The sequence below is a fragment of the Tahibacter aquaticus genome (assembly GCF_004363655.1).
GTDB lineage: Bacteria > Pseudomonadota > Gammaproteobacteria > Xanthomonadales > Rhodanobacteraceae > Tahibacter > Tahibacter aquaticus.
In genome coordinates this window covers 1-674,872 of sequence record NZ_SNZH01000002.1, presented here as the reverse complement: position 1 = coordinate 674,872, position 674,872 = coordinate 1, and the positions used below count along the sequence as shown (strand labels likewise).

The window sequence follows — 674,872 nt, the reverse complement described above, 5'->3', positions numbered from 1 at the left end:
GCCGAGCGGAAGTGCACGCATTGGCCGTTCAGGTAGCGCCGGGCACCGCCGTCCAGTTCGAAATCGACGGTCACCGGCTGGCCCAGCATGGCCTGCGGCGATAGCCCTTTTTCTTCGCTTTTCAGCGTCAGCTGGAAGTCGAACAGCTGCGACAGCGCTTCACGCCCTTCCAGGCTGTCGAAACGCAGCACTTCCGGACCCAGCGGCGTCGTTACGTTCAGGGTGCGATTCATACGGAATCCTCGGACAGACGGGCAATCGGGAAACAGCGCACGGCAGCAGGCAGGCACGCGTGGCGGCGGCCGGGGAATACGAGATCGACGGCGGCACGACGCCTGGTTGGCGTGTGCGAGCGGCAGATAGGACAGCAATCAGGCCCGCACTGGACAGCTGCCGCTGCATCAAAGAAATCTGTCAGACCGTCCATGGCTGTATCGTTTCTCCTGCTTATGGTGAGGATAGTGCCAGTTTTTTTCATCGCTGGACTTAGAAGCAGCGGCTATTTGCAGGAGCTTTACGGCAATCGGCTCCGCCCGCAGGATTGATTTTCATGTTTTTAACGAACCTGCTGGCGAGTAGCGGGTCGATGCGCAAAAAAGCTACTGCAGTCTGGGCAAGAAACATCGCAGGCCTTGCGACAAAAAAGGCTACGGCAGGAGACTGAGGCAAATTCGCGGGGGCAGCGTCTGCGGCGCCGCAGGCGTTTGGCTAAAAGATTCCGGATTGCCGGATCGGCGGCAGTATGTCCAGCTGCGGCTGCAAGGCGACCGGACGGACTCGCGCCCGTGACGGTTCGATACCGCTACCGCCGCTGGCGAGAACGAGGACGAGCCCGACCGAATGCGCAGACTTCACGGTATAGCGCAAACCAACCGCCAATGCAGAAGTAACGCTATGCAGAATTGCACTGCGCTGCGTTGCCACAATCGTCGCCGGCGCCAGGCGCAACAGCAACGCACTGGTCGACTGCCGCACCGCCCCCTCGATGCGCCGCAAATTCCACATGGATTTTTTTCAGATCGAGCAGCCCTGCCCTTCGTCGCTGCGTTCGCGTTCGCGTGCGCTGCCGCGCGACCGCGGGCAAGGCCCGCAAAGCCGCCGCAATGATGCTGCCGCGCCGCGGGGCCGCGGCCTAGGTCGCCGCGACGGAGCGCCGCTGCATCAAGGACGGAAGATTTCGTACTCGGGCTTGTCCTTGCGGTAGGCCGCACCCGGATAGATTTCCGCTTTCTGGCGAAAATCGGAAACCCAGATCGTGCCGTTGAACATCTGCATATGTCCCGCACTGCTGCCCTTGGGCGGCTGGATAACGGCGATGTCGCCACGCTGCGGCGTATAGCTGCCGTTGGGAATGCGACCGAATCCAAGCTTGCTCAGTACCGGGCCGTAGTCCTTGGCATAGGTCGGCCGCGGCATCGGGATCTTGGCACCGCCTTTCTCGATCGCTTCGCGCACGTAGCGGGCGCACTTGCCCTGGGAGTCGGCATGCGCATTCGAGTCGATATGCTTGACCGCCGCATCGACGCTGTAGCCCGTCACCCCGGCCTGCGGTACGGGCGTGGCCTGGGCCGGTTGCAGCGGCTCGGGCAGCAGGGTCGGCACTGGCGTGGCAACGCGCATCAAGGTGCCGAAATCGATCTGGAAATTGTTGCTGTCGACCCCTAGCGGTCCGGGACGAACGGGGGATGGCATGGCGTCTCCTTGGGCAGCGGCGAACGGGGAGAAATCAGGAAGCTTTCGGACAGCGCAACTGCGTGTGCTGCAGCACACGCTGGAACAGCAGGCCCGCGCTGGCATCGGCCGCGTCGTTCTGCTGTACGCGCACCAGCAGCGGCGTATCGCCGTCGCAGCGCAGGATATGCAGGGCGATGCGCGTGCCGTCGGCATTGGCGCACAGATTCCAGCGACGGCCGGCAAAGTCGCTGGCCGTCACACTGCCGCTGCAGCCGTCTTCACGCAGGCGGTCGGCAGCGACGGTATCGGCCTCGCTGTCGCTCATGTCGAACTCGGTATACAACACTACCGGCGCGGCAGCAGAGCCGGTGCAGTCGCCGCGCGCAGGCATCAGGCGAAAGCCTCGGTTCGGTGCCGGTGCCTTGTCGCTGCACGCCTTCCAGCCGCGCGGCAGTTCGAAGCGCGCCTGGTAGTAGTCGCCGCTGCGCTCGAACGGCTTGGCCGCCGGCGCCGCCGCAAGAGCCAGGCTCGCGAACAGTACGAGCATCATGTTTTCTTCTTGACCCGCTGGGCCAGCCAGATCGGCTTGCGCTTGACGATGGTCGCGTACTGGGCCTGTACGTTGGAGGCCCATTTCGGATTGACCGAATTGTATACATGTGGCTTACCGAGCAGGCCGTCGGTGAACGACTTGATCGACGTGACGCCGCGCACCTGTGGGCCGAACTGCGTCTTCCAGTAGTCGGCCGCGGCCTTGGGACTGGCATAGGCCAGGTTGTTGCCGCCGGCCTTGGTCAGGCCGAACGGATTGCACAAACCGCTGTTGTGCGGGTTGTACCAGCCGCTTTCATAAGACGACAGCGCGAGGATGTAGTCTTCGTTGATACCCAGTTCGTCGGCCAGCTTCTTCAGCACGTCATACAGCGCATCGAAGAACTTGGTCACGTGGGGCGGGTTGACGGCGGTTGGCTTGACCTGCGGCGGCGGCGCGTTCGCCGCCAGCTGGGTAGGCTGCGGCGTGGCGACGCGGGCCAGGGTGCCGCGATCGATGCGGCCGCGCGACTCGGTCGAATCCTGTCCCAACGGTCCTGGTGCAAAGTTCGCGGGCATGGCGGCCTTCTCCGGTCAGTCGGCGGCGACGGTGTCGCTGTCGTAGGTGTAGTGGAAATCGTCGGCGGCGACGCTCAGGCGTATCGTGTGCAGCGGCTTGCCCTCGGCCAGGCGGCTGAGGAATTCGCGGCTCACGGTCGGCAATACCGTATGCGTGAGGATGGCGTCGATCATGCGTCCGCCAGATTCCACTTCGGTACAGCGCTTGATCACCAGCTGCACCGCATCGTCGCTGTAGGCGAAATCGATACCGTGCTGCTCGGCGATGCGCTTCTGGATGCGGCCCAGCTGCAGCTTGACGATGCGCGCCAACGTGTCGTTGGACAGCGGGTAGTAGGGAATCGTGACCAGGCGGCCGAGGAAGGCCGGCGGAAACTTCTGCAGCAGCGGCTCGCGCAGGGCCGTGGCCAATGCTTCGGGTTCGGGCGCGAGTTCCGGATCGGCAGTGAGCTTCATCACCAGGTCGGTGCCGACGTTGGAGGTCAGCAGGATGATGGTGTTGCGGAAGTCGATGTCGCGGCCTTCGCCGTCTTCCATCCAGCCCTTGTCGAATACCTGGAAGAACAGTTCGTGCACGTCGGAGTGGGCTTTTTCCACTTCGTCCAGAAGTACCACGGAATACGGCTTGCGCCGCACCGCCTCGGTCAGAACGCCGCCTTCGCCGTAGCCGACATAGCCCGGCGGGGCGCCCTTGAGCGTGGAGACGGTATGCGCCTCCTGGAACTCGCTCATGTTGATGGTGATGAGGTTCTGCTCGCCGCCGTAGAGGCTTTCGGCCAGGGCCAGGGCGGTCTCGGTCTTGCCCACGCCGGACGGGCCGACCAGCATGAACACGCCGATCGGCTTGTTCGGGTTGTCCAGGCGCGCGCGCGAGGTCTGGATGCGCTTGGTGATCAGTTCCAGCGCGTGGCGCTGGCCGACGACGCGGCGGTCCAGTGTATCGACCAGCTGCAGCACGGCGGTGATTTCGTTGCGCACCATGCGGCCTACCGGGATGCCGGTCCAGTCGGCCACGACCGAGGCGACGGCGGTTTCGTCCACAGCCGGCAGGATCAGCGGCGATTCGCCCTGCAATGCTTCGAGTTCGGCCTGTACCGCAGCGTGTTCGGCCAGCAGGGAGGCGCGGTCGCGCTTGCCTTCGCTGCCTTCGGCGCTGGCTACGGCCGTCGCGTCGGCGCCGTCAGCCGATGGCGCTGCGGCCACGGCCGCGGTTTCGGCAGCGCCGCCGTCGGCTTCGGCCTTTTGCTTGGCGGCCTTGGCCGCAGCAGCAAGTTCACGCAGGCGCGCGCGCAGGTCGAGCAGGCGCGTGGCGAGTTCGTTTTCCTGTTCCCAGCGCAGATGCAGGCCTTCCTGGCGCTTGAGTTCCTGCGCCAGGCGTGTATCGCAGCGTTCGCGCCGCTCGGTCACGTCCTGGCCGACGGCGTCTTCGCGCTCGATGATGCCCTGTTCGGTGCGCAGGATCTCGATCAGACGGTTGCAGTCTTCCAGTTCCGCCGGCGAGGTGTGCTGGCTGACGGCGACGCGGGCGCAGGCGGTGTCGAGCAGGCTGATCGCCTTGTCCGGCAGCTGGCGCGCGGGGATGTAGCGGTGCGACAGGCGCACGGCCGCGGTCACCGCTTCATCGAGCAAGGTGATTTTGTGGTGCTTTTCCAGAATGCCGACAATGCCGCGGACCATGTTGATGGCCTTGTCCTCGTCGGGCTCGCCGACCTGCACCACCTGGAAGCGGCGGGTCAGGGCCGGGTCTTTCTCGATGTGCTTCTTGTATTCGCTCCAGGTCGTCGCGCCGATGGTGCGCAAGGTGCCGCGCGCCAGCGCGGGCTTGAGCAGGTTGGCCGCGTCGCCGGTACCGGCGGTGCCGCCGGCGCCGATCAGGGTATGCACTTCGTCGATGAACAGGATGATGGGCTTGGGGCTGGCCTGTACTTCGTCGATGATCTGGCGCAGGCGCTGCTCGAATTCGCCCTTCATGCTGGCGCCGGCCTGCAGCAGGCCGATGTCGAGCATGAGCAGCGACACTTCCTGCAGCTGCGGCGGCACGTCGCCGCTGGCGATGCGCAGGGCGAAGCCTTCCACCACGGCGGTCTTGCCGACGCCGGCTTCGCCGGTCAGCAGCGGGTTGTTCTGCCGCCGGCGCATAAGGATGTCGACGATCTGGCGGATTTCGTCTTCGCGCCCAGTGATCGGGTCGATCTCGCCGTTGCGCGCACGTTCGGTCAGGTCGACTGCGAACTTGCGCAGCGCTTCCTGCTTGCCCATGGTCGCCGGCGACATCGCACCGCTGACTTCGCCCGGGCCGCCGCTGGCGTCCAGGCCGCTGCCGTCGGTGGCGCCCTGGGCGTCTTCGGGCGAGCCGGCCACCACCTTGACCAGCTCGGCAGAGAACTTGTCCGGGTCGATGTTGGCGAATTCCTTCGACATCGCATGCAGCACGGTACGCAGGCTGGTGGTCTTCAGAATGCCCAGCAGCAGCGTGGCGCCGCGTACCTGGTTCTGGTTGAACATCAGCGTGGCGTAGACCCAGCCGCGCTCGACCGCGTTCTGCAGATGGTCGGACAGGTCGCTGATGGTGGTGGCGCCGTTGGGCAGGCGATCCAGCGCACGCACCATGTCCGCCGCCAGCTTGGCCGCATCCAGCTTGTAATGGCGGATGATGCGGTGCAGGTCGCTGTCGTTGTTCTGCAGCAGCTGGTGCAGCCAGTGCACCAGTTCCACATAGGGATTACCGCGCAATTTGCAGAATACGGCTGCGCCCTCGACCGCCTTGTACAGGATGGGGTTGAGTTTGCCGAACAGCGCGGTACGACTGATTTCACTCATGGGACGGGCGTTCCTTCACCGGATGGAGGGAATGGCTTTCTTGGCGGCTTCCGAGGCGGCTTCGGAAGCCGCGTCCTTGGCGGCGTCCTTGGCAATCTCGCTGGCCGCGTCTTTGACTTCTTTCTTGCGCTGGTCGTTCTTGTCCTTGCGCGCCTTCTTCTTCGCCGCGGCCGGGTCGCTGGCCGGATCGGTGGCAGCCTGGGCCTGGCCGCTGGTGGCGGCCGGCGCGGCGGTTGCCGCCGCGGCCGTGCCGCCGCTGCTGGCCGGTACGGGCGTTTGCGGCAGTGCGTTTTTCATTGGCGGTGCGCTGAAGGCGCGGTTGGCATCGTCGCGCACGTTGGCGATCGGCGTGGCCGGCGTACGTGCCAGCACCCAGGGGGCGTTGGCGTCGTCGCGGGTCAGGGTATAGGCCAGCGGACGGGCGTCGTCGCCGATGACGCGCTCCGGCCCGCGCGGCTGCAGCGAGTACAGCAGCACTTCGTAACCATTGACCTGGGTGTTGTTGGCCCAGCGCGACGGCACCAGGCGGGCGAAGTTGAGCACAGCCGAATTGGGCAGGCGGCCGAGCACCTTGTCGCGCATGCCGGCTTCGGCAAACAGCGGGTAGTACACCGGCGTGCCGCGGTTGCTCACGTCGATGACGTGGAGGAAACCGAAGCGCTGCCAATCGCCGATGCCGTAGAGACCGGCGCCGATGGCCGAAATGACCACGTAGCGCTTCCTGGCGAAGTTGATTTCCAGCAGTTCCGCATCGTCGGTATTGATCAGCGGGAACGGCCCCCAGGGCGATTCGTTGGCGACGAAGCGCTTCTTGCCCAGTTCGATCTCGCTGTGTTCCGCATCCAGCGCGACGTATTCCGGAGCGTCCTTGACCGGCACGGTATAGCGCGGCGGGTCGACCGAGGGGTCGCGCGTATAGTCTTCGCTCAGGCGAGTGACGGCCGGGCGCTGGCCTTGCCAGATACCTTCCAGCGCCTGTACCAGGGAAGCGTCCGGCGGCGGCGCCGCCTGGGCCGCAGCCGTGGCGAGGGCGAAGACCAGGACGGCCGCGGTACGGACGGGGGTGAGGAAATTGCGCAGTTCTGGCCTGATCATGATCGGATTCCGTGTTGCTGTAGCAAAGTTCAAAAGGCGTTTCTTGTACAACGCCGCCTAGGCGGCCACCGCGGCCGGTTCGCCGCGCTCGGCGCGGATGCGTTCCGGGTCCAAGACCAGGTCGCCACGGTCGCGCTCGGCAGCGCCGGGGCCCAGCCAGGTGGTCCAGCCCAGACGAGTATCGCCCCCCAGGCGGGCCTGTGGCACGTCGATGCGGCGCAGCACCAGGCGTACGTCCCAGTCCAGCTCGATACCGATGTAGCTGCGCACCCAGTCCAGCAGCTGGCGATGGCTGGTGCCCGGCGGCAGCAGGTCGTCGTAGGCCGGCCGCGGCATCGGCCCCAGGCGCACGCGGAAGCGGTGCTGCCGGTCCCATACCGCCGCACCGGCGACCGCGTCCACGCCCAGCTGGGCGCCGCGATTGGCATTCAGGCGGGTGCGCTGGTCGCGCGGCAAGGGCAGCCAGCGACCGACGAATTCCTCGATCGCCGCCGGCACGCGGAAGAAGTTCGCCAGGATGCGCGCCAGGCCCTCGGCATTGCGCGTCTGCCGCACCAGGTGGCCGGCGTGGTTGAGACGGGCATGGTCGGGCACGGCGTCGCGGCCGCGCGTCGCCGCCAGGCCGTAGGCGATGGTGCTGGCCGCATGGCGGGTGAATTTCTCGTCGCCCGGCCGGTCCAGGCTGACGGTGGACTGGGCGTCGGCCCAGGCGCGGTAGAACAGCAAGGTGAGCCGGTGGTGGAACAGGTCGGCGAACTCGATCAGGGTGCGGTCGCCGTGGTGGATCGCGCGTTCGCGGGCGTGTTCGGTCAGCACCAGCGGCAGCGGGCCGTTCGGGCCGAACAGGCCGAAGCTGTGGATGACCAGCTTGCGTCCGCCGCGACGCTTGGGTGGATCGAGCCGCAGGATGGTCGATGGCGCGAACATGGACGAAGGCTCCTGCCCCAGCCGCAGCGGTTCCTGCGACGGCCTCTTGGCCCGGCCCAGCCGCGGCAGGTGCGGGTGCAGCGATTCGATGCGCCGCAGCAGGGCGAACAGGTCGTACTCGTAGGGCTTTTCTTCCAGCGCCTGCCATAGCGCAGCCAGCGCCTCGGCCTGTTTCTGCGTCGGAAGGTCCTGTGCGGCGCCATCGGCCGCAGCATTGGCGGCCTTGTCGATGGCTGCGCCGGCATCGAGGTTGACGCTGCCGCTGGTGAACAGGTTCTGTTCCGGCGTGCTCATGCGACCGGTCTCTTGCCGAAGCGCGGCGCCCATTGGCCCAGCTGGCCGCGCTGAGCGCTGACCAGGCGCGTTTCGGTAAAGGTGTTCAGGGCAACATGGCGGGCCAGGAACTGTTCCAGCACGGCACCGAACAGGTAGGGGCTGGTGCCGGCGAAATGGCTTTCGTCGATGATCACGTCGATGCCGACGCCGCGGCCGAAGGTGATCGGCCCGCCGCCGGGCAGGCGCCGGGTGATCGGCGCGAGCTTGGTCTTGAGCACGGCATTCGCATGGCGTGCCACGGCAGGGTCGCCAAGCACGGTATACAAGGCCAGAAGTTCACGCAGCGCCAGCGCGCCCTGCTCGGGGCTGTGGTCGGTCAGGGTCTGGTAGTTCAGGCCCAGGTGGCTGATCAGGCGCCAGGTGATTTCGCCTTCGGGCGCAGCCGATACCGGCCGTGTCGGCCCCTGCAGCACGCGCACGCCGGTTACCGGCACCGAATCCACGGGTACCAGGTCGTGCTGGCTGCCGACGCTCATCAGCAGGGCGAGGTCGCGGTTGGTCACCGTCATGTCCACGCCGAGCTGGCGCAGGCTTGAGCCGTACGGCGCCTCGTGCTGGTTGACCAGCGACAGGAACACTTCCGAGCCCAGGTAGGTCGAGCGCGCGCCGTGGCGCGTGACCGAGGCCGAAGTCAGGCGCGGTTCGCGCCGCACGGTGAAATAGGCACCGTGGTTGCCGCGGTCGCCGACCTGGCTGGCATAGAACGGGCGGAATTTCGCTTCCACCGCGTTGTCGCGGCCGAAGCCTTCCACCTGTTCTATCGAGTAGACCTCGTAGTTGAGCGGATGCGCGCGATCGGGCACGACATGGAATTCGTAGCGGCTGTCGCCGACCTGGATGCGGTCCGAGCGCATCGAGATGAGGTTGATCGCCGGCGTGCAGAACAGGGCGAAATGGCTGGCATCGACCACGGTTTCCAGGTCGCTCACGTCCTGGTCGAGCAGGATGCTGACTTCGAAGCCGTCCAGCGCCTCGATACCCTGCAGCGCCGCACGCAGGCCTTCCAGCGCGATGAAGTGGTAGCGCGCCGGAAAGGCGAAGTATTCGTGCAGCAGGCGATAGCCCTGGAACCCGCGGCTCTTGTACGGCAGCAGGGATTGCTCGTCGTCGAAGCCCTCGGGCTGTACCGCGCCTGGCGAGAGCTGGCGCCACTGGCCGCCGTTGCGTCCGCGCGGACGCACCGACACGCCGAGCACATGGCCGCACAGCAGCTCGTGCAGGCGCGAGGTGATATGCGCGCTGCCCGTGAGGTGCAGCGACAGGCGGTCCGGCGGCGGGCTCTTGCCGCTGAGCGGCGCATTGAAGGCGAAGTTCAGCCGCAGCGACGACTTGACCGGCATGTCCTGGCGCAGGCGCAGGATGCGCACGTCGGTCGGCACGCCTTCGAAGCGCGCCTGGCTGACGCGCAAAGGCCACAAATCCACATCGTGTGCGGTGCGGAATTCGCAGCCAGCCTGGCCTTCGACCAGGCTGGGCGCGCGCATGCGTTCGCCGCGCGCGATGCGGAAGCAGTCGCCCTGGTTGCCGGTCATCTCGCCCGGGGTGAACTGGACGATGCACATGGCCGGCGTCGGCGCCAGGTAGTTCGGGTAGATCACCTCGAGCAGGCGCTGGGAAAAACGCGGGAATTCCGCGTCCATCTTCAGCTGGATGCGCGCCGTGAGGAAGCTGAAGCCTTCCAGCAGCCGCTCCACGTAGGGATCAGCCACTTCGATGTCGTGCATGCCCAGGCGCGCGGCGATCTTGGGATAGTTCGCGGCGAATTCCGCGCCCAGCTCCCGTAGATAGTTCAGTTCGCTGTTGTAGTAGCCGAGCAGGCGCGGATCCATCGGTCGCCCCTAGCGCAGCAAGTCTTCGAGCACGATCTGGCCGCTTTCCAGATCGACGCGCGAACGCAGCAGCAGGTCGATCGGATACGGCTCGGACCAGAGCTGGCCGCGGATTTCCATGGTCAGCTGGTTGTGCGTATGCGTACCGCTTTCCGACGGCAATACGCGCACCTGCAGCGATTCGGGCAGTACGCGCGGCTCGAACATCTTGATCGCGCCGCTGATCCTCTTCTGCACTTCGTCCAGGTCTTCGTCGACGAGCTGCTTGCCGGACAGGGCCAGTACGCCGAAATTGACCACCGAACGGCGCACCTCGTCGATACCGGCCATGCTGGTCTCGGATTCGGCATTGGTGGTGTTGAGCAGCCAGGAAATGTCGCGCAGCACGCACTGGCGGAATTCCGCCTTGGTCATGGTGCGCTCGTGCAGGGCTTCCTTGCGGCTTTCCGGGTTGTGGTCGGTCAACCGGTCCAGCAGCACCGGCAACAGCCGTGTCGAGCGTGCTCCCTGCAGCGGATTGGCCTTACTCATCGGTCGTGCTTTCGTCCGTGCCCGGTGCGTCTTCCGCGCCGTCTTCGTCGGCGCGCTGCAGTGCGCGCACGGCGAGGAAAGCGTGGTCGTCCACATTGCTGACCCAGCTGCGCTGGCCATGGCCGGCATAGGCGTCGGCGCCGATTTCTTCCCAGCGGGTGAGCGAGGCCAGCGCCAGGCGCTCGTCGTCGAGGCCGTAGCTGCGCGGATAGCGGCTAGGTATCAGCACCACGTGCTGGCCGCCGTTGCGCAGGGTCAGGCGGCCGGGCAGCCAGACCAGGTCGCGCAGATCGTTTGGCGCTTCCAGTTCCAGCCGCTGGATATGATCGAAAGGCAGCCAGTAGTACTGGCCCTTGAGAATGATTTCGCAGATCGGGCCCAGGCGCGAATCGGCGTCGGCGAGCCAGTCGACCGGTGTTTCGTCGAGCACGAAAGCCGTTGCAGGCGCGGCTTCGAAAGCCTGCTGCATGAGTTCGTCGGCAAGCGCATTGTCCTTGCCGCGGCTGGCCAGGGACTGGCTCAGCGTGGCGAACCAGGGCTCGGGCTGGCCTATGGTCTGCGGCGCGAGTTCGCCGGCGAAGATCTTCTCGCGCTGGATCTCGCAGCGGATCGCCTCGCGGTACATCTGCGCCATCGGAATGGCCGACGCAGCCAGGGTTGCCGCCGTCTGCAGCTGGGCCACGGCGCGCGTCCAGTTGCCCGTGAGCATGCTCAGCTGGGCCAGGTGTACGCGCAACTCCACCACATTGGGCTTGGCCTTGATCGCCGCAACGAGTCCGGCCTGCTGTTCGGCCAGCGACTGGTCGCGACGCAGGATATTGGTGGAAGCGGCATCGTCCTTGCGCATCGGTTTCCCTTTTGCAACGAAAAAAACACCGGTGACGGAGAGCAGCTTGCGCCGGTCTCCGCACCGGGGACGGAAAATGACGCCGGCGCAGATGCGCTGGCGCCTTAGGGCCGATTAGCCCTTCTTGTTTTCCTTGACCATCCAGGTACCCGTGACGGCAGCGCCCAGCGAACCATCGCTGTTCTGTTCCTTCACTTCCATCTTGATCTTGCCGTAGGACATGCCTACTTCTTCGATCAGACGCGGGCTGTTGGTGGCACCGACCGGGCGAACGTGGGTGATGAGGACGTCGCTCAGGGTGATCTTGCAGTATTCCTGCTGGCCGTCACCGACCTTGCAGCAGGACAGCTCGACGCTCGAGATGTGCTTGCCGCCGGCGCAGTAGGTGAGGAGGTTCGGCGAGGACTTGTCCACATAGTGCGTGAACACGAGTTCGCTGAAGTTGGCCTTGCCGACGCCGCCGCCACCGCCCGTGTGGGTGGAGGAGGACTGGCTGACGGCGTAAGCCCAGCTCAGTACGTCGATCTGGCCGGAGTGCTTGGAGTCTTTCGACTCGCCGCTGATGCCGTCGATTTTTGCGAAGAAGTCTTGCAGCGAATCTTTGGGCGCCGTGTCGACGGAAACCGACGGAGCTGCGAGAACGCTACCCATTCCGAGAGATGCCATACGTTTAGTCCTTAACTACGATGGATAAAGAGAACCGGACGGTTATTTACCAGGGGGCCGGTTCGGTCCTGTCGCGGCTGGCTGTACGGGCCAGCCCGACCTTCATTGCCCGCCAGATTTGACGGACGGAAGCTTGGATACCAGACGCAGCGACACGGTCAGCCCTTCGAGCTGATAGTGCGGGCGCAGGAAGAATTTCGAGGTGTAATAGCCGGGGTTGCCTTCCACTTCCGCAACCTGGACTTCGGCGGCCGCGAGCGGCTTCATTGCCTTGGTCTCCTGCGAGGAATTGGCCGGGTCGCCGTCGACGTAGTTCATGATCCAGTCGTTGAGCCAGCGCTCCATGTCGTCGCGTTCCATGAACGAACCGACCTTGTCGCGCACGATGCACTTGAGGTAGTGCGCGAAACGGCAGCAGGCGAACAGGTACGGCAGGCGTGCCGACAGGTTGGCGTTGGCGGTTGCATCCGGATCGTAGTACTCGGCCGGCTTCTGCAGCGACTGCGCGCCGATGAACGCGGCAATGTCGGTGTTCTTGCGGTGGATCAACGGCATGAAACCGTTCTTGGCCAGTTCCGCTTCGCGCCGGTCGGAGATCGCGATTTCCGTGGGGCACTTCATGTCCACGCCGCCGTCGTCGGACGGGAAGGTGTGGGTGGGCAGGCCTTCCACCGCACCGCCGGATTCGACGCCGCGGATCGAGGTACACCAGCCGTAGTACTTGAACGAACGGTTGATGTTCACCGCCATCGCATAGGCCGAGTTGGCCCAGCAATACGCGCTGTGGGTGGAACCGTCGGTAGATTCCTCGAAATCGAATTCGTCGATCGGGTTGGTGCGCACGCCGTAGGGCAGGCGCGCGAGGAAGCGCGGCATGGCCAGGCCGAGGTAGCGCGAGTCTTCCGAGTTGCGCAGGCTGCGCCAGGCGACGTATTCAGTGTTCTCGAAGATCTTGGTCAGGTCACGCGGGTTGGCCAGCTCCTGCCAGGTTTCCATCTGCATCGTGGTCGGCGCGGCGCCCGTAATGAACGGACAGTGCGAGGCGGCGCAGATCTTGGCCATTTCGGTCAGCAGCTCGACGTCGGGCGGCGAGTGGTCGAAATGGTAGTCGCCGACGAGGCAGCCGTAGGGCACGCCGCCGAGCTGGTCGTATTCGGCTTCGTATACTTTCTTGAAAATGGGACTCTGATCCCAGCCGATGCCCTTGTGCCGGCGCAGGGTGCGATGCAGGTCGCGCTTGGAGATCGGCAGGAACTTGATCTTCAGCAGCTCATCCACCTCGGTGTTGTTGACCAGGTAGTGCAGGCCGCGCCAGGCGCTTTCCAGCTGCTGGTACTCGGCGTGGTGGATGATGAGGTTGATCTGCTCGGACATCTTGCGGTCGATCTCGGCGATGATCGCCTCGATCGCCTTGTACGAATCCGCACCGATGGTGACCGTATTGGCGAGCGCCTGTTCGGCCAGGGTGCGCACGGCAACCTGCACCGCCTCCTTGGCCTCGTCGGTCTTGGGCTTGAATTCCTTCTGCAGCAGGCTGGAGAAGTCGGTGTTCTCCGCGTACTGGGTTTGTTTGTCGAGTAGTGCTTGATTCTGCGCCATGAGTGGATTCCCGATGTCTTATGCGCGCGGCGCTCAGGCGTCGCTGTTTTCGGTGTCTGCGGGCTTGCTGGCATTCGGCGCAGCGGCGATCGACTTCAGCAGGGCCGGGTCGTTGAGCACCTTGCCGATCAGTTCTTCCGCACCGGTCTTGCCATCCATGTAGGTCAGCAGGTTGTTGAGCTGGGTGCGGGCATCGAGCAGCTTGGACAGGGCATCGACCTTCTTGGCGATCGCGCCGGGAGAGAAGTCGTCCATACTTTCGAAGGTGATGTCCACCGCCATGTTGCCGTCGCCGGTCAGCGTATTGGGCACGGCGAAGGCGACGCGCGGCTTGATCGCCTTCATGCGCTCGTCGAAATTGTCGATGTCGATTTCGAGGAACTTGCGATCGGCGACGGCCGGCAGGTCTTCCACGGGCTTGCCGGCCAGATCGGCCATGACGCCCATGACAAAGGGAATCTGTACCTTTTTCTCAGAGCCGTAGACTTCGACGTCGTACTCGATCTGCACGCGCGGCGCCCGGTTGCGGCCGATGAACTTCTGCGCGCTGCTCTTGTTGGTTCGGGTGAATTTGGAACCGCTCATTTGCGCAATCTCCTGAAAATCGCCACTGGACTACCGGGTGTTCGTGCGAAGCGTGGCAGGCGTCGAACGGCCTGGGGACGGGCCTGCCGGCGGCCCCGGGGCAGCCAGGTCAAGCGGGTAAAAATACATATTGCCAAAGTGCAGGGTCATCGGCTCAGTTCCTGTTGCTGCCGGCGAGCAGTTCGGCCTGGGCCAGGCCATCGGGCGCGAGCTCGCGCAGGATGGAAAGGAAGTCCAGCCCGATCAGCCCGCGTGCGCGGCGGATCAGCAGCGGCGCCGGATTGGCCGGCTCGGTCGCTTCGAGGAACTCGCAGACAGAGTCGAGCATGCGTACCGCGTCCTGGCGCGTCAGCGCCTGGCGCGGCACGCCGGCGGCCGCCGCGGCAACCGGAACTGCATCGTAGTCGCTGCCCGTGTCAGCCGTTGCGACATCGCCGCCACCGCCACCGTCGGCCTTGCGCTGCAGATGCAGCGGATAGACCTGGTCGATGAAGGCGATCAGCGGCTGCAGTTCCGGCGCCTCGCTCGCGCCCATCTGCTCGCGGCCGATGCGGTCGAGTTCCTGCATCACGCCGCGCAGTTCGCGCAATGCCGCCAGGCCCTTGTTGCCGGCGCCGATCTCCTCGGTGAGGAAGGCTTCGATCTGGTGCCGTGCAATCGGCGCGGTATTGTTCGGATCGCGGCCGGCAGCAACTTTTTCCAGAATTCCCAGATCCAGCGGACCGAGCTGGCGGGTCGGCAGCGGCGTGGCGCGCAGATCGCCGAGCAGCCCGCTCACCGCGGCCAGGCCGCTGAGGGCATTGCTGCGCGGCAGCGGATCTTCCTCGCCGTCGACGCTGAGCGCCGGATAGGCTTCGGTCCAATGACGCTGGGCCAGTTCCAGCACCAGTCTCGCACCGGTGAGCGCGCCTTCCAGGCCGTGCTTGTGCGCCAGCGCACGGGTAATGAAGACGGTAAGGCGGAAGTCCTTGCTGCGGCCGAGCAGGCTGATGGCCTGCGCGAGTACGCGTGACCAGTCCGGTCCTTCGGCGGCAATGACGGTGTCGCCGTACTGGCGCTCCGGCGTACCTTCGACGCTGCGCTCCAGCGCGAGGTAGTCAGCGTCGTAGTCGAGCTCAACCCCGCAGATGCGTTCGGCATCCACTGGAGCCAGCAGCGAATCGACATCGATCAAACTCATTTTAGCCCCTGTTGCTTGGGTAGCCGCCGGCCTGTGCCGGCGGCTACCGCGACGATTGCGTCACTGCCTGTTTTTTGCGTTCTTGAATTCCGGACCCCACAAGGGGTGATTGTGCTCCGCCGGTGTAAGGTCGAAGTTCGGATCGAGCTGCAATGCGCGTTCGAACGATTGCCGGCAGAGCACCGGGCGCTCGCTCACGCAGTACGTGAACGCCAGGTTCTTGAGCGCGGCAATCTTGATGGTGTCGCTGGCGGCCCAGATGTCCGGCGACATGAAGGTGGCCTCAGCCTGTGGATAGGAGCCTGCCTCGTATTCGGCGATGCCCTTGGCCAGGATTTCCTTGCCGCGCACTTCCGCCTGCTGGCGCGCCACTTCGGCCGGATCCGGCGGCGGCGGCGGCGGTTGCTTGGGCTGGTTGCTGACGCAGGCGCCGAGAAATGCGCTGCACAGCAGCACCAGCAGCGGCTTGGCGGCAATACGGACTTTCCGGGTGGACGTGGTACTCACGAATTGATTGGCCCCTGTTCGATGAAATGGCAGATCGCGCAGTCCTGGCAAAGGGCCGCGACGCACCGGCAATATTGCCGGCGGATCCATCTGACAGGCCGCCCCCCGACGACCTCGTACCGCGTCTCGCGGCACACTGCAACTACTTTGCGGCGCTTTCCCCTGCGGGTTGGAACCGGTGTTCCAGCGTCGTGGGCTGTCCGGCTACCACGGTCAGCTGCCGGCGAACCGACTGCAGGCCTGGATTGCGCAACTCCACGTTGTACGTACCCGGCTCCAGCTGCAGGAAGCGCATCGGCGGACTGACACCCTTGAGGCTGCCATTGATCCACACTTCGCCCCAAGGCTGAATGCCAAGTTTGACATTTCCCGTTGTAGCCATTGCGGGCTTTACGTCGCGTTTGTTGCGCGTCGTCGACGCCGTATCCCGCTGCCTGTTGATCGGATCCTCGCTGCGCGGTGCTGTGGTCGGGGTGAGATCGACGGTCTTTACCGTATCGCCCGGCGGTGGCGTTGTCGCGGCAGCCGGCGGCGCAGCAGCCGGCGGTGGCGTGGCGGCAATCGGCTGGGCGTGTTCGGGCGGCGTCAGCGGCAGCGTCTGGCCCTGGCCTTCCAGCGCGGTCGAGGTCGCTTCGCTGGGCTGGCTGATCGGCGCGAGCACCTGGCCCGAATCGGCGGGCGTCGCAGCCAGCGTATTCGGATCGGCCACGGCCGCACCGTCGACAGGCGGGACGACCGGGTTGGCCGCATCGGTCGAAGCCGGCAAGGCAGCGACTTCACCGCCTGTTGCCGGTGTGTCGCCCGGATTGGCCGCCACGACGGGATTTTCCGCGCCCGGCGTGACGACCGGCGCGGTAGCGGTTTCGGACACCGGCGGCGTAACCGCCGGCGTCTCCGCCACCAGCGGCGGCGGCGGGGGCACTTCACTCGGGCCGGACAGCAGCCACCACGCGGCAACACCGACCGTCAGCACGGCGCCAACGATGGCGACGGGAACCAGCCAGGGCTTGCCCGCACCGCCCTGCTGCGCCGCTGCGGCCACGACGGACGGTGCCGGCACATCGCCGCGGGACGACCTGGGCTGCTGCGCGGGCACGGAAACCGGCCGCGTCTCGCTGGTCAGGCGGCCGGACAGCAGATCTTCCATTTCGGGAAAACTATTCGTCTCCACCTTTTCGCGCTTGACCGGCGCGGCCAGCGGATCGAGATCGACGGCGTTGGCCACCGGGGGTGCTGCCGGCAGCGGCATCACCAGCGTGGCGTCGTTGGCATTGGCCGCAGCCGGCGGCGGCGTGGCCGCGCTCAGGCTGCGCGCCAGGGCCAGCGCATCCGGCGCAGCCATGACGACGGTGGCATCGTTGGCCGGAGCCGGCTTGGCTGCAACCGGCCTGGGCGGTTCGGCCCGCGGCGGCGTGCGCGCCGCAGGAACTTCACGCGGTGGCGGGCTGGACGGCCGCGTGTCGCGCGGCGGCGTCTGCGCGGCCTGGGCAGCATCGAGCAGCGCACGCGGCGCCGTCATCACGACGGTGGCATCGCTGTCGGCCGTGCTGGGTGCGGGCGGCAACACCGCGGCAGGTGCCGCCGCAGGCGGCGCGACCGGCGGCGGCGCGACGATGACTTCGGGCGGCAGACGGAATTCGGAAACGACGACAGGTTCGGCCGCTGCCGGCGGCGGCTCGCGCACGACCATCGGTTCCAGCGCAAGCTCGAACGGCGGCGGGACGGATAGGCCGACACCGCTGGACGCGGCCGCTGGCAATTCGAAAGACGGCGGCACCTGTTGCGGCGCGGTGAGCGTGGCAGCGACCGTTGGCACGCCGGCGAGCGGCGCAGCGAACGAGGCTTCGGCTGGCACCGGCTGGATGGCAGGCTCGGCAAACAGCGGCGCACCAGCAGTAGGGGCAGCAAGCATCGGCTCGGCGAAAGCGGGCGGCAACAAGGCGGCTGTGGCGGACTCGGCGAAAGCGGGCGGCAACGATGCGGCCGCGACGGGCTCGGCATATGCGGTTGCCACCGGTTCGGCAAACGCCGGCGACACGGACGCGACGGGTTCGGCAAACGCCGGCGGCTGAGGTACGGCAACAGCAGGCGTGGCGAATGCTGGCGACGCGGGTATGGCAGGAGCCAGTTCGGCAAATTCGCGCGGCAGCTCCGCTGCCGGCGCGAACGGCGGCGGCGCGGACGGTGCAGGGGTGGCGAACAGCGGTACCGCTACAGGCGCCGCGGCAAGCGCAGGCTGTTGCAGCGGCTCGGCGGGAGCCGGCTCCACCGGCGCCGTGGCCGCAGGTACCGCCAGCATCTCGGCAACGGCCGGCACTTCGGCTACCACGGCAACCACAGCGGCTTCGGCTTTGGATTGAGCCGCCGCTGCAGCCGCCGCCGCCGCGGCGGCCTTGGCGCCGGCCAGTTGCTGCACGAGTGCAGCGACTTCCTGCGCCGAGACGATCACCGTACGCTCATCTTCGCCATCGGCACGCGCCGCCGGTATCGGCAGCATGGCCGGTGCGGCTGGCAACGGGGCACTGGCCGGATCGGGCGGCATCGCATCGAGAATGCTGTCCAGCGCCAGCGGCTCGGGTTCGGCCTCGGACACCAGCGAAATGATGGTCCTGTCGTTCTCGGTAACGCGCAGCAATTCGCGCAGTTCGCCGATCGACTGTGGCCGGTCGCCGGGCTGCAGCATCAGCGCCTTGTCCACCGCGGTAAGGAATTCGCGGGAATAGCCGCTGAGGCCGGCGGCCGCGAGCGGCTGCAGGTTGTCCTTCATGATGCGCGAGATCGACGCCGGCGGCGGGCTGCCGATCAGCGCGAAGTGCAGCAGCGCGCCTACCGCGTAGACATCGGTCCATGGACCTTGCGGCAGGGCGAAATCGCTGGAGTACTGTTCGATCGGCGCATAGCCCGGCTTGACCACGACCGTGATCGCCTTCTGCAGCCCCGTCACGACTTCGCGCGCCGAGCCCAGGTCGAGCAGCACCGGCGTGCCGTCGTTCTTGATCAGGATGTTGTCGGGTGCGATGTCGCGATGGAACACGTTGCGCGAATGCAGCAGCTCCAGCACGTCGAGCACCGGAGCGACGATGCCGCGCAACCAGGGTTCGTCGCCACGCCCACCCATTTCCTTCAATACGGAGCGCAGCGTCTTGCCGGTATAGCGCGGCATGACCATGTAGGCCGTGCCGTTCTCTTCCCAGAACTGCAGCACCTCGACCAGGCCCGGATGCTTGAACTGGGCGAGCAGGCGCGCTTCGTTGATGAAACCGACGAGGCCGGCTTCGAACGTCTCGCGATTGTGTTCCGAGCGAATGCGCACCGTGGTGGTGGCAACGCGGCCGGCCAGCGAGATCGGAATGTATTCCTTGATCGCCACTTCGCGCATGAGCTGAAGATCGCGCGCGCCGTAGACAATGCTGAACCCGCCTTCGCCCAGTGTCTCGACGATTTCGAATTCCCTGAGCCGCATGCCCGCAACGAGTGCATTGCCGGGAGCGAGATCCGCTAGCGGATTCTTGCCGGAAATGATCGGAGCGACGCGCGAATTACCAGTTGCGTCCATGCCTGCATATCGGAGAGGGAGGGCGTCGTATGCAATTTAGGCTAAATGAAAGCGCAGTGCAAAGAGCAGGTTTGTCCTTTGTGATCACCATCCGTATTTGCCGATGGACGGCGCTGCGCGCAAGGTAAACTTTTTGTGATGTAGTCGTTGTTTCAAGGTTGCGCATTCTTGCAGCTGTCGGCGCGTTGCGTTAGCGCGCGTGTCGCCTCTCGTATTGCGATGCGGCAAAGGATCACGCACTGCGGCTTCACGATGCCGTCGCGAAGCTACCGCGCGATGACAACACGATCACGTCGCAGACACTGCTATAGCCTTGAAGCAAGCTGTTTTGCACGCCCGTCGCAGCCGTGATCTGCTGCGTTTGCGTAGCTGGGTGGGTTTTGATAGCTTCAAAATTTTCAGGGCTTGGCCTGTACATACGGGCCGGTTCCGCAGCGGCGCGTGCACGCAACCCATCGGCGCAGCAGTTGGGGAATGCCGCTGCATCCGCCCTAGCGCGGACGCGCACGAGGGAGCGTGAATGTCGGTCAGGCTGGAACTGGTGGTGCTGTCTTACAACGGTCAGGCCCTGGCCGCGCCGTTGTGCCGTGCGCTGGATGCGCCGGTCAGTGTCGGGCGCGGCAGCGACAACGATCTTCCGCTCAACGATCCCGAGCGTCTGATCTCACGGCATCAGGCGCGCTTGAGCATGGGCCTGGGCGGCGCAGTCGATATCAGCAATCTCAGCAGCAGCAGTTCGCTGTTCATCAACGGCAACGAACTCGCGCCCGGCCGCACCTGCACCCTGAGTCCGTCGGACCAGCTGCTGATCGGCCGCTACGTGCTCGGCCTGCGCGCTGCGACACTGGCACCTGCGCCGTTCGCAGCACCGGTGCAGGCCACAGCGGCGATTCCCGACGATCCGCTGTTCGGACCGATGTCACCGGTGTCTACACCCGCGGCCGCAGCATCGGCGCAGGCAATGCCCGCCGCGATGCCGAAGCCGCCTGCAGCGCAGACCATACCGCCGCCGCTCGCACAGCCCGTGGCGCAAGCCGCTGCACGCCCTGCGCCCGCACGCCCGGTACCGGTGCCGCCAGCCATGCCGATGGCGACCAAGCCCAAGCCGGTGCAGCAGATCCCAGACGATTTCGACGTGTTCTCGCCGCCTGCACCGCCACCGCTGGCGTCCTTCAGCATGCCGGCTGGCGAGGTCACTATCGAAGATTCGAGCGAGAAGGCGCGCGTCAACGAAGTGTTCGCGGAACTGCAGGTGCTGCAGCCCGACGTGCTGGGCGAATCGCCCGAGGACGCACGCCAGCGCAACCGCATGCTGGACGTGGAAAACCGCAACAAGATCGATCCGATGCAACTGTTCGACGCCGGCATCGACATGGGCGGCGCCAGCGTCTCGCTGGACCACGGCCTGGAAATCGACTCGCTGTTCGTCGTGCCTTCGCTGGTTGGCGGCAGCGCCGCGCCCGCACCCGCACCGGCCATGCCGCCGATCCAGGGCATACCGCCGGCGGCGAGCTTCCCGGCCAACGCCCAGACCATGCAGACCATGGCACCGGTGCAGCCCATGCCGAGCGCCGCGCCGGCGGCGCTCAGTTCCGCCGCAGCGGCCGAACAGATGATGGCCGACCTGCTCGGCTCCGGCCCTGCGCTCGACCCGGCCACGGCCATCACCACCTTCGATAACCTGCCGATACTGGAAGCGCCGCCCGCGGCGCTGGACCTGGCACCGCCACCACATTATCCACAAGTGCAGCCAGCCGCCGCAGCGCCGCGGCCCGCGCCGGCAGCGCCGCCGGCAGCAGCTCCGGCCAGACCCCTGCCAGCCGCTGCAGCGCCTGCCGCCGCGCGGCCGATACCGCCCAGCGCTGCGCGGCCGGCAAGCGCACCGGTACCGGCCAATGTGGCTGCCGTGCCGGCTGCCGCCGCTGCACCGGTTGCGGCGAATGCCGCCGCGCTCGACGCCGATGCCGCCGCCATCCTGCGCGCAGCGTTCGCCCGCGGCTGCGGCGTCGACGTCAACTGCATCGCCGATTTCACCCCGCAGGCGCTGGAAGTGCTGGGCCGCATCGTCGCGGCCATGACTTCGGGCACCATCCGGCTCATGCACGGACGCTCCTCGACCAAACACGAAATGCGCGCCAACGTCACCATCATCGCCACCGACGGCAACAACCCGCTGAAGTTCGCGCCCGACGGCGCGGCCGCCCTGACCCAGCTGCTGGGCCGCGGCTCGCCCGGCTTCATGCCGCCGCTGCGGGCGATCGACGATGCCTTCGACGATCTGTCTGCACACCAGGTCGGCCTGCTCGCCGGCTCGCGCGCGGCCATGTACGACGTGGCACAGATGCTCGGACCCGACCGATTCCTGGCCCGCGCCGGGGAAAAGAGCGGGCTGGAAACCATGATGCCGGCCAAGCACAAGGCGCGCCTGTGGGATCTGTACGAAAGCGGCTACCAGGAAATGGTCGGCGAGGCGCGGGAGGAATTCGAAAACCTGTTCCAGCGCGCCTTCGCCCGCGCCTACGAGCAAGAGATCGATCGCATCAATACGGGGAAAAGCCGGTGAATACCTATCTCGCTGGCAGCGGCGTACGCATCGAGTTCGCCACCTTGTCGGGCCAGGGCGGCCGCGAGTACAACGAAGACGCCTGCGGCTACTGGACCGCGGAAGGCGGCGCCTGCTTCATCGTCTGCGACGGTGCCGGCGGCCATGGCGGCGGCGACGTGGCCTCGGAAACCGCCGTGCGCACGCTACTGTCGGCCTATTCCAGCGCACCGGACCTGAGCCAGCAGAACATCGAGCGCATCCTGGTGCAGACCGACGTGGCCATCCGCTACGGCCAGCAGCTGGCCGGCGGCCTGCGCAAGATGAGCGCAACCGTGGCCGCGCTGTTCTTCGACGGCAATGCGCAGAAGGCGCAGTGGTCCAACCTCGGCGACACGCGCCTGTACCTGTTCCGCAAGCGCAACTGCAGCCAGCTGACCAAGGACCACAGCGTCGTGCAGACCTTCGTCGACGCCGGCGTCATCGCCGAAAGCGAAATCCGCAACCATGCCAAGCGCAATCTGCTGTTCGCCGCGCTGGGCATGGGCGACGGCGTACCGCCGACGGCGCTGGAAGCGGCCTTCGACGTGGACGACGGCGATGCCTTCCTGCTCTGCACCGATGGTTTCTGGGAAGTGGTGCTGGAAGCCGAAATGGTGGAAACGCTGGTACGCGCCGATTCGGCCGAGGAATGGCTGCTGCTGATGGAACAGCTGATCAGCGCGCGCGGCACGCCATTGCAGGACAACTACAGTGCGCTGGCGGTCTGGGTGGGCAGGCCCAACGAAGTGACCATGCCCTGGCCGGATCAGAACGAGGCCGTCGGCCTGGTCGCCGAGGCAAGTCCGGATGCGGCCTGAGCAACGCCGATCCCTCGCCGCGGCCGGAAACGCGTAATGTCATTACCAGGTTTTGTCGAACGGGCAAGCTCCCTGGCCAGCCCACCACCTCCCACCTCACTCGCCGCGACCCCCATGACCGCCAAACGCTCGCTGTTCCGTCTCGTCTGTCTCCTGTCCGGCCTGGCACTGCTGGCTACGCTGGGTGCCTGCTCCTCGGCGCCGAAGAAGCGCAACCCGGTCACGGTCGAGGTCACCCTCACCGCCAGCCCCAAGCTCAACCCCGACATGAACCTGCGCCCGTCGCCGGCCCAGGTCACCATGGTCAAGCTCAAGCGCGCCGCACCGTTCATGCAGGCCGACTACTTCACCCTGGCCGACGAGGACAAGGGCGATCTCGACGGCGTGGTCGTGCTGAAGGACCGCTTCCCGGTGCAGCCCGGCGCCACGGTCAAGAAGAGCTATACCTTCGATGCCGACGAAGACGCCATTGGCGTGATGGTCGGCTTCCGCGACATGGAAAACAGCGTCTGGCGCGCCGCGCTCGACCTGCCGCCGCAGCGCAAGAAGTGGATCAAGCTGCCCGAGTTCCTCAAGAGCGGCAAGCCGACGGTCGAGTACACGGTCGACCTGCAGGAACGCAAGGTCATCATGACCGGCCCGCCGCAGAAGAAGAAGTAAGCGCAATGACCGCGATGAGCCGACGCCGCGCCAGCCAGGGAAGGTGAGATGGATCCGTTCAAGAAAGTCGTCTGGGCCGAAGGCATGTTCCTTCGCCCGCAGCATTTCCAGCAGCAGGAACGCTATTTCGAGTTCCACGCGCACCAGCGCAGCCTGGCCGCGGAACCCTTCTTCTGGGGCTTCCGCGACCTGCGCCTGGACGTGGCAGCGCTGTCGGTAGGCAAGGTCGCGATCCAGAGCGCCACCGGCCTGCTGCCCGACGGCACCTCGTTCTCGTTCCCGCTGCAGAGCAGCGCGCCCGATCCGCTGCATTTCGGCGAAGGCGTGGTCAACCAGACGGTTTATCTCGCCCTGCCGCTGAAGCGGCCGGGCACCGAACATGTGGTGTTCGAGGACAACCCGGCCTCGCTGGCACGCTATACCGTCAGCGACGCGGTAGTGCGCGACGAGAATTCCATCGCCGGCGAGCCCGCCGATCTGCAGCTGGGCACGCCGCGGCTGCGCCTGGTGCTGGAAAAGGACCTGGCCGACGGCTGGCTCGGTGTCGGCGTAGCCCGCGTGGTCGAATGCCGCAGCGACCGCCAGCTGCTGCTGGACAGCGAATACATTCCGCCGGTGGTCTGCTGTTCGGCCTTTGCCTATCTGATGTCGCTGCTCAACGAGCTGCACGGCTTGGTCAACCAGCGCGCCGACGTGCTCGCCGACCGCCTGAGCCAGCCCGGCCGCGGCGGCGTGTCTGAAGTGGGCGAGTTCCTGCTGCTGCAGATGCTCAACCGCTGGCAGCCGTTCCTGACCCACCTGCTCAATCCGTCGGTGCTGCATCCCGAGCGCTTCTACGGCGCGCTGGTGCAGATCGCCGGCGAGCTGGCCACCTTCATGGAGGCTTCGCGCCGTCCCGGCAGCTGGCCGCACTACGACCACGACGACCTGTACGGCTGCATCATGCCGCTGATGTTCCTGCTGCGCCGCGGCCTGTCGACGGTGCTGGAACAGAATGCCGTGCAGATCGACCTGCAGATCCGCAACTACGGCGTGCGCGTCGGTCATGTCAACGACACCGAATTGCTGCGTACCGCCCAGTTCATCCTGGCCGTCCACGCCAGCACGCCGCCGGAAACCCTGCGCACGCACTTCCCCACCCAGGTCAAGATCGGCCCCGCGGACAAGATCCGCGACCTGGTCAACCTGCACCTGCCGGGCGTGGGCCTGCGCCTGCTGCCGGTGGCGCCGCGCCAGATCCCGTATCACGCCGGCTACCATTATTTCGAGATGGATACGTCGGTAGAATTGTGGAAACAGCTGCAGACTACGGGAACGCTGGCGCTGCATGTCGCCGGCGAATTCCCCGACCTCGAGCTGGAATGCTGGGCTGTGCGCCGCTAGCCCTGGTCTGCGTCCCCTGAAAGAATCGCCATGACCAACCCTTCGTTCAACGCCGGCAACAACCGTACCTTCGTGATGCCCAGCCCGGGCGGCGCCGCAACGCCGCTGTCGGGCAGCGCACAGCCGGTATGGCAATCGCACGAACCGGAAATTCCGTCCGGCAATTCGCCGCTGATCGCGGTGGCCAATCCCATCCTCAACCTGGTCTACCAGATCCGCACGCTGGTGCATAACGCGGACCCGGACCGGCTCAAGACCTATCTTGCCGACGAGATCCGCCGCTTCGACGCCAACGCCAAGGCACAGGGCATTCCGGCCGAGCACATCGTCGCGGCGCGCTACTGCCTGTGCACGGTGCTCGACGAAGCCGCGGCGCAGACGCCCTGGGGCGGTTCCGGCGCCTGGTCGAAGAATTCATTGTTGGTCACTTTCCACAATGAAACCTGGGGCGGCGAGAAGTTCTACCAGCTGCTGGCCAAACTGGCGCAAACGCCGTCGCAGCACCTCGACGTGCTGGAGCTGATGTACTACTGCATCGCGCTCGGCTTCGAAGGCCGCTATCGCATCGTCTCCAACGGCCAGAGCCAGCTCGAAACGCTCAAGCGCCGCCTCGCCGACATCATCAAGACCGGCCGCGGCGTGCCCGACCGGGCGCTGTCCATTCACTGGGCCGGCGTGCAGGCCGAGATGCAGCGCATCTGGGGCATGATTCCGGTCTGGGTAACCGGCATCCTCGCCGTGGTGCTCGGCGTCGGCATTTTCATGCTGCTGGCGTTCTGGCTGGCGGCGCGGTCGGACAAGAGTTTCATCGCCATCAGTTCGCTCAAGCTCCCCACGCCCGCGCCGGTCGTGCGCGCCGAGCCGCCGCCGCTGCGCTTCTCCAAGTTCCTCGAACCGGAAATCAAGCAGGGCCTGGTGTCGGTGCAGGAGAACTACGAGAAGAGCACCGTCACCATCCGCGGCGACGGCCTGTTCGAATCCGGCAGCGCGACCATGCGGCCGCAGTTCCGCGACATCGTCGACCGCATCGCCGCGGCGATCAACGAAGTGCCCGGCCGCGTCCTGGTCAGCGGCCATACCGACGACCGGCCGATCCGCAGCGTGCGCTTCCCGTCCAACTGGGAACTCTCGCAGGAACGTGCCCGCGCCGTCGCCGGCCAGCTCAACCAGTCGGTGCGCACGCCCGAGCGCATCAGCACCGAAGGCCGCGGCGAAGCCGATCCGCTGGCCGACAACGCCACGCCAGCCGGACGCGCGCAGAACCGCCGCGTCGAGATCACTGTGTTCGCCACGCCGGCCGAGCTGAACAAGGAGGTTCGCTAGTGTTGCGCCGTCTGTTCTCGCTGATCTTCAGCCGCTACCTCTTCATCACCCTGGGCCTGATCGCCCTGGGCCTGGCCATCTGGTATCTCGGCCCGCTGTTCGCCTTCGCCAACTACCGGCCGCTGGAGCCGGTGAAGGTGCGCGTGTGGATCATGATCGGCATCCTCGTGCTGTTGCTGCTGCGCCTGTTGCTGCGGGTGTGGAAGAAGCAGCGCATGAATGCGCGCCTGATCGATGCCGTCATGGGCATGCGCGAAGCCAAGCCCGCCAGCCCGAACGATCCTTCCCGCGCTGCCATCGACGAGTTGCGCAGCAACTTCGAACGCGCCCTCACGCAGCTGAAGAAGACACGCTTCGGCGGCAAGAAGGAAAGCGGACTGATGGCCCAGTTCGGCCAGAAGTTCCTCTACCAGATTCCCTGGTACGTTTTCATCGGCGCGCCCGGCTCGGGCAAGACCACGGCCCTGCTCAACAGCGGCCTGCGCTTCCCCCTGGCCGAGGAAATGGGCAAGGAAAGCATCCGCGGCGTCGGCGGCACGCGCAGCTGCGACTGGTGGTTCGCCGACGAAACCGTGCTGCTGGACACGGCCGGCCGCTACACCATGCAGGAAAGCGACGCCGTCGCGGACAAGGCGGAATGGGAAGGCTTTCTCAAGCTGCTGAAGAAATTCCGCCCGCGCCAGCCGCTCAACGGCGCCATCCTGACCGTCTCGGTAGCCGACCTGCTCAGCTCGAGCGAGGATGAGCGTGACCGCCACGCCGCACGCATCCGTGCGCGCCTGAACGAGCTGACAGACAACCTCAACATCGCGTTTCCGATCTACGTGCTGGTGAGCAAGGTCGATCTGCTTGGCGGCTTCAACGAATACTTCAACAACCTGAGCAAGGAAGAGCGCGCCCAGGTCTGGGGCTTCACCCTGCCCCTGCAGCTGGGCGGCGAAGTGAACCGCGAGCTGCTCGGCCGGCAGATGGAAACCGAGATGGACCTGCTCGCCCGCCGCCTGTTCGACAAGCTGCCCGAGCTGATGCTGAGCGAAAGCGACACGGCCCGGCGTGCCCGCGCCTATACCTTGCCGCAGCATTTCGCCAACCTCACGCCGCTGGTGCGCCAGCTGCTGCAGAACGTGTTCGCCGATTCGAAGTTCGCGCCGCAGGCCATGCTGCGCGGCGTCTACTTCACGTCGGGCACGCAGGAAGGCACGCCGTTCGATCGCCTGCTCGGCAGCCTCAATCGCAGCCTCGGCTTCGACGGCCGCGTCTCGCTGCAGCAGACACCCAAGAGCGGCAAGAGCTACTTCCTGCAGGATCTCCTGCACAAAGTCATTTTTCCAGAAGCGCACCTGGCCGGGCGCAACCGCCGCGCCGAGCGGCGCGAGCGCTGGCTCAGCATCGCCGGACACACCGCAGTACTCGGCCTGCTCGCCCTGGCCGTGGTCGGCTGGGCGGTCAGCTACAAGCGCAACAACAACTACATCGACTTCGTCGACTCCAAGACGGCCCTGGTCGACGGCCATCTGAAGACCATGCAGAAAGGCGAAGGCGCCACCCTGCTGGAGCTGCTGCCCGGCCTGAACGCCCTGGTCAAGCTGGCCGACGGCCCGGATTTCCCGGTCGGCGACCCACCGATCAACCTGACCTACGGCCTCTACCAGGGCGGCAAGCTCGATGCGGCGGCACAGGATTCCTACCGCAAGGCGATCGAGCGCGCGCTGCTGCCGCAGATCGTGCGCCGGCTGGAAGAAATGCTTCGCACCACACCGGAAGACAACCTCGAGCTGACCTACGAAACGCTCAAGGTCTATCTGATGCTGGCCGAACCCAAGCACTACGACCCATCGACGGTGGAAGCCTTCCTGCGCCTGGACTGGGAACGCAGCCTGCCCACCTCGGCCACGCAGGAACAGCGCGACCAGCTGTTCACTCATCTGTCGCGCCTGCTCAATGCCGATGCAGTCACCTCGCCGTTCCCGGCCGATGTCGACCTGGTCAAGCAGAAGCGCGAGCAGCTGGCGCGCTATTCCCTCGCCCAGCGTGCCTACAGCCGGCTGAAGAACCGCCTCAACAACGGCAGCCTGGGCGACTTCACCATCGCCGAAGCGGGCGGCCCGCAGGCGACCCTGGTATTCCGCCGCGCCAGCGGCGAGCCGCTGACCAAGGGCATCCCGGGCCTGTTCACCTTCCACGGTTACCACAACGTGTTCCTGCCCGAGGCCGGCTCCATCCTCGGCCTGCTGGAAAACGAGGAAGGCTGGGTGCTCGACCGCGTCGCCCAGCGTCCGCAGCAGCAGCTCGACGCGCTGGGCGAAGGTTCGCTGCAGCGCGACCTCAAGCGTCTGTACCTGCACGAATACGTCGGCCTGTGGGAGGCCTACCTGTCCGACGTGCGCCTGGTCAGCTCCGGCTCGATGTCACAAAGTATAGAAACTGCCAGAATACTGTCGGCGCCGGATTCGCCGATCGCCCAGTTCCTGCGTGCAGTGGCGCGGGAAACCACGCTGATCAAGCCGGAAAACCCCACCGACAGCTCGCTGCTGAGCCAGGCCAAGCGCCAGGTCAGCTCGGCCAAGGACGACCTGGCCCGCACGCTGGGGCCATCCATCGTGCCGGCTGTGGCACGCAAGGAAGAGCGCCTGGAACGCATCGTCGACGACCGCTTCGAACCGATCCGCCGGCTGGTGCGTACCGACAGCGGCGCGCCGCAGATCGACCAGGTGATGAAGCTGTTCAACGAGCTGTACATGAACCTGTCCGGCACCGAGGCCGCACTGGCCACGCGCACCACGCTCAGCGTGCCCTCGGGCGAAGTGCTGACGCGCGTGCGCGCCGAGGCGGCGCAGCTGCCGATGCCGCTGCGCGGCATGCTGGAAAACCTCGCCGACAGCGGCAGCCGCCAGGCCGACGGCAGCATCCGCAGCACCCTGGGCGGAGAACTGGACTCCTCGCTCGGCGAGTTCTGCCGCCGTGCCATCCAGGGTCGCTATCCGTTCCAGCGCGCAGCGCAGCAGGACGTGACCCTGGCCGATTTCTCGCGCATGTTCTCCCAGGGCGGCCTGATGGATCAGTTCTTCACCAGCCGCCTGGCCCCGATGGCCGACATTTCCGGCCCGAACTGGGTGCTGCGCCAGCCCGGCGGCGCCACCGTGCCGCTGGGTTCGTTCCAGAAGGCCGCGCGCATCCGCGACGTGTTCTTCCCCTCCGGCGGCAAGGCCATGGACCTGTCGTTCGAGTTCAAGGTGCTGGAGATGGACGCGACCATCGAGCAGATGACGCTGGACGTGGACGGCCAGGTCTTCCGCTACGCCCACGGCCCGCAGGTACCGAATCGGGCCACCTGGCCCGGGCCGCGCGCCACCAACCAGGTGCGCATCGTCACGACCAGCGCCAAGGACGGCGAGAAGTACATGGTCATGACCGGCCCCTGGGCGCTGTTCCGCCTGTTCGACGAAGGCGAAATCCGTCCCGGCGCCGGGCCCGAACGGTTTGTCGCCGCGCTGCTGATCCACGGCAAGCGCATCGTCATCGAAGTGACCGCGAGCAGCGTGCAGAACCCGTTCCGCCTGCGCGAGCTGGTCAGCTTCTCCTGCCCGGGCCGCATCTGATGTTTGCGGCCTCGGTCGTCGGCGAGTTCGGCTTCTTCGGCAAGATCCCCGCGCTGGGCGACTTCGTCACGCGCTCGCTGCCGCGCGACCAGGTCGGCCTGGCCGACGAATGGATGCAGCATGGCCTGTTCACGCTACGCTCCATCTCGGAAACCTGGCTGGACAGTTACCTGGTGGCGCCGGTATGGCAGTTCATCCTGCCCGCCGGCATCTGGAGCCCGGCACCGCTGTGCGGCGCGCTGATGCCCAGCGTCGACCGGGTCGGCCGCTATTTCCCGGTGATTGCGTTTGCGCCCATCGGCATCGACCCGATGGCGGAAGCCGCGATGCTGTGGCGGCGCATGTCGCGCCTGGCCCAGGTACTGCCCAGCGTGCTGCACCAGCAGCTCGATGCGGAAACCACGCTGGGCCTGCTGCAAGACCCACACATCAACGATGCCGAGGATTGGCGCCGCATCCTGAGCCTGGACGACTTCAACGCCTACGGCGACAAATCGATCTGGTGGTCCGAACGCACCCAGTATTCGCCGCTGCGGGAAATCAACCACCGCGGCAAGCCCGACGCCGACCTGTTCCTGCGCCTGTTCGGGCATTGAGCGGCCGGGCCGGCGCAGAGCCGGCCGAACATCGCTAGAACGCCATGCCCGGCAAGGCCGGGCTCAAGTCAGGCCACGCTCGCCCTGTGCCCGCAAGGCGCCGCCTTCGCTCACCGCAGGCGGCGCAACTCCTGCTCCACATCAGCCAGCATCGGCTCCAGCGCTTCTTCCGCTTTCTCGCGTGCATTCATCGCGGAGAAGCTCACCGATGTCGCCGGACCGCTCCACAGCAGTTCGCCATTGCTGGGCCGGTAGGCGCTCAGGCTGACTTCGGCGGTATAGAGCGTCGACAGATTGCCGTAATACTCCACTTCGGTCGTGCCGATGGGATTGGCATCGACGAAGAACACCGCGTCGGCCTTGCGCGCATAAGGCCGCGTATCGGTTTCGGCCAGGCGGCCGCGGCCTTCGATCACGCGGAAGCCCTGCTGCTGCGCTACCGCGCCGATGGCGGCACGCGCTGGTCCCGCGATGGCCGCATCGCCGCTGACCACGATGGCTACCGTCGGCGCGCGCCGTGACGCGGGCGCGGCCTCGCGCGCCTGTACGCCAGGGACTGCCGACAGCAACAACACTACCGCCGTCGCGCCGAATGCGCGGCGCATGGTTCGAATCCTGTTCCCTGATCGCATGACGTGCTCCCTCTGTGCGCCCCCGCCCGCGCATCATAGGCGCCGGCATCGGCCGGGTAAGGCGACCATTTGGCACTTTGCCGCGTTTGGCGCGCGCGGCCCTGCTTTGCTTGGGGCGCGATGAGCAACGCGAATTGCGCCGCGCCGCCCGGCGACGAAGCCCGGCTGCAGGTCCTTGCCGTGCAATTCGCGTTGGTCATCGCACCCTACGGCAGCGCAGCCGTTCGACAGCCTGCTATCGCCGACCTATATTGCAAAATACTCCGCATACCGATTACGCATGGACGCCGTCTATTCCCCGAGCAATCCCGCGCCCGCGACCATCCTGTTCGAATGCATCGCCGGCAGCCGCGCCTACGGCACGCATACCGCCGACAGCGACGAAGACATCCGCGGCATCTTCGCACTGCCGGCGCAGGACTATCTGCTGCTGCAGCAACCGCCCAACCAGATCAGCGACGCACGCAACAACGTTGTCTACTTCAGCCTGCGCCGCACCATCGAGCTGCTCAGCGCCGCCAATCCCAGCCTGATGGAACTGCTCTACATGCCGGCCGACTGCGTACGCCAGTGCGCGCCGGAAATGCAGGAACTGCTGCGCCGGCGCGCGCTGTTCGTCACGCGCCGCTGCGCCGATACGCATCTGGGCTATGCGTTCAGTCAGATCAAGAAGGCGCGCGGGCAGAACAAATGGATCAACCAGCCCAAGCCGGCAGAGCCGCCGCAGAAAGAAGACTACTGCCACGTCGTCACGCGCGCGCGTCTGGCGCCCGACGGTGCCGCGCCGTTCCGGCCCGAGCCTCTGGGCCGCAGCGGCATCGATCTGGCGCGCCACCATGCCGCGCGGGTCGAACATGCGCGCGACCTCTACCGCCTGTACGACTACGGCAGCGATGCCCGCGGCGTATTCCGCGGCGACGTCATCGCCTGCGAATCCATTGCGCTGGACGACGAACAGACGCGTTTCGCCGGCCTGCTGATCTACAACGAACAGGCCTGGAAACAGGCCCTGGTCGACCACCAGAACTATTGGACCTGGCGGCGCGAACGCAACGAATCGCGCTGGCAGCAGCAGGAAAGCGGCGAACTCGATTTCGACGCCAAGAACCTCATGCATACGCTGCGCCTGCTGCTGTCGGGCAAGTCCATCCTTGAACGCGGCGAACCGCTGGTACGTGTCGGCGGCGAAGCGCTGCAACTGCTGCGCGACGTACGCGCCGGCCGCTACAGCTATGACCAGATCATCGACATGGCCAATGCCATCGTCGCCGACTGCGAACGCCTCAAGGCAGGCTGCGACCTGCCGCCGGAAACCGATGCCCGCGCCGCCAGCCAACTGCTGCAAGAACTCACCCGCGCCTGGGAGGCGCGCAACGCATGACACCGGAAATTCTCGCCGCACTGGCCGACCTCGAACACGAACGCGGCATCCGCGTGCTGTTTGCCGCCGAATCCGGCAGCCGCGCCTGGGGCTTTGCCTCGCCCGACAGCGACTACGACGTGCGCTTCGTCTATGCCCATCCGCGCCAGTGGTATCTGCGCGTCTTCGAGGCGCGCGACGTGATCGAACGCATGCTGCCGAACGATCTCGACGTCAGCGGCTGGGATCTGCGCAAGGCGCTGCGCCTGTTTGCCGGCTGCAACCTCGCCTTGAACGAATGGCTGCTGTCGCCCATCGTCTACCGCGAAGACGCGCTATTCGCCACGACGCTGCGTTCGCTGATACCGGCCTATTTCCAGCCCGCCGCCGCGCTTTTCCATTATCTGGGCATCGCTCGCACCTCGTATGCCGATCACCTTGGTGGCGACGCCGTGCGCCTGAAGAAGGTGTTCTATTTCCTGCGCCCCATCCTCGCCTGCCGCTGGATAGAACACGCGCGCAGCCAGCCACCCACCGAGTTCGGCAAGCTCGTCGCCGCCGACTGGGTCAGTCACGACGAACGCGAACGCATTGCCGATCTGCAACAACGCAAACTGCTCGCCTCGGAACGCGACAGCGAGCCGCTGCAACCTTCGCTGCGCGAGTGGATGCAGCAGCAGCTCGTCCATTTCGAGCGCATAGGCCCGACATTGGCGAGAAAGCGCGATGTGGACAATGCTGACCTGGATGCCTTGCTCGCACGCGCGGTTGGCGACGGCGACGCGGCCTAGCCGCCGCCGGCGCGCCGGCTGCCCTGGGCAGGCCTGCCCTGCCTCTTCGACTAAAGTCGCTTGCTATTAAATAGCTCACTATGTATTGTCACACCCCATGAAGACCCGAACCGCCACCCGACCCGACGCCACCTCTGCCCTGCTGCTGGACCAGCAGCTGTGCTTTGCGCTGTATTCGGCCAACCTGGCCATGCACAAGGTATACAGGCCGCTGCTGAACAAGCTGGGCCTGACCTATCCGCAATACCTGGTCATGCTGGTGCTGTGGGAAACCGACGCGCAGACGGTCTCGGCGATTGGTGAGCGCCTGTTTCTCGATTCGGCCACCTTGACGCCGCTGCTGAAGCGGCTCGAAGCGGCCGGCCTGCTAAGCCGCACCCGCTCGGCCGAGGACGAGCGCCAGGTCGTGATCGAGCTGAGCAGCACGGGCCGCGCACTGCGCCAGCCGGCCCAGGCCATACCGCAGTCGGTGTTCTGCGCCGCGCAGTGTTCCGGCGCCGAGCTGCGCGCGATCAAGAGCGAGCTGGAGCGCCTGCGGCAGAACCTGTCGAGGAGCAGCGAATGAGCAAGACGTCGGCCGTCCATGCAAGCCCGGGCGGGCACGGCGCAATTCGCCTTGCCCATCGCACCATCGGACATGGCAGCGCGTCCCGAACCCAGCACAGCCTATGAAATAGCACACGATTTAATAGCACGAAATTTCCAACGCAAAAACGGCGCTTCCGCGTCGGCCGTAGAACCACCACCTCTGCACACCACCCCACAGGAGTATCGCCATGTCCATTGCCACTGTTCTCTACCGCGCCCAGGCCAAGGCCACCGGCGGCCGTGACGGCCAGGCCAGTTCCGACAACAATGTATTGAATGTCAAATTGTCCACGCCGCGCGAGCTTGGCGGCGCGGGCGGCGACGGCACCAATCCGGAACAGCTGTTCGCGGCCGGCTATTCCGCCTGCTTCATCGGCGCGCTGAAGTTCGTCGCCGGCCAGCAGAAGATTGCCCTGCCGGCCGATACCAGCATCGACGGCGTGGTCGGCATCGGCCAGATTCCCGCCGGCTTCGGCATCGAAGTGGAACTGAAGATTTCCATCCCCGGCCTGCCGCGCGAGCAGGTACAGGCCCTGGTCGAGAAAGCCCACCAGGTCTGCCCGTATTCGAATGCGACGCGGGGCAATATCGACGTGACCCTGACCATCGTCTGATGCGCCCAGCGGTCCACGCTGTTCTGCGGTATCGCAGCAGCGCCGGACCTGTCGCTATCGCCGAACACGTAGCCGGCCGCAAAGCCGGCTACGCCGCCTCTGCCGCGACCATGGCCTGGGCGCGGCATTCGCGGTTCAGTGCAGGAACTTCCTGTCCGGTACGGGCTCATCGTCGGCTATCTCGCGACGGGCCAGCCGGGCGCGCCGGACAATGCCGTTGAGTTTCTCTTCGGGCACGATTTCGTCCACCGTCACTTCCCTGCCCAGCGCCTCCGACACATTGGCAGCCGTCTGGGCCATCAGTGCCGGCGCGTCCTCGCCCTTTTCTTCCAGCGCCGCATAGAATTTCTGCTGCAGGTCGGCCGCGGTCCGGCAGGCTTCTTCCTCGGCCATGCCGCCCGACATCAGCGCCGCTGCGATGTTCAGCGCTTCGTCGTCCAGCTCAAGATCGTCTTCGTACATACGCTCACCCCGCTACATGTCGGTCCAGGCGCCGACGCCAGGCCTAGCGTAAAACGGGCGGATGCCACCTGTCTGGCACTTTTCCATGCCAGGGCGCATCGACACGCCAGCGTAGCCTCTTCACCAAAGCCCGCGCCGGAACCACCGCTCAGCCGGATTCAGGCGTGCGGCCGGTCTTGGTGCAAAGCGTACAAAGCAATTTCGCCGCGTTCTGCATAACCCAGCCGCTCGTAGACAGACTTCGCTCGGCGGTTGTCGGTATTCACATGCAGGAACGGCGACACGCCCTGGTCGAACACGCTGCGGGTGATCAGGGCGACCAGGCGCTGCGCATAACCGCGGCCGGTATGCTCGGGATGGGTGCAGACCGCACTGATCTCGCGGTAGCCCGGCATATTCATGCGCTCGCCCGCCATCGCAGCCAGGCGGCCGTCGAGGTAGATACCGAGGTAGTGCCCCATGCGCAAGGTGTTCTGGCGGAAATAGCCCGGAAAAACCAGCGCGGTGAGTTCCAGCATGTCGGCCACATGGGCCGGGCCCAGCACCGTGACCCTGGGACCGTCGGGCACCTCGGGCGGACTGCTGCACAGCATCTGCGTGATGCTGCCGTGGCTGTCCACCTGCCAGCCCGGCACGACAGGCGGAGCGATGCCGACCAGATAGTACGGTTCATGCTCACCGAGCAGGCCGGCCAGTTCGGCACCAGCGGCGGCGCTGGCCTCGGCTACGCCGGCGAACGGTGCCACCGCCGGCGCATAGCAGGCCGCCAGCCGCGTGGCTGCGCCCAGCGGCGCGTGATGGCTGCGCAAGGAATGCCAGATCGGGTTTTCCAGGAACAACAGGCTCATCGGCGCGACTCCGTGCCCGGGCGCGCCAGATCCAGAATCTGCCAGCGCCGGCTGTTGTCGCCGTCGTTGCGTTCGCGCCGGCGGCGCAGGGCGGAATCGCGGCTGCGCGTGCGCGCGGCGATTTCGCGCTGGCGCTGGTTCTTGGTTCGCTTGCGCATGATCGTGAACAGTCCGGCGGTGCGGCGCCGAGCATATGCCAGCGTCCGCGCCAGGAACAACGGCCGCTGGTCACCGCTTTGCGCAGGCGGCACGCTCAACGTGAAGCAGGCAACAGGCGCGGCTGCTGCTCGAACCATTCGCGCGCCTTGAGCAGATGGAACTTGCGTTCGCCTTCTTTGAGTTCGAGCCCCAGCCCGAGCTTGGCCCAGCGCAGATACAGATCGCCCTGCGCCTTGCGCTGGGCCAGGCGCAGACGCGCGCGCACATCGAAGCGGTCATTGCTGACAGCGAGGTCTTCCAGCACGATCGCCGCGTCTTTCATCTGCGCCCGCGTGGACGCATTCACTTCGCCGGCATCGAGTGCACGCAGCACCCATTTGGGATAGTCCTTGTGCCGCGTGAACAGGGCCAGCAGCAGGCTGATATCGGGCATGCGCACGCTGGCACTGGTGTCGATGCGCAGTGGCGAACCCCATTGCAGACGGCCGCGATCGAAACGGATTTCAGCCCACCAGTCGCCCGGCGAGGCGCGTTCCGGGTCGCTCACCTTGACCTTGCGCAGGGCCAGGGTGCTGCCGTCGAGCACGAACTCCTCGTTCTTCAGATCCGCACGGCTGAGCTGTGCGTTCACGTCCACGTCGCCGCTGAATTCCAGATCGTTCACCGCCAGCCTGGCCTGGCGCGCCTGGATCTTCAGATTGCCCTTGCCGACCTTGCCCACGGCATCGAGCGCAATGTCGCCGCCGAGCTGGCCGCGTCCGCCGAGAAAGCGCAGGGCCTGGCCCGGCAGATAGCTGTTGAACGCGCGCAGGTCGGGCACGTCGGCGCGATCGAACAGCAGGCGCGCGCGCAGCGAATCGCGGAATTCGATCACGCGGCCGGTGGAGCGCAATTCCAGCTTGAGGTTCTTGCCGCGCAGGAAAACCGCGTTGGGATCGCCGACCGGCGCACCCTGGAAGTTCTCTACCGCAATGTCCACGCGGGGTGCGAGCTCACCGTTCCTGCTATCGACCAGGCCATCCGCCCGCGCCCGCCCGCTGAAACGCTGGCCTTGCACATCTGCCTGCACGTTCACGGCCGGAATGGACAAGGTACTGCCGGCGTCGATGCGTCCCTTGCTCAGCTTGATCGCAGCGGCCAGCTCGCCCGCGCCGTCCAGCTGCAGCCATGGCGTCTTCGCCAGCAAGGGGCCGAGCCAGGCCAGCGAATCGAAGCGCCATTGCAGATCGACCAGGCCGGAGACGCGCGGCAGCAGCGGCGGCGCCTTGTCGTGCGGCAGCACGTCGAGGCCGTCGAGCTGCAGGTCGGCGTTGATGCGGCCGCTGCCGTCGGGCGGCGGCGGCAGGTCGAGCTTCAGGTCGATGCTGCGGGTTACCGCAAGATTCAGTCGCGCCTGCTGGGTCCAGTGCTTACCGGACGAATCGCTCGCTTCCAGCGGCACGCTCAGTTCAAGCGTGCCGCCGGGCACCAACGCACCCTTGCTCAACTGCAGATCGGCCTGTATCCGGCCGCCACCGCTGTTGCGCAGGGCACCGCGCCAGCGCGGTTCCTGGTCCATGTGCACGGCGAACGCCGGCGTCTGCGCGTCGAGGGCAAGCGCAAACCGCCCCAGCGCCAGCCTGTGCCAGCCCTGCGCGTCGCTGCGCGAGTGGCGTGGCAGTTCGAAGGCAAGGCTTGCGCTGCCGTCCTTGAGCCACTCCGTATCGCCTTGGCGCAGCTGCAGCTGGTGCAGCCTGGCCGAGGATGGAAAGATTTCCAGTGCGCCGCCGCGCAGCTGTTTCCACATGCCGAATTCGGCCGCGCCGTGCGTGGTCAGGGTGTGCGCACCCCAGCGCACTTCGCGCAAGGTCCCGGTGTCGATCAGGCTGAAGCGCAGCACCCAGCCGCCAGGCCGCGGTTCGGCCGACGCCAGCTCTTCGGCCAGGTCCAGGCCACCGCGTACCTCGTCGCAGTGCGCCGTCGTCACATGGAACTCGCGGCGCAGCAGCGGCAGCAGCGCGATATGACCGCCGATTTTCTGCGCCGATGCCTGCCAGCGCACGCGCCGGGCATGGCCGCCCAGTTTCACATTCCACAAGGCGACCTGGCCCGGATACAGGCTGAGCCCGTTTTGCCAATGCATGCTGAAGCGTTCGGGCTTGCGGTTGATCACGTCCGGACCGAAGCCCGCATTGAGAAAGACATTCGCCGCGATCAGATAGAGCGCATACAGGATCGCCACCAGCCAGGCCAGGCGACGCAACAGTGTGATCGAGATCCGTCCCAGACGACGCACTACAGTGGCCACGGCAAGCTCCGGCGATGGTCGCCCGCAGCATGCCAGGGTCGGGCAGGCAACGAAAGCTAGCGTCGGCCGCGGGCCCGCGGCATCGGCTCCGCGGGCCTGATATTCGAATGCACCCTGAGCTCATTTTTTTTACTTACGTATATTTAACACACTATACCTTTCAGCAAAACACCACGAACGAACAGGCTCACGAACCCGAAGCGGCCTGACGCGCCACAGCAGCGGCAACCTTGCGCCCTTCCTGCTGCGCCTTGTACGCCGCAAGCAGGGCTTCGTAGCGCTGCTGGCCGACGCTCTGAGTGAACTTGCGCTTGACCTGCACATAGGAAGCCTTGAATTCCGGATAGGCACCGTGCGCGCCGAACAGCATGCCGACCTGGCGCACGCTCAGGCCCGACTCGGCGGCGAGCACATCCAGGTTGATCGTGGTTTCTGCCATGGCCGTAGTGCCGAACAGGGCCAGCGCCAGCGCGAGCATCGAAGCTTTCATGATGACCTCCACCGCAAAAAGTGCGTCGGACTGCGGGCCGACACCGCGCGATCGTCGATCGCTTGCCGGCGGCGTCTTGCGCATCCGGCATGATCATCAGATGCCGCTGGCGGCCGTTGCGCTGCAAAACCCGCGCATGCGCACAACAACCGCATCATCGCGTGGCGACTTTCGGCAGGGATGCAACGCGAAAATCGCGTGTTGCAGGAATCGCCACGCAGATTTCGCAACGTCGGCGGCGGGCGTTGCGCGCAGATCCGGCAACGGCAACGAAAAAGCGGCGTAGGTTGGCTTAAGCCGCAGGCGCACCCCAACGTCGAGGTGGCTCACCAGCAAAGAACCCCTGCCGAAGGCATGTTCGTTCCGCCCGGATACAGGCAAAAGCGCTCCTTCGGCACAGGCTTTTTGTTGCGGAAATAACGTGATGTTGGGGTACGCCTGCGGCTTACCCCGACCGACCAACGCGTTTCGCGTTCGCCTGGAAATACGCCGGAAAAGTCGGCCGCGGCAGGTATCTGCCGGCGCCGCGCTCGGCACGCAGATCGCCGTCGCTCCAGACCAGCTTGCCCGCGGCCACGGTATGCCGTGCCAGGCCCTGGACGGTACGGCCTTCGAAGATATTGAAGTCGACGTTCTGGTGATGCGTCTTCGCCGAGATGGTGCGCGAGGCGTTCGGATCCCACACCACCAGATCCGCATCGGCGCCAACTTCGACGGCACCCTTGCGCGGATACAGGTTGAAAATGCGCGCCGCGTTGGTCGATGTGACCTGGACGAATTCGCTGGGCGTGAGCCGGCCCGAATTCACGCCGTAATGCCACAGCACGCCCATGCGGTCTTCCACGCCGCCGCAGCCGTTGGGGATGCGGGTGAAGTCGTCCTTGCCGGCCGCCTTCTGCGGTGCGCAGAAGGTGCAGTGGTCGGTGGCCGTGGTGTGCAGATGGCCAGCCTGCAAGGCCTGCCACAGCGCTTCCTGGTGCTCCTTGGGCCGGAACGGCGGACTCATGACATGGGCGGCGGCGCGGGTGAAGTCGCTGTCCAGATAGACCGAATCGTCCAGCAGCAGGTGCCCGCCCAGCACCTCGCCGAACACGCGCTGGCCTTCGCCGCGGGCGCGGGCGATTTCCTGCACCGCTTCGCGCGCCGAAACGTGCACGATGTACAGCGGCACGCCGATCACTTCGGCAATGCGGATGGCGCGGTTGGCCGCCTCGCCTTCCACCGCACTGGGACGCGACAGCGGATGCGACGACGGACCGGTCTTGCCTTCCGCCAGCAGTTGCTTTTGCAACTGATATACCAGTTCACCGTTTTCCGCGTGCACCGTCGGCAGCGCGCCCAGTTCCAGCGCCCGGCGGAAACTGTTCACGAGGATTTCGTCGTCGGCCATGATGGCGCCTTTGTACGCCATGAAATGCTTGAAGCTGGCCACGCCGTGCTCGTTCGCCAGCACGCCCATTTCCCGGTGTACCGATTCGTCCCACCAGGTCACGGCGACATGGAAGGCATAGTCCGATGCGGCCTTTTCCGCCCAGCCGCGCCAGGTATTGAACGCTTCCAGCAGCGACTGGCGCGGATTGGGAATGACGAAGTCGATGATGCTGGTAGTGCCGCCGGCCAGGCCCGCGGCAGTACCGGAGAAGAAATCGTCGCTGGCGACCGTGCCCATGAAGGGCAGCTCCATATGCGTATGCGGATCGATGCCGCCGGGCATGACCAGCTGCTCGCCGGCTTCGACGATCACCGCGCCGGCGGGCGCGTCCAGGCCGGTACCGATCTGCACGATCTTGCCGTCGGCGCAGAGCACGTCGGCGCGGTAGCTATGGATGGAATCGACGACAGTGCCGCCGCGGATCAACAAGGTCATGGCTTAGCTCCAGCGGGTGACGGCGCGCGATGGGACACGCGCGAAGTGATTGCAATGGCGAGTGTGCGTACCGGCAGGCGCGCGCACCACCTGTCGAGTGCTCAGGGGCAGTCGCGCGCGAAACCCGCGCCGCCGTGACATGCACTGCGACCGCGCATCTGCGGCGACGCGGCCGGAGGAAAGGGAGCAATGTCGCTCCGTGTATGACGCGCGCCACATGCTTGCGTCAGGCCTTGCCCATATCCATCGACCCGACCTTCGACGCATTCACGCGCATCAGCAACGCGTACACCAGCGCAGAAATACCCAGGCCGGCAAACCAGGCATAGGTGTACAAGGTCTTGAAGAATTCCGGCACGCCGGCGAACGACTGCGGGAATGCCGCGTGCAGGAAGCCCGGCAGGTTGGGCAGCACGCCGGCCAGCAGCGCGATGATCGCGGCCGGGTTCCAGCCGCGGCGATAGGCGTAGATGCCGCGTTCGTCGAACAACTGCTTCAGGTCCAGCCGTGTATTGCGCAGGAAATAGTAGTCGACCAGCATGATGCCGGCGACCGGCCCCAGCAGCGCGGAATAGCCGACAAGCCATGTGAAAATATAGCCTTGGGTACTTTCCAGAATTTTCCACGGCATCGCCAGCAAGGCGATGCCAGCGGTGATCAGGCCGCCGCTGCGGTAAGAAATGCGCCGCGGATTGAGGCTGGCGAAATCGTAGGCCGGGCCGACCAGGTTGGCGGCGAGGTTGCAGCACATGGTGTCCAGGGTCAGCACTAGCAGCGCCAGGCCGACACCGATGCCGGTGAAGCGGCTGGACAGGTCGACCGGATCCCAGATCGCCTTGCCATAGATCACCACCGTGGCCGAGGTGACGATGACCGACATCAGCGCGAGCAGGCCCATGGGCAGCGGCAGGCCTATGCTCTGGCCGATGAACTGGTCGCGCTGCGAGCGGGCAAAGCGGGTGAAGTCGGGGATGTTCAGCGCCAGCGTGGCCCAGAAGCCGACCATCGCCGTCAGCGACGGCCAGAACACGATCCAGAACTGGCCGGCCTTCTCGCCGCCGTCGACGAATTTCGACGGCATCGCCATCATGCTGCCGAAACCGCCAGCGTGGGTCAGCGCCCACCACACCAGTACCAGGCACATGACGATCTTGATCGGCGCGGAGAAGGTTTCCAGCCAGCGGATCGAATCGGTTCCGTGCACGACGAAGTACAGCTGCAGCGCCCAGAACGCGAGGAAGCAGACCAGCTGGCCGAGATTGATGCCCAGCAGCGGCAGCGCCTCGGCATGCAGGGCGTTGCCGGTGATGATATTGAGCAAGGTATACATGGCCAGGCCGCCGAACCAGGTCTGGATGCCGTACCAGCCACAGGCGACGATGGCACGCAGCATGGCCGGCAGCTTGGCGCCCTGGGTGCCGAAGCTGGAGCGCACCAGCACCGCATACGGAATGCCGTATTTCGCCCCTGCATGACCAATCAGCAGCATCGGCACCAGCACGATGGCATTGCCCAGCAGCACCGTCGTCACCGCCTGCCAGGGCGACATGCCCTGGTCGATCAGGCCGGCGGCCAGGGTATACGACGGAATGCACATCACCATGCCTACCCACAGCGCAGCGAAGTGATACCAGGTCCAGGTGCGCTGGGCCGCGGTAGTCGGGGCGAGATCGGCGTTGTATAACGCGCCCTGGGGCACACCTTCGCTGCTTTGCGCTGTTGCCGTCATCGATCTCTCCCCCGCGGTTGCGTAGCGCGACGAATGTAAGGCTTGCGCCCGCGCCGCGCTACGCCGGTTCCTTTACCGCAGCGGGGTTGTTCGGGTGCGTCGTCCAGTTGGCATAGCCGCCCTCGTCCACCCGCACCATGCTGATACAGCTGTCCACCGGACAGACGTGCATGCACAGGTTGCAGCCGACGCATTCGCCGTTGACCACTTCGAAATGGCGTTTGCCGTCTTTCTCCCGCGTGATGGCCTGATGCGCGGTGTCTTCGCAGGCGATATGGCACAGGCCGCACTTGATGCATTTGTCCTGGTCGATCAGCGCCTTGATGTCGTACTTGAGGTTGAGGAATTTCCAGTCGGTGACATTCGGCACGGCGCGGCCGCGGAAGTCCTCCAACGTGCGATAGCCCTTCTCGTCCATCCAGTTCGACAGGCCGGCGATCATGTCGTCGACGATGCGGAAGCCGTAGTGCATGGCCGCGGTGCAGACCTGCACGTTGCCGGCACCCAGGGCCATGAACTCGGCCGCATCGCGCCAAGTGCCGATGCCGCCGATGGCGGAGATCGGCAGGTTGCGCGTTTCCGCGTCGCGCGCAATCTCGGCCACCATGTTCAGCGCGATCGGCTTTACCGCCGGCCCGCAGTAGCCGCCGTGAGTGCCCTTGCCGTCGACGGTCGGTGTCGGCGCCATCAGGTCGAGGTCGACCGAGACGATGGAGTTGATGGTATTGATCAGCGATACCGCGTCGGCGCCGCCGCGGAATGCGGCACGGGCGGAATGGCGGATATCGGTGATGTTCGGCGTGAGCTTGACGATGCAGGGCAGGCGCGAATGCTGCTTGACCCAGCGCGCGACCTGTTCCACGTATTCGGGCACCTGGCCGACGGCCGAACCCATGCCCCGCTCGGACATGCCGTGGGGGCAGCCGAAGTTGAGTTCCACCGCATCGCAACCGGTGTCTTCCACCATGGGAAGAATATACTTCCACGACTCCTCGTCGCAGGGCACCATCAGCGAGACGATCATGGCGCGGTCGGGCCAGTCGCGCTTGACCTGGCGGATCTCGGCCAGGTTGACCTGCAGCGGCCGGTCGGTGATCAGTTCGATGTTGTTCAGGCCGGCGATGCGCTGACCGTTCCACTGCACCGCGCCGTAGCGCGAGCTGACATTGACCACGTGCGGGTCCAGGCCCAGGGTTTTCCAGACCACGCCGCCCCAGCCCGCCTCGAAGGCGCGGATCACGTTATAGGCCTTGTCCGTCGGTGGCGCCGAGGCCAGCCAGAACGGATTTGGCGAACGAATGCCGACGAAATTGTTGCGCAGATCAGCCATTGCCCTGTCCTCCGTTGCCCAGGCGCGCGTGCATGGAGCGCGCGGCCTGCTTGCCGTCTTCCACTGCCTGCACGGTCAGGTCGACCTTGCCGCCGACGCAGTCTCCGCCGGCCCAGACGCCGCGCACAGAAGTCTCGAATTCTGCATTGACCACAATGCGGCCTTTGTCAACCTCCAGCAGCGCGCTGGCGTCGCCGTCGGCGCGCGGCGCCAGCAGCACCTGGCCGATGGCCTTGAGCACCGTGTCGGCGGCCAAGCGCAATACATCGCCGCTGCCAAGCAGGCGGCCGTCCGCGTCGAGCTGGGTATATTCGAATTCGATCGCCTCGACGGCACCGGCCGAGCCGAGGATGCGGCGCGGCTGCGCCCATTCGATCACGTTGACGCCCTGGGTCTTGGCGAATTCCTGCTCGGCCCAGGTGGCGCTCATGCTGGCGCTGCCGCGGCGGTATACCAGGGTGACCGATTCGGCGCCGAGCTTCCTGCTTTGCACCGCGGCATCGATGGCGGTGTTGCCGCCGCCGATCACCACGACGCGGCGGCCTACCGGCATCTGGCTGAAATCGTCGCACTGGCGCAGGTCGGCGATGAAATCGACGGCGTTGCGCACGCCGGCGAGGTTTTCGCCGTCGATGCCCAGCGCGTTGACACCCGCCAGGCCCAGGCCGAGGAATACTGCGTCGTAGTCATTGCACAATGAGGAAAGGTGCAGATTTTCGCCCAATGCCTGGCCGCCCTGCCAGGCGATGCCGCCGATCGACAGCAGCCATTCGATTTCCCGCGCGGCGAATTCCAGCACTTTGTATTCGGCGATGCCGTATTCGTTCAGTCCGCCCGGCTTGGGCTTGGCGTCGAAGAGGGTCACGTCGTGGCCCAGCCGCGCCAGTGTGTGTGCGCAGGACAGCCCGGCCGGTCCGGCGCCGACGATGGCGACGCGCTTGCCCGTGGCCGGTGCGCGGTCGAACAGCGTGACATTGGTGTCGAATACCCAGTCGGTGGCATAGCGCTGCAGGGCGCCGATCTCAACCGGCTGCGATTCGCCGGTATTACGCACGCAGCTGCCCTCGCAGAGGATTTCCGTCGGGCAGACCCGCGCGCACATGCCGCCGAGCACGTTCGCGCCGAGGATATCCTGCGCCGCACCACGCAGGTTGTCGGTGGTGATGCGGCGGATGAAGCTCGGAATGTCGATGCCGGTAGGACAGGCCTGGATGCAGGGCGCGTCGTAGCAGTAGTAGCAGCGTTGCGCGGCGATCAGCGCGCTCTGCCGGTCCAGCGGCGGGGATACGTCGTCGAAATTCTGCGCGAGCTGCTGTGCGGACAGTCGTCCGGAAGCAATGTCGGCAAGGTCCTTGCGGCTCATTCGGTCTCCTGGGGGCGCCTTGGAGTAAACCGCGCCGGCCCCAGGCCGTCCGCCCGAAAACGGCGGACGAGACGCGGGCGCGGTCGTCGGAAGGAACGGGGGCAAGACCTGCAGGCGGCCCTTGCGCCTGCGCAACGCGCCCTGGCCGGACGGGTCAGCACCCCACCTGTGTTTTTTAGTCGGATTGCGGCGGCGGCGCAAGCGGGATGGGCATGGCTCGGCTCGACGGCTGACCGGACTTCCCGGTATCGACGAGCAAAAACGCGGCTCCCTCGCGCAACCGGCAGGGAACGGGGCCTGGCGAACTGGCGGCGCGCCGCCGGGCCGGCCAGCGAGACCCGCTCAACGGTCCAGCTCTCCCCCGCGTTCCGAATGCGCCGGGTCATGAACGCGAAAGCCGCCCGGGCGACAGTGATCCGGAGCAACCGGTCAAGCGGCGCCGAGACCAGCTGCCTCTTGATCGTGTATTCGGTAGTCTGCCATGGTAAAGGTCTTGTCGTGTCCCGAAAGGGCCATTCTGGTGTTCCCACTGAGGGCACCGTGTGGCTCGGAACTTCCAGGTGTCCGTCGCGCAATCGCACCGGACCAAAGCGCGCTCCACTCCCCGTCTCTGCGAAAACCCATGGAAACTTCCCCGCCGTCCGCCCATGCGAAGTCGCGCATCGTCTTTCTCGACTACCTGCGCATATTCGCGTTCGTTTCCGTGCTGGTCGGGCACAAGTTCGGCACCTATCTGGTGCCCTTGTCGAACGACCCGACGGTACACAGTTCGGTGCGGACGTTGGCCAGCTGGGTGCTTCCGCTCGTCACGGGCGGCGGCGTGGGGGTCGTCGTCTTCTTCCTGGTCTCCGGCTACATCATCACGCACGTACTGCAAAGCGAAGCTACGACAGAGTTCCTGGTAAAACGCGCGTTTCGCATCTACCCGCTGTACTTTGTCGCGGTATTGATGGAGTACACCATCATCGCGCTCTACGGCAGCCCGGTCTCCGTCGGCGCCCTGATCGCACAGCTGTTGCTGATCGGCGACCTGTTCAATACGCCGCCAGCACTGGCCGGTGTCGAGTGGACGCTGCGCGTGGAAGTCGTGTTCTATCTGATCATGGCGGCCGCTCGCGCCGGCGGCCTGATGACGCATGCGCGTCGCTGGCTGCCGCTGGCTTTCACGCTGCTGATCGTGCTTGCTGCGGTAACCGATCCGGTTCCGAACACCGGCAGTTTCACGCACGGATACCTGACGATCTACGGGCCGTTTCTGTTCGTAGGCGCAATGTTCTACCTGTACCAGACGCGTACTACGACGCTTTCCTGGCTGCTGCTGATCAGCGCAATCGCACTGGTGCAGTATTACCGCCTCATTCCCCCGCTTCATCCGGTCTGGGCAGCGGCTGATTTCGTAGCGCCGGCCCTGGCGATCTTCTGGGCCGCGTGGTTCTTCCGGGACTACCTCGGGGACGCGCGCATCGTCAGGCTGCTATCGGACCTCACCTACTCCGTCTACCTGTTTCACAACTGGTTTTTTGAGTCCATCAAAGTGTGGCTGTCCGCCTTCGGCGTGAACGTGCTGCCTCCCGACGTCCAGGCACTCATCGTGTTGCTGCTGTTCTGCTACGCCGTTGTCAGGCTGGTCGAAAGACCCGCGATACGGTTGGGCCGCAAGGCCTACTCCGCACTCTCCAGGAGAAGGGCAGGACGGCAGGAGTCCAGTCCCGTCTCGCCGAAGCCGGACCGGGCCGCCAACGCGTCCTTGCAAACTCCCTAGCGGCCGATTTACCGACGGCCGATTGAGCCGCACGTCCGGCGCGGCCAGGGCGCTCCCGTCACTACCGGTTAGTGCGTGCCAGGCCATTCGCCGCGCGCCCGATACCCGGGGCAGGCTTGACTGTCCCCACCCGGGTTGGACGCCAGGCACGCGGCACCGCCGGGTCACTGCGCCTGCAGGGCGGCGCGTGCGATCAACTCTGCGCCCGCTCCAGCATTGCATGCAGCAGCACATTGGCGCCGGCCTCGATCCACTCCGGCGTCGCGTCCTCGATCTCGTTGTGGCTGATGCCACCGATGCAGGGCACGAACACCATGCTAGTCGGCGCGACTTTCGCGAGATAGCAGGCGTCGTGTCCGGCGCCGGACACGATGTCGCGATGCGAGTAGCCGAATTTCTCCGCACCGCCGCGGACCGAGGCGACGCAGTCGGCGTCGAAGGCGACAGGGGCGTAATAGAAGATCTGCTCCAGTTTCGACACGTCTACCGCCGCTTCGCTGGCCGCCTGGGCAATGCCGGCGCGCAGGTCCGCATCCATCTGTGCCAGCACCGCATCTTCCGGATGGCGAATGTCGACGGTGAAGAACACGCGGCCGGGAATGACGTTGCGCGAGTTCGGATGCACCTGCAGCATGCCGACCGTCGCGCAGGCGTACGGCGCATACTTGTGCCCGATCGCGTTGACCAGCTGCACCACCTTGGCCGCGCCGAGCAGCGCGTCGCGGCGCCGCGGCATGGGTGTGGGGCCGGCATGCGATTCCTGGCCCGTGAACACGACCTCATACCAGCGCTGGCCCTGGGCCGCATGCACGACACCGATGGTGATGCCTTCGGTTTCGAGGATGGGCCCCTGCTCGATATGCAGTTCGAACGCGGCGTGGATATCGCGGCCGCCGACCGGCAGGTCGCCGGCATAGCCGATGCGCGCCAGTTCCTCGCCCATGGTCTTGCCGTCGACGTCGGCGCGGGAAAGGCCGTATTCCAGCGAGAACACCCCGGCGAACACACCCGAGGACACCATCGCCGGCGCGAAACGCGAGCCTTCCTCGTTGGTCCAGATCACCACTTCGATGGGCCGGCGCGTGACGATGCCGCGGTCGTTGAGGCTGCGTATCACCTCCAGCCCGCCGAGCACGCCGTAGATGCCGTCGAAGCGGCCGCCGGTAGGCTGCGAGTCGGCGTGCGAGCCGGTGATCACTGGCGCCAGGCTGTCGTCGCTGCCAGCACGGCGCGCGAACACATTGCCCATCTTGTCCACGGCAATGCTGCAGCCGGCTTCCCTGGCCCAGCGCACGAACAGGTCGCGGCCCTGCTTGTCCAGGTCGGTCAGGGCCAGGCGGCAGACGCCGCCCTTGGGCGTGGCGCCGATCTGCGCCATTTCCATCAGGCTGTCCCACAGGCGCCGGCCGTCGACCTGCAGCAGATCGCCCGGAGCGGATTTCAGTGCGGCATTCATGGCTTCACCTCGCGCATCAGGTATGCGGCATCACGAACTGCGCACCGGCGCGGATGCTGGTCGGCCAGCGCGTGGTGACAGTCTTGAGCCGGGTGTAGAAACGCACGCCTTCGGGACCGTAGACATGATGGTCGCCGAACAGCGAAGCCTTCCATCCACCGAAGCTGTGGAAGGCCATGGGCACGGGAATCGGCACATTGATGCCGACCATGCCAATTTGTATACGTTGGGCAAAATCTCGCGCGGCATCACCGTCGCGGGTGAACAGGGCGACGCCGTTGCCGTATTCGTGCGCATTGACCAGGCCGACGGCCTCGTCGTAGCTGGCCACGCGCATCAGCGACAGCACCGGACCGAAGATCTCTTCGCGGTAGATGCGCATGTCCGGACGCACATGGTCGAACAGGCAGCCGCCGAGGAAGAAGCCGTCTTCGCAGCCAGCGACCGTGTGGCCGCGGCCGTCGACGACGAGTTGCGCGCCTTCGGCTACGCCGGTGTCGACATAGCCGCGCACCTTGTCGCGATGCGCTGCGGTGATGAGCGGGCCCATGTCCATGTCGGGCGCATCGCCGCGGCCGATCTTCAGCGCCGCCACGCGCGGCGCGAGCTTGGCGATCAGCTTGTCGGCGGTGTCGTCACCGACAGCGACGGCGACCGAGATCGCCATGCAGCGCTCGCCGGCCGAGCCGTAGCCGGCGCCCATCAGCGCATCGGCAGCCTGGTCGAGATCGGCATCGGGCAGCACGACCATGTGATTCTTCGCCCCGCCCAGCGCCTGCACGCGCTTGCCCGCGGCGCAGCCGGTGGCATAGATGTAGCGCGCAATCGGCGTGGAGCCGACGAAACTGACCGCGGCGATGTCGGGATGGGCGAGGATGGCGTCGACGGCTTCCTTGTCGCCGTGCACGACGTTGAACACGCCGGGTGGCAGGCCCGCTTCGGCCAGCCAGTCGGCCAGCAGCAGCGACGGCGACGGGTCGCGTTCGGACGGCTTGAGCACGAAGCAGTTGCCGCAGGCGATCGCGATGGGAAACATCCACAAGGGAACCATGGCCGGGAAATTGAACGGCGTGATGCCGGCCACGACGCCCAGCGGCTGGCGCAGCGAGTGCGAGTCCACCGCGCTGCCGACGTTCTCGGTCACTTCGCCCTTGAGCAGTTGCGGAATGCCGCAGGCGAATTCCACCACTTCGATGCCGCGCTGCACTTCGCCCAAAGCGTCGCTGTGCGTCTTGCCGTGTTCGGCGGTGATCGCGGCAGCGAGTTCGTCGGCGCGCTGTTCGAGGATTTCGCGCAGCTTGAACAGCACGCGGGCGCGTTTCAGCGGCGGCGTTACCGACCAGGCCGGGAATGCCGCCCTGGCCGCCTGCACCGCCGCATCGACCTGGGCCGGCGTGGCCAGCGGCAGGCGGCCGCTCTGCTCGCCGGTGGCCGGGTTGTAGACGGCCGTGCTGCGCCCGCCTTCTGGGCTATGCCGTTCGCCGGCGATGTAATGGGGAATGACGACGGGGGCTAGCATGGGCTTCTCCTGGGCCGGCGCGGCCATGGTTGCCGCGCCGCCGTTTCGACTCAAGCGCAAATAAGCGGCATCGCCTTCAGGCGACGGCGCGGATGCAGGCGCGCACGCCTTCGATCATTTTTTCCAGTTCCGCATCGGTGGTGATCACCGGCGGCGCCATGGCGATGGTGTCGCCGGTATAGCGCAGCAGCAGGCCGCGCTTGAGGCCTTCCTCGAACAGGCGCAGCCCGCGCAGGCCGACCTGGCCCGGCAACGGTGCCAGTTCCACTGCTGCGGCGGCACCGCAGTTGCGGATGTCGATGACGTTCGGCTCGCCCTTGAGCGTATGCACGGCGTCTTCGATCTTGCGCCCGAGTTCGCCGAAGCGCTGCGGCACGCCTTCGTCGTGCAGGATGTCCAGCGTGGCATGGGCCGCGGCCACGGCCAGGGCATGGGCGGAATAGGTATACCCGTGGAACAGTTCCACCAGGTAGTCCGGCCCCTGCATGAAGGTGTCGTAGATGCCCTGGCGCGCGATCACGCCGCCCATGGGCACGGTGCCGTTGTTGACGCACTTGGCGAAGGTGATGAGGTCGGGCGTGACGCCGAAGGCCTGCGCGCCGAACCAGTCGCCCATGCGGCCGAAGCCGCAGATCACTTCGTCGAAGATGAGCAGGATGCCGTGCTTGTCGCAGATCTCGCGCAGGCGCTGCAGATAGCCCTGCGGCGGCACGACCACGCCGACCGAGCCCTGCATGGGCTCGACGATCACCGCGGCAATGGTCGACGCGTCGTGCAGCGCGACCAGGCGTTCCAGCTCGTCGGCCAGGTGCGCGCCCCAGCTTGGCTGGCCGCGGGAATAGGCCATTTCCTTGAGGGTGTGGGTATGCGGCAGGTGGTCGACGCCAGGCAGCATCAGCGGCGCGAACATCTTGCGGTTGGCCACCATGCCGCCGGCGGAAATGCCGGCGATGCCCACGCCGTGATAGCCCTTCTCGCGGCCGATGATGCGTGTGCGCGAGGCTTCGCCGCGCAGGCGGTGATAGGCGATGGCGATCTTGACCGAGGTATCCACCGCTTCGGAACCGGAGTTGGTGAAGAACACGCGGTTCAGATCGCCCGGCGCAACCGCGGCGATGCGCTCGGCCAGGCGGAAGGTGTCGGGACTGGCGACCTGGAACGCAGGAATGTAGTCGGCCTTGTCCAGCTGTGCCTTGACCGCCTCGACGATGCGCGCCGGGCGATGACCGAGCGAGCTGCACCACAGGCCGGACAGGCAGTCGAACAATTGCTGGCCTTCGACGGTGGTGTAGTAGGCGCCCTGCGCGCCGACCAGCAGGCGGTCCAGCGGGCGATGCTGCTTGAAATAGCGGTTGTGGGTAAACGGCATCCAGTACGGATCGAGATTCAGATCCGTAGCGGTCTGCGACGCCGAGGCGGCGGCTGCGTCATTCATGGTGGGCTCGGTCCTGGTTGATGCTGGCATGGCCGGTGGGCGCTGGCTTGCACCCGGCAAGTCGCGCAACGCTTCCACGCAGAGCTTGCCGCAGTTCTTGTACGCTGAACAGGGACAGGGGGCCGGATAGCTGGTTGCTTCCTGCCCTTGTCCTGCCGCGCAGGGCGCGGCGAATTCCTTGCGCACCGCGGACTACCTGCCGCGGCGCAACCGGCGAGACCGTTTCGCCGACCGAACGCCGAGCGTTGCACTACCCGCGCACGGATGCAAGCGGCGGCGCACGATGGCGGCTACGTGCTAGTTTTTTGCTTTCCCCACGCCACCAAGCCTGCCATGGACCTGATCCTGCGCCACGCCAACCTGCCCGACGGACGCCGCGATATCGACATCGGCATCCGCGACGGGCGCATCGTCGCGGTCGAAACCGCTCTCGCCGCCACCGCTGCCGAAGAGATCGATGCCAGCGGTCGGCTGGTGTCGCCGCCGTTCGTCGATGCACATTTCCATCTCGATTCGGCGCTGTCGCTGGGCCTGCCGCGGCTGAACCGCTCGGGCACCTTGCTCGAAGGCATTGCGCTGTGGGGCGAGCTAAAGCCCGACCTGACCCGCGAAGCCATCGCCCGCCGCGCCCTGGACTATTGCGACATGGCCGTGGCGCAAGGCCTGCTCGCCATCCGTAGCCATGTGGACATTTGCGACGACCGCCTGCTGGCCGTCGACGCGCTGCTTGAAGTGCGGCGCCAGGTGGCGCCGTATCTCGATCTGCAACTGGTCGCCTTTCCCCAGGACGGACTGCTGCGCTCGGCCACGGCGCAGGACAACCTCGCGCGCGCACTGGACCGCGGCGTGGACGTGGTCGGCGGCATTCCGCATTTCGAGCGGACCATGGCCGACGGTGCCGAATCGGTACGCATCCTGTGCGAACTGGCGGCTGCGCGCGGCCTGCTGGTCGACATGCATTGCGACGAATCCGACGATCCGCATTCGCGCCATATCGAGACCCTGGCGGCACAATCGCAGCGGCTGGGCCTGCACGGCCGCGTCGCCGGCTCGCACCTCACGTCCATGCACTCGATGGACAATTACTACGTTTCCAAATTGCTACCGCTGATCGCCGAAAGCGGCGTGGCGGCGATCGCCAATCCGCTGATCAACATCACCCTGCAGGGCCGCCACGATACCTATCCCAAACGGCGCGGCATGACCCGTGTGCCGGAACTGCTGGCCGCCGGCGTCGATGTCGCCTTCGGCCACGACTGCGTGATGGACCCGTGGTATTCCTTCGGCAGCGCCGACATGCTGGAAGTCGCGCACATGGGCATCCATGTGGCGCAGATGACTTCGCAGGAAGCCATCCGCCAGGCCTTCGATGCGGTGACGACGAACGCCGCGCGCATCCTGCATCTGGATGGCTACGGCCTCGCGGTCGGCTGCCGCGCCAACCTGGTCGTGCTGCAGGCGGCAGACCCGTTCGAGGCCATACGCCTGAAGGCAACGCGGCTGTACGTACTGCGCGGCGGCCGGGTGATAGCGCGCAGCCCGGCGCGCCTCAGCGAGCTGGATCTACCGGGGCGGCCGGCACGCGTGACGCTGCAGTCCGGCCACGGCGCCTGAGCGCAAGCCAGCAGCCGATGCGCCCCGCTCAGGATGCCGCGACGGGCAGACCGGAACACCCGGCTGGCGCCTGCGGAGCCCGGCCGCTGTGTCTAGCGCGCTTGGCCCGGTACATCTCGTGATCGGCTGCTTCGCTCCATTCGCGCAGGCTGAGCCCTTGTGGCGGCAGCTCCGACAAGCCGATGCTGATCGAGCAGCGCAGGGCGGGAAACCGCGGGAATTCGAGTGACTCCACGGCTGCGTCGATGCGCGCCGCCACGGCGGCGGCATCTGCCAGAGCCAGTGGCAGGATGATGGCAATCTCGTCGCCGCCCAGTCTGCCGGCATGGCTGTGCAGCGGTATCAGGTGATGGATCGCGTCGGCAATCGCGCGCAGTACATCGTCGCCGGTGGCATGGCCGTAGCGGTCGTTGATGTCCTTGAAGTGGTCGACGTCGATCAGTATCAGCGTAGCGGGCAGCGCATCCGATTTATGCCGTCGCAATGTCGCCTCGGCCTGGCTCAGCCAATGCGCGCGGCTTTCCAGCCGGGTCAGCCCATCGAGGCGATAGAGCTCGTCCAGGCGCAGGTTCTGCCGCTGCACGCGCCGCACCAGCCGGTAGCCGTAGAGACTGACAGCCAGGGTGTGGATGACCAGGATGGGCAGGCTCGCCACCAGTACCGGCATGCTGGTTTCCGGATCCCAGACGAAGCCGGTGACCAGGCCGGTGGCCAGCAGACCTAGCACCATCGCCGGCGCGGCGCGCAGCCATAGTCCGCGTATACCGGTGCTGATCTTGTCCGCGGTCGCAACGGTCAGCAGCAACACCGACGGCAACAGGCAGAAATGCATGATCGGCACCATGCTGCCCGCGATGATCGAATCGACGACGAGATTGCCCCGCTCGACGCGGAACGGCGTGGCGCTCCCGTGCGCGCGCAGATAGGCCGCGTGCGGCCAGACCAGGCAGCACAGCGCAGCCCAGGCCCAGTAGTGCCAGGGCGCGTGCATTTCCTGCAGCAGCAGGCCGACGGGAAGCGCGCCCAGCCCCATGCCGAGCACGCGCAGACCGTATACATGGGAAGGCAACGCGGTCAGCCGCGCCGATTGGCCAGGCCGGTCCAACGTTCGGCGCCCGACTGTTTTTCCTGCCGCCTGATCGCGTTCCATGCCTGCATTGAGCCGCATCGCGCTGTAAGACTCAATTGGCGATCTGGCTGCTTTGGTAAAATGTTACAAGGCGCCACCGTACATACTCGACTGTCCGGCGACAGGGCGATGCATGCACAGACGCAACCATCAGCCTGCATCGCACACACGGCTACTGTACGCGCCAATGATCCACCGGCTGGCGAATCCGAGCGTGCCGCTCCAGGCAGCAATGCGCCGGGCAGCAGCGCGCGTGAATCAACCCACACGGGTAGCCGGGGTAACCGACAGCTAGTTCGTCAGCCACAGGTTGGTGGGGTTCGCGGCGATCCGCTCCAGAATTGCCGCGCCATTGCGCTGGATTTCACGCAGGAAACCGATCAATGGCTGAAGCTCAGGATCGCGGCGGCGCGACAGGTTCTGAATCCAGGATTCGGCACAACGCCTGGCCTCGTCATCGCGTCCTTCGCTGAGCAACAGCATCACTTCCAGATGGGACAGGGATACCGATGTCGGGTCGGGTCGGCGCGCTGCGCCTGGTCGAACCAGTCCCAGGCACTGGCAAAGTGATTCTTGTCCGATGCCATGGTCGCCAGACGCTGGAAAGCGCCCGAACGCAATGTCGCGTCGCCGAGCAATGCTGCGCGACGTAACAATTGGGATTTTTTTCGCGGCTTGCGCATGTCGCAGTACAGGTTGAGCAGCATGTCGAACAGCAATTCGCGCCGCGCGACGAAACTGCCATCTTCGACGAACCACGGCTCCAGCAGCGCAAGTGCCAACTTCGGGTCGCCGTCGTCGAGCCACTGCCCGGCGGTATGCGCAACGAGATCGATATCGACGCGAGTGCCCGGCAGCGTCGTCCATTCGCTGCGCGGCACGCGTTTCAATACTTCTGGCAACAGATTGAGTTCCTGCATTGGCGCTGTGCGCGTCAATGGTTCGCAGCAGAGCTTGAACTTCCGGCCCGACCCGCAATAGCAGGGACTATTGCGTTCCGGCGATGGCAACGTCGGGCAGACATAGCCTAGCGATGGTAGCGGCAGGCGCCGCCATACCGCGCGGGCCAACACCAGCCCCAGGCGTTGGCGCAGCTCATCGTCATGTTGCAGATTCCCCTGTTGCCGGCGGAGGAAACAGATCGCGCTCGACGGCCAGATAGGTCGCCTGGCAGTGCACCAGATTCCCGCTCGTCAGTGCCAGCTGCACGCAGCCGCCGATGAAATATTCAAAGTCGAAGGTTTCGTTGCTGAGAACATTCATGACGCAAGCCTTTGCCGCTCATAACCGCTTCCCATCAGCCTTGCACGTCCTTCACCTGAAACCTCGCAGCCAGGGATCGGCAACGCCATAGCGCGGGGCAGACGGGGATGAGATGAGGGGCGCGGCCGACAGGGATTCGATCAGTATGCCCAGCGACTGCCACTTCGCCAACAGAACAGCGGGAGCGGTGCTTGCAGAAAAAAGAAGCCCCGCAATCGCGGGGCTTCTGACTAGCTGGGTCGAGCCAGGGCAGGGATCAGAAATCCATACCGCCCATGCCGCCCATGCCGCCGCCACCGTGGTCATGACCGCCGCCGGCCGGCGCGTCCTTCTTCGGTGCTTCGGCGACCATGGCTTCGGTCGTGATCATCAGGCCGGCGATGGAAGCCGCGTTCTGCAGGGCCGAACGGGTGACCTTGGTCGGATCCAGGATGCCGAAAGCGATCATGTCGCCGTATTCGCCATTGGCCGCGTTGTAGCCGAAGTTGCCGGTGCCTTCCTTGACGCGGTTGAGCACGACCGACGGCTCTTCGCCGCAGTTGGCGACGATTTCGCGCAGCGGCGCTTCCATCGCACGCTTGGCGATGTTGATGCCGTGGTTCTGGTCTTCGTTGTCGCCCTTGACGGCACCGATGGCCTGCAGCGCACGGATCAGCGCAACGCCGCCGCCCGGGACCACGCCCTCTTCCACTGCAGCGCGGGTCGCGTGCAGGGCGTCTTCGACGCGGGCCTTCTTTTCTTTCATTTCGATTTCGGTCGAGGCGCCGACCTTGATCACGGCAACGCCGCCGGCCAGCTTGGCCACGCGTTCCTGCAGCTTTTCGCGGTCGTAGTCGGAGCTGGTTTCTTCGATCTGCGCCTTGATCTGCTTGATGCGCGACTGGATCGCCTCACCGTCGCCGGCACCGTCGATGATGGTCGAATTTTCCTTCGACACGACGATCTTCTTGGCGCGGCCTAGATCCTTGATCGTGGCCTTTTCCAGCTGCAGGCCGACTTCTTCGGAGATCACGGTGCCGCCGGTCAGGACGGCCATGTCTTCCAGCATCGCCTTGCGACGGTCGCCGAAGCCCGGCGCCTTCACGGCGCAGACCTTGACGATGCCGCGGATGGTGTTGACGACCAGGGTCGCCAGCGCTTCGCCTTCCACTTCTTCGGCAACGATCAGCAGCGGCTTGCCGGCCTTGGCCACGCCTTCGAGCACGGGCAGCAGCTCGCGCACGTTGGAGATCTTCTTGTCGTGCAGCAGGATGTACGGATCTTCCAGCTCAGCCTGCATCGACTGCTGGTTGTTGATGAAGTACGGGCTGAGGTAGCCGCGGTCGAACTGCATGCCTTCGACCACATCGAGTTCATTTTCCAGACCCGAGCCTTCCTCGACCGTGATGACGCCTTCCTTGCCGACCTTCTTCATCGCTTCGGCGATGATGTCGCCGATGTTGGCGTCGGAGTTGGCCGAGATCGTGCCGACCTGTGCGATCGCCTTGTCGTCGGTGGTGGGCTTGGACAGGGCCTTCAGTTCGCCGACGGCGGCGGTGACCGCCTTGTCGATGCCGCGCTTGAGATCCATCGGGTTCATGCCGGCGGCAACGGCCTTCATGCCTTCGCGGATCAGCGCCTGGGCCAGCACGGTGGCGGTGGTGGTGCCGTCGCCGGCGACGTCGGAGGTCTTGGAAGCGACTTCCTTGACCATCTGCGCGCCCATGTTCTCGAACTTGTCAGCGAGTTCGATTTCCTTGGCGACGGAGACGCCGTCCTTGGTGATGGTCGGCGCGCCGAAGCTCTTTTCGAGCACGACGTTGCGGCCCTTCGGACCCAGCGTGGCCTTGACGGCATTGGCGAGGATATTCACGCCGCGGACCATGCGGGCGCGGGCGTCTTCACTGAAGCGGATTTCTTTGGCTGCCATGGGATGAAACTCCAGAAATTAGTAAGGGGAAGTGGCGAACGGGTAGATCGGTGCAGAGGGATCGCAGAACTCGGGCGGGCTGCGGAACGACCGCGAGGGGTTCGCGCCCGGCCCGGGCGATATCTCAGCCTTCGATCACGGCCAGCAGATCTTCTTCGCGCATGACCAGCAGCTCTTCGCCGTCGATCTTCACTTCGGTGCCGCTGTACTTGCCGAACAGAACCTTGTCGCCGGCCTTGACCGCGATCGGACGGACCTTGCCGTCTTCCAGGATCTTGCCGCTGCCGGCAGCGACGACTTCGCCGCGAACGGGCTTTTCGGTGGCGCTGTCGGGGATGACGATGCCGCCGGCGGACTTGGTCTCGGCTTCCAGGCGCTTGATGATGACGCGGTCGTGCAGGGGACGAAGCTTCATGGGCTGTTCCTTCAATAGGTGGACAAGGAATTGATTCAAAAAGGTTTTCTGACGAACTGTTAGCACTCGTCGTCGGTGAGTGCCAATTTTAGCCGTTCAGTGTGACATGGCAACTGCCTGTCAGCGTGGCGCCACATATTTAGGAGCAAGGCCGCGCTTTCAAGGGGGGCAGGCACAACGCGTAAATTCGACGCAGTGCTGAGCCGTTCCGGCCGGGACGGGTTATCGTGCGCGCCCCTGGACGACCGCGGCACCGCCATGTCTGCGCTGATTGTGTATTGCACCGTGCCGGCCGCGGATGTGGCCGGGCGCCTGGCCACAGCCCTGGTCGACGAAGGCCTGGCCGCCTGCGTCAATCGCCTGCCCGGCGTGGAATCGACCTATCGCTGGGAAGGCCGCACCCAGGTCGATACGGAATACCTGTTGCTTATCAAGACCAGTCGGGCACGCTTCGAGGCGTTGCGCCGGCGCATTGTCGAGCTGCATCCGTATGAACTCCCCGAGGTGATCGCGGTCGATGTCGCCCTGGGGCATGCGCCGTACCTGGCCTGGATCGCCGAATCCACGGCCGACGCGCACTGAAGTTGCCGTACCGGATCTCGCGACCTGCAAGAACTACGCTGCGGTGCCGGTCTGTCATCGAATCGAATGCTTGTGGAGCTGCGATGAGTCGTTTCGCCCGCTGTGCCCTGCTGGCCGCCGGCCTGCTGGGACTGAACCTGGCCCAGGCCCAGTCCGAAACCGATCTGCTGCGGGTTGAGGAAGCCTTCGCGCTCACCAGCACGGTGCTGGGACGCGACGCGGTCCAGCTGGAATGGAAGATCGCCGACGGCTACTACCTGTACCGCTCGCGCATCAAGACGGCCAAGCCCGGCGAGGGCCTCAGCCTGGGCACGCTGGAACTGCCAGCGGGCGAGCAGAAACACGACGAGTTCCTCGGCGATGTCGAGGTCTATCACGGCAAGGCCACGGCACGGCAGCCGCTCAGCCTGGGTAGCACGGGCAATACGGCGGAATTCAGCGTGAGCATCCAGGGCTGCCACGAGCGCGAGCCGAAGATCTGCTATCCGCCGCATATCACCAAGCTTAGCTTCACGCTCCCGCCCGCTGCGGCGGCGCCGGCAGCGAATCCGCTGGCTGCGGCGCTGGCTCCGCCCGCGGCCGACAGCGGCCTGACCGGTTCCCCCCCCGCTGGCAATCTCAAGTCGGCCCTGGGCCAGCTGGGCAAGCCGGCCCTGGACGCGCCCATGGACACCGGCACGGCGAATACCGCCGAGGGTACGGAAAAACTGCCGCTGCCGCCGGAACAGGCCTTCGTGTTCGAAACCATCGCCACCAGTCCGACCGAGCTGCTGGCGCGCTGGACCATGCCCAAGGGCTATTACCTGTACCGGGACAAGACCGTGCTGAGCCTGCCCGACGGCAGCAGCGCGCGCCTGGGCCAGGGCAAATGGCCGGCGGGCAAGCTTCACAAGGACGAGCATTTCGGCGAGGTGACCGTCTATTTCGATCAGGTCGAGCTACCGATTCCGCTGCAGCGCGACGACGGCAAGGCCGGCAAGCTGAATATTCAGGCCGAGTTCCAGGGCTGCGAAGACGGCGGCCTGTGCTATCCGGTGATGAAGCGCAGTGCCAGCGTCGACCTGCCCGCGGCGACGGCCGAACAGCTCAAGGCCGGCAACGCGCGCTATGCGGCTTCGGTAGCGGACAAACCCGCCGCAGCCGCAGGCGACGGCGGCCAGTCGGAAGAACAGGTGCTGGCTTCGCGCCTGTCCGGCGACCGCCTGTTTGCGCTGCTGTCGTTCTTCGGCTTCGGCCTGCTGCTGGCATTCACGCCCTGCGTATTCCCGATGCTGCCCATCCTGTCCGGCATCATCGCCGGCGCCGGCGACAACGTATCGACGCGGCGCGCCTTTGTGCTGTCGGCGGTCTATGTACTCGCTTCGACCGTGGTGTTCACCATTGCCGGTGTCGCGGCCGGGCTGGTTGGCGCGAATCTGCAGGCGCTGTTCCAGCAGCCCTGGATACTGATCAGTTTTGCGGCCTTGTTCGTGCTGCTGTCGCTGTCGATGTTCGGCTTCTACGAACTGCAGCTACCCAGCGCACTGCAGAACCGCATTGCCGGCGTGAGCAATCGCCAGCAGGGCGGTTCGCTGACCGGCGTGGCCGTCATGGGCGTGCTGTCGGCACTGATCGTCGGCCCCTGTGTGGCGCCGCCGCTGGCCGCGGCCGTGCTGTATATCAGCCAGACCCGCGACCCGGTATTCGGCGGCCTGGCCCTGTTCGTGCTGTCGCTGGGCATGGGCGCGCCGCTGGTCGTTGCCGGCACGGCTGCGGGCAAGCTGCTGCCCCGCGCCGGCGCCTGGATGGACGCGGTCAAGGCTGTGTTCGGCGTGAGCTTCCTGGCGCTGGCGATCTGGATGCTGTCGCGCATCCTCGATCCGGTCTGGACCATGCTGCTGATCGGCGTGCTGGCGATCGCCTGCGGCGTCTATCTCGGTGCACTGGAACGGCTGGCCGAGGGCGCTTCCGGCTGGAGCCGGCTGTGGAAGGCGCTGGGCGTGATCCTGCTGATTGCCGGCGCAGCGCAGCTGATCGGCGCGCTGGCCGGCTCGAACGACCCGCTGCAGCCACTGAAAGGCATGCGCGGCGGCGGCACGGCCGCCGGCAACAGCGAACATCTGCCGTTCCGCAGCATCAAGAGCGTGGCCGACCTAGAGCGCGAACTGGGCCAGGGCAAGCCGGTCATGCTGGATTTCTATGCCGACTGGTGCGTGTCCTGCAAGGAAATGGAGAAGTTCACCTTTACCAAGCCGGAAGTGCACGCGGCACTGAGCGGCTATACCCTGCTCAAGGCCGACGTGACCGCCAATGACGACACCGATCAGGCCCTGCTCAAGCACTTCACCCTGTTCGGGCCACCGGCGACGATCTTCTTCGCCAGCGACGGGCGCGAAATCCGCGGCCAGCGCCTGATCGGCTTCGAAGCCGCCGACAAGTTCGCCGCCCGCGTCGCCAAGGCGGGCCGCTGATGGGCTGGCGCCAGACCGCCGCAGTCGGTGCGCTCGCGCTGGCCGCCGGCGTGGCCGGGCTGGTCGTCGGCAGCATCGTCACGGGCAAAGGGGCGCCACGCGGAATTACCGACCTGATGAGCCGGTCTGCGCTGACGCGCGGACTGGCCGAGGCCTGGACAGACGCTGCGCGGCCGAAGGCGCCAAGCGGCGTGCCTGTCGCCGGCAAGGGCGATCCGGCCCCGGCACTGGCCTTGCTGGACCGGCAAGGCCAGCGCGCAACGCTGGCGCAGTGGCCGGACAAGCTCGTCGTGCTGAATTTCTGGGCCACCTGGTGTGCGCCCTGCCGCAAGGAAATGCCGGAGCTCGACCGCTTCCAGCAAAAGCACGCCGGCCACGGCGTACAGGTGGTCGGCATTGCGCTGGACGAAGCGGGTGATGTGGAAAGCTTCCTGCGCGAAACGCCGGTCGGCTACCCGATACTGTTTCCGGCGCAGCCTGCATTGAACCCGGCGCTACGTTTCGGCAATACCTATGGCGCCCTGCCGTTCAGCGTGTTGCTCAGCCGCGACGGGCGCATCCTCGATACGCGCCTGGGCGAAATCACCGAAGCCACGCTGGAAGGCTGGCTGGCGCCGCATTACGCCAACGCACCGTAAGAGCGGCCGCAACCGACAGGCGCCAGCAGCAGAAAGATTTGCAGCGCGTGGGACGCTTGACCGACCATGCCAGCCCGCACTTTTCCGAACCCCTGCAATGACCGAGCTTCCGCCCTGCCCGCACTGCCAGTCGGCCTATACCTACGAAGACGGCGGCCAGTACGTCTGTCCGGAATGCGCACACGAATGGTCGGCCGTTGCACTGGCTGCGGAAGAAACCCGCGTCGTGCGCGATGCCCACGGCACTGTGCTGCAGGACGGCGACAGCGTCACCGTGATCAAGGATCTGAAAATCCGTGGCTCGTCGTCGGTGGTGAAGGTCGGCACCAAGGTCAAAGCCATACGCCTGGTCGACGACGGCGACCACGACATCGACTGCAAGATCGACGGTTTCGGCGCCATGCAACTGAAATCGGCGTTCGTCAAGAAGGCCTGAAAGCGCAAGGCTTTTCCAATGACCCGGTTAAACATCGGCGATTGTCGCCGAACTGGACAAGATTGGCGGCCAAGCGCAGACTTGCGCGCCCCAGCCGGTCCCATGCCGGCAACGGAGAGCCGGCTTGGCCAAGATCCTGCTGCTGCATGGCCCCAATCTGAACCTGCTCGGCACACGCGAGCCGGATACCTACGGGCATGCGACGCTGGCGGACATCGTCAGCGATCTTGCCGCTATCGCGCAAGGCAGCGGCCATGAACTACACAGTTTCCAGTCGAATGCCGAGCATGCGCTGATCGAGCGCATCCACGCCGCACGCGACGACGGCAGCGCGTTCATCCTGATCAACCCGGCCGCTTTCACGCATACCAGCATTGCCCTGCGCGACGCGCTGCTGGCTGTCGCCCTGCCGTTTATCGAGTTGCACCTGTCGAACGTGCATGCGCGCGAACCGTTCCGCAGGCATTCGTATTTTTCCGACATTGCCGTCGGTGTCATCTGTGGATTCGGCGCCGACAGCTACCGTCTGGCGCTGCACGCCGCGATGCGCCGCCTGTCCTAGTCCCTAGTTAGCCAACGCACCTGAGGATCCGTCCGTGGACCTGCGCAAAATCAAGAAGCTGATCGACATACTGGAAGAGTCGAATCTGGCCGAACTGGAAATCAAGGAAGGCGAGGAAGTCGTTCGCCTGAGCCGCCTGCCGCGCGGCATGACCCTGCCGATGATGACGGCGGCGGCCGTGCCCGCTCCGGTCACTCATGTGCATGTTGAACAGCATCGCGCCCAGGGCGGTGCGGCACCGGCTCAGGCGCCGGCACCGGAAACCCCCGGTACCGCGACGACCAAGGCGCTGCCCGACGGCCATGTGGTGCGCTCGCCGATGGTCGGCACCTACTACGCCTCGCCCAATCCGGAAGCGCCGCCGTTCGTCAAGCTGGGCCAGCAGGTCAAGCCCGGCGATACCCTGGCCATCATCGAAGCGATGAAGATGTTCAATCAGATCGAAGCCGATGTCGGCGGAACCGTGCTGGCCATCCTCGCCAGCAGCGGCCGGCCGATCGAGTTCGATGAACCCCTCTTCGTGATCGGCTGAGCGGACCACACCCATGCTCGACAAAGTTGTCATCGCCAATCGCGGCGAGATTGCGCTGCGCGTGCTGCGCGCCTGCCACACCCTCGGCATCAAGACCGTGGCCGTGCATTCCACGGTCGACCGCAATCTGAAGCACGTCGGCATGGCGGACGAGTCGGTCTGCATCGGCCCGGCGCCGGCCTCGGAAAGCTATCTGAACGTACCGGCCATCATCGCCGCGGCTGAAGTCACCGATGCCCAGGCCATCCACCCGGGCTACGGTTTCCTGTCGGAAAACGCCGATTTTGCCGAGCGCTGCGAAAAATCCGGCTTCATTTTCATCGGGCCTACCGCCAACGTCATTCGCCTGATGGGCGACAAGGTCGAGGCCATCAAGGCAATGAAGGCCGCCGGCGTGCCCTGCGTGCCGGGTTCCGGCGGACCGCTGGGCGACGACCCGGTGGAAAACGGCCGCATCGCGCGCGACATCGGCTATCCGATCATCATCAAGGCGGCCGGCGGCGGCGGCGGCCGCGGCATGCGCGTCGTGCACACCGAAGCGCACCTGCACAACGCCATCACCATGACCAAGTCGGAGGCCAAGGCGGCCTTCAGCAACGACATGGTGTACATGGAAAAATTCCTGGAGAACCCACGCCACGTGGAAATCCAGGTGCTGGCCGACGGCCAGGGCAATGCCATCCACCTGGGCGAGCGCGACTGCTCCATGCAGCGGCGCCACCAGAAAGTGGTGGAAGAAGCGCCGGCACCGGGCATCAGCGCGGAACAGCGCGCCGAAATCGGCCAGGTCTGCGTCGAGGCCTGCCTGCGCATCGGCTATCGCGGCGCCGGCACGTTCGAATTCCTCTACGAGAATGGCCGCTTCTACTTCATCGAGATGAACACCCGCATCCAGGTGGAACATCCGGTGACGGAACTGATCACCGGTGTTGACCTGGTACGCGAGCAGCTGCTGATCGCCTCCGGCGAAAAGCTGTCGCTGCGCCAGGAAGACGTGACCTTCACCGGCCACGCCGTTGAATGCCGCATCAACGCGGAAGACCCAGACACCTTCATGCCCTCGCCCGGCACGGTCAAGCGCTTCCTCGGCGCCGGCGGCCCCGGCGTACGCCTGGACACGCACATCTACGACGGCTACCGCATTCCGCCGAACTACGATTCGATGATCGGCAAGCTGATCGTGCACGGCCGCGACCGCGCCACCGCCATCGCGCGCATGCGCCTGGCCCTGGCGGAAATGGTCATCGACGGGGTGAAGACCAATATCCCGCTGCAGCAGCGCATCATGAGCGACGTCGGCTTCCAGGCCGGCGGGCAGAACATCCATTACCTGGAGAAGCGCATTGCCGAGCAGAAAGAGAAAGGCATTGCGCTGGGCTGAGGCCGGCCGCGCCGCCGCGCTGGCCCTTTTGCTGGGCAGCGCGACGGCCGTTGCGGCCGATGCCCCGCCTGGCGAGCCGCAGGCGAGCATTGCCATCGGCGAGCAGCCGGCCGATTCGCTGCGCATCGGCGTGGCGCCGAAGCAGACTTTCGTGGTCGGGGAAAAGCGCACGAACTGCCGCGATCTGCCGCAATTGCTCCAGCCGTATACCCAGAAGAATTTCATTGTCGTCGGCGTGGAAGGCAGCAGTGTTCGCGTCAGCGACCTTATCTGCATTGCACGCATCGCCAAGCAGCGCGGCGGCCTTACCTATGTACCCCACGAAGACGGCACGCTGCGCACGGCCACCGTCGACGAAAACTGAAGCGTAGCGGCCATGGCCTGGATAGAACTCTCCCTCACCATTCACTCCAACGAACAGGAACGCATCGAACTCGCGCTGGAAGATCTCGGCGCGCTGTCGGTGACACTACTGGATGCGGAAGACCATCCCATCTTCGAGCCCGCACCGGGCGAAACGCCGGTGTGGCCGACGATCAAGCTGGCCGCGCTGTTCGATGTCGCGGTCGACCGCATCGGCCTGGTCCATGCACTGACCGACCTGGTGCCGGAAATTGCGCCGGACCAGATCGACATCCGCGACGTCGCCGATGCGGACTGGGTGCGCGCCTGGATGGATACCTTCCAGCCCATGCAGTTCGGCCAGCGCCTGTGGATCTACCCCTGGAATATCGAACCGCCGGCCGACGACACCGACAGCATCATCGTGCGCCTGGACCCAGGCCTGGCCTTCGGCACCGGCACGCATCCGACCACGGCGCTGTGCCTGGAATGGCTGGATGGGCTGGATCTGCACGGCAGGCAGGTGCTCGATTATGGCTGCGGCTCGGGCGTGCTGGCGATCGCGGCACTGAAGCTCGGCGCGGCACGGGTCGTCGGCGTCGATCTCGATCCGCAGGCACTGGAAGCCAGCCGCGACAATGCCGACCGCAACGGCGTGGCAGCGCAGCTCAGCCTGTGCCTTCCGGCCGATCACGACAACCTGCCGCAGGACATTCTGGTGGCGAATATTCTGGCCGGCCCCCTGGGCGAGCTGGCGCCGTTGTTCGCCGCAGCGTGCAAGCCCGCTGCGCCGTTCGCACTGTCGGGCATCCTGGCCGGACAAGAGCCGGAACTGCTGCAGCGTTATGCGGAATGGTTCGACGATCTGCAGGTCGCCCAGCGCGAAGACTGGGTGCGCATCAGCGGCCGGCGCAAAGCCTGAGCGCGCTTGCTCAGGCCAGCACCCCGATGTTCAGACTGAACAGGATCTGCGCCATCGCCAGCGTGACCGCAGCGCTGCCCTGGCGCGGGCTTCGGCGGCGCGGCAAGCCAGCCGCTTGAAAAGCCGCTGCGCCCAGTCCACCCTCTGCGCGCTCTACCCGTTTCCTCCTTCGGCCTGTCCCGCCTCGCATGTATACGCAATGCCCGGAATGCGCGACCGTCTATAACGCCGACGCGGCGACGATCGCGCGCGGCCACGGCATGGTCGTGTGCAGCCATTGCAGTGCGCTGTTCGATGCCCTGCGCACCCTGGCCGACCATTTGCCGCCGGAGCCGTTCGAACGCCTGGACCTACATACGCCCGAAGCCGATCCGCCGCGCCTGGGCGTACCCGTCTACCGGCCGAACACCCAGGCCACCACCTTTACTTTCGACCCTGACGAACGACCGCGCCCGCGCGAATCGCGCAAGCAACTGGGCACGCCAGCGTTCGCGCGGCATGCGCGCCGCAGTGGCGGACGGCGCTGGCCGTGGGTGGCCGGCACGGTGCTGTTGTCGCTGAGCCTGGCGGCCCAGCTCGCCTATGCGGAACGCGACGCCCTGCTCAACAACGATACCGTACGCCCCTGGCTGGACCAGGGCTGCCAAACGCTGGAATGCCGCCTGCCGCTGCGCCGTGCGAATCACCAGCTGGAACTGCTGTCGCGCGATATCCGGCCGCATCCGTCGGTGCCGGGCGCCTTGATCGTCTCCGCTACGGTGCGCAATGCCGCAGTTTTCGACCAGGCCTTTCCGGTGGTCGAAATCACCTTGTCCGACCTCGACGAAAATCGCGTCGCGATGCGCCGTTTCCAGCCGCGCGACTATCTGGGCGACACGCGTGCGATCGAACGCGGCCTCGCTGCAGGCGCCAGCACGGCTCTGGTCTTCGAAGTGCGCGATCCGGGCAAGAACGCGGTCGCATTCGAGTTCAAGTTCCTCTGATCGGAACTCCGTGATTCTTTGCCTTTCGCGATGAGAGTTGCATGCCTTTTGCGACAGTTGGTACTTACCAAGGCGCGGTAGCCGCGCTAACATCCCGTCCCCGTCGGCACTCGCATCCGGCGGTCATGGAAGAACAGACCCCAGGTTGCTTGCCGCCGTGAATGCCGTCTCCGTCCTGCGCCCCGAACAGGGGCTTGATACCGCCGTGTCCCAACCCGCCTTGCGCGAGTGTGTAGCGCGTGCGGTACGTCGTTATCTGATCGATCTGGACACGCAACAGGCCGAAGGCTTGTTCGATTTCGTCATGCACGAAGTCGAAGCCCCGATGCTGCACGAGGTCATGTCGTGGTACGGCGGCAACCAGAGCAAGGCCGCCATGGCGCTGGGCATCAATCGCGCCACCTTGCGCAAGAAACTGGCCCAGCACGGCCTGCTCTGATCCGGTTGCCACGCTTGCGCCGGCGCATCCGTTCGCCGGCCGGCGCCGCGCAGTTGCAAGTCGCGGGCTATAATCTGCGACCCTTTTCGCAATCGGCGAACTCGCATGTTTGACGCCACTCTCGTGCCGGTAAGGCGCGCTCTCATCAGTGTGTCCGACAAGACCGGCCTGCTCGACCTGGCGCGGGGACTCGATGCGCTGGGCGTCAGCCTGCTTTCCACCGGCGGCACCGCGCGCACCTTGCGCGATGCCGGGCTGCCGGTCACCGACGTCAGCAACGTTACCGGTTTTCCGGAAATCATGGACGGCCGCGTCAAGACCTTGCATCCGAAGATCCATGGCGGCCTGCTCGGCCGGCGCGGTATCGACGACGCAGTAATGGCCCAGCACGGTATCGCGCCGATCGATCTGCTGGTGGTGAACCTGTATCCGTTCGAGCAGGCCACGGCGCGGCCCGACTGCACCCTGGACGAAGCCATCGAGAACATCGACATCGGCGGGCCGGCCATGCTGCGCGCCGCGGCCAAGAATCACGAACACGTCGTCGTCGTGACCGATCCGTCCGACTATGCCGAGCTGCTGCAATCCCTGCATGCAGGCCACGGCACGACGATGGAACTGCGCCGCCGCCTTGCCGCCAAGAGCTACGCGCATACCGCGCGCTATGACGGCCTCATCGCCAACTGGCTAGGCGTTCGCACCGGCGAGCGCGAAGACAACTACCCGCCCAGCTTGCACCTGAGCTTCCGCCGCGCGCAGACCTTGCGCTACGGCGAAAACCCGCACCAGTCCGCCGCGCTGTATATCGAAAGCGACCCGCCTGCGGGCATCGTTGCGACGGCGCGCGTGCTCGCCGGCAAGGAGCTGTCGTTCAACAACATCGCCGATGCGGATTCGGCGCTGGAATGCGTGAAGGCCTTCGGCAGTGCGCCGGCCTGCGTCATCGTCAAGCATGCCAACCCCTGCGGTGTCGCCCTGGGCGACACCCCCATGCTTGCCTACGAACGCGCCTACGCCTGCGACCCCACCTCAGCCTTCGGCGGCATCATTGCGCTGAACCGCTCGCTCGACGTGGTTACTGCCCGCGCCATCCTCGACCGCCAGTTCGTCGAAGTGGTGATTGCGCCGGAAGTGGATGAAGCGGCATTGGCGATTTTTTCCAGGAAGCCCAATGTGCGCGTCCTGGCTACCGGGCACTGGCCCGAACAGGCCGCCCACACCAACGACTACAAGCGCATCGCCGGCGGGCTGCTGATGCAGGATGCCGACCGCGATACCTTGCTGCTCAGCGACCTGCAAGTCGTATCCAAGCGCGTGCCCAACGCGGAAGAACTGCGCGATCTGCTGTTCGCCTGGCACGTGGCCATGTACGTCAAGTCCAATGCCATCGTCTACGCCAAGGGTGGCCAGACCATCGGCGTCGGCGCCGGCCAGATGAGCCGTGTGATCAGCGCCCGCATCGCCGCCATGAAAGCCGAGGAAGCCGGGCTGGAAGTGCGAGGCAGCGTGATGGCATCGGATGCGTTCTTCCCGTTCCGCGACGGCATCGATGCAGCGGCCAGGGCCGGTATCCGTGCGGTAATCCAGCCAGGCGGCTCGATGCGCGACGACGAAGCTATCGTGGCAGCCGACGAGAACGATATGGCGATGGTGTTTACCGGGGTTCGTCACTTCCGGCATTGAGGTGCACCGCAGACCGTGTGCCTCGGCCCGGCTTACCGGGTGACGGAACACCGCGATGCCGGGGTCGCCTCGTGGCCGAACCCGGCGCCTCGGCAATGGCATTGTTCTCGCGACTTTCGCAAGGGCGGCACCCCGATATTGGGGTTCGCCTGGCGGCTCACCCCAATCTACGCTTTAATTAATTCCACTCGTACAGTTTGTAGTAGACCGGTGCGATGGGGCCGTCTTTCGGATTGCCTTCCAGGCGGCCGTCGCCGTCCGTATCGATATAGGTCTGCGTGACGCCGCTCTTGCCGGTGATGCGGATCATGCTGATCTTGCCGCTGGTGCGGTATTCCTCGATGGTGTCGTCGCCCTGTTTGCGGATGCCGACGTCCGGCGGCGGAATGCCGTTGGCATCGGACTGGGCATCTTTTTTCGCCTTGTCCAGTTCGGCCTGGGTTGGCGGGGTCTTGACGCCCGGATCGGTCATGGCCGGCGGCGGTACGTCGACCAGGCCCGGCGGGTTGGCGGGTTTCGGCGCCTCTTTGGCGGCGAAGGCCAGGCCGCAACTGGCGATTAGAACGGCGGCGAGCAGCGGATTCCGTTTCATGACTGCCTCCCAGCGGTGAGTAAAAGACAGTACGCGCCAACGTGGCTGGTTCGGCGCGCACTGGAACGTCGCCAGAATACCAAACCGGCATGAACGGACCGTTGTCGCCGGCGCGTGACGATGCGGCGAATCCGGCAAGCCGCCGGACAGGCTCGTGTCCGCATTGAAAGGCAGGGCGCGCTGCGCCAAGCTCCCGCGTCCGCAAGGAGAAACCTATGCCCACCCTGGTGCTGATCGACGGATCCAGCTATCTCTACCGCGCGTTTCACGCGCTGCCGCCACTGAGCAATGCGGCCGGCGAACCCACCGGCGCGCTGTTCGGCGTGGTCAACATGCTGCGCACCACGCTCAAGGCCAAACCCGACTACGTCGCCTTTGTCTGCGATGCCTCGGGCCCCACGTTTCGCGACGAGCTCTACCCCGCATACAAAGCGAACCGGCCGCCCATGCCGGACGAACTGCGCGCGCAGATCGAGCCGATGATGCAGATCGTGCAGGCGCTGGGCATGCCGATACTGCGCGAATCCGGCGTCGAGGCCGATGACGTGATCGGCACGCTGGCGCTGCAGGCCGCCGCGCAGGGCATCGATGTGATTGTCTCCACCAGCGACAAGGACATGGCGCAGCTGGTCGGCCCGCACGTGACCCTGAGCAACACCATGACCAACACCACGCTGGACCCGGCCGGCGTGTTCGAAAAATTCGGCGTGCATCCGGCACAGATCGTCGATTTCCTTGCCTTGATGGGCGATAGCGTCGACAACATTCCCGGCGTGGAGAAATGCGGTCCCAAGACGGCGGCGAAATGGCTGGCCGAATACCAGACGCTGGACAATGTCATGCACAGCGCCGACAAGATCGGCGGCAAGATCGGCGAGAACCTGCGCAAGGCGCTGCAGCAGTTGCCGCTGTCGCGCCAGCTGGCAACGATCAAGACTGACGTTTCCCTGCCGCAGGCCGTAACCGACCTCGGCCTGCGCGAGCGCGACGACGAAACGCTGCGCACTTTGTATGCGCGCTACGGCTTCAATGCCGCACTGAAAGACCTCGACAGCAAAGGCGCCGGCGACGAACTGCGCGGCGCCAATGTACCGGCGCAGTACCGCAAGCCGGTCGCCGGCGAGTCCTCGCTCGACCCGGCCCTGGCCGCCGCAGGCGTCTACGACTGCGTGACGGAAATGGAGCAGCTGGAGCAGTGGCTAAGCCTGCTGCGCTCGGCCGACATCATCGCGTTCGATACGGAAACCACCTCGCTGGACCCGCTGCAGGCGGAAATCGTCGGCCTGTCGTTTGCGGTGAACAGCGGCGCCGCCGCGTACGTGCCACTGGCGCACGATTATCCCGGTGCACCGGCGCAGTTGCCGCGCGATACGGTGCTGGCCGCACTCAAGCCGTTGTTCGAAGATGCCAGCAAGGCCAAGCTCGGCCAGCACGCCAAGTACGACATGAACGTGCTGTCGCGCTACGGCATCGAGGTGCGCGGCGTGAAGTTCGATTCCATGCTGGAGTCCTACGTGTGGAACTCCACCGCGACGCGGCACGACATGGACTCGTTGGCCAAGCGCTATCTCGGCTACACCCCGATTCCCTACGAAAGCGTCGCCGGCAAGGGGGCCAAGCAGATTCCGTTCGGCCAGGTGGCGCTGCAGGACGCCACCCGCTACGCCGCCGAGGACGCCGACATCACCTTGCGCCTGCATCAGGTGCTGTGGTCCAAGCTCGAGACCGAACCGTCCTTGCGCAAAGTCTACGAAGAGATCGAAGCACCGCTGATTCCGGTACTGGCGCGCATGGAACAGCGCGGCGTGCTGATCGACACTCAGGCACTACGTGTGCAGAGTCACGAGCTGGCCAAGCGCATGCACGAAATCTCGCAGACCGCGTTCGGCATCGCCGGCCGCAGTTTCAGCCTGGATTCGCCCAAGCAGCTACAGGCCATACTGTTCGACGAGCTGAAGCTGCCGGTGGTGGTGAAGACGCCGACCGGGCAGCCCTCGACCAACGAAGAGGCGCTGGAAGCCATCGCCGACCAGCACGAATTGCCGCGCCTGATCCTGGACTACCGCGGCCTGGCCAAGTTGCGTTCGACCTATACCGACAAACTGGCCGACAACGTCAATCCGCATACCGGCCGCGTACATACCAGCTACGGCCAGGCGATAGCTGCGACCGGGCGGCTGTCTTCGTCCGATCCGAACCTGCAGAACATTCCGATCCGCACCGAGGAAGGCCGGCGCATCCGCCAGGCCTTCGTCGCCCCCGCGGGCTTTCGCATCCTCGCGGCAGACTATTCGCAGATCGAGCTGCGCATCATGGCGCACCTCTCCGGCGATGCCGGCCTGCTCAGCGCCTTCGTCGGCGGCCAGGACGTGCACCGCGCCACGGCGGCGGAGGTGTTCGGCCTGCCGCCGGACCAGGTCGACGGCAACCAGCGCCGCGCCGCCAAGGCGATCAACTTCGGCCTGATGTACGGCATGGGCGCGTTCGGCCTGGCACGCCAACTCGGCATTGCGCGCAACGAGGCCAACGATTACATCACACGCTATTTCGCCCGCTACCCGGGCGTGCGCCAGTACATGGACAACATCCGCGAGCAGGCGCACCGCGACGGCTATGTGGAAACCGTATTCGGCCGGCGCCTGTACCTGGACGACATCCGGGCACGCAATCCCAACCTGCGCGCCGGCGCCGAGCGCGCCGCCATCAATGCGCCCATGCAAGGCACCGCGGCCGACATCATCAAGCGCGCCATGATCACCGTCGACGCCTGGCTGGGCGAGCGCAGCGACGCACGCATGCTGATGCAGGTGCACGACGAACTGGTGCTGGAAGTGCGCGAGGAAGTAATCGACGAAATCGGCGATGGCCTGCGCCAGCGCATGAGCGCTGCGGCGGAACTTGCCGTGCCGCTGGTCGTCGATATCGGCACCGGCGCCAATTGGGATCAGGCGCATTGAATTCCAACCCATTGATTAATAAGTCAATGAACGAAGCCTGAATCGAGCCGGCAGGCACTGCGAACCTTTGCCCTGCCAACCCGTCTTAGTCATCAGGTGCACGCAACGGCACCTCCGGTTCATCCCCCTCCCTGGATGAACCACCGGTACCAGGTTCCTCCCCAGACCTGTTACCGCACCCCAGACCTCGAAGGTCCTCCCCTGGCCTTCGGGGTCTATCTTTTTTGGCCCCGCGCTTCTGGCACAGTTAGCGCCCACGACAGGGCGGGGAACCCCATGCACAAACAGCGAGTGCTGATCACCGGCGGCGGCAGCGGTCTGGGCCGCGCCCTGGCGCTGCGCTACGCGCGGGCGGGCTGGCGCGCAGGTCTGGCGGACATTTCGCTGGAGCGGGCCGAGTCGGTCGCCGCCGAAATTCGTGCGCTGGGTGGCGAAGCCGACAGCTTCAGCGTCGATGTGGCCAGCGACGAGGCCGTGCTCGCCCTGCGTGACGAAGTCATGGCGCGTTGGGGCGGACTGGAACATCTGTACAACAACGCTGGCGTGTCGTCGGCGGGCAATCTGCTGCAGACGCCCATGACCGACTGGCGCTGGATGCTCGAAATCAACCTGCTCAGCGTCGTGCGCGGCTGCCAGGCCTTCCTGCCGGAAATGCTGCGCCAGGGCAGCGGCCATGTGGTCAACACCGCGTCGTTCGCCGGCCTTGCCGGTGCCGGTGGCCTGAGTTCGTATTCGGTGGCCAAGGCGGCCGTGGTGACCCTGTCGGAAACCCTGCGTGCGGAACTGGCCCTGGCCGACAGCCGCGTCGGCGTTTCGGTGGTCTGTCCGTCGTTCTTTCGCACCAACCTGCTGCAGAACTTCCGCGGCCCGGATGCCTCGCGCCAGATGGCGCAGAAGCTCATGGAAAACGCTGCGGAGAACGCCGACGACATCGCCGCGGCCATTTTTGACGCTGTGATGGCCGGCCGCTTCCTGATCGTTCCCACGGCACTCGAACGCATGCGCTATCGCCTCAAGCGCTGGCTGCCCGAGTTCTATTTCGGCCGCCTGGTGGCTGCGCTGAAAGCCGCAGGGCGCAGCGCATGAGCCGCTTCCTGATTTACGGCGCCAATGGCTATACCGGCCGCCTGATCGTGCAGGAAGCCCTGCGGCAAAACCTGCAGCCGGTGCTGGCCGGGCGCAATCGCGCCGCGCTGGAGGCCATGGCGCAGGAATTCAATCTGGCCGCGCGCGTGTTCGACCTTGCCGACGCGGCGCAGCTGCAACGCCACATCGAAGACCTGCCACTGGTGCTCAACTGCGCCGGACCTTTCAGCGAAACCGCACAGCCCATGCTCGACGCCTGCCTCGCGGCCAAGGTGCATTACCTCGACATCACCGGCGAAATCGACGTGTTCGCCCTGTGCCATCGCGCCGATGCGCGCGCCCGCGAATGCGGCATCGTCGTCGCGCCGGGTACGGGTTTCGACGTGGTGCCAACCGATTGCGTGGCTGCGCAACTGAAACAGCGCCTGCCGGACGCGACGCATCTGGTGCTGGCCTTCGAAGCCGGCGGCGGCCCCAGCCCCGGTACCGCCAAGACCAGCGTCGAAGGCCTGGCCAAAGGCGGTCGCGCGCGCCGCGACGGCCAGCTGGTGGAAGTACCGCTGGGCTGGAAAGCACGGGAATTCCGCCGCGGCGACCAAGTGCGCAGCGCCATGACCATACCCTGGGGAGATGTATACACCGCCTACATTTCCACCGGAATTCCGAATATAGAAACCTATATGGCCGTGTCGCCGGCGACAATACGCCGCGTACGCCGGCTGCGCTGGCTCAAGCCGCTGCTGGGCCTGGGCCCGGTACAGGCCTGGCTGAAGCACCGCGCCGGCAGCACGGCCGGACCGGACGCCGGAAAACGCGAGCGCAGCGGCTGTACCGTCTGGGGCGAGGTGCGCAATGCCGCCGGCGCGCAGGCGCAATTGATGCTGAGCGCGCCCAACGGCTACGAACTCACGGCCACGGCCTCGATCGGCATGGTGCGCCGGCTGCTCGGCCAGCCGGTGGCCGGCGGTTTCTACACGCCGTCGCTGCTGATGGGTGCGGACTATGTCCTGAGCCTGCCCGGCGTGAGCCAGGCCTAGGCGAATAGCTGTGGCCGCCGTTGAAATCGGCCACGGCTACCTCCATTGAGCGAAGCTGCCGGTTTTCTGCGCGGTTCGCGTCGCTTTGCACTGTGCACCGCGCCAGGACCGAATCCTCATCAGGATTTGTACCGGCCGTTGCTAGACTCCGCGCCCTCCCGCCGCCTGTGAATCCCATGAGTATCGACAAACAGAACCTCGGGCCCTTGCCGGCCTTGATCTTCTCCTCGCGCTGGCTGCAGCTGCCGCTCTATCTCGGCCTGATCGTGGCCCAGGGCGTCTACGTGGTGCAGTTCCTGCGCGAACTGTGGCACCTGCTCGCCACCACGCTGTTTCCTGCCGACCTCACCGCCAAGGCGGCCGAAGCCGTCGCCCATGGCGCTGATGCGGGACATAGCCCGGAAACCACGATCATGCTGGCCGTGCTGGGCCTCATCGACGTGGTGATGATTTCCAACCTGCTCGTCATGGTCATCGTCGGCGGCTACGAAACCTTCGTCTCGCGCCTGGGCCTGGAAGGCCATCCGGACCAGCCCGAGTGGCTGTCGCACGTGAATGCAGCCGTGCTCAAGGTGAAGCTGGCAACGGCGATCATCGGCATCTCGTCCATCCACCTGCTGGCCACCTTCATCAAGGCCGACGAGCTGGATACCAAGACCATGCTGTGGCAGACCCTGCTGCACCTGACCTTCGTCGTATCCGCGGTGGCCATCGCCCTGATCGATCGCATCATGTCGCCGAAAATCGCCCACTGAGATCGCCCTGCCCGGCCGGCAGCTATGGCTCGTCGGCCCGGCCGGGCTTGCGCATGATTGCCCTGCGGATGGCCACGTCCGCCGCATCGTCGCGCAGCTGCACGGCACCGTCGGCACTGCGCTGCAGACCCAGCTGCGCATAGATCGTCTGCAGCGGCGGGAAACCACGCCGTGCGGAATACGCGTCGTAGCGGCGCAGGAACAGATCGCTGTGCATCAGGCTGTCCAGCTTGGCGACGAATTCCCGCGGCGCCCAGGCCCGCCGCTGCAGCAGGCAGCAGGCGCGAAAACGCCGCAGCGCTTCTTCGATACCGAAGCGGCCGCCACTGGTCTTGCGCAAATCCACATCCAGCTGCAGCCAGTAGGCCGCACCCGACCAATACACGGCGTAATAGGCGCGCTCGCGCTGCATCGCACTGCTCAGCTGGGCCAGGCTGAGCTGGTCGTTGCTGGCACCGCGGCCGCGGGCAAAACCTGCATCCAGCTGCTGCCACGCCGCCAGCGGCGTGAGCAGGCCGGCACGCGCGCGCAAGGTGTTCTGCCAGTAGCTCGCCAGGCCTTCGGCCAGCCAGGCGCCATCGTCGCCGAGATACGGATGCGCCCAGTGGGCAAATTCGTGCACGGCCGTCCAGTCGGCGTCGAGCTGGTCCGGCGTTGCCTTGGGATCGACCTGGATATGCACCGCATTGCCCTGCCCGCGCAGCGACTGGCCGAAACCCACGGCCCGCCCGCCGCGCAACGCCACGGGACGCAACACCACCTGCGCCTGCGGCAGCGGCAACTCGCCATGCGCACTGCTGGCCGCGGCGAGGGCGTGTTGCATCCAGCGCAGCAGCTTGGCCCGGTTCGCGGTATCGATGCCGCCGAGCATCGCCACGCGCACCGTACCGCCGGGCAGTTGCAGCGTGCTTTCCTCGAAGCTGCCGACAGCGACCAGGCTGGACCAGGCCGGCGGTGTGGACGGAATGCGAAACCTCCCCTGTTGCGCCGTACTGCCGTCCAGTGCCTGCCACGGTGGCGAAAACGCATAGCCGTCGGGCATGGATACAGTCGCCTCGGCCGCCTCGTCGCCGTCGCTGCGCAGCAGCCAGTACTGCGGCGCGACCAGCATGTCGACGCCGACTTCGACACCGATGTCGTAGTCGTTGCGCCGTGCGATCGGCGCCAGCGCGACGCGATAGCTGAGGCATTCGCCGCTCTTCCAGCGGTCGGCGCGCCAGCGCGTGTCACCCAGGCGCTGCAGTCCGCCGTGCTCGCGTGCGAGTCCGGCGATATTCGCCGCGGCATCGCGCGCGATGACGAACTCGCGCTGGGCCGCGGCATCGGCACACAAACGCACGTGCATTTCCTGCGTGGCGGGCAGGTAGTCCAGCGCATAACGCACAGCCGCAGCGGCCTGGGTACTCGCACCGAGCAGGCCCAGCCACGCCAGGCAGCGCGCAATCGCGGGTAAAATCGCCGGATGGACGTCTCTCATCTGCTCGATCATCTCAATCCTGCCCAACGTGAAGCGGTTTCCGCACCTGCCGGCCACTACCTGGTACTGGCCGGTGCCGGCTCCGGCAAGACCCGCGTACTGATCCATCGTATCGCCTGGCTACTGGAAGTTGAGCGTGTCTCGCCGTATTCGATACTCGCGGTCACTTTCACCAACAAGGCTGCCGGCGAAATGCGCGGCCGCTGCGAAAGCATGATCGAGCACGGCACGCGCGGCCTGTCCATCGGCACCTTCCACGGCATTGCCCATCGCCTGCTGCGCCGCCACTGGCGCGAGGCGAAGCTGCCGGAAACCTTCCAGATTCTCGATGCGGACGACCAGCAGCGCCTGATCAAACGCGTCATCCAGGGGCTGGATCTGGACGAATCGCGCTGGCCGGCGCGCCAGGCCGCCTGGTTCATCAACAGCTGCAAGGACGAAGGCAAGCGGCCCGACGCGATCCAGCACGGCGACAATCCGACCACGCGCACGCTACTGGATATTTATACAAACTACGAAGCGCAATGCCGCCGCGGCGGCCTGGTCGATTTCGCCGAACTGCTGCTGCGCTCGCACGAACTGTGGCTGCAGGATGCAGCCCTGCTTGCCCACTACCAGGAACGCTGGCGCCATCTGCTGATCGACGAATTCCAGGACACCAACAGCCTGCAGTATGCCTGGGTGCGCGTACTTGCCGGCCAGGCCGGCAAGGTGTTCGTGGTCGGCGACGACGACCAGGCCATCTACGGCTGGCGCGGTGCCAAAGTGGAAAATGTGCAGCAGTTCCTGCGCGACTACCCCAGTGCCAAGACCATCCGGCTGGAACAGAACTACCGCTCCACCGCGACCATTCTCAAGGCGGCCAACGCCGTCATCGCCAACAACCCGGGCCGGCTCGGCAAGCAGTTGTGGACTTCCGGAGAAAGCGGCAACCCGATCGATCTGTACGCTGCCTATAACGAGCAGGACGAGGCGCGCTACGTGGTCGAGCGCATCCGCGAATGGGTCGCCGGCGGCGGTGCCGCGTCCGATGTCGCCATCCTGTACCGCTCGAATGCGCAGTCGCGCGTGTTCGAAGAGCAGTTCAACCAGCACCGCGTCCTGTATCGCGTCTACGGCGGCCAGCGTTTCTTCGACCGCGCCGAAATCAAGGATGCCCTGGCCTATCTGCGCCTGACCGCCAACCGCCACGACGATGCCGCGTTCGAGCGCACCGTGAACACGCCGCCGCGGGGCATCGGCGAACGCACCCTGGAGCTGGTACGCCAGCTCGCGCGGCGCGATGCCAGCTCGCTGTGGGAAGCCTCGCTGAGCGTGATCGGCGGCAGCGAACTGGCACCGCGCAGCCGCAGCGCACTGCGCGCCTATATCGAGCTGATCGAGCAGCTGGCGCGGGAAATCTCGCCGCAGCCCGAACCCGCCGAGGCACCGCCTGCCGGCCTGTTCGCCGCCGAGGAACAAGGCGACGCACTGGACGAGATCGAAGTCGGCCTGACCCTGGCCGAGCAGATGGAAACCGTGATCGCGCGCTCGCAACTGCGCGAGTACTACGAAAAGGACACGCGCGGCAGCGCCGAGACGCGGGTGGAAAACCTGGACGAACTGATCAACGTCGCCAGCCGGTTCCGCCTCGGCGCCGACGACGAGGAAGCCGGCCTGAGCGAGCTGGCCGCGTTCCTGTCCAATGCCGCGCTGGAAGCGGGCGAAGGCCAGGGCGAACCCGGCCAGGACTGCGTCCAGCTGATGACCTTGCACACGGCCAAGGGCCTGGAGTTTCCGCTGGTCTTCCTGGTCGGCCTGGAAGACGGCCTGTTTCCCAGCCAGAAATCGCTGGACGAATCCGGCCGGCTGGAAGAAGAGCGCCGCCTGGCCTATGTCGGCATCACTCGTGCCCGCGAACGCCTGACCGTGAGCTATGCGGAACAGCGCCGCCTGCACGGCATGGAAACCTATGCGCGGCCGTCGCGCTTCCTCAACGAAATTCCGCGCGAGCTGCTGCACGAAGTGCGGCCTCGCGTACAGGTCAGCCGGCCGGCCTACAACAGCCGCTACCACCATGCCGTGCTGGAAGAGGCGCCGGCGCTGAAGCTCGGCCAGCGCGTGCTGCATGCGAGCTTCGGCGACGGCGTAGTGACGGATTACGAAGGTGTCGGCGAGCACACGCGGGTGCAGGTCAATTTCGAGACTGCCGGCGCCAAATGGCTGGTGCTGGCCTATGCCAACCTGCAGCCGGCCTGAGCGCGCGCCGCCGGCGATAGCGGTCTAGGCAACGCCAGGAGCGATTGGCGCAGCAGTGCCGCCGGATCGCAGCCGACCGCTGCCTGGCTGCACTGCCGACGCCGCACCATGGCGTGAGCCATGCCCTGCCGCGCATCCCGATCGTGGGCCGCGTATCCGCCGGGCGCCCTCCAGGCAGCTTGCTGCAGCCGTTCGCGCCGCCTCAGTGCGAGCGGCGTGGCGAGCTGCGCCGCTTGGACGGCTCGGCCGCAGGCGCCTTGCTGCTGGCCGCCTTTTTGCCGGGCTTGCCCCGGGTGCTCGCGGCTTTTGCCGCCGCCTGGGGCGCCGGCGGTGTTTCCGGCTTGTAGTCGCCGATCACGGACTTGACCGGACAGACCGCGAATACCGGGCACTTGCGGCAACCCACCGCCAAAGCGACAGGACAGATGACCATGGCTTTCCCCTACGTGGCACCGGGACGCGCCCGGATCGCTGCGTGTGCTCCACCCGCCCCTGCGGCGCGGGCTACTCGGCCAGGCCGCTGTACAGCAGCCGGTCCGGTACGTGGAAGCCATCCGACGATAGCGCGAAAACCCTGCGGCTGGCAGACCTGGCGCAATGCCCTGGCCGAACCGCAAAAACCCCTTGTCGCCGCGCCCATGGCCGCTGGCGCCGGCCGCTCCGATACGAGCGCGTATAGTTTTGCTGTTGTCATTCTAAAATAATTACTAAATAATTATTACGAAATCCCCGCCAGGCGAGGCAGCCCCCGTGACACGAGAGTGGAATGACTTGGCCCAGGGAAGAAGTCGGCGCCTGGCGCGGGCTGCCGGCTTCGCACAAGCCAGGCAGGTACGCGCCGAGGATGCCGTCGCCCTGCTCGAAGCGGTGATAGAACCGGGCGACCGGGTCTGCCTGGAAGGCAACAACCAGAAGCAGGCCGATTTTCTCGCCCAGTGCCTGGCCCAGGCCGACCCGCAACGCCTGCACGACCTGCACATGGTGCAGTCGGTGCTGTCGCTGCCGGCGCACCTGGATGTGTTCGAACGCGGCATCGCACGCCGGCTCGACTTTTCCTTCTCCGGGCCGCAGGCGACGCGCCTGGCCGGCCTGGTTGCCGAAAACCGCATCGAAATCGGCGCCATCCATACCTACCTGGAACTGTTCGGCCGCTACTTCGTCGACCTCACCCCGCGCGTCGCCCTGGTCACCGCCCAGGCCGCCGACCGCGACGGCAATCTCTATACCGGCCCGAATACCGAGGACACGCCGGTTATCGTCGAGGCCACCGCCTTCCGCAGCGGCATCGTCATTGCCCAGGTCAACGAGATCGTCGAGCGCCTGCCGCGCGTGGACATTCCCGCCGGCTGGGTCGACTTCGTCATTGCGGCGCCGCGGCCCAACCATATCGAGCCGCTGTTTACCCGCGACCCGGCGCAGATCTCCGAGATCCAGGTGCTGATGGCGATGCTGGCGATCAAGGGCATCTACGCCGAATACGGCGTCGACCGGCTCAATCACGGCATCGGCTTCGATACTGCGGCCATCGAACTGCTGCTGCCGACCTATGCGGAATCGCTCGGCCTCAAGGGCAAGATCTGCCGCCACTGGGCGCTCAACCCGCATCCGGCGCTGATCCCCGCGATCGAGTCGGGCTTTGTGCAGTCGGTGCATTCGTTCGGCTCGGAACTCGGCATGGAACGCTACGTGGCGGCCCGGTCCGACGTGTTCTTCACCGGTGCTGATGGTTCGATGCGGTCCAACCGCGCGCTGTCACAGACTGCCGGCCTGTACGCCTGCGACCTGTTCATCGGCTCTACCCTGCAGATCGACCTGCAGGGCAACAGCTCCACCGCGACCCGCGACCGCATCGCCGGCTTCGGCGGCGCACCCAACATGGGTTCGGACGCACGCGGACGCCGCCATGCCAGCGCGGCCTGGCTCAAGGCTGGTGCCGAGGCAGCCCGCCCGGGCGAGATGCCGCGCGGACGCAAGCTCGTGGTGCAGATGGTCGAGACCTTCCGCGAACACATGGCGCCAGCCTTCGTCGACCGCCTCGACGCCTGGGAACTGGCCGAACGGGCCAAGCTGCCACTGCCGCCGGTGATGATCTATGGCGACGACGTCAGCCATGTGCTGACCGAGGAAGGCATCGCCAACCTGCTGCTGTGCCGCACTGCGGAAGAGCGCGAACAGGCGATCCGCGGCGTCGCCGGCTATACCGCGGTAGGCCTGCAGCGCGACCGGCGCATGGTCGAGAACCTGCGCGACCGCGGCGTGATCCGGCGTCCAGACGATCTGGGCATCCGCACCCGCGACGCCAGCCGCGACCTGCTGGCGGCGCGCACGGTGAAGGATCTGGTGCGCTGGTCCGGCGGGCTGTACGACCCGCCCAAACGCTTCCGCCATTGGTGAGGGCCAACAACATGGAAACGCTTCGCTTTCGTTTCGACGGCCGTCAGGCGCTGCCCGCCGGCGAGCACCACGCCCTGGTCGGCGTCGTCGCCTCGGGCAACCTCGAAGTCCTGCTGGAACGCCTGCCGCTGGACGGGGCGATGGAAATCCACATCGTCACCGCCGCGCGTGGCTTCGGCGAGATCTGGCAGGCCGTGCTGGGCGATTTCGCCGCGCGCCATCCGCTGCGCGACCTGCGCATCTCGATCAACGACGTCGGCGCCACGCCAGCGGTCGTCAGCCTGCGCCTGAGCCAGGCACTGGAAGCCTTGCAGGAGAGCGCACCGTGAAGCCTCCCCACGCCAAGGCAACCGCCGCCGAACCCTCTGCGGTCAACGCGGTACACGACAGCAGCACGCGCAGCTTCTACGAGGCGGATGCGCGTGCGCGCATCGCCGGCCTGCTCGACCGCGCTTCATTCCGCGAATTCGTCGGCCCCTGCCGGCGCATGGCCAGCCCGCACCTGACTCCGCTCGATCAGCCCGGTGCCTTCGACGACGGCGTGGTCGTCGGCGAAGGACTGCTGCGCGGACGGCGCGTGCTGATTGCCGCGCAACAAGGGGCCTTCCTGGGCGGCGGTGTCGGTGAGGTGCACGGCGCCAAGCTCACCGGACTGCTGGAACGCGCCGTCACCGAGCGGCCGGCGGCCGTGTTGCTGCTGCTGGATACCGGCGGCGTACGCCTGCACGAGGCCAATGCCGGGCTGATCGCCATCTCCGAGATCCTGCGCGCAACCCTGGCCGCGCGCGCCGCCGGTGTCGCCGTGCTGGCCCTGATCGGCAGCGGAAACGGCGCGTTCGGCGGCATGGGCATCGTCGCGCGCTGCTGCAGCGCGGTGCTGATGTCCGAGGAAGGACGCCTGTCGCTGTCGGGCCCGGAAGTGATCGAGACGGTACGCGGCGTCGAGGAATTCGACGCGCGCGACCGCGCCCTGGTATGGCGTGTCACCGGCGGCAAGCACCGGTTCCTGCTGGGCGAGGCCAACCTGCTCGTCGCCGACCGCATCGACGCCTTTGCCGACGCCGTGCTGGCCGCACTGGACGGGTTGCACGAAAGCGGCGACAGCCTGGTCGCGCTGGAGCGCGAACAAACCCGCCTGTCGCAGCGCATCGCCGACTACGGCGACTGCCGCGACGGCCTGGAAATCTGGCGCCGCCAGGGCATTGCCGAACCTGAGCGTCTGCCATTGCTGGACACCGCGGAATTCCTCGCCGCCGCCGCCACACGGGGAACGCCATGCAACTGATGCCCTTGCTCGAACGCCTTTTCCCGCTCGGCCACTCCATCCTGCGCCGCGACGATGTGTTCAGCGGCAGCGCCCGCACGGCTGCGGGCGAGGTCACGCTGATCGGCACGGCCAACCGGCGCGAAGTCGGCATCGACGACGCGCTGCAGCTGGCCGCGGCCGTACTGGCCAGCACGCGCGAGCATCCGCAGCGGCCGATTCTGATGCTGGTCGATACCGCCGGACAGCGCCTGTCGCGGCGCGACGAACTGCTGGGCATCAATGCCTACTTCGCCCATCTGGCGCGCACGCTGGAGCTGGCCCGCCGGCGCGGCGCGCGGCTGGTGACGCTGGTCTACGGCGAAGCGGTCAGCGGCGGTTTCCTTTCCTTCGGCCTGATGGCCGACCAGATATACGCCCTGGCCGGTGCCCAGATCCGCGTGATGGACCTGCGCGCGATGGCACGCGTGACCAAGCAGCCGCTGGACAAGCTGGAGGCGCTGAGCCGCAGCTCGCCCGTATTCGCCCCCGGCGTGGACAACTATGTGCGCATGGGCGCGGTGGAATCGGTGTGGCAGGACGACCTGGCCGCGGCCCTGCTGGCAGCCCTGGCCAGGCCGGCCGAGGGCGACCGGCGCCGTGAGCGGGGCGCCGAGCGCGGTGGCCGCACGCTGGCCTGCGACGTGGCCGCCGCCGTTCGTGCAGGCGAGGCCTGACATGCTGCCCCGCCACAGCCTCGTATGGCTGAAGGACGACGCCACCTGGCAGGCATTGACGCCGGCCGCCGGGCCGCGCCTGCGCGACTGGTTGCGGGCCGGCCATCCTGCCGTGGTGGCGCGCCGGGACGGCAGCGAGCCGGCCGGCCAGCTGCGTCTGGGCGTGCCGCTGCCGCCTGCCGAAGCCAAGCTGCGCCTGTCGCTGAGTACGGCGATGACGCAGCTGCAGCGGCACAGCCCGCCGCCGCTGCTCGATGCCGCCATCGCTGCTGCTCCGCCGCACCGCCATGCCGCTTTGCAGGCGCTGTGCGACGGCGCGCGCGCCGCCGCCGCGATGCCACGCGTATTCGGCAGCTTCGCCTGGCAGGCGCTGACCGGCCTGGCCTATGTGCAGGACAGTTCCGATCTCGACCTGTTGTGGCCGGTGGACGGTTGTGCCCAGACCGACGCCATAGCTGCCCTGGTGCAGACCTGGGAACAGCGCCACGGCCTGCGCGCCGACGGCGAGCTGCTGCTGCCGGGTGGACAGGCCGTGAACTGGCGCGAATACGCCAGCGGCGCCCGCCAGTTGCTGGTCAAGTCGCACGCGGGCTGCGCACTGCTGCCGCGCACAGCGCTGTTTGCGGCACGGAGCGCGGCATGAACTGCCGCGCCGCCGCCCTGCCGCCGATGCCCGCCGCCTCGCCGCTTGCGCACCGCATCGGCCGCCTGGCCGTGGCCAGCCTGCATGCGGAACTCGCCTGCGCGCCCAAGCCCGGCCTGGTCACTCCGTTTGATCGCGGCAGCCATGCCGACATGGACGCGGCCACCTTCCTGCGCAGCCTGTTCGCCCTGCGCGGCTACTTTGTCGCCATCGCCGACGCAGCATTGCAGCGCGCCGGCTTCGATGCCCTGCGCCGGCTCGGCATCGCTGCCGAGACAGCCATGCTGCGCGCCACCGGCGGGGTCAATACCCACCGTGGCGCCATCTTCAACCTGGGACTGCTCGCCGCACAGGCGGCGCGCTTGCGCCAGCAGCACGGCCGCGTGCCCAGCGGCGAAGCGGTATGCCACGCCGTCCGCGACTGGAGCAGCGAGCTGCTGGCCGCGCCGCTGGACCGTGCCAGCCATGGCCAGCTGGCCTGTGCGCGCTACGGCGTGGCCGGTGCGCGCGAGCTGGCCGCCGCAGGCTATCCGCTGCTGCGCGAGGTCGCCCTGCCGGCACTGCGCCAGGCCCTCGCCGCCGGAATGCCGCGCAACACCGCGCTCGCCCATACGCTGCTTTGCCTGATCGGCCAGACCGATGACCTCAACCTGCTGCACCGCGGCGGCTGGGCCGGGCTGCGCCAGGCCCAGCGCCTGGCCCGCGGCTTTATCGCTGCCGGCGGCGCCTGGCAGCCGGACTGGCAACAGCAACTGCAGCAGATCGGTGAGGTCTTCGTCAGCCGCCGGCTGAGTCCAGGCGGCAGCGCCGACCTGCTCGCCTGCACCTGGTTCCTGCATTGCCAGGAGCGGCAGGCATGAGCCTGGCCGTGCTCTGCCCGGGCCAAGGCGCCCAGCACCCGGCGATGTTCGCCCGTGTGCGCAATGACGCGCAGGCAATGCGCGTGATCGAGGCCGCCACAACCGCCGCCGGCTGCAACATCGTCGAACTGGCCGGCCGGCCCGAGCGCTATACCAACCGGTTCGCCCAGCCGCTGGTCTGCGCTGGAGCGCTGGCCCATTGGCAGGCACTGAAGGCCAACCTGCCCGAGCCGCTCGTCGCCCTCGGCTACAGCGTCGGCGAACTGGCGGCTCATGCCGTTGCCGGCAGCTTCGATGCGACTGGCTGCGTGTCGCTGGCCGCCGTGCGCGCCGGACTGATGGATGCGGCGAGTCCGCCCGGCGCCGGCCTGCTTGCAGTCACCGGCCTGCGCCGGGACGCGGTCGCCTCGCTCTGCGAGCGGCATGGCCTCGCGATCGCCATCGTCAACGGCGAAGACCACTACGTCCTCGGCGGCCTTTGCAGCGGACTGCAGGCGGCGGCCGAAACCAGTGCTCAGGCCGGCGGCCGCGCCACGCTGCTGCCCGTTTCGCTGCCGGCCCATACGCACTGGTTGCAGCCCGCCGCCGATACCTTCGCCCGCCTGCTGCACGACGCCGGCGTGCAGGCACCGCGGCTGCCGGTACTGGCCGGCCTCGACGGACTGCCGGTGACGACGGCGCGGCGCGCCATAGACACGCTGGCCGGCCAGATCGCCCGTCCGCTGCAATGGCAGCGCGCGCTGGCGCAGGCGGTGGAGCGCGGCGCGCGCGTGTTTCTGGAACTGGGCCCGGGCGGGGCACTGGCAAAAATGCTGCGCGACGCATTTCCCCGCTGCGAGGCACGTGCGGTCGAGGATTTCAGCACGCTGGACGGCGTGTCGCGGTGGGTCGAGGCGGCATGCGCCCGCGCGGCCTGAAACAGATTCCGGATCGGTAACCCTGTAGCCCTCGAATGGCGGGTGGCCATTCATCGCATTACGCGAACCCAGCGTCACGGGAGGACGCATGAGCCCGCAAATCGCAACCATCATCGGTCTGGTCATCCTGTTCGTCGTTGCCACCGCCCTGCCCATCAACATGGGCGCGGTCGCCTTCGCGCTGGCCTTCATCATCGGCGGGGTCTGGGTCGGCATGGACGGCAAGCAGGTGCTCGCGGGCTTCCCCGGCGATCTGTTTCTGACCCTGGTCGGCATTACCTACCTGTTCGCGATCGCACAGAAGAACGGCACCATCGACCTGCTCGTGCATTGGGCGGTCAGGGCCGTACGCGGCCATATCGGCGCCATTCCCTGGGTGATGTTCATCGTCAGCGCCCTGCTTACCGCCTTCGGTGCGCTGGGTCCGGCCGCCGTGGCGATCATCGGTCCGGTGGCGCTGCGCTTCGCCCGGCAGTACCGCATCAATCCGCTGCTGATGGGCTTGCTGGTGATCCACGGCGCGCAAGCCGGCGGTTTCTCGCCCATCAGTGTCTACGGCGGCATCACCAACAACGTCGTCGAAAAAGCCGGCCTGCAGGTCAGCGAGACCGCCGTATTCCTCAGCAGCCTGGGCTTCAACCTGATGCTGGCGACACTCTGTTTCTTCGCTTTCGGCGGCCTGGCGCTGCTGCGGCGCGAGGCGCGTTCCGCGCCTGCCGCCGAGCGTGCCGTGGTCGGCGACCAGTCCTCGCACCAGGCCTTTGCCATCGAAGGTCATGGCGCGCTGCTGTCCGCTGGCGCCGGTACGCTGTCCACCGACCCGGTAGCGCTGGAACGCGTCGCTTTCACCCGCGACCGCCTGGTTACCCTGGCCGGCCTGCTCTGCCTGGGCGTAGCGGCGCTGTTCTACAACCTCAACGTCGGCCTGGTCTCGATCACTGTTGCGGTCGCGCTGGCACTGGTGGCACCGAACGCGCAGAAAGGCGCGGTCGACGGCATCAGTTGGTCGACCGTACTGCTGATCAGCGGCGTCGTTACCTATGTCGGCGTGCTGGAGAAAGCCGGTGCCGTCGACTATATCGGCCACGGCGTTTCCGGCATCGGCCTACCGCTGCTTGGCGCTCTCCTGGTGTGCTACGTCGGCGGCATCGTTTCTGCCTTCGCCTCGTCGGCCGCGGTGCTCGGCGCGACGATTCCGCTGGCCGTGCCGTTCCTGCTGCATGGCCACCTCAGCGAGGCCGGCATGATCTGCGCGCTGGCCGTGGCGTCGACCATCGTCGACGTCAGCCCGTTCTCGACCAATGGCGCCCTGGTCGTGGCCTCGGCGGCCGAGGACGAGCGCGAATCGCTGTTCCGCCGGTTCCTGATCTACAGCGGGCTGGTGGTCGCGCTGGGGCCGTTGCTGGCCTGGCTGGTGTTTGTCGTGCCGGGCTGGATGTGAGCGCTCCGGCCCCTGCGCAGCAGCGCAGTAGAATGACCATCGTCTTGAATATTGCGTCACGTGAGCGCCAATGAATCCGACAACAGTCCCGGGCCGTAGCAAGAAGCGGGTGCCGCTCTACGAAGAAGTCGCCGAGCGGCTGCGCCAGAAGATCTACGACTATGAGCTGCCGCCCGGCGAATGGATCGACGAGCCGGAGCTGGCGGCGCAACTGGGCATCAGCCGCACGCCCTTGCGCGAAAGCCTCAAGCTGCTGGCCGCGGAAGGGCTGGTGCAGCTCGACGCCGGCCGCGGCAGCCGGGTCACGCGGCTTTCGCTGGAAGACCTGAACCAGCTGTTCCCGGTGATGGCGATGCTGGAGGGCCGCTGCGCCTACGAATGCGTGCGCCGAATCGACGACGCCGGCGTGGCCCGCGCCGAGGCGCTGCACGATGCCATGGAGCGGGCCGCGGCGGCCGGCAATGTGGCCGAATACTATCAGTACAATTATCTAATTCATGAACTTGTACAGGAATACGCCGGCAACCCCTGGCTGATCCGCGTCACCCACGACCTGCACCGTATCCTGAAGATGCACCGCGGACGGCAGCTGCTCGCGCCGGGACGCATGGCGCAGTCGCTGGCCGAGCACCGGGATCTGATGGCCTGCCTGCGCACGCGCGACGCAGCCATAGCCGAGCGCACCATGAACCAGCATCTGCTGCGCCAGGGCGAGGCCCTGGCCGCCTACGTCGCCGCCGGCGGCATGCTCAACGTGCCGGCGCCGCTGCCCACCTCCGAGCAAGCCTGAGTCGGCGGCTGCGCCTCGCCAGGCCGACCGGCGGCGCATGACGGCGAGCGAAAAAAAACCGCCCTGACGAGCGGTTTTTTCCTGCAGCCGGTTTTGCGCCAATCTCAGCCGCGGCCACCGCGGCCGCGGAACTCGCCCAGGGCCTGGGCAATGTCGTCGGCCATGGGCTCGACCATTTCCCGTGCCTTCTCGGTCGCATTGAGCGAGGTGAAGCTGACCTGTTCGGTCCAGCCCGCACCGAGCGAGCGGCGGCCCTTGAGGGCGAAGGCACGCATGGATACCTGTGCCGTGTACAAGGTCGAGGCCTGGCCGTAATAGGTCAGCACCTGCGAACCCACCGGCCGCACGAACACGACGACTGCGGCATTCGCGCGACCGGCCAGGCGACCGATGTCGCCGTCGCTGTCGTCACGGGTACGGCCACCGTCGATCACGTTGAAGCCGGCGCGCTGCAAGGCCCGGGTGATTTCCTGGCGCGCTGGACCGGCGATCGCGGCATCGCCGCCGACCAGCACGGCCACGGTCGGCACGCGCGGCTCGCTGGGTTCTACCGGCGAATCCTGCGGCGGATTGGCCCGCGCAACACGCGGCCCCGGCGGTGCGCCTTCGCTGGCACGGGCGGCGGCGAGTTCGCGCAGCGCGTCGACGCGCGAGGCACGCGGTTCCGGCGCGCTGTTGTCGCCAGACGCCGGCTCGGCAGCCGCGACAAACTGGGGGTTCGCGTTCGCTGCAGGTTCGCTGGCCGCCGCATAGGTATTCGCTGCCGGCGCATTGGACCCGCTTGCCGCAACGGCTTCGCTACCCGTCGGCGCCGCTGCCTGGGTCAGGGGCGAGGCCGAGATGCCGCTGTCGCCGACCGTAGCGGGTGCCGATGCCGTCGGGTCCGGCGTCGGCGCCGCCTGCACTGCCGCGGTCTGCGCCGTCGTGGCAGCAGTCGCCGGTGGCGGTGTGGCCGTCGCGGGCTGAGTCGCCGGCGGCGAGGTCAGCGCTGCTGCCGCAACCGGCTGCGCTGTGGATTTGAGGAACGGAATCTGGTCGCGGAAGGCATACACGCTGCCGGCCACAGCAAGCAAAGCCGCGGCGGCGATCGCCCAGGGCAACGGCGACGCGCGGCGCGGGGCAGGGGCGGCCTGCTGCGGCACCCGGCTTGGACGCGTGGCCGGGCCGGCGCCCTGCTGCAGCGGCGGCGGTGTCGGCATCGATGCCGCCGCAGTGCCGGCGTTGAAGCCGGGGCGCGGCGTCGGCGCGGTCTGCGGCAACGGACGCTGCGCCGAGACCGGCGTCTTCATGCCGAATACCGTCGCTGCGGCGGTCGAGACCATCGGACGCAGGCTGACCGTCGGTGCGCCGCTCAGGGCCGGATGCCGGCTGAGGTCTTCGGCCAGTTCGTGGCAGTTGTTGTACCGCTCGTTCGGATCCTTCGCGATCATGCGCGACAGGATGCGCGACAGTTCCGCGTCGACATCGCCGTTGAGCTGGCGCACATCGGGAATTTCCGCGCGCACGACTTCCAGCATCAGGCCCAGCGGAGATTCGTCGGTGAACGGCATGCGTCCGGTGAGCATCTCGAACAGCACGATGCCGAGGGAGAAGATGTCGGAACGCGAATCCACCGGCTTGCCCAGGCAGACCTCGGGCGAGAGATAGCCCGGCGTGCCGACGAATTCGCCGGTGGACGTGAGCTTCTTGGAGAAATCCTGGGTGACCAGGGCGATACCGAAGTCGGCGATCTTGATCGCGCCACGGCTGTTCACCATCAGATTGCCGGGCTTGATGTCGCGGTGGACCACGCCCTTGTCGTGCGCCGTGGCCAGGCCGACCGCGGTCTGGTAGATCACGCGCGCCGCCTGTGCCGGACTGACCTTGTTTTCGCGCTTGAGCAGCGAACCCAGCGATTCGCCTTCGACGAATTCCATCACGAAGAAGGTCTGGCCTTCGTGCTCGCCGATGAAATAGATCTGGATGATGTGCGGGTCGTTGAGCGAGGCCATGCTGCGGGCTTCGCGCAGGAATCGCTCTTTCACGCTTTCGTCGTGGGCCAGCGATTCCGCCAGCACCTTGATCGCGACATAGCGGTTGAGCGAAGACTCGTAACCCTTGTAGACCACGCCCATTCCGCCGCGACCGAGTTCGGCAACGATGTCGTAGTGGCCCAGCTGCGTTTTCATGACGGCTCCGGTAGGCGATGACGCCTGTTGAATCTTGTTGACAAGCTTAGCACCGTATGATCTTGGTGCCGTGGCGGGATTGGCGCGTGTGGGGGTGTACGCCTCACGCAGGGATCGTGATCGGCTTCGCACTTGCCCGGCATTTTCCCGCCCTGCCCTGGCCAATACGCAAAACGGCGCGCGACCCACACAGCGAACACGGCCTGCAGCGGGCGACGGTTCGCCAGCGTTCACGTTGGCGGCGCGAATTCCGGGCCGTCACAGCGAGCCCGGCCGTGACAGCAGCCGGGTAGACTGCGGCCATGCTGCTTTCCCGTCTGTTGCCGCGTCCGCGCTGGCCTGCCCTGCTGGTGTCTGCCTTGCTGCTGCTCGCGGCCGCGCGCGGCATCGCCATGCTGCTGGCGACGCCGCTGGTCGCGCTGGCCAACAACTACGACCAGGTGCGCTATACCGCCTGCCTGGATCTGTTTGCCGACCGGCCCGGGCAGGCCGTGGACGCACCCAGTTTCCTTGCGCCCTTGCCGGTGTATGCGTTCCAGCCTACGCCGGGTGCCGGCTGCTACCTCACCTCGGACCTGCTGTTCCAGGGCAGCGCCGTCGCGCTGTATCGCGCGTCCGAAGCCGCCGGCGGCGCACCGCAGCATTCGGTGCGCACGCTCGGCGCCCTGCGTCTTGCTGCCTGGCTGCTGGCCGGACTGCTGCTGTGCCGCGCTTTCTGGCGCGAAGGCACGCCGGCCTTGGCCGTGGCGAACGCGGCCTGGCTGGCCCTGCTCGGCGTCGATCCGCTCAATTCGCTGTACCTGAATACCTTTTATGCGGAAGCCGGTGCGCTGTACTTCGCCTATCTCTGCGTAACGCTGGCCCTGCTGTGCGCGCTGCGCGCCACGCCGCTGCGCCTGTTGCTGCTGGGCCTAAGCGGCGTACTGCTGGGCAGCAGCAAGATCCAGCACCTGGCCCTGCCGCTGTTCATCGCCATCGCCCTCGGCCTGGGCAGCCTGCGCCAGCCGCAGCTGCGCCGTCCGGCGCTGGCCCTGTTTGGCGCCGGCCTCGTGTCACTGCTGCTGCAATGGGCAAACCTGCAGCGCGACGTGCCGATGTTCCGCCAGATCGCCCTGACCAATGCGGTCAATATCGTTTTAAGCGCTGCCCTGCCCGCCTCCGACGACGCCGCGCTCACCGCACAGCGGCTGGCCCTGGACCCGCTTTGCGCGGCCAGCAGTGGCAAATCGATCTACCAGCTGGCGCAGCCGCCGGAACAGGCTTGCCCGGGCATAGACCGCTTTACGCGCAGCCGCTTCGTACACCTGCTGGCCGAACCTGCCACGCTGCTGCGCATGCTGGCCAGTATTCCCGCACTGATGCTGCCGGCCATACCGGACTATCTGGGCAAGGTTGCCGGCGGCGACAACGCGCCGCTGCCGGCGCACTTCGTCAGTATCGACCGTGTACTCGCGCCGCTGCTGCTGTGGCCGGCACTGCTGGCACCGCTGCTGTCCTGGCTGGTGCTGCTATGGCGCACCACGCCTTCGCCTGTCGCGACGGCGTTTGCCGCGGCCAGCACGGCCATTGCGCTCAGCGTTCCCGTCGTCAGCCTGTTCGGCGACGGCAAGGTCGAGCTCGCCCGGCATGCCCATTTGGGAACAAATGCAGTATTGGCTTTTTTACCATTACTGCTGACAGCCTGGCTGGTGCGGCGGTTCAGTCACTAGCCAGCCGGCAACCGGCAGCCTGCGCGGCCGCAACCTGACTTTCATATTCGTTACGCACAATTGCCATAACGCCTGTGCCTGGGGCGCAATCTGGCCTGTGCCGAACCTTAGCCGATGAACTCGACACCCCGCTCCGTACTGGTCCTGATTCTGCTCGGCTTTGCGCTGGCGCTGCTGCGCGCGGTGCCGTTGCTGTCGCATGCGCCCCTGCTGGCCATTGCCAACAGTTTCGACCAGGCGCGCTATACCGGCTGCTTCGAGCTGTTCCCCGACCGTGCCGCGGCCATCCGCCCAGACGAGAACAGCCCGAACGCGCCGTTCGAGTTCTACCGCTACCAGACCAATCCGGTGCGCCTGTGCTACGGCTCCAGCGAGCTGATCCAGCAGGCAGGCGCCAACATCGTATACAAGCTAGAAGAATCCCAAGGTATCCAACGCCATTCGGTACGCTGGCTGGGCGCGCTGCGCCTGCTGCTGCTGACCGTGCTTGTGGCAGCCTTCTGCCGCGCCTGGCTGCGCCGCGGCGAATGGCCGGCGGCCCTGGCCAACGCCGCCGTGTTCGGCCTGGTCCTGAGCGACCCGGGCAATACGATGTACTTCAACACCTTCTACGCGGAAGGCACGGCACTGGTGGCGGCCTATGCGCTGATCAACCTGGTGCTGCTGGCCTGGGGCCGCGCCCGCAGTGCTGGCGGCATGGCCTTGCTCGCCCTGGGCGCCTTCCTGCTCGCCACCAGCAAGATCCAGCACCTGGCACTGCCGCTGGCATTGGCCGTGGTCGTGCTGGCCTGGGGCCGCTGGCATGCCGGGCGCTGGCCCTGGCAAGGTTTTGCCCTGCTCTCCGGCGCCGTGCTCGGCTGTGTACTGCAGTTCGCCCAGCTCGGCCGCAACGACCCGATGATGGCCTCGATCCGTTCCTTCAACCGCGCCAACATCGTCTTTACCGGCATGCTGCCGGCGGCGAGCGACGCCATCGCGACCACGCGCCGCCTTGGCCTGCCGGATGCCTGCGCCGCGCACAGTGGCAAGTCGGCCTGGCAATTGCCTGGCCTGGCCGAAGAGGTCTGCCCCGGCATGGAAAAACTCGGCCGGGTGGATTTCCTGCGTGAATTCGCCCGCGACCCGCTGGCGCTGCTGCGCTATCTACGCAACGGCATCGCCGTGCTGAATCCGTTCGTGCCGCGCAACCTGGGCCATGTGGAAGGCCAGATCCTCGGCAAGCTGCCTGCCGGTTTCGTCAGCGCGAACGGCCTGCTCGACCGCAATGACTGGCTGCGCAACCTGCTGTTTGCCTTGCCGCTGCTCAGCGCGCTGGCACTCCTGCGCCGCGGCAATCGCGCCAGCCTGCTGGCCGCACTGCTGGCGACGCTGATGCTGGCCACCTTCGGCATCACCTTGATGGGCGACGGCCTGGCCGACGTCGCCAAGCAAGGTCATCTCGTGTTCAACGCCGCGCTGTGCTGGCCGCTGGTCGCGCTGATTGCGGCCCTTGGCTACCGCCGGCGCACCGCGGCAGCGGCGCTAGTCCGCGGCAGTGTGGATACCGTCGATCTCGACCAGCAGCTCCACCCGGCAAATGTCGCCCAGCAGCACCAGCCGCTTCGCCGCGTCGGGTAGGCGCCGGGCCAGGGCGGCGGCAATCGGCGGCATGTCGGCGGCGTGACGCACATAGGCCTTGAGCACGCTGCTGGCGCCGAAGGCGGGCATATCGGCACTGGCCAGCAGGCTGGACAGGTTGGCAAAGGTCTCGTCCAGCTGCGCATCAATGTCTCCGTCGTGGCGCGACTGGTGTCCGACCACGGCAGCCGTGCCTGAGATATGCAGCTGGGCCTGGGCACAGGGGCCGCGCATGGCGCGGGCGAAGGTCGGCGCGGTCGGGCCATATTCGCGCGGATAGCGCCAGGCGCTGACCTGGCGCGGGTTTTCCACCGCCAGGCCGGGCTCGCGCGCGGCCAGCCAATACACTTGCACGCCGTATTCGCCGTCGCTGCGGCCGATTGCGCTGGCCGCAGGAAAACCCTGGCCGTGCACGCTGCGCATGCCGGCGGAACGGCCGGTACAGAAATGCTTGTAGCGCTCGGCGTCGCCGCTGCCTTCGTTGATCGCTGCCAGATAGTTCCAGATACGCAGCAGCTGCGGCCAGTTGTGGCTCAGGGCGAAAGCGGACAGTGCCGCATAAGCCGCTTCGGTCGCTGCGGCCAGGTCGGCATAGTCGGACTCGGCCACTTCGATCGCGCCGAAGCAGTAGTCCGGCGAAGCAGCCCAGCGCACCAGGCCGTCGCGGCCGTGCCGAATGTCGCCCTGGGCGCGCCAGACTTCCAGCGGCGCCTGTCCGCCCAGCGGTTCAAGGCCGATGCGCAGATAGCGCGGATCGTCGCTGCGCGGCGCCTGGCTGCCGAAACCGAGCACGGCCAGCACGTCCCCCTGGGCAAGAAGGCTGCCGAGGTCGGCCTGGACATAGTCGACGTCCAGCGCCGGCAGTACGGTAGCGCGGTTCATGCGGGCTCAACCCCGCAGCGGCGCGCCGATGGGCGCGGCATCGATGACAATGGCATAGCTGAAACGGGGTCCCTGAGCCTGCCGGAACGGCCAGGCAAACCCGTATGATACACTCGCGCGCCGCGGCGGCTGCCCTTGTGCCGCTGCTCTGATCCCAGTGGAAATCCGATGGCGCAACTCTCTCCCGCCGAGCGCGAGCTCGCCGAGCTCCTGGTCGACAGCCTGAATCTGGAAGGTGTCGGCCCCGACCAGATCGAGCCCGAAGCTCCCCTTTTCGGCGGAGATCTAGGCCTGGACTCGATCGATGCCCTGGAAATCGCCCTGGCGGTGTCCAAGCGCTACGGCTTCCAGCTGCGTTCGGACAACGACGAAAACAAGCGCATCTTCAGTTCCCTGCGCGCCCTGTCGGCGCATATCGAACAAAACCGCGTCAATTGACCGCAGGCCCCTGCGGGCCTTGCCGGCGCAGACGCACACTTCAATCGATGAGCGGCACCCGTCCGGCATGGACCAGGCCGTCCATGCCGAAGGCCATGCCTGTCGCCAGCCGCGTCAGAGCGGATCGACCGGGGTATTGCCGCCGGTGAACTGGGTGGCCGATTGTTTGCGGCGCTCGCGCAGATCGGCCCACCAGCGGCGCAACTGGGCCAGGCCAGTGGCGGCGTAGATCGCCTTGAACAGGTGCAGGCGGCGCATCACCGGACCGCTGTCGAACACATCGCCGGCCAGCATCGAAATCACCCCCTGCTCCACTTTCAGCACATTGCGCGGCGAGGCGAACAGGCTGCGCATGACCGGCGAGTTGAAGCGGTAGATGAACCAGGAGAACACACGCACGCCGCGGCGTATGCGTTTCTCGAAATCCTGCTGCAGCGCGAACTCCTGCTGCGGGTTTTTCAGGATCGCATCGACCAGCGCCGCCGCGTGCTTGCCGCTGTGCATGGCCAGGTAGACGCCGGAGGAGAACACCGGATCGACGAAGGCGAACGCATCGCCGACCATGATGTAGCCCGGCCCGCTCATGCGGCTGCAGGTATAGGAATAATTGCCGGTGACGCGCACCTCGCCGACGATTTCCGCCTCGGCCATGCGCTCTACCGCGCCGGGCATCAGCTTGAGCGTCTCCAGCAGAAATTCGCCGGTACGGCCCTTGCGCTGCTTGAGGTATTCCGGAAAGCAGACACAGCCGATGCTCATCAGGCCGTCGCTGAGCGGGATGAACCAGCTCCAGCCGTAGTCGAAGCGGTAGATGCTGATATTGCCGGCTTCCTCGCCCGGACGCCGGGTCACATTCTTGAAATGTGCAAAAATGGCGGCGCTCTGGTGCTGCTGGTTCTTCACCTTGAGCTTGAGCGCGTTGCCCAGCAGCGTGTCGCGGCCGCTCGCATCGACCAGGTAGCGTGCCCTGATCGCCAGCTTTTCGCCGTTTTCCGCCGTGGCGAAGGCATGGCAGCTGCGGTCCGGCTGTATCTCCACCTTGTCCACTTTGACGCCTTCGCGCGCATCCACGCCGTTGCGCTGGGCGTTGCGGAACAGGATCTGGTCGTAATCCTCGCGCTTGACCTGGAACGCGAACGGCGGCGTTTTGCCCAGGCTGCGGGCGAAATGGTAGGTGCGGTAGTTGTCGCCGTCCTCGGGGAAGTCGGCGCCGAGCTTGAGCATGCCGATGCCACGCACCTCGTCCATCACGCCCAGCTCGTCCAGGATGGGCATATTCGCCGGCAGCAGCGATTCGCCGATATGGAAGCGCGGGTGGTGGTCCTTTTCCAGCTGCAGCACCTTGAGGCCGCGCCGCTGCATCAGCGTCGCCACCGTCGATCCGGCCGGGCCGCCGCCGACCACCAGGACATCGCACGTGATCGTGCCGTCTGCGTTGTTGTCCATGCTGCACCGCCCCCAAGCTGAATTCAGCCCCGTATCATAGCCGTCTTGCACGCCGCTCCGACCCGTCCGTTTTATACGTATTCGCGCATGAATTCCGCTCATCCCTCCCTGCTCGCGCGGCCGCAGCGCCTGGCCCTGCTGCTGCTGCTCGCCTATCCGCTGCTGCTGCTGGCAGCGCTGTGGACACAGCGCAGCTGGCTGTCCGCCGTGGCGGCGCTGGACCTGATCAGCCTGTTGCTGCTGGGCGGTCTGCTGCGCGGCAATGTGCTGGCCTGGAGCGGCTGGCTGGCAGCCGTGATCGGCACGAGCCTGCTGCTGCGCCAGGGCCACGCCGCCATCGTGCTGCTGCTGGTGCCGGTCTGCATCAATGCCGGCATGGCCGGCTTCTTCGGCCGCACGCTGGCCGCCGGACAGCGTCCGCTGGTGGCACGGGCAATCCTCGCCTTCGAAGGCCCGCAGCGGCTGCAGCAGCCCGGCGTGGCGCGCTATGCGCGCAGCCTCACCTGGGCCTGGACCCTGCTGCTGGCCACGCAAAGCCTGCTGATGCTGTATTGCGCCAGCAGCGCGCAGCCGAACGGCATTCTCGACCGGCTCGGCCTGGCCAATCACTGGCCACTGCCGGAAAGCGCGGCAAACTGGTATCTGCACCTCGGCGGCTTCGTCGTCATCGGCGTGTTCTCCGTGGCCGAATTCGCCTGGCGCAACTGGCACCTGCGTCATCTGCCCCACGACGGCCCGCGCGAATACTTCGCCAAGATGATGCAGAACTGGCGCCGGATACTGCACGACGGCGCCGGCAACGAGTGAGCCGGCAGCAGCAGCAACGCCTTGCGCCGCGGCACAGCTTGATGCAGACAGGCAAACCCGCGATCCTTGCGCGCCGCAAGCACGAACTTTGCATCGCCGCACTGCCATGGCGCCCGCTACGATTCCGCACACTTTCCGCATCCGCGCCGACCACCCCTGCCTGGACGGTCATTTCCCGGGCAATCCTGTCGTTCCCGGCGTCGTCGTGCTCGACCAGGTCGCCCAGTTCCTGCAGCAACACTACGGTCTGCGCCTGACCGGCCTGGCCCAGGTCAAGTTCGCCAGCCCGTTGCTGCCGGAACAGGACGCCACGCTGGAACTGGATTTCGCGCCGACCCGCCTGCGTTTTCGCGTACTGCACGACAGCGCCGTCATCGCCAGCGGCGAGGCCGCTACCGCATGAGCAATCCGCACTGGACCGATCGCCCCGAAGGCGGCGGCCATTTCGCCATCTGGCTGATCCGCAATATCGCCCTGTACGGTGGCCGGCCGTTTGCACGGCTGTTCCTCTACCCGATCACGCTGTATTTCTATTTCCGCCGCGCGCCCGAGCGCCAGGCGTCGCGCGCCTTCCTCGCCCGCACCCTGGGCCGCCCGCCCCGCATGGGCGAGGTGATGCGGCATATCCACCGCTTTGCCGGCGTGATCCTCGACCGCGTGTTCCTGCTCGCCCGCGACGACGTGCGCCAGTTCCAGCTGAGCATCCACGGCCTGGACATGCTGTTCGATACCTACCGTCAGGGCCGCGGCATGCTGCTGCTGGGCTCGCACCTGGGCAGCTTCGAGATCCTGCGTGTGCTGGCGCGGGAAAAACCCGAGGTGAAGCTCAAGGTCGTACTGGACAAGTCGCAGACGCCGGCTATCACCGAGCTGCTGCACGCCCTCAATCCAGCCATCGGCGACAGCGTGATCGACGCCTCCGGCGGCGGCACGGCCATCGTGCTGGGCATCAAGGACGCGGTCGAGCAGGGCGCTGTGGTCGCCCTGCTCGGCGATCGCGCGCGACAGCAGGAACCGACCCGGCGCGTGCCATTCCTGAACGAGTCGGCGCCGTTTCCGGTCGCGCCCTATCTGATCGCCTCGGTACTGGATACACCGGTACTGCTCTGCTTCGGCCTGTATCGCGGCGGCAACCGCTACGAACTGCATTTCGAGCATTTCGCCGAACGCATCGAAATTCCGCGCAGCCAGCGCACGGCGCGCCTGGATGAGTGGGTGGCGCGCTACGCGGCGCGAGTAGAGCATCATGCGCGACTGGATCCCTACAACTGGTTCAATTTCTATGATTTCTGGCAAAGCGATCGCATTGAGCCTGCTGTCATCGATCCTGCTGTTGCCGACGGCGAGCCACGCCGCGCCTGAGGCCAGCGCCTGCAGCGGCAAGGACTGTCCGACGGCAGACGTCGTGCAACTGGTGGAAAAGCTCAAGCGCCCGCTGCCGGCGACCACCGAATACACCGAAGTGCGCTATGTGCAGATGCTGGGCGAACCACTGAAGCTGCGCGGCGACCTGGAATACAAAGGCGCCTCCGAACTGGGCAAGCGCGTGGTCTGGCCGTACGAGGAAACCACCACCATCGCCAACGGCCAGGTGCAGATCCAGCGCCCGGGCAAGCCGGCAAAGAAATTCAGCCTCAAGCGCGCGCCGGCCCTGGCCGGCTTTCTGGAAAGTTTCACCGCCACCCTGAGCGGCGACGCCCAGCGCCTGGCGAAAAGTTATACCTTGCACAGCGAGACCAGCGGCAGGCACTGGCAGCTGCAGCTGGTGCCGCGCGATCCCGCCCTGGCCCGGCACATCGCCCGCGTGCTGATCAGCGGACGCGATACCACGCCGCTGTGCTTTGAGGTCGAGGAAACCGGCGGCGACGCCAGCGTGCTGCTCGTAGCCGACCTGGCCGGTGCGCCGCTGGGCGGCGCCCCGCAGCGGGAAGAACTGCAGCAACTCTGCGCGCACGCACCGTGAGCCTGCGCGCACGGCTGGGACTGCTCGTCGTCTGGCTGGCTGTGCTGGCCGGATTGCTCTGGTATGTGATGACCGCACTCAAGGTCAGCACCGACCTGCGCAGCTTCATGCCGCCGGCGCGCACGCCGGAACAGCGCCTGCTGCTGGACGAAATCGGCGAAGGGCCGGGCTCGCGCCTGCTGCTGCTGGCGATCGACGGCGACGAAGCGGACACGCTGGCCGAACTGAGCAAGCAGCTCGCTGCCCGCGTGCGCGAGGACCGCCGCTTCGTACGCGTGCTCAATGGCGAAAACGACATGGCGGCGCTGGCGCAGGACCTGCTGCCGTATCGCTACCTGCTGGCGCCGACCCTGGACAGCCAGGCACTGGACACCGGCTACCTGCGCGACGAATTGCAGCAGCGCATGCAGGACCTGGGCTCGCCCGCGGCGGCCTGGCTCAAGCCGCTGCTGGGGCGCGATCCCACCTTGCAGATGCTCGCCCTGGCCGAAGCCTGGGCGCCGCCGAACGAACCGGAACGCTATGCGGAAGTCTGGTTCAGCCGCGATACGTCCAAGGCGCTGCTGCTGGTCGAGACCGTCGCCGGCGGCTTCGACCCTGCTGCGCAAGGCGAGGCGCTGCAGGCCCTCGATACCTATTTCCACGATGTTGCAAAAGACACAAAAGCGCAATTGACCGTGAGCGGCCCGGGCGCCTTCACCGTGCGCATCAATGCCACAACCAGCGCCGAAGCCAACCGCATCGGACTGGTCGATTCGATCGGCTTCGTCACCTTGCTGCTGATCGCCTATCGCCGCTTCGGCACCGTGCTGGCCGGCGCGCTGCCCCTGCTCAGCGGCGGCCTCGCCGGCATGGCCGCGCTGGCCGTGGTCTTCGGCGGCGCACACGGCATCACGCTCGCGTTCGGCTTCACCCTGATCGGCGTGGCGCAGGACTATCCCATTCACCTGTTCAGCCATTTGAGCCGCCAGCGCACGCCGGTCGAAGTGGCCCGGCTGCTCTGGCCTACCCTGGCGACCGGCGTGGCGTCGACCTGCATCGCCTATCTGGCCTTCTTCGCCTCCGGCGTCGATGGGCTGGAACAGCTGGCCGTGTTCACCATCGTCGGCCTGGCCACGGCGGCGTTGACCACACGTTTCGGCCTGGTCCACCTGCTGGGCGCCGAACCACACGATGCAGCCGATTCGGCCTGGATCGCCGCGCTCTGGCGCCGCCTCGCCGCACTGCCGCGGCCGCGCTGGCTGGCGCCGCTGCTGTCGGCCGCGGCTCTCGCCGCCATCGTGTTCGCGCCGGGCGCGTTCTGGGAAAACAACCTCGCCGCGCTGACACCGGCGCCGCCGGACCTGGTCGCCCGCGATACGGCCCTGCGCCAGGAACTGGGCGCACCCGACGTGCGCCATCTGCTGGTGATCGAGGGCGCCGACGCCGATGCGGTGCTCGCGGCCAGCGAGAAACTCGACCCGCTGCTGGCGAAACTGCAGGCCGACGGCGCCATCGCCGGCTACGAACTGCCTTCGCGCTACCTGCCCAGCGCGGCGACCCAGCGCGCGCGCCAGCAGAAACTGCCCACGGCGGACACGCTGGCCGCAGCCTTGTCCGCTGCGCAGCAGGGACTGCCGTTCAAGCCCGGCGCCTTCGCCGATTTCCTCACCGATGTGGAAGCCGCGCGCCAGCTGCCCTTGCTGGATGCGGCCACCTTCGGCGCCGGACCGCTGGGCCTGCGCCTGAAAGCACAATTGCAGCCGCGCGACGGCCACTGGATAGGCCTGGTCAGCCTGGTCGGCGTGAGCGATCCCGCCGCCCTCGTCGCATTGGCGGCCAGGCCGGATGTGCCGGCGCATCTGCTCGATCTGAAGCACGCCTCGGAATCCCTGGTCGCGGCCTATCGCACGCGCGTGCTGTATTCGCTGGCCGCAGCCGCGTTGTTGCTCGCCGCCGTGGTCAGCTTCGCGCTGCGCCGGCGCAGCCGCGTGCTGCGCGTCCTGCTGCCGATGGCGGTGACCACGCTGCTGATCCTCGCCGCGCTGCGCCTGGGCGGCGTATCGCTATCGCTGTTCCACCTGATCGCGCTGGTGCTGGCGGCCGGACTGGGCCTCGACTACGCGCTGTTCTTCGAACACGTCGAAGACGACGAGCACGAACAGCGCCGCACCTTGCACGCCATCCTGGTCTGCAGCGCCAGCACCTTCCTGGTCTTCCTGCTGCTGGCGCTGTCCTCGCTGCCGGTACTGCGCGCCATCGGCGTTACCGTCAGCCTGGGTGTCGCGTTCAATTTCGTGCTGGCGCTGCTGCTGGCGCGGCCTCGCCGGGAAATCTCCCATGCTGGATAAATCCCAATGGGAACACCTGATTCCACACCGCGGCAGCATGTGCCTGCTCGACAATGTGGTCGCCTGGGACGAACAGCGCATCCACGCACGCAGCGCCGGCCAGGCGCGGCACACCAACCCGCTGCGCCTGGACGGCCGCCTGCGCGCGCTGCATGGCTGCGAATACGGCGCCCAGGCCATGGCGGTGCACGGCGGCCTGCTGGCCCAGGCTGCTGGCGGCACGGCCGCGCCGGGTTTCCTGGTTTCGCTGCGCGCGGTGGAACTGCTGCGCGACTACCTCGACGACCTGCCCGGCAGCATCGATGTATACGCCGAAAAGCTGCTCGCCAGCGCACAGAGCTGGCAGTACGCGTTCCGCGTCGAACATGCGGGCGAGCTGATTGTGCAGGGCCGCGCCGCCGTGATGGCGCAGCCGGGCTGATCACCCTGGACGCACCCTGCTGCCCGCGCGACGGGGCCGACGCCCGGCGCCGCCACGGCGAGAGCATCCGCCGTTTCCTTTTCCCCCTGCACTGCGCGCTATCCCGCGGCGCAGCGCACTTCGAGCGAGCAAAGCGATGAATGCATCAAAGCCCCGCGCCCTGGTCACCGGCGGCAGTGGCGACATCGGCGGCGCCATCTGCCGCCAGCTGGCACAGCAAGGCGCCCACGTCGTGGTGCATGCGCACAGCGGCCTGGCCCGCGCCGAGGCCGTCGCCGCCGCGATCCGCACCGACGGCGGTTCGGCCGAGGCGGTCGCGTTCGACCTGTGCAATGCGGCAGCCACGCGCAATGCCGTGGAGAAGCTGCTGGCCGATGGAACTATTTCCACATTGGTTCACAATGCAGGAATTCACGATGACGCACCGATGGCCGGCATGAGCGAAGTGCAATGGCGCCGCGTCATCGACGTGTCCCTGCATGGCTTCTTCCACGTGACCCAGCCGCTGCTGCTGGCCATGGCGCGCCAGCGCCGCGGCCGCATCGTGGCCATTTCCTCGGTCGCCGCGGTATTGGGCAACCGCGGCCAGACCAACTACGCCGCCGCCAAGGCCGGCCTGCACGGTGCGGTCAAGTCGCTGGCGCGGGAAATGGCCAGCCGCAACATCACGGCCAATGTGGTGGCACCGGGCGTGGTCGCCGGGCGCGTGAGCGAGGAAACCTTCACCGCCGAGCAGATTCGCCAGATCGTGCCCATGGGACGCGCCGGCAGGCCCGAGGAAGTGGCCGCCCTGGTCGCCTTCCTCGCCAGCGACGCGGCCAGCTATGTATCGGGCCAGGTGATCGGTGTCGACGGCGGCATGAGCTGAAACCGCCGCCGGCGTATCACGGCAGCACGCGCTGCTCTGCCGCCTGCATCTGCACGCGCACCAGGCCCGCATCGCGGTAGGGCAGTTCGCGCCGGCTTTCGTAGCCATTGCTGTAGTGAGCGATGACCAGCGGCGTGATGATCGGCGTGGCGTAGCGGTTGCCGCTGACCAATTTGCCGCTGCCGCCGGCATTGGCCGGATCGTTGCCGATCAGCAGGTAACCATCGCGCGCCGCGTCGTCATTGAGAAACAGCGTATGCGCGAAATCGGCCCCGCGCTGGCGGAATGCATCGAAGCCATGACGGGCGATTTCCTCGCCGTTGCGATCGAACACCCGCACCTCCGGCGCCAGCACGCCTTCGCGCCGCGCGACTGCTTCGATGGTCAGCGCCACCGGCGGCAGGAATTCGCCGAGGCTGACGCGCAGCAGGCGGCGCGTAGCGCCGTCCTGGCGCAGGCAGCCCGCCAGCTTGGCGAAATCGAACTCGCGCCGCAGCGACCTGGCCGAACCGGCACGTGGCCCTTCCCAGCTGGCCAGTTCGCCGGCGCTGTCGACACAGACGGGTTCCGCGGCCTGTACGCTGGCGCCGAACAGCAATAGCAGCCCGGCCGCGCGGCGCTTCACAGCTGCCTGGCCAGTTCGGTCGCCACGGCGCGGAAAGCGATGTCCAGGCCCTCGACGACGACGGGGCCGGCCGCTTTCAGATCGTCGAAATCCGGATAGCGGAAGCGCTCGTCGGGATTGAGGGTGACCGCGTTCTGCACCAGCGGAAAAACCGAGTTGTAGACGATCTGGTCCTCGAACAGCACGCGCTTGCCGTCGGCACTGACCAGCCGCGCCGTCAGCACCACGCTGGGACGGTACGGCGCACTGTCGCTGCTGCCGGCCGCGGCGTAGCCGATGAAACCGAAATTGATGTCCAGCTGTGCATCGGCCGATGCCGCCGCCGTCACGTACTGCTTGCGCGTACCCCAGGCCTCGCGCCTGGTCTTGGCGCTCTCGGCTTCAGCCATGGGCTCGGAGAACTGCAAGGTGTAGCCGCGCTCGGCCATGGCCTGTTCCAGCGCGCTGCGGAATACCGCCAGGTGGTCGAACTCGCGCTGCCTGACCTGGCTGCGCAGCCACTCGGCCTTGGGCTTGCGATTGCCCTCGGCGATGGCCAGGCCGATCAGGCCGAAGTTGTAGCCGGGGTTGTTGACGATGAACAGGTCGATCTGCGAATGCCGCAGCGGCAAAACCTGCAGGGTTTTGGGATTGCCGCTGACCTCGGCGTTGAACGCCTGGCGCTTGGGCGCGCTGACGCAAGCCGTCATCAACAGACAGGTGGCGGCTGCAGCCAGCAGTCGGACAATTCGTTTCATGAAACAGAACTCCTGCAAGGTCGGATCGATTCGCCGGCAGCGCTGCCGGCGTGAACCGGTAGACGTCCCGGTGGCCGCATGCGCAGAGCGCAGGAATGTTCGTGCAGTCCCTGTTCCCCCACAGCGTTCCCGATGACGCACAGCGATACCAACTCCCCCAGTACCGCTACGCAGGTTTGCGTCGCTGTCCATTGCGGCAAAACCCGATCGCAACGATCCGGACTTTTGTTCAATCGCAGAACGGCGGCGCAGTTGATCAAACACGCAGCGGCAGACCAGACTGAAACAAGAACCCAGCCAGCGAGGCCGCCATGGACCCCATCCACTTCTATTCCACCAGCGACGACTACGGCGAGTTCTCCAATTTCTCGCCGCACAGCATTTTGCTCGACGGCAAGCGCTGGCCGACCTCGGAGCACTACTTCCAGGCGCAGAAATTCCACGATGAATCCCATCGCGAGGAAATCCGCCGGGCCAGCACGCCGATGCTGGCCGCCCAGCTGGGCCGCGACCGCAAGAAGAAACTCCGGCCCGATTGGGAACGCATCAAGGACGGCGTGATGAAAGACGCAGTGCTGGCCAAATTCAGCCAGCACGCGGAACTGGCCGCACTCCTGCTCGCCACCGGCGAGGCGATGCTGGTCGAACATACGGCCAACGACGCGTACTGGGGCGACGGCGGCCACGGGCGAGGCCGCAACAGGCTTGGCCAGATATTGATGCAGGTGCGTGAAGTACTGCGTGTAAAAAGCAGCGGTGCCTGAAAGCACCGCTGCCGGATGGAAAGTGGGCGAAGGAGGAATCGAACCCCTTTACTGCAAAACGCCTGCAGGGCAGGCCCGTTACCACTTACGGAATATTCGCCCGGTTGGAACCCCAGAAACAAAAAACCCCCGGTCTGTGCCGGGGGTTTTTTGTCGAAAGCTGTAGAACTCAGCTCACACGCAAACGACTCCGCAGCACCCGGTTGGGCAGAGTCGGCTAAACAGATTGGCGTGGCGAGCGTTCATGGGCGCGGACTGTAGTGACGGACACGCATGCCGTCAATAGCCTAGTGTCCTGTCTCGCCACCATTGAATAATTCCGGAGTCTTTCGCCGCGATACGTCGTTGCGATACGTCGCCGTAGCGCTGCTACGCCTCCTCATCGCGCCGGGCCTCCCGGCAAAATCCATCCGGAATTTCTTTGACGTATCGACGAGACAGGACACTAGCAAGGCTATTTCTGGGCGTGAACACGCTGCATGAGCGTATGGTAGAACTGCAGCTCCGGGTCATCTTCGAGGCTGACCTGCAGGCTGACTAGGCCCTTGTTGCCAAAAATAGTTTCCACTTCTTCACGAGTGACATCGGCGGCACTGTAGAAAAACCAGTCGTGCTGCTGGCGCCAGTCCAGCACGGCGACGAGTTCGGCGCGCGCTTTCAGGCCCTCGTGCAGGGTTTTTTCCTGCGCGTCCTGCGCGGCCTGCACCGCGGGGGAAATACTGCCGTCGAAATTGTCCTCGTGCCCCAGCGATACCACGATCAGGCGCGGCAGCGGGCGCGGCGCCGCGGCGGTATAGCCCTCGCGGAAATCCCAGGCAATCGGCATGCCGTCCTTCATCGCCTCGGCATGCAGCCAGGTGCCCTTGCGCATGCCGCCGCGCGCCGGGTCGACCAGCGGCGCCGCAGCAGACTTCTCGCCCGCCGCGGCCGGTGGCGCAGGCGCCGGTGTACACGCGGCGAGCAGAACCAGTACAGCCAGCAGTAGTCGTTTCATGCGGCGATTGGGCAATGGCCGGGCCGGCGCGTCAAGCCGCCAGCTCGAACAGCAGCGGCGACGCCGCGGCGTCGCCGGTACCGGCCACTCCTTCCAGGCCGGGACAGTCGGACTGCGCCTGGGCCACGATGCCCGCGGCAAGATTGCGTAACAGCTCGATATAGCCGCGCATGCGCTCGCGCACCTGGGCATCGTCCAGCGGTTCGTGCAGGCGGCTGTTGAGTTCGTAGAACCACGGCAGCTGGCCCTGGTCGAGAAAGGTCGCCGGATTGACCGGCGGATTGAGCGGCAGCCAGCGGCGGAAAAACGCCTGCATCTGCACGTTCAGTTCGCGCACCGATTCCAGTTCGGTCTTCAGGTCGGAGAACAGGCGCAGGTCGGTCAGGCGCTGCTGGAACACGACCTGGCACAGCACGCCCCAGTAATAGGCGTAGTCCCAGATCACCTTGGTCGACATGATTTCCGCATCACCGAACAGCGGGTACTGGTCGCGGTACAGGGTCAGGGTCGACTCGTAGAACGAGAAATACAGCTGTTGGTAGATCTTCGCGTACGGCCCCAGCGGGTCGCCCTTGCGATCGTGTTCGATCAGCGCGCAGACGTAGGTATTCGACATGCCGATGAAATCGCTGCCGGGCGAATAGAACGGATCGAGGAATACGCCGGCCTCGCCGGTAATCGCCCAGCGGTCGCCGGAGAACACCTGCTTGCAGCCGTGGGAGAAGCTGCGCAGGAATTTGAAATCCAGCAGCTTGTCGCGGCGCGTATCGCATTCGCGCCAGACCAGCGGCTGGAATTTCTTCAGCCACTCCATCGCCTTCTCGAAGGTGTTCATGGTTTCCAGCGGGTGCATCTTGGCATCGCAGACGATGCCGACCGAATGCGCCCCCGAGCCCAGCGGAATCAGCCAGACCCAATACCCCGGCCCGCACAGATGGTTGGTCGAACGCCAGCGTTCCGGCGGCGTGCATTGCAGGCGCCAGTCTTCGTCGTTGCACCACTGGTCGATTTCCAGCTTGTCGTCGATGCGGAACCAGACCGAGTTCGCATCATGGCCGTTGGCTTCGGCCAGGTTGAACTTGCGCTTGAGGATATTGGCGCGGCCGGCTGCGTCGATGACCCAGCGCGCCCTGGCCACGTGCGCCTGGCCTTCATGCTCGTAGGCCACCGTATGATCGTCGTTGCCACTGTCGATGCTGACCGTGCGCACCACCGCGCCGTCGAGAAAATCGATGCCGGCACGGCGCACTTCCTCGCCCAGGTGATTTTCCAGGATGCCGCGGTCGAGCTGATACGTGGTGCGCGGCAATACCTCGCGCACGCCCAGCTCGGTCACCGCGGGCAGGTCTTCGCGGCCTTCGGAATAGAAGAAGCGAAAACCGAACTTATGGATATGTTTCTCGTCCAGGTGTTCGCGCAGGCCGATCACCGTGTCGAAGTAGTGCGCGCCGATCTCGACGCTGGATTCGCCGACCTTGTGCGCCGCTGGCGGCAGCGGATGGTTGCGCCGTTCCAGCACGCACACCGACATATCCGGGAAGCGCTTGTGCAGCTGCAGTGCGAGGCAAAGCCCGGCCAGGCCGCCGCCCATGATCAGTACATCGTGTCGGGTCTCGCTCATGGCTTCATCCTTGTCGTGGATTGCGGCGCAGACGCTGCCGCAACGGTCGAATTCAGTGCCGCGCAGCAGGCAGCGGCGCGGTGGGCAAGCACCGGCGTCATACCGACTGCACCTTGTGCTGGCTGTTGTCGCTGCGATCGGCGCGGCCGCGCAGCAGCAGCTGGAGCAGCGGCGAGGTCATCAGCGTGGTGACCACCGCCATCAGCATCAGCATGGTGAAGATCTCCTGGCCGATCACGCCCACGTCCAGGCCTACCTTGAGCACGATCAGCTCCATCAGGCCGCGCGTATTCATCAGCGTGCCCAGCGCAAACGCGTCGCGCCAGCCCAGGCCGGCCAGGCGCGCACCGGCTGCGCCGCCGAGCACCTTGCCGACGATGGCCAGCAGCAGGATCAGCAGCAAGGCCACGCCGCCCATGCCGGCAAAGGCGTCGGCGCTGGTGTTCAGCCCGGCCAGGGCGAAGAACACCGGCATCAGCACCAGCACAGCGACATATTCCAGCCGCTCCACCAGGGTGTCGAGCAGTTTGTCGTCGCGCGGCAGGCAGACGCCGAACAGGAAGGCGCCGAAGACTTCGTGCAGCTGCAGCCACTGGGTCAGCGCGGCGAAGGCAAACGTGACGATCAGCAGGCTGGCCAGCACCATGCCGTCGGGCTTGCCGTCGGTGGCATGCCGGCGCAGCAGTGCGGCCAGTGCCGGACGCACGATGGCAAACGCGACGAAAGCCAGCGCGGCCAGGCCGAACAGCATGCGCGCAAAACCGCTCCAGCCCGAGCCCGCGGCGACCAGGGCGACGACCAGGGCGAGCAGTATCCAGGCCAGCAGGTCGGCGAACGCGGCCGAGGTCAGGCCAAGCTGGCCGATCGGCGTGGCCGCCAGGCCCGTGTCCTTGAGAATGCGCGCCAGCACCGGAAACGCCGTGATGGCCATGGCCGTGGCGACGAACAGCGCGAACGGCACGAAGCCCACGCCCGCCGGCGCCAGCTGCGGATGCAGCCAGGGCGCCATGCCCAGGCCGAACAGGAACGGCAGCAGCATGGCACAGCCGCCGATCCAGGCCGAGGCGAGCATCTGCGAGCGCAGCCCCGTCGGCATGCGCAGTTCCGCGCCGACAATGAACATGAACAGCACCAGCCCGATCTGGCTGATGCCGCGCAATGCCGACAGGCTGTCCGGCGCGAACAGCTGCGCGTGGAAATCCGGCGCCAGCGCGCCCAGCACCATCGGCCCCAGCATCAGGCCGGCGATCATCTCGCCGATCACGGCAGGCTGGCCGATGAAGCGCAATGCCAGCGCCAGCACCCGCGCCGTGCACAGGATGACGACCAGCTGCAGCAGAAGTGGAGAATGTGACATGTCAGTCAATCCGGTGAAGAGGCAACGGCCAGTGCGGCCTGCGCTGCCGGCAGGTCGGGATCGACAAGCTGGATCGGCGTATTGCGCGCAATGGCATAAGTACGGATTACCGAGCCGGCTTCCACCACGCGGCCGAACACGTGCGAGGTGATGCGGCAGAAATCGCCCAGCGGCTTGAAATGGCTGCGGCGGAATTCGCCGGCGTAGCGCACCTCGATCGGCACCGCGGCGACACGCGTGCGCAGCTGACGCGCCGCCTCGATCAGAATGTCGGCTTCGAAGACGAAGCCCTGCGGCGCCACATCCACTGCCAGGCGCACCACGTCCAGCGGATACCAGCGCTGGCCGCTCTGCGAATCGATCAGGCGCTGGCCTACCGCCCAGGCAATGCCCCAGTCGGCAATCTCGTTGGCCAGGCGGCGCAGCTTGGGCTGGCACTCGCGCCCGATCAGGCGCGCACCGACGACGATATGTCCCGGCAGCTGCTGCGCCACGTGCAGCAGGCGCGGAATGTCGCCGTAGAAATGCTGGCCGTCGCCATCCATCGTGAGCACGCCGTCGACCGGCAGCTCCAGCGCACGGCGAAAACCCGCCCGCAGTGCATTGCCCTTGCCGCCCGGGCGCTCGTGCCGGATCAGCTGTATCGGCAGGTCTTGCAGCGCCGCCACGGTGCCGTCGCTGGAGCCATCGTCCACAACAATTACGTGTTCACAATGCGACAATGCGCCCTGCACGATGGCGCGGATCGCGCGCTCCTCGTTGAGGCAGGGAATCAGCACCGCCGCGCGCACGCTGCCGCTCATGGCTGCACCTGCGCGGAAAGAGCGAATTCGCCGCCGGCGGCGATGCGCAGCTGTACCGGCTGCGCACCGGCCAGGGCCTGCAGCAAGGCCAGCGCATCGGCGCAGGCGTTGCGCGCGATCAGGGCCTGCGCCCAGTCTGCCCGCGGCAGGCTGGCGGGGCCGGGCTCGGCGGGCGTCAGGCTCAGTTGCGGCCCGCTGCCCTGCCCGGCCGGTGCCAGCACCAGCGCCACGGCAAAGCCGCAGTCGAACGGAATGGCCGAACGCAGTGCTCCGGCCGCCGCGGCGTCATACGCCACCAGCAGCACCGGTGCTTGCGTATCGGCCACCTGCAGCGCAGCTTCGAGCAAGCCGGCGCCGAAACTGTGAATCCAGCAGCTGACCGCCGTGGACGCCTGCTCGCAGCCGGTGGCGATACTCCAGTAGCCGACCGCGGCATTGTGTACGGAATTGTGGAATTTGGTCGGCGACAGCTCCAGCGGCGCACTGGCCAGGGTCGCGCACATGTAGTCGGTGATCGCAATATCGCCCTGGGTGGAGCTGAACACACAGGGCAGGCCGGCCGGTTCGCACTGCGCCATGGCGCAGGCCTCGGCCGCCGCCTGGGCGGCGTAGAGCACCGTTTCCGGTGCACGCCGCCGTTCCGCCGCCGGCAGCAGCGGCGGTGCCGGCCGCGCCAGGCTGGACGTATCCGGCACGCTTTCGCCGCGCAGTGCGCGCCCCGCCTGCGGCCAGTCGGGCAGGCCCGGCGCATACACGCCGATGCCGGCGATGCGCAGCTGCAGCGCGCTCATGCGCGGCCTCCGCGGCCGAAGATCAGCGCCGCATTGTTGCCGCCGAAGCCGAACGAGGAAGACAGCGCCACTTGCGGCGCAGCGGCTTCGTTGTCCAGCGCCAGCTGCGGTCCGCACAGCGGATCGGGCTCGCTGCAGTTCAAGGTGCCGGGAATGAAGCCTTGCTCCAGCGCGATCAGGCAGGCCACGGCTTCGACGATGCCGGCGGCGCCCAGGGTGTGGCCGGTCCAGCCCTTGGTCGAGCTGGCCCGGGTCTGCGCCGGAAACAGGTCGGCCACGACGGCGGCTTCCACCGCGTCGTTGGCCGGCGTGGCAGTGCCGTGCAGGTTGATGTAGCCGATGTCTGCGGCGTCCAGGCCGGCGCGCTGCAGCGCACCGGCGATGGCCTGGCGCGCGCCGCGGCCCTGCGGATGCGGCGACGACATATGGTGGGCATCGCTGGATTCGCCCCAGCCCAGCAGCTGTGCCGCGCCAGCAGCGTTGCCGCCGCGTTCGAGCAGGGCGAAACCCGCCGCCTCACCGATGGAAATGCCGTTGCGGCCGGCGTCGAACGGACGGCACGGCTGCGGCGACACCAGTTGCAGCGCGTTGAAGCCGAACAGCACGCTGTCGCACAAGGTATCCACGCCACCGACCACGGCCGCATCGGCCCAGCCCAGGCGGATCAGCCGCTCGGCCTGGGCAAATACCTTGGCGCTGGACGAACAAGCCGTGGCCACGGTGCAGGCCGGGCCGCGCGCGCCCAGCACGCGTTGTACGAAGGTGACCAGGGAATGCGGCGTATGCAGCACGAAATCGCGGTAGGCCGGCAGGAAAACGCCGTCGTCGGCGAGTTCCCGATAGCCCTCCTCGGTCGCGCCTATGCTCGCCGTAGACGTGCCCAGCACGATGGCAACGCGGCCGGCGCCGTAGCGCTGCACGGCGGCGAGGGCCTGTTCGAGGAAGCCGTCCTGGGTCAGCCCAGCCCAGGCCAGGCGGTTGTTGCGGCAATCCAGCGACGCGTATCCGGCCGGCAGCGGCGCCTGTTCCAGGCCGTCTACCCGGCCTATCCAGCACTCCAGCGCGGTGCGGGTGAAATCATTGCGGCGCAGGCCGCTGCGGCGTTCGCGCAGGGCGGCGCTCAGCGCTGCCACGCCGCGGCCGGCGGCCGAGGTGGCGGTATGGGCCGTCACGGCCAACGGTGGAATCGGAGATGGCAAGCGCAAAACACCCTGTCGGAATTGAGACGGCGAAAACCCCGGCGCGGACACAGTCCGGCTTGCGGCGCGGGGCGGCCGACTATACAACGGCGCCTGCGTTCATGAATCCCTGTGTTGCGACCCGGCCATGCCTCCCACCTATTCGCCGTTTCGCGACGGTCCCTGGCGTCACCTGGCCGATCGCGACGTCTGGCATTCGCTGCTCGTGAGCGCCCTGGCCGTGCTGCTCAGCGGCGGCCTGCTGTGGCTTTTCTACTACGCCCGCACGCTGCAGGTGGCACGCACCGCCGCGCTGGCGCCGCGCCGGGCACGGGTACTGCTGCTGTTCGGCAAGCGCCTGGGCGAGGACGGCGCCGTCGACGCGGACTACGCCGCACGCATCGCCCGCGTCCATGCTCTGCTGCAGCAGGATCCCGCGCGGGAAACACTGCTGCTCGGCGGCCGCACCGGCGCCGGCCTGAGCGAAGCCGCGGCGGCGCTGGCGCAACTGCAGCAGCGCGGCCTGCCGGCCGGCGCGCAGCTGCGCTGCGAAGACGCTTCTACCGATACGCTGGAAAACCTGCGCAACGCGCGCGAACTGCTGGGCACGGACAGCGGCCCGGTCGCGCTGGTCAGCAGCCGCTACCACCTGCCGCGCTGCCTGCTGCTGGCGCAGTCGCTGGGCCTGCAGGCCGAGGGCGTCGCTGCCGAGGCGCGCTGGCGCTGGCGCGCGCCCTTGCTGGGCCGGCTGGCGCTGGAAGCCAGCTACTGCCTGTGGCTGGACGTGGGCCGGCGCTGGGCCCGGCTGATCGGACACGAGCGCATGGTCGGCAAGGTCACCTGAGCGCCGTACACCGGGCCACGGCAGGCCAGCGCACGTCCGATTGCCGCGTCCGGCACCACCGCCTACCATTCGCTCCGGGCCGCCCGGCCCGCTGTCCCGGCTAGTATCATCAAGGAGCGATCATGCTGCGTAATAAATTTTTATTGTTGTTGCTTCTTCCCTTATTGCTGCTTCTCGCCGGCTGGCGCGAAACGCCGCTGGTCAACCCCGACCCCATCGCCATCCCGGCCAAGACCAGCAGCGCCGAAGTCGGCAAGATCGTCAAGCGCGCACTGGTCGAGCGCAAATGGATCGTGTCGGAAGACAAGCCCGGCTCGGTCAAGGCCACCTTGCTGGTGCGCGACCACAAGGCGCGCATCGCGATCGACTGGAACGCCAAGGACATCCGCATCAGCTACATCGATTCGGAAAACCTCAACTACACCGAAAAGAAAGGCCAGAAGCTGATCCACGCCAACTACATCAGCTGGATCAACAACCTGGTAGTCGACATCAGCGGCGCACTGACCATGCGCGGCAGCTGAAACCGTCGCGGCGCCGCCCTGGCGGCGCCGCGACAGCAGCACGACGGCGCGAGGCAGGCCGCGCCCGTTCCCGCCCACCACCAAGCCCGCGGCGCGCGTTTCCCGGCCCAGGCACGCCAGCCTGATTCGCCGTCGCAGATGCCGCCGGCTGCCTTCCCACTTCGACCGGCGCGCCCATGTCCGACGATCGCATCACCCGCATGCAAACCTTCCTGCACGGCCTGCAGGACCATATCTGCACCAGCCTGCAGCAGCTCGACGGCCAGGCCGGATTTGCCGAGGATTCCTGGCAGCGCGCCGAAGGCGGCGGCGGCCGTTCGCGCGTGCTCAAGGACGGCGCCGTGTTCGAGCAGGCCGGCGTGGGCTTTTCCCGTGTCCACGGCGAACGCATGCCGCCATCGGCAACGGCGCACCGGCCCGAACTGGCCGGCCGCAGCTGGAGCGCGCTGGGTGTATCGCTGGTACTGCATCCGCGCAATCCGCACGTACCGACCACGCACATGAACGTGCGCTACTTCGAGGCGCACAAGCCCGATGCCGAAGCGGTCTGGTGGTTCGGCGGCGGTTTCGACCTGACGCCGTTCTATCCGGCCGACGAAGACGTCCGCCATTGGCACCGCACCGCCGCCGCCGCCTGCGCGCCCTACGGCGACGAGGTCTATGCGCGCTACAAGCGCTGGTGCGACGAGTATTTCTACCTCAAGCACCGCAACGAGACCCGCGGCGTGGGCGGCATCTTCTTCGACGACCTCAACGACGGCGGCTTCGAACGCTGCTTCGGCCTGACCCAGGCCGTCGGCAATGCCTTCCTCGATGCATACCTGCCCATCGTGCAGCGCCGCCACGCCACGCCATATACCGAGCGCGAACGCGAGTTCCAGCTCTACCGGCGCGGCCGCTATGTGGAATTCAACCTGGTCTGGGACCGCGGCACCTTGTTCGGCCTGCAATCAGGCGGGCGCACCGAATCCATCCTCATGAGCCTGCCGCCGCGCGTGCGCTTCGAATACGGCTACCAGCCCGAGGCCGGCAGTGCCGAGGCAAAACTGGCCGACTACCTGGTGCCACGCGACTGGCTTTAGGCCTGCCGCGGCCGCGCTCGCCGCGATGCGGCACTTGCCGGCATGGAATCTGCAACCGTCACGCGCATCGGCTAGGCTAGCCGGTCACCGACGGGCCGCCATGACAGCAGCCCGACTGCAGCGCCTGGCCACGGCAACGGATGCCGGCCGCCGGCACAGCGAGCGTCTTCCACTTGCCGATCAAATCCCGACTCGACTTGCTGCGCGGTACCGCCCAACTGGCCGGAGAAGGCTTTCTCGGCGCACTGGATGTGGTCGAAGGCGTACATCAGGCCGTGCTTGATCCGTTCGCCCGGCTGCTGCCGTTTGGCCAACTGATCACGCGCACCACCGATTTCGTCTACGCGCGGCTGCGTGACGTAGGCCAGGTCGCCAGCACCGCCGCGCTGGGCTCGCTGGGCCTGTACGAACGCTACGCCCTGCCGCGCGACTTCGACACGGCCGATGCCGGCGCCTCCAACGCCTGGGTCAGCGCCCTCAACGGCGCCATCGGCGATCACCTGCAAGAAACGCGTAACCCCCTGGCCCTGGGCCTGGAGTTCTGCCGCAACGGCCAGCCGCTGGCCCTGGATCCGGCAACGCTGGCGCGCGAACTGCCCTGCAGCAATGGCCGCCTGTACGTACTGGTACACGGCCTGGGCATGAACGACAGCCAGTGGCAGGACAGCGAAGGCGATCACTTCGGCGCACGGCTCGAACGCGACACCGGCGGCAGCGCCCTCTATCTGCGCTACAACAGCGGCCTGCGCATTTCCGCCAACGGACGCGAACTGGCGCGGCGGCTGCAGCAGCTGGTCGATACCCATCCCAACCCAATCGAGCACATCGTGCTGATCGGCCACAGCATGGGCGGACTGGTCTGCCGCAGCGCCTGCAGCTATGCCGGGCGGGAAGCACTCGGCTGGCTGGCCGCGCTGGACGCGGCCATCTGCCTGGGCTCGCCGCACCTGGGCGCACCGCTGGAGCGCATGGGCGGCAAACTCAGTGCGGCGCTGGAGTCGCTGCCGTATACGCGCGCCCTGGCCAAGCTGACCGAACGGCGCAGTGCCGGCGTGAAAGACCTGCGCCACGGCTGGTGCAGCGACCGCGACCGGCCGCGGCGCGAACGCCTGGAAAGCGGCATAGAACCGCTGGCCGACATCGGCCGCGGGCGCTGGTATCTCGCTGCGGCCACCCTGGCCGGCAGCACCGACGGCACCCGCGCGCGCTGGATCGGCGACGGCTTGGTACCGGTGCCTAGCGCGCTGGGCCAGCACCCCGACCCGCTGCAGTCGCTGCAGTTGCCGGCGAGCCAACGCCACGTGTTCCGCGGCATTGGACATATGGATTTGTTGATAAATTCGCTGGTGTACGCGAAGTTGAAGGAATGGCTGGATTGAGGGCTGCGCTTTACTTCGACACGGTAAGGCGCAATACGCGTTGCTCATCGCGCCCTGCGGAATCGATCGCGTAGAGTGCGATGAGCAACGCGAATGGCACCGTCGCACCCCAACCGCCGCCGCAGTCCCTCAGAGTTGGCGAATATCGTGCAAGGCACGCACTTCGTCGATACGCGCCTGCACCGCTTCGGGCACATGGCCTTTTTCCGCCTGGGCGAAGATCGACGCCAGCACGCGCTTCTCGTCCTCGTCGATGGCGCTGTCGCGCAAGGCCAGGCCGAGCAGGAAGTTGATCTCGCCGATATCGAGCTGGCCGTCGTTGCTGAACACGGGAATCGACTGGAACGCGATTTCGATATGGCTCTTGGGCTTGGTCATGACGGCCTCCGTAGGGAGCGGGGATTATGCCGCGATCGGCACCGCACCGGCGCAACGGTTGCGTACGCGGCCCTGCCCGCCGCAACTGCGCCGGCGGGGTTGCGGCCGACCGCCTGCATAGCGCGGCCAGCAAGCAGCGCAACGGCGGCAGCCTCAGGAAAACCGGTTGCGTTCGTGCATGAGCAGCCCCGCCGCGCGTCGTGTGCTGGGGAGCAGGCGCGTCCGGCGAGCGCTCCCCCAACCACGGCGCCGCAGGCTGCCGGCTCTGGCAACGCGCCGCTGTACCACCCCGCTCATGGCGTCGCCGCCGCGCATGCCTGGTTCTGGCTATTTACACAATGCGCGACCGAACTCATGGGCCCCGCCGAGGAATAATTGGCCAGCACGCCGGGATTCGCCTCGGCATTGATGTAGCTGATGAAGCGCGTACCGAGCACGGGCAGGCCGCGCAGGCGATAGCCTTCCAGCGATGCGCGCAAGGCCGGCGCAATACCACCGCCCCGCGCCTGTTCCAGGTCGATCAGCAGCCAGCCGCTGCCGCGCTGCGGAATCGGCAGGCGGCTGCCGCTGCTCGCACCGATATCGCCGTGCAGGTGCGAATCGAGCAGTACATCGGCGACGCCGCCGGGCGCGATCACCTCCACCGCCGTCTCCGTGCTGCGCAACAGCGGCGACTGCGCGCAACCGGCGCTGCAGCCTTCCGCCGGCACGCTGCGCGATACGATCATGCCTTCGCGATTGCGCAGCTGGAAAGCGCGGCCGGCGCTGTGCTGCAGCGGGACGGCGCCAGCGAACAGTGCATCGAACGGTTCCAGCGCCACGGGCTGGCCGGACACAGCCGGATCGACATAGAACGCCCGCGTCGGATAAGTCAGCACGAAGGAACTGGTGGCGCCGAGTGCCGGCGTGGTGTCGAACGCCGCCGCCAGTTGCGCCGCGCTCAGCACGGCGCTGACCGCATCGATGGCGCGCGACGGCGCCGGATAAGTAGCCTTGAGCGCGCGACCATCGGCAATCAGATCGGCAATGGCGGTACCGGCCTGCGGATTGCTCAAGGCATGTACCAGCAGCGAGCCCGAGCCCGGTGCGAAAACGCCGTTCATTGCCACGCTGGCCGAACTGCCGCGCGGCTGGTCCTGCGGATCGACGCGGAAATCTTCCAGCGCAATCGCAGCCGCACCGAAGATCGTGCCGGCAGCAACATTGACGATGGCTGCCTCGCCGCTAAGGCCGCCGGTAGGGTTGGCCAGATCGCGCAGCGGTTCGGCCAGCCAGTAACCGCTGTGTGCTTCCCAGGCCGCCGCGATCGTGCCGCAGTCGCGTGCGCCGCTGGCATTGCGCGAGATCGCCGCGAAGGTCGCGGTATCGGGCCTGATCGTGGCCATTTCCACCGCCTCGATATAGCCCTCGCGCAGGCGTTCGACACCGAGGCTGCCCGCATCGTCGACCTCGAAGCCCAGCGGCAAGTAGCGCCGCCCGTCCGGCAGCTGCGGCAAAGCGAGGCTGTTGTCGAACGGAAACGTGCAGGAACTGTCCTGGGTCAGCAGTCCTGGGGCCTCGCTGCCGCCGCGGTCGAACAGCGTGGCCGTCCAGCTGTCGCCTGGCGAAAGATATACATTGATAGAAGCGGCAGAGCGGCCGTTCTCGCCGTCGGCCACCCGCAGCAGTATCGCCTTGGCCTGGGCGCTGTGGTTGGTCAGCGTGACCAGCGTGGTATTGCCTGCGGCGACGTTGTAATACGGATAGATCAGCACCTGGCCCTGGCCGCGCGCATTCACCGACACGGCCTGGGCCGAGCCCAGCACCACGCAGCCGGCGGCGAGCACAGCGAAACGCCTGCGTATATTCATCGCATTGTGTCCTTTGGGAGATTGGCGAGCGCTTCAGAACCGTGCTCGCGTGGCGAGTTCCCAAAGGTTCACCGCCAGTGCAGAAATCGCGAAACCCGCGCTGGCGGCGGAACTTTCCTGCAATCGCGCGGCTCACCGCGCGGCATTGCACGCTGCATCACCGCTCCGCCACGGCGAGCCTGCGCAGGCTCATGGCTGGCAGGCCGTTGCATCGGTCTTGATGCAGGCCGCACTGCTGCTGATCGCTATCGCCGTGGAATAGTTCGCCAGCATGCCCGGAGCGGCATGCGCATTGACGTAGGTGAGCAGGCGCGTGCCAATCACCGGCAGGCCACGCAGGCGGTAGCCTTCCAGCGACGGGCGCAGCAGCGGTCCGATCAGCTGGGGATTGCCCGGCGCCAGGGTCAACTGCAGCCAGCCGGCCCGGTTCTGCTGCGGCAGCGACGACCCGCCGATGAAGCCGATGTCGCCGTGCAGGCGCGTTCCCAGCAAGGGATCAGGCGTGCCGCCGGGAGCCAGCACCTCGACCGACGTACCCGGCAGGCGCGCCAGCGTAGTTGGCGGACAGATGGTGAAACCGCAGCCTTCGCCCGGCTGTGGAAATGTCGATTCCAGATAGAACGCTTCGCGGTCGACGACGCGATAGGCCAGTCCACCGGCCTCCGGCAGCGGCAGCACGCCGGCAAAAGCCCGGACGAACGGCGCCAGCGGCACCTGCGCACCCGGCTGCTGCGTATCAGTATAAAAAGCGCGCGTCGGATAGGTCAGCACCAACGAGCTGCGCGCGCCGGATTCGGCCGATTCCTCGAACGGCGCGCCCATCTGCGCCGTCATCAATACCGCGCTGACCGCATCGACGGCCTGGGCCGGCACTGGATACGTGAGCTGCAAGGCCCTGCCGTCGGCGATCAGATTGGCCTTGGCCGTCATCGCCGCCGGGTCGCTGAGCGCGTGGCTCAGCAGCGAAGGCATGCTCGCACTGGCCTGGCTGTGCCGCGCGACGCTGGCCAGCGTGCCGCGCGGGTTGTCCAGCGGATCGGCGCGGTAGTCGTCCAGCGCCAGCGCCGGCACGGCGAAGATGCTGCCGTTGGCCACATTGACGACGGCGACTTCGCCGCCCAGGCCGCCGGTGGGATTGGCCAGGTCCTGCAGCGGATCGCGCAACCAGATGCCGTCGGGAGCGGTCCAGCGGGCGGCGACGGCAGCGCAATTGCGCACGCCGCTGCTCGGCGTGATGGCCACGCCGGTGGCGGAGTCGCGGCGGATCGTCGCCACTTCCACCGCTTCGACAAAACCTTCGCGCAGGCGCTGCAGCGAGGTGCTGCCCGCATCGGCCGGCAATGGCCCCAGCGGCATATAGCGGCGGCCGTCGGGCAGCTGCGGCAGCGTGGTCGAGTCGGTCAGCTCCGGCCAGGTGCAGGTGTGGTCCGTGCTCAGCAGCGCTGGCGCCTGGCCTTCGCCACGATCGAACACCGCGCCAGTCCAGCTGTCTTTCTGGCTCAGGTAGATAGTGAGCGCCGCGGCACCGCGGCCGTTCTCGCCTTCGGCAATGCGCAGCTGCACCACTTTGGCATCGTTGCCGAAATTGGTCAGCGTGATCAGCGTGGCATTGCCCGCTGCCGTGGTGTAGTACGGGAAGATCAGGGCCTGGCCCTGGCCGCGGGGATTCAGGCTTACCGCCCCAGCCGTACCCACCAGCAGCAGCGCCGCGACCGTTGCGACAACTAGTGAATTTTTCGACAAGGCAAGCATGGGACACTCCGGACAACGCAGCCAAGATGTATCTGCGTTGACGCGGGCGGCCGCCGCTTCCCCCCAAGCAACCAGGAATGTCCTCGCCTGCGACAGCGGCCAGTACATCGCCCGGCGGCCGCACCGCGGCAAGCCCGGCCTGCCGTCGGCGGGCTAGCCCGACACTGCCAGTTTTTCTGATTTATATACTTGCGCAGTAATCCACGCTACCGCGGCGGCAGCCAGGAAGCCGCTGCCCAGGCACAGCGCCAGCTGCTGCAGGCTTACCGCTTCGGCGCGCACCAGCCGCGTCACGATCAGGTGCTGGCTCAGCAATGGCACGGCGAACATCCAGGCCTGCGCCTTCAGCGGCAATACCGCCAGTAAAGCCGATGGCAGCATCGGCACCAGCATCAGCAGCGACAGATAGGTCTGCGCTTCGCGATAGCTCTTGGCAAATGCCGAGATCAGCGTCTGCAGGCAGGTGGCCAGCAGAACCAGCGGCAGCATGCAGAGCAGGGCCACCGCGGCGAAATGCGGGCCGAAATCCAGCACCATGCCAATTTTCTCGGTGGGGATAAAGCCGCCGGCATAGCCGAATGCGAGCAGCGACAGCGACAGGCTGGCCATGGCGAAGGCGAACGTCGCCGCCAGCTTGCCGGCGAGAATGCGCGAACGCGCCACCGGATTGGCGAACAAGGGCTCCAGCGACTGCCGCTCGCGCTCGCCGGCGGTGGTGTCGATGGCCAGGTACATGCCGCCCATGAAGGCCGACAGGATGAGGAAATACGGCAGCATCGCAAACAGCAGCGCGCTGCGGCTCTGCGGCGTGGACTGGTCGCGCGAGGCCACCGCCAGCGGCGAGGCCAGCGCCGGCGACAGCCCGCGTGCCATCAGGCGCAGGGCGCCGGCCTGGCCCGAGTACGCCTGCAGCGTGGCGCGCAGGCGTTCGACCGACGAAGCCGCGTCGCGCTGGGACGAGTCGTACAACAATTCCACTTGTGCGGTCTTGCCGGATTTCCAGGCTTCGCCGTAGTCGGCCGGAATGCGCAGCACCAGGTCCTGTTCCTGCGCGCGCACAGCGGCCTCGGGCTGGTCCGGCGCCGGCTTGATGCGTACGCCGTTCTGCTGCAGGAAGGCGACCAGGTTGGGCGCGTACTCGGCGCCGGCCACCGGTACGTCGATCGGTTTTTCGTTGCGGTCCAGCTCGCGCGAGATCAGCAGCGAAGTCAGCCCGACGAACAGCAAGGGCCCCAGCAGCGGACCGACGATCAGCGCGTTGACGATGGTGCGCCGGTCGCGCAGGTTTTCCACGATTTCCTTGAGAAACACCACGAAGACGGCGTTCATGCGGCAAGCCCTTCGTCACTGCCGATGATGCGCACGAAGGCTTCCTCCAGATTGGCTTCGCCGGTCTGCGCGCGCAGATCGTCGGCCGTGCCCGCCGCGACGACACGGCCCTTGGCGATGACAACGATGCGGTCGCACAGCGCCGCCACCTCCTGCATGATGTGGCTGGAAAACAGCACGCAGCGGCCTTCCTCGCGCAGCTGCAGCAGAAAGCGCCGCATCGCGCGCGTGGCCATCACGTCCAGGCCGTTGGTCGGCTCGTCCAGGATGATGTTGCGCGGATCGTGCACCAGCGCGCGCGCAATCGCGGTCTTCACGCGCTGGCCCTGGGAAAAGCCTTCGCTGCGCCGCTCGGCGATATCGGCCATCTCCAGCGCCGCGATCAGCGCATCGCAGCGCGTGCGTGTCGTCGCCGCATCCAGCCCCTGCAGGCGGGCGAAGTATTCGATGTTTTCCCGCGCGCTGAGGCGCTTGTACAGGCCGCGCGCGTCCGGCAGCACACCGAGGCGGCGGCGCACCGCATTGGCGTCGGTGGCCGCGTCGATACCGTCGACGCGCACGCTGCCGCGGTCCGGCGTCATCAGCGTATACAGCATGCGCAAGGTAGTGGTCTTGCCGGCACCGTTGGGGCCGAGCAGGCCGGTGATTTCGCCGTCGCGCGCGGCGAAGCTCACGCCGGCCACGGCCTGGACCTTGCCGAAGGCCTTGTGCAGATCGTCGACCTCGATCATGGGCTGGCTCCGTTGTAGTCGAGGAAGAACGGCGTCGCGCCCAGGCTGGCGATGCAGCCCGCGTCCAGCTCGGTGGTCTGCAGGCTGTCGACGAATTTGCCCAGCAGGCGCGGCAGGCAGCCGCGCCCCATCACGTTATGACCCTGGCCCGGCGCCACCAGATGGCGCGCGCGGGACAGGTTCTTCGCCACCTGTTCGCCGTAGCGCGGCGGCGTGACCGGATCGAATTCGCCCGACAGCAGCAAGGTGGGCAGGTCGCTCCGGAACGGCTGGTGGAAATCGGCCGGACGCGTGCCGCGCGGCCACACCGCGCACTGCGCCTGCATGCTCGCGACGAAGTCGCCGCCGAGGATCAGGCCCGCATCTTCGGGCCGCGCGGCCAGCAGGTCGGCGTCTTCGGCACAGATCACCGACAAGCCCATGCCCGAGGTCAGGCTGGCGCCCAGATCGTCGGTGATCAGGCTGGCCTGGCCCATCAGCGGCGCGGCATTGCCCGCGGCGGCCTCGTGGATGGCCAGCGGCAGCAGGGCCGCGGTTTCCGGCGCGTAGGCATACAGGCGCACCAGGCCGGAGAAGGTGTCCGCGTCGAGCGCATGACTCAGCGGCGCGAAGGTGAGCGGATCGCGCAGGCTGACCGGTAGCGGCTGTTTCTGCAATTGTTCGCGAAATTCATACAGTTCCTTGTATACATCGCCGAAACGGGCCTTGCAGGCTTCCTCCTGGCTGCAGGCGGCAAAGCGTGCGCGCAGGGAATCGTCGAGCACGCGGGCAAATTCGCTGCCCAGCACCAGCTCGTTCGGCGCCACGCCGTCCAGCACCAGGCTGCGCACGCCATCGGCATGGCGCTGCGCGTACTGCTGCGCCACGCGCGTGCCGTAGGAAATGCCGACCAGGTTGAACTTCACGCCGCCCAGCGCCTGGCGCAGCGCTTCCAGATCGGCCACGGCCTCGGTCGTCGTATACAAGGCAGGATCGGCCTTGGCCTGCAAGGCCTTGAGGCAGTCCTGCGCCGCGGTCCTGGCCGCTGCGTTGTCCAATGCCTGGGCCTGGGCCGCCTCGACCACGCCCTTGTCCGCGTCGCAGCGCAGCGCATTGGAACCGCCGGTACCGCGCTGGTCGAGCAGGATCACATGCCGGTTGCGCCGCGCCGGCCCGAGTGCGCCGGCAACCTGCGACCAGGACTCGGTCGCCGCCTGGCCCGGCCCGCCGGCCAGCAACACCAGCGGATCGGCCTGCACATGCGCTGCTTCGCTCTTGATCAGGGCGAGGCGAAAACCGATCTGCCGGCCCTGCGGCTGCTGCCGGTTTTCCGGCTGGCGGAATTCGGCGCACCAGGCTGCCGTGGTGACGGCGGAACGCGGCTGGCTCAGTTCGCAGCGGTGGAAATCCAGGCTGCCCAGGCGCAGGGAATCGTCGGCCGCACTCAGCGCCAGCAGGGCCGCGCCAATACTCGCAAGCATAGGGTTTCCTCGACAGATGTCCGGCCGAGTGTAGCCGCTGCGCCGCAGCCGCGGACAGGCGTGCGGACCTGCTTCAGCAGGGCACGGCGCTGGCCGCCGAACCGATCAGCTGCAGCAGCAGATTGACGATGCGCGTGCTGATGCGCGCGCGGTTGAGCAGGATGTCGGCGAGAAAGCCGCCGACCAGGCCGAGATAGACGAAATAGCCCAGGCCGACGTAGTCGCCGAACACGATCGCATGCAGCCAGTCCTGCCGGAACAAATAGAAAAATCCCACCAGCACGGTTGTGGCCAGCAACACCGCCGCCGGCAGCAGCAGTTGCAGCCGCGCGGCTCGGCGCAGCCGCAGGCACAGGCCCAGCAGCAGGAACATCAACGCGTTGGCCACGCAGAAGATGCGCCACTCGCGCGTCAGCGCAGCGGCGACTTCACGGTATTTGCTGCGAACCAGGCCGGTCAGGCGTTCGTTCTGCTGCAGCAACTCGCTCAGGCGGCCGCGCAGCTGTTCGGTGTTTTCGCCGAACACGATCTTGCGGCAGGGACAGGCGGGATCGCTCATCTCGATCGCGACCGAATCGATCAGCGCCGCCAGGCGCGGACGCAGGCGGTGCCGGATCGCGGCGATTTCCGCCGCGTACTTTTCCGAGGCACGCGCCGCCAGTTGCAGCACCGCGCTGTCGTCCAGCGCGGCGAGCTTGTCACCGACACGCTGCTGTATTTCCTGCTTGATCAGCTCGCGCGCCAGCGCTTCGACCAGCAATGGATTGGCATACGACGCCAGCAGACCCGCACCGAACAACAGCAGGCCCAGGGCGGCAATCCAGGCGATGGCGATACGCATGCGGGTTCCTTGGCGTGGCGGTTGCGGCGCTACGGGCTGCCGCTGCCGACAGGTTGATGCGAACCGCGGCTCAAGGGTTGCGCGCGCGCCCGTGCGGGTCGTGACTGGAGTCTGCTGCGTCCTGCACCGCCGCGGTTTCCTCCACGGCATGGCCGGCATGCGCGGGTGCCGCAGCGGGGCCGGGGCCGGCCAGGGCTTCTGCCGGCATATCGTCGGTGCGCGCCGGGGCCGGCGCTACTTCCTGCAGCTGACGGCCCACGCGCACGCGCAGCACCATCAGCACCAGCAAGGCCAGATTCAAGGCCAGCGGTATCGCCGCGAAACCCAGGCCGGCGGCCCAGCACACCAGGATCAGCAGCAGCGACAGCCCCGCCGGCAGGGCCACCACCCACCAGCGCCGGTCGTCCCTGGCCCAGACCCGGTAGACCGCAAACACATACAGCCCGCCGAATACGCCGTTGACCAGCGCGTCGAGAAGCCCGCCGCGCAGCAGCACGCCGGCAAACGTCATCAGATAGCCAAAAGCCGAATACGCCAGGATGCCGATGGTCACCAGCATCAGGTTGTAGTCCTGCGACTGCAGAGCACGGCGCCGGTCGCGCGCGGCAATGTCGCGGCGGAAATCGGGCGAGGCCTGGGGTGCGTCGTTCATCGGCATGGCTCCGGGGCTGACAGGTTGGCTGCCCGCGCGCCGCCGCGACCGGCAGCACGGTCGGCGTAGCGCTATGCAGGAGCCAAGCATAGAACGCGCTGTCGCGTACCGGCCATCCTTCGTCGACCGGCGCCACCTACCGATAACCGGCGCTCCCTGCCGTGCCGGGACGGCCGGCAGCGCCGCCGCCTCAGCACAGACGCTGCTCGTTCTGCCAGCGTGCCAGATCGCCCAGCGTGACCACCTGTCCGCCGCAGACCACGCCGACCACCTGGCGCATTCCCGCCAGCGCCGCATGCTGTGCATACAGCGGCGCCAAGGCGGTGCCGCAGGCGGGCTCGATCATCTGGCCGTGTTCTTCGGCCAGGCGCACGCAGGCATCGGTGGCAGCGGCATCGCTGACTGTCACCGGCACTACGTCGAATTCGCGACAGGCGGCTATCAGTGCCGGCGCGATGCGCTTGACGCAAAGACTGGTCGCCAGGCTGCGCGGCGCCGTGAGTTCGACCACGCTGCCACGGGCCAGGCTGACAGCCAGCGACGCCGAACCCTCGGGCTCTACCGCGAGCACGCGCGTATCGCGCCAGCCGACCCGGCGCAGGCCTTCGAGCACGCCCAGCAGCAGGCCGCCGCCACCGACAGCGACGGCGATCGCATCGGGCTGGCTGTCGCATTGCTGCACGAGTTCCTCCACCAGCGAGGCATGGCCTTGCCACAGCAGCGGATCGTCGAACGGCGGGATAAACGCCGTTTCCGGCTGCTGCGCCAGCTGCAGCGCAACGGTATTGGCTTCGTCCCAGACAGCACCTTCGCAGCGCAGTTCGGCGCCGAGTGCGCGGATGCGCGCGCGCATGAATTCCGGCGTGCAGTGCGGAATGACGACAGTGACGGCGATGCCCAGGGCGCGGCCGGCCCAGGCCACCGCATAGCCTGCATTGCCGGCGGAAGAACAGACGAAGCGGCGGACGCCGCGCGCGGCATGGTGCTGGCACAGATGGCCGATGCCACGCAGCTTGAACGAACGCGCCGGCTGCAGGTTGTCCAGCTTCAGCCCGACGCGCAAAGAACCGATGCGCGTATCCAGCAGCGGCGTAACGATATGCAGCGGCGCGGCGCCGATGGCGCTGGCCGCGGGTACGGCAGGTTTCGGATCAGCGCGGTACGGCAGTACTGAGGCGGCGTAGGCGGTCATGGTGGCGTTCGCAAGGTTTGACGGGGGCGGCAACGGCGGACGACACGCGGCTAATTCGAATGCTCTGCTGGTACATGATGTTCTCCGATGAACCGATAAGTGTAATTAGTAAAAAAGAACCATTGCCGCAACCCTCGCCTGCCGGCACGGCAGACGAGGGTTGGGCGAGGGGGCGCTGCCGATGGCTTGTGACAGTCTGGCCTCGCCACAGCATGCGTTCTGCGGCCAGGCCCGAATGGATCACCCACGTCACCACCGTCCCCCTCACCCCAACCCTGCACGCCGCCGTTCCATGGCCACGCCCAGAGCGCCCTCGACCGTCATTCCCGCCGCGCCACCGGCGGCGGGGAAACCGGCGCCTGTCTCAAGCGCCGCTCAAACCGCTTCGACCACTTTCACTTGCTGCACATCCACCAGCCGCTCCAGTTGGCGGCAGAGGATCTGCGGATCGCGACTTCCGTCCAGGGTCAGGCTGACCGTAAAGCGCAGCGCGTCGCTGGCGGCGTTTACCGCCAGCACATTCCAGCCGCGCCGTTCTATCGTGCCCAGCACGCGCAGTAGCGCCCCTTCGGCCCGATCCAGCGCGAGCTCCAGGCTGCAACTCATGCGGCGCACCCCATCATTTCTCCGTTCGACTTGCCCGGCGGCACCAGCGGCCAGACGTTCTCGCGCGCGTCGATCTTGACGTGCAGGAACAGCGGGCCTGGCTCGCGCAGCAGGCGCTGCACCGCGCCATCGATCTGGTCGCGCCGCTCGATGGCGAAGGACGGAATGCCGAACGCCTTGGCCAGTTCGGCAAAATCGGGATTATCGGAAAGATCCACTTCGCTATAACGCTCGGCGAAGAACAGCTCCTGCCACTGCCGCACCATGCCCAGGCTGGCGTTGTCCAGCAGCACGATCTTGACCGGGATGTTGTAGCGCTTGAGCGTGGCCAGCTCCTGGATGTTCATCATGATGGAGCCATCGCCGGAGACGCAGATCACCGTCGCACCCGGCCGCGCCAGCTGCGCGCCTATCGCCGCAGGCAGGCCGAAACCCATGGTGCCCAGGCCACCCGAGGACAAATGCGCCGCGGTGTAGGGCACGCGCCAGTGCTGCGCCACCCACATCTGGTGCTGGCCTACGTCGCTGGCGACGATCAGGCGATTGCCGCCGGCTTCGGACAATTGCTTGAGCAGGGCCGGCGCATAGATGCCCTCGCCCGGCGCATCGTAGCGCCACGCATGCTGCTGCTTGAGCACGCGGCAGCGGCGCTGCCACGGCCGTATCGCCACCGGATGCACCAGTCGCGGCAGCAGTTCGCGCAGGTCGCCGACCAGGCCGACATCGCAGGCGCGCAGCTTGCCCAGTTCGGCCACGTCCGCGTCCATATGGATGACGCGGGCATCCGGCGCGAAGGTTTTCAGCGCGCCGGTGGCGCGGTCGTCGAAACGCGCACCGACCACCACCAGCAGATCGCATTCCTGCACGGCGTAGTTCGCCGCCGGATTACCGTGCATGCCGAGCATGCCCAGGTAATGCGTCTCGTCCGGATCGCAGGCGCCCAGGCCTTTCAGCGTGGACACCGCCGGTATGCCGGTCAGGCGCGCGAACTCGCGCAGTTCGCGCTCGGCATTGGCGATGCCGACACCGCCGCCGACGTACAGCAGCGGTTTCTTCGACCGTGCCAGCAGCGCATGCGCTTCGGCCAGGCGCGCCTCGGTCACGTTCGGCAGGCGCGTGGCGACCTGGCGCACGCTGCGCGCGACGGCCCTGGCCACGGCCACATCCTTGGGCAGGTCGATCAGCACCGGGCCGGGCCGCCCGCTGGTGGCGATGGCGATGGCCTCGCGCACCACGGCATAGACGTCTTCGGCGCGGCGCACGATGTAACTGTGCTTGACCACCGGCAGGCTCATGCCGAACACGTCCACTTCCTGGAACGCGTCGGTGCCCATCAGAAAACTCGGCACCTGGCCGGTGATGGCCAGCAGCGGCACCGAATCCAGGTAGGCATTGGCCAGGCCGGTCAGCAGGTTGGTCGCGCCCGGGCCGGACGTGGCCAGGCAGACGCCGACGCGGCCGCTGGCCCGCGCATAGCCGTCGGCGGCAAGTGCCGCACCCTGCTCGTGCCGCACAAGAATGTGCTTGAGCGGCGAATCCACCAGCGCGTCGTAGACCGGCATGATGGCGCCGCCGGGATAGCCGAAGATGGTGTCGACGCCTTCGGCTTCCAGCGCATCCAGCAGATGCTGCGCGCCGCTGCGCAAGGTACCGGCACTGGCGCCGGCCGCGGCGGGCGCCATGCCCGCCGCGGTGTTTCTCGAGTCGCGCCCCCCGTCCATGGTCAGGCACTCCGTTTCAGTGGGGCGTCGGCAGCGGGCGCGACCGTGGTCACCGCCGGCTGCGCCGGATTCAGCCAGGGCATGCGTGCGCGCAGCGAGGCGCCGACCTGTTCGATCGGATGATTCAGGTCTTTCTGCTTCAGCGCACGGTAGTTGCCATTTCCGGCTTTATATTCTTCCACCCATTCCTTGGCGAAGCGGCCGTCGCGGATCTCGTCGAGGATCTGCTTCATGCGTGCCTTGGCACCGGCATCGACCACGCGCGGACCGCGGGTCAGGTCGCCGTATTGCGCCGTCTCGGAAATGAACTGGTGCATCTTCGCCAGGCCGCCTTCGTGCAGCAGATCGACGATCAGCTTCAGCTCGTGCAGCACTTCGTAGTAGGCGATTTCCGGCTGGTAGCCGGCTTCGGTCAGGGTTTCGAAACCGGCCAGCACGAGTTCGGTCGCGCCGCCGCAGAGCACGGCCTGTTCACCGAACAGGTCAGTCTCGGTTTCCTCGGCAAAGCTGGTTTCGATCAGCATGGCGCGCGCACCACCGATGCCGGCGGCATAGGCCAGCACCTTGTCGCGGGCCTGGTCGCTGGCATCCTGGTGGATGGCGTAGATACACGGCACGCCGTGGCCTTTCTCGTATTCGCGCCGCACCAGCGCGCCCGGGCCCTTGGGTGCCACCAGCACCACGTCGATGTCGGTGCGCGGCGCAATCTGGCCGAAATGCACATTGAAGCCGTGGGCGAACAGCAGCGCGGCGTTGGGCTTGAGGTTGGGCGCGATGGCATCGGTATACAGCGCGGCCTGCACCATGTCGGGCGTCAGCACGGCGACGAGGTCGGCGCCTTTCACGGCTTCGGCCGGCTCGGCCGTCTTCAGCCCGTCGGCGCGGGCCTTCTCCCAGGACGGTCCGTTGCGGCGCACGCCGACGGTGACATCGAGGCCCGAATCCTTGAGGTTCAGCGCATGGGCGCGACCCTGGCTACCGTAGCCAAGTACAGCGATGCGGGCGGACTGCAGGGCGGCGGTGGTCGGTACGGTCGTGCTCATGCGGATTCTCCGGAAAGTTGTGGAACGATGGATTTGTTGGCAGCGACGGCAGCGAGGTGCGTCGGTGCGAGACGATGAGTGAGGAAGCTGGAGATTTGCGGCGCTGACAAGACAGCGCCGGAAACTCCCTCTCCCTCGACTGCGTCAGGGAAGAGGGCCAAGGCGGCGCGCCGCTCGGAAGGGAGTGGCGTCGCAAGCACACATCGGCTAGCCATGCGTCACCGCCCCTTCCGCCGCCGAGCCGACCAGGCGGGCGTATTTGGCCAGCACACCGCCGACGACTTTGGCTGCCGGTGGCTGCCAGTCGGCACGGCGCGCTTCCAGCGGCGCATCGGTGGACAAGGTGCGTGTTTCCGCGTCGATGACCAGATGATCGCCTTCGCGCAACAGGCCGATCGGTCCACCGCGCGCCGCTTCCGGCGCGATATGGCCGACCATGAATCCATGCGTGGCGCCGCTGAAACGTCCGTCGGTGATCAGGGCCACGTCGTTGCCCAGGCCGCGGCCGACCAGGGCCGCGGTCACCGCCAGCATCTCGCGCATGCCGGGGCCGCCGGCTGGGCCTTCGTTGCGGATGACGACGACGTCGCCGGCCTTGATCGCCCCAGCCTGCACCGCGGCAAAAGCCTGTTCTTCGCTGTCGAATACGCGCGCCGGACCTTCGTGGCGCAGACGGCCCTGGCCAGCCAGCTTCAGCACGCAGCCCTGCGGCGCGACATTGCCGTAGAGGATGGAATAGCCGCCGCGCGGCTTCAGCGGCGCACTGGCCGGAAGCACCACGTCCTGGCCCTGCATCTGCGGCGCCGCCGCATCGAGTTCGGCAAACAGCGATCTGCCCGTGACCGTCGGTGCATCGTCGATCAGGCCGCCGGCGCGCATCGCCGCGGCCACCAGGCCGGCACCGCCGACATTGGTCAGCTCGATCGCGGTATAGCGGCCGCCGGGCTTCAGATCGGCCAGCACCGGCGTATCGCGCGAGGCCGCTTCGAAATCTTCCAGGCTCAATGCCACGCCGGCTTCGTGGGCAATCGCGAGCAGGTGCAGCACCGCATTGGTGGAACCCGCGGTCGCCGCCACCAGACGCGCGGCGTTGCGGAACGCGACCGGCGTCAGCAGGTCGCGCGGCAGGCGCTTTGCCTGCAGGCACTCCATCACCAGCTCGCCGCAGCGGAAGGCCGCGTCGCGCTTGGCCGGGTCGGTCGCGGCAATGTCGTTCAGGCCCAGCGGCGACAGGCCCAGCGCAGTCAGCACCATCGCCATGGTGTTGGCGGTGAACTGGCCGCCGCAGGCACCGGCGCCGGGGCATGCACTTTTTTCCACTTGGCAAAGCTTTTCTTTGGATAACTTACCGGCACCGTGGGCGCCGACAGCCTCGAACACGTCCTGCACGGTGATCGAGCGGCCGTCCAGGCGGCCATGGGCGATGCTGCCGCCGTACAGCGCCACGCCCGGAATGTTCAGCCGCGCCAGCGCCATGGCCGCAGCCGGAATGGTCTTGTCGCAGCCGCACAGCACCACCATGGCATCGAGGCAATGGCCGTCGACAGCCAGTTCGATCGAGTCGGTGATGATTTCCCGGCTGACCAGCGAGGCGCGCATGCCCGAAGTGCCCATGGCAATGCCGTCGGTCACGGCAATGGTGTTGAACTCGATCGGCGTGCCGCCGGCGGCACGGATGCCGTCGCAGGCCGCGGCGGCGAGGTCGCGCAGGTTCAGATTGCACGGGCTTACGTTGGACCAAGTGTGCACCACCGCGATCAGCGGCTTGGCGATGGCCTCGTCGTCCAGCCCGGTGGCGCGCAGCATGGCGCGCGCCGGCGCGCGGTCGGGGCCGTTTTTGATCGCGTTACTGCGCATGAGAAGGTGCTTCCGTTGCGGACTGGGCGGCGTGCGGGGACGCGCACTGCGCGTCCGGCCTGGCGGCGGTGTGGAGAGGGCGACAAGTTGCCTTGTGCGCACCGGTACTGTCTTGCGCCGGAAGCGCGCGGGCGCGCCGCAATGCGTCGAATGCGCTCATGCGGCCTCCTGCGCCGTTGCGCGTTCGCTCAGTGCGGCCAGCACCGCGGCAGTGGCTTCGCGCGTGCCGGCGCTGCCGCCCAGGTCGCGCGTGAACACGCCGGCATCGATGACGCGGTCCACCGCCTGCTCGACCGCCGCTGCTTCACCGGCCAGGCCCAGCGAATGCCGCAGCAGCAGCGCCGCCGACAGGATTGCGCCCAGCGGGTTGGCCACGCCGCGACCGGCGATGTCCGGCGCGGAACCGTGGATGGGTTCGTACAGGCCGCGGGTACCCTCGCCCAGCGAGGCCGACGGCAGCAGGCCGAGCGAACCGGCCAGCGCCGCGGCTTCGTCGGTGAGGATGTCGCCAAACAGGTTCTCGGTGACGATCACGTCGTAGGCGGCCGGGCGCGTCAGCAGCAGCATGGCCATGGAATCGACCAGCTGGTGTTCCAGCGCCACGTCGGGGAATTCGTGCGCCACGCGCTGCGCGGTCTCGCGCCACAGGCGCGAGGTTTCCAGTACGTTGGCCTTGTCCACCGAGGTGACGCGGCGGCCGCGCGTGCGCGCCAGCTGGAAGGCGCGGCGGAGCACGCGTTCGATTTCCGCCGTGGTGTAGCGCGTTTCGTCGGTGGCGGTGTCGGCCGTACGCGTCTTGGCGCCGAAATACGCACCGCCGGTGAGTTCGCGCACGAACATCAGGTCGACGCCGCTCAGGCGTTCGGTTTTCAGCGGCGACAGTTCAGCCAGGCGCGCATGCACGCGCACCGGGCGCAGGTTGGCGAACACGCCGAGTTCCGCACGCAGGCGCAGCAGGCCCTGCTCCGGCCGCAGCTTGGCCTTGGGATCGGACCATTGCGGCCCGCCGACCGCGCCCAGCAGCACGGCATCGGCCTGCTTGCACACGATCAGCGTTTCCGCCGGCAGCGGATCGCCGTGGGCGTCGATGGCGCAGCCGCCAATGGCGTGCTCGCTGAACTCGAAATCGTGATCGCCGTGCGCGGCCACGTGGCGCAGCACGCTCACGGCCGCGGCGGTGACTTCGGGGCCGATGCCGTCACCCGGCAGTACGGCGATGCGCGCCTTCATGCGGCCTCCTGGCGCAGCCGTTCGAAGTGTTCGATCTGCGGCGCCTGGGACAGCAGAAAGCCGAGCTGGTCGACACCGGTCAGCAGGCAGTGCTTGGCGAACGCATCGAGCTGGAAGCTGAAGCGGCCACCATCGGGCAGTTCGATGGTCTGCGCGGCCACGTCGATGGCCAGTTCGATGCCCGGATGGGCCAGCAGATAGCGGTGTTCGGATTCGCTCAGCACCACGGCGAGCAGGCCGTTCTTCAGCGCGTTGTTGCGGAAGATGTCGGCAATCTCGCTGCTCAGCACCGCGCGCAGGCCGAAATCCAGCAGCGCCCAGGGCGCGTGTTCGCGCGAGGAGCCACAGCCGAAATTGCGTCCGGCGACGAGGATTTCGCAGCCGCGTGCAGCGGGCTTGTTCAATTCGAATGCCGCATTCGCGCTGCCGTCGGCGTTGTAGCGCCAGTCGTTGAAGGCATAGCGGCCCAGGCCGGCGCGTTCGGTGGTGGTGAGAAAACGCGCGGGGATGATGCGGTCGGTATCGATGTTCTCGTGCGCCAGCACCGCAGTGTGCGAACGCAGATGGGTAACGGGTTTCATGCGGCTTGTTCCTGCAGCAGGGATTGCGGATCGGCGATGCAGCCGGCCACGGCAGACGCCGCGGCCACGGCGGGGCTGGCCAGCACGGTGCGTGCGCCCGGGCCCTGGCGGCCTTCGAAATTGCGGTTGGAGGTGCTGACCACGAGCTGGCCAGGCTTGGCCAGGTCGCCGTTCATGGCGATGCACATGGAGCAGCCGGGTTCGCGCCATTCGGCGCCGGCGGCACGGAACACCTGGTCCAGCCCTTCGCTCTCGGCTTCGCGCTTGATGGCCAGCGAACCGGGTACCACCAGCATGCGCACGCGCGCATCGAGTGTGCGTCCGCGCAGCACGTCGGCTGCGTCGCGCAGATCGCTCAGGCGCGAATTGGTGCAGCTGCCGATGAACACCACGTCGACCGACATGCCGATCAGCGACTTGCCCGCTTCGACTTTCATGTAGTCCAGCGCACGGCGTTCCTGCAGCGAAGCCGGCGTCGGCACCGGCGCATGCAGCGCCACCACCATGCCCGGATGCGTGCCGTAGGTGACGGTCGGTGCGACGCGGCTCGCATCGACGCGCACTTCGCGGTCGTAGCGCGCATCCGCATCGCTGGCCAGGGTGTTCCAGTAGGCGACGGCCTTGTCCCAGTCTTCCCCCTGCGGCGCATACGGCTTGTTGCGCAGATAGGCGTAGGTCGTTTCGTCCGGCGCAATCAGGCCGGCGCGAGCGCCGGCTTCGATGGCCATGTTGCACACGGTCATGCGCTGTTCCATCGACAGCGCCTGGATGGCGCTGCCGCGGTATTCGATGACATGGCCGGTGCCGCCGTTGACGCCGATCTGGCCGATGATGTGCAGCACCAGGTCTTTCGCGCTGCTGCCCGCGGGCAGAGCGCCGTCGACGTGGATGGCCAGGGTCTTCGGCTTTTGCTGCAGCAGGCATTGCGTGGCCAGCACATGGCCGACTTCGGTGGTGCCGATGCCGAAGGCCAGCGCGCCGAAGGCGCCGTGGGTCGAGGTGTGGCTGTCGCCGCAGACGATGGTCATGCCCGGCTGGGTGGCACCGAGTTCCGGACCGATCACATGCACGATGCCGCGATGTTCGCTGCTCCAGCCGTTCAGGCGGATGCCGAACTGGGCGCAGTTCTTTTCCAGTTCGCCGACCTGGGCGGCGGCTTCCTCGCTCGCATACACCGGCTGGCCCAGATCGTCGAACGGCGTGGTCGGCGTGGAATGGTCCAGGGTTGCCAGGGTGCGCTCGGGACAGCGCACCGGCAGGCCCCGCGTGCGCAATTCGGCGAAGGCCTGCGGCGAGGTCACTTCATGGATCAGGTGAAGGTCGATATACAGCACCGCCGGCGTGGCCGCGGTCTGCGGCTTGACCAGGTGGGCATCCCACAGCTTGTCGAACAGGGTACGCGCGGCCATTACGCAGCCTCCTGCGCATAGCGGCGGGCCTGTACCGGCGTGAGCCAGCCCCAGTGGTCTTCGGTGCTGCCGTCGAACAGGCCGAAGAAGGCGCGCTGCAAGGCCTTGGTCACAGGGCCGGGCTTGCCCTCGCCGACCGGCTTGCGGTCGACCGAACGCACCGGCGTGAGTTCCGCCGCGGTGCCGGTCATGAACACTTCGTCGGCGAAATACAGCATTTCCCGCGGCATGGGCTGCTCGTGCACGGCATAGCCCATTTCCTGTGCCAGCGTCATCACCGTATCGCGCGTGATGCCGCAGAGGATGCTGGCGCCGGCCGGCGGTGTATAGATCTTGCCATTGCGCACAATGAACAGGTTTTCCCCCGCGCCTTCGCTGAGCAGGCCGCCCGGTGCCAGTGCGATGCCTTCGACAAAGCCGCCGTTGACCGCTTCGCGCGCTATCAGCTGGCTGTTGAGGTAGTTGCCGCCAGCCTTGGCGCCGCTGGGATAGGTATTCGGCGCAGCGCGGTTCCAGGAACTGACGCAGACGTCGACGCCTTGCTCCAGCGCCGCGGCGCCGTGCATGCTGCCCCATTCGATCGCGATCACCGCCACGTCGACCTGGGTTTCCAGCGGCGGCGCCAAGCTGAAGGTGAAGCCCGAGCGGTAGACGATGGGACGCAGATACGCGCTGCCCAGCTTGTTCGCGAGCACGACTTCGGCGCAGGCCTGGTCGATCTCATCGGCGCTGTAGCCGACATTCAGATCGTAGACGCGAGCGGAATGGAACAGCCGCTCGGTGTGGTCGCGCAGACGGAAGAACATCGGGCCTTGCGGCGTGGCATAGACGCGCTCGCCCTCGAATACCGACGAACCGTAGTGCAGTGCATGCGCGCCAACCCCGACCGAGGCCTCCGCGAAAGGTTTGATGCGACCGTTGTGCCAGACATAAGCAGGCGTTTTCATGCACTTTCCTCAAGCCAGGTTGGCGGCCGCCGGGGCGGCCGTGTCGGTTTTGCTGCGTTCTATACGATTGGCAATTTCCAGCGCTGCCAGCGCGGCCGCCTCGACGATGTCGGTGGAGATGCCGCGGCCGCGCAGTTCGCGCCCGCCGTGGCGCACGCCCAGCGTGGCCTGGCCCTGGGCGTCGCCGCCTTCGGACAGGGCACGGATGTTGAAATCGATCAGTTCGAACTCCTGCGCCACAGCGCGGCCGATGGCGCGCAAGGTGGCGTCGACCGGGCCGTCGCCGATGGCGGCTTCGCTGGCCTGGCTGCCGTCTTCGTGCAGCAGCCGCACCGAGGCCGAGGCACTGCCGCCCAGGTGCGAAGCCGCATGCAGATGCACGATGCGCCAGGGCCCCAGCGCTTCGGCGTCGCGGCCCAGGGCCAGCGCTTCCAGGTCGCTGTCGAACACTTCGCGCTTCTTGTCGGCCAGGGTCTTGAAGCGCGTGAAGATCTGGTCCAGCTCAGCGTCGTCTGGCGTATGCCCCAGCGCGGCCAGGCGCTCGCGCAGGGCATGGCGGCCGCTGTGCTTGCCCAGCACCAGCTGCGAGCGGGCAAAGCCGACGTCTTCCGGCCGCATGATTTCGTAGGTGCCGCGGTGCTTGAGCATGCCGTGCTGGTGGATGCCCGATTCGTGCGCGAAGGCGTTCTCGCCGACCACCGCCTTGTTGCGCGCAATCGCATGGCCGGTGATCTGCGCCAGCAGACGCGCGGCGGGATACAGCCGCGGCGTGCGCAGGCCGGTTTCCACGCCGAACAGCTCGGCGCGCGTCTTCAGCGCCATCGCGATCTCTTCCAGCGCCGCATTGCCGGCGCGCTCGCCGATGCCGGTCAGGGTGCACTCGACCTGGCGCGCACCGGCCGACACCGCCGCCAGGCTGTTCGCCACCGCCATGCCCAGGTCGTCGTGGCAATGCACCGACAGCACGGCGCGTTCGATGCCGCGCACTTCGCGGCGCAGATAGCTGATGCGCTCGTGCATTTCCGCCGGCGTGGTATAGCCGACCGTATCCGGCACGTTCAGCGTGCCGGCGCCGGCCTCGATCACCGCGGCGAACACGTCGGCCAGGTAGTCGGCCTCGGTACGCATGGCGTCTTCGGCGGAAAATTCCACATCGGCGCACAGTTCCCTGGCGCGGCGCACCGCGGCGACAGCGGCGTCGATCACCTGGGCGCGGCTCATGCCCAGCTTGTGCTCGCGGTGCAGCGGACTGGTCGCGATGAACACGTGGATGCGGCCGCGCGCCGCCGGCTCCAGCGCCCGCGCCGCAGTTTCGATATCGCCGCGCTGGCAGCGCGCCAGCGCGCAGATGCTGCTGGAACGCACTTCCTGGGCAATCGCCTGCACCGAGGCGAAATCGCCATCGGAAGCCTGCGGAAAGCCCGCTTCGATGATGTCGACGCCGAGCTCGGCCAGTGCATGGGCGATTCGCAGCTTCTGCGCCCGGGTCATGGAAAAGCCGGGCGCCTGCTCGCCGTCGCGCAAGGTGGTGTCGAACACGCGTACGCGTTCGCGCTGCGCTACGGGGAATGGGATTACGGGGGAATCTGTCGGTGTCATGGTCTGCTCTTGGCAGGCCAGGGCAACAAAAAACCCCGCACTCGTTGCCGGGTGCGGGGTTTTTTAGTGTTCGTGTCGAGTTGTTTATCGACGCGCGCCCTAACCCGCACCTCCGGAGGTAATAAGAAGTACGAGTACAAGTACGAGCGAAATTCGCGCGGCGAAGACGCACAGATCCACCGGCACGAGCGTGGGCTCGGCGGAGGCGATCTGGCGGTGGTTGGTGCGCTGCGTCATGGGGACCGACGCTATTCGCCGGGCTGAAGAGGTGTCAAATGGCTTCGGTTTTTTTGATTGATTACGGCGCTAACGCGTAGTTATTCGACAAATTTAGACACTTATGCCCTCTGGATCGACCCGGAATGTGTCCGGACAACAAAACCGGGCACAGGCTGGGGTAAGCCACAGGTGCACCCCAACCTGGATGGTCTCGCGATGGGTTCGTGCCGAATTGCCTGTACGAACTCAGTCGCCCGACTTCATGCTGGTTTTTTCCACTTTCCACTTGCCGTCTTCCTTGACCAGTTTGCAGGTGCCGCTGGATTTCTCGCCGGACTGGCCGACTGCATCGAGGGTCAGCTCGGCGTGATCGCCGAAATCCTGTCCACCGGTGACCGTCGCGCTCTTGGGTGCGAACGATTTCATCATCTGCAGCATCATGGGGAACTTCGGATCGTTCTTCTGCGCGCGCATCTTGTCGGCCTGGGCCTTGCTCACGGTCGCCAGCATCGCGTCGATATCGCCCTTCTGCATGGCGGCGAGATTGGCCTGGAATACCTTGCCCGCCTCGCCGCCGCCGGGCGGCAGCGGCTTGCCGCCGGCCGCAGGCGCTGCCGCGCTGCCAGCCGCTTTGCCGCCGGCGGCGAGCGACGCGGTGCTGGCATAGGCCAGGTTGAAGCTGAGCTGGCAGCGCAGCTCGTCCGCATCGCCTTCCAGCACGAAGCTGGCCTCGACATGACTGGCGTCGCTGGCCTTGGGCGTGAGCGTGCCCACGCCGGTACCCGAGGTCGAATAGCTGATGCCGCCGCCGTTGTAGTTCAGCGCGGTGACGGTAGTGCCCTCCAGCGTGAGCTTGATCAGTCGCGCCTCGCGGCTGCCCATCAGCTGGCGGCGCAGGGACGACTCTTTCATGCTGCCGTCGCTGATCCTGGCCAGCGCGGCCTTGTCCAGCGCAAGCGTACTCAGCGCCACCACCACATCGGTCTTCGTCTTGTCGAAGCTGTTGGGCTGCTTGAACACCAGGCCGTCGACGATGGTGCTGGTTTCTTCCTTGTAGCGGCAGTCGCCGCTGACGCTTTCGGCCTGGGCCAGGCCGCAACCGGACAACAGCAGGGACAGCAGGGCGAGACGGCGGCTATACGCGAACAGGGGATGCATGAGCGGAACTCCGATGCGGTAGTGACAGCAGCACAAACGCGCCGCGGCGGCAGAACGAACAGAGCGGCACCAGCAGCGTCCACATGGGCGTAACCGCTGCACCATCTTCGCAGTAACATTCGCCTCAGCGCGGCCTATGGCATGTCAGCATCACTTGGGGTGCGATTGGCGCAGGGAATTGCAACGCGGCACATTCATTTTTCGCTGATCCTGCGATCCTGGTGAGCGCACGCTACGCAAAACACACAACACGGCTGGTAGCTCGAAACTCTCCGCGATGATCTCGATCACATCGCCAGACTGCATCTCGATTTGCAGCCTCTGCTTGCCAAGTGAATCTTCAGGACCTCTCACAACGTTGATGCTTACGCTTGGCCCCCAACCAAATTCTCTGGGCATCGTAAAGCGCTGAAGGCCAGAAAATCGCAGCTCATAGTCAAAGCCATCCCACCGAACGTCCAAACGCCCGACACCAAGCGCCCAATCAACAGATGTGGAAACAAGCGTCCAATCGTGCATATCGGCAGATGGCATGCGGGAGACTTTCTACTGCTGCCACCAATCTCTCTGCGATAAGAAGCTCCTTTTCGGCCGCGACGTAGCGAAGGCGCAAGTCACTGCTAGAAATGTCAGCGCGCCAAGCAGACTCGGCCTCTCTCATGACTTGCTGTGCATGGCGAAGCTGTTCGGGCGAATTCATTCGATTCAAGGCGTGCAAATTCGTATTCCTGATTCGGCCAGATTCCTATCGACAATCCTCGTGATTTGTACTCACGCCAAACCCAGAAGAACAAATCTTTGCAAGTCTATTTAATGCAAATTTTTTTACCTGTTTTGCAATCGATGGCATATCGTGCGCCGCCCTCTATCATAAAAACGAGGCTACTTTCCTCGATACCGAGAAATATGTCATCCCAATATTTTTCTATGTGCCACATGATCTCTCCGCTAGGAGAAATACAAACAGAACCACCTTCGTAAATTCCCATCAAAAGTTCTTCGTAAGCCTGGAATTCGGTTGCATAGAAACCTGTGTCATCGCTGGCGGCGCGATGAAGATCTAGAGTCTGGCACTGCTTAATCGGAGCATTTTTAAAGATCAGCCATCGCCTGATCCCTAAAACTAGAAAGAGAGATTGCCACTGAACAACTTCCACCGATGGAACTAGGCTGCCCTTGACATTATCGAAGATAAGGCCTGCAAAGCTCTCTTCGACCACCTCCTGTCCATTCAAGTTGAACACAATGGTTGCCGGTCGATCACCTTTGTTTAGGCGTGCTGCAGCGAGCAAGGGCGTTCCGTGAACAGAAGCAGCCTCGCTACCAATGGTTGCGTCATTAACTGCAATCACCGCGTCGTTCCTCCTAGGGTTTCAACCGCTTTTTCAGGGCCTTATCGTCTGTGACGAGAGGCAAGTTGTTCTCTAGTGCTTGCGCTCCTGTAATCCCATCTCCGAATCGTCCTGGGCGATCAGTCAGCATACCCCGGATGTTGATTCGCGTATTTATCGATGCTGCGCGGTAAACGTAGATAGATCATAGGCAGCACCTGGAACACCACGGAGAGCTGGCCGTAGTGCTTGCAATACGCCGCACCTGGATATGCTCATCCGCATCGCCGACGCCTTGCAGGTCACGCTGGATGAACTAGTCGGCCGCAGCGAGCCCGAGAACGAACCGCTCGTGCGCAATGCGCAACTGCATGCGTTGATCCAGCAAGCCGATGGCCTGCCCGACGCCGATCAACAAGCCTTGATTCAGGTCATGGACGGTTTGATCAAGAAGACACAGCTCAATCGCGTCCTCACTGGGCGCACACCACGCCCCGCCAAGACCCGCAGCACACGCCTCACCGCCAGTCGATAAAGCCTAGAACGACGAAGCCCCGCGCAAGGGCAGGGCTTCGTTCGATGCATCGGCGGGACAGGCAGTGCCGCAAAAGTAACTTTGCTGTGTTTGTAATTATCTTGCCGCCTTCCTTCCAGGAGTGGGCTGAACATGTCGGCACCACGATTCTGCCAACCCACAGCACTCCTGCATTGTGGGTGGCACCGTTCTCCGATCACACCATGTGGTGTTGCATCGACCAGTTGAAACCGCCGCGCTAGAACGACAAAGCCCCGCGCAAGGGCGGGGCTTTGTCGTTCTTCTTCTCGCTACCGCACTTACTTCAGCTTGACAGTGATCAGTTCGTAGAACGGCGCAACGGGAGGTGCCGGATAGCGCTTCCCTACCATTGCCTTGGTAAAGCAGGCCAGACTCAGAGCATCTGGCATCGTAAGGAACTCAACGACTGCTCCTTCCGCATCAACGACCGCGACGGCTGAAAACTTTGCCACACCAGCTCGCAGCGCCTTGGCTTCGCACTTGTCGTACACACCACGCCAGAACCGATTGTGGGCTTTGACGAATTCCGCCTCATACGACTTCCCAGGCTCGCTCTTGACCATGGAGAGGTGTTCATTGGCTAGACGAGCCCACCGATCGACATAGTCTTCGCCGCTAGCGCTTGAAGATAGGGCGAGAAGAACTAAAGAAATTAGTGACCAATTCGTCATTTTTTGTTCCTCTACAAGGCAACGCAATTTCCTTGAAGCAGAGCACTGCCCTGCAAGCAACTCACCCTATCAGATTGCTTAGCTGCGCAATTCCACGCCGAACTTGCGGCCCGCTTAGCCGGGTCTATCGCGCTCGCGGGAGAATCTAGCGTACAAGTCGGCACCATACCAGTCATCGTCAAAGCTCATCAGAAGCTTGCGCAACACGTGGCGCACTCGTTCGCTACCATCGGAGTCCAACCAATCGGATAGACGCTGTCGGACCTCGACCCAACGAAGGACATGCATGCAATACTGAACAAGCTCGGGCGGCCCCAAGTTTGGATGAGAAACTACTTGAACAAAGGCGTTGGCTAGATCGACTCTCGACTCCGGATGCGCAAGCACATGAGATAGTACGGCTTCGAAGGCGGGCTCCACTGGTTCTTCAAGGCACTGTGAATCAATGCGCTCTGCCTCTAAAGCAAGTTCGAAGAACCTTCGAACTACATCAGTCGTTGCGTATTCCAACATTTAAAATGCCCTTTCAGTGTATATGCCCTCAACTTCGAAGCCATTCCTTCGGAAAGCATCCTCTGCAGCGTATTGCGCTCCGGGTCCTGAGGGACGGTAGTGGCCTGATGAATTGTCGAGAAGTTTGATGCGGCCTGCGTGGATGCTGACCTCGCCCGCGGCTAGAACAGGTTCTCCCCCAGCCAAGTCGATATGACCTTGGGAAGTATTGTTCCGCCCAACGACGAGCGTTCCATCAGTCTTGACAACGTAGGCCAGTCCCTTTTGACTAATTGTGCGCAGCTTTTCGTTGGGAATGATATTGGCTGCCCGGGGCTGGTCCTCAGGGAAGAGGTTTGGAAATTGTTGAGCATTGGGCATCTGCCGCAGCTCGCCCGAACTGACACTTGGCACTCCCGCTAGCTCTGCGACCAATTCAGTCACACATCGAGCCCCTCCGGTGATCGCGCACCCCGCTGCGAACTCATTTAGTTTCTGAAGTCCGGAGAGGTATTCCACGCCGTGCCGGTTACTCTGCTCACGGATGAAGTCTTTCGCGACAAATCCGGTGTCCTTCCCGAACAGGCTGCGCCGAGAGTTAAGTTCCTTGATAGATGCGTTTCCGGATTTTGACGCGTTATATACTTCGGTACTAGTTACATCTGCGCCATTACTCTCAGTCACGTTTATAGATTCGATCCGGTAGAGCCCCCCATCGCCGGTGCTAGCAACGGCGAAGCGCTCCCCCGTTTCAGTGTCCTCATACACTGAGATGTTGTTGACGTCCTTGCCGTCGAAGGAACAACCGTCCCAGCCTTCGCACTCAACTGCGTAGCCGCTCGGATCTGTCCCCGACAGTGGATTGTTCAAGATGTAGCTATACGGATTCAGGCTCTGACTATTCGTCGGGAACTGGATGATCGGGTCTACGCTAAGGAACCGCCCCGACCGATAGTCATAGCCGCGTCCATTCATATGGATCAGCTTCACCGTATCGATATGCTCGTGGTCGGTGAAACCCCGCCGCGTAGCCGGCCCAAGCTGCAGAGTCGGCAATGTATAGTTATTCGGTCTGGTGACGCCGCCGAGGCCAGGCTCCCGCGGCATGCCGAACGGATCGTAGGAGCGCCGCATCAGGCCATCGACATACGCCGGAGTGCCGGTGTTGACGCCGTTGAAGTGGCCCCAGCGATCGGCCACGGCAATGGTCGAGCCGAGACGGTCACGCAGCTGGTAGTTCGTTATCGAGGGCGATACGACAACGGTGCCTGGCGGCGTGCCGGTGACGCTGCGGGTGTATACAACCGGCCCCAGCTCGATGCGATGTAGCGCAGTCTGACCGCCGTTGGTGACCTCTCGCTCGTAGCCGTCCGCACCGTAAAACAGGGTGACGTTCTCGCCGGTGCGCTTGAAGCGCGCATTGTCCGGTCCGTAGTGATAGTCGATCTGGGAGTTGGCTATCCAGGTATCGCGATGATCGATCCGCGTCGGCAGGTTGGCGCCGTCATAGACGATAGTGCGGTTCTGCGTACCGGTACCGCTGCCGACTTCGCTGGTCTGATTGCCGTTGGCGTCGCATTGGTAGACGCTGGTATGCGTGGGGCTGCTGGCGGGATCGCTAGTCGACTTGAGCGCGTTCGGCCCGCAGCTGTCGCCGGGCAGTCCGCCATAGGTATAGCTGGCGGCAAAATCCGACTTGGCGGTGATATTGCCGACAGCGTCGTAGCCGTAGCTGACAGTCGTCGGAACGACCGGCATATCCACCCAGGACGAGCCGCTCCCCTGGCCCCGCGTGCGATTGACGCTGGTTAGACGCTGCAGCTTGTCGTAGGCGTACGTCTCGACCGTGCGCCCTTGCGGGTCGGCGGCGAGACTACTGATAAACGTATTGGCGTAGCCGCTCTCATAACGCCGCCATATGCGCTCCTGGCTGGCCAGATTGCCCAGCGAATCGTAGCTGTAGGCGAATTCGTCCACATTGCCGGTGACGGTCGGCACTTCGTAAAGGCGCCAGGCCTGGCTGCGCATCTGGCCGGTGGCGCGGCTGTAGCTCGCATTGCCGTACAGCGCGTAGCCAAACTGTTCCTTGGTCGGCTTGCCGTAGGCATCGGCTTCGGTCATCGACCACATCGGCGTCATCAGGCGCGCGTCGACGATACCGCTCAGCGAACCATAGCGCGTGTAGCGCTTCCACACGGTCAACGGTTGCGGATTGTCGAGGTAGCTGACCGAACTCAGATAGCCGTAATACGGATCGTAGTGGTACTCGTGGGTCAGCTGTACCGCACCGGGCGTGGTCGGCTCTATGGCCGTCACGCGCTGGAATAGTTGCGTGGTATCGGCCCAGTAGGAATAGCTTTCCGTCCAGATGGGCGTGCTGCCGTCGGGACTGCCGACGGTGAGGCTGCGCTGGCGCTGCTGCTGGGCGAGCTGTCCTTTGGCGCCCGGCGGATCGTATTGCCAGGTATCGAGGATCTTCTGGTCGGCGAGCGTTGCCGGCACGCCCAGTACGGGCTCGCGACGCTGCTGCAGCACGCGCCCCAGACTGTCTCGCTGAGTGACCGTGGTCTGCACGCCACGCGCATCGGTCTGAGTCAGCATCTCGCCGAGGGCGTTGTAGGTGAAGCTCCAGTTGCCCTGGTTGGGATCATGGGAGCTCAGGCGATGACCGAGCGCGCTATACACGGCGCTGATCACGCTGCCTTTGCCGTCGCGTATCGCCGCCACGGCGCCGCCCGGGTTCAGCCAGTAGTCGGTAATGCCTTGCAACGAACCCGCAGGATAGCTACCGGCCAGCGCGTCCTCGGTACGCATCAACTGGCCCAGCGAATTGCTATGACGCTTCACCGCAATGCATAGCGTCGGCGTGGCCGTGCAGTTGACGTTCAACGGGGCAACAGCTATGTCGGTGCGCAGCCCAACATAGCTGTAGTTGCTCACTGTGTCGCCCTGCGTCGCATTGAGCTCGGCCGTCGGTACGCGTTTGCTGCGTACCCGATTGAAGCGATCGTAGGTGAACTGGGTCAGCAGCGGCGATTCTCCCGTGTAGTAGGGCGCCGAACTGCTGATCACCGTCGTCATGTTGTCGTACTTGGTGGTGACGTTGACCCAGCGACCATCGAATCCGCGACTGGCGCGCTTGACCTCGCGTCCAAGCATATCGAACCAGGTCCGCTGGCTCGGGGCGCCATCCTTCACCGTGGTCGCGTAGTAGACGGCCATTTCCTCGCCGCTGCCGACGCCACCACAAGGCAAACATTTCTGCAATGCCACCCTTGCCGTCGGTGCCGCAGGCGTCACGCCATCGGTGCGGAAAAACAGCTGAGCGGTAGGACGGCCGAATTGGTCGTATTCATTCGTCGTCTTAAGGCCGTTGGGATCGGTCGTCGACGTCGGCTGACCGTCGCTGGCCCTGGTCGTGGTAGTCGTAACGTGGTTGAGCGAAGGCGATACGGTACTCAGAACTGCCGTCACGCTCGCCGGGAAATAGCCGTCGTTGCTGTATGCGGTTTGCACCTCGCGTGGCGCACTGATGCCGCTGCCCGTAACGCTTGCGCTGGTCGGCGAACCGAGATTCGGTGTCGGATACGCATAGCTGGTTGTGAACGACTGGCCTGCTACCGAATCGGTAATCGTCTTGCTCGACAGGGTGCGGTTTGCCGTGTTCCAGGAGTAGCTGGTGACCAGCGTCTTCTGCGACAGATCCATCGAAGGCGCAGTGCCGCTGCGCGGGTGATAGCTCACAGTGGTCGAAGTGGTCGAACTCAAAAGCTTGTTGAACCACCACTGGCCGAGCGGGCCAATCGACGTGTCGTAATTATTGACTGTGATCGTCTCGTGCGCGGCAACGAAGTATTTGTCGCCATTGGCATTGCCGTTGCCGTCTTTGCTGACTGTGCGCGTGTAACGCAGATTGCCGTACTGGCTCCAGCCGGATGCGGTCGAATTCGGCTCGTAGTTGAAGGTGTTGGACTGGCCAAGAGGGAATTGCGTACCGGCTTCCGCGGCGGCCAGGTCGTAGCTGAACTTGCTGCTGGCATTGAGGAAAGGCCAGTAAATCGTGGTGTGGGCCGGCGCATTGCCGTCCTGGCCAGGGCATGCGTTCGTGATATTGGACAGATTGCAGCGCCAATCGAAGGTCTCCAGCGAAAGCAGGCCAGTCGAAGTGCTGACACCGGGCAGACGGGTCTCGATACTTTCGATACGCCCCGTCAACGGAAATTTCTGATGGAAGGTCGTTGCCGTACGCACGATGCGGCTGGTAGGCCCGGCGCCTTCGGCGCTGATCTTGCGGAAACCCTGGAAGCCGCGGCCGCCGGAGTTGTACATCGCACCTTCGTAGGCGTAGCGCTGGCTGCGACCACCGAAGATCGCGAGGCTGCCGGTCACGGCACCGTTGGACCGACCGAGCACCGCAACAACCGGCATGGACGACTGGAACAGGAAATGCCGGCTGTCGACGTAGTCTGCGTCGATCTTGTACAGCGGGAAATCGCTGCCGCGTCCCGCACTGCTGGATAACGGAAAATAGTCCCAGGACGCCTGGTCGCCGAGGGCATCGGTCGCCTTCACCATCATGTCCGGGAACATCGGTGCAAGGTTGGTACGTACGCCATCGCCCCGATTTTCGTTGAGTACCAGGTTCACGACATCGGGATTGACCAGACTGCCGAGCTGGATGGTCTGGGCCGTATCGAGATAGCTGGTGGAGCTACCCGGCCCAGCCGTACCGCCCGCGGCCAGTTCGCAGGTGTTTTCCGGATAGTGCAGGGTGCGCTTGAACGGACAACCGGCATCGCCGACGACATCGGCCAGCCCGTCGCCGAAATAGTCGTCGGCGCGGCCACGCTGCGAACCCAGCACCGAATTGCCAGCGATGATCGGCGTTTCGTCGACCTGCAGGCGGAAGGTATTGGCACCGGTCTGCACGAAGCGGATGACGTTGTACTTGTAGCTGCTCGGATCGAACTCGCCCAGGCCCGAGCTGAAGGCATCGGCCCTGGATGGGATGGTGCCGGGATGTTCGCTATAGGTAGAACCGTCTTCGGGTGGCGGCGCAGCACAGACATCGGCCAGGCAAGTGCTGCCGTGGTAAACCTGCTCCGGGCAATCCTCGGCCGGTCGCGCTGGCAAGAACAGATTCGGCGCCAGATAGGCCTTGAAGCACATGCGCGCGGCAAAGTGCGCCGGGTAGAGCAGATCCGCGCGGCCATCCGAATCGATGTCGGTCTGGATCATCTTGCTGAAATAGCGAAACTGCGGCCTTGTCGCGGCTACGCCGCCCTGACTGCCGCTGTAGCGAAGACCGGGGCTGGGGTTGCCAGACGGGCCGACCGGATAGGCGACCGCTGCCATGGTGCCGCCCTTGTTGAGCTGGATCTTCCACGCACCGAAGGGACAAGGCTGGCCTTCGCAGGAACCGCCCGCGCCGGGCAGGTGTGCTATGACGGCATCATCGAGGCCGTCGCCGTTGATATCCATCCAGCGCAGATAGCGTGTGGACGGGTCGAGATTGAGTTGCGCCGACGTCTGCGCCGCGAAGCTCAGCGCCGTGCCATTGAGCTGGCTGAAAACCGCACGCACCACGGCACCATTGCTGTCGGCGACGATGACGTCGGCGGTGCCGTCGCCGTTGAAGTCGGTGACGTGCTGCACGGCCTCGCCGTCTATACCGGCGTATAGCAAGTCGACCTGCTTTGGCGTACCAAAATTGAACGTTGTCGTCGACGTGCTGATGGTACCGGGCTTGAGGTTAAGCAGCACACAAAGTACGGCATAGTCGTTCGGCACGGTTCCCTTGGGGGCATTGCCGACACGTTCGTTGTCGCCGCCACCGCTGCCCGCGTCACAGATACTCAGTGGCGGCAAGCGCACAAGCACATCGGGCGCGCCGTCGGCATTGAAGTCGGCGATGCCTTGCGGGGCAATGGTGCCGCCCGACGGTATGTTGGTCGTAACCACCGAGAAGTAGCTGTTGGCCGATGCGGTGCAGCTCGCCGCCCCACCGCCGCAAGCGTCCGCACCACGACCACCTTTCCATTTATAGATTTTGTTTCCGCTGACGATTTCTGCAATGCCGTCGCCGTCGATGTCGCTGACTTCGCCGACGGGGAAATCGGTAAAGGTCACTGTTCCCTTCGTGACCCGATCGGCAGTCACTTTGGACAGCTGATATTCGCTGCGCCAGACGCCATCGAACCACCTGATGGTGGTCAGCATTTCACGCGTGCCGTCGCCATCGAGATCACCCGTCGGCACGGTGCTCTGGCGACGGTATTCCGGCGTCGCCGCGCTGCTGCCGTCTTCTTGCCACACCGGGTCGGGCATCGGCGCAGGCTGAGGCGCTGAACGGCCAGGGCTGGCACTGACCGCAAACTTACGGCTGGCGAATTCCCAATTACCGTCCGACCAAGTGAATTCAGTCGGATTGCTGCAGGTTTCCGCACCACTGCCGGCTTGTTGACCGCATTCAGTGATACGGCGCAGCAAACTGCGTCCGCTGTAGTTGCTGTAGTCCTTGCCCGAGAAGAAAGTATCGCTGTAACCAAGCATATAGCTGCGCGCCGGGGCACTCGAATCGGGCGAGTAGGTCGAGATTTTCGTGAGCCGCCGCGTCTGCTGCACCGTGCCGCCGGCAAGAGAGGACGAACTGCGATCGTTCGCCTCGTCCCAGGTTGGACGCGGCTCGTAGTCAAACTTGATCTTGCGAGTCGGGATGCTTTGTGCCGATGTCGTGCCCGCCAGCGTGGATCCTGTGTAGCGAATCTGATCCAGCAGTACCTCGCCGCTACCGGCTTCGCCACTCACATAGCAATAGTCCATGAAGTTGCCAGTACGGTCTTCGACGCGGCTCAGCAACCATGCCTGCTCGCGCAGCGGCGAAAGACCAGCCGGCTGCACACGTGGCGCGACACCCGCGCAACTGCTGCCGGAAGGCGCGCAGCCATAACTCGATTTGCGGCCGTCCTTGTATTCCACGGTAAAACAGACATTGCCGCTGGCCAGGCCCGCTCCGCTTTGTACCACCTTGGCGAAACTGTCGATCTCCGTGCGATACCCCGTGCCGGCCGCGCCATAGGCACCGGTGCCAACAATGGCAACGAGGCGCTGGCCATCCAGACAGAGCCGGTCATCCCCATCCATGCGCACGCCGCGCGCCGTGCTGTCCTGATCGAGCGTGCGCGGACAACGCGTGACAGCGCCGCCAGCATCGAGGCTCCAACCCAGGCCGGCGACGCCGTTGCCGCCTCGGCTGTTGTAAGACAGGCCTACGCTGGGCGCCATGCCGTTGCGGCCCGGCGGCACTGCGATCGGCACGCTGTACGTGCCAGCACCGCCGCTGACACCGGCTTCGCCGGCCAGCGCACCGACACTGGCGTCATGTCCGAGTGACAAGTCGTCGAGGTTGGAGATGACCGGTGCTGCCGGCACCTGAATAAAGCCATTTTCACCGGGCGTGGGGCCGACCGCGCGCACTTCGGGCGCTTTGTCGAGCAGCACCGCGCCGGCCTGGCCCGGTATGCCCTGCCACAGCTCGAACTGCACACGATCGCCGTGGTTGAGTATCTGTTCGACGTAACCGAAATCGGCGGAGTCGATCGGCGCCGCGCCATAAGTCAGCGTACCGAGATTGCGGCGCCAGGCCTTGCCGATGCCATTGCCTGCCCAGCTGACGCAGATCGAGCAAGTCGTCGCCGGCGGCAATACCTGGCACACGTATTGGTTGACCGAGATTTCCTGCAGACGATTCGTTCGGGTCACCTCACCGAGAATGGTTTGCGAGGGCGGATCCGCCGATGTCGACGAAGGAGTCAGCAGATACGCCGGCGTGGCGACACCGTTTATCGTTGGCGCACCCGGCACCTTGCCGTTGTTCAGCTTGGTTGTATCGATGAAGAATTCGGTGTGCGCCGACCGGTAATTGGTTTCCGGCTTGAAGCTGCGCGTATACGTTCCGACCAGGATATTGTCGTTGCATTCGGTCGAGGTGGAGCAGTCGTTGAGCGGATAGCCGTTCGGGTAGCCCACGCCGTAGTGAAAGTAGAGGTTGAACGTATCCTGCGACAGCGGCAGATTGCTGAGCAGGCTGACGCGTTGTGCCTGCACGAAAATCGGTTTGCGATTGCCTCCGGCCGCAGGCGGCACTTTGTTGAACAGCAGCCGGACCGCTGCCTCGCCGAATTTGCCGCGTTCGCCGCCAAGGGAAGCCTGCATCACCGTCATGACGACGCCGGGAACCTCGTCCACATCCGGCGCGGGGTTACCAGGGTCCGGCTTGTTCCAGTAGCCGGAAAAGACCTGGCTGACGCTGGGATCGACCGTCAGTTCCTTGTCGAAGACTTCCTGTGTCTCGATCGCGCCGTTGGTCCACGCGTAGTAGGTCGGGTTGAGGCGCGTCATGTCACTGAGGCATTCGTCGACATAGCCAGCTGGCATCAGGCCTGCGGTCTGCACTTCCAGCCAACGCCAGCGCAACCCGACGCGGGATGGATCGTCGCGAAAGAACACCAGCCCGACTTCGCCGACCGGCATCGACGAAATGACACCCGTTGACGACTCGGTGTACTCGTACAGTTGGGCCTTCCAGCGATCGCCGGTCTCGGCAATATCGACCATCTTCGTCGCGAGCCAGGTTGAATGACCATTCGCATTGAAGGTGTACATAAACGCCTTGAGCTTGGTCCGCTCGTCGTTGTAGACCAAGTCCCAACCCGAGCCATAACGCTTGGGGTTCCACCAGCGTCCCGGCTGTGCCAGCGCAACGCCGGACAACCAGGAATCGGTATTTACGCTCGGACTACAGAGCAGCTGCGCCTCGGGCAAGCTGAGGTCGTCCATCGCCTTGGTAGGCGCTGCCGCCAGCAAGGCAAACAGCGCAACTAACCATATGGCGGCACCCGTAAGGCGCGGCCAGCTTCTATCAATACCGTTCATACATTCCCCTGATAATTCGCGGTCTTACGCCAACGCAGTCAGGCGCGCAAAAATGATCCATGCGCTTCTTCAAACCTATCTATCGTCGAACAACGCAGAAGATGATCACCTGCTGCTGCTTTTCATGTCGCTCACCAGAAAACGAACCGGGGAGCCCGGCGCGAGCGTGAGCTGATGTACGTGCCGGGGGGCTAGCATTGCGTGCAGCAGTCGCATCATTCGCGACGGGGAACACAGGCAACAATTCGCACGAACCCAGACTGGCATCACTCCTACTGGCGCGTATTGCGCAAGTCGCGCCGGTACGATTTTTCCTGGATTGGCCTCAGCGGGCCGCCTTGCCAGACTGAAATCGCAGCGCGCGTCGGCACATCCAACGCACCAGTTTTCGCCTATGGATGCACGCTACGGGCTAACGGCGACGGCGACGTACATACTTGCAATATGTTGGGCGACATATGCAGCCCAGCAGCGCAGGTGCCTGCGGGAATACACAGTCGCCGCAGACTCAGTACGCCCGTATTGGCGGAGCCCTTGCTCCCTCACATCAACGGCTGCACCAGGTTGATCAGGTTGCCGCAGGTGTCGTCGAATACCACGGCAATGATCGGTCCCATCGTCATAGGCTCGCTGCGAAAGCTGACCCCGGCGGCCTTCAGTCGCGCCGTCTCCGCGGCAATGTCGCGCGTGATGAACGCAGTGGCAGGAATACCCGCATCGAACAGCGCTTTCTGGTAAACGCGAGCCGGTGGAAAGGCCATGGGTTCCAGCACCAGTTCCACACCGTCGATGCCGTCGGGCGACATCACCGTCAGCCAGCGGTATTCGCCCATGGGGATATCGGCCTGGCGAACAAAGCCCAGTGTGCGTGTATAGAACTCAAGGGCGTGTTCCTGATCCTGTACCGGGATGCTGGTCAGCTTGATCTGCATGGCGTTCACCTGGCCTCTGGTATCCCGACGATAGCCCTGCCGCATGCAATTTAGTAGCTACGAAAATGTAATCATTTCCAAAGCTGGAGTTTGGATTTGCACAGATCGATGCGGCAGTGCGGCAATTGCACAAAGCTGCCGACGGGGAAACCGGTTCACCGGCGTATGCCAGAAGTCATGCCAACAGCGGTCGCAATTGCAAGGACCAGCGCCTGCCCCACGCAGCACGCAGACGACACTGTCGCTACTGCCGCGCCCCGCGTGGATTGTCGATGCGCCACTCCGCCGCGCTGCTGCGAAACGGATTGATGTCGAGTCCGCCGCGCCGGGTATAGCGCGCGTAGACGCTCAGTTCCACCGGCATGCAGCAGCGCAGCAGATCGGTAAAGATGCGCTCCACGCATTGCTCGTGGAAATCGCTGTGCCGGCGGAACGACACCAGATAGCGCAGCAGGCCGGCGCGATCGATGCGCGGGCCGCGGTAGCGGACCTGCACGCTGGCCCAGTCGGGCTGGCCAGTGACCGGGCAGTTGGATTTGAGCAGGTGCGAAACCAGGGTTTCCTCGGCGATCCAGGCGGACTCGGCGACGAGGTAGTCGGGACGCGGCGCATCATAGTCGGCGATGTCCAGCTCCAGCTCGTCCAGGCATTCGCCGTCCAGCTCGGCCAGGCCTTGCGCCGCGACCTGCCCGCCGCTGCGCAGGCTTACCGTCACTTGAGCGCCGGCCGCGGCAGACAGATCGCGCTGCAGCAGGTCGGCAACGGCTGCGGCATCGGCCATGCGCGTTTGTGCAAACGTGTTCAAATATAATTTGAACGATTTTGATTCGATGATATTCGGCGAGGTAGCCGGCACGCGGAATTCCGCCATTGCCACGCGCGGCTTGCCGCGGAGGTCCAGCCAGGACAGTTCGTAGGCATTCCACACGTCGACGCCATGGAACGGCAGGTCGGCCGTCAGGCCCAGCTCGATGCGCTTGGCCTGACGTGGAATCGGAAACAGCAGCGAGGCATCGTAGTCGTCGCGGTAGGCAACGGATTTGCCCAGGGAGGAGTGTTCGGCAGTATTCATGCCGCGCAGTTTAGCGGCTTTGCGCCTGGCTACTCGCTTGCCGGGCAGACTGTCGCCGGAACCGGCCCCCCGGGTTTTGGCCGGGTTGTATCTCCGGCAATCGCCTGCGCCGATGCGACGGCGGTCGAGAACAGAACGCTTTGGCGGGGCACCGATGAGCACGGCGAATTGCGCCGCATGACATGCGACGCAGGCCGGCAGTGGCAGCTTGCGGTGCAATTCGCATTCGCTCATCGCTCCCTACGAATGCGAGTACCCGGCGGATCAGGCCGGCTCGATGGCTGCCGGCAACGGCGTGATCGCGGTCGGCGTGCCGTGCGCGTCGAGCGCGATCATGGTGAAGCGGCCGCGCGTGCACAGGCGCGAATCGCCGGTCAGCGGGTCTTCCGCAATCAGATCCACTTCCACCTGCATGGAGCTGCGCCCGGTCGCAACGATGCGCGCAATCAGCTCCACCAGCTGGCCCTGGCGCACCGGCAGGCGGAAATCCACTTGTTCCGAACGCGCCGTGACCACGGTGCGGCGCGCATAGCGCGTGGCCACGACGAAGGCCGCCTTGTCCATCCAGGCCAGGGCCTGGCCACCGAACAAGGTGCCCAGGTGGTTGGTATGGTCGGGAAACACGATCTCGATCAGGCGTGCCTGGGTTGCACCAGTCGGACTCGCTTCCACGGCCACGTTCATCGGACGCTCCCGCCCCATCAGAACGCCGCGTCGAAGGTGACTTCGCCTTCGACGGCAACCTGGTAGGACGACACGCGCCGCTCGAAGAAGTTGGTCAGTTCCTGCACGTCCTGCAGGTCCATGAAGGCGAACGGATTGCGCGCGTGGTAGCGCTTGGCCATGCCGAGCTGGGCCAGGCGCTGGTCGGCGACGTATTCCAGATACTGGCGCATATCCTTCAGCGACAAGCCGGCAACGCCGCCGGACAGCACGTCTTCGGCAAACAGCTGTTCGCAGGCGATGGCTTCGTCGAGCATCTGCGCAATATCGGCCTTCAGCGATTCGTCGAACAGGTCCGGCTCTTCCTCGCGGGCCACGCGGATCACTTCGAAGGCGAACGCCATATGGCCGGATTCGTCGCGGAACACCCAATTGGTACCGGCGGCCAGGCCGTGCAGCAGGCCGCGCGAACGCAGGTAGTAGACGTAGGCGAACGCGGCGAAGAAGAACAGTCCTTCGATGCAGGCGGCGAAGCAGATCAGGTTGAGCAGAAACTGGCGGCGCTGTTCGCGCGTTTCGATGCGGTCGAGCTTGTCGATCGAGTCCATCCACTTGAAGCAGAACTCGGCCTTGTGCCGGATCGCGGGAATCTTCTCGATCGCGTCGAAGGCCTTGGCACGCGCCTCCGGCTCGGGCAGGTAGGTGTCGAGCAGGGTGAGGTAGAACTGCACGTGCAGCGCTTCCTCGTACAGCTGGCGCGACAGGTACATGCGCGCCTCGGGCGCGTTGATGTGCTTGTACAGGTTCAGCACGAGGTTGTTCGCCACGATGGAATCGCCAGTGGCGAAGAACGCGACCAGGCGTTCGATCAGGTGGCGCTCGGCCGGCCCGAACTTGTTGCGCAGGTCGTTCACATCGAGGGAAAAATCCACTTCTTCCACAGTCCAGGTATTGCGGATCGCATCGCGATACATGTCGTAGAACTGCGCATAGCGCATGGGCCGCAGGGTCAGATTGAAACCCGGATCGAGCAGGCGCGACTGCGGCGGAGTGGACGCGGCGCTGATGCCGATGGCGTGGGACTGATCGAAGGCGGACATGGGCATGGGCTACCGGTTGGTGTGGTGCTTTGGCTTTGGAGCTTTGGCTAGTGAGCTCCCTCTCCCCCAGGCTCGCTTGCGAGCCTGGGGGAGAGGGCTGGGGTGAGGGGGCGGCGCGAAGGATCGCCTCGCCGGCAGGTTTTCGCCAGGCTTGCACCCGATGGTCGACGCGACAAGCAAGCGCTGAGCCTTGCTGGCATTTCCGCCCCCTCGCCTAACCTCTCCCCAAGCAGGCTTGGGGAGAGGGACAAGGAGCAGATCGCCCCGGCCAACGCCTTTACTGGCACGCCTCGCAATACTCCGGATTCTCCAGCGAACAGAACACCGCCGCTTCTGCCTGTTCCTGCGTCGCCACCGGCGCGAGCGCCGGAGCTGCCGCCGCGGTCACCGTGGTCTTGGTGATCTTGGTGGCCGGACGCGAACGCATGTAGTACGTCGTCTTCAGGCCGGCCTTCCAGGCATACATGTACATGGACGACAGCTGGCCGATGTTCGGGCTTTCCATGAACAGGTTGAGCGAGGCCGACTGGTCGATGTAGGCGCCGCGTGCGGCCATCATGTCGATCAGCGAGCGCATGGGGATTTCCCAGGCGGTGCGGTAGATATGGCGCAGGCGCTCGGGGATTTCCTTGATGTCCTGTACCGAGCCTTCGGCCAGCTTGATGCGGTCGCGGATTTCCGCGGTCCACTGGCCCAGCTGCTTGAGTTCCTCGACCAGGTATTTGTTCACCTGCAGGAAATCGCCGGACAGGGTCTCGCGCTTGAACAGGTTGGACACCATCGGCTCTATGCACTCGTAGCAGCCGGCGATGGACGCAATGGTCGCCGTCGGCGCGATCGCGATCAGCAGCGAGTTGCGCAGGCCGCCCTTGCGGATGTTCTCGCGCAGCGCATCCCAGCGCGCCATGTCCGACGGCGTGACGCCCCAGGCATCGAACTGCAGTTCGCCCTGGGCCGCGCGCGTGTCGGCGAACGACGGATGCGCACCGCGCTCCAGCGCCAGTTCGTGCGAAGTGACCAGCGCGTTGTAGTAGATCTCTTCGGCAATGCGCGTGGACAGGTCGCGCGCCTCTACCGAATCGAACGGCAGGCGCAGCTTGAAGAACACGTCCTGCAGGCCCATCACGCCCAGGCCGACCGGACGCCATTTCAGGTTGGAACTGCGCGTGGATTCGATCGGATAGAAGTTCAGGTCGATCACGCGGTCGAGCTGGCGCACGGCGACGCGCACGGTGTCGGCCAGTTTGCCGAAATCGAAGCCGTCGGCATGCATGTGCTGGCCGAGGTTGATCGAACCCAGGTTGCACACGGCGGTTTCGCCCTGCGAGCTGACTTCGATGATCTCGGTGCACAAGTTGGACAAGTGGACGACGTTGCCTTCCTTCGCGGTCTGGTTGCAGGCGCGGTTGGACTTGTCCTTGAAGGTCATCCAGCCGTTGCCGGTCTGGGCCAGCGTGCGCATCATGCGGGCGTACAGTTCGCGCGCCTTGACCTGCTTGCTGGCCAGGCCGGCCGCTTCGGCCTGCTCGTAGGCGGCGTTGAACGAATCGCCCCAGCGGTCGACCAGGTGCGGCACGGCCTTGGGATCGAACAGCGACCACTGCGCGTCGGCCTCGACGCGGCGCATGAACAGATCCGGGATCCAGTTGGCCAGGTTCAGGTTATGCGTGCGGCGCGCTTCGTCGCCGGTGTTGTCGCGCAGTTCGAGGAATTCTTCCACGTCGGCATGCCAGGGCTCGAGGTAGACACAGGCCGCGCCCTTGCGCTTGCCACCCTGGTTCACCGCCGACACGGACGCATCCAGCGTCTTCAGCCAGGGGACGATGCCGTTGGACAGGCCGTTGGTGGACTTGATCAGCGAGCCGCGCGCGCGGACGCGCGTATAGGCCAGGCCGATGCCGCCGGAGAATTTCGACAGCATGGCCACGTCGGCATAGCGCTTGTAGATCGATTCCAGCGAATCGTCGGGCGAATCGAGCAGGAAGCACGAGGACAGCTGTTCGTGCGTGGTGCCGGAATTGAACAGGGTCGGCGAGCTGGGCAGGTAGTCCAGGCTGCCCATCAGACGGTACAGCTCCAGCGATTCGTTGACGTCTTCGCACAGGGCACAGGCGATGCGCAGGAAGAACTGCTGCGGCGTCTCGATCACCTTGCGCGTCTTCGGATGGCGCAGCAGGTAACGGTCGTACACCGTGCGCAGGCCGAAGTAGTCGAAGCGGCGGTCCAGTTCCATGTCCAGCGCGCTGTTGAGCTTGCGCGCATTGGCCTGGACGAATTCGAGCAGGCGCGCATTGATCAGGCCCAGCTCGTGGCCGCGCGTGACCGACTGCGAGAACGCGTGGATTTCCTGGCCGGCCACTTCCTTGGCGATGTATTCCGACAGCAGGCGCGCGGCAAGGCGGCCGTATTCGGGCTCTTCGGTCGTCAGCATCGCGGCGGTGCGGATGGACAGTTCGTCCAGCTCGCGCGTCGTTGCGCCGTCGTAGAGACCGGAAATGGTGCGCGTGGCGACGCGCATCGGATCGATGGAAAACAGGCCGTCGGCGGCGCGGGTGACGGCGCGCACGATCTTGTTCAGGTCGACCGGTTCGCGCTTGCCGTTGCGCTTGGTCACGGCCATGGTGCCGCTGGAATGCGGCGGGGTCAGCGCGAACTGCGGCGCGCGGCTGTCGGATTGGTTGGCGGTGCTGCGAGCGGTGCTGGCGGCGATTTCTTGTTCTGTGGTGCTCATTGGACTCCCTCCGGTGCGAATGGGGCACGGTTGCCGCCCTGCCCGGGGACGGCAAAAACGAAGGGACGGCTACGCCGCGGTCAGGGCCGCAGGCGAGCCACGCCCCCTCGGGCGTGCGGAGTTTTGCAAGGTGGGGGCCGGGCATCGCAAAACCTGAGACAGGCTGCGATTACCGACGACCCGCCTCCCCGCGGAGACTCCCTGGCCGTGACTGCGCGGTGTGCAACGCGCAGTTGTCGGCAGGTATTCGGGCTTGCGGACCTTGAGCCTTGGCAGGCTCAGCCTAGTGGCCATCGCTTCCCAGCTCCCATGGAGCCAGTGCTTTTGATGGCGTTCGTTTCCGCTTACCGCTGCGGGGCAGCTCCGGATTTGCACCGGATTCCCGTTTAATCCCGGCCGTGACCGGGAACCGACCAAACACAAGATATAGAGGTTGACAGCGTGGGGTCAACACAATTGGCTGTGAGTTGAGACCTGGATACGCACTTTCACACGGCGTCGACGCAGGTGCAGTTTTCGGGCTTGACAGCGGTCGCAGGACGGCCAGGCAAGCGGCTCTGCGGCCCTGCACGGACCGCACAAAGGCGGGGCAGCGCGGGGGCCGGATTTCAGCCGCTGCGGCGATGCCACACGCTGCGCAGGCGCCGCACCAACCACCGCCCCGTAAGCACTACCGCCCGTACCACCATGCCCAGCAACAGAAGTATCGCGAGCTGCACCGGCACCCGCCGCCATTCGAATGGCGGCCGATAGCTGGGGCGCCAGGGCTTGTGCGTATCGCCCAGCACGATGTCGTCGGCCGTGCCAGGCCTGCGATCGGCACCGATGGAAAGCAGGCGAAACTCGTGGCCTGCCGACGTGACTGCATAAACGAATGGCTGGCCCCAGTAATCGCGCAAAGCGGATGGGGTCATACGCTGCGGACCATGGCAGCCTGTACTGTCCCGGCTAGGCAGAAGGTCTTCCAGCTGGACCGGCAGCTGCCCACAACGGGCATGGAATGCCTCGATCGCGGACTGCAGCCGCGGCAGGTGGGCTTCCATGACCAGATCGGGGCGACGCGGGCAGTGGATCGTGCTGCCGGCGGCGCCGATCACGCACAGGCTGAGCACGGTAAGGAAGAGTCCGGCCCTGCGCCAGAAATGCTGATTCGGCCGTGGCGGCGACCGTGTCACTGGCTATTGGCCCGAAGCCTCACGCCGCTGGCGCATACGTCCCGCGCCGTGCTTCGGCACGCAATGCGCCAACGAGGCACGACTGCGCGGCTGCAATCAGCAGCAGAGCTATCCAATGCGGTCCGGCCACGGCGACGTTCGCTCCTGCTGCAGGCTTGCCCGTCGACACGCACGCGCATCCTGCCGGCGGCGCAAAGCTGCACGGTGAGCGAATGTGTGGGTATCGAGTGAGACGAAAGGTTGCGGAACTGCGCCGCCGCGACGCAACGCATCGGCGGCGGCGAGCGCATCACAGACCGGAGCCTGCGCGGCAGAGTTCCGCGCAGCTGGGACGGGTTATTTCGCCGGCGTGGCCAAGTAATCGACCGCCGCCTGCAACATCGCCCGAGTGCCCACATCCAGCGATTTTTCGTCGAGGAAGAACCGCGGCGAGTGATTCGGCGCGGCGGTGGCCAGGTCCTGCCCCGGCGGCACCACGCCGACGAAGAAATACAGGCCGGGCACTTCGTCGGCGAAATAGCTGAAGTCCTCGGCGACCATGTTCGGCGGCACGTCGATTACGTTTTCCGCACCGACCGCGCGCTCCAGGCTGGGGCGCATGCGCCGGGTCAGCGCGGCGTCGTTGCGCGTGACCGGGTTCATCGCAGCCGGCATCGGCACTTCCAGCTCCACCTTGGCGCCCTGCGCTGCGGCCACCCCTTCGGCGGTGCGGCGCAGACGGTGGAACAGGTCTTCGCGCATGCCGGCGTCGAAAGTGCGGATGGTGCCTTCCAGCTCGACCTTCTCCGGAATGATGTTGTAGCGCACGCCGCCCTGGAACATGCCGAAGGTCAGCACGGCCGGTAATTTGGAAATATCCATTTGTCGACTGACGATGGTCTGCGCCTGCGACACGATCGCCGCCGCCGTGACGATGGGGTCTACGCCGCGCCAGGGCTGCGCGCCGTGGGTCTGCGCGCCGAGCACGCGGATCTTGAAGCGGTCGGAGCCGGCCAGCAGCGGCCCTTCGCGCACGCCGAGCTGGCCGGCATGCAGGGTATAGAACACGTGCAGGCCGAATACCGCGTCGGGTTTCCAGTCGCGGAACAGGCCTTCCTTGAGCATCAGCTTGGCACCGCCCTCTTCGCCCGGCGGCGAGCCTTCCTCGGCCGGCTGGAAGATGAACATCACTTCGCCGGCCAGGTCTTTCTTCATGCCCGCCAGTGCCGTGGCCACGCCGAGCGCGATCGCCGTATGCGCATCGTGACCGCAGGCGTGCATGACGCCGACGTCCTGGCCGCCGTAGGTGCTGCGCACCTTGGAGGCGAACGGCAGGTCGACTTCCTCGGTCACCGGCAGTGCGTCGATGTCGGCGCGGATGGCCAGGCGCGGACCGGGCTTGCCGCCCTTGAGCCAGCCGATCACGCCCGTATGCGCCACGCCGGTCTTCACCTCGAAACCGAGCTTTTTCAGCTCGGCAGCGATGATCTTGGCCGTGCGTGTCTCGCGGTTGCCCAGCTCCGGATGCTGATGAAAATCGCGCCGCCATTTCAACACCTGATCGCTTACTGCAGCAGCGGCCGTGGCGGTGGTATCGCCGGCCAGTGCCGGAGCGGCGGCCAGGGCAAGCAGCAGGGCGGTACAGATTCGGCGCATGGCTTCAGGTCTCCGCGAAAAATTCGATAGTAGGGCAAGGAATGGCGCGATCCAGCTGGACTTTGGTCATGCGCAAATGCCCGCCCGCAGGTACAGGATGCAGCTGTTGCGGTTCATAACAGGTGCTCGCTCGCGAGATAGTCCTCGCTCTGCATTTCGATCAGGCGCGATTCGGTGCGGCTGAATTCCGCGCGCAGCTTGTAGCCGTCGTAAAGATCGATGATGGGTACCGCGGCGGACAGGATCAGCTTGACGTGGCGGTCGTAGAACTCGTCCACCATCTCGATGAAGCGGCGTGCGGCGTCTTCCATGCCGGGGGTGAACTGGGGCACGCCCGAGACGATGACGGTACCGAAATCCTTGCCGATCTCGATGTAGTCGGCCACCGCGCGCGGGCCTTCGCACAACGGGCCGAAGCCGAACCAGACCACGTCCTCGGCCAGGCGCCGCACCGCGATGTCGCGGTCGTGGACGCGGATCTGCGTTTCGCTGCGCGCGCTGCCATGGCTGATGCGCTGGAAACAGTCGTTCAGGGCGCGCTCCGACTCCGGCCCCAGCGGCGTGTGGAATACGCGTGCCTGGGTCAGCGTGCGCAGGCGCCAGTCCTGAGTTGATACAATTTCCACAACCGAACAATACTGCTGAATCAGCGCAATCGCCGGCAGGAAGCGCTCGCGCTGCAGACCGTTGGCGTAGAGATTCGGCGGCGCCGTGTTCGACGTGGTGACCAGGCTGACTCCGCGCGCGAACAGTTGCTTGAGCAGGCCGCCGAGAATCATCGCGTCGCCGATGTCGCTGACGAAGAACTCGTCCAGGCACAACACGCGCGTCTGCGCGGCGATGCGTTCGGCCACTTCCTCCAGCGGGTTTTCGCGGCCCTGCAGGTCTCGCAGCTGGGCCTGCACCTCGCGCATGAAACGGTGGTAGTGCACGCGTTTTTTCTGCGCCAGCGGCAGGTTTTCGTAGAACAGGTCGATCAGGAAGGTCTTGCCGCGGCCTACGCCGCCCCAGAGATACAGGCCGCGCACCGGCTCGGGCGGGCGCAGGCGCGCACGCAGACGGGCGAACAGGCCGGCCGATTCCTGTTCCAGCAGTTGCGCGGCAATGCGGTCGAGTTCCGCCAGTACGGCACGCTGGGCGGCATCGTCCTGCCAGTCGCGGCGGCTTACGCCGGCGAGGTAGTGCTCGGTCGGACTGGGCATCAGCGCAGCGGTGGCAGGTTGTCGCGCACGCCGTTCTTGACCGCACCACGCAAGTCCATCAGGCGGCGGTGGAAGAAATGGCTGGTGTCGGGCATGCGGACCAGTTGCACCGTCTTGGGCAAGGTCGCCGCCCAGGCGAATACGGCGGCGGGATCGACCACTTCGTCGGCCTCGCCCTGCACGACCAGCCAGGGGCAGTCGGGCAGCTCGATCTCCTGGAAAGCCCAGCGCCCTACCGGCGGCGCAATCTGGATCAGCTGCTGCGGCGCCAGCGACCGGGCACTGCGCAACGCAACGAAGCTGCCGAAGGAAAACCCGGCCAGCCATAATGCGTCTTGCGGCCGTTCGCGGCGCACCCAGGCGGCGAGTGCGGCGAGATCGGCGCTTTCGCCGATACCGTCGTCGTACTCGCCGGCGGAATTGCCCACGCCGCGGAAATTGAAGCGCACCGTGTTCAGGCCTAGCTCCTGCAACGAACGCGCAACCATGGTCACAACTTTGTTGTGCATGGTGCCGCCGTGCAGCGGATGCGGATGGCAGACGATAGCGGTGCCGGCGCGTGCTTCATCAGCGGCTACGTCGATCAGGCACTCCAGCGCGCCGGACGGTCCGGGCAAGGTCAGCGCGGCGGACGCGGCAGGAAAAGCGGGAAAGGTCGAAGAGGATTCGGTCATCGGCCGATTGTATCCAAGCGCCGCTACCGCGGCAGCGCAGCCGAGAGTGGCGCGCAGGCGCGAATGGAGGTATGGGCGATATCTTCTGACACAGTTGCGCACACTCTTGCGTCTCTGAAGGAAATTGACCGCCGCACTCCGCCAGCGGGCGGATGCGACGAGCCGCGCCCATCGGCACAGTCGCCGCCTTCCGTACCGGTTTGCTGTTGGAGATAGCGCATGACGCGACCGCTTTTCACACCCGTGCTGGCCGCCGTGCTGCTGGGTGCTGCTGCCCTGCCCGCCGGTGCCGCCGAACTCTGGACCGATGCGCAGAGCCCAGTCGCGCTGGAGGCGAACGGACCGCAACCGCGCAGCTTCCGCAGCCTTCAGCTGGATACAGCGAGCGTGCGCGCCGCGCTCGACGCGGCAGTCGCGCAGGCCAGGCCGTTTGCATTGCCGCGCCCCGGGGGCGGCTATGCGCTGTTCGTGCTGGAAGATTCCGGCACCCTGCCCGCCGCGCTGGCCGCCAAGTTTCCGCAGCTGCGCAGCCTGCGCGGCAGCGACGGCAGCGGCAATCGCATACGCCTGGATCTGTCCGAACTGGGCCTGCAGGCCATGGTGTTCGATCACGACGGCAGCTGGGTGGTGGAACCGGCGCGCCTGGGCCAGGGCCGCGACTACCTGAGCTTCCAGCGCACCGACACACCGGCGGTGAAAAGCTTCCGCTGCGCCGTGCACGACCGCGACGAAACCCCGGAAGAATTCCGCAGCACCCACCCGCAGCCGGACACCGTCACCGGCACATCGCGCCGCGTGCTGCGCGCCGCCGTCGCCGCCACCGGCGAATACACCGCGTTCTTCGGCGGCACGGTCAGCGCCGGCATGGCTGCCGTCACGGCCACGGTGAACCGCGTCAACGAAGTCTACGGCAACGAGTTCAGCGTCACGCTGCAGCTGGTCGCCAACAACAACCTCCTCATCTATACCAACGGCACCACCGATCCGTATACCAACAACAACGGCTCGACCATGCTGGGGCAGAACCAGACCAACCTGACCTCGGTGATCGGCACGGCCAACTACGACATAGGCCATGTGCTGAGCACCAACGGCGGCGGCGTGGCCACGCTGAACTCGGTCTGCAACGACGGCAGCAAGGCGCGCGGCGTGACCGGCACCAGCAGCCCCACGGGCGATCCGTTCTGGATCGACTACGTCGCCCATGAAATGGGTCATCAGTTCGGCGGCTCGCATACCTTCAACAGCACCATCGACGCCTGCGGCGGCAACCGCACCGCCAGCTCCGCCTACGAGACCGGCAGCGGCTCGACCATCCAGGCCTATGCCGGCATCTGCGGCAGCGATGACCTGCAGCCCAATTCCGATCCCTACTTCCATGCCCGCAGCCTGGACCAGATGCAGACGCGCCTGAATGCCGTGCCCAGCTGCGGCACCAGCACCACCCAGCCCAGCGCTGCGCCGGTGATTCCGCCGATGACGACGAGCTATGCGATTCCCGCGCGCACGCCGTTCGAACTGGTCGCGCCGCAGGCCACCGACGCCGACAACGACACGCTGACCTACACCTGGGAGGAATACGACCTGGGTGCCTCGACAGCAATCAATGTGGATAACGGAACAAGTCCGATCATTCGCTCTTACACGCCGGTGAGCGGCCGCTCGCGCATCGTGCCGCGCCTGTCCAACCTGCTGGCCAACACCACGGCACCGGGCGAAATTCTGCCGACGCAGGATCGTACATCCATGGTGTTCCGCCTGACCGTGCGCGACAACCATGCGGGCGGCGGCCGCAGCAGCAGCGCCGACATGCCCGGCATCCGCGTTGTCGGTGCCGCTGGCCCGTTTGCGGTGACCGCACCGAATACCGCGCTGAGCTGGAATACCGGCGTCCCCAACAGCGTGACCTGGGACGTGGCCGGCACCACCGCCGCGCCGATCTCCTGCGCCAACGTCAGCATCAGCCTGTCCGCCAACGGCGGCCTTAGTTATCCGCTGGCCCTGCTCACCTCGACGCCGAACGACGGTCAGGCCAATGTGGTGATTCCCGCCGGTACGGCCACCGCCCAGGCGCGCGTACGGGTCAGCTGCCTGGGCAATATCTTTTTCGATATTTCCAATGTGAACTTTACCGTGGTCAATTCCAGCGACGCGATATTCAACGACGACTTCGAATAGGCATGCAGATTCGCGGCGGCACAACCGTTGCGCCGCCGTGCGTGCGGGTCGCGGCGAATTTTCCGCATGGATTCTGCGTAACACCGAATCCGAACGGGCCGGCAGATATGCTGCACGCATGAACATCCTGGCCCATGCCCTGCTGGCCGGCAGCAACGACGATGTCATCGTCGGCAGCCTGCTCGGCGATTTCGTTCACGGCCCCGTGCCGACCAGCCTCGCGCCGCACGTCGAACTCGGCGTGCGCCTGCATCGCGCCGTCGACAGCTATACCGACCGCCATGCGCAGGTCGCTGCCTTGCGCGTTCGCTTCGAACCGCCGTTCCGGCGCTATGCCGGCATCCTGCTCGACATCTGGTTCGATCATCTGCTGGCGCAGCACTTTGCGCACTGGAGCCGCGTGCCGCTGCACGACTATTCGACCCGGCTGCGCATGCTGCTGCATAGCCGCGAAGCCGAGTTGCCGGCGGAGATGCGGCGCTTTCTCGCCTATATGGACCTCAACGACCTGCCCGCAGGCTATGCGCAGCCCGCCACGATCGAACGCGCCATCCGGGGCGTAGGCACGCGCCTGAGCCGGGCCAACCCGCTGGACCAGTCCATGCCGGTGCTGCAGGCGCAGGCACCGGAACTGCAGCGCGGTTTCGAGGCCTTCTTTCCCGAGCTGTTGGCGTTTGCCCAGGACTGGCGCAGGGCTCAGGGCCTGGCGGAATAGCCAGCGGGCAAAAACGACGACACCGCCCGGAGGCGGTGTCGTGGCTAGCGGATCGATCCAACCTGGCAGCGCCGCACGCGCTGACCCTGCTGGCCGGGTCGCCGTATCCGCGCAAGATGCTTTACTGCATCTCGCGTTGCGGACCAGTTATTTGGTTTGTTCGATCATCCAGTGGACGGTGGCCTTGATCTGCTCGTCATTCAGCGAGGGATTGCCACCGCGGGCAGGCATCACACCCTTCTTGCCGGTAAAGCCCTCAGTCGCATGCTTGATCAGGGTATCGACGCCTTGGGCCAGGCGCGGCGCCCAGTCGGCCTTGTCGTCCAGCTTCGGTGCGCCGCTGATGCCGGCCTTGTGGCAGGCACCGCAGAGCTGGTCGTAGATCACCTTGCCGTCGGTCGTGCCGCCATAGGCAACCTGGGCGGCGGCGGCCTTCTTGCGGGCTTCCTCGGCCGCCAGCATGGCAGCACGGCCGGTGTCGCCGGCATAGGAATCGCCGACCGGGGCAATGCGCTCGGTCACCGCCTTGCCTGCATCCGGGCTTTTTGCCGCCGGGTGCTTGGCGTAGATATAGAGAGCCAGCAGGATGAAGGCCAGGGCCATCAGCGCCAGGACGCCAATCAGCATCGAGAAGCGCTTGAGAAATTCGAGGTCGGTCTTGGTAATCGGGCTGCTCACGGAACACCTTTCCTAGCGGCGGCTTGGCCGGAGAAGCTCCCGGCGCGGAAAAAAGACGGGCAAGTATAACGGCCGCCCCCCGCCCCTGGAAGCGCGGGGCTAGCCCGCTGCCCGGCCGGGCAGCTATGATGCGCGCCGGTCCTGCCCTTTGCGGCCAGCGGCCAGGCCTTGTGCCAGGCCGTTCCGCAGCCGTCGCCAGTGCCGGTACCAAGCCCCCTCGGGCCGTACCACCGCCTCACCCAACGCGCCCGTAGCTCAGCTGGATAGAGTACCGCCCTCCGAAGGCGGTGGTCGGGGGTTCGAATCCCTCCGGGCGCGCCATGAAATCAATGCCTTATCGAGCGCAGCCCTGGCCTTTTATTGGCTAGGCAGCAGCTAGGCAGCAGCATTTGAAGCCAACCAACGCGCGGCGCTTGTTCTGAGCGCAAGCCCGCTCCGGCGACAGCGCCTAGCAACCACGGAGCGGAATCGTTGCCTCCAGTTGCACCGTTTTGCCACGCCAGGCGACACGGTTGCACGGGAATTGAAATCTGATTTTGTGGAGAGATCCACAAACAGCGGGCATCTGACGATCCGCCGGCGGACGGGCAGCCGAGTCCGCGGCGAGCGTTTCCGTCATCGCGCCCAATCTGGCGCCTGTATCGACTGCAATACCCCGTCCTTGAAGTACAGGCGCAGCGGTGCCTAGAACGTGCCAGATCGGACGGGGAACAGTCTGCTGACGTCGAGCCCCTTGTCGCTTATGTAGCCCTGATAGAGCCTGAGCTCGTCAGCCGAGACACCGCGGCCTTCTATCGCGGGAGGTGCTACAACCGGCTTCGATACTTCCCAGACTTCATCATGCGCCAGGTTTACCTGGATCTGCAGGCCGATAGACAAGATTCTCAGCGCCGACACTGCCGACTGCAGCGTCGCTGCGTCGAGGTTCGCCAAATCGCCCCACCCGTCGACCAGCACCTTCATCTGTTCCGTCATTGCCAGCGTATCGCATGTAGATTTGACCGCAGCCGGATCAAGCTCGAGCGCTTTGTCGATGAGTCGTTCCGCAACAGGGAGCCCGAGCAGACGAACCGTACTAACGATGGTGGGCCAGTTCGCAGCCTGGTGCGCACCTCCAGCCCGGGCGATGCTCGCAAGCAAATGCCTGAGTCCAATTGTCCGCGCTTGCACGGTACTAATTTCCGCTCGAACCAGAACCGCAAAAATCCGCGAACGGTCAGCTCGCTGCGCATCCTGCTCTGTTCGGGCTTTACGAGCGAGCCACAGGGCGATACCGCACGCCGTGATCGTGCCTAGTGCGGCAAACCCGTCCGCCAAGCTACCCCAATCGAAACCTGCCATACCGCCCCCAACGGTAGTTGCTGTCGAGCAATGTATACCATGAGCGGGCGCAGACGGTGCCTGGCGGGCGCCGGCGCTAGTGCGGCGCTTAGCGATATCGCTCCGGCAGCGCGCGTTTCGCCAACCTCACAAGCATCATAGCGCGGAGGGTGTGCGAAAGTTTCATTGTGGAAGGAGTGGCGCGGTGGGAGGATTCGGTCTTGAGCAACAGAGCGTTTGCGAGAGAGAGAACCCCAGATAACAAACCACAGCGAGGGCATTGCCATGCGCATAGAGATTATGCGTTTTTCGGGAAGTCGCAGGGGAGGGACAGCCACGTTGCGAGTGTCAGGAGAAAAGCCAGATTCTCGACTTGTCCCGCATCCGCTCTTCGTGTGCGAAGTAGGCTTTACTATCTCAAAACAGGGCTCTTCCAAGGTTTCCGAAGACGCCGAGGCGCTCCAGGTATACGATGCTGGGAACAACGTCGTGGGCTATGCAGTTTTCCACTTTGGGCCGTACACGATTCCGGAAGGAATGACGGATCTTCCACATCCTAGCGAGTATCGGCCCGCGGCGGCTCGCGCCATGGCGCACATGGCATACCTAAGCGAGATCGGTGGCGACCCTAGCAAGGTGCCAGCGCTGATGATTTTCCCCGAGTAGCAGCAAGTGCGCGAAAGGCCATCCCCTACTGCCTGGCCCGGGCGATCCAGCTCGTTATGTGAGGCTAGGCCCCATCGCGGCCCTGGCCACAGCGCCGCAACCCCAATACATTCCAGCGCACACCCGCTGTCACCAGGACACGCCATGAATGCACGTATCCAGGCAAACGAACGGCCGCCAAGATTCAGCAACGCAGTCGTGCACGTGACCGATGGAGAAGTTTGGTCGATCGAGCACCAGCAGGCCCCGAGGTTTGAAGTCGGGCGCGCAACGCCTGACCTGGCTCAGCGCATATACGAGGCCGAGGAGCGTCTTTTCGTTGCTGCGAACTCCGGCGATGCCGCGCGCGCAGCGGCGGCCCAAGCGGCGTACGAGGAGCTTTGCGCGCAAGCCGTGTGGCTCATCACCAGCGACCCCATGGCGGCCGTTGCACACCTTGCCGATGGAAGGATGGAGCCGATTAGCTGGATGGCAGAGCAAGCAATTTATAGCGTTTTGACAGCCGACGAACGCGAGGCTTGGACGGGCAAAAAGGACGAATAGCCAGCGCAAGGGGGTGGTGTTTCACCCCCCCCCTTTTGCCGATATGGGAATTCCCGTATCGGCCTGGCCAAGGGGTCGGCGGATAACCGCCCCCTCCCCGACATCGGAATTCCGATATCGGTGCAGCTAGCGTTGTCCGGTTTGTAACCGAAAAACCCCCACAGGAGTCGCGACGCTGAATTGCGTTACGAAACAGCGGGCTCAGTTTTGAGCCAAGCGATGCGTCGCCGGGCCGGCCGCGCTGCAGCGGATCGGTGCATCAGCGCGGGCACTGCGCGCGCCGGAATCTTATTCAAGTTACGTCCACTGCCGCCCGGCGTGGTGGGAGTCCGATCCACGCAGCCGGGCAATGCCTTCACGGAAGCCAGCGCAAGACCGACGGTCGTCGAACGATCCATCGAAAGATCCATGGCAGTAAACCTGCTCGTTCGTCGTTCAAGTGAGCAGGCGCCCTTTCTGCAGAACAGGGCAACATATCTACCGATCGCCAGTCCGCCAGGTGCTTGCCTATGAAACGTCTGCTGTTGGGAATGCTGTTTTTGTGCGGTTCTGCCAGAGCTGATCTCGTTGTGTCGCCCGAGGAGCTGGACTTCCAGGTCCAGGCCATCCTGTCGGTGAGCGAGCCGAGGACGACGACAGTCACGAATACTGGTAACGAGGCAGTGACGATTGTCGCCATCGCGACTGTCCTGCCGCCCATCAACGTCTTCCGGCGCACCGGCGGCAGCTGTGGAGCAGCGCCCTTTACCCTTGCGCCACAGGCAACCTGCACGATCTTGTACACGTTCTCGCCAAGCAGCACCCGTATCTACTACGAGAGGATCAGAATGACGCTGGCCGGAGGTGGCAGCGTCGAGTTTGCGCTGCGGGGTGAAGGGGACACTGGACGTCTGGAAATGACACCGACAACGCTTGATTTCGGTCCGACACCCGTCGGCACGGTGGGTCTGCAGATGTCGGTCCTCATCGAGAACGTTCGGCGCGTCCCTCTCCGCATCAGGTCCTTCGTGCCGACCAATGTGCCGGCCGCCAGCGCCTTCGTCATTACCGCCGGCAGCTGTGCCGTGCCACCTTTCCTGTTCCCTGCCAATTCCTCCTGCACGCTGTCGTACACCTTCGTCCCGACCCGGGAAGGTCAGTTGACGACGGACATCGAGATTCGCACCGAGGGTTTCGGGGGGGGCTTCTTCTCCTACACGCTCACTGGCACCGGCACGCCGGAGCTTGCCCTGTTTGAAGACGGATTCGAGGAACCAGAGCCCGCACCGTTCGAGTAAGCGCGTGTAGGTCGGGCGGCGTGTCGGGTCGAGCTGCGGAACTGTTGCTGGTCGGCCCTGACCGCCAGCCGGCCTCAGTGTCGAGCTCCGGCGCAATTTTGCGCACGCTGATTCGCAACGCAATTTTGCGCCGTGAAACCTTCTGCAAATTTGCAGAAGGTGCGTCGGCTTGGCCGAGACTGGTCGGAATAATTTCCGGAATAATTTTCGCGTTTTTTGTCGTGGCGGCCGACACGGAGAAGTCGCATTTCAAATGCCGGTTTTTCTGGTATTTGGCCGCGGGCGAAAACTACCGGGTTTCCGGTAGTTCGATTCCTCAGATCTGAGGAACGGCGGGCGCAATTTTGTGCCCCCACGGGATCAACGACTTGCGCTGCACGCTGGCCGTCCTGCTGCGGCAGAGCGCTGCTCAACGCGACGGGCTTGCTCGGCTGTTGGGAGCAGATAGGATTGGATTTCGTCGGCGGTCATGGATAGCTACGTTCGCCCGAAGCGGCTGGCGATGAAGCGGTCTGCTGCGGCAAATGTCCGGGCCGGGCGCCATCGAGTTGGAGAAGGATGGACTCGTCGCCTTCGACGATATCGAACACGCCGGTGGCGCGGTCGTATACCTCGGCAGCGAGCAGCCGGATCTCGTGCCGTCCAACGCGGATACAAGCCTCGATGACGGCATTCGGACCATTCTGGCGAAGGATGGCTGTGGTGGCCGGGCCCACGGGCAGCTCGGCGAGTTCGCGCGTTCGGAAGATGCTGCCGGGTTCTTCGTTACCGGGTTCTGCTGCTTTGTCGATCTCCACCAGATACAGGCCGTAGTACCCGCTGCCGTCGTCCAGCTGCGACAGCAAGCGTGCCTGCGCTCCGTTGCGCAGCTGAACCTCGATGTGGGTCAGCTGAAGGAATGGGACGGAGGGATGTGTCCAGACGGCCGGTCCGCACTCGACTTGCCACCTGGCTTCTGCTTCGTTCCAGATACGGGCTTGCTGACCTTCGCTCAGCGCCATTTCGGTGCCGAACCAGCGGACGATGTCCTGGCTGTCGAGGTAGGACAGCGCGTGGATTGCGGATGGTTTCATGCCCAGTTCTATCGCATAAGCGCCTTGTTCTTGTCGACCCCGATCTTGTCGATACCGGCAATAGTGGTCGGCTGCCACAATTGGCCGGCAACGGTTCGGTTGACAGAACCCGCGCAGGCGATGGCAACTGTGGACAAAGTTTCTGTCAACAGAAACCGACCTATCCCGCGACTTCGTCAACTCGGCTAGGCCTCACGGATTTCCGTGACGCCAAGGGTCGCGTTTCAAACGCGAACCTTTCCAGCACCAGGGCCGGCCTGCTGCCAATAGTGGCTTTCTGCCACAGTTGAATCGGATCAGCGACTTGGGCCGCGCATCGGCTGGCCTGCTGAGGCCTCTGCGAATTCGCAGACCCCGCCTATGCCGGCGTAGTGGCGATGGGGTCCACCGGCTGGACGTCATCGGATTGGCCTGCCGCGGGCGCCGTGTCGGTACCGCCCACCACAGCGAACTTCGGGCGCGACAGCTCTGGCGGCGCCGGGTTGCTGCGGGCAGCTATGGCCCTGAGGATCGCCGAGTCCGGGAAGTCATGCTTTGCCATGTCCGCGGCGAAGGTCAGCAGCTGAAACCTCTGCCCACCGTGTAATACGGAAACAGCAATACCTGGCCGGTGCCGCGCGGGTTGAGGTACATCGCCTGGGCCGGCAGCGCGGTCGCCTGGGCCAGCAGCAAGGGACGCAGCAGGCACTTCATTCACGGCACTCCCATTTCGCAACGGCGACGACGGCCCGCATCTTCGCCCGAACTCGCTCATCCGCAGGTTCAAGCCGGCATCCGCATCACGGGCAGGAAAGAAGATCATTCTGTTCATTGATGCATTTTGTTGTCGGCATCAAAGGCAGGGCGTAGGCATAGTTGGCCAGCACGCCGGGCAACACGTTGCCGTTGACGTATTTGATGGCCTCGAAACCGATCAGCGGCAAACCGCGCACGCGGGTGCCGTGCAGATCGGGGCGCGGCAGGCGCGGCGTGCCGTCGTTGCGTTTGGCGAAGCTCAGGATCGCGCGGCCGCTGTCGAGGGCAGGCTGCGGATTCCACACTTTCACGCCCAGGTGCGAACCGAGTACCGGCGTCGCGCCGCTTGCCGGTGTCGGACCGAAATACACGACGTCGGTGCTGCGGCATAGCGAGAATTCCGGCAACTCACCCGGATTGTTGCCGCCAGCGAGCGGCGTATCCGGCGCAAACGCGACGGGATTGCCTTCCCGGTCATAGGCGGAGGCCTCGAAACGCGAGCAGGAACCGCCCGGCCGCGCAGCGCCGAAGATTTCCTCGTAGGGTTCGTCGCCGGGCCGGGTCGTGTTCAAGGGTTCGCCCAGGGGCTGGTTGTCGGTGTATAGCCACTTGCTCGGCGCGGTCAGCACCCATTCGCTGAAACTTCCGGTGCTGGCATCGCGGGTGATGTCGGCCTGCAGGGAGTCGGCCGCGAGCAATGCCGAGAATGCGTCGTAGCCATTGTTCGGCGAAAAATTTCTGTAGCGCAGGTTCAGTAAGCGTCCGCCGCTGAATACGTCGGCGTGCACGACACCCGGCGTGCCGCTGTTACCCCACATCAGATACCTCGGCAGCGACGTGGTGTCGGAATAGAGAGCTCTCTTGGAAAAGTCATCGACCGCCGTGGCGCTGCCACCAAACAAAGTACCTTGCGCCACGTCGACGATGGCGAAATGACCGGCAAGGCCGCCACCAGGAACGGTAAGGCTCGGATTCGACGGATCGATAGCGCGCACGACATGGCATTGGCGCGGCCCGTCGGTATCGACGGCCGCTGCCAGAGCACCACTGAGCTGAGCCAGCTCGAACACGGCGACATAGCCTTCCCGCGTGCGCGCCAGATCGGTGGGACCGGTGTCCTCGTTGTCGTCGACATAGGCGAAGTCGCGCATGCTGACCCGCCAGGCGTCAGCACCCGCCGGATCCCACTCTTGCCGGCTCGGCGCGGTACAGCTGTCGTCGCGCGTCAGCACGAAGGCGGCCGAGCTGTCGCTGTCGCTGCCCACCACGCCGCTCCAACTGTCGTACGGGCCGAGAAAAATGAAGAAGTCCATTACTTCGCGCCCCGCGTGGCCTTCGCGGAATTCGATCTTCAACGACTTTGCTCGCGCCGTCGTATTCACCAGGTTGACCAGCGTGGTCTGCCCCGCGTTAGCGGTGTAGTAAGGAAACATCAGCACCTGGCCGGTGCCTTTCGGATTGAGGTACATGGCCTGGACCGGCAACGCGGCCACGAATGCGAGCAACAGCGACGAATGCAACAACGGTTTCATTTCGGTACTTCCAGATCGCCGGAACACGCGTTGCGATCGTCGTGACGAAAAGCGTGTGCCGCGGGCCGGCCGCGGCACCGATGAATCAAGGGCAGGCAATCGCCGTTCCCTGCGCATTCGTACACACGGTGCGCTTGTCGCTGAGCGGCAGCAGATAGGCCTGGCCCGACAGGCTGCCAGGCAGCACGTTGTCGCTGGTGTACTTGTAGGCAGCAAAGCCGATCAATGGCATGCCACGTAGCGTGAGGTTGCTGTCCATCGACGGGCGCAGCAGCCGCGGCGTACCGTCGTTGCGGCGCGAGAAATCCAGCTGCACGCGGCCAGCGCTGAACGAGGGCTGCGGATTCCACACTTTCACACCCAGGCGCGAATGCAGCAGCGGTGTGGCGCCGGCTGTCAGCGTGTCGCCGAAATGCAGCACGTTGGTGACCCGGCACAGCGAGAACGGCGGCAAGGCCTGCGCCGCACTGCGCGCGGGCGCCGCGGCCGGGTCCGGATTCAGCACGATAGGCCGGCCTTCCTCGTCCCGCGCACTGGCGGCAAAGCGCGAGCAGGAGCCGCCGCTATGCGTCTCGCCGAAGGTCTCCTCGAACGGGGATATAGCCCCCGGATCGCCCAGGCCGACGCCAACGATCTGGTTGTCGGTATAGAACGGCTTGGTCGGCAGCGTGACCACCCATTCGGTGAAACTTCCCGCAGCAGCATCGGATGCGATATCGGCCTGCAGCGAATCGGCGGCCAGCAGCGCAGAAACCGCATCGATGGCGTTGTTCGGCGCTACGGTCGAGTAAGCGAGCCGGCTCGTGCGGCCTTCGACGGGAATATCGGCAAAGACGACACCGGGCTCGCTGTTGCCCTGCTGCAGCGTGGCCGACACGCCAAGATCGTTCACGAGGACGAAGCTGCTGAAATCTTCGATCGCCGTGGCGCTGCCGCCGAGCAGGGTTCCCGCGGCGACATCGGCGATCGCGAAGTGTCCGGAAAGCCCGCCTCCGGGCGGCAACAGATCGGGACTGGACGGATCGATGAAGGTCAGCACGGCGCATTGGCGCGTCACCGCGGCCGTTGCGAGACTGCCGCTCAGCTCGGCCATCTCGATCACCTCGACATAGCCTTCGCGTGTGCGCGCAGGCAGTCGCGGGCCACTATCGTTGTTGTCGTCGATGAAGGCATAAGGCCGCATATCGACAGACCAGCCACCACCGGGCAGCGGACGATCCCAGTCCGGCTTGTCCGGTGCCGTACAGGTGGTGTCGCGTGTCGACAGTGTCGCCGGCAGCTTGTCGCCCGTACCGCCGATGGACCCGACCCAGCTGTCGTGCGGACTGAGCGAAATCCAGAAGTCCAGCACTTCGCGTGCATTGTTCGCTTCGTGGATGGAAATGCGCATCAGCTTGCTGGTGTTTTTCGTATTCGTGACGCTGATCAGCGTGGTCTGACCGTCCTGGGCGGTGTAGTACGGAAACAGCAGTACCTGGCCCGTGCCCTGTGGGTTGATATACATGGCCTGTGCCGGCAGCAGCGCAGAAAGGCCCAGCAAGGCGAGCGCACAAATTCCTTTTTTCATCGCAGTACTCCGTTGGGGTTCTGCCTTAGAAGACGGCGCGTGCGCCGCTTTCCCCCAAGCGAAAAGCGCAGTCGCGCAATGCGTTAAGAAGATGCAAATCCACACCGCGTCCGGCATGCCGCACTGGTGCGGCATATTCCGGCGACGCAGGAACAGGCCGCCGCCAAAGCGGTCGGCCGGAAACATGAAGACCGCGTTTACCGACGGCCGCGCCTTCTTCAGTGCTGCAGATGGATCATCGACGCCCAGTAGAACGGATGCCGGAACAGCCGGCTTTGCATCAGGCGCAGTTGCGCCGCGCGCAGAGCGACGGCCGGGCCGGCCGCAGGCGCGCGCGCCAGTTCGCTGTAGAACACGGGCACCCACAACGCGCCGGCACCGTCGCTGACTTTCCACAGGCCGGCGACGACGTGGGCCAGCCCGGCACTGGACAGGGCTGCGGCAAAGCTCGCGCTGCTGCCGGAACTGCCGCCCAGCTCGCAGGCATTCAGCACCAGCAGCTCGGCCTGCAGCGGCCGGCCGACCAGGTCGATCCAGCCGATGAACTCGGGCGCAGCGCCGAACCAGAGGCCGGAATAGCCCTGCCGGCCGGAGCGCAAAGTTCCATGTGCTGCAATGTGTACCCATTGCCCCGCGCCGTCCAGCGCCTGGCGCAGGCTGTGGCGGTCCAGTGGCGCCTCGGAGAAACGGGGCGACAAGGCCGGCGGCAGGGATAGCTGCAGCAGTCGCGGCTCCTGCTCGGCACCGGCGAGCATCGGCAGCTCCTTACGCGCGGCTTCGCCCAGCGATGCGGTCAGCACACGTATGCGCTCGGGCTCGGCCAGGCCGGACCTGCCCGCCGCGGAACTGAGGAAACTGCTGGCGGCCTGCTCGACCAGGAAGAAATCGTCGCCGGGCCAGCGCAGCGCCGCCAGCGGAATGGCGGCGAGGGATTCGTCAGCCATCAGCAGCAGGCGGCTGGCCGGCCGCGGCAGCTGGCTGGGCAGGAAAGCCTGGCTGAACGTCGCCGCATCGCGCTCGATCCGGTTCAGCGGCGTGTGCGGGTCGCCGATGCTCGCCTGCAGTGCCGTCAGGCTGCTGCGGATCTGCGCCGTCGCGGCCAGCTCGTGGCTGGCCACCTGACCGCGCGAGATGCTCAGCGCAATTGCCTGCTGCGAGCCCAGCGCCACGGCCAGCAGCAGCTCGCCATCGGCCAGTGTGGCCTGCGCCTGCGCCAGGTCGATCACCGCAGCCTGCAGCGGCGGCGGCTGGTTTGCACCGGATGCATACAAAGTCAACAGTGCTTTTTGTGCCAATAGTTCCGCCGGCGGCTGCTCGCTGTCGGGCAGCAGTTCGGCGGCCAGCGCGCGATCGGCCTGCAGCACGGCGTCTTCGTTGGCCTGGCCGGTAGTACCGGTTCCACGCAGCAGCGGTGCCGACTGGGTCGACTGCAGCATCTGCCACAGCGCCGCCGGCGCAGGCCGCTGCGCCGGCGGCAGGGCGGCATAGGCATCGACCCAGGCGCGGCGCAAGTCCAGCAGGCGTCGCGCCGCAATCTGGCGCAAGGCCGGCGCACGGCTGGCCGTGGCGATCTGGCGCAGTTCGGCCACGGCATTGTCGAGCAGGGCCAGCGCCTGCGGCGCGCGCTGCGTGGCGACAAGCAGGCTCGCGCGCAGGCGGTCGCGCTGCAGCTGGGCGGCAACGCCCATGCCCTGGGCCGGCAGGCGTGCCAGGGCCTGTTCCGTTGCGGTCCAGTCCTGCTGGGCCAGGGCACGTTGCGCAGCGGCCAGGTCGAGCATCTGGCGCAGATAGGCCGGTACGCTGCCGTGCTGCCGCAGACGCTCGTCCAGCAGTGACTGGGCCGCCGGCCTGAGGTCTACCGTGCTGGCAAAGGCAGCTGCCTCGATTTCCGCCAGCGGGCGCTCGGCCTTGGTCAGCAGGCGCTGCGACTCGGCCAGCGCCGATTGGCGCAGATCTACTTCGCCACGCGCGTCAGCCAGGCGCGCCTGCAGCAGATAGGCAATGCCCAGCCTGTCGCGGGCCTGTGCCTCGGTCAGGCGGCGAATGGCCGAGGCGACGAAATCGCTGGCCTCGTCCAGGCTGCCCATCTGGAAATACAGTTCGGCCGCGCGCAGATAGGCGTTGCCCTGCCAGCGCTTGTCGCTGACCTGGTCGAATACGGCAATGGCCTGGCGCAGTGCAGCGACAGCGTCGTCGATCTGTCCGGCCTCGGTGGACAGGCGCGCGCGCAGGTAGAACAGGCGTCCCCGCACCAGCGGCGACAGCCGGGCGGGATCGATCGCATCTACCGCACGCAGGGCAGACGCGACTTCCCGCTGCTTGCCGTTTTCGGCGGCGAAGGCAGCGATGAGATACCAGGCATTGGCCGCTTCGTTGGTTTCGCCCAGGCTCTGATACAGGGCCGGCAATTCCTGCATGCAGCGCCAGGCCTGGTCGATACGCCCCAGGTATTGCAGGGCCAGGCAGATCTGGCCGCCGGCACGCGCCAGGTAGTAGCCGCTGCTGCTGGCCAGCGCCAGTTCGCGCGATTGCTGGCTCACCCGCAGTGCTTCGCGGTACTTCGCGCGCCGCATCGACTGCTCGCCCAGGCCGAGCAACGCAGCCGCCTGGCGAGGACCGTCCTGCAGCCGCCGCCACAGTTCGGCTGCCTCGCGGTAGAGCGGTGCCGAGTCTTCCGGCTTGTTGTCGCGCGACGCGGCGTAGGCGCGGGCGTGCGTGGCCAGTGCCCGGCACAGCAGGCTGGAAGCCATGGCGGGCGAGGCGCTGCCGGCGGCGTTCGCCGCAGCCACGCAGGCAGGCAGGGCGACAGCGGCAGCGTCCGGCGCGCAGTCCAGTTGCACGGCGGCAGTGGCGCTGACATTACCGCCGACTGCCTTGAGCTGCAGCGTGCGGGTACCGTCCAGTGCCAGCGCCAGCAGGCCCAGTCGCGGCGGCCGCGCCGCGATGGACTGGAACGCCTCGTCGCCGAGCCAGCGCCATTCCAGATCGCGGCCCTGTTCGTCGATGCGCAGCAGGGCCGGCGTGCCCGCTGCCGGCTGCAGCTCCAGGGCCACGCTGGCGCCGGCGGCCAGCGTCACGCGATTGCGCAGCGGCATGGCGTCGACGCAGCGCAAGCCTATCGACGCCGTTGCTGCCGTTGCCGGCAGCAGCGCCACCAGGCCGAGGATAAAGTGCACAACGCGGCGCATGCTCGGTCCTCGCAATCTTCCGGTTTGTCGCTCTGGTCGTCGCCAGGATACGGCAATAAACCGATCGCCAGCACGGCGATCGGCAAACGCATCTGTCGCGTTTCCGGGCAGCTTGACCCGCGCTGCGCAGGCTCAGTTTTCGTAGCCGTCCGATTCGTCGTCCTGGTCGTCGTCGCCGGGATAGGGCAAGGGTTCCTCGACCAGTTCGGAGCACTGCCGACTGTTCCATTCCATTGCGTCGCAGCCGCCACTGACTTCGCCGATCGCCTCTATGCTGGGCTTGGCGTGCGAGCTGGTGGGCAGGAATACCTCGATATGCAGGAAACTGTCCGCGCTGATGGTGCTGCCGGTATCGGCGCGCTGGAACACGTAGAACTCCGTGCCGTTATAGGCCGCGTCGGCATGGCTGGACCCGGCCGCCACGGTGCCGACCAGGCAATGGGTCACGCCGGGCAGGATCGGGTACGGCGTCAGCGCGACGCGCCAGCGGATACGCTCGGCGCCGCAGCGGCGGATCTCCAGCCAGCGCGTACCGCTGCCGTCGAGCACGATGTCGGCCCGGTCGTTGACCCGCAGCACAGTGCCGGTGCCGCTGGCATTGCCCATGGTGTAGCTCTTTCCATCGAGATCACTGGCAGCAACGTAGCTGAGGCAGCAATGCTGGTTGCGCAGGCAGAACAGGCGCGGATCGACGGTCGTCGTCTGCATCTGCACGCGTGCGGCCGCTTCCTGCATGGTGTGTGTGCCCATGACCTTGCGAATCCACTCGTGGTCGGCCGCGCCGATGCGGATATAGCGCGCCACTTCCTGGTTCGGCCCTACGCCGTCGAGCTGGGTGCTGTGCCCGCGCCAGCGCGACGAGTGGATGCCGACGACAACCCGCACCAGGCTGGGCGTCGTGCGGATCATGTACACCGGCGCGCCGCTGTCGTCCTTGCGCGCCATGCCGTCGGGCGGCTGTGCCGCCGCATTGCTGATCGCGGCGCCGCGACCTGCGCTGTCGCCCTTGTAGGACAGGCTGGCATAGCGCACATGACGGTCTTCACGGCCGTGGTCGTCGGCGCCGAAGCCAGCCATGAACAGTTCGCTGTCCGGCACTTCCTGCTGGCCGTCATCGTTGAGTACTGCAGCCTGGTAGCCGGCGTTCATATCGCTGTGCAGCTCCACCAGCAGCAGCTCGTCGGCAGCACCGCCGCGGCTGCCGGCCTGGCTGGGCCAGGGCTGCTGGCCCAGTTCGCAGGATTCGCCGCTGCGCCAGTACACCGCCTTGGCTCGCACGGTCTGGCGGCTGCCGGAATCCTGCACACGCACGATGTCCTGCCGCAGCCGGAACAGATGGCTCGCCGTCAGCGCCCAGCGCGGCGACAGCAGCACGGCGCTGCCGAGTACCACGCTGGTTCCCGCCAGCAGGCGCACGGCGGACGGAAAAAAACCATAGCGGTCGACCACTCCGTTCGAGACCGCCATCTCGATGGTGAGAGGAAATGTCTTTGCAGCCACGGCTAACCCCCTTGGATTCCCAGACGAGTTCCCGCCGGCCGGTACGGCGGCGGGCTTCAGGCAGCGCCGGCCCGGGCCTGCCGATGACCGGCAGGACCACGACAGCGCCACTCCATACCGACCGGGACAGCGCCCCGGCCGTTACGAACGCAGGCAGCAACGTGCGAGGATGCCTCCGCCACGACAAGTGCCGCAGCCGTCCCCAGGCGTATCGTTGTGCTGTGCAACCCAGGCAGTGTGGTGCCGGCGCTCGCAGCGATCCAGAGTGTCGCCAGCGGCGTCGCTATCTCACCTGTCCACCGCCACTGTTGCGACCGCCCGTGGCGGACCGGCGCATTTCATTTTGCACAAATAAAACTTGTAAAACTTTCAGAAAAGCTCGAACTGGTCCGGCGGCGCCGGGCCGTCGCGCAGTTTCGCCGCCAGGCCGCCGGCGCGGCGTATCGGCCTGGCCAGCGCCGCCGCCAGCACCGACGGCAATGCCCAGATCTGCAGACGCTGTTTGGCCCGCGACACACCGGTATACAGCAGCTGGCGCGACAGGATGCGCTGCTCGGGATCGGGCGGCAGCAGCACGGCGGCCTCGGCGTACTCGGAACCCTGGCTCTTGTGTACGGTGACTGCGAATGCGCCCTCGTGCAGGGGCAGGCGGTCGGGCGCGAGCCAGCGCGCCGTGGCCTGGCCCGCCGCGTCGACGGTTTCGAACCAGACGCGCAGGCTGCCGTCCGCATCGGCCAGGCACAGGCCGATGTCGCCGTTGAACAGGCGCAGGGCGTAGTCGTTGCGCGTGATCATCACCGCGCGGCCGGGATACCACAGCGCCTCGGCTGCCACCTGCCAGTGCCGGCGCAGCTGCGCTTCGATCGCCGCATTGGCGGCCAGCGCACCGAAGGCATCTTCGCGCAGTGCGCACAGCAGCTGGCGCTGGGACAGCCGGCGCAGCGCGGCCAGCGCCGCCGACGCCGCATCGCCCGCATCGGCATCGTCGCCGGCAATGCCGCTGCCGGCCAGTTGCAGCGCCCACTGCTGCAGCGCCGCCGCCAGCACCGCCGCATCGCCGACAGGCCGCAGCAGGGCACGCTGCGGCGCGGCGGCCAGGGCGGCGTCCAGCTCCGCCGCGTCACCGCTGCGCACCGCTTCGTTGACCCGTACCAGTTCGCGCTCGGCGCGAAAACTGTGCTGCAGCCGCACCAGCTCGGCCGCCCGCTGCGGCTCCAGCGCGGCAACCAGATCCATCAGGGTAGAACCCGCCGCGACCGAGGTCAGCTGGTCGGCATCGCCCACCAGGATCAGCCGCGCCTGCGGCCGCAGGGCGTCGAGCAGGGCGCGCAGCAGGGCCAGGTCGACCATCGAGGCTTCGTCGACCACGACGATGTCGGCCGCCAGCGGCCGGCGCCGGTTGCGCGTGAATACATTGCGGCGAGGATCGTAGCCCAGCAGCCGGTGCAGGGTCGGTGCCTCGGCGTCGGCAATGCCGGCCAGCGCCGCACTCCATTCCTCGCCCAGGGCGTGCTCGCCTTGGGACAATTGCATTTTTCCCTGACGCAGCGATTGCAGCAGGCGCTGGGCCGCCTTGCCGGTAGGCGCGGCAACCTGTATCAGCAGGCGCTGCGGCTGCACGCGCTGCAGCAGCAACAGCATGCGCAGCACGGTAGTGGTCTTGCCCGTGCCCGGCCCACCGGTGAGCACGAACAGCCGGCGCCCGGCCACGCCGGCGACGGCCATGCGCTGGGCCTGTACGCGGCGTGTGCGATCGCCGCCGAACAGTGCGTCGACGGCGGCCTTGACCGCGGCGCCGTCGACCGGGTCGGCCGCACTGCGGCGCTGGCGCAGGCAGGCCGCGATCGCGGTCTCGTCGGCGTGGTTGCGCCACAGCGCGAAGCGGTCGTCCGCATCCAGCACGAACGGCGTGCGCCGGCTGCCGTCGCCAACCAGCGGCTGCTGGCGCAAAGCCGCCAGTGCCGCGTCGGACAGCCGCGCCATGCCGTGCCGGCCCGCGTCTTCGCCGCGCAGCGGCAGCGCCGCATCGCCCAGGCCATCGGCCAGGCTGGCCCAGGCAGCGACGGCGGCCAGTTCGGCCGAACCGCCGTGGGCACGTACCCAGTGCGCCAGCGCGCGGTCCAGCGGCCGCCAGACTTCGGCGGCGCTGTCGTCAAGGTCGCGGCGGAAGCGGTAGCTGCTCATGCGGAAACATCCCTGTCGGCAAATACCGCATCGACTGCGTCGAGCAGGGCCGGCGCGAAACGATGCCGCCAGATACCGGCCTGCGGCCCCAGGCCGACAGCGCGCACGAACAGATAGATGCTTTCGCCCAGATGCTGCTCGCGCCGGTAGTGCGGCAGGCGCTGGCGCAGGTAGCGTTCCAGCGCGACCGTATACAGCAGGGCCTGGAACGGATAGTGGTGCTCGTGCATCGCTGCCTGCAGCGCGGCCGGGGCATAGTCGGCAATACGGTCGCCGAGGTAGTTGGTCTTGTAGTCGAGTACGTGGAAGCGCTGATCGTGCTCGACGATCAGATCGATCTTGCCGCTCATCAGGCCGCTGACAACCGTGGCCGGCAACTGCGGCGGCAGCAGTTCGGCCGCGCCCAGGCGCGTGCAGGCCTCGCGCAGGCGGCGCAGCGACACGCCGTCGAGGCTGAACTGGAAACCCATTTCCGCACGCTGGCGCCGCGCTGGCAGCGCGCCCAGCCGCAGCCCCGGCAGGATCGGCGTATCCAGCGTGCGCTGCACCAGCTCGGCCAGTTCAGCGACCACGACCGGCGCCGGCATGGCCTCATGCCGCACGGCGTATTCGCGCAGGCTGCGTTCGATCAGTGCGGCCTGGGCTGCCAGCGGCTCGTCCGCGTGACGCTGCTCGAACAGCATATGTACGGCGTTGCCGAACTGCGGCCCGCGCAGCGCTGCCAGCGCCAGGATGCGCGCGTCCGCCGGCTGTTCCGCGGCACTGTCCACATCGCTGATTTCTACATTCTGTTCCAGCAACGGACCTTCATCGTCGGCCGCCGCGGCTTCCTGGTCCTCGCGCCGGGCCGCGACCAGGGAAGTGAAGCTGTAGGTGTGTTCGAACAGTGGTTTCGGCGGCTCGCGCCGGGCGCTCAGCGTGGCCGGGCCGAGCAATGCCGCGGCGTAATGCGCCGGGGCGAAGTTCCAGTCGTCGTCCAGCCAGCCCAGTTGCGCCAGCTGCGGCGGGCCGCCGTGCTGCTGCAGGCGCGCGACCGTGGCATCCAGCGCCGAGCGGTCCGGATCGGCCAGCGGCGCCGCGCCGCTGCGCCCATCACGCGGCCGGTCCGGCGGCAGCAGGTAGACATGGCAGGCATGCTCGGCCCGGGTCAGCGCGACGTACAGCACGCGGAAGCGTTCTTCCTGGTCTTCGGCGCGTACTTCGCGCAGGGCATGCTCGCGCCCTTCGCGCAGCAGCTCGGCCAGGCGCCGGCCGCTGGACGGATCGAATACCAGCGGCAGATCGGGTTCGCGCCCGCCGTGGTCCCACATCAGCGGCAGGAACACGAGGGGGAATTCCAGCCCCTTGCTCGCATGCAGGGTCAGCAGGCGCACGCGCTGCGCATCGGATTCCAGGCGCAGCTGCTGTTCGTCGGCGGCCTCGCCCTGGTCCGGCGATTCACGCTGCGCGTGCAGCCACGCCAGCAGCTGTTCGCTGCCGGCCAGCTGGTCGGCCTGCTGCTGCAGCAGTTCGCCCAGGTGACGCAGGTCGGTCAGGGCGCGTTCGCGCTGGTCGGTCTGCGGCAGGCGCGCGACCAGCGCATCGGCCAGTGCCAGCACCACCGCCAGCACGCCGTGCCGCTGCCACTCGCGCCTCAGCGTTTCGAAGCGCAGGCGTTCGCGCTGCCAGGCTTCCGCATCGTTGTGCAGCGCGCGCAGCTGCTGGAAATCCTGCGCGCCGAAGCGCGTGGCCAGCGCCGCCAGCACCGCGCCATCGTCCTGGTAGCGGTCTACCGCGTACAGCACGATCTGCAGCTCGCGCGCGAGCTCGCCCTGGAACACGCTGCGCTTGCCCGCGCCGACGCAGGGCACGCCGTGCGCCCGCAGCAGCTGGCGCAACTGTTCCACTTGTGAATTCTTCGGCAGCAGCACGGCGATGTCGCCCGGCTGCAGCAGACGCTCGCCAATGCGCCGGCCGGATTGCAGCAGCCCGGCAATCTGCGCCGCACAGGCATCCAGCGCACGTGCCCGGCGCGCGTCGGCCTTGAGCGGAGCGTCGCTGCAATAGTGGAAGGCCAGCGCCGCCTGCTCGATCTCGCCGTCGGCGCGGCGGTACGGCGTGGCGTCGCGGCCGGCGGCCTTGACCGGTACATAGGCGATCGGATGCGCCTCGTCCACGCTCAGGGCCGGGCCGGCCGCGGCATACCAGGCATTCATCGCCGCGACATAGGCCTGCGAAGAACGCCGGTTGGTATCCAGTCGCAGCGTTTCCTGCGCCGTTGCCGCAGCCTGCAGATAGGTGTGGATGTCGCCGCCGCGGAAGCGATAGATCGCCTGCTTGGGGTCGCCGATCATGACCAGACGGCCGCGCGGACTGCCGTCGCCCTGGCGGTAGATCGCATCGAGAATGCCGTATTGCTGCGCGTCGGTATCCTGGAACTCGTCCACCAGCGCCACCGGCCATTGCTGCGCCAGGCGCCGCGCCAGGTTCGATTCCGCATCACGCAGTGCCGCCGCGGCGCCTTCGATCAGCATATTGAAGGTCAGCCGCGCCTGCGCCAGCAGGCGTTCGCGGCGGCGCTGCAGCAGGCGTTCGCGATAGCGCTCCAGCGCCGCAGCCTTGCTCGCGGCGCCACGGCTGTCGCGGCGCTGCAAGGCCTCGAACAACTGTTGCAGCTGCTGCACAGCCTGTTCGCGGCCGGGATGCTTGGCCTTGAGCTGCGAGTCCAGCGCAAGCGCGTGCATGCCGATCGAATCGGCATCGAACGCGTGCTGCTGGCCGGCTTCGCAGGCGGCGACGAACCTGCCCAGCGCAGTGAGCAATTTCGAATTGCTCAATCTGAACAGGCCCGGCTCCGCCACGAGCTGCTGTGCCAGTACGTACAGCTGCTGCCATTCCTGCGCCGACAGCGGCTGGGCCGGCGTCACCGTGCGCACGCCGACGCCCGGTGCCAGCACGCTGCGCAAGGCATCGCGCAGTGCATCGCGCGTACCCGCTGCCCACAGCGCATCGCCTTCGGCCAGCGGCTCGCTGCCCTGCATCAGCTCGCGCCAGAGATCGTCGACCAGCAGTTCCAGCACCGGCCCTTCGGCGATCACTTCGCCGGCCGCGAAAGCACTGCCGCTCTCGACCGGGAAGTCCGCCAGGATTCGCCGGCACAAGCTGTGCAACGTGCCTATCGGCGCCAGGTCCAGTTCGGCCTGGGCCAGGCGCAGGCGCAGCAGGTCGGCACGCGCCTGCACCGTGCCCGGCCAGCGTTGCCGCAGCCAGGCCAGGTCGTCGGCCGCGTCCGCGGCCAGTTCCACCAGGGGATTTTGCAAATAAGCCTCGGCCACCTGCTGCGCCCAGGCCAGGCGCGCGCGCACGCGTTCGCGCAATTCCTGCGCCGCCGCCTCGGTAAACGTGCTGACCACGATCTCCCGCGGCCCCCGCGGCGTTTCGCCTTCCAGCAGCAGGCGCAGGTAGAGCACGGCAATGGTCCAGGTCTTGCCGGTGCCAGCGCTGGCCTCGATCAGGCTGCGGCCGGCGCTGTGCAGAGCGAGTTCGCGCCAGTGCGCGACGCGGCGCGCTTCAGTCATGGCCGCTAGCCAGGTCGATCAGCGCCCAGATCTGCTGCGCCGTGGCCTTCAGGCTATACAGCGCGTCCGAGCCGGGTTCCAGCACATGGCCCTCGGCCAGCAGGCGCGCATAGCCCGGCGCGTAGTCGCGTTCGCCCGTATGCCGCTCGCCGCCCTGCCAGACCGAAACAATCCGCTCGTCGGCGGCCTCGCCGACCGCGGCCCAGCTGGTGCGCGGGAAATACCACGACGGCTGCTGCTGTGCGGTTACATACAATTCCACTAGTCCACCCACGCGCCGGCGCAGCGCGGCTTCCAGCGGCTGCAGCGCTGCCGCATCGCCGTGTTCGACTGCTGCGGCAATACGCTGCGCAAAGGCGTTCAGGCCAGCCTGCCAGGGTGCCGTCTCGCTGCCCAGCAACAGCAGCAGTTGCAGCGGTCGCGGCTGCGGCCACTGCTGCAGCAAATGCAGCGCCCATTCCAGGAACAGCGGCACGCGCACGCCGAAATCCAGTTCCGCCTCTTTTTTCTGCGGCAACAGATCGAACAGCCAGTCGCACCGGCCGCTGCGGTACAGGCGCGTCAGCTCGCCCTGTACGCGCACGCCGTCCAGCACCAGGTCCACGGCCTGGGCCAGGCGCCGGGGCGTACCGGCGCGGAACAGTTCCGCCTGCGCGGCGGCAGCCAGCAATTCGTCGACCTGGGCATGCTGCATTTTCCAGGCGCGCTCGCCGGCACGCCCCGGTGGCCACAGCCCGCCATGGCGCAGCCAGTCCGGCGGCTGCGGCGACAAGTGGAAATGTTCCGCCGCGATGCTGTCGTGGAACAGCCGCGGCGCAATCCGGTCCAGGCGCTGGAACTGCGGCTGCAGCGGTTCGCTTTCGGCCAGGCGGTCGTCTTCCAGCGCGTCCAGGCGCAGGCCCAGCTGGTGTACCAGAATCTGTTCGGCCGGACGGCGGAAATACGCCAGCAGGCTGGCCAGGGAAACACTGCCGATGGCTGCCGGCGCCACGGCCGCCGCAGCGCCGAGGAAGGGCGGCGGCGGCGTGCCGCCTTCGCCCAGCAGGCCGATCAGATCGGCACGATACGAGAACAGCGCCGCATCGCTGCCGTCGAAATAGCGCGCATCGAACGGCTGCAGGGGATGCCGCACCAGCCAGGGACGCAGCGGTTCGCCCTCGCCCGTGGCCGCGGCCTGGTCCAGCACAGCCATCAGCTCGGCCAGGGTCGCGCCGGGATTGCGCGGCTTGCCGTCGCGCACGCCTTCGCCAATGAAACTCAGGTGCAGCTGTTCGCGCGCCGCCATGATGGTTTCGAGGAACAGATAGCGATCGTCGCTGCGCACGTCGCGGTCGCCCAGGCGCCGGTGCAGCGCCATCAGGTCCAGCCCCGCATCGGCGCCGGCGCGGGGGAATTCGCCGTCGTTGAGGCCCAGCACGGCCACCACGCGGAACGGGATCGCGCGTTGCGGCACCATGCCGCAGACCGTCATGCCGCCCATCAGGAAACGCTGCCGCTCCGACAGTGCCAGCAGGCGTTCGCGCAGCACTTCGCGCACGACGCTGAAATCGATGTCCGCATCGACCTGGGCATCGGCCGCTTCGCCGGCCAGGCTGCGCAGCAGGCGGCGCAGCTCGTCCAGCGCCGCGGCCGCGTCGTGGTCGCCGTAAGCGGCGCGGAACAGCGTGTCGACGATGGCTTCGAAGCGCCGCGACCAGGCACTCAGGCTGCGCGAGCGCTGCGCGTCGCGGTAGATCAGCGCCAGCATCTGCAGCAGGCGGTCCAGCGCGCCCAGCACTTCGGCCTGCACGCCGTGCACGCCTTCCACCGGTACGACAACGCTGCCGTCGGGCAAGACCAGCGAACTGGCTTCTTCCTCGTCGCCGGCACCGAGTACATAACCGGCGAGCAGCCGGTCCATGCCCCAGGCGAAGGTGTGTTCGTCGATGGCCGGTACGCCCACGTCGGCGCGGAACTGCGCGTCCAGCGCCCAGGCGATGCGGCTGCGTGCTATCCAGTTTTCCAGCAGGCGCACGCCGCTGCCGTCCAGGCCCAGCGCGACGGCGATTTCCGGCACGCCGAGCAGGTCCAGCACCTGCGGCGCGCTCAGCCGCGTCTGCGGCAGTTCCAGCAAGGTGGCAAACGCCGCCAGCAGCGGATGCGCCTTGACCACCGGCACGTCGGCCAGGTGATAAGGCAATAGACCCTGCTGCCGCCCGGCTTCGCCGAAAACCGCGGCCAGCAGCGGCACATAGGCCTGGATGTCCGGCGCCATCACCACGATGTCGGACGGCTTCAGCGCGGGGTTTTCCTCGCGCGCGCGCAGCAGCGCATCGCGCAGCACTTCCAGTTCGCGCAGGCGGGTATGGCAGGCATGTACGCGCAGGCTGCGGTCGGCGCGCGCATCGTCGGATGCAGCGAGCAGGGCCGGACTGAGCTGGCGGATGCTTTCCTGCAGCCGCGCCAGCCGCGGTGCCTGCGGCGGCAGCACGGTTTCCTCGTCTTCGCCGTGGCGGATGTCCACCGCTACGCCGTCGGCATTGGCCAGCTCCAGCATGAAGTGCTGGCCCTGGCGGCCCCAGTCGGCCAGCAGCGGATGGCCCAGCTCGAAGAACTGCTGCTCGGATTCGGCCGAGAACGCGCCGTGCTGCACCAGTTCGCGCAGGTAGTGCCGCTCGGGCTTGAGCCCGGCCCAGTACTCGCGGCACGGGTCGGGTACGTACAGCACCACCGGCCGCTGCCGCGCCACGGCGCACAAGGTGGCGAATTCGCTCGGCGCCAGATGCGAGACGCCGAACACATGCAGCGGCTCGTGCGGCAAAGTTCCTTCAGATACTTTGTCCAATTGCAGCATCAGCGCGTTCAGGCGTTCGCCGCGATGGGGCTGGCCGATCTGCTGGCGCAGGCGCCGCCACAGCGGGGCGAGAAAGCTGGGCTGCGGAATCTTGTCCTGGCCGGCCGCCCAGGCCGCCAGCCAGTCGGGCCGGTAGGCGATGTAGCGCGCATAGATCGCCGCCAAGCGGTCGGCCAGCTGGAAGCGCCGGCGCGGCACGTCCAGCCCTTCCAGGTAATGGCGCACCTGGGCATCGTCGACCTCGGGCAGCAGTTCGTAGAGGCGCCAGCGCAAGGCTTCGCGCCGATACGGCTTCAATGCGACGGCGGTCTCGCCCAGGACGGCCTGGGCCAGCTGGTCCAGCCAGGCGCTGGGCAGCTGGATGTCCAGGTTCGCCGCCACGCCGCCCGCACCGCGCGCCCGCGCCACGGCGCGCGACAGCCACTGGCGGATGCCCGGGTGCGCGGCGATCACGCTATACGGCGCCAGTGCGTCCTGCGGCGGCGCGGCATCCATCAGACCCAGCAGCGGCGGCAGCAGGGCCTCCAGGCGGCTGGCACGATAGACGACGATTCCCTGCTGCATGTGGCGGCGCTGCTCCAGTTGCGGCGCCAGAGCCTAGCGCATGCGCCGCGGCGATGGCGCATAAGTGCCGGCGGCGACGCGGCAAAGACGCCCCGGCGCAGCCGCCCGGACACCTGGCGGCGGCAACCGGCAGCAGGCGACGGCCGCGTCATCGCAGGCACCGGTCAATCGCCCGCCGCAACCGCGGCAACTGCTCGCGGCAGGCAGTGCGCCGGATCGGGCGAATCATCCAGCGCGCCGGCCGCCGCACTGGCACAATGCCCGCATCGACATGGGCTTAACCGCGATACGCCGCCACAGGGCCAACCTGGAGCGGCGTCAAGGCGCCCGGGAATCCGGCAACGATGAGGCAATACCCGCTGCACTCAAGTCGAATGCTGCGTCCGCACCGCGGCCTGACGCTGACTGCGCTGCTATGCCTGGCGGCGTGGCCCAGCCTGAGCGGCGCCGACGACGGCATCCCGCGCCACGACCTGGAAACCCGCGCGCTGCTGCAGCCCGAAGCCGCCATGGACGAAATCGCCGGCGAGATCGAGCGAGCCCAGCAGCGCGGCGACATGCAGCAGCTGGCCCTGCTCTACCTGGCCCGCGCCAATGCCTGCCGCGTCATCGCCGACTGGAATTGCCAGCGCGAAGCCGGCAGCCGCGCACGCGATGCGGCAGTCGCCAGCGGCAACGGCATCCTGACCATCCGCGGCCTGATCGCCGACAGCCGCGGCAGCATCGCCCTGCAGGATTTCTCCCGCGGCGAGCACCTGCTCGGCGAAGCCCAGCGCCTGCTGCAGGAACACCCGCAGCCGGTGCTGGCGGCCGATGTCTACCTGGCTTATTCCTCGCTGAGCTACTCCCTGGGCAAGCATGCGCTGGGCGTGGAATACGCCGAACGCGGCCTGGCCGCGCTGGGCAGCGCCGACGAACCGGCCATGCGTGTGCGCCTGCTGCGCAACCGCGCCCGCGCCGAGGCCCAGCTGGGCGAGGCAGAAAAGGCCCAGGCCACGCTGCAACAGGCACAACAGGCACTGGGCACGCTCAACGATCCCAAGCTGCGCGCCGAGCTGTATCTGGAAACCGCACGCATGGCACGCAGCAAGAACGATGTCGCCATACAGCGCCGCTCCGGCAACCAGGTGCTGGAACTGGCGGTACAGCTGAAGAACGCGCAACTGGCCGGCCTCGGCCACGAAGTACTCGGCCTGGCCGCCATCGGCAGCAACGAGGACGACGCCGCGCAGGAACTGCGCCTGGCGCTGGATTCGTTCCGCCGCCTGAACCAGAACCGCGACGAGCTGCGCGTACTGCGCGAACTGATTCCGCTGGAAATCCGCCGCCGCGCACCGCGCGGCGATGTGGAATTATTGATAGTGCGAGAAGTGGACCTCGGCCGCGAGATCGACAGTGCCGACCGGGCCAAGTCCTCGGCCGACTTCGATTCGCGCCTGAAATACGCCCAGAGCGAGATCGAACTGGCGCGGCTGAAGCAGGAAGCCATCCTCGCCACCGAACGTGCCGCCGCACTGGCCCAGACCAGCCGCCTGACCACCGCGCTGATCGTCACCGCCGCCATCATGCTGCTGGTGCTGGCCGCATTCTTCATCCAGCAATGGCGCGCCAAGCGCCGCCTGCAGCTTGCCTACGAGGCCTACCGCGAAAGCGAAGGCCGCTATCGCATGCTGGCCGACAATTCCCGCGACCTGGTCGTGCGCATGCGCGTCGACGGCCGCCGCCTGTACGTCTCGCCCTCGGCGCGGGAAATGCTCGGCTGGGCGCCGGAAGACCTGCACGAAGCGCGCTGGGAACTGGTCCACCCCGACGACCTCGACCCACTGCGCGAGGCCATAGGCCGGCTCGCCCGCCACGGCGGCAGCGCCAGCATCACCTACCGCGCCCAGCATCGCGACGGCCACTACGTCTGGATCGAGGCACTGGGCCAGCTGGTACGCGCCGACGGCGACAGCGACGCGCAGGAAATCGTCTATTCCGGCCGCGACATCAGCGCCCGCGTCGAAGCCGAGCAAGCCCTGGCCGAAAGCCAGCGCCGCCTGCTCGCCGTGACCGACAATATCCCGGCCCTGATCGCCCAGTTCGACACACAGGAACGCTACCGCTTCACCAACGCGTTCTACCGCCGCGCCTTCGACGAAAACCCCGAATCGATGATCGGCCGCACCTTGCGTGAAGTGCGCGGCGAGGAGACATATGCCGTCCTGCGCGACTATGCCGCTGCTGCGCTGCGCGGAGAGAGCGTGCGCTTCGAAGGCGAAATCAAGCGCAACGGCCTGGATTTCCAGTTCCAGGCCCACTACGTGCCCGACCGCGCCGCCGACGGCAACGTGCAAGGCTTCTTTGCCCTGACCTTCGACATCAGCGCCCTCAAGCAGGCCCAGCACGAACTGGCCCGGCTTGCGCGCCACGACAGCATGACCGGCGTGGCCAACCGCCGCCATTTCGACGAACGCCTGGGCGCCGCGCTGGCGCGCAGCCGGCGCAACGGCCAGCCATTGGCCTTGCTTTACCTCGACATCGACTATTTCAAGCGCATCAACGACAGCCGGGGCCATCGCGTCGGCGACGAAGTCATCGTCGAATTCGCCCGCCGCCTCAACGCCAGCGTGCGTGGCGAAGACCTGGTCGCACGCCTGGGCGGCGACGAATTCGTCATCCTGATCGACGCCGCAGCCAACCCCGCCGCCGCCGAAGCCATTGCCGCCAAACTCGTCGCAACCATGCGCGACGCCATCGTCACCAGCGCCGGCAGCGTCCACGTCACCACCAGCATCGGCATTGCCTACAGCACCGGCGGTCTCGATGCGATCGGCCTGGTAGCCCTGGCCGACCAGGCGCTCTATGCCGCGAAGACAGCGGGACGGGATACCTACCGCCTGCGCACCAGCGACGGTACAGCCGGCGATGAAGAAAAACCGGTGGCGGCCGGCCAAGGGTAGGCAGGGGCAAGCTTCAGGCGCGTGCCGCAACTGCGGCGTTCCAGCACCGGCGAAATCGATTCAATTTATTTACATTGATAAAACGCGCCCACGGCACGCGAAACGCGCCGCCAGGCGCACAAACGACCAAGGCTGCCAGTGGCGGACTCCTTCGCGAAAACCAAGCAGCAAAGCAGAGTCCGGCACCGCCCCCTCACCCCAACCCTCTCCCCCACGCAAGCGTGGAGGAGACGGATCAACACCCAGCCAGCCAAGCCCGCCCCAGCACATCGGACGGGGCCGACACATCGGGCTGACCGCACACGTCGGGCCGACTCCACATGTTGGGATCACCGCACAAATCCGGTTGTAGCAGGCAGGCACCCAACAAAACCCGCAATCCCCTATTGCAGACACTTATGCTCCCAAGTAGCATAACTCCCGCGCCCCGCCCGGACAGACCGCCAGCAAAGCGCAAACCCAGCTGAGGGAACCTCATGCGCCACGACTACCTCGTTTTCATCGGCCGTTTCGAACCACTGCATAACGGCCATCTCGCTGTACTGCGCCACGCCCTGGTCCTCGCCGACAAAGTCATCGTCCTGATCGGTTCGGCCGGCAAACCCCGTAGCACCCGCAACCCCTGGAATGCGAACGAGCGCGAAGTGATGATTCGCGCCGCCGCCGGCGCCGACAGCGAGCGGCTGCTGATCCAGCCGCTTTCCGATCATCTCTACAATGAAGCCGCCTGGATCGGCGCTGTGCAGCGCCAGGTCGCCGCGGCCATCGCCGCCGACGGCGGCAGCGGCGAAGCCCGCGTCGGCCTGATCGGCCGCGACAAGGACGCATCGAGCTACTACCTGCGCGAATTCCCGCAATGGGAATTATGCAATGTGCAACATTGCGAAGTATTGTCGGCAACCGAAATCCGCGAACACCTGTTCAGCGCCGACGAAGGCGGCCAGCTGCTGATCAAGGCCAACGTGCCCGCGCCGGTTGCCGCCATGCTGGAAGCGTTCCGCCGCACGCCGGGTTATGCCCAGCTGGCACGCGAGTTCACCTTCCTGCGCAACTACCGCAAGGCCTGGGAAAACGCGCCCTACCCGCCTACTTTCGTCACTGTCGACGCCGTGGTGGTGCACAGCGGCCATGTGCTGCTGGTGCGCCGCGGCGCGGAGCCCGGCAAGGGCCTGTGGGCGCTGCCTGGCGGCTTTCTCGACCAGAACGAAATGCTGATCGACGCCTGCCTGCGCGAACTGCGCGAGGAAACCCGGCTGAAGATTCCCGCGCCGGTGCTGAAGGGTTCGCTCAAGGGCCAGCGCGTCTTCGATCATCCGGATCGTTCGCAGCGCGGCCGCACCATCACCCACGCCTACCATTTCGAATTCGTCAGCGGCGAGCTGCCGCCGGTGCGCGGCGCCGACGATGCGGCCAAGGCGCAGTGGATTCCCATCGTCGACGCGCTGAACCTGGAAGAGCAGTTCTACGACGATCATTGCCATATCCTGCAGCACTTCCTCGGCATGAGCTGAAGGCTGTACACGTCGCGCGAACGTAGCCTCGCGCCGCAGCCGGACAGACCGCCTGCGCCAATCTGCGGAAGGAGATTCCGTATGCGTCACCTGGAAAACCTGGTCCTCAATACCGACAGCTACAAGGCCAGCCATTGGCTGCAGTACCCGCCCGGTACGCAAGCGTCGTTCTTCTATGTGGAATCGCGCGGCGGCGTCTACGAACGCACGCTGTTCTTTGGCCTGCAGGCCATCCTCAAGGAATACCTGACGCGGCCGGTCAGCCATGCCGACGTGGACGAGGCGCGCGATTTCTTCGCCGCACACGGCGAGCCGTTCAACGACGCCGGCTGGCGCCGCATCGTCGATGTGCACGGCGGGCGCCTGCCGATCCGCATCCGCGCCGTGCCCGAAGGCAGCGTGGTGCCGACACACCAGGCACTGGTCACGATCGAGTCGACCGACGACGACTGCTACTGGCTGCCGTCGTATCTGGAAACCCTGCTGCTGCGCCTGTGGTATCCGGTGACGGTGGCCACGCAGAGCTGGCACCTGAAGCAGACGATCCGCTATTACCTCGACCAGTCCTGCGACGATCCGGCCGCGCAGATCGGCTTCAAGCTGCACGACTTCGGCGCGCGCGGCGTATCCAGCGCCGAATCGGCCGGCCTCGGCGCCGCTTCGCATCTGGTGAATTTCTTCGGCACCGATACGGTAGCCGGCGTGCTGACCGCCAAGGCGTATTACCACGAGCCCATGGCCGGCTATTCGATTCCTGCCGCCGAGCACTCGACCATCACCAGCTGGGGCCGCGAGCACGAGGTCGACGCCTACCGCAACATGCTGCGCCAGTTCGGCAAGCCCGGCGCCATCGTCGCCGTGGTGTCGGACAGCTACGACATCTACCACGCCATCCGCGAGCTGTGGGGCAAGGCCCTGCGCGAGGAAGTCATCGCCAGCGGCGCCACCGTAGTGGTGCGGCCCGATTCGGGCGAACCCGTCGACGTGGTGCATCAATGCCTGGTGCTGCTCGACCAGGCCTTCGGCCACACGCTCAACGGCAAGGGCTACAAGGTGCTCAGGCATGTGCGCGTGATCCAGGGCGACGGCATCAACCCCAACAGCATCCGCGCCATCCTGGAACGCGTGACCAAGGCCGGCTACAGCGCGGAAAACCTCACCTTCGGCATGGGCGGCGCGCTATTGCAGGGCATCAACCGCGACACGCAGAAGTTCGCCCTGAAATGTTCGGCGGCGAAGATCGACGGCCGCTGGATCGACGTGTTCAAGGCGCCGGTCACCGACCCGGGCAAGCAGTCCAAGCGCGGCCGCCTGGCCCTGCTGCATCACCGCGAATTCGGCAGCTGGCGCACCGTGCCGGTGGACGACACGCTGGAACGCATCGAAGACCACGTGCCCGAACCCGGCTGGCAGCACGCCATGCTCACGGTGTGGGAGAACGGCGAACTGCTCAAGGACTGGACCTTCGCCGAGGTGCGCGAGCGCAGCAACGCGTAAGGCGTGGCGCAAACGCAGCGGCGGGCGCACCCGGCGCCCGCCGCATGTATCAATCGAAATCGCGCGTGGTGCCGGTGATCTCGCGCACGCCGCTGTCGCCGTCGCCGAAGCCATCGCCTTCGTCGCGGGCCGCCTCGTCGCCACCATCGGCCGAGGACGTGCCGTCGCGCGCCGCACTGCGCGCCGCGGCCTTTTCCCAGCGGTTCTTGATCGGGTTGTCTTTCTCGGCCAGTTCAGCGGCCTGTACCAGGCCGGCCTTGGTGGTATCGGGCAGGTCGGCCCAATGGCAATCGTCCAGCGCGCCCTGCATTGCATAGAGCAGGTTCAGGCTGGGCCGGAAGCCGGCACGCTTGACCTTCAGAAAGGTTTCGATGACGCCGACCGCACGCAAGTCCTCGATGGTGCGCACGCCGACCTGGCGCAGCCAGGCAGCGGATTTCGGGCCGACGTTACGGATTTTGTCGTTGCTCGCCATGTACTTCCCCAACCCCTGTGTCGGTGCCGGGCTTGCCCGGCGTGAATCGGTGTGCGCTACGGCCTCAGAGCGAGGCCAGGAAAATCGCGCAGAGTTTTTCCATGCCGACGCGATCCTCCTCATCGAAGCGGCCCGGTAGCGGACTGTCCACGTCCCAGACGCCGACCAGCCGGCCGCCAGCATCGAACAAGGGCACGACGATTTCCGAGCGCGAGGCCGCATCGCAGGCGATATGGCCCGGAAAGGCATGTACATCGGCGACGACCTGGGTCTCGCGCGTTGCAGCGGCGGTGCCACAGACGCCCTTGCCCAGCGCGATGCGCACACAGGCCGGCTTGCCCTGGAACGGGCCGACCACGAGTTCGTGGCCATCGTAGAAATAGAAACCGCTCCAGTTCACGCCATCGAGGGCGTTGAACACCAGGGCGGAGAAATTCGCCGCGTTGGCGATGCGGTCGCGCTCGCCGTGCAGCAGACCACGCAGTTGTTCGGCCAGGCCATCGTAGAGCTCGGTCTTGTTGCTGGCTTCGATGGCGACAGCGTCGAACATGGGCGGATCCGGACAAGGGCAGACGCCTAGTGTAGCCGACGTCCGCCCCGCCCGGTCCGCGCAGGGCTCAGCGCGCGTTGACGACCCGCGTGCCAGCGATCAGGTCATGCAGGCAGCGGCGATCGGCGCGGAAGATGAACAACGCGTCGATGATGCCGAACAGCGGGCCGATGATCGGAACCAGGCTGGCCAGACTCACCGGCAGATAACGCAGCGCGATCAGTCTCGCAAACGCCGGCTTGTCGCCGTTGAGATCGACGATGCGGATTTTCAGCAGGCGCTTGCCCCAGGTCTGGCCGGTCTGGTTCAGCGGCATGCCCTGCACCAGCAGGAACAGCACGAAACCGATCAGCGTCCACAGCAGCATCAGGCCGAAGGGCGGCCGCAAGCCCGCCTGCGAGGCCGCCATCACCGTGCTCAGATAGCCGCCGAACCACATCACCGGCAGATTGATCGCCAGCATCAGCAGGCCATCGAGAATGGCCGCCCCCAGGCGAGTACCGCGGTCGGCCAGGGCCAGCGAATCGCCGTCGGCAATGACATCGGCGACCTGGCGGGTGGGATTGCGATACGGGTTTTGCTCTTCCATTGCAGCTCCTTGGTGCAGCGGGGAAATCCCGGCGCGCAGTGTGTACCTTGACGCAGGCGACCGCCAAATCCCTACCAGGCCCGCTGTCGATCAGAACGAAGCGGGCCGCGCCCAACGAACACGCCCGCGTCATCGCCGGCAGCGCGTGTCATCCGGCAGCGCGCCGCAGTCAGGGCCGTGCCCGCCGCCCGCGTGCGCCGACGGCAAGCATCCAGACCCGGCGCGAAAAGACGGCGCATCCGCGCCGATTTCCTGTGCCATGCACCGCCGGCCAGTGCAACAGCGATAATCGCCGCCGGCCACGGCAGGACCCCGCATGAGCGTCAGCGTCTTCATCAGCGGCACCGATACCGAAGTGGGCAAGACCTGGGCCAGCGTCGCCCTGTTGCGCGCACTCAACCACACCGGCCTGCGCGCGGTGGGCATGAAGCCGGTCGCCAGCGGATGCGAGGAAATCGACGGCGCGCTGCGCAACAGCGACGCACTGGCCCTGATCGGCGCCAGCCATGCCGCGCCCGACTATGCCGTCTGCAATCCCTACGCGCTGCGCGACGCCGTTGCGCCGCACCTGGCCGCGGCGCACAGCGGCGTGCGCATCGACATCGGGCGCATCCGCGCCTGCCATGCCGCCTTGTGTACGAATGCCGATGTGGTTGTGGTCGAAGGCGCCGGCGGCTGGGCCGTGCCCCTGGGGCCGCAGCTGATGCAGGCCGCCATTGCGCAGACGCTGGAGCTGCCGGTCATCCTCGTCGTCGGCCTGCGCCTGGGCTGCATCAACCATGCCCTGCTCAGCGCCCGCGCCATCGCCGCCGACGGCTGCCACCTGCTCGGCTGGATCGGCAATGCGATCGATGCGCAGCAGCCCCTGCAGCAGGAAAACATCGACACCTTGCACGCGCTGATGCCGGCGCCCTGCCTGGGCTTGCTGACGCACGGCGGCGCGGCGCAGCCGCCGCACGCGGCACTGGCACCGGCCGTGGCAGCACTGCAGGCACTGGCCGGCCATTGAGCAAGCGGGAATAAGCAAACCGGCTGCCGGCGTGATAGACCGTCAGGCAGATGGCGCCACCGCACACCAACCCGTATTCCGCGCTTGAGCGGTGTTGGCCGCGACGCAGCGCCGCCGCACAGCAACGCCGCCAGGCATGCAGACAGGACGCCGATGTCCACCTCCACGAAACTGAACGTCGATGCCTGCCGGCAGCGTTTGCCAACGCCCCGTGCGGGCAAAAACGTGCACTTGAATTTTTTGATGTTTTCATTGCTCGCGCAGCAGAAACGTGCGCTGTGCGTGCTTCCACAAGGCCACAACGCACGACTTCTGGCATGCGCAGAAACCCGCCTAAGCAGCGAGACTGCGGCATCACTGTCTGCTGCACCCATTGGCGTCTCGGGGACGCCACCACGGAAGATTTCAACTCGCCGGAGCATCGAATGCTGCGCACCCAAAACCCTGTCCGTCATTCCCTGTCGCTGCTGGCGCTGTCCGCTGCCATCGCAATCGGCCTGAGCACCACCGCGCATACCCAGGGCCCGCCCGGCGGCGAAATGCCGCCGACCATCGTCGAGGCAGCCAGGCCCAAGGTCGAAGCAGTCAGCGAGACACTGTCGGCCGTCGGCACCTTGCGCGCCGACGAAGCCATCACCGTGCGGCCGGAACTGGCCGGCCGGGTCGAGGCCGTGCTGTTCGAGGAAGGCCAGAAAGTGGCCAAGGGTGCGCCGCTGTTCCGCCTCGATGCCAGCCTGGTACAGGCTGACGTAGCCGAAGCCGAAGCCAATGCCGCCAACAGCGGACGCGAGCTCAAGCGCGCGCAGGACCTGGCCGGACGCAAACTGATCGCACCGGCCGATGTCGACACCAAGCGCGCCCAGTCCAAGGTGGACGAAGCCAAGCTCGCCTCCAGCCGCACGCGCCTGGGCAAGACCGACCTGCGCGCGCCGTTTGCCGGCACCGCCGGCCTGCGCAAGGTCAGCCCGGGCGAATACGTCAACATCGGCGATGCCCTGGTCGACCTGGTCGCCACCGATACGCTCAAGCTCGATTTCAGCCTGCCCGAGGTCTACCTGGGCCGCTTCCGGCCGGGCCAGAAGATCGCCGTCAGCATCGATGCCCAGCGCGACCGGCAGGACACCCGGCCGAACGTGTTCTCCGAAGGCGAAGTCTATGCGGTCGCCCCGCAGGTCGACCTCGCCACGCGCTCGGTCACCTTGCGTGCCCGCGTACCGAATGCCGACGGCAAGCTGTTCCCCGGCCAGTTCGCCCGTGTCAGCCTGGTGCTGGGTTCGCGCGAGAACGCGCTGCTGGTGCCCGAACAGGCGCTGTGGCCGCAGGGCGGCAAGCAAAATGTCTACATCATCAAAGATGGAAAAGCGGAACTGGTGGAAGTCACCACCGGCCAGCGCAAACCCGGCCTGGTCGAAATCATCAGCGGCATCGGCGCCGACGACGAGGTCATCAGCGCCGGCCAGATGAAGATAGGCCCCGGCGCCAAGGTACAGGTCCAGGGCGCGAAGCCCGCGGCACAGCAACCCGCCGCGCCGGCGCACTGACGGGAGACAGCCATGGTCTTGTCCGATATTTCCATCCACCGGCCGGTATTCGCCACGGTGGTGAACCTGGTCATCCTGCTGGTCGGCTTCATCTGCTACGACCGCCTCGCCGTGCGCCTGATTCCCAAGGTCGACACGCCCGTGGTCACCGTGGCCACGACCTATCCCGGCGCCAGCGCCCAGGTAGTCGAGTCGCAGATCACCACGCCGATCGAGGAACAGCTCTCCGGCATCGAGGGCATCGACTACATCGGCTCGGTCTCGCGCGAGGAATCCTCGCAGATCACCGTGCGTTTCCGCCTCGACCGCGATCCCGACTCCGCCGCCGCCGATGTGCGCGACCGCGTTGCCCTGGCGCGCGATTTCCTGCCACAGGAAGCGCGCGAACCGGTGGTGCAGAAGCAGGAAGCCGACGCCCAGCCCATCATCTACCTGGCGTTCTCTTCAGACCGGCACTCGGAACTGGAAATCGCCGACGTGGCCGAGCGCCTGGTCAAGGACCGCGTACAGAACATCGCCGGCGTGGCCCAGGCCCAGGTCTACGGCAACAAGTACGCCATGCGCGTGTGGCTGGACCCGGCGCGCCTGGCCGCGTACTCCATGACCCCGGCCGATGTGGAAGCCGCGCTGCGCCGGCAGAACGTGGAAATTCCCGCCGGCCGCATCGAAAGCACCCAGCGCGAATTCTCGGTGCTGTCGGAAACCGACCTGAAGACGCCGGAGCAGTTCGGCGCCATCGTGCTGCGCAGCGGCGCCGACGGCTACGCCGTGCGCATCAGCGACGTGGCCCGGGTGGAACTGGGTGCCGACCAGGCCCGCTTCCGCGCCCGCTACAACGGCCGCAACGCCGTACCGCTGGGCGTGGTCAAGCAGGCCACCGCCAACCCGCTGGCCATTTCCGAAGGGCTGCAGAAACTGCTGCCGGAAATCACCCGCACCCTGCCGGCCGGCATGAAAGTGGAAATTGCGTACGATTCCACCATTTTCATCGAGCGCTCGATCGGCGAGGTCTATACCACCATCGCCGAGGCGATGGTGCTGGTCGTCATCGTGATCTTCCTGTTCCTGCGCTCGGGCCGCGCCACGCTGATTCCCATCGTCACCATTCCGGTGTCGCTGATCGGCGCATTCGCGGTGATGTACATGTTCGGCTTCTCCATCAACACGCTGACCCTGCTCGCCATGGTGCTTGCCATCGGCCTGGTGGTGGACGATGCCATCGTGATGCTGGAGAACATCTACCGGCATATCGAGCAAGGCATGCCGCCGATGCAGGCGGCGCTGAAAGGCTCGAAGGAAATCGGCTTCGCCATTGTCGCGATGACCCTGACCCTGGCCGCCGTCTACGTGCCGCTGGCTTTCTCCACCGGCCGCACCGGGCGCCTGTTCATCGAGTTCGCGCTGACCCTGGCGGGCGCGGTGATCGTGTCCGGCTTCACCGCGCTGACCCTGTCGCCGATGATGTGCTCGCGCCTGCTCAAGCACAGCGAAAAGCACGGCAAGGCCTATGAATTCGGCGAGAAAGTACTCAACGGCCTGCAGCACGGCTACGAACGCGGGCTGAAATGGAGCATGCGCCAGCGCGTACTCGTGCTCGGTGCGGCGGCCGTGGTGTTTGCCGGCCTGCTCGGCATCTTCATGCTCAAGCTGCTGCCGAACGAACTGGCGCCGCAGGAAGACCAGGGCCTGGTCATCGGCTTCGGCATGGCGCCCGAAGGTGCCACGCCGGAATACACCGACGGCTATGCCAAGCAGATGGAAGCGACCTTCGCCCAGCTGCCTGGCGTCGACCGCTATTTCCAGATCGTCGGCTTTCCCTCGGTCACCCAGACCATCGGCTTCGTCGGCCTGAAGGACTGGAGCGAACGCGACATGCCGTCCAGCGCCCTGCAGGGCATGCTGTTTCCGCAGTTCATGGCCATTCCCGGCCTGCTCGCGTTTCCGGTACTGCCACCGCCGCTGGGCGCCGACGATTTCGGCCAGCCGATTTCCTTCATCGTGCAGACCACGGGCACCTGGGAAGACCTGGAAAAAATCAGCGACGGACTATTGGCGAAAATTCGCGAAAATCCACAACTGACCAATGCCGACACCGACCTGAAACTCAACAAGCCGCAGCTCAAGATCGACATGGACCGCGACAAGGTGGCCACCGTCGGCGCCAGCGTGGACGAAGTCGGCCGCACCCTGGAAAGCCTGCTCGGCGGCCGCCAGGTCACGCGCTTCAAGCGCGGCTCGGAGCAGTACGACGTCATCGTGCAGGTGGACAGCGAAGGCCGCCGCGTACCCGACCAGCTCAGCAGCATCTACGTGCGCAACGCCAGCGGCGGCATGGTGCAGATGGCCAACCTGGTCAGCGCCAACGAGTCGGTCGCGGCGAAGGAACTGAACCACTTCAACCGCCTGCGCTCGGCCACCATCAGCGCCGGCCTCGCACCCGGCTACAGCATGGGCGAAGCGCTGGACTGGCTGGCGGTTGCGGTGAAGGACGTCGCCGCCGACGCGCAGTACGACTTCAGCGGCCAGTCGCGCGAATTCCGCGAATCTTCCAGTGCCTTCGCCCTGCTGTTCGCCCTTGCCCTGGTGTTCATCTACCTGGTGCTGGCGGCGCAGTTCGAAAGCTGGATCGATCCCTTCATCATCCTGTTCTCCGTGCCGCTGGCGGCCTTCGGCGGCCTGGCCTGCCTGGTCATCGTCAACTGGGTGGCGTCGACCGGCTTCACCCACCAGGCCGGCAGCTGGAACATCTATACCCAGATCGGCCTGATCACCCTCGTCGGCCTGATCGCCAAGCACGGCATCATGATCGTGGAATTCGCCAACCAGCTGCAGGAACAGGGCCGCAGCAAGGCCGAAGCGGCCTTCGAAGCCGCGCGCCTGCGCCTGCGCCCCATCCTGATGACGACCGGCGCCATGGTGCTGGGTGCCCTGCCGCTGGCCATTGCCTCCGGCGCCGGTGCCGAGGCGCGCCACCAGATCGGCTGGGTCATCGTCGGCGGCATGGGCTTCGGCACGTTGCTGACCCTGTTCGTCGTACCGGTCGTCTACGTGCTGCTGGCACGCAAGCACGTGCCGCAGGAAGACTTCGACGGCACTACCGCCGCAGCGCATTAAAAAACTGGGTTGCAGGTTGGGTTAGGTCGCAGGCGCCGCCCAACATCGAGGTGGAACACCCGCCAGGAACCCCTGCCGAAGGAATTCTCCGCCCCGCGGAAACCTCCTTCGGCAGGCCGCTTCGAACAAGCGACAGCGGCAAAACGTCCTCGCCACGAGTCTTTTGTTGCGCAGACATCTCCATGCCGAAGCGTGCCTGCCGCTTGCCCCAGCCTAGATGTGCGTCAGCGCATAAACCGCCTGCACCACCTTGCCCACGCGCACATAATCCAGTTTTTCAAACGTATCACTGTCGCGATGGTAGTGCGGATTACGCATGAACGCCGTGTCGGTGATCATCAGCGCCGGATAGCCTTCGCGCCAGTAGTTCAGGTGATCGGAAAAATCGATGCCCTGCAGAAGCGGCGGCGCGTTGATCGAATGCACCGGCAGATCGCTGGCGCCGGCCATCACCGCCTTGACGTGCCGTATCGCTCCGAAATCGCCCATTCGGCCGGCAAGCAGGATGAAATCGCCGCGATCCGAATACAGCGAAGCCATGCCCGGCGCCGGATAGTGCTGGCTGCCGGGCTGGTCGCTGAAATAGCCGATCATCTCCAGCGACAGCATCAGCTCGACCTCGCGGCCAGCGGCCTTGAGTGCCCGCGCATGCCAGGCACTGCCCATGTCTTCGGTGCGGAAGAACGGCGGCTCCTCCAGCGTATACGCCACCAGTTCCACCGGACGCCGGGGCGGATTGCGGCCCAGCAGCCGCGCCAGTTCCAGCAGGCCGGCCGTGCCGCTGGCATTGTCGTCGGCGCCCGGCGTATGCGTGTAGGGCGAGACGCCACCGGCATTGCGTCGGGCCAGCTGCACATCGCCGTGGGAATCGTAGTGCGCGCCGATGACCAGCAGCGGCCCCAGTTCCGGACCGAAACGCAGCACGATATTGCGATACGTCACGCCTTGTACCGCCACCGGCTGTTCCGACACCGTGCCACCGGTCCTGGCGAATTCGTCGCGGATGAACTGCGCGGCCCGGTCGATGTTCTCGAAATGGTCATAGCTGCGCGGATACAGGTCCACCGACAGATGCTTCACGTCGGCCTGCAGCCTGGCCACATCGACCGCCGGCGGCTGCGACGGCAGCGGCACCACCCGCGGCTGTACCACCGTGGCGACGGCCGCCACGACCAGCCCGGCGAACAGGCTCCACACCACCAGCCGATGACGCAGTCGCATGCTTCGTTCCTTGCCTATTTCAGGCCGCACTAGAGTGGTGGCACTGCAGCAGAGTTCAAAATCGCCAGCGTTCGTCGCTGCTGCACGCCGTAGCGGCACCGCTGTCGCAGCACCCGCCGTTGGCTTGCCGAAGCGCACTGCACGCGCAAGGCTGCCGTCACGCTGCGCTTAAACCATTCTGCGGAGCGCCGCATCGAAGCCCGCGCCTACCCCGCCGATCGGCGTGGACCTTGGCTCACCACGACCACCTGCGCAAATCCCGCCAGGGTCCGGCGACCTGCCGCACCCTTTGTTGCCTTGTAGAAATATTCCAAGAGCTACCACCCATGCCAAACGCAGAACACGGACGCCCCGTCCCCGCGGCAGCCCAGCGCGCCTTGCGGTCGGGCACCTTGCTGACTTCATTCGCCTTGCTCGGCGCCATGGCGGCGAGCGCGCCCGCACTGGCCGACAGAAAGACGCCGACGGCGCCGGCTTTTGCGCGGGTAATCGAGAGCGAAGTGCCCGAAATCATGCGGACCGCGAATATCAAAGGTGCAGCGGTCGGCCTTGTCGTCGACGGCGAACTGGTCTACGCAAAGGGTTTCGGCTTTGCCGACCATGCCGGCAAGATTCCCGTGACGCCCGACACGGTCTTCGTCGCCGCCTCGCTGTCCAAGCCCATTGCCGCCTGGGTCACCCTGCGCCTGGCGAAACAAGGCGCCATCACGCTCGACCAGCACGCCGCCGACCTCGTCTCGCCCTGGCCGCTGGCGGCCAGCACCTTCGACCATCGCGCCATCACCGTGCGCCATCTGCTGTCGCATACCGCCGGCACCAGCCTGGGCGGCTATCAAGGCTGGCTGGACTACAAGGAATTGCCGACGCTGGAAGAATCCCTCGCCGGCAAAACCAACGGACGCGGCGCCGTGGAACTGTTCGCGCCGGCCGGCAGCAAATTCCAGTATTCCGGCGGCGGCTACACCCTGCTGCAGCTCGCCATCGAACGCACCACCCGGCGGCAGTATTCCGATCTTGCGCGCGAACTGCTGTTCCAGCCACTGGGCATGAAACACAGCAGTATCGCCATGACACCGCAGATCATCGCCAGCGCCGCCGAAGGCCATGGCGACGACGGCAGCCCCGTCCCCATGCGCTACTACGTCGAACAAGCCCCATCGACCCTGACCACGACAGTGAACGACTTCGCCCTGTGGATGCGCGCCAGCATGGCCGCCGCCAACGGCGAGCGCAAAAGCCTGCTGTCCCGCGAGGATGTTGTCGATATGTATACACCCGCCGCGCTGACCACCGCGGGCGCCGCCGGCGATGCCGTCTATGGCCTGGGCCACTTCATCGAAAAACAAAGCGACGGCAGCATCGCCGTCGGCCACGACGGCCGCAACCAGGCCGGTTTCCGCGCCAAATTCCTCCTGCGCCCGCAATCCCGCGACGGCATTGTGTTCTTCAGCAACTCACGCAGCGGGCTGGCACTGGATCGCGTTGTCTGCCTGTGGGCGGCGGATGCGAGCAAGGCCGATGCGGAGGCGAGTTGCAAGAAGTAGTGAGCTTCAGCCTTTAATCTGGCGCCAGTGGCAGGTACTTCTGCCGCCGTAGCGCAGTTGTTTTGGGGTTTCTGGGCTGCCTGCGCGGCAGTGAATGCAGCGCGACGAGGCGCGGGAGTGTGTGGGGATTTCTGAGCTGCCTACGCGGCAGTGAACAAGTCGTAGTGCGTGCGGTTGATGATCTCGCTTTTCTGATCTGCCTACGCGGCAGTGAACCAGTACTTCACGCCGGCCATGGCCTGCGCTGATTTCTGAGCTGCCTACGCGGCAGTGAACACCAGCCAGCGCGATCTTGCGCTGATCACAGATTTCTGAGCTGCCTACGCGGCAGTGAACCAGGTGCAGGCCGCTCCTGAGTTCGGCCTGATTTTCTGAGCTGCCTACGCGGCAGTGAACGCACGATTGGCCATGTTGATGGTGAGGTCGTTTTTCTGAGCTGCCTACGCGGCAGTGAACGGCTACCGCTGCATCCGCGTCAAAGTGACGGATTTCTGAGCTGCCTACGCGGCAGTGAACCCCAGGGCGCCGTGATGGCGCGGAACTGGTTCTTTTCTGAGCTGCCTACGCGGCAGTGAACGGCGCGGAACTCGTCGGCGCGAACATTCGGCACTTTCTGAGCTGCCTACGCGGCAGTGAACGTCGACGGCGTGATCGCGAGTGCATCGCAGATTTTCTGAGCTGCCTACGCGGCAGTGAACCTCGAAACTCCGCTATGCGATGGGTTGAGGGATTTCTGAGCTGCCTACGCGGCAGTGAACCGCAAGACCAACGACAAGTTCGACCCGCGCGATTTCTGAGCTGCCTACGCGGCAGTGAACCGCCCAGCTGCCGCATCAGCAGCTGATCGTTTTTCTGAGCTGCCTACGCGGCAGTGAACACTACGCGCCCGCAAGGTTTGGCTCTCGGAATTTTCTGAGCTGCCTACGCGGCAGTGAACTGAGTTCAGCGGCGGCCACAGAGCACTTCCTTTTTCTGAGCTGCCTACGCGGCAGTGAACACCTTCGCCGACCTGTACCCGCGTCGCGAGCGTTTCTGAGCTGCCTACGCGGCAGTGAACGACATTGCGGCGCTCGATGCGCAGATCGACAATTTCTGAGCTGCCTACGCGGCAGTGAACCGCGAGATGTCCCGCCTGCATGCGCTGGACCTTTTCTGAGCTGCCTACGCGGCAGTGAACCCTTGCGGATTGAATTCGATTTCCTGTTTGTATTTCTGAGCTGCCTACGCGGCAGTGAACCGGCAAACCACGCCTTCACGCCTAGGCGGATCGTTTCTGAGCTGCCTACGCGGCAGTGAACTCGGACGCCGGCTTTCCGAACTCCGTCACCGATTTCTGAGCTGCCTACGCGGCAGTGAACCTCCCAAAGCCGCCTGCTCCGGAACCGGCTGATTTCTGAGCTGCCTACGCGGCAGTGAACTCCTCGTGGCGCCGGTGTGCAACCGTGCCCGTTTTCTGAGCTGCCTACGCGGCAGTGAACCGGGATTCTTAGCAGCGAGGAAGAAGCTGCTTTTTCTGAGCTGCCTACGCGGCAGTGAACTGTCCATCACCCTCCCCCTGCAACGCCGACCATTTCTGAGCTGCCTACGCGGCAGTGAACTCAGCCCCTCCCGCACAGATAGCCCGGATGCTTTTCTGAGCTGCCTACGCGGCAGTGAACCGTGCGGAGGTTGCGCAGGGCGTTCGCGTAATTTTCTGAGCTGCCTACGCGGCAGTGAACGTACTGAATCTGCGTTGCACTCAGCCCGGCCATTTCTGAGCTGCCTACGCGGCAGTGAACCAGATCCCGCGCGAAGCCAACCGCCATCTGCATTTCTGAGCTGCCTGCCTACGCGGCAGTGAACAGACGATAAAAGCCGTCATAACGGTGGAGTCATTTCTGAGCTGCCTACGCGGCAGTGAACCTGGTCAGCTATTCCAACGGCACGCCTGGCATTTTCTGAGCTGCCTACGCGGCAGTGAACCGGCGACCGCTTGTGGATCCACTCGTATTCGGTTTCTGAGCTGCCTACGCGGCAGTGAACCACGACTGGATCATGGCGCCGACGGACAGCAATTTCTGAGCTGCCTACGCGGCAGTGAACCGGACGGGGGAAGCGCCGCGGCGAGTTTGGACTTTCTGAGCTGCCTACGCGGCAGTGAACGACAGCATCACGGAAGCGCCGCAGAGCTACGTTTTCTGAGCTGCCTACGCGGCAGTGAACAACGAGCAGGGCGAGCCGCATGCCGATTTCATTTTCTGAGCTGCCTACGCGGCAGTGAACGCCGGGACAACGCGCGTAGACGGGTTTCGAGTTTTCTGAGCTGCCTACGCGGCAGTGAACAACATCATCGAGCGGCACCGCGCGAAGTTCGATTTCTGAGCTGCCTACGCGGCAGTGAACGCCGGCTAAAGGGCTTGCTCGCCTGTGGAATATTTCTGAGCTGCCTACGCGGCAGTGAACTCGGATCGAGCTGCTCGGAGTTCAGCCGGGTCATTTCTGAGCTGCCTACGCGGCAGTGAACGGACTCACTGAGCAATGCTGGCGGCAAGGATTTTTCTGAGCTGCCTACGCGGCAGTGAACGACGGTAGCGGCGTAGCGGTACGAACCGGCCTTTTCTGAGCTGCCTACGCGGCAGTGAACGAGGATTACGCCAAGTACCGGCCGAACTACCTTTTCTGAGCTGCCTACGCGGCAGTGAACGTCACGAAAGGCCGTCTTGAGTGGGACGAATGTTTCTGAGCTGCCTACGCGGCAGTGAACCGTTCATCGAGTTCAGCAGCCCGCCGGCCGAGTTTCTGAGCTGCCTACGCGGCAGTGAACCAACACGCCAGCTTCGTTGGTCCGAACAGAAATTTCTGAGCTGCCTACGCGGCAGTGAACTACCGCTCCCCGCATCAATGAGTTTTTTCAGTTTTCTGAGCTGCCTACGCGGCAGTGAACCGTCTGTTTCCACTTTACCGACATTGCGCGGCTTTCTGAGCTGCCTACGCGGCAGTGAACGCGGATAATCGCTGCTACTTCATCCCGTTTCATTTCTGAGCTGCCTACGCGGCAGTGAACATGGTGTGTGCGCCGACAGCCAGGCTCGGCGTTTTCTGAGCTGCCTACGCGGCAGTGAACCGATGCGTCCGCCTGCCCGCGTGATCGCGTATTTTCTGAGCTGCCTACGCGGCAGTGAACTCCAGCCCCTTCCGCGCTTCTGTCACGATGCCTTTCTGAGCTGCCTACGCGGCAGTGAACAGACGGAGAGATTCGTGCCAAAGGAAATTGTATTTCTGAGCTGCCTACGCGGCAGTGAACGAATACCCCGTGGTCTGCCCGCGCTGGGACGTTTTCTGAGCTGCCTACGCGGCAGTGAACGCGCATGAATCTCGGCGGTCGCCCCAGCAAATTTTCTGAGCTGCCTACGCGGCAGTGAACTCGTGCTCATTCGCTGAACTCCGTGGTAGCTATTTCTGAGCTGCCTACGCGGCAGTGAACAACACCCGTATCTGAATCTCGTGCGCCGGGATTTTCTGAGCTGCCTACGCGGCAGTGAACGAGCGCTTCATCTGCCTTGGCCTGCGATACATTTTCTGAGCTGCCTACGCGGCAGTGAACTTCAAGCGCTGTGGCCGCCCAGCTACGCAGCGTTTCTGAGCTGCCTACGCGGCAGTGAACGCCGGAACCGTTACCGAAACGGTTACACAAACTTTCTGAGCTGCCTACGCGGCAGTGAACCTAGCGCGGCGACGCGGGCGCTACTAACCCATTTTCTGAGCTGCCTACGCGGCAGTGAACGATGGCCTGGCCTTGGTTGGTAGCCTGTACGATTTCTGAGCTGCCTACGCGGCAGTGAACGCGTCCCAGCACTTCGATTCGGCGGCGTGACGTTTCTGAGCTGCCTACGCGGCAGTGAACCCTGACCTCCAGCCAAGCCCAGGAAACCGGGCTTTTCTGAGCTGCCTACGCGGCAGTGAACCGGTCATGTCAGCCATGGGCGGCCTTCCTGTCTTTCTGAGCTGCCTACGCGGCAGTGAACCTGCGTACGCGATACCAGATTCATCGCGGCCATTTCTGAGCTGCCTACGCGGCAGTGAACCACGTGTCGGTGGCGTCGCCGTAGACCGCATCTTTCTGAGCTGCCTACGCGGCAGTGAACCAGTTTTCCGACGCGTTCTACCTGGCCCTTTCTTTCTGAGCTGCCTACGCGGCAGTGAACACAGGGCGGTCTGTGGTGCTCCCGCAGGCAGTTTTCTGAGCTGCCTACGCGGCAGTGAACGCATCAACTGCCACCGGTGACGGACGCGATATTTTCTGAGCTGCCTACGCGGCAGTGAACCCGCCCGGAGAGCCCGGCGATACAGGCGAGGTTTTCTGAGCTGCCTACGCGGCAGTGAACTCTTAAGCCCGGCAATCTGCCGCAGAACGAATTTTCTGAGCTGCCTACGCGGCAGTGAACCCGTCGGCCCGGCGCTGACACTGACCGTCCCTTTTCTGAGCTGCCTACGCGGCAGTGAACCACCAATAACGCCTCCCGTCTTTATCCGTCGTTTTCTGAGCTGCCTACGCGGCAGTGAACCCGAAGTTGACGCGATGCAGGTGCGGTTTCATTTTCTGAGCTGCCTACGCGGCAGTGAACGACAAGATCCAGTCCGGCCTACTCATCCATAATTTCTGAGCTGCCTACGCGGCAGTGAACCTGCCCGAGGACGGGCTAATGCAGCGGTTCATTTTCTGAGCTGCCTACGCGGCAGTGAACTTGGGAGCGTCCGCCGCATTGGGCGTTGACGTTTTCTGAGTTGCCTACGCGGCAGTGAACTTCGTCGCTGTTGTCGGCCAGGTCGGTCACCATTTCTGAGCTGCCTACGCGGCAGTGAACCGAAGCAGAATTTGCAGCTCGCATGGCTGAATTTTCTGAGCTGCCTACGCGGCAGTGAACAGACCGTGCTTCCGCTGGCGTAACTATGATGTTTTCTGAGCTGCCTACGCGGCAGTGAACCATGAACACACGCGTGCCAATGCACGCCGACATTTCTGAGCTGCCTACGCGGCAGTGAACCTGATGCGGGAAGCGGCGCAGGATCTCGTCGATTTCTGAGCTGCCTACGCGGCAGTGAACCGCGGCACGGGTTCGTGTGGGCTGTGTTCGCATTTCTGAGCTGCCTACGCGGCAGTGAACCAGGGTACCCGCTCTTGCAATTCGCCATGTACTTTCTGAGCTGCCTACGCGGCAGTGAACGCAGCTGGAGCCTGTCCCATGATCCGTTGGCTTTTCTGAGCTGCCTACGCGGCAGTGAACTTCAAAGACGCGCCGGGTATCGGGCAGATGCTTTTCTGAGCTGCCTACGCGGCAGTGAACGGCAATGTGGCGCGGCGTGTCCAGATCCTGGCTTTCTGAGCTGCCTACGCGGCAGTGAACCCTTGTGCCGGCGGCCCCTGTGAACCGTCGTCTTTCTGAGCTGCCTACGCGGCAGTGAACGACGTACGTGCCGTGGGCGCGGGACCAGTACGTTTCTGAGCTGCCTACGCGGCAGTGAACTCGCAAGCACGGCGACCGTGCGGTTAAGCAAATTTCTGAGCTGCCTACGCGGCAGTGAACCTGCTGGTCAGTCTCGGGCGCTGGCTCGATTGTTTCTGAGCTGCCTACGCGGCAGTGAACTGCTGTGCGCTGCCGGCTACTGGCTGGCGTATTTTCTGAGCTGCCTACGCGGCAGTGAACGCTCAGTCCGGCCAGAGCGTTCCACTCGTAATTTTCTGAGCTGCCTACGCGGCAGTGAACCGAAAGCTACATGCGCGAGCGCGACGAGGCGCTTTCTGAGCTGCCTACGCGGCAGTGAACCTGAGGCCTCGGGCGTCAACGTCACCAAGAGTTTTCTGAGCTGCCTACGCGGCAGTGAACCCGACGATTGCGTCGGCGCGGAATCTGAGACATTTCTGAGCTGCCTACGCGGCAGTGAACATGCATCGTTCGGCGGTGGCTGGGCGCAGTCCTTTCTGAGCTGCCTACGCGGCAGTGAACCTTAGGAGGATCAGCAGCGCGTATCGCATTGATTTCTGAGCTGCCTACGCGGCAGTGAACTTCACTTCCGGCCCGGTGTGTCCCACGCAGATTTTCTGAGCTGCCTACGCGGCAGTGAACATGAAAAGGGCGGCTATCCCGGCCGCCATCCCATTTCTGAGCTGCCTACGCGGCAGTGAACCCGAAGTAACACGCGAGCCGGATCGAGATAAATTTCTGAGCTGCCTACGCGGCAGTGAACTCGATGCGGTGCAAGCCGAATTGTCGGCCGTATTTCTGAGCTGCCTACGCGGCAGTGAACACGGACTTCTACCATGCGACGCTCGGCAACGTTTTCTGAGCTGCCTACGCGGCAGTGAACCGTGCTTGCCGGCGCTGGTGCGTTCACGACCTTTTCTGAGCTGCCTACGCGGCAGTGAACCGGCAAAGGCACGTTCCGGCACCGGTCCCATTTTTCTGAGCTGCCTACGCGGCAGTGAACCTGGCGTTCGCCCGCGCAGCGTTGGCGGCGGTTTTCTGAGCTGCCTACGCGGCAGTGAACGCCCTGGAAAGACTCGTTATCGACCTTGGAATTTTCTGAGCTGCCTACGCGGCAGTGAACGTCCACGATGTTGCTGAGGTCGTCCGTGGTCTTTTCTGAGCTGCCTACGCGGCAGTGAACAATCCGTAATCGAAACATCCGCAATCGGAACATTTCTGAGCTGCCTACGCGGCAGTGAACGGTCATGGCCTGCTGCCGCCCCGTCGATCCGATTTCTGAGCTGCCTACGCGGCAGTGAACAACAGCCAAAACCTCCAACCTCCCCAGGTTCCAATCACTTACCTCAACAAAACCACAACCACCCAAACAATCCGGGCAGCTGCAAGTCATTGATTCAACAGCATCACATCAGCGGTCCGAGAAAAAGGGTCGAAACCAGGGAATGGTCGCCCCCTGGCCAAGCCCATAGCTGTTGAAGCGTCCGTGAGTGGCTTTGTCCTGCAATGGACCGTGGTCGATGAAGATCAGGAATGGCTGCCCCGTGCTGGCGCTGGCAAGGCGGATGAACGGCAGGTCGAGGGTTTCCCGCGCGGTATCGGGAATTCGTTCGGCGGCGGCGGCGGCATCGATGCCGTGGCGCTTCATCAGGCGGCGACGCAGGCGTTCGGGATTGCTCTTGGCTTGTACGCGTCTTACGCCACGGTAGCGGCACGATTCCGGCACTGCCTGTAGGTCGCTATTGGCAACGTGATCGCGCATGGTGTTCAGCCATGCCGTTGCCTGCAACGCATGCACTGCGTGCGTAGTGCCGTGAATGCGCAAGGTGGTGCCCAGGCCATTGCGCGCGTTGTCCACAGACGGAAAGCTCACGCCAATATCGTCGCGCTGCAAGTACGCCAGTGCGCGGTGAAGTTTGCTGTACAACGCACCCAGCAGCACGTTGGCGGCAATCTCGGGATCGGGGCGTAGCATCAGGTCGAGATAATGGTCCATCTCAACCCCCTTCGCCGAATACACCGCCACGAACGAGTACGGCAATCACGTAGTGCTGGTCACCCGCACCTGGTGCCTTGCCCTTGAGCACCCAGTTGTCCAGCAGCGAATAGAAGTCGGCGCCGCCGTCTTTCTTGGGTTTGCGATAGGCCTTGCCCAGTGTCGTCACGGAACCGTAGGGCTCCACGGCGATGGGTCCGAGATCGCCCTGCTCCGGATACCAGGTATCGATGGTGCGCAAGGCATTGCCGATTTTCTGCGAGTGGATGCCGGCAATATCGTTGACGGCATAGAGCGTCTTGCTCTTGTTGCCTTTGGCGCGGTCGTCGAGGATCAACTCCTGCGAAGGAAATACTTCCTGGCCGACACCGATGCGCACGCAGGCCCGGATGCGCAGCAGCACGTGACGATCGCCGTTCAGACCTTCTGCGATCAGCGTGCCGATTTCGGCGATGGCCTTCAGATCGTCCCCGGTGGCATCGAAGTTGCGTAGCGACAGCGACAAGGCGTCGGCGAAGGTCCAGCTTTTTGCCGCCTTGCCATCGACCAGATGGTCGATGCGAATCTCGACCTGTTCGGCACCGATGCGGTTGCGCCAAAGAAAGCGGCCGTTGGCCAGATTGCCGGCGTAGCGACGCGCCAGTTCGCCAAAGCCATTGGCCTTGATATAGCCGTCGACGGTCTGCAGCAGGCGTTGCTGATACGCCGCGTCGTTGCAGGCGGATGGCTTGCCGGTGCCGGCCAGCACGCGCAAGGTAAAGCTGACGCACAGGGTATCGGCATCGCCGGGCAGTGCCGCAACGTCGACCGTCTGCAGATTGGGTTTTTCAACCATAGCGTCGAGTTTGGCCGGATCCTGTTCTTTGGTTTTCAGGCGATTGGAAATGGTGCCACGCACGGATTTCGTGCGGATAGCTATCGGCTTGCACGTGGCTTCGTCGTTCCGGCTGGCCCAGCTTGCCGAGTGAAACAGTGCGTCGGACGGATCGAGCTTGCGTTCGAAGGCGAGCACGGATGCGGTCTTGATGGCGGTATCGGACATGGCATGACTCCTCGAATTCAGTGCGGATGAGTGGACGTGGCAGCGATGTAGTCGTTGCAGGCGCGATAGCGGCCTGTCTCGATGTCGCTATGTCCGTACCAGAGCAATTGACGCCAGGAATCGAGCCGATGCGGCGCTATCCACTGGCCGATGGAGTAAAGGCTTTCGACGAAACGGAACGGTGTTGTCGCATCGCGCGCGTTGCGCACGCTGCCGGCAGTCTGCAGCGGTGTCAGCGCACCGTAGCCGACCGGAATCGGCACTATCCAGCCAGGCTTCTTTTCGTAGATCCACTCGACGGCAGATGTTTTCTTCTCGGTCGCCGCGGTCTCGTCCTGCGGTGGTGGCATGCAGTTGAGACGCACCAGATCCAGCCATGCATCCAGCGTTGTCGCGGTCGCATCTTTCCTACGCAACTGCGCCAGCCTGTCGGCCAGCAGGTCGTCGCGCGCGACCAGGGCAAAGCCGGGCAGCCAGCGCCGGCGCAAGTTGCTGAACCATTTCGGCCGGTCGTTGGCGGCGTCCGGAAAAGCTTCGAGGTGCGGCCTTGTGGCATGAATTCCTGCCGCTGCGCCGGGCAATACCGTGCCGCCAGCGATACGCATCTGTGCAAGCTCTGCGGCTACCTGATCGGCACATTCGCGGCGAATAGCCCAATCCGCTTCGAGCACCGTGCCGCTGACGCCGAACACCAGCGTAATGTCCAGATGTATACGACCCTCCTCGACGATGGCGGCGGTGCTACCGTCCTTGTCGATCGGGTTGCGGGTAAGCCGGAATGCGCGTGTGAAGCCAGCGGTGGCAACCTGTTCCTCGTGGTGATGGCAGATCACACCGACACCGGTGAAGAACAGCGGATAGCGCCCAGCCAGTTTTCGCTCCAGCGCCCACATCAGCCCGAGAAAGGCGGTGATGGCAGGAAAGCCGTGAGTGAATGGGCTGGAAATGGCGTTGGCGTTCTGTACCCGCAGGCGCGGCAGGATCAGCAGGCCCCTGCTTTCGGCCAAGGTATCGCTCATGCGGCATCTCCTTTGGCGGCACGTCGGTCTCGCGCCATCTGGCGGCCCAGGTTCTTCAGGTGCGCCATCCAGATTTCGTCGCCCAGCAGTTCCTTGGCCCACTCGCGCAGCTCGACCAGGCCAACGGGCAGGCGGCCCTTCAGCTCGCTGTTGAGCCAGTAGCCGAAGCTGCGGCCGATTTCCTCGGGCCAGTCCAGCCGTTGCCAGTGGCGATGGAACTCGTCGTCGTGGGTAGCGCGGCCGGGGTCGAGCCAGAGTTGTTCGGCCATGGGCAGCTGACAGGCAGGTGCAGTACTCCAGCCTGGGCTCAGCGCATCGTGGAGTTCGCTGGCGAACCAGGCCAGTTCATCGACGAGGCGGTCGAACAGGTCTTCGCGAAAATCCCGCGTCGGCTTGATGCTGGTGGGATCGCCTTCGAGAAACTCGCGCAGTTCCGCCACCAATGTGTGCACGAGGTCGCGCGCACCGAACCGGCTGAATACCGAATCGATATTCAACGGCGGACGAACTTTCGATTTCCACTGCGGCGGCAATGAAGCCAGCAGGTAGTTCGCGCCGCCACGCTCGCTATTGAGCTGGCTGATGTTCTGCGGCTTGGTACCACCGAGCTTCTGCACGGCCAGATGGGGATATTCCGCAAAGCCAGCCGGATGATCGCGTTTTTCCCGCCGCGCTTCGCGGGCGGCTTTTGCCGCATCGCTGAAGCGATCGTCGTTGATGGTCGTATGCACACGCTGGGTGAGCGACGATGCGTAGAGCGGCGCCAGCAAATGGTAGGCGCTGTCTTCGGTTGGCATCTCGTCGACCAGCCAGTAGACCTGCTTGGCATGGGTATGCGAGGCCAGTTCACCACGTGGCTGCACCAGATTGGCGAAGGCCTTGCACCAGGCGCCGGCCTGGTCGGGATCGCTGCTGAAAGCGGCCAGCAGATCGGGATCGTCGGCCAGCAGCGCATCGAGCAAGGTCATGCCGTTGGCCTGCAGACGCAGGAATTTGTATACATCCAGCGCGGCAGCATTGCCGACAACGTCGCCGGCGAAATCGCCACCGAGTACATGACTGCCCAATTCGGCATGACCGGGCAATAGCGCCGGCGGACAGTAGAGGTTGGTGCCGCGTGCATCCGGGTGGATGGCTTTGAGGGAGTGGGTTACGGCCTGGATCTGGCTGACACGCCGTGCGGCGTCTTCGATCCAGCTGGCCGCCTGGAACTGGGCCAGCAGTGCTTCGCGGTTTTGAGCGTCTTCGGGCAGTTTTTCGAGCTTGGCGTCGCGGCGTTCTTGCAGGAACCGTTCGATGGCGGCACGAAACGCAGCACGTCGAGTACTGTCGGGTTGATCGATCATGGGAATTCCTAGTCGTCAGCTTGCTGAAAACGTAGAATTCCCCGGAGTCTGTACTCCGGGGATTCCGGCTGTTCGCCTAGTTCATCGAAATGCTCTCCTGAGCGTGCGATAGCTAATCACACAGCCTCCTGTATGCAACGAAACCCTGCAGTTGGGCTCACGCCGCGAAGCGTTGATGTTTGCGAAATACCCTCGGGTGTTTGCCCACCCGAGGGTGCGCCGAGTATAGGCTGTCACAGGTGCTTGTCAAATCCACTACGTCGGCACTTTCCACTACGTCGGCACTTATCCGCTACAATGCCCTGGCGCGCCCCGGAACGTGTGTTTCTAACAATCGGTTCGCGCTCTCGATCTGCTGCCAAGCCAGTTTCATGCTCACTGCCGGATAGGCAGCTCAGAAAACTACTTCGGCACGATCAACTTAAACTGCCGCACAGGCAGTAGGGTCTCCAGGCGCCAATTCACCGGCGCCTGAAAACCCCCAACACCGGATGAAACCACCACCCCCGCTCGCTCGGCCGTACACTCACCTGGCCCAGCTGCAGCGCGCATTCGCTCAGTGGCATGTCCCAGGCCGCGGCAACTTCGGTCAGTAGTTCCAGATAGTCATCCCTGCCCCACGCGCAGATGCCCTCGCCGACAACCTCTGCCTCGGGAACGAGGTTCCTCTCGCACAGCACATACACCGCCTCGCCACGGCGCCCGCCGATCACCTGGCCACCGTCGCGGATTTCGTAGATCGCGTAGTCGTCGCCCTCGTCGTTGGGCATCAGCACCAGCTCGATATCGGGTGCACTCAGGCGAAACGGCTGCTGCTGCGGCAGCGCACCGGTCAGGTGCATACCGGGCCTGTCCCAGATGCTGCTGGCATTGAGTTCGCGCGGCAGCTGCGCATAGCCGGCGGCCATCTCCCGGCGCGACGGCTTCACGACGGCCGGCGGTAGCATCGTGTGACGCAGGCGCGCGTGCTCCAGATCGCTGAGACGGTGTTGCGCCAGCAACGGCTCCGGCTCGGCGATGCGTGGCCGTGCATCGATGATGCTTTGCCCGTCCGGGTCCAGCAGTTCGCCCAGCAGATCGCCGAGCTGGTGCGAATGCAGCTTGAATCGCTCGTCGTCCTGCTCGAAGCCAGGCCGGCAGAATGCGATGGCGCTAGGGTTTTCCAGGTGCTTCAGATTGGTGCTGAGCAGGGCAATGTTCGGACTGACACAGGCACCGGAGCGATGCCGGCGTACGCGGCCCGCCAACTGGATCAGCGAACGCAGCGACGACGGCTCGGCTACGGCCCAGTCATAGCAGTGGTCGCGTCCCACCTCGATCACCGGACTGCCCAGCACGATGAATAGGTGATGCGAAGCCGCGTGCGCGTCGATCGCCTGTCGAATAGCGGCCAGCTCGAACACAGCGTTTTCCGCGTGCCGGTCCAGGGCCGCGTCCAGCCGCCGCTCTATCGCCGAGCGCAATAGCAGTGGAAAGCGCGCGTGATAGACACACAGGTGAATCTGGTAGTCGGCCGGGGAACCGAGCCGATACAGCTCGCGCGCCACGTCGATCAGCGGCTCGATATTCGCCATTCGCACCACGCCGAAACTCACGCGCTTGCCGCTACGCGGATCGGTGCTGCAATGCTGGCCATGTAACGCCAATGCTTCGCGCCGCACGCAGGCAGCGAATTCGCGACGTATCTCTTCGCGCTTCGTCGCCACCGGGCGCAGTTCGACCAGTCGCGCGCGGCGCCGGACACTATCGTCGGCCAACCGTTGCTGCCGCCGCTGTGCGAAACCCTGGTGCTGTTGCTGGAAGGCGTGTTCGTCCGCGCAGTCCTGCGTCTGCTGGTTAAATTCGTCGAACCAGGCGCAGCAGACCGGCGCAGCCTCGCCCGGCCTTTCGCCGCGATTGGCCTGAAAACAACGACGCCCGGCTTGGTAGGCGAGAAACATGCCCTGCACCAGCGCGGGCGGTAACGTCGCCGACGACAGCAACAGACGTGCGCCGAGCATGCCGGCCCAGTAGACCAGCCGCGTCAGCGCGGGCAGATCGTCGACGTCGTAGTCGTCCAGTTCGTCTAGGATCAGATCGCTGCTCATCAGCCGCAACATCGGCATGATCTGATGGCCGCCACGGCAGCTCTCGGTCGCCGGCACTAGATGATCGACCGTGCAGACCAGGACGGGCGCCGCCAGCAAGGCGCGCGCGCGCGCATCGTGCACGGTGCGCGCCAGCACGGGATGATCGATATTGCCTTCGTAGAGCACGCGGCTGTCTTCGTCGAGCAAGCCTTGCACAGAAGCCGAGCCGCTGGCCTCGGCACTTCGCGCATAGAAGCGCTGTAGCTTGCGATTTGCCGCGCCGCCGACGCGCACGGCGATTTCGTCATCGGACAGGCCCAGGCGTTTCGACAATGCTTGGCCAGTCTGCAGCGTCAACGTGCGTAACCCGAGCGCGATGGAACAGCGCACGCCGTGCTGCGGATCGGCCAGCGCATTCATGATGCGCAAGTTGGCCAAGGTCTTGCCGCAACCCGTCGACGCCATGTTGACGATGAACGCGCCTTGCCGCGCAGCGCGTTCGCGCAAAGCAGCTGCTGTATCCGAGGCCCGGTCCTGCCAGCGAAAAGCGTCGTTGTCGCTACGCCGGCGCAGGCCTTTGTGCCGGGCAAGGCGCGGCAGCGCACGGGCCAGCTCTGGTAGCGCGCTGGCGATGATGCCGGCGTGCTTTTCCACGCCCAGGAGATGTTCGTCGAGGCGCTGGCAAGGCTGGCCGCTTTGGCGATCCGTGTTGGCGTAGAGCGGATAGTCTTTCTCTCCCTTCACGCGCACGGATGGCTCGCGCAGGCTGGAATAGTGGTGATCGGCCAGCATCAGGCTCAAGCGAGCCAGGTGCATGACATAAACGTTGTCGAGCCAGCCCTGGCTGTGCCGCGTCGATTGCCGCTCCAGCAGACGCCGGGCAATGCGCGCCGCACGCTTGCGCCAGAGCGGCGTCAACGTAGGCAATGGGCCACAGGCCCAGTAGGGTTCGATCTTCTTTCTTTCGCTGCTGCCCGGTGTTTCGTTCCAGCCCGCTTCGATCTGCAGCAGCAGGTTGTCGGCATCGCCGAACGCCTTGAGTTTTTCGCCCCAGCGCCGGGCGGAAAGCGGCTTTTCCCTGTCCGGCTTCATCGGCAATCGATGATGTGTAAGCACCAGCCAACCAACGGCCTGTGCCAGCGAGGGCATGGTCGAAAACGGCCTGGTATCGACAGCATCGATGCCGTCACGCTGCAAGCGGCCGATCCAGCTTGCATCGTCGGCGGCGCTGGGTTCGACCAGCCGCTGCAACCACTCGGCATCGGTGCTATCGCCGACGAACGCCTGGAACAGACGAAGCGAGACCCATTCGTGGCGGTAGTCGTTGCGCCCGACTACGCCCTTGGCGAACAGGCGGTCCTGAAATGCCTGACTTGCCTTGCCCAGGTCATGCAGCAGTGCTGCCAGCGATGCGATCAGGCGAATGTCCTCGCCGGTATGCCAGTCGTTCTCGCTGTCGCTCTTCAGCACGTTGCGCGTCGTCGTATCGGTGGGTACGGCGCCCTGTGCATTGAAACGGCTCGCGTCGCCGACGATCCAGAGCAATTCGCTGTGGTCGAGGCCGCGTATCCAGTGACAAGCGACAGCCGTGTTCTTGCGCGCCGTCTTGCGCAGCAGGCGGCGCAAGGTATCCAGGCCCACCTGGGTAATCGGCGTCTGCCAGGTACGCTCGCCGCGGCGCTCGGCAAACTGGTCGAGGATGCGGCGGCTTTCGACCAGCGCACGCTTGTCGCACTGCGACACCAGAAGAATGTTCATGGCGAAATTTTCGCGGCCGTCGACAAGGCGATCTGCTGTAGCGTTTCGATCATGAAATCAAGCGACTCGGTACGTGTCAGCGCTTCGATGCACGCCTGGCGGAAGGCCTGCTCGTCATCGCCGCGCACAGCCGAAAGAAAAGCCTGCGGCAGGATAATGGCGTCTTTGACCAGGTCGGCGGCATCGAATACCAGGCCGCCGCGCCGCGTTTTGCCATGCAGTACCGCCAGGCCATGCGGCAGGCCCAATACCCAGCACGCGCTCGCGGCGAGGCCGTAGGCCAGGTAGTTGCCGTGGTCGAGAAAGCGATTGGCCGGATCGGCACCGCTGCCGCGCTTGGCACGCGTGAACTCGCCGTAGCGCGTTGCCTGGGCGCATAGTTTGAACAGGGCTTTGCTCAGGCGCGCTTCGTCGGTCAGCAAAGACGCATTGTCCGCGGCGCTTTCTATCCCCTCGCGACTTCGCTGCAGCAGTTCGTTCAGGCTGTCGGCGGCAATAACGAAACCGCCCTGTTTCAGCTCGCGGCTGGTAGTCCAGTGCTTTTCGATGCGCTGCAGGCGGGCCTGCTGCAATGCCCTGGCTGCCGCCAAGCGAGACGGTTCGTCGAACCAGAAGCGTACCCACGCCTGCAGATACTGCGTGGGCCGGTATTCACTTTGTGGACAAAACCACGCGATATCGAAATCGACCTCGTTGGCACTGAACAAGGGCGTACCGCCGCCACCGCAGAACCCGACCAGCACGCCGGCCTTGGCCAGCTCGCGCATGGCGGCCTGGGTGACCGAGGTGCCCGTGCCCAGCAGCAGGGTCGTCGTATTGGCAATGGGAATATTCCAGTAAAGCGAACGCTTGCCCTCGTCGGTGACGTATTCGACGCGGCCGCCGTTGACGAGGACGCGGCAATGTTCGAGGTAGTAGAGGTTTGCCCGCTTCGAATGCAGAATGCTCTTGAGATCGGTCGGCGACAGGTCTGACATACGCGGCCCCGGCGACAAAGGGAACATATGCGCAGAGTCTGCCATGTCACGTCATGACCGTCGCCGGTCGACGCATTACAGGCGACTCAATTGCTCCACGCTTTGAACTGCGCATTGCTCCGCAACGGCGCATAGATCTCGTCCTGCATTTCGCGGCGCGCCCACGCGGGGTTGAGCGACAGAAATACACCGAGGTAGTCCAACGCGCGGCCGCTGTCGTCCATGCTCATGGCCAGGCGCGCCGCGCGGCGCCAGATGCGATCCCAACCATGGCTGCGGCGCAATGCCTCGGCGATGGACAGGCGCGCTTCGTCGCGATTGCCTTTGCCGGCCTGGCGTTCGGCACGGATGATGGCTTGATGCGCGTAGTGCTGATCGAGCAATCGGCGCAGATCGGGAATCGGTTCGGCAGCCGCATCGATACGCAAGTCGATATCTTGCCAGCCACCGTCGACCGTGCGGACGAGCAAGGCGGCCGAGCGTTTTCCGCTGCTCTGGCCGCCGGCATCCTGGCCCGCTTCGAGGCCGGCCATCAGCCGCTCGGCCAAGCTGCCGGATGTCGATTGATACGCACGGCGCATCGCCGCCAGCACCGCTTCGCCGGCAAGGCCGTTACCCTGCACGGAGTAGCCTTCGTCGTGGTGCGCGCCGGCCCAGGCCGATGCCAGCGCATCGGTACCGGTATAGGCGAAGGAATGGCCCTTGGCATCGACGATGGCGACCTGGCGTTCTTCGATGCCTGTGCCGTCGAAATGGCCGTCGCCGTCGAGCAGGGCCTTGATGGCCGCTTCCGGCGATTTGCCGGCCGACAGCAAGGCCAGTCCCTTGGGGCCGTAATTCGGATTCGTCTCGAACTGGCTGACCAGTGCGCCGACGCGCGCTTGTGCATACGGCACGCTGGCGCCGACCGCCAGGTTGTTGGTCGCCACGGCAACACCGCAGTTGCCGGCCTTGTCGCAGGCGACGATGGAGAAGGTCGCGGCGGCCAGTGACGGCACCAGCAGCAGTGAAAGCGAAGCGGTCAAGCGCAACCAGCGGGCAATGGGTGAAGACCTGTGTGCGGGGGACTGCATGGCGACTCCTGGGCAGGTGGTGCGGCATCGGTCCGCCGCGGGCGTGGCTTCGATGCGCGATGCTGTGTCGGGGTTGCAGATAGCAATGCGCTGGTTTTGCCACTTCGCCAAAGTGAGTGCTGCAGCGCGTCGGCGGCGCAGTTTGCTGCGCTCATCGGCGCGCTACCCAGGCAGATCGGGGTGGAAGGGCACTGACCAAACGCGCACCGGATGACCCGGCACACGACGGATTTCCCGCGCAGCGCGCCGCGTTTCACACGCGGCAGCAAAACCACGACACGCCACCCTTCAGGCGCGGAATGCCGCGCTCGCAGCTCGGCGTTCCGCGCTGAAAGGGCGCAATGCCACGACCAACGCGCCGTCTTCCGCGCCCAAAGCGCGAAACGCCGCGGTCAAATCGCGGCATTCCGCGTGAAAAGGGTGGAGCGCCGCCGTCAAAGCGTCGTGTTCCGCGCAACACGGGCGAAGTGCGACCGTCAAAGCGCGGCATTCCGCGGTCGCAGCGCGGAGCGCCGCGAAAAAAGCGTCGCGCTTCGGGCTTTTTGCCCGAAAGCGAGGTCGAGCAACCGGCTCAGGGTGCCAGGCCGGGCAGGACGTAAGCACGCGGCGCAGCGCACCCGCTGATCCGTGGCCGCGGGTGGCGGCGGCGGCTTAGCGGCAAATCCTGGCGAAGATAGACGCTTCGCAGCGTGGCTGTCCTCGACGCCGCCTGCCCGCTTCTTTTCCGTACAACCCGCAAAGGGAAGTCACTGTTCGTACTTGTTCCCTGCCGATACCCGGATCGGATGCGTGTCGTAGATAAGGTCGAGATAGCTCACCAGAGGGGTACCCGGTTCGAACGAGAAAAGATCCATCACCTTGAACGTGATCACGCTGCCGTCGCGCACGGTCCAGTCGTACTGGAAATACGCCGTCGCGTGCTGCTGGTCTGTGGTGCTGAGGAAGATGTCGATTGGGGTAATGACATTGCGCGTGGACGCGTCCGCAAGCCGGTCAAAGAAAGGACCGGCCGGCATTTCGCCGAGGAATGGCGACCGCACCTTGCCGCCAGTGGCGAACAGGCTTTTCACGGTGGCGTAGTCACTCTCGCCCAGGGCGCGCATATAGGTCTGCAGGATGGATACATATGCGTGCACAAGTACACTCCCAGGGGTGATGAACGGCGGGCCGGTCAGCGTCAGTCTTCGACATTCAGCTCATGGGCCAGCACTGGCGTTACCCGCTGCGCGTAGCTGCTGACATTGGCCAGTGTGACGGTGTGATGCGCCGAGATCTGCGCGGCGGTGAGCACGCCGTTGTCGACGGTGGAATGCGCGTCGGTGACGAGGCTGACCGCGTAACCCAGGGCGAGCGCGCCGCGCACGCTGGAGTCGACACAGAACTCGCTCTGCAGGCCGCAGACGATCAGATGCTCGATACCGCGCTGCTGCAATAGCGCATGCAGTTCGGTTGCGTGGAAGGAATCCGTCGCCGTCTTGCGCACGCGCAGGTCGTCGGCATGGGTGACGAGGCCGTCGGCAAGCTGCCAGCCTTCGCTGTCGAACTGCAGCGGTCCTTCGCTCTCTTCGTGCTGGATCAGCACCACCGGCAGGCCAGCGGCTCTCGCCTTGGCGCTGACGCCGTTGATGCGTTGGATGACGCGGTCGATATCGAAGGCAGCCCATTCGCCGCTGCACAGGGCGCGCTGGATATCGATGATCAGAAGTGCGCTTTTCATGCTTGCCCACCAGGTGTTCGGTTGCGTGGATGGAAGAAGGCCGATTGCAGAAAGCGCAGGCCGGCCAGTACCTGCTCGACGCGTGCGTCGGACAACGCGCCGATGCGCTCGCCCAGTCGTGTCTTGTACAGCGACGACACCTGCGACACCACGACAACACTTTGCCGGCTCAAGCCACCTTCGCCGGGATCGAGCAACACATTGCCCGGCTCGCTGGCGCGATTCATGTTCGTGCTCAGGGCGCAGACCACCACGGTGCTGATGCGCGAGTGGTTGAACACATCGTCTTGCACGACCAGATGCGGATGCGGATGACCGGGAATGGAACCGCGAGATTCGTCCGCAGCAATCCAGAACAGATCGCCGCGATTCACCACACCGGCATGGACGTTTTGCTGTGCGTGTTCCTGTCTGTCCATGGCGCGAATGGGGCTTGCCGGAGTGAAGCGGATGGGTCCGATGCGTTCTGCCGCGGAGCGCACGCCAAGGCGCAAACGCCTATTCGGTCTTGTATACCGGTATCGGTTTCGCCGGCAAGGAATAAAGCCCGACAACGCTGCGCGCTTCCGCCGCGCTGAGCACGTGCAAGGTCATCCTGGCCACGGCCTGCTCGGACGGAAACATCGTGCGCAACAGCAGCAGCTGATACACCTCGACCTTCTCGTTCTTCGCCGCACAGCGCGCCGCGCAGAATTGCCGGTAGGCGCGTGCCATTTCCTCGTACAGGACAAGCCCATCCTCGGGATTGACGTCGCGACGATACAGGTCGATGGCCTGCTCGTAGGAAATGCCGTCGACGGACTCGAAAGTGTCCGTCAGCGCACGGATGCGGGTCAGCAGGGCTGGCGGCAAGGTCTTGTGCCGGTACGGCGCTATCTCGACCTGGTTCGTGTCCACCGTTGTCGGTGCCTGCGCACACAATGCGGTGGATAGGGCCAGCAATACGATGGCGAGCAGTATCTTCACGATCATTCCTGTATTCGCGGCGAGTTGGCCCGAGTAAGTCAGGAGCCGCCTCATTCGTAGATCTTGCCGCAATAAAGTAACGCGGCAAAGCAGCGATTGCCGATGGATTGCATCGCCTCGATCACCGCTGCAGAAACCACGTCAGTCAGAAATCGACGACACCTCCGGCACGACAACAATTTCGATGCAGCCAGCTTGGACAGGCCGGACTACAGCAGTTTCCTGAGCCGCTTGATCATGCCGAGATTGACACCTCTGCGGTATCTGGCCGCCGCAACCAGCACAAGAAGCCATTCCTCCACAAATACCCGGTCATGCCTGAGCGTGGCTCGCTCAGCCAACCAGCGGCGCTGCATTTCCCGGTCGCGCAAGCGCAAGCGGTAATGTTCGCCATTGCAGGCGGGGCATAGCGTTCGCCGCCGGTTGATATGCTGCTTTCTTACCTCATAGGTATGCTTCTGCTCGGTCGCGGAAAATACCGCCTGCTGACCGCAGGCATTGCAGCGGTAATGTATGTCGATGTAGTGCGTCGGAGGATCATGGTAGTCGCGCACGCCTTTGCAGTTCGATGCCCACTGGGTTGGATCGACAACCGAAAGGCCGCGTGTCACGACACCCCACCAAACCTGATCAGGCTCCCGACAAAACCCGAACCGTCGGTGACCAGGACTGTACTCATCGTCGACTCCTGCAGGTCGGGCCAAGATGCGGCAGTGTGCCGCGATTTGAAGGTCGCCGGTATGGCGCAGCCAACGCGGCTGCGTACGGCAGTGGCGGCGGCTTCGGCCGGGCGAGTAGTGAAAAGCAGAACGCCCCGCAAAGGCGGGGCGTTCTGCTTCAGGCAACACGCGTACGGCTATCGGGTCTTCAATGCGCCACGGCCGGCTTCGCCACGCGTGGCACTGCCGGTTTTCCGCGCGTGGCCAGCTTGCGGATGATCACGTAGAACACCGGCGTGAGGAACAGGCCGAACACGGTCACGCCGAGCATGCCGGCGAATACCGTGACGCCCATGGCGTGACGGATTTCCGCGCCGGCGCCGTGGGCGAATACCAGCGGCAGCACGCCCATGATGAAGGCCAGGCTGGTCATCAGGATGGGACGCAGGCGCAGGCGGCAGGCTTCCAGTGCCGCATCGACAATCGTCATGCCCTGTTTCATTTCCAGCTCGCGCGCGAATTCCACGATCAGGATGGCGTTCTTGCAGGCCAGGCCCATCAGCACCACCAGGCCGATCTGGGTGAAGATGTTGTTGTCGCCGCCGGTCAGCCAGACGCCGGCAATCGCCGACAGCATGCACATCGGCACGATCAGGATCACCGACAGCGGCAGCGACCAGGATTCGTACAGCGCCGCCAGCACCAGGAAGACCAGCAGCACGCACAGCGGGAAGACCAGCAGCGCGGCCTTGCCCTGGGTCACCTGCTGGTAGGTCAGGCCGGTCCATTCGAAGCTCATGCCGTTGGGCAGCATCTGCTGCGCCAGCGCACCGGCCACCTGCACCGACTGGGCCGAGGACATCAGGTGCGGATTGATGCCGCCCTGCAGGTCGGCGGCCGGATAGCCGTTGTAGCGGATCACCGGATCGGGGCCGTAGGTCTGGCCCACCTTCACCACGCTGCCGATCGGCACCATGTCGCCGGCGGCGTTGCGCGTCTTCAGGTTGGCAATGTCGCTGACTTCGTCGCGGAAGCTTGCATCGGCCTGGGCGATCACCTGGTAGGTGCGGCCGAAACGGTTGAAGTCGTTGACGTAGCGCGAACCCAGGTATACCTGTAGCGTTTCGAACAAATCTGTCAGCGCCACGCCCTGTTCCTTGGCTTTGGTGCGGTCGACGTCGGCGGTGAGCTGGGGCACGTTGGACTGGAACGAGCTGATCGGACGCTCGAAGCCCGGCGTCTGCATCAAGGTGTGGCTGAGTGCCTCGATCTGCCGGGTCAGTTCGCCATAGCCCTGGCCGGAGCGGTCCTGCACGTACATCTCGTAGCCGGCCGCATTGCCCAGACCGAGCACCGGCGGCGGCATCAGGGCGAACACCAGGCCTTCCTTGATCTCGCCGAAGAAGCGGCCGTTGAGCTGCTGCACGATCTGCTCGGCGCTGAGGCCGTCGCGCTCGTGGAACGGTTTCAGCGGCAGGAATACCGTGCCCATGTTCGGCGTGTTGGTGAACTGCAGGCCGTTGAGGCCCGGAAACGCCACCGCGTTGGCCACGCCGGGGTTTTCCAGCGCGATCGCGCTCATGCGCCGGATCACCGCTTCGGTGCGGTCCAGCGAAGCACCTTCGGGCAGCTTCACGCCGGCGAACAAGTACAACTTGTCCTGGGTGGGAATAAATCCACCCGGCACGGCGCGGAAGCCGACCACGGTCAGGCCGATCAGCAGGGCGTAGACGATGAGCATCAGCGGCGCACGCTTGAGCGCCGGACGCCCGCCGCGGGCATACGATTCGCTGGCGCTGCGGAAGAAGCGGTTGAACGGCCGGAACAGCCAGCCGAAGGCGCCATCAATGGCCCGCGTGAGCAGATCCTTGGGCGCACCGTGCGGCCTGAGCAGGGCGGCGGCCAGGGCCGGCGACAGGGTCAGCGAGTTGATCGCCGAGATCACGGTGGAAATGGCGATGGTCACCGCGAACTGGCGATAGAACTGGCCGGTGACGCCGTCGATGAAGGCAATCGGCACGAATACCGCACACAGCACCAGGGCGATGGCGACGATGGGGCCGCTCACTTCCGACATGGCACGGTGGGCCGCTTCCAGCGGCGCATGGCCTTCCTCGATATTGCGCTCGACGTTTTCCACCACGACGATGGCGTCGTCAACCACGATGCCGATGGCCAGCACCAGTCCGAACAGGGTCAGCACGTTGACCGAGAAACCGAGCATCCACAGCACGGCGAAGGTACCGACGACGGAGACCGGCACGGCCAGCAGCGGAATGATCGAGGCACGCCAGGTCTGCAGGAACAGGATCACCACGATCACGACCAGGGCGATGGCTTCGAACAAGGTGGTGATGACGGCCTTGATCGAATCGCGCACGAACACGGTCGGGTCGTAGACCACGTCCCAGGTGACGCCTTCGGGGAACTGCTTGGCCAGCTCGGTCATCTTGGCGCGCACCGAATCGGACATGGCGATGGCATTGCTGCCCGGCGCCTGGAAGATCGGAATGGCTACGGCCTGCTGGTTGCTCAGCAGCGAACGCAGGGCGTATTCCGAAGCACCCAACTCGATCCGCGCGATGTCCTTGAGGCGGGTGATATTGCCGGCGGAATCGCTTTTCACCACGACGTCGCCGAATTCCTCTTCGGTGACAAGGCGGCCTTGGGTATTGATGGACAACTGCACTTCCGCGGCGGATTTCTGCGGCGGCGCGCCGATGGAGCCGGCCGACACCTGCAGGTTCTGGTCCTGGATCGCCCGCACCACGTCGCCGGCGGTCAGGCCCAGCGCAGCGGCGCGGTCGGGATAGAGCCAGATGCGCATGGAATAGTCGCCGGCGCCGAAGATCAGGGCCTGGCCGACACCGGAAATGCGCGCCAGCTCGTCCTTGATATGCAGCACGGCGTAGTTGCGCAGGTAGGTGATGTCGTAGTTGCCCTTGGGCGACAGCAGATGCACGACCATGGTCAGGTTGGGCGACTGCTTGAGCGTGGTCACGCCGAGGCGGCGCACGTCCTCGGGCAGGCGCGGCGTGGCCTGGCTGACGCGGTTCTGCACCTGCACCTGGGCCAGGTCGATGTCAGTGCCGATCTTGAACGTGACGGTGAGGCTCATCACGCCGTCGGAACCGGCGACCGACTTCATGTAGATCATGTTTTCCACGCCGGTGATCGCTTCTTCCAGCGGAGCGGCCACGGTTTCGGCAATGGTCTTGGGGTTGGCGCCGGGATAGACGGCACGCACCTGTACCGACGGCGGCACCACGTCGGGGTATTCGCTGATCGGCAGCATCGGGATGGCGATGAGGCCGGCGACGAAGATGATGATGGACAGCACCGCGGCGAAAATCGGCCTGTCGACGAAAAAACGGGAAAAGTCCACGGTTGTACTCCTGTACCGGGAATGCTTCGAAATGCGGGATGCGGACTAGCTAAGGCCGGCAGAACGGCAGCGCCGGCAAGCACGGCGCCTGCTGACGGCGAGGTGGCCGGCGGCCGGGCGGACGCGCAGTCCGGCCGGCGGCATCTGGCCCTCGCCCGTCACGGCGCGGCGGCAGCGCTGCAGAACGCGCAGCCGGACTAATGCGCGCTGCCGCCCGCGGCGCCCGGGGCCGGCGCGGGCGGCGCGGTCTCGGGCTTGTCCATGGGCACCTCGAAGGGCTGCACCGGCATGCCGGGGAAGAACACCTTCTGCACGCCGTTGACCACGACGCGGTCGTTGGCGGCCAGTCCGTCGCTGACGATGCGCAGCCCGTCGACCTGGCGGCCGAGCTTGACGTCGCGGCGCAATGCCTTGTTTTCCGGGCCGAGGATGTAGACGAACTTGCGGTCCTGGTCGGTCTGCACGGCACGGTCGTTGATCAGCAGCGCCGTATGCTTGCCGCTGCCCAGCAGCTGGATGCGCGCGAACAGGCCCGGCGTGAACTGGCCGTTCTTGTTGGCGAACACGGCGCGCGCGCGGATGGTGCCGGTGCCGGCGTCCAGTTCGTTGTCGACGAAGTTCATCACGCCTTCGTGCGGATAGCCGTCTTCGTCGGCCAGGCCCATGCGCACCGGGTTGCTGGCGATGCGCGAGCTGGCGCGTTCGCCCTGGCGGTCCAGGCCCTGGTAGCGCAGGTAGGTGTTCTCGTCGCCTTCGAAGGTCACGTAGACCGGGTCGACCGACACCACCGTGGTGAGCAGGCTGACGCCCGGATTGACCAGGTTGCCCGGCGTCACCATGGCGCGGCTGACGCGGCCGTCGATGGGTGCCAGCACGCGGGTGAAATCGAGGTTCAGCTTGGTCTGTTCGGTGGCGGCCTGGGTGGCCTTCAGATCGGCCTGGGCCTGGGCCAGGTCGTCTTCGCGCTGGTCAAGATCGTTGCGTGCCACGAGTTTGCTGGCGACCAGCTGGCGCGAGCGCTCCAGCTGGCGCTGGGCCAGTGCGACGCGGGAATGGGCGCGGTCGACCTCGGCCACGGCGCGGGCATGCGCCGCGCGGTATTCGCGGGCGTCGATCTCGAACAGCACGTCGCCTTTTTTCACATCGCGACCTTCCTCGAAGTTCACTTTTTCCAGGTAGCCGGCTACGCGCGGACGGATTTCGACCTTGTCCACCGCCTCGATGCGGCCGGTGAATTCGTCCCACAGGGCAATTTCCTGCTGCACGACGGCGGCGACACTGACCTGCGGCGGCGGCGGCATCTGCGGCGTGGCACCGGTCTGGCTGCAACCGCTCAGGGCCAGGCCCAGCAGCACCAGCAGGCCGGCATTGGCCAGTGCAGGCCAGACGGGAAGCGTGTTCGTTTTCATACCCACTCCTTCGGACTTCAGTTTCAATTCGGTTTTTCGAAAACGGGGTGCATTACGCCGCCGGCATCCAGGCGCACTACGGCAGCCGTGCCATCGGAGTTCTGCAGCAATTCGCTGACTGCCTGGCCGACCCGGCCGACATCGATCCACTCGCTGTCGGCGTAGTCGCCGTTGCGATGCGTATGCACGGGGCCATCCAGCGCGAGCTGCTGCACGCGTACCGGCAGCGCCTGGCTTTCCGCATGGATGACCTTGCCCAGCATGCGCAGCGCAGCGCTGGCGATGGAGAAGTGGCCCAGCTCGGGCCAGGGCTTTTCCGTCGCACCGCTGGCAATGCTGAGGAACAGCGCGTTGGGCGAGCCCTGCGCCAGGAACGGCACCAGGTGGCGCGCGGCAGTGAACTGGGAAACGACGTGGGCGTGCAGACGGTCTTCGAGAAACACTTCGTCGCGGTCCATCAGCCGGCCACAGTCGCGGTTCGGCCCGATGGCGACGACGGCGCCGGCGTAGCGGCGGCGCAAGGCGACCAGCTGCTGTACCAGGTCGCGGCCGTTGCTTTCGCTTTCCACGCTGGCCGGCAGCAGGGTCAGCTCGGCCGGCTGCTTGAGCCGGTCGGCCAGCCCGAGCAAGGTGTCGCGATGACGGCCGACGGCAACCACGGCGTAGCCGTCGGCGAGCAGGCGGGCGACGACGCCGCTGCCGATACCACCGCTGGCACCGATGACGATGACACTGGATTTCATGACAACCCGACCTTAGGCATGACGGGATCGGCGGCGGGCGCATTCCGTACCGGCTCCGGCGGGAGCGGTGCGGACCCCAAGGCGCGGGCCGGGATCGAAGACGACAGATTTGGGAATGCGAAAGCGATTTGATTAGTGGGTCGATTCGGGAAGGATTGTCCCAAATCTGGCCCAATGCCCTGTTTGACGGCCGGGAAACGTTGGAACCGTGGCTTCCCTGCCCTGCTGCTGGTCTCTACAACCCCGCCCAATCCTGGCTTTGCGGGGATTCGGCCGCCCCGCTTGACCCAGTGGGTTCCATCGAGCGGCCGAGGGGGTATTCGCCGTGCGCGACACGTATCCGCCGTGCTTCAGGCGCTCCACTCGCCGCCAATGTAATACCAATGTCCGTCTTCGCGCTTGAAGCGGCTGAGTTCGCGCAGGCGCTGCATGCTGCCGCCGCCGACTTTGAACTTTGCGACAAATTCTACAAATGCGTTGTTTGCATCGACGCTGTGGTAGCGCAGCACCTTCAGGCCATGCCAGCGCGTGGCGGGCTTTTGCTGCCCCAGGTTCAGGGCCGCGGGCCGCGTGCTGCGGTGCCAGCTGGCCAGCAGGTAGGCCTCCAGGCCGAGTACATAGGCGCTGTAGCGCGAACGCATCAGTGCTTCGGCGGTGGCCGCCGGCTCGCCGGCATGCAGCGGCCCGCAGCAGCCGGCATAGGGGCAATCGGAACCGCAGGGGCAGTCGACAGGTTCAGACATGGGCGGATTATGGCCAAAGCGGCGCGCATTCTGCCGCATCCGATGGACTTCACGCATGCCCGACCGGGCCTGCGTTTATGATCCGGTTCATGCGAAAGGGGGGCTTTCGACACACTCTGCTCTGCGGCAGCGGCCTTGTGCTGCTGTTGTGGAGCGTTATTGCCTGCGCGCTGGAACCGTTCGTGCTGGGCAAGGACAGCGGCTTTCGCGTTGACCTGCGTCCCGGCCTGGGCCTGCTGCGCGATCCGGCCCATGCGCTGGATGTCGACAGCGCCTGGCAGGCGTGGCGCGACGGCCGCTTCGAACCGGTCGCCGATGCGGCCAGCTACGGTTTCAGCCACGATGCGTTCTGGTTTGCGCTGAGCCTGAACAACCGCGACAACCCGGCGCGGCGCTGGCTGCTGACGGTGGAACAGCCGCGGCTGGACCGCATCGACCTGTGGTGGCGCGACGGCAAGGGCGAGCTGCATGCGGCCCGGCTTGGCGACGCATTGCCGTTTTCTGCACGCAGCGAACCGCACCGTTATCCGAACCAGGCGCTGGAACTGGGCGCGGGCGAGACGCTGCAGATCCTGCTGCGGGTGGAGTCCAGCTCCTCCGTGCAGCTGCCGCTGCGCCTGTACACGCCGAACGAGCTGTACCGCAGCAGCTACGACGCCCAGGCCGGCGCGGGCCTGTACTACGGCCTGCTGCTGGCGTTGCTGCTGTACAACCTGGCGGTGCTGATTTCGATCCGCGATGCGACCTATCTGTACTACGTCGCCTATGTCGCCGCCTTCGGCCTGCTGATGCTGGCGTTCAACGGCGTGGGCTTCCAGTACCTGTGGCCAGACTCGCCGCAGTGGCAGAACAGTTCGCTGCCCTTTGCCATCGGCGCGGTGCTGTGCACGACGGTGATGTTCGCGGCGAGCTTTCTCGACCTGCCGCGCCACCTGCCGCGCCTGGCCCAGACGCTGCGTTATCTGGTGGCAGGCTTTGCCCTGCTACTGGTATTCGCCTTCACGCGCTGGCGCTACGACATCACCATCGTGTTCAACCTGGGCGTGATCGCGCTGGGCCTGGTGGTGACTGCAGCGGCGGTGGTCTGCGCACGGCGCGGCTATCGGCCGGCCTGGTACTACCTGGTAGCCTGGACCTTGCTGATCGCCGGCGGCATCGCCCTGCCGCTGTCGTCCTTCGGCGTGATCGCGCGCACTGTGCTGACCGAATACAGCGTGCAGTTCGGCTCGGCCGCAGAAATGCTGCTGCTGTCGTTCTCGCTGGCCTACCGCATTCACCTGCTGCGCGATGCCAACGAACGCATGGCCGGCGAGGCGCGCGAACTGCTGGAACAGCGCGTCAGCGAACGCACACAGGAACTGGCCAGCACGGCGCAGCGGCTGGAACAGGCCAACCGCCAGCTGCGCGAAGCCTCGCTGCGCGACGGCCTTACCGGCGCCTACAACCGGCGCTACCTGGACCAGTCGCTGGATACGATCTGGCAGGCAGCGCAATCGGGCTCGCCGCTGTTCAGTCTGCTGATGATCGACATCGACCACTTCAAGGCGATCAACGACAACCACGGCCATATTGCCGGCGACGATTGCCTGCGCGTGGTGGCGCAGCGGCTGCGCGATGCCTGCGGCACACCCGGCGCGTTCGTGGCGCGCTACGGCGGCGAGGAATTCATGGCCGTGCTGCCCGGCCTGGGCGCCAGCGACGCGGCCAGCCAGGCGCAACAGCTGCGCCTGGCCGTGTCGGCCGAACCGGTGGCGCTGGAAGGCACGCTGCTGCAGGTCACGGTGAGCATCGGCGTGGCCAGCTTCGATTCGCGCCATGCCAGCAGCCTGCCGGATCTGCTGCGCCTGACCGACCAGGCGCTGTACCGGGCCAAGCGCAGCGGACGCGACCGCGTCGTCTGCGCACTGGACTGATCAGGCCGGCCGCGCGCCGAGAAGGCGGGCAGGCAGGAACAGCACGGCACGCAGGAATTCGAACACCGCCGACAAGGTGATGCCGACCAGGCGGAACGGCAGGCTGATCAGCCAGACCAGCGGATACAGCAGCAAGGCCAGCAAAGCCAGCGGCCAGCACACCACCAGCAGCAACAGCCAGAGCAGGAAAGTCAGCATGGTTTCGTTACCTCCTGGCCGCATGCTCTCAAATCTGGGCGGGCGCGGCAGTGCCGGAAGTCGCGGGCGCTCTGCCGCCGCCGGACCGGCCGCGGCCTGACCAGCGCCGCTTTTTCCCGCTATGCGCAGAGTGAATCTGTGACCGCCACCCACCGCGGTCGCAGCGGCAGAGACGCCACGCCGGCACGCTGCACGCCTCAGCGCGGAGGACACGTTTATGCACAAGCGCACTCCCTATACGGATTCACTTTTGGAACTTCTGGACTGCATCGAGGATGCGGTACAGCTGCTCGCCTTCGACTATCTGGCCGCGGCGACGGACGAACTGCGCCGCGCCCGCGCACTGATCGACGGCGCACTGGCAGACTGGTGCGACGACGACGGCGAGCTGGCCCGGCAATGGCTGCAGCAGGCCGAGCAGACCCAGCGCGTCGGCCAGCTGCGCGAACGCCGCAGCCAATGCGCCGGCGCGCTGTGGCGGGCGCGCCGTGCGGTGCGGCGGCATTGGCTGGCCGGCCTGGGCGTGGCCTGGGATCCCTACGAGGTGCCGCTGTCGGCGCCGGGCCAGCCGGCGTCCCTGCGCCTGGTCGACGGCGACGGTCCGCACTGACGGCACTGCGGCGAACCCGCCGGGGTATGCCCGCCACCGGCGGGTTCAGCGCGGCGGCGCGCCGAGTTCGCGCATGTCGAGATAGCCGTCGCGGTTGACGTCCTGGCGGCGGAATACCTCGGCCAGGCGGGCGCGATGGCGGGCCAGGGAAATCGGCCGCGTATTCGGTCCGACCACGGCCGGATCGAACTCGTCCAGGTCGACGATGCCGTTGCCGTTGCGGTCCATCTGGCGAAACACGTCGCTGAGCTTGTCCTGGTATTCGCCCAGGCTGACGCGGCCGTCGCCGTCGCGGTCGTATTCGCGCAGGTAGTCGCGCGTGGTGTCGGCGAACTGCGCCGCCAGCGGCGCGGACAGCAGCAGCGCAACGGCAGCGACCAGGCAGCGCTTCACGCGGCGTGGTCCGGCCCGGCCGCCGCTGCCGGCGGCGTGTAGCCGCGCAGGTTGAGCGTGGCGCGCCAGGCCACTACCACGGCGACGGCGAGCAATACCGCCGCCAGCAGGAACGCCGCGCCGGGCAGGTGCCAGCCCTTGTCGGTGCTGATGCCCCAGGCGAATATCGTTGTATACAAACCCGGACCGATGATGCCGGAGAAACTGACCAGGCCGGACAGGGAACCCTGCAGGCGGCCCTGTTCGTGCGGATCGACCTGCCGCGTCATCAGCACCTGGCTGGCCGGGCCGGCACAGCCCCACAGGGCCAGGAACGGCAGCGCCAGCAGCGACAGCAGGCCGGTAGTCGCCAGCCCCTGCCAGGCGAAGCCGATCGCGCCGAAGCACAGGCCGGCCAGGATCGCCTTGCGCTCGCCGTAGCGGCGCACGATTTTTGCCACCAGCACGGCCTGCACGATGCTGTTGCAGATGCCGACCACGCCCAGGGTATAGCCGACTTCCTGCGGCCCCCAGCCGTAGCGGTAGTCCGCATACAGTACAAAAGTGGTATTCAGCACATAGTGCGCAAGTTGCGAAAGGAATACGACGACGGCCAGGGCGTATACCTGCGGATACTGCAGCAACAGCAGCACGGCGCCGACAGGATTGGCGCGGCGCCAGTCGATGCGCGGCGTGCGCCGTTCTTTCGGCAGCGATTCGGGCAGTACGAAAAAGCCGTAGCAGAAATTCAGCAAGGCCATGCCCGCGGCCACCCAGAACGGCAGGCGCAGGTCAATTTCGCCGAGCAGGCCGCCCAGCGCCGGGCCCAGCACGAAACCGATGCCGAACGCCGCGCCGATCATGCCGAAGGCCCCGGCGCGCTTGTCCGGCGGCGTCACGTCGGCGATGTAGGCATTGGCGGTGCTGAAGCTGGCCGAGGTCATGCCCGAGATCACGCGCGCCAGCAGCAGCCAGGGCAGGGTCTGCACCAGGGCCATGAGCACGAAATCCAGGCCCAGGCCGAGATTGGAGATCAGCACGACCGGGCGACGGCCGAAGCGGTCGGACAAGGCGCCCTGGATCGGATTGAAGACGAACTGGACGACGGCGAACACGGTGCCGAGCAGCCCTACCCAGTGTGCCGCGTCGCCCGTGTCGCCGCCCGCCATCTGCTTGATCAGCTGCGGCAGCACCGGAATGATGATGCCGAAGGACAGCACATCGATCAGCACGGTCACGAAAATAAACACCAGTGCGGCCTGGCGCACGGGCGTGGAAGCGGCGGGGGAAGACACGGCAGTTCCTGCGATTTACGGCGGCGCGCAGTCTAGCAGAGCAGCCGGGACCAACCGCGGCGGGCGCCGGCGCTGATGCGGCGGGGATTTGCACGGCAAAATAAGGCGTGCGATTGGCACACAGGTCCGCTTCCGCCAATGGCGCAGCCAATTGCGGCATCGCTAAGGCGCGGCTGCCATTCGGCGACGTCCATTCCGGCGCTGCGGGGCTCGCGAATACGACGCCAAGGCGGCAGACTCCGGTTGGCGTCTATCCGCCAGGAAATGGCTGCCACACCCGGTGCCGTTGGCCGCCAGCGCGACGCCCTCGCTACCCTCGCTGCATTGCCGGAATCTCCCATGCTGCACCGCCGCATCGACAAGACCCCGCTGGAATGGCTGCTGCACGCCTGGACGGCCGTCAACCTGGTCGTCGGCATCTTCGTCATCGTGCCCATGCTGGCGAACGAACAGGTACGCGCAACAGGCTATCTGTTCGTTGCCGTGTCGCTGCTGGCGGTGTTGCTGATGCTGGCGGCCGTGCTGGTCTGGAAACTGTTCCGGCCGACGTTTGCCGTGCTGCTGGCCGGCACCGTGTTCTGGGGGCTGCAGATTTTCAGCCTGAGGCAGCCGGATGCGCTTTACCTGCTGCGCCTGGGCCTGTCCATGGATTTCCGCCTGACCAGCAACCCGGACTTCATCCTGGCCGTGAATGTGCTGGCCGTGATGGTCGCACTGCTGTTCGCCGTAGCGGCAAAAGAGCGCTGGGATGCGAACGCCGCCAGCACCGCTGCGCGGGGCCGGAATTGAACCTGCGCGCGGCGGCCGCGCTGTCGCCGTCACATCGAAACAGGCCACCGGTGCGGCCATAGCGCCGCCGGACGGATACGCCTCAGCTGCCCGCGCTCGCACTACCGCAGCTGCTGGATGACTTGGGGGTTGCCGCGCCGCGCTGCATCGAGCCCTATACATCGCTACGAGATCGCAGCTGCCCGATACGCTCCTCGCAGCGTCGCTGGCCACCCGCGCCGGGTGCGGCGCGTGTCATGACGACGACCCCACCCGAGCGCAGCAGATACGGCAGGTCTGGTCTGGCGCACCCCTGCTCGCCGCCTGGAAAAAGCTCCGCGTAAACACGGGCGCCGGGAAGGGCGGAATTCGACGCCGCCGCAGCGGCAGTCTCAGGATCTGAACTACTGCTTCGCCTCAATGGCACACCGCCGGTGTTCTCCCGGCGCACGGCAGAAGAGCGCCGGTATCGCGCCGCGTCCGCACCCACCGACCTTCCGATGCAGCCTGACCCGGCGTCCTTGCGTATTGGCCGGGTTGCACTGCCGCCGCTGTTTCACCCCCACGACAAGGAGTACTTATGAAACGTATGTCCCCTCTGTGTCTTGCGCTGATCGCCGCGGGCTTCGCCGCTACCGCTGCGCAGGCCCAGGTCACGATCGACTCGAGCGCCGTCCTCGCCGGCGGCATCACGCCCGGCGATGCGCCGGGCTATCCCGCCACGCTGAGCGTAGCGGGCGCGTACAAACTGACCGGCAACCTGATGGGGCCGCTCTCCGAGCAGCCGCACACGGCTATCCATATCACCGCCGCGAACGTCGATCTCGACCTCAACGGCTTCAGCGTCATGGCGACAAACGTCTGCGATTTCCTTGGTCCAAACGATCAGGGCAATACCTGCGTGGGCGCGCCGACCGCTCCACTGATCCTGATCGAGGCGCCGTTTTCTCATGTACACGACGGCTATGTCGAAGGCAGCTTCGGTGACGGCATCCAGGTTGCCAGTTCGCCGCTGGAACCCGGCGGCACGGTGTTGGAGGATCTGCAGATCGTCAACAACCTCGGCTACGGTATCCGCTCGTCCGACGACGGCACGGTCGTGCGCAACGTCCTGGCGACCTTCAACGGCAAGGGCGGCATATTGCTCGCCAAGGAAGGCTCGATCGAAAGCGTGCGCGCTTCGCGCAACAACGGCATGGGCATCGAAACCGGTAGCTCCAGTGTCGCCAGGCAGGTCATCAGCACTTACAACGGTCGCGTAGGCCTCGTCATGGAAAGCGGATCGGCCACGCAGATCGAAGCCTCGCTCAACGGCGCCGACGGCTTCTACGGTCTGGCGGCTGTCAGCTTCAGCCGCGCCTCTGCCAACCGCGGAGCGGGCTTTTACTACCCGCGGATGCTCACCCAGAGCAGCGCGACGTTCAACACCGACGCCGGCTACGTCGCCCCGCCCAGCGGCGGCTGTTACGCGAATCTGCACGTACTCGTCGGAAACACGAATCCCCCTCCTCCCGCCATCTCCGCCGGCACCGGCTTCGTCGGTACGCTGGCTGTGTGTCCGTAAGCGACCGTATGCCTTCGCCTCGCCACTTTTTTAAGGAGTACACAATGTCTGCATGCAAGCACACCGTCGCCGCGTCGCTGGCCGCGATCGGCCTGGCGTTCGCCGCTGCCGCACCGGCCCAGGTCGTCATCACCCAGGCATCCGTCATGGCCGGTGGCATCACCGCCGGCGATACACCCGGCTTTCCGGCGACGCTAGACACGACGGGTTCGTACATTCTCGGCAGCAATCTGAATTCCGCCGGACTCAGCGCCATCACGATCAGCGGCAGGAATGTGTCGCTGAACCTCAACGGTTTCACCGTCGACGGCGGCAACCGCTGTGAAGCGAACTTCGGCCTGCCATCGACCGGCAACGACTGCCACTTTACAAAAGCGGACGAACTCGCGCTGATCGACATCGTCGGTCCCCATGCGCGCGTGCGCAACGGCTCGGTGATCGGCAGCACGGGCAAGGGCATCAGCGTCTGGGGCGAAAATGCCAATCCCGAACACATTTTCTCGGGCCACCAGCTGAGCGATCTGGTCATCGCGCACAACCGCGACTACGGCCTGTACGTGGTCGACCAGGGCGGCCAGGTCAGTAACGTCAAGGCTTATCTCAACGGTTCGGTCGGCCTGTTCCTGTCGCTGGAAACAGGGGTCGAGAATCTGTCGGTATCGCGCAATGGCGAATACGGCATCTACAGCAATGGCCGTCTCAATGGCCGGCAGATCGTCTCGACGCTCAACGGCGTCGACGGCGTCTTCTCCGACAGCGGTTTGCTGTCGCTGGCCGAATCCAGCTTCAACGCCAACGACGGCTTCTACGGCTCGACCATCCTGGCCAACAGCGGTGCCTACGGCAATGGCATGAACGGTGTCGAGTTCTCGAACCTGACCCACGAAACGGTGCTTGTCGACAACGTCGCGCGTTCCTACATCGCAGGAATAGGGGGTTGTTACGCGCGGTTGTACCGTGAGACGTCGAGCACCGTGTCGCCGCAGGTGCAGGGTGGCACGCCACTGCATGGCAGCGTGACGACCTGTCCGTAATCTCTCGCGAGATCGTGCAGTGCATCGGCCGCCCAAGTGGCGGCCGATGCCGGCCGCAACCCATCCCTCGCACAGCCGCCTGCCTCGACGATGCGGTGCACGTTCGCTCGTTGCAGCCTATGGCCCGCTCATGAAGCCCAGGTCGCGCTGGGCAAAATTGCGCAGATTGGGGAAGCAGTCGTCGAGCAAAGCGGCATCCTCGATACCGAACCAGCGCGCCAGGGTCGCGCCGTATTGGTCGACGCCGATTTTCGGAATGAGATTGCCGTCGGCCGCAAAATCCTCGCTGCTGGCGGCCAGATCCGGAATCGCGCCGTACACGCGCCGGCCCGCGACCGCGCCGCCGAGCACGAACAAGTGATTGCCCCAGCCATGGTCGGAACCGTCGCCATTGCTGGTCATGGAGCGGCCGAATTCGCTGGCCGCAAAAGTGGTCACCTGCGATTCCACGGCCAGCTCCTGCGTGGCGCGGTGGAATGCTGCCAATGCCTGCGACAGGCCGGCCAGCAGCTGCGGCTGGTCGGCGCTTTGCGCATCGTGGGTGTCGAAGCCGCCGAGCGAGCAGAAGAAGATCTGCCGCCTATGCCCCAGCGCCTGGCGTACCGAAATCAGTTCCGCCGCACGACGCAGCTGGTTGCCCAGAGTGAAGGCGAAGCGCGCCGAGGCCGGATCGCCTTCGCCCGGCGGCGGCGGAAACGGCGTGGCCAGCGGCGCGGCGGCGGCGAGCGCGCTGCGCAGCACGGCGTAGTCGTCGATGGCACGGCGCGTGGCGCGGCGATATTCCTCGGCCAGTAGATTGCTCTGCACATCGCCGTAGACTGCTTCCAGCACGGCGGCGGCGGTCGGATCGCGGTCGGTTTCGATGGCGCTGATCTGGCCGCTGTCCACGCTCAGCGCCTCGCTGCCGCGGCCGACCTGGAATGGGTTGGCGCCGGCCAGGGACAGGTTCATGGCCAGGCTGGCGCAGGCGTTGTAGCGCGGCTGGGCCAGGTCGGCCAGGCGGCCGGCCCAGCCGCTGGCCGGCGTGGTGTCGGTGGCCGAGCGCGCCTGCAGCGACTGCCAGAACGCCTGCTGGTCGTTATGGGAAAACAGCTGCGGCGGCAGGCGTGCGCTGCGGTCGTCGTACTGCTGCCGCGTCACCGGCTGCAACAGGGCGCCGACGTTGCCGACGATGGCCAGTTTTCCCGTTTCGAACAACTGCGCCAGTTCCGGCACAGCTGGATGCAGGCCGAGCGGAAACGCCGCGCCCGCCTGCGGCGTTATCGGCAGCAGCTGGTTCTGCGCGATGGCCAGGCCGCGGCGGCGCGTTGCATAGTGCGCATATTCCACACTGCCGCGCGGCACCACCAGGTTGTGGCCGTCGTTGCCGCCGAGCAGGAAGACGCAGACCAGTGCCTTGTAGTCGCCGCTGCAGGACGGCTGCTGCGCCCAGGCCGCATTCAGCAGGGACAGGCTTTGCGGCGCGGCGAAGAAACCGGCGCCGCCGGCCAGCGCGGCGAGGCTCTGGCGCAGGAAGCGGCGGCGCGATGACGCGGGGTTGTGCGGGCTCATGCGCTACTCCTCAACGTTGCACGGCAAATTCGGGCGAGGTGGCGATCAGGTAGATCGCGTTCTGCACGCGGCGCAGCGGTTCGTCCGGCGGCAGCGCGAGTACGCGGCTGCGGATGCGCTGGCGCAATGCCGGCGTCAGTTCGCCGCCGAGCAGCAGATCGGCGCAGCGGTCGATCAGGCGGTCTACCGCGCCGGGCGGCGCTTCGTTGCCACCGGCAACGGGCTGTAGCAGCTGCACCCAGCGGTCCAGCAGGACCAGGCGCACGCGGTCGTCGAACTCGTCCATCGGCCCGCCGCGGTAGCCCCAGAACACGCGGTTGGACACGTCGTTGGCCAGGCGGATGGCGAAGTTCGCCGTGACGATCTGCATTTCCGGCGCGACCAGCGCGTTCTGCACCAGCGCGCCACCGGGCGAATACGTGGGCGAGAAGAAATTGAATACCGACGGCGACAGCAACGGCGACTGGTTGTGGCTTTCGTGGATTTCCCGGTCGTCGGGAAACAGTTCGTCGTTTTCCCATTCCACGTCGAAGGCGCGCCACAGCGCGGTCAGGCGCAGCAGCGGCTCGCGTACTTTTCCAAAGGTGGACGGCAGGCTGCGCGGTCCGCGGCGCGCCTCGTCGTCGAGCAGGATGGCCTGTACCGTCGCGCCGAGATCGCCGCGCACACCCTGGCCGTTGTTGTCGAAGACCGCGGCGACGCGGGCGATGTAAGCCGGTGACGGATTGCTGCTGACCAGGCGCTGGATCAGCTGGCGTGCGATGAACGGCGCCACGTTGGGATGGTTGAACAACAGGTCCAGCGCCTGTTCCAGCTCGGGCCGCGCATCGCGCCCCGCCGGCAGCACGGCGCCGTCGAGCAGGCGTTTTTCGTTGCGGTCGTGATAGGCCTCGTACGGCACCATTTCGTGTTCGGTGCTGCAGGTGAACGGTTCCACCGGGAACGGATCGGCCGGACAGGGCTGGCCCGCGCCGCAATGGCAGGCCCAGCCGGTGAAGACGCGGGCGAAGCCGCGCACCACGTCGCCGTCGTAGGTCGGCACGGCCTGGCCGCCGGCCAGCACCGGCGAACCGTCGCGGTTGAGCTTGACCAGGCCGATGGAGAACAGCTGCATGACCTCCCGCGCGTAGTTCTCGTCCGACTGGATATTGTTGGCCGGGTCAGGCTTGCGGTTGCGGTACATGCTGAGATACCGGCCCATGGCCGGGCTCAGGGTCACCTCTTCCAGCAACTGGCGGTAGTTGCCCAGCGCATTGCGCAGCAGGATGTCGTAGTAGGCGCCCAGGGCCAGGCCATCGTTATCCAGCCCGTTGCCGCGCTCGGACACGACCAGGATTTCGCTCAGCGCAAACGCCACGCGCTGGCGCAGCTGGTCGGGCGCGCCAAGCACGCGCACGAACCAGGCCTGCCTGTACACGTGGAAAGGTATTGCCTGCAGCGGATCGGTGGTGCCGGATTGCGCGCGCATGTATGGCAGCACCAGGCTGGGCGGCAAGGCGCGCTGCTGCGCCAGCCAGCCGGCATAGCTGCCGGCGGCGAGGCTGTCGATCTGCGGGTCGGACGGGCCGAACGTCGCCTGGGTCAGGAAGCGCGCGGCCTCGCCGCGGGTGGCGGGACGGTCGCTGGCGTCGAAGCGGTCGCGGAAGACCAGATCCTGGCTTTGCGCCTGCAGCAGCGGCGGCAGCAGGACGGCCAGGCTGGCCAGGGCGAGGCGATACAACAGTGCGCGCATGGATGTTCCCGGGTCCGCTTCGATAGCAGCAGGGACGGAAAAGGCCGTTGCACGCTGTCGCCCGCGCGCGCTGTGGCGCAATCGCGGCAACGCCGGTTCGGCTCGGCGCGCCAGGGCCACGCCTGGTCGCGAGCGGGCGCACGGCGCCGGTAATCGTCGCGCTAACGTGCGGTCTGCTTCACTGGCAACTTACTCCGGCCCGCGGGACATTCCATGGTGCGGCTTCTCGCAAGACTACTGGCGCTGCTGGGCCTGGCCATTGGCGCCAGCGCCGCTGCACGCGCCGAGGCGACGAGCGCCGACCACCTGGCGCTGGAACTGGTGGCCGAACATACGGCCCTAGTTGCCGGCGCGCCGAACTGGCTGGGCCTGCGCCTGGCGCACGAACCGGAATGGCATACCTACTGGATCAACGCCGGCGATACGGGCCTGGCCACCAAGCTGGAATGGACCTTGCCCGCGGGCTGGCAGGCGGGCGCAATCGACTGGCCCGCGCCGCAACGGCTGCAAATTGGCGACCTATACAATTTCGGGTATTCCGGCGAGATCGTGCTGCCGGTCGCCGTCGAGGTTCCCGCCGCCGCGGCCGGCAGCACGGCCAGCTTGCGCGTGCTGGCGAACTGGCTGGTGTGCAAGGAAGAGTGCATTCCGGGCAAGGCCGAGCTGAGCCTGAGCCTGCCGGTCGTCGCCGGCGGCAGCGCAACCGGCGATGCCGCCGCTGCCGGGCTGCTGCGCCGCGCCCTGGCACAACGGCCGCAGAGACTGGACGCAGCCAACGCGCACTACCGCATGGACGGCGACAGCGTCGTGGTCGAGATCAGCGGCGCCGGCCTTCCTGCCGCCGCCGGACTCGACGTGTTTGCACGCCAGCCGCAGGTGCTGGCGAATGCGCCCGCGCGCATCGAGGCCGCGGACGGCGGGCTGCGCATCGTCGCGCCGCGCAGCGAGTATTTCACCGCCGCACCGGCGCAACTGGACCTGGCCCTGGTGCGCCGCGACGGCGATTCGGTCACGGCCTGGCAGGTCACGGCCAAGCCGCAGTCCGCGGCGGCCGCCACACCTGCCGCGGCAGGGACCGGCCTGACCGCCACCGGTGTGGCCGGCGGCAGCGACATCGGCACCTGGTTCGCCCTGCTGCTCGCCCTGCTCGGCGGCGCGGCGCTGAACCTGATGCCCTGCGTGTTCCCGGTGCTGTCGCTGAAGGCCTTGAACCTGGTCGAGAGCCTGCACTCGCCCGCCGCGGCGCGGCGCGACGGCCTGGCCTACCTGGCCGGCACGGTCGCCGGCTTCGTCGCCCTGGCAGCGGCGCTGCTCGCCCTGCGCGGCGCCGGGCAGAACCTGGGCTGGGGCTTCCAGATGCAGTCGCCGGTACTGGTGGCGGCGCTGGCCTATCTGATGGTGGCACTGGGGCTGAACCTGTCCGGCGCGTTCGTGCTCGGCGCACGCCTGGGCGGCGTCGGCCAGTCGCTGACCGAAGGCTCCGGCGCCCGCGCGGCGTTCTTTACCGGCCTGCTCGCCTGCATTGTCGCCACGCCGTGTACCGCACCGTTCATGGGCCCGGCAGTTGGGTATGCATTGACCCAGCCGCCCGCGCTTGCGCTGGCCATCTTTGCCGCGCTGGGCCTGGGCCTGGCCTTGCCCATCGTCGCGTTGAGCTTCCTGCCGCTGCTGGCGCGCTTCCTGCCGCGGCCCGGCGCGTGGATGAATACCTTCAAGCAACTGATGGCCTGGCCGCTCTACCTCACCGCGGTCTGGCTGGTCTGGGTGCTGATGCGCCAGGCCGGCGCCGACGGCACGGCACTGGTGCTGCTGGGCCTGGTCGTGTTGATCGGCGCGCTGCTGCTGCACGGCAGTTTCCAGCTGCGCGCGCCGAGCTGGCCGCGGCGCCTGGCCACGGCGCTGTTGCTGCTGCTGGCACTGAGTCCGCTGGCGGTGCTGCAGCCGCAGGCAGAATCCACGTCTGCACAAGGCAAGCTGTGGACGGCGTGGTCGGCGCAGGGCCTGGACGCGCTGCGCCGCGAGGGCAAGCCGGTGCTGGTGAACATGACCGCGGCCTGGTGCATCACCTGCCTGGCCAACGAGCGCGTGGCACTGTCCTCGGAGGCGTTCGCACGGCAGCTGCAGCGCGACGGCATTGCCTATCTGAAAGGCGACTGGACCAGCCAGGACGCTGCCATCACGACTTACCTGGCCGGTTTCGGGCGCAACAGCGTGCCGCTGTATGTGCTCTATCCCCGCGGCGGCGGCGCGCCGGAAGTGCTGCCGCAATTGCTGACTCCCCACCTGGTCGCCGACGCGCTGGCGCGTGCGGCGGCCGGCTCATCCGCCCCACCTGTCCAACGGAGCTCGCCATGAAACTTATCCCGACCTTGTTTGCCGCAGCCGTATTGAGTGTGTCCACCTTCCCCGTGCTGGCCAAGGTCGCCATCGGCGAAGCCGCGCCGGCCTTCAGCGTAAGCGACAGCAATGGCAAGCCGCGTTCGCTGGCCGAATTCAAGGGCAAGACCGTGGTGCTGGAATGGACCAATGCCGAATGCCCGTTCGTGAAGAAGCACTACGGCAGCGGCAATATGCAGGCGCAGCAGAAAGAAGCCACCGCTGCCGGCGTGGTCTGGCTGTCGATCAACTCGGGCGCACCGGGCAAGCAGGGTGCGGTCAGCGGTGCCGACGCGGACAGCATCGTCAAGGCGGGCAATGCAGGGCCGACGGCTTATCTGCTCGATCCCGAGGGTACCGTCGGCAAGACCTACGGCGCCAAGACCACGCCGCACATGTACGTGATCGACGGGCAGGGCGTGCTGCGCTACATGGGCGGCATCGACTCGATCCAGAGCGACGACACCGCCGACATTCCCAAGGCCACGCAATACGTGAAGCAGGCACTGGCCGAACTGGCCAGTGGCAAGCCGGTCAGCGTGCCGGTATCGCAGCCCTACGGCTGCTCGGTGAAATACGGGTCGTAATTTCAATATAAAACGGCGAGCCTCGCGGCCCGCCGTTTTTTGTATCGCTGTCAGGAAATTCGGAATACGCGAAATTTGCTTTTGCTGTGGAGCCCCCTTGATTCGAGGGGGCTCCACAGCCTTGAATTGCAAGCGCGTGGTCGGGTTGTGGAGACAAGCGGCCGGGCACAAGAGCCGCGCGCTGCACACTCGACCAGTCCTTCCTTAAGGCTGCAGGCCGTCGGCAAAGATGAACTCCGACACCAGGCGGTGGATCTGCCCGTTGGAGCGCACGATGTAGATATAGCCGGCCTCGTCTTCGCCGAAGCCGTAGATGGAACCGCTGCCCAGGGTGGTGATCACGTTCTCGCCGCCGGCATCCCAGGTGGCGCCGCTGCTTTCCGACCACCACAGGTTGCTGCTGCAGGAATCGCCGTAGAAATACGTGCCCTGCATGCGCCGCACCGGGCCGCGGAAGACATAGCCGCCGCTGACCGCGCAACGGCTGGTGTGGTCGTATTCGATGACCGGAGCGACCGTGCCGGTCGTGGCCGGACAGGTCGTACCGCTGCCGGAAACGTCGTCGTAATGACGGCCTTCGCAACGGCTCCAGCCGTGATCCAGCCCACCGGCGCCGGCGGCGCTGACGGTGATTTCCTCGTAGTTGCCCTGGCCGACGTCGCCGATGATCATGCGGTCGTCGGCGCGGTCGAAGCTGAAGCGCCAGGGATTGCGGAAGCCGCGCGACCAGATTTCGTCGCAGGTATTGCTGGTGGCCACGTGCGGATTGCTGGCCGGGATGGAATATTCCGCCGGGCTGATGCCGGACGAGCCGCACATGTCGGCGCTGACCGTGCCGCCGCGGTTGTCCACGTCGATGCGCAGCATCTTGCCGAGCAGGAAATACTGCGCACCGTTCGGATTGGTGCCACAGCTGTTCTTGTTGCTGTCGGCCGGCTTCTTCCACAGGCATTCGGCAAAGCCGTGCGGGTTGCCCTGCGCGCCGCTGTCGCCGGAAGAAATGTACAGATATCCATCACTGCCGAAATGGATATCGCCGCCGTTGTGGTTATCCTGCAGGTCGGGCAGGCGCATGATGATGGTGCCGGTGGCCGTGGCCACGTCGGAGGTGGGCGTCGGCACGGTGAAGCGCGCGATGGCTTCGTCTTCGTAGTTGCCCAGCTGCGGATCGGCCGAGGGGCGGGTATAGAACACGTAGAACTCGGTGTTGTGCGCCAGGTTGGCCTTGCCGAAATTCGGATGGAAGGCCAGGCCGAGCAGGCCGCTTTCGCTGCCCACGCTGGTCGGCACGGTGAGAAAGGGCGTGGGCAGCAGCGTGCCGTTCTTGATCACGCGGATGGTGCCGTTGCGCTGCACCACGAACAGGCGGTTGCTGCCGTCGCGTGGCGCGCGTACCGCTACAGCGCTCGAAAACGTGGTCGAGGCGTCGGGCACACGTACGACGGCGAGGTCCGGCGGCGGCGCCGCCAGCGCCGGCAGCGTGCCGGCGGCGAGCAGCGCGGCGGCGATAAAGCCTGGATAGCGAAGCATGAGGATCTCCCTTGCGGCAAAGATCCCCGTTTTACGCCTCGCCTGCGACCCGCGCCAGCACGCTTAGGTACGGCCGTGACACAGCGCACAAGGCTTCAGACCTGCGGTCGTTTCAAACGGATCAGCGCGGAGATGTCGTCGTCGCCGTGGCCCAGTGCCATCAGCTGCGCATAATCGGCCAGCGAGCGCTCTATCGTGCTGCGGTCGGTACCGGCAGCCTCGGCCAGACCCTGCACGATGCGCAGGTCTTTGTGCAGCAGAGCCAGCTTGAAGCCGACGCTGAATTCGTTGCGCAGCATCGTCGCGCCGCGTTTTTCCAGGAACCAGTTGCCGGCGGCTCCGGCGCCCAGGGTCGGCAGCAGGGTGGCCGGGTCCAGGCCCAGCGCCTCGCCCAGGGCCAGGCCTTCCGTGACGGCCTGGGCAATGCCGGCAATCAGCACCTGGTTGACCGCCTTGGTGTTCTGCCCCGCGCCGACCGGGCCCATGTGGCCGATGCGCGCGCCGTAGGCATCCAGTACGGGACGCGCGCGCTGCAGCGTTACCGCCTCGCCGCCGAGCATGATCGACAGCTTGCCGTTCTTCGCCCCTTCGACGCCGCCGGAGACCGGCGCATCGAGAAAATCGCCGCCGGCGGCACGCAGGATCTCAGCCGCCTGCACCGCCGTGGTCGAGGACACGGTGGAATGATCGATCACGACCGTGCCCGCCTGCGCGTTCGCGGCGATGGCGCGGCTGACACCGAGCACATCGTCGTCGGCGCTCACGCACAGCACGATCACATTGCACAGCGGCGCGATGCGGTCGGCCGTGACCGCCGCGACGCCGGCATGCTGCGCGGCGAAGTCCTGTGCCTTGGCCGCGCTGCGATTGGCGACGGCGGCGAGCAGGCCGAGGCGATGCAGATGCGCCGCCATCGACCAGCCCATGGCACCTAGGCCGACGAAGCCGGCGCGGATTTGCTCAGACATCGGAACTCCTGACTGGACTGCGTGAATACGACAAGGGAGCGGCCTGCCACACGCTCAGCGCGCGATCTGCCGCGCGGCCCAGAGCGCCAGCTTCTCGCGGCCGATCTTGGCGTTGTGGCGAATATCGACCGGGAATTTCGGGTGGAACAGAAAATGTTCGATCAGCCGAGTGTGGGCGAAACGGGCAGCCAGGTTGCGTGCCTCGGCTTCGATGCGCTCGGCCGCGTCACGCGCCTGGGGTTCCAGTTCGAGACACAGCACGGCGCGCTGGCTGCCGGGCGCGCCGATACCGACCAGGGCACTGCGATACACGCCGGCAATGGCGTTGAAGATGGGCTCGGCCTGTTCCGTATAGCGCTCGCCCTGGGCCGTGCGCAGGCGCTGCGACTTGCGCCCGCAGAACCACAGCCGGCCCTGCGCATCGAAATAACCGACGTCGCCCATGCGGTGCACGATGCGTTCGCCGTCGCGGATCTTGGCCAGCGCCGTGGCCTGCGGCCGCGCGTGATAGGCCTCGGTGGTGGTCGGTCCGGCCACGGTGATTTCGCCGACCACGCCGCTGGCCACTTCGCGCACCTCGCTCCACTGCGCAATCGGTTCGTCGCCGATCTCGATGATGCGCACGCAGTTCGCCGCCAGCGGCCGGCCGACACAGGTGCCGGCACCCTGCTCGGTCTGGGCGCGCGTGTCCTGCAGCAGCTCGCGGCTTTCGATGATGGCCAGCGGCAGGCATTCGGTGGCGCCGTAGGGCGTGAACACCTGGGCATCTTCGTCGAGGCAGCCGCGCAGCCGCGCCAGCACCGCGGTTGCCACCGGCGCACCGGCGGAAATCACCCGGCGCAGCCCAGCCAGCTGCACGCCTTCGCGTTCGCAATGGCGCGACAAGGTATCCAGCAGCGCCGGCGAACCGAACAGCATGTCCACGCCGTAGCGCTGGATGGTCGCGACCAGCTTGCGCGGATCGGCGCTGGCCGGCCGCGTCGGGTCCATGTCGGGAATGACCGAAGTCGAGCCCAACGCCGGATCGAACAAGGCAAAAGGTGGAAAGGTAGGCATGTTCACAAGACCTGGCGCCAGGGCGAAGCCTTCGCGCAGCAGGTCGACCTGGGCGAGGAAATGCCGGTGCAGGTATTCCACGCCCTTGGGCACACCGGTAGAGCCGGAGGTGAACAGGATTGCCGCCAGCTCGTCGCCCTGCGTGGCCGCGGGCACGAAGGCGCTTTCGGCGACGCGGGCACGCAAGTCGTCCAGGCGCTGGCCGCCCCAGCCCAGACGGCCGCCGACAGTCACCGTGATGCGCAGCGAACACCGCGCCCAGCCCAGCACGATGCGCGCAATCTGCGCCAGCGGAATGCCGATGAAGGCGGCCGGCGCGGCTTCGTCCAGGCATTCGCGCAGGGCACGCCGGTCTATGCCCGGATCGATCAGCACCGGCACCGCGCCCAGCTTGAACAGGGCAAACATCAGCACGAACAGTTCGCGCCCGGGCCGCACCATCAGTGCCGTCTTCATGCCGCGGACGATGCCGGCCAGGGCCAGCGCCGCGGCACTGCGATCGCTGGCCGCATCCAGCTCGGCATAGGAAATTTCGGCGTAGACAGGCAGCGCGCTGCCGCGGCCGGGCGCCTGCGGCACGCGCAGCGCGATCGCTTCGGGACGCGACCGCGCCATCGCGACCAGGGCATCGGCGATATTCACGCTCGCGCTCATGCGCCCCGCTCCACTGCAGCTGCCGGCTTACGCACCGGCGGCGGGCGCGGCGCGCTTGCGATAGGCCGCGCGCAGGGCGAACAGCAGCATGGCGGCGGAAATGGCTGCCCAGATCAGGGTCCAGATCAGCGCCGGGATGCCGGTGGCCTGGGCCATGCTCATCGCATCGGTCTGCACGTTGCTGCCGGCGGACAGGCGCAACAGGGTGAACAGACTGTTGAAACCGTCCAGCACCAGCTGCAGCGCCAGCACCAGCAGCAGCAGGTCGCTCCAGGGCGGGCGCAGGCGATAGCCGGCCAGCAGCATCAGCGCGGCCAGGCCCAGGCCGGTGCCGATGCCGAAGAGGTTGCGCACGAACAGCAGGCACATCGCCGCCAGCAGCAGGCCCAGCGCGATGAGCAGGCCGCGCGAGGTGAAACCGCGCGCGGCGAGCAGGATCAGCAGGCCGCCGAACACGGCACTGCCGATATAGCCCGCACTGGAAATGACCCAGCCCCAGCCGCCGGACGACCAGGCCAGGCCAGACAGGTCGGGACTGACGGTGAACCGATGGAAATTCCCGCCGGTGGCCAGGGCCGCCAGGCCATGGCTGATCTCGTGCACGAAGGTGCCGAACAGGCGGAACGGATAGACCACCAGGCCGACGCCGGGTATCTGCCACAGCACCAGCAGCACCAGGGCCAGCACGGCCAGTCCTGCGAGTTCGGTCCAGCGCCAGCCATCGGAAAAACCGCTCATGCCCGTGCCCTCGTCAGTGCTCTCAGCCGGTGCGCTGCAGGAAGTTGCGGATCGCCGGCACCAGCCGCTCGTGCGCGTCTTCCAGCACGTAATGGCCGGCATCGGCGTATTCGTGCGCCTCGGCGCCGGGGAAGCGGCGGCGGAATTCAGCCAGGAAGGCGCGATCGAACACGAAATCACCCAGGCCCCAGCCGATGAACATGGGCCGGTCGCCGAACTGCGCCAGCTGCGCGCCGGTCGACTCGACCAGCGCCCAGGCGCGATCGGCCGGCCCCAGCGGAATATCCTGCACAAAGCGCAGCGTGGACAAACGGTTCTGCGGCGTGTCGTACGGCGACAGCAGCGCTTCGCGCACGTCCGGCGCCAGCGGCCGCTTCACGCCCCAGCGCGCCGCGCCGCGGGCAAACGCGTTGTGCTGCAGGATCAGCCATTCGCCCAGGCGCGAATCGCGCCCCAGGCGCAGCGTCGCCGGCAGGCGCTGGCCCTTGGGATTGGGAAACGCGGCGGTATTGGTGATGACCAGGCGCGCCACGCGCTCGGGCCGGCGGCAGGCCCAGGCGCTGCCGATCATGCCGCCCCAGTCGTGCACGACGACGGTCCAGCCGCGCTCGGGCGCGCCGTCGCGGACCAGCTGTTCGATCAGCGCGTCGAGATCGTCCACGCGCGATTGCAAGGTATAGGCGTAGCGGCTGTCGTCGGGCTTGTCCGACAGGCCCATGCCGATATGGTCGGGCACGATGCAGCGGTAGTTGTCGCGCAGGCCCAGCACCAGGCGGCGCCAGTAGTACGACCAGGAAGGATTGCCGTGCAGCATCAGCACCGGCGGCGCATCGCGGGCGCCTTCGTCCAGGTAGTGCTGGACCAGGCCGTTGCCGTGGGTATGGCGCAGCCCGCGGAACGGGTAGTCAGGAAGTACGCGCATGCGCGGCGTCGTCATTCGTCAGGCGGCCAGGCCGCGGCGGGCGCGATGATAGCCGACGCGACGGTTTTGCCGCGCGCTGCAGCGGCAGCGCGCGGGCCAGGCATTACCAGACGACTTCGGCCATCGAGCAGTTCAGGCCCGAGCCTATGCCCAGCAGCGCAATGCGCTTGCCCTTCTGCAGACGGCCCATTTCCTTGAGCTTGGACAGCACGATGGGCACCGAGGCCGGGCCGATGTTGCCGTGTTCCGGGAAGATCGCATGCACCTTCTTCGGATCGATGCCGAGCAGGCGGCAGAATTCTTCCGTGTGCACGCGGCTGATCTGGTGGATGACGAATTCGTCCAGCTCGTCGATGACCCAGCCCAGCGCGGCGCGGGCGGCCTGGAAGGTCTTGCCGGCCAGCTTCAGGCCTTCGATCAGCAGGCTGCGCGTGTCGGTGATCATGCGGTCGAGATTGCCGCGGCACAGGTGCGAGAACTCGGTCGCCGCACGCGTGACCGAACCGAGGAACTGGTGGCCATCGGGCAGCAGTTCGGACCGGCCCATGACCATCGCCGCCGCGCCGGAACCCAGCGTCAGCGAGGCGAATTCGCTGCGGAATTCCTTCTCGTCGATATCCGGCGAGAGCATGCGCTCGATGGTCTTCTCGGTGATGAGGTTGGAGGTTTCGCCGTCGACGATCAGCGCGTATTCGATGTCGCCGCGCTCGATCATGCGGGCGGCGATGTCCATGCCGCTGAGGAAGGCGAGGCAGGCATTGCCGACGTCGAAGTTCTGGCAGGTATCGGCCAGACCCAGGTTGCCGTGCACGATGCTGGCCGTGGACGGCTCCAGGTAATCGCGGCAGACCGAGGTGTTGATCAGGATGCCGATCTTCTCGTGCGGCACGCCCGACTCGGCCAGCGCTTTCTGCGCCGCGGCGGTGGCTGCTTCCGACGGCATGGTGTCCTTGGCCCAGATGCGCCGCGCATGGATGCCGGCGACGTCCTCAAGCATGTTGTCGCGAATGCCAAGGCGCTGGATGGTCGGTTTCAACCGCTCGTTGAGTTCAGCCGAAGTCAGGCGGACGGGCGCGTCGATATGAGCAACGCTGGCGATGGCGACGTGCTTGAAGAGCATGGGATGGACCGGCATGAGGTGACCGCGAAGGCTAAAGCCTTGTTAAGGAGGCCGCAACCGACCCTGCGCCGGTGCCGCCCTGCTCCCTGGCTTGCAAGCTGCAAGCCAGCCCTACGGCAGCGTCGGGCGCTCTGCCCGGATGCTGCCTGCGAAGGGTTTCGACGGCAGCGAGGCTTTGAAATAAACCTCTACGAATTCAATTGCCTGCCTGATGACTCCGGCAGTGCAGCCAGAACCGGCTGCTGGCACGTTCGCTGCGTTGCCGAGTGAGGCTACCGCGGCAAAACGCGGGGTTCAGTTTGCGCGGGCTAAGTTCAGCGCGTTTTTGTGCGACGAGGGATAGCGATGAAACTGGGGATGCGAAGCATTTTTGCGGGACTGGCGGCGCTGCTGATGGCGCTGCCGGCGATGGCCGTGCGGGAACTGCAGGGCCAGGCGCCGTCGGGCGCCTACTACTCGATAGCCGTGCCGGATGGCTGGAAGGCCGGCGACGGCCTGGTCATGTACCAGCACGGACTCAACTTTGCCGCCGACGACGACCCGGGCCTGGGCCCGCTGCGCGACATCGCGCTGCAGCAGGGCTTTGCCATCGCCGGCTCGGGCTTTACCTCGCGCGGCTGGGCACTGTTGCGTGCCGTCGACGAGAACAAGGAACTGCTGCAGATCTTCCGCCGCGACGTCGGCGATCCGGGCGAGCTGATTCCGTTCGGCGGCTCCATGGGCGGCCTGGTCGCCCTGAAGATGGCCGAGGACACCAGCCTCAATCCGCTGATCAAGGGTGTGCTCGCGCTGTGCCCGCCGGTAGCCGCCTCGCGCGCCTGGGACTCGGGCCTGGACGTGCGCCTGGCCTATGACACGGTCTGCGCCGACGTGAACAACGGCCGCCTCAAGACCGGTGCCGAGCCCTACCCCTGGGCCTACAACCTCAACGACATTCCCGACGACCTGGACAACCTGGAACTCGATCCGGACGTGCGCAGCGCCCTGCTCAGCGTCACGGTCTGTACCGGCATCACCTTGCCGCAGAGCATCCGCACCAACGGCATGCGCGAGCGCCTGGCCCGGCTGCAGCGCATCACCGGCATCCAGGACGAGAAGTTCCTGCTGACCAATATCGCCTATTCCACCTTTGTACTCAGCGACGTGCTGCGCGCCGCCGACAAGATGGACGGGCGCAATCCGTTCGGCAATATCGGCGCGATGTACGCCGACGCCGACCTGGACAGCCGCATCCGCCGCGTCACGCCGCAGCCGGCGGCACGGGTGGAATTCAACTGGCAGTCCGACTACCGCGGCGACATCGGCGACATCAAGGTGCTGTCTGTGCATACCAGCGGCGACGAGCTGGTGATTCCGCAGCACCAGTACGTGCTGCGCCAGCTCACCCCGGCCAACCAGCTGGTCAGCGCCGTGGTGCGCGAAACCGCGCCCAGCCACTGCGGCTTTTCCGAGCGCGAAGGACTGGTCGCCTGGGAGGCGCTCAAGCGCTGGAAGGACGGCGGTGCCAAGCCGACCGTGGCGCAGCTGCAGCAGGGCTGCCTCAGCGTCAGCGGCGACGGCGAATGCCGCTTCGACGACACCTACGTGCCGACCTCGTTCGATGCGCGTGTGCCGCCCCGCGCCGCACCGCTCACGGTCGACGGCCGCTTCAACGGCAGCTGGTTCGATCCCTCGCGCAGCGGCGAAGGCATTGCACTGGAAGTACTGCCCGGCGGGCGTGCCATTGTCTACTTCTTTACCTTTTCCCCTGCCGGCACGCCGCAGCGCCAGGCCTGGATGATCGGCGACGGCAAGGTCGTGCCCGGCGGCATCGCGTTCGATACGGCGTATTACCGGCCCAGCAATGCCGACGGCACGCCAGCCGCCAATGCGACTACACCCTGGGGCCGCTTCTGGATCGGCTTCAGCGACTGCAACAACGGCGAGCTGCGCTGGGAAGGCCCGCAGGGCTGGGGCCGCAAGACCGTGCCGCTGTCGCGCCTGACCGCGCTCAAAGGCCTGGGCTGCGGCAGCAGCGGTACCGTACCGGCCCAGGCCAGCGGCTCCTGGTACGACCCGGCGCATGCAGGTTCGGGCTTCCATATCGAGCAGTTCGACGGCAACCGCGCCCTGGTCATGTACTACGGTGCGCCGGGCTCCAGCGATTTCGTCGGCTGGGCCAGTGGCGTGGTCGAAGGCGACCTGGCTGCGGGTACCACGGTCAGCCTGGCCAGCGTCACCGGCCCGGTATTCGGCGACAACTACGATCCGGCCGCGGTGGTGAACCAGCCCGGCGCGCTGAGCCTGACCCTGAAGCTGGGCTGCAACAGCGGCGAAGCCACCTTGACCAAGGCCGGCGGACCCGCAGTGCCGCTAGCGCTCGCACGGCTGACGACGGCGGCAAATACCGCACCCTGCCCGTAACACGCCAGCGGCGGCGCGCCGTGAGACGCGCCGCCGCTGCTTCATGCTTCGTATCGCCCGTGCAAGGTGCGGGACATCCGTTCACCGCACCGGATAGGTCTGCGCTTCTTCCTTGGGTGCCGGAGCCGGTGCGGCTTCGCGCCGGATTGCCGTGCTGCGCGTGCCGCAGCGATAGGCTGTGAACGACTGCTTGCCTTCGCGCGGCTCGCCCTGGGCGACCACGGTATCGGCCGGCAGGCTGGCCGCTTCGTTGCGCGCCAGGGTTTCCAGTTCGTCCTTCACCTTGAGCGAGTTGCGCTCGTACACCGACACCTTGCTCTTGACCGACACGCCGATGTCGCCGGCCTTCTCGCAACCATCGACGCGACCGTCATAGGCGACGCGCACACGACCGCCGCCCTCTTCCAGCTTTACCCAGGTACAGCCGGCCAGCAGGGCCAGCGTTGCAGCCATCAGCAGCGAAGTCTTCATGAGTCTTGTTCTCTCGGGGCGGGGATGACACGCAGCGGCGTCACGGCAGCAGGTTTACCGCCGCGAGCTGAAGCCTGCATTTACCGCAGCACCTTGCCTTCGCCGTCGACCACTTTCACCTCGCCGATGTTCAAGGCCCGTACCGGGGCTTCGATCTTGGACAGATCGCCGACGACGATCCAGGTCAGCGCGTCGGGCCGTATCACTTCCTTGGCCGCGGCACGCACGGCCTCGTCCTTCTGCCCTTCGATGCGCGCCTTCAAGGTCTGCACGTAGTCGTCGGGGCGACCGTTGCGCACGATGTCGACCACGGCGCCGAGCACGGCCGCCGTGGTTTCGAAGCGGCCCGGCAGCTCGCGCACGTCACCGGCGCGGATCTGCTCGATTTCCAGCGCGGTCAGCGGCCGCGCACCGTTCACGTCGCGCGTTTCCTTGAGCATTTCGCCGATCGACTCGGCGGTCTTGTCGGTCTGCACCGGCGCGAACATCAGGAACATGCGCGGGCCTTCGGCCGCCGGCAGCACGCTTTGCACGCCGTAGGACCAGTGCTTGTCTTCGCGCAGGTTCATGTTCAGGCGCGAGGAGAAATTGCCGCCCATGACCGCGTTCATGGTGCGGATTTCCAGATAGTTCGGCACGCGCGATGACGGCGCTGTTGCGCCGGCCAGAATCAGCGACTGCGGCGAACCGGGCCGGTCCATCAGGAATACGCGCGGCTTGGCCTGCGCGGCCACTGCCTCCACCACCGGCTTGCGCAGCGGCGTGGACGGCGCCTTCCAGTCGCCCAGCACGGCATCGAGTTCGCGCGTGATTTCCTCCAGCGTGGTATCGCCGGCAACCATGATGCGGGCGTTGTCCGGGCGGATGAAGTCGCGGTGATAGTCGGCCAGATCCTGCGTGGTCAGCGACTGGATCGACTCGATGGTGCCAGTACCGGTCAGCGGAATCGCGTAGGGGTGGCCCTGGCCGTAGACCAGCGGCGGCAACAGACGCAGCGCGATCGCCGTGGGCTGGGTGCGCTCCTGCGCAATCGTCGCCAGCCACTGGCCGCGCAGGCGCTGCATGTCCTTGTCGGCGAAAGCCGGGTTGCGCACGATGTCGGCGAACAGCGCCAGCGACGGCTTGAGCTGGGCCTTCAGTGCGTCCATCGACACGGCGGCCGAATCCAGGCCGGCGCCGGCGCTGATGCCGACGCCGAGTTCTTCCTGGCGCTTGGCGATCTGCAATGCATCCAGCGTGCGCGTGCCTTCGTCGAGCATGGCCATGGAGAACGACGAGGTACCCAGCTTGCGGCCCTGGTCCGAGGCATAGCCGCCTTCGAACTGCAGACTGAGCTGCACCACCGGCAGCGAACTGCGCCGCGCCAGCACCACTTCGATGCCATTGCGCAGTTTGCCGCGCTCCAGCGCGGGGAAGCTCAGCGCCGGGAAACTGTCGACCTTGGGTGCGCCCTTGCTGCGGTCGGCATCCTGCTTGGCCGCGCTATAGCCAGGGAACGGCTCGACCACCAGGGTGTAGTCGCCGCGGGCAATCCAGGTTTTTGCGGCATTTTGTACATCGGCAACTGTGGCCGCATCCATGCGCTGCAGGCCTTTCTTGTAGGAGGCCGGATCGTTGTTGTAGACCTGTCCTTCGGCCAGTACGCGTGCCTTGCCGCGGCCGCCGACCTTTTCCAGGCTGCGCACCATGCCGGCCAGGGCCAGGGTCTTGACCCGCTTGAGTTCTTCCTCGGTCGGCCCCTTGTCGAGGAAGCGCTGCCATTCCTCGGCGATGATCTGTTCCACCCGCGCCGGATCGACGCCCTGCTTCACGTCGACTTCCAGGCCGAACTGGCTGGACAGTTCCTGCACATCGACACTGACGTCGACCGAATCGGCCAGCGGTTCGCGATACACCAGGCGTTCGTACAGGCGCGATGTCTTGCCGCCGCCCAGTACCGCCGCGGCCAGCTGCAGGTGGGTGAGATCGGCGGTATTGCGCGGCGGCACGTTCCAGGAGCGGTAGATGCGCACCTGGGCGACGCGGTCCTGCATCACGTCGCGGGTCGATTCGCTGCGCGGCGCGATCCACGATTCCAGCCGCGCCACCGGCGGACCGGATTCGATCGCGCCGAAGTATTTCTGCATTTTTTCCCTGGCCGTGGCGGCGTCGATGTCGCCGGCCAGCACCACCGTGGTATTCGCCGCGCCGTAGTAGTCGCGGAACCACTGCTTCACGTCGTCGAGGCTGGCGGCGTTGAGATCTTCCATCGAGCCTATGGTTTCCCAGCGGTAGGGATGACCTTCCGGGTAGCTCGCCCGCAGGATGCGCTCGTAGACAAGGCCATACGGCTCGTTGTCGCCCTGGCGCTTTTCGTTCTGCACCACGCCGCGCTGTTCGTCCAGGCGTGCCTGATCGATCGCGCCGAGCAGGTGACCCATGCGGTCGGACTCCAGCCACAGCGCCATGTCCAGTGCCGTGGTCGGCACGGTTTCGAAATAGTTGGTGCGGTCAGACGCGGTGGTACCGTTCACATCAGTGGCGCCGACCAGCTCCATTTCCTTGATGAATTCTTCCTTGTTGTTCTCCGAGCCCTGGAACATCAGGTGCTCGAACAGATGGGCAAAACCGGTCTTGCCCGGTTTCTCGTCCTTGGAACCGACGTGGTACCAGATGCTCAGCGCAACCACGGGCGCCTTGCGGTCTTCGTGCACGATCACGGTAAGCCCGTTGGACAATTGGAATTTTTCGTAGGGAATGTCGATCGTGTCGGCGGCAAAGGCATGGCCGGCGGCAAACAGGGCGGTGACGGCCAGGGCGAGCGTCTTGCGCATGAAAAGGCTCCAGGAATGGTGCAGCGAACCGCGCGAGGCTAACGAGGCCGGCCGCGGCATGCAATTGCATGCCGACCCCGCCGCAGGCGCGAAGTTCGCCATCGCTGCACGGAACAGGTTGCCTGTGCAGCGGCGCATGCCTCAGCATGAGCGCGATTCCTCTGCAGGAGTGCGCCATGTCCGTCGCCATCGTCACCGGTGCCAACCGCGGCCTCGGCCTGGAACTGGTGCAGCAATTGCTACAACGCGACTGGCGCGTGATCGCCGGCTGCCGCAAGACCGATGTCTTGCGCATGACCGAACTGGCCGGCGCGCATCCCGGCCATCTGCACGTGATGCCGCTGGACGTGAGCAGCGAACGTTCGATCGCTGCCTTCGTCAACGAGGCGCAGATGGTGACGCGGACGCTGGACCTGCTGGTCAACAACGCCGGCGTGCTGATTGCTGGCGAGCGCTACGGCGAGGTCGCCGCCAAGTCGCTGGCGCAGAGCTTCGCCGTGAATGCCAGTGGCGCGCTGCTGCTCACCCAGGCCTGCAGCGAGCTGCTGCGCGCTGCAGGCAGCGCCCGCGTGGCGAATATCTCCACCGTGATGGCGTCGCTGGCGCTGACCGATACCTTCCGCACGCCCAGCTATGCCATGAGCAAGGCCGCATTGAACATGGCCACGCGCCTGCTCGCCGCCGAACTCGCGCCGCACGGCATCGTGGTGACCAGCTTCCACCCGGGCTGGGTGCAGACCGACATGGGCGGCAGCCAGGCGCCGCTGGCCATCGCCGACGCCGTCACGCGCCTGCTCGAGCGCATCCTGCGCATGGACGCTGCCGATGCGGGCCGCTTCATCGGCAGCGACGAGGACCAGGAACTGCCCTGGTAGCGCTGCACTGCAGGCGTTTCAGCGCGCAGCCTTGACCACCTGCGGCGGCGGCGGAAAACGCACCACCGGACCCTGCGGCGATACGCCCGGCGGCAGCGCGGCCGGTGCCGGCGTACCCGCCTTGCCCAGCGCGCGCACGGCGAGCCAGATGGCGCCGAGATCGGCATCGCTCATGCGGTTGAGTGCCCAGTACGGCATCGGCGGTCTTGCCTTCATCGCCTTGGCGAACGCCAGCCATTGCGCGCGGCTCATGTCGTTGAGGCGCAGACGCAGATTGGTCGGATAGGTCGTGCCCCAGGGGCCGTTCCAGCCGAGCTGGTCGCCGACCAGCCAGGCCGCTTCCGGCGCCTCGCCACCGTTGGCGGCAAAGCCCGGCGTATGGCAATCGTGGCAGCCGGACTGGAAAAGAATCTCGCGACCGCGGGCGCGCTGCGCCTCGTCGTCGGCATGGGCAATGCCGCTGGCGGCGCCGAGCGCCAGCGCGAACAACGTACAAACAGTGCGAAACAACATGAAGGGCATTTCCTCGATGGCACGATGCAATCGCTTGCCACCGAGGACGCAAGCAAGGCGGCGGAACTGTCATCGCATCGGCAATTTGGCGCGGCGGCGTGGGCGCGGCGATAATCCGCACATGCTCCATGTCGTTCTGCATCAGCCGGAAATTCCGCCCAATACCGGCAACGTGATCCGCTTGTGCGCCAATACCGGCGCACGCCTGCATCTGGTGCGGCCGCTGGGTTTCGATCTCGACGATGCGCGTCTGCGCCGCGCCGGACTGGACTATCACGAATTCGCCAGCCTGAACGTGCACGACGATTTCGCCGCGTTTCTGGCCGCCGCAGCACCGGCGCGCGTCTTCGCCTTGTCCACGCGCGGAAAGACCAGTCCGTATGACATCCGCTTTGCCGCCGACGATGCCATCGTCTTCGGGTCGGAGACACGCGGACTGCCGCAGTCCCTGCTCGACCAGCTGCCGCCGCAGCACTGCCTGCGCCTGCCGATGCGGCCGGACAACCGCAGCCTGAACCTCTCCAACGCCGTGGCCGTCGTCGTATTCGAAGCCTGGCGCCAGATGGCTTTTGAAGGTTCGCTCTAAATTTCAACGCATCGATTCAGCGTGATGAATCCGGCGTAAACCCTTCCGGCCGCTGCACTTGGTTTCGCTTTTCGCCTGCCCCAGTTTGCTTGCCACGGCAATCGAGCCGTCAGTTTGAAAGAACAGGAATACGACTATGAAACGCACTGCCCTCGTGCTTGCTTCCCTGCTTGCCCTGCCCTTCGCTTCGCAGGCGGCCGACTTGAGCTACTCCTGGCTGGAAGCGGACTACGTCCACGTCAATCCCGACAATTTCGACAATGCCAACGGCCTCGCCGTGCGCGGCTCCGGCGAACTGGGCGCGAACTTCAACGTGATCGCCGGCTGGAACAAGCTCAATGTGGATACCCCGCTGGTCGACGACCTGAAGTCCTGGTACCTCGGCGTCGGCTATCACACACCGGTCAGCGACAGCACCGATCTGTTCACCGATGTGTCCTACCTGAAGAACACCAGCCTGGATACCGATGGCTATGGCGCCCGCGTCGGCGTGCGTTCGGCGCTGTCGCCCAAGTTCGAAGGCGCCGCCTGGGTCGGTTACGAAAAGCTCGACCATGTCGACGGCAACGGCTCGCTCGGCGTTTCCGGCCAGTACAAGTTCACGCAGAACTTCGGCTTGGTTGCCGAAGCACGCGTGGCACAGAACGACAAATCGTTCCTGATCGGTCCGCGCCTGAGCTTCTGATCATCGCTGCGCGCAAGCGCAACACTCCGAGCCCGGCCCCAGTGCCGGGCCTTTTTTGCGCGCGGCTAGACGGCGCAATTCGCTTGCGCTCATCGCGCCCTACGCGGGCACGGAGCTTTCGTTGGGTGTGGTGGCAACGGCGAATCGTACTTGTCGCGGCAAAGCCGTCGGCGCGATGAAGTACAAGACACTGGGCAGGTTGCGTAGGGTGCGATGAGCGAAGCGCGAATTGCCCCGTCATCAAGTGTCGTGACGCTGCGCGTCGTGCAGCACCATTCGCATGGCCTCATCAGGCCTTGCGCAGCGTGTCTATCGACGGGGATTGCAGCGGCACCTCGGAGGAGGTGCCTGGCCCGGTACCGGTGATCGGGGGGGGGGAGGAGGGAGTCAGCCGGTACCGGGGCAGGCGGGGAACCCGGTTGTTGCAGTGATGGGTGCAGGGCGATCCGTTTCAAGCCCGCTACGCACATCGTGTTGCTGGTCTGGTTTCCCTGGCCTGTCCACCAGCAACGGAGGGCAGGAAGGAGCATGACGGACAGCCAGGGAGTCCTGTGGCGGGCTTCCCTGCGCCGCTTTGTATCAAGGTGGCAGTTGTTGCGCTTGCATACCATGCAGCAGGAGATCGAGCAACTGTCGCTGCAGTTCCGGTCGCATCGCCAACGCACCGCTCACCGCCAATTTTTCGTTCAATCGCTCGGTCTGGAAACCGAACAGGTTGAGCGACAACACCACTTTTGCAACAACTGCAGGACTGATACCGGGACGCATTTCGTCCGATACTTCCGACAGCAACGCCACCACGCGATCGAAATTGTGCTGTATCAACGGAAACACCGGGCTAGATTCAAGCACCGTCGGCGAACCGGTCAACTCGCGCAAGATCAGCCGTGTGCCATGCGGCCGCTGATACAGAAAGGCGTTATGCCAATCCATCAGCCGACGCAGGCGTGCCGCCAGGCCCTGCTCCTTGAGTTCCAGCGCATCGAGCGACCTGGCAAAGGCTTCGCAAGACTGGCTGAGCACACGCTCGTACAGTTCCTGCTTGGTCGCAAAATGATGAAACACATTCGCTTTGCAAACACCGGCAGCCAGTGCGACCTCGTTGATCGAGACCCCATCGAAACCACGTTGCGCAAACAGCGCCTCGGCTTCGAGCAGAATCCGCGTCAGGGCCGATTTCTCGGAAATTTCGTACGCGGATGCCAGCAGGGTCGGGACCACAGAATCTAACTGACCGATCGGTTGGTAGGCATTATCCAGTCGCCCTCGGCTTCGTAGAATAGGACAAAAGTCGTATTACTTTGGGCACGGTCTGCCGCTGTTTTTATCGTTTTCAGCGTGTTTGCGCGGGTTTTTGCCAACTAGGGCGGCGCCGGCAAAACCCCGACTGCGGCCGATGCAAATGCCGCCATTTTGCTCACGGTGAGGATAAGTCCGCGATGCGGCCGCCGATGTCGCCGGGCGTGTCTACATCGAATTGCAGACCTTCGTTGGCAATGGTATCGACCTGGTCCTGCCGCGCCCGCAGCAGCTGGCGTGCACCGGCGTCGCCGCGCAGCACAGCCGGCAGCAGCCAGTGCCGCGGCAACAGCGCCGGCACACCGACGACACCGGCATAGGCGCTGGCCACGGCACGCTGCGGCGCCTGCCGCCAGCGCGCAAGCAGCGCCTGCAAATGGACCAGGTCCAGCGCGGGCTGATCGCACAGCATTACCAGCACGCCATCGCAATCGGCTGGCAGCGCGGCGACCCCGGCTGCCAGCGTCGCGCCCATGCCGTGATGCCAGTCCGCAGCGACAACGCTGCGCAGTGCCAGGCCATGCAGTGCCGCCTGCAGCAGCTCCGGCTCATGGCCCAGTACCACGATCAGTTCCAGCGGCACCGTCGCTGCCGCCAGGCGCGCCGCGCGATGCAGCAGGGTTTCGCCGTCGATCTGCAGCAACTGCTTTGGCCTGCCCAGCCGGCGCGATGCGCCAGCTGCCAGCACGATGGCGCCATGGCGCGGCATCAGCCCAGGCCCGCTGCGTGCTGCTGCAAGGCGGCGGCTATGGCCAGCGCAATGGCCTCAGGACCTTCGCCACCCAGGCGCAGGCCGACCGGCGCGTGCAGCCGCGGTGCCAGCTGCGCATGCACAGCGCCCGCCAGATCCGCCAGCAATGCGTCGCGCCGCGCGGGTGGGCCAAGCAGGCCGATCCAGGCAATAGCGCTTTGTGCACAAAATTGCAGATATTCACTGTCGCGCGAATAGTGATGGCTCATGACCACGGCTGCGTCGAATACGACGGCGTCGCCGTTCAGATCGGCCAGGCGCTCGACATGAGCATCCGCCGCCGCCAGCGGTGCAAACCAGCGCGCACGCTGTTCCACCACGTCGACGCGCCAGCCGAGCAAGTGCATCAGGCGCAGCAGCGGCGCGGTTTCCGGACCGGCCCCGAGCAGCAGCAGCCGCGGCGGCGCACGCAGGCGCAAGGACCAGCGCGGCACCGCGGCGACGCCGGCACCGGGCCAGTGCCACTGCTGCGCGGCATGGCGCGCAATGCCACCGCCGTCCGCCGCAATATCCAGTTGCAAGACTCCGCCCGCATCCAGCGTGCGCAAGGCGGCCAGCAGCGGCGCCTGCTCGTGCAGGGGAAACAGCATCAGCTCGACCACGCCGCGGCAGCCCGATGCCGAGCCAAACACCAGATCGTCGTCACTACGCGTATCGATACGCAGATGCCGCGCCTGCGCCGCGGCGATGACATCGCCCGCCGCCTGCTCCAGCTCGGCTTCCAGACAGCCGCCCGACAGCCAGCCCCGGCGCGCGCCGTTGGCAGGCAGATAGACCAGCGCGCCCGGCTTGCGGTAGGTCGATCCCTGCGTCGCCACGACCAGGCCCAGTGCCGCCGGCGGCGACGGCTGCAAGCGCAGCGCCTGCAGCAGGCTGCGCAGGCTGCCACCGTCATCGGCGCGGGAAACACAGGGCTGGCTGGACATGAATTATCCGCTGGCGACTCGTTGGCCGATTCTATGCGCAGCACGCCGCCGGCTTGCACGCCGCTGCCGCCAGACCTGGCTGCGCATCGGCTCGGCGACCCCTAGGCCTGGCGCTGCGCCAGCAGTACCGGCCGCGCATGGCCGAACAGCGCGATCGGCGGCCGCACGATGCGCGCCTGCGCAAAACCCGCGGCAGCAAGCCGTTCGACAATGTCCCTGCCGTAGTCGCGCTGGACCAGAATCACCGCGCCACGATAGCGATCGGCGTGATACTGCGCCGGCAGCAGTTCCACGCGCCGGCCTTCCTGCCAGCCCATGCGCTCGACAGTCGCGGCGCTGTCGAACAGCGGTACGCTGAAGACGAAATGACCGCCTGGGCGCAATACGCGGAACACTTCGCGGAAGCCGGCAGCATCGTCTTCCACATGTTCGAACACTTCGGTCGACGTGCACAGATCGAAACTGGCGTCGGCGAAGGTCAGCTGTTCGATGTTCTGGCACAGCACGCCGTCGCGCGTCTGGCCGGGTGCAACACCATCGAGCAGCTCGCTGGTGACCAGGCTGGCGCAATGCCGGCGCAGGCAGTCGACCAGCGGCCCGCCCGCCGACATCTCATAGGCAGCACAGCGGGCCAGTTCGGGCACTTCACTACGCACCACCGCCGCCAGCGACTGCGTCACCGCACTGGCGCCGCAACGCGGACAGCGCACACCTGACTCGCTGCGCGCCAAGCGCAGACACCAGCCGAAACTGCAGGCGGCGCAAGGCGCACGGGCCAACCCCAGTTCGAAAGGACGTACGGTGTGCAGCAGGCGGAGTAGCCGGGACCGGCGCATGGCAGTGGTGGGCAACGACAGGGGTGCGCAGTCTAGCGCCGGCCGCCGCCGCGTGGCGGAGTTTCCTGGCCCCAGCCTGCGCCCGGGACGCCGCGGTCAGTCCGAAAAGTTCCCCGGATTTTCATTCACTTATTCACCCTTACACTCCTATCCAAATAGTGTGTGAACTTGCGCAGCAGCGCCCGGTCCGAACTCGCTCGCCGCCATGCCTGCCCGCACGATCGCTGCCGAATGCCGATTACAGCAGGGCAGCCGAAAAACCACACCGGAGACCCGACCATGCGTCCAACGATTGCGGCAAGCCTGTTCTTGCTGATCGCCAGCCTGCCCGCCGTGGCAGAGCCACCAGCACCGCTGGCACTGCAAGCCTGGGTCTCCATCGGCATGAACACGAATTTTGCGCTGGACGCCAGCGGCGATGTGCAGTCCGCCGCAGGCGCAAACATCGTCATACGCGCGCGCCACGTCGACGCGCGGCAGTTTGGCGGTGCGCTCAATGGCGCCGATGCGCAAACACTGCAGGGCCGCCAGGTCGTGTTGTCGGCACATTTGAGCGCCGACACCGGCACCCGCGGCACCAGCCTGTGGCTGCGCGCCGACGACAGCAATGGCCGGTCGCTGGCCTTTGCCAGCTCCGGCGACAAACCGATTGTCGGCGGGGAGGAACCGGCATTGCGCCAGCTGTCGCTGCGTATTCCTGCCGCTGCGCAAAGAATCGTTTTCGGCGTGGGCATGAACGGCAATGGCCGTGCCCAGGCGCAGCAGCTGCGCCTGGACATCCAGGCCTCGACAGCAACCGACAGCAGCACGCCAGCGCGCAGCACGACCACGCCACGCGAAGTCGCCGATGCCGCCATAGCGATCGTGCGCGCCAATGCGCTGAAGTCCGGCACGGTAGATTGGGACAAGGCAAGCACCAGCCTGCTCGCCGCTGCCGATCGCGCCAGCACCACAGCTGAGATCCACGCGCCCATCCGCCAGCTGCTCGGCATGCTCGGCGACGGTCACAGCGCCCTGATTTCACCCGACGCAGCGCAGGAGCATTCGCGCACGGCAAAGACCGCATCCGCCGCTGAGGTCAAATCGCTGGGCAGCGGCATCGGCTATGTGCAGATGCCCGCCTTCGTTGGCCGCGAAGCCCAGGCATCGCTGGCTTTTGCCAACGCCATCGCCACACACATCGAACACCTTGCACCGCAGGCCTCCGTCGGCTGGGTGCTGGACCTGCGCAGCAACGGCGGCGGCAACATGTGGCCGATGCTGGCCGCGCTGAAACCGCTGCTCGGCAGCGGTATCGTCGGCGGTGCCCGCTTCGCGGACGGCAAAAGTATCGACTGGCGCGCGGGAGACCGTATCGACGATACGGCCGCCGCCCCGCGCAAAGACCTCAGCTCAGCCCGCGTTGCCGTGCTGCTGGGCTCTCGCACGGCCAGTTCCGGCGAAGCCGTTGCCGTGGCTTTCCACGGCCGGCCGCAGTCGCGTTCGTTCGGCCAGGCCAGTGCCGGCCGCTCCAGCATCAACAGCAGCTACCCGCTGCCCGACGGCAGCCTGCTGTTGTTGACCACCGCCCTGGACATCGACCGCAACGGTGTCGTCTTCGGCGGTCCGCTGCAGCCTGACGAAGCGACAGCCGCCGCCGATGCCAATGCCGATCCCGCGCTGGCCGCCGCAACAGCCTGGCTGACACGGCAACACAGCCAGTCCGGCGACTGACCACATCGCCCTGCGGCCGTGGCGCGGAAGAATCTGCGCTGCGGCCACACAACGCGCGGCGAATTACCAGGCGTAGCGCGCCACCAGCTGATACACCGGCCCTGCCTGTTCGGATTCCAGTTCGTATTCGTCGTAGTCGCGTTCTATCTGCTCGCCCAGCGTATTGAACTTGTGGAATGTTTCGTCCTTGGACGAATCCAGCAGGTTGGTGCCGGTCAGGCGGATCGACCATTGTGTGCCAAAGCGCTTTTCGACAAACGCTTCGAGATCAGCGCCATAGCGGGTTTCCACTTCCTCGGCCAGCAGGCGCGAATAGGCACGGCCCTGGCGCCGGTAGCTCACGCCGAAATTCGCCTGCAGCGAGGGCAGATCCTGGATAAAGCCGACATTGAGCACTGAATGCGCCTGGTCGTTGAAACGGCGCTTGCCCAATGCATCCTTCACCTCGCTGTCTAGCCAGGAGTAGTTGAGGAATACGCCGGTATCCGGCAGACCCAGCGCGGTCAGCGGCGTGGACAGATCGAACTCGACGCCGTAGACGCTGCCGTCGCCGACATTGGCCGCGGAATAGACGAAGCTGTCCGCATCAAGCTGCGGATAGCCCGGCGTCGATGGCGTGGCGCCCGGATGGCCTTCCAGGAAATCGGCGATCTCGTCTTCGAAATCCTCCAGCGCGGTTTCGCTCGGAGCGCCGGTATTGACGATCTCGATCAGGTCACGCACGTCGCGGTAGAAAAGGTTCACGCCGACTACGCCACGCTTGCCCAGGCGATGTTCGAAGCCCAGGTCCAGGCCCCAGGCTTTTTCCTGCGCCAGCGCCGGATTGCCGAAGAAATCGTTGTCGCCGTACTCGCCTTCGCGCAGATTGGGCAGCAGGAAATTGAAATTCGGCCGGCGTACGCTGCGGGCGACGGAGAAATTCACGCGGTTGGCCGCATCCAGATCCCAGCGAAGATGCGCCGAGGGCAGCGGTACCGAATAGTCCTTGCTCCAGCGTTCGCCGTCGCTTTCGACACGGCTGCGCGTGGTTTCCACGCGCAGGCCGGCTTCCCAGCTCAACGCCGTGCCCTTGCCGGAAAACATCAGGTAAGGGTCGACGCGGCGCTCTTCGATGGTGCTGCGCTCGGCATCGAATTCGAGATACGGCGGCAGCGGTGCGCCTTCCTCGTCGGTTTCCACTTCGCTGGTGCGCAGGCCGAAATCGCGGTCCTTGGCGCTGTAGTCCAGGCCGAATTCCATCTGCGTCGCACCCAGTGCGCGTGCATGCGACAGAGTGAAACCGTATTCGCTGTCTTTGAGGTCGGTGATTTCCAGCGTGCCCTCGTAACCGTCGAAGCTGGGCGGCGTGTCGTCATCGTCGTAGCCGATTTCCTGCTCGACATTGCGCGTGTCGTCTTTCATGCGCGCGAGATTGAACGCCAGCTCGGTCTTGCCCTCGCCGTGGGCAATGACGTAGTCACCCTTCAGGGCGTAGTTGTCCTGGCGAATTTTCGCCACTTGGTCATTGACCGACAGCAGGTTGTCGCGCGACACGCTATACCGGTCGTTGTATTCCAGCGAATGCTCGGTCTCGGTGCGATCAGTGCGCACGTACAGGCCCGACAGCGACAGCTTGCCCGCGCCAATGTCGCGCACATAGGAGAAATTCAGCGAGTCGTCGGTGCCGTCGCGGGTATCGCTCTGCTCTTCGCGATTGTCCAGATCGCCGCCCGGTCCGTCGTAGCGCAGGCTCAGTTTCTGCTTGGGGTTGTAGCGGCCCTGGTGGCTGACGCCGGCCAGTACGCGACCGCCAGCGAATTCGCCGCTGGCCACGACGGCGGCGGTCGGCTTGTTCTCGCCGTCGTCGAAATGCGAGATGCCGGCGCGCACATAGCCGCCATCGAACTCATAGGCATCGCGCAGCACGATATTGATCGCACCGGCCATGGCATCGCCAGAGCGGTTGGCGCTGGCACTGCGCACGATCTCGATGCGCTCGACCACCTCGGCCGGAATGCGGTCGACAAAGAAGGAACGGTCGTCGCCGCCGCCCGGCACTTTCTTGCCGTTGATCAGAATCTGCGTATAGCCCGGATCGAGGCCGCGCAGGCGCGCACCGTCGTATTCCAGCACATCGGAGACAAATGCCACACTGGGCACGCGCTTGAGCATGTCGCCGACGGTGCGTGGCTCGAAACGCTGGAAATAGTCGAGGTCATACACCAGCACCGGCGCGGTCGCATCGGCGCGATCGCGGTAGGCGATCTCGCCGGTGACCAGTACGCGATCCAACTCGGTAGTGCCGGCGGCGACCGCCGCCTCGGTTTCCGCCTGCGCGCATACACTCATGGCCTGCAACAACGCCGCTACCAGCAGCTGCTTCTTCATCGCCGCGATCCCCCGGAAAAAGGGGCTTTGTAGGGTCGTGGTGTGGCGTTGCCGTGACAGTTCGATGGCAGGGCCGATGTCACCTCGCTGCCAAGCGACTGTCATGCAGCGATGCTACAAGCGCCGTCTTTCGTCGCCATCAGGGGAATTCCGATGCATTTTTCCATCGTCCGCAGCGTACTTGCTGCAGGCCTAGCCGCCCTGCTCGGCAGCGGTTGCGCGCACCAGCCGCAAGCACGCGAACCCGACCAGCGCAGCGGCGTGGAACCACTGCTCGCCACGTCTGGCATCGCCCATGTGCGCGTGCACGAAGCATTCGTCAGCGCAGCCACGCCGGACGACAATGTGGATTCTCCCGCCGCGTGGACTGCCGCCGACGGCACTACGCTGCTGCTGGCCACGGCCAAGGCCAGCGGCCGCCTGTTGCGCTACGACGGCGACAGCGGCCAGGCCCAGGGCAGCGTTGGCACGCCTGGCGCTGCAGCCGGCCAGTTCGACCGTCCCAACGGCATCTTCCGCATCGACGACCTGGTTTTCGTGGTGGAGCGCGACAACCGCCGCGTGCAGGTATTGCGCCTGCCGCAATTGACCAGCCTGGGCAGCTTCGGCACTGCCGAGCTGCAGCAGCCCTACGGCCTGTGGCTGCGCAAACTGCCCGACGGCGGCTACGACGTGCTGGTCAGCGATGCGTACATGGCCGGCAAGGACGCCGCCGGTGACGACATCGTGCCGCCACTGGCGCAACTGGACCGGCGCCTGCGCCGCTACGACGTGCGCGTGCTGGCCGATGGCGTGCAGGCAAGCTTGCGCGCCTCGCTGGGCGATACCGGTAGCGCCGGCGCAATCCGCATCCCCGAGTCGCTGTGGGGCGATCCGGCCTACGACCGCCTGCTGGTCGCCGAGGAAGACACACTCACCGGCACGGCCCTGCGCGACTACGATCTGGCCGGCACATTCCGCGGCAAAACCCTGGGACTTGGCCTGTTCAAAGCCCAGGCCGAAGGCATAGCGCTATGGCAATGCGCCGACGGCAGCGGCTACTGGATCGCCACCGACCAGTTCAAGGACCGATCGCTGTTCCATGTCTTCGACCGCCGCAGCCTGGCCCATCTCGGCGCTTTCGCCGGCGACACCGTGGCCAATACCGATGGCATCTGGCTGCACCAGGCCGCCACGCGCCGCTTCGCCCAGGGCGTGTTCTATGCGGTTCACGACGACCAGGCCGTCGGCGCCTTCGACTGGCGCGATATTGCCAAAGCGCTGAACCTCAAATCTGCCTGCGACTGAAATTTGCATTGATTGCGAAAGCCTAGGTTGGGGTAAGCCGCAGGCGCACCCCGACATCGAGGTATTCCCGCAACAAAAGGCCAATGCCGAAGGAACCCATTTTGCTTGCATTACGTTGCGACGGGCATTCCTTCGGCATGGGTTCTTTGATGGTGCAGCACCGTGATGCGGGGGTGCGCCTGCGGCTTACCCCTGCCTACGTTGGCTTTCGCGCCATCCACGCATCCAGCCGCTCTGCCGCATCCGGTGGCAAATGCAAGCCGAGCTTGCTGCGCCGCCAGAGCAGGTCCTCGGCACAGGTCACCCATTCCTCGCGCCGCAGATAGTCGATCTCGACCTGATACAGGCCTGGCAACACTTCCTCGCCCAGATCGACCGCACTGCGTACCTGCTCCAGCAGCCGGCTCACGCGCGAGCCATAGGCCCGGGCATAGCGCCGGCGCAGCGCGGCCTCCAGCCACGGATAGTGCTGCGCCAGGCCGTATTCGAAATGGTCGAAGTCGGCTCCGGCCATATCGCCGCCCGGCAGGCAGGCATGTGCCGTCCATGCCGGATAAGAGATATTTAGTCTTGTGCACAACAGATCGACCGCCTCTTCGGCCAGGCGCCGGAACGTGGTGATCTTGCCGCCGAACACCGACAGCAGCGGCACCTCGCTATCCAGTTCCAGCACGTAGTCGCGCGTGACGGCCGACGCGCTGGCCGCGTCGTCGCGCAACAGCGGCCGCACGCCGCTATAGCTGGATACGACGTCGGCCGCTGTCAGCTGGCGCTGGAAATAGCGATTGGCCAAGGCGCAGAGATAGTCCACTTCCGCCGCAGCGATATGCACGTCGGCCGGATCGCCGGCAACATCGACTTCGGTAGTGCCGATCAGGCTGAACTCGCCTTCGTAAGGCAGGGCGAACACGATGCGCCGGTCTTCGCCCTGGAATACGTAGGCGAAGTCGTGCGCGAACAGGCGCGGCACCACGATATGGCTGCCGCGCACCAGACGGATTTCGTGCGCGGCCGGGCGCTGCGCGACCTGCTGCAGGAACTGCGCTACCCAGGGACCGCTCGCGTTGACCACGGCATGCGCCGTGAGCGTGCGCGCATGCGCTCCTTGCAGCTGCGCGCGCCAGCCGCCTCTTTCGCGCTGGAGTTCGCAGCAACGCGTGCGCGTCAGCACCGTGGCACCGCGCTCGGCCGCATCCTTGGCGACGAGCGCGACCAGGCGCGCATCGTCGACCCAGCCATCGGAATAGGCGAAGCCGCGGCGGAATCCCGGCTGCAGCGCCTCGCCGGCGACATGCCGGCGCAGATCCAGCGTGGCCGACCCGGCCAGATGGCGCCGCCGCGCGAGATGGTCGTACAGATACAGCCCCAGCCGGATCATCCACACCGGCCGCAGATGCGGTGCATGCGGCATCACGAAACGCAGCGGATGGATCAGGTGCGGCGCCGACTCCAGCAATACTTCGCGCTCGCGCAGCGATTTGCGCACCAGGGCGAACTGGTAGTACTCCAGATAGCGCAGGCCGCCGTGGATCAGCTTGGTGCTGGCCGAAGAGGTATGCGAAGCCAGGTCGTCCTGCTCGCACAGCAGTACGCGCAGGCCACGCCCGGCCGCGTCTCGGGCGATGCCGGCACCGTTGATGCCACCGCCGACGACAAGCAGGTCGACATCGAATTCGGCAGGAACCGGCAGGCGGTCGTGGACAAGGCTGGTGTTCATCCCGGCATCCGTGGCGCTGACGCTGGCTATCCTACCGTTGTGCACCGCCGGGTGCGGCGGTGGTTTTGCGCGCAGGCGCGAAGCGCCGTGGAAGCCTCCGGCGGCGTTGCGATGCCACGCGCGTCGGGGCGATGGTGTGTATCTTGCGTCGAGGTCAAGGCATCTTGCGGCGCAATTCGCGGTGCTCATCGCGCCCTACGTTGGCGCTTTGGCAGAACGCGATGAACGTAACGAACCGCGCCGTTCGAAAACACGCCTCAACCAATCCACCACGCGCAGGCGGCAATTCCCACGGCCGCTTTCGCGCAGCGCGGCAAACCGGCCTCAACCCCGTCGCTCCAGCCGCCGGTACTGGATCGCTTCGCTCATGTGTACCGCGCCGATCTGCGTTTCCTGGGCCAGATCGGCGATCGTGCGCGCCACGCGCAACAGGCGGTGATAGGCCCGCGCCGACAGGCCCAGTGCATCCACGGCGCGTTCCAGCAACGCGCGTTCGCGCGCCTGCAGCGGGCAATCGCGCTCCACCTCGCTCGCGGCCAATGTGGCATTGCTCTTGCCGGCTCGCGCCAGCTGCAGCGCCCGCGCCGCGGCCACGCGCGCTGCCACGCTGGCCGTGGCCTCGCCCGCTGCCGTCATTGCATTGAGTTCGGCCAGCGGCACGCGCGGCACTTCCAGCTGCAGATCCAGCCGGTCCAGCAACGGCCCGGATACGCGCGCGCGGTAGCGCTGCACCTGGTCCGGCGTACAGCTGCAATTGCCGCGCGGATCGCCGGCATAGCCGCAGGCGCAGGGGTTCATTGCCGCCACCAGTTGAAAATTCGCCGGAAATTCCGCCCGGCGCGCAGCGCGGGAAATCAGTATCCGGCCGGTTTCCAGCGGCTCGCGCAGTACGTCGAGCACATGCCGGTCGAACTCGGTCAGCTCGTCCAGGAACAGCACGCCGTGATGGGCCAGGCTGATCTCGCCGGGCCGCGGCACCGAGCCGCCGCCGACCAGCGCCACCGCCGATGCCGTGTGATGCGGTGCGCGGAACGGCCGCTCGCGCCAGCGCGCCACATCCACGCCCTGCCCTGCCACTGAGCGAACTGCGCAGGATTCCAGGGCTTCGCGGTCCGACAGCGGCGGCAGCAGGCCCGGCAGGCGGCTGGCCAGCATGGTCTTGCCCGTGCCCGGCGGACCGACAAACAGCAGATGGTGCGCGCCAGCCGCCGCTATCTCCAGCGCACGTCGCGCCTGTGCCTGGCCGCGCACGTCGGCCAGGTCGGCCAGCGATACCGGCGCGGCAACCGCCTCGCCCTTCTGCGCCCGGGGCAATGGCGCCGCGCCGCGCAGATGCGCGCAGACTTCCAGCAAACTCGTCGCCACGCGCACGTCGGCGTCTTCCACCAGCGCTGCCTCGGCCATGTTCGCCAGCGGCACCACCACCTGGCGCCCGATCGACTGAGCCTGCAGCAAGGCCGGCAGCACGCCGCTGACCGGCCGCAGTTCGCCGGACAGGGCCAGTTCGCCCAAAAATTCACAACGCAACAATGCATCGCGCGGCACATGTCCCGAAGCCGCCATGATGCCCAGCGCAATGGGCAGATCGAAACGGCCACCGTCCTTGGGCAGGTCCGCCGGCGCCAGGTTCACGGTCACGCGCTGGCGTGGATATTCCAGCCGCGTATTGAGTATCGCCACGCGTACGCGGTCGCGCGCTTCCTTCACGGCGGTTTCCGGCAGCCCGACGATCGAGGTGCCGGGCAAGCCGCCGGACAGGTGCACCTCGACGGTCACCGGCGGCGCACCGACGCCTTCCTGGGCGCGGGTATGGACGACGGCGAGGCTCATGCAGCGGCTGCGCTGACTGATGTGCAACGCGTTGCGTCGGGCAGGGATCGATGGATCGCGGGCTGGCTCATGCCGCGATGGTGGCGCGCGTACGTTCAGCGCGCTTCGTCGGATGGCCTGCTACCGCGTCGGAAAGTTCTGAATGCGCTGGAACCCGCAGGGTTGCCTTGGTGCCACCGGCCAGCTCGCCGCAGCCTGGGCGGGCACGCCACGCCCAGGCTTGCAGCAGTCGCGCAGCCGCTCAGCTGCCGCCGGCTACCGGCGGACGCGGGATATTGATCACCTGCGGATCGCAGATAAAGCTCTCGCCGGTCTTCTCGTCATAGGCCAGCACGGCGACCTGGATCAGGTATTCGACGGTGTTCTTGTTGGTCACACTGACCGAGCGGCCGTCGGCATTCACCCGGACGTTGACCAGCTGGCTGAAGGAGTCGCTGCTGACCATGCCGGTGACGATGATGGTACTGGCGGTGTCGGCACCAAGCTCGAACGTCATCTCCGTGTCGGGCTCGTCGATGGTGATGATGTTGTCGTTGAAGGAATAGAAATACTTGCCGGCGCCGGTGTTGCCGCCGTTGTCGACGCGCGCGACGTTGAGCGTGACGGTTTTGGTCGGCGGTGGGTTCGTGCTCATGGCGTGGATGCTCCCAAGGGGTGATCGGAAAGAAACCGGACATGGTCCGGATGGCGAAACCCTGCGGTCTCGAGTTGCTTAGCGAGCTTCTGTGCCTCGGCAGATCGTCCGAGCAGGACCAGGGTGCGCATGCGCGCATCCAGTGCCGTTGCCTCGTCGTTCGGACCCGCCTTCTGCAGCAATGCCAGCGCCTGTTCCGCGTCGCTGCGCGCGGCCTCGGCGTGGCCCTGGCGCAGCTTGGTTTCGGCGCGTGCGGTGAGCACCGCGACATGCAGCGTGGTATCGGCGGACTCGCCGCCGAGGTCGCGCAGCAGGTTGTCGAGGTCTTCCGCCGCGGTCGCGTCGCCGCCGGCCTGGCGCAGCAGGGCCAGGCGGAAACGCGCGGTGAGTTGCAGGCGTTTGGCATCGCTGCTCGGCGTGGCCTGTTCGCTGCCGCTGGCCAGTTCACTCAGGCCGGCGCGCTGCAGGCTGGCGGCATGGACACGATCGCCGGCCAGCTCTACCGCAGTGCCGGTATGAATCGCGGCAAGGGCGGCGTTCTCGCGCCATAGCGCATTGCTAGGGTCGGCCTGGGACAGGTCGAGCAGGCTCTTGCGTGCCTGCTCGTAGCCGGCGACCGCCTCGGCAACCTGGCCCTGGGCCAGGGCCAGCCGCGCCACATGCATGCGCGCAACCGCTTCGCGATGGCGCCAGCGCTGGTCGTCGGGATGACGCTGGCGCAGCGCCTGCAGGGCATCGAGTGCTTCGCGATGGTGCTGTGTGGCAGCAGCGATGGCGGTTTCGGCTTCTTCCACGCTGCCGATCCAGGTCAAGGTGTCGGCCAGGTCGGCGGACACGCCTTCGTCGTCGGGCCGTTGCGCCAGCACGCGCCGCTTCAGTGCAGCCGATTCGCCAAAGCGGTCGCGCGCCGCATCCAGGCGGCGGCCGCGGAAGTCCAGCGTGGCGAGGTTGTTCTGCGCATAGGAAAGTTCCAGCAGCGCCTGCGCGTCGTCAGGCTTGAGCTCGACCAGGCGGCGCGCGGCTTCGGCATAGCGCTGCCACTGCGCGCCGGCACCGGCGTAGTCGTCGCTCTGGAACGGAATCTGGCCCAGCCAGAACGCCGCATTGCCCAGCTCCAGCCAGGCATCGGCATTGTCCGGTTCCAGCGCAGCGAGTTTCTCGGCCAGGTCGCGCGCATGCGCGAACGCCTCGTTCGCGGTGGTTTCGCCGCGGGCCAGGCGGATCTCGCCAATCTGGCGCGAAGCGCGGATGCGCAGCAGCTGGGTGGTGGCATTGCCGTCGTCGCGGGGCAGCGACACCAGATAGCGCATGGCTTCGTTGCCGACCGAGTCGAGTACGTCGAGCTTGCCCAGCGCGCGCAGGCGCTCGGTCAGTTCGCCCAGCATGAAACCGACCAGGCCTTCCGCCTGTACCCGGCGCTGGTCGGCTTCGGCCCGCGCCAGAGCTGCCAGCATGCCGGCAATGCCGGCAGCCAGGCCGAACACGACGACGCTGGCGATCGCGGCGAAACGCAGACGGCGCTGGCGCTGGGCGCGCAGGGACGATTCGCCGACATAAGCCCGCGTATCCGCATCCAGCGGCGTATCGGCATCAGCCAGCAGCTGGCGCGCGTCGTCGAGCTGGGTACCCGGCGGCAGCAGGAAATCGCGCCGGCGGCCTTCGTCGCGCCAGCGCCGGCATGCGGCCGCGACACGGGCACGCGACAGCAGCAGGCGGCGGTTCTCGGCGACCCAGTCGCGCGCGCGCGGCCAGTTGCGAAACAGCGATTCGTGCGCGGCGGCAAAGCCGGCGACGCCGCCGGTCAGGTCGGACACGAACAGGCGCTGTTCGACGAAACCCTGCGCCAGGGCGCGCGTATCCGCGTCGTCGATGGCAGCCCAGGCGACGCGCCGGCCGACCGGCTGCGCATCGTCCGGACCCAGCGCCACCATGGTGCGCAGCAGGGCCGGCAGGCGCCGCTGTGCGGCCGGGAGCAGGCTGGCGAAAGTTGCCTCGGCGCGCTGCGCCAGGGCACCTTCCAACCCGCCGATGGCGCGGTAGGCCTCGAAGCTGAGCACGCCGGCGTCGTTGCGCCGCTGGTAGATCTCGAACAAGGCATGCTGCAGTAGCGGCAGCGGCTGCGGCTGGCGCACGGCGTCGTCGCGCAGCACATCGTCCAGGCGCAGCGCCGTGGCCTCGTCCACTTCGAAGCGCAGGCCGGCCGCCGCGGCCGGCGCCCGCACGATCTGCGCCAGTTCGCCCGCGTTGAGCAAGGCCAGATCGAAAACGCCGCTGCCGGTTTTCAACGCAACCAGGGCCGGCACCTCGGCAATGCGCGGATAGAAATCATTGCGGCACAGGGCCAGTGCAGTGACACGGCCGCCGGCAAGCAGGTCGGTCAGCGCGGCGAACAGCCGCTGCAGGCCCTGCAGCGGCACCGGCCCGGCGGCGAATACGCGTTCCAGCTGGTCGACCAGGATCACCAGCATGCCGTGCTGGTCGCCGCCGTAGGGAATCCGCCGGCGCTGCAGGCGTTCCTCGATCAGCGCGGCCAGCGCGCTGCTGCCGCTGGCCAGGGCATCGATGAGGAAATCGCGCTCGCCCGGCAGGAACAGCGCTTCGCCCCCGACCTGCCAGGCCAGCATCGCATCGGCCAGGGCGGCGTCGGCGTCGTTGCCGACGCGCATGGCGTCGACTTCGCTGATGGCCACCGCCTGGAAGCCGTCGAAGCCGCCGGGCTGGGTCAGCAGCGGCAGCACGCCGGCGTGGATCAGCGAACTCTTGCCGCTGCCGCTGGGGCCGAGCATGAGCAGGAAGCCGTGCCCCAGCCGGGTGCGTTCGCGCAGCCGTGCCAGCACGTCGGCCTGGGCGCCGCTGCGGCCGAAAAACACGGCGGCATGGTCGGCACCGAACGCGCCGAGACCGACGTACGGGCTGCCGCTGGTCCAGCGCGGCACGGCGGCGACGTTGCCGCTATAGCGTTCCGGAAAGCTGACGGTGGCAACGATGCGGTAGCCGCGCTTGCGGATGGTGGCGATGTAGCGCGGCTCGGTTGCGCTGTCGCCGAGCGCCCGGCGCAGCTGGGCAATCGACTTGTGCACCGGGTTGTCGCCATAGAAGGTGCCGCGCCAGCATTCGATCAGCAGCTGTTCGGCGCTGACGGTTTCCTCGGCGCGCTCGCACAGCACCACCAGCACGCTCATCAGCTTGGGTTCCAGCGTCACCTTGCCGGCGGGTCCCTCCAGCACGCACTCGTCCGGCAGGACGATCCAGTCGCCCAGACGGAAACGCGACACGATGGAATGGCCGGTGGCAGTCATTAAGCCAATGCGCTGAATCCCAAAGGCGCGAACGTATAACAGAGCGCGCCGTTGAAAAGTACCTTGTCGTATCGCGAACCGCTCCAGCGGCTTCGCGCGAGGCGGCGGCGCACGGCTTGGCCGGCCGGCCGGACTTCGCCCGCCGCCGTGAAGCGATTCGCGCCAGGCTGCTGCAGCGGCGGGCAAACCCTCGCTCACCCCACCTGCCGCGAACCTTACGCCAACCTGCCCGCCGTCGCGCCGGCCCAATGCTGGCGCGGTTTTCAACCGTAAGGTTTCCGTAAGGCAGGCCAGCGCTGCGACGGCGCAGATTCGCTTCACCGGGGCTCCGAAGGCACCGGTACCGCGAACGGAACTCCCGCACTCCGAGCGCGGTTGCGCTGCCCAGCGGGACTGGCGGTCCCGACCCGCCCGTCCCGCCGGACAGCGCCACCACCCAACTGCCTGGGGAAAACACATGGACCGGCTTACCCGTACCGCGACCAACGAACGCTCCACCGGCCCGGCCGACCGTAACAACTACGCGCCGGCAGCGATGACCGCGCCGCGCGAGGAACATGGCTTCAGCGATCGCCTGGCCGCACCGCGCTATCGCGCCGACCGTGGCGACCTGGCCGCACTGATGCTGCTCTACGGCGCCGCCCTGGCCTGCTTCCTCGTGGTTGCCTCGGCGTCCGGCGCGCCGACGGCGCAGCAGCCGGCGCTGGCGCCGGCCCACCTGGCGGTGTCGCTGGATTCGACCGACCGGTCCTAAACGCTACCCGTTCTGCCGGCCGGGACGGCTCAGCCCCGTATTTGCCGGCGACCGCCGGTCACGCTGCCCGCGGCCCCAACAGCATCAGGGCGGCGCCGATCAGGCAGATGACTGCGCCGATGCAATCCCAGCGGTCCGGCCGCACACCTTCCACGGCCCAGAGCCAGGCCAGCGACGCCGCGATATAGACGCCGCCGTAGGCCGCATAGGCGCGGCCGGCGGCGGCACTGTCGACCAGGGTCAGCAGCCAGGCGAACAGGGCCAGCGACAGCAGGGCCGGCAGCAGCCATAGCGCAGACCTGCCCTGGCGCAGCCATAGCCAGAAGCCGAAGCAGCCGGCGATCTCGGCCAGCGCTGCGGCCACATAGACAAGCCCGGTCTTTGCCATGCAGCGCTCGCGCGGACGATAAGGGCGGAATGTACAACGGCCGTTGCCTGGCGAACTCCATCGCACTGCGGTCCGGCGCAATTCGCTGCTCCATCGCCCCGCTGCAGGGGCAGTGCGGCTTATTGCTGGGTGCGGAACAGGAAGATCTGATAGGCCGCCGCCGCGAGCAGCGCGGCATCGGGCGAAGCGTCGATCGTCGCGCCGCCGGCATCGGCGATCCGGCTCATGCCGGTCGGCAGCAGCTTGCCGGCGCGAACCTCGCCGCGCCACAGCAAGCCTTCCTCGGTGCTGGCGAAAAAAAGCACGCCGGCGCTGCCGGCGATCAGTTCGATGTCGAAATTGAAGACCTGGGCTCGCTGCCGGTCCAGCGCCAGGTTGATTGCGTCGCTGAGCACCGGCTGGCCGCTGGACAAGTCGAACAGCCACAGATTGCGGTCTGTCCCGCCGACGGCGCAGTTGGCCACCAGCAGCCAGTCGCCGGCGATGGCCAGGTCGTTGATGCCGCGCTGGGCGCCGGGGTTGTAGCGCCAGCGGAATACTTCGCGGCCGGCGGCCACGTCGATGCCGACAATATCGCCGTCCTCGGACGCAGCAACCAGCCGGCCCTCGCGCCAGGGCACCAGGTCGCGGATGTTGCGCAGAGGGTGCGGCGCCGCGATCGGTACCGGCGAATGCAGGTCCAGGCTATGGCGCAGCGTGTAGCTGCCCAAGCGCCGCTGCCACAGCAGCAGGTAGCCGCTTTCGTGGCCGCTGGCGAACCAGCCTCCAGGCCCCTGGCCCAGCGCCAGGCCACTGTTCGCGCTGCCAAACGACGCCGCATAGGACAGGCGCCGCCACGGATGGAAAATTCCCTTCCGATCGGTTTTCCATAATGCGATGGCCGCCGCACCGTCGGACATGGCCAAGGTGCGCGCATCAAGGGCGCTCAGCATTTCGATGCCACGGCCGCCGGGCAGGGTCCAGGCCTGTTCCGCCATCGGCCCGAACTCCCCGGCGGCGGGCGTGCGGAACACCGATACCGTGCCGTCCCAGCGCCCTACGGCAAAGCGCCCGGGGGAAATCCAGTCCAGTACCTGGGCACGGTTGTAGGTCGTGGCGGCGGGCGCGAGCGGCGGCAGCGGCAGCTCCTCGGCTGATGCGATGCCTGCGCCTACCATGAGCAGCAGGCTGGCCAGTCGGCCGGCAAGGCGGTACAGCTGGCGTAATGACACAGACGTACTCCGGCAGGGACACGCTCACGGGAGGCCGAACTATAGCGGCGCGGAAAATCCCCGTGTGCCCGATGGCGGCCGCACGCGGCGAGGGCAAAGCGCGCGCGTCGCAACCCGCCGGTACGCGGAATGGCGCAATCACGTAGGCGCGATGAGCAGCGCGAATTGCGCCGCGAGGGTCCGGGACGGGGCAGCAGGCGGATGGACGGCGATGGTGCAATTCACGTTGCTCATCGCACCCTACGAATCACACCCGAGGAATTGCAGTCAGCGGCAGGCCTTGGCCCGGAGGTGGAGGTGGAGATAGAGGTGGCCATCCCTGGCCATTTTCCACGCGGCCAGACGAATCTGGAGCCGGCGGAGTCCGTGACTGATGGCGATTGCAGTCCTTTACGGGCGCGCCTGCCCTGACCGGTGCATCCTGCGCCGGGTCCATCGGGGGTTCGGTAGTGAATCGGTGCCGCGCAGAGCACAACCTGGGCTGCCTGCGGCTACCCGCGACGACGATGCCGTCGCTGCAAGCGCTCAGGTCTTGCCGGACTGCAGCTGCTGTTCCAGCTGCGCCACGCGCGCTTCCAGGGCTTCGACTTTTTCGCGGGTACGCAGCAGCACGCTGCGCTGCACGTCGAATTCGTCGCGGGTTACCAGATCGAGCTTGCGCAGGCCGCTGCGCAGCACGTCCTTGAAATTGTCGGCGAGATCGGAACCAACGCTGCTGACACCCGGAGGAATCAACTCGGTAAGGCGGCGGGTGAGTTCGTCCAGGGTACGTGCATCGATCATCGGGTTCTCCACCAGCGGTTGCTTTGCGCATCGACGCGCGAACCCATCACGGCCGGGTACGCTGGCGCTGCGAATCGGGGTCGACCTCCGATATGCCCTTAGTCTAGCGGCTGAACGCGGATTTGGCCTCAGGAAAGCGCTGACGCGCATCTCGGAAAATTCCGAGTAGCGTTTTGCTGGCTGCAAGCGCCGCCGTGCTCAGGCACTCGCGGCAATGGGTTCGGGTTTCACCCGCACGGCCCAGACCACGCCGGCAATCAGCAGGGCAATGCCGGCCACGGTCAGCGGTTCGGGCAGGCGGCCGCGCAGCAGGAAGGCATAGCCCAGTGCAGCCAGGGTTTCGAACACGATCAGCTGGCCGGCCAGCAGGGTCGGCAGGCGCTGGCTGGCCTGGTTCCAGCACAAGGTGCCCAGCCACGAAGCGAACAGGCCGATCGCAAGCATCAGGCCGATGAACACGCCGGGACGCGGCCCGAACGGCAGGGCAAAGGAACTGTTTCCAATGTGCATTATTAACCAAAGCAGCAGATACCCGGCCAATGCCAGCGGCAGCGTGACCAGGCCCTGCGCGGTGGCCCAGGCACGCGGGCTGCGGCCCGGGTGGTCGCGCAGCCAGTCGGCATTGCGCAGCGGATACCAGGTCCAGCAGACGACGGCGACCAGGGCCAGCGCCGCGCCACCGAGATAACGCCAGGGATCGGCCGCCGGATCGTGGCGCAGCGCCTGCAGTTCCACCTGGTTGACGCAGGCCACGCCCAGCGCGATGAGCAGCAGCGACGGCGCCAGCCGGCGCCAGGGCAGGCGCCCATCGCGTCCGGCATTGCGCCGGTTGGCGCTGATCGCAATCAGTACCGGCAAGGTGCCGATCAGCATGGTCGGCAGCGGAGCGCCGGCACGCTGGATCGCCGCGGCCAGGCAGACGTAGTACAGCAGGTTGCCGACCGCCGAGAGTTTCAGCGCCTCGATCCAGTCGGCGCGGCGCAGGCGGCGCAATTCGGCCCGGTCCAGCCAGGCCAGCGGCAGCGCGATCAGGCCGAAGGCGAGATAGCGGCCGACCGACTGCAAGGCCGCCGGATATTCCGGCAGCAGCAGCGGACCGATGAAGACCAGGCCCCACATCAGGCCGGCGATGAGTGCGTACAAGGTTCCGATCAACATGCGGCGAGCATGGGCTGCCGCGGCCTGGGCTGTCTTGCAGCAGATTGCTCAGCCGCGCAACTGGCGCTGGTAGCGCGCCGGCGTGACGCCGTAACGCCAGGCAAAGGCGCGTGTCAGATGGGCCTGGTCGGCCAGGCCGGTAGCCGCAGCCACCTCGGCTGGCGCCCGCCCCTGGCCGAGCAGGCGCTTGGCCTTTTCCAGGCGCAGCGCCATCAGCATCTGCTGCGGCGTAGCGTGGTGGCAGGCGCGGAACTGGCGCAGGAAATGGAACGGGCTCAACTTCGCCACGGCGGCCAGCTGCTCCAGTGTCACGCGCTCGGCAAGATGGGCATGCAGGTAGTCGATGACCGCAGCGAAGCGCGGCATGGCCTGGGCTGCCGGCGGGCGAGGCACCTGGGCATGGGGCCGCAGCAGCGCCAGCAGCTCCACCAGCAGGCTGTCGAAAGCCAGCGGCGATTCGGCCTGCCACAGCCGTTGCAGCAGCCGGCCGGTCTGGCGTGCGCGCGCCGGATCGCAGACCACCGCCGCGTCGAACCACCAGTCGCGCTCGCCGCTGACGGCGTCGAGCACAGGTGCGTCGATATAGATCATGCGATAGCGCCAGCCGCCTTCGGTTTCGGCGCGGCCGGTGTGCAGGGCGTCAGGGTTCATCAGCACCAGCGAGTCCGGCGGCGCCAGGTGATCGGCACCGGCGTAGCGGAAGCGCTCGACGCCGGCGTCGATCGCGCCCAGGCCGAAGGCGGCGTGGGTATGTGGCTCGAACGCGTGGCGCACGATATGCGCGCGATACAGCTCGATGCCGCTGCGATGCGGTGCATGGCGGAACTCGGCCGCGTCGCTGGGACAATCGAAATGGGCGGGGACGCCGTGCATGCGCACACCATAGTGGCTGCGCGGCGCAATTACACCGTTGCGCTCAACTCAGCGGCGTGACGCTACCCAGCAGACGGTCGCGCTGCGCATGCAGCGGCGTCGCAGCGACGGTGGCAGGCGAGCCGTCGAAGGTTGCCACGCGGTCGCGCCCGTCGAGCTTGGCCTGGTACAGCGCCGCGTCGGCGCAGGCCAGCAGCTGGCGCAGCTCGTGGCCGGCCTTGCGCGTGGAAGTGACGCCGAAACTGGCCGATACGCTGAATTCGCCGAACGCGCCGTCGGCATTGGCTGCAGTCACGGCACGGCGCAACTGTTCGGCCAGGGCCACGGCCCTGGCCTCGTCGTAGCCGATCAGCAGAATGGCGAATTCCTCGCCGCCGATGCGGCCGAAGTACTGCTCCGGCCTGAGGTAGGTGCGGCAGGCAGCCGTCACCTTGCGCAGCACGTGGTCGCCGGCCGCATGGCCGTGGCGATCGTTGATCACCTTGAAGTGATCCAGGTCGAACAGGATTACGGCAGCTTCGCCGCCGGCCCGGCGGCATTCGTCCAGCGCACGGGCCGAGGCTTCGAGGAAATGCGGCCGGTTGGCGATCTGGGTCAGGCCATCGCGCTGCGACAGCCGGCGGAAATACAGCTGGCGGCGCTTGGTATAGAACGCCCACAACACGAGCATCAGCAGCACGGCGATGAGCAGGGCGATGTACAGGCGGCTGGTTTCCACGGCCTTGGCGCCGAGCTGCTGTTCCAGCTGCAGCACCTGGTTCTGCTTGTTCAGCGCCTCGATCTGCAGCTTGGTCGCGGTGGCCTGGTGGCGCGCCATCTGGTAGGCGAGCGAACGCGCGCTGATGTCGTCGAAATTCTGCTTGTCCGCCTCGGCGTATTTTTCGTGGTAGGCCAGTGCGGACTTGGTGTCGTTCTGCTGCAGCGAGATGCGGTAGAGCAGGCGGTAGGCCGCCACCAGCGAATCGGTCACTTCCTTGGGCAGGCGCTTGTCGATCGCACGCAGGGCGTAGTTGCGCGCGCGCGGCAGGTCGCCCAGCTGCCAGTACGATTCGGCCAGCAGCACGTCGAACTCGGAAATGATGCGCAGATAGCGGGTTTTCTGCACTTCCTCGTAGTTGCTCTCCAGCACATCCCTGGCTTCGCGGTAACGTGCCTTGTCGATGAAGGCATGCGCCTGGAAGCTGCGCACGATGCTGGCGAACACCGCCTCGCCGTGGCGTTGGCAGGCTTCGATGGCGAAGCTGACGTCTTCGCCATCCGGTTCCAGCCGCTTGGACTTGTACAGCGATTCCACGCGCAGCTCGCGCGCGATGCATTCGCCGCGCAGGCCCATGCGTTCGTGCAGCAGGCGCGTGCTGAAATCCAGCCCCAGTTCGTACTGGCCGGCCTGGTTGTTGAGCAGGGCCGCGGCGTGCAGGCCTTGTTCGCGCGCCAGCAGGTCGGTGGTCTGCGGCATGCGCTCGACCAGCAGGTCCAGGTAGGTATAGGCCTCCAGGTAGCGCCGCGCGATGGTTAGGTTGCTGACCAGACTGGCGGTGGCGCGAAACTGCAGCACCGAGTCGTCGGATTCGGCGATGACCGATTTGTACAGCGGAATCGCGGCCTCGTAGTCGCCGGCATAGCCGCGCTCCCAGGCCTTCAGATAGTTCAGGTATTGGCGCTGGGCCGGACTGAGCGGCTGGTCCGCGGCGTCCATCTCGCCCAGCATGGCGGCGAAGCGCGCGTAGTTGGAACTCTTCAGCGCGTCGGCTTCGCGCAGGCGGTTATCCAGCTCGCCGGGTTGCAAGGCGATGACTGCAGTGGCCAGCAGCAATGCCACCAAGGCCGCGACGCCGACCCGGATCCGCGACCGCAAGCGGCCGGCGACCGTGTCGGCGTCGCGGCGCTGCTCAGGCTGCGGCAACACGGCCAGCCGGCGCGGCGAAACGGATTTCTTCCTCGTCCTTGTCGCCGCCGAACGCAGCGGCGAGGCGGATTTCTTCCTCGTCCTTGTCACCGCCAAGCGTGGCGACGCAACGGATTTCTTCTTCATCCTTGTCGCCGCCAGACACGGCGGCGAAGCGGATTTCTTCCTCTTCCTTGTCCTTGTCCTTGCTCGGCGCTTCTTCTTCGGCCGGCGCCATGCCGCAGACCACGTTGGTGCGTGCGCCCAGCACGGCTTCCAGGCGGCGCTGGTCGCCGGCCAGGATGGCGGCGTGAAGCTCGGGGTCCACGGCCTGCTGGCTCAGCGCGGCTGCCAGTTCGGCAGTCGAGGCATGCCGCAGTTTCGCTTCGCGACCCATCTTTTCCAGGAACTCGATGACGTTGGACATCACTACTCCTTTGACTGGCTGGTGCTGCTACGGTTACGGGAAACTGGCCTGTTGAACAGGAACATGCAAGACGATGCCGCGGCCCCTCCGGTATCGCCTCCCGCTTGCGCAGAAAAACCCGCCCGCCGCGCCGCACGACAGGCGGCGAGGTTGGCAGAATCGGTCTGCCCATACAGCTGATCGATAGGCAGTTCGCGAAAGCTCCAGGCCATCACCGCCTGCAGTCCTTCGCGCGCGATGCCGCTGGCATGCGCTTCGCGCCGCAGCATGAGCCCTATTTCCGCGCGCTTGTGTTCCAGGTCGATGTCACGCACGGCGCAGACACCGAGCGCGTGGTCGTGCTGCCGGTCGTACAGGCTGAAATACACGTGTCGCGGCGGCTGCCGCGCCGCGGCCGACACGGCAGCGCGGAAACTGCGCCGCGCCTGCGGCGCATCCAGCGGCGGACCGATATGGCGCATCAGCCGCGCATCGGTATACAGGCTGCAATACAGCGCTTCGTCGGCCGCGCAGAGGCTGCGCACGCGCAGGCGCTCGGTCTCGAACGCAGCGCTGGCAGCAACGGCATTCATGCGTAGCCGATGTCGCGATCGAGCTGGCGCAGGCGCTCGCGCACCTCGCGGTTGGGTTCCAGCTCGCGTGCCGGCGGCAGCACCACGGTGGCGTGCAGATCGATCTCGGCCGCTACCAGCCCCTGCAGCGTGGTGTGCTCGATGCGCGGAGTGTGGATAGGCAGCGTGGCCACCTTGTAGATGACAGCCGGATGCGTGCGCGGGTAATCCTGCGCCAGCACATCGACCAGAATCTCGCGGTATACCGCCGGCGTGGAAAAGCGCGCCAGCGACTGGTCGCCGGCAATGCCGACCTGCCACAGCACCAGATAGGCCGAGGTATCCAGGCGGCGGCGGTAGAACATCAGCTGGCTGGCTTCGAAATGCTGGCAGCCGACGCGGCCGGGGTCGATGCCCAGATCGGCGTAGAGGCAGTCCTCGGCGGAAATGCCCGGCTCCATGTGCGCGGCAAACCCTTCCGCTCGCGCCCGTTCGATGGCGCGATGCGGCGGCAGCGCGAACACGCCGGGATGGCCGTAGAAGGCACCGACCACACGCTTGCCCTGGCGCACTTCGGCCAGCATCGCCTCGACCATCTGCTCGTAGGTGTGCAGGCGCGACTGGCCTTCGCGGTAATACGGCTGCAGGCTGCGCACATCCGCATGCAGTCGCTGCAGCCACAGCTCGACGACGCCGTCGGAAACGCCGGCAAACACCACGTCGGCCTGTTCGATATGACTGCGCGCGAGCGGGCTCAGGTGCGAGCCCAGCGTCATGCCCAGGCCCACACATACCAGGCTGCCCAATTGCGCCATGAATTCCTCCGTCCGGTCCGTTCCCCTGCCCCCAGGGCAAGCGCTGCCGCGCGCTGCCACGAACCGCTGAAGACAGAACTTATGCGCAATCGCCGCGCAACGGCAAGTGCGCTGTTGCGGCGCGAATTCGCCGGCGGCCGCAGCCGCGTTAGGCGGGCGTGAAGAACGCCGCGGCGCTGGGCGTGGCGTTTGGGACTTTTGCTACTTTCTCACTCTTGCTCCTGCCGGCCGGCCAGGCTTCCCAGGCGGGCTATCGCCTGTTGCGCCTGGCTCATCAGCCGCGCGATGTAGTCCGCCGCCGCCAGGGGTTCGCCGCGGCTGAGCAGGGGTGCGGACTGTCCGCTCCACAGCGACATCAGGTCACCGCGGCCCTGGGCGATGGCGGCGGCGCGCAGGCGGCCGCTGAGCCAGCCCTGGATTGGATAGGGCGCAGTCGCCGCTGCGCCGATCTCGTGCATGAAGCGATTGCGCAGGCCACGCGCAAGCCGGCCGCTGAAGGCGCGGGTGAGCGCGGTATCGCCAGCGTCTTCGCCGAGCAGGCGGCGCCTGTGCAGATCATGCGTGCCCGACTCGCGGCAAGCCAGGAAGCCCGTGCCGATCTGCACTGCCTGCGCGCCCAGTGCCAGCGCGGCAGCGATACCGCGGCCGTCGGCAATGCCGCCGGCGGCCACGACCGGCGCGGCCACTGCGTCGGCGACCTGGGGCAGCAGGGCCAGGGTGCCGGTCAGGCAATCCTCGGCCGGACGCAGGAACGACACGCGGTGGCCGCCGGCCTCGAAGCCCGTGGCGACGACGCCGTCGACACCGGCCTGGACCAGGGCCAGCGCCTCGGCCGGTGTCGTCGCCGCACCCAGCGTGAAAATGTCCAGCTCGCGGCAGCGCGCCAGCACATCGGCGGCCGGTATGCCGTAGACGAAACTGAAAACCGCCGGCCGCGCCGCCAGCACCGCGTCGATCTGCTGCGCATAGGGCGGCGCATAGCGCGCCGGCGGCGTGGGCAGGGGCAGGCCCAGTTCGGCGAAATACGGCGCCAGCGGCGCGAGGTAGGCGGCAAATTGCGCCGCATCGGCGTGAGCCTCGTCGCTGCCGTCGTGGGGAATCCACAGATTCAGGGCAAACGGCCGCGCGCTGCGGGCGCGGATATCGGCGGCTACCGCAGTGATCGCCGCGGCTTCCAGATGATGCACGCCGAAGGAGCCCAGGCCACCCGCCTCGCTGACCGCCACGGCCAGATCCACCGACGACAGCCCGCCGCCGAACGGCCCCTGGACCAGCGGCAGGGACAGATCCAGCCGACGCATCAGTTCGCTACGTTTCCACATGTTCATGGGCTTGCTCCTGCTAGGACAGATTCGGAAAACCCACCTGGACCGCCAAACAATCCCACGCCCGACAGCACGCCGGCGGTGGCAATCGCTGGCCTGCCGCACGACCCGTGCTGCATCGCTGCAGGCGGTGCACAAGGCTAGCTGCCGCTGCCGAGTGCGTACACGACAGTAATTGCATGCGCCCGGCGAAGTAATCCCGCATCATTCAATTCATTCATTACCTGATGTAAGCAATGAGCCGGCAATTCGACGATCTCATGCTCGGCAGCATCGAGCTGTTCTGCCTGACTGCTGAGCAATCCAGCTTTACCGCCGCCGCAGCCAGGGCGGGCCTCACGCCAGCGGCGGTCAGCCGCGCCATCAGCCGGCTGGAACAGCGCCTGGGTGTGCGCCTGTTTTCCCGCACCACGCGCCAGGTGCGCCTGACCGACGACGGCCGGGCCTATTTCCTGCAGTGCCGCCAGGCGCTCAACCAGCTGGCCGAGGCCGAGCGCGAACTCAGCGGCCAGCAGCAAAAGGCGTCCGGCACCTTGCGCATCAGCCTGCCCACGCCGCTGGGCCACTACCGCATCCTGCCGCTGCTGCCGCAGTTCCGCGCCCAGCATCCGGAGGTGCAGCTGGATCTGCAGCTCAGCGACCGCAACGTGGATCTGCTGGCCGAAGGCTACGACCTGGCCGTGCGCGGCCGCGCCCAGCCCGACTCCAGCCTGGTGGCGCGCAAGTTGATCGACGCGGAACTGGTGGTCGTGGCCACGCCCGGCTACTTCGCCCGCGCCGGCACGCCGCTATCGCCGGACGCGCTGGCCGGCCACGACTGCCTGCAGTTCCTGCTGCCGCGCAGCGGCCAGCCGGTACCCTGGCTGTTCCGCCGCGACGGCGTCGATGTGGAAGTAGAAACTTCGGGACAAATCCATACACGCGAACAGCTGCTCAGCGCCGTCACGCTGGTGCGCCACGGCGCCGGGCTGCTGCAGACCTACCGCTTCATCGTCGAGGACGACCTGGCCCGCGGCAGCCTGCACGAAGTGCTGCAGGACTACGGCGGCCGCTCGCGCCCGTTCTCGCTGCTGTACGCCGGCGCGCGCCACATGCCGCTGCGCCTGCGCGTGTTCATCGACTTCCTGCTGCGCGCGTTTGGACAGGCGGTGTAGACCGGCTCAGTCCAGGCCGTCGGCAAACAGGTAATCCGGGCGGATGCGGGCGACCAGGTAATCGTCGCCGGCGGTAGCGCACGTCTGGTTGACGCTGCCGACCAGCACCGGCATGCCCAGCCACAGGGTCAGGCGCGAGACCTTGTGGGCAACGCCGGAGCCGAAGCAGGACGGCGATGGCGCCTCGAACGCAGCGGGCAACGCGGCGGCGCCGACGAAGCCAGGTTCGACCCGGTTGCCGCCGGTCGTCCTGCCGATGCGAGCCATGCCCAGGTAGATGCCGTCATCCACCCTCGCACCGGGGGATTTCGCCGAGGCCGCCACCAGCACGCGCCGTCCCGGCAGCACGGTCACAGTCTGGTGTCCCGGCGTTAGCGCCAGCTCCAGGATGTCGCCCGCCATCGTGGCCGACGGGAGTGCCACGAACGTACCCTGATCGCGGTGGAACACGAACAGCAGCGCACTCGGCCGCACGCCAGGGACGGGGCTTTGCACCGCCGCAGGCATCACCACCGTCTCGGCGTCGACCGCGCGGCCGCTGCCCAGTGCCACCACGCTGCTGGGATTGTAGGTGGCCTTGGCAACCGGGCCGACAGGTTGCAGGGTCTGCCGGTCGAGCGTGACGCGGTAGGCGCCGGCGTAGTCGAACTCCTTGCCAAATACCCAGATTTTCCCGTTGGGCGAGCCGTCGGCGGGCGCGTCGACGGCGGTATTCGCACTTTCAAACGCGCCCGACTCCAACACGCGCACACCGCGGACAGCGCCAGTGGATGCGAGCAGGACGACGAAACCGCGGCGACTGCCGTCGGTGAGCCGGGTCTGGCCCGTCACGGCGATATCGCCATTGGACAGCGCATTGACGCCCAGCGGCATTTCCTGGGAGCCAAGCTGGCCGGGGAAGTAGGTGTCGAGGTCGATGTGGACCAGACCGCTGTTGCCAAAACCGGCCACGTCGAGCTGACCCGTGTGCTTGAGCACGCGCAGGATCTGCAGATCCTGCTCGCCGCCGTTGCCGGTGGTGGCGCGCGCCATGACCATGTGTCCGTCGGGCTGGCACAGGCCGGGCACGAAATCGTTGTAGCTGCCTGACAACGACACGCTGACGCGACCTTCGAAGCCGAAGCTCTTGTCGTATTCGCCGTTGGGCAGCAGCCGCAGGGTGACGATGCGGTTCTGGCCCGAGGCGATGCCGGTGGCGGTGAACGTACCGTCTGCGGCCGCGCAGCCCACCGAGGCGTAGTCTTGCTGCGTGCTGCTGTTGACCGGCTGGAAGCCGTAGTTGCGCATGCCCGCATCGCCGAAGGACGGATCGACCGGACCTACGTGGGCGGAGGCGGTGCCGAACAGCGATACCAGGGTTAGCGCCAGGGGCAATCCGATCTTGTGCATGGTGGGCCTATTCATAGTGGAAGTTAGCGAGGGCGCGGTGGCGCGCAGTTCGCAGTACGCGCTGCAGCGGCGTTTTCTTCGCGGCGGTGGCGTGCAGGCCATTTCGCACATTTACCATTTATTAACTTATTACAGATTGTCGTGAATGTGGCCGCTTCGGGTGACCGACCGCCCCGGCTGCGGCGCTACGCGCAGGCGCGGCAGCGATGCAGGCCGCCGCCGAAGCCGGGGCGGGCACGCAGGTATCGGCCGGGTGCGGCGCGCGGCAACAGCGGCGCCAAGGCCGTGGGGTGTAGTGCAGTCTGGACATGGCGGCGGCACGCGGCGCGCAGGAGTGCGCTCCCCGCAGTACGCGTTCGCGCGGCGTTTCCTCCGCGCGGCGGCGCTTTCGCACCCGCGTGCCTGCCCTGATCGCGCCGCGCGGCCTCGGCTCGGCTAGCGCTCGGACGCCACGCGCAGGCTGCAGTCACCAAGCCAGCCCTCGGCCAGGGCCAGCCAGGCGTGCGGCAGCGGCGGCCGTTCGCGCAGTGCAACGACGGCCTGAGCCAGCACGTCCTGCGCCGCTGCTGCCGGCTGCAGCCGGCAGCGCGCATAGGCCAGGGCGGTGCGTTCCGCATCGACGCTGGAATGCTCCACCGCGAACGCATTGCCGCGCGCGGCAACGACAGCCGCCAGCAGGGCTTCGGCTTCAGCCCATTGCTCGTGCGCCAGATGGATGCGCGCGCGGTCGGCCTGCAGTGACAGCAGGCGCGGATTGTTCTGCGCGAGCAGGCGCGTCTCCAGCGCCCGGATTTCGTCGATCAGCGCCAGCGCCCGCGGCCAGTCCTGGCGCAACAGGTGCAGCTGCAATTGCGAATGCTGGATGCGCGCGACTTCCACGTGCGTATCGCCGTAGAACGCGCGCGCATCGGCCAGCACCTGCGCATAGGCCGCCTCGGCCTCGGCGTCGCGGCGCAGTTCGCGCAGGCCGGCGGCGATGCCGCGGTCGATCTGCAGCCGCCCCGGCAACCGCTTCGGCACCAGCTCGGCGTCCTGCGCGCGCGCCTCCAGCAGGTGAATGCGGCCCTGTTCGGCATTGCCCAGGTACAGCTCGGTCATGCCCAGGCTGCTCAGCGTGACGGAGTAGTTGGCGCGCGAACCGGGCAGGTTGGCCTTGAGCACGGCCGCGGCGCGTCGCAGGTCGGCGCGCGAGCCCTTGCGGTCGCCCAACATCAATCGGTAGACGGCCGCATTGCTCAGCAGCACACCGAGCACGTAGCTGTCCGCATCGCCCATGGCCTCGCGCCGCGCGATCGCCTGCTGTTCCAGTACCAGCGCGCCGGCATAGTCACCGCGACCGTACTGGATTGCGCCCAGTTCGTGCAGCCCGTCGGAAATGTCGTCCTCGGGTGGGGCTGGATTCTTCAGCCACAGTGCCAACGCGCGGCGGTACAGCGGTTCGGCCTCGTCCACCAGGCCCTGTTTGCTCATCACGCGCGCGGCGGCATTGAGCATGTGGCCGCGGGCGGCGTCGCCCATGCCGTGGATCGTGTCGCCCTGCTCCAGCAGGCGCTTGCTGCTGCGCCGCAGCAGCTCCTGCGCGCTCAGCGTGCCGGCCTTGGTTTCAGACGGACTGGCAGCGTCGAACAGCTGCCCGAGATAAGCCGCCGCCGCCTTCGCCTTGTCGCGCTCGCGCTGGGTCTGCTGCAGCTGCTGCTCGACGCGGTACAGGTGGAAAACAAGAAACGCCGCCGCCGCCGCCATCGCCGTCAGCCAGGGCCAGTATTGGCGCAGGGTGCTGCGCAGGCGGTAGCCGCGCTCGCCGCGGCGCGCCTCCACCGCTTCGCCGCGCAGCCAGCGCTGCAGGTCGCCGAGCAGGGCCTCGGCACTGAGGTAACGCTGCTGCGGCTCCTTGCGCAGCGCCTTGAGGCAGATCGCGTCGAGGTCGCGATTGAGGCCGCGCAGCGTGCCTACGCGCGAGGGCGGCAGCGGGCTGTGGCTCAGGATGGCCGCCACCAGCGCCTTGCCGTCGGTCAACTCGCCATAGGGCGAGCGCCCGGTCAGCAGCTCATACAGCACCGCGCCGAGCGAATAGATGTCACTGCCGACACCGGCGTCGCTACGTCCCTGCAGCTGTTCCGGCGCGGCGTAGCGCAAGGTCAGCTGGCTGCAGCCGCTGGCGGTGATGGCGTCTTCGCCCAGCAGCCGGGCAATGCCGAAATCGAGCAGCCGCACGTTGCCGTCGCTGCTGACCAGAATGTTCGACGGCTTGATGTCGCGATGCACTACCCACTGCCTGTGCGCATACGCCACCGCATCAGCAAGCTGGCAGGCCAGCTGCACGCGCGCGACCAGATTGAGGCCGTGCAGCTCGCAGTGCCGGTCCAGGCGTTCACCCTCGACGTAGGCCGTGGCCAGGAACGGCGCGCCGCGTTCGTCGCTGCCGGCGTCGACCAGCGGTGCTATGTGCGGATGGTCCAGCGCGGCAAGGATGCGCATTTCGCGCTCGAAGCGGCGCCGGTCTTCCTCCGTCCAATGGCCGTGCAGGATCTGCTTGAGCGCCACCCGCTGCGCCGCCTCGCCCAGGCGGCGCTCGGCCAGCCAGACCTGGCCCATGCCGCCGCGGCCGAGTTCGCGCAGCAGGCGGTAGTGGGCCAGCTGCGGCGGCGTAGCCAGGCTTTGCGGCGTGCTGTCGAGCAGCGGAACGCTGACCTCGCCGGCGGCGAGCTGGCGCCGCAGCACCGCGGCCAGGACGGGATCATCGGCGCCCAGCGCGTCCAGCGCGCGTTCGCGCGCGGCCGGATCGAGTTCCAGCAGTTCGATGAAATGCTGCTTGCGGCGCAGGTATTCGGCAGCGTCCATGGGGGCGGCTCAGTCCGGCGCGAACACGTCGCTCTTGAGCCAGGCGCAGGCATGTGCCCATTCGCGGTTGACCGAAGAAGGACTGATGTCCAGCGCCTGCGCCGCCTCGTCGATGGTCAGGCCGGCGAATACGCGCAGCTCGACCACGGCAGCGGCGCGCGGATCAAGCTCGGCCAGCGTGGCCAGGGCGTCGTCCAGGGCGACCAGCTCGGCCGGATTGGCCATGAGCGGAATCTCCAGGCCCGCATCCAGCGATTCCGGCACTACGCCGGCGCCGCGCTTGTCGGCGAGCTTGCGCCGTGCGCGGTCGACCAGGATCTGGCGCATGGCGCGGGCGACGATGCGCACGAAGTGGCTGCGATCTTCCGCCGCCGGCGCCTTGCGCGCCTCGATCAGCTTGATCAACGCATCGTTGAGCAGGGCGGTGGGCTGCAAGGTGTCGTGGCCGGACTCGCTGCGCAGCACGACGGCCGCCAGACGTCTGAGCTCGCCGTACAACTGGGCAAATACGCGATCGCGCGCCTGCGCGTCGCCTTCCTGCCAATGCCTTATCCAGCCGGTGATGTCTGCGCGTTCGTCCATAGGGGCCAAGCATAAGCCGGCAGCGGGCTGGCGTACCCGCAGACAGGGGCGCGGGCGCGGTGCCGGGTCGTGCGGTGTGCCGGCGTGGTGGCGAAGCCGGACGGCGATGCGGCGGATTTCGGCGTGCATGGCAGGGAACTCGACAGAGCGCACAGGGATACCCGGCGATACGCAAAACCGCGCCGGATTCTCCGCCACGGCCCGCGCGGAGAAATCGCCGGCTTTCCGCGTACTGCGCAGCAGGACGGCATGGTGCCGTCACCGGAGGTTCCCATGCATATCCGCACACTTGCCCTCGCCCTCAGCCTGGCCACGGCCGCCCTGCCCGCCTTCGCCGCCGAGATCCTGCGCGACGATTTCTCCAGCCGCGCCAGCGGCTGGATGAACAAGGCCGCCACGCGCTCCAGCGACCTGGGTTTCGCCGTCTATACGGATAGCGGGAAATACCAGATGACGCCGGTCAGCGACAACACGCTGGGCTTTGTGCCGGCACCGCGCCAGGCCGGGGACGGCGATGTGCGCATCGAGGCCGACCTGTTCGTCTATGCCGGCATCGGCGCCGGTTCCGGCGGCCTGGCCTGCCGCTTTCAGGATCACCAGAATTTCTATGCCTTCGTGGCGCGCGGCGATGCGGTACTCGCGATCGTGAAGGTGAAGAACGGCCAGACCAGCCTGCTTGCCCAGGGCAAGATCAGCAGCATCATGGCAGGCAGTGTCGATACCCGGCTCACGGTACAGTGCCGCGGCGACAGCCTGAGCCTGTCGGCCAGGGGCGGAGCCAGCATCCAGGCGCGCGATACCGAGTTCGCCAGCGGCCGTAGCGGCCTGGTCGTGGCCGGCCAGAAACTGGCCGGCACCAGCGCCACGTTCGACAATTTCGTGCTGTCGACTGCGCGCTGAAACGCGCGCAGCCGCTCGGCCATTGTGGGCGGCAGGCCGCAGGTGTCCTGGCTCGCAAATTCCGTCGAATAATTCCGGTGTCTTTCGCCGCGACCCGTTGGTGCGATTCGTCGCCGTAATGCTGCTGCGCCGGGTCTCGCGGCCGAAGGCACCGGGGTTTCTTCAACGCCCGGCTATCCGCCGGATAGCACAACGCCCTCTCAGCCTGCCCACAGCCACTGCCTCGACCATCGGCTTCTGCCTCGAACGCCGCATCCGCAGGCCAGACCGCCAGCGGCATCGACCTGCGCGTCCACAGCGGCCTGATCCTTGTCCGCGGTTTCGAACGGGCGTGGCGGCGCACAGCGAGGCGCAATGCTGGCAACATGGGTGGCTGTAGCGGCGCTGCCGCGGCAGGCGTTCGCTACGGCAACGGCCGGCGCGCGACACTCGCCGCGGTAGCATGCGACGCGGGCCTGCGGTCATGACGCCGGTGCGCGCCGCAACGCACGGCGGCATGCCGCCGGCAACCTGGGAGCAAGGCGTGATACGGCGAACCTGTCTGATTCTGGCCCTGCTGGCCGCCGCGATGGCCCAGGCCCAGCCGGCCGAACATGGCGGCGCCATCACGGCGCTGGGCAAGCGTTACGAAGACCAGCCGCATGCGCATTACCTCGCCTATATGCTGGCGCGCTTCAATGCCGATGCAGGCCGCGACGATGTCGCGCTGGAATGGCTGGACAAGCTGGCCCGGCGCGGCTGGGAACTGGGCATCAATCCGCGCGATTTCGCTGGCCTGCAGGCCAGCGAGGAATTCCGCAACATCAAGCTCAGGCTGCAGCGCCAGCAGCAGCGGCGCGAACGCGGCCAGCGCGAGGTGCTGGTCAATATCGACGGGCAGATTCCCGAAGGACTGGCCTACGACGGCATGCGCCAGCGCTACGTGATCGGCAGCTACAACGCCGCACAGATCCATACCGTCGACCCGCGCGGCAAGATGACCCGGCTGTGGTCCAGCGACGAGCCGCTGATCGTGCTGGGCCTGACCGTCGCGGCCGACGGCGAAACGCTGTACGCCGCGGTCAACCCGACCGCCAACCGGCGCGACGCCGGCGACAAGTCCTTCGTGCTCAAGCTCAACCTGGCCGACGGGCGCGAACAGGCGCGCCTGCCGGCACCGGATGCAGGCTATCTCAACGACCTGTGCCTGCTTGGCGACGGCCGCCTCGTCGCCAGCGACAGCCAGGAAAGCCGGCTGCTGTATGCCAAGCCCGGCGCCACCGCGCTGAGCCTGTGGGACGAACCCGGCCACGTCATCGCCGCCAACGGCGTGGCCTGCGACAGCGAGCGCAATACGGTCTATGTCGCGGTCTACAACGGCATCAGCCGCGTCGATGCGGCCAGCGGCCAGGCCGGCCTGCTGGACGCGCCGCGCAGCGCCGCGATCGGCGGCATCGACGGGCTCTACCTGCAGGGCAACGACCTCGTCGGCGTGCAGAACGGCTTCGGCGCCGGCCGCGTGTTGCGAGCCCACCTGAGCGGCGACGGCCGCAGCATCAGCCGCGTGGAGACGCTGGAATCGGCCATCGTCGATCTGAACGAACCGACCACCGGCGCGCTGACGCCGAACGGCTTTGTCTACATTGCCAACAGCCAGATCTGGAAATGGGACGAAACCAAGCTGCGCCTGCGCGAGGGCCAGCGTGCCGCGCCGATCATGCTGCGGCGCATTCCGCTGGATTGAGGCGATAGGCTTGTCTTCACCAAAACGATGCTGCCGTCGCCAGCGGTGCAATTCGCTGCGCTCATCGCACCCTACGGGAAGCCTTCGTAGGGCGCGATGAGCAACGCGAGTTGCGCCGAATCAGCGGTCGTAAGCCGACTCGTCGTGCGAGGTGATGTCCAGGCCTTCGCGCTCTTCGTCCGCCGGCACGCGCAGGCCCAGGGCGAGGTCGGCCAGCTTGAAGGCAATGAACGCGACCACGCCCGACCAGACCAGCGTCACCAGCACGCTGGTGCCCTGCACCAGCAGCTGGCCGCCGATGGAATAGCCGTCGGCGACCTTGTTCGCCACATAGTCGTAGATGCCGCTGCCGCCCAGCGACGGCGCGGCGAACACCCCGGTGAGCAGGGCGCCGACGATGCCGCCGACGCCGTGCACGCCGAATACGTCCAGCGCATCGTCGGCCTTGAGCAGGCGCTTGAGACCGGTCACGCCCCACAGGCAGGCCAGGCCGGCAATAAAGCCGATCGCAATCGCCCCGCCCAGGCCGACGAAGCCTGCCGCCGGCGTAATGCCGACCAGGCCGGCGACGGCACCCGATGCTGCACCCAGCATCGACGGCTTGCCCTTGCCGATCCATTCGCCCAGGGTCCAGGCCAGGATCGCCGCGCAGGGCGCGATCAGCGTGTTGGCAAAGGCCAGCGCCGCCGTGCCGTTGGCCTCCAGCGCCGAGCCCGCGTTGAAGCCGAACCAGCCCACCCAGAGAATGGACGCGCCGGTCATGGTCAGCGGCAGATTGTGCGGCCGCATCGCCTCGTGGCCGTGGCCCAGGCGCTTGCCCACCATCCAGGCACCAACCAGGCCGGCCACGGCGGCATTGATATGCACCACCGTGCCGCCGGCGAAATCCAGTGCGCCACGCTTGAACAGGAAGCCCGAAGCGGCCGTCGCCGCATCCGCTGCGGCCTGGTCGGTGAACGCATCCGGGCCGGGCCAGAACCAGACCATGTGCGCCATAGGCACATAGCTGAAGGTGAACCAGATCGTGGTGAACAGCAGCACCGCGGAGAAGCGCATGCGTTCGGCGAACGCGCCGACGATCAGTGCGCAGGTAATGCAGGCAAACGCGCACTGGAACGCGAAATAGCCCAGTTCCGGCACTACCACGCCCTTGGAAAACGTCGCCGCATTCGCCTCGGCCGTCAGCCCTTTCATCAGCAGCCGGTCCCAGCCGCCGAAGAACGCATTGCCCGGCGTGAAGGCCAGGCTGTAGCCGTACAACGTCCACAATATGGCAACCAGCGCAAATACCAGCACGCATTGCATCAGCACCGACAGCATGTTCTTGGAGCGCACCAGGCCACCGTAGAACAAGCCCAGTCCGGGCAGGGTCATGAAGATGACGATGGCGGCGCAGACCAGCAGCCACGCCGTATCGCCCTTGTTCGGCACGGGCGCGGCCTGGGCCAGCAGTTCCGGCGCAAACAGGCCGCAGAGCAGGGCCGCCGCAGAGCACAGCCCTAGGCGCAGATGCAGTTCATTCGTAGCAGTCATGGTTCCCCCTCACAACGCGTCGTCGTCGGATTCGCCGGTGCGGATGCGCACGGCGTGCTGCAGTTCGAGTACGAAGATCTTGCCGTCGCCGATCTTGTCGGTACGCGCGGCTTGCACGATGGCTTCGATCGCGATGTCTTCCAGGCTGTCGGGCACGGCCGCCTCGATGCGGATCTTGGGCACGAAATCGACCACGTATTCGGCGCCGCGATAGAGTTCGGTATGGCCTTTCTGCCGGCCGTAGCCTTTGACTTCGGTCACGGTGATGCCGCTGACCCCGGCTTCGGACAGGGCTTCGCGCACATCGTCGAGCTTGAACGGCCGGATGATGGCGATGATGAGTTTCATGCGCGGCTCCTTCGCCTAGAAGGCTTTGGTGAGGGTCAGGGTGCCGGTGGACCGGCCGAGGAAATTGCCGAAGGCATTGGTATAGGCGGCGCGTTCGGCATTCGTATCCAGATAGGCCGCAGCGAGCGACCAGCCGCCGTCGAAATTGCGCGTAAGTCCCAATTTCCAGTCGGTATACGAGGCGATGGAAGTGCCTTTCACGCGCTGCCGGCCGGCGTGTCCGTTGAACACCCAGCCCGGGCTGAATTCGTAGTTGACGCTGAGATCGAGATAGCCCGAGCCGTCCGACTCGGCGAAGCCGAACAGGTTGCTGACGGCGTGGTAGTACTTCAGCGAAGCCGGTCCGGCGCTGATGCCGAAATACACTTCCGTCGTATACGGCCGCACGAAACCCTGCGGATAGTCGCCGGGGTAGTAGTAGGTATAGACACCGGCGTCGAGCTTGACCGTGTCGCCGGCGGCACCGCGCCAGCCGGCATAGCCGTCGAGTTCCACGCTGCTGGAAACCGGCGTGGACGCGCTGGAAAGATCCGACAGCCAGCTGATGTTGCTGCCCCAGACGCCGGCATAGAAGCCGCTGTCGTGGGCGTATTCGACGCCGCCTTGCAGGGCGGGTTTCTGGTTGGTCTGGGACAGGCCGCGGAACAGATAGTCGCTGGTCAGGGCCAGCGTGCCGCTGGTCGCTGCCTGGACATTGCCGGCGGCAAGTGCTGCGGACGCAAGAATAGCGCCCACGCTGAACGTGGCTGGTAGGCGAGGCATGAAGGTGATCCCGTTCGATGAGTTGGGTAGCCGCCCGCGCCATGGGCACGCTGCGGTGGCAGTCCCTGCCGGTCCACTCCGGGTGTCACGGAGCTGTTACCGCCCCTTGGTTCCGTCCCCGCTGCTGCTGGCGTGGACAGACCTCGATCGCCGCATCCTGCGGCCGGCACTCCGGCTTCGCGTAGCCGCTGCACCGCCCTTCCCGAACGGCCGCGTTGCGAACGCGGCCTTCATGTTTCTAGTTGTGGTTTTCTATCGTTGTTTCCTTTGCTGCAGGCGCGACTCCCGCGGCCCTGCCTTTTCGATTATCGATTTTTCAGTTTCGACCGGCTTGTTCGCCGATCTGGTCCGGCAATAGAGCCCGAAGCGGCTGTACTTTCTCCCCCAAGCGAGCCTGGGGGAGGGCTTCAAGCCTCTGCGCCCTTTCCTGCCGGCAGGCAGGAAAGGGCTTAAAGCACTACGTCAGATCGCGTAATACATCTGGTATTCCAGCGGATGCGTCGATGCACGGAACTTGGTCACTTCCTGCATCTTCAGCTCGATGTAGGCATCGATGAAGTCGTCGGAGAACACGCCGCCGGCCTTGAGGAAGTCGCGGTCCTTGTCCAGCGCTTCCAGTGCCTGGTCCAGGCTGTGGCAGACGGTGGGGATGTTCTTCTCTTCTTCCGGCGGCAGGTCGTACAGATCCTTGTCCATCGGTGCGCCCGGGTCGATCTTGTTCAGGATGCCGTCGAGGCCAGCCATCATCAGCGCGGTGAAAGCCAGGTAACCGGAGTTCATCGGATCGGGGAAACGGATCTCGATGCGGCGGCCCTTGGGATTGGTGACGAACGGGATGCGGCAGCTGGCCGAGCGGTTGCGGGCCGAATAGGCCAGCATCACCGGTGCCTCGAAACCCGGCACCAGGCGCTTGTAGCTGTTGGTGGTGGAGTTGGTGAAGGCATTGATCGCGCGGGCATGCTTGAAGATGCCGCCGATGTAGTACAGCGCCGTCTGCGACAGGCCGCCGTACAGATCGCCCGAGAACAGGTTCTGGCCGCCTTTGGCCAGCGACTGGTGCACGTGCATGCCCGAGCCGTTGTCGCCGACGATGGGCTTGGGCATGAAGGTGACGGTCTTGCCGTTCTTGTGCGCGACATTGCGGATCACGTACTTGAGCAGGGCCAGCTCGTCGGCCTTCTTCACCAGGGTGTTGAAGCGCGTGCCGATTTCGCACTGGCCGGCATTCGCCACTTCATGGTGATGCACTTCGACCACCTGGCCGAGGGCTTCCAGCGCGAGGCACATCTCGCCACGCAGATCCTGGAACGAATCCACCGGCGGCAGCGGGAAATAGCCGCCCTTCACGCCGGGGCGCAGGCCCGAGTTGCCTTCTTCGTAGCGGTACTTGGAACTCCAGGCGGCTTCCTGCGATTCGATCTCGTAGAAAACCTTGCCCATGTCGTTCTGCCAGCGCACCGAGTCGAAGATGAAGAACTCGGGCTCGGGGCCGAAGAAGGCCGTGTCGGCCAGGCCGGTGGACTTGAGGAAGGCTTCGCCGCGCTTGGCGATGGAGCGCGGGCAGCGCGAATAGGCCTGCATGGTGCTCGGTTCCAGCACGTCGCAGTTGATAGCCAGGGTCTTGTGGGCGAAGAACGGATCGACCACGGCCGAATCGGCGTCCGGCAGCAGCACCATGTCGGACTCGTTGATGCCTTTCCAGCCGGCGATCGAGGAACCGTCGAACATCTTGCCGTCTTCGAACGTGCCTGCGTCGATCGCATGGGCCGGGAAGGTGACGTGATGCTGGGTGCCGCGCATGTCGGCAAAACGCAGATCGACGAATTCGATGCCTTCGTCCTTGATGAGCTGGAGAACCTTGTCGGCGGACATTGCGGGTAGAGCCTCTGTGGGGTGGAGTACACGGAATGCATGGCAAGGGTTGTGCCACTGCAGCAAATCATTCGATTTCAATATCTTGCGAATATTCGATTCATTTTGAGCGCATCAAATTGCCCCATGATCGAGCAAATTTACGCTCGAAAGCACCAGAATGGGGCAACATTTCCGCCGCCGGCGCTGCGTGCAGACCCGCTGTGCTTTTCCGGCAACCGGGGGCAAGACTCGCGGATCCGGCAAGCCGACAGCCGTCCAATCCCGGTGCTGCCGATGGACGGCTGTGGAATCAGCGCGCCCGTTTGCTGCCCAGGGCATCCGGCGCCTGGCGTTTCATTGGCGGCAGACCGACGGCAAGAGGCTTTCGTCCACGGTGGTCTTGTCCTCGCCTACGGCTTCCATGCCTTTGGGCACCGGCGCATGGCCGCAAATCCACGAGACCGGACTCAACGGGCTGCCCGTCACGACGATGGGCCGCAAAGTCACGACCTTGCCGACGAAGCGGCTGTTGATGCGGTTACCCAGGCGCGCATGCAGGGCACCGCCTTCCACCTCGATGCGGTCCACATAATTGCCGAGCAGCTGTTCGGGCCTGGGCATGCCGCCTTCCGCATTGCTGGCCGGAAAGCGGCCGCGATCCCGGTAGTGTTCGAGGATGCGCGCTTTCAGCTCCGAGGTCAGGGTTATGGCCTCGGTGACCTGCGCGCGCAGGATGTAGGCCTGGTACGACGGCAAGGCGATGGAGGCGAGGATGCCGATGATGGCCACGACGATCATGAGTTCGATCAGCGTGAAACCCGGCTGCGGGCGAGTAACGGTCTTCATGCGGTTCATCCGACGACGGCGCCAAGTTTGAGTATGGGCAGGTAGAACGCGATGACGAGCATGCCGATCGCGACGCCCACCAGGATATTGACCAGCAGGGAAAACAGCTCCGCCCGCGCCACGGCCCGCTGCGGCATCGTTCGCCAGCGATCTTCGATGAGATAAGCCAGCTCGGCATCGAGCGTGCCCAGCTGCTGGGCAGCCAGCAGCGCTGCGCGCTGGGCAGCCACGGGCGCAGCGACGATACGTGCAAAGCCGGTCCAGCGGGCCACGATGCGTTGCGCCGCCGGCAGCGCCGCGTCGGCAGACATGCCGGAACGGGTGGCTCCGCGCACCAGGGCAAGCACCAGCACCAGCCAGAAATCCCGCAGGCCGAGATCGCTGGCCAGCCGCACGAACAGCGAACCGACTTCGCGTCCGCTCAGTTCGGCGCCCTTGCGCAGGCGGCGCAACACCCAGAACAGGGACAGCACGCCGCCTGCCATGGTCCACAGCAGAATGTTGCGGTAGGGCGGCGCCGTCATGACAACGGTAAGCACCGGCAGATCGGCGTCGAAAGATTCGTATACAGAACTAAATTGAGCAAAATTAGCAGAGAAGCCAATCAGCAGCGCAGCTACCGCGGTAATCACCGCGGCATAGACCGCGGTTCCGCGCAGCGAACGCCAGATCGGCTGGAAAGCGCTGACCGACTCGCTGCGGAACTCGCGCGCCGCCAGCTCGACGGCGTCGAAATGCGGGCCGAGCTCGTCGCGAAACGCCTGCAGGAACTCGGCAAAGGGCTCTGGCCTGGCGGCTGCGGCGACGGCCGTTGCGCTTTCCGGCAGCACCTGCTGCAGACGCGCCTGCGCTTCCGCCCGGCCCAGGCCGCTGCGCTGCAGGAAAAATAATTGGCGCTCAAGAAACTCGGCTCGCAAACTCATGGCGTATCCCGGCAGACCGACGGCAGCCATAGCGGCGGCACATCGGTGAGATTGGTCAGTGTGGACGCGGCGACGCCGGCCGGCGGCCGCGCATAGCCACATATCCAGAACAATGTCGCATCGCCGTCGGCCTCGACCAGTCGCCAGGTCAGGTTTCCGCGGGTACGCGTTGTTTCGAGGTGCAGGTCAAACGAACCGTTGCGCACCTGAAGTTCTGACAATTCGGCCTGCATCGCCTGGGAGCTGCCATCTGACAACAACGCTTTTTGCCGCAGCGCCTGCAGGTCGCTTTCCTCAGGGCCGCGGCCATGCAGGGCACGGTGCAGACCTATCTCGATCTGCGCGGTGCGCCCGGGCGCATGCCAGGCTCCCAGGAAATACACGCGTTCGACGCAGATCATCATGGCCTGCACGGCAAAGCTGGAAAGCAGCAGCACGATGATCCAGGGCATGACCTGTCGCCCCCTGCGGGAATCCAGGCTTGTCCGGCGGTATGGATTGCGCCGGCCAGCCGGCAACGCTTCCCCTTGCATGGCGGCGATGCTGCCACAGCAGCCACAGCCCGACCAGACAGCGGCCGAGCAACAAGCGCCGCTGGTCTTTCGCACACCAACCCAGTCCGGAATGGCGGGGAATCGCAGGCGCCTGATAGTCCGCGCACGCCTGTTCCGCTAGGCACGCGTATCGCAGTACCGACACGTACGCCGTAGCAACGTCTACAACGCCGCACTTTGGAAAGCCGATGCGTCGGCACCTGGTCTGCGTTACCGACGTGAGCCGCGCGACAGCACGCCGGTACCGCGCCAGGGAACGGCCCGGCCTGGCCGCGCAAGCGCGCGGCCGGCCGGCCCACCCGCAACGAACAAAGGGGGATCTGCGCGCCGCCGCTGGCGGCGCGGCGGCGACGTGCTGCAGTGGCTGCGAAGGCGCTGGGAGCGCGGCCGTCCCCCGTCTCGACAGAGTCACTACCGGGGAAAGCACATGAACGCCGCGCAGGAATCACGTCCCACTGAAAAACACCTGCTGAATTTCATCCAGCCGCAGGTGGCCGCCGACAGCGAGCTGGTCTTGCATGTAGGCCTGCGTTCGTTCGCCGTGCGCCCGCACGATGCGCATACGCGGCGCGAGGCGCGCGCGGAGCAGCGTTTCCTGCGCCATATACCCGACAGCGACCTGACCCACTATCTGGAAGCCGGCCTGCCCAGCGACGCGGTGTCCATGCTCGAACTGGCACGGCCCATCGAGATTGACGGCCGCCCGGCCGAGCAGACCCTGCAGCTGGCCTTCCATGTGCCGCATAGCGGCGTGCAGTCGGCGGCACGGCTGTCGCGCGCGAGCGCGCAGAAACTCTGGGATGTGCATCCGAAGCTGCTGCCGTATGCGGCGCAGCTTGCCGCCGAGGGCGACAGCGACTGGATGCCCGAAGGCATCAGCAACCTGCACGGCAGTTTCGAATCGGCCCAGGCCCTGCTGCTGGCCCATCCGGAGCTGATCAACCTCGGCACCAAGGGCGATTTCGACATACCGGCCTACATCAAGAACCAGTGCGTCGCCGTCGCCCTGAGCCGCAGCGGCGCGCTGACCGAAATCATCGGCAGCCTGGGCGAGCGCTGGATGAAGACCGAGGTGGCAGTCGGTCCCGACGGCCAGCCGCTGCGCGATGCGCAGGGCAACCTGGTGTACACGCGCATCCTGCACACGCGCGTTGCCGCGGCGCTGCCCGGACCGCTCGGCCTGGCCATCCGCCTGGCCAAGGACGACGAGCGTCTGCGCGGCCAGCAATGGAACGTGCAATACGGCGTGACCACGGCGACCTATGCGGCGCGCGCCAGCGACGGCAGCGCCCCGGCGCAGGAAGGCCTGCTCGCGGCCGAAGCGGTAAGCGCCGCCGGCCCGTACAAATGGGCGCTGGCCAACCGCACGCCAGGCAGCGGCCTGGTGATGGACCCCAACCTCAGCTACGCCCCGGCACCGGCAAACAAGGAATACAACACCAGCGATATCTGGCTGAACAACGACAAGGATGCCGCACTCAGCCCGGCCGTGGTGCAGGATCTGCTGGCCGGACGCGTCCACGTGACCCTGTCCACACCGGCCTATCCGGAAGGCCTGCTACGAGCGCACCTCAAGCCCGAAGGCACGGTGGAAGCCGGCAAGCCAGTCACGCTGAAAGCCGAATTCGCCGGCCTGGTCGCCGGCACCAAGGCCAGCGCCAGCGGCAGCTTCCGTCTCAACGACCTGCGCACGGCGCTGACCTTCGCCATCAAGGCCAACAAGGAGCTTGGCGCCTCGCCCAGCGGCGCCTTCGGCATCGGCGAGAAAGGCGAAGGCGGCAAGACCTTGCGCGCGTTTTCCATCGTCGACGACAGCGCCAACGGCAACCTGGTCATGCATTGCACCAACGAGTGGCTGCGCCACCTGTCGGCCTGCGTGCAATACCGCGATGCCAAGGGCCAGGTGCTGGCACCGAAGGACTGGTCGGACAAGATTCCCAGCGGCCTGCGCCCGATCTTCCAGCAAGACCCGAATACCAAGTTCCTCGAACTGGTACCGCCGGTGCGCACCGTGTTCGGCGTGCCGCTGCCGGCCGACCCGACCCGCATCGTGATTCCGGTGCCACCGGATGCACAATCGATACAACTGTACTTCGGCGGCCTTGGCCGCGGCGGCAGCTACGACAGCGCCGTATGCCCGGTCGGCGTCGCCGTCACCGTGGTCGCGGAAATGGCCTTGCCGATGATCATCCTGTTTGCCGGCATCGCCATCACCAATTCCCAGCCGGTGGTGAAGCTGATGGCGGACAAGGAAGTACTGTTCGCGGTCTGTACCGTGGCCGGCTTCCTGGTCGCGGGCGGCTCGGCCACGTATATCGGCGTAGCACAGGATTCGACCAAGGCGATCAAGGATCTGGCCATCACCCTGGGGCCGATGCTGCTGTCACCGGCCACGGCGCTGGGCCAGTACCTCATGCAGAAGTTCGCCGAAGGCACGGCCGCGCGCTGTGCGCCGTTCTTCAACGTGTTCAGCACCATCGTCAGCGCCGCGGTGACCGCCGCCCAGCTGAGCCAGACCATCTGCGAGGTGATGAGCTCGCCCTGGGTATTCAATGCGGAAATCACCCGTGCCATCGACCTGGACATCACCCTCAAGGCCGACGAACGCTGGCACAAGTTCCCCGACCTGGCTACCAGCTACGCCGTCAGCGTGGTCTACGACAAGGGCGCTACTTTGCCGCGCCAGGTATTCCGCCTGTCCGCGCCGCCGCACAGCAAGCCGCTCAACGTGAAATTCAGCGACGTACCCGCCGGCGGCCGGCTGAAAATATACGTGTTCTTTTATGCAGAAAATGGCTGGCAGGCCGGCCAGGGCGAATCGGCCTGGATCGATGCCAAGGGCACGTCCGGCTCCACCCTGAGCATCGCCGGTCTGGAAATCACCACCAACGAAGTGCCGCTGAGCGGCGCCTCGATCTATACTCATGCCTCGAAGATCGCCTATACCAAGGCGCGCGGGCATTTCTGGCAGGGCAGCAAAGACCCGCCCACGGCCACCGCGACTTCGCCGCAGCCGTATCGCGACCATCAGATCCAGCGCCTGCTGTCGATCACCACGGCGCAGCGCCCGGCCATGGTCGCCTATGCCTGGCAGGCCACCGGCCTGAACCAGCCCATGGACGATGCGGCCACGCCGCGCAGCAACCAGTCCATGTATACCTTGCAGAATCTGTCCACATTGGAAGATCCCGACAGCGCCTACGCCACGCCGCCGGTCGGTTTCAACCTGCCCGGCGCAGTTTTCTACGACGTGACCAGTGCGCAGGATGGCAGCGGGCGCAATTTCTTCGTCGATGCCAGCCGCGGCGATTTCGACGCCGAGAAAAACCCGGCCGGCGGCATGCATCTGCGCCGGGTCGAGCTGAAATACCTGGGCAAGCCCGATTTCGCCACGCGCAGCAACAAGAGCTGGGGCCGTTTCCCGGTCGGCATCGACCGCTATGTACTGCATCCGCAGGGCGTGGTGCTGGGCGTCAGCTACAAATCGCACAAGCTGTGGATGCTCAAGCTGCCGGCCGTGGCGAGCAGCGACGATCTGGCCGCGCAGGCCACCATGGCCGGCGGCGAAGGCAAGCGCGAAGGACTGCTCGACGGACCGCGCGCCCTGGCCGTCGGCCTGGACGGCCGCGTGCTGGTGCTCGAAGGCGGCAACGACCGCATCCAGGCCTTCGACCTGGAAGGCAAGCCCGTGCGCTATTTCAAAAACCCCAAGGGCGGCGAGAACATTTCCACGCTGGCGCTGAAAGATCCGGCCAACTCGTCGTATCTGGACCTGGCCGTGGAAGCGAAAGGCTATCTGTACGTACTGCGCCGGCGCAACGGCACCGGACCGGAGAACTACCAGGTCGACCTGTACGAACCCGACGGCACTTTCCTCGTCTCCACGCCAAAGGTCGCCGCGGACAAGATCACCGTCGACCTGTTGCGCAACATGTATACGCTGAACTACGAAGTCATCCTGGGCAAGGACGACAGGACCGAGCCGTCCATCAGTCTGTGGATTCCGCCGGCGCCGCCGAAATGAGCGAGGTTCCCATGCATGACAGCAAAGGCCAGTCCGAGCTCAAGGGCCGCATGCCCGAGCTGGAGTTCGAGCGCAAATTCCTCATGTCGATCGTGATCGGCAGGGAGCGCCAGTATCTGGCGAAGTTCAGTGACGGCGTCTTCGAACTGGAGTTCACCACCGACCGCAATCGCGCCCAGCCCATGGCTATGTACCGGGTGAGGAATGCCGCGGTAGCGAATACCTACATGCTGCAGGCCGCGCCAACCGACGATGCGCGCAGCGGCTGGGCAGGGTCTTTCCTCGCACCCTGGGGTTCCCAGGGACTTTTCCCCACCATGTTCACCTATGTAGCCGATGCGCGCCGCTTCGTCGCTCATCAGAACGGCGAAACGCTGCGCCTGCAGGATCCGGACAATCGGCGCTTCTATGTCGCGGCGCGGAGTGAGGACGGCAAGATCCGCCTGTGGGCGCCCTCACCGGGCGAGCTTTTCGAAAACGCCACCTGGCAGACCGAGACTACGCTTCGCTGGAACCGCGCCAGCATGGCCAATGCTGACCTGCGCTACGTACTGCAACTGCGCAATATCTGTTTCGGCTCCACCTCGTTCGCCGGCGCCAACCTGCGCTGGGCGGATTTCTCCGGTGCCAACCTGTACAAGTCGGATTTCCGCGGCGCAGGCTTCGACTACACGCTCTTTGCCGGTGCCACCCTGAGCGAAGCCGATTTCAGCGGGGTGACGGCCAAGGAATGCGGTTTCCAGGACGCGATCATGTTCGACACGGACTTTCGGAAGACCGACTTGCGCACCGCGGTCTTTGGCAATTCCACGTTTCAGCGCGCCAAGCTCGGCGAGGCGAAGTTCGGCGACAAGAACCTGGTCGGTTGCGACTTCCGCAACGCCAAGATGGCTGCCACCGACCTGCGCAAGGCAACGCTGACCGGCGTCGATTTCTCTGGTGCGGACATGCCTGGCGTGCTGCTGGACGAAGCCAATGCCCAGCGCGCCGTGTTCCGCAAAGCCACCCTGACTGGCGCCCAGCTGTACAAGGCGCAGCTGCAGGGCGCGGACTTCGGCGAGGCGGTGCTGACCGGGGCCAGGCTGTTCCAGGCCGACCTGACCAGCGCCAAATTCGTCAAGGCCGTGCTGACCAAGGCCAATATCGGCTCGGCCGTGTTCGGCACCTTTAGCGATGCCGAGGCGGCCAAGCGCACCACGTTCAGCGAGGCAACGCTGTACGAGATCGATTTCAGCGGCTGCGACCTGAGCAAGGTCACCATCGCCAGGCCGGCGACGTTCGTCGAAGCCACCACCCTGGTGCCCGATGCCCAGCACCGCCGCGCCATCCTGGCAAATGCCACCGTGCCGCTGGCCGTGCTGGGCAGCAACTGGCGCATGCTTGACCTGAGCGGCGCCACCATCCAGGGCAAACCCGTCATGCGCAGCTTTATTGCGCATTACTGCAATTTTCCCGATAACTACAACCTGGAAAAAGCCGACCTCACCTACGCCTCGTTCCGCTACGCGCGCATGACCGGCGTGATACTGACCGGCGCCACCTCGGAAGACGACAAGCCCGAGATGAGCCCGGACTTCAGCCACGCCGACCTGACCAGCGCCAAGTTCAACAACGCCGACCTTTACGCCGCGAAATTCACCGGCGCCAGGCTGCACGGCGCCAAGTTCACCTTTGCCCGGCTCGAAGCGGCCAATTTCGATGCGGCGCGGCTGGAATCGCTGGCGCAGGCCAGTACCAAGCTGATCACCGACCTGAGCAACGCATACCTGCTCAACGCGGTGTTCAGCAACGCCTACCTGGGCCGCGGCACTACGGACGGCAACGGCGCGAATTTTTCCAATGCCGTTTTCTTCGGCGAGAACGCCAGCCTGGCCAAGGCCACCATGGACCATACCCAGTTCGGCGGCGCCTACCTGGCCGGACTGGATTTCACCGGCGTGGACGCAAAAGCCATGCTGGAGGCGAATTTCGTCAATGCCTGCCTGGCCAACTGCAAGTTCAAGGGCGCCGCCCTGAGCGGCGTGAACCTGAGTGGCGCCTGCCTGCTCGGCACCGACTTCACCGACTGCAACCTGTCCGGTGCACAGCTGGGCAATGCGAATATCTCGTTCCAGCCAGTACCCGCGCTCAACGTGCGCCGTCCCGATGGCGTATCGGACACATTGCGCTGCGGCCCAACCATCATCAGCACCAACGCCACCGACCGCACGACGACCTGTCCGATCGGCGGCGAGGGCCCCTGCGACTCGGTGGAAAAATGGACGCGCCGCGGCGGCGTGATCACGCAATGGCCAGCAGCAACGCCCAGCGGAAGCTGAGGTGCCGAAGTTCATGACGGCGGCGGCCGCAGGCTGCTGGCGTAGCGGATGACGAATTCGCGCGCCTGCGCCAGCGTCGCCGGATAACTCACGCGACGGCAGCTGCCGTCGTCGTGCGGCGCATACAGCGTGCGGAAGCGGAAACCACGCTGCAGCAGGAAGGCAACCGTGTTCCATTGGTCGGTATCGGAGCGGGCCGGCGCGCAGAAATTGCGCCCGAGTTCGATCAGCGTCGCGGCGCAGTGCGGGCAGCGGTATGCCTGCGCGGCCGGCGGTTTGCGGAATGCCTTGCGGCATTGCAGGCAGGCATGCGGCAGCAGGTAGCGGCGCTGGTGGCGCGGCTTGGGATAAGCCTTGTGATTGCGGAACTTGCCTACGGTCATTGGTGTTTACCGGTTCCAACGGCGGCGCACCACACAGCGGAAACTGCGCGAACGCTGTACTCGGGACAGCTTGAGCGGCAGGGTCAATGCAACGCCGCCAGCACCTGTGCCGTGAACGCGGCAATGTCGAAACGCGCGGCGCCGGGATCTTCGCCACGCCGCACGATAACGACCTTGCGGCTGGGCACGATCACCAGGAACTGGCCGCGGTTGCCGATCGCGGCAAAGGTATCGGCGGGTATGCCGGGCGACTTGCTCATCAGCCAGAACGTGGCGCCGTAGCCGAACGGCCCCTGCGCCGGCTGCGGACCTGAGGCTTGCGTGACGTAGTCGCGCCAGCCCTGCGGCAGCACGCGCTGGCCGAGGAACAGGCCGTCGTCCTGGTACAGCAGGCCCAGCCGCGCCAGGTCGCGCGCGGTAGTCCAGACCTGGCTGGACATCATGAAATTTCCCTTCCAGTCGGTTTCCGGCACGGTGCGGGTCATGCCGATTTTCCAGAGCAGGGCGGTGAACGGAAACGCCAGTGCCTTGGCCTCGTCGCCGCTGGCCGTGCGCAGGCCGAGCATGGCCAGCACGGTGTCGTTGTTGGCATAGCGGTAACGCGTGCCGGGTGGTGCCAGCAGCGGCCAGGCCACGGTTTCCTCGCTGACGGCGGCGCCGCCGAAATACAGCGCGTCGGTGCGATTGCCGGCGGTGCTGCTGTGCAGCCCGCTGGCCATGCGCAGCAGATTGTCGGTGGTGATGGCGGCACGCGGATCGCCGGGGCTCATCCACTGCGCGATCGGCGCGGGCCGGGCGGGATCGATGCGGCCTTCGCCGGCCGCCACACCGATCAGCGTGCCGGCCAGGCTCTTGGCCACCGACCAGGTGCGCTGGGACACGTGCGGGCCGAAGCCGTCGCGATACTGCTCGGCAACGATGCGGCCGTTCTGCACGACGAGGACGGCGGTCGTTGCTATGCCTTCGCCGAAGGACGTGCCGGCGAAGGCAGCATCGATGCCGCGGCGCAGCTGCTTGCGGTCGCCCTTGAGACGGCCCGTCGCAGCGCGTTCGCCCAGCGGCCAGGGCTTGCTGTCCAGCGCGGGCGCCGGTGCATCCAGGCGCGGCAGCGCGGCCAAGGCCGGGTGCCCTGCTCCGACGGGAATCTGGGCACAGCCCAGGTTGGGCCGCCATGCCGCCATGCGCGGCGGCAGGCGGTCGTCAAAGGCAACCGAGACCACCCGGGCTTCGCTGTCCACGCTGGCGGCCAGGGTCGGCACGATCGCATCGTATTCCGCATAGATGCCCTTCAGTTCCAGCGTCGCGGCCTGGGCCTCGCTGCGGCCGGCGTTGAACAGGACACTGCACAAGGTCAGCGCCTTGTAGCCCGCCGCAATCGCACGCTCGTAGCCCTCGGGCGCTTTCTGCTGCGCCGCCAGGGGCGTGGCGACGAACCCCATGCACAGTGCCAGCCCGATTGCCTGTTTCATCGCAGCATTCCTTCCCGTCGGCCGATTCGCCGGGCATCTTCACATACCGCTGCTCATCCTCGCCGCCGGGCGCAAGGCGGAGTCGCGGTGGCACGCGCGCCGGGGGCAGCCTGCCCGGCGCCGGACGGTGAAGAACCACCGCCGAAACGCTTAAGCTAGCGCGCTGCCCCCGGCGCTATCCGCTACGCATGAACGAAATCCTCAACGTCATCCTGCTCGGCCTTATCGAAGGCATCACCGAGTTCCTGCCCATTTCCAGCACCGGGCACCTGCTGATTGCCGAACACTGGCTGGGCGCGCGCTCGGACCTGTTCAATATCGCGATCCAGGCCGGCGCCATCCTCGCGGTCTGCCTGATCTACCGCGAACGGCTATGGCAGCTGGCCACCGGCTTGAACAATAAGGAACAAAGGGATTACGCCGCAAAATTGCTGCTGGCCTTCGGCATTACCGCGGTGCTGGGGCTGGCCGTGTCCAAGCTCGGCTTCAAGCTGCCGACCACGCTGACACCGATTGCCTGGGCGCTGGTGATCGGCGGCGCCTGGATACTGCTGGCGGAAAAACTCGTGGCGAACAAGGCCGAAGTGACCGCGATTGCCTGGCATACGGCCGCCCTGGTCGGCTTGCTGCAGGTGCTGGCCGGCGTATTCCCCGGCACCTCGCGTTCCGCCGCGACCATCTTCGTCGCCCTGCTCGCCGGCACCACCAGCCGTGCCGCGGCGACTGAATTCGCCTTCCTGGTCGGCATCCCTACCATGTTCGCCGCCTCGGCCTACGAGCTGCTGAAAACACTGAAGCAAGGCCAGGTACACGAAGACTGGAACCTGCTCGGCATCGCCTTCGCCGTGTCCTGCGTCACCGCCTTCGTCGTGGTGAAGTGGCTGCTGGGCTATATCCGCACGCATACCTTCACCGCCTTCGCCTGGTATCGCATTGCGCTGGGGCTGGCCCTGCTGATCGGCATGGCCGCAACGTAGGTTGGGGTAAGCCGCAGGCGCACCCCAACATCGCGGCATATCCGCAGCCAAAAGCCCGTGCCGGAGGAATTCCGTCATTTGGCGGGTTCCTTCGGTGCTGGCTTCTCGTCGATTCGTGCATCACGGTGCTGGAGAGCGCCTGCGGCTTACCCCAGCCTAGACAGGGCGGCTACCCCGACCTTCCGATCGCACGAGCTAACTTCCCGCCGCCTCGCCACATCCATCCAGCCTCTCACTGGAGGTCGTCATGGATGCTTGCGCGCACTGCCCACGATGGATTTTCGCGCTGCTGCTGGCATTGTTTTCCACTGCTGCAGCAGCACACGCATCGATTTCGCCGCAGCAATGGCGCGCCGACGTAGCCGCAATCCGCAGCGGCATTGCGCAGACGCATCCCGACGTCGGGTTTTCAGTCGATCCACAACAGCTCGACCGCAAGCTGGACGAGCTGGCCACCTCGGTGCGCAGCCCCATCGATCGCGACCAGGCCTGGCGCCGGCTGGCCACGCTCAATCCGCTGCTGGCCGACGCCCATTTCTGCGTCTGTTTCGACGACTGGCGCGCCGAAGCCGCGGCCCTGGCCAGTCGCGGGGGCGGCCTGTTCCCGTTCGAGGTTCAGGTCGATGACAGCGGCCAGATCGTCGTACGCGCGACTGTGGCCGGCCGCGCCACGCCGCTGGCCGGCGCCCGCATCGTCGCCATCGACGGCAGGCCGGCGCGGCGCATCGCGGCCGATCTGCTGGCGCGCATGCATGGCGATACGCCGGCCTTCCGCGCCGCATTGCTGTCGCGGCGGTTTGGTTTCTATTTCTGGAAAATGTACGGGCAGCGCGCGCAGTTCGACGTCGATATCGACATTGAACGGGCAGGCCGGCAACGGCTGCGCGTTGCCGCGGCACGGCCCGCCAGCGCGCCACGCTTCGACGACGAATTCGGCCTGACCCTGCTGCCCGGCAATACGGCCGTGCTGCGCGTGAATACTTTCGCCTGGCCGGAAAAACAGCAGGTGCTGGACTTCACCGCGGCCAGCTTCCGCCGCCTGGGCCAAGCCGCGGTGCACACGCTGATCATCGACATTCGCGCCAACGGCGGCGGCAATGACGACCAGTGGCTGGACGGCCTGATGCCCTATCTCGCCGACAAGCCGTTTCGTTTCGCTTCCGGCTATCGCAAGAAGATCATCGAAAAATACCGCGACGCGGGCGAAACACCCGGCGCGGTGGTGGATGGCCCGATTGACCGCTGGATTGCGCCGCAAAGCGGCGATCCGCTGTTCTTCCGCGGCCAGACCTATGTGCTGGTCGGCCGCGGCACGTACTCCTCGGCCATACTTTTCAGCAACGTGCTGCAGGATTTCGCGTTCGCCACGATAGCCGGCAGCGGCGGGCTGGCGCGCGCGCAGCAAAGCGGCGGCGTGCAAAACCTGGCACTGGCGCATACAGGCCTGGTGCTGGCGGTGCCCCGCTTTATCCTGCGGCGCCCGTCGGGAGCGCTGGCGCCGGCGCTGCTGACGCCCGACCTGCCGCTGGCCGACGACCCGCTGCGACCGCAGGCCGTCATCGATGCACTGCTGCAGACCATCGAGGCCCAGCCCTAGACAACAACGCAATTTGCAGTAAGGTCGCGGCCGATCTTGCAAGTTGCCCTGCACGCTGCTCGCGCTCGCTGTGTAGATCGTTGTTTTGACGCCGGATACCGTTGGTGTCGCAGTTGGCAACACCCTTGCTCCAGTCCTCCCGCCGGCCATTCGGGCCGCCATCCGGTTTCGGGAGTACACGCATGAACGCGATCAAGCCGCTTGCCCTCGCCATCCTGCTCGTCTTCGGCGGCAGCCTTGCGCTGCCGGCCGCGGCAGCGGAGAAATCGGCCGAGAAGTCGCTGGAACAGAATCTCAGCGACGCCAACAAGGAAGGCCGCATCTGGGCCAGCTTTGCGCTGAACCGCCATCTGAATCCGTTCGAATTCGACGTGAAGGTCAACGGCGAAACCGTCACTCTGGGCGGCACTGTCGACGAATCCATCGATAAGGAGCTGGCCGAACAGGTGGCCCTGGGCGTCAGCGGCGTGAAGAAGGTGGTCAACAACGTCAAGGTCGATCCGGACTGGGCGCCCAAGCCGCGACCGGCCGGCGAGCGCAGCTTCGGCCAAGCGGCCGAAGACGCCACCATCACCGCTACCGTAAAGAGCAAGCTGCTCTGGAGCGAACACACCGACGGCCTGGATATCAATGTCGACACGGCCAGCGGCGTGGTCACGCTGCGCGGCAAGGTGCCGACCGCCGAAGGCAAGGATCTGGCTGCGCGCTATGCCGCCAATACCGGCGGCGTGCGCAAAGTGAACAATGAGCTAGTTGTCGCCAGCGATGCCAAGCGCGCAGCCGCCAGTTCGGAACAGCCGGTCACCGATACCTGGGTGACGGCCAAGGTGAAGTCGTCGCTGACCCTTTCACGGCCACTGATGGACGACGATATCGACGTGAAGACGGTCAACGGCGTGGTCAGTCTGGACGGGCTGGTCGAGACCGCAGCGGAGAAATCGCTGGCGATCGAGATTGCGGACAATATCCGCGGCGCCAAGAAGGTCGACGCCGGCGGCCTGAAAACCCGCCGCTGAATCCCCGGCCGGCCCAGTGACGGGTTATCCGGTCGTCGTGTAAATAGTCATTTATATATCTTTACTGCCACGCCCGATGGGGCGTGGCTTTTTGCGTGGATCGCTGCGCTGACGCGGCCGCAGCACCGCAGCTACGCAGGCATCGGCGTAAGTGGTCCGGTATCCCTACTCGCAGGAGCCTCGCATGTCGCAGTCCCGGAACAACGACCCCTCGAACCCGATGCCGCAGCTCAAGCGCGGCAAGCGCCATTCTTGGTTCGACCGCGCCGCCGGTGCGATGACCCATGCCGTCGGCACGCCGGCGGCGTTCGGTATCGCGCTGGGCTCCATCGTGGTCTGGGCCGCTACCGGGCCGCTGTTCGGCTACTCGGAGACCTGGCAGCTGATCGTCAACACCGCGACCACCATCATCACCTTCCTGATGGTGTTCCTGATCCAGCAGGCGCAGAACAAGGACAGTCTGGCCTTGCATCTGAAGTTGAATGAGTTGCTGGCCTCGCACCGCAGCGCCAGCAATCGCCTGGTGGCGATCGAAGACCTGGACGAGGTCGAACTGGCCACGCTGCGCAAGTTTTATTGCCGCCTGGCAGAACTGGCACAGAAACGCGGCGTGCACGAAACCCATTCGCTGGACGAGGCGATCGAGGCCGACGAGGAAAAGCGCCAGGGGCGCGAACGCAGTCTTTGAGGCATCCGGCGCAGCACAAAGCCACATCACACCCGAACACCATCACGTCAGGCGGCGTCCTTGTAGGGTGCGGAGCGAAGCGAATTGCACCGTCGCTACCTGGCCGCCTGCTGGCCAGGGTCGAAGCCCTCGCGGCGCAATTCGCGTTGCTCATCGCGCCCTACGTGATTGACGCCGCGCTGCATCTTCGTACGGTGCGATGAGCGAAGCGAATTGCAAGGTCGCGACCTGGACGTCTGCTGGCCAAGGTCAAGCTGCTCGCGGCGCAGTAGGCGATGCGCCAAAAGAAAAACCCCGGCCATTGCTGGCCGGGGTTTCGCCATCGCACCGCGAGGTGGCGCGGTGGATTCGGATGGACGCGGCGCTTACTTGCGCACGTCGTCGGACGCCTTCTGGATTTCCTCGCCAGCGCGCTCGATGTCCTTGCCCGCCCCCTTGACTGTGTGGCAGGCGCTGAGCGAAGCGGCGCTCAGCACCAGGGCCAGCAGCAGCGAAATCGTCTTCAGGCTGGTCTTCATGGCATTTCTCCCTTTATTTATTTAGTTGGAAAGTAGCTATCTGCCCAGGGCTCAGCGCGCGTTTGCGGCCAGCGCATCGGCCTCGCGCAGCTGCTGCTCGCGGCGCGACTCGGCGGCGGTAATCGCCACTTGGTAGTCAGCCTTGGCCTTGTTCTGGCAAGCATCGCGGGTTTCGCCGGTTACGGCGTCGCAGCGCTGGTTGGCTACTTTCTGCACCTGCTCGGCTTCGGTCTTGGCGACTTCGTAGTCGGCCTTGGCACGAGTGCGCAGGACTTCGGCCTGTTCCTTGTCGACCTTGCCAGCAGCGTCGTGCGCGGCCGAGCTGAGCTGAGCATTGCTGTCGACACGTTCTTCGCCAGCCTTGCGTTCGGCCGAATTCATGTCCTTGTTCGCATCGGCCTGCACCTTGGCCAGGTCGGACTGGGCGGCGGCGACGTCCTTGCTCGCGTCGGCGCGGGCGTCCTGCACCTTCTGATTGGCTTCGGCCTGGGCCTTGGCTACGTCGGCGCGATTCTTGGCCGGATCTTCCGCACGGTCGCAGGCGCTCAGCATCAGGGCGGCGGCGAGGCCGGCACACAACAGCAGGGGCTTGGTATTCATGGCAACTCCATCGGGTTGGTAGCGTGGTGATTACCTGCATCACGCTTCGTGCCAGCCGCGACAGAAAACTAAAATATTGATTTATATATCATTTCTGCAATCACGGGGCTTGCACTAATCCCGCCGTACGCTCTGTCTATCGTGCAGATCGCAAGACGGCCCCAGCCAAGCCTGGGCTGTCTGTCGTTGCCAGCCCGGAGCACCGCCTTTGGCCGAGGACCAAAACGCATTGCAGGCGCCGCCGCAGTCGCCGGACTGGGACGGCTGGCAGCGCTATCTGCTGCTGTTTGTCCTCGCCTTGCTGTTGCTGCTGGGCGTGGGCTGGGCGGCGCTGAGCACCGGCGACCAGCTCAGCGTGACTCTGCGCCAGGTGACTCAGCTGCAGGAAGCGACCAAACGCCTGTCGGCCCTGCTCGCGCGCGTGGTCGATCTGGAAACCGGCCAGCGCGGCTTTCTGCTCACCGGCGAAGAGATCTATCTCAAGCCGTACGTGGAGGCCGAACGCAATATCAGCAGCGAGTTCCGCCGCGTCGACGAAGCCCTCGGCGATTATCCCGAAGCGCGCGAGGAACTCGCCGCGATCGAGCTGGCACTGGCGCAAAAGCGCGGCGAGATCGCCACCTCGCTGGCGGCCTACCAGCAGCAGGGGCCGCAGCAGGCGCTGGCCCTGGTGCGCAGTGGCGAGGGCAATCGCGTGATGGAAGACATCCGCGGCGCCATCGCGCGCCTGACCGTCGACGGTCGCGGCCTGATTGCGGACAAGCAGGCCTATCTGGAAAAAGTCATCGCGCAGCGCAATGTGTCGATTTTCAGCGCGCTGGGACTGGCTATCGTGGCCAGCCTGGCCGGCGTTGTGCTGCTGCGGCGCCACCTGCTGGCGCTGCGCCAGGAGCAGAAGCTGCGCGCCGTGGCAGAACGCTCGGACAAGGCCAGCCGGGAAAAAAGCGCCTTCCTCGCCAATATGAGTCACGAAATCCGCACACCCATGAACGCCATCTTCGGTTTCAGCCAGCTGCTGTCCGAACGCGTGACCGACCCGCAGGACAAGCGCTATGTCGATGCCATCGTGACCAGCGGCCGCTCGCTGCTGGCGCTGATCAACGACGTGCTCGACCTGTCGCGCATCGAGGCCGGCAAGCTGGATGTGCGGCCGGCCCCCATGAGCGTGCGCGAACTGATCGACAGCGCCCAGCTGGTGTTCTCGCAACTGGCCGCCGACAAGGGCCTGCAGCTGGACACGCGCGTCGATGCCTCGCTGCCCGATGTGCTGGAACTGGATCAGGCGCGCCTGCGCCAGATGCTGTTCAACCTGGTCGGCAATGCCATCAAGTACACCGCGAAGGGCCATGTACACATTCGCGCCAGCGCCACCGCAGACGCGGACGAGCTGCATGCGACCGTGGTGATCGAGGTAGAGGACAGCGGCGTAGGCATTGCCGCCGAGGCACACGAACGCATCTTCGAACCGTTTACCCAGGCGGTCGGCGAGTCGGCCCAGGAAGGCACCGGCCTGGGTCTGTCGATCACGCGCAGCCTGGTCCATCTGATGGGCGGCGCGGTGACCCTGGAAAGCGCACCGGGGCGCGGCTCGCGCTTCCAGATCCGCCTGCCGCACGTGGCGCTGGCGGTATTCGCCGACGACATCCAGCCGCCGGCGATCGAGATCGCGGCGCTGGCGCCGCTGACCATCCTCGTCGCCGACGACGTCAGCCTCAACCGCCAGCTGATCGAAGCCATGTTCCGCGGCAGCGCCCACCGCCTGCTGCTGGCCGAGGACGGCGTGCAGGCCGTCGCGCTGACCCGCGCCCACAAACCGGCCGTGGTGCTGATGGACATTCGCATGCCGCAGCTCGACGGCTTGGGCGCGCTGGCGCAGATCCGCGCCGATGCGGCCATTGCGGCGACCCCGGTGATTGCCGTGACCGCGTCGAGCCTGAGCGGTGACGATGCGCAATTGCGCGAACGCTTCGACGGCTACCTGCGCAAGCCGATCACGCGCGAGCGCCTGCTGGCCGAGCTGCTGCGCGTGCTGCCGCCGCCGCCCGCGCCGGTCGAAGCCGGCGACGACACGCCAAGCCGGCCACAGGCCTTGCCCGAGGTACTGCGCCAGCTGCAGCACATAGAGAAGGAACGCTGGCCCGGCCTGTCTGCTTCGCTGGCTGTGCGCGAAAGCGCGCGCCTGGCCGAGCAGCTGCTGCAGCTGGCGCAGCAGCTGGGTGCGCCCTCGCTGCAGCGCTACGCCCTGCGCCTGCAACAGGCCGCTGCGTTGTTCGACCCCGCCGCGCTGGAATCCACTTTGCGCGATTTTCCCCAGCAGCGGGCCGAACTCGCTGCGTATCTGCAGGATCCCTCGTAATGTCGCTCTCTGCTCCACCGCGCGAACCGCTGGTACTCATCGTCGACGACCAACCGGCCAATGTGCAGTTGCTCGGCCAGATGCTGTCCGATGCTGGCTATGAAGTGATGCCGGCCACCTCGGGCGAGCAGGCGCTGGTACGCGCCCAGGCGCGCCGGCCCGACCTGGTGCTGATGGACATGATGATGCCGGGCATGGACGGCTTCGAACTGTGCCGCCGGCTCAAGGCCGATGCGACCCTGGTCGAGGTGCCGGCGATTTTTCTCACCGCCGCGACCGAGCGTGAATACCTGGTGCGCGCGTTCGAACTGGGCGCGGTCGACTACATCACCAAGCCCTTCGTCGCCGAGGAACTGCTGGCGCGCGTGCGCACCCACGTCAACCTCAAGCGTGCGACCGAGCACCTGCGCCTGATCGTGCGCGAACGCGACGATGTCACTGCCATCGTCGCGCACGATCTGAAGAACCCGATCTCGAATATCCGCTTCGCCGCGCAGATGCTGCGCCGGCCCAACCTGACCGCCGAGCGCCAGGCCAGCCTGGTCGACGACATCGTCAGCTGCTGCGACGAGGCGATCGAATTCGTGCAGCGCTTCCTGCAGCGCCGCGCCACGATCGAGCGCGTACGCGCACTGGAATCGGCAACGGTAGACCTGAGCCAGCTGGTGGATCGCGCCATCGCGCGCCACCAGGCCGCCGCCGAGGCGCGCGGCGTCAGCCTGCTGCGCAGCGGCCAGCCGCTGGCGGCGCAGGGCGATGCGGCAGCGCTGCGCAATGTGCTGCAGAACCTGCTGTCGAATGCGATCCGCTATGCGCCGCGCGATTCGGTGATCGAAGTGCAGCTGGACGCCGACCGGCCCGGCTTCGCCCGCGTCTTCGTCCTCGACCGCGGCCCTGGCATTGCCGAAACCGAACGCACCAAGCTGTTCCAGCGTTTCGCGCGTATTGCGCAAGCGCCCAGCGACGCCGACGAAAGCCTGTCCACCGGCCTGGGCCTGGCTATCGCCAAGGACGATATCGAGCAGATGGGCGGTTTTCTCTGGTTCGAACCGCGCACCGGCGGCGGCAGTGTGTTTGCCTTCGAATTGCCGCTGGCGGCAGCGTGAATCGCCGCGCCCGGGTTCAGGCCGCCGGCCACAGCCACAGTGCGACAAATGCCGTGATCAGGCCGAACAGCACCGTCAACGGCGCGCCGACGCGGAAGAAATCGCCGAAGCGATAGCCGCCGGGCACGTAGACCAGCAAGTTGCCGTGGTGGCCCAGCGGCGTGAGAAACGCTGCCACTGCGCCTATGGCCAGCGATGCGACCAGCGCTTCGGGCGCCAGGCCCAGCGGCTCGGCCATGCGCGCGGCAATCGGCGCCAGCAGCACGACGGTGGCGGCATCGGACAGGATCTGGGTAAGGATGGCGCCGGCACTGAATACCAGCACCAGGATCCAGAACGGCGAAAATTCCTGCAGCAGCGGCGCGAAGTGCGTGGCCGCGAGCGTGGTCAGGCCGGTCTGCTCCAGCGCGGCGCCCAGGGCCAGCGCGCCGGCGATGAAGGCGATCACGCGCAGTTCCAGCGCGGCATAGGCTTCTTCAGCGCTGAGGCAGCGCGCAACCACCACGCCGAGGGCACCGGCCAGGAAGGCCACGTGTACCGGCAGCAGTTCGGTTGCCGCCAGCACCACGCTGCTGCCGAGAATGCCCAGCGCCCACCAGGCACGCGAACGGCGCAGGCGCCGCGCGCGGAACGGCAAGGCCATGAGGAATTCGCGCTGCAGGCCCAGGCTGTCGAGCCTCTGCGGCTCGCCCCAGACCACCAGGGTGTCGCCGGGCTGCAGGCGTATGCCGGACAGCTCGCCACCGACCCAGCCCTCGCGCCGCCACAGGCCGACCACGATGACGCCGTAGCGCTGGCGGAAATCCACTTCGCCGACGGCACGGCCGGACAGGTACGAGCGCGGCGCGATGACCAGCTGGGCCAGGCGCTCCTCGCCGAACTGCTCTTCGGCCTCGGCGTCGGTGGCCTCGCCGTACTTGGCGACGGCGTGCAGGGCCAGGCCTTTTTCGTCGGCAATGTCGGCCAGTCCTTCGGGCGTGGAGCGCACCAGCAGCACGTCGCCGGCCTGGATCTTGCGCTCGTCGCGGCCATGCCGGATCGGATCGCCGCCGCGCAGCCAGTCAATCACTTCAAAGCGGCCTTTGTAGCGCTCGCTCAGTGCCGCCAGCCCCAGGCCGACCTGCGGGCCGCCCTCGACGATGAGGATTTCGGTGTAGTAGTCGTCCAGCGCAAAGCGCACCGTGCTGCTGTCGCTGCCGACGCGGTCGGGCAACAGCCAGCGCCCCGGCAGCAGCATGTAGAACAGGCTGCAGGCAACCAGGGCCATGCCGATGGGCGTCAGCGAGAAGATGCCGAAACCTTCGCGTCCGGCCTCCTGCAGCACATGGTCGGCGACGAGGAAGGCCGGCGCGCCGATCAGGGTCAGGGTGGTGCCTATCGAAGCCGACAGCGAGACTGGCATCAACAGGCGCGATGCCGGGAAGTTGCCGCGCGCCGCGACCGTACCGGCAATCGGCACCATCAGCGCGGTAATCAGCAGGTGATGCGTCAGCGCCGACAACAGCGCCGCCGCCAGCATCAATACCAGCAGCCCCCAGACCAGGCGCGTGCCGGCGATGCGCGTGACCCATTGTCCCAGGCGTTCGGCCAGGCCGGTATTCACGACCGCCGCCGACAGAACGAAGGCGCCGATGACGGCAATCACCGGCTCGCTGCCGAAACCTTTCAGAGCCTGCTCGGGAACGAGCACGCCAGTGGCGACCAGGGCTACCACGGCGCCCAGGGCGACCACATCCGCGCGCAGCCACTCGGTGACCAGCAACAGCAAGGTAAGGCCGAGGATCAGCAGGCAGACAATCTGGGGTTGGCTCATGCGCGCGACGACTCCCTTCGAGGACGGTCCAGTGTGGCGATAGCGTGTTGCGGCGGCCAGCCCCGCCTGCCGCAACGCCGGGCCCAGCATTACCGGTATGCCGTTGTGCGGGCGTGAGTGCCTCGCAGTGCAGCATCGGCGCTGGGCCATTCGTGCAGCAATTTCTGCCGCGTCGCAATACCTACGTATCCGCATTGTTGCTTGCGCTACATCGCAGCAAAAACACGTTCAACTTCGTACGAAGGCTTTCATATGTGACAACGGCTTCGCTACCATCGCCGAACGCGCAATTGCAGTCACACCAACGGGGAGTCGGTATCGTGGCGAATCTAGGCAAGGCGGCCTGCACACTTTCATTGCTCGCACTGGCTTGCGGCCAGGCATTGGCCCAGCAGATCAAGGTCGACAACGAGGCGATCAAACTGGAAAAAGTCGAAGTTGTCGGCTCGCACCTGCGGCGGGTCGACATGGAGACGCAGCATCCGGTGCTGGTGATCGAGCGCGAAGCCTTGCTCAAGACCGGCCTCAGCGACATCGCCGACATTCTGCAGACCATCAGCAGCAACGGCCAGTCGCTGAACCGCAATATCAACAACGGCGGCACCGGCGAAGCCCGCATCAACCTGCGCTCGCTCGGCGAGAACCGCAGCCTGGTACTGGTCGACGGCCATCGCCTGGTATCGGCGCTCGACGGCGGCGTGGACCTCACCGCGATTCCGCTGGCCCTGGTGCAGCGCGTGGAAGTGCTGCGCGACGGCGCCTCGGCGATCTACGGTTCGGACGCGATCGCTGGCGTGGTCAATATTGTGACCCGGCGCGACTACAACGGCGGCGAGGCCAGCGCCTATTTCGGCGAAAACGCCTACAACGACGGCCAGCGCCGCGCCTACGACCTGACCTGGGGCAAGACCGGCGAAGGCTGGAGCGTGGCCGGCGGCGCCGCCTACAGCAAGGACGAGGCGACGTATGCACGCGACCGCGCCATTTCGCGCGTGCCCTACTTCGGCCTGCCGCTGCAGGGGACCGGTTCGCTCACCACCGGCTATTCGCGCCTGTTGCCCGATTCTTACGAGGACTACGTGCGGCTGATCGAAGGCCGCGGTGGCACCTCGCCCGAGGATTTCCGCCCGATCGACCCGGTCACCGATAGCTACAACTACACATTGCAGAATTATCTGCAGACCCCGCAGGAACGCCGCGCCCTGTTCGCCCAGGCGCGCTACGACTTCAGCACGCGCCTGGGCGTGCATATCAACGTGCTGCACAACGAACGCCGCTCGGCCCAGCAGCTGGCCGAACCGGTGGTCAGCTTCAATCCGTTCCAGGACGGCCCGGCCGGCCTGATCTCGATCAGCCCCGACAATATCTACAACCCGTTCGGCGAGGCTATCTCGGTTGCAAACCGCCGCTTCGTCGAAGCCGGACCGCGCCGCCTGCGCCAGGAAGTCGACACCACCCGCATCGACCTGGGACTCGACGGCCTGTTCGCGCTGGGCTCGCGCGAATTCAGCTGGGGCCTGAACTACACCGCCACGCGCGCCGACCAGCGCGAGTCGGTATCGCCGTATGCGGATAACAGCCGCCTCGCGCTGGCCCTGGGCCCGTCCTTCCGCGACGCCGCCGGCGTGGCGCATTGCGGCCGGCCCGGCGCAGTCATCGCCGGCTGCGTGCCGTTGAACCTGATCGGCCCGCCCGGCTCGATCACGCCGGACATGCTGGCCTATGTCGGCATCGACGCGCACAACCGCAAGCGTTCCGAATCGCGCGACCTGGTACTGCACGCCGAAGGCAGCGTGCTCGACCTGCCTGCGGGCGAACTCGGCATCGCCGTCGGCGTGGAGCGGCGCGAGGAAGAAGGCTACAACCGGCCCGATGCCGCCATCGCGCGCGGCGATGCCAACGGCACCGGCGTCACCTACGACGCCACCCAGGGCAGCTATTCGGTCAACGAAGCGTTCGTCGAACTGAACCTGCCGCTGCTCAAGGACCTGCCGCTGGCACGCCAGCTCGACGTATCGCTGGCTTCGCGCTATTCCGACTACTCCGAGTTCGGCGGTACCACCAACTCCCAGTTCGGCCTGCGCTGGAAGCCGGCCGAAGACGTACTGGTACGCGGCAATATCGCCCAGGGCTTCCACGCGCCCAGCCTGCTCGACCTGTATTCCGGCTCGGTCGATTACATCGGCCTGCTGCAAGACCCCTGTTCGGCCGAGCACTCGCCTTCGCCGTCGACCCTGGCACGCTGCCAGGCCCAGGGTGTTCCGGCCGGCGTGCAGGACAGCGAACTGGTCAACATCACTACCGGCGGCAACCGCCAGCTGCAACCCGAGCGTGCCCTCTCGCGTTCGCTCGGCCTGGTCTATTCGCCACAGTGGCTGGAAGGGCTGGAAGCCAACATCGACTGGTATCGCGTGCAGATCCGCGACGCGATCGGCGACCGCGATTCGCAGGCGGTGGTCGACGACTGCTATGTGCGCGCCGATCCGAACGCCTGTGCGCGCATCCAGCGCCTGGCCAGCGACGGCAGCCTGGCGCGCGTGCTGGCCACGGCACAGAACCTGCCCGGCGGACTGGAAACCGAAGGCTTCGATTTCGGCCTGAGCTTCCGCCGCAGCACCAGTGCCGGCGACTTCCACATCAGCTGGGACAATGCCTACGTCAGCTACTACGGCGAACTGCACCAGCCCACGCGCGCCAGCATCCTGCCCGACGGCTCGCCGGCGCAGGGCAATGTCGTGAGCGACAACCGCAACCCCGGCAGCTTCTACGGCATGGTCTGGCGCCTGCGCTCCACCATGCGCGTGGACTGGCAGCACGAGGCCTGGAACCACTCCGTTGGCGTGCGCTATTTCTCGCCCAGCGACGAAGACTGCAGCAACCCGGTCGACTATGCCGAATACCTGGGCCAGCCGCAGTTGGCGAACCTGTGCTCCAACCCCAACCGCATCATTTCGGTCGGCAACGGCGGCGAACCCTACAACGCGCCGGAAAACCGCATGGCCAGCGTGACCTATTTCGACCTGGAAACCAGCTGGGACGCACCGTGGAAGGCGCGCGTCACGCTGGGCGTCCGCAACGCCTTCGATCGCGATCCGCCGGTGTCGTACTCCGCCTTCATGAACTCCTCCCAGCCCGACTACGACATACCCGGGCGGTTCTGGTATGCGAGCTACCGGCAGAGTTTCTGAGCCTGCCAGGGCAGCAACAAAAAAGCCGCTCAAGAGCGGCTTTTTTGTTTTCCCGCAGCAACCGCCTGCACTACATATCGTAATTGGTGCAATACAGCTCGTCTGAAGCGCTGCCAATTGGATTGTTGTTGGCATCGGTCACGGTGATGCTGACGGTAAGGAAGGTATCGCCGTTAGGGCAGCGGAAGATGCAGAAGTAGTCGTCTTCGCAGTTGGCGGGAATGACCACGCTGACATGTGGCGAGCCCGGCGAATAGTTGTAGCCCCAGTAGACATTGAACGGCGTGGGTGAACCCGGGCTGCTGGCACTGGCGTAGCAGAAATTGCTGCCGCCGCTACAGCTCAGGCTGACGCTGGCGAAGGCAGTGCAGGGGAGGAGTGCAACAGCGGCGAACAAGGCAGAACGAACCAGACGCATAGATATTCTCCGTGGTTTTTCCTAGAACTTGTTGCAGACAGGTGTGCACGACGGTCGAGAGTCACTTTTCAGTAATTCTCTTTGTGCACCTTGTGAGCGTAGGCCAGTCGCCACGGCGAAGATGTATGTTTAACGTTAAGCTCGCTTGCCTGCCCAGAGACCGCGAATATGTCGCGGCAACGTCGCGGCGAAATTTACGCCACAAGTGCCGTTAGTCTATTTCGTGGGGTTTTACACTGATGCCCGCCACGCGGCAGACGCAGGCGGATGGGCGAATAACCAAAAAAAAAGCGGCGACGCAGGGGTACGTCGCCGCCGTTGGCTTGCACTTGGCCCCCTTGGGGTGGGGCGGGTGCTGCTCCGCTTCACAGCGGTGCGGGACCGGTCGGTCGGGGGAAGGGTATTACGGTGACCGATCCACTTGGGGAAATTGACATCCTTGTCACATTGTCAACTTCCTGTCGGACCACCGGGGCGGTCCGTATTTCGTTTCATCCTGCGCCACAGATTGCGGCAGCAAAGATGAATACAAGGTGTTTCTACAGCGAGTTTTCGAACTTTTTCACTTCGCCTTCGGCCTCGTCCTTGGCCCAGCCGTAGCGTTCCTGCAACTTGCCGACCAGGTATTCACGATGGCCGTCGGCAACGCCGAGGTCGTCGTCGGTGAGCTTGTTCCACTGCACCTTGGCCTGGCCGCTGAGCTGCTTCCATTTGCCCTTGATGATGTCCTGGTTCATGACAGCTCCTTGTGGGTTTGGTTCACGGTTCAGGCCGCCAGGCGGCGCTTGAGGTCGCGCATTTCGTCGTGCGTGCGCTTGAGGTCCGGATAGTGGCGTTCGGCGATGCGGCGCAGTTCCAGGTCGTCGCTCTGGGTCAGCTCGTCGCGAAACGCTTCGAGGATGCGGTCTTCGGTCTGTTCCAGCTGGGCGACGTAGACGCTCTCGCTGTCCTTGCTCATGCTGGCGCGAACGTCGGCATAGAACTGGCGCAGCGAACCCATCACGGTACCGCCTTCGGGTGCGGCCTCGCCGTGGGCAGCCAGGCGTGCCGACAGGTCGCTGGCGATGGCCTGTTTCTGCTGGGCCATGCGCTGGAACAGGTTGGCATAGGCCGGCACCTTCACCTTGGTGGCGGCTTCGCTATAGAACTTCTCGCCATCGTTGAGCAGTTCGATCAGGTCTTTCAGATTGCTGCTGGTGCTCATGTGTTGCTCCTTGTCTTCAGGGGTTTGCCAGGCCGCCTTCCGTGGCGGCTATATGCGGGCGTCAAAACCGATCTTCCTTGGGAGGGTCGCGCCTATACGCGGCGACGACCGGTGATCAGGGAGATTACGAACAGCACCAGGAACACGAAGAACAGAATCTTGGCGATGCCGGCTGCCGCGCCGGCGATTCCGCCGAAGCCCAGCACTGCGGCGATCAAGGCGACCACGAAAAACACAACGGCGTAATGCAACATGGGACTCTCCTTTGATTTCGGTATCCGCGTCGCATCCGATGCCGCCGCGGTCGAAGTAATAGAGTCAATCGGCGTGCCAGCCGGCCGGCTGGATATTTCCTGATATTTTTCATAGTGTTGAGATGTTCCCCTCGGTTCGCCCTAGCCGCGGATTGCAGGGAACGATGAACACCTCTTGCAGACTGCACGAGCTGCCCCGATGGAGATTCGATGAACGAACCGACCACCCCGCCGCGGGAACGCGTACTCCTCGTCGACGACGACGCGACGGTATTGCGCAATTTCCGCCTCTGCCTGGAAGACGAGGGCTATCAGGTCAATACCGCGCCCAATTCGGGCTCGGCCCTGTCCGCGGTGTCGCGCAGCGTGTTCGATGTCTGCGTACTGGACCTGCATATCGGCGAGGAATACGGCCTGGACCTGCTGCCGCAGCTGCGCGCCGCGGCGCCGTGGATGCGCGTGATCATGGCTACCGCCGAATCCGACGCGGCGATCGCCGTCAGCGCGATGCGTGCAGGCGCGGCGGACTACCTGATCAAGCCCTGCGAGCCGGAACAACTGTTGCGCTCGGTAGCGCAGCAGGCGCAGGCACGGCGGCTGGAACGACGCATCGACGAACTGGAATCCAGCCGCGGCGAATCGCTGCCGGATTCGCTCGACAGCCTCAACCCGGCCATGAGCCGCCTGCTGGAAATGGCGCGCCAGGCCTCGGAAACCGACGCGACGGTGCTGATCCTCGGCGAGAGCGGTACCGGCAAGAATGTACTGGCGCGCAATATTCACTTGTGGAGCATGCGGCGCAAGGCCGGCTTCGCTACGGTCAACTGCCCTTCGCTGTCGGCCGAGCTGCTGGAAAGCGAACTGTTCGGCCATGTGAAGGGCGCTTTCACCGGCGCGCACGATCACCGCCAGGGCCGCGTACAGGTGGCCGAAGGCGGCACCTTGTTCCTCGACGAGATCGGCGAGTTCCCGCTGTCGCTGCAGCCCAAGTTCCTGCGCTTCCTGCAGGATCGCGAGTACGAGCGCGTCGGCGACCCGCGCACGCGCACCGCCGACGTGCGCATCATTGCCGCAACCAACCGCGACCTCGCCACGGCCGTCGCCGACGGCACCTTCCGCAACGATCTGTACTACCGCCTCAACGTGATTTCGCTGACCGTGCCGCCCCTGCGCGAACGGCCGGAGGACGTGCTCAGCATCGCCGACAAGCTGCTGGCCAACCTGGTGGCGCGCTACCGGCGTCCGGCACGGCGCTTCGCGGCCAATGCGCGCAATGCGCTGCTGGCCTATTCCTGGCCCGGCAATGTGCGCGAGCTGGCCAATGCGATCGAGCGCGCAGTGATTCTTTGCGCCGGCGAGGAAATCGCCTACGAACACCTGCCGTTCGCCGCATCGGGCCTGAGTGCCGCCAGTCTCGCCAGCGCCACGCCGCGGGCCGGCGACCCGGTCACCATCGAGCAGCTGGAACGCGCGCATATCGAAGCCGTATTGGGCGCGACGCCGACGCTGGATGTGGCGGCGAAGCATCTGGGCATCGATGCGTCGACCTTGTATCGCAAGCGCAAGTCGTATGGCCTGGGTTGAGCGGCGCCTGCGCGGGACGGCCGGAGCGCAAGCCCCGGCCTATTTCAATCCGGCACGCTGATTGAACCCGCCGATCGCGCCGACCAGGTCGGTCACGGCGGCACGCTCGGCCTCGCTGAGGTCGGGATGCCAGGTGTCGAGGATCAGCACCACGCGGGTCTGCTCGCTGCGGTTCCAGGCTTCGTGCTCGTAGGTATCGTCGAATACGACGCAGCGGCCTTCCTGCCAGACGTGATCGACGCCGCCGACACGCAGTGCGCAGTGGTCCGGCACGATCAGCGGCAGATGGGTCACCAGGCGGGTATTGGTCACGCCGCGGTGCGGCAGGATGTGCGCGCCCGGCGTCAGCAGGGAGTACAGCACTTCCGGCGCATGCTCGCGGATACGCACGATAGGCAGCGCATCGAGCACCTGGCTGGTCAGCGGGCAGCGCGCGCAATTCTCTTCGCGGCGCTCGCCGTGGCGGTAGAAAAAGAAACCGGTCCAGCCGGCCTGGCCGCTGGGGCCGCGCAAGTAGTCTTCCACGCGCTTGAGCGAATCGAAGCGCAGGAACGGCTCAAACCCGTGCTCGGCGGCGAGCAGGTTGAGCAGTTCCAGGCGGATCGCGTCGGTGTGTTGTTCCAGCGTCTCCAGCCAGGGGAAGCGCTCGCGCTCGTAGTAGCCCTGCGAGGCAATGCCGGGAAAGAACAGGAACAGCGGCCGTTGCGCCGGATCGGCGTACTGGGCCGGCGCGTCGCCCAGGTAGATCGCCAGTGCCTGTTCCACCCGGCCCAGCTCCTGCGCGCCGTAGCGCTGGCGCAGCGGCGCCAGCACGCCGTCGAACAGGCGATGGCGGCCCTCGTCGACATAGCGCATGGCTGCCACCACGGCCTGGCGCAGGCCAGGCGGCGTAGACTGCTGGTCGCGCCAGTGGCCACGATCCTGCGCATCGCGCAGGGCACGGAAAAACACCGGCAAGGCCTCGTCGTCGCGACCGAGCTGCTGCAGCAAAGTAGCCAGGTGGAAACGTGCAAGAAAATAATCCGGCGCCTGCTCCACCGCGGCGCCAAGGCTGGCCACGGCTTCGTCCGTGCGGCCGGCCTGGCGATAGGCAAGGCCCAGGCTCTTGAGGGTCTCCGCATCGGCGGGCACCAGCGCGCGGGCGCGTTCGAGCAGGGCGATGGCCTGGGCCGGCTGCTGCCGGGCCAGCGCACACATGGCAAGGAAGTTAAGCGCCTCGGCCGAATCGGGCAGTAACGCAAGCAGGCGCTGGTAGTGCGCCTCGGCTTCGGCGATGCGCCCCTGCGTCGCGGCGTTGCGCGCCTGTTCCAACTGGGCAGCCAGCGCAGCCGGCGGCGCGGGAGCGGTCATGGACTAGGCCACCCCGCCACAGGCAGGAATCCGGCGTTGATGGCGCCAATTGCCGTATGCCCGGCCCTTGCAGGACAAGGACCGGCTGCCGTCGCGGCGCCGAGCCGCCGGGTAGCAAAGCCACAAATTCGACACGTCTCCAGACCCTCCCCAGTGTCCTGCAGCGCGTAGGCCAAGCCGAGGTTACAGTTCGGCGAACGCGGCGCCCAGCACTTCGGCATAGGCCTCCCAACGCCCGGCCGGCAGGCCGATGGGAAGTCCGCCCAGGCCGCGCTGCGGCGCACCGGGCAGCAGGGACTCCAGGCCCAGGACGGCAGCCAGCGGCTGGCCCTGCCCGATCGGATCGACCAGCACGGCATCGGCATTGATTCGCAGCGTGCGCAGGCCGTCGACCTGGTCGCAGCGCGCCATATGCACCTGCGCAGCCTTGAGCCAGCGCGCCGCGGCGACGGGTTCGTGCAGGGCAAAGCCGGCCATCCAGCCGAAGGCGAGCCAGTTCAGCAGCAGATCGCGCGGGTCGCGCTCGACCACGATCAGGGTGGCGCCGGGAAAGGCCTGGCGCAGCAGCGGCAGCAGGCGCGCGTCCCAGCGCACCAGCCAGTCCACCAGCGGCGCATCCGGATCGGCGCCGATGCGGCGCACTTCCGCTTCCCATTGCTGGCGCACGGACTGCGCGGCAGCCGCGTCGACGCCCGTGGCCCAGGCCGCGAAATCAGGCTGGCTGAAGGCGTCGTTGCGCGTCGGCGCAAAGGCGCGGTCGCGCAACAACTGCAGACCCGGCTGCTGATGCAGCAAGGCCGCAACGCGCTCGACCATGCTGCCCGGCAGGCCGAGCAGGAAGATCGGCGCGCGGCCTTGTGCGGCAGCTGCCGGCGCGGCCAGCGCGCTATCGAGTTCCGCGCCCAGGCTGGGCTGTTCGTGCACGGCCACCGGCAGCGCGGCCTGCGATTCCAGCCAGGCCGGCACGGCGGACTGCGCGGCATTGCTGCGGTCGGCGAGCACACCGTACTGGTGTGCCGCCTGCATCACGCCGAACGGCGACAGCGGCAGCGAGCGCAGGCTTTCGAGCAGGGCCAGCGAGTCCCCGTCGCGGCCTTCGCGCTGGGCCGAGCGCGAACGCAGCAGCACCAGGTCCACGTCTTCCGGCAGGGCGCTGGCGACGCGGGCGGCCAGCGCATCGGCGCCGGCGAAATCGCCGCCACGCTCGTGCAGCACGGCCAGGCGGGCCAGCGGGATGGGGTCGTTCGGCCGGCGCTGCGCCAGCTGCTGCCAGATCGCCAGCGCGCCGGCGTCGTTGCCGGCCTGGGCCAGCAGTTCGGCCTGGGCCGCCTCGATGGCGACTACCTGCGGATTGCGCGCGAGGAAATCCTGGTACAGCGCCAGCGCTTCGTCGCTGCGGCCGCCGCCGATCAGGCAGGAGCCCAGCAACTGCACCGCGCGCACGTGATCGGGCTCCAGCGCAAGGCCTTCGCGGTACAGCTCCGCGGCACGGTCCAGGCGCAGCTGCTGGCGCGCCACGTCGGCCAGGCCGAACAAGGCAACCGCCTTGAAACCCGGCGCCTCGCTGAGCACGGCGAAGGTGGCCAGGGCCTCATCGAAATTGCGCGCGTCCAGCATCAGCTGGCCGAGCAGATGGCGCGCCGCGTGCAATTCCGGCTGCAGCGCCAGCGCATTGCGCGCGGCCTGTTCGCCGAACGCACGATTGCCGTTGAGTACCAGCGCCCGCGCCAGCGCATAGGCGAGGTTCGCGTCCTTGGGCACCAGCTCCACCGCGCGGCTCAGATAGGCCAGCGAACGCTCGGCTTCGCCGCGGTCGAGCAGCAGGCGCCCCAGGCCGGCAATGGCATAAGCGTCGTTTTCGTTGGTGCGCAGGGCGGTGCGGAACAGCGTCTCGGCCCGGGGCAGGTCGTCCTGGATCACCGCGATGCGTCCCAGCAAGGTATGCGCACCCGGCTGGTTGGGATTGTGCTTGAGGGTTTCCTCGATCAGCACGCGCGCGCCGATCGGGTCTTGTTCCAGGAAATACAGCCCGGCCAGTTCCAGCGCCACGTCGCCGCGTTCGGGGGCCAGGCGGCGCGCCTTGTCCAGCAGCTGGCGCGCTTCGAGCAGATCCTGGCGCTGGCGGCGCAACAGGCCCAGCAGATGCAGCACGTCGACATTGTCGGGCTCGGCCGCGAGCAGTTCGCGGTAGCCGCTTTCGGCCTGGTCAAGATGGCCTTGGGAATGCAGTCGGGTCAGTTCTTCCAGCATGGGCTTCACAACAGGACGGGGCGGCCTGGCCGCAAGCCGGCCATTATGCCGCAGCTGCCCGTGCTGCGCCTTTGCCAGCGCCACGCGTCGGCGTGCGCACAATTGCCGGCAGCGGGCGCGGCCGCAAACGCGGGCTGCCTGCTACGATCCGGACCTATGCCCACCACCCATAATGACCTGGTCACCCTGCTGCGGGCGGCCACACCGCTGATCGCAATCGAGTCGCCGGAAGAAGACCGCGTCATCGAAAGTTTTCGCCACGCCATCGCCGACGCGCTGCTGCCGCTGCACCGCTGGAGCATCACCGAAGGGCTGCGCCGCATCGACCTGGACCTGTCCGACAGCGGCGGCGACAGCGTCGACTCGCTGGCGCCGGATGCGTCCTACACCTTGCAGTACATGCGCCAGCAGGCCGCACGCGGCATCTATCTGATGCTGGATTTCAATCCCTACCTGCGCTATCCGATGATCCTGCGCCTGCTGCGCGAAATCGTGCAGCGCCAGGGCGGCGTCGCGCATACCGTCGTACTGGTGGCGACCAAGCTGGAAATTCCCGAGGAGCTGGAGCCCTACGTCACCCGCTTCAGCCTCAGCCTGCCCGACGCCAAGGCCATCGCCGACCTGCTGCGCGCCGAGGCGTTCGCCTATTCGCGCGAAACCGGCAAGCGCGTCGAAGTCGACGCCGATGCGGCGCGCACCATGGTGCGCAACCTGATCGGACTTACCCTCAACGATGCGCGGCAGATCGTGCGCCAGCTGATCTGGCGCGACGGCGCACTCGGCCAGGACGACCTGCCCGAGCTGGCCAAGGCCAAGTTCGCCCTGCTCAACCGCGACGGCCTGCTGCATTTCGAATACCACACCGCGCAATTTGCCGACGTGGCCGGACTGAGCCGGCTGAAGACCTGGGTCAACCAGCGCCGCGGCGCATTCATCGGCGCGAAGACCGCGATCAAGCTCGATCCGCCCAAGGGCGTGCTGCTGCTCGGCGTGCAAGGCTGCGGCAAGAGCCTGGCCGCCAAGGCCATCGCCGGCGGTTTCGGCGTGCCGCTGGCGCGGCTGGATTTCGGTTCGCTGTACAACAAATTCCACGGCGAAACCGAACGCAACCTGCGCGCCGCGCTGAAAAACGCCGAACTGCTGGCGCCCTGCGTACTGTGGATCGACGAAATCGAAAAAGGTCTGGCCGCTGGCAGTTCCGACGACGGCGTGTCGCGCCGGGTACTGGGTTATCTGCTGACCTGGATGGCCGAGCGCAAGGCCAACGTATTCCTCGTCGCCACCGCCAACCAGGTACAGGAGTTGCCGGCCGAACTGCTGCGCAAAGGCCGCTTCGACGAAATCTTCTTCGTCGACCTGCCGGACGAAGCCATCCGCACAGAAATCTTCCGCCTGCACCTGCACAAGCGCGAACTGGACAAACTCGGCTTCGAGCCCACGACACTCGCGACGGCCGCCGCGGGTTTCTCCGGTGCCGAGATCGAACAGGCCATCGTTGCGGCCTTGTATACCGCCGCCGGCGCACAGCGCGGTTTGATCCAGCAGGACATCCTCGACGAAATCCGCCGCACCCGGCCGTTGTCGGTGCTGATGGCCGAACAGGTCGAAGACCTGCGCAGCTGGGCGAAAGAACGCACGGTGGCAGCGGACTAGCCGCTTTGTTTATGCGCTCACATAGGGCGCGATGAGCGCAGCGAATTGCGCCGCAAGGTGTCGTCATTGCCCCGCGACAGCTATCGCGAAAACCCGCTGAAATCGCCAGTGTGACGGCCTGCCCCCGCCCCCAAGCCTCTCTCCCAAGCCAGCTTGGGGGAGAGGGGCCAAAAGCAAGAAGTCGCCAGCTACAGGCTTGGCGTTGGCGTGATTTTGCTTTGGTAGTTGCTGTTGCTTCTTCGCGCAGGAAGCGCGCTTCTTACCGGGGCCCCCGTATGCCGCGGTGAGGCCGCGGAGGGAAAAGCCCGGAGGGTCGCGGCCAGGGATGGCCGCGAGTCGGAGCAGGGGGACAGGACATCCCGTGCGCCGACCGCCGTAGCGGCCTCACGCGGTTTTGGGCCATGGATGGCCCAAAACCGTGGCATCCGGGGTGTCCTTGGAGGATCGCGCCGAAAGGTGCACAAACAACCATCCGCCAACGGCGGACTCCTTCGCCAAAAACCCGATAACGAAGCAAGGTCCGACACCGCCCCTCACCCCAGCCCTGTCCCCAAGCAAGCTTGGGGGACAGGGAATTCTTGCGGCCCTCGCGCCAACAAAAACGAGACATTGGATCAGGCGCCAAATGCACAAGCCCATCATCCGAGGCACCCCAACCCTCAGGCCGCCAGCCTCCCCAACCGATCCGCGATAAAATCCTCGGTCCAGCTACGCAAACTGAAATCCCGTATAAATCCACAATGCCCACCCGACGGCGCAATCTCCAGCTCGGTGCAGGACGAAAGCTTCATCTGGTGGAACCCGTGGACGGGAATGATCGGATCGTCCGACGCCGTGAGAATGGTCGCCGGAACCGCCAGATCGGCCAGCCTGTCGCCGGCGATGGAATAGCCGTCGAGGTAGGCGTCGAGGCTGCCGAAGTCGGTATGCCGCGCAACCATGGTGGCGGTCAGCTCGCGCATGGACGTGCCCAGTTCGGCCGCACTGAAGCGCGCTGCATCGGGGAACAGGCGCTGTTTGCGGCGCAGCGATTCGCGCCATTTGCGCATGAAATAGGCGTGGTAGAACCAGGGTGCGTTTTCGATCGCATCGAGAATCGACGGTGGATGCACGGCGGGGCAGACCGCCAGTGCATAGCTCAGCGGCAGGCCCGCCGCCGGGGCGCGCAGCGCCACGCGCAGGGCGAAATTGCCGCCCAGGGAAAAACCGACCACGGCGAGCGGACGCGCCGGAAAGCGCCGCGCCAGTTCCTGCAGCGCGCCGACCACTTCGTCCAGGCGGCAGGAATGAAACATTTCCGGATTCAGATGATGGGTCTGGCCGTGGTCGCGGAAATTCAGGCGGAATACGTCCCAGCCTTCGCTTAGCAGCCGCGCGCCGGTATGCAGCAGGTAGCTCGACTGCACGCTGCCTTCCCAGCCATGCAGCAGCACGACAAGGCCGCGGGCCGCGGCGCGTACGTGCTGGGCGGAGTGGAAGCCCTGCAGGCGCACGCCGTCGCCGCAATCGAGGATCAGCTCGCTGGACTCGGCTTCCAGCGCTTGGCGCCGGCCGCGGAACAGCCAGCGGCGCATGCCGCTGGAAGCCAATACGGACTGCAGGTGCGCATTGCGCAGCAGACGATGAGGACGGAAATCGGTGGCACGCATGGGCTGGCATCGAAGAGTGAAGGAGGGAAACCGCTCAGTCTTCGCCGGCGCTGACGGCGGAGGTGCGTGATTTTAGCCGGCCGCGGCACCGGCCTCAGTCGTCACCGGCAGCCGCGGCATTGCGTTCGTTGCCCAGCGGCAGGCCCAGCGTCTCGCAGATCGCGCTGCGGGCGTTCTCGGCGATGCGGCGGCGGCCTTCGCCGTCCAATGGTACCGGTGTACAGAAATGCACTTCAGCGTTCATGCCCGGCCCGCCCAGCACACGCAGGAAATTGCCGAGGAAACTCTCGCCGGGCGCGAAGGCAACGGCCGGATCCTGCTTGCCGTCGTTACCGTAGCGCAGGGCCACCGGCTGCACCGGCACGCCCGCATCCAGCGCCACCTGGAAGATGCGCGCGTGAAAGGTGCGCACGCGATCGCCGGCGCCGGTGCCGCCTTCGGGAAACACGCCGACCGGCAGGCCCTGCTGCAGGCGTTCCACCACGACGGCCATTACCGCGGCCAGGGAATGGCCGCTGCCGCGCTGGTGGTAGATGGTGCCGGCGCGGCTGGCCAGCCAGCCGACCAGCGGCCAGCGGCCGATTTCGGCCTTGGCCACGAAGCACATGAAGGCCTGGCTGTGCAGCAGTTCGATGTCCAGCCAGGACAGGTGATTGGCGACGAACAAGGTGGCGCCGGGCAGCGGCTCGCCGTAGCGGCGCAGGCGGAAACCGAAGCAGCGCACCAGCCAGCGCGACCACCAGCAGGTCATCCAGTGGTCCAGGCGCATCTCGCCGATGCGCAGGCGCGCACCCAGCGGGTTGATCACCAGCATCGCCAGGGGCAGCGCAATTAGCAGGTGTACAAGCAGCAGCGGCGTGCGCCAGATATAGCGCAAGGGACGCAGGCGGTCCGGGCGGCTGGCGGTCACGGCGGTGTCGGCGGCGGCATTCATCCGCGCAAGGGTAACCAAGCGCGCGGGCGCCGCCAAATAAATGCCGCGGCGGCATTCATGCGCGGCGAAGCCGTTCGATTCAAACCGCAGGGACTTTTTTGCATGGCCTTATTCCTGCAGGCGCTGCGCCGCTTCGGCGAGGTCGCCGACATGCTGTTCCCACCAGCGCGCTTCGCCGGCAAACGGAAAGCCCTGCGGGAAAGCCGGATCGTTCCAGCGTTGCGCAATCCAGCCAGCCCAATGCACCTGGCGCAGCGCGCGCAGCGGTTCGACCAGGCTCAGCTCGGCGTAGTCGAAATCGCGAAACTCGGCATAGCCTTCCAGCAGCTGGTTGAGCGCGATGCTGTCCGTCGCGAGCATCCACAGATCCTGCACCGCAGGACCAAGGCGCGCATCGTCCAGATCGACGAAATGCGGACCGTGGTCGGTCCACAGCACGTTGCCGGGATGGCAGTCGCCGTGCAGGCGCAGGCTGCGCGCCTGCACCTGGTCGAAACGCTGGCGCAGGACGGGTTCGAGCTGGTCGACCGCCGCGGCATAGCGCGACTGCAGCTGCACCGGCAGCAACGACGAAGCCAGCACCGCGGCGCGCGGTGCATGCAGGAAGGTATCCAGGTCGATCGCACCGCGCCGCTGGAAGCGTTCGCGGGCGCCAATCAGATGGATGCGCGCGATCAGCCTGCCCATCCATTGCAGGTGATCGGCCGATTCCAGCGACGGCGCGCGGCCACCGCGGCGCGGATACAGCGCCAGGCGGTGACTGCCGCTGTGGTGCAGGCTGCGCCCGTGCAGCAGCAGCGGCGCCACCACTGGCAACTCGGCCGCGGCCAGTTCGGCGGCAAACGCGTGTTCCTCGGCAATGGCGGCATCGGACCAGCGTCCGGGCCGATAGAACTTGGCGACGACCGGCGCCGCGTCTTCCAGGCCGATCTGGTAGACACGGTTTTCGTAGCTGTTGAGGGCGAGCATGCGGCCGTCGGTGGGCAGGTCCAGCGCTTCGACGGCGGCGAGTACGCGTTCGGGAGTCAGGTCGGCATAGGGCGCAGCGCTCATGCGCGGCGGTCGCGCCGCGGCACCACAGCCATGGTCAGGCGCGAGATGCAGCACAGCTCGCCGGCGTCGGTGACGATGCGGATTTCCCACACCTGGGTGGTGCGGCCGATATGCAGCGGCCGCGCCGTGCCGGTGACCTGGCCCGAATGCACGGCGCGCAGGTGATTGGCATTGATGTCCAGGCCGACCGCCACTTCGCTCTGCCCCTCCAGGCACAGATTGGCCGCCAGGCTGCCCAGCGTTTCAGCCAGCAGCACCGAGGCGCCGCCGTGCAGCAGGCCGAAGGGCTGGCGCGTGCGTTCGTCCACCGGCATGGTGCCGCAGAGGTAGTCGTCGCCGATTTCGCTGATGCGAATGCCCAGGGCCGTGGCGGCCGTGCCTTCGCTCCAGCTGTTGATGCGGTCGAGGTCGGGCTGGGATTTCCAGATGCTCATCGGTGGGTTCTCGCCTGTGATCGAAAGCGGATTAGACCGGCTGGGCCGGCGCGGCGGAAGGGCGCGGGACGCCAATGGCGGATATGACCCTTGCGACGCCATTGTGCATGCGACAATGCGGCGTCGTTCCAGCGGATCCCCGAGTGAGTCACACCGTCACCTTGCAGGCCAGCGGAAAGTCTTTTTCCGTCGAGCCGGGCGAAAGCGTACTGGAAGCGGCCCAACGCGCCGGCCTGGCCCTGCCCTATTCCTGTCTTGCCGGCGTCTGCGGCAGTTGCAAGGCCAGCCTGGTGCGGGGCGAAGTGAACTATCCGCGCAATCCGCCCGCCGCACTGAATGCCAGCGAGCAGGCACGCCACCAGATTCTGCTGTGCCAGGCGGTGCCGGCCAGCGACCTGGTTCTGCTGGCCCGGGAAGTGGCTTCGGTAGCCGACCTGCCGCGCCGGGTATTGGCGCTGACCCTGACCGGCAAGGCGCGGCTGGCGCCGGATGTGATGCAGCTGATCCTGCAGCCGCCGCCCGGCGAGCGGCTCAATCGCCTGGCCGGGCAATACCTCGACGTGCTGCTGCCGGAAGGCAAGCGCCGCGCGTTTTCCATCGCCAACGCGCCCGAGGGCGACGAGCAGATCGAACTGCATATCCGCCACGTCGCCGGCGGCGGTTTTACCGGCCATGTGTTCGATGGCCTGCAATTGGGTGCAGTACTGCAGGTGGAGGGCCCGCTGGGCACTTTCGTGCCGCGGGAAGATTCCGAGCGACCGATGATCTTCGTCGCCGGTGGCACCGGCTTCGCGCCGGTCAAGGCGCTGATCGAGCATTTCCTGCACCTGGGCACGCGACGCGGGCTGCAGCTCTACTGGGGCGCGCGCCGCGCCGATGATCTGTACCAGGCGGCGCTGCCGCAGCAGTGGATGCAGCAATGGCCGAACTTCCATTACGCGCCAGTTGTCTCGGATGCGGAATTCGCCCAGGGGCTGCGCTGCGGGCTGGTGCACGAGGCAGTGATCGAAGACCATGCAGACCTGTCCGGTTTCGACATCTACATGAGCGGCCCGCCGGCAATGATCGATGCGGGACGGCGCAGTTTTGTCGCGGCGGGCTTGAGTGAAGACCGGCTTTACTACGACAGTTTCGACTATGCGCCGGATGTACTGGCGCAAATCTTGCGCAACCGCGCCGGGATACATGGCCTATGAACCGCTTGAGCCTGTTGTGCCTGTTGTTGCTCGTCGCGGCGCCCGCCCAGGCGCTGCGCTGCGGTACCCGTGTCATCAGCGACGGCGACCGCGATTTCGCCGTGCGCGACCGCTGCGGCGTGCCTTTCTATACCGAGGAATTTGCCAGCTACGACGTGCGCGGAGCCGACGGGCCGTTCGAGACCCAGGTCGAGAACCGCTACGACGCCTGGTACTACAACTTCGGTCCACGCAAGCTGATGGTGCGCCTGCTGTTCCGCAACGGCCTGCTGGAGCGCGAGGAAACCCTGGGCTACGGCGTCAACGAGATCGGCGACAGCTGCAATCTCGACTCCTTTCCCAGCGGCACCAGCGCCGGCGAAATCGTTGCCTATTGCGGCGAACCGGCAACGCGCCGGCTGCAGCGCGAAGCGAATGTGCGCCGCGACGGCCGCGGCAACGAGCGCTATACGCCGGTGAAACGCGAGGAGTGGATCTACGACCTGGGCGACAACCGCCTGCTGCGTATTCTCACTTTCCACAATGGACGATTGCAGAGCGTCAGCGCCGAAGGGCGTTGAGGCGGCTAACGGCCGATGCGGATGCCGGTCGTCGGAGTAGTACCTTGCGAGCGGCCCGGCGGCTTGAGCGATGCAGGCCGCTGCCGGCACCTTGCGGTGCAATTTGCTTTCGCTCGTCGCACCTTACGCGACGCCGCGCCGACGTTGCTTCAGCGCGACAGGTCGGGCAGCCGCGGCACGCCGTGTTCGCTGCGTTCCTCGACCACTACGGCCTTGGTATCCAGGCCCAGGCGCGGCAGGCCCTGGCCGGGTAGCGCTTCGCTGGCCTCGCCCCGATGCAGCCGTAGCGCGTTGCGATAGCACTGCTCGGCCGTGTCGTGGCTGCCTTCGCCGCTGTGGCAGTCGCCCAGGGCTTCCCAGTTGGCCGCGGTTTCGCTGATGGCGAGTGCGCGTTCCAGGTATTCGCGCGCCTTGCCCCATAGCTTGCCGGCGACGCACAGCCGGCCCAGGGCGGTCAGCAGGGCCACGCTGTTCGGATGCGGCTTGAGCCAGCCCTCGGCCTGACGCAGGCGCGCACCGGTGTCGGCGCCCTGCAGGCCGGCATAGGCCAGCACGGCGACATCCGACCAGTCCTTGCGCAGATGCGCTTCGATCTCGCTCATGCCGGGCAGCGGCTGGCCGAGCTGGGCCATGCGCGTGGCATAGGCTGCCAGCGCCTCGGGCACGCGTCGCTGGCCGCGGCTCAGGCTGGCCCAGAGGGCATTGAGGCCGTCGGCACTGCGCTGCTGCGCCAGCGCCGCCGCCAGTACACGCGTTTCCAGCGCGTCAAAGGTCGATGCCGACAAGGCCTGGCCACGTGCCAGCGGCGCCAGCGCCGCGAGCGCCGCATCGCCTTCGCCGGTCGCCAGTGCGGCCTCGATGTATTCGACCCAGGCCGACGGCGCCAGGCTGGTGGTCTTGGCTTCGGCGGCGAGCAGGCGGAACGCTTCGGCCGATTCGCCACGCTCGCGCCTGAGCCGCGCGCGCAGGGCCAGCGCAGCGGCCGGGGCGGTCTGGGCGGCTTCATCCAGCGCTGCTTCGGCGCGCGCGGTTTCGCCCAGGGCCAGGGCCGCACGCGCGGTGGCGAGCATGGCCGGAGCGCGCAGTTCGCGGTATTGGGTGGCGCGCGCCAGTTCCTTCTCGGCGCGCAGATAGCGCCCTTCCGCCAGTGCGACCAGGCCATTGGCCAGGCGCTCGCGGCTCTTGCGGCGTACGCGGCGGAACCATAGCCGCAACGGCCAGCGGCCAAGGCGCCAGAGCACGCCGATCAGCGCCCACAGCACGACCAGCAGGACGAACGCGACCACGGCGGTGCTTTCGTAACTGGTCTGGCCCAGCCGCAGCAATACATAGCCCGGATCGCTGGCGAGCCAGTGATAGCCGAAGGCCGCGGCCAGCATCGCCGCGACCAGGAGCAAACCACCCAGCCAGTACCTCATGGAGTACCCGCCCCGGCGGCGCGCGTTGCCGACTGCAGGCCCTGCGCGGTACGCAGGTTGCGCAATTCCTTCAAGGTAGCGCCCAGCACGGGCGCCGGCGGCGGTGCGCCGGCACCGGCGAGTTTGTCCAGGCCGGCCAGGGCGCTGGCGACGGCGGCATCGCTCGCGTCAAAGCCGTCCTTCAGCTGTTGCGCGGCGCGGGCCAGCGCAGCGCGCAGCGCCGCATCGTTGCGTTCGAGCAGGGCCAGTTCGGCAGCACGCAGTTCCAGCCCGACGAAATTGCGCGACAGCGCGGGATCGGCCATGCCGATGCCGCCCGGGCCGCTGCGGCTGATGCGCACGAACTGCCCCAGCGCACGCCACAGGCGCGTATCGGATTCGGCCCTGGGCCGGGCAAACGCCGCGGCCAGCGGCAATTGCGCCACTTGCTGGCGCAGCGCAGCCAGCTCGGCCAGGGCCGCGCCCTGGGCCGGCTGGTTCAGCTGTTCCAGGCTGCGCTGTTCCACCGCCAGGGTTTCGCGTGCGGTGGCGTAGAGCGGATCCTGCAACGCGGCCAGGGCCTCGTCGGCGATGCGATAGGCGCGCAGCGCTGCTGCCGCATCGTGGAAAAGTTCAAAACGCTGCTGCGCGAGCAGCAGCACCATCTCGGCCTCGTTCAGCAGCAGCGCGTCGTGGCCGGACAGGCGCTTGTCCGCCAGGTTGGCGATGGCGTCTTCGAGTACGCGGGCACGCTCGGATACGCCGAGGACTTCCTCGCGCAGGGTCTTGTTGATGCTGTCGGCGTCGCCGAGGCGCTGGCGCAGCTGTTCGCGTTCGCGTCGCTCCTGCTCGACCTGGCGGCGCAGGCCGTCGATGTCGGTACGGGCCAGGGCAATTTCGGTGGCGGTGGCGGCATTGCCGCGCGACTCGGCGGCAGCCTGCCACAGGGCGACGGCACCGAGGCCCAGGCCCAGCAATGCCGCAACGAGGGCGAGGCCGGCGAGCTTGCTTCGCGCTGCCGGCGGCGGTGAATGGGGCTGCGTCACAGGCTCGGGCGAAAGTGACGACGCCGGCGGTGCGGAATCGGGCGTATCCATGTCCATGCGTCAATCCTACCGAAGAACCGGGTTCAGGGTCGAAACGACCAAAGGCTAGACTTGCCTCAAAGGAGCAAAAAACCCACTCCGGCGCAAAAGTTTTCTGTCCTCTGTGCAGACTTTTCCGCTGCCGGTGCCTATAGCCTGTGCCGCGCCAACGCCTGCACCGCGGCCGCGGCGAGCGCCGGCGACAGCGCCGATTCCGCCACATGTATACGTGTAAACCCATGCTCCCGCGCCAGCCCGGCCAGGCGCGCGCTGCTGACCACCAGCTCTGCCGCCCGCAGGGCCAGTACCAGCCCGGCCGGCAGACCGGTGGCGAGATTGGCCAGCGCCTGGGCGCTGGATACCAGCAGGATCAGCGGCTTGGGCGCCGTTTCCAGGCGCGCGAAATGCAGCCGGCTCCAGCGCGGCGCGGCGCGGCGGTAGACCTCGATCAAGCGCACCCGCGCGCCACGCCGGCGCAGCCCCTGTGCCAGCACATCGCGGCCGCCGGCGGCGCCGACGATGCACCAGTCCTGGCCGCGCACACCGCGCAGCGCGTCCATCGCCAGCAGTCCTTCGCTGTCCTGGCTGGAATCGGGCACGACCACATCGTTGCGCCTGCCGGCGCGCGCCAGCGCCAGAGCCGTTCCCTGTCCCACGGCGCAGAGCGCGCTGCGCTTGAGCAGGCGCAGCGATGGCAGCAGCTTCCAGGCAAATTTCACCGCGGCGGGGCTGATGAAGATCAGCCCGTCGGCACGCGCGGCGACACCGAGTTCGCGCCGGGCGACATCCGCCGCTTCGATCGCACGCAGGCTGATGCCGGGCAGCAGCACCACTTCGGCGCCCTGCCGCTGCAGCAGCCGCTGCAAGGCCGCAGCAGTGCCGGGCGGGCGTGTGACGATGACGCCGGCGCCGCTCAGTGGCAGGCTCAGCCGTACGACCATACGGCTAGGAACTGTTGTTGGGGCAGATCCCGTCTTGTCCCTTTCATCGCGCCGTGGCACCGTGCGCGCCCTTACTGGTTTGTCTGCTCTACTGTCCATGACGCTAACCCTGGTCCACGCGCTCGAGCGCGAAATCCTTGCCGATATTCCGCTGGCCCAGGCCATGCAGTTGCGTATCGATGCGCATTCGGCCGACCGCCTGGCCCTGCTGGCGCCGCTGGCGCCGAATATCAATGACAAAGGCTGCGCCTTCGGTGGCAGTTTGGCCAGCCTGCTGACGCTGTCGTGCTGGGCTCTGGTCGTACTGCGTCTGCGTACCGCGGGCGAGGACTGCGACGTCTATGTGCAAGATTCGCAGTTGAAATACCTGGCGCCGGTATGGGGCGAGATCCGTGCCGAATCGCGCCTGGCCGCCGACGAAGGATGGGAAGGTTTCTTCGGCATGCTCAGCGCACGCGGCAAGGGCCGCCTGCGTGTGAATGCCTGCGTGCTTGACCAGAATGGCAAGCCAGCAACCACGCTGGAGGCGCGCTTCGTCGCCCTGCGCCGCGAGGCGCGTTCCAGCGCCGCCTGAAGACCGGGCCGCGCTTCGCAGCGCAACCTGCGGCACAATCGGCCGGTACGCCCAAACGGAGCTGTCTATGCGTCGCTGGCTGTTGCTCCCGCTGCTGTTGCTGTGCCTGTGCTTCGGCACGGCGCAAGCCCGCAGCAAGAAAGACAAGCTGATGGACCAGGTACTGCTGGACTACGCCGCCACTCTGCGCTGGGGCGGTTTCGAGCAGGCGCTGTCCTTCATCGATCCGGCCGTGCGCGAGGCCAGTCCGATACCGGCCGTCGATCTCAGCCGCTACCGCCAGGTGCGCGTGAGCTACTACCACGCACAATCGCCGGTTACGGTCAGCAAGACCGAAATCCAGGTACTGGCCGAGATCGGCGTCGTCAACAACCACAGCCAGTCGGAACGCGTCGTGGTCGATCGCCAGACCTGGCGCTACGACGAGAAGGAAAAGCGCTGGTGGCTGATGTCCGGGCTGCCGCGCATTACCACCAAGGAATAGCCGCGGCTTCGTGCCGCGACCCGGTTGCCGCCGCACACGCAGTGGGGCCGCGGGCGCGCTTGCGGCCGCTGTCATACGGCTGCGCTACCTTGGGGCGAGGATTTTGCCGATAATCCCCGCCCCTTCTGCGCACCGGCCCCCGGCCCCATGTCTGAAATACTGCAGCGCCTGCCCGAATTCCTGGGCAACCATCCCATCCTGTCCGTCGCTTTTTTCGGCTTGCTGTTTGCCGTGATTGCCAGCGAGGCCGGCCGTCTGTTCCGCGGTTACAAGGAAGTGACGCCGGCGGAACTGACCAAGCTGATCAATACCGAAAATGCGCTGGTCGTCGATGTCTCGTCCCAGGCCGATTTCGAGAAAGGCCATATCACCGGCTCGCGCCATGTCGCCATGTCGCAGTTCGATCCGGAAAACAAGGAACTGGCCAAGGTCAAGGAACGTCCCGTCGCCGTGGTCTGCCGCAACGGCCAGACCTCGGCCGGCGCGGCGGCCCGCCTGGTCAAGGCCGGCTTTACCAAGGTGCATACCCTGGGCGGCGGTACCGGCGCCTGGGTCGCCGCCGACCTACCCCTGGTCAAAGGCAAGAAATAGGCTGCTGACGCCGGCCCGCCAGCGCGGGCCGGTGCGGGCTGCGGGCCCGGCTGCAACGCCACCGCGACGGGAGAGAGCATCGTGATCTATCCGTTCGTCGTGAGGCATCGCTGGCGCCTGGCCGCGGCGTATGCGCTGGCCATCGGCGGCTGCATCGCCGGCCAGCTGTATCCGCTGGCTACCGCTGTCGCCATCAACGGCGTGCTGCGCAAGGACTATCTCGCCATCGGCTGGCTGGTGGCCTGCCATGGCCTGGCCCTGGTACTGGAAGTGAGCGCCAAGATGCTCGACACGCGCGTGTTCACGCGCCTGTATGCGGACATGGCCAGCAACTTCGTGCAGCGCGCGCACGCCGACGGCATCGAACCGTCGACCATTGCCGCCCGCAGTGCGCTTTCGCGCGAATACATCACTTTCCTCGAACGCGACATACCGGCGTTGATGTTCGCCATTATCGGCCTGGTCATCTCGCTGAGCGCGCTGTTCTGGCTGGATACGGCCATCGGCGCGGCCTGCCTGGTGCTGATCTTTCCGCTGGTGCTGATCAACCGCTGGCTGGCGCGGCGCTCCTTGCGCCTCAACCGCGGCCTCAATGACCGGCTCGAACGCGAGATCGAAGTACTGCGGCGCGGCCGTGCCAGCGCGGTGCAGCGCCATTTCCGCGCCTTGAGCGGCTGGCGCGTGCGCTTGTCCGACAGCGAGGCGAAAGCTTTCGGTGCGATGGAAATCACCGTGGTATTGCTGTTCGTGGTCGCTCTGGCACGCCTGGCCCAGGGCGATACCAGCCGCGCCGGCGATATCTATGCGACGTTTTCCTACGTCTGGCGCTATGTAACCTCGCTGGACCAGGTGCCGCTGCTGGTACAGCAGCTGTCCAAGCTGAAAGACCTGAACAAGCGGCTGGGCACGTCGGTCTGATTGCACCGCGGTGGCAGACCTTGCGGCGCAATTCGCTGGCGCTCATCGCGCCCTACCGCTATGACGCCCTACCGCAGCGACGCCCGGCCGACGCGGCTCCCGCAGGCTGCGACAAGCGCCGGCGAATTGCGCCCTCGCACCGCCCATAGCCTGCGGCTAGGGTTTCGCGGCATACGCCGAGCACCAGCCCTTGTCGCTGACACGCTTGCCCGGAAACAGCTGGCAGGCGCCGGCCTGATAGAAATTGCAATTACCACAATGCTGTCCGTCCTTGCGCTGCGGAAACTTGGCTGCGTCGACCTGCGCCGCGTCCGCCCGGTAGCCCAGGGCCTGTGCGGTAGGATCGGTTTCCGTCAACGGCGGCAGCTCGGCAGCGGCGCGCTGCGCCAGTAGCAGCGCAACCCCGCTGCCGGCGGCCAGCTGCAGGAAATGCCGGCGCGACAGGCCGGGAAAAGTCGGCGGAGCATTGCCAGTCGTACGCATCGGTAGTCTCCGTGGGATGGGCGGCGGGTTCAGCGCGGCATTGCAGCCAGCCAGTCGGCCAGGCTGCGGATTGCCGCGTCGTCGAGGTTGTGGGCGACGCCGCGCATGATCAGCGCGTTGCTGGAATCGGCCAGCTTGCCGTCGCGGTACTGGGCCAGTCGCGCCACCAGATAGGCCGACTGCTGCTGCGCCAGCGCCGGATAGTAGTCGTAGCGCGGGGCGCTGCCGCGCAAGGGATGGCCCTGCCCGGCAACGCCGTGGCAACCCTGGCAGGGCGGAATGCCGCGCCGGGCATCGCCCTGGCGGAACAGCCGTGCCCCGGCCTCGCCGGCAACCGCCGTCGCCGCCGCGCTGCGCGGCTGGGCGGCGAAATAGGCGGCGATGTTGCGCAGATCGGTGTCGCTCAGGTCTTTCACCTGCGCCGTCATCGGCGAGGCCGGATCGGCCCGGCGCTGGAAGCCGGCCAAGCTCTGGTAGAGATAGCCTGCATGCTGCGCCGCCAGAGCCGGGAACGCCGGCACCACGGCATTGCCGCCAGGACCGTGGCAGGCAACGCAGACCGCGACCTTGGCCGCCCCCGCCGCCGCATCGCCGCCGACGGCATCGGCCGCGCGCAAGTCGACCATCTGCGCGCCGGCTTGCGCGGCGAACAACAGGCTGGCCAGTGCAATTGTCCACTTCATCGCAAGACTCCGGCGCAGGCGCTGGCAGGTTTCAGTCGATCTCGAACTTCTGCAGCGTCACCGGCACCGGATTGACGACGATGCTGCCGCTCATCACCTGGCCGTGCACATCGCAGAGGTAGTCGATGGTGCCCATGGTCGGAAACGCCACGGTCTGCGACCACACGCCGCCGCCGGGTTCACCGTTGCCGCTGCCCACCCCGTCGCAGCCGTTCGGCCCGCAGCGGAATGCCGTCACTGCACCGGCCAGGGTCGCCACATTGTGGAATCCGGCGACCTGGCGGAACGTCACCGTGTCGCCAGCGCGAATTTCGAGAAAATTCGGCTGGAAGGTATTGCCGCCCTGGCCGACCAGCACTTCATGATCGGCCGCAGCCGCCGCGAACGGCAGCGCCGCCAGCAAAACGAGGCACACAGAGTTGGGGATGCGCATGTCAGTCTCCTTGTTTACTTATTTACAACGTGTTACGGCGGGCTTTCGGCAGCCCGCCGGATGTCCCCTGTACTGCCTTACAGCCTGATGTCCAGCAGCAGGCCGATCAGGTTGCTGGTATAGCTTTGCGGGCCACCGTCGCTGTAGACGCGATGATCGATCACGCGCGCCTGCTCCAGCCCGAGGTAGTGCCAGTCCTGGATGCGGCCGCGCTCGAAATTGTCGAAAACGCGCAGCGAAAAACGCGACGACAGCGGAAAACTCAGTCCCACGGTAAGGCTGTCGACGCGATAGCGCATGAGCGGGAAGGCGCCCTCGCGCGCGCCATCCAGGCCGTCGGCGAAATAGGCCAGCGCATCGGGTGCATTGAAGCGGTAGCTGGTCAGGCCGCGCGTATCGGTGAGGTTCCAGTTCGCGTCCAGGCGCAGTGGGCCGAAGTCGTGGTCGAGGCTGGCGCCGGCGCTGCGGCTGCGCTGCTTGTCGTACGCCCACCAGCGCGCCTGGGTGGGATAGTCGGGGCCGCCCAGCGAACCGTCCGGGCCGAACGCCACGTCGGCCACGTTCGCGATGCGCAGGCGCGCGCGTTCGAAACCGTAGTAGATGCTGCCGCGCGTAGCGGCCGACGGCTGCCATTCCCATTGCAGGTCGATGCCGTTGCGGTCGTAGGCCTGGCGGCCGATCTCCGCGCCATAGTCGTTCCAGTCGCCGCGCAGGCCGGCGCTGAGGCTGGTCTGCGCGCCGAGGGCCAGCGTGGTCTTCAGATCAAACTTGTGCTCGCGCCGGTCGCTCAGGTCGTACTTGCGCAACGCATCCACGGTGAACGCAGGCACGCCGCCGGCAGGCGGCACGAAGCCCGGCAAACTGGAGGAATACAGAAATTCGTAGGGATTGGATTCATAGCGGCTGCCGCCCTGCTCTATCCAGCTGTAGTTGGCACGCACGGTCAGCCAGTCCAGGCTGCGGTCGACGAAACTGAGCCTGACGCTGTCGCGGTCGACACGGCGCCGCTCGCGATTGCTCTGTTCCTGCTGCTCGCGCTGCACAGTGAGGCCCAGCGTAGTCCTTGCGGCCAGGCGCCAGTCGGCACCGGCATTGGCCGTCGCGGTCTGTTCGTCCAGCGGCAGGCTGCGCACGCGCGTGATGGCCGACGGCGAGGTCAGCGGGTTCCAGGTACCGACCACGCCAGGCAGGATGCTTGCCATCGCGCCGTTTTCGGCGATATAGCCGTAATCGCCGGTCAGCGGGTTGTAAGCGAGATAGGTATTGCGATAGTCCTCGCGCTCGAACTTCAGTCCGCCGCGCAGCAGCCAGGCACTGCTGGGCTGTACGCTGAAGCGGCCATCGAACAGCGCGGTATCGATGCGCAGGTCGGCGCTGCGGCGCGACAAGGCGGCCGGCGTATTCCAGTCTGCGCAGTTGTACAGGAATGGATTGTTCGGCCCCGACACGCCGGTACCCGCGGTATCCACGCCGAAAGTGCCCTGGCAGTCGATCGGCGCGATCAGCTCGTCGTCCTGGCTCATGCGGCCGGCCGAGGCGGTGAGCGACAGCTCGCCGTTCCAAGGCAGGCGCCGGGTCAGGCTGCCGCGCAGGTTGTGGTAGTCGTTGTCGGGCTCCAGCGCGAACTGGCCCTGGTAGATCGGCGCAGAGCGCGCCCCAGGCCGCGTCGGCGTCAGGGCGAACGGGCTTTCGAAGCGGAAGCTGCGGTCGCTGTCGCGATAGAACGAGCCGGTGTAGGCGAAATCCATGCGCCAGCGCGCACCGGCGAAGCGCAGGCCGGCGTCGAGGTTGATGGTGCTGTCGTTGACGGGCTTGAGCGTTTCCAGCGCGCCGGCATTGCCCGGAAAGAGGAAATTGTAGAAAAAGGCGCCACCGAACGGCCGCGCACCGCGGCGCTGTTCCTCGCTGACATGGCCGTATACGCTCCAGCGGCTGTCGAGGTAGGCATCGACGCCCAGCCCGGTCTTGCTGCGAACTACGCTGAGGCGGCGGTTCGGCAGACCCGAGGCGACGGCGGCCACGTCTGCGCTGCTGCTGCCACCCGGTGTCAGCCCCGGCAGCAGGGTCAGTTCATTGCTGCCGACGCCGTTCCAGATCGAGCGCGTATTGCTGCTGACCACGTTGGGCAGCTCGCGCAGGAAGGCCTGCACCTTGTAGCTGCCGGCGCGGCCGAAGGCAGCATCGAAGAAGGCGTCGTCGCTGCTGATGCGGCTGGCCCGCACGTCGGCATAGCTGCCATCGGCCGGGCGGCGCAGGGCGATTTCCAGCAGCCCCAGTACCAGGCCGCTGTCCCAGGCGACGTAGCGGTTCCACAAGGCGTTGTCGTCGTCGCCGAAGGCGGACAGATAGCCGACCTGCACATGGCCGTCGTATTCCCATTCGCCAGCCTGCTGCAGCGACGGCGGCAGCAACGGGCATTCGTACAGGTTGCCGCTGGGTGAACGGCTTTGGCCCGGCCGCAGCCAGCTGGTGCCGCGCGCATCGGCCGGCGCGCCGGCAACGCCCGCACTGGGGTCGAGCTTGTTGGCGCGCACGCTGTCCACGCCGACGCCACTGTCGGCGCGCACCGCCATGGGCAGGGCCAGCAGCAGGGCCAGGGTCAGCGGTGCTAGCGGCAATGTCGGCATGGCCTGGCTCCCTGGCTATTCATGGAATTTCGGGCCCGAAGGCGCGTTGGACCCGTGGATCTGCGCATGACAGGTAAGGCAGGCGCGGCCCATCAGGCGTTCGTCCGGGTGCGCGCCATTGGCCAGCGAGGCCGGTGTGTGCAGATCGTTCGGATGGCCGAGCTGGCTGTGGCACTGCTGGCACAGCAAGGGCAGCGGCGCGACCAGCAGCGCGTGCTGATTCGAACCGTGCGGCGTGTGGCAGTTGAGGCAGCTGTCGCGCACCGGCGCATGCTCGAACAGGAAAGGCCCGCGTTTCTCCGCGTGGCACTGGTAGCAGGTTTCGTTGACGGTTGCGGTCTTGAGCAGCGGCGCCGTCAGCGAGCCGTGTGGATTGTGGCAGTCGACACAGCTCATCTGCCCTTCCTGCAGCGGCATGTGCGAACGGCGGCCGAACTGCTGCTTCACATCATTGTGACATTGTGCACAGGTATCGTTGATCGAGCGGCGCGCGAGCAGGCCGTCGGCGGAAAACTTCGCCATCGGGTTGTGGCAGTCGCTGCAGGAAAGATCGTTGCGCTGGTGGATGGAACCCAGCCAGTGATCGCGGGCGCCGCCTTCGTGGCAGGTCAGGCAGGTGCGCGTCTGCAGCGCAATCGGCGTGGCCGACTTGCGCGTATAGCCGATGATCAGGCCTTTCCCGGCCGGCTCCTGCGCATGCGCCGAACCCGGTCCGTGGCAGGTTTCGCACACCGGAATTGCCGGATCGGCCTTGGCCGCCGCATGCAGGCCCAGTGCGTGCAGGGTGTGGGTGAAGTGATCGCTCTCCAGCTGGTGGCAGGCGATACAGGTTTTCTCGCCGACCGGCGTAGCTCCCGGCGCCAGCGGATTTTCCGCCACGCGGGCACGGGCAAAGCCCGGCGCCGCCAGGAAACGGCGTGTGCTCGCGGCCACGTCGCTGCCGGAAAAATCCGACGACGGCAGGCTCTGTGCGAAGGCGGCGCGGTCCTGTTGCGCCCAGGCCCACTGGCTCAGCAGCATCAGCAGGCACAGGGCTACGACACGCGTGCCGATCGGGGTGGGCGTGTGCAGGGGAACGGTCATGGCTTCAGTGGTCCGGCTTGCGGTCGAGCGTGGCCGGGGCGCAAAACCCGCCATCCGGATCTATGCGCGCAACAGCGGCGCAGATGTCGATCGGCGCGCCGGCGCTTTTCTGGGTACTGCTCAACAAGGCGTACAGCCCCGCAGCATCCTGGCCAGGCTTGAGCGCCAGCAGCAGGGCGATGGCGCCGGTGACCTGCGCCGTCGCAAGCGAGCTGCCCGAGGCATAGTCGAAGCTGCCGCCCGGTTCCAGCGTGAGAATGTCGCGCCCCGGCGCAGCCAGGGCTGGTGCGTCGGGCCTGGGATCTTCCGCCGACGCCACGGCGATCACGCCGGGCACGCCGACCGGAAAGCCGTCCATGCGCCGGTCCGGCGGCACCGCGCCGACGACGATGGCGCCGTGGCGCACCGCATGCTGCAGCAGTTGCTGCAGCAGCGGATCGGCCGGTCCGCCCAGGCTCAGGTTGATGATGCGCGCGTTCGACGCAATCGCCGCACCCAGTGCCAGGGCCAGCGTATAGGAGTTGCAGCGTGCGCCGGCCGCCTGTCCCGGCAGCGACCAGCAGGCGCGATAGGCGAACAATTTTGCATTCGGTGCAATGCCTACAATGCCCAATTTGTTGTCCGCCACGGCGGAGATGACACCCGCGACTTCGGTGCCGTGGCGTTCCGCCGCCGATACGGCTACGTTGCCGACGAAATTGCGCTGGCCGGCGATGCGCCCGGCCAGGTCCGGGTGATCGGCATCCAGGCCGGTGTCGATCAGGGCGATCTCGACGCCCTCGCCGCGCGTCCAGCGCTGTGCGTCCGCCGCGGCAATGGTGGAAAAATTGTGCTGCAGCGAAAGATAGGGGTCGTTGTACTGCGCGCCCGGCGGCGCCGCGGTGGGCAGGCTCAGGGTGTCGAACTCCTGCAGCGGCTGGGCCAGGCGTACGCGGCGGTCGCGGTTGAGCCGCGCCAGGGTCTCGTCGCGATCGGCCGACGGCGGCAACAGATAGACCAGGCAGCGCAGGCGCAGCGGCTCTATGGTCCAGGCCGAGATTTCCTGCAGGCCGTATTCCGCAGCGATCTTGGCCGCCAGGCCGTTCGCCCGCTCGCTGCCGGCATAGCTGGGCAGGGCATCGTAGCCGCGCGGCGTGGCGCCGGCCGCAGGCGAAGGTTCGGGCTTGTTCGCCACCGCGATCACGATCATGCGCGTAGCGTCATAGCCAGCCGACCAGTCCGGTGCTGCACCCTGGGCGCCTGCCAGCAGCGGCAACAGCAGCAGCCACAGGCCCAGCCAGCGGACCAGGGCATAGCGCGAGCGCAGAGTGATGGTCATGGCCGGCCTCAGTGCAGTGCCGCCGTGCCGGCGGCCGGCTCGGCCAGCAGCACGCCGGGTTCGCGGCGCAGGCGCGCAATCGCTTCGGCGACATCCACGGCCGGCGCAGTGCGTGCCGGTGCCAGGCCGAAGATGCTGTTGTCGGCATTGCTCTGCACGATATGCAGGCCGGTTTCGCCAAGCACCCGGCGCAGGCTGGCCAGATCCATTTCCGGCGCGGCAACCAGGCGTACGGCGGCGCGCTCGCTGGCCGGCGCCTGGCTCAGGGTGACGTAGTCGGCGCGGGTTGCCGGCGGGCGCTGCACCAGCGCGCTGCCGAGCAGGGCCAGGCCGATGGCCTGTACCACCACGGCGGCAGCCAGCCAGGGCACCGCACGTGCGGCCAAACGCGCCGGCGCAGACGGCGCCGGCAGGATGGCGGGTTCGGCCGCATCGATGCGCTGCATCAGCCGGCGCAGCGCTGGTTCGGCTGCCGGCGGCGCGTCATCGTCGAGCTGCATGCCGGCCAGGAAACGGCATTGCTGGGCGTATTCGTCGCGGCAGTCGCTGCAGTCGCGCAGGTGTTCCTGCACACGCTGCTGCTGTGCCGGCGTGGCAGTGCCGTTGGCAACCCAGGGAATCAGTTCCCAGATCTGGCTGTGCGGAGTGGTGTCGTGATTCATGCTGTCATTTCCGCGCGAAGTGATGGGCCGCGTCGCCGCCGAGGGCCGGCAGCGAATTGCGCAGGCGCAGGCGCGCATGGAACATGCGTGCCTTCACCGTGCCGCTGGCGCAATTCATGATGGCGGCAATTTCGTCGCAGGACTGGCCGAGGAAATAGGCCAGCTCCATGGTCATGCGCTGCTCCGGCGCCAGCAGGGACAGGCCACGCCTTACCCAGTCGCGCAGTTCGCGCTGCTCGGCTTCGCTGCTGAAATCGGCCAGTGCTTCGTCCAGCACGGTTTCGCTCTCGGCTTCGGCCGGCAGGTTGTTGCTGCGCAGCGCCTTGAGCATGCAGCGGTAAGCGATGCCGATGATCCAGGTGGCCACTTTGGAGTCGCCACGGAATTCCGCCGCCTTGCGCCATACCACCCAGAATGCATCGTTGATGATTTCGTCGATCAGGTCGCGGCGCGAGGAATGGCGCGCGATGAAACGCGCCAGCGCCGGCTGGTGCGCCAGGTACAGACGCTCGAAAGCCGCCCGGTCGCCCCGCGCTACCGCACCGAGCCAGGCACGGTCGCGCAGGTCTGTCTCGTTGTCGGGACGGACCTCGCTGCGTACTGGCTGGTCGTCAGGCGTCGGCTTCATCGGCTAGGCTTGCGCAGGGGTTCGATGCTGTGAGTGCCCGCCCAGCGGGAAATGGTTGCGCCCCGTCCGTATTTCCTCCCCGGCGTGATTGTCAGCGCAATCGCCGCGGCGAAATCGGTATAACTTCCTTCTTCGAATTCGCTCAATGCAGGCAGATTCTGCGCTATGCCAGGTCCTGGGGTACGGTTGATTGCACTGTTGTTCGCCGCCGTACCTTCACTGGTCCTTGCCCAGGGCTGGGGGGGAGCACTGGGCTATGGCAGCGACAATGTATACCGCGGCGTATCGTTGAGTTCCGGCGAGCCCGCCTGGCTGGCCGACCTGCACTACAGCGTCGATGGGCGCTGGACCGCCGGTATCGGCGCATCGCGGGAGAAGCCGCGCTTCCAGGACGCCGGCGTGCAGTACACCGTATATCTGGACCGGCGCTGGCAGCTGGACGAGGACTGGTCGGCCAAGCTGGGGCTGATGCATTACGAGTCACCGTCGAATATCTGGCGCGACGAACTCAACTACAACGAACTCACTGCCGCGGTCGGCTGGCGCGGCCGCTGGCGCCTTTCGCTGGCTCTGTCGCCCGATACCCCGGGCATCTTTACCTACCGCGGCGCCGCCACCGGCTTCGCGGCCGCCGCAGAACTCAGCTACAACCAGCCGATTCGTGGCCGTCTGGCCGCCCATTTCGGCCTGGGCCTTGCCCGCGTGCACAAGGCCGATCTGAACTATTCCTACGGCAGTGCCGGCCTGAGCTACGGCATCGGCGATGTACACATTTACTCTTCGCTGCTGCTGGCCACGCGGGGAGCGCTGCGTTACAACACCGGATCGAGCGAACGCAACCGCTGGGTCACCACGCTGGTCTGGAACTTCTGAGGCGCCGACGCCAGCGGCTCTGCCCTGTCCGCCGCCGCATTCATGCAACCGTTTCTCCCGTTGCCGGTACTCACGTCCTGCAACCAGCGCCATTGCGCGCCGGTTGACCATGACCTGATCGCGACTGAAGGCCGCGCCGCTGCGCGCGCCGCAACTACGGAGATTTCCACGATGAACCGGCGAATCGTTCAATACCTGGCAGGCACTTGCCTGCTGCTAAGCACCTGGCTGGCCTCGGCCGCCAATCACGTGGTCACCGTCGGTGGCGCAGCGGGCAATGGCTACTCGCCGTCGTCGCTGACGATCAAGGCCGGCGATACGGTCACATTTCGCAATGCAGGCGGTTTCCACAATGTTGCTGCCGACGACGGCAGCTTCCGCTGTGCCACCGACTGCTATCGCGAAGGCTATACCAGCGGCGGCGCGCCCGCTTCCGGCGAATGGAGCCAGACCCTGACCTTCGATACGGTCGGCACGGTCGGCTACTACTGCACCGCCCACGGCGGTCCCGGCGGAGCGGGCATGTCCGGCAAGATCATCGTGCAGCCGAACGACACGCCGACGTTCTCCATCGGTACCGGCGTCAGCGGCAACTGGTTCAACCCGGCCCAGAGCGGCCATGGCTTCCAGCTGGAAAAGGTCAACGACACCACCGTCACCGCGTTCTGGTTCACCTTCGACAACGCCGGCAACCAGGTCTGGATACTCGGCGTCGGCACCATCGCCAACAACCGCATCGAAATGCAGGCCGTGAAGAGCCGCGGCGGCCGCTTCCCGCCGAACTTCGACCCGGCCCAGATCACCAACCCGCCCTGGGGCACGCTGACCTTCACCTTCACCAGCTGCAGCGCCGGCCAGGTGCAATGGACCTCGACCGACCCGGCCTTCAGTGCCTCGGGCACGCTGGCACTGGAACGCGTGACGACGGTGCAGGGCACCACCTGTCCGTAACGCCAGGACAGACAAGCGACTGCTGAAGCAAAGCCACGCGCCTACGCGCGTGGCTTTTTCGTTTGCGGCCAACCAGGCAAAGACACGCTTCATGCGGGGCGCGATGAGCAAAGCGAATTGCGCCGTGTCTGCCGGCGATGGAAGCCGGCGGAAAGGCCTTGCTGTGCAATTCGCATTCGCTCATCGCACCTTACGCTGTCGATGGCATTTTCGTGGCCAGCTGGGCTATGCCGCGTTTTGCGCAGAGCGCGACAAGCACGTCGATTTGCGCCGCAGCCCCGAACCGCTTCAGTAGCCCAGCCACCAGCGCCACAGCGGCAGGGTCAGCATCGACAGCACCACGCCGTAACCGACCAGGGCCGAGCCCAGTTCCGGCGACAGCCGCGCCATGGCCGCCAGCGCCGCGGCCGTGATCATCGGCGGCATGGCCGATTCCAGCACCACTGCCGCACGCGCATCCGGATGCAGGCCCAGCAGCAGGCTCAAGGCCCAGGCCAGTGCCGGCACAACCAGCAGCTTGCCGCACAAGCCCAGCCCCAGCGGCAGCAGCTGCGCCCGCGGCAGGCGCAGGCGCAACTGCATGCCCAGGGCCAGGCCGACCATGGGCAACATGGCATTGGCCAGCTGCTGCAGCACCTTGACGATTTCTTCCGGCGGCTGCGCCGGCATCAGGGTCAGCGCGAACACCAGGGCGAGGAAGGGCGGAAAGCGCATCACCCGTCCCAGCACCACGGCCGGCGATGGCCGCGCACCGCCGGAATACACCGCGATGACACTGAGGCCGAAGGTGGAAAGGATCAGGAAACTGCCGAACTGGTCGTACAGCACGGCAAACGGCATGGCCGCATGGCTGGCCAGTACCGGCACCAGCGCATAGCCGAGGAACGAGGTATTACCCAGGGGCACTTCCAGCAGCAGCACGGCCGTGTCGGCGCGCTGCAGGCGCCACAAGCGCGCTGCGCCAAGCACCAGCAGCGTGCTGAACCCCAACAGCAGCCATGGCACCAGCACCACGCTCAGGGTCGTGCTGCTGAACTGCAGCTTGGGCACCTGCAGCAGGATCGAGGCCGGCATGCAGATGTACAGCACCACGATGTTCAGGGCGTCGGGCGCGCTGTCGGGAACCAGCCGCCGCCAGGACAGGGTACGGCCCAGGGCCAGCAGCAGCAGTACGAAGGCGAAGGAGGCGAAGACACTCATCGGGCGCCGAGTATTCGCGCGCCGGCCTCATGCTGCAATGCGGCGATGGTCGGTGCCGGCGCCAGGCCGGGCGGCCGCGCCGGCGCAGCGAAGCTGCCGGCGCGGCGAAACGTTCTACTCGCCCAGGGCCTCGCGCACGAACTCCGGCATGGCCAGCGCAGCGCGGTGCATGTCGACGTTGTAGTAGCGCGTGGGGAACTGCTTGCTCGCGGCGCCGCGTTCTCGGAAGCCGGCCAGATCGGCACCCTTGCGCACCATGGTGCAGCTCCACCAGCCGGTGGGATAGCACGGCTGCGGGAAATTCAGTGTCTTGGCCGACTGGAAGCCGGCGCTCTTCATCGCCACGCGCATCGATTTGATCAGATCCAGATGCACCAGCGGCGACTCGGATTGCTGCACCAGGATGCCGCCATGGCGCAGCGCCTTGTAGCAGCTGGTATAGAACGCGGCATTGAACAGGCCTTCGGCCGGACCGACCGGATCGGTGGAATCGACGATGATCAGATCCAGCGATTCCGGCTCGCACTCGGCCATGTACTTGATGCCGTCGATGAACAGCAGTTCAGCGCGCGGATCGTCGTTGGCTTCGCACAGCTCGGGGAAATATTTTTCGGCCAGGCGCGTCACGCGCTCGTCGATCTCGACCTGGACGGCCTTTTCCACTTCGTCGTGCCGCAGCACTTCACGCAGCGTGCCGCAGTCGCCGCCGCCGATGATGACGACACGCTTGGCGCGCGCATGGGTGAACAGCGCCGGGTGCGACATCATCTCGTGATACAGGAAGTTGTCGCGGCTGCTCACCATCATGCAGCCATCGATGACCATCAGCTTGCCCCAGTCCGTCGTGTCGTAGATCTCGATGGTCTGGAACGGCGTCTTTTCCGAGTGCAGTTTCTGTTTCACGCGAAAACCGATGGACGAGCCGGAATGCTCGTGCTGCTCGGTGAACCAGGTGGAATCGGACATGGCGCTGTTCTCGGCAGGTTGCGGTCGGTTCGGGGCGCGCGATTGTACCCATTCCCCAGGCGCTTTGGGCCGTAGCACAACCGTCATCGACGCTAGACCTTGGGCCAGTACAATAGCCGGCCCGATGGCCCCGCGGCGTGCGAGGCTTCCGGCCTTCGGGAGGGTGGCTTGCGCCACTGGCTTTTCGTCCAGGCCCGCCGCTGCGACGCACCTTCTCCATTGCACAGGACTATCGTCAATGACGAATGCGTGGAACGTGGAACAGGCGCGCCAGCGCTACGCCGTGCCCTATTGGGGCGAAAGCTATTTCGACATCGATGCGCAGGGCCGCATCACCGCCCAGCCGCGCGGACCCGACGGCGCCGCCCTGGCCCTGGACGAGATCGTCGCCGCGGCACAGGCACAGGGCTCGCGCCTGCCGCTGCTGGTGCGCTTCTCCGACATCCTGCACCACCGCCGCGCCCGGCTGCAGGCGGCGTTCGCCACGGTCATGGCCGACTGGGACTATGCCGGCGGCTATACCGCGGTATTTCCCATCAAGACCAACCAGCAGCGCGGCGTTGCCGGCGAACTGGCCGCCGGCGGCGACGCCGGTTTCGGCCTGGAAGCCGGCTCCAAGCCGGAACTGATGGCCGTGCTGGCCCTGGCCAAGCCCGGCAGCACGGTGATCTGCAACGGCTACAAGGACCGCGAATACATCCGCCTGGCCCTGATCGGCCGTCGCCTCGGGCTGGAGATCTACATCGTCATCGAAAAGCCGTCCGAACTGGCGCACGTGATCGAGGAATCGCGCGAGCTCGGCGTCGAACCCCTGCTCGGCGTGCGCATGCGCCTGGCCACGCTGGGTGCCGGCAAGTGGCAGAACACCGGCGGCGACAAGGCCAAGTTCGGCCTGACGCCGCGCCAGGTGCTCGACCTGGTCGAGGAGCTGCGCGCGCGCAAGCTCGACCACACCTTGAAACTGCTGCACTTCCACATGGGCTCGCAGCTGTCCAATGTGCGCGACATCGCCGCGGGCATGCGCGAGGCAGTTCGCTACTTTGTGGAACTGTCCAAGATGGGACTGCCGATCGCGACCATGGACGTCGGCGGCGGCCTGGGCGTGGACTACGAAGGCTCGCGCTCGCGCTCGTTCTGTTCGATCAACTACGGCCTGGAACAATACGCCGCCACCATCGTGCAGCCGCTGGCCGAAGCCTGTGCCGAGCACGGGCTGAAGGCACCGCGGGTGATCACCGAGGCCGGCCGCGCCATGACGGCGCATCATGCCGTGCTGATCGTCAACGTCAGCGAAGTGGAACAGGCGCCGGTCGGCGCGATTCCGCCCGAACGGGCCAACGAACCCGCCGTGCTGCGCCATCTGCGCGAGATCCACGCCGAGCTGGACGAACGCCCGCTGCTGGAGCTGTACCAGGAAGCCCTGCACCACGTCGCCGAAGGCCAGACCCTGTACGCGCTGGGCCAGCTGTCACTGGCCGACCGCGCGCGCCTGGACGACTTGTTCTACGCCATCGTCAATGTCGTACGCATGCGCCTGAAGCCCGAGGAACGGGCGCACCGCCAGGCCATCGACGAACTCGACCTGCGCCTGGTCGACAAGTACTTCGTCAATTTCTCGGTCTTCGAATCGATTCCCGACGTCTGGGCCATCGACCAGGTCTTCCCCATCGTGCCGCTGACGCGGCTGGACGAAGAACCGACGCGGCGCGGCGTGATCGGCGACCTGACCTGCGATTCCGACGGACGCATCGACCAGTACGTGGAAGAAGACGGCCTCGATGTCAGCCTGCCGCTGCACGAACTGCGTGCCGGCGAGTCGTACCGGCTCGGCATCTTCATGGTCGGCGCCTACCAGGAGACCCTGGGCGACATCCACAACCTGTTCGGCGACACCGACGCGGTCAGCGTGCATGTCGGTGCCGACGGCACGGCACAGTTGTCGCAGTTCAAGCGCGGCGACTCCTGCGACGTGATGCTCGACTATGTCGGCTACGACCTCGGCGTGCTGCGCCAGTCCTATCGCGACAAGATCGCCGCAGCCGGCCTGAGCGAGCAGACCGCGCAGGCGTTCGAAGCGGTGCTGGAGACGGGCCTGACCGGCTATACCTATCTGGCCGAGGCGCCGTAGGCATAGCGCTGCAACAGCGTAAAACCGGCGGTGCGGACGGCTTTTTGCCCCGCACCGCCCTGCTCCATCGCCGACAGCCGCGCGCGCAAAACGACCCGCCCCTGAATATCGACGTTCAGGCCGCTATGATCGAGTCGCTGCGCACTCGCCACAGGAAACCCTTCGATGAAAATTCTCGTAACCGGTGGCGGCGGCTTTCTCGGCAAGGCCATCTGCAAGCAGCTGGTCGCCCGGGGTCACGAAGTGCGCGCACTGAACCGGCACGACTATCCCGAACTGAAGACGCTGGGCGTGGAACAGCGCCTCGGCGACCTGCGCAGCCTGGACCAGGTCGCGACCGCGGCCGCCGGCTGCGATGCAATCGTGCATACCGCAGCCAAGGCCGGTGCCTGGGGCTCGCTGCTGGACTACTACGAAACCAATGTGCGCGGCACCGACGTGGTGCTGGCCGCCTGTGAAATCCACAATATCCGGCGCCTGGTGTATACCTCCAGCCCCAGCGTTGTGCACAACGGTAAGGACCTGAATGGCGTCAACGAATCGACGCCGTACGCGACGCATTTCCTGGCGCCGTATCCGCAGACCAAGGCACTGGCCGAGCAGCGCGTACTCGCCGCCAATTCGCCGCAGCTGGCCACGGTCGCTCTGCGCCCGCACCTGATCTGGGGCCCAGGCGATCCGCACCTGCTGCCGCGCATCCTGCAGCGCTCGGAAAAAGGCCGCCTGCGCCATATCGGCGATACGCCGAAAAAGATCGATACGGTCTATGTGGACAATGCGGCAGAAGCGCATGTGCTGGCGCTGGACAAACTGCAGCCCGGCTCGCCCATCGCCGGCAAGGCCTATTTCATCACCCAGGGCGAGCCGGTCAACCAGGACGCGATGATCAACGCCCTGCTCAAAGCCGCCGGCCTGCCGCCGGAAACGCGGCGCATCTCGCTGGATTTCGCCCGTTTCGCCGGCACCTACATGGAGCGCATCTGGAAACTGCTGCGCATCAAATCCGAGCCGCCGCTGACGCGCTTCATCGTCGAACAGCTGTCGACGGCGCACTGGTTCAGCATTGCCGCGGCACGGCGCGATCTGGGCTATTCGCCGCGGGTTACGACGAACGAGGGTTTGGCGCGGGTGGGAGAGTATCTGGCGCGGCAGAGGATGCAGCAGCGGAAGGGGTGAAAAAACAATCGGGCGTTTTATCAGGGGTTCCATGCCTTGAACCATGTCGAACCAGTTCCCGCATGGCCTATCAAAACAAAACAAGCCCGCCAATAGCGGGCTTGTTTTGTTTATCCCACAGATTCAGTCGAATTTCTTGGCTATCGACAAAACCAGTTCGTTGTGATGTGTATCAAAGATCAAAACCGAGCAGTCCATTGTCGAGATGAAATACTCGAAAAAAGGCATATCAGCGAGGACACCTCTGACATCATGCCTGCAACATACGAACACTGGCCAAGGAGCAAGCTGATCATCCGTTGCAACAAGATAAATCTCTTCACTATCCAGCTTTTCTAGCTGTTCCGACAGGAGATCGAGCCCATCGGTGGAAGCCGTTCCATAGCTCAGACGTGCCTGAACATTATGTAGCCCTTGCCACCAGTATACGAGAGCCCTATCCGATACATGCAACACCGCAATTTTTTCGAGCACCTTGTAGGCGTCATTTGTCTGCAACAAGCAAAGCCTTGCGTGCTTTGCCAGATCCTCGAGCACACTATTTGATGGCATCGTCGACGCTGATTCCGTCATTGGTCTTTCCTATCCGGGCGGGACGGATGGCGCTCTCCCGAGTAGGGTTCGTTGCCGCGTTTTGCGCCGCCATCGCCTCGCTTTCCAGCTGACTGCCAGCTGATGTGCTGAGTGTCGTGGTGAGGGCCCGGACTCGCGTGGGGTCCATCATAACCAACCTTTGCTCCACCTTCACCCTTGAACTCCACAACAGTACCGGTTGCTTCGTCCATCTTGGAAAACTCCACTTTGGATGCATCCGTCATTCCTGCGTTCTCGAATGCGGTGCGTCGAGCGGTATCAAAATCGGGGGCTGCCTTGCCGAGCGCGGCAACCTCGTCCCCATGTTTGAGCGCCGCTTTGGCAATGTCTCCGCCTACTGGAAATAGACCGATCACGGCACCGGCGATATTGATTGGCGTTGGATCTGCAATCGCTTCCACAATGCCCTTCACGTCACCAACTACCGGAATGAAATCGACGACTATCCCGATCGCTTTGCCTCCATCGTCGGTCGCGAGCGGAATTCCAGAGTCAGCCTTGAAAATGGTGGCATATGCAGCGCCGTATTCGCGACCGTCAGGATCCGTGAACGTGTAGGGGTTGTTGCCCGCATACGCAAATCTGTTGAAGCTGGCGCCAGTCTGCTTGTTGACTTCTACCGGATCCACACTCAAAAACCGCCCCAGCATCGGATCGTAGTAACGCTGCTGCATGTAGTTCAGCTGCGTGGTCGAATCCGCGACATGGCCGGTATAGCCGGGCTTGTCGCTGTAGATGCCGTCCAGCGGCCCGCCGTAGGGCTCGTAGTACAAGCGCTTGATCGTCGAGATGGTGCCTACGGCGTCGGTTTCGGCGGCTGGGCTGCCGAGTGCATCCGTGTGGTAGTAGACCGGCTGCAGTGCTTCGATCGCGTTCGGACCATTGCCGCCACCGCCACCCGGTGCATCGACTTCCACTCGCGCAATGGACGACCACTGCGAGCAGTTGCTGCCGATGCAGGCCTTGACCTGGAACTCGTACGCCGTCGGTGCCTGGGAATGGCCGCCACAGATGTACGGCACGGCCTGGTTCGCCAGGATGGCGAGCGGCGGCGAACCGGTTACGGTCTGCTCGCCGTCGCCACCAGCGCACTGGGTATGGTCGGTGACACGCTTGACCACATAGCTGGTGGCGTTGGCTACGGCGTCCCACAGCACATCGACGCGCCTGGTGTTGCCGGTGAGATGGATGATCGGCCCCGTGACGACGCCGGTGCTGGCCAGGCGCACATTGGCCGGAATCGGCGGATCGACTGACACAGAAACCACGATGGACTTCGACGTGCTGTAGGCGCTGAACGGCACCGGTGTGTTGCCCGGCCGGCTGGCGCGCACGCGGTAGTAGTAGGTGCCATTGGCGCGGCCGGTAAACACCGCCTCGGCCAGATTGATCGGCGCCGCATAGCCCGGTGCCGCTGTCCAGTTCACGTCGTTGGTCGACTCCTCCACGGTATAGGCCGTTGCGCAATTCGGCTCGGTCCAGCGCACCGTATAGCCGTTCGGGCTATCCAGGGTGATCGGCGTAATGACCGGCGTGGCCAGCGTCGTGACCGTGTCGCAGGTGTTCGGCGGTACCACCGTGACCGGGCCGGAAACCGTGCCGCCGCGATCGCCCCAGCTGTTGAAGGCGGTGACCTTGTAGACGTAAGTGCCCGCGACCGTGCCCGGCAACTGGACCGACGTGTTCGCCGTGCTGGCCGTTACTAGTGAGTAGTTCACGCCGTTGTCGGCCGACTGTTCGACGCGATAGCTCGCATCGACGGAGGCCTGCCAGCTGATGCTGTAGGGGCCCGACTGCTGCACCTGCGGCACGCTGACCGAGGCCACTTTCTTCGGTGTCACGCCATAGCTCAGCGGGTTTGCGTCGCTGCACGCTCCGACCGCAGGGCAAGCCTGCAGGCCGATGGTGTAGGTGCCGCCGTCGGGGCTGGAATACAGCTTGTTGAGCGTGGTCCATGGCAGGGTCGTTACCTGGGGCGCGCTGGTGCCGCGGCGTACCGACAGCTTGTAGCTGCCGTTGCTCAGCACATTGGTCCAGCTCACGGTGAAATCGCCGCTGGTCTTGTTCGGCGGATTGACCGACAGCACCGGTGCGTTGGTCACCACGCCGTTCTGCAGGCGCGCCAGCAGGCTGCCGGCCAGATAGATGTAATGGGTCGGCGCACCCGTCGCATCCAGTTCGTGCAGCAGTTTTCCTTCCTTGCTGTAGACCGTGTATTTCTTGGTGCTTTGACCATTTTTAAGAATGGATACGCGGCGGCCATGGCCGTCGTAGACATAGCTTTCGCCACCGCTGCCGCCCGGGCCGGTGGCCGAGGTCATGCGGTTGGCCAGGTCGAATACGAAACTCTGGCTGCCCTTGCCGACCAGATTGCCCTGGTTGTTGTAACTGAGGTTCAGCGTGGGGCCGAGATTGGAGACCAGCTGGCTGACGCGGTTGCGTGCCGTATCGATGGTGTAGGTGTGGATGCGGTTGTTGACCTGCATGCGGCGCAGGTTCTCCAGCGCGTCGTACTCGAACGTGGCCGTGCCGGCCCACAGCCCCGAGGTGGCGGCGATCAGGCGATTGAGCCCGTCATAGGCCAGCGTCTTGCTTTCCAGTCCGCCCTGGGCGAAGTCGTCGATCTGCGCGACATTGCCGTTGTTGTCGTAGTCGTATTCGTAATCGAGGATGGCCGTGCTGCCGATGCTGTCCTTGCTGCGCAGCGGCAGCTGGCGTGCGTTCTGCGTCAGCGTGTGCTGTACGCCGTTGCCGTAGGTGAATTGCGCCGTGGCATTGTTCGGGTAGTAGCTGATGCCGCTGGCATAGCTGCCGACCTGGGTCGGGCGGCCGAACGCATCGGGTGCGTAGTCGACCATGCTGCCATCGGGATAGGTCAGCGACTGCGCCGAACCCAGGCTGTCATAGGCCCAGTCCAGTACGAAGGTCTTGCCGTCGTACTGCAGCGTTTCTTTTTCCAGCAGGCGGCGTTTGTTGTATTCGTAGGTCCAGGTGCTATTGCCGGCCGACGTGGTCTGCAGCGAACCGTCCGGATAGTAGGTCTGGAAGACGCTGCTCGTGCCGGCCGGATAGACCGTGTCGCGCAGGCGGTTGCGTGCGTCGTAGGTATACGTGGTCTTCGGCGTGGTGCCAAATTCGGCGTAGTCGCACTGGCTCGACGAGATCGACGACGGGAAGCCGCGGATGGTCCAGGCCACATTGTCGGCCGCGTCATAGCCGAAATAGTTCGCCTGGGTTTCGTTTTCCCACAGCTTGCACAGGCGGCGGTTGGCGTCGTAGACGTAGTTGCGGCTGACCGTCAGGGTGGAGCCGTTGACGACTGCCGCGCGGCGCACGCGCTTGGTCAGGCCGAAGATGTCGCGCTGAATCGTCATGTTCAGGCCTTCGGGCGCAAGCACTTCGACCGGCAGATCGTAGCTGGGCTCGTCCATGCCCCAGAACGCGGTAGTGGATTCCTTCAGGCGCGGATCGGTCACCTTGCGCTTGAAGCCGGCGAGGTATTCGGTCTTGGTTTCCAGCACGCCGTTTTCCGAGTTCTGGTAAACGAAGCGCGTGCGGTCCAGCGCGTCGTAGACGGTCTGCGTGCCCGGCAGCGTATTGGTGAAGCTGCTCGGCATGGCCGACTGCGGATAGGCAGCGAAGACTTCGCGGCCACGCTCGTCGAAACGGCGCACGGTAACGCGGTCCTGGCCAGGGCGGGCCGAGTCGCGCTCGCGCGCCAAAACCGGCCGCAGCAGCGCATCGAAATAGGTGACCTTGCTCAGGTTGCCCGTCGTCGTGGTGTGGCGCCAGTGAGCCGTGTTCAGGCCGTGTTCGGCGGTGTTGATCTTCTCGAACAGCATATTGGTCGGCGACCAGGCGACAACGTCGGATGCCGGCGGCGTGATGCTGGTCAGGCGGCCCGAGGTCGGGTGGTAACCGAACGTGGTCCGGTAGCCCTGCTCGTCCTGGACCCAGAGGATATTGCCGATGTTGCCGACTTCAGCCTGTTCGCTGTTGCTGTCGGGATAGCCGATATAGCGCGGCACGCCACGGAAATAGTTGGCGAACGTCGTCGTCTGCGCGGCGCCGTCGGCGACGCTGGCGAGCATGCCGGTAACGTAGTAGCTGTAGCTCTTGCGCACCTTGCCCCAGCTCGATTCGCTGAGCAGCTGCGCTTTGCTCACGTCGTACACATTTTCGCTGATGGTCTGGATCGGCGTGCCGTCGGCGATGTGCTCGACCTTGGCCACCTGGCCGAGTACCCAATGTGCATAGTTGTCGTGGTAGCTGGTGCGTTCCACGCGCGGCGCACCCACCAGGGTGCTGGAACGGCTCACGTCGGTGGTGCGCGCGAACAGGTCGAAACCCAGGGCCTGCCAGCGGAAGGTGGCGCCGTCCTGCACGGTGATGCGCTCTTTCTGCGGACGCAGCTGCACCGACGACATGTTGTCGCTGCGCGGGTTGAGCACTTCGCCCATGGCCTGCGGGAACGGGTGGCTCGGCGCCTCGGCATTGGTGACGTAGGCAAAGGTCTGCTCGCGCAGCAAGGCCGCCGCCGGCGAATAGACCTTCATGCCCAGCAGCTGGCCTTCGTTCTCGCCGTAACGCACACCGTAGGTATTCACCGTGCGCGAGCCGTCCGGCTCGATCAGCGTGACGGCCTTGCTTTGCGGGCCAATGTTGCAGTTACCCGACTGATCGCAGCGGTTGGCGCCGGGCAGGATTTCGTACTCGTACTGCCAGGCCTGTCCGGCCGCAGGCAGGCCCGCGCCGGTGATGGTCTTTTTCGTCAGCGAGTTGATCTCGAACTGCACCGGATACATGCCGGCGAAATACTGCGGATCGACCGATATCGTGGACTGGCCCTCGTCGCAGAGCAGATCGACGTTGTAGCGGCCGTGGCGCAGGATTTCGAACTGGAATACACCGGTCGCACCCGACGGATGCGTCATGCTGCCGGTATGTACGTTGATTCCGCCCGCCGGCGCCATTTCGCGCCGCTTGTTGCATTGGGGGCCGACAAAGTTCACCGGACCACTAATGGGATATTTGGTGCGGCCGTCGGCCAGATCGACCAGGTCGTAGGTCCAGTTGCTGCCGTCGGGCAGCACCACCGACGTCAGCGACCGGTATGTGGGATTGGCATAGCCGTAAGTCCAGGTACGCGTACCATCGCTGAGCGAGCCGATGCGATTGCCGCTATACGTCAGCGTCAGTGCACGGCCGTCGCCGCTGGTGATCGTGCGCAGCTGGTTGCCGTCCCAGGTGTACTTGACGTAGTTGTTGGGGAACTTGAGCGTCACGCCGCCTTCGTTCTGGAAACGATCCTCCACCATCGTGGCGTAAAGGCGCACCTCTTCGCGGTTGACCACGGTATTGCGCTGCACGCCGTTGGCGTCCTTGCGCTCGCGCAGGATCGGCGGATACGTCAGCTTCACCATATGGTTGAAGGTGTATTTCACGCCGCTCGGCGACCGCGCGATGAAACCCTCGCCCAGGCCATTGCCCACGTTGCCGCCGGTGATGCACGACAGGAACCAGTTGTCCTTGGTGACCCAGCGATACGTCGCCCCGTCGGTCGGCTTGGGCATGTTCTGGTTGGTCAGGAACAGCAACGGCTGCCTGCCGGTGCCGGGGATGTACATCGACGGCGCCTGCCAGAATTGCGAGGCGAGTACGTTATCGCCGTTGGATGCCACGTCTGGCGGCTGCGCCTGGTCGGCATTGGCCGGTCCCGAACAGCGGGCAAGCGTATTGCCGATGCTGACCGTCCAGCCCTGGCCTTCGGCATAGACGCCGCTGAGATACGGCACTTCGATGTCCCAGTCGCCCAGGTCGTAGCGGTTGCTGGTAAGGCCGGCAGCGCCGCGGTTCTCCACCGCGAAGCGGCGGCCGAAGGACACCGGCAAGGCATTGTTGCCGGGCAGGCTGACGTCGGTCTGGATGAACTCGGTTGAGCCGTTGTAGAGGCTGGTCTTGTCGCCGAACAGATCGCTCTTGAGCGGCGCCATGGTCTGGGCCGACTCGATCAGTTTGGCGTACTCCTCCTGATAGGAGACCTGGCTGGCGGCCTGCTGCGTAGGCAGAAAGGCGGCGAGCAGCAGCAGCGCAAGGCGCTGCCGGTGGGAAAACGGGTGCATGAGCATTGAACTCCCAATGAAATCGAACGGCCGGAGGTCGATGTCGTCGCGAGCAGTTCCTCGGTGCGAACCGGCGCCAATGGCGGCCGGACGCGGCGAGGAAGCGCCCTCGCGCCATCGCCGGCCAGCACTAACGGGAAAGAACAGAAAACATGATCCGGACCGGTTTCGGCGCACCGGGCGCACCGCCGGTCGTTCCTCGGCCTGTGCAAACGGTCCGATGCGGGGCGGGGACGGAGTCGGCGCCGCGCACAGGAACCCGCCTGGCCTGGCGGACGCCGCCTCGACGCCCTCTGGCGCTGCCGCAGCAGCATCGTTTCGTGGGTGAGCTGGTGGCCCTGAGGGGATTTTCGCCAGGGCGTCTTTGCCTACGTGCGCGCCGGACGCTTCACGGTCGCGACAAAATATTTTTTGCGCAAAATGCTACTACTTGCCATGGCCGCGGCCAGCGGCGTCGCCGTGACATCGCCCCTGCGAAACCATGGCCGGGCTCACTGCCCGCGCCAGCCCGCCCAGCCTGTCCACACCGCCACCAGCACCAGCATCAGGCCCACGCCCTGGTGGATGCGAAGACCTGCCTGCGGCCGCAGCTGCAGCCAGCCGCGCGCCTGCGCCACACCCAGCGCCAGCGCGCCGTAAACACCGGTCTGGGTCAGCGCAATGATCAGCCAAAGCAGCAGCACCTGCAGCCCTAGCGCGCCGCGCTGCGGATCGATGAACTGCGGAAAGATGGCCAGCATGAACAGATACGCCTTGGGATTGAGCAGCGAGGTCAGCGCGCCGCGCACGACAGCGGCGCGATCCGACAGGCGCGGTGCATCGGCGTGCAGTGCCGACGCAGTCCGGCTGCGCAGCAGCGACCAGCCAATCCAGGCCAGGTACAGCGCGCCGGCCAGCAACAGTGCATTGAACAGGCCGGGCACGAGCTTGATCAGCAGCCCTATGCCCAGGGCCGCAGCCAGTACGTGGCAGATGCTGCCGAGCACGATGCCGCCGAGCGCGAGCAGGCCCTGGCGGCGCCCGCCGACCAGCGAACTGCCGGCTACGTAGGCCATGTCCATGCCGGGCAATACCACGACGGCGAGCACGACGACAAAGAACAGCCAGAGTTGTGCGGCGGATTGCATGGAAGCTCCGGGGGCTGGAGAAACGACGGGATCGGATGGCAGGCCGTGCAGCGGTGTGGGACGTTCGATCTGCGCGGCGGCCTGGGTGGCGCCATTGACGGTTTGAATGAGGGCGGTATCCGCCCTGATTCGAACTATGCTAGGTCGCCATGAGCCATCCCGCCTCCCGTGTATTGACCGTGCTTGAACTGCTGCAGGCGCATGGCCGCCTCAGCGGCACCGACCTGGCGCAGCGCCTGGACGTGGATGTGCGCACTTTGCGCCGCTATATCCGCGTGCTGGAAGACATCGGCATTCCGATCATGGCCGAGCGCGGCCGCTACGGCGCCTATTCCCTGGTGCCGGGCTTCAAGCTGCCGCCGCTGGTGTTCGGCGACGATGAAGCCCTGGCTCTGTCGCTGGGCCTGCTCGCGGCGCGCCGCCTGGGTCTGGCCGATGCGGCGCCGGCCGTGGCCAGTGCACTGGCCAAGCTGGAGCGCGTGATGCCCGCGGCGCTGCAGAAGCGCATACGCGCAGTGGCCGAGACCGTGACGCTGGACCTCAGCCACACGCCGGCGGCCACCGACAGCGCAGCCCTGCTCGAACTCAGTGCCGCGGCGCAAAGCCAGCGCCGCGTCCGGCTGGACTACCGCGCCGCCGACGGCGCCGGCAGCCGGCGCGACTTCGACGCCTACGGCCTGGCCTTCCGCAGCGGCCGCTGGTATGCCGTCGGCCATTGCCACCTGCGCCGCGAGCTGCGTTCGTTCCGGCTCGACCGCATCGTCACGGTCATACCGCTGGACCAGAGCTTCGGCCGACCGGCCAATTTCGATGCGGCCGCGCAACTGGAACTGGCCATGGCCACCCTGCCCCGGGCCATCGCCGTGGAAGTACTGCTGCACACCGACCTGGCCCGGGTGCAGGCCGAATCATTGGGCAGCATCGGCGTGTTCGAGGCACGCGACGACGGCGTGCTGCTGCGCACCCGTACCGACAGCCTGGAGTGGTTTGCACGCCAGCTCGCCCGCCTGCCCTTCGATTTCGAGATCCTGCTGCCGGACGAGTTGCGCGATGCACTGGCCACGCAGGCACAGCGGCTGGTGCGCGCGGCGCGACAAAACGCCTGACGTGGCAGGCCACGCGTCCCGTAGAATCGGCGCCCAATGAATATTCCGCGCCCGCCCAATCCTGTGCTTGCCGTGCTCGGCAGGCTGTTGCAAGCCATCCTCAACCGCGCCCTTGCGCTGGATGCGGAAACCCGCCACGAACTGCGCCGCCTCGACGGCCGCGCGCTCAGCATCGACTTCAGCAATACACCGTTCAAGCTGCGCCTGGCCGTTGCGGGCGAGCGGCTGGAAGTCGGCCCGGTCTCTGCCGGCGACAGCGACCTGCGCGTCGCCGCCTCGCCCGGCAGCCTGCTCGGCATGGCACTGCGCCGCGGCGATACCGCGATGGCGCCGGGCAAGGTGGAAATTGCCGGCGATGCGGAACTGGCGCGGCGCCTGGAAAAACTCGTGCGCGGCTTCCGACCCGATATCGAAGAAGCCTTCACGCGCCTGTTCGGCGACGTGCTCGGCGTGAAGATCGCCCAGGCCTTCGCCAGCGCGCTGCAGTTTGCCCGCGAGCGCGGCGAGGCGCTGCTGCACGACGGCGCCGACTACCTGCGCGAAGAAAGCGGCGATCTGGTCGCGGCGGCACACATGGAAGAATTCCTCGACGAGGTCGACACCCTGCGCGAACGCAGCGAACGCCTGGAAGCCCGCCTGGCCCGGCTTGCCGCCGCCGCGGAAAAACGCGCATGACGCCACTGACCAGCGTGCCGCGCCTGATCGGCATTGCCCGCGTACTGTTGCGCTACCGCCTGGACGATCTGGTCGAAGCCGTTCACCTGTACCGGCCGCTGATCTGGGTACGCGGCCTGTTCGGCCGGCCCGCGGCCAACATCGAGGAACTCAGCCGCGGCGCGCGCCTGCGCATGGCCCTGGCCGAGCTGGGGCCGATCTTCGTCAAGTTCGGCCAGATTCTTTCCACCCGGCGCGACCTGCTGCCCGGCGACATCGCCGACGAACTCACCCAGCTGCAAGACCAGGTGCCGCCGTTCCCCGGCGCCGAAGCACGCGCCATTGTGGAAAAAGCCCTCGGCGCCGACGTCGCCGAACTGTTCGCCTTCTTCAGCGAGGAACCGCTCGCTTCCGCCTCGATCGCGCAGGTGCATGCGGCCCAGCTCAAGGACGGCCGCGAAGTGGTGGTCAAGGTCGTGCGGCCGGGCATCGCCCAGCGCATCGCCGGCGACATGTCCCTGCTGCGCGATTTCGCCCGCCTGGCCGAACGCTTCCATCCGAATGCCGACAAGATCCGCCCGCGCGACGTCGTCGCCGAGATCGAGCTGACCCTGCGCAACGAACTCGACCTGCAGCGCGAAGGCGCCAACGCCTGCCTGCTGCGGCGCAATTTCAAGGACTCGCCCGATCTCTACGTACCGGAAGTATTCTGGAGCCATTCGCGCGAAAACGTGCTCACGCTGGAACGCGTACGCGGCATTCCCGCCGACGACATCGCCGCGCTGGATGCGGCCGGCATCGACCGCACCAAGGTGGCGCAGAAAGGCATACAGCTGTTCTATACCCAGGTTTTCCGCGACAACTTTTTCCACGCCGACGCGCATGCGGGCAATATCTGGGTCGATCCCAGCCGCCCGGTCGAGCCGCGTTTCATCGCGATCGATTTCGGCATCATGGGTTCGCTGGCCGAAGCCGACCAGTTCTGGCTGGCGGAGAATTTCATCGCCCTGTTCAACCAGGACTACCGCCGCATCGCCCAGCTGCACGTACAGGCAGGCTGGATGCCGGCGACAACGCGGCTGGACGAACTCGAAGCCGCGGTGCGCTCGGTCTGCGAGCCGTACTTCACCCGGCCGCTCAGCGAAATTTCCCTGGCCGAAGTGCTGGTCAAGCTGTTCCAGACCGCGCGCCGCTACGAGCTGACCGTGCAGCCGCAATTGATACTTCTGCAGAAAACCCTGCTGAACATCGAAGGCATAGGCCGCCAGCTCGATCCCAAGATCGACATCTGGGCCGTGGCCAAGCCGGTGCTGGAACGGCTCTGGCGCGACCGCCACGGCCCGGCAGCGATGTGGAAGGCCCTGCGCCGGCGCGTGCCGGAATGGCTGACCGCCGCGCCGGACATGCCGCAGCTGCTGCACGACTATCTGAAGAAAGCCAGCAGCGGCGGCATCGAGATGCGCGTGCATTCGGAAGACCTGCGCAACCTGCATGCCGACGCCAGCGCCGGCCGCGCGCAGATCGTGCCGCTGGCACTGGGCGCCACGCTGATCCTGTCCTCGGTGCTGCTGTATGCGCTCGACGGTGGCGCCACGCGCGTGCTTGGCGTGCCGCTGACGGCCTGGGCGACGGCGATAGCCGGTACCTTGTGCTTCTGGACAGCGAACCGTCGTTCCTGAACTGACGATGCCGCTCGGGGTACGCCATGCGGCTTACCCCAGCCTGACCTTTCCCTAGCGCCGCCCGAGGTTTCCATGGATTTCCAGCGACTGGACCAGACCTTGCGCGCAAGCGCCGCCGATTTGCGCCTCGACAACGAAGAGAAATTCCAGCTGCGCGAAATCGGCACGCAGCTGTCCGGCGAGCAGATCCGCCGCCTGCGCAATACGGCATTCGATATTGCCCGCACGCAGATCGAAGCCCAGCCGGCGCAGGCCGTAGCCTTGCTGCGCTGGCTGGAACAGGTGGTGAAAACCCTGGACCTGTCGGTCAATGTCGCCGCCGCCGTGCACAGCGCCTATTTCACGCCTGGCGATGCCTGTCTGCGCAAACTGCGCGAACTGTGTGCCGCGGCGCGGCAGCAATTGGATATCTGCGTATTCACCCTGGCCGATGACCGGCTCAGCGAGGAAGTCGTCGCGGCGCACCGGCGCGGCGTCAAGGTGCGCATCGTCAGCGACAACGACAAGCGCTGGGACAGCGGCAGCGACATCGCGCAGCTGGCCGCCAGCGGCATCGAGATACGGCTCGATCCGGGGCCGGCGCATATGCATCACAAGTTCGCCCTGTTCGACGGCCGCCTGCTCGCCAACGGCAGTTTCAACTGGACGCGCAGCGCCAGCAGCAGCAACGACGAAAACCTGGTCGTGAGCAGCGACACCTATCTGCTGCGCTGTTTCGCCGGCCAGTTCGAGAGCTTGTGGCAGCGCTACCCGGCTCTGGCGTGAAGACGAACACTCGCCGCGCGGCAACGCGGCACGGCGGCTCACGTCGGCCGGGGTAAATTGCAGGCGCACCCAGCGAGCGTAGGTTGGAGTAAGCCGCCAGGCGCACCCCAACATCGAGGTGGTTCACTATCCAAAGAACCCATGCCGAATAGGTTTTCTTCCTCTCGACAGGAAGCAAAAGCGCCTTGGGCACAGGCTTTTTGTGGCGGATATACCGCGATGACGGGGCGCGCCTGCGGCTTACTCCAGCCGACGTTTTTGCGCCCTGCAGGCAGGCCTCAGTGCGCCGCGTGTTTGCGTTCGCCGCGCCAGGCTGCGACCAGGCTGTCGGCCAGGCGCACGCGGAAGTCCTGCTCGCCGCGCGGCAAGGCAGCGACCAGGCTCGCCCGTGCAGCATCGGCCTGTTGCGGCATACCGCTACCGCACAGGCTTTGTAGAAAAGTTGCGAAATGTGCATCGGCGCTTTTTTGCGCCGCCGCCGCGAAGCCCGTCGCGATCGCTGCTGCCTCGGCACACGACTCCGGCGTGGCCGCCGCGCGGCCCTGCGCCTGCCAGCGCGTCGCCAGGGCTACGCTGCGGATACGCAGCATCAGGTCGCTGTCGGGTTTGTAGGTCGGCGCCAGCACCTCCGCAGCGCGGTGCGCGTCGGCACCCGCCTGGGCCTGGCGCCCGGCCAGCAGATGCAGGCTGGCGCGCCAGAGCAGGCTGCGGCCCAGCTCCATGACGATGTCCGAACGCGCGGCCACGCTGACGGCTTCGTCCAGTGCCACCAGCGCAGCCGCTTCCTGGCCGAGCTGCAGGCGCAGCACGCCGAGGTTGCACAGGCCGCTGGCCAGTTCCGGGTTCACGTCCTGGCCGCGGCTGCGGTCCAGCGCCACCGTGCGTTCCATCAGTGGCAGCGCTTCGGCGCTGCGTCCGGCGCCGTTGAGCGCGCGGGCCAGGCCGTTGAGCTGCTGCGAGATGGCCGGATTGTCCTTGCCGTAGAGGCTTTCCATCACCGCCACGGCTTCGCGCTGCAGCGCGATGCTTTCCTCGCTGCGGCCCTGCGCCGCGACGATGCCGGCCAGGGTGCCCAGGGTGTCGGGCAGCAGCACGCGTTCGGCTGCATTGTCCTTGCGCAGCTGGGCCAGCAAGGGCCGTAGCACGGCTTCGGCCTCGGCCGGACGATCGAGCGCGTTCAGGGCAAAAGCCAGATGACCGCTCAGCTCCACCCGCAGGAAACGGTGCTCGGGCGAGTCGTCGAGCAGGGCCAGGCCACGGCGCATTGCCGCCGCCATGTCGGCGTAGCGATTTTCCAATTGCAAACCGTATACACGCAGGGCCAGGCCGTAGGCGATCAGCCTGGCCTGGTCGGCCTCGTGCGGATCGAGCAGGCTTTCGGCGCGGTCGAGCAAGGCCGGGCATTTTTCCGATTCGTTGCCCAGGTCGAGCAGGCGGCATTGCTGGGTCAGCGCGCCGGCTTCCAGCACGTTGTCGCCACGGCGCCGCGCAATGGCCAGGGTTTCCTCGATCAGCGGCGCGGCAGGTGCCAGTTGCTGCAGGCCCAGATAGGCCGAGGCCATGGTCAGCAGCAGCTGCGCCCGCGCATTTTCCTGCCGCGGCAGCGCCGTGCGTATGTCGCGCACGCCCGCGTCGAGCAGGTCGCGCACGCTGAGCGCTTCGCCTTTCTGCTTGGCAGGGTCGGCGTTGTCGAACAAGGTCGTCATGAAGCCCAGGGCCTGGCGCGCGGTATCGCGTTCACTGCGTGCCAGCTGCGCCTGCCACAGCGCCACGCCCAGGCCGGCCAGCAGGGCCGCAGCCGCCACCACCGCCAACAGCACGGCGACAGCGTTGCGCTGCAGGAAGCGCGCGGCGTGGTAGCGCCAGTTGCCGCGCCGCGCCAGCACCGGCTGCTGGGCCAGGTGACGTTCGACATCGGCCATCAGCTCGCCGACGCTGGCATAGCGCTGCGCCGGCTGCTTGCGCAACGCCTTCAGCACGATGGCATCCAGGTCGCCGCGCAGCTCGCGCTTGAGCCGTGCCGGCGTCAGATGCCGGTTGGCGGCAATCTGCACCGCCTGGGCGCTGTCGCGCGTAGCGATCAGGCTGGGCCGGGTCGGTTCCTGGTCGAGCACGGCACGCTCGTACGCAGCCGGCGTGGAATTTTCTACTTTGTATGGGCGCTGGCCGCTGAGCAGTTCGTACAGCACCAGGCCCAGCGCGTAGATGTCGACCGCCGTCGTGACGGTTTCGCCGCGAACCTGTTCCGGCGCGGCGTATTCGGGCGTGAACAGGCGCGTGGCGCTGACCGCGGCAGATTGCGTATCCAGCAGCTTGGCAATACCGAAATCCAGCAGCTTCACCACGCCGCTGTCGCTGACCAGGATATTCGACGGTTTCAGATCGCGGTGCACCACCAGGCGCTGATGGGCGTGCTGTACCGCTTCGCACACGGTGAGGAACAGGGCCAGGCGCTGGCGCAGGTCCAGCTGCTGCGTGTCGCACCACTGGCGCAGATCCTTGCCGGCGACGTATTCCAGCGCCAGCCAGGGCCGGCCGTCGTCGCCGACGCCGCCGTCGACCAGGTAGGCAATGTTCGGATGCTGCAGGCTGGCCAGGATCTGCCGCTCGGCCAGGAAGCGCGCCTGGGTTTCGGCCGCATCCCAGCCGCCGCGGATCAGCTTGATCGCCACCTGCTGCTGGAATTGGCCGTCGGCACGCTCGGCCAGCCAGACCGCACCCATGCCGCCCTTGCCGATTTCCCGCAGCAGGCGGAACGCGCCCAGGCGCTGGCCCGACGCGACGCCGGCCGCGCCTGGCGCTGCCATGGCCGGGCCGGTCAGCTGCTGCGCCAGTTCCGCCACGATGTCGGGCGCGCGCTCGATCATGCCGGTGCCGCGCGTGGCCGCGGCATCGGCCTGCAGCAGTTGCAGTACTTCCTCGCGCAGGCTGGCGTCGTGCGGGCATTGCAGCAGCAATTCGGCCTGCCACTGCGCCGGCGGAAAATCGACCACCACCTCGAACAGTTCGCGCGCAAGGCGCCAGCGTTGTGCATCCATGGAATAAGCCTGTCAGCGCGATGGCTGGGTGTCCGCGCGTGTCTGGCCTTATACGGCAGATCGTGGCCGCAGGGATCAGCAACCCCGGCGAAATCGCTCAGCCGGCGCGCGCCAGGGCCGTCCGGCTCGGATCCAGCGCAGCCGCATCCACGCCCGCGGCCAGCAGGTGCGGCGGCAGCGGCTGGCGCAGAATCAGCGCCGCCGCCAGTTGCGCCAGGGCCGGCGCGGTCTGCAGGCCATAGCCGCCCTGTCCGGCCAGCCAGAAAAAACCCGGTGCAGTTTCTTCGAAGCCCACGACCGGCGTGCGATCCGGCGCAAAGCTGCGCAGGCCGGCCCAGCTGCGTACGCGGCGGCGCACGTCCAGCAGCGTGGCGCGTTCGATGCGGTCGACCGCGACGGCCAGATCCCAGTCGTCGGGCTGTGCATCGCAGGCCGGACTGGCGGTTTCATCCGCTGGCGAGAGCAGCAATTTGCCCGCGTCGGGCTTGAAGTAGAACTGCTCGGCAATGTCGATGGTCAGCGGCGAGGCACTGCAATCTGGAGCGGGCGGCGGATCGACCAGCAGCACCGTGCGCCGCAGCGGCACGACAGGCGCGGGCGCGATGCCTGCCAGTGCGGCCACGGCGTCGGCCCACGCACCGGCCGCGTTCACCACCACGCCGGCGCGCAGCACGCGCTCGCCGCACTGTACCGACCAGCCTTGCCCGTCGGGCCGCAGCGCCTGTACCGCCATATCGCAGAAGATGCGGCCACCGGCCAGGCGCAGCTGGCGCAGATAGCCCTGGTGCAGGCCGTGCACGTCGATGTCGACGGCGCCGGCTTCATACAGCGCGGCCTGTACATAGCCGGGCCGCAGCAATGGCGAGAGCGAGCGTGCCTCGGCAGGCGTGAGGCGTTCTGCCGCGGCTGCCACGTCAGGCAGGCCGGCATAGTCGTGCAGCAGCGCCAGTTGGTCGCGCCGTGCCACGTACAAGGTGCCGCGCGCCTGCACCAGCGGCGCGGTGGCGAACTCCGCCGGCGGTGCGAACAGGAACTCGCGGCTGGCGCGCGTCAGCGCGCGGATCGCCGCATTGCCGTAGATCTCGCTGAACAGTGCCGCCGAGCGTCCGGTGGCGTGGTAGCCCGGCTGGCTTTCCCGCTCCAGCACCGCAACGCGGCCATGCGCAGCCAGCAACGCCGCGACCGAGCTGCCGGCAATGCCGGCGCCGATCACCAGCACATCGAAATACTCATCCGGCATGCACGGCATTCCGGCGCGTGTGGCGCAGCGCCAGCAGCAGCAAGGCCAGCGCGGCCAGCGCGGCCGGCAGGGTTACCGTGGTGATGGACCAGCCGACCGCCGCCGCGTCCGCGTAGACGCGATCGGTGAACACCGCTGTGAGGCTGGCGCCGACACCCAGGCCAAGGATGATGTTGCCGAACGCCATCAAGGCCGTGCCGAAACCGCGCAACTCGTTCGGCAGCACCTGCTGCAACACGCCGATACCGATGCAGCCGGCCGCGCTGGACAACAGCGACCACAGGCCGAAGCAGGCCAGCACCACGGCCGCGCTGGGGCCGGCCAGTCCGATCAGGCTGCCCGGCACGGCCAGGGCCGCGGCCAGGCAGGCCAGTTGCAGGCGCAGCGAAACACCGCCGCGGCGCGCATACCAGTCGGCCAGCCAGCCGCCGCCGACCGTCGCGACCACGCCGGTGACCATGGCGATGCCGCCGAGCAGCAGGCCGATCTGGTCGGCCGCATAGCCGTAGCGCCGCGACAGCAGTGCCGGGCTCCAGCTGAGCAGGGAAAAATCGCCGACGGCGAGCAAGGCCATGGCGAAATACAGCGGCAGCAGCAGCGATTTCTGCGCCGCCAGTTTCTGCATCGACTCGCGCCAGCCCGGTGCCGCCACGCCGCTGCGCTCGCGCCGCGCCGGTTCGTGCAGGCTCAGCAACAGCAGGCCCAGCACCAGGCCGGGCAAGCCCAGCAGCACCAGAACCGCACGCCAGGGCGCCAGCGTACCGACCACGGGCCAGCTGGCGAACCAGCCGTTGCCGGCCAGCTGGAGCAGGAATCCACCGATGGCCAGCGCCGCGCCGCCACCGACCACCATGCCCATCAGAAAAGTACCCGTCGCCGTGCCGCGGCGCTGCGGCGGGAAATAGTCGGCAATCAGCGACATCGCCGCCGGCGCCAGCGCCGCCTCGCCGATGCCGACGAACACGCGCGCCGCAAACAGCTGGGCAAACGACTGCGCATAGCCGCAGGCCACGGTCGCCGCACTCCACAGCAGCACGCCGGCCAGAATCAGATTGCGCCGCGAATGCCGGTCGGCGATGCGCCCCAGCGGCAGTCCGGCGAACGAATAGATCAGGGCAAAGGCAACGCCCTGCAGCAGGCTGACTTCGGTGTCGCCGATCTGCAGGTCGGCGCGGATCGGATCGACCAGCAGCCCCAGGATCAGGCGGTCGGTATACGACAGCAGTGCCGCGACACAGCACAGCGATACCGCCCACCAGGCGCGCGACGGAGCCGGCCACGCCGTCCCGGCCGTATTCATGCGCTGCGGCGCCGCGCGATCAGCTCGATCTCGACCAGGGCGGCGGCAATCACCAGCGCACTGACCACGGTGGAACGCGCCGGCCTGTGCTCACCGAATACCTCGGCATAGGCGGCATTGAACGCAGCAAAGTCATCCGCGTGGCGCAGCCAGACCGTGGCCTTGACCACGTCATGCAGATCCAGCGCCAGCCCCTGCAGCACGGCCCGGCAGCGCTGCAGGCACAGCCGGGTCTGCGCAGCGACATCGCCTTCGATCTGGCCGTGGGCGTCGAAGGCCAGCTGGCCGGAAAGGAAAATCAGCGGGTCCGCATCGGCGAACGGAGCCAGGTGCGCAGTCATGCAGAAGTCCGGCAGCAGCAGGTCGGCCTGTTCTAGCACGAGTTCGCCGGATTTTCAGTATCAGAAAATTATTTTCGCTTCGGCCGCGCCGCTGCGGTGCGTGCCTTGGCTGGCTTCGTCATCTTGGTCGGCTTCGCCGGCCGGGACGCTTTGACCGGCTTGGCCGCCTTGGCGACCGGCCGCGGGGCTTTATCGCCGCTGCTGACGGTGTTGCGCGTACCGGCAATCACCGATTCCCGCACCTGCGCTTCGCTGGCCGAGCAGATCGACAGTACCCGCGCCGGTCCCGTGCCGACGCTCAGGTAGGCATGGCCCATGCTGCTGTCGAAATAGATGGAATCGCCGGTTTCCAACCGTGTCGGCGCGTACAGGTCGGTGTGCAGGTCGACCGTGCCGGCGATGATGTAGGTGTACTCCTCGCCGTTATGCCGCACCAGCGGGCCGAACTCTTCCAGCGTGCGCGCATGCAGCTCGGCGATGATGGGGACGAAGCGTTTGTTCAGCAGGTCGGAAGCCGGATACAGGTGACCGTAGGTGTCGCTTTCGATCGCATAGCCCTGCCCCGCCCGGGTAATGCTGCGGCGGCCGCCGAAACGGCCCGGCTCGTCGCTGCCCTTGCTGCTGGCGAACAGCTCGGCAATATCGATGTCCAGCGCGTGGCTGATGCGCGTGAGCTTGTCGAAGGTCAGCGCCATCTTGCCGTTTTCGAGCTTGGACAAGGTCGATACCGGCAAGCCGCAGCGGCCACCAAGTTCGACCAGGGTAAGCCCCTGGCGCCGGCGCGCCGCATTCAAGGCGGCGCCAGGATTGGCCATCGCGCTGTCCTTGGCTTTTGCCTTGCCCGGGCTGTGTCGATTCTTCGGATTCATTGGCTCGCCACTCCTGTGGGTGCAGATTATCGGCTCTGTACGCTCGCGTACACATGCCAGCGGAGCAGCCGGGCCACGGCAAGTACTGCGGCGAATGCGCCAAGGTGCCGAAGCGCAGTTTTCCGCCCCGACTCCGCACTGTATTGCCGCGATCGGGCGGCAGTCTTGTAGAAAATACCCGCGTGGCCGCGCACCAAATGGCCAACTATTCATATGGAGAACTATTTTCTGTATGAGAAACTTTTGCCCGAACCGACAGCAAAGCGGCGCCGCTTCATAGAAGTCCACAAAGCAGACATATTTCTTATGCAACATTGCAGGCTTCGTCCACCGGCAGGCGACAAGATCTGCACGCGTCAAACAGCGTTGCACGTGCTCGTTCATCGTGCGACGCAGAGCGCCGCCCGACCGGCGGGCGTTTCAGGCCGCAAGCCGCGGCCGCCAAGGCCGCTTCCAGCGATCTCGGCATTGGTTGGTTGCACTACAGGATCGGCACCGTCCCCCTGGGCCCGCGCGAGCACCCCCACCAGGCAAGCGCGGGAACACCGCTTCGCCCTGCAGCCCTACGGCTGCAGGGCGAAGCACTACGGCCTCCGCCCCAGCTTCCCTTCCACAAATTCCAGATACCCATACCGCAACGGCTGCACCGGCGCAGCCCGCACATTCGCTGCATTCGCCTGCACCAGTGCCGCGGCTTCGTCGCGCTGCCCCGCATCGACCAGGCAGCCCGCCACGACGATTTCGATAAACGCGCGCTCCGCCGCGTTGATACGGCTCGCGCTGGCCGCCAAGGTCTGCGCCTCGCGTGCCTGGGCACAGTCGCTGCGCGTAGCGCCGCTCTGCGCATCGAGCATTTCGCGCTCGGCCAGGGTGCGCGCTATCTCGCCCGCATCGGGTTTGGGCAGCGCACGAAAACGCTGCAAGGCAACATCGAGTTCCGCCCGCGCATCGGCCCAGCGCTGCTGGCGTCGCGCGATGCTGCCGAGTTCGCGCCGTATCGCGGTTTCGTCGCGGCCCTTGTCCGCATCGGTGGCAACCAGGATGGCCTTGGCTTCTTCCAGCGAGGCGCGCGCGCCGGCGAGGTCGCCGCTGCGGTCCTGGGCACGGCCGTAGTTGAACAAGCTTTGTGCGATCCAGCCGTGGTCGGGGCGCAGCTGTTCGCGGCGCAATTGCAGCGAGCGGCGCAATTGCGGCAGCGCTTCTTCGATGCGGTCGGCGCGCATCAGCATCACGCCGTAGTTGTTGATCGAGGTGGTGAGTCCGCCGTGCGGGCGTTTGCCGTAGACCTGGGCTTTCAGCTCCAGCGCGCGCCGGCTCCACTCCAGCGCTTCGCTCAGGTCGGGCCGGTTTTGCAGGCTCATGCCCAGCACTTCGCTGATGCGTGCCTGGCGCAGCAGATGCGGCCGGGGCTTAGCCTGTTCGGCAGCCAGGGCCTTGCGCAGCAGGGCTTCGGCTTCGGCCGCGCGCTCGGTGCGGATCAGGCGGAAAGACAGCGGTACGACGGCATCGGCACGCCAGGTCTGCGCGTCGTCGGGCAATTGCTGCTGCAGCGCATAGGCTTCGCGCAGGTAGCGTTCGGTGTCCTCGTCGCGGGCCAGGCCGCTGGCGGTATTGGCCATGTCGATGCTGGCGCGCAGGCGCAGGCGCAGGAAGCGCGGATCGTCGCCCGGCAGGGACGCACGTAGCTGTTCCAGCTGCTCCATGGCGGGCTTGAGCTGCGAATCGGAGGCGAGCATCGCGGCCTTGAGTTCGCGGGTTTCCAGCACGAGCAGTTCATCGTTGCTGCGTTCGGCCTGGCGCAGGGCTTCGTCGATCAGGCCGTCTTTCAGGTCGTTCACGCCCAGTGCGCGGCGCGCCTGGGCCAGTACCAGCAGCAGGCCGGCCTTGGCGTGCGGTTCTTCGTCGAGTTCGCCGTTGAGCAGCTGGTCGGCGCCGGCGTCGAGCAGCTGGCTGGCGCTGGCTTCCTTGCCCTGGTTGACGTTGGGATCGGCCTGGGTGAACAGGTCGGCGAGGAAATCGGCGGTGCGTTGGGCACGGGCCGATTCGTGCCGCGCCAGGTCGCGCTGCTGGCGTGCCTGTTCGGCCTGCCATAGCGCCACGCCCAGGCCTATGCACAAGGCCAGTACCGCCGCCGTGGCCAGCGCCGTGGCCAGGGCATGCCGCGCCACGAAACGCTGGGCGCGATAGCGCCAGGTGCCGCGGCGTGCGGCGACGGGGCGGTGCTGCTCGTGCGCGAGCAGATCGGCAATCAGCTCGCCGACCGTGGCGTAGCGCTGGGCCGGGTCTTTGCGCAGGGCCTTCAGCACGATGGCGTCCAGATCGCCGCGCAGTTCCTCGCGCAGGCGCTGCGGGCTGAGGTCGCGGCATTCGGCCAGGCGCTGCGGATCGACACCGTCGTCGCGGGTCAGCACCGCCAGGCTGGGCCGGGTCGGTTCGCGGTCGAGGATGGCGCGCTCGTAGGCGGCCGGCGTGGAATTCTCGGCGCGGTAGGGGCGCCGGCCGGTCAGCAGTTCGTACAGCAGCAGGCCCAGCGCGTAGATGTCGACCGAAGTCGTGGCCACTTCGCCGCGCAGTTGTTCCGGCGCGGCGTATTCAGGCGTGAACATGCGGCTGGCGCTGGCTTGCAGCGAGGCCGGATCGACCAGCTTGGCGATGCCGAAATCCAGCAGCTTTACGCTGCCGTCGCGGCTGACCAGTATGTTCGACGGCTTCAGGTCGCGGTGCACGACCAGGCGCGCATGCGCATGCGCCACCGCTTCGCAGACCGTAGTGAACACGGCCTGGCGCTGGCGCAGGCTCAGGCGTTCGCGGTCGCAGTAACTGGCGATATCGCTGCCGTCGACGTATTCGAGTGCCAGCCACGGCTTGCCGTCGGCGGTTACGCCGCCGTCGAGCAGATGGGCGATGTTCGGGTGCTGCAGGCTGGCGAGGATCTGGCGTTCGTCGCGGAAACGCGCCATCACGGCTTCCGCATCCCAGCCGCTGCGGATCAGCTTGATCGCCACCTGCTGCGCGAACGCCCCGTCGGCACGCTCGGCCAGCCAGACCGCGCCCATGCCGCCGCGGCCGATGGGCTCGACCAGGCGGAACGCGCCGACACGCTGGCCGCGCAGGCGTTCGTGCTCGGCGGCTTCCTCCTGCGCCGCGATATCGGCCAGCACGGCCGGTGCCTGCGCGCCGAGGCCGGCGTCGGTGGTCGCGCCACGGTCGGCATCGAGCAGCTCGCGCACCTCGCGCTCCAGCGCCGCATCGCCGGCGCAATGCTGCGCCAGCTCGGCCGGCCACTGCTCGCGCGGCAGGTCGATCAGGCGGTCGAACAGTTCGCGCGCACGCCGCCAACGCTCAGCATCCATAGCAGAAGTCCCCCAGGTGACGCCGGAATTCTGTACCGCGCACGCTGCCGGCGTCGTGCGGGAAACCCCTCAGCGCGAGCGATTGAACAGCAAAGCGCCGGCCTTGGCCGCCGAGGCTTCGTCGCAGCGCTGGCCCAGCGCGTCTTTCAGGCGCGGGCAGCGTTGCGCCAGTTCGTCCAGTTCGATGTTTTGCGCAATGCGCGGGTGATGGACGCAGACCGCACCGCCCGGCGCCCAGCCGGCCTCGAAGCGGAAATCCGGCCCGCTGGCCGGCTGCTGCACGCCGTGTCTGTCGTAGATGTCGATGGCCGTGCCGTCGCGCGTCGTGGCGACGCCGTCGCCGCAGTAGTCGGCACGCACCATGTGCACGCAGGCTTCGTACATGTCGGCCATGGGCGTGCCGTCGGGCGCATCGGCCCAGGGCCTGTAGCCCCAGCGTACGCACTTGGCCTGGGCGCCGCCGGTACAGGTCAGGGCGAAGTGCTCGCGGTCGTGGGCATAGCGGCCGGCGACCCAGCGCCCCGGCACCGGAAAGCCTTCGTGATGACCTTCGCGATCGGCTTCGCAAGCCTGAATCCACGCGCCGTCGCCCTGGCGCTGGCTGAAGCGGTGCAGCAGCACGGTACCGCTGGCGTCAGCGGGATCGGGCCGCACCGCATCGATGCGCAGCTGGCGGCCGCCGCCGAGATCGAGTTCGGCGCCGACCAGTTCGGCGCTGCGCAGCACGCGTCCGTCGAGCTGGTACAGCACGAACTCGGTACCGTCGACGCCGAGGCGCGAGGCTGGCGCCGCCGTCGCGGCGGGCAGCGCGGCCAGGCCCAGCAGCAGCGCGAACAGGCGCATCATGGCTTAGCGCGCCGGCGGCAGGCGCACCTGCACCTGGCTCAGCGGCACGGCGGACCAGTCGGCGGACTGCCCATTCGCTGCTTCCGACGCGCTGCCTTGCTGCGCCTGGCCGTTGAGCAGTATGCCGTTGAGGTTGAAGCCGTTCAGGCTGATGCCGTTGAGATTCCGGCCATTGAGCTGGATTCCGTTGAGCAGAATGCCGTTTTCGGCCTGGCCGTTCAGTCGGGCGCCGTTGAGCAGAATTCCATTGAGCAGGATGCCGTTCTCGCTGGTGCCGTTTAATTTGATATTGCAGCCGGCGCAGGCGCTGGCCGAACCGGCGGCGGTGGCGGCAGCGATCAGGGCAAGGGCGATCAGGTAACGCTTCATTGCATACTCCCGTTAGAGGATGCCCCAGCGGCATCTGACTACACGTACGGCATTGCAGTCGCCCAGGGATCATGGTTCGCTACACACCGGTCCAGGGAGGGCCGAACGGGTCGTTACCGGCGAGGGGGAAAGCATGAGCGAGAACGAGATCACGGCCCGCATTGCGGCAGCCAACCTGGGCTCGGCCGAACGCGACAAGGCGCTGAACCTGGTCTACGACGACCTGTTGCGCATCGCCCGTGCCGAACTGGCGCGGCATCGCCGCGGCGACACCTTGAACACACGCGCCCTGGTCAACGAGGCGTATCTGAAACTGTTCGACCGCGGCGACGGACAATACGAAAACCGCAAGCATTTCTTCGCCACCGCGGCGCGCGCCATGCGCCAGGTGGTGATCGACTACGCCCGCTCGCGCCTGGCCGAACGCCGCGGCGCCGGTGCCGAGCATGTCGAGCTGGAAGCGCTGGAAGGCGTGCCCTTGCCCGTGGACGAACAGGCCGAGCAGCTGGTCGGCATGGACCGGGCGCTGCAAAAGCTCGCCCAGCTCGACGAGCGCCTGGTGACGGTAGTGGAGATGCGTTTCTTCGCCGGCCTGGAAGTGAAGGACATTGCCGAATTGCTCGGCGTATCCGAACCGACCATCAAGCGCGACACGCGCGCAGCAAAAGCATTTCTGCAGAAAGAGCTGGCGCTGGGCAGCTGAGCCGCCGTTTGCGGGGTGCCCTGCAGGGCGCCGCTGAGCGCAGCGGATTGCGCCGAACGATCGAGCGATGCTGGCCGGCATCGGCACAGCGCGGTGCAATTCGCTGCGCTCATCGCACCCTACGAAAGCGCCGCCTGCCAAAGGCTTCCTTGCTCGCCGGAAGAGCAACGAACACGCTACGCCGATACAGCACGTAGCGCTTCCTTCGCTTCCCTCGCATTCCTTGCTTCCTTCGCCTCCTTTGCTTCCTGCCTGCCCGCCGCCGGTATTGCGCGTGACGGACTTCCTGTCCGGGGCGCAATGCCGGCACGCTTCCTTGCGTTGGTATCAGCAAGACGCGCGAGCGTCGCGAAAAGCGACATGGTCTGTTACTGGGGTTTTCAGTCAGCTTGGTGAAGACGAACGCGGCGTTTCTGCCGCTTTTGTGAAGCGGTCGACAGGCATGTCGCGCGGTGTTGCACAAATTTCTCTTTTGCCTGAATCGATGTTCAACAGAATCGAAAAACCGTGTTCGTCTTTGTACACATCATCCGTTCGTATAACCGTTGCGTTTTCCCGCCAAGGACGGGACAGGCAACACGGCGAGCCGGCGCAGTTGTTCGGTACGGACTGCACAGCGCGTTCTGGACGCTCGTCAATCATCGACATGGAGCATCAAATGAAAGCGACACGCAAAGCTTTGCTATGCGCAGGCCTCGCCCTGACCGCGCTCGGCGCCGGCGGCAACGCCATGGCGGATTCGGTCTGGAGCTCGGCCATCACCAAATGGGACGGCGACTGTTCTGGTTCGCAACGCGACTGGTGGGACGACATGTGCATGGCCTGGCGCCATGAAATGGACGACCGTGGTTTCGTGCCGGTCTGGCAGAATTTCTCGCTGGTCCGCGTCAGCAAGTATACCGATCCGTCCATCGCCGCCTGGGGCATCGACAACAGCCGCCTGGACGGGCAGGACGCCGGCCTGATCTGCACCCACGGTTCGGTCGACTCCGTCGGCTGGGCCGGCAGCATGCACACCAAGGACCAGGGCGAGTGCAAGCTCAACGTCAACCAGATGAAGCTGGGCAAGGCCTCGGGTGGACGTTTGCGCTTTTTCCACATGTCATCCTGCCAGAGCATGCAGTGGGACAAGCGCCAGGCCTGGTACGGCGTGGCCAACGGCGGCGTGCACGTGATCGCCGGCTTCCACGGCCTGATGTACATCGGTTCGCAGTACGTCGACGAGTACGAAGACCTGGCCGCCGACGGTACCGCGTCCAAGGGCGTGGGCAAGGCCTGGGTCGACAACATGCATCACGTCGACCATTGGTACAACAGCTACAAGACCATCTGCCCGGTGTCACTGGGCTTTGGCAACACCGCCGCGCGTTCCGCCGACGTATTGAACGAACGCTACGCCAGCAAGTGGTCGGACACGGCTGCAAGCTGGGTAACCGCACGCTACATCAGCGGTTGCGATCCCTCCACCGGCGGCGGCGCGCTGCCGAACTGAACGGACTCATGAACATGAAAACTTCCACATTTCGCATACGCGCCGGCTTCTTCGGCCTGGTTGGCCTGCTGCTGCTGGCGCCGCTGGCGTCCAGCCAGGCTGCGGACAGCAATGAACTGGGTTCGCCGGCGGATACGGCACAGCTGTACTCCGAAGACTATGCCCGCCTGATCGAAGCAGCCTTGCCGCCGTTCCGCGCCGAGCTGCTGGCGCGCCGGCTGGAAAGCGTGCGCCTCAAATATCCGGACGGCTACGCTCCGCTCAAGCTGCGCAAGATTTCCGACCTCGAAGCCTTGCTCGGCCTGCCGCATGCCGACCTGACCGGTTCGGACTATGTCGCCAACAAGACCGCGACCTACGGCATCGCCAAGGCCTCGGGCCGCGTGCATTTCGCACGCAATATCGAAGGCGAGCCGCCGATGGCGTTCGCCGACGCACAGCGTTCGCAGCGCGAGATCGAAGCACGCCATCTCGACCTGCTGGAACGCGCCGGCATCGATGCGCAGCAGGTACTGTTCAAGAACACGGGCGTGATGGCGCTGCGCACCCAGGGCACGGACAAGCCCGAAGACACCGCGATCCTCACCGCCGACTCGGTCTTCACCTATGCACTGCGCAACATCGACGGCATGCAGGTCGAAGGCAGCGAAGCCAAGCTGGCCTCGCGCAAGGGTGGCGACGTGGTTGGCCTGAGCCTGCGCTGGCCCTCGCTGCTGCTGCATCCGCAGCTGACCAGCTTCAAGCTCAAGAGCACGGACGAACTAAAGCGCGAACTGCTGGCAGAAGTGAGGAAAGCGGCCAACGGTGCCGTAGTCAACGTGCAGATGGCCGTGGTACTGCGGCCGGTGAAGCTCGATGGCCGCCAGGTATTCGTGCCGTCGCTGAAAGTCGGCGTGCTGCCAAAGGAAGAAGAAGGCGCGATGTTCTACATCGACCTGCCGCAGCAGAAGCTGGTCTACCAGGAAGGCGAGATCAGCGACAGCTGATACGTTGAAGTGAAACTGGGAAAGAGAGGCCGCCCTTCGGCGGCCTCTCCTTTTGTGGCACGCCCCGCCGATGCGATCGCGCTTACGCGTCCAGCGTCGCATCCATGCTGATTTCCGCATTCAGCACGCGCGACACCGGGCAGCCGGCCTTGGCCTTGGCGGCGAGTTCGGCAAACGTAGCTGCGTCAGTACCGGGCACCTTCGCGTTCACCACCAGGTGCACAGCATTGATGGTGAAACCGGCATCGGTCTTGATCAGGCTGACTTCGGCGCGGGTCTTGATGTAGTCGGGCGTGAGATTGCTCTGGCCGAGGATATTCGACAGGGCCATGGAGAAGCAGCCCGCATGCGCCGCACCGATCAGTTCTTCCGGATTGGTGCCCGGGCCGTCCTCGAAGCGCGACTTGAAACCGTAGGGCGCGTTGCTCAGCACGCCGGTTTCCGTCGAGATGGTGCCGCCGCCTTCCTTGATACTGCCTTTCCACTCTGCCGATCCGATCTTCTTCATGCGCGTCTCTCCAGGTTTGGGACGATCATTTAGTACGAATAGCCGTTATGGCCGTGTGGATGTTTCCATTCGGACTCAAGGCGTATTCAGTTCTTTCTGCACTTCCTGCAGCGCTTCCACGTTGCTGATACGCGAGATCTGCTGCAGCAGGTGGTCGGCGACGCTTTCTTCCAGCTGTTCCAGCTCGCCGGCGGATACACCCAGTGCATCGGCGAAGCCCAGTACCTTGGCGCGCTCGGTGGCGGAGTAGCTGCCGTCGGCATGCGCCAGCAGCAGGCAGGAATGCAGCAGGGCAGCCTTCTGACCCGGCTGCTTGAAGTCGTCGACGATGGCGGCGAGGTCGAACGGCATGGCGATCAGGTCGTCGAACGACGCCAGTGCAGCGGCTTCCTGCTGGCAGGTGTCGTAGAAGCCGCGCAGCATCACGCGCTCGGCATCGTGTACGCCGTCGGTCAGGGCGACATCGTGCATGGCGCGCACGATGGCCTGCAGGTGGTGCAGTTCGAGGGTGGTGGGGGTGGTCATGGATGGCTCCTGCTTGAGAGCTGGCGGGAATGGGGACGGGTGACGTAAGAGTTAATTGGCTATAAAGATATTTTGCGGATTTTTCCGGATTGGCCAAAAACCTGGTATTTGGGCAATTCTTGGCGGCGCCCCCTCCCCCCAACCCTGTCCGGCTCGTTGGGTGTTCGGAGGAGACAGAGCCGATAGCTCTGTGCGTCCCCTCCTCACGCCCCACGCGAGCGTGGAGGAGAGGGGGCCAAGGCATTGGCCTCGTGTCTTCATACACCACTGCGCCGTGTGCGGGCGTGAGGGGCGAAGCTTCGGCAGCTTGCACCGCGCGGCATCGGCTAAAGCCGCAGTTCGCGCTTGAGTTCGCGCAGGCGCAGGTTGAAATCCTCCTGGCTCATGTCGCGGTAGCGCGCCGGCAGCATGCTACGGCGCGAGGCTTCGAACACGGCGAGCATTTCCATGTATTCCAGCATGCCCGCGTCGCGCGCCGGCACGTAGTCGGCGATGGCGGCTTCGAAGCAGGCCTGGTCGATGCTGCTGCCTTCGCCGGCCATGTTCAGCGCAAGCAGGCAGACCGCTTCGAGGTCGGCATTGGAATAGCCCACCAGCTTGGCGCTGGTGCTGGGCCGCGCTGCCGCCCAGTCGATGGCCTCGCCGAGCTTGTAGCGCGCGAAGATGGCCTTGAGCACGGCTTCGACGTCTTCGGCGGTATCGGGATAGAAAAAGGGAATCTTGCGGTCGATGCGGCCGGCGCGCTTGATGTCGATGTCGAGCTTGTCGGGCCGGTTGGTCATGAGGATGAACAGCACCTGGCCACGGTTGTCCGGGTCGCTCATGAATTCCTTCAGCCGCGCGATCACCCGGGACGAGGTGCCGCCGTCGGTGTCTTCGGACTGGCCGCCGAAGCTGCGGTCGCCTTCGTCGATGATCAGGATGATCGGCCCCAGGGCCTTGACCATGCCCAGCACTTTTTCCAGGTTGGCCTCGGTCGAACCCACCCATTTCGAGCGGAAGTTCTTCAGCGTGACAGCACTGAGGCCCGAGGCCTTGACGAAGGCCTTGGCGATGAAGGTCTTGCCCGTGCCCATGGGACCGACGAAGAGCAGGCCCATCGGCACGCGGTGCTTGTCGCCGCTCTTGATGGCTGCGGCAATCTGCATCAGTTCGGCCTTGATGCCTTCGGCGCCGCCGACCGCTTCCAGGCCGTGGCGCGCATCGACGAACTCGATCAGGCCGGCGCATTCCTTCTCGATGATCTCGCGCTTGCGCCGGTGCACCAGCTCGATCACTTCCGCATACGGATCGCCTGCGTCGGTTTCCGGCAGCGGCAGGTCGGGATTGATCAGGTGGCGGATTTCTTCCGTGTCCATGCCGCGCGTGATGCCGGCCAGCTTGGCGGCGCGCTGTTCCGCGTCGGCACTGCTGCCGAGCAGGGAGCGGATCAGCTCCAGCCGGTCCTTGTCGCCCAGGGCGTTGTCGGCCGAGCGCGGCGTCAGCACCTGGGCAATCTGCACCGCGCGCAGGCCGGCGCTGTGCTCGGCCAGGCGCTCGACATTGTCCTCGTGCATGCCGGTATCGACCTTGCGGATCACCGCGGCGCGCTCGTCCAGGTCGGGCAGCGGAATTTCCACCGCAGCCACGCGCGGGTTGGCAACGATCTTGGCATTCAGCTCGGCCAGCGATTCGCTCAGCAGGAAGACGACGTTGTCCTTGCTTTCCAGCTCCGGGCTCATCGACCAGCGGTGCAGGCGGATCGCCGCCATGCGGTCGGCCTGGGAGAGGAAGTTTTCCTCGCCCGGCGGGGCGATGCTGCCCGCATAGCTGATGATCAGCGCTGCGCTGTGGCGCAGCAGGATTTCGTGCTCGATGTCGGCCAGTGCCTCTTCCGGCGGCTTGTTCGGCCGCACCGGCTCGGTGCCCAGGGCGCTGGTGCGCTTGGCATAGCGCACGCCGGCCGAGGGGTCGTAGACGAGGATGGTGTCCTTGTTGTCCTTGAGCAGCACCTCGGCGAGGAAATCCACCAGCGAATAGAACTCGCCGCCGTGCAGGATTTCATCGAACACGTTGTGATGCAGGATGAACATCGACGCCTCACCGCCGATGTATTTGCGCCGGACCGTTTCGGCCCAGCGCGGCAGGGGTACCGCAGGACGCGACGCGGCCATGTGTTATCTCCTTTTACATCTGTTTACCGGCGGCCGCCTGGGCGGCGCGCTGGCGCTTGAGTTCGTCGAGCTGGGCACGCGCCGTGATGGAACCGGACTGCTGGCGCAGCTTGTCCAGGCGCACGTCGAGATCGGAATCGCGCAGTTCCTTGCCCAGGTTGGCCTCGGAAATGGTGTTCTTGATGTGGTCGCGCACCTTGTCCAGCGCCTGTACGTCGGCTTCGACGCTGAGGCCGTCGAGCTGCGACTGGATCTGGATGCGCGCCTGCGCGCTCTGCATCTTGGCCAGCATGCGGTCGCGTTCGCCCTTGAGCTTGTCGATCTCGCTCTTCACCGACAGCAGCGCGTTCTTGGCGTCGTCGGCGTCGACCTTGGACTGCTCGGCTTCCGCCGCCAGTCCGCTCAGTTCGGCTTCGACCGCGCTTTTCTTCTGCAGCAGTACCAGGGCCAGGTCGTCCTGGTTGGTGGCGAGGGCGGCTTCCAGATCGCGATTCACCGCTGCCAGGCTTTGCCGCTCGGCTTCGACGCGATGATCGATCTCGTCGCGGCGGCGGATGATCGCAGCGGTCGCGCTTTTCAGCTTGGTGTATTTGCCGATCAGGCTGTTGATCGCGTTTTCGTAGGCGATCTCCGGGTGTTTTTTCTCCACGTCGGCAATCCACAGCGACACGAAGCCGCGCCAGAGATTGCCGAGTCGGTCGAAGAAATTGATGCTGGCCATGATGCACTGGTCTCCGTTGCAAGAAGGACGTGCGCCGCTGCAGCGCAGCGGTGCTGGTTACTTGTTCACCGATTCAAAGAACTGGCGATGGTCGTTGGCGAAGGCGATGAAGCCCTGGATCAGCTGCTGCTTCAGCGCCAGATGATCGGCTTCGGGCGTGAAGCGCAGGGCCAGGCGTGCGCCCTGGGTGGCCCAGTCGAAATGATCGGCCTCGGCCGCGCCGCCATGGCCGGAATGGATCGCGATCCAGTGGTAAGCCACGTGCTCCTGGCCGGCGATGGCGATGCGCGTGGTCAGCAGCTGCTGCACCAGCTCGGGCGCGGACTGGCGCAGGGTTTCGTCGATGATGGAAAACTCGCGGTCGGCCAGCAGTTCCGAACCCAGGTGGTAGCCGATCGCGGCGAAGATCGACGGCAGGTCGTCGGCGCTGTGCGCGCCGTAGCCGCGCGCCACGCGCAGGTTGAGTTCGATGAGCCAGTCCGGATCGGCCAGCAGCTGGTTCACGCCGCGCGCGTCGGCCAGCGCCGGCACCTGCACGGCCTCGATCTGCAGCAGCCCCTTCAGCGTGGCCTGGGCCAGGCAGCGGTGGCTGTCGCGGTGCACGCTGTCGTGGTCGTCGAATTCGTCGCGCGCCGCATCGAAGAAGAAACTGCCGACATAGACGCTGCGGTCGGCCAGTGCGGCGATGGGCTCGTCGCGGTCGAGAAACAGGCGGCGCGAGCGGCCGATCTTGCCGGCCAGCGCGGCCACGCCGGAACCGAACAGGCCGTTCCAGCTGGTATAGCGGCCGAGGAAGCGCAGCCGTTGCAGCGGATCGTACAGCGCGGCGCGGATGGCCTCGTGCACCAGGCGCTCCTGCGCACTGAAGTTCACCAGGCTTTCCAGTTCTCCACGACTGATCTTGTTCACATTCACGGTTTTACTCCCTGGCGCGCCGCGCCGATGACGCGCGCCGCCGCCGGTTGCACCAGTTTTTCGATTTCGGCGCCGTAGCTGGATTCCAGCTCTTCTTCCAGCCGCAGGCGTTCTATCGCCTCGGTCAGGCGCACACCGCCTTCGGCCGCGGCGGAATTGGTGATGATGGCCTGGTAGATTTCTTCCACCGCATCGGGCAGCGACAGCAGCGCGGCTTCCACCGCCGACTTGCGGCTGGCCAGGCGGCGATGGCGCAAAAGCAGCTCTTCCAGATCGCTGCGCGCCTTGCGCAGGCTGCGCTCGTCCTCGGCGCCTTTTTCGATGCGTGCGGTGATTTCGGCAATGCGCCGCTCCACGTCGCGTTCCTTGACCGAATCCTGGCGTTCTTCCATGGACAGCTCGGCCAGCCACAGGCCGAGGAAGTCGATGCCGGTGTCCTCGATGCGCTCCAGGTCTTTCTCGCTCAGCGCGCTGCGCCGGTGGCTGCCCATTTCGCGCAGGCTGCGCACGCGTTCCTGCAGGTTGCGGTAGATGTCCCAGCGCGGATCGTGCTCGGTGCAGCGGCGGGCGATTTCGCCGCGCAGGTGCATGGCCGCGGCTTCGCGCCGTTTCAGCTTGAGCTTGAGGTCGACCTTGGCGCGGAAGGTCGACGAGGACGGCACGAACATCGCCGCGATCGCCTCGCCCGCGGCAAACGCGAGCAGCGGCAGGATGGCACCGGGTGCGCCGTAGGGAATCGACAGGAAGGTGCTGCTGGCCAGGGTGGCCAGGAACAGGTTCACGTTGAGCGGCGTGGTCAGCATCGCCCAGAGGTAGGACGGCTGTTCTTCCTCGCTGCCGCGGTTCCAGGCCGGATCCATCGTCACGATGCCGCCCTCTTACACCGACACGCGCAGGCTGGCGCGGCCGGTGCTGGCCGCATGCAGCTGCGACAGGATGCGTTCTTCCATGCGCACGGCTTCAGTGGAGCGCTGCCAGGTGACCGAACGCGGCCGCGGTTCGAGGATGGCGAAGTCATCGGCGATCTTGGCCGGCTGGGTCGACAGCACGACGACACGGTCGCCCAGGGTCAGCGCCTCGGTCACGTCGTGGGTGACGAAGACCACCAGGCAGGGATTCTGTTCGTAGATCTGCACCAGCAGCTGCTGCATCTCGGCGCGGGTCTGCGCATCCAGCGCACCGAAGGGTTCGTCCATCAGCAGGATGCGCGGCCGCAGCACCAGGGCGCGGGCCAGGGCAACGCGCTGGTTCTGTCCGCCGGAAAGCTGCGACGGCAGGTGCTTGCGATGGCCGCTCAGGCCTACTGCAGCCAGGGTCTCGTCGAGCCGGCGCCGGGCTTCGGCGGCGTCGATGCGCGCGCGCCAGTGCTTGAGGCGGAACGGAAAGGCGACGTTTTCCTCGACCGTCAGGTCGGGCCGGTTGGCGTAGCGCTGGAACACCATCACCGCGTCGTCGTGCGCTTCGGTGCAGGGCACGCCGTCGATCAGCACCGTGCCCGAGGTCGGCGTGGCCACGCCGATCGGCCGCACGCCACCCATCATGTGCAGGATGGTCGATTTGCCGCAGCCGGACGGCCCCAGCAGCATGTTGATGCCGGGGCTCAAGGTCAGCGAAATGCCGTCGACCACGCGCAGCACGCCGCTGCCGTCCTTGGTCGGGTATTCCTGCACGATGTCCTTGAGTTCGATGCTGACCGGGTTGGCGGGCGCGCTCACAGCTTGGTCTCCCAGGGGTACATTTTTTTCTTTATATACTGCATCAGCTGGTAGCTCAGCAGGGCGAACGCGACGATGACAATGATGCCGGCGAACACCTGGTCCATGGCGGAGAAGCGGCGTGCGTTCTGGATCAGCTGGCCCAGCCCTTCGCGCGCGTTGACGTATTCGGCCACGGTGATATAGGTCCACATCACCGACACGCCGACGATGACTGCATCGGCGATACGCGGCATGGCCAGCGGCAGCACCGCATGGCGTACCGCTTCCATGGGCGTGGCGCCGAGATCGCGCGCCGAGATCCAGTACGCCTGCGGCACGGCGCGTACCGCGTCGCGCACCATCGGAATCAGGTAGACCACGGCACCGACGAACAGGAACAGGATCTTCATCCACTCGCCGATGCCGAACCACATCACCATGATCGGCAGCAGCGCCACGACCGGTGCGGAGCGGAACGGATCGATCAGCGGCGACAAGGTTGCATTGAGCTTGGGCGACGCGCCCATCAGCACGCCGATGGGAATGCCGATCGCGATGACCAGGGCGCCGGCGGCGAGCACGCGACCGACCGACCATAGCGTCGCATTGAGCAGCAGGCTGCGCTGGTTTTCGCCGTCCCAGGCCAGGTAGACGAAGGCCTTGGCCACCTGCCACGGCGCCGGCAGCTTGTTCGGGCTGACCAGGCCGGTGCCGCTGACGATGGCCCAGAGCAGCAGCACGGCAACCACGGCGCCGATGCCCAGCGTGCGCGTGGTCTGGGCGCTCAGCGGCGCGTAGGGGTTCCAGGTTGTGGGTTCGCTCATGTCGCTACCTTGCGCGTGGAAATTTGCGGTATGGCGGTTCAGGCCAAGCCGCGACCGTTGGATGCGACCGCCATCGGCGCTGCAGATTCGCTACGACGATCCAGCGGTACGCCGTGCGGCAATGCCTGCCCCCTCACCCAACCCTCTCCCCCAAGCGAGCTTGGGGAGAGGGCTTTGAATCGTCGATACCGTCGCACCGCTGTAGCTCCCTCTCTTCCAAGCTCGCTTGGGGGAGAGGGCTGGGGTGAGGGGGCAGGCGCTCAGGCTTGCGACACCGTTGGATCGTGTTGCCGCACGCCGAGCGAACCGAACTGACAATCCCGCTCCGCGTTCCGCTCGCGTAGCGGGCTACCCGCCGAACCTCAGCGCCGCAATACCGCCGCGCGCGTCGTGCGGTTTATCGCGCGGCAGTCTTCCAGGCTGAGGTTTTCGTTCTGCGGTGCGCTCTCGTTGCACAAGGGCTTGTCCGGCCCGTTGCCGGTCACGGCGAAGCGGGCGCGGTCGAATTCCCACTGGCTGACCAGGTAATCGACCACGGCCTGGGCGCGGGCGCGGGAAATGCGCATGTTGGCTTCGCGCGCACCGGTGGAATCGCTGTTGCCCGAGATGTCGAAATAGGCCGAACCGTTGTTCTCGATGAACGGCACCATTTCCTCATCGATGATTTTCTGCGACCGCTTGGTCAGCTCGGCCGAGCCGCTGGCGAAACTCACCATCACCGGCTTGGTCACGGCCGGTTCCTGCTTGGCCACCTGCTGGCGTTCCTGCTCGGTGAAGGTGAACTCCGGCTTGGCCGCAGCGGTTTGCGCCGCCTGGCTCTTGGCCAGCAGGTTGCGGATATAGCGCAGGTCGATCGAATCCTGCGGCGCGATCACCGGCGAATTCGGATTGGCCAGCGCGCCGGCCTTGCGGTAGATGCCGTCGAAGCGGCGATAGACGCGGTCGTAGTGGTTGGTGCCGCCGGCCAGGCCGAAGATGCGCGCATTGTCTTCCAGGCCGGTCCAGACCAGGTTTTCGAACAGGCTCTTGACGAACGGGCGGCCCTGGTCCTTGGCCAGCAGGGAGAAGAACTCCTCCGTGCGCACCAGCGCATCGACCGCTTCGTCCGGCGTCTTCTTGGCCGCATCCACGCCGCTCATCCAGCCGCTGACGAAGGCCTGCAGCGTGGCTTCGTTGGCCGGTTCGGACAGCACGCGGTTGTCGCAGACGATCACGTCGTAGATCAGGTTGGTGGCTGTGCGCGTGGAATACACCACGTGCGCGCCGGGTACGTTCTTCAGCGCGAGGGAGAGGTCGGGATCCCACAGCGCGACCGCATCGACGCTGCCGGCTTCCAGCGCCGCGCGCACGCCGGCAGTGCCTTCCTCGGCATTGATGTAGACGTAGCGCACCGAGGATTTCTTGCGTGCGGTAAGGCTGGAGTTTTCCAGCGCGTCGATGGTCATGCCGTCGGACGGGGTGAACTGCAGCAGGGCGATGCTGTGGTCGGCCAGGTCTTCGACGCGGGTGATGGCCGGGTTGCGCGAGATGATCGCGTCGGCGCCCTGGGTATTGTCCACCGCCATGATGGCGCGGCCGTCCAGGCCGGCGTTGCGCAGATTGGGCTGTTCCTGCGCCCAGAAATCGGATGTGCGCCAGGCGCAGTGGGCGGCCTTGGATTCGAAGATGGTCGACAAGGTGGGAATGTCGTCCTGGATGACGAATTCCACGTTCACGCCGGCCTGGGCGAACAGCGAGCCGGCCTGGGTCTTGAGCGACTTGCCGTTGGCCAGCAGCGCCGGCGCATAGCCGTGGAAGCTGACCAGGCTGACCTTCAGCGGGTTGCCGGCCGAGCCCAGCGCGCCGCCGGCCGGCGCAGCACTAGCCGGCTTGGCCGTGCTGGCGGGCGTCGCGGCAGGCGTGGCCGCGGTCGTGCTGCCCGTGGCCGGCGTGTTCGGTGTCGCCGCCGGGCTGGCCGGACTGGCGGCCTTGCCCTGGACGATTTCCTTCAGGCCCAGGTGCCAGGCGGCAGCGGCAGTACCGCCGAGGATGATGAGGGTGACCAGACCTTTGGCGAGCGGGGTCATCTTGGCCATGGTGGCTCCGTTGGCAGGGGGGTTCGATCAGGTGCCCGGGTGAGCGCCGCCGCCAAAGGTGGCGGCCAGGCGTTTCAGGCGTTCGCTTTCCGCATCCAGCCGCGCGACTTCGCGCAGGCAGGCTTCCTTGGTTGCCCGGGCAGCATTTTCCAGGGCACTTTTTTCTTCGGTGGCGCGCGTGACTTCGCGCTCCAGCAGCGCTTCCAGGTCGGCGATCTGGCTGCGGATGCGGCCTACCGCGTCCTGCTGGCGCTGGTCGCGTTCGGTGACGGCGGCGCGCGCCTGTTCCAGCGCGGCGCGGGCATGTTGCTCCAGCTGGCTGCGCGCACCGAGCAGGGCGCGGCTTTTGCGCTCGGCGTCGAGCAGGGCATCGTCGATGGTCCAGGCATCGTCGGCGGCGTCCAGCGCACGCACCGCGGCGATGCGTGCCGGCGGCTCCAGCGCGGCCAGGCCGTCGAGGATCTTGAGCAGTTTTTCCGCACTGAACGGTGCGGCAGCGACCGCCTGGTCGGCATAGATCTGCTCGAACGGCCGCTGTTCAACCAGTTCGCCCAGGGGTTGCTGCGGTGCTGCCTCGGCGACGGGTGCGGGCGGCGTGTCGGCGCTTGCCGTGTCCATCACGACATCGCTGACGCTGGCCGGTACTGCAGCCTCGTCCACGGGTTGTTCCGCCTCGTCCAGTTGAACAAGACCGGCTTTTTGCAACGCACGCATGAATCGGCTCAACGCGATCTCCCCATCGCCCCACGGCTTTACCGCTGGAGTGTAGGCGATCCCGCCACGGCTATGCGCGCCGCAACGCCGGAACTGCCGTCTCCTGATCAGCCCAATAAGGTCAGGTTGCAAGGTCTGCAAGGGTGACGAACGGGACAGACGCCTGCGCGGGCAACGGTGCGCAGGGTCCGGCCGTAACACATTCTTTGCATAACGTCGCAAGGCGCGGTGGCGAACACATGACTGTCGTGCGGCGGCAGGACGCGACCGCCGACGCCCGGGCAGCAGCCCGGGCCTGGCGCAGCGCCCTGAACGACGATCGACCCGGCACCTGGCCCGCGCAGCGTCGGCAACGCCCGGACATTGCCGCTGGCGCAGCGCTGTGTTTGACTGCCGGCGTCAGCAGCGGCGGGCGCGGCGTCCGCTGCCGCACGAAAAAACGGGGCTACCGATGGACCTGGGCAAAACCTTCCGGCAACCGCTGGAAGCAACGCTTTCGTATACCTTGTGGCCGCTGTTGTACGGGCTGGGCCTGTACGGCTGCTACTTTGCCTTGTCCAGCCCGCATCCGCTGGCCTGGTTCAACCTGGTGTATCTGTCCCTGGTCGGCGCCATCGCAGCGCTGGAACGCTACATGCCGCACGAACCGCTGTGGCTGCAGGACGACGGCGAGACCGGCGCCAATCTCGCTCATACATTGTTCACAAAGGGACTGGTGCAGATCGGCGCCGGCCTGGCCGCCACACTGGGCATGGCCACGGCCAGCGCAGTGCAGCCCGCAACCCACCCCGCCGCCGGCCTGTGGCCGTCGGACTGGCCGCTGTTCCTGCAAGTGGTGCTGGGCCTGGTCGTGGCCGAGCTGGGCCTGTATGTGGCGCATCGCATCGCCCACGAATGGCCGGCGTTCTGGCGCTTCCATGCCTTGCACCACAGCGTGGAACGGCTGTGGGTGATCAACACCGGCCGTTTCCATATCGTCGATACCTGTTTCAAGGCGCTGCTGGGCCAGGTGCCGCTGTATCTGCTGGGCGCGCCGCTGGCGGTGTTTCTCTGGATCAGCGCCGTCACCGCGATCACCGGCCTGCTCACCCATTGCAACATCGTGCTGCGCACCGGGCCGCTGGACTGGATCTTCTCCACCCCGGCACTGCATCGCTGGCATCATTCCAAGGTATTGGCCGAGGGCAACCGCAACTACGGCGAAAACCTGGTGCTGTGGGACCAGCTGTTCGGTACGTATTTCAATCCGCCGCGGCGTCCGCCAGCCGACATCGGTATCCACGGCCGCATTGCCAGGGGTTTCCTGGCCCAGCTGGTGCAGCCGTTCCGCGCCGACGGCGTGCGCGAGATCATGAGCGAAACACCCGAACACAAGACCTGAGGGTTTTGTTGCCGCGATTGCGTACTGGTACCTGTCCGCGGCGTTAGCCGCTCACGTGCCGATTGCCATGTCCCGATTCCTGCTTCGCTGCGCCGCCGCCGGCGCCTTCCTGATTGCCGCCTGCGCCCAGGCCGATGTGCTGGTCGGCGAGTTCCGCGGCAGCAACCCGACCGATGTCGGGCCGCTGCTGCGCTTTGCGCCGGGCCAGAACGGCAACGTGGCGCCGCTGTCGGCGCTGACCACCAACCTCGGCGGCCAGGTGCTGGTGACGCCGGTCTATGCCACCTACGAGCCCAGCGAACGGGTGATCTACGTGGCGGATTTCTACGGCAAGGCCATCCGCGTCTATCCGGCCAACGCCAGCGGCAATGTCGCGCCGCTGCGCACGATCACGACCGAATACCTGGGACAGCCGCGCCAGCTTGCCGTCGACGTCGCCCACAACGAAATCCTGGTGCCGGTGATGGGCTGCTGCATAGGCACGTTCGCGCGCAACGCTTCGGGCAATGTCGGCTTTCCGTCGCGCCTGATTTCCTGGGGCGGCATTGCCGGCAATGTGACGCGGCTGAATTCGCCGATCAGCGTGGCGCTGCTGCCAAATGACGAAATCGCCGTGATCGACAGGGCGGTTATCAGCGGGGTCTCGCACACGGTAGTGCTGATCTTCGCCCGCACTGCCACCGGCAACACCGCACCGCTGCGCACGATAGAAGGGCCGAATACGCGGCTGGGCGAGTTTCCGGGCGGCATCGCCTATATTCCGCAGACCAACGAAATCGCCGTCGCCGTGCAGCAGAGTTCCGCCTGGCAGATCGTCACCCTGCCCGCGTCGGCCAGCGGCGATGTGTCGCCCACGCGCGTCATCGCCGGCAGCAACACCACGCTGGAATCGGTGACCGCGGTTGCCTACGAACCCTCGAACGACCTGCTCTACGTCGCGACCGGCGCGTACAGCTCGAACAATCCCAAGGTGATCGCATTCCCGCGCACCGCCAATGGCAATCTCGCGCCGGTGCGCACCCTGGCCGGCAGCAACACCGGCATCAGCCAGCCCTACGGCCTCGTCGCAGTACCCAACGACGCGCTGTTCGCCAACGGTTTCCAGTGACGCTGCTGCCGGTGCTGATAGCCGGCGGCACTGCTGCGCGCTAGCTGTCTGGGCCGGCGACGAACACACAAAGTATCCAACTAGCCTTTGTCGTTGCCGGCCATTGTCCAGTTGCCGACTTCGCACAGGTGCTCGTCATGTCCCTGACTTTATCGTGTAGAACTTTCAACACGCTGCTGGTGGCGGCTGCCACACTGCTCTGCGCCAACGCCCAGGCGCGCCTGCCGCTGGTAGCCGAAGCGGCGCAGGCCGGCGACCGCCTCGACCAGGTCTACTACGCCCAGCCGCACAACACCTACCAGCACAGCAGCAAGCTGACCAACTGGCTGGACGCGGGCTATCGCACGGTCGAGCTGGACGTGATCGACCGCGGCGACTGGGAGAAAGAGGCGAAAGGCCCGTATGTCAGCCACGGCGCCAGTCCCGGCAATGCCAATTGCAGCGCCGCCAGCGACGACCGCCTCGGCAACTGTCTCGATGACGTCGTGGGCTGGCTGGACCGCAACACGGCCAACGTCAGCGTGCCCATCCTGGTATTCGTCGACATGAAGGCCAGCTGGGATCCGGCCAGTGCCTGGAAATCCGACGAAGTGGCCACGCTCGACGACTTTGTCCGCAAATACCTCGGCAATCGCCTGTTCACCTACCGCGACCTGCTCGCCACGCTGGGCGCCAATCCGAACCGCACCGGCCTCAAAGCGACCGGCTGGCCTACCCTGGCCACGCTCAAGGGCAAGATCATCGTCGTGTTCACCGGCGGCCATCTGGGCGACGTGAATGCACGCATGAATTCGGCGCGCAAGATTCTGAACGGGCAAAACCCGGCCGGCCCGGTTTCTTTCCTTTGTCCCGATGTGGACAGCAGCGATCCGGACGAGATTTCCGGCGCGATCGACAGCATCGGCGCTACCGACTCGGCGTTCTTTTTCTGCGCCAACATGAAGGGCGGCAAGCATGATCAGCTGGTGCTCAACCGCTCGGCTGAATACCGCCAGCTGATTCACCAGTGGAGCACCGCCGGCGATTTCGCCAAGACGCCGGAAGCGGCCAGTGATTCCGCCAGCTATCCGTCCAGTTACATCGCCGTCGCCCACGGCGCCAGCGCGATCGGCTGGGACGTCACGCAAGGCCTGAGCGACAACAGCGTATTCCAGCCGAGCTGGCTCAGCAGCATTCCGCTGGTGGCGCGCCGGCGCAGCCTGCCCGGCTATTTCCAGCTGCACACGCCGACGGCCGGCGGCGGCAAATGCGTCGACGTGAAGGGTGCCAGCTACAAGAACGGCACGGCGCTGATTCAGTACACCTGCAATGCCAGCGCCGCGAACCAGCAGTTCGTCTACACCGCCGAAGGCCAGCTGCGGCCCAAGGGCGATAACCGCTACTGCGCCGACATCGACGGCGGCAAAGGCAAGCAGGGCGCCAAGCTGCATATCTGGGGCTGCGACGGCGGCGAGTCGGAGCGCTGGGCCGTAACGCCCGACGGCCGCTTCGCCAACCGACACGGCGACTGGCGTTTCTGCATGGATTTGCTGAATGCCGATCCTGCCGACGGCGCGCCGCTGGTGCTATGGCCGTGCAATGCGGCCGATGCGGCGCAGAAGTTCGATCCGCAGGCTGTGCCGGAGTGGAACCAGACCGTTTTCTGAGCAGACTGCTCGGCGCAACACGGCCGCCGCAGTTTTGGCGGCGGCCGTGGACATGACACAATTGTCCGCACGATCAATAGCCTGCGATACCGCTCCAGCAGACCATAGACTGCGCCGCTGCACACAGGAGCGGCTCGCGTGACCATCCAGAATCAATCCGATATCGAAGGTCTGCAACGCATAGGCCGCGTGGTGGCGCAGGTGCTGGAGCACATGCTGTCGGCGATGCAGCCGGGCATGACCACGGCCGAGCTGGATGCCATCGGCGCGAAGCTGCTGGCGGCACAGGGCGCGCGTCCCGCACCCGCCCTGACCTACGGCTTTCCCGGCACGACCTGCATCAGCATCAACGAGGAAGTGGCCCACGGCATTCCCGGCGCACGCGCGATCTGCGCAGGCGACCTGGTCAATGTCGACGTATCGGCCGAGCTGGATGGCTATTTCGCCGATACCGGCGGCAGCCGTTGCGTGCCGCCGGCGACGGCGCAGAAATTGAACCTGTGCCATGCCACGCGCCAGGCGCTGGACGCAGCGCTGCAGCAGGCTCGCGCCGGCGCGCCGCTGAACCGCATCGGCCGTGCGATTGAGCAGGTGGCGCGGCGGCACCGCCTGCGCATCATCGAAAACCTCGGCAGCCATGGCGTCGGCCGCGCCCTGCACGAGGAACCCGAGCATATTCCCGGCTATTACGACGCCAGCGACCGGCGCGTGCTGAGCGAGGGCATGGTCATCACCATCGAACCGTTCCTGTCCACGCGCAGTACCTTTGTGGAAGAAGCCGCCGACGGCTGGACCCTGTGCGCCGCGCACGGCAACCTGGCCGCGCAGTACGAACACACGCTGATCGTTACCCGTGGCGCGCCGCTGGTGGTCACGCGGGTCTGAAATACCGGCGGGAATTTCGCCACTGCAGGCCGAACCGCACTACCGGCGAACGCGGTGGCATTGCTATTGTGTGCGCCGTTTTGTCCACCGGAAAACCTGCATGCCGTGCATTCGCCGCCTAGTCCTTGCGCTCAGCCTCAGCCTGGCCTTGCCCGCCCTGGCGGACGAAGGCATGTGGATGGCCAACCAGCTGCCGGAACTCGCGCCGCAGCTGCGCGCCGCCGGTTTCAGCGGCGATCCGGCCGCCCTGGCCGACCTGACCGCGGCGCCGCTGAATGCGGTGGTCAAGTCCGGTGGCGGTACCGGTGCCTTCGTCTCCGGCCAGGGGCTGCTGATCACCAACCACCATGTCGCCTACGGCGTCATCCAGTACAACAGCAAGCCCGAGCGCAACCTGCTGGAACAGGGTTTCGTCGCCGACAGCCAGGCGCAGGAATTGCGCGGCAGCCCGGATTTCCGCGTGCTGGTGACCGAGCGCTTCGATGCAGTGACCGAGCGCGTGCTCAAGGCCGCCGCCGGCAAGAAAGGCCTGGACTATTTCGATGCGATCGACGCGGCCAGCAAGGCCATCGTGGCCGAATGCGAAGCCCTGCGCGGCCGCCGCTGCAGCGTGGCGAGCATGGACTACGGCAGCGCGTTCTATCGCATCCAGCAACTGGAATTGCGCGATGTGCGCCTGGTCTACGCGCCGCCCGGCGCGATCGGCAAATACGGCGACGAAATCGACAATTTCATGTGGCCGCGGCATAGCGGCGATTTCACCCTGCTGCGCGCCTATGTCGGCGCCGACGGCCAGCCGGCCGACTACGATCCGGCCAACAAGCCCTACGCGGCGCCGGCGCATCTGCAGATTGCCCGCGACGGCCCCAGGACCGGCGATTTCGCCATGCTGGCCGGCTATCCGGGCATCACCTACCGGCATCGCCTGGCGCAGGAATTCGCCGAGCGCATCGGCTGGGGCCTGGGCGCCAGCGTCGATGCGCTGGACGCACTGATCGCCATCGTCGAACGCGAAGGCGGCAAAGATGCCGATGCAGCCGTGAAATACGCCAGCCAGCTGGCCAGCCTGAAAAACAGCAGCAAGCGTTTCAGCGGCGAACGCAGCGGCCTCTTGCGCAGCGACGCGCAGCGCAAGCGCGCCGACAACGAAGCCGCCATGCTGCAATGGCTGCAGCAGGAAGGTAAAAATCCCGATTGCGCAAAAGGCCAGGACTGCCTTTCCAGTGCCGAAACCCTGCGCCGCATCGAGCAGGTGCAGGCGCTGCTGAACGCGGCCAGCGCCACGCGCGAGCGTGACCTGGTACTGGGCCTGATCCAGTCGCAGACCCAGCTGCTGCGCGCGTCGATCACCCTGCAGCGCCTGGCGCTGGAACGCGGCAAGCCCGATGCCCGGCGCGAAGCCGGCTACCAGCGCCGCGACGAGAACCTGATCGAGGCGCAGTTGCGCCAGGTGCAACGGCGCTATGCCAGCGGCATGGAACAGGCCTTGCTGCTGGAATTGCTGCGCCGCTATCGCGCGCTGCCACCGGCGCAGCACGTGGCTGCCTTCGATACCGCATTCGGCAGCGACGAAGCCAGCGCCAAGGCGGCGCTGGAACGCCTGTACGGCGCTACGCGCCTGGGCGACGAAAACTTCCGTCTGGAACAGCTCAAGGCCGAGCCCGCGGCAGTACGTGCATCCGACGACGCCTTGCTGGCGCTGGCGGCCACGCTGCAGCCGGCATTGCTGCGGCTGGAGCAGGAGCGCAAGCAGCGCGAGGGCGAGCTGATGCGCCTGCGCCCGGCCTACATGTCCGCGCTCAAGCGCTGGTATCGCAGCCAGCAGCGGCCGCTGTTCCCCGATGCCAACGCCACCTTGCGCGTTTCCTACGGCCGCGTCGCCGGCTTCAGTCCCCGCGACGGCGTGGTCTACGAACCGGTAACCACGGTCGCCGGCATTGTGGAAAAACATACTGGCAAGGAACCGTTCAACGCACCCGAGCCACTGCTGGCGGCCATTGCGCGCGGCGATTTCGGCGACACGCGCGACCCGGCGCTGAACACGCAGACGGTGAATTTCCTCACCAACCTGGACACCACCGGTGGCAATTCCGGCTCGCCCGTACTCAACGCGCGCGGCGAACTGATCGGCCTGAACTTCGACAGCAACTGGGAATCGGTCAGCGCCAGCTGGTGGTTCGACCCACGCTACAAGCGTGCCGTACATGTCGACATGCGCTATATGCGCTGGCTGATGGAAAAGGTATACCCGGCACCGGTGCTGCTGGGCGAGATGGGCCTGGGCCCGGCGCGATGAGCGCGGCGCCACTGCCGCTGCTGTACCAGGACGATGCGCTGGTCGTGGTGGACAAGCCCGCCGGCATCGCCGTGCACCGCAGCAACCTGGTCGGCGCCGACGACGACTACGTGATCGACCGCCTGCGCGCCCAGGTGGAAGGCCCGCTGTACCTGGCGCATAGACTCGACCGCGCCACCAGTGGCGTGCTGCTGGTCGCGCGCTCGCGCGAGATCGCCGCCGACCTGGGCCGGCAACTGATGGAACGGCGCGTGCACAAGCATTACTTGGCGGTGGTGCGCGGCTGGCCCGAGGAAAGCGGCAGCATCGATCATCCGCTCAGCGGCGCCAGCCTGAAGGGGCCGGCGAAAGAGGCACGCACGCATTGGCAGCGGCTGGCCACGACCGAGATCGCCATCGCCATGGGCCGCTACGAACAGCAGCGCTATGCCTTGCTGCAGGTGGAACCGGAAACCGGCCGCTATCAGCAGATCCGCCGCCATTTCGCCCATGCCTCGCATCACCTGGTCGGCGACACCACGCACGGCCGCGGCGATCACAACCGCCTGTTCCGCATCCACTGGTCCATGCACCGGCTGCTGCTGCATGCCTGGCGCCTGGGCTTTGCCCATCCGCTCACGCTGCAGCCGCTGTGGATAGAAGCGCCGCTGGATGCGAGCTGGCAGCGCATCGTCGCGGCGTTTGGCTGGCAGGCCGCGCTGGATGCGGTTTCAGTCGCTAGCACGCCGGGAACATAAGCCGGCCGCCGGGCTGAGCGGATCGCCAAGGAAAGCCAGATCCAGCATACAGACCGGCGCTTGGCCGGGGTCGGTGCCGTAGCGGCAGTAACGCCCCGTCTGCAGCAATACCTGACGCAACTGCACGGCGCTGCAGTCGGCATAGCGCGGATCGCGCCAGACCAGCGCCGCCGCGCCGGAGACGATGGCCGCCGCCGCGGAAGTGCGGTCGAAATGGGCGTAGTCGCCGGCGCAGCCGGCGCTGCCCGCATGCGCGCTCGCCACGCTGGTACTGCATACGGGCGGACCTTCGTCGCGCTCGGGCGCCGGCGCACCGATGTCGACCGTGCCGAAGCCACTATTGGAATTTTTGGACAACGCACCGTCGTAGCGGCGCGCCTCGACCGTGAGCATGGCCTCGGCGTTGAACGAGGCCGGCCAGCGCGGCAGGCGCGCGATGTCGGCGCCGCTGTTGCCGGCGCTGGCGACCAGCAGCAGTCCGGCATCGCTGGCCGCCTGCAGGGCTTCGCGCAAGGCATTGCTGCGCGGCGGCACCTGGGTGCCCAGGCTCATGTTGACTACGCGCAGCGGCGCTCCGTCGGCGCCGCGATAGGCGATGGCACAGTGCAGCGCCGCCGCCAGGCGCAAGTCGCCGCCGGCACCGTCGATGCGCGTGTCGATGGAGACCAGCTCGCCGACCTCGGCCAGCCCGGCCAGGCCGATGCCGTTCTCGCGCACGGCTGCGATCAGGCCGGCCACGCGCGTCGCATGCCAGCTCGCGGCTGCCGGCAGCGCGCGCGGACAGCAGTCCTCGCCGCCGCAGCTGCCGTCGGCCGGGCGCTCGCGCGGCGCGATATGCACCACAGGCGGCAGGTCGGGATGATCGTCACGCACCGGTCCGTCGAGAATGGCCACATGCACGCGCGGCGCACGCTGCGGCACATGGATCGCCCGCCAGAGATTCTCGTTGTAGGTATGCAGCGGATCGCTGCCGATGCGGTTGGCCGGGACGACCGGCGCCGCAGCGGCCGGCTCATCGCTGGAGTCGGCGGAATCCACGCCGGGCTCGTCCTCGTAGCCGGCCTCGGGCGGCTCGCTCTGCGTGCAGGGCAAGGCCGCGACCGTCGCGGTCGAGTGATGCGCCGCCAGCGCCGGTACCCCGCGCGGCGGCACGACGACTGCGGCCTCGTAGCCAACCGGCAGCCGCGCCAGCAGCCACACCAGCGACAGCAGCAGTACCAGCAGGCGGCCAGGATCGACGGCACGAGATTGCGGCATGCGAGCCCCCCGACACGCGATGCGGAAACTGCCGGCGACCTTGCCGGCCGGATGCCGCCGCAGCCCGCGGACTGCGGCGGTACCGTCAGGGCTTACGGCGTATCGCCGGTCCAGCTGCCGTCGTCCGGATCGCCGCCGCCGCCGCTGACCGACGCGCCGACATACACGTGCAGATGATGGCTGCGCTCGCCCGGCGTGCCCTGCAGGCTCATGCAGAAATGCCGCTGGATATAGGTCTGTACGTTGTTTTCCAGCGGGCCGGGCGCGTACAGCAGGCCGGTGATCTGGTCGTAGACCGGGCTGTAGGCCACATTCGTCGCGTTCTTCCAGGCCGATACGTACGCGGCATTGGGGGAAGTCAGCGCGAGTTTCTTGAGAATTTTCTGGCTGGTGACCGGATGCAGATCCAGCTCGACCACCATGGTGTCGCCCTCGAGGACGCAGACGATGTCGGGAAAGTCGATCGCGTGATTGACGACGTAGTTGTTGGATTCGAATGCAGTAAGTGCCATGGCCCCTTCCATTGCAGTGGGTTGCCAGTGTCCTGTCCGCTGACTGCGCGCGAGGGAAGCGCGTGTTGCGATACGTCCGTTGCGAAGTCTGGTCGCACCGGGTGGCGGGGAAATCCGCCGCACCGGGCGTGCTGCAGGCAGGGGACAGGGCACTGGGCGGGCCACATGCCCGCAACCTACTCAGTGCCTGCGCGGCGGATAAAGTCTCAGCGCAGCGGCGTCACCAGCCCCACACGGCCAGCCCCGCCCATAGCGCCGGGCTTGCCTGCGGATAGGTTTGCAGCATCTGCAACTGGCTGCGCCGCAGGGCTTGCGCCGGGCGCAACGCGGCAGCCTGCGGATCGGCATAGAACGCGTCCATGAGTTCGGGCATCACGCCGTCCTGCACCGGCCACAGCGTGGCCACTACATGGCGTGCGCCGGCCTGCAGGAACGCATAGGCGACGCCGAGCGTGCCCTCGCCGGCGATCGCACGCCCGTTCGCGCTGTCGCAGGCGGCCAGCACGACCAGGCTGGCGCGCAGGCGCTGGGCGCCGATGCGCCGGGTCGACAGGAATCCGTCTATCGCCGTGCCGCGGGCATCGAACAGCGACAGCACCAGGCCGGAACCGCCAAAGCTGCTGCCGCCGTCCACGCCGTGTGTCGTAAAATGCACAATATCAAAAGAGTTTAAAGAAACCTTTTCTACATTATCCAGGCGGGCCGACAAGCCCAGCAGCAGCGTGCTGTGCTGTGCGCCCAGGCGCTGCTCGATCCGCTGCAGTTCCTGCGCACTGCCGTACAGGCGCCTGTCGTCGTTGCGCAAGGCCGGCGTGGCAGATTCCGCCGCAGGGGCCAGGCCGCCCAGGCGCGCATCGTCGCGGCTATACACCGGATCGCCGACCAGCAGCGCGCTGTAGTCGGCACGCAGCCCTGCCGCGGCTGGCCGCAGCAACAGCCAGGCGGCCGGCAGGCGGCTCAGCTCGTGCCGCTGCACCAGATAGCCGGGCTGGTCGCCGCAGCGCAAGGCGGCGAACGGCAGAGCTTCGAGTTCGCCATCGGCAACGATCAGCACGCGCGGCGTGACGATGCGGGCAGCCAGGGGTTGCCAGACCAGGGCACACGCCTGTGCCAGCGCCGCCTGCCAGCGCGGCGGCTGGCCGCCGCTGGCACCGTCGCCGGCGGCCAGGCTGGCGCGTACCTCGCGCACCGCCGCGGCAATGACGGCGGCTTCGGCCAGGGGCTGCGAATGCAGTGCATCGCGCTGCACGACCCAGGCATGGCTGCCCTGGGCTTGCTGGCGATACACCAGCAGCGTGGTATCGGCCGGCAAGGCTTGTTGCAGATCGGCGATGCGCAATTGCGCGCGCTGTGGCCGCGGCAAGGCGCCGTGCCGCAGGCGGTCGTCGAGCTGGCGCAAGGCCGCGCCCGCAGCGCGGATCTCGCGGTCGAGCTGGCGCAGGGCATCGCGGTCGCTGCTGCGCGCCTCGCTGAGCTTCCAGCGCGCCAGCGCCAGCGCGGCCAGCTGGGTCAGCAGCGGCTCGCGTTCGGCCACGGCCGCAGACGACAGGTTGCTGCCCGCTGTATCGAGACTGTCGCGCAGGCTGCGCGCGCGAAAGTCTTCGCTCAAGACCAGCGCTTCGGCGGCGCGCGCGGCACCGCCCTGGCTGTCGCGGGCCTCCAGCAACAGCGCGATCAGGCCCTCCTGTGCTTCACGCTGGACTGCGAAGAAACTCGCCCGCAGCTCCGGGTCGTACAGCGTGGTGGCGGCCTGCTCGGTCGCGGCGATGGCGCGGCGGTAGGCTGCTTCGGCCGCCGCCGGCTGGCCTTCGGCACGCAGCGCCGCGGCAATGACGGTATACGCGTCCAGTTGCGGCAATACCGCCAGGCGCCGGCTTTTCAGCGCGGCCGCGGCCAGCGTGCGGGCCTGCGCCGGCTGGCCTTGCAACAGCGCGAGCTGGGCCAGCTCTACCCGGGCGCTGTCGGCCAATGCACTTTGTTTCAGCGGCGCGGCCGCGGCCAGCGCCTGTTCGGCCAGGTTTGCCGCAGCAGGCAGGTCGCCGCCGCGGCGATAGATGCGCGCCGCACGCAGGCTGGTGTCGGCCTGCAGCAGCGGGCTGGCATCGACCGCCGCCGCCGCGACGGCCTCGTCGGCAGAAGCGCGCGCCTCCACGGTATCGCCCTGCGCCAGCTGTGCTTCGGCCAGGCGCGCCAGGGTCGCCACCACGGCGTCGCGGCGGCCACCGCCGCGCTGCAGAACCAGCGCCTGCTGCATCAGGTCGACCGCCAGTGCGGGTTCTCCCAGCAGCAGCTGCACGTAGCCGCGACTGCGCAGCGCCAGCGCCTCGCCGGCACTGTTGCTGCCGCTGCGGTAGGCCACGCTGGCCTGTTCCAGCTCCTGCAGGGCATTGGCCAGCTGGCCCTGGGCAATACGCACCAGGGCCAGGTTGTAGCGCGCGTCGCCGCTGCCGGGCAGGTCGCCCAGCTGCCGGCGCAAGGCCAGGGCGCGCTCGAAATGCGCGGCGGCAAGGCCGCTGTCGCCCAGCAGGAACCAGGCACCGCCGAGATTGTTCTGCGCGGTCGCGATGCGCTGCAGGTCGCCGCTGGCCTCGGACAGGGCCAGCGCTCGTTCGTAGCAGGTGCGCGCCTGCTGCAGGCTGTTGCGCAATGCACCGCTAAGGCAGAGGTTGTTCTGGATCACCGCGCGCAGCAGGTCGTCGTCGACCCCATCCAATGCCGCCAGCGCCTGCTGCAATGGCCTGGCGGCCAGACGCCCGTCGCCCAGCCAGTAGTGATTCATGCCCAGATTGTTCAAGGCCGATGCCTGGCCACGCGGATCGGCCGCGGCACGCCAGACCGGCAGTGCCTGTTCCAGCACCGCAATCGCCTCGGGCCGGCGCGACTGGCGCGCGAGTATGCGTTCCTGCATACCGCTGCAGCGCAGATAGCCGGCGCTGTCGCCGCTGTCGCGGCGGGCCTGGCACAGCGACTGCACCAGCACGGCGGTCTGCGGTTCGCGCAGGCGTTGCGCATCGGCCATGCGCTGGGCGACTTCGGCCGCGCCCAGGTCCAGGCCGAAGGCAGCGCTGCGCGCGCTGTCGGCCAGCTCTACGGCTTCCAGGCTCAGCTGCACCCGGCCAGGTGGCGAGCCCAGCCGCGGTGCGCGCAGTTCCAGGCGCAGGCCGGTTTCGTTGCGGGCCAGGGCGAAGCGCTGTTCGCCCCAGCGCAGGATGTCGTCGTCTTCGGCACGCCAGCGCTGCGTGGCACCGACCAGTTGCGCCTCCACGTCGATACCCTGTTCGACGACGCGCAGGCGCAGCGCCTGCGCCGCCGGCAGATCCAGGACCAGCTGCAGGCTCTGGCCCGCCTGCAACACCCGTTCCTGCGGCTGGCCCGGCTGCAACCGTGGCAGCGCCGCAGGATCGGCCGCCGGCAGCGCTACGGGCAACAAGGCCAGCAGCACGCCCAGGCAACTGCCGCGGCGGAAAAAGCGGAAGCAGCGGCGGCGATCCGGCGGCATGCGGCGTCCTGGCGTGAATTTCTGCTCAAAGTGTAGCGCCACGGCTGCCGCTGCAGCCGTCGCGGAATGCGGCCGGTCCGGTCCGGCGCAAGGCACGAAAGTGCCTGGCAACCGTCGCACGGGCCACGGCTGCCCCCCGCAGGCTGGCCGCCGCGGCCGTGTGCCGGGCTACAATCCGGCGCATGCCATCCTTCGATATCGTCTCCAAGCTCGACCAGCACGAAGTCGCCAACGCCGTCGACCAGGCCAACCGCGAACTCGACAAGCGCTTCGACTTCCGCGGCGCCGAGGCCAGCTTCGAGCTGGCCGACGGCGTCGTCACGCTCAAGGCGGACGCCGAATTCCGCCTCAAGCAGATGCAGGAAATCCTGTTCCAGCGCCTGGTCGCCCGCAGCATCGACATCCGCTGCGCCGACGCGGCAGATCCGGAAACCAACCTGTCCTCGGCGCGGCAGAAAATCACCCTCAAGCAAGGCATCGACCAGCCCCTGGGCAAGCAGATCGTCAAGTTCCTCAAGGACGGCAGCTTCAAGGTGCAGGCACAGATCCAGGGCGATCAGCTGCGCGTCACCGCCAAGAAACGCGACGACCTGCAGCTGGCCATCGCCGCGCTGCGCCACAACAGCGACATCGAGATGCCGCTGCAGTACGAAAATTTCCGCGACTGACCCGGCCATGCTCGAAGTCACGCCGCAGATTCATATCCACGACGACGAACTGAGCGAAAGCTTCGTGCGTTCGTCCGGCCCGGGCGGGCAGAACGTCAACAAGGTCGCCAGCGCGGTGGAATTGCGCTTCGACGTGGCCAACTCGCCCTCCCTGCCCGACGCTGTGCGCACACGCCTGCTGGCGCGGCGCGACCGCCGCATCACCGCCGATGGCGTACTGGTGATTTCCGCCAACCGTTTCCGCGACCAGGGCCGCAACCGCGAAGACGCGCGCGAACGCCTGGCCGAAGTCGTGCGCGCCGCCACGGTCGTGGCGAAGAAGCGCATCGCGACCAAGCCGACCAAGGGTTCGCAGGAACGCCGGCTGCAGGAAAAGAAATCCCGCTCGGCACACAAGGCCGGCCGCTCCAAGAGCTGGAAAGACGAGTGAAGCCGCCTTACCTGCCCGACAGCGCAGGCCAGCCGCTGCAGATACCGTTGTCGCGGCAGAACACGTACCGGCGGTTTTTCGCCTGGCTGCTGCGCGCCTGCGGCTGGAAGCTGGCTGGCCAGTTTCCCGACCTGCCCAAGCTGGTCTTCGTCGCCGCGCCGCATTCGTCCTGGTGGGACGGGGTGTGGGGCCTGATGTTCAAGGTTGCGGTCGGCCTGGACGCCTCGTTCATGGCGAAGAAGGAACTGTTCGCCGGACCGCTGGGCTGGCTGCTGCGGCGCATGGGCGGCATACCGATCGAGCGCAGTGCCTCGCACGGCGTGGTCGAGCAAATGGTGGAGCGTTTCGCCGAACGCGAACGCCTATGGCTGGGCATCGCCCCGGAAGGCACGCGCAAGACGGTGACAAAGTGGAAATCGGGATTCTGGCAGATTGCCCACGAAGCCGGCATACCCGTGATGGCGCTGTATTTCCACTATCCGGAAAAGATCATCGGCATAGGCCCGGTGTTCGAACTCAGCGGCGACAAGGATGCCGACATCGCGCGCATCCGCGCGTTCTATCGCCCCTGGCGCGGCAAGAATCGCGGCGCCTGAACGCAGCGCGGGCTTGCGGCGCAATTCGCTGCGCTCATCGCGCCCTACCGGCACGCCGCGCCTTCGTAGGGTGCGATGAGCGCAGCGAATTGCGCCGCGCGGCACCACGCAGGGGTCAGGCGCTCAACGCAAGCCCATACGCAGGCGGCGCGCGCCGATGCGTAGATTGCCGGCCGCGCCAGCGGCGAGGTTCAACACGGCGGCGCCGATCACCAGGGCCACCGACGGCAGCTGCGAGGTGCTCCAGCTCAGTGCGGCCGGACCACCGAAGGTAAGCAGGCCCGATATCAGCAAGGCCGTGCCCGGCACCAGCTGCAGCAGCCAGCGCCGCCAGGTCCACAGCTGGCGGCCGTGACGGCTGCGCCACCAGAACGGCCCTACCAGCATGGGCAGGGGCAGGCCGAGCAGTGCTACCACCGGAAACAGCAGAGCCAGCGGCGAAGCGAGCAGGACCAGCTCCGTCGCCGCCAGGCCAACGACCAGGGCAAACGCCGCGTCCCAGCGCCGCGCATGCGTAGGCTCGCCGCTGCTCCAGGCCGCCGCACAGGCAAACCCGGCGAGAGCGAGGCAGAGCAGCGCGATAAGCAGGAGATTGGCCATGTGCCGCAGTCTGTACTTTGTTCATGACAGCGCGGCTACAGCGCCTGTCTGTTCGTTTTTTCGGCCGCCCCGCGTTTTTCAGGCTGGAAGCGACTCGCCGCTTCCGCTTCGCCCTGCCCTGTGGGAGCGTCACCATGCCTGGTTTTTCCTGTACTCGCCTTGCCTCCGCCCTGCTCGCCCTGACCGCGCTGCCGGCGGGCGCCGCCACTTTCAACGTGATCACCGACGGCTCGGCCGGCGACAGCAACCTGGCCGACAACGCCTGCGGCATTTCCGGCGGCGGCTGCACCTTGCATGCCGCCATCCAGCAGGCCAATGCGACGGCTGGTTTCGACCGCATCACCATGGGCCGCAACAAGGTCACGCTGACACAAAGCCTGCCGACTGCGTCGGAACGCGTCGTCATCGACGGCACCCGGCCGGGCAACGGCCGCGCCGAGATCGACGGCAACAACACGAATGGCTGCATCTCGTTTTCCTCGCCCGGCGGCGGCGGCCAGGCGGCCAATCCGCTGGTGCCGCAGGCGAACAATTCGCGCGTGGAAAACTTCGTCATCCACAACTGCTCGGGCAACGGCGTCAATCTCGACGGCCACGGCTACGTGGTCTACAACAACTACATCGGCCTGCTGCCCAACGGCAGCACTGCCGACGGCAACTCCGGCGACGGCGTGTCGATTTCCGCCGACATCACCGACGGTGCCATTCCGAACCTGTCGGGCATACCGCTGCCCGAGGAACTGGCCGACCTGCCCGCCATCCTCACCTTCATCGCCGCGGCCGCGCCGGCGCTGGCGCCCAACGGCATCGTCACCAACGTGATTTCCGGCAACGATGGCGACGGCATCGAGATTTTCGGCCAGTACACAGCTACCAATGTCATTTTCGATAACATTATCGGCTTGAACGCAACCGGCACGGCGGCCGTGCCCAACGGCCAGAACAGCACCAGCCACGGCATTCTGCTCACCGCGTCAACCTATCTGAACTTCATCGGCATCGACAATCGCGTCGCTGGCAACAGCGCCTCGCCGCTGTCCGACGGCATCAATATCTCCACCGGCAAGGTGCCGTTCCCCAACTTCGTCGCAGGCAATTTCGTCGGTTTCGCGCCGACCAATCCGCTGACAGACCTGGGCAATGCGCAGTCGGGCATCCGCGTCGCCGACGCGCGCATCACGGTATCCGGCGATCCAGTGCCCAATCCGGTGCAGCTGTCGGCGGTGATAGGCCCGGGCAATATCGTCGGCTACAACCGCGGCGGCAGCGGCGTGGCGGCGACCGATCCGAACAACGACAAGGGCGGCATCGTCGTCAGCGGCGGCAATTCCGACCATGTGCGTATCTGGGCCAATATCGTCGGCCTGTCCACGCCCGACGGCAGTGCCGTGGACATCGGCAACGCCGCCGACGGCATCAATATCGCCGGCAGCGACCACGAAGTCGGCGGCGCCACCGCCGTGGAAGGCAATATCGTCGGTGCCAACGGCCGCCATGGCGTGGTCGTGCGCGGGGTGCGCAATCGCGTGCGTGGCAATGCCATCGGCACCTTGCCGCCGCCGCTGGACGGCGCCGACCAGGGCAATGCCGGCATCGGCCTGTGGGTGCTGTCGGGCGGTACGCGCATCGGCGGCGACAACGATGCCGAGAAGAACGCCATCGCCTTCAACGATTCCCACGGCGTGAAGTTCACCGGTACGGCTGCCTGGTCCAACCTGCTGCGCAAGAACTCGATCTATGGTGTGCCGACGGGCAGTCTCGGCATCGACCTGGACGTGGTCGACAACGGCGTCGACCCGACCGACGACAGCAACGGCGGCGACCGCAATGTGAACTATGCACAATGGCAGCAGAACACCGTCGTGCTCGGCGCGGCCGGCTATACGCCGGGCGGCGGCGGCAGTTCCGCCGGCTGGAGCCTGCAGTCGGCACCGAACGGCCAATACCGCATCGAGTTCTTCGTCAACGATGATAACGCTTCCGGCGGCAAGACCTTCCTCGGCGAAACCACTGCGGCCACCAATGCGGCCGGCCTGTCTTCCGGCAGTGCGGCACTGAGCCCGGCCACGCCGATGGATACGCGCGGCAAGTTCATCACCGCTACCGTGACTGACCTCAAGCCGACCAGCCCCGGCGCCGGCGAACCCAACCCGCCGGGCCTCGGCGCACCCGGCCCGGCCAATAACACCTCGGAGTTTTCCGCACCGGTGCGCGTACCGATTCCCGGTTCGGTGCGCGTGATGGCAGGCTCGGTCGCGTTCACCATTGCGGAAAACGCCGGCAATGCGGTGATCAACGTGGAACGTTTCAATTCCGCCGAAGGCGCGATCGACGTCGACTACAGCACCGCCGTCATTCCCGGCGGCGCGACCACACCCGGCGATTTCGCCCAGACCAGCGGAACGCTGCATTGGAACGACGGCGAATCCGGCAGCAAGAGCATCCTGGTGCCTATCGTCGCCGACCTGGTGACCGAGCCGGCGGAAAGCTTCTCGGTCCAGCTGTCCAATCCGCAGGGCGGCGTGGAACTGGTGTCGCCGCAATCCGCGACGGTGACGATCGACGTTTCCACGCCGGTGACCTTGCAGTCATTCGAGGTGGAATAGTCGTCTTGGTGGATAACGTTCATTTTGCCTTCGCCGCCGGCGGCAACCACGTCGGCGGCGAAGTCGTGCAAAGCGTGCTCAGACGTCGCCGTCGTTGAGCCAGCCCTCGCCGCTGCCGCGCTGGAATACCGTGTCGCTGTCGAGCACGCTGCCGGCCGGTACCGACGCCTGGTCGGCCAGGCGCGCGTACAGCGGGGTGAAATCGGGGCGCGTCGCTTCCATCAGCTGCTCGTAGCTGTCGATGACGAAATAGGTCTTCTGGTAGGTGTCGATGCGGTAGCGCGTGCACATCACGCGTTCCAGGTCGAAGCCGATGCGGTTGGGCGCGGCGGAATCGAGGCTGTAGATCGACTCGCCCTTGGAGCTGACGATGCCGGCGCCGTAGATGCGCAGGCCTTCCGGCGTGTTGATCAGGCCGAATTCCACCGTATACCAGTACAGCCGGGTCAGATTGACCAGCGCCTCGGGCGCGATCGCCGCGGCTTTCACGCCGCCCGCGCCGTAAGCCTGCATGTAGTCGGCGAACACTGGATTGAGCAGCAGCGGTACGTGGCCGAACAGGTCGTGGAACAGATCGGGCTCGGACAAATAGTCCAGTTGTTCCGGCTTGCGTATCCACCAGGTCACCGGGAAGCGCCGCGCGGCCAGGTGTTCGAAGAACGTGAGTTCGGGCAGCAGGCCTTCCACGGCGATGAGTTCCCAGCCGGTGCTGTCCTTCAGCACGCGATTGAGATCGCTGAATTTCGGGATGGCGTCGGCCGACATGCCGAAGCGCTCCTGGTTCTCGACGAATTCCTTGGCCGCGCGCCCCACCAGCAGCTCGCGCTGGCGCTGGAACAGGGTGGACCAGGTCTGGTGGTCGGTGGCGCTGTAGCCGTCCCAGGGTTGCTCGATCACGCGAGTGGTATAGACCGGCACATAGCCCTTGTCGGTCAGCTGGTGTTCGACTCTTTGGGCGGCAGTCTGCATGGCGCTCTCCGGAACAGCTGCGCAGGACGCGCAGCGACCTACAGTCTAGAGGCGAAAGCGCGCAACAGGCTTGCTTTGTTGCGCCAGATTACTGGTCTGTCGCAATATACGGCCACAATTTCGACATATTGCGCAATATTATGACTGATACCGAGCTCGACCGCATCGATCGTCACATTCTCGACGTATTGCAATGCAACGGCCGCATCACCAATAGCGAGCTGGCCGAGCAGGTCAGCCTGTCTGCGTCAGCCTGCCTGCGCCGGGTGCAGCGTCTGGAACACAACGGCGTCATCAGCGGCTATGCCGCGCGGGTAGACCCGCGCGCGGTCGGCCTGGGTCTGCAGGCCTTCGTGCGCGTGCAGCTGGCGCGGCACGACGCTCAGTCGATCGCGCATTTCGTGCGGCGCGTGGGCGAATCGGCCGAGGTCGTGGCCTGCCATGCGCTGACCGGCGACATGGACTATCTGCTGCACGTCGTGGTGGAAGACCTGGATCACTTCTCGCGCTTCCTGCTCGACCGCCTGCTCAACGAATCGGGGGTGGCCGACGTGAATTCCAGTTTCGTGCTGCGCACGGTGAAGCAGACCGCTGCACTGCCGATGGCCTAGGCCGTACGGATTCAGCGCACTCGCCTCAATCGGACTGCGTCAGCACCGGTGCCCCGCCACGGCAGCGCAGCCAGCCCAGCGGGCGGCGGCCGCCGGCGCGCAGGTCGTCCGCATCGGCAAGGCGGAACACCGCGCCAGCGCCGTCGCGCTCGAACACGTAACCGCTGGCGGCATCGCCGGCCGGACAGTCGCCCTGTACCCGCCAGTAGCGCGGCAGCGGTGCATCCAGGCTGCCTTCGTTGTCCAGCACCAGATCGATCGCGCCGTCCGCCTGGGCCTGCTGCTGCAGACGCAGTCGCGGCCGCAGCGGCTGCGCATGGATGACTGCCTGCAAGGTGGGCAGCGACCAGGCACGGCGATCGCCCGCGCGCGGCAGGCGGAACCAGATGACGCCGGCCAGCTGCGCCGGCCGCTGCGTCTGCAGCTGGCGCAGCAAGCCGGCCACCGCCGCCGGGTCGACCTTCAATTCGCGTTCGCCCACGCTGCGCCGCGGCAGGCTCTGTTCGCTTTCCACGGCTTCGACCGCCCCGTCCGCCGCCAGCTTCAGGCGCGCACCGTAGGCCGGCAAGGCGAGCAGGAACGGCTTGCGGCTGCGCTGCGCCCAGGCCTGGCTCCAGCGCAATGCCTGGGCCGCATCGAACAGGCCGGCAGCGGGACTGGCCACCGCATGCACCTGCAGCACGCTTTCGTCGACTGCAGCGAGCAGGGCCGGCAGATCGCTCGCAGCGGTCCAGGCCGGCAGCGCCGTGATCGACAGCCGGGTCTGCGCGGGCAACTGTCGCCGCAGCGCGGTCAGCTGCTGCGCATACCCGGCCAGGCGCGCGCTGGCACAGTCGTGATCGATTTCCACCGCCGCGGCAAGGCCAGCCTCGTGCCAGCGCTGCAGCAAGGCGTTCAGGCGCGCGGCCAGTTCTACGCCAGGCCAGTCCGGCGCGCTGCCGTCCAGGCGTGCGACCAATACCAGGGCGCGGCCGTCGGCACGCAGCGCGGCGAGATCCGGCGCAGTCTCGATCCAATTGCCGCGGGCGTCGCGCTGCAGCGCCAGTACGCGCAGGCCAGCGAAATCGGCGCGCGAATCGCGCAGAGCCGCGCGCAGGGCGTCGTCCCATTGGCGCTGCCAGACATAGGCACTGTGCGGCAGCGGCGGCGGCGGCGGCGGCGCAGCACAACCGCCGAGCAGGACGAGCGCCAGGCCGGCCAGCACGCCGCGGCAGCGCCGGGCGGGAATCCACCGCTGGTCTGCTGGCGTCATGCCTGCCTCAATGCAGCGTCGGCGGCTCTTCCTCGCGGCGCCGGCGCGGAAATTCCAGGATGGTGCCGCGCTCCTCCGGCATCCGGTGCCAGAGTATCGGCACCTGGTTCGGCCGGGGCATTTCGAAGGTTTCCGCCTCGGCCGCAGCAGCGGCGGCAGCAGCTTCTTCTTCCAGCTCCCAGCTGGGCTTGGGCAGCGCTGCCGGCGGATCGAGCTTCTGCCAGAGGAAGGCCGCCACCGCGCCGGCCAGGGCACCGCACAGGTGGGCTTCCCAGGACACGCCGATCTCCCGCGGCAGCACGGTCATCACCATGCCGCCGTAGAGAAAGAACACGATCATCGCGATCACGGTCGCATTGCGGTCGCGCCGCAGCAGGCCGAGCAGGAACAGATAGAACATCAGGCCGTGGGTCACGCCGCTGGCGCCGATATGCCAGGACGGCCGTCCGATCAGCCAGATACCCAGGCCGCCGGCGATCCAGATCAGCGCCAGCGCGCGCACCGAGCCGCGCGGATAGTTGAACAAGGCCAGGGTCAGCAGCACTGCCAGCGGCAGGCTGTTCATGATCAGGTGTTCGAACGAGCCGTGGATCAGCGGAGCAGTCAGCACGCCGGGCAGACCGAACCACTCGTGCGGGTAGACGCCGAAATCGCTGAAGTCCAGGCGCCCCAGGTCTTCCACCAGCTTGATCAGCCAGAGCACGGCAACCAGGGCCAGGGCGATCAGGCCGGCGCGCTTGAGCTGGGGTGTATCGCGGCGGGGAATGGCAGCAGAGGTATCCATCGCGGCGAGGTTGGGGCATAGGCGGGGCACTCAAGTGGCGGCGCGGGGTCGCCGAAAAGGGCACCAGCCACGCCCTGGCCGCCGGATTGCGCAAGCCGCGGCCGGACCGTCTGGCCAACAATCGGCTACGACCTTTTGCAGGGGCGGCGCGCAGGCGGCATGGGCTAGCCTTGGCGGGTTGCCCAGGAGAAAAACCATGTCGCCATACCGTCTTGCCACCTCCCTGCTCGCCCTGGCGCTGGCCTTGCCGGCCATTGCCCAGGATTCCGCCGCCGACCGCTTCAAGAACCTGTACGAACGCGAGTGGGCCTGGCGCCAGCAGGAAAGCCCGCAGCTGGCGAGCTACCTTGGCGATCATTCCCGCGGCGGCGAACTCGGCCATGTGGACGAGAAGTCGCAGTTGCGCCGATTGAAAGATTTGCAGGCGTTTCAACGCGAGCTGGAAGCCATTTCGCCCGACCAGCTCAGCGCCGCGGACAAGATCAACTACGCCATCTACCGCGCCCAGCTGGCCAACCGCATCGGCGGCATCCAGGTGAAAGACTACCTGCTGCCGATGACCTCGGATTCGAGCTTCTACGCCGATCTGATGCAGATGCCCGAATCGCAGCCGCTGAAGACCGCGGCCGACTACCGCACCTATATCGCCAAGCTGAAAGCGATACCGGCCTATTTCGACGAACACATCGTGCTGCTCAAGCAGGGCGTGAAGATTGGCATGACCCTGCCCCAGGTCGTACTGCAGGGCCGCGACGGTCCGCTGCGCGAAGTGGCCGAGAACAAGGATCTGGCCAAGAACCCGTTCTACCAGCCGTTTGCCAAGCTTCCCGCGACGATCAATGCCGACGAAGCCGCCGCACTGCGCCGCGACGGCGAGGAAGCGGTCAGAAAGCATGTGGTTCCGGCCTACGCCAGGCTGCTCAAGTATTTCGTCGACGACTACGTGCCGCATGCGCGCAAGACCCTCGGCGCCTACCAGCTGCCCAACGGCCAGGCCTACTACCAGCAGCAGATCCGCGAATACACCACGCTGGAATCCACGCCGGAGGAAATCCACCAGATCGGCCTGAAAGAAGTCGCGCGAATTCGTGCAGAAATGGAAAAGGTAATGAAGGATGCGAAGTTCGACGGCGACTTCGCCGCGTTCCTCACCTTCCTGCGCACCGATCCGCAGTTCTACGCCAAGACCCCGCGCGAGCTGCTGATGATCGCGCGCGACATTGCCAAGCGCATCGATGCCGAGCTGCCGAAATACTTCGGCAAGCTGCCGCGCCTGCCCTACGGCGTGGCGCCGGTGCCTGCGGCGATCGCGCCCTACTACACCACTGGCCGCTACAGCGGCGCGCCGGCCGACGGCAAGACGGCCGGATTCTATTGGGTGAATACCTGGAAGCTGGAAGCACGGCCGCTGTACGCACTGCCCGCGCTGACCCTGCACGAAGCCGTGCCCGGCCATCACCTGCAGGGCGCACTGGCCAACGAACAGGGCGAGCAGCCGCCGTTCCGCCGCTACAGCTATATCTCGGCCTTCGGCGAAGGCTGGGCCTTGTATGCGGAACACCTCGGCGTGGAAATGGGCATTTACGAAACGCCGTACGAACAGTTCGGCCGCCTTACCTATGAAATGTGGCGCGCCTGCCGCCTGGTGATCGACACCGGCATCCACGCCAAGGGCTGGTCGCGGGAACAGGCACTGGCCCTGCTGCGCGACAACTCGGCCCTGTCCGAGCATGAAATCACCACCGAAGTGGACCGCTACATTTCCTGGCCGGGCCAGGCGCTGAGCTACAAACTGGGCGAACTGCGTATCCGCGAATTGCGTGCCGATGCCGAGCGCGAGATGGGCGACAAGTTCGACCTGCGCGCTTTCCACGACGCGATCCTGTCATTGGGTTCGGTGCCACTGCCACTGCTGGATCAGCGTGTGAAGGCGTTCATTCACGAAGGTAAATAAATGCTTTCGTAATTTTTGCTCGTTGCGGAACGGCCTGCATTGCAGTTAGATCGCAGCAGGCCGCGCCGGCAAATGCGTTTGCACGTCGCGCAGAGGGGGTTATTTGCTGCTCGACGTGCGCACGGCAATGCTGCTGACTTCGGCCATTACGCTGGTGTTGTCGCTGTGTCTCGCCTTCACCGTGCGCCAGAGCCGTCGGCCGGCCGCCCTTGCCAGCCGGCTATGGGCACTGGGCACCGCGCTGCAACCGCTGGGCTGGCTACTGCTGGGCCTGCGCGGCCATATCCCCGATCTGTTCTCCGTCGTCTGCGGCAACGGCCTGATCTGCCTGGCCTATGCGCAGTATCCGCGCGCACTGGCCGCCTTCAACAGCGACCAGCGTCCGTCGCAACTGCCCAACCTGCTCGCCGCCAGCACACTGGTGCCGGTGGCGTTCTATACCTGGCTGGAATACAACGTCCAGATGCGCACGGTCATCACGTCCGGGCTGCTGCTGGCACTGTTCGTACTCACCCTGCGCGAAATCCATCGCGGCGCAGTACGCGCTCTGGCCGGCCAGCACATTCTCGCGGCAACCTTCGCCATCGGCGCCGGCCTTCTGCTGGTACGAATGGTGTTCGAGACGGTCAATCCCGCGCCGCTGACCAGCGCCCTGGCCGCCACGCCGATGCAGAGCGCGCTGTTCGGCTATGCCGCACTGGCCCCGGTCGTGGCCACGTTTGCATTCTTCCAGATTTCCAGCGACCGCCAGCGGCTGGAACTGGAAACCCTGGCTGCCACCGATCCGCTGACCGGCGTACTGAACCGGCGCATGCTCGACCAGCTCGTCGCGGGCCTGCTGGCAGAATCGCGCCGCCATGGCCGGCCGCTGTCGGTATTGCTGCTCGACGCCGACCGCTTCAAGGACATCAACGATGCCCACGGCCACCACGTCGGCGATTTCGCCCTGCGCGCGCTGGTGCACGCGGTGCGCGAGCTGCTGCGTCCGGGCGATCTGATCGGGCGCCTCGGCGGCGAAGAATTCCTGGTCGTGCTCAATGCCACGGCGGAAAGCGAAGCCGTGCTGGTGGCCGAGCGCCTGCGCGCCTCGGTGGCCGCGCTTGACCTGCGGCAGGACGACGCGCGCCTCGCCCTCTCCGTCAGCATCGGCGTGGCGACGCTGTCGCCAGAATGCAGCGATTTCAACGAGCTGGTGCGCAGCGCCGACCACGCCATGTATGCGGCCAAGCGTGGCGGCAGGAATCGCGTGGTCTCCGGCGAATTCAAGATGCGGCAGGCGATGCTGGATTCCACCACTGCGGACTAGGGCCCTGTCTCGTCAATACGCTAACGAAATTCCGGATGGATATCGCCAGGAGACCAGGCGCGATGAGGAAGCGTAGCAGCGCTACGGCGACCAATCGCAACGACCTATGCGGCGAAAGCCACCAGAATTATTTGAGGGTATTGGCGAGACAGGACACCAGCAAAGCACGCGTAGCGAGCCACCAATACCTGTCCACGCATGAGCATCCGCAAAACAAAGGCGGCCTTGCGGCCGCCTTTGTCGTTACCTTGTTTCCACAATCGTCTTATTTGGAAATATCGACATCTTTGGTTTCGCGCAGGAACAGGCTGCCGACAACAAAGGTGAACAGGGCGATCACGATCGGATACCACAGGCCCTGGTAGATATTGCCAGTCGCCGCAACCAGGGCGAATGCCGTCGTCGGCAGGAAGCCGCCGAACCAGCCGTTGCCGATGTGGTAGGGCAGGCTCATCGAGGTATAGCGGATGCGGGTCGGGAACAATTCCACCAGCCAGGCGGCGATCGGTCCGTAGACCATGGTCACGTAGAAGACCAGGATGGTGAGCAGGATGAACACCATGAAACGGTTGATCTGGGTGGGATCGGCCTTGTCCGGGTAGCCTGCGGCCTTGGTCGCCGCCGCCATCGCGTCGGTGAACGTCGTGCTTTGCGCCTTGAACTGGTCGGCATTCAAACCGGCACCGTCGAAGCTCGGTATCGTCGTCGTGCCGATCTTGACGCTGGCCAAGGTGCCGGCCGGCGCCGCTTCGTTCACGTAGGGAATGTTCTTGCCGGCCAGGTAGCCCTTGACGATGTCGCAGGAGCTGCGAAAGGTCACGTGCGACTTCAGCTCGCCGGGAACGAACTGGAAGGCGCACTGGGCCGGATCGGCCAGGACCGTGACGGGCGAGGTCTGGCTGGCTGCCTCCAGTGCCGGATTGCCGTAATGCGTCAGCGCCTTGAAGATCGGGAAATAGGTCAGCGCGGCAATCAGGCAGCCGGCCATGATGATCGGCTTGCGCCCTATTTTGTCGGACAGCCAGCCGAACACGACGAAGAACGGCGTGGCTGCAGCCAGCGCCCCGGCCATCAGCAGGTTTGCCGTCGTCGCGTCGATCTTCAGGGTCTGCGTGAGGAAGAACAGCGCATAGAACTGGCCTGCATACCAGACCACGGCCTGGCCGGCGGTGGCGCCGAGCAGGGCCAGCAGGGCGATCTTGCCGTTACTGGAGAAAAAGCTCTCCGTGATCGGCGCCTTCGAACCCTTGCCTTCGGCCTTCATCTGCTGGAACAGCGGCGATTCGTTCAGCTGCAGGCGAATCCACACGGAAATGCCCAGCAGCACCACCGACAGCAGGAACGGAATGCGCCAGCCCCACTTGTCGAATTCCTCGGTGCCCAGCCAGGTACGGCAGCCCAGGATCACCAGCAGCGACAGGAACAGGCCCAATGTCGCCGTAGTCTGGATGAAGCTCGTATACAGGCCACGTTTGCCCGGCGGTGCATGTTCGGCGACATACGTCGCCGCACCACCGTATTCGCCGCCCAGGGCCAGCCCCTGCAACAGGCGCAAGGTGATCAGGATCACCGGCGCGGCAATACCGATGCTGGCGTAACTGGGCAGGATGCCGACCAGGAAGGTCGACAGGCCCATGATCACGATGGTCACCAGGAAGGTGTACTTGCGCCCGATCAGATCGCCCAGGCGGCCGAATACCAGCGCGCCGAACGGCCGTACCGCGAAACCTGCGGCAAAAGCCAGAAGTGCAAAGATGAAACCACTGGTCGGGCTCAGCGCGGTGAAGAACTGCTTGGCGATGATCGCCGCGAGCGAGCCGTACAGATAGAAGTCATACCATTCGAACACGGTGCCGAGGCTGGACGCGAAGATCACGCGCTTATGGCCCTGGGTGAGCGGCGCACTGCCGGGAACGGCGGTGCCTTGGGGAACGCTAGCCATGAAGATCCTCCTCAGAACGAATACTTGGCCATGAATTGCAGGCGGTCGATGTCACCGTTGGCACCACTTTCCAGCTCGCGCCGGCCGATCATGTATTCCACGCCCACGTCGAGCTTGGGCAGCGGCGAATAGATCAGGTTGAGACGGAAGCTGGACGAGCTCTTGGTGACGCCGGTGCCGGTAAAGGCCAGCGGATTGTCGTAGTCGCTGCGTGCGTACATCAGGTTGCTGCGCAGTTTCTTGCTGAAGAGGTGGCGCCAGGCGACGTAGCCGGCCCAGCCGTCGATCGCTTCGAGATCGTTGCTCGCATCGAGCACGCTGTCGGCGGTTATGCCCAGGCCGATGTAGCGGCTGATCGAACCGCCGGTGAACTGGTAGCGGATATCGTTGCTTTCGCCGAGGTTCCATTTGCCGCCGACGCTCAGCGCACCGCCGAACTGGCTGTCGGTGATCGCCGGCGTCGTGCCGGCAGCCGGACGGTCTACCCGCAGATCGCGCAGCAGTCCCGCTACGCCGAAATGACCCCAGCTGCCTTTCCAGGTGTAGCGCGCCGCCAGGTCAGGCAAGGCGCCGCGGTCGGAACTGGCCGCCGCGCCGCCGCCGCGGGGCAGTACCGTGGTCTGCGGGTCTTCCAGCGAAATCTGGAAATTTCCCGTGGTATAGCGAATCTGCGGCTGGCGCACGAAGATCACGCCGTCGGTCGGGCCGATGAAGTCGACCGCTTCGGGCAGTGCCGCAGTATCCATGAAGGTGGACCAGGTCTGACCGGCCGTCCACTTGTTCCAGTAGACGTAGGCATGGCGCAGGGTGAGGCCGTAGGTATTGGTGGCGTTCTCGTTGCCGAGCGCGCCGCCGAAGAAGTCCCATTCGACGAAGGCACCGAGCTTGTCGTTGTTCTCGGTCACCGTATCGATGCCGATGCCCAGGCGGGAGAATTTCGCCCCGGCGTCGTAATCGGTATTCGAACCGGCGCCGCCGACCGGCGTCTGGCCGGGCACGTACAGGTCGCGGCCTGAGGCGGAATCGGCGAGCTGGCCGCCGTCCGTACGGGTGAGCATGAAATCGCTCTTGATGAAACCGCCGATCTTCACCGTGGTACCAGGATTGGCACTGGGCGTCAGGGTGGTGCTCTGGATCGGCAGCTTGACCCCTGTAGCCGCCGGGCCGCTCGCCGCGGGTGCGGCGGCGGGTGCGGCAGCCGTGGCTTTCTTCTGCGCTTCGACGGCCGCCTTGAGCTCGGCCAGTTGTTGTTCGAGTTGATTGATGCGGGCTTCCAGTGCGGCCTCGCTGCGGCTGTCGGCGTGAACCGCTCCGCTCAGGCCAAGCAGCAGGGCGCCCGCGAGTGCGGTGCGGCGAAATGAAAAATGACGCGAGATAGCCATTGGACGACCCCTCCCAAGGTGTGTGGCGGGCTGAGGTTGCGCCGCTGTCATTTGGACGCCTATTCGCCATTGGTCGAAGCGCCCGCACGAATCGACTAAAGTCGGATTGGTTGCGCCTGCCGCCGGGTTACTGTGATGCGCTGCAGCAGGGGAGGGCCGCCGGGTGCGGAAACTTGCTGAAATTGGCAATGTATAAAAGGACAAATCATGTCGAACAAGATCTATCCGGTAGACGCGGATTACGCCGCCACTACGCGCGTGACGCGCGCGCAATATGAGGCGCTGTACCAGGAATCGGTAACCGATCCGGAAGGTTTCTGGGCGCGTACGGCGCAACGGATCGACTGGATCAAGCCGTTCAGCCAGGTCAAGGATGTGTCCTTCGCCGCCGACGACCTGCATATCCGCTGGTTCGCCGACGGCGAGTTGAACGTCTCGGCCAATTGCCTGGACCGCCATCTGGCCACGCGCGGGGACAAGACCGCCATCGTGTTCGAGGGCGACGACCCGGCCGATTCGCGGCACATCAGCTATCGCCAGCTGTACGAAGACGTTTGCCGGGCGGCCAACCTGCTGCGCAACCTCGGCATACGCAAAGGCGACCGCGTCGCGATCTACCTGCCGATGATTCCCGAAGCGGCCGTGGCCATGCTCGCCTGTGCCCGTATCGGCGCTGTGCATTCGGTGGTGTTTGGCGGTTTTTCGCCGGATTCGCTCGCCGGCCGCATCGCCGATTCCCAATGCAAGCTGGTGATCACCGCCGACGAAGGCCTGCGCGGCGGCAAGAAAGTGGCGCTGAAGGCGAACGTCGACGAAGCGCTGACCCGGCCCGGCACCACGTCGGTGGAAACCGTACTGGTGGTACGCCGCACCGGCGCGCCGATCGCGATGCAGACGCCGCGCGACCGCTGGTGGGCCGGCCTGGTCGAGGAACAATCGGCCGAATGCGCGCCGGAGCCGGTCAATGCCGAAGATCCATTATTCATCTTGTACACTTCTGGATCGACCGGCATGCCCAAGGGCGTGCTGCATACCAGCGGCGGCTACCTGACCTACGTCAGCTATACGCACGAGTGCGTATTCGACCTGCGCGAAGACGATGTCTACTGGTGCACCGCCGACGTCGGCTGGGTGACCGGGCATTCCTACGTGGTCTACGGCCCGCTGGCCAACGGCGCCACCACGGTGATGTTCGAAGGCGTACCGAACTGGCCCGACATCAGCCGCTTCTGGCGCGTGGTGGACAAGCACAAGGTGACGATTTTCTACACCGCGCCGACGGCCATCCGCGCGCTGATGCGCGAAGGCGAAGAACCGGTCAGGCGCACCTCGCGCGCCTCGATCCGCCTGCTCGGTACCGTGGGCGAACCGATCAACCCCGAGGCCTGGGAGTGGTATCACCGCGTCGTCGGCGACGGCCGTTGCCCCATCGTCGATACCTGGTGGCAGACCGAAACCGGCGGCGCGCTGATCACTCCGCTGCCCGGCGCGACTGACACCAAGCCCGGTTCGGCGACCAAGCCGTTCTTCGGTGTGATACCGGCCATCGTCGATACCAACGGCGTGGTGCAGGAAGGCGCCTGCGAGGGCAACCTGATCCTCACCGACTCCTGGCCCGGCCAGATGCGCACGGTCTACGGCGATCACAAGCGTTTCGTCGATACCTATTTCCGCACCTATCCCGGCGCCTATTTCACCGGCGACGGCGCACGGCGCGATGCGGACGGCTATTACTGGATCACCGGCCGCGTCGACGACGTGATCAACGTATCGGGCCATCGCATCGGCACGGCCGAGGTGGAAAGCGCGCTGGTGTCGCATCCCAAGGTCGCCGAGGCGGCCGTGGTCGGCTGCCCGCACGACATCAAGGGCCAGGGCATCTACGCCTATGTCACCTTGAAGGCCGGCGAAAACGGCAGCGACGAGCTGCGCAAGGAACTGGTGCACTGGGTGCGCAAGGAAATCGGACCGATTGCCTCGCCCGATTACCTGCAGTGGGCGCCGGGCCTGCCCAAGACGCGCTCGGGCAAGATCATGCGCCGCATCCTGCGCAAGATTGCCGAGAACGCGACCGACCAGCTCGGCGATACCTCGACCCTGGCCGATCCGGGCGTGGTGCAGAACCTGGTCGACCAGCGCCTGATTCGCAGCTGAGTCTCCTGGCCAGCGCCGCGCGGGCCGTGGACGGCGCCCGTGCGGCGCCGTCTCAGTGCACTGCCATTGCCGCGGCGGCGCGCCGATGCCATGCTCGGATGCATGTCCGAGATCCTCATCGCCGACGACCACCCGCTGTATCGTGACGCCCTGCGCCGTGCCCTCAACCAGGCGACGCCGGGCGCCAACCTGTATGAAGCCTCGACCGTGCCGGAACTGCTGACCCTGGTCGAAGCCCATCCCGAAGCCGAACTGCTGCTGGACCTGCACATGCCCGGCGCGCGCGGCTTTTCCGCCCTGGCCCATCTGCGCGGCCAGTACCCCGGCCTGCCGGTGATCGTGGTGTCGGCGCACGAGGAAGGCAGCGTCGTGCGGCGCGCCCTGGCGCATGGCGCCGCAGGCTATATCCCCAAGTCCAGTTCGGCCGAGACCATCGTCGAGGCGATACGCCACGTCCGCGAAGGCGAGATCTGGCTGCCGCAGGCACATGGCAGCACTCCCGCCGCGCTGCGCGACGACGAGGCACAGATCGCCGCCCGCGTGGCCGAGCTCACGCCGCAGCAATTCCGCGTGCTGGCCATGATCGCCGAAGGTCTGTTGAACAAGCAGATCGCCTACGAACTCGGCGTGTCCGAGGCCACGGTCAAGGCGCATATGACCGCGATCATGCGCAAGCTCGGCTGCAACAACCGCACCCAGGTGGCACTGGCGGCAAGCCAGCTGGCGCTGGAACCCAACCCGATCCTGCCGACCAGCGACCTCGACGAGGCCTGAGCGCCGCGCGGCGCGATTGCGGCCCTTGGGGCACCCTGTGCGTTCCGGCCACTTGCCATCGTTGTTACTGGAAGCCGCGGCGCAGTCCTGGCAGGCTAGCGTATGCAGTCGCCAGCAGATGGCCGGTGCCGGGGGGCGCCGTAGCGGGCTGATGCCGAGGCAAGCGTCGCCAGCGTCGTGGTTGGCGACAGGGATTGGTGGCCTGTAGCGGATGAATCGGAGAGGGATCGCGAAGGACTGGTCGTGCAGGACGCCGCTGCGGAGCGAGTCCAATAGCCCACGCTATTGACCGAGTGAGCAGCAAGTACTGCGCGGCCAGGACGAACGAGCTGCTTTCGATTCATCCGTTACAGGCCACTGGAAACACCGGCGGGGGCGCCCATGGCAGACAACGAATACGACATCACCCGCTTGCTGCGCGCCGCCCAGGACGGCGACGCGCAGGCGCTGGACCGTGTGCTGGCCCAGGTCTACGAGCGCCTGCGCCAGTTGGCCCGGCGCCAGCTTGCGTCCGACCGCGGCGCGCAGACTTTGTGCACTACCGCACTTGTACATGAAGCCTTCGTCGGCCTGATCGAGCGCGGCCAGCTCGAATTCGAGGACCGCGGCCGCTTCTTCGCCTATGCCGCCACTGCCATGCGCAATGCCCTGATCGACCGCGTGCGCCGCCGCGGCACGCGCGAACGCCATGCAGGTGCCGTCGCCGCGGCCGAAGCCGGCGACGACAATGCCCTGGACCTGGCCGCACTGGACCAGGCCTTCGCCCGCCTGCAGACGCTGGACCCGCGCCTGGCGCGCATCGCCGAACTGCGCCTCGCCGCCGGTTTCAGTTCGCCGGAAATCGGCGCCATGCTCGGCATCACCGACCGCACGGTGGAACGCGACTGGCTGAAGGCACGCGCGTTCCTGAGCGCCTGCCTGGGCTGAAATGGCCGCCGCCCTCGACCGGCGCTGGGCCGAGCTCGTTCCGCTGCTGGACGAGCTGCTGCCGCTGTCCGCCGCGGCGCGCAGCACGCGCCTGAGCCAGCTTGCATTGGATGCCGAACTGCAGCGCCTGCTGCAGGAACTGCTGCAGGCCGACGCCCGCGGCGCCGCGCTGGAGGCCGGCTGCGAGGCCGCGCGCGAGGACGAGTTGGTGCCGGTCCAGGCCAGCCTGCCGAGCATCGAGGGCTATCGCCTGGGCGAATTCCTCGGTGCCGGCGGCATGGCCAGCGTATTTCTGGCCGAGCGCCAGCTGGCCGGCGGCGCCAGCCAGCGCGTGGCACTGAAGCTGTTGCGCCTGAACGTGCACGACCCGCAGGAGCGGCGCCTGTTCCAGCGCGAACAGGCCGCATTGGCGCGTTTGGAACATGTCAACATTGCGCGTTTTATCGACAGCGGCTTTGCTGCCGACGGCACGCCCTGGCTGGCGGTGGAATACGTCGAAGGCGAATCGCTGCTGACCTGGTGCGATGCGCGCCGGCTGCCACCGCGGGCGCGGGCGCGGCTGTTCCTCGACATCTGCACCGCCGTCGCCGCGGCGCACCAGGCGCTGATCGTGCATCGCGACCTCAAGCCCGGCAACGTACTGGTGCGGGCCGACGGCCTGGTCAAGCTGGTCGACTTCGGCATCGCCAAGCTGCTCGAAGTCGACGTGGAATCCACCCGCACCGAACTGCGCCGGCTCACGCCCGCCTACGCCGCACCGGAACAATTCCGCGGCGAAGCCGCCGGTACCGGCGCCGATGTCTACGCCCTCGGGGTGATGCTGGCCGAATTGCTCAGCGGCGTGCGCCCGCAGATCCTGCGCGACGGCAGCGCCGCCGGCCTGGACACGCGCGCGATCGAAGACCGCCATGCCAGCGCGCGCAATCTCGACGGCGCCAGCCTGCGCCGCCTGCTGCGCGGCGACATCGACGCGATCGTCGCGCGTGCGCTGCGCGCCGAACCGGCGCAGCGCTATGCCTCGGTCGATGCGCTTGCCGCCGATGTGCAGGCCTGGCTGGAATTCCGTCCGGTGGCCGCGCGTCGCGGCAGCCGCCGCTACCACGTCGGCCGCTTCCTGCGCCGGCATCGGCTGGGCCTGCTGCTGGGCGGGCTGGCGGTGACGGCGCTGCTCGGCTTCAGCCTGGTCAGCCTGCGCCTGGCCCAGCGCGCCGAACTCGCCGCCGAGCAAAGCCGCGCCGACGCGCAGCGCGCGCGGCATGTGCAGGACTTTGTACTGAGCCTGTTCCGCAGCGGCGAACAAGGCCTGCCCGAGGGCCGTGCCACCTCAGCCGAAGAACTGGTCGAACGGGCACTGCGGGCGGCGCGGGAGAATTTCCGCGACCAGCCCGAATCGCTGGTACCGCTGCTCAGCGCCGTCGGCGATCTGGAACGCGGCCTGGGCCGCTATGCACGTTCGCTGGAAATTCTGCTGGAATCGGCCGAGCTGTCGGCGCGCGCGTTCGGGCCAGCGCATGCGCTGACCCTGCAGGCCGAGGCCGAACTGGGCTATACGCGTTTCCGCAACGGCGAATACGCCCTGGGCGCGGCGCGGCTGGACGCCGCACTGCAGCAGTACCGCGCCGGCGGCGGCGGCGACAACGAAGCGGTGATGTCGGCGTTGCTGCGCCTGGGCATGCTGCAGGTGCAGCTCAATCGCGACGACCCGGCGCTGCGCTGCATGGACGAAGCGGTACAGCTGGGACAGCGTCTCTACCACGGCGATCATCCCGCCCTGCAGCGTGCGATGGAAAGCTACGGCAGCGTGCTGGCCGATGTCGGCGAACTGGATCGCGCCGCTGCCGTGCTGGCCGACAACCTGGCGATCGCGCGCCGCCTGTACGGCAGCTCGCACATGGTCGTCGCCAGCGCGCTGGAGTCGCTGGCGGTAGTGCAGATGAGCCGCGCGCGGCTGGAACCGGCCGCGCAGAACATCGCCGAGGCAGCGGCCATCCTGCGCGACAAGGCACCGGCAGTGCACACCATGACGGCCTACGTGGCCAATACCGAGGGCGTGATCGCGCTGCGGCGCGGCCAGACCGAGGCGGCGCAGCAGTCGTTCGAGCGCGCTTTGCACATCTATACGTTGCTCAATCCTGATCCGCACCCGATGACGGCGGCTACACACGCCAACCTGGGCCGCGCGGCCGAGGAGCTGGCTGACGCCCAGGCCGCCGCGCAGCAGTTCGGCGAAGCCCTGCGCATCAGCATCGCGGTGCGCCTGCCCGGCGACCTGCGCATCGCCGATTTCCGCTGCCACTGGGCGGCGGCACTGGCGGAGCAGAACAATCCGCGTGCCGCAGCCGAGTTCGACGCCGCGCTGCCGCCCTTTTTTGCCGCTGCCATGCCCGCCAGCGGCCACCTGCAGGCGGAATGCCTGGCCCGCGCCGCCCTGGCCCAGTTGCAGCGTGGCGATGCACTGACCGCACTGGCTTCGGCCGAACGCGCCCTGGCCTTGCCGGTACAGGCCAGCGCCAGTGTGCTGGCACGCCTGATCGCCCATCGCAGCGCGGCCCAGGCCTTGCTGCTGCTGCAGCGCCGCGACGAGGCCGTGGCGCAGTTGCGCGCCGCACTGCAACTGACCGAACCGTCCTTCGCGCCGCGCCAGTCGGCGCGGCACTGGCAGGTGCTCGCCAGCATCGCCGACGACCTCGGCGAGCGCGAGCTGGCCCGGCTGCTGAAACTACATCTGGACAGTTAGCTTTTTTCAGCAGACTTCCGCTGCACCGCACTGCGCCGCAGCGCCAGCAAAGGCGCCGCGGCCTTGCTGCCCGGCCTCAGCGCGCGCCGCCGCCGAACTTGTGCGTGTACTGCAGATAGACCTGGCGGCCGACCGCGTCGAACCAGGAAATGTCGTAGTACGGATAGCCGGTCGAGCTGGCATCCCGCGGCGGCATCTTGTCGAACAGATTGGTCACCGCCAGCGACAGCTGGGCGCGCTCGTTGAAGCGGTACTGCAGCGTGGCGTTGTAGCGGTAGGTCGCGCCGACCCAGGGACTGCCGCCGTCTTCCGGATCGTAGACTTCCGCGTACGAATCGGAATTCGGCAGCCGGCCCAGGCGCTCGCCGTGCAGGGTGGTGGTCCAGTGGCCGGTTTCCCAGCTCACGCTGGCGCTGGCCTTGTTGCGCGGAATATCGAAGCCGCTGTTGACGGCGAACTGGTCTTCGACCAGATCGCCGGTGTACTGCTGGCTTTCGTGCGCACGCACCCAGGTGTAGTTGCCGCTGAAGCGAAACAGGCCGATGCGGGTATCCAGCTTGTAGTGGCTGCTGAAATCCAGGCCGCTGGTGCGTTCCCGCGCGATATTGATCGGGTTGACCGACACGCCGTACAGATTGCCGTCGGCCAGGCGGCGCACGCGGGCACGCGCATCGACGCAGGTCGGCGAGTTCGGATCCACCAAAGTGCCGTCGACGCGCTGGCCGAGACGGCAGCTGGCCTCGTCCTGCAGGATGCCGTCGATACGCAGGTCCTGTACCTGGTTGCGCAGGTCGATGCTGAAGTAGTCGAGTGAGAAATCCAGGTTTTCCATCGGCGAGAACACGAAGCCGGCGGTATACGCCTTGCTGGTTTCCGGATTAAGGCGGCGGTTGCCGCTGCGCGTGACGATCACGCCTTCGTCGGAATACGAGCAGTCGCCGATGTCGCTGTCGGGTTCTTCCACGCGGCAGCGGTAGTAGTCGGTGCCGGAAGATTCCACATTGCCTTCGCCGGCGAACACGTAATGCAGATCCGGCGCACGAAATGCCGTGCCGTAGGAGCCGCGCACCAGCAGCGAATCCAGCGGCCGCCATTCCAGGCCCAGGCTGTGGGTGAACTTGTCGATGCTGCTGCCGCCGTAGCGGTAGGCGTCATAGCGGCCGGCGACGCTGGCGCTGAGGGTTTCCAGCAGCGGTATGCGCAACTCGCCGGCCGTGGCCCAGCGGTCGCGGCTGCCGTGACCGTCGGAATCGCGCCAGCTGTAGTAGTAGTACTGCGTGGCCAGCGGATCGGGATTGAGGTCGTAGCTCTGGTCGCCCACTTCCAGCGTGCCGGCGAAACCAGCAGCGCCTGCGGGCATTTCGAACAGTTCCGTATTGGTCAGGGTGAGCGACAGCGTATCGGTGCGCGAGCGCGGGTTGTAGGTGGTGCGCGCGGCGATCGAATCGTATTCGCTGCGCGACAGCGGCCGGTACAGCCGTGCTGGATCGGCGTCGTAGATCGGAAAGCCGTCTTCGTCCACGCCCAGTTGCGGCCCGAGGAACAGGTCGTTGGCCTTGGCCGCGACGATCTGCGGCCAGCTGATTTCCGAGCGGTACTGGGAATGGCTCAGTGCCGCTTCCCACGACCAGGCCTGGCCGAACTGGCCTTTCAGGCCAGTAGACAGGCTGAAGGTCTTCTGCCGGTTCTTGATCATGCTGTTCTGCAGGCCGCCCATTTCCTCGGGCGAAAACTGGCGTTGCCAGTATTCGACCTGTTCGGTGGCCTGGTTGTAGAAATAGCCTTCTTCGTTGCCGTCGGGCGCCTGGAAGCTCCACTGGGTCACGTCGCGGAACATCGACAGCTCGTGAAAGCCCAGCTGCAGGTCGGCAAACCATTCCACGCCACTGTCGAAGGCGTAGGAGAACGAGGCATAGCTGTTGATGCCGCGGCGTTTGCTGATCATCGTGCCGTAGCCGATGGAGGAGTCGCTGCCGCAGAAATAACCGTCCTCGCCGTCCACGCCCCAGCCCGGCCGTGCCGCGTGATAGGTGCTGCCGTTGTTCAGGGCGGCCAGCGAGGTACAGGTGTCCGCGCCCGGATCGAGGTATTCGTCATACCAGTTGGTGCGCAGGAAAGCGCGACGGGCAACCCGGCTGCGTTCGGTCGGCGCGTCCTGGGTGGAGTCCTGGATCTTGCGGTCGTAGGCCCACAGCGGCCGCTGCGAAATCAGCTCGGCGCCGTAGATCGCCTTGAAACGCTCGTTGGAAAAGCCGCTGGACAGGCTCAGGTTGAACGATTCGCCGCCGCCGCGCGTGGTGTCGCCGACGCGTACGTCAACGGTGGTGCCGTCGGCCTTGTCCTTGAGGATGAAATTGACCACGCCGGAAATCGCGTCCGAACCGTAGATGGCCGAGGCGCTGCCGGTGAGGATCTCGATCCGGTCGACCATGCCGAGTGGAATATTGGAAATGTCAGTAAAGTTGCTGCGGCCCTTGAACGGCATGGGGAAGTCGGCGATACGGCGGCCGTTGACCAGTACCAGGGTATGGTTGGGCCCCAGCCCGCGCAGATCGACCTGCTGCGCACCGGGCGAGAAATCGGCGCCGCTGGCCGACTGCTGGCTTTGCGTCTCGCCGCCGTTCTGGGTCATGGCGCGCAATACATCGGGCACGGTGGTGAAGCCGTTGGCCTTGATTTCCTGCGCCGTCATCACGGTGACCGGCGCCGGGCCTTCGATCTGCGCACGTGGAATGCGCGAGCCGGTCACCTGCACACTTTCCAGCTCGATCACCGGTTTGCCGTCGGCCGGTGCTTCGCTCGCTGCCGCATTCGGCCGCGCGGCACGCGGCGCCGCGCTTTCCTTGACGATGACGATGGCGCCCGAGGCATCGCGCCTGGCCTGGTAGCCGCTGCCGCGCAGCAGGCGGTCCAGCGCATCGCCGGCCTTCATGCTGCCCTGGGCGCCGCCTGTGCGCAGGCCCTTGAGCTGGTCGGCCGAATAGACGAACTGCACGCCGGACTGGCGCGCCAGGGTTTCCAGCGCGGTGACCAGGTCGCCGGCGGGAATATCGATCGCTTCGGGTGTTTCCGGCGTCTGCGCCTGCGCAGCCAGTGCCGCACTACAGGCCAGAGTCAACAACAGTCTTCGCATGCCACGCAGCATCGTCTTCCCCCCATGGTCGGCGCACGTCAGGGCGCCTGTGCGATACCAGGACGAACGACGCCAGGAAATCCCGCCTAGCGCGGCGGGTAATGATTGCGCCTATTCCGCGGTACGGCTGCGCAGCACGATGCGCTCGGCCTCGCGTTCGGCACGCAGCGGCAAGGCCTGTTCCAGCAGGTTCACGAATACGTCGGCATTCGACCAGCGGAAACTGCCGCCGATGCGCAGCTGCGCCGCGGATACGTCGGCAATCACCAGCGGCCGCGTGTTGTAGCGGTTGAACTCGGCCACGGCCGTGGCCAGCGGGGTATCGCGGAAGACCACGAAGCCGCGGCGCCAGTCCACATCGCTTTCCGCATCGGCGACCGAGCCGGCGCGCACCAGCACGCCGTGGCGATTGGCCAGTGCCACGCTGCCGGCCGGCAGCAGGGTTTCCGGCTGCGCCATGCCGGCTACCGCATCGGACTGCAGCCGTACGCTGCCTTCGGTCACGACCACGCGCAGGTCGTCGCCGTCGTGGCGTACGGCAAAGCGCGTGCCGACGGCGACGACGCGATAGTTGCCGGCTTCCACCGCGAACGGCCGCTGCGCATCCTTGGCCACGTCGAAATAGGCTTCGCCGCGCTGCAGTTCCACATGCCGCTCGCGCCGCGACAAGGTCACCTCGATGCGGCTGTCGCTGCTCAAGGTCGCTGCCGAGCCGTCAGCCAGGGCCAGCGTGCGCAGGTCGCCGATGCCGGTACGGTAGGCAACCGCTTCAGCCGTGTCGTAGCGCTGCCAGCTCCAGGCCAGGGCCAGCGCGAGCAATAGCAGCGCCGCCACCTGGGTGGGACGGAACAGCCTGCGCGGCGGCGTCCGCGTGCGCGCCCCCGGCAACACCTCCGTGGCGGCTGCCTTGCCCTGCATGTGCGGATCGAACGAAATACCGGACCAGCGGCCGCGCGCCGGCATATCGCCGGCCGCGACTCCGGCGCCCAGCGCCTTGAGCCGGCCGCTTTCGTTCCAGGCAGCCTCCAGGCGCAGAAAGGCGACGCGGTGCGCGGTCGACGCGGCAAGCCAGGCCGCCAGTTCGGCCTGCTCCTGCGCGGACCAGCGGCCGCTGTCGCGCCGGGCCAGCCAGCCCGACGCGTCGCGCTCAATCTGTCGGCTTGCATCCATCTGCTCTTCCTACTCGCTGCGCTCGGCCGCGGTCTGCGCCGCCTGGGGCGCGCGCCGGCCGATCTCGTCTGCACCGTGGAAGTGATCGGCAATCAGGCGCATGCCCTTGGCGATCTGCTTTTCCACGGCTTTCTCGGTGATTCCCAGACGCCGGGCCACTTCTTTCTGCGGCAGTTCCTCCACCCGGCGCAGCCACACCACTTCGCGGCAACGGTCGGGCAGCCGGTCGAAGGCTTCGGCCAGGCGCTTGAGGATCTGCCGCGCGCCGAAACGGCGCTCGGGCGAAACCTCGTCTACCAAGACGTTCAAGGACTCGAAATCACCCGCCGGCTCGATCGAAACCACGCGGCCGCGGCGCAGGCGGTCGGTGATCAGGTGCCGCGCCGTGGCAAACAGGAACGATTTGGGCTGGTGCGGCCGCAGCTTGCCGGCCGCTTCGTAGACGCGCACATAAACTTCCTGGCGCAAGTCGAGCAGCTCGTCGGAATGCGACCAGCAACGCCGCAAATACTGTTCGAGTGCCGCTTCGTGCACCAGGATCTCGCGGACGAACCAGGCATCGAGCGTCGTGTCCATCTGCCGACAATAGCCCAAATCGGCCACAGCGCCATCCACGCCCGGCCGGAGGGATCTGCGCTGCTCGTTCGTCTTGGAGCCCATCCATCCGCAGGAGAAAGCGATGCGCGCTGCAACCGTTCCATCCGGCGCCACGCGCCTGGCCGCCATCCTGCTCGCCGCCGGACTGGCGCTGGGCCTGGCCCATGCCGCAACACCGGACGCCTCGCGCCGCGACGGCTACCACTATTACGAGATCGGCGACATCAAGGCCGCCGCACCCGGCAAGACCCAGGCCGGGCTGATGCTGGGCGGCGGCGGCGACTGGCCCTACGACGCCTATCGCTGGATGATCGAGCGGGCCGGTCATGGCCGTATCGTGATTCTGCGCGCGTCCGGCGCGACCGAGGCCCAGGACGAATTCTTCAAGGACATCGGCGGCATCACCGCGGCCCAGACCCTGGTGTTCGATCACCGCCGCGCCGCCAGCGATCCCACCGTGCTGGAGATCGTGCGCAAGGCCGACGGCATCTTCCTCGCTGGCGGCGACCAGTCCAACTACGTGCGCTTCTGGAAAGGCACGCCGCTGAACCAGGCCCTGGACGAACACCTGCGCCAGGGCAAGCCGATCGGCGGCACCAGCGCCGGCCTGGCCATACTCGGTGCGTATGCCTACGGCGCCATGGACGGCGGCAGCCTGGTCTCGGCCGATGCGCTGAAAGACCCGGCAGGGCCGCAGCTGACCCTGGTCGCCGACTTCCTGCACATGCCGTTCCTGAGCACCGTCATCACCGACAGCCACTTCGGCAAGCGCGAACGCCTGGGTCGGCTGATCGCCATGGTCGCCCGGCTGATCCACGAAACCGGCCGCGACGACATCACCGGCATTGGCATCGACGAATACACCGCACTGTGCATCGACGGAAACGGCATCGGCAAGGTCTACAGCGGCAACGGCGGCTACGCCTGGCTGGTGCGGCCGCGGCGCGCGGCCGAGGTGTATGCCGCCGGCAAGCCACTGGAGTTCCGCGGCGTGCCAGTCATCGGCATAGGCAGCGGCAGCGTGCTGCGCCTGCAGGACTTCCGGGTCGAGCGCCCGGCCTTCAGCGCGGTTTACGATGCAGCAGGCGGCGAGCTGCACAAGCGCGGCGATGCACCCGCTGCTGCAGCTGCCCCCCTTCATTAATCAGCGAATGGACAACTCCATGAATAGCGTATTGCTTGCAGGCGCCATGGCCGGACTGATCGGCTCGGGTGTGCTGGGCGCGGCCGAGCCGAACGCCGCGGCGGCCAAACCCATGCTGGTCATCCATGGCGGCGCCGGTGTCGAACGCGCCGACCTGAATGCCGACGAGGAAAAAGCCGCCCGCGCCGCGCTGGAACAGGCACTGCGCGCCGGCCATGCCCAGCTCAGCGCCGGCAAGCCGGCACTGGAAGCCGTCACCGCCGCCATCGTCGTGCTGGAGGACGCGCCCATGTTCAACGCCGGGCGCGGCGCCGTCTTCACCCACGACGGCAAGAACGAACTCGATGCTGCCGTGATGGACGGCGCCAGTCTGCGTGCCGGTGCCGTGGCCGGCGTGCATACGGTGAAAAACCCGATCGCGCTCGCCCGCGCCGTGATGGAGAAATCCAAGCACGTGATGATGGTCGGCGCCGGTGCCGAAGCGTTTGCCAAGGAAAGCGGCACTACGCTGGTCGACCCGTCCTACTTCCGCACGGAAAAGCGCTGGCAGCAATTGCAGAAAGCGTTGAAGGAAGAAGCTGCGAAGCAGGCCCATAGCGATATCGAAACGGCCAAGCATTTCGGCACCGTCGGCGCCGTGGCACTGGACAAGCAAGGCCATCTTGCCGCCGGCACCTCCACCGGCGGCATGACCAACAAACGCTACGGCCGCGTCGGCGATGCGCCCATCATTGGTGCCGGCACCTATGCCAACGCCCACTGTGCCGTGTCGGGCACGGGCTGGGGCGAGTACTACATCCGCGCCGTCGCCGCACACGATATTTGTGCCCGCGTGCAATACGGCGGGCAACCGCTGCGCGAAGCGGCGGAAGGCGTGATCAATCGCGATATTCCCAAGGCCGGCGGCGACGGTGGTGCCATCGCCCTGGACGCCAAAGGCAATATCGCCCTGCCATTCAACACCGAAGGCATGTACCGCGGCTGGATCGGCGCCGACGGCGTGCCGCATGTGGCGATCTACAAGGACGACAAGCTGCCCGAGCCGGCTGCCGCGGTCAACTGAGCGCAACACCCTGGCTGGGAAATATTTTTTAATTGCTTTGTAGATAAATAGACAGCAATCGGAGAACCCGCAAACTTTCCAGGCCCGTACCGTAAGGTGCGGGCTTTTTGCTGTCTGCGGCTGCGATCTTGCTTGCAACTCTGCCAGGGTAAGAAGCACCCTGCCTGGTCTCAGGCAACGAAATACCGGCCTGGCACCCTGCCAGGCCGTCGCAAGACGCGATTACCTGGCCGGCCTTCGATTTGCCCCGTGCAGCCGAGCGGGTGACGGCACACAAGGTCCGCCCTGCCCAATTTCCAGTTACCAGGATGCCGCTGTGACCTGCAGCCCGCAGGTCGACTATCCCGGACGCGAGGGTTACACCAGATGGTGCGGCAGCTGTGCCCGCACGCTCACCGTACTCTGGAGGATACAAATTCCTGTAGGGAATAATGTGTCGTCGCCGACGGCTTGCTCGACCGCAACCGGCCGCGTTGCGGCAATACACCGCTCGCGGACTGCGCCGCCGCTGCTTTGATTCCCTCCACAGCGCTTCTACGTAGGTATGCACCATGAATCGAACCCTCAGTGTCACCGCGCTCCTGGGTCCGCAAGTGCTGCGTTTCGACAGTCTGCAAGGCGCCAAGCCTTGTCTCAGCTGATCGACGACATCGCCGCTGGCGTGATCGGAAATGCCGGCGACGGTGTGCAATCGCTGCTCTCGCGGGCTGACGGCAACGTCAGAATCACACTTGGTTCCTATACCGTCTTCGTCGAAAGCCGCAAGGCCGCTCGCCACGGCGACACGTGCGAAATGAACGGAGCGGTGTGATGGCCGACGAGTCTGCGCCCGGAGACTCGACAGTACCGCCATCCGTGCTCGGCAGCTTCCGCGGCAACAAGGTCTATGGCCGATTGCTGACCGGTGAACTGCCCTCGCCGCCGCCGAAGATGCTGGCCCGGAAACCCGGTCGATGTGGCGAACCGCTGGAAAGAGCGCAAAAGGCATACGAGGAAAAGCGTCTGCTCGACAGTCTGCTGGCGCCCAAGGACGCCTGGGGCAATCCCAAGGACCAGCTCGCCCCCAAGCTGTTCAAGCAGCAGTGCGAACAATGGCCGGATCAACTGCCTGAGTCCTTCGTCGTCGACCAGCAGCAACGCCTCAACGATCATTTGAGCGGCAAGATCTCTCTACCACCGGAAGAGTCGCTGCGCCTGCGCCGCGACCTGGCGCTGATCAACGACATCTACCGCCCTGGGCCGCGCTACGAAGCCTCGCTGTCCTCAGCCGAACAGGCTTGGCTGGACGAGCGCCACCTGCGCTTCGGCAACAGCCTGTCCATGGCGTTGCTCGGTCCGATCTTCGGCGGACCGGCCGCGGTGACGCGAGCGCTGGGTGGAACTGAGCAACAGGTGGCGGCGGCGAATCAGATGGGGGCGATCGTTCTCGATCTGGCGACGACGCAGATGGCGATGGGAGGGCGTCAAGCCATTGAGCCGGTGCCGATTCGGCAAACCTATGGCCTCTACATCGGGCCAAAACGGGTCTTCAATTTCAATCCCCCACTCAAGTCGCGACACAGCATCCGGAACATCAAGCAAGGCGGATACAAAAGGGAAAAGAATACAGTGGCCGAACCTGATGTCGACATGCGGGCCGAAGTCGAGGCTATCAATAATGGGCACGGGCGAAGGGATGGAGATTTTTATACGCTCGGTGAGCGAACATACCAACGTATCGAGGACCATCTGGTGCCGCATTCAGGGCCAGGTTTTCATCCCCTCAGTCGCGGCGAGTTCGACGCGCTGGGGATTTTCAACAAATTTGGCGATACCCCGCGAGCGATGGAAATCGCGGTGCGCGTCGCAGGATCCGATGGTGCTTCCAGAGCACTTGGCGTATGGAGACTAGGAAAATGATCTGGTTCGACTCGATAGTAGAAAGCAAGGTGAGCGGCGACCAGATTCGCCGGGCCATCTCGGCTATGACTGGCGATGCTTACCATGACATCTCGATAATTCGGGACATCTTGGATTTGAGTGAACAGCCAGTAACCTGTTTGGTACAAGAGTTACCTGTTGGGGGGTTCGCGCAACAGCTGACGTTTTACGTCGAAGATCGGTTCTCTTCGGTTCGAAGTCGCCTTTCTATAGACGAAGCGGCTCAGCTATTGTCTATGGGGCTGGGTGTTAACGTAATGATTGCAAACGACGCTTCCGCAAGCCCATATGCAATGATCTTGCTTGATAGAAAGGGCGGGAGCACCAGCGTGAATGTCAACAGTACGTTGTTGGACGAACAGGGGATCTATCGACTTGACCAAGGAGGTTTTCCTTCTGTTCCACCAGTGAGCGAAACACTTCCGTGAGGTTGTAACTTAGCCTCACTTAAAACGGCCAACGTGGACATTTCGGGGCAAGAATTGCGCGGTGCAGCCAATCTGAATACCTCTGATTTGAGCACTCGCACGCTGTTTGGCGAATTCTTTCGCTGCTCAAGGCCAGTGTTTATATAGCGTAATTGTGGATAATCAGTGATTCTGCTGACTCCCCGGCAAAGGCGATAGGCCCCTGGCTTATTTCGAAGTAACAGCCCCGACTCCCGACCAGATCTCTCACCCAGCCCCGATCCTCACACTCGACAACCTAGCCATCGCCGAAAGCAACGCCCGCAACGCCGCCGGCTTCACCGGCTTGTGCAACAGCGCATACCCTCGCAAACGTGCCCGCTGTTTCAGCTCGGGGCTGCGATCTGCGGTGAGCAATGCCGCCGGCGGTGCCGGTACCAGGCTGCTCTGCAGTTCGGCCAAGGCGTCCATGCCGTCCTGCACGGTGCCCAGGTGGAAGTCGGCAATGATCAGGTCGGGCCGGCGCGCGGTAAGCAGGGTACGGGCTTCGTCGAGGTTGGCGGCGAGGTCGCAGCTCATGCCCCAGCGGGTGAGCAGGGCGGACATGCCTTCCAGGATGGCCGGTTCGTTGTCGAGGCACAGTACGTGCAGCGGGCTCAGTTCGCCGACCACGGCTTCGCGTTCGGGGGTGCGGCTGGCCTGGCGGCCGCGGCGCGCCACCAGTGGTACGCGCACGGCGAAACAGCTGCCTTTGCCCGGTTGCGAATGCAGGCTCAGGCGATGGCCGAGGATGCGGGCCATGCGCTCGCAGATCGACAGGCCCAGGCCCAGACCCTGTTCGCCCCAGGGCGATCCGTTATCGAAGCGCTGGAATTCGTCGAAGATGCGTTTCTGTTGCGCCGGCGCGATGCCGGGGCCAGTGTCCCAGACCTGGATCGTCACGTCCTTGCCCTGTGGCCTCAGTCCGACGACGACACGGCCGCTGCGCGTATAGCGCAAGGCGTTCGAGATGAAGTTCTGCAGGATGCGGCTGAGCAGGTGGGCGTCGGTGCGCACGATCACGCGGCTGGAGTGGATGCGCAGCTGCAGGCCGCGGCGTTCGGCGATCATGGCGAATTGCTGTTGCAGCGGCTCGATCACGTCGGCGTAGGCGACGCTGGCGACATCGGGTCGGTATTTTCCAGCGTCCAGGCGCGAGGCTTCGAGCAGGGCGTCGAGCAGGTTTTCCGCCGCGCGGAAAGCGGTGTCGATGCGTTCGGCCAGTTGCGCCGATTCGGCATCGAGGTTGGGCTGGTGGCGCAGCGCCGAGGTGAACAGCTTGGCTGCATTCAAGGGCTGCAGCAGGTCGTGGCTGGCCGCGGCGAGGAAACGGGTCTTGGATTGATTGGCGGCTTCGGCCTCGAACTTGGCGCGTTCCTGGGCGGCCAGGGCCGTGGACAGCTGTGCGGTGCGTTGCGATACGCGCTGCTCCAGCGTTTCGTTCGCTTCGCGCAGAGCCTGTTCGGCGCGCTTGTAGTCGGTGACGTCGGTAAACGTGGTGACGAAGCCGCCGCCGGGCAGGGACTGGCCGCGCATTTCCAGCACGCTGCCATCGGCGCGCACGCGCTGATAGACGTGCGCGGTACCGGCACGCATGTGCTGCAGGCGCTTGCTCACGTGGGTTTCCACATTGCCCGGGCCGCATTCGCCACGCTCGGCGTTGTAGCGGATCAGGTCGGCGATGGGCCGGCCGACGTAGACCGAGTCGCCGGGATAATCGAACATTTCCATATAGCGACGATTCCACGCCACCAGGCGCATGTCGGCGTCGACCACACTGATGCCCTGGGAGATGTTTTCCATCGTGGTGGACAGCAGTTCGCGGTTGTAGCGCAGTTCCTGCGAGGCTTCGTCGAGCAGTGCGACGGCTTCGCTGAAATCCAGGCCCGTGCCGCGCAGGGCGCTGGTCAGCATGCGCCGCGCCGAAGCGGCACCGATCGAGGCGGCCAATATGCGCTCGGTGTGCTGCAGCAGCGGACGGTCGGCGGCGAGTGCGTCCTGCAGGGGTTTGCCGGTGGTGGCGGCGTAGTCGTCGAAGGCGCGCCGCGCGCCGCGCTCACCGATGATGCGGCCAACGATGGCGCGCAGGTCGGTCACGCTGACGCGGCCGCGCCATTCGCCGACGGCGCTGCTGCCGCGGTCGGCGGAGAGATCGAGGAAACTCGCCGCGCGCAGGCGTTCTTCCATGCTGGGACGGAAGCGCAGGGACAGGATCAGACAACAGCCCGCATTCGCCAGCAGCGACCAGAAGGTGCCGTGGGTGATCGGATGCCAGCCGCTGAGCTGGAACAGCGCCTGCGGCTTGAGCCAGTTCAGGCCGAACGGGCCGGCATGCAGCCATTGCGTATCGAACCAGCCGGCGCTGCCCAGGCTAGGCAGCATCAGGGTATAGCCCCAGACCAGGAAGCCGACGGCCAGGCCGGTCTGTACGCCGACACGGCTGGCACTGCGCCAGTACAGGCCGGCGATGATGGCGGGCGCGAACTGGGCGACGGCAGCAAAAGAGAGCAGGCCGATCGACGCGAGTTGTTCGCCCTGGGGCATGGCGCGGTAGTAGGCGACGGCCAGCAGTGCGAGCACGACGATGGCGATGCGGCGCACGCCGAGTACGATGCTGGACAGATCGTGGCGCTGGTCCAGCTTGAACGCGCGGATACGCAGCAGCAGCGGCATGACCAGGTCGTTGGAAATCATTGTCGCCAGCGCAACCGATGCGACGATGACCATGCCGGTCGCGGCGGAGAAGCCGCCGATATAGGCCAGCAGGGCCAGTGCGTTGTTGTCGTTGGCCAGCGGCAACCACAGCAGCCAGACGTCGGGACTCAGATTGGTACCCGCCGCCGCGCTGCGCCCGGCGGCGACGATGACCGGCACGAGGGCGCAGATCAGCAGCAGATACAACGGAAACAGCCAGCGCGCCCGGCGCACGTCGTGCGGGTCTTCGCATTCCACCACGCCGACATGGAACTGGCGCGGCAGGCAGAACATGGCGGTGAAGGCAAGCAGGGTCTGCGCCATGAAGCCCGGCGGCAGCTGGCTGTCCACGACGAGTTCGTTGCTCAGGCTGGGCAGGTCGGTCAGGTGTTGCTGCGCGTACAGGCCGATGACGAGGAAGGCAACGAGCTTGACCAGCGATTCCACCGCCACGGCCAGCACCATGCCGTGATGGTGCTCGGTGGCGTCGACCCGGCGCGTGCCGAACAGGATGGCGAACAGGGCCAGCATCAGCGCGGTGTACAGGGCCGAGTCCTGCAACAGGTCGCCGCCGCCGCTGCCGACACTGCCCTTGCCCAGCACGCTGATGCTCAGCGCCACGGCTTTGTATTGCAGGGCGATGTACGGGATGGCGGCGATCATGGCGATCAGGGTCACCAGCGCGCCCAGGGAATGCGATTTGCCGAACCGTGTGGCGATGAAGTCGGCGATGGAGGTGATGTTGTTGGCCTTGGCCACGCGGGTCAGGCGTTCCGGCAGGCCGCTGCCGAACAGATACAGCAGCATCGGGCCCAGGTAGATGGGCAGGTAGGCCAGAGTGGAATTGGCCGCACTGCCGACCGCGCCGTAGAAGGTCCAGGACGAGCAGTACACAGCCAGGGCAAGGCTGTAGATCCACGGCCGCAGGCCGGGCCGGCCCGGATAGAGCGGGCGCGTGTCGCCCCAGTAGGCGACGCCGAACAGCAGCGCCACATAGGCCAGCGATACCAGCAGCAACACCCAGCCTGCGATCATTCCGCTCATCCAGTATCGGTTGCGCGCCGATGCGCGGCGCCGCCGCACATTCCTAAGCTCGCGCATAGTAGCGAGTCTGCCGGCATACCAGGCTGGCCGGTCGCTGCAGGCCCGCGGCCTTGACCGTTGCAACCGCCGGGGCCAAGGTGCCGCCATGTCCTGTCCGCCGACCTTTGCCAGCGCCATCCCGCCCCAGCCATTGCCTGGCGATGAAATACATTTATGGTTTTGTGAATTTTCGCCGGGTGCGGGCACACGCCAGGCGATCCAGGCACTGTTGCGGCAACTGCTGTCAGCCTACTGCGGCCGGCCGGTCGACGACGCCGCACTGCAGCTCGGCGCGCACGGCAAACCATACCTGCGCGACGGCAGCCTGTCGTTCAATCTCAGCCACAGTGGCGATGCGGCGCTGGTGGCGCTGGCACGCTACGGCGATCTCGGCGTGGACCTGGAGCGTCCCGGTCGCCGGCGCCACCACCTGGCCCTGGCCGAGCGCTACTTCTGCGCGGCGGAAAGCCAGGCCATCGCCGCCTGCGAGGCCGAGGCACGCGAAGCGCTGTTTCTGCAGCTGTGGACCGCCAAGGAAGCGGTGCTCAAGGCGTTGGGACGAGGCCTTGCCTTCGGCCTGGACAGGCTTGAGTTCGCGCTGGACCCGCTGCCGCCACGGCTGTTGCATATCGATGACAGCGGCGGCGCTGTCGCCAGCTGGCAGTTGCAGGCATTGGCGCTGCCGGGCGGGCGTGTCGGTCATCTTGCCTGGCGCGGAGAACCACGGCAGCTGCGCCGTTTTTGCCATTCCCTACAACCTGGGCAGGCAGATGTGAAATAGCGACACAGCCCAGTTGTGGGCGCTGGCTTAACGGGCTAAGTTCTGGTTAAACACTGACTGCTTCGGGAACGCGCGTCACATGTGGAAGCTGTTGCGCAATCTGCTGCTGTCGGCGCTGGTACTGGGCATCGGGCTCAAGCTCGCGCTATGGACGGCTGCACAACAGCAGGCGAAATGGCTGGCTGAGGCGCTGGCCGACTGGGGCACGCTGAGCTGGTCCAGCGCCAATGGCAGCTTCGGCGGCGAGATCCGTATCAGCGGCATCCATTTCCAGCCCAAGCCCGGCTTCGAACTGGCGGCGCTGGATGCCTCGGCACTGACCTTGCGTGCGCCCAGCGTGTTCTGGCTGCTCAAGCGGGCCGTCACTCGCGACAGCAGCGTGCCCGAGCAGCTGGGCGTCGCGCTGGAAGACGCCAGCGTGCCGGCGCTGAAGAAACTTGCCGGCGCGGTCGAGCCAGGCTGGTTCGGTGCGCAGAGCCTGGTGCCGTTCGAAACCTTTGCCTGCGGCGCCTCGGAACAGATGTCGCCCGGCGACTACCAGTCCATGCACCTGCGCGCAGCGCTGCCACGGCTGGACCTGGATTACACGCACGACCGCGCCGCGGAAACCCTGCAACTGCGCCTGCAGGTGCACAATGTTCCGTTTGCAAGCTTTAGTGCAAATGCGGAGCTGCAGCATTTTTCGCCGCGCCTGCTCGGCGACAAGAGCGCGCGCGAAGCGCTGCGCATTGCCTCGGCAGAGCTTGACTACACCGACGAAGGCAACTATCTCGACCGGCGCAACAAGTTCTGCGCCAAGCAGACCGGCCTGGACGTCGACGGTTTCGTGCAGCGGCACCTCGACCTGGTGCAGGAGCGCCTGAAGGAACAACACATGGTGCCGGCCGAGGGCGTGGTGGAACTCTACCGCCAGCTGCTGCTGCACGGCGGTGCGTTCAAGCTGCTGAGCCTGCCCCGCAGCGACATCGCCCCGGCCCAGTACGACACCTACGATCCGGAAGAGGTGATGCGCTGGCTCAACCTCACGGCACGGCACAACAACGCGCCACCGGTACTCTTCAAGGTGTTCTTCCTGGCCGAACCGGTGGAGGCACTGGCCGGCATCGATCGCGCCCTGGTGCACGATCCGCTGGCAGAGCCGGAACCAGAACCGGAAACGGTCGTCGTACGGCCGGAGGAAAACCCGGTCTTGGCCACAACCAGGCGCGAACCGCCGGTCAAGGCGCCACCGTTGCAGCCACCGGTTGCGGCTAGCACACCGGTCACGCCCCTGCCCGCGGCACCACCGGTTGTCCCGCTTGCGCCGGCGCGGACGGATGCAGCGCCGCGCAACGTCGCCATGGAACCGCTCAAACCGGCGCGGTCCGACCAAACGCCGGCCTATCGCACATCGCCACTGCGCAGCGACGATCCACGCATTTCCGGCCTGCCCTCGGCGCCGCCGCCACCGCCTGGTACCACTGCCGCGCTGGTCTATCAGGGGCCACGCATCGATCGCTTGCCTGAGGCCAGTCTGCAACCACGCCCACGGCCGTTCTCCGTGGTGGCGTTCGACTCGCTTGCCGGCCAGCTCGGCAGTCGCGTCACATTGATCACCAGCGGTGGCAAGGAGATCGAAGGCAAGATCGTCGCCGTCAGCAAGGACGGCGTGACCATCCAGATGAATCGCGAAGGTGGCCAGGCACGCCTGGTGGTCGAGCGCCGGCGTATTCTGGAGATCCGCGTGATTGGCCGCGGTTGAGCCGCGCGGCTATTTCGCCGCCGGTTGCGACGCTAGCCGATGCTGTCGCGTCCTCCGCTCGCATGAATATGAATCCGACAGAACCCAAAACCGGATTTGCCCAGGAAATCGATGCCGTCACCCTGGCGCGAGCCCGGCGTGGCGACGTTTCCGCCCATGCCCAGCTGTACCGTACGTGTTCGCGGCCGTGCTACACCCTGGCCATGCGCGTACTCGGCAGCTCGGCGGCAGCAGAAGACATTGTCCAGGACGTATTCCTGAAGATGATGGATGCGATCCGGCAATACCGTGGCGACGCGCCGTTCGGCGCCTGGCTCAAGCGCATGACGGTGAATGCGGCAATCGACCAGTTGCGCAGTCAGCGCCATTTCAATGGCGAGGATCCGGAACAGCTGTTTGCCAATACCGCCGATTTCAGCAACAGCGTCGCCGCCGACGTGCACGATGCGATGGGGCTGCTGCAACGACTGCCGCCGCGGGCACGTCTGATTCTCGTGTTGCACGAGATCGAAGGCTATACGCACAAGGAGCTGGCCGAGTTGTTCGGCCAGACCGAAAGTTATTCCAAGTCCATCCTGTCGCGTTCGTTGAAGCGCCTGCAGGACTGGTTGAACACGACACGCGTTGATGTGGAGCTGCAAGCATGGCCGAGCCGGAACTGAATCTGAGGTCGCTGCGCCTGGGTGCGCTGCCCGAGTTCGATCCGCCCGCAGATCTCTGGGCACGGATCGAAAGCGCGCACCAGCGACGCCGACGCCAGCGCGGCCTGCTGCGCTGGGGCGGCGCACTTGCCGCATGCCTCGCCCTGGCGGCAGTGTTTTCGCTGGCGCCGACGTCGCCGCAGACCGACCCGCTGCTGCACGCCGAACAGCGCTCGCACGAACTGGAACAGCTGTATGCCGGGTTGGCCCAGCCCCTGTCGCCACTGGAGAGCGAGGCCGAGTTGCGCGCGCTGGAACTGGCGCTGCAGCAGGCCTACGACCGCGGCGCAGCGCCGACCGAATTGCTGCCGCTGTGGCAGCAGCGCAATGAATTGTTGTCCAGCCTGATCGCCCTGTCCGCGGACGGCGCCCAGCTGACACGTATATGAGTGGAGAAATAGCCATGAACCTGCAGAAACCAACCCTTACACTGCTGCTGGCGCTGCTGCTTCCGGCCGCGGCTATGGCCCAGAACGCCGAAGTCGAGCAGCGCCTGAGCGAAGAAGTGCAGCTGGCACTGGTGCGGCTGATCGAAGCTGGCGCCTTTGCCGGCCAGAGCACCGACCAGATTGCGTTCACCCTGGACGAGCCGGCTCGGCGCATCACCAACCTCGGCCTGCTCGTAGACAGTGCCACGGCGGACAAGGCGCGCGACGGTCTGCGCGTTCTGGCGGTAACACCGCGCAGCACCGCGCAACGCATGGGCATCAAGGCGGGCGACCGTGTCGTCGCGATCAACGGCACCAGCCTGGCCGGCCTCGGCGCCGACCCGGCCGGTCATGCCCAAGCCGCGACGACGATGCGCACCCTGGTCGACGCCCTGCCCGACGGCGCCAAGCTGGAATTTTCGCTGCAACGCGAAGGCAAGGCGCTGGCAGTGGCCGGCGAGCTCAACAGCATCACCTTGCCGCCGATTCATTTGAAGGTAGGGCGTGATGAGCTGATGGCGGATACGCGCATCGCCAGCCGCCGCGCCGAAGAGTCTGCCGCTGGTGGCTGCGGCCGCGTCACCGACTACGACGTGGCACCGCGGCAAGAGGATCTCTACGGCGTGAAGCTGCTGAATATCGACGGCGTTTCGGCTGGTCCTTCCAGTGCCACGCGGTTCCGCCTCAGCGCCGGCACGCATGAGCTGCGCATTGCCGAGCGCATCGATTCCAAGGTATTCCGTCGCCAGATGGCCATCCGTCCGATGGACGATCCCGCCGTCAAGACCCTGACGGTCGTCATCAAGGACGACACGACGTATTACCTGGCCGCGAAATTCAACAAGGACAAGGCAAACAGCCGGGTCCGCGGCGAGTATTGGGAACCGGTCGTCTGGAAGGAAGTGCCCGACGAATGCGGCTGAGCGGAACTCCTGCCGTCGGCTGGGTTCGAAATCTCCGTAACTCCCCTCCCACAGGGTGCAAAGCTCCGCCACACGGATGTGGTCTTCATCATCATCACCTCCCTCTGGCCGCGAATGATTTCGCGGCTTTTTTTTGCCCCGCATCGCCATCGATGTGATCGCCGGCCGGGCCGGTTGCAGGCAACAGCGGCTATGCTTGCGCGTCATGCGTATTGCCAAGCGACTACTGACTATCACCTTGCTGGGGTGCAGCCTCGGCGCAGCCGCTCAGGACGGTGCCGAACTGGCAGCGCAGTTTGCCGCCTATCTCAAGCGCGCCACGGACAACGGCAGCTGGCCCGTGGTCGTCGCCGGCCATGTTTCGCAAACCGCCAGCAGCACAGCGGTCTTCACTGCTGCTGGCGACGCCAGCAGCGACAGTCGTTTCGCTCTGGGCAATTCCGCCAGCATCTACGCCGGCCTGCTGCTCGCCGACCTCGCCAGCAGCGGCCGGCTGCGCCTGGATGACCCGATCTCGCGCTACCTGCCGGCAGACTTTCGCTGCGCGGACACGCGCGTCTGTGCCATCACCTTGCAGCAGCTGGCCGCACAGGATTCGGGCCTGCCGCCGCTGCCGGCCAACCTGTTCCCGCGCAATCCGCAACAGCCGTGGCGCGAGTTCGGCGAAGCCGAACTGCTGGATTTCCTCGTCAACTACCGCCTGCCGGCCGATCCACCGTCGCGCGAATCGGCGTTGGGCCTGGTGTTGCTCGGCTGGATTCTCAGCAATATAGAAAGCGAAGATTATACAAACATACTGTCCCGGCGTATCGCCACGCCGCTGGGTCTGAGCGCGACCGGCAACAGCAACACCGACCTGCTGCCCGGTCATCGCGACGGCATCGAGCTGCTACCGGCTTCGGCCAGCGGCTTAGGCGCAAGCCTGGCGCTGCGCAGTACAGTCGGCGATCAGCTCAAGCTGCTGCAGGCAATGCTGCGCCCGGTGGATTCGCCGTTGCGCGCGGCACTGCTGTTGTCGCGCCAGCCGCGCAACGCGCGTTCCAGCTTCGGCCTGGGCTGGCGCATCAATATGGCGCGGGAAGAAAACGAGGAATGGCCGGTGGTATGGCAGGCGGCCAGCGGCAACGGCTATGCCTCGTTCGTCGGCTTTCGCACCGACCGCCAGCAGGCCGTCGTGCTGTTGGCCAATGCCGACACCAGCCTGATGCCACTGGGACTCTCCATCCTTGGCGCAACCAGTCCGCAACGGCCGCCGCAGGTCGAGGTTGCGCTGGCCAACCCGGGCGAATTCGCCGGCCTGTACGAATTTTCGCCCGGCGTGCAACTCCTGGTTCGCGACAGCGCCGGCGTGCTGACTGCCCAACCCAGCGGCCGTCTTGCCGCCCGCATGAAGCCCCTGGGCGACGACCTTTTCGAGTTGGCCGGAAGCGCGGTGCAGCTGAGTTTCCAGCGTGACGTGCTGGGGCGTATCGAGACACTGCGCTGGGCCGAGAACGGCATCATCGTACCGGTGCGGCGCCTGAGCGCGCGCGCGCCGCAGCTGGCGCGCGCGGCGGTGGAGATGCCACGAGAGGCACTGGCAGCATTCTGCGGCGATTACGTCGTCGACGAGGATGTGCTTGCCCGTTTCCACTGCAGCCCGCGCCCTGCCCTGCAATTTTCCGCCGGCGCGCTGCGCGAGCTGAGCGCGTATGCACCCGATCGTTTTGTCAGCGACGACAGCGAATTCGAGGTGATCGCCGAGCGCGGCAGCGCCGGCGAGGTCCAGGCATTGCGCCTGGTGATGCTGGGCAGCGAAACCCGGCTGCCGCGAACCCAATGGCAGCAGGCGCCGGCCGATGCGCAGCGATGGCTGCAGCAGCAGCGCGCCGAAAATGCCGCGGCCAGGACATTGGCAGCGAGACAGGCCGAAGCAAAAACCGAAACACCGGCGACGGCAGCATCTGTCGATCCGTCGCATATTCCCTGGCTGCGCGAGCTGCCGGCGCCTGTTGCCGCCGCCGCGGTTGCACCGGCTGAAAAGGCGGCCACCGCGGCGTCTGCGCCCGATGCGCAGATGCCGCCGAAAAGCCCGGTTTCTACGCGACGCGGCGAGTTGCCGGCCAAGGCGAATCCGGTAAAGTCGCCGATTCCCGCCAAGGTCGAAACCCTGCCCGAGCGCGAGCCGCGCCATCGCTTTGTGCCGCAGCGCACCGAGGATAAAAAGCAATGACGGTACTTAGCGTCAATTTGAATAAAATTGCGGTGCTGCGCAATTCGCGCGGCGAACACGAACCGGACATCGGCCGCGCCTGCGACTGCGTGCTCGGCGCCGGCGCCGGCGGTATTACCGTGCATCCGCGGCCGGACCAGCGCCATGTACGGCCTGACGACGTGCGCGCACTGGCCCAGCGCATCGGTCGCAGGGTCGAATTCAATATCGAAGGCAATGCCTTCGCGCCGACACGGGGCAGCTATCCGGGCTTGCTTGCTCTGGTCGAGGAAGTGCGACCGCAGCAGGTGACCCTGGTGCCCGACGGCGATGCGCAGATCACCTCGGATCACGGCTTCGACCTACGCGGCGATGGCGCCAGGCTGCAGCCGTTGATTGCCCAGCTGAAGTCGCTGGGCGCGCGGGTCAGCCTGTTCGTCGATGCCGGCTGCGCCCACGTGGAACAGGCCGCCGAGATCGGTGCCGACCGTGTGGAACTTTATACTGGCCCGTATGCCAAGGCACACGCAGCCGGTGCGTCGGCGCAAGAACTGGCGCGGTGCGTGGAAACAGCGGAACGCGCGCGCGCAGCCGGCCTTGGGGTCAACGCCGGCCATGACCTCAGCCAGGCAAATCTCGCCGACCTTGTTCGCGCGGTTCCTTTCCTGGCCGAGGTGTCGATCGGCCACGCCCTGATCGGCGAAGCGCTGTACGACGGCCTGGACACTACGGTGCGCAATTACCTGCGCATCTTGCAGCCCCATCGAGTGCAGTGAATCGACAGCGAATGCATGCATGGCATGCATTCGCTGTGGGCCTGGCGGCTATCGCCGTGGCGTCTCGATCGAGATGCTCGCAACGCCGGCGTTGCGCGCCTGCGCCAGCAATTGCACCACGGCCTGGTGCGGCGTGGCACCGTCCGGACGCAGCTGCAATGTCGGCTTCTCGCTCTGGCCGCCCCAGTTCAGCAGTTGGGCTTCCACTTCCACGTTTTGCAGAACGACGTCGTTGAGCAGTACCTGACCGTCGGCGGCCAGGCGCAGCTCGACCGTGCGCGGCTGTCCATCGGTGCCCCCGCCCATGGGCAAATCGATCTTCCTGGTCAACAGCGGTGCGGAGATCATGAAGATCAGCAGCAGCGCCAGCATGACGTCGATCAGCGGCGTGATGTTGATGTCGACCATCGGGTTTTCGTTGTTGCGCAGCGTGCTGAAGGACATGCGTGGCTCCCTGATGCCGTTGCTGGCAAGTCCAGCATAGGTGCAACGCATGTGCTGTTGGTATGGGCTGTGGCTGGCGCATGTTGCGTCGCCTGCGCGTTTGGCCGGTGGATTGAGCCGGGCCAGCCGCGGCGCGTCGGAGGCAAAAAAAAGCGCCCCGGTTTCCCGAGGCGCTTATCCGGCTCGCACCGGCAGGGTAGCGTTAGCGAGCTTTGCTTACTGCTGTGAACCCTTCGCACCGGGTGTGGTGACGAAGCCGATCTTTACCATGCCCTGGTTCTTCGCGTCGGCCATCACCTTCGCCACGATTTCGTAGCGAGTGTTCTTTTCGGCGCGGATCTGCAGTTCCGGCTGGATGGTCTTCTGCGCACTGACCGCGAGCTGGGCCTTGAGCTCCAGATCGCTGATCTGGCTGTCGTTCCAGTACAGGGTGCCGTCTTCCTTGATCGCGAGATCGATGGGATCGGGCGTTGGTTCCTGGGTCTGGTTGATCGACGCCTGCGGCAGATCGATGCGGATTTTGTGCTGCATCATCGGTGCCGTGATCATGAAGATGATCAGCAGTACCAGCATCACGTCAACCAGCGGCGTGACGTTGATTTCTGCCATCGGCGCGCCGCCGCTGCCGCCACCACCTGAACTGAATGCCATGGCTTACTTCCTCGCAGCAGGCGCCGCCGGGGTTGCGGGACGGGCCGGTGCGGGACCCGCACCTGCTTCAACGCGCGAACCGGTAGCAAAGAAATCGTGCAGGTCGTGAGCAAATTCGTCGAAGCGCGCCAGGATTACGCGGTTGGAGCGGACGAAGAAGTTGTACGCCAACACGGCCGGGATGGCGACGAACAGACCGAACGCGGTCATGATCAGCGCTTCACCCACCGGACCTGCCACCGCCGACATCGAGGCGTCGCCCGAAGCGGAGATGCGGATCAGGGCGTGGTAGATGCCCCACACGGTACCGAGCAGACCGACGAACGGGCCGGTCGAACCGACCGTAGCGAGCACGGTCAGGCCGTTTTCCAGTCGGCCGCTCTCGCGAGCAACAGCCTGGCGCAGGGCGCGATCGATGAACTCGGAACGGTTCAGCGCTTCGACCAGGCGGCTGCCTTCGTGGCGCTGGTGGTGGGCTGCCGCCGAAGCGCAGTCCAGGGCGATCTTGGAGAACGGCTCCGAAGCGGGCTGTTCTTCCATGAAGCGAATTGCTTCCTGGGCAGACGGCGTTTCCCAGAACGTCTTCATGACGTTGTTCATGCGGCTGCGGATCGACGTGTTTCGGATCAGGTTCAGCACGATCCAGTAGATCGACATCACCGAGAACAGGCAAAGCGTCACGAAGACGATGGCGCCAACCAGATCGAAATTGGGATTCGTCGGGTTGTAGTTCTGGATCAGATGGCTGAAGCCCATTTCCTTCAGGGCTGCGGCATTGCTATTGGAACCGAGGGGCGCTGCGGGCGCTGCGGCCGCAGCCGCAGCGGCGTCAGCCGCCGGAGGAACGGACCCCGCCGGGGTCGAGGTGTCTTGGAACATGACGCTACCCTTGAATTAAGTGGAACAGGTGGAAGTTACAGTTCGTTGAGGCTGAAGCGGAACGGAACCAGTGCCCAGCCCTCAACCGCAGCACCGTTTTTCTGACCCGGATTGAACACCCAAGTCTGCGCGGCATCAATCGCCGCACGATCGAGTTCGCGGAATCCGGAAGATTTCTCCACCTGGATGTCCTTGGGCTTGCCGTCTACACCGACCAGGACGCGCAACACGACTTCGCCTTCATGGCGCTGGCGTACGGCCTGCGGCGGGTAGCGAGGCGGACGCGCCTTGCGATAGCTGATGTTTTCGCTCGGGGCGATATCCGACGGCGGTGCCGGTGGTGCCGGCGGTGCTGGCGGCGGCGCCGGGATCGACATCGGAGTTGCCTCTTCGGTCACGATCGCCGGCGGCGGCTCCGGTGGCGGAGTCGGCGGCGGCTTGACCTTTTCGATGATTTTCGGCGGCGGCTTCTTCGGCGGCTCCGGCGGCGGCGGCGGTGGAGGCGGCGGCGGCGGCGGCGGCTCGACGAACTCGACCGAGACGATGGTGTCTTTCTTCTTTTCTTTCGCCTGCGGCGGTGCTACCGGCGCAAGCATCATGATGAAGGCGAGTGCATGCACGGCCATGGCGGCGGCCAGCGCAGAGGTGCGCCTCCAACTGTAGGTTTCGCGCTGGTCTTCTGTCGTCAACGCCATTTGCTTTGAACCAAGGTTCGCTGTGTGAGATGGGCTTTGTTGCAGTGATTAACGCGCTACCCGTAAGCAGCGGGCCTGGCACCGTACACGAGGCCGGCCCGACGCTCAATACTTGCGATCGGGGCGGCTATCTTAACCCGGCCTGAAGGTAACCCGACACTACGCTGATATTGCGTAGCGTGCGGAATGACTTACTTTTTCTTGGGCACCCCTCCGCCCTTGATCATCTTGAGCCAGGTGCCCGCCATCTCGCGAGTCTCATCGTAGCCCTTGGCTTTTTCCATCGCGGCGATGGCAGCGGCCTTGTTGCCCAGTTCGTTCTCCGCGTTTCCAAGCAGCACATAGGCAGCACCCTGGCGCTTCACGCCGCGGGAGATTGCCTTGGTCAGCGATTCTTTGGCCGGCGCCCACTGCTGGTTGTTCACCTGCAGCTGTCCGCGCAGCAGGTCGGCTTCGCCGTCCTTGGCCAGCGGCGACGCCTTGCCGTAGGCGTCGATCGCCTTGGCTTCGTTGTCGGCCAGGCTATAGGAGTCGCCAAGCAGCTTGTACATCTCGTAGCTGGGTGGAATGGCGCCCTTGCCGAAACCTTCTTCGAGCAGTGCGGCGCCCTCGGCCGGCTTCTCGGCCTGGCCGTAGAGCTGGGCCAGCAGCTTGTAGTCATCGGCCGTGGTGATCAGCCCCTTCGCCTTGGCGTCGCTGAGCAGCTTGAGCGCCTTGTCATTCTGTTCGTTGTTGACGTAGATCGAGGCGAGCTGCTGGATAAGCTTTTTATCGGTCGGGTTCTTCGCCAGCTGGGCCTCGGACAGTTTGGCCGCTTCGCCATACTGGTTCAGTTCGAAATAGCTGGCCATCAGGATCTGGTTCCAGCTTTCCTGCGGCTTGTCGCTGGTGGCGATCGCCAGCTTGAGCGTGTCGATGGCTTCCTGGAAACGATCGGCGCGGTAGAGGGCATTGCCCTTGATCGCGATCGCCTCGGGCTTCTTGTCGCCGCTGAGTTCGATGTACTGGTCTACGCTCTTGATCGAGTCGGTGTACTGCTCTTCCTGCAGCTGGAACTGCGCCAGCGTATACAGCGCCGGGAACTGGTTGGAATTCGGCAGCGCATCGATGGCGATGGCTTCCTTCAGGTCGGCAATGGCGCCGGCACCGTCTTCCTTTTCCCACTTGGCATTGGAGCGCAGGTAAAGCGCGAATGCCTTGGCGTATGGAGTGACCTTCTTGTCGCCGATCACTTCTTCGATCAGGCCGATCGCCTTGTCGGCGTCGCCATCGGCGGCAGCTTCCTGCGCCTTGTTCAGCTTGGTACCCAGCGAACCGGGCATGTCGGTCTTGGGATCGACGCGCTTGGAGTTCGGATAGGCGTTTTTCTCTTCCTTGCTGCTGCTCTTGCTGGGGCGCTGCTCGGAAGAACGTTCACCGGGAACACGCGACGCGGAAGCGACACCAGCGGCCAGCAGGCCGACAGCACCGATACAAAGGACGAGTTTCTTGACGTTGGGTGCATGCATTGAATTGCGCCTCGACTGGAATGCTCGCCGCTTGCGTTTTGCGCATGCGGTAAAGGGGCCGCAGAGGGTAATCCGCGAATGTTCAAACTACAAGCACATGACCTGCTGCGCTTGTTACAGCGGCGTTAAAAAGAATCTGTGCGAATCCATAAGCTTGCAACGAGTTGTTACGTCTCGCTCTGGCACCTGGGAACATAGTCGAATCCGCGGGAATTACGCAGTTTTTCGTAGATGCCTGGGAAATATTTACTTGGATAATTGAGTATAAAATCCATTTAATGAAATGTTCGGACATTTCGAAACGCTCGTTTGCACTGCTGTCCGGACAATCTGCGCGCGCTTTGCGCAGTTGCTGTTCGGCGGCACGAGCAGAAGCAACGGCTGGCGGGACTCGCCGGGGTGGCCCATCGTTGCGCTTTTGTTGCAATTCTTGCGCAATTGCCCTGCCCTCAAACACAAACGCCCTGGTCCGCGAAGGCCAGGGCGTCCGAGCGTGGCAGATGCTGTGCGAATCAGACGTCGAGATTCGCTACGCGCAGCGCGTTGGATTCGATGAACTCGCGCCGCGGCTCAACCACGTCGCCCATCAGGGTCGAGAAGATCTGGTCTGCCGCTACCGCGTCCTCGACACTGACCTGGAGCAGACGCCGCGTCTCTGGATTGACCGTCGTTTCCCATAGCTGCTCCGGGTTCATTTCGCCCAGGCCCTTGAAGCGCTGGATGGTGCGGCCCTTCTTGGCTTCATCCATCAGCCAGCTGCGCGCGCGCGCGAACGCCTCGATCGGCGTCACGGCATTGCCGCGACGGATCTCTGCGCCCGGCTGGACCAGATCGGCCAGCTGACGCGCAACATCGAGAATGGGCTTCATTTCCGGGCTGGCGATGAAGCTGGCCGGCAGCATCTGGGTATGCGTCAGGCCATGCTGGTCGCGTTCGATGATGAGCGCAGCCGGATGATCGGGACTCGCCGACTGCACGCGCAGACGGTACTGGGCGCGTCCCAGTCCGACGTTGTTGAGACGCGCCGAGATACGCGCCAGCCACTGGGCTACCGCCTGCTCGCTATGCCAGATGCTGTCGTCCAGCGCGGGTAGCTCCAGCATGGCGGTCAGTACCGTCGCGTCGCAGCGATGGCTGAGTCGATCGATCTGGTCCAATGCGAGCTGGTAGTCGGCCAGCAGCTTTTCCAGCGCCACGCCGCTGATCGGCGGAGCGTCGGCGCTGTAGCGCAGTTCGGCATTGTCGACGGCGTTGCCGATCAGATACTGGTTGAGTGCGCCGTCGTCCTTGAGATAGAGCTCGGTCTTGCCCTGCTTCAGCTTGTACAGCGGCGGCAAGCCGATATAGACGTAGCCACGGTCGATCAGCTCGGGCATCTGGCGGTAGAAGAAGGTAAGCAGCAAGGTGCGGATATGCGAGCCGTCGACGTCCGCGTCGGTCATGATGATGATGCGGTGGTAGCGCAGCTTGTCCGGGTTGTATTCGTCCTTGCCGATGCCGCAGCCGAGCGCAGTGATCAAGGTGCCGACTTCGGCCGAGGACAGCATCTTGTCGAAGCGGGCGCGTTCGACATTGAGGATCTTGCCCTTCAGCGGCAGGATGGCCTGGGTCTTGCGGTTGCGGCCTTGCTTGGCCGAGCCGCCGGCCGAGTCACCCTCGACGATGAACAGTTCGGACAGGGCCGGGTCTTTTTCCTGGCAGTCAGCCAGTTTGCCGGGCAGGCCGGCGATATCCAGTGCGCCCTTGCGCCGGGTCATTTCGCGCGCCTTGCGCGCCGCTTCGCGTGCCCGCGCCGCGTCGACAACCTTGCCGGCGATGGCACGCGCCTCGGCGGGGTTTTCCAGCAGGAACTCTTCGAGCTTGGCGTTGACCAGCTGCTCGACGATACCCTTGACCTCCGACGAGACCAGCTTGTCCTTGGTCTGCGACGAGAACTTGGGGTCAGGCACCTTGACGGAGAGGACGGCAATCATGCCTTCGCGCATATCGTCGCCAGCGAAGGCAACCTTGGCGTTCTTGCCGATGCCCGACGACTCGATGTAGTTGCTGATGCAGCGGGTCAGCGCAGCGCGGAAACCGGTCAGGTGAGTGCCGCCATCGCGCTGGGGAATATTGTTGGTGAAGCAGAAACAGGTTTCCTGGTAAGCGTCGGTCCACTGCAGCGCCGCTTCGACGGTGACGCCGTCCTGCTGTGCGTTGAAGGTGATGACCGTGGAATGCAGCGGCGTCTTGAGCAGGGCCAGATGCTGTACGAACGACTTGATGCCGCCCTCGTAGGCGAAGATGTCGTGCTTGTCGTGGCGCTCGTCGATGACCTCGATCTTGACGCCGGAATTCAGGAACGACAGCTCCCGCAGACGCTTGGCCAGGATGTCGTAGTGAAACTCGACATTGGTGAAGGTCAGCGTGCTCGGCAGGAAGCGTACCGTAGTACCGCGCCGGTTGGAGACCGCGCCCTGCTTGATTGGGTACAGGGGCTCGCCGTGGGCGTACTCCTGGATGTATTCGTGGCCGTCGCGAAAGATGTTCAGCCACAAATGCGCCGACAGCGCATTGACGACCGAAACACCGACGCCGTGGAGGCCACCTGAAACCTTGTAGGAGTTGTCGTCGAATTTGCCGCCGGCGTGCAGGACGGTCATGACCACTTCGGCGGTAGACCTGCCCTCTTCCGGATGGATGCCTACCGGAATGCCGCGGCCGTTGTCGGTAACGCTGACGGAGCCATCCTGATGGATCGACACGACAACATGGTCGCAGAAGCCCGCCAGCGCCTCGTCGATGGCATTGTCCACGACCTCGAACACCATGTGATGCAGACCGGTTCCATCGTCTGTATCGCCGATGTACATACCCGGGCGCTTGCGCACAGCCTCGAGGCCTTTGAGGACTTTGATGTTACTGCTGTCGTACTGATCGCTCATGCGTTTCGCCAGGCATAGCCGTGCCGAAGTATTCGGCGCAGCAAAGGTAGGAAAGTTGCGGAATTATAGCAGTCGCTCGACCCTGCCCTGTTCCACGTGGAACCTTGCGTGTTGTCGCAACGGGCTGGGAGTAACAGCCAACGGTGCTGTGCCGGTAAGCAGAACCTGGGCATCGATGGCGCTCAGCCACCCGAAAACTCGCTGCTGGTGATCGAGATCGAGCTCGGATGCCAGATCATCCAGGCAAAGGATTGGCCAATCGCCGCATTGCTTATGGAACAACTCCGCCTGCCCCAACAGACAGACAAGAGCCGTCAATTTTTCCTGTCCCCGGGAAAGGTGTTCGCGTTCTGGCGCGGCCGGAAACGAGAGGCGCCAGTCAGCGCGATGGGGGCCGCTACCGGTATGCGCGCGTTCGAGGTCCCGCTCACGGCGCTGACTCAATGCCTCCTCGAAGGTCAGCTCGACGGGCCAGCCGCGTTGGTACTTCAAGGTGGGGACGCCAAGCTCCGGAAGCAAGCGCTTGGCCAATTCCTCGACGCCGGGGAGCAGCGCCGCCAGGTATTTCTGGCGCCACTCATCCAGCACGGTACCCGAACGAACCAGCTCAGCATCCCACGCATCTAGCCCCTCGGTGCTCACGCCACTGCGAAGCAGTGCGTTTCGCTGTTTCAGTGCTCGACGAAAGCGGCGCGCAATTTCGACGTAGTCACGTTCCACGTGGAACAACGCCCAGTCCACGAAATGACGACGCTCGTCCGCAGCTCCGGAAATCAGCTCGTGAGAACCAGGTTCGAAACACACTACCGCGATCTCGCTAAGCAACTGCGCCAACGAAACCACTTCCGCGCCGTCTACCCTCGCCGACCAATCACCTTTGCGACGCGATAAACCCAAGCGTCGCAGCGAACTGTTGCGCTGAACCAGAGCAAACACTTCCAGTGACTCGCAGCCGAACCGAATCAAGCTCTCTCGTCTGACTGCGCGAAACGAGCGGCCGTGGGAAAGCATGAAAACCGCTTCCAGCACCGATGTCTTACCGGCGCCATTGGCACCAACGAATTCATTCAGGCCAACGACCAGGCCGATCTCGCTCTGCGCGAGATTCCGCACGTTGCCTAAGCGCAGCTCTGTAATTTCCATTCGTCTTCAGCCAATAAAAAAGCCCGCGGCACTAACGCGCCGCAGGCTTTCGGCATTTCGCCAGGGCAGAACGTCAGAGGCGCAAAGGCATCACGACATGGCGAGACTCGTCCGAGTCAACCGCGCGCAGCAAACAACTGGACTGCCCATCACGCAGGCAAAGCAGCACCATTTCACCACTCAACGCGCCCAGCGCATCCAGCAGGTAATTCACGTTGAAACCAACGCTCAAGTCGCTGACCGACGTATCGGCCTCCAGCTCTTCGTGCGCCTCTTCCTGCTCCGGGTTGTGAGCAATGATGCCCAGCCGCGAAGGCGCGACATCGAGCTTCACGCCACGATATTTCTCGTTCGACAAAATAGCCGCACGCTGCAGTGCGGTGCGCAGCTCATCGCGGCTGATACGAACTTCCTTGTCGGCGCCGATGGGAATCACGGCCTCATAGTCCGGGAAGCGTCCGTCGATCAGCTTCGAGGTGAACTGCACGTCGCCACGGCGAACGCGCAGATGGTTCTTGCCGAATTCGAGCTCCACCAGACCGTCGCCGTTCTCGAACAGCCCTTGCAGCTCAAGTACGCCCTTGCGCGGGATGATGATCTGGCGCCGCTGCGAAACCTTGGCCTGTACAGCGGTCTCGCCCAACGCAAGGCGATGGCCGTCCGTCGCTACACAACGCAACGCATTTTCGCGCAAGTCGACCAGCATACCGTTGAGGTAATACCGCACGTCCTGATGCGCCATCGCGAAAGCAGTGCGATCCATCAGGTTCTTCAACGTAGCCTCGGGCAATTCAACGCGCTCGACGACTTCAATGTTATCCACTACCGGAAACTCGCTGGCAGGTAGCGTCGCGAGCGTGAAGCGGCTGCGACCTGCAGTGACGACTACGCGATCGCCATTCAGCTTCACATCGACATTCACGCCATCGGGCAGTGCACGGCAGATATCGAACAGCTTGCGCGCCGGAATCGTGATTTCGCCGGCTTCGCTCGTGCTGGTTGCAGCAGCGGCAACCATCTCGACTTCAAGGTCGGTCCCGGTAAACGAGACGCGTCCGTCGGAAACGTTCACCAGCAGATTGGCTAGCACCGGCAAGGTCTGGCGACGTTCCACAACGCCTACGACTTGTTGCAGCGGCTTTAGCAGGGCTTCGCGTTGGAGGCTGAATCGCATGATCGAGGTATCCCGGTTTGCTAACAAACGCTTTTGTTCTTTTAGGAAGGTTTTGGTAGTAGTAGAGCAGCGAAAATCTGGGGACTACCCACTTTTTCACTTAGAAAACAATTGCTTGAACACTCGCAAACCTGGCCGGAAGCAAGCCCGGCGCCTGTCGATGGATTGTGGATAACTCAAGCGGCCTGTTCTACCCCCTGTTTATCCACAGGCAATCACCCGGTCAAGATGCGCACCAGCTTTTCGTAGTCCTGGCGCAGCTTTCCGTCGGTTTCCGTAAGGTCGCGAATGGTCCGGCAGGCATGCAGAACGGTCGTATGGTCACGCCCGCCGAAGGCCTCGCCGATTTCCGGCAGGCTGTGCTCGGTCAACTCCTTGGACAAGGTCATCGCCACCTGGCGCGGCCGCGCCAACGAGCGCGAACGGCGCTTGGACAACAGATCCTGCAGCCGCAGTTGGTAGAAGTCGGCCACCGTCTTCTGGATATTCGGCACGGTGATCGCCTGGGCGTGCACCGTAAGCAGGTCGCGCAGGGTTTCCTGGGCAAACTCCAACGTGATCACCCGATTGAGGAAGTTGGCGCGGGCGGCCAAGGTATTGAGCGCCCCTTCCAGGTCGCGCACGTTGGAGCGCATGCGCTTGGCAATCAGCAGGGCCACCTCTTCGGGCAGGTTCATGCCCTTGGCCTGTGCCTTGGACAGCAGAATCGCTGCGCGCGTCTCGAAATCCGGCGGCTCGATCGCCACCGACAAGCCCCATCCCAGACGCGACTTCAGGCGCGGCTCCAGGTTTTCGACTTCCTTGGGATATTTGTCGCAGGTCAGGATGATCTGCTGCTTGCCTTCGAACAACGCGTTGAAGGTGTGGAAAAACTCTTCCTGCGTGGTGTTCTTGCCGGCGAAGAACTGGATATCGTCGATGAGCAGCGCGTCCACTTCGCGGAAGCGGCGCTTGAATTCGTCCATGTTCTTGTTGCGCAGCGCATCGATCATGGCCGAGACGAACTGTTCCGAGCGCAGGTACATCACCTTGGTGCGCGGGTTGTTCTCGCGGATAAGATTACCCGCCGCGTGCATCAGGTGGGTTTTGCCCAGGCCGGTACCGCCATACAGCAGCAGCGGGTTGTAGGCCCGGCCCGGATTGGTGGCGACCTGGATGGCCGCTGCCTTGCCCAGCTGGTTCGACTTGCCCTCGACGAAACTGTCGAAGGTGTAGTTGGGGTCCAGGTTTCCGTCGAATTCGACAACGGCAGGTTCAGGTGCACTTGCTGCAGGAGCCGTGGGCCGGCCGACGCGCGCCGCCGGCGCGCGTCGCGAATTCAAGGTTCCTACCTCAAGCCGCACCAGTACCGGACGACCGGCAAGATGGCCAAGTATGGCGCGGATGCGCGGCAGGAATTCGGACTCGATCCGCTCCAATGTGTAGGCGTTGGGTGCCAACAGGCGCAAACCGTCATCGCCTTCCGCAGGCTGTAGCGGTTTGAGATAAGTGTGTATATCTTCGGCGCCGAACTCGCCTTCCAGGCGTTCCAGACAGCGCCGCCAGAGTTCGCTCATTACTTCCTCGTCGACTGGCGGGGATGCCGGGGCAAGCCCGGCAAAGCGCGGAAGTCTACGCCGACGCCCGTTTTTCCGCCACGCGCGGCTTGACACTGCGTCGTTTCGACAACTATTCTCCCGCCCCTTTTCCCACTATTTCCGACCGGAGACGACGCCATGAAGCGTACGTATCAGCCTAGCCGCCTCAAGCGCGCTCGCGATCATGGCTTCCGCAGCCGCATGAAGACCAAGAATGGCCGCAAGATCATCAACGCTCGCCGCGCCAAGGGCCGCAAGCGTCTGGCCGTCTGAAGCGTCCATCGCGCGGCATAATGGGAGCGTTCTGCTTCCCGCGCGCCGCGCGGTTGCTCAAGAAGGGCGACTTCGCCCGCTTGCGCCAAAGTAGTCGCCGCATCGGCAGCCGCTACTTCTCCGCCGAATACCGCAGCAACGAAGACACCGTCGCCCGTCTGGGCCAGGCGGTGTCTCGTCGTGTCTCCAAGCTGGCGGTGCAGCGCAACCGGCTCAAGCGTCTGGTGCGCGAGAGCTTCCGTCGCCAGCGTCTGCAATTGCCCGGCCTCGACATTCTGGTGATTCCCCGTACGGCAGCGGTGAGCCTGCCCGGTCCAGAGCTGTTAGCCGACCTGGAGCTGCTCTGGAGCAAATTGCCGCGCCCGCAGCGTTGAAGCTGTCGCAGAGGCCCGGCACAATGCGCGGTCGATTGGTGCCCCAGCGGGCGCCCCGTCTTGATCGCATTCCGCATCGTCCCCATCGCGGTCGGGCCCCGTCCGGCAGCCAGCACTCGCGTACCCTATGAATAATCCGCGTTCCTTCCTGTTGATCGCCCTGCTGCTGGTCTCGTATCTGATCTGGAACCAATGGCAGACGGACTATGCGAAACCGGCCGTGCCTGCCGTCGCAGCTCCTGCCGACGGCACCGCGGCTACGCCGGCAACCACGCCACCGAACGACGTACCGGCGGCCAGCGCCGCCACCGCGGCAGACACGCCCAGCGCCCCGGCCGCCGCCGTGCCGGCTGCTGCCGGTGCCGCCCAGGGCGATCTGATCGAAATCAGCAATGATGTGCTCAAGCTGTGGATAGATACCCGCGGTGCCAGCGTGGTGCGCGCGGATCTGCTGGCCTATCCGGAGCAGCCCAAGGACTACACCCATCCCGTACGCCTGCTCGACAACAGTAACGAGCACTACTTTGTCGCCCAGGGCGGCCTGGTCAGCGCGGCCGGTTCGGCCAAAGCTGCGACTCACCAGGATCTGTTCGCGGCCGAACAGAAAAGCTACGCCCTCGCGCCGGACCAGAAGACCCTGGAAGTGCCATTCACCTGGACCGACCCGGCCAGCGGCCTGACCGTGCGCAAAGTCTTCGTGCTGGAGCGCGGCAGCTACGTGCTTGGCACGCGCCAGGAAATCAAGAACGAAGGCACGGCGGCCTGGACCGGCAACGCCTACCGTCAGCTGCAGCGCGTATCGCCGCCGGGTGCCCACCGCGGCTTCTTCGGTGCGATCACCAACCCGCAGACCTACAGCTTCACCGGCGCGGCCTGGTATTCGCCGGAAGAAAAATTCCAGAAGCTCGCCTTCGACAAGTATGCCAAGGAGCCGCTGCAGAACCGCGCCGTGACCGGCGGCTGGATCGCGATGCTGCAGCACTACTTCTTCGCCAGCTGGCTGCCGACCGACAAGTCGCCGGAAACCTTCAGTACCGACACCATCGTCAGCGGCAATCAGACGCGTTACCTGATCCGCAGCCTGGGCCCGTCGATCAACATTCCCGCCGGCACCAGCGCCAGCAGCGACGCGCGCCTGTACGTCGGCCCCAAGCTGCAGAGCAGCCTAAACGACGTGGCGCCGGGCCTGGGCCTGACCATCGACTACGGCATCTTTACCTTCCTGTCCGAACCGCTGCACTGGGTACTGGCCAAGCTGCACGGCCTCACCGGCAACTGGGGCTTCGCCATCATCCTGCTGGTGCTGCTGATCAAGGCCGTGTTCTACAAGCTCAGCGAAGCGCAGTACCGTTCCATGGCCAAGATGCGCAAGCTGCAGCCGCGCATCCAGGCGCTGAAGGACCGCTATGGCGACGACCGCCAGAAGATGGGCCAGGCACAAATGGAACTGTTCCAGAAGGAAAAAATAAACCCGCTCGGCAGCTGCCTGCCGATGCTGGTGCAGATTCCGGTGTTCTTCTCGCTGTACTGGGTACTGGTGGAAAGCGTGGAGCTGCGCCAGGCGCCATTCTTCCTGTGGATCCAGAACCTGACCGCGCCGGACCCGTACTTCGTGCTGCCGATACTCAACGCGGCGACCATGATCGCGACGCAGTACCTCACCCCGACCACGGGCATGGACCCGGTACAGGCCAAGATGATGAAGGCCATGCCGGTGGTGTTCTCGGTGCTGTTCGCATTCTTCCCCGCCGGTCTGGTGCTGTACTGGACCGTCAACGGCATGACTTCGCTGCTGCAGCAGTGGTTCATCACGCGCCGTATCGAAGCGCAGGACAGCGCCAAGAGCTGATGCATTGCCCACGCGCCCGGCCTGGTGCCGGGCGCGTGTCTTTCCGCTTCCCTTCCGCTTGTCGCCGCTGCGGCAGCCGCAGTCCGCGCAGGCCCAGCCGCGCAGGCCTGCCATGATCCAAAACGCCGAAACCATCGCTGCCGTCGCCACCGCACCCGGCGCCGGCGGTGTCGGCATGCTGCGCGTATCCGGCGAAAACGCTGGCCGCATCGCGCAGACCCTGCTCGGCAAACCGCCGCGCCCGCGCCACGCGCACTACTGTGCTTTCCGCGACGCCGCCGGCGAACTGATCGACCGCGGCATTCTGCTGCATTTTCCACTAGCGAACTCGTTCACCGGCGAAGACGTGGTCGAACTGCATACGCACGGCTCGCCCGTGGTATTGAACCTGCTGCTGCAGCGAGTCTGCGCGCTGGGCGCGCGTCCGGCCCGGCCCGGCGAGTTCTCCGAGCGCGCCTTCCTCAACGGCAAGCTCGACCTGGCCCAGGCCGAGGCGATCGCCGACCTGATCGCCAGCCAGTCCGAGACGGCGGCGCGCGCGGCGCTGCGTTCGCTCGACGGCGCTTTCTCGACGCGCGTCCGCTGCCTGCTGGCCAACCTGGTCGACCTGCGCGTCTATATCGAAGCCGCGATCGATTTCCCCGAAGAAGAAATCGACTTCCTGGCGACGCCGGAGCTGCGTGCGCGGCTGGCGGCGGTCAGCGAGGAACTCTCGCGTCTCCTGGTCGAAACCCGCCGCGGCGTGCGTCTGTCCGACGGACTGCACGTTGTCATCGTCGGCCGGCCGAATGCGGGCAAGTCCAGCCTGCTCAATGCGCTGGCCGCACAGGACAGGGCCATCGTCACATCCCAGGCCGGTACCACACGCGATCTGTTGCGCGAAAACATCCAGCTCGATGGGGTGCTGCTGACTCTGGTCGATACCGCCGGACTGCGCGAGTCGGCCGACCTGATCGAGCGCGAAGGCATGCGCCGCGCGCGCCAGGAACTCGAACGCGCCGACGTCGCCCTGCTCGTCAGCGACGAGGCGCATCTGGCAGAAGACCTGCACCTGCTCGGCCCGGCCCAGTCCGGCCAGACCCGCTTGCTGATCGGCAACAAGATCGATCTCAGCGACGCGCCGCCGCAGCGCCGGCAGGACAGTGCCGGCATTCGCATCGACATCTCCGCGCGTACCGGCGCCGGCCTGGATCTGCTGCGGCGCGAGCTGAAGTCGCTCGCCGCCGGCGGCGACAGCAGCGGTGGCGGTTTCAGCGCGCGCACGCGACATGTGCTCGCGCTGGAAAAAGTCGCGGCGCACCTGGCCGCGACCGAATTCGCGTTGCTGCAGCAACAGGCTGGCGAGCTGGCGGCCGAAGAACTGCGCCATGCCCAGCGCGACCTGGGCGAGCTGACCGGCGAGTTCAGCAGTGACGATCTGCTCGGCGCGATTTTCTCCAGTTTTTGCATCGGCAAATAACCGGCCCAGCACTGGCAGCGTCGCTCGCGATGCGATTCTGGCCGCCGCTGGTTCGCGCTATCCTGGGGCAGTGCGGCGCGCGAACACGCGTACCGTTGTTGCCAGGGAGAGGCGATGAATCCGGCCAGTCGCGCAATATGCCGTAGTCCAGCAACAGCCCTCGTACCTTGCGGCCCAGGCTGGCGATGTGGCGCAGAGTCCGTATTGCGCACGGCCTTGTGGATGTTTGCATGACCGAGGCCGTCACGCCTGTTGCCCACGCCTGCGCCGTGCACCTGGGAATTGCCGCTGCGCGCGACCTGTTCCCAGGCATTGCCGACGCGCAGCGCCGGGCGAAATTCGCCGCCGAGCTGACGCGCCAGGTAACCGACAAGTTGCGCCAGTTGCACACACATCCACGCCTGCCGCTGCACGCTGGCCATTTCCTTGTCGGCGTCACTCAGTTGAGCAGCGCCGGCGAAGGCATCATGGCCGATGCCTGCGACGCCGCCGCCATCGCCTTGCGGGTATTCCTGCCGCAGCCACGCGACGCGTTACTGGCCGCCAGAAGTTCCCGCCCGCCGTACGCAGACGATTTTTCCCCGGCACAGCGCGAACACCTGCTGTGTCGGCTGCAACGAGCCGGCGTATGGCAGGAAAAGGTCGCCAGTGTTGCGCCGGAGCGAGCGGCGCGCTTTGCGCAGACCAGTGCGGAAGTCCTCGCGCTGGCTGACATTGCGGTGATCCTGCAACCCAAACACCGCGACGGGCTGGCCAAGCCCGGCGGCGTCAACGCTTTCGCCGGGCAGGCGCTGCGCAGCGCCAAGCCGGTCTATGCACTGACTTTCTGGATCGACGAAAAGCAGCAGCTGCATCTCTATGACGAGCTGCGCTACCCGCGCGACAAGACCTGGATCGCGCCGTGCCTGCCGGCCGTGTTGCCTGCGCCAGAGTTGGCGCTGGACGATATGGCGCAGCGTGTCGCCGCGGAATGTGCCGCCAGGGCGCAGCACTGCCGCGAGCAGGCCACGCGGGCAAGTGCCGCCGTCGTACGCAACTGCCTGGGGCTGGCCGCACTCGGCCTGCTGGCTTTGCTACTTGTCTGTTTGTACAGAAATACGATTCCGCCCAGCATGAGCTGGCTGTTGCTGGCGCCGTGCCTGCTGCTGCTGCCGGGCGGCCTGCTGCTATGGCGCGCATCTGGCGGCGCAGCGGCGACGCCGGCCCGGCTGCGGCAGCGCTGGACCGACCTGCAGCTGGCCGCCGAAATCGCCCACAGCACCCGGCTGTTCGCCCCTGGCGCATCCACTGACGACACTGCCGACAGCGCGTTTGCCGGTCAGGCGCACGACTTCGCCTTCCTGTTCGCACTAGCCCTGCCCGCCGACCAGCGCGTGCTGGCGCAGACCCTGACCGTCGCGCATCTGCGCCGCATGCGCGGCATCGGCCAGGCGGACTGGCAGGTGCTGTGCGACCGCTATCGGCACGAACGCCTGGACCAGCCGGTCAGTGGTCAGCGTGCCGTCTTTGCCGAAAAACTGGCCCAGGTGCAGCAGCACATCCGCGCGATCGGCCTGCAGTCGGCCGGGCTGGCGGTGTTCGCTGTCGCTGTGCTGCTGGTGGCGCTGGCAGTGCCGGCGACGGCCGTTCATCCGGTCGGTGTCATTGCGCTGGTGGTGTCGTTGCTTGCCGTGCAGCTGCCGCTGGCTGCACTTCTGCTGCAGGCCAGGCGCTGCCGGCAAAAGCACCGGATGCGCGCGCAGGCCTGCGCCGCTCTGCTGCAAGACCTGCAGCATCTGTCGCAACAGCTGCAGCAGGCGGCCAGCGAAGAAGCGTTTCTTGCCCTGCAGGCGCAGAGCGAAACGCGTCTGCTCAGTGCTGCGCTGGACTGGTATCGCTGGCGGCGCAGCGGCGACTGAAGCGTCGCTACGCGCGCCAGGTGCTCGTCAATACCACTCCAGCAGCGAAAGCCCCACGCCGACATACGTCGCACGGTGGTTATAGTCGATCAGGCTTTCGCCGTAACCGTCGAACAACTGCACATGTCCACGAAGCTGGTTGTGGATGGGGAAGGCCCAGTCGAACTGCACTGCGCCGCCTTCCGCGCTGGGACGCAGCATCAGGGCGAATTCGTGGCCGTTCCAGACGCGCACCAGCTGCACGTCGCCATGACCGACGTAGTCGCCGATGTCCGGGTTGTCCGACTTGTCGAAATCTTCCTCGAAGATGTACCAGGGCCGCACCATCAGGGTCCAGTCGCCGCGCTCCCAGCCGACCTGGCCGATGACGCGGTTCCAGCTGCGCGACAGCGGCAGGCTGCGGCCGTTGGACTGGTGGTTCACGCCGATGCCGAGCAGGCGCCCGTCCCAGCCGAACACGTTGTAGTTGCTGCGCAGCACCAGCATCACTTCGGGTTCATAGTTGGTTTCGCGGAACGGGCGCGAGATCTGCGGATTGGCTACCTGCCAGTGCGAAGCCTGGGTATAGCCCAGCCATATGTCACCGTTGTCGCCGAACAGGTTCTCCGCGATCTTGCCCTTGAAGCTGAGCTGGAACTTCATTTCCGCGGCTTTCAGGCGTTCGGGCAGTTCCACGTTGTGGTTCGGCGAGGGGCTGCTTGGCGAGGCGTTGATGTTCGAGGTGTGGAAGAACGGCAGCACGTACAGCGGCTTGTAGCCACGGATATTGAAGGCGCCGAGCTTGGAATCGGGGTCCAGCTCCCAGCGGCTGTCCAGCAGCGAGCGGTCCGGCGTTCGCGTGGCACTGCGGCCTTCGTACGCGTACAGCTCTTGCTGGTCGGCCGTAAGCGCTACTGCCGGCGCGACCGGGCGCGGATACAGCGAGTCGTAGCAGGACAGGCGTTCGGGGTCGGAAGCGATCGCAGCACAGGCGCTCGGGTCGGCAGGCGTGGCGGCCTGGGCCGCGCACAGCGGCAACAGCAGGGCGGCGGCGAGTGGTCGCAGGTCCATCATGGGGAACTCCTTCAGGTGACCACGCATGCTAGCAGCCGCGCCGGCAGGTCTTTGTGTACGGTGGCGGCTGGTACAACCCGTCCAATGCGCCAGGGACGCGACGTTTTCGCACATGACTCGCCCGCGGCGAAACGCTTTAATCAGAACCTGCTCGCCTGGAGTCCCACATGCGCGTTCTCGCTTTTGCCCTGCTCAGCCTGGTTGCCCTGCCTGCCATGTCGGAAAAACTCAGTATCGAACGCATTTACGACGACCCTGCCCTGCTTGGCGCGACGCCGCGCGGCGTGAAGATTTCCCCTGACGGCAGCCGCGTGACTTTTCTGCGCGGCAAGGCCGACGACCAGAACGCGCTGGACCTGTGGGAATACAACCTCAGCGACAACGCCACGCGCCTGCTGGTCGATTCCAAGCAGCTGCAACCCGAGGCGGAACAGCTGTCGGATGCGGAAAAGGCCACGCGCGAGCGCCAACGCATCGCCGGGCTCAAGGGCATCGTCAGCTACCGTTGGGCGCCGGACAGCCGCCACCTGCTGTTTCCGCTGGCCGGCCAGCTGTTTCTCTACGACCTGGGCGCAGCCACCGCCGATGCGGTGCGCTCGCTCACGCCCAAGGATGCGGAAGTCATCGATGCCCAGGTCGGTCCGGTCGGGCGCTATGTGTCCTTCGTCAGCCGGCAGAATCTGTGGGTGGTCGATCTCAAGACCAACCTCAAGCATCGCCTGACCGACGACGGCAAGGACACCGTGCACAACGGCGAGGCCGAATTCATTGCCCAGGAGGAGATGGATCGCTTCAGCGGCTACTGGTGGTCGCCGACCGGCGAATGGATTGCCTTCGAGCGCTACGACGAAGCCGCGGTACCTGCGGTGCAGCGCTTCGAGATCCAGCCTGACCGCACCGACGTGACCGAGCAGCGCTATCCCGCCGCGGGCCAGCCCAATGCCAAGGTACAGCTGGGCCTGATCCGCCCGTCTGGCGGCCGTACGCGCTGGATCGACCTGGGCCAGGACAGCAACATCTACCTCAACCGCGTCAACTGGACGCCGGACGGCAAATTCCTGGCCTTTCAGCGCCAGACGCGGGACCAGAAGCGCCTGGATCTGGTACTGGTCGACGTCGACAGCAACAAGCAGCGCGTGCTGCTGAGCGAAACCAGCCCGACCTGGGTCAATCTGCACGACGACCTGCATTTCCTCGAACAGCAGCCGGCCTTCCTGTGGGCATCGGAACGCAGCGGCCAGAAGCACCTGTACTTGTATGGAATGGACGGAAAGGAAAAAGTCCAGCTTTCCATCGGTGACTGGGGCATAGACCGCGTACTGGCCGTGGACGAGGGCGCCGGCCTGGTCTACGTTGCCGCGAACAAGGATCACCCGCTGGACAAGCAGGTCTACTCGCTCAAGCTCGACGGCAGCAATGCCGCCTCGCCGCAGCGCATCACCACCGAAGACGGCTGGCATGAAGCCAGCTTTGCCGCTGACAACAGCGCCGGCGTGAAGGTGTTCGTGGACAGCTTCAGCGATCCGCAGACGCCGACCCGGGTCGGCGTGCGCCGCGCCGACGGCACGCGCGTGGCCTGGCTGGCGGAGAACCGCGTCGACGATACGCATCCCTACGCGCCGTATCGCGCCGCGCATATCCAGCCCGAGTTCAGTTCGATCAAGGCGGTGGACGGACAGGACTTGTGGTATCGCCTGTACAAGCCGGCCGGTTTCGATGCAGCGAAGAAATACCCGGTGATCTCGCATTTCTACGGCGGCCCCACGGCCCAGCTGGCCAAGCGCGATTTCGGCGACCTGATCGACCAGTACCTGGCCCAGCAGGGCTATGTCGTGATCACCGTCGACAATCGCGGCATGGCCCGGCGCGGCCGAGCGTTTTCCGATCCGATCTACCGCCAGCTCGGCGAAGTCGAAGTGCAGGACCAGCGCAGTGCACTGAAATGGCTGGCCGGACAGCCCTGGGTCGACGGCAAACGCATGGGCGTGTTCGGCTGGAGCTACGGCGGCTATCTGACGCTGATGATGCTGGCCAAGTCGTCCGACCTGGTTGCGGCCGGCGTCTCGGTCGCGCCGGTCACCGACTGGACGCTGTACGACACGCACTACACCGAACGCTATCTGGGCCAGCCCAAGGAGAACGCCGAGGGCTATCGCAAGAGCGGCGTGCTGGCCTGGCTGGACGGCATGACCTCGCCGCTGCTGCTGATCCACGGCATGGCCGACGACAACGTGCTGTTCACCAACTCCACCCAGCTGATGGCCGAGCTGCAGAACCGCGGCCGGAGTTTCGACCTGATGACCTACCCGGGCGGCAAGCACGGCATGTCCACGCCGGCGATGAAGAAGCATGTGTTCAATACGCTCAAGCGCTGGTTCGACAGGCAGCTCAAGCCGGCGGAAAACACGGCGGCGAAATCGTGAAACAGAAAAGGGGCACGCAAGTGCCCCTTTCTTGTTTTCGGTAGCGGAATTTCGGGGCTTGCGGCGTTGCGCTGCAATGGGTGCTGCACAATGATCGTCGGTTGGCGGTGAGCCACTGGCGAACCCCGACATCACGGTCTATCCGCAACAAAGAACGCGTGCCGAAGCCACTTTTGTTTCGCGTTGCTGCAATGTGGATAAAGTACTTCGGCGCGCGTTCTTCGATGGTGGCACACCTTGATGTCGGGTGTGTGCCTGCGGCTTACCCCAACCTGCGTTCGTGCTGGCGCAGCGCGCGGCTCAATGTACCCAGCGCCCGCCGCGGCGCCTCGGCGGATCGCGGAACTCGCTCGATGCGGCGCCGCTACCGGCCTTTTCGCGCTCGCTGGCCGGGTGAACGCGCCAGTACTGCGCGACACTGGAAACCACTTGTGGAATATGTGCGAGGCAGTCGTCGTATTCCTGCTCGGTGAGGCGTTCGAACTCCGCTTCGGCGGTGAGCACGCCTTCGTCCACGGCCAGGGCCATGACGGGACCGAGCATTTCCATCAGTTGGGCGTCTTCGGCCAGGCGCGATTCCCAGGCGCTGGCGCGCAGGTCGATCGCGCGGCTGACGCCTTCGCACCAGCCCGCCGCCGACAAGGCCACGCCGCCGTCTTCGAGATCGACCTCGCCGAGGATGGGTTCGTAGGTTTCGGCGTCGATCTCGACCAGGATCGAATCGTTGAGCTTGGCCAGCAGCGACAGCACGCGTTCGCCCTGCTCTTCGTCCTCGAACGGCGCATGCAGCACTTCCGGCAGCCATTCGTCGGGCAGGGCCGGGTCCGGGCCTATGGCCAGCACGGTGAGCAGGCCATGGACGCCGTCGAGCAGCAGGTCGTTCTCGTTCTCCCGCGCATGGGCGCGCAGGAACTGGTCGAGTTCTTCCAGCTCGTGGTCTTCCAGGATCACCGGCGTTTCGCGTTCGCTCATGCAGTCAGTTCCAGCAGGGCCGGCGCATGGTCGGACGGGCGGTCCCAGCGGCGCGGTTCCAGGTCGATGCTCGCGCCGGCAAGACGCGGGCGCAGGGCGTGGCTGGCCAGCACCAGATCGATGCGCAGGCCAAGGTTGCGACGGAACGCCGCCTGGCGGTAATCCCACCAGCTGAAGGCGCCGTCGTTCTGGTGAAAATCGCGGAAGGTGTCGCTGAGGCCGATGCTCTGCAGCTTTTGCAGGGCTTCGCGCTCGGGCACGGAGCAGAGAATCTGGTCTTTCCAGGCCGCCGGATCGTGTACGTCGCGGTCTTCCGGCGCGATATTGAAATCGCCCAGCACGATCAGGTTCTTGTGCCGGGCCGCTTCATTGGCCAGGTGTTCGGTCACGCGGGCCAGCCAGTTCAGCTTGTAGGCGTACTTGTCGCTGCCCACGGCCTGGCCGTTGACCACGTAGAGATTGGCAATGCGCAAGTCGCCGACGCTGGCGACCAGGATGCGTCGCTGCGGGTCATCCAGGCCGGCCACGTCGGTGACGATGTCCACCGGCATGTCGTTGCGCGCCAGCAGCGCGACGCCGTTGTAGGTCTTCTGCCCGGAGAACACGCAGCGATAGCCAAGTGCTGCAATATCTGTATCTGGAAATTTTGCATCTTCCAGTTTTGTTTCCTGCAGCGCGACGATGTCGGGCTGGGCGGCGGCTAGCCACTGCTTCAGGTGCGGCAGGCGCACGTTGAGCGAATTGACGTTCCAGGTCGCTATCTTCATGGCGGAAGTCTACCAGCAGGCCCGGCCCGGCGGTTTCGCCGGGCCGGGCGGTGGCTCAGGTCAGGCCGTAGCTGTGCAGCAGGGCGGCCGGTTCGGGTTCGCGTCCGCGGAACGCGACGAAGCTTTCCAATGCCGGGCGCGAGCCGCCGACAGCCAGCACCTCGCGGCGGAACGAGGCGCCGGTGTCCGCATTGAATATGCCTTCGGCCTCAAAGCGCGAGAAGGCATCGGCGGACAGCACCTCGGCCCACAGGTAGCTGTAGTAGCCCGCGCCGTAGCCGCCGGCGAAGATATGCGTGAAGCTGTGCGGGAAGCGCTGCCAGGCCGGCGGCTGTATCACGGCCACTTCGTCGCGCACCTGCTGCAGTATCTCCAGCACGCGGCCGCCGCGGCCGGGCTCGAACTCGCTGTGGATGCGGAAATCGAACAGGCCGAACTCCAGCTGGCGCACCAGGAACATGCCGGCCTGGAAATGGCGTGCCGCCAGCATGCGCTGGAACAGCGCGTCGGGCAGTGCCGCGCCGGTTTCGTAATGGCGAGCGAACAGATCCAGCGTCTCGCGCTGCCAGCCGAAGTTTTCCAGGAACTGGCTGGGCAGCTCGACCGCGTCCCATTCCACGCCGCTGATGCCGGAAATGCCCGGATAGTCGATTTCGGTCAGCAGGTGATGCAGACCGTGGCCGAACTCGTGGAACAGGGTCAGCACGTCGTCATGTGTCAGCAGCGACGGGGTCGTCGCGGTCGGCGGAGCGAAATTGCAGGTCAGGTAGGCGATGGGCCTGTGCAGGCCGCCACCCTCGCGAAAGCGCGAGCGGCAGACGTCCATCCAGGCGCCGCCGCGCTTGCCGCTGCGCGCGTAGACGTCGACATAGGCGCCGGCGATAGGCTGTTCGTCCGCATCGAATACGTCGTAATAGCGCACGTCCTCATGCCACACGTCGACTCCGTCGCGGCGGTGGAAACGGATGCCGAAGACGCGCTGGCAGATCGCGAACAGGCCTTCCAGCACGGACGGCAGCGGGAAATACGGCTTGAGCTCTTCTTCGTTCAATTCGAAGCGGCGTTCGCGCAGCTTTTCCGACGCAAAGCTCACGTCCCAGGGCTGCAGGTCGGCGATACCGAGTTCGCTCGCGGCAAATTCGCGCAGCTCGGCAATATCGCGTTCGGCATTCGGCTTGGCGCGTGCGGCCAGGTCGTGCAGGAAGTCCATCACCTTGGCCGGCGAGGTCGCCATCTTGGTGGCCAGCGACTCTTCCGCCGCATTGGCGAAACCGAGCAACTGGGCGGCTTCGTGGCGCAGGGCGAGGATCTGCTCCATGCGTTCGGAATTGTCGAACTCGCCCGCGTTCGGGCCCTGGTCGGAAGCACGCGTGCCGTTGGCGGTATAGACGCGCTGGCGCAGGGCGCGGTCGGTCGCATACGTCATTACGGCTTGCACGCTGGGTTGCTTCAAGGTCACCAGCCAGCCGCCGAGTTCCTTCTCCTGGGCATAGGCGGCGAGCACGGCACGGCCGGATTCGGGAATGCCGTCCAGCGCGGCGGCATCGGTGAGGTGTTCGGTCCAGGCTTCGGAAGCATCCAGCACGGCTTCCTCGAACTCGGTGTCCAGGCGCGACAGCTCGTTCGCAATCGCCTTGAAGCGCGAACGCGCCGGTTCTTCCAGCGCCACGCCGGACAGGCGGAAATCGCGCAGCGCATGCTCGGTCAGGGTACGTGCCGGGCGATCCAGCGCGGCGAAATCGCCGCGCCGGGCAACCGCGTCGACGGCGGCATAAAGCTCGCGGTTCTGGCCCAGCTCGGTCGAATGCTCGGTTATCGCTTCCAGCGCGGTAGCGTAGGCCTTGCGCAGTTCTTCGCTGTCCTTGACCGAATGAAGATGCGATACCGGCGACCAGGCGCGCCCCAGCCGCTCGTCCCAGGCTTCCTGCGGCAGCAGCGTATTGGCGAAATCGCGTGGGCCGCTGTCGGCCGTCAGTGCGTCGATCGCGGCGCGGTACTCGGCCAGGATGCTCTCCACCGCCGGCACTACGTGTTCGGGCCTGATCGCTGCAAACGGCGGCAGTTCGCTGTCGCGCAGCAGGGGATTGGTCGCATCCATGGTCGGTTTTCCGGCTCAGACAAAGCGCCAAGGTGTAGCGCTGGCGCCGGAAAATCAAGCGCACCGCGCGTTTGCGCTGCGTTGCGGGAACGCCGGCGCCCGGCCTGGGCGTAGCATAGGCGCATGAGCGAAACCGAAAGCCTGCCCACGCCCGGCCTGTGCGAACTGCTGCGCCAGTCCAGCCTGTTCAAGCACCTCGACGAAACCGAGCTGGCCGCACTGGAACAGGTGCTGGAATGGTTTGTCCTGCCCGGCGGCGCCACCTTGTTCGAAACCGGCGACGCGTCGGATGCTTTGTATATTTTGCGTTCCGGCAGCCTGGGCGCGTTTCGCCGGCGCCCGGACGAGGAAATCGAGCACCGCATCGGCCTGATTGCCGCGGGCGAATCGGTGGGCGAACTCGGCCTTATTGTCGACCAGCCGCGCTCGGCCACGGTGCGCGCCCTGCGCGATTCGGAATTGCTGCGTCTGTCGCGCGCTGCTTTCAACGACCTGGTACAGCGCCAGCCGCGGGCAATGCTGGAAGCCTCCCGCGTGGCGGTCGAGCGCCTGCTGATGCGGCGCAGCGGCGATCTGGCCTCGGCGCCGCGCACCCTCGCGGTGCTGCCGCACGATGCCGGCATCGATGCGCGCGAGTTCGCGCTGGCGCTGCAGCAAGCCCTGTCCGACTACGGCAGCTGCCGCCTGCTCGATGCGACCGAGGCAGCGGACAAGACCAGCAGCTGGTTTGCCGAACAGGAAACCGCCTCGCATTTCGTCATCTACCTGGCCGGCAACGACAACCGCGACTGGCGCGAACTGTGCGTGCGCCAGGCCGACGCCCTGCTGCAGCTGGCACACGCACGCGGCGCGCCGTCGCCCTGGGCCGAACGCGCCTGCCAGGGCGCGCAACAGGCGCTGCACCGGCCGCGACACCTGGTGCTGTTTCATGCGCGTGGCGAAATCGAATGGGGCCGCGGCGCCGCCTGGCTGGCGGCCGCACCCGATGCGCGCCTGCATCACTGGTGCCGGCGCGGCGACATCGAGCGCATCGCGCGCCTGGTCGCCGGGCGCAGCCTGGGCCTGGTGCTGTCCGGTGGCGGCGCGCGTGGCTTCGCCCATATCGGCGTGGTGCGTGCCTTGCGCGAAGCGGGTGTGCGCATCGATTCGGTCGGCGGCACCAGTATTGGCGCGATCATCGCCGCCGGCGTGGCAGCAGGCTGGAGCGACGAGGAAATGGTCGAGCGCTACCGCCGCGCCTTCGTCGCCGGGCGGCCGCTGTCGGACTACACCTTTCCCTTTGTCGCCATGACCAGCGGCCGGCGCGTGTCCGAGCTGCTGCAGCAGGCCTTTGGCGAACGCCATATCGAAGACCTGATGCTGCCGTTCTTCGCCGTCTCGGCCAACCTGACCAGCGGCGACGCAATGACCCACCGCAACGGTCTGCTGTGGTACTGGCTGCGCGCCAGCTCGGCCATTCCCGGCGTGCTGCCGCCGCTGTTCCACGACAGCCAGGTACTGGTCGACGGTGCCGTGATCAACAACCTGCCCACCGACGTGATGCGCGAGCAGGCCGTCGGCGACGTGGTTGCCGTCGATATTGGCGCCGACGACGTATTGCATGCCGGCGTCGAAGAATATGCCTCGCCGCACAGCTGGCGCCTGTTGCTGGACAAGCTGCGCAAGCCGCGCCGGCCCGGCGTGGTCGACATCCTGCTGCGCGCCGGCATGGTCAATTCCAAGGCTGCCAACGCCGACCGCCGCGCCAAGGCCAGCCTGCTGCTGGCGCCGCCGGTCACCGGTGTAGGCCTGCTCGACTGGACCGCCTACGAACGCGCGATCGAGCTGGGCTACCAATATGCGCTGCGGGAAATCGGCGGACAGAAAGACGCGCTGGCTGACGATACGCCGCTGCTCTAAGCGATCGTCGCGCGTGGTTGGCTGGCTTTTCGGTACTGCTCTATCCGAACCGATGCAGTTCACGCGAGCGCCAGCGGCCCAGCGCAAACCCGCGCCACTGCTCGCCTTCAGAAATCTTCAGACGGCTTTCATGCGCTTCAGCCGCACCGGTGCCAGGCTGGCTCCTCGCTACCGACGGAGGATTCCATGCTGCGTTCTGCCCTAGTTCTTGCCTGCCTGCTGTACGGCGCCAGCGCCGCTGCCTATACCCCGCCTGCGCCGCAGGACGACGGCTGGGCCGTAGCCGATGCGCGCCAGCGCGGCTGGAATACCGCCCTGTTCGACGAGCTGGAAAACCAGGTCGCGGCCAAGCCCGGGCCCGGCATCACCAGCGTGCTGGTCGTGCAGCGCGGCGAACTGGTCTACGAGAACTATTTCAACGGCGGCGCGCGCGACACGCTCAACGACATGCGCTCGGCCACCAAGACCGTCACCGCCCTGCTGCTCGGCCAGGCCATCGACCGTGGCCTGATCAAGAACGAGCAGGCTAGCGCCTACGCCTTCTTTCGCGACAAGCGGCCCGCACGCAAGCTCGACCCGCGCAAGGCCGCCATCACCCTGCAGGATCTGCTGAGCATGAGTTCGGCCTGGGAATGCGACGACGAAAACCCGTTCTCTGCCGGCAACGAAGAACGCATGTACCTCAGCGAAGACTGGGTCGCGTTTGCGCTGGATATTCCCCTGCGCGGCTTTGCGCCATGGCAGCCGCGTCCGGCCGACAGCCCCTACGGCCGCGCGTTTTCCTACTGCACGGCCGGCTCGTTCCTGCTGGGCGCCGTGGTCGAGCGGGCGAGCAAACAGCGCCTGCAGGACTTTGCCGCGACCGCGCTGGAGCAGCCGCTCGGCATTGCCAAAGTGCAATGGAACCGCAGTTCCGAAGGCACCGGCATGGGCGGCGGCGGCACGCGCTACCGCAGCCGCGATATCGCCAAGATCGGCGACCTGCTGCGCAGCGGCGGTATCTGGAAGGAACGCCGCGTCGTGAGCCAGGCCTGGATAGAAGCGATGCTGACGCCGCGCGCGGTGCCGCGCGAGAACACCGAGTACGGCTACCAGACCTGGCGCTTCCGCTTTCCCGCGCAAGGCCGCGACCAGTGGTTCTGGGCCATGTCAGGCAATGGTGGCAACTACGTATTCGTCTCGCCCGAGCTCGGCCTCGTCGCCGTGATCACCAGCACGGCCTACAACAACCGCGAATCCCATCCACGTTCGCAAGGCCTGTTCCGCGACTACGTCCTGAAAGCCCTGCCGCAACCGTAGGGCGCCGATGAGCGCAGCGAATTGCGCCGCAGATCGTGCGACGGAGGTTGTCTGTCATGCCTCGTGGTGCAATTCGCTGGCGCTCATCACACCCTCCGCAGGGCCGGCTACGGTCGCGGGTTATCTGTTTCGAGCGCGGCAATCGTGGCGGCTGCGCCCTCGCGCTCGCGGCTTGCCCGCCGCGCGATATCGTCGAGCAGGGCGGCGAACCCGGGTTCGGCGGACAGCGGTTTATACAATGCCGAAACCTGCAAATAACTACGGTCGCGGAAACCTGCTTCGACCGCATCGTGCAGCGATGCCAAGGCTGCGACCTTGTCGCCGTGGGCCAGCTGCAACAGCGCCAGTTCCAGCTGGTCTTCCGGCCAGTCGTCCTTGCCGCGCCGCGGACCGGGGTCGAGCGCGTCTATGCGCTGGGCGATCCAGGCGTCATCGCCCGGCGGCGCGGCATATAGCCTGGCCAGGGTCTGCGCCAGTTGCGCATGCGGCCGCAGCCGCGCCGCGGCAGCGAAGGCCGTCGCGGCAGTGGCACGCTCGCCACGCAACAGGGCCAATTCGGCCTGCAGCAGATACAACTCGGGATGCTCGGAACGGCGTTGCGCCTCGTCCAGCGCCGTCTGTGCCTCGCCCAGGCGCGATTGCAGCAGCAGGCAGCGTGGCCAGGCGGCATTGGAATAGACGTTGTCGGGATAGAGCCGGAAACTGCGCGCGTAGCGCTGTTCCGCACGCCGGGTTTCGCCGAGCAGTTCCAGGTTGCGCGCAATCTGTATCTGCAGATAGCGCGGCGAACTGCCGCTGCGCTGTACATCCAGGTTGCGTGCCAGCGCGTCGGCCAGGCGGCCCTTGACCATGTACAGATAGGCCAGCGAAGCGGCACTGTCGATGCGCGCCCGCGGATCCAGCGCGACGGCCCTCTCGTAGTGCGCAATTGCTGCGGCCATATGGCCGCGGCAATCGTGCGAGTAAGCCAGCGCCGCCTCGGCCAGGCTGTCGCGCGGCTCGGCAGCCAGTGCGGATTCGGCCAGGTCCTGCGCCCGCCCGGCCCACTCCGGCGCCTGGTTGTACAGGCAGACACGCGTGCTGTAGGCGAAGCTCAGGCCAACCTGGGCGGCACGGTCGGTGGCATCGCGCTGCAGCAGGGTTTCGTACAGACCGATGGCATGTTCGATATCGTCTTTCTGGCCGATGCCGGCGTAGTAGCGGGCGCGCTGCAGCATTTCCTCGCGCTCGCTGCGCACGGGTGCCGCCGTGTCGGGGCGGCGCAGAAGCAACAGCACGGCCAGGGCCAGAAGCGGCAACGACAGCAACAGCATCACCCAGCGCAGTCCGCGCGCAGGCGCCACGACGTTCGGGATCGCGGTGCCGGCGGTGTCGGCCAGCTGTTGCGGCGTGCTGCACAACTGATAGCCCTTGCCGCGCACCGAACGCAGGTAGCGCGGATTGCGTCCGTCGTCGTCCAGCGCCTGGCGCAGCAGCTTGACGCGCTGGGTCACGGTTTCTTCGCCGACGACGGACGGCGTCCACACCGCTGCGATCAGTTCGTCGAAACTGACCACGCGATCGCCCTGGCTGAGCAGATAGGCGAGCAGGTCGAAGCTGAGCCCGGCCACCTCCAGCGCCGCATCGCCGCGCTGCACGCTGCGCCGGCGCGTGTCGACGCGCAGGTCGTCCAGGCGATAGATGCCGCTCATGCCCGTCGCCTGCCGTGCTGCAAACGGCGGCGGTCAGCGCGTCAAAAAGCGCGTGACGAAACTGGCCAGGCCCTTGTACGGCGGCCGCAGCAGCGACAGGGAACTGAAGCGAGCCTGGCGGAATACCGGCAATTGCTTGGAAAACGTCAGGAAGCCGTGGTGGCCGTGGTAATGGCCCATGCCCGAGGGGCCGACGCCGCCGAACGGCAGCTCGGCCTGGGCATTGTGGTAAATGCAATCGTTCACGCTGACGCCGCCGGCCACGCAGCTTTCCAGCACCTGGCGCGTACGGCTGCGGTCGTGGTCGAAGTGATACAGCGCCAGCGGCCGCGGCCGCGCATTGATATAGGCGATGGCCGCATCGACCGAGTCAACCGTGACCAGGGGCAGGATGGGCCCGAAGATTTCCTCCTGCATCACGCGGCTGTCGGCCGGTGCATTCAGCACCAGGGTCGGCGCGAACACGCGCGCGTCGATGTCGTGGGCCTGGTCGTCGGGCAGGGTGACGATCTCGGCGCCACGGGCGCGCGCCTCGTCCACCAAGCCCTGCAGGCGCACGTACTGGCGCGGGTTGATGATGCTGGTGTAATCGGCGTTTTGGCGCAAATTGGGATAATGCTGCGTCACGTAGGCGCGCAGCGCGGCGATGAAGGCAGCCTTGTCCTGTTCGCGCAGCAGTACGTAGTCGGGGGCGATGCAGGTCTGGCCCGCATTCAGCAGCTTGCCGGCGGCGATGCGGCCGGCGGCGGTGGCGATGGAATAGCCCGGTGCGACGATGGCCGGCGACTTGCCGCCGAGTTCCAGCGTGACCGGGGTGAGGTTCGGAGCGGCGGCAGCCATCACCTTGCGCCCTACCGGCGTGGAGCCGGTGAACAGCAGGTGGTCCAGCGGCAAGGCGGCGAATTCGGCGGCGACGTCCGCATCACCGAGTATCGTCGCGACACGGTCGGCCGGAAACACCTCGGCCAGCAGTTCCGCCATCGCTTGCGAGGTGCGCGGCGTGAATTCCGACGGCTTGAGCATCACGTGGTTGCCGGCGCCGATCGCGCTGACCAGCGGAATCAGCGCGAGGTTCACCGGGTAGTTCCACGGCGAGATGATGCCGATCACGCCCAGCGCCTGGTAGCGGATCTCGGCACTGGCCGGCAGGAAGGTCCACTCCACCGAGCGTGCCTGCGGCCGCATCCAGCGGCGCAGCCGGCTGCGCACCAGGTCGATCTCGTGCAGCACGGTCATACCGTCGGTGAGCAGCGATTCGTGGCGCGAACGGCGGCCGAAGTCGGCACTCATCGCATCGACCAGCCCGTCCAGCCGGCGCTTGAACGCCGCGCGCAGCCGCGCCAGGTCGTCCATGCGCTGGCCGTAGTCCGGGCGCTGCGCGTTCCAGGCTTCGCGCAGCTGCGCAAGCGTGGCGTGAAGAGGGGCCGTGCGGGTCGGAGTGTCCATCCGCGCATGGTAGACAAGAATGCGCCACAAGTGGGCTGCGGGCCGGCGGCCGGCGCCGGCGGCGCGCCGCTCAATCCTCCTGGCGCGGCACCACGACGAAATGCCTGTCGTCGAGCACCGCTTCGCCGCTCCAGCGATAGGCCGCGAGTACTCCGTCGGGCGCGGCCACGCTGTAGTCGAGGCAGGCCACGTTCGGCGCCAGTGCCGTGGGCTGCCCGTCCAGCCAGTAGTGGCCGAAGAACACCGGCGGCTGGTCTTCGCCGTAGCCGACCCAGTGCGCCGTTGCCAATGCGATGTCCGGCACCAGGCGGCGGCTGGCGCGAGGGCCCAGGTGGGCCTCGCGCAGGCTGGCGGCGCGGCTGCCCCACCAGCGGATGCGCACGGACTGCCGCTGGATACCGAAGCGGTCGGCCACGCTGACGCCCTCGTTCAGCGACACCTGCTCGCCCTGCAACAGGCAGTCGATGGCCTGCGACTGCCAGCTACCCGGGACGAAGGCGTCGTGCAGCAACCCCTCGCCGAATGCCGGCGCGCCGTAGACTCGCTGCAGCCGCTGCATCGCCGTCGCGTCCCAGGTTGCGTGCACGACGCGCAAGACGCCGAGGTCCAGCCATAGCGGCAGGCGGCGGAACCAGGCCAGCGCATCGCGGCGCCCGGCCTCGTCGTGCCGATAGGCGTCGAGGAACGCCTGGTGGTGATAGCGGTATTTGGCCGAGTGCTCGCGCAGGTAGCCGCTGCCGTCGGCGCGGGGTGTCGCGTAGGCAATGGCATTCCATTCGTGGTTGCCCATGATGCACAGCGCGGCGCCTTCGTCGCTCATGCGCCTGACCAGGTCGACCGTCTCGCGCTGGCGCGGACCGCGGTCGATCAGGTCGCCGACGAAGATGGCGCGCCGTTCGGGATGGCGCCAGGTGCCGGCACGGCTGCGGTAGCCCAGTTCGTGCAGCAGAATGCGCAAGGTGCCGGCGCAGCCGTGCACGTCGCCGATCAGGTCGTAGTACGCCACGCCTTCTCCTGTGGAAAACCTGCGGCCCCGGCTACAGACACTATCCGAGCATCGCCAGGAAATCCCTGCGCACCTGCTCGCGCAGCGTGGTAGCGCCGCGGACGCGTTCCACCATCGCCGTCGGGGCCACGTCGAAGTGACCCAGTTTCAGGCGCTGATACAGGTCGATCAGCTCCGACGGGCTCGGATCCGGCTGGTTCAGCTGCTGCTCGACGATGTCGAAGCCGGATTCCCGGTACAGGCGCCGCAGCTGCTCGCCGGGCAGGCGCAGCGCGGCACGGGTGTCTGCCTGCAGCTGTTCGAGCTGGGCCTGGCCGAGGCTGCCGTCGGCGAGATAGTCCTGTATCACCCGCAGCGACACGTACAGGCGCAGGCGGGCCTCGGCAAACATGCGGCGGTTGAGAAAGGTGGCCGAGCCTATCGATTTGGCCCGGCGCAGGGAAAGCGGGTCTACCTCCGCCACCAGCGCCTCGATGTACGGGGCCGTGTGATCCAGCGCGCCGAGCTGGATCACGTCGCCGAGCACGCTGTGGCGAACCGCGGCGAAATCGTGGCTGCGCACATTGGCCACGTTGTCGGCTGGCGCGGTATTCCAGAGTTCCACATCGCCGTCTTCGTGGATCAGGAAGCACAGGCCCAGGTCGAGGTTGTCGTCGATGAAGGCGCCCGGCGTCGGATCGCGCACCTCGTCGAAGACATCCAGCGCATGGCGGGTTTCCTCCAGATTGAACAGGTCCGGCCTGGCCTGCGACATCATCCGTGGCGCATGGCCTATGGCGCAGGCGGTGCCGTCGTGGAAGACCACCTCGGTGGGTTCCAGGCGCAGCACCTCGTCCGCCAGCGGTTGCAGCAGCCACTCCACCGCGCGGTCGCCGGCCAGGGTATGCAGCTTCAGCGTGAAGTTCGCGGCTTCGTAGCGCTGGAAGTTGCGGCGGAAGTGCGACACCACGTTGAGCAGCTTGGCAGGCTTGACGGTCTCCAGGTGGAACTCGTCCACCGACAGCCGGAAGATGAATTTGCCGCAGTATGGATTGGCGGCGAAGGCGCTGAAGATCCGCTCTATCGTGTCGGCAGCGCGCGCGGGAGAGCTGGCGAAAAGCCCGCTGGTATTGAGCAGCATGCGGCGCGCGCGGCCCTGCCCGATCAGCTCCAGCACCGACTGCATCTGCAGCAGCGGCTCGCCGCCACCGGTGATCTGCAGCAGTTCGGTATCGGCATCGAACACGAATTGCTTGACCCTTTCGATGTCCGCCGCGCCCAGCGAGCCGCCCTCGTCGTTGCGGCCCGGCATGCTCGAGGCGAAGTAGCAATGCTTGCAGGCCACCGGACAGTACTTGGTCGGAAACACCACGACATACGAGCGGCCACGCCAGCCGGTACGCGGCAACAGCAGATTCGCCAGTATGTCGTCGCGGAAAAACTGCGGCTTCAGGAAGACGTTCACCGGGCTCTCCTACGGGCGCCTTTTCGCGGCGATCCTAACGTAAACGTAAAACAAAACGGAACATGATCAAAAAATTCCTCGGGAACTAAATTGCCACGATTGCCATATTCGGCATCAATGGAAAACGTTCGGAATATTTTTTCCGTGGCCGCAGGCGTGCATCCATATGCCGGCAGAAAAACGTCTTTCTAACGAAACTTTGCTGCGACACGACGATGTCGAAAACATCGTATTCAAAGGCCTGTCCGCAGTTTTCTGTGGCGGCGCAACATATATGCCCCGTTGCGGGCGTCGCCGCGCAGGGTCCGGTGCCGGATGCGGGTGTTCGATAGACAATGTCAATGTAAGGAATACTAACTATCTTTACCAACTTGTTAATCTTTGACATCTTTACATTCACTGCATATTCTCCGGCCGGCCGTGCGGTTCGCACTGCCATAGTCCTGTAATTCCTGCAAGACCTATCCAACGTTAAGTAAGGAGTGTCTATGGAAACGGCTAGTAATTTCGTTTCGACGCTTGCGGCTCAGAACGAGGCGCTGTTCCAGGCGTCCGAAATGCAGGTGGAGGCGTATTTCAAGGCCAACCCGTCGAAAGAGGCGATGGTCGAGCACTTCCGCGGCCGCTGCATGAACGAGTACCGCAACATGGAAGAGGTGGCGAGCCGGCTGTTGCGGCTTTCCAGTACGCTGCCGCGCGGCATGGTGCGCAATCTCGCCAAGCAGGTGCTCGACGAAGCCACCCATTTCGATCTGGTGGCCAATGTCATCGAACACCTGACCGGCGAAGAAGTGAACATGCAGTCCCTCGCCGACGAACGCGACGCCGGCCAGGCCAAGGGCGTGCGCTGCCTGGAAGAGTTCGACGAGAACGACCTGCTCGCGCTCTACACCTATCAGTTCATCGCCGAAGGCCGCGCTCACCGCGTGTGGCAGAAGATGTCCGAGATCATCGAGGACGACTACATCGCCCGCGCCTATTCCAGGATCGCGAAGGACGAACTGTTCCACAGCAACATCGGCCGCAAGGGCCTGGAAGATCTGGCCCAGGATGCGGAAAGCCAGGCACGCGTGCTGGAACTGGCCGACCAGATGCGCAAGCAGCTGTATGACGTGAGCTGCAGCAACACGGTGGAAGTACCTGCCGCCCGCGCGATCTGCGTCGAGGCGTATGGCTCGAACTACCTGCAGTAACCGCTTCGGAAACCGTTTGGGATCGCCCGGCCCGAACTGTTCCGGCCGGGTCGATCTCGCCTCGCGCTGACTGAAACCCGTTGTCGGGAGACCGTATGAGCCTGGGATTGGATGACGCAGGGACCCCGGCAGTGGCCGACGGCGCCGCCGGGGCGACACCGCATCCCCGCGACAGGCCGGTCTTCATCGTCGGCACCGAGCGCTCGGGCTCGAACCTGCTTCGCCTTGCGCTCAATGCGCACTCCGCTATCAGCGTGCCGCATCCGCCGCATCTGCTGCGCTATTTCCTGCCGCTGCTGCCGCGCTACGGCGATCTGGCCCAGCTGCACAGACGGCAACGGCTGGTGCGCGACGCGCTGCGCCTGGTGCGTTGGCATATCCATCCGTGGCAGACCCTGCCCGACGCCGCCTGGATACTGCGGGAAATGCGCACGCCCGATCTCCTCGGGCTTTACGACGCCATCCAGTACTGGCACGCACAGCAGCAGCGCAAGCCGCGCTGGGGCTGCAAGAGCACCTTCGCCATCCACCAGATCGACGCGCTGGCGGACTACTACCCGGCCGCGCGGTTTCTCTGGCTGATCCGCGATCCGCGCGATGTGGCCGCGTCGTCGAAACAGTCGGTGTTCAATCCCAACGTTGCACTGAATACCGCCGTACTGTGGCAGCAACAGCAGCAGCTCGGCCTGGCGGCCTGGCAGCGCTACGGTGCGCAACGCATCCTGCGCCTGCACTACGAGGCGCTGGTCGGCGATCCCGCGCCGGCATTCGTACAGATCTGTGCCTTCCTCGGCCTGCCTTTCGAGGCGTCGATGCTGAGCGCATTTTCCGGCGACGAGGCGCGCATCGCGGCGCGACTGTCTTCGTCCTGGGCCAACGTGGCCAAGCCGATTTCCACCACCAGCGTGCAGGCCTATCGCCGGCGCCTCACGCTGCGCGAGGCGCAGGACGTCGAAGGCCACACCGCCGAACTGCTGCAGACACTGGGCTATGCGTTGCCGCTGCGGCCACCGCGGCCCAGCCGCTGGCGCTATGCGCGAGCAAGGCTGGTCGAGCCGCTGCATGCGCTGAAGACCGAGCTGCGCGCCGTCCTGCGCGATCGCAACGTGCTGTTGCGCTGGCGCAGGGCGTTGCTGCTGCGCTACCTGGGCCTGTGCCGATGAGCAGCGGCGCCGCATCCAGTCTCGCGCCGCCGCCGGCGCCTGCCGCCGCCGCGTGCTTCGACGATGTGCGCCAGGTCGTGCTCATCGCATCGGCCTCGCGCAGCGGATCCAGCGCGCTGGCGGAATGGCTGCGGGCGCAACCGGGCCTGCTGCACCTGGGCGGCGAGCTGAAATCCATACTGCGCCTGGTCGGCGTCGCCAGCTTCTGTGGCGACGACTGCTCCGACGTGCTCCGCGAGATCCCGCCGGCGCTGATGCCGGCCTTCGAGCGTGAATTCTTCCGCCGCCTGGGCGAGCTGCCGCCGCCGGATGCCGGCATCCGCCTGCGGCAGCTGACCGACAACGTGCTGTTCAACCTGTGCTGCCAATGGCCGGACGAGGTGTTCTGCGCCGACCAGGTCCTGGCCTGGGTGACGGCGACGCTGGGCGGACTGGGCTGGCGCCGCGCCGACGAATTCGACCCGGTCGAATTCCTGCTGGCCCTGCTGCCGCGCATTCACCAGCAGCATCCCGGCGTATGCCCGTATCGCTACGACCTGCCGACGGAGAAAGTCCGCCAGCATTTTCCGCATCGTCCGCTGCCGGTGGGGCCGCTGCCCGGACGCCTGATCGAAGAGACGCCGTTCGTGCTGCCGCGGCTGTGGCGCCAGCCTGCCGCCGAGGAGCTGCGCCGTCGCGCCGTCGTCATCAAGGATCCCAGCAACATCTATCGGATGGGCTTGCTGCGCAAGGTATTCGCCAAGGCGGAGATTCGCGTCGTCCATCTGGTGCGCAATCCGGCGGCGAGCATCAACGGCCTGCTCGACGGCTGGGAGCACCGCAATTTCTTTTCCCACCGTACCGCCGAGCCGCTGCAGATCGCCGGCTATTCGGAACGCCATCCCTGGGCCACGCACTGGTGGAAGTTCGATCTTCCGCCGGGCTGGCAAGCCGTGCGCAACGCCAGCGTCGGCGACGTCTGCGCGTTCCAGTGGGCGACCACGAACCGGCGCATCCTGGCCGAAACCGTGGCGTCGGCGCGATCGACCTGGCGCATCAAGTTCGAGGACTTCATCGATGCCGGACCGCGCGGCCACGAGGCGCGCTGCGCGCTGCTGCACTGGCTCGGCATCGCCGCCGCCGCGCGGCTGCTGGAGCGGCCACGGCCGGTCATGGTGACCGAGCGGCCGGCGCCGTACCGCTGGCGTTCGCGCGAGAACCTGGTCATGAATTTCGTGCGCAACGCAGCCCTGCTGCTGCGTCCCGAAGAACTGGGCTACGAGGGCAAGACCGATGCCTGGAGCTGAGCCGCGCCTGCCGGCAACCCTGGGCGGAGAGGGCTGGCTGGGCCGCACGGCCAGCCATGGCGAAGACCTGGCCGCGGGCCAGCTCTGGCGCGCCTGTGGCAATCGCAGCGAAACCGGGCGGTTGCGCCGCGTCGCGCTGGCCAGGCCTCCCGCGTCGCTGGCCGCCATCGCAGATCCCCAGGTCCAGCTACTGCTGCGCTGCCCTGACCTGCAACGCCTGCAGGCGCAATTCTTCGCGCTCAAGCAGTATTTCGAATCCGCCGGCGTGGCGGTCGACGTGCTGGACGACGCAGCGGCGCCGCCGAACATCCTGTTCATGCGTGACCTCTTCTTCATGACGCCCGAAGGCGCGATCGTGGCGCGGCCGGCGTCGCGGCAGCGGGCGGGCGAGGCGCGGCTGGTGTCGCGCTTCCTCGCCGACCTGGGCATACCGATTCTGCTCACCGTGCATGCGGACGGCCTGTTCGAAGGCGCCGATGCGCTGTGGATTGCCCCCGACCATGTGCTGATCGGCATCGGCCGGCGCAGCAATGCCAGCGGCGCGGCGCAGGTGAGCGAAACCCTGGCGCGCATCGGCGTGAAGTGCTCGCTGGTGGATTTGCCGCCCGGCGTGCAGCACCTGCTCGGCAGCGTCAATTTCCTGTCGCCCGGCAAGGCCGTGTACAACGGCGCCGCCCGCTCGCCGGCGATCGAGGCGGCGCTGTCGGCGCAGGGCATCGCCTGCGTGATCTGCACCGAGCGCGAGGAGATCGAGCGCGACCGCGTGCTGAATTTCGTTGCCATCGACGCCGGCCACGTGATTGCTCCGGCCGGCGGCGCCCGCACGCGCGCGCAGCTGCAGCGCGAATCGGTGCGCGTGGACTCGCTCGACGTGAGCGAATACCTGGCTTGCGCCGGCGGCATCGGTTGCAGCGTCGGCATCCTGGCGCGCGATCCCCCTGCGGTTGCGGAGGCTGCTGTGGACTAGACCGCGCAATGCCGGCCGTGCCGGCCACCTCACGCTGCTTCGTCGCCCGTCAGTGCCTGTCGTCGCGTCGCCTCGGAGACCTTGCCATGTACGACCATGTCGTCCTGATTTCCATCGATACCCTGCGCAGCGATGCCATAGCCGCGAACCCGCTCAAGCTGTGGCCGGAAAAATATCCCGGCGTCGCCGCACCGCGCACGGCGATACTCGACCAGCTCATCGGAAAAGGTTTCTTTTTCGCCAATTGCCTTTCTGCCGCTCCGTATACGTCGGCCTCGCATGCCTCGCTGCTGACCGGGAAATGGCCGCTGCGGCATGGCGTATACGAGTTCTACAATCGCAAGCTGCAATACGAAACGCTGATGACGCGAGCCAAGCGCAGCGGCTATACGACCGTTCTCAAGAGCGATTTTCCGGTCATCCTCGGACCGACCCTGGGCTTCGATCGCGGCGTCGACCACTTCATCGTCGAGGACGACGCGCGTTGCCTGGAACTGATCGGCGCGAGCGAGCGCTCGTTCAGCCTGGTCCACTTCGGCGGCGTACATGTACCGTACGGTTTCCATAACCTCAGCTACGGCGGCCAGGCCTACCGCGCCAAGGTCGAGCAGCTGGAGGCTGAGCTTGGCCGTGCGGTGGAGTTGCCCAAGGACCAGCTGTTCGAGACCTATCGCGATCAGGAAGACCTGCACTATCTGATGCGCTACAAACGCATCATCCAGGAGTTGTGGCATGCCGGTCGCGGGCAGGACATCTTCGCGCTGTACCTGGAGGGCATAGAACACTTCCTGACGACGCGCTTCGAGCGCTTCATCGAACGCCTGTCCGCCCTGCTGCAGCACAAGAACGTATTGCTGGTGCTGTTCGGCGATCACGGCGAGGAATACGACGCCGACAGCTTCGGCCATTTCAACAGCGTGGCCGAAGGCGTGATCCGCGTGCCCTTGCTGTTCATCGCGCGCGACATCGAGCCGGGCATGCATCTGGACAGGGTGCGTACCGTGGATGCATTCGCGACCATCGAAGCCTTGTCGCGGCCCGGCGCGCGCAGCCGCTTTTCCACCGACGGCACCTCACTCGCCGGCCTGATGCAACGGCGCGAGACGCTGCCGGCGCTGACCAACTTTGCCCAGACCTACGTCGCCGATACCTCGGGTTTCATCCGCTTCCAGCGCAATGTCATGGCGAAAGGGCGCAAACACGGCTCGCTGCCGCACCTGCTCTACAAGGAAGCCGTCTGGGAAGGCAATCACCGCCTGACCCGCTACGTGGCGGAATTCAGCGAATACCTCGGCGGACTGCATGCCATCGAGCCGATATGCAAGCTGGAGGTGTTCGATCCGGGCCAGGTCCCCCGCGCCTGCGCCGACGCCGCCCTGCAAAGCCGTCTTGTCGGCAGCCTGGATGCCTACAACGCCTCCCACTCCCCGCAAAGGAAGCGCGCGTGATCGACCCCAGCGGAAAAGGCCTGATCTTCGTCACCGGTGCGCCGGGCTCCAAATGGAGCGCCATCTCCCATGCCGTGATGTACGCGCAGGGAATCAACACCTCCGACCTGTCGATGCAGCGTGCGCAGAGCAACACGCCGCTGCACTTCGGCAACTACTTCGGCCCGGGCATGGAATACGGCGATCGTTTCGCCGATCTGCCGTCGATGTCGCGCGAAGACCTGTTGCAGGAATTCGCCCGGCCGTACGAGCATGTCGAAGGCACGCTGCTGCTGAAGAGCCACCTGTTCAGCCGCCACCTGCCGGCCCTGCAGAATTTCTTTCCCGCGGCCCGCTTCCTGCTGGTACACCGCTCCGACCAGCAATGCCTGTCGTGGTGGCAGCAGTCCGGCGGTTTCCGCATCTCGTTTCCCGACTACACCTGGTACGAGGACAGCGCCAACATGGCGCTGCAGATCGCGCTCGACAATGCGGGCATCGCCGCCTTCGCCCAGGCCAACGGTAAGCCGCTCAAGCGGCACCGCTCGCTGGCGCCGGTGCTGGCGCAACTCGGCCTGAGCTACGCCACGGCGCGCACGAACGAGCTCGGCGCGACACCGTTCGAAGTGAAGTACGGCTTCGGCGGCCGGCCGGCCGCCGAAATCGAGGCGGATTGCCATGCCACGGCGCGTCTTGCGTCGCTCTGCGTCGTCTGAGGAGCCGAGTCATGCTCGACATGCCCGCACTGAAGAAGTTCTTCCACGCCGACACCTGGCGCCAGTCCATCGACCGTTTTCCGCTCAGCGGCATGGCCCTGGTCGATACGGTGAACCAGCTGCAGCCGCGCGTCGTGGTCGATGTCGGCTGCGGTTTCAATCCGTTCAAGGGCAAGATCCGCAACCTGGTCGGCATCGATATCGTCAATGAACACGCCGATATCGTCTGCGACCTGCACGACGCGCCGTTCAAGGCCGAATCGGTCGATGTCGCCCTGGCCCTGGGCAGCATCAACTTCGGCACCGAGCAACATATCCTCGATGCGCTCGCCGTCGTTTCGCGCTGGCTGGTGCCCGGCGGACGCCTGTTCATGCGCGGCAATCCGGGCCAGAGCGTCGACCCTAGCGTGCCGATCTTCCCGTGGTCGGCGCAGCGGGTGCAGGACTATGGCAGCCGCGTCGGTCTCGCCCTCGGCGGCGAGGTGCGCGAGGAGACGCTGATCGATGCCTGGGACAAGCCGATCCGGCGCCTGTTCTGGTCGTATGCCAAGGTCGGGGCCTGAGCCATGCACGCCGCAGCCTTGCTACTGCAGCGAAGTCCGGTGCGTACGCACGGCGCGGCGGGCACGGCGTACATACAGCGTGGCGAGGCAGACCACCATCAGCACGAATACGCCGAACGACAGCAGTGCTGGCAGGCCGAGCCAACGGATCGCGACGACCTGGATGCCGAGCATCAGCCAGTGCACCAGGCCCGACACCAGCAGGATCCAGCGTGTGTCGCCCAGGCCGCGCAGTACGCCAGCGGCGAGCACGGCCAGCGCGTCGGCGGCCAGGTAGCCGATCACGCCGAGCATCATCCAGCGCGCCAGCGCCATCACGGCCGAATGGTCGGTGCCGTCGGCGAGGAACAGCCGGATCATCGGTTCTTGCCAGAGCAGCATCGTGGCGCCGACGGCGGCGGTATAGCCGATGGCCAGCATCGCGCCGGCACCGACCGTGCGGCGCACCGCCTGCCAGTCGCCGGCGCCGGCATGACGCGCGACCAGGCTGGACAAGGCGACGGCCAGGCCGAGCATGGGAACCCGCAGCACCGAGTCCCAGCCGAGCACGATCGCCGCCGCGGTGCTTTCGGCGACGCCATAGGACTGGAACAGCAGCAGAAACAGATTGAACGCCGAAATGCTCAGGAAGCGCTCGAAACCGGCGGACGATCCCAGCGCGAGATACGGTCCGGCGATAGCCGCGTCGAATCGCAGCGAGTGGCCGATATGGAAGGTGCGCCGGTTGGCCGGCGCCAGGTAGGCCGCCAGCAGCAACAGCAGCGAGAACGCCGTCGCGACGATGGTGGCGATGGCCGCGCCGGCAATGCCGAGGGCAGGAAATCCCCATTTGCCGAAAATCAGCAGATAGGCCAGCGGCGCGTTCAGCAAGGTGCCGAGCAGCTCGATGACCATCACCTGGCGGGTTCTGTCCGTGCCGATGAAGAAGGCGCCGATGCAGGTCTTGGGCAGCGACAGCGTCGCCGCGACCATGAGCAGGAAAAAATAGTCCCGCTCCAGCGCCACCTGTTCCGGCGCGTGTCCCAGCGGCTGGAAGATGCCGCCGACGGCCCAGGCGAACAGGGCGATCAGCGGTGTCAGCGCCAGGCACAGGATCAGGCCCTGGGTCGTGACTTTTGCGCACTGCGCATACCTGCCGGTGCCGAAATGATGCGCCACGAGAACGGTCGCATAGGAGATCAGCCCGACGAACAGCGCAATGCACAGGTACGACGCCAGCGCACCGCCGTGCGCCGCGGCAATGTGCAGGCCGTCCAGGCGGGACATGAAATAGCGGTCGGTGAAATACATCGCCGCCAGCGAACCTTGCGACACCGCCACCGGCACGGCGGTCTGCAGCAGCGCCTCGAGCGCGCGACGGTCAGCGCCGAACGCGTTCATGCGGCGCCGGTCTTTCGCGACAAGGACTCACGCGCCTGCAGCGCGGTCGCCGGCGCGCTTCCACATCAGGGCGAATTTCTCCACATTGCCGCGCCAGGACGGGCAGCGCACGCGCGCAGCGACAGCCGACTCAGCCTGGGCGCGGGGCAGCGCAATGCCGTCAAAAAGGCTGATATGCGGCCGATAGCGCTCGCGCACGAACGGCGTGTCGGCTTTTTCGCCGATCGTGGCGAGCAGGTCGAGGCAGCGTACGTGCTGCCGCGCCAGCGCCGTCGGTTCGAGGCGGCAATGAAGATTGCCGACCACGCTGTCGTCGCCGAAGTAGCCGAAGCCCTCGACGGCGGTCGCAGCGGCGGCAGGGCCGGCCTGCAGCAGCAGGCCGGCGCACCGCAGCAACTGCGCGCCTGTGCGCCGGCCCAGGTAGACGACGGTCGCATGCGGCGTCAGCTGGGTCTCGCGGGCACCGAAATCCGCCAGTGCGTGGCGCAGCGCGGCAATGGCTCGGGCCAGCTCGTCCGGCAGCAGATAGACGAAAGCGGCGTCGTAGACGCTGCCGGCCTCGAGATCGTCGGCGCAAAGCCGCTCCAGTTCGCGTTCCTGCACTGCCGTATTCAACGCATCGTGCCTGCTGTCCATCAGAGTTCGAACCTGCCATGACTACACGCGTGCGACCCAAGGTCGAAACCGACGGCGAAGGCCGCTACCCGGGCGGCGGCCGGGAACAGGTGGCAATGTTGCCAATACGGCAAACTCCCGACCCGGACGCGCCTGGCGACAGGCTGCGCGGCATCATAGAGCAGTGCGGCGCGGGAATCGACGTAGACCTCGCGCCCGTTTGCGCGCATGCCCTGCGCGCATGCCTGGCGGGCGAATCGCTGTACGGCGCCGTCGAGGAAGCCATCCGCAGCTGCATGGCGCTGGTCGAGGTGCAGCCGGAATATTCGTTGCTGGCGGCGGCGCTGCAGCGTTACCTGGTCGACCTCGAACTCGCGGCCGAAGGCGTGGCATCGTTCGTCGGCTTTGTACACAAGGCCGCATCGCTGCAGCTGCTGAATGCGCGCACGCGCGCGCTACTCGACGCGCACTGCGAACAGTTCGCCGGCTGTTGCGGCGAAACGGCCGTGTGGCCTGCGGAGTACGCCGGCCTGGTCCTGCTGTGCGAGCGCTATCTCCTGCGCAATCCGGCCAGCGGCCGCTTGATCGAATCGCCGTCCTTCTTCCTCGTCCGTGCCGCCGCGGGTTTGTCCGATACGCTGGAACAGGCGCTGGAACTGCATGCACTGCTGCGGCGCGGCGAATACCTCACCTCGAACCTGTTCAACGCCGGCAGCGCGAACGAGCAGCTGTGCTCCTGCTTCATCCTGGGCCCGCCGCCGGATTCCCTCGACGGCATCTACGACCAGCTCAAGGACACTGCGCGTATCGCGCAGCGTTCCGGCGGCATAGGCCTGGCCTATCACAGCGTGCGCAGCGACGGCTCGCGCGTGAACTCGACCAACGGCACGGCCAGCGGTGTCGTGCCGTGGCTCAAGCTGCTGGATTCGTCCACCGCCGCGGTCAACCAGGGCGGCCGGCGCAAAGGCGCTACCTGCGTCTACCTGGAAACCTGGCACGCCGACATCGAGGATTTCCTCGCCCTGCGCGACGGCACCGGCGCGGCCGAGCGCCGCACCTACCATCTGCAACTGGCGAACTGGATACCGGACCGGTTCATGCGTTGCGTCGAGGCCGATGCGGAGTGGTCGCTGTTCGATCCGGTCGATGTGCCGCACCTGTCCGGCCTGTGGGGCGAGCGTTTCGACCGGGCCTACGAGGCTGCCGTCCATGCCGGCAAGGCGAAAAAGACCCTGCGCGCCCGCGTCCTGTATGCGGCCATGCTGCGCACCCTGGGTGAAACCGGCAGCGGTTGGCTCACCTTCAAGGACGCCTGCAATCGCAAATGCAACCAGACCGCGCGGCCGCAAAACGTGGTCCAGCTATCCAACTTGTGTACCGAGATCACCGAAGTCACCCGTCCCGGCGAATACGCGGTCTGCACGCTGGGCTCGGTCAATCTGTCGCGCCATCTCGCCGACGGCACATTCGATTACTGCCGCCTGGCGCGGACGATACGAACGGCCGTGCAGCAGCTCGACCGGGTGATCGACCGCAACGCCTATCCGCTGCCGGCGACGCGCCGGTCCAACCTGAAATGGCGGCCGGTCGGCCTGGGCATGATGGGCCTGCAGGACCTGTTCTTCGCCCTGCGCCTGCCGTTCGACAGCGAGGCGGCATTGCAGCTGTCGACGCGTCTGGCCGAGCACCTGTACTTCCATGCCCTTGCCGCATCGTGCGAACTGGCGCGGCTGCACGGGCCGCATCCGGCGTTTGCGCAGACCCGGGCCAGCGACGGGTTGCTGCAGTTCGATCTGTGGCAGGCGCGGCCCGGCAGTGAACTGGATTGGGACGGCCTGCGCCGGGACATCGCCCGCCACGGCCTGCGCAATTCGCTGCTGATTGCCGTCGCGCCGACGGTGACCATTGCCGCGCTGGCCGGCTGCCACGAGTCGATAGAACCGCAATTTTCCAATCTGTACCGGCGCGAGACCTCATCCGGCGAATTCGTCGTGCTGAACCGCTATCTGGTCAAGGATCTGCGCCGCGCCGGCTTGTGGACCCCGGCGATCCGTGCGGCGCTCAAGCGGGCCAACGGCTCGGTACAGGACATCGGCGAAATTCCGGCCGAATGGCGCCGGCTCTATCGCACCGTGTGGGAACTGCCGCAAAAAGCGCTGATCGACCTGGCTGCGGCGCGCGGTCCGTTTGTCGATCAAAGCCAGTCGCTCAACCTGTTCCTGGAAAGCCCGACCCTGGACACACTGTCGTCGATGTACATGTACGCCTGGAAAGCCGGGCTGAAGACCACTTACTACCTGCGTTCGCGGCCCGCGACCCGCGTCTGCGCGGCCGTGGCCGGTGTCGAAACGCCTGTCTGCGAGGCCTGCCAATGAGCGCACCGAAGATTCTCGACCCTGGCCTGGAACTGACTCTGAGGCCGATGCGCTATCCGATATTTTTCGATTTCTACAAAAAAAGCATACGCAATACCTGGACCGTCGAAGAGGTGGACTTCAGCGACGACCGGCGCGACCTGCGCACGCAGCTGTCGCCGGGCGAACTGCATCTGGTCGAGCGGCTGGTGGCCTTCTTCGCGACCGGCGACATGATTGTCTCCAACAACGTCGTCCTCAACCTGTACCGGCACATCAACTCGCCGGAGGCTCGCCTGTACCTGTCGCGGCAGATCTTCGAGGAAGCGCAGCACGTCGAGTTCTACCTGACCCTGCTCGACACCTACCTGGACGATCCCGAACGGCGCAGCGCGGCATTCCGTGCGATCGACGACGTCGCCTCGATCCGCCGCAAAGGCGAGTTCTGCCTGAAGTGGATGGGTTCGGTCGATGCCCTGGGACCGCTGCACGGCCGCCGCGAGCGGCAGGCCTTCCTGCTCAACCTGATCTGTTTCGCCGCCTGCATCGAAGGGCTGTTTTTCTTCGGCGCGTTTGCCTACGTCTACTACCTGCGTTCGCGTGGCCTGCTCAACGGACTGGCCACCGGCACCAACTGGGTATTCCGCGACGAGTCCATGCACATCGCCTTTGCGTTCAAGGTCATCGACCAGATCCGCACAGAAGAGCCGGAACTGTTCGATGCCGCGCTGCAGGCCCAGGTCGAGGCCATGATCGACGAAGCCCTCGCGTGCGAGATCGGCTTCGCCCAGGATGTGATCGGCGACGGGATCGCCGGCCTGCCGCTGGCCGACATGATCGAGTACCTGCGCTGCATCGCCGACGAACGCCTCGTCGCGCTGGGCATGCCGCGCCGTTTCGGCGCACGCAACCCACTGTCCTTCCTGGTGCTGCAGGATGCGCAGGAACTGACCAACTTCTTCGAGCGGCGCGTGTCGTCCTACCAGGTAGGCATCGGCGGCAACATTCGTTTCGACCAGGCGTTCTGAACGCGGCCGCGGCGTTTCAGCCGGTTTCGCCCTGTGCCGGAAAATCGCCGCAGTGCGCCGCGACACTACCCAGGTCGACGCCGTCGAGCAGTGCGGCATCGTAGCGGATGTCTTCCAGCGCGACGGACTCTGCGCTGGAACCGATCGCGATTTCGTACAGGCTGTGTGCCCGCACCGGCAGCAGATAGCCCATCACAGCCAGGCGCAGGGAAACCTCGTCGCCGATGTTCGCCAGCCGGCCGCAGTACATCAGCTGCATCGATGCGCGCGAAACGCCGGTGCGCATCGGTATGCGTCGCCGGGCCGCATCCGTGACCAGCGCATGCGATGCGTCCGGACCGCAATAGCGGCGCGCATCGAGCCACGGCACCTTGTCCTTGCCGGCCGGGCTGGAATAGGTTTTCTCCGGCTCGCTGAAGACGCCGCCGTGGCGCACGAACTCGGCCCGCGTCTGCTGGCTCCAGAAGCGCGAGGTCGGCGGCGGCCACGAGGCGATCACGCAGGTTTCCTGGTGCAGCCGGTTAGCGCGATGCCAGGGCATGCGGAAAAGATCCATTTTGGAATCCAGCAGCGGCAGTGCCGATACGCCGCGCTCGGCCTGGGCGTGTGCGACGGCATTGGCGGTCCACTGGCCCAGCAGCGCCACGTCGAAACCGGCGGCGGCGGCGATGTCCAGCGCCTGGTCCGGCAGCGCCGCAGGCCCGACCAGGTCTTCCGCCAGCACATTGCGGTAGAACAGCCAGGCCGTGCCGAGCACCTCGCGGATATTGCCCTCGCCGTCCAGTGCGCGCATCCATTCGCCGACGTTGCGCAGCCGGCCTGCAAACGGCAGCAGTATCGGTTTCATCACCTTGACCAGCTGCGCGTACTGCGTGCGCCGTGCGGCGGCGGCACTGCCGCTGCGCCGGCTCTTCTCGCGCAGATAGCGGCCGCACGCCGCCGCCATCGCACGGGACACGGCCATGGCGCGCGGATGCATCGACAGATAGTGGCCCAGCCTATCCTCGTACTCGCCACGCCGGGCCAGCAGGGGATCGTCCGCTGCGGCTGCCGCCCTGGCGCGCACGCGGCTATCCATGGGTCGTGGCTTGGTCCAGCGAATCGAGAAAATGCTGTACCAGCGCTTCTCCGTCGAGCTTGCGGTTGGCCGGCACGGCTGCGGCGCGCAGGGAAAGATACAACGCGATATGCGCCCGGTATGCAGCGACCACCGCAGCGTGATCATGTCCCGCCAGGGTTGCGGCCAGGGCCTGCCGCTGTGCCGGAAAATGGCGTTCGAGCCGGCGCACGCCGCGCTGGTCCCGCTGCTGCGAGCGCGCCAGCAGCGGCCCCACGACCTGCTCGCGCAGGAAATTCAGCATGGCGATGGCCTCGAACAATTCGCCGCGGCCTACCTTGCTCAGACCGTAGTGAACCCAGATCCAGAAGCGTTCCTCGAACCACTCGGCATCGCGCGCCGGCCACTGCGCCGTGCCCTGCTGCAGGCGCGCCGTCGTGGCCGCATCGGCCCAGACCACAAGCGGCGTCTCGACGCGGCGATCCAGCGCGCTGGCATCGACGAACTTCAGATCGACATGCAGCAGAGGTTCGGCGTAGAGGCAGATCAGCAGTTGCGGCTCGCCGACATGTTCGCCGCTGAACGCCGCGACCAGCGTTCCCAGCGACTCGGCGATCTGCCGCTTCGACGCCAGTACCTCGGCTAGCGCCTGTTCCTGGCAGACGACGATGAAATCGAGGTCGGAGAATTCGTCCATGTCGTCGCTGATCGCCGAGCCGGCGAGCAGTAGGGCGACGACACGCGCATCGCCGTGCAGCTGTTGCGCGGCCCGCTCGGCGAAACGGCGCTGGAATTCACACATCGAACTGGGCAGAAGTAAATTCATCGTAATATCCGCAATGTGCAATTGGCCAGCCATGAAAGCAGATTCATGCAGACGTTCTCAAGCGGCGAAACGACAACCGTGGTATTCGACGTCGACGGCGTATTGATCGAGCCGCGATTCCCGCAATTGCTGCGCACCGTACTCGGCGTGCCGGCGGAAAAATCCGAGGCATTCTTCCGCGGTCCCTTCCTGCAGTGCCTGGAAGGCCGGGCCGGGCTCAAGCCTGCACTCGCCGCGGTTCTCGATGACTGGGGTTGGTCCGGCACGACCGACAGCTTCGTCGACTACTGGCTGCAGTCGGATGCGCAGTTCGATCCGGCCTTTGTGCAACTGGCCCGCCGTCTCGGCGCGGCAGGCTACCGCTGCGTGGTCGCAAGCAATCAGGAACATCATCGGGCGCAATGGCTGACACAACGCCTGGACATGTTCCCGGCCCTGTACTTCTCCTGCGCGCTGGGCTGCCGCAAGCCCGAGCTGGCGTTTTTCCAGGCCGTGCGCCGCTCGCTGGGCCTGGCCGCCAGCGAACTCCTGCTGCTGGACGACCAGGCGGTGAATGTCGCGGCAGCGCAGGCCGACGGCTGGCAAGCCGTCGTCTGCCGTGCCGGCGACGATGTCGACGCCCTGGCCATTCGCTGCGGGCTGCGCCTCAGCCCGCAAGATCTTTACGCACGACCACGTTGACCGCCCTGGCACCGCGTTCGTTGTCTTCCACATCGAACGCGACCCGCTCGCCTGCTGTTATGCCGCCGCGTCCGCCGGACTTGATGCCGCTGATATGCACCAGCAGATCCTGCAGCGTGTCGTCGCGGCGGATAAAGCCGAAGCCCTTGGACTCGTTGAACCATTTGACATGCCCGGTAATCATCGACTGCCTCGCAGTAGTCAGGTAATAGTATACAACTATTGATTTACATTCGGCCGCCGGCGCTGTCGCAGCGGCGGGCAGCCGGGTACGCAGCAACGGACGGGATACGGTGCAGGCCTTTCCTGGCAGGCGCCGGCGCAATTCCAGTCATTGCAGGGCAGCCGCGCGGAAGCCGGCAGATGCTGCCGGTCATGGCCCTGGCAGGCCTGCGCGGGACGCGGTTTCGCCAGCCGCACCCTTGAGCAGCTGCTGCGCAATGAACTGCTCGGAAAATCCGGCGGCACGGCGGGTCTCGACGCAGACCGGCGCATAGCCCGGAACGCCGCTGCCGGTCTTGCGCGCGGCCGATGCGACGACATCGGTGAAACGCTGTTCGTCGCCATCGACCAAGTAGCGTATCCAGCGGTTGCCGAAGGCGCAGTGACCGATTTCGTCGGCCTGGAGAAACTCGTAATAGCGCAGCAGCCGGTCGAGGCCGTGCTGCTTGAACAGGTCCATGCAATGCGCGCTCATGTCCAGTCCGTTGCCCTCGCCGATGACCTGTTCTATCGCCAGCCGCTCGGCTAGCGATTCGCCCTTGATATAGGCATTCCAGATTCGGTTGCGGTAGTTGAACTCGCCCAGCCAGCCGCCGTAGTGGGCGAGCATCTGCTCGGCCATGACCGCGTGACGGGCTTCGTCGGCGCACTGCCGGGCCATGTCCAGTACAAACTGCAACGGCATGCCGTCGCCGAATTCGGCGATATTGCGCGCGCAGGTTTCCGCCGCTGCGACTTCGATCTCGGAGTAGATGTAGTGCACCAGCTGGCGCTGCCCGGCTTCGCTCTGTACAAGCACCGCCGGGCCCGGGGTTTCCGCGTCGCCGAGCTGGAGTTCCTGCGGCCGGCGCGGCTGGTCCAGCAGCGGCGGACAGCGGTCTTGTTGCCGCAGCGCGGCCGGCGCGTGGTCGTCGGTCAGCAGCCGGCAATCGCAATGGCCGCCGTGCCAGCCGCGTGTCGCCAGCATCGCGGATTTTTCCTCGAGCAGGCGCGTCACGCAGTCGAGCGCCCAGAGCGTTGGCTGGTCGTACAGGGGGTCTATGCACGTGCGCAGCCAGGCCACGGTCTGGCCAAGTTCGCGATTGGCGCCGACAACGAAAGCGGCGATCCCGGTCAGTGCGACGGTGTCGGCCTGCGCATCGAAGGTGGCCAGGGTTCTGCCCGAGCGGGTTACCCATTCGCCGTCCGCGGCGCTACCCAGTTCCCGCTGCCGCAGGGCGACGAAATCCAGCATCTGGCCGGAAAAGCCGAGCGCGAGGCCTAGCGTGACTTTGTCCTCGAACCGCGCGATATGCAGCACCCAGGCGGATTCGAAGCGAAGCAGCCGCCGGAGGAAATAAGCCAGCGCGGAAAGCGACCTACGTGTCTGGCTCAGCGTGCAGGATTCAAGCGCCGTCATGGCAGTCCTCGTTCGCGCATCCGCGGCGGCACGGCGAACATCATCGGTTGGCTGCGTCGCTGTCGTGCCGGATCCGGCACCGAAGCGTGCGTCAACGAATGTGCTGCAGCCCGGCCTGTCGAAGGCCAGATACTACATTTGCGCTAATGCAGCATCAAGTAAATGTCCGGTTAAGCGCGCGACGCAATTTTGATCACAAATGAGGCAATTTCTCGTTTGCACGGTTCACGACCGCGGCGACCGCCTGGCGAAGAAGAGGGTCGGAACAGCGGCTTTCTGCCTCTTCCACCCCGGCTTGCCCGGCCGGCGATATGACGCCCCGCGAAAGCCTCCCGCGGGTTGCTGCGGCAGCCCCGCTGTGACGATGTGCGCGATTCTGCTGAGGCTTGCCGGCTCGCTGTCGAGGTGGTGCAGCGCCGGTCTTTGCGGCCTTGTTCAATCTACCGCTGCCGGTCCGTTCCGCTGCCTGGCGCAGCGCCGATTCTGTCGCAGAAGTCCGCCGCGCGGACTGGCGCTTGCGCAAGCGGGAAATTTGGAGGGCGGTGCCGGATGGAGCGGCAGCCTGCAAGATCTGTACAGCGGCCGCAGAGGCGCTGCGGCAGGCGCCGGTTCGCTATTGCCGCGGCGGCCGCACAAGGTCGGACCGCACCGATCCGCCGACCCCACCGGCGCGTAGTGAATGAGTGCACCGCAGCACGTCCGGCCCGGCGCTACGATCCCTCTTCCGATTCATCCAGCCGGGGCGTGCCGTTGGCGCAACGCCGTCATCCGGCTACCCTCACCCTACTGTCCCTACCGGTTTTCCGCCCATGCACCTGCGTCCCTACCGCGGTATCCACCCTGTCGTTGCCGAGACGGCCTATGTCGATCCGGCCGCGGTCGTCATCGGCGATGTGCAGATCGGCGCGGACAGTTCGATCTGGCCCTGCGCGGTGATCCGCGGCGACGTACACAGGATCCGCATCGGCGCGCGCACGAATATCCAGGACGGCAGCATCATCCATGTGACCCACGACGGGCCGTATACGCCGGGCGGGTTCCCCACGCATATCGGCGACGACGTGACCCTGGGCCATGCCGCCGTGATCCACGCCTGCACCATTGAGGACGCCTGCCTGATCGGCATGCATGCGACCATTCTCGACGGCGCCGTTGTGCGCCGGCACGGCTTCGTCGGTGCCGGCGCGGTGGTAGCGCCGGGTAAAGTGGTCGGCGAAGGCGAGCTGTGGCTGGGCAATCCGGCGCGCTTTGCACGCAAGCTGTCGGACGAGGAAATCAAGCGGCTGTACTACTCGGCCGAGAAATACGTCGAACTGAAGAACGACTACCTGCGGGCCTGAGCGCGCCACCCGGCCAATCCGGCGCGGGCGGTACAGTAGATTTTTCCAGCCCTGCAATATTCTACAAAATGGCACCGTTGGACCATTGCGGGAACCGGCCGACCGATCGACGGCACGCTGCGGCGCCGCCGGCGCCGCCGGCGCCGCGTGTTGCGGTGAGCGGACGCCGGTCGCGTCCGCTCCAAGGCGCACAGCTACGGCACTGCTCAGCAACCATCGGCCTCCGCCAGGCTCCAGCACATGGCCAGCAGCGACATGCCGGCCAGCGCAAGCAAAAGGGCGATCGCTGGCGCCGACAATTCGCCGCCGGCCCAGTCGTGCCAGCCGAGGTGAAACATGGGCGTGGACGACAGGCTCAGTGCGCACGCGGCGATTCCGGCCGCGATGCCGCTCCACAGCGGCCATGCGCGGCGGCGCGGGCGTGCGGGCAGGTGCGGCATCACGCGGTCGCAGAAGCCGTCGTCGGGCACTGCGCCTTCGAACTGCCGCTGCAGCAGCGCGTCGACCGCGTCGTCTTGGTGGGAATGGGTCATGCCGGATTCTCCTGTGCCGTTTCGCTCTGCCACGCCGCTAACCATGTTTTCAGTTTCGCCTTGCCGCGGGTCGCGTGGGTTTTCACCGTGCCCAGTGGCATGGCCAGTACGAAGGCGGCTTCTTCGTGACTCAGGCCCAGTTGCACGCAATGCAGCAGCACGGCTTGCTCGGCGTCGGACAGGCGGTGCAGGGCGCGCTCGAAGTCCAGTTGCAGGTCGGCCGGATAAGCCGGCGCGGCCGGTGGTTCCACTTCGTCGGCGTCCTCGGCACGCTCCGGTTTCCTGCGCTGTACCTGCAGAAAACAAGACCATGCGATGCGATACAGCCACGTGCGGAATGCCGCATCGCCACGGAACTGGTCCAGCTTCCGCCACGCCAGCAGGAAGACTTCCTGAGCGATGTCGTCGGCCGCCGCCTCGTCGCCATGCAGCAGCCGGCGCAGCTGAGCGCGCACCATGCCCTGGTGCCTGCGCATCAGCTGCTCGAATGCGCGCCGGTCGTCGTTCAGCAGGACACGCGCGACCAAGGCCCGATCGACGCTCGCTTCGGCGGCGCTGTCAGCCACGCGCGCGCTCGCGCCGGTTGAACCACCAGCTCGCGAGATAGCCCAGACCCGTCATCAGCGGCAGCAGGCCCAGGCCCCAGAGCTGGCTGACGTACATGCCGTTGCCGTCGAACTGGCCCGGCAAGGCGAGAAACATTGTCATCACGCCGAGGCCGCCGCCGATCAGCACCAGCGCGCGTCGTCGTTCCACGTCGCCCGGCTGCGATTCCACGAGCAGTTGCGGCGGCAGTTCCACGCCCTTGTCGGCCAGTTGCAGCAGGGTGCGATAGCGCGCCTGCGTCTGCCGGTCGCGGTAACCGAGCGTGATCAGGACGATCAGCACGGGCGCGGTCAGCACGATGAGGGGAATGAAGATGAATTCCATGATTTCGCTCCAGAGCGGATCGCGTTGAGAAGTGAATGAGCGGCCAGGCGACGCGCGCCTTCAGCGCTTGGCGCCTTCGGCGGCGAGCAGGTCGGCGATGCGTTCGGCGAGCAGCCATGCCCGTCCCGGCCCTTGGTTGCTGGTCAGTACGACGTCGGCGTTGCTCTCCCAGACCATCGCCAGGTTCGCGTCCGTGCCCTCGATGCCGCCGGCATGCCCGCGAACGTGGCGGCCGTGGGAGACGCGTTCGCCGAAACCTGCCGCATAGCCGCCGGGACCGGCCGGCACGGCATCGTCGAACATCTTCGCCAACGTTGCCGGCTTGACCAGCTTGCCCGCGCGCAGCGCCCTGGCGAAGCGCAACAGGTCAGCATTGTTCGAGTAGCCGCCGCCGGCCGGGCCGCCCTTGAACGGGATTTTCATCCAGTCCGCCTTCCACTCGCTGGAGAACAGCCCCGCGCGGAAATAGCCGACCGCCAGTTTCGGGGTGACGTCGTCGAGAGTGTCGAATCCGCTCGCATCCATGCCGGCCCGGGTGAACACGTGGCGTCCGATGTAGTCGAAATAGTTTTCGCGCGAGACGTTCTCGATGATGCGGCCGAGCAGGACATAGCCGGCGTTGCTGTAGTTCCAGTCCTTGCCCGGGTCGCTCACCTTGGGCTGGCGCGCAATGAGGTCGAGATAGTCGGCCGGGTTGACGAACTTTTCGCGCTGCTGAAAGAACTCGGGAACGAAGAAATCGCCCAGCCCCGCCGTGTGGTGCAGCAGTTGCCACACGGTGATCTTCTTCGCCGCTTCGTGATCGGGGTATTCGGGTACCCGCTGCGCGAGCGTGTCGTCCCACGACAACTTGCCGGATTCGACGAGCTGGGCGATGGCCACGGCGGTGAACATCTTGTCCATCGAGCCAATGTGGAACTTGGTCTGACGGTCGATCGGCACGCCGAAGCGCCGCTCGGCCAGGCCGCGGCATTCGTCGATCACGGTTTCGCTGCCGTGCGCGACGGTCAGGCAACCGGAGAAATCGTTCGTGCGCACGAGCTTGTCCAGCGTGGCGTGGACCAGGCGCTTGAGTTCGTCGCGCGAGACGGCGGCCTTCGGCCAGTCGGCGTAGAGCGACGGATCGTCCATCGGCACCATCTCCGCGTGCGCGAAGCGGCCAGGATGCGATGCATCGCCGCCGAGCACGAACACGGCCAGGCGTCCGCCGCGATGCGCCTTCACGGTCAGGATGAGCATGCCGCGCTGGTCGTGCGCGTCGGTCAGGTCTACGCCGCCGCTGTCGCGTACCGCCTCGGCCAGGCTGGTCACGAACACCGCCTGTTCGGTGGCATCCATGGCCGGCGACAGGATCGTCGGCGCCCAGCTACGGATCTGTTCGGGGCTGTCGGTGTTCACGTGCTCGATCAGTGTGGCGCCGAGCTTGCCGTCCGGTGTGTCCGGCAGCGTCGCCTTGGGGCTGGCGATTGCGCAGGCGGCGCAGAAGGAGACGGTCAGCGCGAGTGCGGCGCGCAGACCGCGTTGGCGGGAATTGGACAACGTGGTCGGTTGAACGGGTTTCATCGACTGCACTCCTGGACCGATCGCTCCATGGCGAGAGACGACCCGTCGGCTGGGTTGGTAGAAGCCTGGGTGGACCGCGCAACGGCGGTGTCGAAGGCTTGGATGCGTCGATGAACGCGATTGGATTCAACCGAGTGGCCTGTACCGGATGAATCGGCAGAGGGATCGGGTCGGACTGGTCGTGCAGGACGCCGCTGCGGAACGACGCCACTAGCCCAGCTATTCGCCGAGTGAGCAGCAAGTCCTGTGCGGCCAGGACGAGCCAGCTGCTATCGAATCATCCGGTAGGCCACCAGGGCAGCTTGCGCGGCGATCGGAATTCGCGCCGTCGCGTACGAATCAGCCCGGCCGCGTCGCCAGGTCCAGTTCGGTGAGGTAGCGCATGGCCTCGTCGCGGTCGTCGCCGCACATCGACGGCGAAGGCCGCAGGCGTCCACAGATCTCGGGCCGCTCCGGCTGGCCGAAGACGCGGCAGCGCAACTGATCGTCGAGCTGCACACAGCGCACGCCGGCCGGCTTGCCCTGGGGCATGCCGGGTATCGGCGAGGAAATCGACAAGGCGATGCAGCAGGCGCCGCAGCCGGCGCGGCAGGTGTAGCGCCCGCGCGCCGCATCGAACTGCAACGCGCTCACGCGGCGTCCAGCTGCTGGCGCAGTTCGGCGTAGACGGCTTCGGTATCCGGGCGCCGGCCGTGCCAGATCTCGAATGCTTCGGCGGCCTGTTCCACCAGCATGCCCAGGCCGTCGAACACATGCGCCGCGGGAGCGGTGCGGGCCCAGGCCAGGAAGCCCGTGGCGGCGCGGCCGTAGGACAGGTCGTAGCACAGCGCGCGCGGCGCGACGATGGCGAAGGGCAGATCGATGGAAGCGCCCTGCACGCCGGCCGAGGTGGCGTTGATGATGAAGTCCCAGGCGCCCAGGCTGGCCAGGTCGTTCCAGTAGCGCACATGCACGCGGCCGGGCTGGCCGATGCGGTCGGCCAGGGCGTCGGCGCGTTCCGCATGGCGGTTGGCGATGGTGAGCGAGCGCACGCCCGCGTCGAGCAGGGCGAAGGCAACACCCTGGGCTGCGCCGCCGGCGCCGAGGATCAGCACGTCGCGTTCGCGGATGTCCTGCTGGTGGCGTTCGGTCAGGTCGACGACAAGCCCGGCGCCGTCGGTGTTGTGGCCGCGCCAGCCGCCGCCGGGCAGCGCTTCCAGGGTATTCACCACACCGCTGCGCGCGGCGTAGTCGGACACCTGGGCGCAGCGTTCGAAGGCCAGCGTTTTCAACGGCAGGGTGACATTGGCGCCGCCGCCGCCCTGCTCGCGGAATGCGGCGAGCTGCTCGGCAAAGGTCTCCGCCGGTGCATCGATTGCGGTATAGCTCAGGCTTACCCCGGTCTGCTGGGCGAAGCGGCGATGGATGACCGGCGACAGCGAATGACTGATGGGATGGCCGAACACGGCGTGGCGGTGCGAGGTTTCGCTCATGGGGGTCTCCTGCGGCGTTGCGCCGATTGTACGTGGCAGCGGCGCGTGCCGGCTGGCGGGGCCGCCCTGGTGCGGCGCTGCTGCTCCTGCATGGTGGGGCGGCGCTGTACGCATGCCGGCGCGTATGCATGACGGGCGGCGATTGCCTTGTGCACCGATACCAGTGACGCTGTGCCTCCCTGAGCCCAGCGAGCACACCTATGCATTTGTCCCAATTGATCCTCGCCGCCGCGATTGCCGCCGGCCTGCAGACGGCCGCGGCGGAAACCGCGCCGGCGGCGGCTTCCCCCGCTGCTGCCGTCGAGCTGATTTCCCGCGACGCCCTGTTCGGCAATCCGGAAAAGGCCTCGGTGCAGATGAGCCCCGACGGCAAGTACCTGAGCTGGGTAGCGCCGCTGGATGGCGTGCTGAATATCTGGGTGGCGCCGGCGGACGACCTGGCCAAGGCCAAGGCCATCACCGACGACAAGGCGCGCGGCATCCGTCAGTATTTCTGGAGCTACCGCAGCGGTACCTTGCTGTACCTGCGCGACACCGGCGGCGACGAGGATTTTCATCTGTTCTCCGTCGACCTGGCCAGCGGCACCAGGCGCGATCTGTCGCCCTATCCCAAGACCCGCGCCCAGTTCGAACAGGCCAGCCATCTGCATCCCGACCACGTGCTAGTGGGCATGAACGACCGCGATGCGAAATGGCATGACATCTACAAAGTGAGTCTCGCCGACGGCAAGCGCGAACTGGTGCAGAAGAACGAGCAGGAAATCGCCGGCTATCTGACCGATGCGGATTTCAAGGTGCGCCTGGCGCAGAAGTCGCGCGCCGACGGCGGCACCGACGTGCTGGAACCCGACGGCAAGGGTGGCTGGAAGAAGAGCGAGGAGATTCCGTTCTCCGACAGCCTCACCACCTCGCTGCTGGGCTATACCACCGACGGCAAGCAGCGCTACCTGGCCGACTCGCGCCAGCGCGATACGTCGGCCCTGTACGGCGTCGACGCCAGCGGCAAGAAGACCCTGATCGCCGAAGACAAGCGCGCCGACATCGGTACGACGCTGCTGGCCGATCCGCGTAGCGGCGTGGCCCAGGCCGTGCTGGTGGATTACCAGAAGCCCGAATGGAAGGTGCTGGACCCGGCCATTGCCAAGGATCTGGAAACCCTGCGCGGCATCGGGCCGGGCACGGCCTGGGTGAGCACGCGCACGCTGGACGACAAGACCTGGATCGTGGCGTATTCGGCTGCGGAAACGCCGGCGGTTTACTACCGCTACGACCGTACGGCCGGCCCGGGTGGCAAGCTGACCAAGCTGTTTTCCGCGCGCCCGGCACTGGAAGGCAAGCCGCTGGTGCCGATGTGGCCGCAGGCGATCAAGGCGCGCGACGGCCTGGAACTGGTGAGCTATCTGAGCCTGCCCAAGGGCGCCGACGCGAACAACGACGGCAAGGCCGACAAGCCGGTGCCGCTGGTGCTGCTGGTGCATGGCGGACCCTGGGCGCGCGACGGCTACGGCTACAACGGCAATCACCAGTGGCTGGCCAACCGCGGCTATGCGGTGCTCAGCGTGAACTACCGCGGCTCGACGGGCTTCGGCAAGAACTTCGTCGGCAAGGCCGATCTGCAGTGGGCCAAGTCCATGCACGACGATCTGCTCGATGCGGTCGACTGGGCGGTCAAGAGCGGTGTCACCCGCAAGGACGATGTCGCCATCATGGGCGGCAGCTACGGCGGCTATGCCACCCTGGTCGGCGTCACTTTCACGCCGGATACGTTCAAGTGCGGCGTGGATATCGTCGGCCCGTCCAACCTCAACACCTTGCTCTCGACGATTCCGCCGTACTGGGCGGCGTTCTTCGAACAGTTCGCCAAGCGCGTCGGTGATCCGCGTACCGAAGACGGCAAGAAGCTGCTGGCGGAACGCTCGCCGCTGAGCCGTGTCGATGCGATCAGGAAGCCGCTGCTGATCGGCCAGGGCGCCAACGATCCGCGGGTCAAGCAGGACGAAAGCGACCAGATCGTCAAGGCGATGAAGGCCAAGAACATCCCGGTCACCTATGTACTGTTCCCCGACGAAGGCCACGGCTTCGCGCGGCCGGCCAACAACAAGGCGTTCAATGCGGTGGCCGAGGGTTTCCTGTCGCAGTGCCTGGGTGGCCGCGCCCAGCCGATCGGCGAGGACTTCAAGGGATCGAGCATCAGCGTGCCCGAAGGCAGTGCCAATGTACCGGGACTGGCCGAGGCGCTGAAGTCACATACGCAAGAAGTCAAGAAGTAAACAGCCGCGGCGCCGGTCGGATGACCGGCGCCATGGTTTCTGCGTCTGACCGGCGAGCCGGTGCAGCGGAAGTCAGGAGGCCGGCGAACCCGGTGGCAGCCGCCGCGGCGGATTGGCCGCCGGCGCGGTGCCCGGCGGCCGGCTGGCCTGGCCGGACTGCTGCTGCGCCGAACGGGCCCGTATGGCGGCCAGCACATCCGGCGTCAACAGTGCCGATTCCGGGCGCGAATTCGAATCGATGCGCGCTGCGGCAAAGGTGAACACGGCGCATATGCCGGCAATGAAGGAAACCGCCAGAGCCAGCCCGAGCAAGCCCGGTGTCTTGGCAACGAAGGCGACGCCGATTCCGCCCAGCGTCAGCAGCAGCCAGAAAAACCGCATGACGTAACTCCAAATTTGCAATTCGCTTGCGCGGCGATGATAGCGTAGGAATTTGCCCTTGCCGCGCCGCAGGTCGGGGCTTCGCGTACGCTCAAGTCTGGACAGTTCTCATGGGAAACGAATTCCCGCCACGCATCGGCATCAGCGCGCGTTTGCGCCCGGGCGTGGCCGATGCACCGGGCAATGCCCGCAAGGATTTGCTCGGTGCCGAGCGCAGCCTGGTCGACCTGATCGCCGAACGCGGCGGCCTGCCGCTGATCCTGGCTCATCCCTCCTCGTTCGATCGCGCGGCCTTGCGCAGGCTGGCGCAGCAGTTGCTGCAAGGCATCGATGCATTGCTGCTGCAGGGCGGCGGCGATCTGTCGCCGCAGTGGTACGGCGGCGCGACGCCTGCCACCGCAGGCGTCGATCTGGCCCGCGACGAATTCGAACTGGCCCTGCTCGAAGCCGCATTGACCGGCGGCAAGCCCGTGCTCGGTATCTGCCGCGGCTGCCAGCTGCTCAACATCGCCTACGGCGGAAGCTTGTTCCAGAACCTGCAGGCCGAGCGCGCGCACAGCATTGCCCACAGCGACCGCGGCCGGTACGACGACCATGTACACGGCGTGCGCCTGGCCCCGGGCGGCCTGCTTCATGCCAGCTATGCGCGCAGCGAAGGCCGCGTCACGTCGGCGCATCGCCAGGGCATTGCCCTGCTCGGCAATGGCCTGGTCGCCGAGGCCTGGTGCAGCGAAGACGGCCTGCTCGAAGCCGTGCGCAGCGAAGGCGGCTGGGCCGTCGGCGTGCAATGGCATCCGGAGCTGCAGGCCGGCAAGCCGGCACTGCTGCCGCCAGCGCCGCTGCTCGATGCGTTCCTCGGCGCGGTTGCCGCGCCCCAGCGCGATTTCCGCAACCGGGCAGCTACATGGCAATGAGCGGGGCGCCGGCCGCCGCCGCGGGCGCAGCGATGTCCTGGTCGGGCAAGGCCGGCACCTTGCTGCGCCTGGCGCCGTTGCTGCGGCATAGCGAAGTGCCGGCAGGACTGGTGCTGTCGTGGCGCGAGTGGCAGCAGCGCGGAAACTGTCTGCTGCGCCTGCGCCAGGTGTTCGGCGGTGCTGCGGTCGCCGTGCGCAGTTCGCAGGCGGACGAGGACAGCAGCGCGCATTCGCAGGCCGGCCGCTATCTGACCCGGCTCGATGTGGCCAGTGCCGATGCGCCCGCGCTGGCTGCGGCGATCGATGCGGTTTTCGCCAGCTACGGCAGTGCGCGCAGCCAGGACGAAGTGTTTGTACAGGCCATGGTGCAGGCAGAAATGGCAGTGGTCGCGGCCACGCATGCGGTCGAGGACGGCGCCGACTACTACGCCTTCAGTCTTGCTGCCGGTGCGCGCACCGATGCGGTCACGCGCGGCGATGTGGCCGTGCAGACGGTGTATCTCGCGCATGAAGCGCCGTCGCCGCAGCGGCCAGACCTGGCCCTGCTGCATCGCGCCCTGCTGGAACTGCGCGAGCACTGCGGTGCGCAGCCGCTGGAGGCCGAACTGGTGCTGTGCGGCCAGCGCGTGCTGCTGCTGCAGGTGCGGCCGCTGGTACTGCGCGGCTCGCCGCGCAGCGGCCTGGCCCGGCGCCGCCTGCTGGCGGTCGAGCAGCGCCAGCTGCTGCAGGCAACAGCTGGCTGTGCCGGCCAGCGCCGCGTGCTTGCCCTGATGCCCGACTGGAATACCGCCGAGCTGCTGGGCAGCCATCCGCGCCCGCTGGCCCTGGACGTATTCCGCCTGGCCATTGCCGACGCGGCCTGGCAACGTGCCCGCCGCGCGCTGGGCTATCGCCCTCTGCGCCAGGTGTCGCTGCTGCAGCCGCTGGCGGGACGGCCGTACATCGACGTGCGCGCGAGCGCCAATTCCCTGCTGCCGCAAGCCCTGGCCGATAGCACGGCCGCACGCCTGGCCGATGCCTGGCAGGAACGCCTGCTCGCCGCGCCGCAGCTGCACGACAAATACGAATTCGCCATCGCGCAGACCTGCGTCGATTTCGATTTCGACGCGCAATGGCGCGAACGCTATGCCGGCGTGCTTGCGCCGGCGGAGCTGGCGCATTACCGCGACACCCTGCGCAGCATTACCGCGCGCTGCCTGGCGCCGCAGACGCTCGCCGCCGGACTGGCGCGCCTGCGCCGCCTGGAACAGCCTGCGCACGCCGATGCTGATGCCGATGCGCTGGCTGTGGCCTGCCGGCGCCTGCCGCGCGACGGCGGCCTCGCCTTCGCCCTGATCGCACGCCTGGCTTTTGTCTACGAAGCACTGGTGCGCTCTGCCGTCGCCCGCGGTGCGCTGCAGCCCGAACGCCTGTTGCTGCTGCAGCGCAGCTGCCGCAGCGTGACGCGGGACTTCCTGCGCGCGAGCGGCCATGCGCATGCGTTCGGCTTCCTGCGCGCCGGCACGTTCGAAATCACCACGCCGTCGCTGGGCCAGCGCGAACTGACGGCGACCGTCGCCGAGGCAGCCGCTGTCGAGTTCGCGCCTACGCCGGCGGAACGGCGCGCCCTTGATCGATTGCTGGGCGAAACGGGCTACCGGCTGGAGGCGGACGCGTTGCTGCACGGCTACTGCCGCACGCGCGAGGCGCGCGAGTACGCCAAATACCGCCTGTCTGCCGCGGTTTCGCAGTTGCTGGAACAGCTCGCCGCGCACGGCGCCAGCCGCGGCCTGGACCGCGACAGCCTGAGCTGGCTCGAACTGGACCGGGCGCGCGCCGCCAGCCCGTCCGCTGCCAGCCTGCGTGCCGCTGCCAACCGCAGCGCGCACGCCATCGACGCGGCGCTGCGCCTGCCGACCGTGTTCGATCCGCGCTGCACAGTGCAACAGGTGGAAATTGCCGCAGGCACGCCGACCTTCGTCGGCAACGGCCGCGCCGCTGCGCCGCTGGTGGTGGTCGACATGCAGACCCGGCCGGCGGCCGTGCCGCTGCGCGCGGTACTGGCGATTGCCAGCGCCGATCCGGGCTACGACTGGATCTTCGCGCGCCAGCCGGCCGGGCTGATCACCGCCTTTGGCGGACCGAATTCGCACATGGCCATCCGCTGCGCCGAACTCGGCGTGCCGGCCATCCTCGGCCTGGGCTGGGAGCGCTGGCAGCGTCTGAGCCAGGCGAAGCTGCTGGAAATCGATACCCAGGCCCTGGCGGTCACTCCCTGGACGGACGTCTGAAATGAATACCCTGGATTGGGACTACAGCGCCCTCGCGGCGCACTACAACCAGCGCGCACCGTATGCCCCGGCTGCCATCGATGCGCTGCTGCGCGAGCTGGCCTTGCCGGACGGCGCCCGCGTGGTGGACATCGGCGCGGGCACCGGCCGCCTGAGCCTGCCGCTGCAGCAGCGCGGCCTGGCACTGACTGCAGTGGAACCGAATGCCGCCATGCGCGCAGTCGGCCAGCACGACGGCCTGGACTACGTCGCCGCCCGTGGCGAAGCCACCGGCCTGGCCGGCGGCACCTTCGCGCTGGCCAGCTACGGTTCGTCGTTCAATGTGATGCCGGCGCAGGCGGCACTGGCCGAAGCCGCCCGGCTGTTGTGCAGCAATGGATACATTGCGTTGATGTGGAATCATCGCGACCTGGACGATCCGCTGCAGCAGGCGGTGGAACAGGCGATACGCCGCCATGTGCCCGACTACGGCTACGGCAGCCGGCGCGAAGATCCCAGCGCGGAAATCCAGCGCAGCGGTCTGTTTGGTCCGGCCCGGCACCTGAGCCACGCCTTCGTCCATGTCAGTACCCAGGCAGCTTTCCTCGACGGCTTCCGCGCGCATGCAACGCTGTTGCGCCAGGCCGGCGACAAGGCCGCCGCGGTACTGCAGGACATCGCCGCGGCAGTCGGCTCCGCGCAGCAGATCACCGTACCGTTCCACACGCGCATCTGGTGGGCGCAGCGATGCACGCCGTAGTGCTGGCCGCCGGCTGCGGCTCGCGCATGGGCCGCCTGACCCGGCGCCGGCCCAAGGCCCTGCTGCGCCTGGCCGGGCACAGCCTGCTCGACTGGCAGCTGGCCGCGCTGCAGGCCGCCGGCATCAGCCAGGTCAGCGTCGTCGCCGGCCATGCCGCGCCGCTGCTGCGCTGGCCCACGCAGGTGAAATGCGTGGTCAATACCGACTGGGCCGGCAGCGGTCCGATTGCCTCGCTGCGCTGTGCCCGGCCGGAAACCCTGGGCACAGTGCTGCTGGTCTACGGCGACGGGGTGTTCCATCCCGCGCTGGCGCAGGCCTTGCGCGACAGCAGCGCCGATATCGCCATCACGGTCGACCGGCGCTGGCAGGAACTGTGGGCGCTGCGTTTTGCCGATGTACTGGCCGATGCGGAATCGCTGCGCCGCCGCGACGGCTGGCTGACCGAGATCGGCGCGCGCGCCGACAGCGCGGCGGCGATCGAGGCGCAGTTCACCGGCCTGGTGCGCTTCTCCGCGCAGGGCTGGCAGCAGGTGCAGCAGCTGCTGGTGCAACTGGAACCGCAGCAGCAGCGCCGCCTGGATACCACCGGCCTGCTCGCCCTGCTGCTGGCGAGCGGCATACCGATTGCAACCATCGACGTGGACGGGCGCTGGTGCGAAGTCGACAGCGCCCGCGACCTGGCCCTGTACCGCCTGCTGGCGCGTCGCAGCCCGGGCTGGAGCCATGACTGGCGCTGGGATGTGCCGGGCGCATGAGCATCATCTGGATCACCGGCCTGGCCGGCGCGGGCAAGACCACGCTGGCGCGGCAGCTTGCGCTGCAGCTGGAAGCCGGGCAGGCACAGCAGGGCGAAGCCCAGCGGTGCGCCGTAACGCTGCTCGACGGCGACGAAGTGCGCAAAGGCATGGGTGAACTCGGCCGCGGTTATTCCCGCGACGAGCGTCTTGCCGTGGCGCGGAATATTTCCGGCCTGGCCGTGGCGCACAGCCGCGGCGGTGGCTGTGCGGTGGTTTCCACCATTTCACTTTTCCATGAAATCCACGCCATGAACCGCGCCTCGGGCCAGGACTATTTCGAAGTACTGCTGGAGTGTCCGGCGCAGCTGCGCCAGGAGCGTATCGGCGGCCAGCGCGTGCTGCACGGACCGCGCGTCGGTGTGGAGCTGGCGGCGGAATTCCCGCTGCTGCCGCACCTGCGCCTGGACAGCGCCGCCTGCGCCGCGCCGCAGCTGGCCGAGCGCGTGCTGCAGGCCTGGTGCTTGCGGCATGTTTGATGCGCGGCCGCAGTTTCACGACTCCCCGCAAGCCCATGGCTTTGCGCACTACGACTGCGACATCGTTTCTCCGGAAATGCCCAGCGGCGCCTCCTGGCTGGCCAACTGCCTGCTGGAGCTCGATGTCGCTTTGTGGAAACCCTGGGGGGCCGACCTGCGCAGCGACTGGCGCCAGCGCGGCGGCCGGCGCTATCGCTACGACCGCAGCGACGAATCGTGGCGCCGACTGCTGCCCGGCCTGCAGCATGGCCGCGAATTCGACTTCCGCGCCACGCCGGTGCCGCGGCTCAGCCATGCCTGGCCCGGCACCTATGCCGAGCTGCCGCGTACCATCCTGTTCGTGCGCGATCCGCGCGATGCGCTGTACTCGTTCTGGCAGCGTGCCCTGCGGGTCGGCCTGACCACCGCGGCGCAGCCGTTTGCCGAGTTCATTGCCGAACCCTGGTTCCACTACCCGCTGAGCCGGGCCGATTTCCTCGCCCTGTGGCTGCAGACCTGGCGCCTGGCCCTGGCCGGGCGCCAGCACCAGGTACTGCGCTACGAGGACTACCGTGCCGATGCGCCGGCTACGTTACGGCGCGCCCTCGATTTCCTCGGCATCGAGGCCGACGATGCCAGCCTGCGGCGCGCCATCGCCGCATCGGATTTCCGCGTTGCCCAGGCAGCGGAACAGCAGCTGATCCAGGCCGGCACGCTGACGGCACAGTTCAATCGGGCCGGCCAGGCGGAGGAATGGCGCAGCCATTTCGACGCGGCCATGCATGCGGCGGTGGGGCGGCGTTTCGATGACCTCAACCGCTGGCTGGGCTATGCACCGGGCCTGGCCGCTGCCGGTGCTGCGGTGGCACCGCGCTGGGATACCGCCGCGGTCGCAACGGCGGCCCAGGCCGAACCCTGGCCGGCGGAACGCAGCCAGTGCTTGAAGCGCTGGCTGATCGCGGCGAGCATGCACATCGACGCGGGCTGATTCCGCAAGGTTGGCGACCATGGACCTTTTGCAATCGACGGCGCTGGCGGCCGGCCTGGCCTGGGCCAGCGGCATACGCCTCTACGGCGCGGTATTCCTGATCGGCCTGCTGGCACGCTACGACGTGATCACACTGCCCAGCGGCCTGGCCTTGCTGCAGGACGACTGGGTGCTCTGGGTCAGCGGCATCCTGATGGTCGGCGAATTCCTGGCGGACAAGGTTCCTGCCTTCGATTCGGTCTGGGATGCCTTGCATACGTTTATCCGCATTCCCGCCGGCGGCCTGCTGGCCTGGGGCGTATTCCAGGATTCCAGCCCGGGCCTGCAGCTGGCTGCCGGCCTGCTCGGCGGCGTCATCACCTCGGGCACCCACCTGACCAAGGCCGGTACGCGTGCCCTGATCAACACCTCGCCCGAACCCTTCAGCAACTGGGGTGCCAGCGTCGGCGAAGACCTCAGTGTGCTCGGCGGCCTGTACCTGGTATGGCATTACCCCTGGGTTTTCCTCGGCCTGCTGCTGCTGTTCGGGCTGGTGATGATCTGGGTGCTGCCCAAGCTCTGGCGGGTACTGCGCCGTGTCTGGCAGCGCCTGCGCAACAAGCCGGCGGCCTTGCCCGCGACGGGCTGAGCGCCGCCGTCATCGCAGCCGTTGCGACTGCCGCAGCGCAGATTCCGCCGCCATGTCCGACATCCGCAAACCCGAGCGCATCAAAGGCCGCGGCAGCCGCGACAACCCGGCTGGCCGCTTCGAGAAAACCGTCAGCGAGGCTTTCGACGACGGCTGGTACCAGGACGGCGAACCCGCCGCGGCGCCGCGCACTACGGTCAGCGAAGAACGCGCGCGCCAGATCATCAGTCGCAACCGTTCGCCGGACGTTCCCTTCGATGCGTCGGTCAATCCTTACCGCGGCTGCGAGCACGGCTGCGCCTATTGCTATGCACGGCCCTCGCATGCCTACCTGAATCTTTCGCCCGGCCTGGATTTCGAAACCCGCCTGTTCGCCAAGACCAATGCCGCGGAAATTCTGCGCCAGGATCTGGCCAAGCCGTCCTACGTCTGCACCCCGCTGAACCTCGGCGCGAATACCGATCCCTACCAGCCCATCGAAAAACGCTACCGCCTGACGCGGCAGATCCTCGAAGTACTGGACGCCTGCAACCACCCCTGCACCATCATCACCAAGAACTCGCTGATCGAGCGCGACATTGACCTGCTGCAGGCCATGGCCGCGCGCAGGCTGGTGCACTGTTTCGTCTCGGTCACCTCGCTGGACAACAAACTCAGCAGCCGGCTGGAACCGCGCGCCAGCGCGCCGCACCGGCGCATCCAGGCGATTGCGGCATTGACGGCGGCGGGCATACCGACCAGCGTGCTGGTGGCGCCGATCATTCCCGCGCTGACCGACATCTACATCGAGGCCATTGTCGAACAGGCGGCCGCGGCCGGTGCTGTCAGCGCCGGCTATACCGTCATCCGCCTGCCCTGGGAACTCAAAGGCCTGTGGGAAGACTGGCTGGAAACCCATTACCCCGAGCGCAAGCAGCATGTGCTCAGCGTCATCCGCAATATCCGCGGCGGTGAACTCAACGACCCGGACTTCGGCACGCGCATGCGCGGCGAAGGGCCGTTCGCCGACCTGATCCGGCAGCGCATCATCGTGGCCTGCCGCCAGGCCGGCATCAAACGGCGGGCGAACCTGGAGCTGGATACGCGCAGCTTCGTGGCGCCGCGCAAGGCGTCGGCGCAGGGAGATCTGTTTGCCTGAAGCGCTGCGGCGCGGCGACGGCGCGTAGCAGCGGCAGAGTTCACTTCACCCGCTTGAGCACCTGGTCCACTGCGATCACTTCGTCGTCGCTCTTGTTGTACGCCGCGCGGCTGATCAAGGTGTCAGCGTCCTTCAGGTACAGCACGTACGAGGCGCGCGAATCGGTATACGTCAACACGTATACAAAGCCACCCGGCTTGAGGCCGTAGGGCACGAAGTGCTTGTACAGGTCGACGTCGGCCTGAGTTTTCAGGCGTTGTGCGTCAAGGTTGGCTTCGTAGACCAGCGGCGTGCCCGGCGGGCGGTCGTTGTCGTCGGGCGGGCGCGTGCCGTCGATACTGGGACAGCTCAGGCTCCATTGCGGGCGCAGGCAGAAGCTGCGCGGGAAGGGTGCGAACAAAGTGACTTTGTAGTCTTCGCGGCCTGGTCGGTCGGCGCCGGTCTCGCCGTGGAACTCGAACTGCACGCGCTGGCCGGGTTGGAAGATCTCCGGCTGCAGCTGGCGCGCATCGATGCCGTCGATGGCCGGCGTGGACGAGGCCAGCGCGAAGCTGCCGCTGAGCGGATGGGCAGGGAATTTCTCGGCGGCGAAGACGGACATGGCAGTCAAACCCAGCGCGGTGGCAATCGTTGCTCGGATCATGGTTTCGGACTCGCAGTGGCTCAGCCGCCGGGCGGGCGGGCGGGCGGTGCAGCAGGGGCGCCCGGCGCCGACGCGGGTGCGGCGGCAGGGGCCGGTGGCGGAAAGCTGTCTTTCAAGTATTTGTTTTCCTTGGGAATACGGTGCTCGTGGGCGCCGGCGTCGTAATACTGGGTCGACAAGGCGTTGACCGAGTCGGTGTTGTTGCGGTTGCCCATGGCGGTCATCAGGCGCTTGCTGGAGGCGTTGGTCAGGTTGCCGTCCTGGTATTTGCGCGACATCAGTACGGTCTGCTCAGCCTGCGACAATTCGCCGAACTTGGGCGCGTTCGCAATGCCTTTGGTTGCATTGGCGTACTGGGTCTTGGCTTCGCTGAGGTGAGCGCTCTTCATTTCCTTGTCGATCAGCTCGGCTTCGTCCTTGGTGATGGTGAGCGGGTGCGCGCGCAGGTAGCGGCAGGCTTCCGCACGCTTCAGGCCCATGTACGGCGTGAGTTTCTTGATCAGGTCTTCGGAGGCGCCGGCGGCGCGCAGGCGCTTGCCGTATACGGTCGCATCCTGCTGGCCCAGGTCGACGCCGGTGCCGACGGTGACGCCGGATTTGCTGTTGCCGACCAGCGTGGTCTTGCCACCCGCGGTGCTGGTCGAGACGCTGATCGCCCCATCCTTGACGTCGATCTTGTCCGGAAACCAGGGCACATAGCCCTCGGTCGCCTGGCCGCCTTCCCAGTCGGCCAGCGCATTGAAATCGATGTTGCTGCCTTGGGCGGTGTTGATGGCCGACTGCGTGGCCGGCGCCATGCGTACGTTCTTGTCCGGATCGGGGCCGGCACAGTTGCGCTTGCGAATCCGGCCGCAGGGTTTCACCACGCCGTCCTTGATCGCATCCGGGCCGCAGTTCTGCTCGATCTGCTTGACGATCTCGTCCCAGTCTTCGGCCGACAGCGAGTCCTTGAGCTTATCGTTGGTGAGCTTGGCCACGTCCGCATCGGCCTTGGCCTTGGCCGCCTTGGCTTCGTTGGCGGCGGCGCGCTTGGCGCTGGCGTCGGCGGCCTTTTCATCGGCTTTCTGGCGTGCGTCCGCCGCGGCTTCGCCCTTGGCCTTGGCGGCGTCGCTATTGGCTTTCTGCTTCTTCGCGACCAGCTCGGCGGCCTTGGCGGTGCGATCGGCCTGCTTGGCGGCGAGTTCGGCGGCTTTGGCGCTGTTTTCGGCACTGGCGGCGGCGGCGTCGGCCGCGGCTTTGGCCTTTTGCGCCAGCTGCAGCGGCGTCGGATCAGCCATGGGCGCGGGCTTCCGTGGCAAGAGCGGCATGCGCCTGGGCGTGCAGCGTCGTCATGACATGGCCTATCCATTCCAGCGCATGCGCGCTGCCGTAGCGGTAGCTGCAGAAATAGTCGCGCAGGCCGTCGACGAACTCCTGTCCGGCGCCCAGCTGCAGCGCGCGCAATAGTTCAAAGGTGTAGCGAAGCACGATGCGTTTGGCCTTGACTCCCAGCGCGGCGCAGTCGTCGTAGCAGGCGGCGATCCAGGCTTCCAGCAGCGGATCGTCCACACGCGCCACCACTGGCCGGAAGCCGGGCTGCGCCGCCAGCCAACGCTGCTTGATGTCGGCGATATGGTAGTCGCGCTGCTGACGCGCATTCAGCGCGTTCAAGGCACCTATCTGCTCAGTGTCGAATTTCATGGTCCATCCCGGGTAGTCGCTGCATCAGGCCACGGCCGGCAGGTACTGGGCGCGGATATCCAGCGGCCGCTCGCCGAGCAGGTTGCCCATGACCGAATCCTGCGGCCACACCTCGTAGAACGTGTTGAGCGCCGGGTCGACGCAGTAGATGCGGCGCAGCAGGCGGCCGACGAACTGTTCGTGCTGTTCCTGCCGCATCACCGGCAATACCTGGCATATCACGCGAGGATCGTAGAAGCGCCAGTAGGCCTGGCCGCCCTGGGGCAATTCCACTTTGAGAAATTTCTTGAAATGGCGCATCAGTGTTTCCAGGCTGGCATGGCTCTGGAACAGCCAGCCCCAGGCTTCGCGCCAGCCCTGGCCGGCATTGCCGAACCAGACCCGCGCCAGCTCGCCCTGCAGCGGGAACGGTACTATCCAGGCGCCGTAGCGTTCCAGCCGCAGCGCCTCGACGCCGTCGAACAGCGATTCGGCACGCACGCTGGGATGGTTGAGCAAGGCATGCAATTGCGGATGGCGGGCGCAGTCGACCAGGGCGAAGCACGGGCCGGCCTCGGCCTGCAGATGACGGCCGAACCAGCGCGCCAGCGGTTCGGCCGGCTCGCTCGTCATTCCACGGCCTGCACGAAGGCCGAGCCGTCGTCGCTGGCGGACTGCAGGCAGCGTCCCTGCGCGCTCAGGCCGATATGTACGGTCGTGCAGCCACTCTGGATGGCGCCGCCGCAGCCGATCTTGTCGCCGACCCGCGCGGCGGGCTGGCCGCCGATCAGCACGCTGGGTTCGCCTTCGACGATGGGCTCGCTGCTGCTGTTGTGCTGGATCAGGTCGCCCTGTCGCGCTGCCGGCTGGCCGCCGATCAGTACTTTGGCAAATCCCTTGAGCACCACGCCGGCGCCCTTCTTGTGCAGGCCGGCGTCGGTGATGCGTGCGGCGGGCTGGCCCATGCGGCGTCTCCGTCAAAAACAAGTAGAAATAAATAATCGTGCCGTTGTTCAGCCGCCGCTTCTGGAACCTGCGCCGCCCAGGGCACCCAGCGCGCTGGCAGCCACGCCGGCTACGGGCCCGCCGATGCCGACTTGCGCGGCGAGGCCGGCGATCTTGCCCAGGGTGCCGAATACGTTGCCTTCGCCACTGCCGCCGAGCAGCTCGCCCAGCGCGGCCATGGGACCGGCCTGCTCCGCCTCTGGCGCCTGTTGCGGCGGCTCGGGTGGAGGTGGCGCCGCCGGCGCCGCCTGCGAGGCACCGCAGTTGATCTGTACCAGGCCGCCGTCGGCATTGATGGCCTGTGCACCCTGGATCTCGATATGCGTGCCGGACAGGTAGATGCCGCCGTCGCTCTTGAGCACGATCCTGGCCGCGCCGCAGGCCAGCTCCAGATGGTCGCCGACGCTGGTCACCTGCACCTGGCCGACACTGATGCTGTGGCGTTCGCCGACGGTGAGCGTGTCGCTGGTGCCGACCTCGGTGCTGCGCTCCTTGCCGACGCTGCGCGTTTCCTTCTCGCCGACGCTGACATCCAGCGTCTTGCCGACGTTGACGGTTTTCTTGCTGCCGATCTGGCTCGACTGCTGCATGCCGACGACGGTGTTCATCACCATGCCGACATTGAGGCTGTAGGCCATGCCGATATTGCTCATGCGGGCCAGGCCGATGGACTCGATATTCGCCACGCCGATGGTCTCGGTCTTCATGCGACCGACCTTGATCGACCAGTTCTTGCCGATCTTGTCGGTCTCGCTCTTGTCGACGGTCTTGCTGCGGTTCTTGTGCACCGTGACGGTTTCGTTGCCATCGACCGTGCGTGTACGGTTCTGGTGCACGCTGATCGTTTCGTTCTGGTCTACCGTCTCGGTGCGGTTCTTGTGCACCGTGATGGTTTCATTGCCGTCCACCACTTCCGTGCGGTTCTTGTGGATGGTGATGGTCTCGTGGCCGTCGACGGTCTCGGTGCGATTGTTGTGCACCGTGATGGTTTCGTCGTGGTCGACCGTCTCGGTGCGATCGTGCTTCACATGCACGGTTTCGTCGTGGTCGATGGTCTTGGTTCTGTCATGGCCGACCCAGTGCGTCTCGTCGTTCTCGACTTCGATATCCTGGTTCTTTTCCGCATGCAGCCAGACCTGTTCCTCGCCCCTCTTGTCCTCGAAGCGGAACGCGTTGGCGTTCTGCCAGGTCGCACCCATGCTGGAACGCGTGAGGAAGCCCGACTGCGTGGCATTGGCCGGCAGGTTCCACGGATGCGGATTGTTGGTGTTGTAGACGCGGCCGACGATGATGGGCTGGTCCGGATCGCCGTTCAGATGATCGACCAGCACTTCTTGCCCAATGCGCGGAATATGCACGCTGCCAAAGCCGGTGCCGGCCCAGGGATGCGAGACGCGGATCCAGCACGAGGAGTTTTCATCCTTCCTGCCGTAGCGGTCCCAGTGGAACTGTACTTTTACCCGGCCGTGCTCGTCGGTGAAGATTTCCTGCCCGGCGGGGCCGGTGACGACGGCACTTTCCGGGCCCATGGTATGCGGCTTGGGTGTGCGCCGTTCCGGCCGGAACGGCTGGTCGGTAGGGTGGAATTCTGCGGTGATGCCCAGGCGGTGCTCGCTGCTGTCTTGGTTCGCTTCGTAGTCGTTGTCGCTGAAATCGTAGTCGGCACCGACGACGAGATACTCGCGGTTGTAGCCGGCGACGGCATGCCGCTCCAGCGTGAACAGACGGCCCGGGGCCAGGCCGCGCGCACGGCCGGTGCCGTGGCTGCGCTTGTGCCCGGCCTGCAGTTCTTCCAGGCGGGTACGCGCATACGGATCGCCCTCGCCCAGCGTGGGATAGCTGCCGGGATAGTCGAAGATGTCGTAGCTCGCATGCGGATGCGCGGCAGGACCGTTGCGCAGCGTGGTCAGGTCGGCGCTGGGCATGACGAAGTTGTAGTCGCGGGCCGAGTAGCGGCCGCTTTGCACCTGGCCACTGGCGGCCCAGCCGTGCAGGTGGTCCTTGTCGGGTACGGTATGGTCGTGCGGATAGAACGGAATCGTGGCGTAGCCGGGATAGGGACCGGCCAGGCCGATGTCGTCGGTCAGCACCAGGGTGTGCTCGCCGGCGGAATGGTCGAACCAGAACCAGATGCCTTCGTGCTCCAGCAGGCGCTGCACGAAGTTTGCATCGGTTTCGCGGTATTGCACGCAGTAGGTCCAGTTGCGATAGCTGCGCGAGAGCAGCCAGCGCGTCTGGAACGGGTACAGGCCCAGCACCTGCCTGACGATGTCCGGCGTGCTCTGGCCCTGGAAGATGCGGTAGTCGCTGCGCCGCGTGGCGTACCACAGCCAGGGCTTGAGCTGGGCGATATACAGGTACTGCTTGCCACGGCGTCCGGCGGAGCGGAAGTGCACGCATTGGCCGTTCAGGTGCCGGCGCGCGCCGCCTTCGAGTTCGAAATCCACCGTGATCGGCTGGCCGAGCAGGTCATCGGCGGACAGCCCTTTCTCTTCGCTCTTCAGGCTGAGTTGGAAGTCGAACAGCTGCGACAGGCTTTCGCGTCCTTGCAGTCCGTCGAAGCGCAACAGTTCCGGACCCAGCGGCGTGGTGACGTTCAGAGTGCGATTCATGGCGAATCCGTTCGACGCAAAACGATGGACTGGAGCGCGTTCCTGGCGTCAGTGACGCAAGCCCTGCGCGGAAATCGGCGACGCGACTAGGGCCGCAAGCCTAGCAAAGCGCATTGACAAGAATCCATATATGCGCAAAGCGGATTTTTCGGCACCGTTCGATACGCCTGCAGGCTGAGCGGCGCTACCCTGCCGACAATCGCCCGCTGCGCAAATTACGCGTTCTGCAGCGGTGTTTTACGCGAAATGCGTCACGCTTGCTGTCGACAAAAGGGAAAGGGGGAAATGGCGCGCTGGTTCGTCCGCGCGAAGCGGCGGAGCCGGTCGCGCGGTTTTCCCCCGTGCGGCGCGGATGAGCGTAGCGAATTGCGCCGTAGGTTTGTTCCCTGCAAGGCCGGCCAGATACCTCGCGGTGCCATTCGCTACGCTCGTCGCACCCTACGCAAGCGCGGCATCTCGCAAGGGGTGTGACGAACGCAGCGAATGGATGCCGGATGACGGTTGCCTGCCAGGCCAGCCAGATGCCTCGCCGTGCCATTTGCTTTGCTTGTCGCTCCCTGCAAGGGCGCGCGTGGCAGTTATTTCTTCTTCGGTGCCTGGCCTTGGCCGAACAGCACTTCGGCGCGGTTGAACAGGATCCAGCTGGTGGCGATGTACTTGTCGCCGCGCTTGGGTATGTTGCCGCGGTGGGTGTGGGTGAACGCGGTCGGTGCGATCAGCAGCGAACCGGTGCGGGGAACGATCTTGCGCTGCTGGTAGAGGAATTCGGTCTCGCCTTCCTCGAATGCGTCGTTGAGGTAGATCGTCCACAGCACGACGCGGTGCAGGGTCTCGGCATTGTCGTTCTTCGGATACAGCTCGCAATGCCAGTAGGGATAGCCGCCGCGGTCGGCATTGTATTTCTGGATATTGATGGTGCCGGGCCGGAATACCTTCATGATGATGGAGTTGAGCGTGCGCTCTTCCATCGTGGCGACGTCCTCGGCGGTGACTACGCGCAGTTCGCCGGGCTTGTCGCCGGGCACCTTCAGCTGCAGCGGTGCCAGCACGGCATGTGCAAACTTACGCAAGTACAGTTTTAAACCGCCCATCACGACCTGGTTCAGGCGGATCACCGCGTCGTTCCATTCGGCGTGGTCAGTGATGCAGATGTCCCAGCTGTCCTTCATGCTGATGTCGACGCCGCCGCCGGTCTGGCCGCGCACCGGCAGTTTGCTGGCGTCGAAGCGCTGTATCAGCTGTTGGCAGGTTTCGGCGTCGAGCCCGTCTTCGTATACCTCGATGAAATCAGGTTGCATGGCGGTGTCCGCAGGCGATGGGCAGATCGCCGATGATCGGCATTGCCCTGCATCGGCGCAAGAGTGCGGCGAGGCAATATGTGCCTATTGCTGGTCCAGGAAATAGAAGATCACGAGCGCGGCGGCCAGCGCAGCGAGTACGGCGAAGAAAATCTTCACCCAGCTGTACGGGTGCTTGCCGGCAATTTTTCCAGAATAGCCATTGGCCACAATCTGGAAACGGCGCGAACCATAGGTGTAGCTGACCAGCCATACCGGCATCAGCACGTGCTTGAAGGTGCGGCCCTGGTAGCGCGCATCGACCTGCAGGTTGCGCTGGGTATCGCCAGGCACTTCGGCACTGCACAGGGCGCGCACCTGGTTGTTCATGTCGGCGAGGTTCAGCTCGGACGCCTTGCGCAGGTCGACCTGATAGCGTTCCACCGTCCAGCCGCGCACGAATTCCGGCGAGTAGGCCTTGAGATCAGTGATGGTCGGAAATGGTTCTATCTGGCCCAGCAGGGCGGGTTCTACGCCGGCGGTGCCGGGTACGAGTTCGTCGTCGAAGAAATGCGCCAGCTCGCCCGAGGCAGGCACCCAGCGCACGCGCTGTACCTGGCGCTGGCGTATATTGCCCTGCTGGTCGCGGTACGACTCGGTTTCGTAATAGTAGTGGCCGGCGTCGGCGGTCCAGCTTGCCGCGACGTGGGCGTCGAAGGTCCAGTACGGCAGGTAGATGCCGTGCAGGGTATCGGTCAGCGCGGCGCGCTTGAGCTTGTCCGGTGCGAACCAGCGCGTGCCGTACCAGCGCCGGATCAGGTCGCGCACCTGGCCGTCGCTGATCTTGAACGGCAGCAGGCTTTGCGGTGTGATCGCATCGCGCTGAGATTCGTGCGCGATGATCGACGGCGAGCCGCAGAACTCGCAGCGCTGCGCCACCTTGCCGTCGACGAATACCGAGATCGCGTGGCAGCTCTGGCATTGCACTTCGCGCCGCTGCTCGCCCCAGTCGCGGTTCACGGCCGGATCGCGCAGCGCCGCCGCCAGGTCGTTCTCGGCCACGGCCGTGCCGGGATCGGGGGCCTGGGCTTCTGTCCACTTCGATACAGTGCCGCAATAGGGACAAACCAGCGCCTGCCTGGCCGCATTCCACTGCAGGTCGCCGCCGCATTCCGGGCAGGGATGTTTGGCGACCGTCGCGTTGTTCATGCCTTGCCGCCTGTTGCTGAGCAAACCCCACAGCAAACCGCCCCGTGCCCGGGGCGGCCCGAGAATCCGACTGCCACTGCCGTCAGCCGCGCAGGAACTCGTCCAGCGCGCTGCGCGCAATGCGATACGCATTGCCGATCTTGCGTGCCTTCAGCTCGCCTGCCGTGATCGAAGCCATCACGTCTTCGACCGAAACGCCGAGCGCCTGCGCCGCCTGTTCCGGCGTCAGCACATCGATGGTGCCGGTGCCTGCGGCAGCCGGTGCGGCGGCAGCGGGCTGGCCTTGCATACCTTTCATCAGTTCCTGCGCCATGCCGAAGCCGATCGCCATCTGCGCCGGTGCGGCGGCGGCCGCGGCGCCTTCGCCGCCCTGGCCCATGCCGACGCCCATCTGGTATTTCACGTAGTCGTTGAGATTGCCGATCACGCCCATGCTGGAGCGCTTGTCGATGGCCTGCTCCACTTCCGGCGGCACCGAGACGTTTTCCAGCACGAAGCTGGTGATCTCCAAACCGTACTTGCCGCCCATGGCCGGGTTGATGATCGGCAGTAGCGCTTCGCCCATTTCCGAATAGCGCGTGGCGACGTCGAGCGCCGGCACCTGGGCCGTGGCGAGAGCCTCGGTGAATACGCTGACGATGCGTGAACGCATGGTGTCGGCGAATTCGTCCAGGCGGAAATTCTGGTCGGTGCCGGCGACTTCCCTGAGGAACTTGGGTACGTCGACAATGCGGAAATCGAAAGTGCCGAAGGCGCGCAGGCGCACGACGCCGAAATCCTTGTCGCGCATCATCACCGGGTTGGACGTGCCCCACTTGTTGCCGGTGAACAGGCGCGTGTTGACGTAGTAGACGTCGCACTTGAACGGCGAATTGAAGCCGTATTTCCAGCCCAGGATGGTGGACAGGACCGGGATATTCTCGGTGGTCAGCGTGTGCTTGCCCGGGCCGAACGCATCGGCGTACTTGCCGGCGGCGACGAACTGCACCATCTGCGATTCGCGCACGATGAGCTGGGCGCCGTTCTTGATTTCCTTGTCGTCGTCCGGGTAGCGGTAGGACAAGGTGTCGCGCGAGTCATCGGTCCATTCGATGATCTCCAGCAATTCGCTCTTGATGAAATCGAGAATGCTCATGCCGCGCTCCTCCTTAGGCTGGAGCGCCGATTCTAGCCCGCAAACCTGCCCGGTTTGCGACAGCGGCTATGCGGGCCGGCGCAGGCCGCATGGCCGCTGCGCAGCGGTGCTGGCTGGAGCGCAGCGGCCGGGCAATGCGGCTCAGGACTGGCTGTCGTGCTCGCGGTGATAGGCCATCGCCGCATCCACCTCGGCGCTGGAGCCGAGGAATACCGGCACGCGCTGGTGCAGCGCGGTGGGCTGCAGGTCGAGGATGCGCTCGCGTCCGGTGGTGGCCTTGCCGCCGGCCTGCTCGACGATGAAGGCCATGGGATTGGCTTCGTACATCAGGCGCAGCTTGCCGGGCTTGGCCGCGTCTTTCTTGTCCCAGGGATAGATGAAGATGCCGCCGCGGGTGAGGATGCGGTGCACGTCGGCCACCATCGAGGCGACCCAGCGCATGTTGAAATCTTTACCACGCGGGCCCTGCTGGCCGGCCAGCAGATCGTCGATGTAACGCTGCATCGGCGCTTCCCAGTGGCGCTGGTTCGACATGTTGATGGCGAATTCGCGCGTTTCCGCCGGAATCTTCACGTCGCGGCGGGTCAGCACGAAGCTGCCTAGCTCGCGATCCAGGGTGAAGACGTGGGTGCCATGGCCCAGGGTGAGTACCAGCAAGGTGCTGGGGCCGTAGACGGTATAGCCTGCGGCGACCTGGGTAGTGCCGGCCTGGCAGTAGTGCTCGACGCGCGGTTCGGTCACGCCGTCGGGGCAGCGCAGCACCGAGAAAATGGTGCCGACAGAAATGTTCACATCGATATTGGACGAGCCATCCAGCGGATCGAATAGCAGCAGGTAGTTGCCCTTGGGATAGACGTCGGGAATCGGATGCGGATCGTCCATTTCCTCGGACGCGCAGCCGGCCAGGTGGCCGCCCCAGGCATTGGCTTCGAGCAGGATCTCGTTGGACAGGACGTCGAGCTTCTGCTGCGCCTCGCCCTGCACATTGCCGCTGCCGGCCTCTCCCAGCAGGCCGCCCAGGTCGCCCTTGCCGACGGCGATGGAAATGGTCTTGCAGGCGCGCGCGACCACCTCGATCAGCAGGCGCAGGTCGGCATTGATGTGTGGATGGGCGCGCTGTTCCTCGATCAGGAAGCGCATCAGGGAAATGGTTCGGGACGAAGACATGGGAGGGCAAGGCCGCGGCGGGAATGAAACGGCGATTGTCGGGCCAGGACAGGGCCGCGTCCATGTCGGCGCGGCGCTGTCAGTCGGCAGCGGGAAGGCGGAGTGATATGGTCGGAGGATCAGTCTTTTTGCCGAGTCGATTCATGCGCAATGCCCACATCTTTTCCGCCTTCAAGCAGGCCGTCGGCCTGGCGATCCTGTCCTTGCTGTCGGCCTGCAGCCATGTGCCACGGCACAGCGAAGCACCGCCTGTCGCTGACGCCACGCCGCCGCCGTACCAGATCGAGCGCATCAAGCGCGACCTGCAGCTGCCGCCGAATGTGAAGCAGGTGCGCATCCACAATCCCCATGGCAGCGTCGGCATCAAGTCCATCGACAACCGCACGCTCGGCGCCTACGAAGTCGTTCAGCTGATTGGCGCCACGCCGGAAAAACCGGATATCCAGATGCGCCTGGACGGCGATGTCGCCGTGGTCGAGGTCAGTTACGCCTCGGACCGGCGCCACGGCGCCGACACCCTGGTGAACGGTTTCCGCAAGGGCCGTGTCGACCTGGGCATGTTCCTGCCCGAAGGACCGGAACTGCAGGTCACGACGACGTTCGGCGACATACAGGTGCGCCGTATCAATAACGAAGTGGTAGCGCGCACGCGCGACGGCAAGCTGATGGTGGCTGGCGGCGGTTCCATCGATGCCGCAACCGAATCGGGCGACCTGCGCGTGTTCCCCACCAACGCCAAGTGGCGCAAGCCCATGCTGCTGAAGACTGTCAGCGGCAACATCCTGATGGAAGTGCCGATGTACGGCCAGATCCGGCTGGACGCTGAGACCAGCGGCAGCTTCGGCGGCCAGGTCGCGCTGCAGCTGCGCGATGCCGGCAAGGAACGCCAGCACGGCCAGCTCAGCCGTGGCGACGGCAGCCAGCACATCCGCATCGACAGCGATTCGGGCGACATCTACCTGATTCCCCTGAACGCTCCTCCGCACTGAGTACGCCTGCGTTCGGACTTTTAGGCTGATAGTCGATCAGCCTTGGAGCCTATAACCCTCTGTTCTAAAGGACTAGGGCTGTGGTATGAATTCGCGTCGGTCTATAGCCTGAGTTCAGGCAAGGACCGTTGCCAGGCGCGCGGGTTGGTGCAGTGCAGGGGTGCAGTCGTCAGTCGGATACCCGCGCTACCGCGGCGGGGGGCCACTTTTTGGGGTGTCGGGAGGTTTTCGTGAAATTGGTACGCAACAGTCTTTTCTGCGCGCTGGCCCTGGGGCTGGCGGGCGCCGCCACGGCGCAGGCGCCGGCTTACAAGCCGGAAGTTACGCTCGATGCGAACGGCGTACGCGTCGTGCGCGGGGCCGAGATGCTCGGCACCTCCTATCCTGACGTCATCCGCGTCAACATGGCCGATCTGCCGCCGGCACGGGAGTGGAAGCCCGGCGATCCGCTGGTCGAGATTCCGCGCCAGCACTGGGAAAGCAAGCCCAACCAGGCACCGGTGCCGGTCAACCCGACCGACCTGAACGATCCGCTGGTGCCGCTCCAGTTCAACGAGCCGCTGCGCGCGCAGCGCGCTTTCGGTACGCCGAGCATCAACGTCGCCGGCAGCACCTCGCAGGCTTCGCCGCCCGATCCGACCGGTGACGTGGGCACCAGCCACTTCGTGCAGGGCGTCAATGGCAGCGGCGGTAGCGAAATCCGCATCTACCGCAAGAGCGACGGCAGCTTCGTACGCAGTTTCTCGCTGGTATCCCTGGGTGGCACCGGCGCCTGCGCCACCGGCCTGGGCGATCCGATCATCGTGTTCGACGAGCTGGCCAACCGCTGGGTGCTGACGGAATTCTCCAACCAGGCTGGCCGCTCGCTCTGCGTCTATGTCAGCGACACCGACAATCTCGAGGCGGCGACGGTCACCTGGTACAAGTACACCTTTACCATGCCGGCCTTCCCCGACTATCCCAAGTACGGCGTCTGGTCCGATGCCTACTACGTCGGTGCCAACGAAGGCGGCACCTCCGGCCAGCGCCCGCTGTACGCGATGGATCGCGCCAAGATGCTCGCCGGCCTGCCGGCTACGTTCCAGCGCATCACCATTCCGAACCTGACCGGCTTCGGCTTCCAGATGACTACGCCGGCCGACCATGACGGCCGCGACGCGCCGCCGGCTGGCGCGCGAGGCATCTTCCTGCGCCATCGCGACGACGAATCGCACAACGCTGGTTCGAACAACCCGACCCAGGATTTCCTCGAGCTGTACCAGCTGGCGGTCGACTTCACCACGCCGGCGAATACCGCACTGACCGGCCCGCTGCAGATTCCGATCGCCGAGTTCAGTTCCAACCTCAACGGCCTGACCGCGTTCAACGCCTTCCCGCAGCCCGGCGGACAGAAGCTGGACCCGCTGCGCGAGCCGGTGATGAACCGCCTGGCCTACCGCAATTTCGGCAGCTACGAATCGCTGGTCGGCAACATGGTCACCGACATCGACGGCAACGATACCGGCGGCATCCGCTGGTTCGAACTGCGCCGCACCGGCGGCATCGCCCAGCCCTGGACCCTGCATCAGGAAGGCACCTGGGCCGGCGCGGCCGCGCCGCAGGACGGCATCGACCGCTGGATGGCCGGTATTTCCATGGACGAGTCGGGCAACATCGCCCTGGCCTATTCCATGGTGCGGCAGAGCCCGGCCCTGTTCGCCTCGCTGGGTTACGTCGGCCGTGAAGCCGGCGACCCGCTGGGCACCATGACCACGGCGGAAACCACCTTGATCGCCGGCGTGGGCAACCACCCGAACGAGCGCTGGGGCGACTACTTCCAGATGGGCGTGGACCCGGTCGACGGCTGCACCTTCTGGTTCACCGGCGAATACATGCCCTCGACCAGCAAGGGCACGCGCATCGGCGCGTTCCGCTTCGACAATTGCGGCACACCGACCTTCAGCCTCAACGGCAACAACCTGAGCCAGGAAGTCTGTACCGCGGCGGGTACGGCCAGCCTGACGCCGGTCACGCTGAACATCGGCTCGGTCAGCGGCTTCACCAACCCGGTCAGCCTGGCCTTCGCCAATGCCTTGCCGACCGGTTTCAGCGGTGCCTTCGCACCGACGACGGTGACACCGCCGGGCAGCAGCACGCTGAACATGAGCGTGGCCAATACTGCCGCCGCGGGCAGCCAGACCATCGGCATCAACGGCACCAGCGGCGCGACCACGAAGCTGACCAACCTCAATGTCAGCGTCGTCACGGCGGCGCCGGGCGTGCCTGCGCTGACGGCACCGGTCGATAACGCGGTCGGCCAGAGCCTCAGTCCGGTACTGAGCTGGAGCGCCACGGCCCAGGCCAAGAGCTATGTGGTCGAAGTGTCGACCGATCCGGCCTTCGCCACTGTCCAGTTCACCCAGACCGTCTCCGGCGGCGGCACCAGCACCACGGTGACGCCGGCGCTCAGCAGCAACACGCGCTATTACTGGCGGGTGCGCAGCAACAACGTTTGCGGCACCAGCACCAACTCGCCGGTATTCAGCTTCAAGACCGCGCCGGCCCTGGGCGACTGCGACGACACCACCACGCCGGCTACGCTGTTCAGTTCCGACGTGGAAGGCGACGTAAGCGGCTGGGCCACCACCGGCAGCACCGGCGCCTCGACTTGGGCCGTCAGCACCGCGCGGCCGTCCTCGCCGACCAAGTCCTGGCTGGCGATTGACATCGCCACCACCTCGGACCAGCGCCTGATCTCGCCGGCCGTGGTATTGCCGACCGGACAGAACCCGTTGAGCCTGAGCTTCCAGAACGACGTCAACATGGAAGAGCGCACCAGCGGCGGTTGCTGGGACGGCGGCCTGCTGGAAATTTCCTCCGACAACGGCAGCACCTGGACGCAGGCAACCAGCGCCCTGATGAACACGCCTTACACCGGCGCGCTCAACGACGGCCCTGCCAACGGCCTGCAGGCCTGGTGCGGCACCATCGCCTACCGCAAGACCATCGTCGACCTGAATGCCTACGCCGGCCAGACCGTACGCTTCCGCTTCCGAGCCTCCACCGACGGTTCGCAGGGCGATGCACCGCTGGGCTGGTTTGTCGACGACATCAAGGTACAGAGCTGCGTGGCCGGCCAGCCGGACCGGATCTTCGCCAACGGCTTCGAGTCGACACCCTGACCAGCGCGCTCGGCTAGCGGCCGGGAATGGCTGCAACGGGACCGACCGTTCCGCTGCAGCCGCTGCCAGCCACCTGTTCCGAGACTTGGGCCGCCGCAAGGCGGCCCTCTTTTTTTGGGCCAGCGAACAGGCGTGCAGCCGTCACAGAGGGCGGCGAGGCAGTGCCAAAAGCGTATCCGCGAGCGCAGCCTGCTGACACCATGCTGGCAGTGGCCCCGGCGCACCATGGCGGCGTGCAATCGGCACGTCATTCCCTGGAAGCGCCATGTTGAATCCCACCGTTCCGGCCTGGTTTGAAATTCCCACCCTCGATCTGGACCGTGCCCAGACGTTCTACGAAGGCATCCTCGGCACGCCTCTGCGGCGCGAGCCCATGGGCGAGACCGAGCTGGCCGTATTTCCCTCCGGCGGCAAGCCCCATGTCAGCGGCGCGCTGATCCGCCACAGCGAATGCCTGCCGGCGGTGCAAGGCAGCATCGTCTATCTCAGCGTGGACAACCTGACGCCGGTGCTGGACCGCGTCGTCGCCCACGGTGGCGATACCTTGGTGCCCCGCACCGGGCTGCCCGGCGACATGGGCTATTTCGCCCAGTTCCGCGACAGCGAGGGCAACCGCGTCGGCCTCTGGTCGGCAGTCTGACTCAGCCTGGCGCAGCCGCTCCCCAAGGCTGCGCTCGCTTTGCAGCACACGGTTCCCGGCACGGCGGCCGTTACGACAGCCGCCGCTGCCCGCATCTGCGCAAGGAGATACGCATGTTGAATCTGATCATCACGCCGTGGTTTCGCATCCTCGACGCCGAACGCGACGGCGCGGCGGAGCCACGCCAGTCTTTCGCACACGCGGCAGAACCGCGGCGCGGCCGCGCGCAAACGCCCGCATTGCCGGGTGCGCGCTCGGAGTGCGAAATCCCGCGTGCCGAAAGGGCGTTCCTCGCCGCTGTTCCGCGTGCCTGCTGATGCAGCGGCCTGGCGCGAGTGCGGGTGGCACGGCATGCTCGGCTGATGCGCCGCGCAGACCGTCTTTTCCTGATCATCCATGCCTTGCGCGGCCGCCGTACCGCCTTGCCTGCGCGAGGCCTGGCCGACACGCTCGGCGTGTCGCAACGCACCGTCTACCGCGACGTGGCCGACCTGCAGCGTTCCGGTGTGCCGATCGAAGGCGAGGCCGGCATCGGCTATGTGCTGCGCAAGGGCAGCGACATTCCACCGCTCATGTTCCAGCCTGACGAGCTCGAAGCCCTGGTCGTGGGTTCGCGCTTCGTGCAGGCGTTTGCCGGCGAGCGCCTGAGCCGGGCCGCCGACGCGGCCTTGCTGAAGATCAACGCGGTATTGCCGCCGGCGTTACGTGAGCGCAGCGAACGCTCGCGCGTGTTCGCTCCCGACTTCGGCCAGCACGCCGCGATCAAGGCGCATATCGACGACATTCATGGTGCCATCGTGCAGCGGCGCGTGCTCGGGTTGGCCTACGCCGATGAAAAAGGCCAGCCCTCGCAGCGTGAAATCCAGCCGCTATGCCTGGCCTTCTGGGGTGGCGCCTGGACCCTGGGCGCCTGGTGCCGCCTGCGCCGTGACTTCCGCAGTTTTCGGCTAGACCGCATCCTGGCCTGCGACGTGCAGGCGTTGCATTTCGTCGAGACGGCCGATTGCAGCCTGGCCGGTTACCTGAAATCGGTCGGTGCCGAACGAAGCTAGCCGCCGGTCCGATATCGCAGGGCCGATTGCGTAGGGCGCGATGAGCACAGCGAATTGCGCCGCCGGGGCGTCGCGGACATTGGCGTGCAAGCGAAGGATGGGCCGGATCGAAGGCAGTGTTGCCGCGGCGATGGCCAAGCTAGGGAGGACGGTCTGCGGGAAGACCGCGCTGTTGGGGTTCGCCTGTGGCTCATCGCCAACCTACGTGGCCGGGTTCCGGCGGCAAAAAGCCAGAAACCAAAACGCCACCGCCGGGCTCAGGGGGTGCCCGACGGTGGCGCCTTGACAAGGCGATCTCGCCTCGATGAATAAAACTCGGATTCCGGATAGGCAGCGGCTCACGCGCCCCGAAAAAAATTTCGCCGGGCGCGGCGGAATTCAGTCGACGCGGCAGAACACCGCCTTCAGATAACGCGACTCCGGCACGTGCGCCTGCCAGGGATGGTCCGGTCCGGCGCCGCTGACCTTGAGCACCTGCACCGTGCGGTTGGCATAGAACGCGGCACGCCGCAGCATGTCGAGGAACTGCTCTTCGCTGACCAGGCCAGTGCAGGAACAGGTGACCAGGATGCCGCCGGGCCTGACCGCGCCCATGGCCAGCTTGTTCATGTCCAGGTATTTCTTCAGCGCCGGGATTACCTGCTCCCGGTCGCGCGTCATCTTGGCCGGGTCGAGCACGACCACATCGAACTTGTCGGCCCGGCCGCTGGCCACGTCACGCAGCCAGTGGAAGATGTCGGCCTGGACGAAGCGCACCTTGACCTTGTTCAGGCGTGCATTCGATTCGGCCACTTCGAGGATTTCCTCGTCCAGGTCCACACCGACCACTTCCGCCGCGCCGCCCAGGGTCTTGGCGTAGATGGCGAAGCCGCCGGAGTTGCAGCACAGGTCGAGTACGCGCTTGTCCTGGCAGTAGGCGGCCAGGGCGAGGCGGTTGTCGCGCTGGTCGGCGAAGAAGCCGGTCTTGTGCTTGCTGCCCGGCGCGGCGTGGAACTTCACGCCGTGTTCGACGATGACCGTCGGTTTCGGCGTCGGCGGCGTGGAGCAGTCGAAGCTTTCCTGCTTCTGCACGTGGTCTTCGGCGAAGGCGTAGATCTGGCTGTCGGGAAAATGTTCGAGCAGACAGCGCCGGATCAGGTCGCGCTGGCGGAACATGCCGGCAGAGAAGAATTCGATCACCACGGTGTCGGCGAAGCGGTCGACCACCAGGCCGGACAGGCCGTCGCCTTCGGAATGGACGACGCGGTAGGCATCGGTGACAGCATCGAGCTTGAGCACTTCGCGGCGCAGCATCACTGCATGGGCGATCTTGCGCTCGAAGAAGGCAGCGTCGACGGCTTCGTCCGGATCCTGCGTGAGCACACGCAGGGCGATGCGCGAATGGCCGTTGTAGAAACCGCGGCCGGCGAAGCTGCCGTCGCGGTCGTAAATATCGACGATGCTGCCGGGCTTGGGCCGTTCGGCCGGTTTTTCCACCATCTTCTGGAAGATCCAGGGATGGTTGGAACGGCGCTCGATCTTGAGCTGGACTTCGGGATTGGGCGTGGCGGGAGAGTTCATCGGCGCATGATACCAGCCGTCTTGCAAGCGCCCGCGGTGGCCGCAGAATCCCGTCATGCGATTCCCCGACCTGCACCGTGGCGTGCTGCTGGCACGGCGCCAGCGCTTCCTGGCCGAGATCCGCCTGGACGACGGCCGCGACATCCTTGCCCACTGCCCCAACACCGGCCGCATGCTGGGCTATTCGGCGCCGGGCCTGCCGGTCTGGGCCAGCCGGCGCGAACCCGGCGGGCGCTGCGGCTGGACCTGGGAACTGGCCGAACTGGGCCAGACCCTGGTCGGCGTGCATCCGGCCAGGGCCAATGCGCTGGCGCTGGAGGCGATTGCTGCAGGTCGCATACCTGCCCTGGCTGGCTACGACCAGGTTCTGCGCGAAGTGTCGTACGGCCGCGAAGGCAGCCGCATCGACCTGCTGCTGCGTTCGCCCGGGCGGCCCGACTGCTATGTGGAAGTGAAATCGGTAACCGCGGCCGACGAGTTCGGCCTGGGCATCTTTCCCGACGCGGTCAGTGCGCGCGGTCTGCGCCACCTGCGCGAACTGCAGGCTGTCGCTGCCGCCGGTGCGCGGGCGGTGCTGCTGTTCTGCGTGCAGCGCGACGACGTGCTGGCCGTGCGCGCGGCCAGCGAAATCGACCCGGCTTACGCCCGCGGCCTGGCCCAGGCCGGCGCGGCCGGCGTGGAAATCCTGGCTTGGCAATGCGCGATTTCCCCGCGCGAGATCGTCCTGCGCCGGCGCCTGCCGCTGTTGCGCTGAGCGCCGGGGCTCAGCGGCGGCGTATGCGGGGTGCGGCGGCCCTCAGGCCTGGCGTAGCCAGCGTGCCGCGTCCAGTGCGTAATAGCTCAGGATGGCGTCGGCGCCGGCGCGCTTGATGCTGGTCAGTGCTTCCAGCACACAGGCCTGCTCGTTGATCCAGCCGTTCAGGCCGGCAGCCTTGAGCATCGCGTACTCGCCGCTGACCTGGTAGACCAGGGTCGGCACGCCGAACGTGTCTTTCACCCGGCGCACGATGTCCAGATAGGGCAGGCCGGGCTTGACCATGACCATGTCGGCCCCTTCGTCCAGATCCAGCGCGACTTCGCGCAGGGCTTCGTTGGCATTGGCCGGATCCATCTGGTAGGTATATTTGTTGCCTTTGCCAAGATTGCCGGCCGAACCGACGGCGTCGCGGAACGGGCCGTAGAAGCTAGAGGCGTACTTGGCCGAGTAGGCGAGGATGCGTGTATGGATATGGCCGGCGGCTTCCAGCGCCTGGCGTATCGCGCCGACACGGCCGTCCATCATGTCCGACGGCGCCACCACGTCGGCACCAGCCTCGGCGTGCGACACCGCCTGCCTGACCAGTGCGGCGACGGTTTCGTCGTTGACCACATAACCCGAATCGTCGATCAGGCCGTCCTGGCCGTGCGTGGTGAACGGGTCCAGCGCCACGTCGGTGATCACGCCCAGTTCGGGTAGCGCGGCTTTGAGGGCGCGCACGGCGCGCTGGGCCAGTCCTTGCGGATTCCAGGCCTCGGCCGCATCCAGGCTCTTCGCCGCTGCCGGCGTGACCGGAAACAGGGCCAGGGCGGGAATGCCCAGCGCCTGCGCCTCGCGTGCCAGCTCCACCAGCTCGGCAATGCCGACGCGTTCCACGCCCGGCATGGAAGCGATCGCCTCGCGCCCGCTGCCTTCGTGCACGAACACCGGCAGGATCAGGTCGGCTGGCGTCAGCACGGTTTCGCGCATCAGCGCACGGGAAAACGCATCGCGCCGCATGCGCCGTGGGCGGGTGGCGGGAAAGGCCATGGCGGTACTCCGATCGGGCAAAACGACAGCGTGAAAGCGTAGCGTATCGGCTGCGCCATCGCCTTGCCGCGCGACAGCTTGCCGCGGTCATCCCGCTGTAAGGCGGCAGAAATACTTGAAATGACCGGCTTTAGCTGGGCATATTGGGCGGACCGCTGCGGGGGTGCAGTGCGGGCATGAGGCCTGCGCTGCATGCGCGGTTCAGCAGGAAACAACATCTTGTCCGGGATTCTGGTCGTCGAACGCTCTACGACGCTGAGCCATTTGCTCAAGCGTACCCTGGCGGCTGCAAGCCTTGCGGCGCGCAGCGAGCTGGCGACGTACCTGGACACCATCGATCACCTGAAGCATTCGCTCGAGCTGGCCCAGCCCTACGGCATGCTGATCGTCGGCGTTCCCGCGCGGCCGACGCGCGATTGCCTGGCCCTGCTCGATTTCCTCGCCAGCGACGCCCAGCGCACGCTGCCGGTGCTGCTGATGGTGCACGAGCAAAGCGCCGATCTCGACGGCTGGGTACGCCGCCGCGGCAAGGCCGCCATCGTGCTGTGGACCCAGTTCAGCCGCATCCCGGGCGCGCTGACCCAGCTGGAGCCCCGCGCCGAGCAACTGGCCGTGCAGGCCGAGGCGGCTGCCGTGCCGTCGCAGGGTATACGGATACTTTTTGTCGACGATTCGCAAAGTGTACGTTTGGCCTACCAGCAGCTGCTGGAACGCCAGGGCTATTCGGTGGCGACCGCCGGCACGCTGAACGAGGCCGAAGAGAAGGCCTCGCGCGAAAACTACGATCTGGCCATCGTCGACTACTTCCTGCCCGACGGTAACGGCGACGAGCTATGCCGGCGCCTGGCCGGGCTTCCCGGTGCGCCAACCCTGGCCATCATCACCGGCACCTATCGCGAAGACATCATCGTCAAGAGCCTGGATGCCGGTGCTGTCGAATGCATGTTCAAGAACGAGGCCAAGGAGCTGTTCCTGGCCCGGGTCAAGACGCTGTCGCGGCAGATCCAGATGCAGAAGTCGGTCGAATCCGAGCGGCTGCGCCTGGACGGCATCCTCGGTTCGGTCGGCGACGGCGTCTACGGCGTCGACCAGCAGGGCGTCATTACTTTCATCAATCCCACTGGCCTGCGCCTGCTCGGCTATAGCGAAGAGGAAGCGCTGATCGGCAAGTCCGCCCAGGGGCTGATCCATGCCGGTGCCGAGGACAACGGCCACGGCGAAAGCGCCGAGTCGAGCCTGGGCCAGGCCTATACCGCCGGCAGTCCGCTGAAAGGCCACGAGACGGTTTTCTGGCGCCGCGACAAGTCCGGCATGACAGTCGAATGCTCGCTGCTGCCGCTGGCGATCCAGAACCGGCGCCAGGGTTCGGTAGTAGTATTCCGCGACATTTCCGAGCGCAAGAGCGCCGACAGCCTGCGCTGGGAAATGACCCACGACAAACTCACCGGCCTGGTCAACGCGCGCCATTTCACCCACCAGGTGTCGCAGGAACTGCTGCGCCGGCGCGAGGCGGGCGGTTATTCCTCCATTCTCTATATCGACCTGGACCGCTTCAGTGCCATCGTCGATGCCGCCGGCCTGCCGGCGAGCGAGCGACTGCTGGTGGAAATTGCCACGGCGCTGGGCCGGCGCTTGCGCGAGCACGACGTGCTGGCGCGTATCGAAGGCGACCGGCTGGCCCTGATGCTATCGGGCGTGCAGCTGGAAAACCTGTTCCCGCTGGCCGACAGCTATCGCGAACTGCTGCACCAGTGCAAATACGAATCCGGTGGCGTGAGCCGGCCGATCACCGCCTCGATCGGCGTGGCCGTGATCAGCCGCGAGACGCCGTCGGCCGAATACGTGGTCGAACATTCGCGCCTGGCCTGCCGCACAGCCAAGCAGCGCGGCCGCGACCAGACCGAAATCTACGTCGGCGAACACGACGCGCGCATCGCACGGGAAATCGAAGCCGGCTGGACCGAGCGCCTGCGCCAGGCCATGGAGCAGGAACGCATCGTGCTGCTGGTGCAGCCCATCGTGCCGATTGCCGCACTGCCGACCAAGGAGTCGGCCGTGGTGCAGCGCCAGGGCTGGCGCGTCAACGGCTCGGGCACAGCCGGCCAGGAATACCTGTTCGAAATCCTGATCCGCATGGTCGGCAAGGACGGCCAGCTGATCTCGCCTGGCGTCTTCGTGCCACTGGCCGAGCGCGTCGGCATGATGCCCAAGCTCGACCTGTGGGTGCTCAACCGCCTGCTGCGCTATCTGGCCGGCGTGCGCGGCGTGAAGGCGCCTATCGCGTTCCACGTCAACCTGTCCAACATGACCCTGGCCGATCCGGACTCGCTCAAGCTGATCGAAGCGGCCATCCGTACGTCCGGCGTGTCGGCGCGCATGCTGGTCTTCGAGATCACCGAAACCTCCGAGCTGACCAGCCTGCACAGCGCGCGCAAGTTCATTTCCGCGCTGAAGAAACTCGGCTGCCGCTTCGCCCTCGACGATTTCGGCACCGGTTTTTCCAGCTTCACCCACCTGCGCCATCTGCCGGTGGATTTCGTCAAGGTCGAAGGCAGCTTCGTGCAGGGCATGCCCGGTAGCGAGCTGGACCGGAAAATGGTCGGTTCCATCACCCAGTTGGCGCAGTCGCTCAAGCTGCGCGTGATCGGCGAACACGTCGACAGTTTCACCACGCTGGAAGCGCTGCGTGTTTCCGGCGCCGACTATGCCCAGGGCAATTACCTGGGCGAGCCTCGCTCGTTGCGCAGCGTCGATTTTGCGGCACTGTTTCCCCACGGCTGACGGCGACGCAGCCGCACGTTTTTGCGTCTGGCCGCCGCCGGAGCGCTGCCTGGTGACCCCTTCCGCCTAGGCCCGGAGTTCGCTTTTGCAGGCAGATTGCGTCGTCGACGCTGCCTTGGCGTTGGGGGGCATTGGCCACTGGCTGCGTCATACCTGGGTCATGCCGCAGGCACGACAGTGGCTGATCTACAAACTGTGATCCAGGTCCGTGACTTCCGCGATCCTGTTCAGCGACAGTTTTATCGCGTTAAGGAATAATTAAGTCGCAATTTATCATCAGACTGGATGACGTATCTGGTCGGGGACTTAGGAATATCTCTTAACCTCTTGAAAAAGAGGTGTTTTTTATGTCACAAAACATACTACTACTGATTCTTTGCGCAACCGTCGTATTTGCTTTTCTGTCGGTCAAGCGCATTCCTGAAGGCACGGTCTACACCTTGCGCCGGTTCAACGGGCAGGCGCGCACGCTTCAGTCCGGTACGCATTGGGTCTGGCCGCTGCTCGAACGCGTAGTCCATCGCATTTCACTTACGGGCCACGTGTTGCCGCTGGACGAACTGTTTCCGCTCGCCACCGGCAGTGCCCGCCTCAGCGGCAAGATCTTCTGGCAAGTAATCGATGCTGCCCGCGCCGATGCGCTGATCGACCGGGCCGACGAACTGATCCGCGCCCGCGCTCTGAACGCCACCCGCGCCATCGACAATCCTGCCGAAGAAGTGGGCGACCAGCGCAATAGCCGCCTCAAGAGCGTCCTCAACGAAAGCCTGCGCGAGCTGGGCATCGTCGTCACCCGGGTTCAGGTCAGTCTCGCCTGAATCTCCTCCCCAGCCTGACAGGGCAAGCGAAAAGACCCGCCCCGGCGGGTCTTTTCATGTCTTGACTGGATTTTACTCAGCGTGGCCCGGATACTTGCCGGCCTTTTCGACATGGACGGCCCGGCGATGGCGGAACGGGATCGGCTACTGCATCGCCTTGACGAGGGCCTGGCAGCCCTGGGGCTGGACCTGCCCGACAGCGTGCGTGGCCGACTGATCGACTATGTCGAGCTGCTGGCACGCTGGAACTCGGCCTACAACCTGACGGCAGTGCGCGACCCTGGCGAAATGGTGGCGCGGCATCTGCTCGATTCGCTCGCCATTGCCGCCCATGTCAGCGGCGCCAGTCTGGCGGACCTGGGTACCGGCGCCGGTCTGCCCGGCATTCCGCTGGCGCTGTTGCAGCCGGAACGCCAGTTCACCCTGGTCGATTCCAACGGCAAGAAAGCACGCTTCCTGCGCGAAGCCGTGCGTTCGCTGAAGCTGGCGAATGTGCGGGTGTTCGAAGGCCGCGTGCAGGATGTGCCGGGACAATTCGATTGCATCACCGCCCGCGCTTTCGCCACGCTGGCGGACATGTTGAACTGGGCCGGTGGTCTGCTGGCCGACGGCGGCAGCTGGCTGGCGATGAAAGGCAAGCTGCAAGACGAGGAAATCGCCGCATTGCCGGCGGGTTTCCGCATCGAACAGACGCTGGCGCTGGCCGTGCCCCGCACCGTCGGCGAACGCCATCTCATTGTTATACGCAAGGCTTGATCAACCGGTTCTCCCCATGACGCGCATCATTGCCATCACCAATCAGAAGGGCGGAGTCGGCAAGACGACTACCGCGGTCAATCTCGCCGCCGCCCTGGCCGAGACCCGGCGCAAGATCCTGCTGGTCGACCTCGATCCGCAAGGCAATGCCACCATGGCCTCGGGTGTCGACAAGCGTTCGGCCAAACCGAACGGCTATGAGGTGCTGCTGGACGAGGTGCCGATCGAGCGCGCCATCATCACCACCGAGGCCGGTTTCGACCTGTTGCCCGGCAGTTCCGACCTTACCGCGGCCGAACTCAAGCTGATGGATGCGCTGGCGCGCGAAAGCCGGCTCAAGGAACAGCTGGCCAAGCTCGGCGACGCCTATCACACCATTCTCATCGACTGCCCGCCTACCCTGCACCTGCTCACCATCAACGCGCTCAGCGCCGCGCATGGCGTGCTGATTCCGGTGCAGTGCGAGTATTTCGCGCTGGAGGGCCTGGCCAGCCTGCGCGAAACCATCGAAGCGGTACGCCGCCGCCTCAACCCGCGTCTGGAAATCGACGGCCTGTTGCGCACCATGTACGACGTGCGCAACAACCTGGCCAACGAAGTGTCGGCCCAGCTCACCAAACATTTCGGCGACAAGGTGCTGCGCTCGATCATTCCGCGCAATATCCGCCTGGCCGAGGCGCCCAGCCACGGCAAACCGATCAACCTGTACGACCGCGAGTCGCGCGGCGCCATTGCCTATCTGGGCCTGGCCGGCGAGATGCTGCGGTTGGAACGCGGGGCCGCTGCGGCGGCCGCTGCACAGCATCACTGAGGATTCACCATGTCGGCAGCAAAGAAACGGGGACTGGGGCGTGGCCTGGATGCACTGCTGGGCAGCCTGGAACCGGAAACCGCGGAAGCGGCCGAACTGCATAACGCGCTGCACCAGATTCCGGTCGGCAAGATCTTTCCGGGCAAATACCAGCCCCGCCAGGCCATGGACCCGGAACGCCTGGAAGAACTGGCGGCCTCGATCCGTGCCCAGGGCGTGATCGAACCCATCGTGGTGCGGGCCTCCGGCGACCGTTACGAGCTGATTGCCGGCGAACGCCGCTGGCGCGCCACCCAGCTGGCCGGCCTGGCGGAAATTCCGGCCCTGGTACGCGATGTCGACGACCGTGCCGTGGTCGCCATTGCCCTGATCGAGAACATCCAGCGCGAGGAACTCACGCCGCTGGAAGAGTCCCAGGCGCTCAAGCGCCTGATCGACGAATTCGACCTTACCCATCAGCAGGTGGCCGATGCGGTCGGCCGCTCCCGCGCCGCCGTCTCGAACCTGTTGCGACTGATGGAGCTGCCGGCCGAAATCAAGCAGCTGCTGGAACACAAGCGCCTGGACATGGGCCATGCCCGCGCTCTGCTCACCCTGCCCGAATCGCTGGCGATCGGCCTGGCGCGCCAGGCTGCCGAGCACGGCTGGTCGGTACGCGAGCTGGAAGAGGCGGCGCGTGCCGCCCAGAGCGAACCCAAGGCGCTGGCCGCAAAGCCGGCCCTGCCGCCGCGTGATCCGAACGTGGAATCGCTGGAGCGCGACCTGTCCGAGCGCATCGGTGCCCGCGTCGCCATCACCCATAGCCGCAACGGCCGCGGCAAACTGACCATCCGCTACCACAGCCTGGAAGAGCTGGACGGTATCCTGGCGCGTATCAAATAGACGGCAGGTGCCGGACCGGCGCTGCCCGCGCCGGCGAAAATATCCCGCCCCGGTGAAAGCGATCCGCCCCGACGAGGGTCTGTATGCGCGTGAGTAGCCGACAACGCCAATTCGATGCCCTGGTCCGCGCCCATAACGGCGACCTCTACCGCTATGCCTATTGGCTCTGCGGCGATCCGGCCCTGGCGCAGGACCTGACCCAGGAAGCATTCCTGCGCGCCTGGCGCTCGCTCGATGCCCTGCGCGAAACCGATGCAGCCAAGGCCTGGCTGATCACTATCCTGCGGCGCGAACACGCCCGCCTGTACGAGCGCAAGAGCTTCGACACCACCGACATCAGCGAACTGGACCTGGACGACCGCGATTCGCTCAGCCCCGAGCAACTGGGCGAGGACTCCATCGTCCGCGCGGCCATGCTGCAGCTGGAACCCAAATACCGCGAGCCGCTGCTGTTGCAGGTGCTGGGCGGTTTCTCCTGCGAGGAGATTGCGCGCGAGCTGGACCTTGGTGCCGCGGCCGTCATGACCCAATTGTTCCGCGCCCGGCAGAAGCTCAAGGCCATGCTCAGTGGCGACCGCAGCGAGGCCCGCGCATGAACTGCCTTGAATACCGCCGCCTGCTCGGCAGCGATCCGCGCCGCGAAAGCGCGGAAATGCAGGCGCACCGGCGTGGCTGCAACGGCTGCTCCAGCCATCATGCCCAGGCGCTGGGCTTCGAGCTGGCGCTCAAGCGTGCCCTCAACGTAGCCGTGCCCGATGGCCTGGCCGAACGTATCCTGCTGGTACAGACCACGGCCGAGCGTGGCAGCAACGGCCGCCGCCGGCGCCAGCTGCGCTGGCTGGCCGTCGCCGCCGTGCTGGTTGCGGTAGTGGGCCTGAGCGTGTTTCAGCTGCGCGTGTTTGAACCGCTGCCGCAGCAGCTGATCGCCCATCTGGGCCACGAACCGGAATCGCTGCTCACCCATACCGCCCTGCCCGCGCAGGAAGTCGAGCAGCGCTTCGCCCAGCGCGGCGTGCCGCTGATTGGCCCGTTGCCTGAAGGCATCAGCTACGCCCAACCCTGTCCCGTAGGCATGCTGGCCTCGGTTCACATGGTCATGCCGGAACCAGAAGGGCCGGTGACCGTGTTCTACCTGCCGGGCCACGAGACCGAACGGGGCAATTTCGCCAGCGGCACCATGCACGTGCGGGCCGTGCCGATGGCAAAAGGCACGCTGGCCCTGGTCGCCGCTGATACGCGCCATTTCGACGCGCTGGAAGCGCGCTGGCGGCTGACACTGGAAGGCCGCGGCGACATTGCCGCCGGGGCGCTCTGACGGCGCCCCGGCGGCGTTGCGCCACTGCGACCAAACGCGCGTTTGGGCCTGGGCGTCGCTGCGGCGATAATGCGCGGCCTGTCCGTGCCGGATTCCTGCGATGCCCCAGCTTTCCGTGGTCGTGCCTGTGTTCAACGAGCGCGACAATGTCAAACCGCTGATCGACGAAATCGTCGCCGCCCTGCGCGGCCGGCAGGATTTCGAGATCGTCTATGTCGACGATTGCAGCAAGGACGACACACTGGCTGTGTTGCAGGGGCTGAAGGCACAGGTGCCCGAGCTGCGGGTGATCAAGCACATTTCGCAAAGTGGACAAAGTACGGCCGTGCGCAGCGGTGTCAAGGCCGCCCGCGGCACCTGGATCGCCACCCTCGACGGCGACGGCCAGAACGATCCGGCCGACATTCCCAAGCTGATCGCCGCGCGCGACGGTGGACCGGCCGAGGTGAAGCTCTACGCCGGCTGGCGCGTCCACCGCCAGGACACCGGCAGCAAGCGCTGGGCTTCCCGCATCGCCAATGCGATCCGCTCGCGCATGCTGCGCGACTCCACGCCGGATACGGGCTGCGGCATCAAGCTGTTCGACCGCGAGGCTTTCCTCGACCTGCCCTATTTCAACCACATGCACCGCTACCTGCCGGCGCTGATGCAGCGCTCGGGCTGGAAGACGGTGAGCGTGCCGGTGAATCATCGCGCGCGCAGTACCGGTGTATCGAAATACAATAATCTCAATCGCGCACTTGTCGGCATTGCCGACCTGCGCGGCGTGGCCTGGCTGATCCGTCGGGCCAAGCGCACGGCAGTCGAGGAAATCGGCTAGCGGCCAAGCCTCCCTTTGCGCCGGCCCGATCCTGCCGGGCGCCCTGTTCCGATTGATCCCTGATCTGCTGTCGCAAGCCCTGCAACAGGCGGCGGCGACACTGGCAACGTCCGTGCGGCGCGGCAATCGCGTCGCAGCATCAGTGGATCGGGGCAGGGAATTTCAACGGAGGAAACACATGGTCAAGCAATGCTTGTTCACCACGCTCGCCTGGGCAATGGCAGCTACGGCCCAGGCGCAGTCCTGGAGCAGTTTCATCAACGCCAGTCCGGTATTTCGCAGCACATTGGCGCCGGAACATGGCCTGGCGCTCGACGACGCAGGCGCCGTATTTGTCCAGGGCATGGACTGGCGCGAGGTTTCCGGTACCGAATTCAGCCATCTGTACGCGCTGAACGACCAGGGCGGCCATGCCTATATGTGGGGACTGGTCGGCCGTTCCGGCTGGACCGACAGCAGCTTCGTCTCACGCGGCTTCCACGCGTTTCGCGGCGAGCGCGTGGCCTGGTACGAAACCGGACCAGCGGCGCAGCCGTTCGACCTGATCTGGGCTTTTCCGCAGGGCAGCCATTACGGCACGGAACTGCGCCTGCAACGCCTCGGCGGCGACGAGGTCATCGATGTCGCCGGCGATGGCAGCGGCGGTGTACTGGTGGTGCGCCGGCGTGGCGAGTTCGGCCCTTCTGGCCCGTTGCCGCACTACACCCTGGCGCGCTACGCCGGTGGTTCGAACTGGCCGCAGTGGGAACAGCCCATCGGCCATTGCGCGCCGGGCGAGCTGGAACTGACGCGCGAGCGCATCGATTTCGCGCTGGATGCGCACAACCCCAGTGCTTCCGCCGTGCATCTGCTCGGCCGCTGCGACACCGGTTTCGGCAATCCCGACCTGCATTTCGTACAGCGCTTCGATCTGGATGGCACAAGTAGCGGCTACTGGGACTTCAATTCCGGCGTGTCGCAGGCAGACATCGTCGCCTGGCACCGGCTCGGCGGCGGTGCCTGGCTGCTCGAACAGGCGGTAGGCGTTGCCGGAGGCGAGCGCCAGCTGCTCGTAGCCGACGCGCAGCATGGCGTGCAGCCCTTGCCCTGGTGGAGCGGCGCGCCGCTGCAGGTCGACGCGGTCGAGCGAGGCGCGCTGGTCAGCGCACCGCCCTGGCCGGGATCGCCCGACCAGATCGTCGCCAGCGTCCGGCGGGGCGACGGCTTGCCGTCGCCGCCCGCGCAACTGACGGACCTGCGTTTCCATCCGGGTCTGGCGCAGATTTCCGCCCAGGACGCGCAATGGAGCAGCGACGCCTTCGGCAACCGCGTCCTGGTTTACCGCAACCTGGCACCGGCCGACGACAGCATCACCATCGCGGCCTACGGTCAGGACACTGCCCTGCTGTCCCAGCGCCTCATCGATCGCGTACCGGCCGATGCACGTGCGCAGCTGCGTCCCGCAGGCGCCAGCGGTGACATCGTGCTGGCGATTGATCGCCAGCACGAGGACGGTCGCGAAGGCATCCAGCTGCTGCGCTTCTCCGCGGCCAATCCGTAGCTCCGCAAGGTCCGGCGCTCTGCCGCAGCCAGCGGCAGACCGCCTCCGCACCGGCTCTTGCGCGCCACAAGCCAGTTTCATGCTGCATTCTCCATCACTGAACAAGGAGAGGAATTCCATGAAGGCTTTTGCTACGGCAGCGGCATTGCTGTTGCTGCTACCGCTCGCCCCACTGGCCCAGGCGCAAAGCTGGAGCCAGCTGCTGGGCGATCTGCCTGCCCAATCCGTTGCCTTGGCCACGCGCCAGGCGCTGGCCGTCGACCACGAGGGCCAGATCCACGTTCAGACCGCCCAGGTCGCCGGCAACGGTGCCCGCACGGGCCGGCTCTACACCCTCGATGGCTACGGCAATCCGCTGCCTGGCCTGTCGACCCTGGTGCCGCTTGCTGCCGTCGGCGTGGCGCGTGCGGTCGACGCGCGCAGCGGCTATCGCCTGAGCTGGTACGAATACGGCACGCAGCCGCTGGTTTTCTTCTACGACCCGGGCGAGGCCGTCCACGACCGCTCCATCAGCTTCGGCCTTGGCGTCGCGCTCAACCTGCTGGTCAGCGATGGCAACGACGGTGCCGTCGTGGTGTACGAAGATGCGGCGATTGCCGGCAAGCCGCGCGTAAGCCTGCTCGGCGGCGCAAGTTTCTTCCGCTGGTCGCGCCTGATCGGCGGCTGCCCGGCCAACGATTTCCTGCCGGTCAAGGTGCTCGCCGCCGACTTTGTCGTCGAACCGGTTCCCTATGTCGCCGTCGTCACGCGCTGCGAAGCATCGGCGGCGCAGGGCGGCGGACGCATTACGCTCAAGTATGTCGATGCCGTCAGCGGCGACACCCTGAGCACGCGCAGCAGCTGGCCGTATGCCGGCAATGACGATCCCGTCGTCGCTGCCCATGCCATCGGTGCAGGCCGCTTTCTGGTCGAGCAGGCCGATAGCCTGAGCGGTGACCGCAGCGTGCGTGTGGTCGGCATCAACGGCGAGAACGGCGTCTTGCCCATGCCGGCAAATTTCCGGCTGCAGCCGTCCGTCCGTTCCGCCGGTGTCACGCTGATCCCGACCATCGACCAGGAGCGCCGCAATCTCGGCCTGCTGCAGTTCGGCGCGAAGCACGGCGACTGGGTCGAGTACCCGGAACTGGCCGATCTGGCCGACCTTGATCTGGCCTGGGGCGCCATCCCTGAAGGTGCCGGCGCGGTGGCGTACAAGCTGCCCCAGGCCGACGGGCGCGGACCGGTGCAGGTGCTGACGTTCGATGCACGCGGACGCGTGATGTCGCGGCGTACGGTCGACAGCCTGCCGACGCATGCGGGCGGCCGTATCGAATTGCTCGGTGCCGGTGGCGACCAGTTGCTGCTGGCCATCGACGTGGAGCGCGCCGACGGGCGTGGTGCCGTATACGTCGAACAGTTCGGCGTGGTTGCGGACACAGGCACGATTCCCTTGCCGTCGGGAGGCGTCGTCGCGCCGCCGCCGCCGGCCGGCGAATGAGCCGGGGCGCGCCGTCCGACACATGGACGGCGCGCCCGCTGCGCTTATGCTCGGCGCTTCCATTCCGGGAGTACGCCGCATGTCGCGCCTGACCGTTGCTGTCCTTCTGCTGTTGCCGCTGGCCGCCGGGGCGGCCGACCGCGTCACCGGCAAAGCCTTCGCCACCCGCTCCGAAGTCATCGCGCCGCACGGCATGGTGGCCACCTCGCAACCGCTGGCCACGCAGATCGGCGTGGATATCCTGCAAAAGGGCGGTAGCGCACTGGATGCGGCCATCGCCGCGAACGCGGCGCTGGGCCTGATGGAACCGACCGGCAGCGGCATCGGCGGCGACCTGTTCGCCATCGTCTGGGATGCCAAGACGCAGAAGCTCTACGGCTACAACGGTTCCGGCCGTTCGCCCGCCTCGCTCACGCTGGACTATTTCCAGCAGCAAGGGCTCAAGGACATCCCGCCGACCGGCCCCCTGCCGGTATCCGTGCCGGGCTGCGTCGACGCCTGGTTCGCCCTGCACGACAAATTCGGCCACCTGCCGATGAAAGAGCTGCTCGCGCCGACCATCGCCTACGCGCGCGACGGGTTTCCGGTCAGCGAACTGATTGCCTACTACTGGCAGCGCTCGGTGCCGCGCCTGTCGCAGTATCCGGGCTTCAAGGAACAGTTCACCCGCGACGGCAAGGCGCCGGACAAGGGCGAGCGCTGGCGCAATCCGAACCTGGCCAACACCCTGGAAAGCATCGCCAAGGGCGGCCGCGACGCGTTCTACAAAGGCCGCATTGCGACGGCTATCGGTGCCTATATGAAGGCCAACCAGGGTTTTCTCAGCGCCGAGGACCTTGCCGCCCACCGCGGCGAATGGGTCGAGCCGCTGTCGACCAACTACCGCGGCTACGATGTGTGGGAACTGCCGCCGAACGGCCAGGGCGTGGCTGCGCTGACCATGCTGAACATTCTTGAAAACTACGATTTCAGGAAAATAGAATTCGGCAGTATTGAACATGTTCACCTGTTCACAGAAGCGAAGAAGCTTGCCTTCGCCGACCGCGCGCAGTACTTCGCCGACCCGGCCATGGCCAAGCTGCCGCTGAAGGGGCTGGTGTCCAAGGACTATGCGGCACAGCGGCGCCAGCTGATCGGTGCCACGGCAGCCAGGTCGGTAGATGCCGGCCATCCGCCGCTCAACGATGGCGACACCATCTACCTCACCACCGCGGACAAGGACGGCAACATGGTGTCGCTGATCCAGTCCAACTACCGCGGCATGGGCTCGGGCATGGCGCCGGCGGATCTGGGCTTCATCCTGCAGGACCGCGGCGAGATGTTCGTGCTCAAGCCCGGCCATGCCAATTCCTATGCACCGGGCAAGCGTCCGTTCCACACCATCATCCCGGCCTTCGTCACCAAGGGCGGCAAGCCCTGGCTCAGCTTCGGCGTGATGGGCGGCGCGATGCAGCCCCAGGGCCACGTACAGATCGTCATGAACCTGATCGATTTCGGCATGAACCTGCAGGAAGCCGGCGATGCGCCACGCATCCAGCACGACGGTTCTACCGAACCCACCGGCCAGGCCACGGCCATGAGCGACGGCGGCGAGATCAACCTGGAAACCGGCTACAGCTGGGAAACCGTGCGCGGCCTGATGCAGAAAGGCCACAAGGTCACCTACGCCGACGGCCCCTACGGCGGCTACCAGGCAATAGCCTGGGATGCGCAGAACAAGGTCTGGATCGGTGCGTCGGAAGGACGCAAGGACGGACAGGCGGCGGGCTACTGATCATCTTCGGCGCGGTATTGCGGTAGGGGTATTCGACGCAGGGCCATGCAGCGGAGAACAGGAGTCCGCCGCTGCTCGCCTCAGCCGGGCAAGGATGCCGGCATGGCCGCTGCTTCTCGATTCCCGCGGAGAGTGCCAATCATGTTCACGCGAATTGCCGTCTGTCTGTCCCTGGCCCTGCTCGCGCAGGCGTCGCTTGCCGCAGTGCCGTCGCCGCCGGAAGCCTCCGCAGCGGAAACCGCGCACGCCGAGCAGGAAGCGAAGGCCGCCTACCAGCGCCATCTGGCCAGCATGCGCGAGGCCGTACTGCCCGTTTACCTCAAGCTGCGCGAAAGCAGTGCACCGCGTGACTGGATGCTTGCCTCGCAACTGTGGCCGCTGGACGAGAACGACCCGCTCAGCAGCCATGCCGCCCGTGCCGAACTGCTGCGCAATGCCGTCGCGGCGGCGCCCGACGACGTGATCGTGCAATGGGTGGGGATGACGGCCCGGACCAGCGGCGGCAGCGGATGTTCGGCGCCAGCGCAGCTACCGGCGAACATGGACAACGTGCTGCGCCTGGAAGGCGACAACGGCATCGCCTGGCTGCCCGTACTGCGTCAGGCCTACCAGGACAAGGATGCGCTGGGCGTCGATTCCGCCCTGTCGCGCATGGCCGCGGCGACGCGCTTCGACGACCATGCAAACGAGCATGCCCAGCTGCTGGTCACGCTGTATGAGCAGAATCCGCAGATGGTCGCGTCGCGGAGCGACGGGGAAACCGTGGGTGGTCTGGATGCGAATGTCAGCATGGCGATGATGATGGCGCACTCGACGGCGCCGTCGCTGTATCTGCTGGAGACGGTCTGCGACCGCGCCCAGAAGCCGGCGGTAGAGCCACGCCGTTTTTCCATCTGTGCCGACATCGGGCGCCAACTGAGCGCACATGGCAAGAGTTTTGGCCTGCGCGAGCAGGGCCGTAGCCTGCTGCGCAAACTCGGCGAAGTCGACCCGAACGCCGATGAATCCAGGCGCGAGATGGCCTACCTTGCCTGGGCAATGGGACGCTCCCCTGACCAGACACAGCTCAACGCCATCGTACGCGACGAATGGCTGCGCACTGGCGATGAAGTACAGGCCGCCCGCGCCGTAGTCAGGGCATTGGGCCTGCCGTTGACGCCACCGGCCATGTGGCAGATGCCGGCCGAGTTTGCCGAGGCGTTCGACGCAGCGGAATCCGATCAGACGCTGGAGGATACCGACGACGACGAGACAAACGAGGACGACGGCCCGGCAACCGAATCCGAACCGGACTGAGTCAGGCCGCGGGCGGCCGCCCCGGCGCTTGCCGATGCCGCAAGGCCCGGGCGGCGGGGTCCCCCGCACCACCGCCGCGGCTGCCGCACTCGTAGCGAACTTCGACCGTCATCAATGTGCAGCCTTGTGCACACGGTGTACCCTGCAGGGCGTTCAGCCCCTGCGAGGACGCTTCGATGCTGAAAGTCCTGTTGGCAAGTTGCAAAGGCGGTAGCGGCAAGACCACGCTGGCGACGCACCTGGCGGCGCATTACGCCGTCGACGGCAAGAACACCGTGCTGGTCGATGCCGACCGCCTGGGTTCCAGCCGGCACTGGTGCGAACGCCGCGCCGGCCTGGCCAGCGCCGTATTGCCTATCGACGGTACCAAGCGCAACTGGCGCGAACGCCTGCCCGATGGGGTCGATCGCGTCGTCATCGATACGGCTGCCGGCATCACCGCCGAGGAAGTCGAGGAACTGCTGAACTTCGTCGACGCCGTGATCGTGCCGGTGCTGCCCTCGCCGTTCGATCTGGAAGCGGTCAGGCCGTTCGTCGAGCAGGTCGCTGGCCTGAGCCGCGTCAAGCGCGGCAAGGTGGCTGCTGGCGTGGTCGGCAACCGCCTGCGGCCATGGACCCATGCCAGCCAGCTGGCGCTGGAAGAAATGCAGCAATTCGCCCTGCCGCTGGTGGCCCAGCTGCGCGATACCCAGGGCTACGTCGTGGCGACCGGGTTGGGCAAAAGCCTGTTCGACTATCACTCCGAAAGCGTGCGTTCGCACCAGGACGACTGGAAGCCGTTGTTCAAATGGCTGAAGAAGCAGCGCCCCTGAGCGCGTGAGCGGCGTCGCTGCGTAGTCTCTACACTGCGTCTTCGCAAAATCGTTACGCCGACCGGTCACACTGCGGCCATGTCCTGGTATCGCTATTGCCTGCTATTGCTGTGTCTGCTGCCCGCCCTGGCCTGGGCGGATGAACCGCTGCTTCAGGTGCAGCAGAAATTGCGGCCGGAATTTCAAAGCCTGGCCGGCTCGCGCAAAGTGCCGGGACTGTCTATCGCCCTGGTCGTCGACGGCCGGGCGCGCTGGGTAGAAAGCTTCGGCTATGCGGATCGCAACCTGCGCAGGCCGCTGCGCAACGACTCGCGCCACAACCTTGGCGATCTCAGCAAGATCTTCGTCGCCGCCCTGGCTGCGCGCCTGGCCGCTGCCGGCAAGGTCGACCTGGCAGTGCCGCTGACGCGCTACCTGCCGGACCTGCGCATCGCCGGCGGCGATACCGCCGCCGTCAACCTGACCCGGCTGCTGACCCACCACGCTGGCCTGCCTGCCAACCAGCTTGCCGGCATGTACTACGAAGCCGGCACGGCCGCCGGGGTTGCCTCGCTGCCGCCCCAGGCGCTGTATTTCGCCCAGCCGCCCGGCAGCGTCTATGCCTATTCCAATATCGGCCTGGAGCTGGCCGCCCAGGCGCTCGCCGCGGCGGGTGCCGCCAGCTATGCCCAGCTGCTGCAGGACCAGGTTCTGACACCGCTGGGCCTGGTCCAGACCGGCTTCGCCCCCCGCGAGGACGATGCGCAAGGCCACCGCAAGGGCAAGCCGATAGCACCGCCCGTACTGGCGCGGGAACAGGCCGCCCTGGGCCTGCGCGGCAGCATTGCTGACCTGGCCCGCCTGGCCGAACAGCTCACTGCGCCGGTGCCGCAGCTGGATCTGTCATCGCTGCTGCAGCCGTACAACCGCGACAGTCTGCTGGACCTGGACTACCGCAATGGCCTGGCGTTTTCGCTGTTCGCCGATCGACGGCCACAGGTCGGTACGCTTGCGCGTCTGAGCTCGCTGTATCCCGGCGCACGCGGCCGCATCGACATCGCGCTGGACCAGCGCACCGCTGTCATCGTGCTGGCCAATGGCGCCGACGCCGGCGATGCGGTCGACGAAACCATCGACGCCCTGCTCGATGCCTGGCTGCAAGCCGCCCACGCCATTGCCCCGCGCGAAGCCAAGGCCGGCCTGCCTGTCCGGGCCGAGTGGCCGGCGGCGGCCAGGCCTGACAGCGCGGCGCGCTATTACTCCAGCGCGGCCGGCCTGGTCGCGCTGACCCCCGATGGCGACGACTTCGATGTGCGCGTACTCGGCCTGCGCTTCAGCGCCGAGCGGCGCGACGACGGCTGGTTCCGCCTGCATCTGCGCCTGCTCGGCGTACCGCTGGACCTGGGGCCGCTGCGCCGCGTACTGGTGGCACCGGCCGTGGTGGCGCAGCAGCGCGTGCTGATCGTCTGGGCGGCGCGGCGCAGTTACCTGATCGGCAGCGCCTGGCAGCCGCCGCCACTGCCGGCGGCAGTGCAGGCGCTGGCCGGCAGCTACCGCCTGCTCAATCCCGACAGCCTGACCACCGAGCTTGGCATCGCCCGGCTGCAGCTGGAACTCGACGACGGCGTGCTCAGCGCCAGCTATCCGCTGGACATTCCGCTGCTCAGGACGCGGGTGCCGCTGCAGCCGGAAGGGGACGACGCGCTGCGCGTGCCGGGCATCGGCTCTATCGTCGGCGAGCGGCTGCGGCTGGAACGCGCCGACGGCCGGACCCGGCTGCATTACTCCGGCTATGTGTTCGAACGCGAATGATGGTCGCCACAGCGCCGCGGCCATGGTGCAACATAAGAGCCTCACGACAGGCGAGGAAGCCAAGCCATGCATGAACTGATCCTGCTGCGACACGCGCACGCTAGCAACGCCGCGCCCGAACAGGCCGACGCCGAGCGCACGCTCAGCCTTACCGGCGAGGCGGAAGCCGAAGCCGCCGCAGCCTGGCTGAGGTCCAGCGGAGCGCGTCCGCAACGGGTGCTGTGTTCGCCCTCGGCGCGCACGCGGCAAACCCTGGAGCGCGTGCTCGCCCGGCTGGAGTACTCCGATACGCGCTACGAGCCGAGCATCTACGAAGCCACGGCCGGCGACCTGATGGGCCTGCTCGACCAGCACAAGGACGCCGGCCAGGTACTGCTGGTCGGCCACAACCCCGGCATCGAGACCCTGGTGGCGCTGCTCGCCACCGGCCAGTCCGGTGAATTCCGCGGCATGCCGCCCTCGGGTATCGCCTGGCTGGAAATCGCCGGCGATATAGAGCCGGGCGCCGGCAGCCTCAAAGCCTTCTGGTCGCCTTAAGCCATCCACGCCCATGCCGGCACTGCGCCTTGGCGCCTGCATGGGCGCCCTGCTGTGGGGAGTGGCCGCGTCCGCCGTCGCGGCCGAGCGCGTCGCCCTGGACCCACGGCGCTCCAGCGCCGAATTCGAGATCCGCGCCATGTGGATGTTCGATGTCGGCGGACGTTTCGGCGATGTCAGCGGCGAAGTCGAGATCGATCGCGAAGCACGCAGCGTCAAGGTATGGGCGCGCATCGGCGTGGCCGACGTGAGCATGCGCCGCGACAGCTACGAGGCCTGGGTCAAGTCGGCCGAGTTCTTCGATGCGGCGCGCTACCCGCAGATCGTGTTCGAATCCGAACCGTTTCCCCTGGCTACGCTGGACCTGGGCGGCGACATCGTCGGCAGCCTGACCCTGCGCGGCAGCACCCAGCCCATGCGCTTTGCGCTACGGCCCTCGGAATGTCCCGGCCAGGCCGCGCTGAGCTGTCCGGTCGTCGCCGACGGCAGCCTGCAGCGCAGCGAATTCGGCATGCGCACACGCCGCGCCACCCTGGCAGACAAGGTACGCCTGCACCTGAGCGTGTCGGCAACCCAAGCAGCAACGGATTGAATTGATCATGCGGAAAGGATTCCTGCCCCTGCTTCTGGCGCTGCTGGGAGCGAGCCTGCTGCTCGGCGGCTGCACCCTGTCGCGCGAGCGCGTGCGCAAGGCCGATGCGGTGATCGAACAGCTGCGCGACCATGAGATCAGTTGCGCGCGCGCCGACCACTGCGCCACCTATTCGCCCTACCACGAGCTGTACCGCGAAAGTGCTGCCTCGGCCACGCCGCTGCACTTCGTCACCCTGCTCGACCACGGCGCCGATTCGCTGGCCCTGCGCCTGCACCTGGTGCGCAGCGCGCGCAAAAGCATCGAAGTACAGACCTTCATCTTCGCCGCCGACGACTCCGGCTACCTGTTCCTGGACGAGCTGATCAAGGCTGCACGGCGCGGCGTGAAGGTGCGTGTCATTGCCGACCAGATGTTTTCCCTCGGCGACTACAGCCTGCTCGCGCGGCTGGCGCGGGCGCATGCGAATTTCGAACTGCGCCTGTACAACCCTACCTTCGACGATGGCACCACGCAGCCGCTGGAATTTGCTGCCAGCATCGTCTGCTGTTTTTTCAAGTTCAACCAGCGCATGCACAACAAGCTGTTGCTGATCGACGGCGAAACCGGCGTCGCCGGCGGACGCAACTACGAAGACCGCTATTTCGACTGGGATCCGGAGTTCGACTACCGCGACCGCGACGTGCTGGTCACCGGCGTGCGTGCCGGCGCGCAGATGCAGGCCTCGTTCGAACAGTTCTGGAAGCACCAGCGCACGCGCGGCATGACCCAGCTCAAGGACGTCAACCGCCGTCTGCTGCAGACCGAACGCGATCCGCCGCCGCCCTGGGACATGCCGCCGTGGGTGCGGCCGCTGCGCGTGGAAGCGATCTCGCGTCAGGCCGACGACTGGAACTGGGTCGCCAGCACATTTGTCGCGCCCAGCTTCCGCGTCGCCGACGTGGACTACTTCTCCGATTCGCCGAACAAGCCGCTGGAACCGGAAAACAAGGCGGACAAGGCGCTGACCCGGCGCATCATCACCCTGCTCGAAGGCGCCGAACACGAGATCGTGCTGCAGACACCCTACCTCGTCATCAGCCGGCCGGCGCGGCGTGTTTTCCGTGAACTGCGCGAACGCAAGCCTGAGCTGCGCGTCATCGTCTCGACCAATTCGCTGGCCGCGACCGATGCGTTCTACGTCTATGCGCTTTCGCACAAATATAAAAAACGCTACATCAAGCACCTCGGTTTCGAGATCCACGAATTCAAGCCGTTTCCCGCCGACGCGGCACTGCTGATTCCCGGCTATGCCGAACTCACGGCGCTGAAGCAGCAGGGCGAGCAGACCGTGGACACCGGCGCGGAACAGCTGGACATGCCGGCACCCGTGGAGCAGACAACCGGCCCGCGCCTGGGCATGCACGCCAAATCCATCGTCATCGACGAACGCATAAGCCTGATCGGCTCGCACAATTTCGACCCGCGTTCGGACAACTACAACACCGAATCGGGATTCATCATCCACGACGTACCTTTCGCCGCCGCCCTGCGCAAATCCATCCTGCGCGACACCGAACCGCAGAATGCGTGGGTGATTGCGCGACGGCCGCGGCCGCTGCTGCTGGAGCGGCTCAACAACGCCATGAACGATTTTTCCGCCGCCCTGCCCCTGTTCGATTTCTGGCCGTTCCGCTACGCCACCAGCTTCGAGCTGAAACCGGGCTGCGCGCCGCTGCGTCCGAGCGATCCCGGCTTCTACGACTGCTATGAGCCCGTCGGCGATTTCCCCGGCGTCGACCTGCCGCTGAAAAGCATCTATACGCGCATCGTGACGGCCTTCGGCGCCGGTCTGGTCGGCATCCTGTAGACGTCTGCGGCGGGTACTGCGGCCCTCTGCCGAACCGCGCGAATCCGCCAACTGTTCAATTGACGCCAAACCCCTGCACTGGCTAGTCTGCGAGGTCTCCGCAGCCTGAAGACCAGCCATGTCTCTGACCATTACCATCGAACTCGGCGACGCCGATCTGCAGCATTTCATCGACGGCATGAAGAAGGCGCAGGAGGAGACCAAGCACCTCAGCGCCCAGCAGGTCACCGATGCCGCGCGCAAGCTGCTGGCGGACTCCGCCAACGTGCAGGTGCCGCACTTCATCGCCGAACGCCTGGCCAAGCTCGACGCCATGATCGCCATGGTCCACGACGCCGGCTGGGCCCTGCCGGACGAGGACAAGGTGCGCGTCCTGTCGGCCCTGACCTATTTCGCCGATCCCAAGGACGTCATTCCCGACACCGTGCCGGTGCTGGGTTTCCTCGACGATGCCATCATGATCGAGCTGTGCGTACGCGAGCTCAAGCATGAACTCGACGCCTACGACGACTTCTGCGATTTCCGCAATGCCGAAGCCGGTCGCCTCGGTGTAGACCCGGCCAGCCACGAAGTACAGCGTGCGCAATGGCTGGAAGGCCGCCGCGAAGAACTGCAGGACCGCATGCGTCGCCGCCGCCGCGATTCCTACAGCGGTTCGGGCGGTTCGTGGAAACCGGCGCTGTTCAAGTTCGGCTGAGTGGTGCGCTAGTACACCGTTACAGTATTTGTTTGCCCGGAGTGCTGTCCGGCGAATCCAAAAAACCCCCGGAATCCTTCCGGGGGTTTTTTGTTGGGTATGCGTGGCGGAGCTGCCGGCGGCATCGCCGCTGTCGTTTGCGCCAGCCGGCGTCTGACTATATATTTCCACTATGATTTTAAATGGCAAATAGTACTTTATCTATACCGCCGCGCCATCGAAGCCAACGAAAAAATCCGCTCGCAGACGCAGGGTGATGGGCCTGTCTCGGACCAACCGCGGGAGAGCGGCAAAAGCTGGCGGCGATACTGGCTCAGTTCGCTCTACACGCCGCTTTTTTGCGGGAATCGGCATACGTACGAGTACGCCTGCCAACTTGCACCGCCGCAAAAAACGCGAAGAAGTTCGCTGTCGGAAGTGCCGCACGTTTCCGTAGTGGCGCAGCAGTCATCGTTGCGTCCATCGGCACGGAGTCAGGGCCCGACCGCGCTGCCCGGGCCGCAGGCCGCTGCAAACGAAGAGCAAGCCATGAACGACGTATCGCCGGGCACCATCGTCGTTGCGACGCCGCCCGTACATTCCACTCAACTGCTGCTGTCGCGCATCCACGATGGCGACAGCGCCGCATGCGAAGAACTCGTGCGCCGGGTGTTGCCCCTGTTCCAGCGCTGGGCCGGCTAGACGAATTCGAATCGGTGCACCCCGGCGCATCCTTAACCTATCTGTGGCAGATCCTCATCAATACCGAATACCGTGCGCTGTACCCTGGGCACCGAGGCTCGTGCTGGCATTGCCGTGGCGGTCGAAGACGCACAGAACGAACTGGTCGACCAGGGCTCGGCGCTGGAGCGCATCGTCGGCCGCGACAATCTGTTCGCCTACGAACAAGCGCTGGCCGGCCTGCCGCCGCAACATCAGGCGCTGGTGGTGATGCGCTTCGAATTCGGCATGAGCTTCGTGGAAATTGGCGCCGAGCTTGGCGAAACGCCGGATGGTGTCCGGATCAAGCTCTCCCGCGTGCTTAACAAGATGGTGACGGCCATCGGCGGCGGAGATGGAGAAGGCGACGACTCTGCAAAACCTGCTGCAGCGCCTGCTGGATTTCGGCGTCGGCAAGCTGCTGGCCGGCAATGACAGCGACCAGCCCACCGAGCAGCCGGCTTTTACCTTTGCCTATGCCGCGCCAGAGCAGTTCCGCGGTGCGGCGACGTCGAGGCCGAGGCAGCGCTACGCGAGGCCCTGCGCCTGCGCCGCGCCAGCAGCGGCGAAAGCGATTGGTTGACCTGGTGCGCGCAGGGCGAATGGGGCAGCGCCTTGAGCGAACGGCAGCACCATGCGCAGGCCGAGCGCGTCCATCTCGAAGCGCTGGAGCATATGCAGCAGATCCTCGGTCACGGCGCCTACCAGATCGCCTTCGTGCTGCGGGCACGGGCGGACACCTATCGCACAGCAGGCCAGCCGGCCAAGGCCGTGCCGATAATGCAGCGTACCGTGCAACTGGCTCAGGCCACAGACGACAGCCCGCACCCGATGGCTTTGCCGTATCGGCTGAACCTGGCGTATGCGCAGACCGCCGCCGCCTGCGCGAGCAGGCATTGGCTGAGCTGGACGGCATGCTGGCCGGGCTCGCACCGACGGACAAGGACAGGCGCGATCTGCATGCGATCGGGGCCAAGCTGCGCGACGACGCAGTGACCGGGCTGGCGACGGCCTGGGCCTGGGGCTGGGAAGGCGGCAAGGTTCGCGTGGTGCAGCAAGCGGCCGCGGACCAGCATGGCGGCGCAGACGGATTGCCGCTGGCGGCGCGACCGCCGGCGACAGCATCGAACAGCGGCGCCCGGACTGCTGGTGCAGGCCGGGCGCCGGGCTTATCAGTTGAAGTTGCCGTTCTTGTACAGCGCAGCGAAGGCGAAGATCCAGGCGAATACCGCCAGCACCGACAGGGAAATGGCGCCGATATTCAGCACCCAGCCGTACCAGGGCATGGGCGGCCGTTCGGCGTCGTGCGACTCGCCGGGTTCGACCGTGTTGAACACCACGCAGGTGGTGGCAATCATGTCGTGCAAGGCCTGCTTGCGTTCGGTGAAGCCGGCCATGAAATAGCCGATCCACAGGATGATGTACGACACCGCACCGGCGAAGAAGCGACCACTGGCCCGGCCGAAGCTGATCGGGTTGCCCTGGTCGTCGGTCACCTTGAGGCCGAAGGCCTGCTTGCCCAGCGTGGCCTGGGCCGGACCGCTTTCCATCAGGGCGTAGTAGAGCCAGCGTCCGACGATGACCAGGATCACGCCCAGGAAGGGAATGATGTTGAGCACGATGATCGGAATCAGCAGGATCAGGTAGTCGAGGATATAGGCCGCGGCGCGGCGCCAGAAGCCGGCATGGATCGCCTCGCCCGCCGGCAGCGGGCCGGCGTCGAGCATCATGCTGTGGCGTTCCAGCGGCGCTTCGGGCGCCGCATACGGCGAGGCGTAGGGGTCGGCTGCCGGCAGCGATGGCGGCGGTGCGGCAGCTCGCGCAGCGGCGACCGGTGCGACGGCGAAGCTCGGCGGCGCGGCCGCTTCCACGGCGCGCGGTGCCGGTGGCGGCATCGATGGCTGCGCCATCGGCGGCGGCGGCGGGGGAGGCGAACCGCCGTTCAAGCGGCTGAACGGTCCCCAGTTGTTGTCGCCGACCTTGGCCACCTCCACATTGCCGGACCAGTCGCCGACGGCCACCTTGCCCTCGATGAACGCATGCGGCACCGGTCCGCGCGGCTTGCCGCCGACCACCGCAAACAGGCTGCCGCGCTCGTCCAGCAGGTGGATCTCGCTGTCGGCGCCGATGCTGCGCAGGCCGTCCTGCAAGCCTTGCAGCTTGCCCAGGTCATCGCTTTCCTTGAGCGTCACCGGCGCGCGCGGCACCAGCTGGGCGCTGACCTTGTCCGGTTCCATGCGGAAATAGCTGGCCAGGGCCGGCCAGACCGATTCCGCGGCATGACCGGGCAGTACGATGCCGGTCAGCACCAAGGCGTGTTTGGTGTTCTGCATGAATATCCCCAATGGCGAGCGCGCCCGATGCGGCACGCTACGATCGACTTTACCGTTTCAAAACGCGTGTGCAACACGATCCGAACAGCAGCGCGCCGCAGCCCGCGGCGCGCAGGCTGCTCAGGGACGTTCCAGGATGGCGGTGACGCCCATGCCGCCGGCGGTGCAGATCGAGATCAGGCCGCGGCCCGAGCCCTTTTCCTCCAGCAGCTTGGCCAGGGTCGCGACGATGCGCGCACCGGTGGCGGCGAACGGGTGGCCCAGGGCGAGCGACGAACCGTTCACGTTCATGCGGGCCGGATCGATGCTGCCCAGCGGCGCATCCAGGCCAAGGCGATTCTTGCAGTAATCCGCATTTTCCCAGGCGCGCAAGGTGCACAACACCTGCGCGGCGAAGGCTTCGTGGATCTCGTAGAAATCGAAATCCTGCAGGGTCAGGTTGGCGTCCTTGAGCATCTGCGCCACAGCGATGGTCGGCGCCATCAGCAGCCCTTCGCCGTGGACAAAGTCGACCGCGGCGACCTTGGCATGGGTCAGGAAGGCCTGGATCTTCAGGCCGCGGGCCGCGGCCCAGGCCTCGCTGCCCAGCAGCACGGCCGAGGCGCCGTCGGTCAGCGGCGTGGAATTGCCTGCGGTCAGGGTGCCCTGGCCCGAGGTCTTGTCGAAGGCGGGCTTGAGCGTGGCGAGCTTTTCCAGCGAGGTGTCGGGGCGCAGGATGTTGTCGCGCTCGACACCGCGGAACGGCACGACCAGATCCTTGAAAAAGCCGTTCTGATAGGCCGCCGCGCCCTTCTGGTGGCTGTCCCAGGCGAGCTTGTCCTGGTCCTGGCGCGAGATCTTCCATTCCTTGGCCATCTGCTCGCAGTGATCGCCCATGGACTTGCCCGTGCGCGGCTCGGCCACGCCGGGGAAGTGCGGCTTGAGTTCGCCCAGGCTGAAACCGCGCAGGAAGGTCTTGAGCTTGTCCAGCGGCGTCTTGGCCCGCACCGTGGCGAGCAGGCGCTGCTGCAATTTGCGGCCGTAGACGATGGGTACGTCGCTGGTCGTGTCGGAACCGCCGGCGATGCCGGCCTCGATCTGGCCGACGGCGATCTTGTTGCCGATATGTATGGCCGTATCCAGCGAGGTGCCGCAGGCCCTGGCCATGGTGATGCCCGGCGTGGTTGGCGCCAGCCCCGAGGACAGCGCGGCTTCGCGCGCGAGATTCCAGTCGGAGGAGTGATGGATCACCGCGCCCATCGCGACTTCGCCCAGTTCCACGCCGTGCAGGCCGTATTTCTCCACCAGCGAGCCCAGGGTCTTGATCGACATGCCCAGGTTGCCGACGTCGGCATAGGCGGTGTTGTTGCGGCAGAACGGGATGCGTACCCCGCCGATGATGCCAACGCGTTGCTTGCTGCTCACGATTCGCCTTCCTGCGGCTGGGGGGTAAGCGCCTGTTATGATCAGGCGTTTCACGGTGCCTGCTTATTCTATGCCGTACGTTTTCGATCTTGACAGCTTGGCACGTCTGGCCGAAACCGGCGCCGCCGCATTCCGCGAGGCCGATCCCTACCCGCATGCGGTATTCGACGGCTTCCTGCGCGAGGCTGCCGTCAGCGAGATCGCCAGCGTATTCCCCACGCCCGAGCAGCGCCTGTCCTGGGATCGTTTCGGCGCCGTCGGCTACGAGGTCAAGCTGGGTTCCTCCGACGAAGTGCGTTTTCCGCCGGCCCTGCGCCGCGCCATCCACGATCTCAACTCCGGCCCGTTCATCCGTTTTCTGGAGCGCCTCAGCGGCATCGAGCACCTGTTGCCCGATCCGGGCCTGGTCGGCGGCGGCATCCATCTGAGCCGCCAGGGCGATCACCTGGGCATCCATGCGGACTTCAACTGGCACGAAGGCCTGCAGGCGCACCGGCGCCTGAACCTGCTGATCTACCTGAGCCCGCACTGGCAGGCGGATTACGGCGGCGAGCTGGAATTGTGGAATACCAGCGGTACCGAGCGCGTGCGCAGCGTGCCGCCGCTGTTCAACCGCGCCGTGGTCTTCACTACCCGCTCTGACACCTTCCACGGCCACCCCAGGCCCTGGGCTGCGCCTGACGGCGTCTACCGCCAGTCGATCGCCCTGTACTACTACACCACCCAGCGTCCGGCCGCGGAGGCGCGCGAGGCGCATGGCACCTTGTACAAGGGCTATAACGCGTAACGACTGCGAAAGGCAAAACCAGGTTGGGGTGCGCCTGCGGCTTGCTCCAGCCTGTGTAGCTTTTTATGCTTTTTCCGTAGTTATACGTTTCAGCAAATTCAATAGCTGTGCGTCGGCAAGGTAGCCACGGTATACGGCGCGGCGGCGACGCCGGCCGGCGCGCTGGCGACGTATTCCTTGCCGGGCAGGAAGGAAGACTTGTCCGCCAGCAGGCGCACCGTGGTCTGGCACAGGGCGAGCGAGCCAGGCTCCATGCCGACGATGCTGAATTCCAGCATGCCGCGCAGGCCCAGGCGCAAGGCATGGCAGTCGACGACGTGGGTATCGGAGTTGGTCAGCACGCGTTCCTCGGTCCAGCTCAGCACCTGGCCTTCGAGCTGGGGTACCGCGGCATAGCCGACCAGGTCGCCGGCGCTGACCGCGACGCGCGGTGCCGGTGTCTTGTTCGCCAGCGCCGTGGTCAGCTGCTGCGCCGGATCGAACGCAATGCTGCTGACCCAGCCGTCGCTATGCCAGCGCATGCTCACATGCCAGATGTCCGGGTCGGCCAGGTTGAGGTTCTCGTGCAGAATCCAGCCCATCAGGCGCTTGTCTTCGGCGCGGCCGCGGGCCTGTTCCAGCCGGCGCGCATCGGTAGGGCTGATCAGGCGGAAGCGCGCCGGTACGTCGACGCTGAAACCGGTCGCTTCGCGCGTCCAGCGGCCGCGATTGAACACGGCGCGGCGCGCGGCTTCCGCATAGCTCATGACCTCGACCGGGCGGTCCGGCACGGCGACCGGACGCGGATTGTCGAATTCCGCATCGCGTTTGCGCGAACCGCCGGAGGTGGCCGCGCCCACAGATACCGCTTCCTCGCCCAGGCCCTTGGCGTGAGCCGTTTCCATCACGTGGCCGAAGGCCTTGGCCACTTCGTCCTTGTTGCCGCTGACAATGGCTTTCTCGTCTTCGGCCGAGATGGCGATGCCTTCGTCGCGCATGTCCTGCACGAACTTCTGGCGCTCTTCCGCCGAGGCGCTGACCAGATGGCTGCTCAGAAAACCGCCGGGATCGCCGGCGAATTCCTGCGTCATCCGTGTCGCGCCCCATAGCGCCATACCCACGCAGGCGAACAGCGCCAGCACATGGAATTTGATGTCGTGATCGGGATCGCTCCAGTGCTTGATCAGCGGAACGATGAAATACAGCGGGATGAAGAAGGTCAGCACGCCGTCGAGCACGCTCGCCTTGAACACGCGCACCAGCATCAGAATGCCGATGATGAACGACAGGCCGTAGGCAATGAAAAGCAGAGTCATGCAGATTCCTCAGCGCGGGCTGATGCTGGCCACGCTGCTGCGCGGCACGGAATAACTGAGGTTGCGCGAAGGCAGTTCGATGGCGAGCACCAGCGCATCACGCGTCACCGAGGTCAGCGTGCCCAGATAAAGCCCGTTGCTGCGCGTGGTCACCGCGACGCGCTGGCCGACCAGGCTGGTAGCGCTGTCGGGTTCGTTCGCCTTGGCTTTGGCTGCCTTGGGCTCGGCCGGCCTGGCGGCCGCGGGCTTGGCCGCGGCGCTCATCAGTTGATCGATCTTCGCTTCGCTGGGATCGGCCGCCGCCACATCCATGCTTGCTGCCGCCAGCATCACCACCATCAACGCCCGCATAAGTCCCACTCCTAGTTGCCCGCCCCCGGGCGGGGCGAGTATCCGGGGCGTTCAGGGCTGTCGCAAGCGACTATGTCGACGCCGTCACAGCTTGCAGCTGGGCCAGTATCGACCGTGCGGCTTCGCGTCCGTCCAGCACGGCGCGCACGACCAGATCGGCGCCGCGCACGGTGTCGCCGCCGGCAAACACCTTGGCATGGCTGGTCTGCTGCGCCGCGCGGCCGGGGCCGCCGACCAGGATGCGGCCCTGGCGGTCGGTCGCTATGCCCTGGGCGATACACCAGTCGGGCGGGCTGGCGAGAAAGCCGAATGCCTCGATGACGATGTCGGCCGGCATGTCGCGTTCGCTACCGGCGACGTTGCGGCTTGCCGGGCGGCCGCTGCTGTCGGCGACGAGTTCGGTCTGCGCCAGGCGCACCGATTCGACGCGGCCTTCGCCCTGGATCGCCAGCGGCTGGCGCTGGAAGACGAATTCCACGCCCTCCTCGCGGGCGTATTTCACCTCGCGGCGCGAACCGGGCATGTTGCCCTCGTCGCGGCGATAGACACAGGCCACGCGCGCGGCACCCAGGCGGATGGAACTGCGTACGCAGTCCATCGCCGTATCGCCGCCGCCAAGCACTACCACGCGCTTGCCGGCCAGGTCGGGCAGGGCCTCGCCCACGTCCGAACCGAGCAGACGCCGTGTATTGGCCACCAGGAAGGGCAGGGCCGAATGCACGCCGGGCAATTCGCGTCCGGGCAGTTGGGCGTCGACGCTGGTATAAGCGCCGGTAGCGACAAATACCGCATCGTAGTCTTGTACCAGGGTGGAAAAAGCAATGTCCCGGCCTATCTCGATGCCGAGACGGAACTGCACGCCGAACTCCTCCAGCACCTGGCGGCGCTGTCGCACTACGCTCTTTTCCAGCTTGAACGAGGGAATGCCGAAGGTGAGCAGGCCGCCGATTTCCTCGTAGCGGTCGAACACGTCTACCGCTATGCCGGCACGGATCAGGCGGTCGGCGGCGGACAGCCCGGCCGGTCCGGCACCGACAATGGCGACGCGCTGGCCGGTGCGCTCCTGCGTATGCATGGACGGACGCCAGCCGCGGCGCAACGCCTCGTCGGTCACCCAGCGTTCGACGCTGCCGATGGTGACAGCGCCGAAGCCGCCTTCTTCGAGCGTGCAGGCGCCTTCGCACAGCCTGTCCTGCGGACACACGCGGCCGCAGATTTCCGGCAGCGGGTTGGTTTCATGCATCAGGCTGGCGGCGTCCTCGATACGGCCGTCGCGTACCAGCTGCAGCCACTGCGGAATGCGATTGGCCAGCGGGCAGCCCCAGGAACAATACGGATTGCCGCAGTCGATGCAGCGTGCCGACTGGTCGCTGGCGTCGCCGTTGACGAAGCCGCCGTGGATCTCGCCGTTGCCCAGCACGCGGATCGCCACCGGCACCGTCTGCGGCAGGGCGCGGTGGAACTTGAGGAAGGGAAACGTCTTCTCGCTCATGCGGCGCGCCTCAGTGCTTCGGCCAGCGCGTCGAGGCTGGCGGCCTTGGGCTTGACCAGCCAGAATTTGTGCAGAATGTCGCGAAAATCGCCGAGCAGGCGCGCCGCCCACTGGCTGCCGGTGCATTCGATATGCGCGCGCATCAGGCTGCGCAGGTGCTGCAGGTGGTTTTCCATGCCTTCGAGCGAAATGCGGTGGATGTCGACCAGCTCGTGGTTGTAGCGGTCGACGAATTCCCGGCTCAGGTCGAGCACATAGGCATAGCCGCCGGTCATGCCGGCGCCGAAATTCAGCCCGGCCGGGCCGAGCACCACCACGGCGCCACCGGTCATGTATTCGCAGCCGTGGTCGCCGACGCCTTCCACCACCGCCAGCGCGCCGGAATTGCGTACGCCGAAGCGTTCGCCGGCGCGGCCGGCGACATACAGCTCGCCGCCGGTGGCGCCGTAGAGGCAGGTATTGCCGACGATGGCGCTGTCCTGGCTGGCATAGCGCGCCGTCACCGGCGGCCGTACCACGATGCGTCCGCCGTGCATGCCCTTGCCGACGCCGTCGTTGGCTTCGCCGCTGAGCACCAGATGCAGGCCGCTGGCGTTCCAGGCGCCCAGGCTTTGCCCGGCACTGCCGGACAGGTTCAGCACCAGTGGCTGCTGCTGCAACCCCTCGTCGCCCCAGTGCCGGGCGATGTCACCGGACAGGCGCGCACCGATGGAACGGTCGGTATTGCATATCGAGTAGTGGAATTCTCCACCTTGCCGCGCCGCTACGGCCGTGGCGGTATCGGCCAGGATGCGTGCGGCCAGGCCGTCGGCGGCGGCGGCCGGAATGCACGGGCCGCACTGTTCCGGCGCCGTGCCGCGGCTGGGCTCGACCAGCCCGTCCAGCTCCAGCTGCTGCTGCTTGCGCGTGACGCCGGCGATGCGCTGCAGCAGAGCCGGATTGCCGACCGCTTCGCTCAGACTGCGCAGACCCAGGCTGGCCAGGATCTCGCGCGTCTCTTCCGCCACGAAGCGGAAATAGTTCTGCACCATTTCCGGAATGCCGTGGAAATGCTGGCGCCGCAGCACCTCATTCTGCGTCGCCACGCCGGTCGCGCAGGAATTCAGGTGGCAGATGCGCAGGAATTTGCAGCCCAGCGCGACCATCGGTGCGGTGCCGAAGCCGAAGCTCTCGGCGCCCAGCGCGGCGGCCTTGATCACGTCCAGCCCGGTCTTCAGGCCGCCGTCGGTCTGCACGATGACGCGGTCGCGCAGGCCATTCATGCTCAGCGTGGCCTGGGTTTCGGCCAGGCCCAGTTCCCAGGGCGAGCCGGCATAGCGGATCGAGGTCAGCGGGCTGGCGCCGGTGCCGCCGTCGTGGCCGGAAATGGTGATCAGGTCGGCGCCGGCCTTGACCACGCCGGCGGCAATCGTGCCTACGCCGGCATGCGAGACCAGCTTGACCGAGATCAGCGCGCGCGGGTTGATCTCGCGCAGGTCGTGGATCAGCTGGGCCAGGTCTTCGATGGAATAGATGTCGTGGTGCGGCGGCGGCGAAATCAGGCCGATGCCGGGCTTGGCATAGCGCAGCCGCGCGATCAGCGCGTTCACCTTGTGGCCGGGCAGCTGGCCGCCTTCGCCGGGCTTGGCGCCCTGGGCGATCTTGATCTGCAGCACTTCCGCATTGACGAGGTAGGCCGGCGTCACGCCGAAGCGGCCCGAGGCCACCTGCTTGATCTTGGAACTGCGCTCAGTGCCGTAGCGCGCCGGGTCTTCGCCGCCTTCGCCGGAATTGGAGCGCGCACCGAGCCGGTTCATCGCCGTGGCCAGCGCCTCGTGCGCTTCGGGCGACAGCGCGCCCAGCGACATGCCGGCGGAGTCGAAGCGGCGCAGTATCGCTTCCACCGGCTCCACTTCGTCCAAAGGCAGTGCAGGCCCGGCGGGCTTGAGCGAGAACATGTCGCGCAGCGCCGCGGGCACGCGGCCGTTCACGTGACTGGCGTATTCGCGATAGCGCGCGCTGTCGCCGGTGCGCACGGCGGCCTGCAGCGCGCCGATCACGGCCGGGTTATACATGTGGTATTCGCCGTCGGGCACGGCCTTGAGCAGCCCGCCGGGGGGGAGTGCATAGCTGGGGTCGCGGGCGGCGGCCAGCTGGGCGCGGTATTCGGCCTCGATGTCGGCAAAGCAGGCACCGCCGATGCGCGACGGCGCGCCGGGGAAGCACAGGTCCACCACCTCGCGGGCCAGGCCGACTATCTCGAACAGCTGCGCACCGCGGTAGCCGGCGATGGTGGCGATGCCCATCTTGGAGATGATCTTGAGCAGGCCCTTGCGGATGCCGCGGCGGTAGCTGCGGCCGATTTCCGACGGCGGCTCGCCTTCCATGCCCTTCAGTTCGCCGCGCCGGTTCATGTCGAACAGGGTCTGGTAGGCCAGGTATGGATAGACCGCGGTGGCACCGAAGCCGATCAGGCAGGCGAAATGGTGCGCATCGCGCGCCGTGCCGGTTTCCACCAGCAGGTTGCAATCGCAGCGGAGTTGCGTTTTCAACAAGTGTGCATGTACCGCGCCGGTGGCGATCAGGGCGTGGATGGGCAGCAGGCCCGGCACCGGATAGCGGTCCGACAGCAGCACGATCAGCGCGCCGCCGCGCACGGCGTCTTCCGCCGCCAGGCACAGCTGCACTATCGCCTGCTGCAGGCCGACGGCCGGGTCGTAGTAGAGGTCGAGCTTGATCTGTGCGTTTTCCGCCTGCGGCAGCGCCAGGATCTGGCGCAGCTTGCGCTGCGACAGGATGGGCGAATTCAGCAGCACCTGGCGCGCGTTCTCGGGCTTAAGCTCGAACACATTGCCTTCGCGGCCGATCTGGGTCACCAGCGACATCACCAGGCGTTCGCGCAGCGGATCTATCGGCGGGTTGGTGACCTGGGCAAAGGCCTGGCGGAAATACTCGTACAGCGGCCGCGACTGCTGCGACAGCACGGCAATCGGCGTGTCGTCGCCCATCGAGCCGGTAGCCTCGGATTCGTCCTCGGCCAGCGCCTTCAGCACCACGTCGCGTTCTTCCCGCGTCAGCGCGAACTGTTTCTGGAAGCGTGCCAGCATTTCCGGCGGAAACGGCTCGGCGGCCAGCGCCGGATCGATCAGGTGCGATTCGAGATAGGTCATCTCGTCGCGCAGCCATTGCTTGAACGGCGCGCGATTGCGGTTGATGTCGTCGATGGTCGCATTGTCGAGCAGGCGCTGTTCGCGCAGGTCGATCGCCAGCATTTCGCCGGGGCCGAGGCGGCCCTTGGCGAGAATGGTCTCGTCGGCGATGTCCCAGATGCCGGCTTCCGAACCGATGGCCAGGTGATCGTCTTCGGTGCGCAGCCAGCGTGTCGGGCGCAGGCCGTTGCGGTCGAGCGTGCAGACGGCGTAGCGCGCATCGCACATCACCAGGCCGGCGGGGCCGTCCCAGGGTTCGCTGTGCAGGGCGTAATACTCGTAGAACGCTTCCAGGTCTTCGGGAATGTCTTCGCGCGCGCTCCAGGCCGGCGGTACCAGGATTCGCATCGCGGTCAGCAGATCGATGCCGCCGGCGAGCAGTACGTCGAGCATCTCGTCGAGGCTTTGCGAATCCGAGCCGCGGTTGTTCACCAGCGGACCGATGTCGGACAGGTCCAGCAGCGGCGACACCATCTTGGCCGCGCGTGCCGCGCCCCAGCTGCGGTTGGCGCGGATGGTGTTGATCTCGCCGTTGTGCGCCAGCAGCCGGAACGGCTGCGCCAGGCGCCAGTTCGGCAGGGTGTTGGTGGAGAAGCGTTGATGAAACACCGCGGCACTGGCCGCCAGCTGTGCGTGCTGCAGATCGGGAAAGGCCTGGCGCAGCGCGCCGGGCGCGGTCATGGCCTTGTAGGCGATGGTCGCCGCCGACAGGCTGACGATATAGAAGCTGGGGTCGCCGGCAAGCAGATGGCCGGCACGGCGGCGCGCGCGAAACAGCTGGCGCTCGAACACGGCCTCGTCGGTCTGCGCAGCGGCGTTGACGAACAGCTGGCGCACGCGCGGTGCATGCTGCCGTCCCAGCGGCCCGCAGGCGTCGCCATCGACGGGTACTTCGCGCCAGCCGGCCAGCTGCAGGCCTTCTTCGCCGAGCAGCTGTTCCACCTGTGCGGTCGCGGCCCTGGCCAGGCCTTCGTCGCGATCGAGAAAAACCAGGCCGGCGGCGAAGCGCTCGGCCAGGGCAATGCCGGATTCCTGCGCGAGTGCACGCAGCCATTGTTGAGGCCTGTACAACAGAATGCCGCTGCCGTCGCCGGTAATGCCGTCCGCGTTGACGCCGCCTCTGTGCGCCATGCGCCCGAGTGCGGTAAAGGCCTGGTCGACCAGCCAGCGGCTGGGCCTGGATTGAATCTGCGCAATCAACCCGAAACCACAGCTGTCATGTTCGAAAGCGGGGTCGTACAGGCGCGGCGTGGTGCGTCGCGTCATGCGGCATTCCTGGCAAGGCACCCGGCGACCGATCCAGTGCGGACGCAAGGGCAGGGCTTGGGCGGCGCGATCCATCGCAACCGTTCGGTGCGGCACTGCGGATTACGGCTTCAAATCAAACATAGATGCTGCGATGCGTCAAATAACAAGCGCGAAGCCGGCCGTCAGCAATCGCAGACCTGGCTTGAGCTTTCCATCCAATTGTCCGGGCATTGCGCGCGGTGGCGCTTATTCCATTTATTGATCTTTTCCACACGACGTGGCGCCGCGCTGCCGCAGGCAAGGGTTTTTTGCGCGAATAGCGGATTTCCCTCAGGCAAACCGTGGCTTTACCCGTCGCCCCCGGGTTCGCGGTAGAGTCGGCCCGACCAGAGCGGGGGCACGATGACGCGTATCGCACAGTTGTCGGTGATGGTGGTCGAAGATCACAGTTTTCAGCGCAGTATTGCGCTGCGCCTGCTGGCGGGACTGGGCGTGGAACGCGCTTACGAAGCCGCCAACGGGCGCGAAGCGCTTGATCGCCTGGGAATGCTGGCAGACAAGCCCGACGTGGTGCTGGTCGACCTCGACCTGCCCGAGATCGACGGCATCGAACTCATCGGCCATATCGCCAGCCGGCGCCTGGCCCGCGCCATTGTGGTGCTGTCGGCGCTCGATCCGGCCTTGCTCAATACCGTGCAGACCATGGCGCGTGCCTCAGGCCTGCGCGTACTCGGCGCGATCGAAAAACCGCTGACCGCGGCCAAGCTGCAGGAGGTGCTGATGCACTTCCACCAGGAAGCCGAGGAATCGGGCTATCTCGCGCCGATGGAATTCGACCGCATCACCCTGGTCGAGGCGATCGAGGCCGACGAGATCGAGCCCTGGTTCCAGGCCCAGGTGGCGATTGCCAGCGGCCATGTGGTCAGCGTCGAGGCGCTGGCCCGCTGGGTGCGCGGCGACGAGGTACTGCTGCCGGCGCAGTTTCTGCACCAGCTCGAACGCGAAGGGCTGATGGACGCGCTGACCGAGAGCATGTTGCGCAAGGCCTGCCGCTGGCGCACGCGCTGGGCCGCCGCCGGGCTGGATCTGCGCCTGTCGGTGAACGTGTCCATGCTCAATCTGGCCCGGGTCGATACAGCCGACCGCTACCAGCAGATCGTGCAGCAATCCGGCGTGCGCACGCGCGACGTGGTGCTGGAAGTGACCGAAGGTTCGGTCATGGGCGAGGCGGCCAGTGCGCTGAACGTGCTGGCGCGCCTGCGCCTGAAAGGCTTCGGCCTGGCCATCGACGATTTCGGCACGGGCTATTCCTCGCTGTCGCAGCTGTCGCAGATTCCGTTTACCGAACTGAAGATCGACCAGGGCTTCGTTACCGGCGCCGTGCGCCAGCCGCGCAAGCGCGCCGTGGTCGAGACCAGCCTGGAGCTGGCCAGAAAGCTCGACCTGGGTACCGTCGCCGAAGGCGTGGAAACGGTGGAAGAGTGGCAGATGCTGGCCGAACTCGGCTGCGACTACGCCCAGGGCTATCTGATCGGGCCAGCGGTGTCCGGTGCGGCCCTGCTCGAGCAGATCCGCCATTGGAGATCGCCGCAGATCCCGGTATGAAAGCGGGCCTGCTCAAGCTCAGCATCCGCCAGCAGCTGCTGGGCCTGTTCGGCCTGTTGCTGGCGACCGGCGCGACCGTGCTGGTGCTCGATACGCTGAACGAGCGCGCCACGGTCGCCACCATCGAGCAGCTGCGCGAGGACTCGCTGGCCGGCCTGCGCTACGTCAAGAACATTTCCGACGCCTACGGCATGGACGTGGTCGATACCACCTTCCGCGTGCGCAACCGCCTGATGGGCTGGGAACAGGGCGTGGAAGTACTGGACCGCGCCACCGAGCGCATCCAGGACCAGTGGGACAGACTGCTGCAGACGCACCTGACCGAAGTGCAGCAGACCCTGGTCGACGACATTCGCCGCCAGCGCGAAAGCGCCGACCGCGCCGCGGCCAAGCTGCGCGCGATCCTGCAGTCACAGAACATCGACGACCTGGGCCGCTTCGCCGATACCGAGCTGTACCCGGCCATAGACCCGGTCACGACGCGGCTGAAATTCCTGTCCGACCTGAAGATGATCACCGCCAACGGCAATCTCGACGCCGACGCGCGGCGCACGCAGCGCATCAGCCGCTGGCGCGTCGGCCTGAGCCTGCTCGCCTTTGCCATTGTCGTGGTGACCGGCCGGCGCATCCTGCGGCATATCTACCGCGGCGTGGAAAAACTCGTCGCGCTGGCGCACGCGACGCGTACCGGCGACTACGCCACGCCAATGGGCGAATGGCCGCGCGGCGAGCTGGGCCAGGTGGCCAAGGCCTTCGTCGAGATGCGCGATACATTGGCCCGCAACGAGGTGGAGCTGCGCCATTCCGAAGCACTGGCGACCGAGGCCAACCGTGCCAAGACCGCGTTCCTCGCGGCGATGAGCCATGAAATCCGTACGCCGATGATCGGTGTCGTCGGCATGCTGGAACTGCTCGGACATACCGCGCTGGATACGGAACAGCAGCGCTGTGTCGATGTGATCGATGCCTCGGCCCAGTCATTGCTGCAGATCATTGGCGACATTCTGGATTTTTCCAAAATAGAGGCGGGCCGGCTGGAATTGTCCAATGCCGCGACCGATCTGCGCCGCCTGCTGGAACAGAGCGTCAACAACTTCCTCGGCGTGGCTTCGTCGCGCGGCCTGTACCTGAGCCTGCGCATCGACGAAGGCGTGGCCGCAGCGCATCTGGTCGATCCGCTGCGCCTGCGCCAGGTGGTTTCCAACCTCATTGCCAACGCGCTCAAGTTCACCCACAAGGGCGGCGTGAGGGTGGAACTGGAATTGCTGATGCAGGAAGAGACGCAGCAGACCCTGGCCCTGCGCATCCACGACAGCGGCATCGGCATCGGCCAGGAACAGCAGGACCGCCTGTTCACGCCGTTTGCCCAGGCCGAAGCCGGCACCGCGCGCAGCTACGGCGGCACCGGCCTGGGCCTGGCCATCTGCCAGCGCCTGGTACAGGCCATGGGCGGCGAGCTGGGTCTGCGCAGCCAGCTCGGCGAGGGCACCTCGGTCAGCGTGGTGCTGAGCCTGGAAACGGCCAGCAGCGACGCCGTGGCGGCCGACAACCCGCTGCAGCGGCGCGTACCGGAATTCCTCAGCCGGCCGCCGCCCGGCATCGAGCAGGCCGAGCGCGAACACAGCCTGATACTGCTGGTGGACGACCATCCGACCAACCGCGACGTGATCGCGCGCCAGCTGGCCAAGGCCGGCTACGCCTGCCTCAGCGCCAACGACGGCGAGGAAGGCCTGCAGGAATGGCGCAGCGGACGCTTCGCCCTGGTGCTGGCCGACATCCATATGCCGCGCATGGACGGCTATGCCCTGGCCGGCGCGATCCGTGCCACCGAAGTGCGCGAGCGCCGCCCGCGCACACCGCTGATCGCCCTGACCGCCAACGTGACCAAGGGCGAAGCCGAGCGCTGCCTCGCCGCCGGCATGGACGATTTCCTCGGCAAGCCGGTCAGCATCGCCCAGCTCGCGGCCAAGCTGCGCATCTGGCTGCCGCATGTGCCGTTTCCATCGGCACCGGCGCCCGCTGCGTCGGCGGCACCAAACCAAGCGCTACCGGTGCCGGCGGCAGCGCCGGGACTGGTCGCGTTCGACCCTCAGGTATTGCAGGAACTGACCGGCGGCGACGCCAGCGAAGCACAGCGGCTGCTGCAGGAATTCGTGCAGACCACGCAACACGACATGGCCGAGCTGGAACAGGCATTGCAGGCCGGCAATCGCGCCGCGGCGGAACGCGAAGCACACCGCATCAAGGGCGCCGCGCGCCTGGTCGGTGCCGGCGCATTGGCCGAGTACGCAGGAGAACTGGAACAGCGCCTGCGCGGCGACGCCACGGTTGCTGTGGCGCAGCTGCAGCCGCTGCGCGCCGCGCTGGCCGCGTTGCCAGCCGACTGAGAGCTACTGCGCCGCCCTACAACGCCTCGCCGTCCATTTCGCCGGTGCGGATGCGCAGCACCTGGTCGAGCTGGTAGACGAAGATCTTGCCGTCGCCGATCTTGCCCGTGTTGGCCGACTGCATGATGGCCTCGACCACGCGGTCGCACATGTCGGCGCTGACGGCCACTTCCAGCTTGATCTTGGGCAGGAAGTCGACCACGTACTCGGCGCCGCGGTAAAGCTCGGTATGACCCTTCTGCCGGCCGAAGCCCTTCACCTCGGTGACGGTGATGCCCTGCACGCCGACTTCGGCCAGCGCCTCGCGCACATCGTCGAGTTTGAAGGGCTTGATGATGGCGGTGATCATCTTCATGGCGGTTCCTTGCGCGCAAGCCGTGGGGTCGGCGCGACTATAGCCCAAGCCATGTGCGGCGAAAGCGCTAGACGAGTCCGGTCAGATAGAAAGTGACGATCACCACAAACACCGCCAGCGTCTTGATCACAGTGATGGCGAAAATATCCTTGTAGGCCTGGCGATGGCTCAGCCCGGTGACGGCAAGCAAGGTGATCACGGCGCCGTTGTGGGGCAAGGTGTCCATGCCGCCCGAGGCCATCGCGGCCACGCGGTGCAGTACTTCCATCGGAATGCCGGCCGCGTTCGCATTGCTGATGAAGGTGTCGGCCATGGCCGCCAGCGCAATGCTCATGCCGCCAGAGGCCGAACCGGTGATGCCGGCCAACGCGGTGATGGTGACTGCCTCGTTGACCAGCGGGTCGGGAATCGCCGCCAGTGCCTGGGCCACCACGACGAAACCCGGCAGCGCGGCGATCACCGCGCCGAAACCGTATTCCGAGGCGGTATTCATCGACGCCAGCAGCGCGCCGCCGATGGCGCTGCGGCTGCCTTCGACAAAGCTGGCGACGACCGGCTTCCAGGCCAGTGCCAGCACACTGAGAATGCCGACCAGCAAGGCACCTTCGACCGCCCAGATCGCCGCGACCTTGGCGATTTCCTGTACCACCGGCGCGGCCTTGCCCATCGCTGCCGGCACGAATTCGTGGCTGCTGCCGTAGTAGGCGCCTATCCAGCCGGTCAGCAGTTTGTTGCTGATGCCGACCAGCAGCAGCGGCAGCAGGGCCAGCAGCGGATTGGCCAGCTGCGTGCCGGTGAATGCGGCCGGTTCGTTCAGCAGATTGGCCGCCTCGCCATAGCCTTCGCCGGCGGCCAGCGCCGTGCGCCGGCGCCATTCCAGATAGATCAGTCCAACGGCGAGGATGAACACCGCGCCGATGCAGCCCAGCACCGGCGCGGCCCAGGAATTGGTGCCGAAGAACGTCGACGGAATGATGTTCTGGATCTGCGGCGTGCCCGGCAGCGCATCCATGGTGAAGGTGAACGCGCCCAGCGCGATGGTGCCCGGGATCAGGCGCTTGGGAATATTGCTCTGGCGGAACAGCTCGGCCGCAAACGGATAGACCGCGAATACCACCACAAACAGCGATACGCCGCCGTAAGTGAGCAGGGCGCAGACCACGACGATGGACAGCATTGCGCGCTGGGCGCCGAACAGGCGGATGGTCGCGGCGACGATGGATTTGGAGAAGCCCGACAGCTCGATCAGCTTGCCGAATACCGCGCCGAGCAGGAATACCGGAAAGTACAGTTTTAGAAAACCGACCATCTTGTCCATGAACAGGCCGGTGAACATCGGCGCGACCAGGCTGGGGTCGGTCAGCAGCACCGCACCCAGTGCCGCCACCGGTGCAAACAGGATCACGCTGTGGCCGCGGTAGGCCACCCACATCAGAAAACACAGCGCGGCCAATACGATAAGAAAAGACATTCCGGGTTCCTGGCAGGATGTGGAGCAGGGGCGTTCCTGCCCCGACCCGCTGCGACGCCATCGCAGCCAGCGCCGCGCGACGCCGCGAGTGTCGGGAACGCCTCCGTCACGGCCCATTGTCCGAAGGTACGATGCCGCGCCCGGCGTGGCGGCCCTAGCCTCTGCGGACAACGGCGGCAGGGGTCCGCTGGGCACCGGTGCCGGCCAATCCGACGATTTCGGCAACAAGGCAGCGCTGCCGGCGCTTTCGCCGCAGTGCTGCATGCCGCCCGCTCGGGTCCGGCATGACGGTTGGCTGCGCCACCCTGCGCAAACCGGTTGCCGAATCGACGAAACACCACATTTTCAGGAGTCGCAGCAATGAAGCGGATCAAGCGCAACTGTCTGGCACTGGCAATAAGCTGCGTATTGCTGGCGCCGATGGCCTGGGCCAGCGAGGAAAGCGAGAGCGCGGCGGAAACCGCCAGCGCCGCCGCCGACGAGACCCAGGCGGGCGATAGCGGCGGCAGTTCCGCCACCACGCTGGACCGCGTCACCGTCACCGCGCGCAAGCGCGAGGAAACCCTGCAGGACGTCCCCGTCGCCGTCACCGCGTTTACGGCTGACGCGATGGAAAAGCTCAATGTCGAGGACATCGGTGACCTCGACGCCCAGGTGCCCAATCTCACCATCTACGCCGCGCGCGGTTCTTCCAGCACGGTTACCGCGTATATCCGCGGCATAGGCCAGTCCGATCCGCTCTGGGGCGTCGATCCGGGCGTCGGCATCTATCTCGACGATGTATACATTGCGCGTCCGCAGGGCGCCCTGCTCGACGTGTTCGACGTCGACCGGGTCGAAGTGCTGCGCGGCCCGCAGGGTTCGCTGTACGGCAAGAACACCATCGGCGGCGCCATCAAGTACATCTCCAAGGGCCTGCCCAAGGAAGCCGACGGCTATGCCCAGCTGAGCGTGGGCAACTACGGCCAGCTCGACATGAAAGGCGCCTTCGGCGGTCCCATCGGCGGCAGCGACAGCCCGGTGCGTGCGCGCCTGGCTGTGGCCAGCCTCAACCGCGACGGCTTCGGCGAAAACCTCACCAACGGCGCGCCGGTCAGCGACAAGGAGATCAACGCCTTCCGCGCCAACGTCGGTGCCGACATCAGCGACCGTTTCGACGTGCAGGTTGCATTCGACTGGATGGACGACCAGTCCGGCGTGCGCGGCGCGAAGATGCTCGCGCCCAACCGTTTCGCGCCCACCTTCGTGCCGCTGGACGACCGCTATGACATCCGCAGCGGCATGCCCAACGTCAACGACACCAAGATGAAAGGGGCCTCGGCCACGGCCAACTGGCGCGCCAGCGACAGCTGGGCTTTCAAGTACATCTTCGCCCGGCGCGATTCCGACACCGAAACCAATATCGATTTCGACACCCTGCCGAACAAGATCGCCGACGTGCGCGCGCTGTATCGCGACAAGCAGACCACCAACGAAGTACAGGCCAATTTCGACGGCGGCGGCAAATACCGCGGCGTGATGGGCATCTACAGCTTCGATGGCGAAGCCGGCGGCCAGGTGCTGAACAATTTCTTCAATGCATCCTTCGGCGATACCCAGGGCACGGTGTTCACCAAGAGCATCGCCGCCTACGCCGACTGGACCTTCGACCTGAGCGAGCGTTTCTCCCTCGATGCCGGCGCGCGCTGGACCGACGAGGACAAGCACGCCGTCGTGCTCAACCGCGGCTATACCGATGCCACCTTCACCACGCCGACCACCACCGTGGCCAATTTCAACCGCACGGTGAATTTCACCAACGTCTCGCCCAAGCTGGCGCTGGACTACAAGCTCAGCGACAGCACCATGCTCTACGGCGTGGCCTCGCGCGGCTTCAAGTCCGGCGGTTTCAATATCCGCGCCAACTCGGTCGCCGTGCCGCGCTCGGCCGAACCGTTCGACGACGAAAAGGTCGACAGTTTCGAAATCGGCAGCAAGATGTCCCTGGCCGACCAGACCCTGTTCCTGAATTTTGCGTACTTTTATAACAAGTATCAGGATATACAGCTGTCCGTGTTCACCGCCTTCGACAGCAACGGCGACGGCATCGACGACGCCTTCTTCGGCGATTTCACCAACGCCGGCCGCGGCCATGTGCAAGGCCTGGAAATGGAATACCAGTGGCTGCCGAACGAACACTGGCTGTTCAGCGGCAACCTGGCCTGGCTGGACGCCAAGTACGACGAGTTCATCAACTCCGGCGTGAACGTCGCTGACAGCCAGAAGTTCACCAACGCGCCGCGCTTCTCCGGCGCGGTCAACCTGGAATACCGCACCGACCTGGCCAGCGGCGGCAACCTGTCGGCGCGCCTGGGCTATGCCTACCAGAGCGAGGTCTGGCCGACCACCGACCTGAGCCCGGCGATCCGCCAGGACGGCTACGGCCTGCTCAACGCCGGCGTGATCTGGCGCGTCAATCCGCAGTGGAGTTTCTCGCTGCAGGGTACCAACCTGGCCGACAAGGAATACCGCACCACGGGCTACAACATCCCGGTGCTGGGCGTACTCACGGGCTTCTACGGCGCGCCGCGCCAGTACACGCTGAGCGCGCGGTACAACTTCTGAGTCGAGGCTGCACCAGACGGCGCAATTCGCTGCGCTCATCGGCACCCTGCGACGGCGGACTTTGGCCTGCGTGGGTGCCGATGAGCGGACGCGAGTCGCCCCGCAAGCTGTCGACGCCGGCTTGAACGGCAAGCCTCTGCGGCGCGATGGATTCGCCGCCGCGTCGATGCCTTTCTGTGCCAGCCGGCGCGCTACCATGCCCCGTCGCCCCGGGGATACGAATACATGCTGAGTGTAGGCCTGGTCGTACTGGCCTCGTTGCTGTGGCTGGGCGCGCTGTTCGGCGTGGCGCTGTATGCCGAGCGGCGTCCGGCCGGCCTGGCCCGCTACTGGCCGTATGTCTACGCGCTGTCGCTGGCCGTGTATTGCACCTCGTGGACGTTCTACGGCACCGTGACCCAGGCCGCGCGCTACGGCTGGCCGCTGCCGCCGACATTCATCGGCACCATCCTGCTGTATGTCTTCGCCGCGTTCGCCCTGGTCAAGCTGGTGCGGCTGGCACGTGCCTCGAATGCGACTTCGCTGGCCGACCTGATCGCCACCCGCCTGGGCAAGGATTCCTGGGTCGCTGCCGTCGTCACCGCGGTCGCCGCGTTGGGCCTGGTGCCGTATATCGCGCTGCAGCTCAAAGCCGTCGCGATGAGCTACGCCATGCTGACGCGGTCGCCGGCTACCGTATCGCCGTCACTGTGGCAGGACGGCGCGCTGTACGTGGCCCTGGCCATGGCCTTGTTTGCCATGCTGTTCGGCACGCGCCGGGTCAGCGCGGCGGAGCACAACCGTGGCCTGGTGCTGGCGATCGCCTTCGAATCGTTGTTCAAGCTGGCCGCCATGCTGGCCCTGGGCATCTTCGTGGTATGGGGCCTGGAACTCCCGCCGCAGCCCCTGCCGGAACCGGCCCGGCCCATGGCCGGCGGCTTCCTGCCGCTGGTACTGCTCGGCGTGCTGGCCATGTTCACCTTGCCACATCAGTTCCATGTCGGCGTGGTCGAGTGCCGCGACGAATCGCATGTGCGTACCGCGCGCTGGCTGTTTCCGCTGTACCTGCTGCTGATCGCGCTGCCCCTGTTGCCGCTGGCGCATGCGGGCGATGCACTGCTGGCGGCGCAGGGCTTGTCGCCGGACCTGTACGTGCTGGCGCTGCCGCTGTCGCAAGGCCACGAAGGCCTGGCCCTGTTCGGTTTTCTCGGCGGCCTGAGCGCAGCGACCGGCATGGTCGTGGTCAGCACGCTGACCTTGAGCCTGATGATCGGCAACCACTGGCTGGCGCCGGGCCTGCTGCGCAGCAGCTGGCTGCATTCCGGCGGCGGCGACCTGCGCGGCACGGTGCTGCTGCTGCGCCGCGTCGGCATTGTCGCGATCATGCTGCTGGCCTGGGCCTACAACCGCCTGATCGCCGGCAACGAGGCGCTGGCCGACGTGGGCGCGGTATCGTTTTCCGCGTTGGCTACATTGACACCGGCCCTGGCGTTTGCGGTATGGCGGCCGCAGACGCCGCCGCGGGCGGTCATCGCCGGCATCGCCGCCGGTTTCGCCCTCTGGTGCTGGGCCCTGCTGGTGCCGCTGGCCGCCCAGGTGCGCGGCGTGGCGCCGGACTGGCTGTCGCAGGGCCTGTACGGCTGGCCCTGGCTGGCGCCCGATGCCTTGTTCGGGCTGACCGGCTGGAGCCGGCTCGGCCGTGCCGTGGCGGCGAGCCTGTTCGTCGGCACGGCGGTCACCGTGTTGGTAGCGGCCTGGCGGCCTGGCCAGCGGCGCCAGCAGACCGGTTTCGACCTGCGCGCCCTGCGCAATGCCGGCCGGCGCTTCCTGCCGGAAAACCGCCTGGACGAGCTGCTGCGCGAAGCGCCCGCGCGCGGGCCCGTGCCCGCGGCCATCGAGGCGCAGCTGGAACATGAACTGGCCGCCGTGCTCGGCAGTGCTTCGGCGCGGCTGTTGCTACATACGGCGCAGCGCCAGGCCGGGCCCGACCTGGATACCGTCGCCGCCATCGTCGGCGAGGTCTCGCAGGACTTGCGTTTCAACCAGCGCCTGCTCGAAGCGGCCCTGGAAAACATGAGCCAGGGCATCAGCGTGGTCGACGCACAGCTGCGCCTGGTCGCCTGGAACCGACGCTATGTGGAAATGTTCGGTTTTCCGGAAAGCCTGCTGCGCGTCGGTGCGCCGGTGGCCGACCTGGCTGCCTGGTCGCTGGCGCGCATGCCGCATCGCGGCGACGCGGATCTGGCACTGCAGCGGCGCCTGGCCTTCATGCAGGCGGGCACGCCGCATCTGTCCGAGCGTGTGTTTCCCGATGGCAGCATCGTGGAGATTCGCGGCAACCCCATGCCTGGCGGCGGTTTCGTCGCGACATTTACCGTGGTCACCGCATTCCGCCGCGCCGAGGCGGCGCTGATCCAGGCCAACGAAACGCTGGAACAGCGCGTGGCCGAGCGCACCACCTTGCTCGAACACGCCAAGCGCGAAGCCGAGCACGCCAACGAGGCCAAAAGCCGCTTCCTCGCCGCGATCGGCCACGACCTGCTGCAGCCGCTGCACGCCGCCCACCTGTTCACCGAGGCGCTGGGCCAGCAGGCCAGCAGCAGCCAGCGCGAGCTGATTGCGCAGACCCGGGGTGCACTGGATTCGACCACCGACCTGCTGACCGGCCTGCTCGACATGTCGCGCCTGGAGGCCGGTGGACTTTCTGCACAATTGCGTGATTTCCCCTTGGCCGAAGTGCTCGATCCGCTCGCCTCGGAATTCCGTGCCTTGGCGGCCGAGCGCGGCCTGCGCCTGCGCTATCGCGCCACCGGGGCCTGGGTGCGCAGCGATCCGCAGCTGCTGCGCCGCGTGCTGCAGAACTTTCTTGCCAATGCGGTGCGCTATACCAGCCAGGGCAGCGTGCTGCTGGGCCTGCGCCGGCGCGGCGGCCGGCTGCTGGTGGAGGTCCACGACACCGGCCCGGGCATTGCGGTGGCACAGCAGCGCGTCATCTTCGAGGAATTCCGCCGCGGCGACGACGTGGCCGGCCCCGGCCTGGGCCTGGGCCTGGCGATTGCCGAACGCATGGCCCAGCTGCTCGACGTGCCGCTGCACCTGCGCAGCCGTCTTGGCCAGGGCACCGTATTCGGTATCGAACTGCCGCGGGCCGCTGCACCGCCGCGGGGGGAACCCGCCAGCGCTGCCGCGGCGCGCCAGCGTCTTGCCGGCATGCATGTGCTGATCGTCGACAACGAAGCGCCGGCGCGCGAAGCACTGGGCCGCCTGCTGCGCGGCTGGGGCTGCGAAGTAAGCGCCGCGCGCGACAGCGACAGCGCACAGGCGCTGTTGCGCCAGCAGCCTGCCGACTTGTGGCTGTTCGACTACCATCTCGACGACGACGACACCGGCGTTGCCGTGTACGAACGCCTAAGTGCCGCCTTCGCACCACGCCCCGCGCTGGTCATGAGCGCCGATGCCGGCGAAGCCGTGCGCAAGGCGGTCTATGCTGCCGGCCTGCCGCTGCTGATCAAGCCGCTCAAGCCGCTGGCGCTGAAATCCGTGCTCGATCGCTTGCTGGCCGCGCGCAGCGTGAGTTAGCCGCACTACAAAATCGGAAATCTCATGAACCGACAGCAGCGCCTGGACATTGCCGCCGAAACCGTACGAATCGTCGAGACGGGGCACTACACCGCGGCCAATGGCCGGCGAAACGACATCGCCGCCGACGTGGCGGCCTGTGTCGCCGCAACGCAACTGTTCCAGCCGGCGGACCTGCAGTCAGTGCAGGCGCGCATGCTGGCAGAGCCGGCAACTGCCACGGCGATACGCATCGAGGTCGTCAACGAAACCACGCTGGAAGGCGTGGCCGCGCTGCTGGCGCAGGGCGATGCGCCGCTCGCGGCGCTGAACTTCGCCTCGGCCCGGCAGCCCGGCGGCGGCTTTCTCAGCGGTGCGCAGGCGCAGGAAGAATCGCTGGCACGCAGTTCCGCGCTGTATGCCTCGCTGCAGCGCGCGCCGCAGTATTACGAGCAGCATCGCCGCTCGCCGTCGCTGCTGTATACCGACGCGATGATCCTGTCGCCGCAGTGCCCGGTGTTTCGCGACGATGCCGGCCACCTGTTGCCGCAGGCGCAGCGCGTCAGCTTCATCACCGCGGCGGCGCCGAATGCCGGCGCGATTGCCGATAACCGCCCGGACGAACTGCCGCTGATCGCCGCGACCCTGCAGCGCCGCGCGGCCTACGTGCTGGCGCTGGCTGCGGCGCAAGGTTATCGCCGGCTGGTGCTCGGCGCCTGGGGCTGCGGCGTCTTCCGCAACGATCCGCAACAGGTCGCCGGCGTGTTTGCCCAGCTGCTGCAGGGCCCGGCCCGGCCTGGCGCGGGCGTTTCGCGCAGGTGCGCTTCTCGGTGCTGGACTCATCGACGGCAAAGCCAACCCTGCGCGCGTTCGAAAGCGCATTCGGCGGCGGTGCATGAGCAACACGGGAACTTACGGCCGTCTATGCCACCCTGGCAGGGATTCGCCGCGAGGAAAACCGCCATGCGACTGACCGTCGCCGCGACGCTGCTGCTGGGCATGGCAAGTGCTTCGGCGCAGAGCACGAAGTGGACCGAAAAGAGCGTGCCCGATCCCATCCTGCCCGGCGCCAAATGCGAGGTGGCGATGCCGGGCACTTTCGGTTCTGCGATCTATGAGGCGCCGTCGAAATTCGACCAGGTGTTCTGGCCGATCACCTCGCCGGACGGCATCTGGTTCTGCCGCCAGTCGGGCTTTGCGGCCTTTGTCGGCGATTTCGACGGCATCGATGTGGAACAGCGCAGCGCCATCGCCGGTTTTCTCGCGTCCAGCTACAAGGCGCAGCGACGGCGGCCGGAACTGGCAGAACTGCTGACGTTGCTGGAAGGCTGCTACGTGCAACGCCGGCTTGCGCCACGCCAGCAGATCACGGTGCTGCGCGCGCTGGCCTACCAGCACGAACAGATGGGCAACCTGTCTGCGGCGGAAAGCCGGCGCTCGGAAGCCCTCGACCTGATCCTGGAACAGCTGGAGGGCGATGCGCTGGAGCCGCCGCAGCGGCTGGAATACCTGTTCGTCGCCAGCGTCTATTCGCGCTGGTTCCGCGAAAACGGCGAGTCGGCAAACTTTCTCAAGCAGCTGCGCGACGCGCTCAAGCATGCGGATGCAGCCGTGCCTGAAAGCTATGCGAAATACCTGCGCGAACTGGTCAAGGATGTGCCGCGCGTGCGCGCCGGCGGAAGACTGGCGCCGGGCTCGGACTGAGTCCCGCACGATGCGTTGTCTGGAATAGTATAAAGATAAATAGATACTAATTCAGTGGCGTGTGGCGGTTGGGTAAGCCACAGGCGCACCCCGGCATCGAGGTACTGCACCAGCAAAGATGCCATGCCAAAGGAATGTTCGTCGCAATGGCTGCCAGCAAACGCGTTCCTTCGGCATTTTTTTTGTCGCGGATACACCGCGATGTCGGGGTGCGCCTGTGGCTTGGCCCAACCTACAAACTCCGCGCCGGATCGGTCAGCTCCAGTTCGCGCAATACCACGCCCGCCTGGGTGCGGTTGCGCACGCCGAGGCGTTCGAAGATGGCGGTGAGGTGCGCTTTTACGGTGCGCTCCTGTACGTCGAGTCGGTCGGCAATCTGCTTGTTGAGCAGGCCTTGGGCCACCAGCACGAGTACGCGGAACTGCTGCGGCGACAGGCTGGCCAGGCGCGCGGCGAGGTCGGCATCGTGGGCGGAAGACGGTGCTCGTGTCACCGCGCTGCGCAGGGTCGCCGGAAGCCACTGCTCGCAGGCCAGCACGGTGCGGATGGCGTCGCGCAGCTCCTCGAAGCCGGAACTCTTGGGTAGGTAGCCGGCGGCGCCATGGTCGAGGGCGCGGCGCACCACGCGCGGGTCGTCGTTGGCGGAAACCACGACGACGGCGACGCCGGGATGCTGGGCGCGTATCGCCGCCAGCCCGGCCAGGCCGTGATTGCCGGGCATGTGCAGGTCGAGCAGCACCAGGTCGATGTCCGGCTCGCGCTCCAGCGCGGCGAGCACGCCGTCGAGGGAATCGGCTTCCTGCACGGTGAGATCGGCCACGGCGTCGGCCGCCGCTCCGCGCAAGGCGGCGCGGAACAGCGGGTGGTCGTCGGCAATGAGCAAGGAGGGCATGGCGCAGACGATGCCGCAGCCTTACTGCACGGTCCAGCCGCCGTCGACGTCGATGGTATGACCGGTGATATTGCGCGCCGGCGGCGAGATCAGGAACGCAGCAATGCCGGCCAGCTCGTCAAAGCCGATGAATACGCCTTTGGGCATGGGCTTGAGCATCACGTCGCTGACCACCTGCGACTCGGGAATGCCGCGGGTGCGCGCCTGGTCGGCGATCTGCTTGTCCACCAGTGGCGTCTTCACATAGGTGGGACAGATGGTGTTGACGGTGATGTCGGTGTCGGCAGTTTCCAGCGCAATGACCTTGGAAAAGCCCAGCAGGCCGTGCTTGGCGGCGACATAGGCGCTCTTGAACGGGCTGGCGACCAGGGAATGGATGGAACCGATATTGACGATGCGGCCGAAGCCGCGGGCGCGCATGCCGGGCAGCAGGGCGCGGGTCAGGCGGGCCACGCCGACCAGCATCACCTGGATGAGGAAATCCCATTTTGCAATCGGGAACTCTTCCAGCGGGGCCACATGCTGCAGTCCGGCGTTGTTGATCAGCACGTCGACCGGACGCGATACCGCGGCCAGTGCCGCGGCGACGCTGTCGTCGGAGGTGACGTCCAGCGCCAGCGCCTCGGCCGAGCCGCCGTCGGCGCGGATCTGCTGCGCGACGCTTTCCACCGCGTTGCGGTCGAGGTCGGTCAGCACGATGTGGTGGCCGGCCTTGGCCAGCTCGGCAGCGACGCCGGCACCGATGCCGCTGCCGGCGCCGGTGATGAGAATGCAGCGAGAAGTCATGCGGAGTCTCCAGAAGAAAAGCTGTGACAGCCGGATCGCCGGTGTGTCCCGGTCCGGCCCTGCGCAACCCGTTGGTAGCCGCGGCGGGCGCTGGATCCGGCTGTCACCAACAGACACAGTAGCAACTGCCCTGGGCGGCGGCTTGGTACGAAAGTACGATAGCCGAGCATAGCCGGCTTGCTAGTGTGGGCAAATGACTACCCTACCGATTCCACGTCTTCTCGCCCTGGCCCTGCTGCCGCTGCTGGGCGCCTGCGACCGCAGCCCCGCACCGGCGCCGGCGCCCGCGCCGACGGCTGTGGCCGCCACGGATGCCAAGCCAGCGCCCGCCAGTCCTACGGAGAACAGCCGCATGTTCCGCGCCCAGCGCATCAGCGAACACCGCGACGGCGACGACTTGCTCAGCGCCGGGCTCGGCCTCGACGGGTTGCGCGTCATGACTGCCCCGGCCTTTGCCAATGCCGAGGCGCCGACACCGGCCGAACTGCGCCGGCGCGCCGTGTGGAGCAACTGGCGTGGCATTGCCGATCTCGCCCCCGGCGGCGGTTTCGGCACGCTCTACGGCAGCCTGGCCAGTGTGCCGGGCCGTGAATTCCAGGCCCTGGCCGATCTGCCCGGTGCCAGCCAGCCGCACCGCGTGCTGGCGCAGATTCCCGACAGTTTCGATGCGAAGAAACGCTGCCTGCTGGTGACGGCGTCGTCGGGTTCGCGCGGCATCTACGGTGCCATCGCCGTCGCCGGCGCCTGGGGCCTGCCCAAGGGCTGCGCCGTGGCATATACCGACAAGGGCGCCGGCACCGACTATTTCGACCTGGCGGAAAAGCGCGGCGTGCGTATCGACGGCACGCTCGGCGGCAGCGACGACACGCTCGCGTTCAAGCCGGATACCAGCGCCGGCAGCGGCGTCGCCTTCAAGCACGCCCATTCCAGGGACAATCCCGAGGCCGACTGGGGCCGCCATCTGAAACAGGCGGCCGAATATGGCCTGCAGGTGCTGAGCGAGGCGCTGCCGCAGCAGGCACCGTTCACCTTCGCCAATACGCGCGTGATCGCGGTCGGTATTTCCAACGGCGGCGGCGCCGTGCTGCGCGCGGCCGAACTCGACGGCGACTGGCTGGATGCGGCCGTTGTCGCCGAGCCGAATATCTATGCCGACGCCAAGGGCTCGCGTGCGCTGTACGACTACACCACCGAAGCCGCGCTGCTGATGCCCTGCGCGCTGCCCCAGCTCGGCCTGCCCGCCGTGCCGGACCAGGCCCAGCGCTGTGCCAACGCGGTGCAGGCCGGCCTGATTGCCGGTGCCGATCTGCCTGCACAGCAGAAGGCCGCCTATGATGCCCTGCACGCCAGCGGCTGGACCGACGAAGCGCTGCGCGCCGGTTCCCTCAGCGTGATGTTCGACCTGTGGCGCGCGGTTGCAGTCACCTATGCCTCGGCCTACGGCCGCTACGCGGCCGGCGAGGCACCCTGCGGCCATTCCTTCGCGGCGGTGAACGCCGACCGCAGCGCCCGCGCCAGCAGCGCCGCCGAGCGCGCGGCCTGGTGGGCCGAAGCCAGCGGTATCCCGCCGGGTGCGGCGGTAAATATTGTGGACAAAGACCCTGCCGCGGCGCTCGCCGCGCTGAACTGCCTGCGCCAGCTCTGGAGCGGCGACGATGCGGCGGCGCAGCGCGTGAAGAAAGGTATCGCCGAAACGCGCGCCGGTCTGCCGCGCCAGGGCCTGCCGCTGATTATCGTGCACGGCCTGGACGACGGCCTGGTGCCGCCTGCCTTCAGCAGCGCACCCTATGTTGCCGCGGCCAAGGCCGCCGGGCGCGACGTGCGCTACTGGCAGGTGAAACACGCGCAGCATTTCGACGCGTTTCTCGGCCTGCCCCAGTTCGGTGCGCTGTATTTGCCGCTTCTGCCGTATGTATACAATGCGTTGGATCGCGTCGATGCGCACCTGGACGGCGCTGCGGCGCTGCCGGCCGATGCCGTCATCGCGACCACGCCGCGCGGATTGGGCAAGCCGCTGGAGGCAGCGAACCTGGCCATGCCGCAGTAGCGTACCCGGCAATGGTGCCGCCTGCCGCCCGTCGCGGGCGGCAGCGCCGGCTCGCTTCCGCCCCACTGCGAGTGCCCGGGCCGTTGTAGGCGTTTCACGGTTTTCGCAATTTATAAAAAGACCGTAGCGTACGGAGTTGTGCCGGTGCAATGCTGTCCGTCAACGCGACAGCAGTATTCGGCCAGCCCTGCATGGGTTGCATCGCGATGCGCGCCGGTGTTTCGAGCACGGCGTACATGCCGCTACTGCGAACCTTCGCAGCGGAGCGCGCCATGTACCAGCCCTTGCGTATCGCCTGTCTTGTCGTGTCGTTGCTGCTGATCGGCAGTTTGTCTCCGCCTGCTGCGGCAGATTCCATTGCCCGACCGCAGGGCAGCTCTCCCGTACGCTGGCTGGTCCCCGCCTACGGCAACCCGGATGTGTGCTGCGATGGCGGCTTGGATATGTGGCGCGATCTCATCGCACTGGCCCAGGCCCGCCCGGACGAGCTTGCCGTGATCTTCAACCCCGCCAGCGGCCCCGGCACACGCGTCGACCCGAACTACCAGAACGATGCAGGCCAAGGCCCGCTGCCCCGGCTACTGGCGACGAATGCGAGGGTGCTCGGCTACGTTACCAGCAGCAACGCAGCAAAGAGTCCGGACGCGGTGATCGACGAGATCCGGCGCTACTACCGCGCCGACTACTGGCGCGGCACGTCGCTGCGCCTGGACGGCATTTTCCTCGACCAGGTGTCCGCCGATCTCGCCAACGTGCCCGGCTACCGGCGTATTCGCGAGGCACTGCGCGCGCTGGACGCAAACGCGCTGCTGATCGGCAATCCTGGCCAGCCCTTTACCGTCAATCCGTCCCAGGCCGCTGCCACGGCGCAGCAATACGCGGCGCAGTTCGATGCGCTGGTCGTGTTCGAAGGTCATTCCGACACCTTCAGTGGCAGCTACGTGCGGCCGCCCTGGGCCGGCGGGGCCGATGCAGCGGAACTGGGCAGCATCGTCTACGGCGTTCCCACGCCGGCGCAGATGCGCGCGAACCTGCAGCGCGCCGTCGCGCGCGAGCATCGCTGGGTCTATGTCAGTGACGATCTGCCCGCCAATCCCTACGACTATCTGTCCCGCTACTGGCCGGAACAGCTGCTCTATCTGCGCACGCTGAATGCGAGTCCGCCGGCCTTTGTCGTGCCGGCAGGCATCAGCGGCAACTGGTCGCCGCCGAATCAGAACGGACACGGCTTCCAGTTCGAGATGATCGATGCCACCACCGTCACGGCGTTCTGGTTCACCTTCGACAACGCCGGCAACGAGGTCTGGATACTCGGCGTAGGCAGCATCGACGGAAACCGCATCCAAATGGACGCGATACGCACGCGCGGCGGCCGTTTTCCCCCGAATTTCAACCCGGCCAGCATCACGCGGCCGAGCTGGGGCACGCTGGACTTCACGTTCGCGAGCTGCGACCGGGCCAGTGTGCGCTGGACCAGTACCGATGCGGCGTTTACTGCGGCCGGTTCGCTGGAGTTGCAGCGGCTGACTTCAGTCGTCGGGACAGCCTGCGAGTAAGCGTTGCGCAGATCGCGCCGTTTGGACCAAAGCCTGCGGCGCGGCAGGGTGGAAACACTTGCCGCGCAATTCGCTGCGCTCATCGCGCCCTACGGGCCAGGGTGCGCTGTCGGTAGCGAAGTCGTCACCGCTGGCCGGGCGATGTGCGCTGAAGCGGCGGAATTTCAGGCAGAACCCCGCGATGCCGGAGGCACACGCGTCAGCGAAACGGCAACCAGGGCGATGTCGTCGCGTTGCGGCAAGTTGCCGCGATAGTCGGCGAGCAGCTGCTGCAGTGTTGCCGCCTGCTGTGCCAGTGGCTGCGTGTGCCAGCTCCGCAAGACGCCGGCGAGGCGGCTGCGGCCCAGGGCGATGCCGCGCGCGCCGCCGTTCTGGTCGAGAATGCCGTCGCTGAACAGGTAGTAGCGATCGCCCTCACCCAGGTCGATGTGCTGATTGGCGAAGTCCCGTTCACCGCTGCGGCGATGGCTGATGCTGCGCCGGTCGCCCTTGATCACATCGAGCGAGCCGTCGGCGTGTACCACCCACAGCGCCAGTCTGGCCGCGGCAAAGGTGAGTTTTTTGCGGCCCGGCGCCAAATGCAGCAAGGCGAGGTCCAGGCCACCGTCGCCGCTGGCCTGGCCGCCATGCTGCAGTGCCGCCACACCGCTACGCAGCTCGTCCAGCAAGGCGGCTGGATCGTCCATGCCGAGTGCATCGACCGCACGATCGAGCAGGGTCTTGGTCGCCATGGTCATGAACGCGCCGGCCACGCCGTGGCCGCTGCAGTCGCCGAGCGCGAGCAGGCAGCCGTCGGCGCCGTCGGGGTAGACCGCATAGAAATCGCCGCCTACTCCGTCGCGCGGCAGCCATAGCACAGCGCAGTCGGCGAACAGGCGCGCCATCTCGGCAGGTTTGGGCAGCAGCGAAGACTGGATCAGCCGCGCATAGTCGATGCTGTCGACGATCTTCCTGTCGGCGGCCTCCAGCAGACTGTTGGATTGTTGCAGCGCCTGGCTGCGCTGGGCGAGGGTCAGTTCCAGATTCTGTGTACGATCGGCGACGGCCGTTGTCATCCGGTTGAACGAGGCGGCGAGCTGGCCGATCTCGTCGGGCCGCTCGGGCGACACCGTGTCGTAGCGGCCGTCCGCTACCGCGCGCGCGTGCGCGGCCAGGCGTGCCAGCGGCGCCAGCACCAGCCGGTCGAGCAGACAGGAAATCAACAGAACGATGGCCAGCAACGACACGGCGAGCAGGACAAGAATCGGCCGGGACGAGGCTAGCTGCGTGACCCGGGCCGGATCGACGAGCACGATCACGGCCCAGTGGATTTCCGGCAGATAGCTGACCGCGACCAGGCGCGGGCGACCGTCGACGGTAAGTTCCCGCTGTGCCGAACCGCGCTTGCCCTCGCACGCCAGCTGCGCCAGGGCCTCGCTCAGCAGCTCGACCTGGCGTGCGTCGTGCAGCAGCGAAAATGCGCTCTTGCGCAGCGCCGAGTCCGTGTTCTGCGTGTTGGCTTGCATCGGTGCGCCGTCGGGATGGCCCAGCAATAAGCCGGCATCGTCGACCAGCCAGGTTTCCACGCCCGGATCGGTGCGGCGCACGATGTCCTCGACGAAGGACGACAGACCCAGGCGGCTGCCGCCCAGGCCCAGCTTGCGCCCGTCGCTGCTGCGCAGCGTCGCGCTGATCCAGAGCCCGGCCACACCCGGCTCTGTGCTGGGGTCGATCCGCAGTTCAAAATTGTCCACATCTTTCATCGTGGCGAAGTACCAGCCCGAGGACTTGTCGGCCGGGTTCAGCCGATGGCGCAGTTCCTTGCCGGCAAATTCGTTGGCCGCGTTGTTGGCGTAGTAATTGCGGCTGGCATCGACGACGAAGAAATAGTTCTTGTCAAGGAACAGCGTGCGATAGCTGTCCAGTTCTGCCAGGGCCTGGCGCGTCAGTTCCGGATCGGACTCGTTGTCGGCCCAGCGCTTGAGCAAGGGCGAATCGACCAGTTTCTGTGTCAGTACCTGTTCGCGCTGGATACCTGCCAGCAGGCGCTCGTGCAACTGGTTGGCGTATTGCAGGGCATAGCCGCTGCCCAGGCCGTGGACGATGCGGTCGGTCATGTACACGGAGCCCAGTCCCACCGCGGTGCCGACGCCGACGAGTACGCCCAGCACCAGCAGCAGAAAACGGCCCCGCAGGCCGCCCAGCCGAGCAGCCAGCGAAGCCGTGGTTGCCGGCGCAAGCGCGCCGCCGCAGGTGTTGTCGCCGGCGTGCTCAGTTTCGCCGGCGGGGGAGGAGACGGCAGTCTGTGGCAGCCAGCCGCTGTTGCTGTACATGAAAAGCTCTCGATGTCATGGTCATTGCCCGTATTTTCTGTATTAGCAAAATTCGCACCATTTCGAGTGACCCGGCGCCACCGCCGGCAGCCGTTATGCAGAAATGTGCGTCAACGTGAAGCCATTTCACCTTCTTTCACGTTGAGCAAACTCGTTTCAGTCGATGCGCCTGTGCCAGATACCGATGGCGCTGTGCAGCGCCGGGTGAGTGACGGTGGACGGCAGCGTTTCCAGCAATCATTGCAGGACCAAAATCATCTTCGGATCGCGCAGCTGGCCCATGTCGCTGCCGAACCTGACATTGGTCGCCGCCGTGCAGCGCACCCGATCGTAAGCTTGGTGTCGAAGCTGCCGATGGATTGGGGTGCTTGGCCGCTGCCGACGCAGGTGTTGCTGAACGACATGCTCGGCGTGGTCGGCAGGCAACGGCCGTTCAGCCCATGGCGTTGTCCGGCGATGCTGCTGTCGCGGGGGCAGGCGGAAAAGATCCCGCTGGCGCCAGCCGGCAGGGCGACACGGGCGCCGTAGACGATGGTGGAGAATTACAGGCCGCTGCTGGATTACGCCGGGGCGGCGTCGGGCGCGGAAACCCAAAAACGAGAAACTCCGTTTGGCGAAATCGCAAAATTTGTGTCCGCTGGCTGCACGGCATCGGTGCGGCGATGCCGCGCGGCCAGGTCCGTCTCAATTCTTGAGGCGGTAGCCCGTGCGGAAGATCCACCAGACGATGCCCAGGCAGACCAGCATGAAGCCCAGCGTCATGCCGAAGCTCAGGCCGGCATTGACATCGGACACGCCGTAGAAGCTCCAGCGGAAACCGCTGACCAGATAGACCACCGGATTGAACAGCGCGATCTTCTGCCACAGCGGCGGCAGCATGCTGATCGAATAGAAACTGCCGCCGAGAAAGGTCAGCGGCGTCACGATCATCAGCGGAATCACCTGCAGTTTCTCGAAGCCGTCGGCCCACACGCCGATGATGAAGCCGAACAGGCTGAAGGTGACCGCGGTGAGCACCAGGAAGCCCGCCATCCAGAACGGATGCTCGATGTGATAGTCAACGAAGAAGCGCGCCGTGATCAGGATCAGCAGGCCCAGAATCACCGATTTGGTGGCCGCGGCGCCGACATAGCCGATCACCACTTCGATCCACGACACCGGTGCGGACAGCAGCTCGTAGATGGTGCCCGACCATTTCGGCAGGTAGATGCCGAACGAGGCATTCGACGTGCTTTCGGTCAGCAGGGTCAGCATGATCAGGCCGGGGATGATGAAAGCGCCGTAGTTGACGCTGTCGACATCGCCCATGCGCGAACCGATGGCTGCGCCGAAGACGATGAAATAGAGCGAGGTGGACAGCACTGGCGAGGCGATGCTCTGCATCAGCGTGCGGCCGGTGCGGGCCATTTCGAAACGGTAGATGGCGCGGATGGCGTACAGGTTCATGCGTTCGTCCTCACCAGGCTGACGAAGATGTCTTCCAGCGACGACTCGCTGGAATGCAGATCCTTGAAGTCGATGCCTTGTTCGGACAGGCGCCGCAGCAGTGCGGCAATGCCGGTCTGCTCGGCCTGGGTGTCAAAGGTGTAGATCAGTTCGTTGCCGTCGGCCGACAGCTCCAGCGCGTAGTCGGACAGGCCGGCGGGAATCTGTGTCAGTGGATTCTGCAGCTGCAACGTAAGCTGCTTCTTGCCCAGTTTGCGCATGAGCTGGTGCTTTTCCTCGACCAGGATCAGCTCGCCCTTGCTGATCACACCGATGCGGTCGGCCATTTCCTCGGCTTCTTCGATGTAATGCGTGGTCAGGATGATGGTGACGCCGTTCTCGCGCAGGCCGCGTACCAGGTTCCACATGTCGCGGCGCAGTTCCACGTCGACGCCGGCGGTGGGCTCGTCCAGGAACAGGATGCTGGGCTCGTGCGACAGCGCCTTGGCGATCATCACGCGGCGCTTCATGCCGCCGGACAGGGTCATGATCTTGGCATCGCGCTTTTCCCACAGCGACAGGTCGCGCAGTATCTTTTCCACCAGCGCCGGATCGGCCGGCTTGCCGAACAGGCCGCGACTGAAATTCACCGTCGCCCAGACCGTCTCGAACGCGTCGGTGGACAGTTCCTGCGGCACCAGGCCGATCTTGCTGCGCGAGGCGCGGTAGTCCTTGACGATGTCGTGGCCGTCGGCCAGCACCGTGCCCGCGCTCGGGTTGACGATGCCGCAGACAATGCCGATCAGCGTGGTCTTGCCGGCGCCGTTGGGGCCAAGCAGGGCGAAGATCTCGCCGCGCTGGATGTCCAGATTGATATTTTTCAACGCGGTGAAGCCGGACTTGTAGGTCTTGCCCAGTCCGGCGATGGAGATAATGGCGGGCACGCGGATCCCTCTGCGGTGGCAATGAGGCTGATCGGACATCGAAAGAGTAGTGCATATCGCGGCGGCTGGCGCAGATGCAAGGGCCGCCCGGCAATGCAGAAATCGCGCATAGGCCATGCCCGCGGCGAGCTGGCGCGGGCATGGCCGGCATAGCCGACAGCCGCTCCGCGGCGGCTATCGGGCCAGGCTACAGACTCGCATCCATGGGCTCGCTCTCCAGCGCCAGCACGCCGAACACGCATTCGTGCACGCGGTACAGCGGCTCGTGCTCGACGAAGCGGTACAGCGCTTCCAGGCCCAGGGCGAATTCGCGCAGGGCCAGGCTCTGCTTGCCGCGCACGCGGCGCTGGCGCAGGCGCGCAAGGTTTTCCGGCGCGGTGTATTCGGGCCCGTAGATGAGGCGCAGGTATTCGCGGCCACGGCATTTGAGCGCCGGCTGCGCCAGTCCGCGCGGCCCGCGGGCCAGGCCTTCGGCCGGCTTCAGCACCATGCCTTCGCCGCCTGTCGCGGTGAGCTGTTCCCACCATGCCACGGCGGCGGCGGCGCTGGCCTCGTCGGACAGATCGATGTAGCGGTGCGCAGTGACGCGGATCGGGGCTGCATCGGCCGCGGCAAGGCGCGCGATCCCATGTGCTTTTCTTCGGCGACCAGCTCGGCCACGCCGGTATGGCGGAAGGCGGCAATCGCCTCCTGCGGCCGTTCCAGCAGCTCGCCGTCGGCAGCGGTTTCCGGCGGCGCCATGGTCGGCGGCAGGTAGACCAGCCAGCGCGGATCGGTGGCGAAGCGGCTCATCACTTCCAGCGCGGCCACGGCGTTTTCCTCGCGCACGGTGACGCGATGGAGTACGCGCGTGTCTATCACCCGCTTGCCGCTGACGTCGGCGAAGTCGAGCATCTGCGCATCGCGTGCCACCGCCGTCACGGGCGCATCGCCAGCGAACGGCTTGACCGGTGCGTAGTAGACCTGTGCCGCTGGCACGCTGACGAATTGCTTTTCCGGATAGCGCAAGGCGGTGAGGCGGCCGCTGAAGACGCAACCGGTATCGATGCAGACCGTGCGCTTGATCCATTCCGGCTCGGGCACCGGCGTGTGGCCGTAGACCACCACGGCACTGCCGCGATAGTCGCTGGCCCAGTCATAGCGCACGGGCAGGCCGAATTCGTCGGTTTCGCCGTACAGGGCGAACTGGCGCACGCGCCAGAGGCCCGGCGCTGTTCTCGCCGTTGCCGTGCACCAGGCCGACCGGATCGATATCCAGCATCAGCACGGCCGTGCAGCGCTGTGCACTGGCCTCGCTGTAGAAAACACAGGCCTGGCCGAAGGACAGGCCGAAACGCTGCAGGCGATCGGGATGCTTGGCCAGCAAGTAGCCCAGATCGGTCGCCGGCTGGTGAGTGGTGCTTAGGGTGAGCAGCATGCAGGCCCCGCGGAGTAATGCATACGAATGGAATTGTTGCCGTACGGCGCGGTTGCCGCAGGCGCGATACCGACCTGTGCGGCGGAAACGGACGGCCCGCACCTGCGTTGGCAGGCCGGGCCGTCCGTTTCAGGTACGCCGATGGTGGCGCATCAGGTTTCCAGGCTGACGCGAAAGTGCTGTTGCGGATTGCCCTGGTCCGGCGCGATGCTCACCTGGGCGGCGCCGAAGGCATGGATCACCGCCACATTGGTTTCCAGGTGCGAGCTGGGCCTGCCGGTGACGAAGCTGCCGCCGCCGGCGAGCAGCAGCGGCAACAGCAACTGGTCGGACAGGTGTTCGCCGACCGGCGCGCCATGGGCAAGATAGCTGCGCAGCTCGCGGCACGCGTTCTCGGCAACGCTTTCGGCGCTGAGCCCATGTTCGCCCAGGCCGACCACGATTTCGGTCACATTGGCATAGCTGGCCTTGAGCACCAGCGCGTTGCCCGGACCGAAGCCGGCGGACAGATCGCGCCGCGCCGATGCCGTCAGCGGCAACCGCCGCGCCGCGATTTCCAGTTCGCGTTCGCCGATATGCTGGGGCAGGCTGCGCAGCAGCGCGATCGCTTCCAGGCCGGTGCTCGCGCCGCGCTCGTGCAGGTGCAAGGGCTGCAGCGGGCCGGGACGCACCTCGACGTGTACCAGTCCGCCGCCGGCCGGAAAGAAGCCGTGCCGCTCCACCGTCATCTGCACCTGCGCACCCATGCGCGCCAGCAGCGGCAGGAATGCGTCGGCGATGAAGTCGCTGGTTGGCGCCAACATGTTGTGCGTACCGCCTTCGATGCTGATGCGGCTGGGCGCATCGGCGCGCAGCAAGGCGGGCAAGACGGTCTGCAAAACCAGCATGGTGCTGCCGGCACTGCCGACCTTGAATTCGAACTGGCCGCCGCGGATGGTGCCGGGGCGGAAGCCGATTTCGGTGGAGCCGATCTCGGCGCCTTCGACCTGCGCATTGCCGACCAGCGCCGCAGCGCGCACGCAGGCCAGGTGCTGGCGCATCAAACCCGGCTTGCTGCGGCCGGCGCGAATTTTTGTCAGCCGGAACGGCCGTCCACTCAGCATGGACAAGGCCAGTGCGCTGCGCAGAATCTGTCCGCCTCCCTCGCCCTGGGAGCCGTCCAGCAGTAATTCCGAATCCTTTTTCGTGTTCATTCCGGTCCTCCCTGCCCGGGATGATGATCCTCAGGCGTCGACGTCGTTTTTCAATCCATAGTCACGCAATTCGTTCGAGTTCAGGCTGCGCTTGCGCAGCACGATCCAGCGCTGGCCTTGCCATTGCAGGTCGAACGCTGTCTTGCTTTTTGCGTCCCACGGCAGCACGCGGATGTCGGCATCGAACCAGTTGCCTTTCAGCTTGACGCAAACCGCGTTCCCCTTCACCGCAACCACATCGCCACGCTCTGTCGGGCTGCCGTCACGCACAGGCCGGATCGAATGCGGACCTTTCCAGCGCAGCAGTCCATTGCGCGGATCCACGTACAACCCGGTGACCACGTGCGGCTGCCGCGTGCGGTGATTCGGCCGCAGCCGCTCGACGGCGCAACGTTGCTTCAGGTCGTAGTCGCAATGCAGCGTGACTTCCCGGCGTACATGGTCGAGCAGATGCTGGCCGACCGTGGTACGTGCATCGATGCTGGCACTAAGTTCACTCCATACCTTGTCCCAGGGTGGGCCGGCCTGGGCCTGCAGCCAGCGACGCAGCGGCGAAATGAGATCGTCGAAATATTTCGTGCGATGACGTTTGGGCCGGTAGTTGCCGCCAAAACTGTCTTCGCCGGCCCATTCGTGCAGGCGTGGCTTGTTGCCGCGGTGCGTCTTGCGGCGCAAGCGGCACCGCGGCCGTTCAATCAATGCCTCGTGCATATCGCTGCGCATGCACCTGCCCCTTCAACCCTTGACGCAAACCACCTGGCGCAGGGTGTGCACGATCTCCACCAGATCGCGCTGCGCCGCCATCACCTGGTCGATCGGCTTGTACGCGGCCGGCGATTCGTCGACCACGTCCGCATCCTTGCGGCATTCCACATGCGCCGTGGCCGCGCGGTGTTCGCCCAGGGTGATGCGCTTCTTGGCTTCGGTACGGCTCATCACGCGGCCGGCGCCGTGCGAACAGGAACAGAAGCTTTCCTCGTTGCCCAGGCCGCGCACAATGAAGCTCTTTGCGCCCATGCTGCCGGGGATGATGCCCAGCTGGTCCTTGCGCGCACTCACCGCGCCCTTGCGCGTGATCAGCAGTTCGCGTCCGAAATGCGTCTCGCGTTGTACGTAGTTGTGGTGACAGTTGATCGCCATTCGCGTGAGCTGGAAGCTGGGCAACTGTTTGCGCAGTACGCCTAATACGGTTTCCATCATCTGCTGGCGGTTTTCTGCCGCGTATTCCTGCGCCCAGCCCACGGCTTCCACATAGTCGTCGAACAGCACGCTGCCTTCGCTGAGGTAGGCGAGGTCGCGATCCGGCAGGTTGGCCTGCTGGCGCTGCATCTCGTTGCGCGCTCGCTCGATGAAATACTGGCCGATACCGTTGCCGACACCGCGCGAGCCCGAGTGCAGCATTACCCATACCTGGTCGTTTTCGTCCAGGCACAGTTCGATGAAGTGATTGCCGCCACCGAGCGAGCCAAGCTGGCTCAAGGGCGACTTGTGCGAAATACGCGGATGGCGTTCGACCAGGGAACGGTAGCGCTGTTCCAGGCCTCGCCAGCGCGTGGTGGCGGAATTCGGTGCGACGATCCAGTTGCCCTTGGCGCTGCGCCCGTCCACCGTGACGAAACCGTGCGGAACGGCGCGTTCCACGTCGCTACGGATACCAAACAGATTGTCGGGCAGCTGGCTGGCCTGCAGGGTGGTCTGGTAGGCCATCATGCCGCAGCCGATATCCACGCCGACCGCGGCCGGAATGATCGCGCCTTCGGTGGGAACGACCGAGCCGACGGTGGCGCCTATGCCCAGGTGTACGTCGGGCATGACGGCGATCCAGGGGCCGACGATGGACAGCTTGGCCATGTTGCCCAGCTGCCGGCGCGCGCCTTCATCCAGCGGAACGCCTTCGATCCAGGCCTTGATCGGCACGCCGCCGTCAGCGTGCAGGGTGTGATGCAGTTGGGTGCTCATGATTTCTTTCAACTCTTGGTCAGATGCAGTGAAACGACAAGGTGGTGCCAGTCACGTACGATGCTCTAACGCGCTGAGCTACGGTTCGATGGCGTATTTTCCACGCCATGTTCGCTCCGGCGGGATTCGAACCCGCGCCCCTCGCAATCCTGTAGACCGGCATGCATTCGCGGCACTGCAGCAAGCGGCGACAACGAACAACGGTGTGGCGACATCGATTTTGGAGATGTAGTCGCAACAGACATTCGCCGCTTGCGGCAAGGCCGCGGGTTTCGGTGTGACGGTTGGCGAGGCCCTATTTGGGACGGGGCCTCTTCGTCCGAATGGACACGCTGCGACGAGGTCGTGGAAAGACTGCATTCAGTGCGTCTGTATTCCGCCACGCAGCTTGCGCTGCGGCGAGGACTTTCACCCCGCATGCCTTTCGGCGCTGAATCCGATGTAGTCCTGCCGGCATTCGCAGCCGTGTCCAAACTCCGTGTTCTATGCGATCACGGCGTCCATTCGCCGTGATCATTTCCCTTGCAAACAATGAACGCGCCAGTGACGAGGATGGCAAGACAACCCCGCACCAAGGCGGGACATTCAGTGCGTCTGTGTTCCGCCACGCAGCCTGCGCTGCGGCGAGGACTTTCACCCCGCATGCCTTGCGGCGCTGAATCCCATGTAGTCCTGCCGGCATTCGCTGCCGCGTTCAAACCGTGTGTCCTGTGCGGCCGCAACGCCTATTCGCTGCGGCCATTTCCCATTTTCTTGCCGCTGCGCCAGGGCCAGGTCATGGCCCCGCTGGGCGAGTTGGCGTCTGCCGATCCGATGAGAGGAGCATCGCAGTCCGCAGTCGCCGCCCTCCAGCCTCGGCGAGGCCATCCCGGCGCCAGGTTGCTATATCAAGGGTCGTGCCAAGCCTGCTTTTCGCAACTATTTTATTGATAATCAATGCATTGAAAATTCACCCGAATTTTCTACGGTCGCGCTTGCCGAGCTGATCGGCTCGTGTATTATCCGGTGGGATAATATCTGGGACAGGGACATGCAGATCAAACCGCTGGTCGTGATCGGCTTCGTCGGCACGGTGCTGGATGCGGCTACAGGGCCTGCACGCTGGGAACGCTGGCGCCCTACCGTGGCCATCGGCATGTACGAAGACCTCGCCGTCGCCCGCCTGGAATTGCTGCTGGACGAGCGGCGCTTCACCAAGCTTGCCGCTACCTTGCGCCACGACTTGGCCCAGGTCAGTCCGGAAACCCAGGTCCAGATCCACGATTTCCACCTGGCCGACCCCTGGGATTTCGAACAGGTATTCGCCGCGCTGCACGAGTTCGCGCGCAGCTATCCGTTCGATGTCGAGCGCGAAGACTATCTCGTACACATTTCCACCGGCACGCACGTGGCGCAGATCTGCTGGTTCCTGCTGACCGAGGCGCGCTTCTTCCCGGCGCGCCTGCTACAGACCTCGCCGCCGCCCAAGCAGCGCACCGGCGACTGCGGCAGCTACGCCGTCATCGACCTGGACCTGGCCCGCTACGACCGCATCGCCCAGCGTTTCGCCCGCGAACGCGCCGATACGGCGAGTTTTCTCAAGAGCGGTATCGCCACGCTCAGCCCGGCCTTCAACCGCATGATCGAACAGATCGAACGCGTCGCCGTGCGTTCGCGTGCGCCGATGCTGCTGCTGGGCCCGACCGGCGCGGGCAAGAGCATGCTCGCGCGCAACCTGTTCGAGCTGAAACGCAGCCGGCACGACCTCAAGGGCCGTTTCGTCGAAGTGAACTGCGCCACCCTGCGTGGCGACGGCGCCGGCAGCGCCCTGTTCGGCCACGTGCGCGGCGCGTTCACCGGCGCCCAGGGCGAGCGCGCCGGCCTGCTCAAGAGTGCCGATGGCGGCCTGCTGTTTCTCGATGAAATCGGCGAGCTGGGCCTGGACGAACAGGCCATGCTGCTGCGCGCGATCGAGGACAAGCGCTTCCCGCCACTGGGTGGCGACCGCGAAGTCAGCAGCGATTTCCAGCTGATCGCCGGCACCAATCGCGACCTGGCCGAAGCCGTGCTGCAGGGCCGTTTCCGCGAAGACCTGTACGCACGCCTGAATTTGTGGACATTTTATCTGCCCGGCCTGAAGGAGCGCGCCGAAGACATTGAGCCGAACCTCGATTTCGAACTGGAGCGCTTCGCCCGCCTCAACAGCGAACGCATCACCTTCAACCGCGAGGCGCGCGAGCGCTACCTGCGCTTCGCCATGAGCGTGGACGCGACCTGGCCGGGCAATTTCCGCGATCTGGGCGCCTCGGTCACGCGCATGGCCACCCTGGCCAGCCAGGGCCGTATCACCGTCGAAGTGGTCGACGAAGAGACGGCGCGCCTGGGCCGGCTCTGGGGTCATTCGCGCCGCGGTGTTGCCGGCAATGGCCACGACAGCCTGCTGCAGGCGGTGCTTGGCGACGCTATCGGGGAAATCGATCGTTTCGATCGCGTGCAGCTGTGCGAGGTGCTGCGTGTCTGCGCCGCCGCGCGCAGCGCCAGCGACGCCGGACGCACCTTGTTCCAGGCCAGCCGCGAGAAGCGCACGTCGAGCAACGATGCGGACCGCCTGCGCAAATACCTCAAGCGCTTCGGCCTGGAATTTGCCCAGGTGCAGGCGGCGGCGAAGGCACTGCCGTCGCTGAAGTAACTGTTGTCGGCGTGCAGATTCCACCGTTTGCCGAAAGCGTTCGGCGAACGGCGGAATCACTGCCTGGCCGGCTGGCGCCGGCCGCTCAGCGTATCGCCACGCTCTGGCGTTTCCAGGCTGCATCCTGCGAGCGATAGAACACGCTCAGCGACGAAGGATTGTCGACCTGCTTGTCCACCGCCAGGGTGGCCAGGTCGATCACTTCGAAGCTGCGTCGGAAGCGGCCGTCGACCCGCGTTTCCCGTGCGGCCAGCATCTGCGCCTTGCCCGGTACCCAGCCGGCGAATTCGATATAGCCCAGTTCCGGGCTGTCCAGGTTCGGCGGCAGCACGTCGATGCGCCAGCCGTCGCTGCCCTGCTGGAATATCCACAGCTCGCGCCAGCTGTCCAGCGGCTGCACGGCCAGCGCGAGCACGCTGCCGGCCGCATTGCTGGCTGCCGAAGCGGTCCAGACCAGGCCATAGGTACAGCGTCGCGCGAGCGCATGGGCAGCATCGTGCTGTGCATCGACCAGGGCAATACAGGTCTGGCCCGGATCGCCCGCGCTGGTTTCCACGCGCAAGCCCTTGTCGCGGACCGGAGCAGGCGGCTCGGCACTCCAGCGCGAGGCGCCGACACGCACGGCGGCGTCGCTATAGGCATTCGTATCTTCTTCTGCCAATTCCATTTTGTTGACAGCAGCCAGTTCCTGCAGCGCCAGCGCCATGGCTTCCGCGGCGGCTTCACCGCGGCGTGCGCGCTGGAAGGCAAAGCTGGCCTGGACACCGGCGCTGCGCAGACGCAGGCGGTTGCGCAGGTGTTCCGGCAGCGCCTCGCGCGGTACGCGGGCAAGCACGTCGATGCGCCAGCTGTCGTGTTCGTAACGCGCCTGCGGCGTCAGTTCGGGCGGGATGCATTCGGGCCGGGTCAGGCCGAGTGCGGCGCGGGCGCGTTCTTCCGCCGCTGCGGGCAGGGCCAGTACGCGGCGATAGGCTTCGCCGTCGTAGCACAGCTGCATGCGGCCGTCGCGCTCGAAACTCGTCATCGTCACGCCGAGGCTGGCGGCCACTTCCAGATGCGCGGCAATCACCGCATCGTCGGCCTTGGCATGGCGCGAGGAAGCGCGCCGGGCCAGGCGCTCGGCCATGGTGCCCAGGGCGAAGAACGCCTCGCTGCCGATGCTTTGCCCCGGCGCCGCCTTGAGGTAGGCGGCGACATAGGCCAGGCCCAGCGCCTCGGCGCCGGGCGTGTCGCGCAGGAAGCGCACCACGGCCAGCAGTTCGCCGGCCGCTTCCGGCTGCAGCGAAATGCGCCGCACCTGGCTGGCGCGGACGAAACCGCCGCGTTCGCGCCGGTAGTCGTAGACCTGCAGGTAGTCCTGGCGCTGGCCGCGGATCTCCAGCGTATCGCCCTGCCACAGCACGGCCTGCTGCCGCGCCGATTCCTTTGGCGCGGCGCGCAGCGCGATCTGGTCCTGGGTCACGATGGCCGTGGCGAGCGCGGTATCCTGCGCCTGGGTGGTGCCGGTAATAAAAAACAACAGTGCGGCAAAATACAGTTTCATGGCGTCGGCCTGCCCGCGTTTCAGTTGTTGTTGGCCGGCGCGCTGTGCTGCGCCACCGTCGTGCCCAGCAGGGTATTGCCGATGAAGCCGCCGTCGGCCGGCGGCGGGGCGATGATCACCGACACCTTGTCCGACAACTTGTCGGCCAGCGTCTTCTGGATCAGCAGCGGATGTCGGGTGATCAGTTCGCCGTCGCGCTGCATCTGCTCGCTGGCCACCTTGCCCAGGCGCTCCAGCCGGAACGCATCGGCTTCGGCCAGCCTGGTGCGAGAATCGGCTTCGCCGGCTGCCTCGATGCGACGCGCCTCGGCCGAGGCTTCGGCGATCTTGATGCGCGAGGCTTTCTCGGCTTCCGCTTCCAGCTGACGCTGCTCGATCTGCTTCTGCTTGAACGGCAGCACATGTTTCATCGCTTCTTCCTGCGCCTTGGCCGCAATCACCTGTTCCGAGGCGGCGGCTTCGGCGGCTTTTTCCCGCGTGACTTTTTCCGCATTGCCGACCAGTTCGGCTTCCTTGACCTGTTTTTCCTTCAGATCCAGCGTGTATTTCATCTTCTCGGTTTCCAGCTCCACCGCGAGCAGCTTGTCCATGCCGGCGCGGTAGTCCGACGGCAGATCGACATTGCCCATCAGCACCGAGCGCAGCACGATGCCGTCGGCGGCCAGGCGCGGCTTGAGTTCGGCTTCCAGCACGTCTTGTAATTCCTGGCGCTTGCTGGAAAAAATCTCGCGCACGGTATAGCGCGCGAAAATCTTGTAGATCACGCCCTGCACGGCCGGCTCCAGCCGCTCGCTGTCGATCTGTTCCGGCAGGGTGCGTGAAATCGCATCGGTCTTGCTTTCGTCCAGCGCATAGCGGATCGCCAGTTCCACCCCCAGCGACAGACCTTCGATGGACTGGAACGGCGCCGGCCCGTCGGCCTTGGCGCTGCGCTCGGGCTTGTACAGGCGGTCGTGCAGCGGATAGCGGCGCAACTCGTGCAGGCCGGGAATCATCAGCACTGCGCCTTCGCCGGTCGCCGTCGTCGTGCCGGTCCAGCGGTTGATCCTTACGCCGAGTTCGCCGTGACCGACGCTTTCCGTCGGCGGGTATGCGTACAAGGCATAGCCGCCGGCCAGCAAAGCAGCCAACAGGACCGTACGACGATTCACGAACACGCGCACCGTCTGCGACAGACGCGACGAAGGATGAGACACGGAAGTTTCTCCAGGACCAGCGAAGGAAACACGAAGGGTTGGCGCCTTCCCCAGGCGCAACACCATTGCAGCGCAGGCCGCGGCCGGTGTTGCGCGCGACTCGGGCCGGCTTGCTGATCAGTTGTGGCGGATTGCGGGCGGTATTTTCAGCGTGGCGAAAGCGCGCTGCAGCGTGGCCGCGTCACGCGCCGGGGTCGGCCTGGGCCAATTCGCGGCAGAGCTGCGCCGTCGCCTCGTCGACCGGGAAATTGCATTCGATATGCAGCTCGTCCACGGTGATGTCGCGTGGTGTGCCGAAGGTCGTGATGGTGGAAAAGAAACTGAGTTCGCGCGAGCCGTTACGCAATACCGTGGTCAGCAACGGCTGCGCCGCGACATCCAGCTCGCGCCGGCGCCAGCGCGCCGGCACGTCCGGATAGGCCAGCACTTCGTCGAGCAGCGCGCGCGCGGTGAAGTCCGACGGCACGGCCGCCACTTCGTTATGCAGGTGACGGATCAGCGTGCCGGCCACTTCTTCCCAATTGGCCACGGCGGGGCGCAGATCCTGCGGGTCGAAGATCATGCGCAACATGTTGCTGTGCCGGCTGTCGCGGCCGCCCAGGGCAAAGCGGTTGCAACGCAATGCGGCGCGGTTCGCCGCCAGTACATCCCAGTGCCGGTTGAGCAGAAAGGCCGGATACGGTTCCTGCTGCGCCAGCATGGCCTCGATCGCGCGGCGCACCTGGGCCATCGCTGGCATAGCCAGTGCCGATTCGGCATAGCGCGGCGCAAAACCCGCGGCGACGAGCAAGGCATTGCGCTCGCGCAAAGGCATGTCCAGCGCATCGGCCAGGCGCGCGATCAGCTCGCGGCTGGCCGCGGCACGGCCGGTTTCCACGCAGCTCAGATGGCGTGCCGAGACATGTGCATCCAGGGCCAGATCGAGCTGGCTCAGTCGCCGCGCCGTGCGCCATTCGCGCAGCAGCTGGCCGACCGGCAGCGGAGCAACAGCGTTGGCAGCGATGCGATTCACGGTGCGGCACGTGCAGGGGCGAAGTGCGCCGACTTTACGTCCGCCCTTCCCGCAAAACCATGACCTCGCAGGTCATGCCGCGATGACCTGCGACGTGACGCAGACGCTGAAGTTGCCGCCGGCCAGTGCGGCGCCAACGCCGCGAAACGACCGTAGCCGCCGCGAAAATCCGCCAGTCGTAATCGGCTGGAGCCGGCACTGTTCGTTTTGCAGCCCGCGCTGCAGGACGCGATTGCCGCCGATGGCGGAGAATGGGTCATGGCGACCCCTGGGGAGACGGTTGGATGATTCTGCGTTCTGTGCTGCTGTGGTTGCTGCTGGGCACGTCGGCCGCGATGGCCTGCGGCCAGCCGCCGGCCGGGCCGCTGCAGGCTGGCGCCGCTGACCTCAGCGTGGTCGATCCCCGGTTGGAACGCGTACAACGCGGCGAAGCGACGGTACTGGCGACCCTGGTATCGCTGAAGAACACCTCGGCGGCCTGTCTCGAGGACGTGGTCATCGAGGTGCGCTATTTCGGCGCCGACAAGCAGCTGATCGACAGTGCGACCGAGTCGTTCTTCGACATCGTCGTGCCGCCCGGCAAGACCGTCGCCTTCCGCCTCGACAGCGTGCCGCTGCACCCGCTGAGCGACTATGTCGCTCAGGAGGTGAGCGTGATCAGCGCATCGCCGCCGCGTGCGGCACCGGCGCAGCGAAGCGGCCCCGGCCTGATCGAGCATTTGCTGCAATGGATACCGTTCCTCGTGTTTTCGACGTTCCTGGGTTTTCTGCTGCATTGGCTGCGCAGCAAGAAATCGCCGCAGTCCCAGGCACTGGAACTGGCAGCCCAGCAAAACATCCTGCTGCAGGCGCAAAACACGCAGCTGGAGCGGATTGCAAGCGCGCTGGAAAGCCATGCGCGATCCGACAAGGCCGAGACATGAATACCCGGCAGGCTACCGCCGCGCGCGCCCGCGGCCATGACGGCGCACGCAGCGACACCGGCAACGTCGTGATGCTGTCCATCGGCATCAGCCTGGTGCTGATCGCCGCGGCGGCTGTCTTCTTTGCCGTGCCCCAGTTTCAGGCCATGCATCAGGCGTTCGGGGTAGATCTGCCCCATCTCACGCGCTGGCTGGTCGGCTACTACCCCGGTCTTTTCCTCTGCGTATTCATCGTGCCGGCGATCTGGCTGGCCTGGCCGAATCCCGCCCGTAGCGGAACGGCTGCGCTGCTTTTCGCCCTGTTGCTCAGCGGCCTGCTGATCGGAGGCAGCCTGTTCGCGCTCTACCTGCCGATCTTCCGGCTGGGCGCTGCCGTGTCCTAGCCCGCCGTCGCTGGCCGCGTATAGATATCCGGCTGCAACACTTCCATCAGCCGTTCCGGCGCGCCGAGCGGGGTGAAGCCGTACTGCGCGTAAAGCCCATGCGCATCCCGCGTCGCCAGCAGGAAGCGGCGCAGGCCGTGCAGGCTGGGCCAGTCCATCAGGGTCTGCATCAGCCATTTGCCCAGGCCGTGGCCGCCGTGCTCGGGCAGCACGTAGACATCGCAAAGATAGGCAAAGGTGGCGTAGTCGGTGACGACGCGGGCGAAGCCGACCTGGTTGTGCCTGCCGTCGTGCAGCGAAAAACACAGCGAATTCTCAATCGACCGCGCCACCGTTGCGAGGGGAATGCCACGCGCCCAGTAGGACTGGCTCAGATAGGCATGGGTAGCGGCAATATCGACAGCGCTGCGGTCCGCGCTGATGCAGTATTCGCCGCGTCGAACTACCTGTTCGGGTATTGCGGTGGCTTCGGGGTTCATGGCATTTGTCCATCTACGGGAACGGTTTACGCACGCGCATTGCACCGGCGGCAGCAGCACGATGCCGCCGGCACCGTGCGCGCTCAAGCGCCATTCGGCAGGGGCAGGGCAGAGCCGCCAGGGCGATCGGGCAACAGTGGATCGCATGACGTGCTGTCAGCCCTAAGACGCTGCTGCAGACCCGGCGGCATGGCCGTCGTAAACCGCCGCATAACCCAGCCAGCCGGAATACCGGCATCAGCCATCGCGGGAGTCGTCCATGCTCGGCCTGTCCACCATTGGCATCGTACACACGCTCATCGGCCTGATCGCCGTCGGTTTCGGCATTGCCGCATTCTGGCAGTACGGCGAAATCGGTACGCGCACGCGCAGCGGCCTGCTCTACGTGGTGCTGACGGTGCTTACCTGCATCACCGGCTTCTTCCTGTTCAAGCACGGCGGCTTCGGCAAGCCGCATGCCCTGGGCGTACTGACCCTGGTCGTACTCGGCGCGGCTTATGGTGCGGAACGCCGGCCCGGCCGCATCGCCCGCTATGTCGGCGTTATTTCCTATTCCACAACCTTCTTTTTCCACATGATCCCGGGTTTCACCGAAACCCTGACGCGCCTGCCGGCCGGAGCGCCCTGGGCCGCCAGTCCGGAAGCGGCCAACCTGCAGGCCTTGATCGGCGGCGTATTCCTGCTGTTCCTGATCGGTCTTGCGCTGCAGCTGCGGGCGCTGCGCCGGCGCGATCTGCGTCCGCTGGGCGCTGTGGCATAGATCGGACGACGACCCGACCCGATCGTGGAACGGATAGGCCGATCAACCGCTCAGCACAGCGAGCGCCCTGCGCCGCGGCGGCCGAACCAGGCCGGTCGTCAACGCGACGCCCAGCAGAATCACCACACCGCCCAGCGCCATCGCGCCGCTGACGGACTCGCCCAGGAACAACCAGCCCCAGAGCACGCCGAACAGGGGAATCAGATAAGCCACGCTGACCGTACGCGCGGCGCCGATGGCGGCGATCAGGCGGTAGTAGAGCAGGTAGGCGATTGCGGTGGAGCCCACGGCCAGGGCCAATGCAGCGAGCCAGGCCTTGGACGATGGCGCCGCTGCTGGCCATAGCCAGAGCGTCGGCAGCAGCAATACCAGCGCCGAAACCAGATGGCTGCCGCTGGATATCGCCAGCGGCGTGGCCCGGCCCAGGTGGCGTTTGCTGAAATTGGCTGAAAATGCATAAAGCAAGGTTGCCGCAAGGCAGGCAGCGATGGCCCAGCCAACCCGGCCGGCGCCCGGCTTGAAGCCAGCCTTGTCGACCACCAGCGCGATCACGCCGACGAAGCCGACGGCCAGGCCCAGTGCCTGCGCCGGCGTGAGTTTCTCCTTCAGCCAGGCCCAGGCAATGACCGCGGCGAACAAGGGCATGGCCGCATTGAAAATGGCCGACAGTCCAGCGCTGATGCTCAGCGCGGCAAAGCTGAACAAGACGAACGGCAGCGCCGAATTGGTCAGTCCGACCACGATGATTTCTTTCCAGTAGCGCCGCCAGTCGCCGAATCCGCCACGCAGTGCGAGCAAGGGCACCATCAGCACGCTGGCGCAGATCGCGCGCACGCCGGCCAGCGCAAACGCGCCGAACTCGCCCGCGCCCAGGCGCATGAACAGATAAGAGCCGCCCCAGAGTGCGGCGAGCAACAGCAGTTGGGCCAGGTCGGAACGTTTCATCGCAACTTCCTCGTCGATCCGTTACAGGTAGTCGGCGTGGGCAGCTTAGTCAGGCAACTGGCCTGCAATCAGTCCCAGATTATGAAATTCATAGTGGTCCAGTTGCAGCAGGCATCGGCCTCGGCGAACGTTCGATCGCGTGAGGCTGAAAAAGCGCCAGGCCGAAGGACGCGTCGCAGGGGCGCTGCGCGAAACGGCTCGTGGGAAGTGGTCTGAGGGGGCGGGCGCCACAAGGCAGCGCTTCGGCGTTTTCCCCTGGGCAGGCTCGCTCTGCCGCCGGCTTTCGCAGCGGCAACCGCACTCCGTCAGCCTATTGCAGCTGCGCCGTGCCGAAGACATAAGGCAGCAGCCGCACGATATTGCGCGCATCGTCGATACCGCGGTGATGCGTGCCGGCAAACGCGAGACCGGCCATCTGTACGGCTTCGCCCAGGCCCGGTTTCTTGGCCCGTTGCTGGCGCTGCGCGAACAGGCGCTTGACGTTGGCATGGGGCGCGCCGATCGGGTTGGGCACGCCATGGAAGTCGCAATCCTGCTGCAGCTGGCGCTTGTCGTAGTCGCCCCAGGAACAGAACACGACATCGCTGTAGCGAGACAGCCAGCGCTTGAACGCCGGCAGAGCTTCGACAAAGGTCGGCGCGCCATCGACATCGTGCTGATCTATCGATGTCAGCGAACGGCAGAACGGCGTCAGCTGCGGATGGCGCAGCGGGCGGATGAAGGTCTGGAATTCATCGACGGCTGCCAACGTGGCGGCGTCGGCCATCACGGCGCCGATCTCGATGATCTCCATCTGTTCCCGCGGCACGCTGCCGCGGTCGCAGCAGGTGGCTTCGAAATCGATGACGAGGTAGTGGCGGGGCGGGCGGGTCGGGTGCATGCCCCAGTTTGCCAGCTGCGGTGCCGGGGCAGCCAGGTTGTCCTGACAGCCGACTGATGGGTTTCCCCGCCAATCGCCGCTTCGCAAACGACCAGCCGGCCGTCGTGCGCGACGGCCGGCCGCCAATGTGTCACTCAGGGGAATACCGCATGAAGTCTTCGCTGACGCCGCTGGCCGGCGCGCTCGCCCTTACGCTGTGGTCGGGTCTTGCCGGCGCCTCGTCCAGCCCGCCGCCGCTGGCGGCGCAAGCCGCGGGCGAAGCAAAAACCGCGGCGGCAGCACGACAGGATACCGGCGGCGGCGTGCGCCCGGTGTTGCGGGATGCACCGTCGTCGCTGCAGCGCACGCGCCATACCGTGGTGCTCAAGGACGCTGCGCTGGCCTCGTACGACGGCAGTCTCGCCGGCTATCCCGGCTTGCCGCGGGCGGCGTCCGGCGCGCAGGCGGGCCGGGCCGATTTGCAGTCGGCAGCGGCGCAGGCCTATCTGGGCCTGCTCGAACGCCGGCAGCAGGCGTTTCTCGCCGACGCGTCCCGCATCGCCGGCCGCGTGCTGTCAGCCGATGTGCAGTTGCGTCACGCGGTCAACGCGCTGATCCTCGACCTCAGCAGCGCCGAAGCGCAGCAGATCGCGCAGCGTAGCGACGTGATGCTGGTGGAGCGCGAACACCAGCTGGAACTGCTGACCGATCGCGGCCCTGCTTTCATCGGTGCGGCATCGATCTGGAACGGCAGCGCCAGCGGTGTCGCCAGCAAGGGCGAAGGCGTGGTCGCGGCCGTGCTCGACAGCGGCATCAACTGGCAGAGTCCTGCCTTCGCCGCGACCGGCCCGCTCGACGGCTATGTCCATGTCAATCCGCTGGGGCCGGGCAACTACCTCGGCCTGTGCGGCAGCACACCGCCGAACGCCGATCTGGGCCGCTGCAACGACAAGCTGATCGGCATGTACAACTTCACCTCGACCGCGCCGACGCGCAGCGCGACCGACGATGACGGCCACGGCTCGCATACGGCGAGCACCGTCGCCGGCAACAGCTGGAACGCGCCGTTCGGTGGCGGCACCTTCGCGATCTCCGGTGTCGCACCGCACGCCAACATCGTTGCGTTCAAGGTCTGTGTCGGTTCCTGTCCCAGCTCGGCCATCACCCAGGCGGCCAACCAGGTGGTTGCCGACGGCATCGTCGACGTGATGAATTTCTCCATCAGCGGCGGCTCCTCGCCCTGGACCGACGCCAATTCCGTCGCTTTCCTCGGTGCGCACAACGCCGGCATTCTCGTCGTCGCTTCGGCCGGCAACAGTGGCCCGGCAGCCGGCACCTCCGATCACCAGGAGCCCTGGGTGCAGACGGTGGCCGCGTCGACCCACGACCGCGTACTCGGCTTCAATCTCGACGCGACCGGCCCCGGCACGCCACCGGCGAATACGCAGAACATTCCGCTGCGCCCCGGTGCACCGCCGATCCAGTCCGCCGATTTGTACACCGTTCCCATTGTGCAAAGCCCCGGCTTCGCCAACGGCAATAACGACGGCTGCACGTCGGCCGGTGCGTTCCCGGCAGGCACCTTTACGCGGCCGTATGCGCCACCGGCCGACCGTGTTTTCGCCGACGGCTTCGATGCGCCGGGAACGCCGCCGCCGGTCGGCGCCATCGCCGTGCTCAATCTCGACCAGAACAACAGCGCCTGCGGCAGCGGCGAACGCCAGGCCAACGCCGTCGCAGCCGGCGCCGTCGGCGTGATCTTCGTCGACCCGGCCTATATCAACCTCGGCGCGGCCGGCAATGCCTGGTCGATGCGGCGTGCCCATTGGGATAATTTTTCTGCGCTCGATCCGGCCACGCGCACGGTTTCCATCACGCGGCCAGCGCGCACCTACGCGGGCACGGGCGACGTCGTCGCCGATTTCAGTTCGCGCGGCCCGCGTGCGCTGGCGAACAACCAGTGGCTGGTGAAACCCGACATCACCGCGCCCGGCGTCGACATCCTCGCCGCCTACCAGGCCCATGTGACGTCCACGCCCGATCCCAGCGCGACCGCGCTGGAAAACGGCACCTCGATGTCGAGTCCGCATATGGCCGGTGCTGCCTTGCTGCTGCGCGCGCTGCAGCCCGGCTGGTCGCCGATGCAGATCAAATCGGCACTGATGCTGACCGCCAGGACCAGTGGCGTGGTCAAGTCGAACGGCCAGCCCAGCGATCTGTGGGACCGCGGCGCCGGCCGTGTCGACCTGGCGGCGGCGGCCAAGGCCGGGCTGGTGCTCGACGAAAGCGGTGCCAACTTCCTCGCGGCAAACCCTGCCACTGGCGGCAACCTCGCCCATCTGAACCTGCCCAGCCTGGCCAGCGCTACCTGCGTGGGCACCTGCACCTTCACGCGCACGCTGCGCCGCGCCCTGGCCGGTGCACAAACGTATACCGTGACGACAAATGGATTTTCCGGCAATGCGCTGGCGGCGACGCCGGCCAGCTTCACCGTCGCCAGCGCAGGCACGGGCACGCTGACCATCAGCGTGCAAAGCCAGCTGCTGCCCGAAGCGCAATGGTCGCTCGGCGAAATCGTGCTGACGCCGTCGAGCCCGGCCGAACCGGTGCTGCATCTGCCGGTGGCGATCCGCCCGGGCGGACCGGTCATCGAGGTCGCGCCGACGGCACTCAGCGCCAGCACTCAGCTGACCGAGACAAGGACGCTGACGATCCGCAACAGCGGCAACCCCAGCCTGAACTGGAGCATCGTCGATAGCGGCAGCGCCCAGGTCACGCCGCTCAACACGGCCAGCAGCGGCAACGGCCAGCAGGCCGGTTTCTACAACGGCAGTGCGCGCGGTGACTACTGGGCGCAGAACTTCGATGTGGCGGCACTGACGCATGTCACTACGCTGCGCGCCAACGGCTTCGTCTTGCCGAACACCGCGCTGACGACGGCCAACACGCCGGCAGTGACATTCAGCATCTACGCCGATGCGGCCGGTGTGCCGGCCGGTGCGCCACAAGGCTTTGGCGCGGCGCCGCTGTGGACGTACTCGAACACCATCGGCACGTCCAACGGCATCACCACCACGGGCGGCAATCTGCAGTTGAATCTGACGGCCGCGAACGTGGCCGGCACGCCGCTGGCCCTGCCGCCGGGACGCTACTGGCTGATGGTATGGCCGACGATCAACGGCCTGGGCAACAACAGCGCCGGCAATCCGCTGTGGGCGTGGCGCACCAGCGCCGATGCGCAGATCGGCGCATCGCCGCAGCGCTATGCCCCCTGGGACGACCCGAACAGCTGGCAGTCCGACGCCGCCACGACGGCGATGTCTGCGTTCGTCCAGGGCACGGTCGACTGCACGCAGCCGGCGTGGATCAGCTACAACAGCAGCGGCGGCACCCTCGGCTTTGCCGGCCAGACCACCACACAAGCCACGTTCGACGCCACCGGCCTTGCCGCCGGCACCTACCGCGCCACGCTGTGCCTCAGCAGCAATGCCACCAATGCGGCGACCTTGCCGGTGCCGCTGGAATTGACCGTCACCCGTCAGCCGCCGACGCTGAGCAATGCGTTCGCGCCGGCAGCGATCACCACGGCGACAACGAGCACGCTGAGCGTGACCCTGGCCAACCCGAACCCGGTCGACGCGGTGCTGACGCACGATTTCGCCAACCGCCTGCCGCCCGGTGTGTTCCTGGCGCCGGTCGCCAACGCAGCGACGACCTGCAGCGGCGGCGCCGTGACCGCCAGCGCCGACGGAACGGCGGTGACGCTGGCGGCCGGCGCGCGCATTCCCGCCAACGGCAGCTGCAGCGTGACCGCCGACGTGCGCTCGCGTTACCCGCAGACGTATACGCAGACCCTTGCGCCCGGCGCGCTGCGCACCGACGCCGGCGACAACGCAGCCTCGGCCAGTGCGGCGCTGGCAGTTGCCTCGATCGGTATCGGCAGCTTCCCGCCGGCGGAGAACTTCGACAGCGTCGTGCCGCCGGCGCTGCCGGCCGGCTGGACCACGTCGGCCGTCGGCAGCGGCGTTCCCTTCGTCACGCAATCGAGCCTGTCGCACACCGCGCCCAACGCGCTGTTCGTGCCCGAGCAGGAAACCCAGGGCCAGTCGTTCCTGACCAGCCCCACCGTCGCGGTGGCGGCCGGCGCGCGCCTGACCTTCCGCCATCGCGTGCGCACCGAGGAATACCTCGACGGCGGCACGCTGGAACTGTCGGTCGACGGCGGCGCGTTCACCAACGCGGAGGATCTGGGCGCGCTATTCGTCAGCGGTGCATTCACCGGTTCGATCGCGCGCGTGACCGACTGCGACGCCGAACCCCTGGCGCCGTACGGCTGGGTGACGAACACCGGCAGCGGCAGCACCGGCACGTCGGCGGTCAATATCGTGTTGCCCAACTCGCTGGCCGGCCACGACGTGGCGTTCCGCTGGCGCCACGGCTCGGACTGCAGCGTTGCCGCCGATGGCGGTGGCGGCTGGTGGATCGACTCGATCAACCTCGACACCGGCAACGGCATTACGCTCGAAACCGCGTTCGAACCGACGAACACGATCACCGGCACGGTCGCATCGGAAGTGATCACGCTCGGCAGCACGCGCGCTGATCCGGTGACGCTGACGGCCGCGCTGACGACGAACCTGCCGAACGGCCTGGTCTTCGCCGATCCGCCGAACGCGAGCACGACCTGCGCGGGTGGCACGATCACGGCGGTGTCCGGCACGCGCGCGCTGACCTTTGCGGCCGGCGCGACCATTCCTGCTTTCGGTACTTGTACCCTTCGCTACGACATCGTCACGACCGCCATGGGCATGTACAGGCACACCATCGCGGCGAGCGCGCTGAAGACCAGCGGCGGCAACAACCTGATGGCGACCAGCGCCATCTACCAGGCAGTGACGCCGGGCGTGCCGACCATGACGACGAGCTTCGAGCCGCCGCAGTTCGTGACGGGTAACCTGCCGCAGCTCGCCTGGCTCGGGGGCAACGGCATCTTCAACGTGAACCCTGCGACCGGCGTGCAGCATGCGCGCGTGCTGTCGAACGGCGGCAACTACCCGATCCAGAACGCGACGGCGCTGATCTCGCCCACTTTTCCGCAAGGCGCGACGCAGTATTCGATCGCGACCGCGAAAGTGGCGATCGGCAATGTCGGCACTGGCTCGAGCTGGTTCGTAAAGCCGGTGAACGAAGTGCTGTCGCCGCCGATCACCTACGTGAGGTTCGACCCCGGCACGCATGCGATTCGCGTCTACGATGCCGCGGCCGGCGGTTTCGTCGACACCGGCGCGCCATGGCCGGACGCCACGTATTTCGACGTGAAGGTGATCGTCGAGCGCGCCACGAAGGCGCTGCGCGTATGCCTCAACGGGGCGACCATCTACACCGGCGTCGCGGCCAATGCCCATATGCGCCTGCTGGAATTCGGCGGCGTGATGGAAACGGGTTCGAACGGCAGCACGTTCGACGTCGATGACGTGACCCTCGACAACGTCAATACGGATGGCGGCTGCACGCCTTAGCGGCTACACGACCCCGGCAGCCGCCGCGTGCAGCTGCGCGACGGCCTGACCGCGGCGAGTGCCATCCTCGGTGCGTCGCAATTCGCGAACCTTTCGCTCGTCAGTGCCAGCGGCAAGCGCTTTCGCTTCGAGTCGGGCCTGACCCAGTCCGTGCTCGGCACGCTGCAGATCAGCGGCAACGGGCCGCCGATCCAGATGGACGTCACCGCGAGCGGCACGGTGGCGTTCCTCAATCTCGCCACGGGCGGCACGCAGGCCATCGCCAATGTCGGCGTTTCGGATGTGCATGCGACGGGCCAGCACCTCGCGCCGACGCAGGTGGACCAGGGCGGCAGCGGTAACGTCCAGGGCTGGTTCGGCGGTGGTGGACCGACGACTCCGCCGGTACCGGTTCCCGCCTTGTCTCCGATCGCGCTTGCTGCGCTGGTCGCGGCCTTCGTTCTCGTCGGGCTGCGCCGCCAGGAGTTGGTCATGCCGCATTATCTCTTTTGCAAATAATGAGCTTCATTTTACCTGCCCGGGCAATCGCTCCGGGTGACGTCCTCGTCGTAGAAAATCCTGACGCGTTGCCGGCCTCGGCCTGGCTCCCGGCCATCGTCGATGCGCTGTCGACGGCCGCAACACGGCTCCGGCGACGCGCGACTCGCCGCGTCGGCAGCGGCTGGTCAGCCGGCATGTCGCAACTCGGCAAAAAACGTCGTTTGAAGGGATTACCCCCTCCTTCTGAGGTATCCCTGGCCATGATCGCTATCCGACACCTTTGCGCACTGACGCTGCTGCTGTGTGCAGCGCCCGGCGCCACCTATGCCGCCCAGTCGGTCCGGAGCGGAGACTGGGCCGATCCGGCCACCTGGGGCGGCGCGGTGCCCGGCTCCACCGAAGACGCGATCATCCGCGCAGGCCATACCGTCACGCTCACCACCGAACCGCCGCGAGCCAGCGTGCAGGTCGACAGTGGCGGCAGCCTGCTCATCGCCGAAACCGGTCGACTGCAGATCTGTGTTGGCTGCGTGTTCTCCAACTCAGGCAGTGTCGAGGTCAGCGGCACGCTGACCCTGGGCGAAGACTCCAGCGGCGCGACCTACAGGAACTGGGCCGCGTTCCTGGTGAATGCCGGCGGCAGCGTGGTCGTGACGCGCAATGCGATATTCGAGAACGCCCAGCGCACGCTGACCAACAACGGCCATATCACCAACAACGGCCAGCTCAAGAACGTGCGCAACGGCAACTCGATGCTGATCAACAACGGCACCATCGACAACAACGGCATTCTTCTCAACGACGTGGAGATGACGAACACCGGCACGATCACCATCGGCCTCGTCGACATCGACCTAGGACTGTTCAGCAGCAGCTACCGCTTCTACAGCGACGGCGGAACCATCACCACGTATCCGGGCGCGATCTGGACCTCGACGGAAATCTTCAACCTGACCGACGGTGCCCGCTTCTACAACTACGGCTCATTCCGCCCCACCGGCGGCATTCACCACATCCTGAGCGGCTCGGAATTCCACAACCATAACGAGGTGGCAGGCGCCACCTCGATGATGGCCGACGGCGGCATCTTCTACACCTACTGCGACGCCACGCAGAACACCGTGTACGGCACGGTGGTCGATGTCTGCGCCGACACGCTGTTCAAGAACGGAATGGAATAGGCCGCCGGCGCCCATTACCCAACACCACCGAGGAGAGAAACGAATGACCAATACTCCCAACCCAGCCGAGCCCTTGAGCGGCGGCTGCTTCTGCGCAGCCGTCCGCTACCGCATCGCCGCCCCGTTGCGCGGCGCGCGCAGCTGCCATTGCTCGCGCTGCCGCAAGGCCTTCAGCGGCGCCGGCTCGGCCTACGCCGAAGTCGAGCCCGGGTCCTTCACCTGGGAAAGCGGCGAAGACAAGCTCAGGCACTACACGACCGCGCCCGGCTGGGGGTTGTGCTTCTGCGGTATCTGCGGCACCACCCTGTGCGGCATGCAGGGCGAACGCGTGCACGGCGTCACCCTGGGCTCGGTCGATGGCGACCCAGGCGTCGTCATCGAAATGCACCTCTTCGTGGAATCCAGGGCGCCCTGGGACCACATCGGCGGCGACGCGCCCCAGTTCGCGGCGTTTCCGCCGGCAGCGACCTAGCGCCATTGCCTGCGCGGCCGCCGCTCGTACTGTCGGCCTGGGCTGCATGGCAATGGCGCCCCCTGATCGCCGTCGCTGACAGTTTTGCCCCCCGAAATACGCAAGCACCGTCAAGGGACCGTAGTCCCGTGTTTCTCTCAGGGGTTTGCTCATGCAATCGTTCACGCGCGCGCGCCGGCTACTCGCCGGCCTCTCTGCTCTTCTGCTCTACGTAGGCGTCGCCGGCGCCGCGCCGTTCGCCTTCGTGCCGAAGGCGGGCACCACGAGGATCGCCAAGGTCGACCTCGCGACCGGCACCACCGTCGCTGACATCGTGCTGTCCGGGGCGCCGCTGGCGTCGACCGTCAGCCGCAACGGCCAGCGCGTCTACGCGGTGCTGCAGACGGCCGGCAAGGTCGCCGTGATCGACACGGCCAGCGGCGCCATCGTCACCACTGTCACCGTCGGCACCCAGCCCTGGAGCGCGACGCTGTCGCCGGATGACAGCCGCCTTTACGTGATGAACGTGAGCTCCAACACCATCAGCGTCATCGACACCGCCAGCAACAGCGTCGTCGCGACCTGGCCGGTTGCCACGCAGCCGCAGCGGCTCGCCGTGTCGCCGGACGGTACGCGCGGCTATCTGACGGCGTCGCCGAACACCGTGCAGGTGATCGACCTCGTCAGCGGCAGCATCGTCAAGTCCATCGTCACCGGCAACCTGCCGAATGCCATCGTGCTCGATGCGGCCGGCACGCGCGCCTACGTCGCCTACGCCGGCGACAGTACTGTCCGTGTGATCGACACAGCGACGAATACCGTCGTCGGCTCGGTCGGGCTGGGCAGCAACAAGGCACCGAACGGCATCGTGCTGTCGCCGAACCAGCAGACGCTGTACGTCACGCAGTTTCTCGCCAACCAGACCGTCGAGATCGACGTGGCGACACTGACCGCCGGTACCACCTATAGCGTCGGCGCGCGACCCTACGGCATCGACATCACGGCGGACGGCACGCGCGTCTACGTGGCGAACCGCGACGGCAATTCGCTCAGCGTCATCGACACGGCCACGCACGCCGTCGCCGGCACCATCGACCTCGGCGCCAACGCGCAGCCCTGGGCGATCGGCCGCTTTCTCCAGCCGCCGATTGTGGCCGCCATCACCAGCGCGCCACCGAGCGGCGGCACCTGGCATATGCCGTATACGTTCACCGTCACCACGGCCGGCCTGCCGGCGCCGACGGTCAGCGTGAGCAGCGGTGCGTTGCCCAACGGGCTCGCCATCGCCGCCGGCGGCGTCATCAGCGGCACGCCGACGCAGATCGGCACGTATACCGGTGTGCTGCAAGCAGTGAGCGGCAGTACCACGGTTACCCAGCCCTTCTCGATCATCATTGCGCCCGGCTGGCCCGCGCCGCCGGTCATCGACAACGTGGTGCCGGGCGACGGCAAGGTCACCATCTACTTCACGCCGGTAACTGGCGACGGCAACGAGGTGGCGACGATGTTCAACGCGTTCTGCGGCTTTGCCTACAGCAGCGCGACATCGCCCATCGTCGCCCAGGGCCTGCCCAACGGCCAGCCCGTCACCTGCACCATGAACGCGATCAACAGCGCCGGCGGTGGTATCGCGTCGGCGCCGTTCGCCACCGTGACGCCCGGCGTCGCGCCGGCGTTCGCGGCGTTTGCGCCGCCACGCGCGACGTGGAACACGCCGTACAGCTACACCGTCAGCGCGACGGGTTCGCCCGCGCCGGTGCTGAGCGTGGCCGATGGCACGCTGCCGCCCGGCCTCGCGTTTGACGCCGCCAGCGGCACGATCAGCGGCATCCCGAGCGCCATCGGCAGCGCGACGGTGCATCTGACGGCGACGAACGCGATCGGCAGCATTACCAGCAGTGACCTGACCCTCGTCGTCGATGCCGTAGTACCGGCGGCGCCAGCGTCCGTGGTCGCGACACCCGGCGACGGCCAGGTGAGCCTGGCGTTCGCGCCACCCAGCCACTGGGGTGGCGAAAGCGGCGGCAGCTATCACGCCAGCTGCTCGCCCGGCAGCGGCAGCGCCAGCGGCACCGCCTCGCCCTTGACCGTGGCCGGGCTGGCCAACGGCACCGCCGTCGTCTGCGTGGTCAGCGCGGTCAACAGCGCCGGCACCGGGCCATCGATCGCAGCCGCCAGCGTGACGCCCGGCGTAGCGCCCGCGTTCGCCGCGTTCGCACCGCCGCGCGCGACCTGGAATACGCCGTACAGCTATACCGTCAGCGCGTCGGGTTCGCCGGCGCCGCTGCTGAGCATCGCCGACGGCGACCTGCCGGCCGGCCTGGCCTTCGACGCCGCCACCGGCACGATCAGCGGCACACCGACCGCCATCGGCAGCGCCACCGTGCACCTGAGCGCGACCAACGCCATCGGCAGCGCCACCAGCGGCGACCTGACCCTTGTCGTCGATGCCGCCGTGCCTGCGGCCCCGGCCTCGGTCGTCGCGACGCCCGGCAACCGCCAAGTGAGCCTCGCCTTCGCCGCGCCCAGCCACTGGGGCGGCGAAACCGCCGGCAGCTACCACGCCACCTGTTCGCCGGGCAGCGGCAGCGCGACCGGCGCGACCGCGCCGCTGAGCGTGACCGGGCTGACCAACGGCGTCGCCGTCACCTGCGAGGTCCGCGCCGTCAACAGCGCCGGCTCCGGGCCGGCAGCCACGGCCGCGCCGGTCACGCCGCGCGCGCCGGTCGACCTGGGCGTCAGCGTCGACAACGGCACCGGCTTCGTCGCCGGCGGCAGCACCGTCACCTACCAGATCGCGGTCGGCAACGACGGGCCGAACCCGGTCAGCGGCGCGCAGCTCGTCGACGAACCGGCCGGCACGCTCACGTCCATCGCCTGGACCTGCACCAGCAGCGGCGGCGCCGCCTGTCCCGCCGCCAGCGGCACGGGCGCCATCGACGCCACGCTCGACCTGCCGGCCGGCAGCAGCCTGCAATACACCCTGAGCGGCAGCGTGCCGGGGCTGCCGGAAACGTCACTCGTCTACAGCGTGAGCGTGCTGGCACCGAACACGGCTATCGATACAGACCCGGCCAACGACAGTGCCGTCGATGGTCCTGACCCGGTGGGCGTGTTCAGCGACGGGTTCGACTAAGAACGCCCGGCTTCTACCTGCGTCGCAACCGTTCAGACCTGATCGGTTGCGGGAAAAACCCGCACGGTTTCAGGTTTGACCGGGTCCGGAGCAGCGAAAACCTGCGTCGTAGCAGTTCAAACCTGGTCGCTTGCAGCAAAGAGCGGCGTCGTATCAGTGCAGACCTGGTCGGTTGCGGGAAAAAAGCCCGCACGGTTTCAGGTTTGACCGGGTCCGGAGCAGCGAAAACCTGCGTCGCAGCAGTTCAAACCTGGTCGCTTGCAGGAAAGAGCGGCGTCGTATCCGTTCAGACCTGGTCGGTCGCGGGAAAAAAACCCGCACGGTTTCCGGTTTGACCGGGTCCGGAGCAGCGAAAACCTGGTCGCTTGCAGGAAAGAGCGGCGTCGCATCCGTTCAGATCTGGTCGCTTGCAGGAAAGAGCTGCGCCGAAGCAGCTTTGAACTGATCGGGAGCAGATAAAACGGGTCTGTCAATTTAACGGTGTAACTGCCGCGATTTACTTGAGAACGACCGGCACGCGTTCCTCGCTTTCGCGCACGACCACCCGTCCGGATGCAGCCTGCCGTCGGCGCAAGACCTGGCCGTGACCGTAGCGCTGCGCGCGGCGTTGGCATGGGAGGGCGTGCGCGTTGTCGATCACGTCGCCGTCGGGGCCGCGGATACGGTTCGCTGTGTTTCGTGAAAAGGCAGCGGCTTCGCCGACCTGGCCCTGTCTCGGCCGTTGGTGCCTGAAAATGGCCGCGATTCCGGGCTATCGTGCGTTCTTCACCATCGCCGATCGAGCCTCTGCCGCATGCCTTTCCTGCCAACCCGCCTCGCCATCCCGCTGCTGGCACTGCTTCCCGTCACCACCGTCGCCGCGCCGCCGGCCAGCCTTTCCTTCACCCACAACGACTGGGAAATCGCCTGCGACAACACGCGCACCTGCCGCGCCGCCGGCTACCAGCGCGACGGCGACGAGCCGCCCGTATCGGTGCTGCTGACGCGCGAAGCGGGGCCGGGCAAGCCGGTGAAAGGGCAGGTGATGCTGGGCAGCTACGACGACCAGGCGGCAGCACCGAAGACCGATCTGCTGCTGCGGATCGGCGAGCAGGACCTGGGCAAGGTCGCGCTGGCGAAGGGCGAATTGCAGGGCGACCTGTCGTCGGCCCAGGTGGACGCCCTGCTGGCGGCGCTGCGGCGCGACAGCGCCATCGCCTTCGTGGCCGGCGGCCTGCGCTGGAAGCTGTCCGACCAGGGCGCCTCGACGGTGCTGCTGAAGATGGACGAATTCCAGGGCCGTCTCGGTACACCCGGCGCGCTGGTGCGCAAGGGCGACGGCGACGAATCCAAGGTATTGCCGGCCCTGCCGGTGCCGGTCGTCGTGGTGCCGAAGCAGCCGGCAACGACGGCGGCCGATCTCGCCCTGGCCGGCGATGCCGCGCTGCGCCGCGCGGTACTGGCGACGGTGAAGGAAGACGACTGCGCGCCACCCAAGGCCGATGGTGAGGGCGATGACGATGACGAAGAGGGCACGCTGGGCGTGCAGCGCCTGTCGGCCGGCAAGCTGCTGGTGTCGCTGCAATGCTGGATGGCTGCCTACAACGAGGGCAGCGGCTACTGGGTCGTCGACGACAAGCCGCCGTACGCGGCCACGCTGGTGACGACGATGGCTTCCGACTACACCAACGGCCAGATTTCCTCGGCGCAGAAAGGCCGCGGCCTCGGCGACTGCTGGAGCACGAACAGCTGGAGCTGGAATGGCCAGGCATTCCTGCACACCGCCGCGGCGACGACGGGGCAGTGCAAGCTGGTCGCGGCCGGCGGTGCCTGGGAGTTGCCGACGCTGGTTACGACGGTGAAGCAGCCCTAGCCGCCCGTAGTGCGGCGGTAGTCGGCCACAACCCGGCCGCCGCCGCCGTGTTTCCGGCCTAGCCGCGCCAGTTCGCGTGCGTGCGCCAGAATTCGACGCTGCGCTGGTAGGCCGCGCGGTCCAGCGGCACGCCCGAGCCGCCTTCGTCCACACCCAGGGCGTTGCGCATCAGGGTGATCGGCGTCATCGGCGTTTCTTCGGGCTCGGCGGTGTACAGGCAGCCGACCACGCCCCAGTCCGCCGTGGTCAGCGTGCCCTCGGCCGCCAGCTGTTCGCGGTTGTAGAGGATGGCGATGAGAAAGTTGGCGACCGGCGGCTCGAATCCTTCGAACCAGCGCACCAGCACGGGCAATTCTTCCCGCGTGCGGGCTTCGTAGTCCGAGCGCAGCAGATGCCGGTTGGCGTCGGTGATGGGCGCGGCAAAGCACCGCGTCGATGTCCAGTTGCGGTGCACGTGCAGCTGGCAGAACGGCGCGTAGCCGTCGAGCACCGCCACGGGGGCTACGGTGTTGAGGTGATGCTGGAACTGCTCCGGCGTGCAGTCCTGGATGGTGTTGCGGCGCGGCTCGCGCGGAAACAGGCGGGCGCGGGCGAAATCGGTAAGGACGATGGACATGGGCGGTTACGGTCGATGGGGTTTGCAGTATCGACCATGAAGCCGTGGAACAGATCGGGGAAATACCCCGGCCCCACCCGGTAAGCCTTGCTGGCCTTCCCGCGCAGAACCGCAACAAGCGGATGGCCGCCGCGGCGACTGCGCCGCACGATGGCCCCTAGCCAACGACACCATTCTGTCCTGAATACCACTTTGTGCACGGCGCCAGCGCAATTGGTACTCGCGAAGTGCCGGCGACGCGCCCAGGCTGCGTGGCGTAACGCGTGGCTGCATCTTCCCTTTCGCATCGGCGACGCCTAATGCACAAGATATTTTTTTCGCTATTGTTTGCCGCCAGTAGTGCCGCCGCGCAGGTGCCGGCAGCACAGCGCCAATCGCTGGACGAAGCGTGGTGGACAGGCCCGATGCTGGCCAATTCCGCATCGACACTGCCCCGTGGCCACTTTCTTATCGAGCCGTATTTCTACGACGTGCGCGGCGAGGCCACCTTCGACCGCGACGTCAAGCGGCACAAGACCGGGCGCTCGCACAGCTACGGGTCGCTGACGTACATGACGTATGGCGTGACCGATACGTTTTCGCTGAGTCTGATTCCCACCTTCGGCTACAACGAACCGGCGCAAGGCCTGAGCAGCTCGGGTATCGGCATGGGTGATCTGTCGGTGCATGCCCAGTATCGCCTCAGCCAGTTCCGCCCCGGGCATTGGCTGCCGACGATCTCCCTCGCCCTGCAGCAGACCTTGCCCACGGGCCAGTACGACCGCCTCGGCGAGCGCGCCAGCGACGGCTTCGGCAGCGGCGCGAATTCGACACTGCTCGGCATTTATTCACAAACGTATTTCTGGATGCCGAACGGGCGCATCCTGCGCATGCGCCTGAACCTGACGAAGACCTTCTCCGATCGCGTGCACCTGACCGACGCGAGCGTCTATGGCACCGACGACGGTTTCCGCGGCACGGCGCAGCCGGGCGCGAGTTTTGTCGCGAACGCCGCGTGGGAATACAGCGTCACGCGCCAGTGGGTACTCGCGCTCGATGCCGTGTACCGCCACACGCACAACACCCGCGTGCGCGGCTTCGACGCGCGCGGCGCGGCGACGGTATTCGATTCGGGACCGAGCCGGTCGTTCGCGCTCGCGCCGGCCGTCGAGTACAACATCAACGCCAATGTCGGCGTGCTGCTCGGCGTGCGCGCGATTGTCGCGGGCCGCAACACCTCGGGCCATGTCACGCCGGCGATTGCGGTGAATATCGTGCGTTGAGGCAGTGCGCCCACTGTTGCGCACAGGGCACGCCAGCGACATTCCATCGGGCGTGCCCTGCCTGCGAAGCGGTGGGCTTGAGCGCGTGCTACGGCGCTTACGGTTTACGCTGACCGCTCCAGGATTTGCTCACGATCATCCAGTTCCCGTCGATCTTCGACAGCGCCAGGTAGTCCAGCCCCTTCCAGCCGGGATAGTCCAGCATCACTTTGACGACCGCAGCGTTTTCGGACACATCGACGATTTCGTAGCTGCGTTTGCGCTGGGCCTCGTCGTCGGCCGGTTTGCCGGGGAATCCTTTCGCCCATTCTTCCGCGGTCTGCGTGACCACACTGCCTTTGGACGTGGAGTATCCGACGACGACTCCGTCTTTCCGGAGTACTTCGAAAACCAGATTGGCGTCGCCTGCCTCGAACGCACGCATCATCTTTTGCATGACGCGATTCACCGCATCGCGCTCGCTGCCTTGCGCCATGACAGACGCGGGAAGCAGCAGGGCTGCTGCGAAAACAACGGATCGGATCGACAATTTCATAGGTGTCCTGGGTGGTGTTGAGTCGGTAACTGTGGCGCGGCCTCGCCGCGAGACCGGCGATATCCCGGCCGGTCAGCCTTTCGCCGTGCCCGGCTTCGGCTGTGGCTCGGCCAGTTGGCGAAGAACCTCGACAACGGCTTTCGCCACCGGTGTCGCCGAGGCGTAGTTCTGCCCCGTCACTAGCCGGCCATCGACTTCGATGTGCGGCGCGTCGTTATTCACGACATGGAACGAGCCGCCGCGGCTTTCGACCGTTTTGCGGATCAGGAAAGGGAATTGTTTGAAGTAGGCAGCGTCCTGCTCTTCGTGTTCTTCGGGGAACCCGCTGATGCGCTTGCCCGATACCAGGTGATGGCCGCTGGCGAGCTTGAGGTTCACGATGCCCGCCGTGCCGTGGCAAACAGCCGAGATCACCCCGCCATGGCGCTCGTAGACCTGCATGGCGATGTTCTGCAGCAAGGGATGCTCGGCCACGCCGTACATGGCATTGCTGCCGCCGACGTAATAGACGGCCCGGTAGCGGCTGGCGTCGATCTGCGCGGGTGTGGCGGTGTTGCGCAGCCCGTTCATGATGGACTCGTCCTTCAAACGAGGCTGCATGTCCTTGCCGACATAGCTGTCGAGGATCGGCACGGCTCCGCCCTCAGGCGAGACGAAGTCCACTGCATACCCGGCGGCCTGGAACGTATCCCAGGCATTCACGACCTCGCCGAAACTGATGCTGGCGGGAAGCGCCGATGTGCCGTGGACCTTGCTGCTGGCCAGGATGAACAGGATGCGCCCCTGGCTGCCGCGGGCGGGTTGCTGGCTGCCGGCCTGCGCAACGGAGGCGAGGCTGCCGGTCTGCCCTGCGCGTGCGTCGGTCAGCGCACGCTCGGTGACGGCAGGTGCGGCGATGCGCTGGGCTGCCGGGGCGCTGGAAACGCCGCCCGGCCAGGCAGACAGCAGCAGTAGCAGCAGGGAGGGGATGAAGCGAGATGCGTGCATAGGCGCCAGCTCGTGGGGAGGAGCCTGCACCCTATTCGATCCCTTTCAGATCAAGCTGTTGAAGTATTTTTCCGGAGTGCGGGAATCGCTTTCAGGAGTCGGTCCTGGCCGCGCGGAATGCCGCCGGTGTGATGCCCTCCCGCTTTTTGAAGGCGCTGTAGAAGGTCGACATCGATTGGAAGCCGGCGGCTTCGGCCACGGCTTCCAGCGGCTTCGGCGGCATCTGCTGCAGCAGCGCCTTGGCCTCGGCCACGCGCAGTTGCGCCAGGTATTGCTTGAACGAGGTCTGGTTGTTGTCGTTCAGCAGCTGCGACAGGCGGGTCTGCGGTATGCCGAGCCGGCGCGCGAGGCGGGGCAGGGTCAAGCCGGGTTCGCGATGCAGGTGTTCGCGCGCCATCAGCTCGGCCAGGGCCTGCAATTGCGCGGCGGCCTCGGCTTCGGGAATGCGGCGGTCCTGGTAAGGCTCGATCGGCGCCTGGCCCAGGCGCAGGCGCAGATAGACCAGCACGCTCACCGCGAGGACGAAGGTAAACGACAGCGCGCCGACGATGTAGGAGGTATAGCCGGAGGTGTAGTAGGCGATCCAGATGAACCAGATGCCGCCCAGCGCCCCCAGCAGCAGCGGGCCCGACGGCGTTCCCGCCAGCCGTGTGCGATGGCGGTATACCTGCGCCGTGGCAAGCAGCAGATAGCCCAGCCAGGTGTAGGTGATGGCCGGCGTGATCGCGTGCCGCCACAGATCGGCATGGCCGGCATAGGGCAGGAACAGGTTCACGCCAGCGACGATGGCCAGCAGCGCGGCGATGTGCCAGCGGTCTGCGCGCCCGGGACCGGAGGTATCGCTCTGGCTTGAGCGCACCAGGAAGAACAGGCAGGGCCCGATCAGGAAACAGGCGGTCAGGCCGATCTGCAGAACGGTTCTGGGAATATCCGGCCAGAAATGGAAGGCCACGGATTTTCCCGTGCGCACACTGACCACGAGGATCAGCAGCGACAGCCAGCGCGGCGTGGGTTCGCCCTTGGCCTGCCACCAGAGAAACGATGCCGCCCCAAGACCATTGAAGGCGCCGAGCATGGCGAAGAAGAACAGGAAGTGTTGGCTCAGCATGGTCGATGCATGGAAACGATCAGTTTTTTGCGTCGAGTGGCGAACGCATAGCGAGAGGGTGGCGTGCGTGATATTTGCCGGCGCGGGTGACGAGGGTGGAGTAGCTGTAGCCGTCGTAGTGCAGGGTGTGGCAGAAATTCCGGATCTTCTGGACGAGGGCACTGCTGTTCATGGTTGCGGCTTGTCCGTCTTCCTGGCGACGGCGAGGTGCTTGGCCTCGGCCTGCAGCTGCTTCAAGTCGTCGTCGGCTTCCTGATCGGCAGCCAGCGCTTCGGTTGTGCGGCGACGGACATCGAAAGCGGCATAGCGCTCGCCGACGATGGCCTCCATTTGTTCATGCGAGATGCGGCCAGGGCCGGTCAGAAGCGAGCGCTCGTTGAAGCTGAGGAAGCGGTCGGTCTGGGTGATCCAGTCGGCCATGCGCGTCTCGATGCGACGCACGGCGCGATCCTCGGCGAAGTCCAGGAACATGGTGACCAGCCGGTTGAGCTGGTCGAGTTCCTGCACGTCGAGATAATTCTTCGACACGATGGCGTCGGATTTGCGGACCCGATCGCCCACCCAATGGATCAACCCCATGTGCTCAGCCTCCGCATTGGCCCGCTCCACGACCAGCTGCGCGGCAGTTCGGCCGGTGATGGCGTACACCAGTTTGTTCTGGATGGTGGCGAAGAAGGTCTTGGCGGTCTGCGCGGTGCCGTCGTAGTCGCTGCTGCCGGCTTTGAACAGGTCGCGCAGTTTCTGGTAGAAGCGCTTCTCCGAGCTGCGGATGTCGCGGATTCGGCGCAGCAGCTCGTCGAAGTAGTCGGCGCGCTCGGCGTCCTTCAGCCGCTGGTCGTTGAGGAGAAAGCCCTTGACCAGATACTCCGCCAAGGTTGTGCCGGCCCAGCGCCGGAACTCGGCGCCACGCGAGGAACGGACTCGGAAGCCGACTGCCAGGATCATCTCCAGCCGGTAGGTTTTGACGCTACGGCGTACTTCCCGTCCTCCCTCTGAACGAACTTGTAAGTAGTCCTTACAAGTTGCCTCTTCCACCAGTTCGCTCTCGTCATAGACCGTTCGGACGTGCTGGGTAATGTTCTGCGGCGTGGTCGCGAACAGGTCCGCCATCTCGGCCTGGGTCAGCCAGACGGTGCCGTCGGCAGCGCGCAGGTGTATGTCGGTACGGCCGTCCTCGGTGCGGTAGAGGATAAGTTCGCCGTTGCTGTCGCTCATGCGGTTTCCTTGGCCTTGCGGCCTCGCTTGCTTGCGGCGGCAGTGTGCGCCTCGGTTTCGCGAGCGGCGCGGATGCTGGCCGGCTCCCACTGGCGTGGCGTCGAGCGTAAACCCTACTACACCGGGAAGCTGGCGGTGACAGCGCCTGTCGGTCGCCCCGCGCAAGGGGTACCAGCTGTGCAAGGATGGAGAGAGACTTTCTTGACAGATGCCTATTGCAGCTGTTGTGGCAGAGGGGCGCGCGGCCCGGCACGGGCACGGGCACGCGCAATATTTCTCGACTTCCGGATATAGAGATAGATGGTTGGCCGTCGTCCGGCCGTTGCGGCCCCGGGGGCGGACGACGACTCCACTGGAGCGGACGAGGCGCGAGGGGTAGGGCCGCGTCGGATTGGGTGGGCAGCCGAATCAGGACCGCCAAAAAGCAGCCGGGCGTTGCTGGCAGCCGGGCTGGCCTGGTGCCGGTGCCTGGCGCGCGCATCGCTGGCGCCGAACGCCCAGGCACGGTGCTGCGACTGTGACCGTGAGCCTCGGCGAATGGCCGGCTTCGCGCTGCCGGCGCGACGGTGACGTCCTCACTGTTGCCGGCCGCTCGCTGTATCGCGCCAAGGTCAACGGCCGCAACCACGTCTGTGTGCCGAAAGCCGAGCGTCGGTCGCCGACGCTCGGCTTCTCCTGTTCACTGCCCAGGCAATGGCGGCTCCTTCGACGGCTGGCATTCGTGTCGAAGCCCTTCGGGTCCGGACTTACCGGATGTGGAGCGCGCAAAGCGCCTGTCTGAAACCGACCCGATGCTCTTCAGAGCGATGCGTCGACGTTGAGCTGGATATTGCCGGACGCGACGAACGTTCCGCACTGGAAGTTGATCGTCACGTTGACCGCCTCGAACTGGAGCCGCATCAGGCTGGCCACGGACGTGGGCAGATCCAGGGCCATGAGGCCTTCCAGTTCGACTGGAGCGAAGAGGGGATCGTGATCGGCGGCATCTGGCGGCGGGTGCAGGTAGCCCACGTGAAGCTGTGCGCGAGCCGCGCGTTCTGGCTGGTCGCGTGCCAGATGCAGGCGGCGCGCTTCCCGGTGCATCGTGATCTGGCCGGGTTCGAGTTCGACCAATCCAAGGTCAAGCGTCGTCAGATCGACCAGTTCGCCACGCTCGCGTTCACCGACAAAGCGGAGAACGTGGTGTTCCTCGGTGGCACTGGCACGCGCAAGACGCACCTCGCTACGGCGTTAGGGGTTCACGCCATTACCGAGCGCGAGCGTGGCGAGGCTGCTCCAACCATCCAAGGTTTCAATTAAACCATTGAATATATTGCTGTATTCGTTGCTTCAGCCTCGTTCCGAAGCAATGTTTGTGCAAACAGCACACACATCGCTGTTTTGCCCCCTGGGCAGCGAGGGGGAGTTGGTGCAGCAGGAAGGCCGAAGTTTGTGTGGAACGCCCGTTCGTCCACACAGACTTCCGCTCTATTGATGACACCAGCATCAGGAATTCTTTGAGAAACATTGGCTTGAGTATTCTTAAGTCTCGAGTTTCACCGCTGAAGTTTGTTAGCTGACCACCTGGCGGGCTGTCGAGAAACCCAGCCGTTGAGCGACAATGATATGACCAACCTATCGTGAGACGGATCGATGCGTAGGCGCGCTAGGGCATCGGGAGGGAAGCCAAACTGAGTTTCCTGGCCAATGCGCTGATTCAAAACTGCAACGGCCTGGTCGGCGGTGTGGACGTTCGTCACGCGACCGGCACCGGCGAACGCGAAGGCGCTCTGCCCTACCGCTGAACTCGGCCATGCCGCCAGCTCAGTGCGATGGGTCCCGGCTCGCAAAGCCTTGATCAGAACGATCAATAAGCGTCACCAAGCGGCGAGAGGGAGCAAACAAGTGACGCAAACTGAGGCCCAAACCAGATCGGAGCTAATCGATCAGCAACTTGCTCTGGCAGGCTGGGACGTGAAAGATCCGGCCCAGGTTGTTGAGGAGTTCGACATCCTCACCGCCTCGTCTGTAGGCGTGGCCGAGCCACGCACACCCTATGAGGGACACCAGTTCAGCGACTACGTCTTGCTCGGCAAAGACCGCAAGCCCCTCGCGGTCATCGAAGCCAAGAAGACCAGTCGCGATGCCGCTATTGGCCGCGAGCAGGCAAAGCAGTACTGCTACAACATCCAGAAGCAGCTGGGCGGTGAGTTGCCGTTCTGCTTCTACACCAACGGTCACGAGCTCTATTTCTGGGATCTGGAAAACGCGCCGCCGCGCAAGGTGGTCGGCTTCCCAACGCGTGATGATCTGGAGCGCTTTGCCTACATCCGACGCAATCGCAAGCCGTTGACGCAGGAATTCATCAACACCTCGATTGCCGGGCGCGATTATCAAATCCGCGCCATACGCTCCGTGCTCGAAGGCATCGAACAGAAGAAGCGCGATTTTCTGCTGGTGATGGCCACCGGCACCGGCAAGACCCGCACTTGCATCGCCATGGTCGATGCCTTGATGCGGGCTGGCCACGCAGAGAAGGTGTTGTTCCTCGTGGACCGTATCGCCTTGCGTGAACAGGCACTGGCCGCCTTCAAGGAGCACATGCCCAACGAGCCGCGCTGGCCCAATGTGGGTGAAAAGCTGATCGCGACGGACCGCCGTGTGTATGTCGCCACCTACCCGACGATGCTCAACATCATCCGGGACGAAGCGCAGCACCTGTCGCCGCACTTCTTCGATTTCATCGTCGTCGATGAAAGCCATCGCTCCATCTACAACACCTTCGGAGAAGTGCTGGACTACTTCAAGACCATCACGCTAGGCCTGACAGCCACACCAACCGACATCATCGACCACAACACTTTCCAGCTTTTCCGTTGCGAAGATGGCATTCCCACGTTTGCCTACACCTATGAGGAAGCCGTGAACAACGTGCCGCCTTATCTCTGCAACTTCCAGGTCATGAAGATCCAGACTAAGTTCCAGATGGAAGGCATCAGCAAGCGCACCATCTCGCTGGAAGACCAGAAGAAGCTGATCCTCCAGGGCAAGGAGGTTGAAGACATCAACTTCGAGGGCACCCAGCTTGAAAAGCAGGTTATCAACAAGGGCACCAACACCCTGATTGTCCGCGAGTTCATGGAAGAAGCCATCAAGGACGCCAACGGTGTGCTGCCGGGCAAGACTATTTTCTTCTGCGCCACCAAGGCCCATGCGCGGCGCATAGAAGAGATCTTTGACAAGCTGCACCCGCAGTACCACGGTGAGCTGGCCAAGGTGCTGGTGTCGGACGACCCTCGCGTCTACGGCAAAGGCGGTCTGCTCGATCAGTTCACTAACAACGACATGCCGCGCATCGCCATCAGCGTGGACATGCTCGACACCGGCATTGACGTGCGCGAGATCGTCAACCTGGTCTTCGCCAAGCCGGTCTACTCGTACACCAAGTTCTGGCAGATGGTCGGACGCGGCACCCGCCTGCTGGAATCCAGCAAGCCCAAGCCTTGGTGCCTTGAGAAGGATGTGTTCCTGATCCTCGACTGCTGGGACAACTTCGAATACTTCAAGCTCAACCCCAAGGGCAAGGAGCTCAAACCGCAGTTGCCGCTGCCAGTGCGGCTTGTGGGCCTGCGCCTCGACAAGATCGAAAAGGCCAAGGACAGTGGCCTTACCGACATCGCCGCGCGTGAAGTCGCCAAACTCCGCCTGCAGATTGCCGCGCTACCCAGGGAGTCGGTGGTGATCAAGGAAGCCGCCGCTGCGCTGGCGCGGCTGGACGACGACAACTTCTGGATCAGCCTCAGCCACGACCGGCTGGAGTTCCTGCGCGCAGAAATCAAGCCGCTGTTCCGCACCGTGTCCGAGGCCGACTTCAAGGCCATGCGCTTCGAACGCGACTTGCTGGAGTACTCGCTGGCCGTCTTAAGCGAAGAAAAGGAACAGGCCGACACCCTCAAGGAAGGCGTCGTCGAGCAGATCAGCGAACTGCCGCTCTCCGTGGGCTTCGTCAAGCAGGAAGAGGCCCTGATCCGCGCCGCGCAAACTGGCCACTACTGGGCCAAGGCGGATGAAGACGCCTTCGACCAACTGGTCGCCAAGCTCGGCCCGCTGATGAAATTCCGCGAGCAATCCACCGGCCGGGAGCAAACCCAACTCGATCTGGCCGATGAACTGCACAAGAAGGAATGGGTGGAGTTCGGCCCACAGCACGAGGCGGTCAGCATCACCCGCTACCGCGAAATGGTGGAAAACCTGATTGCCGAACTCACCGCGCATAACGTGGTGCTGCAGAAGATCAAGAACGGCGAGGCAGTGAGCAGCGAAGAGGCCGACGAACTGGCCGAACTGCTGCACGAAGAACACCCGCACATCACCGAAGACCTGCTGCGTCAGGTCTACAAGAACCGCAAGGCACGCTTCATCCAGTTCATCCGCCACATCCTGGGTATTGAAGTGCTCAGGAGCTTTCCGGACGAGGTCAGCGCCGCCTTTGACCAATTCATCCGCGCCCACACCACGCTCGGCAGCCGGCAGATGGAATTCCTCAACCTGCTGAAGGGCTTCATCATCGAGCGCGAAAAGGTGGAGAAGAAAGACCTGATCAACGCCCCCTTCACGGTCATCCATCCGCAAGGCATCCGTGGCGTGTTCAGCCCGGCTGAAATCAACGAGATCCTGCAGCTGACCGAACGGTTGGCTGCCTGACAGACAGACAAAGAGACAGGGCACACCATGCTGCAAAACAACCCCGAACTCAAAAGCAAGATCGACCAGCTCTGGAACAAGTTCTGGAGCGGCGGCATCAGCAACCCGCTCACCGCCATCGAGCAGATCACCTACCTGCTGTTCATGAAACGGCTGGATGAGCTGGACCAGAAGCGCCAGGCCGATGCCGAGTGGACCGGCGAGAACTACATCTCCAAGTTCACGGGCACGTGGATTCCGCCCGAATACCGCAGCCAGCCGGAGCCCGAGAAATTCGCCATCGACAAGCGCAGCCTGCGCTGGAGCGAATTCAAGCGCATGCACGCCGAAGAGATGCTGCAGCACGTGCAGGGCAAGGTGTTCCCTTTTCTCAAGGACCTGAACGGCGCCGAATCCAACTTCACCCACCACATGAAGAACGCGGTTTTCATCATCCCCAAGCCCGCCCTGCTGGTGGAAGCGGTGAAGACCATCGACGACCTCTTCGAGGTGATGGAGAAGGACTCGAAAGAGAAAGGCCAGGCCTTCCAGGACATCCAGGGGGATGTCTACGAGTTCCTGCTGTCCGAGATCGCCACCGCCGGCAAGAACGGCCAGTTCCGCACCCCGCGCCACATCATCAAGCTGATGGCTGACTTGGTGCAGCCGCAACTGGGCCACAAGATTGCCGACCCGGCCTGCGGTTCAGGCGGCTTTCTGCTCGGCGCGTATCAGTACATCGTCACCGAACTAGCGAAAAAGGCGGGCGCCCAAGACCTCAAGCCCGATGAAGACGGCTTCACCCGCACATCGGTCGCGGCAGCGCTCACCGAAAAGGCGCAGGCCATTCTTTCCAGCTCGCTATGGGGCTACGACATCGACCAGACCATGGTGCGCCTGGGCCTCATGAACCTGATGATGCACGGCATCGACGAGCCACACATCGACTACAAGGACACCCTCAGCAAGAGCTACACCGAGGAGGCCGAATACGACATCGTGATGGCCAACCCGCCCTTCACCGGCAGCATCGACAAGGGCGACATCAACGAGCACCTGCAGCTGGCCACCACCAAGACCGAACTGCTGTTTGTAGAGAACATCTACCGCCTGCTCAAGAAGGGCGGCACCGCCTGCGTGATCGTGCCGCAGGGCGTGCTGTTCGGCTCCGGCGGCGCGTTCAAGACGCTGCGCCAGATGCTGGTGGAGCGTTGCGACCTCAAGGCCGTGATCACCCTGCCCAGTGGCGTGTTCAAACCCTATGCCGGGGTCAGCACCGCCATCCTGCTGTTCACCAAGGTCTGGGGGCCGAAGGACAAGGTGAGCAAAGCCGCCACCGAAGAGGTCTGGTTTTACGAAGTGGCCGCCGATGGCTATTCGCTGGACGACAAGCGCAGCAAGCAGGAAGGCTACGGCGACCTGCAAGACATCATCGCCAGCTATCACTCACGCAATCCCGCCAGTGACACCGACCGCACTTCCAACTGCTTCATGGTGCCGCGCAGCGAGATTGCCGACGAGAAGAACAACTACGACCTTTCGCTCTCACGCTACAAGCAGGATGTATTCGAGGAAGTCCACTACGACGCGCCGGGCGTGATTCTGGATCGGCTGATTCAGGCCGAGGTAGGGGATGTGGACGAAGCGGAACTGGGCAAAGTACAGAGCGGCATCGTGCGCGAGTTGCTGGAGTTGAAGGGGCTGGTGGGATGAGCTGGACCCCTAAAACTCTCGGTGAAATCTTGGAACAGTCGGGCCGCCACCGTGCTGGCGATCAGGATTTGCCAGTCCTTTCGATCACCATGAAGCACGGCTTGGTCGATCAAGCAGACAAATTCAAGAAGCGCATTGCCAGTTCAGACACCTCGAACTATCGCGTTGCATACAAGAACGAATTGGTTGTCGGCTTCCCGATTGATGAGGGTGTCCTCGGTTTTCAGACAAAATATCCAGCAGGAATCGTTAGTCCGGCGTATGACATCTGGAAGCTACGAAGCGAAGTAGATTCCCATATCCCCTACCTTGAGCGATATTTGCGATCGGCCCAGGCAAGGGGTTCATATGCCTCGCGCATGCAAGGTGCCGTTGCACGGCGGCGAAGCCTGACAAAGACGGACTTTCTCAACCTAGAAATTCCGTTCCCGCCCCTCCACGACCAAATCCGCATTGCCCATCTGCTCGGCAAAATGGAAGGCCTGATCGCCCAGCGCAAACAACACCTACAACAACTCAACGACCTGCTCAAGAGCGTGTTTCTAGAGATGTTTGGCGAATGTGTAAAGGACGAAGATAGCTATCAGCCAATTGTAGGAGTGTGTGATTTCATTGATTATCGCGGCAAGACCCCCCCTAGAGTTGAGTCGGGTATTCCATTGATAAGCGCAAAATGTGTGAGGCGTGGCTATTTTGATGCCGCACGGCTCGATTTTGTTTCCGATGAGACCTATAGAAACTCGATGACGCGGGGTTTCCCAAAGGCAAATGACGTTCTTTTTACGACTGAAGGAGCGACCTTCGGTTACACGTGCAGAATTCCGAGAGAATTTCAAAAGTTTGCAGTGGGCCAAAGATTAATAACGCTTGTATGCAAGAGCGGTTATCAGCCAGAGGTCTTGGAGTTCGTTCTAAATGACCTTCACATTCAGAAAAAGTTGAATAGCCGACTATCGGGTAGTGCTGCCTTAGGAATTCGATCCGCCGAGCTTGCAAAAATAGTAATTCCATTCCCTCCCCCAGAGGCGCAAATTCAATTCTCGGCCGTTGTTGAAAGAGTTGAAGGCATCAAGTCCCTCTACCAGCAAAGCCTTACTTGCCTCGAAGCCCTGTATGGCGTTTTGAGCCAGCGGGCCTTCAAGGGCGAACTGGATTTGTCGCGTGTGGCCTTGCCTGCCGCCCCCATTGAAGGAGAAAGTCCCTTGGCCGCTGCCGTGCCTGCGCCCATCACCACGCCGGTGATCGAGCTGCCCGAAACCGATTTGCTGCTGCCCGCACTGCAAGACCGCACACAGCTTGCACCGCTGCTGCGCTTCTGGCTTGAGGCCTACCGCACGCAGTTGGGCGGTGCGGCTTTCTCCCTCGAACGCTTCATAGCCGCCGCGCAAACCCGGCTGGGCGAACTGCACCCCGACAACGATTTCGAACTGCGCGCCAGCGACTACGAACATGTCAAAGGTTGGGTTTTTAAGGCACTTGATTCTGGGCGCTTGAGGCAAGAGCGAAACCAGGTTTATTGTGTAATTGAAACCAAAGAGACCGTACTTGGAAACTTGATTGAGATAAAAGCCATTCAGACATGAAACTGCTGCGCCTCAAAATCACCGACCCGGACGGTTTCCGCAGTCTGCGCTTCGGTTTTGAGCACCACTTCCGCACCGATTGGAGCTTGCAGGACGAACTGGCGCAAGCGATCGACTTTGCGCCCTTCGTTTGCGCTGGACCCAATGGAAGCGGCAAATCCAATCTGCTCGAAGCGCTGGCGGCCATCTTCTTTCAGTTGGAAGTACTGCGCGTGCGCCGCAGCTTTCTGCCCGAAGCCTTGCAGGATGAGGCGCAGGATGTTTCGCTCGTCGCCTTTGAGCTGGATTACCTGATCCGCGTGCCCGCCGAGTTCCGCAGCCCCGACAGCCCGTCGTGGGCGAAGGTGGGTGTGTGGAAGAACGCTGGTGAATCGGTGCGAATTCTTTGGGAGAACCAGGGCGACTTCAGCACCGATGTGTACGAGGCGTTCAAGGGCGGACACGCCGACATCCTGCTGCCGCAATACGTGCTGGGTTATTCCTCGGGCGAGAACGAGATCCTCAGCCTGCCTTTCTTCAAGATGCGTTTCGTGCAGTTCGACGAGTACTGGAATGCATTGACCCGGCAACTGAGCTACCCCGGCCACCCGGAGACACGGCTGGCCTATCTGGACAGCGGATTCAGCCAGGCCATCTTGCTGTGCAACCTGCTGTTTCAGGACGAGGCCACACTGCAGCCCTTCCGCGAGGATGTGGGCATCGAGGCCTTGCGGGAGTTCCGCATCATCCTGCGCCGCCGAATTTCCATCGACGCAGTACAACTGGAAGCGTTCGATCTCGCTGATGAAGATCAGAAGCGCGAGCGACGAAATCGAATACAGGCGGAAGCTCGAATACGCGGACTCTCAGATTCTGAGATCAGCCAATCAGTTGATGATTGGGTTCGCCACGAGATCATCAAAAGCAATCCCGCGCTTTCGGAAACTGATGAGCCAGGAAGTACCCGCTATCGTCTGAACTTGCTGCAGCTGCTGGAGGGTGACGACAAGTCCTCGCTGGTGGTGAGCGCCCTCAAGCGTTGTGCCACGCTGAATTACATCGACGACGCCACCGATACGCTCGTGCTCGACTACTGGGTCAATGAGGCGACCCGGCAAGCATTTCGCGAGAACTTCGATGGCTCGGCGCTGGCGCTGTTCCAGGCGTTTCAGGTGCTGTTGACGCTCAACCTGTATGCCGTCAGCGAGGTTCTGAAAGCCGACCTCTACACCTCGAACAGCCACTACGTCAGCGAGACGGTGCCAACCTTGGCATCCGACCAGCGCATCATGCGCTTCAAGTTCGTGCGCTTCACCAAGCATGGTGTGGCCGAGCCAATGATGCTCAAGGAATTATCGGACGGCGAGCACCAATTGCTCCACAGCCTTGGCCTGTGCCTGCTGTTCCGCGAGACCAACTGCCTGTTCCTGCTCGACGAGCCCGAAACGCACTTCAACCCCGACTGGCGCGCCAACTTCATCAGCCGCTTGCGCCAGTGCCTGCCCGGCAACGGCGAGCTCGCGCAGGAAATGCTGATCACCACCCACACGCCCTTCCTGATTTCGGACAGCAAGCCGGAGAAGGTGCTGGTGTTTGCCAAGGACAAAACCAGTGGCAAGGTCAGCATCAGCCACCCGGACTACAACACGCTGGGCGCGTCGATCAACAAGATCACCATGAACACCTTCGGCAAGCGCGAAACCATCGGCGGCCATGCGCAGGCCTTGCTGGACGCGTTGCGGGCCCGTTTTGAACAGGGTACCGAAGACAAGGAAGCCCTGATCACGGAGATTCACCAGCAGCTCGGCGACTCGGTGGAAAAGGTACTGCTGATCAAGGCCATCCTTGATGTTGATCGGCCTAGCGATGGGGAGGCGCAGCGCTGATGCTGTTTCCGTACACCTATATACCGCACGAGATGGAGAAGATGCAGACCTTCATCGACTTCATCTTCTACGCGGTGTGGTGCCAGGCCCCGTTAAAGCGTCCCTACCGCCTAGAGCTGTTCACCTCAAATCCTGAGCTTTTTGAAGTAATGACGGCGTTTCATTACGACGACAGCAAAGGGGCTGAGTTTTTCGCAGGACATGTGGAACGTATCTACGGCCTCTTCGCGCCGTTGAGTGCTTGCCAGGTCGAGCAGCTTCGTCTCTGGTATCGGGCGAATAACGATGTGGAACGGGTATGCGCCAACGACCATGCCATGTCACTGCAGCGATACGCTGACTTTCCCACAGAGCTCAAAGACCTGCGTGACCAGCTGGCGTCATTCTTCAAAGGGCTTTATTCGCATGTAGACGTTGCCGCTCTAAGAAAAAAGTGCGGCGACATCGACGATCACTACCAGACCTTTGTGCAGACCAACAAGTCAGGGAAGTGCCCGTTCTGCGGCATCAATGATTTGTTTGGCGAGTATCACAGCAAGCGCGAGGCCTACGACCACTACCTGCCCAAGGCACTGTACCCATTCAATTCCATCAACTTCCGCAACCTTGTCCCAGCCTGTCATCACTGCAACAGCAGCTACAAAACCAGCAAGGATCCAGCCTACGCACTCAAAGATCCAGCGAGGGCGGTTCATCGCCGCCCCGTCTTCTACCCCTACAAGACGACGCCGCATTCCATTGAGCTGCAAATAGGCCTGCAGCATTCAGACATTGCCAAGCTGACCCCGGCGGACATCACCCTGCAATTTGGCCCTGCGGCTATCGCGCAGGAAATTGACACGTGGAAGGATGTGTACGGCATAGAAGAACGCTACAAATCGAAGCTTTGTACTGAAAGTGATGGCAAAGCTTGGCTCACGCAGGTACTGGATGAATGGAAAGAGCTCGGGAAAGATCCTCAAGACTTTCTCCAGACGTTGGCGTTCAACACCGGAAAACGCCCATTCACCGACTGCAATTTCCTTAAGCGGCCTTTTCTCGACGCCTGCCGAAGGAAAGGGATATTCAACGAGGAGCGCTCTGCATGAGTGCGCAGCCCCACACCAGCCTTCCGGTGCAGAGCGCACATACATTGCTGTTTTTCCCACTGGGCAGCGAGCCGGAGTTGGTGTCATAGCAAGGCGGAAGTCTGTGCGGAATGCCCCCTTGGCCGCACAGACTTCTGGCTTGCGGAGAGGTGTGTCGCGACTAACGCTTTGATAAATATGGACTTGCCGTCGTCGCGACTGCCGGTTTTCCGTGGGGAGGTTTGTTTGTGGACCGCTGGAGCTATATCCACCTGGCCGGGATGCCCATCGGCCATGTACTCGATCGTGGAACGGTCGATGTCGCTGACGATGGTCGTGTACGAATGACCTTTACGAAAGGCCTATTCATCGACGCCGATCCGGCGTAGCGAGAGCGGATCTTTGCGCGCATGACCTCGCCGGACCGCTCGCTGCATCACTCCAAAAGCCGCATCCCAGGGCAAGTGCAGAAGCCTACAGGCACCCCTGACCGTGGCGCACTGCTGCAGTACGCCGATGATCCAGCGCCCCATCAATTGCGTGAATCGTGAGCGCGGTTCAGCCCATGGCACGGTGATCTGCAGAACACCGTGCTCCGGACAGTGAACCCGTGGCATCCGGGCCTTCAGGATCGTCTGCAGCTGGCAGGTATCCAGGTGCCGCCAGGATCGCTCCGGCCCATGGTCATGCAGAACCAGCCCTTTCCCGCAGCGCGGACAGGGCCATGGACACCCCTGTGGATGATCGACCTGCACCTCCACCCGCTGGCTCTCTAGATCCAGCTTTACGTCCGTCACCATCCAGGGGGCCGGTAGGCCAAGTATCTACCGGTACAGCTCTACGTCGCGCATTGCGAGGACTCCCTCGTCAGAGGCCTACCATCGCCTACCTTTCTCTGCCCACTGAAATCCCGGAAGGACCTGGATTTTAGGTGGCACGGCTACTCTGGCGGCGGACGCAATTCCGGTAGATGCAGGCCAACCTTGGCGCCCCCGGCCGCTTGGTCCGCCTCGAGCGAGGCAGTGACCTCAGCCGCTGGCAGCGGGCCTGAACGTGCGAGCAAAGTTTTCGCAAGTCGGTCGACCATTGCCCAAACCTCGGGCTTCAACATCACGGCGGCGACGCGCTCCGCGAAACCAATGAATGCACCCGTTCCCCAAACTTTCCGCACCGTGAGAACGTCGCCGTGAGCGCCCCTGAAGGCTGCCTCATTATCGAAAGCTCTTCCGACTTTATCGGCGAGTAGCATCTCGGCAGCGTATCCGGCTGCTGCGATCACTGCGCGCTGCTTACGCTGTTCGAACTCATCGACTACCCATCCTTCTGCCTGTCTGTGAGCCAGCAGCGCGGGGTCCTGGTGAAGCGGGGTCTCGGCATTTCCTTTCTCTGTCAGCGTCCCATCGATATGGATGGGGCCGTCAATGACAAAGATGCCGGAAAGAAATGCCATCACCGCATGCCCAGCTTCGTGATAGGCGGTCGTTTCTCGGTCAACGGGTAAAGCGCAGGTCATCGGGTGATTCTGCCGGGTGGTAAGCGGTAAGCGACGGCACGCGAAAGCACGCATCGACAAACTGCCCAGAAGCGTTCGATCGGGAACGGTCGCTCTGCCCCGCAAGCAGTCTGCTGGTACGTGGTTGACGAACAGCGGTACACGCTGCGGAGCCGCCTTTCCGGTCAGGACCAGCGATGCGGTCAGGGCGGGCAAACGTGCCGGTCAATCGTGACCAGCGCCCGCATTCGGCCCATGGCCGAGCCCGTAGTGTTGTATCGTTTTGCAAGAATACGCCATAACACATGAAGCAGCTATAGTCAGATCCGAGTTGACTAGAGATAGTAGACATCCTCTGCAACGCCCGTCCGCCGTATGCGAGCCAATGCGCGGCAGTACTGACAGGTATTTGCGGCCATGCTTGTTGAAGCCGCATGGCGTCGCCACAGGCGCAGACCCAAGCTGCGTCGGATGCGCAGGAAGTTGTCGAGTTTGACGTCTGGAATGACGGTGCCGACGCACCACTGCTATCGTCGCACCTAGGAACAGCGGGGAACGTGTTTCCCTCAGCAATAGGGGCGCATAACGCGTGGCTCGGCTGAAGCATTTGCATCTAGCGTAAGACTTGGATCTGCGGCGCTAGGCGTGCTGCTGCAGCCTAGAGCAATGCGGTGCGTAGCATGCTCACCACACCATTTCCGTTCGACGGCAACGTTCGTTAGCCGGCCGTCTCCTGGTCGTCCAGATTGGCACTGGCACCCGTTGCTAGCTCTGCTAGGTCGCGCGGGATGTACTTTGAGTGGGCGCGCCTTAAATAGCCCAACTCGCTGTCAGAATCCGCTTGGTAGTCGAGTTGCTGACTGAAGAAATTCAATCGGGCGCGTGCGTCGTTTAGGATTTCGGACCAAGTCTTAGCCCAGACTGTGATACTTGAATCGTCCGACTGGAATACGATCCCCTCCGGGCGGTCCTTCTGCTTTGTTTTCTTGCGAGCAAACTCGTCCATCTCGTTGGAAACGACCATGAACGTCCATTTTGTCTTCTTCTGGTGGAAACGGGCGTCAGCTGCAACAGCAAACGCGTAGCTCTCGATCTGCCCGAGCACCTCGGAGTTGATCTTCTGGCTGGGGCGCTTCAACTCGACGATTAGATACTCGTGTACACCCTCAGTAGGCTGGATCGATCGCGCCAGCATCAGGTCGATACGACCACCCCTATTGCCTTCACGAAGCACTGGATCGGTATCTACCTCTTCGTCCTCTCGTTTACCGAGCTTGTCCAGGTAAATGGCCAGCGCGGCTTCCAGTGTCTTCTCCGACCCGGCGAGGTTGAAATCCTCCTTAAAGATCCAGGACTCGACTTCCAGTGCTTTGTGAAGATGGTCCCTCTCCAAAAGCTTCCGCTTGCTTTCCTTGTTAAACAGCAGGTCGTTGAGGGATTCGACGAAGTTCAATCGATCGGCCACGATTCGGGCGGACGTAATAATCTTTGACAGCGTCGTCTTCTGCAGTAATGTCGCAAGGTCGTCCTGTTCGTCCCTCTTGAGGTTGAGGACTTCTTCCATGATGGTGCGGACGGAGTCGGGGTTCTCCCGAATCGCTTGCGCAAGCAGGCGGAACGTGAACCTCCTTGACTTGGAAGGAGCTTCATCGAACGCAGGAAGATGGTCCTCGACGTTGAGAGCCAGGATGTCGAAGACTTGGCGTTCGATCTGCTCAGATGCGTGGACTTCCGGTTTGTCCTCGTAGGGGTAAATCTTCTCGTCCTTCCACCGCTGGATCGTGTCGCTCCGGTGTTGGAGGATGCGGCGACGGAAGTGCTCGCGAACCTTGCCTTTGACAGCGCCTAGTATGTCGGCAACGTCTTGACTGAGTTCGGGTAGGACAAGCGAGCCCGTTGTGTCGAGATCGCGGAAGTGATCGCTCTTCACATAAATCGTGAAGTTGTAGCCAGGTGCTTTAATCTGCGATGCAACGGGAACTTCGTGGAGAGATACGCCCGCTTTGTCGCACAATTCGAACATGCGATCTGTGGGCACGGACCATTCAATGATGGTGACGGCCACCGGAATGCGCTTTCCGCTCTGGAGCTCGATGTCCCCAAGGTGGATGTCCTCCTTGTGGCTCTGAACAGATGCAGGATCAATCTTGACGCCGTCGTAGTACAGCGTCAGCCCAGGCGACTCGGTGAGGTACGCCGCAAACTGCTTGGTGATCTCCAAAGAAGCTTTGTTGTTGGTGAGTGATGGGAGGCTGGCTTCAAGGTTCTCAATGACAACCTCAGTTCCGAGGCTCCCAGTTTCGGCATCCGTCGGAGGCGAGGCGCGGAAGCCGGTCAGTTGGCTGGCGCGACCCGTGATGGTGTAGGACTTGAACGACTTGCCATCCAGGTACGTCGTGCGCCACTCCACACTCTCACCTAAGGAGAAGGCACGGAAACGTCCCTTGCCCTTTTTGCCGTGCAAGGTGCGTCCTTTGTAACGGTGCGACTTCGCTTTCCAGGAATCACCCAAGCCCCCGAAGAGCGCATCTCGCTGGCTGTAGTCAATGCCATCGCCGTCGTCCGAAACCCGGATGGCGTGAAGCCCTTGAAGTTCATTGGGCTCCAGGACGACTTTGACGTGCTGGGCACCTGCATCGAAGCCGTTCCAGATCAATTCGGAGACGGCCGTGATCGGGCTGACGCTGGTAGTCAGCGACTTCAAGAAGTCCTGTTTGGCCTCGACGTTGATATCCGTGGATTGATTGTCGGCCATACTCTGGAAAGCCCCCTTGATGGTTCGCTGTGCTCGCCAGGACGGTCCGGTTGAGTCTACGGAAGAAAAAGCCCATGGGCACTAAATGTGCCAAGGATACTGGGCGGCGGACAATCGGGCTACGCCGCGCAATGCGGACCCTGCCCCCGAGACATCTCAAGGCCTGCGACGCTGGTCTGGTTTATCGCAAACATTGACTTCGGCGCATATGCAACGTGACGCGGTTGCCCAGGCCTGCGAGCACGCTCGCGGCGCGCACGCCACTACCGCGGTAAAGGCTGGAGCGCGGAAAGGCGCAGATCTCGACGTAAGCACCACCAACTACGATCAGTTCGGTCGTCACAGCGGATCGATCCTCACTATGCATTGGCCGCCGCTCAGCGTCTTCACCGTCGCGGAGTAAGTGAAGCTGGAGTTCAAGCAGTTGATCAGCTGAGCGACCCTGGTGGCGGAGCAGATTTGGTGGCGCGTCGGCGTCGGGTGCGCAGCGCTCCGAGACCGTTATCGGGATTGAGCGGAAGTCGGGCGGGTGGCCGCACTGGGCATGTCGTTCTCTCCCAGGTCCTCCAAGGCGCGGGTCGCGCACTGAAGGTGCGCCAGTGCTTGGCGCACCGGAGAGTCGCTTTCGCCCTGGGCGTGGACCCGCGCCACATGAGCTAAGCAGTAGTTCAACACAGACGTCGGAGCACCGAGTTCCTCCCGCTCGTAGCGCGAAAAACAGGATCGATCCACCCCCAGTTGCGCAGCGAACTTCGCTTGCGACAACGCGCCTCGTGCGGCTATCAACAGCTCGCGTTGGGATTTTGGGAAGACAAAAGCCATGTGCTATTATTGCACCAACAGTGCTATAATTGCACATACCAGATTCGTGCTCGCAACTCCCCTACCATTCGCCAAGGAGACATCCATGGCCCGCGCAGACCAACTCAAAGCCTTGTTGCGCGCCTACGCCGGTGAAGAGGACGCACAGTTCTTTTCTATCGCGCTGCAGATGGCGGCCGATGAGGCGATGCGTGGGCATACCCGGCTTGCAGGCGAACTGCGCGCATTGGTCGACGCGGCCAAGGAGCGGCAATTCAGCCAGCGAGCCGCACGACCTATTCCTCTGGCGCAACCAAAGGGCGATTTGGCGGATCTGCTCACGGTGCAGTATCCGCGTCATCACCTATCTGAGATGGTGTTGCCCCTTGAGGTGCTGTCGAAAATCGAGCGGGTTCTCAACGAACAGCGACAGCACGAACGCCTGAGCGGGCATGGCCTTTCGCCGCGTCGAAAACTGTTGCTCATCGGTCCACCGGGCACAGGAAAGACGCTTACGGCGAGCGTCATCGCCACCGAACTTCGCCTGCCGCTATTCGTGGCGCGATTCGACAGTCTCATCACAAAATTCATGGGTGAAAGCGCATCGAAGCTTCGTCTTGTGTTCGACGCGATCAGAACCACGCGGGGGGTCTACTTATTCGACGAATTCGATTCGCTGGGTTTGCAGCGCGGTAGTCAACACGATGTGGCGGAAATGCGCCGCACGCTGAATATGTTCCTGCAGCTTATCGAGCAGGACACCTCGGAGAGCTTGATTATCGCCGCCACCAACCACGGTGAGTCGTTGGACAGCGCTTTGTGGCGTCGCTTCGACGACGTTGTCCGCTATCGGATACCGGACGAAGTGCAAATCGAATACCTGTTGAAAAATCGCCTGGCCTTGCTCGCCTCGCCACTCTTGGACTATGGCCCGCTGTCGTCTGCGGCAGTGGGGCTGTCCCATTCTGATATTGTTCGCGCCTGCCAAGACGCCATGAAGGACGCGGTGCTGGAACACCGGGACAATGTTACGCAAAGCAGCATAATGCAACATTTGGCCGAACGTTCTGCTAGCCTACGGCCTGTCAATCCCAGCTAAGGATGGGCCGCAATTGGCCCGTATAGGCCATGGCGGAGTTCGATCATCTTAGCGTCGTCGGTTACACGGAATCGAAGGCGTTCAAATCGATGCATTCGGTCATCCGCGGAGCGCCTCCCGCGCGAGACCGAATCTCCCACGGCCAGCGACTGCTGCAACAGTTGTCGATCATGTCGCAGCAGGCCGAGGAACTCGCGCAGTACCGTGATGCCCTGCAATTGCCGCAGCAGGGCATGGCGATTGCTCTGGAAATATCCCCAAAGGGATTTCTTGACTACAAGCAACTGGAATGGCGTCGAGACGGTATTGAGGTGCTCAATGTTACCGAGGGCACTGACGCGGACCTCGTCGTTCTCTTCGTTCCTGATGGGGCCATCGGTGCGCTGGAAAAGCGCATCGCAGAATATCTACAAGAAGACACAAAGCGGGGCGATCCGAAGAATGCAGCGCTAGTCAATGTCATCCAGAGCATTCGTCGTGCAGCCTTTGTCGAGCTCTGGACTGACAGCGCGCCGTTGCCGGCGGCGCAAACACACCAGTGGTTTCAATTGTGGCTGCGTCAGCTTCCCGAAGGCCCAGCGGCGACCTACGCCCACTTTGTGGGATCAGCGCAGCGCTTCGAGATCCACGTAGAGGAAGGCTTCGTCCGATTTCCGGGCCGCGTGGTGGTCGCGGCGTACGCGTCGCGCGCGGCGGTCGAACAGGCGATCGAATTGCTCGATTGCCTTGCCGAAATTCGCAGCGTCGCACCGACGGCCGATTTCTTCCTATCGAACCTGACGCCGGCGGAGCAGGCCGATTGGGTTGGCAATCTGCGCGCCCGCACCACGTATTCCCAGGGCGATGATCTCTCGTATGTCACGTTGCTGGACACCGGCGTAAATCACGGTCATCCGCTGATCGCCCCCGCCCTGGACGGCGTCGACATGCACGCAGTCCATCCCACGTGGAGTCACGTTGACCAGCAGGGTCATGGCACCCAGATGGCGGGTCTGATACTTCATGGCAACTTGGTCGATCCGTTGGCATCGACGTTGGCCTATGCGGTGGGCCATCGCTTGGAATCTGTGAAGCTTCTTCCGGATGCCGGTCAGACGCCCGTACACCTTTATGGATGGGTGACACAACTCGCCGCGGAACGGGTCGAACAACCGCACGCGGATCGCCGGCGAGTATTCGCCATGATGAGTACCAGCATCGGCCAGACCACGGGAACCCCATCGGAATGGTCGGCCACCGTCGATCATCTTGCGTTCGGTGCTGTTGAAGAAGACAAAGAGTCGAACGAGGCGCAGAGCACACCGAGATTGTTCGTGCTGTCCGCAGGGAATGTCGCTTGGCCGCAATGGACCGGCTACCCTAACGTCAACATCACGACTTCGATCGAGAATCCGGCACAGGCGTGGAACGCGCTTACCGTCGGAGCGTGTACGTTCCTCGATGGGTTCGACAACGCGAAATACGCGTCATTCAAAGCCATTGCCCCGGTGGGTGCCCTGGCGCCGGCATCATCCACATCACTGATGTGGCGCCCGCAGTGGCCGTACAAACCCGACGTGGTGGCGGAGGGCGGCAACGGGTGCCTGGACGGCGGCGTCCATGTGATCGTCGGCCCTGAAGCCATACGCCTCCTCACCACCTCTCACAACATGACCACGGCTCTGTTGACGGAGGCGGGTGACACCAGCGCTGCGACCGCGGAAGTGTCACGGCTGTGCGCCACGATCGCGACGCGGTATCCGGGCTATTGGCCAGAGACTGTGCGAGCGTTGGTGGTCCACGGAGCGCGATACACGCGGACCATGCGCGCTTCTTTGCCGATCGTTCCTCTCATGCAGCACAAGATAAATCTCTTACGCCAGTACGGCTTCGGAGCGATCGATTGGACCAGCTCGTTGGATTCCTTTGCGCGACGACCCACGCTCGTATTGCAAGAGAAGATCAAGCCGTATCGTCTGGAGAAGGGTGACATCAAGCTCAACCACATCAACTTGCATGCGTTCCCCTGGCCGGCTGCGGAATTGCAGTCGTTGGGTGAAACGGCAGTCGCTCTTCGGGTGACCTTGTCATACTTTGTGGAACCCAACCCCGGTCAACGGGGTTGGCAGAGCCGATTCCGATACCAATCTCATGGCCTGCGTTTTGCGGTTAAAGGGGCTACCGAATCGGTCGACCGCTTCAATCAGCGAATCAACAAAATCGACCGTCTGAATGCCGCTATTGGCGCTGATGTGGAGTCGATGAGCGACCCTGACAGCGCAGGCTGGTTCCTTGGCACGAGGCTACGATCGCGTGGAAGCATTCACTCCGATGTGTGGATGGGAACGGCTGCGCAGCTGGCAGAGAAGTCTCAGATCGCCGTATACCCCGTCGGTGGCTGGTGGAAGGATTGGAAGGGAGCCGGGCTGCACTCGAAATCCGTTCGTTATGCACTCATCGTCACGCTTGACGTGCTGCAGGACCTGCAGGTGGACCTCTACACTCCGATACAGACGCAGATCGGCATTCCCGTCGAAGTGCTTGTCCCTGAGCAATCCTGAGGAGTGCTTTTCGGGAGATAGGTCCGATTTGAGTCTTCACTGAAACCACAGCCGCGGCCCCACAGGTGGTTAGGATGTGGTTTTTTGCGCACGGCCCCCTAATGTCAGACTGGAACCTGACGACGGCCTTCGCTATGAATCGCCCAGACTTCCGTAGACAGCCGTCAGCCGTTTAGTGCGTACCGCTTTTCGAACTCTATCGACGACAGGTCGCCATTGGAACCGTGCCGACGTTCCGGGTTGTAGAACAGCCCTCGCTCGCGAACCGACGACGGCCTCTCTTGGCTACTGTAACGTTCGGAGTTGCTGATGCAATCTTTGGCCGAACGACACCGGAGGACCGCAAGGTGGATCAACAGGATCGAGAGGCGTTGCTGGCTGGCACGTTCGAGATGTCGCTCGCTGACTGCGAGTTGCGCCAACACGGAGTAGCGGATCCCAAGATCTACTCGGGACCCGCCCTCTTATCTCAGGAAAGTGATAAGTCGCTTGGCCGTCGCCCCCTTCCTCTGAAAACGGAGGCGACTATCGATCGCTGGAAGGAACGCAGGGAACGCGGCAGGTGCAGCAACTGCAGTGGCGATACACCATCCCCCGGCAACGACCCTTTATCTCCACGCGACAAGGAACGATGACATCCGGCAATATGCTTGGGGTACCTCGTTCGGCCACGAGGGGAATGGTCTTGGGAGAGCTGTGAATCTTCAGCGAGACTCGGCGCGAGAATTTCGTGACGCATTGCTCGTGAATGAACGGTGGTTCACAGCCGCCGAGGTCGCTGTGCGGCTGGGCGAATGTGGCGAAGTGCAAGAGAGCATCGAACAGCGCCGACTTGAACGGACTCTTTTTGCAGTCAGACTAGGCACCGAGTTCCTTTATCCAGCATTCCAGTTCACGTCTGCCCCAGGAGGAGTCCATCCGGCAATGTCGGATCTATTGGCTTCGTTGCCTGACGAAGAACATGGATGGGCAGCCGCGTTCTGGTGCTTTTCACCAACGCTGAAACTTGACGGAGCGAAACCGGCTGATTTTTTGCAGTCCAAACCAGGGGCGGTCATTGCTGCAGCGCGAAAAGACTTCGGGGGGCGATGCTGATTGGTGATGCATGCAGGCATCTTCAACGCGTCTCGCACGATCTCAATTCTCGTTGTTAGTGCGACTCGACCAAGTTTCCTGCGTCTCGGTAATTTATACGAAGGCTTCGTACAATGGACATGACCGTATCGTGGGTCCACCGAAAGACGTGAGCTCGAGCTTCAGAACGCCTTGAATACTTCAGGCGCACACCCGAGTGCCAGCCGCCCCAACTGGGGTTGCTGTCTAGCCTCTTGCTTTGCCATGGCAGCCGCGTGTGGTCCCGCGGCGTTTGCCTTAACCGGAGCGGCGTGCTGACGTATACGCCGCGCAAGGCATTCGATACGGCAAACACCTCGGCCCCCCGTTCCGTTGCGTTATCCGCGTTGTGCCTGGGCAGACGTGCGCCGATTGCAACGTCCAGTCAATCGGGTCACCGAATGAACCGATAGCCCCTCGGACGCGCACCTGTATCCCGCAATCCAGAGGACAGCGTGACATGAAACGGGACAGCGAGCGTATCTACGACGAGTTTCTGGTGGCCGCCGCAATTACCGGCGACCGACAGGCGCTCGTGCGGCTGGTGACGCGCTGGCAACCCCGGTTACTGCGTCATGCTTGGCGGGTACTCGGTAATGCCGATGGCGCCAAGGACATGGTGCAGGAAGCCTGGATGGAGATCCTCAAGGGCCTAGCTCGGCTCGACGACCTGGCGGCATTTCCCGCGTGGGCGTACCGCATTGTCACTCGTCGGTGCCAACGTACTTTCCTCGCGCGGGGCCGCGTCTGGCGGGCGCCCGAGACTGGCGAGTTCGAGCCGAACCTTGAAGCCCCCGAACATGCTTCCGGAGAGTTTGCCGCCGACTTGAACATAGTGCTGAAAGCCATCGGGCGACTGCCGGCAACACAACGTGCAGCGATGGCGCTGTTTTATCTCGAAGATCTTAGCGTGGCGGAGATTGCCATCGCCACCGACGTTCCACCTGGGACGGTCAAGACCCGGCTTATGCATGCGCGGCGCAAAGTCCGTGCAATATTGGAAGGAGAAGATTCATGAGCAAGTTTGACGATCTCATTGGCCAAGCGCTGACGGAAGAAGATCGCGCGTTGTTGGCCAGCCACGCCGAGCCAGGCTATCTGTCCCAGGCGATGGGCCTGTTTCGCGGCCCGATGTCATGGGTCATGTGGTTGGTCAATGTCGCAAACGGTGTTTCCTTCCTCGTCGGTGTCTATGCGTTGTGGCAGATGGTGAACGCGACGGACGCGCTGCTGGCCGTGAAATGGGGTATTGGTGCGCTGTTTCTGTTTCAGATCACAACGCTGTGCAAGACGTTCATGGGCAATCGCATGGAGGCCAATCGAATGTTGCGAGAGATTAAGCGTGTCGAGTTGCAACTATCACTCCTGCGCGCCGATGCTGGCGCCTCCGAGTAAAAAGCGGAGCACCGTATCGGCGCCGGACAGTCGCTGCCGATACGGTCAACGCTAGCCACGGACAGGCTGAAGAACTTCGGACGGCGGGAGGGCCGATTCGGGCTTCAATGTACCTTTCTCTCGCTTTACGAGGCTGCTGTCTCGTCGAGCGTGCCTTTCGCTTTGCGCAGTTTGCAATACCGAAACAGGTCATCAGCAATGGCGTGGCGATCTGGAGTCTGCCCCTCGGAAAGACCGCTTCGGAAACGAAGCAGGGCGCATTGAGCTGGCGCAGGTCGATTTCGGCCGGTGTTGGCGTTGTGCGGTGGCCGCACGGTAAGATCCCGGCGGGGTGTCACCGCAGAGTGCGGAAGGCAGGTTGATGCGATGGTCGGGCCGCCACGCCGGAGTGTCGTGCCCGTGAATCAGCCCCGCCGTGCCAGCGTTAAGCCCCGTGCGCATGAAGTTGCCGAGCGGGCCTTCTCGGCCATCGAACGGATCCTGCACATCGAAGCAATGAGCGGCATCGTGCTGCTCGCGGCGGCGGCGGTAGCCCTGGTCTGGGCAAACTCACCCTTCGCTGAAAGTTACCACCATCTGTGGCACACCGAGCTATCGGTGAAGCTTGGTAGTGTCGAGTTCTCCCGGCCGTTGCACTTCTGGATCAATGACGGGTTGATGACGATTTTTTTCCTCGTCGTTGGCATGGAGATTCGACGCGAAATACACGAGGGCGCGCTGAGTACGTGGCGAGCCGCCTCGCTGCCCATTGTCGCCGCGCTGGGCGGTGTATGCGTGCCGGCACTGATGTATCTGGCGTTCAATCACGACGCGCAGCAAAGTCGCGGCTGGGCGATTCCCACCGCAACGGATATCGCGTTTGCCCTGGGTGTTCTGGCGCTGCTGGGACGCTCGATCCCCAGCAATGTCCGGGTCTTTCTCCTCGCGCTCGCCATCATCGACGACATCGTCGCAGTGCTGATCATCGCGCTCTTCTACTCCGGGGGGATCGACGTCAGTGGCCTCGCCATTGCGGCCGTTGCCATTGCGATGGTGTTTTCGCTTCAAGCGATTGGCGTCAACTCTGCCGCGGCCTATGCAATTCCTAGCATGCTCCTTTGGATCGGAATGCTTAGCTCGGGTGCGCATCCCACGCTCGCCGGCGTCATCCTTGGGTTGCTGACGCCTGCGACGAGCCGACACTCTCGCCAGCGCACTCTTGACGATGCATCGAGTGCGCTGACAGCGCTTTCGCGTGAGGATCAGCGGGAGAATCCGGACGCGAGTCTCGCAAAGTCCGTAAAACGATTGAGAGACCTCCCGCGCGACATCCTTTCGCCGGGAACACGCATGCAGATCGCCCTTCATCCCTGGGTTGCATTTGTGATCATGCCGCTTTTTGCCCTAGCGAATGCCGGCGTGACCCTTAGGGGAATCGATTTCGCGCAGCCCGCAGCCCAGGCCGTCGCGTTCGGCGTTTGCTTGGCACTCGTTCTCGGAAAGCCACTCGGCGTGGTCGCCGCGAGCTGGCTGGCTGTGCGCAGTGGACTGTGTGTGCTGCCGGCTCAGGTGAGTTGGCCAGGCATCTGGCTGGTCGGTCTCCTCGCCGGGATCGGATTCACGATGTCGATATTTATCGCCATGCTTGCCTTTCGGGATGAAGGCTTGGTCAGTGCAGCAAAGGTTGGCGTATTGGTGGCTTCCATTCTCGCTGCCTCGCTCGGCTTAGCCTGGGGCAGGATTTCTTCTCGCCGCCGACCCACGGCCGCCTCGTAACTGAGGGACGTGAATGCGTCCGTCGCACTGAAGGCACCCCAGTGACGGCGTCATAGGAAGTCCATGCCGGTATATCATTTACAAATGTACCTTCAGCACGCGAGCGGCGAAACGGAGCGGTGGAGAGTGCGCTTTGTTGACGGCAAGGCGCATTGCAAAAGCGATCACGGCCTCACTCCCGAGGAAATCAGGGAGGTCTTCTTTCTCGGTCCGGTTTCCGTACCAACAGCGGTCGTCGTTGATCGATTACTTCCCGACTCAGATACGGCTATGAACGGTGAAATCCTGGATTGCTCGGATCGTTGCTTGATCGAAGCCTACTTTCGCGCCGGCAGAAGTTCACTGCAGATCCGACGGCGAGCGACCGAGTTCGCTGATCACATCTACGAAGTGCTATCGAGCCAGGGAGCACCGCGCTGATGAGATGCGTTTCATAGCGCGCGCGTTCGTGAAGCCTGAGCGTCCGCTATCGGCCAGAAGCAGACATTCACTCGGTGCCGTCCCCCAGCAGGACAAAACGGAAGAATGCGCCGATCGTCGCCTTGGTTTGCAAAACCTTTGATTGTTCTCCCGAAGTAATCTGATGACCGCCTGAAAAGTCGATGTTCATCAGTACCGGCTTGCCGGAAGTACTCGATGCCCGCAATCGAGCTGCTGTCTTGGCTGACATCCAAAAGGGAGTACGCGCGTCATTCCAGCCGTGTGTCAGCAAGACTGCCGGATAGGCAACGCCCTGCTGGACGTGCAGATAGGTGTCCATGTCAAAAATCCATCGCGCTTGATCGGGGTCGTCGACACTCCCGAACTCCGCCACATTGGGCGCGCCGTTTTGGTGGGTTTCGGCCCGCATGGGGTTGAGCGCGCCGGAGGCCAAATGCACACCGGCAAACAGATCCGGTCGCTCCGTCATCGCGCGCCCCACGAGGATGCCGCCCGCACTTGCGCCTTCGGCGAGTAGCCGGTCGGCGCGCGTGTACCCGTGTCCGATTAACCACTCGGCGCAGCCAATGAAGTCTTCCCAGCTCAGGTGTTTGGTCATTTTCATCGCCGCACGGTGCCATGTGTCGCCGAGTTCGCCGCCACCTCGTGCGTGGCACACGGCGTAGCCGATGCCGTCGCGATACAGACGCATCAGGTTTTCATTCAGCACGGGACGCATGTTGATGCCATAGGCGGCGTATCCCGTCAGCACGAACGGAAGGGGCTTCGCACGGGCCCGGGCGCTCGGGTACACAATGGAAAGCGGAATGCGTGCGCCATCCGAGCTTGGAATATCGATTTCCTCCGCTGAGAGCGCGATGCCATCCGCTGGCACGGTGGCGATGGGGAACTCCGACACGAGGCTGTCCTGGACCGACCAATACCGTGAACGCGAAGTCCAACTCCGCTCGCGCAATAGCACACCTTGCAAGCGCTGGTCACCGGCGACGAGGTCGAATTGACCCGCAAACGGCAGGGTGATGGTCGTCGGCGCTTCTTCATCGATGGTGTAGCGAAGCAGCCGCTGGCGCATACCCGCTTGCACTTGCACGTAGAGGCCATCCGCTGCAGGCACCAAACCAAGCACGACCCAATCCGGGTCCGCGTAATGCACGAGCGGCTTTTGCGAATGTGCAAGGTCGATACTGTGGAGCGCGCCCTTGCCGGCAAAATGAGTTAGATAAAGGCGGCCGCGGAAGACAACGATCGGTGCGCTGCCTGTCGCTCTGGGTGCGCCATACCCCGCGTCGGGACGCACTACACGGCGCCACGGAATCCGTGCCTGATCCAGGCTATCCAGAGGCGCCACGAACAATCCGAACTCTTGTGCCACACCCGACGCATGACGGCCTAAGGCGAGACCTGCTTGCGCGTGAATTTCGACTTCAGGGAAGTCGGCTAACGGTATGTCGGCGGTCGCGGGCATGGCGCTGCCAAACAGTAGACGATCGGTATGCCAATGCGTCCCGACGGTATGAGCGTAAACCTGTTGTCCTGTATACAACGCACGTCCCGTTGATCGCCCATCGGTGTCTTTGAGCCTCGCGTACGCGAAACGGTGGCTGTCGGGCCACCAGCTGATTGCGCTGAACCGCACACCTGCGATAGGGCCGTCCACGAGACGGCGGGTTTTCAGGTCGAGCACGTACAGCGCGCTGTTCTCGCTGCCGCTCTTCGCCATGGCGATCGCAACGTGTCGCCCGTCGGGCGCGGGCACGAAAAACGAAATCGTCTGCACGTCACCCTTGGCGGCCGGCGCCGGGGCAAAGGCCTGCGCCACGGTGCCGTCGGGCGCCTTGGTGTAGAGAGCGTCGACCGGGTCGCGCCCCATGCGAGCGAGGAACACGGCTGTACCGCCCGGCAGCCGCCGCAAGCGGCCGGCTTCGATCGCCACTTCGGGTGCGGGTGCATCAGCGGATTCATGCATCGATCCCGGCGTTACAGACGCAAGAACGCTACGGGTGAAATCGTTTTGCGCATGCGCCCACGCCACGAGCGCAGGATCGTTCAGCCGCTCCATCCAGCGATAGGGGTCGAAGATCGGCCGGCCATGAACCCAATCCACGACGTTTCCTGTCGGCGCGGTTGGCGGCTCTGCCCGAGCGGCGACGGCCAGTGCGGTACTCAGCAACAGTGTTATCGCAAGCGACATGCACGACCTGTACAGCGAGGGAGCTTGCAACAATATACTTGAACGACGTATAGTTTTGAACGTCGTCCTTTTACGTGAATCATGGCAATCCCCACCGCCCCGGAACCCGGTCGTCGCGCGCGCAAGCGCGAGCAAACCGCAAGCCACCTTTCGGCCGTGGCGTTTCGTCTGTTCGAAACGCATGGCTTCGACGCTGTCGCCATGGAGCAGATTGCCGCCGAAGCCGATGTCGCCAAAGGCACGCTTTACAACTACTTCCCGGTGAAGGAAGCCCTGTTGGCGCATCGATTTCGCGAGGACATTGCGGCAGGGATGGCTGAACGCGTCGGCGCGTTGAAAGCGCACAAGACATTCGAGGCACGCATGCGCTATCTGCTGCGAGAATCGGCGGCTTGGCACGCACAGCGAAAAGACTATCTACCGCACTATCTGCGCTACTTAACCGGCCAGGTGCACCACGCCGGCCAAGTCGCCGATGCCACGCGGCAAGTCAGCGGAACCTGGCAGGTTCTTACTGCGCTGTTCCGCGCCGCCCAAGACACCGGTGAAGTCAGCAAGACGCAGAGCGCCGAACAAATTGCCCTGAGCTTCCAATACCTGCTGTTTGCGGCGATTTCGGCGTGGCTGATCGACCCGAGGCGGGATCTTTCCAAGCGATTCCTGGCAGCTTTCGATTTGGCCATGCACGGCGTGGCGCAACCGTCTAAAGCACGCGCGGCCACCACCCGATCCAAGCCAAAAGAAATCACGACATGAACACGCCACTGTTAGCCGAGACCAAACCATTGGCGACCGGGCCCTTCGGGTTGCCGCTGCTTTCCTTCATCCAGCGCGACCCCTTAGGTGCTGCGAGTCACTTTCAACGCGAGTTGGGTGACGTGGCCAATCTGAGGATCCTGTTTCGCCGCGTCTGTTATCTGTTCAACCCGGAAGCGGCACGCGAGCTATTGGTGGATCATGCCGATGATCTCTGCAAAGAGAAGCGCTTGCTGAAGATGTTTCAGACCTTTCAGGGTAGCAACGTGCTCACCACCGAAGGCGCGGTCTGGGAACGTCAACGCCGAATCGTCACGCCCGGGTTCTCGGCCAAGCGACTGCTCGGCTACATGGAGTTGATGAGCGCTGCGATCGATGCCTGCATCGCCGCCGAACTTCCTTCTGTTGAAGGGGACACGGCAGAAATCGACGTCGATGCCTTGACCACCCGCATCACCATGGATGTCATCCTGCGCACGCTTTTTTCCCACGTCACTACGCGAGAGGAAGCCGCCGACACGTCGGTAGCGATTCGTGCCCTGAGCAAGCAAAGCATGCGCGAAGCGTATTGGCCTTTTGTGGCGCGTCGATGGTTGCCTTTTCCCGGGCGAGCGGAAAAACAAAAACACCTGAGCAAGATCGACACGCTCATCGATCGGCATATCAACGCGCGGCTCAACGCTGAGCAACCTCACGAGCTCAAGCAAGACATCCTGGACATGTTACTTGCCGCTCGCGACGACCAGGCGAGTTCCGGCAACGCAACACTCACGTCGCAGGAAGTACGCGCCAACTGCCATGTTCTGTTCGGAGCCGGATTCGACACGGCGGCATCGGCACTGACGTGGTGGATCGGCCTGATGGCCATGCATCCCGAGGTGGTGTCGCGGCTACGCATGGAACTTGAAACCGCCGGCAGCGATTCCACAATAGAAACTATCGCTCGCCTGCCTTTTTTGAATGCCACATTGAAAGAGACGATGCGACTTTATCCGCCATCCACCGCGCTGATTACTCGCGTTGCCCAACGCAACCTGCAGGTCGCCGGCATTTTGATTCCCAAGCGAACCCTGGTCGCCATACCGATCTGGCATCTGCACCATGACTCGCGCTGGTTTCCGGAGCCAATGGTGTTTCGTCCCGAGCGATTCTTGCCCGGCGCGCCCGGCTTCCCTCGTGGGGCCTATATGCCCTTCGGAGCCGGACCGCACGTTTGTCTGGGCCAACACTTTGCGTCGATAGAGATGGCACTGATTGCCGCCCGCTTGATTGCAGAATTCGACTTCGAGTTCGCGGACGGCCAATCATTGCCGCAGCCCTATGTGGATCTGGTGCTGAAGCCGAAGACGCGAATTCGTGTCCGTTTCCAAAGGAGGCGAGCGTCCCCAACGCTGCAAGCGCGTACCCGTCCTCGCTAGGCGCGCAAAGACCGCCGGGGAAATTTCCCACCACTGCCGTGGCCGCCCGTCTCAAGCCGATGCCACGCTCTGCGCTATATTTGCGACCGCTTTGGGTCGAAACCCGAGCAGGATCAGGGCGCATTCGCGTCGATGGCGCAGCGCATCGGCCGGCCGTGCGGCCCGATCGGCCAGCGTGGCCGCTTGCTCGAGCCCCTCGGTGACCATAGCGCTATACAACGAGTTCAACCACAGGGATCGCGACGAGGACAAGCTAGCTGACCTCTGCCTGCCGCTAACTGGCGATGGCATCATTGACATCGCCTTCCGCGGCAACCCTCAGCGACGGGTGAACGCGCTCGCGGCTTTGAGTGAAGGGCACATCCGCTGTCTAGGCCTCGCGATCCTACTGGCGAAAGCGGAGGCTGTTGGCGCGCCGAATGCTTGAGCTGGCGATAGCGCACGAGCCTCGCCGTTGGCAAACTGACGCTGCCGTAGTGGAGCGCGAGGTCGATGGACTCGATGCCAGCGCTGACGGAGTCCTTCTTTGAAATGCCTTCAACGGACACGACCTTGAGGTCGGAGGACGCTTCGAGAAGCTCCACGCAAAGGCGGGACGCGCGCGAATAATGAAACTGGTTGCGATCTCAACTGGGGCCGACGTCAAGAATATCACTCTGCCGTGACATTTAACTCGCATGTCCTGATTTCCCCGTCACAATGACGCCGCCCAACCAAGATCCAGTAAACCCCGCCGGGGTTCCCAACGAATCTGACAGACGTACGTGCACCTAGCCGCCACGCCTTAACTTACCTATACACCGCGAAGTTGGCCCAACGATATAGGCGCCATCGCCAAGCGACTCAACTAGTGGCACGACCGGTAGATTTGCATTCGCACGGCCTGCCACTATGCTGTGCTACAGCGTTACGCGTTTTGCACGGAAAACGGGCCGCGCGAAAATATTACTCAAGCGGGCGCTCGAAAACCTCCTCTCTTCCGTCTCTATTCACTGCCGCGAGAAGGTGCTCTACCTCGTCCCGTTCGCCCCTTATTATGATCAGTGAATCTCCGGGATTTGTTTTCTGGCTGCGCAATGCGGTTATGGCTTCCTGATGCGACTTTCGGCTCCAGTAGGTGCCTTCTGCAGCACGGAACCACCAGTCTTCGACGAGCTCGCCAGGAGAAAGTGGAAGCTCATCGAGATTGTCGGCGGCCTGCAGCGCGACTGTCATCACGCGAAGCCAAGCGCCGACGAGTTCGCTCTCGTCGTGGTGCGCCGTCGGCAAGAGCTGATCGCCAACGAAGTCCATAGAGAAAAAACGCATCCGTAATTCTACAACTTCGGGTTCGCGCAAAATTACCGTTAAACTGCAGGGCGGCGTTCCAGCGAGTACATTCGCGGGGTTCGTGGCACCAGTGCGGACCTCTACGTCGCCGTCTTGCAGACTTAGGGTCATGTAGGAAACGAGCATGGCAAGACCCTCCTATACATAAGCCGCGTGCGCGTAGTGTTGCGCGTTGGCTCGAGCAGTCAACGACTCCGTTGCAATCCAGGTAGCGGAGTAAGTCTGCCCGTATGCCGACGCTGAGCAACAACAGAAGTTTGTGTCGGCCGGCTCGAATTGCACCCGTGAAAAATATCGCGCTATCGCGCCAGGGGCTGCCATATCGAGAGGCGCTCAATGTCGGGAAGTCGTTTGCTGACACGGTGCTTTGCGGAAATCAGGTTGAGTCGAGCGCTAATGGAGGTGGCCCGGTCCTCGTCATCAGTTACCACTGCCGTCACCAAATCGCGCATTAGCTCTTCAACAACCTGGAAAGGCAGCGCAGTTCCGAGTGGCGAGGCATAGGCCAGCAGTTTGAACTGAGCGGTCGCTGCCATTGCATGGTCAGAAACGAAGTTCCATGTTCGATGATCGAAGACCACGGCACGAACTTGGTCTCTTAGGCCTCGTACCAGTAGGTGGCCGCAGTATTTCCAGAGTTCCTCTGCTGCCGCACAGCGATATGTGCATCCGCTGAGCATCAGTAATGTCCTCGCAAGAAGAGCCGCCACCTTCATTGCCACGATCGGAGCCCCCAGTCGCCTCGCCACACGCAATGCCAGGACGGTTAGCGAGACCTCGTCCAGACCAGGAGGGATTGTGGTGGGGCGACTCTGCAGAAAGTGCTCAAGAACAACATCAACGCTTACGGCCGACCTCGCCAGGTCGCACACTTCGTAGAGCCTGTATTCGCAGCTTCGATCCGGCACTTCGGGATCGAGAAATTCCCAGACTGATGCGCGCCAAACCTTGCCGGACTCCGGGAACTCCGCTGTCAACTCGTTCCGAAGCATCTCGCCTAGCCGGCCCTCTCCCCGTAGGTAGGCCTCGCGTTGCTCACGTCGAATGCCTAGCCACGGATCGCGCAACTTGATCTTGCGAGTTGAGCGTTGCTGTGCGAGCTCAGACGAGGCCGCCACGGAGTGGAAGAACGCTATGCGCTTGGCTCGGATAAGCGCGTTGATCACGACAGTGCAGAAGCCTGTAGGTTTTTCCGATAACCCAGGGGTCGTTCTAAACAGATCAATAGCTTAGGTGAGAATACGTGCCCCAAAACAGGCTAGTGAACACCTTTGCAGCTGCATAGCATTGAACCACCGTAACCGCGAGGGAACTCAACCCGCCGTAGCCGCCGCGATTTGCACTTCACCGTCGCCAGGATCTGGAAAAGCAAAAGGCCCAGGAGTTAGCCGCTCCTGAGCCCCGTGTTGCGCGACTTGAACTGTCCCGCCCAGCTTATCCGCTCCAAGGCCCCGATTGTCAATGGCCCAGCTCCCAGGGAGGGGAAAGAAGCGCCCGGAGGCCTCCGCACCGGGCAGCGGAGTGATCGTCATGCTTGAAATCGATCAACAAGTTGAGGTGGTACCTGGTCCCCCCCCTGCCTTGCCGCTAAGAACCGGCGATTTGCAGATCCCTGTTGTGCTCCCCGAGCCCGCCGGGCCAACTGAGCGTTTGACGTGCGAACGACGTCGCAGCGTCTATGAAGATGTAGGACTAACTGAGGCTCAGATCATCGAAATCGAATCGATGATCGCGCGATCGCCGTGTCGCGATGTCGGAGGCGGCGCGCTTCAGAGCATCAAAGGGGTGCTGCAGTCAAAGAAGAACGGAGCGCGGCGGCTGGTCGAAAGCCACACTTGCGAACTGACCTTTGCACATGAGCTGGAACTCGATCCAACCGTCCTTGGGTACTACACGCAAGTTCCTTGCGCAGGTATCGAACGGGTTCGCGGCGAGCGACGACACGTCAGTGCAGCCGCTTTAGATTTTCTTGTCCTGCGTGAACGCTCAATTCAGCTAGTTGAGTGCAAGTACGACAATTGGCTCGAGAAAGAGGCCAAAAAGCCGAACGCGGACTACAGGAGGGAAGGGAACAACTGGACGCATGCGCCCTATTGGTCCCGCGCGAAGGCGTTGGGTTTGAATTTCATGGTTTGGTTCCAAACGACCCCCATGGCGCTGCAAGTCCAGAACCTCGAAGCCTGCTACGCCTTGCTTGGTGAGTCCCTGACGCCTCAAGAGGATCTCGCGAGTCGCCGAGCAAGACAGCTGCTGCAAGAGTATCCTCGCTCGATAGAGACGCTAAATGCTGTGTTGCCCGTATTCAATGAGCGCGTTGCGCTCTGGATGATCGCAAATGGTCATGCGTATGGCTTGGTGAAAAGCAGCTCACCAGTGATACGGGAAGGGTTCTATCTTTTCGCCAGCAAAACACAGGCGGCCGCCGCGGACGAGTTCTTCTACGCACAGCTTAGGTCGGGATTCGACCAGCCCCAGATCAGCGGTGACCCCATTCTGTGCGCGACCACATCAGACATTGTTCGTGCCGAGGGTCGCTTGCAGCGATTGCGCAGAATCTCCCTGGGGCAGGAGCCCGCCACCGTTCGCATGACCCAGCTTGCCAAAATTGTGGCGGACAAAATTGCTGCCGGACAATCTCCTCTTGCTGCCTGCCTAACGAACTACAGCAACTGCGGGCAGAACACCCCATCGCCGCTGACCGAAGGGCAGCGCAAAGGCATTGACCACGTCATCAATGAACTCTGGAACAAGGGCAAGCGAAATACAATTGCACATCTCTGGCTTGACCTTGATGCGTGGTGTTCCGCAGCAGGGGAACAGGCGCCAAGCCAGACGACGCTGGGGAAGCGTGTAGCAGAGCAAGATCCGCGTAAGCGAGCACTGGCACGTGGCGGACTTCGGCAATTCCACGCAGTACGACCACGGACGGGGAGCGACAAACGCTCGCTACCGCCTCTGGGATACGGGTATCTTCTTGCAATTGACTCCTCTCAGTTCGACAACCGATGTGCATCCAATCTCATAACGCTATTTCCGGCAGAAAAGCCCCGCTTTTACATCGGTATGGACGGCGCTACGGAGGAGGCAATGGCGCACGCCTTCATCTTCGGTCCAGCAAGAACTGATGGGCTCGCGATACTGATCCGCGAATACGTTTTCCGGCACGGGTTTCTGCCGCGGGCCATCATGGTTGATCGCGGATCGGAAAACACCTCGAATTGGATCGACGAATTTTGCGAAGCCATGGGAATCGCACTGTTTCACGCACCGTCCGGCGGCAGCCAATTCAACGGCCAAGCCGAAAACGCGATCAAGCAAACCAATGCCAATACCGCTCACCGAATCGCGGGAAGTACCGAGCCCGACATGGCGGGACGAAAAGTCGATGGCCGATTTAAAAGCCGAAAGACCGCCCGTCACACCTTCGGCCTTATTCATCAGGAATTTTGCGACTACCTCTACACCGATATCCCTCGGACACCCGACGGGAACGGGATAACTCCCCAAGAGAAGCGGGAAGAATTGCTCGCCACCTTGGGCTGTATGGGGGTGCCGCAGCAATTTGACGACGCTTTCCTGATTCAAACATCAGCGAAGCTGAAGAGAAAAGTCAGCGCTAGCGAGCACGATGGCGTAAGAACAGGCGACGGTCGATTTACCAGTGATGAGCTTCAACGCGTGTTGCGCACGGAGTCCGTCGACGAGATACGTAGCGACTGCGTGGATCCTTCGATCCTATGGGTGAAGGCTGGACGAGGATGGTGGAAAGCATGCCACAGGAGTGCGCCTGTGGTCGCTACACTACCGGAACCCTTGAAACTCTTCGAGCTCTTGTTCAGACCGTATGCAAAGCGTCGACAGCGCGTGGGTAAGCGCGATGTCGCGAAATCGCGGCATGCTCGTCAAATGAATGCGTTTGAAGCCATGGAGTCGACCAAGCATTTGGGGCCCGTGCGCGAATCGCTGCCGGACGCCGCAGCGCCTCTGGCCCGGGCAACTGCCGAAAAGAAAAGAGCAGCCGTTGACTGGGACGCCGTTCCTGAGTGCAAGGAGCGGAAATGATCATCCCCCATCGCAACTTTGAAGTGGCTCGGGCACAACTGCGGCGCTACGTGAGCAAGCACCGGCCAGGCCGCATTATCGTCCTCATCGGGGTAGGTGGCGTAGGGAAGACAACCATGCGCTGGAATGTGATGCGCGAGTTGTACGGACGGCCTGAATGTTGGGGCCTCGGCTGCATTCCTACTATCGAGGTCATGGCACTGTTGGCCGAGAAAGCGTACTTCAACTCTAAAGGATGGGCGGAAGACAGCTTCGACCAACTTTTCACGCCGGACATTTCTTGGCTCATTCGAGGCGCGACGCCTTCGCCTGAAACAGTTAAGGTTCGGGAGGCTATCGCGCTATCCAGCGCTATCTGGAAAGACGTTAGTAGAAATCTCACCGAGACGCAGTGTTGGATAAAATTCAAGAATGTCGCGCGTGATCGAGCCCTGAACTTGTACAGTCTGGAACATGCGTCGGCCCTGTGCATCAATCACAAGGACACCAGCCCCGCGCACCACATTATTAATCTCATGTCAGTAATGGAGAGCGCCGGGTCAATGGCTCTGCTCACTACGATACAGACCGGTACGGCATTGTGGGCGGGTCGATCAGAAATCCGGCGTCGTATGGACGTCGTCTGGGCAGCGCCGTACAACGTTTCAGATCGGGAAGAGATGCGCTGCTACCTGAGTCTGCTCAGAACGATTGGTTCGAGGTACGAATTCAGGCCTCGCGATCTGCTCGGAAGACTCGCTCCGGAGATCGCCGCCGCTACCGCGGCCGTTTGTGGCGAGATAACGAACCTGCTCGACCGCGCCGAGAGCAACGCGCTTGACGCTGACCGCTCGCAAATCACAGCAGCCGACATCGAGACGGCGTACTACAACGCCAAAGACCTGGGAACGCTCTGGGCCGATGTCGAGTCGTTCTGGGCAGCAAAGCACGCTGACAAACGAGATGCGGTAGCGGCTCGAGCGGACAAAATCTGGCCGACGGAGGAGGCGTGATGCCAGCCTGCTCGGGTTGGACTCCTTTGCCGCCCGTCCGTCTCCGCGGCATCGATACGGAACTCATCGAGTCTTTAGATCACTACGCGTTTCGCATGGCCAGCATGTGCGGAGTATCCCGTGGATTTCTGGCCTCGATCCTTCGGGCCGGAAACTGCAACGCTGAGAACAAGTCGATCGCGTCGGGTCACACAAGCTGGATTGGCCCCCGAAGCAACTACGCAGTACTGCTATTTCGACTTATGGAGTTGACGGGGCAGGACAATCTGTCAAGGGGCACGTTTCACTACGCTTCTAAGGTGCTTTCGCACCGGGGCATGGCTTACACGAAAGGAGGGCAAGCTCGCCGTCGGTGGTGCCCGACCTGCTACCTTGAATGGGATCATGAAACCAGCTTCGAACCCTTGGTGTGGGCGTTCTCCATGCTGGCAGTTTGCCCGGTTCACCGCGTATCAATGGAATCCACCTGTCCCCAGTGTGACGCGGAACAACCATTGTACCGGAGCTACGAGGTGCGCAGAGATTGCTTTGTATGCCGGAGGCCGCTGGGAGTTCCGGGCAAGCACACGCAGGCCTCACCAATTTCGTCCTGGATCGATCGCTCTCTAATACGTTTTACCGCATTCGTCTCAAATCAGGACGATATTCTGAAGATTAGTTGCTATCTCGAGTTCTGCGACGTGATGAAGCGACGACTGCGCGCTGGCGAGCCCTTTCCCGACGGAGTCCGCCAGTTTGTTGATGTCACCATGCGTACGAGTCACGTGTGCATACCGACAATTACGCAGTACCTCAATCTGTGTGCGTTTCAAGGCTGCGAAATTGAGGACATTTTCATAAAGCCTAGGTCTGCCGCCTCTAGGTCGCTTTTCGACAGGTCGGCAGGGTTCAATAGAATTCCGTTTCCTAAGCGGCCGGGCAAAGAAAATTTGCGTCGCACGGGCGATTGCATGATCAAGTTGCTCGCGAGCGGACGTATTCGTTTGCCTCCCCTTGCTTTTCTGTGCAATCAGTTAGGTGTATGGCTCGATGCAGTCCGAGATTGCTATCCTGACCTCTTTGGGCGGTATTCCGACGTCTATTCTCAGCAGAAGGACATCGCAAGGGTCCACGTTCTCAGGGTATTTGACTGCGCATCGCTCCACCTTAGGTCCGCCACGAGGTTAGCCGCTCCAGACCTTAAAATGATCGTGGCGGAACGCGCTAGAGTATCGGCCGATTTGGCGGCCCAGTGCGTCGAAGCATTGTTGGTGATACGGCAATTTCTACCTACGCCTAACCCCGATTCCGAGCCCAACTCGCAAGTGCCCCGAGATGTTGATGAAGATCCGATTTCGACGATATTGGACAAATGGATGCGCGGGTGGAAATAGGATCGTCCGCCTGCGTTGCGCCAAATATTTTCCAGTTCAAAAAAGCGAGAGGTCCCGGGCGTCTGAAGTTGCGAGTACCATTGCCACGCAGTCTTGATCGACGGCACAAAGCGTCTTCATCGGATAGAGCGCTGAATCGTGCGCTGGTCATACGCCCAACGGGAAAACGATGCAGACGCACGTAGAATTCAACGGGACGGCAGGTGCCGGATACAAAAGGGAGGGTGGCATGAATGAGACAGCCAAGTACCGGTTTCTGGTGAAGGAAGGCGAGCCGAGCAGGAATGGTGCCGACGATGCGCCTGTGTTCCTCTCACTTGAACCCGCGGACGGAGAATTGAGTGTGATCAAGAAGGGATCACTGACAATGCGGCTCAAGCCGGGAACTACGGTCGATGAGGCCCAGACCCTTGCACAGTCGATAGAAAAGTTTGTTGCTGTGCTGTCGTACCAGGAGTGAGCAGGTCGCAGCCGTGATCGAGCCCAGGCTAGAAGCGCAGCCATTCCGCGGCTCGCCTCGTATGTGGATGAGGTATTTGGGTTGACCCTGCTCCATCTTTTCCCTGCTGTGAGGCGCGCCTGCACACGCCGGTGACACTCAGTTCCAGCCCCAACGGCGCTGAGCTGATCGAACGCGATGTGCCCCAGAACCTGTCCCGCGGGACTTGACGACGCCGAATTCGGTAGCCGTTTACGGCGTACGCGGTGAGGCGCGGCTTAGCCGGCGAGTCGAAGGTTTGCGCGGCCTCTGGCGGCATACCCGACGTGTCGGCGGCGGAGCACGTGGTCGGCGCTCCCGGAACGTCGCCGATGATATGGAAGAGTTCTTCGGTGAGCTGCTGGATGTGGCCGAACCGAAAACTGTTCTTGCCGAAGCCTCGTTGTGTTGAGACGAGCTGAAAATTGGCCAGCAAGACGGGATTCTGCCCGCGGAAAATTGATCGGGGTGTCCCACCTAACCTGCACGCGTCTCGGCTGATGCGGGGTACTTGGCCACGCAGTGCGTGATGACGCGTAACGCTGCGCAGCCAAAGCATCCGGAGCTGACCCTCGCCGAGGCCCTGGAATATGAACAAGCACACCTGATTCCTAATCCGGCGCCGTTCGACCGCTAGGTGGAACTGACGGTGCGCGTCTCCAGCACGAGTTCAAACACGGTGGCGTGCAATCGGGGGCACGCGGGTCGAGCCGCGAGTAACCGGACCACTTCCTTACCAGCCTTGGGCCCGCGCATGCGCCGCGAAGTAATCCATAGCAAGTCTATGAATTTATTAACATCTTCTCGCTTGATCATTGGCAAAAGCCGCTCACGGTCTACACGGGTGCGCCGCTCTGAGCCGACCGACTCACCTTACCCGGCGGCAACACCGAAGTTTGTCTTTTCCGTACAAACTTCGGTGTTGTGCCCACCACACTGGGCGTGCCGACCAACAGAGTGAGAAGCCGAGCCCTGCACTATGATGGTGCAACCGCCCCAATCTGCACCAACCGTGGACTCCACCACCTTCTGGCCCCAACTCAGCACCGCCGCTGCCGGCATCGATGCGCAGCAGCAGTTGTACGCGCCGAATCCGGCGCTGTGCGAGCTGCTCGGTATGGGCGCGCGCCGCCTGGAAGTGACCCCGCTGTCCGCGTTGGCGCCGGACCGTCCCGAGTTGCCGGAAGCCTTCCGCCGCGTGCTGGCCGAACAACGCGTGGTGCAGTTGCGCGATTTCGTTCTGCTTGATGCGGCGGGCCTGCCGGTGGCGGTGGACCTGACCTTGAGTCCGCTGGCCGAAGGCGGTGCCTTGCTGGAGGTGCATACGCTGGCGCCGGCGGTGCGCGAGCCGAATGCGCAGCTGTCGGAATCGCTGCGCGGGTTTGCGCATGAGGTGAAGAATCCGCTCGCGGGCTTGCGTGGGGCGGCGCAGTTGATTGCGCGGCGCGTGGCGGACGAGGGAGTGAAGGAGTTGGCCGGGCTGATCATTGCCGAGGCCGATCGCCTCGCCCAGCTGGCGAACCGGCTGTTGCAGGGGTCGGTCATGTCGCCGCTGGGGCCGGTGAACATCCATGAGGTGCTGGAGCGGGTGGCGGCCTTGCTGGTGTCGCAGGGGCAGGCGGCGATCACGCGCGATTTCGATCCCAGCCTGCCGCTGTTGCAGGGAGACGCGGATCGGCTGACCCAGCTGTTTCTCAATCTCGGCCGCAATGCGCTGGAAGCCGGCGCGGACCGGCTGGTGCTGCGCAGCCGGGCCGAGCATTCGGCGCGTATCCACGACCGCGTGGCGAAGCTGGCCTTGCGCGTGGATGTGATCGACAACGGCCGCGGCGTGGCCAGCGAGCTGGCCGATCATCTGTTTCTGCCCATGGTGTCGGGGCGGGCCGACGGCAGCGGGCTGGGGCTGGCCTTGTGCCGCGAGATTGCGGGCGAGCATCTGGGCGGGCTGACCTATCGCAGCCGTGCAGGTGAAACGGTATTCAGTCTGTTGCTGCCTTATGGAGAGTCGCATGGCTGAAACAGCCCTGGTCTGGCTGGTCGACGACGACCGCGCCGTGCGTTTCGTGCTGGCTGCGGCTTTGCGCGATGCGGGCCTGCGCGTGGCGGAGTTCGAGGAAGCGGAAAGCGTGCTGGCGCTGATCGAGCAACACGTACCGGATTTGCTGTTTACCGATGTGCGCATGTCGGGCCAGGGCGGCCTGAAGCTGCTGGAGCGGCTGCATGCGCACTATGCGCAGCTGCCGGTGATCGTGATGAGCGCCTATACCGACGTGGCCACGACGGCGGCAGCGTACAAGCACGGTGCGTTCGATTACCTGCCCAAGCCGTTCGATCTGGACCAGGCCGTGGCGGCGGCGCAGCGCGCGCTGGCGCAGCGGCGCAGCCAGGCAGCCCCACCGGCCGCGCCCAGCCGGCCCGGTCCGCGCGAGACGGAATTGATCGGCCGTTCGGCGGCGATGCGCGAAGTGTTCCGCGCCATTGGCCGCGTGGCGGCCAGCGGCCTGAATGTGCTGATCACCGGCGAGACCGGTACCGGCAAGGAGCTGGTGGCGCGGGCGCTGCATACGCACAGCGCGCGGGCCTTGCGCTCGGTGGTGGCGCTGAATACCGCGGCAATTCCGTCGGAGTTGCTGGAGTCGGAATTGTTCGGCCACGAGATGGGCGCGTTCACCGGCGCCACACGGCGGCATGCGGGCCGTTTCGAGCAGGCCGACGGCGGCACCTTGTTTCTCGATGAAATCGGCGATATGCCCTTGCTGCTGCAGACGCGATTGCTGCGCGTGCTGGCCGAGGGCGAGTTCTACCGGGTCGGCGGGCGCGAACTGATTCGCGCCGATGTGCGTGTGATCGCGGCGACGCATCAGGATCTGGAAGCCAAAGTCGCGCGCGGCGAATTCCGCGCCGACTTGATGCACCGGTTGGACGTGGTGCGCATTCATCTGCCCAGCCTGCGCGAGCGGCGCGAAGACATTGGCCTGCTGGCCGAGCATTTCCTGGCGCGGGCGGCGGAAGAACTGAAAGTCGGCGCGAAGCGCTGGTCGGCCAAGGCGCTGGCGGCTGTGGAGCGGTTCGACTGGCCCGGCAATGTGCGCCAACTGGAAAATCTGTGCCGGCGTCTGGCGGTGATGGCGCCGGGTCGCGAGGTGCGGGTGGAAGATTTGCCGTTCCAGCGTGAAACCGCAGTGCCGGCCGAGCCGGGCTGGGGCGAGGGCTTGCGCCGCTGGGCCGAGCGCGAGCTGGCGGCCGGTCGCAGCGATCTGCATGCGGCGGCGGTGGCGGAACTGGAACGGGTGTTGTTCGAGGCGGCGCTGGCCGCGCATGACGGGCATCGCCAGCACGCGGCCGAGGCGCTGGGCCTGGGGCGCAATACCTTGACGCGCAAGCTCGGCAGTTCGCGCCGGCGCCGGGAATAGGCAGGAGAGAAACGGATGAGCGAAGTGACGATACGCGCGGCGACGCGGGCCGATGTCGAATTTCTGGTCGAGGCGAATGCGGCCATGGCCTGGGAAACCGAATCGCTGGCGCTGGACCGCGAGCGCTTGCGGCGCGGTGTGACGGCGGTGTTCGACGAACCGCGGCGCGGCTTCTACCGGATTGCCGAACATGCCGGTGTTGCCGCCGGCTGCCTGCTGATCACCTACGAATGGAGCGACTGGCGCGACGGCGACTGGTGGTGGATTCAAAGCGTGTATGTGGTGCCAGCGGCGCGCCGGCTGGGTGTGTTCGGCACGCTCTACCGGCATGTGGAAGCAGCGGCGCGGTCCAGCGAGCGCGTGATCGGGCTGCGCCTGTACGTGGAATGGGAAAACGAGCGCGCCCAGCGCACGTACGCAGCACTGGGCATGAGCCAGGAGCATTACCACATGTACAGCAGGGGATTTGTCGCTTTTGGCTGAGCGCGGGCCGTGCCCCCGGGAGCGGGCTCCCGGCGGCTGCCTCAGCGGCGCGGTTTCAGCGGCGCGGGCCCGGCATGGCGATGAACTGCAGGAACTCCGAGCGGGTGCGTGCGTCTTCGCGGAAGGCGCCGAGCATCTGGCTGGTGGTCATGGACACGCCGGTCTTGTGCACGCCGCGCGTGGTCATGCACTGGTGCGCGGCTTCGATGACGACGCCGACGCCGCGCGGCTTGAGCACGTCTTCGATGCAGTGGGCGATCTGGGCGGTGAGCTTTTCCTGCACCTGGAAGCGCCGGGCGAAACCTTCCACCACGCGGGCGAGCTTGGAAATGCCGACTACCTTGTCGGTGGGCAGGTAGCCGACATGGGCGCGGCCGATGATCGGCGCCATGTGGTGTTCGCAATGCGATTCGAACTCGATGTCGCGCAGCACGATCAGTTCGTCATAGCCGGCCACTTCCTCGAAGGTGCGGCGCAGGTACTCGGCCGGGTCTTCGGCGTAGCCGGAAAACCAGTCGCGGTAGGCGTCGACGACGCGGCGCGGCGTGTCGAGCAGGCCTTCGCGGCCCGGGTCTTCGCCGGCCCAGCGCAGCAGGGTGCGGATGGCGGCTTCGGCTTCGGCGCGGTCGACGCCGTTGTTGCTGGGTTCGGAACTCATGCGCTTCCCGCAGACGACAAGGGACTGGCGATTGTAGAGGGTTGCCGGCCCGCGCCGTGTTGTGCCGATGTCAACGCAGGCCGCGGGTTTCGATTTCGCGGGTGAGCAGGCGCAGCGCCTCGATCACGGCATTGCCGCTGGCCGGCTTGCCGCCGATGGCGATGCGGGCGCGCAGCGACATGGTCAGCGCTTTCAGCGGCGCGGCATTGGCCTGCTTGGCCGCGGAAAAGGCGTCGCGGCCGACCTGGGAATTGAAGCGGTGCAGGTCGAAGAAGAAGCGTTCCTGGCCGTCGGTGAGGAAACCGAATACGGGCAGGGCAGAGGCCGGGTCGTCGGTGGAGCGGTGGCAGCGCATTTCGCGTTCCTGGCACAGGCGCGTGCCGGTCTCGACGAAGCGCGCGAACGGCTCGGCCACGTTGGCGGTGTCCAGGTCGGCGGCGATCAGGGCCAGTTCCAGTGCATGCACCAGGGCCGGGCGGTCGCGCCAGCCAGGAACGTGCTTGTCCAGCTTGATGTCGAGCTTGGAGGCCAGCGCGCCGCCGCCCTGCACCAGGTCGACCGAGTTGTATTCCCAGTCCTGCGCGGGCGGGCGTGCATCGAAGGTCGAGCCGGCGATGGTCAGTTCCAGCGCGGTGTAATAGAACGCATCGCGCTCGGGTTCGAAGCCGGCCAGGTCGAGGATGCGCAGCCCTTCTTCGATGCTGGCGCGTTCGTTGCTGCCGACGCCGGCGCTGTAGATGGCCGGTTCGCGCTGGCGCAGGTCGTGGCAGGCGGCGAACAGGCCCAGCAGCAGCCAGTCGTCCAGGCTCAGTGCCTTGACGCCGATATGGCGCATCAGCCGCTCGATGCGGCTGTCGAAGATTTCCAGGATGTGGTGTTCGTTGTGGTAGGCGTGGAAGTCTTCGCCCCAGCTGCCGTGGCGCACGGCCAGGCGGGCGTAGGCCAGTTGCACGGCGGCTTCGCAGCGGTCGAGCTTGGCCGCGTCGCCGGCCTGCTGCAGGGCCGCGGCCAGGGCGAAACGCCGCCGCGCCAGGGCCGAGCTCAGGCCGGGTGCCAGCGTGGCCAGCAAAGCCCGCGCCTGGGCCACGTCCGCAACGGAGCGTTCGGCAGCGTCTTCGGGAAACTTGCGCGGAAACGGCAGGATCACGGTGCGGCCAGGCCCTCCACCAGGCGCCCGCAGTATATGTCAGCGGCGTGACCGCGCCAGATGGCGCGGCGCCGTGGGCGCGGTGCTTTGTATACCGCAGGTGCCGCGGCGCTGCGAAGGGCTGTGCCGGTTCAGATCAGGCCGCGCTGCGCCAGCGACACGTGGGTGTCGGCCCCGACGACGAAGTGATCGAGCACGCGCACGCCGATCAGGCCCAGTATCTGGCGCAGCTCGGCGGTGACGAGACGGTCCGATTCGCTGGGTTCGGCCACGCCGGACGGATGGTTGTGGGCCAGGATGACGGCAGCGGCGTTGTGCCGCAGACAGGCCCGCACCACCTCGCGCGGGTGTACCGAAGTGCCGTCGATGGTGCCGCGGAACAGTTCCTCGAAGGCGATGACGCGGTTGCGCGCGTCCAGGAACACGCAGGCGAAGACCTCGTACGGATAGCTGGCCAGGCGCCCGCGCAGGAATTGCGCGGTATCGGCCGGACTGCGCAAGGTGGCCTCGCGCTTGAACTCGTCGGCGGTGCAGCGCCGGGCCAGCTCCAGTACGGCGTAGAGGCGGCAGCGTTTGGCCTGGCCGAGGCCGCGGGTTGGCGGCAACGGCACGGTACGGCCGAGCAGCTGGCGCAGGCCGCCGCAAATGTTCAGCAGGTGCCGGCCCAGGTCGACGGCGGTCTGTCCGCGGCTGCCGCAGCCGAGGAAGATCGCCAGCAGCTCGGCATCGGACAGCGCGGCCGCGCCCTGCGACAGCAGCTTTTCCCGCGGACGTTTCTGTTGTGGCCACTGGCTGATGTTGCGGCTCGTGCTGGGAGAGCTGTTCATTACCGGTTCCTGTGCCTTGTCGAAGGCGGGCAGATTAGGTGTGCCGCGCTACGCTTCGCGCGCGTCTGGAGCGGGCTTTCCCTTAAGCTATCGGCGCTTAAACGGGTAGGAATGTTCCGATGGCATCCAATGGGTTGGCCGGCAGGCAGGTGCTGCTCGGCGTTGCGGGTGGAATTGCGGCTTACAAGGCGGCCGATCTGGTGCGCCGCCTCGGCGATGCCGGCGCGCAGGTGCGCGTGGTGATGACTGAGAACGCGGCGCGCTTCGTCACGCCGCTGACCTTCCAGGCGCTGTCGGGCAATCCCGTACGCCTGAGTCTCTGGGATGAAGGCGCCGAAGCCGCCATGGGCCATATCGAACTGGCGCGCTGGGCGCAGGACATCCTGATCGCGCCGGCCTCGGCCGATCTGATCGCACGGCTGGCGCACGGCCTGGCCGACGACCTGCTCACCACGCTGTGCCTGGCCAGTGCCGCGCCAGTGCATGTGGCGCCCGCGATGAACCAGCAGATGTGGGCGCATCCGGCCACCCAGGCCAACCTGGACATCCTGCGCCGGCGCGGCGTCGGCGTATTCGGTCCGGCGGCGGGCGAGCAGGCCTGCGGCGATGTGGGTTCCGGCCGTCTGCTGGAGCCGCTGGAACTGGTTGCCAGGCTGGCGGCGCGCCAGCGTGGCGACCTGCTGGCCGGCCGCCAGGTACTGATCAGCGCGGGGCCGACCTTCGAAGACATCGACCCGGTGCGCTTCCTTGGCAACCGCAGCTCCGGCCGCATGGGCTTTGCCATCGCCGAAGCGGCCGCCGAAGCCGGCGCCTCGGTCACCCTGGTGGCCGGGCCGGTGAACCTGGCCACGCCGGCCGGGGTACAGCGCATCGACGTGCGCAGCGCGCGCGAGATGCATGCGGCCGTGCTGGGCGCGGCGCAGAATTGCGATGTCTTCATCGCCGCCGCTGCCGTCGGCGATTTCCGTCCGGCCGAAGTGGCTTTGCACAAGATCAAGAAACGCGGCGACGGTGGCCTGAGCCTGGAACTGACCCAGAACCCCGACATCCTCGCCGACGTGGCGGCACTGCCGCGGCGTCCGCTGCTGGTGGGCTTCGCCGCCGAAACCGAAAACGTCGAGGCGTATGCGCGGGCCAAGCTGGAACGCAAGCGGCTGGACCTGATCGCCGCCAACCAGGTCGGCAGCGGCCTGGGTTTCGAAGTGGACGACAACAGTCTCACCCTGATCAGCGCCGATGCGACGCTGCGCCTGCCGACGGCGCCGAAGCGCGAGCTGGCGCGGCAGCTGATCGACGTGGTGGCGCAGCGCCTGCGTGATCGCGGCACTGACAACGGAGCCGGCGCCGCATGATCGACGTGGACCTGAAGATACTCGACCCGCGCCTCGGTGCTGAAATCCCCTTGCCGGCCTATGCCACGCCGGGTTCGGCCGGCCTGGACCTGCGTGCCGCGCTGGCGCAGCCGTTGACGCTGCTGCCGGGCCAGTCCGAACTGATTCCGACCGGTTTTGCGATCCACCTAAAGGACGCGGACTACTGCGCCGTGATATTGCCTCGCTCGGGTCTGGGGCATAAGCACGGCATCGTACTGGGCAATCTGGTCGGACTGATCGATTCCGACTATCAGGGGCCCTTGCTGGTCTCGTGCTGGAACCGCTCTGATCAGGCCTTTACCATCGTGCCCGGCGATCGCATCGCCCAGCTCGTATTTCTGCCGATTGCGCGCGCCGGTTTCCAGCTGGTGCACGAGTTCCCGCCGACTGAGCGCGGCGGGGGCGGCTTCGGTTCTTCAGGTGTTGCCTGAGCGGCGCAGGGAGTTCAACGGATGAAGAAGAAGAAAGCCGAAGCGGCACTGGCGACCGCGGCCGCAGGAAATGGCCAGGCTGTGGAAAAGCCGCGCTTCGACCTGTCGAAACTGCGGCTGGACTGGCGCCAGCTGCTGCCGGTGGCGCTGGCCACGGTGACCCTGGCCGCCGCTGCCTTCTTTGCCTGGCAGGCGATGCAGGTATGGCGTTTCAATTCGTCCCAGACGCAATTGTTCAGCGAGCGCCAGGTGCAGTCGACCAAGCTCGCCACGGTGGTTGCCGACCTGCGCGCGCATATCGTCACGGCGCTGGCGACGCCGGCGGTACAGCAGCCGCTGCTCAGCGGCGATCCGGCCCAGCACGAAGCCGCGGTCACCGCCCTGCGCCTGGCCCTGCCGGAAATGGCCGAGGCGTATTTCTTCAGCCCGCAACTGACCGAAGTGCTGAAATCGGATTTCCGCAAGTTCGGCTATGCCAAGGCGGCACAGCTGATCCAGGCGCAGGCCGGCACCTCGGACGCGCAGTCAGTGGTGATCGGCAAGAACGGTCGCATGATCACGTTTGCCGAGCTGGTCAAGGCGAACGACCAGCCCATCGCCGTGGCCTGGGTGGCCGTGCCGATGCAGCCGGTGTTCGACGAGTTTTCCCGCGCCAATATCCGCGACGGCCGGCTGGAATTGCGCCAGGGCGGCGGCGAAAGCACCGACCTGGTACTGGTCGGCGTCGGGCACGGCATAGCGGGGGCGGTGCCGGACATGGGCACACCGATCAATGCCTCTACCTTCCGCGTCGCCCAGTTGCAGCCCGACCTGTTCCTGGTGTTCGAGGAAAACCCCTGGCTGCCGCTGGTGCTGGCCCTCATCTGCGGGCTGGCCGCGTTTACCGGCCTGTGGCTGCGCAAGGTCGGCTGGCACCGGGGCATGGCGATCCTGCTCGGCAAACTGGGCCGGGACGGCGGTGGTGAAGTGGAGCCGGAACTGACCATGGCCGAGGCGCTGAAAGCGCCGTCCACGCCAGCACGTACATCGCCGCGCACGCCACCGGCAGGGACGCGGCTGCCGTCGCCGGCGGCGGCAACACCCAAGCTGACACTGGACCGCAGCATCTTCCGCGCCTATGACATCCGCGGCGTGGTCGGAAAAACCCTGGACAAGGAAGTGGCGCGCCAGATCGGCCGGGCGATCGGCAGCGAAGGCGTGGAACGCGGCCTGCACGAGATCGTCGTCGGCCGCGACGGCCGCCTGTCGGGTCCGGACCTGGTCGCCGGCCTGATCGACGGCCTGCGCCAGGCCGGCATGGACGTGATCGACATCGGCGAAGTGCCGACGCCGCTGGTCTACTACGCCACCTATCATCTGAACACCGGTTCGGGCATTTCCGTCACCGGCAGCCACAACCCGCCCGACTACAACGGCTTCAAGATCGTGCTCGGCGGCGAAACCCTGGCCGAGCAGGCGGTGCAGAACCTGTACGCGCGCATTGCCGAGAACCGCTTCACCAGCGGTAGCGGCGGCCTGCAGGCGATGGACGTGAAGGCCGACTACATCGAGCGCGTAGTGGGCGATGTACAGGTCGAACAGCGCCTGCGCATCGTGGTCGACTGCGGCAACGGCGTACCGGGCGCGATCGCTCCGGCGGTGCTGGAAGGCATCGGCTGCGAAGTCATGCCGCTGTACTGCGATGTCGACGGCACCTTCCCCAACCATCACCCGGACCCGTCCGACCCGGTCAACCTGCGCGATCTGATACTGACGGTGAAGCAGGTCGGTGCCGATCTCGGCCTGGCCTTCGACGGCGACGGCGATCGCCTGGGCGTGGTCACCAAGAGCGGCGAGATCATCTATCCCGACCGCCTGCTGATGCTGTTCGCCAAGGACGTGCTGGTGCGCAATCCGGGCGCGACCATCATTTACGACGTGAAATGCACCGGCAAGCTGCAGCCGGAAATTCTCAAGCACGGCGGCAGCCCGGTCATGTGGAAAACCGGGCATTCGCTGATAAAGGCAAAAATGCGCGAAACCGGCGCAGAGCTGGCCGGCGAAATGAGCGGGCATTTCTTCTTCCGCGAGCGCTGGTACGGATTC

546 protein-coding genes, 1 tRNA gene, 5 pseudogenes, 2 CRISPR repeat arrays and 1 riboswitch are annotated in these 674,872 nt (G+C 65.8%); of the genes and pseudogenes, 244 read left to right on the top strand and 308 right to left on the bottom strand.

Annotation, left to right across the window (positions count from 1 at the left end; all coding sequences use genetic code 11):
* The 16 genes from DFR29_RS05630 to DFR29_RS05555 all read right to left on the bottom strand — a co-directional run.
* The coding region (locus tag DFR29_RS05630) for a contractile injection system protein, VgrG/Pvc8 family (RefSeq protein WP_133817584.1) at nucleotides 1-233 on the bottom strand (233 nt) is incomplete at its 3' end.
* Between the two features lie 928 nt (nucleotides 234-1,161).
* Entirely contained in the window at nucleotides 1,162-1,692 is a 531-nt protein-coding gene (locus tag DFR29_RS05625) for a CHAP domain-containing protein (RefSeq protein WP_208113510.1), read from the bottom strand.
* 34 nt (nucleotides 1,693-1,726) lie between these two features.
* Complete coding sequence (locus DFR29_RS05620; RefSeq protein ID WP_133817583.1) at nucleotides 1,727-2,224, bottom strand: hypothetical protein; 498 nt, start codon at nucleotides 2,222-2,224, stop codon at nucleotides 1,727-1,729.
* The gene (locus tag DFR29_RS05615) at nucleotides 2,221-2,784 is read right to left on the bottom strand and encodes a glucosaminidase domain-containing protein (RefSeq protein ID WP_133817582.1); all 564 of its coding nucleotides are present in this window, start codon (nucleotides 2,782-2,784) and stop codon (nucleotides 2,221-2,223) included. Before DFR29_RS05615 ends, DFR29_RS05620 begins: the two co-directional genes overlap by 4 nt.
* A 15-nt stretch (nucleotides 2,785-2,799) precedes the next feature.
* A complete protein-coding gene (gene tssH / locus DFR29_RS05610) occupies nucleotides 2,800-5,604 on the bottom strand; it encodes a type VI secretion system ATPase TssH (protein ID WP_133817581.1) in 2,805 nt (934 codons plus the stop codon).
* 15 nt (nucleotides 5,605-5,619) lie between these two features.
* The gene (locus DFR29_RS05605) at nucleotides 5,620-6,699 is read right to left on the bottom strand and encodes a hypothetical protein (protein ID WP_133817580.1); all 1,080 of its coding nucleotides are present in this window, start codon (nucleotides 6,697-6,699) and stop codon (nucleotides 5,620-5,622) included.
* Between the two features lie 57 nt (nucleotides 6,700-6,756).
* Complete coding sequence (gene tssG, locus DFR29_RS05600; protein ID WP_166653892.1) at nucleotides 6,757-7,920, bottom strand: type VI secretion system baseplate subunit TssG; 1,164 nt, start codon at nucleotides 7,918-7,920, stop codon at nucleotides 6,757-6,759.
* Nucleotides 7,917-9,791 (bottom strand): type VI secretion system baseplate subunit TssF, encoded by a 1,875-nt coding sequence (gene tssF / locus DFR29_RS05595; RefSeq protein WP_133817578.1) that lies wholly within the window; start codon nucleotides 9,789-9,791, stop codon nucleotides 7,917-7,919. Before tssF ends, tssG begins: the two co-directional genes overlap by 4 nt.
* A 9-nt stretch (nucleotides 9,792-9,800) precedes the next feature.
* On the bottom strand, nucleotides 9,801-10,322 hold the full coding sequence (tssE, locus tag DFR29_RS05590; RefSeq protein ID WP_166653891.1) for a type VI secretion system baseplate subunit TssE: 522 nt from the start codon (nucleotides 10,320-10,322) through the stop codon (nucleotides 9,801-9,803).
* Nucleotides 10,315-11,169, bottom strand: a complete 855-nt coding sequence (locus DFR29_RS05585) for a type VI secretion system accessory protein TagJ (protein ID WP_133817576.1) — start codon at nucleotides 11,167-11,169, stop codon at nucleotides 10,315-10,317. The genes tssE and DFR29_RS05585 overlap by 8 nt, the downstream gene beginning before the upstream one ends.
* Nucleotides 11,170-11,283: 114 nt before the next feature.
* Entirely contained in the window at nucleotides 11,284-11,820 is a 537-nt protein-coding gene (locus tag DFR29_RS05580; RefSeq protein WP_208113509.1) for an Hcp family type VI secretion system effector, read from the bottom strand.
* A gap of 117 nt (nucleotides 11,821-11,937) precedes the next feature.
* Entirely contained in the window at nucleotides 11,938-13,434 is a 1,497-nt protein-coding gene (gene tssC, locus DFR29_RS05575) for a type VI secretion system contractile sheath large subunit (protein WP_133817574.1), read from the bottom strand.
* A 33-nt stretch (nucleotides 13,435-13,467) separates the two neighbouring features.
* A complete protein-coding gene (gene tssB, locus DFR29_RS05570) occupies nucleotides 13,468-14,019 on the bottom strand; it encodes a type VI secretion system contractile sheath small subunit (RefSeq protein ID WP_133817573.1) in 552 nt (183 codons plus the stop codon).
* 154 nt (nucleotides 14,020-14,173) lie between these two features.
* Nucleotides 14,174-15,199, bottom strand: coding sequence for a type VI secretion system protein TssA (gene tssA, locus DFR29_RS05565; protein ID WP_133817572.1), 1,026 nt, complete (start codon nucleotides 15,197-15,199; stop codon nucleotides 14,174-14,176).
* Between the two features lie 60 nt (nucleotides 15,200-15,259).
* On the bottom strand, nucleotides 15,260-15,706 hold the full coding sequence (locus DFR29_RS05560; RefSeq protein WP_133817571.1) for a TssQ family T6SS-associated lipoprotein: 447 nt from the start codon (nucleotides 15,704-15,706) through the stop codon (nucleotides 15,260-15,262).
* Nucleotides 15,707-15,848: 142 nt separating this feature from the next.
* Nucleotides 15,849-19,262, bottom strand: coding sequence for a serine/threonine-protein kinase (locus DFR29_RS05555; RefSeq protein WP_133817570.1), 3,414 nt, complete (start codon nucleotides 19,260-19,262; stop codon nucleotides 15,849-15,851).
* Nucleotides 19,263-19,782: 520 nt separating this feature from the next.
* Here DFR29_RS05555 and tagH point away from each other — a divergent pair.
* The 7 genes from tagH (at nucleotide 19,783) to tagF (ending at nucleotide 30,225) form a co-directional block, all read left to right on the top strand.
* Nucleotides 19,783-21,825 (top strand): type VI secretion system-associated FHA domain protein TagH, encoded by a 2,043-nt coding sequence (gene tagH, locus DFR29_RS30290; protein WP_133817569.1) that lies wholly within the window; start codon nucleotides 19,783-19,785, stop codon nucleotides 21,823-21,825.
* Complete coding sequence (locus tag DFR29_RS05545) at nucleotides 21,822-22,664, top strand: PP2C family protein-serine/threonine phosphatase (RefSeq protein WP_166653889.1); 843 nt, start codon at nucleotides 21,822-21,824, stop codon at nucleotides 22,662-22,664. Before tagH ends, DFR29_RS05545 begins: the two co-directional genes overlap by 4 nt.
* A gap of 114 nt (nucleotides 22,665-22,778) precedes the next feature.
* Entirely contained in the window at nucleotides 22,779-23,324 is a 546-nt protein-coding gene (gene tssJ / locus DFR29_RS05540; protein WP_166653888.1) for a type VI secretion system lipoprotein TssJ, read from the top strand.
* A gap of 48 nt (nucleotides 23,325-23,372) precedes the next feature.
* Nucleotides 23,373-24,707, top strand: a complete 1,335-nt coding sequence (tssK, locus tag DFR29_RS05535; protein ID WP_133817566.1) for a type VI secretion system baseplate subunit TssK — start codon at nucleotides 23,373-23,375, stop codon at nucleotides 24,705-24,707.
* Nucleotides 24,708-24,737: 30 nt separating this feature from the next.
* Entirely contained in the window at nucleotides 24,738-26,030 is a 1,293-nt protein-coding gene (locus DFR29_RS05530; protein WP_208113508.1) for a DotU family type VI secretion system protein, read from the top strand.
* Nucleotides 26,030-29,629, top strand: coding sequence for a type VI secretion system membrane subunit TssM (tssM, locus tag DFR29_RS05525; protein WP_133817565.1), 3,600 nt, complete (start codon nucleotides 26,030-26,032; stop codon nucleotides 29,627-29,629). The genes DFR29_RS05530 and tssM overlap by 1 nt, the downstream gene beginning before the upstream one ends.
* Nucleotides 29,629-30,225, top strand: a complete 597-nt coding sequence (tagF, locus tag DFR29_RS05520) for a type VI secretion system-associated protein TagF (protein WP_133817564.1) — start codon at nucleotides 29,629-29,631, stop codon at nucleotides 30,223-30,225. The genes tssM and tagF overlap by 1 nt, the downstream gene beginning before the upstream one ends.
* A 110-nt stretch (nucleotides 30,226-30,335) precedes the next feature.
* Here tagF and DFR29_RS05515 read toward each other — a convergent pair whose 3' ends face one another.
* On the bottom strand, nucleotides 30,336-30,830 hold the full coding sequence (locus tag DFR29_RS05515; RefSeq protein WP_133817563.1) for a hypothetical protein: 495 nt from the start codon (nucleotides 30,828-30,830) through the stop codon (nucleotides 30,336-30,338).
* Between the two features lie 307 nt (nucleotides 30,831-31,137).
* On the opposite strand from DFR29_RS05515, the gene DFR29_RS05510 reads away from it, so the two are divergent.
* The 4 genes from DFR29_RS05510 to DFR29_RS05495 all read left to right on the top strand — a co-directional run bounded on the left by DFR29_RS05510 (nucleotide 31,138) and on the right by DFR29_RS05495 (nucleotide 34,210).
* Nucleotides 31,138-32,238, top strand: coding sequence for a DNA polymerase beta superfamily protein (locus tag DFR29_RS05510; RefSeq protein ID WP_133817562.1), 1,101 nt, complete (start codon nucleotides 31,138-31,140; stop codon nucleotides 32,236-32,238).
* Nucleotides 32,235-33,008 (top strand): nucleotidyltransferase domain-containing protein, encoded by a 774-nt coding sequence (locus DFR29_RS05505; protein ID WP_133817561.1) that lies wholly within the window; start codon nucleotides 32,235-32,237, stop codon nucleotides 33,006-33,008. The genes DFR29_RS05510 and DFR29_RS05505 overlap by 4 nt, the downstream gene beginning before the upstream one ends.
* 97 nt (nucleotides 33,009-33,105) lie before the next feature.
* Nucleotides 33,106-33,573 carry a MarR family winged helix-turn-helix transcriptional regulator gene (locus DFR29_RS05500; RefSeq protein WP_133817560.1) on the top strand — a complete coding sequence of 156 codons (468 nt, stop codon included), beginning with the start codon at nucleotides 33,106-33,108 and terminating at the stop codon, nucleotides 33,571-33,573.
* A gap of 211 nt (nucleotides 33,574-33,784) precedes the next feature.
* Entirely contained in the window at nucleotides 33,785-34,210 is a 426-nt protein-coding gene (locus DFR29_RS05495) for an organic hydroperoxide resistance protein (protein ID WP_133817559.1), read from the top strand.
* Between the two features lie 135 nt (nucleotides 34,211-34,345).
* Here the strand turns inward: DFR29_RS05495 and DFR29_RS05490 are convergent, their stop codons facing one another.
* The 10 genes from DFR29_RS05490 to DFR29_RS05450 form a co-directional block, all read right to left on the bottom strand.
* Nucleotides 34,346-34,672 (bottom strand): hypothetical protein, encoded by a 327-nt coding sequence (locus tag DFR29_RS05490; protein ID WP_133817558.1) that lies wholly within the window; start codon nucleotides 34,670-34,672, stop codon nucleotides 34,346-34,348.
* Between the two features lie 158 nt (nucleotides 34,673-34,830).
* On the bottom strand, nucleotides 34,831-35,520 hold the full coding sequence (locus DFR29_RS05485) for a GNAT family N-acetyltransferase (RefSeq protein WP_133817557.1): 690 nt from the start codon (nucleotides 35,518-35,520) through the stop codon (nucleotides 34,831-34,833).
* Nucleotides 35,517-35,678 carry a hypothetical protein gene (locus DFR29_RS29015; RefSeq protein ID WP_166653887.1) on the bottom strand — a complete coding sequence of 54 codons (162 nt, stop codon included), beginning with the start codon at nucleotides 35,676-35,678 and terminating at the stop codon, nucleotides 35,517-35,519. Before DFR29_RS29015 ends, DFR29_RS05485 begins: the two co-directional genes overlap by 4 nt.
* A 95-nt stretch (nucleotides 35,679-35,773) precedes the next feature.
* On the bottom strand, nucleotides 35,774-37,966 hold the full coding sequence (locus DFR29_RS05480) for a translocation/assembly module TamB domain-containing protein (RefSeq protein WP_133817556.1): 2,193 nt from the start codon (nucleotides 37,964-37,966) through the stop codon (nucleotides 35,774-35,776).
* Nucleotides 37,967-38,153: 187 nt separating this feature from the next.
* Entirely contained in the window at nucleotides 38,154-38,456 is a 303-nt protein-coding gene (locus DFR29_RS05475; protein ID WP_133817555.1) for a hypothetical protein, read from the bottom strand.
* Between the two features lie 96 nt (nucleotides 38,457-38,552).
* Nucleotides 38,553-38,786 carry a hypothetical protein gene (locus tag DFR29_RS29010; RefSeq protein WP_166653886.1) on the bottom strand — a complete coding sequence of 78 codons (234 nt, stop codon included), beginning with the start codon at nucleotides 38,784-38,786 and terminating at the stop codon, nucleotides 38,553-38,555.
* 115 nt (nucleotides 38,787-38,901) lie between these two features.
* Nucleotides 38,902-40,323, bottom strand: a complete 1,422-nt coding sequence (gene hydA, locus DFR29_RS05465) for a dihydropyrimidinase (RefSeq protein ID WP_133817553.1) — start codon at nucleotides 40,321-40,323, stop codon at nucleotides 38,902-38,904.
* 226 nt (nucleotides 40,324-40,549) lie between these two features.
* Nucleotides 40,550-42,052, bottom strand: a complete 1,503-nt coding sequence (locus DFR29_RS05460) for an NCS1 family nucleobase:cation symporter-1 (RefSeq protein ID WP_133817552.1) — start codon at nucleotides 42,050-42,052, stop codon at nucleotides 40,550-40,552.
* Between the two features lie 58 nt (nucleotides 42,053-42,110).
* The gene (preA, locus tag DFR29_RS05455) at nucleotides 42,111-43,382 is read right to left on the bottom strand and encodes an NAD-dependent dihydropyrimidine dehydrogenase subunit PreA (RefSeq protein WP_133817551.1); all 1,272 of its coding nucleotides are present in this window, start codon (nucleotides 43,380-43,382) and stop codon (nucleotides 42,111-42,113) included.
* Nucleotides 43,375-44,745 carry an NAD(P)-dependent oxidoreductase gene (locus DFR29_RS05450; RefSeq protein WP_133817550.1) on the bottom strand — a complete coding sequence of 457 codons (1,371 nt, stop codon included), beginning with the start codon at nucleotides 44,743-44,745 and terminating at the stop codon, nucleotides 43,375-43,377. The genes preA and DFR29_RS05450 overlap by 8 nt, the downstream gene beginning before the upstream one ends.
* A 622-nt stretch (nucleotides 44,746-45,367) precedes the next feature.
* On the opposite strand from DFR29_RS05450, the gene DFR29_RS05445 reads away from it, so the two are divergent.
* On the top strand, nucleotides 45,368-46,507 hold the full coding sequence (locus tag DFR29_RS05445; RefSeq protein WP_166653885.1) for an acyltransferase family protein: 1,140 nt from the start codon (nucleotides 45,368-45,370) through the stop codon (nucleotides 46,505-46,507).
* A gap of 193 nt (nucleotides 46,508-46,700) precedes the next feature.
* On the opposite strand, the gene DFR29_RS05440 is transcribed toward DFR29_RS05445, so the two are convergent.
* The 3 genes from DFR29_RS05440 to aptA all read right to left on the bottom strand — a co-directional run bounded on the left by DFR29_RS05440 (nucleotide 46,701) and on the right by aptA (nucleotide 50,917).
* On the bottom strand, nucleotides 46,701-47,963 hold the full coding sequence (locus DFR29_RS05440) for a Zn-dependent hydrolase (RefSeq protein ID WP_133817548.1): 1,263 nt from the start codon (nucleotides 47,961-47,963) through the stop codon (nucleotides 46,701-46,703).
* Between the two features lie 16 nt (nucleotides 47,964-47,979).
* Nucleotides 47,980-49,482, bottom strand: a complete 1,503-nt coding sequence (locus DFR29_RS05435; protein ID WP_133817547.1) for a CoA-acylating methylmalonate-semialdehyde dehydrogenase — start codon at nucleotides 49,480-49,482, stop codon at nucleotides 47,980-47,982.
* Between the two features lie 76 nt (nucleotides 49,483-49,558).
* Nucleotides 49,559-50,917 (bottom strand): omega-aminotransferase AptA, encoded by a 1,359-nt coding sequence (gene aptA / locus DFR29_RS05430; RefSeq protein WP_133817546.1) that lies wholly within the window; start codon nucleotides 50,915-50,917, stop codon nucleotides 49,559-49,561.
* A 333-nt stretch (nucleotides 50,918-51,250) separates the two neighbouring features.
* Between aptA and DFR29_RS05425 the strand changes: the two genes are divergently transcribed.
* The gene (locus DFR29_RS05425; protein WP_133817545.1) at nucleotides 51,251-52,531 is read left to right on the top strand and encodes an amidohydrolase family protein; all 1,281 of its coding nucleotides are present in this window, start codon (nucleotides 51,251-51,253) and stop codon (nucleotides 52,529-52,531) included.
* Between the two features lie 28 nt (nucleotides 52,532-52,559).
* Here DFR29_RS05425 and DFR29_RS05420 read toward each other — a convergent pair whose 3' ends face one another.
* From DFR29_RS05420 to groES, 7 genes and pseudogenes are all read right to left on the bottom strand, one after another.
* The gene (locus DFR29_RS05420) at nucleotides 52,560-53,600 is read right to left on the bottom strand and encodes a diguanylate cyclase (protein WP_208113507.1); all 1,041 of its coding nucleotides are present in this window, start codon (nucleotides 53,598-53,600) and stop codon (nucleotides 52,560-52,562) included.
* A 351-nt stretch (nucleotides 53,601-53,951) separates the two neighbouring features.
* Nucleotides 53,952-54,146: a hypothetical protein gene (locus DFR29_RS05415; RefSeq protein ID WP_133817543.1), complete on the bottom strand. Its 195-nt coding sequence runs from the start codon at nucleotides 54,144-54,146 to the stop codon at nucleotides 53,952-53,954.
* On the bottom strand, nucleotides 54,143-54,580 hold the full coding sequence (locus tag DFR29_RS05410; protein WP_243745958.1) for a hypothetical protein: 438 nt from the start codon (nucleotides 54,578-54,580) through the stop codon (nucleotides 54,143-54,145). The genes DFR29_RS05415 and DFR29_RS05410 overlap by 4 nt, the downstream gene beginning before the upstream one ends.
* Before the next feature lie 18 nt (nucleotides 54,581-54,598).
* Nucleotides 54,599-54,733 (bottom strand): annotated as a pseudogene (locus DFR29_RS30450) (SEC-C metal-binding domain-containing protein); the annotation flags it as partial.
* 28 nt (nucleotides 54,734-54,761) lie between these two features.
* Entirely contained in the window at nucleotides 54,762-54,923 is a 162-nt protein-coding gene (locus DFR29_RS29005; RefSeq protein WP_166653883.1) for a hypothetical protein, read from the bottom strand.
* A gap of 256 nt (nucleotides 54,924-55,179) precedes the next feature.
* Nucleotides 55,180-56,832 (bottom strand): chaperonin GroEL, encoded by a 1,653-nt coding sequence (gene groL / locus DFR29_RS05405; protein ID WP_133817542.1) that lies wholly within the window; start codon nucleotides 56,830-56,832, stop codon nucleotides 55,180-55,182.
* A gap of 124 nt (nucleotides 56,833-56,956) precedes the next feature.
* Nucleotides 56,957-57,247, bottom strand: a complete 291-nt coding sequence (gene groES / locus DFR29_RS05400; RefSeq protein WP_133817541.1) for a co-chaperone GroES — start codon at nucleotides 57,245-57,247, stop codon at nucleotides 56,957-56,959.
* A 258-nt stretch (nucleotides 57,248-57,505) separates the two neighbouring features.
* On the opposite strand from groES, the gene cutA reads away from it, so the two are divergent.
* The 12 genes from cutA to purH all read left to right on the top strand — a co-directional run bounded on the left by cutA (nucleotide 57,506) and on the right by purH (nucleotide 68,197).
* Entirely contained in the window at nucleotides 57,506-57,829 is a 324-nt protein-coding gene (gene cutA / locus DFR29_RS05395) for a divalent-cation tolerance protein CutA (RefSeq protein ID WP_133817540.1), read from the top strand.
* An 83-nt stretch (nucleotides 57,830-57,912) separates the two neighbouring features.
* Complete coding sequence (locus DFR29_RS05390; RefSeq protein WP_133817539.1) at nucleotides 57,913-60,279, top strand: protein-disulfide reductase DsbD; 2,367 nt, start codon at nucleotides 57,913-57,915, stop codon at nucleotides 60,277-60,279.
* Entirely contained in the window at nucleotides 60,279-60,917 is a 639-nt protein-coding gene (locus DFR29_RS05385; RefSeq protein WP_133817538.1) for a TlpA family protein disulfide reductase, read from the top strand. Before DFR29_RS05390 ends, DFR29_RS05385 begins: the two co-directional genes overlap by 1 nt.
* Before the next feature lie 97 nt (nucleotides 60,918-61,014).
* Entirely contained in the window at nucleotides 61,015-61,353 is a 339-nt protein-coding gene (locus DFR29_RS05380; RefSeq protein ID WP_133817537.1) for a zinc ribbon domain-containing protein YjdM, read from the top strand.
* Between the two features lie 124 nt (nucleotides 61,354-61,477).
* Nucleotides 61,478-61,915 (top strand): type II 3-dehydroquinate dehydratase, encoded by a 438-nt coding sequence (aroQ, locus tag DFR29_RS05375; protein ID WP_133817536.1) that lies wholly within the window; start codon nucleotides 61,478-61,480, stop codon nucleotides 61,913-61,915.
* Nucleotides 61,916-61,949: 34 nt separating this feature from the next.
* Nucleotides 61,950-62,447 (top strand): acetyl-CoA carboxylase biotin carboxyl carrier protein, encoded by a 498-nt coding sequence (gene accB / locus DFR29_RS05370; protein ID WP_133817535.1) that lies wholly within the window; start codon nucleotides 61,950-61,952, stop codon nucleotides 62,445-62,447.
* A 13-nt stretch (nucleotides 62,448-62,460) separates the two neighbouring features.
* Nucleotides 62,461-63,828, top strand: a complete 1,368-nt coding sequence (gene accC / locus DFR29_RS05365) for an acetyl-CoA carboxylase biotin carboxylase subunit (RefSeq protein WP_133817534.1) — start codon at nucleotides 62,461-62,463, stop codon at nucleotides 63,826-63,828.
* Complete coding sequence (locus DFR29_RS05360) at nucleotides 63,815-64,192, top strand: hypothetical protein (protein WP_133817533.1); 378 nt, start codon at nucleotides 63,815-63,817, stop codon at nucleotides 64,190-64,192. The genes accC and DFR29_RS05360 overlap by 14 nt, the downstream gene beginning before the upstream one ends.
* A gap of 12 nt (nucleotides 64,193-64,204) precedes the next feature.
* Nucleotides 64,205-65,092: a 50S ribosomal protein L11 methyltransferase gene (gene prmA, locus DFR29_RS05355; RefSeq protein WP_133817532.1), complete on the top strand. Its 888-nt coding sequence runs from the start codon at nucleotides 64,205-64,207 to the stop codon at nucleotides 65,090-65,092.
* Between the two features lie 188 nt (nucleotides 65,093-65,280).
* Nucleotides 65,281-66,075: a zinc-ribbon and DUF3426 domain-containing protein gene (locus DFR29_RS05350; protein WP_133817531.1), complete on the top strand. Its 795-nt coding sequence runs from the start codon at nucleotides 65,281-65,283 to the stop codon at nucleotides 66,073-66,075.
* Between the two features lie 157 nt (nucleotides 66,076-66,232).
* Nucleotides 66,233-66,514 carry a helix-turn-helix domain-containing protein gene (locus DFR29_RS05345; protein ID WP_133817530.1) on the top strand — a complete coding sequence of 94 codons (282 nt, stop codon included), beginning with the start codon at nucleotides 66,233-66,235 and terminating at the stop codon, nucleotides 66,512-66,514.
* 105 nt (nucleotides 66,515-66,619) lie between these two features.
* The gene (gene purH, locus DFR29_RS05340; protein WP_133817529.1) at nucleotides 66,620-68,197 is read left to right on the top strand and encodes a bifunctional phosphoribosylaminoimidazolecarboxamide formyltransferase/IMP cyclohydrolase; all 1,578 of its coding nucleotides are present in this window, start codon (nucleotides 66,620-66,622) and stop codon (nucleotides 68,195-68,197) included.
* A gap of 178 nt (nucleotides 68,198-68,375) precedes the next feature.
* On the opposite strand, the gene DFR29_RS05335 is transcribed toward purH, so the two are convergent.
* Nucleotides 68,376-68,789: a DUF2782 domain-containing protein gene (locus tag DFR29_RS05335; protein ID WP_133817528.1), complete on the bottom strand. Its 414-nt coding sequence runs from the start codon at nucleotides 68,787-68,789 to the stop codon at nucleotides 68,376-68,378.
* A gap of 215 nt (nucleotides 68,790-69,004) precedes the next feature.
* Between DFR29_RS05335 and polA the strand changes: the two genes are divergently transcribed.
* From polA to DFR29_RS05315, 4 genes are all read left to right on the top strand, one after another.
* Nucleotides 69,005-71,746, top strand: a complete 2,742-nt coding sequence (polA, locus tag DFR29_RS05330) for a DNA polymerase I (RefSeq protein ID WP_133817527.1) — start codon at nucleotides 69,005-69,007, stop codon at nucleotides 71,744-71,746.
* Nucleotides 71,747-72,022: 276 nt separating this feature from the next.
* Nucleotides 72,023-72,832 (top strand): SDR family NAD(P)-dependent oxidoreductase, encoded by an 810-nt coding sequence (locus DFR29_RS05325; protein WP_133817526.1) that lies wholly within the window; start codon nucleotides 72,023-72,025, stop codon nucleotides 72,830-72,832.
* A complete protein-coding gene (locus DFR29_RS05320) occupies nucleotides 72,829-73,869 on the top strand; it encodes a saccharopine dehydrogenase family protein (RefSeq protein WP_133817525.1) in 1,041 nt (346 codons plus the stop codon). The genes DFR29_RS05325 and DFR29_RS05320 overlap by 4 nt, the downstream gene beginning before the upstream one ends.
* Nucleotides 73,870-74,045: 176 nt before the next feature.
* On the top strand, nucleotides 74,046-74,624 hold the full coding sequence (locus tag DFR29_RS05315; RefSeq protein WP_133817524.1) for a TIGR00645 family protein: 579 nt from the start codon (nucleotides 74,046-74,048) through the stop codon (nucleotides 74,622-74,624).
* Nucleotides 74,625-74,646: 22 nt separating this feature from the next.
* Here the strand turns inward: DFR29_RS05315 and DFR29_RS05310 are convergent, their stop codons facing one another.
* Nucleotides 74,647-76,101, bottom strand: coding sequence for a M61 metallopeptidase family protein (locus tag DFR29_RS05310; protein WP_166653882.1), 1,455 nt, complete (start codon nucleotides 76,099-76,101; stop codon nucleotides 74,647-74,649).
* Between DFR29_RS05310 and DFR29_RS05305 the strand changes: the two genes are divergently transcribed.
* Nucleotides 76,087-78,339, top strand: a complete 2,253-nt coding sequence (locus DFR29_RS05305; protein WP_133817522.1) for a DNA helicase II — start codon at nucleotides 76,087-76,089, stop codon at nucleotides 78,337-78,339. The genes DFR29_RS05310 and DFR29_RS05305 overlap by 15 nt on opposite strands.
* A gap of 202 nt (nucleotides 78,340-78,541) precedes the next feature.
* On the opposite strand, the gene DFR29_RS05300 is transcribed toward DFR29_RS05305, so the two are convergent.
* Nucleotides 78,542-78,772, bottom strand: a complete 231-nt coding sequence (locus DFR29_RS05300) for a hypothetical protein (RefSeq protein ID WP_133817521.1) — start codon at nucleotides 78,770-78,772, stop codon at nucleotides 78,542-78,544.
* A 317-nt stretch (nucleotides 78,773-79,089) separates the two neighbouring features.
* On the opposite strand from DFR29_RS05300, the gene mdcA reads away from it, so the two are divergent.
* The 9 genes from mdcA (at nucleotide 79,090) to DFR29_RS05255 (ending at nucleotide 87,364) form a co-directional block, all read left to right on the top strand.
* Complete coding sequence (gene mdcA, locus DFR29_RS05295; RefSeq protein ID WP_133817520.1) at nucleotides 79,090-80,733, top strand: malonate decarboxylase subunit alpha; 1,644 nt, start codon at nucleotides 79,090-79,092, stop codon at nucleotides 80,731-80,733.
* Nucleotides 80,734-80,744: 11 nt separating this feature from the next.
* Entirely contained in the window at nucleotides 80,745-81,062 is a 318-nt protein-coding gene (mdcC, locus tag DFR29_RS05290) for a malonate decarboxylase acyl carrier protein (protein ID WP_133817519.1), read from the top strand.
* The gene (locus DFR29_RS05285; protein ID WP_133817518.1) at nucleotides 81,059-82,018 is read left to right on the top strand and encodes a biotin-independent malonate decarboxylase subunit beta; all 960 of its coding nucleotides are present in this window, start codon (nucleotides 81,059-81,061) and stop codon (nucleotides 82,016-82,018) included. Before mdcC ends, DFR29_RS05285 begins: the two co-directional genes overlap by 4 nt.
* Nucleotides 82,009-82,713, top strand: a complete 705-nt coding sequence (mdcE, locus tag DFR29_RS05280; RefSeq protein ID WP_133817517.1) for a biotin-independent malonate decarboxylase subunit gamma — start codon at nucleotides 82,009-82,011, stop codon at nucleotides 82,711-82,713. Before DFR29_RS05285 ends, mdcE begins: the two co-directional genes overlap by 10 nt.
* 1 nt (nucleotide 82,714) lies before the next feature.
* The gene (mdcG, locus tag DFR29_RS05275) at nucleotides 82,715-83,356 is read left to right on the top strand and encodes a malonate decarboxylase holo-[acyl-carrier-protein] synthase (protein WP_133817516.1); all 642 of its coding nucleotides are present in this window, start codon (nucleotides 82,715-82,717) and stop codon (nucleotides 83,354-83,356) included.
* Nucleotides 83,353-84,216, top strand: coding sequence for a triphosphoribosyl-dephospho-CoA synthase MdcB (gene mdcB / locus DFR29_RS05270; RefSeq protein WP_133817515.1), 864 nt, complete (start codon nucleotides 83,353-83,355; stop codon nucleotides 84,214-84,216). Before mdcG ends, mdcB begins: the two co-directional genes overlap by 4 nt.
* Nucleotides 84,213-85,133 (top strand): malonate decarboxylase subunit epsilon, encoded by a 921-nt coding sequence (mdcH, locus tag DFR29_RS05265; protein WP_133817514.1) that lies wholly within the window; start codon nucleotides 84,213-84,215, stop codon nucleotides 85,131-85,133. The genes mdcB and mdcH overlap by 4 nt, the downstream gene beginning before the upstream one ends.
* Nucleotides 85,134-85,221: 88 nt before the next feature.
* Complete coding sequence (locus DFR29_RS05260) at nucleotides 85,222-86,574, top strand: SLC13 family permease (protein ID WP_133817513.1); 1,353 nt, start codon at nucleotides 85,222-85,224, stop codon at nucleotides 86,572-86,574.
* Nucleotides 86,575-86,644: 70 nt separating this feature from the next.
* Nucleotides 86,645-87,364, top strand: coding sequence for a GntR family transcriptional regulator (locus DFR29_RS05255; RefSeq protein ID WP_133817512.1), 720 nt, complete (start codon nucleotides 86,645-86,647; stop codon nucleotides 87,362-87,364).
* A gap of 104 nt (nucleotides 87,365-87,468) precedes the next feature.
* On the opposite strand, the gene DFR29_RS05250 is transcribed toward DFR29_RS05255, so the two are convergent.
* Complete coding sequence (locus tag DFR29_RS05250; protein WP_133817511.1) at nucleotides 87,469-89,532, bottom strand: serine/threonine-protein kinase; 2,064 nt, start codon at nucleotides 89,530-89,532, stop codon at nucleotides 87,469-87,471.
* Nucleotides 89,533-89,834: 302 nt separating this feature from the next.
* Here DFR29_RS05250 and wsfD (DFR29_RS05245) point away from each other — a divergent pair, with 302 nt between their 5' ends.
* Both wsfD (DFR29_RS05245) and wsfD (DFR29_RS05240) read left to right on the top strand, forming a co-directional pair.
* Nucleotides 89,835-91,241, top strand: coding sequence for a glycan biosynthesis hexose transferase WsfD (wsfD, locus tag DFR29_RS05245; protein WP_133817510.1), 1,407 nt, complete (start codon nucleotides 89,835-89,837; stop codon nucleotides 91,239-91,241).
* Between the two features lie 114 nt (nucleotides 91,242-91,355).
* The gene (wsfD, locus tag DFR29_RS05240) at nucleotides 91,356-92,858 is read left to right on the top strand and encodes a glycan biosynthesis hexose transferase WsfD (RefSeq protein WP_133817509.1); all 1,503 of its coding nucleotides are present in this window, start codon (nucleotides 91,356-91,358) and stop codon (nucleotides 92,856-92,858) included.
* On the opposite strand, the gene DFR29_RS05235 is transcribed toward wsfD (DFR29_RS05240), so the two are convergent.
* On the bottom strand, nucleotides 92,763-93,740 hold the full coding sequence (locus DFR29_RS05235; RefSeq protein WP_133817508.1) for a chorismate transformation FkbO/Hyg5 family protein: 978 nt from the start codon (nucleotides 93,738-93,740) through the stop codon (nucleotides 92,763-92,765). The two genes, wsfD (DFR29_RS05240) and DFR29_RS05235, sit on opposite strands and share 96 nt — an antisense overlap.
* Before the next feature lie 168 nt (nucleotides 93,741-93,908).
* On the opposite strand from DFR29_RS05235, the gene DFR29_RS05230 reads away from it, so the two are divergent.
* Nucleotides 93,909-94,178 carry a phosphopantetheine-binding protein gene (locus tag DFR29_RS05230; RefSeq protein ID WP_133817507.1) on the top strand — a complete coding sequence of 90 codons (270 nt, stop codon included), beginning with the start codon at nucleotides 93,909-93,911 and terminating at the stop codon, nucleotides 94,176-94,178.
* A 114-nt stretch (nucleotides 94,179-94,292) separates the two neighbouring features.
* Here DFR29_RS05230 and DFR29_RS05225 read toward each other — a convergent pair whose 3' ends face one another.
* Nucleotides 94,293-95,624: an NAD(P)/FAD-dependent oxidoreductase gene (locus DFR29_RS05225; RefSeq protein ID WP_133817506.1), complete on the bottom strand. Its 1,332-nt coding sequence runs from the start codon at nucleotides 95,622-95,624 to the stop codon at nucleotides 94,293-94,295.
* Between the two features lie 87 nt (nucleotides 95,625-95,711).
* Between DFR29_RS05225 and DFR29_RS05220 the strand changes: the two genes are divergently transcribed.
* The 7 genes from DFR29_RS05220 (at nucleotide 95,712) to fabG (ending at nucleotide 102,013) form a co-directional block, all read left to right on the top strand.
* The gene (locus DFR29_RS05220) at nucleotides 95,712-96,431 is read left to right on the top strand and encodes a COG4648 family protein (protein ID WP_133817505.1); all 720 of its coding nucleotides are present in this window, start codon (nucleotides 95,712-95,714) and stop codon (nucleotides 96,429-96,431) included.
* Between the two features lie 106 nt (nucleotides 96,432-96,537).
* Nucleotides 96,538-96,834: an ApeI family dehydratase gene (locus tag DFR29_RS05215; protein ID WP_133817504.1), complete on the top strand. Its 297-nt coding sequence runs from the start codon at nucleotides 96,538-96,540 to the stop codon at nucleotides 96,832-96,834.
* Nucleotides 96,831-97,793: a lysophospholipid acyltransferase family protein gene (locus tag DFR29_RS05210; RefSeq protein ID WP_133817503.1), complete on the top strand. Its 963-nt coding sequence runs from the start codon at nucleotides 96,831-96,833 to the stop codon at nucleotides 97,791-97,793. Before DFR29_RS05215 ends, DFR29_RS05210 begins: the two co-directional genes overlap by 4 nt.
* Nucleotides 97,738-98,394, top strand: a complete 657-nt coding sequence (locus tag DFR29_RS05205; RefSeq protein ID WP_133817502.1) for a LolA-related protein — start codon at nucleotides 97,738-97,740, stop codon at nucleotides 98,392-98,394. The genes DFR29_RS05210 and DFR29_RS05205 overlap by 56 nt, the downstream gene beginning before the upstream one ends.
* Nucleotides 98,395-98,462: 68 nt before the next feature.
* A complete protein-coding gene (locus tag DFR29_RS05200) occupies nucleotides 98,463-100,724 on the top strand; it encodes an MMPL family transporter (protein WP_208113518.1) in 2,262 nt (753 codons plus the stop codon).
* Nucleotides 100,714-101,145, top strand: coding sequence for a hotdog family protein (locus tag DFR29_RS05195; protein WP_133817500.1), 432 nt, complete (start codon nucleotides 100,714-100,716; stop codon nucleotides 101,143-101,145). The genes DFR29_RS05200 and DFR29_RS05195 overlap by 11 nt, the downstream gene beginning before the upstream one ends.
* Before the next feature lie 136 nt (nucleotides 101,146-101,281).
* Entirely contained in the window at nucleotides 101,282-102,013 is a 732-nt protein-coding gene (fabG, locus tag DFR29_RS05190) for a 3-oxoacyl-ACP reductase FabG (RefSeq protein ID WP_133817499.1), read from the top strand.
* A gap of 16 nt (nucleotides 102,014-102,029) precedes the next feature.
* Here fabG and DFR29_RS05185 read toward each other — a convergent pair whose 3' ends face one another.
* Together DFR29_RS05185 and DFR29_RS05180 are read right to left on the bottom strand one after the other, a co-directional pair.
* Entirely contained in the window at nucleotides 102,030-102,638 is a 609-nt protein-coding gene (locus tag DFR29_RS05185; protein WP_133817498.1) for a hypothetical protein, read from the bottom strand.
* Nucleotides 102,635-103,375, bottom strand: a complete 741-nt coding sequence (locus tag DFR29_RS05180; RefSeq protein WP_133817497.1) for a hypothetical protein — start codon at nucleotides 103,373-103,375, stop codon at nucleotides 102,635-102,637. The genes DFR29_RS05185 and DFR29_RS05180 overlap by 4 nt, the downstream gene beginning before the upstream one ends.
* A 311-nt stretch (nucleotides 103,376-103,686) precedes the next feature.
* Between DFR29_RS05180 and ybiA the strand changes: the two genes are divergently transcribed.
* Entirely contained in the window at nucleotides 103,687-104,139 is a 453-nt protein-coding gene (gene ybiA, locus DFR29_RS05175) for a riboflavin biosynthesis intermediates N-glycosidase (RefSeq protein WP_133817496.1), read from the top strand.
* A gap of 23 nt (nucleotides 104,140-104,162) precedes the next feature.
* Here the strand turns inward: ybiA and DFR29_RS29000 are convergent.
* From DFR29_RS29000 to DFR29_RS05145, 7 genes and pseudogenes are all read right to left on the bottom strand, one after another.
* A pseudogene (locus DFR29_RS29000) lies at nucleotides 104,163-104,241 on the bottom strand.
* Between the two features lie 352 nt (nucleotides 104,242-104,593).
* The gene (locus tag DFR29_RS05170) at nucleotides 104,594-105,133 is read right to left on the bottom strand and encodes a DUF695 domain-containing protein (RefSeq protein ID WP_133817495.1); all 540 of its coding nucleotides are present in this window, start codon (nucleotides 105,131-105,133) and stop codon (nucleotides 104,594-104,596) included.
* Nucleotides 105,134-105,164: 31 nt separating this feature from the next.
* Nucleotides 105,165-106,754, bottom strand: coding sequence for an NAD(P)/FAD-dependent oxidoreductase (locus tag DFR29_RS05165; protein WP_133817494.1), 1,590 nt, complete (start codon nucleotides 106,752-106,754; stop codon nucleotides 105,165-105,167).
* Between the two features lie 97 nt (nucleotides 106,755-106,851).
* Entirely contained in the window at nucleotides 106,852-108,111 is a 1,260-nt protein-coding gene (locus tag DFR29_RS05160) for a cation:proton antiporter (protein WP_133817493.1), read from the bottom strand.
* Nucleotides 108,112-108,116: 5 nt separating this feature from the next.
* A complete protein-coding gene (locus tag DFR29_RS05155; RefSeq protein ID WP_133817492.1) occupies nucleotides 108,117-108,914 on the bottom strand; it encodes a glycosyltransferase family 2 protein in 798 nt (265 codons plus the stop codon).
* The gene (locus DFR29_RS05150; RefSeq protein ID WP_133817491.1) at nucleotides 108,911-109,705 is read right to left on the bottom strand and encodes a beta-ketoacyl synthase chain length factor; all 795 of its coding nucleotides are present in this window, start codon (nucleotides 109,703-109,705) and stop codon (nucleotides 108,911-108,913) included. Before DFR29_RS05150 ends, DFR29_RS05155 begins: the two co-directional genes overlap by 4 nt.
* A complete protein-coding gene (locus DFR29_RS05145) occupies nucleotides 109,702-110,892 on the bottom strand; it encodes a beta-ketoacyl-[acyl-carrier-protein] synthase family protein (protein ID WP_133817609.1) in 1,191 nt (396 codons plus the stop codon). The genes DFR29_RS05150 and DFR29_RS05145 overlap by 4 nt, the downstream gene beginning before the upstream one ends.
* Before the next feature lie 139 nt (nucleotides 110,893-111,031).
* On the opposite strand from DFR29_RS05145, the gene DFR29_RS05140 reads away from it, so the two are divergent.
* The 4 genes from DFR29_RS05140 (at nucleotide 111,032) to DFR29_RS05125 (ending at nucleotide 114,712) form a co-directional block, all read left to right on the top strand.
* Nucleotides 111,032-111,727: a YdcF family protein gene (locus DFR29_RS05140; RefSeq protein ID WP_133817490.1), complete on the top strand. Its 696-nt coding sequence runs from the start codon at nucleotides 111,032-111,034 to the stop codon at nucleotides 111,725-111,727.
* Between the two features lie 122 nt (nucleotides 111,728-111,849).
* Nucleotides 111,850-112,251, top strand: a complete 402-nt coding sequence (locus tag DFR29_RS05135) for a hypothetical protein (protein WP_133817489.1) — start codon at nucleotides 111,850-111,852, stop codon at nucleotides 112,249-112,251.
* Between the two features lie 176 nt (nucleotides 112,252-112,427).
* Entirely contained in the window at nucleotides 112,428-113,333 is a 906-nt protein-coding gene (gene hemF / locus DFR29_RS05130; protein ID WP_133817488.1) for an oxygen-dependent coproporphyrinogen oxidase, read from the top strand.
* 173 nt (nucleotides 113,334-113,506) lie between these two features.
* Nucleotides 113,507-114,712: a lipase family alpha/beta hydrolase gene (locus DFR29_RS05125; RefSeq protein WP_166653881.1), complete on the top strand. Its 1,206-nt coding sequence runs from the start codon at nucleotides 113,507-113,509 to the stop codon at nucleotides 114,710-114,712.
* A gap of 129 nt (nucleotides 114,713-114,841) precedes the next feature.
* Here DFR29_RS05125 and DFR29_RS05120 read toward each other — a convergent pair whose 3' ends face one another.
* The 21 genes from DFR29_RS05120 to DFR29_RS05020 form a co-directional block, all read right to left on the bottom strand.
* Nucleotides 114,842-115,090, bottom strand: coding sequence for a hypothetical protein (locus DFR29_RS05120; RefSeq protein WP_133817486.1), 249 nt, complete (start codon nucleotides 115,088-115,090; stop codon nucleotides 114,842-114,844).
* 293 nt (nucleotides 115,091-115,383) lie between these two features.
* Complete coding sequence (locus DFR29_RS05115; RefSeq protein ID WP_133817485.1) at nucleotides 115,384-116,940, bottom strand: hypothetical protein; 1,557 nt, start codon at nucleotides 116,938-116,940, stop codon at nucleotides 115,384-115,386.
* Nucleotides 116,941-117,129: 189 nt separating this feature from the next.
* Entirely contained in the window at nucleotides 117,130-118,692 is a 1,563-nt protein-coding gene (locus DFR29_RS05110; protein ID WP_133817484.1) for a hypothetical protein, read from the bottom strand.
* Between the two features lie 153 nt (nucleotides 118,693-118,845).
* Nucleotides 118,846-120,021: an ABC transporter permease gene (locus tag DFR29_RS05105; protein ID WP_133817483.1), complete on the bottom strand. Its 1,176-nt coding sequence runs from the start codon at nucleotides 120,019-120,021 to the stop codon at nucleotides 118,846-118,848.
* Nucleotides 120,018-120,752 carry an ABC transporter ATP-binding protein gene (locus tag DFR29_RS05100; protein WP_133817482.1) on the bottom strand — a complete coding sequence of 245 codons (735 nt, stop codon included), beginning with the start codon at nucleotides 120,750-120,752 and terminating at the stop codon, nucleotides 120,018-120,020. Before DFR29_RS05100 ends, DFR29_RS05105 begins: the two co-directional genes overlap by 4 nt.
* The gene (locus DFR29_RS05095; RefSeq protein WP_133817481.1) at nucleotides 120,749-122,212 is read right to left on the bottom strand and encodes an alpha/beta hydrolase; all 1,464 of its coding nucleotides are present in this window, start codon (nucleotides 122,210-122,212) and stop codon (nucleotides 120,749-120,751) included. The genes DFR29_RS05100 and DFR29_RS05095 overlap by 4 nt, the downstream gene beginning before the upstream one ends.
* 73 nt (nucleotides 122,213-122,285) lie before the next feature.
* A complete protein-coding gene (locus DFR29_RS05090; RefSeq protein ID WP_133817480.1) occupies nucleotides 122,286-123,053 on the bottom strand; it encodes a hypothetical protein in 768 nt (255 codons plus the stop codon).
* Nucleotides 123,054-123,123: 70 nt separating this feature from the next.
* Nucleotides 123,124-123,705, bottom strand: coding sequence for a hypothetical protein (locus DFR29_RS05085; protein ID WP_133817479.1), 582 nt, complete (start codon nucleotides 123,703-123,705; stop codon nucleotides 123,124-123,126).
* Between the two features lie 190 nt (nucleotides 123,706-123,895).
* Nucleotides 123,896-124,897 (bottom strand): pyridoxal-phosphate dependent enzyme, encoded by a 1,002-nt coding sequence (locus DFR29_RS05080; protein WP_133817478.1) that lies wholly within the window; start codon nucleotides 124,895-124,897, stop codon nucleotides 123,896-123,898.
* Between the two features lie 375 nt (nucleotides 124,898-125,272).
* Nucleotides 125,273-125,503, bottom strand: a complete 231-nt coding sequence (locus tag DFR29_RS05075; RefSeq protein WP_133817477.1) for an ACT domain-containing protein — start codon at nucleotides 125,501-125,503, stop codon at nucleotides 125,273-125,275.
* Nucleotides 125,500-127,185 (bottom strand): acetolactate synthase 2 catalytic subunit, encoded by a 1,686-nt coding sequence (gene ilvG / locus DFR29_RS05070; protein ID WP_133817608.1) that lies wholly within the window; start codon nucleotides 127,183-127,185, stop codon nucleotides 125,500-125,502. The genes DFR29_RS05075 and ilvG overlap by 4 nt, the downstream gene beginning before the upstream one ends.
* Before the next feature lie 41 nt (nucleotides 127,186-127,226).
* Entirely contained in the window at nucleotides 127,227-128,267 is a 1,041-nt protein-coding gene (gene ilvC, locus DFR29_RS05065; RefSeq protein ID WP_133817476.1) for a ketol-acid reductoisomerase, read from the bottom strand.
* 207 nt (nucleotides 128,268-128,474) lie between these two features.
* Nucleotides 128,475-130,124 (bottom strand): dihydroxy-acid dehydratase, encoded by a 1,650-nt coding sequence (gene ilvD, locus DFR29_RS05060; RefSeq protein WP_133817475.1) that lies wholly within the window; start codon nucleotides 130,122-130,124, stop codon nucleotides 128,475-128,477.
* 156 nt (nucleotides 130,125-130,280) lie between these two features.
* Nucleotides 130,281-131,354, bottom strand: coding sequence for a 3-isopropylmalate dehydrogenase (gene leuB, locus DFR29_RS05055; protein ID WP_133817474.1), 1,074 nt, complete (start codon nucleotides 131,352-131,354; stop codon nucleotides 130,281-130,283).
* A complete protein-coding gene (gene leuD / locus DFR29_RS05050) occupies nucleotides 131,351-131,935 on the bottom strand; it encodes a 3-isopropylmalate dehydratase small subunit (protein WP_133817473.1) in 585 nt (194 codons plus the stop codon). The genes leuB and leuD overlap by 4 nt, the downstream gene beginning before the upstream one ends.
* Complete coding sequence (leuC, locus tag DFR29_RS05045) at nucleotides 131,932-133,344, bottom strand: 3-isopropylmalate dehydratase large subunit (protein ID WP_133817472.1); 1,413 nt, start codon at nucleotides 133,342-133,344, stop codon at nucleotides 131,932-131,934. The genes leuD and leuC overlap by 4 nt, the downstream gene beginning before the upstream one ends.
* Nucleotides 133,344-134,291 (bottom strand): branched-chain amino acid transaminase, encoded by a 948-nt coding sequence (locus DFR29_RS05040; protein ID WP_133817471.1) that lies wholly within the window; start codon nucleotides 134,289-134,291, stop codon nucleotides 133,344-133,346. Before DFR29_RS05040 ends, leuC begins: the two co-directional genes overlap by 1 nt.
* Before the next feature lie 9 nt (nucleotides 134,292-134,300).
* Nucleotides 134,301-135,890, bottom strand: a complete 1,590-nt coding sequence (locus DFR29_RS05035) for a 2-isopropylmalate synthase (RefSeq protein ID WP_133817470.1) — start codon at nucleotides 135,888-135,890, stop codon at nucleotides 134,301-134,303.
* Nucleotides 135,891-136,355: 465 nt separating this feature from the next.
* A complete protein-coding gene (locus DFR29_RS05030) occupies nucleotides 136,356-137,267 on the bottom strand; it encodes a DUF4878 domain-containing protein (protein ID WP_166653880.1) in 912 nt (303 codons plus the stop codon).
* Between the two features lie 150 nt (nucleotides 137,268-137,417).
* On the bottom strand, nucleotides 137,418-137,801 hold the full coding sequence (locus tag DFR29_RS05025) for a hypothetical protein (protein WP_133817468.1): 384 nt from the start codon (nucleotides 137,799-137,801) through the stop codon (nucleotides 137,418-137,420).
* Nucleotides 137,802-138,073: 272 nt separating this feature from the next.
* Nucleotides 138,074-138,619 carry a hypothetical protein gene (locus DFR29_RS05020; protein ID WP_133817467.1) on the bottom strand — a complete coding sequence of 182 codons (546 nt, stop codon included), beginning with the start codon at nucleotides 138,617-138,619 and terminating at the stop codon, nucleotides 138,074-138,076.
* A gap of 250 nt (nucleotides 138,620-138,869) precedes the next feature.
* On the opposite strand from DFR29_RS05020, the gene DFR29_RS05015 reads away from it, so the two are divergent.
* Complete coding sequence (locus DFR29_RS05015; protein WP_133817466.1) at nucleotides 138,870-139,133, top strand: hypothetical protein; 264 nt, start codon at nucleotides 138,870-138,872, stop codon at nucleotides 139,131-139,133.
* Between the two features lie 299 nt (nucleotides 139,134-139,432).
* Here DFR29_RS05015 and DFR29_RS05010 read toward each other — a convergent pair whose 3' ends face one another.
* Together DFR29_RS05010 and DFR29_RS05005 are read right to left on the bottom strand one after the other, a co-directional pair.
* The gene (locus DFR29_RS05010; protein WP_133817465.1) at nucleotides 139,433-139,825 is read right to left on the bottom strand and encodes a hypothetical protein; all 393 of its coding nucleotides are present in this window, start codon (nucleotides 139,823-139,825) and stop codon (nucleotides 139,433-139,435) included.
* Between the two features lie 513 nt (nucleotides 139,826-140,338).
* Complete coding sequence (locus tag DFR29_RS05005) at nucleotides 140,339-149,251, bottom strand: RHS repeat-associated core domain-containing protein (protein WP_133817464.1); 8,913 nt, start codon at nucleotides 149,249-149,251, stop codon at nucleotides 140,339-140,341.
* Between the two features lie 52 nt (nucleotides 149,252-149,303).
* Here DFR29_RS05005 and DFR29_RS30285 point away from each other — a divergent pair, with 52 nt between their 5' ends.
* Nucleotides 149,304-149,426, top strand: a complete 123-nt coding sequence (locus DFR29_RS30285; RefSeq protein WP_279571514.1) for a hypothetical protein — start codon at nucleotides 149,304-149,306, stop codon at nucleotides 149,424-149,426.
* Nucleotides 149,427-149,793: 367 nt separating this feature from the next.
* Here the strand turns inward: DFR29_RS30285 and DFR29_RS05000 are convergent, their stop codons facing one another.
* The 9 genes from DFR29_RS05000 to DFR29_RS04960 form a co-directional block, all read right to left on the bottom strand.
* The gene (locus DFR29_RS05000; protein WP_133817463.1) at nucleotides 149,794-150,183 is read right to left on the bottom strand and encodes a VOC family protein; all 390 of its coding nucleotides are present in this window, start codon (nucleotides 150,181-150,183) and stop codon (nucleotides 149,794-149,796) included.
* 244 nt (nucleotides 150,184-150,427) lie between these two features.
* Nucleotides 150,428-151,255, bottom strand: a complete 828-nt coding sequence (queF, locus tag DFR29_RS04995; protein ID WP_133817462.1) for an NADPH-dependent 7-cyano-7-deazaguanine reductase QueF — start codon at nucleotides 151,253-151,255, stop codon at nucleotides 150,428-150,430.
* A gap of 264 nt (nucleotides 151,256-151,519) precedes the next feature.
* Nucleotides 151,520-151,939, bottom strand: a complete 420-nt coding sequence (locus tag DFR29_RS04990; RefSeq protein WP_133817461.1) for an acyl-CoA thioesterase — start codon at nucleotides 151,937-151,939, stop codon at nucleotides 151,520-151,522.
* 17 nt (nucleotides 151,940-151,956) lie between these two features.
* On the bottom strand, nucleotides 151,957-152,916 hold the full coding sequence (locus DFR29_RS04985; RefSeq protein WP_425598822.1) for a ribonucleotide-diphosphate reductase subunit beta: 960 nt from the start codon (nucleotides 152,914-152,916) through the stop codon (nucleotides 151,957-151,959).
* Between the two features lie 379 nt (nucleotides 152,917-153,295).
* Complete coding sequence (locus tag DFR29_RS04980) at nucleotides 153,296-155,749, bottom strand: ribonucleoside-diphosphate reductase subunit alpha (RefSeq protein WP_133817459.1); 2,454 nt, start codon at nucleotides 155,747-155,749, stop codon at nucleotides 153,296-153,298.
* A gap of 220 nt (nucleotides 155,750-155,969) precedes the next feature.
* A riboswitch (cobalamin riboswitch) is annotated at nucleotides 155,970-156,178 on the bottom strand.
* A gap of 179 nt (nucleotides 156,179-156,357) precedes the next feature.
* Complete coding sequence (locus DFR29_RS04975; RefSeq protein ID WP_133817458.1) at nucleotides 156,358-156,846, bottom strand: type II secretion system protein GspG; 489 nt, start codon at nucleotides 156,844-156,846, stop codon at nucleotides 156,358-156,360.
* Between the two features lie 414 nt (nucleotides 156,847-157,260).
* Complete coding sequence (locus DFR29_RS04970) at nucleotides 157,261-158,559, bottom strand: amidohydrolase (RefSeq protein WP_133817457.1); 1,299 nt, start codon at nucleotides 158,557-158,559, stop codon at nucleotides 157,261-157,263.
* Nucleotides 158,560-158,672: 113 nt separating this feature from the next.
* Complete coding sequence (gene zapE, locus DFR29_RS04965; RefSeq protein ID WP_133817456.1) at nucleotides 158,673-159,761, bottom strand: cell division protein ZapE; 1,089 nt, start codon at nucleotides 159,759-159,761, stop codon at nucleotides 158,673-158,675.
* Nucleotides 159,761-160,435, bottom strand: coding sequence for an alpha/beta hydrolase (locus DFR29_RS04960; protein ID WP_133817455.1), 675 nt, complete (start codon nucleotides 160,433-160,435; stop codon nucleotides 159,761-159,763). The genes zapE and DFR29_RS04960 overlap by 1 nt, the downstream gene beginning before the upstream one ends.
* A 219-nt stretch (nucleotides 160,436-160,654) precedes the next feature.
* Between DFR29_RS04960 and DFR29_RS04955 the strand changes: the two genes are divergently transcribed.
* Both DFR29_RS04955 and DFR29_RS04950 read left to right on the top strand, forming a co-directional pair.
* Nucleotides 160,655-162,613, top strand: coding sequence for a reprolysin-like metallopeptidase (locus tag DFR29_RS04955; RefSeq protein WP_133817454.1), 1,959 nt, complete (start codon nucleotides 160,655-160,657; stop codon nucleotides 162,611-162,613).
* Between the two features lie 118 nt (nucleotides 162,614-162,731).
* On the top strand, nucleotides 162,732-163,328 hold the full coding sequence (locus DFR29_RS04950) for an acyl carrier protein phosphodiesterase (RefSeq protein WP_133817453.1): 597 nt from the start codon (nucleotides 162,732-162,734) through the stop codon (nucleotides 163,326-163,328).
* Between the two features lie 147 nt (nucleotides 163,329-163,475).
* Here DFR29_RS04950 and DFR29_RS04945 read toward each other — a convergent pair whose 3' ends face one another.
* Nucleotides 163,476-163,994, bottom strand: a complete 519-nt coding sequence (locus DFR29_RS04945) for a c-type cytochrome (protein WP_133817607.1) — start codon at nucleotides 163,992-163,994, stop codon at nucleotides 163,476-163,478.
* Between the two features lie 256 nt (nucleotides 163,995-164,250).
* On the opposite strand from DFR29_RS04945, the gene DFR29_RS04940 reads away from it, so the two are divergent.
* Nucleotides 164,251-164,327 (top strand) — tRNA-Arg (locus DFR29_RS04940).
* 363 nt (nucleotides 164,328-164,690) lie between these two features.
* On the opposite strand, the gene DFR29_RS04935 is transcribed toward DFR29_RS04940, so the two are convergent.
* The gene (locus DFR29_RS04935; protein WP_133817452.1) at nucleotides 164,691-165,347 is read right to left on the bottom strand and encodes a hypothetical protein; all 657 of its coding nucleotides are present in this window, start codon (nucleotides 165,345-165,347) and stop codon (nucleotides 164,691-164,693) included.
* A 789-nt stretch (nucleotides 165,348-166,136) separates the two neighbouring features.
* Between DFR29_RS04935 and DFR29_RS04930 the strand changes: the two genes are divergently transcribed.
* The 3 genes from DFR29_RS04930 (at nucleotide 166,137) to DFR29_RS04920 (ending at nucleotide 168,138) form a co-directional block, all read left to right on the top strand.
* On the top strand, nucleotides 166,137-166,535 hold the full coding sequence (locus DFR29_RS04930) for a hypothetical protein (RefSeq protein ID WP_133817451.1): 399 nt from the start codon (nucleotides 166,137-166,139) through the stop codon (nucleotides 166,533-166,535).
* Nucleotides 166,536-167,044: 509 nt separating this feature from the next.
* A complete protein-coding gene (locus tag DFR29_RS04925) occupies nucleotides 167,045-167,812 on the top strand; it encodes a choice-of-anchor D domain-containing protein (protein WP_133817450.1) in 768 nt (255 codons plus the stop codon).
* Nucleotides 167,813-167,832: 20 nt separating this feature from the next.
* Nucleotides 167,833-168,138, top strand: coding sequence for a hypothetical protein (locus DFR29_RS04920; protein WP_133817449.1), 306 nt, complete (start codon nucleotides 167,833-167,835; stop codon nucleotides 168,136-168,138).
* A 141-nt stretch (nucleotides 168,139-168,279) separates the two neighbouring features.
* On the opposite strand, the gene DFR29_RS04915 is transcribed toward DFR29_RS04920, so the two are convergent.
* The 9 genes from DFR29_RS04915 to recC all read right to left on the bottom strand — a co-directional run bounded on the left by DFR29_RS04915 (nucleotide 168,280) and on the right by recC (nucleotide 186,545).
* On the bottom strand, nucleotides 168,280-168,885 hold the full coding sequence (locus DFR29_RS04915) for a hypothetical protein (protein ID WP_133817448.1): 606 nt from the start codon (nucleotides 168,883-168,885) through the stop codon (nucleotides 168,280-168,282).
* A gap of 555 nt (nucleotides 168,886-169,440) precedes the next feature.
* Nucleotides 169,441-169,578 (bottom strand): hypothetical protein, encoded by a 138-nt coding sequence (locus DFR29_RS28995; RefSeq protein ID WP_166653879.1) that lies wholly within the window; start codon nucleotides 169,576-169,578, stop codon nucleotides 169,441-169,443.
* Between the two features lie 86 nt (nucleotides 169,579-169,664).
* A complete protein-coding gene (locus DFR29_RS04910; protein ID WP_133817447.1) occupies nucleotides 169,665-171,152 on the bottom strand; it encodes a hypothetical protein in 1,488 nt (495 codons plus the stop codon).
* A gap of 85 nt (nucleotides 171,153-171,237) precedes the next feature.
* Nucleotides 171,238-172,719, bottom strand: coding sequence for a hypothetical protein (locus DFR29_RS04905; protein ID WP_133817446.1), 1,482 nt, complete (start codon nucleotides 172,717-172,719; stop codon nucleotides 171,238-171,240).
* Nucleotides 172,720-172,937: 218 nt separating this feature from the next.
* The gene (locus DFR29_RS04900; protein ID WP_133817445.1) at nucleotides 172,938-175,907 is read right to left on the bottom strand and encodes a CHAT domain-containing protein; all 2,970 of its coding nucleotides are present in this window, start codon (nucleotides 175,905-175,907) and stop codon (nucleotides 172,938-172,940) included.
* A gap of 132 nt (nucleotides 175,908-176,039) precedes the next feature.
* Nucleotides 176,040-177,407, bottom strand: coding sequence for a trypsin-like serine protease (locus tag DFR29_RS04895; protein WP_133817444.1), 1,368 nt, complete (start codon nucleotides 177,405-177,407; stop codon nucleotides 176,040-176,042).
* Nucleotides 177,408-177,776: 369 nt separating this feature from the next.
* Nucleotides 177,777-179,591 carry an exodeoxyribonuclease V subunit alpha gene (recD, locus tag DFR29_RS04890; protein WP_133817443.1) on the bottom strand — a complete coding sequence of 605 codons (1,815 nt, stop codon included), beginning with the start codon at nucleotides 179,589-179,591 and terminating at the stop codon, nucleotides 177,777-177,779.
* A complete protein-coding gene (locus DFR29_RS04885) occupies nucleotides 179,588-183,148 on the bottom strand; it encodes a UvrD-helicase domain-containing protein (protein ID WP_133817442.1) in 3,561 nt (1,186 codons plus the stop codon). The genes recD and DFR29_RS04885 overlap by 4 nt, the downstream gene beginning before the upstream one ends.
* Nucleotides 183,141-186,545: an exodeoxyribonuclease V subunit gamma gene (recC, locus tag DFR29_RS04880; RefSeq protein WP_133817441.1), complete on the bottom strand. Its 3,405-nt coding sequence runs from the start codon at nucleotides 186,543-186,545 to the stop codon at nucleotides 183,141-183,143. The genes DFR29_RS04885 and recC overlap by 8 nt, the downstream gene beginning before the upstream one ends.
* Before the next feature lie 374 nt (nucleotides 186,546-186,919).
* Here recC and DFR29_RS04875 point away from each other — a divergent pair, with 374 nt between their 5' ends.
* The 3 genes from DFR29_RS04875 to DFR29_RS04865 all read left to right on the top strand — a co-directional run bounded on the left by DFR29_RS04875 (nucleotide 186,920) and on the right by DFR29_RS04865 (nucleotide 192,495).
* Entirely contained in the window at nucleotides 186,920-189,487 is a 2,568-nt protein-coding gene (locus tag DFR29_RS04875) for a GGDEF domain-containing protein (RefSeq protein WP_166653878.1), read from the top strand.
* A 476-nt stretch (nucleotides 189,488-189,963) separates the two neighbouring features.
* A complete protein-coding gene (locus tag DFR29_RS04870; protein WP_133817439.1) occupies nucleotides 189,964-190,998 on the top strand; it encodes a bifunctional nicotinamide-nucleotide adenylyltransferase/Nudix hydroxylase in 1,035 nt (344 codons plus the stop codon).
* Between the two features lie 81 nt (nucleotides 190,999-191,079).
* Nucleotides 191,080-192,495 (top strand): nicotinate phosphoribosyltransferase, encoded by a 1,416-nt coding sequence (locus tag DFR29_RS04865; RefSeq protein WP_133817438.1) that lies wholly within the window; start codon nucleotides 191,080-191,082, stop codon nucleotides 192,493-192,495.
* A 49-nt stretch (nucleotides 192,496-192,544) separates the two neighbouring features.
* Here DFR29_RS04865 and DFR29_RS04860 read toward each other — a convergent pair whose 3' ends face one another.
* From DFR29_RS04860 to DFR29_RS04850, 3 genes are all read right to left on the bottom strand, one after another.
* Entirely contained in the window at nucleotides 192,545-192,970 is a 426-nt protein-coding gene (locus DFR29_RS04860) for a TfoX/Sxy family protein (protein WP_133817437.1), read from the bottom strand.
* 64 nt (nucleotides 192,971-193,034) lie between these two features.
* Nucleotides 193,035-193,520: a GAF domain-containing protein gene (locus DFR29_RS04855; RefSeq protein ID WP_133817436.1), complete on the bottom strand. Its 486-nt coding sequence runs from the start codon at nucleotides 193,518-193,520 to the stop codon at nucleotides 193,035-193,037.
* Nucleotides 193,521-193,587: 67 nt separating this feature from the next.
* Nucleotides 193,588-194,109, bottom strand: a complete 522-nt coding sequence (locus DFR29_RS04850; RefSeq protein WP_133817435.1) for an RDD family protein — start codon at nucleotides 194,107-194,109, stop codon at nucleotides 193,588-193,590.
* A 316-nt stretch (nucleotides 194,110-194,425) separates the two neighbouring features.
* On the opposite strand from DFR29_RS04850, the gene bioD reads away from it, so the two are divergent.
* From bioD to DFR29_RS04835, 3 genes are all read left to right on the top strand, one after another.
* Complete coding sequence (gene bioD, locus DFR29_RS04845; protein ID WP_133817434.1) at nucleotides 194,426-195,118, top strand: dethiobiotin synthase; 693 nt, start codon at nucleotides 194,426-194,428, stop codon at nucleotides 195,116-195,118.
* Nucleotides 195,119-195,543: 425 nt separating this feature from the next.
* Entirely contained in the window at nucleotides 195,544-196,659 is a 1,116-nt protein-coding gene (locus DFR29_RS04840) for an efflux RND transporter periplasmic adaptor subunit (protein ID WP_166653877.1), read from the top strand.
* A gap of 12 nt (nucleotides 196,660-196,671) precedes the next feature.
* Nucleotides 196,672-199,773, top strand: coding sequence for an efflux RND transporter permease subunit (locus DFR29_RS04835; protein WP_133817432.1), 3,102 nt, complete (start codon nucleotides 196,672-196,674; stop codon nucleotides 199,771-199,773).
* A gap of 213 nt (nucleotides 199,774-199,986) precedes the next feature.
* Here the strand turns inward: DFR29_RS04835 and DFR29_RS04830 are convergent, their stop codons facing one another.
* Entirely contained in the window at nucleotides 199,987-200,994 is a 1,008-nt protein-coding gene (locus DFR29_RS04830; RefSeq protein WP_133817431.1) for a M28 family peptidase, read from the bottom strand.
* Between the two features lie 326 nt (nucleotides 200,995-201,320).
* On the opposite strand from DFR29_RS04830, the gene DFR29_RS04825 reads away from it, so the two are divergent.
* Complete coding sequence (locus DFR29_RS04825) at nucleotides 201,321-202,538, top strand: serine hydrolase domain-containing protein (protein WP_243745956.1); 1,218 nt, start codon at nucleotides 201,321-201,323, stop codon at nucleotides 202,536-202,538.
* A gap of 68 nt (nucleotides 202,539-202,606) precedes the next feature.
* Nucleotides 202,607-204,316: direct repeats of the CRISPR family, unit length 28 nt; unit sequence TTTCTGAGCTGCCTACGCGGCAGTGAAC.
* Between the two features lie 95 nt (nucleotides 204,317-204,411).
* A CRISPR array of direct repeats spans nucleotides 204,412-209,303; the repeat unit is 28 nt; unit sequence TTTCTGAGCTGCCTACGCGGCAGTGAAC.
* A 108-nt stretch (nucleotides 209,304-209,411) separates the two neighbouring features.
* Here DFR29_RS04825 and cas6f read toward each other — a convergent pair.
* The 16 genes from cas6f to DFR29_RS04745 form a co-directional block, all read right to left on the bottom strand.
* Complete coding sequence (gene cas6f / locus DFR29_RS04820) at nucleotides 209,412-209,996, bottom strand: type I-F CRISPR-associated endoribonuclease Cas6/Csy4 (protein ID WP_133817430.1); 585 nt, start codon at nucleotides 209,994-209,996, stop codon at nucleotides 209,412-209,414.
* Nucleotide 209,997: 1 nt separating this feature from the next.
* A complete protein-coding gene (csy3, locus tag DFR29_RS04815; RefSeq protein WP_133817429.1) occupies nucleotides 209,998-211,038 on the bottom strand; it encodes a type I-F CRISPR-associated protein Csy3 in 1,041 nt (346 codons plus the stop codon).
* A 17-nt stretch (nucleotides 211,039-211,055) separates the two neighbouring features.
* A complete protein-coding gene (csy2, locus tag DFR29_RS04810) occupies nucleotides 211,056-212,057 on the bottom strand; it encodes a type I-F CRISPR-associated protein Csy2 (protein ID WP_133817428.1) in 1,002 nt (333 codons plus the stop codon).
* The gene (gene csy1, locus DFR29_RS04805; RefSeq protein ID WP_133817427.1) at nucleotides 212,054-213,403 is read right to left on the bottom strand and encodes a type I-F CRISPR-associated protein Csy1; all 1,350 of its coding nucleotides are present in this window, start codon (nucleotides 213,401-213,403) and stop codon (nucleotides 212,054-212,056) included. The genes csy2 and csy1 overlap by 4 nt, the downstream gene beginning before the upstream one ends.
* 461 nt (nucleotides 213,404-213,864) lie before the next feature.
* Entirely contained in the window at nucleotides 213,865-217,230 is a 3,366-nt protein-coding gene (cas3f, locus tag DFR29_RS04800) for a type I-F CRISPR-associated helicase Cas3f (protein WP_133817426.1), read from the bottom strand.
* Nucleotides 217,227-218,207 (bottom strand): type I-F CRISPR-associated endonuclease Cas1f, encoded by a 981-nt coding sequence (gene cas1f / locus DFR29_RS04795; protein WP_133817425.1) that lies wholly within the window; start codon nucleotides 218,205-218,207, stop codon nucleotides 217,227-217,229. Before cas1f ends, cas3f begins: the two co-directional genes overlap by 4 nt.
* Nucleotides 218,208-218,293: 86 nt before the next feature.
* Nucleotides 218,294-219,280, bottom strand: a complete 987-nt coding sequence (locus DFR29_RS04790; protein WP_133817424.1) for a DUF1028 domain-containing protein — start codon at nucleotides 219,278-219,280, stop codon at nucleotides 218,294-218,296.
* 746 nt (nucleotides 219,281-220,026) lie between these two features.
* The gene (locus DFR29_RS04785) at nucleotides 220,027-220,416 is read right to left on the bottom strand and encodes a nuclear transport factor 2 family protein (protein ID WP_133817423.1); all 390 of its coding nucleotides are present in this window, start codon (nucleotides 220,414-220,416) and stop codon (nucleotides 220,027-220,029) included.
* A 41-nt stretch (nucleotides 220,417-220,457) separates the two neighbouring features.
* On the bottom strand, nucleotides 220,458-220,997 hold the full coding sequence (locus tag DFR29_RS04780) for a cysteine hydrolase family protein (protein WP_133817422.1): 540 nt from the start codon (nucleotides 220,995-220,997) through the stop codon (nucleotides 220,458-220,460).
* Entirely contained in the window at nucleotides 220,994-221,416 is a 423-nt protein-coding gene (locus DFR29_RS04775; protein WP_133817421.1) for a type II toxin-antitoxin system PemK/MazF family toxin, read from the bottom strand. Before DFR29_RS04775 ends, DFR29_RS04780 begins: the two co-directional genes overlap by 4 nt.
* A gap of 79 nt (nucleotides 221,417-221,495) precedes the next feature.
* Nucleotides 221,496-221,963 carry a hypothetical protein gene (locus tag DFR29_RS04770; protein ID WP_133817420.1) on the bottom strand — a complete coding sequence of 156 codons (468 nt, stop codon included), beginning with the start codon at nucleotides 221,961-221,963 and terminating at the stop codon, nucleotides 221,496-221,498.
* 209 nt (nucleotides 221,964-222,172) lie between these two features.
* A complete protein-coding gene (locus DFR29_RS28990; RefSeq protein WP_166653876.1) occupies nucleotides 222,173-222,574 on the bottom strand; it encodes a zinc-ribbon domain containing protein in 402 nt (133 codons plus the stop codon).
* A gap of 256 nt (nucleotides 222,575-222,830) precedes the next feature.
* Nucleotides 222,831-226,007, bottom strand: a complete 3,177-nt coding sequence (locus DFR29_RS04760; protein WP_133817418.1) for an efflux RND transporter permease subunit — start codon at nucleotides 226,005-226,007, stop codon at nucleotides 222,831-222,833.
* A gap of 197 nt (nucleotides 226,008-226,204) precedes the next feature.
* The gene (locus tag DFR29_RS04755; RefSeq protein WP_133817417.1) at nucleotides 226,205-227,416 is read right to left on the bottom strand and encodes an efflux RND transporter periplasmic adaptor subunit; all 1,212 of its coding nucleotides are present in this window, start codon (nucleotides 227,414-227,416) and stop codon (nucleotides 226,205-226,207) included.
* 23 nt (nucleotides 227,417-227,439) lie between these two features.
* Nucleotides 227,440-228,159, bottom strand: a complete 720-nt coding sequence (locus tag DFR29_RS04750) for an SDR family NAD(P)-dependent oxidoreductase (protein WP_133817416.1) — start codon at nucleotides 228,157-228,159, stop codon at nucleotides 227,440-227,442.
* A gap of 350 nt (nucleotides 228,160-228,509) precedes the next feature.
* On the bottom strand, nucleotides 228,510-228,902 hold the full coding sequence (locus tag DFR29_RS04745; protein ID WP_133817415.1) for a YchJ family protein: 393 nt from the start codon (nucleotides 228,900-228,902) through the stop codon (nucleotides 228,510-228,512).
* Nucleotides 228,903-228,991: 89 nt separating this feature from the next.
* On the opposite strand from DFR29_RS04745, the gene DFR29_RS04740 reads away from it, so the two are divergent.
* On the top strand, nucleotides 228,992-230,815 hold the full coding sequence (locus tag DFR29_RS04740; protein ID WP_166653875.1) for a sensor domain-containing diguanylate cyclase: 1,824 nt from the start codon (nucleotides 228,992-228,994) through the stop codon (nucleotides 230,813-230,815).
* On the opposite strand, the gene DFR29_RS04735 is transcribed toward DFR29_RS04740, so the two are convergent.
* Nucleotides 230,816-231,013: a hypothetical protein gene (locus tag DFR29_RS04735; protein ID WP_133817413.1), complete on the bottom strand. Its 198-nt coding sequence runs from the start codon at nucleotides 231,011-231,013 to the stop codon at nucleotides 230,816-230,818.
* 217 nt (nucleotides 231,014-231,230) lie between these two features.
* On the opposite strand from DFR29_RS04735, the gene DFR29_RS04730 reads away from it, so the two are divergent.
* A complete protein-coding gene (locus DFR29_RS04730) occupies nucleotides 231,231-231,623 on the top strand; it encodes a hypothetical protein (protein WP_133817412.1) in 393 nt (130 codons plus the stop codon).
* A gap of 45 nt (nucleotides 231,624-231,668) precedes the next feature.
* Here DFR29_RS04730 and DFR29_RS04725 read toward each other — a convergent pair whose 3' ends face one another.
* Both DFR29_RS04725 and DFR29_RS04720 read right to left on the bottom strand, forming a co-directional pair.
* Complete coding sequence (locus DFR29_RS04725) at nucleotides 231,669-232,016, bottom strand: EF-hand domain-containing protein (protein ID WP_243745955.1); 348 nt, start codon at nucleotides 232,014-232,016, stop codon at nucleotides 231,669-231,671.
* On the bottom strand, nucleotides 232,013-233,290 hold the full coding sequence (locus DFR29_RS04720) for a TCR/Tet family MFS transporter (protein WP_133817411.1): 1,278 nt from the start codon (nucleotides 233,288-233,290) through the stop codon (nucleotides 232,013-232,015). Before DFR29_RS04720 ends, DFR29_RS04725 begins: the two co-directional genes overlap by 4 nt.
* A 339-nt stretch (nucleotides 233,291-233,629) precedes the next feature.
* Here DFR29_RS04720 and DFR29_RS04715 point away from each other — a divergent pair, with 339 nt between their 5' ends.
* From DFR29_RS04715 to DFR29_RS04705, 3 genes are all read left to right on the top strand, one after another.
* The gene (locus tag DFR29_RS04715) at nucleotides 233,630-234,079 is read left to right on the top strand and encodes a hypothetical protein (RefSeq protein ID WP_133817410.1); all 450 of its coding nucleotides are present in this window, start codon (nucleotides 233,630-233,632) and stop codon (nucleotides 234,077-234,079) included.
* 559 nt (nucleotides 234,080-234,638) lie between these two features.
* On the top strand, nucleotides 234,639-235,622 hold the full coding sequence (locus DFR29_RS04710) for a right-handed parallel beta-helix repeat-containing protein (RefSeq protein ID WP_133817409.1): 984 nt from the start codon (nucleotides 234,639-234,641) through the stop codon (nucleotides 235,620-235,622).
* Nucleotides 235,623-235,666: 44 nt separating this feature from the next.
* On the top strand, nucleotides 235,667-236,656 hold the full coding sequence (locus tag DFR29_RS04705; RefSeq protein WP_133817408.1) for a hypothetical protein: 990 nt from the start codon (nucleotides 235,667-235,669) through the stop codon (nucleotides 236,654-236,656).
* Nucleotides 236,657-236,773: 117 nt separating this feature from the next.
* Here the strand turns inward: DFR29_RS04705 and DFR29_RS04700 are convergent, their stop codons facing one another.
* Both DFR29_RS04700 and DFR29_RS04695 read right to left on the bottom strand, forming a co-directional pair.
* Nucleotides 236,774-238,207 carry a DUF1501 domain-containing protein gene (locus DFR29_RS04700; protein WP_133817407.1) on the bottom strand — a complete coding sequence of 478 codons (1,434 nt, stop codon included), beginning with the start codon at nucleotides 238,205-238,207 and terminating at the stop codon, nucleotides 236,774-236,776.
* A 10-nt stretch (nucleotides 238,208-238,217) separates the two neighbouring features.
* A complete protein-coding gene (locus DFR29_RS04695) occupies nucleotides 238,218-239,939 on the bottom strand; it encodes a DUF1800 domain-containing protein (protein ID WP_133817406.1) in 1,722 nt (573 codons plus the stop codon).
* Nucleotides 239,940-240,152: 213 nt separating this feature from the next.
* On the opposite strand from DFR29_RS04695, the gene DFR29_RS04690 reads away from it, so the two are divergent.
* Nucleotides 240,153-242,294, top strand: coding sequence for a protein-disulfide reductase DsbD family protein (locus tag DFR29_RS04690; RefSeq protein ID WP_133817405.1), 2,142 nt, complete (start codon nucleotides 240,153-240,155; stop codon nucleotides 242,292-242,294).
* Nucleotides 242,291-242,902, top strand: coding sequence for a thioredoxin family protein (locus DFR29_RS04685; protein WP_133817404.1), 612 nt, complete (start codon nucleotides 242,291-242,293; stop codon nucleotides 242,900-242,902). The genes DFR29_RS04690 and DFR29_RS04685 overlap by 4 nt, the downstream gene beginning before the upstream one ends.
* A gap of 204 nt (nucleotides 242,903-243,106) precedes the next feature.
* Here DFR29_RS04685 and DFR29_RS04680 read toward each other — a convergent pair whose 3' ends face one another.
* The 6 genes from DFR29_RS04680 to DFR29_RS04655 all read right to left on the bottom strand — a co-directional run bounded on the left by DFR29_RS04680 (nucleotide 243,107) and on the right by DFR29_RS04655 (nucleotide 249,890).
* Nucleotides 243,107-244,432 (bottom strand): PQQ-dependent sugar dehydrogenase, encoded by a 1,326-nt coding sequence (locus DFR29_RS04680; RefSeq protein WP_133817403.1) that lies wholly within the window; start codon nucleotides 244,430-244,432, stop codon nucleotides 243,107-243,109.
* Nucleotides 244,433-244,527: 95 nt separating this feature from the next.
* Entirely contained in the window at nucleotides 244,528-245,400 is an 873-nt protein-coding gene (locus DFR29_RS04675; RefSeq protein WP_133817402.1) for an NAD(P)-dependent oxidoreductase, read from the bottom strand.
* Nucleotides 245,401-245,454: 54 nt separating this feature from the next.
* Nucleotides 245,455-247,110, bottom strand: coding sequence for an olefin beta-lactone synthetase (gene oleC, locus DFR29_RS04670; RefSeq protein ID WP_133817401.1), 1,656 nt, complete (start codon nucleotides 247,108-247,110; stop codon nucleotides 245,455-245,457).
* Nucleotides 247,111-247,137: 27 nt separating this feature from the next.
* Complete coding sequence (locus tag DFR29_RS04665) at nucleotides 247,138-247,848, bottom strand: M50 family metallopeptidase (protein ID WP_166653874.1); 711 nt, start codon at nucleotides 247,846-247,848, stop codon at nucleotides 247,138-247,140.
* 22 nt (nucleotides 247,849-247,870) lie between these two features.
* Complete coding sequence (locus DFR29_RS04660) at nucleotides 247,871-248,770, bottom strand: alpha/beta fold hydrolase (protein ID WP_133817399.1); 900 nt, start codon at nucleotides 248,768-248,770, stop codon at nucleotides 247,871-247,873.
* Nucleotides 248,771-248,873: 103 nt separating this feature from the next.
* Nucleotides 248,874-249,890 (bottom strand): 3-oxoacyl-ACP synthase III, encoded by a 1,017-nt coding sequence (locus DFR29_RS04655; protein ID WP_133817398.1) that lies wholly within the window; start codon nucleotides 249,888-249,890, stop codon nucleotides 248,874-248,876.
* A gap of 357 nt (nucleotides 249,891-250,247) precedes the next feature.
* On the opposite strand from DFR29_RS04655, the gene DFR29_RS04650 reads away from it, so the two are divergent.
* Nucleotides 250,248-252,293 (top strand): hypothetical protein, encoded by a 2,046-nt coding sequence (locus DFR29_RS04650; RefSeq protein ID WP_133817397.1) that lies wholly within the window; start codon nucleotides 250,248-250,250, stop codon nucleotides 252,291-252,293.
* Between the two features lie 81 nt (nucleotides 252,294-252,374).
* Here DFR29_RS04650 and DFR29_RS04645 read toward each other — a convergent pair whose 3' ends face one another.
* Together DFR29_RS04645 and DFR29_RS04640 are read right to left on the bottom strand one after the other, a co-directional pair.
* Entirely contained in the window at nucleotides 252,375-252,764 is a 390-nt protein-coding gene (locus DFR29_RS04645; protein WP_133817396.1) for a DUF4156 domain-containing protein, read from the bottom strand.
* 80 nt (nucleotides 252,765-252,844) lie between these two features.
* Nucleotides 252,845-255,577, bottom strand: coding sequence for a M16 family metallopeptidase (locus DFR29_RS04640; protein ID WP_133817395.1), 2,733 nt, complete (start codon nucleotides 255,575-255,577; stop codon nucleotides 252,845-252,847).
* Nucleotides 255,578-255,753: 176 nt separating this feature from the next.
* On the opposite strand from DFR29_RS04640, the gene DFR29_RS04635 reads away from it, so the two are divergent.
* The gene (locus tag DFR29_RS04635; RefSeq protein WP_133817394.1) at nucleotides 255,754-256,452 is read left to right on the top strand and encodes an SDR family oxidoreductase; all 699 of its coding nucleotides are present in this window, start codon (nucleotides 255,754-255,756) and stop codon (nucleotides 256,450-256,452) included.
* 18 nt (nucleotides 256,453-256,470) lie between these two features.
* On the opposite strand, the gene DFR29_RS04630 is transcribed toward DFR29_RS04635, so the two are convergent.
* Nucleotides 256,471-256,965, bottom strand: a complete 495-nt coding sequence (locus DFR29_RS04630; RefSeq protein WP_133817393.1) for a cytochrome C — start codon at nucleotides 256,963-256,965, stop codon at nucleotides 256,471-256,473.
* A gap of 121 nt (nucleotides 256,966-257,086) precedes the next feature.
* Between DFR29_RS04630 and trmL the strand changes: the two genes are divergently transcribed.
* Nucleotides 257,087-257,551: a tRNA (uridine(34)/cytosine(34)/5-carboxymethylaminomethyluridine(34)-2'-O)-methyltransferase TrmL gene (gene trmL, locus DFR29_RS04625; protein WP_133817392.1), complete on the top strand. Its 465-nt coding sequence runs from the start codon at nucleotides 257,087-257,089 to the stop codon at nucleotides 257,549-257,551.
* Between the two features lie 136 nt (nucleotides 257,552-257,687).
* A complete protein-coding gene (locus DFR29_RS04620; RefSeq protein ID WP_133817391.1) occupies nucleotides 257,688-258,236 on the top strand; it encodes a hypothetical protein in 549 nt (182 codons plus the stop codon).
* A gap of 579 nt (nucleotides 258,237-258,815) precedes the next feature.
* Here the strand turns inward: DFR29_RS04620 and DFR29_RS04615 are convergent.
* The 4 genes from DFR29_RS04615 to DFR29_RS04600 form a co-directional block, all read right to left on the bottom strand.
* The gene (locus tag DFR29_RS04615; protein WP_166653873.1) at nucleotides 258,816-259,457 is read right to left on the bottom strand and encodes a TetR/AcrR family transcriptional regulator; all 642 of its coding nucleotides are present in this window, start codon (nucleotides 259,455-259,457) and stop codon (nucleotides 258,816-258,818) included.
* A 196-nt stretch (nucleotides 259,458-259,653) separates the two neighbouring features.
* Nucleotides 259,654-260,244 carry a nucleotidyltransferase family protein gene (locus tag DFR29_RS04610; protein WP_133817389.1) on the bottom strand — a complete coding sequence of 197 codons (591 nt, stop codon included), beginning with the start codon at nucleotides 260,242-260,244 and terminating at the stop codon, nucleotides 259,654-259,656.
* Nucleotides 260,244-261,212 carry an XdhC family protein gene (locus tag DFR29_RS04605; protein WP_133817388.1) on the bottom strand — a complete coding sequence of 323 codons (969 nt, stop codon included), beginning with the start codon at nucleotides 261,210-261,212 and terminating at the stop codon, nucleotides 260,244-260,246. The genes DFR29_RS04610 and DFR29_RS04605 overlap by 1 nt, the downstream gene beginning before the upstream one ends.
* Before the next feature lie 101 nt (nucleotides 261,213-261,313).
* Complete coding sequence (locus DFR29_RS04600; protein ID WP_166653872.1) at nucleotides 261,314-261,922, bottom strand: class I SAM-dependent methyltransferase; 609 nt, start codon at nucleotides 261,920-261,922, stop codon at nucleotides 261,314-261,316.
* 405 nt (nucleotides 261,923-262,327) lie between these two features.
* On the opposite strand from DFR29_RS04600, the gene DFR29_RS04595 reads away from it, so the two are divergent.
* On the top strand, nucleotides 262,328-263,761 hold the full coding sequence (locus DFR29_RS04595; protein WP_166653871.1) for a S41 family peptidase: 1,434 nt from the start codon (nucleotides 262,328-262,330) through the stop codon (nucleotides 263,759-263,761).
* A gap of 63 nt (nucleotides 263,762-263,824) precedes the next feature.
* Here DFR29_RS04595 and DFR29_RS04590 read toward each other — a convergent pair whose 3' ends face one another.
* Nucleotides 263,825-266,128, bottom strand: a complete 2,304-nt coding sequence (locus DFR29_RS04590; RefSeq protein WP_133817385.1) for a TonB-dependent receptor plug domain-containing protein — start codon at nucleotides 266,126-266,128, stop codon at nucleotides 263,825-263,827.
* Nucleotides 266,129-266,281: 153 nt separating this feature from the next.
* Between DFR29_RS04590 and DFR29_RS04585 the strand changes: the two genes are divergently transcribed.
* Nucleotides 266,282-267,415, top strand: a complete 1,134-nt coding sequence (locus tag DFR29_RS04585; RefSeq protein ID WP_133817384.1) for a phytase — start codon at nucleotides 266,282-266,284, stop codon at nucleotides 267,413-267,415.
* Between the two features lie 196 nt (nucleotides 267,416-267,611).
* Here the strand turns inward: DFR29_RS04585 and glpD are convergent, their stop codons facing one another.
* The 4 genes from glpD to DFR29_RS04565 all read right to left on the bottom strand — a co-directional run bounded on the left by glpD (nucleotide 267,612) and on the right by DFR29_RS04565 (nucleotide 274,895).
* Nucleotides 267,612-269,132 (bottom strand): glycerol-3-phosphate dehydrogenase, encoded by a 1,521-nt coding sequence (gene glpD, locus DFR29_RS04580; protein ID WP_133817383.1) that lies wholly within the window; start codon nucleotides 269,130-269,132, stop codon nucleotides 267,612-267,614.
* Nucleotides 269,133-269,456: 324 nt separating this feature from the next.
* Nucleotides 269,457-270,962: a YifB family Mg chelatase-like AAA ATPase gene (locus DFR29_RS04575; RefSeq protein ID WP_133817382.1), complete on the bottom strand. Its 1,506-nt coding sequence runs from the start codon at nucleotides 270,960-270,962 to the stop codon at nucleotides 269,457-269,459.
* 241 nt (nucleotides 270,963-271,203) lie between these two features.
* Nucleotides 271,204-271,596 (bottom strand): hypothetical protein, encoded by a 393-nt coding sequence (locus tag DFR29_RS04570; RefSeq protein ID WP_133817381.1) that lies wholly within the window; start codon nucleotides 271,594-271,596, stop codon nucleotides 271,204-271,206.
* Entirely contained in the window at nucleotides 271,593-274,895 is a 3,303-nt protein-coding gene (locus DFR29_RS04565; protein WP_133817380.1) for an nSTAND1 domain-containing NTPase, read from the bottom strand. Before DFR29_RS04565 ends, DFR29_RS04570 begins: the two co-directional genes overlap by 4 nt.
* Nucleotides 274,896-275,352: 457 nt before the next feature.
* Here DFR29_RS04565 and DFR29_RS04560 point away from each other — a divergent pair, with 457 nt between their 5' ends.
* Nucleotides 275,353-275,649, top strand: coding sequence for a hypothetical protein (locus DFR29_RS04560; protein WP_133817379.1), 297 nt, complete (start codon nucleotides 275,353-275,355; stop codon nucleotides 275,647-275,649).
* A 58-nt stretch (nucleotides 275,650-275,707) separates the two neighbouring features.
* On the opposite strand, the gene DFR29_RS04555 is transcribed toward DFR29_RS04560, so the two are convergent.
* The 10 genes from DFR29_RS04555 to DFR29_RS04510 form a co-directional block, all read right to left on the bottom strand.
* Nucleotides 275,708-276,037 carry a YnfA family protein gene (locus tag DFR29_RS04555; RefSeq protein WP_133817378.1) on the bottom strand — a complete coding sequence of 110 codons (330 nt, stop codon included), beginning with the start codon at nucleotides 276,035-276,037 and terminating at the stop codon, nucleotides 275,708-275,710.
* A gap of 119 nt (nucleotides 276,038-276,156) precedes the next feature.
* On the bottom strand, nucleotides 276,157-277,248 hold the full coding sequence (locus DFR29_RS04550; RefSeq protein WP_133817377.1) for a WD40 repeat domain-containing protein: 1,092 nt from the start codon (nucleotides 277,246-277,248) through the stop codon (nucleotides 276,157-276,159).
* A gap of 525 nt (nucleotides 277,249-277,773) precedes the next feature.
* Nucleotides 277,774-278,031: a ubiquinone biosynthesis accessory factor UbiK gene (gene ubiK, locus DFR29_RS04545; protein WP_133817376.1), complete on the bottom strand. Its 258-nt coding sequence runs from the start codon at nucleotides 278,029-278,031 to the stop codon at nucleotides 277,774-277,776.
* Nucleotides 278,032-278,229: 198 nt separating this feature from the next.
* Nucleotides 278,230-279,189: a DMT family transporter gene (locus tag DFR29_RS04540; RefSeq protein ID WP_133817375.1), complete on the bottom strand. Its 960-nt coding sequence runs from the start codon at nucleotides 279,187-279,189 to the stop codon at nucleotides 278,230-278,232.
* 48 nt (nucleotides 279,190-279,237) lie between these two features.
* Entirely contained in the window at nucleotides 279,238-280,062 is an 825-nt protein-coding gene (locus tag DFR29_RS04535) for an AraC family transcriptional regulator (protein ID WP_133817374.1), read from the bottom strand.
* 43 nt (nucleotides 280,063-280,105) lie between these two features.
* Nucleotides 280,106-281,881, bottom strand: a complete 1,776-nt coding sequence (locus DFR29_RS04530; protein ID WP_243745966.1) for a tetratricopeptide repeat-containing diguanylate cyclase — start codon at nucleotides 281,879-281,881, stop codon at nucleotides 280,106-280,108.
* 70 nt (nucleotides 281,882-281,951) lie between these two features.
* Complete coding sequence (locus tag DFR29_RS29615; protein ID WP_208113506.1) at nucleotides 281,952-282,374, bottom strand: hypothetical protein; 423 nt, start codon at nucleotides 282,372-282,374, stop codon at nucleotides 281,952-281,954.
* 2 nt (nucleotides 282,375-282,376) lie between these two features.
* Entirely contained in the window at nucleotides 282,377-282,946 is a 570-nt protein-coding gene (locus DFR29_RS04520) for a GNAT family N-acetyltransferase (protein ID WP_133817372.1), read from the bottom strand.
* Nucleotides 282,943-283,740 carry an SAM-dependent methyltransferase gene (locus tag DFR29_RS04515; RefSeq protein ID WP_208113505.1) on the bottom strand — a complete coding sequence of 266 codons (798 nt, stop codon included), beginning with the start codon at nucleotides 283,738-283,740 and terminating at the stop codon, nucleotides 282,943-282,945. Before DFR29_RS04515 ends, DFR29_RS04520 begins: the two co-directional genes overlap by 4 nt.
* Nucleotides 283,741-283,949: 209 nt before the next feature.
* Complete coding sequence (locus DFR29_RS04510; RefSeq protein ID WP_133817371.1) at nucleotides 283,950-285,068, bottom strand: NAD(P)H-dependent flavin oxidoreductase; 1,119 nt, start codon at nucleotides 285,066-285,068, stop codon at nucleotides 283,950-283,952.
* 233 nt (nucleotides 285,069-285,301) lie between these two features.
* On the opposite strand from DFR29_RS04510, the gene DFR29_RS04505 reads away from it, so the two are divergent.
* Nucleotides 285,302-286,219 carry a LysR family transcriptional regulator gene (locus DFR29_RS04505; protein ID WP_133817370.1) on the top strand — a complete coding sequence of 306 codons (918 nt, stop codon included), beginning with the start codon at nucleotides 285,302-285,304 and terminating at the stop codon, nucleotides 286,217-286,219.
* A 6-nt stretch (nucleotides 286,220-286,225) separates the two neighbouring features.
* Here DFR29_RS04505 and DFR29_RS04500 read toward each other — a convergent pair whose 3' ends face one another.
* From DFR29_RS04500 to DFR29_RS04490, 3 genes are all read right to left on the bottom strand, one after another.
* On the bottom strand, nucleotides 286,226-287,608 hold the full coding sequence (locus tag DFR29_RS04500) for a hypothetical protein (RefSeq protein WP_133817369.1): 1,383 nt from the start codon (nucleotides 287,606-287,608) through the stop codon (nucleotides 286,226-286,228).
* 435 nt (nucleotides 287,609-288,043) lie between these two features.
* Nucleotides 288,044-290,449 (bottom strand): serine/threonine-protein kinase, encoded by a 2,406-nt coding sequence (locus DFR29_RS04495; RefSeq protein ID WP_133817368.1) that lies wholly within the window; start codon nucleotides 290,447-290,449, stop codon nucleotides 288,044-288,046.
* A 9-nt stretch (nucleotides 290,450-290,458) separates the two neighbouring features.
* Entirely contained in the window at nucleotides 290,459-291,031 is a 573-nt protein-coding gene (locus DFR29_RS04490; protein ID WP_166653869.1) for an ECF-type sigma factor, read from the bottom strand.
* Nucleotides 291,032-291,304: 273 nt separating this feature from the next.
* Between DFR29_RS04490 and DFR29_RS04485 the strand changes: the two genes are divergently transcribed.
* Nucleotides 291,305-291,931, top strand: coding sequence for a hypothetical protein (locus DFR29_RS04485; protein ID WP_133817366.1), 627 nt, complete (start codon nucleotides 291,305-291,307; stop codon nucleotides 291,929-291,931).
* A 442-nt stretch (nucleotides 291,932-292,373) separates the two neighbouring features.
* Nucleotides 292,374-293,654: an SMP-30/gluconolactonase/LRE family protein gene (locus tag DFR29_RS04480; protein ID WP_133817365.1), complete on the top strand. Its 1,281-nt coding sequence runs from the start codon at nucleotides 292,374-292,376 to the stop codon at nucleotides 293,652-293,654.
* 120 nt (nucleotides 293,655-293,774) lie between these two features.
* On the opposite strand, the gene amt is transcribed toward DFR29_RS04480, so the two are convergent.
* The 7 genes from amt to DFR29_RS04445 all read right to left on the bottom strand — a co-directional run bounded on the left by amt (nucleotide 293,775) and on the right by DFR29_RS04445 (nucleotide 300,372).
* Complete coding sequence (amt, locus tag DFR29_RS04475) at nucleotides 293,775-295,187, bottom strand: ammonium transporter (RefSeq protein WP_133817364.1); 1,413 nt, start codon at nucleotides 295,185-295,187, stop codon at nucleotides 293,775-293,777.
* A 9-nt stretch (nucleotides 295,188-295,196) separates the two neighbouring features.
* Nucleotides 295,197-295,535 carry a P-II family nitrogen regulator gene (locus DFR29_RS04470; protein ID WP_133817363.1) on the bottom strand — a complete coding sequence of 113 codons (339 nt, stop codon included), beginning with the start codon at nucleotides 295,533-295,535 and terminating at the stop codon, nucleotides 295,197-295,199.
* A 15-nt stretch (nucleotides 295,536-295,550) separates the two neighbouring features.
* Nucleotides 295,551-296,297 carry a TorF family putative porin gene (locus DFR29_RS04465; RefSeq protein ID WP_133817362.1) on the bottom strand — a complete coding sequence of 249 codons (747 nt, stop codon included), beginning with the start codon at nucleotides 296,295-296,297 and terminating at the stop codon, nucleotides 295,551-295,553.
* A 462-nt stretch (nucleotides 296,298-296,759) separates the two neighbouring features.
* Complete coding sequence (gene glnA, locus DFR29_RS04460) at nucleotides 296,760-298,169, bottom strand: type I glutamate--ammonia ligase (RefSeq protein ID WP_133817361.1); 1,410 nt, start codon at nucleotides 298,167-298,169, stop codon at nucleotides 296,760-296,762.
* A gap of 336 nt (nucleotides 298,170-298,505) precedes the next feature.
* Nucleotides 298,506-298,997 (bottom strand): pilin, encoded by a 492-nt coding sequence (locus tag DFR29_RS04455; RefSeq protein WP_133817360.1) that lies wholly within the window; start codon nucleotides 298,995-298,997, stop codon nucleotides 298,506-298,508.
* Nucleotides 298,998-299,002: 5 nt separating this feature from the next.
* On the bottom strand, nucleotides 299,003-299,920 hold the full coding sequence (locus DFR29_RS04450; protein ID WP_133817359.1) for a hypothetical protein: 918 nt from the start codon (nucleotides 299,918-299,920) through the stop codon (nucleotides 299,003-299,005).
* Entirely contained in the window at nucleotides 299,917-300,372 is a 456-nt protein-coding gene (locus tag DFR29_RS04445) for a hypothetical protein (protein WP_133817358.1), read from the bottom strand. Before DFR29_RS04445 ends, DFR29_RS04450 begins: the two co-directional genes overlap by 4 nt.
* A gap of 529 nt (nucleotides 300,373-300,901) precedes the next feature.
* Here DFR29_RS04445 and DFR29_RS04440 point away from each other — a divergent pair.
* Nucleotides 300,902-304,498: an NHL repeat-containing protein gene (locus tag DFR29_RS04440; protein ID WP_166653866.1), complete on the top strand. Its 3,597-nt coding sequence runs from the start codon at nucleotides 300,902-300,904 to the stop codon at nucleotides 304,496-304,498.
* An 11-nt stretch (nucleotides 304,499-304,509) separates the two neighbouring features.
* Nucleotides 304,510-306,816 (top strand): pentapeptide repeat-containing protein, encoded by a 2,307-nt coding sequence (locus tag DFR29_RS28985; protein ID WP_208113504.1) that lies wholly within the window; start codon nucleotides 304,510-304,512, stop codon nucleotides 306,814-306,816.
* A gap of 11 nt (nucleotides 306,817-306,827) precedes the next feature.
* Here DFR29_RS28985 and DFR29_RS04425 read toward each other — a convergent pair whose 3' ends face one another.
* A complete protein-coding gene (locus DFR29_RS04425; protein ID WP_133817357.1) occupies nucleotides 306,828-307,199 on the bottom strand; it encodes a hypothetical protein in 372 nt (123 codons plus the stop codon).
* An 83-nt stretch (nucleotides 307,200-307,282) separates the two neighbouring features.
* The gene (locus tag DFR29_RS04420) at nucleotides 307,283-308,668 is read right to left on the bottom strand and encodes a serine hydrolase domain-containing protein (protein WP_133817356.1); all 1,386 of its coding nucleotides are present in this window, start codon (nucleotides 308,666-308,668) and stop codon (nucleotides 307,283-307,285) included.
* A gap of 188 nt (nucleotides 308,669-308,856) precedes the next feature.
* Between DFR29_RS04420 and DFR29_RS04415 the strand changes: the two genes are divergently transcribed.
* From DFR29_RS04415 to DFR29_RS04400, 4 genes are all read left to right on the top strand, one after another.
* A complete protein-coding gene (locus DFR29_RS04415; RefSeq protein ID WP_133817355.1) occupies nucleotides 308,857-309,645 on the top strand; it encodes an undecaprenyl-diphosphate phosphatase in 789 nt (262 codons plus the stop codon).
* Between the two features lie 247 nt (nucleotides 309,646-309,892).
* Nucleotides 309,893-311,242, top strand: coding sequence for a S41 family peptidase (locus tag DFR29_RS04410; RefSeq protein WP_133817354.1), 1,350 nt, complete (start codon nucleotides 309,893-309,895; stop codon nucleotides 311,240-311,242).
* Nucleotides 311,243-311,424: 182 nt separating this feature from the next.
* Nucleotides 311,425-312,258: a BON domain-containing protein gene (locus tag DFR29_RS04405; protein ID WP_133817353.1), complete on the top strand. Its 834-nt coding sequence runs from the start codon at nucleotides 311,425-311,427 to the stop codon at nucleotides 312,256-312,258.
* Between the two features lie 184 nt (nucleotides 312,259-312,442).
* A complete protein-coding gene (locus DFR29_RS04400) occupies nucleotides 312,443-312,946 on the top strand; it encodes a low affinity iron permease family protein (protein ID WP_133817352.1) in 504 nt (167 codons plus the stop codon).
* A 365-nt stretch (nucleotides 312,947-313,311) separates the two neighbouring features.
* Here the strand turns inward: DFR29_RS04400 and DFR29_RS04395 are convergent, their stop codons facing one another.
* Both DFR29_RS04395 and DFR29_RS04390 read right to left on the bottom strand, forming a co-directional pair.
* Complete coding sequence (locus tag DFR29_RS04395) at nucleotides 313,312-313,464, bottom strand: entericidin A/B family lipoprotein (protein ID WP_133817351.1); 153 nt, start codon at nucleotides 313,462-313,464, stop codon at nucleotides 313,312-313,314.
* Between the two features lie 51 nt (nucleotides 313,465-313,515).
* Nucleotides 313,516-314,064: a hypothetical protein gene (locus DFR29_RS04390; RefSeq protein WP_133817350.1), complete on the bottom strand. Its 549-nt coding sequence runs from the start codon at nucleotides 314,062-314,064 to the stop codon at nucleotides 313,516-313,518.
* 208 nt (nucleotides 314,065-314,272) lie between these two features.
* Between DFR29_RS04390 and DFR29_RS04385 the strand changes: the two genes are divergently transcribed.
* Complete coding sequence (locus tag DFR29_RS04385) at nucleotides 314,273-316,420, top strand: ATP-binding protein (protein ID WP_133817349.1); 2,148 nt, start codon at nucleotides 314,273-314,275, stop codon at nucleotides 316,418-316,420.
* Nucleotides 316,420-317,526: a hybrid sensor histidine kinase/response regulator gene (locus DFR29_RS04380; RefSeq protein ID WP_133817348.1), complete on the top strand. Its 1,107-nt coding sequence runs from the start codon at nucleotides 316,420-316,422 to the stop codon at nucleotides 317,524-317,526. The genes DFR29_RS04385 and DFR29_RS04380 overlap by 1 nt, the downstream gene beginning before the upstream one ends.
* Nucleotides 317,527-317,542: 16 nt before the next feature.
* On the opposite strand, the gene DFR29_RS04375 is transcribed toward DFR29_RS04380, so the two are convergent.
* Entirely contained in the window at nucleotides 317,543-319,339 is a 1,797-nt protein-coding gene (locus DFR29_RS04375) for an SLC13 family permease (protein WP_166653864.1), read from the bottom strand.
* 320 nt (nucleotides 319,340-319,659) lie between these two features.
* Here DFR29_RS04375 and DFR29_RS04370 point away from each other — a divergent pair, with 320 nt between their 5' ends.
* Nucleotides 319,660-322,527: a TonB-dependent receptor domain-containing protein gene (locus tag DFR29_RS04370; protein ID WP_133817346.1), complete on the top strand. Its 2,868-nt coding sequence runs from the start codon at nucleotides 319,660-319,662 to the stop codon at nucleotides 322,525-322,527.
* Nucleotides 322,528-322,597: 70 nt separating this feature from the next.
* On the opposite strand, the gene DFR29_RS04365 is transcribed toward DFR29_RS04370, so the two are convergent.
* From DFR29_RS04365 to DFR29_RS04350, 4 genes are all read right to left on the bottom strand, one after another.
* On the bottom strand, nucleotides 322,598-322,945 hold the full coding sequence (locus DFR29_RS04365) for a hypothetical protein (protein WP_133817345.1): 348 nt from the start codon (nucleotides 322,943-322,945) through the stop codon (nucleotides 322,598-322,600).
* A gap of 539 nt (nucleotides 322,946-323,484) precedes the next feature.
* Nucleotides 323,485-323,682 (bottom strand): CsbD family protein, encoded by a 198-nt coding sequence (locus DFR29_RS04360; RefSeq protein ID WP_133817344.1) that lies wholly within the window; start codon nucleotides 323,680-323,682, stop codon nucleotides 323,485-323,487.
* 29 nt (nucleotides 323,683-323,711) lie between these two features.
* Nucleotides 323,712-324,149, bottom strand: coding sequence for a ferritin-like domain-containing protein (locus DFR29_RS04355; RefSeq protein ID WP_133817343.1), 438 nt, complete (start codon nucleotides 324,147-324,149; stop codon nucleotides 323,712-323,714).
* Between the two features lie 92 nt (nucleotides 324,150-324,241).
* Nucleotides 324,242-324,403, bottom strand: a complete 162-nt coding sequence (locus DFR29_RS04350; RefSeq protein ID WP_133817342.1) for a DUF1328 family protein — start codon at nucleotides 324,401-324,403, stop codon at nucleotides 324,242-324,244.
* A gap of 210 nt (nucleotides 324,404-324,613) precedes the next feature.
* Between DFR29_RS04350 and DFR29_RS04345 the strand changes: the two genes are divergently transcribed.
* Nucleotides 324,614-325,987: a sigma-54-dependent transcriptional regulator gene (locus DFR29_RS04345; RefSeq protein ID WP_133817341.1), complete on the top strand. Its 1,374-nt coding sequence runs from the start codon at nucleotides 324,614-324,616 to the stop codon at nucleotides 325,985-325,987.
* 39 nt (nucleotides 325,988-326,026) lie between these two features.
* Here the strand turns inward: DFR29_RS04345 and DFR29_RS04340 are convergent, their stop codons facing one another.
* Both DFR29_RS04340 and DFR29_RS04335 read right to left on the bottom strand, forming a co-directional pair.
* Complete coding sequence (locus tag DFR29_RS04340; RefSeq protein WP_133817340.1) at nucleotides 326,027-327,337, bottom strand: aspartyl/asparaginyl beta-hydroxylase domain-containing protein; 1,311 nt, start codon at nucleotides 327,335-327,337, stop codon at nucleotides 326,027-326,029.
* 183 nt (nucleotides 327,338-327,520) lie between these two features.
* On the bottom strand, nucleotides 327,521-329,587 hold the full coding sequence (locus DFR29_RS04335; protein ID WP_133817339.1) for a tetratricopeptide repeat protein: 2,067 nt from the start codon (nucleotides 329,585-329,587) through the stop codon (nucleotides 327,521-327,523).
* Between the two features lie 156 nt (nucleotides 329,588-329,743).
* On the opposite strand from DFR29_RS04335, the gene DFR29_RS04330 reads away from it, so the two are divergent.
* The gene (locus DFR29_RS04330; protein WP_133817338.1) at nucleotides 329,744-331,240 is read left to right on the top strand and encodes an AAA family ATPase; all 1,497 of its coding nucleotides are present in this window, start codon (nucleotides 329,744-329,746) and stop codon (nucleotides 331,238-331,240) included.
* Between the two features lie 659 nt (nucleotides 331,241-331,899).
* On the opposite strand, the gene DFR29_RS04325 is transcribed toward DFR29_RS04330, so the two are convergent.
* The 4 genes from DFR29_RS04325 to DFR29_RS04310 form a co-directional block, all read right to left on the bottom strand.
* Entirely contained in the window at nucleotides 331,900-332,889 is a 990-nt protein-coding gene (locus DFR29_RS04325) for a YheT family hydrolase (RefSeq protein WP_133817337.1), read from the bottom strand.
* A gap of 94 nt (nucleotides 332,890-332,983) precedes the next feature.
* Nucleotides 332,984-333,823, bottom strand: coding sequence for a lysophospholipid acyltransferase family protein (locus DFR29_RS04320; protein ID WP_133817336.1), 840 nt, complete (start codon nucleotides 333,821-333,823; stop codon nucleotides 332,984-332,986).
* Nucleotides 333,824-333,931: 108 nt separating this feature from the next.
* Nucleotides 333,932-334,876 carry a serine/threonine protein kinase gene (locus tag DFR29_RS04315; RefSeq protein ID WP_133817335.1) on the bottom strand — a complete coding sequence of 315 codons (945 nt, stop codon included), beginning with the start codon at nucleotides 334,874-334,876 and terminating at the stop codon, nucleotides 333,932-333,934.
* Nucleotides 334,873-335,310 carry a hotdog fold thioesterase gene (locus DFR29_RS04310; RefSeq protein ID WP_133817334.1) on the bottom strand — a complete coding sequence of 146 codons (438 nt, stop codon included), beginning with the start codon at nucleotides 335,308-335,310 and terminating at the stop codon, nucleotides 334,873-334,875. Before DFR29_RS04310 ends, DFR29_RS04315 begins: the two co-directional genes overlap by 4 nt.
* A gap of 143 nt (nucleotides 335,311-335,453) precedes the next feature.
* On the opposite strand from DFR29_RS04310, the gene DFR29_RS04305 reads away from it, so the two are divergent.
* Nucleotides 335,454-336,506, top strand: a complete 1,053-nt coding sequence (locus DFR29_RS04305; RefSeq protein ID WP_243745954.1) for a CDP-6-deoxy-delta-3,4-glucoseen reductase — start codon at nucleotides 335,454-335,456, stop codon at nucleotides 336,504-336,506.
* Nucleotides 336,503-337,066 (top strand): DUF2845 domain-containing protein, encoded by a 564-nt coding sequence (locus DFR29_RS04300; protein WP_133817332.1) that lies wholly within the window; start codon nucleotides 336,503-336,505, stop codon nucleotides 337,064-337,066. The genes DFR29_RS04305 and DFR29_RS04300 overlap by 4 nt, the downstream gene beginning before the upstream one ends.
* Before the next feature lie 149 nt (nucleotides 337,067-337,215).
* Here the strand turns inward: DFR29_RS04300 and DFR29_RS04295 are convergent, their stop codons facing one another.
* From DFR29_RS04295 to DFR29_RS04285, 3 genes are all read right to left on the bottom strand, one after another.
* Nucleotides 337,216-338,484 carry a heme biosynthesis HemY N-terminal domain-containing protein gene (locus tag DFR29_RS04295; protein WP_133817331.1) on the bottom strand — a complete coding sequence of 423 codons (1,269 nt, stop codon included), beginning with the start codon at nucleotides 338,482-338,484 and terminating at the stop codon, nucleotides 337,216-337,218.
* Complete coding sequence (locus DFR29_RS04290; protein WP_133817330.1) at nucleotides 338,481-339,566, bottom strand: uroporphyrinogen-III C-methyltransferase; 1,086 nt, start codon at nucleotides 339,564-339,566, stop codon at nucleotides 338,481-338,483. The genes DFR29_RS04295 and DFR29_RS04290 overlap by 4 nt, the downstream gene beginning before the upstream one ends.
* 131 nt (nucleotides 339,567-339,697) lie before the next feature.
* Nucleotides 339,698-340,489, bottom strand: coding sequence for a uroporphyrinogen-III synthase (locus DFR29_RS04285; protein WP_133817329.1), 792 nt, complete (start codon nucleotides 340,487-340,489; stop codon nucleotides 339,698-339,700).
* Nucleotides 340,490-340,586: 97 nt separating this feature from the next.
* On the opposite strand from DFR29_RS04285, the gene DFR29_RS04280 reads away from it, so the two are divergent.
* The 4 genes from DFR29_RS04280 to DFR29_RS04265 all read left to right on the top strand — a co-directional run bounded on the left by DFR29_RS04280 (nucleotide 340,587) and on the right by DFR29_RS04265 (nucleotide 343,056).
* Complete coding sequence (locus DFR29_RS04280; RefSeq protein WP_133817328.1) at nucleotides 340,587-341,063, top strand: YiiD C-terminal domain-containing protein; 477 nt, start codon at nucleotides 340,587-340,589, stop codon at nucleotides 341,061-341,063.
* A 67-nt stretch (nucleotides 341,064-341,130) separates the two neighbouring features.
* A complete protein-coding gene (locus DFR29_RS04275; RefSeq protein WP_133817327.1) occupies nucleotides 341,131-341,547 on the top strand; it encodes a hypothetical protein in 417 nt (138 codons plus the stop codon).
* Nucleotides 341,548-341,694: 147 nt separating this feature from the next.
* A complete protein-coding gene (locus tag DFR29_RS04270) occupies nucleotides 341,695-342,138 on the top strand; it encodes a rhodanese-like domain-containing protein (RefSeq protein WP_133817326.1) in 444 nt (147 codons plus the stop codon).
* Between the two features lie 81 nt (nucleotides 342,139-342,219).
* Entirely contained in the window at nucleotides 342,220-343,056 is an 837-nt protein-coding gene (locus DFR29_RS04265) for an ABC transporter six-transmembrane domain-containing protein (RefSeq protein ID WP_166653863.1), read from the top strand.
* Between the two features lie 156 nt (nucleotides 343,057-343,212).
* On the opposite strand, the gene DFR29_RS04260 is transcribed toward DFR29_RS04265, so the two are convergent.
* The 8 genes from DFR29_RS04260 to DFR29_RS04225 form a co-directional block, all read right to left on the bottom strand.
* Nucleotides 343,213-343,539: a high-potential iron-sulfur protein gene (locus tag DFR29_RS04260; protein WP_133817324.1), complete on the bottom strand. Its 327-nt coding sequence runs from the start codon at nucleotides 343,537-343,539 to the stop codon at nucleotides 343,213-343,215.
* Between the two features lie 29 nt (nucleotides 343,540-343,568).
* Nucleotides 343,569-344,222, bottom strand: coding sequence for a c-type cytochrome (locus tag DFR29_RS04255; RefSeq protein WP_133817323.1), 654 nt, complete (start codon nucleotides 344,220-344,222; stop codon nucleotides 343,569-343,571).
* Between the two features lie 31 nt (nucleotides 344,223-344,253).
* A complete protein-coding gene (locus tag DFR29_RS04250) occupies nucleotides 344,254-344,655 on the bottom strand; it encodes a cupredoxin domain-containing protein (RefSeq protein ID WP_133817322.1) in 402 nt (133 codons plus the stop codon).
* A 77-nt stretch (nucleotides 344,656-344,732) separates the two neighbouring features.
* On the bottom strand, nucleotides 344,733-347,282 hold the full coding sequence (locus tag DFR29_RS04245; protein ID WP_133817321.1) for an MtrB/PioB family outer membrane beta-barrel protein: 2,550 nt from the start codon (nucleotides 347,280-347,282) through the stop codon (nucleotides 344,733-344,735).
* Nucleotides 347,283-347,297: 15 nt separating this feature from the next.
* Complete coding sequence (locus tag DFR29_RS04240) at nucleotides 347,298-348,365, bottom strand: DmsE family decaheme c-type cytochrome (protein WP_133817320.1); 1,068 nt, start codon at nucleotides 348,363-348,365, stop codon at nucleotides 347,298-347,300.
* Nucleotides 348,366-348,369: 4 nt separating this feature from the next.
* A complete protein-coding gene (locus tag DFR29_RS04235; RefSeq protein WP_133817319.1) occupies nucleotides 348,370-349,683 on the bottom strand; it encodes a S8 family peptidase in 1,314 nt (437 codons plus the stop codon).
* A gap of 8 nt (nucleotides 349,684-349,691) precedes the next feature.
* The gene (locus DFR29_RS04230; protein WP_166653862.1) at nucleotides 349,692-350,345 is read right to left on the bottom strand and encodes a zf-HC2 domain-containing protein; all 654 of its coding nucleotides are present in this window, start codon (nucleotides 350,343-350,345) and stop codon (nucleotides 349,692-349,694) included.
* 4 nt (nucleotides 350,346-350,349) lie between these two features.
* Nucleotides 350,350-350,973, bottom strand: coding sequence for an RNA polymerase sigma factor (locus DFR29_RS04225; protein WP_133817317.1), 624 nt, complete (start codon nucleotides 350,971-350,973; stop codon nucleotides 350,350-350,352).
* 186 nt (nucleotides 350,974-351,159) lie between these two features.
* Here DFR29_RS04225 and DFR29_RS04220 point away from each other — a divergent pair, with 186 nt between their 5' ends.
* Together DFR29_RS04220 and DFR29_RS04215 are read left to right on the top strand one after the other, a co-directional pair.
* Nucleotides 351,160-351,846: a TorF family putative porin gene (locus DFR29_RS04220; protein WP_133817316.1), complete on the top strand. Its 687-nt coding sequence runs from the start codon at nucleotides 351,160-351,162 to the stop codon at nucleotides 351,844-351,846.
* A gap of 171 nt (nucleotides 351,847-352,017) precedes the next feature.
* Nucleotides 352,018-352,797, top strand: coding sequence for a cupredoxin domain-containing protein (locus DFR29_RS04215; protein WP_166653861.1), 780 nt, complete (start codon nucleotides 352,018-352,020; stop codon nucleotides 352,795-352,797).
* Between the two features lie 288 nt (nucleotides 352,798-353,085).
* Here DFR29_RS04215 and DFR29_RS04210 read toward each other — a convergent pair whose 3' ends face one another.
* Nucleotides 353,086-353,997, bottom strand: a complete 912-nt coding sequence (locus DFR29_RS04210) for an AEC family transporter (protein ID WP_133817314.1) — start codon at nucleotides 353,995-353,997, stop codon at nucleotides 353,086-353,088.
* A 114-nt stretch (nucleotides 353,998-354,111) separates the two neighbouring features.
* Nucleotides 354,112-354,963 (bottom strand): polyamine aminopropyltransferase, encoded by an 852-nt coding sequence (speE, locus tag DFR29_RS04205; RefSeq protein ID WP_133817313.1) that lies wholly within the window; start codon nucleotides 354,961-354,963, stop codon nucleotides 354,112-354,114.
* Nucleotides 354,964-355,201: 238 nt separating this feature from the next.
* Here speE and speA point away from each other — a divergent pair, with 238 nt between their 5' ends.
* On the top strand, nucleotides 355,202-357,091 hold the full coding sequence (gene speA / locus DFR29_RS04200) for an arginine decarboxylase (protein WP_133817312.1): 1,890 nt from the start codon (nucleotides 355,202-355,204) through the stop codon (nucleotides 357,089-357,091).
* Here the strand turns inward: speA and DFR29_RS28980 are convergent.
* Nucleotides 357,070-357,243 (bottom strand): hypothetical protein, encoded by a 174-nt coding sequence (locus DFR29_RS28980; protein WP_166653860.1) that lies wholly within the window; start codon nucleotides 357,241-357,243, stop codon nucleotides 357,070-357,072. The genes speA and DFR29_RS28980 overlap by 22 nt on opposite strands.
* 13 nt (nucleotides 357,244-357,256) lie before the next feature.
* On the opposite strand from DFR29_RS28980, the gene DFR29_RS04195 reads away from it, so the two are divergent.
* Nucleotides 357,257-358,267: an NAD-dependent epimerase/dehydratase family protein gene (locus DFR29_RS04195; protein ID WP_133817311.1), complete on the top strand. Its 1,011-nt coding sequence runs from the start codon at nucleotides 357,257-357,259 to the stop codon at nucleotides 358,265-358,267.
* A 123-nt stretch (nucleotides 358,268-358,390) separates the two neighbouring features.
* On the opposite strand, the gene DFR29_RS04190 is transcribed toward DFR29_RS04195, so the two are convergent.
* From DFR29_RS04190 to DFR29_RS04180, 3 genes are all read right to left on the bottom strand, one after another.
* Nucleotides 358,391-358,840, bottom strand: a complete 450-nt coding sequence (locus tag DFR29_RS04190; RefSeq protein WP_133817310.1) for a hypothetical protein — start codon at nucleotides 358,838-358,840, stop codon at nucleotides 358,391-358,393.
* Entirely contained in the window at nucleotides 358,837-364,983 is a 6,147-nt protein-coding gene (locus DFR29_RS29610; RefSeq protein WP_208113503.1) for a polymorphic toxin type 47 domain-containing protein, read from the bottom strand. The genes DFR29_RS04190 and DFR29_RS29610 overlap by 4 nt, the downstream gene beginning before the upstream one ends.
* A gap of 491 nt (nucleotides 364,984-365,474) precedes the next feature.
* Nucleotides 365,475-366,110: a LysE family translocator gene (locus tag DFR29_RS04180; protein ID WP_133817308.1), complete on the bottom strand. Its 636-nt coding sequence runs from the start codon at nucleotides 366,108-366,110 to the stop codon at nucleotides 365,475-365,477.
* A gap of 149 nt (nucleotides 366,111-366,259) precedes the next feature.
* Here DFR29_RS04180 and DFR29_RS04175 point away from each other — a divergent pair, with 149 nt between their 5' ends.
* The 4 genes from DFR29_RS04175 to DFR29_RS04160 all read left to right on the top strand — a co-directional run bounded on the left by DFR29_RS04175 (nucleotide 366,260) and on the right by DFR29_RS04160 (nucleotide 370,317).
* Complete coding sequence (locus DFR29_RS04175) at nucleotides 366,260-367,216, top strand: helix-turn-helix transcriptional regulator (protein ID WP_133817307.1); 957 nt, start codon at nucleotides 366,260-366,262, stop codon at nucleotides 367,214-367,216.
* A 36-nt stretch (nucleotides 367,217-367,252) separates the two neighbouring features.
* Entirely contained in the window at nucleotides 367,253-367,891 is a 639-nt protein-coding gene (locus DFR29_RS04170) for a ubiquinone biosynthesis accessory factor UbiJ (RefSeq protein WP_133817306.1), read from the top strand.
* Nucleotides 367,888-369,549, top strand: a complete 1,662-nt coding sequence (gene ubiB / locus DFR29_RS04165; RefSeq protein WP_133817305.1) for a ubiquinone biosynthesis regulatory protein kinase UbiB — start codon at nucleotides 367,888-367,890, stop codon at nucleotides 369,547-369,549. Before DFR29_RS04170 ends, ubiB begins: the two co-directional genes overlap by 4 nt.
* 75 nt (nucleotides 369,550-369,624) lie before the next feature.
* Nucleotides 369,625-370,317, top strand: a complete 693-nt coding sequence (locus DFR29_RS04160) for a phospholipase D-like domain-containing protein (protein WP_133817304.1) — start codon at nucleotides 369,625-369,627, stop codon at nucleotides 370,315-370,317.
* Between the two features lie 278 nt (nucleotides 370,318-370,595).
* On the opposite strand, the gene DFR29_RS04155 is transcribed toward DFR29_RS04160, so the two are convergent.
* The 8 genes from DFR29_RS04155 to DFR29_RS04120 form a co-directional block, all read right to left on the bottom strand.
* On the bottom strand, nucleotides 370,596-373,355 hold the full coding sequence (locus DFR29_RS04155) for a serine/threonine-protein kinase (RefSeq protein WP_133817303.1): 2,760 nt from the start codon (nucleotides 373,353-373,355) through the stop codon (nucleotides 370,596-370,598).
* A gap of 97 nt (nucleotides 373,356-373,452) precedes the next feature.
* Entirely contained in the window at nucleotides 373,453-374,595 is a 1,143-nt protein-coding gene (locus DFR29_RS04150) for an NAD(P)/FAD-dependent oxidoreductase (RefSeq protein WP_133817302.1), read from the bottom strand.
* Nucleotides 374,585-375,895 carry an MFS transporter gene (locus DFR29_RS04145; protein WP_133817301.1) on the bottom strand — a complete coding sequence of 437 codons (1,311 nt, stop codon included), beginning with the start codon at nucleotides 375,893-375,895 and terminating at the stop codon, nucleotides 374,585-374,587. Before DFR29_RS04145 ends, DFR29_RS04150 begins: the two co-directional genes overlap by 11 nt.
* Nucleotides 375,892-376,236 (bottom strand): RidA family protein, encoded by a 345-nt coding sequence (locus DFR29_RS04140; protein ID WP_133817300.1) that lies wholly within the window; start codon nucleotides 376,234-376,236, stop codon nucleotides 375,892-375,894. The genes DFR29_RS04145 and DFR29_RS04140 overlap by 4 nt, the downstream gene beginning before the upstream one ends.
* A 68-nt stretch (nucleotides 376,237-376,304) precedes the next feature.
* Nucleotides 376,305-377,105, bottom strand: coding sequence for a helix-turn-helix domain-containing protein (locus DFR29_RS04135; RefSeq protein ID WP_208113502.1), 801 nt, complete (start codon nucleotides 377,103-377,105; stop codon nucleotides 376,305-376,307).
* 584 nt (nucleotides 377,106-377,689) lie between these two features.
* The gene (locus DFR29_RS04130; protein ID WP_133817299.1) at nucleotides 377,690-380,458 is read right to left on the bottom strand and encodes a protein kinase domain-containing protein; all 2,769 of its coding nucleotides are present in this window, start codon (nucleotides 380,456-380,458) and stop codon (nucleotides 377,690-377,692) included.
* 69 nt (nucleotides 380,459-380,527) lie between these two features.
* On the bottom strand, nucleotides 380,528-381,304 hold the full coding sequence (locus tag DFR29_RS04125) for an ADYC domain-containing protein (protein ID WP_133817298.1): 777 nt from the start codon (nucleotides 381,302-381,304) through the stop codon (nucleotides 380,528-380,530).
* A 3-nt stretch (nucleotides 381,305-381,307) separates the two neighbouring features.
* Nucleotides 381,308-381,673 carry a hypothetical protein gene (locus tag DFR29_RS04120; protein WP_133817297.1) on the bottom strand — a complete coding sequence of 122 codons (366 nt, stop codon included), beginning with the start codon at nucleotides 381,671-381,673 and terminating at the stop codon, nucleotides 381,308-381,310.
* Nucleotides 381,674-381,806: 133 nt separating this feature from the next.
* On the opposite strand from DFR29_RS04120, the gene DFR29_RS04115 reads away from it, so the two are divergent.
* Nucleotides 381,807-382,376, top strand: coding sequence for an ECF-type sigma factor (locus DFR29_RS04115; RefSeq protein ID WP_166653859.1), 570 nt, complete (start codon nucleotides 381,807-381,809; stop codon nucleotides 382,374-382,376).
* Between the two features lie 384 nt (nucleotides 382,377-382,760).
* Here the strand turns inward: DFR29_RS04115 and DFR29_RS04110 are convergent, their stop codons facing one another.
* The gene (locus DFR29_RS04110) at nucleotides 382,761-383,024 is read right to left on the bottom strand and encodes a hypothetical protein (RefSeq protein ID WP_133817295.1); all 264 of its coding nucleotides are present in this window, start codon (nucleotides 383,022-383,024) and stop codon (nucleotides 382,761-382,763) included.
* A 10-nt stretch (nucleotides 383,025-383,034) separates the two neighbouring features.
* Between DFR29_RS04110 and DFR29_RS04105 the strand changes: the two genes are divergently transcribed.
* Entirely contained in the window at nucleotides 383,035-383,868 is an 834-nt protein-coding gene (locus DFR29_RS04105) for a hypothetical protein (protein ID WP_133817294.1), read from the top strand.
* Nucleotides 383,869-383,882: 14 nt separating this feature from the next.
* The gene (locus tag DFR29_RS04100; protein ID WP_133817293.1) at nucleotides 383,883-384,854 is read left to right on the top strand and encodes a hypothetical protein; all 972 of its coding nucleotides are present in this window, start codon (nucleotides 383,883-383,885) and stop codon (nucleotides 384,852-384,854) included.
* Nucleotides 384,855-384,936: 82 nt separating this feature from the next.
* Here DFR29_RS04100 and DFR29_RS04095 read toward each other — a convergent pair whose 3' ends face one another.
* The 10 genes from DFR29_RS04095 to DFR29_RS04050 form a co-directional block, all read right to left on the bottom strand.
* A complete protein-coding gene (locus tag DFR29_RS04095; RefSeq protein ID WP_133817292.1) occupies nucleotides 384,937-385,362 on the bottom strand; it encodes an OsmC family protein in 426 nt (141 codons plus the stop codon).
* Nucleotides 385,363-385,437: 75 nt separating this feature from the next.
* A complete protein-coding gene (locus DFR29_RS04090) occupies nucleotides 385,438-385,887 on the bottom strand; it encodes a TerB family tellurite resistance protein (RefSeq protein WP_133817291.1) in 450 nt (149 codons plus the stop codon).
* 326 nt (nucleotides 385,888-386,213) lie between these two features.
* Entirely contained in the window at nucleotides 386,214-388,040 is a 1,827-nt protein-coding gene (locus tag DFR29_RS04085; protein WP_133817290.1) for an ATP-binding protein, read from the bottom strand.
* A gap of 13 nt (nucleotides 388,041-388,053) precedes the next feature.
* Nucleotides 388,054-388,761 carry a PspA/IM30 family protein gene (locus DFR29_RS04080; RefSeq protein WP_133817289.1) on the bottom strand — a complete coding sequence of 236 codons (708 nt, stop codon included), beginning with the start codon at nucleotides 388,759-388,761 and terminating at the stop codon, nucleotides 388,054-388,056.
* Between the two features lie 57 nt (nucleotides 388,762-388,818).
* The gene (locus DFR29_RS04075; RefSeq protein WP_133817288.1) at nucleotides 388,819-389,676 is read right to left on the bottom strand and encodes a hypothetical protein; all 858 of its coding nucleotides are present in this window, start codon (nucleotides 389,674-389,676) and stop codon (nucleotides 388,819-388,821) included.
* Nucleotides 389,673-390,542 (bottom strand): hypothetical protein, encoded by an 870-nt coding sequence (locus DFR29_RS04070; protein ID WP_133817287.1) that lies wholly within the window; start codon nucleotides 390,540-390,542, stop codon nucleotides 389,673-389,675. The genes DFR29_RS04075 and DFR29_RS04070 overlap by 4 nt, the downstream gene beginning before the upstream one ends.
* Before the next feature lie 12 nt (nucleotides 390,543-390,554).
* The gene (locus tag DFR29_RS04065; RefSeq protein ID WP_208113501.1) at nucleotides 390,555-391,391 is read right to left on the bottom strand and encodes an ABC transporter ATP-binding protein; all 837 of its coding nucleotides are present in this window, start codon (nucleotides 391,389-391,391) and stop codon (nucleotides 390,555-390,557) included.
* Nucleotides 391,388-392,197, bottom strand: a complete 810-nt coding sequence (locus tag DFR29_RS04060) for an ABC transporter permease (protein WP_133817286.1) — start codon at nucleotides 392,195-392,197, stop codon at nucleotides 391,388-391,390. The genes DFR29_RS04065 and DFR29_RS04060 overlap by 4 nt, the downstream gene beginning before the upstream one ends.
* A 362-nt stretch (nucleotides 392,198-392,559) precedes the next feature.
* A complete protein-coding gene (locus tag DFR29_RS04055) occupies nucleotides 392,560-394,272 on the bottom strand; it encodes a phosphate ABC transporter substrate-binding/OmpA family protein (protein ID WP_133817285.1) in 1,713 nt (570 codons plus the stop codon).
* A gap of 27 nt (nucleotides 394,273-394,299) precedes the next feature.
* Nucleotides 394,300-394,986, bottom strand: a complete 687-nt coding sequence (locus DFR29_RS04050) for a hypothetical protein (protein WP_133817284.1) — start codon at nucleotides 394,984-394,986, stop codon at nucleotides 394,300-394,302.
* Between the two features lie 451 nt (nucleotides 394,987-395,437).
* Between DFR29_RS04050 and olsE the strand changes: the two genes are divergently transcribed.
* The 6 genes from olsE (at nucleotide 395,438) to DFR29_RS04020 (ending at nucleotide 403,039) form a co-directional block, all read left to right on the top strand.
* Complete coding sequence (gene olsE, locus DFR29_RS04045) at nucleotides 395,438-396,367, top strand: ornithine lipid hydroxylase OlsE (protein ID WP_133817283.1); 930 nt, start codon at nucleotides 395,438-395,440, stop codon at nucleotides 396,365-396,367.
* Between the two features lie 67 nt (nucleotides 396,368-396,434).
* Nucleotides 396,435-397,475 (top strand): NHL repeat-containing protein, encoded by a 1,041-nt coding sequence (locus tag DFR29_RS04040; protein ID WP_133817282.1) that lies wholly within the window; start codon nucleotides 396,435-396,437, stop codon nucleotides 397,473-397,475.
* A 137-nt stretch (nucleotides 397,476-397,612) separates the two neighbouring features.
* A complete protein-coding gene (locus tag DFR29_RS04035) occupies nucleotides 397,613-399,121 on the top strand; it encodes a ricin-type beta-trefoil lectin domain protein (RefSeq protein WP_133817281.1) in 1,509 nt (502 codons plus the stop codon).
* A 138-nt stretch (nucleotides 399,122-399,259) separates the two neighbouring features.
* Nucleotides 399,260-400,006: a type I methionyl aminopeptidase gene (gene map / locus DFR29_RS04030; RefSeq protein ID WP_133817280.1), complete on the top strand. Its 747-nt coding sequence runs from the start codon at nucleotides 399,260-399,262 to the stop codon at nucleotides 400,004-400,006.
* A 100-nt stretch (nucleotides 400,007-400,106) separates the two neighbouring features.
* Entirely contained in the window at nucleotides 400,107-402,302 is a 2,196-nt protein-coding gene (locus DFR29_RS04025; RefSeq protein WP_243745953.1) for a S46 family peptidase, read from the top strand.
* A complete protein-coding gene (locus DFR29_RS04020; RefSeq protein WP_133817279.1) occupies nucleotides 402,299-403,039 on the top strand; it encodes a pseudouridine synthase in 741 nt (246 codons plus the stop codon). Before DFR29_RS04025 ends, DFR29_RS04020 begins: the two co-directional genes overlap by 4 nt.
* Here the strand turns inward: DFR29_RS04020 and DFR29_RS04015 are convergent.
* The 3 genes from DFR29_RS04015 to DFR29_RS04005 form a co-directional block, all read right to left on the bottom strand.
* Entirely contained in the window at nucleotides 403,013-404,296 is a 1,284-nt protein-coding gene (locus DFR29_RS04015; RefSeq protein ID WP_133817278.1) for a S8 family serine peptidase, read from the bottom strand. The two genes, DFR29_RS04020 and DFR29_RS04015, sit on opposite strands and share 27 nt — an antisense overlap.
* A gap of 92 nt (nucleotides 404,297-404,388) precedes the next feature.
* Nucleotides 404,389-404,808, bottom strand: coding sequence for a hypothetical protein (locus DFR29_RS04010; RefSeq protein WP_133817277.1), 420 nt, complete (start codon nucleotides 404,806-404,808; stop codon nucleotides 404,389-404,391).
* Nucleotides 404,809-405,028: 220 nt separating this feature from the next.
* Nucleotides 405,029-408,307, bottom strand: coding sequence for a CHAT domain-containing tetratricopeptide repeat protein (locus DFR29_RS04005; RefSeq protein WP_133817276.1), 3,279 nt, complete (start codon nucleotides 408,305-408,307; stop codon nucleotides 405,029-405,031).
* 182 nt (nucleotides 408,308-408,489) lie between these two features.
* Here DFR29_RS04005 and DFR29_RS04000 point away from each other — a divergent pair, with 182 nt between their 5' ends.
* From DFR29_RS04000 to DFR29_RS03990, 3 genes are read left to right on the top strand one after another with little or no spacing between them, the layout of a single operon-like run.
* The gene (locus DFR29_RS04000; protein WP_133817275.1) at nucleotides 408,490-408,975 is read left to right on the top strand and encodes a YajQ family cyclic di-GMP-binding protein; all 486 of its coding nucleotides are present in this window, start codon (nucleotides 408,490-408,492) and stop codon (nucleotides 408,973-408,975) included.
* A gap of 7 nt (nucleotides 408,976-408,982) precedes the next feature.
* Nucleotides 408,983-409,405 (top strand): alternative ribosome rescue aminoacyl-tRNA hydrolase ArfB, encoded by a 423-nt coding sequence (gene arfB / locus DFR29_RS03995; RefSeq protein WP_133817274.1) that lies wholly within the window; start codon nucleotides 408,983-408,985, stop codon nucleotides 409,403-409,405.
* Nucleotides 409,402-410,001: a lysophospholipid acyltransferase family protein gene (locus tag DFR29_RS03990; protein ID WP_425598819.1), complete on the top strand. Its 600-nt coding sequence runs from the start codon at nucleotides 409,402-409,404 to the stop codon at nucleotides 409,999-410,001. Before arfB ends, DFR29_RS03990 begins: the two co-directional genes overlap by 4 nt.
* Nucleotides 410,002-410,124: 123 nt before the next feature.
* On the opposite strand, the gene DFR29_RS03985 is transcribed toward DFR29_RS03990, so the two are convergent.
* Nucleotides 410,125-410,601 (bottom strand): hypothetical protein, encoded by a 477-nt coding sequence (locus DFR29_RS03985; protein ID WP_133817273.1) that lies wholly within the window; start codon nucleotides 410,599-410,601, stop codon nucleotides 410,125-410,127.
* A gap of 134 nt (nucleotides 410,602-410,735) precedes the next feature.
* On the opposite strand from DFR29_RS03985, the gene DFR29_RS03980 reads away from it, so the two are divergent.
* On the top strand, nucleotides 410,736-413,207 hold the full coding sequence (locus DFR29_RS03980) for a Calx-beta domain-containing protein (protein WP_133817272.1): 2,472 nt from the start codon (nucleotides 410,736-410,738) through the stop codon (nucleotides 413,205-413,207).
* A 78-nt stretch (nucleotides 413,208-413,285) separates the two neighbouring features.
* On the opposite strand, the gene phhA is transcribed toward DFR29_RS03980, so the two are convergent.
* Nucleotides 413,286-414,176, bottom strand: coding sequence for a phenylalanine 4-monooxygenase (gene phhA, locus DFR29_RS03975; RefSeq protein ID WP_133817271.1), 891 nt, complete (start codon nucleotides 414,174-414,176; stop codon nucleotides 413,286-413,288).
* Between the two features lie 140 nt (nucleotides 414,177-414,316).
* Here phhA and DFR29_RS03970 point away from each other — a divergent pair, with 140 nt between their 5' ends.
* Complete coding sequence (locus DFR29_RS03970; RefSeq protein WP_133817270.1) at nucleotides 414,317-414,787, top strand: Lrp/AsnC family transcriptional regulator; 471 nt, start codon at nucleotides 414,317-414,319, stop codon at nucleotides 414,785-414,787.
* A gap of 25 nt (nucleotides 414,788-414,812) precedes the next feature.
* Here DFR29_RS03970 and DFR29_RS03965 read toward each other — a convergent pair whose 3' ends face one another.
* A complete protein-coding gene (locus DFR29_RS03965) occupies nucleotides 414,813-416,039 on the bottom strand; it encodes a DUF3142 domain-containing protein (RefSeq protein ID WP_133817269.1) in 1,227 nt (408 codons plus the stop codon).
* A gap of 7 nt (nucleotides 416,040-416,046) precedes the next feature.
* A complete protein-coding gene (locus DFR29_RS03960; protein ID WP_133817268.1) occupies nucleotides 416,047-416,823 on the bottom strand; it encodes a rhomboid family intramembrane serine protease in 777 nt (258 codons plus the stop codon).
* Between the two features lie 196 nt (nucleotides 416,824-417,019).
* On the opposite strand from DFR29_RS03960, the gene DFR29_RS03955 reads away from it, so the two are divergent.
* Together DFR29_RS03955 and DFR29_RS03950 are read left to right on the top strand one after the other, a co-directional pair.
* Nucleotides 417,020-418,777, top strand: a complete 1,758-nt coding sequence (locus DFR29_RS03955; RefSeq protein WP_133817267.1) for a DUF885 domain-containing protein — start codon at nucleotides 417,020-417,022, stop codon at nucleotides 418,775-418,777.
* Nucleotides 418,778-418,904: 127 nt separating this feature from the next.
* Nucleotides 418,905-420,083 (top strand): GGDEF domain-containing protein, encoded by a 1,179-nt coding sequence (locus tag DFR29_RS03950; RefSeq protein WP_133817266.1) that lies wholly within the window; start codon nucleotides 418,905-418,907, stop codon nucleotides 420,081-420,083.
* Nucleotides 420,084-420,348: 265 nt separating this feature from the next.
* On the opposite strand, the gene DFR29_RS03945 is transcribed toward DFR29_RS03950, so the two are convergent.
* The gene (locus DFR29_RS03945; RefSeq protein ID WP_133817265.1) at nucleotides 420,349-422,025 is read right to left on the bottom strand and encodes an MFS transporter; all 1,677 of its coding nucleotides are present in this window, start codon (nucleotides 422,023-422,025) and stop codon (nucleotides 420,349-420,351) included.
* A gap of 11 nt (nucleotides 422,026-422,036) precedes the next feature.
* Nucleotides 422,037-423,407 (bottom strand): DcaP family trimeric outer membrane transporter, encoded by a 1,371-nt coding sequence (locus DFR29_RS03940; protein WP_243745952.1) that lies wholly within the window; start codon nucleotides 423,405-423,407, stop codon nucleotides 422,037-422,039.
* Nucleotides 423,408-423,614: 207 nt separating this feature from the next.
* Here DFR29_RS03940 and acs point away from each other — a divergent pair, with 207 nt between their 5' ends.
* From acs to DFR29_RS03920, 4 genes are all read left to right on the top strand, one after another.
* Nucleotides 423,615-425,561, top strand: coding sequence for an acetate--CoA ligase (gene acs, locus DFR29_RS03935; RefSeq protein WP_133817264.1), 1,947 nt, complete (start codon nucleotides 423,615-423,617; stop codon nucleotides 425,559-425,561).
* Nucleotides 425,562-425,663: 102 nt separating this feature from the next.
* Nucleotides 425,664-426,335 (top strand): response regulator transcription factor, encoded by a 672-nt coding sequence (locus tag DFR29_RS03930; protein ID WP_133817263.1) that lies wholly within the window; start codon nucleotides 425,664-425,666, stop codon nucleotides 426,333-426,335.
* A gap of 381 nt (nucleotides 426,336-426,716) precedes the next feature.
* Complete coding sequence (locus DFR29_RS03925) at nucleotides 426,717-427,262, top strand: ECF-type sigma factor (protein ID WP_133817262.1); 546 nt, start codon at nucleotides 426,717-426,719, stop codon at nucleotides 427,260-427,262.
* Nucleotide 427,263: 1 nt separating this feature from the next.
* Nucleotides 427,264-429,999, top strand: a complete 2,736-nt coding sequence (locus DFR29_RS03920; RefSeq protein ID WP_133817261.1) for a serine/threonine-protein kinase — start codon at nucleotides 427,264-427,266, stop codon at nucleotides 429,997-429,999.
* A gap of 76 nt (nucleotides 430,000-430,075) precedes the next feature.
* On the opposite strand, the gene DFR29_RS03915 is transcribed toward DFR29_RS03920, so the two are convergent.
* The 3 genes from DFR29_RS03915 to DFR29_RS03905 all read right to left on the bottom strand — a co-directional run bounded on the left by DFR29_RS03915 (nucleotide 430,076) and on the right by DFR29_RS03905 (nucleotide 434,878).
* A complete protein-coding gene (locus DFR29_RS03915) occupies nucleotides 430,076-433,132 on the bottom strand; it encodes a TonB-dependent receptor (RefSeq protein ID WP_243745951.1) in 3,057 nt (1,018 codons plus the stop codon).
* A 111-nt stretch (nucleotides 433,133-433,243) separates the two neighbouring features.
* Complete coding sequence (locus DFR29_RS03910; protein WP_133817259.1) at nucleotides 433,244-434,302, bottom strand: FecR family protein; 1,059 nt, start codon at nucleotides 434,300-434,302, stop codon at nucleotides 433,244-433,246.
* A gap of 9 nt (nucleotides 434,303-434,311) precedes the next feature.
* Nucleotides 434,312-434,878, bottom strand: coding sequence for an RNA polymerase sigma factor (locus DFR29_RS03905; RefSeq protein WP_133817258.1), 567 nt, complete (start codon nucleotides 434,876-434,878; stop codon nucleotides 434,312-434,314).
* Nucleotides 434,879-434,981: 103 nt separating this feature from the next.
* Here DFR29_RS03905 and DFR29_RS03900 point away from each other — a divergent pair, with 103 nt between their 5' ends.
* From DFR29_RS03900 to DFR29_RS03880, 5 genes are all read left to right on the top strand, one after another.
* Complete coding sequence (locus DFR29_RS03900) at nucleotides 434,982-436,043, top strand: cyanophycinase (protein WP_133817257.1); 1,062 nt, start codon at nucleotides 434,982-434,984, stop codon at nucleotides 436,041-436,043.
* 46 nt (nucleotides 436,044-436,089) lie between these two features.
* Complete coding sequence (locus DFR29_RS03895) at nucleotides 436,090-437,106, top strand: isoaspartyl peptidase/L-asparaginase family protein (protein ID WP_133817597.1); 1,017 nt, start codon at nucleotides 436,090-436,092, stop codon at nucleotides 437,104-437,106.
* A gap of 628 nt (nucleotides 437,107-437,734) precedes the next feature.
* Entirely contained in the window at nucleotides 437,735-437,917 is a 183-nt protein-coding gene (locus tag DFR29_RS03890; RefSeq protein ID WP_133817256.1) for a PAAR domain-containing protein, read from the top strand.
* Nucleotides 437,917-439,005 carry a hypothetical protein gene (locus DFR29_RS03885; protein WP_133817255.1) on the top strand — a complete coding sequence of 363 codons (1,089 nt, stop codon included), beginning with the start codon at nucleotides 437,917-437,919 and terminating at the stop codon, nucleotides 439,003-439,005. The genes DFR29_RS03890 and DFR29_RS03885 overlap by 1 nt, the downstream gene beginning before the upstream one ends.
* Nucleotides 439,002-439,454, top strand: coding sequence for a hypothetical protein (locus tag DFR29_RS03880; protein WP_133817254.1), 453 nt, complete (start codon nucleotides 439,002-439,004; stop codon nucleotides 439,452-439,454). The genes DFR29_RS03885 and DFR29_RS03880 overlap by 4 nt, the downstream gene beginning before the upstream one ends.
* Before the next feature lie 246 nt (nucleotides 439,455-439,700).
* Here DFR29_RS03880 and DFR29_RS03875 read toward each other — a convergent pair whose 3' ends face one another.
* A complete protein-coding gene (locus DFR29_RS03875; RefSeq protein ID WP_166653893.1) occupies nucleotides 439,701-443,201 on the bottom strand; it encodes a hybrid sensor histidine kinase/response regulator in 3,501 nt (1,166 codons plus the stop codon).
* Nucleotides 443,202-443,355: 154 nt separating this feature from the next.
* Here DFR29_RS03875 and DFR29_RS03870 point away from each other — a divergent pair, with 154 nt between their 5' ends.
* The 7 genes from DFR29_RS03870 (at nucleotide 443,356) to DFR29_RS03840 (ending at nucleotide 450,790) form a co-directional block, all read left to right on the top strand.
* Nucleotides 443,356-444,030, top strand: a complete 675-nt coding sequence (locus tag DFR29_RS03870; RefSeq protein WP_133817253.1) for a 4'-phosphopantetheinyl transferase family protein — start codon at nucleotides 443,356-443,358, stop codon at nucleotides 444,028-444,030.
* Between the two features lie 79 nt (nucleotides 444,031-444,109).
* On the top strand, nucleotides 444,110-445,771 hold the full coding sequence (locus DFR29_RS03865) for a hypothetical protein (RefSeq protein WP_133817252.1): 1,662 nt from the start codon (nucleotides 444,110-444,112) through the stop codon (nucleotides 445,769-445,771).
* 68 nt (nucleotides 445,772-445,839) lie between these two features.
* Nucleotides 445,840-446,433, top strand: a complete 594-nt coding sequence (locus DFR29_RS03860) for an RNA polymerase sigma factor (protein ID WP_166653858.1) — start codon at nucleotides 445,840-445,842, stop codon at nucleotides 446,431-446,433.
* Nucleotides 446,415-446,861, top strand: coding sequence for a hypothetical protein (locus tag DFR29_RS03855; protein ID WP_133817250.1), 447 nt, complete (start codon nucleotides 446,415-446,417; stop codon nucleotides 446,859-446,861). The genes DFR29_RS03860 and DFR29_RS03855 overlap by 19 nt, the downstream gene beginning before the upstream one ends.
* A 14-nt stretch (nucleotides 446,862-446,875) precedes the next feature.
* Complete coding sequence (locus DFR29_RS03850) at nucleotides 446,876-447,823, top strand: PDZ domain-containing protein (RefSeq protein WP_133817249.1); 948 nt, start codon at nucleotides 446,876-446,878, stop codon at nucleotides 447,821-447,823.
* Between the two features lie 205 nt (nucleotides 447,824-448,028).
* Nucleotides 448,029-450,035 (top strand): serine hydrolase domain-containing protein, encoded by a 2,007-nt coding sequence (locus DFR29_RS03845; RefSeq protein ID WP_133817248.1) that lies wholly within the window; start codon nucleotides 448,029-448,031, stop codon nucleotides 450,033-450,035.
* Nucleotides 450,032-450,790, top strand: a complete 759-nt coding sequence (locus DFR29_RS03840; protein ID WP_133817247.1) for a pyridoxine 5'-phosphate synthase — start codon at nucleotides 450,032-450,034, stop codon at nucleotides 450,788-450,790. Before DFR29_RS03845 ends, DFR29_RS03840 begins: the two co-directional genes overlap by 4 nt.
* A 48-nt stretch (nucleotides 450,791-450,838) precedes the next feature.
* Here DFR29_RS03840 and DFR29_RS03835 read toward each other — a convergent pair whose 3' ends face one another.
* The 9 genes from DFR29_RS03835 to dnaA all read right to left on the bottom strand — a co-directional run bounded on the left by DFR29_RS03835 (nucleotide 450,839) and on the right by dnaA (nucleotide 461,764).
* Entirely contained in the window at nucleotides 450,839-451,234 is a 396-nt protein-coding gene (locus DFR29_RS03835; protein WP_166653857.1) for an ExbD/TolR family protein, read from the bottom strand.
* A gap of 216 nt (nucleotides 451,235-451,450) precedes the next feature.
* Nucleotides 451,451-451,885 carry an ExbD/TolR family protein gene (locus DFR29_RS03830; protein ID WP_133817245.1) on the bottom strand — a complete coding sequence of 145 codons (435 nt, stop codon included), beginning with the start codon at nucleotides 451,883-451,885 and terminating at the stop codon, nucleotides 451,451-451,453.
* Between the two features lie 3 nt (nucleotides 451,886-451,888).
* Complete coding sequence (locus tag DFR29_RS03825) at nucleotides 451,889-452,641, bottom strand: MotA/TolQ/ExbB proton channel family protein (protein ID WP_243745963.1); 753 nt, start codon at nucleotides 452,639-452,641, stop codon at nucleotides 451,889-451,891.
* Between the two features lie 158 nt (nucleotides 452,642-452,799).
* Nucleotides 452,800-453,459, bottom strand: coding sequence for an energy transducer TonB (locus DFR29_RS03820; protein WP_133817243.1), 660 nt, complete (start codon nucleotides 453,457-453,459; stop codon nucleotides 452,800-452,802).
* A 191-nt stretch (nucleotides 453,460-453,650) separates the two neighbouring features.
* Complete coding sequence (locus DFR29_RS03815; RefSeq protein ID WP_133817242.1) at nucleotides 453,651-454,967, bottom strand: tetratricopeptide repeat protein; 1,317 nt, start codon at nucleotides 454,965-454,967, stop codon at nucleotides 453,651-453,653.
* A 512-nt stretch (nucleotides 454,968-455,479) separates the two neighbouring features.
* Nucleotides 455,480-457,891, bottom strand: a complete 2,412-nt coding sequence (gyrB, locus tag DFR29_RS03810; protein ID WP_133817241.1) for a DNA topoisomerase (ATP-hydrolyzing) subunit B — start codon at nucleotides 457,889-457,891, stop codon at nucleotides 455,480-455,482.
* Nucleotides 457,892-457,954: 63 nt separating this feature from the next.
* Nucleotides 457,955-459,034 (bottom strand): DNA replication/repair protein RecF, encoded by a 1,080-nt coding sequence (gene recF / locus DFR29_RS03805; protein WP_133817240.1) that lies wholly within the window; start codon nucleotides 459,032-459,034, stop codon nucleotides 457,955-457,957.
* A 73-nt stretch (nucleotides 459,035-459,107) separates the two neighbouring features.
* A complete protein-coding gene (gene dnaN, locus DFR29_RS03800) occupies nucleotides 459,108-460,208 on the bottom strand; it encodes a DNA polymerase III subunit beta (protein WP_133817239.1) in 1,101 nt (366 codons plus the stop codon).
* Nucleotides 460,209-460,423: 215 nt separating this feature from the next.
* Nucleotides 460,424-461,764 (bottom strand): chromosomal replication initiator protein DnaA, encoded by a 1,341-nt coding sequence (gene dnaA, locus DFR29_RS03795; RefSeq protein WP_133817238.1) that lies wholly within the window; start codon nucleotides 461,762-461,764, stop codon nucleotides 460,424-460,426.
* Between the two features lie 159 nt (nucleotides 461,765-461,923).
* On the opposite strand from dnaA, the gene rpmH reads away from it, so the two are divergent.
* The 5 genes from rpmH (at nucleotide 461,924) to DFR29_RS03770 (ending at nucleotide 467,638) form a co-directional block, all read left to right on the top strand.
* A complete protein-coding gene (rpmH, locus tag DFR29_RS03790) occupies nucleotides 461,924-462,058 on the top strand; it encodes a 50S ribosomal protein L34 (RefSeq protein WP_133817237.1) in 135 nt (44 codons plus the stop codon).
* A 53-nt stretch (nucleotides 462,059-462,111) separates the two neighbouring features.
* Nucleotides 462,112-462,432 carry a ribonuclease P protein component gene (gene rnpA / locus DFR29_RS03785; protein WP_243745950.1) on the top strand — a complete coding sequence of 107 codons (321 nt, stop codon included), beginning with the start codon at nucleotides 462,112-462,114 and terminating at the stop codon, nucleotides 462,430-462,432.
* 127 nt (nucleotides 462,433-462,559) lie between these two features.
* Nucleotides 462,560-464,281 (top strand): membrane protein insertase YidC, encoded by a 1,722-nt coding sequence (gene yidC, locus DFR29_RS03780; RefSeq protein WP_133817235.1) that lies wholly within the window; start codon nucleotides 462,560-462,562, stop codon nucleotides 464,279-464,281.
* A gap of 112 nt (nucleotides 464,282-464,393) precedes the next feature.
* Nucleotides 464,394-465,740 (top strand): tRNA uridine-5-carboxymethylaminomethyl(34) synthesis GTPase MnmE, encoded by a 1,347-nt coding sequence (mnmE, locus tag DFR29_RS03775; protein WP_133817234.1) that lies wholly within the window; start codon nucleotides 464,394-464,396, stop codon nucleotides 465,738-465,740.
* A gap of 230 nt (nucleotides 465,741-465,970) precedes the next feature.
* Nucleotides 465,971-467,638, top strand: a complete 1,668-nt coding sequence (locus DFR29_RS03770) for a hypothetical protein (protein WP_133817233.1) — start codon at nucleotides 465,971-465,973, stop codon at nucleotides 467,636-467,638.
* A 27-nt stretch (nucleotides 467,639-467,665) separates the two neighbouring features.
* Here the strand turns inward: DFR29_RS03770 and DFR29_RS03765 are convergent, their stop codons facing one another.
* On the bottom strand, nucleotides 467,666-468,718 hold the full coding sequence (locus tag DFR29_RS03765) for a phospholipase A (protein ID WP_133817232.1): 1,053 nt from the start codon (nucleotides 468,716-468,718) through the stop codon (nucleotides 467,666-467,668).
* Between the two features lie 140 nt (nucleotides 468,719-468,858).
* Here DFR29_RS03765 and DFR29_RS03760 point away from each other — a divergent pair, with 140 nt between their 5' ends.
* Nucleotides 468,859-471,114 carry a S9 family peptidase gene (locus DFR29_RS03760; protein ID WP_133817231.1) on the top strand — a complete coding sequence of 752 codons (2,256 nt, stop codon included), beginning with the start codon at nucleotides 468,859-468,861 and terminating at the stop codon, nucleotides 471,112-471,114.
* A gap of 300 nt (nucleotides 471,115-471,414) precedes the next feature.
* Here the strand turns inward: DFR29_RS03760 and DFR29_RS03755 are convergent, their stop codons facing one another.
* The 3 genes from DFR29_RS03755 to DFR29_RS03745 are packed head-to-tail and all read right to left on the bottom strand — an operon-like array spanning nucleotide 471,415 to nucleotide 474,951.
* Complete coding sequence (locus tag DFR29_RS03755) at nucleotides 471,415-472,086, bottom strand: YecA/YgfB family protein (protein WP_133817230.1); 672 nt, start codon at nucleotides 472,084-472,086, stop codon at nucleotides 471,415-471,417.
* Nucleotides 472,083-472,853: an exodeoxyribonuclease III gene (gene xth / locus DFR29_RS03750; protein WP_133817229.1), complete on the bottom strand. Its 771-nt coding sequence runs from the start codon at nucleotides 472,851-472,853 to the stop codon at nucleotides 472,083-472,085. The genes DFR29_RS03755 and xth overlap by 4 nt, the downstream gene beginning before the upstream one ends.
* Nucleotides 472,854-472,908: 55 nt before the next feature.
* Nucleotides 472,909-474,951 carry a M3 family metallopeptidase gene (locus tag DFR29_RS03745; RefSeq protein WP_133817228.1) on the bottom strand — a complete coding sequence of 681 codons (2,043 nt, stop codon included), beginning with the start codon at nucleotides 474,949-474,951 and terminating at the stop codon, nucleotides 472,909-472,911.
* Between the two features lie 123 nt (nucleotides 474,952-475,074).
* On the opposite strand from DFR29_RS03745, the gene DFR29_RS03740 reads away from it, so the two are divergent.
* A complete protein-coding gene (locus DFR29_RS03740; RefSeq protein WP_133817227.1) occupies nucleotides 475,075-476,850 on the top strand; it encodes a patatin-like phospholipase family protein in 1,776 nt (591 codons plus the stop codon).
* Between the two features lie 186 nt (nucleotides 476,851-477,036).
* Nucleotides 477,037-478,149, top strand: a complete 1,113-nt coding sequence (locus tag DFR29_RS03735) for a serine hydrolase domain-containing protein (RefSeq protein ID WP_133817226.1) — start codon at nucleotides 477,037-477,039, stop codon at nucleotides 478,147-478,149.
* Between the two features lie 107 nt (nucleotides 478,150-478,256).
* On the opposite strand, the gene DFR29_RS03730 is transcribed toward DFR29_RS03735, so the two are convergent.
* The 5 genes from DFR29_RS03730 to DFR29_RS03710 form a co-directional block, all read right to left on the bottom strand.
* Complete coding sequence (locus DFR29_RS03730; protein ID WP_133817225.1) at nucleotides 478,257-479,840, bottom strand: winged helix-turn-helix transcriptional regulator; 1,584 nt, start codon at nucleotides 479,838-479,840, stop codon at nucleotides 478,257-478,259.
* 33 nt (nucleotides 479,841-479,873) lie between these two features.
* A complete protein-coding gene (locus tag DFR29_RS03725) occupies nucleotides 479,874-481,286 on the bottom strand; it encodes a coniferyl aldehyde dehydrogenase (RefSeq protein WP_133817224.1) in 1,413 nt (470 codons plus the stop codon).
* Nucleotides 481,287-481,356: 70 nt separating this feature from the next.
* Nucleotides 481,357-482,292, bottom strand: coding sequence for a metallophosphoesterase (locus DFR29_RS03720; RefSeq protein WP_166653856.1), 936 nt, complete (start codon nucleotides 482,290-482,292; stop codon nucleotides 481,357-481,359).
* Nucleotides 482,293-482,332: 40 nt separating this feature from the next.
* Nucleotides 482,333-483,736, bottom strand: a complete 1,404-nt coding sequence (locus tag DFR29_RS03715; RefSeq protein ID WP_133817222.1) for a 4Fe-4S cluster-binding domain-containing protein — start codon at nucleotides 483,734-483,736, stop codon at nucleotides 482,333-482,335.
* 85 nt (nucleotides 483,737-483,821) lie between these two features.
* Nucleotides 483,822-484,175 carry a hypothetical protein gene (locus tag DFR29_RS03710; RefSeq protein ID WP_133817221.1) on the bottom strand — a complete coding sequence of 118 codons (354 nt, stop codon included), beginning with the start codon at nucleotides 484,173-484,175 and terminating at the stop codon, nucleotides 483,822-483,824.
* 49 nt (nucleotides 484,176-484,224) lie between these two features.
* Here DFR29_RS03710 and DFR29_RS03705 point away from each other — a divergent pair, with 49 nt between their 5' ends.
* The 7 genes from DFR29_RS03705 to DFR29_RS03675 all read left to right on the top strand — a co-directional run bounded on the left by DFR29_RS03705 (nucleotide 484,225) and on the right by DFR29_RS03675 (nucleotide 491,051).
* On the top strand, nucleotides 484,225-484,929 hold the full coding sequence (locus DFR29_RS03705; protein ID WP_133817220.1) for a ferritin-like domain-containing protein: 705 nt from the start codon (nucleotides 484,225-484,227) through the stop codon (nucleotides 484,927-484,929).
* Between the two features lie 95 nt (nucleotides 484,930-485,024).
* Nucleotides 485,025-486,092 carry a sulfotransferase family protein gene (locus DFR29_RS03700; RefSeq protein WP_133817219.1) on the top strand — a complete coding sequence of 356 codons (1,068 nt, stop codon included), beginning with the start codon at nucleotides 485,025-485,027 and terminating at the stop codon, nucleotides 486,090-486,092.
* Complete coding sequence (locus DFR29_RS03695; protein WP_133817218.1) at nucleotides 486,089-487,378, top strand: sulfotransferase family protein; 1,290 nt, start codon at nucleotides 486,089-486,091, stop codon at nucleotides 487,376-487,378. The genes DFR29_RS03700 and DFR29_RS03695 overlap by 4 nt, the downstream gene beginning before the upstream one ends.
* Nucleotides 487,365-488,345 (top strand): dimethylarginine dimethylaminohydrolase family protein, encoded by a 981-nt coding sequence (locus tag DFR29_RS03690; RefSeq protein ID WP_133817217.1) that lies wholly within the window; start codon nucleotides 487,365-487,367, stop codon nucleotides 488,343-488,345. Before DFR29_RS03695 ends, DFR29_RS03690 begins: the two co-directional genes overlap by 14 nt.
* Before the next feature lie 86 nt (nucleotides 488,346-488,431).
* Nucleotides 488,432-489,793, top strand: a complete 1,362-nt coding sequence (locus DFR29_RS03685) for a sulfatase-like hydrolase/transferase (protein WP_166653855.1) — start codon at nucleotides 488,432-488,434, stop codon at nucleotides 489,791-489,793.
* A complete protein-coding gene (locus DFR29_RS03680) occupies nucleotides 489,790-490,488 on the top strand; it encodes a hypothetical protein (protein WP_133817215.1) in 699 nt (232 codons plus the stop codon). The genes DFR29_RS03685 and DFR29_RS03680 overlap by 4 nt, the downstream gene beginning before the upstream one ends.
* Nucleotides 490,489-490,499: 11 nt before the next feature.
* A complete protein-coding gene (locus tag DFR29_RS03675; RefSeq protein ID WP_133817214.1) occupies nucleotides 490,500-491,051 on the top strand; it encodes a class I SAM-dependent methyltransferase in 552 nt (183 codons plus the stop codon).
* Between the two features lie 21 nt (nucleotides 491,052-491,072).
* Here DFR29_RS03675 and DFR29_RS03670 read toward each other — a convergent pair whose 3' ends face one another.
* Together DFR29_RS03670 and DFR29_RS03665 are read right to left on the bottom strand one after the other, a co-directional pair.
* Nucleotides 491,073-492,431, bottom strand: a complete 1,359-nt coding sequence (locus tag DFR29_RS03670) for an MATE family efflux transporter (RefSeq protein ID WP_133817213.1) — start codon at nucleotides 492,429-492,431, stop codon at nucleotides 491,073-491,075.
* 27 nt (nucleotides 492,432-492,458) lie between these two features.
* The gene (locus DFR29_RS03665) at nucleotides 492,459-493,067 is read right to left on the bottom strand and encodes a 2'-5' RNA ligase family protein (protein WP_133817212.1); all 609 of its coding nucleotides are present in this window, start codon (nucleotides 493,065-493,067) and stop codon (nucleotides 492,459-492,461) included.
* Nucleotides 493,068-493,084: 17 nt separating this feature from the next.
* Between DFR29_RS03665 and DFR29_RS03660 the strand changes: the two genes are divergently transcribed.
* Nucleotides 493,085-495,421 (top strand): ribonucleoside-diphosphate reductase subunit alpha, encoded by a 2,337-nt coding sequence (locus DFR29_RS03660; RefSeq protein ID WP_133817211.1) that lies wholly within the window; start codon nucleotides 493,085-493,087, stop codon nucleotides 495,419-495,421.
* Nucleotides 495,418-496,428 carry a ribonucleotide-diphosphate reductase subunit beta gene (locus tag DFR29_RS03655; RefSeq protein WP_133817210.1) on the top strand — a complete coding sequence of 337 codons (1,011 nt, stop codon included), beginning with the start codon at nucleotides 495,418-495,420 and terminating at the stop codon, nucleotides 496,426-496,428. Before DFR29_RS03660 ends, DFR29_RS03655 begins: the two co-directional genes overlap by 4 nt.
* 16 nt (nucleotides 496,429-496,444) lie before the next feature.
* On the opposite strand, the gene DFR29_RS03650 is transcribed toward DFR29_RS03655, so the two are convergent.
* Together DFR29_RS03650 and DFR29_RS03645 are read right to left on the bottom strand one after the other, a co-directional pair.
* The gene (locus DFR29_RS03650) at nucleotides 496,445-497,506 is read right to left on the bottom strand and encodes a hypothetical protein (RefSeq protein ID WP_133817209.1); all 1,062 of its coding nucleotides are present in this window, start codon (nucleotides 497,504-497,506) and stop codon (nucleotides 496,445-496,447) included.
* Nucleotides 497,499-498,311 (bottom strand): nucleotidyltransferase domain-containing protein, encoded by an 813-nt coding sequence (locus DFR29_RS03645; protein WP_133817208.1) that lies wholly within the window; start codon nucleotides 498,309-498,311, stop codon nucleotides 497,499-497,501. Before DFR29_RS03645 ends, DFR29_RS03650 begins: the two co-directional genes overlap by 8 nt.
* A gap of 45 nt (nucleotides 498,312-498,356) precedes the next feature.
* Between DFR29_RS03645 and DFR29_RS03640 the strand changes: the two genes are divergently transcribed.
* Nucleotides 498,357-498,992: an HAD-IA family hydrolase gene (locus DFR29_RS03640; protein ID WP_133817207.1), complete on the top strand. Its 636-nt coding sequence runs from the start codon at nucleotides 498,357-498,359 to the stop codon at nucleotides 498,990-498,992.
* On the opposite strand, the gene DFR29_RS03635 is transcribed toward DFR29_RS03640, so the two are convergent.
* Both DFR29_RS03635 and DFR29_RS03630 read right to left on the bottom strand, forming a co-directional pair.
* A complete protein-coding gene (locus DFR29_RS03635) occupies nucleotides 498,958-499,176 on the bottom strand; it encodes a cold-shock protein (RefSeq protein ID WP_133817206.1) in 219 nt (72 codons plus the stop codon). The genes DFR29_RS03640 and DFR29_RS03635 overlap by 35 nt on opposite strands.
* A 189-nt stretch (nucleotides 499,177-499,365) precedes the next feature.
* The gene (locus tag DFR29_RS03630) at nucleotides 499,366-500,613 is read right to left on the bottom strand and encodes a DUF455 family protein (protein WP_133817205.1); all 1,248 of its coding nucleotides are present in this window, start codon (nucleotides 500,611-500,613) and stop codon (nucleotides 499,366-499,368) included.
* A gap of 809 nt (nucleotides 500,614-501,422) precedes the next feature.
* Between DFR29_RS03630 and DFR29_RS03625 the strand changes: the two genes are divergently transcribed.
* A complete protein-coding gene (locus DFR29_RS03625; RefSeq protein ID WP_133817204.1) occupies nucleotides 501,423-501,953 on the top strand; it encodes a gamma carbonic anhydrase family protein in 531 nt (176 codons plus the stop codon).
* A 206-nt stretch (nucleotides 501,954-502,159) separates the two neighbouring features.
* Here the strand turns inward: DFR29_RS03625 and DFR29_RS03620 are convergent, their stop codons facing one another.
* The 6 genes from DFR29_RS03620 to aroE form a co-directional block, all read right to left on the bottom strand.
* On the bottom strand, nucleotides 502,160-502,486 hold the full coding sequence (locus DFR29_RS03620) for a hypothetical protein (protein ID WP_133817203.1): 327 nt from the start codon (nucleotides 502,484-502,486) through the stop codon (nucleotides 502,160-502,162).
* Complete coding sequence (locus tag DFR29_RS03615) at nucleotides 502,483-503,052, bottom strand: RNA polymerase sigma factor (RefSeq protein ID WP_133817202.1); 570 nt, start codon at nucleotides 503,050-503,052, stop codon at nucleotides 502,483-502,485. The genes DFR29_RS03620 and DFR29_RS03615 overlap by 4 nt, the downstream gene beginning before the upstream one ends.
* Complete coding sequence (locus DFR29_RS03610) at nucleotides 503,045-503,416, bottom strand: DUF6249 domain-containing protein (protein ID WP_133817201.1); 372 nt, start codon at nucleotides 503,414-503,416, stop codon at nucleotides 503,045-503,047. The genes DFR29_RS03615 and DFR29_RS03610 overlap by 8 nt, the downstream gene beginning before the upstream one ends.
* A gap of 60 nt (nucleotides 503,417-503,476) precedes the next feature.
* Nucleotides 503,477-504,979 carry a serine hydrolase domain-containing protein gene (locus DFR29_RS03605; protein ID WP_133817200.1) on the bottom strand — a complete coding sequence of 501 codons (1,503 nt, stop codon included), beginning with the start codon at nucleotides 504,977-504,979 and terminating at the stop codon, nucleotides 503,477-503,479.
* A 339-nt stretch (nucleotides 504,980-505,318) separates the two neighbouring features.
* Complete coding sequence (locus DFR29_RS03600; RefSeq protein ID WP_133817199.1) at nucleotides 505,319-505,612, bottom strand: YkgJ family cysteine cluster protein; 294 nt, start codon at nucleotides 505,610-505,612, stop codon at nucleotides 505,319-505,321.
* A complete protein-coding gene (aroE, locus tag DFR29_RS03595; protein ID WP_133817198.1) occupies nucleotides 505,609-506,451 on the bottom strand; it encodes a shikimate dehydrogenase in 843 nt (280 codons plus the stop codon). The genes DFR29_RS03600 and aroE overlap by 4 nt, the downstream gene beginning before the upstream one ends.
* Nucleotides 506,452-506,651: 200 nt before the next feature.
* On the opposite strand from aroE, the gene DFR29_RS03590 reads away from it, so the two are divergent.
* On the top strand, nucleotides 506,652-508,721 hold the full coding sequence (locus DFR29_RS03590) for a S9 family peptidase (RefSeq protein ID WP_133817197.1): 2,070 nt from the start codon (nucleotides 506,652-506,654) through the stop codon (nucleotides 508,719-508,721).
* 72 nt (nucleotides 508,722-508,793) lie between these two features.
* Here DFR29_RS03590 and DFR29_RS03585 read toward each other — a convergent pair whose 3' ends face one another.
* Nucleotides 508,794-509,102, bottom strand: a complete 309-nt coding sequence (locus DFR29_RS03585; RefSeq protein WP_133817196.1) for a hypothetical protein — start codon at nucleotides 509,100-509,102, stop codon at nucleotides 508,794-508,796.
* A gap of 110 nt (nucleotides 509,103-509,212) precedes the next feature.
* Here DFR29_RS03585 and DFR29_RS03580 point away from each other — a divergent pair, with 110 nt between their 5' ends.
* The 8 genes from DFR29_RS03580 to DFR29_RS03545 are packed head-to-tail and all read left to right on the top strand — an operon-like array spanning nucleotide 509,213 to nucleotide 517,031.
* Nucleotides 509,213-510,016, top strand: coding sequence for a gamma-glutamyl-gamma-aminobutyrate hydrolase family protein (locus DFR29_RS03580; protein ID WP_133817195.1), 804 nt, complete (start codon nucleotides 509,213-509,215; stop codon nucleotides 510,014-510,016).
* A complete protein-coding gene (locus tag DFR29_RS03575) occupies nucleotides 510,013-512,286 on the top strand; it encodes a PEP-utilizing enzyme (RefSeq protein WP_166653854.1) in 2,274 nt (757 codons plus the stop codon). The genes DFR29_RS03580 and DFR29_RS03575 overlap by 4 nt, the downstream gene beginning before the upstream one ends.
* Before the next feature lies 1 nt (nucleotide 512,287).
* On the top strand, nucleotides 512,288-513,025 hold the full coding sequence (locus tag DFR29_RS03570; RefSeq protein WP_133817193.1) for a class I SAM-dependent methyltransferase: 738 nt from the start codon (nucleotides 512,288-512,290) through the stop codon (nucleotides 513,023-513,025).
* Nucleotides 513,013-513,780, top strand: coding sequence for a phosphocholine cytidylyltransferase family protein (locus tag DFR29_RS03565; protein WP_133817192.1), 768 nt, complete (start codon nucleotides 513,013-513,015; stop codon nucleotides 513,778-513,780). The genes DFR29_RS03570 and DFR29_RS03565 overlap by 13 nt, the downstream gene beginning before the upstream one ends.
* Nucleotides 513,777-514,298, top strand: a complete 522-nt coding sequence (locus DFR29_RS03560; protein ID WP_133817191.1) for an adenylyl-sulfate kinase — start codon at nucleotides 513,777-513,779, stop codon at nucleotides 514,296-514,298. Before DFR29_RS03565 ends, DFR29_RS03560 begins: the two co-directional genes overlap by 4 nt.
* Nucleotides 514,291-515,265, top strand: coding sequence for a sulfotransferase domain-containing protein (locus DFR29_RS03555; protein WP_133817190.1), 975 nt, complete (start codon nucleotides 514,291-514,293; stop codon nucleotides 515,263-515,265). Before DFR29_RS03560 ends, DFR29_RS03555 begins: the two co-directional genes overlap by 8 nt.
* A gap of 19 nt (nucleotides 515,266-515,284) precedes the next feature.
* On the top strand, nucleotides 515,285-515,893 hold the full coding sequence (locus tag DFR29_RS03550; protein ID WP_133817189.1) for a DUF4126 domain-containing protein: 609 nt from the start codon (nucleotides 515,285-515,287) through the stop codon (nucleotides 515,891-515,893).
* A gap of 52 nt (nucleotides 515,894-515,945) precedes the next feature.
* Nucleotides 515,946-517,031: a PA0069 family radical SAM protein gene (locus DFR29_RS03545; RefSeq protein ID WP_133817188.1), complete on the top strand. Its 1,086-nt coding sequence runs from the start codon at nucleotides 515,946-515,948 to the stop codon at nucleotides 517,029-517,031.
* A 40-nt stretch (nucleotides 517,032-517,071) separates the two neighbouring features.
* Here DFR29_RS03545 and DFR29_RS03540 read toward each other — a convergent pair whose 3' ends face one another.
* The 10 genes from DFR29_RS03540 to DFR29_RS03495 form a co-directional block, all read right to left on the bottom strand.
* The gene (locus DFR29_RS03540) at nucleotides 517,072-517,674 is read right to left on the bottom strand and encodes a hypothetical protein (RefSeq protein ID WP_133817187.1); all 603 of its coding nucleotides are present in this window, start codon (nucleotides 517,672-517,674) and stop codon (nucleotides 517,072-517,074) included.
* A gap of 20 nt (nucleotides 517,675-517,694) precedes the next feature.
* The gene (locus DFR29_RS03535; protein WP_133817186.1) at nucleotides 517,695-518,951 is read right to left on the bottom strand and encodes a pesticin C-terminus-like muramidase; all 1,257 of its coding nucleotides are present in this window, start codon (nucleotides 518,949-518,951) and stop codon (nucleotides 517,695-517,697) included.
* Complete coding sequence (locus tag DFR29_RS03530; protein WP_133817185.1) at nucleotides 518,944-519,354, bottom strand: hypothetical protein; 411 nt, start codon at nucleotides 519,352-519,354, stop codon at nucleotides 518,944-518,946. Before DFR29_RS03530 ends, DFR29_RS03535 begins: the two co-directional genes overlap by 8 nt.
* Before the next feature lie 24 nt (nucleotides 519,355-519,378).
* Nucleotides 519,379-519,966 carry a DUF4123 domain-containing protein gene (locus tag DFR29_RS03525; protein WP_133817184.1) on the bottom strand — a complete coding sequence of 196 codons (588 nt, stop codon included), beginning with the start codon at nucleotides 519,964-519,966 and terminating at the stop codon, nucleotides 519,379-519,381.
* Nucleotides 519,963-520,298, bottom strand: coding sequence for a PAAR domain-containing protein (locus DFR29_RS03520; RefSeq protein WP_133817183.1), 336 nt, complete (start codon nucleotides 520,296-520,298; stop codon nucleotides 519,963-519,965). Before DFR29_RS03520 ends, DFR29_RS03525 begins: the two co-directional genes overlap by 4 nt.
* Before the next feature lie 48 nt (nucleotides 520,299-520,346).
* Nucleotides 520,347-522,950, bottom strand: coding sequence for a type VI secretion system Vgr family protein (locus DFR29_RS03515; RefSeq protein ID WP_133817182.1), 2,604 nt, complete (start codon nucleotides 522,948-522,950; stop codon nucleotides 520,347-520,349).
* Between the two features lie 578 nt (nucleotides 522,951-523,528).
* Nucleotides 523,529-524,248, bottom strand: a complete 720-nt coding sequence (locus tag DFR29_RS03510) for a 2OG-Fe(II) oxygenase (protein ID WP_133817181.1) — start codon at nucleotides 524,246-524,248, stop codon at nucleotides 523,529-523,531.
* Between the two features lie 84 nt (nucleotides 524,249-524,332).
* Entirely contained in the window at nucleotides 524,333-525,436 is a 1,104-nt protein-coding gene (locus DFR29_RS03505; RefSeq protein WP_133817180.1) for a zinc ribbon domain-containing protein, read from the bottom strand.
* 82 nt (nucleotides 525,437-525,518) lie between these two features.
* Nucleotides 525,519-526,571 carry an SPFH and helix-turn-helix domain-containing protein gene (locus DFR29_RS03500; RefSeq protein WP_133817179.1) on the bottom strand — a complete coding sequence of 351 codons (1,053 nt, stop codon included), beginning with the start codon at nucleotides 526,569-526,571 and terminating at the stop codon, nucleotides 525,519-525,521.
* 141 nt (nucleotides 526,572-526,712) lie between these two features.
* Entirely contained in the window at nucleotides 526,713-527,738 is a 1,026-nt protein-coding gene (locus tag DFR29_RS03495) for a class 1 fructose-bisphosphatase (protein WP_133817178.1), read from the bottom strand.
* Between the two features lie 143 nt (nucleotides 527,739-527,881).
* On the opposite strand from DFR29_RS03495, the gene DFR29_RS03490 reads away from it, so the two are divergent.
* From DFR29_RS03490 to DFR29_RS03470, 5 genes are all read left to right on the top strand, one after another.
* Nucleotides 527,882-528,727, top strand: a complete 846-nt coding sequence (locus DFR29_RS03490; RefSeq protein WP_166653853.1) for a DUF4097 family beta strand repeat-containing protein — start codon at nucleotides 527,882-527,884, stop codon at nucleotides 528,725-528,727.
* A gap of 230 nt (nucleotides 528,728-528,957) precedes the next feature.
* A complete protein-coding gene (locus tag DFR29_RS03485; protein ID WP_133817176.1) occupies nucleotides 528,958-531,888 on the top strand; it encodes a fibronectin type III domain-containing protein in 2,931 nt (976 codons plus the stop codon).
* 265 nt (nucleotides 531,889-532,153) lie between these two features.
* Entirely contained in the window at nucleotides 532,154-532,528 is a 375-nt protein-coding gene (locus DFR29_RS03480) for a VOC family protein (protein WP_133817175.1), read from the top strand.
* Nucleotides 532,529-532,641: 113 nt separating this feature from the next.
* Nucleotides 532,642-532,845, top strand: coding sequence for a hypothetical protein (locus tag DFR29_RS03475; RefSeq protein ID WP_133817174.1), 204 nt, complete (start codon nucleotides 532,642-532,644; stop codon nucleotides 532,843-532,845).
* A 45-nt stretch (nucleotides 532,846-532,890) separates the two neighbouring features.
* A complete protein-coding gene (locus DFR29_RS03470; protein WP_133817173.1) occupies nucleotides 532,891-533,580 on the top strand; it encodes a helix-turn-helix transcriptional regulator in 690 nt (229 codons plus the stop codon).
* Between the two features lie 378 nt (nucleotides 533,581-533,958).
* Here DFR29_RS03470 and DFR29_RS03465 read toward each other — a convergent pair whose 3' ends face one another.
* Nucleotides 533,959-535,140, bottom strand: coding sequence for a class I SAM-dependent rRNA methyltransferase (locus tag DFR29_RS03465; protein ID WP_133817172.1), 1,182 nt, complete (start codon nucleotides 535,138-535,140; stop codon nucleotides 533,959-533,961).
* 55 nt (nucleotides 535,141-535,195) lie between these two features.
* On the opposite strand from DFR29_RS03465, the gene sfsA reads away from it, so the two are divergent.
* On the top strand, nucleotides 535,196-535,894 hold the full coding sequence (sfsA, locus tag DFR29_RS03460) for a DNA/RNA nuclease SfsA (protein ID WP_133817171.1): 699 nt from the start codon (nucleotides 535,196-535,198) through the stop codon (nucleotides 535,892-535,894).
* A 42-nt stretch (nucleotides 535,895-535,936) separates the two neighbouring features.
* Here the strand turns inward: sfsA and hemB are convergent, their stop codons facing one another.
* Entirely contained in the window at nucleotides 535,937-536,926 is a 990-nt protein-coding gene (hemB, locus tag DFR29_RS03455; protein WP_133817170.1) for a porphobilinogen synthase, read from the bottom strand.
* A gap of 219 nt (nucleotides 536,927-537,145) precedes the next feature.
* On the opposite strand from hemB, the gene DFR29_RS03450 reads away from it, so the two are divergent.
* The 20 genes and pseudogenes from DFR29_RS03450 (at nucleotide 537,146) to DFR29_RS03360 (ending at nucleotide 558,608) form a co-directional block, all read left to right on the top strand.
* Nucleotides 537,146-539,707, top strand: a complete 2,562-nt coding sequence (locus DFR29_RS03450) for an EAL domain-containing response regulator (protein ID WP_166653852.1) — start codon at nucleotides 537,146-537,148, stop codon at nucleotides 539,705-539,707.
* 347 nt (nucleotides 539,708-540,054) lie between these two features.
* A complete protein-coding gene (locus DFR29_RS03445) occupies nucleotides 540,055-540,525 on the top strand; it encodes an SPFH domain-containing protein (protein ID WP_133817168.1) in 471 nt (156 codons plus the stop codon).
* Nucleotides 540,526-540,651: 126 nt separating this feature from the next.
* Nucleotides 540,652-541,281 (top strand): 16S rRNA (guanine(527)-N(7))-methyltransferase RsmG, encoded by a 630-nt coding sequence (rsmG, locus tag DFR29_RS03440; RefSeq protein ID WP_133817595.1) that lies wholly within the window; start codon nucleotides 540,652-540,654, stop codon nucleotides 541,279-541,281.
* 16 nt (nucleotides 541,282-541,297) lie between these two features.
* The gene (locus DFR29_RS03435; RefSeq protein ID WP_133817167.1) at nucleotides 541,298-542,092 is read left to right on the top strand and encodes a ParA family protein; all 795 of its coding nucleotides are present in this window, start codon (nucleotides 541,298-541,300) and stop codon (nucleotides 542,090-542,092) included.
* A gap of 9 nt (nucleotides 542,093-542,101) precedes the next feature.
* Nucleotides 542,102-542,974, top strand: coding sequence for a ParB/RepB/Spo0J family partition protein (locus DFR29_RS03430; RefSeq protein WP_133817166.1), 873 nt, complete (start codon nucleotides 542,102-542,104; stop codon nucleotides 542,972-542,974).
* 77 nt (nucleotides 542,975-543,051) lie between these two features.
* Nucleotides 543,052-543,570: pseudogene (locus DFR29_RS03425) on the top strand (sigma-70 family RNA polymerase sigma factor); the annotation flags it as partial.
* Nucleotides 543,567-544,289, top strand: a complete 723-nt coding sequence (locus DFR29_RS03420) for a DUF3379 family protein (RefSeq protein WP_133817164.1) — start codon at nucleotides 543,567-543,569, stop codon at nucleotides 544,287-544,289. The pseudogene DFR29_RS03425 and the gene DFR29_RS03420, both read left to right, overlap by 4 nt.
* 100 nt (nucleotides 544,290-544,389) lie before the next feature.
* Nucleotides 544,390-545,109, top strand: coding sequence for a glycosyltransferase family 2 protein (locus tag DFR29_RS03415; RefSeq protein WP_133817163.1), 720 nt, complete (start codon nucleotides 544,390-544,392; stop codon nucleotides 545,107-545,109).
* A gap of 178 nt (nucleotides 545,110-545,287) precedes the next feature.
* Entirely contained in the window at nucleotides 545,288-546,649 is a 1,362-nt protein-coding gene (locus tag DFR29_RS03410) for a hypothetical protein (RefSeq protein WP_133817162.1), read from the top strand.
* A gap of 118 nt (nucleotides 546,650-546,767) precedes the next feature.
* On the top strand, nucleotides 546,768-548,126 hold the full coding sequence (locus tag DFR29_RS03405; RefSeq protein WP_133817161.1) for a hypothetical protein: 1,359 nt from the start codon (nucleotides 546,768-546,770) through the stop codon (nucleotides 548,124-548,126).
* Between the two features lie 79 nt (nucleotides 548,127-548,205).
* On the top strand, nucleotides 548,206-549,900 hold the full coding sequence (gene ggt, locus DFR29_RS03400) for a gamma-glutamyltransferase (protein ID WP_425598818.1): 1,695 nt from the start codon (nucleotides 548,206-548,208) through the stop codon (nucleotides 549,898-549,900).
* A 141-nt stretch (nucleotides 549,901-550,041) separates the two neighbouring features.
* Nucleotides 550,042-551,196, top strand: a complete 1,155-nt coding sequence (locus tag DFR29_RS03395; protein ID WP_133817159.1) for a hypothetical protein — start codon at nucleotides 550,042-550,044, stop codon at nucleotides 551,194-551,196.
* Nucleotides 551,197-551,372: 176 nt separating this feature from the next.
* Nucleotides 551,373-552,008, top strand: coding sequence for a ParA family protein (locus DFR29_RS03390; RefSeq protein WP_133817158.1), 636 nt, complete (start codon nucleotides 551,373-551,375; stop codon nucleotides 552,006-552,008).
* A 78-nt stretch (nucleotides 552,009-552,086) separates the two neighbouring features.
* Nucleotides 552,087-553,799, top strand: a complete 1,713-nt coding sequence (locus DFR29_RS03385; RefSeq protein WP_133817157.1) for a serine hydrolase domain-containing protein — start codon at nucleotides 552,087-552,089, stop codon at nucleotides 553,797-553,799.
* Between the two features lie 66 nt (nucleotides 553,800-553,865).
* Nucleotides 553,866-554,336 carry a SixA phosphatase family protein gene (locus DFR29_RS03380; protein WP_133817156.1) on the top strand — a complete coding sequence of 157 codons (471 nt, stop codon included), beginning with the start codon at nucleotides 553,866-553,868 and terminating at the stop codon, nucleotides 554,334-554,336.
* Between the two features lie 40 nt (nucleotides 554,337-554,376).
* Nucleotides 554,377-554,928: a YceI family protein gene (locus DFR29_RS03375; protein ID WP_166653851.1), complete on the top strand. Its 552-nt coding sequence runs from the start codon at nucleotides 554,377-554,379 to the stop codon at nucleotides 554,926-554,928.
* A gap of 7 nt (nucleotides 554,929-554,935) precedes the next feature.
* Complete coding sequence (locus DFR29_RS03370) at nucleotides 554,936-556,777, top strand: phospholipase D-like domain-containing protein (RefSeq protein ID WP_133817154.1); 1,842 nt, start codon at nucleotides 554,936-554,938, stop codon at nucleotides 556,775-556,777.
* Between the two features lie 118 nt (nucleotides 556,778-556,895).
* Nucleotides 556,896-557,474, top strand: coding sequence for a YkvA family protein (locus DFR29_RS03365; RefSeq protein ID WP_133817153.1), 579 nt, complete (start codon nucleotides 556,896-556,898; stop codon nucleotides 557,472-557,474).
* A gap of 93 nt (nucleotides 557,475-557,567) precedes the next feature.
* Nucleotides 557,568-558,155, top strand: coding sequence for a hypothetical protein (locus tag DFR29_RS28970; RefSeq protein ID WP_166653850.1), 588 nt, complete (start codon nucleotides 557,568-557,570; stop codon nucleotides 558,153-558,155).
* 114 nt (nucleotides 558,156-558,269) lie between these two features.
* Complete coding sequence (locus DFR29_RS03360; RefSeq protein WP_166653849.1) at nucleotides 558,270-558,608, top strand: sigma-70 family RNA polymerase sigma factor; 339 nt, start codon at nucleotides 558,270-558,272, stop codon at nucleotides 558,606-558,608.
* Nucleotides 558,609-558,701: 93 nt separating this feature from the next.
* Here the strand turns inward: DFR29_RS03360 and DFR29_RS29905 are convergent, their stop codons facing one another.
* Entirely contained in the window at nucleotides 558,702-558,869 is a 168-nt protein-coding gene (locus DFR29_RS29905) for a hypothetical protein (protein WP_243745970.1), read from the bottom strand.
* On the opposite strand from DFR29_RS29905, the gene DFR29_RS03355 reads away from it, so the two are divergent.
* The gene (locus DFR29_RS03355; protein WP_243745961.1) at nucleotides 558,789-559,169 is read left to right on the top strand and encodes a tetratricopeptide repeat protein; all 381 of its coding nucleotides are present in this window, start codon (nucleotides 558,789-558,791) and stop codon (nucleotides 559,167-559,169) included. The genes DFR29_RS29905 and DFR29_RS03355 overlap by 81 nt on opposite strands.
* A 176-nt stretch (nucleotides 559,170-559,345) precedes the next feature.
* Here the strand turns inward: DFR29_RS03355 and DFR29_RS29605 are convergent, their stop codons facing one another.
* On the bottom strand, nucleotides 559,346-560,506 hold the full coding sequence (locus DFR29_RS29605; protein ID WP_208113500.1) for an RDD family protein: 1,161 nt from the start codon (nucleotides 560,504-560,506) through the stop codon (nucleotides 559,346-559,348).
* A 120-nt stretch (nucleotides 560,507-560,626) separates the two neighbouring features.
* Nucleotides 560,627-561,910, bottom strand: a complete 1,284-nt coding sequence (locus DFR29_RS03345; RefSeq protein WP_208113499.1) for an acetyl-CoA C-acetyltransferase — start codon at nucleotides 561,908-561,910, stop codon at nucleotides 560,627-560,629.
* A gap of 97 nt (nucleotides 561,911-562,007) precedes the next feature.
* Between DFR29_RS03345 and DFR29_RS03340 the strand changes: the two genes are divergently transcribed.
* Nucleotides 562,008-562,697, top strand: coding sequence for a 2OG-Fe(II) oxygenase (locus DFR29_RS03340; RefSeq protein WP_166653847.1), 690 nt, complete (start codon nucleotides 562,008-562,010; stop codon nucleotides 562,695-562,697).
* 98 nt (nucleotides 562,698-562,795) lie between these two features.
* Here DFR29_RS03340 and DFR29_RS03335 read toward each other — a convergent pair whose 3' ends face one another.
* From DFR29_RS03335 to gltB, 4 genes are all read right to left on the bottom strand, one after another.
* Nucleotides 562,796-563,992 (bottom strand): DUF2167 domain-containing protein, encoded by a 1,197-nt coding sequence (locus DFR29_RS03335; RefSeq protein ID WP_133817149.1) that lies wholly within the window; start codon nucleotides 563,990-563,992, stop codon nucleotides 562,796-562,798.
* A 9-nt stretch (nucleotides 563,993-564,001) separates the two neighbouring features.
* Nucleotides 564,002-564,343 carry a hypothetical protein gene (locus tag DFR29_RS03330; protein ID WP_133817148.1) on the bottom strand — a complete coding sequence of 114 codons (342 nt, stop codon included), beginning with the start codon at nucleotides 564,341-564,343 and terminating at the stop codon, nucleotides 564,002-564,004.
* A 70-nt stretch (nucleotides 564,344-564,413) separates the two neighbouring features.
* Nucleotides 564,414-565,835: an FAD-dependent oxidoreductase gene (locus DFR29_RS03325; protein ID WP_133817147.1), complete on the bottom strand. Its 1,422-nt coding sequence runs from the start codon at nucleotides 565,833-565,835 to the stop codon at nucleotides 564,414-564,416.
* Complete coding sequence (gene gltB / locus DFR29_RS03320; protein ID WP_133817146.1) at nucleotides 565,832-570,289, bottom strand: glutamate synthase large subunit; 4,458 nt, start codon at nucleotides 570,287-570,289, stop codon at nucleotides 565,832-565,834. Before gltB ends, DFR29_RS03325 begins: the two co-directional genes overlap by 4 nt.
* 384 nt (nucleotides 570,290-570,673) lie before the next feature.
* Here gltB and DFR29_RS03315 point away from each other — a divergent pair, with 384 nt between their 5' ends.
* Nucleotides 570,674-571,876, top strand: coding sequence for an EAL domain-containing response regulator (locus DFR29_RS03315; RefSeq protein ID WP_133817145.1), 1,203 nt, complete (start codon nucleotides 570,674-570,676; stop codon nucleotides 571,874-571,876).
* A complete protein-coding gene (locus DFR29_RS03310; RefSeq protein ID WP_133817144.1) occupies nucleotides 571,873-574,263 on the top strand; it encodes an ATP-binding protein in 2,391 nt (796 codons plus the stop codon). The genes DFR29_RS03315 and DFR29_RS03310 overlap by 4 nt, the downstream gene beginning before the upstream one ends.
* 16 nt (nucleotides 574,264-574,279) lie before the next feature.
* Here DFR29_RS03310 and DFR29_RS03305 read toward each other — a convergent pair whose 3' ends face one another.
* Nucleotides 574,280-574,618, bottom strand: a complete 339-nt coding sequence (locus DFR29_RS03305; protein WP_133817143.1) for a P-II family nitrogen regulator — start codon at nucleotides 574,616-574,618, stop codon at nucleotides 574,280-574,282.
* 67 nt (nucleotides 574,619-574,685) lie between these two features.
* Nucleotides 574,686-576,089, bottom strand: coding sequence for a GntP family permease (locus tag DFR29_RS03300; protein ID WP_133817142.1), 1,404 nt, complete (start codon nucleotides 576,087-576,089; stop codon nucleotides 574,686-574,688).
* Between the two features lie 360 nt (nucleotides 576,090-576,449).
* Here DFR29_RS03300 and DFR29_RS03295 point away from each other — a divergent pair, with 360 nt between their 5' ends.
* The 3 genes from DFR29_RS03295 (at nucleotide 576,450) to DFR29_RS29600 (ending at nucleotide 583,934) form a co-directional block, all read left to right on the top strand.
* Nucleotides 576,450-578,693, top strand: coding sequence for a TonB-dependent receptor (locus tag DFR29_RS03295; RefSeq protein WP_208113498.1), 2,244 nt, complete (start codon nucleotides 576,450-576,452; stop codon nucleotides 578,691-578,693).
* A 225-nt stretch (nucleotides 578,694-578,918) separates the two neighbouring features.
* Nucleotides 578,919-582,251 carry a PAS-domain containing protein gene (locus tag DFR29_RS03290; protein WP_133817141.1) on the top strand — a complete coding sequence of 1,111 codons (3,333 nt, stop codon included), beginning with the start codon at nucleotides 578,919-578,921 and terminating at the stop codon, nucleotides 582,249-582,251.
* 24 nt (nucleotides 582,252-582,275) lie between these two features.
* Nucleotides 582,276-583,934 carry a TIGR02452 family protein gene (locus DFR29_RS29600; RefSeq protein ID WP_208113497.1) on the top strand — a complete coding sequence of 553 codons (1,659 nt, stop codon included), beginning with the start codon at nucleotides 582,276-582,278 and terminating at the stop codon, nucleotides 583,932-583,934.
* A 232-nt stretch (nucleotides 583,935-584,166) separates the two neighbouring features.
* Here the strand turns inward: DFR29_RS29600 and DFR29_RS03275 are convergent, their stop codons facing one another.
* Complete coding sequence (locus DFR29_RS03275; protein WP_133817139.1) at nucleotides 584,167-584,826, bottom strand: response regulator; 660 nt, start codon at nucleotides 584,824-584,826, stop codon at nucleotides 584,167-584,169.
* Between the two features lie 21 nt (nucleotides 584,827-584,847).
* Entirely contained in the window at nucleotides 584,848-585,612 is a 765-nt protein-coding gene (locus DFR29_RS03270; protein WP_133817138.1) for a 3-hydroxybutyrate dehydrogenase, read from the bottom strand.
* A 193-nt stretch (nucleotides 585,613-585,805) separates the two neighbouring features.
* Between DFR29_RS03270 and DFR29_RS03265 the strand changes: the two genes are divergently transcribed.
* Nucleotides 585,806-587,659 (top strand): D-(-)-3-hydroxybutyrate oligomer hydrolase, encoded by a 1,854-nt coding sequence (locus DFR29_RS03265; RefSeq protein ID WP_243745949.1) that lies wholly within the window; start codon nucleotides 585,806-585,808, stop codon nucleotides 587,657-587,659.
* Between the two features lie 94 nt (nucleotides 587,660-587,753).
* Here the strand turns inward: DFR29_RS03265 and DFR29_RS28965 are convergent, their stop codons facing one another.
* Nucleotides 587,754-588,017, bottom strand: a complete 264-nt coding sequence (locus DFR29_RS28965) for a hypothetical protein (protein ID WP_166653840.1) — start codon at nucleotides 588,015-588,017, stop codon at nucleotides 587,754-587,756.
* Between DFR29_RS28965 and DFR29_RS03260 the strand changes: the two genes are divergently transcribed.
* Nucleotides 587,932-589,215 carry a spherulation-specific family 4 protein gene (locus DFR29_RS03260; protein ID WP_166653846.1) on the top strand — a complete coding sequence of 428 codons (1,284 nt, stop codon included), beginning with the start codon at nucleotides 587,932-587,934 and terminating at the stop codon, nucleotides 589,213-589,215. The two genes, DFR29_RS28965 and DFR29_RS03260, sit on opposite strands and share 86 nt — an antisense overlap.
* Before the next feature lie 164 nt (nucleotides 589,216-589,379).
* On the opposite strand, the gene DFR29_RS03255 is transcribed toward DFR29_RS03260, so the two are convergent.
* Nucleotides 589,380-591,527 carry a SpoIIE family protein phosphatase gene (locus DFR29_RS03255; protein WP_133817136.1) on the bottom strand — a complete coding sequence of 716 codons (2,148 nt, stop codon included), beginning with the start codon at nucleotides 591,525-591,527 and terminating at the stop codon, nucleotides 589,380-589,382.
* Nucleotides 591,528-591,632: 105 nt separating this feature from the next.
* Between DFR29_RS03255 and DFR29_RS03250 the strand changes: the two genes are divergently transcribed.
* Complete coding sequence (locus DFR29_RS03250; protein ID WP_133817135.1) at nucleotides 591,633-592,055, top strand: hypothetical protein; 423 nt, start codon at nucleotides 591,633-591,635, stop codon at nucleotides 592,053-592,055.
* A gap of 156 nt (nucleotides 592,056-592,211) precedes the next feature.
* On the opposite strand, the gene DFR29_RS03245 is transcribed toward DFR29_RS03250, so the two are convergent.
* The 8 genes from DFR29_RS03245 to DFR29_RS03215 form a co-directional block, all read right to left on the bottom strand.
* Nucleotides 592,212-592,973 carry an ABC transporter permease gene (locus DFR29_RS03245; RefSeq protein ID WP_133817134.1) on the bottom strand — a complete coding sequence of 254 codons (762 nt, stop codon included), beginning with the start codon at nucleotides 592,971-592,973 and terminating at the stop codon, nucleotides 592,212-592,214.
* Nucleotides 592,970-593,896, bottom strand: a complete 927-nt coding sequence (locus DFR29_RS03240) for an ABC transporter ATP-binding protein (RefSeq protein ID WP_133817133.1) — start codon at nucleotides 593,894-593,896, stop codon at nucleotides 592,970-592,972. Before DFR29_RS03240 ends, DFR29_RS03245 begins: the two co-directional genes overlap by 4 nt.
* A 187-nt stretch (nucleotides 593,897-594,083) precedes the next feature.
* The gene (locus tag DFR29_RS29900) at nucleotides 594,084-594,464 is read right to left on the bottom strand and encodes a hypothetical protein (protein WP_341829846.1); all 381 of its coding nucleotides are present in this window, start codon (nucleotides 594,462-594,464) and stop codon (nucleotides 594,084-594,086) included.
* Nucleotides 594,377-595,090 carry a hypothetical protein gene (locus DFR29_RS29895; RefSeq protein WP_243745947.1) on the bottom strand — a complete coding sequence of 238 codons (714 nt, stop codon included), beginning with the start codon at nucleotides 595,088-595,090 and terminating at the stop codon, nucleotides 594,377-594,379. Before DFR29_RS29895 ends, DFR29_RS29900 begins: the two co-directional genes overlap by 88 nt.
* Complete coding sequence (locus DFR29_RS03230; RefSeq protein WP_133817132.1) at nucleotides 595,032-595,313, bottom strand: hypothetical protein; 282 nt, start codon at nucleotides 595,311-595,313, stop codon at nucleotides 595,032-595,034. The genes DFR29_RS29895 and DFR29_RS03230 overlap by 59 nt, the downstream gene beginning before the upstream one ends.
* 152 nt (nucleotides 595,314-595,465) lie before the next feature.
* Nucleotides 595,466-596,506, bottom strand: coding sequence for an RNA 3'-terminal phosphate cyclase (gene rtcA / locus DFR29_RS03225; protein ID WP_133817131.1), 1,041 nt, complete (start codon nucleotides 596,504-596,506; stop codon nucleotides 595,466-595,468).
* 30 nt (nucleotides 596,507-596,536) lie between these two features.
* A complete protein-coding gene (locus DFR29_RS03220) occupies nucleotides 596,537-597,229 on the bottom strand; it encodes a hypothetical protein (RefSeq protein ID WP_133817130.1) in 693 nt (230 codons plus the stop codon).
* A 12-nt stretch (nucleotides 597,230-597,241) separates the two neighbouring features.
* Nucleotides 597,242-598,465, bottom strand: coding sequence for an RtcB family protein (locus tag DFR29_RS03215; protein WP_133817129.1), 1,224 nt, complete (start codon nucleotides 598,463-598,465; stop codon nucleotides 597,242-597,244).
* A gap of 1,030 nt (nucleotides 598,466-599,495) precedes the next feature.
* Here DFR29_RS03215 and rtcR point away from each other — a divergent pair.
* Nucleotides 599,496-601,133, top strand: a complete 1,638-nt coding sequence (gene rtcR, locus DFR29_RS03210; protein ID WP_166653845.1) for an RNA repair transcriptional activator RtcR — start codon at nucleotides 599,496-599,498, stop codon at nucleotides 601,131-601,133.
* An 85-nt stretch (nucleotides 601,134-601,218) separates the two neighbouring features.
* Here the strand turns inward: rtcR and DFR29_RS03205 are convergent, their stop codons facing one another.
* From DFR29_RS03205 to DFR29_RS03195, 3 genes are all read right to left on the bottom strand, one after another.
* Nucleotides 601,219-602,676 carry an SH3 domain-containing protein gene (locus tag DFR29_RS03205; protein ID WP_243745946.1) on the bottom strand — a complete coding sequence of 486 codons (1,458 nt, stop codon included), beginning with the start codon at nucleotides 602,674-602,676 and terminating at the stop codon, nucleotides 601,219-601,221.
* 20 nt (nucleotides 602,677-602,696) lie between these two features.
* Nucleotides 602,697-603,872 carry an SPFH domain-containing protein gene (locus DFR29_RS03200; protein ID WP_243745945.1) on the bottom strand — a complete coding sequence of 392 codons (1,176 nt, stop codon included), beginning with the start codon at nucleotides 603,870-603,872 and terminating at the stop codon, nucleotides 602,697-602,699.
* 181 nt (nucleotides 603,873-604,053) lie between these two features.
* Nucleotides 604,054-604,884 carry a helix-turn-helix domain-containing protein gene (locus DFR29_RS03195; RefSeq protein ID WP_243745944.1) on the bottom strand — a complete coding sequence of 277 codons (831 nt, stop codon included), beginning with the start codon at nucleotides 604,882-604,884 and terminating at the stop codon, nucleotides 604,054-604,056.
* Between the two features lie 284 nt (nucleotides 604,885-605,168).
* Here DFR29_RS03195 and DFR29_RS03190 point away from each other — a divergent pair, with 284 nt between their 5' ends.
* Together DFR29_RS03190 and DFR29_RS03185 are read left to right on the top strand one after the other, a co-directional pair.
* Nucleotides 605,169-605,807 (top strand): hypothetical protein, encoded by a 639-nt coding sequence (locus DFR29_RS03190; RefSeq protein WP_133817127.1) that lies wholly within the window; start codon nucleotides 605,169-605,171, stop codon nucleotides 605,805-605,807.
* Nucleotides 605,804-606,190, top strand: a complete 387-nt coding sequence (locus DFR29_RS03185) for a hypothetical protein (RefSeq protein WP_133817126.1) — start codon at nucleotides 605,804-605,806, stop codon at nucleotides 606,188-606,190. Before DFR29_RS03190 ends, DFR29_RS03185 begins: the two co-directional genes overlap by 4 nt.
* On the opposite strand, the gene DFR29_RS03180 is transcribed toward DFR29_RS03185, so the two are convergent.
* Nucleotides 606,187-606,669, bottom strand: a complete 483-nt coding sequence (locus DFR29_RS03180; protein WP_133817125.1) for a GNAT family N-acetyltransferase — start codon at nucleotides 606,667-606,669, stop codon at nucleotides 606,187-606,189. The two genes, DFR29_RS03185 and DFR29_RS03180, sit on opposite strands and share 4 nt — an antisense overlap.
* Before the next feature lie 259 nt (nucleotides 606,670-606,928).
* Here DFR29_RS03180 and DFR29_RS03175 point away from each other — a divergent pair, with 259 nt between their 5' ends.
* A complete protein-coding gene (locus DFR29_RS03175; RefSeq protein ID WP_133817124.1) occupies nucleotides 606,929-607,429 on the top strand; it encodes a DUF2306 domain-containing protein in 501 nt (166 codons plus the stop codon).
* A 42-nt stretch (nucleotides 607,430-607,471) separates the two neighbouring features.
* Here DFR29_RS03175 and DFR29_RS03170 read toward each other — a convergent pair whose 3' ends face one another.
* The gene (locus DFR29_RS03170; RefSeq protein ID WP_133817123.1) at nucleotides 607,472-608,374 is read right to left on the bottom strand and encodes a DMT family transporter; all 903 of its coding nucleotides are present in this window, start codon (nucleotides 608,372-608,374) and stop codon (nucleotides 607,472-607,474) included.
* 310 nt (nucleotides 608,375-608,684) lie between these two features.
* A complete protein-coding gene (locus DFR29_RS03165; protein WP_133817122.1) occupies nucleotides 608,685-609,254 on the bottom strand; it encodes a 3'-5' exonuclease in 570 nt (189 codons plus the stop codon).
* 149 nt (nucleotides 609,255-609,403) lie between these two features.
* On the opposite strand from DFR29_RS03165, the gene DFR29_RS03160 reads away from it, so the two are divergent.
* The 7 genes and pseudogenes from DFR29_RS03160 to DFR29_RS03130 all read left to right on the top strand — a co-directional run bounded on the left by DFR29_RS03160 (nucleotide 609,404) and on the right by DFR29_RS03130 (nucleotide 621,852).
* On the top strand, nucleotides 609,404-614,752 hold the full coding sequence (locus tag DFR29_RS03160) for a S8 family serine peptidase (protein ID WP_166653844.1): 5,349 nt from the start codon (nucleotides 609,404-609,406) through the stop codon (nucleotides 614,750-614,752).
* Nucleotides 614,753-614,779: 27 nt separating this feature from the next.
* Nucleotides 614,780-615,250 carry a hypothetical protein gene (locus DFR29_RS03155; RefSeq protein WP_133817120.1) on the top strand — a complete coding sequence of 157 codons (471 nt, stop codon included), beginning with the start codon at nucleotides 614,780-614,782 and terminating at the stop codon, nucleotides 615,248-615,250.
* A gap of 242 nt (nucleotides 615,251-615,492) precedes the next feature.
* Complete coding sequence (locus tag DFR29_RS03150; RefSeq protein WP_133817119.1) at nucleotides 615,493-616,413, top strand: hypothetical protein; 921 nt, start codon at nucleotides 615,493-615,495, stop codon at nucleotides 616,411-616,413.
* A gap of 43 nt (nucleotides 616,414-616,456) precedes the next feature.
* A complete protein-coding gene (locus DFR29_RS03145; protein WP_133817118.1) occupies nucleotides 616,457-616,885 on the top strand; it encodes a GFA family protein in 429 nt (142 codons plus the stop codon).
* Nucleotides 616,886-617,036: 151 nt separating this feature from the next.
* Nucleotides 617,037-620,000 (top strand): putative Ig domain-containing protein, encoded by a 2,964-nt coding sequence (locus tag DFR29_RS03140; protein WP_133817117.1) that lies wholly within the window; start codon nucleotides 617,037-617,039, stop codon nucleotides 619,998-620,000.
* 532 nt (nucleotides 620,001-620,532) lie between these two features.
* A pseudogene (locus DFR29_RS03135) lies at nucleotides 620,533-620,682 on the top strand (JAB domain-containing protein); the annotation flags it as partial.
* A 111-nt stretch (nucleotides 620,683-620,793) separates the two neighbouring features.
* Nucleotides 620,794-621,852: a DUF1176 domain-containing protein gene (locus DFR29_RS03130; protein WP_133817116.1), complete on the top strand. Its 1,059-nt coding sequence runs from the start codon at nucleotides 620,794-620,796 to the stop codon at nucleotides 621,850-621,852.
* A 58-nt stretch (nucleotides 621,853-621,910) separates the two neighbouring features.
* Here DFR29_RS03130 and DFR29_RS03125 read toward each other — a convergent pair whose 3' ends face one another.
* Complete coding sequence (locus tag DFR29_RS03125) at nucleotides 621,911-622,468, bottom strand: DUF3228 family protein (protein ID WP_133817115.1); 558 nt, start codon at nucleotides 622,466-622,468, stop codon at nucleotides 621,911-621,913.
* Nucleotides 622,469-622,767: 299 nt separating this feature from the next.
* On the opposite strand from DFR29_RS03125, the gene DFR29_RS03120 reads away from it, so the two are divergent.
* On the top strand, nucleotides 622,768-623,730 hold the full coding sequence (locus DFR29_RS03120) for a transporter family protein (protein ID WP_133817114.1): 963 nt from the start codon (nucleotides 622,768-622,770) through the stop codon (nucleotides 623,728-623,730).
* Between the two features lie 97 nt (nucleotides 623,731-623,827).
* Here the strand turns inward: DFR29_RS03120 and DFR29_RS03115 are convergent, their stop codons facing one another.
* The 6 genes from DFR29_RS03115 to DFR29_RS28955 all read right to left on the bottom strand — a co-directional run bounded on the left by DFR29_RS03115 (nucleotide 623,828) and on the right by DFR29_RS28955 (nucleotide 628,511).
* Nucleotides 623,828-624,265, bottom strand: a complete 438-nt coding sequence (locus DFR29_RS03115; RefSeq protein WP_133817113.1) for a nuclear transport factor 2 family protein — start codon at nucleotides 624,263-624,265, stop codon at nucleotides 623,828-623,830.
* Between the two features lie 72 nt (nucleotides 624,266-624,337).
* The gene (locus DFR29_RS03110) at nucleotides 624,338-625,252 is read right to left on the bottom strand and encodes a type 1 glutamine amidotransferase domain-containing protein (RefSeq protein WP_133817112.1); all 915 of its coding nucleotides are present in this window, start codon (nucleotides 625,250-625,252) and stop codon (nucleotides 624,338-624,340) included.
* 91 nt (nucleotides 625,253-625,343) lie between these two features.
* Nucleotides 625,344-626,360 carry an AraC family transcriptional regulator gene (locus DFR29_RS03105; protein WP_133817111.1) on the bottom strand — a complete coding sequence of 339 codons (1,017 nt, stop codon included), beginning with the start codon at nucleotides 626,358-626,360 and terminating at the stop codon, nucleotides 625,344-625,346.
* Between the two features lie 19 nt (nucleotides 626,361-626,379).
* A complete protein-coding gene (locus tag DFR29_RS28960) occupies nucleotides 626,380-626,532 on the bottom strand; it encodes a hypothetical protein (RefSeq protein ID WP_166653843.1) in 153 nt (50 codons plus the stop codon).
* Nucleotides 626,529-627,575, bottom strand: a complete 1,047-nt coding sequence (locus DFR29_RS03100; RefSeq protein WP_133817110.1) for a virulence RhuM family protein — start codon at nucleotides 627,573-627,575, stop codon at nucleotides 626,529-626,531. The genes DFR29_RS28960 and DFR29_RS03100 overlap by 4 nt, the downstream gene beginning before the upstream one ends.
* A 798-nt stretch (nucleotides 627,576-628,373) precedes the next feature.
* Nucleotides 628,374-628,511 carry a hypothetical protein gene (locus DFR29_RS28955; protein ID WP_166653839.1) on the bottom strand — a complete coding sequence of 46 codons (138 nt, stop codon included), beginning with the start codon at nucleotides 628,509-628,511 and terminating at the stop codon, nucleotides 628,374-628,376.
* Here DFR29_RS28955 and DFR29_RS03095 point away from each other — a divergent pair.
* The 6 genes and pseudogenes from DFR29_RS03095 to DFR29_RS03065 all read left to right on the top strand — a co-directional run.
* A pseudogene (locus DFR29_RS03095) lies at nucleotides 628,512-628,874 on the top strand (ATP-binding protein); the annotation flags it as partial.
* A 585-nt stretch (nucleotides 628,875-629,459) separates the two neighbouring features.
* The gene (locus DFR29_RS03085) at nucleotides 629,460-632,258 is read left to right on the top strand and encodes a type I restriction endonuclease subunit R (protein ID WP_133817109.1); all 2,799 of its coding nucleotides are present in this window, start codon (nucleotides 629,460-629,462) and stop codon (nucleotides 632,256-632,258) included.
* Between the two features lie 27 nt (nucleotides 632,259-632,285).
* Complete coding sequence (locus tag DFR29_RS03080) at nucleotides 632,286-633,950, top strand: type I restriction-modification system subunit M (protein ID WP_133817108.1); 1,665 nt, start codon at nucleotides 632,286-632,288, stop codon at nucleotides 633,948-633,950.
* Nucleotides 633,947-635,533 (top strand): restriction endonuclease subunit S, encoded by a 1,587-nt coding sequence (locus DFR29_RS03075; protein ID WP_133817107.1) that lies wholly within the window; start codon nucleotides 633,947-633,949, stop codon nucleotides 635,531-635,533. The genes DFR29_RS03080 and DFR29_RS03075 overlap by 4 nt, the downstream gene beginning before the upstream one ends.
* On the top strand, nucleotides 635,530-637,398 hold the full coding sequence (locus tag DFR29_RS03070; RefSeq protein WP_133817106.1) for a restriction system-associated AAA family ATPase: 1,869 nt from the start codon (nucleotides 635,530-635,532) through the stop codon (nucleotides 637,396-637,398). Before DFR29_RS03075 ends, DFR29_RS03070 begins: the two co-directional genes overlap by 4 nt.
* A gap of 41 nt (nucleotides 637,399-637,439) precedes the next feature.
* Entirely contained in the window at nucleotides 637,440-638,486 is a 1,047-nt protein-coding gene (locus tag DFR29_RS03065) for an HNH endonuclease (protein ID WP_243745942.1), read from the top strand.
* A 341-nt stretch (nucleotides 638,487-638,827) separates the two neighbouring features.
* Here DFR29_RS03065 and DFR29_RS30445 read toward each other — a convergent pair whose 3' ends face one another.
* From DFR29_RS30445 to DFR29_RS03050, 3 genes are all read right to left on the bottom strand, one after another.
* On the bottom strand, nucleotides 638,828-639,265 hold the full coding sequence (locus DFR29_RS30445) for a transposase family protein (RefSeq protein ID WP_133817104.1): 438 nt from the start codon (nucleotides 639,263-639,265) through the stop codon (nucleotides 638,828-638,830).
* 140 nt (nucleotides 639,266-639,405) lie between these two features.
* Nucleotides 639,406-639,978, bottom strand: coding sequence for a hypothetical protein (locus DFR29_RS03055; protein WP_133817103.1), 573 nt, complete (start codon nucleotides 639,976-639,978; stop codon nucleotides 639,406-639,408).
* Nucleotides 639,979-640,675: 697 nt separating this feature from the next.
* Nucleotides 640,676-642,712 (bottom strand): ATP-binding protein, encoded by a 2,037-nt coding sequence (locus DFR29_RS03050; RefSeq protein ID WP_133817102.1) that lies wholly within the window; start codon nucleotides 642,710-642,712, stop codon nucleotides 640,676-640,678.
* 907 nt (nucleotides 642,713-643,619) lie between these two features.
* Between DFR29_RS03050 and DFR29_RS03045 the strand changes: the two genes are divergently transcribed.
* From DFR29_RS03045 to DFR29_RS03015, 6 genes are all read left to right on the top strand, one after another.
* Nucleotides 643,620-644,612, top strand: a complete 993-nt coding sequence (locus DFR29_RS03045; RefSeq protein ID WP_133817101.1) for an AAA family ATPase — start codon at nucleotides 643,620-643,622, stop codon at nucleotides 644,610-644,612.
* A 29-nt stretch (nucleotides 644,613-644,641) separates the two neighbouring features.
* Nucleotides 644,642-647,152: a S8 family peptidase gene (locus DFR29_RS03040; protein ID WP_133817100.1), complete on the top strand. Its 2,511-nt coding sequence runs from the start codon at nucleotides 644,642-644,644 to the stop codon at nucleotides 647,150-647,152.
* Between the two features lie 1,573 nt (nucleotides 647,153-648,725).
* Nucleotides 648,726-649,283: an RNA polymerase sigma factor gene (locus DFR29_RS03030; protein WP_133817098.1), complete on the top strand. Its 558-nt coding sequence runs from the start codon at nucleotides 648,726-648,728 to the stop codon at nucleotides 649,281-649,283.
* A complete protein-coding gene (locus DFR29_RS03025) occupies nucleotides 649,280-649,660 on the top strand; it encodes a DUF6768 family protein (RefSeq protein ID WP_133817097.1) in 381 nt (126 codons plus the stop codon). Before DFR29_RS03030 ends, DFR29_RS03025 begins: the two co-directional genes overlap by 4 nt.
* 468 nt (nucleotides 649,661-650,128) lie before the next feature.
* Nucleotides 650,129-651,415 (top strand): Na+/H+ antiporter NhaA, encoded by a 1,287-nt coding sequence (gene nhaA / locus DFR29_RS03020; protein WP_425598821.1) that lies wholly within the window; start codon nucleotides 650,129-650,131, stop codon nucleotides 651,413-651,415.
* A gap of 63 nt (nucleotides 651,416-651,478) precedes the next feature.
* Nucleotides 651,479-651,835 carry a hypothetical protein gene (locus DFR29_RS03015; protein WP_133817095.1) on the top strand — a complete coding sequence of 119 codons (357 nt, stop codon included), beginning with the start codon at nucleotides 651,479-651,481 and terminating at the stop codon, nucleotides 651,833-651,835.
* Nucleotides 651,836-651,902: 67 nt separating this feature from the next.
* On the opposite strand, the gene DFR29_RS03010 is transcribed toward DFR29_RS03015, so the two are convergent.
* Nucleotides 651,903-654,047: a prolyl oligopeptidase family serine peptidase gene (locus DFR29_RS03010; RefSeq protein ID WP_279571513.1), complete on the bottom strand. Its 2,145-nt coding sequence runs from the start codon at nucleotides 654,045-654,047 to the stop codon at nucleotides 651,903-651,905.
* Between the two features lie 81 nt (nucleotides 654,048-654,128).
* On the opposite strand from DFR29_RS03010, the gene DFR29_RS03005 reads away from it, so the two are divergent.
* The 3 genes from DFR29_RS03005 to DFR29_RS02995 all read left to right on the top strand — a co-directional run bounded on the left by DFR29_RS03005 (nucleotide 654,129) and on the right by DFR29_RS02995 (nucleotide 656,648).
* Nucleotides 654,129-654,803 carry a TetR/AcrR family transcriptional regulator gene (locus DFR29_RS03005; protein ID WP_133817093.1) on the top strand — a complete coding sequence of 225 codons (675 nt, stop codon included), beginning with the start codon at nucleotides 654,129-654,131 and terminating at the stop codon, nucleotides 654,801-654,803.
* Complete coding sequence (locus DFR29_RS03000; protein WP_133817092.1) at nucleotides 654,800-656,221, top strand: cytochrome P450; 1,422 nt, start codon at nucleotides 654,800-654,802, stop codon at nucleotides 656,219-656,221. The genes DFR29_RS03005 and DFR29_RS03000 overlap by 4 nt, the downstream gene beginning before the upstream one ends.
* 199 nt (nucleotides 656,222-656,420) lie before the next feature.
* A complete protein-coding gene (locus DFR29_RS02995; protein ID WP_208113495.1) occupies nucleotides 656,421-656,648 on the top strand; it encodes a hypothetical protein in 228 nt (75 codons plus the stop codon).
* 518 nt (nucleotides 656,649-657,166) lie between these two features.
* On the opposite strand, the gene DFR29_RS02990 is transcribed toward DFR29_RS02995, so the two are convergent.
* Nucleotides 657,167-657,676, bottom strand: a complete 510-nt coding sequence (locus DFR29_RS02990) for a hypothetical protein (protein WP_133817091.1) — start codon at nucleotides 657,674-657,676, stop codon at nucleotides 657,167-657,169.
* Nucleotides 657,677-657,849: 173 nt separating this feature from the next.
* Entirely contained in the window at nucleotides 657,850-658,716 is an 867-nt protein-coding gene (locus DFR29_RS02985; RefSeq protein WP_133817090.1) for a hypothetical protein, read from the bottom strand.
* Between the two features lie 364 nt (nucleotides 658,717-659,080).
* Between DFR29_RS02985 and DFR29_RS02980 the strand changes: the two genes are divergently transcribed.
* The 7 genes from DFR29_RS02980 to DFR29_RS02950 all read left to right on the top strand — a co-directional run bounded on the left by DFR29_RS02980 (nucleotide 659,081) and on the right by DFR29_RS02950 (nucleotide 668,351).
* Nucleotides 659,081-661,612: a transposase family protein gene (locus DFR29_RS02980; RefSeq protein ID WP_166653841.1), complete on the top strand. Its 2,532-nt coding sequence runs from the start codon at nucleotides 659,081-659,083 to the stop codon at nucleotides 661,610-661,612.
* Entirely contained in the window at nucleotides 661,609-662,604 is a 996-nt protein-coding gene (locus tag DFR29_RS02975) for a hypothetical protein (RefSeq protein WP_133817088.1), read from the top strand. Before DFR29_RS02980 ends, DFR29_RS02975 begins: the two co-directional genes overlap by 4 nt.
* Entirely contained in the window at nucleotides 662,604-663,977 is a 1,374-nt protein-coding gene (locus DFR29_RS30440; RefSeq protein ID WP_425598820.1) for a TniQ family protein, read from the top strand. The genes DFR29_RS02975 and DFR29_RS30440 overlap by 1 nt, the downstream gene beginning before the upstream one ends.
* A 229-nt stretch (nucleotides 663,978-664,206) precedes the next feature.
* Complete coding sequence (locus DFR29_RS02965) at nucleotides 664,207-664,437, top strand: hypothetical protein (protein WP_133817086.1); 231 nt, start codon at nucleotides 664,207-664,209, stop codon at nucleotides 664,435-664,437.
* A gap of 1,000 nt (nucleotides 664,438-665,437) precedes the next feature.
* Nucleotides 665,438-666,472: a two-component system sensor histidine kinase NtrB gene (locus tag DFR29_RS02960; RefSeq protein WP_133817586.1), complete on the top strand. Its 1,035-nt coding sequence runs from the start codon at nucleotides 665,438-665,440 to the stop codon at nucleotides 666,470-666,472.
* Nucleotides 666,465-667,868, top strand: a complete 1,404-nt coding sequence (gene ntrC / locus DFR29_RS02955) for a nitrogen regulation protein NR(I) (RefSeq protein ID WP_133817085.1) — start codon at nucleotides 666,465-666,467, stop codon at nucleotides 667,866-667,868. The genes DFR29_RS02960 and ntrC overlap by 8 nt, the downstream gene beginning before the upstream one ends.
* Nucleotides 667,869-667,883: 15 nt before the next feature.
* Entirely contained in the window at nucleotides 667,884-668,351 is a 468-nt protein-coding gene (locus tag DFR29_RS02950) for a GNAT family N-acetyltransferase (protein WP_133817084.1), read from the top strand.
* A 55-nt stretch (nucleotides 668,352-668,406) separates the two neighbouring features.
* Here DFR29_RS02950 and folE read toward each other — a convergent pair whose 3' ends face one another.
* The 3 genes from folE to radC all read right to left on the bottom strand — a co-directional run bounded on the left by folE (nucleotide 668,407) and on the right by radC (nucleotide 670,983).
* Nucleotides 668,407-669,009, bottom strand: coding sequence for a GTP cyclohydrolase I FolE (folE, locus tag DFR29_RS02945; protein ID WP_133817083.1), 603 nt, complete (start codon nucleotides 669,007-669,009; stop codon nucleotides 668,407-668,409).
* Between the two features lie 70 nt (nucleotides 669,010-669,079).
* Nucleotides 669,080-670,156, bottom strand: coding sequence for a hypothetical protein (locus tag DFR29_RS02940; protein ID WP_133817082.1), 1,077 nt, complete (start codon nucleotides 670,154-670,156; stop codon nucleotides 669,080-669,082).
* A 131-nt stretch (nucleotides 670,157-670,287) separates the two neighbouring features.
* The gene (gene radC, locus DFR29_RS02935; protein ID WP_133817081.1) at nucleotides 670,288-670,983 is read right to left on the bottom strand and encodes a RadC family protein; all 696 of its coding nucleotides are present in this window, start codon (nucleotides 670,981-670,983) and stop codon (nucleotides 670,288-670,290) included.
* 119 nt (nucleotides 670,984-671,102) lie between these two features.
* On the opposite strand from radC, the gene coaBC reads away from it, so the two are divergent.
* The 3 genes from coaBC to DFR29_RS30280 all read left to right on the top strand — a co-directional run.
* Nucleotides 671,103-672,335, top strand: coding sequence for a bifunctional phosphopantothenoylcysteine decarboxylase/phosphopantothenate--cysteine ligase CoaBC (gene coaBC, locus DFR29_RS02930; protein ID WP_133817080.1), 1,233 nt, complete (start codon nucleotides 671,103-671,105; stop codon nucleotides 672,333-672,335).
* Nucleotides 672,332-672,787: a dUTP diphosphatase gene (gene dut / locus DFR29_RS02925; RefSeq protein ID WP_133817079.1), complete on the top strand. Its 456-nt coding sequence runs from the start codon at nucleotides 672,332-672,334 to the stop codon at nucleotides 672,785-672,787. Before coaBC ends, dut begins: the two co-directional genes overlap by 4 nt.
* Nucleotides 672,788-672,808: 21 nt before the next feature.
* On the top strand, nucleotides 672,809-674,872 hold a 2,064-nt coding region (locus tag DFR29_RS30280; protein ID WP_279571512.1), incomplete at its 3' end, for a phosphomannomutase/phosphoglucomutase.

What these genes read in the sequence shown, in the direction of transcription:
- DFR29_RS04090 (WP_133817291.1), bottom strand. Translation starts at nt 385,887, where the DNA reads ATGACCACCCCCACCACCCTCGAACTGCACCACCTGCAGGCCATCGTG.
- DFR29_RS03765 (WP_133817232.1), bottom strand. Translation starts at nt 468,718, where the DNA reads ATGCGTGGTCACCTGAAGGAGTTCCCCATGATGGACCTGCGACCACTC.
- mdcB (WP_133817515.1), top strand. Translation starts at nt 83,353, where the DNA reads ATGAACTGCCGCGCCGCCGCCCTGCCGCCGATGCCCGCCGCCTCGCCG.
- DFR29_RS04735 (WP_133817413.1), bottom strand. Translation starts at nt 231,013, where the DNA reads ATGCTGACTTTCCTGCTCTGGCTGTTGCTGCTGGTGGTGTGCTGGCCG.
- DFR29_RS03650 (WP_133817209.1), bottom strand. Translation starts at nt 497,506, where the DNA reads ATGGATAGCCGCGTGCGCGCCAGGGCGGCAGCCGCAGCGGACGATCCC.
- DFR29_RS03245 (WP_133817134.1), bottom strand. Translation starts at nt 592,973, where the DNA reads ATGAACCTGTACGCCATCCGCGCCATCTACCGTTTCGAAATGGCCCGC.
- DFR29_RS03005 (WP_133817093.1), top strand. Translation starts at nt 654,129, where the DNA reads ATGGCAATCCCCACCGCCCCGGAACCCGGTCGTCGCGCGCGCAAGCGC.
- DFR29_RS04650 (WP_133817397.1), top strand. Translation starts at nt 250,248, where the DNA reads ATGCGAAGCATTTTTGCGGGACTGGCGGCGCTGCTGATGGCGCTGCCG.
- radC (WP_133817081.1), bottom strand. Translation starts at nt 670,983, where the DNA reads ATGAACAGCTCTCCCAGCACGAGCCGCAACATCAGCCAGTGGCCACAA.
- DFR29_RS03205 (WP_243745946.1), bottom strand. Translation starts at nt 602,676, where the DNA reads ATGAAACTGTATTTTGCCGCACTGTTGTTTTTTATTACCGGCACCACC.
- DFR29_RS04405 (WP_133817353.1), top strand. Translation starts at nt 311,425, where the DNA reads ATGAACGCGATCAAGCCGCTTGCCCTCGCCATCCTGCTCGTCTTCGGC.
- DFR29_RS03565 (WP_133817192.1), top strand. Translation starts at nt 513,013, where the DNA reads ATGCACGCCGTAGTGCTGGCCGCCGGCTGCGGCTCGCGCATGGGCCGC.
- DFR29_RS05030 (WP_166653880.1), bottom strand. Translation starts at nt 137,267, where the DNA reads ATGCATCCCCTGTTCGCGTATAGCCGCCGTCTCGCCCTGCTGTCCCTG.
- DFR29_RS03100 (WP_133817110.1), bottom strand. Translation starts at nt 627,575, where the DNA reads ATGAGCGACAGCAACGGCGAACTTATCCTCTACCGCACCGAGGACGGC.
- DFR29_RS03365 (WP_133817153.1), top strand. Translation starts at nt 556,896, where the DNA reads ATGTCTCTGACCATTACCATCGAACTCGGCGACGCCGATCTGCAGCAT.
- DFR29_RS30440 (WP_425598820.1), top strand. Translation starts at nt 662,604, where the DNA reads ATGCCAGCCTGCTCGGGTTGGACTCCTTTGCCGCCCGTCCGTCTCCGC.
- DFR29_RS04100 (WP_133817293.1), top strand. Translation starts at nt 383,883, where the DNA reads ATGAAAACTTCCACATTTCGCATACGCGCCGGCTTCTTCGGCCTGGTT.
- rsmG (WP_133817595.1), top strand. Translation starts at nt 540,652, where the DNA reads ATGGCGGAACGGGATCGGCTACTGCATCGCCTTGACGAGGGCCTGGCA.
- ilvD (WP_133817475.1), bottom strand. Translation starts at nt 130,124, where the DNA reads ATGCGCAGTAACGCGATCAAAAACGGCCCCGACCGCGCGCCGGCGCGC.
- DFR29_RS05320 (WP_133817525.1), top strand. Translation starts at nt 72,829, where the DNA reads ATGAGCCGCTTCCTGATTTACGGCGCCAATGGCTATACCGGCCGCCTG.
- DFR29_RS04445 (WP_133817358.1), bottom strand. Translation starts at nt 300,372, where the DNA reads ATGCCCTGGATCATCGTGCTGCTGCTTTCCAGCTTTGCCGTGCAGGCC.
- DFR29_RS03445 (WP_133817168.1), top strand. Translation starts at nt 540,055, where the DNA reads ATGTCACAAAACATACTACTACTGATTCTTTGCGCAACCGTCGTATTT.
- DFR29_RS03115 (WP_133817113.1), bottom strand. Translation starts at nt 624,265, where the DNA reads ATGAAATTGTCGATCCGATCCGTTGTTTTCGCAGCAGCCCTGCTGCTT.
- DFR29_RS03490 (WP_166653853.1), top strand. Translation starts at nt 527,882, where the DNA reads ATGCGCAATGCCCACATCTTTTCCGCCTTCAAGCAGGCCGTCGGCCTG.
- DFR29_RS03215 (WP_133817129.1), bottom strand. Translation starts at nt 598,465, where the DNA reads ATGAGCACCCAACTGCATCACACCCTGCACGCTGACGGCGGCGTGCCG.
- DFR29_RS03910 (WP_133817259.1), bottom strand. Translation starts at nt 434,302, where the DNA reads ATGGATGCAAGCCGACAGATTGAGCGCGACGCGTCGGGCTGGCTGGCC.
- DFR29_RS04835 (WP_133817432.1), top strand. Translation starts at nt 196,672, where the DNA reads ATGGTCTTGTCCGATATTTCCATCCACCGGCCGGTATTCGCCACGGTG.
- DFR29_RS04420 (WP_133817356.1), bottom strand. Translation starts at nt 308,668, where the DNA reads ATGAAACAGGCAATCGGGCTGGCACTGTGCATGGGGTTCGTCGCCACG.
- DFR29_RS29015 (WP_166653887.1), bottom strand. Translation starts at nt 35,678, where the DNA reads ATGCGCAAGCGAACCAAGAACCAGCGCCAGCGCGAAATCGCCGCGCGC.
- DFR29_RS04930 (WP_133817451.1), top strand. Translation starts at nt 166,137, where the DNA reads ATGAATGCACGTATCCAGGCAAACGAACGGCCGCCAAGATTCAGCAAC.
- DFR29_RS03375 (WP_166653851.1), top strand. Translation starts at nt 554,377, where the DNA reads ATGGGCGCCCTGCTGTGGGGAGTGGCCGCGTCCGCCGTCGCGGCCGAG.
- DFR29_RS04440 (WP_166653866.1), top strand. Translation starts at nt 300,902, where the DNA reads ATGAACGCCGCGCAGGAATCACGTCCCACTGAAAAACACCTGCTGAAT.
- DFR29_RS04395 (WP_133817351.1), bottom strand. Translation starts at nt 313,464, where the DNA reads ATGAAGACCAGCCTGAAGACGATTTCGCTGCTGCTGGCCCTGGTGCTG.
- DFR29_RS03220 (WP_133817130.1), bottom strand. Translation starts at nt 597,229, where the DNA reads ATGCGCAGCGATATGCACGAGGCATTGATTGAACGGCCGCGGTGCCGC.
- DFR29_RS05015 (WP_133817466.1), top strand. Translation starts at nt 138,870, where the DNA reads ATGCTCATCCGCATCGCCGACGCCTTGCAGGTCACGCTGGATGAACTA.
- DFR29_RS03660 (WP_133817211.1), top strand. Translation starts at nt 493,085, where the DNA reads ATGACTACACGCGTGCGACCCAAGGTCGAAACCGACGGCGAAGGCCGC.
- DFR29_RS04865 (WP_133817438.1), top strand. Translation starts at nt 191,080, where the DNA reads ATGCGTCACCTGGAAAACCTGGTCCTCAATACCGACAGCTACAAGGCC.
- aptA (WP_133817546.1), bottom strand. Translation starts at nt 50,917, where the DNA reads ATGAATGACGCAGCCGCCGCCTCGGCGTCGCAGACCGCTACGGATCTG.
- DFR29_RS04240 (WP_133817320.1), bottom strand. Translation starts at nt 348,365, where the DNA reads ATGACCGTTCCCCTGCACACGCCCACCCCGATCGGCACGCGTGTCGTA.
- DFR29_RS03420 (WP_133817164.1), top strand. Translation starts at nt 543,567, where the DNA reads ATGAACTGCCTTGAATACCGCCGCCTGCTCGGCAGCGATCCGCGCCGC.
- DFR29_RS04950 (WP_133817453.1), top strand. Translation starts at nt 162,732, where the DNA reads ATGAACATCCTGGCCCATGCCCTGCTGGCCGGCAGCAACGACGATGTC.
- DFR29_RS04630 (WP_133817393.1), bottom strand. Translation starts at nt 256,965, where the DNA reads ATGTTGTTTCGCACTGTTTGTACGTTGTTCGCGCTGGCGCTCGGCGCC.
- DFR29_RS05390 (WP_133817539.1), top strand. Translation starts at nt 57,913, where the DNA reads ATGAGTCGTTTCGCCCGCTGTGCCCTGCTGGCCGCCGGCCTGCTGGGA.
- DFR29_RS03065 (WP_243745942.1), top strand. Translation starts at nt 637,440, where the DNA reads ATGCAGACCTTCATCGACTTCATCTTCTACGCGGTGTGGTGCCAGGCC.
- ggt (WP_425598818.1), top strand. Translation starts at nt 548,206, where the DNA reads ATGTCGCGCCTGACCGTTGCTGTCCTTCTGCTGTTGCCGCTGGCCGCC.
- DFR29_RS04910 (WP_133817447.1), bottom strand. Translation starts at nt 171,152, where the DNA reads ATGAAACCGTTGTTGCATTCGTCGCTGTTGCTCGCATTCGTGGCCGCG.
- cas6f (WP_133817430.1), bottom strand. Translation starts at nt 209,996, where the DNA reads ATGGACCATTATCTCGACCTGATGCTACGCCCCGATCCCGAGATTGCC.
- acs (WP_133817264.1), top strand. Translation starts at nt 423,615, where the DNA reads ATGTCGAACAAGATCTATCCGGTAGACGCGGATTACGCCGCCACTACG.
- DFR29_RS04675 (WP_133817402.1), bottom strand. Translation starts at nt 245,400, where the DNA reads ATGTCTGAGCAAATCCGCGCCGGCTTCGTCGGCCTAGGTGCCATGGGC.
- folE (WP_133817083.1), bottom strand. Translation starts at nt 669,009, where the DNA reads ATGAGTTCCGAACCCAGCAACAACGGCGTCGACCGCGCCGAAGCCGAA.
- DFR29_RS28985 (WP_208113504.1), top strand. Translation starts at nt 304,510, where the DNA reads ATGCATGACAGCAAAGGCCAGTCCGAGCTCAAGGGCCGCATGCCCGAG.
- DFR29_RS04080 (WP_133817289.1), bottom strand. Translation starts at nt 388,761, where the DNA reads ATGGCCAGCATCAATTTCTTCGACCGACTCGGCAATCTCTGGCGCGGC.
- DFR29_RS04840 (WP_166653877.1), top strand. Translation starts at nt 195,544, where the DNA reads ATGCTGCGCACCCAAAACCCTGTCCGTCATTCCCTGTCGCTGCTGGCG.
- DFR29_RS03000 (WP_133817092.1), top strand. Translation starts at nt 654,800, where the DNA reads ATGAACACGCCACTGTTAGCCGAGACCAAACCATTGGCGACCGGGCCC.
- DFR29_RS05530 (WP_208113508.1), top strand. Translation starts at nt 24,738, where the DNA reads ATGACCAACCCTTCGTTCAACGCCGGCAACAACCGTACCTTCGTGATG.
- DFR29_RS04175 (WP_133817307.1), top strand. Translation starts at nt 366,260, where the DNA reads ATGAGCCATCCCGCCTCCCGTGTATTGACCGTGCTTGAACTGCTGCAG.
- DFR29_RS05620 (WP_133817583.1), bottom strand. Translation starts at nt 2,224, where the DNA reads ATGATGCTCGTACTGTTCGCGAGCCTGGCTCTTGCGGCGGCGCCGGCG.
- DFR29_RS03165 (WP_133817122.1), bottom strand. Translation starts at nt 609,254, where the DNA reads ATGCACCCGACCCGCCCGCCCCGCCACTACCTCGTCATCGATTTCGAA.
- DFR29_RS03405 (WP_133817161.1), top strand. Translation starts at nt 546,768, where the DNA reads ATGAAGGCTTTTGCTACGGCAGCGGCATTGCTGTTGCTGCTACCGCTC.
- DFR29_RS04870 (WP_133817439.1), top strand. Translation starts at nt 189,964, where the DNA reads ATGCGCCACGACTACCTCGTTTTCATCGGCCGTTTCGAACCACTGCAT.
- DFR29_RS04655 (WP_133817398.1), bottom strand. Translation starts at nt 249,890, where the DNA reads ATGCTCTTCAAGCACGTCGCCATCGCCAGCGTTGCTCATATCGACGCG.
- DFR29_RS03395 (WP_133817159.1), top strand. Translation starts at nt 550,042, where the DNA reads ATGTTCACGCGAATTGCCGTCTGTCTGTCCCTGGCCCTGCTCGCGCAG.
- DFR29_RS04005 (WP_133817276.1), bottom strand. Translation starts at nt 408,307, where the DNA reads ATGCCGCCGGATCGCCGCCGCTGCTTCCGCTTTTTCCGCCGCGGCAGT.
- DFR29_RS04755 (WP_133817417.1), bottom strand. Translation starts at nt 227,416, where the DNA reads ATGAAAACGAACACGCTTCCCGTCTGGCCTGCACTGGCCAATGCCGGC.
- DFR29_RS03270 (WP_133817138.1), bottom strand. Translation starts at nt 585,612, where the DNA reads ATGACTTCTCGCTGCATTCTCATCACCGGCGCCGGCAGCGGCATCGGT.
- DFR29_RS03475 (WP_133817174.1), top strand. Translation starts at nt 532,642, where the DNA reads ATGTTGAATCTGATCATCACGCCGTGGTTTCGCATCCTCGACGCCGAA.
- DFR29_RS03160 (WP_166653844.1), top strand. Translation starts at nt 609,404, where the DNA reads ATGAAGTCTTCGCTGACGCCGCTGGCCGGCGCGCTCGCCCTTACGCTG.
- DFR29_RS04015 (WP_133817278.1), bottom strand. Translation starts at nt 404,296, where the DNA reads ATGCCGCAATCTCGTGCCGTCGATCCTGGCCGCCTGCTGGTACTGCTG.
- DFR29_RS05500 (WP_133817560.1), top strand. Translation starts at nt 33,106, where the DNA reads ATGAAGACCCGAACCGCCACCCGACCCGACGCCACCTCTGCCCTGCTG.
- DFR29_RS29605 (WP_208113500.1), bottom strand. Translation starts at nt 560,506, where the DNA reads ATGCAGAACACCAAACACGCCTTGGTGCTGACCGGCATCGTACTGCCC.
- csy3 (WP_133817429.1), bottom strand. Translation starts at nt 211,038, where the DNA reads ATGTCCGATACCGCCATCAAGACCGCATCCGTGCTCGCCTTCGAACGC.
- DFR29_RS05490 (WP_133817558.1), bottom strand. Translation starts at nt 34,672, where the DNA reads ATGTACGAAGACGATCTTGAGCTGGACGACGAAGCGCTGAACATCGCA.
- DFR29_RS05460 (WP_133817552.1), bottom strand. Translation starts at nt 42,052, where the DNA reads ATGACGGCAACAGCGCAAAGCAGCGAAGGTGTGCCCCAGGGCGCGTTA.
- cutA (WP_133817540.1), top strand. Translation starts at nt 57,506, where the DNA reads ATGTCTGCGCTGATTGTGTATTGCACCGTGCCGGCCGCGGATGTGGCC.
- DFR29_RS04360 (WP_133817344.1), bottom strand. Translation starts at nt 323,682, where the DNA reads ATGAACCAGGACATCATCAAGGGCAAATGGAAGCAGCTCAGCGGCCAG.
- DFR29_RS03540 (WP_133817187.1), bottom strand. Translation starts at nt 517,674, where the DNA reads ATGATCCGAGCAACGATTGCCACCGCGCTGGGTTTGACTGCCATGTCC.
- DFR29_RS04605 (WP_133817388.1), bottom strand. Translation starts at nt 261,212, where the DNA reads ATGTCCAGCCAGCCCTGTGTTTCCCGCGCCGATGACGGTGGCAGCCTG.
- DFR29_RS04340 (WP_133817340.1), bottom strand. Translation starts at nt 327,337, where the DNA reads ATGACCGCTCCCGCGCCGCCGGCTGCGCTGGCTGCCCAGTTGGAACAG.
- DFR29_RS04115 (WP_166653859.1), top strand. Translation starts at nt 381,807, where the DNA reads ATGAGCGAGAACGAGATCACGGCCCGCATTGCGGCAGCCAACCTGGGC.
- DFR29_RS03390 (WP_133817158.1), top strand. Translation starts at nt 551,373, where the DNA reads ATGCTGAAAGTCCTGTTGGCAAGTTGCAAAGGCGGTAGCGGCAAGACC.
- DFR29_RS03330 (WP_133817148.1), bottom strand. Translation starts at nt 564,343, where the DNA reads ATGCGGGCGTTGATGGTGGTGATGCTGGCGGCAGCAAGCATGGATGTG.
- DFR29_RS04280 (WP_133817328.1), top strand. Translation starts at nt 340,587, where the DNA reads ATGACGCTAACCCTGGTCCACGCGCTCGAGCGCGAAATCCTTGCCGAT.
- DFR29_RS28995 (WP_166653879.1), bottom strand. Translation starts at nt 169,578, where the DNA reads ATGAAGTGCCTGCTGCGTCCCTTGCTGCTGGCCCAGGCGACCGCGCTG.
- DFR29_RS03705 (WP_133817220.1), top strand. Translation starts at nt 484,225, where the DNA reads ATGGAAACGGCTAGTAATTTCGTTTCGACGCTTGCGGCTCAGAACGAG.
- DFR29_RS03955 (WP_133817267.1), top strand. Translation starts at nt 417,020, where the DNA reads ATGTCGCCATACCGTCTTGCCACCTCCCTGCTCGCCCTGGCGCTGGCC.
- DFR29_RS04705 (WP_133817408.1), top strand. Translation starts at nt 235,667, where the DNA reads ATGTCTGCATGCAAGCACACCGTCGCCGCGTCGCTGGCCGCGATCGGC.
- DFR29_RS04390 (WP_133817350.1), bottom strand. Translation starts at nt 314,064, where the DNA reads ATGAATACCAAGCCCCTGCTGTTGTGTGCCGGCCTCGCCGCCGCCCTG.
- DFR29_RS04495 (WP_133817368.1), bottom strand. Translation starts at nt 290,449, where the DNA reads ATGGACGCTGCCGAATACCTGCGCCGCAAGCAGCATTTCATCGAACTG.
- DFR29_RS04095 (WP_133817292.1), bottom strand. Translation starts at nt 385,362, where the DNA reads ATGAAGAAGATCGGATCGGCAGAGTGGAAAGGCAGTATCAAGGAAGGC.
- DFR29_RS03495 (WP_133817178.1), bottom strand. Translation starts at nt 527,738, where the DNA reads ATGTCTTCGTCCCGAACCATTTCCCTGATGCGCTTCCTGATCGAGGAA.
- DFR29_RS28955 (WP_166653839.1), bottom strand. Translation starts at nt 628,511, where the DNA reads ATGGCCCTGGATCTGCCCACGTCCGTGGCCAGCCTGATGCGGCTCCAG.
- fabG (WP_133817499.1), top strand. Translation starts at nt 101,282, where the DNA reads ATGAATGCATCAAAGCCCCGCGCCCTGGTCACCGGCGGCAGTGGCGAC.
- DFR29_RS02990 (WP_133817091.1), bottom strand. Translation starts at nt 657,676, where the DNA reads ATGCTCGTTTCCTACATGACCCTAAGTCTGCAAGACGGCGACGTAGAG.
- DFR29_RS03370 (WP_133817154.1), top strand. Translation starts at nt 554,936, where the DNA reads ATGCGGAAAGGATTCCTGCCCCTGCTTCTGGCGCTGCTGGGAGCGAGC.
- DFR29_RS03620 (WP_133817203.1), bottom strand. Translation starts at nt 502,486, where the DNA reads ATGACCCATTCCCACCAAGACGACGCGGTCGACGCGCTGCTGCAGCGG.
- DFR29_RS04465 (WP_133817362.1), bottom strand. Translation starts at nt 296,297, where the DNA reads ATGCCTCGCCTACCAGCCACGTTCAGCGTGGGCGCTATTCTTGCGTCC.
- DFR29_RS03960 (WP_133817268.1), bottom strand. Translation starts at nt 416,823, where the DNA reads ATGGATACCTCTGCTGCCATTCCCCGCCGCGATACACCCCAGCTCAAG.
- DFR29_RS03265 (WP_243745949.1), top strand. Translation starts at nt 585,806, where the DNA reads ATGACTACCCTACCGATTCCACGTCTTCTCGCCCTGGCCCTGCTGCCG.
- DFR29_RS03140 (WP_133817117.1), top strand. Translation starts at nt 617,037, where the DNA reads ATGCAATCGTTCACGCGCGCGCGCCGGCTACTCGCCGGCCTCTCTGCT.
- DFR29_RS04355 (WP_133817343.1), bottom strand. Translation starts at nt 324,149, where the DNA reads ATGAGCACCAGCAGCAATCTGAAAGACCTGATCGAACTGCTCAACGAT.
- DFR29_RS04575 (WP_133817382.1), bottom strand. Translation starts at nt 270,962, where the DNA reads ATGAGCCTCGCCGTCGTCCATACCCGCGCCCAGGAAGGCGTCGGTGCG.
- DFR29_RS03860 (WP_166653858.1), top strand. Translation starts at nt 445,840, where the DNA reads ATGAATCCGACAGAACCCAAAACCGGATTTGCCCAGGAAATCGATGCC.
- purH (WP_133817529.1), top strand. Translation starts at nt 66,620, where the DNA reads ATGTTTGACGCCACTCTCGTGCCGGTAAGGCGCGCTCTCATCAGTGTG.
- DFR29_RS03300 (WP_133817142.1), bottom strand. Translation starts at nt 576,089, where the DNA reads ATGTCTTTTCTTATCGTATTGGCCGCGCTGTGTTTTCTGATGTGGGTG.
- recF (WP_133817240.1), bottom strand. Translation starts at nt 459,034, where the DNA reads ATGGAAATTACAGAGCTGCGCTTAGGCAACGTGCGGAATCTCGCGCAG.
- DFR29_RS04155 (WP_133817303.1), bottom strand. Translation starts at nt 373,355, where the DNA reads ATGGATGCACAACGCTGGCGCCTTGCGCGCGAACTGTTCGAGGTGGTG.
- DFR29_RS04350 (WP_133817342.1), bottom strand. Translation starts at nt 324,403, where the DNA reads ATGTTGCATTACGCCGTTGTGTTTTTCGTGGTCGCCTTGATCGCCGCA.
- DFR29_RS04480 (WP_133817365.1), top strand. Translation starts at nt 292,374, where the DNA reads ATGCGACGCGGGCCTGCGGTCATGACGCCGGTGCGCGCCGCAACGCAC.
- DFR29_RS03145 (WP_133817118.1), top strand. Translation starts at nt 616,457, where the DNA reads ATGACCAATACTCCCAACCCAGCCGAGCCCTTGAGCGGCGGCTGCTTC.
- DFR29_RS05315 (WP_133817524.1), top strand. Translation starts at nt 74,046, where the DNA reads ATGAGTATCGACAAACAGAACCTCGGGCCCTTGCCGGCCTTGATCTTC.
- DFR29_RS29615 (WP_208113506.1), bottom strand. Translation starts at nt 282,374, where the DNA reads ATGTCCAACGTCATCGAGTTCCTGGAAAAGATGGGTCGCGAAGCGAAA.
- DFR29_RS03175 (WP_133817124.1), top strand. Translation starts at nt 606,929, where the DNA reads ATGCTCGGCCTGTCCACCATTGGCATCGTACACACGCTCATCGGCCTG.
- DFR29_RS04260 (WP_133817324.1), bottom strand. Translation starts at nt 343,539, where the DNA reads ATGCGTACGACTGGCAATGCTCCGCCGACTTTTCCCGGCCTGTCGCGC.
- DFR29_RS03645 (WP_133817208.1), bottom strand. Translation starts at nt 498,311, where the DNA reads ATGAATTTACTTCTGCCCAGTTCGATGTGTGAATTCCAGCGCCGTTTC.
- DFR29_RS03295 (WP_208113498.1), top strand. Translation starts at nt 576,450, where the DNA reads ATGAAGCGGATCAAGCGCAACTGTCTGGCACTGGCAATAAGCTGCGTA.
- DFR29_RS03665 (WP_133817212.1), bottom strand. Translation starts at nt 493,067, where the DNA reads ATGGACAGCAGGCACGATGCGTTGAATACGGCAGTGCAGGAACGCGAA.
- DFR29_RS05450 (WP_133817550.1), bottom strand. Translation starts at nt 44,745, where the DNA reads ATGAGCCGCAAGGACCTTGCCGACATTGCTTCCGGACGACTGTCCGCA.
- mnmE (WP_133817234.1), top strand. Translation starts at nt 464,394, where the DNA reads ATGATCCAAAACGCCGAAACCATCGCTGCCGTCGCCACCGCACCCGGC.
- DFR29_RS03535 (WP_133817186.1), bottom strand. Translation starts at nt 518,951, where the DNA reads ATGGCTGATCCGACGCCGCTGCAGCTGGCGCAAAAGGCCAAAGCCGCG.
- DFR29_RS04335 (WP_133817339.1), bottom strand. Translation starts at nt 329,587, where the DNA reads ATGCTGGAAGAACTGACCCGACTGCATTCCCAAGGCCATCTTGACCAG.
- DFR29_RS05350 (WP_133817531.1), top strand. Translation starts at nt 65,281, where the DNA reads ATGTATACGCAATGCCCGGAATGCGCGACCGTCTATAACGCCGACGCG.
- DFR29_RS04300 (WP_133817332.1), top strand. Translation starts at nt 336,503, where the DNA reads ATGAACCGCTTGAGCCTGTTGTGCCTGTTGTTGCTCGTCGCGGCGCCC.
- DFR29_RS04700 (WP_133817407.1), bottom strand. Translation starts at nt 238,207, where the DNA reads ATGAGCCCGCACAACCCCGCGTCATCGCGCCGCCGCTTCCTGCGCCAG.
- DFR29_RS05000 (WP_133817463.1), bottom strand. Translation starts at nt 150,183, where the DNA reads ATGCAGATCAAGCTGACCAGCATCCCGGTACAGGATCAGGAACACGCC.
- DFR29_RS05475 (WP_133817555.1), bottom strand. Translation starts at nt 38,456, where the DNA reads ATGAAAGCTTCGATGCTCGCGCTGGCGCTGGCCCTGTTCGGCACTACG.
- DFR29_RS05120 (WP_133817486.1), bottom strand. Translation starts at nt 115,090, where the DNA reads ATGACCAAGCCCAAGAGCCATATCGAAATCGCGTTCCAGTCGATTCCC.
- DFR29_RS05605 (WP_133817580.1), bottom strand. Translation starts at nt 6,699, where the DNA reads ATGATCAGGCCAGAACTGCGCAATTTCCTCACCCCCGTCCGTACCGCG.
- DFR29_RS03825 (WP_243745963.1), bottom strand. Translation starts at nt 452,641, where the DNA reads ATGGGCTTCAGCCATCTGATCCAGAACTACAACCCGACGAATCCCAAT.
- DFR29_RS03980 (WP_133817272.1), top strand. Translation starts at nt 410,736, where the DNA reads ATGCCTGGTTTTTCCTGTACTCGCCTTGCCTCCGCCCTGCTCGCCCTG.
- DFR29_RS05160 (WP_133817493.1), bottom strand. Translation starts at nt 108,111, where the DNA reads ATGTCACATTCTCCACTTCTGCTGCAGCTGGTCGTCATCCTGTGCACG.
- DFR29_RS03870 (WP_133817253.1), top strand. Translation starts at nt 443,356, where the DNA reads ATGTCCTGTCCGCCGACCTTTGCCAGCGCCATCCCGCCCCAGCCATTG.
- DFR29_RS04660 (WP_133817399.1), bottom strand. Translation starts at nt 248,770, where the DNA reads ATGCGCGTACTTCCTGACTACCCGTTCCGCGGGCTGCGCCATACCCAC.
- DFR29_RS05115 (WP_133817485.1), bottom strand. Translation starts at nt 116,940, where the DNA reads ATGAATATACGCAGGCGTTTCGCTGTGCTCGCCGCCGGCTGCGTGGTG.
- DFR29_RS04500 (WP_133817369.1), bottom strand. Translation starts at nt 287,608, where the DNA reads ATGCACAAGATCGGATTGCCCCTGGCGCTAACCCTGGTATCGCTGTTC.
- DFR29_RS04170 (WP_133817306.1), top strand. Translation starts at nt 367,253, where the DNA reads ATGAATATTCCGCGCCCGCCCAATCCTGTGCTTGCCGTGCTCGGCAGG.
- DFR29_RS04330 (WP_133817338.1), top strand. Translation starts at nt 329,744, where the DNA reads ATGCCCACCACCCATAATGACCTGGTCACCCTGCTGCGGGCGGCCACA.
- DFR29_RS04850 (WP_133817435.1), bottom strand. Translation starts at nt 194,109, where the DNA reads ATGGAAGAGCAAAACCCGTATCGCAATCCCACCCGCCAGGTCGCCGAT.
- DFR29_RS05385 (WP_133817538.1), top strand. Translation starts at nt 60,279, where the DNA reads ATGGGCTGGCGCCAGACCGCCGCAGTCGGTGCGCTCGCGCTGGCCGCC.
- DFR29_RS03875 (WP_166653893.1), bottom strand. Translation starts at nt 443,201, where the DNA reads ATGATCGCAGGCTGGGTGTTGCTGCTGGTATCGCTGGCCTATGTGGCG.
- DFR29_RS05040 (WP_133817471.1), bottom strand. Translation starts at nt 134,291, where the DNA reads ATGAAAACGCCTGCTTATGTCTGGCACAACGGTCGCATCAAACCTTTC.
- DFR29_RS03415 (WP_133817163.1), top strand. Translation starts at nt 544,390, where the DNA reads ATGCCCCAGCTTTCCGTGGTCGTGCCTGTGTTCAACGAGCGCGACAAT.
- DFR29_RS05010 (WP_133817465.1), bottom strand. Translation starts at nt 139,825, where the DNA reads ATGACGAATTGGTCACTAATTTCTTTAGTTCTTCTCGCCCTATCTTCA.
- DFR29_RS05180 (WP_133817497.1), bottom strand. Translation starts at nt 103,375, where the DNA reads ATGAAACGAATTGTCCGACTGCTGGCTGCAGCCGCCACCTGTCTGTTG.
- DFR29_RS03545 (WP_133817188.1), top strand. Translation starts at nt 515,946, where the DNA reads ATGTCCGACATCCGCAAACCCGAGCGCATCAAAGGCCGCGGCAGCCGC.
- DFR29_RS04290 (WP_133817330.1), bottom strand. Translation starts at nt 339,566, where the DNA reads ATGGACATGGATACGCCCGATTCCGCACCGCCGGCGTCGTCACTTTCG.
- DFR29_RS04285 (WP_133817329.1), bottom strand. Translation starts at nt 340,489, where the DNA reads ATGGTCGTACGGCTGAGCCTGCCACTGAGCGGCGCCGGCGTCATCGTC.
- DFR29_RS04875 (WP_166653878.1), top strand. Translation starts at nt 186,920, where the DNA reads ATGCTGCGTCCGCACCGCGGCCTGACGCTGACTGCGCTGCTATGCCTG.
- DFR29_RS05425 (WP_133817545.1), top strand. Translation starts at nt 51,251, where the DNA reads ATGGACCTGATCCTGCGCCACGCCAACCTGCCCGACGGACGCCGCGAT.
- DFR29_RS04585 (WP_133817384.1), top strand. Translation starts at nt 266,282, where the DNA reads ATGCATTTTTCCATCGTCCGCAGCGTACTTGCTGCAGGCCTAGCCGCC.
- DFR29_RS04235 (WP_133817319.1), bottom strand. Translation starts at nt 349,683, where the DNA reads ATGACCATCACTCTGCGCTCGCGCTATGCCCTGGTCCGCTGGCTGGGC.
- DFR29_RS04540 (WP_133817375.1), bottom strand. Translation starts at nt 279,189, where the DNA reads ATGTTGATCGGAACCTTGTACGCACTCATCGCCGGCCTGATGTGGGGC.
- DFR29_RS04740 (WP_166653875.1), top strand. Translation starts at nt 228,992, where the DNA reads ATGCGAAAGGGGGGCTTTCGACACACTCTGCTCTGCGGCAGCGGCCTT.
- DFR29_RS05035 (WP_133817470.1), bottom strand. Translation starts at nt 135,890, where the DNA reads ATGACACCGACAGATTCCCCCGTAATCCCATTCCCCGTAGCGCAGCGC.
- DFR29_RS05495 (WP_133817559.1), top strand. Translation starts at nt 33,785, where the DNA reads ATGTCCATTGCCACTGTTCTCTACCGCGCCCAGGCCAAGGCCACCGGC.
- cas1f (WP_133817425.1), bottom strand. Translation starts at nt 218,207, where the DNA reads ATGTCAGACCTGTCGCCGACCGATCTCAAGAGCATTCTGCATTCGAAG.
- DFR29_RS03105 (WP_133817111.1), bottom strand. Translation starts at nt 626,360, where the DNA reads ATGCTGAGCCAACACTTCCTGTTCTTCTTCGCCATGCTCGGCGCCTTC.
- DFR29_RS03950 (WP_133817266.1), top strand. Translation starts at nt 418,905, where the DNA reads ATGCTGCTGACTTCGGCCATTACGCTGGTGTTGTCGCTGTGTCTCGCC.
- DFR29_RS04255 (WP_133817323.1), bottom strand. Translation starts at nt 344,222, where the DNA reads ATGAAGTGGACAATTGCACTGGCCAGCCTGTTGTTCGCCGCGCAAGCC.
- DFR29_RS04025 (WP_243745953.1), top strand. Translation starts at nt 400,107, where the DNA reads ATGCCGTGCATTCGCCGCCTAGTCCTTGCGCTCAGCCTCAGCCTGGCC.
- hemB (WP_133817170.1), bottom strand. Translation starts at nt 536,926, where the DNA reads ATGGCCTTTCCCGCCACCCGCCCACGGCGCATGCGGCGCGATGCGTTT.
- DFR29_RS03185 (WP_133817126.1), top strand. Translation starts at nt 605,804, where the DNA reads ATGAATACCCGGCAGGCTACCGCCGCGCGCGCCCGCGGCCATGACGGC.
- DFR29_RS03700 (WP_133817219.1), top strand. Translation starts at nt 485,025, where the DNA reads ATGAGCCTGGGATTGGATGACGCAGGGACCCCGGCAGTGGCCGACGGC.
- DFR29_RS30285 (WP_279571514.1), top strand. Translation starts at nt 149,304, where the DNA reads ATGATCCATGCGCTTCTTCAAACCTATCTATCGTCGAACAACGCAGAA.
- DFR29_RS04925 (WP_133817450.1), top strand. Translation starts at nt 167,045, where the DNA reads ATGAAACGTCTGCTGTTGGGAATGCTGTTTTTGTGCGGTTCTGCCAGA.
- DFR29_RS03655 (WP_133817210.1), top strand. Translation starts at nt 495,418, where the DNA reads ATGAGCGCACCGAAGATTCTCGACCCTGGCCTGGAACTGACTCTGAGG.
- accC (WP_133817534.1), top strand. Translation starts at nt 62,461, where the DNA reads ATGCTCGACAAAGTTGTCATCGCCAATCGCGGCGAGATTGCGCTGCGC.
- DFR29_RS03505 (WP_133817180.1), bottom strand. Translation starts at nt 525,436, where the DNA reads ATGAACAACGCGACGGTCGCCAAACATCCCTGCCCGGAATGCGGCGGC.
- DFR29_RS28960 (WP_166653843.1), bottom strand. Translation starts at nt 626,532, where the DNA reads ATGAACAGCAGTGCCCTCGTCCAGAAGATCCGGAATTTCTGCCACACC.
- DFR29_RS03570 (WP_133817193.1), top strand. Translation starts at nt 512,288, where the DNA reads ATGAATACCCTGGATTGGGACTACAGCGCCCTCGCGGCGCACTACAAC.
- prmA (WP_133817532.1), top strand. Translation starts at nt 64,205, where the DNA reads ATGGCCTGGATAGAACTCTCCCTCACCATTCACTCCAACGAACAGGAA.
- DFR29_RS04560 (WP_133817379.1), top strand. Translation starts at nt 275,353, where the DNA reads ATGGACCGGCTTACCCGTACCGCGACCAACGAACGCTCCACCGGCCCG.
- preA (WP_133817551.1), bottom strand. Translation starts at nt 43,382, where the DNA reads ATGGCTGATCTGCGCAACAATTTCGTCGGCATTCGTTCGCCAAATCCG.
- DFR29_RS03605 (WP_133817200.1), bottom strand. Translation starts at nt 504,979, where the DNA reads ATGAAACCCGTTCAACCGACCACGTTGTCCAATTCCCGCCAACGCGGT.
- DFR29_RS04190 (WP_133817310.1), bottom strand. Translation starts at nt 358,840, where the DNA reads ATGACGGAATCAGCGTCGACGATGCCATCAAATAGTGTGCTCGAGGAT.
- DFR29_RS04980 (WP_133817459.1), bottom strand. Translation starts at nt 155,749, where the DNA reads ATGAGCACCACAGAACAAGAAATCGCCGCCAGCACCGCTCGCAGCACC.
- DFR29_RS03710 (WP_133817221.1), bottom strand. Translation starts at nt 484,175, where the DNA reads ATGGCAGTGCGAACCGCACGGCCGGCCGGAGAATATGCAGTGAATGTA.
- dnaN (WP_133817239.1), bottom strand. Translation starts at nt 460,208, where the DNA reads ATGCGATTCAGCCTCCAACGCGAAGCCCTGCTAAAGCCGCTGCAACAA.
- DFR29_RS04410 (WP_133817354.1), top strand. Translation starts at nt 309,893, where the DNA reads ATGGATGCTTGCGCGCACTGCCCACGATGGATTTTCGCGCTGCTGCTG.
- DFR29_RS04230 (WP_166653862.1), bottom strand. Translation starts at nt 350,345, where the DNA reads ATGAATCACGACACCACTCCGCACAGCCAGATCTGGGAACTGATTCCC.
- DFR29_RS04375 (WP_166653864.1), bottom strand. Translation starts at nt 319,339, where the DNA reads ATGAGCCAACCCCAGATTGTCTGCCTGCTGATCCTCGGCCTTACCTTG.
- DFR29_RS03880 (WP_133817254.1), top strand. Translation starts at nt 439,002, where the DNA reads ATGATCTGGTTCGACTCGATAGTAGAAAGCAAGGTGAGCGGCGACCAG.
- DFR29_RS05255 (WP_133817512.1), top strand. Translation starts at nt 86,645, where the DNA reads ATGAATCCGACAACAGTCCCGGGCCGTAGCAAGAAGCGGGTGCCGCTC.
- DFR29_RS03150 (WP_133817119.1), top strand. Translation starts at nt 615,493, where the DNA reads ATGATCGCTATCCGACACCTTTGCGCACTGACGCTGCTGCTGTGTGCA.
- tssH (WP_133817581.1), bottom strand. Translation starts at nt 5,604, where the DNA reads ATGAGTGAAATCAGTCGTACCGCGCTGTTCGGCAAACTCAACCCCATC.
- DFR29_RS03900 (WP_133817257.1), top strand. Translation starts at nt 434,982, where the DNA reads ATGCGCGCTGCAACCGTTCCATCCGGCGCCACGCGCCTGGCCGCCATC.
- DFR29_RS04710 (WP_133817409.1), top strand. Translation starts at nt 234,639, where the DNA reads ATGAAACGTATGTCCCCTCTGTGTCTTGCGCTGATCGCCGCGGGCTTC.
- DFR29_RS03310 (WP_133817144.1), top strand. Translation starts at nt 571,873, where the DNA reads ATGAAAGCGGGCCTGCTCAAGCTCAGCATCCGCCAGCAGCTGCTGGGC.
- DFR29_RS04565 (WP_133817380.1), bottom strand. Translation starts at nt 274,895, where the DNA reads ATGACTGCCACCGGCCATTCCATCGTGTCGCGTTTCCGTCTGGGCGAC.
- tssK (WP_133817566.1), top strand. Translation starts at nt 23,373, where the DNA reads ATGGATCCGTTCAAGAAAGTCGTCTGGGCCGAAGGCATGTTCCTTCGC.
- DFR29_RS05215 (WP_133817504.1), top strand. Translation starts at nt 96,538, where the DNA reads ATGGCGCCCGCTACGATTCCGCACACTTTCCGCATCCGCGCCGACCAC.
- DFR29_RS05305 (WP_133817522.1), top strand. Translation starts at nt 76,087, where the DNA reads ATGGACGTCTCTCATCTGCTCGATCATCTCAATCCTGCCCAACGTGAA.
- DFR29_RS05410 (WP_243745958.1), bottom strand. Translation starts at nt 54,580, where the DNA reads ATGCAGGAACTCAATCTGTTGCCAGAAGTATTGAAACGCGTGCCGCGC.
- DFR29_RS05515 (WP_133817563.1), bottom strand. Translation starts at nt 30,830, where the DNA reads ATGCGCCGCGCATTCGGCGCGACGGCGGTAGTGTTGTTGCTGTCGGCA.
- DFR29_RS03930 (WP_133817263.1), top strand. Translation starts at nt 425,664, where the DNA reads ATGTCCGAGATCCTCATCGCCGACGACCACCCGCTGTATCGTGACGCC.
- DFR29_RS03010 (WP_279571513.1), bottom strand. Translation starts at nt 654,047, where the DNA reads ATGTCGCTTGCGATAACACTGTTGCTGAGTACCGCACTGGCCGTCGCC.
- sfsA (WP_133817171.1), top strand. Translation starts at nt 535,196, where the DNA reads ATGCGATTCCCCGACCTGCACCGTGGCGTGCTGCTGGCACGGCGCCAG.
- DFR29_RS05510 (WP_133817562.1), top strand. Translation starts at nt 31,138, where the DNA reads ATGGACGCCGTCTATTCCCCGAGCAATCCCGCGCCCGCGACCATCCTG.
- DFR29_RS04970 (WP_133817457.1), bottom strand. Translation starts at nt 158,559, where the DNA reads ATGCGCCGAATCTGTACCGCCCTGCTGCTTGCCCTGGCCGCCGCTCCG.
- DFR29_RS03125 (WP_133817115.1), bottom strand. Translation starts at nt 622,468, where the DNA reads ATGTCCATCGTCCTTACCGATTTCGCCCGCGCCCGCCTGTTTCCGCGC.
- glnA (WP_133817361.1), bottom strand. Translation starts at nt 298,169, where the DNA reads ATGTCCGCCGACAAGGTTCTCCAGCTCATCAAGGACGAAGGCATCGAA.
- DFR29_RS03555 (WP_133817190.1), top strand. Translation starts at nt 514,291, where the DNA reads ATGTTTGATGCGCGGCCGCAGTTTCACGACTCCCCGCAAGCCCATGGC.
- DFR29_RS03635 (WP_133817206.1), bottom strand. Translation starts at nt 499,176, where the DNA reads ATGATTACCGGGCATGTCAAATGGTTCAACGAGTCCAAGGGCTTCGGC.
- olsE (WP_133817283.1), top strand. Translation starts at nt 395,438, where the DNA reads ATGGACCTGGGCAAAACCTTCCGGCAACCGCTGGAAGCAACGCTTTCG.
- DFR29_RS04510 (WP_133817371.1), bottom strand. Translation starts at nt 285,068, where the DNA reads ATGAACATGTGGAAACGTAGCGAACTGATGCGTCGGCTGGATCTGTCC.
- DFR29_RS04635 (WP_133817394.1), top strand. Translation starts at nt 255,754, where the DNA reads ATGTCCGTCGCCATCGTCACCGGTGCCAACCGCGGCCTCGGCCTGGAA.
- DFR29_RS05310 (WP_166653882.1), bottom strand. Translation starts at nt 76,101, where the DNA reads ATGAGAGACGTCCATCCGGCGATTTTACCCGCGATTGCGCGCTGCCTG.
- trmL (WP_133817392.1), top strand. Translation starts at nt 257,087, where the DNA reads ATGCTCCATGTCGTTCTGCATCAGCCGGAAATTCCGCCCAATACCGGC.
- DFR29_RS03685 (WP_166653855.1), top strand. Translation starts at nt 488,432, where the DNA reads ATGTACGACCATGTCGTCCTGATTTCCATCGATACCCTGCGCAGCGAT.
- DFR29_RS04055 (WP_133817285.1), bottom strand. Translation starts at nt 394,272, where the DNA reads ATGGCCAAGATGACCCCGCTCGCCAAAGGTCTGGTCACCCTCATCATC.
- DFR29_RS04060 (WP_133817286.1), bottom strand. Translation starts at nt 392,197, where the DNA reads ATGAGCGAACCCACAACCTGGAACCCCTACGCGCCGCTGAGCGCCCAG.
- DFR29_RS04590 (WP_133817385.1), bottom strand. Translation starts at nt 266,128, where the DNA reads ATGAAGAAGCAGCTGCTGGTAGCGGCGTTGTTGCAGGCCATGAGTGTA.
- DFR29_RS03430 (WP_133817166.1), top strand. Translation starts at nt 542,102, where the DNA reads ATGTCGGCAGCAAAGAAACGGGGACTGGGGCGTGGCCTGGATGCACTG.
- phhA (WP_133817271.1), bottom strand. Translation starts at nt 414,176, where the DNA reads ATGCAGACTGCCGCCCAAAGAGTCGAACACCAGCTGACCGACAAGGGC.
- DFR29_RS03275 (WP_133817139.1), bottom strand. Translation starts at nt 584,826, where the DNA reads ATGCCCTCCTTGCTCATTGCCGACGACCACCCGCTGTTCCGCGCCGCC.
- groES (WP_133817541.1), bottom strand. Translation starts at nt 57,247, where the DNA reads ATGAAGCTTCGTCCCCTGCACGACCGCGTCATCATCAAGCGCCTGGAA.
- DFR29_RS05170 (WP_133817495.1), bottom strand. Translation starts at nt 105,133, where the DNA reads ATGAAACGACTACTGCTGGCTGTACTGGTTCTGCTCGCCGCGTGTACA.
- mdcE (WP_133817517.1), top strand. Translation starts at nt 82,009, where the DNA reads ATGCAACTGATGCCCTTGCTCGAACGCCTTTTCCCGCTCGGCCACTCC.
- DFR29_RS05135 (WP_133817489.1), top strand. Translation starts at nt 111,850, where the DNA reads ATGCTGCGTAATAAATTTTTATTGTTGTTGCTTCTTCCCTTATTGCTG.
- DFR29_RS03640 (WP_133817207.1), top strand. Translation starts at nt 498,357, where the DNA reads ATGCAGACGTTCTCAAGCGGCGAAACGACAACCGTGGTATTCGACGTC.
- DFR29_RS05155 (WP_133817492.1), bottom strand. Translation starts at nt 108,914, where the DNA reads ATGAGCGGCAGCGTGCGCGCGGCGGTGCTGATTCCCTGCCTCAACGAG.
- zapE (WP_133817456.1), bottom strand. Translation starts at nt 159,761, where the DNA reads ATGCCCAGTCCGACCGAGCACTACCTCGCCGGCGTAAGCCGCCGCGAC.
- hemF (WP_133817488.1), top strand. Translation starts at nt 112,428, where the DNA reads ATGTCCGACGATCGCATCACCCGCATGCAAACCTTCCTGCACGGCCTG.
- DFR29_RS04830 (WP_133817431.1), bottom strand. Translation starts at nt 200,994, where the DNA reads ATGCGACTGCGTCATCGGCTGGTGGTGTGGAGCCTGTTCGCCGGGCTG.
- DFR29_RS05080 (WP_133817478.1), bottom strand. Translation starts at nt 124,897, where the DNA reads ATGACCGCCTACGCCGCCTCAGTACTGCCGTACCGCGCTGATCCGAAA.
- DFR29_RS03840 (WP_133817247.1), top strand. Translation starts at nt 450,032, where the DNA reads ATGACGGTACTTAGCGTCAATTTGAATAAAATTGCGGTGCTGCGCAAT.
- DFR29_RS04685 (WP_133817404.1), top strand. Translation starts at nt 242,291, where the DNA reads ATGAAACTTATCCCGACCTTGTTTGCCGCAGCCGTATTGAGTGTGTCC.
- DFR29_RS03435 (WP_133817167.1), top strand. Translation starts at nt 541,298, where the DNA reads ATGACGCGCATCATTGCCATCACCAATCAGAAGGGCGGAGTCGGCAAG.
- DFR29_RS04295 (WP_133817331.1), bottom strand. Translation starts at nt 338,484, where the DNA reads ATGAGGTACTGGCTGGGTGGTTTGCTCCTGGTCGCGGCGATGCTGGCC.
- DFR29_RS03380 (WP_133817156.1), top strand. Translation starts at nt 553,866, where the DNA reads ATGCATGAACTGATCCTGCTGCGACACGCGCACGCTAGCAACGCCGCG.
- DFR29_RS04905 (WP_133817446.1), bottom strand. Translation starts at nt 172,719, where the DNA reads ATGAAAAAAGGAATTTGTGCGCTCGCCTTGCTGGGCCTTTCTGCGCTG.
- DFR29_RS29610 (WP_208113503.1), bottom strand. Translation starts at nt 364,983, where the DNA reads ATGCACCCGTTTTCCCACCGGCAGCGCCTTGCGCTGCTGCTGCTCGCC.
- DFR29_RS04610 (WP_133817389.1), bottom strand. Translation starts at nt 260,244, where the DNA reads ATGCCGCGCCATGGCGCCATCGTGCTGGCAGCTGGCGCATCGCGCCGG.
- DFR29_RS04125 (WP_133817298.1), bottom strand. Translation starts at nt 381,304, where the DNA reads ATGATGCGCCTGTTCGCGCTGCTGCTGGGCCTGGCCGCGCTGCCCGCC.
- DFR29_RS04915 (WP_133817448.1), bottom strand. Translation starts at nt 168,885, where the DNA reads ATGAAACCATCCGCAATCCACGCGCTGTCCTACCTCGACAGCCAGGAC.
- wsfD (WP_133817509.1), top strand. Translation starts at nt 91,356, where the DNA reads ATGAACTCGACACCCCGCTCCGTACTGGTCCTGATTCTGCTCGGCTTT.
- DFR29_RS04010 (WP_133817277.1), bottom strand. Translation starts at nt 404,808, where the DNA reads ATGGCACTTACTGCATTCGAATCCAACAACTACGTCGTCAATCACGCG.
- DFR29_RS04140 (WP_133817300.1), bottom strand. Translation starts at nt 376,236, where the DNA reads ATGACTGCGCACCTGGCTCCGTTCGCCGATGCGGACCCGCTGATTTTC.
- DFR29_RS04620 (WP_133817391.1), top strand. Translation starts at nt 257,688, where the DNA reads ATGAAACGCACTGCCCTCGTGCTTGCTTCCCTGCTTGCCCTGCCCTTC.
- DFR29_RS03470 (WP_133817173.1), top strand. Translation starts at nt 532,891, where the DNA reads ATGCGCCGCGCAGACCGTCTTTTCCTGATCATCCATGCCTTGCGCGGC.
- DFR29_RS03230 (WP_133817132.1), bottom strand. Translation starts at nt 595,313, where the DNA reads ATGCTGCTCACCCTAAGCACCACTCACCAGCCGGCGACCGATCTGGGC.
- DFR29_RS30445 (WP_133817104.1), bottom strand. Translation starts at nt 639,265, where the DNA reads ATGGTGACGGACGTAAAGCTGGATCTAGAGAGCCAGCGGGTGGAGGTG.
- DFR29_RS04490 (WP_166653869.1), bottom strand. Translation starts at nt 291,031, where the DNA reads ATGGACGAACGCGCAGACATCACCGGCTGGATAAGGCATTGGCAGGAA.
- DFR29_RS04885 (WP_133817442.1), bottom strand. Translation starts at nt 183,148, where the DNA reads ATGACTGAAGCGCGCCGCGTCGCGCACTGGCGCGAACTCGCTCTGCAC.
- DFR29_RS04745 (WP_133817415.1), bottom strand. Translation starts at nt 228,902, where the DNA reads ATGTCTGAACCTGTCGACTGCCCCTGCGGTTCCGATTGCCCCTATGCC.
- DFR29_RS03845 (WP_133817248.1), top strand. Translation starts at nt 448,029, where the DNA reads ATGCGTATTGCCAAGCGACTACTGACTATCACCTTGCTGGGGTGCAGC.
- DFR29_RS05105 (WP_133817483.1), bottom strand. Translation starts at nt 120,021, where the DNA reads ATGAACGCCGTCTTCGTGGTGTTTCTCAAGGAAATCGTGGAAAACCTG.
- polA (WP_133817527.1), top strand. Translation starts at nt 69,005, where the DNA reads ATGCCCACCCTGGTGCTGATCGACGGATCCAGCTATCTCTACCGCGCG.
- DFR29_RS03255 (WP_133817136.1), bottom strand. Translation starts at nt 591,527, where the DNA reads ATGTACAGCAACAGCGGCTGGCTGCCACAGACTGCCGTCTCCTCCCCC.
- DFR29_RS03290 (WP_133817141.1), top strand. Translation starts at nt 578,919, where the DNA reads ATGCTGAGTGTAGGCCTGGTCGTACTGGCCTCGTTGCTGTGGCTGGGC.
- DFR29_RS04935 (WP_133817452.1), bottom strand. Translation starts at nt 165,347, where the DNA reads ATGGCAGGTTTCGATTGGGGTAGCTTGGCGGACGGGTTTGCCGCACTA.
- gltB (WP_133817146.1), bottom strand. Translation starts at nt 570,289, where the DNA reads ATGACGCGACGCACCACGCCGCGCCTGTACGACCCCGCTTTCGAACAT.
- tagH (WP_133817569.1), top strand. Translation starts at nt 19,783, where the DNA reads ATGTCGGTCAGGCTGGAACTGGTGGTGCTGTCTTACAACGGTCAGGCC.
- speA (WP_133817312.1), top strand. Translation starts at nt 355,202, where the DNA reads ATGACGAATGCGTGGAACGTGGAACAGGCGCGCCAGCGCTACGCCGTG.
- DFR29_RS03985 (WP_133817273.1), bottom strand. Translation starts at nt 410,601, where the DNA reads ATGGCCAATCTCCTGCTTATCGCGCTGCTCTGCCTCGCTCTCGCCGGG.
- DFR29_RS04680 (WP_133817403.1), bottom strand. Translation starts at nt 244,432, where the DNA reads ATGCTTCGCTATCCAGGCTTTATCGCCGCCGCGCTGCTCGCCGCCGGC.
- DFR29_RS05555 (WP_133817570.1), bottom strand. Translation starts at nt 19,262, where the DNA reads ATGGACGCAACTGGTAATTCGCGCGTCGCTCCGATCATTTCCGGCAAG.
- DFR29_RS04050 (WP_133817284.1), bottom strand. Translation starts at nt 394,986, where the DNA reads ATGCGTGCGTTGCAAAAAGCCGGTCTTGTTCAACTGGACGAGGCGGAA.
- DFR29_RS04775 (WP_133817421.1), bottom strand. Translation starts at nt 221,416, where the DNA reads ATGGACAGACAGGAACACGCACAGCAAAACGTCCATGCCGGTGTGGTG.
- DFR29_RS03120 (WP_133817114.1), top strand. Translation starts at nt 622,768, where the DNA reads ATGCACAAGATATTTTTTTCGCTATTGTTTGCCGCCAGTAGTGCCGCC.
- DFR29_RS04750 (WP_133817416.1), bottom strand. Translation starts at nt 228,159, where the DNA reads ATGAAATCCAGTGTCATCGTCATCGGTGCCAGCGGTGGTATCGGCAGC.
- DFR29_RS05150 (WP_133817491.1), bottom strand. Translation starts at nt 109,705, where the DNA reads ATGAGCGCGCTGCAGCTGCGCATCGCCGGCATCGGCGTGTATGCGCCG.
- tagF (WP_133817564.1), top strand. Translation starts at nt 29,629, where the DNA reads ATGTTTGCGGCCTCGGTCGTCGGCGAGTTCGGCTTCTTCGGCAAGATC.
- ubiK (WP_133817376.1), bottom strand. Translation starts at nt 278,031, where the DNA reads ATGATCGATGCACGTACCCTGGACGAACTCACCCGCCGCCTTACCGAG.
- DFR29_RS03515 (WP_133817182.1), bottom strand. Translation starts at nt 522,950, where the DNA reads ATGAATCGCACTCTGAACGTCACCACGCCGCTGGGTCCGGAACTGTTG.
- DFR29_RS03625 (WP_133817204.1), top strand. Translation starts at nt 501,423, where the DNA reads ATGCACCTGCGTCCCTACCGCGGTATCCACCCTGTCGTTGCCGAGACG.
- DFR29_RS03815 (WP_133817242.1), bottom strand. Translation starts at nt 454,967, where the DNA reads ATGCATGCACCCAACGTCAAGAAACTCGTCCTTTGTATCGGTGCTGTC.
- DFR29_RS03630 (WP_133817205.1), bottom strand. Translation starts at nt 500,613, where the DNA reads ATGACGGCGCTTGAATCCTGCACGCTGAGCCAGACACGTAGGTCGCTT.
- DFR29_RS05220 (WP_133817505.1), top strand. Translation starts at nt 95,712, where the DNA reads ATGAATTCCGCTCATCCCTCCCTGCTCGCGCGGCCGCAGCGCCTGGCC.
- DFR29_RS05625 (WP_208113510.1), bottom strand. Translation starts at nt 1,692, where the DNA reads ATGCCATCCCCCGTTCGTCCCGGACCGCTAGGGGTCGACAGCAACAAT.
- DFR29_RS05440 (WP_133817548.1), bottom strand. Translation starts at nt 47,963, where the DNA reads ATGAATGCCGCACTGAAATCCGCTCCGGGCGATCTGCTGCAGGTCGAC.
- arfB (WP_133817274.1), top strand. Translation starts at nt 408,983, where the DNA reads ATGCTCGAAGTCACGCCGCAGATTCATATCCACGACGACGAACTGAGC.
- xth (WP_133817229.1), bottom strand. Translation starts at nt 472,853, where the DNA reads ATGAAGATAGCGACCTGGAACGTCAATTCGCTCAACGTGCGCCTGCCG.
- DFR29_RS04855 (WP_133817436.1), bottom strand. Translation starts at nt 193,520, where the DNA reads ATGTTCGACGCTGTCGCCATCGAAGCCAGCAACAAGACCGAGCTCTAC.
- DFR29_RS04245 (WP_133817321.1), bottom strand. Translation starts at nt 347,282, where the DNA reads ATGCCGACATTGCCGCTAGCACCGCTGACCCTGGCCCTGCTGCTGGCC.
- DFR29_RS05230 (WP_133817507.1), top strand. Translation starts at nt 93,909, where the DNA reads ATGGCGCAACTCTCTCCCGCCGAGCGCGAGCTCGCCGAGCTCCTGGTC.
- DFR29_RS03130 (WP_133817116.1), top strand. Translation starts at nt 620,794, where the DNA reads ATGCCTTTCCTGCCAACCCGCCTCGCCATCCCGCTGCTGGCACTGCTT.
- ilvC (WP_133817476.1), bottom strand. Translation starts at nt 128,267, where the DNA reads ATGAGCACGACCGTACCGACCACCGCCGCCCTGCAGTCCGCCCGCATC.
- oleC (WP_133817401.1), bottom strand. Translation starts at nt 247,110, where the DNA reads ATGAGCGCGAGCGTGAATATCGCCGATGCCCTGGTCGCGATGGCGCGG.
- DFR29_RS04690 (WP_133817405.1), top strand. Translation starts at nt 240,153, where the DNA reads ATGGTGCGGCTTCTCGCAAGACTACTGGCGCTGCTGGGCCTGGCCATT.
- DFR29_RS04180 (WP_133817308.1), bottom strand. Translation starts at nt 366,110, where the DNA reads ATGCAATCCGCCGCACAACTCTGGCTGTTCTTTGTCGTCGTGCTCGCC.
- DFR29_RS05580 (WP_208113509.1), bottom strand. Translation starts at nt 11,820, where the DNA reads ATGGGTAGCGTTCTCGCAGCTCCGTCGGTTTCCGTCGACACGGCGCCC.
- DFR29_RS04105 (WP_133817294.1), top strand. Translation starts at nt 383,035, where the DNA reads ATGAAAGCGACACGCAAAGCTTTGCTATGCGCAGGCCTCGCCCTGACC.
- DFR29_RS03670 (WP_133817213.1), bottom strand. Translation starts at nt 492,431, where the DNA reads ATGAACGCGTTCGGCGCTGACCGTCGCGCGCTCGAGGCGCTGCTGCAG.
- DFR29_RS04130 (WP_133817299.1), bottom strand. Translation starts at nt 380,458, where the DNA reads ATGGATGCTGAGCGTTGGCGGCGTGCGCGCGAACTGTTCGACCGCCTG.
- DFR29_RS05485 (WP_133817557.1), bottom strand. Translation starts at nt 35,520, where the DNA reads ATGAGCCTGTTGTTCCTGGAAAACCCGATCTGGCATTCCTTGCGCAGC.
- DFR29_RS05615 (WP_133817582.1), bottom strand. Translation starts at nt 2,784, where the DNA reads ATGCCCGCGAACTTTGCACCAGGACCGTTGGGACAGGATTCGACCGAG.
- DFR29_RS05195 (WP_133817500.1), top strand. Translation starts at nt 100,714, where the DNA reads ATGCTGGATAAATCCCAATGGGAACACCTGATTCCACACCGCGGCAGC.
- DFR29_RS03760 (WP_133817231.1), top strand. Translation starts at nt 468,859, where the DNA reads ATGCGCGTTCTCGCTTTTGCCCTGCTCAGCCTGGTTGCCCTGCCTGCC.
- dut (WP_133817079.1), top strand. Translation starts at nt 672,332, where the DNA reads ATGATCGACGTGGACCTGAAGATACTCGACCCGCGCCTCGGTGCTGAA.
- DFR29_RS04825 (WP_243745956.1), top strand. Translation starts at nt 201,321, where the DNA reads ATGCCAAACGCAGAACACGGACGCCCCGTCCCCGCGGCAGCCCAGCGC.
- DFR29_RS03050 (WP_133817102.1), bottom strand. Translation starts at nt 642,712, where the DNA reads ATGGCCGACAATCAATCCACGGATATCAACGTCGAGGCCAAACAGGAC.
- DFR29_RS04470 (WP_133817363.1), bottom strand. Translation starts at nt 295,535, where the DNA reads ATGAAACTCATCATCGCCATCATCCGGCCGTTCAAGCTCGACGATGTG.
- cas3f (WP_133817426.1), bottom strand. Translation starts at nt 217,230, where the DNA reads ATGAACATTCTTCTGGTGTCGCAGTGCGACAAGCGTGCGCTGGTCGAA.
- DFR29_RS03895 (WP_133817597.1), top strand. Translation starts at nt 436,090, where the DNA reads ATGGCCGGACTGATCGGCTCGGGTGTGCTGGGCGCGGCCGAGCCGAAC.
- DFR29_RS04320 (WP_133817336.1), bottom strand. Translation starts at nt 333,823, where the DNA reads ATGAATGCCGCCGCCGACACCGCCGTGACCGCCAGCCGCCCGGACCGC.
- DFR29_RS03015 (WP_133817095.1), top strand. Translation starts at nt 651,479, where the DNA reads ATGCCGGTATATCATTTACAAATGTACCTTCAGCACGCGAGCGGCGAA.
- dnaA (WP_133817238.1), bottom strand. Translation starts at nt 461,764, where the DNA reads ATGAGCGAACTCTGGCGGCGCTGTCTGGAACGCCTGGAAGGCGAGTTC.
- DFR29_RS28965 (WP_166653840.1), bottom strand. Translation starts at nt 588,017, where the DNA reads ATGGAATCTGCCGCAGCAGGCGGAGACAAACTGCCGATCAGCAGCAAC.
- DFR29_RS04425 (WP_133817357.1), bottom strand. Translation starts at nt 307,199, where the DNA reads ATGACCGTAGGCAAGTTCCGCAATCACAAGGCTTATCCCAAGCCGCGC.
- DFR29_RS04535 (WP_133817374.1), bottom strand. Translation starts at nt 280,062, where the DNA reads ATGCACGGCGTCCCCGCCCATTTCGATTGTCCCAGCGACGCGGCCGAG.
- DFR29_RS04085 (WP_133817290.1), bottom strand. Translation starts at nt 388,040, where the DNA reads ATGGCCGCGTCGCGTCCTGCGGTACCCCTGCCGCGCTGGGCCGAAACG.
- DFR29_RS04985 (WP_425598822.1), bottom strand. Translation starts at nt 152,916, where the DNA reads ATGCGCTATGCGCAGTTCTACGACATGTATCGCGATGCGATCCGCAAT.
- csy1 (WP_133817427.1), bottom strand. Translation starts at nt 213,403, where the DNA reads ATGATCGATCAACCCGACAGTACTCGACGTGCTGCGTTTCGTGCCGCC.
- DFR29_RS04215 (WP_166653861.1), top strand. Translation starts at nt 352,018, where the DNA reads ATGAACCGGCGAATCGTTCAATACCTGGCAGGCACTTGCCTGCTGCTA.
- DFR29_RS03305 (WP_133817143.1), bottom strand. Translation starts at nt 574,618, where the DNA reads ATGAAGATGATCACCGCCATCATCAAGCCCTTCAAACTCGACGATGTG.
- DFR29_RS04345 (WP_133817341.1), top strand. Translation starts at nt 324,614, where the DNA reads ATGAACGAACCGACCACCCCGCCGCGGGAACGCGTACTCCTCGTCGAC.
- ilvG (WP_133817608.1), bottom strand. Translation starts at nt 127,185, where the DNA reads ATGGCGCCCGCCGCGGCCGGCGCCAGTGCCGGTACCTTGCGCAGCGGC.
- DFR29_RS04315 (WP_133817335.1), bottom strand. Translation starts at nt 334,876, where the DNA reads ATGAGCGCTGCGCCCTATGCCGACCTGACTCCCGAACGCGTACTCGCC.
- leuB (WP_133817474.1), bottom strand. Translation starts at nt 131,354, where the DNA reads ATGAAGGCGCGCATCGCCGTACTGCCGGGTGACGGCATCGGCCCCGAA.
- DFR29_RS03480 (WP_133817175.1), top strand. Translation starts at nt 532,154, where the DNA reads ATGTTGAATCCCACCGTTCCGGCCTGGTTTGAAATTCCCACCCTCGAT.
- DFR29_RS03040 (WP_133817100.1), top strand. Translation starts at nt 644,642, where the DNA reads ATGGCGGAGTTCGATCATCTTAGCGTCGTCGGTTACACGGAATCGAAG.
- DFR29_RS05095 (WP_133817481.1), bottom strand. Translation starts at nt 122,212, where the DNA reads ATGCTTGCGAGTATTGGCGCGGCCCTGCTGGCGCTGAGTGCGGCCGAC.
- DFR29_RS05435 (WP_133817547.1), bottom strand. Translation starts at nt 49,482, where the DNA reads ATGCTAGCCCCCGTCGTCATTCCCCATTACATCGCCGGCGAACGGCAT.
- DFR29_RS04325 (WP_133817337.1), bottom strand. Translation starts at nt 332,889, where the DNA reads ATGCGTGCCACCGATTTCCGTCCTCATCGTCTGCTGCGCAATGCGCAC.
- bioD (WP_133817434.1), top strand. Translation starts at nt 194,426, where the DNA reads ATGAGCGTCAGCGTCTTCATCAGCGGCACCGATACCGAAGTGGGCAAG.
- DFR29_RS03025 (WP_133817097.1), top strand. Translation starts at nt 649,280, where the DNA reads ATGAGCAAGTTTGACGATCTCATTGGCCAAGCGCTGACGGAAGAAGAT.
- DFR29_RS04455 (WP_133817360.1), bottom strand. Translation starts at nt 298,997, where the DNA reads ATGAAGACCGTTACTCGCCCGCAGCCGGGTTTCACGCTGATCGAACTC.
- rtcA (WP_133817131.1), bottom strand. Translation starts at nt 596,506, where the DNA reads ATGAACACGAAAAAGGATTCGGAATTACTGCTGGACGGCTCCCAGGGC.
- DFR29_RS03865 (WP_133817252.1), top strand. Translation starts at nt 444,110, where the DNA reads ATGTGGAAGCTGTTGCGCAATCTGCTGCTGTCGGCGCTGGTACTGGGC.
- DFR29_RS02980 (WP_166653841.1), top strand. Translation starts at nt 659,081, where the DNA reads ATGCTTGAAATCGATCAACAAGTTGAGGTGGTACCTGGTCCCCCCCCT.
- DFR29_RS03315 (WP_133817145.1), top strand. Translation starts at nt 570,674, where the DNA reads ATGACGCGTATCGCACAGTTGTCGGTGATGGTGGTCGAAGATCACAGT.
- DFR29_RS05140 (WP_133817490.1), top strand. Translation starts at nt 111,032, where the DNA reads ATGCCTCCCACCTATTCGCCGTTTCGCGACGGTCCCTGGCGTCACCTG.
- recD (WP_133817443.1), bottom strand. Translation starts at nt 179,591, where the DNA reads ATGAGCAGCTACCGCTTCCGCCGCGACCTTGACGACAGCGCCGCCGAA.
- ybiA (WP_133817496.1), top strand. Translation starts at nt 103,687, where the DNA reads ATGGACCCCATCCACTTCTATTCCACCAGCGACGACTACGGCGAGTTC.
- DFR29_RS04160 (WP_133817304.1), top strand. Translation starts at nt 369,625, where the DNA reads ATGGATTTCCAGCGACTGGACCAGACCTTGCGCGCAAGCGCCGCCGAT.
- DFR29_RS03610 (WP_133817201.1), bottom strand. Translation starts at nt 503,416, where the DNA reads ATGGAATTCATCTTCATTCCCCTCATCGTGCTGACCGCGCCCGTGCTG.
- DFR29_RS04900 (WP_133817445.1), bottom strand. Translation starts at nt 175,907, where the DNA reads ATGCGCCGCGTTGTGCACTTTATCCTCGGCCTGGTGGCGCTGCTGCCG.
- tssB (WP_133817573.1), bottom strand. Translation starts at nt 14,019, where the DNA reads ATGAGCGGTTCCAAATTCACCCGAACCAACAAGAGCAGCGCGCAGAAG.
- DFR29_RS04555 (WP_133817378.1), bottom strand. Translation starts at nt 276,037, where the DNA reads ATGGCAAAGACCGGGCTTGTCTATGTGGCCGCAGCGCTGGCCGAGATC.
- DFR29_RS04450 (WP_133817359.1), bottom strand. Translation starts at nt 299,920, where the DNA reads ATGAGTTTGCGAGCCGAGTTTCTTGAGCGCCAATTATTTTTCCTGCAG.
- DFR29_RS03385 (WP_133817157.1), top strand. Translation starts at nt 552,087, where the DNA reads ATGTCCTGGTATCGCTATTGCCTGCTATTGCTGTGTCTGCTGCCCGCC.
- DFR29_RS04640 (WP_133817395.1), bottom strand. Translation starts at nt 255,577, where the DNA reads ATGCGCAAGACGCTCGCCCTGGCCGTCACCGCCCTGTTTGCCGCCGGC.
- rpmH (WP_133817237.1), top strand. Translation starts at nt 461,924, where the DNA reads ATGAAGCGTACGTATCAGCCTAGCCGCCTCAAGCGCGCTCGCGATCAT.
- DFR29_RS03190 (WP_133817127.1), top strand. Translation starts at nt 605,169, where the DNA reads ATGATTCTGCGTTCTGTGCTGCTGTGGTTGCTGCTGGGCACGTCGGCC.
- DFR29_RS04225 (WP_133817317.1), bottom strand. Translation starts at nt 350,973, where the DNA reads ATGAAGCCGACGCCTGACGACCAGCCAGTACGCAGCGAGGTCCGTCCC.
- DFR29_RS05005 (WP_133817464.1), bottom strand. Translation starts at nt 149,251, where the DNA reads ATGAACGGTATTGATAGAAGCTGGCCGCGCCTTACGGGTGCCGCCATA.
- DFR29_RS04570 (WP_133817381.1), bottom strand. Translation starts at nt 271,596, where the DNA reads ATGAGCACGAACCCACCGCCGACCAAAACCGTCACGCTCAACGTCGCG.
- DFR29_RS04135 (WP_208113502.1), bottom strand. Translation starts at nt 377,105, where the DNA reads ATGAATCCGAAGAATCGACACAGCCCGGGCAAGGCAAAAGCCAAGGAC.
- DFR29_RS05445 (WP_166653885.1), top strand. Translation starts at nt 45,368, where the DNA reads ATGGAAACTTCCCCGCCGTCCGCCCATGCGAAGTCGCGCATCGTCTTT.
- DFR29_RS05090 (WP_133817480.1), bottom strand. Translation starts at nt 123,053, where the DNA reads ATGCGTATCGCCATCGCCTGGATTGCCGCCCTGGGCCTGCTGTTGTTC.
- DFR29_RS29600 (WP_208113497.1), top strand. Translation starts at nt 582,276, where the DNA reads ATGAACCGACAGCAGCGCCTGGACATTGCCGCCGAAACCGTACGAATC.
- DFR29_RS05505 (WP_133817561.1), top strand. Translation starts at nt 32,235, where the DNA reads ATGACACCGGAAATTCTCGCCGCACTGGCCGACCTCGAACACGAACGC.
- coaBC (WP_133817080.1), top strand. Translation starts at nt 671,103, where the DNA reads ATGGCATCCAATGGGTTGGCCGGCAGGCAGGTGCTGCTCGGCGTTGCG.
- DFR29_RS04520 (WP_133817372.1), bottom strand. Translation starts at nt 282,946, where the DNA reads ATGAATGCCGTTGCTGCCAGCGCTGCGTTCGAGACCGAGCGCCTGCGC.
- DFR29_RS04380 (WP_133817348.1), top strand. Translation starts at nt 316,420, where the DNA reads ATGTCGCTCTCTGCTCCACCGCGCGAACCGCTGGTACTCATCGTCGAC.
- groL (WP_133817542.1), bottom strand. Translation starts at nt 56,832, where the DNA reads ATGGCAGCCAAAGAAATCCGCTTCAGTGAAGACGCCCGCGCCCGCATG.
- speE (WP_133817313.1), bottom strand. Translation starts at nt 354,963, where the DNA reads ATGTCCGATTCCACCTGGTTCACCGAGCAGCACGAGCATTCCGGCTCG.
- mdcC (WP_133817519.1), top strand. Translation starts at nt 80,745, where the DNA reads ATGGAAACGCTTCGCTTTCGTTTCGACGGCCGTCAGGCGCTGCCCGCC.
- tssC (WP_133817574.1), bottom strand. Translation starts at nt 13,434, where the DNA reads ATGGCGCAGAATCAAGCACTACTCGACAAACAAACCCAGTACGCGGAG.
- csy2 (WP_133817428.1), bottom strand. Translation starts at nt 212,057, where the DNA reads ATGAGCGATACCTTGGCCGAAAGCAGGGGCCTGCTGATCCTGCCGCGC.
- amt (WP_133817364.1), bottom strand. Translation starts at nt 295,187, where the DNA reads ATGACTGCTACGAATGAACTGCATCTGCGCCTAGGGCTGTGCTCTGCG.
- DFR29_RS03170 (WP_133817123.1), bottom strand. Translation starts at nt 608,374, where the DNA reads ATGAAACGTTCCGACCTGGCCCAACTGCTGTTGCTCGCCGCACTCTGG.
- DFR29_RS03530 (WP_133817185.1), bottom strand. Translation starts at nt 519,354, where the DNA reads ATGAAATTCGACACTGAGCAGATAGGTGCCTTGAACGCGCTGAATGCG.
- DFR29_RS03920 (WP_133817261.1), top strand. Translation starts at nt 427,264, where the DNA reads ATGGCCGCCGCCCTCGACCGGCGCTGGGCCGAGCTCGTTCCGCTGCTG.
- DFR29_RS04400 (WP_133817352.1), top strand. Translation starts at nt 312,443, where the DNA reads ATGTCGCAGTCCCGGAACAACGACCCCTCGAACCCGATGCCGCAGCTC.
- DFR29_RS03030 (WP_133817098.1), top strand. Translation starts at nt 648,726, where the DNA reads ATGAAACGGGACAGCGAGCGTATCTACGACGAGTTTCTGGTGGCCGCC.
- DFR29_RS03965 (WP_133817269.1), bottom strand. Translation starts at nt 416,039, where the DNA reads ATGACGCCAGCAGACCAGCGGTGGATTCCCGCCCGGCGCTGCCGCGGC.
- DFR29_RS04665 (WP_166653874.1), bottom strand. Translation starts at nt 247,848, where the DNA reads ATGAGCGGTTTTTCCGATGGCTGGCGCTGGACCGAACTCGCAGGACTG.
- leuC (WP_133817472.1), bottom strand. Translation starts at nt 133,344, where the DNA reads ATGGCCGCGCGTACCCTGTTCGACAAGCTGTGGGATGCCCACCTGGTC.
- DFR29_RS04270 (WP_133817326.1), top strand. Translation starts at nt 341,695, where the DNA reads ATGTCTGAAATACTGCAGCGCCTGCCCGAATTCCTGGGCAACCATCCC.
- DFR29_RS03730 (WP_133817225.1), bottom strand. Translation starts at nt 479,840, where the DNA reads ATGAGCGGCATCTATCGCCTGGACGACCTGCGCGTCGACACGCGCCGG.
- DFR29_RS03560 (WP_133817191.1), top strand. Translation starts at nt 513,777, where the DNA reads ATGAGCATCATCTGGATCACCGGCCTGGCCGGCGCGGGCAAGACCACG.
- tssJ (WP_166653888.1), top strand. Translation starts at nt 22,779, where the DNA reads ATGACCGCCAAACGCTCGCTGTTCCGTCTCGTCTGTCTCCTGTCCGGC.
- DFR29_RS03850 (WP_133817249.1), top strand. Translation starts at nt 446,876, where the DNA reads ATGAACCTGCAGAAACCAACCCTTACACTGCTGCTGGCGCTGCTGCTT.
- DFR29_RS03110 (WP_133817112.1), bottom strand. Translation starts at nt 625,252, where the DNA reads ATGCACGCATCTCGCTTCATCCCCTCCCTGCTGCTACTGCTGCTGTCT.
- DFR29_RS03740 (WP_133817227.1), top strand. Translation starts at nt 475,075, where the DNA reads ATGAGCGAAACCGAAAGCCTGCCCACGCCCGGCCTGTGCGAACTGCTG.
- DFR29_RS03080 (WP_133817108.1), top strand. Translation starts at nt 632,286, where the DNA reads ATGCTGCAAAACAACCCCGAACTCAAAAGCAAGATCGACCAGCTCTGG.
- DFR29_RS03835 (WP_166653857.1), bottom strand. Translation starts at nt 451,234, where the DNA reads ATGTCCTTCAGCACGCTGCGCAACAACGAAAACCCGATGGTCGACATC.
- DFR29_RS03580 (WP_133817195.1), top strand. Translation starts at nt 509,213, where the DNA reads ATGGGAAACGAATTCCCGCCACGCATCGGCATCAGCGCGCGTTTGCGC.
- DFR29_RS04730 (WP_133817412.1), top strand. Translation starts at nt 231,231, where the DNA reads ATGCACAAGCGCACTCCCTATACGGATTCACTTTTGGAACTTCTGGAC.
- DFR29_RS03075 (WP_133817107.1), top strand. Translation starts at nt 633,947, where the DNA reads ATGAGCTGGACCCCTAAAACTCTCGGTGAAATCTTGGAACAGTCGGGC.
- DFR29_RS03055 (WP_133817103.1), bottom strand. Translation starts at nt 639,978, where the DNA reads ATGACCTGCGCTTTACCCGTTGACCGAGAAACGACCGCCTATCACGAA.
- DFR29_RS03550 (WP_133817189.1), top strand. Translation starts at nt 515,285, where the DNA reads ATGGACCTTTTGCAATCGACGGCGCTGGCGGCCGGCCTGGCCTGGGCC.
- glpD (WP_133817383.1), bottom strand. Translation starts at nt 269,132, where the DNA reads ATGAACACCAGCCTTGTCCACGACCGCCTGCCGGTTCCTGCCGAATTC.
- DFR29_RS05075 (WP_133817477.1), bottom strand. Translation starts at nt 125,503, where the DNA reads ATGAGTTGCAGCCTGGAGCTCGCGCTGGATCGGGCCGAAGGGGCGCTA.
- DFR29_RS02975 (WP_133817088.1), top strand. Translation starts at nt 661,609, where the DNA reads ATGATCATCCCCCATCGCAACTTTGAAGTGGCTCGGGCACAACTGCGG.
- aroE (WP_133817198.1), bottom strand. Translation starts at nt 506,451, where the DNA reads ATGAGCGAAACCTCGCACCGCCACGCCGTGTTCGGCCATCCCATCAGT.
- DFR29_RS04120 (WP_133817297.1), bottom strand. Translation starts at nt 381,673, where the DNA reads ATGAAGCGTTACCTGATCGCCCTTGCCCTGATCGCTGCCGCCACCGCC.
- tssF (WP_133817578.1), bottom strand. Translation starts at nt 9,791, where the DNA reads ATGGATCCGCGCCTGCTCGGCTACTACAACAGCGAACTGAACTATCTA.
- DFR29_RS03915 (WP_243745951.1), bottom strand. Translation starts at nt 433,132, where the DNA reads ATGCGAAGACTGTTGTTGACTCTGGCCTGTAGTGCGGCACTGGCTGCG.
- DFR29_RS03575 (WP_166653854.1), top strand. Translation starts at nt 510,013, where the DNA reads ATGAGCGGGGCGCCGGCCGCCGCCGCGGGCGCAGCGATGTCCTGGTCG.
- DFR29_RS05165 (WP_133817494.1), bottom strand. Translation starts at nt 106,754, where the DNA reads ATGAGCGAGACCCGACACGATGTACTGATCATGGGCGGCGGCCTGGCC.
- DFR29_RS03925 (WP_133817262.1), top strand. Translation starts at nt 426,717, where the DNA reads ATGGCAGACAACGAATACGACATCACCCGCTTGCTGCGCGCCGCCCAG.
- DFR29_RS04955 (WP_133817454.1), top strand. Translation starts at nt 160,655, where the DNA reads ATGACGCGACCGCTTTTCACACCCGTGCTGGCCGCCGTGCTGCTGGGT.
- DFR29_RS03525 (WP_133817184.1), bottom strand. Translation starts at nt 519,966, where the DNA reads ATGACGAGCGAGCCGGCCGAACCGCTGGCGCGCTGGTTCGGCCGTCAT.
- DFR29_RS04210 (WP_133817314.1), bottom strand. Translation starts at nt 353,997, where the DNA reads ATGAGTGTCTTCGCCTCCTTCGCCTTCGTACTGCTGCTGCTGGCCCTG.
- DFR29_RS04780 (WP_133817422.1), bottom strand. Translation starts at nt 220,997, where the DNA reads ATGAAAAGCGCACTTCTGATCATCGATATCCAGCGCGCCCTGTGCAGC.
- DFR29_RS03940 (WP_243745952.1), bottom strand. Translation starts at nt 423,407, where the DNA reads ATGGCTATCTCGCGTCATTTTTCATTTCGCCGCACCGCACTCGCGGGC.
- DFR29_RS02960 (WP_133817586.1), top strand. Translation starts at nt 665,438, where the DNA reads ATGGTGCAACCGCCCCAATCTGCACCAACCGTGGACTCCACCACCTTC.
- DFR29_RS03590 (WP_133817197.1), top strand. Translation starts at nt 506,652, where the DNA reads ATGCATTTGTCCCAATTGATCCTCGCCGCCGCGATTGCCGCCGGCCTG.
- DFR29_RS03735 (WP_133817226.1), top strand. Translation starts at nt 477,037, where the DNA reads ATGCTGCGTTCTGCCCTAGTTCTTGCCTGCCTGCTGTACGGCGCCAGC.
- DFR29_RS04960 (WP_133817455.1), bottom strand. Translation starts at nt 160,435, where the DNA reads ATGACCGAATCCTCTTCGACCTTTCCCGCTTTTCCTGCCGCGTCCGCC.
- tssE (WP_166653891.1), bottom strand. Translation starts at nt 10,322, where the DNA reads ATGAGTAAGGCCAATCCGCTGCAGGGAGCACGCTCGACACGGCTGTTG.
- rtcR (WP_166653845.1), top strand. Translation starts at nt 599,496, where the DNA reads ATGCAGATCAAACCGCTGGTCGTGATCGGCTTCGTCGGCACGGTGCTG.
- DFR29_RS03830 (WP_133817245.1), bottom strand. Translation starts at nt 451,885, where the DNA reads ATGGCATTCAGTTCAGGTGGTGGCGGCAGCGGCGGCGCGCCGATGGCA.
- gyrB (WP_133817241.1), bottom strand. Translation starts at nt 457,891, where the DNA reads ATGAGCGATCAGTACGACAGCAGTAACATCAAAGTCCTCAAAGGCCTC.
- DFR29_RS05585 (WP_133817576.1), bottom strand. Translation starts at nt 11,169, where the DNA reads ATGCGCAAGGACGATGCCGCTTCCACCAATATCCTGCGTCGCGACCAG.
- hydA (WP_133817553.1), bottom strand. Translation starts at nt 40,323, where the DNA reads ATGACCTTGTTGATCCGCGGCGGCACTGTCGTCGATTCCATCCATAGC.
- DFR29_RS05250 (WP_133817511.1), bottom strand. Translation starts at nt 89,532, where the DNA reads ATGAAAACGCAGCTGGGCCACTACGACATCGTTGCCGAACTCGGTCGC.
- DFR29_RS04860 (WP_133817437.1), bottom strand. Translation starts at nt 192,970, where the DNA reads ATGGCGAGCAACGACAAAATCCGTAACGTCGGCCCGAAATCCGCTGCC.
- DFR29_RS03745 (WP_133817228.1), bottom strand. Translation starts at nt 474,951, where the DNA reads ATGGATGCGACCAATCCCCTGCTGCGCGACAGCGAACTGCCGCCGTTT.
- DFR29_RS03905 (WP_133817258.1), bottom strand. Translation starts at nt 434,878, where the DNA reads ATGGACACGACGCTCGATGCCTGGTTCGTCCGCGAGATCCTGGTGCAC.
- DFR29_RS03585 (WP_133817196.1), bottom strand. Translation starts at nt 509,102, where the DNA reads ATGCGGTTTTTCTGGCTGCTGCTGACGCTGGGCGGAATCGGCGTCGCC.
- DFR29_RS04695 (WP_133817406.1), bottom strand. Translation starts at nt 239,939, where the DNA reads ATGCGCGCACTGTTGTATCGCCTCGCCCTGGCCAGCCTGGCCGTCCTG.
- DFR29_RS04505 (WP_133817370.1), top strand. Translation starts at nt 285,302, where the DNA reads ATGAGCCGGCAATTCGACGATCTCATGCTCGGCAGCATCGAGCTGTTC.
- DFR29_RS04645 (WP_133817396.1), bottom strand. Translation starts at nt 252,764, where the DNA reads ATGAAGACTTCGCTGCTGATGGCTGCAACGCTGGCCCTGCTGGCCGGC.
- DFR29_RS03855 (WP_133817250.1), top strand. Translation starts at nt 446,415, where the DNA reads ATGGCCGAGCCGGAACTGAATCTGAGGTCGCTGCGCCTGGGTGCGCTG.
- DFR29_RS04035 (WP_133817281.1), top strand. Translation starts at nt 397,613, where the DNA reads ATGTCCCTGACTTTATCGTGTAGAACTTTCAACACGCTGCTGGTGGCG.
- mdcG (WP_133817516.1), top strand. Translation starts at nt 82,715, where the DNA reads ATGCTGCCCCGCCACAGCCTCGTATGGCTGAAGGACGACGCCACCTGG.
- DFR29_RS03690 (WP_133817217.1), top strand. Translation starts at nt 487,365, where the DNA reads ATGCCTGGAGCTGAGCCGCGCCTGCCGGCAACCCTGGGCGGAGAGGGC.
- DFR29_RS03675 (WP_133817214.1), top strand. Translation starts at nt 490,500, where the DNA reads ATGCTCGACATGCCCGCACTGAAGAAGTTCTTCCACGCCGACACCTGG.
- DFR29_RS04145 (WP_133817301.1), bottom strand. Translation starts at nt 375,895, where the DNA reads ATGAATACGGCCGGGACGGCGTGGCCGGCTCCGTCGCGCGCCTGGTGG.
- DFR29_RS03180 (WP_133817125.1), bottom strand. Translation starts at nt 606,669, where the DNA reads ATGAACCCCGAAGCCACCGCAATACCCGAACAGGTAGTTCGACGCGGC.
- DFR29_RS05300 (WP_133817521.1), bottom strand. Translation starts at nt 78,772, where the DNA reads ATGGTCATCTGTCCTGTCGCTTTGGCGGTGGGTTGCCGCAAGTGCCCG.
- DFR29_RS03695 (WP_133817218.1), top strand. Translation starts at nt 486,089, where the DNA reads ATGAGCAGCGGCGCCGCATCCAGTCTCGCGCCGCCGCCGGCGCCTGCC.
- DFR29_RS05380 (WP_133817537.1), top strand. Translation starts at nt 61,015, where the DNA reads ATGACCGAGCTTCCGCCCTGCCCGCACTGCCAGTCGGCCTATACCTAC.
- DFR29_RS05110 (WP_133817484.1), bottom strand. Translation starts at nt 118,692, where the DNA reads ATGCTTGCCTTGTCGAAAAATTCACTAGTTGTCGCAACGGTCGCGGCG.
- DFR29_RS05325 (WP_133817526.1), top strand. Translation starts at nt 72,023, where the DNA reads ATGCACAAACAGCGAGTGCTGATCACCGGCGGCGGCAGCGGTCTGGGC.
- DFR29_RS04415 (WP_133817355.1), top strand. Translation starts at nt 308,857, where the DNA reads ATGAACGAAATCCTCAACGTCATCCTGCTCGGCCTTATCGAAGGCATC.
- DFR29_RS04195 (WP_133817311.1), top strand. Translation starts at nt 357,257, where the DNA reads ATGAAAATTCTCGTAACCGGTGGCGGCGGCTTTCTCGGCAAGGCCATC.
- DFR29_RS02950 (WP_133817084.1), top strand. Translation starts at nt 667,884, where the DNA reads ATGAGCGAAGTGACGATACGCGCGGCGACGCGGGCCGATGTCGAATTT.
- ubiB (WP_133817305.1), top strand. Translation starts at nt 367,888, where the DNA reads ATGACGCCACTGACCAGCGTGCCGCGCCTGATCGGCATTGCCCGCGTA.
- DFR29_RS03335 (WP_133817149.1), bottom strand. Translation starts at nt 563,992, where the DNA reads ATGACTCTGCTTTTCATTGCCTACGGCCTGTCGTTCATCATCGGCATT.
- wsfD (WP_133817510.1), top strand. Translation starts at nt 89,835, where the DNA reads ATGCTGCTTTCCCGTCTGTTGCCGCGTCCGCGCTGGCCTGCCCTGCTG.
- DFR29_RS05235 (WP_133817508.1), bottom strand. Translation starts at nt 93,740, where the DNA reads ATGAACCGCGCTACCGTACTGCCGGCGCTGGACGTCGACTATGTCCAG.
- DFR29_RS29005 (WP_166653883.1), bottom strand. Translation starts at nt 54,923, where the DNA reads ATGAATGTTCTCAGCAACGAAACCTTCGACTTTGAATATTTCATCGGC.
- recC (WP_133817441.1), bottom strand. Translation starts at nt 186,545, where the DNA reads ATGCAGCAGGGAATCGTCGTCTATCGTGCCAGCCGCCTGGAGGCCCTG.
- DFR29_RS04990 (WP_133817461.1), bottom strand. Translation starts at nt 151,939, where the DNA reads ATGAACGTGGCCGTGGAAGCGAGTCCGACTGGTGCAACCCAGGCACGC.
- tssA (WP_133817572.1), bottom strand. Translation starts at nt 15,199, where the DNA reads ATGAGTTTGATCGATGTCGATTCGCTGCTGGCTCCAGTGGATGCCGAA.
- DFR29_RS04150 (WP_133817302.1), bottom strand. Translation starts at nt 374,595, where the DNA reads ATGCCGGATGAGTATTTCGATGTGCTGGTGATCGGCGCCGGCATTGCC.
- DFR29_RS04275 (WP_133817327.1), top strand. Translation starts at nt 341,131, where the DNA reads ATGCGTCGCTGGCTGTTGCTCCCGCTGCTGTTGCTGTGCCTGTGCTTC.
- DFR29_RS03070 (WP_133817106.1), top strand. Translation starts at nt 635,530, where the DNA reads ATGAAACTGCTGCGCCTCAAAATCACCGACCCGGACGGTTTCCGCAGT.
- DFR29_RS03725 (WP_133817224.1), bottom strand. Translation starts at nt 481,286, where the DNA reads ATGGACACTCCGACCCGCACGGCCCCTCTTCACGCCACGCTTGCGCAG.
- DFR29_RS05025 (WP_133817468.1), bottom strand. Translation starts at nt 137,801, where the DNA reads ATGCCATCTGCCGATATGCACGATTGGACGCTTGTTTCCACATCTGTT.
- DFR29_RS03970 (WP_133817270.1), top strand. Translation starts at nt 414,317, where the DNA reads ATGACTGATACCGAGCTCGACCGCATCGATCGTCACATTCTCGACGTA.
- leuD (WP_133817473.1), bottom strand. Translation starts at nt 131,935, where the DNA reads ATGAAACCCGTTACCCATCTGCGTTCGCACACTGCGGTGCTGGCGCAC.
- DFR29_RS03885 (WP_133817255.1), top strand. Translation starts at nt 437,917, where the DNA reads ATGGCCGACGAGTCTGCGCCCGGAGACTCGACAGTACCGCCATCCGTG.
- DFR29_RS03045 (WP_133817101.1), top strand. Translation starts at nt 643,620, where the DNA reads ATGGCCCGCGCAGACCAACTCAAAGCCTTGTTGCGCGCCTACGCCGGT.
- DFR29_RS02965 (WP_133817086.1), top strand. Translation starts at nt 664,207, where the DNA reads ATGAATGAGACAGCCAAGTACCGGTTTCTGGTGAAGGAAGGCGAGCCG.
- ntrC (WP_133817085.1), top strand. Translation starts at nt 666,465, where the DNA reads ATGGCTGAAACAGCCCTGGTCTGGCTGGTCGACGACGACCGCGCCGTG.
- DFR29_RS05100 (WP_133817482.1), bottom strand. Translation starts at nt 120,752, where the DNA reads ATGATCGAGGTCGACGATCTGCACAAGGCCTTCGGCAAGGTCCAGGCC.
- DFR29_RS05225 (WP_133817506.1), bottom strand. Translation starts at nt 95,624, where the DNA reads ATGGACAACAACGCAGACGGCACGATCACGTGCGATGTCCTGGTGGTC.
- DFR29_RS05260 (WP_133817513.1), top strand. Translation starts at nt 85,222, where the DNA reads ATGAGCCCGCAAATCGCAACCATCATCGGTCTGGTCATCCTGTTCGTC.
- yidC (WP_133817235.1), top strand. Translation starts at nt 462,560, where the DNA reads ATGAATAATCCGCGTTCCTTCCTGTTGATCGCCCTGCTGCTGGTCTCG.
- DFR29_RS04595 (WP_166653871.1), top strand. Translation starts at nt 262,328, where the DNA reads ATGCGTCCAACGATTGCGGCAAGCCTGTTCTTGCTGATCGCCAGCCTG.
- DFR29_RS03820 (WP_133817243.1), bottom strand. Translation starts at nt 453,459, where the DNA reads ATGGCGTTGACGACAGAAGACCAGCGCGAAACCTACAGTTGGAGGCGC.
- DFR29_RS04790 (WP_133817424.1), bottom strand. Translation starts at nt 219,280, where the DNA reads ATGCAGTCCCCCGCACACAGGTCTTCACCCATTGCCCGCTGGTTGCGC.
- DFR29_RS04365 (WP_133817345.1), bottom strand. Translation starts at nt 322,945, where the DNA reads ATGCGTCTGGTTCGTTCTGCCTTGTTCGCCGCTGTTGCACTCCTCCCC.
- DFR29_RS03500 (WP_133817179.1), bottom strand. Translation starts at nt 526,571, where the DNA reads ATGAGCATTCTCGATTTCATCAAGAGCGAATTGCTGGAGATCATCGAA.
- DFR29_RS03510 (WP_133817181.1), bottom strand. Translation starts at nt 524,248, where the DNA reads ATGCAACCTGATTTCATCGAGGTATACGAAGACGGGCTCGACGCCGAA.
- DFR29_RS03520 (WP_133817183.1), bottom strand. Translation starts at nt 520,298, where the DNA reads ATGGGCCAGCCCGCCGCACGCATCACCGACGCCGGCCTGCACAAGAAG.
- DFR29_RS03325 (WP_133817147.1), bottom strand. Translation starts at nt 565,835, where the DNA reads ATGAGCGAGAAGACGTTTCCCTTCCTCAAGTTCCACCGCGCCCTGCCG.
- DFR29_RS04485 (WP_133817366.1), top strand. Translation starts at nt 291,305, where the DNA reads ATGCATATCCGCACACTTGCCCTCGCCCTCAGCCTGGCCACGGCCGCC.
- DFR29_RS03755 (WP_133817230.1), bottom strand. Translation starts at nt 472,086, where the DNA reads ATGAGCGAACGCGAAACGCCGGTGATCCTGGAAGACCACGAGCTGGAA.
- DFR29_RS05085 (WP_133817479.1), bottom strand. Translation starts at nt 123,705, where the DNA reads ATGAACGACGCACCCCAGGCCTCGCCCGATTTCCGCCGCGACATTGCC.
- DFR29_RS04020 (WP_133817279.1), top strand. Translation starts at nt 402,299, where the DNA reads ATGAGCGCGGCGCCACTGCCGCTGCTGTACCAGGACGATGCGCTGGTC.
- DFR29_RS03260 (WP_166653846.1), top strand. Translation starts at nt 587,932, where the DNA reads ATGTACCAGCCCTTGCGTATCGCCTGTCTTGTCGTGTCGTTGCTGCTG.
- DFR29_RS03410 (WP_133817162.1), top strand. Translation starts at nt 545,288, where the DNA reads ATGGTCAAGCAATGCTTGTTCACCACGCTCGCCTGGGCAATGGCAGCT.
- DFR29_RS04250 (WP_133817322.1), bottom strand. Translation starts at nt 344,655, where the DNA reads ATGCGCATCCCCAACTCTGTGTGCCTCGTTTTGCTGGCGGCGCTGCCG.
- DFR29_RS05210 (WP_133817503.1), top strand. Translation starts at nt 96,831, where the DNA reads ATGAGCAATCCGCACTGGACCGATCGCCCCGAAGGCGGCGGCCATTTC.
- tssG (WP_166653892.1), bottom strand. Translation starts at nt 7,920, where the DNA reads ATGAGCACGCCGGAACAGAACCTGTTCACCAGCGGCAGCGTCAACCTC.
- DFR29_RS04515 (WP_208113505.1), bottom strand. Translation starts at nt 283,740, where the DNA reads ATGGCGCAATTGGGCAGCCTGGTATGTGTGGGCCTGGGCATGACGCTG.
- mdcH (WP_133817514.1), top strand. Translation starts at nt 84,213, where the DNA reads ATGAGCCTGGCCGTGCTCTGCCCGGGCCAAGGCGCCCAGCACCCGGCG.
- DFR29_RS04310 (WP_133817334.1), bottom strand. Translation starts at nt 335,310, where the DNA reads ATGAGCATCTGGAAATCCCAGCCCGACCTCGACCGCATCAACAGCTGG.
- DFR29_RS05335 (WP_133817528.1), bottom strand. Translation starts at nt 68,789, where the DNA reads ATGAAACGGAATCCGCTGCTCGCCGCCGTTCTAATCGCCAGTTGCGGC.
- DFR29_RS04110 (WP_133817295.1), bottom strand. Translation starts at nt 383,024, where the DNA reads ATGTCGATGATTGACGAGCGTCCAGAACGCGCTGTGCAGTCCGTACCG.
- DFR29_RS04715 (WP_133817410.1), top strand. Translation starts at nt 233,630, where the DNA reads ATGCTGCACCGCCGCATCGACAAGACCCCGCTGGAATGGCTGCTGCAC.
- DFR29_RS04040 (WP_133817282.1), top strand. Translation starts at nt 396,435, where the DNA reads ATGTCCCGATTCCTGCTTCGCTGCGCCGCCGCCGGCGCCTTCCTGATT.
- DFR29_RS05200 (WP_208113518.1), top strand. Translation starts at nt 98,463, where the DNA reads ATGACCGCACTCAAGGTCAGCACCGACCTGCGCAGCTTCATGCCGCCG.
- DFR29_RS03465 (WP_133817172.1), bottom strand. Translation starts at nt 535,140, where the DNA reads ATGAACTCTCCCGCCACGCCCAATCCCGAAGTCCAGCTCAAGATCGAG.
- DFR29_RS03770 (WP_133817233.1), top strand. Translation starts at nt 465,971, where the DNA reads ATGACCGAGGCCGTCACGCCTGTTGCCCACGCCTGCGCCGTGCACCTG.
- queF (WP_133817462.1), bottom strand. Translation starts at nt 151,255, where the DNA reads ATGAATACTGCCGAACACTCCTCCCTGGGCAAATCCGTTGCCTACCGC.
- DFR29_RS03945 (WP_133817265.1), bottom strand. Translation starts at nt 422,025, where the DNA reads ATGGCTAGCGTTCCCCAAGGCACCGCCGTTCCCGGCAGTGCGCCGCTC.
- DFR29_RS04000 (WP_133817275.1), top strand. Translation starts at nt 408,490, where the DNA reads ATGCCATCCTTCGATATCGTCTCCAAGCTCGACCAGCACGAAGTCGCC.